The 919,416-nt window shown below is 58.9% G+C and carries 831 protein-coding genes, 12 tRNA genes and 40 pseudogenes (2 of these 883 only partly in view); 461 read left to right on the top strand and 422 right to left on the bottom strand.

Translation table 11 applies throughout. The features are described 5' to 3' along the window. From ACA066_RS09720 to ACA066_RS09730, 3 genes and pseudogenes are all read left to right on the top strand, one after another. Window positions 1-585, top strand: the 3' portion of a protein-coding gene (locus ACA066_RS09720; RefSeq protein ID WP_497699028.1) for a ribonuclease T2 family protein. 75 nt of this gene lie to the left of the window's left edge; 585 of the gene's 660 nt are visible here — the last part of the coding sequence; its start codon lies beyond the left edge, outside the window; its stop codon occupies window positions 583-585. Between the two features lie 27 nt (window positions 586-612). Then, window positions 613-1,152: pseudogene (locus tag ACA066_RS09725) on the top strand (aldolase); the annotation flags it as partial. A 65-nt stretch (window positions 1,153-1,217) separates the two neighbouring features. Continuing rightward, window positions 1,218-2,789 (top strand): sensor domain-containing diguanylate cyclase, encoded by a 1,572-nt coding sequence (locus tag ACA066_RS09730; RefSeq protein ID WP_497699029.1) that lies wholly within the window; start codon window positions 1,218-1,220, stop codon window positions 2,787-2,789. A gap of 55 nt (window positions 2,790-2,844) precedes the next feature. Here the strand turns inward: ACA066_RS09730 and ACA066_RS09735 are convergent, their stop codons facing one another. Further along, a complete protein-coding gene (locus ACA066_RS09735; RefSeq protein WP_497699841.1) occupies window positions 2,845-3,183 on the bottom strand; it encodes a hypothetical protein in 339 nt (112 codons plus the stop codon). Between the two features lie 250 nt (window positions 3,184-3,433). Here ACA066_RS09735 and ACA066_RS09740 point away from each other — a divergent pair, with 250 nt between their 5' ends. Then, complete coding sequence (locus ACA066_RS09740) at window positions 3,434-4,228, top strand: exodeoxyribonuclease III (RefSeq protein ID WP_214382051.1); 795 nt, start codon at window positions 3,434-3,436, stop codon at window positions 4,226-4,228. Window positions 4,229-4,339: 111 nt separating this feature from the next. Continuing rightward, window positions 4,340-5,167, top strand: a complete 828-nt coding sequence (locus ACA066_RS09745; RefSeq protein ID WP_497699030.1) for an arylamine N-acetyltransferase family protein — start codon at window positions 4,340-4,342, stop codon at window positions 5,165-5,167. On the opposite strand, the gene ACA066_RS09750 is transcribed toward ACA066_RS09745, so the two are convergent. Beyond that, window positions 5,164-5,481, bottom strand: coding sequence for a BrnA antitoxin family protein (locus tag ACA066_RS09750; protein ID WP_497699031.1), 318 nt, complete (start codon window positions 5,479-5,481; stop codon window positions 5,164-5,166). The genes ACA066_RS09745 and ACA066_RS09750 overlap by 4 nt on opposite strands. 3 nt (window positions 5,482-5,484) lie before the next feature. After that, the gene (locus tag ACA066_RS09755) at window positions 5,485-5,766 is read right to left on the bottom strand and encodes a BrnT family toxin (RefSeq protein ID WP_497699032.1); all 282 of its coding nucleotides are present in this window, start codon (window positions 5,764-5,766) and stop codon (window positions 5,485-5,487) included. A 258-nt stretch (window positions 5,767-6,024) separates the two neighbouring features. On the opposite strand from ACA066_RS09755, the gene ACA066_RS09760 reads away from it, so the two are divergent. Continuing rightward, window positions 6,025-7,542: a nucleobase:cation symporter-2 family protein gene (locus ACA066_RS09760; RefSeq protein ID WP_497699033.1), complete on the top strand. Its 1,518-nt coding sequence runs from the start codon at window positions 6,025-6,027 to the stop codon at window positions 7,540-7,542. Window positions 7,543-7,751: 209 nt separating this feature from the next. On the opposite strand, the gene ACA066_RS09765 is transcribed toward ACA066_RS09760, so the two are convergent. Further along, a tRNA-Asn gene (locus tag ACA066_RS09765) sits at window positions 7,752-7,827 on the bottom strand. A gap of 227 nt (window positions 7,828-8,054) precedes the next feature. Between ACA066_RS09765 and ACA066_RS09770 the strand changes: the two genes are divergently transcribed. Beyond that, on the top strand, window positions 8,055-8,285 hold the full coding sequence (locus ACA066_RS09770; protein ID WP_084318023.1) for a hypothetical protein: 231 nt from the start codon (window positions 8,055-8,057) through the stop codon (window positions 8,283-8,285). On the opposite strand, the gene ACA066_RS09775 is transcribed toward ACA066_RS09770, so the two are convergent. Next, window positions 8,282-8,491, bottom strand: coding sequence for a hypothetical protein (locus ACA066_RS09775; RefSeq protein WP_084318022.1), 210 nt, complete (start codon window positions 8,489-8,491; stop codon window positions 8,282-8,284). The genes ACA066_RS09770 and ACA066_RS09775 overlap by 4 nt on opposite strands. Window positions 8,492-8,741: 250 nt before the next feature. Then, complete coding sequence (locus ACA066_RS09780; protein ID WP_497699034.1) at window positions 8,742-9,938, bottom strand: amino acid aminotransferase; 1,197 nt, start codon at window positions 9,936-9,938, stop codon at window positions 8,742-8,744. 338 nt (window positions 9,939-10,276) lie between these two features. On the opposite strand from ACA066_RS09780, the gene uvrB reads away from it, so the two are divergent. Further along, a complete protein-coding gene (uvrB, locus tag ACA066_RS09785) occupies window positions 10,277-12,292 on the top strand; it encodes an excinuclease ABC subunit UvrB (protein ID WP_497699035.1) in 2,016 nt (671 codons plus the stop codon). A 170-nt stretch (window positions 12,293-12,462) separates the two neighbouring features. Here the strand turns inward: uvrB and ACA066_RS09790 are convergent, their stop codons facing one another. Both ACA066_RS09790 and ACA066_RS09795 read right to left on the bottom strand, forming a co-directional pair. Beyond that, complete coding sequence (locus ACA066_RS09790; RefSeq protein WP_497699036.1) at window positions 12,463-14,013, bottom strand: MDR family MFS transporter; 1,551 nt, start codon at window positions 14,011-14,013, stop codon at window positions 12,463-12,465. Continuing rightward, entirely contained in the window at window positions 14,003-15,052 is a 1,050-nt protein-coding gene (locus ACA066_RS09795; RefSeq protein WP_497699037.1) for an HlyD family secretion protein, read from the bottom strand. Before ACA066_RS09795 ends, ACA066_RS09790 begins: the two co-directional genes overlap by 11 nt. Before the next feature lie 220 nt (window positions 15,053-15,272). Here ACA066_RS09795 and gltX point away from each other — a divergent pair, with 220 nt between their 5' ends. The 10 genes from gltX (at window position 15,273) to ACA066_RS09845 (ending at window position 21,246) form a co-directional block, all read left to right on the top strand. After that, window positions 15,273-16,754, top strand: a complete 1,482-nt coding sequence (gene gltX, locus ACA066_RS09800; protein WP_008037650.1) for a glutamate--tRNA ligase — start codon at window positions 15,273-15,275, stop codon at window positions 16,752-16,754. Between the two features lie 189 nt (window positions 16,755-16,943). Continuing rightward, a tRNA-Ala gene (locus ACA066_RS09805) sits at window positions 16,944-17,019 on the top strand. Between the two features lie 79 nt (window positions 17,020-17,098). After that, window positions 17,099-17,174: transfer RNA gene (locus tag ACA066_RS09810), tRNA-Glu, on the top strand. 53 nt (window positions 17,175-17,227) lie between these two features. Further along, window positions 17,228-17,303: transfer RNA gene (locus tag ACA066_RS09815), tRNA-Ala, on the top strand. Between the two features lie 80 nt (window positions 17,304-17,383). After that, window positions 17,384-17,459, top strand: a tRNA-Glu gene (locus tag ACA066_RS09820). 184 nt (window positions 17,460-17,643) lie between these two features. Further along, the gene (locus ACA066_RS09825) at window positions 17,644-18,183 is read left to right on the top strand and encodes a TetR/AcrR family transcriptional regulator (RefSeq protein ID WP_214382064.1); all 540 of its coding nucleotides are present in this window, start codon (window positions 17,644-17,646) and stop codon (window positions 18,181-18,183) included. A 31-nt stretch (window positions 18,184-18,214) separates the two neighbouring features. Next, the gene (locus ACA066_RS09830) at window positions 18,215-19,048 is read left to right on the top strand and encodes an alpha/beta fold hydrolase (RefSeq protein ID WP_253439286.1); all 834 of its coding nucleotides are present in this window, start codon (window positions 18,215-18,217) and stop codon (window positions 19,046-19,048) included. A gap of 48 nt (window positions 19,049-19,096) precedes the next feature. Continuing rightward, window positions 19,097-19,552, top strand: a complete 456-nt coding sequence (locus ACA066_RS09835) for an acyl-CoA thioesterase (RefSeq protein ID WP_497699038.1) — start codon at window positions 19,097-19,099, stop codon at window positions 19,550-19,552. A 166-nt stretch (window positions 19,553-19,718) separates the two neighbouring features. Further along, on the top strand, window positions 19,719-20,678 hold the full coding sequence (locus ACA066_RS09840) for a tRNA dihydrouridine synthase (protein WP_497699039.1): 960 nt from the start codon (window positions 19,719-19,721) through the stop codon (window positions 20,676-20,678). A gap of 121 nt (window positions 20,679-20,799) precedes the next feature. Beyond that, the gene (locus tag ACA066_RS09845) at window positions 20,800-21,246 is read left to right on the top strand and encodes an Hsp20 family protein (RefSeq protein WP_497699040.1); all 447 of its coding nucleotides are present in this window, start codon (window positions 20,800-20,802) and stop codon (window positions 21,244-21,246) included. Between the two features lie 157 nt (window positions 21,247-21,403). On the opposite strand, the gene ACA066_RS09850 is transcribed toward ACA066_RS09845, so the two are convergent. Together ACA066_RS09850 and ACA066_RS09855 are read right to left on the bottom strand one after the other, a co-directional pair. After that, window positions 21,404-24,682, bottom strand: coding sequence for a PAS domain S-box protein (locus ACA066_RS09850; RefSeq protein ID WP_497699041.1), 3,279 nt, complete (start codon window positions 24,680-24,682; stop codon window positions 21,404-21,406). A 66-nt stretch (window positions 24,683-24,748) separates the two neighbouring features. After that, window positions 24,749-25,639 (bottom strand): LysR family transcriptional regulator, encoded by an 891-nt coding sequence (locus ACA066_RS09855; protein ID WP_214382076.1) that lies wholly within the window; start codon window positions 25,637-25,639, stop codon window positions 24,749-24,751. Between the two features lie 147 nt (window positions 25,640-25,786). On the opposite strand from ACA066_RS09855, the gene leuC reads away from it, so the two are divergent. The 7 genes from leuC (at window position 25,787) to ACA066_RS09890 (ending at window position 35,207) form a co-directional block, all read left to right on the top strand. Next, a complete protein-coding gene (gene leuC / locus ACA066_RS09860; protein ID WP_497699042.1) occupies window positions 25,787-27,205 on the top strand; it encodes a 3-isopropylmalate dehydratase large subunit in 1,419 nt (472 codons plus the stop codon). A gap of 11 nt (window positions 27,206-27,216) precedes the next feature. Beyond that, window positions 27,217-27,861 (top strand): 3-isopropylmalate dehydratase small subunit, encoded by a 645-nt coding sequence (leuD, locus tag ACA066_RS09865; protein ID WP_157711688.1) that lies wholly within the window; start codon window positions 27,217-27,219, stop codon window positions 27,859-27,861. A gap of 137 nt (window positions 27,862-27,998) precedes the next feature. Continuing rightward, complete coding sequence (locus ACA066_RS09870; protein WP_497699043.1) at window positions 27,999-28,766, top strand: class I SAM-dependent methyltransferase; 768 nt, start codon at window positions 27,999-28,001, stop codon at window positions 28,764-28,766. An 80-nt stretch (window positions 28,767-28,846) separates the two neighbouring features. Further along, on the top strand, window positions 28,847-29,929 hold the full coding sequence (gene leuB / locus ACA066_RS09875) for a 3-isopropylmalate dehydrogenase (RefSeq protein ID WP_497699044.1): 1,083 nt from the start codon (window positions 28,847-28,849) through the stop codon (window positions 29,927-29,929). A 68-nt stretch (window positions 29,930-29,997) separates the two neighbouring features. Continuing rightward, window positions 29,998-31,110 carry an aspartate-semialdehyde dehydrogenase gene (asd, locus tag ACA066_RS09880; protein ID WP_046026895.1) on the top strand — a complete coding sequence of 371 codons (1,113 nt, stop codon included), beginning with the start codon at window positions 29,998-30,000 and terminating at the stop codon, window positions 31,108-31,110. Window positions 31,111-31,351: 241 nt separating this feature from the next. Then, entirely contained in the window at window positions 31,352-32,362 is a 1,011-nt protein-coding gene (locus tag ACA066_RS09885) for an aspartate-semialdehyde dehydrogenase (protein WP_497699045.1), read from the top strand. Window positions 32,363-32,570: 208 nt separating this feature from the next. Continuing rightward, entirely contained in the window at window positions 32,571-35,207 is a 2,637-nt protein-coding gene (locus ACA066_RS09890) for a motility hub landmark protein FimV (RefSeq protein WP_497699046.1), read from the top strand. A 323-nt stretch (window positions 35,208-35,530) separates the two neighbouring features. Here ACA066_RS09890 and ACA066_RS09895 read toward each other — a convergent pair whose 3' ends face one another. After that, complete coding sequence (locus ACA066_RS09895) at window positions 35,531-36,190, bottom strand: M24 family metallopeptidase (protein WP_497699842.1); 660 nt, start codon at window positions 36,188-36,190, stop codon at window positions 35,531-35,533. 188 nt (window positions 36,191-36,378) lie between these two features. On the opposite strand from ACA066_RS09895, the gene truA reads away from it, so the two are divergent. The 15 genes from truA to ACA066_RS09970 all read left to right on the top strand — a co-directional run bounded on the left by truA (window position 36,379) and on the right by ACA066_RS09970 (window position 50,163). Then, window positions 36,379-37,203: a tRNA pseudouridine(38-40) synthase TruA gene (truA, locus tag ACA066_RS09900; protein WP_214384750.1), complete on the top strand. Its 825-nt coding sequence runs from the start codon at window positions 36,379-36,381 to the stop codon at window positions 37,201-37,203. A gap of 63 nt (window positions 37,204-37,266) precedes the next feature. Further along, window positions 37,267-37,899: a phosphoribosylanthranilate isomerase gene (locus tag ACA066_RS09905; protein WP_497699047.1), complete on the top strand. Its 633-nt coding sequence runs from the start codon at window positions 37,267-37,269 to the stop codon at window positions 37,897-37,899. 200 nt (window positions 37,900-38,099) lie between these two features. Further along, complete coding sequence (accD, locus tag ACA066_RS09910) at window positions 38,100-39,020, top strand: acetyl-CoA carboxylase, carboxyltransferase subunit beta (protein WP_008028281.1); 921 nt, start codon at window positions 38,100-38,102, stop codon at window positions 39,018-39,020. Beyond that, a complete protein-coding gene (gene folC, locus ACA066_RS09915; protein WP_497699048.1) occupies window positions 39,017-40,324 on the top strand; it encodes a bifunctional tetrahydrofolate synthase/dihydrofolate synthase in 1,308 nt (435 codons plus the stop codon). The genes accD and folC overlap by 4 nt, the downstream gene beginning before the upstream one ends. Continuing rightward, the gene (locus ACA066_RS09920; protein WP_497699049.1) at window positions 40,308-40,973 is read left to right on the top strand and encodes an SPOR domain-containing protein; all 666 of its coding nucleotides are present in this window, start codon (window positions 40,308-40,310) and stop codon (window positions 40,971-40,973) included. The genes folC and ACA066_RS09920 overlap by 17 nt, the downstream gene beginning before the upstream one ends. A gap of 99 nt (window positions 40,974-41,072) precedes the next feature. After that, entirely contained in the window at window positions 41,073-41,633 is a 561-nt protein-coding gene (locus tag ACA066_RS09925; RefSeq protein WP_017337640.1) for a CvpA family protein, read from the top strand. Window positions 41,634-41,674: 41 nt separating this feature from the next. Further along, window positions 41,675-43,180 carry an amidophosphoribosyltransferase gene (gene purF / locus ACA066_RS09930; RefSeq protein ID WP_007935163.1) on the top strand — a complete coding sequence of 502 codons (1,506 nt, stop codon included), beginning with the start codon at window positions 41,675-41,677 and terminating at the stop codon, window positions 43,178-43,180. Window positions 43,181-43,312: 132 nt separating this feature from the next. Further along, the gene (locus tag ACA066_RS09935) at window positions 43,313-44,524 is read left to right on the top strand and encodes an O-succinylhomoserine sulfhydrylase (protein WP_497699050.1); all 1,212 of its coding nucleotides are present in this window, start codon (window positions 43,313-43,315) and stop codon (window positions 44,522-44,524) included. Beyond that, window positions 44,521-45,294 (top strand): SDR family oxidoreductase, encoded by a 774-nt coding sequence (locus tag ACA066_RS09940; RefSeq protein WP_497699051.1) that lies wholly within the window; start codon window positions 44,521-44,523, stop codon window positions 45,292-45,294. The genes ACA066_RS09935 and ACA066_RS09940 overlap by 4 nt, the downstream gene beginning before the upstream one ends. 186 nt (window positions 45,295-45,480) lie before the next feature. Then, window positions 45,481-45,556 (top strand) — tRNA-Val (locus ACA066_RS09945). A 54-nt stretch (window positions 45,557-45,610) separates the two neighbouring features. Further along, a tRNA-Asp gene (locus ACA066_RS09950) sits at window positions 45,611-45,687 on the top strand. Between the two features lie 89 nt (window positions 45,688-45,776). After that, a tRNA-Asp gene (locus ACA066_RS09955) sits at window positions 45,777-45,853 on the top strand. 374 nt (window positions 45,854-46,227) lie between these two features. Continuing rightward, the gene (locus ACA066_RS09960; RefSeq protein ID WP_497699052.1) at window positions 46,228-46,737 is read left to right on the top strand and encodes a sigma-70 family RNA polymerase sigma factor; all 510 of its coding nucleotides are present in this window, start codon (window positions 46,228-46,230) and stop codon (window positions 46,735-46,737) included. After that, entirely contained in the window at window positions 46,734-47,678 is a 945-nt protein-coding gene (locus tag ACA066_RS09965; protein ID WP_497699053.1) for a FecR domain-containing protein, read from the top strand. The genes ACA066_RS09960 and ACA066_RS09965 overlap by 4 nt, the downstream gene beginning before the upstream one ends. 67 nt (window positions 47,679-47,745) lie before the next feature. Further along, on the top strand, window positions 47,746-50,163 hold the full coding sequence (locus tag ACA066_RS09970; RefSeq protein WP_497699054.1) for a TonB-dependent siderophore receptor: 2,418 nt from the start codon (window positions 47,746-47,748) through the stop codon (window positions 50,161-50,163). A gap of 214 nt (window positions 50,164-50,377) precedes the next feature. Here the strand turns inward: ACA066_RS09970 and aldA are convergent, their stop codons facing one another. From aldA to ACA066_RS09990, 4 genes are read right to left on the bottom strand one after another with little or no spacing between them, the layout of a single operon-like run. Next, entirely contained in the window at window positions 50,378-51,802 is a 1,425-nt protein-coding gene (gene aldA / locus ACA066_RS09975) for an aldehyde dehydrogenase (RefSeq protein ID WP_497699055.1), read from the bottom strand. A gap of 14 nt (window positions 51,803-51,816) precedes the next feature. Further along, on the bottom strand, window positions 51,817-52,617 hold the full coding sequence (locus ACA066_RS09980; RefSeq protein ID WP_017337647.1) for an aldolase/citrate lyase family protein: 801 nt from the start codon (window positions 52,615-52,617) through the stop codon (window positions 51,817-51,819). Between the two features lie 14 nt (window positions 52,618-52,631). After that, on the bottom strand, window positions 52,632-53,816 hold the full coding sequence (gene rhmD, locus ACA066_RS09985; protein WP_497699056.1) for an L-rhamnonate dehydratase: 1,185 nt from the start codon (window positions 53,814-53,816) through the stop codon (window positions 52,632-52,634). Window positions 53,817-53,833: 17 nt separating this feature from the next. After that, window positions 53,834-55,129 carry an MFS transporter gene (locus tag ACA066_RS09990; RefSeq protein ID WP_497699057.1) on the bottom strand — a complete coding sequence of 432 codons (1,296 nt, stop codon included), beginning with the start codon at window positions 55,127-55,129 and terminating at the stop codon, window positions 53,834-53,836. A gap of 125 nt (window positions 55,130-55,254) precedes the next feature. Here ACA066_RS09990 and ACA066_RS09995 point away from each other — a divergent pair, with 125 nt between their 5' ends. Continuing rightward, on the top strand, window positions 55,255-56,196 hold the full coding sequence (locus tag ACA066_RS09995) for a LysR family transcriptional regulator (RefSeq protein WP_497699058.1): 942 nt from the start codon (window positions 55,255-55,257) through the stop codon (window positions 56,194-56,196). A 154-nt stretch (window positions 56,197-56,350) separates the two neighbouring features. On the opposite strand, the gene ACA066_RS10000 is transcribed toward ACA066_RS09995, so the two are convergent. Beyond that, on the bottom strand, window positions 56,351-57,634 hold the full coding sequence (locus ACA066_RS10000) for an NAD(P)/FAD-dependent oxidoreductase (protein ID WP_497699059.1): 1,284 nt from the start codon (window positions 57,632-57,634) through the stop codon (window positions 56,351-56,353). 183 nt (window positions 57,635-57,817) lie between these two features. Between ACA066_RS10000 and ACA066_RS10005 the strand changes: the two genes are divergently transcribed. Next, window positions 57,818-57,894: transfer RNA gene (locus ACA066_RS10005), tRNA-Val, on the top strand. Between the two features lie 181 nt (window positions 57,895-58,075). Further along, window positions 58,076-58,447, top strand: coding sequence for a hypothetical protein (locus tag ACA066_RS10010; protein ID WP_497699060.1), 372 nt, complete (start codon window positions 58,076-58,078; stop codon window positions 58,445-58,447). Between the two features lie 53 nt (window positions 58,448-58,500). Here ACA066_RS10010 and ACA066_RS10015 read toward each other — a convergent pair whose 3' ends face one another. Further along, window positions 58,501-58,722: a hypothetical protein gene (locus ACA066_RS10015; protein WP_497699061.1), complete on the bottom strand. Its 222-nt coding sequence runs from the start codon at window positions 58,720-58,722 to the stop codon at window positions 58,501-58,503. A 210-nt stretch (window positions 58,723-58,932) separates the two neighbouring features. Here ACA066_RS10015 and ACA066_RS10020 point away from each other — a divergent pair, with 210 nt between their 5' ends. Next, window positions 58,933-59,388, top strand: a complete 456-nt coding sequence (locus ACA066_RS10020) for a DUF2214 family protein (protein ID WP_497699062.1) — start codon at window positions 58,933-58,935, stop codon at window positions 59,386-59,388. Window positions 59,389-59,569: 181 nt separating this feature from the next. On the opposite strand, the gene csrA is transcribed toward ACA066_RS10020, so the two are convergent. Then, window positions 59,570-59,761 carry a carbon storage regulator CsrA gene (gene csrA / locus ACA066_RS10025; RefSeq protein ID WP_017337657.1) on the bottom strand — a complete coding sequence of 64 codons (192 nt, stop codon included), beginning with the start codon at window positions 59,759-59,761 and terminating at the stop codon, window positions 59,570-59,572. Between the two features lie 250 nt (window positions 59,762-60,011). Here csrA and ACA066_RS10030 point away from each other — a divergent pair, with 250 nt between their 5' ends. Beyond that, complete coding sequence (locus ACA066_RS10030) at window positions 60,012-60,377, top strand: SPOR domain-containing protein (protein WP_497699063.1); 366 nt, start codon at window positions 60,012-60,014, stop codon at window positions 60,375-60,377. Between the two features lie 94 nt (window positions 60,378-60,471). Here the strand turns inward: ACA066_RS10030 and ACA066_RS10035 are convergent, their stop codons facing one another. The 3 genes from ACA066_RS10035 to ACA066_RS10045 all read right to left on the bottom strand — a co-directional run bounded on the left by ACA066_RS10035 (window position 60,472) and on the right by ACA066_RS10045 (window position 62,701). Beyond that, window positions 60,472-61,161, bottom strand: coding sequence for an endonuclease (locus ACA066_RS10035; protein ID WP_497699064.1), 690 nt, complete (start codon window positions 61,159-61,161; stop codon window positions 60,472-60,474). Between the two features lie 4 nt (window positions 61,162-61,165). Then, window positions 61,166-61,456: a DUF1654 domain-containing protein gene (locus tag ACA066_RS10040; protein WP_497699065.1), complete on the bottom strand. Its 291-nt coding sequence runs from the start codon at window positions 61,454-61,456 to the stop codon at window positions 61,166-61,168. Window positions 61,457-61,612: 156 nt separating this feature from the next. Further along, window positions 61,613-62,701: an asparaginase gene (locus ACA066_RS10045; RefSeq protein ID WP_414884597.1), complete on the bottom strand. Its 1,089-nt coding sequence runs from the start codon at window positions 62,699-62,701 to the stop codon at window positions 61,613-61,615. A gap of 351 nt (window positions 62,702-63,052) precedes the next feature. On the opposite strand from ACA066_RS10045, the gene ACA066_RS10050 reads away from it, so the two are divergent. The 8 genes from ACA066_RS10050 (at window position 63,053) to ACA066_RS10085 (ending at window position 70,697) form a co-directional block, all read left to right on the top strand. Beyond that, window positions 63,053-63,502 (top strand): hypothetical protein, encoded by a 450-nt coding sequence (locus ACA066_RS10050; RefSeq protein WP_497699066.1) that lies wholly within the window; start codon window positions 63,053-63,055, stop codon window positions 63,500-63,502. Window positions 63,503-63,685: 183 nt separating this feature from the next. Beyond that, window positions 63,686-64,642 (top strand): sugar ABC transporter substrate-binding protein, encoded by a 957-nt coding sequence (locus ACA066_RS10055; protein WP_084317971.1) that lies wholly within the window; start codon window positions 63,686-63,688, stop codon window positions 64,640-64,642. A gap of 55 nt (window positions 64,643-64,697) precedes the next feature. Continuing rightward, on the top strand, window positions 64,698-66,251 hold the full coding sequence (locus tag ACA066_RS10060) for a sugar ABC transporter ATP-binding protein (RefSeq protein ID WP_497699067.1): 1,554 nt from the start codon (window positions 64,698-64,700) through the stop codon (window positions 66,249-66,251). Then, entirely contained in the window at window positions 66,248-67,225 is a 978-nt protein-coding gene (locus ACA066_RS10065; protein ID WP_497699068.1) for an ABC transporter permease, read from the top strand. The genes ACA066_RS10060 and ACA066_RS10065 overlap by 4 nt, the downstream gene beginning before the upstream one ends. A gap of 3 nt (window positions 67,226-67,228) precedes the next feature. Further along, window positions 67,229-68,248 carry a LacI family DNA-binding transcriptional regulator gene (locus ACA066_RS10070; RefSeq protein ID WP_497699069.1) on the top strand — a complete coding sequence of 340 codons (1,020 nt, stop codon included), beginning with the start codon at window positions 67,229-67,231 and terminating at the stop codon, window positions 68,246-68,248. 58 nt (window positions 68,249-68,306) lie between these two features. Beyond that, window positions 68,307-69,224, top strand: coding sequence for a ribokinase (gene rbsK / locus ACA066_RS10075; protein ID WP_497699070.1), 918 nt, complete (start codon window positions 68,307-68,309; stop codon window positions 69,222-69,224). Continuing rightward, window positions 69,221-69,625, top strand: coding sequence for a D-ribose pyranase (rbsD, locus tag ACA066_RS10080; protein ID WP_497699071.1), 405 nt, complete (start codon window positions 69,221-69,223; stop codon window positions 69,623-69,625). The genes rbsK and rbsD overlap by 4 nt, the downstream gene beginning before the upstream one ends. Before the next feature lie 43 nt (window positions 69,626-69,668). Then, on the top strand, window positions 69,669-70,697 hold the full coding sequence (locus tag ACA066_RS10085; protein ID WP_497699072.1) for a nucleoside hydrolase: 1,029 nt from the start codon (window positions 69,669-69,671) through the stop codon (window positions 70,695-70,697). 32 nt (window positions 70,698-70,729) lie between these two features. On the opposite strand, the gene ACA066_RS10090 is transcribed toward ACA066_RS10085, so the two are convergent. Next, window positions 70,730-70,942 carry a hypothetical protein gene (locus tag ACA066_RS10090; protein ID WP_033061806.1) on the bottom strand — a complete coding sequence of 71 codons (213 nt, stop codon included), beginning with the start codon at window positions 70,940-70,942 and terminating at the stop codon, window positions 70,730-70,732. Between the two features lie 132 nt (window positions 70,943-71,074). Between ACA066_RS10090 and ACA066_RS10095 the strand changes: the two genes are divergently transcribed. Beyond that, window positions 71,075-71,380, top strand: a complete 306-nt coding sequence (locus ACA066_RS10095; RefSeq protein ID WP_084318055.1) for a hypothetical protein — start codon at window positions 71,075-71,077, stop codon at window positions 71,378-71,380. 165 nt (window positions 71,381-71,545) lie between these two features. Next, window positions 71,546-71,866: an I78 family peptidase inhibitor gene (locus ACA066_RS10100; protein ID WP_497699073.1), complete on the top strand. Its 321-nt coding sequence runs from the start codon at window positions 71,546-71,548 to the stop codon at window positions 71,864-71,866. A 72-nt stretch (window positions 71,867-71,938) separates the two neighbouring features. Here the strand turns inward: ACA066_RS10100 and ACA066_RS10105 are convergent, their stop codons facing one another. Together ACA066_RS10105 and ACA066_RS10110 are read right to left on the bottom strand one after the other, a co-directional pair. After that, window positions 71,939-72,151: a cold-shock protein gene (locus ACA066_RS10105; RefSeq protein WP_003179963.1), complete on the bottom strand. Its 213-nt coding sequence runs from the start codon at window positions 72,149-72,151 to the stop codon at window positions 71,939-71,941. Window positions 72,152-72,443: 292 nt separating this feature from the next. Next, complete coding sequence (locus ACA066_RS10110) at window positions 72,444-72,746, bottom strand: hypothetical protein (protein ID WP_497699074.1); 303 nt, start codon at window positions 72,744-72,746, stop codon at window positions 72,444-72,446. A gap of 373 nt (window positions 72,747-73,119) precedes the next feature. On the opposite strand from ACA066_RS10110, the gene thrS reads away from it, so the two are divergent. From thrS to ACA066_RS10160, 10 genes and pseudogenes are all read left to right on the top strand, one after another. Next, entirely contained in the window at window positions 73,120-75,042 is a 1,923-nt protein-coding gene (gene thrS, locus ACA066_RS10115) for a threonine--tRNA ligase (RefSeq protein ID WP_214382145.1), read from the top strand. Further along, on the top strand, window positions 75,042-75,593 hold the full coding sequence (infC, locus tag ACA066_RS10120; RefSeq protein WP_172435341.1) for a translation initiation factor IF-3: 552 nt from the start codon (window positions 75,042-75,044) through the stop codon (window positions 75,591-75,593). The genes thrS and infC overlap by 1 nt, the downstream gene beginning before the upstream one ends. Before the next feature lie 60 nt (window positions 75,594-75,653). Continuing rightward, a complete protein-coding gene (rpmI, locus tag ACA066_RS10125) occupies window positions 75,654-75,848 on the top strand; it encodes a 50S ribosomal protein L35 (RefSeq protein WP_002553160.1) in 195 nt (64 codons plus the stop codon). A 28-nt stretch (window positions 75,849-75,876) separates the two neighbouring features. Continuing rightward, a complete protein-coding gene (gene rplT, locus ACA066_RS10130; protein ID WP_007905879.1) occupies window positions 75,877-76,233 on the top strand; it encodes a 50S ribosomal protein L20 in 357 nt (118 codons plus the stop codon). Window positions 76,234-76,342: 109 nt separating this feature from the next. Continuing rightward, window positions 76,343-77,359, top strand: a complete 1,017-nt coding sequence (pheS, locus tag ACA066_RS10135) for a phenylalanine--tRNA ligase subunit alpha (RefSeq protein WP_007905876.1) — start codon at window positions 76,343-76,345, stop codon at window positions 77,357-77,359. Window positions 77,360-77,385: 26 nt separating this feature from the next. Further along, window positions 77,386-79,767, top strand: coding sequence for a phenylalanine--tRNA ligase subunit beta (gene pheT / locus ACA066_RS10140; protein ID WP_497699075.1), 2,382 nt, complete (start codon window positions 77,386-77,388; stop codon window positions 79,765-79,767). 3 nt (window positions 79,768-79,770) lie between these two features. Continuing rightward, window positions 79,771-80,073, top strand: coding sequence for an integration host factor subunit alpha (ihfA, locus tag ACA066_RS10145; protein WP_002553164.1), 303 nt, complete (start codon window positions 79,771-79,773; stop codon window positions 80,071-80,073). Next, window positions 80,054-80,410, top strand: coding sequence for a MerR family transcriptional regulator (locus ACA066_RS10150; protein ID WP_003179985.1), 357 nt, complete (start codon window positions 80,054-80,056; stop codon window positions 80,408-80,410). The genes ihfA and ACA066_RS10150 overlap by 20 nt, the downstream gene beginning before the upstream one ends. Before the next feature lie 89 nt (window positions 80,411-80,499). Continuing rightward, a tRNA-Pro gene (locus ACA066_RS10155) sits at window positions 80,500-80,576 on the top strand. A gap of 340 nt (window positions 80,577-80,916) precedes the next feature. After that, a pseudogene (locus ACA066_RS10160) lies at window positions 80,917-81,438 on the top strand (IS66 family transposase zinc-finger binding domain-containing protein); the annotation flags it as partial. A gap of 51 nt (window positions 81,439-81,489) precedes the next feature. On the opposite strand, the gene ACA066_RS10165 reads toward ACA066_RS10160, so the two are convergent. Next, entirely contained in the window at window positions 81,490-82,092 is a 603-nt protein-coding gene (locus ACA066_RS10165) for an XRE family transcriptional regulator (RefSeq protein WP_095129276.1), read from the bottom strand. Between the two features lie 161 nt (window positions 82,093-82,253). On the opposite strand from ACA066_RS10165, the gene ACA066_RS10170 reads away from it, so the two are divergent. The 11 genes from ACA066_RS10170 to arsJ all read left to right on the top strand — a co-directional run bounded on the left by ACA066_RS10170 (window position 82,254) and on the right by arsJ (window position 91,063). After that, the gene (locus ACA066_RS10170) at window positions 82,254-82,976 is read left to right on the top strand and encodes a B3/B4 domain-containing protein (protein ID WP_497699843.1); all 723 of its coding nucleotides are present in this window, start codon (window positions 82,254-82,256) and stop codon (window positions 82,974-82,976) included. Next, window positions 82,977-83,873, top strand: coding sequence for a dihydrodipicolinate synthase family protein (locus ACA066_RS10175; RefSeq protein ID WP_497699076.1), 897 nt, complete (start codon window positions 82,977-82,979; stop codon window positions 83,871-83,873). A 444-nt stretch (window positions 83,874-84,317) separates the two neighbouring features. Continuing rightward, window positions 84,318-84,737 (top strand): response regulator, encoded by a 420-nt coding sequence (locus ACA066_RS10180; RefSeq protein ID WP_497699844.1) that lies wholly within the window; start codon window positions 84,318-84,320, stop codon window positions 84,735-84,737. A gap of 454 nt (window positions 84,738-85,191) precedes the next feature. After that, on the top strand, window positions 85,192-85,605 hold the full coding sequence (locus ACA066_RS10185; RefSeq protein ID WP_497699077.1) for an arsenate reductase ArsC: 414 nt from the start codon (window positions 85,192-85,194) through the stop codon (window positions 85,603-85,605). An 8-nt stretch (window positions 85,606-85,613) separates the two neighbouring features. Next, window positions 85,614-85,976: a metalloregulator ArsR/SmtB family transcription factor gene (locus ACA066_RS10190; protein ID WP_030131004.1), complete on the top strand. Its 363-nt coding sequence runs from the start codon at window positions 85,614-85,616 to the stop codon at window positions 85,974-85,976. Window positions 85,977-86,012: 36 nt separating this feature from the next. Then, complete coding sequence (locus ACA066_RS10195) at window positions 86,013-86,483, top strand: arsenate reductase ArsC (RefSeq protein WP_497699078.1); 471 nt, start codon at window positions 86,013-86,015, stop codon at window positions 86,481-86,483. A 17-nt stretch (window positions 86,484-86,500) separates the two neighbouring features. Beyond that, complete coding sequence (arsB, locus tag ACA066_RS10200; RefSeq protein ID WP_497699079.1) at window positions 86,501-87,574, top strand: ACR3 family arsenite efflux transporter; 1,074 nt, start codon at window positions 86,501-86,503, stop codon at window positions 87,572-87,574. After that, on the top strand, window positions 87,567-88,283 hold the full coding sequence (gene arsH / locus ACA066_RS10205) for an arsenical resistance protein ArsH (RefSeq protein WP_497699080.1): 717 nt from the start codon (window positions 87,567-87,569) through the stop codon (window positions 88,281-88,283). The genes arsB and arsH overlap by 8 nt, the downstream gene beginning before the upstream one ends. Before the next feature lie 12 nt (window positions 88,284-88,295). Next, entirely contained in the window at window positions 88,296-88,808 is a 513-nt protein-coding gene (locus ACA066_RS10210; RefSeq protein ID WP_497699081.1) for a phosphatase domain-containing putative toxin, read from the top strand. A 23-nt stretch (window positions 88,809-88,831) separates the two neighbouring features. Beyond that, window positions 88,832-89,836, top strand: a complete 1,005-nt coding sequence (locus tag ACA066_RS10215; protein WP_497699082.1) for an ArsJ-associated glyceraldehyde-3-phosphate dehydrogenase — start codon at window positions 88,832-88,834, stop codon at window positions 89,834-89,836. A 9-nt stretch (window positions 89,837-89,845) separates the two neighbouring features. Further along, window positions 89,846-91,063, top strand: a complete 1,218-nt coding sequence (gene arsJ, locus ACA066_RS10220; protein ID WP_497699083.1) for an organoarsenical effux MFS transporter ArsJ — start codon at window positions 89,846-89,848, stop codon at window positions 91,061-91,063. A gap of 89 nt (window positions 91,064-91,152) precedes the next feature. Here arsJ and copD (ACA066_RS10225) read toward each other — a convergent pair whose 3' ends face one another. From copD (ACA066_RS10225) to ACA066_RS10240, 4 genes are read right to left on the bottom strand one after another with little or no spacing between them, the layout of a single operon-like run. Beyond that, window positions 91,153-92,088 carry a copper homeostasis membrane protein CopD gene (copD, locus tag ACA066_RS10225; protein WP_497699084.1) on the bottom strand — a complete coding sequence of 312 codons (936 nt, stop codon included), beginning with the start codon at window positions 92,086-92,088 and terminating at the stop codon, window positions 91,153-91,155. A gap of 3 nt (window positions 92,089-92,091) precedes the next feature. After that, window positions 92,092-92,475, bottom strand: coding sequence for a copper homeostasis periplasmic binding protein CopC (gene copC, locus ACA066_RS10230; protein ID WP_497699085.1), 384 nt, complete (start codon window positions 92,473-92,475; stop codon window positions 92,092-92,094). 55 nt (window positions 92,476-92,530) lie between these two features. Continuing rightward, complete coding sequence (locus tag ACA066_RS10235; RefSeq protein ID WP_497699086.1) at window positions 92,531-93,418, bottom strand: copper resistance protein B; 888 nt, start codon at window positions 93,416-93,418, stop codon at window positions 92,531-92,533. Between the two features lie 10 nt (window positions 93,419-93,428). Continuing rightward, a complete protein-coding gene (locus ACA066_RS10240) occupies window positions 93,429-95,207 on the bottom strand; it encodes a copper resistance system multicopper oxidase (RefSeq protein WP_497699087.1) in 1,779 nt (592 codons plus the stop codon). A 219-nt stretch (window positions 95,208-95,426) separates the two neighbouring features. Between ACA066_RS10240 and ACA066_RS10245 the strand changes: the two genes are divergently transcribed. The 7 genes from ACA066_RS10245 to ACA066_RS10275 all read left to right on the top strand — a co-directional run bounded on the left by ACA066_RS10245 (window position 95,427) and on the right by ACA066_RS10275 (window position 103,684). Next, window positions 95,427-95,702, top strand: coding sequence for a metal/formaldehyde-sensitive transcriptional repressor (locus ACA066_RS10245; protein WP_461981654.1), 276 nt, complete (start codon window positions 95,427-95,429; stop codon window positions 95,700-95,702). An 8-nt stretch (window positions 95,703-95,710) separates the two neighbouring features. Beyond that, on the top strand, window positions 95,711-96,850 hold the full coding sequence (locus tag ACA066_RS10250; protein ID WP_497699088.1) for a nickel/cobalt efflux protein RcnA: 1,140 nt from the start codon (window positions 95,711-95,713) through the stop codon (window positions 96,848-96,850). 153 nt (window positions 96,851-97,003) lie between these two features. After that, window positions 97,004-97,345, top strand: a complete 342-nt coding sequence (locus ACA066_RS10255) for a hypothetical protein (protein WP_497699089.1) — start codon at window positions 97,004-97,006, stop codon at window positions 97,343-97,345. Between the two features lie 99 nt (window positions 97,346-97,444). After that, complete coding sequence (locus tag ACA066_RS10260) at window positions 97,445-98,701, top strand: TolC family protein (RefSeq protein ID WP_497699090.1); 1,257 nt, start codon at window positions 97,445-97,447, stop codon at window positions 98,699-98,701. Next, window positions 98,698-100,182, top strand: a complete 1,485-nt coding sequence (locus tag ACA066_RS10265) for an efflux RND transporter periplasmic adaptor subunit (RefSeq protein ID WP_497699091.1) — start codon at window positions 98,698-98,700, stop codon at window positions 100,180-100,182. Before ACA066_RS10260 ends, ACA066_RS10265 begins: the two co-directional genes overlap by 4 nt. Next, window positions 100,179-103,337: an efflux RND transporter permease subunit gene (locus tag ACA066_RS10270; RefSeq protein WP_497699092.1), complete on the top strand. Its 3,159-nt coding sequence runs from the start codon at window positions 100,179-100,181 to the stop codon at window positions 103,335-103,337. The genes ACA066_RS10265 and ACA066_RS10270 overlap by 4 nt, the downstream gene beginning before the upstream one ends. Next, window positions 103,334-103,684, top strand: coding sequence for a copper-binding protein (locus ACA066_RS10275; protein WP_497699093.1), 351 nt, complete (start codon window positions 103,334-103,336; stop codon window positions 103,682-103,684). The genes ACA066_RS10270 and ACA066_RS10275 overlap by 4 nt, the downstream gene beginning before the upstream one ends. 331 nt (window positions 103,685-104,015) lie before the next feature. On the opposite strand, the gene ACA066_RS10280 is transcribed toward ACA066_RS10275, so the two are convergent. Next, on the bottom strand, window positions 104,016-104,222 hold the full coding sequence (locus ACA066_RS10280) for a hypothetical protein (RefSeq protein WP_214382263.1): 207 nt from the start codon (window positions 104,220-104,222) through the stop codon (window positions 104,016-104,018). A 235-nt stretch (window positions 104,223-104,457) separates the two neighbouring features. Here ACA066_RS10280 and ACA066_RS10285 point away from each other — a divergent pair, with 235 nt between their 5' ends. Then, a complete protein-coding gene (locus tag ACA066_RS10285; RefSeq protein ID WP_497699094.1) occupies window positions 104,458-104,652 on the top strand; it encodes a hypothetical protein in 195 nt (64 codons plus the stop codon). A gap of 54 nt (window positions 104,653-104,706) precedes the next feature. Here the strand turns inward: ACA066_RS10285 and ACA066_RS10290 are convergent, their stop codons facing one another. The 6 genes from ACA066_RS10290 to ACA066_RS10315 all read right to left on the bottom strand — a co-directional run bounded on the left by ACA066_RS10290 (window position 104,707) and on the right by ACA066_RS10315 (window position 113,355). Continuing rightward, entirely contained in the window at window positions 104,707-105,054 is a 348-nt protein-coding gene (locus ACA066_RS10290) for a DUF6124 family protein (RefSeq protein WP_497699095.1), read from the bottom strand. Window positions 105,055-105,403: 349 nt separating this feature from the next. Next, window positions 105,404-107,590 (bottom strand): lipase family protein, encoded by a 2,187-nt coding sequence (locus tag ACA066_RS10295; protein WP_497699096.1) that lies wholly within the window; start codon window positions 107,588-107,590, stop codon window positions 105,404-105,406. Window positions 107,591-107,601: 11 nt separating this feature from the next. Next, window positions 107,602-108,393 (bottom strand): hypothetical protein, encoded by a 792-nt coding sequence (locus ACA066_RS10300; RefSeq protein ID WP_497699097.1) that lies wholly within the window; start codon window positions 108,391-108,393, stop codon window positions 107,602-107,604. Between the two features lie 119 nt (window positions 108,394-108,512). Beyond that, complete coding sequence (locus tag ACA066_RS10305; protein WP_497699098.1) at window positions 108,513-110,402, bottom strand: hypothetical protein; 1,890 nt, start codon at window positions 110,400-110,402, stop codon at window positions 108,513-108,515. Between the two features lie 32 nt (window positions 110,403-110,434). Further along, window positions 110,435-111,289, bottom strand: coding sequence for a DUF4123 domain-containing protein (locus ACA066_RS10310; protein ID WP_497699099.1), 855 nt, complete (start codon window positions 111,287-111,289; stop codon window positions 110,435-110,437). Continuing rightward, window positions 111,286-113,355 carry a type VI secretion system Vgr family protein gene (locus ACA066_RS10315; protein WP_497699100.1) on the bottom strand — a complete coding sequence of 690 codons (2,070 nt, stop codon included), beginning with the start codon at window positions 113,353-113,355 and terminating at the stop codon, window positions 111,286-111,288. Before ACA066_RS10315 ends, ACA066_RS10310 begins: the two co-directional genes overlap by 4 nt. A 435-nt stretch (window positions 113,356-113,790) precedes the next feature. Here ACA066_RS10315 and ACA066_RS10320 point away from each other — a divergent pair, with 435 nt between their 5' ends. Next, on the top strand, window positions 113,791-114,006 hold the full coding sequence (locus ACA066_RS10320; protein ID WP_038983759.1) for a TOBE domain-containing protein: 216 nt from the start codon (window positions 113,791-113,793) through the stop codon (window positions 114,004-114,006). A 65-nt stretch (window positions 114,007-114,071) separates the two neighbouring features. Here the strand turns inward: ACA066_RS10320 and ACA066_RS10325 are convergent, their stop codons facing one another. The 3 genes from ACA066_RS10325 to ACA066_RS10335 form a co-directional block, all read right to left on the bottom strand. Next, window positions 114,072-114,485, bottom strand: a complete 414-nt coding sequence (locus tag ACA066_RS10325; RefSeq protein ID WP_497699101.1) for a VOC family protein — start codon at window positions 114,483-114,485, stop codon at window positions 114,072-114,074. Window positions 114,486-114,650: 165 nt separating this feature from the next. After that, complete coding sequence (locus ACA066_RS10330; RefSeq protein WP_497699102.1) at window positions 114,651-115,253, bottom strand: TetR/AcrR family transcriptional regulator; 603 nt, start codon at window positions 115,251-115,253, stop codon at window positions 114,651-114,653. Further along, complete coding sequence (locus ACA066_RS10335; protein WP_497699103.1) at window positions 115,240-116,091, bottom strand: 3-hydroxybutyryl-CoA dehydrogenase; 852 nt, start codon at window positions 116,089-116,091, stop codon at window positions 115,240-115,242. Before ACA066_RS10335 ends, ACA066_RS10330 begins: the two co-directional genes overlap by 14 nt. Before the next feature lie 168 nt (window positions 116,092-116,259). On the opposite strand from ACA066_RS10335, the gene ACA066_RS10340 reads away from it, so the two are divergent. The 3 genes from ACA066_RS10340 to ACA066_RS10350 all read left to right on the top strand — a co-directional run bounded on the left by ACA066_RS10340 (window position 116,260) and on the right by ACA066_RS10350 (window position 120,032). Beyond that, on the top strand, window positions 116,260-117,288 hold the full coding sequence (locus tag ACA066_RS10340) for an AraC family transcriptional regulator (RefSeq protein ID WP_497699104.1): 1,029 nt from the start codon (window positions 116,260-116,262) through the stop codon (window positions 117,286-117,288). A 170-nt stretch (window positions 117,289-117,458) separates the two neighbouring features. Next, window positions 117,459-118,055, top strand: a complete 597-nt coding sequence (locus ACA066_RS10345; protein ID WP_497699845.1) for a DUF6338 family protein — start codon at window positions 117,459-117,461, stop codon at window positions 118,053-118,055. Window positions 118,056-118,217: 162 nt separating this feature from the next. Next, entirely contained in the window at window positions 118,218-120,032 is a 1,815-nt protein-coding gene (locus tag ACA066_RS10350; protein ID WP_497699105.1) for an ABC transporter ATP-binding protein, read from the top strand. A 3-nt stretch (window positions 120,033-120,035) separates the two neighbouring features. Here ACA066_RS10350 and ACA066_RS10355 read toward each other — a convergent pair whose 3' ends face one another. The 3 genes from ACA066_RS10355 to ACA066_RS10365 form a co-directional block, all read right to left on the bottom strand. Further along, entirely contained in the window at window positions 120,036-120,992 is a 957-nt protein-coding gene (locus tag ACA066_RS10355) for an alpha/beta hydrolase (RefSeq protein ID WP_497699106.1), read from the bottom strand. Between the two features lie 197 nt (window positions 120,993-121,189). Further along, entirely contained in the window at window positions 121,190-122,188 is a 999-nt protein-coding gene (locus ACA066_RS10360) for an NAD(P)H-quinone oxidoreductase (protein WP_497699107.1), read from the bottom strand. 58 nt (window positions 122,189-122,246) lie between these two features. After that, on the bottom strand, window positions 122,247-123,458 hold the full coding sequence (locus tag ACA066_RS10365) for a YbfB/YjiJ family MFS transporter (protein WP_497699108.1): 1,212 nt from the start codon (window positions 123,456-123,458) through the stop codon (window positions 122,247-122,249). A gap of 112 nt (window positions 123,459-123,570) precedes the next feature. Between ACA066_RS10365 and ACA066_RS10370 the strand changes: the two genes are divergently transcribed. Further along, entirely contained in the window at window positions 123,571-124,446 is an 876-nt protein-coding gene (locus ACA066_RS10370; protein ID WP_497699109.1) for a LysR family transcriptional regulator, read from the top strand. Between the two features lie 49 nt (window positions 124,447-124,495). Here ACA066_RS10370 and ACA066_RS10375 read toward each other — a convergent pair whose 3' ends face one another. Then, entirely contained in the window at window positions 124,496-125,218 is a 723-nt protein-coding gene (locus ACA066_RS10375; protein ID WP_497699110.1) for a pirin family protein, read from the bottom strand. Between the two features lie 323 nt (window positions 125,219-125,541). Here ACA066_RS10375 and ACA066_RS10380 point away from each other — a divergent pair, with 323 nt between their 5' ends. After that, window positions 125,542-126,492 carry a GlxA family transcriptional regulator gene (locus ACA066_RS10380; RefSeq protein ID WP_497699111.1) on the top strand — a complete coding sequence of 317 codons (951 nt, stop codon included), beginning with the start codon at window positions 125,542-125,544 and terminating at the stop codon, window positions 126,490-126,492. A gap of 177 nt (window positions 126,493-126,669) precedes the next feature. Then, the gene (locus tag ACA066_RS10385) at window positions 126,670-128,154 is read left to right on the top strand and encodes an ATP-binding protein (protein ID WP_497699112.1); all 1,485 of its coding nucleotides are present in this window, start codon (window positions 126,670-126,672) and stop codon (window positions 128,152-128,154) included. On the opposite strand, the gene ACA066_RS10390 is transcribed toward ACA066_RS10385, so the two are convergent. Then, window positions 128,119-130,923 carry an ATP-binding protein gene (locus tag ACA066_RS10390; protein WP_497699113.1) on the bottom strand — a complete coding sequence of 935 codons (2,805 nt, stop codon included), beginning with the start codon at window positions 130,921-130,923 and terminating at the stop codon, window positions 128,119-128,121. The genes ACA066_RS10385 and ACA066_RS10390 overlap by 36 nt on opposite strands. Window positions 130,924-131,310: 387 nt before the next feature. Between ACA066_RS10390 and ACA066_RS10395 the strand changes: the two genes are divergently transcribed. The 3 genes from ACA066_RS10395 (at window position 131,311) to ACA066_RS10405 (ending at window position 134,256) form a co-directional block, all read left to right on the top strand. Then, complete coding sequence (locus tag ACA066_RS10395) at window positions 131,311-131,886, top strand: flavodoxin family protein (protein ID WP_497699114.1); 576 nt, start codon at window positions 131,311-131,313, stop codon at window positions 131,884-131,886. Window positions 131,887-131,917: 31 nt separating this feature from the next. Continuing rightward, window positions 131,918-132,742, top strand: a complete 825-nt coding sequence (locus ACA066_RS10400; protein WP_084323781.1) for an alpha/beta fold hydrolase — start codon at window positions 131,918-131,920, stop codon at window positions 132,740-132,742. Between the two features lie 71 nt (window positions 132,743-132,813). Beyond that, window positions 132,814-134,256 (top strand): catalase, encoded by a 1,443-nt coding sequence (locus ACA066_RS10405; RefSeq protein WP_497699115.1) that lies wholly within the window; start codon window positions 132,814-132,816, stop codon window positions 134,254-134,256. A gap of 60 nt (window positions 134,257-134,316) precedes the next feature. On the opposite strand, the gene ACA066_RS10410 is transcribed toward ACA066_RS10405, so the two are convergent. Then, on the bottom strand, window positions 134,317-134,733 hold the full coding sequence (locus ACA066_RS10410) for a helix-turn-helix domain-containing protein (RefSeq protein WP_497699116.1): 417 nt from the start codon (window positions 134,731-134,733) through the stop codon (window positions 134,317-134,319). A gap of 211 nt (window positions 134,734-134,944) precedes the next feature. Here ACA066_RS10410 and ACA066_RS10415 point away from each other — a divergent pair, with 211 nt between their 5' ends. The 6 genes from ACA066_RS10415 (at window position 134,945) to ycaC (ending at window position 141,867) form a co-directional block, all read left to right on the top strand. Continuing rightward, window positions 134,945-135,928 carry an MBL fold metallo-hydrolase gene (locus ACA066_RS10415; RefSeq protein WP_497699117.1) on the top strand — a complete coding sequence of 328 codons (984 nt, stop codon included), beginning with the start codon at window positions 134,945-134,947 and terminating at the stop codon, window positions 135,926-135,928. 31 nt (window positions 135,929-135,959) lie between these two features. Beyond that, complete coding sequence (locus ACA066_RS10420) at window positions 135,960-136,880, top strand: LysR family transcriptional regulator (protein WP_497699118.1); 921 nt, start codon at window positions 135,960-135,962, stop codon at window positions 136,878-136,880. Between the two features lie 1,455 nt (window positions 136,881-138,335). Then, a complete protein-coding gene (locus ACA066_RS10425; RefSeq protein WP_497699119.1) occupies window positions 138,336-138,752 on the top strand; it encodes a DoxX family protein in 417 nt (138 codons plus the stop codon). Next, a complete protein-coding gene (locus ACA066_RS10430) occupies window positions 138,745-139,335 on the top strand; it encodes an antibiotic biosynthesis monooxygenase (protein ID WP_497699120.1) in 591 nt (196 codons plus the stop codon). Before ACA066_RS10425 ends, ACA066_RS10430 begins: the two co-directional genes overlap by 8 nt. Further along, window positions 139,332-141,170, top strand: a complete 1,839-nt coding sequence (locus ACA066_RS10435; RefSeq protein ID WP_497699121.1) for an amidohydrolase — start codon at window positions 139,332-139,334, stop codon at window positions 141,168-141,170. The genes ACA066_RS10430 and ACA066_RS10435 overlap by 4 nt, the downstream gene beginning before the upstream one ends. A gap of 70 nt (window positions 141,171-141,240) precedes the next feature. After that, the gene (gene ycaC, locus ACA066_RS10440; protein ID WP_008032694.1) at window positions 141,241-141,867 is read left to right on the top strand and encodes an isochorismate family cysteine hydrolase YcaC; all 627 of its coding nucleotides are present in this window, start codon (window positions 141,241-141,243) and stop codon (window positions 141,865-141,867) included. Between the two features lie 119 nt (window positions 141,868-141,986). On the opposite strand, the gene ACA066_RS10445 is transcribed toward ycaC, so the two are convergent. Then, entirely contained in the window at window positions 141,987-143,420 is a 1,434-nt protein-coding gene (locus ACA066_RS10445; protein ID WP_497699122.1) for a mechanosensitive ion channel domain-containing protein, read from the bottom strand. 169 nt (window positions 143,421-143,589) lie between these two features. Next, complete coding sequence (locus tag ACA066_RS10450) at window positions 143,590-144,609, bottom strand: alpha/beta hydrolase (protein WP_497699123.1); 1,020 nt, start codon at window positions 144,607-144,609, stop codon at window positions 143,590-143,592. Window positions 144,610-144,770: 161 nt separating this feature from the next. Here ACA066_RS10450 and ACA066_RS10455 point away from each other — a divergent pair, with 161 nt between their 5' ends. Next, window positions 144,771-145,667 (top strand): LysR family transcriptional regulator, encoded by an 897-nt coding sequence (locus tag ACA066_RS10455; protein ID WP_497699124.1) that lies wholly within the window; start codon window positions 144,771-144,773, stop codon window positions 145,665-145,667. A 140-nt stretch (window positions 145,668-145,807) separates the two neighbouring features. Here the strand turns inward: ACA066_RS10455 and ACA066_RS10460 are convergent, their stop codons facing one another. The 3 genes from ACA066_RS10460 to gspG all read right to left on the bottom strand — a co-directional run bounded on the left by ACA066_RS10460 (window position 145,808) and on the right by gspG (window position 148,149). Continuing rightward, on the bottom strand, window positions 145,808-146,350 hold the full coding sequence (locus ACA066_RS10460) for a hypothetical protein (protein ID WP_497699125.1): 543 nt from the start codon (window positions 146,348-146,350) through the stop codon (window positions 145,808-145,810). A gap of 149 nt (window positions 146,351-146,499) precedes the next feature. Further along, on the bottom strand, window positions 146,500-147,687 hold the full coding sequence (locus ACA066_RS10465; RefSeq protein WP_497699126.1) for a type II secretion system F family protein: 1,188 nt from the start codon (window positions 147,685-147,687) through the stop codon (window positions 146,500-146,502). A 12-nt stretch (window positions 147,688-147,699) separates the two neighbouring features. Next, window positions 147,700-148,149 carry a type II secretion system major pseudopilin GspG gene (gene gspG, locus ACA066_RS10470; RefSeq protein WP_497699127.1) on the bottom strand — a complete coding sequence of 150 codons (450 nt, stop codon included), beginning with the start codon at window positions 148,147-148,149 and terminating at the stop codon, window positions 147,700-147,702. A gap of 194 nt (window positions 148,150-148,343) precedes the next feature. Between gspG and ACA066_RS10475 the strand changes: the two genes are divergently transcribed. The 20 genes from ACA066_RS10475 (at window position 148,344) to ACA066_RS10570 (ending at window position 170,973) form a co-directional block, all read left to right on the top strand. Further along, a complete protein-coding gene (locus tag ACA066_RS10475) occupies window positions 148,344-148,952 on the top strand; it encodes a lytic transglycosylase domain-containing protein (RefSeq protein ID WP_497699128.1) in 609 nt (202 codons plus the stop codon). A 333-nt stretch (window positions 148,953-149,285) separates the two neighbouring features. Further along, the gene (gene mnxG, locus ACA066_RS10480; protein WP_497699129.1) at window positions 149,286-155,099 is read left to right on the top strand and encodes a manganese-oxidizing multicopper oxidase MnxG; all 5,814 of its coding nucleotides are present in this window, start codon (window positions 149,286-149,288) and stop codon (window positions 155,097-155,099) included. 141 nt (window positions 155,100-155,240) lie between these two features. Beyond that, the gene (locus tag ACA066_RS10485) at window positions 155,241-157,193 is read left to right on the top strand and encodes a cytochrome D1 domain-containing protein (RefSeq protein ID WP_497699130.1); all 1,953 of its coding nucleotides are present in this window, start codon (window positions 155,241-155,243) and stop codon (window positions 157,191-157,193) included. Between the two features lie 13 nt (window positions 157,194-157,206). After that, window positions 157,207-157,863 (top strand): SCO family protein, encoded by a 657-nt coding sequence (locus tag ACA066_RS10490; protein ID WP_497699131.1) that lies wholly within the window; start codon window positions 157,207-157,209, stop codon window positions 157,861-157,863. Then, entirely contained in the window at window positions 157,860-158,480 is a 621-nt protein-coding gene (locus ACA066_RS10495) for an SCO family protein (RefSeq protein WP_497699132.1), read from the top strand. The genes ACA066_RS10490 and ACA066_RS10495 overlap by 4 nt, the downstream gene beginning before the upstream one ends. A 9-nt stretch (window positions 158,481-158,489) precedes the next feature. Further along, window positions 158,490-160,040, top strand: coding sequence for a cytochrome c/ABC transporter substrate-binding protein (locus ACA066_RS10500; RefSeq protein WP_497699133.1), 1,551 nt, complete (start codon window positions 158,490-158,492; stop codon window positions 160,038-160,040). Between the two features lie 15 nt (window positions 160,041-160,055). Next, window positions 160,056-161,009 carry a peptidylprolyl isomerase gene (locus ACA066_RS10505; protein WP_497699134.1) on the top strand — a complete coding sequence of 318 codons (954 nt, stop codon included), beginning with the start codon at window positions 160,056-160,058 and terminating at the stop codon, window positions 161,007-161,009. Between the two features lie 222 nt (window positions 161,010-161,231). Then, window positions 161,232-161,765: a response regulator gene (locus tag ACA066_RS10510; protein WP_497699135.1), complete on the top strand. Its 534-nt coding sequence runs from the start codon at window positions 161,232-161,234 to the stop codon at window positions 161,763-161,765. A gap of 84 nt (window positions 161,766-161,849) precedes the next feature. Further along, window positions 161,850-163,556: a GspE/PulE family protein gene (locus ACA066_RS10515; protein WP_497699136.1), complete on the top strand. Its 1,707-nt coding sequence runs from the start codon at window positions 161,850-161,852 to the stop codon at window positions 163,554-163,556. Continuing rightward, window positions 163,537-164,340: a hypothetical protein gene (locus ACA066_RS10520; protein WP_497699137.1), complete on the top strand. Its 804-nt coding sequence runs from the start codon at window positions 163,537-163,539 to the stop codon at window positions 164,338-164,340. Before ACA066_RS10515 ends, ACA066_RS10520 begins: the two co-directional genes overlap by 20 nt. A gap of 1 nt (window position 164,341) precedes the next feature. After that, complete coding sequence (locus ACA066_RS10525) at window positions 164,342-164,887, top strand: PilN domain-containing protein (protein ID WP_497699138.1); 546 nt, start codon at window positions 164,342-164,344, stop codon at window positions 164,885-164,887. Continuing rightward, window positions 164,874-165,422 (top strand): GspMb/PilO family protein, encoded by a 549-nt coding sequence (locus ACA066_RS10530; RefSeq protein WP_497699139.1) that lies wholly within the window; start codon window positions 164,874-164,876, stop codon window positions 165,420-165,422. Before ACA066_RS10525 ends, ACA066_RS10530 begins: the two co-directional genes overlap by 14 nt. Beyond that, window positions 165,422-165,940, top strand: coding sequence for a hypothetical protein (locus tag ACA066_RS10535; RefSeq protein ID WP_497699140.1), 519 nt, complete (start codon window positions 165,422-165,424; stop codon window positions 165,938-165,940). Before ACA066_RS10530 ends, ACA066_RS10535 begins: the two co-directional genes overlap by 1 nt. Beyond that, window positions 165,937-167,775: a secretin GspD/PilQ domain-containing protein gene (locus ACA066_RS10540; RefSeq protein WP_497699141.1), complete on the top strand. Its 1,839-nt coding sequence runs from the start codon at window positions 165,937-165,939 to the stop codon at window positions 167,773-167,775. The genes ACA066_RS10535 and ACA066_RS10540 overlap by 4 nt, the downstream gene beginning before the upstream one ends. A 2-nt stretch (window positions 167,776-167,777) precedes the next feature. Then, window positions 167,778-168,251: a type II secretion system protein gene (locus ACA066_RS10545; RefSeq protein WP_497699142.1), complete on the top strand. Its 474-nt coding sequence runs from the start codon at window positions 167,778-167,780 to the stop codon at window positions 168,249-168,251. Window positions 168,252-168,255: 4 nt separating this feature from the next. Then, on the top strand, window positions 168,256-168,630 hold the full coding sequence (locus ACA066_RS10550; protein ID WP_497699143.1) for a type II secretion system protein: 375 nt from the start codon (window positions 168,256-168,258) through the stop codon (window positions 168,628-168,630). A 175-nt stretch (window positions 168,631-168,805) separates the two neighbouring features. After that, window positions 168,806-169,270 carry a type II secretion system protein gene (locus tag ACA066_RS10555; RefSeq protein ID WP_497699846.1) on the top strand — a complete coding sequence of 155 codons (465 nt, stop codon included), beginning with the start codon at window positions 168,806-168,808 and terminating at the stop codon, window positions 169,268-169,270. Further along, a complete protein-coding gene (gene csgE / locus ACA066_RS10560) occupies window positions 169,267-169,656 on the top strand; it encodes a curli production assembly/transport protein CsgE (protein WP_214382344.1) in 390 nt (129 codons plus the stop codon). Before ACA066_RS10555 ends, csgE begins: the two co-directional genes overlap by 4 nt. After that, entirely contained in the window at window positions 169,653-170,087 is a 435-nt protein-coding gene (locus ACA066_RS10565; RefSeq protein WP_497699144.1) for a curli assembly protein CsgF, read from the top strand. The genes csgE and ACA066_RS10565 overlap by 4 nt, the downstream gene beginning before the upstream one ends. Before the next feature lie 31 nt (window positions 170,088-170,118). Continuing rightward, window positions 170,119-170,973: a CsgG/HfaB family protein gene (locus ACA066_RS10570; protein WP_497699145.1), complete on the top strand. Its 855-nt coding sequence runs from the start codon at window positions 170,119-170,121 to the stop codon at window positions 170,971-170,973. A gap of 968 nt (window positions 170,974-171,941) precedes the next feature. Here the strand turns inward: ACA066_RS10570 and ACA066_RS10575 are convergent. From ACA066_RS10575 to ACA066_RS10590, 4 genes are read right to left on the bottom strand one after another with little or no spacing between them, the layout of a single operon-like run. Continuing rightward, the gene (locus ACA066_RS10575; protein WP_497699146.1) at window positions 171,942-173,387 is read right to left on the bottom strand and encodes a curlin; all 1,446 of its coding nucleotides are present in this window, start codon (window positions 173,385-173,387) and stop codon (window positions 171,942-171,944) included. Window positions 173,388-173,414: 27 nt separating this feature from the next. Beyond that, the gene (locus ACA066_RS10580; RefSeq protein ID WP_497699147.1) at window positions 173,415-173,876 is read right to left on the bottom strand and encodes a curlin; all 462 of its coding nucleotides are present in this window, start codon (window positions 173,874-173,876) and stop codon (window positions 173,415-173,417) included. Window positions 173,877-173,935: 59 nt separating this feature from the next. Beyond that, window positions 173,936-176,185, bottom strand: a complete 2,250-nt coding sequence (locus ACA066_RS10585; RefSeq protein ID WP_497699148.1) for an Ig-like domain-containing protein — start codon at window positions 176,183-176,185, stop codon at window positions 173,936-173,938. A gap of 35 nt (window positions 176,186-176,220) precedes the next feature. Further along, the gene (locus tag ACA066_RS10590; protein ID WP_497699149.1) at window positions 176,221-177,567 is read right to left on the bottom strand and encodes a hypothetical protein; all 1,347 of its coding nucleotides are present in this window, start codon (window positions 177,565-177,567) and stop codon (window positions 176,221-176,223) included. A gap of 272 nt (window positions 177,568-177,839) precedes the next feature. Between ACA066_RS10590 and ACA066_RS10595 the strand changes: the two genes are divergently transcribed. The 5 genes from ACA066_RS10595 (at window position 177,840) to ACA066_RS10615 (ending at window position 186,298) form a co-directional block, all read left to right on the top strand. Next, window positions 177,840-179,285, top strand: coding sequence for a sensor histidine kinase (locus ACA066_RS10595; RefSeq protein ID WP_497699150.1), 1,446 nt, complete (start codon window positions 177,840-177,842; stop codon window positions 179,283-179,285). A gap of 183 nt (window positions 179,286-179,468) precedes the next feature. Beyond that, window positions 179,469-182,276 (top strand): multicopper oxidase domain-containing protein, encoded by a 2,808-nt coding sequence (locus ACA066_RS10600; protein ID WP_497699151.1) that lies wholly within the window; start codon window positions 179,469-179,471, stop codon window positions 182,274-182,276. A gap of 17 nt (window positions 182,277-182,293) precedes the next feature. Beyond that, window positions 182,294-183,304, top strand: a complete 1,011-nt coding sequence (locus tag ACA066_RS10605) for an SCO family protein (protein WP_497699152.1) — start codon at window positions 182,294-182,296, stop codon at window positions 183,302-183,304. Between the two features lie 101 nt (window positions 183,305-183,405). Continuing rightward, entirely contained in the window at window positions 183,406-184,899 is a 1,494-nt protein-coding gene (locus tag ACA066_RS10610; RefSeq protein ID WP_497699153.1) for a sensor histidine kinase, read from the top strand. Further along, on the top strand, window positions 184,868-186,298 hold the full coding sequence (locus ACA066_RS10615; protein ID WP_497699154.1) for a sigma-54-dependent transcriptional regulator: 1,431 nt from the start codon (window positions 184,868-184,870) through the stop codon (window positions 186,296-186,298). The genes ACA066_RS10610 and ACA066_RS10615 overlap by 32 nt, the downstream gene beginning before the upstream one ends. Here the strand turns inward: ACA066_RS10615 and ACA066_RS10620 are convergent. Next, window positions 186,289-186,684, bottom strand: coding sequence for a hypothetical protein (locus ACA066_RS10620; protein ID WP_497699155.1), 396 nt, complete (start codon window positions 186,682-186,684; stop codon window positions 186,289-186,291). The genes ACA066_RS10615 and ACA066_RS10620 overlap by 10 nt on opposite strands. A gap of 171 nt (window positions 186,685-186,855) precedes the next feature. Between ACA066_RS10620 and ACA066_RS10625 the strand changes: the two genes are divergently transcribed. The 7 genes from ACA066_RS10625 (at window position 186,856) to ACA066_RS10655 (ending at window position 193,222) form a co-directional block, all read left to right on the top strand. Then, window positions 186,856-187,662, top strand: a complete 807-nt coding sequence (locus ACA066_RS10625) for a class I SAM-dependent methyltransferase (RefSeq protein WP_497699156.1) — start codon at window positions 186,856-186,858, stop codon at window positions 187,660-187,662. 198 nt (window positions 187,663-187,860) lie between these two features. Further along, a complete protein-coding gene (locus tag ACA066_RS10630; RefSeq protein ID WP_497699157.1) occupies window positions 187,861-188,529 on the top strand; it encodes an ABC transporter ATP-binding protein in 669 nt (222 codons plus the stop codon). Window position 188,530: 1 nt separating this feature from the next. After that, window positions 188,531-191,002: an FtsX-like permease family protein gene (locus ACA066_RS10635; RefSeq protein WP_497699847.1), complete on the top strand. Its 2,472-nt coding sequence runs from the start codon at window positions 188,531-188,533 to the stop codon at window positions 191,000-191,002. Continuing rightward, window positions 190,992-192,059: a lipocalin-like domain-containing protein gene (locus tag ACA066_RS10640; RefSeq protein ID WP_497699158.1), complete on the top strand. Its 1,068-nt coding sequence runs from the start codon at window positions 190,992-190,994 to the stop codon at window positions 192,057-192,059. The genes ACA066_RS10635 and ACA066_RS10640 overlap by 11 nt, the downstream gene beginning before the upstream one ends. Window positions 192,060-192,123: 64 nt before the next feature. Further along, window positions 192,124-192,366, top strand: coding sequence for a hypothetical protein (locus tag ACA066_RS10645; protein WP_497699159.1), 243 nt, complete (start codon window positions 192,124-192,126; stop codon window positions 192,364-192,366). Between the two features lie 11 nt (window positions 192,367-192,377). Then, window positions 192,378-192,551, top strand: a complete 174-nt coding sequence (locus ACA066_RS10650) for a hypothetical protein (protein ID WP_497699160.1) — start codon at window positions 192,378-192,380, stop codon at window positions 192,549-192,551. An 86-nt stretch (window positions 192,552-192,637) separates the two neighbouring features. Further along, window positions 192,638-193,222: a hypothetical protein gene (locus ACA066_RS10655; protein ID WP_497699161.1), complete on the top strand. Its 585-nt coding sequence runs from the start codon at window positions 192,638-192,640 to the stop codon at window positions 193,220-193,222. A 498-nt stretch (window positions 193,223-193,720) separates the two neighbouring features. On the opposite strand, the gene ACA066_RS10660 is transcribed toward ACA066_RS10655, so the two are convergent. The 9 genes from ACA066_RS10660 to ACA066_RS10700 form a co-directional block, all read right to left on the bottom strand. Continuing rightward, the gene (locus tag ACA066_RS10660; protein ID WP_497699162.1) at window positions 193,721-194,794 is read right to left on the bottom strand and encodes a DUF6708 domain-containing protein; all 1,074 of its coding nucleotides are present in this window, start codon (window positions 194,792-194,794) and stop codon (window positions 193,721-193,723) included. Then, complete coding sequence (locus tag ACA066_RS10665) at window positions 194,791-195,894, bottom strand: DUF6708 domain-containing protein (RefSeq protein WP_497699163.1); 1,104 nt, start codon at window positions 195,892-195,894, stop codon at window positions 194,791-194,793. The genes ACA066_RS10660 and ACA066_RS10665 overlap by 4 nt, the downstream gene beginning before the upstream one ends. A 27-nt stretch (window positions 195,895-195,921) precedes the next feature. Then, window positions 195,922-196,689 carry a DUF6708 domain-containing protein gene (locus ACA066_RS10670; protein WP_497699164.1) on the bottom strand — a complete coding sequence of 256 codons (768 nt, stop codon included), beginning with the start codon at window positions 196,687-196,689 and terminating at the stop codon, window positions 195,922-195,924. Continuing rightward, window positions 196,644-196,970: a hypothetical protein gene (locus ACA066_RS10675; RefSeq protein WP_497699165.1), complete on the bottom strand. Its 327-nt coding sequence runs from the start codon at window positions 196,968-196,970 to the stop codon at window positions 196,644-196,646. The genes ACA066_RS10670 and ACA066_RS10675 overlap by 46 nt, the downstream gene beginning before the upstream one ends. Window positions 196,971-196,995: 25 nt before the next feature. Beyond that, the gene (locus ACA066_RS10680; RefSeq protein WP_497699166.1) at window positions 196,996-198,093 is read right to left on the bottom strand and encodes a DUF6708 domain-containing protein; all 1,098 of its coding nucleotides are present in this window, start codon (window positions 198,091-198,093) and stop codon (window positions 196,996-196,998) included. Further along, entirely contained in the window at window positions 198,093-201,455 is a 3,363-nt protein-coding gene (locus tag ACA066_RS10685; protein ID WP_497699167.1) for a toxin VasX, read from the bottom strand. Before ACA066_RS10685 ends, ACA066_RS10680 begins: the two co-directional genes overlap by 1 nt. Then, window positions 201,452-202,351 (bottom strand): DUF4123 domain-containing protein, encoded by a 900-nt coding sequence (locus ACA066_RS10690; RefSeq protein WP_497699168.1) that lies wholly within the window; start codon window positions 202,349-202,351, stop codon window positions 201,452-201,454. Before ACA066_RS10690 ends, ACA066_RS10685 begins: the two co-directional genes overlap by 4 nt. After that, entirely contained in the window at window positions 202,344-204,386 is a 2,043-nt protein-coding gene (locus ACA066_RS10695; RefSeq protein ID WP_497699169.1) for a type VI secretion system Vgr family protein, read from the bottom strand. Before ACA066_RS10695 ends, ACA066_RS10690 begins: the two co-directional genes overlap by 8 nt. Window positions 204,387-204,513: 127 nt before the next feature. Then, window positions 204,514-205,029: an Hcp family type VI secretion system effector gene (locus ACA066_RS10700; protein WP_007919523.1), complete on the bottom strand. Its 516-nt coding sequence runs from the start codon at window positions 205,027-205,029 to the stop codon at window positions 204,514-204,516. 410 nt (window positions 205,030-205,439) lie between these two features. Between ACA066_RS10700 and ACA066_RS10705 the strand changes: the two genes are divergently transcribed. After that, a complete protein-coding gene (locus ACA066_RS10705; RefSeq protein ID WP_497699170.1) occupies window positions 205,440-206,117 on the top strand; it encodes a type 1 glutamine amidotransferase domain-containing protein in 678 nt (225 codons plus the stop codon). An 80-nt stretch (window positions 206,118-206,197) separates the two neighbouring features. On the opposite strand, the gene hglS is transcribed toward ACA066_RS10705, so the two are convergent. From hglS to ACA066_RS10720, 3 genes are all read right to left on the bottom strand, one after another. Next, window positions 206,198-207,583: a 2-oxoadipate dioxygenase/decarboxylase HglS gene (gene hglS, locus ACA066_RS10710; RefSeq protein ID WP_497699171.1), complete on the bottom strand. Its 1,386-nt coding sequence runs from the start codon at window positions 207,581-207,583 to the stop codon at window positions 206,198-206,200. Window positions 207,584-207,720: 137 nt separating this feature from the next. Then, the gene (locus ACA066_RS10715) at window positions 207,721-208,662 is read right to left on the bottom strand and encodes an alpha/beta fold hydrolase (protein WP_497699172.1); all 942 of its coding nucleotides are present in this window, start codon (window positions 208,660-208,662) and stop codon (window positions 207,721-207,723) included. Between the two features lie 22 nt (window positions 208,663-208,684). Further along, complete coding sequence (locus tag ACA066_RS10720) at window positions 208,685-210,139, bottom strand: flavin-containing monooxygenase (protein WP_497699173.1); 1,455 nt, start codon at window positions 210,137-210,139, stop codon at window positions 208,685-208,687. 193 nt (window positions 210,140-210,332) lie between these two features. Between ACA066_RS10720 and ACA066_RS10725 the strand changes: the two genes are divergently transcribed. After that, entirely contained in the window at window positions 210,333-211,406 is a 1,074-nt protein-coding gene (locus ACA066_RS10725; protein ID WP_497699174.1) for a diguanylate cyclase, read from the top strand. Window positions 211,407-211,503: 97 nt separating this feature from the next. Further along, window positions 211,504-212,565, top strand: a pseudogene (locus tag ACA066_RS10730) (glutamate carboxypeptidase); the annotation flags it as partial. Between the two features lie 68 nt (window positions 212,566-212,633). Here the strand turns inward: ACA066_RS10730 and ACA066_RS10735 are convergent. The 5 genes from ACA066_RS10735 to ACA066_RS10755 all read right to left on the bottom strand — a co-directional run bounded on the left by ACA066_RS10735 (window position 212,634) and on the right by ACA066_RS10755 (window position 217,824). Continuing rightward, window positions 212,634-213,275, bottom strand: a complete 642-nt coding sequence (locus tag ACA066_RS10735; RefSeq protein WP_497699175.1) for a transposase — start codon at window positions 213,273-213,275, stop codon at window positions 212,634-212,636. Next, window positions 213,272-214,051, bottom strand: coding sequence for a hypothetical protein (locus tag ACA066_RS10740; RefSeq protein ID WP_497699176.1), 780 nt, complete (start codon window positions 214,049-214,051; stop codon window positions 213,272-213,274). The genes ACA066_RS10735 and ACA066_RS10740 overlap by 4 nt, the downstream gene beginning before the upstream one ends. A 642-nt stretch (window positions 214,052-214,693) precedes the next feature. Then, on the bottom strand, window positions 214,694-215,563 hold the full coding sequence (locus tag ACA066_RS10745) for an isocitrate lyase/PEP mutase family protein (RefSeq protein WP_497699177.1): 870 nt from the start codon (window positions 215,561-215,563) through the stop codon (window positions 214,694-214,696). Between the two features lie 154 nt (window positions 215,564-215,717). Next, the gene (astA, locus tag ACA066_RS10750) at window positions 215,718-216,752 is read right to left on the bottom strand and encodes an arginine N-succinyltransferase (protein ID WP_497699178.1); all 1,035 of its coding nucleotides are present in this window, start codon (window positions 216,750-216,752) and stop codon (window positions 215,718-215,720) included. 55 nt (window positions 216,753-216,807) lie between these two features. Continuing rightward, window positions 216,808-217,824 (bottom strand): arginine N-succinyltransferase, encoded by a 1,017-nt coding sequence (locus tag ACA066_RS10755; RefSeq protein ID WP_497699179.1) that lies wholly within the window; start codon window positions 217,822-217,824, stop codon window positions 216,808-216,810. A 538-nt stretch (window positions 217,825-218,362) separates the two neighbouring features. Between ACA066_RS10755 and ACA066_RS10760 the strand changes: the two genes are divergently transcribed. Continuing rightward, window positions 218,363-218,935: a histidine phosphatase family protein gene (locus tag ACA066_RS10760; protein ID WP_497699180.1), complete on the top strand. Its 573-nt coding sequence runs from the start codon at window positions 218,363-218,365 to the stop codon at window positions 218,933-218,935. Next, window positions 218,935-219,690, top strand: coding sequence for a precorrin-6A synthase (deacetylating) (gene cobF, locus ACA066_RS10765; protein ID WP_497699181.1), 756 nt, complete (start codon window positions 218,935-218,937; stop codon window positions 219,688-219,690). Before ACA066_RS10760 ends, cobF begins: the two co-directional genes overlap by 1 nt. A 109-nt stretch (window positions 219,691-219,799) precedes the next feature. Here cobF and ftrA read toward each other — a convergent pair whose 3' ends face one another. After that, a complete protein-coding gene (gene ftrA / locus ACA066_RS10770; protein WP_497699182.1) occupies window positions 219,800-220,774 on the bottom strand; it encodes a transcriptional regulator FtrA in 975 nt (324 codons plus the stop codon). A 101-nt stretch (window positions 220,775-220,875) separates the two neighbouring features. On the opposite strand from ftrA, the gene ACA066_RS10775 reads away from it, so the two are divergent. Continuing rightward, window positions 220,876-221,304, top strand: coding sequence for a rhodanese-like domain-containing protein (locus tag ACA066_RS10775; RefSeq protein ID WP_497699183.1), 429 nt, complete (start codon window positions 220,876-220,878; stop codon window positions 221,302-221,304). 100 nt (window positions 221,305-221,404) lie between these two features. Here ACA066_RS10775 and ACA066_RS10780 read toward each other — a convergent pair whose 3' ends face one another. After that, complete coding sequence (locus ACA066_RS10780) at window positions 221,405-222,043, bottom strand: type 1 glutamine amidotransferase (RefSeq protein ID WP_497699848.1); 639 nt, start codon at window positions 222,041-222,043, stop codon at window positions 221,405-221,407. 174 nt (window positions 222,044-222,217) lie between these two features. On the opposite strand from ACA066_RS10780, the gene ACA066_RS10785 reads away from it, so the two are divergent. From ACA066_RS10785 to ACA066_RS10795, 3 genes are all read left to right on the top strand, one after another. After that, on the top strand, window positions 222,218-222,997 hold the full coding sequence (locus ACA066_RS10785) for an ABC transporter substrate-binding protein (RefSeq protein WP_497699184.1): 780 nt from the start codon (window positions 222,218-222,220) through the stop codon (window positions 222,995-222,997). Window positions 222,998-223,197: 200 nt separating this feature from the next. Further along, window positions 223,198-224,310, top strand: a complete 1,113-nt coding sequence (locus tag ACA066_RS10790; RefSeq protein WP_497699185.1) for a succinylglutamate desuccinylase/aspartoacylase family protein — start codon at window positions 223,198-223,200, stop codon at window positions 224,308-224,310. A 182-nt stretch (window positions 224,311-224,492) separates the two neighbouring features. Further along, on the top strand, window positions 224,493-225,209 hold the full coding sequence (locus ACA066_RS10795) for an alpha/beta hydrolase (protein WP_497699186.1): 717 nt from the start codon (window positions 224,493-224,495) through the stop codon (window positions 225,207-225,209). A gap of 3 nt (window positions 225,210-225,212) precedes the next feature. Here the strand turns inward: ACA066_RS10795 and ACA066_RS10800 are convergent, their stop codons facing one another. Further along, window positions 225,213-225,782 carry a DcrB/PsbP domain-containing protein gene (locus ACA066_RS10800; protein WP_414878899.1) on the bottom strand — a complete coding sequence of 190 codons (570 nt, stop codon included), beginning with the start codon at window positions 225,780-225,782 and terminating at the stop codon, window positions 225,213-225,215. A gap of 113 nt (window positions 225,783-225,895) precedes the next feature. Continuing rightward, on the bottom strand, window positions 225,896-226,387 hold the full coding sequence (locus ACA066_RS10805; RefSeq protein ID WP_497699187.1) for an Xre family toxin-antitoxin system antitoxin: 492 nt from the start codon (window positions 226,385-226,387) through the stop codon (window positions 225,896-225,898). A gap of 331 nt (window positions 226,388-226,718) precedes the next feature. Between ACA066_RS10805 and ACA066_RS10810 the strand changes: the two genes are divergently transcribed. Then, window positions 226,719-227,090, top strand: a complete 372-nt coding sequence (locus ACA066_RS10810) for a DUF6124 family protein (protein WP_497699188.1) — start codon at window positions 226,719-226,721, stop codon at window positions 227,088-227,090. 49 nt (window positions 227,091-227,139) lie between these two features. Here ACA066_RS10810 and ACA066_RS10815 read toward each other — a convergent pair whose 3' ends face one another. The 3 genes from ACA066_RS10815 to ACA066_RS10825 form a co-directional block, all read right to left on the bottom strand. Beyond that, the gene (locus ACA066_RS10815) at window positions 227,140-227,466 is read right to left on the bottom strand and encodes a putative quinol monooxygenase (RefSeq protein ID WP_497699189.1); all 327 of its coding nucleotides are present in this window, start codon (window positions 227,464-227,466) and stop codon (window positions 227,140-227,142) included. A gap of 28 nt (window positions 227,467-227,494) precedes the next feature. Further along, entirely contained in the window at window positions 227,495-228,169 is a 675-nt protein-coding gene (locus ACA066_RS10820; protein ID WP_497699190.1) for a glutathione S-transferase family protein, read from the bottom strand. Window positions 228,170-228,250: 81 nt separating this feature from the next. After that, entirely contained in the window at window positions 228,251-229,042 is a 792-nt protein-coding gene (locus tag ACA066_RS10825) for a hypothetical protein (protein WP_497699191.1), read from the bottom strand. 177 nt (window positions 229,043-229,219) lie between these two features. Between ACA066_RS10825 and ACA066_RS10830 the strand changes: the two genes are divergently transcribed. After that, window positions 229,220-230,539, top strand: coding sequence for an Nramp family divalent metal transporter (locus ACA066_RS10830; protein WP_497699192.1), 1,320 nt, complete (start codon window positions 229,220-229,222; stop codon window positions 230,537-230,539). A gap of 93 nt (window positions 230,540-230,632) precedes the next feature. Here the strand turns inward: ACA066_RS10830 and ACA066_RS10835 are convergent, their stop codons facing one another. Next, entirely contained in the window at window positions 230,633-231,526 is an 894-nt protein-coding gene (locus tag ACA066_RS10835) for a LysR family transcriptional regulator (RefSeq protein ID WP_497699193.1), read from the bottom strand. A 111-nt stretch (window positions 231,527-231,637) separates the two neighbouring features. On the opposite strand from ACA066_RS10835, the gene ACA066_RS10840 reads away from it, so the two are divergent. Further along, on the top strand, window positions 231,638-232,390 hold the full coding sequence (locus tag ACA066_RS10840; RefSeq protein WP_497699194.1) for an SDR family NAD(P)-dependent oxidoreductase: 753 nt from the start codon (window positions 231,638-231,640) through the stop codon (window positions 232,388-232,390). A gap of 18 nt (window positions 232,391-232,408) precedes the next feature. Then, on the top strand, window positions 232,409-233,011 hold the full coding sequence (locus ACA066_RS10845; protein WP_497699195.1) for an NADPH-dependent F420 reductase: 603 nt from the start codon (window positions 232,409-232,411) through the stop codon (window positions 233,009-233,011). A gap of 260 nt (window positions 233,012-233,271) precedes the next feature. Here the strand turns inward: ACA066_RS10845 and ACA066_RS10850 are convergent, their stop codons facing one another. Genes ACA066_RS10850 through ACA066_RS10860 form a run of 3 tightly spaced genes read right to left on the bottom strand, consistent with a single transcriptional unit; the run spans window position 233,272 to window position 235,865 of the window. Then, window positions 233,272-234,453 carry an acetyl-CoA C-acetyltransferase gene (locus ACA066_RS10850; protein ID WP_497699196.1) on the bottom strand — a complete coding sequence of 394 codons (1,182 nt, stop codon included), beginning with the start codon at window positions 234,451-234,453 and terminating at the stop codon, window positions 233,272-233,274. Between the two features lie 11 nt (window positions 234,454-234,464). Further along, window positions 234,465-235,130, bottom strand: a complete 666-nt coding sequence (locus ACA066_RS10855; RefSeq protein ID WP_057399619.1) for a CoA transferase subunit B — start codon at window positions 235,128-235,130, stop codon at window positions 234,465-234,467. Window positions 235,131-235,166: 36 nt separating this feature from the next. Continuing rightward, window positions 235,167-235,865: a CoA transferase subunit A gene (locus ACA066_RS10860; RefSeq protein WP_214382428.1), complete on the bottom strand. Its 699-nt coding sequence runs from the start codon at window positions 235,863-235,865 to the stop codon at window positions 235,167-235,169. A gap of 227 nt (window positions 235,866-236,092) precedes the next feature. Between ACA066_RS10860 and ACA066_RS10865 the strand changes: the two genes are divergently transcribed. Further along, window positions 236,093-236,995 (top strand): LysR family transcriptional regulator, encoded by a 903-nt coding sequence (locus ACA066_RS10865; RefSeq protein WP_497699197.1) that lies wholly within the window; start codon window positions 236,093-236,095, stop codon window positions 236,993-236,995. Between the two features lie 120 nt (window positions 236,996-237,115). Here the strand turns inward: ACA066_RS10865 and ACA066_RS10870 are convergent, their stop codons facing one another. Beyond that, the gene (locus ACA066_RS10870; protein ID WP_497699198.1) at window positions 237,116-237,958 is read right to left on the bottom strand and encodes an NAD-dependent protein deacetylase; all 843 of its coding nucleotides are present in this window, start codon (window positions 237,956-237,958) and stop codon (window positions 237,116-237,118) included. Between the two features lie 179 nt (window positions 237,959-238,137). Further along, a complete protein-coding gene (locus ACA066_RS10875) occupies window positions 238,138-239,184 on the bottom strand; it encodes a class I SAM-dependent methyltransferase (RefSeq protein ID WP_497699849.1) in 1,047 nt (348 codons plus the stop codon). A 435-nt stretch (window positions 239,185-239,619) separates the two neighbouring features. Here ACA066_RS10875 and ACA066_RS10880 point away from each other — a divergent pair, with 435 nt between their 5' ends. From ACA066_RS10880 to ACA066_RS10890, 3 genes are all read left to right on the top strand, one after another. Continuing rightward, complete coding sequence (locus tag ACA066_RS10880) at window positions 239,620-240,954, top strand: acetamidase/formamidase family protein (protein WP_497699199.1); 1,335 nt, start codon at window positions 239,620-239,622, stop codon at window positions 240,952-240,954. 143 nt (window positions 240,955-241,097) lie between these two features. Next, window positions 241,098-241,937, top strand: coding sequence for an HvfB family MNIO-type RiPP peptide maturase (locus tag ACA066_RS10885; RefSeq protein WP_497699200.1), 840 nt, complete (start codon window positions 241,098-241,100; stop codon window positions 241,935-241,937). Then, a complete protein-coding gene (locus ACA066_RS10890; RefSeq protein WP_497699201.1) occupies window positions 241,930-242,751 on the top strand; it encodes an HvfC family RiPP maturation protein in 822 nt (273 codons plus the stop codon). Before ACA066_RS10885 ends, ACA066_RS10890 begins: the two co-directional genes overlap by 8 nt. 54 nt (window positions 242,752-242,805) lie before the next feature. Here ACA066_RS10890 and ACA066_RS10895 read toward each other — a convergent pair whose 3' ends face one another. The 5 genes from ACA066_RS10895 to ACA066_RS10915 all read right to left on the bottom strand — a co-directional run bounded on the left by ACA066_RS10895 (window position 242,806) and on the right by ACA066_RS10915 (window position 247,144). After that, window positions 242,806-243,753: a phosphatidate cytidylyltransferase gene (locus tag ACA066_RS10895; protein WP_497699202.1), complete on the bottom strand. Its 948-nt coding sequence runs from the start codon at window positions 243,751-243,753 to the stop codon at window positions 242,806-242,808. Beyond that, a complete protein-coding gene (locus ACA066_RS10900) occupies window positions 243,750-244,349 on the bottom strand; it encodes a lysophospholipid acyltransferase family protein (protein WP_497699203.1) in 600 nt (199 codons plus the stop codon). The genes ACA066_RS10895 and ACA066_RS10900 overlap by 4 nt, the downstream gene beginning before the upstream one ends. After that, window positions 244,336-244,968 carry a CDP-alcohol phosphatidyltransferase family protein gene (locus ACA066_RS10905; RefSeq protein WP_497699204.1) on the bottom strand — a complete coding sequence of 211 codons (633 nt, stop codon included), beginning with the start codon at window positions 244,966-244,968 and terminating at the stop codon, window positions 244,336-244,338. Before ACA066_RS10905 ends, ACA066_RS10900 begins: the two co-directional genes overlap by 14 nt. A gap of 131 nt (window positions 244,969-245,099) precedes the next feature. Beyond that, on the bottom strand, window positions 245,100-246,407 hold the full coding sequence (locus ACA066_RS10910) for an ATP-binding protein (RefSeq protein WP_497699205.1): 1,308 nt from the start codon (window positions 246,405-246,407) through the stop codon (window positions 245,100-245,102). Further along, window positions 246,404-247,144, bottom strand: coding sequence for a response regulator (locus ACA066_RS10915; protein ID WP_017338028.1), 741 nt, complete (start codon window positions 247,142-247,144; stop codon window positions 246,404-246,406). The genes ACA066_RS10910 and ACA066_RS10915 overlap by 4 nt, the downstream gene beginning before the upstream one ends. A 306-nt stretch (window positions 247,145-247,450) precedes the next feature. On the opposite strand from ACA066_RS10915, the gene ACA066_RS10920 reads away from it, so the two are divergent. From ACA066_RS10920 to ACA066_RS10930, 3 genes are all read left to right on the top strand, one after another. Beyond that, the gene (locus tag ACA066_RS10920; RefSeq protein ID WP_497699206.1) at window positions 247,451-247,711 is read left to right on the top strand and encodes a DUF2790 domain-containing protein; all 261 of its coding nucleotides are present in this window, start codon (window positions 247,451-247,453) and stop codon (window positions 247,709-247,711) included. A gap of 48 nt (window positions 247,712-247,759) precedes the next feature. Further along, window positions 247,760-247,972: a hypothetical protein gene (locus ACA066_RS10925; protein WP_497699207.1), complete on the top strand. Its 213-nt coding sequence runs from the start codon at window positions 247,760-247,762 to the stop codon at window positions 247,970-247,972. A gap of 175 nt (window positions 247,973-248,147) precedes the next feature. Continuing rightward, on the top strand, window positions 248,148-249,377 hold the full coding sequence (locus ACA066_RS10930; RefSeq protein ID WP_497699208.1) for a cytochrome c biogenesis protein DipZ: 1,230 nt from the start codon (window positions 248,148-248,150) through the stop codon (window positions 249,375-249,377). Window positions 249,378-249,386: 9 nt separating this feature from the next. On the opposite strand, the gene ACA066_RS10935 is transcribed toward ACA066_RS10930, so the two are convergent. Further along, window positions 249,387-250,379 (bottom strand): AraC family transcriptional regulator, encoded by a 993-nt coding sequence (locus ACA066_RS10935; RefSeq protein WP_497699209.1) that lies wholly within the window; start codon window positions 250,377-250,379, stop codon window positions 249,387-249,389. Between the two features lie 182 nt (window positions 250,380-250,561). On the opposite strand from ACA066_RS10935, the gene ACA066_RS10940 reads away from it, so the two are divergent. Together ACA066_RS10940 and ACA066_RS10945 are read left to right on the top strand one after the other, a co-directional pair. Continuing rightward, window positions 250,562-250,831: a DUF4242 domain-containing protein gene (locus ACA066_RS10940; protein ID WP_017338034.1), complete on the top strand. Its 270-nt coding sequence runs from the start codon at window positions 250,562-250,564 to the stop codon at window positions 250,829-250,831. 36 nt (window positions 250,832-250,867) lie between these two features. Further along, complete coding sequence (locus ACA066_RS10945) at window positions 250,868-251,680, top strand: class I SAM-dependent methyltransferase (protein WP_497699210.1); 813 nt, start codon at window positions 250,868-250,870, stop codon at window positions 251,678-251,680. Window positions 251,681-251,817: 137 nt separating this feature from the next. Here ACA066_RS10945 and ACA066_RS10950 read toward each other — a convergent pair whose 3' ends face one another. From ACA066_RS10950 to pcsA, 3 genes are all read right to left on the bottom strand, one after another. Continuing rightward, complete coding sequence (locus ACA066_RS10950) at window positions 251,818-252,744, bottom strand: universal stress protein (RefSeq protein WP_497699211.1); 927 nt, start codon at window positions 252,742-252,744, stop codon at window positions 251,818-251,820. A 305-nt stretch (window positions 252,745-253,049) separates the two neighbouring features. Further along, complete coding sequence (locus ACA066_RS10955; RefSeq protein WP_497699212.1) at window positions 253,050-253,436, bottom strand: DUF488 domain-containing protein; 387 nt, start codon at window positions 253,434-253,436, stop codon at window positions 253,050-253,052. A 6-nt stretch (window positions 253,437-253,442) separates the two neighbouring features. Continuing rightward, window positions 253,443-254,165 (bottom strand): phosphatidylcholine synthase, encoded by a 723-nt coding sequence (gene pcsA / locus ACA066_RS10960; protein ID WP_497699213.1) that lies wholly within the window; start codon window positions 254,163-254,165, stop codon window positions 253,443-253,445. 1,253 nt (window positions 254,166-255,418) lie between these two features. Between pcsA and ACA066_RS10965 the strand changes: the two genes are divergently transcribed. Beyond that, complete coding sequence (locus ACA066_RS10965) at window positions 255,419-256,123, top strand: tellurite resistance TerB family protein (protein WP_497699214.1); 705 nt, start codon at window positions 255,419-255,421, stop codon at window positions 256,121-256,123. A 93-nt stretch (window positions 256,124-256,216) separates the two neighbouring features. Here ACA066_RS10965 and ACA066_RS10970 read toward each other — a convergent pair whose 3' ends face one another. Beyond that, window positions 256,217-256,660: a cupin domain-containing protein gene (locus tag ACA066_RS10970; RefSeq protein ID WP_497699215.1), complete on the bottom strand. Its 444-nt coding sequence runs from the start codon at window positions 256,658-256,660 to the stop codon at window positions 256,217-256,219. A 194-nt stretch (window positions 256,661-256,854) separates the two neighbouring features. Between ACA066_RS10970 and ACA066_RS10975 the strand changes: the two genes are divergently transcribed. The 4 genes from ACA066_RS10975 to ACA066_RS10990 all read left to right on the top strand — a co-directional run bounded on the left by ACA066_RS10975 (window position 256,855) and on the right by ACA066_RS10990 (window position 262,994). After that, on the top strand, window positions 256,855-258,234 hold the full coding sequence (locus ACA066_RS10975; protein WP_497699216.1) for an iron-containing redox enzyme family protein: 1,380 nt from the start codon (window positions 256,855-256,857) through the stop codon (window positions 258,232-258,234). 10 nt (window positions 258,235-258,244) lie between these two features. After that, entirely contained in the window at window positions 258,245-259,237 is a 993-nt protein-coding gene (locus ACA066_RS10980) for a methyltransferase (protein ID WP_497699217.1), read from the top strand. A 3-nt stretch (window positions 259,238-259,240) separates the two neighbouring features. Next, window positions 259,241-261,826, top strand: coding sequence for a DNA ligase D (gene ligD / locus ACA066_RS10985; protein ID WP_497699218.1), 2,586 nt, complete (start codon window positions 259,241-259,243; stop codon window positions 261,824-261,826). A gap of 106 nt (window positions 261,827-261,932) precedes the next feature. Beyond that, a complete protein-coding gene (locus ACA066_RS10990; RefSeq protein ID WP_497699219.1) occupies window positions 261,933-262,994 on the top strand; it encodes a hypothetical protein in 1,062 nt (353 codons plus the stop codon). 40 nt (window positions 262,995-263,034) lie between these two features. On the opposite strand, the gene ACA066_RS10995 is transcribed toward ACA066_RS10990, so the two are convergent. The 4 genes from ACA066_RS10995 to ACA066_RS11010 form a co-directional block, all read right to left on the bottom strand. Then, on the bottom strand, window positions 263,035-263,316 hold the full coding sequence (locus ACA066_RS10995) for a DUF3303 domain-containing protein (protein WP_497699220.1): 282 nt from the start codon (window positions 263,314-263,316) through the stop codon (window positions 263,035-263,037). Window positions 263,317-263,519: 203 nt separating this feature from the next. Continuing rightward, the gene (locus tag ACA066_RS11000) at window positions 263,520-263,921 is read right to left on the bottom strand and encodes a hypothetical protein (RefSeq protein WP_497699221.1); all 402 of its coding nucleotides are present in this window, start codon (window positions 263,919-263,921) and stop codon (window positions 263,520-263,522) included. 817 nt (window positions 263,922-264,738) lie between these two features. Beyond that, window positions 264,739-264,990, bottom strand: coding sequence for a glutaredoxin 3 (grxC, locus tag ACA066_RS11005; RefSeq protein ID WP_497699222.1), 252 nt, complete (start codon window positions 264,988-264,990; stop codon window positions 264,739-264,741). Between the two features lie 29 nt (window positions 264,991-265,019). After that, on the bottom strand, window positions 265,020-265,538 hold the full coding sequence (locus tag ACA066_RS11010) for a carboxymuconolactone decarboxylase family protein (RefSeq protein ID WP_497699223.1): 519 nt from the start codon (window positions 265,536-265,538) through the stop codon (window positions 265,020-265,022). Window positions 265,539-265,672: 134 nt separating this feature from the next. On the opposite strand from ACA066_RS11010, the gene ACA066_RS11015 reads away from it, so the two are divergent. The 6 genes from ACA066_RS11015 (at window position 265,673) to ACA066_RS11040 (ending at window position 271,730) form a co-directional block, all read left to right on the top strand. Further along, window positions 265,673-266,500, top strand: coding sequence for an AraC family transcriptional regulator (locus tag ACA066_RS11015; protein ID WP_497699224.1), 828 nt, complete (start codon window positions 265,673-265,675; stop codon window positions 266,498-266,500). 281 nt (window positions 266,501-266,781) lie between these two features. Continuing rightward, window positions 266,782-267,279 (top strand): hypothetical protein, encoded by a 498-nt coding sequence (locus tag ACA066_RS11020; RefSeq protein WP_497699225.1) that lies wholly within the window; start codon window positions 266,782-266,784, stop codon window positions 267,277-267,279. Between the two features lie 364 nt (window positions 267,280-267,643). After that, window positions 267,644-268,201, top strand: coding sequence for a polysaccharide biosynthesis/export family protein (locus ACA066_RS11025; protein WP_497699226.1), 558 nt, complete (start codon window positions 267,644-267,646; stop codon window positions 268,199-268,201). A 26-nt stretch (window positions 268,202-268,227) separates the two neighbouring features. Beyond that, window positions 268,228-269,343 (top strand): hypothetical protein, encoded by a 1,116-nt coding sequence (locus ACA066_RS11030; protein ID WP_497699850.1) that lies wholly within the window; start codon window positions 268,228-268,230, stop codon window positions 269,341-269,343. A 21-nt stretch (window positions 269,344-269,364) separates the two neighbouring features. Next, window positions 269,365-270,930: a GumC family protein gene (locus ACA066_RS11035; RefSeq protein WP_497699227.1), complete on the top strand. Its 1,566-nt coding sequence runs from the start codon at window positions 269,365-269,367 to the stop codon at window positions 270,928-270,930. 68 nt (window positions 270,931-270,998) lie between these two features. Continuing rightward, window positions 270,999-271,730, top strand: a complete 732-nt coding sequence (locus ACA066_RS11040) for a CpsD/CapB family tyrosine-protein kinase (protein ID WP_497699851.1) — start codon at window positions 270,999-271,001, stop codon at window positions 271,728-271,730. Window positions 271,731-271,773: 43 nt separating this feature from the next. Here ACA066_RS11040 and galE read toward each other — a convergent pair whose 3' ends face one another. From galE to ACA066_RS11055, 3 genes are read right to left on the bottom strand one after another with little or no spacing between them, the layout of a single operon-like run. Further along, window positions 271,774-272,751, bottom strand: a complete 978-nt coding sequence (gene galE, locus ACA066_RS11045; protein ID WP_497699228.1) for a UDP-glucose 4-epimerase GalE — start codon at window positions 272,749-272,751, stop codon at window positions 271,774-271,776. Between the two features lie 45 nt (window positions 272,752-272,796). Continuing rightward, on the bottom strand, window positions 272,797-275,412 hold the full coding sequence (locus ACA066_RS11050) for a glycosyl hydrolase family 5 (RefSeq protein WP_497699229.1): 2,616 nt from the start codon (window positions 275,410-275,412) through the stop codon (window positions 272,797-272,799). A gap of 5 nt (window positions 275,413-275,417) precedes the next feature. Beyond that, a complete protein-coding gene (locus ACA066_RS11055) occupies window positions 275,418-276,944 on the bottom strand; it encodes an O-antigen ligase family protein (protein WP_497699230.1) in 1,527 nt (508 codons plus the stop codon). Window positions 276,945-277,039: 95 nt separating this feature from the next. On the opposite strand from ACA066_RS11055, the gene ACA066_RS11060 reads away from it, so the two are divergent. From ACA066_RS11060 to ACA066_RS11110, 11 genes are all read left to right on the top strand, one after another. Beyond that, on the top strand, window positions 277,040-278,416 hold the full coding sequence (locus ACA066_RS11060; RefSeq protein WP_497699231.1) for an oligosaccharide flippase family protein: 1,377 nt from the start codon (window positions 277,040-277,042) through the stop codon (window positions 278,414-278,416). Window positions 278,417-278,537: 121 nt separating this feature from the next. Continuing rightward, window positions 278,538-278,732, top strand: a complete 195-nt coding sequence (locus ACA066_RS11065) for a hypothetical protein (protein ID WP_214382488.1) — start codon at window positions 278,538-278,540, stop codon at window positions 278,730-278,732. Beyond that, entirely contained in the window at window positions 278,729-280,192 is a 1,464-nt protein-coding gene (locus ACA066_RS11070) for a GMC oxidoreductase (RefSeq protein ID WP_497699232.1), read from the top strand. Before ACA066_RS11065 ends, ACA066_RS11070 begins: the two co-directional genes overlap by 4 nt. Before the next feature lie 75 nt (window positions 280,193-280,267). After that, window positions 280,268-280,879 (top strand): acyltransferase, encoded by a 612-nt coding sequence (locus ACA066_RS11075; protein ID WP_497699233.1) that lies wholly within the window; start codon window positions 280,268-280,270, stop codon window positions 280,877-280,879. Beyond that, window positions 280,876-281,832, top strand: a complete 957-nt coding sequence (locus tag ACA066_RS11080; protein WP_497699234.1) for a glycosyltransferase family 2 protein — start codon at window positions 280,876-280,878, stop codon at window positions 281,830-281,832. Before ACA066_RS11075 ends, ACA066_RS11080 begins: the two co-directional genes overlap by 4 nt. A gap of 8 nt (window positions 281,833-281,840) precedes the next feature. Further along, on the top strand, window positions 281,841-282,392 hold the full coding sequence (locus ACA066_RS11085) for a serine O-acetyltransferase (RefSeq protein ID WP_497699235.1): 552 nt from the start codon (window positions 281,841-281,843) through the stop codon (window positions 282,390-282,392). A 5-nt stretch (window positions 282,393-282,397) separates the two neighbouring features. Then, on the top strand, window positions 282,398-283,375 hold the full coding sequence (locus tag ACA066_RS11090) for a glycosyltransferase family 2 protein (protein WP_497699236.1): 978 nt from the start codon (window positions 282,398-282,400) through the stop codon (window positions 283,373-283,375). Between the two features lie 7 nt (window positions 283,376-283,382). After that, window positions 283,383-284,372 (top strand): DUF535 family protein, encoded by a 990-nt coding sequence (locus tag ACA066_RS11095; protein WP_497699237.1) that lies wholly within the window; start codon window positions 283,383-283,385, stop codon window positions 284,370-284,372. Window positions 284,373-284,384: 12 nt separating this feature from the next. Beyond that, window positions 284,385-285,587, top strand: a complete 1,203-nt coding sequence (locus tag ACA066_RS11100; protein WP_497699238.1) for a glycosyltransferase — start codon at window positions 284,385-284,387, stop codon at window positions 285,585-285,587. Beyond that, window positions 285,584-286,771, top strand: a complete 1,188-nt coding sequence (locus ACA066_RS11105) for a glycosyltransferase family 2 protein (protein ID WP_497699239.1) — start codon at window positions 285,584-285,586, stop codon at window positions 286,769-286,771. The genes ACA066_RS11100 and ACA066_RS11105 overlap by 4 nt, the downstream gene beginning before the upstream one ends. Next, on the top strand, window positions 286,771-287,541 hold the full coding sequence (locus tag ACA066_RS11110) for a WecB/TagA/CpsF family glycosyltransferase (RefSeq protein WP_497699240.1): 771 nt from the start codon (window positions 286,771-286,773) through the stop codon (window positions 287,539-287,541). The genes ACA066_RS11105 and ACA066_RS11110 overlap by 1 nt, the downstream gene beginning before the upstream one ends. Here ACA066_RS11110 and ACA066_RS11115 read toward each other — a convergent pair. Further along, a pseudogene (locus ACA066_RS11115) lies at window positions 287,459-288,780 on the bottom strand (IS3 family transposase); the annotation flags it as partial. The gene ACA066_RS11110 and the pseudogene ACA066_RS11115 overlap by 83 nt on opposite strands. A 379-nt stretch (window positions 288,781-289,159) precedes the next feature. Between ACA066_RS11115 and ACA066_RS11120 the strand changes: the two are divergent. Continuing rightward, entirely contained in the window at window positions 289,160-289,939 is a 780-nt protein-coding gene (locus tag ACA066_RS11120; protein WP_497699241.1) for a WecB/TagA/CpsF family glycosyltransferase, read from the top strand. A 135-nt stretch (window positions 289,940-290,074) separates the two neighbouring features. Here ACA066_RS11120 and ACA066_RS11125 read toward each other — a convergent pair. Beyond that, window positions 290,075-290,392, bottom strand: a pseudogene (locus ACA066_RS11125) (integrase core domain-containing protein); the annotation flags it as partial. 32 nt (window positions 290,393-290,424) lie between these two features. Between ACA066_RS11125 and ACA066_RS11130 the strand changes: the two are divergent. Next, on the top strand, window positions 290,425-291,801 hold the full coding sequence (locus ACA066_RS11130; RefSeq protein ID WP_497699242.1) for an IS30 family transposase: 1,377 nt from the start codon (window positions 290,425-290,427) through the stop codon (window positions 291,799-291,801). A 1-nt stretch (window position 291,802) separates the two neighbouring features. Here ACA066_RS11130 and ACA066_RS11135 read toward each other — a convergent pair. Further along, a pseudogene (locus tag ACA066_RS11135) lies at window positions 291,803-292,075 on the bottom strand (DDE-type integrase/transposase/recombinase); the annotation flags it as partial. Between the two features lie 422 nt (window positions 292,076-292,497). Here ACA066_RS11135 and ACA066_RS11140 point away from each other — a divergent pair. Continuing rightward, window positions 292,498-293,640: a hypothetical protein gene (locus ACA066_RS11140; protein WP_497699243.1), complete on the top strand. Its 1,143-nt coding sequence runs from the start codon at window positions 292,498-292,500 to the stop codon at window positions 293,638-293,640. A gap of 76 nt (window positions 293,641-293,716) precedes the next feature. Next, a complete protein-coding gene (locus ACA066_RS11145) occupies window positions 293,717-294,853 on the top strand; it encodes a glycosyltransferase 61 family protein (protein WP_497699244.1) in 1,137 nt (378 codons plus the stop codon). A 136-nt stretch (window positions 294,854-294,989) separates the two neighbouring features. Here the strand turns inward: ACA066_RS11145 and ACA066_RS11150 are convergent, their stop codons facing one another. The 10 genes and pseudogenes from ACA066_RS11150 to ACA066_RS11195 form a co-directional block, all read right to left on the bottom strand. Further along, window positions 294,990-296,414 carry an undecaprenyl-phosphate glucose phosphotransferase gene (locus tag ACA066_RS11150; RefSeq protein WP_497699245.1) on the bottom strand — a complete coding sequence of 475 codons (1,425 nt, stop codon included), beginning with the start codon at window positions 296,412-296,414 and terminating at the stop codon, window positions 294,990-294,992. 229 nt (window positions 296,415-296,643) lie between these two features. Then, a pseudogene (locus ACA066_RS11155) lies at window positions 296,644-296,739 on the bottom strand (cytochrome C); the annotation flags it as partial. Between the two features lie 12 nt (window positions 296,740-296,751). Continuing rightward, window positions 296,752-299,139 carry a DUF3772 domain-containing protein gene (locus ACA066_RS11160; protein ID WP_497699246.1) on the bottom strand — a complete coding sequence of 796 codons (2,388 nt, stop codon included), beginning with the start codon at window positions 299,137-299,139 and terminating at the stop codon, window positions 296,752-296,754. Between the two features lie 114 nt (window positions 299,140-299,253). Continuing rightward, the gene (locus tag ACA066_RS11165; protein ID WP_497699247.1) at window positions 299,254-300,438 is read right to left on the bottom strand and encodes an acetyl-CoA C-acyltransferase family protein; all 1,185 of its coding nucleotides are present in this window, start codon (window positions 300,436-300,438) and stop codon (window positions 299,254-299,256) included. Between the two features lie 220 nt (window positions 300,439-300,658). Then, entirely contained in the window at window positions 300,659-301,099 is a 441-nt protein-coding gene (locus ACA066_RS11170) for a helix-turn-helix domain-containing protein (protein WP_497699248.1), read from the bottom strand. 3 nt (window positions 301,100-301,102) lie between these two features. Continuing rightward, window positions 301,103-301,426 (bottom strand): DUF4258 domain-containing protein, encoded by a 324-nt coding sequence (locus ACA066_RS11175; RefSeq protein WP_497699249.1) that lies wholly within the window; start codon window positions 301,424-301,426, stop codon window positions 301,103-301,105. Between the two features lie 138 nt (window positions 301,427-301,564). Then, entirely contained in the window at window positions 301,565-302,968 is a 1,404-nt protein-coding gene (locus ACA066_RS11180) for a heavy metal sensor histidine kinase (protein WP_497699250.1), read from the bottom strand. Continuing rightward, the gene (locus tag ACA066_RS11185) at window positions 302,965-303,636 is read right to left on the bottom strand and encodes a heavy metal response regulator transcription factor (RefSeq protein WP_084322151.1); all 672 of its coding nucleotides are present in this window, start codon (window positions 303,634-303,636) and stop codon (window positions 302,965-302,967) included. The genes ACA066_RS11180 and ACA066_RS11185 overlap by 4 nt, the downstream gene beginning before the upstream one ends. A gap of 39 nt (window positions 303,637-303,675) precedes the next feature. Then, on the bottom strand, window positions 303,676-303,927 hold the full coding sequence (locus tag ACA066_RS11190) for a DUF2790 domain-containing protein (RefSeq protein WP_497699251.1): 252 nt from the start codon (window positions 303,925-303,927) through the stop codon (window positions 303,676-303,678). 130 nt (window positions 303,928-304,057) lie between these two features. Then, window positions 304,058-304,828 (bottom strand): alpha/beta hydrolase, encoded by a 771-nt coding sequence (locus ACA066_RS11195; RefSeq protein ID WP_150632045.1) that lies wholly within the window; start codon window positions 304,826-304,828, stop codon window positions 304,058-304,060. Between the two features lie 199 nt (window positions 304,829-305,027). Here ACA066_RS11195 and ACA066_RS11200 point away from each other — a divergent pair, with 199 nt between their 5' ends. Then, window positions 305,028-305,249: a hypothetical protein gene (locus ACA066_RS11200; protein ID WP_497699252.1), complete on the top strand. Its 222-nt coding sequence runs from the start codon at window positions 305,028-305,030 to the stop codon at window positions 305,247-305,249. Window positions 305,250-305,256: 7 nt separating this feature from the next. Here ACA066_RS11200 and ACA066_RS11205 read toward each other — a convergent pair whose 3' ends face one another. Next, window positions 305,257-306,159, bottom strand: a complete 903-nt coding sequence (locus ACA066_RS11205; RefSeq protein WP_497699253.1) for a LysR substrate-binding domain-containing protein — start codon at window positions 306,157-306,159, stop codon at window positions 305,257-305,259. 144 nt (window positions 306,160-306,303) lie between these two features. On the opposite strand from ACA066_RS11205, the gene ACA066_RS11210 reads away from it, so the two are divergent. Further along, on the top strand, window positions 306,304-307,605 hold the full coding sequence (locus ACA066_RS11210; RefSeq protein WP_497699254.1) for an NAD(P)/FAD-dependent oxidoreductase: 1,302 nt from the start codon (window positions 306,304-306,306) through the stop codon (window positions 307,603-307,605). Between the two features lie 51 nt (window positions 307,606-307,656). Beyond that, entirely contained in the window at window positions 307,657-308,745 is a 1,089-nt protein-coding gene (locus ACA066_RS11215; RefSeq protein WP_497699255.1) for a polyamine ABC transporter substrate-binding protein, read from the top strand. A 3-nt stretch (window positions 308,746-308,748) separates the two neighbouring features. Here the strand turns inward: ACA066_RS11215 and ACA066_RS11220 are convergent, their stop codons facing one another. The 3 genes from ACA066_RS11220 to chrA all read right to left on the bottom strand — a co-directional run bounded on the left by ACA066_RS11220 (window position 308,749) and on the right by chrA (window position 310,978). Continuing rightward, on the bottom strand, window positions 308,749-309,261 hold the full coding sequence (locus ACA066_RS11220; protein ID WP_497699256.1) for a DUF6644 family protein: 513 nt from the start codon (window positions 309,259-309,261) through the stop codon (window positions 308,749-308,751). Continuing rightward, window positions 309,261-309,611: a DUF6152 family protein gene (locus ACA066_RS11225; RefSeq protein ID WP_497699257.1), complete on the bottom strand. Its 351-nt coding sequence runs from the start codon at window positions 309,609-309,611 to the stop codon at window positions 309,261-309,263. The genes ACA066_RS11220 and ACA066_RS11225 overlap by 1 nt, the downstream gene beginning before the upstream one ends. Before the next feature lie 161 nt (window positions 309,612-309,772). Further along, on the bottom strand, window positions 309,773-310,978 hold the full coding sequence (gene chrA, locus ACA066_RS11230) for a chromate efflux transporter (RefSeq protein ID WP_497699258.1): 1,206 nt from the start codon (window positions 310,976-310,978) through the stop codon (window positions 309,773-309,775). A gap of 158 nt (window positions 310,979-311,136) precedes the next feature. Between chrA and ACA066_RS11235 the strand changes: the two genes are divergently transcribed. The 4 genes from ACA066_RS11235 to ACA066_RS11250 all read left to right on the top strand — a co-directional run bounded on the left by ACA066_RS11235 (window position 311,137) and on the right by ACA066_RS11250 (window position 315,493). Further along, entirely contained in the window at window positions 311,137-312,108 is a 972-nt protein-coding gene (locus tag ACA066_RS11235; protein ID WP_497699259.1) for a tripartite tricarboxylate transporter substrate binding protein, read from the top strand. Continuing rightward, window positions 312,105-312,599 (top strand): tripartite tricarboxylate transporter TctB family protein, encoded by a 495-nt coding sequence (locus tag ACA066_RS11240; protein ID WP_497699260.1) that lies wholly within the window; start codon window positions 312,105-312,107, stop codon window positions 312,597-312,599. The genes ACA066_RS11235 and ACA066_RS11240 overlap by 4 nt, the downstream gene beginning before the upstream one ends. A 24-nt stretch (window positions 312,600-312,623) precedes the next feature. Beyond that, on the top strand, window positions 312,624-314,132 hold the full coding sequence (locus ACA066_RS11245) for a tripartite tricarboxylate transporter permease (RefSeq protein ID WP_497699261.1): 1,509 nt from the start codon (window positions 312,624-312,626) through the stop codon (window positions 314,130-314,132). 362 nt (window positions 314,133-314,494) lie between these two features. Continuing rightward, window positions 314,495-315,493: a bile acid:sodium symporter family protein gene (locus tag ACA066_RS11250; protein WP_497699262.1), complete on the top strand. Its 999-nt coding sequence runs from the start codon at window positions 314,495-314,497 to the stop codon at window positions 315,491-315,493. A 19-nt stretch (window positions 315,494-315,512) separates the two neighbouring features. Here ACA066_RS11250 and ACA066_RS11255 read toward each other — a convergent pair whose 3' ends face one another. Together ACA066_RS11255 and ACA066_RS11260 are read right to left on the bottom strand one after the other, a co-directional pair. Continuing rightward, window positions 315,513-317,078: an aldehyde dehydrogenase (NADP(+)) gene (locus ACA066_RS11255; protein ID WP_497699263.1), complete on the bottom strand. Its 1,566-nt coding sequence runs from the start codon at window positions 317,076-317,078 to the stop codon at window positions 315,513-315,515. Window positions 317,079-317,084: 6 nt separating this feature from the next. Continuing rightward, the gene (locus ACA066_RS11260) at window positions 317,085-317,714 is read right to left on the bottom strand and encodes a cysteine hydrolase family protein (protein ID WP_497699264.1); all 630 of its coding nucleotides are present in this window, start codon (window positions 317,712-317,714) and stop codon (window positions 317,085-317,087) included. Between the two features lie 100 nt (window positions 317,715-317,814). Here ACA066_RS11260 and ACA066_RS11265 point away from each other — a divergent pair, with 100 nt between their 5' ends. Continuing rightward, on the top strand, window positions 317,815-318,324 hold the full coding sequence (locus ACA066_RS11265) for a winged helix-turn-helix transcriptional regulator (RefSeq protein WP_497699265.1): 510 nt from the start codon (window positions 317,815-317,817) through the stop codon (window positions 318,322-318,324). A 65-nt stretch (window positions 318,325-318,389) separates the two neighbouring features. Here ACA066_RS11265 and ACA066_RS11270 read toward each other — a convergent pair whose 3' ends face one another. Beyond that, a complete protein-coding gene (locus ACA066_RS11270; protein WP_497699266.1) occupies window positions 318,390-318,515 on the bottom strand; it encodes a hypothetical protein in 126 nt (41 codons plus the stop codon). A 121-nt stretch (window positions 318,516-318,636) separates the two neighbouring features. Here ACA066_RS11270 and ACA066_RS11275 point away from each other — a divergent pair, with 121 nt between their 5' ends. The 4 genes and pseudogenes from ACA066_RS11275 (at window position 318,637) to ACA066_RS11290 (ending at window position 321,616) form a co-directional block, all read left to right on the top strand. Continuing rightward, window positions 318,637-319,392, top strand: coding sequence for a DUF72 domain-containing protein (locus ACA066_RS11275; RefSeq protein ID WP_497699267.1), 756 nt, complete (start codon window positions 318,637-318,639; stop codon window positions 319,390-319,392). A gap of 58 nt (window positions 319,393-319,450) precedes the next feature. After that, window positions 319,451-319,918 (top strand): annotated as a pseudogene (locus ACA066_RS11280) (DUF2238 domain-containing protein); the annotation flags it as partial. An 84-nt stretch (window positions 319,919-320,002) separates the two neighbouring features. Further along, window positions 320,003-320,518, top strand: a pseudogene (locus ACA066_RS11285) (MCP four helix bundle domain-containing protein); the annotation flags it as partial. A 444-nt stretch (window positions 320,519-320,962) separates the two neighbouring features. Next, window positions 320,963-321,616: a methyl-accepting chemotaxis protein gene (locus ACA066_RS11290; RefSeq protein ID WP_497699852.1), complete on the top strand. Its 654-nt coding sequence runs from the start codon at window positions 320,963-320,965 to the stop codon at window positions 321,614-321,616. A 172-nt stretch (window positions 321,617-321,788) separates the two neighbouring features. Here ACA066_RS11290 and ilvD read toward each other — a convergent pair whose 3' ends face one another. Further along, entirely contained in the window at window positions 321,789-323,471 is a 1,683-nt protein-coding gene (gene ilvD, locus ACA066_RS11295) for a dihydroxy-acid dehydratase (protein ID WP_497699268.1), read from the bottom strand. Window positions 323,472-323,857: 386 nt separating this feature from the next. On the opposite strand from ilvD, the gene mqo reads away from it, so the two are divergent. The 5 genes from mqo (at window position 323,858) to dapF (ending at window position 329,947) form a co-directional block, all read left to right on the top strand. Next, the gene (mqo, locus tag ACA066_RS11300; protein WP_497699269.1) at window positions 323,858-325,504 is read left to right on the top strand and encodes a malate dehydrogenase (quinone); all 1,647 of its coding nucleotides are present in this window, start codon (window positions 323,858-323,860) and stop codon (window positions 325,502-325,504) included. Between the two features lie 250 nt (window positions 325,505-325,754). Beyond that, window positions 325,755-326,909 carry a GNAT family N-acetyltransferase gene (locus tag ACA066_RS11305; RefSeq protein ID WP_497699270.1) on the top strand — a complete coding sequence of 385 codons (1,155 nt, stop codon included), beginning with the start codon at window positions 325,755-325,757 and terminating at the stop codon, window positions 326,907-326,909. 39 nt (window positions 326,910-326,948) lie between these two features. Then, complete coding sequence (locus ACA066_RS11310) at window positions 326,949-328,067, top strand: glycosyltransferase 61 family protein (protein WP_497699271.1); 1,119 nt, start codon at window positions 326,949-326,951, stop codon at window positions 328,065-328,067. 106 nt (window positions 328,068-328,173) lie between these two features. Further along, window positions 328,174-329,073 carry a hypothetical protein gene (locus ACA066_RS11315; RefSeq protein ID WP_497699272.1) on the top strand — a complete coding sequence of 300 codons (900 nt, stop codon included), beginning with the start codon at window positions 328,174-328,176 and terminating at the stop codon, window positions 329,071-329,073. Window positions 329,074-329,131: 58 nt separating this feature from the next. Then, window positions 329,132-329,947: a diaminopimelate epimerase gene (gene dapF, locus ACA066_RS11320; RefSeq protein WP_497699273.1), complete on the top strand. Its 816-nt coding sequence runs from the start codon at window positions 329,132-329,134 to the stop codon at window positions 329,945-329,947. 63 nt (window positions 329,948-330,010) lie between these two features. Here dapF and ACA066_RS11325 read toward each other — a convergent pair whose 3' ends face one another. Genes ACA066_RS11325 through ACA066_RS11340 form a run of 4 tightly spaced genes read right to left on the bottom strand, consistent with a single transcriptional unit; the run spans window position 330,011 to window position 332,061 of the window. Further along, window positions 330,011-330,634, bottom strand: a complete 624-nt coding sequence (locus tag ACA066_RS11325) for a hypothetical protein (protein WP_497699274.1) — start codon at window positions 330,632-330,634, stop codon at window positions 330,011-330,013. A gap of 8 nt (window positions 330,635-330,642) precedes the next feature. Next, window positions 330,643-331,014 (bottom strand): hypothetical protein, encoded by a 372-nt coding sequence (locus ACA066_RS11330; protein WP_497699275.1) that lies wholly within the window; start codon window positions 331,012-331,014, stop codon window positions 330,643-330,645. 20 nt (window positions 331,015-331,034) lie between these two features. Continuing rightward, complete coding sequence (locus ACA066_RS11335; RefSeq protein ID WP_497699276.1) at window positions 331,035-331,535, bottom strand: hypothetical protein; 501 nt, start codon at window positions 331,533-331,535, stop codon at window positions 331,035-331,037. Continuing rightward, window positions 331,528-332,061 (bottom strand): PAAR domain-containing protein, encoded by a 534-nt coding sequence (locus ACA066_RS11340; protein ID WP_497699277.1) that lies wholly within the window; start codon window positions 332,059-332,061, stop codon window positions 331,528-331,530. The genes ACA066_RS11335 and ACA066_RS11340 overlap by 8 nt, the downstream gene beginning before the upstream one ends. 133 nt (window positions 332,062-332,194) lie before the next feature. Between ACA066_RS11340 and ACA066_RS11345 the strand changes: the two genes are divergently transcribed. Next, a complete protein-coding gene (locus ACA066_RS11345) occupies window positions 332,195-332,371 on the top strand; it encodes a primase 1D-like protein (protein WP_497699278.1) in 177 nt (58 codons plus the stop codon). 339 nt (window positions 332,372-332,710) lie between these two features. Then, window positions 332,711-333,022: a DUF6124 family protein gene (locus tag ACA066_RS11350; RefSeq protein WP_497699279.1), complete on the top strand. Its 312-nt coding sequence runs from the start codon at window positions 332,711-332,713 to the stop codon at window positions 333,020-333,022. A gap of 95 nt (window positions 333,023-333,117) precedes the next feature. On the opposite strand, the pseudogene ACA066_RS11355 reads toward ACA066_RS11350, so the two are convergent. Next, window positions 333,118-334,459: pseudogene (locus tag ACA066_RS11355) on the bottom strand (DHA2 family efflux MFS transporter permease subunit). On the opposite strand from ACA066_RS11355, the gene ACA066_RS11360 reads away from it, so the two are divergent. After that, window positions 334,368-334,568, top strand: a complete 201-nt coding sequence (locus tag ACA066_RS11360; RefSeq protein ID WP_497699982.1) for a hypothetical protein — start codon at window positions 334,368-334,370, stop codon at window positions 334,566-334,568. The pseudogene ACA066_RS11355 and the gene ACA066_RS11360 sit on opposite strands and share 92 nt — an antisense overlap. A 68-nt stretch (window positions 334,569-334,636) precedes the next feature. On the opposite strand, the gene ACA066_RS11365 is transcribed toward ACA066_RS11360, so the two are convergent. Then, on the bottom strand, window positions 334,637-335,485 hold the full coding sequence (locus ACA066_RS11365; protein ID WP_497699280.1) for a type 1 glutamine amidotransferase domain-containing protein: 849 nt from the start codon (window positions 335,483-335,485) through the stop codon (window positions 334,637-334,639). 114 nt (window positions 335,486-335,599) lie between these two features. Between ACA066_RS11365 and ACA066_RS11370 the strand changes: the two genes are divergently transcribed. Then, window positions 335,600-336,511 (top strand): LysR family transcriptional regulator, encoded by a 912-nt coding sequence (locus ACA066_RS11370; RefSeq protein WP_497699281.1) that lies wholly within the window; start codon window positions 335,600-335,602, stop codon window positions 336,509-336,511. Between the two features lie 94 nt (window positions 336,512-336,605). After that, on the top strand, window positions 336,606-337,733 hold the full coding sequence (locus ACA066_RS11375; RefSeq protein WP_497699282.1) for a GGDEF domain-containing protein: 1,128 nt from the start codon (window positions 336,606-336,608) through the stop codon (window positions 337,731-337,733). A 12-nt stretch (window positions 337,734-337,745) separates the two neighbouring features. Here the strand turns inward: ACA066_RS11375 and ACA066_RS11380 are convergent. Then, window positions 337,746-338,099 (bottom strand): annotated as a pseudogene (locus tag ACA066_RS11380) (helix-turn-helix transcriptional regulator); the annotation flags it as partial. On the opposite strand from ACA066_RS11380, the pseudogene ACA066_RS11385 reads away from it, so the two are divergent. The 3 genes and pseudogenes from ACA066_RS11385 to ACA066_RS11395 form a co-directional block, all read left to right on the top strand. After that, window positions 338,092-338,532, top strand: a pseudogene (locus ACA066_RS11385) (EAL domain-containing protein); the annotation flags it as partial. The pseudogenes ACA066_RS11380 and ACA066_RS11385 overlap by 8 nt on opposite strands. Before the next feature lie 109 nt (window positions 338,533-338,641). Beyond that, window positions 338,642-340,708, top strand: coding sequence for a maltose alpha-D-glucosyltransferase (treS, locus tag ACA066_RS11390; RefSeq protein ID WP_497699283.1), 2,067 nt, complete (start codon window positions 338,642-338,644; stop codon window positions 340,706-340,708). A 29-nt stretch (window positions 340,709-340,737) separates the two neighbouring features. Beyond that, complete coding sequence (locus tag ACA066_RS11395) at window positions 340,738-341,913, top strand: carboxylate-amine ligase (protein WP_497699284.1); 1,176 nt, start codon at window positions 340,738-340,740, stop codon at window positions 341,911-341,913. Window positions 341,914-342,206: 293 nt separating this feature from the next. Here the strand turns inward: ACA066_RS11395 and katG are convergent, their stop codons facing one another. Next, window positions 342,207-344,462 carry a catalase/peroxidase HPI gene (gene katG, locus ACA066_RS11400; RefSeq protein WP_497699285.1) on the bottom strand — a complete coding sequence of 752 codons (2,256 nt, stop codon included), beginning with the start codon at window positions 344,460-344,462 and terminating at the stop codon, window positions 342,207-342,209. Between the two features lie 471 nt (window positions 344,463-344,933). Here katG and ACA066_RS11405 point away from each other — a divergent pair, with 471 nt between their 5' ends. The 5 genes from ACA066_RS11405 to ACA066_RS11425 all read left to right on the top strand — a co-directional run bounded on the left by ACA066_RS11405 (window position 344,934) and on the right by ACA066_RS11425 (window position 349,104). Beyond that, window positions 344,934-345,143, top strand: coding sequence for a hypothetical protein (locus ACA066_RS11405; protein ID WP_497699286.1), 210 nt, complete (start codon window positions 344,934-344,936; stop codon window positions 345,141-345,143). Window positions 345,144-345,200: 57 nt separating this feature from the next. Beyond that, window positions 345,201-346,922: a methyl-accepting chemotaxis protein gene (locus tag ACA066_RS11410; RefSeq protein ID WP_497699853.1), complete on the top strand. Its 1,722-nt coding sequence runs from the start codon at window positions 345,201-345,203 to the stop codon at window positions 346,920-346,922. A gap of 115 nt (window positions 346,923-347,037) precedes the next feature. Next, entirely contained in the window at window positions 347,038-347,337 is a 300-nt protein-coding gene (locus ACA066_RS11415; RefSeq protein WP_497699854.1) for a hypothetical protein, read from the top strand. Then, a complete protein-coding gene (locus tag ACA066_RS11420) occupies window positions 347,273-347,425 on the top strand; it encodes a hypothetical protein (RefSeq protein WP_497699983.1) in 153 nt (50 codons plus the stop codon). The genes ACA066_RS11415 and ACA066_RS11420 overlap by 65 nt, the downstream gene beginning before the upstream one ends. 332 nt (window positions 347,426-347,757) lie before the next feature. Next, window positions 347,758-349,104 carry a PQQ-dependent sugar dehydrogenase gene (locus tag ACA066_RS11425; RefSeq protein WP_497699287.1) on the top strand — a complete coding sequence of 449 codons (1,347 nt, stop codon included), beginning with the start codon at window positions 347,758-347,760 and terminating at the stop codon, window positions 349,102-349,104. A gap of 97 nt (window positions 349,105-349,201) precedes the next feature. Here the strand turns inward: ACA066_RS11425 and ACA066_RS11430 are convergent, their stop codons facing one another. Further along, the gene (locus ACA066_RS11430) at window positions 349,202-349,987 is read right to left on the bottom strand and encodes an alpha/beta hydrolase (RefSeq protein ID WP_497699288.1); all 786 of its coding nucleotides are present in this window, start codon (window positions 349,985-349,987) and stop codon (window positions 349,202-349,204) included. Window positions 349,988-350,096: 109 nt separating this feature from the next. On the opposite strand from ACA066_RS11430, the gene ACA066_RS11435 reads away from it, so the two are divergent. Beyond that, a complete protein-coding gene (locus tag ACA066_RS11435) occupies window positions 350,097-351,533 on the top strand; it encodes an HD domain-containing phosphohydrolase (protein ID WP_497699289.1) in 1,437 nt (478 codons plus the stop codon). A gap of 3 nt (window positions 351,534-351,536) precedes the next feature. Here ACA066_RS11435 and ACA066_RS11440 read toward each other — a convergent pair whose 3' ends face one another. Next, window positions 351,537-352,046 carry an Lrp/AsnC family transcriptional regulator gene (locus ACA066_RS11440; RefSeq protein ID WP_497699290.1) on the bottom strand — a complete coding sequence of 170 codons (510 nt, stop codon included), beginning with the start codon at window positions 352,044-352,046 and terminating at the stop codon, window positions 351,537-351,539. Between the two features lie 200 nt (window positions 352,047-352,246). Here ACA066_RS11440 and ACA066_RS11445 point away from each other — a divergent pair, with 200 nt between their 5' ends. The 11 genes and pseudogenes from ACA066_RS11445 to ACA066_RS11495 all read left to right on the top strand — a co-directional run bounded on the left by ACA066_RS11445 (window position 352,247) and on the right by ACA066_RS11495 (window position 361,763). Continuing rightward, entirely contained in the window at window positions 352,247-353,263 is a 1,017-nt protein-coding gene (locus ACA066_RS11445) for a 1-aminocyclopropane-1-carboxylate deaminase (protein WP_497699291.1), read from the top strand. Between the two features lie 67 nt (window positions 353,264-353,330). After that, on the top strand, window positions 353,331-353,795 hold the full coding sequence (locus ACA066_RS11450) for a transketolase (protein ID WP_497699292.1): 465 nt from the start codon (window positions 353,331-353,333) through the stop codon (window positions 353,793-353,795). 34 nt (window positions 353,796-353,829) lie between these two features. Then, the gene (locus tag ACA066_RS11455; protein ID WP_497699293.1) at window positions 353,830-354,120 is read left to right on the top strand and encodes a hypothetical protein; all 291 of its coding nucleotides are present in this window, start codon (window positions 353,830-353,832) and stop codon (window positions 354,118-354,120) included. Beyond that, window positions 354,117-356,816 (top strand): alpha-ketoglutarate dehydrogenase, encoded by a 2,700-nt coding sequence (mdeB, locus tag ACA066_RS11460; RefSeq protein WP_497699294.1) that lies wholly within the window; start codon window positions 354,117-354,119, stop codon window positions 356,814-356,816. The genes ACA066_RS11455 and mdeB overlap by 4 nt, the downstream gene beginning before the upstream one ends. Before the next feature lie 40 nt (window positions 356,817-356,856). After that, window positions 356,857-358,101, top strand: coding sequence for a dihydrolipoyllysine-residue acetyltransferase (locus tag ACA066_RS11465; protein ID WP_497699295.1), 1,245 nt, complete (start codon window positions 356,857-356,859; stop codon window positions 358,099-358,101). A gap of 102 nt (window positions 358,102-358,203) precedes the next feature. Continuing rightward, a complete protein-coding gene (locus tag ACA066_RS11470) occupies window positions 358,204-358,404 on the top strand; it encodes a YbdD/YjiX family protein (RefSeq protein ID WP_497699296.1) in 201 nt (66 codons plus the stop codon). 147 nt (window positions 358,405-358,551) lie between these two features. Further along, a pseudogene (locus ACA066_RS11475) lies at window positions 358,552-359,059 on the top strand (GNAT family N-acetyltransferase). Further along, window positions 359,050-359,454 carry an NUDIX hydrolase gene (locus ACA066_RS11480; RefSeq protein ID WP_497699297.1) on the top strand — a complete coding sequence of 135 codons (405 nt, stop codon included), beginning with the start codon at window positions 359,050-359,052 and terminating at the stop codon, window positions 359,452-359,454. The pseudogene ACA066_RS11475 and the gene ACA066_RS11480 overlap by 10 nt, the downstream one beginning before the upstream one ends. Window positions 359,455-359,524: 70 nt before the next feature. Then, window positions 359,525-359,635, top strand: a pseudogene (locus ACA066_RS11485) (succinylglutamate desuccinylase); the annotation flags it as partial. Window positions 359,636-359,874: 239 nt separating this feature from the next. Then, complete coding sequence (locus ACA066_RS11490) at window positions 359,875-361,095, top strand: helix-turn-helix domain-containing protein (RefSeq protein ID WP_497699298.1); 1,221 nt, start codon at window positions 359,875-359,877, stop codon at window positions 361,093-361,095. Between the two features lie 35 nt (window positions 361,096-361,130). Further along, a complete protein-coding gene (locus ACA066_RS11495; protein ID WP_497699299.1) occupies window positions 361,131-361,763 on the top strand; it encodes a Vgb family protein in 633 nt (210 codons plus the stop codon). A 201-nt stretch (window positions 361,764-361,964) separates the two neighbouring features. Here the strand turns inward: ACA066_RS11495 and ACA066_RS11500 are convergent. Beyond that, window positions 361,965-362,348, bottom strand: a pseudogene (locus tag ACA066_RS11500) (LysR family transcriptional regulator); the annotation flags it as partial. Between ACA066_RS11500 and ACA066_RS11505 the strand changes: the two are divergent. After that, window positions 362,345-362,553, top strand: a pseudogene (locus tag ACA066_RS11505) (glucarate dehydratase); the annotation flags it as partial. The pseudogenes ACA066_RS11500 and ACA066_RS11505 sit on opposite strands and share 4 nt — an antisense overlap. Before the next feature lie 40 nt (window positions 362,554-362,593). Here the strand turns inward: ACA066_RS11505 and ACA066_RS11510 are convergent. After that, complete coding sequence (locus tag ACA066_RS11510) at window positions 362,594-363,226, bottom strand: response regulator (protein ID WP_017339266.1); 633 nt, start codon at window positions 363,224-363,226, stop codon at window positions 362,594-362,596. 26 nt (window positions 363,227-363,252) lie between these two features. After that, entirely contained in the window at window positions 363,253-364,614 is a 1,362-nt protein-coding gene (locus ACA066_RS11515; RefSeq protein WP_497699300.1) for a cache domain-containing protein, read from the bottom strand. A 396-nt stretch (window positions 364,615-365,010) separates the two neighbouring features. Here ACA066_RS11515 and ACA066_RS11520 point away from each other — a divergent pair, with 396 nt between their 5' ends. After that, the gene (locus ACA066_RS11520) at window positions 365,011-367,068 is read left to right on the top strand and encodes a carbon starvation CstA family protein (RefSeq protein WP_497699301.1); all 2,058 of its coding nucleotides are present in this window, start codon (window positions 365,011-365,013) and stop codon (window positions 367,066-367,068) included. A 14-nt stretch (window positions 367,069-367,082) separates the two neighbouring features. Then, window positions 367,083-367,280 (top strand): YbdD/YjiX family protein, encoded by a 198-nt coding sequence (locus ACA066_RS11525; protein WP_007900300.1) that lies wholly within the window; start codon window positions 367,083-367,085, stop codon window positions 367,278-367,280. Between the two features lie 85 nt (window positions 367,281-367,365). Here ACA066_RS11525 and ACA066_RS11530 read toward each other — a convergent pair whose 3' ends face one another. The 5 genes from ACA066_RS11530 to ACA066_RS11550 all read right to left on the bottom strand — a co-directional run bounded on the left by ACA066_RS11530 (window position 367,366) and on the right by ACA066_RS11550 (window position 370,427). After that, a complete protein-coding gene (locus ACA066_RS11530; RefSeq protein WP_497699302.1) occupies window positions 367,366-367,848 on the bottom strand; it encodes a hypothetical protein in 483 nt (160 codons plus the stop codon). A 6-nt stretch (window positions 367,849-367,854) separates the two neighbouring features. Further along, window positions 367,855-368,478 carry a hypothetical protein gene (locus tag ACA066_RS11535; RefSeq protein WP_497699303.1) on the bottom strand — a complete coding sequence of 208 codons (624 nt, stop codon included), beginning with the start codon at window positions 368,476-368,478 and terminating at the stop codon, window positions 367,855-367,857. A 101-nt stretch (window positions 368,479-368,579) separates the two neighbouring features. Next, window positions 368,580-368,807 carry a DUF6555 family protein gene (locus ACA066_RS11540; RefSeq protein WP_497699304.1) on the bottom strand — a complete coding sequence of 76 codons (228 nt, stop codon included), beginning with the start codon at window positions 368,805-368,807 and terminating at the stop codon, window positions 368,580-368,582. 162 nt (window positions 368,808-368,969) lie between these two features. Further along, window positions 368,970-369,392 (bottom strand): MAPEG family protein, encoded by a 423-nt coding sequence (locus tag ACA066_RS11545; protein WP_497699305.1) that lies wholly within the window; start codon window positions 369,390-369,392, stop codon window positions 368,970-368,972. 81 nt (window positions 369,393-369,473) lie between these two features. Then, window positions 369,474-370,427: a diiron oxygenase gene (locus tag ACA066_RS11550; RefSeq protein WP_497699306.1), complete on the bottom strand. Its 954-nt coding sequence runs from the start codon at window positions 370,425-370,427 to the stop codon at window positions 369,474-369,476. A gap of 198 nt (window positions 370,428-370,625) precedes the next feature. Between ACA066_RS11550 and ACA066_RS11555 the strand changes: the two genes are divergently transcribed. Continuing rightward, the gene (locus ACA066_RS11555; protein WP_497699307.1) at window positions 370,626-371,582 is read left to right on the top strand and encodes an AraC family transcriptional regulator; all 957 of its coding nucleotides are present in this window, start codon (window positions 370,626-370,628) and stop codon (window positions 371,580-371,582) included. 43 nt (window positions 371,583-371,625) lie between these two features. On the opposite strand, the gene ACA066_RS11560 is transcribed toward ACA066_RS11555, so the two are convergent. The 4 genes from ACA066_RS11560 to ACA066_RS11575 form a co-directional block, all read right to left on the bottom strand. Then, complete coding sequence (locus ACA066_RS11560) at window positions 371,626-371,916, bottom strand: hypothetical protein (RefSeq protein WP_497699308.1); 291 nt, start codon at window positions 371,914-371,916, stop codon at window positions 371,626-371,628. Window positions 371,917-372,086: 170 nt separating this feature from the next. Next, entirely contained in the window at window positions 372,087-372,665 is a 579-nt protein-coding gene (gene gfa, locus ACA066_RS11565) for an S-(hydroxymethyl)glutathione synthase (protein ID WP_497699309.1), read from the bottom strand. 142 nt (window positions 372,666-372,807) lie between these two features. Further along, window positions 372,808-373,695 (bottom strand): DUF2950 domain-containing protein, encoded by an 888-nt coding sequence (locus tag ACA066_RS11570; protein WP_497699310.1) that lies wholly within the window; start codon window positions 373,693-373,695, stop codon window positions 372,808-372,810. A gap of 26 nt (window positions 373,696-373,721) precedes the next feature. Continuing rightward, the gene (locus ACA066_RS11575; protein ID WP_497699311.1) at window positions 373,722-375,182 is read right to left on the bottom strand and encodes a DUF3300 domain-containing protein; all 1,461 of its coding nucleotides are present in this window, start codon (window positions 375,180-375,182) and stop codon (window positions 373,722-373,724) included. Window positions 375,183-375,464: 282 nt separating this feature from the next. On the opposite strand from ACA066_RS11575, the gene ACA066_RS11580 reads away from it, so the two are divergent. Next, window positions 375,465-377,465 (top strand): peptidase U32 family protein, encoded by a 2,001-nt coding sequence (locus tag ACA066_RS11580; RefSeq protein WP_497699312.1) that lies wholly within the window; start codon window positions 375,465-375,467, stop codon window positions 377,463-377,465. Window positions 377,466-377,596: 131 nt separating this feature from the next. On the opposite strand, the gene ACA066_RS11585 is transcribed toward ACA066_RS11580, so the two are convergent. The 3 genes from ACA066_RS11585 to ACA066_RS11595 form a co-directional block, all read right to left on the bottom strand. Beyond that, a complete protein-coding gene (locus ACA066_RS11585; protein WP_497699313.1) occupies window positions 377,597-379,171 on the bottom strand; it encodes a sensor domain-containing diguanylate cyclase in 1,575 nt (524 codons plus the stop codon). An 898-nt stretch (window positions 379,172-380,069) separates the two neighbouring features. Beyond that, the gene (locus tag ACA066_RS11590) at window positions 380,070-381,119 is read right to left on the bottom strand and encodes a tyrosine-type recombinase/integrase (RefSeq protein ID WP_497699314.1); all 1,050 of its coding nucleotides are present in this window, start codon (window positions 381,117-381,119) and stop codon (window positions 380,070-380,072) included. Between the two features lies 1 nt (window position 381,120). After that, on the bottom strand, window positions 381,121-381,363 hold the full coding sequence (locus ACA066_RS11595) for a DUF4224 domain-containing protein (RefSeq protein ID WP_497699315.1): 243 nt from the start codon (window positions 381,361-381,363) through the stop codon (window positions 381,121-381,123). Window positions 381,364-381,802: 439 nt separating this feature from the next. Here ACA066_RS11595 and ACA066_RS11600 point away from each other — a divergent pair, with 439 nt between their 5' ends. Beyond that, window positions 381,803-381,991, top strand: a complete 189-nt coding sequence (locus tag ACA066_RS11600; RefSeq protein WP_497699316.1) for a hypothetical protein — start codon at window positions 381,803-381,805, stop codon at window positions 381,989-381,991. A 141-nt stretch (window positions 381,992-382,132) separates the two neighbouring features. Here ACA066_RS11600 and ACA066_RS11605 read toward each other — a convergent pair whose 3' ends face one another. Both ACA066_RS11605 and ACA066_RS11610 read right to left on the bottom strand, forming a co-directional pair. Then, entirely contained in the window at window positions 382,133-382,399 is a 267-nt protein-coding gene (locus tag ACA066_RS11605) for a hypothetical protein (RefSeq protein ID WP_497699317.1), read from the bottom strand. Continuing rightward, window positions 382,396-382,722: a hypothetical protein gene (locus tag ACA066_RS11610; RefSeq protein ID WP_497699318.1), complete on the bottom strand. Its 327-nt coding sequence runs from the start codon at window positions 382,720-382,722 to the stop codon at window positions 382,396-382,398. The genes ACA066_RS11605 and ACA066_RS11610 overlap by 4 nt, the downstream gene beginning before the upstream one ends. Before the next feature lie 88 nt (window positions 382,723-382,810). Here ACA066_RS11610 and ACA066_RS11615 point away from each other — a divergent pair, with 88 nt between their 5' ends. Then, window positions 382,811-383,407 (top strand): hypothetical protein, encoded by a 597-nt coding sequence (locus ACA066_RS11615; RefSeq protein ID WP_497699319.1) that lies wholly within the window; start codon window positions 382,811-382,813, stop codon window positions 383,405-383,407. A gap of 45 nt (window positions 383,408-383,452) precedes the next feature. Here the strand turns inward: ACA066_RS11615 and ACA066_RS11620 are convergent, their stop codons facing one another. From ACA066_RS11620 to ACA066_RS11635, 4 genes and pseudogenes are all read right to left on the bottom strand, one after another. Next, window positions 383,453-384,094, bottom strand: a complete 642-nt coding sequence (locus ACA066_RS11620) for a phiTE_072 family protein (protein ID WP_497699320.1) — start codon at window positions 384,092-384,094, stop codon at window positions 383,453-383,455. 683 nt (window positions 384,095-384,777) lie between these two features. Continuing rightward, the gene (locus tag ACA066_RS11625) at window positions 384,778-384,960 is read right to left on the bottom strand and encodes a hypothetical protein (protein ID WP_497699984.1); all 183 of its coding nucleotides are present in this window, start codon (window positions 384,958-384,960) and stop codon (window positions 384,778-384,780) included. 52 nt (window positions 384,961-385,012) lie between these two features. Then, the gene (locus ACA066_RS11630) at window positions 385,013-386,113 is read right to left on the bottom strand and encodes an SRA domain-containing endonuclease (protein WP_497699321.1); all 1,101 of its coding nucleotides are present in this window, start codon (window positions 386,111-386,113) and stop codon (window positions 385,013-385,015) included. Window positions 386,114-386,270: 157 nt separating this feature from the next. Then, window positions 386,271-386,509: pseudogene (locus ACA066_RS11635) on the bottom strand (DNA cytosine methyltransferase); the annotation flags it as partial. A 47-nt stretch (window positions 386,510-386,556) separates the two neighbouring features. Here ACA066_RS11635 and ACA066_RS11640 point away from each other — a divergent pair. After that, window positions 386,557-387,066 (top strand): hypothetical protein, encoded by a 510-nt coding sequence (locus tag ACA066_RS11640; protein ID WP_497699322.1) that lies wholly within the window; start codon window positions 386,557-386,559, stop codon window positions 387,064-387,066. 147 nt (window positions 387,067-387,213) lie between these two features. Here the strand turns inward: ACA066_RS11640 and ACA066_RS11645 are convergent, their stop codons facing one another. Further along, a complete protein-coding gene (locus tag ACA066_RS11645) occupies window positions 387,214-387,576 on the bottom strand; it encodes a hypothetical protein (protein ID WP_497699323.1) in 363 nt (120 codons plus the stop codon). 4 nt (window positions 387,577-387,580) lie between these two features. Next, window positions 387,581-387,889 carry a hypothetical protein gene (locus ACA066_RS11650; protein WP_497699324.1) on the bottom strand — a complete coding sequence of 103 codons (309 nt, stop codon included), beginning with the start codon at window positions 387,887-387,889 and terminating at the stop codon, window positions 387,581-387,583. A gap of 101 nt (window positions 387,890-387,990) precedes the next feature. Between ACA066_RS11650 and ACA066_RS11655 the strand changes: the two genes are divergently transcribed. Together ACA066_RS11655 and ACA066_RS11660 are read left to right on the top strand one after the other, a co-directional pair. Continuing rightward, window positions 387,991-388,272 (top strand): hypothetical protein, encoded by a 282-nt coding sequence (locus tag ACA066_RS11655; RefSeq protein WP_497699325.1) that lies wholly within the window; start codon window positions 387,991-387,993, stop codon window positions 388,270-388,272. A 102-nt stretch (window positions 388,273-388,374) separates the two neighbouring features. Continuing rightward, a complete protein-coding gene (locus tag ACA066_RS11660) occupies window positions 388,375-388,623 on the top strand; it encodes a hypothetical protein (protein ID WP_497699326.1) in 249 nt (82 codons plus the stop codon). Between the two features lie 320 nt (window positions 388,624-388,943). Here the strand turns inward: ACA066_RS11660 and ACA066_RS11665 are convergent, their stop codons facing one another. From ACA066_RS11665 to ACA066_RS11745, 17 genes are all read right to left on the bottom strand, one after another. After that, window positions 388,944-389,285, bottom strand: a complete 342-nt coding sequence (locus ACA066_RS11665; protein ID WP_497699327.1) for a hypothetical protein — start codon at window positions 389,283-389,285, stop codon at window positions 388,944-388,946. An 81-nt stretch (window positions 389,286-389,366) separates the two neighbouring features. Continuing rightward, entirely contained in the window at window positions 389,367-389,828 is a 462-nt protein-coding gene (locus tag ACA066_RS11670; protein ID WP_497699328.1) for a hypothetical protein, read from the bottom strand. Next, on the bottom strand, window positions 389,825-390,067 hold the full coding sequence (locus tag ACA066_RS11675) for a hypothetical protein (protein WP_497699329.1): 243 nt from the start codon (window positions 390,065-390,067) through the stop codon (window positions 389,825-389,827). The genes ACA066_RS11670 and ACA066_RS11675 overlap by 4 nt, the downstream gene beginning before the upstream one ends. A 20-nt stretch (window positions 390,068-390,087) precedes the next feature. Continuing rightward, window positions 390,088-390,750: a lambda exonuclease family protein gene (locus ACA066_RS11680; RefSeq protein WP_497699330.1), complete on the bottom strand. Its 663-nt coding sequence runs from the start codon at window positions 390,748-390,750 to the stop codon at window positions 390,088-390,090. Then, window positions 390,750-391,739: a RecT family recombinase gene (locus ACA066_RS11685; protein WP_497699331.1), complete on the bottom strand. Its 990-nt coding sequence runs from the start codon at window positions 391,737-391,739 to the stop codon at window positions 390,750-390,752. Before ACA066_RS11685 ends, ACA066_RS11680 begins: the two co-directional genes overlap by 1 nt. Window positions 391,740-391,792: 53 nt before the next feature. Further along, on the bottom strand, window positions 391,793-392,923 hold the full coding sequence (locus tag ACA066_RS11690; protein ID WP_497699332.1) for a coiled-coil domain-containing protein: 1,131 nt from the start codon (window positions 392,921-392,923) through the stop codon (window positions 391,793-391,795). A gap of 157 nt (window positions 392,924-393,080) precedes the next feature. Beyond that, entirely contained in the window at window positions 393,081-393,275 is a 195-nt protein-coding gene (locus ACA066_RS11695; RefSeq protein ID WP_214382175.1) for a hypothetical protein, read from the bottom strand. Beyond that, a complete protein-coding gene (locus ACA066_RS11700) occupies window positions 393,272-393,487 on the bottom strand; it encodes a hypothetical protein (RefSeq protein WP_497699333.1) in 216 nt (71 codons plus the stop codon). Before ACA066_RS11700 ends, ACA066_RS11695 begins: the two co-directional genes overlap by 4 nt. After that, the gene (locus tag ACA066_RS11705) at window positions 393,484-393,732 is read right to left on the bottom strand and encodes a hypothetical protein (protein ID WP_497699334.1); all 249 of its coding nucleotides are present in this window, start codon (window positions 393,730-393,732) and stop codon (window positions 393,484-393,486) included. Before ACA066_RS11705 ends, ACA066_RS11700 begins: the two co-directional genes overlap by 4 nt. A gap of 197 nt (window positions 393,733-393,929) precedes the next feature. Further along, window positions 393,930-394,604: a polysaccharide lyase family 7 protein gene (locus ACA066_RS11710; RefSeq protein WP_497699335.1), complete on the bottom strand. Its 675-nt coding sequence runs from the start codon at window positions 394,602-394,604 to the stop codon at window positions 393,930-393,932. A 453-nt stretch (window positions 394,605-395,057) separates the two neighbouring features. Next, entirely contained in the window at window positions 395,058-395,309 is a 252-nt protein-coding gene (locus ACA066_RS11715; protein ID WP_497699336.1) for a DUF1654 domain-containing protein, read from the bottom strand. Between the two features lie 137 nt (window positions 395,310-395,446). Then, window positions 395,447-395,881 (bottom strand): hypothetical protein, encoded by a 435-nt coding sequence (locus ACA066_RS11720; RefSeq protein ID WP_497699337.1) that lies wholly within the window; start codon window positions 395,879-395,881, stop codon window positions 395,447-395,449. Window positions 395,882-396,291: 410 nt separating this feature from the next. Then, entirely contained in the window at window positions 396,292-396,720 is a 429-nt protein-coding gene (locus tag ACA066_RS11725; protein WP_497699338.1) for a hypothetical protein, read from the bottom strand. Further along, window positions 396,717-398,576, bottom strand: coding sequence for a DEAD/DEAH box helicase (locus ACA066_RS11730; protein ID WP_497699339.1), 1,860 nt, complete (start codon window positions 398,574-398,576; stop codon window positions 396,717-396,719). Before ACA066_RS11730 ends, ACA066_RS11725 begins: the two co-directional genes overlap by 4 nt. 45 nt (window positions 398,577-398,621) lie before the next feature. Beyond that, window positions 398,622-398,885 carry a hypothetical protein gene (locus tag ACA066_RS11735; protein WP_497699340.1) on the bottom strand — a complete coding sequence of 88 codons (264 nt, stop codon included), beginning with the start codon at window positions 398,883-398,885 and terminating at the stop codon, window positions 398,622-398,624. A gap of 26 nt (window positions 398,886-398,911) precedes the next feature. Further along, window positions 398,912-399,115 (bottom strand): hypothetical protein, encoded by a 204-nt coding sequence (locus tag ACA066_RS11740; protein ID WP_497699341.1) that lies wholly within the window; start codon window positions 399,113-399,115, stop codon window positions 398,912-398,914. Window positions 399,116-399,117: 2 nt separating this feature from the next. Then, window positions 399,118-399,774, bottom strand: a complete 657-nt coding sequence (locus ACA066_RS11745; protein WP_497699855.1) for a LexA family protein — start codon at window positions 399,772-399,774, stop codon at window positions 399,118-399,120. Window positions 399,775-399,862: 88 nt separating this feature from the next. Between ACA066_RS11745 and ACA066_RS11750 the strand changes: the two genes are divergently transcribed. The 13 genes from ACA066_RS11750 to ACA066_RS11810 all read left to right on the top strand — a co-directional run bounded on the left by ACA066_RS11750 (window position 399,863) and on the right by ACA066_RS11810 (window position 407,018). After that, window positions 399,863-400,078, top strand: a complete 216-nt coding sequence (locus ACA066_RS11750) for a transcriptional regulator (RefSeq protein ID WP_497699342.1) — start codon at window positions 399,863-399,865, stop codon at window positions 400,076-400,078. A gap of 37 nt (window positions 400,079-400,115) precedes the next feature. After that, window positions 400,116-400,319 (top strand): hypothetical protein, encoded by a 204-nt coding sequence (locus ACA066_RS11755; RefSeq protein WP_214382183.1) that lies wholly within the window; start codon window positions 400,116-400,118, stop codon window positions 400,317-400,319. A 27-nt stretch (window positions 400,320-400,346) separates the two neighbouring features. After that, complete coding sequence (locus ACA066_RS11760; RefSeq protein WP_497699343.1) at window positions 400,347-400,544, top strand: hypothetical protein; 198 nt, start codon at window positions 400,347-400,349, stop codon at window positions 400,542-400,544. A 169-nt stretch (window positions 400,545-400,713) separates the two neighbouring features. Then, on the top strand, window positions 400,714-401,145 hold the full coding sequence (locus tag ACA066_RS11765; RefSeq protein WP_223538761.1) for a phage regulatory CII family protein: 432 nt from the start codon (window positions 400,714-400,716) through the stop codon (window positions 401,143-401,145). A 151-nt stretch (window positions 401,146-401,296) separates the two neighbouring features. After that, window positions 401,297-402,019, top strand: coding sequence for a Rha family transcriptional regulator (locus ACA066_RS11770; RefSeq protein ID WP_497699856.1), 723 nt, complete (start codon window positions 401,297-401,299; stop codon window positions 402,017-402,019). A 1-nt stretch (window position 402,020) separates the two neighbouring features. After that, window positions 402,021-402,992 (top strand): phage replication protein, encoded by a 972-nt coding sequence (locus ACA066_RS11775; RefSeq protein ID WP_497699344.1) that lies wholly within the window; start codon window positions 402,021-402,023, stop codon window positions 402,990-402,992. Further along, on the top strand, window positions 402,979-403,764 hold the full coding sequence (locus tag ACA066_RS11780; RefSeq protein WP_497699345.1) for a hypothetical protein: 786 nt from the start codon (window positions 402,979-402,981) through the stop codon (window positions 403,762-403,764). The genes ACA066_RS11775 and ACA066_RS11780 overlap by 14 nt, the downstream gene beginning before the upstream one ends. 88 nt (window positions 403,765-403,852) lie before the next feature. Further along, a complete protein-coding gene (locus ACA066_RS11785; RefSeq protein ID WP_497699346.1) occupies window positions 403,853-404,086 on the top strand; it encodes a hypothetical protein in 234 nt (77 codons plus the stop codon). Next, the gene (locus ACA066_RS11790; protein WP_414878758.1) at window positions 404,083-404,553 is read left to right on the top strand and encodes a NinB/YbcN family protein; all 471 of its coding nucleotides are present in this window, start codon (window positions 404,083-404,085) and stop codon (window positions 404,551-404,553) included. Before ACA066_RS11785 ends, ACA066_RS11790 begins: the two co-directional genes overlap by 4 nt. After that, window positions 404,550-405,101, top strand: coding sequence for a recombination protein NinG (locus tag ACA066_RS11795; RefSeq protein WP_497699347.1), 552 nt, complete (start codon window positions 404,550-404,552; stop codon window positions 405,099-405,101). Before ACA066_RS11790 ends, ACA066_RS11795 begins: the two co-directional genes overlap by 4 nt. A gap of 20 nt (window positions 405,102-405,121) precedes the next feature. Then, window positions 405,122-405,667, top strand: coding sequence for a hypothetical protein (locus ACA066_RS11800; RefSeq protein ID WP_497699348.1), 546 nt, complete (start codon window positions 405,122-405,124; stop codon window positions 405,665-405,667). 126 nt (window positions 405,668-405,793) lie between these two features. Then, window positions 405,794-406,438, top strand: a complete 645-nt coding sequence (locus ACA066_RS11805; protein ID WP_497699349.1) for a hypothetical protein — start codon at window positions 405,794-405,796, stop codon at window positions 406,436-406,438. A 247-nt stretch (window positions 406,439-406,685) separates the two neighbouring features. Beyond that, complete coding sequence (locus ACA066_RS11810; RefSeq protein ID WP_214382207.1) at window positions 406,686-407,018, top strand: phage holin, lambda family; 333 nt, start codon at window positions 406,686-406,688, stop codon at window positions 407,016-407,018. Window positions 407,019-407,038: 20 nt separating this feature from the next. On the opposite strand, the gene ACA066_RS11815 is transcribed toward ACA066_RS11810, so the two are convergent. From ACA066_RS11815 to ACA066_RS11825, 3 genes are all read right to left on the bottom strand, one after another. After that, on the bottom strand, window positions 407,039-407,224 hold the full coding sequence (locus tag ACA066_RS11815; protein WP_497699350.1) for a hypothetical protein: 186 nt from the start codon (window positions 407,222-407,224) through the stop codon (window positions 407,039-407,041). Between the two features lie 164 nt (window positions 407,225-407,388). Then, window positions 407,389-407,568: a hypothetical protein gene (locus tag ACA066_RS11820; protein ID WP_497699351.1), complete on the bottom strand. Its 180-nt coding sequence runs from the start codon at window positions 407,566-407,568 to the stop codon at window positions 407,389-407,391. Between the two features lie 23 nt (window positions 407,569-407,591). Next, the gene (locus tag ACA066_RS11825) at window positions 407,592-408,023 is read right to left on the bottom strand and encodes a hypothetical protein (protein WP_497699352.1); all 432 of its coding nucleotides are present in this window, start codon (window positions 408,021-408,023) and stop codon (window positions 407,592-407,594) included. 124 nt (window positions 408,024-408,147) lie between these two features. On the opposite strand from ACA066_RS11825, the gene ACA066_RS11830 reads away from it, so the two are divergent. From ACA066_RS11830 to ACA066_RS11930, 21 genes are all read left to right on the top strand, one after another. Beyond that, a complete protein-coding gene (locus ACA066_RS11830; protein ID WP_497699353.1) occupies window positions 408,148-408,762 on the top strand; it encodes a putative metallopeptidase in 615 nt (204 codons plus the stop codon). A 32-nt stretch (window positions 408,763-408,794) separates the two neighbouring features. Further along, window positions 408,795-409,268, top strand: coding sequence for a DUF2280 domain-containing protein (locus tag ACA066_RS11835; protein WP_497699354.1), 474 nt, complete (start codon window positions 408,795-408,797; stop codon window positions 409,266-409,268). Next, on the top strand, window positions 409,243-410,562 hold the full coding sequence (locus ACA066_RS11840; protein ID WP_497699355.1) for a phage terminase large subunit family protein: 1,320 nt from the start codon (window positions 409,243-409,245) through the stop codon (window positions 410,560-410,562). The genes ACA066_RS11835 and ACA066_RS11840 overlap by 26 nt, the downstream gene beginning before the upstream one ends. Beyond that, the gene (locus tag ACA066_RS11845) at window positions 410,562-412,022 is read left to right on the top strand and encodes a DUF4055 domain-containing protein (protein ID WP_497699356.1); all 1,461 of its coding nucleotides are present in this window, start codon (window positions 410,562-410,564) and stop codon (window positions 412,020-412,022) included. Before ACA066_RS11840 ends, ACA066_RS11845 begins: the two co-directional genes overlap by 1 nt. After that, a complete protein-coding gene (locus ACA066_RS11850; RefSeq protein ID WP_497699357.1) occupies window positions 411,940-413,052 on the top strand; it encodes a minor capsid protein in 1,113 nt (370 codons plus the stop codon). Before ACA066_RS11845 ends, ACA066_RS11850 begins: the two co-directional genes overlap by 83 nt. Before the next feature lie 8 nt (window positions 413,053-413,060). Beyond that, on the top strand, window positions 413,061-413,546 hold the full coding sequence (locus ACA066_RS11855) for a DnaT-like ssDNA-binding protein (protein WP_497699358.1): 486 nt from the start codon (window positions 413,061-413,063) through the stop codon (window positions 413,544-413,546). Between the two features lie 62 nt (window positions 413,547-413,608). Then, on the top strand, window positions 413,609-414,382 hold the full coding sequence (locus tag ACA066_RS11860; RefSeq protein ID WP_497699359.1) for a hypothetical protein: 774 nt from the start codon (window positions 413,609-413,611) through the stop codon (window positions 414,380-414,382). A 101-nt stretch (window positions 414,383-414,483) separates the two neighbouring features. Then, window positions 414,484-415,221, top strand: a complete 738-nt coding sequence (locus ACA066_RS11865) for a hypothetical protein (protein ID WP_497699360.1) — start codon at window positions 414,484-414,486, stop codon at window positions 415,219-415,221. 3 nt (window positions 415,222-415,224) lie between these two features. Then, window positions 415,225-416,202, top strand: coding sequence for a major capsid protein (locus tag ACA066_RS11870; RefSeq protein WP_497699361.1), 978 nt, complete (start codon window positions 415,225-415,227; stop codon window positions 416,200-416,202). Between the two features lie 56 nt (window positions 416,203-416,258). After that, complete coding sequence (locus ACA066_RS11875) at window positions 416,259-416,555, top strand: HeH/LEM domain-containing protein (RefSeq protein ID WP_497699362.1); 297 nt, start codon at window positions 416,259-416,261, stop codon at window positions 416,553-416,555. 10 nt (window positions 416,556-416,565) lie between these two features. Further along, window positions 416,566-416,943 (top strand): hypothetical protein, encoded by a 378-nt coding sequence (locus tag ACA066_RS11880; protein WP_497699363.1) that lies wholly within the window; start codon window positions 416,566-416,568, stop codon window positions 416,941-416,943. Between the two features lie 2 nt (window positions 416,944-416,945). After that, the gene (locus tag ACA066_RS11885) at window positions 416,946-417,335 is read left to right on the top strand and encodes a hypothetical protein (RefSeq protein ID WP_497699364.1); all 390 of its coding nucleotides are present in this window, start codon (window positions 416,946-416,948) and stop codon (window positions 417,333-417,335) included. A gap of 2 nt (window positions 417,336-417,337) precedes the next feature. After that, window positions 417,338-417,934, top strand: coding sequence for a hypothetical protein (locus tag ACA066_RS11890; RefSeq protein WP_497699365.1), 597 nt, complete (start codon window positions 417,338-417,340; stop codon window positions 417,932-417,934). Further along, window positions 417,931-418,347, top strand: coding sequence for a phage tail terminator-like protein (locus ACA066_RS11895; protein WP_497699366.1), 417 nt, complete (start codon window positions 417,931-417,933; stop codon window positions 418,345-418,347). The genes ACA066_RS11890 and ACA066_RS11895 overlap by 4 nt, the downstream gene beginning before the upstream one ends. Before the next feature lie 69 nt (window positions 418,348-418,416). Next, complete coding sequence (locus ACA066_RS11900; RefSeq protein WP_497699367.1) at window positions 418,417-419,064, top strand: phage tail protein; 648 nt, start codon at window positions 418,417-418,419, stop codon at window positions 419,062-419,064. A gap of 9 nt (window positions 419,065-419,073) precedes the next feature. Next, window positions 419,074-419,457, top strand: a complete 384-nt coding sequence (locus ACA066_RS11905; RefSeq protein ID WP_497699368.1) for a phage tail assembly chaperone — start codon at window positions 419,074-419,076, stop codon at window positions 419,455-419,457. A 47-nt stretch (window positions 419,458-419,504) separates the two neighbouring features. Then, window positions 419,505-419,777 carry a DUF1799 domain-containing protein gene (locus tag ACA066_RS11910; RefSeq protein ID WP_497699369.1) on the top strand — a complete coding sequence of 91 codons (273 nt, stop codon included), beginning with the start codon at window positions 419,505-419,507 and terminating at the stop codon, window positions 419,775-419,777. Window positions 419,778-419,804: 27 nt separating this feature from the next. After that, a complete protein-coding gene (locus ACA066_RS11915; protein WP_497699370.1) occupies window positions 419,805-422,843 on the top strand; it encodes a phage tail tape measure protein in 3,039 nt (1,012 codons plus the stop codon). A 44-nt stretch (window positions 422,844-422,887) separates the two neighbouring features. Then, complete coding sequence (locus ACA066_RS11920; RefSeq protein ID WP_497699371.1) at window positions 422,888-423,226, top strand: phage tail protein; 339 nt, start codon at window positions 422,888-422,890, stop codon at window positions 423,224-423,226. Beyond that, window positions 423,223-425,190, top strand: coding sequence for a hypothetical protein (locus ACA066_RS11925; protein ID WP_497699372.1), 1,968 nt, complete (start codon window positions 423,223-423,225; stop codon window positions 425,188-425,190). Before ACA066_RS11920 ends, ACA066_RS11925 begins: the two co-directional genes overlap by 4 nt. Further along, on the top strand, window positions 425,190-425,549 hold the full coding sequence (locus tag ACA066_RS11930) for a hypothetical protein (RefSeq protein WP_497699373.1): 360 nt from the start codon (window positions 425,190-425,192) through the stop codon (window positions 425,547-425,549). Before ACA066_RS11925 ends, ACA066_RS11930 begins: the two co-directional genes overlap by 1 nt. 7 nt (window positions 425,550-425,556) lie before the next feature. Here the strand turns inward: ACA066_RS11930 and ACA066_RS11935 are convergent, their stop codons facing one another. Further along, on the bottom strand, window positions 425,557-425,820 hold the full coding sequence (locus ACA066_RS11935) for a hypothetical protein (protein ID WP_497699374.1): 264 nt from the start codon (window positions 425,818-425,820) through the stop codon (window positions 425,557-425,559). Between the two features lie 104 nt (window positions 425,821-425,924). On the opposite strand from ACA066_RS11935, the gene ACA066_RS11940 reads away from it, so the two are divergent. Both ACA066_RS11940 and ACA066_RS11945 read left to right on the top strand, forming a co-directional pair. Beyond that, window positions 425,925-426,608, top strand: coding sequence for a phage minor tail protein L (locus ACA066_RS11940; RefSeq protein WP_497699375.1), 684 nt, complete (start codon window positions 425,925-425,927; stop codon window positions 426,606-426,608). Window positions 426,609-426,610: 2 nt separating this feature from the next. Continuing rightward, the gene (locus ACA066_RS11945) at window positions 426,611-427,396 is read left to right on the top strand and encodes a C40 family peptidase (RefSeq protein ID WP_497699376.1); all 786 of its coding nucleotides are present in this window, start codon (window positions 426,611-426,613) and stop codon (window positions 427,394-427,396) included. Here the strand turns inward: ACA066_RS11945 and ACA066_RS11950 are convergent. The 3 genes from ACA066_RS11950 to ACA066_RS11960 form a co-directional block, all read right to left on the bottom strand. Further along, window positions 427,372-427,971, bottom strand: a complete 600-nt coding sequence (locus ACA066_RS11950) for a hypothetical protein (RefSeq protein WP_497699377.1) — start codon at window positions 427,969-427,971, stop codon at window positions 427,372-427,374. The two genes, ACA066_RS11945 and ACA066_RS11950, sit on opposite strands and share 25 nt — an antisense overlap. An 820-nt stretch (window positions 427,972-428,791) precedes the next feature. After that, on the bottom strand, window positions 428,792-429,664 hold the full coding sequence (locus ACA066_RS11955) for a hypothetical protein (RefSeq protein ID WP_497699378.1): 873 nt from the start codon (window positions 429,662-429,664) through the stop codon (window positions 428,792-428,794). 215 nt (window positions 429,665-429,879) lie between these two features. Continuing rightward, a complete protein-coding gene (locus ACA066_RS11960) occupies window positions 429,880-430,119 on the bottom strand; it encodes a hypothetical protein (RefSeq protein ID WP_497699379.1) in 240 nt (79 codons plus the stop codon). 136 nt (window positions 430,120-430,255) lie between these two features. Between ACA066_RS11960 and ACA066_RS11965 the strand changes: the two genes are divergently transcribed. The 5 genes from ACA066_RS11965 to ACA066_RS11985 all read left to right on the top strand — a co-directional run bounded on the left by ACA066_RS11965 (window position 430,256) and on the right by ACA066_RS11985 (window position 437,241). Continuing rightward, window positions 430,256-430,873, top strand: a complete 618-nt coding sequence (locus ACA066_RS11965; protein ID WP_497699380.1) for an AbiU2 domain-containing protein — start codon at window positions 430,256-430,258, stop codon at window positions 430,871-430,873. Between the two features lie 509 nt (window positions 430,874-431,382). After that, window positions 431,383-431,970, top strand: coding sequence for a tail assembly protein (locus ACA066_RS11970; RefSeq protein WP_497699381.1), 588 nt, complete (start codon window positions 431,383-431,385; stop codon window positions 431,968-431,970). Window positions 431,971-432,028: 58 nt separating this feature from the next. Then, window positions 432,029-435,118, top strand: coding sequence for a TipJ family phage tail tip protein (locus ACA066_RS11975; RefSeq protein ID WP_497699382.1), 3,090 nt, complete (start codon window positions 432,029-432,031; stop codon window positions 435,116-435,118). Window positions 435,119-436,177: 1,059 nt separating this feature from the next. Further along, a complete protein-coding gene (locus tag ACA066_RS11980; RefSeq protein WP_497699383.1) occupies window positions 436,178-436,711 on the top strand; it encodes a glycoside hydrolase family 19 protein in 534 nt (177 codons plus the stop codon). A gap of 50 nt (window positions 436,712-436,761) precedes the next feature. Further along, window positions 436,762-437,241 (top strand): lysis system i-spanin subunit Rz, encoded by a 480-nt coding sequence (locus ACA066_RS11985; RefSeq protein WP_497699857.1) that lies wholly within the window; start codon window positions 436,762-436,764, stop codon window positions 437,239-437,241. Here ACA066_RS11985 and ACA066_RS11990 read toward each other — a convergent pair. The 5 genes from ACA066_RS11990 to ACA066_RS12010 form a co-directional block, all read right to left on the bottom strand. Beyond that, window positions 437,216-437,392: a hypothetical protein gene (locus ACA066_RS11990; protein ID WP_497699384.1), complete on the bottom strand. Its 177-nt coding sequence runs from the start codon at window positions 437,390-437,392 to the stop codon at window positions 437,216-437,218. The two genes, ACA066_RS11985 and ACA066_RS11990, sit on opposite strands and share 26 nt — an antisense overlap. Before the next feature lie 256 nt (window positions 437,393-437,648). After that, window positions 437,649-438,161: a hypothetical protein gene (locus ACA066_RS11995; RefSeq protein WP_497699385.1), complete on the bottom strand. Its 513-nt coding sequence runs from the start codon at window positions 438,159-438,161 to the stop codon at window positions 437,649-437,651. Further along, the gene (locus ACA066_RS12000) at window positions 438,154-439,221 is read right to left on the bottom strand and encodes a hypothetical protein (RefSeq protein WP_497699386.1); all 1,068 of its coding nucleotides are present in this window, start codon (window positions 439,219-439,221) and stop codon (window positions 438,154-438,156) included. The genes ACA066_RS11995 and ACA066_RS12000 overlap by 8 nt, the downstream gene beginning before the upstream one ends. A gap of 299 nt (window positions 439,222-439,520) precedes the next feature. Beyond that, on the bottom strand, window positions 439,521-439,730 hold the full coding sequence (locus tag ACA066_RS12005; RefSeq protein WP_497699387.1) for a hypothetical protein: 210 nt from the start codon (window positions 439,728-439,730) through the stop codon (window positions 439,521-439,523). Between the two features lie 207 nt (window positions 439,731-439,937). Further along, a tRNA-Ser gene (locus ACA066_RS12010) sits at window positions 439,938-440,025 on the bottom strand. A 123-nt stretch (window positions 440,026-440,148) separates the two neighbouring features. Between ACA066_RS12010 and ACA066_RS12015 the strand changes: the two genes are divergently transcribed. Next, window positions 440,149-440,820: a Bax inhibitor-1/YccA family protein gene (locus tag ACA066_RS12015; RefSeq protein ID WP_017339210.1), complete on the top strand. Its 672-nt coding sequence runs from the start codon at window positions 440,149-440,151 to the stop codon at window positions 440,818-440,820. A gap of 66 nt (window positions 440,821-440,886) precedes the next feature. On the opposite strand, the gene ACA066_RS12020 is transcribed toward ACA066_RS12015, so the two are convergent. Next, window positions 440,887-441,324: an Lrp/AsnC family transcriptional regulator gene (locus ACA066_RS12020; RefSeq protein WP_008028095.1), complete on the bottom strand. Its 438-nt coding sequence runs from the start codon at window positions 441,322-441,324 to the stop codon at window positions 440,887-440,889. A 136-nt stretch (window positions 441,325-441,460) separates the two neighbouring features. Here ACA066_RS12020 and ACA066_RS12025 point away from each other — a divergent pair, with 136 nt between their 5' ends. After that, window positions 441,461-442,354, top strand: coding sequence for a DMT family transporter (locus ACA066_RS12025; protein WP_497699858.1), 894 nt, complete (start codon window positions 441,461-441,463; stop codon window positions 442,352-442,354). On the opposite strand, the gene ACA066_RS12030 is transcribed toward ACA066_RS12025, so the two are convergent. After that, on the bottom strand, window positions 442,355-443,398 hold the full coding sequence (locus tag ACA066_RS12030; RefSeq protein WP_497699859.1) for an FUSC family protein: 1,044 nt from the start codon (window positions 443,396-443,398) through the stop codon (window positions 442,355-442,357). Between the two features lie 44 nt (window positions 443,399-443,442). Then, entirely contained in the window at window positions 443,443-445,068 is a 1,626-nt protein-coding gene (locus tag ACA066_RS12035; protein ID WP_497699388.1) for an NADP-dependent glyceraldehyde-3-phosphate dehydrogenase, read from the bottom strand. Window positions 445,069-445,253: 185 nt separating this feature from the next. Here ACA066_RS12035 and ACA066_RS12040 point away from each other — a divergent pair, with 185 nt between their 5' ends. The 9 genes from ACA066_RS12040 (at window position 445,254) to ACA066_RS12080 (ending at window position 453,743) form a co-directional block, all read left to right on the top strand. Then, complete coding sequence (locus ACA066_RS12040) at window positions 445,254-446,141, top strand: Dyp-type peroxidase (RefSeq protein ID WP_497699389.1); 888 nt, start codon at window positions 445,254-445,256, stop codon at window positions 446,139-446,141. 200 nt (window positions 446,142-446,341) lie between these two features. Then, entirely contained in the window at window positions 446,342-447,094 is a 753-nt protein-coding gene (locus ACA066_RS12045; protein ID WP_497699390.1) for a GntR family transcriptional regulator, read from the top strand. Between the two features lie 11 nt (window positions 447,095-447,105). After that, on the top strand, window positions 447,106-448,836 hold the full coding sequence (locus tag ACA066_RS12050) for a fumarate reductase/succinate dehydrogenase flavoprotein subunit (RefSeq protein WP_497699860.1): 1,731 nt from the start codon (window positions 447,106-447,108) through the stop codon (window positions 448,834-448,836). A gap of 25 nt (window positions 448,837-448,861) precedes the next feature. Then, complete coding sequence (locus ACA066_RS12055; protein WP_007946457.1) at window positions 448,862-449,107, top strand: 4Fe-4S dicluster domain-containing protein; 246 nt, start codon at window positions 448,862-448,864, stop codon at window positions 449,105-449,107. Between the two features lie 236 nt (window positions 449,108-449,343). After that, the gene (locus ACA066_RS12060) at window positions 449,344-450,762 is read left to right on the top strand and encodes an ABC transporter substrate-binding protein (RefSeq protein ID WP_497699391.1); all 1,419 of its coding nucleotides are present in this window, start codon (window positions 449,344-449,346) and stop codon (window positions 450,760-450,762) included. Window positions 450,763-450,881: 119 nt separating this feature from the next. Continuing rightward, window positions 450,882-451,664 (top strand): ABC transporter permease, encoded by a 783-nt coding sequence (locus ACA066_RS12065; RefSeq protein ID WP_497699392.1) that lies wholly within the window; start codon window positions 450,882-450,884, stop codon window positions 451,662-451,664. After that, window positions 451,664-452,512, top strand: a complete 849-nt coding sequence (locus ACA066_RS12070; protein ID WP_497699393.1) for an ABC transporter ATP-binding protein — start codon at window positions 451,664-451,666, stop codon at window positions 452,510-452,512. The genes ACA066_RS12065 and ACA066_RS12070 overlap by 1 nt, the downstream gene beginning before the upstream one ends. Further along, on the top strand, window positions 452,509-453,471 hold the full coding sequence (locus ACA066_RS12075) for a HEAT repeat domain-containing protein (protein WP_497699394.1): 963 nt from the start codon (window positions 452,509-452,511) through the stop codon (window positions 453,469-453,471). Before ACA066_RS12070 ends, ACA066_RS12075 begins: the two co-directional genes overlap by 4 nt. Then, complete coding sequence (locus tag ACA066_RS12080; RefSeq protein WP_214382855.1) at window positions 453,468-453,743, top strand: DUF971 domain-containing protein; 276 nt, start codon at window positions 453,468-453,470, stop codon at window positions 453,741-453,743. The genes ACA066_RS12075 and ACA066_RS12080 overlap by 4 nt, the downstream gene beginning before the upstream one ends. A 93-nt stretch (window positions 453,744-453,836) precedes the next feature. Here the strand turns inward: ACA066_RS12080 and ACA066_RS12085 are convergent, their stop codons facing one another. Continuing rightward, window positions 453,837-454,574, bottom strand: coding sequence for a TorF family putative porin (locus ACA066_RS12085; protein ID WP_497699395.1), 738 nt, complete (start codon window positions 454,572-454,574; stop codon window positions 453,837-453,839). A 112-nt stretch (window positions 454,575-454,686) separates the two neighbouring features. Continuing rightward, entirely contained in the window at window positions 454,687-456,429 is a 1,743-nt protein-coding gene (locus ACA066_RS12090; protein WP_497699396.1) for an amidohydrolase, read from the bottom strand. Between the two features lie 103 nt (window positions 456,430-456,532). On the opposite strand from ACA066_RS12090, the gene ACA066_RS12095 reads away from it, so the two are divergent. The 5 genes from ACA066_RS12095 to ACA066_RS12115 all read left to right on the top strand — a co-directional run bounded on the left by ACA066_RS12095 (window position 456,533) and on the right by ACA066_RS12115 (window position 463,304). Further along, window positions 456,533-457,477, top strand: coding sequence for a LysR family transcriptional regulator (locus tag ACA066_RS12095; protein WP_497699397.1), 945 nt, complete (start codon window positions 456,533-456,535; stop codon window positions 457,475-457,477). A gap of 95 nt (window positions 457,478-457,572) precedes the next feature. Further along, complete coding sequence (gene lexA / locus ACA066_RS12100; protein WP_497699398.1) at window positions 457,573-458,190, top strand: transcriptional repressor LexA; 618 nt, start codon at window positions 457,573-457,575, stop codon at window positions 458,188-458,190. Beyond that, window positions 458,190-458,807, top strand: a complete 618-nt coding sequence (gene imuA / locus ACA066_RS12105; protein WP_084323463.1) for a translesion DNA synthesis-associated protein ImuA — start codon at window positions 458,190-458,192, stop codon at window positions 458,805-458,807. Before lexA ends, imuA begins: the two co-directional genes overlap by 1 nt. 7 nt (window positions 458,808-458,814) lie before the next feature. Continuing rightward, the gene (locus tag ACA066_RS12110) at window positions 458,815-460,230 is read left to right on the top strand and encodes a Y-family DNA polymerase (protein ID WP_497699399.1); all 1,416 of its coding nucleotides are present in this window, start codon (window positions 458,815-458,817) and stop codon (window positions 460,228-460,230) included. Continuing rightward, on the top strand, window positions 460,206-463,304 hold the full coding sequence (locus tag ACA066_RS12115) for an error-prone DNA polymerase (RefSeq protein WP_497699400.1): 3,099 nt from the start codon (window positions 460,206-460,208) through the stop codon (window positions 463,302-463,304). The genes ACA066_RS12110 and ACA066_RS12115 overlap by 25 nt, the downstream gene beginning before the upstream one ends. A 222-nt stretch (window positions 463,305-463,526) precedes the next feature. On the opposite strand, the gene ACA066_RS12120 is transcribed toward ACA066_RS12115, so the two are convergent. The 7 genes from ACA066_RS12120 to ACA066_RS12150 form a co-directional block, all read right to left on the bottom strand. After that, window positions 463,527-464,189: a flavin reductase family protein gene (locus ACA066_RS12120; protein WP_214382871.1), complete on the bottom strand. Its 663-nt coding sequence runs from the start codon at window positions 464,187-464,189 to the stop codon at window positions 463,527-463,529. A gap of 12 nt (window positions 464,190-464,201) precedes the next feature. Continuing rightward, window positions 464,202-465,689: an amidohydrolase family protein gene (locus ACA066_RS12125; protein WP_497699401.1), complete on the bottom strand. Its 1,488-nt coding sequence runs from the start codon at window positions 465,687-465,689 to the stop codon at window positions 464,202-464,204. Then, the gene (locus ACA066_RS12130) at window positions 465,686-466,882 is read right to left on the bottom strand and encodes an amidohydrolase family protein (protein ID WP_497699402.1); all 1,197 of its coding nucleotides are present in this window, start codon (window positions 466,880-466,882) and stop codon (window positions 465,686-465,688) included. Before ACA066_RS12130 ends, ACA066_RS12125 begins: the two co-directional genes overlap by 4 nt. 132 nt (window positions 466,883-467,014) lie before the next feature. Continuing rightward, on the bottom strand, window positions 467,015-468,067 hold the full coding sequence (locus ACA066_RS12135; RefSeq protein ID WP_497699403.1) for an extracellular solute-binding protein: 1,053 nt from the start codon (window positions 468,065-468,067) through the stop codon (window positions 467,015-467,017). Between the two features lie 17 nt (window positions 468,068-468,084). Then, window positions 468,085-468,873, bottom strand: coding sequence for an ABC transporter permease (locus ACA066_RS12140; protein WP_092269384.1), 789 nt, complete (start codon window positions 468,871-468,873; stop codon window positions 468,085-468,087). Beyond that, window positions 468,870-469,787, bottom strand: a complete 918-nt coding sequence (locus ACA066_RS12145) for an ABC transporter permease (protein ID WP_497699404.1) — start codon at window positions 469,785-469,787, stop codon at window positions 468,870-468,872. The genes ACA066_RS12140 and ACA066_RS12145 overlap by 4 nt, the downstream gene beginning before the upstream one ends. Before the next feature lies 1 nt (window position 469,788). Further along, entirely contained in the window at window positions 469,789-470,874 is a 1,086-nt protein-coding gene (locus ACA066_RS12150) for an ABC transporter ATP-binding protein (protein WP_497699405.1), read from the bottom strand. A 140-nt stretch (window positions 470,875-471,014) separates the two neighbouring features. On the opposite strand from ACA066_RS12150, the gene ACA066_RS12155 reads away from it, so the two are divergent. The 3 genes and pseudogenes from ACA066_RS12155 to ACA066_RS12165 form a co-directional block, all read left to right on the top strand. Further along, the gene (locus tag ACA066_RS12155; protein WP_462034656.1) at window positions 471,015-471,704 is read left to right on the top strand and encodes a GntR family transcriptional regulator; all 690 of its coding nucleotides are present in this window, start codon (window positions 471,015-471,017) and stop codon (window positions 471,702-471,704) included. 225 nt (window positions 471,705-471,929) lie between these two features. Next, window positions 471,930-474,041 carry a hybrid sensor histidine kinase/response regulator gene (locus tag ACA066_RS12160; protein ID WP_497699406.1) on the top strand — a complete coding sequence of 704 codons (2,112 nt, stop codon included), beginning with the start codon at window positions 471,930-471,932 and terminating at the stop codon, window positions 474,039-474,041. A 143-nt stretch (window positions 474,042-474,184) separates the two neighbouring features. Next, window positions 474,185-475,228: pseudogene (locus ACA066_RS12165) on the top strand (excinuclease ABC subunit A); the annotation flags it as partial. Here the strand turns inward: ACA066_RS12165 and ACA066_RS12170 are convergent. From ACA066_RS12170 to ACA066_RS12195, 6 genes and pseudogenes are all read right to left on the bottom strand, one after another. After that, a pseudogene (locus tag ACA066_RS12170) lies at window positions 475,228-475,317 on the bottom strand (DNA-binding response regulator); the annotation flags it as partial. The pseudogenes ACA066_RS12165 and ACA066_RS12170 sit on opposite strands and share 1 nt — an antisense overlap. Window positions 475,318-475,373: 56 nt before the next feature. Beyond that, entirely contained in the window at window positions 475,374-475,931 is a 558-nt protein-coding gene (locus ACA066_RS12175; protein WP_497699407.1) for a PQQ-dependent catabolism-associated CXXCW motif protein, read from the bottom strand. A gap of 227 nt (window positions 475,932-476,158) precedes the next feature. Next, window positions 476,159-476,950 carry an ABC transporter permease gene (locus tag ACA066_RS12180; RefSeq protein WP_497699408.1) on the bottom strand — a complete coding sequence of 264 codons (792 nt, stop codon included), beginning with the start codon at window positions 476,948-476,950 and terminating at the stop codon, window positions 476,159-476,161. Further along, complete coding sequence (locus ACA066_RS12185; RefSeq protein ID WP_497699409.1) at window positions 476,947-477,678, bottom strand: ABC transporter ATP-binding protein; 732 nt, start codon at window positions 477,676-477,678, stop codon at window positions 476,947-476,949. Before ACA066_RS12185 ends, ACA066_RS12180 begins: the two co-directional genes overlap by 4 nt. Beyond that, window positions 477,675-478,634 (bottom strand): YVTN family beta-propeller repeat protein, encoded by a 960-nt coding sequence (locus ACA066_RS12190; protein WP_497699410.1) that lies wholly within the window; start codon window positions 478,632-478,634, stop codon window positions 477,675-477,677. The genes ACA066_RS12185 and ACA066_RS12190 overlap by 4 nt, the downstream gene beginning before the upstream one ends. Before the next feature lie 30 nt (window positions 478,635-478,664). Beyond that, on the bottom strand, window positions 478,665-479,849 hold the full coding sequence (locus tag ACA066_RS12195) for an ABC transporter substrate-binding protein (protein ID WP_497699411.1): 1,185 nt from the start codon (window positions 479,847-479,849) through the stop codon (window positions 478,665-478,667). 239 nt (window positions 479,850-480,088) lie between these two features. Between ACA066_RS12195 and pedF the strand changes: the two genes are divergently transcribed. From pedF to ACA066_RS12260, 13 genes are all read left to right on the top strand, one after another. After that, entirely contained in the window at window positions 480,089-480,550 is a 462-nt protein-coding gene (gene pedF, locus ACA066_RS12200) for a cytochrome c-550 PedF (protein ID WP_497699412.1), read from the top strand. A 3-nt stretch (window positions 480,551-480,553) separates the two neighbouring features. Further along, a complete protein-coding gene (locus tag ACA066_RS12205) occupies window positions 480,554-481,432 on the top strand; it encodes a substrate-binding periplasmic protein (RefSeq protein WP_497699413.1) in 879 nt (292 codons plus the stop codon). Next, window positions 481,429-482,190, top strand: coding sequence for a quinoprotein dehydrogenase-associated SoxYZ-like carrier (locus ACA066_RS12210; protein ID WP_497699414.1), 762 nt, complete (start codon window positions 481,429-481,431; stop codon window positions 482,188-482,190). The genes ACA066_RS12205 and ACA066_RS12210 overlap by 4 nt, the downstream gene beginning before the upstream one ends. Window positions 482,191-482,206: 16 nt before the next feature. Continuing rightward, window positions 482,207-483,145: a quinoprotein relay system zinc metallohydrolase 1 gene (locus ACA066_RS12215; RefSeq protein WP_497699415.1), complete on the top strand. Its 939-nt coding sequence runs from the start codon at window positions 482,207-482,209 to the stop codon at window positions 483,143-483,145. Window positions 483,146-483,428: 283 nt separating this feature from the next. After that, window positions 483,429-485,207 (top strand): PQQ-dependent methanol/ethanol family dehydrogenase, encoded by a 1,779-nt coding sequence (locus ACA066_RS12220; protein WP_497699416.1) that lies wholly within the window; start codon window positions 483,429-483,431, stop codon window positions 485,205-485,207. Between the two features lie 247 nt (window positions 485,208-485,454). Beyond that, window positions 485,455-486,975, top strand: coding sequence for an acetaldehyde dehydrogenase ExaC (exaC, locus tag ACA066_RS12225; RefSeq protein WP_497699417.1), 1,521 nt, complete (start codon window positions 485,455-485,457; stop codon window positions 486,973-486,975). A gap of 265 nt (window positions 486,976-487,240) precedes the next feature. Continuing rightward, a complete protein-coding gene (pqqA, locus tag ACA066_RS12230) occupies window positions 487,241-487,312 on the top strand; it encodes a pyrroloquinoline quinone precursor peptide PqqA (protein WP_003253598.1) in 72 nt (23 codons plus the stop codon). A 55-nt stretch (window positions 487,313-487,367) separates the two neighbouring features. After that, on the top strand, window positions 487,368-488,282 hold the full coding sequence (gene pqqB / locus ACA066_RS12235; protein WP_497699418.1) for a pyrroloquinoline quinone biosynthesis protein PqqB: 915 nt from the start codon (window positions 487,368-487,370) through the stop codon (window positions 488,280-488,282). 147 nt (window positions 488,283-488,429) lie between these two features. Next, the gene (pqqC, locus tag ACA066_RS12240) at window positions 488,430-489,182 is read left to right on the top strand and encodes a pyrroloquinoline-quinone synthase PqqC (protein WP_497699419.1); all 753 of its coding nucleotides are present in this window, start codon (window positions 488,430-488,432) and stop codon (window positions 489,180-489,182) included. Beyond that, window positions 489,179-489,451, top strand: coding sequence for a pyrroloquinoline quinone biosynthesis peptide chaperone PqqD (pqqD, locus tag ACA066_RS12245; RefSeq protein WP_497699420.1), 273 nt, complete (start codon window positions 489,179-489,181; stop codon window positions 489,449-489,451). The genes pqqC and pqqD overlap by 4 nt, the downstream gene beginning before the upstream one ends. Continuing rightward, the gene (gene pqqE, locus ACA066_RS12250; RefSeq protein ID WP_497699421.1) at window positions 489,429-490,571 is read left to right on the top strand and encodes a pyrroloquinoline quinone biosynthesis protein PqqE; all 1,143 of its coding nucleotides are present in this window, start codon (window positions 489,429-489,431) and stop codon (window positions 490,569-490,571) included. Before pqqD ends, pqqE begins: the two co-directional genes overlap by 23 nt. A 211-nt stretch (window positions 490,572-490,782) precedes the next feature. Beyond that, the gene (gene ercA, locus ACA066_RS12255; protein WP_497699422.1) at window positions 490,783-491,946 is read left to right on the top strand and encodes an alcohol dehydrogenase-like regulatory protein ErcA; all 1,164 of its coding nucleotides are present in this window, start codon (window positions 490,783-490,785) and stop codon (window positions 491,944-491,946) included. Beyond that, window positions 491,930-493,657, top strand: coding sequence for a PAS domain-containing hybrid sensor histidine kinase/response regulator (locus tag ACA066_RS12260; protein ID WP_497699423.1), 1,728 nt, complete (start codon window positions 491,930-491,932; stop codon window positions 493,655-493,657). Before ercA ends, ACA066_RS12260 begins: the two co-directional genes overlap by 17 nt. Here the strand turns inward: ACA066_RS12260 and ACA066_RS12265 are convergent. From ACA066_RS12265 to copC (ACA066_RS12285), 5 genes are all read right to left on the bottom strand, one after another. Then, the gene (locus tag ACA066_RS12265; protein ID WP_497699424.1) at window positions 493,642-494,520 is read right to left on the bottom strand and encodes an aldose 1-epimerase; all 879 of its coding nucleotides are present in this window, start codon (window positions 494,518-494,520) and stop codon (window positions 493,642-493,644) included. The genes ACA066_RS12260 and ACA066_RS12265 overlap by 16 nt on opposite strands. Window positions 494,521-494,651: 131 nt before the next feature. After that, the gene (locus ACA066_RS12270; protein ID WP_497699425.1) at window positions 494,652-495,539 is read right to left on the bottom strand and encodes an SMP-30/gluconolactonase/LRE family protein; all 888 of its coding nucleotides are present in this window, start codon (window positions 495,537-495,539) and stop codon (window positions 494,652-494,654) included. Between the two features lie 53 nt (window positions 495,540-495,592). Further along, window positions 495,593-496,411: an NAD-dependent epimerase/dehydratase family protein gene (locus ACA066_RS12275; RefSeq protein WP_497699426.1), complete on the bottom strand. Its 819-nt coding sequence runs from the start codon at window positions 496,409-496,411 to the stop codon at window positions 495,593-495,595. A 339-nt stretch (window positions 496,412-496,750) separates the two neighbouring features. Continuing rightward, on the bottom strand, window positions 496,751-497,608 hold the full coding sequence (gene copD, locus ACA066_RS12280) for a copper homeostasis membrane protein CopD (RefSeq protein ID WP_497699427.1): 858 nt from the start codon (window positions 497,606-497,608) through the stop codon (window positions 496,751-496,753). Window positions 497,609-497,611: 3 nt separating this feature from the next. Then, entirely contained in the window at window positions 497,612-497,977 is a 366-nt protein-coding gene (gene copC / locus ACA066_RS12285) for a copper homeostasis periplasmic binding protein CopC (protein WP_497699428.1), read from the bottom strand. Window positions 497,978-498,123: 146 nt separating this feature from the next. On the opposite strand from copC (ACA066_RS12285), the gene ACA066_RS12290 reads away from it, so the two are divergent. Further along, the gene (locus tag ACA066_RS12290; RefSeq protein ID WP_084320882.1) at window positions 498,124-498,744 is read left to right on the top strand and encodes a TetR/AcrR family transcriptional regulator; all 621 of its coding nucleotides are present in this window, start codon (window positions 498,124-498,126) and stop codon (window positions 498,742-498,744) included. A 116-nt stretch (window positions 498,745-498,860) separates the two neighbouring features. Here the strand turns inward: ACA066_RS12290 and preA are convergent, their stop codons facing one another. From preA to hydA, 3 genes are all read right to left on the bottom strand, one after another. Beyond that, complete coding sequence (gene preA, locus ACA066_RS12295) at window positions 498,861-500,135, bottom strand: NAD-dependent dihydropyrimidine dehydrogenase subunit PreA (protein ID WP_497699429.1); 1,275 nt, start codon at window positions 500,133-500,135, stop codon at window positions 498,861-498,863. After that, window positions 500,136-501,503 carry an NAD(P)-dependent oxidoreductase gene (locus ACA066_RS12300; protein ID WP_497699861.1) on the bottom strand — a complete coding sequence of 456 codons (1,368 nt, stop codon included), beginning with the start codon at window positions 501,501-501,503 and terminating at the stop codon, window positions 500,136-500,138. A gap of 154 nt (window positions 501,504-501,657) precedes the next feature. Beyond that, on the bottom strand, window positions 501,658-503,097 hold the full coding sequence (gene hydA / locus ACA066_RS12305) for a dihydropyrimidinase (protein ID WP_497699430.1): 1,440 nt from the start codon (window positions 503,095-503,097) through the stop codon (window positions 501,658-501,660). A 552-nt stretch (window positions 503,098-503,649) separates the two neighbouring features. On the opposite strand from hydA, the gene ACA066_RS12310 reads away from it, so the two are divergent. From ACA066_RS12310 to ACA066_RS12330, 5 genes are all read left to right on the top strand, one after another. Beyond that, window positions 503,650-505,134 carry an NCS1 family nucleobase:cation symporter-1 gene (locus ACA066_RS12310; protein WP_497699431.1) on the top strand — a complete coding sequence of 495 codons (1,485 nt, stop codon included), beginning with the start codon at window positions 503,650-503,652 and terminating at the stop codon, window positions 505,132-505,134. Between the two features lie 143 nt (window positions 505,135-505,277). Next, a complete protein-coding gene (locus tag ACA066_RS12315) occupies window positions 505,278-506,561 on the top strand; it encodes a Zn-dependent hydrolase (protein WP_497699432.1) in 1,284 nt (427 codons plus the stop codon). Window positions 506,562-506,778: 217 nt separating this feature from the next. After that, window positions 506,779-508,275 (top strand): helix-turn-helix transcriptional regulator, encoded by a 1,497-nt coding sequence (locus ACA066_RS12320; protein WP_497699433.1) that lies wholly within the window; start codon window positions 506,779-506,781, stop codon window positions 508,273-508,275. 176 nt (window positions 508,276-508,451) lie between these two features. After that, entirely contained in the window at window positions 508,452-508,688 is a 237-nt protein-coding gene (locus tag ACA066_RS12325) for a DUF1652 domain-containing protein (protein ID WP_497699434.1), read from the top strand. 506 nt (window positions 508,689-509,194) lie between these two features. Next, entirely contained in the window at window positions 509,195-510,868 is a 1,674-nt protein-coding gene (locus ACA066_RS12330) for a hypothetical protein (RefSeq protein ID WP_497699435.1), read from the top strand. A gap of 447 nt (window positions 510,869-511,315) precedes the next feature. Here the strand turns inward: ACA066_RS12330 and ACA066_RS12335 are convergent. Next, window positions 511,316-511,878, bottom strand: a pseudogene (locus ACA066_RS12335) (SDR family oxidoreductase); the annotation flags it as partial. Window positions 511,879-512,011: 133 nt separating this feature from the next. Between ACA066_RS12335 and ACA066_RS12340 the strand changes: the two are divergent. Further along, on the top strand, window positions 512,012-513,355 hold the full coding sequence (locus tag ACA066_RS12340) for a hypothetical protein (RefSeq protein WP_497699436.1): 1,344 nt from the start codon (window positions 512,012-512,014) through the stop codon (window positions 513,353-513,355). 147 nt (window positions 513,356-513,502) lie between these two features. Here ACA066_RS12340 and ACA066_RS12345 read toward each other — a convergent pair whose 3' ends face one another. From ACA066_RS12345 to ACA066_RS12365, 5 genes are all read right to left on the bottom strand, one after another. Continuing rightward, window positions 513,503-514,270: an SDR family oxidoreductase gene (locus ACA066_RS12345; protein ID WP_497699437.1), complete on the bottom strand. Its 768-nt coding sequence runs from the start codon at window positions 514,268-514,270 to the stop codon at window positions 513,503-513,505. 38 nt (window positions 514,271-514,308) lie between these two features. Next, window positions 514,309-515,376 (bottom strand): phosphotransferase family protein, encoded by a 1,068-nt coding sequence (locus ACA066_RS12350; protein WP_497699438.1) that lies wholly within the window; start codon window positions 515,374-515,376, stop codon window positions 514,309-514,311. A gap of 143 nt (window positions 515,377-515,519) precedes the next feature. After that, entirely contained in the window at window positions 515,520-516,503 is a 984-nt protein-coding gene (locus ACA066_RS12355) for a 2-hydroxyacid dehydrogenase (RefSeq protein WP_497699439.1), read from the bottom strand. Between the two features lie 112 nt (window positions 516,504-516,615). Continuing rightward, window positions 516,616-517,200 (bottom strand): TetR/AcrR family transcriptional regulator, encoded by a 585-nt coding sequence (locus ACA066_RS12360; RefSeq protein WP_497699440.1) that lies wholly within the window; start codon window positions 517,198-517,200, stop codon window positions 516,616-516,618. Between the two features lie 29 nt (window positions 517,201-517,229). Next, entirely contained in the window at window positions 517,230-517,613 is a 384-nt protein-coding gene (locus ACA066_RS12365; RefSeq protein WP_497699862.1) for a tautomerase family protein, read from the bottom strand. Between the two features lie 397 nt (window positions 517,614-518,010). On the opposite strand from ACA066_RS12365, the gene ACA066_RS12370 reads away from it, so the two are divergent. Further along, window positions 518,011-519,291, top strand: coding sequence for an HAAAP family serine/threonine permease (locus tag ACA066_RS12370; protein ID WP_497699441.1), 1,281 nt, complete (start codon window positions 518,011-518,013; stop codon window positions 519,289-519,291). A gap of 1,003 nt (window positions 519,292-520,294) precedes the next feature. Here the strand turns inward: ACA066_RS12370 and acnB are convergent. Then, the gene (acnB, locus tag ACA066_RS12375) at window positions 520,295-522,904 is read right to left on the bottom strand and encodes a bifunctional aconitate hydratase 2/2-methylisocitrate dehydratase (protein ID WP_017339421.1); all 2,610 of its coding nucleotides are present in this window, start codon (window positions 522,902-522,904) and stop codon (window positions 520,295-520,297) included. Window positions 522,905-523,471: 567 nt separating this feature from the next. On the opposite strand from acnB, the gene ACA066_RS12380 reads away from it, so the two are divergent. Continuing rightward, on the top strand, window positions 523,472-523,942 hold the full coding sequence (locus tag ACA066_RS12380) for a DUF1289 domain-containing protein (protein WP_084320865.1): 471 nt from the start codon (window positions 523,472-523,474) through the stop codon (window positions 523,940-523,942). Window positions 523,943-524,088: 146 nt separating this feature from the next. Here the strand turns inward: ACA066_RS12380 and uspL are convergent, their stop codons facing one another. Further along, a complete protein-coding gene (gene uspL, locus ACA066_RS12385) occupies window positions 524,089-524,952 on the bottom strand; it encodes a universal stress protein UspL (protein WP_497699442.1) in 864 nt (287 codons plus the stop codon). Window positions 524,953-525,112: 160 nt separating this feature from the next. Here uspL and ACA066_RS12390 point away from each other — a divergent pair, with 160 nt between their 5' ends. From ACA066_RS12390 to ACA066_RS12400, 3 genes are all read left to right on the top strand, one after another. Then, window positions 525,113-525,721: a MiaE family protein gene (locus tag ACA066_RS12390; protein WP_497699443.1), complete on the top strand. Its 609-nt coding sequence runs from the start codon at window positions 525,113-525,115 to the stop codon at window positions 525,719-525,721. A gap of 246 nt (window positions 525,722-525,967) precedes the next feature. Next, entirely contained in the window at window positions 525,968-526,675 is a 708-nt protein-coding gene (locus ACA066_RS12395; protein ID WP_084320863.1) for a winged helix-turn-helix domain-containing protein, read from the top strand. Then, window positions 526,676-527,962, top strand: coding sequence for an ATP-binding protein (locus ACA066_RS12400; protein ID WP_497699444.1), 1,287 nt, complete (start codon window positions 526,676-526,678; stop codon window positions 527,960-527,962). 128 nt (window positions 527,963-528,090) lie between these two features. Here ACA066_RS12400 and ACA066_RS12405 read toward each other — a convergent pair whose 3' ends face one another. The 3 genes from ACA066_RS12405 to ACA066_RS12415 all read right to left on the bottom strand — a co-directional run bounded on the left by ACA066_RS12405 (window position 528,091) and on the right by ACA066_RS12415 (window position 532,003). Further along, window positions 528,091-528,879 (bottom strand): MipA/OmpV family protein, encoded by a 789-nt coding sequence (locus tag ACA066_RS12405; RefSeq protein ID WP_497699445.1) that lies wholly within the window; start codon window positions 528,877-528,879, stop codon window positions 528,091-528,093. Window positions 528,880-529,135: 256 nt separating this feature from the next. Continuing rightward, window positions 529,136-531,385 (bottom strand): TonB-dependent siderophore receptor, encoded by a 2,250-nt coding sequence (locus ACA066_RS12410; protein WP_497699446.1) that lies wholly within the window; start codon window positions 531,383-531,385, stop codon window positions 529,136-529,138. Between the two features lie 129 nt (window positions 531,386-531,514). Beyond that, entirely contained in the window at window positions 531,515-532,003 is a 489-nt protein-coding gene (locus tag ACA066_RS12415; protein ID WP_497699447.1) for a GFA family protein, read from the bottom strand. Window positions 532,004-532,222: 219 nt separating this feature from the next. On the opposite strand from ACA066_RS12415, the gene ACA066_RS12420 reads away from it, so the two are divergent. From ACA066_RS12420 to ACA066_RS12430, 3 genes are all read left to right on the top strand, one after another. Beyond that, on the top strand, window positions 532,223-533,107 hold the full coding sequence (locus ACA066_RS12420) for a LysR substrate-binding domain-containing protein (RefSeq protein ID WP_497699448.1): 885 nt from the start codon (window positions 532,223-532,225) through the stop codon (window positions 533,105-533,107). A 100-nt stretch (window positions 533,108-533,207) separates the two neighbouring features. After that, complete coding sequence (gene aguA / locus ACA066_RS12425; protein ID WP_497699449.1) at window positions 533,208-534,317, top strand: agmatine deiminase; 1,110 nt, start codon at window positions 533,208-533,210, stop codon at window positions 534,315-534,317. Window positions 534,318-534,319: 2 nt separating this feature from the next. Continuing rightward, complete coding sequence (locus ACA066_RS12430; protein ID WP_497699450.1) at window positions 534,320-535,417, top strand: extracellular solute-binding protein; 1,098 nt, start codon at window positions 534,320-534,322, stop codon at window positions 535,415-535,417. A 156-nt stretch (window positions 535,418-535,573) separates the two neighbouring features. Here the strand turns inward: ACA066_RS12430 and ACA066_RS12435 are convergent, their stop codons facing one another. From ACA066_RS12435 to ACA066_RS12455, 5 genes and pseudogenes are all read right to left on the bottom strand, one after another. Then, window positions 535,574-537,160: a lactate dehydrogenase gene (locus ACA066_RS12435; protein ID WP_497699451.1), complete on the bottom strand. Its 1,587-nt coding sequence runs from the start codon at window positions 537,158-537,160 to the stop codon at window positions 535,574-535,576. Between the two features lie 209 nt (window positions 537,161-537,369). Continuing rightward, a complete protein-coding gene (locus tag ACA066_RS12440; protein ID WP_497699452.1) occupies window positions 537,370-537,987 on the bottom strand; it encodes a DNA-3-methyladenine glycosylase family protein in 618 nt (205 codons plus the stop codon). After that, window positions 537,984-538,796: an isocitrate lyase/PEP mutase family protein gene (locus ACA066_RS12445; protein WP_497699453.1), complete on the bottom strand. Its 813-nt coding sequence runs from the start codon at window positions 538,794-538,796 to the stop codon at window positions 537,984-537,986. Before ACA066_RS12445 ends, ACA066_RS12440 begins: the two co-directional genes overlap by 4 nt. Before the next feature lie 33 nt (window positions 538,797-538,829). Beyond that, a complete protein-coding gene (locus ACA066_RS12450) occupies window positions 538,830-539,912 on the bottom strand; it encodes a bifunctional transcriptional activator/DNA repair enzyme AdaA (protein ID WP_497699454.1) in 1,083 nt (360 codons plus the stop codon). Window positions 539,913-540,111: 199 nt separating this feature from the next. Next, window positions 540,112-540,372, bottom strand: a pseudogene (locus ACA066_RS12455) (LysE family translocator); the annotation flags it as partial. A 109-nt stretch (window positions 540,373-540,481) separates the two neighbouring features. On the opposite strand from ACA066_RS12455, the gene ACA066_RS12460 reads away from it, so the two are divergent. Continuing rightward, window positions 540,482-541,918 (top strand): IS1182 family transposase, encoded by a 1,437-nt coding sequence (locus tag ACA066_RS12460; RefSeq protein ID WP_497699455.1) that lies wholly within the window; start codon window positions 540,482-540,484, stop codon window positions 541,916-541,918. A gap of 215 nt (window positions 541,919-542,133) precedes the next feature. Here the strand turns inward: ACA066_RS12460 and ACA066_RS12465 are convergent, their stop codons facing one another. Continuing rightward, a complete protein-coding gene (locus ACA066_RS12465; protein ID WP_497699456.1) occupies window positions 542,134-543,027 on the bottom strand; it encodes a LysR family transcriptional regulator in 894 nt (297 codons plus the stop codon). A gap of 96 nt (window positions 543,028-543,123) precedes the next feature. On the opposite strand from ACA066_RS12465, the gene ACA066_RS12470 reads away from it, so the two are divergent. Together ACA066_RS12470 and ACA066_RS12475 are read left to right on the top strand one after the other, a co-directional pair. Further along, window positions 543,124-544,269 carry an alpha/beta hydrolase gene (locus ACA066_RS12470; RefSeq protein WP_497633933.1) on the top strand — a complete coding sequence of 382 codons (1,146 nt, stop codon included), beginning with the start codon at window positions 543,124-543,126 and terminating at the stop codon, window positions 544,267-544,269. Window positions 544,270-544,314: 45 nt separating this feature from the next. Further along, on the top strand, window positions 544,315-545,526 hold the full coding sequence (locus tag ACA066_RS12475; RefSeq protein ID WP_497699457.1) for an MFS transporter: 1,212 nt from the start codon (window positions 544,315-544,317) through the stop codon (window positions 545,524-545,526). A 234-nt stretch (window positions 545,527-545,760) separates the two neighbouring features. Here the strand turns inward: ACA066_RS12475 and ACA066_RS12480 are convergent, their stop codons facing one another. The 4 genes and pseudogenes from ACA066_RS12480 to ACA066_RS12495 all read right to left on the bottom strand — a co-directional run bounded on the left by ACA066_RS12480 (window position 545,761) and on the right by ACA066_RS12495 (window position 549,522). Continuing rightward, the gene (locus ACA066_RS12480; RefSeq protein ID WP_497699458.1) at window positions 545,761-547,191 is read right to left on the bottom strand and encodes an IS1182 family transposase; all 1,431 of its coding nucleotides are present in this window, start codon (window positions 547,189-547,191) and stop codon (window positions 545,761-545,763) included. 111 nt (window positions 547,192-547,302) lie between these two features. Next, window positions 547,303-547,671: pseudogene (locus tag ACA066_RS12485) on the bottom strand (LysE family translocator); the annotation flags it as partial. A gap of 102 nt (window positions 547,672-547,773) precedes the next feature. Beyond that, window positions 547,774-548,133, bottom strand: coding sequence for a DUF6124 family protein (locus ACA066_RS12490; protein WP_497699459.1), 360 nt, complete (start codon window positions 548,131-548,133; stop codon window positions 547,774-547,776). 492 nt (window positions 548,134-548,625) lie between these two features. Continuing rightward, a complete protein-coding gene (locus ACA066_RS12495) occupies window positions 548,626-549,522 on the bottom strand; it encodes a DMT family transporter (RefSeq protein ID WP_497699460.1) in 897 nt (298 codons plus the stop codon). 102 nt (window positions 549,523-549,624) lie between these two features. Between ACA066_RS12495 and ACA066_RS12500 the strand changes: the two genes are divergently transcribed. Both ACA066_RS12500 and ACA066_RS12505 read left to right on the top strand, forming a co-directional pair. After that, window positions 549,625-550,956 (top strand): aminotransferase-like domain-containing protein, encoded by a 1,332-nt coding sequence (locus ACA066_RS12500; protein ID WP_497699461.1) that lies wholly within the window; start codon window positions 549,625-549,627, stop codon window positions 550,954-550,956. Between the two features lie 85 nt (window positions 550,957-551,041). Beyond that, complete coding sequence (locus ACA066_RS12505; RefSeq protein ID WP_497699462.1) at window positions 551,042-551,629, top strand: LysE family translocator; 588 nt, start codon at window positions 551,042-551,044, stop codon at window positions 551,627-551,629. 196 nt (window positions 551,630-551,825) lie between these two features. On the opposite strand, the gene ACA066_RS12510 is transcribed toward ACA066_RS12505, so the two are convergent. The 5 genes from ACA066_RS12510 to ACA066_RS12530 all read right to left on the bottom strand — a co-directional run bounded on the left by ACA066_RS12510 (window position 551,826) and on the right by ACA066_RS12530 (window position 557,391). Continuing rightward, window positions 551,826-552,659, bottom strand: coding sequence for an AraC family ligand binding domain-containing protein (locus ACA066_RS12510; RefSeq protein WP_497699463.1), 834 nt, complete (start codon window positions 552,657-552,659; stop codon window positions 551,826-551,828). 35 nt (window positions 552,660-552,694) lie between these two features. After that, complete coding sequence (locus ACA066_RS12515) at window positions 552,695-553,198, bottom strand: VOC family protein (protein WP_497699464.1); 504 nt, start codon at window positions 553,196-553,198, stop codon at window positions 552,695-552,697. A 91-nt stretch (window positions 553,199-553,289) separates the two neighbouring features. Next, window positions 553,290-555,776: a TonB-dependent siderophore receptor gene (locus tag ACA066_RS12520; protein WP_497699465.1), complete on the bottom strand. Its 2,487-nt coding sequence runs from the start codon at window positions 555,774-555,776 to the stop codon at window positions 553,290-553,292. Between the two features lie 102 nt (window positions 555,777-555,878). Beyond that, window positions 555,879-556,862, bottom strand: coding sequence for a FecR domain-containing protein (locus ACA066_RS12525; protein WP_497699466.1), 984 nt, complete (start codon window positions 556,860-556,862; stop codon window positions 555,879-555,881). Window positions 556,863-556,866: 4 nt separating this feature from the next. Beyond that, complete coding sequence (locus ACA066_RS12530) at window positions 556,867-557,391, bottom strand: sigma-70 family RNA polymerase sigma factor (protein ID WP_497699467.1); 525 nt, start codon at window positions 557,389-557,391, stop codon at window positions 556,867-556,869. Between the two features lie 280 nt (window positions 557,392-557,671). Between ACA066_RS12530 and ACA066_RS12535 the strand changes: the two genes are divergently transcribed. Both ACA066_RS12535 and ACA066_RS12540 read left to right on the top strand, forming a co-directional pair. Beyond that, window positions 557,672-557,920, top strand: a complete 249-nt coding sequence (locus ACA066_RS12535) for a transmembrane sensor/regulator PpyR (RefSeq protein WP_407013593.1) — start codon at window positions 557,672-557,674, stop codon at window positions 557,918-557,920. After that, window positions 557,920-559,074, top strand: coding sequence for an NnrS family protein (locus ACA066_RS12540; protein ID WP_497699468.1), 1,155 nt, complete (start codon window positions 557,920-557,922; stop codon window positions 559,072-559,074). Before ACA066_RS12535 ends, ACA066_RS12540 begins: the two co-directional genes overlap by 1 nt. Here the strand turns inward: ACA066_RS12540 and ACA066_RS12545 are convergent. Next, window positions 559,058-559,981 carry a LysR family transcriptional regulator gene (locus tag ACA066_RS12545; protein WP_497699469.1) on the bottom strand — a complete coding sequence of 308 codons (924 nt, stop codon included), beginning with the start codon at window positions 559,979-559,981 and terminating at the stop codon, window positions 559,058-559,060. The genes ACA066_RS12540 and ACA066_RS12545 overlap by 17 nt on opposite strands. Window positions 559,982-560,096: 115 nt before the next feature. Between ACA066_RS12545 and ACA066_RS12550 the strand changes: the two genes are divergently transcribed. The 3 genes from ACA066_RS12550 (at window position 560,097) to ACA066_RS12560 (ending at window position 562,196) form a co-directional block, all read left to right on the top strand. Then, window positions 560,097-560,942 carry an oxidoreductase gene (locus tag ACA066_RS12550; protein ID WP_497699470.1) on the top strand — a complete coding sequence of 282 codons (846 nt, stop codon included), beginning with the start codon at window positions 560,097-560,099 and terminating at the stop codon, window positions 560,940-560,942. A 391-nt stretch (window positions 560,943-561,333) separates the two neighbouring features. Further along, window positions 561,334-561,540 carry a hypothetical protein gene (locus tag ACA066_RS12555; RefSeq protein WP_497699985.1) on the top strand — a complete coding sequence of 69 codons (207 nt, stop codon included), beginning with the start codon at window positions 561,334-561,336 and terminating at the stop codon, window positions 561,538-561,540. Between the two features lie 74 nt (window positions 561,541-561,614). Then, on the top strand, window positions 561,615-562,196 hold the full coding sequence (locus ACA066_RS12560; RefSeq protein ID WP_497699471.1) for a GGDEF domain-containing protein: 582 nt from the start codon (window positions 561,615-561,617) through the stop codon (window positions 562,194-562,196). A 150-nt stretch (window positions 562,197-562,346) separates the two neighbouring features. Here ACA066_RS12560 and ACA066_RS12565 read toward each other — a convergent pair whose 3' ends face one another. After that, a complete protein-coding gene (locus ACA066_RS12565) occupies window positions 562,347-562,772 on the bottom strand; it encodes a VOC family protein (protein WP_497699472.1) in 426 nt (141 codons plus the stop codon). 114 nt (window positions 562,773-562,886) lie between these two features. On the opposite strand from ACA066_RS12565, the gene ACA066_RS12570 reads away from it, so the two are divergent. Further along, window positions 562,887-563,753 carry a LysR family transcriptional regulator gene (locus ACA066_RS12570; protein WP_497699473.1) on the top strand — a complete coding sequence of 289 codons (867 nt, stop codon included), beginning with the start codon at window positions 562,887-562,889 and terminating at the stop codon, window positions 563,751-563,753. A gap of 95 nt (window positions 563,754-563,848) precedes the next feature. Here the strand turns inward: ACA066_RS12570 and fabI are convergent, their stop codons facing one another. From fabI to gloB, 8 genes are all read right to left on the bottom strand, one after another. Further along, the gene (gene fabI / locus ACA066_RS12575; protein WP_008152082.1) at window positions 563,849-564,643 is read right to left on the bottom strand and encodes an enoyl-ACP reductase FabI; all 795 of its coding nucleotides are present in this window, start codon (window positions 564,641-564,643) and stop codon (window positions 563,849-563,851) included. A gap of 21 nt (window positions 564,644-564,664) precedes the next feature. Next, window positions 564,665-566,275 (bottom strand): ABC transporter ATP-binding protein, encoded by a 1,611-nt coding sequence (locus tag ACA066_RS12580; RefSeq protein ID WP_497699474.1) that lies wholly within the window; start codon window positions 566,273-566,275, stop codon window positions 564,665-564,667. 1 nt (window position 566,276) lies between these two features. Then, a complete protein-coding gene (locus ACA066_RS12585; RefSeq protein ID WP_084320828.1) occupies window positions 566,277-567,296 on the bottom strand; it encodes an ABC transporter permease in 1,020 nt (339 codons plus the stop codon). Window position 567,297: 1 nt separating this feature from the next. Beyond that, window positions 567,298-568,371 carry a microcin C ABC transporter permease YejB gene (locus tag ACA066_RS12590; protein ID WP_084320827.1) on the bottom strand — a complete coding sequence of 358 codons (1,074 nt, stop codon included), beginning with the start codon at window positions 568,369-568,371 and terminating at the stop codon, window positions 567,298-567,300. A gap of 3 nt (window positions 568,372-568,374) precedes the next feature. Then, a complete protein-coding gene (locus ACA066_RS12595; protein ID WP_497699475.1) occupies window positions 568,375-570,216 on the bottom strand; it encodes an extracellular solute-binding protein in 1,842 nt (613 codons plus the stop codon). Next, the gene (locus ACA066_RS12600) at window positions 570,213-572,027 is read right to left on the bottom strand and encodes an extracellular solute-binding protein (protein ID WP_497699863.1); all 1,815 of its coding nucleotides are present in this window, start codon (window positions 572,025-572,027) and stop codon (window positions 570,213-570,215) included. Before ACA066_RS12600 ends, ACA066_RS12595 begins: the two co-directional genes overlap by 4 nt. 277 nt (window positions 572,028-572,304) lie before the next feature. After that, window positions 572,305-573,747 (bottom strand): transglycosylase SLT domain-containing protein, encoded by a 1,443-nt coding sequence (locus tag ACA066_RS12605; RefSeq protein WP_497699476.1) that lies wholly within the window; start codon window positions 573,745-573,747, stop codon window positions 572,305-572,307. A 99-nt stretch (window positions 573,748-573,846) separates the two neighbouring features. Further along, on the bottom strand, window positions 573,847-574,614 hold the full coding sequence (gene gloB / locus ACA066_RS12610) for a hydroxyacylglutathione hydrolase (protein ID WP_497699477.1): 768 nt from the start codon (window positions 574,612-574,614) through the stop codon (window positions 573,847-573,849). 65 nt (window positions 574,615-574,679) lie between these two features. Here gloB and ACA066_RS12615 point away from each other — a divergent pair, with 65 nt between their 5' ends. Continuing rightward, on the top strand, window positions 574,680-575,438 hold the full coding sequence (locus ACA066_RS12615) for a methyltransferase domain-containing protein (RefSeq protein WP_497699478.1): 759 nt from the start codon (window positions 574,680-574,682) through the stop codon (window positions 575,436-575,438). Between the two features lie 91 nt (window positions 575,439-575,529). Beyond that, window positions 575,530-575,982 (top strand): ribonuclease HI, encoded by a 453-nt coding sequence (rnhA, locus tag ACA066_RS12620; protein WP_003180633.1) that lies wholly within the window; start codon window positions 575,530-575,532, stop codon window positions 575,980-575,982. Between the two features lie 439 nt (window positions 575,983-576,421). On the opposite strand, the gene ACA066_RS12625 is transcribed toward rnhA, so the two are convergent. Continuing rightward, window positions 576,422-577,324 (bottom strand): universal stress protein, encoded by a 903-nt coding sequence (locus ACA066_RS12625; protein WP_497699479.1) that lies wholly within the window; start codon window positions 577,322-577,324, stop codon window positions 576,422-576,424. 387 nt (window positions 577,325-577,711) lie between these two features. Here ACA066_RS12625 and ACA066_RS12630 point away from each other — a divergent pair, with 387 nt between their 5' ends. Next, window positions 577,712-578,686 (top strand): TerC family protein, encoded by a 975-nt coding sequence (locus ACA066_RS12630; RefSeq protein ID WP_497699480.1) that lies wholly within the window; start codon window positions 577,712-577,714, stop codon window positions 578,684-578,686. Between the two features lie 168 nt (window positions 578,687-578,854). On the opposite strand, the gene ACA066_RS12635 is transcribed toward ACA066_RS12630, so the two are convergent. Beyond that, entirely contained in the window at window positions 578,855-579,661 is an 807-nt protein-coding gene (locus tag ACA066_RS12635) for a site-specific integrase (RefSeq protein ID WP_497699481.1), read from the bottom strand. Between the two features lie 324 nt (window positions 579,662-579,985). Here ACA066_RS12635 and dnaQ point away from each other — a divergent pair, with 324 nt between their 5' ends. The 3 genes from dnaQ to ACA066_RS12650 all read left to right on the top strand — a co-directional run bounded on the left by dnaQ (window position 579,986) and on the right by ACA066_RS12650 (window position 583,768). Then, the gene (dnaQ, locus tag ACA066_RS12640) at window positions 579,986-580,744 is read left to right on the top strand and encodes a DNA polymerase III subunit epsilon (RefSeq protein WP_497699482.1); all 759 of its coding nucleotides are present in this window, start codon (window positions 579,986-579,988) and stop codon (window positions 580,742-580,744) included. Window positions 580,745-580,883: 139 nt separating this feature from the next. Then, window positions 580,884-583,139, top strand: coding sequence for an Orn/Lys/Arg family decarboxylase (locus ACA066_RS12645; protein WP_497699483.1), 2,256 nt, complete (start codon window positions 580,884-580,886; stop codon window positions 583,137-583,139). 14 nt (window positions 583,140-583,153) lie between these two features. After that, complete coding sequence (locus tag ACA066_RS12650; RefSeq protein WP_497699484.1) at window positions 583,154-583,768, top strand: GNAT family N-acetyltransferase; 615 nt, start codon at window positions 583,154-583,156, stop codon at window positions 583,766-583,768. Here the strand turns inward: ACA066_RS12650 and ACA066_RS12655 are convergent. Continuing rightward, window positions 583,734-584,627 (bottom strand): LysR family transcriptional regulator, encoded by an 894-nt coding sequence (locus ACA066_RS12655; RefSeq protein WP_497699485.1) that lies wholly within the window; start codon window positions 584,625-584,627, stop codon window positions 583,734-583,736. The two genes, ACA066_RS12650 and ACA066_RS12655, sit on opposite strands and share 35 nt — an antisense overlap. Window positions 584,628-584,715: 88 nt before the next feature. After that, a complete protein-coding gene (locus ACA066_RS12660; RefSeq protein ID WP_497403824.1) occupies window positions 584,716-584,967 on the bottom strand; it encodes a hypothetical protein in 252 nt (83 codons plus the stop codon). Window positions 584,968-585,141: 174 nt separating this feature from the next. On the opposite strand from ACA066_RS12660, the gene ACA066_RS12665 reads away from it, so the two are divergent. Next, the gene (locus ACA066_RS12665; protein WP_497699486.1) at window positions 585,142-585,702 is read left to right on the top strand and encodes an NADPH-dependent FMN reductase; all 561 of its coding nucleotides are present in this window, start codon (window positions 585,142-585,144) and stop codon (window positions 585,700-585,702) included. Window positions 585,703-585,805: 103 nt separating this feature from the next. Here the strand turns inward: ACA066_RS12665 and ACA066_RS12670 are convergent, their stop codons facing one another. Next, complete coding sequence (locus tag ACA066_RS12670; RefSeq protein ID WP_497699487.1) at window positions 585,806-586,195, bottom strand: hypothetical protein; 390 nt, start codon at window positions 586,193-586,195, stop codon at window positions 585,806-585,808. An 86-nt stretch (window positions 586,196-586,281) separates the two neighbouring features. Here ACA066_RS12670 and ACA066_RS12675 point away from each other — a divergent pair, with 86 nt between their 5' ends. The 3 genes from ACA066_RS12675 to ACA066_RS12685 all read left to right on the top strand — a co-directional run bounded on the left by ACA066_RS12675 (window position 586,282) and on the right by ACA066_RS12685 (window position 588,916). After that, complete coding sequence (locus ACA066_RS12675) at window positions 586,282-587,139, top strand: DUF2855 family protein (RefSeq protein WP_497699488.1); 858 nt, start codon at window positions 586,282-586,284, stop codon at window positions 587,137-587,139. A gap of 114 nt (window positions 587,140-587,253) precedes the next feature. Beyond that, window positions 587,254-587,601: a metalloregulator ArsR/SmtB family transcription factor gene (locus ACA066_RS12680; protein WP_497699489.1), complete on the top strand. Its 348-nt coding sequence runs from the start codon at window positions 587,254-587,256 to the stop codon at window positions 587,599-587,601. Window positions 587,602-587,632: 31 nt separating this feature from the next. After that, entirely contained in the window at window positions 587,633-588,916 is a 1,284-nt protein-coding gene (locus tag ACA066_RS12685) for an arsenic transporter (protein ID WP_497699490.1), read from the top strand. A 113-nt stretch (window positions 588,917-589,029) separates the two neighbouring features. On the opposite strand, the gene ACA066_RS12690 is transcribed toward ACA066_RS12685, so the two are convergent. Next, window positions 589,030-589,980 carry a DUF1853 family protein gene (locus ACA066_RS12690; protein ID WP_497699491.1) on the bottom strand — a complete coding sequence of 317 codons (951 nt, stop codon included), beginning with the start codon at window positions 589,978-589,980 and terminating at the stop codon, window positions 589,030-589,032. A 123-nt stretch (window positions 589,981-590,103) separates the two neighbouring features. On the opposite strand from ACA066_RS12690, the gene ACA066_RS12695 reads away from it, so the two are divergent. From ACA066_RS12695 to ACA066_RS12730, 8 genes are all read left to right on the top strand, one after another. Continuing rightward, window positions 590,104-590,994: an NAD(+) kinase gene (locus ACA066_RS12695; protein ID WP_007906781.1), complete on the top strand. Its 891-nt coding sequence runs from the start codon at window positions 590,104-590,106 to the stop codon at window positions 590,992-590,994. Further along, window positions 590,991-591,965 carry a metallophosphoesterase gene (locus tag ACA066_RS12700; protein WP_497699864.1) on the top strand — a complete coding sequence of 325 codons (975 nt, stop codon included), beginning with the start codon at window positions 590,991-590,993 and terminating at the stop codon, window positions 591,963-591,965. Before ACA066_RS12695 ends, ACA066_RS12700 begins: the two co-directional genes overlap by 4 nt. After that, window positions 591,962-592,843: a rhomboid family intramembrane serine protease gene (locus tag ACA066_RS12705; RefSeq protein WP_497699492.1), complete on the top strand. Its 882-nt coding sequence runs from the start codon at window positions 591,962-591,964 to the stop codon at window positions 592,841-592,843. Before ACA066_RS12700 ends, ACA066_RS12705 begins: the two co-directional genes overlap by 4 nt. A gap of 22 nt (window positions 592,844-592,865) precedes the next feature. Beyond that, window positions 592,866-593,126: a YeaC family protein gene (locus tag ACA066_RS12710; RefSeq protein WP_017338278.1), complete on the top strand. Its 261-nt coding sequence runs from the start codon at window positions 592,866-592,868 to the stop codon at window positions 593,124-593,126. Continuing rightward, a complete protein-coding gene (locus ACA066_RS12715; RefSeq protein ID WP_497699493.1) occupies window positions 593,123-593,953 on the top strand; it encodes a DUF2797 domain-containing protein in 831 nt (276 codons plus the stop codon). The genes ACA066_RS12710 and ACA066_RS12715 overlap by 4 nt, the downstream gene beginning before the upstream one ends. 10 nt (window positions 593,954-593,963) lie before the next feature. Further along, entirely contained in the window at window positions 593,964-596,621 is a 2,658-nt protein-coding gene (pepN, locus tag ACA066_RS12720; protein ID WP_497699494.1) for an aminopeptidase N, read from the top strand. Between the two features lie 731 nt (window positions 596,622-597,352). Continuing rightward, window positions 597,353-598,426, top strand: coding sequence for a WD40/YVTN/BNR-like repeat-containing protein (locus tag ACA066_RS12725; protein ID WP_497699495.1), 1,074 nt, complete (start codon window positions 597,353-597,355; stop codon window positions 598,424-598,426). A 28-nt stretch (window positions 598,427-598,454) separates the two neighbouring features. Further along, the gene (locus ACA066_RS12730; RefSeq protein ID WP_497699496.1) at window positions 598,455-600,839 is read left to right on the top strand and encodes an efflux RND transporter permease subunit; all 2,385 of its coding nucleotides are present in this window, start codon (window positions 598,455-598,457) and stop codon (window positions 600,837-600,839) included. 58 nt (window positions 600,840-600,897) lie between these two features. Here ACA066_RS12730 and ACA066_RS12735 read toward each other — a convergent pair whose 3' ends face one another. The 3 genes from ACA066_RS12735 to ACA066_RS12745 all read right to left on the bottom strand — a co-directional run bounded on the left by ACA066_RS12735 (window position 600,898) and on the right by ACA066_RS12745 (window position 608,463). Continuing rightward, complete coding sequence (locus ACA066_RS12735) at window positions 600,898-605,598, bottom strand: dermonecrotic toxin domain-containing protein (protein WP_497699497.1); 4,701 nt, start codon at window positions 605,596-605,598, stop codon at window positions 600,898-600,900. A gap of 284 nt (window positions 605,599-605,882) precedes the next feature. Further along, window positions 605,883-606,602, bottom strand: a complete 720-nt coding sequence (locus ACA066_RS12740) for a FadR/GntR family transcriptional regulator (protein WP_497699498.1) — start codon at window positions 606,600-606,602, stop codon at window positions 605,883-605,885. Window positions 606,603-606,726: 124 nt separating this feature from the next. Beyond that, window positions 606,727-608,463, bottom strand: a complete 1,737-nt coding sequence (locus tag ACA066_RS12745; protein ID WP_017338445.1) for an IlvD/Edd family dehydratase — start codon at window positions 608,461-608,463, stop codon at window positions 606,727-606,729. A 194-nt stretch (window positions 608,464-608,657) separates the two neighbouring features. Between ACA066_RS12745 and ACA066_RS12750 the strand changes: the two genes are divergently transcribed. The 9 genes from ACA066_RS12750 to ACA066_RS12790 all read left to right on the top strand — a co-directional run bounded on the left by ACA066_RS12750 (window position 608,658) and on the right by ACA066_RS12790 (window position 615,621). Next, window positions 608,658-609,980 carry an MFS transporter gene (locus ACA066_RS12750; protein WP_497699499.1) on the top strand — a complete coding sequence of 441 codons (1,323 nt, stop codon included), beginning with the start codon at window positions 608,658-608,660 and terminating at the stop codon, window positions 609,978-609,980. Between the two features lie 143 nt (window positions 609,981-610,123). Next, window positions 610,124-611,116, top strand: coding sequence for an AraD1 family protein (araD1, locus tag ACA066_RS12755; RefSeq protein ID WP_497699500.1), 993 nt, complete (start codon window positions 610,124-610,126; stop codon window positions 611,114-611,116). A 10-nt stretch (window positions 611,117-611,126) separates the two neighbouring features. Beyond that, window positions 611,127-612,707: an aldehyde dehydrogenase (NADP(+)) gene (locus ACA066_RS12760; protein WP_497699501.1), complete on the top strand. Its 1,581-nt coding sequence runs from the start codon at window positions 611,127-611,129 to the stop codon at window positions 612,705-612,707. Window positions 612,708-612,908: 201 nt separating this feature from the next. Continuing rightward, the gene (locus ACA066_RS12765) at window positions 612,909-613,205 is read left to right on the top strand and encodes a DUF5629 family protein (protein ID WP_497699502.1); all 297 of its coding nucleotides are present in this window, start codon (window positions 612,909-612,911) and stop codon (window positions 613,203-613,205) included. Then, entirely contained in the window at window positions 613,198-614,367 is a 1,170-nt protein-coding gene (locus ACA066_RS12770; RefSeq protein WP_497699865.1) for a lactonase family protein, read from the top strand. Before ACA066_RS12765 ends, ACA066_RS12770 begins: the two co-directional genes overlap by 8 nt. 155 nt (window positions 614,368-614,522) lie before the next feature. Continuing rightward, on the top strand, window positions 614,523-614,702 hold the full coding sequence (locus tag ACA066_RS12775) for a hypothetical protein (protein ID WP_497699503.1): 180 nt from the start codon (window positions 614,523-614,525) through the stop codon (window positions 614,700-614,702). Between the two features lie 211 nt (window positions 614,703-614,913). Then, the gene (locus ACA066_RS12780) at window positions 614,914-615,039 is read left to right on the top strand and encodes a hypothetical protein (RefSeq protein ID WP_263597208.1); all 126 of its coding nucleotides are present in this window, start codon (window positions 614,914-614,916) and stop codon (window positions 615,037-615,039) included. Window positions 615,040-615,154: 115 nt separating this feature from the next. Then, window positions 615,155-615,367, top strand: coding sequence for a hypothetical protein (locus ACA066_RS12785; RefSeq protein WP_497699504.1), 213 nt, complete (start codon window positions 615,155-615,157; stop codon window positions 615,365-615,367). After that, window positions 615,364-615,621 (top strand): hypothetical protein, encoded by a 258-nt coding sequence (locus ACA066_RS12790; protein ID WP_497699505.1) that lies wholly within the window; start codon window positions 615,364-615,366, stop codon window positions 615,619-615,621. Before ACA066_RS12785 ends, ACA066_RS12790 begins: the two co-directional genes overlap by 4 nt. Window positions 615,622-615,725: 104 nt before the next feature. Here the strand turns inward: ACA066_RS12790 and ACA066_RS12795 are convergent, their stop codons facing one another. The 3 genes from ACA066_RS12795 to ACA066_RS12805 are packed head-to-tail and all read right to left on the bottom strand — an operon-like array spanning window position 615,726 to window position 621,201. Then, a complete protein-coding gene (locus ACA066_RS12795; RefSeq protein ID WP_497699506.1) occupies window positions 615,726-616,322 on the bottom strand; it encodes a glutathione S-transferase in 597 nt (198 codons plus the stop codon). After that, window positions 616,319-619,960, bottom strand: a complete 3,642-nt coding sequence (locus ACA066_RS12800) for an AAA family ATPase (RefSeq protein WP_497699507.1) — start codon at window positions 619,958-619,960, stop codon at window positions 616,319-616,321. The genes ACA066_RS12795 and ACA066_RS12800 overlap by 4 nt, the downstream gene beginning before the upstream one ends. Further along, window positions 619,957-621,201 carry an exonuclease SbcCD subunit D C-terminal domain-containing protein gene (locus ACA066_RS12805; RefSeq protein ID WP_497699508.1) on the bottom strand — a complete coding sequence of 415 codons (1,245 nt, stop codon included), beginning with the start codon at window positions 621,199-621,201 and terminating at the stop codon, window positions 619,957-619,959. Before ACA066_RS12805 ends, ACA066_RS12800 begins: the two co-directional genes overlap by 4 nt. Before the next feature lie 241 nt (window positions 621,202-621,442). On the opposite strand from ACA066_RS12805, the gene ACA066_RS12810 reads away from it, so the two are divergent. Next, window positions 621,443-622,792, top strand: a complete 1,350-nt coding sequence (locus ACA066_RS12810) for a lytic polysaccharide monooxygenase (protein ID WP_497699509.1) — start codon at window positions 621,443-621,445, stop codon at window positions 622,790-622,792. A gap of 171 nt (window positions 622,793-622,963) precedes the next feature. On the opposite strand, the gene ACA066_RS12815 is transcribed toward ACA066_RS12810, so the two are convergent. The 7 genes from ACA066_RS12815 to ACA066_RS12845 all read right to left on the bottom strand — a co-directional run bounded on the left by ACA066_RS12815 (window position 622,964) and on the right by ACA066_RS12845 (window position 630,444). After that, complete coding sequence (locus tag ACA066_RS12815; RefSeq protein ID WP_497699510.1) at window positions 622,964-624,604, bottom strand: BatD family protein; 1,641 nt, start codon at window positions 624,602-624,604, stop codon at window positions 622,964-622,966. Then, on the bottom strand, window positions 624,601-626,337 hold the full coding sequence (locus ACA066_RS12820; RefSeq protein ID WP_497699511.1) for a VWA domain-containing protein: 1,737 nt from the start codon (window positions 626,335-626,337) through the stop codon (window positions 624,601-624,603). The genes ACA066_RS12815 and ACA066_RS12820 overlap by 4 nt, the downstream gene beginning before the upstream one ends. Next, the gene (locus ACA066_RS12825; protein WP_497699512.1) at window positions 626,334-627,413 is read right to left on the bottom strand and encodes a vWA domain-containing protein; all 1,080 of its coding nucleotides are present in this window, start codon (window positions 627,411-627,413) and stop codon (window positions 626,334-626,336) included. The genes ACA066_RS12820 and ACA066_RS12825 overlap by 4 nt, the downstream gene beginning before the upstream one ends. Continuing rightward, window positions 627,406-627,900: a DUF4381 domain-containing protein gene (locus tag ACA066_RS12830; RefSeq protein WP_497699513.1), complete on the bottom strand. Its 495-nt coding sequence runs from the start codon at window positions 627,898-627,900 to the stop codon at window positions 627,406-627,408. Before ACA066_RS12830 ends, ACA066_RS12825 begins: the two co-directional genes overlap by 8 nt. Then, window positions 627,897-628,841, bottom strand: a complete 945-nt coding sequence (locus ACA066_RS12835; RefSeq protein WP_497699514.1) for a DUF58 domain-containing protein — start codon at window positions 628,839-628,841, stop codon at window positions 627,897-627,899. The genes ACA066_RS12830 and ACA066_RS12835 overlap by 4 nt, the downstream gene beginning before the upstream one ends. 5 nt (window positions 628,842-628,846) lie before the next feature. Next, the gene (locus ACA066_RS12840; protein ID WP_008030123.1) at window positions 628,847-629,806 is read right to left on the bottom strand and encodes an AAA family ATPase; all 960 of its coding nucleotides are present in this window, start codon (window positions 629,804-629,806) and stop codon (window positions 628,847-628,849) included. Between the two features lie 284 nt (window positions 629,807-630,090). After that, complete coding sequence (locus ACA066_RS12845) at window positions 630,091-630,444, bottom strand: hypothetical protein (protein ID WP_497699515.1); 354 nt, start codon at window positions 630,442-630,444, stop codon at window positions 630,091-630,093. A 503-nt stretch (window positions 630,445-630,947) separates the two neighbouring features. Between ACA066_RS12845 and ACA066_RS12850 the strand changes: the two genes are divergently transcribed. Beyond that, window positions 630,948-635,849, top strand: coding sequence for an NAD-glutamate dehydrogenase (locus ACA066_RS12850; protein WP_497699516.1), 4,902 nt, complete (start codon window positions 630,948-630,950; stop codon window positions 635,847-635,849). 188 nt (window positions 635,850-636,037) lie between these two features. On the opposite strand, the gene ACA066_RS12855 is transcribed toward ACA066_RS12850, so the two are convergent. From ACA066_RS12855 to pdxR, 4 genes are all read right to left on the bottom strand, one after another. Then, a complete protein-coding gene (locus ACA066_RS12855; RefSeq protein WP_497699517.1) occupies window positions 636,038-636,748 on the bottom strand; it encodes an ATPase in 711 nt (236 codons plus the stop codon). 230 nt (window positions 636,749-636,978) lie between these two features. Continuing rightward, window positions 636,979-637,389, bottom strand: a complete 411-nt coding sequence (locus ACA066_RS12860; protein ID WP_497699518.1) for a cupin domain-containing protein — start codon at window positions 637,387-637,389, stop codon at window positions 636,979-636,981. A 191-nt stretch (window positions 637,390-637,580) separates the two neighbouring features. After that, window positions 637,581-637,874 carry a putative quinol monooxygenase gene (locus ACA066_RS12865; RefSeq protein ID WP_497699519.1) on the bottom strand — a complete coding sequence of 98 codons (294 nt, stop codon included), beginning with the start codon at window positions 637,872-637,874 and terminating at the stop codon, window positions 637,581-637,583. 123 nt (window positions 637,875-637,997) lie between these two features. Next, entirely contained in the window at window positions 637,998-639,431 is a 1,434-nt protein-coding gene (pdxR, locus tag ACA066_RS12870) for a MocR-like pyridoxine biosynthesis transcription factor PdxR (RefSeq protein ID WP_497699520.1), read from the bottom strand. Between the two features lie 205 nt (window positions 639,432-639,636). On the opposite strand from pdxR, the pseudogene ACA066_RS12875 reads away from it, so the two are divergent. The 3 genes and pseudogenes from ACA066_RS12875 to ACA066_RS12885 all read left to right on the top strand — a co-directional run bounded on the left by ACA066_RS12875 (window position 639,637) and on the right by ACA066_RS12885 (window position 641,820). Next, window positions 639,637-640,076, top strand: a pseudogene (locus tag ACA066_RS12875) (carboxymuconolactone decarboxylase family protein). 75 nt (window positions 640,077-640,151) lie between these two features. Continuing rightward, window positions 640,152-641,132 (top strand): LysR substrate-binding domain-containing protein, encoded by a 981-nt coding sequence (locus ACA066_RS12880; protein WP_497699521.1) that lies wholly within the window; start codon window positions 640,152-640,154, stop codon window positions 641,130-641,132. 166 nt (window positions 641,133-641,298) lie between these two features. Further along, window positions 641,299-641,820, top strand: coding sequence for a GNAT family N-acetyltransferase (locus ACA066_RS12885; protein WP_497699522.1), 522 nt, complete (start codon window positions 641,299-641,301; stop codon window positions 641,818-641,820). Here the strand turns inward: ACA066_RS12885 and ACA066_RS12890 are convergent, their stop codons facing one another. Continuing rightward, the gene (locus tag ACA066_RS12890) at window positions 641,821-642,513 is read right to left on the bottom strand and encodes an aspartate/glutamate racemase family protein (RefSeq protein ID WP_497699523.1); all 693 of its coding nucleotides are present in this window, start codon (window positions 642,511-642,513) and stop codon (window positions 641,821-641,823) included. A 139-nt stretch (window positions 642,514-642,652) separates the two neighbouring features. Between ACA066_RS12890 and ACA066_RS12895 the strand changes: the two genes are divergently transcribed. Further along, the gene (locus ACA066_RS12895) at window positions 642,653-643,147 is read left to right on the top strand and encodes a hypothetical protein (protein ID WP_497699524.1); all 495 of its coding nucleotides are present in this window, start codon (window positions 642,653-642,655) and stop codon (window positions 643,145-643,147) included. A 144-nt stretch (window positions 643,148-643,291) separates the two neighbouring features. Here ACA066_RS12895 and ACA066_RS12900 read toward each other — a convergent pair whose 3' ends face one another. Together ACA066_RS12900 and ccoN are read right to left on the bottom strand one after the other, a co-directional pair. Beyond that, a complete protein-coding gene (locus tag ACA066_RS12900) occupies window positions 643,292-643,513 on the bottom strand; it encodes a cbb3-type cytochrome c oxidase subunit 3 (protein ID WP_497699525.1) in 222 nt (73 codons plus the stop codon). A gap of 15 nt (window positions 643,514-643,528) precedes the next feature. Next, entirely contained in the window at window positions 643,529-644,956 is a 1,428-nt protein-coding gene (gene ccoN, locus ACA066_RS12905) for a cytochrome-c oxidase, cbb3-type subunit I (RefSeq protein WP_497699526.1), read from the bottom strand. A gap of 303 nt (window positions 644,957-645,259) precedes the next feature. Between ccoN and ACA066_RS12910 the strand changes: the two genes are divergently transcribed. From ACA066_RS12910 to ACA066_RS12930, 5 genes are all read left to right on the top strand, one after another. Further along, the gene (locus ACA066_RS12910; RefSeq protein WP_497699527.1) at window positions 645,260-646,249 is read left to right on the top strand and encodes a glycosyl hydrolase family 18 protein; all 990 of its coding nucleotides are present in this window, start codon (window positions 645,260-645,262) and stop codon (window positions 646,247-646,249) included. A gap of 191 nt (window positions 646,250-646,440) precedes the next feature. After that, window positions 646,441-648,114, top strand: a complete 1,674-nt coding sequence (gene nirA / locus ACA066_RS12915; RefSeq protein WP_497699528.1) for a nitrite reductase NirA — start codon at window positions 646,441-646,443, stop codon at window positions 648,112-648,114. Then, window positions 648,111-648,590, top strand: coding sequence for a DUF934 domain-containing protein (locus ACA066_RS12920; protein WP_497699529.1), 480 nt, complete (start codon window positions 648,111-648,113; stop codon window positions 648,588-648,590). Before nirA ends, ACA066_RS12920 begins: the two co-directional genes overlap by 4 nt. Before the next feature lie 241 nt (window positions 648,591-648,831). Then, on the top strand, window positions 648,832-649,800 hold the full coding sequence (locus ACA066_RS12925) for a hypothetical protein (RefSeq protein WP_497699530.1): 969 nt from the start codon (window positions 648,832-648,834) through the stop codon (window positions 649,798-649,800). A 159-nt stretch (window positions 649,801-649,959) separates the two neighbouring features. After that, window positions 649,960-650,631: a DUF3313 domain-containing protein gene (locus ACA066_RS12930; protein WP_497699531.1), complete on the top strand. Its 672-nt coding sequence runs from the start codon at window positions 649,960-649,962 to the stop codon at window positions 650,629-650,631. A 398-nt stretch (window positions 650,632-651,029) separates the two neighbouring features. Here the strand turns inward: ACA066_RS12930 and ACA066_RS12935 are convergent, their stop codons facing one another. Beyond that, complete coding sequence (locus tag ACA066_RS12935) at window positions 651,030-651,821, bottom strand: hypothetical protein (protein ID WP_497699532.1); 792 nt, start codon at window positions 651,819-651,821, stop codon at window positions 651,030-651,032. 324 nt (window positions 651,822-652,145) lie between these two features. On the opposite strand from ACA066_RS12935, the gene ACA066_RS12940 reads away from it, so the two are divergent. Then, entirely contained in the window at window positions 652,146-653,111 is a 966-nt protein-coding gene (locus tag ACA066_RS12940; protein WP_497699533.1) for a hypothetical protein, read from the top strand. Between the two features lie 89 nt (window positions 653,112-653,200). Here ACA066_RS12940 and ACA066_RS12945 read toward each other — a convergent pair whose 3' ends face one another. Then, entirely contained in the window at window positions 653,201-653,626 is a 426-nt protein-coding gene (locus ACA066_RS12945; protein ID WP_497699534.1) for a YciI family protein, read from the bottom strand. Between the two features lie 157 nt (window positions 653,627-653,783). Between ACA066_RS12945 and ACA066_RS12950 the strand changes: the two genes are divergently transcribed. The 8 genes from ACA066_RS12950 to ACA066_RS12985 all read left to right on the top strand — a co-directional run bounded on the left by ACA066_RS12950 (window position 653,784) and on the right by ACA066_RS12985 (window position 667,445). After that, window positions 653,784-654,227: an SRPBCC family protein gene (locus tag ACA066_RS12950; protein WP_497699535.1), complete on the top strand. Its 444-nt coding sequence runs from the start codon at window positions 653,784-653,786 to the stop codon at window positions 654,225-654,227. 232 nt (window positions 654,228-654,459) lie between these two features. Next, entirely contained in the window at window positions 654,460-654,960 is a 501-nt protein-coding gene (tpx, locus tag ACA066_RS12955; protein ID WP_403019055.1) for a thiol peroxidase, read from the top strand. A 178-nt stretch (window positions 654,961-655,138) separates the two neighbouring features. Further along, complete coding sequence (locus ACA066_RS12960; RefSeq protein ID WP_497699536.1) at window positions 655,139-656,455, top strand: MdtA/MuxA family multidrug efflux RND transporter periplasmic adaptor subunit; 1,317 nt, start codon at window positions 655,139-655,141, stop codon at window positions 656,453-656,455. Beyond that, window positions 656,452-659,556, top strand: a complete 3,105-nt coding sequence (locus ACA066_RS12965; RefSeq protein ID WP_497699537.1) for an MdtB/MuxB family multidrug efflux RND transporter permease subunit — start codon at window positions 656,452-656,454, stop codon at window positions 659,554-659,556. The genes ACA066_RS12960 and ACA066_RS12965 overlap by 4 nt, the downstream gene beginning before the upstream one ends. Further along, window positions 659,553-662,660 (top strand): efflux RND transporter permease subunit, encoded by a 3,108-nt coding sequence (locus tag ACA066_RS12970; protein WP_497699538.1) that lies wholly within the window; start codon window positions 659,553-659,555, stop codon window positions 662,658-662,660. Before ACA066_RS12965 ends, ACA066_RS12970 begins: the two co-directional genes overlap by 4 nt. After that, window positions 662,657-664,126, top strand: a complete 1,470-nt coding sequence (locus tag ACA066_RS12975; RefSeq protein WP_497699539.1) for an efflux transporter outer membrane subunit — start codon at window positions 662,657-662,659, stop codon at window positions 664,124-664,126. The genes ACA066_RS12970 and ACA066_RS12975 overlap by 4 nt, the downstream gene beginning before the upstream one ends. 266 nt (window positions 664,127-664,392) lie before the next feature. Further along, window positions 664,393-666,474 (top strand): putative bifunctional diguanylate cyclase/phosphodiesterase, encoded by a 2,082-nt coding sequence (locus ACA066_RS12980; protein WP_497699540.1) that lies wholly within the window; start codon window positions 664,393-664,395, stop codon window positions 666,472-666,474. Window positions 666,475-666,698: 224 nt separating this feature from the next. Further along, entirely contained in the window at window positions 666,699-667,445 is a 747-nt protein-coding gene (locus tag ACA066_RS12985) for an SDR family oxidoreductase (protein ID WP_497699541.1), read from the top strand. A gap of 123 nt (window positions 667,446-667,568) precedes the next feature. On the opposite strand, the gene mapR is transcribed toward ACA066_RS12985, so the two are convergent. The 3 genes from mapR to ACA066_RS13000 all read right to left on the bottom strand — a co-directional run bounded on the left by mapR (window position 667,569) and on the right by ACA066_RS13000 (window position 670,989). Next, the gene (gene mapR, locus ACA066_RS12990) at window positions 667,569-668,978 is read right to left on the bottom strand and encodes a GntR family transcriptional regulator MpaR (protein WP_497699542.1); all 1,410 of its coding nucleotides are present in this window, start codon (window positions 668,976-668,978) and stop codon (window positions 667,569-667,571) included. A gap of 151 nt (window positions 668,979-669,129) precedes the next feature. Beyond that, a complete protein-coding gene (gene ccoG, locus ACA066_RS12995; RefSeq protein ID WP_497699543.1) occupies window positions 669,130-670,560 on the bottom strand; it encodes a cytochrome c oxidase accessory protein CcoG in 1,431 nt (476 codons plus the stop codon). 195 nt (window positions 670,561-670,755) lie between these two features. Next, window positions 670,756-670,989, bottom strand: coding sequence for a DUF3203 family protein (locus tag ACA066_RS13000; RefSeq protein ID WP_214383636.1), 234 nt, complete (start codon window positions 670,987-670,989; stop codon window positions 670,756-670,758). A gap of 122 nt (window positions 670,990-671,111) precedes the next feature. On the opposite strand from ACA066_RS13000, the gene ACA066_RS13005 reads away from it, so the two are divergent. Further along, entirely contained in the window at window positions 671,112-671,615 is a 504-nt protein-coding gene (locus tag ACA066_RS13005) for an MgtC/SapB family protein (RefSeq protein ID WP_497699544.1), read from the top strand. A 109-nt stretch (window positions 671,616-671,724) separates the two neighbouring features. Here ACA066_RS13005 and ACA066_RS13010 read toward each other — a convergent pair whose 3' ends face one another. Next, a complete protein-coding gene (locus ACA066_RS13010) occupies window positions 671,725-671,889 on the bottom strand; it encodes a hypothetical protein (RefSeq protein WP_497699545.1) in 165 nt (54 codons plus the stop codon). Window positions 671,890-672,105: 216 nt separating this feature from the next. On the opposite strand from ACA066_RS13010, the gene ACA066_RS13015 reads away from it, so the two are divergent. From ACA066_RS13015 to glgB, 3 genes are all read left to right on the top strand, one after another. After that, entirely contained in the window at window positions 672,106-674,100 is a 1,995-nt protein-coding gene (locus ACA066_RS13015) for an alpha-1,4-glucan--maltose-1-phosphate maltosyltransferase (protein WP_497699546.1), read from the top strand. 200 nt (window positions 674,101-674,300) lie between these two features. Beyond that, window positions 674,301-677,642: a maltose alpha-D-glucosyltransferase gene (gene treS / locus ACA066_RS13020; RefSeq protein ID WP_497699547.1), complete on the top strand. Its 3,342-nt coding sequence runs from the start codon at window positions 674,301-674,303 to the stop codon at window positions 677,640-677,642. 2 nt (window positions 677,643-677,644) lie between these two features. Next, window positions 677,645-679,876 (top strand): 1,4-alpha-glucan branching protein GlgB, encoded by a 2,232-nt coding sequence (glgB, locus tag ACA066_RS13025; RefSeq protein WP_497699548.1) that lies wholly within the window; start codon window positions 677,645-677,647, stop codon window positions 679,874-679,876. Between the two features lie 122 nt (window positions 679,877-679,998). Here glgB and ACA066_RS13030 read toward each other — a convergent pair whose 3' ends face one another. The 10 genes from ACA066_RS13030 to glgA form a co-directional block, all read right to left on the bottom strand. After that, window positions 679,999-681,066 (bottom strand): autotransporter outer membrane beta-barrel domain-containing protein, encoded by a 1,068-nt coding sequence (locus ACA066_RS13030; protein ID WP_497699549.1) that lies wholly within the window; start codon window positions 681,064-681,066, stop codon window positions 679,999-680,001. A 323-nt stretch (window positions 681,067-681,389) separates the two neighbouring features. Continuing rightward, window positions 681,390-683,882, bottom strand: a complete 2,493-nt coding sequence (locus ACA066_RS13035; protein WP_497699550.1) for an autotransporter family protein — start codon at window positions 683,880-683,882, stop codon at window positions 681,390-681,392. 284 nt (window positions 683,883-684,166) lie between these two features. Further along, complete coding sequence (locus ACA066_RS13040; protein ID WP_497699551.1) at window positions 684,167-684,967, bottom strand: endonuclease/exonuclease/phosphatase family protein; 801 nt, start codon at window positions 684,965-684,967, stop codon at window positions 684,167-684,169. Between the two features lie 200 nt (window positions 684,968-685,167). Continuing rightward, window positions 685,168-685,926 (bottom strand): PIG-L deacetylase family protein, encoded by a 759-nt coding sequence (locus ACA066_RS13045; protein ID WP_497699552.1) that lies wholly within the window; start codon window positions 685,924-685,926, stop codon window positions 685,168-685,170. Between the two features lie 217 nt (window positions 685,927-686,143). Further along, window positions 686,144-688,303 (bottom strand): glycogen debranching protein GlgX, encoded by a 2,160-nt coding sequence (glgX, locus tag ACA066_RS13050; RefSeq protein WP_497699553.1) that lies wholly within the window; start codon window positions 688,301-688,303, stop codon window positions 686,144-686,146. 207 nt (window positions 688,304-688,510) lie between these two features. Then, window positions 688,511-688,852, bottom strand: a complete 342-nt coding sequence (locus ACA066_RS13055; protein ID WP_497699554.1) for a DUF2934 domain-containing protein — start codon at window positions 688,850-688,852, stop codon at window positions 688,511-688,513. Between the two features lie 2 nt (window positions 688,853-688,854). Beyond that, window positions 688,855-691,641, bottom strand: a complete 2,787-nt coding sequence (locus ACA066_RS13060; protein WP_497699555.1) for a malto-oligosyltrehalose synthase — start codon at window positions 691,639-691,641, stop codon at window positions 688,855-688,857. Next, complete coding sequence (gene malQ, locus ACA066_RS13065; RefSeq protein WP_497699556.1) at window positions 691,638-693,716, bottom strand: 4-alpha-glucanotransferase; 2,079 nt, start codon at window positions 693,714-693,716, stop codon at window positions 691,638-691,640. Before malQ ends, ACA066_RS13060 begins: the two co-directional genes overlap by 4 nt. Further along, window positions 693,713-695,509: a malto-oligosyltrehalose trehalohydrolase gene (gene treZ / locus ACA066_RS13070; protein WP_497699557.1), complete on the bottom strand. Its 1,797-nt coding sequence runs from the start codon at window positions 695,507-695,509 to the stop codon at window positions 693,713-693,715. The genes malQ and treZ overlap by 4 nt, the downstream gene beginning before the upstream one ends. A gap of 14 nt (window positions 695,510-695,523) precedes the next feature. Further along, window positions 695,524-697,110, bottom strand: coding sequence for a glycogen synthase GlgA (glgA, locus tag ACA066_RS13075; RefSeq protein ID WP_497699558.1), 1,587 nt, complete (start codon window positions 697,108-697,110; stop codon window positions 695,524-695,526). 556 nt (window positions 697,111-697,666) lie between these two features. Here glgA and ACA066_RS13080 point away from each other — a divergent pair. Further along, on the top strand, window positions 697,667-698,479 hold the full coding sequence (locus ACA066_RS13080; protein ID WP_497699559.1) for a crotonase/enoyl-CoA hydratase family protein: 813 nt from the start codon (window positions 697,667-697,669) through the stop codon (window positions 698,477-698,479). A 7-nt stretch (window positions 698,480-698,486) separates the two neighbouring features. Further along, complete coding sequence (gene nudC / locus ACA066_RS13085; protein WP_497699560.1) at window positions 698,487-699,317, top strand: NAD(+) diphosphatase; 831 nt, start codon at window positions 698,487-698,489, stop codon at window positions 699,315-699,317. Here the strand turns inward: nudC and ACA066_RS13090 are convergent. Then, the gene (locus tag ACA066_RS13090; RefSeq protein ID WP_497699561.1) at window positions 699,285-700,064 is read right to left on the bottom strand and encodes a TSUP family transporter; all 780 of its coding nucleotides are present in this window, start codon (window positions 700,062-700,064) and stop codon (window positions 699,285-699,287) included. The genes nudC and ACA066_RS13090 overlap by 33 nt on opposite strands. A 179-nt stretch (window positions 700,065-700,243) precedes the next feature. Further along, the gene (locus tag ACA066_RS13095; RefSeq protein ID WP_497699562.1) at window positions 700,244-701,482 is read right to left on the bottom strand and encodes an acyl-CoA dehydrogenase family protein; all 1,239 of its coding nucleotides are present in this window, start codon (window positions 701,480-701,482) and stop codon (window positions 700,244-700,246) included. 345 nt (window positions 701,483-701,827) lie between these two features. On the opposite strand from ACA066_RS13095, the gene sfnG reads away from it, so the two are divergent. Further along, entirely contained in the window at window positions 701,828-702,919 is a 1,092-nt protein-coding gene (gene sfnG, locus ACA066_RS13100; protein WP_497699563.1) for a dimethylsulfone monooxygenase SfnG, read from the top strand. A gap of 123 nt (window positions 702,920-703,042) precedes the next feature. Here sfnG and ACA066_RS13105 read toward each other — a convergent pair whose 3' ends face one another. Both ACA066_RS13105 and ACA066_RS13110 read right to left on the bottom strand, forming a co-directional pair. Then, window positions 703,043-703,519: a nuclear transport factor 2 family protein gene (locus ACA066_RS13105; RefSeq protein ID WP_010460010.1), complete on the bottom strand. Its 477-nt coding sequence runs from the start codon at window positions 703,517-703,519 to the stop codon at window positions 703,043-703,045. Window positions 703,520-703,575: 56 nt separating this feature from the next. After that, on the bottom strand, window positions 703,576-704,139 hold the full coding sequence (locus tag ACA066_RS13110; RefSeq protein WP_497699564.1) for a TetR/AcrR family transcriptional regulator: 564 nt from the start codon (window positions 704,137-704,139) through the stop codon (window positions 703,576-703,578). Window positions 704,140-704,356: 217 nt separating this feature from the next. Between ACA066_RS13110 and pssA the strand changes: the two genes are divergently transcribed. Next, window positions 704,357-705,700, top strand: coding sequence for a CDP-diacylglycerol--serine O-phosphatidyltransferase (gene pssA, locus ACA066_RS13115; protein WP_497699565.1), 1,344 nt, complete (start codon window positions 704,357-704,359; stop codon window positions 705,698-705,700). 123 nt (window positions 705,701-705,823) lie between these two features. On the opposite strand, the gene efeO (ACA066_RS13120) is transcribed toward pssA, so the two are convergent. The 4 genes from efeO (ACA066_RS13120) to efeU form a co-directional block, all read right to left on the bottom strand. Further along, window positions 705,824-706,648 carry an iron uptake system protein EfeO gene (gene efeO, locus ACA066_RS13120; RefSeq protein WP_497699566.1) on the bottom strand — a complete coding sequence of 275 codons (825 nt, stop codon included), beginning with the start codon at window positions 706,646-706,648 and terminating at the stop codon, window positions 705,824-705,826. Window positions 706,649-706,671: 23 nt separating this feature from the next. Next, window positions 706,672-707,973, bottom strand: coding sequence for an iron uptake transporter deferrochelatase/peroxidase subunit (gene efeB, locus ACA066_RS13125; protein WP_497699567.1), 1,302 nt, complete (start codon window positions 707,971-707,973; stop codon window positions 706,672-706,674). Window positions 707,974-707,990: 17 nt separating this feature from the next. Continuing rightward, complete coding sequence (gene efeO / locus ACA066_RS13130) at window positions 707,991-709,190, bottom strand: iron uptake system protein EfeO (protein ID WP_497699568.1); 1,200 nt, start codon at window positions 709,188-709,190, stop codon at window positions 707,991-707,993. 110 nt (window positions 709,191-709,300) lie between these two features. Further along, window positions 709,301-710,140, bottom strand: a complete 840-nt coding sequence (gene efeU / locus ACA066_RS13135; RefSeq protein WP_497699569.1) for an iron uptake transporter permease EfeU — start codon at window positions 710,138-710,140, stop codon at window positions 709,301-709,303. Between the two features lie 300 nt (window positions 710,141-710,440). On the opposite strand from efeU, the gene ACA066_RS13140 reads away from it, so the two are divergent. The 6 genes from ACA066_RS13140 (at window position 710,441) to ACA066_RS13165 (ending at window position 717,411) form a co-directional block, all read left to right on the top strand. Continuing rightward, a complete protein-coding gene (locus ACA066_RS13140; RefSeq protein ID WP_497699570.1) occupies window positions 710,441-711,457 on the top strand; it encodes an AraC family transcriptional regulator in 1,017 nt (338 codons plus the stop codon). 250 nt (window positions 711,458-711,707) lie between these two features. Next, window positions 711,708-713,372 (top strand): AMP-binding protein, encoded by a 1,665-nt coding sequence (locus ACA066_RS13145; RefSeq protein WP_497699571.1) that lies wholly within the window; start codon window positions 711,708-711,710, stop codon window positions 713,370-713,372. 16 nt (window positions 713,373-713,388) lie between these two features. Then, window positions 713,389-714,150: an SDR family NAD(P)-dependent oxidoreductase gene (locus tag ACA066_RS13150; RefSeq protein ID WP_497699866.1), complete on the top strand. Its 762-nt coding sequence runs from the start codon at window positions 713,389-713,391 to the stop codon at window positions 714,148-714,150. A 12-nt stretch (window positions 714,151-714,162) separates the two neighbouring features. Continuing rightward, on the top strand, window positions 714,163-715,356 hold the full coding sequence (locus ACA066_RS13155) for an acetyl-CoA C-acyltransferase (protein ID WP_497699572.1): 1,194 nt from the start codon (window positions 714,163-714,165) through the stop codon (window positions 715,354-715,356). Between the two features lie 140 nt (window positions 715,357-715,496). Continuing rightward, the gene (locus ACA066_RS13160; protein ID WP_084320699.1) at window positions 715,497-716,624 is read left to right on the top strand and encodes an acyl-CoA dehydrogenase; all 1,128 of its coding nucleotides are present in this window, start codon (window positions 715,497-715,499) and stop codon (window positions 716,622-716,624) included. A 13-nt stretch (window positions 716,625-716,637) separates the two neighbouring features. After that, the gene (locus tag ACA066_RS13165; RefSeq protein ID WP_008038367.1) at window positions 716,638-717,411 is read left to right on the top strand and encodes an enoyl-CoA hydratase; all 774 of its coding nucleotides are present in this window, start codon (window positions 716,638-716,640) and stop codon (window positions 717,409-717,411) included. A gap of 166 nt (window positions 717,412-717,577) precedes the next feature. On the opposite strand, the gene ACA066_RS13170 is transcribed toward ACA066_RS13165, so the two are convergent. From ACA066_RS13170 to argH, 11 genes are all read right to left on the bottom strand, one after another. After that, the gene (locus ACA066_RS13170; RefSeq protein ID WP_497699573.1) at window positions 717,578-718,729 is read right to left on the bottom strand and encodes an acyl-CoA dehydrogenase family protein; all 1,152 of its coding nucleotides are present in this window, start codon (window positions 718,727-718,729) and stop codon (window positions 717,578-717,580) included. A gap of 3 nt (window positions 718,730-718,732) precedes the next feature. Continuing rightward, window positions 718,733-719,839: an enoyl-CoA hydratase/isomerase family protein gene (locus tag ACA066_RS13175; protein WP_497699574.1), complete on the bottom strand. Its 1,107-nt coding sequence runs from the start codon at window positions 719,837-719,839 to the stop codon at window positions 718,733-718,735. A gap of 155 nt (window positions 719,840-719,994) precedes the next feature. Continuing rightward, the gene (locus ACA066_RS13180; protein ID WP_497699575.1) at window positions 719,995-720,702 is read right to left on the bottom strand and encodes an HPP family protein; all 708 of its coding nucleotides are present in this window, start codon (window positions 720,700-720,702) and stop codon (window positions 719,995-719,997) included. 158 nt (window positions 720,703-720,860) lie between these two features. Continuing rightward, entirely contained in the window at window positions 720,861-722,039 is a 1,179-nt protein-coding gene (locus ACA066_RS13185; RefSeq protein ID WP_497699576.1) for an MFS transporter, read from the bottom strand. Window positions 722,040-722,204: 165 nt separating this feature from the next. Next, complete coding sequence (locus ACA066_RS13190) at window positions 722,205-723,554, bottom strand: MmgE/PrpD family protein (RefSeq protein WP_497699577.1); 1,350 nt, start codon at window positions 723,552-723,554, stop codon at window positions 722,205-722,207. Next, entirely contained in the window at window positions 723,551-724,438 is an 888-nt protein-coding gene (locus tag ACA066_RS13195) for a polysaccharide deacetylase family protein (protein WP_497699578.1), read from the bottom strand. Before ACA066_RS13195 ends, ACA066_RS13190 begins: the two co-directional genes overlap by 4 nt. Further along, window positions 724,431-725,279 (bottom strand): polysaccharide deacetylase family protein, encoded by an 849-nt coding sequence (locus ACA066_RS13200; RefSeq protein WP_497699579.1) that lies wholly within the window; start codon window positions 725,277-725,279, stop codon window positions 724,431-724,433. Before ACA066_RS13200 ends, ACA066_RS13195 begins: the two co-directional genes overlap by 8 nt. A 114-nt stretch (window positions 725,280-725,393) precedes the next feature. Continuing rightward, window positions 725,394-726,218, bottom strand: coding sequence for an ABC transporter substrate-binding protein (locus ACA066_RS13205; protein ID WP_497699580.1), 825 nt, complete (start codon window positions 726,216-726,218; stop codon window positions 725,394-725,396). 38 nt (window positions 726,219-726,256) lie between these two features. After that, window positions 726,257-727,021 carry an amino acid ABC transporter ATP-binding protein gene (locus ACA066_RS13210; protein WP_497699581.1) on the bottom strand — a complete coding sequence of 255 codons (765 nt, stop codon included), beginning with the start codon at window positions 727,019-727,021 and terminating at the stop codon, window positions 726,257-726,259. Window positions 727,022-727,031: 10 nt separating this feature from the next. Beyond that, window positions 727,032-727,910, bottom strand: a complete 879-nt coding sequence (locus ACA066_RS13215; protein WP_497699582.1) for an amino acid ABC transporter permease — start codon at window positions 727,908-727,910, stop codon at window positions 727,032-727,034. Window positions 727,911-728,062: 152 nt separating this feature from the next. After that, window positions 728,063-729,490, bottom strand: a complete 1,428-nt coding sequence (gene argH / locus ACA066_RS13220; RefSeq protein ID WP_497699583.1) for an argininosuccinate lyase — start codon at window positions 729,488-729,490, stop codon at window positions 728,063-728,065. Window positions 729,491-729,797: 307 nt separating this feature from the next. On the opposite strand from argH, the gene ACA066_RS13225 reads away from it, so the two are divergent. After that, window positions 729,798-730,769 (top strand): LysR family transcriptional regulator, encoded by a 972-nt coding sequence (locus ACA066_RS13225; protein ID WP_497699584.1) that lies wholly within the window; start codon window positions 729,798-729,800, stop codon window positions 730,767-730,769. Here ACA066_RS13225 and ACA066_RS13230 read toward each other — a convergent pair. The 9 genes from ACA066_RS13230 to arnB are packed head-to-tail and all read right to left on the bottom strand — an operon-like array spanning window position 730,714 to window position 740,130. Further along, window positions 730,714-731,274 carry a GNAT family N-acetyltransferase gene (locus ACA066_RS13230; RefSeq protein WP_497699585.1) on the bottom strand — a complete coding sequence of 187 codons (561 nt, stop codon included), beginning with the start codon at window positions 731,272-731,274 and terminating at the stop codon, window positions 730,714-730,716. The genes ACA066_RS13225 and ACA066_RS13230 overlap by 56 nt on opposite strands. Window positions 731,275-731,332: 58 nt before the next feature. Then, window positions 731,333-732,712 (bottom strand): UDP-glucose dehydrogenase family protein, encoded by a 1,380-nt coding sequence (locus ACA066_RS13235; RefSeq protein WP_497699586.1) that lies wholly within the window; start codon window positions 732,710-732,712, stop codon window positions 731,333-731,335. Then, complete coding sequence (arnF, locus tag ACA066_RS13240) at window positions 732,709-733,110, bottom strand: 4-amino-4-deoxy-L-arabinose-phosphoundecaprenol flippase subunit ArnF (protein ID WP_497699587.1); 402 nt, start codon at window positions 733,108-733,110, stop codon at window positions 732,709-732,711. The genes ACA066_RS13235 and arnF overlap by 4 nt, the downstream gene beginning before the upstream one ends. Next, window positions 733,107-733,451 carry a 4-amino-4-deoxy-L-arabinose-phosphoundecaprenol flippase subunit ArnE gene (gene arnE / locus ACA066_RS13245; RefSeq protein WP_497699588.1) on the bottom strand — a complete coding sequence of 115 codons (345 nt, stop codon included), beginning with the start codon at window positions 733,449-733,451 and terminating at the stop codon, window positions 733,107-733,109. Before arnE ends, arnF begins: the two co-directional genes overlap by 4 nt. Next, window positions 733,448-735,097 carry a lipid IV(A) 4-amino-4-deoxy-L-arabinosyltransferase gene (gene arnT, locus ACA066_RS13250; protein WP_497699589.1) on the bottom strand — a complete coding sequence of 550 codons (1,650 nt, stop codon included), beginning with the start codon at window positions 735,095-735,097 and terminating at the stop codon, window positions 733,448-733,450. Before arnT ends, arnE begins: the two co-directional genes overlap by 4 nt. Continuing rightward, on the bottom strand, window positions 735,094-735,978 hold the full coding sequence (arnD, locus tag ACA066_RS13255; RefSeq protein WP_497699590.1) for a 4-deoxy-4-formamido-L-arabinose-phosphoundecaprenol deformylase: 885 nt from the start codon (window positions 735,976-735,978) through the stop codon (window positions 735,094-735,096). The genes arnT and arnD overlap by 4 nt, the downstream gene beginning before the upstream one ends. Further along, window positions 735,978-737,969, bottom strand: coding sequence for a bifunctional UDP-4-amino-4-deoxy-L-arabinose formyltransferase/UDP-glucuronic acid oxidase ArnA (arnA, locus tag ACA066_RS13260; protein ID WP_497699591.1), 1,992 nt, complete (start codon window positions 737,967-737,969; stop codon window positions 735,978-735,980). Before arnA ends, arnD begins: the two co-directional genes overlap by 1 nt. Beyond that, on the bottom strand, window positions 737,966-738,985 hold the full coding sequence (gene arnC / locus ACA066_RS13265) for an undecaprenyl-phosphate 4-deoxy-4-formamido-L-arabinose transferase (RefSeq protein WP_497699592.1): 1,020 nt from the start codon (window positions 738,983-738,985) through the stop codon (window positions 737,966-737,968). Before arnC ends, arnA begins: the two co-directional genes overlap by 4 nt. After that, the gene (arnB, locus tag ACA066_RS13270) at window positions 738,982-740,130 is read right to left on the bottom strand and encodes a UDP-4-amino-4-deoxy-L-arabinose aminotransferase (RefSeq protein ID WP_497699593.1); all 1,149 of its coding nucleotides are present in this window, start codon (window positions 740,128-740,130) and stop codon (window positions 738,982-738,984) included. The genes arnC and arnB overlap by 4 nt, the downstream gene beginning before the upstream one ends. Window positions 740,131-740,534: 404 nt before the next feature. Between arnB and ACA066_RS13275 the strand changes: the two genes are divergently transcribed. Next, complete coding sequence (locus tag ACA066_RS13275; protein ID WP_497699594.1) at window positions 740,535-741,425, top strand: site-specific integrase; 891 nt, start codon at window positions 740,535-740,537, stop codon at window positions 741,423-741,425. Here ACA066_RS13275 and ACA066_RS13280 read toward each other — a convergent pair. The 10 genes from ACA066_RS13280 to ACA066_RS13325 all read right to left on the bottom strand — a co-directional run bounded on the left by ACA066_RS13280 (window position 741,422) and on the right by ACA066_RS13325 (window position 752,839). After that, window positions 741,422-742,492, bottom strand: a complete 1,071-nt coding sequence (locus tag ACA066_RS13280) for an ABC transporter ATP-binding protein (RefSeq protein ID WP_497699595.1) — start codon at window positions 742,490-742,492, stop codon at window positions 741,422-741,424. The genes ACA066_RS13275 and ACA066_RS13280 overlap by 4 nt on opposite strands. Beyond that, window positions 742,489-744,087, bottom strand: coding sequence for an ABC transporter permease (locus tag ACA066_RS13285; protein ID WP_497699596.1), 1,599 nt, complete (start codon window positions 744,085-744,087; stop codon window positions 742,489-742,491). The genes ACA066_RS13280 and ACA066_RS13285 overlap by 4 nt, the downstream gene beginning before the upstream one ends. A gap of 4 nt (window positions 744,088-744,091) precedes the next feature. Further along, entirely contained in the window at window positions 744,092-745,105 is a 1,014-nt protein-coding gene (locus ACA066_RS13290) for an iron ABC transporter substrate-binding protein (RefSeq protein WP_497699597.1), read from the bottom strand. Window positions 745,106-745,246: 141 nt separating this feature from the next. Beyond that, window positions 745,247-745,807, bottom strand: coding sequence for a PqiC family protein (locus ACA066_RS13295; RefSeq protein WP_497699598.1), 561 nt, complete (start codon window positions 745,805-745,807; stop codon window positions 745,247-745,249). Between the two features lie 17 nt (window positions 745,808-745,824). Further along, the gene (locus ACA066_RS13300; RefSeq protein ID WP_497699599.1) at window positions 745,825-747,480 is read right to left on the bottom strand and encodes a PqiB family protein; all 1,656 of its coding nucleotides are present in this window, start codon (window positions 747,478-747,480) and stop codon (window positions 745,825-745,827) included. Then, the gene (locus ACA066_RS13305) at window positions 747,461-748,111 is read right to left on the bottom strand and encodes a paraquat-inducible protein A (RefSeq protein ID WP_497699600.1); all 651 of its coding nucleotides are present in this window, start codon (window positions 748,109-748,111) and stop codon (window positions 747,461-747,463) included. The genes ACA066_RS13300 and ACA066_RS13305 overlap by 20 nt, the downstream gene beginning before the upstream one ends. Continuing rightward, window positions 748,108-748,704: a paraquat-inducible protein A gene (locus ACA066_RS13310; protein WP_497699601.1), complete on the bottom strand. Its 597-nt coding sequence runs from the start codon at window positions 748,702-748,704 to the stop codon at window positions 748,108-748,110. The genes ACA066_RS13305 and ACA066_RS13310 overlap by 4 nt, the downstream gene beginning before the upstream one ends. 229 nt (window positions 748,705-748,933) lie before the next feature. Further along, entirely contained in the window at window positions 748,934-750,235 is a 1,302-nt protein-coding gene (locus tag ACA066_RS13315; RefSeq protein WP_497699602.1) for an NAD(P)/FAD-dependent oxidoreductase, read from the bottom strand. After that, window positions 750,232-751,320, bottom strand: a complete 1,089-nt coding sequence (locus ACA066_RS13320) for a polyamine ABC transporter substrate-binding protein (RefSeq protein ID WP_497699603.1) — start codon at window positions 751,318-751,320, stop codon at window positions 750,232-750,234. Before ACA066_RS13320 ends, ACA066_RS13315 begins: the two co-directional genes overlap by 4 nt. Window positions 751,321-751,480: 160 nt before the next feature. Next, entirely contained in the window at window positions 751,481-752,839 is a 1,359-nt protein-coding gene (locus tag ACA066_RS13325) for a glutamine synthetase family protein (RefSeq protein ID WP_497699604.1), read from the bottom strand. Window positions 752,840-753,000: 161 nt separating this feature from the next. Between ACA066_RS13325 and ACA066_RS13330 the strand changes: the two genes are divergently transcribed. Further along, window positions 753,001-753,909: a helix-turn-helix domain-containing protein gene (locus ACA066_RS13330; RefSeq protein ID WP_497699605.1), complete on the top strand. Its 909-nt coding sequence runs from the start codon at window positions 753,001-753,003 to the stop codon at window positions 753,907-753,909. Window positions 753,910-753,973: 64 nt separating this feature from the next. Next, window positions 753,974-754,429, top strand: coding sequence for a hypothetical protein (locus ACA066_RS13335; RefSeq protein WP_497396696.1), 456 nt, complete (start codon window positions 753,974-753,976; stop codon window positions 754,427-754,429). Here the strand turns inward: ACA066_RS13335 and ACA066_RS13340 are convergent. Genes ACA066_RS13340 through ACA066_RS13350 form a run of 3 tightly spaced genes read right to left on the bottom strand, consistent with a single transcriptional unit; the run spans window position 754,414 to window position 758,073 of the window. Then, complete coding sequence (locus ACA066_RS13340) at window positions 754,414-755,439, bottom strand: DUF2955 domain-containing protein (RefSeq protein ID WP_497699606.1); 1,026 nt, start codon at window positions 755,437-755,439, stop codon at window positions 754,414-754,416. The two genes, ACA066_RS13335 and ACA066_RS13340, sit on opposite strands and share 16 nt — an antisense overlap. After that, window positions 755,429-756,553 carry an HlyD family secretion protein gene (locus tag ACA066_RS13345; protein ID WP_497699607.1) on the bottom strand — a complete coding sequence of 375 codons (1,125 nt, stop codon included), beginning with the start codon at window positions 756,551-756,553 and terminating at the stop codon, window positions 755,429-755,431. The genes ACA066_RS13340 and ACA066_RS13345 overlap by 11 nt, the downstream gene beginning before the upstream one ends. Beyond that, window positions 756,550-758,073, bottom strand: coding sequence for an efflux transporter outer membrane subunit (locus ACA066_RS13350; protein ID WP_497699608.1), 1,524 nt, complete (start codon window positions 758,071-758,073; stop codon window positions 756,550-756,552). Before ACA066_RS13350 ends, ACA066_RS13345 begins: the two co-directional genes overlap by 4 nt. A gap of 118 nt (window positions 758,074-758,191) precedes the next feature. Here ACA066_RS13350 and ACA066_RS13355 point away from each other — a divergent pair, with 118 nt between their 5' ends. Together ACA066_RS13355 and ACA066_RS13360 are read left to right on the top strand one after the other, a co-directional pair. Continuing rightward, window positions 758,192-758,698 carry a transporter suffix domain-containing protein gene (locus ACA066_RS13355; protein ID WP_497699609.1) on the top strand — a complete coding sequence of 169 codons (507 nt, stop codon included), beginning with the start codon at window positions 758,192-758,194 and terminating at the stop codon, window positions 758,696-758,698. A gap of 74 nt (window positions 758,699-758,772) precedes the next feature. Beyond that, window positions 758,773-759,243, top strand: a pseudogene (locus ACA066_RS13360) (DNA-binding protein); the annotation flags it as partial. Here the strand turns inward: ACA066_RS13360 and ACA066_RS13365 are convergent. Beyond that, window positions 759,233-760,165 carry a GGDEF domain-containing protein gene (locus tag ACA066_RS13365; RefSeq protein WP_497699610.1) on the bottom strand — a complete coding sequence of 311 codons (933 nt, stop codon included), beginning with the start codon at window positions 760,163-760,165 and terminating at the stop codon, window positions 759,233-759,235. The pseudogene ACA066_RS13360 and the gene ACA066_RS13365 sit on opposite strands and share 11 nt — an antisense overlap. Window positions 760,166-760,474: 309 nt before the next feature. On the opposite strand from ACA066_RS13365, the pseudogene ACA066_RS13370 reads away from it, so the two are divergent. Beyond that, a pseudogene (locus tag ACA066_RS13370) lies at window positions 760,475-760,615 on the top strand (aldo/keto reductase); the annotation flags it as partial. A 369-nt stretch (window positions 760,616-760,984) separates the two neighbouring features. On the opposite strand, the pseudogene ACA066_RS13375 reads toward ACA066_RS13370, so the two are convergent. The 6 genes and pseudogenes from ACA066_RS13375 to ACA066_RS13400 form a co-directional block, all read right to left on the bottom strand. Beyond that, window positions 760,985-761,671, bottom strand: a pseudogene (locus ACA066_RS13375) (HlyD family secretion protein); the annotation flags it as partial. A gap of 317 nt (window positions 761,672-761,988) precedes the next feature. Continuing rightward, a pseudogene (locus ACA066_RS13380) lies at window positions 761,989-762,255 on the bottom strand (cyclic nucleotide-binding domain-containing protein); the annotation flags it as partial. A 74-nt stretch (window positions 762,256-762,329) separates the two neighbouring features. Beyond that, on the bottom strand, window positions 762,330-770,969 hold the full coding sequence (locus ACA066_RS13385) for a glycoside hydrolase family 94 protein (protein ID WP_497699611.1): 8,640 nt from the start codon (window positions 770,967-770,969) through the stop codon (window positions 762,330-762,332). Next, window positions 770,966-771,994: an RAD55 family ATPase gene (locus tag ACA066_RS13390; RefSeq protein ID WP_497699612.1), complete on the bottom strand. Its 1,029-nt coding sequence runs from the start codon at window positions 771,992-771,994 to the stop codon at window positions 770,966-770,968. The genes ACA066_RS13385 and ACA066_RS13390 overlap by 4 nt, the downstream gene beginning before the upstream one ends. Beyond that, the gene (locus ACA066_RS13395) at window positions 771,991-772,386 is read right to left on the bottom strand and encodes a hypothetical protein (protein WP_497699613.1); all 396 of its coding nucleotides are present in this window, start codon (window positions 772,384-772,386) and stop codon (window positions 771,991-771,993) included. The genes ACA066_RS13390 and ACA066_RS13395 overlap by 4 nt, the downstream gene beginning before the upstream one ends. Window positions 772,387-772,602: 216 nt before the next feature. Next, window positions 772,603-775,002, bottom strand: coding sequence for a response regulator (locus ACA066_RS13400; RefSeq protein ID WP_497699614.1), 2,400 nt, complete (start codon window positions 775,000-775,002; stop codon window positions 772,603-772,605). A gap of 373 nt (window positions 775,003-775,375) precedes the next feature. Here ACA066_RS13400 and ACA066_RS13405 point away from each other — a divergent pair. Together ACA066_RS13405 and ACA066_RS13410 are read left to right on the top strand one after the other, a co-directional pair. Beyond that, window positions 775,376-776,156, top strand: a pseudogene (locus tag ACA066_RS13405) (oleate hydratase). Further along, window positions 776,041-777,639 (top strand): annotated as a pseudogene (locus tag ACA066_RS13410) (cation-translocating P-type ATPase). The pseudogenes ACA066_RS13405 and ACA066_RS13410 overlap by 116 nt, the downstream one beginning before the upstream one ends. A 1,808-nt stretch (window positions 777,640-779,447) precedes the next feature. Here the strand turns inward: ACA066_RS13410 and ACA066_RS13415 are convergent. Further along, window positions 779,448-780,317, bottom strand: a complete 870-nt coding sequence (locus ACA066_RS13415; RefSeq protein ID WP_497699615.1) for an NmrA family NAD(P)-binding protein — start codon at window positions 780,315-780,317, stop codon at window positions 779,448-779,450. A gap of 115 nt (window positions 780,318-780,432) precedes the next feature. Here ACA066_RS13415 and ACA066_RS13420 point away from each other — a divergent pair. Next, a pseudogene (locus tag ACA066_RS13420) lies at window positions 780,433-781,358 on the top strand (LysR family transcriptional regulator). Between the two features lie 3 nt (window positions 781,359-781,361). Here the strand turns inward: ACA066_RS13420 and ACA066_RS13425 are convergent. Beyond that, window positions 781,362-781,940, bottom strand: a complete 579-nt coding sequence (locus ACA066_RS13425) for a TetR/AcrR family transcriptional regulator (RefSeq protein ID WP_497699616.1) — start codon at window positions 781,938-781,940, stop codon at window positions 781,362-781,364. Window positions 781,941-782,091: 151 nt separating this feature from the next. On the opposite strand from ACA066_RS13425, the gene ACA066_RS13430 reads away from it, so the two are divergent. Together ACA066_RS13430 and ACA066_RS13435 are read left to right on the top strand one after the other, a co-directional pair. Then, window positions 782,092-783,303: an MFS transporter gene (locus ACA066_RS13430; RefSeq protein WP_497699617.1), complete on the top strand. Its 1,212-nt coding sequence runs from the start codon at window positions 782,092-782,094 to the stop codon at window positions 783,301-783,303. A 12-nt stretch (window positions 783,304-783,315) separates the two neighbouring features. After that, window positions 783,316-784,071 carry an SDR family NAD(P)-dependent oxidoreductase gene (locus ACA066_RS13435; RefSeq protein WP_497699618.1) on the top strand — a complete coding sequence of 252 codons (756 nt, stop codon included), beginning with the start codon at window positions 783,316-783,318 and terminating at the stop codon, window positions 784,069-784,071. 602 nt (window positions 784,072-784,673) lie between these two features. On the opposite strand, the gene ACA066_RS13440 is transcribed toward ACA066_RS13435, so the two are convergent. After that, a complete protein-coding gene (locus tag ACA066_RS13440; RefSeq protein ID WP_497699619.1) occupies window positions 784,674-784,934 on the bottom strand; it encodes a cupin domain-containing protein in 261 nt (86 codons plus the stop codon). After that, complete coding sequence (locus ACA066_RS13445; protein ID WP_497699620.1) at window positions 784,927-785,289, bottom strand: helix-turn-helix domain-containing protein; 363 nt, start codon at window positions 785,287-785,289, stop codon at window positions 784,927-784,929. The genes ACA066_RS13440 and ACA066_RS13445 overlap by 8 nt, the downstream gene beginning before the upstream one ends. A gap of 45 nt (window positions 785,290-785,334) precedes the next feature. Here ACA066_RS13445 and ACA066_RS13450 point away from each other — a divergent pair, with 45 nt between their 5' ends. Together ACA066_RS13450 and ACA066_RS13455 are read left to right on the top strand one after the other, a co-directional pair. Continuing rightward, on the top strand, window positions 785,335-786,030 hold the full coding sequence (locus ACA066_RS13450; RefSeq protein WP_497699621.1) for a B3/B4 domain-containing protein: 696 nt from the start codon (window positions 785,335-785,337) through the stop codon (window positions 786,028-786,030). 62 nt (window positions 786,031-786,092) lie between these two features. Continuing rightward, window positions 786,093-786,728 carry a LysE family translocator gene (locus ACA066_RS13455; RefSeq protein WP_497699622.1) on the top strand — a complete coding sequence of 212 codons (636 nt, stop codon included), beginning with the start codon at window positions 786,093-786,095 and terminating at the stop codon, window positions 786,726-786,728. 545 nt (window positions 786,729-787,273) lie between these two features. Here ACA066_RS13455 and ACA066_RS13460 read toward each other — a convergent pair. The 8 genes and pseudogenes from ACA066_RS13460 to ACA066_RS13495 form a co-directional block, all read right to left on the bottom strand. Then, window positions 787,274-787,813 carry a cytochrome P460 family protein gene (locus ACA066_RS13460; protein WP_497699623.1) on the bottom strand — a complete coding sequence of 180 codons (540 nt, stop codon included), beginning with the start codon at window positions 787,811-787,813 and terminating at the stop codon, window positions 787,274-787,276. A 134-nt stretch (window positions 787,814-787,947) separates the two neighbouring features. Continuing rightward, the gene (locus ACA066_RS13465) at window positions 787,948-788,724 is read right to left on the bottom strand and encodes an alpha/beta fold hydrolase (RefSeq protein ID WP_497699624.1); all 777 of its coding nucleotides are present in this window, start codon (window positions 788,722-788,724) and stop codon (window positions 787,948-787,950) included. A 353-nt stretch (window positions 788,725-789,077) separates the two neighbouring features. Continuing rightward, window positions 789,078-789,326 (bottom strand): annotated as a pseudogene (locus ACA066_RS13470) (carbonic anhydrase); the annotation flags it as partial. A gap of 79 nt (window positions 789,327-789,405) precedes the next feature. Beyond that, complete coding sequence (locus ACA066_RS13475) at window positions 789,406-789,654, bottom strand: DUF2790 domain-containing protein (RefSeq protein WP_497699625.1); 249 nt, start codon at window positions 789,652-789,654, stop codon at window positions 789,406-789,408. Between the two features lie 95 nt (window positions 789,655-789,749). Beyond that, window positions 789,750-790,217 carry a cyanase gene (cynS, locus tag ACA066_RS13480; RefSeq protein ID WP_497699626.1) on the bottom strand — a complete coding sequence of 156 codons (468 nt, stop codon included), beginning with the start codon at window positions 790,215-790,217 and terminating at the stop codon, window positions 789,750-789,752. Between the two features lie 462 nt (window positions 790,218-790,679). After that, complete coding sequence (locus ACA066_RS13485) at window positions 790,680-791,330, bottom strand: response regulator transcription factor (protein WP_497699627.1); 651 nt, start codon at window positions 791,328-791,330, stop codon at window positions 790,680-790,682. A gap of 299 nt (window positions 791,331-791,629) precedes the next feature. After that, window positions 791,630-792,938, bottom strand: a pseudogene (locus ACA066_RS13490) (OprD family outer membrane porin). A 179-nt stretch (window positions 792,939-793,117) separates the two neighbouring features. After that, the gene (locus ACA066_RS13495; RefSeq protein WP_497699628.1) at window positions 793,118-793,900 is read right to left on the bottom strand and encodes a sulfite exporter TauE/SafE family protein; all 783 of its coding nucleotides are present in this window, start codon (window positions 793,898-793,900) and stop codon (window positions 793,118-793,120) included. Window positions 793,901-794,126: 226 nt separating this feature from the next. Between ACA066_RS13495 and ACA066_RS13500 the strand changes: the two genes are divergently transcribed. Beyond that, a complete protein-coding gene (locus ACA066_RS13500; protein ID WP_497699629.1) occupies window positions 794,127-794,519 on the top strand; it encodes a winged helix-turn-helix transcriptional regulator in 393 nt (130 codons plus the stop codon). Window positions 794,520-794,645: 126 nt separating this feature from the next. After that, window positions 794,646-795,050 carry a nuclear transport factor 2 family protein gene (locus tag ACA066_RS13505; RefSeq protein ID WP_497699630.1) on the top strand — a complete coding sequence of 135 codons (405 nt, stop codon included), beginning with the start codon at window positions 794,646-794,648 and terminating at the stop codon, window positions 795,048-795,050. 49 nt (window positions 795,051-795,099) lie between these two features. Here the strand turns inward: ACA066_RS13505 and ACA066_RS13510 are convergent, their stop codons facing one another. Further along, a complete protein-coding gene (locus ACA066_RS13510; protein WP_497699631.1) occupies window positions 795,100-795,996 on the bottom strand; it encodes an AraC family transcriptional regulator in 897 nt (298 codons plus the stop codon). Between the two features lie 111 nt (window positions 795,997-796,107). On the opposite strand from ACA066_RS13510, the gene ACA066_RS13515 reads away from it, so the two are divergent. The 3 genes from ACA066_RS13515 to ACA066_RS13525 all read left to right on the top strand — a co-directional run bounded on the left by ACA066_RS13515 (window position 796,108) and on the right by ACA066_RS13525 (window position 797,453). Continuing rightward, window positions 796,108-796,449: a carboxymuconolactone decarboxylase family protein gene (locus tag ACA066_RS13515; RefSeq protein ID WP_166620834.1), complete on the top strand. Its 342-nt coding sequence runs from the start codon at window positions 796,108-796,110 to the stop codon at window positions 796,447-796,449. A gap of 174 nt (window positions 796,450-796,623) precedes the next feature. Then, window positions 796,624-797,199, top strand: coding sequence for a reactive chlorine resistance membrane protein RclC (gene rclC / locus ACA066_RS13520; RefSeq protein ID WP_497699632.1), 576 nt, complete (start codon window positions 796,624-796,626; stop codon window positions 797,197-797,199). Further along, entirely contained in the window at window positions 797,196-797,453 is a 258-nt protein-coding gene (locus tag ACA066_RS13525; RefSeq protein ID WP_497699633.1) for a DUF2790 domain-containing protein, read from the top strand. The genes rclC and ACA066_RS13525 overlap by 4 nt, the downstream gene beginning before the upstream one ends. A 77-nt stretch (window positions 797,454-797,530) precedes the next feature. Here ACA066_RS13525 and ACA066_RS13530 read toward each other — a convergent pair whose 3' ends face one another. Then, a complete protein-coding gene (locus ACA066_RS13530; protein ID WP_497699634.1) occupies window positions 797,531-799,033 on the bottom strand; it encodes an aldehyde dehydrogenase family protein in 1,503 nt (500 codons plus the stop codon). 436 nt (window positions 799,034-799,469) lie between these two features. On the opposite strand from ACA066_RS13530, the gene ACA066_RS13535 reads away from it, so the two are divergent. The 6 genes from ACA066_RS13535 to ACA066_RS13560 all read left to right on the top strand — a co-directional run bounded on the left by ACA066_RS13535 (window position 799,470) and on the right by ACA066_RS13560 (window position 804,901). Then, a complete protein-coding gene (locus ACA066_RS13535) occupies window positions 799,470-799,703 on the top strand; it encodes a hypothetical protein (RefSeq protein WP_497699635.1) in 234 nt (77 codons plus the stop codon). Window positions 799,704-799,748: 45 nt separating this feature from the next. Then, window positions 799,749-801,110 carry a glutathione-disulfide reductase gene (gene gorA, locus ACA066_RS13540; RefSeq protein WP_497699636.1) on the top strand — a complete coding sequence of 454 codons (1,362 nt, stop codon included), beginning with the start codon at window positions 799,749-799,751 and terminating at the stop codon, window positions 801,108-801,110. A 43-nt stretch (window positions 801,111-801,153) separates the two neighbouring features. Beyond that, the gene (locus ACA066_RS13545) at window positions 801,154-801,777 is read left to right on the top strand and encodes a ferric reductase-like transmembrane domain-containing protein (protein WP_497699637.1); all 624 of its coding nucleotides are present in this window, start codon (window positions 801,154-801,156) and stop codon (window positions 801,775-801,777) included. A 302-nt stretch (window positions 801,778-802,079) separates the two neighbouring features. Then, entirely contained in the window at window positions 802,080-802,703 is a 624-nt protein-coding gene (locus tag ACA066_RS13550; RefSeq protein ID WP_497699638.1) for a glutathione S-transferase family protein, read from the top strand. A gap of 381 nt (window positions 802,704-803,084) precedes the next feature. Next, on the top strand, window positions 803,085-804,059 hold the full coding sequence (locus ACA066_RS13555) for an alpha/beta fold hydrolase (protein WP_497699639.1): 975 nt from the start codon (window positions 803,085-803,087) through the stop codon (window positions 804,057-804,059). Between the two features lie 101 nt (window positions 804,060-804,160). After that, entirely contained in the window at window positions 804,161-804,901 is a 741-nt protein-coding gene (locus ACA066_RS13560; protein WP_497699867.1) for a cysteine hydrolase family protein, read from the top strand. A gap of 12 nt (window positions 804,902-804,913) precedes the next feature. Here ACA066_RS13560 and ACA066_RS13565 read toward each other — a convergent pair whose 3' ends face one another. From ACA066_RS13565 to cynS (ACA066_RS13575), 3 genes are all read right to left on the bottom strand, one after another. Next, complete coding sequence (locus tag ACA066_RS13565) at window positions 804,914-807,829, bottom strand: winged helix-turn-helix domain-containing protein (protein WP_497699640.1); 2,916 nt, start codon at window positions 807,827-807,829, stop codon at window positions 804,914-804,916. A gap of 329 nt (window positions 807,830-808,158) precedes the next feature. After that, window positions 808,159-808,401, bottom strand: coding sequence for a DUF2790 domain-containing protein (locus ACA066_RS13570; protein WP_497699641.1), 243 nt, complete (start codon window positions 808,399-808,401; stop codon window positions 808,159-808,161). A gap of 53 nt (window positions 808,402-808,454) precedes the next feature. After that, complete coding sequence (cynS, locus tag ACA066_RS13575; protein ID WP_140678612.1) at window positions 808,455-808,922, bottom strand: cyanase; 468 nt, start codon at window positions 808,920-808,922, stop codon at window positions 808,455-808,457. A 145-nt stretch (window positions 808,923-809,067) separates the two neighbouring features. Between cynS (ACA066_RS13575) and cynR the strand changes: the two genes are divergently transcribed. The 4 genes from cynR to ACA066_RS13595 all read left to right on the top strand — a co-directional run bounded on the left by cynR (window position 809,068) and on the right by ACA066_RS13595 (window position 812,757). Further along, the gene (gene cynR / locus ACA066_RS13580; RefSeq protein ID WP_497699642.1) at window positions 809,068-809,952 is read left to right on the top strand and encodes a transcriptional regulator CynR; all 885 of its coding nucleotides are present in this window, start codon (window positions 809,068-809,070) and stop codon (window positions 809,950-809,952) included. Window positions 809,953-810,092: 140 nt separating this feature from the next. After that, window positions 810,093-810,722 (top strand): glutathione S-transferase family protein, encoded by a 630-nt coding sequence (locus tag ACA066_RS13585; RefSeq protein WP_497699643.1) that lies wholly within the window; start codon window positions 810,093-810,095, stop codon window positions 810,720-810,722. Window positions 810,723-810,925: 203 nt separating this feature from the next. Continuing rightward, window positions 810,926-811,846, top strand: coding sequence for a LysR family transcriptional regulator (locus ACA066_RS13590; RefSeq protein ID WP_497699644.1), 921 nt, complete (start codon window positions 810,926-810,928; stop codon window positions 811,844-811,846). Then, the gene (locus ACA066_RS13595) at window positions 811,846-812,757 is read left to right on the top strand and encodes a LysR family transcriptional regulator (RefSeq protein WP_497699645.1); all 912 of its coding nucleotides are present in this window, start codon (window positions 811,846-811,848) and stop codon (window positions 812,755-812,757) included. The genes ACA066_RS13590 and ACA066_RS13595 overlap by 1 nt, the downstream gene beginning before the upstream one ends. A 41-nt stretch (window positions 812,758-812,798) precedes the next feature. Here ACA066_RS13595 and ACA066_RS13600 read toward each other — a convergent pair. Further along, window positions 812,799-813,562: pseudogene (locus ACA066_RS13600) on the bottom strand (alpha/beta fold hydrolase). Between the two features lie 263 nt (window positions 813,563-813,825). Between ACA066_RS13600 and ACA066_RS13605 the strand changes: the two are divergent. From ACA066_RS13605 to ACA066_RS13620, 4 genes are all read left to right on the top strand, one after another. Beyond that, window positions 813,826-814,449, top strand: a complete 624-nt coding sequence (locus ACA066_RS13605) for a DJ-1/PfpI family protein (protein WP_497699646.1) — start codon at window positions 813,826-813,828, stop codon at window positions 814,447-814,449. Window positions 814,450-814,493: 44 nt separating this feature from the next. Next, window positions 814,494-815,039 carry a cysteine hydrolase family protein gene (locus ACA066_RS13610; protein WP_140678626.1) on the top strand — a complete coding sequence of 182 codons (546 nt, stop codon included), beginning with the start codon at window positions 814,494-814,496 and terminating at the stop codon, window positions 815,037-815,039. Window positions 815,040-815,071: 32 nt separating this feature from the next. Continuing rightward, on the top strand, window positions 815,072-815,752 hold the full coding sequence (locus tag ACA066_RS13615; protein ID WP_497699647.1) for a glutathione S-transferase family protein: 681 nt from the start codon (window positions 815,072-815,074) through the stop codon (window positions 815,750-815,752). A 193-nt stretch (window positions 815,753-815,945) separates the two neighbouring features. Next, entirely contained in the window at window positions 815,946-818,018 is a 2,073-nt protein-coding gene (locus ACA066_RS13620; RefSeq protein WP_497699648.1) for a 2Fe-2S iron-sulfur cluster-binding protein, read from the top strand. A 17-nt stretch (window positions 818,019-818,035) separates the two neighbouring features. On the opposite strand, the gene grxC (ACA066_RS13625) is transcribed toward ACA066_RS13620, so the two are convergent. From grxC (ACA066_RS13625) to cynS (ACA066_RS13640), 4 genes are all read right to left on the bottom strand, one after another. Beyond that, window positions 818,036-818,299, bottom strand: coding sequence for a glutaredoxin 3 (gene grxC / locus ACA066_RS13625; protein ID WP_497699649.1), 264 nt, complete (start codon window positions 818,297-818,299; stop codon window positions 818,036-818,038). Window positions 818,300-818,329: 30 nt separating this feature from the next. Beyond that, complete coding sequence (locus tag ACA066_RS13630; protein WP_219095973.1) at window positions 818,330-818,992, bottom strand: carbonic anhydrase; 663 nt, start codon at window positions 818,990-818,992, stop codon at window positions 818,330-818,332. Between the two features lie 37 nt (window positions 818,993-819,029). After that, window positions 819,030-819,278 carry a DUF2790 domain-containing protein gene (locus ACA066_RS13635; protein ID WP_219095975.1) on the bottom strand — a complete coding sequence of 83 codons (249 nt, stop codon included), beginning with the start codon at window positions 819,276-819,278 and terminating at the stop codon, window positions 819,030-819,032. Window positions 819,279-819,382: 104 nt separating this feature from the next. Next, a complete protein-coding gene (cynS, locus tag ACA066_RS13640) occupies window positions 819,383-819,850 on the bottom strand; it encodes a cyanase (RefSeq protein ID WP_497699650.1) in 468 nt (155 codons plus the stop codon). Window positions 819,851-820,001: 151 nt separating this feature from the next. Here cynS (ACA066_RS13640) and ACA066_RS13645 point away from each other — a divergent pair, with 151 nt between their 5' ends. Continuing rightward, on the top strand, window positions 820,002-820,544 hold the full coding sequence (locus ACA066_RS13645) for a hypothetical protein (protein WP_497699651.1): 543 nt from the start codon (window positions 820,002-820,004) through the stop codon (window positions 820,542-820,544). Between the two features lie 98 nt (window positions 820,545-820,642). Here the strand turns inward: ACA066_RS13645 and ACA066_RS13650 are convergent, their stop codons facing one another. From ACA066_RS13650 to ACA066_RS13690, 9 genes and pseudogenes are all read right to left on the bottom strand, one after another. Beyond that, complete coding sequence (locus tag ACA066_RS13650; protein WP_497699868.1) at window positions 820,643-821,050, bottom strand: YMGG-like glycine zipper-containing protein; 408 nt, start codon at window positions 821,048-821,050, stop codon at window positions 820,643-820,645. Between the two features lie 134 nt (window positions 821,051-821,184). Further along, complete coding sequence (gene wrbA / locus ACA066_RS13655; protein ID WP_497699652.1) at window positions 821,185-821,784, bottom strand: NAD(P)H:quinone oxidoreductase; 600 nt, start codon at window positions 821,782-821,784, stop codon at window positions 821,185-821,187. Between the two features lie 44 nt (window positions 821,785-821,828). Then, window positions 821,829-822,305 carry a nuclear transport factor 2 family protein gene (locus ACA066_RS13660; protein ID WP_497699653.1) on the bottom strand — a complete coding sequence of 159 codons (477 nt, stop codon included), beginning with the start codon at window positions 822,303-822,305 and terminating at the stop codon, window positions 821,829-821,831. 68 nt (window positions 822,306-822,373) lie between these two features. Then, window positions 822,374-823,007 (bottom strand): annotated as a pseudogene (locus ACA066_RS13665) (carbonic anhydrase). Between the two features lie 231 nt (window positions 823,008-823,238). Beyond that, the gene (locus ACA066_RS13670) at window positions 823,239-824,186 is read right to left on the bottom strand and encodes a LysR substrate-binding domain-containing protein (protein WP_497699654.1); all 948 of its coding nucleotides are present in this window, start codon (window positions 824,184-824,186) and stop codon (window positions 823,239-823,241) included. A 361-nt stretch (window positions 824,187-824,547) separates the two neighbouring features. Then, window positions 824,548-824,940 carry a response regulator transcription factor gene (locus tag ACA066_RS13675; RefSeq protein WP_497699655.1) on the bottom strand — a complete coding sequence of 131 codons (393 nt, stop codon included), beginning with the start codon at window positions 824,938-824,940 and terminating at the stop codon, window positions 824,548-824,550. A 113-nt stretch (window positions 824,941-825,053) separates the two neighbouring features. Then, a complete protein-coding gene (locus tag ACA066_RS13680; RefSeq protein ID WP_497699869.1) occupies window positions 825,054-825,689 on the bottom strand; it encodes a response regulator transcription factor in 636 nt (211 codons plus the stop codon). Between the two features lie 17 nt (window positions 825,690-825,706). Beyond that, window positions 825,707-827,545: a PAS domain-containing sensor histidine kinase gene (locus tag ACA066_RS13685; protein WP_497699656.1), complete on the bottom strand. Its 1,839-nt coding sequence runs from the start codon at window positions 827,543-827,545 to the stop codon at window positions 825,707-825,709. 195 nt (window positions 827,546-827,740) lie between these two features. Next, on the bottom strand, window positions 827,741-828,340 hold the full coding sequence (locus ACA066_RS13690) for a lecithin retinol acyltransferase family protein (RefSeq protein WP_497699657.1): 600 nt from the start codon (window positions 828,338-828,340) through the stop codon (window positions 827,741-827,743). 376 nt (window positions 828,341-828,716) lie between these two features. Between ACA066_RS13690 and ACA066_RS13695 the strand changes: the two genes are divergently transcribed. Together ACA066_RS13695 and ACA066_RS13700 are read left to right on the top strand one after the other, a co-directional pair. After that, complete coding sequence (locus ACA066_RS13695; protein ID WP_497699658.1) at window positions 828,717-829,193, top strand: cupin domain-containing protein; 477 nt, start codon at window positions 828,717-828,719, stop codon at window positions 829,191-829,193. A 217-nt stretch (window positions 829,194-829,410) separates the two neighbouring features. Further along, entirely contained in the window at window positions 829,411-829,611 is a 201-nt protein-coding gene (locus ACA066_RS13700; RefSeq protein ID WP_497699659.1) for a YbdD/YjiX family protein, read from the top strand. Between the two features lie 198 nt (window positions 829,612-829,809). Here ACA066_RS13700 and ACA066_RS13705 read toward each other — a convergent pair whose 3' ends face one another. Continuing rightward, entirely contained in the window at window positions 829,810-830,718 is a 909-nt protein-coding gene (locus ACA066_RS13705) for a cupin domain-containing protein (protein WP_497699660.1), read from the bottom strand. 104 nt (window positions 830,719-830,822) lie between these two features. Between ACA066_RS13705 and ACA066_RS13710 the strand changes: the two genes are divergently transcribed. Beyond that, complete coding sequence (locus tag ACA066_RS13710; RefSeq protein WP_497699661.1) at window positions 830,823-831,380, top strand: carboxymuconolactone decarboxylase family protein; 558 nt, start codon at window positions 830,823-830,825, stop codon at window positions 831,378-831,380. 149 nt (window positions 831,381-831,529) lie between these two features. On the opposite strand, the gene ACA066_RS13715 is transcribed toward ACA066_RS13710, so the two are convergent. Beyond that, window positions 831,530-832,159 carry a LysE family translocator gene (locus tag ACA066_RS13715; RefSeq protein ID WP_497699662.1) on the bottom strand — a complete coding sequence of 210 codons (630 nt, stop codon included), beginning with the start codon at window positions 832,157-832,159 and terminating at the stop codon, window positions 831,530-831,532. 157 nt (window positions 832,160-832,316) lie between these two features. On the opposite strand from ACA066_RS13715, the gene ACA066_RS13720 reads away from it, so the two are divergent. Beyond that, window positions 832,317-832,802: an Lrp/AsnC family transcriptional regulator gene (locus ACA066_RS13720; RefSeq protein ID WP_497699870.1), complete on the top strand. Its 486-nt coding sequence runs from the start codon at window positions 832,317-832,319 to the stop codon at window positions 832,800-832,802. Window positions 832,803-832,845: 43 nt separating this feature from the next. On the opposite strand, the gene ACA066_RS13725 is transcribed toward ACA066_RS13720, so the two are convergent. Together ACA066_RS13725 and ACA066_RS13730 are read right to left on the bottom strand one after the other, a co-directional pair. Next, window positions 832,846-833,067 (bottom strand): hypothetical protein, encoded by a 222-nt coding sequence (locus ACA066_RS13725; protein ID WP_497699663.1) that lies wholly within the window; start codon window positions 833,065-833,067, stop codon window positions 832,846-832,848. 4 nt (window positions 833,068-833,071) lie between these two features. After that, window positions 833,072-833,983 carry an SDR family NAD(P)-dependent oxidoreductase gene (locus ACA066_RS13730; protein ID WP_497699664.1) on the bottom strand — a complete coding sequence of 304 codons (912 nt, stop codon included), beginning with the start codon at window positions 833,981-833,983 and terminating at the stop codon, window positions 833,072-833,074. 286 nt (window positions 833,984-834,269) lie between these two features. Between ACA066_RS13730 and ACA066_RS13735 the strand changes: the two genes are divergently transcribed. Further along, window positions 834,270-835,166: a LysR family transcriptional regulator gene (locus ACA066_RS13735; RefSeq protein ID WP_497699665.1), complete on the top strand. Its 897-nt coding sequence runs from the start codon at window positions 834,270-834,272 to the stop codon at window positions 835,164-835,166. Window positions 835,167-835,449: 283 nt separating this feature from the next. Here the strand turns inward: ACA066_RS13735 and ACA066_RS13740 are convergent, their stop codons facing one another. Beyond that, entirely contained in the window at window positions 835,450-836,013 is a 564-nt protein-coding gene (locus tag ACA066_RS13740) for a hypothetical protein (protein ID WP_497699666.1), read from the bottom strand. Between the two features lie 1,480 nt (window positions 836,014-837,493). Between ACA066_RS13740 and ACA066_RS13745 the strand changes: the two are divergent. The 3 genes and pseudogenes from ACA066_RS13745 to ACA066_RS13755 all read left to right on the top strand — a co-directional run. Beyond that, window positions 837,494-837,976: pseudogene (locus tag ACA066_RS13745) on the top strand (IS21 family transposase); the annotation flags it as partial. Beyond that, window positions 837,973-838,130, top strand: a pseudogene (locus ACA066_RS13750) (NAD(P)H-quinone oxidoreductase); the annotation flags it as partial. The pseudogenes ACA066_RS13745 and ACA066_RS13750, both read left to right, overlap by 4 nt. 155 nt (window positions 838,131-838,285) lie before the next feature. Next, a complete protein-coding gene (locus ACA066_RS13755) occupies window positions 838,286-840,019 on the top strand; it encodes an AMP-binding protein (RefSeq protein WP_497699667.1) in 1,734 nt (577 codons plus the stop codon). A 14-nt stretch (window positions 840,020-840,033) separates the two neighbouring features. On the opposite strand, the gene ACA066_RS13760 is transcribed toward ACA066_RS13755, so the two are convergent. From ACA066_RS13760 to ACA066_RS13845, 18 genes and pseudogenes are all read right to left on the bottom strand, one after another. Beyond that, on the bottom strand, window positions 840,034-840,678 hold the full coding sequence (locus tag ACA066_RS13760; RefSeq protein ID WP_497699668.1) for a Crp/Fnr family transcriptional regulator: 645 nt from the start codon (window positions 840,676-840,678) through the stop codon (window positions 840,034-840,036). A gap of 79 nt (window positions 840,679-840,757) precedes the next feature. After that, on the bottom strand, window positions 840,758-841,099 hold the full coding sequence (locus ACA066_RS13765) for a Rieske (2Fe-2S) protein (protein WP_497699669.1): 342 nt from the start codon (window positions 841,097-841,099) through the stop codon (window positions 840,758-840,760). A gap of 2 nt (window positions 841,100-841,101) precedes the next feature. Further along, complete coding sequence (locus tag ACA066_RS13770) at window positions 841,102-841,413, bottom strand: YciI family protein (RefSeq protein ID WP_497699670.1); 312 nt, start codon at window positions 841,411-841,413, stop codon at window positions 841,102-841,104. A 3-nt stretch (window positions 841,414-841,416) separates the two neighbouring features. Then, complete coding sequence (locus ACA066_RS13775) at window positions 841,417-842,289, bottom strand: dioxygenase family protein (RefSeq protein WP_497699671.1); 873 nt, start codon at window positions 842,287-842,289, stop codon at window positions 841,417-841,419. A 90-nt stretch (window positions 842,290-842,379) separates the two neighbouring features. Beyond that, window positions 842,380-843,447 carry a maleylacetate reductase gene (locus ACA066_RS13780; RefSeq protein ID WP_497699672.1) on the bottom strand — a complete coding sequence of 356 codons (1,068 nt, stop codon included), beginning with the start codon at window positions 843,445-843,447 and terminating at the stop codon, window positions 842,380-842,382. An 8-nt stretch (window positions 843,448-843,455) separates the two neighbouring features. Next, window positions 843,456-844,919 carry an aldehyde dehydrogenase family protein gene (locus tag ACA066_RS13785; protein WP_497699673.1) on the bottom strand — a complete coding sequence of 488 codons (1,464 nt, stop codon included), beginning with the start codon at window positions 844,917-844,919 and terminating at the stop codon, window positions 843,456-843,458. Between the two features lie 92 nt (window positions 844,920-845,011). Beyond that, a complete protein-coding gene (locus tag ACA066_RS13790; RefSeq protein ID WP_497699674.1) occupies window positions 845,012-846,031 on the bottom strand; it encodes a hydroxyquinol 1,2-dioxygenase in 1,020 nt (339 codons plus the stop codon). 65 nt (window positions 846,032-846,096) lie between these two features. Continuing rightward, window positions 846,097-846,591 carry a cupin domain-containing protein gene (locus ACA066_RS13795; RefSeq protein WP_497699675.1) on the bottom strand — a complete coding sequence of 165 codons (495 nt, stop codon included), beginning with the start codon at window positions 846,589-846,591 and terminating at the stop codon, window positions 846,097-846,099. 129 nt (window positions 846,592-846,720) lie between these two features. Beyond that, window positions 846,721-847,650 (bottom strand): LysR family transcriptional regulator, encoded by a 930-nt coding sequence (locus ACA066_RS13800; protein ID WP_497699676.1) that lies wholly within the window; start codon window positions 847,648-847,650, stop codon window positions 846,721-846,723. 85 nt (window positions 847,651-847,735) lie between these two features. Continuing rightward, window positions 847,736-848,770 carry a branched-chain amino acid ABC transporter permease gene (locus ACA066_RS13805; protein WP_497699677.1) on the bottom strand — a complete coding sequence of 345 codons (1,035 nt, stop codon included), beginning with the start codon at window positions 848,768-848,770 and terminating at the stop codon, window positions 847,736-847,738. After that, window positions 848,770-849,633 carry a branched-chain amino acid ABC transporter permease gene (locus tag ACA066_RS13810; RefSeq protein ID WP_497699678.1) on the bottom strand — a complete coding sequence of 288 codons (864 nt, stop codon included), beginning with the start codon at window positions 849,631-849,633 and terminating at the stop codon, window positions 848,770-848,772. Before ACA066_RS13810 ends, ACA066_RS13805 begins: the two co-directional genes overlap by 1 nt. Before the next feature lie 2 nt (window positions 849,634-849,635). Next, entirely contained in the window at window positions 849,636-850,328 is a 693-nt protein-coding gene (locus ACA066_RS13815; RefSeq protein WP_497699871.1) for an ABC transporter ATP-binding protein, read from the bottom strand. Between the two features lie 21 nt (window positions 850,329-850,349). Next, window positions 850,350-851,075, bottom strand: coding sequence for an ABC transporter ATP-binding protein (locus ACA066_RS13820; RefSeq protein WP_497699679.1), 726 nt, complete (start codon window positions 851,073-851,075; stop codon window positions 850,350-850,352). Between the two features lie 25 nt (window positions 851,076-851,100). Beyond that, window positions 851,101-852,309, bottom strand: coding sequence for an ABC transporter substrate-binding protein (locus ACA066_RS13825; RefSeq protein ID WP_497699872.1), 1,209 nt, complete (start codon window positions 852,307-852,309; stop codon window positions 851,101-851,103). Between the two features lie 27 nt (window positions 852,310-852,336). After that, window positions 852,337-852,411 (bottom strand): annotated as a pseudogene (locus ACA066_RS13830) (hypothetical protein); the annotation flags it as partial. Window positions 852,412-852,517: 106 nt separating this feature from the next. Further along, a complete protein-coding gene (locus ACA066_RS13835) occupies window positions 852,518-853,864 on the bottom strand; it encodes an outer membrane beta-barrel protein (RefSeq protein WP_497699680.1) in 1,347 nt (448 codons plus the stop codon). 682 nt (window positions 853,865-854,546) lie between these two features. Then, window positions 854,547-854,777, bottom strand: a complete 231-nt coding sequence (locus ACA066_RS13840; protein ID WP_497699986.1) for a hypothetical protein — start codon at window positions 854,775-854,777, stop codon at window positions 854,547-854,549. Between the two features lie 74 nt (window positions 854,778-854,851). Further along, on the bottom strand, window positions 854,852-855,751 hold the full coding sequence (locus tag ACA066_RS13845) for a PDDEXK-like endonuclease domain-containing protein (protein ID WP_497699681.1): 900 nt from the start codon (window positions 855,749-855,751) through the stop codon (window positions 854,852-854,854). Between the two features lie 175 nt (window positions 855,752-855,926). On the opposite strand from ACA066_RS13845, the pseudogene tnpC reads away from it, so the two are divergent. The 4 genes and pseudogenes from tnpC to ACA066_RS13865 form a co-directional block, all read left to right on the top strand. Continuing rightward, a pseudogene (gene tnpC / locus ACA066_RS13850) lies at window positions 855,927-856,889 on the top strand (IS66 family transposase); the annotation flags it as partial. Window positions 856,890-857,153: 264 nt separating this feature from the next. Next, on the top strand, window positions 857,154-857,534 hold the full coding sequence (locus ACA066_RS13855; RefSeq protein ID WP_009043509.1) for a hypothetical protein: 381 nt from the start codon (window positions 857,154-857,156) through the stop codon (window positions 857,532-857,534). 126 nt (window positions 857,535-857,660) lie between these two features. Beyond that, entirely contained in the window at window positions 857,661-858,008 is a 348-nt protein-coding gene (locus ACA066_RS13860) for an exonuclease domain-containing protein (RefSeq protein ID WP_497699682.1), read from the top strand. 59 nt (window positions 858,009-858,067) lie between these two features. Then, on the top strand, window positions 858,068-859,063 hold the full coding sequence (locus ACA066_RS13865) for an IS5 family transposase (protein ID WP_497699683.1): 996 nt from the start codon (window positions 858,068-858,070) through the stop codon (window positions 859,061-859,063). Window positions 859,064-859,112: 49 nt separating this feature from the next. Here the strand turns inward: ACA066_RS13865 and ACA066_RS13870 are convergent, their stop codons facing one another. The 4 genes and pseudogenes from ACA066_RS13870 to ACA066_RS13885 all read right to left on the bottom strand — a co-directional run. Then, window positions 859,113-859,808, bottom strand: coding sequence for a VIT1/CCC1 transporter family protein (locus ACA066_RS13870; RefSeq protein ID WP_497699684.1), 696 nt, complete (start codon window positions 859,806-859,808; stop codon window positions 859,113-859,115). Between the two features lie 250 nt (window positions 859,809-860,058). Then, the gene (locus ACA066_RS13875) at window positions 860,059-860,424 is read right to left on the bottom strand and encodes a histone-like nucleoid-structuring protein, MvaT/MvaU family (RefSeq protein ID WP_497699685.1); all 366 of its coding nucleotides are present in this window, start codon (window positions 860,422-860,424) and stop codon (window positions 860,059-860,061) included. A 596-nt stretch (window positions 860,425-861,020) separates the two neighbouring features. Next, entirely contained in the window at window positions 861,021-861,263 is a 243-nt protein-coding gene (locus ACA066_RS13880) for a con-10 family general stress protein (protein WP_497404087.1), read from the bottom strand. A gap of 24 nt (window positions 861,264-861,287) precedes the next feature. After that, window positions 861,288-861,449, bottom strand: a pseudogene (locus ACA066_RS13885) (con-10 family general stress protein); the annotation flags it as partial. Window positions 861,450-861,716: 267 nt separating this feature from the next. On the opposite strand from ACA066_RS13885, the gene ACA066_RS13890 reads away from it, so the two are divergent. Further along, complete coding sequence (locus ACA066_RS13890; RefSeq protein ID WP_497396761.1) at window positions 861,717-862,274, top strand: ATP-dependent Clp protease proteolytic subunit; 558 nt, start codon at window positions 861,717-861,719, stop codon at window positions 862,272-862,274. A 240-nt stretch (window positions 862,275-862,514) separates the two neighbouring features. Here ACA066_RS13890 and ACA066_RS13895 read toward each other — a convergent pair whose 3' ends face one another. Beyond that, the gene (locus tag ACA066_RS13895; RefSeq protein ID WP_497699686.1) at window positions 862,515-862,670 is read right to left on the bottom strand and encodes a DUF4113 domain-containing protein; all 156 of its coding nucleotides are present in this window, start codon (window positions 862,668-862,670) and stop codon (window positions 862,515-862,517) included. Window positions 862,671-863,021: 351 nt separating this feature from the next. On the opposite strand from ACA066_RS13895, the gene ACA066_RS13900 reads away from it, so the two are divergent. The 3 genes from ACA066_RS13900 to ACA066_RS13910 are packed head-to-tail and all read left to right on the top strand — an operon-like array spanning window position 863,022 to window position 867,000. Further along, window positions 863,022-864,320 carry a sialidase family protein gene (locus tag ACA066_RS13900; RefSeq protein ID WP_497699687.1) on the top strand — a complete coding sequence of 433 codons (1,299 nt, stop codon included), beginning with the start codon at window positions 863,022-863,024 and terminating at the stop codon, window positions 864,318-864,320. Beyond that, complete coding sequence (locus tag ACA066_RS13905) at window positions 864,317-864,931, top strand: hypothetical protein (RefSeq protein WP_497699688.1); 615 nt, start codon at window positions 864,317-864,319, stop codon at window positions 864,929-864,931. The genes ACA066_RS13900 and ACA066_RS13905 overlap by 4 nt, the downstream gene beginning before the upstream one ends. A 32-nt stretch (window positions 864,932-864,963) precedes the next feature. Further along, the gene (locus tag ACA066_RS13910; RefSeq protein ID WP_497699689.1) at window positions 864,964-867,000 is read left to right on the top strand and encodes an LTA synthase family protein; all 2,037 of its coding nucleotides are present in this window, start codon (window positions 864,964-864,966) and stop codon (window positions 866,998-867,000) included. Window positions 867,001-867,072: 72 nt separating this feature from the next. On the opposite strand, the gene ACA066_RS13915 is transcribed toward ACA066_RS13910, so the two are convergent. Beyond that, entirely contained in the window at window positions 867,073-868,860 is a 1,788-nt protein-coding gene (locus ACA066_RS13915) for a SulP family inorganic anion transporter (protein ID WP_497699690.1), read from the bottom strand. Between the two features lie 337 nt (window positions 868,861-869,197). Here ACA066_RS13915 and ACA066_RS13920 point away from each other — a divergent pair, with 337 nt between their 5' ends. Together ACA066_RS13920 and ACA066_RS13925 are read left to right on the top strand one after the other, a co-directional pair. Continuing rightward, a complete protein-coding gene (locus ACA066_RS13920) occupies window positions 869,198-870,823 on the top strand; it encodes a methyl-accepting chemotaxis protein (RefSeq protein WP_497699691.1) in 1,626 nt (541 codons plus the stop codon). 142 nt (window positions 870,824-870,965) lie between these two features. Beyond that, window positions 870,966-871,787 carry a DeoR/GlpR family DNA-binding transcription regulator gene (locus ACA066_RS13925; protein ID WP_497699692.1) on the top strand — a complete coding sequence of 274 codons (822 nt, stop codon included), beginning with the start codon at window positions 870,966-870,968 and terminating at the stop codon, window positions 871,785-871,787. A 51-nt stretch (window positions 871,788-871,838) separates the two neighbouring features. Here the strand turns inward: ACA066_RS13925 and otnI are convergent, their stop codons facing one another. The 5 genes from otnI to ltnD form a co-directional block, all read right to left on the bottom strand. Further along, a complete protein-coding gene (otnI, locus tag ACA066_RS13930) occupies window positions 871,839-872,621 on the bottom strand; it encodes a 2-oxo-tetronate isomerase (RefSeq protein ID WP_497699693.1) in 783 nt (260 codons plus the stop codon). An 89-nt stretch (window positions 872,622-872,710) separates the two neighbouring features. Next, window positions 872,711-874,171: a GntT/GntP/DsdX family permease gene (locus tag ACA066_RS13935; protein ID WP_497699694.1), complete on the bottom strand. Its 1,461-nt coding sequence runs from the start codon at window positions 874,169-874,171 to the stop codon at window positions 872,711-872,713. A 191-nt stretch (window positions 874,172-874,362) separates the two neighbouring features. Then, complete coding sequence (gene otnC / locus ACA066_RS13940; RefSeq protein ID WP_497699873.1) at window positions 874,363-875,001, bottom strand: 3-oxo-tetronate 4-phosphate decarboxylase; 639 nt, start codon at window positions 874,999-875,001, stop codon at window positions 874,363-874,365. An 8-nt stretch (window positions 875,002-875,009) separates the two neighbouring features. Then, the gene (gene otnK, locus ACA066_RS13945) at window positions 875,010-876,308 is read right to left on the bottom strand and encodes a 3-oxo-tetronate kinase (RefSeq protein WP_497699695.1); all 1,299 of its coding nucleotides are present in this window, start codon (window positions 876,306-876,308) and stop codon (window positions 875,010-875,012) included. Window positions 876,309-876,318: 10 nt separating this feature from the next. Beyond that, window positions 876,319-877,224 carry an L-threonate dehydrogenase gene (gene ltnD, locus ACA066_RS13950; protein WP_497699696.1) on the bottom strand — a complete coding sequence of 302 codons (906 nt, stop codon included), beginning with the start codon at window positions 877,222-877,224 and terminating at the stop codon, window positions 876,319-876,321. Window positions 877,225-877,568: 344 nt separating this feature from the next. On the opposite strand from ltnD, the gene ACA066_RS13955 reads away from it, so the two are divergent. Beyond that, on the top strand, window positions 877,569-878,093 hold the full coding sequence (locus ACA066_RS13955) for a putative pterin-binding protein (RefSeq protein WP_497699697.1): 525 nt from the start codon (window positions 877,569-877,571) through the stop codon (window positions 878,091-878,093). Then, entirely contained in the window at window positions 878,074-878,466 is a 393-nt protein-coding gene (locus tag ACA066_RS13960; RefSeq protein WP_497699698.1) for a hypothetical protein, read from the top strand. Before ACA066_RS13955 ends, ACA066_RS13960 begins: the two co-directional genes overlap by 20 nt. Here the strand turns inward: ACA066_RS13960 and ACA066_RS13965 are convergent. Genes ACA066_RS13965 through ACA066_RS13975 form a run of 3 tightly spaced genes read right to left on the bottom strand, consistent with a single transcriptional unit; the run spans window position 878,397 to window position 880,705 of the window. Beyond that, entirely contained in the window at window positions 878,397-878,861 is a 465-nt protein-coding gene (locus ACA066_RS13965) for a MaoC family dehydratase (RefSeq protein WP_497699699.1), read from the bottom strand. The genes ACA066_RS13960 and ACA066_RS13965 overlap by 70 nt on opposite strands. Window positions 878,862-878,882: 21 nt before the next feature. Continuing rightward, complete coding sequence (locus ACA066_RS13970) at window positions 878,883-879,614, bottom strand: hypothetical protein (protein WP_497699700.1); 732 nt, start codon at window positions 879,612-879,614, stop codon at window positions 878,883-878,885. Beyond that, window positions 879,611-880,705 carry an AI-2E family transporter gene (locus ACA066_RS13975; protein ID WP_497699701.1) on the bottom strand — a complete coding sequence of 365 codons (1,095 nt, stop codon included), beginning with the start codon at window positions 880,703-880,705 and terminating at the stop codon, window positions 879,611-879,613. The genes ACA066_RS13970 and ACA066_RS13975 overlap by 4 nt, the downstream gene beginning before the upstream one ends. Before the next feature lie 82 nt (window positions 880,706-880,787). Here ACA066_RS13975 and ACA066_RS13980 point away from each other — a divergent pair. Continuing rightward, window positions 880,788-881,253: pseudogene (locus ACA066_RS13980) on the top strand (OprD family outer membrane porin); the annotation flags it as partial. A gap of 229 nt (window positions 881,254-881,482) precedes the next feature. Next, window positions 881,483-882,004, top strand: coding sequence for a polyhydroxyalkanoate synthesis repressor PhaR (gene phaR / locus ACA066_RS13985; RefSeq protein ID WP_497699702.1), 522 nt, complete (start codon window positions 881,483-881,485; stop codon window positions 882,002-882,004). A gap of 35 nt (window positions 882,005-882,039) precedes the next feature. On the opposite strand, the gene phaP is transcribed toward phaR, so the two are convergent. After that, a complete protein-coding gene (gene phaP, locus ACA066_RS13990; RefSeq protein ID WP_497699703.1) occupies window positions 882,040-882,609 on the bottom strand; it encodes a TIGR01841 family phasin in 570 nt (189 codons plus the stop codon). Between the two features lie 243 nt (window positions 882,610-882,852). Here phaP and ACA066_RS13995 point away from each other — a divergent pair, with 243 nt between their 5' ends. Then, the gene (locus tag ACA066_RS13995) at window positions 882,853-885,246 is read left to right on the top strand and encodes a DUF3141 domain-containing protein (protein WP_497699704.1); all 2,394 of its coding nucleotides are present in this window, start codon (window positions 882,853-882,855) and stop codon (window positions 885,244-885,246) included. 168 nt (window positions 885,247-885,414) lie between these two features. Here ACA066_RS13995 and ACA066_RS14000 read toward each other — a convergent pair whose 3' ends face one another. Next, window positions 885,415-886,458 carry an AraC family transcriptional regulator gene (locus tag ACA066_RS14000; protein ID WP_497699874.1) on the bottom strand — a complete coding sequence of 348 codons (1,044 nt, stop codon included), beginning with the start codon at window positions 886,456-886,458 and terminating at the stop codon, window positions 885,415-885,417. A 284-nt stretch (window positions 886,459-886,742) separates the two neighbouring features. Here ACA066_RS14000 and phbB point away from each other — a divergent pair, with 284 nt between their 5' ends. The 5 genes from phbB to ACA066_RS14025 all read left to right on the top strand — a co-directional run bounded on the left by phbB (window position 886,743) and on the right by ACA066_RS14025 (window position 892,717). Further along, entirely contained in the window at window positions 886,743-887,489 is a 747-nt protein-coding gene (gene phbB / locus ACA066_RS14005; RefSeq protein ID WP_497699705.1) for an acetoacetyl-CoA reductase, read from the top strand. A gap of 57 nt (window positions 887,490-887,546) precedes the next feature. Next, on the top strand, window positions 887,547-888,725 hold the full coding sequence (locus ACA066_RS14010) for an acetyl-CoA C-acetyltransferase (RefSeq protein WP_497699706.1): 1,179 nt from the start codon (window positions 887,547-887,549) through the stop codon (window positions 888,723-888,725). Between the two features lie 99 nt (window positions 888,726-888,824). Next, the gene (phaC, locus tag ACA066_RS14015; protein WP_497699707.1) at window positions 888,825-890,528 is read left to right on the top strand and encodes a class I poly(R)-hydroxyalkanoic acid synthase; all 1,704 of its coding nucleotides are present in this window, start codon (window positions 888,825-888,827) and stop codon (window positions 890,526-890,528) included. Between the two features lie 147 nt (window positions 890,529-890,675). Beyond that, on the top strand, window positions 890,676-891,329 hold the full coding sequence (locus tag ACA066_RS14020) for a hydrolase (protein ID WP_084323411.1): 654 nt from the start codon (window positions 890,676-890,678) through the stop codon (window positions 891,327-891,329). 65 nt (window positions 891,330-891,394) lie between these two features. Next, window positions 891,395-892,717, top strand: a complete 1,323-nt coding sequence (locus ACA066_RS14025; protein ID WP_497699708.1) for an OprD family porin — start codon at window positions 891,395-891,397, stop codon at window positions 892,715-892,717. Window positions 892,718-892,725: 8 nt separating this feature from the next. Here ACA066_RS14025 and ACA066_RS14030 read toward each other — a convergent pair. From ACA066_RS14030 to fdnG, 7 genes are all read right to left on the bottom strand, one after another. Beyond that, a tRNA-Sec gene (locus ACA066_RS14030) sits at window positions 892,726-892,821 on the bottom strand. A gap of 6 nt (window positions 892,822-892,827) precedes the next feature. Continuing rightward, window positions 892,828-894,735, bottom strand: a complete 1,908-nt coding sequence (gene selB, locus ACA066_RS14035; protein WP_497699875.1) for a selenocysteine-specific translation elongation factor — start codon at window positions 894,733-894,735, stop codon at window positions 892,828-892,830. Then, a complete protein-coding gene (gene selA, locus ACA066_RS14040; protein ID WP_497699709.1) occupies window positions 894,732-896,153 on the bottom strand; it encodes an L-seryl-tRNA(Sec) selenium transferase in 1,422 nt (473 codons plus the stop codon). Before selA ends, selB begins: the two co-directional genes overlap by 4 nt. Before the next feature lie 562 nt (window positions 896,154-896,715). Next, complete coding sequence (fdhE, locus tag ACA066_RS14045; protein WP_497699710.1) at window positions 896,716-897,642, bottom strand: formate dehydrogenase accessory protein FdhE; 927 nt, start codon at window positions 897,640-897,642, stop codon at window positions 896,716-896,718. A gap of 5 nt (window positions 897,643-897,647) precedes the next feature. Then, entirely contained in the window at window positions 897,648-898,301 is a 654-nt protein-coding gene (locus ACA066_RS14050) for a formate dehydrogenase subunit gamma (protein ID WP_497699711.1), read from the bottom strand. Beyond that, window positions 898,298-899,233 carry a formate dehydrogenase subunit beta gene (gene fdxH / locus ACA066_RS14055; RefSeq protein WP_497699712.1) on the bottom strand — a complete coding sequence of 312 codons (936 nt, stop codon included), beginning with the start codon at window positions 899,231-899,233 and terminating at the stop codon, window positions 898,298-898,300. Before fdxH ends, ACA066_RS14050 begins: the two co-directional genes overlap by 4 nt. Next, a complete protein-coding gene (gene fdnG, locus ACA066_RS14060) occupies window positions 899,234-902,299 on the bottom strand; it encodes a formate dehydrogenase-N subunit alpha (RefSeq protein WP_497699713.1) in 3,066 nt (1,021 codons plus the stop codon). 282 nt (window positions 902,300-902,581) lie between these two features. On the opposite strand from fdnG, the gene ACA066_RS14065 reads away from it, so the two are divergent. The 4 genes from ACA066_RS14065 (at window position 902,582) to ACA066_RS14080 (ending at window position 906,937) form a co-directional block, all read left to right on the top strand. After that, window positions 902,582-903,736 (top strand): MalY/PatB family protein, encoded by a 1,155-nt coding sequence (locus ACA066_RS14065; RefSeq protein ID WP_497699714.1) that lies wholly within the window; start codon window positions 902,582-902,584, stop codon window positions 903,734-903,736. Between the two features lie 115 nt (window positions 903,737-903,851). Continuing rightward, entirely contained in the window at window positions 903,852-904,709 is an 858-nt protein-coding gene (locus ACA066_RS14070) for an SDR family oxidoreductase (RefSeq protein ID WP_497699715.1), read from the top strand. 28 nt (window positions 904,710-904,737) lie between these two features. Next, entirely contained in the window at window positions 904,738-906,081 is a 1,344-nt protein-coding gene (locus ACA066_RS14075) for a cation:proton antiporter (protein ID WP_497699716.1), read from the top strand. A 379-nt stretch (window positions 906,082-906,460) separates the two neighbouring features. Continuing rightward, entirely contained in the window at window positions 906,461-906,937 is a 477-nt protein-coding gene (locus tag ACA066_RS14080) for a PA2171 family ribosome-binding persister protein (RefSeq protein WP_497699717.1), read from the top strand. A gap of 57 nt (window positions 906,938-906,994) precedes the next feature. Here ACA066_RS14080 and ACA066_RS14085 read toward each other — a convergent pair whose 3' ends face one another. Further along, complete coding sequence (locus ACA066_RS14085) at window positions 906,995-907,531, bottom strand: hypothetical protein (RefSeq protein ID WP_497699718.1); 537 nt, start codon at window positions 907,529-907,531, stop codon at window positions 906,995-906,997. 83 nt (window positions 907,532-907,614) lie between these two features. On the opposite strand from ACA066_RS14085, the gene ACA066_RS14090 reads away from it, so the two are divergent. Continuing rightward, the gene (locus ACA066_RS14090) at window positions 907,615-907,860 is read left to right on the top strand and encodes a hypothetical protein (RefSeq protein ID WP_497699719.1); all 246 of its coding nucleotides are present in this window, start codon (window positions 907,615-907,617) and stop codon (window positions 907,858-907,860) included. A 1-nt stretch (window position 907,861) separates the two neighbouring features. Here ACA066_RS14090 and ACA066_RS14095 read toward each other — a convergent pair whose 3' ends face one another. The 4 genes from ACA066_RS14095 to ACA066_RS14110 form a co-directional block, all read right to left on the bottom strand. Beyond that, entirely contained in the window at window positions 907,862-909,781 is a 1,920-nt protein-coding gene (locus ACA066_RS14095) for a hybrid sensor histidine kinase/response regulator (protein WP_497699720.1), read from the bottom strand. Window positions 909,782-909,867: 86 nt separating this feature from the next. After that, a complete protein-coding gene (locus tag ACA066_RS14100) occupies window positions 909,868-910,776 on the bottom strand; it encodes a zeta toxin family protein (protein ID WP_497699721.1) in 909 nt (302 codons plus the stop codon). Between the two features lie 129 nt (window positions 910,777-910,905). Then, window positions 910,906-913,185 (bottom strand): ATP-dependent DNA helicase, encoded by a 2,280-nt coding sequence (locus tag ACA066_RS14105; RefSeq protein ID WP_497699722.1) that lies wholly within the window; start codon window positions 913,183-913,185, stop codon window positions 910,906-910,908. Beyond that, window positions 913,182-914,834 carry a VRR-NUC domain-containing protein gene (locus ACA066_RS14110; protein ID WP_497699723.1) on the bottom strand — a complete coding sequence of 551 codons (1,653 nt, stop codon included), beginning with the start codon at window positions 914,832-914,834 and terminating at the stop codon, window positions 913,182-913,184. The genes ACA066_RS14105 and ACA066_RS14110 overlap by 4 nt, the downstream gene beginning before the upstream one ends. Window positions 914,835-915,056: 222 nt before the next feature. On the opposite strand from ACA066_RS14110, the gene ACA066_RS14115 reads away from it, so the two are divergent. After that, window positions 915,057-915,281 carry a YgdI/YgdR family lipoprotein gene (locus tag ACA066_RS14115; RefSeq protein ID WP_497699724.1) on the top strand — a complete coding sequence of 75 codons (225 nt, stop codon included), beginning with the start codon at window positions 915,057-915,059 and terminating at the stop codon, window positions 915,279-915,281. A 136-nt stretch (window positions 915,282-915,417) separates the two neighbouring features. Here ACA066_RS14115 and ACA066_RS14120 read toward each other — a convergent pair whose 3' ends face one another. From ACA066_RS14120 to ACA066_RS14130, 3 genes are all read right to left on the bottom strand, one after another. Further along, window positions 915,418-917,265, bottom strand: a complete 1,848-nt coding sequence (locus ACA066_RS14120) for a polyurethane esterase (protein ID WP_497699725.1) — start codon at window positions 917,263-917,265, stop codon at window positions 915,418-915,420. 224 nt (window positions 917,266-917,489) lie between these two features. Then, entirely contained in the window at window positions 917,490-918,866 is a 1,377-nt protein-coding gene (locus tag ACA066_RS14125) for a TolC family outer membrane protein (RefSeq protein WP_497699726.1), read from the bottom strand. Between the two features lie 2 nt (window positions 918,867-918,868). Next, window positions 918,869-919,416 carry the end of an HlyD family type I secretion periplasmic adaptor subunit gene (locus ACA066_RS14130; protein ID WP_497699727.1) on the bottom strand. 787 nt of this gene lie beyond the right edge of the window, so only the last 548 of its 1,335 coding nucleotides appear in the window; the start codon falls outside the window, past its right edge; the stop codon is at window positions 918,869-918,871.

The raw sequence follows: 919,416 nt of genomic DNA on the forward strand, positions 1-919,416 counted from the left end.
CTAAAAAAACCAACGCCCGTATCAGTAGCCGGGGTATTCGACTACTACCTGTTGACGCTGTCTTGGTCGCCTACTTACTGCCTGACTCATCGAGATGACGTGCAATGTTCCGGAAAAGGTTATGGATTCGTGCTACATGGTCTTTGGCCACAATACACTAATGGTGGTTGGCCGCAGTCCTGTGCGCCGAGGACACGTTTGTCGCCGGAGCAGCGAGCAAAGGGGTTGACGTTGTTTTCGACCGAAAAGCTGCTTGAGCATGAATGGGCCAAACATGGCACTTGCAGCGGTCTAGGTGCGATGGGTTACTTGCAAGCTTCGGACACTGCCCTCGGCGCGGTGAAGATTCCCGAACAATTACAACCGTTCAGCACTTCGTATTACTTCAAGGCCCAGGAAATTGCGCAAATGTTTCGCCAGAGCAATCCCGGCCTGCCGGAAGATGGCATTGCAGTGATTTGTAAAGGGCCCGAGTTATCAGAAGTTCGGGTGTGCTTGAGTAAGGATCTTGAATTCGGCGCGTGTGGCAAAGGTGTTAAGAGTCAGTGTCGAGCGGGTGAAATTCGCGTTCCACCTTCACGGTGAGCGCATCGGCAATTAGGAGAAGCGCTCCACGGCAATGTCGTGGCCGGCGAAGGCCAGCCCGAAGCGACCGCGTTCTACATCCACGCGCGCCTGCACAAACAACTGCCGAGGGTGAAAGTGGCGTTCCACACGCACATGCCTTACGCCACGGCGTTGTGCTTGCTGCAAGGCCCGCCGTTATTGTGGCTGGGGCAAACAGCGTTGAAATTCTACGGGCGTACGGCGGTGGACGAGGACTACAACGGCCTGGCGCTCGATGAGTCCGAAGGTGACCGGATTGCCAGCGTCATGGGCAATGCCGACGTCCTGTTTCTGAAAAACCACGGCGTGATCGTCGCAGGGCCGACCATCGCCGAAGCCTGGGACGATCTGTATTACCTGGAACGCGCCGCCCAGGTGCAACTGATGGCGATGGCGACCCCGCGCGATCTCAAGCCCGTGCCCCCCGCCATTGCGCAACGTGCCTACGAGCAAATGCGCCTGGGAGATGCCGAGAGTGCTCAAGCACATTTACACAGTGCGATGCGACGCCTGTCCAAAGGACAATTGCCCCGCACCATCCCGTAGACTAAGCTCGCAAACATTAAGGGTTTTGGGCCTTCGCCCATGCCTTACCCTTGCAGGACGAGCTTTTGCCTATCTCCAGTGACGACCCGCGCCACGCCAGTGGCGTCAATTTGAAACGGCTACCCCTGCGCAAGGCGGCGGTGCTGTTTATTGTGGTGGTGTGTTTGTGCCTGTGTGGTTTGCTTTATCTGCAACTGGAGCAATCGCGCCGGCACGATCTGGCGGTGGCCGAAGTGGCGTCATCGAACCTCACGCGCGCCATGGCGCAGCAGGCCGAAGACACGTTCATGAAAGCCGACCTGGTACTGACCAGCCTGGCGGACTGGATTCAGGTTGATGGGTTCGCCCCGGCGCAGATCCCGCGTCTACAAAAAACGTTTGCCCGACGGGTGCAGACACTCAGTCAGTTGCACGGGATCTTCCTGTTCGATCAAAAGGGGCAATGGGTTGTCACCTCATTCGAGGATTTACCCCGTGGCCCCGGCGTGGCGGACCGCGATTATTTCCTGTTTCACCAGCAGAACGTATCGTCCCTGGCGCACATCGGCCCCGCGATTCGCAGTCGCGTGAATGGCGAGTGGATCATTCCGGTTTCCAAGCGGGTGAATGACAAGGACGGCCATTTCCAGGGCATTTTGCTGGCCGGCATCAAAATGTCCTACTTCGATCAGTTTTTCAAAAGCTTCAGCATCGATGACGACGGCTCCATTTTCCTGGCGCTGACCGACGGAACGCTGCTGGCGCGACGGCCGTTTGTGGAATCACAGATTGGCCAGTCACTGGCCAAAGGAGAGATTTTCAGCAAGTACCTGGCGGGCGCCATGTCCGGCAACGCCATGATCGGTTCTGTGCTCGATGGCACCGTTCGCTTGCATGGCTACCGGCAACTCGACGCCTATCCGCTGGTGGTGTCCGCGGCCTCGTCCAGGGATTCGATTCTCAAGGGTTGGTATGACACGGCGTTTAAATCCAGCGTTATTGTGGCGCTGGTTGTGCTGGGCGTGGGGCTGTTCGGTTGGGTGTTCGTGCGCCAGGTGCGCCTCGGTGAACGGGTCGAGAAGGATTTGCGTAAGGCCAAGGAAGCGCTGAAGTTGATCGCGACCCATGACAGTCTCACCGGCCTGGCCAATCGCCGACTGTTCGAGCAGGCGCTGGACCTCGAGTTTGGCCGTGGCATCCGGCAGTCGAGTTCGCTGAGCCTGATCATGCTCGATATCGATTACTTCAAGCGCTACAACGACGCTTACGGCCACGTCGCGGGTGACCATTGCCTGGCCGAAGTGGCGAGGGTGGTGAAAAGTTGCTGCCATCGAACCACCGATCTGGCGGTGCGTTACGGCGGCGAGGAGTTCGCCGTGTTGCTGCCGAATACGGATATTCATGGCGCGATGGTCATTGCCGAACAGATCCGCCGCAGTGTCATGACCTGCAGCATCAACCATAGCGGCGCGCCCAGCGGTTACGTGACGGTCAGTCTCGGTTGTTATGCCTTCGTACCGACGCGTCTGGACAGCATCGAAGTGTTCATTGAGCGCGCAGACGCGGCGTTGTATCAGGCCAAGCATTCCGGGCGAAACCGTTCGGCGGTGCTGTCGATGGACGGTGGCGTCGGGGAATTGATGCGCTCGGATCGTTGAGATGAGGTCTGCTCAAGCGCCCCGTAATTTGACCTCATGGGTCGCTTACGCGTGTTCAGCTACCGCCTGTTCCGCCTCCAGCGCCGCCGTTTCCACCGCCCGCCGCACCGGTGCCGCCACCTGCACCTGAACCGCTGGTGCCGCCCGTTCCGCCCGTTCCGCTGGAGCTGCCGCTTGATGAACCCGAACCGCCGTCGCCCTTATTGCCGCCGTCGCCGCTGTGGCCGCCGGAAGGTTCACCGGGATTATTGTTGGGCGCCATCGTCGATCCGCCCGTCGATCCGGATTTGGTGCCGGTGGCGTCTGCGCCGTCACCCGTCGCTGCGAAAGTGCTCGCGGATGCCGCCGCCAATAAGCTCGCCAGCAACAGTGAAGTGATTTTGATGTTCATCAGGGTGCGTCTCCAAAGATGAGTCGTTACCTGATGTTGGTGTGAAGGGCTGTGGGGTTGGTGCCGATTGGATGACGAGCGGTCGCCGAGGATTAGCTGCGACCGATTCCGTGGCCTTTCGTGTGGTTTCCATGACCGCGGTTTTCTCGACAGATAGGGCAGGCATTGGGCGCCCGTTACGCCGAGATTCCGACGCAACCACCGGAATGCCTGGATGTCACACACTGAACACACATGTCCGGAGCGCTGGCCCATGAAGAATCTGCGAATCGCAACGTTCAACGTCAATGGCATGCGCGCCCGGCTGCCGAACCTGCTGGCCTGGCTGGAGCGGGAGAAACCGGACATTGCCTGCCTGCAGGAGCTCAAGTCGGTGGACAGTGCATTTCCTGCCGCAGAACTTGAGGCTGCCGGCTACGGCGCGATATGGCAGGGTCAGTCATCGTGGAACGGGGTGGCGATTCTGGCGCGGGATGCGCAACCACTGGAGAGTCGACGTGGTTTGCCGGGCGACGACGGTGATACCCACAGTCGGTATCTGGAGGCCGCCGTGCATGGTGTCCTGGTGGGCTGCCTGTATCTGCCAAACGGCAATCCGCAGCCGGGGCCGAAGTTCGATTACAAGCTGGCCTGGTTCGAGCGGCTGATCGCCTACGCCAAGGATCTCCAGAGCAGCGAACACCCGGTGGTTCTGGCCGGCGACTACAACGTGGTGCCGACTGACCTGGACATCTACAACCCGCGGTCCTGGCTCAAGGATGCGCTGCTGCAACCGGAAAGCCGCGAGTGTTATCAACGATTGCTGGATCAGGGCTGGACCGATTCCCTGCGCCATCTGTATCCGGAGGATCGGCTCTACACCTTCTGGGACTATTTCCGACAACACTGGCAGAAAAATTCCGGGTTGCGCATCGATCATCTGTTGCTCAACCCGGCACTGAGTCCTTACCTGCAAGAGGCCGGCGTCGATGCCTGGGTGCGCAACGAGCCGCATGCCAGCGACCATGCGCCCACGTGGATTCAACTGGGTTCGCGCAAGCGCCGTTGATTTTCCGTGAGTGGCGATTGGCGAAATCAATTGTCGGTCGAAGCGCTTTATCCCTTATACATGGCGCCCATCGGCGGAAAGATCCGCGGCCCCGTGCATAAGGACCGAGCAATGAGCGAGCCACGCCTGAACAATCTTGCGTTGTACCTGCAACGTCTGGGTTTCGACGCGCCACCGGCACCAACCCTGGAAACCCTGCGTCAGTTGCAGTTTCGTCACACCGGAGTGTTCCCGTTCGAGAACCTCACCACGTTGTCTGGCGATCCGGTACTCATCGACCTGACGTCCATCGAGCAAAAAGTCCTGCACGATGGCCGTGGTGGTTACTGCTACGAACTCAACAACCTGTTCCTGGCCCTGCTTCAGGCGTTGGGCTTCGACGCTTGCGGCATCTCCGGTCGCGTGGTCATGGGCCAGCCCGAGGGTGCTTGGACCGCGCGTACGCACCGCTTGAGCCTGGTCACCCTGGAGGGCGTGCGCTACATCACCGATGTGGGTTTCGGTGGTATGGTCCCCACCGCGCCGCTGCTGCTCGACACTCCGGACGAGCAACTCACACCTCACGAACCCTATCGGATCGAACGCCACGAAGACGGCTACACCCTGCGCGCCAACGTCGCCGGTGAATGGCGACCGATGTACATCTTCGACCTGCAACGCCAGGAAGACATCGATTACACCGTCGGCAACTGGTATGTCTCAACCCATCCCGAATCATCTTTTGCCAAACAGCTGATGGTGGCGCGGACGGGGGAAGGTTGGCGGCGCACGCTGAACAACGGTAGTTTTGCCATCCACCGGATCGGCAGCGAGAGCGAGCGGCGGCAGATCGTGGAGGTGGCTGATCTGGTCCAGTTGCTGGAGAGTGAGTTCGGTATTCGGGTGCCTGAGCACGCACATTTGAAGCAGGTGCTTGGGCGGTTGATCGAGCCGGCCTAGGGGCGAACGTCAGGCTCCATCATTCGATGGATTTCGCTGACGGCGTCCAGCAGCTTTTTCTCCAGGCTTTTCAGGTCGGAGGGCGTTATCCCTTTTTTGAGATGCCCGGTCTCTGCAGACTCTTTTTTGCCACTGAGCAACGCGTGTCGCAGTGTGTTGTTGATCACCGTCTGGTACCCATACCCCTCGCTTTCCGCGAGCGCGCGAGCGGCCTCTATGACCGCTTCATCCAGCATGATGGTAATGCGGGTTTTGCCTTTGACGGGAGCAACCGCCCCACGCTTGGCATTGCTGAAGTCGTATTCATCTTTCATCACTCAAGCCTCCAAATATTGACGACGCTCGTTTTTCGTGGCGAGACGCGCGGAAATGATTCGAACGAAATTCGGATCGCGGTAGGTGTACGCGACGACCAGCAAGCGAGCTTTGGCGTCCAGTCCCATGATGATCCATCGTTGCTCGTCATGAAGATCATCCTGGAGCGTCAGCGCCCGTTCGTCATGGAACACGGCCTCAGTCTCTGCGAGGCTGATGCCTTGGTGCTTCAGTTTGTTCGCCGCGTTTTTTGCCTTGTGATACTGAATTTCGAATAGCTTCATTATGCATACTTTATATGTATAAAAAAGAGGGCGATCCTACCGGTGGTCGCCAGGAACTCAAAAGACTAGCGGGGGATGTGAGGGGGGGCTGGGACGGATATATTTCAAGGTTTATTGAAGGATGCTGTGAGTGAAGCGCTGGGTGAGAATGGACACATGTCCATAATCTGACTGATGAGTTGTATACAACTCTATAGACATTTGTCCTGTGTCTTGAATACAGTGTGCGCATAACAAAAACCAGGGAACCCCCCAACCATGAAAACGCCCCATGTTTCACACCAACGGCCTGAGGACGAAAACCTCGGGGTCGGCGCGAATATGGCTTACGGCCTGCAACATGTTCTGACCATGTATGGCGGTATCGTCGCTGTGCCTTTGATCATCGGCCAGGCGGCCGGGCTCTCGCCGGCGGACATTGGTTTGTTGATTGCTGCTTCATTGTTTGCGGGGGGCTTGGCGACATTGCTGCAGACCCTCGGTTTACCGTTTTTCGGCTGCCAGTTGCCGCTGGTGCAGGGCGTGTCGTTCTCCGGCGTCGCGACCATGGTGGCGATCGTCAGCAGTGGCGGGGAGGGCGGGTTTCAGTCGATTCTCGGGGCGGTGATTGCCGCATCGTTGATCGGATTGCTGATCACCCCCGTGTTCTCGCGCATCACCAAATTCTTCCCGCCGCTGGTGACGGGCATTGTGATCACGACCATTGGCCTGACGCTGATGCCGGTGGCTGCGCGCTGGGCCATGGGCGGCAACAGCCATGCGGCGGATTTCGGCAGCATGGCGAACATCGGTCTGGCGGCGGTGACGCTGGTGCTGGTGCTGTTGCTGAGCAAGATCGGCAGCGCGACGATCTCCCGCTTGTCGATCCTGCTGGCGATGGTCATCGGCACGATCATCGCGGTGTTTCTCGGCATGGCAGACTTCTCGTCCGTCACCCAGGGCCCGATGTTCGGCTTCCCGACGCCGTTCCACTTCGGCATGCCGACCTTCCACTTTGCTGCGATCCTGTCGATGTGCATCGTGGTCATGGTGACGCTGGTGGAAACCTCGGCGGACATCCTCGCGGTCGGTGAAATCATCGGCACCAAGGTTGACTCCAAACGGCTGGGCAACGGTTTGCGCGCCGACATGCTGTCGAGCATGATCGCGCCGATCTTCGGCTCCTTCACTCAAAGCGCGTTCGCCCAGAACGTCGGGCTGGTGGCTGTGACCGGGATCAAGAGCCGTTTCGTGGTGGCCACCGGCGGGTTGTTCCTGGTGATCCTGGGGCTGTTGCCCTTCATGGGCCGGGTCATCGCCGCCGTGCCGACTTCCGTGCTGGGTGGTGCCGGTATCGTGCTGTTCGGCACTGTGGCGGCCAGCGGTATTCGTACACTGTCCAAGGTCGACTACCGCAACAACGTCAACCTGATCATCGTCGCCACTTCCATCGGTTTCGGCATGATCCCCATCGCCGCGCCGAATTTCTACGACCACTTCCCAAGCTGGTTCGCCACGATCTTCCATTCGGGTATCAGCTCCTCGGCGATCATGGCCATCGTGCTGAACCTGACCTTCAACCACCTCACCGCCGGCAATTCGGATCAACAGTCGGTGTTTGCGGCGGGTACTGAACGGGTCCTGCGTTATCAGGATCTGGCCGCGTTGCGCGAAGGGGATTACTTCAGCGAAGGCAAATTGCATGACTGCGACGGGAAAGAGATCCCGGTGGTGGAGGCGGACCATGGGCATGGAGAGCCACGGGCGGTGCCTGCGAAAAGCAGTGAGCATGTGTGAATAAGAAGGTGCCCTTCGGGGTGATGCCTGTCCGTTAAGCGGAAGCTGTACCTCTGTAGGAGCGAGCTTGCTCGCGAAGGACTCAAGAGCGGCGCGTTTATTCAGGAAGCACGCGTCATCGTTAACGTCCATCGCGAGCAAGCTCGATCCTACAGACCACAAAAAAGCCCCTGAACCTTTCGATTCAGGGGCTTTTCGTTATCTCTGTCTGGCTCCACGACCTGGACTCGAACCAGGGACCCAGTGATTAACAGTCACTTGCTCTACCAACTGAGCTATCGCGGAATGGCGTGTATGTTACTGATTCAAAAAGAGAAGTCAAGCACCTGTTTACAACTTGAGGGATTCATCGGGACGGACGGTGGTTTATCGGCGATTGGCGGTTACCAGAACAGCACCAGAGGTCTACCATGGCCGCCCGGAAGTGGTTACACGCGCTGCCGGCCATTCGCCGAAAAGGTACGCGCCATGAATTACCCAGCCCTCGCATTCCGAAGCAACGAGGTGTTCGCATGAGCATCGCACAGATCAGCCTGCCCAAAGGGGTCGGCCCCCACGCCGAAAAACTGTTCGACGCCATCACTCAGGCCAGCACCGCTGACGAATTGAACCGCGCAGGCGGCAAGGCCGAAGGTTTTGTCCTGGGCCTGGAAAGCACCAAGGCCATCAAAAGCCAGATCGCCGAATCGCTGTACGTCGCCTATGACGATGCGGCCAGCCAGCGCGCGACCGAACTGGCTTAACCGCCGAACGTCACGGTGGCGAGCATCAGTTTGGCGTAAAGCAGCGTCGCGCCCAGTTGCACCAGCCACAAGGCCAGGCCGCCGAGAAACACACCCGCAGCCACTTGCAGCACCAGGTTATTGCTGCGTTTGGCCGGGACGCGGGGGATGAAGTCATTCAGGTCATCCAGGTCATCGCGCTCAGCGCGCAGGTCATCGTTTTTCATGGGCTTCTCGTCAGAATTCTGGGGTGTACACAAGACCCGTAGGAGCCGGCTTGCTGGCGAAGGGGCCAGCACATTCAACATTATTGGTGGCTGGTCTGCCGCCATCGTCGGAACGCCGCCCGCAGCAAGCCGGCTCCTACAAGGGAGATGTGTGCAGTCTAGAGGGCTTGGTTGGCGGGTTGAAAATTATCTGACACAAATAAAAAACGGGAAGCCATTTGGCTTCCCGTTTTTCGTATTACCTGACGACTCAGATCACCGCTACGATGGCCTTGGTCACGACATCGATGTTGCTCTGGTTCAACGCGGCAACGCAGATGCGGCCGGTGTCCAGGGCGTAGATGCCGAACTCACTGCGCAGACGGGTCACTTGCTCAACCGTCAGGCCGGAGTAGGAGAACATGCCGCGCTGACGACCCACAAAGCTGAAATCGCGCTGTGGTGCGTTTTTGGCCAGCAGGTCAACCATCTGGGTGCGCATCCCGCGAATCCGCAGGCGCATTTCGGCGAGTTCTTCTTCCCACTTGGCGCGCAGCTCCGGGCTGTTCAACACAGCGGCGACGATGCTTGCACCGTGGGTCGGCGGGTTGGAGTAGTTGGTGCGGATCACGCGTTTGACTTGCGACAGCACGCGCGCGCTTTCTTCTTTCGATTCGCTGACGATCGACAGGGCGCCAACGCGTTCGCCGTACAGCGAAAAGGATTTGGAGAACGAGCTGGAGACGAAGAAGGTCAGGCCCGATTCGGCGAACAGACGCACGGCTGCAGCGTCTTCGTCGATGCCATCGCCAAAACCCTGGTAGGCCATGTCGAGGAAAGGCACGTGACCTTTGGCTTTCACCACGTCCAGGACGTTTTTCCAGTCTTGCGGGCTGAGGTCCACGCCAGTCGGGTTGTGGCAGCACGCGTGCAGCACAACGATCGAGCCGGACGGCAGGGCGTTCAGGTCTTCCAGCAGGCCGACACGGTTAACGTCGTGGGTCGCGGCGTCGTAGTAACGATAGTTCTGCACCGGGAAACCGGCGGTTTCGAACAGCGCGCGGTGGTTTTCCCAGCTCGGGTCGCTGATTGCCACGACGGCGTTCGGCAGCAGTTGCTTGAGGAAGTCGGCACCGATTTTCAGTGCGCCAGTACCGCCAACGGCCTGAGTGGTGATGACACGGCCAGCAGCGATCAGCGGCGAGTCATTGCCAAACAGCAGTTTCTGAACGGCCTGGTCGTAAGCAGCAATGCCATCAATCGGCAAGTAGCCACGGGAAGCGTGTTGAGCGACGCGAATCGTCTCGGCTTCGACAACGGCGCGCAGGAGTGGAATTCGCCCCTCCTCGTTGCAGTAAACACCGACCCCCAGATTGACCTTGTTGGTACGGGTATCGGCGTTGAATGCTTCGTTGAGGCCCAGGATTGGATCGCGTGGTGCCATTTCGACAGCGGAGAACAGGCTCATTTTTGCGGCGGCTCTGAATGGAGTGTGGAGGGACGTGTCGCGCTCCAGCCGAATGCACTAGAGCGGTGCACAAACGGGGAGCTAGTATAGAGGCCATCTGCGATTGATGGCGACAGACGATTCGGCTTTTAGCGTAAGTTTTTCCGATTATTTTTCGACCGTTAGTCGATAGATCCCGTCAAAGACTTCAAGGGATGTAGGACGTTTGCCTTGAAAGCGAGGGCAATCGACTCCACATTGAGCACAATCCAGTTTTTTCCTCGGGCGACGTCGGTCGTTTGTGGTCTTTTTCGTTGCTGTCCGGTTTGCCCGGACGGGCGCGACCCAGAGGGTATTTCATGTCTGAATTCCAGCTAGTCACCCGCTTCGAGCCCGCCGGCGATCAGCCGGAAGCCATTCGCCTGATGGTTGAGGGCATCGAAGCCGGGCTGGCGCACCAGACGTTGCTCGGTGTGACCGGCTCGGGCAAGACGTTCAGCATCGCCAACGTCATCGCCCAGGTTCAGCGCCCGACGCTGGTGCTGGCGCCGAACAAGACCCTGGCCGCGCAGTTGTACGGTGAATTCAAGGCGTTTTTTCCGAACAACGCCGTCGAGTACTTCGTTTCCTACTACGACTACTACCAGCCCGAAGCCTACGTGCCGTCCTCGGACACCTTCATCGAGAAAGACGCCTCGATCAACGATCACATCGAGCAGATGCGACTCTCGGCGACCAAAGCGTTGCTGGAGCGCAAAGACGCGATCATCGTCACCACGGTGTCGTGCATCTACGGTCTGGGCAGTCCGGAAACCTATTTGAAAATGGTGCTGCACGTGGATCGGGGCGACAAGCTCGATCAGCGCGCCTTGCTGCGTCGCCTGGCGGACCTGCAATACACCCGCAACGACATGGATTTCGCCCGCGCGACCTTCCGCGTGCGCGGTGATGTGATCGACATCCACCCGGCAGAATCCGATTTCGAAGCGATCCGCATCGAGCTGTTCGATGACGAAGTCGAGAGCCTGTCGGCCTTCGATCCGCTGACCGGCGAGGTGATCCGCAAGCTGCCGCGCTTCACGTTCTACCCGAAAAGCCACTACGTGACGCCGCGAGAAACCCTGCTCGGCGCCATCGAAGGGATCAAGGTCGAGTTGCAGGAGCGTCTGGAATACCTGCGCTCCAACAACAAACTGGTGGAAGCGCAACGCCTCGAACAACGCACGCGTTTCGACCTGGAGATGATTCTCGAGTTGGGCTACTGCAACGGCATCGAAAACTACTCGCGCTACCTCTCGGGCCGTGCATCCGGTGAGGCGCCGCCGACCTTGTTCGATTACTTGCCGGCCGACGCCTTGCTGGTGATCGACGAATCCCATGTCAGCGTGCCGCAGGTCGGCGCCATGTATAAGGGCGACCGCTCACGTAAAGAAACGCTGGTGGAATACGGCTTTCGGCTGCCCTCGGCGCTGGACAACCGGCCGATGCGCTTCGACGAGTTCGAAGGCATCAGCCCGCAGACGATTTTTGTCTCGGCCACGCCGGGCAACTACGAGGCGGAACATGCGGGCCGGGTGGTCGAGCAACTGGTGCGCCCGACCGGTCTGGTGGACCCGCAAATCGAAATCCGTCCGGCGCTGACCCAGGTCGACGATTTGCTTTCGGAAATCACCAAGCGCGTCGCCCTCGAAGAGCGGGTGTTGGTCACCACACTGACCAAGCGCATGTCCGAAGACTTGACCGATTATCTGGCCGACCACGGCGTGCGCGTGCGTTATCTGCACTCGGACATCGACACCGTGGAACGCGTGGAAATCATCCGCGACTTGCGTCTCGGCACGTTTGATGTGCTGGTGGGGATCAACCTGCTGCGTGAAGGCCTGGACATGCCGGAGGTTTCGCTGGTGGCGATCCTTGATGCGGACAAGGAAGGCTTCCTGCGTTCCGAGCGCTCGCTGATCCAGACCATCGGTCGCGCGGCGCGTAACCTCAACGGTCGGGCGATTCTCTACGCAGACCGGATCACCGGCTCCATGGAACGGGCGATCGGCGAAACCGAGCGTCGTCGCGACAAGCAGATCGCCTTCAACCTGGCCAACGGCATTACGCCAAAGGGTGTGTTCAAGGACGTTGCCGACATCATGGAAGGCGCCACCGTGCCGGGCTCGCGCAGCAAGAAGCGCAAAGGCATGGCCAAGGCCGCCGAGGAAAGCGCCAAGTACGAAGCCGAATTGCGTTCGCCGGGAGAAGTCGCCAAGCGTATCAAGGCGCTGGAAGAGAAGATGTACCAATTGGCGCGTGATCTGGAATTCGAAGCGGCGGCGCAGATGCGTGATGAGATCAGCAAGTTGCGGGAGCGGTTGATTGCTGTTTGATGGCGAAACGCAGTCCCTGTGGCGAGGGGGCTTGCCCCCGTTGGGCTGCGCAGCGGCCCCAAAACCTTACGCCGCGATGTGTCAGGATTATATCGCTAGCGGGTTTTACGACTGCTGCGCAGCCGAACGGGGGCAAGCCCCCTCGCCACAGGTTCGTGCATGACTCGAAATTAATGTGCTTCCCCAGCCTTCAATCCCGCCGGCAACGCCTTGGTCAGCAACACCGCCAGCATGCTGATCCCCAGCGCAATCCCGACAAAATGAAACGCATCGTTGTAAGCCATGATCGACGCCTGTTGATGGGCGATCTCACTAAGCTTGCCCAGCGCCGCCGTTTCGCTGCCAAACCGGTCCGTCAGCGACGCCATTCGCTCGGCGACCTGCGGGTTGCTCGGCACGATCGCTTCACGCAAATAATCAAAGTAGGTCTTGGTCCGCGCATCCAGCAACGTGGCGAGGAGGGCGATGCCGATCGCGCCGCCGAGGTTGCGCAGGATGTTGAACAGGCTCGACGCCGAGCCCGCATCCTGCGGAAGGATGTACGCGGTGGCGATCAGCGAGATCGTCACCATGATCAACGGCTGGCCGAGTGCGCGGATGATCTGGATCTGATTGAACTGCGGCCCGGCAAAGTCCGGGTTCAGCACCCCCGAGGAAAAACTCGCCAAACCGAATAACCCGAACCCCAGCGTGCAGAGCCATTTCGGTGAAATGACCTTCATCAGTTTCGGCACCAGCGGAATCAAAAACAGCTGCGGCACGCCCATCCACATGATCACTTCGCCGATCTGCAGGGCGCTGTAATTCTGGATCTGCGCCAGGTACAGCGGTAACAGATAGATCGAACCGTACAACCCGACCCCCATCCCGATGCTGGAAATACTCGATAAGCCGAAGTTTCGATTGCCGAGGATGCCGAGGTTGATCAGCGGGTTGGGCTTGGAAAACTGCACGATCACAAAGGTAATCAGGCTGACCAGGGCGATGCTGCCGAGCGCTACGATCAGGTCCGATTCCAGCCAGTCCTTGCGATGGCCTTCCTCCAGAAACACCTGCAAACAACCGAGGCCGATACCGAGGGTGACAATCCCCGTGTAGTCGGTGCTTTTCAGCAGTTCCCAGTGCGCTTCTTTCTTTTCCAGGCCATACATCAGACCGGCGATCATGATCAGGCCCGGCGGGATGTTGATGTAGAAGATATATTCCCAGCCCCAGTTTTCCGTCAGCCAGCCGCCGAGCGTCGGGCCGATGGAGGGCGCGAACGTTGCGGTCATGGCGAACATCGCCATGCCTTTGGCGCGGTGGTGTTCGGGAAGCTTGATTAGCGTCAGGGTGAACGCCAGAGGGATCAGCGCGCCGCCGGTGAAGCCTTGCAGGGCGCGGAAAATGATCATGCTATCCAGGCTCCACGCCATGGAGCAGAGCAGGGACGCGGCAAGAAACCCGAGCGAGACCCACACGGCCAGACGGCGCGCCGAGAGCAGTTGCACCAGCCACGCCGTCAGCGGAATCATGATGATCTCCGCGACCAGGTACGACGTGGAAATCCATGAGCCTTCTTCCAGGGTCGCCGACAGCGCGCCCTGAATATCCTTGAGCGACGAGTTGGTGATCTGAATGTCGAGCACCGCCATGAACGCGCCGAGCATCACGCTCATTACCGCAATCCAGTCCCGCCGGGTCGGTTCGCCGGCGGGGCGGATCAGTTGATCACCGGCCATTGTCAGGGGCGTCTTTGATGTTCACTTTGGCGGTGACCGACATGCCCGGACGAATCTTGCCGTGCAGCGGGCTGTCCGCGGCGAAGGTCAGTTTTACCGGAATCCGTTGTACGACTTTGGTGAAGTTGCCGGTGGCATTGTCCGGCGGCAGCAGGCTGAACTGCGCGCCAGAGGCCGCGAACAGGCTGTCGACCCGCGCTTCAATCGGCGTGTCACTGTAGGCGTCGAAAGTCAGTTCGGCTTTCTGGCCGGGCTGCATGCGGCCGATCTGGGTTTCCTTGAAGTTGGCCTGAATCCAGATGTCCTGGTCCGGGACGATCGACATCAGATAAGCGCCGGCCTGCACGTATTGGCCTTCGCGGGCGGCACGCTGGCCAATCAGGCCGCTGATGGGCGCGTGGATTTCGCTGCGGGTCAGGTTCAGTTCAGCCTGGGCCAGATCGGTTTTGGCGTTGGCGATCATGGCGTCGAGGCGCTTGATTTCGGCGCTCAGGGAATTGACTTGCTGGCGCTGACTTTGAGCATCCGCCTGGGCCTTGGTCACCTGTGAGCGGGCGATGTGGTTGTCGGCGGAGAGGGTGGTTACCCGCTCTTCGGAAACGTAGCCCGGTTTGCGCAAGGTTTGCGCGCGGGACAAATCGATTTGCGAACGACCGAGGCTGGCCTGGCTGGATGCCACTTGCGCTTCGCTGGAGGCAATCAGGCTGGCTTGCTGGGTCAGTTTGCTCTGGGCTTGCAGGCGTTCGGCCTGGCGGGTGGCGAGAGCGGCGTTGGCGCGGTCGACGGCGAGGTGGAAATCATCGCCTTCGAGCTTGATCAGCAACTGGCCTTTCTCGACGTGCTGGTTGTCCTGTACCAGCACCTGATCGATACGCGCGCCCAACTGGCTCGACACACGGGTGATCTCGCCCTGGACATAGGCGTTGTCGGTGCTTTCATAAAACCGTCCCTTGAAGAACCACTGGGCAAATAAGCCCCCGGCAATCAGCAGGACGATCATCAGGAAAATAAACAGGCGACGCTTGAGTTGGGCAGGCATGGGGCAAACTGTAGTCGAGAAATTGTAAGGAAAGTTATCAGCAGGCGAATTTGGCATACAGTCGATAGTGGGTAAATGCCATCGGCTGATAATCCATCATTCATCCCGGCTCAGGCCCTTTGTAGACGCAAACTTGGCTTAAATGCCCTGCTCACTGGAGCCGGGCGGGCAACGCCTGTTACCATTCGCCCTTTGTTTTATCTTCATTTCGAGACTTGCCATGACCACCGTCCGCACGCGCATCGCGCCATCGCCTACCGGGGACCCCCACGTAGGTACCGCTTACATCGCTTTGTTCAACTACTGCTTTGCCAAGCAGCACGGCGGTGAGTTCATTCTGCGGATCGAAGACACCGATCAATTGCGTTCGACCCGCGAGTCCGAACAGCAGATTTTCGACGCCCTGCGCTGGCTGGGTATCGACTGGAGCGAAGGCCCGGACGTCGGCGGCCCGCACGGTCCGTACCGTCAAAGCGAGCGCGGTGACATCTATCAGAAGTACTGCCAGCAACTGGTCGAGATGGGCCATGCGTTCCCGTGCTTCTGCACCGCCGAAGAACTGGACCAGATGCGCGCCGAGCAAATGGCCCGTGGCGAAACCCCGCGTTACGACGGTCGTGCACTGTTGCTCTCCAAGGAAGAAGTCGCGCGTCGTCTGGCCGCCGGCGAGCCGCACGTGATCCGCATGAAAGTGCCGAGCGAAGGCGTGTGCGTGGTGCCTGACATGCTGCGTGGCGACGTCGAGATCCCGTGGGATCGCATGGACATGCAAGTGCTGATGAAGACCGATGGCCTGCCGACGTACTTCCTGGCCAACGTGGTCGATGACCACCTGATGGGCATCACCCACGTTCTGCGCGGTGAAGAATGGCTGCCTTCGGCGCCGAAACTGATTCTTCTGTACGAATACTTCGGCTGGGAACAACCGGAGCTGTGCTACATGCCGCTGCTGCGTAACCCGGACAAGAGCAAGCTGTCCAAGCGCAAGAATCCGACCTCGGTGACGTTCTACGAGCGTATGGGTTTCATGCCGGAAGCGATGCTCAACTACCTTGGGCGCATGGGCTGGTCGATGCCGGACGAGCGCGAAAAGTTCTCGCTGCAGGAAATGGTCGACAACTTCGACCTGAGCCGCGTCTCCCTCGGCGGGCCGATTTTCGACATCGAGAAACTGTCGTGGCTCAACGGCCAGTGGCTGCGTGATTTGCCGGTGGAAGAGTTTGCCTCGCGCCTGCAAACATGGGCACTCAACCCTGAATACATGATGAAGATCGCGCCGCACGTGCAGGGCCGCGTTGAAACCTTCAGCCAGGTCGCACCGCTGGCCGGTTTCTTCTTCGCCGGTGGCGTGAACCCGGATGCCAAGCTGTTTGAATCGAAGAAGCTGTCGGGCGATCAGGTTCGTCAGTTGATGCAGTTGATTTTGTGGAAACTGGAAAGCCTGCGTCAGTGGGAAAAGGACAGCATCACCGCGACGATTCAAGCGGTGGTCGAATCCCTAGAGCTGAAGCTGCGTGACGCCATGCCGCTGATGTTCGCAGCGATCACTGGCCAGGCGAGCTCGGTGTCGGTGCTCGATGCGATGGAAATCCTCGGTCCGGACCTGACGCGTTTCCGTCTGCGTCAGGCTATCGACTTGCTCGGTGGCGTGTCGAAGAAGGAAAACAAGGAGTGGGAAAAACTCCTGGGCAACATCGCCTGAGGTCGTTTAACCCTGCAGTAGCTGCCGGAGGTTGCGATCTTTTGATCCTGATCTTCGGCTCTTCCCCCGAATTTACGGGGGGAGGGCGGTAAGTGATTGTTATGTCGGCAAAAAACTTTGGAAATTGTTAAAAATAAATTTGACACGTTTCCGAAGCGCCATTAAGATTCGCCCCGTCCTCAGCGATGAGGGGCTATAGCTCAGCTGGGAGAGCGCTTGCATGGCATGCAAGAGGTCGACGGTTCGATCCCGTCTAGCTCCACCAATTTACACTTCAAGGTCTGGCCACACCGGCCTTGAAGCGATCAACACTCAACGTTGATCTGTTGTATAGAAGGGTTTGCGTCCCCTTCGTCTAGTGGCCTAGGACACCGCCCTTTCACGGCGGTAACAGGGGTTCGAGTCCCCTAGGGGACGCCAGTTTTACAGAAGCGATGTTGCAAGATGTCGCTCCGCCGCGAGGCGAAAAATCCGGGGCTATAGCTCAGCTGGGAGAGCGCTTGCATGGCATGCAAGAGGTCGACGGTTCGATCCCGTCTAGCTCCACCAATTTTACAGTTCAGGGTCTGGCCACACCGGCCTTGAATCGATCAGCTCTCAGCACTGATCAGTTGTATAGAAGGTTTTGCGTCCCCTTCGTCTAGTGGCCTAGGACACCGCCCTTTCACGGCGGTAACAGGGGTTCGAGTCCCCTAGGGGACGCCACGATTACCCGCTCTGCGGGATTTTATAAGGGTCATTCAATTTTTGAATGGCCCTTTTGTTTGTCTGGCGTTTGGCCAAATCCCCTCATTTCTTTCAAACTGTGCTTTAGACCAGCGGTCACACTCACGACTTGCGTAAAATTATTATGAGAATAATATTCTAGTCGTAATATTCGGAGGCAACGATGAACGATAAAAAAGCTCAAACCCGCGAACGCATCCTCAAGGCCGCCAGCGCAGCGCTGATTCAGCGTGGCCCGGCCGAACCAAGTGTGGGCGAAGTGATGGGTGCAGCCGGCCTGACGGTTGGCGGTTTCTATGCGCACTTCGAAAGCAAGGACGCGATGATGCTGGAGGCGTTCAAGCAACTGCTCGGTCATCGCCGAGGCCTGATCGCCGACATGGACACCGAATTGACCGGCGAAGAGCGTCGCGCCTTGGTCGCTGCGTTTTACCTGTCACGCAAACACCGTGATTCCTCTGAGTCGGCGTGCCCGATTCCGGCGTCTGTCGGCGAGCTGGGGCGACTGCCGGACGCATTTCGTGTGGCGTTGAATGAGCATGTGGAAATGATGGTCGCGCAGTTGGCGGCCAGCCCGGAAGACACCGACAAGGCCCTGGCCGACATGGCTTTGATGGTGGGTGGTCTGGCTCTGGCGCGTGCGCTGGGGCCGGGAGAGTTGTCCGATCGATTGCTGCGCGCCGCCAAGTCGGCGGTGTTATGACCTGAAGGCAATGGCCTGAGGAGTGAGAGCGATGAGCACGTTAAAGTGGGTTCGTGGCGTTAATGGCACCTTGGGCTGGTTTGCACCGAAACTGGTTGCGAGCAAAATGCGACTGGCATTCATGACGCCGCGGGATCTGCCGCCGCGTGACTGGGAATTACCGCTGCTGGCGAAATCTGAACGCATCACTTTACGCTTCGGCCTTTCGGCGTTGCGCTGGGGGCAAGGCCCGGCGGTGTTGCTGATGCACGGTTGGGAAGGGCGGCCGACGCAGTTTGCCAGCCTGATCACCGCGCTGGTGGATGCCGGTTACACCGTCGTTGCGTTGGATGGCCCTGCGCATGGTCGCTCACCGGGCAACGAAGCAAACGTCGTGCTGTTCGCCCGGGCCATGCTTGAGGCCGCCGCCGAGTTGCCGCCGCTGCAGGCTGTCATCGGTCACTCGATGGGCGGTGCCAGCGCCATGCTCGCCGTCCAGTTGGGTTTGCGCACTGAAACCCTGGTGACGATTGCTGCGCCGGCGCGGATTCTCGGGGTGCTGCGTGGTTTTGCCCGTTACGTGCGACTGCCGCCAAAAGCCCGTTCGGCATTCATTCGCCAGGTTGAGAAAGACGTTGGCATGCGTGCCGCTGCACTGGATGTCTCGCACTATCAACTCGACATGCCTGGCCTGATCGTTCACGCCGAAGACGACTGCTTCGTCCCGGTCAAGGAATCCCAACTGATCCACGAAGCCTGGTTCGATAGCCGTCTGTTGCGACTGGAAGAAGGCGGTCATCAACGGGTATTGGCTGACCCAAGGGTGATTGATGGCGTGTTATCTCTGCTGGCCGGCCGCAGCCTGCAATCGCGCCAATCGGCCTGAGCATCCGTTACACTGCCCCGGTCGACATAATCTGACCGGGAGTGGGGCATGGGCTGGGATCGGGCAACGCCATTTATCATTGATCTGGAAGTGGGCGCCGAGGACATCGACGGGTTGGGTCACGCGAATAACGCGGTGTACGTGACCTGGCTCGAGCGCTGCGCCTGGCGCCACTCTCAGCGGCTTGGCCTGGACCTGGTCGAGTACCGGCGGCTGGATCGGGCGATGGCGGTGGTGCGGCACGAAATCGATTACCTGGCTGCGGCCTACGAGGGCGATGAGTTGCAATTGGCGACCTGGATCGTCGATTGGGACCAGCGCCTGAAAATGACCCGACACTTCCAGTTGAAGCGCCCGAGCGACAACACCACATTGCTGCGGGCGCAGACCACGTTTGTCTGCATCGAGTTGTCCACGGGCAGGCCCAAGCGCATGCCTGCAGAGTTCATCGAAGGCTATGGCCCGGCGTTGCTGTCGCAAAATCGCGAGGCAACCAAAATCTAATGTGGGAGCGAGCCTGCTCGCGATAGCGGTGTGCCAGCCAACAGTGATGCGGCTGATGCACCGCTATCGCGAGCAGGCTCGCTCCCCACAGGGAATCTGCGATGTTCTGCAGATTTCTCGCGCAATCCAGTAAACTGCCGCACGTTTTTCGTCGAGTGTGTTTTTCATGCAAATTGCTTTGGCACCCATGGAGGGGTTGGTCGACAACATCCTGCGGGACGTGCTGACCCGTGTGGGCGGTATCGATTGGTGCGTGACCGAGTTCATCCGGATCAACGATCAGTTGCTCACGCCTGCCTATTTCCACAAGTTCGGTCCTGAACTGCTGACGGGTGCGCGCACCGCGTCTGGCGTGCCTTTGCGCGTGCAGCTGTTGGGTTCCGATCCGGTGTGCCTGGCGGAAAACGCCGCGCTGGCCTGCGAGCTGGGCTCCGAAGTCATCGACCTGAACTTCGGTTGCCCGGCCAAAACCGTCAACAAATCGCGCGGTGGCGCGGTGTTGCTCAAAGAGCCCGAGCTGCTGAACCAGATCGTCGAGCATGTCCGTCGCGCCGTTCCAGCGCACATTCCGGTCACCGCGAAAATGCGTCTTGGCTTCGACAGCCCTGACGGTTCGCTGGTCTGCGCCACGGCCCTGGCCGAAGGCGGCGCGGAACACATTGTGGTGCATGCGCGGACCAAGATGGACGGTTACAAACCGCCGGCACATTGGGAGTGGATTCCCCGAGTGCAGGAAGTGGTCAAGGTGCCAGTGTTCGCCAATGGTGATATCTGGAGCGTTGAAGACTGGCGCCGCTGCCGCGAAATCAGCGGCGTGGAGGACATCATGCTCGGTCGCGGGCTGGTGTCGCGTCCGGACCTGGCCCGGCAAATCGCCGCCGCCCGCGCCGGTGAAGAGGTCGTCGAGATGACGTGGGCCGAGCTGCTGCCGCTGATTCAGGGCTTCTGGCTGCAAGCCAAGGCGCAGATGACAGCGCGCCAATCGCCCGGTCGCCTGAAGCAGTGGCTGGCGATGCTGACGCGCAATTATCCCGAAGCCGTTGAGTTGTTTACCGAGCTGCGTCGTGAAACCGAACTGGATCAGGTTTCGCGTTTGCTGGGTTTGCAGGTAGCTGAAGCGGCCTGAAAAAAAATCTGAAATCAATCTCTTGAAAAGCAATCAGCGGTCCCTATTTAGGGATTACGCGATGCCGAATTCGGGTCGCGGAGACAAAAAACTTGCTGATTGTTTTCAGGAGATTTGAATCATGACTACTGCATTTTCCCTGGCTCCACTGTTCCGTTCCTCGGTAGGCTTCGACCGTTTCAACGACCTGTTCGAAACCGCCCTGCGCAACGAGCCAGGCAGCACCTACCCACCTTACAACGTGGAAAAACACGGTGATGATCAATACCGCATCGTCGTGGCGGCGGCCGGTTTCCAGGAAGAAGACCTGGACCTGCAAGTCGAGAAGGGTGTGCTGACCATCAGTGGCGGCAAACGTGACGCGACTGAAGGCGTGACCTTCCTGCATCAAGGCATCGCCCAGCGCGCGTTCAAACTGTCGTTCCGCCTGGCCGATCACATCGAGATCAAGGCCGCCGACCTGCGCAACGGTCTGCTGAGCATCGACCTGCTGCGCATCGTTCCGGAAGAGGCGAAAGCCAAACGTATCCCGATCAACGGGACACAAAAACCAGCGCTGCAGCACTAAGGCAGGGCAATGAAAAGGGCGCCAATGGCGCCCTTTTTTGTGCCCCTTTGTAGGAGCGAGCTTGCTCGCGATGGACGTAAACGAAAACGCGTGCATCCTGAATAAAACGCGCCGCTCTTGAGCCCATCGCGAGCAAGCTCGCTCCTACAGGGGTGTGTTATTTCAGTAGCTTCTGGAACTCCTCCACCGGCAGCGGCGAGCTGTGCAAATACCCCTGATAAAAATGGCAGCCCAGCCCCTGCAAGAATTCAAGCTGTTCCGGGGTCTCCACCCCTTCGGCAATCACTTTCAATTCCAGGCTGCGGGCCATGGCGACGATGGCGCGGATGATCTCGGCGTCGTTGGGGTCGGTGGTGGCGTCGCGGATGAATGACTGGTCGATTTTCAGCGTGTCGACCGGCAGTCGTTTGAGGTAAGTCAGCGAGGAATAACCGGTGCCGAAGTCGTCCATGGCGAAGCTCACGCCGAGTTTTTTCAGGCGACGCATTTTGCTGATGGTGTCTTCCAGATTCTGGATGACGATGCCTTCGGTGATTTCCAGTTTCAGCAGCGAGCAGGGGAGGCCGTGGCTGACGAGGCTGTGCTCGATGCGCTCGACGAAGTCGTTCTGGCGGAATTGCCGCGGGCTGATGTTCACGCACAGGCTGAAATTCAACGGGTCGATCAGGCCCTTGGCGATCAACCGTTTGAAGGCCGCGCACACTTCGTCGACGATCCAGGTGCCGACCTCCAGAATCAACCCGCTGTCTTCCAGCACCTTGATGAATTCGGTCGGCGATTGTGCGCCGAGCTCCGGATGGCTCCAGCGCACCAGCGCTTCGGCGCCGACGATGCGGTTGTCGCGAGCGTCCACCTGAGGTTGGTAATGCACCTCGAACTCGCCCCGGGAAAGGGCCAGGCGCAAGTCGGTTTCCATGCGCAGGCGTTCGCTGGCGGCCTTCTGCATGGTGTTGTGGTACATCTGCGTGGTGTTGCGTCCGGAATCCTTGGCCCGATAAAGCGCGATGTCGGCGCGTTTGAGCAGGTCGGTCGGGGTCGAGCCGTGATCCGGAATCAGCGCGATGCCGATACTCGGCGTCACTTGCAGGCGTTGACCATCAAGGAACATCGGTTCGGACAACAGTTCGCGCAAGGTGTCCGCGAGGTCGCGGACCTGGGCGCTGACTTCATTGCGCGAACCTTCCAGGCCGCTGAGCAACACCACGAATTCGTCGCCGCCCAGCCGCGCGACGGTGTCTTCCATGCGCACGCTGGCTTCAAGGCGGGCGGTGATGATCTTCAGCACCGTGTCGCCCACCGGGTGGCCGAGCGAGTCGTTGATGTGCTTGAAGTGGTCGAGATCGAGAAACATCAGTGCGCCACGCAGGTTGTGGCGTTTGAGCAGGGCGATCTGCTGGCTCAGGCGGTCCATCAACAACGCGCGGTTGGGCAGGTTGGTCAGCGGGTCGTGGTAGGCCAGGTGACGGATCTGCGCTTCGGCGTTTTTCAGCAGGCTGACGTCCCGCGCGGTCAGCAGCAGGCAAGCGGTTTCGTTGAGCGTGATCGGTTCCACCGAGACTTCGACGGTCAGCAGTTCGCCGCGCTTGTTGCGGCCGAGCATCTCCTGGTGATGCACCCGGCCCTTGATCTGTAGCTCGGCCAGCAGCGCCGAGCGTTGTTTTTCTTCGGCCCAGATGCCGACCTGGTACACCGTGCGGCCGACCACTTCATCGGCGCGATAGCCGGTCAGTCGGCAGAAACCATCGTTGACCTCCAGATAGCGCCCGGTGTCGCGTTCGGTGATGGTGATGGCGTCGGGGCTGGAGTGGAAGGCCTTGGCGAACTTCTCTTCGCTGGCCTTGAGCGCCGCTTCCGAGCGTTGTTGCTGGGTGATGTCGCGCAAGGTGGTGACGATACACGGCTGGTCGCCGACGCTGATCTGGCGGCTGGAAATCACGCAGGTCAGCGATTGACCGTCCTTGTGCTGAACGAGGATGGCGACGTTGTTCAGACCTTGTTCGCGGATGACTTGTTCGATCCGGCGCAGGCTTTTTGCCGACGCGTCCCACAGGCCGATTTCGTCGGCGCTGCGACCAATCACCTCGGCGGTGCTCCAGCCAAAGGTCTGGGTGAAACTGGAGTTGATTTCGATGAACTGGCCGGTGTCCTGACGGGTGACGCAGATCGGGTCCGGACTGACCTGGAACAGGGTGGCAAATTTCTCTTCGGAGGCGACCAGCATCTGCTCGCGCTCGACCTGATCGGTAATGTCGAGCAAGGTGCCGGCCATGCGAAACGGCACGCCGTTATCATCGCGATAGAGGCGGGCGCGGCTTTCCAGGTAACGCGAAGTGCCGTCCTCCAGTTGTACGCGGTAAGTCAACTGATAGTTGCCCGCCGGACCTTCGCGCAGGCTGCGATAGGCATCGCGCATGCTGTCGCGCTCTTCGCCGGGCACGCCTTCGAAAAACTCTTCGAAGGATTCATGGAACGGTTTGGGGTCCAGTCCGTGCAACTGGGCGGCCCGGGCCGAACCATAGAGCATGCCGCTGGGAATGTGCCAGTCCCAGGTGCCGAGTTGCGCCGAATCCAGCGCCAGGTCAAGACGCTCCTGGCTGTCTTTCAGGGCGAGTTCGGCGGCCTTGCGTTCGGTGGTGTCGAGGAAGGTGCTGAGCAGATAGGGCTGGCCCTCGAGTTCGACTTTTTGCGCGCTGAGGATGCCGTCGTGGATCTGGCCATTACTGGCGCGGAACTGCACTTCCATGCTGATCAGCTCGCCTTTGGCCTTGGTCGCCTTGATCAGTTTCTCGCGTTGCTCCGGGTGCACCCACAGGCCCAGTTCTATCGTGGTGCGGCCAATCGCGTTCTGCACCGGCCAGCCGAACAGGCTTTCGAAATACTGGTTGGCCTCGGTGATCAGCCCGTCTTCCTGTCGGGTCAGAAGTACCATGTTCGGGCACAGGTGAAACAGCGTCGCGAAACGTTTTTCCGAGCTGCTCAGTGCCTGTTCACGCTGGCGCTGGTGGGTGATTTCGCGGATCACCCCGATCATGCGCGGCCGACCGTGTTTATCCGGCAGCAAACTGCCATTGATCTCCAGCCAGTGCAGGCTGCCATCGGGCCAGCGAATGCGGTGGTGCATTGCCTGCTCCAGCGGGGCGCCGGCAATCACGGCGTGGAACGCGCGAATGGTTTTGGCCCGGTCTTCGGGCGGCAGCAGGTCGAGGTATTCCAGGTCGGCCGGCAATGGCTGCCGGGGATCGAAACCGAACAAAGCCTGCGTGCCCCGCGACCAACTGATCTGCCCGCGCTCGATGTCCCAATACCAGGCGCCCAGACGTGCTCCGTTGAGGGCGGCCAGCAACTGCGGCGCGCTTTCCCAGCTTTGCTCGGACCGTTTCGGGTCAAGCGCCTGTATACGTGGCATCGGCGGAATACGGTCAACAGATTTCGGCATTGGCAGGCCTTGGGCTGAATTGGGCGTTAGGCACAGGATTTCGCGGCTCTATAGGAGTAGCACAAGTTAGCCTTGAGTCCCTGGCAGATCGATTTGTGCATCCAGCAAGGCCATAAATGCCCGTGCTGCGTTCGACAGCGTCCGCTCGGTGTGCAAGATATAGCCTAGCTGGCGAGACAGTTGTATGCCCGGCAAAGGTATTCGTGCAACTTGATCGTCGAGCATGGTGCGCGGCAACACGCTCCAGGCCAGGCCGATCGAGACCATCATCTTGATGGTTTCCAGGTAATTCGTGCTCATGGCGATGTTCGGCGTCAAGCCTTGCGCTTCGAACAGGCGCTGGACGATGTGGTGAGTAAAGGTGTTGCCGCCGGGAAACACGGCCGGGTGCAGGGCGATGTCCGCCAGGTTGACCGCGCCATTGCTGATCAGTGAATGCTCCGGCGCGACCACGAAATCCAGCGGGTCGTCCCACACCGGCGTGGCCTTGACCAATGCGTGGGGCTCCGGCGCGAGGGTGATGACGGCCAGTTCGGCGCGGCCATGGAGGATTTCTTCGTAGGCCACTTCCGAATCGAGGAACTGAATATCCAGCGCGACTTGTGGGTAGCGGCGGGTGAACTCCCTTAATAAGGGCGGCAAACGGTGCAGGCCGATGTGGTGACTGGTGGCCAGGGTCAGGCGGCCGCTCACTTCGCCGGTCAGGTTGGTCAGGGCACGGCGGGTGTCGTCCAGCACGTTCAGAATCTGATAAGCCCGCGGCAGCAGGGCGCGACCGGCTTCGGTCAGACCGACTTCGCGGCCCAGGCGGTCAAACAGGCGCACCTTCAATTGCTGCTCCAGCCCGGCAATGCGTTTGCTGATCGCCGGTTGCGTCAGGTGCAGCCGTTCGCCGGCGCCGGAGAAACTTCCGGTCTCGGCGATGGCAATAAAGGCATTGAGGTTGGCGAGGTCCATTGCAGTATTCCAGTTGGTTATCCAAAGCATAAAAAATATGAATTTGAGTTATTTAATGTAACCCCCTAGGATCGACCTCACAAGCCAAAGGGTTGTTGAAACGTCAAAGCCCGGGGCATAGAAACAAGCTGATGAGGAAACCGTCTGATGGCCGGCAAAACGCTCTACGACAAGCTCTGGAATTCGCATTTGGTCAAACAGCGCGACGATGGCTCTGCGCTGATCTACATCGATCGTCACATCATCCACGAAGTGACCTCGCCGCAAGCCTTTGAAGGCCTGCGTCTGGCCGGGCGCAAGCCTTGGCGCATCGATGCCAACATCGCGACCCCGGACCACAACGTACCGACCACGCCGGAGCGCAAGGGCGGCATTGACGCCATTGTCGATCAGGTCTCGCGTCTGCAGGTTCAGACCCTCGACGACAACTGCGATGAATATGGCATTGTCGAATTCAAGATGAATGATGTGCGTCAAGGCATCGTTCACGTGATCGGCCCGGAGCAGGGCGCGACCCTGCCGGGCATGACTGTGGTCTGCGGCGACTCCCACACCTCGACCCACGGCGCATTCGGTGCCTTGGCTCACGGTATTGGCACGTCCGAGGTTGAGCATGTGCTCGCCACCCAGTGCCTGGTCGCCAAGAAAATGAAGAATATGCTGGTGTCCGTCGAAGGCAAATTGCCGTTCGGCGTGACCGCCAAGGACATCGTTCTCGCGGTCATTGGCAAGATCGGCACCGCCGGCGGTAACGGCCATGCGATCGAGTTCGCCGGTAGTGCGATTCGCGATCTGTCCGTTGAAGGCCGCATGACCATCTGCAACATGTCCATCGAGGCCGGCGCTCGCGTAGGCCTGGTGGCGGCGGATGAAAAAACCGTGGCGTACGTGAAGGGTCGTCCATTTGCTCCGAAAGGCGCGGAATGGGACTTGGCGGTCGAAGCCTGGAAAGATCTGGTGACGGATAAAGACGCCAAATTCGACACCATCGTCGAACTCGACGCGACCCAGATCAAACCGCAAGTCAGCTGGGGCACCTCGCCCGAGATGGTGTTGGCCGTTGACCAGAACGTTCCCGATCCTGCGAAGGAAATGGACCTGGTCAAGCGCGGTTCCATCGAGCGCGCGTTGAAATACATGGGTCTGACCGCCAATCAGGCGATCACCGATATTCAACTGGACCGCGTATTCATCGGCTCCTGCACCAACTCGCGGATCGAAGACCTGCGCGCTGCGGCCGTCATCGCCAAGGGCCGCAAAGTGGCTTCGACCATCAAGCAGGCCATCGTGGTGCCGGGCTCGGGTCTGGTGAAGGCGCAGGCCGAGTCAGAAGGCCTGGACAAGATTTTCCTCGACGCCGGTTTTGAATGGCGCGAGCCGGGTTGCTCGATGTGCCTGGCGATGAACCCGGACCGTTTGGAGTCGGGCGAGCATTGCGCATCGACCTCCAACCGAAACTTCGAAGGCCGTCAGGGCGCCGGTGGTCGTACCCACCTCGTGAGCCCGGCCATGGCCGCCGCCGCCGCGGTGAACGGTCGTTTCGTCGACGTCCGTGAATTGATCTAAAGGAGCGCAGCATGAAAGCTTTTACCCAGCACACTGGTCTTGTCGCGCCTCTGGATCGTGCCAACGTCGACACCGACCAGATCATCCCGAAGCAGTTCTTGAAGTCGATCAAGCGCACGGGTTTCGGCCCGAACCTGTTCGATGAATGGCGTTATCTGGATGTGGGCCAGCCGTATCAGGACAACTCCAAACGCCCGTTGAACAAGGACTTCGTCCTCAATGCCGAGCGTTATCAAGGCGCCAGCGTGTTGTTGGCCCGCGAAAACTTCGGTTGCGGCTCCAGCCGTGAACACGCGCCGTGGGCGCTCGAAGAGTACGGTTTCCGCAGCATCATTGCGCCGAGCTACGCCGACATTTTCTTCAACAACAGCTTCAAGAACGGCTTGCTGCCGATCATCTTGAGCGACGCTGAGGTTGATGAGCTGTTCCAGCAGGTTGAAGCGAATCCTGGCTACCAGTTGCAGGTAGATCTGCAAGCCCAGACCGTGACCCGTCCGGACGGCAAAGTGTTGAGCTTTGAAATCGACGCATTCCGTAAGCATTGCCTGCTCAATGGCCTGGACGACATCGGCTTGACCTTGCAGGACCATGAGGCGATTGCGACGTTTGAAGCCAAGCATCGGGCGAGCCAGCCGTGGTTGTTTCGCGACGCGTAAGTTTGCGTAAGGCGGGATGACGCCATCGCCAGCAGGCTGGCTCCCACATTGGATTTGCGGCGTTCACAAAACCCTGTGGGAGCGAGCCTGCTCGCGATGACGGCAGCGCAGACAACACACATATCAAGGATATGACTATGACCAGCACCGCCCAGCACACTCAGGTTGTACAAAAGCAATTCGGTGAACAGGCCTCGGCCTATCTGAGCAGCGCCGTTCACGCTCAAGGCACCGAATTTGCGCTGCTACAAGCCGAAGTGGCCGGGCAGGGCGATGCCCGGGTGCTGGACCTGGGTTGCGGCGCCGGTCATGTGAGTTTCCACGTGGCCTCGCTGGTGAAAGAAGTGGTGGCCTACGACCTCTCGCAGCCAATGCTCGACGTAGTCGCGGCCGCAGCCGTTGATCGGGGTTTGAGTAATGTGACCACGGTCCTCGGCGCCGCCGAACGCCTGCCGTTCGCCGATGGCGAGTTCGATTTCGTCTTCAGCCGTTATTCGGCGCACCATTGGAGCGATCTCGGCCTGGCTCTGCGCGAGGTCCGTCGGGTGCTGAAGCCGGGCGGCGTGGCGGCGTTCATCGACGTGTTGTCACCGGGCAGCCCGTTGTTCGACACTTACCTGCAAAGCGTCGAAGTGCTGCGCGACACCAGCCATGTGCGCGATTATTCCGCCGGTGAGTGGTTGCGTCAGGTCAGCGAGGCGGGGTTGCACACTCGCAGCACCACGCGCCAACGCCTGCGTCTGGAGTACAACAGCTGGGTCGAGCGCATGCGCACGCCACAAGTGATGCGCGCCGCGATCCGCGAGTTGCAGCAGTCGATGGGCAACGAAGTGCGCGAATATTTTGAGATTGAGGCCGATGGTTCGTTCAGTACAGATGTGCTGGTACTGATGGTTGAACGATAAGCTCTGAACGATAGCCGCCGAAAGATAGAATTTTTCCGGGTGTGCTCAAAGGGCGCACCGACTGAAGACATGAGGAAAGCATGAGCAAGCAGATTCTGATTCTCCCGGGTGACGGTATTGGCCCGGAAATCATGGCCGAAGCGGTCAAGGTGCTGGAACTGGCCAACGACAAGTACAGCCTGGGTTTCGAACTGAGTCACGACGTGATCGGCGGCGCCGCCATCGACAAGCACGGCGTGCCGCTGGCCGACGAAACCCTGGAGCGTGCCCGCGCAGCCGACGCTGTCCTGCTGGGCGCCGTGGGCGGCCCGAAATGGGACACCATCGAGCGTGACATCCGCCCTGAGCGCGGCCTGCTGAAGATTCGTGCGCAACTGGGCCTGTTCGGCAACCTGCGCCCAGCGATCCTGTACCCGCAACTGGCCGAGGCTTCCAGCCTGAAAGCCGAAATCGTTTCCGGCCTGGACATCCTGATCGTTCGCGAACTGACCGGCGGTATCTACTTCGGCGCGCCACGCGGCACCCGCACCCTGGAAAACGGCGAGCGTCAGTCCTACGACACCCTGCCGTACAGCGAAAGCGAAATCCGCCGCATCGCCCGGGTCGGTTTCGACATGGCCAAGGTGCGTGGCAAGAAGCTGTGCTCGGTGGACAAGGCCAACGTCCTGGCTTCCAGCCAGTTGTGGCGTGAAATCGTCGAGGAAGTGGCCAAGGATTACCCTGAGGTCGAACTGAGCCACATGTACGTCGACAACGCCGCCATGCAACTGGTGCGTGCACCGAAGCAATTCGACGTGATCGTCACCGACAACATGTTCGGCGACATCCTGTCCGACCAGGCGTCGATGCTCACCGGTTCCATCGGCATGCTGCCGTCGGCGTCCCTGGACACCAACAACAAGGGCATGTACGAGCCTTGCCACGGTTCTGCTCCGGACATCGCGGGCAAGGGCATTGCCAACCCGCTGGCAACCATTTTGTCGGTGTCGATGATGTTGCGTTATAGCTTCAACCAGCAGGGCGCGGCGGATGCGATCGAGAAAGCCGTCAGTCTGGTTCTGGACCAAGGCCTGCGTACGGGCGACATCTGGTCGACCGGTTGCACTAAAGTCGGTACGCAGGAAATGGGTGACGCAGTAGTCGCCGCGCTGCGGAATCTGTAATCTCTCGGGCCCGCTGCCACTTTCCACTTCGAAAGCAGCGGCCCACTTTTCAAGAAGGTGTAGTTGCGATGAAACGTGTAGGTCTGATCGGTTGGCGCGGTATGGTCGGTTCCGTGCTCATGCAGCGGATGCTGGAAGAGCAGGATTTCGATCTTATCGAGCCGGTGTTTTTCACCACTTCCAATGTCGGTGGCCAAGGCCCGTCCGTGGGCAAGGACATTGCTCCGCTCAAGGACGCTTACAGCATTGAAGAGCTGAAAACCCTCGACGTGATTCTGACCTGCCAGGGTGGCGACTACACCAGCGAAGTGTTCCCGAAGCTGCGCGAAGCCGGCTGGCAGGGTTACTGGATCGACGCCGCTTCCAGCCTGCGCATGCAGGATGACGCGGTGATCGTGCTGGACCCGGTGAACCGCAAGGTCATCGACCAGCAGCTCGACGCGGGCACCAAGAACTACATCGGCGGCAACTGCACCGTCAGCCTGATGCTGATGGGCTTGGGCGGTCTGTTCGAAGCCGGTCTGGTCGAGTGGATGAGCGCCATGACTTATCAGGCGGCCTCCGGTGCCGGCGCGCAGAACATGCGTGAACTGATCAAGCAAATGGGCGCGACCCACGCCGCTGTCGCCGATCAACTGGCCGACCCGGCCAGCGCCATCCTCGACATCGACCGCCGTGTGGCCGAAGCCATGCGCAGCGACGCGTACCCGACCGAAAACTTCGGCGTACCGTTGGCCGGCAGCCTGATCCCGTGGATCGACAAGGAATTGCCGAACGGTCAGAGCCGCGAAGAATGGAAGGCCCAGGCCGAGACCAACAAGATCCTCGGTCGCTTCAAGAGCCCGATCCCGGTGGACGGTATCTGCGTGCGCATCGGCGCCATGCGCTGCCACAGCCAGGCGCTGACCATCAAGTTGAACAAAGATGTGCCGATCGCCGACATCGAAGGGCTGATCAGCCAGCACAACCCTTGGGTCAAACTGGTGCCGAACAACCGCGACATCAGCATGCAGGAGCTGAGCCCGACGAAGGTCACCGGCACCCTGAATGTTCCGGTTGGCCGTCTGCGCAAGCTGAACATGGGGTCGCAGTTCGTCGGCGCGTTCACTGTCGGCGACCAGCTGCTGTGGGGCGCGGCCGAGCCGCTGCGTCGCATGCTGCGGATTCTGCTTGAGCGTTGATTGATTGAAGTAATGAAAGAACCCGCGCCTTGTAAAGAGGTGCGGGTTTTTTTGGTTTTTGGGTATCTGTTAAGCCGCCATCGCGAGCAAGCTCGGCTCCTACAGGTTCGGTGTCGCTCTTGTAGGAGCCGAGCTTGCTCGCGAAGAGGCCGGTACAGCCACTACAAATTCCCCACCGAATTGCCTGCACGCCAACCACCCGGTAAAGTGCCGCTCCCCCCGTTTCGCCAGAGGTAGAACCATGAGCCAGTCCCTTGATATTGCCGTGATCGGCGCCACCGGTACTGTCGGCGAAACGCTGGTACAGATTCTCGAAGAACGCGATTTTCCGGTCGGCAACCTGCACCTGCTGGCCAGCAGCGAATCCGCCGGGCATTCGGTGCCGTTTCGCGGCAAGAACGTGCGGGTGCGGGAAGTGGATGAGTTTGACTTCAGCAAAGTGCAGTTGGTTTTTTTCGCCGCAGGCCCGGCGGTGACCTTGAGTTTCGCCTCGCGCGCCACGGCCGCTGGTTGCTCATTGATCGATCTGTCCGGCGCCTTGCCGGCCGATCAGGCGCCGCAAGTGGTGCCGGAAGCCAATGCCCAGGTGTTGGCCGGTCTGAAAAAACCGTTCCGGGTCAGCAGTCCAAGCCCGTCGGCCACCACTTTGGCCGTAGTGCTCGCACCGTTGCTCGGTCTGCTCGACCTGCAGCGCGTCAATGTGACCGCCAGTCTGGCCGTCTCTGCCCAGGGCCGCGAAGCTGTCACTGAACTGGCGCGGCAAACCGCCGAGCTGCTCAATGTGCGCCCGCTGGAACCGACTTTTTTCGATCGGCAGATGGCTTTCAACCTGCTGGCGCAAGTCGGCAAGCCGGATGATCAAGGCCATACACTGCTGGAAAAACGTCTGGTGCGTGAATTGCGTCAGGTCATGGCTTTGCCTTTATTAAAGATTTCGGTCACTTGCATTCAAGCCCCGGTGTTTTTTGGCGATAGCTTTAGCGTGACCTTGCAGTCAGCAAGCGCTGTGGACCTGGCGAAAATCAACGAAGCGCTGGAAGACGCGCCGGGTATCGAACTGGTAGAAGCCGGCGATTATCCGACCGCGGTCGGCGATGCGGTGGGGCAGGACGTGGTCTACGTCGGTCGGGTTCGCGCTGGAATCGACGACCCGTCGGAACTTAATTTGTGGCTGACGTCAGATAACGTACGCAAAGGCGCGGCGCTCAATGCTGTGCAGGTGGCTGAATTGTTGATAAAAGACCTGCTGTAAAAGATACTTGGCAACAATTTGCAGAATGATTCTGGCCGGGCGCCATGCCTGGCTGGATTGCTGAAGGCGAGTCACCCTGCGGGGCTTTCCGGGGCATGAAAGAAATGATCGCGCGCGACGACCCTTCGCCGCCGCGCGCAATGCCTTACGGCAGCGACTATCAACACCTTCTCGCTGGCCGAGGAATGTTCAGACAAAGGATGAGGCTATGGTTCAAGTTCGCAAACTGGTGTTAGCAATAGCGGCCGCCTCGGCGCTGTCCTCCGGTATGGCGCATGCGCTCGGGCTCGGGGAATTGACCCTGAAGTCGTCGGTGAACCAGCCGCTGGTGGCGGAAATCGAGTTGCTCGACGTCCAGGACCTCACCGCTGCCGAAGTGGTCCCGAGCCTGGCGTATCCTGAAGACTTCATCAGGGCCGGTGTCGACCGTCAGGCATTTCTCAATGATTTGAGTTTCACTCCGGTGCTGAACGCCAGTGGCAAAAGCATTCTGCGTGTGACATCCAGCAAGCCGCTGTCCGAACCGATGTTTAAATTTCTGGTTCAAGTGACGTGGCCCAATGGTCGCCTGCTGCGCGATTACAGCGTGCTGCTCGATCCATCCAAATTCTCGCCGCAAACCGCTGAAGCGGCTGCGCAACCGGCACCGACCCAGACGGTCACTGCACCCGTGACCGGCGCCTCCAAGCCGACCCAATACACCACCACGCCACGCGATACCCTGTGGGAAATCGCCGAGAAGGCGCGTAATGGCGGCTCGGTTCAGCAAACCATGCTGGCCATCCAGGCGCTGAACCCGGATGCCTTCATCAACGGCAACATCAATCTGCTGAAGACCGGTCAGGTCCTGCGCCTGCCGGATCAGACGCAGGCCACCAGCGTGCCGCAACCCAAAGCCGTTGCTGAAGTCGCCGCGCAGAACACCGCGTGGCGTCAGGGCCGTCGCTATGTAGCCAAGCCTGGAACAGGGCAGCAGCAACTCGATGCGACCAAACGCGCTCGCGGTGAAGGCGCTCCTGCGCAGGCTGCCAGGGACAATTTGAGCCTGGTGTCCGCCGAGTCCGGCAAAGCGGGTGGCAAAGGTGCGGCAGGCGATGCCAAAGCCTTGAGCAACAAGCTGGCCGTGACCCAGGAAAGCCTCGATACGACCCGTCGTGACAACGCTGAACTGAAAAGCCGCATGACCGATCTGCAAAGCCAGCTGGACAAGCTGCAACGCCTGATCGAGCTGAAGAACAATCAACTGGCCAAGTTGCAGGCTGAAGGTGGTGCGGGTGCGCCGGCTACTACTGCGACAACGCCGGCCATCTCGGCCGAATTGAGCCCGAGCCCTGCGCCTGTCGAAGGCGCGCCGGCAACGCCAGTCCCTTCGGCGACGGCCCCTGAAGTAACGCCGGCCCCGGCCGAGACGCCAACCGAGCCAACGCCTGCAACATCCGACGACCAGAAGTTCAACGAACTGCTGACCAATCCGTGGTTGCTGGGCATGGTCGGTGGCGGGGCGGTGATTGTGCTGCTGTTGCTGCTGTTGCTGGCCCGTCGCCGCAAAGCCCAGCAGGAAGCCGAGAAACACCTGCGTATGGCCCGTGCGTTGTCCGAGGAGCAGGAGTTCTCTGCTGATCTGGACTTGCCTGAAAGCAGCTTTGAAGGTCTGGAAGTGCCGCCGCCAAGCGTGAAGCTCGCGACCGCACCGGCTCCTGCACCAGCGCCGACCCCGGCACCGGCTCCAGCTCCTGTGATTGCGCCAGTGGTGGTAACGCCGCCGATCGCTGCGCCACTGGTCGCGCCTGCCGCTGATCGCGATGACGACGTGCTGACCAAGGCGCAGTCGCACATGGCCGCCGGTCGCCTGAATCAGGCTGCTGCGTTGCTGGAAGACGGTATCAAACAAGAACCTCAGCGCAGTGACTTGCGTCTGAAGCTGATGGAAGTCTACGGTCAGCAGGGCGATCGCGATGCGTTCGTGGCCCAGGAGCGTCAGCTCGTGGCCAACGGCGAAAACTTCGCCCGTGTCGAAGAGCTGAAAAGCCGCTTCCCGGCCATGGCGGTCGTCGTGGCGGGTGGTCTGGCTGCTGCGGCTGTCGCCGCCGAACTGGACGCCCAGTACGTCAAGGACCTGTTGATGGACGAGCCCGAAGTACCGGCACCGGCTCTGGCCGATGACGACTTCGACAGCGCGTTTGATCTGAGTCTGGATGATCTGGAAACAGCCTCTCCTGCGGTGGTTGCACCTGAGCCGGCGGCTTCGCCAGAGGCTTTGGCCGGACTGGATGAATTCCCGCTGGACGACGACCTGAGCTTTGAGTCGGTGCTGCAGCAGCAGACCGAAATCAAGGAAAACCTCGACGACCTGTCAGACTTCGATCTGGACATGGACCTCGGTGGAGATGCGTCGCCGGGGATCCTCGCTGAAGACGATTTCCTGTTGAGTCTGGATGACGACGTCAAGGACTTGCCTGCCGCTGAAGTGCCGGCCGCTCCTGAGGTGGCGCTGGATGATCTGGAGCTGCCGGCTGATTTCGATCTGTCGCTGGCCGATGAAATGGATGTTCCGGACGCCTTCGCGGCTGAGCTGGATGATGTCAACGCCGAGCTGGATCGTCTGTCCCAGAGCATTGGCGAACCGACCTTTACGGCAGAAGACGCATTGGCTTCCGCCGCTGACGAGCCGGAATTCGATTTCCTCTCCGGCACCGACGAAGTCGCCACCAAACTCGACCTGGCCCAGGCCTACATCGACATGGGCGACGCCGACGGCGCACGGGACATCCTCAACGAGGTCGTGACCGAGGGTGATGCGGGTCAGAAGACCGAAGCCAAGGAAATGCTTGCACGTCTGGCTTGAGTGATCGGTAAAGCGTAAAAAAAACGGCAGCCCCTTGAGGCTAATGCCGATCAGTTAGGTGAAAGCTGCCCCCTGTAGGAGCGAGTTTGCTCGCGATGGACGTTAACGATAACGCGTATTTTCTGGATAAACGCGTCGCCTTGAAGTCCATCGCGAGCAAGCTCGCTCCTACAAATCTGCTTAACTGACCGGCATTAGCCCCTTGAGGCTGCCGTTTTTGTATTTAACGATATTGCGATGGTGTTTGTTGAGGTGTCTTCGCGGGCAAGCCTCGCTCCTACAAAACCCGTAGGAGCGAGGCTTGCCCGCGAAGCTTTTTGGGATCAGGCCAACAAATCCTCATAAAACGCACCAAATGGCCGGGTAGGGTGGGCGATCTGGATTTCCAGAATCCACAGCCCGACATTCGGACACTCCTCAAAATTGCCCAGATCCCCGGCACGGTAAATCGCATGGGGAAAATCACTGACCCGGTGCCCCTTGATCTCCAGGTTCAACTTCCAGCCCATCGCCGTCGCCTGTTCGTCGGCGTAACTGTACAGCTCCGGGCCGGCCACTTGCCGGGTGCGCCAGTAATCGTGAACCTGATCGAACAGCATCTTGGCTGCAGTCGCGCATGCCTTCATCTCGGGATCGTCGCCGACGACAAACGTTGCGCCAGAGTCGCCTTCATGGCGATCCCAGACCCCGCCGAGGTCGATAAAGAAAATGTCGTTCTCAGCCAGTACCGGATCACCTTCGGAACGTTGCTTGAAGATTTTCAGGGTATTTTCGCCAAAGCGGATCTTTGAGGGGTGCCAGATGCGATCCATCCCCAGCTCGTTCAATACGTCCAGGCTCATGGCCAGCGCCTCGGATTCGCGCATGCCGGGTTTGATGCGTCGGGCCATCTCGTCGATGGCTTCCCACGTCTTGCGTTTGGCGTGCAGCATGCCTTCCAGGCTGTAAGCCAGGCCGACGGCTTCTTTGAGGAGTGCGGTCATCATCAGGTCTCGGTGAGTTCTATTTTTTCGTTGTGTAGTTATATATATAGCGAAGTCGGCATGGGCACTGCAACGGCACAAACAACACACGCCTCTGGCGTCCCGGTCCGGCGGCCTTATAATGCCCGCCTTTGCGTACATCAGCAGGCTGTCACTCCTTGGCAAATATAGATAACCCGGCTGCCGAAATGGCGGCCGACGGCTTTTTCCGCATCGCCTTGGGCGTTGAATACAAAGGCTCGCGTTTTCGTGGCTGGCAGCGTCAGGCATCCGGTGTGCTCACGGTGCAGGAAACCCTGGAAAAGGCCTTGTCCAAAGTCGCCGACTCACCGGTGTCGCTGCTCTGCGCCGGGCGTACGGACGCGGGCGTGCATGCGTGCGGTCAGGTGGTGCATTTCGACACGCAGGTCGAGCGTTCGATGAAAGCCTGGGTCATGGGCGCCAACATCAACTTGCCCCACGACGTCAGCGTCAGTTGGGCCAAGGTCATGCCGGCGCATTTCCATGCGCGGTTCAAGGCCATCGCCCGGCGCTATCGCTACGTGATCTACAACGATCAGATCCGCCCGGCGCACCTGAACGAAGAAATCACCTGGAATCACCGCCCCCTCGACGTCGAGCGCATGGCCGAGGCCGCGCAATACCTGGTCGGCACCCACGACTTCAGTGCTTTCCGCGCGGGTCAGTGCCAGGCCAAGTCGCCGATCAAGGAGCTGCATCACCTGCGCGTCACGCGTCACGGCAAGATGATCGTGCTGGACATCCGCGCCAGCGCCTTCCTGCACCACATGGTGCGCAACATTGCCGGAGTGCTGATGACCATCGGCGCCGGTGAGCGTCCGGTGGAGTGGATGAAAGAAGTGCTGGAGAGCCGGATTCGCCGTTCCGGCGGGGTGACCGCGCATCCATTCGGCCTGTATCTGGTACAGGTCGAGTACCGTGACGAGTTCGAATTGCCCGAGCGTTACATTGGCCCACACTTCCTGACCGGTTTCGCCGAACTTGACGGCTGACGCCCTCGAACGCATTTGTTACCATCCGGGACTTTCCCGGATTTGCCCTGAGGTTTTATCGACATGTCAGCCGTTCGCAGCAAGATTTGCGGGATTACCCGCATAGAAGATGCGTTGGCGGCGGTCGAGGCTGGCGCGGATGCGATCGGGTTTGTGTTTTACGCCAAGAGCCCGCGGGCCGTGACGTTCCAGCAGGCGCGCGACATCATCAAGGCGCTGCCGCCGTTCGTGACCACCGTGGGTTTGTTCGTCAACGTCAGCCGCTGCGAGTTGGGAGAATTGCTCGACGCCGTACCGCTGGACTTGCTGCAGTTCCACGGCGACGAAACCGCTGACGACTGTGAAGGCTGGCATCGACCGTACATCAAGGCGCTGCGGGTCAAGGCCGGCGACGATATCGCGGCGGCATGCGATGCGTTTCCGAGCGCCAGCGGTATCCTGCTCGACGCCTACGTTGAAGGCGTACCCGGCGGAACCGGCGAAGCATTCGACTGGTCTCTGATACCGCAAGGCTTGAGCAAACCGATCATCCTGGCGGGCGGCTTGACGCCGGACAATGTCGCCGAGGCGATTGCCCGGGTCCGGCCTTACGCCGTGGACGTCAGCGGTGGGGTAGAGGCGAGCAGGGGCATCAAGGATCACGCAAAGATTCAGGCATTCATCAAGGCTGTACGTAGTAGCACGCAGTTGATGTGACGGCTGGCAGACTGCCGCCGTCCCAAAATGCACTGCGCTGCACAAAGCAGGCACGGCTGAGGATTGATGGGTTGTACGCAGGTCACGCTTCACTGACCCGGCCATCCACCGATCATCGCCACACACATGAATTTAGCTCAAGGGCATACGCGGGGCTGCGAACCAGAGCGTTCGGGCCGCCGGTACTGGAGAAAGAAAGCATGAGCAACTGGTTAGTAGACAAACTGATCCCTTCGATCATGCGTTCCGAGGTCAAGAAGAGCTCGGTGCCTGAAGGTCTGTGGCACAAATGCCCGTCTTGCGAGGCTGTGCTGTATCGTCCGGAGCTGGAAAAGACCCTGGACGTTTGCCCCAAGTGCAACCACCACATGCGTATCGGCGCACGCGCCCGTATCGACATTTTCCTCGACGCAGAAGGCCGCAGCGAGCTGGGTGCGGACCTGGAGCCGGTCGACCGCCTGAAATTCCGTGATGGCAAGAAGTACAAGGACCGTCTGACCGCTGCGCAAAAGCAGACGGGCGAGAAAGACGCACTGATCTCCATGAGCGGCACGCTGCTGGGTATGCCGGTGGTGGTTTCGGCCTTCGAATTCTCCTTCATGGGCGGTTCCATGGGCGCCATCGTCGGTGAGCGCTTCGTGCGCGCCGCCAACTACGCCCTGGAAAACAAATGCCCGATGATCTGCTTCGCCGCTTCCGGTGGTGCACGGATGCAGGAAGCCCTGATTTCCCTGATGCAAATGGCCAAGACCTCCGCGGTGCTGGCGCGTCTGCGTGAAGAAGGCATTCCGTTCATCTCCGTGCTGACCGACCCGGTCTACGGCGGCGTTTCCGCCAGCCTGGCGATGCTCGGCGACGTAATCGTCGGCGAGCCAAAAGCCCTGATCGGCTTCGCCGGCCCGCGCGTGATCGAGCAAACCGTTCGCGAAAAACTGCCGGAAGGCTTCCAGCGCAGCGAGTTCCTGCTGGAGCACGGTGCGATCGACATGATCATTCACCGTCAGGAACTGCGTCCGCGCCTGGGCAATTTGCTGGCGCAACTGACCGGCAAACCGACGCCGAAATTCGTTGCCGCACCCATCGAGCCGATCGTGGTTCCGCCGGTGCCAGCCAACATATGACTGAACGTACCCTTGGCGAGTGGCTCGCCTACCTTGAGCAGTTGCACCCTTCGGCCATCGACATGGGGCTGGAGCGCTCGCAACAGGTAGCGTCCCGCATGGGGCTGGGCAAGCCGGCGCCTCGGGTGATCACGGTCACCGGCACCAACGGCAAGGGTTCTACCTGCGCATTCGTGGCTTCGCTGCTGCGGGCGCAGGGTCTGAAAGTCGGTGTCTACAATTCTCCGCACCTGCTGCGTTACAACGAGCGGGTGCAGGTCAACGGCGTCGAAGCGACTGATGCCGAGCTGTGCGAGGCCTTTGCTGCGGTAGAGGCTGGCCGTGGCGAGACGTCCCTGACGTATTTCGAGATGGGCACCCTGGCGGCGTTCTGGCTGTTCCAGCGGTCCGGACTTGACGCTGTGGTGCTGGAAGTCGGCTTGGGCGGGCGTCTGGACACGGTCAACGTGGTGGATGCCGACATGGCGCTGGTGACCAGCATTGGCGTTGATCACGCGGACTATCTGGGCGACACCCGTGAATCCGTGGCCTACGAAAAAGCCGGCATCTTCCGCCAGGGCGCGCCTGCGCTCTGTGGCGATCTGAATCCTCCTCAACCTCTGCTGGACAAGGCGCGCGAGCTGGCTTGCCCGTTTTTCCTGCGGGGTCGCGATTTTGACCTCGGTGTGACCGATCACAACTGGCAGTGGCGCGGTCTTGACGCTCAAGGGCGAGTAGTCGAGTTACGTGATCTGCCGTTGCTTGATTTGCCGATGGAAAACGCCGCACTGGCGTTGCAGGCTTATCTGTTGCTCGGTTTGCCTTGGGTGGACGCGCAGATTATTGCTGTGCTGAAGGCCACGCGGGTGGTCGGTCGTCTCGATCGTCGCCAGTTTGACTGGCAAGGCAAGCGCCTGAACCTGTTGCTGGATGTGGGGCATAACCCCCACGCAGCCGAATACCTGGCCCGCCGTCTGGCCAGCCGTCCACCGGTCGGCAAGCGTCTGGCGGTGTTCGGGTTGCTGGCGGACAAGGATCTGGATGGTGTTGTCGGCGAATTGAATGCTAGTGTCCAGCACTGGGCTGTCGCGCCGCTGGATTCGCCGCGCGCGCGGCCGGTTGCCGATTTGTACGGGGCGTTGCAGAACCTTGGTGCTTCGGTGACGTCCTATGACAGCGTGGCGGCTGCCCTGGAAGGGCAGTGCGCGCTGGCGAAGAGCGACGACGAGATTCTGTTGTTCGGATCATTTTATTGTGTTGCCGAGGCCCTTGAATGGCTGGCCCGGCGCTCCACGGAGGAAGCGGCAAATGGCATTGCTGGATAAGGCCTATAAACAGCGCATGGTCGGCGCCCTGGTGCTGGTGGCACTGGCAGTGATTTTCCTGCCGATGCTGTTTTCCCGCCAGGATGAACAGCGTCAGGTCACGGTCGAAGCGCCGGCTGCGCCGCAAGCACCTTCGGTGCCGCAGGTTCAGGTTGAGCCGGTGGTCGTGCCCGAGCCTCAAGCCTTGCCGCAAGAGCCTGTGCCGAGTGATGACGACATCGCCCAGCAGGAAGAACCATCGCTGCCGATCGCACCGACGGCTCCAGTTGCACCTGCGCCTGTCGTCAAGCCGGTTACACCGCCTTCGGCACCAGCTCCTGTCAACAAACCAACGACGGCACCAAGCCAGCCGATCACTGCCGCACCGGGCAAACCGGACACGACTCAAAGCCGCGTCGACGCCAATGGTCTGTCGGTCAGCTGGTCGGTGCAACTGGCCAGCCTGTCGAACCGTGCCAGCGCAGAAAACCTGCAAAAAACCCTGCGCAGCCAGGGTTACAACGCCTACATTCGCACGGCTGACGGCAAGAATCGGGTATTCGTCGGACCGCTGATCGAACGGGCAGAAGCCGATCGTCTGCGTGACTTGTTGAACCGTCAGCAGAACCTCAAGGGTTTTGTGGTGCGCTTCCAGCCTGAGCGCGGTTGAAAACTATCGCCCCGATTTGAAATGCACTGACAATCGCAGCTTACCGATAAGCATGGGCTCTGCTAAAATGCGCCGCCTTATCCGTCTGTAGGCTGCACTGTGCCATTTACCTGGGTTGACTGGGCGATCGTTGCAATCATCGCCATCTCCGCATTGATCAGTCTGAGTCGCGGCTTCGTCAAGGAAGCATTATCGCTGGTGACCTGGATCATCGCAGGAGTCGTCGCCTGGATGTTCGGTGGTGCATTGTCCGAGTACCTCGCCGGATACATCGAAACGCCATCGGCTCGCGTGATCGCGGGTTGCGCAATAATGTTTGTCGCCACGCTGATCGTAGGCGCAATGATCAATTATCTTATCGGCGAATTGGTTCGCGTCACCGGGTTGTCCGGGACCGATCGATTCCTCGGCATGGCCTTCGGCGCCGCGCGTGGCGTGTTGCTGGTGGTCGTGGCGGTCGGGCTGTTGAGCCTGGGGCCGGTACAGCAGGACGGGTGGTGGCAACAGTCGCAGCTCGTGCCAAAATTTCTATTGGTCGCAGACTGGTCCAAAAACCTGATCCTCGGGTGGAGCAGTCAGTGGCTTGCCAGCGGTATCAGCGTACCCGCTGAAATACCGTTCAAGGAGCACCTCTTGCCGACGGCCAAAACGCCTCAGTGAGTTGTGTTCAGTTCAGATCCATTAAGTAGGGGTTGCGTCGCATGTGTGGCATCGTCGGTATCGTCGGTAAGTCGAACGTCAATCAGGCGCTGTATGACGCGCTAACCGTCCTCCAGCACCGCGGCCAGGACGCTGCCGGTATCGTGACCAGCCATGACGGCCGGTTATTCCTGCGCAAGGACAACGGCCTGGTGCGTGACGTGTTCCATCAGCGTCACATGCAGCGTCTGGTCGGCCACATGGGCATTGGCCATGTGCGTTATCCGACCGCAGGCAGTTCGACCTCGGCCGAAGCTCAACCGTTTTACGTCAACTCGCCTTATGGCATCACCCTGGCGCACAACGGTAACCTGACCAACGTTGAACAGCTGGCCAAGGAGATTTACGAATCTGACCTGCGCCACGTCAACACCAACTCCGATTCGGAAGTACTGCTGAACGTGTTCGCGCACGAGCTGGCCCAGCGCGGCAAGCTGCAGCCGACCGAAGAAGACGTGTTCGCCGCCGTGACTGACGTGCACAACCGTTGCGTCGGTGGTTACGCCGTTGTTGCGATGGTGACCGGCTACGGCATCGTCGGTTTCCGCGATCCGCACGGCATCCGCCCGATCGTCTTCGGCCAGCGTCACACCGACGAAGGCGTCGAGTACATGATCGCTTCCGAAAGCGTCTCCCTGGACGTGCTCGGTTTCACCCTGATTCGCGACCTGGCACCAGGCGAAGCGGTCTACATCACTGAAGACGGCAAGCTGCACACCCGTCAGTGCGCGACCAACCCGTCCCTGACCCCGTGCATCTTCGAACACGTCTACCTGGCGCGTCCGGATTCGATCATCGACGGCGTGTCGGTCTACAAGGCCCGTCTGCGCATGGGTGAGAAGCTCGCTGAGAAGATCCTGCGCGAGCGTCCGGATCACGACATCGACGTGGTCATCCCGATCCCTGACACCAGCCGCACCGCTGCGCTGGAGCTGGCGAACCACCTGGGCGTCAAGTTCCGCGAAGGCTTCGTGAAGAACCGCTACATCGGTCGGACCTTCATCATGCCGGGCCAGGCCGCACGGAAAAAATCCGTACGCCAGAAGCTCAACGCCATCGAACTGGAATTCCGCGGCAAGAACGTGATGCTGGTGGACGACTCGATCGTTCGCGGCACCACTTGCAAGCAGATTATCCAGATGGCTCGCGAAGCCGGCGCGAAAAACGTTTACTTCTGCTCTGCGGCACCGGCCGTTCGCTACCCGAACGTCTACGGCATCGACATGCCGAGCGCCCACGAACTGATCGCTCACAACCGTTCGACCCAGGACGTGGCGGATCTGATCGGCGCAGACTGGCTGATCTATCAGGACTTGCCTGACTTGATCGAAGCGGTGGGTGGCGGCAAGATCAAGATCGACAAGTTCGACTGCGCGGTGTTCGACGGCCAGTACGTCACCGGCGACGTCGACGAGGCTTACCTGAACAAGATCGAGCAGGCACGCAACGATGCCTCCAAGGTCAAGACGCAGGCAGTCAGCGCGATCATCGATCTGTATAACAACTGAGTAAACGAGCGGCCTGTAGGAGCATGGCTTGCCCGCGAAGCTTTTGGCGTTCCCAAAGGCCCCTTCGCGGGCAAGCCATGCTCCTACAGGCCGGTTTCGTATCTATTACCGAGTAGGGCAAGGAGTGACAGCATGAGTCAGGATTGGGATGCCGGTCGGCTGGACAGCGACCTCGAAGGCGTAGCGTTCGATACCCTGGCCGTACGCGCCGGTCAGCACCGTACGCCGGAAGGCGAACACGGTGATCCGATGTTCTTCACTTCCAGCTACGTATTCCGTACCGCCGCCGACGCGGCCGCCCGCTTCGCCGGGGAAGTGCCGGGCAACGTTTACTCGCGCTACACCAACCCGACCGTTCGCGCGTTCGAAGAGCGTATTGCCGCGCTGGAAAGCGCTGAGCAAGCGGTGGCCACCGCCACTGGCATGGCCGCGATCATGGCGGTGGTGATGAGCCTGTGCAGTGCTGGCGATCATGTGCTGGTGTCGCGCAGCGTGTTCGGTTCGACCATCAGCCTGTTCGAGAAGTACTTCAAGCGCTTCGGCATCGAAGTCGATTACGTGCCTCTGGCAGACCTGTCCGGCTGGGATGCGGCGATCAAGGCCAACACCAAATTGCTGTTCGTCGAGTCGCCGTCCAACCCGCTGGCCGAGCTGGTGGATATCGCCGAATTGTCGAAAATCGCTCACGCCAAAGGCGCGATGCTGGTAGTCGACAACTGCTTCTGCACGCCGGCGTTGCAGCAGCCGCTGAAGATGGGCGCGGACATCGTCGTGCACTCGGCGACCAAGTTCATCGACGGCCAGGGCCGTTGCATGGGCGGCGTTGTGGCCGGTCGGAGCGAGCAGATGAAAGAAGTGGTCGGTTTCCTGCGCACTGCCGGGCCAACCTTGAGCCCGTTCAATGCCTGGATTTTCCTCAAGGGCCTGGAAACGCTGAGCCTGCGCATGAAGGCGCACTGCGCCAATGCCCAGCAACTGGCCGAGTGGCTGGAGCAGCAGGAGGGTATCGAGAAAGTCCATTACGCCGGCCTGAAAAGCCACCCGCAGCACGTGTTGGCCCAGCGTCAGCAGAAAGGTTTCGGCGCCGTGGTGAGTTTCGAGGTCAAGGGTGGCAAAGAGGGCGCCTGGCGCTTTATTGATGCGACCCGGTTGATTTCGATCACCGCCAACCTCGGCGACAGCAAAACCACCATCACCCACCCGAGCACCACTTCCCACGGCCGTCTGGCGCCGCAGGAACGTGAAGCGGCAGGCATTCGTGACAGCCTGATCCGCATTGCGGTCGGTCTGGAAGACGTGGCCGACCTGCAGACCGATCTGGCGCGCGGGTTGGCTGCCTTGTGATCGAGTTGTCCATCCCGACGACCGGTTCCAATGGCCGCGTTGCACTGGTAACCGGTGCCGCGCGGGGCATCGGTCTGGGGATCGCGGCCTGGCTGATCAGCGAAGGCTGGCAGGTGGTGTTGACGGATCTGGATCGGGTGCGCGGTTCGAAAGTGGCGAAGGTGCTGGGTGAGAACGCCTGGTTCATCGCCATGGACGTCTCGAACGAGGGGCAGATCGCGCTGGGTGTTGCCGAAGTGCTGGGGCAGTTCGGGCGTCTGGATGCGCTGGTGTGCAACGCGGCAGTGGCCGATCCGCACAACATCACCCTGGAAAGTCTCGATCTGGCTTACTGGAATCGGGTGCTGGCGGTAAACCTCAGCGGGCCGATGCTGTTGGCCAAGCACTGTGCGCCGTACCTGCGTGCTCACAGCGGGGCAATCGTCAACCTGGCCTCCACCCGCGCCGGGCAGTCGGAACCCGACACAGAGGCTTACGCGGCGAGCAAGGGCGGGCTGTTGGCCCTGACTCATGCGTTGGCGATCAGCCTGGGTCCGGAAATTCGCGTCAATGCCGTCAGTCCTGGCTGGATCGATGCGCGAGATCCTGCGGTGCGGCGTGCCGAACCACTCACCGAAGCAGACCATGCGCAGCATCCGGCGGGCAGGGTAGGAACGGTCGAGGATGTGGCGGCGATGGTTGCCTGGCTGCTGTCGAAGAACGCGGGTTTCGTCACGGGCCAGGAGTTTGTGGTCGATGGCGGGATGACCAAGAAGATGGTCTACGCGTAGAAAGCTGCAGGTTTCAAGCTACAAGTGGCAAGTAAGGGCGGACCTGTGTGGGGGGGGCTGGATACGCAATCCCGCTTTTACTTGCCGCTTGTAGCTTGCGACTTGAAGCTGTTTTGAAAAAACTTCAATCCTGCTATTGACTTAGCTTCGTTAGGTGCGTAAATTTCGCGGCCTCAGAGAAGCAAAGGGTGATTAGCTCAGCTGGGAGAGCGTCTGCCTTACAAGCAGAATGTCGGCGGTTCGATCCCGTCATCACCCACCACTTCTTGAGAGTCTTGCGAGAGCAAGATGGAAGCTGAAAAGCCTCCACCGACGCGCAGCGGTAGTTCAGTCGGTTAGAATACCGGCCTGTCACGCCGGGGGTCGCGGGTTCGAGTCCCGTCCGCTGCGCCATATTTTCCGAGTCAGGTTTATCCTGGTTCGAGATTGAAAGCTTCGAAGCATTCAATCAGACGAGTTAGGACGCAAGTCCAAAGCGATACGCAGCGGTAGTTCAGTCGGTTAGAATACCGGCCTGTCACGCCGGGGGTCGCGGGTTCGAGTCCCGTCCGCTGCGCCATATCTGCCTCAAGGCCCACTGAACGCCTTGAAGCTACGAAGAAAGCCACTGGTTTATCTTCGCGTCGATAGCAAAGACCCTGGTCGAAAGACCGGGGTTTTTTGTGTCTGAAATTTGGCTTCTCTGAATCTGAAACACAGCCCCTGTAGGAGCGAGCTTGCTCGCGAAGAACGATCAGACGACGCGGGCTTACAGAAGCGCTACGTCATCGTTGAGGTTCTTCGCGAGCAAGCTCGCTCCTACAGGGGGAAGTGTGCTGTCTCACAATTCACACCTTTCTGCTCGGTCCGTACACAAAGGACTTCCTTCGCGACACCGATATTAATTAGAATCACTCTCATTTACGATAACTCCTTGGCACAGGGCTTCTTGAGATGAGTGATGCAGCGATGCCGAAGGAGCAAACCCTTCACGACCTGTACCGCGATCACCGTGGCTGGCTTGAAAGCTGGTTGAGAAGACGCATGGGCAACGGCTGTGATGCGGCGGACCTGAGCCAGGATACGTTTCTGCGTTTGCTTGCCAGCTCCCAGCGGATCGCCGACCTGAAAGAACCCCGTGCCTATCTGCTGACCGTGGGCAAACGCCTGCTGAGCAATTTCTACCAGCGTCGCAGTCTGGAGCAGGCCTATCTGGCCGCGTTGGCGTCAATGCCCGAAGAGTGCGCGCCATCACCCGAGCAGCGCTGGTTGCTGCTGGAGACCCTGCAGGTGCTGGATGAACTGCTCGACGGACTGCCGAGGGCAGTGCGACGGGCGTTTCTCTGGAGTCAGCTCGAAGGTTTGAACTACCAGCAAATCGCCGAGCGCCTGGAGGTGTCCGAGCGCACGATCAAACGCTACATGGCGCAAGCCTACGAGCATTGCCTGTTGGTGGACCTGTGAACAGTCAAGCGTCCGATGCCCGTCAGGCTGTCCGTGCAGCGGCGCAGTGGCTTGCGTTGCTGGAATCTGGCGGCGCCAATGAGCAGGACCGAGCGAATTTACAGCGTTGGCGTGATACCTGTGCCACTCACGAGCAGGCCTGGCAGAAGGCGCAAGTCTTGCGTCAGCGTTTCGCCGATCTGCCTTCAGGGCTGGCGCTGAGCAGTCTGGATCGTCCCGATCCGGGGCGACGCGTGGTGCTCAAGCGCGCATTGGGCGCCGTGGCGTTGGTGCCGACGGCCTGGCTGATCAGCCGACAATTGCCGCTGGATGTCTGGCGTGCCGACCTGCACACCGCCACCGGCGAGCGCGAAAAAGTGCAGCTCGCCGATGGCAGTTCCTTGCAACTCAACACCGCCAGCGCCGTCGATGTGGATTTGCAGAGCCGCCGCGTGAAATTGATCGAGGGCGAACTGTCGCTGAAAGTGCCGGGTACTACGCCGCTGACGATCCAGACGAAGTTCGGAAATGTGATCGTCAGTCAAAGCGAAGTCTGCGTTCGCCAACACGCGCAAGGTTGTCGAGTGTCGGTGTTCAACGGTTCCGTACAGTTGCAGCCCTTGCAAGGGCCAGCCCTGTCGGTGCGCGGCGGTCAGCAGGTCAGCCTGCAAGCGGTGGGTGCCGGAGCGATCACGCCATTCGATGCGCTGGCTCCAGGTTGGCGCGAAGGTGTGCTGATGGCGAAGAACCAGCCGCTGGGCGATTTCCTGCGCGAACTCGGCACTTACCGGCCGGGCGTTCTGCGCTGGGAGCCGGAGCTGGAAACACTGCGCGTCACCGGCAGTTTCCTGCTGGACGACACTGATCGCGTCCTCGCGCTGCTCGCGGCCAGCCTGCCGCTGGAGGTGCATTCCCGAACCCGTTACTGGGTTACGTTGCTGCCGCGCAAAAATAGTGTGTGAAGCCTGTCCCCTTTTTTTGGCTCGCTTGTCATTCAAGGCATATGAACGAATCAAGAGAGCCATTTCAATGTCCGCAACCTGCCATCCACGCCCGGCTTCTTTGCGCCTGCGTCCGTTGTTGCACCTGAGCCTGTTGTTGGGCCTGAGTGCCAGTCCAATGTTCATGACCGCAAGCTGGGCCGAAGACAGTGCCCGGCGCAGTTATCAGGTGCCTGCCGGCAGCCTTAGCGATGCGCTGACCCGTTTCGCCGGGTTGGCTGGCGTCAATCTCTCGGTAAACCCGGCGTTGGTGAGCGGTCGCAACAGTGCCGGTCTGTCCGGTGAATTCGCCGTGGAGGAGGGCTTTGCCCGGCTGTTGCAGGGTTCCGGTCTGCAACTGCAACCGGTGGGCGAACAGGCTTACATCCTGACCCCGGCCCCAGAAGGCAGCAGCCTGCAACTGGCCCCCACCTCGATTCTCGGTGCCACAGACGGGGCGGACGGCGAGGTGTATGCCGGCGGCCAGGTCGCGCGTCGCGGATCGCAAGGCTTGCTGGGCTCGAAAGACTTCATGGAAACACCGTTCAGCATGACCACCTACACCAGCGAGGCAGTCAAGAACTTGCAGGCGCGTACCTTGGGCGAACTGATCGCCAGCGATCCTTCGGTTCGCGCCACCAACCCGGCGGGTGGGCGTTATGAGCAGTTCACCATTCGCGGGTTCAGCCTGTTCAACAGTGATGTCGCCTACAACGGTCTCTACGGCGTCCTGCCAACCTACACGATCGACATGGAGATGGCCGACCGCGTCGATATCATCAAGGGCCCGAGCCAGCTCATCAACGGCATCTCGCCGCGAGGCGCCGTGGGGGGCGGGATCAACGTGGTGCCCAAGCGCGCGACCGACCAGCCGATCACTTCGTTTACCGGCAACTACGCGTCCGACAGCCAGACCGGCGGTGCCGTGGATATCGGCAGGCGCTTCGGTGAAGACAACAAGTTCGGGATTCGCTTCAATGGCGTGAAGCAGTCCGGCGACACCGAATGGGATCACCAGAATGTCGACCGCGAGATGGCCGTACTGGGCCTGGATTTTCGCGGTGAACGCCTGCGACTCTCGACCGACCTCGGGCGCACCGAGCGTGATACCGACGCCCCGCAAGAGCGCGTGCAGGTCGGCGCCAATGCGCAGGTTCCGCATGCCAGCGATGTGCGTCACAACTATGCGCAGCCCTGGAGCAAGGCGAGTACCAACGACACGTTCGGCACGGTGAACGGCGAATTCGATGTCAGCGATAACGTCATGTTGTACGGCGGTGTGGGCGCGCGCGAAAGCAATCATGACTTCCTCCGTCATGCCGTTGCGGTCACCAACAACCGGGGCGACTTCAGCGTTCAACCCCGTGACTTCACCCGTGACGAAAGTGTCCGGACGGTTACCGCCGGGGTGCGCAACTGGTTCCACACCGGCCCGGTGAGCCATGAGGTCAACCTGGCCGCCAGCTATTTCTACATGGACTTCGAAAATGGCGGCGCCCGTTATGCCAATGCCAACAGCAACCTCTACAACCCCGTGGAAACACGCACGCCAGTCAGGCCCACTCGACTCGATTCGAAGGTCTACACCGAGAACCGCTCCACCGGTGTGGCGTTGTCCGACACCCTGGGTTTCTTCGATGACCGGCTGCTGCTGACCCTCGGCGCCCGCTGGCAGCGCGTGAAGGTTGACGACTGGACCGATAACGTCAGAGGCGACACCGCCTACGACGAGGAAAAGGTTTCGCCGTCAGGCGGCATCCTGTTCAAGGCAACCGATAAGCTGTCGCTGTATGCCAACTACATGGAAGGTCTGAGCCAGGGCAAGATCGCACCGTCTACCTCGATCAACGAGGACGAAATTTTCCCACCGTTCGTCAGTCGCCAGGTCGAGGTTGGCGCCAAGTACGACGCGGGTCAGTTTGCCGTGACCGCCGCAGTGTTCCGGATCAAGCAGCCGGCCTACGAGACCAACGCCACGACTCGGGTTTTCGGCCCGAATGGCAAACGTCAGAACGACGGTGTGGAGCTGAGTGTTTTCGGTGAGCCGCTCAAAGGTTTCCGCTTGCTCGGCGGTGTCATGTACATCGACAGCGAGTTGACCAACACCACCAATGGCACCTTCGACGGCAACCGCGCGCCGGCCACGCCGAAATACAACGTCAACCTGGGCGCCGAGTGGGACGTGCCGACCGTGCAGGGCTTGACCCTGACCAGCCGCGGCATCTATTCCAGCTCGCAGTTTCTGGACCAGTCCAACAACAAGGAAATCGATTCGTGGGAGCGTTTCGACGTGGGCGCACGCTATGCGTTCAAGGTCGAGGACAAGAACATCACCCTGCGCGCCAATGTCGAGAACGCGGCGGACAAGCGTTATTGGAGTTCGGCCGGGGCCTCGGATGACAGCGAGCCTGGGTTGACGCTGTCGACGCCACGAACTTACCTGCTTTCGGCGACGGTCGACTTCTGACGACATTCTGTGGGAGCGAGCCGGCTCCGGGCGGCATTCCGACGAAGAGGGCGTGTCAGTCGGCATCTACATTGTCTGACACACCGCCATCGCGAGCAGGCTCGCTCCCACATTGGATTTGCGTTGATGCACAGATTGCATGAACAACTCAAATCACCTGTGGGAGCGAGACCGGCTTGCCGGCGAAGGCGGCATCAGTCACACCGCCAAAGGTTCAGCCTTGTAGATACACCGCATGCGTATGGGTGTACTCATACAACCCATGCTTGCCATCCGCACCGCCAATCCCGGATTTGCGTACCCCGGCATGGAAGCCCTGCATGGCTTCGAAATTCTCCCGATTCACGTAGGTTTCACCAAAATCCAGTTCGCGCATCGCGTGCATTGTTTTGCTCAGGTCGCGGGTGTAGATCGATGAAGTCAGGCCATAGTCGCAGTCGTTGGCCAGGGCGATGGCTTCGTCGAGGTCATCGATGATCTGAATCGGCAGCACCGGGCCGAAAATCTCTTCGCGCATGATCTCCATGTCCGCCCGGCAGCCGGCCAGCACGGTAGGTTGGAAGTGGAAACCATTCGGCAGATCGGCGATTTGTCCGCCGCTGATCAAACTCGCACCCTGGCTCAACGCCGTACGGACTTTACGGTTGACGCTGTCCAGGCCCTGGCGGTTGATCAGCGGTCCCATTTCGATATCGGGTTGGGCAATCGGGTCGCCGAAGCGGGTAGCGCTCATGGCTGCCGCGATACGTTCGATAAACTGGTCGGCAACCTTGCGCTCGACATACACCCGCTCGGCGCAGTTGCACACCTGACCGCTGTTGATGATGCGCGAATCGCGGATGGCCTTCACCGCCAAATCCAGATCGGCATCCGCCAGCACAATCGCCGGTGCCTTGCCGCCCAGTTCCAGATTGAGCTTGGTGATGTTCGGCGCCGCTGCGGCCATGATCCGCGAGCCGGTATCCACGCTGCCGGTGAAGCTGATCATGTCCACGCCCTTGTGCGCGCTGAGCGCCGCGCCGACTCGGCCATCGCCGCAGACCACATTGAACACGCCGGGCGGCAGGTCGGTTTCGGCTACCAGTCGGGCAAATTCGAAGCAGTTGTTCGGGGTTTCTTCGCTGGGCTTGATCACGATGGTGTTGCCGGTCAGCAGCGCCGGCGCCATTTTGCGGGCGATGAGGAAGAACGGAAAATTCCACGGCAGAATCCCGGCGACGACGCCCAGCGGTTTGCGAAACAGGAAGATGTTTTCGTTCTGCCGGTCACTGGTGATGATTTCGCCTTCGATGCGTCTTGCCCACTCGGCCATGTAGTCGAGGTAATCGGCGGTGAAGTTGACTTCGACTTCCGCCAGTCCGCTGATCTTGCCCTGTTCCAGGGTGATGGTGCGCGCCAGGTGCGCGACGTTTTCCCGCAGCTTGGCGGCGATGCGACGCAGATGCCCAGCGCGTTCAATCGCCGGTTTGCGCGACCAGTCTTTTTGCGCGGCGCGGGCGGCGGCCAGGGCGCGATCAACATCTTCGGCAGTCGAGGCCGGGACTTTCGACAGCACGGCGCCGGTGGCCGGGTTGATCACATCGATATGGGCAGCGCTGGCCACAAACTGGCCATTGATGAAGTTTTCGTAAACAGGCATGGACGACTCCTTGATCAGTAAGTGCGCGATGGCGCTTGAGCGGTGGCCGGTGTGCGATAACGCGCAAGGGTGGCCATCGCGCTCTGACGCAACAGGCTGATATCGATGGCCACCGCAATGAACTGACAACCCCAGCTCTGATAGCGGCGCGCGTCTTCTTCGTTTGGCGCGAGAATGCCGCAGGCCTTGCCGGCCGCCAGCGTGGCGTTCACCGCGTGTTGAATCCGTTCCTGAACTTCGGGATGGCCAGGGTTGCCGGCATGGCCGAGTCCGATGGACAGATCCGCGGGCCCGATAAACACCGCATCGACGCCTTCGACGGCGGCGATCGCTTCGACGTTTTCAACACCCGTCCGCGATTCCACCTGAACGATCAGGCACAGCTGCTCATGGGCGGTGTTCAGGTAATCCGGCACGCCATCCCAGCGCGTGGCGCGAGTCAGGCCGCCGCCGACGCCACGAATACCGTGCGGCGGATAACGCATGGCGCGGACCAGGGCCGCCGCCTGCTCGGCGGTTTCGACCATCGGGATCATCAGCGTCTGCGCGCCGATATCCAGCAGTTGCTTGATCAGGTTGGCGTCGCCCGTCACCGCACGCACCACCGGCGCGGTGGCGTAGGGCGCCACCGCCTGCAGTTGCGCCAGCACGCCGGGCACGGTATTCGGCGCGTGTTCGCCGTCGATCAGCATCCAGTCGTAACCGGTGGTGGCGACGATCTCGGCGGCGTAGCCCGTGGCGAAACCGGCCCAGATGCCGTACTGGGTCGCCGGGTTTTTCAGGGCAGCCTTGAAAGCGTTGTGAGGCATGTTCATGGCGGGGTCCTTTCTCAGCGGTTGTACGGCCGATGCAGTTGGCACTCAGGGTTGAGCGTCACGCCGAAGCCCGGTTGGTCGAGTGCCGACAGGCGCATGCGGCCGTTCACCGGCACGGGTTCGCCGAGCAATTGCGGGTGGAACATCGGCACCACTTCGTCAGCCTTCGGCGCCATCATCAGGAATTCGGCAAACGGGCTGTTATGCCGCGTAGCGACGAAGTGATAGCTGTAAACCGAAGAACCGTGGGGAATGACCAGCGCGTTGTGGGCGTCGGCCAGGGCGGAAATTTTCACCAGTTCAGTGATCCCGCCGCACCAGCCGACATCCGGCTGGATGATGTCGCAGCAGCCCATCTCCAGCAGCATGCGAAAGCCCCAGCGAGTGGCTTCGTGTTCGCCAGTGGTCACCAGCATGCCTTTGGGCACGTTGTTGCGCAGCGCGGCGTAGCCCCAGTAATCGTCCGGCGGCAGGGCTTCTTCGATCCACTTCAAGCCATACTCGTGGGCACCGACTGCGAGTCTGGTGGCGTAGTTGAGGTCCAGGCTCATCCAGCAATCGAGCATCAGCCAGAAGTCCGGGCCGACCCGTTCGCGCATGGTCGCCAGTTCTTCGAGGTTCTTGCGCAGGCCTTCCTCACCTTCGGCCGGGCCGTGGTGCAACGGCATTTTGCCGCCGATGAAACCCATTTTCTGCGCCAGGTCCGGGCGAGCGCCGGTGGCGTAGAACTGCAATTCGTCGCGCACCGCACCGCCGAGCAACTGATGCACCGGTTCCTGGCGGATCTTGCCGAGCAGGTCCCACAGCGCCAGGTCAACGCCGGAGATGGTGTTGATGACGATGCCTTTACGCCCGTAATACAGGGTCGACTGGTACATCTGGTCCCAGATTTTCTCGATGTCGGTGACCCGTGCGCCTTCGAGGAAACGCGCCAGATGGTTCTCGACGATATACGCAGCCGGCTCGCCACCGGTGGTCACGGCGAAACCGACGGTGCCGTCGCTGGCTTCGATTTCCACCACCAGCGTGCCGAGCACGTTGATGCCAAAGGTGCGGCGGCTCTGGCGGTATTCGGGGTATTTGCTCATCGGCGTGGCAATGTGATCGTCGATCCAGTGGCCGTCCGCCTGATCGTGATAATCCGCGCCGCCGCCTCTCAATGTAAAAGCGCGGACGTGTTTGATGGTTGGAATGCCCATGGTGTGACTCCTCAGGTTTAAACGGTGGCCGGTTTGTTCGAAGCTTTATGGCCGGGCGAACGTACGCCCAGCACCAGCAGCGCGGCGATGACGGTGGTGCCGGCCAGCACGTACAAACCGGCGGCCGGTGAATGGAAGGCGCCTTCGGCCCAGTTTTTCAGCACCGGGGCGATGAAACCGCCGAGGGCGCCGAACGAGTTGATCAGAGCGATACCGGCCGCCGCGGCACTGCCGGCGAGGTAACTGGAAGGGAAGGTCCAGAACACCGGTTGCACGGCGATGAAGCCGGAAGCGGCGAAGCACAGGGCGACGATGCCGAGGAACGGACTGCTGAAGGTCACCGAGCAGGCGATCCCGGCGGCGGCCATCAACAAGGTCAGGCATGCGGTGCGACGACGTTCGCCCGTGCGGTCGCTGTAACCGGGAATCAAGTAAGCGGCCACCAACGCACAGATCCATGGGATCGCCGTGACCAGTCCGACCATCAGCCCGACTTTGGTGCCGAGCAGTCCGCCAACCTGGGTTGGCAGGTAAAACACCACCCCGTAGACGCTGGCCTGGATCAGCAGATAAATCAGGCACAGGTACAGCACCGAGGGTTGGCACAGCACATTGAGCAGGCTGCGGCCGTGATTCTGTTTATGGCTGTCTTCCTGATCGAGCAAGGCCTGCACTTGCTGGCGTTCCTCAACGGTCAGCCACTTGGCGTCGGCCGGGCGATTGTCCAGATACCAGTAGGCCCAGACGCCCACCGCCGTGGCCATCAAGCCTTCAACGGCAAACAGCCACTGCCAGCCGTGGACGCCGGCAAACCCGTCCAGCTCCAGCAACAGGCCGGACAGCGGGCTGCCAAAGATGAACGCCAGCGGCGCGCCGAAGTAGAAGAAACCCATGGCCTTGCCGCGTACCGCGTTGGGGAACCAGTAGGTGAGGTAGAGGATGACGCCGGGGAAGAAACCGGCTTCGGCCACGCCCAGCAAGAAGCGCAGGACGTAGAAGCTGGTTTCGGTGTGGGCGAAGACCATGGCGGCAGAGACCAGGCCCCAGGTCACCATGATCCGGCACATCCACAGACGGGCGCCGACACGGTGCAGGATCAGGTTGCTCGGCACTTCGAGCAGCGCGTAACCGACGAAGAACACCCCGGCGCCGAAGGCGAACGCGGCGTCACTGATGTTGGTGTCGGCTTGAAAGGCTTGCTTGGCGAACCCGACGTTGGCGCGGTCGAGGAAGGCCATGATGTACATCAGAAGGAGAAACGGGAGCAGCCGCCAGGAAATTTTGGCGAGCAGAGGCGCGGGTAGAGTCTTCATCGCAGTTTTCCTTTGGTAGGGCATTTGTTCTTATGGGAAAGACTGTACGGCTGCGGATCGATGCGTTACAAATCGAATCTAGCTCACAAATGATACCTTCAGGGTATCGATAAAAGGGGCCAGTCATGACCACGCCAATTCTCTCGCGCAGCCTGTTAAATCGCCTGCGCTACAAGCACCTGCACATGCTGGTGGCGCTCAGCACCAGCCAGAACCTGCACCGCGCCTCGCAAACCCTGAACATGTCGCAACCGGCTGCCACCCGCATGCTCCATGAAATTGAAGACATGTTTGGCTGCGACCTGTTCGAACGTTTACCACGGGGCATGCGACCGACGGCGCTGGGCCAGGAATTGATTCGTTTCGCCGAGTCGGCTCTCAGCGGCCTCGATCGTTGCGCCGAAGACTTGATGGCGCGACAGCAGGGCGGCTACGGTTATCTCTCGATCGGCACCATCATGGGCGCCGCGCCGGACCTGGTCATGGATTCGATTGCCGAGATCAAGTCGCTCAATCCGCAACTGCGAATCCGCATCATGGGCGACACCAGCGACCAGGTGATTCAACTGCTGGAGCAGGGCCGCATCGACCTCGCCATCGCTCGACGCAATGCCGCCACTGACAGCGAGCATTACGAGTTCGAGCAATTGGGCAACGAACGATTGCTGGTGGTGGTGCACGCCGGTCATCCACTGGCCAAACGCAAAAAACTCGAACTGTCGGAACTGGTCAGCGGCTGGCCGTGGATCCTGCAACCGGAAACCAGTCCGGCGCGCATCGGTCTGGATCAGGCCTTGCAACGACTGGCCTTGCCACTGCCGGCGGACATCATCGAATGCAGCTCTGTGTATTCCATGCAGCAGCTGATCCAGCTGACCGACGCAATCATGGTGCTGTCGGAAACCGCATTGCGCGACTACCTGAAAATGGGTCTGGTGGTGGCGCTGCCGGTAGAGCTGGACGTGCAACTGGCGCCGTTCGGATTGCTGCTGCGCAAGGGCGAACACATCAGTCGGGAGTTGGGTCTGTTCATCGATTTGCTCCGCCGGAAAGCAGCGGTTTTTTGATTGTTCGGTCAGATGTATCTGTGAGCAGAAGTTTGCCGGGTTCGATCACATTCAACATCTACGTTGGCTGACACACCGCATCGCGAGCAGCCTCGCTCCCACAAGGGGTATCGAAAAAAAGGGCCGCATCAAGCGGCCCTTTGCACATCTGTCGTTAAAATCCCAGCTTATCCCGCAACCCGTAATACCAGGCCCCCAACGCCGCAAACGGTGTCCGCAGAAGTTGTCCACCGGGGAACGGATAGTGCGGCAAGCCAGCAAACGCATCAAAACGCTCAGCCTGACCGCGCAACGCTTCGGCCAATACCTTGCCCGCCAGATGCGTGTACGTCACACCGTGACCGCTGCAACCCTGGGAGTAGTAAATGTTGTCTCCCAGGCGCCCGACCTGCGGAAGACGAGACAGGGTCAGCAGGAAATTGCCGGTCCACGCGTAGTCAATTTTCACGTCCTTGAGCTGCGGGAACGCCTTGAGCATCTTCGGCCGGATGATCGCCTCGATGTTCGCCGGATCCCGCGCGCCGTACACCACGCCGCCCCCGAATATCAGACGCTTGTCACCGCTCAGGCGATAGTAGTCGAGCAGGTAATTGCAGTCCTCGACGCAATAATCCTGTGGCAGCAGGCTTTTCGCCAATTCATCATTCAAGGGTTCGGTAGTGATTACCTGAGTTCCGCAAGGCATCGACTTGGCGGCAAGCTCCGGCACCAGATTGCCGAGATAAGCGTTGCCCGCGACGATGATGAATTTGGCCCTGACCTTGCCCTGAGGCGTATACACCACCGGGTTCGCACCGCGCTCGATGCGCACCGCCGGCGACTGCTCATAAATAGTGCCGCCCAATGACTCGACCGCCGCTGCTTCGCCGAGTGCCAGGTTCAGCGGATGAATGTGCCCGCCGCTCATATCGAGCATGCCGCCGATGTATTGATCGCAATTCACCACTTCACGAATGCGTTTCTGATCCATCAGCTCAAGCTGCGTGTGACCGAAACGCTCCCACAGGCGCTTCTGCGATTCCAGATGGCCCATCTGCTTGGCGGTGATCGCGGCGAACACACCACCGTCCTTCAGGTCGCACTGAATATTATATTTGGCGACCCGCTCTCGAATGATCCGCCCGCCCTCGAACGCCATCTGCCCAAGCAACTGTGCCTGCTTGGGGCCAACGGTGCGTTCGATCACATCGATGTCGCGGCTGTAGCTGTTAACGATCTGGCCACCGTTGCGGCCCGACGCGCCGAAGCCGACCTTGGCGGCTTCCAGCACCGTTACCTTGAAACCGTTCTCCAGCAGAAACAGGGCAGAGGACAGACCGGTGTAACCGGCACCGATCACACAGACATCAGTCTCTACGTCACCCTGCAAGGCCGGGCGCGGCGGAACCGCATTGGCCGATGCAGAGTAATAGGACTCTGGGTAGGGAGTGTTCGCCATCCTGCAGCCTCTGTTTAATATATTTTACGAGTGCATCGATCCTACCCGAGTTAAAAATCGACCGCCAGCCACGGCAAAATCTTCTTTGCAGTGGCGAAATTAAATATTTTGCATATTCATAGGGTTAGCTCGAAAAAAGGTGTTGACACCCCTTCGGAATTCCGTAGAATGCCGCCTCACAGCAGGCACGTAGCTCAGTTGGTTAGAGCACCACCTTGACATGGTGGGGGTCGTTGGTTCGAGTCCAATCGCGCCTACCAAACAAAATCCGCTCTGCTGGGCGGTCTAGAAGGGCTCACCGAAAGGTGGGCCCTTTTTTGTTGCTTGCGATCTGGCCGTTCTCCGAAACCGGATGCGACTTTAAAGGTGATGGCAATTTGGCATTGCTAAGATTTACGGGTATCGTAGCGTCCAATCTTTTACAAGCAATGGACGGCAGTAATGACAACAGGGACTTCAATCGTTACGAAGCAAGAGACTTACTTTGGTTACGAGATCCTTGTCGCTACAGTCGGCCCCATCAAAACAAAACCAGACGAACCGGAAAATCTGCAAACGCATCACAAGGCAAAGATTTCGATTTGGTTCGACGGCAAAGAAGAGGCAAGTGAAGCGCCTTCGATGCTTTTTGTGTCGCGCGAAGATGCCGCTGAGTTTGGTTTGGAAATCGGTCGAATGATTGTCACGCAGCATCGCAAATCAATTGTTTTCCAGCTGATTGATCGTGCGTTCGAACTCTTCAAGTTGCCGCGACTGCTGTTCCGTAATCAAGATTTCAAGTTGCGACAGGGGCGCGAAGCGGGTGGGCTCTGATTCTTTTGGCTGGGTTTTCCGTCCGCGGTGTGTGTCGTAATGCTGTGAAGTAATCATTCAACTGCCGGGATGATACTTTCATGAAGTGCTGGATAGCGCGGGCGGGTCTCTGTCGGAGATGCTTGAAGCAGGCAATGCGGTGCGTCCAGAACGACTTCCAATACCTTGGGGGTTGCTTTCAAGACTCCTATCGACGCGGATTGCGGTACGACTAAATCCTGACTGGCGCGAAGGTACAAGGTCGCGATATCGAGATCCGCAAGTTGTGCCGACATACCCACTTCCACTACTGATCGAAGCCGTGAGCGCATCACCGAGGGCGTGACTTGGGTGATCGCCTTATTCAGTACTGCGCGCAAGCTTGCTGTGGAAAAGTTGGCAGTTCTGAGCGATTCACGTCTTCCATCCTTGGGCGCAGGAAAGTTCCTGTTTTTTGGGCTACTACTTCAGGCCAATCCGAACGTTGGCCTGACGGGAGTATATCGATGCTTGTGCACTGGTTTCTTGCTGCGATCCATCTCTTGGCGTTTGCCCTGGGTTTCTGGGCAGTCCTGTCCCGCGGTACGGCTTTTCGGCGCCTGGCCAAGGGTGTGGGGGAAGCTCGCAGCGTATTGGTCGCGGATAACCTGTGGGGGATTTCTGCAGTCATCCTGCTGGTCACCGGTGGGATGCGAGCCTTTGGCGGGTACGAAAAGGGCACTGACTACTATCTTCATCAGCCGCTGTTCCACCTCAAGATGACGCTTTTCGTCCTCATCCTGCTGCTTGAAGTTGCGCCGATGGTGACGCTGATCAAATGGCGGATTGCGCAGGCGCGGGGTGCAGCCATCAATTCCGGCCGTGCAACGCTGTTTGCACGGATCAGTCATATCGAAGCGCTGCTGGTGCTGCTGATGGTCGTAGCGGCTACGGGTATGGTGCGGGGTGTGACGTTTGGTTAGTCGAGTGCGATTGCGCACTTCCCCAGGATTTATCCGAAACGTCCGACAGCCATGACGTGAGATATGCCGCTAGTATCGGCTTCACGTTCTGGGTGGGTGACTGTGGTGGTGATAGCGACGCTTGAATCTTAGCCAGCCGTGGTTCCGGGGCAAACGGGCTGGCTACTGACTGCAGCAGGATTCAGGGTTGTGGCTTGTCCGGGGCGGTCAGGCCGGCCTGAATGCGCTGATAAATTTCTTCGCGGTGCACCGCAACGTCTTTCGGGGCGTTGATGCCGATTCTGACTTGCTGGCCGCTTACGCCCAGAATGGTGATCGTAATGTCATCGCCAATGTTTATGCTTTCACCGACTTTGCGGGTGAGTATCAGCATGGTCTTCTCCTTGATTGCTTTATGGGGCACCTGATTCGGACAGTGCAGAGGTCGGTGGTATGTATAGATTAGTGCGAAGTCTCACGGTTTGGGTGCCTCTTTCTGACGCGCAGATGCTGCATTAATTCCCAAGGCGTAACTATACAGAGGCCGCATCCATCATTCTCGTTGTTTTGAGCCCATTTTGCGGCACTCGGGAAGTATTCATGAATGTTAAAATCCCCGCTTTCAGCATTCAGAGGGAAGCGTTGTGCGCAAAATGGCCTTGGTAATCGCAGTACTGGCATTGGCGGGATGTGGTGAAGGCAAGAGCGTAGAGGCGCAAAAACCGCAGTCGGCCGCGACTGCCGCGCCGGTGGTGGCCTCCGCACCCCAATGGGATCTGGAAGTGCGAGGTGAAATAGCCCAGGCTGTCAGCGATCTTAGCGGCTGGCTGATTGAGCACAGTTTTGTTTCCAGCGTGGTCAAGGAAAATGGCAAGACCCGCATCCTGATGGGGCCCTACAATTCGAAAGCCGAGGCTGAAGCCAAACAGGCAGAGGTGCGCGCGGCGTTGACCCGCGCGAAAAAACAGAACATCGAATTGCTGGTCATCGAGCATCCGGTGACTCAGTAACGGCGAATGACCGCCCTGGTAAAACGAGCGCGGTTAAAAACAAAAAAGGCCTCGGGCATTCAACCCGAGGCCTTTTTTTGCGTTCAGTCAGCGTTTAACCGCACGCTTTCATGTCAACCGGCCCGACAAACTCGTTACCGCGTCCCATCACGCACGCCACACTTTGGTTGCGTTGCCGTTCCCAGGCTTGCACCGGGTAGGTTTTGTTCCAGGCTTCGTACAGTTGCCGATCCTGCTTCGACAGGCGCAAACCGTACTGCTTGCTCATGTAGAAGTAAGTCCGGGCGATCATTCCGCGAATGGAAGGGCGGGGCATGACCTTCTTTGCCTTGAAATCAACTTGGGTCAGGCACGAGCCGTATTGTCCGGATTGCTCCGGCAGCCAGCCAAAACTGAAGTTGCTGCGATCGCCGTTTACCTCGCCGATGCTCGGCACCAGGTTGTGCAAGTCGGCCTCGGCTTTCTGATAGGTCGGGTCGTAACGCGTGCAGTTCTTGCGTCCGCCTTCCTGCCAGCACTGACGCTGGTGGCCGATCTGCCAGGCGGGGACGATGTGCTCCCATTCGATGCGGGACGCGCGCTTGGCATTTTTGCGCGGTACATAACCGCAGGCGGAGAGGTTCACCTTGTTGCCGGTGTACTTGCACCCGCAGTAGAACTCGGTGGATTGCGGCGCATACAACTTCCAGGCGACTTTCTTGGCTTCGCTGAAGGTGCGCGGGGCGTCAGCCTGGGCGCCCATCGCGAAGAGCAGAAACAGCAAAGCAAAACAACGGACACTCATTGAGTCAATCTTCCTTCGGCACAACCCAGAAAATCTGCACACCGCCATCGTCGCGATAGGCGAGGGTGACGTTGTCGTTCTCGTCGATTTCTTCAAGCAACTGTTCCCACTCATCCATGGGCTCGTCCGGAAGACGAAAGATCAGCGCAGCTTTGGCTTTCTGGGCGGTGGGGGAATTGATGATTTTCTGAACGCGCATGCCCATGCGTTCATAGGCGTCATGAGAGGCAGAGGTGGTGGCCACGGAATTATCCTTATTAAGCTGTACGTGCATACAGTATTTAACTGTAGGCATTTTCGCAACTGCTTAAAATTCAAGAAAATCCTCTGACAGCGGTTTTTCCGTTTGGTGTAGGAAGAGGGGAAATTTTTTATCGGATAAGAGAGCACTCGCCAGGGATGGCGAGTGGTTACAGCGGTGCCCGACCGGAACCGGTCGGGCGAGGGTGAATCAGTATTCCCAGAACATCCGCTGCAGCTCTTTGCTGTCATTGGTCTTGGTCAGTGCGACCATGGCCAGGATGCGAGCTTTCTGTGGATTCAAGTCATGCGCAACGACCCAGTCGTACTTGTCGTCAGGTTGTTCAGCGTTACGCAGTACGAAACCACCGGCGTTTACGTGGGAGGAGCGGATGATTTGCACGCCATCCTTGCGCAGGGCCTGCAAGGTTGGAACGACCCGCGAAGACACCGAGCCATTGCCGGTACCGGCGTGGATGATGGCTTTGGCGCCGGACTGAGCCAGCGCTTTGTAGGCGGTATCACTCACGTTGCCGTAGGAATAGGCGATTTCGACGTCGGGGAGACTCTTGATATTCTTGATGTCGAATTCCGAATCCATGGTGTGGCGCTTGGCTGGCAGGCGGAACCAGTAGGATTTGCCTTCGACCACCATGCCGAGTGGACCCCAGGCACTTTTAAACGCCTCGGTCTTGATGTTGATCATCTTGCTGACGTCACGACCGGACTGGATTTCATCGTTCATGGTCACCAGCACGCCTTTGCCGCGAGCGTCTTTGCTGCTGGCTACGGCGACGGCGTTGTACAGGTTCAGCATGCCGTCGGCGGACATCGCGGTGCCCGGGCGCATGGAGCCCACGACGATGATCGGCTTGTCGGTTTTTTCCACCAGGTTCAGGAAGTAGGCAGTCTCTTCCAGGGTGTCGGTGCCGTGGGTGATGACGATGCCATCGACGTCTTTGCTGTCGGCCAGTTCGGCCACGCGACGGCCCAGTTGCAGCAGGTTGTCGTTGGTGATGCTTTCTGACGCAATCTGCATGACCTGTTCGCCGCGAACGTTAGCCAGTTGGCTCAGTTCCGGAACCCCGGCGATCAATTGTTCGATACCGACTTTCGCCGCTTGATACGTCGCGCTGTTGGCGGCGCTGGCGCCTGCGCCGGCAATGGTGCCGCCCGTGGCGAGTATCACCACGTTCGCCAGTTTTTGTTGGGTTTCGGCTTCTTTTGCCTGCAGGGCTGTCGGAAGGAGCAGCAGGAGGGCCAAAGCGCCCGGAACGAAAGTCTTGAAAGCAGATGTCATTATTTTTCTCTCTAGTAGTGAGACGGTGCTGATGCAGGTTCATCTAGATGCGCCCCAGGCCGATCTGAACGCCTGGGGTGGAGTAGAGGGAGCAGGATCTGTACCAGTCATATCCAGAATTGAAAAAATGCCTTTAACCTAATGATTTGTATCAATTATGTGGCTTGTGTCAGAGAGTCATTAAACAGCGTGTTGTCCGGGTTTCCGAATATGTTTGGCATTTGCGTTCGGCTCTCCGAAAAGGGCTACGGTCTCCGTTAAACAACTCGTCATGCCAGTTGCCAATCAGTGCTAAAGAAACCCGCGCTCGGGTCGATGCCCTTCAAAGGATCTTTTTCTCCAGGAGTTCACATGTCATTTTCGGTTGGCTTTCCCAATGCAGGCGCAGTCACCATTGGTGGCAAGTCCGCGGCGAAGATCAACGCTTTGAGCGAATCGACTTCAGAAGCGTCGACGCTGGCGTTGGGTAACGAGGAAGCGGCTGAAAAAACCAAGGTTCGCACCGGTGGCGGCACCCCGGCCGAAGCCAAAGAAGATAGCGGCAGCGACCAAAGCATCGCAGTAAAGATGTTGCTCAAGCGCATGCAGGAACTGCAGCAGCAACTGCGCGAGCAACAGCAGCAATTGGCGGCAGCCCAGGCTGCGTCTTACCCGACACCGGAAGCCAAGGCTGCAGTGGTCATGTCGATTCAGAGGCAGGTCGCCGCCACCAACGGCGCGCTGTTGGAAGTAACCGGCAATCTGGTCAAGGAACTCGCCAAGGGTTCCAGCGCGGGTGGTATTGTCAGCACCACGGCGTAAAGAGACGCTCGCCGAAGCACAAAACGACTTTTTCGGGCGTTGACAAATGACGACAGGGTTCGCATAGTTCGGTCTACGCAAACGTTTGCGCGGCTCCGCCGATGGCTTGTCCCTCGGCGAATGCGGTGAAGCTTATGCCAGCGCAAGCGTTGCTCAGAATAATCATAAGATCGGAGTGAACCCATGAAGCTGCCATTCGCTGGACGTCTTCTCGCTGTCGCTATGCTGGCTGCCGCATCCGCCGCGTTGCCTGTCTCCTCGGCTTTCGCCGAATCCCCTGAAAAACCTAAAGTCGCGCTGGTCATGAAATCCCTGGCCAACGAATTCTTCCTGACCATGGAAGACGGCGCCAAGGCCTACCAGAAAGACCACTCCGGCGATTTCGAACTGATCTCCAACGGCATCAAGGACGAAACGGACACGGCCAACCAGATCCGCATTGTCGAGCAGATGATCGTCTCCAAGGTCAATGCACTGGTCATCGCGCCGGCTGACTCCAAGGCCATGGTGCCAGTGATCAAGAAAGCGGTGGATGCCGGCATCACCGTGATCAACATCGATAACCAGCTGGATCCAGCCGTCGTCAAAAGCAAGAACATCACCGTCCCGTTTGTAGGTCCGGACAACCGCAAAGGCGCGCGACTGGTGGGCGAATACCTGGCCAAGCAACTGAAGGCCGGTGACGAAGTCGGCATCATCGAAGGCGTGTCCACCACCACCAACGCCCAGGCCCGCACTGCAGGCTTCAAGGACGCGATGGAAGCGGCGCAGATCAAGGTCGTATCCCTGCAGTCCGGCGATTGGGAAATCAACAAGGGCAACCAGGTTGCCTCTTCCATGCTTAGCGAATACCCGAACATCAAAGCCCTGCTGGCCGGCAACGACAGCATGGCCGTCGGTGCAGTGTCCGCCGTGCGTGCCGCGGGCAAGGCCGGCAAGGTGCAAGTGGTCGGCTACGACAACATCAATGCCATCAAGCCGATGCTCAAGGATGGCCGTGTCCTGGCTACCGCTGACCAGTTTGCCGCCCGCCAAGCCGTGTTCGGTATCGAGACGGCGCTGAAAATCATCAAGGGCGAGAAGGTCGACAGCGGCACTAACGGCGTGATCGAAACGCCGGTAGAGCTGGTTACCAAGTAGTCCTTCTGGCGACACAACGGTGCTCGCCCGTCCGGGCGAGCACATGGAGATTCTTATGTCAGTTTCCGCTCCGAACGCTGTCCTCTCGGTCAGCGGTATCGGTAAGACCTATGCGCAGCCTGTCCTTGCCGGCATCGACCTGACGTTGATGCGCGGTGAAGTGCTGGCGCTGACCGGCGAGAACGGCGCCGGCAAAAGCACGCTGTCGAAGATCATCGGCGGGCTTGTCACGCCGACCACCGGGCAGATGCAATTCCAGGGTCAGGATTATCGCCCCGGCAGCCGCACCCAGGCTGAAGACCTGGGCATTCGCATGGTCATGCAAGAACTCAATCTGCTGCCGACCCTGTCGGTGGCGGAAAACCTGTTTCTCGACAACCTGCCCAGCAATGCGGGTTGGATTAGTCGCAAGCAACTGCGCAAGGCCGCGATCGAGGCCATGGCCCAGGTCGGGCTCGACGCGATCGACCCGGACACCCTGGTCGGCGAACTGGGCATCGGTCACCAGCAAATGGTCGAAATCGCCCGCAACCTGATCGGTGACTGCCATGTGCTGATCCTCGACGAACCGACCGCGATGCTGACTGCCCGTGAAGTCGAGATGCTGTTCGAGCAGATCACGCGTCTGCAGGCTCGAGGCGTGTCGATCATCTATATCTCGCACCGCCTTGAAGAGTTGGCCCGTGTCGCTCAGCGCATTGCGGTGTTGCGCGATGGCAACCTGGTCTGCGTCGAGCCGATGGCCAATTACAACAGTGAGCAACTGGTCACGCTGATGGTCGGCCGCGAACTCGGCGAACACATCGACATGGGCCCACGCAAGATCGGCGCCCCAGCGTTGACGGTCAAAGGTCTGACTCGTTCGGACAAGGTGCGTGACGTGTCCTTCGAAGTACGCGCCGGTGAGATTTTCGGGATTTCCGGTTTGATCGGGGCAGGGCGCACCGAGTTGCTGCGCCTGATCTTCGGCGCCGACACGGCGGACAGCGGCACGGTTGCGCTGGGTTCGCCAGCACAGGTCGTGAGTATTCGTTCACCGGTTGACGCCGTCGGACACGGCATTGCCCTGATTACTGAAGACCGCAAGGGTGAAGGTTTGCTGCTGACCCAATCGATCAGCGCGAACATTGCCCTGGGCAACATGGCGGAGATTTCCAGTGGTGGTTTCGTCAACACCGGTGACGAGATGTCCCTGGCCCAGCGTCAGATCGACGCCATGCGCATTCGCAGTTCCAGCCCGACGCAATTGGTGTCGGAGCTGTCCGGCGGCAACCAGCAGAAAGTCGTGATCGGCCGTTGGCTGGAACGCGATTGTTCGGTGTTGCTGTTCGACGAGCCGACTCGCGGCATCGACGTCGGCGCCAAATTCGACATCTATGCACTGCTCGGCGAACTGACCCGTCAGGGCAAGGCGCTGGTGGTGGTGTCCAGCGACCTGCGCGAACTGATGCTGATCTGCGACCGCATCGGCGTGCTGTCGGCGGGGCGCCTGATCGAGACATTCGAACGCGATAGCTGGACCCAGGATGACTTGCTTGCCGCCGCTTTTGCCGGCTACCAAAAACGTGATGCGTTGCTCAATGAAGCAGCGCCTAGGGATCCTCAATGAAAACTGCAACGTCTGCCGGTAAACGTAGTGGCAATTTTTACGGCCTCGGCACCTATCTGGGCCTGGCCGGTGCCTTGCTGGCGATGGTCGCGCTGTTCTCGGTCCTGAGCAGCCATTTCCTGTCTTACGACACCTTCAGCACCCTGGCCAACCAGATTCCGGACTTGATGGTGCTCGCGGTCGGCATGACATTCGTGTTGATCATCGGCGGCATCGACCTGTCGGTGGGTTCGGTGCTGGCACTCGCAGCGTCGACGGTCAGCGTGGCGATTCTCGGCTGGGGCTGGAGCGTACTGCCGGCAGCGCTGCTCGGAATGGCGGCGGCAGCGCTGGCCGGGACCATCACCGGTTCTATCACCGTGGCCTGGCGGATTCCGTCGTTCATCGTGTCCCTCGGCGTGCTGGAAATGGCGCGCGGCGTGGCGTATCAGATGACCGGTTCGCGCACGGCCTACATCGGTGATGCCTTTGCCTGGCTGTCCAACCCGATCGCCTTCGGCATCTCGCCATCGTTCATCATTGCCTTGCTGATCATCTTCATTGCTCAGGCGGTATTGACCCGCACGGTGTTCGGTCGTTACCTGATCGGCATCGGCACCAACGAAGAGGCGGTACGTCTGGCAGGGATCAATCCAAAGCCCTACAAGATCCTGGTGTTCAGTCTGATGGGGCTGCTGGCCGGTATCGCCGCGCTGTTCCAGATTTCTCGCCTGGAAGCGGCGGACCCGAACGCCGGGTCGGGCCTGGAACTGCAAGTGATCGCCGCCGTGGTGATCGGCGGAACCAGCCTGATGGGCGGCCGCGGTTCGGTCATCAGCACCTTTTTCGGGGTCCTGATCATTTCCGTACTGGCAGCCGGTCTGGCGCAGATCGGCGCAACCGAGCCGACCAAACGCATCATCACCGGCGCGGTCATCGTGGTGGCGGTGGTGCTTGATACCTATCGCAGTCATCGCGCAAGCCGGCGGACCTGAGTCATGGCAACAATCAAGGATGTGGCAGCGCTCGCGGGGATTTCCTACACCACGGTGTCCCACGTGGTGAACAAGACCCGGCCGGTCAGTGAGGAAGTGCGGATCAAGGTCGAGGCGGCGATCAAAAGTCTCGACTACGTGCCCAGTGCCGTGGCCCGCTCATTGAAGGCCAAGACCACGGCGACCATTGGTCTGCTGGTGCCCAATAGTCTCAACCCGTACTTCGCCGAACTGGCTCGCGGCATCGAGGATTACTGCGAGCGTAATGGCTATTGCGTGATCCTCTGCAACTCCGACGACAACCCGGAAAAGCAGCGCAGCTACCTGCGCGTGCTACTGGAAAAGCGCATCGACGGGCTGATCGTGGCATCGGCCGGTGGCGACGCGGGGCTGGCAGAAGGTCTGGCAGGCGTGCGCACGCCGATGGTCATCGTCGACCGCGGGCTGGAAGGGGTGAATGCCGATCTGGTGCGCATCGATCATGAGTACGGCGCTTATCTGGCGACCCGGCACCTTCTGGAGCTGGGGCATCGTGATATCGCCACCATTGGCGGGCCGGCAAGTACCAGCGTGGCGCAGATGCGTCTGGCAGGTTATTGCCGTGCGCTGAAAGAGGCGGGCGTCGAAGTGCCTCGCGAGCGCATGCTGGAAAGTGATTTCACCAGCACCGGCGGTTACAGCGCTGCCGCGATCCTGCTGGAAAAGAACCCGCCAAGCGCCATTTTTGCCGGCAACGACATGATCGGCATCGGCGTGCTGCGAGCCGCCGCCGAGCGCAATATTCGTGTGCCTAGCGAGCTGTCGGTGATCGGCTTCGACGATATCCAGATGAGCCGTTATGTCTATCCGGCGCTGACCACCGTGGGCCAGTCGATCGTGCAACTCGGCGAGATGGCGGCCAGCGTGCTTTTGCGCAGGATCGCCACACCGAATATGGCCACTGATCAACGGATCGTGACGCCCAGTATTGTCTTGCGGGAATCGACTGCGCCGCTGGCCGGTGTTTTTGACCACTTCCGTTGAATATGGAAACCCGTTAAATCAAAAGCACCACCGAACCAGAATTGATGAGTAGCAATGTATGCCAGCAAAAGTAGTGGTGATAGGCAGCCTGAACATGGACCTGGTGACCCGCGCGTCGCGGTTGCCCCGTGGCGGTGAAACGCTGATCGGTGAGTCGTTTGCCACGGTCTCCGGCGGCAAGGGCGCCAATCAGGCGGTTGCTGCGGCGCGGCTGGGTGCGCAGGTGTCGATGGTCGGTTGCGTGGGCAGCGACGCCTATGGTGAGGAACTGCGCGGGGCGTTGTTGGCTGACCGGATCGATTGTCAGGCGGTCAGCACCGTCGACGGAGCCAGCGGCGTGGCGTTGATCGTGGTGGATGACAACAGCCAGAACGCGATCGTTATCGTCGCCGGTGCCAATGGGGCGCTGACGCCAGAAGTGATCGATCGTTTCGACGCGGTATTGCAGGCGGCAGATCTGATCATCTGTCAGTTGGAAGTGCCTGATGCCACGGTTGGACATGCGCTCAAACGCGGTCGTGAACTGGGCAAAACCGTGATTCTCAACCCGGCGCCAGCCAGTCGTCCGTTGCCGGCAGACTGGTATGCCGCCATCGATTACCTGATCCCGAACGAGAGCGAAGCCTCGGCACTGAGCGGTTTGCCGGTGGACTCCCTGGCAACCGCCGAAACCGCAGCGACCCGGCTGATTGCCATGGGGGCGGGCAAGGTCATCATCACCCTTGGTGCCCAGGGCTCGCTGTTTGCCAATGGCAAAAGCTTCGAACACTTTCCGGCACCGAAGGTAAAAGCTGTCGATACCACGGCGGCTGGCGACACCTTTGTCGGTGGTTTCGCCGCCGCGCTGGCGGCCGGCAAAAACGAGGGCGACGCGATCCGTTTCGGCCAGGTGGCCGCCGCGCTGTCGGTGACCCGTGCTGGCGCGCAACCCTCGATTCCCGATTTGTCCGATGTACAGGCCTTTAAAACACCATGAAGAAAACACCACTGCTCAACGTCGCGTTGTCGCGACTGATCGCTTCCCTGGGTCACGGCGACATGGTCGTGATTGGCGATGCGGGCCTGCCGGTGCCGCCGGGCGTCGAACTGATCGATCTGGCCCTGACCCACGGCATTCCGGATTTCATCAGCACGTTGAAAGTCGTGCTCAGCGAAATGCAGGTCGAAAGCCACGTATTGGCCCGGGAGATCCTGGACAAGCAACCGTCGGCGCTGGTCACGCTGGACGAACTGAATGCCGAAGGTGCACTGGGTCAGCGTGAGTTGCTCAGTCATGATCAATTCAAGGTCTTGAGCCGACAGGCACGGGCGATTGTTCGTACAGGCGAATGTCAGCCGTACTGCAACATCGTGCTGGTGGCCGGGGTAACGTTCTGATTCGCCATTGTCTCTCTGCTTTCCCACGCACAAGGAGTGCGCTATGTATCGCTATGCTCAGAAACTGCACCAACTGCTCCGGAGTCTGCTGCTTTTGTCCCTGATTACCGCAACAAGCGCCCAGGCGGCGGAAAAGATCGACTTGATCATCGACACCGACCCGGGTGCCGATGACGTGGTGGCCTTGCTGTTCGCCCTGGCATCACCGGAAGAATTGAACATCCGCGCGCTGACCACTGTCGCCGGCAACGTGCGTCTGGACAAGACCTCGCGTAATGCGCGGCTGGCCCGCGAGTGGGCAGGGCGCGAAGAGGTGCCGGTGTATGCCGGTGCGCCGAAGCCGCTGATGCGCACGCCGATCTATGCGGAGAACATTCATGGCAAGGAGGGCCTGTCGGGCGTTACCGTACATGAACCGAAGAAAGGCCTGGCCAAGGGCAATGCGGTCAATTACCTGATCGATACCTTGAAAGCCGCCAAGCCTCACAGCATCACCATCGCCATGCTCGGTCCACAGACCAACCTGGCCCTGGCACTGATCCAGGAACCTGAAATCGTTCAGGGCATCAAGGAAGTGGTGATCATGGGCGGCGCGCACTTCAACGGTGGCAACATCACCCCGGTGGCTGAATTCAACCTGTTCGCTGACCCGCAGGCTGCGGAAGTGGTGTTGAAAAGTGGCGTCAAACTGACCTATCTACCGTTGGACGTGACCCACAAGATCCTCACCAGCGAGGCGCGCCTGAAGCAGATCGCCGCGCTGAACAACAACGCCAGCAAGTTAGTGGGCGATATTCTCAACGAATACGTCAAAGGTGACATGGAGCACTACGGTCTTCCGGGAGGTCCGGTGCATGACGCTACGGTCATTGCCTACCTGCTCAAGCCGGAGCTGTTCACGGGCCGTTCGGTCAATGTGGTGGTTGATAGCCGCGAGGGGCCGACGTTCGGTCAAACCATCGTCGACTGGTATGACGGCCTAAAAGCGCCGAAGAACGCTTTCTGGGTTGAAAGCGGCGACGCTCAGGGTTTCTTCGACCTGTTGACCCAGCGTCTGGCGCGTCTGAAGTAAGTTTCACGCCCGCAGGTGCCAGCCTGCGGGTTTCACTCCCTTTCGTTGTATTCGGCGCCCTTGTAGTCGGCCGGGTACTTCTCGAACACCTGCGCGATGAAGGATTGCGCTGCTTCAGTCCCCAACTCCTTGACCAATAGATCGATACCAATGATTGCCAACTCTTCCGGGCTGCCCGGGCTGTAGGAGCTATGACCTTGCGGCCATTTGGCTTTGATGTCGGCGTCGATGCTTACGGTGGTCATGATGGGGCTCGTGAATTCGGGAAAGTCTGAGTGTGAGTTAACCATTTTGCCGGACGTTTGGCACTCCGACTTAGGCATGAGAGGAGGGCTATGCGACACTTGGTCCTTGATGAATTTTACAAGGACAGCGCTGTGCAGATCGATTTGAACACTCCTGACGGCTTGACCCTTGAAGCGGTGCGCCAATTGCTGGCCAGTGCGAGCGATGATGAACACACTCAGTTGCGGGTCACCAAGGGCGGCATCGCATACATTTCATCGGGCGTCGTGGGCGGTACCGACATTGACGGTCTGCTGTTTCGTCTGGAGACGTGGGCCAAGGGTTCTGGGTATGTGGGATTGGTCGCGGCCAGTGACGAGGTTTGGGTCATGCAGATCTTTAATGCGCTGAAGGAGAATTGGCCTACACCACCGTTCGACTACATCGACATTTATTGAGTGCTGTTCATATTCAGTCACGATTGAGGGATGAACGGCTGGGAATGCTCAGGCAAACTCGCCGATTGTCCGGATCGAGGGTAGGGTGAAAGCGCTGCCTGTGAAACCAAACGCCAGATTGGCGGTCGCACGATCTCAGCTTAACTATTGAAAAAAGGAGGCTTCATGCCTTGGAAGCTCGCGTCATTGGGTACTTTGTTGGCCGCCAGTCTGCTGGCGGGTTGCAGCAGTACGTCCGCCGAGTCGGCAACAGACCCTGTCACGACGACTGATACCGGTCACAGCCGTTGCGAAGCAAAGGCTGCCGAATTCACCATTGGCAAAAAGGCTTCGCCTGAACTGCTGGAACAGGCGCGCATTCGCGCTGGCGCGCAAAATGCCCGTATCCTCAAGCCTAACGATATGGTGACCCTGGAGTACCGCTCCGATCGCCTGAACCTGAACACCGATAACAACCTGGTGATCACGCGCATCAACTGCGGCTGACACCGTCAGGCTTTTGCTTCACCCATAAAAAACCCCGTCACATGGACGGGGTTTTTTTAGTGCGCCTGGAAATTACTCTGGGCGAACTTGAGCAGCTTGCATACCCTTTTGGCCTTTCTCAGCCACGAAGGAAACGGTCTGGCCTTCTTTCAGGCTTTTGAAACCGTCGCTTTCGATAGCTTTGAAGTGTACGAACAGGTCGTCACCGCCACCTTGAGGAGTGATGAAGCCGAAGCCTTTTTCATCGTTGAACCATTTAACGGTGCCGGTTTGGCGATTAGACATGGTGTATCTCCAAGAAACATATATTTTCAGTAGTACTGTGCTGCTCAGGCCAACTGGGCACACCGGGGTATCATAGTCGAAATGTTCGCTTTGGGAGCCCCCCGGACGTGTTGTTTGCCCTACAGTCACGCTTTCTTTGTTGCTTGATTTGGCTGAAAGCCCCGTTTTAAAAGGCTTTCAGCCAAAAGTAAAGGCGATAAAAAAAGCTGTAAAACCTGCATAAATTGTACGAAAAAGTGCTTTTCAGGGGCTTTTCATCGGCTGTTGGGGCCTTCAAAGCGTCCTTTCGGGCTTATTTTTTCGCCTTGTTATCGGCCTTGCACGACGAAATCTGGGTCAGTGCTTTTTGTTTCAGCGCGTCGCTGGCCTTGTTGTCCATCAATGCCTGAATGTCGCTGGCCGGGTACGACTTGATCGCATCGGCGCCGCAAGCGCAGTGGGCTTTTGCCGCCGCTGCGCCAATCTGCGGAGTAGCGGCTTGGGTGCATTGAGCCATGTATTTATCGCGCTCGCCCTTCGGCCAATCGGCATGGGCGGCCAGCGGCAGCAACAGGACGATGGGGGCGACTACTGCGAACAAACGATTCAGACGCATGCTGGGATGCTCCTTGTGGGTCAATGTCTTGTTATCTGAGGGGTAAAGTAGGGTTCAAGTTCAGCACTCTGGCATAAAAACACTTGATTTGCCCCCGCAGAAAACCCGGCACCGCGACGACCGTTCATCTGTGCTAGCATGCCCCGCTCGGGTATTTGCAAGCTTCGGATGACCTTCAGTCCCGGCGGCGGCAGATGTTCGAATAACCCTGATTTGAATCCCAGTCACTCTGGTTCGGTTTTCCGGTTGGCCGCAAGGCTCCTGCCGCTGTAAGGCAGGCGTTCGTCATTGAATGGCCTGGACCGGATCTTGTACTGGCTCATCCCAACCCACGTGACCTTTGGTAGGGGTCACCACTAGGAGAGGAGGCGCCATGCCAACTATTACTCTTCCCGACGGCAGTCAACGTTCATTCGATCACCCGGTTTCCGTAGCCGAGGTCGCCGCATCCATCGGTGCAGGTCTGGCCAAGGCCACCGTGGCCGGCAAGGTCGATGGCAAGCTGGTCGACGCCAGTGACATCATCAGCGCCGACGCTACGCTGCAAATCATTACGCCAAAGGATGAAGAGGGGCTGGAGATCATTCGCCACTCTTGCGCCCACCTGGTTGGCCACGCGGTCAAGCAGCTGTACCCGACGGCCAAAATGGTCATCGGCCCGGTCATCGACGAAGGCTTCTATTACGACATCGCCTTCGAACGTCCTTTCACTCCGGACGACCTGGCCGCCATCGAACAGCGCATGCAGCAGCTGATCGAAAAAGATTACGACGTGATCAAGAAAGTCACTCCGCGCGCCGAAGTGATCGAAGTGTTCAAGGCCCGCGGCGAAGACTACAAGCTGCGCCTGGTCGAGGACATGCCGAACGAGCAGGCCATGGGCCTGTACTATCACGAAGAATACGTCGACATGTGCCGCGGTCCGCACGTGCCGAACACGCGTTTCCTGAAATCCTTCAAGCTGACCAAGTTGTCCGGCGCCTACTGGCGTGGCGATGCGAAGAACGAGCAATTGCAGCGCGTTTACGGCACCGCATGGGCTGACAAAAAGCAGCTGGCGGCTTACATCCAGCGCATCGAAGAAGCTGAAAAGCGCGATCACCGCAAGATTGGCAAGCGCCTGGGCCTGTTCCACACCCAGGAAGAGTCGCCGGGCATGGTGTTCTGGCACCCGAACGGCTGGACTCTGTACCAGGTGCTCGAGCAGTACATGCGCAAGGTTCAGCGCGACAACGGCTACCTGGAGATCAAGACTCCGCAAGTTGTTGACCGCAGCCTGTGGGAGAAATCCGGGCACTGGGCCAACTACGCCGACAACATGTTCACCACTCAGTCGGAAAACCGCGACTACGCCATCAAGCCGATGAACTGCCCTTGCCACGTGCAAGTGTTCAATCAGGGCCTGAAAAGCTACCGCGAGTTGCCGATGCGTCTGGCCGAATTCGGTGCCTGCCACCGTAACGAGCCATCGGGTGCGCTGCACGGCATCATGCGTGTGCGTGCGTTCACTCAGGATGACGCCCACATCTTCTGCACTGAAGAGCAGATGCAGGCCGAATCCGCCGCGTTCATCAAGCTGACCATGGACGTTTATGCCGACTTCGGTTTCAAAGAAGTCGAGATGAAGCTGTCCACTCGTCCGGAAAAACGCGTCGGCTCCGATGAATTGTGGGATCGCGCCGAAGCTGCATTGGCTGCAGCCCTTGACAGCGCTGGCCTGCCGTACGATCTGCAACCGGGCGAGGGTGCGTTCTACGGTCCGAAGATCGAGTTCTCGCTGAAAGATTGCCTCGGTCGCGTCTGGCAGTGTGGTACCCTGCAGCTCGATTTTAACCTGCCTGTCCGTCTGGGAGCCGAATACGTCTCCGAAGACAACAGTCGCAAGCACCCGGTGATGTTGCACCGGGCGATCCTCGGATCCTTCGAACGTTTCGTCGGCATCCTGATCGAGCACTACGAGGGTGCATTCCCTGCGTGGCTGGCTCCGACCCAGGCAGTGATCATGAACATCACTGACAAACAGGCCGATTTTGCCGCCGAGGTTGAAAAAACTCTCAACGAAAGCGGATTTCGTGCCAAGTCTGACTTGAGAAATGAAAAGATCGGCTTTAAAATCCGCGAGCATACTTTGCTCAAGGTTCCCTATCTCTTGGTTATCGGAGATCGGGAAGTCGAGATGCAGACTGTCGCTGTGCGTACTCGTGAAGGTGCTGACCTGGGCTCGATGCCCGTCGCCCAGTTCGCTGAGTTTCTCGCGCAAGCGGTTTCCCGGCGTGGTCGCCCAGATTCGGAGTAATTATTATTAAGCGTGAAATGAGACAAGATAAACGAGCTGCACCGAAAGCCCCGATCAACGAGAATATCTCGGCACGCGAGGTTCGGTTAATTGGGGCTGAAGGTGAACAGCTTGGGATTGTGTCAATTGAAGACGCGCTTCTTAAGGCTGAAGAGGCCAAGCTGGATTTGGTGGAAATTTCCGCCGATGCAGTACCCCCTGTTTGCAAACTGATGGACTACGGCAAATCGATCTTCGAGAAGAAGAAGCAGATTGCCGCGGCCAAGAAAAACCAGAAGCAGATTCAGGTTAAAGAAATCAAGTTTCGTCCAGGGACGGAGGAAGGGGATTACCAGGTAAAACTGCGCAACCTGGTACGTTTCCTGAGTGATGGGGACAGGGCCAAGGTATCCTTGCGATTCCGCGGCCGTGAGATGGCCCACCAGGAGCTGGGGATGGAACTCCTCAAGCGAGTTGAAGGTGACTTGCTCGAGTACGGTTCGGTCGAACAGCATCCTAAGATGGAAGGACGCCAGCTGATCATGGTCATCGCCCCGAAAAAGAAGAAGTAATCATCAGGGCACGGCAGGCCTTCTGATTATGTTTATCAACTGAATGCGGAGTATCCGAACATGCCAAAAATGAAAACGAAAAGTGGTGCTGCTAAGCGGTTTCTGAAAACTGCTAACGGTATCAAGCACAAGCACGCTTTCAAGAGCCACATCCTGACTAAAATGTCGACCAAGCGTAAGCGTCAACTGCGCGGTAGCAGCTTGCTGCATCCGTCTGACGTGGCAAAAGTCGAGCGCATGCTGCGCCTTCGTTAATTTTAGTCAAGAATAGAGGAAGTAACTCATGGCTCGTGTAAAGCGTGGCGTCATTGCCCGTAAACGTCACAAAAAAATTCTGAAACTTGCTAAAGGCTACTACGGCGCTCGCTCGCGCGTATTCCGTGTTGCCAAGCAAGCGGTAATCAAGGCAGGCCAATACGCCTACCGTGACCGTCGTCAGAAAAAACGTCAGTTCCGCGCTCTGTGGATCGCTCGTATCAACGCTGGTGCACGTATCAACGGTCTGTCCTACAGCCGTTTCATCGCCGGCCTGAAAAAAGCGTCCATCGAGATCGACCGTAAGGTTCTGGCTGATCTGGCAGTGAACGAAAAAGCGGCGTTTGCTGCGATTGTCGAGAAAGCTAAAGCCACCTTGGCTTAAGTACCCCCGACAGTCACCCGGCCTCACCTCTGTGGGGCCAGGTGTTAAACGTCATAAATAGGGGAAGAGCCTTCAAGCTCTTCCCCTATTTTGTATCTGGAGTCTGTACATGGAAAACCTGGATGCGCTCGTCTCTCAAGCACTAGAGGCTGTGCAAAGCGCTGAAGATATCAATGCCCTGGAGCAAATCCGGGTTCACTACCTTGGCAAAAAGGGTGAATTGACTCAGGTGATGAAGACCCTGGGGAATTTGCCGGCAGAAGAGCGTCCGCAAGTCGGCGCGCTGATCAACGTTGCCAAGGAGCGTGTCACAGAGGTTCTCAATGCCCGCAAGGCACTGTTTGAAGAGGCCGACCTGGCCGCCAAACTGTCTGCCGAGTCCATTGACGTGACCCTGCCTGGCCGTGGCCAGACCTCGGGTGGTCTGCATCCGGTTACTCGCACTCTGGAACGTATCGAACAGTTCTTCACCCACATCGGCTACGGCATCGCCGAAGGCCCTGAGGTCGAAGACGATTACCACAACTTCGAAGCGCTCAACATCCCAGGCCATCACCCGGCCCGGTCGATGCATGACACCTTCTATTTCAATGCCAACATGTTGCTGCGCACCCATACCTCGCCGGTACAGGTCCGCACCATGGAATCGAAGCAACCGCCGATCCGCATCGTCTGCCCAGGCCGTGTTTACCGCAGCGACTCCGATATCACCCACTCGCCGATGTTTCACCAGGTCGAAGGCCTGTTGGTCGACCGCGATATCAACTTCGCTGACCTGAAAGGCACCATCGAAGAGTTCCTGCGCGTGTTCTTTGAAAAAGAGCTGGCCGTGCGTTTCCGTCCTTCGTACTTCCCGTTCACCGAGCCATCCGCTGAAGTCGACATGGAATGCGTGATGTGCAGCGGCAAAGGCTGCCGTGTCTGCAAGCAGACTGGCTGGCTGGAAGTCATGGGCTGCGGCATGGTTCACCCGAACGTGCTGCGCATGTCCGGGATCGACCCGGAAGAGTTTTCGGGCTTTGCCTTCGGCATGGGCGTTGAGCGTCTGGCCATGCTGCGTTACGGCGTGAACGACTTGCGTCTGTTCTTCGACAACGACTTGCGGTTCCTCGCGCAATTTCGCTAGTCGTAACGAATTCTTAGGAGAGCAGGATGAAATTCAGTGAACAATGGCTGCGTGGCTGGGTAAGCCCGCAGGTAAGTCGCGACGAGCTGGTTGCTCGTCTGTCGATGGCCGGTCTTGAGGTCGATAGCGTTACGCCGGCCGCCGGTGAATTCAGTGGCGTGGTGGTGGGCGAGGTGCTGAGCACCGAGCAGCATCCGGACGCTGACAAGTTGCGTGTTTGCCAGGTCAGCAATGGCTCGGAGACTTTCCAGGTTGTGTGCGGTGCGCCAAACGTGCGCCCGGGTCTGAAGATCCCGTTCGCCATGATCGGTGCCGAACTGCCGGGCGACTTCAAAATCAAGAAAGCCAAGCTGCGTGGCGTTGAGTCCAACGGCATGCTGTGCTCGCAAGCCGAGCTGCAAATCGGCGAAGGCAATGATGGCCTGATGGAGTTGCCGGCCGATGCGCCGGTTGGCCAGGACATTCGTGAATACCTGAGCCTGGACGACGCCAGCATCGAGGTCGACCTGACCCCGAACCGCGGCGACTGCCTGTCCCTGGCCGGTCTGGCCCGTGAAGTCGGCGCGCTGTACGCCGCCGAAGTCACCCGCCCGGTCATCGCCACCGTTCCAGCCGCGCATGATGAAGTGCGTTCGGTTGAAGTGCTCGCGCCGGCCGCTTGCCCGCGTTACCTGGGTCGTGTGATCCGTAACGTTGATCTGGCCAAGCCTACGCCGCTGTGGATGGTCGAGCGTCTGCGTCGTGCCGAGGTGCGCAGCATCGACGCTGCCGTCGACATCACCAACTACGTGATGCTGGAACTGGGTCAACCGCTGCACGCGTTCGATCTCGCTGAAATCAATGGCGGCATCCGTGTGCGCATGGCCGAAGAAGGCGAGAAGCTGGTACTGCTCGACGGTCAGGAAGTCAGCCTGCGCAGCGATACGCTGGTGATCGCCGACCACACCCGCGCCTTGGCAATCGCCGGCGTCATGGGTGGCGAGCACAGCGGCGTCAATACCGCGACTACTCGCGACATTTTCCTTGAAAGTGCGTTCTTCGATCAGATTGCCGTTGCTGGCAAGGCTCGTTCCTACGGCCTGCACACCGACGCCTCGCACCGCTACGAGCGTGGCGTTGACTGGCAACTGGCCCGTGAAGCCATGGAGCGCGCCACTGGCCTGCTGCTGGAAATCACTGGCGGCGAAGCTGGCCCGATCATCGAAACCGTCAGCGAACAGCACCTGCCGAAGATCGCGCCGGTCACCCTACGTGCGCAGCGCATCACCCAGATGCTGGGCATGGAAATGGATTCGGCCGAAGTCGAGCGATTGATCAGTGGTTTGGGTCTGAAGATTTCTGCCGATGGGGCAGGGCAGTGGCGCGTTGAAGTGCCAAGCCATCGCTTCGACATCAGCCTCGAAGTTGACCTGATCGAAGAGCTGGCGCGTCTGTACGGTTACAACCGTCTGCCGGTTCGTTACCCGCAAGCTCGTCTGGCGCCGCAAGCCAAGGCTGAAGCGCGTAGCGACCTGCCTGAGTTGCGTCGCCTGCTGGTGGCCCGTGGTTATCAGGAAGCGATCACCTACAGCTTCATTGATCCGAAACAATTCGAGTTGTTTAATCCGGGTGTCGAGCCGCTCCTGCTGGCCAACCCGATTTCCAACGACATGGCGGCCATGCGCTCGTCCCTGTGGCCAGGTCTGGTCAAAGCGCTTCAGCACAACCTGAATCGTCAACAGGATCGCGTCCGTCTGTTCGAAAGCGGCCTGCGTTTCGTCGGTCAGCTGGAAGGCTTGAAGCAAGAGCCGATGCTGGCTGGCGTGGTGTGCGGTAGCCGTCTGCCGGAAGGCTGGGCGCAAGGTCGCGATGTCGTGGATTTCTTCGACGTCAAAGCCGATGTGGAAGCAGTACTGGGCTTCGCCGGTGCGCTGGATTCGTTCGCGTTCGTGCCGGGTAAACACCCAGCATTGCACCCGGGTCAGACCGCGCGCATAGAACGTGAAGGGCGTCTGGTCGGTTTCGTTGGTGCGATTCACCCTGAATTGTCGAAAACCCTCGGTCTCGACCGTCCAGTCTTCGTTTTCGAGCTGGTTCTGGCCGAAGTAGCATTGGGCAAAATGCCTAAATTCCAGGAGTTATCGCGCTTTCCTGAAGTGCGTCGTGATCTCGCGCTGATTGCCGAAAAAGACGTCGCGGCTAGCGCTGTACTGGACGTAATCCGTGAAAATGCAGGGGAATGGCTGACGGACCTCAGGCTATTTGACGTATATCAGGGTAAAGGCATTGATCCTGATAGAAAAAGCCTTGCAGTCGGCTTGACCTGGCAGCATCCATCGCGCACTCTTAATGACGATGAGGTGAATACCACGACGCAAAACATCCTCACCTCGCTCGAACAAAGGTTGAACGCCACGTTAAGGAAGTGACGTATGGGGGCTCTGACGAAAGCTGAAATGGCGGAACGTCTGTATGAAGAGCTGGGCCTGAATAAACGGGAGGCCAAGGAATTGGTCGAACTGTTTTTTGAAGAAATCAGGCACGCTCTTGAAGACAACGAACAAGTCAAATTGTCCGGTTTCGGCAATTTCGACCTTCGGGACAAACGCCAGCGGCCCGGCCGCAATCCGAAAACGGGTGAAGAAATCCCGATCACGGCTCGCCGTGTGGTTACCTTTCGTCCAGGGCAGAAGTTGAAGGCCCGAGTTGAGGCTTATGCTGGAACCAAGTCATAACGACGAGCTACCCGTCATCCCAGGCAAACGCTACTTCACCATCGGTGAAGTCAGCGAGCTGTGTGCGGTAAAACCGCACGTGCTGCGCTATTGGGAGCAGGAGTTTCCTCAACTCAACCCCGTCAAACGACGCGGAAACCGCCGGTATTATCAGCGACAAGACGTGCTGATGATCCGGCAGATCCGCGCACTCCTTTACGATCAAGGGTTCACCATCGGCGGCGCGCGCTTGCGTTTGTCCGGCGATGAAGCCAAAGACGACACCACTCAATACAAGCAGATGATTCGGCAGATGATTGCTGAGTTGGAAGATGTGCTGGTGGTGCTCAAGAAATAAAATCATGCGTTTGAATACTTCCAGTTTTCAAAAGCTTGCGATATATTCTTGAGCGTTCTTCGAGATGAAGAACGAGTTTCACGCCTAGTCGGGGCGTAGCGCAGTCCGGTAGCGCACTAGCATGGGGTGCTAGGGGTCGAGTGTTCGAATCACTCCGTCCCGACCATATAAATCAAGGGGTTGCGAGATTTTTTCTCGCGACCCCTTTTTATTTTTAGGTGTTTTTACCCCCACAAAACGACTGGCTCTCGGTGGAATCCTCACCTCATTTGGAGGAGATGGGCGCAAGATTCTGTAAGGCACGGCGCTGAAGTCGAATTGGATGCCGAGGAGCTTCAGGCTGTGGTACTTGGTTTGCCTTGGCAACGCGTCGGCGCCGGTGGCGTCATCTCGGTGCTCTAAGCCAGTGATAACCTCTAGCCCGCGCAATTGGCCCATCAGTCTGTTGTCGCCCTAGCTCTCTCTGGCAAAATCGGCGGCAAGACTTCGCTGCAAATCTCGACAATCTGAACCCTGAAGAACTGCGCGCCCTGACGGCGCAGTTGATGCAGCGCGTCGAGACGATGGACAAGCAGATCAACCATCACAAATCGGTCAAAGAGAAACTGGCCCACTAGATCACGCTGCTCAATCGCTTCAAATTTGCCAAGCGCAGCAAGTAATTAAGCCCGGATCAGGCCAACTTGCTCGACGACTTGATCGACACCGATATCGCCGCTATTGAAGCTGAACTTGAGGCGCTGCAACCGGCAGCAGTCGAAGCCAAAGTTCGCCAGCAGCCCAAGCGCGCGGCGCTGCCACCGCAGTTTCCTCGTACGCTGATCGATAACAGCCACTGCCAGTGCGGCTGCGCCGTTAAGCGCATCGGTGAAGATGCCAGCGAAAAGCTCAACTACACGCCCGGCGTCTTCACCGTCAAACGCCATATCCGCGGGAAAAGGGCATGTGAACAGTGTGAAACACTGATCCAGGCGCCAGTACCGGTGCATGTCATCGGCAAGGGCATACTGACGGCGGGCCTGCTGGCCCGTCATTGCTCAATAGGATTCTCACCAGACCCGACGAGCTTGAGAGCTCACTTACTGGTGTATTTCAGTGACAGACATGGTGAAGACCAGCCGGGATCTACCTGCATTGGCGTAGGAGTGTGGAACGTCCGTTTTTGCCACTGCGGAGCTTCCAGCAGGGATGACTAATTCGGTTTCCCCGACAACACATTTCAGTGTCCCTTTCTCCACATGGAACAATTCAAGTGTGCCCTGAGGGTGTCCTTGTGACGAAAAGGATTCACCTGGGAACATTTCCCAACGCCACAACTCAATCATGTTGGGCCCTGTCGTTCCTGCAAGAAGCCGGGCTGTCCCACCCAGATCACCGGTCCAGAGAGTAGGGATCTCCTGACTGTCGATAATGTGGGCAGCAGGGGCGTCCGTCACATTGACGATGTCTGCAACAGAAAGCCCCAACGCTGCGGCGATTTTGCAAAGGATGCCAATGCTCGGGTTAGCCGTACATTTCTCAATTTCGACGACCATTCCTTTACTCACGCCTGAGCGACGGGATAGCTCATCCAGCGTGATTTTCTGATTCTTTCGTGCCTGTTTGAGCGTGCGCGCAACTGCCAGGCTCACAGTCTGAGCATCAGCGCCAGGCGCGGTCGATATACCGGTATTTATGGTCATTGTTGATGATCATGAGAAAAAGATGAAAGGGATTCTCGACGCTTGCCGCTAGTGTCGTCAATCTGCTCGGTAGTTATGTCTGATCAGCTAGGTCGATATATTGACTTTTTTGGTCGCCAGTGGCTAGCATGAAACGACATGTGGATCACTGGAGATTTTTGATGCTGTCCGTACTACCGTTAATTGACCAAACAGTTGCAGAGCTGGCACCGGGCTTCAGGGCGCTGAGCATCGTAGTGCGGGCTGCGCCCCTCACCAACCCTGGCGTTGCTCAAGAGGCCTTGGATCGCGCTTGCCTGTCAGTGTTGTCAGATGGACCCGGCTGGGGAGAAGCCCATCTGGCAGCATGGGCAGAGACCTTTCGAAAATTCGGGGCTAAGCCGCAACGTACGCCTTGCTCAGCTGAAGCATTGCGCAAGCGTGTTCTGCGAGACGGCAGCTTACCGAGCCTGGATCCCATCGTTGACCTCTACAATGCCATCAGTATCGAGTACGCGATCCCTGTAGGCGGGGAAAATATAGAAGCCTATGTGGGCGCGCCGCGGCTCGTCGTCGCAGGCGGTACCGAGCCTTTTGACACCATGAAAGAAGGTGCTCCAGCTTACGAGTATCCAGACGCCGGCGAAGTGGTATGGCGTGACGACATTGGCGTGACATGCCGTCGTTGGAATTGGCGGCAAGGTGTCAGAACACGACTGAGTGCAGATGCAAAGCACATGTGGTTCATTCTGGAAAGTTTGCCGGCGATGCCTCTCGAAGCGCTGACGGAAGCAGGTGACAAGCTTATCGAAGGCCTGCAACTGATGATGCCAGGCGTTCAGATTGAGAGCTCACTGATTGGTCCTGGAGCTAATCAGTCCATAGACGAAACCATGGAGTCATGAATGATATTTACCGGCCTTAGCGCATTTCCCTTGACGCCTATGAATGAGCAAGGTGTGGATGAAAACGCATTTACTCGTCTCGTTGAGCAACTGGCAGCCGCCAATGTCGACTCCATCGGTGCACTCGGTTCTACCGGTAGCTATGCGTATCTTTCTCGGGCTGAGCGGACTCGAGTTGCGCAGTTGGTAGTAGAGGCAGCGGGCAATGTGCCTGTTATGGTCAGCATTGGATCGCTACGCACGCGCGACGTGCTATTGCTGGCCGAGGAGGCACAAAAAGTGGGGGTCAAAGCCTTGCTGCTACCGCCGGTTTCGTATCAGAAGCTATGTGCGGAAGATGTTTTTTCGTTGTATGAAACGGTCTCGGCTAACGTCTCAGTTCCGCTATGTGTCTATGACAATCCCGGCACCACTCATTTTGAATTTACTGACGAGCTACACGGGCGCATTGCCGAGCTGCCGCATGTGAGCTCAATCAAAATCCCGGGCGTTCCCGAGGCTCCCCATCTTGCCAAGGCACGTGTGGAGCGTCTTCGAGGGCTGATTCCAAGTCACGTTACGATAGGCGTGAGTGGTGATGTCTTTGCAGCTGTGGGCATGAATGCTGGCTGTGAGGCTTGGTACTCCGTCATAGGAGGGCTTTTCCCCAGGACAGCGCTAGCGATTACACGAGCAGCATTGTCAGGTGATGCCCAAGAGGCTACACGTCTTTCTGAGCGCTTAAAGCCACTCTGGGCTTTGTTCAGGCAATTTGGCGGCAGCTTTCGTGTCGTGGCGACTGCCGCAGAGCTTCGTGGATTTACCCAGCATCCAAGCGTGCCCCTGCCGCTCCGAACGATAAGTGGTGAAGGGCGTAAGCAAATTGCCGCGGTGATCGACGAGCTCGAACTGAACTGAGCCTGGCTTCTTACGTAGAAGGAGGACGCCTGCCCACCATGTTCCATGAGGCAGGCGAACAGGTTTCTAGCGTTTCAAAAACGTTGTGAAGTGGTCCGATCGCTTGGGGGCTTCAGTAAGTCAGACGTCTTGTTGCGGTACCGGAGGGGCGACCTCCAATGATGCAACTGAAGTCGCCGGATTGCTTCCTGTAGACAAGCAGTAATCGGCAACAGGCTGACATTGGCGGGTGCTTGGGAGGCTACTGCACCTGTGCGTGATCGATAATCCGTGAGTTTGAGTGTCAGAACGAACTCATAGGGGCGCGCGAGACCACCCTCACAAAGTTAAAGCGGCAGTCCACTGGTATCGCCCTCTTACCAAAGCCCCCCCTGAACCGAATTCGGCCTAGGCTGTCCGTTCCATACGGTGAAATTCTGACGAGTAAGGGGAAGACGATTGAACGTGAATTGGGACGGAATGTTGCCAATCGACGGAACGGTGGTCGTCATTGAGGATGACCCCCCCCTTCGTTCATTGATGACGGACATCTTGAGTGAGGTTGGCGCAAAGACTCTTACATTCGTAACAGCGGACGACGCGCTGACTCACCTTCTAGAAAGCCGTGTTCCATGCCCGCTCGTGATCGTGGATCAGGGCCTGCCGGGGCAGATTCAAGGCATCGAATTTATCGAGTTGGTCCAAAGCAAATGGCCTACGACCGGTTCCATTCTCACCTCCGGATATCTGATCGATGCTACCCAGGTGCCGACTTCTACGATTTATCTGCATAAGCCGTGGTCACTGGATGACCTAGTTATCGCGGTCGCTACCGTGCTTCAACCTGACCATCCGATATCTAAAACCACTGATTCAGTAGATTGATTCGCAGGCATTCCCATGAGTGAGAAGTGCTTTATCGGTCTCCTTTTGATGTTGAGTTCTATATGGATCGCCATCGTTTGGGGGGGGACGTATTGGCTGTCCTGAACTCCGCCATTAAAGGACGAGCTGTGCAAGGCATCAAATCTCATCGGTCCCGCAGCAAAGCGGTGTAATCGTCAGTTTTTTCGTTCGCCTGTCTCCTGGTTTCGCGTACAGGGGTGAGGCTATTTCTGCGTGAATGCCGTACGCATTACATAACTCGCATATGTAATTTTCCGAATATCTCTAAAGCGTTCTGCCAAGTGAATCGCCTGCTAACCCAGAAAATATGGGCATTTAGCCGGTTCTGCTCGGCATAAGTTGGGCTATCGCGGAATCATTCTGTCGCAGAAGCTTTATCTTCTATACGGAAAAACATATATTCGGTAGGCCGCATGTGAGCTGAGGCTTCACAATGACCAGCAAAGCCCGTGTCCTATTCGTCTGTACCGCCAACGCTGCACGCTCTCAGTTGGCCCAAGCGTTGCTGAGGCATACCGCCTCGGAGCATTTCGAGGCGGTCAGCGCCGGCACAGCTCCGACTCAGGTAGACCTGCGCACCTTTGAGGCGCTTTCCCACATCGGTGTGAGCGCTGAAGGATTACGTAGCAAGTCGATAGACGAGTTTCGTGGTGAACGTTTCGATTACGTCATCACCTTGTGTGATAAAGCCGCAGCGGAATGCCAGTCGTTACCGGGAGCTGGCGAGGCATTGGCCTGGAGTTTTGAAGATCCGGCGACCAGCACCAAACCCGATGCATTCCGTCACACCCTTCACGAAATTCATGAGCGCATCAAGATGTTCGTCTTGGTCAAAAACAAACACTGAGAAACGATATGGCTGACCATCTGACACCGACCACAGTTTTCAAATGCCTGGCTGACGACACTCGGGTCCGCACGATGATGCTTATCACCCGTGAAGGAGAGCTATGTGTTTGCGAGCTGACCTGCGCGTTGAATGAGAGTCAGCCAAAAGTCTCCAGACACCTGGCGCAGCTGCGCAGTTGCGGTTTGCTGTCGGACCGTCGGCAAGGCCAATGGGTGTATTACCGACTGCACCCAAATCTCCCAGACTGGGTCCATCAAGTACTGACCACTGTGCTGGAAAGCAACAAGCATTGGTTGAGCCCTGACGCCAAACGCCTTGATGAAATGGGCGACCGTCCTGAGCGGGCACTCGCCTGCTGTGAAAGCTAGATCGCCTGATTCCGCCTTCGACTACGAGATCGCTCGATGAAAATCCTGTTCCTCTGCACTGCCCATAGCTGCCGCAGCATCCTCTGTGAAGCAGTCTTCAATCACTTGGCACCGGAAGGCATGAAAGCCTACAGCGCGGGCAGTCAACCCAAAGGCGAAGTGCATCCGCTGAGTCTCAAGACGCTGGAAAACGCTGGTATGTCGACGCTCGGCCTGTTCAGTAAGTCCAGCGATGTCCATGTGAACTTGGCACCTGATTTGGTCATCACGGTGTGCGACAAGGCTGCCGGTGAGGCCTGCCCGGTATTTTTTGGACCCGCCACCAAAGCCCACTGGGGTCTGGTTGACCCTTCGGAATACCACGGGACTCAAGAAGAGATCGAGGCGGCTTTTGAAGCCACCTTGGAGCAGATCAAAACCCGTATTGAAGCTTTCTTGGCTTTACCGCTTTCCCAACTGAGCACCGAACAGCTCAAGGCACAGCTGGCCCTGATTGGCACGCTGTAACCACAGGAGCAATGACCATGAGTAAAAGCCGCCTTTCATTCCTGGACCGTTACCTGACCCTCTGGATTTTTCTCGCCATGGCCTTGGGTATCGGTTTGGGGAGCCTGTTCGAAGGCTGGCCGCAGTGGCTCAACAGTCTTTCTGTGGGCACAACTAACATCCCCATCGCTATCGGCTTGATCGTGATGATGTATCCGCCTTTGGCCAAGGTTCGTTATGAGGAACTGCCGGAAGTCTTCAAGGACAAACGCATCCTCGTTTTGTCTTTGGTACAGAACTGGGTCATCGGCCCGGTGTTGATGTTCGCTCTGGCGATCATCTTCTTGCGGGACCAGCCGGAATACATGACGGGCCTGATCCTGATCGGCTTGGCGCGTTGCATCGCGATGGTGCTGGTCTGGAATCAGATCGCGGGCGGTAACAATCAGTACGTCGCCGGATTGGTGGCGTTCAACAGCATCTTCCAGATCCTGTTTTTCAGCGTGTATGCCTGGGTCTTCCTTGGGCTATTGCCTCCGTTGTTCGGGCTGGAAGGCAGTGTGATTGAGACCAGCTTTGTCAGCATTGCCGAGTCGGTGTTGATCTACCTGGGTGTGCCATTCCTGGCGGGCTTTCTGACCCGCAAGATCCTCATCGCCCGTAAAGGTGAAGCCTGGTTTCAGGAATCCTTCATTCTAAAGATCAACCCGCTGACACTGGTGGCACTGCTGTTGACTATCGTGGCCATGTTCAGCCTCAAGGGTGACGTGGTGCTGCAATTGCCATTGGATGTATTGCGCATCGCGATCCCCCTGACGATCTACTTCGTGGTGATGTTCCTCATCAGCTTCTGGATGGGAAAATTGCTCAAGGCTGACTATCCGCGCACCACCGCACTGGCTTTCACGGCCGCGAGCAACAACTTCGAACTGGCGATTGCCGTGGCCATTGCCACCTTCGGTCTGGCTTCCCCGGTCGCTTTCGCCACGGTGATTGGTCCGCTGGTGGAAGTGCCGGTGCTTATTTCTCTGGTCGGTGTTGCCCTCTGGTTGAAACGCCGCTGGTTCGATGAACCCAAGAGCGCCGTTGCGCAGGACAAAGACTATGTTTGATGACCCTATCCCCCAACTCGATACCGAACTGGTTGATCTCCCATCGACAGACAAACTCGGTATCGAAAAGACCTCCATCCATAAGCCGCGCATTTTGCTGCTGTACGGATCGACCCGTGAGCGCTCCTTCAGTCGCCTGTTGGTCGAGGAAGCCGCTCGACTGCTGGAGCACTTCGGCGCCGAGGCGCGGGTTTTCAATCCGTCAGGTTTGCCGCTGCCAGATGACGCTCCCGACGATCATCCGCGTGTGAAGGAACTGCGCGAGCTGATGCTGTGGTCCGAGGGGCAGGTCTGGTGTTCTCCAGAACGTCACGGTTCCATGAGCGCAGTGTTCAAGGCGCAGATCGACTGGGTGCCACTCGCGATGGGTGCGGTACGCCCGACCCAGGGCAAAACCCTCGCCGTCATGCAGGTGTGCGGTGGCTCGCAGTCGTTCAACGTGGTCAATCAGCTGCGAGTGCTGGGACGTTGGATGCGCATGTTCACCATCCCCAACCAATCCTCCGTGCCGAAGGCCTATATGGAGTTCGACGATAACGGCCGGATGAAACCTTCTCCATTCTACGACCGTGTCGTTGATGTGATGGAGGAGTTGGTGAAATTCACACTGCTGCTTCGCGACCGTCAGGACTATCTGGTAGATCGTTATTCCGAGCGCAAGGAATCGGCGCAAGAACTCATGAAACGTGTCAATCAGCGCTCTATCTGAGGATTTTTCACTGTGCAACAACACCCATATTCCGTAATGCCCTTGGCACAGTTCAATGGCCAATTGATCTTCACCCCGTGCCCAGGCACGAAGGGCACCCGACCTTTCGAGGCATTGCAAACCCTTAAGGATGCAGGCACATCGGCGTTGCTGACGCTGATGCCGACAGAAGAGTTGCTTCAGAACGAGATCGACCTGCTGCCCGAAGAGTGCCAGATGCTCGGCATCGAGTGGTTTCACCTGCCAGTGGATGATGACCAAGCTCCTGGCGAAGCATTCAAGGCCGCATGGGAACAGCACCATCCACGACTCAAGCAGCTGCTGATCGAAGGGAAAACCATCGCCATCCATTGCAAGGGCGGCTCGGGCCGTACCGGTTTGGTCGCTGCTCAACTGTTGATCGAGAGCGGTGTGCCATTCAGCGATGCCATCCGCGATGTTCAGTCGTTGCGTCCGCGCGCCATTCAGCACCCTGCCCATATCGAATACATCGGCCAGTTCGACTCCCAGTCGAACTCCCACTGACAACAGATACAGAGCACAACAACATGGCTATCAAAGTTGGTATCAATGGTTTTGGTCGGATCGGTCGCCTCGCTCTGCGAGCAGCCTGGAGCTGGCCGGAGTTTGAGTTCGTGCAGATCAACGATCCGGCAGGCGATGCAGTAACCCATGCGCACCTGATCAACTTCGACTCTGTGCATGGTCGTTGGCACAACGAAGCCAGCGCAGAAGGCGATCAGGTGGTGATTGGCGGCAAGCGTATCAAGGTGACCGCGAACAAAGCGATTGCCGACACCGACTGGTCGGGTTGCGATCTAGTGATCGAGGCCAGCGGTAAGATGAAAACCGTGGCGGTGTTGCAGGCCTACCTGGATCAGGGCGTTAAGCGTGTGGTGGTCTGCGCTCCAGTGAAGGAAAAAGGGGCGTTGAACGTCGTCATGGGCGTCAACCATCAGCTGTTCAAACCGGCTGAACATCGAATCGTCACCGCTGCTTCTTGCACCACCAACTGTCTGGCGCCCGTGGTGAAAGTGATCCACGAAAAGCTGGGCATTCGCCACGGTTCGATCACCACCATCCACGACCTGACCAACACCCAAAGCATTCTCGATCAGCCGCACAAGGATCTGCGCCGTGCGCGTGCTTCGGGGATGAGTTTGATTCCGACCAGCACCGGCTCGGCCACCGCCATCGCCGAAATTTTCCCAGAGCTGCGTGGGCGACTGAATGGTCACGCCGTACGCGTGCCGCTGGCCAATGCGTCGCTGACTGACTGTGTCTTTGAAGTCGAGCGCGCCACGACCGTCGAAGAAGTGAACCAGTTCCTCAAGGACGCTTCCGAGAACGAGCTGAAAGACATCCTCGGTTTCGAGACGCGTCCATTGGTGTCCATCGACTACCGTACCGACCCGCGCTCATCGATCATCGATGCGCTGTCGACCATGGTCATCAACGGCACCCAGGTCAAACTCTATGCCTGGTACGACAACGAATGGGGCTATGCCAACCGCACTGTCGAACTGGCCAAAATGGTCGGTCTGGCAGTCTAAGGAGCGGTTATGAAAGCGTTGTCAGCCCTCGCTCCGGAAGTGCGGCAGTACCTGCTCGTCACGGGCAACTACTGGGCCTTCACCCTCACCGACGGCGCGTTGCGCATGTTGGTGGTGCTGCACTTTCACGCGTTGGGCTACAGCCCACTGCAAATCGCCGCATTGTTCCTGTTCTACGAGCTTTTTGGCGTGATCACCAACCTGGTGGGTGGCTACCTCGGCGCCCGGCTGGGGCTGAACCGAACCATGAACATCGGGCTGGGCATCCAGGTCGCGGCGCTGCTGATGCTGACGGTTCCGGTGGCTTGGCTGACCATCCCTTGGGTGATGGGCGCTCAGGCGCTGTCGGGGATTGCCAAAGACCTGAACAAGATGAGTGCCAAAAGCTCCATCAAGCTTCTGGTTCCGGATGGGCAGCAGGGCAAGCTCTACAAGTGGGTGGCGATCCTCACCGGCTCGAAGAACGCACTCAAGGGTGTGGGCTTCTTTCTTGGCGGGGCCTTGCTGGCACTCATCGGCTTCAAAGGCGCCTTGCTGGCCATGGCGGGTGTCCTGGCGCTGATCTGGATCAGCAGCTTGATCCTGTTGAAGAAGGACCTGGGCAAAGCGAAAGCCAAGCCCAAATTTCGCGACATCCTCTCCAAGAGCCGGGCGATCAATATTCTCTCAGCAGCGCGGATGTTTCTGTTCGGTGCCCGCGATGTCTGGTTTGTGGTGGCCTTGCCGGTGTACCTGAGTAGTGTCTTCGGCTGGGACTTCTGGAAGGTTGGGGGCTTCCTTGCGGCCTGGGTGATTGGCTACGGCATCGTGCAGTCCTTCGCGCCCAACATCACCGGCAAAAAACGTGGGCATGTACCGGATGGTCGTGCGGCGTTTCTGTGGGCACTTGCACTGGCGGGCCTGCCTGCGGCAATCGCTCTCGGGCTGAACACCGGGTTGTCGCAGCAGGTGGTGCTGCTCGGCGGATTGATGGTTTTTGGTGCGTTGTTCGCGGTGAACTCCTCGCTGCACAGCTACCTGATCGTGTCCTACGCCAAGGAGGATGGAGTGTCGCTGGATGTGGGTTTTTATTACATGTCGAACGCCATGGGACGGTTGATAGGCACGGTGCTCTCCGGCTGGGTTTATCAGGTGTATGGGTTGGGCGCGTGCTTATGGATATCGAGTGCATTCGTTCTGTTTGCAGCTTTCATTTCTACAGCCCTGCCTCGGCACGCAAGTCACTGAATTATCTCTTGGTCTATTACGGGCGGCACTAGATACCGCCCACCTACTGTGTTCATTTTGACGAAGAGCTTTTACAAGTTTTGGCAACACTATTTGGATGCTATCTCCATTTCGGGACTCAACGTTCCCAACCAAGCCACTAGCCCCACAATCAAAACCGCCTTCGATAATTCAACCAACAAGCTGCGCCTTAACGAGTTAGCTGCCGCCCTATACTGGCCCTTCCGTAATGATCTCTCCACAAGCGGACCAAGGTGAAACCGGTTTAACGCAGCCAGCACCAGCATTCCGACAAAAAGCACTACTTTGATGAACAGCAAAGTTCCATAGGTGCTGAGGACTACACCATCGAGTTTAGGGCCCACGATAAACAGGTAGTTCACGACTCCGGTGACCGTGATGACAACTACGATCAATGCGCCCACCGATTCGAATCGGGTGACGGCCCGAGCCAGCAATCTAATGCGCTCTTCGGTTTGCAGCGTGTCGAACTTTGCCATCAAGGCAAATGCGACCAATGCGCCGAGCCAGGCTCCCGCCGCAAGTAAGTGCAGTATGTCCGTTGCAAAATGCCAAAAACGACGACTGCCTTCATCCATAGCCCCATGTCCGCTCCAGGCCAGACTTGCGAGGGCGATACCGCCGGCAATAGCTGCGACCAACAAGCTAACGCTAGGCGCACGGTGGTTAAGCATCACCGCTAAACCGCCAACGACCAACGCGATGATTCGCACGACCCAGGCCAGCCCTATGTCTGTCTCAAACACCATCATCTCAATATGCGGACGCAGCTGAGCGAAGTCTGACTCCCCACTCATAGCGCTCGCCATCATTACCATGCTGGCGACAGATACCAGCACACCGAGCGCCGTCGTCCCCACCACGATAGACCGAAACGGCAACACGGCACCCGACACTCGCTCATAGCCTTTAAGGCTGTACAAACCAAAAAGCGCTACGCCAAACAGCAGCATCAAATCCATGTACAAGCCGAAGCGCAGGGCAATGCTGGCCCAATCGCTCATCAATTACTTCACTTTGAACGTAATGTTGCCGGTGATCGGATGAGTGTCCGATGACACCGCCCGCCATTCGACTTTATAGCTACCAGCGGGCAAAGGAGAGAGCGGCGTGATAACCATAGTTTTCGGGTCGCTGCCGCCGGAGACTTTGGCCTTCATGGGCATCGGGGAGTGGGCCATACCGGGCATTTCGGTCATGACCAGTTTCGCGCCTGAGAACTGGGTCATGAGGTTTTCGGAAAAGTGCAGTTCGATCTTGCCGGGGGCCGCGCCGTCCGCGCCTTCCTCCGGGGTGGAGGAGAGCAATTTCGGGTGCGCCTGAGCGAATGTGCTCAGGAGCAGCCCGGTGGAAAGTGCGATGGCAACAGCGGTGGTTTTGATCAAGCGCATACAAGGCCTCTCACCGCTTTCAGCGGTATTTTTTTGATTGTTAAGTTGACGCGTTCTAGAACCACAGCCGAACACCGAGTACGAGACGTGCTTCGCTGCGATCCTCGCCGTCGTCCTTGGCATAATCGGCGGTGTTGCCGTAGGTGCGGTTCCAGGTCACGCCGATGTAAGGCGCAAACTCCCGGCGGATTTCATAACGCAGGCGCAGGCCCGCTTCGGTGTTGGACAAGCCGGAACCGATGCCTCGTTGAGGGTCGTTTTTGCTGTAGAAATTAAGTTCGGCGGTTGGCTGCAAAATGAGTCTGTTGGTCAGCAGGATGTCGTAGTCGCCCTCCAGGCGCGCGGCGGTTTGGCCACCTTCACCGATGAACGCCGTAGCTTCGGTTTCGAAGTTGTACAGCGCCATGCCTTGCACGCCGAACGCCGCCCAGGTTTGCGGGTCGCCGGGTTTGAAATCCTGGCGAACGCCGGCCACTACGTCCCACCACGGGGAGATGGCGTGGCCCCAGAGAGCCTGGATTTCCGCATCTTCGGTCTTGCCGTTGGTGCGTTCGCCTTCGGAGCGCAGCCACAGGCGGTCGATGTCTCCCCCGATCCAGCCGGAGATATCCCAGGCCAGGGTGCTGCCGTCATCGGCGTCCTGCCATTCAAGTTTGTCAGCGAGGAAGTACGTGTTGAACGCGGAGTCGTGTACGTTATGCCCACCCGGGCTTACAAACACCGCGGCGCGATCGGCATCGGTCAAAGCCGGAATCGGTGTGCGACTTTCGGTCGACGCAGCAGGCTGCATTTGGCCGTCGTCCATGCTTTGCATCTGGCTGTGGTCCATGCCTTGCATCTGGCCTTGATCCATGTTCTGCATGTCGTCCGTGGCCGCCATTGCCGAAGAAATTGTCAGGCTCGCGGTCACGAGCGCCAAAGAAATCGGAGTGATCCTGATCATGGGTAGCGCCTCATTCTTCCACGCGAACTTCACGGAACATGCCCATTTCCATGTGGTACAGGAGGTGGCAGTGATAGGCCCAGCGGCCGAGCGCGTCGGCGGTCACCCGATAACTGCGCCGTGAGCCTGGCGGCATGTCGATGGTGTGTTTGCGCACCATGAACTGGCCGTTCTCGTCTTCAAGGTCGCTCCACATGCCGTGCAGGTGGATGGGGTGGGTCATCATCGTGTCGTTGACCAGCACGATGCGGATTCGCTCGCCGTACTTGAGGCGCAGCGGTTCGGCGTCGGAGAACTTCACGCCGTTGAACGACCAGGCGAACTTCTCCATGTGGCCAGTGAGGTGCAGTTCTATGGTGCGGCTGGGGTCGCGGCCGTCCGGGTCTTCGAAGGTGCTGCGCAGGTCGGAATAGGTTAGGACGCGACGACCGTTGTCACGCAGGCCGAGGCCAGGGTCATCAAGCTTGGGTGAGGTGGTCATGGCTTGCATGTCCACCAACGGATTGTTGCTTTCCGTCGCGGGGTGGGACTGCATTTCGCCCATTCCAGCCATACCGCTGTGATCCATGCCGGACATGCTATCCATGCCTTGCATTGAGCTGTGGTCCATACCCGTCATCTGGCTGTGATCCATGCCCGCCATGTCGCCACCCATACCGCCGTGATCCATACCGCCCATACCCATGTCATCCATGGTCACCAGCGGCCTCGGGTCTAGTGGTGGTATCGGCGCGGATACACCCATCTTCACCGCCAGCGTGCCACAGGCATAGCCAGTGCGATCCATCGACTGGGCGAACAAGGTGTAGGCATCCTGGGTCGGCTCGACAATCACATCGAACGTCTCCGCCACCGCGATGCGAAACTCGTCGACGCTCACCGGTTTGACGTGCAGACCGTCTGCGGCGACCACCGTCATTTTCAGACCGGGAATGCGTACGTCGAAGTAGGTCATGGCGGAGCCGTTGATAAAGCGTAGGCGCAGTTTCTCGCCAGGCCGGAATACCCCCGTCCAGTTCATGTCAGGCGACTGACCGTTCATCAAGTAGGTGTAAGTCGCGCCGCTGACGTCGGCCAGGTCCGTGGGATTCATCTTCATTTCAGCCCACATTTTTCGATCTGCGACCGTGGAGCCCCAACCTTTTTCACTGACGTCGTGGATGAAGTCGCCCACGGTGCGCTTGTTGTAGTTGTAGTAATCCGACTGTTTTTTCAACGTCTTCATCAGGCCGACCGCGTCTTCGTCGGTCCAGTCGGTCAGCATAACCACGTAATCTCGGTCGTACTGGAACGGCTCCGGCTCCTTCGCATCGATCACCAACGGGCCGTAAACGCCGGACTGTTCCTGAAACCCCGAATGACTGTGATACCAGTAAGTGCCGTTCTGCCGGACCTTGAATTGATAGACATACATCCCACCCGGTTCAATGCCATGAAAGCTCAGGCCCGGCACACCGTCCATGTTGGCCGGCAGCAGGATGCCGTGCCAGTGAATTGAGGTGTCGGAGTTGAGTTTGTTCCTCACCCGCAACGTGACCGTGTCACCTTCGCGCCAGCGCAGCAGGGGGCCGGGTATGCCGCCATTGATGGTCATCGCGGTGCGCGGGTTGCCGGTGATGTTGACCGGGGTTTCGCCGATGAACAGGTCGAAATCGGTACCGGCCAGGACATTCGCCTCGCCGGGGCTGGTGATCGCCCAGACAGGTGTGCGCCATAGCCCGAGGCCGCCGAGAATCCCGGCGGCGGCGAGCCCCTTCACAAAGTTTCGTCTTGATGTTTCAGGTCGCATGACGCTTTGTTCCCAGTCAGTCAGATGACAGAGCAAACAGGAGATGCTGCCAAGTTCGATGAAGATGGTAATGGGTGCAACCTTTCAGAAGGCTGAGCCAAAGATTACGGTTTTGTCAGCTTCACCCGCAGCTTTGGCCGCGACCCACTCGAATGCTGGCTTGCGAATGCCTGGTTTCTGAGTGAATATGCGCATCAATATAGGATAGGTGGGTATGGTATGTCGCATGTTCATGGGCAAAAAGACGACCTGTTGAAGCGTGTTCGGCGTATCGCCGGTCAGGTTCAGGCTATAGAGCGAGCGCTGGAGTCGGACGCGGACTGTGCCAAAACGCTGCATCTTGTCGCGGCCACACGCGGGGCAATGAACGGCCTGATGGATGAAATTATCGAAGCTCACGCGCACGCTCACGTCGCGAACCCTGAATTGAGCGATGAAGAGCGCGCTAAAGGTGTCGAAGAGTTGCTTGAAGCCATCCGTCGTTATTCGAAGTAGATCCTGTCATGCCAAATTTTGCAGAACTGCTTCAACAGGGCGGCACCCACGCGTGGCTCTACTTCCCGAGCGCGATACTGCTAGGTGCGTTGCACGGGCTTGAGCCCGGCCATTCAAAGACCATGATGGCGGCGTTCATCGTCGCCATCCGTGGATCGGTGAAACAGGCCGTTTTGCTGGGCTTGGCCGCAACGCTCTCGCACACGGCAGTGGTGTGGTTAGTTGCCATCGGTGGCATGTATTTGGGCAAAAGTCTGGACGCCCGAACGACTGAGCCGTACTTCCAGCTCGCGTCCTCCGCGCTGATCATTCTGATTGCGCTCTGGATGCTGTGGCGTACCTGGCGCGGCGAACAGATGTTCAAGTTCGAGCAAGGTGATGATCACCACCACGGCGACCATGACCATGGTCATCACGATGAGACTCAGCACATTGATACGGGTCACGGGCGGATCGAAATGGCGATTTTCGAACAGGGAATGCCCCCACACTGGCGCATGAAGGCGTTGAGTGGACATGCCTGGTCAGCGGCAGAGGTTCGACTGACGACTACCCGCTCAGATGGCAGCATTCAAGAGTTCTCGTTCGTCGAGCGCGAAGGTTTCCTGGAATCGACCGTCGACATTCCTGAGCCTCATGAGTTTAGTGCTCGCTTGAGTCTTGGGCATGTGGGCCATTCCCATGATTACGATCTGGATTACCAAGAGCACGGACACAGTCACGAACACTCCGAGCTGGAAGGCCTGGAACTGTCGATAGATGGGTATCAGGATGCACATGAACGCGCCCATGCCAACGATATCCGTAAGCGCTTTACCAATCGTGAGGTCACCACTGGCCAGATCATTATGTTCGGGTTGACCGGGGGGCTGATTCCTTGCCCAGCGGCTATTACCGTTCTGCTGCTCTGCCTTCAGGTCAAGGAAGTCGCCTTGGGAGGCGTGCTGGTCCTGTGTTTCAGCCTTGGTTTGGCGCTTACATTGGTATCCGTCGGTGCGGCGGCGGCCATTGGTGCTAAACAAGCTTCCAATCGCTGGCCTTGGCTTGGCGCAGTTGCGCGTCGCGCACCTTATCTGTCCAGCGTATTGATCATCGGTGTCGGACTTTACGTGGGGGTTCACGGCTGGATTGGTTTGAGTGCTGCCTAGTCTGGAATCAGACTCGTTGGTTGTTTCAACTTTGTGCCGGTAATGCTGGCTTAATTCAGGTTCGGTGATATCGCCTGAGTTAGGCCTTTCGGCAGATTGTTTATGCTCTGCGTCCAATTGTAAGAGCCATTTTCAGCGACTACACTCCAGCCCATGAAACGTTATCTGCGGTTTTGCCTCATCTTCATGATCAGCTTGGCGCTTCCCCTCAGCGGGATGGCGGGCGTTCAGGCACCGACAGAACCTTGCCCAATGAAGACGATGGGCATGGCGATGATGGGCGACATGGGGATGGACTGCTGCCACGATATGAAAAGCCCTACCGAGCATGGCAAACCTTGTAAACCGGGTCAGGAATGCAAGACGGGCGGCATGCTGCAAGTCTCGATCTTCAAGCCTCCTGTAACTGTATTCAGCCCTGTAGTGCTTTCCTTCTTCATCGATTCCCTACCCGTACAGACCCCGTCCGGGGTATGGCGACCGCCTCGCGTTTGATCCCTGTCCCACATTGAGCCGCATTCCGCATTAGCGGGATGGACTAGCTGTGCGCATGTCTTTTGACGCGTGCAGTGGATGATCACAGGAATCGTAAACATGAACTCCAAGTGCTATTGCACAGGCTGGTCCCTCGTGGCCGGTCTGGCGGCAAGCGTACTGGCATTGCCGAGCTTCGCTGCCGCATTGACACTCGATGAAGCGTTGCGGCTGGCCGAAAACAATGCACCGTCGCTGACTGCACAAGACGCCAAAATTCAGGCAGCCAGCAGCGCGGCTATTCCAGCCGGTGAGCTACCTGACCCCAAACTGCTGCTGGGTGTGCAGAACTACCCCATTGGTGGTCCGGATCGCTGGAGCATCGACCAGGACTTCATGACCATGCAAATGGTCGGGGTCAGGCAAGAGATGCCCAACAGCGATAAGCGCAAAGCGCGCGTCGAGGTCGCCGATGCGGCCATTGATCGAGCCGCTGCGGAGCGTCGAGTCGAACGTCTGAAGGTACGCCAGTCCACGGCGTTAGCCTGGATCAGCAGCTACTCGGTTGAGCGCAAAGATGCGCTGTTCCAGGACTTCTACAAAGAAAACCGCCTGTTGACCGATACCGTCCGGGCCCAGATTGCCGGTGGTCGTGCTCAACCCTCCGATGCGGTGACACCTAAGCAGGAAGCGGCTCAACTGGCGGAGCAACAGGACGATCTGATTCTCCAGAGAGCACAGGCCCGAGCAGCCCTCAAACGCTGGATTGGTTCCGCCGCCAACGACAAGCCTGTGGGCAGCTTGCCGGAGTGGCCCGTCGATACCTCGAGCTACTCTCATAAACTGCAACACCATCCCGAGTTGGCAGCGTTTGCGCCGATGACCCGTGAAGCGCAAGCCAAGGTTCGTGAAGCCGTGTCGGAGAAACAGTCGGACTGGAGCTGGGAGCTGGATTATCAGCGCCGTGGCCGTGAGTTTGGCGATATGGTCAGCGTGCAATTTTCCTGGGATCTACCGCTGTTTCCTGACTCTCGCCAAAACCCCAAAATCGCAGCCAAACAGGCTGAACTCAGTCAGCTTGAGGCCGAGCGCGAAGCCCTGTCACGCGAGCACACTCAGCAACTGGAAAACGAACTGGCTGACTATGAACGCCTGAATCGTGCCGTGCGCCGAAACCAGGAAAGCCTGTTGCCGCTGGCCAAGGAAAAGGTCGAACTCAGCATCGCCAGTTATCGTTCCGGCAAAGGCGATTTGAACGCCGTTGTTGCCGCCCGTCGTGAACTCATCGAGGCCCGTCTCAAACAGATCGACGTGGAAGAGCAGCGAGCGCTGACCAGTGCGCGACTGTATTTTGCTTATGGGGAGTCCAGCCAATGATCCTTAAAAAATGGAACGGGGCATTGTTGCTAGGCATCTCGCTGGCATTGGGTGTTGCCGGTGGTTACTGGTTCGCTTATCAGCGCATGAGCGGAGTACGCAGTAACGCCCCGGAGCAGAACCTCAATTCACCGGGCGAACGCAAAGCGCTCTATTGGTACGACCCCATGTACCCGCAGCAAAAGTTCGATAAGCCAGGTAAGTCCCCCTTCATGGACATGCAACTGGTCCCCCAATACGCCAGCGGCGCAGGGGATCGGGCGATCGTCAGTATCGATCCAGGTCTGACCCAGAATCTCGGTCTGCGTTTTGCGACTGTCACTCGTGGGATCTTTGATTCGAGCCTCGACGTGACAGGTGCCTTGACGTTCAACGAACGTGATGTCGCTGTGATTCAGGCACGCACCACTGGCTTTGTGGAGCGGGTCTATGCCCATGCTCCCGGCGATGTACTCAAAGCCAACGCGGCGTTGGCGGATATCCTGGTGCCTGAGTGGGCCGCTGCCCAGACAGAGTTTCTTGCGCTTAGGCGCAATGGAGATGCTGACTTGTTGGCTGCGGCCCGACAACGACTGCGGCTCACAGGGATGCCGGCAGCACTGATTACTGAGGTAGAGCGTGGCGGTAAGGTTCAGCCCTACCTGACGCTCACCAGCCCCATTGCCGGTGTGCTGCAAGAATTGAATGTACGTGCGGGAATGACCGTGGCGACTGGCGATACTCTGGCACGCGTCAATGGCTTGAGCAGTGTCTGGCTAGCCGTGGCCGTTCCAGAATCGGATTCCGGATCTATCACCGTGGGGCAGGGTGTCGAAGCGCGTCTGCCAGCCTTCCCGGGGACAACGCTCAGTGGCAAGGTCAGCGCGATTTTGCCCGAGACCAATCCGGACAGCCGCACCCTTCGTGTGCGGGTGGAACTACCCAATCCGGACGGGCGCCTCAGGCCGGGTTTGACGGCGCAGGTACGCCTGAATCGTTCGACCGGGCAAAGTGTGTTGTGGGTGCCGAGCGAAGCCGTCATTCGCACGGGCCGACGTGCTCTGGTGATGCTTGCCGAAGACGCCGGCCGCTACCGTCCCGTGGAGGTGCAACTCGGGCAGGAAAGCGATGGCAAGACGGCGATATTGAAAGGTCTGGAAGAAGGCCAGAAGGTGGTTACCTCTGGCCAGTTCCTGCTCGACTCGGAGGCTAGCCTCAAGGGCATCGTTGCAAGCACAGAGGAAGAGTCACCACCCAGCGCAGCAGCCTCCAGCTTTCATGAAGCGGATGGGCAGATCGTTGAGATCAACGATAAAGAAGTCACGCTTGCCCATGGTCCTTTCAAGACTCTGGGCATGCCTGGTATGACGATGACGTTCCCGCTCGCTAGTCCGGCGTTGATGCAGGGCCTCAAAGCGGGCGATAAGGTTCGGATTGCGGTGAGCCAGACCGATGATGGTTTGCGTGTCGAGCGTCTGGATAAATCGGGGAGCCAGCCATGATTGCTGCCCTGATTCGTTGGTCAGTGGCCAACCGATTCCTGGTGCTACTGGCGACGCTGTTTGTCACGGCTTGGGGCATTTGGTCAGTGCAGAGCACGCCCATCGATGCGCTGCCAGATCTCTCCGATGTTCAGGTAATCATCCGCACCCCTTTTCCGGGACAAGCACCGCAGATTGTCGAGAACCAGGTGACCTATCCGTTGGCCACCACCATGCTCTCAGTACCGGGAGCCAAGACCGTGCGTGGTTATTCCTTCTTCGGCGACAGCTTCGTTTATGTGCTGTTCGAAGACGGCACTGACTTGTACTGGGCTCGCTCGCGGGTGTTGGAGTATCTGAGCCAAATACAAAGTCGGTTGCCGGCCAGCGCCAAGCCGGCGTTGGGACCGGATGCGACGGGCGTGGGCTGGATCTATCAGTACGCACTGGTGGATCGCAGTGGAGGACACGATCTGGCGCAGCTACGCGCACTTCAGGATTGGTTCCTCAAGTTCGAACTCAAGACCCTGCCCAACGTTGCGGAAGTGGCCACCGTGGGAGGCATGGTCAAGCAGTACCAGGTGCAGCTTGATCCGCTCAAACTGGCCAGTCTCGGTATTACTCAGGCTGAGGTGACCGAAGCTATCGGCAAGGCCAACCAGGAAACCGGTGGCGCGGTGCTGGAGATGGCAGAGACCGAGTTCATCGTGCGGGCTTCCGGATACTTGAAGACGCTTAATGACTTTCGTGCGATCCCGCTCAAGCTGGGCTCGGGCGGTGTTCCGGTGACCCTTGGCGATGTCGCCACGATTCAGTTGGGGCCGGAAATGCGGCGTGGCATTACTGAACTCGACGGCGAAGGCGAGACCGTCGGCGGCGTGGTGATTTTGCGCAGCGGCAAGAACGCTCGCGAGACCATTGCGGCGGTCAAGACCAAACTCGACGAACTGAAAAGCAGCCTGCCGGCCGGGGTGGAAATCGTCACCACCTACGACCGCAGCAAGCTGATCGACCGCGCTGTGGAAAATCTCAGCCACAAGCTAATCGAAGAGTTCATCGTCGTCGCGTTGGTGTGTGGGATCTTCCTCTGGCACCTGCGCTCATCCCTGGTGGCGATCATCTCCTTGCCTGTTGGTGTGTTGATTGCCTTCATTGTCATGCGCTACCAGGGCATCAACGCCAACATCATGTCCTTGGGCGGGATAGCCATCGCCATCGGCGCCATGGTCGATGCCGCCGTGGTGATGATCGAGAACGCCCACAAGAAGATTGAGGCATGGCACGCGGCCAATCCGGGGGAAGAACTGAATGGTGAACGTCATTGGCATGTAATGACCGAAGCGGCGGCAGAGGTAGGCCCGGCGCTGTTCTTCTGTTTGTTGATCATCACCCTGTCGTTCATTCCGGTGTTCACCCTGGAAGCTCAGGAAGGACGGCTGTTCGGCCCTTTGGCTTTCACCAAGACCTACGCCATGGCCGCAGCGGCGGGATTGTCAGTGACCTTGGTGCCAGTGCTGATGGGCTACTGGATTCGAGGACGAATTCCCAGTGAACATCAGAACCCGTTGAACCGGTGGTTGATTCGGATCTATCAGCCCGCCCTGGACGTAGTCTTGCGTCGACCAAAGATCACGCTGCTGGTGGCGCTATTGGTTTTTGTCAGTGCGCTATGGCCAATGTCTCGCTTGGGTGGCGAGTTTCTCCCCCCGTTGGACGAGGGCGACCTGCTCTATATGCCTTCAGCTCTGCCGGGATTGTCGGCGCAGAAGGCCGCGCAACTACTGCAACAGACCGACCGCCTGATCAAGACCGTGCCAGAGGTTGAACACGTCTTTGGTAAAGCCGGCCGCGCTGAAACCGCCACCGACCCGGCACCGCTGGAGATGTTCGAAACCACCATCCAATTCAAGCCGCACGAGCAATGGCGTCCAGGCATGACCCAGGAAAAGTTGGTGGAAGAACTGGATCGAGTGGTACGAGTCCCCGGGCTGACGAATATCTGGATACCACCGATTCGCAACCGTATCGACATGCTGGCCACTGGGATCAAGAGTCCCATCGGAGTGAAAGTTGCCGGCACCAACCTAGCGGAGATCGATGCCGCGACTCAGGCGGTTGAGCGAGTGGCCAAGGGCGTGCCCGGCGTCAGTTCGGCTCTGGCCGAGCGTCTGACCGGTGGCCGCTATATCGACGTGGATATCGACCGCAAAGCCGCCGGTCGCTACGGACTGAATATCGCCGATGTGCAGTCCATCGTGGCCGGCGCTATCGGCGGTGAAAACGTCGGCGAGACCATTGAAGGACTCGCACGCTTCCCGATCAACGTACGCTACCCCCGTGAGTGGCGTGACTCGCTCGGTGCCTTGGAGCAATTGCCGATCTACACCCCGTCAGGGAGTCAGATCACCCTCGGCACAGTGGCGAAGGTCAAAGTCACGGACGGCCCACCAATGCTCAAGAGCGAGAACGCACGGCCTTCGGGCTGGGTGTACATCGATGTGCGGGGTCGGGACATTGCCTCGGTGGTCGCCGATCTACGCCGGGTCGTCAGTGAGCAGGTCAAGTTGCAGCCCGGTATGAGCCTGAATTACTCAGGGCAATTCGAATTTCTGGAGCGGGCCAACGCCCGACTCAAACTGGTGGTGCCTGCCACGCTGTTGATCATCTTCGTGCTGCTCTACCTGACTTTTGCCCGCTTCGATGAGGCCTTGCTGATCATGGCCACTCTGCCATTCGCACTGACTGGCGGAGCATGGTTCCTATATCTGTTGGGGTTCAACCTGTCAGTCGCCACCGGGGTCGGCTTTATCGCCTTGGCCGGTGTTTCCGCCGAATTTGGCGTGATCATGCTGCTCTACCTGAAGAAAGCCTGGGCCGAACGTGAAGACCTCGGCGACAACACTGAGCGCGGGCTGGTTGCGGCCATTCGTGAAGGCGCCGTGCAGCGCGTGCGACCCAAAGCCATGACTGTGGCGGTCATCATTGCCGGTCTGTTACCCATCCTGTTGGGCAGCGGTACTGGCAGCGAAGTGATGAGCCGCATCGCCGCGCCGATGGTCGGGGGTATGGTCACCGCGCCCTTGCTTTCCCTGTTTGTCATTCCGGCAGCCTACCGCTTGATGCGCCGCCGGCGCCTCCCAGTTGAAACCACCACCCCTCAAGGAAAAGTCATATGAAACTGACCCTGATCGCCGTTGCAAGCACCGTAGTTACGCTGTCTTTTTCGGCCCTGGCAGAGGACATGCCGGGCATGAAAATGGACGGTATGGAGGGCATGCAGATGAAGCAGGAAACAAAGCAGGCCCCGGTAGCCAATGCCGAAGGAACGATCAAGGCTATCGATACAACTAAGCACACTGTGACCATCTCCCACGGCGCTGTTCCCGCCGTGCAATGGCCGCCGATGACCATGGCCTTTTCCGTGACAGAAGATCAGCTGACAGGGCTGACGTCTGGAGACCGAGTGTCGTTTTCCTTTCGGTTAGAGGGTGGCAGAGCCACGATTGTGTCCATCAAAAAGTGAAACAGCGGTAATTGAAGTGGCCGGCACGCATTGTCGCGCCGGTTACTCCAATCTACCTGTACACGAAAACCAGTGGTTCAGTGACGTAACGTGAATGGCACTATTGGTAGAGCGCAGCGGCGTTCGCGTTCTACCTGTTGCTGTTCACCTACGATGGTTTTAAACGCGAGGACTCGATCCATGAAAGAAGAGCCTCGGATTGGACGATGCCCACTCGGGAAGAGATTGGACGAGCCAATGAGAGGAATTAGGATCGGAGTCCTCCGCTGACACCAGGATCCGGGGGGTGAGTCAAAGGTGGCAGGACGTCACCTCCCCGGAACAGGCACGCTCAGGGCAAGTAGCCAGCAGCCTGGACGAGGTGGTTGTCCTGCCCGGCAACGATGAGATGCATGGGCACATGGGGTTGCTCATCAACGGAAGTGACCTCAAACCCACCCACCACCAGCGGCTGTCGCTCACACATTTCGGTCGACTCTCCCGCCAGTTTTTTCGCCATTTTCGCGTGGTTCGCTGCGATTTCATTGAGAGTTGACACGTTACATCTCCGGGTGACGGACCCAGCGTATCGCTGGCGTCCATAAGTATTGATTGATTGGCCGCCACGTCAGAATTCCGTCGTTCCGGGGCGGCTACGGCCAGCGTTTGCAAAGCCTGAGCCAGAGGTGGTTACAATTTCTTGACGGGCGTTTTCAGGCGACGAATGGTGGTCGGTTGCTGGTTATAAATCGGGCGTAAACTGGCAGGGCTACTTCATCAAAAGGAGCCGCAATATGATTGCCGACCGAACGACCGCACAGACGTCCGCGGACAAAGCTGTCTGGGATCAATATTTCTGCGCTGCGCTGATTGCGGAAAGCAATCTGACGGCGCCGGTTGTAGGAGGGGCCACTCATGAGGACAGGCAGAATCTGTTGATTGAAAGAGCCAAGGCGCTCGCTGACAAGATGATGGATACCCGCGAATAAATGAAAAAGCCCGACCTTTTCAGGTTGGGCTTTTTCATGGGCGTTCAGGCTCGGCTATTTCGGGCTGTCGAGTTGATCCAGCGCCCGGTTTACGTCGAGTTCAGCCAGCATGATGATCTGAGCAATGCCCAACAGGGTATTGAGACTCGGCCCGTGCGTAAGGTCCGCCAGGTCCATGGTCATGACATGGGCTGATGCCAGTGATACGCAAGCGTGTCCCAAAAGGTCTTCGGTGTTGATGTGCGGATCGAGGATGTACATCGTGCTCGGTGTTCGTGGGGTGGCCCGGATGTCGGCGTGGGAGGGGATGCGGTCGGGGTCTTCGTGGCGTTTTTCCGGGTCGAAATTTTTGGAGGGGGATGTTGAATCGGTTTCTGGCGGATTGGGTGTTGGCTTAGGCATAGATGGAACTCCAGTACTGAATAAATGGAGCCATCACTTTCGCTACCAAACGAAGGGTGGTGGCCAGGCGCAGGTTGGTAGACCGGAGTACTGGAACCGGCGCCTCCGAAAAGGCCCTGCGCACGACCACCATAAAAGCCACGACCTGAACGGGCGTCAGCATAATGGAGCGTTGTACGCAGTACTCCGGGCTACCAAACCCGATCGCTGATTTTTTCAGCGACCGGCAAACGATAGAGCCCAGGCCCAAGGCGCACAAGCCGGCGGATTCTGGCGTACCCGTAGGCAATGACGCAAGGCGCTGTAGCTTTCGCGAAGTAACCGGCGAGGCTTTTAAACACGGGGGTGTTTAACAGATTGAATCGATATCCAGCGTGTACGGTGCCCCGATCGTGTGCCCATAGATCGAAGCCGTCAGCGCGTCCCCCTCAGGGTCTTCCGGCGCCATGGCCAACGGTTCCTTGACCTGGTTCTCAGGATGCGCCAGCCAGCGATCGATGTTTTTCATGAGCTCCTCTGGCTGTTCTGACAGCGATCCGTAAAGCGCTTGTGCGCTAATCCTCTGAGGATGAATGCTATCCAGGCGTGCGACGGTGGTCTCAATCCTGCTCTTTTCAAGGCCGAGTGCGCGGATGTTGTTCTCCTGGGTGCGAGCGTAAGCCTCCGAACGTCCTCTTAAGTCGCGTTCTATCGCCCGCAGGTCAGTGATGGCCTGTGCCAGTGAATCCTTGACCCACTTAAACTCGCTATCAGTGATCCGCGTACGTTTCTCGTCGTGCGCCTGCTTCCATCGCAGTAAAACCGCCCAGCATGCGGGAACGTAGCCACCGGTCATTGAATGATTCCCTGCCTGGAATATCTGCGCCAGCAATGGCGGCCGATCCGGTAGCCCGTTTTTCTGCTGAATCGCCAAGGAGCACGCTGCATGTTGGGTGATTGTGTCGCAACCGGGTTCCCACATGAACGCGGACTTTTTCCCACGCTCAATCTCTACCGGCATGAAGTGCTGCAACTTGCCATGGTGATTGTAGGGCTCACCCGTCCAGTTCGTGATGCCCGTAAAAAACACCGACATCCCGACCGGCACGTTAGCAAGCGTCAAAGCCAACCCCGTCGCGAAGACACCGGGCTTGGTGTCCATCCAGGTTCCCGGCACGCTCGGCACCGGGTCGTTGTGATTGACGACGCGGTGATGCACCAAGTCCTTCGCGCCCGTAACGAAGTTGGCATCGCCCGCGCGGGGGGCGCCGTAGGTGTAGAGCTGGAGGGTGTAGCCCTCAGTTCTGCGACGCAGCATTTCCGAAAGTATCAATGCCACCGCACCACCGAGACTATGGCCGCAAATGATGAGCTTCTGCCCGACATAGAATTTTTCAAGATAATTAACAACGAATTCGTAGGCTTTCTGCGCGGCTTCGTAAAAACCTCGGTGCACTTTGCGGTCTGTGGCTTCAAACGGCACTTGGAGTGCATCGGCATCGCGCAGTCCATCCGCGATAAGCTCGTAGGTGCCACGTACTGCGATCAAGATCAGTTCGTCGTTGTGGGTAATGAAGGCCTGGGTGTCGGTGGCCTTAGCACCAAGCGCTCTGTCATCAAGAAAGTGAATTTTCTCAGGATCTTCCTGATCGGCACTTTGATGAGGCTTGTTGACGTTATAAAGGTCTGGATCGAACGGCACGATTTCCAGTCGCTTGGAGTACGGAACATCCTCATACAGCGGGTAGAAAGCTTTGGTTTGCGATGCATCGACACGCCACAGCTCATCGGACTTCGCTAATGCATCTCCAAACCAGTTTCCAACGCTGGGTTGGAGAGGGAATGATACTGGACCTTTTTCGATGGGACGTTTTTCAGGTTTCATGCCAAACGGGCAGTAGCTAAGGGTAGCCATTAGCGCGAGCTGATAGAGATTCAACGCACAGAACTCGGGGGAGGTCGACAGCATTGGTTGCAGTGCTCGCAAAGGGCGAACTTCCAGTACCGTGTGTTTGAGTGGCATCAGGGCTACGCCGAGCTTCCCGAATTCACCCATGGTTTTCGCTCGGTTTGGGCTATGCGGATAATGACGATAGACCTCGGGTGGCAGGTGAGAAGCATGCTTGACCAAGTGACGTACTTCGACTTGGAAAAACTCATCCGCGCACGCTTGCGCGGGGTTTTCGCGGGGGCGGCTGGCGTCTGGGTTCAGGTATCGGGTTTGCTCGGCACGTACTTGGAGTTCGGTAATTTCGAGCGGGTAGTGTGGTCGTGCACTTAGATCTTTATATAGCTGATTAGCCCCCTGATACTTCTCATCAAACCTCAGTGAAATGGGCCCTGCGTATTGACTCTCAACTCTTGCGGTGCCTGTGGAGTCGAGATTTCCCGTGTATTTCTTCCCTTCTGAATCGGTAACAACGTAGCTCAATCCAGCGTAAGGCTCCCCACAGCCAATCTCGTTGACCAGTTGAAAGCTACTCCACTTACCTTGTACGGGGCAGGCAAGTACGCGATTACTCAACCGTGACTCCATTTCTTTTCCCAATGATGTCATGTTGAAATCTCCTATTCCGTGCAGCCGGGGTAGATAGTGCAGACGCGTCCGTCCACCATTTTGAAGGTGCTGAAATCGGTGTAATTGCCATCGCAATAAGCACGCTCGTCTTCAAAGCCTTTCCCCATACAGCGTTTCCATCCACCAGGCACCTTGACCCATGTATCTCCCCAGCCAGGTTTTTCCTCATCCGCCAACTTGATCATCATCTTCACGGTCTTACCTGGAAGCTGATCGAGGGTGTAAGCCGAAAAGGGATGGCCTCGGTCCAGCTCGCCCTTTGCATCAGCTGATTTGCAGTCAAGGATTTTGCGGAGGATGCGAGGCTTGCCTGAGGTGCGAAATAACCACTGACATTGACCATAAAAAGTACTTTCGCCGGCTTCGTTGAAGCTGCTTTTGTACTTTTCCTCCAACTCATTGGGGATTACGACTGTGGCGAAATCTCCACCGAAATCGCCTCGTTCTTTGCCGTAAGAGGAATTGATGTCTAGCTTGATGCGCGATATGACCAGCGGACAGCCGCTTACCGTCCGATACATGGCAATTTCAGAATTGGGTGTGTAACTTTCACGCCACTTCATGTTGTACCCGACGGCCGTATTCCTTCCCCCCGGCACCGTGCAGGTTTCATCTTTGGCCGGCACATACTCGGCGATTGCCTTATAGGCAAAGTTGGGCGGTAAATCGGCGGTGAAAGTGAATGTGTCCGTCTGTTGGGCGCAACTAGCAGACGCCGCGAGGGCGAATCCTAGGGCCGAAATTCTAAGCAGCGACTTCGTCTGTAAATTTGTTGGTGTCATAGGGTAACGTCCTTATTAGCGCCGCTCGGGCAGATGATTTGAGCCGAGCAGCTTTTCTTCCGACTTCTACAACGCGACGGCCCCCGCTGCCATAACAGCTGGAGGCGCGTCGTCCTGCTCTACCACGTCAGCGCTTTCGCAATCTCATTTGCCGCCGTTTCGGATTGGTCTCCTTCCATGATGGGCGCTCGCAATATCGACCGGTGCTTGTCGCGGGGCACGATCCAGAACACCATTTTTGTTGGGGTTTTCCCTTGGAAGGCCGCAATAGGCATCTCAGCGGATACGCCTTCGTCGTCCGGGAGTTTCGTTACTTCGAACTCCCATTTGCGGCCGGTTACCTGCGGCTTTTCATCACTGACCTTTTTGGAAAAATGATGCCCTGATTTTCCGACGTTTTTAGGCGAGAAATTTGTTTTGCGTACTTCTCCTGCAAGAAGTCGAAACTTCTTCGTCATGAAGGCGCGCAATAACGATTCAAGCTCATCTTCATTCGCCTGAGGCGAGCCCGCGGCAAAGCCGATTTGTGCATGCGTTTGCAGATCTTCGTAGAAGAAACGGTTTGCAGTGCCGAACCTCAATCGGTAGTCCCCTACACGCAAAGGGAGTTTGATGCCGTTCCTATTATGAACCAATGCATTCTCATCACCCGGGACACCCCAGTCGAGTGACTCGTCCTGCCAGTCAATTAGAGCGCGGTTCCAGACGATGGCGTCAGGATCTCTGCCCTGGCGATAGGCTAGATCTGCAGCGAAATCCAGCACCACTTCATAGAGTGTTCCAAAGTAAGAAACATACTCCCAGCCAGACAGGGCCAACCCAAGCGAGCTGCTGGCAGCGTCGAGGTCGCCGCGCCGGTACTGAGCCACGCCGAGGTAAGCGTTAACGCGAGCGATCTCCTCGGGAAAGAAGACATTCGGAAGTGCCTGTTCTGCCAGCTCGGCGGCCTTGGACCATCCTCCAGGGATCTTCCAGTGTGAATCCATGTCACGAATTTGCTCAGCCATTGTGCGTTCGCGGAACAGAGCTGGTGCGCTCGGCCACTTCAGCGCTGCGAATAGCTGGCGCAATTGCTCTGCTACCTGAGCCCTGTCCGGCGAATGGAAAGTCACATCGACATCCAGTTTCCAGTCGCCGTGTAGGGTTATCCAATGGGCACCGACGCATTTCTCCCTCTCGCATCCCCATTTCCTTTCTACTTTGACGGAAGGTAAACCGTCGAAGGGTAGATCGGGCATTGGCAAAGCAAACGCCGGTGCCGTGGGGAACTTCTTGTAGGATTCGACCCATTCCTGCCGTTGCGCTGGGCTCTGCTTGCGCTGTAGTTCCTCATAAGACAGGGATATCTCGGCGGTCAGTTCGCTGCCCTCCAAAATCTGTGTGTAGCGCGCATACGCTGCGTATTCCCGAAAATCCACTGGATCGAACTTCACCAGCTTCCACTGCCCCAGCATCAGTGGCATCGAGAAGTCAGCCAGCTTGTAGCGCAGACGCGGTTCGTCCGGCGCCAAGTGCCATGAATCTGGGTACGGGCTGGCGATCTCGAACAGCTTTTCTTGCAAGCGTGCCACCTCTGTTCTTTCGCCCGCAATCATGCTTGCCTCGATGGCCATGGCAAGCATTCGCAAGATGCTGGAATCGCGTCTGCCCGTTCTACCGAAGGACGCTGCTTTGAGTTCCCAGTAAGCAATCCGCTCTTCGGCTGCTTTACGTGTTTCGACGTATCTCCCCTGCTTGTGCAGGAGGTTGACGAGCAGGTCTCCAGCGTCGAGGTCCACGTAATTAAAGGTGTCACTCTCGCGGCCTGCCTCCATGGCTACGCGGGCCGTGATAGTGGCCTCGGCCCACGATCCCTCGTCGTTCAGGCGTTGTGCTTCGCGCAGTAGCTCTGTCGCGTTTGGTGGGATGGCTTGCACTTGCCCCGTCGGCGCCGCCCAGGTGGAGGTGCAGGTTGACAGCAAGACTGCGGCAATCAAGGAACAGCATCGGTTTCGTATTGAACTCTTCATGTTTTTCTCTCTGGTGTATGCCGGGAACCCACTCATATCGGCCCATCCCACTTCCAAAAATCGATCAACAATCGCACCCGCTCAAAATGCTCCACCGGACTCTCATCCCCCCGCACCTCCCACTGCGACGACAACGTAAAACCCGGCGCCTGCAAACTCTGAATCAACAGAAATTCCAACTGCTCCGGCTCCAACCAGCCCCACGCATCCGCCATGGCCAAGCGCTCACGCAACCACACGTCAGGGTCATGCTGTTCGGCGAGGTTGGCGTAGGCCTCAACATGCTCGGCCAGCAAGTACCGATGGGCGTTGAGCCGGCGAATTTCCGAGGCCTGCGGTTGGGGCAGGGGCGTGCGCAACCAGAGTGGGCTGTCCGGGACGGGGTACGTGCCGGGGGCAGGGTTTTGAGCTGTTTTCCAGGCTGTGCCGTCCCAGTAGCAGACGCTGATCGCCGGCCCAAGAAAGGCTGGATATTCTTCAAGCGGCAGGTGTTTCAGCGCTCGACTCAACACTCGGTTGTCGTGAAAGCGATACAGCGCCTGATAGGGACGCGTCCCGACAATCAATCGTTCTTGCCAGTGATTGACAAATCCGCGCAAGGCGCCTTTTTCCACGCTCGCGAGCCAGCCCCAATTGCGTTCTGGATGATCCAGCAGGCCGTCGAGGCGTCTGTCGCCGGACTGATCCAGCGTGAAAATAAATGGGCCGGCATCGGCCAGATTCGCGAGGGTTGTTCCGTTGTAGACGCTCAAATACTGCTCATGCCCGCTGGATTTCAACAACAGCTGACGGGTTTCGCGTTCGTTCTGCGAGTCCAGCACCAGGCACAGTTCATGGCCCGAGCGGCGCTGTTCGTTCATCCATTGGCGGGGGAGTGTGTTGATCATACGGCGGCTCCTTCCGTTGGGCAGACGCCATCTCGGCAGGCTTCGCAGATTGGGCAGAAGTCCGCCGCCAACGCGTTGCTTGCCGCCATCAGTGCGGGCTGGGAAGACGCGAGCATAGGCGGCAGTTCAGGTGGCACAGACAAGCCATCAACTGACCGAGGCGCAGCGACTGAGGCGGCAGACACGCGCATCGGAGCGCCACCGATCTGGAGTTCGCTGCTGCCGAATATTCCGCCGCCGCCTACCTGTAAATGTTCACCACCGGCTTCGATCGAGAACTTGGTCCTGGCCTTCAGAATGATTAGATCAGCCTCAATAACAACGGCCCGGCCAGCGCTAAAGGCCATCGTTTGATCAACGTGGGTATGACTGTTGCCGGCAACTTGCAGATAATCGTTGGCCTTGAGCTGCGTGTGCCGATCACCGGTGGTGGTGCGGTGTTCCGTGGCTTCCAGCACGGTAAAACTGTCGCCCCTGACGGTGGTGCGCAGCTCGTTGCCGACCTCCAGACGGCTGTCGTTTTCTATCCGCTGTTCCATGTCCCGCTGGGCGCGCAGGTAAATCAATTCCTGACCGGCACGGTCTTCAACGTGCAGTTCACTGAACCCCGTGCTGTCTGGCGAGCTGCGGGAGCGGAATACGCTGCGGGTTTTGTTGGCGGGTAATTCGTAGGGCACCGGGTTGGCGCTGTTGGGGAGGCACCCGATGATTTCGGGATGATCAGGGTCGCCTTCCTGAAAACTGACCTGGACCTCCATGCCTACTCTCGGCAAGGAGACGCCGCCAAAAGCATTGCCAGCCAGGAGGGAGGAGACCCGCAGCCAGCAACTGCTTTTATCGTCGTTGCGACCTTCGCGATCCCAAAAGAACTGCACCTTGACCCGACCGTAGTCGTCGCAGTGAATTTCCTCGCCTTTCGGGCCGGTGACAACGGCGCTTTGAACGCCGGCGATGCGCGGTTTGTTGTGGGTCAACGGCGAGCGGTAGATCACATCCCAAGGCGTGGCGAGGAATTCGTTCCGGTAACCCTGAAAGCTGTTTTCATCGCCGGTGCCGGTGTAGGCCGCGTACTGTTGCAGGACCTGAGGTTGCTCCCCTTCATGCTCGATTTCAGTCAACAACCACAGGTCGTTCCATTCTTCGTCTGGATGTTCGGACAGTGGCAGGAAGTGCCCGGAGAGTAGCGCCGGTTGATCGCTTTTACCCCGCGCCACACGGCACTCGGCGCCGTGACGCTCCTGTTCGCGTCGACTCAACAGCTTGCCGCGATCGCGCTGGGTAAAACGACCGGGGTACTGGTAATCCTCCAGATCCGGCTGAGTCCTGGAATTATCAGACCTGCTCTCGGCCTCCAGCAAAATCCGCGCTTTGTTGAAGTCATAATCGCGGCGAGTGGTGCGGCTGGTGCTGGCTTTCACTTGCACGTCAAAGTGGTTGACCACCGGCGTTTCGGCGACCATGCCATTGTTGTGTTTATAGCGTGTCGGACGGTCGAGCCTGGGAAACACAGTCTGGTCGTCGCCAAACACCATCACATGTTTTTCGCGGCTGTGCTGGAAGTGGTAGTGCAGGCCTTCTTCTTGACAGAGGCGTTCTATGAACTGGCGATCTGACTCCGCGTACTGAACGCAGTACTCGCGATCCGGGTAAACGCTGCCCAGTTGAAACTGGTGGAAGTCACGATGGATCCCGTGGTCTTCCAACACCTGCGCAATGATTTTCGGGACGGTCATTTGCTGAAAAATGCGGCAATTAATGCGGTGCTCCAGGTACGCCAACTGAGGCACCAGTGTCACGCTGTAGTGGGTCAGGCCATTTCCGAGACAGCCTTTGCTCACGCAATGAATTTGTCCGTGAATGCCATCGCCGGCGTCGTTAAAAGCGAGAAAGGCCAGTTTGTGCAACAGGTCGTTCTGATTCAGGTCCCGCCTGTCGCTGACCAGCTTGATCTCAAAGGCGTAAGGCTGGCTGATGACTTCCTTGCCGGTGAACCTGAGCACCTGAAGGTCATGTTGAAAGTCGTCGATCGTAAGGCTGAAACGGGCGTGGGGATTTGCGTTGAGCATCCAGGGTTCCTTTTCCTGTGGCGTGGCACAGGCTTCGGGACGTTGATGCAACGCTTGCGTATGACCCTCCATGGCCAACACAACAAAACGCCCCGGAGCCGGGTCAGTGCAACTTATCAGGGGTTAACAGGAATTGGCGTGAGGCGCCTTCGAAATTGAGCATTTCAGAGTTTTCCGACCCCGATTCCGAATTAATCCGTAGGAGCGGGCCTTGTCGGATGGCCGCTCAGCAGCGATGGCGTCGGCAAGATCGTCATCGCCGGCAAGCCGGGCTCCTACGGGTTTTACGTGGGCTGCACACAGGGCAAATGTCTTATATTCATAAAAGGTATAAATAGATAATTATATATTCCTTTTAATGTTAATCCGTGAGGTGCACTTTGAACGCCTGACCATCCGTTCGGATGCGTTCGACCTCACATAGGAAGCTTCAACATGACCATCAAAGCGATCAACGTCCGCAACCAGTTCAAGGGCGTCATCAAGGAAATCGTCGAAGGCGAAGTGGTCTCGGAAATCGATGTGCAAACCGCCTCCGGGATCGTCACCTCGGTGATCACGACGCGATCGGTGAGAGACCTTGAGTTGAAGGTGGGGAGCGAGGTGATCGCTTTCGTCAAATCCACCGAGGTCTCGATTGCGAAGCTGTGAAAAGGATTTTCGACGATTCGAGAAAGCCCAGCTTTTTCAGGTTGGGCTTTTTCACGCCTGGCACGTCACTGATCCTTTTCGCAATTGACCATCCACGACACGCCAAACCGGTCGATCAGCATCCCGAAACGTGCGGCCCAGAAGGTCGCTTCCAGCGGCATTTGCACGCTGCCGTCTTCGGCCAACGCGTTGAAGACTCGCTCCGCCTCGGCAATGCTGTCGACATTCAGTGAGACCGAACAACCGGCCATGTCATCCGTGGGGCGATCAGGTGTGGTATCCGACCCCATGATCGCCTGGTCGCCCACCGACAGGCGGGTATGAATGATCAGGTTGTGCAGGTCCGCCGGAAAGTGCTCGCGCGCCGGGCTTTCACCGAAGGTCATCATCATTTCGAGCTGGCCTTGCAGGGCTTGGGCATAGAAGGTGAACGCGGCTTTACAGTCGCCGTTGAAGATGAGGTAGGGATTGATTTTCATGTTTTACTCCCGGTGATAAAGGAGGCAGAGGGAGGCGCTATTCACCTCCGGCTCTGCGATGGTTGGGCTCCACCAGCAAAGCGTTAGAGGTGGTAATTCGCAACATTCGTTTAGATGTTTTTCCTATTGGACCGACGTGGCTTATGGCTTTGCGCAACTGCGCTTTCAGGCCGCTGCACGAGGTGCCAAGGGACGCAGCAAACGTTCGATAGCCCCACCCACAAGATTTTCCAGCATCTCAACCCGCTCATGTTCCTCCAGCGCCTGATGCGCCAGCCAGCTCGGCGCGCTGTTGAGCAGATTGGCGATAGCATGTGCGGCGGCACGTTGCGCCTGCTCGCTGAAGCGAGGCTTGGTACCGAGCATCAGCAGCAATTTGCGTTCGTACTGTTCGCGTAACTGCCGAACGCGTGCCTGCTGCTCATCATTCAGGCAACCGCTGTCGCGTTCCGCCAGACGGAAATGCCAGGGCATTTCCTGATGCAGATTCAGGTGTGCGCGGATCAGGTTTTGCAGTTTGTCGCGTTTCGCTGAAGTTTTTTGATCGATACGCCCAAGCGTCGACAGCAATTCTTCATAGAACTCCTCGATCAGGTCGAGCAGCAAGTGCTGCTTGCTGGGGTAATGGTGATACAACGAGCCCGGGGCGAGCCCCAGGCACGTCGCGAGCTCTCGCATGCCGACTTGACCGAAACCCTTGCTGGCAAACAGCTCCAGCACCTTGTCCCGGTACTCGGCGAAACGTGAACAACGCTCAGGCATAGGCATGGAAGCCGCGCCCCGTTTTGCGTCCCAGGTAGCCGGCGGCAACCATTTCCTTGAGCAGTGGCGCGGGGCGATATTTGCTGTCGTTGAAACCGTCGTAGAAGGCTTCGAGAATCGCCAGTACGGTGTCCAGGCCGATCAGGTCCGCCAGCGCCAGCGGGCCGATCGGCTGGTTGCAACCCAGGCGCATGCCGGCATCGATGTCATCGGCACTGGCCAGGCCTTCCTGAAACACCAGAATCGCTTCGTTGATCATCGGCACCAGAATCCGGTTGACCACAAAACCCGGACGGTTGCCGGCGGTGATCGCGGTTTTGCCCAGGGTAGTGGCCATGTCCAGCGCCAGCGCGTGGGTTGCGTCGCTGGTTTGCAGGCCGCGAATCACTTCGATCAGGCCCATCACCGGCACCGGGTTGAAGAAGTGCAGGCCGATGAAACGCTCAGGCTCGCTGACGCTGGCGGCAAGCTGGGTGATGGACAGCGACGACGTGTTGGAGGCGATCACACACTCGGTGCTGACCTGCGCGGCGATCTGTTGCAGCACGCGCAGTTTCAGGTCGAGGTTTTCGGTGGCGGCTTCGATGACCAGTTGCGCGTTCTGCAGGCTGCTGTAATCGGTGCTGGTGCGGATCTTGTCGAGGGCGGCGAGCTTTTGCTCCTGGGTCAGCGTGTCCTTGCTGACCTGTCTGTCGAGGTTTTTACCGACGGTCGCGAGTGCCTTTTGCAAAGCGCTCTCGGAGATGTCGATCAAGGTCACATTGAAGCCAGCCAGGGCACAGACTTGCGCGATGCCATTGCCCATGGTGCCAGCGCCGATTACGCCAATGTTTTGCAGATTCATGTAACAAGTCCTTCCGATCAAACCCTTCGATACCTTGGCCGAGGCAACGGCCGAAGGCGTACCATTGGCCGCGAGTCTAGAACCGGCGGGACGGTTGTCCTATGCCGAAACTGTTCAACGGTGCTGGTGTTTTTTGCCATTCGGGTGATTGGGGAGCAAAGCGTTCAGATGCGGGAAAAGGACTCGGTAGCCGCCTACTTCGTGCAGGCGATGATCCATGGGCTGGGGGACAATCCGCAGCGACAGCGGGCTGCGCTGGAACAGGCAGGTATCGATCCGGCGTTGATCGAACAGCCCGTGGCGCGGGTGCCGGCCAGTGCATTTGCCGCACTTTGGTTGATCCAGATCCGCGAGCTCGACGACGAGTTCTTCCGGCTCGATTCCCACGGCATGCCGCCGGGCAGCTTCGCCCTGATTTGCCGCGCCTTGATTCAGGAGCCCGATCTGCACAAAGCCCTGCGCCAGTGCCTGAGCAACTTTTCGCTGTTCCTTCGCGACTTTCGCGGCACGCTGACGGTACGCGGCAAACGTGCGGTCATCAGCCTGGATACCTGCGCGCAGAACGATGAAGTTGCGCGTTTGGGCGAAGAGACGTTTCTGGTGCTGATGATCAGCCTGCTGTGCTGGCTGGGCGGTCGGAGAATCCCCATCGATCGCGCGGATTTTCGTCATGAGCGCGTGGCCCTCAGCGATGACCGTTTACTCTGGGGTCCCAACCTGACCTTCGGCGCCGAGCGCACCGAAATCGAATTCGCCAGCCACTACCTGCGCTTGCCGGTGGTTCAGGACCTCGCTTCGCTGAAAGTGTTTCTGCGCACCGCGCCGCAATGGCTGGTGATCCGCTTCCGCAACCAGCATGGCCTGGCGTCGCAGGTCCATCAGCGTTTGCGCAACAGTCATTACAGCCAGTGGCCGACCTTGCAGGCATTTGCCCTGGAGCAACACCTCAGTCCCAGCACCTTTCGCCGCAAGCTGGAGCGGGAGGGGTGTTCGTATCAGGAGATCAAGGACGAAGTGCGACGCGGCGTGGCGTTTGAACAGTTGCGTCAAAGCAAGGCCAGCATTGGTGACATTGCCGAGCAGCTGGGTTTTCAGGAACCGAGTGCGTTTCATCGGGCGTTCAAGAAGTGGACGGGGGAGAGTCCGGGGCGGTATCGGGCGCGGTTTCAGGAACACATGACGTCGGATCTGGATTGAGTTTTTGTCCAGTTTTTCTTTGTTATATGTAGGAGGATTTTCCGCTTGTAGTACCGCTTGTAGTCCTGAAATCTCTTGTGACGACCGTCCTTCTCCAATGGATGACACAGGCCGTTGAGGTGCTGTATTTATTTGCTCCAGCTCGAACTTTTCAATGGATTGGAAACGGCATGGATGGCTTGGTCAAGGAAGTGATTCCGTTACTTCAGTATTTGCTCCCGGGGTTTTTGGCTGCCTGGATTTTTTACTCACTTACGGCATTCAAACGGCCGGACACATTTGGGCAGATAGTCCAGGCGCTGATTTTTACCTTTGTGATCCAGTCGCTGGTTGTCGGTTTGGGAGCGTTGCTGCTTTTAACGGGGGAGCACCTTTTTTCAATTGGCGCCTGGGACAAAAAATCGGAGGCTTTATGGTCAGCGGTGATTGCCGTGGTGATGGGATTTCTTTCGTGCCACGTCGCGAACAGCGACAAGCTTCATGCGTTACTCAGGAAGCTGGAAATTACCACTCAAAAATCTTTCCCTTGCGAATGGTACAGTGCTTTTTCATCGAGACAGGGCTTCGTAATACTGCATTTGATTGGAGGAAAACGCTTGTTTGGCTGGCCAAGCGAATGGCCATCGGAGCCTGCAAACGGACAGTTTGTTCTCGAGTTCCCTCGCTGGATTGATAACGACGGCAATCCGATACCTGGCAGGGCCAGGGCCCTTGTTATTGATGCATCAAAAGTGCAGTGGGTCGAATTCGCACAAACAATAGGGTGATCAAATGACATGCAAAATGCCTACCGAAATGCCGCCTGAGTTGAGGCGATTAATGGAGGAATGGGATAAAGGTGGTCCTCCTCCCCCCGGGCTAGTGATTCCAATCGGGCCTCCACCTTCAAGAAGAGAGTTTCAGAGACCGCGCAAGCGCAACAGATAAACATGCCTGCGAGCCTTTCCCGCGTCACCTCATTGCTCGACCAGGCCAGACGCGCCTTGCTCCTTGTCTGGGGAACATCTCGCGGGTTGTTTCTGGGCCTGGTGCTGGCAACCCTGATCGCTGGCATGCTCCCGGCGCTGGCCGCCTGGCTGGGGCAGCGCATCGTCGATGCCGTGGTGTTCGCCATGCAGTTGCACGCGCAGCAGGGCAGTGCGCCGTTATGGCCCGTCGTGCGTTACGTGCTGTTCGAGGCGGGTGTGCTCGCGTTGCTTTCCGGGACTCAGCGGGCGCTGTCGGTGCAGCAGTCGCTGTTGCGGGTGCAGTTGGGACAGAAGGTCAACACGATGATTCTGGAGAAGGCCCAGACGTTGTCGTTGGTACAGTTCGAAAATTCGGAGTTTTACGACAAACTGGTTCGGGTGCGTCGCGAGGCATCGACCCGACCATTGGCGCTGGTGATGAAGTCGCTGGGGCTGATCCAGAACCTGATCGTGCTGATCAGCTTCGGTGTGTTGCTGGTGCATTTTTCGCCATGGGCGCTGGTGCTGTTGGTGGTCGGCGCACTGCCGGTATTTTTTGCCGAAGCGCATTTCTCCGGTGACGCTTTCAGGCTGTTCACCCGCCGTGCGCCGGAGAGTCGGCAGCAGAACTACATCGAGACGCTGCTCTCCCACGAGGCCTACATCAAAGAGGTCAAGCTGTTCGGTTTCGCGCCGCTGCTGTTGAAGCGGTATCGCGAGACGTTCGCGCGACTCTACGCCGAGGACCGCCGGTTGACCTTGCGCCGGGATGGCTGGGGTTTTGTGCTGGGGTTGCTGGGCACGTGGGCGTTTTACCTGGCCTACGCATGGGTGGTGGTTGACACCGTTCACGGCAGTATCAGCCTCGGCCAGATGACCATGTACCTGGTGCTGTTCAAGCAGGGTCAGACCGCGGTGAGCAGCAGCTTGAGTGCCATCAGTGGTCTTTACGAGGATGGCCTGTACCTGTCGAGCCTTTATGAATACCTGGCTGAACCCGTCGTCGCGGATGCCGGGCATCTCATCGAGGGGGCGCTGCCCGGCGATGGTTTGCGGTTCGAGAACGTTGGGTTCCGCTATCCGGGCGCGAGCCGCGCGGCGCTGGAGGGCATCGATCTGCACCTCGTGCCGGGGCACAGTGTGGCGCTGGTGGGGGAGAACGGTTCAGGCAAGACCACGCTCATCAAATTGCTGACCCGTCTCTACCGTCCCGATCAGGGCCGCATTCTATTGGACGGCAGCGATTTGCAGGCGTGGGAAGAAGGCGCACTGCGTCGGCGTATTGGTGTGATTTTTCAGGATTACATCCGTTACCAGTTCTCCGTGGGTGAGAACATTGGTGTCGGTGATACGTTGGCGTTCAACGATGAACAACGTTGGCAGGCGGCCGCCGCCGAGGGCATGGCCGCGCCTTTCATCGAGCGTCTGGATCGCGGCTATGCCACGCAATTGGGCCGCTGGTTTGCCGGCGGGCAGGAGCTGTCCGGCGGGCAATGGCAGAAGATCGCCTTGTCCCGCGCTTACATGCGCCGTGATGCCGACATACTGATTCTGGATGAGCCGACTTCAGCCCTTGACCCAGCGGCGGAAGCGGCGGTGTTCGAGCATTTCAGCGAGCACACCGAAGGTCGCATGACGCTGCTGATTTCCCACCGGTTTTCCAGTGTGCGCAATGCCGACCACATCATTGTGCTGGATCAGGGTGCGATCCTTGAGCGCGGCGACCACGACGGTCTGGTGGCGGCGGGCGGGCGTTACGCGCAGTTGTTCAACCTGCAGGCGCAAGGTTATCGATAGCCGTCAGGAGTCCTGAGTACCGCGATTTAGCGCCGGCCCGGCCATCTGCGGCGGTTTTGCCTTCATCAAGCCTTCAAGTGCCTGGCGATACTGGGTGCCGCCCAGGCTCATGCTGTTGTTGTGCGTACCACCCGGCACCAGCAGCAGGCGTTTGGGTTCGCTGGCGGCATTGAACAACTGCTGGCTGAATCGCGAGGGCATGAACGCGTCGGCCAGGCCATGGACCACCAGCAGCGGCATATCGATGTCGACGATCTTGTCGATGGAATCGAATTTCTGCGACAGCAACCAGCGCACGGGCAGCCATTTCACCGGCAGGTTGCTTTCGGCCACCTGCGCCACGGCATCGCCCAGCGAAGTGAAGGTGGACTCGATGACCAGACCGCGCACCGGAACGGCAATGTGGTCTTTTTTCGCCTGTGCGGCCAGGTCAGCCGCCAGGTCGATGGCCACGGCGCCGCCGAGGGAATGGCCGTAGATCAGGCGCTTGCTGGCGTCGGGTTGCATCGTCTTGAAACGTTCCCAGGCGGCTCGGGCGTCTTCATACACGCTGGCCTCCGAGGGCAGGTCACCTTTGCTCTGACCAAAACCGCGGTAGTCGATGGCCAGCACTGAATAGCCCATGGCGCGCAATTGCTCGATGCGAAATGCCTGACCTGTCAGATTCCAGCGCACCCCATGCAGATAGAGAATCGATGGTGCATCCCGACGCGCGGCGGGCCACCACCAGGCATGCAGGTTTTGTCCGCCTTTGAAGCTTGCGGACTTGATGTCGAATTCCTGAACGTCCTTTGGCAAGCCGCGATACCAGCCGGCGGTGCCCGGCTCGATACGAAACAGCAGCTCGCGTTCCGTGTGCTCAAGCACCCCGCAACTCACGGGCAGACCGACAATCAGCGCGGCCATGCACAGCAAGGGCAGCCAGCGTCGGCGAAGACGTGTGAGCAGGAAGGAAGGCATGAGTCGGTCTACCGGTAAAATAAAACTGAAGTCGGTTTTTAACAGAAGTGCACCGGCGACGGGAACATTTTCGACAATCGTTCACCCATCCCTGTAGGAGCAGAGCTTGCTCGCGAATGCGGAGTGTCAGGCAACGGAAATGTTGAATGACACACTGCATTCGCGAGCAAGCTTGCTCCTACAAAGGGTTGGTGTTGTTAATCCACCCGCAACACAATCTTGCCAATGTGTTCGCCACCCTCCATCCGCGCATGAGCCTGTGCCGCATCAGCCAGTGGATAGACCTTGTCGATCATCGGCAGGCAACGCCCGGCAGCCAATACCGGCCAGACATACTCGCGCAGTTGCTCGGCGATCGAGGCTTTTTCTTCGCGGGTACGCGAGCGCATCAGTGAGCCGGTGATCGTCGCACGTTTGCTCATGATCGCCATCAGGTCGACGTCTTTGGCGTGGGCGCCGCCGAGAAAGCCCAGCATCACCAGTCGACCCTCCATGCCCAGGGCCGAGATGTTCGAGTTCAGGTACGAGCCGCCCATGATGTCGAGGATCACATTGACGCCCTTGCCGGCGGTTTTTTCCTGAATCACCTGGACGAAATCCTGGTCGCGGTAGTTGATCGCCTCCGCGCCCAGCTTGCGGATCGCCGCGCACTTTTCCTCACTGCCTGCCGTGGCGAATGCCTTGACGCCGAACTCGCGACACAACATCAAGGCCGTCGTGCCGATGCCGCTGGTGCCGCCGTGAATCAATGCTCGCTGGCCTTTGCTGGCGCCACCCATGTCGAACAGATTCGCCCACACCGTGAAGAACGTTTCCGGGACCGCCGCCGCTTGCACCCAATCCATGCCTTGAGGAATCGGCAGTGTCTGGCTGGCCGGTGCGACGCAGTATTGTGCGTAGCCGCCGCCGTTGGTCAGTGCGCAGACGTTGTCGCCGACGATGAATTCGCTGACGTCTTTACCGACCGCCACCACTTCGCCGGCCACTTCCAGGCCTGGGATCGGGCTCATGCCGGGTTTCATCGGGTACTTGCCGGCCCGTTGAATCACGTCGGGGCGATTGACCCCGGCGGCGTGCACGCGAATCAACACCTCGCCCACACCGGCGGTGGGGGCCGCTTCCTGGCGCGGCTTCAACACCTCGGGGCCGCCGGGTTCGGTGATTTCAATCAGGGTCATGGTTTGGGGCAGATTCATGGGCGCGTCCTGTCTGGAAGGTGTTCAGTAAATGGGACCACATCAAGGTGGCAGTGACTCAGTTCAATACCGGTTGCAGCCGATCATGACGGTTCAGCAGGCGCATGCCGGGTTCCAGCAGCAGCGCCACGACAATGGCTCCCGCCGCGATGATGAACAACAACGCGTGATGCCCGCCGCTGGCATTGAACAACGCCGAATAGGCAAACCCGGCAATCGCCTGGAACGTAGCGAACGACACGGTGGCGCGACTCCAGGCGATTTGTTGCTGGTGATGCTGCGGGATCAGTTCGTGAACCCGTGCCAGCGCCAGCGGCACGATGCCCGGCGGGAACGAGCCAAGGATCACTGCCAGCGAGGCCAGCGCGGTAAATGAGCTGGAAATCGACAGCAGACCAACGGCAATTGCCTGCACCACCAGCACCAGGCGAATGCTCAGCCGTGCGCCCAGTTTGTCGGCCAGAAAGCCGTAGCTTACCGGCCCGATAATCGCGCCGACACCGTACATCACCCAAATCAGCGCACCAACATGCGACCCGGCACCGAGCCCGCGGGCGACGTAATCCACCAGAAACACCATGGCGGGCACGAGCCCGGCCGCCATGAACGCGTACTGGGCAAACAACAGATAAACCCGCGGATCGGTCGGCGCACCGGATTCGTCGCCAGACGGCGTGACAGTTGCAGGGTGTGCAGCTGACGGCCAACCGAACCAGCTTGCGGCGGTCAGCAACAGCGCCAGCAAACCGAGACCGAACCAGGTGTTCTGCAAACCCAGGCTCAGCAGCGGCGGAACAATCGTTCCCGATCCGGCAATGCCCAAACCGATGCCCAGAAAAATCGCACCGCTGGCCAATCCTCGGCGGGCGACCGGCACATGCGGCAGCACGGTCGCGGCGACCAGCACCATGATCGCGCCACCGGCGATGCCCGACAGCAGGCGCCAGCCGAAGAACCAGCTCACCGACAGCGGAAAGCCGCAGGCGAAAAACGACAGCGTCACCGCCAGCATCATCAGGCGCAGCGCGCTTTTGTTGGAGGTGCGGCGGGCCAGTGGATGGCCGATCAGTGCGCCGATCAGGTAGCCAACGAGGTTGGCGGCACCGAGGTACACCACGTCGCTGGCGGAAAACCAGTGCGCCTGGATCAACGAAGGAATCAACGGCGTGTAGGCAAACCGCGCCAGGCCGATGCTGACCAGGCTGGCGCAAAGACCGGCGAATATCGGCAGCCATATCGCGCTGCGCGGGGTGGTTGATGTGCTGAGCATGGGGGCTGTCCTGTAGGTTTATCTCTGGTGCCCAGCTTATCCAGATTTGTTGATTCAATAACGCAGCGAGTTTGCGCTATCGTGATGCATATATGCATCAGTGGAGGTCCGTATGAATTGGGATGACGCACGGGTATTTCTGGCGGTTTGCCGGGAATCGACGCTACGCGGCGCAGCGCGGGTGCTGGGTGTCGATCAGGCCACCGTCGGCCGGCGAATCACGGCGCTGGAAAAGTCCTTGAGTGCGACGCTGTTTCTGCGCACCTCCGAGGGGTACGCGCTGACCGCCGTTGGCGAAGCCGCATTGAAGGCCGTGGAAAAAATGGAGCATTCGGCGCTGGAACTGGAACGACAGATTCAAGGGCTTGATGATCGACTTACGGGCACCGTTCGGGTCAGCACCACGGACTCCATGGCCGTCGACTTCCTGATCCCGGCCATTGCCCGCTTGCATGAGCAACATCCTGACGTGCGGGTGCAACTGGACGCTTCGACGCAAATTATCAGCCTGTCGAAACGCGAAGCCGACATCGCTGTGCGTAACACCCGGCCGGACAACCCGGACCTGATCGCCCGGCGCATTGCGCGTTGGCCGGTGGGGCTGTTTGCTTCCAGAGACTATGTGGACGCCCACGGCGTGCCGGCGCCGGGTTCAGCGTTCGAGGGGCATGATCTGGTGGTGTATCAGCCGTATTTGCAGGGCCACAAGGACATGACGCTGGTCTCGGAACCGCTGGGGCGCGGGCGCATCGTCTCGAGCTTGAGTTCCGGCCTGCTGGTGCGCCGAGCCATTGCCGCCGGGATCGGACTGGGGGAAATTCCGGTGTACATGGGGGAGAGGGACGGGCTGGTCAGGCTGTGGCCGGAGCGCACGCGACCGGTGCCGTATGACGTGTGGCTGGTGACCCACGAGGACTTGCGGCATACCGCCAGGGTACGTGCGGTCATCGATGAGATTGTTGCGGTGTTTTCGGGGACGGGCGAGTAAGGCAAAAAGATCGCAGCCTCGCTGCGATCTTTTGATTTTCCAATCAGCGTTATGGCATTTCCGGCAATTCCTGAGGACGCAGGTCAAACACCAACACTTCGGCATCGACGCCATTGCTCAAGCTCAGCAGCTGTTCATCCCGAACCCGCACGCCATCGCCTTCCTGCAATGACATGCCGTTGAGTTCCACACTGCCGCGAGCCACATGCACATAGGCATACCGATTGGCGGCCAGTTCCAGGGTGGCGGACTCCTTGCCGTCGATCAGCCCGGCATACACCCGTGCATCCTGGCGCACCTTCAGTGAGCCGTTTTTCCCCTCGGGGGAGATGATCAGTTGCAGGCGGCCGCGTTTCTTCTGCGTGCTGAAGTGCTCTTGCTGATAGCGCGGTTTGGCGCCGCTGACGTCCGGCACAATCCAGATTTGCAGGAAGTGCACGCCACGGGTGGCCGAGTGGTTGTACTCGCTGTGCGCCACGCCGCTGCCGGCGCTCATCAATTGCACGTCACCGGGGCGGATCACCGAGCCTGTGCCCAGGGTGTCCTTGTGTTCCAGGGCACCTTCGAGCACATAGGAGAAAATCTCCATGTCGCGGTGCGGGTGCTGGCCAAAGCCTTTGCCGGCGGCGACGCGGTCATCGTTGATCACCAGCAGGTCGGAAAAACCCTGCTCTTTGGGGTTGCGGTAGTTGGCGAAGGAAAAGGTATGGAACGACTTCAACCAACCGTGATTGGCCGCGCCGCGATCGGAAGCTTTGCGAAGGGTCAGCATGATGAAATCTCCTGTTGGGACGTTGATTCGTCCGAGTGAGGAGAAGGTTAATGTTTATCGGTTGGTGCAATAAGTAGATGAAAATTGAAATACTGTCTCTGTAAGGTTGACAATATAAATCGGCTGTTAATGCCACACTTGGCGATAATGCACAGCACCACTTGATGCCGTGCGCGTCCCCTGTAGGAGCCGAGCTTGCTCGCGATAGCGGTGTATCAGCCGATATTGTGGGCGCTGATACACCGCTATTGCGAGCAAGCTCGGCTCCTACAGGGTTTGGTGTTTAGCCAGTAATCCTTTTTTGATCTCAGTGATTTTGAACCATGAAAACTGTAGCAATGGTGCTGTTTCCCGACTTTCTCCTGCTCGACATGGCCGGGCCAATGGAGGTGTTTTCCATCGCCAATCGCTACCTGGCTCCGACGGAGCGCTATGAGTTGTCGACCATCGGCACCGAACTCGGGGCATTGCGTGCGTCCAACGGCGTCAGCGTTCACCCCGACGTGCACATCGATCAGGCGGATCAAGCGTATGACCTGTTGCTGGTGCCCGGCGGTCCCGGTGCCTACAACGAAAAGCACCCGCCGTTACTCGACTGGCTTCAAAACGCCGTCAGCCGCGCAGGCCGCTATGGCTCGATTTGCACCGGCGCATTTGTGCTCGGGCACGCCGGTCTGCTCGACGGTTATCGCGTCACCACCCACTGGCATTACACCGAACGGCTGATCAAGGCCTTCCCGAAGGCGACGGTGGAGACCGACCGGATTTACGTGCAGGACCGCAACCTCATCACCTCCGGCGGCGTCACGGCCGGCATCGACCTCGCGTTGTCAGTCGTCGCCGAAGACCACGGCAAGAAAGTCGCCCAAGACGTGGCCAAGGTGTTGCTGGTGGTGATGAAGCGCCAGGGCGGTCAGGCGCAATTCAGTCCGTTGATGGCCGCTGTCGCGCCCCATGAAACGCCTGTGACCCGAGTTCAGAACTATATGCTTGAGCATCTGGATGAGGCGTTCAGCATCGAACGTATGGCGGGCTTGGCCACTATGAGTCCACGTCATTTCGCCAGGGTGTTCGCCCGGGAAGTGAACATGACCCCGATGGAATTTCTGCAAAGCGCCCGCATCGACTGCGCCAGGAATCTCCTGGAAACCACTGACTTGCCGCTCAAGACCGTGGCGTTCAAAAGTGGCTTCGGCAGTGTGCGGCACATGCGGTTTTTGTTCAGTGAAAAGCTTGGGTTGACGCCGACCCTGTATCGGGAACAGTCGAGCTAGAGCCTGCTTGTCCGTCTTGCGCACCGTGATGGCCGTGACGCTCCCATCGTCGCAGTTGTACCGTTACCGAGGCCTGCCAAGATACCGTTGAACTCTTTGCAATGGAGGTGCGGGAGCCTGGCGCGCGATGGATGTGCAGTCCTTCGAGCCGTCCCGGGTTTGCGCACGTGAACGTGCATGAACAGCATTACTAATTTGAACAGCGATGCGGTGCTGCAATTCGGCCCCTTCGCACTCCACCTGCGGCAACGGTTGATCCTGGACGGTGACCGGCCGCTGCGCATGGGCGGGCGGGCCCTGGATATCCTGCAGGTGCTGGTCCAGCGCGCAGGCACTGTCGTCAGCAAGGACGAACTGATCGCGCTCGTCTGGCCGACTTCGGTGGTCGAGGAAATCAACCTGCGCGTGCACATCGCTGCGCTGCGTCGCGCCTTGGGCGACGGACAGGACGGGCAGCGCTATATCGTCAACATTCCCCAACGTGGCTACAGCTTTATCGCGGCGGTGCAACGAGTGCCAGCGTGTTCTCTGGCGTCGATCGAGACCGCTCAAAAACTTCAACACAATCTGCACGTGCGACTCACGCCGGTCACCGGTCGCGACTCGATCGTCGGCAGCCTGGTCCGGCAATTGCCGGTTCGACGCTTCATGACCCTGGTGGGTCCCGGTGGCATCGGCAAGACCACCGTGGCGCTGCGTGTGGCCGAACTGCTTTTACAGCACTATCAGGATGGCGTCTGGCTGGTCGATCTCGCGGCAATCGATGATCCGGCGCTGGTGGTCGATCAACTGACCCGGGCGCTTGAACTGGAGGTCGGGACGACACTCGATACGTTAAAGCAGCGCCATGCTTTGTTGGTGCTGGACAATTGCGAGCACCTGCACGAACGCTGCCGCACGTTGGTCGAGGACCTGCTGAAATCCGCATCGCGACTGTCGATCCTGGTTACCAGTCGAGAGCCGCTCAACGCGCAGGGGGAATCGGTCCAGCGTTTGCCACCACTGGCGGTGCCGCCGGCGTCGGCATTGCACAGTGTGGCCGAGGCCATGGGCTATCCGGCGGTGCAACTGTTCGTCAGTCGCGCCCGTGCCCGTCAGCAAGGGTTTGCCCTGCGCGAACAGGACCTCAAGGCTGTGGGCGAAATCTGTCGCCGCCTCGATGGAATACCGTTGGCCATCGAGCTGGCGGCCGCGCAAATCGACGCGTTGGCGCTGGTGGGCGTGCAAGCCCAACTCGACAACTGTTTTCAGCTTCTGAGCCACGGCCGGCGCACCGCCGTGCCCCGCCATCAAACCCTTAAAGCGGCGCTGGACTGGAGCTATGAGCACCTGAGTCCGCTGGAGCAAACCGTGTTGCAGCGTCTGGCGGTATTCAAAATGGCCTTTACACTGGATGCGGCGATCGGCGTGCTCGGATGCGCGGCGCTGTTGCCCGGCCGTGTGGTTGAGGTGGTGGAAAGCCTGGCGCTCAAATCGCTGCTGTCGCTGGAGAAGGGCGGTGGACTGAACCGATACCGCTTCCTCAACACCACGCGCGCCTACGCCCTCGAAAAACTTGAACACAGCGGTGAGCTGCGTACCTTTGAAATGCGTTACGTCCGCTACATCAGCCGGGCGCGCTGGACATCAAGCGGGCAGGTGGCTCTGCAACTCGTCGAGTAACCGGCGCACCTTGGTCAGGTCCGGTGTGGCAAAACCTTCAGTGAACCGGTGGTAGATCGGCGCCAGCAGCGTATGGGCTTGCCGGTGCCGGCCCTGTCGCTGCCAAAGCTGTGCCAGTGAAGTGGCGCTACGCAATTCCCAGGCAAGGGCGCCCTGGTGTTTTGCCACGTTCAAGGCCCGAATCAGCACGGCTTCGGCTGCTTCGGTTTTCAACGGGCAACCTTGCGCCAACAGTGCATCAGCCCTGGCTCGGAGGATTTCCGCCGTGCTCCAGCCGGCCGTGCCGGTGTCTGCCCGTTGCAATAAGGTGTCATCGACGAAGCCGGTGTCCAGCGTGACCATGATGTCCTTGATCAGCCCCACGCCCGGCAGAAGGGACGAGCGAACCTCGGCGTGGTCGATCACCTGGGCGTAGTGCAGGGCCCAGGTGTAGAACAGCAGTACCGAGTGTTTTTGCGCTTGTTCCAGCAGCAAGCGCAAGAGTTCGCGAGCGGTGCGGGTGTCGCCGTTGTAGTGAGCGATCAGGCAACTGGCCAGCGCCAGGGTGTAGCAGATGGAGGTGCCGTGGTTGATCTGCAGCGCAATGTCCAGTGCCTGTCGGGCAGTGCGCCAGGCTTGTTCCGGTTGACCCTGCAACCAAAGGATGCGCGCCAGAATGGTCAGGGCAGCGACGCTCTGGTCGTATTGCACGCCAAAACCGTGGGTGAAGCGGTTGAGATGTCCGCTCTGGGCCATGCGCTGAAGAACCTGTTCGGCATTCAACCGCGCCTGTGGCTGGTCCCCGGCAAAGTGCAGCGCCAGCACCCGCAAACGGTGGGTGCTGAGGGACAACACCGGATCGCCGTGCAGGCCCAACCGATCGAACTGCTGGCTCTGCTCGAGGGCCGTTTGATAGTGGGCGCAACAGAGGTTGACCGCCATGTGCCCGGACACGGCTCGCAGTTGACCGGCCAGGTCGTTGCACTGTCTGGCCAGGGTTCTGGCACTGACAAAGGCTTCAACGGTCTCCGCCGTGCCACCCTGGGTGTGATAGCACGAGCTGCCGAGGGCCAGCTTGAGGGCCATTTTCAGCCGAGGGCAAGGCTCGGGCGCGGCGTCCAGCAGGACCAGCGCCTTGCGCACGTACACGCCGTGCTCCCTGAGCAGCGACAATTCCTGCCACAGCGGAGCAGACGCCGCAGCGAGGCGGATCGCCAATGTTTGCGGCCCTTGCGCGTTCAATCCCCAGTCGAGTGCAGAACGAATGTCTTCCAGACTGCGGGCATATCGCTCGATCCACGTGCACGTCTGGACCGCCTCCCATTCGTGCTGGGCCTGATGCATCAAGGCCAGGCAGCGTTCGACGTGACGTTTGCGGGTGTCGGGCAGGTCGTCATCCTGGTCGAGTTTTTCCAGCGCATAACTACGGGTCGTGTCGAGCAGACGGTAAAACACCTCTTCATCACCGACCTCAACGTTCAACAGCGATTTGGCCACCAGTTGTGTGATCGATCCAAACACCTCACGGGGTTCGATGTGTTCGCCGACGATCACCGCCGCTGCGGACTCCAGTGTGAAACCGCCCCTGAACACACCCAGTCGGCGCAGGCAGATTTGCTCACAGGGGCTGAGCAGTTCGAAGCTCCAGTCCAGCGTGGCGCGCAGGGTTTGATGCCGGCCCAAGGTGGTCTGACAGCCTTGAGTGAGCAGGCGAAAACTGCCCTGCAGTTGCGTCAGCAATCCGCTCAATCCGAGGCTGTTGACTTGCGCGGCCGCCAGTTCGATCGCCAGTGGAATGCCGTCCAGGCGCCGGCAGATTTCAATCGCCAGCGGCAGTTCGTCATCGGTCAGTTCGAAACTGTCGTGGCTGGCCATCGCCCGCTCGACAAACAGCTGCAGGGCCGAAAACGTCAGGGCCTGAGCGCGGTCGAGCACGGCGATGGGCGGGGGGCAGTCCAGTGACTCAAGGCGCTGGACGAATTCCCCTTCGGCCCGCAGGCACTCGCGGCTCGTGGCCAGAATGTGCACCTCGGGCGCGGCGCGCAGGAGGCTTTCACTCAGCAAGGCGATGGCGTCGATCAGGTGTTCGCAGTTATCGATCACCAACAACATTTGCCGATCGCGCAAAAACGTCGCGAGACCGCTCATGGGTTCGGCGCCGTGCAAGGACAATTCGAGCAAGGTCGCCAGATGCGCGGTGATCATCGCCGGGTCGTTGATCGGTGCCAGATCCAGCAGGCGAATGCCGTCCCGGTAACGCCCGATCAGTTGCTCGGCGACGCGCAGGGCCACGGTGGTCTTGCCGATCCCGCCGGGACCGACCAGGGTGATGAATCGCTGGCGTGACAGCTGGCCCACCAGGCTGTCGACGAGGGTCTGACGCCCGATCATGCGGGTTCGACGCACCGGCAGGTTGTGGCCGCTCGGCGTCGGTGTCTGACTCGCCGCGGGTTGCTCGATGTACTCCAGCGAATACGGTGCGACAAAGCTGTAGCCGCGCTGGGCCACGGTGACAATGTAACGCTGGCCGGCCTGACCATCGCCCAGAGCCTTGCGTAATGCCGCCATGTGCACCCGCAGGTTGATGTCTTCGACGACGCTTTTGGGCCAGACCCTGGCGATCAGTTCCTGTTTGCTGACCACATTCCCGGCGTGCTCCAGAAGGATCAACAGAATGTCCATGGCACGCCGGCCCAGACGCAGGGGATGACCGGCCTCCATCACCAGGCGTTGGCCGGGATAGATCCGGTAGGGGCCGAAATGGATGGCCTGTGCGGGGGAAAGGGTCAACGGGTCACTCCTGTTTGCAACCGTCTGGTATGCGGTTTTCGAGCATAGTCGTCAGGTTTGTTGATCAGTGCAATGCGCTGTGCAGCGACTTCCGTGTGTTCGTCTGGCCTGGCAGTTTCCCGTCTCTGTTCGTGGGTTCCGTATTTATTGGTCGCGGCACTCGAAAAGGTGTCGCCGGGGCTTTTGGCGCGCCAGGGAAAATTAACAACGTTTAACTCGTGCTGCGTCTGGTCTACGCCCAAAACTCTGGGTCTTCAACTCCCACCGGTCAGCCGTAGTGTGCAACCTGTGGGTGCGAGCAGGCTCGCTCCCACAGGATTTGTGCTTGACTGGCTGGCACTGTGGGATTGATGCAAAGGGATTTGATACATAGGGAGCGGCGCCGGAATGAGCAACGTGGTGGTGGTCTATCACAGTGGCTACGGGCACACCCGGGTCATGGCCGAAGCCGTGGCCCAAGGTGTGGAACAGCACCTGGGCAGCACCTGCCAGCTGATTCCGGTCGAGGACGTGCACCAGCACTGGGATCGTTTGCACAACGCCGACGCGATCATCTTTGGCGCGCCGACCTACATGGGCAGCGCCTCCGCACGATTCAAGGGGTTCATGGACGCCACGGCGGCGTTCTACCTGGCTCAACCCTGGCGCGACAAACTGGCTGCCGGTTTCACCAATTCCGGCTGCCTGTGCGGCGACAAACTCAATACCTTGCTGCAGATGGCGGTTTTCGCCGCCCAGCATTCAATGATCTGGGTCGGTCTCGACCTGCTGCCCGCGCGCTCCGGCATAGGCGTGTTCGATGGGCAACTCAACCGCCTCGGTAGCTCGCTGGGCGCCATGGCGCAATCGAATGTCGAACAGTCCCCCGAATTCGCACCGCCCGCCGAAGACCGTTGCACCGCCGCGCACCTGGGCGAGCGCGTGGCGCGGCTGGCTGATCGCATGAACCACCCACCGGTTTGATTCACCCCAACACTCACTAAGGAGACATCGCATGAGTACGTTCACGACCCGAGACGGTACCGAGATTTACTACAAGGACTGGGGCACCGGTCAACCCATCGTCTTCAGCCACGGCTGGCCGCTGAACGCCGACAGCTGGGAATCGCAGATGATCTTCCTCGCCTCCAAAGGCTATCGGGTCATCGCTCACGACCGCCGTGGTCACGGTCGTTCCAGTCAGCCTTGGACCGGTAACGACATGGACACCTACGCCGATGACCTGGCGCAACTGATCGAGTTGCTGGACCTGAAAGACGCCGTGCTGTTCGGCTTCTCCACCGGCGGCGGCGAAGTGGCGCGTTACATTGGCCGCCACGGTACTGGCCGGGTGGCCAAGGCCGGGCTGATTTCCTCGGTGCCGCCGCTGATGCTCAAGACCGAAGCCAACCCTGGCGGCTTGCCGATTGAAGTGTTTGACGGCATTCGTCAGGCCTCCCTTGTCGATCGTTCGCAACTCTACATAGACCTCGCCAGCGGTCCGTTCTTCGGCTTCAACAAGCCGGACGCCAAACCGTCACAAGGCATGATCGACTGGTTCTGGATGCAAGGCATGACCTCCGGCCACAAGAACGCTTATGACTGCATCAAGGCGTTCTCCGAAACCGACTTCACCGAAGACCTGAAGAAGTTCGACGTGCCGACCCTGGTGGTGCATGGCGATGCGGACCAGGTAGTGCCAATTGAAGCCGCCGGCATAGCCTCAGCAAAACTGGTGAAAGGTTCTACCCTGAAGGTCTACCCCGGCGCCCCCCATGGCTTGACTGACACCCACAAGGATCAGCTCAACGCCGATCTGCTGGCGTTCCTCAAGGGTTGATGCACACCGGCGCGGGCGTAGATCCGCGCCGCTTTTGCTCCTGATGAGCCGATTTCTTCGAGTACATGACCATGAAAAAGCTGACCAACGCCACCGGCGCGCCGGTGGTCGACAACCTCAATATCCAGACCGCCGGCCCTCGTGGACCGGCGCTCTTGCAAGACATCTGGTTGCTGGAAAAACTCGCCCACTTCGACCGCGAACTGATCCCGGAGCGACGCATGCACGCCAAGGGTGCGGGCGCCTATGGCACGTTCACCGTCACCCATGACATCAGCCGCTACACCAAGGCCAGTATTTTCAGCGCCGTGGGCAAGGAAACGCCGCTGTTCGTGCGCTTTTCCTCGGTAGCCGGCGAGCGTGGCGCGGCGGATGCCGAGCGCGACATCCGTGGCTTTGCGGTGAAGTTCTATACCGACGAAGGCAACTGGGACATTGTCGGCAACAACACGCCAGTGTTCTTCTTCCGCGACCCGCTGCGTTTTTCCGACCTCAACCACGTGGTCAAACGCGACCCGCGCACCGGCCTTCGCAACGCCACCAGCAACTGGGATTTCTGGACCCTGCTGCCCGAGGCGCTGCACCAGGTGACCATCGTGATGAGCGACCGGGGGATTCCCACCAGTTTCCGCCACATGCACGGCTTCGGCAGTCACACCTTCAGCCTGATCGACCGCGACAACAAACGCGTTTGGGTGAAGTTTCATTTTGTCTGCCAGCAGGGCATCGAAAACCTCTCGGACGCCGAGGCAGAAGCAGTGGTCGGCAAGGATCGCGAAAGCAATCTGCGGGACTTGTACGAAGTCATCGAGCAGGGCAACTTTCCGCGCTGGAAACTGTGCATTCAGGTGATGGAAGAACAGCAGGCGATCAACTACCGGCACAACCCCTTCGACCTGACCAAGGTCTGGCCGCACGGCGAGTTTCCACTGATTGAAGTGGGCGTCATGGAGCTCAATCGCAACGCCGGGAACCACTTCGCCGAGATCGAGCAAGCGGCGTTCTCGCCCGCCAACGTGGTGCCGGGCGTGAGCTTCTCGCCGGACCGCATGCTCCAGGCGCGTCTGTTTTCCTACGGCGATGCCCAGCGTTATCGTTTGGGGGTGAACTTCAATCACATTCCGGTCAACGCACCGCGTTGCCCGGCCCACAGTTACCATCGCGACGGAGCCATGCGCACCGACGGCAACCTGGGTGGCACCGCCAGTTATTTCCCGAACAGCGTCGGCGAGTGGCAGGATTCGCCGGAACTGGCCGAGCCGCCGCTGCCGCTGGAAGGTTTTGCACAACACTATGATCATCGGCTGGAAGAGGATCATTACGAGCAGCCGGGCAATCTGTTTCGCTTGCTGGACCCGGTGCGTAAACAGTTGCTGTTCGATAACACCGCGCGAGCCATGAATGGCGTGCCGCGGGCGATTCGTCAGCGCCATATCGACAATTGCACCAAGGCTGATCCGGCGTACGGGTTTGGCGTGGCCGAGGCGTTGGAACGGTTGGTGCCGTTGGTTTAAACGATCCTGGCTTGCTCGCGATGGCCGTTTCACGGGCGCCATCGTCCGCAAGCTGGGCACCTACAGGTTTATGCGGGGGAGGGAACGCACGGCCCGGCAACGCCATGCAAACGGATTGATGCCTTCGCTGCGGGTGAAGATGTGGCAGAAATGCGCCTGATCGCAAAAGCCGCATTCGAGGCTGATTTGGGTCAGGCTCAGGTCGGTGCTCTGTATCAGTTGCTTGGCGCGGGCGATGCGCTGGTGGCGAATCCAGTCCTGGGGCGAGAGGCCGGTGCTGCACTTGAACGCGCGGGAGAAATGGCTGCGCGAGAGCGCGCAGGCGCGGGCCAGTTCGGTCACTTCCAGGGTTTCACCCAGACGTTCGAGGATCAGTTGCTTGGCCAGGTTTTCGCGCCACGGGGTCAGGCCACCCGTGTTTTTCTTTGGCGTTTCAGTGGCGGTCGCGCAGGCGACGTTTTGCTGAGAATGAGCCATGACAAATGTCCGTGTCGGTGAGCGTCATTCTTGGGCGCGAGCGCTCTGGCAGGCGAGTTAAACGTTGTTAATTTCGTCTGCGCGCAGTTAAGGACAACCGTGCCAACTCAGCACATTGCTGCAATTTTCGAGACGCGGGGCCCGTGCATGATTGATGTCATGTGGCGGACCTGTGCAGGGCCGCTTTTGCGATTCGATCAAGGGTGAAGGCATGAAACATTCTCTGATTTGCGCGTTGGGCCTCGCGATGGCGCTGGCGTCCGGCGTTTCCTCGGCTCAGGCACCGGCGCAGGTCGACACACAAGTGCCCGGCTACTTCCGATTGGCCGTGGGCGATTTTGAGGTGACCGCACTGTTCGATGGTTACAACGACCTGTCGCCCAAACTGCTCAAGGGCCTGACCCAAAGCCAGATTCGCGCGCTGCTGGCCCGTCGCTCGATTGAAACGCCGGGCGTGCAGACCGCGTTCAACGCCTTTCTGATCAACACCGGCAAGCAATTGATCCTGGTGGATACCGGCGCCGGTCAATGCATCGGTGCGACGGCGGGCATGCTCTCGGACAACATGAAAGCGGCCGGCTACGAGCCTTCGCAGGTCGACACGATCCTGTTGACTCACCTGCACCTGGACCATGTGTGCGGACTGGTCGACGGCCAGCAGAAACCGGTGTTTGCCAACGCCACGGTCTACGCCGCGAAAGCAGAAGCCGATTACTGGCTTGATCCTCAGGCCCTCGCCAAGGCCCCCGAGGGTGCCAAACCGTATTTCAAAATCGCCCAGGACTCCACGGCACCGTATGTCGCGGCAGGTCGCTTTAAAACGTTCGACGCCGGTCAGTCGCCTGTGCCGGGCGTCGAAGCCACGCTGGAAGCCGGACACACACCGGGCAGCACCACGTACCGTTTTACCTCGCAGGGGCAGAGCATCCTGTTCATGGGCGACCTGGTGCATAACCTCGCGGTGCAGTTCTTGCACCCGGAAGTCTCGATTGGATTTGACGTCAACAGTCAGCAAGCGATCAAAAGCCGCGCCAAAGTCTTCAGCGATGCCGCTGCGAGCAAAACCTGGATGACGGCGGCGCACTTGCCGTTTCCGGGTATCGGTCACATCGCCGAAGAGGGCAAGCACTTCCAATGGGTGCCGGTCGAATACGGCCCTTACAAACGAGCGGCCAAAGTCCCGCTGATCGAGTAAAGTCCGATGCCCTCCCAAGGAAACCGTGCCTATGAACCGTAATGATCTGCGCCGCGTCGACATGAACCTGTTGGTGATTTTCGAGGCGTTGATGTTCGAAAAGAACCTGACCCGCGTCGCCGAAAAACTGTTCATGGGGCAACCGGCGGTGAGTGCTGCGCTGGGACGGCTACGGGATTTGTTCGACGATCCGTTGTTGCTGCGCAACGGTCGCGGCATGGAGCCGACCGGGCGGGCGTTGGCCATTCTCAAGGAGTTGCAGCCGGCGATGGATGTCATTTCCGGAGCGGTCAGCCGAGCGAAAGAATTCGATCCGACGACAAGCTGCGATGTGTTTCGCATCGGCCTGTCGGACGATGCCGAATTCGGGTTGTTTCCGCCGTTGTTGCGGCAACTGCAGGAAGAGGCGCCGGGGATCGTCGTTGTGGTGCGGCGCGCCAACTATCTGCTGATGCCGGCGTTGCTGGCCTCGGGGGAAATTTCTGTGGGGGTGAGTTACACCACGGATTTGCCGGCGAATGCCAAGTGCAAGAAGTTGCGGGACATTCCGTGCAAGGTGCTGCGTGGTGATAAACGGCCGGGAACGCTGACGCTTGACGAGTACTGCGAACGGCCTCATGCCATGGTGTCGTTCTCCGGTGATTTGAGCGGCAATATCGATCTGGATCTGGCCAAGATCGGGCGGAGTCGGCGGGTGGTGTTGGGCGTTCCGCAGTTCAGCGGGTTGCGGGCGTTGTTGGCCGGGACTGAGATGGTTGCCACGGTGCCGGATTATGCGGCGTGTGCGTTGGTTGAGGGCTGTGGCTTGCGTGCCGAGGATCCGCCGTTTCCGATTGAGGCGGCGCAGTTGTCGATGGCCTGGAGCGGGGTGCATGACAATGATCCGGCGGAGCGGTGGTTGCGGTCGCGGATCAGTGAGTTCATGTCTAGGCCTTTGCCGATTGTGGGTTGAACGTGGCGGCCTTCGGGCCGACCAGGTTCTGGCTGATTGAGTACATATCCATTTCTGCGGTAACGGCCACTTAGGGTTTCGCCCTTACGGCGAGTCCCTTTTGGCAAACGCCCCAAAAGGAACCAAAAGGTCTCGCCCCGAGCGTCCGGCCCCTCGCTAAGGCTCGGCGTTCCTTCGCTCCGGTATTCATCCGGGGACACTGCCCTCCGGTCTGCTTCGCGACGACCTACATGCAGCGTGTTCGACTGCGTCGAACGGCGCTGCGCGCCACTCCCCGGATGAACACCTCCACTCAGCCTCCCGAAGGGGCGGGTGGATCAAGATCAAGAGCTGCAGGCGAGCTAACGCTCGGCCTGATGAGTGGTGAAAAGCGGGTGTACGCCGGCCAGCTTTTGTAGGAGCCGGCTTGCTGGCGATGGCGGCCTGCCAGCCGACCTGATCTTGCGGCTACCCCCGATCCAACTGTAGGAGCCGAGCTTGCTCGCGAAGGCGGCCTGACAGCCGCCCTGATCTGCGACTGCCCCCGATCCAATTGTAGGAGCCGAGCTTGCTCGCGAAGGCGGCCTGCCAGCCGACCTGATCTTGCGGCTGCCCCCCGATCCAACTGTAGAAGCCGAGCTTGCTCGCGAAGGCGGCCTGCCAGCCGACCTGATCTTGCGGTTGCCCCCGATCCAACTGTAGGAGCCGAGCTTGCTCGCGAAGGCGGACTGCCAGCCGCCCTGATCTTGCGGCTACCCCCGATCCAATTGTAGGAGCCGAGCTTGCTCGCGAAGGCGGACTGCCAGCCGCCCTGATCTGCGACTGCCCCCGATCCAATTGTAGGAGCCGAGCTTGCTCGCGAAGGCGGCCTGACAGCCGACCTGATCTTGCGGCTGCCCCCGATCCAACTGTAGAAGCCGAGCTTGCTCGCGATGGCGGCCTGCCAGCCGACCTGATCTTGCGGTTGCCCCCGATCCAACTGTAGGAGCCGAGCTTGCTCGCGAAGGCGGACTGCCAGCCGCCCTGATCTTGCGGCTACCCCCGATCCAATTGTAGGAGCCGAGCTTGCTCGCGAAGGCGGCCTGACAGCCGACCTGATCTTGCGACTGCCCCCGATCCAATTGTAGGAGCCGAGCTTGCTCGCGATGGCGGCCTGCCAGCCGACCTGATCTTGCGACTGCACCCAATCCAATTGTAGGAGCCGAGCTTGCTCGCGATGGCGGCCTGCCAGCCGACCTGATCTTGCGACTGCACCCAATCCAATTGTGGGAGCAAGCCTGCTCGCGATGGCGGCCTGCCAGTCGACCTGATCTTGCGGCTGCCCCCGCTCCCACAGGGGATCTTCAGTGGGTGGTGGATTAGCGACGGCAATCAAAAAGAGCACGTACATTCAATTTTTCCCATCCCCACACCGGCACTATCAAACGAGGTCCCGGCGCATTGACGCCGGTGGTTTTTCATTCGTGCAGGTATCCCATGAACGCTTCGCGATTGAATGAACGGGTTCAGGACGTCGGGCTGTTTTTTTTGCGGGTCAGCGGTGGTTTGTTTCTGCTGTGGGTGCATGGTCTGCCGAAGCTGCTTAACTACAGCGCTCAGCTGCAAGTCATCGAAGACCCTTTTCACCTGGGCGCAAACCTCACGCTGATGCTGGCGATTTTTGCCGAGGTGTTGTGTCCGCTGTTGATCATTTTCGGGGTGTTGGTGCGTCTGGCGTGCCTGCCGATTCTGTTTTTGCTGTGGGTCGCGTTGCTGGTTGTGCACCCGCAATGGAGCCTCGATGAAGGGCAGTTCGGCTGGCTGCTGTTGATTCTGTTCACCAGCATTCTTATCGCCGGGCCGGGACGGCTGGCGCTCAATGTCCGATTCGCCGGAGCTTTGCGTTATGCCTGAATCCAATCGTTTCGAGGAAGTCGTGACCCTGGTCATCAAGCATCGGGTCAAGGCTGGTTTTGAAGTGCCCTATGAGGCCTGGTTGCGCAACATTGTCAGCATTGCCGGGCAGCAGGAAGGGCACTTGGGCGTCGACGTGATTCGCGGCAAAAGCGCCGGGCTCGACCTGTACACCTGCGTGCTGCGCTTTTGTTCCACCGAATCGATGCAGCACTGGCTTGATTCGCCGCAACGGCTGCAACTGGTCAACGAAGCCACGCCGATGCTGGCGGACGGCGACCAGACCGAGGTCAATCCAGTCAACGAATTCTGGTTCGCCCCACAGGCTGAAACCAGTTCACCGCCGCCGCGCTGGAAGCAGGCTGTGGTGACGTTGTTGGTGATTCTGCCGCACACCTTGCTGGTGCCACTGATCTGGGGCCCGCTGTTGCAGCTCAATGCTTTTCTCTCGAATTACGTGGTCGCCACGTTTCTGATCACGCTGACCATCGTCGTCTCGGTGGTGTACCTGTTCATGCCGATGGCGACGCGGTTGTTCGCGCCTTGGCTGTCCTCTTCCACTCAGCCCAAGGAAACGCGATGAACGCCGATCTGATTCTATTCAATGGCCAATTTCATACCGTTGACCGTGAAAACCCGCGCGCCAGCGCCGTAGCGATCAGCGCCGGTCGCTTCGTCGCGGTCGGCACCGATGCCGAAGCCATGGCCCTGCGCGGCTCGGGCACGCAGGTCATCGACCTCAAGGGGCGTTGCGTCATTCCCGGTCTCAACGATTCGCACCTGCACCTGATCCGAGGTGGTTTGAACTACAACCTCGAACTGCGGTGGGAAGGCGTGCCGTCGCTGGCCGATGCCTTGCGCATGCTCAAGGATCAGGCCGACCGCACGCCTACGCCGCAATGGGTGCGGGTGGTCGGTGGCTGGAACGAATTCCAGTTCGCCGAAAAGCGCATGCCGACCCTTGAAGAACTCAACCAGGCCGCGCCGGATACGCCGGTGTTTGTCCTGCATTTGTATGACCGCGCCTTGCTCAACCGCGCCGCGTTGCGCGTGGCCGGCTATACCCGCAACACGCCGAACCCGCCGGGTGGCGAGATTGTGCGCGATGCCAACGGTGAGCCGACCGGCATGCTGGTCGCGCGACCGAACGCGATGATTTTGTACTCGACTCTGGCCAAAGGGCCGAAGTTGCCGCTGGAGTATCAGGTCAACTCGACCCGGCAATTCATGCGCGAACTCAACCGTCTCGGTCTGACCAGCGCCATCGACGCCGGCGGCGGTTTTCAGAATTATCCGGACGATTACCAGGTGATCGAGCAGTTGGCCAAAGACCAGCAACTGACCATCCGCATCGCCTACAACCTGTTCACCCAGAAGCCCAAGGAAGAGCTGGCCGACTTCAAGAACTGGACCAGCAGCGTCACCCTGCATCAGGGCGACGATTATCTGCGGCACAACGGCGCGGGGGAAATGCTGGTGTTCTCGGCGGCGGATTTCGAAGACTTCCTCGAGCCGCGCCCGGACCTGCCGCAAACCATGGAAGACGAGCTGGAACCAGTGGTCCGCCACTTGGTCGAGCAGCGCTGGCCGTTCCGTTTGCACGCCACGTACAACGAATCCATCAGCCGCATGCTCGACGTGTTCGAGAAGGTCAACCGTGACATTCCGTTCAACGGGTTGCCGTGGTTTTTTGACCACGCCGAAACCATCACCCCGCAGAACATCGAACGGGTGAGGGCGTTGGGCGGCGGCATTGCGATTCAGGATCGCATGGCGTTTCAGGGCGAATATTTTGTCGAGCGTTATGGCGCCAAGGCTGCCGAAGCGACGCCACCGATCAAGCGCATGTTGGCCGAAGGCGTGCCGGTCGGCGCCGGCACCGACGCGACGCGAGTGTCCAGTTACAACCCCTGGACCTCGTTGTACTGGATGGTCAGCGGTCGAACCGTCGGTGGCCTGGAGCTGCACGCCGAGGGGCTGTCCCGTCAAACCGCGTTGGAACTGTTCACCCACGGCAGCGCCTGGTTCTCTTCCGAGCAGGGCAAGAAAGGCATGATCAAGGTCGGCCAGCTGGCTGACGTCGCGGCCCTGAGCGCGGACTTTTTCAGCGTCGACGAAGAAGCGATCAAGTGGATCGAATCGGTGTTGACCGTGGTCGGCGGCAAGGTGGTGTATGCCGCCGGTGATTTCGAAAAACTCGGGCCGGCCAGCGTGCCGGTGCTGCCGGACTGGTCGCCGGTGGTGAAGGTGCCGGGTCACTGGCGCCCGACGTCGCCGATGCAGGCGCAGGTTCACCATTGCAGCGGACCGTGCGGCGTGCATGCCCACAGCCATGAAAAGGCGCGTTTGTCGAATGCGCCGGTCAGCGATTTCGCGGGATTCTGGGGCGCCTTTGGCTGCTCGTGCTTCGCGTTCTGACGATCACAAGAAAGCGTCGATGCAGCGGTGTCGGCGCCGTATGTAACACCCATCCATCGAGGAGCTTCACATGAGCAACGTTCCGTACAAACGCCTGAATAAAGACGATGCGGTTGTCCTGTTGGTCGACCACCAGACCGGTCTGATCTCGCTGGTTCAGGACTTCTCGCCGAACGAATTCAAGAACAACGTGCTGGCCTTGGGTGACGTGGCCAAGTTCTTCAAACTGCCGACCATCCTCACCACCAGTTTCGAAAACGGTCCGAACGGCCCGATGGTGCCGGAATTGAAGGAGCAGTTCCCGGACGCTCCGTACATCCCGCGTCCAGGCCAGATCAACGCCTGGGACAACGAAGATTTCGTCAAGGCCGTCAAAGCCACTGGCCGCAAGCAACTGATCATCGCCGGTGTGGTGACTGACGTTTGCGTGACGTTTCCGACGCTGTCGGCACTGGCTGAAGGGTTTGAAGTGTTCGTGGTGACCGACGCTTCGGGCACCTTCAACGAAACCGTGCAACAGGCAGCCTGGGCGCGCATGGCGGCGGCCGGTGCTCAACTGGTCAACTGGTTCTCGGTGGCCTGCGAGCTGCAGGGTGACTGGCGCAACGACATGGAAGGCCTGGCGAACCTGCTGTCGCCGCGCATTCCTAACTACCGCAATCTGATGAACAGCTATTCGGTGCTGACGTCGAAGTAATGCTTCGACCTGTAGGAGCGAGCTTGCTCGCGATGGTCTCCAGGACACCGCGTTTATCCAGGTAACACGCGTTATCGTTAACGACCATCGCGAGCCAGCTCGCTCCTACAGGGTTCGCGTTATGCCTGACGTTTTTGTAGCCAGCTCAAAAAACCTCCCTTCTTGATCGGCACCGGCTTGGCCAGCAACGCCAATCGGCTGTTCTGCTGCCTTACCGCCTGCAACTTGTTCAACGCCCGACCCACTTCAACCCGTTGTTCCATGCAGCTACGGGTCAGGGATTTGTCGATCCGGTAAATGATGCACGAGGTCAGCGTGGTGAACGTCGCCTGCGACGGCGTATCGGTCAGGATGCTCTGTTCGCCCATCACCTCACTTGGCCCCATTCGACCGGCTTCGGTTTGCCCCGTGCCGTCGGGAACGGTGGCGCTGACCACGCCCGTGGCAATGACCATCAGACTGTCCGGCACTTCGCCCAGCTCCAGCACCACCTGACCGGCCGCGTACTGCTGCGCAACCATCGACTGCGCCATCTGATCGCGTTCCTCTTCACTCAAGGAACGGAAAATTTTCACCTCATCCAGCAACGCCCGTGCGCGGGTTGTCGGTTCGATCACGCCGTCGAGCTGACGGGAAATGCCCGCCGCTTCGAGGTGCCGATGGGCCAGGTCGAACAATTGATTACGCACTTCGCTTTTCTTGCCAAGCTCGGCGATGAACCCGCTGGCCACGTATTCGGACATGGTTTCGCCGGCCTCTTTCAGCACCGCTTTCGGTGCCGGGTTGAGCAACAACTGGCTGCTGCCCTGAAGCGTACGATCCAGTGCATCCAGCACCCGACGCGGGCGAATGTGGTTGGGCACCTGAATGCTGATCGACACGCCGTGCATGTTGTTCGGCCGGCTCAGGTTAACGATTTTCGCCTTGGCCGCCACCGAGTTTGGCACCACCGCGGTACTGCCGGCGCTGGTCAGCATGTGGGTGGCGCGCCAGTCGATGTCGAGCACTTTGCCCTCGACGCCGTCGATCATGATCCAGTCATCCACTTGATAGGGCTTGGTGGTGTTGAGCACGATCCCGGAAAACACATCGCTCAAGGTGCTTTGCAACGCCAGGCCGACAACGATTGCCACCACCCCGGACGTTGCCAACAAACCTTTCACCGGTAGCTCCAGAACATAGCCGGCCGCCGCAACGATGGCGACCAGAAACACCAGCGCGCCGATGACGTCCTGCAACAAGCGTCCGCTATGACCGATGCGGCGCATCAGCACCAGGCCGATGACTTCGGTGAGTACTCGTGCGGCGTACAACCACCAGAGAATCCCCAGTGCCGTAGCGCCCAGTTGCGCCACGCGGTCATTTGCAAACAGCGGAGCCTGCAACGGGCTGACACCGGCGTTGATGATGAGCGCGCTGAACATCAGAAACAGCGCCAGGCGCACACCGACCCGCGTGACGCGATGCTTGAACGGAGCTACGTGCCAGAGCACGGTGTCGATTACCAGCAACAGGGCACTCCAGGAAAGCAGATGACCGTAGATGAGGGACATGGGAGAACTCCGGGAGACTGGTTTTTGTTGTCATGGTGGGAATTGCTTTGCTTTTCGTAGGAGCACGGCTTGCCGGCGAAGGCGTCCTCAAGTACGCCTTCGCCGGCAAGCCGTGCTCCTACAGAAAAGCAGCTTCGCCACGCATTTCTGTGTGGCGAAGGGTTCGTGCTCAGTTCAAGTGAGTCTTGAGTTCCAGCGCTGCCTGACGCACCGCTGCCTTCACTTCCGGAATCTGGCTCAGCGGGTTCAGCAAACCGAAGTCGTGAATCATGCCGTTGTAACGCATAGCCGTCACCGGTACACCGGCCGCATCGAGGTGGCGGGCATAGGCTTCGCCTTCGTCGCGCAACACGTCGAATTCGGCGGTCTGCACCAACGCTGCCGGCAAGCCTTTGAGCTGTTCGGCACTGGCCTGCAACGGCGAGGCATGGACCTGCGCACGCTCGGCCTGGTCGGTGGTGTAGTTGTCCCAGAACCAGTTCATCATCCCTTTGGTCAGGAAGTGGCCCTCGGCAAATTGCTGGTACGACCCGGTGTCGAACTGCGCATTGGTCACTGGCCACATCAACAGCTGGAAGCGCAGCGCCGGGGTTTTCTGTTCCTTGGCGATCAATGCCACGACCGCCGCCATGTTGCCGCCGACACTGTTGCCGGCCACGGCGAGGCGCTTGCCATCGACGCCGATGTCCTTGCCATGTTCAGCCACCCAGCGTGTCGCGGCGTAGGCCTGGTTGATCGCGGTCGGGTAGTGCGCTTCCGGCGACGGCGTGTAATCGACATACACCGCGACGGCGCCGGAGCCGACCACCAGGTCGTGGATCAGACGCTGGTGAGTCGGGTAATCGCCCAACACCCAGCCGCCACCGTGGAAGAACATGAACACCGGCAATTCACCTTTGACCTTGGCCGGACGCACGATTTTCAGGTTGATGGTTTGCCCATCGACCTTGATTGCACGGTCGCTGACGTCCACACCCGACAGGTCAACCTTTACCGAGTTTTGCGCACCGGTGAGTACCGCACGGGCGTCTTTCGGACTCAGTTGCTCGAGCGGCTTGCCACCACCGGCGGCGAGGGCTTCGAGGAAGGCTTGGGTGTTGTGTTCGAGGCCTGGGCTGCCGGCGGCAAAGGCATTGCCGACAGCAAGAGCGAGAAGGGACGCGGTCAGGGTTTTTTTGACGATGTTCATGGGTAAATCCTTTTTAATGAGTTCGACGTTGATTACCTAAGGTTCAGGTTGCTGTTGGCGCTGTGGTTCAGGCCTCAGCAACACCGTGGACACAGATTAATAGGATGCCGAAAACGGAAAAAGCAGCTATAAAGCGTTTAACTGTCAACCAGAGTGTGACAATGAATCCGTTCGAAGATATGCGTATTTTTTGCCAGGTCATGGACTCCGGCAGCTTCACCGCTGCGGCCGATCAATTGGGACTGTCCAAGCAGTTCGTCAGCCGGCGCTTGATGCAACTCGAAGAGCGTTTGGGCGTGCGGCTGCTCAACCGTTCGACGCGGCGGCTGGACGTCACGCCGCTGGGCCAGAGTTACTACGAGTCCGCGTTGCGCCTGCTCGGCGAAGTCGAACAAGTGGAGCAGGGCATCGCGGGCCAGACCACCGAACCGCGCGGCACCATTCGCGTGAGTGCGCCGTTGTCGTTTGCGCTGGCGCACCTGGGCTGCCTGCTGCCGTTGTTCTTGCAGCGCTATCGCGATGTCACGGTGGAAGTGGACTTGAGCGATCGCCCGGTGGATTTGCTCGGCGAGGGCTACGACCTGGCGTTGCGCATCGGCACCCTCGAAGACTCGACGCTGATCGCCCGACGCATCGCCTCCATCCAGCGGGTGTATTGCGCCAGCCCGGCTTACCTGGCCGAGCGTGGCACGCCGCTCAAACCTGAAGACTTGCACACGCATGACTGCCTGCCGTACGGCCACGGGCGTCAGGTGCAATGGCGTTTCGAAGGGCAGGGCAAGCCGCTGACGGTCAACGTCACCGGGCGGATGCGGGTCAACAACGGGGAGTTGCTAAAGGATGCGGCCATTGCCGGGATGGGGGTTACTTACCTGCCGACGTTCATTGTCGGGGCGGCGTTGAAGGATGGACGGCTGGTGCCGGTGCTGGACGAGTTTCGCCCGGAGCCGCTGACGTTGTCGGCGGTGTACCCGCAGCATCGCCAGAGTTCGCGACCGGTGCAGGCATTGATCGAGTTTTTGCGTGAGCGGCTGGATCGGGCTGAGGGTGGTCTGTAGGTTTCACGCGGTCACCTGTGGGAGCGAGCCTGCTCGCGATAGCGGTGTGTCAGTCAACACTTTCATCGACTGATACTCCGCTATCGCGAGCAGGCTCGCTCCCACAGGGGGAAAAACGGCGTTCCTGAGATCAGTGGTGATCAGGTCCTTTTGTCATCCCCCGGCTCGCCACCGACATGCACGCCATGGTCATCGCCGATTTCGCCAGAACGATGAACCCCATGATCATCACCGATTTCACCGGAGCGATGAACGCCGTGGTCGTCGCCAACTTCGCCGGCATGATGAACGCCGCGGTTATGGCCAATTTCACCAGCGTGATGAACCCCGTGATCGTCTCCCGGTTCGGCATGGGTGCCGTTGCGACCGGATGAGGCCGTATTGCCGGAATGCCCCGAGCCATGGTCGTTGCCACTGTGACCGCTGCCATTGCCGCCATGACCATTGCCATCGCCGCCATGACCGCTGCCGCTGCCACCGTGACCACCGCCATTACCGCCATTACCGCCACTGCCTCCGCCACCTCCGCCACCGTTACCACCGCCTCCGCCGCCTCCACCACCACTCCCTCCATCCTTGGCCTGAGCACTCGATACCCCGGACAGGCTGTCCGGAATCAATACGGTAGACGCCGACAAAACTGCGCCAATGGCTACTGCCAGTAAAAGTTTTTTGATGTGCATGCCGTTCTCCGTCTTCTTGTTCGGGTTGGAACGTTGATGAGCAATGCAACGTGCTACTTGATTCAGTGGGTGAACACCGCAACGCACCGGTTTATTCAGTTGCTACGTCGATGAACGATGAACGGTACAACCCGACCCTGTTCCAGGGGTTAGTGAATGCTCGAGGCCAGCTCGAAAATCGGGATGTACATCAGGATCACGATGACCCCGATCAGCAGCCCGATGAAGGTCATGAGCAAGGGTTCAAACAACCGCACGAACCATTCGATCCAGCGGCTGATTTCTTCGTCGTAGAAGTCGGCGCTGCGTTCCATCATCTGCCCGAGGTTGCCGGACTGCTCGCCGGCGCGCAGCAAGCGCAGGGACACAGGGGTGACGAGGTGGTTGAGCTCCAGCGCGGCCGACAGCGATTGCCCTTCGCGCACCCGTTCGCAGGCCTGGTCGAGGCGCACGCGGGAGGCGACGGTGAGCAGGCCGCGGACCATGCCCATGGCGGTGACGAGGGGGATGCCGCCCTGCAGCAAAATCCCCAGCGAGCGGTAGAAGCGCGCCAGTTCGTACATGAAGATGCGTTGATGGACGGCCGGGAGTTTTTCGATCACTCGGTCCACGCCCCGGCGAAAGGCCGGTTGGCGCTGGAGGAAGGCGAGGGCGACGACGATTGCCGCCAACGTGCCGAAGAATTCGCCCTGATGAGCATGCAGGAACATCCCGCTGCTCATCAGGATTTGCGACAACCACGGCAGGTTGTTGCCCAGGCCTTCGAACACCAGGCTGAAGCGCGGAACCACATAGCCCATCAGAAACAACACCACGCCACCTCCCACCACCAGCAACAGCAGGGGGTAGATCGACGCGCTGACGATCTTCTGTCGAACCTCGTCCATGCGCTGGCGATAGCTGACATAACGGCCCAGGGCATCGCCCACGGCGCCGGTCTTCTCGCTGGACTGCACCAGCGCAACGTAGAGAGGAGGGAACACCGCCGACAACTGGGCCAACGCCTGGGAGAACGATTTGCCCTCGTAGAGCAGGCGCACCAGTTCACTCAAAGTCTTGCGGGCCTGTGGCGCGGTTTCTTTTTCCGCGAGGCTTTCCAGCGCATCGATCAACGGCAGGCCCGCATTGAGCAGGGTGGTCAGTTCCTGGCTGAACAACACCAGATTGAACGTCTCGCGTTTATGCAATCGCAACGCGCGCCAATGGCGCTCGGCGTGCAGGCTGACCACTCGCAGCCCCTGGTCTTCGACGATGCGCCGGGCTTCGCTGTCCCCTTGGGCCTCGACCGTCATCGCGACCACGCCGGCCTTGCCGACCGCCTTGAGATGAAAGCGCATGCTTGCCTCCTGTCACTGCCAACTGGTGACTTCGGCGTTTTCGCCTTCGCCGCCGGGTTGACCGTCCTTGCCCATGGACAGCAGGTCGTATTCGCCGTTTTCGCCGGGGTAGCGGTAGGTGTAATTGCGGCCCCATGGGTCCTGCGGCAGTTTTTTCTGCAGATAGGGGCCGGTCCAGCGGGTTTCGTCGCTGGGCGCGGTGATCAGCGCCTGCAAACCCTGTTCGGTCGACGGATAGTGGCCGACCTCCAGACGGTACAAATCCAGTGCCTTGCTCAGGCCTTCGATTTGCGCCTTGGCCACCTTCACTTCGGAGCGGCCCAACTGGGCGAAATACTTCGGCGCGACGATGCCGGCCAACAGCCCCAGCACCACCAGCACCACCAACAGTTCGAGCAGGGTGAACCCGCGCTGAGCTCGCGGTGAACAGTTACGCGGGAAAGTACACAGACGCTGATTCATGATGACCTCACACAGTCGGCAGAAGGGTCGCCATAGCGGCTCATGCAATTGCCATGCTCACCCTCGGGCATCCTTCTGCAACCCCTGAATTACGGGCCTTTGCGCATCCGGCACAGTGCTTGCGTATGGCTGTTTCACTACCGGCGATTGGGGCATTAGCCCCATTTTTCGGGGCCGGTCAGGGGAGACAAAAAATGAAAACACTCACCACAGGACTGCTCGGCTGTGTGTTGCTGGCCGGCGTCGCTCAGGCCGATGTGTTCGTTTCCGTGGACACCAAGGGCAGCTACGTTCTGTCCAATGTCCACCGTCCCGGTCGCACCTATGAACGGGTGATTCGCGAGCCGGAATCGTCGCTGGTCAGCCTCGATCAACAGCCCCAGATGATTGCCCGGCAACCCTACGCCGAGCTGGTCTCGGCGGCCGCCAGGGCCAATGAATTACCCGCGGCGCTGTTGCATGCGGTGATCCAGGCCGAGTCCCATTACGACTCTGGCGCAACGTCAGCCAAAGGCGCGGGAGGGCTGATGCAATTGATGCCCGACACCGCCCGCGAGATGGGCGTGGCCAACGTCTATGACCCCAAGGCCAACATCCAGGGCGGGGCCAAATACCTCAAGCACCTGATGACCCTGTTCGACAACGACATCGCCCTCGCCGTGGCGGCCTACAACGCCGGGCCGCAAGCGGTGCTGAGCCGTGGCGGGGTGATTCCGCCGTTCGCCGAAACCCGGCGTTATGTGCCGAGCGTGCTGCGCCAATACCGCCGCTTGCAGGGCCTGGCCGTGGATGCGCCGCTGTGATTGGGGGTTGCCCCATAAGTGGGGCAAAGCCCCCCGTATCCCTCAACACCCCAGTTCCCTGGAGCGAGCTTGCTCGCGATGGAGTGTCAGTCGACACCTATGTAGCTGACCCACCATCGCGAGCAAGCTCGCTCCTACAGGGATTTGCGTTTTGGGCGAGATGGATTCCAGCCCGAAATGTGGGGGGAATGGGTGGGGGTATTTCCCCCGATTTGTTAAGTGGTATCTGCAACTAACTGAAAAATAACAAAAATATTTATGGCATGCGGATTGCTCAAGGGGATTTGTCGAGAATTATTCCTGTGAGCAGCACCCACAGCGAGGCCCACGATCATGACCGGCAGACCCCACGCCAATCACCTGGTTAACCTGCTGCTGTTTCTCGCGCCGATGCTGGGCGTCGAGATGGCCGACGCCGCCGTACGCTGCGAGCGCAATCTGGTGGCGAACGTCGTGGCGCTGGATCAGCCGCTGATGTTCAACCGCCTCGGTGCGCAGAACGTCAACGGCATGATGTTCGCCCTGCGTCGCGACGTGGTCGATGACCATGACATGTCCCTGGCCCGCGGCGGTGCGGCCGTGCCGGGCAAAGTCTCGCTGCGGCCCGACAAGCGCCCGCGTCCGTTGGTGCTGCGGGTGGCCGCCGGCGATTGCCTGACCATCAACCTGCAGAATTTGCTCGCCTATCAGGCCAATCCCGGCTCGCATGAAGACGGTGACGAGGAAGAGGAAGAGGAGGGTGTCGAGAACGGCAACGCAGACGACTTCAAAGTCGATGAGCAGGTCACCGACCGCCACGTCGGCTTCCAGGTCAACGGTATGCAGGCGGTCAACAGCATCGACGACATCGCGTCCTTTACCGGGCGCAACGCCAACACCTTGATCCCGCCGGGCGCGACCCGTTCCTACACCTTGTACGCCGAACGCGAAGGCGCATTCGCCGCCAGCAGCCGCGGCGCGACCTTCGGCGGCGAAGGCGATGCAGGCAACGTGGCCAACGGCCTGTTCGGGGAAGTGGTGGTGGTGCCCAAGGGTGGTCGTACCTACCGCAACACCTTGACCGAAGAAGAAATGCGCCTGGCCAGCACTGGACGTACACCGGCCGGTCAACCGATTGTCGATTACCAGGCGCGCTACCCGCAGCGCGAACCGTGGATCCGTGAAGGCAAGGCCGGCACGCCGATCATCAACATGGTCGACGGCACCGAAATCATTTCCAGCGAGAGCGATGCGATCGTGATGGGCAGCAACGCCGACGGCAGCTTCCCGCCGTCGACCTATCCGCTGGAAGCCATCGGCAAACGCAACCCCTCGTTGCCCAACCGGCTGGAACCGTTCCGCGATTTCGCTTCGCAGTTCCAGGATGAAACCGCCGCGACCCAGGCATTTCCCGCGTACTGGGAAGACCCGGTCATGGCCCATGTGCTGGAGCCGACTCGCGACTCGTTCATGATCAATTACGGTTCCGGTGGCATGGGCGCGGAGGTGGTGGCCAACCGGCTGGGTGTAGGGCCGATGCACGATTGCCTGTCCTGCGCCTATGAAGAATTCTTCCTCAGCTCGCACACCGTCGGCGACGTGGCGATGCTGGTGGACGTGCCGGCCAACGCAGGCCTTGAAAACATCCGCCCTGGTGAAACGCCGCGCGCCGATCAGGTCGGGGTGAAGGCGACCATGGCGCTGTATCCGTCCGAGCCGGCCAACGTCAACCACAGCTACATCGGCGACTTCGTCAAATTCCGCAACACCCACAACGGCCACGAGCAGCACATTTTCCACCTGCACGGGCACCAGTGGCTGTTCAACCCCAATGACGACAACTCCGACTATGTGGATGCCCAAGGCATCGGGCCAGGTGCCGGCTACACCTATGAAATCGCCAACGGCGGTTCGGGTAACCGGAATCGTGTGGCGGGCGATGCGATTTATCACTGCCACTTCTATCCGCACTTCGCCCAGGGCATGTGGAGCATGTGGCGAGTGCACGATGTGTTTGAAGAAGGCACCAAACTGGAGGTTTCCCAGCAGGGCACCGACGGTTATCACAACGAACCTTACGCGCTGCGCAGCGGCAAACCGGCCGCTGGCGCCCGGGCCTTGCCCGATGGCGAGATCGTTGCCGGTACGCCGATTCCGGCGGTCGTGCCGCTGCCGGGCAAAGCCATGGCGCCGATGCCGGGCAAAGTAGCGATCGTGCCGAAAATCGGTCAGACCCTGGTCGCCGCCAACGACGACGATGATGAAGAGGGCGATGACGATGAGCATCAGGGCGGTGGCGCCCAGGCCATTGGCTCCCTGGCGCTGGTCGACCGCAGTGAAGCCAACCGCAATGCCGACGGCAGCCTGAAAAACCCGGGCTATCCATTCTGGATCGGCGGCATGGAAAGTTCGGTCGGCCAACGCCCGCCAACCCCGCCGCTGGACATGCTCGACGCCGCCAAGGCCCAGGCCTTGAAGACCAGCGGCAAGGCCTTGTGGGCGAATCTCGACCCGGCGCAGTCCGGTGGTTGGGATGGCGGTCTCGGGCGTCACTCCCTCGACGGATTCTCTGCCGGTGGCGAAGCGCACACCGTGACCACATCGCTGGATTTCTCCAAGGAAGTGACCCGCGCCAAACCGCTTTATCTGCCGGAAGAGGGCACCGAAGTCGAACAGGCGGCCATGGCCTTCCACGCGAAAAAAGACCACCCGAGCTTCGCCGTGCTGCCCGGCAATCAAATCGTCGCGCGCGCCTTCCGCACGAACGGTGCGCTGCCAATCGCCGGTGCGCCTTTCTACGAACCGTGCATGGACGACCGGCAAAAACGCCTGACCAGCAGCGCTGGCATGGGCGAGTTCGCCAGCGGTGAACGGTTCGACGGCATGTCTTTCAGTGGGTCTTCGACGTTCACGGCTGACCGTCCACGGGTCTACAAAGCGGCGAACATTCAGTTTGACGCGGTGTACAACAAGGTCGGCTATCACTTCCCGCAAGCACGCATTCTGGCGCTCTGGGAAGACGCCTGGCCGGTGATCACCAAGCAGCGTCCGCCAGAACCCCTGGTGATGCGCATGAACACTTTCGACTGCGTGCAATACCAGCAAACCAACCTGGTGCCAGCCACCTATGAGATGGATGACTATCAGGTGCGCACGCCGACCGACGTGATCGGCCAGCACATCCACCTGCCGAAGTGGGACCTGACGGCCGCCGACGGCTCGGCCAACGGCTGGAACTACGAAGACGGCGTACTTTCCCCCGGTGCGGTGCAAGAACGCATCCATGCCATTCGCGAGTTCAACCAGTGCACGGGCAGCGACCCGCGTGACGGCACGGCGGCCTGCCCGAAAGCCAAAAATCACCCGTACTTCGGTCAATATGGCCGGGCCGACTGGGTCGGTGCGCGCACCGCGATGCAGCGCTGGTTTGTCGATCCGGTGGTGAACACCAAAGGCGTCGACCGTGGCTTGGGGACCATCTTCACCCATGACCACCTCGGCCCATCGACGCACCAACAGATTGGTCTGTACGCCACTGTGCTGGCTGAACCGGCCGGTTCCACCTGGTTCCACGCCGAAACCGGCGAGCCGTTGTACAGCGGCGCGCGGCAGGACGGCGGGCCAACGTCGTGGCAAGCGGTGGTGTCCACCGGTGACCTGGACGGCGACGGCAAGAACGACAGCTTCCGTGAGTTCTTCCTCGAATACAGCGACTTCCAGCACGCCTATGAAGCCGGTGTGTACGTCGGCGCTGGCCCGAATGGCGTGCCGAACCCGCAAGCGTTCCCCGCCACTGCGGACAGCTTCCGCTACGCGATCAACCCGCCGGTGCGCAATAACGCCAGCACCCTGCTGGACGGCATCCTCGAAGTGCAGGGCGGCATGGTTCCTGGCTGCCCGAGCCGGCCATGCCCGCAAGCGATCTCGGTCGATGACCCCGGCATGTTCGTGGTCAATTACCGCAACGAACCGCTGGCCCTGCGGGTGTACGACCCGAACAAGGTCGGCCCGGACGGCAAGCGCGGCATGCAGGCTGACGGCCTCGGCGGCGACCTCGCGTACGCCATGCAAAGCCGCACCGACCGCGCCATCCCGGCGATGAACCTGGCGCCGAACCTGATCACCGCGGCGACCGGCCCCACCGGCGGCAGCACGCTGTTCCCGCCGCACATCAACAGTGGCGGCGCCGAACCGGGCGATCCATTCACGCCGATGCTGCGCACCTACACCGGTGACAACGTGCGGCTGCGGGTGCATGCCGGCGGCCATGAAGAAGAGCACAACGTGACCCTGCACGGCGTGAAATGGCTGCAAAGCGGTTCCGGTTACGGCAACAGCTCCAACTCCGGCTGGCGCTCGTCGCAGATGATCGGGATTTCCGAGCAGATGGGCTTCAATGCGCCGGTCGCGATGATGTCCAGTTCAGCGGCGACGACGGGCGACTATCTGTACTCGATGGACGCCTCTCTGGAAGGCTATTGGAGCGGGATCTGGGGCGTGATGCGCAACTACACCGCACAACGCAACGATCTGTTCGCGTTGCCGAACAACCCGAAACCGGCCGGTATGCGCAACACGGTGGCCTTCGACGGCATCTGCCCTCGGATCAGCGCCAACCCCAACGGCATCGGCACCCGGCCGACGGTGCAGCGCAACTATGAAGTGGTCGCGGCGCTGGCCAATGACATTCTCGGCAATCCGCTGAACCTGACCCTCGGCGATCCGGCGGGGATCGGGCAACACGTGGGCGGGCCATTGAATCCGGCGGGGGGCACCCTGGTGTTCAACTCGCGGATGGTCAATATTCCCCAAGTCACCGTGGAGGACCCTGAAGACGGCGAAACCATCACCATCGGCGGGCAAAGCGGGCCGCTGCATGACCCGACCGCGATCCTCTATGTGCGCAAGGCTGACCTCAATCCGGTCACCGGCAAGCTCAAGCCCGGTGTGCCGGTCGAACCCCTGGTGCTGCGCGCGACGGCGGGGGACTGCATCAATATCACCCTGGAAAACCGTCTGCCGATGGTCATGCCGGACCTCGTCCAGACGGCGGTGATGCAAGGCATGGTCAAGCGTGATCGCAACAGCGGCCAGGGCTCGACCACCTTCAGCAACAACCTGATGCGGCCGTCCAGCCACGTTGGGCTGCACGCGCAGTTGCTGACGTACGACATCACCAAGTCGGACGGCACCAACGTCGGCGCCAACCCGATCCAGACCGTGCCACCACGGGTCGGCAACAGCGGCGCGTACCCGAACCGTACTTATCAGTACTACGCCGGGCACCTGGAGCGTGAAGGTAAACCGATCACCCAACTGGGTCGCAGCGTCGACAATATCAACGCCACGGCGGTGGAGTTCGGCGGGCTGAATTTCACCCCGGCGGACGTGATCAAGCAACCGCAGAAAGGCCTGGGCGGTGCGATGAGCATCCTGCCGATCGGCGCCACCTGGGTTGAAGATGCGCGCAAGGCGAACGCGACCGTCACCGCACCGGGGCAGACCACTTACCGCGACTTTGCGATGGTCTGGCAGAAAGCGTTGAACATCCGCTGGGCCAACGGCCGGCCGGTGGAAGGCATCGCCGCGGAAGGCTTCGGCGTGCCGACCGATCCACAGGACAACTCGAGCATGGCCATCAACTACAAGGCCGAGCCGCTGTGGTATCGCTTCGGCCTGGCGCCGGATGCACCATTCGGCCACGCCGACGGCGCGGGTTATGGCGACATGCCCAACGCACACATGGCGTACAGCAATGCGCTGGTGGGGGGCGATCCGCAGACGCCGGTGCTGTATGTGAAACCGGGGCAACCGTTCCGCACGCACATCCTGATGCCCACCGGTGGCAGCCGCGGCACGACCTTCCAGCTGGACGGGCATGTCTGGTCGGTCAACCCGTTCCAGTCGGAGAAGAGCGACACCGGGGGTTACCCGATGAGTACGCCGGGCGTGGGTTCGGTGCGGTTCGGCTACAACCCGATGTCGATGTACATCGGCGCCCGCGAAAGCATCCTGCCGGCAGCGCATTTCAGCTTCATGCACCCGAGCGCCGGGGGCAGCAACGCGATACCGGGCGATTACCTGTTCCGCGATTACGCCGCCTATGGCAACACCGCCGGGTTGTGGGGATTGCTGCGGGTGACCAATGAACCAGAACCGGCGCCGTAGACGCGAGACATAGTGTGGCGAGGGAGCTTGCTCCCGCTGGGGCGCGAAGCGGCCCTATAAAAGGGACTGCTGCGCAGTCCAGCGGGAGCAAGCTCCCTCGCCACAGGACCGGTGTGACGCGTAACTGAGGGGAGATGCGTTATGGACAGAACAATAAAAATTGCCAGTTGTGCGTTGATTGTCGGGATTGCGCTGATCTGGCTGGGCGTCTGGCGCACGACACCGGCGACTCTGCTCAGCGAAGTGGCGCTGCCCGACACCTGGAGCAGCCAGAAGCTTGAACGCGACGGTGTGTCGGTAGAGCTGGAGCTGCGGCCATTGGCCGAGGACGGCGTGTTGCGCGAAGGCGAGTTTGCCGACGTGCTCTTCCGGGTCAGTGACAGCAGTTCGGGCCAACCCCTTTCAGGCGTCAATCCCGGTGCCTGGCTGGACCCGGAAACCGTCGCCGCCGATCAGGCTCAGGGCCGTGAACGGAGCTGCAAATCCCGGGTTGGGGTGTTCCTTAAATCGAGCGTCGGCGCGCGTCCGTTGCTCGACCTGAACAGCTATTTCCTGCTGGTGATGAACCGCGATGCCAGTGTCTCGGTAGTCGATCCGTCGGTCTCGGTGGGTGGCATCACCAGCACCCTGTCGCGCATCGACATCAAGCAGCCGCCGATGGATTGGGTCACCCGCAAGGACAACAAACGCGTGTTCATCTCCATGCCCACCGCCGGCGAAGTGGCGGTGATCGACAGCGAGCAATTCAAGCTGATCGACTCGGTCAGCGCCGGCAGCCAGCCAGTGCGCCTGGCCTTGCAACCGGACGAGCGCTTGCTGTGGGTCGGCAACAATGCGGTGAAAGCTGAAGCGTCCGGCGTCACGGTGATCGACAGCCAAAGCCTGAAGCCCCTGAAACACCTGGCGACCGGCCGCGGGCATCACGAAATCGCCTTCAGCAAGGACAGCCGTTACGCCTTCGTCAGCAACCGCGACGACGGCACGCTGAGCATCATCGACATCGCCAGCCTGACCATCAGCAAGCAACTCAAGACCGGTTCGAACCCGTTGTCGGTGGCGTACTCGCCGCTGTCCCAGGCGGTGTATGTCGCTGACGGCAAGGACGGCACCGTCACCGTGGTCGACGGCGCCAGCCTCGACGTGCGCCGTGTGATCAAAATCAAACAGGGCCTGGGCCCGATGGGTTTCAGCGCAGACGGTCGTTTCGGCATCGTACTCAACACTCTGGAGAACCAGGCTGCCGTGATCGACGCCGCCACCGATTCGCTGATCCACGAGCTGGACGTGTCCACCGAACCCTACCAAGTGGTGTTCACCAAGGCCTACGCCTACGTGCGTGGACTGGCGTCGCCCAAGGTGACGATGATCAACCTGTCGTCGCTGGGCGAGGGCCGCACGCCGATCAGCCAGGGTTTCGAAGCCGGGCCGCAGGCGCCACGGCTGGCCGGCGATTTACCGCTGGCGTCGAGCCTCGCGGTGTCGCGGGACGACAACGCAGTGTTCGTGGTCAATCCGGTGGACAACACCACCTATTTCTACGCCGAAGGCATGAACGCGCCGATGTCCGGCTACCCCAATCGCGGGCAGGTGGCGCGAGCGGCCATGGTCATCGATCGCAGCCTGCGAGAAGTCGAGCCGGGGTTGTACGGTGCGCGGATCAAACTGCCGAACGCCGGGCGTTTCGACGTGGCGTTCCTGCTCAATCAACCCAACATCATCCATTGCTTCACCGCGCTGGTTGAACCGGACAAAAGCCTCACCCGGCACCCTGGCGTACCGAAAGTCGAGTTCATGCTCGACAAGTCCACAGCGGTCCTCGACCGTCCTTACACCGTGCGCTTTCGCATTGTTCAAGGCCAGCAGAAGGCGCAGCGCAGCGGCGTGAAGGATGTTCAGGTGCGCTACTTCCGCGCCCCGACGTCGCGGGCTCGGGAAGTCGCTGCGCTCGAAGTCGGCAACGGTATCTATGAAGCGCCGGTGACCCTCGACCTGCACGGCGCCTGGTACTTGCACGTGCGGGCCGCGTCCCTCGGCGCGAATTTCGACGACAAAACTTTTGCCAGCGTTCGGGTCCTGCCCGGCGATGCCCACTGAAGAGGAAATCGACATGAACCGATTCGCACACCGTGGACTGCTGACCTTCTGCCTGTTGGCCGCCGGTATCGGGCAAGCCCTGGCGCACTCGGCGGATGAACACGCCGGGCACGACATGCCGGCCAAAAGCGCCAGCTCGGAAAGTGCCCAGGTCAAATTCGCCGACGTGACGCTGGTGGACCAGAACGGTCAACCGGTGCGTCTGGAAAAAGACCTGGTGACCAACAAAATCGTGGTCATTAGTTTCATCTACACCAGCTGCACCACGGTGTGCCCGGTGGTGTCGTCGATCATGGGCAAAGTGCAGAAAAAACTGGGTGCACGGGTGGGCGCCGAGGTGCAGCTGGTGTCGATCAGTATCGACCCGCAGCGCGATGACGCCAGGCGCCTGAACGATTATGCCCGCACCTTTCAGAACGGTCCGGGCTGGAGCTGGCTGACCGGCAGCTCGCAATCGATCAACGCTACCCTCAAAGGCCTCGGCACCTTCAGCGGTGACTTCAAAAACCATCAACCGCTGATCCTCGTCGGCGACGGCAACAGCCGCCACTGGACGCGCTATTACGGTTTCACCGACCCCGCCGTGCTGACCCGTGAAGTGGAAAAGCTCAGCGGCCAGCGCAACGCCCACGCCAAGCACACCGCCATTGCCATGGAGCAGCAGCCATGAGAGTCCTCGACTGGATCACCCTGACGGTGTGCTTCTGGATTTTCAGTGCGATGGCATTTGCTCACGAAGGGCACGAGGAACCCGCTCCAGCGGTAGCTACCGCACAACCGGCGAGCGGCACGCGCGATGCGAAAACCTGGTTCACCGACACACCGTTGCTGGACCAGAACGGTGAAACCCTGCGCTTCTACAGCGATGTGTTGCAAAACCGCGTCGTGCTGCTGAACGTGATTTTCACCCGTTGCAACGATGCCTGCCCGCTGATCACCCGCAAGCTCAAGGAAGTGCGTGAGTTGCTGGGCGACCAGGCGGACGGCATCACCTTTATCTCCCTTACCAGTGATCCGTTGCGGGACACCCCGGCGGTACTCAAGGCTTACACCTTGAAGCAGGGCGTCGATGGCCCCCACTGGCTTTTTCTCACCGGCGACAAGGCGCAAATGGACCTTGTACTCGGCCGCATCGGCCAGATCGTGCCCACACCGGAGCAACATTCAACACAGCTGATCGTAGGTGACGTGGCCAACAAACGCTGGAGCAAAATCCGGCCCGATGCCCCGGCCGCCGCCATTGCCCAGCGCTTGCAGTTGCTGACAATGCCCGTGGCCGGTCGCTGAGATCGCACCATGAAAGCCTCCCTGATCCTCGGCCTGCTCCTGATCGGCAGCCTTCATTGCGCCGCCGATACGTTGCCCTTGAGCCCTGACGAAAGCGCCGGCAAACGGCTGTACCGCGAGGGTGTGTCCGGCAGTGGTGAGCCGATCATGGCCAGGGTCGGGGCGGCGGGCATGCTGCTGCCGGCCACCAGCCTGCCGTGCGCCAACTGCCACGGCACCGATGGTCTGGGCCGGCCCGAGGGCGGGGTGCGACCGCCGGAACTGAGCTGGTCGCGGCTGACCAGCACCTACGGCCAACGGCAAATCAATGGCCGCAACTACCCGGCGTACACTGAAGGCACCCTGGCGCGGGCGATCCAGGAGGGGCGCGATCCCGGCAACAATCACCTCGACCCGGCGATGCCGCGGTTCGTGCTGTCAATGAACGATCAGCGCAACCTCACGGCCTACCTCAAACGCCTGGCCGATGAGCGCGATCCCGGCTTGACGCCTGACAGCCTGCACCTGGGCACGCTGTTGCCCAGTCAGGGCGCGTTGGCGGAAGAGGGCGCGACGGTGGCCGCGGTGCTCAACGGTAGCGTGGCGCGAATCAACAAGGCGGGGGGGATTCATGGTCGGCAGTTGCGCCTGACGATCCTCGATCCGGGGCCGGACCGTATCAGTGCCGAGCGGGCTCTGGATCAGTTGATCGATCAGGAGCAGGTGTTTGCCCTGATCGCGCCACTGGCGCCGGCACGCGACACGCAACTGGTTTCGCGTCTGGAGCAGGCGGGCATTCCACTGATCGGCCCGCTTTCGTTGCAGGGCACGGTGCAGAGCAGTCGGCAGATTTTTGAACCGATGCCGGGGGTCCGCGAACAACTGATCGCCCTGGCCGATTACGCCTCCGCCAGTTTGCGCGTACTCCAGGGCCCGACGCTGATTACCTATACCGAAGATCCCGGTCAACGACTGGCGGCGCAGACCCTCAGCCAGTACCTGCAAGATCACGCCTGGCAAAATGTCAGCCTGAAGGTCTACGACTCGGCACAGGGCGAACTGCCGCTGGGTTCGCGCTCAGTGTTTTACCTGGGCTGCGGTAGTGATTTCAGCCACCTCGCCGAGCGGTTGCAGACGGCGGGGCAGGTTCCTTACCTGTTCGCCATGTCGAATCAGGTGGCGGGTGACCTTTTACAAGTGCCCAGCGGTTTTTCCCGGCGGGTGTTCTTGTCCTATCCATTCGTGCCCAGCGACTGGACCCTGGCCGGACGCCTGGCCCTGACCCAACTGCGCGAACAGCAGGGGCTTGGCGGCCAGCACGCGGTGCTGCAAGTCGGCGCGTTCAGTTCGATGCTGCTGCTCAGCGAAGGCATGAAACAGGCCGGGCGCGACGCCAGCCGCGAGAAGCTGATCAATGCGCTGGAAGGCCTGCATGACTTCGATACCGGACTGACTCCGCGCATCAGCTTCGGACCGGGCCGACGCCTGGGCTTGAACGGCGCGCATATCGTCACCGTGGACTTGCCCGGCCAGCGCTTCTACCTGGTCGCGCCTTACAAGCCCATTACCGCGACACCCTGACCGGAGGCCTCGATCATGAAGCTCAAGACTCTGTTGATCCTGCTGACCCTGTGGCTGCCCGTGGCATTCGGCAGCAACGGCCCGGTGGCCGCGCGGGTCAATGGCGAGGAGATTTCCGAGTTTCGCCTCGAGCGTTACTTCGCCGAGTACCTGGAGGATCAGGGCCGGGCGCTGGGCAGCATTCGCAATCCCAAGGCGTACAAGCAATTGCGCCAGAAGGCGCTGGACGCGTTGATCGACCGCGAGTTGCTGTGGCAGGAAGCGGTCAGGCGCGGGGTGGTGATCAGCGATGCCGCGGTGCAAAGCCAGGTTGAACAGACCCGGCAGGCCATTGGCGGTGCCGAGAAATTCGCTCGTCGTCTGGAGGACGCCGGTTTCGACGAGGCCGGTTTTGTCGAATACACCCGCCGTGAGCTCGCGGCTCGGCAGGTGTTTGCCGAGCTGACCACCGTCGATGGGCCGGACGAAAAACAGGTCCGGGCATTCTATGAAGAACACCGCGCAGAGATGCGCCGGCCCGAAGCAGTGCAGGCGCGGCACATCCTGATCAAGGTGCCTCAGGATGCCGATGCCGCCACAGTCGAAGCGGCACGGCTACGCTTGGTCGACATGCAAGTGAAAATCAGCCGGGGCGCGGACTTTGCCAGCGTGGCCCGGACCGGTTCGGAAGATGCGTCCGCCGGCGAAGGTGGAGATCTGGGCTATTTTCCTCGTGGACGAATGCTGCCCGCGTTTGAAACGGCAGCCTTTGCCCTGGCGCCAGGTACGGTGAGTGAACCTGTTCGCACACCACTGGGCTGGCACTTGATCTACGTACAGAACCACTTGGAGACGGCCGCTGTCTCAGAGCAACAGGGACTTGAAAGGGTTCGGGCGTACCTTGCCCGACAGCAACAGGCCGAGGTTCGTCTTCAGGTTCTGGCGCAGTTGCGATCGCGCAATCGAATCGAACGGATTGACGATGACTGAAGGTTCCCCCCCAATAGTGGGGAAAGCTTCCGCGCAAATCCGTGTGCTTCCCCGCCTTTGGGGGCGAGGGGTGCTTGGACTAAAAGGTTTTTCCATGGATATCAATTACATGCAGCGGTAAATCAGTCGGTGCTCAGCCTGGCATGAAGTGTGCGTTAGCCTCAGTAAGGCGCGCACTCCACCAGGCTCGGAACTCGGACCTGCGGTTTCAAGGAGTCCACCTTGTTAAACAAAGTACTGGTTGTCGAAGACGAAGAGCTTCTTGCCGAAAACCTCAAGGATTACCTTCAGGCGCAAGAACTGGACGTCCGGATTGCACATGACGGTGCGACGGGTATCGGTGAAGCCGAACAGTTTGCACCCGATGTGATGGTGTTCGATTACCGCTTGCCCGATATGGAAGGCTTTGAGGTGCTCGATGCCGTCCGCCAGAACAGGAACTGTCATTTTGTGCTGATTACCGGGCACCCCACCGCTGAAGTCTGTGAGCGGGCCCGGCAACTGGGAGTCAGCCATATCCTGTTCAAACCGTTTCCATTGGCGGAACTGGCCCGTGCAGTCTGTGACCTTCTGGGAATGGAGCGCGAACTCAAGGCAGGCGTGAGCCGATCCGAAGGTTTTGTCGAACGACGCCAGAGCAAGACCGAGAGTTTCCCGCTGCAGTTGTACGATGGCAGTTGGGTGCTGGCGGATCGTCGACGTACTTCATCGACCTCCAGGGCACCGGACGACGAACAATTGCTCACCGGGGAGTAGTGGCGCGACAAGCCGTTCCGGTGACCGCCGTAATTGCTCGCCGCGTCGACAGGGCTCAAAGCCCCCGGCGTTGGAGAGCAAGCCATGGATCGTCTATCCCTTGCCGTCGAACCGGCGCAGTCGGAATGTGAACCGTCTCGCTTTTCCAGTGAGCAACTGTCCCAGGCACGATCGCTGGCCGCCAGTTCCGGCGAACGTATGCTTGAAGCCCTTGGGGTTCTGTGCGAACTGGCCCCCATGCCCTTCATCCAGCGCCTCGGCGCCACCCTGCATTACCCGGTGCTCGACACCGACAGCCTGTTCAAGGCCACCCCGGTGTTCGACCGGGTCACCCTGGCCCAATGCCTCAAGCGCGAATTCATCCTGCTGCGCCACGACGATGCTGTCATCGGTGTGTTTGCCGACCCCTTCGATACTTCGCGCCTGGCCTGGATCGATGACTGTCTGCACGGTGCGCCGCTGTACCTGGTGCATGCCGACGACCTGAAGGCGTACCTGGCGCGCCACGAAGAGAGCTTCCACGCCGTGGAATCGCTCAACGCCCAGGCTGACGCCAACATCGAAATCGATACCCTGCAAAGCCTGTCCCTGACCAGCATCAGCGAAGACGCCAGCGTCGTCGTCAAACTGGTCAACTCGACCCTGTACGACGCCTTGAAAATGCACGCCAGCGATATTCATTTGGGCACCACCGGCAGCGGTCTGGTGATCAAGTACCGCATCGACGGCGTGCTCAACAACATCAGCAAGATCCAGGGCAGCGAGTTTGCCGAACAGGTGATTTCCCGGGTCAAGGTCATGGCTGAACTGGACATCGGCGAGAAACGTGTGCCTCAGGACGGTCGCTTCAAGATCGGCATCAGTGGTCGGCAGATCGACTTCCGGGTCTCGATCATGCCGAGCATTTTCGGCGAAGACGCGGTGCTGCGGGTGCTCGACAAGCAGGACTTGGCGGACAAGGTCTGCGGCGTGCAGTTGCAAGCGCTGGGCTTTGAAGACGAAACCCTGCGGCAGCTGCGCAGGCTGGCTGCCGAACCCTATGGCATGGTGCTGGTGACCGGCCCCACCGGCAGCGGCAAGACCACCACGCTGTACGCGATGATCACCGAGATCAACCACGGCGTGGACAAGATCATCACCATTGAAGACCCGGTGGAATACCAGTTGCCGGGCGTCCTGCAAATTCCGGTCAACGAGAAGAAAGGCCTGACCTTCGCCCGGGGTCTGCGCTCGATCCTGCGCCATGACCCGGACAAGATCATGGTCGGTGAAATCCGCGACCCCGACACCGCGCAGATCGCCGTGCAATCGGCGCTCACCGGGCACCTGGTGTTCACCACCATCCACGCCAACAACGTGTTCGACGTGATCGGCCGTTTCACCCAGATGGAAATCGACCCCTACAGCCTCGTTTCCGCGCTCAATGCCGTGCTGGCCCAGCGCTTGATCCGCCTGGTCTGCACCACGTGCAGCGCGCCGAGTCACCCGACTGACGATGAATTGCGCGCCTCGGGCCTTGATCCGCATAACGTCGATCACTATCGCTTCGTCCACGGCAAGGGTTGCGGCCATTGCCGGGGCACCGGTTATCGCGGGCGCACGGCGATTGCCGAGCTGCTGCACCTGGACGACGAGCTGCGGCAGATGATCGTCGAGCGCCAACCGATTTCGAAAATCAAGGTCCATGCGTGCAAACGGGGCTTGCGCCTGCTGCGCGAGTCCGCGCTGGAACTGGTTGCAGATGGGCGGACCACGCTCGAGGAGATCAATCGTGTCACTTTTGTCTCGTGATCGTTTTGTCGCCGTCATCGGCGCCAGTGGTATCGGCCTCGGCCAGCGCCGTGGCAGCGAAACCCTCTGGCTGGGCAGCGTCGGATTTATCGACGAAGGCTTTCACGCCTGGGCAGTGGCGCTGGACACCCTCGACCATCTGCTGGCCGACCACGCCTGTGCCGGTGCCGAGTTGAGCGTGGTGATTTCCGGGCACTTCAGCCGCTTCTGCCTGGTGCCCTGGAGCGAACAGATCAGTAGCCCCGACGAATTACGCGGCTTCGCCCAGCTGTGCTTTGAAGACCTTTACGGTGCGCCGACTCAACCCTGGAGCCTGGTGCTCTCGGCAGAACCGGCGGGCTACGACCGGATCGCCTGTGCGCTGCCGCAGGAATTGCTGAGGCGTCTGCGCACACTGGTCAGCGCCCGAGGCCTGCGCTTGCGTTCGGTGCAGCCGTACTTGATGGCGGCGTTCAACCATTTCGATAAAAGCCTCGATACCGGCAACTTCCTGTTCGTGGTCGCTGAACCGGTGCGCAGCGTGTTGCTGCTGGCACGGGAAGGCCGCTGGACCTCGGTGCGTTCGGTTGGCAGCAGCGACAGCGACGCTGCACTGACCGCACTGATCGGCCGCGAAAGCCAATTGCAGGCCTCCACCAACGAACGGCCATTGAACGTCTACCTGCATGCCCCTGCGCGCATCGACGTGCAGCCCGACGTACCCGATGTGCACTTGCGCACCCTTGAAGAAGGCCGGACACCCGTACGCGATTGCCTGTACGTCATGTCCCGGGCGGTGGCCTGAGATGCGCGCCCTTAACCTCGACTTTCAGCCGCGTCGCCGCTCCGGCCCGTTGGGCTGGAGCCTGCTGGCCGGGGGCGTGGTGCTGACCCTGAGTTGCGTCCTGGTTCAGCAGCACCTCAGTGATGAAACCGCAAAGCAGCAGGGTCATCTGCAAACCACCCAGCGCGTCCTCACTGGTGATACCGGTGGCAAAGTCAGCCTGACCCCGGCGCAAATCCGCGAGCAGGCGCAGAACCTCGCCGAGATGCGCAAGGTCTCCCAGCAGCTGCGCCGGCCCTGGGAGAACCTGTTCGCGATGCTTGAAGCCATGCCTCGCGAAAACATCGCCTTGCTGACCCTGACACCCGACGCCCGCAAGGGCCAGGTGCGGATCAGCGCCGAGGCCAAAGACCTGGATGCCATGCTCGACTTCCACCGCAACCTCGAGGCCAGCGACGAGCTGTCCGATGTGTCGCTGCTCAGCCACGAAATCGTGGCCAACGTGCCGGAGCACCCGGTGCAATTCAACCTGTCGGCTACCTGGGAGATTGGCGATGCGAATCCCTAGATTGATCGTCCACGAATACCTGCAAGGCCTGGGCATTCCCGGTCTGGTGGGGCTGGCGATGCTGGCGCTGGCGTTGGTCTATGGCCTGGCGGGTCTGATGCCGGACTGGCAGTCGCTGCAACAGCTCAGCCAGCAGACCCGCGAAGCCGGCGACTACCTGGCCAGGGTTGAAGACGGCAGCGTTGCCCCCCCGGTGGTGCCGCAACGTCAGCTCGACGACTTCCGCAGCAAACTGCCTTCGCAACCTCAGGCCACCGTGGCCATCGACAGGATCTACGCACTGGCAGCCCAGGAACACATCACCCTGGCACGGGGTGAATATGCCCTGGGCATCGACCCCAAGACGCATTTGGCCCGCTATCAGATTCTGCTGCCGGTTCGCGGCAGCTACCCGCAACTGCGGCGCTTCCTGCATGCCTTGCTCGGCCAGTTGCCGGCGGTGGTGGTGGAGGATGTGGAGTTCCAGCGCAAGAAAATCGCCGACACCGACCTGACCGGGCGGATCCGCATGACCCTTTACCTGTCGAGGTCATGATGAATACCAAGCGCGTAGCGGGGTGGGTGGGGTTCTTCGGTGTCGCGGCGGCGCTGACCTGGTTGCCCGATTACTTCATGCCGGCCGACGAGGGCGATGCAAGCGTGGCCGTCGTCGCCACCCCGACCAACAGCAAAACCCGTGGCGCCCTGCCTGCCGCACCAGCGTCTGGCAAACCAGCGGTGGTGAAAGACTTGAGCCCGGCGGGTGACCTGTTCGCTGCCCGCAGCTGGAAAGCGGCGCCGACCCTTGCCAGCGTCATCGAACAACCCGTCAATGAAACCCCGGTGGTGCAAGTCCCCAGCGCACCGCCGATGCCTTTCCAGTTTATCGGGAGGCTGGATGACCGTTCCGACCTGCAAGTGTTTTTGCAGAACGGCGAAAAAATATACGTCGTACGCAAAGGGGATGTGATCGACGAAACCTGGCGGATCGAAGCCATTTCCGATGTGGAACTGAGCTTCGTCTACCTGCCTTTGCATGTGTCCCAGACCTTGTCTGTGGGGAGCGCGCCATGAATAGAAGCCGTTTGCTGATGAGCCTTGTCTGCCTCTGCGCAGGGCTGGCCGCGTGCAGTTCCGCGCGGGTCGCCAACAAGGAAGCGTCCGAGCTGATCGAGCAGGGACAATACGAAGCTGGCCTGGCGCGCATCGAAGAAGGATTGCGGGAGAACCCTCGCGACACCGAACTGCATCTGGCCCTGAATACCGCACACGCCAAAGCCATTACTGCATTGCTGACCGCGGGCGATACCGATCGCGCACACCGGGACTTCGCCTCGGCACGGGTGAACTACAGCCGGGTGCTGACCATCGAGCCGAACAACCGACGCGCCCAGGATGCGATGCGCCAACTCGAGTACATGCGCAGCATGGACGAAAAACTCGAATTGGCCCGCGGTGACCTGCGTCGTGGCGACATCTACGCGGCTGATCGCCAGGTCAAACAGATCCTCGAACTGGACCCGAAAAATGAGGGTGCCCTCGAACTGCAAGGCAGCATCCGCCTGGTCCAGAGCCGCAACGTGATCCCGTATCCACAGCTGCGCACGCGCCTGGACCGGCCGGTGACCCTGGAGTTTCGCGACGCCAATCTGAAAACCATTTTTGAAGTGCTGTCCCAGGTCGCCGGGTTGAATTTCATCTTCGACAAGGACCTGCGCCCTGACATGAAAGCCACGATCTTCGTGCGTGACGTGCGCATCGAAGACGCCGTGGAACTGCTGCTGCAACAGAACCAGCTGCACCAGAAAGTGGTGAACGAAAACACCTTGCTGATCTACCCGGACTCCCCGCAAAAGCTCAAGGATTACCAGGAGCTGGTGATGCGCACCTTCTACCTGACCAGCATCGATGCCAACACCGCGCTGAACATGATCAAGACCATGCTCAAGACCCGCGACGTGTTTGTCGATGAGCGCCTCAACACCTTGACCATGCGAGACACCGAAGACGCCGTCCGCATGGCGGAAAAACTCCTGCAATCGCAAGACCAGTCAAACCCGGAAGTGGTGCTGGAAGTGGAGGTGATGGAAGTCGCGACCCAGCGGATTCTCGACCTTGGCCTGCAATGGCCGAACACCTTCGGCGTGATCAACAGCGACGGGTCGGCGGTGACAATTCTCGATCAATTGAAAGGCATCGACTCCAGCCGGATCACCATCTCGCCATCGCCCCAGCTCAAGATCAACGCCCAGGACAACGACATCAACACCCTGGCCAGCCCGGTGATTCGCGTCAGTAACCGCGAGCAGGCGCGCATCCACATTGGTCAGCGTGTGCCGATCATCAGTGCCACCTCGGTGCCGTCGACTCAAGGGCCGGTGATCACTGAAAGCGTCACGTACCTGGACGTCGGTCTGAAGCTGGAAGTGCAGCCGACTGTGCACCTGAACAACGAAGTAGCGATCAAGATCGCCCTGGAAGTCAGTAACGCTACGCCGCTGGAACCGACCCGTCAGGGCACGATTCCGGTTCAGGTCGATACCCGCAACGCTCAGACCACCCTGCGCCTGCATGACGGCGAAACCCAGATCCTCGCCGGCCTGATGCGCAACGACCATGGCGCCACCGGCAACAAGATTCCGGGTCTTGGCGACATCCCTGGCCTGGGCCGGTTGTTCGGCAGCAACAAGGACAGCGTCAGCAAATCGGAACTGGTGCTGTCGATCACGCCGCGGATTGTGCGCAACCTGCCGTACCAAAGCCCCTCGGACATGGAGTTCCCGACCGGCACTGAAACCAGCATGCACATTCAGGCACCGGACCGGCGGATGGAATCGTCGATGTCGAACGAACGCATCGACCGCCCGGTGGCGGCCACCACGACCCAGGTCGTGATCGGGAAGCCTTGATCATGAACGCCTCGGAACGCGGTTTTACCCTGATTGAAGTCGTGGTGACGCTGGCCCTGATCGGCCTGTTGGCCGGCATGGCCGCGCCACTGACCGAGACCGTGGTGCGCCGGGGCAAGGAGCAGGATTTGCGCACGGCGCTGTACCAGATCCGCGATGCCATCGACGCCTACAAACGCGCCTTCGACGCGGGTTATATCGAGAAGTCGCTGAACAGCAGCGGCTATCCACCGAACCTCAAAGTGCTGGTGGACGGTGTGCGCGATGTGCGCAGCGCCAAGGGCGCCAAGTTCTATTTTTTGCGCCGTGTGCCCCATGACCCGCTGGCCCCGGTCAAGCGCGACGACGAAGGCGGCTGGGGGCTGCGCACCTATGACAGCACGGCTCAGAACCCGCGCGAAGGCGAAGACGTCTTTGACGTTTATTCGAAGGCGCGCGGCAAGGGTCTCAACGGTATCGCGTACCGGGAGTGGTGAGCTTATGCGTCGGGAAAAGGGTTTTACCCTGCTGGAACTGATGGTGGTCATGGCAATCATCGCGACCCTGATGACCATCGCCATGCCACGCTATTTCACCAGCCTCGAGGCCTCGAAAGAGACCACGCTGCGCCAGAGCCTGTCGGCGATGCGTGAAGCGCTGGATCACTATTACGGCGACACCGGGCGTTATCCCGACTCCATCGAGCAACTGGTGGAGCAGCGCTACCTGCGCAACCCGCCGATGGACCCGATTGCCGAGCGCAAGGATCTCTGGGTCATGGTAGCGCCGCCGGACGGCGTAGCCGGCGGGGTCGCCGATATCAAGAGCGGAGCCACAGGGAGGGCGCGTGATGGCAGCCTTTATTCCGAGTGGTAAAAACCTGTGGCGAGGGAGCTTGCTCCCGCTGGGCTGCGTAGCAGTCCCTCTTTTGGGGCCGCTGCGCGACCCAGCGGGAGCAAGCTCCCTCGCCACAAGTCCGCTATCAAGCTTAAGTGAGAAACGCTGGACCAGCGAGGGCGGTTTCACCTACCTGGGCGTGCTGTTCCTGATCATGCTGATGGGCATGGGCCTGGCCAGTGCAGGCGAGTTGTGGTCGACCGCTTCGCGCCGGGATCGTGAACGCCAGTTGCTCTGGGTCGGTACGCAGTACGCCCAGGCATTGCGCAGCTATTACCGCAGTTCGCCAGGGCTGGCGCAGTATCCGAAAAACCTCGAAGACCTGTTGCAGGACGAGCGTTTTCCCAACCCGAAACACCATATTAGGCAACTGTATCCGGACCCGATTGGCGGCGGTGAATGGATCTTGATGCGCGGTTTCGACGGGCGCATCACCGGCCTCAACAGCGCGTCCACGGACAAGCCGCTGAAGCAGGCGGATTTCCCCTCGCAATGGTCGGACTTCACCGGCATGGCCAGTTACAAGGACTGGCAGTTCGTGGCTGAGAAAGCCTTCCTCGATGGCACATCCGGGCCTGCCAAAGGCCAGTCGAAATTGCCCCAGGCGTTGCAGCCATGAACAGATTCTGTTGGGTCGTGATCCTGATGCTGACGTCCGCTGCCGCTCCGGCCGGCGAAGAGGACGAAATGATGGGGTTCATCGTCGATGACACGATCTCGCACATCGGCCACGACTTTTACTACTCGTTCAGTGAACGCCTGCGCGCCACCAGCCCGATGGATTTCAACCTGGTGGTGCGCGAACGACCTTCGGCGCGCTGGGGCGCTCTGGTCACCGTGGAGTATCAGCAGCGTCTGGTTTACCGGCGTTTTCTGCCGCCGAACACCGTGGAACTCAAGGACGAGGCCTATGACGCCGCCGACTGGGTTCGCGGGCAGATCGTCCAGCGCAAGCTGGAAGCCATGTTGCAGGACACAACGGATTTGGAGAGGGACGAATTATGAAAACAACAACGTTCTCGCAACGCCCCGGGCTTTCTTGGGCGGGCCTCTGCCTGCTCGGGCTCGGCAGTTGTGGCCTGGTCCAGGCCACCGAGCTGGTCTATACGCCCATCAACCCGTCGTTTGGCGGAAACCCGTTAAACGGGACCTGGCTGCTCAACAACGCCCAGGCCCAGAACGACTACGACGATCCCGACTTGAAAAAACGCACCGCCGCGGCTGGTACTTCGGCACTTGAGCGGTTCACCAGTCAGTTGCAGTCGCGGTTGCTCGGTCAGTTGCTGGACAACATTTCCGCGGGAAACACGGGGAGCCTGACGACCGACGCTTTTATCGTCAACGTCGTCGACGATTCCGGGCAATTGACCATCGTCGTGACTGACCGAGCGACCGGTGAAATCTCGGAAATCCAGGTGAGTGGCCTGGCCCCATGACGGGGATCGGGGTTGATGGGGAGGGAAGGACATGAAAAGAATAATGGTGCTGGGGCTGACGTTGGCGATGTTACAAGGGTGCAGTCTGCGCGAGCCGATCGGGGCTGAGCAGGACACCGAAACTCCGACGCTGACCCCGAGGGCTTCGACCTACTACGACTTGATCAACATGCCGCGACCCAAGGGCCGGTTGATGGCGGTGGTGTACGGTTTCAGGGACCAGACCGGTCAGTACAAACCGACGCCCGCCAGCTCGTTTTCCACCAGCGTGACCCAGGGGGCGGCGAGCATGCTGATGGATGCGTTACAGGCCAGTGGCTGGTTTGTGGTGCTGGAGCGGGAAGGGCTGCAGAACCTGCTGACCGAACGCAAGATCATTCGCGCCTCGCAGAAAAAACCGAACACGCCGGTGAATATCCAGGGTGAACTGCCGCCACTGCAGGCGGCGAACATGATGCTCGAGGGCGGGATCATCGCCTATGACACCAATGTGAAAAGCGGCGGGGAAGGCGCGCGTTACCTGGGCATCGACATTTCCCGGGAATATCGGGTGGATCAGGTCACGGTGAATCTGCGGGCGGTGGATGTGCGCAGCGGGCAGGTGTTGGCCAATGTGATGACCAGCAAGACCATCTACTCGGTGGGCCGTAGTGCCGGGGTGTTCAAGTTTATCGAGTTCAAGAAGTTGCTTGAGGCTGAGGTCGGGTATACCACCAACGAGCCGGCGCAGTTGTGTGTGTTGTCGGCGATCGAGGCGGCGGTGGGGCATCTCTTGGCGCAGGGGATCGAGCGGCATTTGTGGCAGGTGGCGGGGGATAATTCGCCTCAGAGCGGTGAGACGCTCGATCGTTACCTGACTCAGAACAAGGTACCTGAAGAAGAGTGAACCGAGGCGGCCTTCGGGCCGACCTGGTTCCTCTGAATGCACCGGATGTCCTCCTGTAGGAGCGAGGCTTGCCCGCGAAGGCGGCCTAATAGCCGACCTATATTTTGTTGACCGAGTACATATCCATTCCTGCGGTAACGGCGGCTATTGGTTCCGCCCTTACGGCGGGTTACTTGGAAAAGCGCCAAGTAACCAAGCGCTTTTGCCCCTGACGTACGGTGGCTCGCCTAGGCTCGCCATGCCCTCGCTCCGGTCCTGCTCCGTGGGCCCGCCGCCATCGGCCATCCATGGCCGGGGGCGGCTAGCCCGGCATCCATGCCGGGCTGCCCACTGCGCAGAACCTCCACTCGGCCTTCCGACGGGGCAGATCAAGATCAAAAGCCAGATCAAAAGCCAAAGCAAAAGCCAAAGCAAAAGCCAGATCAACAACTGGAGCGAACTCATACCTGTGGGAGCTAGCCTGCTAGCGATGGACGTCCAGACACCGCGTTCATTCAGACCGCACGCGTAATCGTTAACGTCCATCGCTAGCAGGCTAGCTCCCACAGGGGGGATGCATACATCCGAAGAGCCAGGTCGGCCCGCAGGCCGCCTCGCGCTGCTGTGGCGGTAGTCGCCCCCTCGAGAGGCTTCGTTCCGGTTCTGCGTAGTGGGCAACCCGGCATGGATGGCGGCGGGCCCACGGAGCAGGACCGGAAGGAGGGCATGGCGAGCCTAAGCGAGCCACCGAACGAAAGGGGCAAAAGCCCTTGGTTACTTGGGGCTTTTCCAAGTGACCCGCCGTAAGGGCGGAACCCTAAGCGGCCGTTACCGCAGAAACGGATATGTCCACCTGATAGAAAATGGTCGGCTGTCAGGCCGCCTTCGCTGGCAAGCCAAGCTCCTACAGGGACCGGTGTGCACTGCAAACATCAGACAAAAAAAACCGCGACCCTCACCCAGGAACGCGGTTTTTTATCCCCCAGCAATTACTGCTGCAACACCGTCGCCCGGTTATCCGTCCCCAGCTGCTGAACAGTCGCCATCTGCGTCACGCCACTCTGATCAACATTGGCAATGTTCCCGGAGCCGCCCTGGGTCACATACGCCACGTTCATCGTGTCAGCCTGTTTCACAGAGATCTGGTTGTCGCTGCCCCACTGGGTGGTATAGGCCTGGTTGTCGCTGCCGGACTGGTCGAGCGCGGTGCTGTTGCCCATACCGTTGCTGCTGCCCTGAGCCAGGTTGGTGGTGCCGCGCTGGTCGGCGATGAGGACGTTGTCGCTGCCGTTCTGGTCGAAGTACAGCTCGTTGTAGTTTTCGGCCTGGCTGACGGTGGTTTTGTTGCCGGTGCCGGTCTGGTGGGTGGTCATGATGTGGCCGACGCCGTCCTGGGTGAAGCTGGCGATGTTGTCTTTGCCGGTCTGGGTGATGGTTGCGCTCTGGTTGCTGCCGAACTGGCCACCTTTTTGCGGACCTTTCCAGTTGCTGGCGTAAACCTTGTTGTCGCTACCCACCGAAGTGGCGGTGAGCGTATGGCCTTCGCCGGTCTGGTAGGTGAAGTGCGTGTTGCCCGTTCCTGTTTGGTACAGCGCGATGGTCGAGCCAGTGGACTCGAACTGGTCGGCGTAGATCGCGTTGAGGTCGCCAACCTGGAACACGTGGGCGGTGTTGTTTTGGCCGAAGCTCTGGTCGACCACGGTTTCGTTGCTTATGCCGGTCTGGTCGACGGTGGCTTCGCTGCCGACTTGTCCGTCTTGCCAGACTTCAGTGCCGTTTCCTTCGCCGAGCTGGTTGATGGTCAGGTTGCCGCCGTCGCCATTGCGCTGGTCGCCGTAGGCGTAGTTGCTGGTGCCGGTCTGGTTGATGTCGATCTGGCCGCCCATGTGGTTGATCTGTTCGGCGGTGGCGTAGTTGGTGGTGCCGTACTGGATGATCACCGCAGTGTTGGCGATGCCGGGCTGGATCTGTTCAATGTAGGCTTCGTTGCTGTCACCGAACTGGAAGGTTTGACCGGTCGTACCTTCCTGGCTGTCCTGATAGACGAACGAGAAGTTGCCGGTGCCTTGCTGTTGTTGCAGCACTTCACCGCCACCTGCGCCGATCGACTGGCTGGCGTGGCTGGTGTTGAAGCTGCCGGTCTGTTGCTGGGTGATGGTGCTGTTGTTTTCGAACAATTGCTCGGCGTAACCGGCGTTGTAATCGCCAACCTGATTCTGGTCGATGGTGCTGGTGGCCGAGTCCTGCACGGCGGCCGCGTCGTTGCCCTGGCCGAGTTGCTGCTGGGTGGCGGTGCTAAATGGGGCCAGGGTTTGCTTCACGTCGGCGACGTTGGCAGTGCCGGTCTGGTCCTGGGTGGAAATGCTGTCGTTGGCCAACGCCTGGGCACTGACAATGACCAGGATGGCGGCGGTGAGGGGCGTCAGTTTGAACATGGTGAAACCTCCATGTGTTGCAGTGCTTTAGCGGTATTGTTTGACCGAAACGCTCATGCCGTTTCCCGACTGGCTCACGGCGCTGGTAAGCCCTGTGCCGGCCTGGTCGATGCTGGCGTCGTTGTTGTTGCCGTTCTGGGAAATCTGCGCGCGGTTCTGGCTGCCGGTCTGCGTGATCGAGGCGGAGTTGCCGGAACCTTGCTGAGTGATCATCGCCATCAGGTCGCTGCCTTGTTGCAGGATGTAGGCTTCCTGATTGCTTCCCGACTGGACGATGGTGCCGAGCAACGACTGGCCGTTCTGTTGCAACAGCGCCACGTTAGCCTGGCCGTTCTGGTCGATCAGCGCGTGCTGGCCAATCGGCGGTGGCAACTCGCCGAGGTCGGTGCCGGGGCCCAGGTCGTCGTTCTCCATCAGATCGTCGGCGCGCACGCCCGCGCTGCTGCAGAGCAGAAGCAGGCAGAGCAGGGTGGCGATCGACGTTTTCATGAGGTTGTCCTTTAGAAAGAGACCAGCCCCATCGACCCTGTGGCCGATGGGGCGAGGGCTCAGTTCGAGATCACCGACACCGTGCGCACGGTGCCTTGGGACGAGGTGATGGTGGCGGTCGGGTTAGTCGAGGGAATCACCGTGGTGGTGTTGTTCACCGTCAACCGCCAGCGACCGGTCACCGGTACCGTGGTGGTGCCCAGGGTCGCCAGCCCGGTCGGGGTGCTGACCCGGACGGTGATGGTGTTGCCGGTGGTCACCGATGAAGTGCCCGCAAAGTCCCAGGTGAAGCGGTTATTGGAACGCGCCGACACCGTAGCCGTGGTCACCGTGAAGGTTTCTGCCGGTGGCCGGGGCGAGACTTGCACGGTGACCGTCGCCGGTGCCGTCGACAGGGCGCCCAGGCTGTCTCGGGCGATGTAGGTGAAGGTCGTGGTGAACGCCGTCGTTACGGTGGCCGGTGGGGTGTAGGTGATCACCGTGCCGTTGCTGCTGACGGAGCCACGACCGGCTGCTGGTTGGGTGAAACTGGCGATGGCCAGCGGCACGTTGCCTTCCGGATCGGTGTCGTTGAGCAGCACATTGATCGGCACCGCCACGCCCAGCGTTGCGATGCTGTCCGCGACAGCCACCGGTGGCCGGTTAGGCTCCACGGTAATGGTCACGGTCGCCGGGGTTGTCGAGGCCAGGCCTTTGACGTCTTGAGCCTTGTAGGTGAAGGTCGTGGTCAGCGGCACAGTGACCACGGCTGGCGGCGTGTAGACCACGGTGGCCGAACCGCTCAACGCCACGGTGCCTTGCCCGGTGGCCGGTTGGGTCAGCGCAGTGATGCTCAGCGGCGTGTTGCCATCCGGGTCGCTGTCGTTGGCCAGCAGGTTGAGGGTCAGCGGCACCCCGAAGCTGGTGCTGCCGGTGTCGGCAACGGCCAGCGGCGGCTGGTTCTCACCGCTGTTCGGTGCCGTTCCGACCACCACCACAGGTTCGGTGTCGGCGCCGCCAGCGGCGGATTTGATGGTGACACTGGCCGGTGGCTGCGTCAGGCCAGCAACGGTCAGACGCTGCAAGGTGCCGGTCTTGCTCAGACGTCCGTAGCTCTGGGCGACCATGTCCGGCACCACCACTTCGTCAGACGAGGTGGCTTCGATCAGCAGGCTGTGGTTGCTCCAGTTGTAGCGTGCGGTCTGGATTTTCACCACGTCGGTGACTTTGCTCGACACCGCCGTTGGCCGGCTGGTGCCACTCGGGTTGGTTGCGGTGACCACCACCACCGGAGGAATGGTGGTACCCGTCAGACGATGGCCGAAGAACTGGCCGGTGTTGTCGCCAAGCATGTTGATCAGGCATGGCGTCTGCGGTGGCCCGGTAACCAGGGCCACGGTTTCGCGGAAGCACAGGCTCGAACTGTTGGCCGATTTGCCAAAGACTTCTACCCGAGTGCTGCTCGTTCCCGGACCCGTCGAGATGCGGCGGTAAGTGGCGCGGCCGATTTCCACAGGGGTTTGCGCACGGTTGTCGAGGACTTTGCCGGACACGGTAAAGAGGGTGGTCTGGATGGTCCCGGCCGGACCCTGGACACGCAGAAAGTTGTTATTGAACGGGCTGCCGGTGACCGCTTCGGTAAGGTTCGGATCGCCCACGAACGTCTCGATGGAGCCGGTGTCCGGATTCACTTCGGTGTACGGACCGTTGACGCTGCGCAGGAAAGGCCCGACCTCCCCGTTGAGCGCACCCGAGAAGTTGCCGGGTGCGCCGATTCCGATGTCGCGGGTGATGTTGATCGCCCGACGTCCCGGAGCGGTGACGTTGACCGTTTCCACGCCGTACGGGTGGGTGATGGTGTAGGTCCCCGCGACAGGTATGTTCACCCGCAGACGAATTCGCGCGAAGCTTGCCTGATCGCCGTCGACCGGGTTTTCCGCAGCGAATGCCGCTTCGATCCCGGCCACGTAGGCATCCACGCCATAGCCTCCGACATCGTTGATGCTGGTCTCGGCGAGGAACCAGAACGCTTCCGGTGGCCAGTTATCCGGGAACACCATGGGCTGCGTGTCGTCGAATACGCCAGGTTCCGGATTCAGGATGCACATGTAGGAGGGCGCGCCAGGAGCGCCGGGTGATCGCGAGCTGGTAGCCCGCGACTGGCACAGTTCCAGCGACAGCAAATTGCTGTCCTGATACCACATGGGGAATTTCCCCGTGGCAAAGGTGTAGGGGCCGGTATCGACGGCATTGAGTTGTGCGAACGCACTGCCGGACAGCGAAAGCGTCAGCCCGAGCGCGTTGAGCGCGAAGCGTGGCCACTTGTTCATGATGCCTCCTGATGCGGATCTGGGCATGAGAGCGTTCATTGCACGATGACCACTTCTTCGGTGTCGCTGCCGCCATTGGATGACGTCACCCGAACCTTGGCCGGTGGAATCGGCGAGATGCCGGTCGACAGGGCTTTCTCTGCGCCGTTGCCACTGAGGGCGCCGATGGCGACGCCCGTGCCGGAGGTGACGGTGAGTACCGGCGGCGACGTTTCATCGCTGGTCGAAGCCACTACCGTGATTTGCCCGCTGCTGAGGCTGTACTCGGCCCGTGAAATCACCACCAGGTCGGACAGCGGCATGGACAAGGAGGTCGGTGTGCTGGTGGGGATGGCCAGATGGTTGTCCGCCTTCACCAGCAAGTTGCTCGGCAACGTCGGGTTGGTGGCTGACTGGGCGTACCAGTGGCCGGTGGTGTCAGCCTCGGTCAGGTTCAGCACCGGGCTGTTGCTGTCCAGGGTCACGGTGGCCGGTGGCGGCGGGGCCATGACGAAAACATCCTGCTGGGCCACCGGGGCGCTGCTGCCGGCCTTGCGCGAGTAAGTGCTGCGTTCGGCAATAATCGGGGTGGGTCGATCCACCGTCGATAACTTGCCGGAAATGGCCATCACCGTTGTACGCAAGTCCAGTCCGTTAGGTCCTTCAATGCGGATGTAGTTGGTATTGAAAGGGCTGCCGGTGAAGGCCTCTTCCAGGTTCGGATCACCCACGAATCGCTCGGCGGAACCGGTGACCGGGTTGGTCTCGGTGTAGGGGCCATTGACACTGCGCAGGAACGGGCCGATGTCACTTTTGAGTGCGCCGTCGTAGGTTTTCGGCGAGCCGATACCAATGTCCCGGGTCATGTTGATCGCACGACGCCCGGGGGTGTCGACGTTGAATACATCGACGCCGTAGGGGTGAGTGATGACATAGGTGCCGGCGGTGGGCACGTCGACCCGAATACGGATACGGCCAAAACTGACCTGGTCGCCTTCAACCGGATCTTCAGCGGCGAAAGCCGCTTCGACGGCGCTGACATAGGTCAGGTCGATGCCCCGTGCCGCGTCGACGATGGATCCGTCGCCGGTGAACCAGAACGATTCATCGGGAAAGTTGGTCGGGAAAACGATGGGCTGGGTGTCGTCGAAAACGCCGGGGGTCGGATTCAAAAGGCACATGTAGGAGGGCGCACCGGGTGCGCTTGGAACCCTGGAACTGACGGCCTTGGACAGGCAAAGATCGAGGGTCCGACCGTGGGAGTCCTGATACCAGGCAGCGAACGAACCGTTGGCGGGTACATAAGGCCCCGGGTCGACAGCGAACAGCGCCGCCTGGGCGACGCCTTGGGCCAGAGTGGACACGACCAGGGCGATCGCGGTTTTGGACAGTAAAGGGTGCATGAGTATTCCCTCTATCAGAGACCTGCCCCGTGGGGAGGGGTCAGTTGAGGGGGAGGGTCGGCAACTTCCATACCAATCTCGGAAAACGGCCGTCAGAGGCCCGGAATCAGGGCTTGCCAGGCTCTAGCGGCGTTGGAATGCCGGCCGGGCATTAGGGCCACTGTCCCCAGCTTCGGGGGTAGATGGAAAGTTGGGGAAGTGCGGACCCAAGGACGGGCAAGTAGCCATGAGTGGGCTATAACCAATGGGGGGAACCGCCGAGAAGTACGACCATGAACTTGCCTACGCAAATGCTCCCGTCCGAGGAGGGCACTCGCCTGAACTCGCGCAAGCAGCCGTTCAACCTGCTGCGCTGGTTTTCGCTCATCAGCATGGGGGTGATCGGCACGGTGGCGGTGGCGCTGGGCGCAGTATCCTCGCGGTTTGTGATTACCGAGAGCGTACAGCGCGATGCGATGTTGACCTCGCAGTTCATTCAGACGATCGCTTACGCCGAGATGCGTCACGTGTCGATTCCGAATGTGCGGACCCTGGGCGAGCTGCTGGACCCGCGCAAGGACAGGGATTTCCCGGACGTCGACCCGATGGACCGCGCCAATGTCCGGGGAGAATTTCTCGACCATATCGAGCACCTGCCAGACGTGATCCTGGCCAACATCTATGCGCCCGATCGCATGGTGGTCTGGTCGACAAACCCCGCATTGATGGGAACCACGATCCACGCCGATGAAGACCTGGAGCAGGCGTTTGCCTCCAGGAAGCCGGTGTCGACCAGCTACCACAATGTCGACAAGACACGCATGGAGCAGAAGTTCGTATCGCCACCGGATTTCATCTTCATCGAAAACTACATTCCGCTGTTCGATGCCGATGGCAAGAACGTCACGGCGATGGTGGAGATCTACAAGGAACCGAAGGACTTGATCAACCGCATGGAGCGCGGCCTGGTGTTGATCTGGCTGGCCACCGCGCTAGGCGGCGGGCTGATTTATCTGGGGCTGTACTGGATCGTGCGCCGGGCGGCGATTCTGCTGGAGGTGCAACAAAAACAATTGATTACCAACGAGACTTTCGTTGCCTTGGGTGAGATGTCGTCGGCGGTGGCCCACAGTTTGCGTAACCCGTTGGCGACCATTCGCTCAAGCGCCGAGCTGGCGCTGGAGTTCGACAGCGGCCCGGCGCACAAAAACATCACCGACATCATCGGCCAGGCGGATCGCATGTCGAAATGGGTAAGGGAATTGCTGCAATCCTTGCGCCCGCTGCATGACGAGCCCGAACCGGTGAACCTGGTGGCGGCGTTGCACGACAGCCTCATGGCCTTCGAACAGCAGATCGCCAACGCCGGGGTTCACGTGGTGTTCGAGCCGAAGGACACGCCGATGGTCCTGAGCCAGCCAATACAGTTGTCGCAAATCCTCAACAGTTTGCTGGCCAATGCGCTGGAAGCCATGGACAAGGGGGGCACGCTGACCATCACCCTGGAACCCACTGATGCCCGAGGCGCCAGTATGGTGGTGAGAGACACCGGCAAAGGCATGAACGAGGAACAACGCAGCCTGGCCTTCCGGCCGTTTTTTACCACCAAGCAAGGCGGGCTGGGTGTCGGGCTGGTGCTGGTCAAACGAATCATGGAACGCTACGGCGGTGCCGTGAGCCTGGAAAGTTGCGAAGGCGAGGGCACGTGTGCACGCCTGTCGTTCAAGCGGATTCCCTGAAACGGGGATGAACTTTCCCCGGTAACGGGTGTCATTCCCCAGTCATTTTTTCGGGCATTGCAAATTGATGGTGATAAGCCATTGTTTCGATAGGTATTAATTTTTCGAATAAAGCTGTTACAAGTCTGGCGAGCTCCTTGCAAAACCCCCATTACCCCCTTCACAACTTCGAGGCGGCAGGTGATGGACAGAAAAGCGCGGCACCCCTGCAAATGGCTTGACCTTCTGACGCCCCTGAGCGTCCTTCTCGCAATGATGCTCGGCACAACGAGCCTGCGCGCCAGCCCGATCGACGACGAAGGACAGCCCGGACCGTCCGACCCCTCGGCGTACTACGACGAACCGGCTGACCGACAGGGGGCCTTGAACGCCATTTTGACCATGCCGCCGGCTAACCTGGATTCCTTCGACTTGCCGGGTGGCGTCAAAGGCAACCGAAACACCCCGCGCCAGGAAAACATCCTGCCGCCAGCGCTGCAGACCAGTTTCAATTACCCCACCAACGGAAAACCCAGTCCGCTGTATGGTGCGTTGCCGTTCACTCAGCCACTGGCGCTGTTCGAAGAATTCGGTCTGGAAAAACTCGACCCCACCACCCCGGCGGCGCAGTTGCCATTTCCACCCGCGACCATCGGCCCGCTGCCGCAACAAGATCCCACCAGCGTCGCACGCAGCGCTCCGCCGAGTGCTGCTCTCGACGCGTTCTTGCGTCAACCAGGCCTGACTCCGTTCCCCAGCCATTATTCCAACGTGGTCGACCGCAACCCTTGGCAGAAGCAGATTGAATTTTTCCTCAACCGCCGTATCGGCTCGTCGGCGGAAGGCCGTCCGCCAGGAAAAGGCTGGTCGCACCAGCGCTGGAACGAGTTTTACCCGCAGGTGGCCTACAAGACCGTGCAAACCGGCGCACGGGTGAATACCGGTTTGCGTGACAGTCGTCAGATGCACCGCTATGCCTTGGGCGAGTTTGGCCCCGGTGGCCTCTATTACAATGTGGCTGGCGTGCCGGCGACCGCAGGCACCTCCAAAGGATTTGAACCGCGTTTTCACCCGAAAATGCCGGTACAGAAACACAACTCGGTATGGACCTTCGACGGCACCTTGCCGCCCAAATTGCTCATGGTCCGTTACGGGCAACCCTTGTTGATGCGCCACTACAACGGCTTGCCGATCGACCCGTCGGCCAACATGGGTTTTGGCCTGCACACCATCACCACCCATGAACACAACGGTCACGTACCGGCGGAAAGCGACGGCTATACCAACGCGTTTTTCTTCCCTGGGCAATTCTATGACTATCGCTGGCCGATCCAACTGGCCGGCTACGACAGCATCAACACCAAGGCTGAAGACCCGCGCGCGGCGTTCCCGTGCTCACCGGGCGAAACCCTGTGGACCAACGACCTCAACCCCGGCCGCAAGACCTGCGACAACGGCATGATCAAGGTCCGCGGCGACTGGCGCGAAACCATGAGCACTCACTGGTTCCACGACCACATGCTCGATTTCACCGCGCAGAACGTCTACAAGGGCAACGCGGCGATGATGAACTACTACAGCGCCCTGGATCGCGGCAATGAATCGGTGAATGACGGCGTCAACCTGCGCCTCCCCAGCGGCAACGCGTTGCCTTGGGGTAACCGCGACTACGACGTCAACCTGATGTTTTCCGACAAGGCGTGGGACAAGAACGGTCAACTGTGGTTCAACCCCTTCAACACTGACGGCTTCCTCGGTGACCAGGTGCTGGTCAACTGGAGGTGGAAACCGACCCTGGACGTGCGGGCCCGCAGCTATCGCTTCCGCATGCTCAATGGTTCAGTGTCGCGCTACTTCAAAATGGCGCTGGTGCGCGAGATCAAGGGCCCCAGCGGCGAGTTCCCAGGGCCTGCCGGGTCGGGCGTGTCGTATGCCCGGGTGCCGTTCCACATGATTGCCAACGACGGCAATATCATGGAACACAGCGTGCCGTTCGACGGCAGCATGGACCTGGATGCCGACGGTGATAAACAGAACCACAACGCGATTTTGCCAACCCTGGGTATCGCCGAGCGTTTCGACATCATCGTTAACTTCTCGAAAAACGGTATCAAGCCGGGCGACAAGCTGTTCTTCATCAACCTGCTGGTGCACGATGACGGCAAGGGTCCGGAAGAACCCGTCGCCCTGGCGGACGTGCTGTCCGAGAAATACAAGGCGATCATCAAGCAAACCAGCAAGGGGCCGAAGTGGGAAGACGGTGATCCGGCGGTAGGCAAGGTGTTGCAACTCAATGTCAAGGCTTACACCGGTCAGGACCTGGCCATGGACCCGGCCGCTTATGAACCGGCCAAACCGGGCAAGGCTGAAGGCCTGTTTATGATCCCGCTGAAGATTCACTACGACAATGCTGCCGACAAGGCGCTGCTCGCCAAAGCCCGCCACCGCACCTTTACCTTCGGCCGTTCCGATGGCACCGATGAAGCGCCCTGGACGGTCAAGATCGACGGCGGTTTCGGGTATCGCATGGACCCGCGCCGACTGGCCGTCTCGACCAAACTGGCCAGCGGTCCGACCGACGCCGGCGTCACGGGTTTCGGCACGCTGGAAGTGTGGCACATCAAGGGCAATGACACGGGCTGGGGCCACCCGGTGCACGTGCACTTCGAGGAAGGGATCATCCTCAGTCGTGGCGGCAAGCCACCACCGGAATGGGAAAAATGGGCACGCAAGGACGTGTATCGCGTCGGTTCGGAAAAGGATGGTACGGACAATGTCGAGATTGCGATCCAGTTTCGCGAATTCGCCGGCACCTACATGGAGCACTGCCACAACACGCAACATGAGGACAACTCCATGTTGCTGCGGTGGGACCTTGAGAAACCGGGGCAAATGCAGTTGATGCCGACTCCGTTGCCGAGCTGGGATGGCGTGCGCTACGTGAACTCCGCAGCGCTGCCAACCTTCCGCACCGGCGACGGCTACGGCACCAAAGCTGAGGTCAAACCATGATCCGCAGGGGAGCCGACATGACATCGCTTACGCCGCGCTCCCGCGCCTTGGGCATGCACCTGATTTTGCTGCTGGTCACCTGTGGGCTGGCCGCTTGGGTGCTGCTCGCTCATGAAGATGCACTGTCGCCGACGGAATCGACGACACCCTGGGGCGGCGACTACTTCCCCAACACCCCGCTGACCAATCAGGACGGTCGGCAGGTGCGTTTTTTCGATGACCTGATTAAGGGCAAAGTGGTGGTGATCAACTTCATCTTCACCACGTGCAGCGACTCCTGTCCGCTGGAAACCGCGCGCCTGCGCCAGGTGCAACAGTTGCTGGGGGACCGGGTCGGCCAAGACATCTTTTTCTACTCGATCAGCATCGACCCGTTGAGCGATACACCCGAGGTGCTCAAGGCCTACGCACAGCGCTTCAAGGTCGGGCCAGGCTGGCAGTTTCTCACCGGCGAATTCGATGCCGTTACCGATCTGCGCAAAAAGCTCGGGCTGTTCATCGAAGGCGTCGACAACGGCCGCAACAAGGACCACAACCTGAGCCTGATCGTGGGTAACCAAGGCACCGGTCGCTGGATGAAAGCCTCACCGTTCGAGAATCCGTGGATCCTCGCCGATCAGTTGGCCAATACCTTGCAGAACTGGAAGCAACCCAGCGTTGAAGAAAATTATGCCGATGCGCCCGAGATCCGCCCGCCGAGCAACGGCGAAGAGTTGTTTCGCACCCGTTGTGCGTCGTGTCACAGCCTTGGGCCGCAAGACGGGCAGGGCATCGGCATGCGCAGCATCGGTCCGGACCTGATCGGCGTGACCCGTCTACGGGATCCCGCCTGGCTCAATCGCTGGATCCGCGAACCGGATCGCATGCTCGCCGAAAAGGACCCGATTGCGCTGGAGCTGTTTGAACGCTTTGACAGGATTCCAATGCCAAACCTGCGCCTGGATGAGCGCGCGGCGCAGTCCATCATCGAATTTTTGCAGGAGGAAACCGATCGTCAGCAACCGTTGCAGGCCGCGCAGGTGCCATAGCGACTAATTACTATTATCGAGCCGTCAGGCGCGAACAATGCCACCTACACTGATCCGAAACGCCACTGAAAAGGCTTCATGCCAGCCACCAGGACCCGTCCATGCAGATACTCGAACAACACAAAGTACCTGCACCGCCGAACACGCTGGCGGGAGACGCGGGCTGGCGGGGCCGCTTCAATCTGCTGCGCTGGTTCTCCATCGGCAGCTTTTTGATCATCGCCGCCGTGGCGCTGGGGCTGGGCTACATTTCCACGCGTTTCGTGGTCGAGGAGAGCATCGAACGCGATTCCATGCTGACCGCGCAATTCGTTCAGGCCATCGGTGACGCCGAAATCCGCCACGCATCGATCACCCCGAACAGAACCATGGGCGAAATGCTCGACCCGCGTCAGGACAACGCCTACCCCGATGTCACTCCGGGGGCCCGTGCCGCCTCGCGCAACGAGTTCCTCGATCATGTGGAGCATCTGCCGGACATTCTGCTGGCCACGGTGTACGCGCTGGATCGCACCGTGGTCTGGTCGACCAACCCGGAGTTGATCGGCGTGCGAATTGAAGATGATGAGGAGCTGGACGAATCTTTCGCGATGAAGGAAGCCGTGTCCACCAGCTACCACGAGATCGATGAAGAACGTCCCGAGCAAAGATTGCTGCGCGAGCCGGAGTATCTGTTCATCGAAAACTACATTCCGATGTTCAATGCCGACAAGAGCAAGGTCATCGCCATGGTCGAGGTCTACAAGGAGCCGGTTGATCTGGTTGCGCGCATCCAGCGCGGCTTCAAGTCGATATGGGTGGCGACCGTGCTCGGCGGTGCCGTCATCTACCTCGGGCTGTTCTGGATTGTGCAGCGTGCGGCCAAGCTGCTCGAGAGCCAGCAGAAACAGCTGATCGCCAACGAAACCTTCGTGGCCCTGGGGGAAATGTCCTCGGCGGTGGCCCACAGTTTGCGCAATCCGCTGGCGAACATTCGCTCCAGCGCCGAACTGGCCCAGGAGATCGCCAGCCAGAGCTCGCAGAAAAACATCGGCGACATCATCAATCAGGTCGATCGCATGTCGCGCTGGGTTCGCGAGCTGCTGGTGTCGTTGCGGCCGATGACTGACGAGTATGAAACAGTGGATCTGGTGCTTGCCATCGACGACACCCTGAGTGCCTTCGACGCGCTGATCAACCGCTCCAATGTCGACGTTCGTTTCACACCCAACGCCTGCCCGCCGGTCGTCAGCCAGCAGGTGCTGCTGACGCAAATTCTCAACAGCCTGTTTGCCAACGCTCTGGAAGCCATGCCCAAGGGCGGTCTGCTGAGCATCGAGATTGAATCGCCGCAGGCCGGGCACGTGCGCCTGACCCTGAGCGATACCGGCAAGGGCATGACCAAACAGCAGCAGCAAATGGTCTTCAAACCGTTTTTCACCACCAAACAAGGCGGGTTGGGCGTCGGCCTGGCCCTGGTCAAACGAATAATGGAACGCTTCGAGGGCTCGGTCGAACTGACCAGTCAGGAGCAGCAAGGGACCCGCGTCAGTCTCAATTTTAAAGTGGCAACGGGAGGGGAATATGGGGCAGAGCATTCTGCTGGTCGAGGATGACGAACTCCTCGCCGAGAACATTCAGACCTATCTTGAGCTCAAGGAATTCGAGGTGACGGTCTGCCACTCGGCTGAAGAGGCGCTGGAGCAAATGCGCACGTTCGCCCCGGACGTGGTGCTGACCGACAACTCGCTGCCGGGCATGAACGGTCACGATCTGATCCAGAAGCTGCGCATCAGCGCGCCGGACCTGAAAGTGATCATGATGACCGGCTACGGCAATGTCGAAGACGCCGTGGTGGCGATGAAAGAGGGCGCATTCCATTACGTCACCAAGCCGGTGGCGCTGCCGGAACTCAAGCTGTTGCTGGACAAGGCCCTGGCTACCGATCGGATGGAGCGTACGCTGTCGTTCTATCAGGAGCGCGAAGCGCAGAAATCGGGGGTGCAGGCGTTGATCGGCGAATCGGGGCCCATGCTCTATCTCAAAGGCACCATTGCGCAGTTGCTCGACGCCGAGCGCCGGATGGCCAACACCGATCTGCCGCCCGTGCTGGTGGAAGGCGAGACCGGCACCGGCAAGGAACTGGTGGCCCGTGCGCTGCATTTTGACGGTCCGCGTGCCAAGGGGCCGTTCATTGAATTCAACTGCGCATCGATCCCATCCAACCTGGTGGAGTCGGAGCTGTTCGGCCACGAGAAGGGCGCGTTCACCGACGCCAAGGATCGTCGCGTTGGCCTGGTAGAAGCGGCCGATGGAGGAACGTTGTTTCTTGATGAAGTGGGTGAAATGGACCTGCTGCTGCAGGCCAAACTGCTGAAGCTGATCGAAGACCGGACCATTCGCCGGGTCGGTTCGGTGAAAGAGCGCAAGGTCAATTTGCGGGTGATCAGCGCCACCAACTGCAACCTCGAGCAAATGGTCCAGCAGGGCAAGTTTCGCCGCGACCTGTTCTTCCGCCTGCGGATCATTTCAATCAAGGTGCCGCGCCTGTACACCCGTGGCGAAGACATCCTGCTACTGGCCAGGCATTTCCTGGCGATCCACGGCAAACGCTATGGCAAACCGAACCTGTATTTCAGCGATCAGGCCGAAGAATTGCTGCTCAGTTACAGCTGGCCAGGCAACGTGCGCGAATTGCGCAACATGCTCGAACAAACCGTGCTGCTGGCCCAGAGCGACACCATCGCCGCCCACCAATTGAACGTCTGCCTGAGCCTGGTGGATGAACCGCCAGCGATGTCGGAGGCGCAACAACACAGCGAGCCACGTCCGGTCTACAACGGCAACGAGTCGATGAACCTGCCGGAAGTGGAGCGCGACATGGTGCGCAAGATGCTCGACAGGACCGACTGGAACGTCACCAAATCCGCACGGCTGCTGGGCCTGAGCCGCGACATGCTGCGTTACCGGATCGAAAAACTCGGCCTCGCGCGCCCGGACAAACGTCAATGGTAAACGGGCGTCGCCTGGCCCTGGCGACTGAGGCAGGCCAGCAGGCACGTGGGGTCGACGACTTCTTCGTTCACGTAGACGCCACGTTCCGGATCGTAGGAGCGGATGAACACTCGGACGGTGGCATCCGCGACCGTCGGCAACCGTGAGTCGGAGAACTCATGCTGACTGGCGATCGGGATGAAATCCAGAGGGGGTGTCGGGATGTACGAGCGCGGCGGTACCGTGCTCAGGGTCGGCGGAACGGGGTGGGCGAACGGTTGGTTTTCCCCGTAATAGTTGAACTCGCTGCTGTACTCGGACGTGGGCGTCAGGCTGTCTTGCGCGTGAACGCCGGTGGCGGCGGTCAGGCAGAGGGCGAACAACAGCGGCAGATTGGTGTGTTTCATGGCAGCACCTGCGAAATCGGTTTTCCCGCATTTCCCCAAGGTCATTAACTATAGCTGCCGGATGTGGGCGATGCCTGGCTTACAACATTCCAACAAACGCCACATGGGTTTTTCAAAAACGCTGATCTAGACTCGGGCCGGTCTGATAAAACCCGAGTTCTGGAGTGTGCAATGGAAATGCCGTCAAAAGAAAAGGCCATCGCCAGCAACCGCGATGCCTGGAATGACTCCGCCCGACACCACAAAGACAATCCTGAATGGCCCTCACTTCTGAAGGCAGTCACTCAAGGCGATTTTTGCTGCATCGATGACACCTTGCGTGGTTTGCTGGAGCAGGTCGGCGTCGACGGCAAGGACGTTGTGCAACTGGGCTGTAACAACGGTCGCGAAAGTCTTTCACTGTTTGCATTGGGTGCCCGCAGCGTCGTGGGTGTTGACCAGTCCGAGGCGTTTCTCGATCAGGCGCGGGAGCTGGCGTCGCGCTCGCCGCACGCACCTGAATTCATCGAGGCCGATATCCACCACCTGCCGAGGGAACTGCATGAGCGGTTCGGTGTGGCGCTGATCACCATCGGCGTCCTGAACTGGATGCCGGACATCGGCGAATTCTTCCGCCACGTTGCACAAACCCTCAAGCCCGGTGGCGCACTGGTGGTGTACGAAACCCACCCGTTTCTGGAGATGTTCGACCCCGAAGCCGCCGACCCGTATGGCTTGGCCAGTTCATACTTTCGCAGCGAGCCGTTCGTGCAAGACCAGCCGATCGTCTATGAGGGTAAGGTCGAGCAGCCAGCCGCGACGTCCTACTGGTTCGTCCACACGCTGGGCGCGATCTTCACCGGCGCCATCGAGGCGGGATTGCAGATCAGCCACTTCAAGGAGTATCCGCACTCCAATCGTGAGGAGATTTATGACCGCTATCAGAAGCAAGCGGCGCAGTTGCCGTTGTGTTTTACGTGGTTGGCGGTGAAGCGCTAGGTTTCTGAGCCGAAGAATCAGTTGCTCCCTTCGCGAGCAGGCTCGCTCCCACACTTGATCTGTGTCATACGGAGATACAATGTGGGAGCGAGCCTGCTCGCGAAGGGGCCCTGTCAGTCAGCGCAAATCTGAAATCTGCCCCAACTCCAGTTTCGCTGCAGCTATCCTTTGCCCCACGCCCCTCAATCAGGTTCACCCATGCTTCAGGTCCAAGGCGTCTACAAAAGCTACGCCACCCCGCAAGGTCCGCTGCCGGTGTTGCAAGGTGTCGACCTGACGCTCAAACCCGGCAGCAGCCTGGCGCTGATGGGCGAGTCGGGCAGCGGCAAAAGCACCTTGCTGCACTTGATCGCGGGGTTGGACAAGGTCGATCGCGGCAGCATCCGCAGTGGCGAGCATCAGCTTGAACGGATGAGTGAAGGGCAACTGGCGAACTGGCGGCGGACTGAAATCGGTCTGGTGTTCCAGCAGTTCAACCTGATCGGCAGTTTGCGCGTGGAGGACAATCTGGCGTTTCAGGCGCGACTGGCCGGGCGCCACGATCCGCGCTGGCAGGCGCATCTGGTGCAGCGTCTGGGGTTGGGTGATTTGCTGCGGCGTTATCCGGAGCAGTTGTCCGGTGGTCAACAGCAGCGGGTCGCACTGGGGCGGGCGCTGGCGTCGCAACCCAAACTGCTGCTGGCCGACGAACCCACCGGCAGCCTCGATGAAGCCACCAGCGATGAAGTGCTGAAGTTGTTGCTGGAGCTGCTCGACGACAGTCCCACGACGTTGTTGATGGTCACTCACAGCCCAAGAGTGGCGGCGCGACTGGCGGAGAAAGTGGTGTTGCACCGTGGGCGTCTGGCTGGCGCGGACGAGCGCTGAGGTGCGGGTTTTTCGCGAAACGATGCGGGCGCTGCTCAGCCATTGGCGGCAGCACCCGGTGCAGTTTTTCAGTGTGCTGACCGGGCTCTGGCTCGCCACCAGCCTGCTGACTGGCGTGCAGGCGCTGAACAGCCAGGCGCGGGAAAGTTACGCGCGGGCCAGTCAGTTGATCGGCGGCGAACCCCAGGCCAGTCTCGGTGCGCCCGGTGGCGGGACGTTTTCCCAGGCCTTGTTTGTCGAGCTGCGCCGTGCAGGATGGCCGGTATCGCCGGTGCTGCAAGGGCGGGTGACGCTCAAGGGCCATGAAGATCAGCGATTGCAGTTGATGGGCATCGAGCCGGTGTCACTGCCGGCCGGTTCGGCGGTGGCCGGACGGGCGATGGAGATCGAGCAAATTGTCAGGTTCTTCAGTCCGCCGGGCAGCACCTGGATTTCGCCGCAGACGTTGCAGGCGTTGGGGCTGCGCGAAGGCGAGCGTCCTTCCAGTTTGAACGGTGTGATGTTGCCGCCATTGCAGGTGCAAACCGACATGGCCCCCGGTATGTTGCTGGTGGACATTGGTTTCGCTCAGCAGATTCTGGGTCTGCCGGATCAACTGTCGCGGCTGCTGCTGCCCAGGGATTTCACCGCGACCTTGCCGGATCGATTCAAGGGACAACTGCAATTCAAGAGCAGCGGTGAAGAAAATAACCTTTCGCGTCTGACCGAAAGCTTTCACCTGAATCTCGATGCCTTGGGTTTTCTCTCCTTTGTCGTTGGCCTGTTCATTGTTCACGCCGCGATCGGGTTGGCGCTGGAACAGCGTCGTGGCTTGCTCAGAACCTTGCGCGCCTGTGGGGTCAGCGCTCGAATGTTGATTGCTTGCCTCGCCGTTGAGCTGGGTGGTCTTGCGATGATCGGCGGCCTCGCAGGCGTCGCCAGCGGCTACCTGCTGGCCAGTGTTCTGCTGCCAGACGTCGCCGCCAGTCTGCGCGGCTTGTACGGCGCCGAAGTGGCGGGGCAATTGAGCCTCAGCCCAGGGTGGTGGCTCAGCGGTGTTGGACTGAGTCTGCTGGGGGCATTGCTTGCCGGTGCCAACAGCCTGTTGCGGGCGGCGCGTTTGCCATTGCTGGCCCTGGCCGATCCGCAAGCCTGGCATCAGGCCCACGCGCGCTGGTTGCGGCGTCAGGGTTGGGTGGCGGCGATTGCGGGCGTGATCGCACTGCTGGCGTTGATCTTTGGCGACAGCCTGGCCAGTGGATTCCTGCTGATGGCCGCGCTGTTGATCGGCGCAGCGCTGGCGTTGCCGGTGGTGCTCGATACGGTGCTGAACCTGGTACTGCATCGCAGCCGTTCGGTGCTCGGTCAATGGTTCCTCGCCGATTGCCGTCAGCAATTGCCGGCCCTGAGCCTGGCGTTGATGGCGCTGTTGTTGGCACTGGCGGCGAACATCGGCGCCGGCAGCATGACCGCCGGTTTTCGCCAGACCTTCAGCGACTGGCTCGAACAACGGCTGACCGCCGAGCTGTACGTGAACCCGCAAAACCCGGCCCAGGCCAGAGAACTGCAGAGCTGGCTCAAACAGCAACCATCACTCAGCGCGGTGCTGCCCAACTGGCAGGTGTCGATCCAGTTGCAGGGTTGGCCGGCGGAGGTTTTTGGCGTGATCGACCACCCGACCTATCGCCAGCACTGGCCGTTGCTGGAAGCCTTGGGCGACAACCCTTGGGACCGATTGGCCAAGGACGACGCACTGATGCTCAGCGAGCAACTGGCCCGGCGACTGAAGGTGCGTCTCGGCGACCACCTCACGCTGCCCACGCCGACCGGCCCGTGGTCGCCGCGAATCGTCGGAATCTACGCCGACTATGGCAATCCCAAGGGCCACATCCTGGTCAACGTCGACCACCTGCTGCGCGGCTGGCCGCAACTGACGCCGAACCGCTTCAACCTGCGCATCGAGCCGCCATTGATCCCGACGTTTCTGAAATCGTTGCAAACACGCTTTGCCCTGGACGACAGCCGCATCGTCGATCAGGCCCGGCTCAAAGGCTGGTCCACCCAAGTGTTCGAACGCACCTTCGCCGCCACCGCCGCGCTGAACAGCCTGACCCTTGGCGTCGCGGGCGTGGCGCTGTTCATCAGTCTGCTGACCCAAAGCCAGAGCCGCCTCGGGCAACTCGCGCCGTTGTGGGCGTTGGGCGTGACGCGTCGACAATTGATGCTGCTCAACCTCGGACAAACCTGGTTGCTGGCGGTGCTGACGCTGGTGCTGGCGTTGCCGTTGGGCATCGCACTGGCGTGGTGCCTGGACACGGTGATCAACGTTCAGGCGTTCGGCTGGCGCCTGCCGTTGCGGTTGTTTCCGATGCAGCTGGCGCAGTTGATGGGGCTGGCGTTGCTGGCGACCTTGCTGGCGTCGGCGTGGCCGCTGTATTCGCTGTATCGCTCGCAACCGGCAGACCTGCTGAGGACGTTTGCTCATGAGGATTAAGCTCGGCGCTTTGTTGCTGATGCTGCTTTTGAGTGGCTGCGATGACTCGACGTCGGTTGAAAAAGGCTTTGCCGGTCTCGGCGGTGAGGCCGCCGCTTTCACAACAGTGGTGCCTGGTCGGGTGTTCAGCTTTCCGGTGGATCACGGACCTCACGATGGATTTCGCATCGAGTGGTGGTACGTCACCGCCAACCTCAAGGACGATCAGGGCCGCGAGTTCGGTGTGCAATGGACGTTGTTTCGCAGTGCATTGAAAGCCACGCCCGAGGTGGCGGGGTGGGGTAACCAGACGATCTGGCTCGGCCACGCAGCGGTGACATCGGCAACGGTGCATCACGCGGCTGAACGCTATGCCCGTGGCGGCGTCGGGCAGGCCGGGGTAAGCGTGCAGCCCTTCAATGCATGGATCGACGATTGGCGGTTCAGCAGTCAGGGTGCCGATGCGTTGGCTGATCTTCAACTCAGCGCCCGTGACAAGCTTTTCAGCTACCAACTGCGGCTCACGTCCACGCGTCCGCCGGTGCTGCAAGGCGACAAGGGCTTCAGCCAGAAATCCGAACAGGGCCAGGCGTCGTACTACTACAGTCAGCCGTTTTTTCAGGCGAGCGGTACGTTGGAAATCGACGGCAAGACTTATCAAATCAGCGGCCCGGCGTGGCTCGACCGCGAGTGGAGCAGCCAGCCGCTGACCGCGAACCAGAGCGGTTGGGACTGGTTTTCCCTGCACCTGGACAGTGGCGAACAGGTCATGCTGTACCGCATGCGGCAGAAGAACGGCGAGCCGTATCTCACCGGCACCTGGATCGACGCCCAAGGCCAGACACAGCTATTGCACGCCACCGACATCCGCCTCACGCCGCAAGACACCGCGACCGTCGCGGGGCGCTCAATGCCCGTGCGCTGGTCGATCAACATCCCCGCCAAACACCTCGACATCACCATTAACGCGCTCAATCCCAATGCCTGGATGGATTTGCGCATTCCGTACTGGGAAGGCCCCGTACGTCTGAGCGGCAGTCACGCGGGGCAGGGCTATCTGGAAATGACCGGGTATTAAGTCGGAACTCTCGGCAGCGCGGTGTCCTCCTAATTCAAGAATGCCCCGTTCATAGGAGCCCGCCATGAGCGACGACCTAAAACCACCCGACCTTGCCTCGTGGCAGCGCCTGTTTGAAGACAAGGCCTACTGGCAGCAATCCCCCGACGCCCATTACGCCGAGCTGCTGCGCGTGGCTGACGATCTGTTGGGGCAGGGCGCCATCGACCTCGACCAGTGGCAGGCCCTGAAGGCCAAGGCCGATCAATCCCACAAAGACTCGCCTGCCGTGAACGTCGCCCACGAGGTCGACGACCCCGACGCCTGAGGAGAACCACCGTGAACCGCAAATCGCCTGACACCTCGGAACACCCCGACGAACCGCGTCCACCCGGAGAAGTCGAGCGCGACAACGACGCCCTGCGCCCCACTGATCCGACTCGCCGCAAGGACAGCGGCAAAGGCACCGAAAGCGGCGAATCCACCGCGCAAGAAACGGCGGAAAATCGCTGAACAGCGTCTATGCTCAGTGGCACGGACGGCGTTGAGCCTCGGTTCAGAGCCGTTCGCTGCCATTCATCACAGGGAACGTACCGCTTATGAAACTTCATGCACTGACCAAAGCCATCACCCTCGCCACCGTGTTGTCCGCCGCCAGTTTCAGCACCATGGCAGCGGATATTCCGCTGTCCGTCGCCGTAGAAGCCGACCAGGTCACGACCAAAGTCCTGGCCGTCGACGCCGCCAAGCATCAAGTTGTCCTTGAAGGTGCCGAAGGCCGTCAGGTTCATGTACAGCTCAGCGACAAGGCCAAGGACCTCGGCAACCTGAAGGTTGGGGATCAGGTCAAGGTCGAAGTCATCCACTCGGTCGCGGCGTTCCTCGACACTGACGTCGACAAAGGCCTGCCAGGTTCCACCGAACGTACCGGCGAAATCCGCGCGACAAAAGACAATCCCAACCCGGGCGGTGAAGCGTTCCGTCAGGTCCAGGTCCAGCTGAAAATCACTGACATCGACCTGAAGAAAAACCAGGTGACTTTCGAGAACCCGGCGGGTCAGTCTAAAACCGTCAACGTCGAGAAACCTGAAGTTCAGAAAAAACTGAAGGACTTGAAAGTAGGACAAAGCGTTGTCGTCACTTACACCGATGTATTGAAAGTGACCACCCAACACGAAAGTTGAGTATTGACTCTATAGTGCCGATTGTTCTTGTATAACTTTTTGTACAAGAATAATCGGCTTTTATGGTCGAACTGGTGAGTTTGGCGGGTGTATGTAAGTCATATTTGGGATGACATTCAATCACTGTTCGATAAATTTCATGTTATATGCGCGGACATATTCAAACAGTTCTACTAAAATACTCCTCGTTCGCCCAGTGGCAGGGCTCTTTACCGGTGCATGGATTGCCAAGGCCATTACACTGGGCGAACACCTTTTTCAGGTGTGCTGATCCGTTGGCAGAAAAGACTGTTCCGTCAACTGGTCTGGCGCTTCTCCCGCAAGCACTGCGCCGGCCCGAAAGACTCGTTTGAGCGTTTGCCGTTCCGCTACCTCAAACACACCTCCAAGCTGATCCGCAAACTTGGTAACTCCGACCTTGCGCCGCGTCGTCATTGGTTGTTGGAGGCGAGGGTATAAAAAACGGGCGATCAATGAGATCGTCCGTTTTTTTGGGTTTTACTCGGGGTTTATCCTGGTTTCGAAATACGCACTAAAGCTCTTGCCTTGGGCGAAGGCTTTTTCAATCCTGGCGCTTTGTATATTCAACTCAGCACTTGGCTTCACCCATTGCTCGGGTGGCAAGGGCCTGGACCAGTCTGAAACCGAGTCAGGCAGGCTTTTCATGCTGAAGCCATGATCCCACTCGGCAACCCAGTACGGGAATCGCCACCAAGTTATTGCATGCGAAAAATACCACCAGCCAACACCTAGCGCCGAGCGCTCGTTGTGCCGGTACTCCTCGTGCATATCGGCCCGTTCTTGATCGAAAGTATGGCGACCCTCGTAAGGCGCCTTGCCGGGGCAGTATTGCGGTCCCTTTTCCATATAGATGCGGATCGCTTCCCACGTACCGAGCCCATGGATAGGTGTCGCCACACCTTGATTCACAAAATGGACTTTGTCGGCCTTTGGGTCGTCGAACGCCATGCCGAAGGTGTAAGTGCTCATTGTGCCTACGCCGGTTGAGCCGGTGCTGACGGAGAGCCAGGAGACCAGTTCTTCCCATGGCTGGATGACGGGGTCGTCGGAGTTGTTGGGGAAGAAACAGACTTCGCGGCGTTGGCGGTTGAAGCGGATGGGGCGGGTGCGGGATTTGGTGAGTGTGGAGCTGATCACAACATACAGTCCTAAAACTGCTGCTCCTGCTGCTCCCCAAGCACCGATGACAGCGCCAGTGGCAAAAAACTCTATGAAAATGTAGATAAATGTTCGGCCGTAGGGATCTCCAATACTCATCAAACCAGCGATGGAAGGTCCTACTATCAAACTAACAATCAGCAAGAGCATTCCACTCGCGATCATAACCCTGGCTTGAAAAGCCTTATTGAAGTTGCTACTACCCACATCGAGATAAGTATCGTTGACCTCAAGAAAGCTTCCATCCAAGTCCATTGGCGTCTGCCCGGTAGGAATGGGTAAGGGTGAAAAGAACACTGCCTCGCCAGTGGCAAACCGTCGGGACTCACCAGCGACAGGACGCTGATTGCTCTGGTCCCGCCAATCACCGGGCTGTTTGATCTCTGCGCTCATAATGCCGAACTACCTGCGGACTCTTTTGCATCGGTTTTACTTAAGTTTGCGTTGAAGTACGTCATGAAATCTTGTCCCTGAGTAAAGGCTTTTTCGATCTTCACACTTTGCTCTTTTAAAGCTTGGCTTGGCTTCGCCCACTGCTCAGGCGGAAGAGGTTTAGACCACTCAGCAATGGATTCAGGTAGAGATTTCATGCTGAAACGATGGTCCCATTCCGCTACCCAGTACGGAAAACGCCACCAGGTGATCAGGTGTGTCAGGTACCACCAACCAACTCCTAAAGCGGAACGTTCGTTGTGATGGTATTCCTCGTGCATGTCTTGTCGTTCTTTATCGAAGGTGTGGCGACCCTCGTAGGGGGCTTTGCCAGGGCAGTACTCAGGTCCTTTTTCCATGTAGACACGTATGGCTTCCCATTTGCCTAGTCCATGAACAGGCGTCATGACCTCCTGTGTAAGAAAGTGCACCGTATCGGCCCTGGGATTATCTATGGCCATACCAAAGGTGTAGCTACTGATTACGCCTATTCCGGTGAATCCGGTGCTGACTGAGATCCACGCAACCGTGTCTTCCCAAGGCTGGATCACGGGTTCGTCGGAGCCGTTCGGGAAGTAACAGACCTCTCGGCGTTGACGGTTAAATCGGATGGGGCGGGTGCGGGCTTTGCTTCTTGTGGTGCTGATAATCGCGTACAGGCCAATCAGCGCCGCTCCCCCTCCACACCAGAGCGCTAGTGATAGTCCGAACTCAAAAAAATCGTTGAAGTAAAACCAAAAGCTTCTGCCAAATGGATTTATGAATGCTGCGAAGCCCATCAAGGTTGGGAGAATAAATAGACAAACGATAACTACGACTGTCGGGAGTGACACCGCTAATCGTGCTTGGAAAGACTTGGTGAGATTGCTGCTGCCCAAGTCCAGATAGGTGTCGTTGACTTCAACAAAACTACCGCCGAGATCCATTGGGATTTGCCCGGTAGGAACTGGTAGAGGAGAGAGGAACAATGCTTCGCCAGTGGGAAAACGACGAGTTTCCCCTGTGACAGGGCGCTGCTGTCGAATATCGAACTCGTTGTACTGCGGAGAGGTAGGTGTCATTCAGGATAACCATAAGGTGGGTTCGGCCTAGGACGCGCCCACGGCAGTCTCTTTATCCGTTTCGGCAAATTTTACCTTGAAGTAATCCAACAGGTTCTGCCCTTTGGCGAAGGCCTTCCGGATTTCAGCGCTCTCCTTGAGCAACGCTTCGCTCGGCTTAGCGTGTTGCTCGGCGGGGAGAGGTTTTGACCATTTCAGGACTTCTTTAGGGAAACCTGCTTTTGGCCGATTATTCACCCAGCCAGATAAGTAGCACGGTAGTGTCCAACCGCTAAAAAATTGTATTGTCAAAAAAACCCATACATAACGTAAAAATGAGTGATCTGCCCGATAGCTACGACGACACAGATGGAAGAATTCGACTGTGCCTTCTTCTAGTTCGTCCGATTGATCTGGGGGGAGGGCAGACATACCTTCCTCCATGTAGGCACGAATTGCCTCCCATTCAGAAACGGCAAGGCTCAAATTACTGCTCGGGATAACGGACCATAATACATTGCCCGTACTAGCATCTCGTAGGCCAATCATCAGTTTGTATTCTGGCATTACTGCATATTGGGTAGTGATTTTTCCCACTGATACACAAGCTATAACATCTTCCCAAGGTCCATATCGTGGTTTATGGCCCTTTTGAGGCACAAATACGACTTCGCGGCGCTGTCTGTTAAATCGGATAGGTGGGTGCGCGGAAACTTGTCGAGCGGCTTGATGGAAAAAATACAGATAGGTCAGCGCGATGGCGCCAATAATCAACCACAGTATAGGGTTGAAAAAAAAGCTGAACCAGCCACCCAAGAATGGCTCTGCATTTCTTCTAAGATAGGAGGCGAAAGCAGAGAAAAAAATAGCAAAGTCACAATAAGCATTATTGCGCCGATACCAATTCTAGCCATAAATTCAAAGTTGCCTTGCCCGACGGTAAAGTCTAAGAAGGTTTCATTGGTGTTGCGGTGTAGTTGGCGCGCGCTGAAAGGCAGCACTCCGGTAGGAACGGGCTTGGGTGACAGGTAGACAACCTCCAAGCCGGATTCGCTTTCGAAGTCTCCGGCATGAGGTAGTCGATCATATTTATGCATCAACGATGCGGCTCACCATTTCCATTCAGTTATTGACCGATTCTTCTGTATCGCTTTTGTTTAGATTCGCCTTGAAGTACGTCATGAAATCTTGTCCCTGAGCAAAGGCTTTTTCGATCTTCGCGCTTTGCTCTTTCAGAGCGGCGCTTGGTTTGACCCATTGTTCAATGGGTAACGGTTTGGACCACTCAGCAATGGATTCAGGTAGAGATTTCATGCTGAAACGGTGGTCCCATTCCGCTACCCAGTACGGAAAACGCCACCAGGTGATCAGGTGTGTCAGGTACCACCAACCAACTCCTGAAGCGGAACGTTCGTTGTGCTGGTATTCCTCGTGCATGTCTTGTCGTTCTCTATCGAAGGTGTCGCGACTCTCGTAGGGTGCTTTGCCAGGGCAGAACCCTGGACCTTTTTCCATATAGACCCGTATGGCTTCCCACTTACCCAAGCCATGAGCAGGAGTCATTACTCCTTGTCTAACAAAGTGCACTACGTCCGTTTTGGAGTCGTCGAACGCCATACCAAAGGTATAGGCGCTTGTCACTCCCACTCCAGTAACACCTGTACTGATTGAGAGCCAAGATACTGTCTCTTCCCATGGTTGAATGACGGGGACGTCGGAACCTTCGGGGAAGAAACAGATTTCACGCCGTTGGCGGTTGAATCGAATAGGGCGGGTGCGGGACTTCGCTCTAGTAGTGCTCAAGATAACGTAAGTACCCAGGAGCGCAGCTGTTCCTCCCCCCCAGATACTAAAGGTCACACCGAAATGGAACATGCCTGCTGCTCTGTCCCAAAAAGACTCGGAAAATGGATTTCCCCAGGTAGTAGATCCTGCAAGCAATGGTAGGACAATCAGGCATGAGAAAATGAACATCATACCGAGCCCAATCATTGCCCTAGCTTGGAAAGCCTTGCCGAAATTACTACTGCCTACGTCAAGGAATGTGTCATTCACCTCAACAAAGCTTCCGCCCAAATCCATGGGCGCGTTGCCCGTTGGTACCGGGAGCGGGGAGAGGAATAGTGCTTCACCTGTCGCGAATCTACGCTTCTCACCAGCCACAGGCCGTATTTTTTTGAGATTGAGATCGTCGCTGGATTGCTCATTAATTGAAGACATTAGGTTTGCCCGGCCTGTTTTGATGATTCGAGCACAGTCAGCGTGTCGGTGGTCACAATGATTGCTTGAGCGGTTGTATTTCGTGCGCTGAGAAACCCAGTTGTTGAGAATTCCTTCCCGCTTCCAACGTTAAGTGTCTTGGTTTCAAACATTATTTCCCGGTATTTTTGGGCTCCGGGGAGTGGATGGTATCGCAACTTAATGGCAAGACCGTGCTGGGCGTTGGCCTCATGTGCGAAAATTTCTAACCCCAGTTGCAGTGGCGCGTCTGGTGGGCTCAGTAAATTGAGTTGATATAACAAAGGTTCAGTCCAAGGCTCCCAGTCATTGCGCTGGAGATTGCTTGACCAATACGCGGTAAGGCCAAATCCAACATCATCCAGCTCTCGAATCGTGATATTTGGAATGCTAATTACGGCGATAGGTCTGTTGTTTATTTGTCTCAGACCGACCTGAGGGGTTGAAGTGATCTCCGCCAATTGCATGCGATCCTCTTGGAATCCGCGATTTTGGTTTTTCTTTCCCCACGCGCCCTGCTGAAGCCAGTTATCAAGCTTCGTTTTATTATTTCGGTTGTAAATCCACTCGCCACCTAGCTGCAACACCGTCAAGCCTAACCCTATTAAGTTGGCTCTCGCAGCAACGCTCAGAAGTTTGCCACCTGCTGTGACCCAAGCGACAGCTCTAGCTTGGCTAACATTTGAAGCCGCCTCAAACATATATTGCCCTGTACGTGCAACTGCCCAACCGTTAACGACGAACTGTCCAGAGTCGCCCGCAATTGTCATGCTGGCACCAGCCAGCTTTGCGCTATCTCCCGACCTCAAGGCTTCAGTCCAGCGAGCAACGGAGCCTTTTTCCCCATACAGACTTGTGGCTGCCGCCGCCATACCGAACCCGTAAGCGGCTAACCCCAGCCCCCCCGTGAGCTTTCCCATGCGCGCGGCTAGCTGAACTTTGCCGGCTGCACTTGAATAGTTGTTTTTGACTACGTTTAGAGTAGTGGCTGATATCCCCTGTGCAGCCGCAAAGCCTCCTCCGCTTGCAGAGAAGAACGCGTTGCCAAATGCGATGTAATCAGCTTTATCCCAGCTGGGTTTTCTTCTTAACTCTGAATAAACAGTGACGAAGCTAATTAATTGCACGACAAATACAGCTGACGCGAAGATGTCGCCTCCAGCGGATTGAAATATATCTTTTCCTAATCCTCTTACCTTATTGCCTGTGTTTAAGCGGTGATCTTCTGCCATTCGGTGGAATTCTGCTTCTTGGGCGCTGGTTAGGCCTTTAATTTTTATACTTGCTTTACTTGGGCCTTCGCCAACAGCAATCATTGCAGGCGCGATTTTTTGCTCTAGCGGGGCGACGGATTGCTGAACAGATTTACGCTGTGCGACCAAAGATCGATAGCTTCCCTTGGGGGCTCGACCTTTTCGTTCGTTAGCCAATGTCTCCCTGATCTTGTTTTTGAGCGAGGACATCTGCTGGCGGAGTTCGGTGAGTTTCGCCATGTCAGCTTCGAACGCATGAAGCTGGCTTGCAGAAGCAAACTCAAGAGTAATACCTTTTTTGCCAAATGTTCTTAGTACGTCGATCCATGCCGAGCCCGGGATATTTCGCAGAACTTTAGCTGGGTCTATTGCCCGGCCGTTGCGTAGTCCTTCTACAGCTTCTTCTAGAGCATTCGCCAAGCGGAGTTGTTTGGCAGGGTCATAAGCTGTATTTCGTGCTTGATCGAAAGTTATACCATCGTTGCTTAGATTGATTGATGTCGCGAGATCTTGGGTCAGGAGCGTTACGAACTCTCGGCTAATTTTTTGTAGTCCTTGGAAGTCTTTTGCTGAAAGAGGTATATCTCGAGCCGATTTTATTAAGGAGCCAATTTTCGCAAACAGATCCTTCTGATCGGTCAAACTTGCAGTAAAGAAGGTCGGAACTGTAAAGCCTGGCTCTTTTTCTATTAGGTCTGCAATCGCTTCGGTAGCCTTGTCGGTGCGACATATATCTCTCATGCATGCGTATTCAGTAGCAAGAGCCGATTCAAGTTGGGTTCCAAATTTTGGATCAAAATACCAAGCAGATTTATAGAAGCGCTTTTCGCATACTATTTTTATTCTGTCTTCAGTTATCAGATCCAGCCGCTTATTCCAACGGCTTAATTGTGCTCGCTGTTGTTTAAGAAAGGCTTCCATAGCCGGTCGGTCAATCAGGTCGTTGATACCTTCTTGTCCCATTTTTGCGCCATTGAGCGCTTCATGGGCATTGTCTTCGATAGTCTCGATCAGGTCTTCATACTTGGAATGCAAAGGCCCAAGACTCGTACGCATCCGCGACTTTGAAGCTGCAATAGCCCCACGATGCGTACCAGCGCCTGAATACTGGGTTTGATTTTTAACGTTGACGTAGTCGACGATGGATTGCCGTTGCTCTTCGCTTGTTTCGTCCTTGAGTTTGGCAAAACGCGGGTCGCCTTGGGCGGCATTCAGAATGGTTTCGCCGGTTACGGTGTACAACGATTCGATATAACAGCCAAACACATATTTTTTTTGATTGGCTTCAGCGTCACTCCAGTCACTGATCCAGCCAGTGACCAAATCCTGATGCTCGGCAAGATCGCGCAGCACGCCCAAGTCATCCTGCACGACCAGGTACAGATGGTCACGCTCGTTTTCCGCCTTAACTTGCTTTTTGAGCGCACCCAACTGGGTTTTCTTGAAGTGAGGTGTTTGTTCCCAGAGATAGTCTTTGCTTTCCTCAGGCTTGGCACCCGTAACCGCCGGCTCTTTACTCGGCTGCTCCGCAACCTCCGCAATCCACTTTTCCGCCTGACTCGGGGTCAGCAGATTAGCCGCGACTTTCTCCGGATCGGCCCTGGTCAGGTCCACTGCCTGCATGAAGTATTCACGCTCGGACTTGTGCTTGATGACCTGCGCGCATTTGGCGGCGGTCCATTGCACTTCGGAGTAGTTGACGTAGAGCTTGCTCGAACGCGGGAAGACCAGCACTGCTTCGCCCACGTTGCTTTCGCGTTTGTTGGCGGTGATTTCGCCTTTTTCCCACAGCAGTTGGGTCACGATGCCGTTCTGGATTCGGTATTCGTGCATGACGGCTTGAGGTTTCTTGTCGACGATGACGTAGAGCCAGCCGTCGCGGATCAAGCGAATGCCCAGTGGGCGTGAAGTGGTTTTGTAAGGCATCGCCAGGGCGCTGGATGGGTCGAGTCGTTCGACCAGACCGTAACGCAGAGGGATGAGCTGGATCTTGGCCTTCATCAGGGAGCAGCCGCCCATGGCGCACTTGCCGTCGTCCTGGCTTTTTGCAACGTTGTTCGGGCTTTTGCCGGCCGATGTTGGCGTGGTCATCCTTGGCTCCTGTGCAGGGTTTCAGCCCGTTCCTGGGCAATATCAGCGACCCGTTCGAGTCGCTGAGCGGGCGTTTGTTCCGACGGGGTCTTGAGTATTGCATCCAGGTCCGGATGCTCCTCCAGCACTCGCTCGCCGAGGAACCCATGAATGTTGGCGTATAGAGTGATGTCGAGTTCGGTGTTGAAGCCGCGATCGTACGAGGTCGATGCCAATGCGTGCAGGTGTTCCCAGCGCTGCAACGGCATCGATTGTGCCTGATAGGACGGAAAGTATTCGTGCATGTGTTGGTCGAGGCGCAGGACGATGCTGCGGAAATTCACTTCGTCCAGTTGGCTGAGTTGCTCGTCGCTCAAGCGGTAGCGTTTGCTGTGGTTGGGCTCGGGGGCTTTGCCCGGTTGCTGGTTGATGTGCCAGCAGCCCAGCGCCGCGTCGGCGGCGACGATCTGCGAGCAAGGTCCGAACAGGGTAGGGTCCTTGATACTCTCGGCGTGGCTGAGCAATGCGTGGGCGACGGCAGGGTCGGCGACGCGCAGCAGGACTTCTTCACCCTGAGGGTGCATGACGCTGGTCAGCCAGCGGAAGTGCTCGACCATTTGCGCCCAGGGTTGATCGCTGAACACCAGGTAGCCCCACTCTTGGCGGGGCTCAGCCAGAAACTTCGCGAGGATGGGATTGTTCTGGGTTTTTATCTGGACAAGGCACGGCGAAACGTCACCCAACTCGGCCCACTGCGTGCCGAGGTAGAGTGGCTCGAACACCGGATCGTCCGACCATTGATAAAGGTGCTGGGGCAGTTTTTCGACGCTGACGCCGTCCAGCAGCAATCCGACGGAGCCATTCCACGGCAATCCTTGAGGCAATCCGTTTTCCAGTGGCCAATCGGACTTAAGCATTTTGCGCCTCCAGTTTGGCCTTCTCGCAGATCGCGCAGATCGGCTTCTTCTGCATCAACGCTTGCCGCTGTGCCGGCACCAACAATTGCCCGGCCTTATCCGCATCCGCCTGCTTCAACGGCCCCGGCAACAACGGCGCCGCCCCCGTCCCGCTGCCCGGTCCGCCACCGGAGTTCATGTTGATCACAGGCCCGCTCAGGGTCACGCCGCCTGCATCGATCTTGATGAAGCTGCCGCCACCGATCAGTGTCAGCTCGCTCCCGGCTTCAAGCACCACTTTCATGCCGCTGCTCAGGTGGATTTCCTGGCCCGCCTCGATGAATTGCCCGGTGCCGATCTTGATGTGCTGGTTCACGCCCACGGTCAGGTGGTCGTTGGCGCGGGCTTCGACTTTGCGGTCCTCATAAACGGTGTGGTGTTCTTCCGCCTTGAATTCGCTGTAGCTGTTCTTCTCGACGGTGTCGTGGCGTTCGTTGCCGACGCGGATTTTCTGGTCGTGTTCGACGTTTTCGTCCCAGTCGCGCTGGGCGTGCAGGAAGATCTGTTCCTGGCCTTTCTTGTCTTCGATGCGCAGTTCGTTGAAGCCTGCGCCGCCCGGTGAGCTGAGGGTTTTGAAAGTGGTGCGGGTCTTGTTTGCCGGCAGGGCGTACGGGACGACGTTTTCCTTGTGGTACAGGCAGCCGCTGATCAGCGGTTGATCGGGGTCGCCTTCGAGGAAGGTGACGAGCACTTCCATGCCGATTCGCGGGATGGCGATGCCGCCGTAGTGCGCGCCGGCCCAGGCGGAGGAGACGCGCAGCCAGCAACTGGTCTTGTCGTCGGCCTGACCTTCGCGGTCCCAGTGGAATTGCACTTTGACGCGGCCGTACTGGTCGCAGTGGATTTCTTCACCTTTGGGGCCGGTGACCACGGCGCTCTGGCTGCCGAGGATGCGCGGTTTTTTCTGCGTCAGCGGCGGGCGGTTCGGTACGTCCCACGGTGTGGCCTGGAAGCGGTTGCGATAACCCTGGTGGAAATCGTCTTTCAGGTTAGTGGTGCTGCTGGTGACCGACTCTTCCAGCACTTGCGGCTGTTTGCCTTCGTGCAGGACCTCGGTCAGCAACCACAGGTCGTTCCATTTGGCTTTCGGATGTTGGGTCAGGGCCAGGAAGTGGCCGCTGACCAGCAACGGCTGATCGCTTTTGCCCTCGGCCAGCTGGAAGTCGCTGCGGTGACGTTCGAGAGCGCGTCTGGCCAGGTGCTTGCCGCGCTCGCGGTCGATGAAACGGCCGGGATAGTCATAGTCTTCGAGGTCGGGCAGGGCGTCGCCGCGGTTTTCACTTTCGAGGGTGATGCGCGGCTTTTCGAAGTCGTAGTCGCGGCGGGTGATGCGGCTGGTGCGGGTTTCCAGACGCAGGTCGAAGCGCTTGATCACCGGGTCGTTGGCGACCATGCCGGAGTCTTGCTGATAGGCCACCGGCGCGAGTTTCGGGAACACTGTCTGGTCATCGCCGAACACCAGTTTGTGGGCCGTGGCGCTGTGCTGGAAGTGGTAGTGAATACCTTCTTCCTCGCATAGGCGCTGGACGAATTGCAGGTCCGATTCATCGTACTGAACGCAGTAGATGCGCTCGGGATAAATCGCTCCGACCTTGAATTCGTAGGCATTGCTCTGGATGCCGTGTTCTTCGAGGACCAGGCCGATGATTTTCGGCACCGTGAGGTTCTGGAAGATGCGTTGGTTGATGCGATGCGCGAGGTAGGACAGTTGCGGGCGCAGGGTCACCGCGTAGCGGGTCAGGCGTTTGCCGGAATCACCCTGGGCGGCGCGATAGATCTGGCCATGAATGCCGCTGCCGTCGGGCGAGAGCTGCAAAAAGGCTGGTTTGTGCAGCAGCCTTTCGAGGTCCAGGGACGGCTTTTCACTGACCAGTTCCACCTCAAACACAAACGGCTGGCTGATGGCTTCCCGACCTTGCAGGGACAGGACCTGGAAGTCGTTGGAAAGACCTTCGATGGTCAGGGCAAAGTGAGTCTGATTGGCCGGCGCGAACATCCCTTGTTCCTCGTGTGTACTGCGGCGTTCGTCGACCGCAAGGCGGATCAACGCACGCGAAATTCTGGAGGGGCGTAAACAACATCGACCAGCAGAGCTGGCCGATGCTTGTAACGATCAGCCGTAATTAAACGACTGGAGCACGCCAGTCATCGGAACCCGAAGTACCGGATACTTCGTGGGTCCAGGTGATTTTGCGGTAGGTGAACTGCACTTCTTCCAGGTGGGTGAAGTGCGAGTTGCCTGGATCCTGGCAGTTGTGCATTTTGTTGTTGATGGCGACGATGATCGCGTCTTCCAGTTTGGTGGTGTAGTAGTGCTCTTGAGTGCCTTGAGCCGAAGTACGGAACCACTGGATGACGATTTCGCTCATGCGCTCGCCGGAGGTCAGAGCCGCCTGCAGCAGTGGCGAGGCCTTGTCGTATACCTTGGTGATCACGACTGGCTTGTGTACGCGCTGACCGGTCGGCTGGCCGGATTGCGGGTCACGCGGGATGATCACGTCGTGGCTGAAAGCCTGAACCATGACCTGGTCTTCGTGACCTTCCTGGTAGGTGTTGCCAACCGAGTCGGCGGTGAATGCGCCGGCAGTGATCAGACCTTGTTTTTCGCCAGTGACGGACATGTACGCTGGTGTTGCCATGGATGCTCTCCTTGCTGAATAAGTGAGGGTGCCCGGGAGGCGATATCGCCCGGTGGGTGCATGACTGTTATCAAGGTCCGTGCCATAAACGCTTAAAACCATATAAAACAGGGGTTTGTAGTGATTTTTTGGGCGCTGGAAAGAGGGTCGGCAACGTTCACCCCGGAATGTGCGCAAGAACTTGCGCAGCACTGCGCAACTTCTTGCGCACTGGGCTGGAAGGCCTGACAGTCGGGGTGCTCAGCGCTGAAGCAGCGTGTTTCGCCGTATCGATTGCGCAACTTCTTGCGCATCAAGGCGGTTAGCCATCACTGAGAGAGCCGGTGTGAAAAGTGCAACGAACAGCGCAGCCTGGTGGTCAAACTCAGCGCCGAGGTGACTGAACATTCCCCGAATTCAAGGAGCGCGACATGAAAATCCTGATGGTTCTGACGTCCCACGATCAATTGGGTGATACGGGTAAGAAAACCGGCTTCTGGCTGGAAGAATTCGCCGCACCGTATTTCGCTTTCAAAGACGCCGGCGCTCAACTGACGCTGGTTTCGCCCAAGGGTGGTCAACCCCCGTTGGACCCGAAGAGCGATGAGCCGGACGCGCAAACCGCGGCCACTGATCGCTTCCGCAAAGACTCCGCGGCCCAGTCGGCATTGGCGTCGACCGCGCTGCTGAGTAGTGTGAGGGCTGACGATTACGATGCAGTTTTCTATCCGGGCGGCCATGGCCCGCTGTGGGATTTGGCCGAAGACAAGAATTCGATCGCGTTGATCGAGGCGCTGTACAAGGCGGGCAAACCGGTTGCGGCGGTCTGTCACGCGCCGGGTGTGTTGCGCCACGTCAAGGGTGCGGACGGTCAGCCGCTGGTCAAGGGCAAGCGGGTGACGGGTTTCACCAACTCCGAGGAGGAAGCGGTGCAACTGACGAACGTTGTGCCGTTTCTGGTGGAGGACATGCTCAAGGAGAAGGGCGGGATTTATTCCAAGGGCGATGACTGGGCGAGTTACACGGTGACTGATGGATTGCTGCTGACAGGGCAGAACCCGGCATCGTCCGAGGCCACGGCAGAAGCGCTGCTGGCGAAGCTGAAATAACCACGGACCGTGTAGGAGCACGGCTTGCCGGCGATGGCGATTTAACGAACGCCATCACCGGCAAGCCGTGCTCTTACCGTTCAACGTACGGTCAAGGTTGCAAAACATTCCTCGATCGAACGCCGCTGCGTCTCGGCATACAACCCCAACTCATCGATGGTCGATCTCCCCAGCGCCTTCTCGAACGCCTGCTGATTCGAATGCTCGCCATAGTGGGTTTGCGCCGCATCCCCCAGGTTCGACTGAAAAATCCCTGCCGCGCTGACCGGCAGAAAATCTTCGTACACCAGCGGTTCCGCTCGCATGTAGCCGTTGCTGAGCAAATCCTCCAGCGACAAAGATTTAAGCGCTTGCGCCGATCCCAGCCCCTTTTCCGTCAGGAAATAGCGAAAGTACGCCAGTTCCTGCTGACGCATTCCCTCGAGGGTGTCAGGGAATTCGCTGAAGTGTTGCGTCATCAGCGCGTTGTAGCGTGCGGCATTGGCTTCATTGGGGAAGTCTTTGAGTTCGTCGCGAGCGGCATTCAGCAAGCGGTCGTATAGCGCCCGGCCCTTGGGCGTGAGCGCGGCGCCGCGCTGCTCGATTTCACCAAAACGAGCGCTGTGGCTGCCGTGACTTTCAGCTTGATCGGTGAAGGCAACGGGTTCGTCCAGCGCCTTGAAACTGGTCTGGCGCAGCAGGATCGGACACTGACGGCGGGGCGGGCCTTCGATCACCGCTTTGGGGGTGATGCCGTGGGCCGGCATTTGCGCCTGCACAATGTCGATGTCCAGGGTGCGCGGCGTCAGGTGGTTGATGTGCGGACCCTTGAATGCCACCACATCGGCGATCAGGCGATGCTGGGCGCTGAGTTTCTGGTATTGCTCGGCGGTGACGGTGGCGCTGTGGTGCCAGCGGAAGGTTTCCAGCGCCTGCAGAACGAAGTCCTGCGCCTCTTGTTCGGTGAGGCCTCCCTCGGATTCAGCGCGTTCGATGAGGGTCAGCGCAGTGGGCGTGAAGATGGAGCGTTTATCCAGCACCGATTGCGCAAAGGCACGCAGTTCCTGGTCTTCGATCAGTTCCAGACGCAGCAGCGAGGTGAACACCCGAAACGGGCTGACCTGCAACGCGGCCTCATGTACCGCGCGGAACGCCGTGGAATGCACCGGCACGCCGGCCGGGGTCAAGTCGTAATAGCCAACGGGCTGCATGCCCATCACCGCGAACAGCCGGGCGAGAGTCACCAGTTCAGCGGCGGTGCCGACGCGAATGGCGCCATGGCGCTCCAGGTCCAGACGCTGGATTTCGCCAGTACTGGTCAACTGCCGGGCGATCTGCGGTTCGCTGTCCAGCACATGGCGGTTGGTCTGTTCCACCAGTTCCATCAGTGCACCGTACAGCGGCACTTCTTCGCGGTACATGTCGGACATCGCTTTGGAGAAGCGTTGGCGGATCAGGTCAGGGCTGACAAAGCTTGGGTGGCTCATGAAAAAATTCCAGGCGCGGTGACGTGAAGGATGGGGGAAAAGATCGCAGCCTTCAGCGGTGCCGACAAACGAAGAATCTTACGGACTTCATTCTGCAAAGGACTGCTGTAGCCGCAGCCTCGCAAGCTCGGCAGGTGTTACACGTGGAGTTGAGTGCGCTGGGATGCCAAAAACTCACGATACAGCCGCGCCGTGCCCGCCGGTGCTTCGACCATCGGCATATGGCCGACGCCTTCCCAGATCTCCACCCGCAGGTCTTCGATGCCTTTGCTCCAGATCGCCACGCTGCTGACGTCGATCAAGCGGTCCTTGCGTCCCCACAGCAACAGCGCCGGGCACTTGATGTCGGGCAGTTTCGGCTCCATTGGCGGGCTGGCACGGAAGTCCCTGAAGATTTCTTCCAGCTCATCCCGGGACTGTTCATAACGCTGGGCGATGGCGTCCAGCACTACGCCGGGCACCCATGGCGGCTCGGCCATGGTCATGGCGTAGAAGCGCCGGAATTCTTCCCGGGAGTTGATCAGGAACGGGTTGTGGCCCTTGGCCAGGTGGCGTTCCAGGTCACTGACTTCGGGCGCGGTGACACCGGCCGGGTCGATCAGGGCAACCGACGCGATGCGGTCCGGGTAAGTCGCCGCGAGCCACGCCGCCATGTAGCCGCCCATCGAGTTGCCGATCACATGCACCTTCTCGACGCCGCAGACATCGAGCAACTGGATCATCCGCTTCGCCTGCAAGGGAATGTCGTAACCGCCGCCGGCCTTGAAGCCGGTTTCGCCATGCCCGGCGATGTCGGGGATGATCACCCGGTAAGTGCCGACAAAATGCCGGGCGAAGCGCAGCCAGATGTTCTTGTCAGCGCTGTAGCCGTGAAGCATCAGTACGCTGCTCGACGCTTCGTACGGCCCGCCTTGCAAGGTCGAAACGGTCATTTCGGCAATCGGCACGTCGATCTTGTGCAGCCGATACAGCTTGGCTTCGGCCGCCATGTTCAAGTCATAGAGCCAGTGACCGATGGCCGGGTAGCTCAACCAGCTCCAGGCTACGAAAACCGCGATTGCGACAACCAACAAAAGCATCAGGTGTCTCCCTTCTCTCTGATCAGGACAAGATGTGATCGGCGGGTTTCAGCGTCCGGGTCAATCGGTGGTAGCTGAAACTGAACCCCGGAAACATGGCAATCACATGACCACTCTTGCTTTGATACCAACTGTGACAGCCTCCGGATTTCCACACCGTGCGTTCCATTTCCCGGTGGATCATTTCAGTGTAGGTACGTTCTGCCTCGGGGCGAACTTCGATGCTGCGCAAACCCTGTTCTTTCAGCGTGCGAATGCAATCGAGAATGTAGTTCATCTGGGATTCGATGATGAACAGCGCCGAAGTGTGGCCGATGCCGGTGTTGGGCCCGGTGACGATAAACAGGTTGGGGAAGTCCGGCAGGCTGGTGCCGAGGTAGGCGCGAGGGTAGGTGGCCCAGAAATCCCTCAGTTGCTTGCCGTTTTTTCCTGTCACCGGGTAGGAAATCACCCCGTCGGTGGCGTCGTAACCGGTGGACCAGACGATCAGGTCCAGGTCGATGTGTTGCCCGTCCCGGGTGACGATGCCGGTTTCGTCTATGGACGCGATGCCCTGTTCGCGGCTGTGCAACGTTACGTTGGGCCGACCGAGTGCCGGGTACAGGGTGCTCGAGATGATGACTCGTTTGCAGCCGATGGCGTAGTCCGGTGTCAGTTTGCGTCTGAGTTCGGGGTCGGGGACCTGGCGTTTGATGAAGCGCAGGGCGTGTTGCTGGACCAAGCGGATCGCCGGTTTCGAGTATTTGAAGGCAATCACCCGGGTTTCGAATTGCCAGTAAATCATCCAGCGCAGCAGTTTGTAGGCCGGTTTGAGGCCCAGCAGCCAGCGCTGGAAGGGGCCGAAGGCGCGATCGGCCCGTGGCAGCACCCAGTGCGGCGTGCGCTGGAACACATGCAAGTGCTCGACGTCCGGCGCAATGGCCGGAATCACCTGGGCCGCGCTGGCGCCACTGCCGACGATGGCGACGCGTTTTTGCCGATAGTCGTAGGCATGATCCCAGTTGTTGGTGTGAAAAGTCTTGCCCTGAAAGCGCTCCTGGCCCTCGAAATGCGGGATGACGGGTTGGCTCAGCGGCCCCGTGGCATTGATCAGGAACCGGGCGTAGAACGTGCCTTTGCTCGCGGTGTGCACTGCCCAGCGTCTGGCGTCGTCGTCCCATTCGATGCATTCGACGTTCGCTTCCAGTTCCACACGGTCGCGCAGGCCGAATTGATCCACCACGTACTGCGTGTAGCGGTGCAGTTCGGCCTGTTCGGCGAACATTTGTGTCCAGCGGTAAGGGGCGAAGGACAGTGAATAAAGCGGCGAGGGCACATCGACGGCCGCGCCGGGGTACGTGTTCTGGCACCAGGTGCCGCCGAAGAAGTCCCGCCGTTCCAGCAGTCGAAAATCATCGATGCCAGCCTTGAGCAAATTGATCGCCGCGCACTGTCCGCCAAAACCGCTGCCGATGATCAACACTTGAAAAGTCTGCATGGGTCTCCTTTTTTATCGTTGTCTGTTGAACCCTCTCTTCATGTATAGCCAAACATTCGACGCCCGCCTTGCGGCAATACCGGGGTATTCAGGCTGCCAACCGGTGATGGCTATTTGACGTTGCCCTGTTAGACTTCCAGCACACCTGAAACCTCGGTGTCAGCAGGTTCCGTGCAGTGGCGCAGAGGCTCCAATGGAAAAAACGGGCGGAAAAGGACTTTCACTGGCCAGGAGGCTCTATGCAACGCGAACCCTGGGTCTAGCCTCGGGATTGGTGTGTGTTGCCGCCGCGATGTACCCACTCGACCCGGCGCCGTGGGTCTGGGCGCTGATGCTCTTCAATGGCGTGTTCTGGCCGCATGTGGCTTACCAATGGGCGCGTCGGGCGAAGGTTCCCTACCACGCCGAACATCGTAATCTGCTGGTCGATGCCTTTCTGGGTGGCTTCTGGGTCGCCGCCATGCAATTCAATCCGCTGCCCAGCGCAACCACCATCGCCATGATGGCAATGAACAACGTGGCCATCGGCGGCCTGCGCTTCCTGCTGGTGGGGGCCGTTGCGCAAGTATTGGGGATCGGTGTCGGATTTCTGGTGTTTGCGCCGGCCTTCGTTCCGCAAACCAGCCCGTTGCAGTTGTATGCCTGCCTGCCACTGTTGACCCTTTATCCGCTGGCTCTGGGCTGGATCTGTTTCCGACAGGCCACCACGCTGGGGCGGCACAAGCGCGAATTGCTGGCCCTGAGCCGCACCGACAGCCTCACCGGCCTGCTCAATCACGGCGCCTGGAAAGATCAACTGGAAATCGAATTCCAGCGCTGCAAACGCCAGCCTCAGGGCGGGGCGATTGCACTGATCGACATCGACCATTTCAAAACCATCAACGACACCTACGGCCATGTCGCCGGGGACATCGTGTTGCGTCAGCTGAGCAAGATGCTCAAGCAGAACCTGCGGGCGGCCGATGTGGCGGGTCGCTACGGTGGAGACGAGTTCTGCGTCATCCTCCCGGACCTTGCGCTCGATCACGCCGCGGCTGCCATGGATGCGCTTCGTGATCGCTTCGCCACTCTCGGTTACGAACAGAACCCGGCGCTGAAAGTCAGCCTGAGCATTGGTCTCGCCGCCTTCAACCCGGCCTACACTGACGCGATGCTGTGGCTCAACGACGCTGACCGGGCGCTCTATGAAGCCAAGACCACTGGCCGTAATCGCGTGATCTGTTGTGGTGATGGCAGGTCCCGTCATGAACTGCTCGACTCGGTCTGAAAGCCTTGCGTTGACCCCCTGTGGGAGATTCTATGTTGCAGGGCAACCCTGCAACTTCAGGCCGATTGGTATTCACTCTGATTTTTCATCAGGGCAAATGCCACCCGGCCTCACTCAAGTCAGCGACATCGCCATCGATGAGCTAAAAAACTCGGCGCCACCATCGAGCCTCGTGCCGAACACGCCGGACAAAAGCAACCACGTAATCGCGACGTTGAAGGGCACCGGCAAGGCGAAAATCCTGTTGATGGCGCACATGGACACCGTGTTCAAAGAAGGTTCTGCTGCCGCGCGCCCGTTTCATATCAAGGAGGGGCGCGCCTATGGGCCGGGCGTGATGGATGATAAGGGCGGCATCGTCGCCGGTATCTATGCGCTGAAAGTCTTGAAGAACCTCGACTTCAAGGACTATGCGCAAATCACCGTTCTGCTCGACGCCAGCGAGGAAACCGGCTCGGACATCGCCACCGACCTGATCAAGAAAACCGCCAAGGCCCATGACGTCACCCTTAACCTCGAACCGGGTCGCCCGGCGGATGGCCTGGTGATATGGCGTAAGGGCGGCGCGACCGCCGTGGTCGAAGTCAAAGGCAAGGCGGCCCATGCGGGTGTCGCCCCTGAACTGGGTCGAAATGCCGCCATGGAAGCCGCGCACCAGATTTTACAACTCGGCAAACTGGGCGATGAAGCAAAGAAAACCACCATCAACTTCACCGTGCTCAAGGCCGGCGACCGCACCAACGTGATTCCCGATCAAGCCACAGCCAAGGCCGATGTGCGGGCGGCAGTGCCGGAAGAATTCGACCGGATCGAGAAGGATCTGGCGCGGGTTTCCAAAGACAAACTGATACCCGAAACCGAAGTCACCACCACACTGCAGCGCGGTTTGCCGCCGATGTCACAAACGGCGGAATCGGATCGACTGATGGCGATGGGGCAGGGAATCTACGGCGAAATCGGACGCAAGTTGACGGAAGAGGGCAGTGGCGGCGCGGCGGATGCGAGCCTGTCGGCAAACGTGGGTACGCCGACGCTGGACGGGTTCGGGATTGTGGGCGGCAATATTCATACACCGGAGGAGTACGCGGAGGTTGAGAGTGTGGCACCGCAAATTTATCTGTTATCGCGAATGATTATGGCGTTGGCCAAAGCCCGTTGATTCGGAAGCAGGCAGGGTGACGAATGTTCTTTCTATCGGGACGTCACCCTGCCTTCCTTCTGTTCAGGTTACTCCGCCCCCAGCAATGACAACGTGTGTTCGTAAAACGCTGTCTCCTGCGTTGCGATGCCGGGATACGTGGGCAAGTAATCGTCGTCGAAACACCAGGCTTGGGCGGTGGTCGGCGACGGTTGTGCATGAACAATCAGGCTTAACGATGAAGACATGTACCGGGGCGGCAGTTGTCGGTGCACTTCGTAATAAGGTTGCATGTGCAGCACTTCGCCTTGGGCGAGTTTGAGTGTTGTTTCGTCACCCAAGGGCGGGCGAATGCCTGCCCGTAATGGCGTCTGATCAAGGATTTTGCGTTTGACGGTGGTGTAGCCGTCGCCGCTGTAACCCACCGCATACATTTCGAAGTCGTGGGTGTGGTTCAAGTGGTAGATGAACGTTTCGCTTTCATCCTGGCTCGACACCGGTGCCCAGAAACCCAGTCGGACGGTGTAGGCATCCGAGTAATGCAGCACAAACGCGTAGGCGTTATACAAACTGTTTTTTGTGCTGTAACCGTCGCGTTGGAGGGTGTTGTAGAGATGCTCGCTCAGTAATGTTTTGTGGGTAGCGAGTTCGCGCAGGTCGGCAATGATTTGTGGTTTGTCGCGATCCAGCTCGTACCCTTCCATGCGCTCGATAAATGTTTTCAGGTTCATGCGACTTCACCCAGGTGGTGATCAAGCAAACGGTTCAGGTGATTATTTTGCAGCTTTCGCAACTGCGGCACGTATCCCCGAGCGTTACAAGGATCAGCGCCATGTATGAGCTGGAACGCCTTCCACGCAACGGCAGGGTGATAGTGATAAATCAGCTCCTCTGCCACTTTGCTGGAATCCGGATCTTGTGCGGCCTCAAGCAGCTCCAGACTGACCAGGTAATGTGCGGCGCTTTTATCGTGGGGGAACCAGGCGCATTTGCGTAATGACCCGCGTTCGAAAACACGGATGTCGGCACTCTTGTCCGGGAAATTGAGGCTGCCGATAAAGGCAAGGTGCCCGTTCCCTGTTGGATTGCTGTCATACAGAACTTTTGTGCCGTCGATGAACAAGGGATTATCTGCGTCGACCGTGACGTGTGGCCCGGGTATCAGGTTGTCATCCGCCAAGGCGTAAAGCTGAACGCAATACGACTGCGCGTTGATTGCGAACAGGAAACTGTTACCCGGCACCGAATAGAATTGCGGTGAAGCGGGTGCATTGTCAGGCGCCTTCAAGCTGATATTGCCACTTGCGTTGTAGTACAAACTCAATGTTCCGGTATGGATATTGGTTGAACTCAAGATTGCTGCTCCCTTGGAAAGCTCAGGGCCGTCAGCAGTTTGTTGATGTAATAAAGCGGCTAAATGTTTTACTTCGGTGGTCAAGTCCAGTGTCTTGAGAGTGGAAACAATTTGTTCTGGATGAAGTTCGGAACTGATGAGGGTCTTGATCATAAACGTATCCATTGACTCAAAGTGTGTGAGTGAATGTTGGCGTAGAGCTGCCATCAGAGGTCGGGCGTGCAGTACAGTTTTTTACTTGGCAGGATGTTGGGGTTGAGTCTTGGGTGATTCAAAGTTCAAATTTTATGTGATAAGGGGCCTGGCATCGCGAACTACGAAGCCAGGCACCTGGCCGGCCGTGTGGCAGTGTTACTGAATGGATTGCGGCATTTCAGTCAACTGCCAGTAGCGTTTGATCTCGTGGATATTGCCCACGTTGAGGCGAGGTGTGTATCCGGACATGCAAGACAGTGCGGACACCTTATGAGTCGATGTGTTGATAATATTGGTTTGGGCGTGAAAGAGCGGGGTGCTGCACCAGTTGTTGGTTGTTGTTTGCATGGTGGTCTCACAAAAATAATAGTGGGTTGGTTTTGTATTTATTGTCTTGGCGACACAAAGATAGTTGCACTGCTGAAGTTGTAGGGCAAACCTGTCACTGTAAATGAATGTGAGTTTGTTTATGGGTGTTTGTAAGTGTTGCGAGGGGTTTGGCTGAAGAGGGTTTTATAGCTGGGTGAAGTGGGGGCTATTTATTATAAGTCGATGCCTGGTGTCATCATTGATAATGACGACGCCAGACTCGACGGAGTGTCACTCTTTAACGCTCATGAACTCTTCCGCCCAACGAATGTATTCTTCAGGCTGCGTGTACGTATGCGTCAGTTCGGTCGCGCTCAGATCCGACGCCTGAGTGAAGATCTGCCGCTGCTCGCGCAGACAGTCGTAAGTTGCCTTGATCGCCGCGAAATACGCGCCATGCCCATCGATGGTGACGCGCACGCCCAGCTCCGCCAGGCGATTGTCGTCGCGCAGCAGCGGGTTGCCGTAGGTGACCAGCATCAGCGGCACGCTCAGGTGTTCGGCAATCTGTTCGAGGTGATCGAAGTCACGCACGCCCACCATGCAAATTCCGTCCGCACCGGCTTTCTGGTATTGCTGGGTACGGCTGATGACTTCTTGCACCGGCAGGATCCCGGCATTGGTGCGGGCAACGATTGCCATTTCCGTATCAACTCGTGCTTCCAGCGCGGCGCGGATCTTGCCGACACCTTCGGCGACGCCGATCAGGTCGGTGGACTTGCGGCCGAATTGCGCGGGCAACAGCGTGTCTTCGATGGTCAGGGCCGCCACGCCGGCGCGTTCGAGTTCGACGATGGTGCGCATGACGTTCAAAGCATTGCCGTAGCCGTGATCGGCGTCGGCGATGACCGGCAATTGGGCAACGCGACCGATACGGGTGGCCTGCTCGGCGAACTCGCTGAGCGAGATCAGGGCGAAATCGGGGGCGCCCAGTACCTGCAACGAGGCAACCGAACCACCCAGAATCCCCACTTCAAAACCCAGGTCCGCCGCGATGCGTGCCGACATCGGGTCGAAGACCGATGCCGTGTGATAGCACTTGTTGGAAGCGAACAGTTCACGGAAGTTGCGGCGCAAATCCTGATGGGAAAGCCTGGACATATGAGTTCCACCAATACAAAGGAATGGAAAGGCTTGAGCAAGAGTGTCAACGCCGAAGATACAAAAGGCTATCACGCAACAGGGGGGAGAATGATGACGAATTTGCAGGACGGTCCTGATCGAAGCCCATCCTGTAGGGCGGGAGGCAGGTTTTTCAGGCCGCCACAGCCTGCTGCTGTTGATTGAGCAACGGCACTGCGCGTACGGAGTTGCCGGGTTGCAATTGCAGGCGTTTGGCGGTGAGCCGGTCGATGATCAGGCTGTTGCCCACCCGCCTGGCCGGGGCGGCGGTGATGCGGCAGTTTTCCAGTCGGCGGTTGTGGATCAGCCAGACCGGAGCCTGCTCGTCCGGGGTGCCGATGGCCAGCACCAGCGCCTGGCTGTCGCGCACGGTGCGGATTTTCGACAGCGGTGCCTCGATGACCGGGCCGGCGTCGAAGATGTCGATGTAGCCTTTGTGGGTGAAACCTTCGGCCGTGAGGATTTTCATCGCCGGCTCGGTGTTGGGGTGTGCCTTGCCGATCACGGCCTGGGCCTGTTCGGTGAGCAGGCAGGTGTACAGCGGTTGGCGTGGCATCAGTTCGGCGATGAACGCTTTGCTGCCCAGCCCCGACAAGTGATCCGCATGGCTGAAGTCCATCTTGAAAAAGTGCCGGCCCAGGCTGTCCCAGAACGGTGAACAGCCTTGCTCATCGGCGCTGCCACGCAGTTCGGCGATGAGCTTCTCGCCGAACAGGTGGGCAAATTCGGCCACAAACAACAAGCGGCCCAACGACAGCAATCGGCCATTGCTGCCCTGGCGTTGATCGGGTCGCAGGAACAATGAGCCGATTTCCGATTGCCCGGTCATTTCATTGTTCAGAAACAGCGTTGGAATCTGCCGCTGGATGCCCAGGTCCGGAGACGAACTGACCGTCAGCCCGACCCTATAGTTGTACCAGGGCTCGCGCAGCCCGACGGCCCCCGTCAGGGCACTGACCCCCACCACTTGCTGGTCATCGTCTTCGAGCACGAACAGGTAGTCGGCGTCGGCCCGCTCAACCTGTTCGGCGAAGGTCCGTTGTGCCCAGCGCAGCCGGTGGGCCAGGCGATCCTCGTTGGCGGGCAGGGTGGTAAACCCCGGGCCGGCCTGCCGTACCAGTGCCAGCAGGGCGGGCAGGTCGGTGACGTGAACCGGACGGACAATCATGATGCAGCTCCTTCTACGGGCCGACGCAAACGCAGGGCATGGGACCGGATGATGCTCACAGGGCGATCAACCGGATAGGGCTGCCTTCGCTCACGTTCAGGGCCGTGCACATCTCGGTGCTCAGGGGCACGGGATGTCCGGCGCTGTAGTCCAGATCGGCGACGATGGCGCGATAGTTCTTCAGCGAATCGTTGCTCACCAGGTAGCGACCGCGAGCATCGATGACGTCGCCCGGTGTTGCCGTGCCGGTCTGGCTTTGCGCAATGGAACGGATACTGGCGAGGCGCGCGTACAAGGTCGGGCCGCCGTCGAACAGGTCGATGTAGCTGTTGGTCTCGAACCCCTCGCGTTCAAGGATATCGAAGGCTTCCTGGCCATCGGGGTGGATTCGGCCGATGCAGTCCTGCGCTGCCTGGGGAAGCATCGGTACGTAGATCGGGTATTGCGGCATCAGTTCGGCCAGGAACGTCCGGCTCTCCAGCCCGCAAAGGCGCTCGGCCTCGGCGTAGGGCAAGTCGAAGAAGTGTTTGCCCAGCGCATCCCAGAATGGCGACCCTCCTTCATCGTCGCTGTAGCCGACGATCTCGGTGATGACCGCTTCGGCGAAGCGCTGCGCATGAGCGGCAATGAACATCAGTCGCGCCCGTGACAGCAGTTCGGAGGACGGCGTACGGACCAGCGCCGCATCGATGTGAAAACCGCGCAGCAAGGTATGGCCACTGAGGTCGTGACACAACGACAGCGCCGGCACGCCGTGCTCGATGTTCAGTTCTCGCGAGGCGCTGGTGAAATGGCGGTTGCGCAGGCTGTAGAACGGCTCGTCGAAACCGGCCGTGGCGAGGATCTCCGAGCAGCCTGCCAGGCGCCGGTTCGTCAGGTCCTCCAGCACGAAGAAGTAATTTTCCGGGCCATGCCCCTGGACGTCTTTGGCGAATGAGGCGCAGGAGTCGAGAATCCGCTCACGCAAGCGTTCGGTATCGTCCGGCAAGGACGTGACGCCGACCAGGCTTTCGCGCGCCAGTCGCTGCAACTGGGGCAAGTCGGTTAACTCCACTGGGCGTAAGACCAGCATGGATGCACTCCTGTATCAAAGGGTTCGGCGATTGGCACGAACCTGACTATCACTGTCGGTTTCCACGCGTTTAATCGGCGGTCGCTTGATGGCTTGCCAGCGCCGCTCTTTTTCTAATCAGCCGTTATTCGGGACAGCACTGTTTCGGCGTCCCATTCATTGAGAGACCGGTCGGGGTTTTGGCAACGGAGGCGGTGGTTCATGTCGCTGGGAGAGGGCATCCGGGCTCCTGCTGGATGAGGTGTATTGTTTACATTTAATAATCCGTTACAGCAGTATTTATTTAACCCGCGCCCCATGTCTAGTGAATTTTTGCGCTGTCCTGTCCAGCCCCAAAATGGGGCGAAATGCCCGTAGGTCGGGGGCTACACAGATGTCGATCAGCCCTGTAGGCCCTCGCTGACAGTGATGTCAGAGATAGCTGCTTTTTAAGAAGGATCGGCGTAATGAAACGCCCTGGATCGCATTTCTTACGGCACAATTGCGCCTGAATGGTGGCTTGATGCCGTTTTCTTTTCCTTCAACCGAGTGATCTTTCGTGCAGGCAACCCGTTTGACCCTGATGTGCCACGCTCGAACCGTCGCACAGAAATTGGCGCGATTTCCTACGGATGAGCCTGTTGAGATGGATTGGCAATCGGCACAGGGCTCCCTTCGTTCCCGGTTCAAGGGGGCACCGCGCCTGTTCAGCGGACCGGAACTTCGAGCACGGCAAACCGCCGGGTTGTTCGGCAGTGATGTGGAGATTGTCGAGGCGCTGAGGGATTGCGATTTTGGGCGCTGGAACGGCGCGCAGATCGATGATCTGCAGAAATCCGAACCGCAGACGCTGCAGGCCTGGCTCGATGATCCGCATTCGGCGCCTCACGGTGGCGAGTCGGTGGCACAACTCGGTGAGCGGGTGGCTGCATTGCTCAAGACACTGGAAGCAACGCAGGGGCACATCGTTGCCATCACCCATCCATTTGTCATTCGTGCGGCGTTGACCCAGGTGTTGCAAAGCCCGTCGTTCAATAGGGTCGACGTCGAACCGCTGTCAGCCATCGAGTTGCGGTTCAACGGTTGCTGGCGCTTGCGCTTGTCGGGCGCTGACGTTGAAGGAGGGCATTAATGAAAAAACTGATGGTCATCGGCATCGGTGCCGGCAACCCCGACTACATCACGATGCAGGCCGTGAAGGCGCTGAACCTGGTTGATGTTTTTTTCCTGATGGACAAGGGCCAGAGCAAGGACAAGCTGATCGACCTGCGTCGCGAGATTTGTGAACGCTACATCAGCGAGCACGATTACCGCTTCGTTGAAGCGCACAGCCCGGAGCGTGAGCGCGGTGATGTGGACTACAAGGCCAGTGTGGAAGATCTGAACCTTGCCAAGCAGCTGACCTTCGAGCGGCTGATCAATGAGGAAATGTCCGACGGCCAGTGCGGCGGTTTCCTGGTGTGGGGCGATCCTGCGTTGTACGACAGCACTATTCGGATCCTGCAGACGATTCTCGCGTCGGGCCAATGTGACTTCGAGTTTGAGGTGATCCCCGGCATCACCAGCGTTCAGGCGTTGGCGGCGCAGCACAAGGTGCCGCTGAACCGGATCGGTCGATCCATCGAAATCACTACCGGCAGGCGGTTGGCGGCCGGGCAGGTGAGTGATGCCGACAGCCTGGTGGTGATGCTCGACGCGGAAGATTCCTACCATCAGGTGGCGGATCAGGAGACAGAGATTTACTGGGGCGCTTACTTGGGGACGCCGGATGAAATCCTCATCAGCGGCAAGCTCAAGGACGTTGCGGATGAGATCGAGCGGGTGCGCAAGGCGGCACGGTTGGCTAATGGGTGGATTATGGATACCTACCTTCTGCGTAAGCTTTGAGTGCATCGTTGCCTGAGCTGACGCCTTCGCGAGCAAGCTCGGCTCCTACAGGATTTTCGCCGTATCTGTAGGAGCCGAGCTTGCTCGCGAAGAGGCCCTCAGATACACCTCAAAAATTCGCTTTGACCCCCCGTCCAAATCGTTCCCGATACACCGACGGCGGCACGCCGACCACGTTGCGAAACGCCACCCGGAAACTTTCCACCGAGCGATAACCGCAATGTTCGGCAATCCGGTCGGTGTTCTGGCCCGTGCTTTCCAGCAACTCCCGAGCCCGCGCCAGGCGTTCATGTTGCAACCACGCTTTGGGCGGCATGCCGGTCGCTTCTGTGAACCGACGCAGAAAAGTGCGCTCACTCATGGCCGCTTCGCTGGCCAGGTCGCGAACCTCCAGGGGTTCATGCAAGCGCTCACGAGCCCACTGCATCACGCGTGAAAGATCGCTGCGCGGCGTAGGACTGACCGGTGTCGGAATGAACTGCGCCTGGCCGCCGGTGCGTTGCGGTGACATCACCAGTCGCCGCGCCACGGAATTGGCCACTTGCGTGCCGAAATCCCGCGCCACCAGGTGCAGGCAGGCATCGATACCGGCAGCGCTGCCCGCCGAGGTAATCAGTTGGCCCGAGTCGACGTAAAGCACGTCCGGGTCCACCAGAATGTTCGGGAATCGCTCGGCCAGTTCCGCGGTGTAACGCCAATGCGTGGTAGCACCGTGACCGTCGAGCAAACCGGTCGCCGCCAGCACAAAAACGCCCGAGCAGATCGACAGCAACCGCGCGCCTCGCGCGTGGGCCTGGCGCAGGGCCGCGATCAAAGCTTCGGGCACCGGGGCGCTGCGATCACGCCAGCCGGGAATGATGATGGTTCGGGCGTCACGGAGCAGTTCCATGCCGCCATCGGCCAGCACCTGAATCCCGCCCATGGCGCGCATCGGACCCTGATCGACAGCGGCGATCCGGTGTTCGTACCAGGGGAAATCGAACTCCGGTCGTGCCAGGCCGAAGATCTCCACGGCGATGCCGAACTCGAACGTGCAAAGGCCGTCGTAGGCCAGAATCGCGACCAATCCAGGGGTGGGCTGCATTTGGCGGAAAGTTCCCGGTGAGTGTCTTGTGCGCCACTTTAGCCGCTGGCGACTGGCGAATAAAGTCTTCTCACACCCACCGAGACTCTGGAGTACGACCCATGACCAGCCTGGTCCGCAATGTTCCCGCCGCACCATCCGCCATTGCCCTGATGCATTTCAGCAACCGTCTGACTTTTGAAACCGACTGTTCCGACGTCTACAACAGCCAACAGGCGGGGGACGTGGATTTTGTCCTGGTGGACGTGCGCGGTCCGCAGGCGTTCGAGCGCGGGCATGTGCCGGGTGCAATCAATTTGCAGGGGCGACTGCTGACCGCCGAAGGGTTGGCGGGTTATGGAAAATCCACGCTGTTCGTGGTGTATTGCGCCGGGCCACACTGCAACGGTGCCAACAAGGCCGCGGTGAAACTGGCGGCGCTGGGTTACCCGGTCAAGGAAATGATCGGCGGAGTGACCGGGTGGCTGGATGAAGGGTTTGAGTTGAGCACGCAGGTGCAAAGACCAGCCGCCATCGGCTGCGAATGCTGACAGTAGGAGCCGGCTTGCTGGCGATAGCGATCTTTCAGGCGATGAATATGTCGACTGACCCACCGCCATCGCCAGCAAGCCGGCTCCTACAGATCTTTGGTCAATTGCCGGATACCGCCCACCAGTCATCCAGCGTCGCCTGCAACCATTCAAAAACGGCTGCATGGGCGGCGCTGTCCGGTTCACCCCTCGGCAGCGGCGACTCATCGGCAAAGTGCGCATTGAGCGTCGCCACCGATTCTGCATTCCACTCCGGATGAAACTGCAATCCCACCCGCGCAGGGCCTACGCAATACATCTGCTGCTCGCACTGATCGCTGCTGGCCAGCAACTGCGCGCCGGGTGGCAGGTCGATCGCGTCTTCGTGCCACTCCAGCACTTTCAACTTCTGGCCATCGGCAAACGTCACTGAGGTCCAGCCCGTTTCGGTCCGATCCATCCGCCGCACATTTGCGCCCAGCCCCAGCGCCAATAACTGCGCTCCCAGACAAATCGCAAACACCGCCGCGCCTTGATCCAGGCAGCCCGCCAGCCACTGCCGTTCGGCCTCCAGCCACGTCGGTCCGGCGTTGGACTCATAAGGCCCGCCCAACAAAATCAGCGGTTGCGCGCTCACGGGTGGTAACTGGCCAAGGTCGGCGCGAAAGACATTCAACGGCAATCCCCGCGACTCGGCCCACTCGGCAATCGCGCCCGGACCTTCGGCAGGGTGGTGCTGGATCAGGTTCAACCCGCGCATTTCATTGTTCATTCAGCTCGCCTTTTTTATAAGTATTTGTCGCATATGCACAATTTGCACGCCCGCAGCCGCTCTAGACTGCCCGCCACTTCGGTCTTCTCCAATAAAAAAGCTCTGACCGAAAGCTACCAATCGAACGCTGCCAATAAAAGCCTCCGCACACAGGAGTTATAAATGAAGAAGCTAGTGATGTTCGGTGCCCTGGCACTGTCGATGTTGTCCCTGACCGCTGTGGCCGATGACGCCAAGCCGATCCGCATCGGTATCGAAGCCGGTTACCCGCCATTCTCGATGAAGACCCCTGACGGCAAACTCACCGGTTTCGACGTCGATATCGGCGACGCGCTGTGCGAGCAGATGAAAGCGAAGTGTGTCTGGGTCGAGCAAGAATTCGACGGCCTGATCCCGGCCCTGAAGGTCAAGAAAATCGACGCGATCCTGTCGTCCATGACCATCACCGACGACCGCAAGAAGAACGTCGATTTCACCATCAAGTACTACCACACCCCGGCGCGCTTCGTGATGAAGGAAGGCACCGACGTCAAAGACCCGCTGACCGAGCTCAAGGGCAAGAAAGTCGGTGTACTGCGCGCCAGTACCCACGACCGCTTCGCCACTGAAGTGCTGCAACCGGCCGGCATTGTCCTGGTGCGTTACGGCTCGCAGCAGGAAGCCAACCTGGACATGGTCTCTGGTCGCCTCGACGCGATGCTGGCGGACTCGGTCAACCTCGACGACGGTTTCCTGAAAACCGACGCCGGTAAAGGCTTCGCGTTTGTCGGCCCGACCTACGAAGACGCCAAGTACTTCGGCGGTGGCGCCGGTATTGCGGTGCGTAAGGGTGATAAAGAGCTGGCAGACAAATTCAACACCGCTATCACTGAAATCCGCGCCAACGGCAAGTACAAGCAAGTGCAGGACAAGTATTTCAAGTTTGACGTTTACGGCGAGTAATCGAGCCGTACTAAAAAGTGGCAACCGTTGACGCGGTAGCCGCTTTTTTATGCTCTCTCTCTATGAAATGAGAACCCTGTGGGAGCGAGCCTGCTCGCGAAGGCGTTGTGTCAGGCAACAACAATGTTGAATGTGCCGGCCCTTTCGCGAGCAGGCTCGCTCCCACAGGTGATCTCAGTGCCCCATCCACGGGAGTTCCCATGCAACGCATCGACCACCCATTGCCCTGGAGCCACCTGGGCACCGAACGCACCCTCAGCGTGTTTCGTTACGGCACGGGCTCGCGCAAGGTCTATATCCAGGCCAGCCTGCACGCGGATGAACTGCCTGGGATGCGCACAGCCTGGGAACTGAAGAAGCGCCTGACGGAGCTCGAAACCCAAGGCGAGTTGCAAGGCGTGATCGAACTGGTGCCGGTGGCCAATCCCATCGGTCTGGATCAGCACCTGCAAGGCAGCCACATGGGCCGTTTCGAACTCGGCAGCGGCAAGAATTTCAACCGCTCGTTCGTTGAACTGAGCGCGCCGGTCGGTGAGCTGATCGGCGATCAGTTGGGCGCCGATGCCCAGGCCAACATTGCGTTGATTCGTCAGACCATGGGCCAGGTGCTCGACGATTTGCCTGCACCAAAGTCACAACTGGAAGCCATGCACCGCTTGCTGCTGCGTCACGCCTGTGACGCCGACATCACCCTCGATCTGCATTGCGATTTCGAGGCGGCCATTCATATTTATGCCTTGCCGCAACACTGGCCGCAGTGGCAGCCACTCGCGGCTCGCTTGAAGGCGGGTGTCGCGCTGTTGTGTGAAGATTCTGGCGGCAGTTCATTCGATGAGTCGTGCTCTTCACCGTGGTTGCGACTGGCCAGGGCGTTCCCCGAGGCGGCGATTCCACCGGCCAACCTGGCGACAACGCTAGAATTGGGCAGCATGGGCGATACCCGCGTCGATCAGGCCCAAGCCAATTGCGAGGCCATTCTCGGGTTCCTTGCCGAGCAGGGTTTCATCAAAGGCACCTGGCCAGCGGCACCGAGTGAGTGCTGTGAAGGCATGCCGTTCGAAGGCACGGAGTATCTGTTTGCGCCACATCATGGCGTGGTCAGTTTTCTGCGCGAGGCGGGTGAATGGGTGGAGCAGGGGGATGCGTTGTTTGAAGTGGTTGATCCGTTGAATGACCGGGTCACCACCGTGCGCGCCGGGACCAGCGGTGTTCTGTTTGCGATTGATCGTGGGCGCAATACGCAACCGGGGACGTGGCAGGCGAAGGTCGCCGGGCGTGAGCCGATTCGGGTTGGAAAGTTGATTAACGACTGACCGGGACGTCTTCGGTGCCTTGTCGGGTCTCTTCGCCAGCAAGCTGTGCTCCTACGGATTGGCGTTGCCCTGTAGGAGCACAGCTTGCTGGCGATGGCGGCAGTCGGCCCCCCTAAAATCCCCCGGCCGGCTTCACAGTGTTAGGCTCTGCCCCGAATCCTGCGCTTTGTGAAGGAAGGTTTATGTTGAAGGTACTCGCTCTGCTGACACTCCTGGCGTCCGCCGCCGTCCACGCTCAAACCCCGCTGCACACCGATCTGCCGCTCAAGTACCTGGAGCAGGTCAACCCCGATTCGGTCAACCAACCTCTGGTCATTTTCCTCCACGGCTACGGCAGTAACGAACAGGACCTGTTCGGCATCAAGGATGAATTGCCTGCCCAGTACAACTTTCTGTCGGTGCGAGCTCCGATGGTGATGGAGGAGGGCAGTTATCAATGGTTTCGCAAGAAAGGTGAAGGTGCCTACAACGGCGAGACGGATGATCTGAAGACCAGCGGCCAGGTGTTGCTGGATTTCGTCGCACAGGCTGCGAAGAAATATCACACAGAACCGAACAAGGTTTTCCTGGTGGGCTTCAGCCAGGGCGCGATCATGTCCTACGAGGTCGCGCTGCGTCATCCCGAGGCCGTGGGCGGGATTGCCGCGTTGAGCGGGCGGATTCTGCCGGTGCTCAAGTCCGAACTCAAACCGGATGAAAAACGCCAGAAACTGGCGATTTTCATCGGGCATGGCACGGCGGACAAACGCCTTCCCTTCAACGACGGCACCGAGGCGGACAGCCTGTTGCAGAGCATGTCCCTCAAGCCTGAATTTCATGCCTACCCAGGCGTCGGTCACAGCATCAGTGCCACCGAGATGCAGGACTTGAGCGCCTGGTTGCAGCGGCTCAACCCCTGAGCCTTACTTGCCGCTGACGATCTGTTTAACCAGCGCTTCATGGCCGGCATTGTCGCTGAGACGGGAAATCACCTGAACCAGCGCCATGCGCGTGCCCGAGGCGGCCATCAGCGTGGTATCGAGGGTTTTGCCGCCGCCCTGGGTAGCGATGCTGTCGATCTGTCGCAGTCCCAGACCTGTGCCTTTCTGAGTGATGCTTTTTTCACTGAGCTTGGTGAAATCCGGCAGAGCCTTGGCTTGCTCGGTGGCGAAGTCGGACGCCGTGGCGTCGAGGAACTCACCGTCGTTGTCCTTGGCATTGACGCCACCGGGGATGGTGTTTTCAGCAGCGATCACCACGGTTTTCGTGGTTTCGTTGGTGTACATGGTGCCACTCGCGCCGGTCGAGCTCGGTGGTAGAGGGTTGGCGATGAAGCCCTTGGGCAGGGTGAATGTGAACTTGTTGCCCAGCATCGAGACTTTCTGCGTCGACGCCGCCTCTTTGGCCACGACCTTGGCAGCCTGCGCGTTCAAAGCCCCCAGGCTGGCAACCGCTAGCAGCAGGACAACGGCTTTTTTACTCAACAGTGACATTCAAAATCTCCAGGGTGGTCTCGCGGTGGGGGGCGATCATCCCATGGAGGTCGTGACGCATTCCAGCGTGGGCTAACGGACGGTCGGGTTCCTCAGCATCCCCGGCGAAGTATTCATGGATAGACCCCGTGTTCAATGCGGGTCAAATAATCCTCTACGACCTGAAAGCCAAGCGGGTTGTCGATCAGCTCCAATGGGATATTGCCGCACAGGTATCTACACGGTTTCTTTAGCCAGTTTTCAGCCACCTGCTGACTACCAAAAACGATGATGGCGTGCTCCAGAACCTGCCCATACTGGGACGCAACTGTACTTTGCTGGTAGTTTAGCCGCACCGTTTTGATCTCCTTCGCCAAGCGCTGGACCGTTCTAGCGGATTTCCCCGTGATGCACTGAACAAGGCCGTGCTTCATGTACTGAATTGTGTGGAAGCCAGTTGGACCAATCTCACTTGCCTGATTTGGAGCAACCACGCTAACCCTCAAACTTCCGACGGCCAACCCTAAAAACTTGTGGGACAAATCCTCGAATTTTTGATTTTCGTCATCACTTGTGGGACCCGTGTTTACGGTAAATCCACGCTCTTTCGAAGGCTTGTTTAACATCGCTCAGTGTTTGCTTCATGAAAGCCACAACACCTTGCGTCGTTGCCTACAGGTGCGTAAGAATCCGCCGGCTTGTGCGCCTTGAGGCTCGGGGCCTATCGTTTGCCGGTCGCTGCAAAACAGTGATCGGGTTTGGTAGACCCTCAGCATCGACGCATAGCGTCACCTTGTTCGGCCCTTTCTCAGGGCTGCGTTTTATGGTGGCCATGCGCAGGGCTCCTTCGGGGGCGCCGGTTCCGATGCCCGGTCTACCAACCTTCGTATGGCCGCCACCCTCCGTTTGGTAGCGAGAGGGTGATGGCTCCTTTTAAGTAGCATCGGAGTTTCATCTATGCCCAAACCAACACCCAATCCCCCAAACCCGGATCCGTCCTCTCAAGTCCAAAGCACCGATCAGGACAAACTCGACGAGACCGTCAAACTCGCCCTCGATTTTTACTCCAACCCTGCCGCGCACATCGCCCTGATCAAATCCACTCCAAGGCAACTCGACACCATGTTCACCGTTAACCCGGAAATCGACGTCGAGACCCTGCTCGGCCATGCGTGCGAGTCGCTGGCATCGGCCAATGTCATGGTCATGGATCTGGCGGATCATATGGACGGGACCAGTCGCAATTCGCTGTTGGGCATTGCGCAAGTCATCATGCTTGGCGAGCTGGCGGTGAACCGGGCACTGGATCAACTCGACCCCGCCGAGTAACCGGAGTACCCGTGGTGAGAGGCTGGCCCTCACCACGGTATTTGTGCAGTTACACCTCCCGGCGCACCGGATAGCTTCCGATCACATCCAAAAACTCGATCCGGCGTTCGCTGGCCAACAACTCCGGCAGGCGCTTTTCATATTCCTGGCGATACGGCTTGCTCAGGTGACGCGTGATGAAGTCGTCTTTGCTGCAGTTCCAGGTTTCATAGAGCACTAGGGTGTTCGGGTCGTCCTGCAACCGATGGACCCAGGTGTTGACGAAGTCCGGCTCGGCTGACATCCGGTGCACCACGTCCAGCAGCCGTTCCCTGGTTTCGGCGAAACGTTCAGGTTTGGCCGGCAGATAAACGATAAACGCGACTTGATCACTCATTTCATCACCTTCGAATGTAGGAAAAGGCTTACTGCGCCTGGTTCTGAGGAAACAGATTGCGGCGGGTTTCTTCGTCGAACTCGGCCTTCAACACCAGTTTCTCTTTAAGACCCTGGGCGCGCTGCGCTGCCGGGCGGGCGCTGATTTCATCGAACAGGCGCTTGACGTTCGGGTACGCCGCCAGGCCGTTCTCGCCGAGGATGTACGGCGCGTAACTGGCCCAGCCCCAGAGCGCCATGTCGGCGATGCTGTAGGTGTCGCCCGCCAGATAGGGATGATCGGCCAGGCGCTGGTCGAGCACGCGGTAATGACGTTCGACTTCCTTGAGATAGCGGTTTTTCGCGTAAGCCAGGTCTTCCGGTGCGTGGTGCAGGAAATGCACAGCCTGGCCGGAGAACGGCGACAGGCCGGTGGCGATGAACATCAGCCACGACAGCAGTTCGGCTTGCCCGGTGACCGAAGTCGGCAGGAAGCGCTGATGTTTTTGCGCCAGGTGCAGCAGGATTGCCTGGGAATCGAACACGATGGCGTCGCCGTCCATCAGCGCCGGCACCTTGGCGTTCGGGTTGATCGCCAGAAAGGCTGGCTGGTGTTGCTCGCCCTTGAAGGTATCGACGCCGATCAATTCGTACGGCGTTTGCAGCTCTTCGAGCAGCAGGGCAACTTTCATCGGGTTGGGCGAAGGGTGGAAAAAGAACTTCATGGTGTAGGCCTCAGTCAGTGGGTAAGTAACTGAGGCTGATGGTGGGCGAAACCCGTTCGATTGACGTACGAGGTTGTTGTTCTACTCGTTCGAAATAGTTGAATGAGTTGTCGGTGTATTCACCGGTTTGGCCAGCAGGCGTTTGGTGACGCCGAGCATGGCCACGGACACTGCGACGCCGACGCCGAACCCGCTCAGGCCCATGACGGGTAACGTCAGTGCGAGAACGAGGCAGAACGCTGCAAACGAATACATGCCCGTCGCCGTGGCTCGCAACAAGGCCGCAGTAAACGCCGGCCCGCGGGTTTGCTGGGAGAACACCGCCATCACGCTGCCCAATACCGGGAACACCGCGAGCAGGCCGCTCCAGCGTTCGCCGACGGTGCTCGCCAGCAAAGTCACGGCGAGGGTGAGCAGGGCGCCCGCGATCATGCGCAGCAGCAATTTGTCGGACTTGGGTGCCGGGCCTGAAACGATGGGCTGCACGGCCGGGAACAGATACGGCGCCGCCAGCAGCGCAGTCGCGGCGGCGATGACGGAGAACGCCAGGGAAGGCGGGATCACCGACAGCACAACCGCTGCCGACGCCCAGACCAGCAGTGAAACCGTCAGTGCCCATGGCCATCCGGCCCGTTGTGCGACCTGGGCGTAGGTGACGCAGAAGGCGATCATCGCAAACATCGCAGATAACGCGGCGGTCGCCGATTGCGCGGCAAACACTTCGCCTTGCTCGATGGCGAGGAAAAACAGAATCGGCCCGACCACCACCGGCAACCCCGACAACCAACCGGCAACGCTCGGGCCCCAGCGTTTGCCCGCGAGGGAGATCAGCAAGAGAAACCCGGGAATGACCAGCAGTTTGAGCAGCAGCACGCATGCACCTCCGACCTGTTTGAGCGGGCAACGTTAGCATTGCGGGTGGCGGATTGCTCTGGAGAAAGTCAATTTTTGTATACAAGTCGGCAGCGGATGGATCTTGGCATTTGCCCCTTGGGCCCCCGGGACGAAACGTCTAAGCTGCCCCTCCCGCCTGTTTTTTGGAATGATTGCGTGAAATTCAGTTTGCCCAAAGTCTCCACTGCGCCGTTTTGCCCTCCGGAAGTGGCGGGCAGCGTTGCCGTTGACCCTCGCGCGTCATTCTTCAAGCGTGTCCTGCGTTTCGCCGGTCCGGGTTTGCTGGTGTCCATCGGCTACATGGACCCGGGTAACTGGGCCACCGCCATCGAGGCCGGTTCGCGGTTTGGCTACAGCCTGTTGTTCGTGGTGCTGCTGGCCAGTCTGGCGGGCATGGTGGTGCAGTGTTTGTGCTCGCGCCTGGGCATTGCCACCGGGCGGGACTTGGCGCAACTGTCCCGCGAACGCTACAGCACGCGGACCGCGCGCACCCAATGGGTACTGGCGGAAATCTCGATCATCGCCACCGACCTCGCCGAAGTGCTCGGCTGCGCGCTGGCGTTCCATCTGTTGCTGGGTTGCTCGCTGACCTTCGGTATCGCCCTCACGGCGTTCGACACGCTGTTGGTACTGGCCCTGCAGAACCGTGGCTTCCGCCGACTGGAAGCGATCATGCTGGTGCTGGTGAGCACAATCGGTGTGTGTTTCTTTGTTGAATTGTTGTTGATCAAGCCTTACTGGCCGGACGTCGCTCGGGGATTCACGCCGTCATTGTCCGCTATTGGAGATGCCGCGCCGCTGTACCTGGCCATCGGGATTCTCGGTGCCACGGTGATGCCGCATAACCTGTACCTGCACACCTCGATCGTACAGACCCGGATGATCGGCAAGGACCTGGCCAGCAAGCAGGACGCCGTGAAGCTGGCGCGCATCGACACCATCGGTTCCCTGGCGCTGGCGTTGCTGGTCAACGCGGCGATCCTGATTCTCGCGGCGGCGGCGTTTCACAAGACCGGGCACACCGACGTGGTGGACATCCAGGACGCCTATCACTTGCTTGATCCACTGGTGGGCGGGGCGTTGGCCAGCGTGTTGTTTGGCGTTGCGTTGCTGGCGTCCGGTCAGAGTTCTACGTTTACCGGCACCATCGCGGGGCAGGTGATCATGGAGGGTTACCTGAACCTGCGGATTCCCTGCTGGCAACGGCGGTTGATTACGCGAGGGCTGGCGCTGATCCCGGCGTTTATCGGCGTCTGGCTGATGGGGGACGATGCGATCGGCAAGCTGCTGGTATTGAGTCAGGTGGTGTTGAGTCTGCAGTTGCCGTTTGCGTTGTATCCGCTGATCCGGATGACCAACGACCACCAATTGATGGGGCCGTTTGTGAACCGGCTACCGACGCGGGTGTTGGCGTGGGGGGTGTTTACGGTGATCAGTGGGGCGAATAGCTGGTTGATTCTGCAGTTTTTGGGGTGACTGTTCGGGCCTCTTCGCGAGCAGGCTCGCTCCCACAGTTGGACTGCATTCCCCTGTGGGAGCGAGCCTGCTCGCGAAGAACGATGACGCTGTCTAACGCTGAAATGCATCAACCAAAAAATCGATAAACACCCGGGTCTTGGCCGGCATCAGCGTCCGGCTCGGGTAATACAGCGAGATCGGCCCGGCATCGGCGTGCCAGTCTGGCAGCAATCGCACCAGTTCCCCACGCTGGATGTTCGCCGCCACATCCTGCAGCACCAACAGCGTCACCCCCAGGCCGAGTATCGCCGCCTCACGCATGGCGGCGGGGTCGTTGAGGACGATGTTATCGCTCAGGCTGGCCGATACTTCATGACCCGCGCCATCCTGCATCACCCACTGTCGAATCCGCCCGGTGCGTACGCCGCGCATCGCGATGCCGTTGAGCCGGTGCAAATCCGCCGGGCTGTCGGGCAGTGTGCGTCCCGCCAGATAAGCCGGGGAGGCCACGGCCACCACGTGCGCCGCCGCCAACGTCCGTGACACCACCCCCGGCGTGAGCTCGAATCCGCCACCAATGGCCGCGTCAAACCCTTCGGCGATCAAATCCACGGGACGGTTTTCGAAGTGCCATTCCGGGCGTATCAACGGGTAGCGCGCCAGAAATGCCGGCAGCAGCGGCAGGATATGGCCGATGCCAAAGGTCGGTGCGAGGCTCACCTTGAGCACGCCTGCCGGTTCGCCCCGGTCGGTGGACACCGCGCTGATCGCCGCCTGCAACGCTTCCAGATTGCCGCCGATGCTGGCTAGAAAACTTTCACCGGCCTCGGTCAGGGACAGCTTGCGGGTCGAGCGCTGGAACAGCCGCACGCCGATGTTGCGTTCGAGCATCGCCACGTTGCGACTGACCGCTGCCGGCGTCAAAGCGAGCAGGCGCGCCGCCGCCGAGAAGCTTCCGGTTTCAGCGCTGCGCACAAAGGATTCGAGGTTGGCGAGGGTTTCCACGGCTGGCACCTGCTATCAATGCTTGAAGATAATTCAAGTCATTACCCGCTAATCAGGCGCTAATGGCAAGCGCAGTATTCACTTCATCCCCATCCACGGAGTGAGTAATCAATGACAACTTCCCACCTTCCTCTCACGGGCAAGACAGCCCTGGTCACTGGCGGCTCCCGCTCGATCGGCGCAGCGATTGCCAAGCGCCTGGCAGCCGATGGCGCCAATGTCGTGCTGACGTTCAGCGCGTCCCCGGCCAAAGCCTTTGAGGTGGTGCAAGCCATCGAAACCGCAGGCGGTCGCGCCCTGGCCATTGCTGCTGACGCCGGTGATCCGGTGGCTGTACGCGCGGCGGTGACCCGTACCATCGAAGCTTTTGGCAGCCTCGACATTCTGGTGAACAACGCCGGCATCGCCCTCGGCGGGCCGATCCAGGACATCAGCTTCGACGACTACCAGCGGATGATCGCGGTCAACGTCACCGGCGTGTTCGTCGCAACCCAGGAAGCGGCGCGGCACATGAAGGCGGGCGGCCGGATCATTCACATCGGCTCGTCGATGACCCATTACGCGGCGTTCCCGACCGCTTCGCTCTACACCCTGACCAAAGGCGCCATCGCCGGTTTCAACCGCAGCCTGGCCCGAGATCTCGGCCCGTTGGGCATTACCGTCAATACCGTTCATCCCGGCCCGACCGACACCGACATGAACCCCGATGGCGGCCCGGTGAGCGAAATCGTCGGCCCCGGCATTGCAGTCGGACGGTATGGCAAACCCGAGGAGATCGCCAGTGTCGTGGCGTTCCTCGCCAGCCCGGACGCGGCGTTCGTGACCGCCGCCGACATCATCGCTGACGGCGGCTTCACTGCCTGATCACTTGAGGAATTCACCATGAGCACTATTGGAATCATCGGCGCCGGCGCCATCGGCGCAGCGTTTGCCCGAGCACTGTCGCGCCAAGGCATTGAAGTGGTCATCGCCAACAGCCGTGGACCAGAAACACTGGCCTCGCTGGTGGCAGAACTCGGCCCGACGGCGCGCGCCGGAACCCGTGAAGAATCGGCGGCCCAGCCGATCGTTCTGGTTGCGGTCAACTGGTCTAAGTTACCGACAGCATTGGCCGGCCTGCCGGATTTTGGCGGGCGCATCGTGATCGACGCCAACAACTCGATCGAGGCACCGTCGTTCAAGGCTGTGGATTTGCAGGGCCGTCCGTCCAGCGAAGTGTTTGCCGAATGGGTGCCGGGGGCGCGGGTGGTGAAGGCGTTCAATCACCTTCAGGCGCATCTGGTAGATGGCGATCCGGCAGCGGAGGGAGGACGTCGGGTGTTGTTCTTTTCGGGCGATGATGCCGAGGCGAAAGCTCAAGTGGCGTCACTGATCGAGCGCCTGGGTTTCTTCGGTGTCGATCTTGGAGAGCTGAGTGTCGGGGCGCGGCTGGTGCAGTTCCCGGGTGGGCCGCTGCCGGCGTTGAATCTGGTGAAATTTGCCTGACGGTCAGACAAAAAGAACCCGGTGCATCTGCGTCAACCAGTTCATGTAAACACTGACTCATTGTGGCGAGGGAGCTTGCTCCCGCTCGAGTGCGAAGCGCTCGCAAAATCTTCGACAGTTGCCGAGATTTCGGGGCTGCTTCGCAACCCAGCGGGAGCAAGCTCCCTCGCCACAAAAGCTCGCAAGCCTCTACAGAAACACCGGGGTGTTGCCAGACGGCAGCGGATCTTCGTGGGCCCCCGCGCCGTCTGTTGAACGCTTTACGCTCGTTCGAGCGCCAGTGCCACGCCCTGACCGCCACCGATGCACAGGGTGGCGAGGCCTTTCTTGGCGTCACGCTTGATCATTTCGTGCAGCAGGGTCACCAGCACCCGGCAACCCGACGCACCGATCGGGTGGCCCAGCGCAATGGCACCGCCGTTGACGTTGACCTTGTTCAAGTCCCATTCCAGGTCCTTGGCCACCGCCAGGGATTGCGCGGCGAAGGCTTCGTTGGCTTCGATCAGGTCCAGTTGGTCGATGGACCAGCCGGCCTTGTCCAGGCAACGGCGAGTGGCCGACACCGGACCGATGCCCATGATCGCCGGGTCCACGCCCGCGTTGGCGTAAGCGGCGATTTTTGCCAACACTGGCAAACCCAGCGCCTTGGCTTTTTCCGCGCTCATCAGGATCACGGCGGCGGCGCCATCGTTCAGGGACGAAGCGTTACCGGCGGTCACCGAACCGTCCTTCTTGAAGGCGGCTTTCAGTTTGCCCAGGGATTCGGCGGTGGTGCCGGCGCGTGGCTGCTCGTCGGTGGCGAAGGACAGCGGATCGCCCTTGCGCTGCGGAATCAGGATCGGCGTGATCTCGTCGGCAAAGCGCCCGGCTTCGATGGCGGCCGTGGCTTTCTGCTGCGAAGCCGCAGCGAAGGCGTCCTGTTGTTCGCGAGTCAGGTTGTACTTTTCAGCCAAGTTCTCGGCGGTGATGCCCATGTGGTAATCGTTGAACGCATCCCACAGGCCGTCGCTGATCATGGTGTCGACGATTTGCGCGTGACCCATGCGCAGACCGGTGCGCGCGCCCGGCATCACGTAATTGGACAGGCTCATGTTTTCCTGGCCGCCGGCAATGATCACCTCGGCGTCGCCGCAGCGAATCGCCTGGGTGGCGAGATGCAAGGCTTTCAGGCCCGAACCGCACACCTTGTTGAGGGTCATGGCGGGTACAGCGAACGGCAGGCCGGCCTTGATCGACGCCTGGCGCGCAGGGTTTTGCCCGGCACCGGCGGTCAACACCTGGCCCATGATGACTTCATCAACCTGCGCGGGGTCCAGACCGGTTTGCGCCAGCAACTGACGGATCACCGCGGCGCCGAGGTCAACGGCGGACACATTGGCCAGCGAGCCCTGGAAACTGCCGATGGCGGTACGGGTGGCGGCGACAATGACGACTTCTTGCATGGAATGATTCCTCACTGGGCAGCGAACTGCATTTCCGGAACGTGGTCCGGCACGATCAGTTTACCGGCGGTCTTGGCGACGATCTCTTCGACGCTGACGCCCGGTGCACGTTCCTTGAGAATAAACGCGCCGTTTTCGATTTCAAGATACGCCAGGTCGGTCAGCACGCGCTTGATGCAACCGGCGCCGGTCAGCGGCAGGCTGCATTGGGACAAAAGCTTGGACTCACCGTCCTTGGACGCGTGGGTCATGATGACGATGATGTTGTCTGCGCCGGCCACCAGGTCCATGGCGCCGCCCATGCCCTTGACCAGCTTGCCGGGGATCATCCACGAGGCGATGTTGCCTTGCACGTCGACTTCAAAGGCGCCGAGTACGGTCAGGTCGACATGACCGCCGCGAATCATCGCGAAGGACTCGGCCGAGGAAAAGATCGAAGCACCGATGCGCGCGGTTACGGTTTGTTTGCCGGCGTTGATCATGTCGGCATCGATGGTTTCTTCAGTAGGGAAGGGACCCATGCCGAGCAGGCCGTTCTCCGACTGCAGCATGACTTCCATGCCTTCAGGAATGTAGTTGGCGACCAGGGTCGGAATGCCGATACCCAGGTTCACGTAGAAGCCGTCCTGCATTTCGCGGGCGACGCGTTGAGCCATTTGTTCGCGGGAAAGTGCCATTGTTGTTATTCCTTCATTCGGTCCGGGGGCAGGGGATCACTTACGCACGGTGCGCTGTTCGATGCGCTTCTCGAACGTGCCGCAAATGACCCGGTCGACGTAGATGCCAGGGGTGTGGATCTGCGCCGGGTCCAGCTCGCCGGGTTCGACGATTTCTTCGACTTCGACCACGGTGATCTTGCCGGCGGTGGCGGCCAGCGGGTTGAAGTTCTGGGCGGTGTGGCGATAGATGACGTTGCCGAAATGGTCGGCTTTCCAGCCTTTGACGATGGCGAAGTCACCGGTGATGGATTCTTCCATCAGGTACTTGCGACCGTGGAATTCGCGCACTTCCTTGCCTTCGGCAACCGGGGTGCCGACACCGGTGGCGGTGAAGAAGGCCGGGATGCCGGCGCCGCCCGCGCGCATTTTTTCGGCGAGGGTGCCTTGAGGGGTCAGGACTACTTCGATTTCGCCTTTGAGCAGTTGGTCTTCGAACAGTTTGTTCTCACCGACGTAGGAGGCCACTACTTTGCTGATCTGCCGGTCTACCAGCAGGACACCGAGACCGAAACCGTCGACGCCGCAGTTGTTGGAAACCACGGTGAGGTCACGGGTGCCTTTGCGCTTGATCTCGGCGATCAGGTTTTCCGGGATGCCGCAGAGGCCAAAGCCACCCGCGATCACGGTCATGCCGTCTTCAAGACCTGCCAGAGCTTCCTCGTAGGAACTCACGCGCTTGTCGAAACCTGCCATATGCACCTCTTTTATTCTTTGTGGGCGGCTGGCTAGCCGTATGGGAAGGAGTGTCTCGCCAGAGGATTCATTTGTTAAGTTGATTTTTAAGGTTGATTGATAGATAAAACTCACCAATAAATTCTGTAGGAGCGTGGCTTGCCCGCGATGGCGTCCTGGAGATCGCTATCGCGGGCAAGCCATGCTCTACAGACAGCACCTGCGCTCATTACTGGAGCACTTAACCTATGACAGTCAAGCAGATCCGAGCGTTTCTGGCCGTGGCCCAGAGTCTAAGCTTTGCCGTGGCGTGCGAGCGGTTGCACTTGTCGCAATCGGCGCTGAGCCTGACCATCAAGGCGCTGGAGGAAGGCCTGGGCGGGCGGCTGTTTACGCGCAACACGCGCAATGTGGCGCTGACCGCTGAAGGCGAGTCGCTGGTGCCGTTGGCCCGTCGCTTGATCGCCGACTGGGATAATGCCGAGGACGAACTGCGCCAGCGTTTTACCTTGCAGCGCGGGCGGGTGACGCTGGCGGCGATGCCGTCGTTTGCCGGCAACCTTTTGCCGCCAATCCTCAAGACGTTTCGCGCGCGCTACCCGAAGGTCAACGTCACGGTAAATGACGTGATCAACGAACAGGTACTGGAAATGGTGCGTGACCGGCAGGTCGAGCTGGGGGTGGCGTTCGAGCCGACGCAGAGTTCGTCGCTGGCGTTCACGCCGCTGTACATCGACCGTTTCGTGGCGGTGGTGCCGTTTGATTCCGCGTTCGCAGAACTGGACGATATCGACTGGCAGACGTTGCTTGAAGAACCGTTCATTACCTTGCAGCGACCGTCCACGGTGCGGGTGATGCTGGAAGAGCACTTGCAGGCGCGAGGGATGAAGTTGCCGGTGGAGTTTGAAAGCCATCAGTTGGCGACAGTCGGGAGGATGGTTGCCAGCGGTTTGGGGGTGAGCGCAGTGCCGGCGTTGTGTGCCGGGCAGATGCGCGAGCTGGGCGCGCGGTGCATCACGTTACGTGACCCGGTAGTGGAAAGGGCGATTGGCGTGTTGACCAAACCGGGGGTTGAATTGTCGGCGGCGGCGCAGGCGTTGTTCGATATTCTGAAGGAGGAAAACCTGGGCCAACAGGTTTCCATGGACTGATCACCGTCTACCTAATGTGGGAGCCAGCCTGCTGGCGATAGCGGTGTGTCAGTCACCATGAATGCTGGGTGTGCCGACCAAATCGCCAGCAGGCTGGCTCCCACAGGGATTTGCGGTGGGTCAGGTAGAGAGGCGCTGAGCCAGCAACGGCAACAGCTGTTCGCAGGAGGCTTCAATCTTCAGGTCGAGGAGATGATCCGCTCGCGTCTTCCCCAGATTGATCGCGATCAACGGTTTCCCCTGATCCGCCACCGCCCGGCACAGCCGGAACGCTGAATACGCCATCAACGACGACCCGACCACCAGCAACCCCGCGGCTTTCTCGACCGCCGCCATTGCTTCGGCTGCCGTCTGTTGCGCCACGTTCTCGCCAAAAAACACCACATCCGGTTTCATCCGTTCACCCGCGCAATGCGGGCATTGCGGCACCTGGAACCGCGCCTCGAACGCCGAATCGAGCAAGGTATCGCCATCCGGTGCCTGTACCGCGTCGACACCGGCCAGGTAAGGGTTCTGCGCTTCCATCAACTGCTGGATCGAATCGCGTTCGCTGCGTTGCCCGCAATCCAGACACAACACCCGGTGCAGGCTGCCATGCAGTTCGATCACGTCGTGACTGCCGGCCTGATCGTGCAAGGTGTCGACGTTCTGGGTAATCAATCCCCCGATCCGCCGAGTGCTTTGCAGACTGGCCAGCGCCTCGTGCGCCACATTCGGTTGTGCCAGGCGCACCCGCGGCCAGCCGAGCATCGCCCGCGCCCAATAGCGGCGCCGGGATTCCGGGGCGGAGAGAAATTCCTGGTACATCATCGGCTGCCGGCCACGCCGTATGCCTTGATTGTCGCGGTAGTCCGGAATGCCCGACGGGGTGCTGATGCCGGCACCGGTCAGGACCACAAACGGTTGGTCGGCCATGAGCTGCTGGAGCCGGTCGAGTTGTTCGCGGGTGCGGCTGTCGAGCATGTTCAACACTCCGGTGGCATTGAGTGCATGCAGCCTAACATTTGCTGCTTGCCCCTGTACGAGCACAGCTTGCTGGCGATGGCGATTTCAAGGACGCCATCGCCAGCAAGCTGTGCTCCTACATTAAGCGATCTTCAGGACGCCATCGCCAGCAAGCTGTGCTCCTACAGGGGCGGCAGTTACTTGCGTGCTTCCAGTATCAGGTTGAACGGCGTTTCCGTGGCTCGACGGAACGTCTTGAATCCCGCCTCGGTAAACACTTTACGCAACCGCGCCTCACCCGCCTGGGCACCGAGCCCGAGCCCGACTTCCTGGGACAGGGAGTTCGGCGTACAGATAAAGGTCGAGGCCGCGTAGAACAGCCGGCCGACCGGGGTGACGTTGTCGTCGAGCTTGTCTTTGGCGAACGGTTCCACCAGCAGCACCGTACCGTCCGGTTTCAGCGAATCATAAGCGTGCTTGGCCGCACCCACCGGATCGCCCATGTCGTGCAAGCAGTCGAAATAGCAGACCAGATCGTAGTCATCACCCGGATAGCTTTTTGCCGTGCCCTGGAAGAACCGCGCCCGGCCGGCCACGCCACCTTCTTCAGCGCGCTGGGTGGCGACGGTGACGGACGGGGCGTGGTAATCGAAGCCGACGAACCGCGAATCCGGAAACGCCTGGGCCATGATCACCGTGGACGCGCCATGGCCGCAGCCGATGTCGGCGACTTTGGCGCCCGCTTCCAGTTTGGCGACGACGCCGTCGAGTGCCGGTAGCCACTCGGCGATCAGGTGCGCTTTGTAGCCGGGACGGAAGAATCGCTCTGTGCCGCTGAACATGCACGGATGGTGATCGCCCCAGGCCAGGGCGCCGTTGCCGCGCATGGCGCTGACCAGTTTGTCCTTGTCATGGAAAAACGACGCGACCACCCCGACACCCCCGGCGATGTAGACCGGTGAGTCTTCGATGGCCAGGGCCAGGGCTTGTTCTTCGGGCAGACGGAACTGGCCGTCGGTATGTTCCATGTAGCCGGAAGCGGCGTGGGCGCTGAGCCATTCGCGCAGCAGACGGGGGTTGCAGCCGGTCTTGTCGGCGAGTGCTTCAGGGGTGATTGGCTGACTGTCGGCCATGGCTCGGTACAGCCCGAGCTCTTCGCCGAGGATGACGTTGGCGAGCATGGCCGCGCCGCCCATGTCGTTCACCAGTTTGCCCATGAAATCGTTGAGTCTGGCCTCGTCCATCATGTGTGCTCCTTCAGCAGGATCACGGTCCAGAGGCATTGTTTTCCGGGGCATTCAGCTCTGGGCGGTGGTCATGGGAGTGAACAGGACAATAACCGCGTCCTGGGTGCACTAAGTTTAGTTCGGGGGTTGTGGGCTGCTGGCCGGAGCGACGAAAGCCCATCTTCCAGACACCACCAATCCCCTGTGGGAGCTAGCCTGCTAGCGATGGACGTCCAGACACCGCGTTCATTCAGACAGCAGGCGTCATCGTTAACGCCCATCGCTAGCAGGCTAGCTCCCACAGGGGATTGGTGGTGTGTATCTCACTGTATCTAAACACCACCCCGACACATTCCACTTCATTCCCCGCCACCACCGAACACAGCCCAGATACAAACCTGCGATGAACTGCATAGGCCGCTTGGCACCCTATACACCGTGAAGGGGACAACAATGACCACGCTCCTGCCTGAAACCGACCTGAAATCCATACCCGTCAATCGTCTGCGCGTCGACCAATACACCAACGGCCTTATCGGCCCGAGCCAGCCGATGCTCGGCCCATTGGCCGACGGTGGCACGCTGATTACCGGCACGCCGCCGGGCTGTTGGGGGCCGATGATTACGCCGGCCTTCGAGGGTGGGCATGAAGTCACTCAACCGGTGGCCATCGCCGGTGCCGAAATCGGCGATGCCGTGGCGATCAAGATCAAAAGCATGCGCGTCACCTCGCTGGCCACCTCGTCCGGCGTGATGAGTTTTGTCGAAGGCCGATACAACGGCGACCCGTTCGTCTCCAAGTTCTGCAGCAAATGCGGCACCGAACACCCGGCCAGCCACATTGAAGGCATCGGCGAGGATTCGATTCGCTGCAACAACTGTGGCGCCGAGGTCAGCGCGTTCCGTTTCAGCCACGGTTATGTGATCGTGTTCGATGCGCAGAATCAGGTCAGCCTGACCGTCAATCAGGACATCGCCAATCAACTGGCCGGCAACGCCTCCGAGATGTCGGCGCTGCCGGAATTCGCCGCCCAGCATTCGATCCTGTCCCTGGCCCGCGCCGACATTCCCGGCGTCGCCGCGCACATGCGGCCGTTCCTCGGCAACATCGGCACCACGCCGTCCCGTGACTTGCCGGATTCGCACAACTGCGCCGATTTCGGCCAATACCTGATCGGCGCGCCGCATCGTTTCGGCATGACCCGCGAAGAACTGCACGCGGCCAAGACCGACGGTCACATGGACACCAACTCGATCCGTGAAGGCTGCGTGCTGATCTGCCCGGTGAAAGTGCCGGGGGCCGGGGTGTACATGGGCGACATGCATGCCCAGCAGGGCAACGGCGAAATCGCCGGGCACGCCACCGATTGCTCGGGGGAAACCGAAGTGCAGGTGCAAGTCATCAAGCACTTGACCCTGGAAGGGCCGATCCTCCTGCAAAACCTCGATGATCTGCCGCCCATGGCGCGGCCGATGAATGCCGAGCAGCGGCAAAAAGTCCGCGAGCTGGGCGAGCGCTGGGGTCAGCATGACATCGAAGCGAGCGGCCCGATCACCTTCATCGGCAGTGGCGAAAACCTCAACGTGGCGGTGGAGAACGGCTTGAAACGCGCCGCTTCGGTCACGGGCCTGCCGTATGACGAAGTGCTCAACCGCGCGACCATCACCGGTTCCATCGACATCAGCCGCTTGCCGGGCACCGTACGTGTGACGTTCCTGTGCCCGATGAAGGTGCTGGATCGCATCGGCATCGGCCATCTGGTGCGCGAGAAATACGACCTGGCGTAACGCCCACCGGCGGGTCTGTACCGAAGTGTGTACAGACCGGCCGGCGATACAACCGCTGCGATTTTCTGCCGGAACGGAACACAGGCCCGATACACCGCTTCGGTTAACTGTGAATACGTTCTGACAACCTTGAGATCGACATCATGCAGACTCCCATCACCACAGCGAAAGCGACCGTCGGACTTGGCCTGCGTCGCGGCTTAATGAAGGACCTTCAGGCCGCCCGTGTGGGCGATTTCGACTTCCTGGAAGTTGCGCCGGAGAACTGGATCGGCATCGGTGGTGCCCATGGCGCAGCGTTGCGCGCCCTGGCCGAACGGTATCCGTTGTCCTGTCACGGTCTGTCGCTGTCACTGGGCGGGCCGGCGCCGCTGGACGTCGGGTTTTTGCAGGAAGTCCGGGTTTTTCTCGATCAATACAACGTGCCGCTGTACAGCGAGCACCTGAGCTACTGCAGCGATGATGGCCACCTTTACGACCTGTTGCCGCTGCCCTTTACCGAAGAAGCGGTGCATCACGTCGCCGCACGCATTCGTCAGTCCCAGGACATCCTGGGTCGGCGCCTGGCGGTGGAAAACGTCTCTTACTACGCCGCGCCACAGCAGGACATGGACGAGCTGACATTCACCAATGCGGTGCTGCGGGAAGCCGATTGCGACCTGTTGCTGGACGTCAACAATGTGTACGTCAACTCGATCAACCACGGTTTCGATCCGCAGGCATTTCTCTCCGGCATCGATTCGGGCCGGGTGGTGGCGATGCACGTGGCCGGGCATTTCGATGAGTCCGACACCTTGAAAATCGACACCCACGGCGCGTCGGTGAAACCGGTGGTCTGGTCGTTGCTGGCCGAGGCTTACGCTCGATTCGGCGCGCAACCGACGCTGCTGGAGCGGGATTTCAATTTCCCTGCGTTCTCTGAATTGGTCGCCGAATTGCAGACCATCCGCCGCTTGCAGGCCGAAGGGGTGAACCGTGGATAAATCAACTCTGTTTCAACAGCAAAATACCCTCGGACTTTACCTGCGCGATCCCGATCACTGCGCACCGCCGGCCGGGATGGATGTGGCGCGGGCACAGGTTTATCGCGACCTGATTTTCAACAACCTGTCGATGTTGCTCAGCGGCACTTTTCCGGTGCTGATCAAGATCCTTGGCGATGAAAACTGGCGTTCGCTGGTGCGAATCTTCCTGCGCGACTACCGCGCGCACACGCCGAAATTCGGTGAGATCGCCCAAGAGTTTGTCGAGTTTCTCGCCGCACAGCCGCCGGCGTTGAACGACGGACCATGGCCGCCATTCATGGTGGAGCTGGCGCATTACGAGTGGGTCGAGATGGCGTTGCAGCAGTCCGAGGCCGAGCCGTTGCCGGCGAGCGATGCCGGGGCGCTGCTGGATCGACCGTTGCAGGTTTCGCCGCTGGCCTGGCCGTTGGCGTATGCCTGGCCGGTGCATCTGGTCGGACCGGATTATCGACCGGACACTGTACCGGCCCAGCCGACGTTGCTGCTGGTGCGGCGGGTTGAGGACTGGAGTGTGAAGTTTTCCGCATTGAGCCCGTTGGCGTGGCGATTGTTGCAGCGCATTGGAGAGTTTCCCGAGCTGAACGGGCGCGAGCAGCTGGAGGGATTGGCTGTCGAGGCAGGGACAGCCGGGTCGCAGGATTTCATGGACAGTGGGGCGGCGTTGTTGCGGCAGATGCACGGGGAAGGGCTGTTGGGCCTGAACATGATCCCCCCTGTGGGAGCGAGCCTGCTCGCGAAGGCGGAGTGTCAGTCGACATCAATGTTGAATTGACTGGCCTCTTCGCGAGCAGGCTCGCTCCCACAGGTGATTGGTGGTGTCCTTTCTTTATTGGGCGGAGAAAAAGTACCGCGTCAGGTGAAAGAAGATCGGCGCCGCAAAACAGATCGAGTCCATCCGGTCGAGCATGCCGCCGTGGCCCTTGATCATGGTGCCCCAGTCCTTGGCGCTGAGGCTGCGCTTGATCGCCGACATCACCAGCCCGCCCAGGAAGCCCATCACCACGATGACGAACGACATCATCAGCGACTGCCAGAAACTGAACGGCGTCATCCAGAACATGCAACCGCCAATCAGCGTGGCAGACAAACCGCCACCCACCAGGCCTTCCACGGTTTTCGACGGACTCACCAGCGGCGCAACCTTGTGCTTGCCAAAGAGTTTCCCGAACACGTACTGCAACACGTCACTCAACTGAACGACGAACACCAGATAAAACAGCAGCAGCGCGTTCTGACCTCGAAAGCCTTCCAGATCCAGCAGCAACAACGCAGGCGCGTGGCTGATGCAATAGATGCAAATCATCACGCCCCACTGGATCTTCGCGGTCCTTTCCAGAAAGCCTTCGGTGTCCTGGCTCAGCACCGCAATCGCCGGCAGCAGCAGGAATGCATACACCGGAATCAGCAGCGTGAACATCGAATACCAGTGGGTTCCGATCAGCACATATTGCAGCGGAATCAGGATGAAAAATGCCGAGAACAGAGCATTGTGATCGCCCCGGGTGGTCGGTGTCAGGGTGATGAATTCCCTGAGTGCGAACAGCGAAATGAAGCCAAACAGGATGACCGTTGCATTGCCGCCCAACTGGTAGGAGACGAAGAAGATGATCACCATCCCCCACCAGGCATTCACGCGCTGGTTAAGGTTTTCGATGGTCGAGACCGAGCTTTCGGTTTTGGCTCGCCGGGCCAGCAGTCGGCCGGTGAGCGAAGCTACCGCCAGCAGGCAGGCGATAGCAAAAAAGAACCACAAGAACTTTGCTTCAAGACTCATTTCGACAGCCTCACAATGGCGTCACGCGCCCGCTCCAGGAACACCTGTTTTTCCTCGCTGGCAATCCGCTCCAGCGGGTTGCCGATGCGGATCGTGCAGATAATCGGCAGCGGCACGTGTTTGCCTTTGGGCATGGAGCGATGCAGGTTTTCCAGGTAGATGGGCACCAGGTCGACATCGGGGAAGGTCTCGCTCAATCGGTAAAGCCCGGATTTGAACTCACCGGGCAATGCCTGGCTGGACCGCGTGCCTTCCGGAAAGATGATGATCGAATGGCCGGCGCGCACCACGTCAAAAATAGGCTCCAGAACGTTAACGCCGGGCGCCGGATTGCGTTCGATCAGGACCGCATTCAAGCCTTTCTGCGAGATGTACGACAGAAACCGGTTCTTTCCCCAGTAATCGGCGGCGGCCACCGGTTTCACATTCACCCGTGCTTCGGGGGGCAGGGCGGCGATGATTGCGAGGGTGTCCATATGGCTGGTGTGATTGGCGAAATAGATGCGCTGGCGCGAAAGATCCGGTGGGCTTTCCCACCTCGCCGTGACGCCAATGAGGAAGCGAAGAACCGAAATCAACGCATTACTGATCCACATGGACGGCTCCTTTCAGCTGCCTGGAAATCTCCAGCGTCCGCGTGACGCAGGTGGCGACGGAGCCGATGGCGATGATGGCCAGCGCAATCAACAGTACGTAATGACTGCCATAAACGCTCGCTTCGACAGCGTTCAGCAGAAGGCCTGCGGTCATCACCGCCATCCGGTGTTGCTTGGCCATCGGGCCGATGAAGCTCTGCTTGAGACCGATCGAACCGCCAAACACCCTGACATAAGCCGTCAGTGCTGCGGCAAGCGCCGCACACCAGCCAAGGTCCGAATGGCCGATGGCATACCCCAGCCCGACAATCAGCAGGCTGTCGGCAATCCGGTCGGGGAATTCGTTGTAGAGGCTGCCGATGTCGGATTTCTTGCCGCCTTCGATCGCGACCATCCCGTCGAAGAGGTTGCACAGCAGGCGCAACTGAATGCCGATCGCGCAGAGGATTGAGCCGGCAATGCCGTTATCGATGTTGAGCGCCACGATGCCTACGAGTGCGAAGGCGATGCTGGCCACGGAGATCTGATTGGGGGAGAGGTCCCTTTTCACCAACATATCGGTGATGCGTCTGGCCCACCCCGCAGAGCGCGTCTTGATGGGTCTTCTGTTTTCATCCATTAGCCAATGTCCATATCAATGATGAGGTGTGCTTCTGTAGGAGCGAGCTTGCTCGCGATGGAGGATAACGATAACGCGCTCATTCAGACAGCACGCGTTATCGTTAACGTCCATCGCGAGCAAGCTCGCTCCTACAGGGATTTGATCGGCAACCTCAACTCCGCACACAACCCACCGCCTTCACGGTTACTCAATGTCAACGAGCCGCCAAGGGCCAGTGCCAGTTGCTGGGCAATCGCCAGGCCCAGGCCGGTTCCGCCGGTGCTGCGGTTACGTGAATTCTCCACGCGGTAGAACGGCTCCATCACGTGGGCCAGTTCTTCTTCGGCAATCCCGGGGCCGCGGTCCATCACCTTCAACGACAAACTGCCACCAGGCTTCGATTCCACTCGCAACTCCGCCGCGCCGGCGAATTTGAGCGCGTTGTCCGTCAGGTTCACCAGCACGCGTCGTAATGCGTGCGGCCGGATATCGATGACGGCTTCACTTTTGCCACTGAGCTGTACGTCTTTGCCCACGTCCTGATAGTCGAACACCAGGCTGTCGAGGAACGAATCCAGATCGGTGCGGCGGCTCTCTTCGGTGGCGCCATGGACGCTGCGGGCATAGGCCACGCCTTCACGGACCAGGTGCTCCATTTCGCCGAGGTCGTTCCACAGTTTGTCTTTTTCGCTGCAGTCGTCCATGAGCTCGGCGCGCAGTTTCATGCGGGTGATCGGGGTTTGCAGGTCGTGGGAAATCGCCGCCAACAGTTGCATGCGTTCTTTCAGATAGGCCGCGATGCGCGCCTGCATGGCGTTGAAGGCCATGGCGGCATGGGCGACTTCGGTCGGACCTTTTTCATCCAAGTGCACGGCGTGGGTGTTGGGGTCCAGGGTCTCCACTGCCTGCGCGAGGCGGGTGAGTGGACGAATGGCGATTCGCACGGCCAGCCAGGTGCAGAGAATCATCAGCAACAGTTGGCCCAGCAGAACGATGGGCAACCACGGCGACAGCGGCACCATCGACGGGCGCACGTCGATGGTCACCGGGCTGCCATCGGCCAGTTTCAGATGGACCTGGAAGTGTTTTACCGGACCGGGAATGTCGGTCACGGTCATCGGGTAGTCCTTGCCGATGGCGTCCTTGATCGACGTCATTGCAATCGGCGTGTCGCTCATGGCCGTACCCGGCGAGCCTTCATCCAGCAAGTAGCGGTAGTTGCGCCGATCCAGCTGTTGTAACCAACTCATGCGCTCTTCGGCCGGCAAGCGGTCGAGGATGGCAATGGAGGTCGAAACGTCGGTTTCCAGATTGCCGAGCATGGTGTTTTTCGCGCTTTCGTAACGCTCGTAATACTGCGCGCCAAAAGACAGCGCCTGCGCCAGAATCAGGCCGATCAGGAAGATCAGCGACAGCCGTGAGGCGAGGGTGCGAGGCCAGCGCAACGAGCGTTTCATGATGGCGCACCGAGGACTTCCACCGGCAGGGAAAACACATAGCCCTCACTGCGAACGGTCTTGATGTAGGCCGGTTCCCGCGCATCGTCCAGCAAGCGCTGGCGCAAGCGGCTGACCAGCAAGTCGATGGAGCGGTCGAACAGATCGGCGTCACGGCCCTGGGTCAGGTTCAGCAACTGGTCGCGGTTGAGCACCCGTTGAGGATGATCGAGGAACACCCGCAGCAACCGATATTCCGCACCACTGAGGGCGACCATGGTGCCGTCGTCATCGAGCAAGTGGCGGGCCGACGTGTCGAGGCGCCAGCGACCGAAGGCCAGCAGGCGTCCGCTTTCGGTGACCACCAGGTTCGGCGGCAGCATCCGCGTGCGGCGCAGTACCGCGTTGATCCGCGCCAGCAGTTCACGGGCGGCGAACGGCTTGACCAGGTAGTCGTCGGCGCCCATTTCCAGGCCGATGATGCGGTCGGTTTCATCGTTGCGGGCGGTGAGCATCAATACCGGCGTGGCCTTGTGTTTGCCGGCGCGGATCTCGCGGCACAGCATCAGGCCATCGTCGCCCGGCATCATGATGTCGAGCACGATCAGGTCCACCGGCGTGGACTCCAGGAACGCGCGCATCTGCCGGCCGTCAGCGACGACGGTGGTGCGCAGGCCATTCTTCTTCAGGTAGTTGCCTACCAGCTCTCGAATCTCGCGGTCATCGTCCACGATGAGAATGTGATCGACGTGTTCCATGGGGCCAAGCCTCTAGAAATGGGGGATGACGCACAGTCTATCGAGCCTTTGCCCGTTCGCCCGCCACCCTTTGTATTGCAGTGTATCTGGTGTATCGGCGGATACACACGGACGCAAAAACGCCGGATTTCGGGGGTTTTGTATCGCTGTGTATCCGCAGGCCCCTTTGATACGTACCGATTTACAGGCGCCGGTTTTCGACACAGACGAGATACCTCGCAGGCTTCTAATAGGTTCCATCGAGGCAAACCCAACCGCCTCGGCTCAATTGAACGACCTACCCATTGAAGCCTTGAGGAAACCGCCATGAACACCAAAGCCATCTACGCCGCTTGTCTGTTTGCTGCCCTGAACATCTGCACCTTGTCGGCCCGTGCCGAAGCAGACGTCACCGCTAAAATCTACTCGTACGGCACGCACCTGGACATCAAGAAAGTGGTGTCGCTGAAACAGGACACCTCGAATTCCTGCGGGATTGTGGACGCCCAGCTGACTTACCTGGATTCCCAGAACAAAACCCAGGTCCTGGACTACCGCAAATTTGCTGACTGCGACTCAGACAACTGAGTCCTTCGCTGACCGATTGCCAATCCCCTTTGAAACAGGAAGAACATCATGAAAAACGTAACCCGCTTCTTGACCGCCGCTGCCTTCGCCCTTGCCGGCGCCGCCGCCCATGCCAACGCCGCCGTTGAACAAAGCACTTGCGGCAGCAGCACCTGCTTCCAGCTGACCCCGGTGAACGAGCAGGGCGCCAACGCCTTCCTTGCACAGGACGGCTCCAGCCGTACGCCGCAGGGGCAATTGCTGGATGAGCAGACGGCCTGAAGCCGGACACAGTTCTGTACACACACACACTGTAGGAGCGAGCTTGCTCGCGATGAACCTGAGAACACCGCGTGGAACCAGCCTTCCCGCGTAATCGTTGGCGACCATCGCGAGCAAGCTCGCTCCTACACGGGATGTGTGGTGCAGCAACCTACTAATTCCAAAGGTGATCCCCATGTTTCTCATCGCTTTCCTGGGCGGCATATTGACCGTCCTCAGCCCTTGCATCCTCCCGGTCGTGCCGTTTCTGTTTGCCGGCGTTGACCGCACTCGCTCGTCGATCCTGCTCACCCTCGGCGGCATGGTCCTGACCTTCGCCCTGATCTCCAGCCTGGCCGTGGTCAGCAGCGAATGGGTGGTTCAAGCCAACAACACCGGTCGTCACGTGGCCCTGGTCGTGATGGGGCTGTTCGCCCTTTCGCTGATTTCCGCTCGGGTCGGTGGCTGGCTGGCTCGCCCGTTCGTACTGCTGGGCAACCGCCTCGACCCGCAAACCCGGAAAATGTCCGGCCCATTGGGCTCGGTCATGATCGGTGTCGCCACCGGTCTGCTCTGGGCACCGTGCGCCGGGCCAATCCTCGGCGTGATCCTCACCGGTGCCATGCTGCAAGGCGCCAATGCGCAAACCAGTCTGTTGCTGGTGGCGTACGGCCTGGGCAGCGCGTTGTCGCTGGGCACCTTGATTTTCGCCGGCCGCGGCCTGGTCAATCGCTTGAAAACATCGATTCCGGTCACCGGTTGGTTGCGTAAGGGGGCCGGGTTTGCAGTGCTGGCCGCGGCGGTGGTGATTTCCACCGGCGCCGACAAGACCCTGCTGGCCGGCACCTCGTCCGAAGGCGTCAGCACCCTCGAGAAAGGTGTGTTGGAAAGCGTACCGAAAGTGGTGGATTACCTGGTCAGCAAGGTTAAGGCCGACACGACCCTGGACAATGCCCAAGGCGCCATGCCGTCGCTGTCCGGCGCTGTCGAATGGATCAACTCGCCAGCCCTGACCAATGACTCGCTCAAAGGCAAAGTGGTGCTGGTGGACTTCTGGACCTACGACTGCATCAACTGCCAGCACACCCTGCCTTACGTGAAGGACTGGGCGAAGAAATATGAGAAGGATGGCCTGGTGGTGATCGGCGTCCACACCCCGGAATATGGCTTCGAACGCATCATTGGCAACGTCAAGGATCAGGTGAAGAAGCTCGGTATCACCTACCCGGTGGCCATCGACAACAACTACGCGATCTGGCGCAACTTCGACAATCAGTACTGGCCCGCTCACTACCTGATCGATGCCAAGGGCCAAGTGCGTTTCACCCACTTCGGTGAAGGTCGCTACGAGACTCAGGAGAAGATGATCCAGCAGCTGCTGGAAGAGGCCAAGGCAGACGCCAAAGCCTCCGCGCCAGCGGCATAAACCGACCGATCAATGGCTCACAGGCTCCGCGCCGTGGGCCATTGTCTTTTTCTCCTGACCGCGTCGCCACGCCGCGGGCGGTGCTCCGAACTCACGACGAAACGCCCGGCTGAAGGCCGTATCGGTCTGGTAGCCGACCTCTTCGGCGATCCGCAACAATGAACTGTTACTGCTGCGTAACAGGTTGGCCGCCAGCAGCATCCGCCATTGCGTCAGGTACTGCATCGGCGAAATCCCCACCAGTTGTTGAAAGCGTTCGGCCAACACCGATCTTGAGGTGCCGGCGGTGCGCGCCAGTTCATCCAGCGTCCAGGTGTGGCAAGGTTTTTTGTGCAGCGCATTGAGAGCGGCGCCGACGATCCGGTCACCCACACCCGCCAGCCAACCGGTGCGTCCTTCGCCCTGTTCGTGCATGTACAGGCGCAGCACCTCGATGAACAGCACCTCGGCCAGTTTGGCCAGAACCCCTTCGCCGCCGGGCCTCGGCGAGCGCGCTTCGGCCAACGCATAACGAACCGAAGATTCCAGCCAGATACCGGCATTCGAACCGCGCACGTTGACCCGCACCACGGCCGGCAACCCGGTCAGCAACATGCCGGCCAACCGCGTGTCGCACGCCAGATAGCCGCACACCAGTCGCGTGACCGCGCCGCCACCGCCGTAGCTCAACTGCCGCGGCCGGCGCGACAGCACCACGTCCAGCCGCGCACCTGTTGCCGGTTTGAGGCCGGGTGCCGAGCCCATGCGGTGCGCGTCGCCCTGAGGGAACACCACCACATCACCGGCCGTTAGGAGAAGGGGCGGATCATCGCCGAGTTCGACGTAACACTCGCCTTCGGTGATCAAGTGAAAGATCACCACGCGTTCGGCGCCGGGCTCCAGGAACGGCGCTGCCGTATCGGCGCTCGGCGACTGGTAGCACCAGGGCGCGGTGAACCTGGCGTTGATGAAAATCGCGCCGACCAGGCGGACGACGCGCAGGGTCTGGGACAGGGCGTCCATGGTGGTTTTCCCCTGTGGGCGGACAGCTTTTGATTGTGAGCCTGTCGCAGCGCAACGCGAAACCTCCGGACGATCGGACAGGGTTGGCCGACGATCGGGCAGGACGGCCCCGGCCAGCAGCGCGATAGTGGACACACAGGGTTCACCGACCCTGTCATCAATAACAAGAATGAGAGGTTGCCATGCCGAAGTTCGTCATTGAACGCGAGATTCCGGGTGCTGGAACACTGTCAGAAAGGGATTTGAAAGCGGCTTCGCAAAAGTCCTGCAGGGCGTTGCGCGATTTGCCGGAGGTGCAGTGGCAGCAGAGTTATGTCACCGGCGACAAACTCTACTGCGTGTACATCTCGCCCAGCGAAGAGTTGATCAGGGAACACGCCAGGCAAAGCGGTTTCCCGGCCAACAGCATTTCCCGGGTCACATCCATCATCGATCCCACCACGGCAGAATAAGCCGGGACTGTTCCAACCTGTAACGGAGCGGATTTAATGAGTACACCCATTGATCTCACTGCCCTGAAAAACCGCCAGATGGCCTCCTGGGCCAGCGGCGACTATGCCGTGATCGGCACCACCTTGCAGATTGTCGGCGAGCAGCTCGCCGAAGCCTGCGACCTGCTCAGCGATGAGCGCGTGCTGGACGTTGCCGCCGGTAACGGCAATGCGACGCTGGCGGCCGCGCGCCGCGGCACTCACGTCACCTCAACCGACTATGTGGCTGCATTGCTTGAGCGTGGCGAAGACCGGGCCCGGGCGGAACGCCTGGAGGTCACTTTTCAAGTGGCCGACGCCGAGGCACTGCCTTTCGAGGATGGCAGTTTCGATGCCGTGCTTTCGACTTTCGGTGTGATGTTTACACCGGATCAGGCAAAAGCGGCTGCGGAACTGGCACGGGTCTGTCGCCCCGGTGGCCGGATCGGCCTGGCCAACTGGACGCCCGAAGGCTTTGTCGGCCAGATGTTCAAAACCCTCGGCCGTCACCTGCCGCCACCACCGGGGGCTCAACCGCCGTCGAACTGGGGCAACGAGGCCTGGTTGCACTCGCACTTCGATGAGCGGGATTTTCTGCTCCAGGTGACCCGGCGGTTCTTCAATTTTCGTTACCGCTCGGCGGCGCATTTCATCGACACGTTCCGCACCTGGTACGGCCCGGTCCACAAGGCGTTCGCGGCGTTGCCACCGGAAGGTGCCAAGGGGCTTGAGGATGACCTGACCGAGCTGATAAACCGCATGAACCGGGCGGGTGACAAGTCGCTGGTGGTGCCGAGTGAATACCTTGAAGTGGTGATCACAAGGCGTTGACCCCGGCAACGCAATACTAATGTGGGAGCGGGCTTGCTCGCGAACGCGGTCTTTCAGTCGACAATGATGTCGCCTGACACTCCGTCTTCGCGAGCACGCCCGCTCCCACATTGGATATGCGGTGTTTGCTCGATTAGTTATTCATCCAGCCGCTCGGTGTACACCACCCAGACACTGCACGGCATTTTGTACAGCAGGTGCTCTACCGTGCTGCCGATCAGCCGCCCCAGGCCACGATGGCCGATCCGGCCCATGACGAGCACGTCGACGTCGAAGGCATCGGCATAGCGGGTCAGCACCTTGGCCGGGTTGCCCATGATCATGTGCCGCTGCTCCGGTGCGATGCCGTTGCGTTCGACCAGCTCGTGGAAGGCTTCCTCCTGATAGTCGAACACGGTTCTGGCCTTGGCCGAAGAGAAAAACGCAGAACCATTGTCGAAGCCGAATTCGTCGGCGCTGATGGATGACAGGTCGTAGGCGTAGACCACGTCCAGTTCGGCATTGCAGGCGCTCGCCAGTTTCAATGCTTCGTGAAGGATCCGGTCGTTGAAGCTTTTGTACTGATCATCCCGATGAAAAGGGTCGACCGCCGCGACAATCCTGCGGGGCAGGGCATGCACGGCATGGCTGACGAAATGCAGCGGCACTGGGCATTCACGCAGCAGATGCACATCAAGAGGCGTGAACATCAGCCTTGAGAGCATCGAATGCGGCTCCAGCGCCTTGATCAGCACGTCCATCGGCTGTTCTTTGAGGTGAATCAGGATTTCTTCCAGCGGACGTTCGACCCAGGTCACTTCGGTGGTGACTTTCACTCCGATCTTGCGCAACGGTCGGGCCTGTTCCTCAAGCCATTGCCGGTGTCGATCGACATAGCCCAGGCGCATTTGCTCCATCGCTTTTTCGTTGACCAGGCTGGCGGTCGCCAGGCCTTCCAGATAATCGAACGCCACAATGTGCAGCGCCGCGTCTTCGGCCTTGGCCAGCGCCGCGGCCCGGTCGAAGGCGGGGCTGTGTTCCATCAGGGGCGAGGCGACCAGCATGAAACGTGATTGCTCAGACATGACAAACCTCCCGTGGGTTAACGAGCAGGTGACGGTCCCGTTGCAACAGCCTGGACATTGCCGCCCGATGCGCGGTCATTCGACAGGCATTCAATTATTCAAGTATTGACCATGATCGACGTCCCGTCTGTCAGGTGGGCGGAAGCTGACGTTCGTGCCGAGCGCAAATCTGCTGGGTGACATCGATTAAATGTGGGAGCGAGCCTGCTCGCGATAGCGGAGTGTCAGTTGATGTAAATGTTGACTGATACGCCGCTATCGCGAGCAGGCTCGCTCCCACTGGGGATGTTTGGCGTTCGCGCCGCCTATATCACTTTGGCGCCGCGTGCTTCGAGCAGTTCGCGTAATACGGAGCGATGGCAGTGCGCTTCAACCTCGCAATAGCACCCGACGGCGATCGAGGTTTGATGGGAGAGGGCCGCCAACAAATCGAGCAACTGGCTGGCGGCAGGATGATTCATCTCAGCCTTGAACTTGCGCCGAAAAGCCTCCCAGGCTTTCTCATCCTCCGCGGCTTTTGCCTCTGCAACCAGCTCCGCACTGGGCGACAGCAGCGGCTGCCACACATCATAAAAATCACGGCTGGCAAACTCGGCTTTCGGCACACCCCGAGGCGGGCGGCGCACCGTGCCTAACCGCAGGCCTTCATCGGGCAGGCGGGGTGAACCGAGTCGTACGATATGAATGGGCATGGCGACTTACCGGTGCCGCGACCCGTCAAACCACTCCAGCGCCGTACGCCAGATGCAGATCCCCAGGAAGTAAGCCGACATCAGCAGCCAAAGCCCCATGACCATCGGGTTGATCACCGGGTGGTTGATCACCAGCGACAAGCTGCACAGCAACCAGATGGCGGTCACGGCAATGTTGATCGGCATGAACTTGCGCACGCGGAACGGGTGCAAGAACTTCATCCGGGTCACGGTCAGCAGTGCCAGGCCGATAACGGTGAGCAGGGTGATCCACGGCGACGGGGCGATGATGTACAGGCACAGCGCAACCACGTTCCATGCGGCGGGGAAGCCCTGGAAGTAGTTGTCTTTGCTTTTCATGTTGACGTTGCAGAAGCAAAATAGCGACGAGACCAGGATCAGCGAAACGGTCAGCAGCAGCGTGTAGTCCGGCAATGGGATGTAGCGATAGATGAACAGCGCCGGGATGAACACATACGTCAGGTAGTCGATCACCAGATCGAGGATCGAACCGTCGAAACTCGGCAGTACCGACTGGACATTGACCTTGCGTGCCAACGCACCATCCAGCCCGTCGACGATCAGGGCTACGCCCAGCCACAGCAGGCAGTTGGTGGGCTGGTTTTCCAGCAGGGCGAGGGTCGCGAGGAAGGCAGTGACCACGCCTGTGGCGGTAAAACCATGGGCGCCCCATGCTTTGAGCCTGGCGATGTGTAGAGTCGAAATCACGGGGGCGTTCTCCAGAAAGTGAAGCAAGCCAGTCATCACCCTCGTTGATCGAGGGCGGCGGCAAACCGGGTCGGGTTGCAGGTATCGACCGGAAATCCGGGGATAAGGTTCACCGTCTGTAAATCTTAGCTGGGCCGCCAAAAAATACTTCGGATTAATCTTGAGGCTGTTCACTGAAGGATATTCTTGAGTGGGGGGTGAAATCCTGGACGAAGGGAGTTTCCCCGTTGGACTGCGCTGCCGGCCATTTTGGGGATGGTTGACCTGGTCTTGCGGATGTACCCGGCCCCCCTGTGGGAGCGAGCCTGCCCGCGATGGCTATGTGTTGGGCGACATAGGTTTTGATGGTGTACATATCCGTTGCTGCGGTAACGGCCACTTAAGGTTCCGCCCTTACGGCGGGTCACTTTGGAAAAGCCCCAAGTAACCAAAACGCTTGGCCCCTGACGTACGGCCCTTCGCCTAGGCTCAGGGTTCCCTCGCTCCGGTCCTGCTCCGTGGGCCCGCCGCCATCGGCCATCCATGGCCGGGGGCGGCTAACCCGGCATCCATGCCGGGTTGCCCACTGCGCAGAACTTGCGCTCGGCCTTCCGACGGGGCAGATCAAGATCAAAAGCCAAAGCGAGGCGGCCTGATAGCCGACCTGAGGTCCGTCAAGGTCATCGGCGGTGAACACCCATGTCTTGCCCGCCAAACATCCCCTGTGGGAGCTAGCCTGCTAGCGAAAAACGTCCAGACACCGCGTTCATTCAGACAGCACGCGTTATCGTTGACGTCCATCGCTAGCAGGCTAGCTCCCACAGGGGAATGCATACATCCGAAGAGCCAGGCCGGCCGGTAGGCCGCCTCGCGGTGCTGTGGCGGTGCACGCCCCCTCGAGAGGCTTCGTTCCGGTTCTGCGCAGTGGGCAACCCGGCATGGATGCCGGGTTAGCCGCGCACGGCCATGGATGGCCGATGGCGGCGGGCCCACGGAGCAGGACCGGAGCGAGGGCACCCTGAGCCTAAGCGAAGGGCCGAACGAAAGGGGCAAGAGCCCTTGGTTACTTGGGGCTTTTCCAAGTGACTCGCCGTAAGAGCGAAACCATAAGTGGCCGTTACCGAAGAAATGGATATACACCCAAACGCTCGAACACCAAACCCAAGCTAACAGCACGGAAGGTAACCGCGACGTCAGCCAAACGGTGCTGGCGCAATAGCCTGCGAGGACTATCGTTGCCTGACTGGACAACTCCAACCCATGAGGACGTCGTCATGAACACCAGCGATTTGCTCGAACAACTGCTACGAGCCGGCCAGGGCTCAATGACACAGCAAGGTGGCGGCGCACCTGCTCAGGGCGGTCTTGGCGGATTGCTCGGCGGCCTGCTGGGCGGCGGTGCCGGTGCAAACAGCGGATTGGGCGGTTTGCTGGGAGGTTTGCTCGGCGGCGGCTCTGCCATGGGCGGTTCGACCCAGCGGCGCTCCGGTGGCGGCACCCACTACGCGGCGCTGGCATCCCTCGGCATGATGGCTTTTCAAGCGTATCAGGCCTGGCAACGCAGCCAGGCGGCCGCGCCGCAACAGGCACCCCGCACCGTGGACCTGTTATCCGGCCCGGAAGTCGAGGATCACAGCCACGCCGTCCTTCGAGCATTAATAGCAGCGGCGAAGGCCGATGGCCGGATCGATGACGCCGAGAAACAAATGATCAGCACTGAACTCGGCCGCCACACCGATGACCCGGAACTGCAGCAATGGCTGGACGATGAAGTCGCCCGTCCGCTCGATGCCGCCGATGTGGCGCAGTCGGCGACGGACCCGGCGATAGCCGCGGAAATGTACCTGGCCAGCGTGATGCTGGTGGACGACCAGCAGGACGCCGAACGCACCTACCTCGATGAACTGGCGGCGGCGTTGCAGATCGATCCGGAATTGCAGGTACAACTGGAACTGCAGGCCAAGGGCGGCGCGGCCTGACCTCATCATTCGGATGCTTTTCGCAGGAGCCAGGCTTGCCGGCGAAAGCGCATGTCAGTACGCCTTCGCCGGCAAGCCTGGCTCCTACAGGAGTTACGGTAATTTCGGTAGTAAAAACGTCACCCCGTGCGCTTCGGCAATCGCCAGTATTTGCGGCAAATCCTCCGGCACCCTGAGCCGGTCCACTGCCGCAAAGAACTGGCCGCCCCGTGGATCAGACACCACGCCGATCATCTTCGCCGTGGCGCTGATGTTCTTGTAGGCATGGATGGACCCACCGGGAATATGCACGTAACCGCCGGCCGAGACGGTGGTGGAGGCGCCCTCGACCGTCACTTGCACCTGCCCGTCAATCACGTAGAACGCCTCATCCCAGGGATGAAAGTGCGGTGGCGGGCCGCCTCCCTGCACGCCTTCCTGGATATGCACCTCAAAGGGTTTGCTCAGATCACCGCCCGCGAGAATCGTGATCGCCTCACCCACGACATTGACCGGTCTGGGGGTTTTTCCAGATCCGATGACGTGAACCGTTCGCATGATTGCTCTCCCGAGGATGAGTCCACACCCGGTTGAGTATATTCACTCGAGCCCGCGTCGGGTGCGCGGCGCAAGGCCGTCTGTCAGGGCAATTTCAACCCCGATTGAATTTTTCTCCGGGCAAATCGCTCTGCTGAAGTAGAGACGTGCTGATTCAGCGTCCTGCCACTGGCCACAGACCGAGAGATGCGCCCATGACTGCCCTGACACGACTCGAATCCCGGCCTGCCCACGAGCACGCCATCCCGACTGCCGGCAGCCTGAAGCAGTGCTATGAGCAACTGCTGCTGGGCGACGACACCGAGCAACGCCGCGCACTCGGCAAAACATTCCTGGAAGCACAACTGCAACGGGCCGCAGACCTGCCCGAAGAGATGCCGGAAGATCTATCGGCCCTGCAAACTTTCGTCGAACAGCACAGCACCGAAGTGGCGCGCCAATACGCTGATTATCTGAGCGCTCGCAAGGAAGGCGGACCGCGGCAGTTCTTCAGCAACAAAGCGCACGCGCTGTTCTTCCTGCAAGCCGTCAGCCCTACCAAGCTGGTGGACGGTGCCTGGTTGTACGGCCTGTTGCAGCACTGGCGCGACCCGCGTTTCGAAGGGCTGATCTGCACCTATCTGGAAGAGTTGGGCGATGGCAACCCGGCGCAGAATCATGTGGTGATCTACCGCAAACTTCTGGCCGAACTGGGCCTGGACTGCGGCGTCATCTCCGACGAGCATTACCTGCAAGGCGCGATACAACTGGCGCTGGGTGAATGCGCCGACGATTTTTTGCCAGAGGTGATCGGCTATAACCTCGGCTACGAACAGTTGCCACTGCACTTGCTGATCAGTGCTTACGAGCTCAGCGAACTGGGCATTGATCCGTATTACTTCACCCTGCACGTGACCATCGACAACGCCAGCACCGGGCACGCGCAAAAAGCCGTGCAATCGGTGCTGCAACTGTTGCCGATCGAAGGCGATCGCGTTGATTTTTTGCGCAGGGTCGCGCTGGGTTATCGGCTCAATGACCTGGGGCAGGGCAGTCGCGCGATCATCGAGTCGTTTGACCTTTCCGCTGAAGTGTTGAGCATGCTGGAACGCAAACGCCCGTTCGGCCAGCACATGCATTCCGACTACTGCCGGTTCGAGGGCAAGACCGTCAATCAATGGCTGTCATCGCCGGAGCAGTTGCCAGGTTTTCTCGCTGCCCTGGAAAACAAGGGCTGGATCAAACGTCATCAGGATCCGCAGGAAAGCCGCTTCTGGCAGTTGATCGAGGGCGACGGCGCGGCCATGTTCGGTGTGTTCAGCCCTTATGAAAAGCAACTGCTGCACGACTGGATCTCGGGTGACTGGACGGAGCGTTTAACACCCGCGGCTCGCCGCGAAAGCAGTGGCGCGGCCGAACCGGCGTTGCCCGCCAGCGACCCGGATATCCAGAGTCTGCAAACCGCATTGGATGGATTGTCCGTCGCCGAGCAGATGCCGGTGTTGATTCCGTGGCTGTCCGCCCATCGACACGCCCATCCTGCCGGCCTGATGGCCACGCGGCGATTCATCGAACTCAAATCGAGCCTTCGATAAGGAGCACGGCATGAATCCGGAAGAACAACTGGGTGCTGCGGATCTGGCCTTGCTGCAATTGGGGCGCCGCTTGCAGGCGGACGGTTACCGCTTTGTCACGCCGACACCGCTGACCCATCAGCGGGTTAATGACCGCGCGTTCGGCCAAAGTGCCCGGACCCTGCGCGAGGTGTTCGGTTGGTCGCGGCCGTTCGAACCGGGTCTGTTATCAGCGGACGAACAGCGGCAATTGCAACGGGCGGGCGTTCTCGAAGAGAGCAATGGCCGGCTGAAAAGCCACGTACGCTGGTCGAGCCTCGACGACCTGCTGTTCGTGCATTCCGGATTCCCCACGGACGCGGCCGACGCGGTGTTCTTTGGCCCGGATACCTACCGTTTTGCCCAGTTGATTCACACCCATCTGCAACAAAGCTTCGCGCCGATAAGACGCGCCGTGGACATCGGCTGCGGCGCTGGCGTCGGCGCCATCGTGATCGCCCGCGCACGCCGTGAGGCCGAGGTGCTGGCGGTCGACATCAACCCGGCGGCGCTACGCCTGACGGCTGTGAACGCCGCGCTCGCCGAAGTGACCAACGTCAGCATCGAAGCCAGTGATGTGCTGCAGGATGTCGACGGTACATTCGACCTGATCGTCGCCAATCCGCCCTACATGGCCGACCCGGCCGAGCGTGCCTATCGCCACGGCGGTGGGGCGCTTGGCGCGCAATTGTCGGTGCGCATTGTCGAGCAGGCGCTGAACCGACTGACCGCTGGCGGTTCGCTGGTGTTGTACACCGGAGTGGCGATGGTCGACGGCTGCGATCCGTTTCTCGCCGCGTTGGCGCCGTACCTGGATTCGGCACGGTTCGGCTGGACCTATCGCGAGATCGATCCCGACGTGTTCGGCGAAGAACTGTTGATGCCGGGCTACCAAAGGGTGGAGCGGATTGCAGTGGTCGCGCTGATCGTTACGCGGCTCGCTCCGGGCATCGGGGGAAGCGTTGAATCAGCCACAGGTGAGTGAGCCATGAACAAGAATCTGGATGACTACAACCGCATGCGCGACTTCTCGGCGACCTCTGAACCGGCCGCCAAACATTCGGGCAAGAAAGCCGCGAAAGATCACGCCTTGCAGTTCTGCATCCAGAAACATGACGCCTCGCGCCTGCATTATGACTTTCGCCTGGAGCTCGATGGCGCGCTGAAGAGTTGGGCGGTGCCGAAAGGCCCGTCGCTGGACCCCAAGGTCAAGCGCCTGGCGGTGCATGTCGAAGACCACCCGATTGATTACGCCACGTTCGAGGGCAGCATTCCTGAAGGGCATTACGGTGCCGGTGACGTGATTGTCTGGGATCGTGGTGTGTGGATTCCGCAGGAAGACCCGGCCAAGGCCTACGCAAAAGGCAAGCTCAAATTCGAACTGCAGGGCGAGAAGCTTGGCGGTCTGTGGAACCTGGTGCGCACGCACATGCCGGGCAAGCAGGAGCAGTGGTTCCTGATCAAGCATCAGGACAGCGCGGCCAAACCCGAAAGCGATTACGACGTGGTCGCGGCCGAGCCGGACAGTGTGCTCAGTGACCGGACCATCGTTGCGAAAAAACCGAAAGCAGCGGACAAGCCCAAACCCATCAAAAAACCGGCACGCAAAGCCACGGCTAAACAACCGTCGGCGCAACTCACCGGCGCGCATAAAGCGAAATTGCCGGACCTGATCAAACCCGAACTGGCGACGCTGGTCGAAAAAGCCCCGGACGGCGAGTGGAGCTATGAGATCAAGTTCGACGGCTATCGGATCATGGCTCGCATCGACCATGGCGAGGTCAAACTCTTCACCCGCAACGGTCACGACTGGACCCACAAACTGCCTAAACAAGCCGAAGCTCTGGCGTCGCTGCAACTTGAATCCGCCTGGCTCGACGGTGAGATGGTGGTTGCCAACGAGCAGGGCGTGCCGGACTTTCAAGCGCTGCAAAACGCCTTCGACTCTGGGCGCAGCGGTAACATTCTTTACTACCTGTTCGACATGCCTTACCTCAATGGCGTGGACCTGCGCGAGGTGCCGGTCGAAGAGCGACGGGTCGCGTTGGCAACGGTGCTCAAACCGAATGAAGACCCGTTGCTGCGGTTCTCCGACGCGTTCGCCGAAGAACCGGAAGCCTTGCTCAACAGCGCCTGCCAGATGCAAATGGAAGGGCTGATCGGCAAACGCTTGGGCTCGCCTTACGTGTCGCGTCGCAGCAGCGACTGGATCAAGCTCAAGTGCAAACATCGACAAGAGTTTGTGGTGGTCGGCTATACCGATCCGAAAGGTTCGCGCAATGCGTTTGGCGCGTTGCTGCTGGGGCTGCATGACCGGGACAGCGGTGAGCTGCGTTACGCCGGCAAAGTCGGCACCGGTTTCAACGAGACAACGCTTAAAAGCATTTACGAACAACTGAAACCGTTGCAGACCAAGAAGCCGTCAGTGGTCAATCCACCGACCGGTTTTGACGCCAAAGGTGTGCACTGGCTCAAACCCGTTCTGCTGGCTGAAATTGCCTTTGCGGAAATGACCAAGGAAGGCTCGGTTCGCCATGCCGTATTCCACGGGCTGCGCGACGACAAACCGGCCGAAGACATCACCGAGGAGCGCCCGAAAGTGGTGAAGAAAAGCACGGCAGAAAAACCTGCCACCCGCCAAAGGAAAGCCTCGGAAATAGCCGCGCCGGCGCCGTCACAACTCGGTCTGGGCGAGGGCAAGGTGCGGATCACTCACCCGGACCGGGTCATCGACGCCAGCAGCGGCACCACCAAAGTGCAACTGGCGGAGTATTACGCCCGCGTCGCCGAAAGGATTCTGCCCGAATTGAAGGACCGACCCGTGGCGCTGGTTCGTGCGCCGGACGGTATTGCCGGTGAATTGTTTTTCCAGAAGAACGCCGAACGCCTGGCCATTCCGGGGATCACCACACTCGACAAGGAACTCACCGGCCAGCCGATCATGATCATCAACAGCGCCGAAGCACTGATCGGCGCCGTGCAGATGAGCACCGTGGAGTTGCACACCTGGAACGCCACGTCGGACAACCTCGACAAGCCCGACCGCTTCGTTCTCGACCTCGACCCGGACCCGGCATTGCCGTGGAAAAGCATGGTCGAGGCGACTCAACTGACGCTGTCGGTGCTGGATGAACTGGGACTCAAGGCCTTCCTCAAGACCAGCGGCGGCAAAGGCATTCACCTCGTGGTGCCGCTGACCCGCAAGCTCGGCTGGGATGAAGTGAAGGATTTCAGCCACGCCATCGTCAGCCACATGGCCAAGCTGTTGCCGGAGCGGTTTTCCGCGGTGTCGGGGCCGAAAAACCGGGTCGGGCGGATCTTCATCGATTACCTGCGCAACGGCCTCGGCGCCACCACCATATGTGCTTACGCCGCGCGCACCCGCGAAGGGCTTCCGGTGTCGGTGCCGATCTTTCGTGAGGAGGTCGCCGGGCTCAAGGGCGGCAATCAGTGGAACGTGCACAATGTGCATGAGCGCCTGGCCGAGGTGGGCGACGAGCCTTGGGCCGACCTGAAGAAAACAAAACAGGCGATCACCGCCGAGATGCGACGGCGGGTGGGGATGAAGAAGTAGCCTTTTCTGCCGGATCGATACGCTCTGATTTGTGCGATGGACAGGGTGGTGGCCCTTTAGTAGCATCGCGCGCTTTCCATAGCCTTCGCGCGTCAGGGACGATCCAATGCCGGTTTCCTCCAATCGCTCCACACGCGCCATTGCTGTCGCGACGCTTTTGTCCGCTCTGCTCAGCGGCTGCGCCGTCAAAGACACTTACACCGATGCCACCGAGCCCGACGCCGCCAAGGTGCGCTTCATCGCCAACACCAGCAATGCGAAGCTCTACTACTACGATCCGGAGCATTGTGAGGGGCGAGTCACCGGTGAACTCAACAACCTGTACTCGCGTGATACCGAGCGTCGGGTGGGCATGAGTGTCGCGCCACCGGCCGATGCCAGGGGCTATCTGGAGATCAAGGTCAAACCCGATCAGGATAATTACCTGCACCTCGGCACGAGTGGCAGCAACTGGGTGTGTGTCACCAGTTTGAGCCTGACACCCGAGCACAATGCCGAATACGAGGTGACGCTGAATCTGCGCGACGGCCGTTGCGGCGTGCTGTTGAATCAGCTGAAGCGAATCGATGGCCGCGACGTGCGGTTGCCGATGCCGGTCATGGACAAGGGCCTGCCTGCCTGTGTCGGTCGCGGCACGGCATTCCCGACGCTTCCGCCCGTGTTGCCCGACACGCCCCGTCGGGTGATGTTGATCGACCAGATCTTCGACAGTGCGACCATCGCGGACATGAAGCCGGACCCGGCCAAGGACAGCAGCGCGCGCTTCACGCCGGAAAAGCTCGATAAGCTGATTGCCGAACGCAAGGCGAAGCTGGGCATTACCCTGCCGGACGATTACTGGGCCCTGTACCGCCAGAACCTCATTGCCTTTGATGAAGAAGCGGCGGGAAACAAAGCGGAAACGTACAAGCGTTACAGCGACAAATACCGTCTGCGCCTGCAACGCCTGACGGATCATCAACTGGAACAATGGGCACACCCTGAGGACAAGGCGTCCAGGCCCACGCACTTTGTAGCGTCCGAGGAGCGCAAGACGATGACGAAGTTTTACGTCCAGACCAGCCAGAACCTGCTGCTCGAAACCATCAACCACCACCTCGACCGGATGGCGCAAATGGATCGGCAGTACGGGGTGTGCGCGCGTTATTCAGAGTGCTGGAAGCGCTGACAGGTGCCGGGCGGCGAGCAGCACTCGCCGCCCCGAACGACTATTGCTTGCCGAGAGCCGCCGCCAGCAGCGGCCCCGCCTGCTCATCGGTGAGTGCCGCATGAACCTCCATGTTCATCAGGTCATTCCATTGCAGCACCCACTTTTGAATCTGTACGACATCATCGGTTTCTGCGATGCCAAAACCGCTCGAGCCACCGACGGCGTGCCAGCGCCCCAGCATCTTGACGCCTGAGGGCGGTGCCCCTTTGGTCTCGAGGAAACGCTTGATCACGGTGTTACGGTTTTGCGGACTGATCGACCAACTGACCATGAATAACATTTGCCACCTCCTGCTACGGACTGGCACCTGTTGCTCTTCGCGCGCCTGGCTGGCGCCGGAACCACGGCCACGCCTGTTTCCCGTGTCTTCCTGACAGGGCTGAAGCGATTGCTCCCATGAGAAGGCATAGCATCGCGCGGCGGTTCGCGTATGACCGCTGATCCTCTTTTATTGAATCTGGAATTGATCGAGGAGCCTGACCGTCAGGCATCTCGCAACAGGTCGTTGGCATTGAGCAGTTCGTAGGCGATTTCCGGACGTTTCTCCAAGCCGCGGCGAATGGCGGTGGGAATCGCCTGGCGGGTTTTGCGGCACAGTCCCGGCAGTTCGGCGATGGTGATGGCGATACCGCGCATGGTGCGGACTTCGTTGAAACCGGGGACGATTTCTACCCGGATGCCCAGTTGCTCGTACATCCGTTGCTGCAGCCGTTCGAGGTCGCTCAGGCTCTGGAGATTTTCCAGGCGTTCGATCAGGCGCTTTTCCTCGGTGCGGGTCAGAAACAGGATGCGCAGGTCCGCGCCGGGTGTTTCCAGCAGCGGTTCACGCTCGCAGATGCAGGCACCGGGCGGGCAGGGTTGGCGGATCGGCAGCGAGGTTGTCATGGGCTCAATCATAGAGCGCGCTGTGCGGGTTTGCCCATAGGGATGACCGGTGTCTCGAGGGCGGCGTCAAAGGTGGGGCGTTTTGGCGTTTGGGTACATATCCGTTTCTGCGGTAACGGCCTTTGGCGGGTGGGATTGGGGGGCATATCCGTTTCTTCGGTAATGGCGGCTGGCGGTTTCGCCCTTACGGCGAGTCACTTGGAAAAGCCCCAAGTAACCAAGGGCTCTTGCCCCTTTCGTTCGGTGGCTCGCTAAGGCTCGCCATGCCCTCGTTCCGGTCCTGCTCCGTGGGCCCGCCGCCATCGGCCATCCATGGCCGGGGGCGGCTAACCCGGCATCCATGCCGGGTTGCCCACTGCGCAGAACCTCCACTCGGCCTCTCGAGGGGGCGAGTACCGCCACAGCAGCGCGAGGCGGCCTGCGGGCCGACCTGGCTCTTCGTGTGTATGCATTTCCCCTGTGGGAGCTAGCCTGCTAGCGATGGACGTTAACGATAACGCGTGCGGTCTGAATGAATGCTGTGTCTGGACGTCCATCGCTAGCAGGCTAGCTCCCACAGGGGATTTTTGGCGGGCATGACATGGGTGTTCACCGCCGATGATCTTGATGCACATCAGGTCGGCTATCAGGCCGCCTCGCTTTGGCTGTTGATCTGGCTTTTGATCTTGATCTGCCCCGTCGGAAGGCCGTACGTCAGGGGCGAAAGCACTTGGTTACTTGGCGCTTTTCCAAGTAACCCGCCGTAAGGGCGGAACCAATAGCCGCCGTTACCGCAACAACGGATATGCACACCATCAAAAAACCCGTCGCCTCACCCTCAGGCCAGCATCGACAACAAGCCTCCCTGACGATCAAGTTTGACCAGGTCGTCAAAACCGCCGACATGCGTGTCACCGATAAAAATCTGCGGCACGCTGCGTCGACCGCTTCGGCTGAGCATCTCCTGGAATCTCCCCGGTTCCGATTGCACGTTGAATTCCTGGGCTGCAATGCACCGGCTGGCCAGCAGTGTTTTGGCGTTGCGGCAATAAGGGCAGGTGTCGGTGGTATAGAGCGTCACGGTGTTCATAAGCGGTACTCCCGAATTGAAGGCCCTGTTCAAGCATCGATCGCCGGAAAATCGATCTCGGTCAGGGCAACGTTGTTGAGGTAATTGGTCAGGGTCTGCGACGCCACATGGCCGATCACTTCGACAATCTTGCTGTCGTCGATGCCGGCTGCCCGCGCCGCTTCGATCTGCTCGCTGCTCAAGTGGCCCCGGCTTTCGGTGATTTGTCGGGCGAGGGTGGCGAACGCATTGAGCTGGCCGTCGCGGGCGCTGAGGATGTCTTGCGCAGACAACCCGGCCTTGCCGGCAAACAGGGTGTGGGCCGCCAGGCAGTAGTCGCAACCATTCACCTGAGAGGTGGCGAGGAAGATCGCTTCTTTCTCGGTGGCACTCAGGGACGTTTTACCGAGGGTCGCCGACTGTTGCAGATAAGACGCAAGCACCGCAGGTGCATGGGCCAGCGTCTTGAAGACATTGGGCAGAAAGCCGATTTTTTTCTGCACACCTTCCAGCAGCGGGCGGGTGGTGTCGGTGGCGTGTTCAAGACTCAGGGTATTGATGCGGCTCATGAGGGATCTCCGTAGATGACTGCGCGGTGTGCGCTGGGTACGGAGTCCATGTTATTGATGGGTGCTGGTCTATTGGATGCAAATCGTCGAGGATATGCGACAGATCGTCCAGATTTGCCCTCGGGAGCCTGCCAATGGATCGCTTGTCTACGTTGCTCAGCCATTTCGGCGTCAGTGCCGGAACCTTCCACAGCGGCACGTTCTGTGGCACCACGGGTTTTGACGGTGAGCAGGCGTGTGGGCATCTTCATTTGCTTAAGAACGGTGACCTGACCCTTAAACTGGCCGATGAGCGCGACATCCAGATCAACAAGCCCACCTTGATTTTTTTCCCCCGGCCATTCCGTCATCGCTTGTTTGCCGCAGAAACGTCCGACACACAACTGGTGTGCGCCTCACTGACCTTCGATGGCGGTGCGGGCAATGCGCTGGCGGCCGCCTTGCCCGATTACCTGGTGCTGGGGCTCGACGAAATACCGAGCATGACCGGCACGCTGGACTGGCTGTTCCACGAAGCCTTCGGCGGCATTTGCGGTCGCGAAGCGATGATGGACCGCTTGTTCGAAGTGCTGGTGATCCAGTTGCTACGGCACCTGTTGACTCACCATCAGCAGAGTCCCGGCATGATGGCAGGCCTGGCCGACCCGCGCCTGGCGCGCTCATTGAGCCTGATGCATGACACCCCCGGTAAAGCCTGGACCGTGGCTGAGTTGTCAGCGGCGGCCAACATGTCCCGGGCCAGCTTCGCCGGGCACTTCCGTCAGGTAGTGGGGCAGACTCCGGTTGATTATCTGGTGAGCTGGCGCATCAGTCTGGCGCAGAAGCGTTTGCGTGAGGGTAAGTCCATCGCCCTGATTGCCGATGAGGTGGGCTATGAAAGTCCTTCGGCGCTGGCTCGGGCGTTTCGGCGCAAGACAGGCGTCAGTCCGCGAGAATGGATGCGCAACGGGACGCTGCGATAGTTTTTTGTCGCCGGCCTTTCGGCGGGGTACGGAACAGGTTTTTCAAACCTTCAAAAAGGGCCCAATGCCCACGCTTGAGCCGTTTCATATGAATAGAGAGGGTCGGATTGAATGGCATTTATTGGCGTTATTTTGACGCCATTCTCCGTAGAATTTTATTTTTATTTATTGTGGTGACGGACCATTGACGTAATGGCGATGTGCTTATAGGCTCCAAGCAACTGGGTAACGAATCCTTCATTCGATATCAGGAAAACCCTGTAGGCAGGGAGGCGGTCATCATGCGTTCATCACTGGTTCTCAAATCCGTTTTGTTCTGTGTGCTCTTTAATGGTGCGGCCATTGCCACCGCTCACGCGACCAATTTGGCCCATGAAATTAACCGCATAGCCGATTTTTGTGCAGCGTCTGGGCCAAAAGTGGGCACGACCGCCGAAGGGCAGGCTGGCGCCCCTTCTACTGTTGCAAGCGAACTTGGCGCGCCAGTTTCGCTCAGCGATACTTCTTCCGTTGATACTGCTAAAGATCAACTCAACAGCCTTATCAATTCTGTCGTCAAGGTGGGTGCTACCGTCAATAGTTCTTCCTGCGACGGATTAATGGCGCAACTAAACACTGACAAGTTCACAGCAGATTTAGATGCGCAGGCTAAAGTATTGAGTGGGGGAGTTGACGCGTTCACCAATCAACCCAATGCAGTTCCGCTGTCTGCTGCAGCCTGGTTGTTTTCGTCCGCATTGTTCGGTTTTGTCATGGTCGCCAACCGGCGGAAGGTGTAACTAGCGGTTTGATTTTGCTGTCGATTAAATGGCGCATTGATACTAGTGGTTGATATCTGTTTGATGTGTCAGTGGTTGGCGATGTATTGGCTGAATGACGGTCTCTATTGAACAGAGTGCTATTAATTTGGCGAGTAAGCATCGGGGGCAATATGTTTAACGACAAGTTACTGTTAAATAAAAAACTTCCTTCACTAGAGGTCGCCCTGCAGGTAATTGATACGTCGGGCCGACGAAAAATGGCCGCCGCCAGCCGCGAAAAAATGCTCGTTGAGAGGTTACCGAGCGACAAAAATTGCGAGCGTGATTTGCCTCGGTTTTTGTGTGAAACTCCTGGCAAGGCTATTTAGACGGAGGGATCCCGATGTTGCGTTTCTGGTTACCTGTGGTCTGCGCGCTGGCTGTCCTGCCCAGCATTTCCAGTGCCGTTGAAAGCGATGCTGCTTACCTGTTGAGTCCGGGTGACAAGCTCAATGTTTCTGTTTGGGGCGAAGACAAGCTCAAACAGGATGTGATCGTTCTTCCCAATGGAAGCATCACCTTCCCGCTGGCGGGGCGGGTCGACGTCGCGGGGCTCGATACCACCGCAGTCGAAGAGAAAATAGCCGCCAAGCTTGTAAAGTTCATACCCGATCCGCAGGTGAGCGTCGTTGTCACGGGCACCGAAGGCAATCTCGTGTACGTGCAGGGCAAAGTGTTGAAGCCCGGCATTGTCCATTTATCAGGTCAAACGTCAGTGCTGCAGGTTTTGAGCATGGCGGGTGGACTCGACAAATTCGCCGCCAAGAATGACATCAAGGTCGTGCGAATCAATGGGTCCAAACAACAAATCCTGCGTGTCGACTACGACGAGTTGATGTCCGGGGATGACATGTCCACCAATTTTCTACTTAAGGCCGGCGATACGCTGGTCGTGCCTTAGCCTTGCGCGATGCACTAGGGATTACTTTGCTTGCGTTGCGAACCACCGGGATTGCCACGGCAATCCTCATCCTGCCGTGCTCGGGTATGGCCTATGCGGCTACCTGGCAATCAGCAATCGCGGTGCCCTCGACTGTCGAGTACGACAGCAACCCACTGTTGCTGACGAGTGATGAGAAGGGGGTGACCCGTACCATCATCACCCCCGATTACACGCTGATCGGCACTTCCGGACGGGATGAGTTCCAGTTCGGTCTCGGGGTGAATGTCGTGCGTTCGTCCGATACGGACATCGTGTCGGACCGTGAAGACCCCAGATTAAGGTTCGGGTGGCAGCGCGAGACCGAAACCGGTGGTTATGGACTCACGGCCCGCTATCAAGAGAGCTCAACGCTTTCCACCGAGGTTCAGGAAACCGGCGTGGTGGCTTCCGACGGCACGCAAAAACTTTATACCGTGGGTGGCAACTGGCGTACTGCGCTCAGCGAGCGAACCACCCTGCTCAACGAAACTGACTACACTCATGTCACTTACGACATTCCTACCCTGATCGACTATGACGAGTTGGCAAGCCGCTTCAGCTTGACCTATGCATGGAGCGAGCGGGTCGAGCTGTTCACCCGTATTGGCGCGAGGCGTTATGAGCCGGCGGAGGGAACCGCGGCGACTTCCTCGAATAACTACACCCCCACGGTTGGCCTGAATTTCCAGGTCTCCGAGGCATTGAAGGGATCGTTGTACGCGGGCGTCAATCAAGTCTCCGGCACGGGTGACGGTCCCACCGGCGAAGGCGGGTTGACCTTGCAGTATACCGGCGAGCGCTTTGAAACCAGCTTCGACGCCAGCCGCAGCACCGTCGCCAGCGGGGACGGTGGGTTCGTCGAGACCGATAACCTGAAGGGCTCCGTGAGTTACCTCATCGATGAAACCCGACGCACCGGTCTTGATGCTTCCTGGCAAGACACCAAGGGGCAGACGCCGAATACCCTGGTCAATTACAGCGCCTGGGTCAGTCAGGAACTCTCGCCTTTTTGGAATGCCCGCCTATTCTTCACTTACAAAGAACGCAAGCAGGACAGCTTGCCGGATGCCAGCGCAAATGTCGTCGGGTTGACCTTGACTTATAGTTACCCCGGTCTCTGAAATTCAGCTTTGTGATGATCTATGACTACTGAATACGAAATGTCGGTCAACGACTACATTGCAATCATCAAGCACCACGCGGTGCTGTTGATCGTCAGTTGCGCGGCGATACTTGGCATCAGCATTGCGGTCGCGATGTCACTCCCGCCCACTTTTGAGTCCTCTGGCACGATTCTGATCGAGTCGCAGCAGATCTCGCCTGAGCTGGTCGCGGCAAACAACGGCACCTTTGCCGATGAGCGCATCGAAGTCATTCGCCAGCGTGTGATGACCCGAGAGAATCTGGCCGCGATCATCGACAAATACAATTTGTTCTCTACTCAAGGCCGGCACTTGAGCGTTTCCGAGAAAATCGATGAAATGCGCAATGCGATTGGCGTCACCCTGGTCAGCGCCGCGATCAAGGGGCGCGGGGAGGTGACGATTGCGTTTCGCCTTTCCTTTGAGCACCGCCAGCCAGAGATTGCCACCCAAGTGGCCAACGAGCTGGTGACGCTGTTCCTCAATGAAAACATCAGGCAGCGCACCGAGCGCGCCAATGAAAACACAGAGTTCGCAAAGCAGGAGGCAGACAAGCTCGAGGTTGCACTGAATGCCCAGGACAGTCGCGTGGCGAAATTCAAGGAGGAGCACAGCGATGCGCTGCCCGAGAATCGGGAATTGCTCACGAACATGTTGACGCGCGCCGAAAACGATCTCAAAGAGGTCGACCGTGACTACAAGGCTGCCCGTGAGGAATTGCGTTTCAACGAGTTGGAGCTTACCGCTGCCAAAACCGGCGTAGCGACCAAGCCTGGAGCGGTGGGTGCAGCCGCTGACAAACCGCAGAATCTGGGCAGCCTCAAGGCGGAGTACGTCCGTTTGCTGACGCTGTATACCGAAGCCCACCCCGATGTGCGTGCCGTGAAACGCAAGATAGCGGCACTTGAGGCGAACAAGGCGGTGGCGGGGAGCGCGGCAGTGCCCGTCAATATGGATGAAGCGAAGGCTCAGGCGCGGATCGCCGCCACCGAGGCACGTATCAAGTCACTGGCCGATCAGAAGCAGCAGACGGCCCAGAAAATATCCGACTACCAAGCGCGGATTATTGAAATACCTCAAGTCGAGCGCGGCCTGATCACGCTGATGCGCGACCATGACAACGCGAAAAAGAAATATGAGGAGATGCGCGCCAAAGAGATGAACGCGAGAATTTCCGAAAGCCTGGAACAGGAAAACAAGGCGGAGCGTTTTGTGCTCCTCGAGTCGCCGCTGATGCCTGAAAAACCGGTACGGCCGAACCGTAAGAAAGTGGTCGCCATGGGCTTCGTGCTGGCCCCGGTGGGCGCTGGCGCACTGGTGATGCTGCTCGAGATGATGAGTTCGCGCGTGCGCGGGGCTGAAGCCCTGGCCAGTGTGCTCGGCAGACGCGTACTGGTTTCCATTCCCTACATTCACACCATGGCCGAACTGGAGCGCCGCAAGAAGTGGCGAACGCGCCTGATCGTGTGTGGAATCGTGCTGTTCGCGATCCTTTTGGTGCTCGTGCACTTCCTCTACATGCCTCTGGATCAGCTGGCGTATAAAACGCTGGGCCGGTTTGCATAAGGAACATAGACATGGAAATTATCAAGCCCGATACCGAAAACACCGAGCCCAAGAACTCGTCAAAAGCCATGACACCCACCGCGCAATCTTCAGGTCTGAATGCGCTCAGTTATGTGCAAACCAAAGTTGTCCCTTTGCGACCGGATCACCTCGAGCGCAATCGCATTGTGGCGTACAACAAGAATTCGAATATGGGCGGGGCGTTCGATCTGCTGCGCACGCAAGTTCTGAAAGTCATGGAGGAAAATGGCTGGCGCACGCTCGCCATCACCTCGCCGACACCGGAGGCCGGCAAGACGGTACTGGCGATCAACCTGGCAATGAGCATCGCTCATCACACCACCAAGACGGCATTACTGGTGGATTTCGACTTGCGCCGTCCGACCGTGGGTGCCTGCCTGGGGCTGTCGATGGAGAAATCGCTCAATGAATACCTGGCCGATGAAGCGGATCTGCAAGAGGTTCTGGTTAACCCGACCTTGCCACGCTTTGTAGTCCTGCCGACCCGCAAGGCGATTCCTCTCTCCACCGAGGTGCTGTCATCGCCCAAGGTGAGCCACTTGATCAGTGATTTACGCGAACGCTACAACTCGCGAATCGTGATTTTCGATTTGCCGCCCATCTTGAGTTCGGACGATGTCATTACCGTCCTGCCTAAATTCGACTGCGTCCTGCTCGTGGTTGCCAACGGCATGAACAGCAGGAAAGAGATCGAGGAAAGCCTTCACCATCTGGGGACCTCCAATCTGATTGGCACCGTGCTGAACAAAGCCGAGCCGCAAAACCGCTCGTACTACTAGCGCGTTATGCTCAAGCGGTCGGCGCTATTGGCGAGCGCCGACTTCAGTGCCAGGGATGCTTCTTTTCCCAGCTCCAGGCGTGCGTCACGATCTGTTCCAGCGAGGCAAATTGCGGTTGCCAGCCAAGTAGCGTGTACGCCCGTTGAGGATCGGCCACCAGACGTGGTGGATCACCGGCACGGCGCGGCGCATCGCTGACAGTGATCGCCTGGCCAGTGACCCTGCGCGCAGTGTCTATCACTTCTTGTACCGAGAATCCCTGGCCATTGCCGAGGTTGAACGCCGTGCTTGCACCCCCGGCCAACAGGTAATCCACGGCCAGTGCGTGAGCGGCCGCCAGATCGGCCACGTGGACGTAGTCGCGAATGCACGTGCCGTCAGGCGTGTCGTAATCGCGGCCATAGACGGTGATGCTCGCGCGCCGGCCGGAGGCGGCTTGCAGGATCAATGGCAGCAGGTGGGTTTCCGGTTCATGGCGTTCACCCAGCTGTCCTTCAGGGTCTGCTCCGGCGGCGTTGAAGTAGCGCAGGCAAACCGACTTCAGCCCGTACGCGCGATCGAAATCTTCAAGCATCTGTTCCACCATCCACTTGCTGCGACCATAAGGATTGATCGCCGCCTTGGGATGTTCTTCGTCGATGGGCACATACACCGGGTTGCCATAAACGGCGGCAGTCGAGGAAAAGATGAAGCGCTTGACGTTCGCGCGAACCATGGCTTGTAGCAGGGTCAGTGTGGCGGCCAGGTTGTTCTGGTAATACTTGGCCGGCTCGGTGACGGATTCGCCAACCTGTATGAACGAGGCGAAGTGGAACACGGCATCGAAGTGGTGCGTGGCAAACAAGGTGTCCAGGGCTTGCGCGTCGGCGATGTCCAGTTCAACCAGTGTTCCGCCCGTCAAGGCGTCGCGATACCCCGTGGAAAAATTGTCGGCCACCACCAGCTCGTGACCTGCGCGCAGCAGATGCTTGACCATGTGCGAGCCGATATAACCTGCGCCGCCGACCACCAAAAAATTCATCCTGTCCTCCTGGAAACTGTTGCTGCGCAAACCCGGATTGTACCGTCAGTGTGCAGCGCTTTTTCTCAAAAACAACCAATTGAAGGCCTGCACGCCGTCGAACTTGATCGTGTAGCGCCCGTCAAGGTAGGTCGCGGGCAACTTCTTCATTTGCGCCAGAGTGCCTTGGGTGTACAGCGTCAAGCCTGGCGATCCCTGAATGCTGAGCGTGCCTTCGAGCGGCTCGACATAAAAAGGTGTTTTGTCATCGTCTTTGGGGATAGCGCGAGTGCCCAGAGAAATCAGCAGATCCTGCGATCGACCGACAGGCGCGGCATCCAGGCTTTGCACTACCACGCTGGCATTGGCGGTCTTCACTTGAACCTGGATGTTGCCCAGGCTGATCGACTCGCCACCGATCCAGCCTGTGACGGCCTGGGTGCGCGGCGTATTGATGGTGTAGATGCCTTGTTTCCAGTTGCGCTTCAGTTCACCCGTATCGGTCGTGGACTCACTGGCATTGGCGTCCAGCAACGACTGGTCAGGGTCATGAAACACCTGCGCATTGCTCGGAATAATACCCGGCTGCAACCAGGGCAGTTCCGGTGTCTGTGGCATGGCAATTTGCAGCTTGCCTTTCTCCATCGCCGTACGCAGCAAAGCCGAGTTGGCCGGTGAGACGGGTTTGTTGAACAGGGTGTCGGGCGTCGGTGCGAAGACGTAAGTGGTGTTGGCTTCGCTGACGTCGGCGCGGCGATAGAGCAGGGCGGCGGCGGGCAGGGTGGCCAACATTGCAGGGTCTTTGTAGGCGTGCCAATTGTCCGCCGTTACCCAGCCGCCGTCGAGCGGCTGCTGGCTGTAGGCATATTGCATCAGTGCGTCCCAGCCCTGGTGGCTGGCGGTGCCGGCAACATAGAGTGGCAACGAGTGGCGGTCGGGTGTCGGGAACGGTTCGTTGTTCCACTCGGTGACGGTCAGCGGTTTGCCGGTGACCTGGCCGGCGGCAATCCAGTCCACGATGCCTTCGCTGGTGAGCGGATTCTTCTCCAACTGCCCACCACCGCCGTAGCTGTGAACGTCGATGACGTCGCCGGCAGTCAGGGCCGGCAAGGAACTCAGGCCGTCGCCTCCCCAACTGCTGGTCGTGGCAATGGGCACCTTCACGCCTAATCCGCGCAGATGCTGAATCATATCTGTGTTGAAACTCTGTTCCAGATCGTTAAGGAACAGCTTGGCGGGGCCATGCTCCCACGAGCGCCAGGTGAGTCCTGCCGATAGCTTGTGCTGGCTGGCAAAGGCATCGGCCCGGTTCTTGTAGAGCTCCCAGTGCCTGGGGACTCCCTTGTCTCGCAACAGGGCGTTGCCAAAGTGTTGAGTGACGTCGTTTTCGTTGGTGATCAGGACGGCGGCGATTGCCGGATCGTCTTTATAGGCGAGGCCGGTAAAGGGATTTACATGGGTCATGTAGGCTTCGGTGAAGCGTTTCATTGCCTGCTGAATGGTGATGTTTACATACGCGTAGCCCTTGAGACTGGCGTTGTTCTGCTCGTTTTTTGGCAACTCTTCGAAGCCGAAAATGTTGTCTTTCGCCGTAAGGGCTCGCTCGACGTGCATGTCGAGCCATACATAAATGCCTTCGTCTTTCAGGCACTTGATCCACCAGTCGATTTTTTTCAGCGATTCTGCGCTGAGTTGCTGAGTGTCATGCGTCTGGTCGCGGTCGCCAAAAATGTTCGGGCTGACCCAAGGCGAGTCATGGTGGTGCAGTCGCACGAGATTGAAGCCCAGTGCCGACAGGCGTTTGGCTTGCTGCTTGATTGCATCGTCGGACGTTCGGAACAGTGCATAGGACGTGATGTTGGTGCCCCAGAAACGCGCCGGGGTGTTGTCCGCGAACAGCAGTTGCTCGCCGGATGCCTTGACGAAGCCGCGCTTGCCGGCAGGTTTTTCGTTTGCGTTGAGAAAGGACAGATCGACGGGAGAGGTTTTGATGTCGACCTTGTCATCTGGCCAGCTCTTCGGGTCCGTGAGGCCAAAGCGTTCTGTCGTGGTTGGGCCGAGCGTCACGTCACCGGATATGCTCAAGGTGGCTTTGACACTCTGGCGACCGGGCTTGATTGAATTCTTGTAGAAAAAGGCCCGCACCTCGGATTGACTACCAGGCTCAAAGTACACACTCGCCAATGCCGGTTCAAAACGCATCTCGATGCGTCGACCTTGCGCAGTGCCCCAAGACCAGCCGCGGTTACCGGGCAGCAAATCCGGCTTGCCCATCTCTCCGTCGAAAAGGGCAGGGTCGAAATTGAAGGTTATACCCCCACCCATCACCCCCGACTTCACGCTGTGTGCATCCAGGTCAAAATCCCAGGTCAGCTTCTGCTCGCCTTCCTTCTGAATCTGCGCCGTCAGGTCGAAGTCCAGCGCTTTGTTCTGGCCAGTCAGGGTGTATTTATAGGGGGAATTGACCTCGAACCGGCTGGCAGAAGATGTCCAGCCCCAGTTGCTCTCCCAGAACTCAAACTTTGAGGCAACGGCAGGATTGCCGCCGTGCACCAGCATGGGCAACCCGGTGCGGTCATCCACGCTGGCGACCCAGTCCGCCGCCCGGGTCGTGAATGGCCAGATCGCAATGCACAGGAAAATCGGGAGCAGCATCGAAGTGCGGCGAAGCAAAATGGTCATTGGCATTACCGGAGTTGGAGGTGGGCACTCGCAGTGACTGCGGTGGAACTGTGCTTGAGCTTGCGAGCCATCTGGGCATAGGCAACACCCAGCCCGGCCACCGACCAATACACCACGGGGATAAACGTGATGCTGCTGACCGTCACGATGGTCACCATAATCCCGACCAGTGTCGCCAGGAGTGCGCGTCCGAGCCGGCGCGTCTCATCGTCTTTATCGGGAAACGAACGCATCGCCTTGCGGATGCCCAGCAGAACAGTGACGAAAAAAGCCACGAACAGGGTCAACCCGATCAACCCGACCTGCAGCGCCACGTTGATGTAGGTGTTCACGATATCGATGATGCCCTGGCCCTGAATCATAGACTGCATTTCCGGCGTGCTGCGGAAGTCGAAAGCGCCGAACAAGGGATTGCGCTGGATAACGATCATTGCGTTATCGAACAAACGTTGCCGGTACGTGATGTTCTCTACTTCGAGCGTGCCGATGAACGGTAGCAGGTCCAGGATTTTTTGCCCGCCAGGCACGATGGCCAGCAATGGAAGGGCGAGCACGCCGGCGAGCGCCAGCAGCATCAAGCGTTTGGCCGCGCCGCGACCCGTGGCGATGAACGCTGTGATCATGACGACGGCCCCGATCCAGGGGCCACGCGACAGCGGCGCGAACAGTCCGCCAGCCAGCAGGAGAGCGCCAAGGCGTCGCTGGAACTTGCTGCGCACACCTTCCCGCAAAAACAGGTACAGGCCGAGGGCCACGCTGACGACAAACCCCAGCGCAATGGCCTGGCCAGTGGTGGCGCTGGCGCGCAACGAACCGCCACGGCTCAAGTAGCTGGACATTTCCCATTGCATGCCCAGGGCGTCCGTCAGCGCACTGTAGAGCAGCCAGCTCCGGGCAAATTCGAAAAGCCCGATAATGGACAACACCATGGCGGCGAGGACAAAGGCCAACAGGGCGTCCTTGAAGTCGCTGAGGTTTTTCAAAGCCCGGCTGGCAACGTAGTAAGGCAGAAAAACTTCGATGAACATGTAGACCGTTTGGCGCAACGTGTCGGTGAGCGTGGTTTCGCGCAGCAGCAGCAGGCTCGTCAGCGCAAGGCCGCCGGCCAACAGTTTGTCAGGCCAGGTGCGTCCGAAAGGCAGCGTGTCCGCTTGCCTGCGCAGCACGAAAAACGCCGGAAGCAAGACGCACAGGGACAGCAGGCGGATATGGTTGAGATCAAAGAAATAGTTGATCACGCCCAGGCCGGGAATCTGCGCCGACGTCGGCGGGACGAGAAACAGCAACATGAAGAACAGCGCCACGGGATTGCGCTCGCGTTTTCGTGCGACTGTCAGCACCACAGCGGCAACGCCTGCATACACCCAGAAGCTGTGCGCGAAAAAAACCAGCAGGGTCAACACGAACCACAGATTGCGGCGACGGGTGAAGTCGTTGTACGGGATCAGGTCCTTTGCTGGTTGGCGGGCAAGGGTAAAAACCGTGCCGGCAAGAACCAGAATGACGATTAGCGCGCGAATGTGCTCAGGCATGAATTCATGAACTTATTGAAAGGTGAGCGAAGCATAGTGGATTGCCTGATTGCGGCTATAGTAACGTTCGTGCCACAGAGTCCGGGATTGATGTTATGCCTTCAATTGATTTATCGCCATCGTTGAGCCTGCGCAAGCGAGCGATATTCGCCGGGGCATGGAATCTCGGGGCACTTGTCACCTCTCAAGCCATGCGCCTGGGCGGCAACCTGATCATGGCTCGCCTGCTGATGCCGGAGATGTTCGGCATCATGATCATCGCCACCACCGTTTCGGTGATCCTCCATTTGCTTTCCGATGTCGGTTTGCGCCAAAACATTATCCAGAGCCCGCGGGGTGACGACCCGGTATTTCTCAATACCGTGTGGACCGTGCAGATCGTGCGCGGTTTTGTCCTTTTTGCCTCAACACTTCTGATCGCGGGCTTCGCCTGGTTTGCGCAAGGCATCCATCTGTGGTCGCCCGAATCCACCTATGCGGCACCGGAGTTGCCGCTGGTGTTGGCCCTTACCGGTTTGTCCGCGGTCATCTATGGTTTTCAGTCGACAAAAGTCGACGTGGCCGTTCGTGCATTCCAGCAAAAGAAAGTCGTGCTCGCCGAGTTTGCGTCCCAGATTGCCGGCCTGCTGGTGATGCTGGTTATCGGTTACTTCACCCGGTCTATCTGGTCGCTGGTGGGGGCGGGTCTGATCTCCGCTCTGGTCAGTACGCTTCTGGGGCATTTCTGGTTTCAGGGCCCGCCTAATCGTCTGCTGTGGGATCGTACTGCGCTTCAGGAGCTGGTCGTCTTCGGCCGATGGATATTGTTGTCTTCGGCAGTGGGCGTACTGGCGATGAATGGCGATCGCATCTGGTTCGGCGGCAGCATGTCGGCCGCCGAACTGGGTGTCTACTCCATTGCCGTGCTGATTCTGGGGGCTATTACACTCGGTGTGCAGAGGCTGGTCGGCGCCGTCGCGTTGCCAGCCTTCGGCGAGGCGGCAAGAAGCAATGACATCGTGCGGCTCCGCGCTTTGTATTTCCGCTTCAGGCTGATTATCGACATCGCCTTGCTGTTTATCACCGGACTGTTGTGGGTCATCAGCCCACTGATCATCCACTGGTTATACGATGAGCGTTATGCCGAAGCCGGCAGCATGATGGCCATTCTTTCACTGTCTTTCTTCACATTGCGCTACGGCGTGGCGCATCAAGCCTGGCTTGCCTTGGGGCTCACGAAGTACCAGGCCATGGATAACATCATTCGCGCCGTCTCGTTATGGGTATTGCTGCCTCTGCTGCTGGCCTTGGGCGGCGTGAAGTATGCGATTTGGGGTGTTGCGCTGCATACGTTTCCTACACTTGTGCTAATTGTTTATGTGAACTGTCGTGTGGGGCTGTTCGATCTCAAACGCGAGCTTGTTGTGCTGCCAATGTTGCTGGTCGGGGTGTTGTGCGGGGAATTGGTGCTGGGCATTGCCGAATGGCTTTGATTTGAACGGGGTCACTTGCTGCTTTCACGCCTTGACGCAACGTCACCCTTCGGGGGAGTGATGGGGTTTGATGTGTAGCTGAAAATACAAACGCAATCTTAATGTCGTGGGGCTTTGAATCATGAGTGAACTTGATTTGAATACCTCTGTGATGGGGCGCAGAGACTTCCTCCAGGCGTTTGCCTTATTGAGCCTGGGGGGGATGACATTTGGATTGTCCTCGCTCCTTGCTCCGCCTTCTTCTGAAAAAAACGGGTTTGTCGTCGTCAACGGCTGGGTGTTGCCTGCCCAGTATTTTCGGCAAACGCGAACATGATCAAAGATTACCAATCGCAGAAAGAACTCCGCGACCGCTATGACTTCTGCATCATCGGGGCCGGGCCGGCGGGCATCACGCTGGCGTTGCGCCTGGCCGGGAGTGGTCGGCGCGTGCTGCTCATTGAGGGCGGGGGGCTCGAATATTCGCAGCCCTCGCAAACCCTCTACAACTGCACCTCGACAGGCATGAATGTCTACGCTGAAGAAACACGCCTGCGCTTTCTCGGCGGCACGTCCAATCACTGGGCGGGGCGTTGCCGCCCCTTCGAGAAGTCAGATTTTGACGTGGCCCCTCCCATCGAACTGCCCGGCTGGCCCATAGCGTTTTCCGAGATCGATCGTTATCTGCCAGCGGCCATGGCCATTGTGGATCTCCCGTCCGATTCGGGATTCAAGGCCATTAATGCCTCCATGGATGGCAACGACTTTGTAGCGGATCGTTTTCTGCTGAGCCCGCCGACGCGATTTGCACAGAAGTACGCCAGGGATCTCCAAGAGACCGAGAGGCTTGATGTCTTCATCAATTGCAACTGCGTCGATCTTGAGTTTGATGGCAAGACCGGCCGCATCGCCTCCGTCGTTGTGTCGGATTACGACAAGCACCGAGAGCGAGTGACGGCAAAACAGTTCATTCTGGCAACGGGCGCCATCGAGAATGCCAGGCAGTTGATGAACAGTGAATCGCTGGCATCCGCCGGTGTCGTCAGCAAGGACGGCTTCGTCGGCAGATGTTTCATGGAGCACCTGAACCTCGACCTGGGGACTTTCATCCTGGGAGAGGGGCAGAGTACCGAGCCTCGACAGTACTTCACGAGCGATGCGTTTGTAGCGCAGTTTCAGTCAGGCAAAGGAAATGTGTCTGCTTCGCTTCTGGCGGAAGTGCAGGCCTATGGGCGAACGGCGGCCATCAAGGTCTTTTTGGAGAACCTCGCCTGCGATGTCGGCTTGGCGCACAAGATCGATTTTATTACCCACTTCAATTGCCCTGGGGATGGGGTGATTACCACCCTTATCGAACAGTTTCCCAACCGCAACAGCCGCCTCACTTTGCTCGAGGAACGGGATGCATTGGGGATGCGCAAGGTCAACATCAATTGGGAGCTGGCCCCCGAAGACAGGCATACCATCAAGTCAATAGGGCTGGAGGTGGCGAAGTGTTTTGCCGAGACGGGGCTGGGCTTCGTCAAGCTGGATGAGTACGTCTATGACGTGGCTGTGCCACTGAAAGTGGCGCCCCACGCGCATCATATGGGGACTACACGAATGGCCTCGACGCCTGAATCCGGCGTGGTCGACGAGAACTGCAAAGTGTTCGGCACCGACAATCTTTACGTGGCGGGCAGCAGTGTTTTCGCTACAGCCGGTGCGAGCAATCCGACCATGCCTCTTATACAGCTTGCCCTGAGGCTGGCAGATCATCTTAATCATCAAGCGGGCCCGGCGGGCAGATATTCCTGATACTACAATCAAAAAAACCGGGGTGTATCTGGCTCTGGCACGGATGAGAATCGCAGGATTTGTGAGGCTGACAGGATGATAAAGCTGGCAAGGCGTGCTGTAAGTTATTACGTCAACAAAACGGGGCGGGGACGCTGGATCTTTAAACGGTTTTGTAATCCTGACGGGTTCGAGTGGGCTCGATATCTGGCGCGCTGGGGATCGCTGCATTCCGTCGGCAGCAATGTGTGGATCAATGTCGGGTGCAATATCGCTGACCCTTCGCTGGTGCGCCTCGGCAGCAACATCGCTTTATCGGATTGCACGCTGTTCTGTCACGATGGAGCCGTTTTCTTCTCCACTCTCTACAACGTAAAACTTGATTCTGTCGGACCAGTCGACATCCGTGACAACTGTTTTATCGGGCATGGTGCGATCATCATGCCGTGCGTGACCATAGGTCCGGGTTCAATTGTCGCCGCAGGTGCTGTTGTCAGGAAAGATGTGCCGCCTGGTGTCGTGGTCGGGGGCAATCCAGCGAGGTTTTTTTGTACCGTTGAAGACCTGATGAAAACATTCGAGACGCGTTGCAACGACTATCCGTGGATGGACATGATCAGAGAACGCACCGGTTCCTATGATCCAAGTGTGGAATCGGAGCTTTCGGCCATGCGAGTGCAGTACTTTTTTGGCGAACCACCAAAATGACCCGTACTCCCCTTGATGTGCTGGTCGTCAACTACAACACGGCGAAGCTGTTACAGCCGATGTTTGATGCATTGCGCCAGTCAGACAGTGCGGATCTGACGCGCTATCTGGTCGTGGACAATGCCTCTGCCGATAATTCCCTGGAGCGCCTGGAAAATGTTTGCCCTGAGGCATTGTTGCTGGCCAATGAAAACAATGTGGGCTTTGGCCGTGCCAACAATCAGTTGGTTGAACACCTGCAGGGCAAGTACGCGTTGCTCATCAATACCGATGCCTTCGTTGCCGCCGATACCCTGAAAAAAACCCTCGACTACATGGAGGCTCATCCGGATTGCGGTGTCCTCGGCGTTCGGCTGGTTGGCCGGGAAGGCGATCTGCAACCCTCGTGTCGCTACTTTCCGACGCCGCTGAATGTGTTCCTCTCGCGTGCCGGGCTTGAACGGTTTTTCCCCGTGGTGAAGAGGGTGGATGACATGGAATGGGATCACGCCTCGGTCCGTGAGTGCGACTGGGTTCCTGGCTGCTATTACCTGATCCGCCGTGAAGTCATCGACCAGGTGGGTTTGTTCGATCCGCGCTACTTCCTTTATTACGAGGAGGTCGATCACTGCAAGCGCGTCAAGCAGGCCGGCTGGAAGGTGGTTTACTACCCGGACACCACGGTGGTGCATATCGGCGGAGAAAGTGCCAAGACGGTTGTCGAGCTCAATGCGGTCAGTCGACAGATACCCAAAATGCAGATCGAAAGCGAGCTGTTGTATTTCCGCAAGCACCACGGTCTGTCCGGTCTGGCCTTGCATATGTTTCTGGTGTGCCTGGGTGATCTGATTCTTGCGCTCAAGGCGTTATTGAAAGGTCGCGGCCGAGTCGCCATCGGCGCGTGCTGGCAGCATGCGCGTGCCACCTGGGCGCTGCTGCGTGAGACCAAATTCGCTAGCCAACCAACACGGTAGAGCCATTGATGTTCGAAAACATACGTGCGGACTTGCGTGCATACGCGGGTGATTGGGGGGCTCAGGGTTTCTGGGTGATGCTGGTTTATCGCTTCGGACGCTGGCGCTACGGCGTGCGTCCTGCGCTGTTGCGCAAGCTGCTCTCCTTAATCTACAAAGTGCTCTACAAACTGGTGCAGATCCTCACGGGCATCGAGCTGCCCTGTGAAGTCGTGGTCGGACGCAACTTTGTCATCGATCATTTCGGCGGGATCATTATCAGTGGGTATGCGCAGTTCGGCGATGATTGCCGGATCCGCAATGGCGTGGTCGTGGGCCTGAAGAATGTGAATGAGCCGATCGCCCCGGTGATCGGCAACAACGTTGATATCGGCACCGGGGCCAAGGTGCTGGGCAATATCCGCATTGGTAACAATGTTGTGATTGGTGCCAATGCCGTGGTGCTGACCGATGTCCCGGATGACTCGGTGGCAGTGGGTGTACCCGCAATTATCAAGAGAAGGCAGTCGGCAGAAGCAACAGCAAGCTCCCTGGACACTTCCGACTGCGACGTCAAGTGAACCCCATGGCGATCGGCATGGGTGTCGTTGTTATCGGTCGCAACGAGGGCCTGCGGCTTGAGCGTTGCCTGGCTTCGCTGGTGGGGGCGGCAGAGCAGGTGGTCTATGTCGACTCTGGATCAACGGACGATTCGGTGCAGATGGCCAAGGCGCTCGGGGTCGAGGTGGTCGAGCTGGATATGTCGATCCCGTTTACGGCGGCCCGGGCGCGCAATGAAGGATTTGCCCGCCTGCAACGTCTGCTGCCGGCGATGCGTTACGTACAGTTTGTCGACGGTGATTGCGAGGTTGTCGAAGGCTGGTTGTCCCGGGCACTGGCCTTTCTCGATACCCGGCCTGAAGTGGCGGTGGTCTGTGGACGGCGCCGCGAACGATTTCCGCAGCGCTCGATTTACAACTTGTTGTGTGACCTCGAATGGGACACGCCGATAGGCGAGGCCAAGGCCTGTGGTGGCGATGCGTTGATGCGGGCGGATGCCTTCGCCGCAGCGTCGGGGTTTCGAGCGGACCTGATCGCCGGGGAAGAGCCCGAATTGTGTGTACGCCTGCGGGCGAATGGATGGAAGGTCTGGCGTCTGGCTGAGGAAATGACCTTGCACGATGCGGCCATGACCCGCTTCGGCCAGTGGTGGCGGCGTACATTACGCGGTGGCCATGCCTTTGCCGAAGGTGCTTTTTTGCATGGGGCTGCACCGGAGAAACATTGGCTACGGGAGTCGCGTCGTGCCTGGTTCTGGGGCTTGGGTGTGCCGCTGGCGACGGTGATCGCAATATTGATGCTGGGCTGGTCAGGGCTGCTTCTGCTGCTGGTCTACCCATTGCAAGTCGTGCGCCTGGCTCGCCGGGGCGGTAGATCAAAGCGCGAAAACTGGCTGCTGGCTTTATTCCTCGTGTTGGGAAAATTTCCCGAAATGCTCGGACAAGCCAAGTTTCTTCTGAACAGATTCGGCACCGGCAAAACCGCGTTGATCGAATACAAGTGAGACGTCCATGAATAATTGGCTGCTATTGAAAAGCGTGTTTTCCTTGCACGCGGGCTATTCGTTAAGAGCCTTGAAAAACAAGCTTAAATTATTGGTTTTGATTGGACAGAACTGGTCGGGGCTCAATGTGTTTTTGGGGCGCATGTCGAACGCCCTGGGCAAGTCCGGTGTCGAGAAGTTGGGGAGCGATTGTGTCGGTGTCGTTCATTGGCCCTACATCAGTAAAAACTGGAACGCTCAGGACAGATTAGGCGTGCTGGCTTCGCATTACGAAGTCATCACAAAAAGCTGCCCGCAATTATTGCTGTTCGGGCGAAGCGAAAGTCTGGTGTTGAGTGACTTGTCGGAATTCTCCGCGGGTTGTTTCCTGGTGCTGGATCGTCCGACGTGGTTCATGCGGGAAGGGGAACTGGTACTGAATTTGTTTCAGGGTGATCTGCGCATCGCCTCCATCGCGTTCACCTTGTGCCGCACGGACACTGAGTTATGTATTTTTATCGGCGCCGTTCAAGGGATACACAAAGGCGTGGAGAGTGATCTGTCGTTGAGCATCTACAGGGACCTGACAAAAGATTTTGAAGGTCTGCGGCCAAGAAGCTTTCTGATCGAAGTGATCAAATACCTTGCCATCAACCTCGGCGTTGAAAAAATCTATGCGGTAGGGGATGGGTATCGCCACCATCGGCATCCGTATTTTGGTGCTGAAAAAGGTCAGGATCTGGCGGCAAATTACGACGTGATCTGGTTGGAGCACGGCGCGACGCCCTCGGAGCGCGAGGACTTTTTTGAGATTCCCATGGAACCGTCCAGAAAACCGCTCGACAGTATTGTTGCAAAAAAACGTGCCATGTACCGCCGACGCTATGAGCTTCTGGATGACACCTTCAGAAGGATAGACAGCGTGTTGTCAGCCAGTTACAGCAAGCGCTGTGACGTTCCTGATCGCTGTACGACTGTGGAATCACCTGCAGCAATAACCCTCCGCAACGACAACTAAGCCTGGGTTCCTATGCGCATTGCTTATTTCATCAATCAGTACCCCAAGGTCAGCCATAGCTTCATTCGTCGCGAGATTTTGGCGGTGGAACGCCAGGGTTTTGAGGTGCAACGTATCGCGCTGCGTGGCTGGGATGCCGAGTTGGTGGATGCCGAGGACGTGTCCGAACGCGATAAAACCCGGTATATCTTGCAGGACGGAATAAAAGGGTTGTTGGGCCCCACGCTGCAGGTATTGCGCGCCCAGCCACGACGCTTCTTTTCGGCACTGTGGCTGGCGTTACGCATGGGCCGGCGTGCTGATTGCGCCTGGCCGTATCACGTGGTTTATTTGCTCGAAGCCTGCCGCCTGCTGACCTGGTTGCAGGCGTTCGGCGCCGAGCATGTGCATGCGCATTTCGGCACTAACTCCACTGAGGTGGTGATGTTGGCCAACGCACTCGGCGGGCCAGCGTACAGTTTTACCGTGCACGGCCCGGAAGAGTTCGACAAACCGCAGTTCATTCATCTGGGCGAGAAAGTACGGCGCGCGGCGTTTGTCGCTGCCATCAGCTCTTATGGCCGCAGCCAGTTGTTTCGCTGGGTGGATCATTCGCACTGGGCAAAAGTAAAAGTGGTGCATTGCGGCCTGGAGCGGACGTTTCACGATGTGACGCCCGTGGCCGTGCCTTCCGTGCCGCGTCTGGTTTGCGTCGGTCGCTTGTGTGAGCAAAAGGGCCAGCTGCTGCTGCTGGAGGCCGCGCGCATCCTGGCCGTGCAAGCCGTGGAGTTCGAGATCGTACTGGCTGGCGATGGGGAAATGCGTGGGCAAATCGAAGCCCTGATTGCACAGCATGGCTTGCAGTCGCAGGTACGAATTACCGGCTGGATCAGCAGCGACCAGGTGCGCACGGAAATTCTTGCCGCGCGGGCCTTGGTGTTGCCCAGCTTTGCCGAGGGTTTGCCGGTGGTCATCATGGAAGCCATGGCGTTGCGCCGACCGGTGTTGACGACCTATGTGGCGGGCATTCCCGAGCTCGTGCGCCAGGGCGAGAACGGCTGGCTGTTTCCCGCTGGCGAAGTGGAGGAGCTGGCAGCGGCGATGGCGGACTGCCTCGCGCAACCTGTCGAGGTGTTGCAGCAGATGGGTGAAGCGGCCTGGCAGCGGGTGGTGGAACGACACGATATCGATACCGAAGCAGCCAGGTTGGTTCATTTATTCAAGGCGCAAGCATGATCACATTACTGGGTTGGCTGTTCAGCGCACTGCTGGTGCTCATCGTCGTGCCGGTGTTGGTGTTGTTTGCCCAGGTGCTGCTGGCCTGTCTGCCTGCGCGGTCACGTTCGTCGACACCAGGACCGCGGCCGCGGGTGGCGGTGCTGGTGCCGGCGCACAATGAATCCTCGCTCATCGTAGCGACGCTCAACAGCATTCGGCCGCAGTTGGTAGAAGGTGATCGCCTGTTGGTGGTGGCGGACAACTGTTCTGACGACACGGGGGCGCTGGCCCGCGCGGCGGGTGCGGAGGTGGTGGAGCGTCGCAATGAGCAGCAGCGTGGCAAGGGGTATGCGCTAGACTTTGGGGTGCGTCATCTGGCGAGCGATGCGCCGGACGTCATGATCATTGTCGATGCCGACTCCCTGGTGAGTGAAGGCTCGATCGAGCGTCTCGCCATGTGTTGCATCAACTCGGGGCGGCCAGCGCAGGCACTGTATCTGATGCATGCTCCAGCGGGTTCCGGGTTGAAAGTGCAGCTTGCCGAGTTCGCCTGGTGTGTGAAAAACCGGGTGCGGCCGCAAGGTTGGGCACGGCTTGGCTTGCCTTGTTCATTAATGGGCTCGGGGATGGCTTTCGTCTGGAAGGACCTGGCTTTGGTCGATCTCGCCAGCGGCCATATCGTCGAAGATCTGAAGATGGGCCTCGATTTCTGCCGAAGCGGCAAGCCACCCTTGTTTTGCCCCGATGCGCGGGTGACCAGTTATTTTCCGCGCAGTGACGAAGGCTTGAGTATCCAGCGTACGCGTTGGGAACACGGTCACCTGGGGGGCATCCTGGGTGATGCGCCAAAGTTGATGGTGGAGGCGATCACGCGAAGCAATGGGAGTCTGTTGGCCATGACGGTGGACTTGTTGGTGCCACCGCTGGCCTTGCTGACGTTGGTTCTCGGCGCAGCCTTTGCCCTGTCATGGCTGGTATTTTTGCTGAGCGGCGCATTGGCACCTGCATTGATCGCTTCGGTCGGGATGGCCCTGTTGGGAGGGACTGTCCTGCTGGCGTGGAGCCGCTTCGGTCGCGGGATCATCGCTTTTTCGACCTTGTTGTATGCACCGTTCTACGCGTTGAAAAAAATCCCCCTGTACATCGGCTTTGTGTTCAAGCGCCAGGTCGAGTGGGTGCGTTCGAAGAGAGATGACAATTAATGCACGCATCGTCCTGGCGACATCGTTGGCAATCGATTACCCGCAAACTCAGGGTGGTCAGCGACATTGATGATGAGCAACGATTGATTGAGGCGTTGTCCCGACCTGACGCGACGACAGTGCTCGGATTCGCCAATGCCCATGCCATGAACCTGGTGGCAGCCAATACCGATTACCATACCGCGCTGCTCTCGGCGGACGTGCTGCTGCGGGATGGCTCCGGCCTGGCCATCCTGTTTCGTCGCCTCGGTCTGGAACCGGGACTGAATATGAATGGCACCGATTTCATCCCCAAACTGCTGGCCGCGTACAAGGGCCGGCGCGTGGCTTTCTGGGGCACTGAAGAGCCTTTTCTAACCCCGGCGGTGCGGCATAGCGAAGCGCAATTTGCGGTCAATGTCGTCTCGGCTCACCATGGCTTCGCGCTTGTGGATACCTACATAAACCTCGCCCGGCAGTTTCAGCCGGAACTGGTTGTGCTGGGGATGGGCATGCCCAAGCAAGAAGCCGTTGCTGCCAGGCTGGCCGACAGCGGCGTGCCTTGTCTTGTCGTGTGCGGCGGGGCGATTCTGGACTTTCTTGGCGGCAAGGTGACTCGCGCTCCGCAATGGGTGCGACGTATCGGTTGCGAGTGGGTGTTCAGACTCATCACTGAGCCAAAGCGACTTTTTCGTCGCTATGTGATGGGTAATCCCTCACCCAAGCGCGTGCGGCGTCCAGACTGGCAAAGCCATCCTGCGGCCATTGCGGGCAGTATTTCAGCGTTCTAAACAGCGACTCCGGGTAGGGATTGTCGTTGCTGACCCGCGGTCGCCCCGCGAGGGCGTGATGCCCAGTTCGTACATCTTGCTCAGCAGCGTCACCGACTTCATCGGCGCTCCATTGTCCGAGTGCAGCACCAGCGGTTCGCGTAAACACTGCTCGCCGATCACGCTGCGTTGCAACAGCGCAGCGGCTTTCTCGCCGCTTTCCGCGTCGTAGACCTCCCAGCCCACGGCTTTTCGGCTGTAAATATCTTCGATCAGGTAGAGGTAGTAATACTTCCCACGTATCGGCGACGGCAGATACGTGATGTCCCACGACCACACCTGATTGGGCGCTTTGGCCGCATGAGTCGTCGGTGCTGCATGCCGCCTGGGGCGCTGACTACGGCCTCGATGTTGCTGTTGACCCGCCGCCCGCAAGACGCGATAAAACGTCGCCTCCGACGCCAGATAACGTTCTTGATCGGCCAGGCGCGGTACGATCTGGCTCGGTGGCAGATGGGCATACGCAGGGCTGTTGCACAGCGCCACAATCGCCTGTCGTTCGACCTCACTCAGCGCATTACGCGGCGTTGGCCGCACGATAGTCGTTCGGGCATCGGCCTGGATAACGTCGGCTTCAGTCCATCACTGCAAGGTCCGCAGCGATAGACCGACTTCCCGGCAGGCCCTGAGTTTTCTGCTTCCTGCTGCGACGGCTTCGGTCAACCACGCCACGAGCAACTGCCGTTCCGGCAAAGACGTCAGTTGTCCTCGTTGTCGGTCCCCCAGTAGTCGTTGAGTTTTTTTTCGCAGCACCAACAACGCGGCTGTTTCGGCGAGCGCCTTGTCTTTGCGGCGCAGTTCGCGCTCAAGTTCCTGGATGCGTTTCTTATCTTTGCGAGACTGCTCCCGCTCTTCTTTTTGCTGGGCCTTTTCCGATTTCTGGCCGGTGATGAAGGCTTGTCGCCAGGCCGTGATTTGCTCGGGGTAAAGGCCTTTACGACGGCAATACTCGCCCAAGTCGATCTCGGACAAACCGGCGGCTTCAAGGACGACAGCAAACTTGGTTTCGGCTGACCAGTTCTCGGTTAACGGATTGTTTTCGGACACTGCACTTCCTTCAGAACTGAGCTGCTTGCGCCAGTTGGACAAAGACATTTCGCTGACCCCTTCGCGCCGGGAAACCTCGGCCATTGATAGGTTCAGCGGGGGAAGCAGCATTTTGAGTAATGCGGCTCTGCGTTCAGGTGAATAGTACGGCACGACCAGTCTCTTTCCGCCCCCGATATGACTTTTTAGGAAAAACCGGAGAGGCGACAACTATCCTGACACCGGGGGATGGCAGGGCGACCAGTTTTGCTATCAAGTACGATGCATTCTCTTGTAAATAAAAAAAACAAGTCGATCCAAAGTGGTTCTTGTTGACGTTTTGGGCATCTGTACTACTGTTGTAGCTAATCGCCATGACGTCGGACTTGGTCCTTATGCGCATCTCCTACTTCATCAATCAGTATTCCAAAGTAAGTCATAGCTTCATTCGTCGCGAAATTTTGGCGCTGGAGCGTCAGGGGGGTGCGGTTCGCTCTGGTGCGGCAAGACCGGGCAGATTCGATTTTCGGAAAATTTTGGGGAGATTGGATTTATGCCTGCACCGCATGAGTGTAGAAGAGTTTATTTTCTGGAAACTCCATTTGACCTACTATCTGAATCAGAGGTTCTTAATCTTCTCTCTGTCGGCAAACACACTGAAAACAAATTTAAGTATATAGTTACTCCCAACGTGGATCATATTGTTAGAAATAACGAACGTGGCGATTTGTTTCCTTGTTATCACAAGGCATGGCTATCTGTATGCGATAGCCGAATTGCCGCCCGATTGGCGCGCAGCAAGGGTTACCCCATCCGCGACATTATTACAGGCAGTGATTTAACGCTGAAAATATTCAATGCGATTATCAAGCCTGAACACCACGTCACCATCATTGGGTGTGATGAAGATAGCGTTAATAAGATTCGTGCGCGTTACCGACTTAAACATATACATCATCACAACCCAAAAATGGGCTTTATATATGACGCAGGCGCTATAAAATCTTGCTGTGAATTTGTTGCTGAACACCCGTCTGATTTTGTGATGCTAGCGGTAGGCTCCCCACAGCAAGAAATATTGGCTCATCATCTAGAGGCATCGCCTGAGTCTCGCGGCATTGGACTGTGTATTGGTGCTTCACTATTGTTTCTCGCCGGAAAAGAAACGCGCGCACCTCGTCTCGTCGCAGCGCTTGGGCTTGAATGGCTATTTCGCTTGATTCAGAACCCCAAACGGTTATGGCGCCGGTACTTTCATGACTTTAAAATATTTTACATGACATTCAAAAGTTCATCTCATGATGGATCTTTTGACGTTCGGGAGCTTGAATAATATGATTGTGCTACCAATTCTGAAGGCGTGTTGCTTCGATGCGCAGCCTGGAGGAGGTATGAAGGTGATGTCATCCAGGGGGAAACCCTGAAGAAGACTTCCCGTTACCGGAACGGTCAGGATGCAGTGTAGTGGTCAACTAATCCCGGACACGACGTTAAGTTTTTCTTCGGCCCGAGCTGGCGCCAGCCCGCCGTTGAATTGATGGGGTCGAATCCAGTTGTACCGATGCATCAAGAATTGGCTGATATCGTGCTGAGCTTCTTGAGCCGTTCTGTAACCCGTGGTCGGTATCCATTCCGTTTTCAAGCTACGGAACACTCGCTCCATTGGCGCGTTAAAGCAATTTCCCCGGCGACTCATGCTCTGGCGCATGCGATAACGCCACAGCCGCTGGCGAAATAAACGACTCGCATATTGGGCGGATTCAACCGGTCGTCGCAACACCTTTGATCAAGGTGTATATGGGACGGCCTGCCGGGTGGATGCAAAAGTTGACGGGCCGAGGAGCGATGCGCTCGCCAGGCGCGCCGTCACTTCGTAGAGAGATCGAGCGGCTGTTTTGGGCGCAGGTTGCAACCGGGATCACCAGCGAAAAAGCAGCGGAAGCTGTTGGCGTTTCATCAGCGGTAGGCACACGCTGGTTCCGTCATCGGGGCGGGATGCCATTATTCATGTCAAACCACGTATCAGGAAGGTACTTGTCGTTCGCGGAGCGAGAAGAAATTGGGCTGCTCCAAGCGCAAAGTGTTGGCGTCCGTGAGATTGCCCGTCGCCTTGGGCGAAGCCCGTCGACAGTTTCACGGGAACTGACACGTAATGCTGCAACTCGTTGTGGTCGGCTTGAGTATCGAGCTTCAGTCGCTCAATGGAAGGCAGAACTGGTTTCCCAAAGGCCCAAGCCAGCGAAACTGGTGACCAACCCGCGACTGCGCAAATACGTGCAAGACCGCTTGGAGGGCAATGTTCACGACGCTGATGGCCGAGAGATTACGGGGCCTCGACAAGCACCGTTCAAAGGACGAAATAAACCACATCGCAGTGACCGTCGATGGGTCAATGGCTGGTCGCCCGAACAGATTACCAACCGGCTACAGATCGATTTCCCGGACGATCAATCCATGCGTATCTCTCACGAAGCCATATATCAAGCCCTCTACATTCAGGGGCGAGGGGCTCTCAAGCGCGAGCTGGTGAGTTGCCTGCGCACAGGGCGCGCATTGCGCGTGCCGAGAGCCAGGGCACAGGCCAAAACGTGGGCACACGTCAGCGAGGATGTCATGATCTCCAGTCGTCCTACCGAGGTGGAAGACCGGGCCGTACCAGGGCATTGGGAGGGCGACCTGATCATCGGCCTAAATCGATCCGCGATTGGAACGCTGGTCGAGCGCTCAACTCGATTTACCATGCTCGTCCATCTGCCTCGCGAGGAAGGTTATGGACTAATTCCTCGGACGAAGAACGGGCCGGCGCTGGCCGGCTACGGGGCAGTCACTATGGCCAACGCACTAAAGAAGACCGTGACTGACCTGCCTATCGAATTATGGCGATCTTTGACATGGGATCGTGGAAAGGAACTGTCGGATCACGCTCGATTTACCATCGAATCTGGAGTTAAGGTCTTCTTTGCTGACCCTCATAGTCCTTGGCAGCGCGGCACGAACGAGAATACGAACGGTCTTTTGCGGCAATATTTCCCGAAAGGCACCGACCTGTCTCGCTGGAGTGCCCAGGAGATCAAAGCCGTAGCTCACGCGCTGAACACAAGACCTCGGAAAACACTCGGCTGGAAAACACCTGCCGAAGCGTTAAACAAGTATCTAAAATCTATTCAACAATCCAGTGTTGCGACGACCGGTTGAATCCGCCTTGCGACCCTTGGTCCGAGTGAAACAACAGGCCCTGAGGCCTTCCTCGTTGCTCCTAAGCCATATCCAGCGCCTTGATAACCAGATCGGCGTCCGGCTTTTCCGACAACGCCCAGCCCACCACCCGGCGCGCGCAAAGATCCAGCACGACAGCCAGGTAATGCCATTTTCCCTGGGCCCAAATGTAGGTGATGTCGCCGCACCACACCTGGTTGGGTACCGGGACATCGAACTCGCGGTTCAAGGTGTTCGGGATATCGAGTCGTTCGGTAATCCGCTGTTTCTGTTACGTACTTTGATCTTCAGGCAAGCCTGACGCAGCCGCTCTTTTGATACCCCGCTCAAGCTTTTCCGGCGCCATAAAAACAGCGTCTGAAATATCTTGCAAAACTTCGGCGTTGCACCTTTACTCATGCTGAAGTTTCGACTTGACGGGTGTGCTTTGGGCTGTTTGCTTCATTAAGATTGGCGTCAACAAAATGTTGTCAGGCAATCTTGAGTTCCAGGGAGGGAGTTGCGGCTTTTCGCAAGAAGGAAGGTGGCAGGCTCAAAGTGGGTTGCGGATTGTATCGAGACTGTAATATTTGCGCAGTTTGAACAATGTGCTCAGTTGTCGCGCTTTCATTTCGAGTCTTTGTTTTATTGATTTGAAACTAAAATGGCCCTTCCTTGAATTGTGCTGATAACCAAATGAAAGAATACATAGCAGCATTAATGCGTCAGTTGTTAACTCCTTCGATGCGATTTGAGCTAAGGAAAGCTGTCGCCTGGCTGCGGGATATCCTTGGGCGAGCCTGTTTTTGGCGCTGGGAAATTGTCAGGTTCAAACTGCGGGAAGACAGCCTCTACGACATTCTCTATGTGGGCAGGAAAACACAGCGGGAGTTTGTGAAGGTTTTAATGGGCGTTCAATCTCAAGCGGTTGATGGTCAGTTGAAGCTGGGCAAGTCAGACCAGACAGTGGTGGTCAGTGAAATGCCGACCCCGGGGGCATTATATGTGCCTCAGTGCCTGAGTGCTGTCGTGCCACTGAGCAGATCAATCGACGAGATCACCGCGAGATACAACACCGAGCTGCGCCGGAATCTGCGCAAGAACCGTCTGCGCTACCGCATGAAGCAAGCGTTGAACGATGACGAGATTGAAACGGCAGACCGGGAAATGCTTCAACCCTATGCCGCGGCCCGGCATGGTTCGGCCGCCTCGCAAATTGAAGCGCGCGAAGTTCAACGGGTGGCAAAAGTCGCTGGTCGACTCGATCTGGTGCTGCTGGAAGACGAGATTGTTGCATGCCATCTTGGCTGCGTAGTCACCCGGGCAGGTAAACGTTATTGGAGTACCGTGCGCTTCGGTTACCCGGATGTAGTGTTTTCGGATACAAAGAAGTTGCGCGAAGTTAACTCCATCACCACGTTCATGGCGCTGGAGTGGGCGATTGAAAACGGTTTTGACTATTACGACATTGGTACTTGCCTGGCACGCCCGGACGACGGACTTCTCGAATGGAAAAGAAGACGCGGTGGCGATGTCGATACGCTGGGTAACCACGGCTATTTGTTTGTTCAACTGCCCAGGGCTGGCGCAGCGCAGTTTCTCTGGGAGGCGCCACTATTTGCTGTAGAGGGAAAAAACCTGACACTTCATCTCGGGTTGCCGGACGGGCCGAGTGATGAAGTAGTTGCCAGCCGATATCGCGAAATGGGATTTGGTGGTCTTTCAAAAATATATATCCATTGTTCCAGGGTGCCGGGAGAAGTGCTTCTCGATACTTTGCGCAGCCGTTACGCTCATTTGAAGTCGCCCCCTGTTCTGGAAAGTATTATTTCCACCTGAACACGTCGTTGCGTTTAAAAATCAGTTTCAACCAATAACGCTTGTTGCCGTTTATCCATATCTGGATGGGGTGCCTATGTCTCAATTTAATGCACTGACAAGTGGCGGCCAATCGAAGTGGAGCCTTGCTGCGTATAAGCACCTTTTAAAAACACGCGTCACACGGACGCCGTCGCTGCCCCTGCAGAGCCAGGCCGTGAAAACCTGGGAAATTGCCCCGGGCGAAATTGCGATGGCTCCGCCCGCTTTCTACCTGCCCAACCAGCTCGAGCGTGTGACGGGGTGGGCCGAGGCGCTGTTTTATCCTCACGAGCATCCTCGACGCACAATGGAAGGTATCGGTAGTGTGGAACACAGTCCGACCCGAGGTTACTTGCTGAAGGATGTCTGGTTGATCGATGGCACGCTCTACAAAGGCAATGCCAAGTCGTGGTTGACCCCTGGTTCTGGCCGGTTACCGGGGATTCGCGTAGAAAACGAAATCGATCGCGGCGCGTTGTATTGCACGGCGGGGGGAAACAAATGGTTTGGCACCTGGCTGATGGATGATTGTTTAACCTATCGATTGGCCAGCAACGAAGGCGTCCCGGTGACCACGGCACCCTTTGCCGCGAATGCTTCCATCGCCAGGAACGGCATACTTCACGCCCCCGGTTACGAGAACTGGCTGGACATGAGGCCAGTTCGTTTGCGCAATGCATTTTTCCGTGAACTCGTGATCTTTGACGATCTGAGCCAAAATCGACACAAGCACCTGCGTTTCCGGGCGATGGGTGAAAAACTGCTGTCACACGTCAACGTCAGCGCTCATCCGGGCGTATTCATCCTGCGCGGTGGCAAGGGTGAGCTGCGATTGCTGCGCAATGAGAGGGAGCTTGCAGAGCGTCTACGCGACCGTAGAGGTTTTCGCATTCTTGATCCGGCGACATCCGATGTTCCAACCATTGTCGCGGCCTGTGCGGGTGCAAGAACCGTGATCGGGATCGAGGGGAGTCATCTTATCCATGGGGTTAATGTGCTTCCCCCGGGTGGTTCGCTGCTCGTTTTGCAGCCGCCTGATCGTTTCGTCTGCTTCTTCAAGTACCTGACCGATCGTGACCGGCAGAACTTCGGTTTTGTGGTCGGTACGCCAGCGGGAAGTGGTTTCACCATCGACCCCGATGAAGTCGAGCGCACGCTGGATCTCTTTCCGTCATCGTACGGTGAGGTGTAGGAGCGAGCTTGCTCGCGATGGACGACCGACCACCGCGTTTAACCAGGTAACACGCGCTATCGTTAACGACCATCGCGAGCAATCGAGCGTCGACCGGCTGCTCCTACAGTTTCACCTGGCAGGCATTCACGAAGCACTAGTAGGCTTGTTTGCCGGAGAAGGCAGATACCGTTCGTAAAAGAATGATGAAGTCGAGCCAGAGCGACCAGTTGTTGATGTACTCGATGTCTGAGTCAACCCGCCGAATCATTTGTTCTATATCTTTCGTTTCACCGCGAAGGCCACGTACCTGAGCCAGGCCGGTGATGCCCGGTTTAATGTTGTGCCGCGCAAAGTAGCCCGAGACATCGGGTGAGTACTGCACGTCGTGTTGAATCGCGTGCGGACGAGGGCCTACCAGCGACATCTCTCCCATCAAAACGTTGAACAACTGCGGTAGCTCATCCAGGCTGGTTTTCCGAATAAAGGCGCCCACCCTGGTCACGCGTGGATCATTCTTTTGTGCCTGCTTGACGGTGCCGTCCGACGGTTGATGGACCACCATGCTTCTGAACTTCCAGATCCGGAAAACTTCGCCACTCCACCCCATGCGTTGTTGACGAAAGAACACGGGGCCGGGGTTATCGATCTTGATCGCAAGGGCGACGATCGCCAGCACTGGCGCCGCAAACAGCAGGATGAGAAAAGCTCCGACCTTGTCTTCGAGATTCTTCAGGAACAGTCGCATCCCCATCAGCGGCGTTTCGGACAAGGTCAGCACGGGAATGCCGGCAATCTCGCGAACACTGTGGTTGATCAACTTCAAGGCGAAAATGTCAGGCACCCAGTTAACCCTGACGTGTTTGTCGAACAGGCTCAAATAGACCTTCTGGATAACTTCGGAGCCACCGACAGGGGTCACAAAATAGACGGTACGAATGGCGTGTTTGACGACCAATTCATCAAGATCAGAGATATTGCCCAATATCGCCAGGCGTGGTGCGCCTTCCAGGCCTTCCTTTCCCCGGTCATCGTCCGCGCCAATCAATACACAGCCGACGATGCGTTCACCGAGCCAGGGGTTATTGCTGATTTTCTTGTGGAGGTAGCTGGCCAGTTCGCCCGAGCCAATGATCAGCGAATTTTCCAGTTGCGTCGGGTGAGCCAGAAACCTCTTCTGCATTTCCCGTGTGGCGAGGTGCAAAAACAACTGGGCAAAGTAGCCAAGAACAAATAACTCCCCAACCAACAGCCGCGAATACCGTTCGCTTGTTTTGGTCAGAAAAGCCATGGCCACGAGAAAACCAAAGGTCGCGGTCCACGCCTTCAGAAGTTTGAAGGCTTTGACGGTAAAACCGACATTGCTGCGGTAAATAGCGTAGTGGTCGTACACGACAGCCAATGCCCCAAGCAGGAGCAGGAGCAGGATGACGTAGTCCTGGGAAATGAAGCCGATATGATAATTGATCAAAAACCACGCGACGCCGGTTACCGCAACGCAATCGAGACCGGCCTGAATGACGATACTGGTGCTGCTTCTTCGCTGGAGAACGGAACGCGTACTGTTGGGCTCAAAAATCATTTTCAGACCTCATTTGCTTTCCCTTGCGCTCGATATGACAGGATTCAGGTCAAACAGCCCTCGCTTGAGAGCCTCAGCGTCACCGACGAGTTACTCATACTTGTGACAGGTCTCCACCCTCAAATGTGTAAATCTGGTGAGACGATGACGGGTGCTATCACTTTAGCAGCACTGTGCAAACATTCACTGAATCGCTGCGGTTTCATACAACAATCAAATCAAAAAATGCTGTGTCATTGGCGGGGCAGCCCATGCCATTGCCCAGGTGGCAACCGGCGCATTGGAATGGGGAGTTCACGCTAACGCGGGCCTGGGCATTCGGCTTCCACCCATAGATTCACACCGCGGGTGCCGGCTTCGCCAGTTCGATACCCGCGGCGCCCAGGCGCTTGAGAATCTCGAACAGCAGGTCGCTCTTGGTCACGCCGACAATTCGCGGGCTGCCGACATAGCCGGTTACGGTCAGGGTGATGCCTTCGGGGGTGAGTTTGCTGAAGCGCACCATCGGTGCCGGTTTGTCGAGAATGGTTTCGTGCTCGCAGTAGGTGTTGTAGAGCAGGTCTTTCACCTGTTCGGGGTCGATGTCCAGAGGGAAGGTGAGTTCGAGCGTCGCCACCCCTTGGGCGCTGCCGCCCAGGGTCACGTTGCGCAGGTTCTGCGAGATCAGCTGCGAGTTCGGGACGATGACGATCGAGCGGTCACTGAGCTGGATTTCGGTGGCCCGCACGTTGATCCGGCGGATGTCGCCTTCGACCCCGCTGATGCTGATCAGGTCGCCGACTTTCACCGGGCGCTCGGTCAGCAGGATCAGGCCGGACACGAAATTCTTGACGATCTCCTGCAAGCCAAAACCAATCCCCACCGACAACGCGCTGACGATCCAGGCCAGGTTGGTCCACTGCACGCCCAACGATGACAGCGTCATCAGGATGACCAACGCATAGCCGATATTGGCAAACAGCGTGGTCAGCGAAGCGCGCATGCCCGGGTCCATCTCGGTTTTTGGCAGGAGCTCCTTGTCCAGCCAGCGGCCCAGCGTTCGTATCAGGTAAATGCCGATCAACAGAGCCAGTGTGGCATTGAGCAAGTGACCGGGGATGATGTTCAGTTTGCGCAGCCCGGCGCCACCGAGAATGGTAAAGACGTTGGTGAGCAGTTGCCCGAGGGTCGTTCCGACACCCCCGACGAACAGGGTGATGATCGCCATCAGTAACAGACCGGCCCGGCCGACCCCCGAGAGAATGGTGGAGATTTGCTCCAGGCGCCGGTCTTCAATGCCCAGCAACTGTTTCAGCGACTTGCCGCTGGGGCTTTTGACCGAAAACAGGTATTCGCTAGCATCCTTGAAGCATTGCATCAGCAGGTAGAAACCGCAGAGCACGAGGAATCCCCAGACCAGTTCATACGTGATGAACCGGGCCAGGGACACGTAACCCGTCAACAGCGATAACAGTGAAATCACGATCGCGAGACTGGCGATTGTGTAGAGCACGCCAGCGAAAGTCCGGCCTGCTTCAGGGGCTTCCCCAGCGACGACGACGGCTCTTCGGACTTTGCCGGTGCGTACCAACATGTCCAGCAGGACAAACGAAACCACCAGCGCGACGATGCCTCGACCGGCGATCACCACACCACTGCTTATCCCGGTTGCGTTGATGATCTGGTTCATCGTTACCAGAACCAACAGCACGGCCGCCAGAATTCGGGGATAAGGTTTGAGTGACAGCGCCACCGGGTCGGCGAGCGGCGGCAGCCGCCAGGACGGGTGCTGCGTGGATAACAGGGCGCGACTCAGCGAGGTGATCAGGACGCAGGTGTAGGCGACTTTTTCGAACTCCTGGGAAAAGGTGGTGAGCATCGGCGTCAGCGGAGTCTGGCGTGTGAAGGTATAAAACAGCAGTTGCAGGGCGACGCCGACGGTCAATACGGTGGCCAGCACAGAGGCCAGCGCGAGGGAGCTTCGGCGCAGGCGTCCTTCCGGCATCCGGTGAATGCACAGCCAGGTCAGCCCGCGTTCGGCGAGCCGGCGGCCGAGCGTCCAGATGACCAGGGCCAACGCCAACAGTGCGCTGGTGTAGAGGCGTTGGCCCGGTTGCCAGGCCACTTTGACGACCTCTGTCACCTGATCGAAGAACATTTTGACGCGCAGCCGATCGTCCATCGACGGGGCCATGACCGGTGACCAGAAGTCGGGGTTCAGGATGCTTCGGGTGCTTAGGGTCAGTTCGCTTTCCAGCAGGTTGCGACGGATACCGGCGATCTGGGTGACGAGGTCGGTGGCACTCGTTTTCAGAGCGGCCAGGGTTTTCAGGGTGGCGTCGACTTTGTTTTTTTGTTCGGTGAGCGCCGTTCGCTGCGCGGCGATATCGGATTGTTCGGCCGCGGCGTCATCGAGCGGGACAGGCCCCAACACGCCCAGTTGTGCGCGGAGTTGAGTTTGTAACGGAAGCAGTGAGGCAGTGAGGTGATCGACATCCAGCATGAACATCTGGACCAGGTCCTGCGGGCCCTCCAGCTGGGTGAAGTTGTCGACCAGCGAGATCTGCTGTTTGAGGCTGTCCAGCCGAAGCTGCAGCGCCTGGAGATCGCTCTGGGAAACGGCAAGGGTCGCGGTTCCCGCCTTGGGCGCGGAAATGTCTGGAGCGTCGGCCGCCGACAGCATTCCGGGCCCCGTCCCGAAAAGCGTGAAAGCGACGAAAATCATGGCTTTCAGTGCATGACGCATAGGTGTGTCCGACTCTGTTGTTAGTCATTCAGCCTATGAGGTTAGGTCATCAGGTAAACCTTCGAGGAATAGTTTGGTCGCCTGCCCCCTCTGAGCGGGGGCAGGGTGGACGTGTCAGACGCGTTCGAACAACACGGCGATGCCCTGGCCGCCGCCGATGCACATGGTCGCCAGGGCATAACGGCCCTGGACCCGGTGCAGTTCGTGAATGGCTTTGGTGGCGATAATCGCGCCGGTGGCGCCCACCGGGTGGCCCAGCGAGATGCCCGAACCGTTGGGGTTGACCTTCTCCGGGTCGAAGCCCAGTTCCTGCGCCACGGCACAGGCTTGCGCGGCGAAGGCTTCGTTTGACTCGATGACGTCCAGGTCGGCCACAGTCAGGCCGGCTTTTTTGAGAACCAGACGGGTGGCGGGAATCGGACCGAGTCCCATCAATTCCGGCTCGACCCCGGCGTGGGCGTAACCGACCAGTCTTGCCATCGGCTTGAGGCCTTGGGCGCGCACCATCTCACCGGTGGCCATGATCAACGCGCCCGCGCCGTCATTCAGTCCGGAGGCGTTGCCGGCGGTGACGCTGCCGTCTTTTTTGAAGGCGGGCTTCATCTTGGCCAATTGCTCGGCATTGACCTCGGCGCGCACGTGTTCGTCGGTCGCAAAGGTCACGGTGCCTTTGCGCGAGGCCACTTCGATCGGCACGATCTGACCGTTGAAGCGGCCTTCGGCGATTGCCCGCGCGGCGCGCTGCTGGCTGATCATGGCCAGTTCATCCTGGGCCTGGCGCGTGATGCCGTAGCGCTCGGCGATGTTTTCCGCGGTGATGCCCATGTGGAAACCGGCAAACGGGTCTTGCAGCACGCCGAGCATGTAGTCGATGGCCTGCATGTCGCCCATGCGGGCGCCCCAACGCGCTTGCGGCAACAGATACGCGCCACGGCTCATGGACTCGACGCCACCGGCCAGCGCCGCGCCCGCATCACCCAGCATCAGGCTTTGGGCGGCACTGACAATCGCCTGCAAACCGGAACCGCAGAGGCGGTTGACGTTGAAGGCCGGCGTCTCTTTCGGCAGCCCGGCATTCATCGCCACCGCCCGGGAGATGTAGGCGTCACGCGCTTCGGTCGGAATCACATGACCCATCACCGCATGGCCAATGTGCTCAGGCGCCAGCCCCGAGCGCTCGATAGCGGCGCGGCAGACGTCGGTGGCCAGTTGAATCGGCGGCACATCCTTGAGCGAGCCGCCGAAGCTGCCGATGGCGGAACGGACGGCGCTGATAACGAAAATGTCGGATGGGTTCATGAGGGTTTCCCTGGTTCAGTCGGGTGCGCGTTTGGCGCTGTTATTGGGGGAAAGAGTCTAGGGGCGGTGGTGTGGTTGGCCTATGTCGAAAGTGCTCAAGGGGGGTGGTGTTTTTTGCCATTTCAGGTGGGGTTATTTTAGATCGGCCTGAGCGGGGTAAACGGTCCGAGGAGGCATAAAAAAACCCGGAACAAGTCCGGGCTTTTCATTTTTAAGCTTGTTAGACGCAGGTTTGTTCTTGCTTGTGCCAGCCATTTTCAAACTGGAGGTTGAGTTTGTGAAGCTCGTGGTCCAGGTCGTTGATCGAGTTAATGGCAGCCATCAGATCCGCTTCTCCGGTCTTGGCTTCCAGGTAGAGTCCGCGCAAGTAGCGATCATTTACGGTCGGAATCTTGTCAGTCTTCTCCCAAATCGCAACAGCTTGCGCGCTGAGCCCGACAATATTCCCCAGTCTTTCCTGGGATAAGCCCAGCTCTTTGCGCAGGAACCTGAACTCGGCACCGGTCATTGCTGCCGGCTTTTCTGCAATGGTTTTGCCGATGAAGTCGTGGAGACCTTCGACATCTGTGATAGCAACAGACTCGCCGTAGGCGGTCTCTTTCACCCCGTAGCCGTTGCTAAGCCAAACATTCGGCAGGCCGCTTTCAACGTAGTGGTACATAAATTATCTCTCCCTTTGCATCGTGGTCACTATGACGAGATATCTCCCGTCTTCGTCGACATCAATTGCGCCGACTATTTGAAGGGGTGACCCAGCCCTGAACCATGAAATAGTGAATCTCCAATCGCCCCCAGGTGCTTGATAAGGGCCATGAGTGACCTGTCCTCTGCGCAAGCATTCCATGACGTCCGGCATGGATATCTCACGTTCAATCATGCGGAGTCTCGCGTGTTTAGAATAAAAGACGCGCTCAGATCCGGTCGAAATTTCCCTGAGGATTGCCAGGGCTTTCGTTTTTGACAGCGGAAACGGAAGTAGATCGCTCATGATTTTCTATAGTATTTATAGGTTGCGACAGACTAAAGCTCAAGCGCTGATTGTCAAAGCAGGGAAATAAAATGAGACAAGAAGGGAATGCAGCGGCATTGCCCAACGGCTGTGAGAGACAAACTAAGTGTGTCGGCCTCACTCACCCACTCGCCGCCCCGGAAAAAACAACTCAAAACACGTCACCCCCTCACTGCTACTAACGCTGTAACCCCCGTGATGCAACTGCATGATCGTCGCCACAATCGACAGCCCCAAGCCATTGGAATGAGCCGAGCGCTCGCGGGATTCGTCGACCCGGTAAAAGCGTTCAAACAGCCGGGGCAAGTGGTCGGCAGGAATGGTCGGTCCATGGTTGCGCACGATCAATCGGATGCCGTCAGCCGTAGGCGTGGCGCGGATGAACAGCTCGGAATGCGGCGCGCCGTACTTGATGGCGTTGGCGCAAAGGTTGGCCAGCGCACGGCGCAGCAGCATCGGTTCAGCCCAGATCACGCCGCTGCCCTGAGCGTCGATGCTGATCCCGACGTCTGCCGCCGGCCCTTCGAAATAGTCGGCCATGCGTTCCATTTCATCGGCGGCGTCCAGTTCCTGGCGTTGGCTCAGGGCACTGGCCGGATCGGTGCGCGCCAGAAACAGCATGTTGTCGAGCATCCGCGCCAGACGCTCAAGCTCTTCGACGTTGGAGGCGAGTAGCTGCTGATAGGCTTCGACGCTGCGGTTCTGCTGCAACGCGACCTGGGTTTCGCCCAGCAGGTTGTTGATCGGCGTGCGCAGTTCATGGGCCATGTCGGTCGACACCTGACCCAGTTGCACGAAGCCCTTGCCCAGCCGGTCGAGCATCGCATTAAACGCTTCGATCATCGGCAGCAGTTCCCGTGGAGCGCCCTGGCCATCGAGGCGTTCGGTGAGGTTGCCGACGCCGATACCGTGGGCGTGCCGGGCCAGGCGCCGCACGGGCAGCAGGCCGCGATGCACCAGCAGATACCCGGACAGCGCCAGCAGAATCGCTGCCACGCTGGCGAAGAGGTACACATTGAGGCGGTAGCGGGCGAGCACGGCGGTGCGTTCGGTCATCAGGCGTCCGGTGACCACTTGCAGGCTGCCCATGTCGCCGGAATCGATGGTCGCCGCCAACGCCGCGAAAGGCACGCCATCCACGCCGGGGTAATGTTGCACGTCGGCCAGACTCAGCGGATGGTCCATCGACACTGGCGCCAGCGACGGCATGGCAAGGTTGCCGGGGTTGACCACCAACAAGGGTTTTTGTCCCGGCGCGCCGATGGTCAACAGCGCTTCGCGATTGCCCAGCATGTTCTGGAACAGCGCCGGTTTGGTCCTGATCAGCTCCAGCGTATTGCTGTCGTTGAGGAAGGTGCGCAGTTGATCGATGCGGTTCACCAGGGCGGCGTCGTCGCGACGAATCAGCTCGCGCTCCAGGTCGCGGTTCAGCGCCACGCCCAACAGGGTTAGCGAGACAAACGCCAGCAAGGCAAACACCAGCGCCAGGCGCAGTGTCAGGGAATGGCGAAGGCGGCTCATGGCTGGGTATCGAAGCGGTAGCCGATGCCGCGCACGCTGTGAATCAGCTTGAGCTGGAACGGGTCATCGATTTTCAGGCGCAAGCGGCGCACGGCGACATCGACGACGTTGGTGTCACTGTCGAAATTCATGTCCCAGACCCTTGAAGCGATCATCGAGCGCGACAGGACCTGGCCCTGATGCGTGGCGAACAGGTGCAGCAGGGCGAATTCCTTGTTGGTCAGGGTGATCTTGACGCCCGCGCGGGTGATGCGGCGCTTGAGCACGTCAATTTGCAGGTCGTCCACGTGCAACTGTTCCTCTTCGCGGGTGGGACCACGGCGGGTCAGGGTACGCAGGCGCGCCACCAGTTCCGCGAAAGAAAAAGGCTTGATCAGGTAATCGTCGGCGCCCAGTTCCAGGCCCTTGATGCGGTCGGCGATGTCATCCCGGGCGGTGAGAAACAGCACCGGCGTGTCGGCTTCCTTGCGCAAGCGGCGCAGGACTTCCCAGCCATCCATTTTCGGCATCATGACGTCGAGCACAATGACGTCGAAGTCGTGCTCCAGGGCCAGGTGCAAACCGTCGGCGCCGTCCCGCGCCAGGCTGACGGAGTAACCGAGCTCCTGCAGGCCGTTGAGCAGGTAATTACCCGCTTTGGGTTCGTCTTCGACTACGAGGATGTTCATGGGGGTGTGCCTCAGACAATTGGCGCCAGTGTAGACGGATCAATGATCATTGGTGCAGCCGGTGCCGTCGACCTGGTAATCCAGCACATGCTCGCGACCCTGGTGGTCCAGGTAGTCGAGCCGCGCCGGAATCAAGCCACACTTCTGCGAAATGTCGGTGCTGGACAGGACTTTATCGACGTCCATGTGCACGAAGAAACCGGTCTTGTCGTGGATCACCGGCGTCTGCGTATCGGCAAACACCGGGCCGGTGGCGAGGAGGGCGGCGAAGCCGAGGATAATCATTTTCATGATGAGGCTCTCTATTCGGGGTTTTGGGTGGCTGCCGACGGGTGGCCTGACAGTGAATTCAGGTTAACCAGGCGATCCGGACAGCCGACCAACAGTTCAATGACAAAGTTGTAATGAAACGGCCTCGACGTTATGGCTGGCGGCCGGAGGCTTCGAGGATCAGGTCGGCGATCTCTTTGGAGTGGGAGACCAGAGACAAGTGGCTCGACGGCAGCTCGATGGTGGTCGCGCCCATGCGTTTGGCGAGGAAGCGTTCGAGGTCCGGATTGATGGTCTGGTCGAGGCTGGAGACCGCGTACCACGACGGTTTGCTGTGCCAGGCGGCTGCGGTGGTGCGATCAGTGAACAGGGTTTTGGCGATCGGTTGCTGCACGGCGAACAGTTGCATCGCCTTGTCGTGGGGCACGTCGCTGGCGAAGTACTTGAGGAAGGCGTCCTGCTTCAGGCTGACGAACCCGTCGTGTTCTTCGGTGCCGGCGCGCACGGGCATGGTCGGGTATTTGCCCGACAGCGCCACAAAGTCTTCCCCGGCGTCCGGCGCGCGGGCCGCGACGTATACCAGCGAGCTGACCTTTGGATTGACCCCGGCTTCGCTGACCACAGTGCCGGCGTAGGAGTGGCCGACCAGAACCGTCGGGCCGTCTTGCTGATTGAGTACGCGCTGGGTCGCGGCGACGTCGTCGGCAACCGAGGTCAACGGGTTTTGAACCGCGGTGACGTGCAATCCGGCGGCCTGCAACCGCGAGATTACGTCCGCCCAACTCGAGCCATCGGCCCAGGAACCGTGCACCAGCACGACGTTGTCAGCCTTGACCGGCGCGATGTCGCTGGCCATCGCGGATCCGGTGCCGAGCATCAACAGGCTGGCGGCGATCAGGCAGAGTTTGCTCAATGGTTTCATGGTATCGACCCTTGTCATCTTCAGTGGGAGGCGTCACCCGGTGTAGGTGACTGACGACGCCACTGTAGGAAGCGAGGGTGCTGGCCACGCTGACAACTCGATGACAAGTTTGTAATGCAAGGTCTGCCGTATGTCGGGTGTCCGGAACGGTTACCCACTCAAAAACTTCCAAACGAAGACAATCCTTGGGAGTTCGACCATGACCGATGATCTGAGACGGGATGCCCTGGCGGCCTGGTACAAGCTCGTCGCACAACCCGAGATCCGGATGGATGTGGAGGAGCAGTACGACGAGTTGCTCAAGGCAGCCGATGAGATGGAGCGCCAAGGACTGATCAGCGGCGCGGAATGGCGAACCCTGGTGCGCGAGGCCGGGGTGGCGTTTTCCAATGCGACAGAAGGGGTGGGCAAAGGCACCTAGGGTTCAATCAGCGCTCACCGGCTTCCTTTTCGGCCTGCTGCGCGAACCATTGCAGGATCAGCGCGCAGGCCGGATGTGCAGCGGCGGAAGTTTGCAGATTCAACGCGTAGACACCTCGTGTTTCCAACGGACGGCCGAACGGGATGACGAGCACGCCCCGTTCGATCGATTCCCCGGCCAGCGTCCTGTCAGTCATCGCCACGCCCAATCCTCGCGCCGCGGCGTCGAGCGCCAGTTCGTCGAGGTTGAAGGGGATGTGCCGATAATCTTCCAGCGATCTGCCGCCATTGGCTGACAGCCATTGGACCCAGTCATGCCGGTCCGCCGAGCGATGCAACAACGGGAAACTCACCAGGTCTTGCACCGCCGCCAGTGGTCGCGTCGCGGTGCCCAGGCCGGGGGCGCACACCGGCACCAACGCTTCCTTGAACAGGGTCAGGCATTCCGGATCGGGGGATGGTTCGGGCAGATAGAGGATGTAGGCATCACTGTCGATGGCTGGCTCCACCACCTCTGTCGCCACGGTTTCGATCGACAGCGAAACCTCCGGATGACTTCGATAGAACTCGCTCAATTTAGGCAGCAACCAGCGAACCGCCAGTGACACGTGCATACGGATGCGGAAGGGGCGTTCCTGCGGTGCGAGCCGGTCCTCCAGTGTTTTGAGTTGCGCCAGGATATTCCGGGCGGTGCCCAGCACCTGTTCGCCTTCCGGTGTCAGCCGGATATTGCGGCTGTTTCTCGCGAACATCGGCACGCCGAAGTGACTCTCCAACAGCTGGATCTTTCGACTGACCGCACTTTGGGTCAGACAGAGCCTGGCCGCCGCCTGGGTGAAACTGCCCGAGTCGGAGACTTCCACCAGCGCCTGCAAGGCCTGGAGCGAGGGAACGTGACGAATTTTATCCATGCGTTTTTTGAATGGCTCGATGATTTTATAACGTTGGTTGTATCACTACAGGCCTTATAGATTCTAGCTCTGGCGAGCGTCTTCCGAAAACGCTCATGCGATAACAACATGCGCTCGCAGAACGACAGTCCAATGAGGTGAGGCATGATCAATGAATGTGGCTGGATTGCGCAGGCGGGAAGTTCACCCGCTCGCCGTCCTCTCAAAGGCACGGAAAAGACCGACTGGCTGATTATCGGTGCTGGCATCACCGGGTTGAGTGCCGCGCACTCGCTCGCGCAAATGCACCCTCAGTCGCGGATCGTGATCGTTGACCGCCAACGCGCGGCGCAAGGCGCCTCGGCGCGCAACTCGGGTTTTGTGGTGGGCCACGAACACCCGACCAAGGATGAACTGATCGGCAACCGCGGGTTTGCCGGTTATGAAGTGGATACCGCGATTTCACGCGCCGCCAGTGACGAAGTCCGCCAGCGCATTGCGCGTCACGGCATCGAATGCGATTTCCGGGATTGCGGCTATTTCTTCGCCGTCAACGATCCAGGCAAGTTGACCGATGTCGAGGCCAAACTGGCGACCTTGCGTGTCGTCGGCGCCTCTGCGCAATTTCTGCAAGGTGAACAGCTGAACGAAAAACTCGGCACCCGGCATTACCAGGCGGGGATCTGGTGCGGTCACGGCAACGCGCTGCTGCAACCAGCGAAATACGTGAAGGGTTTGCTGGATGCGCTCCCGGATAACGTGACCGTCTTCGAGAACACCGACATCACCGGCCTGGAGCGTTCGGGCATCGGGCGTATTCGCGCCAGAGGCACCGCCGGCAGCATCGAGGTGAAGCAAGTCATGGTGTGCCTGAACGCGTTCATTACCCGTTCGGGGATTGAGGACAGCGGAACCTTCCCGATGGAACTCAGCGCCAGCCTGACCCGGCCGCTCAGCGATGAAGAGTTTCAGTCCATCGGCGCTGTCGAGCCGTGGGGTGTGCTTTCCACCCGGCCGCTTGGCGCTACGGTGCGACTGACCCCGGATCGTCGCGTGATGATCCGCAACACCGCGGAGTACCGCTCCCGTGACCTGACCGACAGCGAGCTTCTGCACCGGCGCAAACACCATGTGCTGGGCTTGCAACGGCGTTTTCCGTTTCTGGGCGAGCAGGACATTCAGTACACCTGGACCGGACATTTGAGCGCCTCGCGCACCGGGCAACCTTATTTCGGCAAAGTCGAAGAGGGCGTGTTTGCAGTGGCCGGCTGCAACGGTTCGGGCGTTGCGCGCGGCACGCTGTGGGGCCGGCTGCTTGCCGAAATGGCCTCGGGCACTTGCTCGCCAATCCTCGAATCGGTGATGCGCAGGGCGCAACCGGGCTGGCTGCCGCCGCGTCCTTTGCTCGATATTGGTGCCATGCTTCGCATGCGCGTGGAGGCGGTCAGGGCCAGAACAGAAATCTAGAAAACCCGCCGATCAAAAAACAACAAAAGCTCATCAACAAGGTGATTGAACATGCGCGTGAACACAATTCCCCTGATGGTTGTACTGACCACATTGTCTGCTGCCACTTACGCGGACGAAGTCGTCAATATTTCCAACTGGAACGGCTACATCGCCGACGACACTTTGCCCGGTTTCACCAAGGAAACCGGGATCAAGGCGACTTACGACATCCATGACAGCAACGAAGTGCTGGAATCGAAGCTGATGACCGGCAACACCGGTTACGACGTGGTCAGCCCTTCGAACCACTTCCTGTCGCGTCTGATCAAGGCCGGGGCCATTCAGAAACTCGACAGGAGCCAGCTCCCGAACTGGAAAAACCTTGACCCGGCGTTGATGAAAAAACTCGAAGTCAATGATCCGGGCAATCAATACGGCTATCCGTACATGTGGGGCACGGCAGGGATTGGCTACAACGTCGAGAAGATCAAGGCGATCTTCGGCAACACCGATGTCACCCATTCGTGGAAGCTGTTTTTTGCTGAAGAAAACATCAAGAAGCTCAGCCAGTGCGGCGTGGCGATTATCGACAACCCGACGCAGATCCTGCCGATCACCCTCAATTACCTGGGCTTGCCGCCCCACAGCCACGAGCCGGCGGATTACAAGAAAGCCGAGCAGGCGCTGCTGAAAATCAGGCCGTACGTGCAATATTTCCACGCGTCCAAGTACATCAGCGACCTGGCAAACGGCAATGTCTGCGCGGTGATCGGGTTCAACGGCGACATCGTTCAGGCGGCCGCCAGCGCCAAGGAAGCCAACAACGGCATCGATATCGCCTATTCGATTCCTGACGAAGGCTCGACCCTGTGGTTCGACATGGTGGTCATGCCGAAGAGTGCGCCGCACGAAAAGGATGGCTACGCCTACATGAACTACCTGCTGACGCCGCAAGTCATTGCCAACATCAGCAACAGCATCCATTACGCCAACCCCAACCTCGCGGCGGATCAGTATGTGACCCCGGCCGTGAAGCAGGACCTGGCGATCTACCCGCCGAAAAGTGTGCTGGACAAGCTGTTTACCGTCGAGGAATTGCCAGCGGCGATTGCGCGGTTGAGCACGCGTCTGTGGACCAAGTTGAAAACCAATACTTGATCATCAGGTGTAGGCCAGCAGCCGACCGCACAACACTACGGTGAGCCATAACGCGATCGACAGCAGCGCCTGGCATTTTGCGATGCCGGGCGCACCGACTACAGTGTTCCACTGATTGACTGAACGAAAGACGCCGACGTGGAACAGCGCTGCATTGAGGCCTGCCGTCGCAATCAGGCAAAGCTTGAGGATGAAAACGCTGTTGGAGGCGAAATCATGGGGGTGGGCTGAAAACATCATCAGTCCGGCAGGCACGATCAACAGCAGTGCAGCGACTGACCAGGTCAGGAGGTGACGAGCGAGGTCGGTCACGGCAATGTTTTTCGACAGCCCGAGCACCCGCAGATCGAACATCACCACCGAGCCAACCAGCACTATAAACCCGATGATGTGAACCACCTCCACCATCGGATACATCCACAGGTCGCCCCGCATGGCGGCGCCCAGTTGCGAGTCACCCACCCAGTCCAGCCAGCTATCCGCACCCGGACCCGCGCCGGTAGTGAAGGTTTGCATCAGCGTAACTCTGTGGTTTTGCCGCCAACCGTGATGCGCTCGGCGCGCAGTTCATCCGGTTTGTTGCGATTCTGATAGCCGACCACGCTGGCCGTGCTGCCGACACTTAGCATCTCCTTGGAAAGACCACGGTTTTCCATGCGCGAGGGCGGCGCCAATACCACGTTCCAGGTCTTGTCCGGTGTTTTGAGGCGCACGAATCCATGAGGATGGGAGTAACCCGATTCTTCGATCGTGCCGTTCAATTGCAATGGATTGTCGGAGTCGTATTCACTCCAGCCGTGATGAGCGAACGCTGCGGTTGCCACCAGTATCAGTGACAAACCAATGCCGCCGAGCATGCCTTTCATGACCTGTCTCCTGATGCACGCCATCCATAAACTCAAGTCGCGAAGTCCAGTTGGTTTTTAGAGTAGCTCGCCCTTTTTCAGTGTTACGTCGAGGACGCCAGGATTAGTGTTTCCGAAAAAGTAACTGTGTGAAAATCAAACGGTTATTCACCTGGTTTTGATTACCCGGCGCTCAACAGCCAACCCGCAACCCCGCAGCCGAGTACCACTAGCCACGGCGGCAGCTTCCAGAACATCAATGCAATGAGGGCGACCAGCGCCAGACCGAAGTCTTGTGCGGTGAAAATCGCACTCGTCCAGACCGGTTGATACAGCGCGGCCAGCAGCAGGCCGACCACTGCGGCATTCACCCCGGCCAGTGCCGCCTGTGTGCGCAGACTGCTGCGCAACCCTTCCCAAAAAGGCAAGGTGCCCAGGATCAACAGGAACGATGGCGCGAAGATCGCCAGCAGGCAGATCAACCCGCCGAGCCAGCCCGACGGCGCAAGGTTCATGGATGCACCGAGGAATGCGGCGAATGTGAACAGCGGCCCCGGCATGGCCTGCGTGGCGCCATACCCGGCGAGAAACGCTTCATTGCTGACCCAACCCGAAGGCACCACCTCGGCTTGCAGCAGCGGCAGTACGACGTGGCCGCCACCGAAAACCAGTGACCCGGCCCGGTAGAAGGCATCCACCAGCGCCAGGGTTTGACTCGGCAAGAGTTGATTCAAGATCGGCAGGCCGATCAACAGTGCCAGAAACAGCGACAACCAGATCGCCCCGGCCCGTCGGCTGAGGGGGATGGGCAGAGGATCGTGCCCGTCACGCTGCGCGGGTTTGAGCAACAGCAGGCCGGCGACACCGGCGGCGATAATCACCCCGACCTGTGCCCAGGCGGACGGTTCAAGCAGGACAACACCTGCTGAAATCATCATGAGGGTGACGCGCAGCCCATCCGTGCACAGGTTTCGCGCCATGCCCCATACCGCTTGGGCAACCACCGCGACGGCCACCACTTTGAGCCCGTGCAGCGCGCCGGGCGAGAGGAGTGCACCGTATCGGGACAGCCCCAGTGCAAACAGGATCAGGGCAACGGCTGACGGCAGCGTAAAACCGGCCCACGCGGCGAACGCCCCGCGGTATCCCGCCCGAGACATGCCCAGTGCAATGCCGACCTGGCTGCTGGCCGGCCCCGGCAGGAATTGGCACAGCGCCACCAGATCCGCATAACTGCGCTCCGTCAGCCAGCGCCGTCGTGTGACGAACTCGTCACGGAAGTAGCCCAGGTGGGCGATGGGGCCGCCGAAAGAGGTCAGCCCGAGGCGCAGGAAAATGATGAACACCGACCATGGGCTGCTGCGGCTATCGGCACGGGGTTCGTCCATGTACGCGTCTTCCTGAAATGAAGTGATTCACTGTTGTATGCCGCCATTCTAACCATGGCCTACGCTTATCCCGAGATGGATGTTCATTGATCGGGGTATTCGCCCTGATCGACGTTCAACCGGCGCCCCATAAAAACAAAAGTCTTGGGAGAAAACGCATGTTTGCATTGTTACGTCGATCCACCCGTTGCCTCGCGGTTGTCGTCACTACCGCTGTGCTCACAACGCCTGCCTTTGCGCTGGATACCGTCAAATTCATGGCCCCCGGTTCGGTCGGCGGCGGTTATGACCAGACCGCCCGCGTTCTGGGCAAAGCCTTGATTGAAGCCAAGGCCGCCAAATCCGCCACCTTCGAAAACAAGGGTGGAGCAGGGGGCACGCTGGGGCTGGCGCAGTTTGCCAACAGCACCAAGGGCGATCCGGATGCGCTGCTCGTGGTCGGCGCGATCATGGTCGCGGGCATCGAGCAGAACAAACCGCAGATTACCTTGAAGGATGTGACGCCGATTGCCCGGCTCTTTACCGAGTACAACGTGATTGCGGTGCGCAAGGAGTCCGAATTCAAAACCCTGGAGGACCTGCTGAAAGCCTTCAAGGACAAACCGACCAGTATTTCCTGGGGCGGTGGCTCCAAGGGGTCGATCGATCACATCGGCATTGCCGAATTGGCCGCAAAAATGGGTATTCCGGTCAACAAGGTCAATTACGTTGCTTTCGCGGGCGGGGGTGAAGTGGTTGCCCAGGCATTGGGGGGGCAGATCAAAGTGATCACCGGCGGTTACGCCGAGCTTGGCCAGTACATCAGGAATGATCAGTTTCGAGTGCTCGCCATCGGTGCACCGGAGCGCGTTGCCGGCATCGATGCCCCGACGCTTAAAGAAAGCGGGTATGACGTGATCATCGGCAATTGGCGTGGTGTTTACGGTGCCGCGAATCTCACACCCGAGCAGCGCAAGGAAGTGACCGACGCCGTGGTCGCCGCCGCCAACAGCAAAGTCTGGAAAGACAATATTGAAACCAACAAATGGTCTGCCAACATTCTGACCGGTGATGAGTTCGGAAAATTCGTCGACGAGGAGCACGTGCGGCTACGAGCGATGCTGGTCGAGGTCGGGCTGGTTGCGAAATGACTCAGGCCCACAAAATCGTACCGGTGCAACTGGCGATTGGCGCCGGAGTGCTCGTCATCAGCGCCGTACTCGCATACGGCGCCTTCCTGTTTCCCCCCGAGATGGGGTTCGTCATCCTCCCCGCGTATGTTTATCCCTATGCCGTAGCGGTATTCCTGGGGGGCGTGGGTGCAGTCCTGATCTATCAAGCCCTCACCGGCGGTTTTCGCGAACTGGCTGACCACGAAGACGAGTCCGCCAAGGCGTTGCCCGGCGGCAAGGCCGGTGTGGCGTGGGTGACGGGGGGGCTGGCGGGGGTGGCCGTGCTGATCAATCTGATCGGATTCGTCCTGGCGGCCGCGCTGTTGTTCGCCTGTTCGGCGCGGGGCTTTGGCAGTCGCCACCCTCTGCGCGATCTCGCCATCGGCATTGCCCTGACGCTGCCGATTTACTGGTTGTTCAATGCCGGGCTGGGGGTTTCCCTTCCGCCGCTTGTCAACGCCTGGATCTGATTCGGGCCGAAGGAGATCAACAGGGTGGACATTCTTGCAAGCCTGGCAATGGGTTTTTCCTCGGCCCTGACGCCGATCAATCTGATGTGGGGGTTCATTGGCTGCCTGCTCGGCACCGCTATCGGAGTCTTGCCGGGCATCGGGCCGGCGCTGACGGTGGCGTTGCTGCTGCCAATCACCGCGAAGGTCGACCCCACTGGCGCGCTGATCATGTTTGCCGGTATCTATTACGGCGCTCAGTTTGGCGGCTCTACGACGTCCATTTTGCTCAATACGCCCGGGGAATCGTCGTCCATGGTGACCGCCCTGGAAGGCAACCTCATGGCCCGCAATGGCCGGGCAGGACCGGCCTTGGCCACGGCGGCCATTGGTTCCTTTGTGGCCGGCACCATTGCGACCATTCTGCTGACCCTGTTTGCGCCGATCGTGGCCAAACTGGCGCTCAATTTTGGACCTGCAGAGTATTTCGCCATCCTGGTGCTGTCGTTCACGACGGTGTCTGCCGTGCTCGGGGCGTCCATGTTGCGCGGTTTTGCCTCGTTGGGTGTTGGCCTGACCATCGGCTTGATTGGCCTGGACTCGACCTCAGGCATTGCTCGCTACACCTTGGGTGTCCCGGAGTTGGTCGATGGCATCGAAGTCGTGCTCGTGGCCGTCGGGTTATTTGCGGTGGGCGAGGCGTTGTACAGCCTGCTGTATCAGAAAGAAGAAGCGACGGGCCGGCATCGCCTGACCTCCTTGTGGATGACGCGCGCCGACTGGAAACGCTCGGTTCCGGCGTGGCTGCGGGGAACGCTGATCGGTTTCCCCTTCGGGTCGATTCCGGCCGGAGGCGCGGAGATCCCGACGTTTCTGTCCTATTCCACCGAGCGCAAGCTCAGCAAATACCCGAAAGAATTCGCCGCCAGCAAAGGCGAGGGCGCCATCGAGGGCGTCGCCGGCCCTGAAGCGGCGAACAACGCGAGTGCGACCGGTTCTCTGGTGCCGTTACTGACCCTCGGTATCCCGACGTCGGCCACGGCAGCCATCCTGTTGGCCGCATTCCAGAACTACAACCTGCAACCGGGCCCGCTGCTGTTTGAAACCTCGGGGGAACTGGTCTGGACCCTGGTGGCGTCGCTCTACATCGGCAACGTCATATTGCTGGTTTTGAATCTGCCGTTGGTGGGGCTCTGGGTGAAGTTGTTGCAAATCCCGCGGCCGTACCTGAACGCCGGGATTCTGGTGTTCGCCACCATCGGCGTGTACGGCATGCGCCACTCTTCCTTCGACTTGTTGCTGATGCTGGCGATCGGGTGGGGCGGGGTGTTGATGCGGCGGTTCGACTTCCCCGTCGCCCCGGTGATCGTGGGCATGCTGCTGGGGCCGATGGCGGAAAAACAACTGCGTAACGCGTTGTCGATCAGCGAGGGCGACTGGACGGTGTTTCTGACACAACCGATTTCCGCTGCGTTTCTCGCATTGACCCTGCTGGTGCTGTTGGTGCCGCATCTGCTGCACGCCAGGGGCATCAAGTTGCATGAGGATGATTGAGCGGGTGCGGTGGCTACCTGACAGCCGAGCTGACTCTTCGGATGTACTCGTTCCCCTGTAGGAGCCGGCTTGCTGGCGATTGGGCCTTGAGCCTTGCATTGCCCTTTCGGCCACTATCGCCAGCAAGCCGGCTCCTACAATTGATTTGTGTAATGGCGAGTACCGCGTTCGCATGAAGTTGCCGCTGCCGCTGCCGCTGCCGCTGCCGCTGCCGCTGCCGCTGCCGCTGTTTTTATTAACGAATGCATTCGCGTCAGGGTTATGTCCGTTAGACGATATCTACTGGCTTATTAGCGTTAGTCGGCAATCGGCAGGCGCGTTAGAGTCGAGGCAACGTTCCTCGCCACCGCCGGATGACAACGATGACCCGCCCCCGTTTTTTGCCCGACAACTTCACCCTGACCCTGATCGGCGTGGTCGTTCTCGCCAGCCTGCTGCCTGCCAGCGGCCAGGTCGCGGTCGGTTTTGGCTGGCTGACCAACCTCGCCATTGCCCTGCTGTTTTTCCTGCATGGCGCCAAACTGTCGCGTGAATCGATCATCGCCGGTGCCGGCCACTGGCGCCTGCATTTGCTGGTGTTCAGCCTGACGTTCATCCTGTTCCCACTGATTGGCCTGGCGCTCAAACCCTTACTGTCGCCGCTGATCGGCGACGATCTGTACATGGGCATGCTCTACCTCTGCGCGCTGCCTGCAACGGTGCAGTCGGCGATTGCTTTCACGTCCCTGGCTCGCGGGAATGTTCCGGCAGCGATTTGCAGCGCGGCGGCCTCCAGCCTGTTCGGGATCTTCCTCACGCCGTTGCTGGTGACGTTGCTGCTGAATGTGCACGGCGAGGGCAGTTCGACGCTCGATGCGATTCTGAAGATCAGCGTGCAACTGTTGCTGCCGTTCATTGCCGGGCAGATCGCCCGGCGCTGGATCGGTGCGTGGGTGGCGCGTAACAAGAGCTGGCTGAAGTTCGTCGACCAGGGCTCGATCCTGTTGGTGGTCTACGGTGCGTTCAGCGAGGCGGTGATCGAAGGCATCTGGCACCAGATTCCGCTCTGGGAGCTGGCCGGGTTGGTGGTGGTCTGCTGCATCGTGCTGGGTCTGGTACTGCTGGCGTCCACCGTGCTGGGCAAGGCCTTTGGCTTCAATCAGGAAGACCGCATCACCATCCTGTTCTGTGGTTCGAAGAAAAGCCTGGCCACCGGCGTACCGATGGCCCAGGTGTTGTTCGCCGGCAGCACCATTGGCGTGTTGATCCTGCCATTGATGCTGTTCCACCAGATTCAGCTGATGGTTTGCGCGGTGCTGGCGCGGCGCTATGCCAATCGCCCGGAAAGTGTCGTCGAACTGATGACTCAGGTCGATCCTTGATTGCCGGGCCGGATTGCAACTATTGCCCGTCCACGAGGCGAGGCAGCTTCAACGGGTTGAAATCACGCAGTACCTCAGGCAACAGCGCATCCGGAAAACCCTGATAAGCCACCGGACGCAAGAAGCGTTCGATCGACGTCATGCCCACCGAGGTGAAGCGACTGTCCGAGGTGGCCGGGAATGGTCCGCCGTGAACGGTGGCGTAGGTCACCTCCTGGGGATGGGCAAATGCGTTGACGACGATGCGCCCGGTGCGGCGTTCCAACACCGGCAGCAAGCGCCGGGCCAATGGCAAGTCATTTTCTTCAAGGTGCAGCGCGGCGCTGAGCTGGCCTTTGAGCGAACGAGCAATGGCGAGCATTTCAGCTTCATCCTCGACGGTCACCAGCAGGGCGGATGGACCGAAGACTTCCTGCGAAAGTACCGCTTCGCTCAGGAAACGTTGGCCCTCGACTTCCAGCAGCGCCGACTGGCCGTCAAAGTCTGCGCTGGCCGTCGAACCTTCGGCGATGCGGCGCGCACCGGCGTTCTCCATCGCGGCCAGACCGTTCAGGTAGGACGCATGAATCCCCGGCGTCAGCATCGTGCGCGCCGAGGCCTCGGTCACGCGTTTCGCCATGGCGTCGCGCAGTGCTTCAAGACCAGCGCCTTTGATCGCGATCAGCAGGGCGGGCCTGAGGCAGGCTTGCCCGACATTGACCAGCATGCGCTCGATAAAGCCGTCACCGATCTGCGCGCCACGTTCGGCCAGTGCGTCCGGCAGGATGAACGTGGGGTTGATGCTGGTCATCTCGGTGAACACCGGAATGGGATCGGGCCGTAGCTGCGCACGGCGATATAGCGCCATGCCGCCCTGTTCCGAACCGGTAAACGTCACTGCCTTGACCAACGGGTGATCGACCAGGGCTTCACCGATCGTGTTGCCGGTGCCGCGCACCATCGAGAAAACACCCTCGTGCAACCCGTGGTCCTGCACCGCCTTTTGGATAGCCCGCGCCTGGATTTCCGAAGCGCCCGGATGGGCGTTGTGCGCCTTCAGAATGACGGTCGCGCCAGCGGCCAGTGCCGACGCGGTGTCGCCACCGGCCACTGAGTAGGCGATCGGAAAATTGCTCGCCCCGAAAATCGCCACCGGGCCGATGGCCATTTTTTGCAACCGATGGTCCATGCGCGGGCGAGGCTGACGATCAGGCTGAGCCGGATCGATGGCCAGTTGCAGGAAGCGGCCTTTGCGCACGACCTCCGCGAATTGGCGAAACTGTGTGGCGGCCCTTGTTGCCTCGGCTTCCAGTTGCGCTTGCGGCAAGCCCGTTTCAAGCGCGGCCCGTGCCGCTAACTCTTTACGGACTGCTTCGAGATTGTCGGCAATGCTTTCGAGAAACGCCGCGCGCCCAGCGAGCGAGGTATGGCTGTAACTGTCGAATGCCTCGTCAGCGAGGGTGGCCGCCCGATGGACTTGCGCCACGCCACCCAGCGCGAAATCCGGTTCGATCAACGTGTTGGTGGCGGGGTTGAGCGCTTTCATCGTCCCTTCGGTTGCCGGGACATCGTGGGCGCCGATTATCAGGTTTCCTGTCAGTTTCATCGGCGGTTACTCATGCTGTGCCAGGGTGGCGACGAGTTCGTCCGTCGTCACAATGGCGTGAGCGAAGGTGGGGCCGTTCAGCTCGTGGGCGGCGTGCATCATCTCCGGGCGGAAGGCGGCAGTCGCATCACGCACCAGGGTGACGTGATAACCCAGTTCCGATGCATAGCGGGCAGTCGCTTCGATGCAGGTGTTGGCCAACAGGCCGACGATGATCACGTGGGTGATGCCTTTCTGCTTGAGGCGAAAATCGAGGTCGGTATTGGCAAAACCGCTGGAGCCCCAATGTTCCTGAACGACGATGTCACCGTCCTTTGGCGCGAAATCCGGATGCCATTCGCCGCCCCATTCCCCGCGAGCAAAGTGACGCATGTGCATGATCTTGCACTGGGTCGGCGTCGGATGGTCCCAGCCTTCGTAGTCGCCGTGTTCCCAGCGATGGTGCGGTACGATGACCACCGGAATGTCGCGGGCGCGCACCGCGCGGTCGAGAGCGCGCAGGTTGTCGAGCAGGCCGACTTGCTCGGCGATCGGTTTGATCAAGGGGAAGACCTTGCCGTTTTCCGACAGGAAATCGTTGTACGGATCGACCAGCAGATAGGCGGTCCGGTTGAGCGGATAAGGGGCGTTCGACATGACGATGTTCTCCACAGAAGTTGAGTGACCGGTGCCGGGGGCTTGCCTGGGCATCTTGTTGATATGATAATCATAGTAACTGTGAAAGAGGCAAGTCCGTATGTCGATAAGTACCAGTGTTCCCGACACCCTGTGCCCGATTTCCCGGGCCGAGGCAATCGTGGGCGACCGCTGGACCGTGCTGGTCCTGCGTGAGCTGATCATGGGGAGTCATCGGTACGACGAGATCCAGGCGCAGACCGGCGGCACCCCGCAAATGGTCGCTGCACGCTTGAAGAATCTCGAGGCTGACGGCCTGGTCGAACGCCGTCTCTACAACGAACGCCCACCACGCTACGAATACTATCTGACCGAAAAAGGGCAGGCCTTTTACTCCGTGGTGCTTGCGCTGCGCGCCTGGGGGGAAACCTGGTGCAAGTCGCCGGAGGAAGGCCTGGCGGTGGTGTACACCCACAAAACCTGTGGCGAACCAGCAGGGTTAGGACCGCTTTGCGAACATTGCGGTGAGCTGTTGCGTCGGGATGAGCTGATCAGTGAGCAGAGCGAAGCCTACGCCGCAGAACGACAAGCGCGGCGTGAGGCTTTTAAAGGGAGTCGGAGCCAAGCGTAAGGATGCTGAAACCGCCCACCCTGCGCTTGCGAACGGGGAGGGCGTTGATGAAACGATCGGTGATGCTAGAACTCCGGCGTGTATTTCACACTGAACATCACGTTGCGCGGATCACCGTAGTTGTTGTTGCCATTGATCTGGTTATAGGCCGCAGTGAAGTAGGTCTTGTCAAACAGGTTGTTGGCGTTCATCGCCAGCTCGATTTCCGGCGTGAGCTGGTAACTGCATACGCTGAGGAAAAAACGAACTTGCGGGCTGGGCTTTTCTCGAAGTTAGGGAGATGTTCATGCGCAATTCCGCTGGGGTGCTCTATTGAACGAGGAGAATCAGATCTACGTCGGTTGCGCTGGTTGGAACCTGCCTCGTGACTACTGGCCGTTGTTTGCTGCCGACGGGACATACTTGCAGCGGTATGCGTCGCAACTGACGGCCGTTGAAATCAACAGCTCGTTTTATCGCCCGCATCGGCCGCAAACCTATTCACGCTGGGCGCAGTCGGTGCCGTCTGCCTTTCGTTTTTCGGTAAAGATGCCCAAGCTCATCACCCATGTGCAGCGTTTGCAGGGCTGTGAGTTATTGCTGGACGAGTTTCTCGCCGAGTGCGCAGCGCTGGGTGAGTCTTTGGGTTGCATTCTGGTGCAGTTGCCGCCGTCGCTGGTATACGAGGAGGGCATCGCTTCGGCGTTTTTCGTGGCGTTGCGGCAGCGTTACGCGGGGCCGGTGGTGCTTGAGCCTCGACATGAGAGTTGGCTGGACGCGGAGGCCTTGTTGATCGAGCAGACAGTCGGCCGGGTGGCTGCCGACCCATCGCCCATTACCGATGGCGACAGGCCGGGTAGTTGGCCGGGGATCCATTACTGGCGCTGGCACGGTTCGCCGCGCATCTATCACAGTGATTACGACCCAAGCCGGCTGGAGGCGCTGGCGCAGCAGGTGCGAAACGCGGAGCAGGCGGGCGCCGTCAGCTGGTGCATCTTTGATAACACCGCCAGTGGTTTTGCGCTGGGTAATGCCCTGAAACTGCAAGCGCTTCTGGGCTGCAAGGCTCAAGCTGTATCCAACCTGTGAGGCACTCAAATCATGCAGCCAAATGCACATCAGCGATACGAACTGACGCTGCTGATCCTGCATTCACGAACTGGGTTCCCACTACACCTATTCCCTGGTGCCGTACGATCGTTGGTGCTCAGCCTTGACCGGTGTCAGCCTGGTTAAAAGCTTCGGGCTGCATCGCAACCATTTTGATCGGCTGGTGCATTTGAGCTACGGGTTACTGCTGGTTTGTCCGGTGCGCGAAGTGTTGCTGCGACTGACGCCGTTGCGCGGTTTCTGGCTGTTTTTCATCACGATGAACCTCATGCTGTCGACCTCGGCAGTGTACGAACTGGTGGAATGGGTCGGTGGCGCGTTCCTGGGCGACGACACGTCGCAGGCCTTTGTCGGCGCACAAAACGATCCCTGGGATTCACAAAAGGACATGGCACTTGCGGTGGCCGGCGCGTTCGTCAGCTTGCTGCTGGTTTACCTTCGCGGCAAAACGCAAAAAGCACCGATGACGACCGCATGTCGCAAAAGCACGAACACATCGACATAGCCTTCAATTTCCCTTTGTCGCGGTCGATAACCTGTTCAGAAGCCATCCACGAATGGCTGTAGCCAACTGACAGGGGACCACAGAGTGTCGATAAAATTTCGCTTGATCCTGCTGATCGGCACCGGTCTGCTCACGGCTTTGATCATGAGCCTGGTCAGTTACCTGGGAAATTCGCAAATGGCGACCGCGGTGAACGACAACGAGGTCAGCATGGCCGCGCTGCGCAATCACCTCGAAGCCGACATGATGCACGACGCGTTACGCGCCGACGTACTGTCGGCGATGTTGGTCGGGCTCGGCAAAAGCACCAGTACGAATGCCGAAGTGCGCAGTTCCATCGAGGAACACGCATCGCACTTTCGTGAAGTGTTGGGTGAAAACCTCAAGCTGCCGGTCAACGACACCATCAAGGCCGGCTTGAACAAGATCAAACCCAGCCTCGATACCTACATCAGCGCCGCCGAGCGCATTGTCGGGCTGGCCCTGGAAAGTCCGGATGCGGCACAAAAAGAGCTGGGTAACTTCAACACCGTGTTCAGCCAGCTGGAAGACCAGATGGCCGCCCTCAGTGAGCTGATCGAGACAAATACCCAGCAGACCAGCGCAGGCACTCAACAGGTCATCAGCAACGCCAATCTCACGCTGGGCATCGTGCTTGCCGCCAGCCTGTTGCTGCTGCTCGCCCAGGGACGCTGGGTGATTCTGAGCATCATGGGACCGTTGCAAACCGCCAGCCGCATTGCCGAGGGCATCGCCCACGGCAACTTGAGCGAAGCGATTGCCGAGCCCACCCGCAAGGACGAAGCCAGCGCGCTGATCCGCAGCCTGGCGACCATGCAGCGTGATTTGCGCGGCATGATCGAAGTGGTGCGCAGCAACGCCCATGGCGTCAGAGGCATGAGCGCGCAGTTGAGCAATGGTTGCCACGAAGTCGCCGACAGCAGCCAGCAGCAAAGCGCCGCCGCCAGCACCATGGCCGCCGCTGCGAGTGAAATGACCGCGAGCATCGAGGACATCACTCGCCACGCCGAGCGTGCGCTGAACATGGCCAACCAGGCCGAGGCACTGGCCAAGGATGGCGGTCGGGTGATCCATCAGGTGGTCAACGACATGGACGGGATTGCGCGTTCGGCGCAGCAGTCGGCCCAGGTCATCCGCACGCTGGATAAGGAATCCGAGGGCATTTTCAGCATCATTCAGGTGATCAAGGGCATTGCCGATCAAACCAACCTGCTGGCGCTGAACGCCGCCATCGAGGCCGCGCGTGCCGGGGAGCAGGGCCGCGGCTTTGCCGTGGTGGCCGACGAAGTCCGCAGCCTGGCGGGGCGCACCAGCGCCTCCACCCAGGAAATCGCCACCATGGTTGCGCGTATCCAGCAAAGCACCCGCGAGGCGGTCACCAGCATGGAGGCGGGCGTGGCTCAGGTCGACAAAGGCATGGCCGTGACCGCCGACGTCGAACGCGCCATCCGCGAAATCCTCGAGGCCACGCTGAACACCACGCAACTGGTGAACGACATCTCCCGCACGATCGGCGAGCAGAGCCTGGCCAGTAATGAAATCGCGCATCAGGTGGAGATGATTGCGGGCATGTCTGAGGGGAACAGCAAAGTCATTGGCCAGACGGCTTCGACCACGGATGATTTGTCGGCGCTGGCGGGGAAGCTTTCGCAGTCGGTGGATCGGTTTCGGCTGTGAGCCCATTCAACATTATTGATGTCGCCTGACCGGACGCCATCGCCGGCAAGCCGGTCTCGCTCCCACATTTGATCTTTGTCGTACACGGCATTTGTGTGCACAGGACATCCAATGTGGGAGCGAGACCGGCTTGCCGGCGATGGCGTCAGATCAGGCAACGCAGAACTACGGCTTAAAGATACTTATCCGTCACAGCCCCCTCCGAAGCACTGGACACTGTCTTCGCATACTTCGCCAGCACCCCGCGTTTGTACTTCGATTCCGGCCGCACCCAGCGGCTCTTGCGCTCGGCCAGTTCAGCATCGGAAACATCGACCGTGATCCGCCGGCTTTCCGCATCGATGGTGATTTTGTCGCCGTCTTCGATCAACGCAATCGGCCCGCAATCAAAGGCTTCCGGCGTGATGTGCCCCACCACGAAACCGTGCGAACCACCGGAGAAACGGCCATCAGTGATCAGCGCAACGTCCTTGCCCAAGCCTTTGCCCATGACCGCTGACGTCGGCGAGAGCATTTCGCGCATGCCGGGGCCGCCCTTGGGGCCTTCGTAACGGATCACGATAACGTCACCCGCTTTCACTTCGCCGTTGAGAATGCCGGCCAACGCACCTTCCTCACCGTGATAGACCCGCGCCGTGCCTTCAAAACGCAAGCCTTCCTTACCGGTGATCTTGGCCACCGCACCAGTCGGCGAAAGGTTGCCGCGCAGCACAACAAGGTGGGAATCCTTTTTGACCGGCCGATCGAAGGGCAGGATCACGTCCTGGTCTTCGGGGTAATCCGCCACGTTTTCGAGGTTTTCCGCGAGGGTCTTGCCGGTCACCGTCATCGCATCGCCATGCAACATGCCGGCCGCGAGCATGCGCTTCATCAGCGGTTGAATGCCGCCGATGGCAACCAGTTCGCTCATCATGTATTTACCGCTGGGGCGCAAATCGGCCACCACAGGCGACACCTTGCCCAGCTCGACAAAATCATCCAGCGTCAATTCGACGTCCGCGGCATGCGCCATGGCCAGCAGATGCAGCACCGCATTGGTCGAGCCGGCGAGGGCGATCACCACGCGGATCGCATTTTCGAAGGCTTTGCGGGTCATGATGTCCCGCGGTTTGAGGTCCAGCTTCAGCAGCTCCATGACCTGCTGGCCGGCGCGAAAACTGTCCGAGGCCTTGTCGCTGCCGACGGCGTCCTGCGAGCTGGAACCGGGCAGGCTCATGCCCAGCGCTTCAATGGCCGAGGCCATGGTGTTGGCGGTGTACATCCCGCCGCAGGAACCGGGGCCGGGAATGGCCACTTCCTCGATCTGCTTGACCTGGATTTCGTTGATGTCGCCGCGCGCATTCTGGCCCACGGCTTCGAACACGGAAATGATGTCGGTGTGGCCGGCACCGGGCCGAATCGTCCCGCCATAGACGAAGATGGAAGGGCGGTTCAGCCGCGCCATGCCGATCAGGCAGCCCGGCATGTTCTTGTCGCAGCCGCCCACCGTTACCAGGCCATCAAAGCCTTCGCACCCGGCGACGACCTCGATTGAATCGGCAATCACCTCCCGCGACACCAGCGAATACTTCATGCCTTCGGTGCCGTTGGCGATGCCGTCGGAAATGGTGATGGTGTTGAAAATCACGCCCTTGGCCCCGGCGGCATTCGCGCCTTTTTCGGCCTCTTTCGCCAGTTTGTCGATGTGCATGTTGCACGGCGTGACCATCGCCCAGGTCGAGGCGATGCCGATCTGCGGCTTCTTGAAGTCCTCGTCGGTGAAACCCACGGCCCGCAGCATCGAGCGGCCGGGCGCGCGCTCCACGCCGTCGACCACTTGAGAGGAATATTTGCGCAGATCGTTTTTGTCGCTCATGACTACTCCTCACCGGCTTGTCGAAAAAACAGATTGAGTATAGTGGCCCCGGCGCGCGTGTTCGGACTATCAGGTCGGGAACAGACGCGCGGGTTTGCGATGTCGTGATATTCTTCGCCTCAACTTGGTTTGACCTATTCAGTTTGCGTGTCCTCGAGACGCGCCAGCAGAATCACTGTCGCTCAAGTAGCTGAAGCCAATAAAGATAAAAAGTCAGTTCAGTAGGGACATATAAACTGAGGTCGATGGATCACGTCGGCCTTGTGTGCCCACCCCTCCGGATCTTATGTGCGAGTCCCCCACGACATCTGCCTGAATGCCGTGTGAAACAAGGGTTTCGTCGTGAGGATGGAAGGGCGGATGGCGTTTTATCAAAGGTGCTACAGATGTTTAAGAAAATGAACACGGCCCTGTTGGGGCTGGCTTTGTCGATGGGGATCACGTCCGTTCACGCGGAAGAGGCAAAGAAAGTCGATGTGTTGCTCATCGGCGGCGGCATCATGAGCGCGACCCTGGGTGTCTGGCTCAATGAGCTGGAACCTGGCACTTCGATGGAAATGATCGAGCGCCTCGACGGCGTCGCCCTGGAAAGCTCCAACGGCTGGAACAACGCCGGTACCGGTCACTCCGCCCTGGCCGAGTTGAACTACACCCCGGAAGACGAGAACGGCAAAGTCTCGATCCCGAAAGCCGTTGAAATCAACGAAGCGTTCCAGATTTCCCGTCAGTTCTGGGCCTGGCAGGTTCAGCAAGGCGTGCTGAAAAACCCGCGTTCGTTCATCAACTCCACGCCGCACATGAGCTTTGTGTGGGGCGATGACAACATCAAGTTCCTGAAGAAGCGCTACGAAGCCCTGCAGGCGAGCCCGCTGTTTGCCGGCATGCAGTATTCCGAAGACCCGGCTGTGATCAAGAAGTGGGTTCCGCTGATGATGGAAGGGCGCGACCCGAACCAGAAAATCGCGGCCACCTGGTCCCCGATCGGCACCGACGTCAACTTCGGCGAAATCACCCGCCAGTTCGTTGCGCACCTGCAAACCACCCCGAAGTTCGACTTGAAACTGTCTAGCGAAGTGCAAGACATCACCAAGAACGAAGACGGCACCTGGCGCGTCAGCTACAAAAACCTGAAAGACGGTAAAAAAACCGAAACCGACGCCAAGTTCGTGTTCATCGGCGCGGGCGGTGGTGCATTGCACCTGCTGCAGAAGTCCGGCATTCCTGAAGCCAAGGAATACGCAGGCTTCCCGGTAGGCGGCTCGTTCCTCGTGACCGAGAACCCGACCATCGCCGAGCAACATCTGGCCAAGGCGTACGGCAAAGCCTCCGTTGGCGCTCCGCCAATGTCGGTTCCCCACCTGGACACCCGTGTTCTGGACGGCAAGCGCGTGATCCTGTTTGGCCCATTCGCGACCTTCAGCACCAAGTTCCTCAAAGAAGGTTCGTACCTGGACCTGCTGACCACGACCACCACGCACAACGTGTGGCCAATGACCAAGGTCGGCATCAAGGAATACCCGCTGGTCGAGTACCTCGCCGGCCAACTGATGCTGTCGGATGAAGACCGCCTCAACGCCCTGAAAGAATACTTCCCGAACGCCAAGGCTGAAGACTGGCGCCTGTGGCAAGCCGGCCAGCGCGTGCAAATCATCAAGCGTGATGAAGCGGCTGGTGGCGTGCTGAAACTGGGTACCGAAATCGTTGCTTCCGCTGACGGCACCATCGCCGGTCTGCTGGGCGCTTCGCCGGGTGCCTCGACCGCTGCGCCGATCATGCTGACCGTGCTGCAGAAGGTGTTCAAGGACAAGGTTGCTTCGCCTGCCTGGCAGGAAAAGCTGCACCAGATCGTGCCGAGCTATGGCACTCAGCTGAACGGCAGCCCTGAAAAAGTGGCTGAAGAGTGGGCCTACACCGCCAAGGTGTTGCAACTGACTCCGCCGCCGGCGATCGGTCAAGTGGCGGCCCCGGCTGCTGCTCCGACCGAAGCGCCTAAAGCGCCGAAGGCTAACGCTGCCAGCGATATGGCTCTGTAATCAGGGTGTAATCTAAAAGCCCACTGAGCCGGTGACGGTCAGTGGGCTTTTTTGTGGGCGGGGTTTCAATCGGAAAGACCGGTAGGCCGCCTTGCAAAGTCCCGGACTTGTATCTTTACTGTTACTCGATGTAAGCGCGCTGCTTCATAAAATATGTCTTATTTTTCAATGTTTAAGCGCGCTTATTGAAGTTCCGCCCGGATCTTTTGTATCTGATCTGCTTAAGATAAAGCTCAAAGGATGACGAAAAGTGAAAGATAACTTGGCGGCAGTTATCCGAAAACTCATTTCCCCTTCAATGCGGTATGAGATGAGACAGGCTTCAAACTGGCTGCAAGACATCCTTGGGCGTGCGTGTGTCTGGCGTTGGGAAATTGCCAGGTTCAGGCTGCAGAAAGACAGTCCTTACGAGATCCTCTATATCGGCAGGAAACAGCAGCGAGAGATGGCCAAGCTGCTCATCGGCGGGAAGTCCCTGGGGAATGCCCCTATGACCGAGGGCGAGCCGGAACCTGCCGCGTCGAATCATGTGGTGGTGGTCAGTGAGGTGCGGACCCCGGGGACTTTGTCTATCCCCTTGTACCTGAGTGCCGTCGTTCCGCTGGGGCGCTCCATCGAGGACATCACCGCAAAATACGATGGTGAGTTGCGTCGAAACATCCGCAAGAACCGACCGCTCTATCACATGAGACCGGCGCTGCTGGATGAAGAAATAGACAAGGCCGACAGGGAAATGCTTCGACCTTATGCCCAAGCAAGGCAAGGCATCCACGCTGCGCAATTTCCCTCCGAGGAAGTGTTCAGGATAGCCAGGACTGTAGGGCGGCTCGACCTGATCATGCGGGATGACGAGGTGATTGGCTGTCACCTTGGCTGCGCCGTAACGCGTGGCGGAAAACGCTACTGGAGCACGCTGCGTTTCGGATACACCGAGGCGGTTTTTTCAGATGCCAAGCGACTGGGCGAAGTCAACGCGATTACCACCTTCATGGCGCTTGAATCGGCGATCAATGAAGGCTTCGATTATTACGACATCGGTCTTTGCGTGGCACGGCCGGATGACGGACTGCTGAAATGGAAACGAAGGCGTGGCGGTGACGTTGATTCCCTGGGTAACCACGCTTATATGTTTCTGCGGCTGCCCAAGACAGGTGTAGCCAGATTCCTTTGGGACACGCCGCTTTTTGCTGCCGAAGGAAAGGAATTGACCCTGCACCTTGGCTTGCCTGACGGGCCAAGCAATGAAGAGGCCGCCAGCCGCTATCATGAAATGGTATTTGGCGGGCTGCACAAGATTTATCTCTATTGCGCGCAGAATTCGGGCGAACAGTTTCTCGAAACCTTGCGCAGTCGCTACGCTAACTTGCAGACCCCACCCGTTATGGAAAGGATTCCATCCAGCTGAGTATTTTCAGGACGCTCTGTCCCGAAGGGAGGACTTTTGATGGAAAGCGATGTCTCGCAAATCAGTACTTCGACCGCTGGCAATCGAAGGAAATGGACCCTTGCCGCCTACAGGTACATGGCAAGAAAAAGACTCGCGCGCAAGGCAGAGATCAACCTGAAAAGCCTCGCGGTCAAACGCTGGGACGTTGCGCCGGGTGGCGTATCGTATTCTCCGAAGGCTTTCTTCCTGCCCGGTCAAATGGAACGCGTGACGGGATGGGAGGCGAAGCGCTTTTATCCGTTCGAGCATCCTGCGCGCACAATGGAAGGGCTGGGTGACGTGGTGCAAGGCCCGACACGCGGTTACTTGCTCGAGAATGTCTGGCTGATCGATGGAGCGCTCTACAAGGACAACGCAAGTTTCTGGTTGTCTCTCAAGCCCGGCAGGTTTCCGCGCATTGTCGTGGAACACGAGATCGACCGCGCGGCCGTCTTCTGCACGCAAAATGGAAATACCTGGTTTGGCACACGGTTGATGGAAGACTTCCCGACCTATCCATTGGCCTGCGACGAAGGCGTCCCGGTGACTACCGCGCCCTCCGCCCGGTTTCCTCTCTCTGCCCAGACCCTCGCGTACGAAGACTGGCTTGGCATGAAGCCGGTTCGCTTGAACGGCGCTTTTTTTCATGAGCTCGTGCTATTCGATGATTTCAGCAACAACCAAAGCAGGCACCTGCGTTACCGGGCCATGGGTGAAAAGCTGCTGTCGCACGTGAGCCATGAGGATCACCCTGGCGTGTTCATTCTTCGCGGTAGCGCCGGTGAATTGCGCCTTTTGCGCAACGAACTCGAGATCGCCGAACATCTGCGCAAGACTCGGGGGTTTCGCGTACTCGATCCTTTGAAAACCGACGTCCCGACCATCGTGGCGACCTGCGCCGGAGCACGGACCGTGATCGGGGTTGAAGGCAGTCAGCTCGTACATGGCGTCAATGTACTGCAGCAGGGTGGTTCGTTGCTGACGCTGCAGCCACCGAACCGTTTCGTCAGTTATTTCAAATACCTGACGGATCGCGACCAGCAGAATTTCGGTTTTGTGGTCGGAACGCCCGAGGGCGATGGCTTCAAAATCGATATTGAAGAGGTGGAGCGCACACTGGACCTGTTTCCTTCATGATGGCTGCCAGGGCCCGCTGATCCGCAATTTTTTACCCAATCTGCCACTTTCACCACAAGGGGGGCGGATCTAAAGTCGAGGACGCCTCTTCAGGGAACCTCTGGTCATGTACAGCCCGCTTACCCTCCCGGGCACCGCTCGCCACTTCCACGACCGCGTCTACGCCGGCGACATCCTGCTTGTCGCGGACTTACAGCCCATGACAGCGCTGGTCGAATTCACCCGTGCATTCCTCGAAGACGCGCTGCATCCCTGGCCGCCACAACACATCCATCGCCACCTGAACCACGAACAGCAGACGGTCCTGTTCGCAAAATGCCAGAACGAATTCGCTCGCTCGGCCGAGATCCAGCGCCTATGGCAGGCGGTCATCGAACAGATCGGGTTGACCCCGGAGTCTCTGGCGTGCGATCGATTGCACCTGCGTTTCCAGCCTCATCGGGAACCCGAGCAGTTCAGCCCACGCGCCCGCACCACGGCCACCATCGCCTTCCACCGCGATACATGGGGCTCGAACATGTACGCGCAGACCAACTGGTGGGCGCCGATTTATCCGGTCACGGCCGGGCGGACGTTTGCGTTGTACCCCGGCCTATGGCAGCGGCCGCTGCTTAATTCGAGTGTCACCTTCGATATGCGCGCCATTCTGCAGCGATCCCATCAGGACGGACGCAATGCGGTGGACGCCGACGAGGCCATCCCGCACCTGCTGGAAGCGATTGCCTCGGAGGAGGGGATCGCCGTTGAAATCGCCCCGGGCAGTCTCATTGCCTTTTCCGGCGCCCATGCCCATGCCGGCGTCGGCAACAGCACCGGCCTCACACGGATCTCGTTCGAGACGCGCTCGGTGCTGATCGCCGACGTGATGGCCGGGTTGGGTGCTGCCAATATCGACGGTTACGCGCCGTGGCAGACGCCGGGGTTGTTTCGACGGATGAGCGATGGGAAGCGCCTGAGCGAGGTGCTTGGTTGCGGGTTCATTGAGCGCTATTCGCGGCCAGCTTGAAAAAGCGCTGCGAATGGGGCTAGATCCTTCCCACTTGTCTCCTCGCCAGGATCTGTTTATGCCGCTGAGTTTTCACAAGATGCACGCCAATGGCGATGACTTCGTGGTGGTGGACGCACGAAACTCCGCCAACCCAGTGACCAGTGCTATCGCTCGGCGAATGGGCGATCGCAACCGCGGCGTCGGATTCAATCAACTCGCGGTGCTGCTCGATTGCGATGACGCAGCAGCGCGCCTGGTGTTCTGGAACGCCGATGGCACCTCGCTGGACGCTTGCGGCAGCGCAACGCGCGGTGCCGCGGACAGGCTGATGCGCGAAGCAAATTCCACCTCGGTAGCGCTGCGCACCAACCGTGGTCTGCTGACGTGCGAACGAACCTCCACCGGCGCCATTTCGGTCAACATGGGAGCGCCGCTTTTCGGCTGGTCGGATATTCCTTTGGCTCAGGAACTGGATACGGCTGTGTTGCCCCTGGATGGTGGCCCGACAGCGTGCAGCATGGGAAATCCGCACTGCACCTATTTTGTGGATGATCTCTCGGCGATTGATATCGCGACAATCGGGCCGACCATTGAAACCAATCCGCTGTTTCCCCTCAAAACGAATGTGCATTTTGTTCAGATCATTGATCGGAAGCATATTCGGTTGCGCATCTGGGAGCGCGGGGGCGGTATTCCGCTTGGTTCAGGTTCGTGCTGTTGTGGGGCGGTTGTTAATGGGATTCGTCGGGGTTTGTTGGATGAATCCGTTGAGGTTGAATGTGATGGTGGGAGCGTGACGGTTCAATGGGATGGGGTGGGGGCGGTGTTGCTTATTGGGCCGGTGGAGGCGACTTTTTCGGGGACAATCGCGGATAGCTTATTGAAAGCTTGATTGCCGCTTTTTCGTAGTAAGCGGAGCAACCCCCGTTGGGCTTCGAAGAAGACTTAAATGGATTCATTCATCGTCATGCATTAGCTCCAAGGCCTTGATCCACTCCCTCGTAGCTTCAAATTTTGCGTAATACGACTGTTTTTCTGAATCACTTAATTGAGTGAAAAAAGGCAGGAAGTAGTTGTCGTTGTAGTAACCCTGCGCGCCTTGCATATGGCCACCCCACCAGGAAGGGTTGTAACTCTCGAAAGCTACCCATGGAGGAGGTGCGGAGAATTTCTCGTCAGCGATGGCAGCCAAGAAATCAGCGCTATTGGTGACCAGTCGTACGGTCACGGAGTTGAATTCTCTGGTCGATGTAAAAAAAATCAAATGTTCATTTTTTTGGGTGTTTGAGTATTTTTTGACGAATAGTTCGTTGAAGGTTTTTTCAGTTACGTAATTGAATTTTGATTCGATGAGCGCAACAAAATTAAGGGTCTCTTTTTGATCGATTATGAATGAAGTGTAATAGGCTGGAATGCCCACGCCTTTCAGGGAAGTAACTCTCGGGTAGCTGGGCAGAAAACCATCTCTTGTTAATAACGACTTAACGAAAACTGATTTCAGCTCTGGTATTGAATATCCGGCAATCTGCTCTTCCGGTTCTTGCTTAATGAAGGCTTTGATGCGACTAAAAATGTTCATTATCTACCTCAGTCCTGAAGATATTCGGTGAGCCAACTAGCACCAAAATAACCAGCGGTGCCGAATATTATCCCTCCCACCGCACCACTGACGATTGCTCCAGGACCTGTTTCAATGCCAACCGCGGCACCTGCAACAACACCGATCCTCGCTCCAGTAATCGCTCCACCCCACCCACCGGCCTGTTTGACCACCTCCACGGAAATCGGCTTGATGCTCTTCTGCTTGATGGACTCGTCGGCAGCCAGTTTCAAGTCGTATGCGGTAAAGCCAATGGCGAATACTCTGACTACTCTCGCCCCTTTGATCAGTACAGAGGTGGCCTTGTAGGAGCCAGGTGTAAAAATTGCTTTAGGAGGTATTTTCTCCGCTTGGACCAATACCTCCTTATCAATATTTTTTACCCATTCTGCAATTTGGTCGATCTTTGCAAATTCTTAGGTGCGACTTTTTTGTACTCCTCCAAGGATTTCAGGATTTCCTCAGTGGTAACCAGTTTGGCTCCCGCAGCTTTAGCTTTCGCAACATCTATGTAAACGGCCTTTCCTTCAAAGCGTGGTGAGCCATCGGGGAAAATAGAGCTGGTTGATACATAGCCGGATGGATATTTTCTGCTGCTAAATACGTGTTCAGCTACCGTTGCGTTTGATTTTGAATCAACAGGCATCATGCCGAATTTTTCTGGCCAGATTTCATGCTTGATTTGAAAGTCTGGAAGATTTTTGGCAATTAGGTGAGGGTTATCTGGAGAGGCATAAATTCTTCTCACCAGAAAGCCATCTTTACCGATCTCATCGACGACAACAAACATGTGAATGTTGGCAGGCATTGGGTAGCCAGAGACATTGCTCACCGAACCGGCTTGTTGATTTGTCGGAACTTTGCAGGAGAACTCAGTCATGCGTCGCCCACGTTTCCAGTGCAGCCACGCCGGTCGTAACTTCCAGTGTTTCCTGTTTTTTGGTCGCAATACGCGGCGTATGCCCTGATTCGTCGGAAAATCCGGTGTAAACCTGACCGGACTCATCCTTGATGAAATAGGGCACAAAAGCGAGAGGCTGACCGTCGCTTCCGAGAATGCGGAATTGTTCATTGAACGGTTGCAACCATAGCGGCATTGCCAGAGGTGGGATGAAATCTGCTGGAGTATGGGCGTTACCGATGATCACTGTTCCAGAGCCACTCACCACTTTATTGCCATGGGCTCCGAGGCTGCCCACGGTGGCAGCAGGTTTGCCGTTGATTAGAACGGTTGAGGCAACTTCCCCAACGATGGGACTGCCGCACGCGCTTTGGTCGTCAAGGCGAGCAGCGGCCAAACCATCAAAGAAAACATCGGGTGAGCCAGCAGCGATGGGATTTACGCCATGGCCCGGGAGAGGACAGTCAGTGGGGTCCGTGACTCGGGCGGCGGGTTTTCCGGTCATTTTTAACATCCTTGTAAAATGAATAGTCGGCAATTGTTGCACAAAGGTTCTGCCAATAACTATCTGTCCTGTTTGGTCAATTCTCGACCCTCAGCACCAAAACCCTCAAGGAAGGCTCGTATTTGGAACACTTATGGGGAAGTTGTTTCTCGCAACCCAAGTAGGGGTACCACCTACTGTTGACCCTCGCTGGGTTGGCCACCGTTTAATTGCAGGATACGCTGCGTTACGTTGGACTAAAAACACTCCTCACTATGTGGATACGCCGAAAAAGCTAATTTTACCTGGCGGCTATTGGCTATTCCGATAGTCCCGGATAGCGACTGAGGCAGTTTTGAGGTTAAGTCGGTAGCCCATTGATAAATTGGTATAAAAACTTTCCACAATCCGCCGGACTTGCACTTCAGAAGCCCCCTCGCTAACCTTCCACCCGTCGCTGCCAATTCAGCGAACGGGTGTGGTAGCCCGGATACTTCATAGACCCAGAACGCCTCAGGGCGTTTTTTTGTGCTGGCTGCTTTGTGGCGGCTGTGCATGGGAGGCTTCGGCCTGCCGGGTTTCTATGACCGGTCTACCACCCTATGTACAGCCGTCTCCTTAATTTGCGTGGTAGCGGATGGGGAGATGCTCACTTCATAGGAGTTTCACAATGATCAAAGAAACCCCGAATCCCCCCGATCCGGACAGCCATACCGAAACCGATTTCGAGTTCATATCCCGCAAGCCAGCCATGGCCGAGCGGCGTCCCATTTCCATGTTCACCATCGCCCCTGACGTAGACACCGAAACCCTGCTGGCTCACGCCTGCGAAACCCTTGCCTCAGCCAGCGTCATGGCCACTGAATTGGCCTTCATCCTCAACGGTCCAAAATGCAATTTGGCGTTGGGGATTCAGCAGATGATTACGCTGGCGGAGCTGTCGGTGAATCGGGTGTTGGATCAGGTTGATCCACAAACGTAGGTGAGGGCGGTTGTTTTACGCGATCTGCAAAAAGAAGCTCTGTCCCATTTAGATGGGGCAGGGCTTTTGTGTTTTTAGATCGAACGAAGCCCGCATCAAGACCGCTTCAACACACTTTCCCCTGCGTCCTTGGGCAATCGAAGCACGTCGACCAGCGCCAACAACCCCAACACTGCCACCCCAACAAAGGCAATCCGAAAGTCCCCCACCTGCGCCTGCAAATCGTGGTTTTGCACCGACATCGAAGCGCGCAACAACAACGCGGCAACCGTCACCCCCATCCCCATGGCCAGTTGAAAAAACATACTGAACAACGCCGATGCCTCGCTCATCCGTTCCTTGGGAACGTCGGCAAACCCGATGGAGTTGTAGCAAGTGAACTGCATCGATCGCGACAAGCCACCCACAAACAGCACGGCGGCAATCAAGGCAAATGGCGTCTGCGGGGTAAACAGCGCGCAGGCCAGAATGGAAACAACACCGATGACGCCATTGACCAGCAGAACTTTGCGAAAGCCATAGCGTTGCATGATTGCCGTGGTAAACGGCTTCATCGCAAGGTTGCCGGCGAACACCGCGAGCACCAGCAGGCCCGCGTCGACGGGCGATAAGCCGAAGCCGACCTGGAACAACAGCGGCAGCAAAAACGGCAAGGCGCTGATGGCCAGGCGAAAGAGTGATCCGCCAAAGATGCTGACGCGAAAGGTGTTGATGGAAACGGTGCCAAGCGGCAACAGCGGGTGGGCGTGATGTCGGCAGTGATGCACTGCCCACACCGCAAGCATCACGCCGGCAATCACTAGCCCGAATCCCGACAACATGGCGTTGCCGTGCTGGCTGCCCAGCCATTCCAGGCCGCCCAGAAGGGAGGCGCAGGCGCCGGCGAGCAGGGCGAATCCTTTGCCGTCAAACGGGCGTACGTTTGCTTCACGTCCTTCGGGCACGAGCCAAAGTGCGGCCACCAATGCCAAGGCACCGAGCGGCAAGTTGACGTAGAAGATCCATGGCCATGATGCGTGTGTGACGATCAGGCCGCCCACCAATGGCCCGAGGATGGGCGCCACCAGGCCGGGCCAGGTAATCACCGCGATCATTTTCACCAGGTCTTTTTTGTCGGTGTTGCGCAGCACGGCCAGGCGTCCCACCGGCACCATCAACGCGCCGCCGATGCCCTGTAGCACGCGAGCGCAAACAAACATTTCGATGTTCTGGCTGAGCCCGCACAAGAGCGAGGCGAGGGTGAACACGACGATTGCACCGGCGAATACTCGTCGCGCACCAAACCGGTCGGCGATCCAGCTGGAAAGCGGGATGAAGATCGCCATCGCCCAGAATGTAGGCGGTGATGCCCACGTTCATGTCGACCGGTGTGATCCCGAATGCGCTGGCCATGGTGGGCAGCGCGGTCGCGATGACGGTCGCGTCGAGGTTTTCCATGAAAAAGGTCACCGCCACCACCAACGCGATCAGCCGTGTTTGCAAGGTGAGTCCTGCCTCGGCTGTGACACTTGAATCGGGTGTGGCGGGTGACTTCTCACAGAGGTGATCCTTTTTCGAGGCGCTGCAATCAGAAAAATTCGCGATGAGTTTTACCATCCCGAGTCCGCTCAGTCTCTAGCTCCGGGACTTGAGACGCTCGACGATCGCCTTGCCCACGTCCAGCGCTGAGCCCGGGTTTTGTCCGGTCACCAGTTCGCGGTCGATGACGACGTTGGAAGTCCACGGCGAGGTGTTGCTGCGATAGACGCCGCCCGCCTGTTCCAGCGCCGTTTGCGGATAGAACTTCATTGCGCCGCCATTCAGCAAACCCTTGGCCAGTTCTTCTTCCTGATTGCTGATAACCGTGAATTTATAGCCGGCGTAGGTCCAGCCTTTTGTCGAGGCGTTGCCGCCGGTTTCGAGTTGTCGGGTGAAAGCGAAAGGATCGGCCAGGGTCGACAGCAGGGCAATCGGACCATGGCAGACGAGGGCGGTGGTCTTGCCGTTGTCATGGAAGTTGTTCAGCAGTTTGCCCAGCGCGGCGCTGTGCAGCAGGTCCTGCATCGGCGCGTGGCCGCCGGGGACGTAGACGGCATCGAACTGTTCGTAGCCGATCTGTTCGACCCGCGCCAGGCTGATGACCGGCGACTCACCCGTCGAGGTGATTTTCAGTTGATCCAGCAGCGCCTTGTGCGCCTGCAAGGCCGCCACGTCATTGTTGAAATACATCTTGTCGTTGGACGACTGGTCCAGGGTCGGTGCCTTGCCGTTCGGGGTGGCGAAGGTCACTGAGTGCCCGGCATCGAGCAGCAGTTTCACCGGTTGCATCAGTTCGTTCAGGTAGAAACCGGTGGCGAAGACCTTCTGGTCCTTGAGGTCGAGGTGGTCGGAGTCTGACAGCACGATCAGCACATTGCCGGCCTGTGCGTTGAAGGCTGCGGCGGAAATGGTCATGGCGAGGGCGAGTCGAGCGATAGGGCGCATGGGGGCTTCCGTGAGTGATCGATCAGCGGGCGCTGATCGTTGATTCACTATATTCATGCCTCCATGGGCGATAAACTCGCTGCAAAGGAAAGTACTTGTTCTTTGGAGGTAAGGGTGAGCCGTCGATTCGATTATCTCGCGGACGTTGAAGTGTTCGTCACCGTGGTGGAAAAGGGCTCGTTGAGCGCCGGGGCGGTGTTTCTGGCGACCACGCCGTCGGTGGTCAGCCGGGCGATCTCTCGCCTGGAAGCGCGCCTCGGCGTCCAGCTGCTGCGACGCACGACCCGGCGCCTGAGCCTGACCGAGGCGGGCCTGCTTTACCTTGAACAATCCCGCGCCGCGTTCGGGTTGATCGATGACGCCGAGCGGACGATCCAGGGGCAGGAAGGCGAGTTGACCGGGCGGGTGCGGCTGAGTGTGCCGACGACCTACGGGCATTATCGGTTGCCACCCTTGCTGTCTCGCTTTACCCGGCAGTACCCGCAGGTGCGCATCGAGTTGAGCATCAGCAATCGGAATGTGGACCTGGTGGCGGAAGGGTATGACTTGGCGATCCGTCTCGGGCAATTGCCGGACAGTGGCCTGATCGGCCGCAAGCTTGAAGACGCGCGCTTGTGCCTGGTTGCCGCACCGGAGTACCTGAATCGTGCCGGCACACCGCGCAGTGTCGACGAACTGTCGGCGCATGCTTGTCTGCCGTTTGTGATGCCCAGCAGCGGCCGCGTCGGGCCTTGGCTGTTCCGCGAACAGGGGGTGGATCGGGAGTGGATACCCGAGGCGAATGTGCAGGTGTCCGACGACGTGCTGGGCATTGTCTCTCTGGCCGAGCACGGCATGGGGATCTGTCAGAGTTACGACTTTATCGTCCGTGAGCGGATTGAAAGTGGCCGCCTGGTGCGGTTGCTCGAACAGTCGGGCGGACGCTCCCGACCGTTCTCGGTGATCTACCCGCCCCATCGTCAGTTGTCCGCGACCGCGCGGGCCTTGATCGATTTTCTGACCCGGGAGGTGGCTAGTGATATTTAAGCACTGATCTGTTTCTGCAAGGATGAATCTGCAAACGGCCGTAAGCAATGTGCCACAATCGCTATCGTCGCAGCATCATGATCAGGCGGATGAAATGGATGGCCTTGGATTGCGGTACGAAACGGAAGATTTGATCGTAAGGCAGGTGCACGCGGACCGATTGCACCAGCTGTTCCGCCAGTCGATTTCAGCGGTATTCGGCAGTTTTCTCGCGGTGCTGATGCTGTGCTGGCTGTGCTGGGAGCGTTTTGATCACTCGGTCATTGCGTGGTGGATAGCGGTGCTGGCAGCGTCGTCGTTGTTGCGGATTTCGATGTTCATCGCCTATTTCCGCAGTCCCGCCAGTGAGCGCACCCCTCAGCGCTGGGAGCGCACGTATTGGGCCACGCTCGTGTTGTCCGCCGGTATCTGGGGCGGCGGCGCGCTGGCGGTCATGCCGGCCGATGACCTGTTGGCCCAGGCGCTGGTCATGCTGTTTTGCGTCGGGATGTCGGTCAGTGCGGTGTCCTGTTACTCGGCCTATCGCTACATGACGATCGTGTCCATTTCCCTGGTGTTGTTTCCTTGTACGATCTGGCTGTTGTTTCAAGCCTCATCCCTGCAGGTCGGCATGGGGGTGGCGGTTCTGGTGTTCGCCTCCTTTGTGTTCAGCGCGACGCGCAACCTGTCCGACGCGCTGGAAACCGCCTTTCGTCTAACCCGTGAAATGGAGCAGGCGCACAGTATTTCCACGCGTGCCGCCCAGACCGATGAACTCACGGGCCTGATGAATCGCCGGGCTTTTTTCGAGCACGCGCAACAGCTGTATGGCCACTGCAAGAACAACCAATTGCCGCTGTGTGCCGTCATGCTGGACATGGATCACTTCAAGCACATCAATGACACCTATGGGCATCAGGTCGGGGATCAGGTGCTGCGGCAAATGGGAGTGGTCATCAGCCGCTCGTTTCGCGAAACCGATGTTTACGGTCGGTTGGGCGGGGAGGAGTTCGCTGTTCTGCTGCCGGACACTTCGATTGAAGTCGCACAGCATATTGCCGAGGAACTCATCCAGTCGATCGCCGGACTGATGACCGGGCCGGTTCACCGCATCTCGGCCAGCGTCGGTGTCGCGTCAATGAATGCCGAGGATAACGATCTGCACAGTTTGATGAACAACGCTGACAAGGCGCTGTATCGAGCCAAGGCGCGCGGGCGCAATCAGGTCGCAGTGTCTGAATAGGCCGGAAGGTGGTCAGGACTCTTCCCGGTAGCGCCCGGGCGTCATGCCGAACCAGCGGATGCAGGCTTTGTGAAAGCTGCTCTGATCGCGAAAACCCAGCAGCGCGCCGATGTACTTCACACTGCGCGCCGAGTTACGCAGGAAGTTATGCGCGAGCATCAATCGCGCTTCATCCTGCAGTGCCGAGAAGTGCATGTCTTCATTGCTCAAGCGCCGTTGCAGGCTGCGCGCACTCACGCCGACCGCTTGGGCAATTCTGTTCAGGTCGCTGGGCACGCCTTGGGCCAGGCGCTCGGAAAGCACCCGTCGAACACGCTCGGTCATTGAGCCGTTGAGCAGCAGGTTCAAGCGTGTGCGAGCGTATTTGCGCGACGCCCCTTCAGTGGCCGCGCGACTGGTGATTGAAGTGACCGAAAGCGCCACACCGCCAAGTACCTCGGCGGCGATCGAATTCGTTTTGTGCCTGCGGGAGCTGGGTTGCCGGGTGGCCATCGATGATTTTGGCGCGGGCCTGGGCACGCTGGAATTCATTCGCCAGACCCGGCCGGATATCGTCAAGATCGATCAGGGCTACCTCCAGCGCGCACTCCTGGAGACCAACAACGCGCAGACCCTGGGCCATCTGGTGCAGCTGTGCAAAACGCTGGCCCCATGCGTGATCATCGAGGGGATTGAATCCGAAACCGATCACGCCCTCGCCACTGCCTGCGGTAGCGAGTGGGGGCAGGGTTACCTGTTTGGCCGTCCGCAGATCAATGCGCTGGGGGCACAGTGCCAACTGCAACCGGGGTCGTCATAGCACAGCACGATGCAACGAATGCCACGTCATGGCCTCATATGAAAACGAGCGGTGCCTTTGGTGCAGAAGGGCGGATGCCATTTTTTCATGACGAGAGGTGATTGTTTCCATGACGGCGGCTGAGAAAAACCATGTGGACTGGCTGGTCGAACAATCGATGCTGCATGCTGCAAGACAGCGGGCCAGGCTCTACTCGGGGCAAGGCCGATTGTGGCAACAGCCCTATGCGCATACCCGGCCCCGCGACGCCTCGGCCCTCGCTTCGGTGTGGTTCACCGCGTACCCGGCGTCGATTGTCACCCGTGAAAATGGCACGGTGCTGGAGGCCCTGGGCGACGAAACCTTATGGCACGCCTTGTCGAGAATCGGTATCCAGGGCATTCACAACGGCCCACTGAAAAGGTCTGGTGGCCTCTCGGGCACCAAACACACGCCCACCATTGACGGCAACTTCGACCGCATCAGTTTCGACATCGATCCGCAATTGGGCACCGAGGCCCAGCTTCAGGCGCTGACGCGCATGGCCGCCGCGCACAACGCGGTGATCATCGACGATGTCATCCCGTCGCACACCGGCAAAGGCGCGGACTTTCGCCTGGCCGAGATGGCCTATGAAGACTATCCGGGGCTCTACCACATGGTGGAAATCCGTGAGGAGGACTGGCCGCTGCTGCCCGATGTCATCAAGGGGCGCGACGCGCAGAACCTCAGTCCGCAGCAGGTCGATGTTCTGCGCGACAAGCATTACATCGTCGGCCAACTGCAGCGGGTGATCTTCTTCGAGCCTGGGGTCAAGGAAACCGACTGGAGCGCGACTTCGATTGTGATCGGGGTCGACGGCAAGCCGCGACGCTGGGTTTACCTGCATTACTTCAAGGAAGGGCAGCCGTCGCTGAACTGGCTGGACCCGACCTTTGCCGCACAGCAGATGATCATCGGCGACGCACTGCACGCCATCGACGTGATGGGGGCGAAAATCCTGCGTCTGGACGCCAACGGCTTTCTCGGCGTTGAACGCAAGCTCGATGGCACCGCCTGGTCGGAAAGCCATCCCTTGTCGATCACCGGCAACCAGTTGCTGGCCGGCGCGATTCGCAAGGCGGGCGGTTTCAGTTTTCAGGAACTGAACCTCACCGTTGACGATATCGCCGCCATGTCCCACGGCGGGGCCGATCTTTCGTATGACTTCATCACCCGACCCGCTTACCAACATGCGTTGCTCATGGGCGATACCGAATTCCTGCGGTTGATGCTGCGTCAGATGCATACCCTGGGCATCGATCCGGGCTCGCTGATCCACGCCTTGCAGAATCATGACGAACTGACCCTCGAACTGGTGCATTTCTGGACGCTGCACGCCCATGACACCTTCCTCTATCAGGGCCAGACCTTCCCCGGCAACATCTTGCGCGAGCACATTCGCGAGCAGATGTACGAACGCCTGGCCGGCGAGCACGCGCCGTATAACCTGAAATTTGTCACCAACGGCGTGTCCTGCACCACCGCCAGCATCATCACGGCAGCGCTGGGGATTCGCGACCTCGATGCCATTACCCCGATGGATATTCAGCAGATCCGCCAGATTCATGTGCTGCTGGTGATGTACAACGCGATGCAGCCGGGTGTGTTCGCGTTATCGGGTTGGGACCTCGTCGGCGCACTGCCGCTGCCGGCAGAGCAGGTCGCGCATCTGATGCTCGACGGCGACACGCGCTGGATTCATCGCGGCGCCTACGATCTGGTTGACCTCAATCCGGAAGCGGAGCTGTCGGAAGGTCAGATGCCGCGCCCGAAAACGCTGTACGGCAGCCTGACCAGTCAACTGAAAGACCATGACTCGTTTGCCTCGCAACTGAAGCGAATCCTGGCGGCGCGCCGTTCCTACGATATCGCCGCCAGTCGCCAGATCCTGGTCCCGGATGTCGAGCATCCGGGGTTGCTGATCATGGTCCACGAACTGCCGGCCGGCAAAGGCACCCAGATCACCGCACTGAACTTCGGCTCGACAGCGATCACCGAGACCCTGCATCTGCCCAATATCGCCCCGGGACCGGTGGTCGACATCATCAATGAGCGGGTCGAAGGCGATCTCACGCCTGAGGGGGAGTTCACGATTACGCTGGATGCTTATGAAGGGTTGGCACTGCGTGTGGTTAGCAGTTCGCCGATGATCTAGCCCGTTTTGCGGACGCCGGGAGGACTTCGATGAATTCAGATCTGACGTTCGGCATTGAAGAGGAATACTTCATCACTGACCTGCGCACCCGGTGCATGTCGCAGGAGCCGCCCGGCGCAGCGATTGAGGCGTGCAAGGCTGAGTTGGGCCCGTGTTTTGCCTATGAGATGTTTAAAGGGCAGGTCGAAGTCGCTTCGCCGATATTTACTGACGTTGCGCAAGCTGCGGAGTATCTGGGAAACGTTCGCCAAACCTTGCGGAAAACGCTTGATCCTTATGGCCTGGGATTGCTCAGTGTCGGCAGCCATCCGCTGGCGGACTGGCGTCTGCAACTGGCCACGGAGCAGGATCATTTTCTTCAACTGTTCGAAGACTACCAGCGCGTAGCCCGCCGTAGCCTGCTGTCCGGTCTGCATGTGCATGTTGAAGTGCCGAGGCATCTGGACCGAATTCGAGTGATGAACGAAGTCTTGCCATGGCTGCCGTTTTTGCTGGCCTTGAGCAGCTCTTCACCGTTTTGGGACGGCGCCGACAGCGGCTTTGCGAGCTACCGGCAAACGGCCTGTGATGAATGGCCGCGGATGGGTGTTCCGGAGTTCCTTGAAGATCAATCCGCCTATGACGCTTACGTTGCGCTGTTGATCCGTACCGGGACTGTTCGGCAGGCTGGCGATATCTGGTGGGGTTTGCGGCCTGCGGCGAAGTATCCGACCCTGGAATTGCGGATGACGGATGCGTGTCCACGTCTGGATGAAGCGTTGTGCATTGCCTCGTTTTTTCGGCTGGTGGTGGCATATGCCATTGACCAACCACGTCCCGGATCTGCCTATTCGCAAACATCCCAATGGGTTCTCAAGGAAAACCGCTGGCGGGCGAAACGCTACGGCACTCGGGCGTCGTTCATTATTGAAGGCTACGACCGGCCGTTCTCCATGAAGCAGTGGCTTTTCATGGCTGAACAGATTTTGGGCGATGCGGCGCGAGCACTGGGTGCAGAGTCGGTTTTTTCTCACATCAGGCAAATGCTCCGTGAAGGTACGAGTGCGCAGCGACAAATTGGCGTCTACCGGCGAGCCTTGCGCAGCGGGGAAGATGTTCATGCCGCACTTTCGCAAGTGGTGGACCAGTTGCTGATGGAAACGTCACAAGCGCCGTGTTTCGACCAAGATGGGACCACTTCATCCCCGACAGCGGCAATTCCGTGAGGACATCGACAGGGCAGGTGATCTGATCCGTATTTTTCTGCGCGATCTGCATCTGTTACGCATCAGACCTGCGCCTCACAATGACAGCACGGTCCGCATTCGCAGTAGCCCTTGCACCGCACTCTCATTCCGTAGGAGGCTCCATGGCCAAGATGTCCCTTTTCCTGGGTGGTTTTCTGCTGTTAACCCTTTTGATCGGTGCCCTGGCGACGATCTCTCCCGTTTAATCCGTTTCTCCAGTTCGCAAAAAGCACAACGCCTCCACTTGGGAGGCGTTGCAGTTTTCAGCAGTGTCACTTCAGATCAAATCGATCCAGATTCATCACCTTCGTCCACGCCGCAACAAAGTCCTTCACAAACTTTTCCTTCGAATCGCTACTGGCATAGAGCTCAGCCAGCGCGCGCAACTGCGCATGTGAGCCAAAGACCAGGTCGACCCGCGTGCCGGTCCATTTCACTTCGCCGGTTTTGCGATCGCGTCCTTCAAACTCCTCGTTAGCCTCAGAGGTCGGTTTCCATTCCACGCCCATGTCCAGCAGGTTCTTGAAGAAGTCGTTGGTCAACGCCTCTTTCTGCTGGGTGAAGACGCCATGCTTCGTTTGTCCGGCGTTGGTGTTCAACACCCGCAGGCCGCCGATCAGCGCGGTCATTTCCGGCGCACTGAGGGTCAGTTGTTGCGCCTTGTCGATCAGCAGATGCTCGGCCGATACGCGGTAACGGGTTTTGAGGTAGTTGCGGAAGCCGTCGGCAATGGGTTCGAGGAAACCGAAGGATTCCACGTCGGTCTGTTCTTGCGAGGCATCCGCACGCCCCGGTGTGAACGGCACCGTTACGCTGTGACCGGCATTTTTTGCGGCTTGTTCGACACCGGCGCTGCCGGCCAGCACGATCAGGTCCGCCAGCGAGATTTTCTTGCCGCCGTTGTTGAACTCGTTCCGAATGCTTTCGAGTTTCGCCAGCACGTTGGCCAGTTGCTCAGGCTGGTTGGCCTGCCAGGATTTCTGCGGCTCCAGGCGCAGGCGACCGCCGTTGGCGCCGCCGCGTTTGTCGGAGCCACGGAAGGTCGAAGCCGCCGCCCACGCTGTTGATACCAGCTGCGAGACGCTGAGGCCCGAAGCGAGGATTTTGCTCTTGAGCGCGGCGACGTCGCTGTCGTTGACCAGTTCGTGGTCGGCGTCCGGGATCGGGTCTTGCCACAGCAGTTCTTCGCTGGGCATTTCCGGGCCGAGGTAGCGGGAGAGGGGGCCCATGTCGCGGTGGATCAGCTTGAACCAGGCGCGGGCGAAGGCGTCGCTCAATTGATCCGGGTTCTCCAGGAAGCGCCGCGCAATCGGTTCATAGATCGGATCGAGGCGCAGGGCCAGGTCCGAAGTCAGCATCGTTGGATTGCGCCGCTTGGACGGGTCGTGTGCATCCGGGATAGTCCCGGCGCCAGCGCCGTTTTTCGCGACCCACTGGTTCGCGCCGGCCGGGCTTTTGCTCAGCTCCCACTCGAAGCCGAAGAGGTTTTCCAGGTAGTTATTGCTCCACCGGGTGGGCGTGGTGGTCCAGGTCACTTCCAGTCCGCTGGTGATGGTGTCCGGGCCCTTACCGGTGCCAAAGCTGTTTTTCCAGCCGAAGCCCTGCTGTTCAAGGCCGGCCGCTTCAGGCTCGGCGCCAACATTGTCGGCAGGCCCGGCGCCGTGGGTTTTGCCGAAGGCATGGCCGCCGGCGATCAGCGCCACGGTTTCTTCGTCGTTCATCGCCATGCGGCCGAAGGTTTCGCGAATATCCAGGGCCGAAGCGACGGGATCAGGATTGCCCTCCGGACCTTCCGGGTTCACATAGATCAGGCCCATCTGCACGGCGGCCAGTGGATTTTCCAGATTGCGCCCCTGATCGGTACGGCTGTCTTCATTTCTCCCGGGTTCGGCCACGAGTGGAACATCGCCGGGTGCTTGCACGGGTTTTTGCGCTTTGTCGTAGCGGGTGTCGCCACCCAGCCATTTGTTTTCCGAACCCCAGTAAACGTCCTCATCCGGTTCCCAGACGTCGGCACGGCCACCGGAAAAACCAAAGGTCTTGAAGCCCATGGATTCCAGCGCGACGTTGCCGGTCAGGACGATCAGGTCCGCCCAGGAAATGTTGTTGCCATACTTTTGCTTGATCGGCCACAGCAGCCGGCGCGCCTTGTCGAGGCTGACGTTGTCCGGCCAGCTGTTGAGCGGGGCGAAGCGCTGTTGACCGGAACCGGCGCCGCCACGCCCGTCACCGGTGCGGTACGTGCCGGCGGCGTGCCAGGCCATGCGAATGAACAGCGGGCCATAGTGACCGAAGTCTGCCGGCCACCAGTCTTGCGAATCGGTCATCAATGCGGTCAGGTCTCGCTTGACCGCCGCAAAGTCGAGTTTTTTGAATGCTTCGGCGTAGTTGAAGCCCTCGTCCATGGGGTCAGACAGGGACGAATGCTGGTGCAGGATCTTCAGATTCAGTTGGTTCGGCCACCAGTCGCGGTTGGTCGTGCCACCGCCGGCGGCGTGATTGAACGGGCATTTCGATTCATTTGCCATGTGCGAGCTACCTTTTGGTCGTGTTCATCCGGCTATCGGGCCCGGAGCGGGCGTTAAATAGCGACGAGCGAGATCAAGACACAGGCTGCAGGGCCAGCAGTTGGATCAACTGATTGTGGTGACCACACGGGAATTCTGAACAGCGGCAATCAGGTTGCCTGCGCGGTGACCCACGGGTGGCCTAGTCAAGCTTCGGGCTCATTCCTGTCTCCTTTCCAGCGCTAATCCGGCCGGCTTATGACGCCAGCGCAGACTAAGGTTAGACCCGAGTCGGGAAGTCAGCTAATAGGTGGAGTGTTGCGCCTTGATAGGCAGAATCTTTCACCGAAACCCTTGAGATGAAGCGCTTTTCGCGTCGAGCTTCGAGATAGTGGCTCAATAATATCAACTATAAAAAACTGCCAGCAGGACTGCATTCTCAACGTTGGGCGGTCTAGTGCTGGTTGACGCATAGCCCACTTGAGATTGTCCATGTCTAATCGCTCATTGCACTTCAAGTTGTTCTGGACGGCCCTGATCGGAACCGTCGTCGTCATGGCGCTGCTGTTGGGCTCCATCGCCTACATCGCTTACGGCACGTCAGTGAAGGAAACCTCCGCGCTGGTGGATACGGTCGTCAAGGCCAATGCCAAGGAAGTCGAGGTTGAACTGGGCGTCGGTTTTACCGTCGCCGAGTCGTAAGCCAGCGTCGCGTCGGCGATGCAGCAACAGCAGGTCGATCGCAAGACCGCCGATGCCATGACCCGCCAACTGTTCGAGGCCAATCCACAGCTGTTGGGCCTTGGGCAGTATTGGGAAACCAACGCGTTCGATGGCAAGGACAGTGAATGCGCCAACCAGCCGAATCATGACGCGACCGGCCGCTACCTGACCTACTGGAACCGAGCCAGTGGTTCGGTGAAGTCCGAACCGTTGACCGGTTATGCCCCGGAAAACGCCGACAACCAGTATTACTATCAGCCGTTGCGCAGCCGTCAACCCTGGGCCTCCGAACCGTTTGCCTACAGCAGCGGCAATGGCCAGAAAACCATGATGGTGTCGATCATGGTGCCGCTGTTGCAGGGCGGCAAAGCTCTGGGCGTGGCGGGTGTCGACATTCCACTCGAAAGCATCAACCGCCAACTGGCGAAAATCGATGCCTATAAAGGCTATGGCGCGCTGGTTTCCAGCAATGGCCTGTACGCCAGTCACCCGGATACGAAACGCTTGAGCCAACCGGCCGATGATCTGCCGACGGCGGCCCGCGACGCGATCAAGGCCGGCCAGCCTTACAGCTTCCAGCGCGATGGCTGGGGTTACGTGCTGCAACCGGTGCGCATCGGCAAGGCACCGAATATCTGGGCGTTGATGGTGGCGTACCCGCTGGCCGAAGCCATGGCGGGCATCAATCAGTTTCTCTGGACCGCCGTTGTCATCGGTCTTGTAGCGCTGCTGGCGCTGGCCATTGTGCTGTGGCATTTGTTGGCGTGGCAGATCCGTCCGCTGTCGGGTTTGACCGTCGGCATCCAGGCCTGGGGTGGCGAGTTGGGGCTGCGGTTTGAACAGCGCAGCGGTGACGAAACCGGCAAACTGGCCGGCGCATTCAACCAGTTCATCCAGCGCCTGGGCGACCTGGTGAGTTCGATTCGTCACAGCAGCGGCGCCCTGATGCAGATCTCCAATCACTTGGGCGATACCACTCAAGCTGTCGCCGATCGGGCGACGTCGCAACACACCGCGACCGAAGAAATGGCCAGCGGTGTCACGGCGCTGGCGCACTCGGTGACCGAGATGTCGCAACAAGCCGAGGACGTGGAGCAACTGGCGCGCAACACCGAAGAGCTGACCAAGCACATTTCCGGCGACATGAGCCAGACCCTGGCCGGCATCACCCACATCGACCAGACCATGGACGTTGTCGCCGGCGCCGTGGGCGATCTGGAAAAACGCGCGCAGCAAATTGCCGGGATCATTGCGGTGATCCGCAGCATCGCCGACCAGACCAACCTCCTGGCCCTGAACGCGGCGATTGAAGCCGCGCGGGCAGGGGAGCGGGGGCGCGGGTTCGCCGTGGTGGCCGATGAAGTGCGGCAACTGGCGGAACGCACCAGTCGCTCGACCGGTGAAATCGGCGAGATGATCGGTGCCATCGGCTCGGACGTGCGCAACACCGTGACCAACGTCCAGCAGGTCGGCGAAGCCGTGCGCCTGGGCGTGACGCAACTGACCACGTCGGCGCAAGGGGTCGATCAGATTCGCCAGCATGCCCAGGACATTCTGACGCGCATCAGCGAAGTCGCGCGCCAGACCCAGACCCAGAGCCAGGCCGCGACGGGTGCGCAGTTGTCGGTGGCCATCCAGGGCGTCAGCCGCATCTCCGAGCAGAACGATCACGCGATCCGGACCCTGCTCGATCAATCGATGCAATTGCGCGATCAGGCCGGTTCGTTGAACCAGCAGCTGACGCAATTCAGGGATTGAGATCAACCCTCGGAGGCTACGTCGGGATCTTCCGGCGAAGCCTCCGAACACTCATGGTCAAAGCACCACTCCCTCCTTGTATGAGAGCTCGACGTTCGTCGAAGAAACCCTGGCGGTGATCGCCAGCACCCAGCACCCGTTCGCCTATGCCCGGCAGTTGTCGCTGAAAGACCTGGTGGATTACCACTGGGTCGTCTATCGCGCCAACATGCCCATGCGGTTGTTGCTGGAGCGGAATTTCACGAGGCCGACCTGCGTTTTCCGGTGCACCTGCTGGAAACCACCTCGGCCTTCGCCACCTTGTCACTGCTTCAGGAAAACCGACCCTCGTCGCGCTGGTGTCGACCGACGTGGCGAAGTTCTGCTCCGGCTACGGCTTCACCACCACGCTGCCGCTGCCCATCACCTCCCTTAGCGAACCCTATGGACTGGTGTCACGCAAAGGCGTGCCGGACTCGCCGGCGGCCAGGCTGCTGCGTGAGGCGTTGTTGAATCCCGCCTAGAAACGTAGCTGTTCACCTAAGAGAGTCTTGAATCAGAGAAATCTGTGGCGAGGGAGCTTGTCGGATCGCCGCACCGTCCCGCTTGAGTGCGCAGCACTCACAAAAATCGGCATTGGTTGTCAGATTTTTGGGGCCGCTGCGCAGCCCAGCGCGAGCAAGCTCGCTCGCCACATTGGGATAGTGCCCGGCATTGAACGCGTGCATTCGTGCGATTCAGGCAAAAATGATTTGTGGCAGGCGCGGTGTTTGTGGCGGATCAACGCCGCGATACTCGACGGGATTTTGCCTGTCCCCTAAATTGGCCCACGGATGGCCATTACGAGGTTCGAACCATGACTGTTTCCCGCCGACTGGCGCTCTTGATGACCGCTGCCGCGTTGCTCACCGCTTGTGGTGAATCGTCCAAACTGCCACCTCAGGCCAGCGTCGGCCCATCGCCGCAGTTGCCTGAACCCACCACTTCGCTGATTCCCACGTTGAAGGTGTCCAAGGCAGTCGGCTGGTCGGGCAGTGACACGCCCAAGGCGCCCGCCGGATTCAAGGTGACCGCGCTGGCGGACGATCTCGACCATCCGCGCTGGATTTACCTACTGCCCAACGGCGATGTGCTGGTCGCCGAAAGCAATCACCCGCCGATGCCCGAAGGCGCCACTGACGGCGGCAGCGGGCCGCTGGCCTGGGCGAAGCGCACGGTCACGGGATTCGTGATGGGCCGGGTCGGTGCCGATGCGCCCAGCGCCAATCGAATCACCTTGTTGCGCGATGCCGACGGCGACGGTCACGCTGAAACCCGCACGGTCTTCATGAGCGGGCTGACCTCGCCATTCGGCATGGCGTTGGTGGGTAACGAGCTGTTCATTGCCAACGCCGATGCCGTGGTCAAGGTGCCTTACACCACGGGGCAAACCGAAATCAGCGCGACGCCGGTAAGAGTCACCGACTTGCCCGCCGGCATCAACCACCACTGGACCAAAAACGTCCTCGCCAATCCCGAGGGCACCAAGCTTTACGTGACCGTGGGTTCCAACAGCAATGTCGGTGAAAACGGTCTGGAGGCCGAAGAAGGTCGCGCGGCGATTTGGGAATTCGATGTTAAAAGCGCAGAAAAGCGCCTGTTCGCCAGCGGCCTGCGCAACCCCAACGGCCTGGCCTGGAAGCCGGGTTCGAACGAGTTGTGGACCGTGGTCAACGAGCGTGACGAAATCGGCAGCGACCTGGTGCCGGATTACCTGACCTCGGTGAAAGACGGTGCGTTCTACGGCTGGCCATGGAGTTACTACGGCGCCCACGTCGACACCCGCGTGGAGCCGCCACGTCCGGACAAGGTTGCCCAGGCCATCGCACCGGATTACGCGCTGGGCACTCACGTTGCACCGCTGGGCCTGGCGTTCTCTGATTCGCGCGCCATGCCGGCCGGTTTCGCCAATGGCGTGTTCGTCGGTGAACACGGCTCATGGAACCGGAATCCGCAGGCGGGCTACAAGGTGGTGTTCATTCCGTTCAGCGACGGTAAGCCTTCAGGTGTGCCGGTGGATTTCCTGACCGGTTTCCTCAATGCCGACGGCGAAGCACAAGGGCGTCCGGTGGGTGTAACGCTTGATCAGGGCGGAGCGCTGCTGGTGGCCGATGATGTCGGCAACAAGGTGTGGCGCGTGGCTGTGGCCAAACCGGGTCAGTGAAAACCTGAGATTGACCGAATGCTGCGCCACCCCGCGCAGATGATAAAAAGGCGCGCGCCACAGGGCACGCGCCTTTTTTTTTCGGGTCAGAAGTAGCTTATTTAGCTGCCTCCGCGGTCTGGTCCTGAGTCTTGTGCACCGCCTGGATGATGACCTTGGCCACGTCGGCCGGACGCGACTGCTGCGGGACATGACTGGCTTGCACTTCGGTGACCTGCGCTTTGATTTTCTTCGCAAACGCACGCTGCAGATCGGGTTGGATCATGCGGTCTTCGCGGGCGACGACGTACCAGGTCGGTTTGCCCTTCCAGGCAGCGACGCTGGTTTTGTCGTCGAATGCCGAGGCGCGAATCGGTCCCTGCGTGGCGGCCATGACGGCGGTCTGCGCGGCGGGAAGATCCTGAGCGAAACCGGTGGCCATGCCCTGGGAGGTCATGTAGAGAAAACCGTTTTTATCAGCGGCGATGTCTTTCACGCCGGGCGGTGCCGGGTAGTCTTTGCCCAGATCCTTACTGGCCTGACCTGCATCCGGGGCAAACGCGGCGACGTACACCAGGGCGCGGACTTTCTGGTCAGTACCGGCCTGACTGATTACTGTACCGCCCCAGGAGTGTCCGACAAGCACGACGCCGTTGTCCTGATTGTTCAACACGCGCTGCGTAGCCGCTACGTCATCGGCCAGTGAAGTCAGCGGGTTTTGCACCACGGTAACCTTGATACCTTCGGCCTGCAGCAGTGGAACAACCTTGCCCCAGTCGGAGCCGTCAGCGAAAGCACCGTGTACGATCACCACCGAAGGTTGCGGGGCGGCGGCCTGGCTGCCGACGGCGAACAGTGAAGTGGTCATGGCGAGTGCGAGGGCGATAGCCTTGGGTTTGAACATGGTTGGAACTCCTGTGGTTGGTGTGACGCAGTTTCAGGAATACGGGGGCGGTCCGGTATCGGTCGTTTATCCGAGGCAGGCCAAAAATCAGCGAAGAAAGGGGAGAGTCATGCGCGAGAGTGACGGCATAGAGCTGGAGAGTGCGATCCTGGCGTTGTCCATGGTCGGGGACCTGAGCATGGGCCAGCCCTTCGACCAGTCACGCCGTACTGCTCGCTTGGTGCAGTTGCTCGCGCAGTCCTGCCACGGTGCCGGGGAACACACCGAAGTCGCACGGCAAGTGGCCTTGCTGCGCTGGTCGGGGTGTACGGCCAATGCCGAGGGTTTTACCCGTTTGCTGGGCGATGACGTCGAGGGCCGCAACGCCATGCTCAGCCAGACACTGGGCGCGGCAGGCTTGCGCGCGATGCGCAAATCGGCGCCGTTGGCCGCGGTGCATTGCGAGGTGTCGGGCGATATCGCGCACACGCTTGGCCTGAGCGCGCCGGTCGAACACGGGCTGCGACATGTGTTCGAGCAGTACGACGGTGAAGGTAAACCCTTTGGCTTGCGCCATCCCGAGGTGCCTGAGGTGGTCTATCAAGTACTGCTGGCCGGTGATCTGGAAATCCTCTCCCGAGTTCACGGATTGGATGCAGCACTGGAATGGATCGCGACCAAGGGCGACCGTCGCTATCCGGCATCGCTGGCCGCAGAACTTACATTCAATGCCAAAGACTGGCTGGAATCGTTGCGCGTACCGCAAGACGTTCCTTCGCAACCGCATCGAAGCGAGGGGCAGGTTGCGCTTACGCTGGTCGGGGATGTGATCGACCTCAAGCTGCCTTGGCTGGCGGGCTACTCACGCCGGTCGGCTGAACTTGCCCGGGAGGCCGCGAGGTTGTGGGGCTTGTCGGAACAGTCGGCCGACCAGGTCGCGAAAGCGGCGCTGATTCATGGCATCGGCCGGGCGGCGGTGCCCAATCGAATCTGGAACACGACGGGCGTATTGCTGGACGGTGATCTCGAACAGGTACGGCTGGTGCCTTACTGGACGTCGCGTACCTGCGGCCAGATCCCTGAACTGTCGGCGCCGGGTCGGCTGGCGGCGAATGCCTATGAACGACTGGATGGCAGTGGCTACTTCCGTGGCCTTGAGGGCGATGCCTTGCCCGCCGAGCAGCGTTTGCTGGCGGCCACGCTTGTCTGGCAGGCATTGCGTTGCGACCGGCCGTGGCGTGCGGCCTTCAGCGACAGTGACGCCGAGCGTCTCTTGCTTGACGAAGCCGCGCTGGGGCGTTTCGACCCTCAGGCCTGTCAGGCGGTCATCGCGGCGGCTCGCGGCGAGAGCGCCGTCGCGCCCAGGGGAAACGCCAGCCCGCTGAGCGACCGCGAGACGCAAATCCTGCAGCGCATCAGCATGGGCGGCAGCAACAAAGAGGTGGCGCGCCAGCTCGGCATCAGTCCGAGCACGGTGCGCACCCATGTCGAGAGTGTGTTCCGCAAATTGCAGTGCACGACCCGTGCGGCGGCGACATTGAAGGCGCTGACTCTCGGATTGATATGACCCTCAAATGGGGATGTGTGTGGTCGACAACACCTGGCGCAACCCCATGAACGAACGGATCTGCCGAACCCCCGGCAGGTAAAGCAACTGTTCCGCGTGCAGCCGGTTGAAGCTGTTGCTGTCCTTGGTGCGTATCAACATGAAGTAGTCGAATTCCCCCGTCACCACATGGCATTCCATGCAGCCGGACACTTTCTGTGCCGCGGCTTCGAAAGCTGCGAAGGATTCCGGCGTCGAGCGGTCCAGCACCACGCCGATCAACACCACCATCCCCGCCTCCAGCGCGTCATTGTCCAGCAACGCGACAATGCCCTTGATCAGGCCCGCCTGCTTGAGGCGTTCGACGCGCCGCAGGCAGGCCGGCGCGCTCAGTTTCACCTTCTCGGCGAGCGCCACATTGGAGATGGAGGCGTCTCGCTGCAGGGTCTTGAGAATGGCGCGGTCGGTCCGGTCCAGCGGGTGCGGCTCCGCAGCTGAAGCTCCGGGTTTCTTGTGATTATTTGTTGCGCTCATAGTGGTTTCTACACAATAAAAATATGTTTTAAGTAGTAAGCGTTGATTTATGTTTCTTTAATGGATTGAAACTTGCAACACATATTTTCAGCTTTGTTCTTAATATTGAACTCATCGAAGCCCCTCCGGAAGAACCCGAAATTCAACCTTTTTTGTCTTTCGGTCTGGCGCTTGGATATCCAATAACAAGGAGCAGAGTCATGAACCTGAATCGTTTTAAACGTTATCCGCTGACCTTCGGTCCTTCTCCCATCACGCCCTTGAAACGCCTCAGCGCACACCTGGGCGGCAAGGTCGAGTTGTATGCCAAGCGTGAAGACTGCAACAGCGGCTTGGCCTTCGGCGGCAACAAGACACGCAAGCTCGAATACCTGATTCCCGAGGCACTCGAACAGGGCTGCGACACCCTGGTGTCCATCGGCGGTATCCAGTCGAACCAGACCCGTCAGGTCGCTGCCGTTGCCGCTCACCTTGGCATGAAGTGTGTGCTGGTCCAGGAAAACTGGGTGAACTACTCCGACGCTGTGTATGACCGGGTCGGCAATATCGAGATGTCTCGCATCATGGGCGCGGACGTACGGCTGGACGCCGCCGGGTTCGACATCGGCATTCGGCCCAGCTGGGAGAAGGCCATGAGCGACGTGGTGGAGCGGGGCGGCAAGCCGTTCCCGATTCCGGCGGGTTGTTCCGAACACCCTTATGGCGGCCTCGGGTTCGTCGGTTTTGCCGAGGAAGTCCGGCAGCAGGAACAGGAACTGGGCTTCAAATTTGACTACATCGTCGTGTGCTCCGTGACCGGCAGTACCCAGGCGGGCATGGTCGTCGGGTTTGCCGCCGACGGTCGTTCGAAGAACGTCATCGGTATCGATGCCTCGGCCAAACCGGAAAAGACCAGGGCGCAGATCCTGCGTATCGCCCGCCATACCGCCGAACTGGTGGAATTGGGGCGCGAAATCACCGACGAGGATGTGGTGCTCGACACGCGCTTCGCCTATCCGGAATACGGTTTGCCGAACGAAGGCACGCTGGAAGCCATTCGTCTTTGCGGAAGCCTTGAAGGCGTGCTGACTGACCCGGTGTATGAGGGGAAATCCATGCACGGGATGATCGAGATGGTTCGCCGTGGCGAATTCCCCGAAGGCTCGAAAGTGCTTTACGCGCACCTGGGTGGGGCGCCGGCGCTGAATGCCTACAGTTTCCTGTTCCGTAACGGCTGACGGTGATCTTGTGTGGCGAGGGGGTCTATGTTGGCCGAATGACATTCAAACCGTCGGGAGCACCGCCATGCATGCGACATCGCAATCCGCAGTCTGGATCAAGGAACCCTCGGCGGATGCCGGGGTGGTCATCGTCACCAGCGCCGCGTTGCCCAAATACATGATCGACAAGCTGCACGTGGCGATCGACGACTGGGACCAGGTGGCTTATCTGGCCGTCAAGCAATCCCGGGAGTTGATGCTCGACTGGTTGCGGGTCGGATTCAACCCCGAGCAGTCGACGCGGGTCGACGCGTGTGATGCCAGCCAATTGCTGCGCTGCGTTTCCAAAGGAAGCTTTTTACTGGACGTCGAAGTCGGCGCGGCCCCTGGCCTGACCTGGCTGGGATCTGTCTGTGGTCACCCGTTGCGCGTCGTCGAACTGGGAGAAGTAGCGTCCTCCAACGCGGCGATGGATCGACAGGTGGAAAACGTTTTATCGGCAACCCGAAGTCTGGCGAAAAGCGTGTTGCAGGAGCGCTGCGTCATTTAGCGAATCAACCACCCCAACAAGAAAGGCAAAGCCTATGAGCCAAACTGCCGACTGTCGTAATAAAGCCATGAAGTGGATGCGCGAACCTGCAAGTTGTACGCGCATCGTTGTCATCGCATCCGGACTTGATAGCGATCATATTGACTTGATCCATCAGGGTTTCAGCTGTTTTGACAATGTAGCGCTGATCCATGTCGAGACGGCGAATGTCGTCTCGGCCGAGCGTTCCATCCTCGAGGCGGTAGATCAGGTTAAAAGCCTCGCCCGAGCAAGCCCTTCGCGCCACCTTGAAGTGTTTCCCGACACCTGCAGGAGTTGCCCATGAACCCGTCCGACATTCATGCCCAATTGCCGGGCCAGACCGCTGAAGATGCACAGGAAATCGCTGAATGGCGGGATGCCTTGCTATCGGTCATCGCCCATGGCGGTGCCGGGCAGGCCGCGCAGATCATGGACATGCTGGTGACGCTGGCCAGCACCTGCGAGATGAACTGGCGGCCCCGCCACGGCACGCCCTACATCAATACCATCAGCGTCGAGCAGCAGCCGGTGTTTCCGGGGGATCTGGCGTTGGAAGAACGCCTGGCCTCGATCATGCGCTGGAATGCGCTGGTCATGGTGGCCCGGGCCAACCAGGCATATGGGGAGCTCGGTGGCCACATCGCCAGTTATGCCAGCGCTGCCGATCTGTTCGAGGTGGGCTTCAACCACTTCTTCAAGGCGCGCACCGACACCAGCGGCGGAGATCTGGTGTTCTACCAGCCGCACTCGGCGCCGGGCGTCTATGCACGGGCTTTTCTGGAAGGTCGCCTCGAGGAAAAGGACTTGCAGCATTATCGGCAGGAGATCGGTGCGCGCACCCAGGGTGCCCGGGGCCTGTCGAGTTATCCGCACCCGTGGTTGATGCCGGACTTCTGGCAGTTCCCGACCGGTTCAATGGGCATCGGTCCGATCAGCTCGATCTATCAGGCGCGCTTCATGCGATACCTGGAGCACCGCGGCTTGCAGGACACCGCCGGGCGCACCGTCTGGGGCGTGTTTGGCGACGGTGAAATGGATGAGCCGGAAAGCATGTCCGCCCTGACGCTGGCGGCGCGTGAAGGGCTGGATAACCTGGTGTGGGTGGTCAACTGCAACCTTCAGCGGCTGGACGGTCCGGTGCGGGGCAACGGTCGCATCATCGACGAGCTGGAGGCGCTGTTCGGTGGGGCTGGCTGGAACGTCATCAAACTGGTCTGGGGCTCCGATTGGGACGGCCTGTTTGCCCGGGATCACGACGGCGCGCTGGTCAAGGCCTTGTCCGCCACGGTCGACGGCCAGTTCCAGACTTTTGCCGCCAAAGACGGGCGCTTCAACCGCGATCAGTTCTTTGGCCAGAACGAAGCCCTGACTCATCTCGCCCAGGGCCTGACCGATGAACAGATCGACCGCCTCAAACGCGGTGGCCACGACGTGGTGAAGATTTTTGCCGCCTACCACAGCGCGATGCGCGAGGGCAGAAAACCCACGGTGATTCTGGCGCAGACCAAGAAAGGCTTCGGCATGGGCGACGCCGGCCAGGGCAAGATGACCGTGCACCAGCAGAAGAAACTCGACAAGGACGCCTTGATCGCCTTCCGCAACCGTTTCAATTTGCCGTTGACCGATGAGCAGGCGACCTCGCTGAGTTTCTTCAAACCCGCCGACGACAGCGCCGAAATGCGCTACCTGCATGAACGTCGCCGTGCCTTGGGCGGGTATATGCCGTCGCGGCCTACCACGTCGGCGTCATTGGCTGTGCCTGATATCAACAGCTACGCCGGGTTTGCCATTGCCGCTGAAGGCAAGGAAATGTCCACCACCATGGCGTTCGTGCGGATGCTCAGCGGTTTGCTCCGGGACAAGCAACTGGGGCCGCGTATTGTGCCGATTGTGGCGGATGAGGCGCGCACGTTCGGCATGGCCAGTCTGTTCAAGCAGATCGGTATCTATTCCAGCGTGGGCCAGCGTTATGAACCGGAGGACATCGGTTCGATTCTGAGCTATCGGGAAGCCCTGGATGGCCAGATTCTCGAAGAAGGCATCAGTGAGGCTGGCGCGATCAGTTCCTGGGTAGCCGCGGCGACCAGCTATTCGGTGCATGGCCTGCCCATGCTGCCGTTCTACATCTACTACTCGATGTTCGGCTTCCAGCGCATCGGCGACCTGATCTGGGCGGCGGCTGACCAGCGGGCGCGCGGGTTCCTGCTCGGTGCCACGGCGGGTCGCACCACGCTGGGCGGCGAAGGTCTGCAGCATCAGGACGGCAACAGCCACTTGATGGCGGCGATGGTGCCCAACTGCCGTGCCTACGATCCGGCGTTCGCCGGTGAGTTTGCGGTGATTCTGGATCACGGCATGCGCCAGATGCTGGAGCGTCAGGTCGACGAGTTCTATTACGTCACGTTGATGAACGAAAACTACCCGCAGCCCAACCTTCCCGACGGTGTCGAACAGGCGATTATCAAAGGCATGTACCTGTTCGCCCGGCATGAAGTCGAGGATGCACGCGGCAGCGTCCAGTTGCTGGGTTCCGGCGCGATCCTGCTTGAAGTGATCGCGGCGGCCGAGTTACTCGCCAGCGACTGGAACATCGACAGCGAGGTCTGGAGCGTGACCAGCTTCACCGAACTGGCCCGCGAGGCCCGTGAAGTGGAGCGCTGGAATCGCCTGCATCCCGGACAACCGGCGCGGCACAGCCACGTACAGGAGTCGCTCAACGACGCGGCGCCGATCATTGCCTGTACCGATTACGTCCGCGCCTTGCCCCAGTTGATCGCCAGTTATCTGCAGGCTCGCTACACCGTGCTTGGTACCGACGGTTTCGGCCGCAGTGATACCCGCGGCAGGCTGCGCGCGTTTTTCGAAGTGGATCGCCATCAGATCGTCTTGAGTGCCCTGACGTCACTGGTTCAGGAAGGGCGTCTCGACGCCAGTGTGTGTGCCGAGGCGATTGCGCGGTACGCCATTGAGGTTGACACCGTCGCGCCTTGGGAAGCCTGAAGCCGGGCTTCAGTTCGAGTCGAATGTTCAGGAAACGCTTATGAAGAATGTGCATGAAGTGCGAATGCCCGACATCGGCGATGCCAGGGATGTCGGTGTCATCGAAATACTGGTCAAGGCGGGCGATGCGGTGCTCGAAGGGCAGACCCTGATCATTGTCGAAACCGACAAGGCATCCATGGAAATTCCATCGCCAAAGACGGGCGTACTGCAATCGTTGACGGTCGGGCTGGACGACAAGGTCAGTGAAGGATCGCCGATTGCCTTGATCGAGAGTGAAGGACGTTTACCGGCGCCAGCTACCATCATCGAGTCCGTTACAACGCTCGCGGAACCTCAACAGGTTGCGTCGACACCGTCGCCCATCGAAGCGGTTGACCCACCGACGGACTTGCCGCTGGCATCACCCTCGGTTCGCAAGTTTTCTCGAGAGCTCGGTGTTTCGCTCAAGGCCATTCAGGGGACGGGGCTGCGCCGTCGAATCACCAAAGAGGACGTGTTGGCTCATGTGAAAGGCGCACTGAAAGTATCTGAAGCGGGTGCCCAACCGTTGGGCGGCTTACTGCCCTGGCCGGTGGTTGATTTTGCCAAATACGGCCCGGTGGAAACCCAGGCACTTTCGCGGATCCGGAAAATCAGCGGGGCCAACCTGCATCGCAACTGGGTCATGATTCCCCACGTGACCAATCATGACGATGCGGATATCACGCAGCTTGAACAGTTCCGCGTGCAGGTGAACAAGGAAAAAGCGCAGAGCGGGGTCAAGCTGACGTTGCTGGCCTTGTTGATGAAAGCCTGTGCGGCCGCCTTGAAAAAATTCCCGGAGTTCAACGCCAGTCTCAACGGCGACGAGCTGGTATTGAAGCGTTACTGCCATATCGGTTTTGCCGCCGATACGCCGCAAGGGCTGGTCGTCCCTGTCATCAAGGACGTCGATCAAAAAGGCGTGCTGGCGATTGCCCGGGAAATGTCGGCGCTGGCTGAAAAGGCACGCGAGGGCAAGTTGAGCGTTGCCGAGATGAGTGGCGGCTGTTTTTCGATCTCGTCATTGGGCGGTATTGGCGGGACGTATTTCACGCCGATCATCAATGCGCCCGAAGTCGCCATTCTGGGGGTGGGCAAAAGCAGCGAACGGCTCGCGCTGGAAGGCGGGCAAGTTGTCACGCGCAACATTCTGCCATTGAGCCTGAGTTGGGATCATCGCGTGATCGATGGTGCCACTGCTGGGCGTTTCAACGCCTATCTGAGCAGTGTCCTGGCGGATTACCGTCGGCTGGTGTTGTGACAGGCGTCTACTTGATCTTACAAATTCCCGTCGCTCGGACACATTCCAGATACATGAGCGCGGTTTCATGGGACCGTCCAAAACCATAAAGAGGCTTTTGCCATGTTCCGCAAACTGCAGCATGCCGCCAGGCTCCTCAGCCAGAGCACGCGCCTGATGGTGGGCGTTCCGGATTACGACAACTACGTCGCGCAGATGGCGCTGAATCACCCCGGCGAGCCGGTCATGACCTACTCAGCGTTCTTTCGCGAACGTCAGGAAGCGCGCTACGGCAAACGCAGCTGCACGACGCGGTGCTGCTGAACGCCGGTTGATCGGCGGGCCACAAAAAGCCCCGTCCTCTTCGAGAGGGCGGGGCTTTTTGCGTTTTGAAGATCAGCAGGCCGACCGCTTTTATCCGGAGCCTGCAATCAGTAATCTGTCACACCGACACTTGGATGGAGCCAAATCATGTCACTCACCCACCGCCCCGTACGTGCTGAAGATGTTCAGGCGATCTGCAACTTCCCGCAAACCCCTAAGGAGCTGTTTTTCATGTTTCCGAAGGCGCAGTACCCGCTGACGGACACCCAGTTGCTTGCATCGATTGCCCAGCGTTCTGACTCAACGGTGGTTGAAGAGAACGGCTCCGTGATTGGCTTTGCGAACTTTTACAAGTTCGAGAAAGAGGGCGTGTGCACAATCGGCAACGTGATCGTGTCCCCCAAGGCCCGGGGGAAAAGGCGTGGCGAAATTTCTGGTGGAGACGATGGTGGGGTTGGCGATTGACCGTCACCGGGCAAGTGAGGTGCAGCTTTCGTGCTTCAACGAAAACACGGCGGGGCTGTTGCTGTATCCGCAACTCGGGTTTGTACCGTTTGAGATCGAGGAGCGGTTATCGCCGGACGGTCGTCGGGTCGCGCTTTTAAATATGAGGTTGCTCACCCCGGCTCAAACCATGGACATCCCATGCGCGTAGTCAAAGCTTGCCCCGTGGTGCTGCGCAACATCGAGCGGCTGGAGATTTTAGCCTTTCGGCATCCCCTGGCTGGTCTGCAACTGGTCAAGGGTAGCGTGGAGCCGGGAGAGTTGACTGGCGCAGCAGCTGCCCGGGAGTTGTTCGAAGAGGCGGGTATCAGAGGCGAAGTAATACGGGATCTGGGCACCTGGAATTCGACGATAACAGGGCACACGTGGGCGTTTCACGAGTGTCTCGTGACACAGAACCTTCCAGATACCTGGAGCCATTTTGCAGCGGACGATGGAGGGCATGAATTCACGTTCTTTTGGCATCCATTGGCGAGCGAGCCCAGTGAAGAATGGCATCAGATTTTCAAGGACGCCCTGGCGTTCTTGAGCCGGCGTCTCTGTTGAAAGCAGGGCGTTTTTTATGCCGAAAAAGACGGTCATGAAGCCGACCCGGCGGCACGGGTGCTGGTGCTGACTGGCCACGCGTTATCGCGATCGCCTGGTTTCTCAGGGCATGGTGGTAGCGAAATTCACCGGCAGCCGAACGTCGCGCAACTGGCGCGGTGGCTTGCTCGACCCGAACTGAGCGCCAAGCGAACCGAAGGGCCTCATCGCGAGCAGGCTCGCTCCCACAGGTTTCGCGTAGCTCGCGCGATAGTGATCCGAAATACAAATCTCCTGTGGGAGCGACGGTGCGACGATTCGACCTGCTCGCGATGAGGCCCTATCAAACGCAGAAAACCCCGGACCAGTGCTCATCACGCCGCGTGACTAGACTAACTAAGGTTATCGAACGGCAGGAGCAACAACCGTGGCACCACTCCTATGGACTCGTTGATCACCGCAGCAGCGCGGGCACTGGCGGCGGGTGATCCACTCGCTGCACTGGACCGGATTGCGTTGCGTGACGATGCGCCAGCGCTCGCGTTGCGCGGCATTGCGATGGCGCAGCTCGGCGATCTGGTTCGGGCGAAGGCGCTGGTGAGAAGTGCGGCGCGTGCATTCGGGCCAAAGGAGGCGTTGGCGCGGGCGCGGTGCGCAGTGGCCGAGGCCGAAATCGCCCTGGCTTCGCGAGACCTGGGCTGGCCGGTGAAAGCCCTTGAGGCGGCGCGGATCACGCTCGAGGCGCACAGTGACCGGATCAACGCTGCCCATGCGCGGTATTTGCAGATTCGTCGATTGCTGCTGATCGGGCGGCTCGACGAGGCGGATATTCTGCTGGCCGCGCTGGACCCTGCACCGTTGCCGCCGGCTCTGCGCGCCGCCCATGAATTGGTGGTCGCGGGGATTGCCATCCGGCGGCTGCAATCGCAAACGGCTCGGCATGCTCTGACAAGAGCCGAGCATGCTGCGCGTGAGGCCGGTATTCCGGCGCTGACAGCAGAAGTCGAAAACGCAATCCTCGTCCTCAACAGCCCGGTAGCGCGCCTGATTGTCCATGGTGAAGAGCGACCTTTACTGCTGGAGGAAGTTGAAGCCTTGCTCGGTTCAACCTCGCTGGTGGTCGACGCGTGCCGGTATGTTGTGCGCGGTGCTGGCATGTCAGTGTCCCTCGCCACACGTCCCGTGTTGTTTACCCTTGCTCGCGCGTTGGCCGAAGCCTGGCCGGGCGACGTGTCGAGGGAAACACTGATCCGCCGGGCGTTCCGCCTGAAGCTCTCGGACGAGTCCCACCGGGCACGGCTGCGCGTCGAAGTCGGGCGCCTGCGCGCGGCGCTGAAACCGTTGGCCGGTATCATCGCCACCCAACACGGGTTTGCGCTGGTGGCGCTGGTTTCATCCGACGTCGTGGTGCTGGCGCAACCGGTTGAGGAGAAGTATGCGGCGCTGTTTGCCTTCCTCGCCGATGGCGAATCCTGGTCGAGTTCAGCGCTGGCCTTGGCCCTCGGCACCAGTCAGCGCACGGTGCAACGCTCGCTCGACACACTGGCGGCGGCCGACAAGGTGCAGTCATTCGGGCATGGACGGGCGCGACGCTGGATGACTCCGCCGGTGCCGGGTTTCGCGACGACCTTGTTACTCCCGGCGCCCCTGCCGAGTGACTAGGATGAACGCCACGAACCCCTGAAGAGGAAACCGAAATGAAACACTCAACCGCAGAAATCCTCCGAGAATACGGCCCGTTCACTGGTGTCGACAGCGTGCATGGCGTGACCTGGGACGGTGAGCGCGTCTGGTTTGCCAGTGGCGAAAAACTCATCGCCCTCGACCCGCAAAGCGGCAAGATCTTGCGTTCAATCGATGTCACCGCGGATGCGGGTACGGCGTTCGATGGCCAGCATCTGTTCCAGATTGCCGCCGACCGCATCCAGAAAATCGACCCGCAGACCGGCAAGGTGCTCAACACCATTCCGGCACCGGGCGGCGGCAATGATTCCGGGCTGACGTGGGCTGAAGGTACGCTGTGGGTGGGTCGGTATCGCGATCGGAAAATTCACCAGATCGATCCCGAGACCGGCGCGATTTTGCGCACGATCGAGTCCAACCGCTTCGTCACCGGCGTGACTTGGGTTGAAGGGCAGCTGTGGCATGGCACGTGGGAAGGGGATGAAAGCGAGCTACGCCACGTTGATCCGGAAACCGGGGAAGTGCTGCATAGCGTCAAGATGCCGACCGGAGTCGGCGTGTCGGGACTTGAATCCGATGGCGGCGATCAGTTCTTCTGCGGCGGTGGTGGCAGTGGAAAGGTGAGGGCGGTGCGGCGGCCCGAATGAAGCAACGTTAGCGAAGAGTCACCGCGACACGTGTAGGAACCTGGCTTGCCGGCGATAGCGATTTCACGGACGCCTTCGCGGGCAAGCCTTGCTCCTACGGGTTTGAGTTGAAACACAATTTTGTGAACGACAACAACCCTGTAGGAGCAAGGCTTGCCCGCGAAGGCGGTAGCACAAACACCCACAAAATCAGCTCAGCCCTCACAACCCCCAACCCTCCCGCACCGCCGTACGAATCCCCTCCAGCAACATCGCAAACGCCGGGTTGTCATTATTCTCCCGCCAGATCAGATGCAACTCACTCTGCACACCTTCCCCCAGGTCGATATCGCGAAACACCACATTATTGAACACCACACTGCTGGCGCAACGCGGCACCAGCGCCAACCCCATGCCGGCGTTGACCAGCGCCAGGATCGTCAGCGACGAGCCGAGCCATTGCACGTATTCCGGGGCGACGCTGCGGGTGGTGCGGGTGAACAGCTCGACGCCCAGGTGGTGCTCCAGCAGTTGGATCTGCCGGTTGAGCGGCGGTTGCGTCATGTTCAGTCGTTCGGCGGCGCGACGGAAGTTGAGCTCGGTTGCCGCCGGAGCACGAAGTGTCGTGCATCAAAGCGCTGAAAAAAGCCTTCCCCGTTACCCGTTGCGCATCGACCCGAACGGCAAATGGTCACTGGAAACCTCGATTCGCATGGTCGAGCTGCTGGGCGATCTTGGCGTGTCGATGCATTCCAACTCGCACTTGGGCATCAGCCTGATGGCGATGGCGATCTTGAGGACGCCATCGCCAGCAAGCCGGCTCCTACAGGGGGCGTTGGTGTTCAGACGGCTTATGGGGAAATGATCCCGTGATCGATCGCGTATTTGACCAGCGCCGCCGGTTTGTCGATGTTGAGTTTGCGGCGGATGCTCAGGCGATGGGTTTCTACGGTGCGCACGCTGATGTCCAGGTCGCGGGCCATTTCCTTGTTGTTCATCCCTTGGGCCATTTTGTACAACACCTGGCTTTCACGGGGTGTCAGCTCGTTGTCGGTACTTTTATCGGCGATGAGTCGCTGGGCGATTTCAGCGCTGTAGAACGTCCCGCCGCTGGCAATGGCTTCGATGGCCGCAATGATTTCCCGTGACGGCGCGTTCTTCAGCACATACCCGCTGGCACCTGAGCGAACGGACTCACTCACGTATTCGTAATTGTCGTACATGCTGAGCACCAGCACTTTGAGCGACGGGTACTGGCTGCGCAGCAACCGGGTCAGCTCCAGACCGTTCATGTCCTTGAGGCTGATATCGACCAGCAACAGGTCTGGCTGGCAGCGACCGACCATCTCGATGGCGTCCGCACCATTTTCCGCTTCGCCGACCACTTCCAGCGGGGCCATGACGGACAACAGCGCCTTGATCCCGTCGCGGACCAAAGAGTGATCGTCGACCAGGGCGACGCGGATCGGGGAGGGCAGGTTCATCACGGGCATTCACTCTTATTGTCAGGTCAGCGTTTTGCGCCGGGCATTTTCATCGGCAGCAGCACGTCCAGCTCACTTCTTCCCGGCATCGAAATCAGGTCGAATCGACCCCCGAAATGCTCGACACGCTCACGGATATTACGCAGGCCAATGCCGGCGTGGAGACGTTCGACCTGGGCGACGTTGAAGCCGATGCCGTCATCGACCACCGTCAGCCGTATGGATTCTTCAGACCCGTGCAGGTTGATGGAAACGTTTTTCGCCTGTGCATGGCGTTCAATATTGGTCAGGCCTTCCTGCACGATGCGGAACAGCGAGACCGCCGCGCCATCGACCAGATGGCAGTCGAATTCGTTATCGTTGTAGGTCACGGTAAGCCCGCTGCGTTGCTCGAATTCCTCGGCAAGTTGGCCAATGGCCGCCGACAGCCCCAGGGTGTCGAGCAGGGAGGAGCGCAGGTCGTGGGAGAGGCTGCGAACCTCGCCAATCGCTTCCCCCAGCCGCTCCGTGGCCTCTCTCAAAATACTCAAGCCTTTGTCCTGTCCGTTCTCCAGGACATGGCTGGCCAGTTCGAACTGGAACTTGATCGAGACCAGGACCTGACTGATGCCGTCGTGCAATTCACGGGAAACCCGCGATCGCTCTTCCTCCTGCAAACTGACGATACGCTGGGTCAGGCGTTGCAGTTTTTTGTCGGCCAGACGGTGTTCGCTGACATTCAGCGTCATGCCGCTGGCAAACACAAACAGCACGGCCACGAGGGCGACGGCGGCAATCGCCAACATGGTTTTGCGGATGCCCATCGCCACTTCGTCACGGGCCTGCTGAGTGGCGCGTTCAACGTCTTCAAGGTAAATACCGGTGCCGAGCATCCAGCCCCAGCGATCCAGCATCACCACGTAGGCGAGTTTGTCGGTTACCTGGCCGGAGGAGGGTTTGTTCCAGGCGTAGCGCTGAAAACCTTCGCCGGATTGCGCACTCTTGAGCAAGGCCTGGATCACCGGGAGGCCGTGCGGGTCCTTCATGTCCCACAGGTATTGCCCCACCAGGTCCGATTGCCGCGCGTGCATCAGGCTGCGACCCTCGCGGTCGTACACGAAGAAGTAGCCATTGATGCCAAAGCTGAGTTTGCGCAGTTCTTCCAGCACTTGCTGCTGGGCGCGCGCGTCACCGTGGCCATCGTCGTACAGCGGCGCGATCAGGCTCTGGGCCATTTCCACGTAGTTTTTCAGTTCGGCGCGCTTGCTGGCCAGAATGCTGTCTTCGATCAGCTGTGCCTGTTGATCACCCAGTTGGCGGTTCAGGGAAATCACCAGCGCACAGATGACGGCAATCGCCAGTACCAGCGGCAGAATCCCGAGCGCGACGATTTTGTGTTTGAGCTGCATCTTTGCTCCTGTCCGGACCGGGGGAAGGCGAAGGCCGGCATCATATGCCAAAGATACGCGCGTCCAGTAGCGCTGCTGGACGGAATGACCTGCGGTTGGGATGTCAGTCAGTTGAAATACAAACCCTTGTGGGAGCCAGCCTGCTGGCGATGGCGGTGGCACAGTCAACATCAATGGTGAATGTCAGTCCGCCATCGCCAGCAGGCTGGCTCCCACAGGGTTTTGCATTTCAGGCTGACAGATGGCGGTCTCTACGTAGAACTACGTAGAGACCGCGTACGTAGTAACGCGGATTTATTTGTGGACGGCATGCGCGGATATTGGGCCAGCTCCGCACAGCGGACACAATTATAAAAATTATCGCCGCAGTCACTGGCTGTCGGCAGGAGACACGCTATGCCCCGTCTGGCTAAACACCTCGCCTGGTTTGCCGTGGCTGTTCTGGGAGCGTTTGCGCTGAGTGTCGTGGCCCTGCGCCGCGGCGAAGCGATCAACGCCCTCTGGATCGTAGTCGCAGCCGTCGCTATCTATCTCGTCGCTTATCGCTACTACAGCCTGTTCATCGCCAACAAGGTGATGCAACTTGACCCCAATCGAGCCACTCCCGCTGTACTCAATAACGATGGTCTGGACTACGTCCCGACCAACAAACACGTGCTCTTTGGTCACCACTTCGCGGCCATCGCTGGTGCGGGGCCGCTGGTTGGTCCGGTTCTGGCGGCGCAGATGGGTTATCTGCCCGGCACGCTGTGGCTGATTGCCGGCGTGGTGCTGGCCGGTGCGGTTCAGGATTTCATGGTCCTGTTCATGTCGACCCGCCGCAATGGCCGCTCCCTGGGCGACATGGTCCGTGAAGAAATGGGCCGCATCCCCGGCACCATCGCGCTGTTTGGCTGCTTCCTGATCATGATCATCATCCTCGCGGTGCTGGCACTGATCGTGGTCAAAGCCCTGGCCGAAAGCCCATGGGGCATTTTCACGGTGATGGCGACCATCCCGATCGCGATGTTCATGGGCATTTACATGCGCTACATCCGTCCGGGCCGCATCGGTGAAATCTCCGTGATCGGCGTATTGCTGTTGCTCGGTTCGATCTGGCTGGGTGGGCAGATTGCCGCCGATCCGGTCTGGGCCAAGGCCTTCACCTTTACGGGCATCCAGATCACCTGGATGTTGATCGGCTACGGTTTCGTTGCTGCGGTACTGCCGGTGTGGCTGATCCTGGCACCGCGTGACTACCTGTCGACGTTCCTGAAAATCGGCACCATCATCGCTTTGGCGATCGGCATCCTGATCACCATGCCTGATCTGAAAATGCCGGCGCTGACCCAATTCATCGACGGCACCGGGCCGGTATGGAAGGGCGGTCTGTTCCCGTTCCTGTTCATCACCATCGCCTGTGGCGCGGTCTCGGGTTTCCATGCGCTGATTGCTTCCGGCACCACGCCGAAGTTGCTGGCGAGTGAAGGTCATGCCCGCTACATCGGTTACGGCGGCATGCTGATGGAGTCCTTCGTGGCCATCATGGCGATGGTTGCCGCGTCGGTGATCGATCCAGGCGTGTACTTCGCCATGAACAGCCCGGCGGCGCTTGTCGGCTCTGATGCTGTTTCGGTTGCTCAGACCGTCAGCAGCTGGGGCTTTGCAATTACCCCGGAAGCGCTGCAAGCGGTGGCCAAGGACATCGGGGAAACCACCATCCTGGCCCGTGCCGGCGGTGCGCCGACCCTGGCGGTCGGTATCGCGCAGATCCTGCACAGTGTCCTGCCGGGTGAAAACACCATGGCGTTCTGGTACCACTTTGCGATCCTGTTCGAAGCGCTGTTCATCCTGACTGCGGTGGACGCCGGCACCCGTGCCGGACGCTTCATGCTCCAGGATTTGCTTGGCTCCTTCGTACCGGCGCTGAAACGCACCGAATCCTGGACGGCCAACCTGATCGCGACCGCCGGTTGTGTGGCGATGTGGGGTTACTTGCTCTACCAAGGCGTGATCGACCCGTTGGGTGGCATCAACACCTTGTGGCCGCTGTTCGGCATCTCCAACCAGATGCTGGCCGGTATCGCGCTGATGTTGGCGACGGTTGTTCTGATCAAAATGAAGCGTCAACGCTACGTCTGGGTCACCATGTTGCCAGCGGTCTGGCTGCTGATCTGCACCACCACCGCCGGCTTCATCAAGCTGTTCGACGCCAACCCGGCCATCGGTTTCCTCGCGCTGGCCAAGAAGTACAGCGATGCCTTGGCCAACGGTCAGGTACTCGCACCGGCCAAGAGCATCGAGCAGATGCAGCACGTGATCTACAACGCTTACACCAACGCGACGCTGACGGCGCTGTTCCTGCTGGTGGTCTTCAGCATCCTGTTCTTTGCCCTCAAGGTCGGTATCGCCGCCTGGGGAACCAAGGAGCGCACGGATAAAGAAGCGCCCTATCAAGCGTTGCCGGACGCGTAATCGAGGAGTGCAGCATGTTCAATGACCTGAGTCGCCTCGGTAAATACCTCGGTCAGGCCGCGCGCCTGATGGTCGGCATGCCCGACTACGACACTTACGTCGAGCACATGCAGACCAAACACCCGGACAAACCGGTGATGAGTTATGAGGTGTTCTTCCGGGAACGCCAGGAAGCTCGTTATGGCAGCAAGGCGGGGCCGAAGTGCTGTTGACCCGGTTGTCGGGTTAACAGCAATCCCTGTGGGAGCTAGCCTGCTAGCGATGGCTGGCTCCCACATTTGTTTTGCGCAGCAACTTTCAGGGTTTACGTTCGATAATGGTTCGCCCCGGTTCACTATGGCAATCAAGTTTGTCCCTATAGTAGAGACACACCGATTGCAGCACATCACTGGCACAAGCCCCGCTAATCCTTCTATCAATGGCAAAACTCGCCACGTCGCCTTTCAGTTGAATATCCACCCCTGACACTGTTTCCAGTCGCTGCTTGATCTCTCCCAGTGTCCAGGGCTTTGAACTGAACACAATGCTGTCGGCCGGGTATTGTTTATTCAGCCACCAATAGATGCCTCCCAATACGGCGAAACAGGTCAGCAGGCAAAGCAGGGGAGGCGGCAACTTCACGTGGACTTTGTCATAGATGATTTCCGTGAGCGCTTGCCAGAGTTTCAGGCGAAAGGACAAGCCAAGGCCCACAAGCAGCAAGATCGCGGCACCGATCATCGCCATTATCAAACCGGTTCGGTCAAGGTCCGATAACTCTTCAAGGCATGTGAAGTTCATGAGCCTTCACCTCTGTGCTGGCGAGAAGTAAAGAACGCGCAGTTGAATATCCTTTCTGTAATTGATCTGGACATAACCGCGACCCAGTTCAACGTCGCTCTCGGCATCCCACTTGAGGGTGTGCGGCTCTTTTTTGCCGAGGAAGATCGCTTCCAGTTCGCCGCTGTATTTGTGTGCCACATCCTGAATCACCGCATCCAGCTGCTTGATTGGCGCTTCTGCTATTTGCGGGGCTGCGCGAAACAGGCTGGCGCGGGCCATGACGGGCAAGCTGCGTTCTATGAATTCTTGCTCGCTGAGTGGCGTGATGTTGCCCGTTTTTACGAACTCGAGATAACGACTGAAAATATCCGGTGCGACATCTAACTGGGCCTGCAGCGTGTTGGTACCCAGCCTCGGGTTAGTCAGCACATCAGGATTGGCGCCGATACCGGCGAAGGAGATCTCGCAGATACTGGCCTTTGCGTACATGAATACGCCACAGGCACCACTCGTGCCGTAGGCTTGATAATCCCGACTGCTGAACTCGCACTCACAGGTTTTGACATCGGCTAGAGCGTTGCTTGCAGCCGATGCAGCAAGAAGGAGTCCGCCAAGAACGCCGGCGGGTAATCTCGGATATAAAAGCATAGGAAGGTCTACCTCTTTTCATGTAGAGGAAGATGCGTTGTGTTGAGCGTAGCGGGAGGTTGAAATCTTTGCCTGTGCAGGGAAGGGCATTCAATCGCGGTTTACGGCAACTCTTCCCATTTGACATCGGTCAAACCGGACTTTTCAGCGTGGTCGAGCAACTTCGCGTGATTGTCCTGAGCGTTGTCTTCCCCATACAAAAGGCCCACGCCCGCGTGCAGGCACGCGTAGTACCACGCATCTTCATCGGTCATGTAAACGTCCGGCTGGACAAACATTCGACGCGAGCCATTCAAACAGTAAGTGATTTCAAAATGCCGAGAGCGCATCAGCCAAATTCTCCAGGTGATGCGGCTCCGACATTAGTGGCTTAGTGCCAGTTCCTTTTCTTGTTCTTTTTCTTTTTCTTTTTCTTTTTCGGGCTTCTTCCTGCCTCTGCAAAACGCGGAGGTTTTTTTGTCCTGAAAAAGCGCTCCCTCAGTTGAAGTTGTTCATGCGCCGTAACAAGCGACTAGAACAATGAGCGCAAGAAAACAGACCAACTGAACGCAATAGAAGGCAAAACGAACCGCCACGAACGCATCGGTTTGCACGTGGGATACGTGAACCAGCGACTGGCACACGCGAGCGATCAGGACGAATGTGGACAAGTAGTTCACTGCAGGGCTGTTGACCCCAAGGGCTGAAATCACGAGCACGATGGCGCCAAAGACAGGCAGGTTTTCCACACAATTGGCATGCGCTCTTGTCCCGCGCCGATACCAATCCTCGCCATCGACCTGATCGCTTCGGAAAGAGGCAATCGGAACATTCGAGAACAGGATTCTGACCCAGCGATACACCCCGACGGTTGCCATCAGCAGCAGCAAAGTCCAGGTCGCAAATCCAAGCAACATCCACATCGGTATCGTCATGGCGGCCATCCTCGATCAATCATTTTCAGCACGTCATTCCAGAGCCGCGCGGCCGATGTGTGGTCGGTCGCGCCCTGTCGATCAATGGCTCATGATGGGGGCCAGTGCGGTCTGAATCCTGGACATCTGTGCGGGTGTTGTCATGCGCGAAAGCAGACGGCCAAAGTGTGGATGCTGCACGCCCGAGATAATGTATTGCCAGCGGTAGGCGCTCAGCACGCAGGCTTTGATTTGCGCTGTCTCATCGACACCGAACGCTGGTGAAACAGTTCGAATGAAGTAGTCGGCGTCGGAGGCCGATTGTGCCTGCAGGATTGCGTCGACGGCTGCCACCAGCGCAATCAGATCGTTCACTGCCTGGTCGCGCTCGGCTGGCGAGAGTTTCGCGTGCTCCGCCTCCCACTCCAGTTCGTCGAGTACGACGTGCCGGCTTTCATCCTTCCAGTGAAATTTGAAGACATCCTTGAAGAGTGGGCACAACTCCTCGCGCGGGGCGATGCTTTTTACGTAGTGCGTCTGAACAAACAGTTCGATATGACAGGTCAGCGCCAGCACCGACCAGGTGCTGGATGCAAGTACCGCGCGCGCCACATCGTTTGGATCGGCAACTTGACGATATCCCGCTGGCAATTGCAAACCAATCATCGTCTCTACGCGCCGGAACAGCTCCTGGTGCTTGATCTCGTCGTTGGAAAATCGCACCAGCGCTTCGAGTGCAAGCTGATCGTCAAAGACATGACCCCGACCTTGATCGAGCATTTTGGCACTGATAAAACGCTCGACCAGACCAAAGATAAACGCATAGGTTCTGCCCTGAATCTGACTGAGCAGACGCGCCTCGTCGGCGGCGAGAAAGGTCAGGCGGTCGATCCGCGAAAGTCCGTCAGGCAAGAATTTGCGCGAGAAGTCGAAACTCCGGTCCTGGAGCAAATCGCGATCGATCTGCCATTCCGCTTTCTTTGATGATCTGACAATTTGAGCATATCGGGCGGCGTTGCCCGAAACTGAGCCGGGTATGGTAGCAACGGTGTTCATAGTGATCTCCTGCTTCCCTGGTCGAGTTGGAACGGGTCAATTACGGTAACGTCGGAGCCAATGACCATGGGTGAAGCCTCTGGGGATCGTCTCGATCACTGAGTCAACGTTGGTGCTAATCTAGGCCTCGCAGTTCAGGCCAAGAATGACCAGTGCGCCTGATTACATGCTCCGGACTCCGGAAAGGAGGGCTGGCAATTGTTGGATGCGCTTTCTGATGTCTTGCGAGTGATTCGGCTGTCTGGAGGGGTTTTTCTCGAGGCGGAATTCACTGCGCCCTGGTGCATCAACGGAAGACTCTCTGCGGACGACTGCAAACCGTTCCTGGCGACTCCTCGACATGTCATTGCGTCGCATTTTGTCGCCGCGGGGCACATGCAATTGAGAATCGACGGTGGCGCTACTGTCGACGTGCGGGCAGGTGAACTCATTCTGCCTCCGCGCAATGATGTTCATACTTTTGGCAGCGACCTGAGCATTGCGCCCATGCATGCGCGCGAAGTTGTTCAGCCGCCGGAAGTCGGCGGCATCTCACGAATCAAGTACGGCGGAGGCGGCGAGGTCACGCAGTTATTGTGTGGATTCCTCGGCTCGGAAACGCCCTTCAGTCCGTTGCTTTCATCGCTGCCATCCTTATTGAAACTGGACGTACGCGCGACGGCTTCCGGAGCCTGGATTGAAAGCTCGTTCCGTTTCGCTGTCAGTGAGATTGCGGCGGGGCGAGTCGGCTCGACAACGATCATCGCCAAGCTATCCGAACTGCTATTCGTCGAAGCCGTCAGCCAGTATGTCGCGAGCCTCCCCGCTGAGCGGCGCGGGTGGCTGGCAGGTTTGCGGGATCCGCATATCGGGCGTGCATTGGCGCTGCTTCATGCTCGTCCGACCGAGGGCTGGACTGCAGAAGCCCTGGCGCTTGAAGTGGGCATGTCGCGCTCGGTATTCGCTGAGCGATTCACGGCATTGGTCGGACAGCCACCGATGCAATACCTGACGCTTTGGCGTATGCACGTGGCGGCTCAACACCTGCGCGAAGGTCGCGGAAATGTGGCGCAGATTGGCTTTGCAGTGGGCTACGAATCCGAAGCGGCGTTCAGTCGTGCATTCAAGCGCCAGTTCGGTACATCACCCGGCACTTGGCGCAGACAATCTGCATGATCCACCGGACAGCAATAATGTCGTGAGGGATCGTCAGGGCGCGCTAATTGATCTGCACAATGACCGGACCTTCCGTGATGACCGGTGGGAACGCATGGATGTGCGAGGCGTTTTTCTGAATCCAGTCGCGTGCGACTTTCATGCTCTCGTCGGTGCCGGCCTTGTCCGTGCAAACAGTTATCGATATACCGCCATCACCGAGAGGCAGCAGTGTGTAGCTTGCGAGGCCGGCAACTTTCCGGAGGGCAGCTTCGACGTCGGTTTTTTGCTCTTCTAAAAAATCGAAAAGCTGTTTTGCGCCAGGACCCGAGTAGGTTCTTATGACCGCGTACATGGTCGTCTCCTTTGCGAGTTACCGTCTTGATACCCATCCAGATTCGCGGGTGGCCGCTATCACTTGGATTTCAGTTCGTCCTGATCTATTCAGCTTAGTCAAACGCCGGTGACACGCGAAATGCAACGACCACCGGCAGCTCCTGGCCCAGAGCCGCGGCGGTCGATCAATCAGGCGGCGGGGAGCAGGCCTTTCTGTTTGGCGACATGAGTTGCCAGTGCGTCCATCAAGTCCGGGGACAGGCAGTCATAGGGCTCCAGGCCGATCGAGCGCAGGCGCTCACGGATGGCCTTCATTTGCGCGGGCGGTGTGCCGGTTTCGATGATGGAGGACACGAACGCCGCGAAGCCCGGCGCCGCCCATCCGCTCTGGGGAGAGAGCTCGGTGTGGACGAAGTCCAGGCCATAAAAGGCATGGTCCTTGTTCTCGATGCGCCCGAAGAGATGGGCGTGGCACTGCTTGCAGGCGTGGCGCTGGATGGTGGCGGTTTCGTCGACAATGACCAGTTTTTCGCCGTGGGCAGTGACGCTGACCTTATCCCGAGGTACTACGGCAATGACGGCGAATATCGCGTTTTGCGGCTTCCAGCATTTGCTGCAGCCGCACGCGTGGTTATGCAGGGTTTGCGCGTCGATCCTGACCTCGACCTTGTCGGTCGCACACAGGCATTGCAGGGTGCCACCGGTGAAGTTCGCGGCGGCGGGTTGGAAACCATTGTCCAGTACAGGGTGAAGTTTCAAGGTGCTCATGCTGGCGTCTCCGTTTCAGGGTGTCAGACAAAAGTGCCTGGTGCCGAGCCCCAGGCCGGTAGTTCATCAGAACTTGATGGCCTCCTTCGGTGCGACCGTCATTTCTATGTCCAGATCAAGAATTGCGCGCCGTTCGAAGTGTTTACTCTTGAACCGCAGGTACCACCTTCCAGCTGTCATCCGGGTCAAAACGCTTCATTGACCGTGCCAGTTTCTCACCCTCGGCTCCCAGGTCTTTCTCGAACACCTGACCTTCATGGCTGATCATGAAACTCATGACCCCGGTGTCAGCGTATTTCGCCGGCCAGGCGATCAGTGCAAAGCCGCGGCTCATCTTGTCACCTATGAGGTAGCTGTAGGCGCCGCCAGGTGCCGAGGGACCTTGGCCTTCAAGAATGCGGAAGTGGTAACCGTGCCAGTCTTCGCCGGCAATGGCTTTGCCGAACGAGGACCCCAACGGGCTGATCTGATCGCTGTCGTCGTCGGCCCAATAGAGACCGTCGTGCTTGCCGACGGTGCTGAAGATTTTCTGCGCATACTCGAGTGCGCCGTCACCGTCACGGTCCACTGACGAATAGTCCATCTGGGCGTCGTGATAAGTCCGTACGGATTGCAACGCAGCGAGTTCGTTGCGGCCAATTCGACGGGCACGGATTTCGGCTTGACCGGCCTTGATGTCGAACCGCCAACCGTTCTCGACTTTGACCATGGGTATCGGCAGTGTCCAGTGGTCGCTGCCGACCGACAGAAGGGCCTTGCGGTCGCTGGTTTTTTCGATGGAATGTTGCTCGCGGTATTGCTTCAAAAACGCATCCACATCACTGCGCTGAACACCTTCGCGGGGTATGTAGCTGTGCCATTCATTACCCAGCAACTCTGTCAGGCGCGTCTGATCGGCGTGCTCCGTACCCAGTGCTTCGACGAACGCTTGAGCGGCCTTTTCCGGCGTTGGAAATGTCTGCTGTGCCGTAACGACACACGACCATGCCACGCCGGCAGCCATCGCCAATACCTGGGGGAACAAACCCATGAGTGACTTTATTCGAGGATTGTTTTTCAACGACGGCCCCCTCGTTGACGCGCGGGTGGATTCGACGGCCGACTGATCTGGTGGCCGGCTGATCGCGAGGCACTGGCGCGCTGGGCGGATACCTCGCTAGCCCGACCACGACTGGCTTGTGCGTTGGACTGGGCCGGTGACCGCGCGCCGGCGAATGCATTGTTGCGGGCACTGCCCGCACTGGCGGATGGCCTGTTTTGCGCCGAGCCCTGTGCGCGCGGGTTCACCTGAGCGGTCTGGTTTCTGGGTTGCTGGCCCTCCCGAGTGCTTCTGGCATTACCCTGGCTCCTGTCAGACAACTCCGCTCTGTCCGTGCCTTGCATCCGATTGTTGGCCGAGGTTGCGGACTGGGCTTCGCGCGCTCGATCCCGGGCTTCGCGGTTGCTGGTGGCAGGTTGTTCGAAGCCGCGCTTGTCCATGGCCCCACGGGCCCGTTCACGAGCCCGGGCTCGCTCGGCATTATCCCCTCGATACGCCTCACGCTGATTGGCACCGTCCAGTTGTCGGCCGTATTGTTCGCGGCTCTTTCTGTCTCGGTAGGGAACACCATCGCGATGAAGGGAGTTGTGCTGCCACGTGTTCTGATTATTGGTGATCCGGTTGTTGGCATTGATGTTGTTGTAGCGGTTGACGTCGATGTCGATGTCGTTGTTACCCCAGTCACAGTCACCCCACAGCGCGCCGACGATAGCCACACCGGTACCAAACGCCAGTCCGGCCATCAATGCCGAACCGGGGTAATAGGCTGGCGGTGGCGGGTAGTAAACAGGAGGTGACGCGGGATAGGACCAGGTCCCGTATGTGGTGGTTGGGTTGTAACTGGGGACGTACACCACCTGTGGATCGGAGGGCTGAATGATGATGGTGGAAGTGCTGCTGGCAGGCGCCGGAGCCGGAGCCGGAGCCGGAGTGTCGGGGACCGGTGCCGGTGCCGCAAAGGTCTGAACCGTCACGTTCTGATATTGATTGCTCTGCAGATTGCCTGCCGCTTGCGCCTGATGACGCAGGCGTTGCACGGCCTCCATGAGATCGTCGGGCTGCGCCAGGAAGGCATCCCCCAGACGTTGTACCCAAACGGGATCCTGACCCAGCGTTGCCAGTACCTGTGGGAAGGCGACCAGCGCCTGCACACTTGGGTCCCAAGTCTGGCTCGCCACTTGTTTGACCGCATCGTCACCCTTGGCGTCCGGATGTGATTTAGACCAGGTCACCGCCTCGGAGACTTCGCCGGGGTACGTGGTGGCCATCAGTACCTGTGCCAGCAGTGGATCGGGGTAGAGCGCAATGGGCGCCAGCATTTGATCCAGCTGCTCCTGATCAAACACGGCATCTTTGACGGCCGCCGTGACGGGCGCGGTTTCGGCACCGTTCGCGGTTGCATCCAATGGCTGCGCCAGGCAGGAATATCCGTGTAAAAACAGTGCGGCGGACACCGCGAAAAACAATGGAATGCGCATTGGCCCCCCATGTGCTCAGGCAGGCTTGAACGGAATGGATCAATGTCAGGAAGGTTAAAGCCGATTTCGCAAGCCGGGCCTCAGCCTCAACGCTGCTCCCTAATGGTAGCAAACATATTTTTGTTGCCATTGATTCACGGCGGCGAATGGCCGAGTGGTCAGCGCGGGGGCGAATCGGGTTGGCGGTATGGGGGCGGCTACCACTCGGTAGGCCACGGGTGCCGGTCAAGCGTTTCGCCGCTACAATGCGTGCCTCAACCGTGACAAACCAGATAAAAAAATATGTCTCTACCTAAACATCACCTGGAGCTGCTCAGTCCCGCCCGTGACGTGAGCATCGCCCGCGAGGCCATCCTGCATGGTGCCGACGCCGTGTATATCGGTGGCCCAAGCTTCGGCGCCCGCCACAACGCCTGCAATGAGGTGAGTGACATCGCCGCACTGGTGGAATTCGCCCGTCGCTACCACGCCCGGGTGTTCACCACCCTCAACACGATCCTGCATGACAACGAGCTGGAGCCGGCCCGCAAGCTGATCCACGAACTGTACGATGCCGGTGTCGATGCGTTGATCGTCCAGGATCTTGGCGTGATGGAGCTGGATATCCCGCCGATCGAGCTGCACGCCAGCACCCAGACCGACATCCGCACCCTGGCGCGGGCGAAGTTCCTTGACCAGGCTGGCTTCTCCCAACTGGTACTCGCCCGCGAGCTGAACCTGCAAGAGATTCGCGCCATCGCCGACGAGACCGATGCGGCGATCGAGTTCTTCATTCATGGCGCGCTGTGTGTGGCGTTCTCCGGCCAGTGCAATATTTCCCACGCACAGAACGGCCGTAGCGCCAACCGTGGCGACTGCTCCCAGGCCTGCCGTTTGCCGTACACCCTCAAGGACGACCAGGGTCGCGTTGTCGCCTACGAAAAACACCTGCTGTCGGTGAAGGACAACAACCAGAGCGCCAACATCCGCGCGCTGGTGGAAGCCGGCGTTCGCTCGTTCAAGATCGAAGGGCGCTACAAGGACATGGGCTATGTGAAGAACATCACGGCCTACTACCGCCAGCGCCTGGACGATGTCCTCGAAGATCGTCCGGACCTGGCCCGCGCGTCCAGTGGCCGCACGGCGCACTTCTTCGTGCCCGACCCGGACAAGACCTTCCACCGTGGCAGCACCGACTACTTCGTCAGCGAGCGCAAGATCGACATCGGCGCCTTCGACTCACCGACCTTCACCGGCTTGCCGGTGGGCGTGGTGGAGAAGGTCGGCAAGCGCGAATTGCAGGTGGTGACCTTTGAACCGTTATCCAACGGCGATGGCCTCAATGTGCAGATCAAGCGCGAGGTGGTGGGATTTCGCGCCAATATCGCGGAGCCCAAGGGAGAGTTCGACGAAGATGGCCAGAAGCGCTATCGCTACCGCGTCGAGCCCAACGAGATGCCGGAAGGCATGTACAAGCTGCGGCCCAACCATCCACTGAGCCGCAACCTGGACCATAACTGGCAGCAAGCCTTGCAGAAGACGTCCGCCGAACGTCGCATCGGCCTGACCTGGGTCGCACGGCTGGACGAGCAGCGCCTGCAACTCACCGCCACCAGCGAGGAGGGCGTCAGCGCCAGCGTGTTCCTGGACGGCCCGTTCGGTCTGGCCAACAAACCGGAGCAGGCCCTGGAGCAACTGCGTGACCTGCTCGGTCAACTGGGCACCACCGACTACCACGCCACCGCCATTGAACTGGATGCACCCCAGGCGTTCTTTATCCCCAATTCGCAGCTCAAGGCCTTGCGCCGCGAAGCAATCGAATCGTTGACCATGGCCCGCCTGCTGGCCCATCCACGGGGAGGTCGCAAGGCCGAAACCAACCCGCCGCCGGTGTACCCGGAATCGCACCTGTCGTTCCTGGCCAACGTCTACAACCAAAAGGCCCGCGACTTCTATCACCGTCATGGCGTGAAGCTGATCGACGCGGCCTTCGAGGCCCATGAGGAAACCGGCGAGGTGCCGGTTATGATCACCAAGCATTGCCTGCGCTTTTCCTTCAACCTTTGCCCCAAGCAAGCCAAAGGCGTCACCGGTGTGCGCACCAAGGTCGCGCCGATGCAACTGGTGCACGGTGACGAGGTGCTGACGCTGAAGTTCGACTGCAAGCCTTGTGAGATGCACGTCATCGGCAAGATCAAGGGACACATCCTCGATCTGCCGCAACCGGGCAGCGTCATGGAACCGATCGTCGGTCACATCAGCCCCGAAGACCTGCTCAAGACGATCCCTCGCGCGCCCCACTGAGCGTGACAGGCGAGCGTGCAGTTGTCCTGTTGCGTTCGCCTGGTCAGCCCGATCGCGTTGCGTGAACTTGTCGACCTTCAAGGTCGGGGCGGATACCGTTAGTTACAGCCTGGTTCACAACGTGGGGAAATTCAGAGCCTTTCCATTTGTTCTTCAGCGCAGCACCAACGATTTCGTCCGCTTTGCTTCGCTGAATACAGACAGGCGTCAGCTGTCTTTATCAAGGTGACGGGCGTTACGTCCTCAATGCTCGGTTGACTGACAGTTATGCCTGCGCTGGCAGTCACTTTCCCCAGCGGATGTTCGGAGTGTTCGATGTCCAGAGCTCGAATGGCTTCCAGAATATCTTGGGCGACCTGTATTGCACCCGCGCTGTCGGTGTTGGGAAGTAGCACTGCAAATTCTTCTCCACCGTACCTGGCGGCCAGATCCCCGGGCCTTTTAATCGCTTGCTGGATTGCGCGCCCGACTGCGCTCAGGCAGTCATCGCCGGCGGCGTGCCCATACCTGTCGTTGTAGCGTTTGAAGTAATCGACATCGAGCAAGACCAACGCAAGACTAGATCCGTTGCGCTGGGCCAAACGAATCTCATCCAGCAGCGCCGTATCCAGACGTCGACGATTACCCAGCCCAGTCAGGCTGTCAGTCAGCGCCATGTCTCGCATGGCTTTGTGTGCGTGACGTAACTCTCTTTCCACCACCATTCTTTGACGGAGCTGACTCAAGACGATGAGTCCGAAAACGGTGAGAACGGCTATCAAAAAAACCAGCACGAATCCTGTTTTTAGTAGATCACGACGCCAGGGTGCCGTGATGGATTCCCGGGAGAGCCCTGCTTCTACGACCAGGGGGTAAGTGGTCAATGCTCTGTAACCGTAAAGACGCTCAGTGTCATCTACCACAGCTTTTACTTCTGCGACGCCTTCGTTGGAGTTCGGCAGGTAGCTCTTGAAAATTTCGCTGCTCGCCAGGCTCTTGCCAACGACGGATGCGATGAAGGGGCGCCGCACAAGGATCGTTCCGTTGCGCATGGCCAGCACCAGGGCGCCCTTGTCATCGATTTTAAAGTCGCCGTAGTAATCCACGAAGTAGCTGACTTTGATCGTTCCAAGCAGCACGCCTGCGAAAGACCCATCAGGATTGTTCAAGCGGCGTGAAATAGGAATGATCAGATCGTTGGTGGATCTGCTTCTGACTACCTCGCCAATATGTACGTCCCCATCATCATGAGTGCGGTGGTACTGAAAGTAATCGCGGTCAGCATTGTTCGCCGGCTCTGGCGTCACTTCCTTGTCCGTCACGATCCACTGCCCGTCAGGGCCATAAATGAACAGCCCGTGCAGCTGCGGCATTATTCTGGATTGCTCAACCAAGAGGTTGTGAATGCGAGGGATGTTGAGGTTCTGTAAGCCATCACCTTCGACGCGTTCACTGAGCGCAGCGGTCAGTACATCCACTTGTCGAATGGCATCTTCCGCATGCTGAGCTGTTGCACGCGCCAGATTTGTCACGGAGTCGCGGGCCGATGAAAAGGCAGAACGATAGTCACGCCACGTCCGCCAGCCCTCAACCGCCACGAATGCGACGATTGCCACCAGCATGAAACTCACTGTGAGTCGAAATGTCGCTCCAGCTTGCACAGCTTTAGTAGAGAAGGGTTCAGTTGAGCGACCGTCCTTCGGCTCTGGCTGTTTGCGTCCGAGCATCTACGTTTCCTTCTACGACTGAACTGCACACGGCACTTGCCGAACCCAGCCATAATCATATCAGTGGGTTTAGTGACGGGCTAAAGGCCTGGTTCGGTATTGCTGGCCACCAGGATCGCATCGACGCGGAATCTCCCGTGGTTTCAGCGCTCAAGGACTCGCCAAGGCACCTTTAAAAGTCAAATAGCGGTTGAGGCTATACAAGGCCGACAAACGACAGAATAACGAGGACGATCACCACGGCCCCGACGATGTAGATAACATTGTTCATGAAAACCACCTCTCTTTCTGAACGGGATTTTGACACCGAGGTGTCTAGTACAGATGACCTTTTCGTTCGCAGTTCCGTTCCACGACCCTCTGGAGCGGAATGGAAAAATATCGGAGATACCCCGGGAGTCTTGAGTTAACCATTCCTTATTAACCAGAATTCGAAATCGGCTGCAGGCATTGGGCGTCCATAGAGATACCCTTGGCCCTGATAGCATCCTGTTTCCTTAAGAAACCTGTTTTTTTCGAAATGTTAGGACGAAAAGGGCTTCATCAACCGTGACGAGCGGAAGGGTTTGGTGAACAAGGCGACCAAGCGCTATGCCCATTCAGTCGAAGGTATTGGTGAAGTTACATGAGGCCTTGTCAAAATCCGCGATCAGGTTATTCCCAAACCCCAGAAACGAAAAAGCCCTGAATAATCAGGGCTCTAACTTACAAATATGGCGGAGGCGATGGGATTCGAACTCATGGACCTGTTACAGTCGACGGTTTTCAAGACCGATACAAAGACGTAAGCGGGCCGTTGTTCGTAGCGATTTTCCGTTCCATTACTTTCATTTTTCAGCACCCCTACAGACCGCGTAATACAAGGGGCCGGCTTTGAGTTATGGAACTGTTTTTCCGGCTATTTTGATGGTTTGGCGATAGCGCCAACGCGACGGTAAACCCGCTCGGTGATGTCGCCTTTGGTGTGTCCCAGCAGTAGGCTCGCCTCGCCGACATCAATGATTTCCGACGCAGCCTTCGGCCTGATGTCTCGGAACTGAAATTCACCGATCTTCGCCGCTAGCAGTTCGTCGCCGATCTCGATTGCCGCCAGCTTCGCTTTTTCTCGAGCTATGTCCCAGCGCTTTCTCAGCATCGGTGCGGTCATCCGCTTACCGTGCCGACTGACAATCAAGTAGTTCGAAACATACCGAGCATTGCGCTCTGTTATCTCTGCGATTAGCCGGCCCAGGCTATTCGCCTCGCCGGCAGTGGTCATCTGAATACGCAGTTTTTTGTGCGTCTTGTTCTGCTGCACCCCCAAATATCCCCCCTCTGCATCGTCCTTTCGCATCACCAGGACATCTGCCGGTCGCTGCCCGGTCAGATATGCCAGGTCCATCGCGTCTTTCAGCTCTTGAGCTGCCTTCTTGTAAACCGCATCCCACACCACATCGTTCGCGTAATAGTCCCTCGGTGTTTCCTTGTTTTTGCGTACGCCCTGGCAGGGGTTCTCCTTGGTCGTAAGCCCCCACTCTCGGGCGATGTTGAACACGTGGGACAGGGTGGCAATTTCCCGGTTCGCCCTGACCTTGGCTGTCCGTGCGTCCCGATACCCGGCAATCGTCGCCGGCGTTATCGAGTCGATCGGGGCACTGTCGAACATCGGTCGTAGCTGCTTGATCTCCGACAGGTTGTCCTTTTGAGTTCGTGGTGCCTTCTTCGACACTATGTCGCGAATATATCGGTCGAAGATGCCCTTCATGGTGCGTAGGTCGAGCGGCTTTTCCTTGGCTTCGAGTTCGGCCCATTTGATCCTGGCCTTGTCCAGGTCTTTGCCCAGCGGAATGTCTTTGCCGAGCAGGTCCCGGTAGTAGTAGGCCGTCCAGGTGCTGCCGTTTTTGCGTTTTCGAGATCTTTTGTACATCCGAGGGGGCAGATGGTGGTGCTCGGTCTTGCGGGGGCGCATATCAGTTCACTCGCGAGAAGTCAGGCGTCCAGGCCGGAACCGCCGGGGGTGGGTTCGGATCGACGATGGTCGGCGAAAGCATGCCCAGCTTCATGCGGGCGTACATTCGGCCAACGAGCGGGCGCTTGCCGCGGCTTTCCACGAACACCCACTGGCGATCCGTCAGCCAGCGTCGCTGGTAGGCCCGGGCCTTGTAGCCAGTGAGATCCGCCAGCTCTTCGTCTGAAAGGATTTCGGTTTCCATGATGATGCTCCATGCCGCGCGTGACGGCAGAAGGGGTTATAGGTTGCGGAGTTCTTTTCGCTGTTCGGGCGACTGCGCGGGGTAACCGAAGTAGATGCGTCGTTTGCCGGTGTAGCCGCACTCACTGCATCCGGACGATGGGCCGCAACTGCAGCCACCCTCACATCCGCAGCTGCACCCGCTTCGCAACACCTTCTTCCTCGATTTCACCGTCTTGGGTAATCCAGTAATTACGCCGTCGATCAAGCCGGAACCCGGCCGCCTCTCGGCCTGCTCATATGTCGCAGGCTCGATTCGAAAGCCGTGTTTCGCGCGTGGATCTGCGACCGATCTCATAACCTTTCGCATGCAGAATTCCTCGCCCGCCGCTCACCGGCGGGCATGTAGGGGGGATTGGGTTATTGGGTTATTCTTGCGTCTCAACTAAAGGAGGCATTTCATGGAAAGAGGCTTTTTTAGCGCGAAAAGAACAATAGTGATGTTCGCGTTTATTTTGTTTGCGGGAATGCTAAGGGACGCCGTCTTAATAGGTTTTTGGGGGATGTTAACGTTGGCGCTGTTGCCGCATGCAATGTTTTTCCTATGGGATAAATTTCGCGTGAGCAAGAACAATCTTGCGCAGCCATGATCGGTTTGACTCACGCCTCTCATAGCCTTAGCCCTCGGTAGATGAATACGTAGGTGCCGTCTGACTTGATGCCGTATACGCCTGGGTGCTCGTGTTCTCCCAAACAATTTCCCTAACCATCGCCTCGGCCAGGCCGAACTTTTAGGCCACAACATCAGAGTCGCCAGGATCGATTACCGACATATCCAGGTTACGTGCATTGCCCACCACGCCGAGCGTGCAGAACTCTCCTTCAGCCTGAAGCTCTTCAGTAACCAAGCGCTTCACCGGCATCGCGTCCATGGCCTCGGCCAGTTCTTTCAGGAAGGCTTGGCCGCGCTTGCCCTGCAGCGCTGAACTCACAGCGCCACGCCAGCAAATCATTCCCCAGTTGTCTTCGCCGTCATCGCAATATCCGCTCCGGCTCATGGCGTAACCTCCCTGCGTGCCCACCAGCAGACAGGGCCGTCGTCCGTGTCGTGGATGGCCAGGCAGAACCAGCCCTCACCATCGGGGCGCTCAGGCTCCCAATAGCTGTAGTCCGGGTCGCCGGATTCGAAGTAGCGATTGGCAACGGCCTCGTCGGCGTACTCAAGGCGCGCCTGCGCTACGGCCAGGCCCTGTTCGGCGACCCAGTCTTTGCACTTGTCACCGTCGCCCTCGTCGAAGTCAGGCATATCGGGATGCTGAAACGAACCCATCTCATCGCGCACGACTGGGGCTGGGTGGATCAATTTGATTTCTTCAGGCATGACTGTTCCTTTGCCGCTATAGCGGCTGACTTTGAAGGGGAGGGGGGCGCGGGTGGTACTATGTTGGATATCTGACGAGGAGCACGGTATGGATTTGCAGTTAAAAGATCTTGTAACAATTGGCGTTTCGGTACTTGCGTTGCTGGTTGCGGCGACTAGTTTCTATTTTGCCAATGTTCACAAGCCTGCTGCTTTGAAGCTAACTATTTTAGAGCGCTCGCAAGATGCTGAAGTAATATCAGTTAAAACGGATGAGCAAAATCTTTACATACAACACCGCAGGGTTATTAGTAAGGCTAGAACAAATCTAAGCTACAGTGTTAGTAATACTGGCAAGCAGGCTCTTTGCATTAAAAGCGTAGAGGTTCTACGTGGGCCGAGCAGGCAGGGTAATTTGAGAGATCCTAGGCCTTTTTCGGTTGTGTCGGGGAGGCAAGTATCTAGCTTCGTAATCGAACCAAGTGATATTAAAATTCTGGAAGTTAGCTATGATCATGAAAGTGATCAATCGCAACGTGCTGAGGATAAATATCGTATGCTTAGCTTGGAGGTGGTATCAGCAGACGGCGCTCGATATCAAGTTTGTCACGACATTACGAATGTTATGTCGGTGGTTTCGCTTCATGATCCATTATGGGATGGTGTTTCGCTTGGCAAGCCAGTCCGCTCTGAGGGGTATGTTTAACATATCTGATTAAATTTACGCTCATCAAAATATAGTTAAGGCTATTCAGGTAGTCGGTTGCCGCTGTTCCTGGCGCAGAGCCTGCTGCACCGCCTCGACAACTCGGCGCAGGTACGTGAATTTGTGGTTTTCTTCGACCGCCTTGCCGTCGATTGGGTAATGCCATTCCTCGCCGAACAATTCAGTCAGCAGAGCGCTTTGATGCCAGCATTCGTTTGAACTCTCGATGCTGCGCAGAGCATCGATGTCATACCAAAGCTCGCGGGCTTCTTCTTTGCTCAGTTTCCCCATTTCCCAATCGTGGCGCCCGGTCTGTTGCCGCCGGCGCTGGACGATGCATTTCTTTGCCAGGGCGTACAGCGCGTCACCGCTGAAGACCGTGGAGCTGATGCCGCGATCCAGGCAATTCAGGACGTAGTCCCAACCGCAGTCGGCGACGAACTCAGCAACTGTGCGTGGCCCCAATCCGCCCCAGTAAGCGTTCCAGCTGTTGTCCCAGCAGTTGATGGTGATCTTGCCCTGGGCGGTCTGGTAATTCGGATCGGATTCGATCGGGCAGTCGCGCCGCCCGAAGTCCTCGAGGAACACGGTTATCGCGTCAAGCCGCGGCGCGCCGGTAATGACCAGCTTTGTCACTGTCGAGCGCTCAACCTTCGGTGGCTCAGCGATTTTGTTTTCTGTGGGCATGGGGGGAGCCTTGGCCGATGTTCGGCTACAGTGAGTTGGTCATCGAAATGGAGATCGGACATGCAATGCTTAATTTGCCAAGCTGTTTCTAAAATTGTTCACACGACAGGATGCTGGTCCGAAGTCAAATGCTCGGCCGGATGTGGACACTTTAGGGTCTCAGCAAACCTTGTTGCGAAGATGAAGTTCAAAAACGAATTCTTTGACGTTGAACGAACAAGGCAATGGCTCGGGATGGCTCGGAACGAGGGGCCAGTGCCGTTGATATCGACCTACGATTACAACGTTTCTTTATTGCACCGCGCCACTAAAGAGCGATCTGGCAGCTCGGCGAGTCGTTCTGGTAAACCAGTAACGCCGGAATAGATGGGTTTCCTATTTCGTCCCGCTGAAGTGCCAACTACATTGCAGCGATGGTTCGGCACTTCAGCGGGGCGTCCTATGCCGGGTCATGCCCGGGCGGTGGATGGTGGAATTGGGTACGAGGAGGGTTTGGCCCAGCAAATAGGGCAAACAACAGGTGATCTAGTGTGCGCATGAAAGACTTGGTTTTTTTCACAGCCAAGAGCGCTTACACATGAAGCAACTCGTCGCAGACCTGATGTATCAAATCCTCGTTGAGCTGCTGAGTCAGATGCTGATGCGTCTGGCCGAGTGGTTGTCAGTCGCTCCGTGGGTGTGAGCTACGCAGCGACCGCTTGGCGTTCAACTGCACGCCACGGATCATTGGCTCGTGCCAGCGCAGCCATCGGCGGCGGACTGACGCTGTTGCCGCAAATGTGCACCTGCTGGGTGTTGGTGAGCGGCTTGCCGCCGGCGCCGCGGCTAATGCCCACGCAATTAATCGACTTATAAAGTCTGCTCATCTAATCGTCGTGCTCAGCGAGCGTGCCAGGTATTTTTTCCTGGAACAAAAAGTTAGGACTTGGGCTCGATACTGGCGATGTAAGCTTTCAGCGTTTCGTTTTTCGCCTTTCCGTTCAAACCGTGATGGATTTCTCGGTGGCAGGTAGGACAAATAGCGCCTATGAAACGTGGGTGATCTAGGCCGCCATCTGATAGTCGATTCACATGGTGCGGCTCTAGATATGGTGATCCATTCGTCTTCACGAAGGGGGCCGAATTTTTACAGCTTTCGCAGGTACCACCTGATCTTCTCAAAACGTAGTCGGCAATAAGTCTGTTTCGACGATAAACAGTTCTTCGGGCCGATCCGTTCTCTCTTTGCGAACTAGATTCCGCCGCAGCGAGAGCAAGCTTTCGTGCCTCGGCAAGTGATAAGGCTGGTTCCAGCGTGTCGTCTTCTTCTGCGTAGGTATGCGAGTCGAGCTCTACCTCCACGGGAACGAGGTTGAATTTTACTATTTTCCTGTCCTTCTTAAACTTGTCCGGGCCTCGACTCCACTCGTGACTCGCACAGGTGTATTCACCAATGTATTTTTGGCCCTGCCTGTTGCCAAGTATCTCGAAGACATGCAGCGCTTTGCCCTGTTTAACATGCTCGAGAATTGCAAGATTGCCCTTGGTGAGAGTCATGTCATCGACTTGGCCCTCACCCGTGTAGGTGAAAACACCATCATTGCTATGATTATCTTCATAACCGTATTGCCCCCCTGTAGCCCCTGAAAAGATAAAAATCGCAGGTGATTGTGAAGAGGGCGAAATTCCGCTATATAAGCCGCCGCCGAACAGTTTATGGATCTCTGTTTGCCGGTCATACACCTGGCCTATCACGAACCGAAGTTCAGAAGGCAACGACCGCGGCATTGCTACGATCGTGAAGCCACGTCGCTTGAGGTAGCCATTCGTAGGCTGCCCGCCTGAGAAAAGGCCTACTGGAATGCCGGTAGCCAAGGACACAATCTTCTTCGCTGGATAGAGTTGATCATTTGCACTAATCGCATACAGGTGCGCTTGATTGTTCACCCAGTCTTTCCATTCAGGCTTGTGCCGAAAATTCTCATCGAATTGCTTAAGGGCGCTTTCCAGTGTTTCTCTTTTAACGGATGGCAGTTTCAAAGCGACTTCCTTGTGAGCTGCAAAATCAACAGGGAGTGAATGCTGGCTCGATCAAGAGATTGACGCAATAGTGAAATGCTGCAAAGCGTGCCGGCTGAAATGGCCGACAAGCGTCCTCGATGGTCTCCAGAGCCTAATCATCGACTTTAGTCGGTATTTCTGTTTTCGGATCGGCAATTCGAGCGGCGCCCCGTTGGTTGACGGTGTGCATACTGATCGCGTGAGGGCTGTGATTCTTCGCAACGTTCACCGCGCGGCCTTGGCCAATCTCCAGGCCGGTACCGGCGCCGCCACCGCCACAGATGAAGTCGACAACGATTTCATCGTCCTGAGTGCTGAAGCAGAGTCTGTATTGAGTTTGAAACCGAATGGGTGTTTCTTCCGTTGTGCGGACATAGGGGATCCTCGCCGGTATAGTGCCGGGATCTACAAGGGAGTGGGTTATGAGTTGGGAGTTTGTTTTAGGTTGGATCGAGGGGCATCCAGGGCTAGCATCATGGGTTCAGGCGTTTGGTTCGATTGCTGCTATTTTGATTGCAGTCTGGGTTTCGCGTGCTGATTCGAGGCTTCGTAAAATAGCCGAAAAACACGCGAGGAGAAGTGCGATTGTTAGATGTCAATGGGTACTCGCAAATTCTGGAGATGTCGTAGAAAAAATCGCCAAGTCCCTTGCTGGCGGTAGTATTACGGCCCCTTTGGCAATAGCTAATATCGGTCGCTTGGACACACTTCACGACGAAATTAGGCAGTTGGCGTATGGACCAGGTATGGATGCAGATATTTTCGGAGTGGTTCTAGGGGCCAGGCTCGGGGTAGATCAGTTGAGGCACAAATTGCAAGACTGGTTGGATTCCAGTGATAAGGTTAGTTACGATACTGAATCATTAAAGTATCATTTTTCTTCAATAGATTATGCGCTAACCAAGTTAGAGAAGATGGCGGACGCTTCTTGAATGCAGTGCTAATTAAATCTCCACGAAAGAGGTGGGCATATCGATTGGCTTCCATGCAAGCGTTGCCGCCTCGATGCCGGAGCAGACTGAGCCGTAAATGATTTCCATAGGGGATTCTCGTCAGCTGGGACTTTAAAATAAGGATGATCAGGCCGCCGCTGTCGACTCGGGCGAATAGTCCATCCACGAAAGCTTGGTCGCCGATTTTCGTCTCACGTCGTTCTGCGGCAACTTGATCTTCGCTCTGATGATGACGTCGCGGCACCGCCCCAGCTTCCGGATGCGCTCGGCGTAATCGGCGGCATACTGTGGGGCGTCGAACATGCTACTGAGCTGAGCAACACGCTTGCCGTCCATGATCTTGACGACGCGATCTTCAACGGCCTGTAGCCACTGGCTCATCGACAATTCGATCCGCTGTCCTTTCTCGATCTTGAAGTCGCGAACCTTGCGTTTCGCCTCTTCGCGGGCAAAGTGCTCATTCATTCCGAATACGGCAAAGGTGCTCATGGCATTACTCCAGGCAGTCGAGCGCTTTTTGCAGCAGCGCATTCAATGAAAGCTCCCGGTCGTCCGGGTCCATTGCTCGCTTGATCCACTGGCAGGCCTCGCCGGCACCATCGCGAAGATCTTCGAGTTCGTCTTCGTCATCGCTCGCCTGGCTTTCGAGGCGGCGAATGTCCTCGCGCAACTCTTCACGCTCTGCGCTCGGGTCGATGCTCTGTGCAGTGAGACGACGGGTCAGTTCGGCGGCGGCCGCCGGATCAAGCGCGGCGTAGTGCAGGCACTCTTCGTCGCTTAACGCATTTGCGGGAATACTCATTTGCAATCTCCAAGCAAACGCCTGCCTCGCTGGCTGGCGTGATTCGTTGAAGTGGGGTATTTGTGTTCGGCCCGGCATGGAGCCGGATCAAGGAGCGAGAAATGCATATTCAGTGGTGGCTAACCATCGCGGTGAGCCTGTTTTCGTTGGCGTCGGGCATCCTGTGGATTCGCTCCGCCACCGCCCGTGTTGTTCACGATGATGAAAAGGTCGATGAATCAGGTATGAAGCCATTTACCATCGTCGATAACGTAGGTGGTGCAGCGCTTGATGTGCTGGAGACTGCAAAACTCCAGTCGAAGTGGAACAGGTTGGCGGCTTGGTTCGCCGGGGCCGCAGCTATCGCCCAAGCGATTTCCAGCTTTTTCTTTAGCCTGCCTTGACCCTCTGTGCGCCGCCCTCCGTGAACGGATGCGACAGTAGAAATTTGGGTTGTGTTGGGGTATTACGGTTGGCTCGGAAAAAACTTAAAAGGGAGAATCGCAGTGCTGCATTCAAGCTACAGGGATATTCATAACGGACGGGTTTTCATCATCTATTTCGATGGCTATGAAAATGGGTTCACAGCTAGACTCGAAGTCGATGGGCAGCCACCTAAAAAATACAGCGATAAGATCTGGGCAGTTCGAGAGGATGCAAAAGTTGAGGTCTGTAACGATGCACGCCGCATGATTGATGGCCTGGCACTCTTGATTAATCACCCACACATAAATTCAAAACTTGACGCTGATTGAACTGTTCAAGCTTGCGCGACGCGTTTTTGCTGATCGTGATTTTGTATCGCGACATGTTGACGAACCGGACGGAGTCTTAGGGCGTTGCGGTCCGAGCTGTCGATAGCTTGATGTGGTGGCAAATTGCAATTACGATCGCACTCTTCTTCAGGGAGTGACTCGATGTTTCCAAGATATTTCCGCTGGATTTCGGTGCTAGGCATTCTTGCTGCGGTAGCAGTATTCGTAATCTTTGGCCTGCAGGTGTTTACCGGACAAGCTCCAGCAACGGACCTAATTCGGCCGATTATTGCTGCTGTCGCCTTTGGCTGGGCTTTCACTCAGTCCACTAAGGTCTGAGCTGGTTCGACGAACTCGTCCCCCGGATCCCGCTTCAGCTCGACCAAGCTTTCGATCCGAAACATCCGCGCCACGTTTTCACTTATTTGCACTTTGTGGCGCGGACTTTCCATTGCTTGGAATGACAGGGTTGGCCCGAGCGCATGAGCGTTTAGAATCAGGTTCTGCACCGCCTCGTTGATTTCCGTAATGCCGTTCCAGGCCATCAAATCATCAAGCTTCTGTCGAGTGCCGAGCCTCACTCGGTGTCGCAATTCCTTCTCGTCGTACTGGATTCGCTTCTCGGCAGCCTTCGCCGATCTCTCTTGTCCACTCTTGGCCATGGCCTGCCTCTTCAATTCCGTGGGCCGGTATATCCAGCCATGTCTGTCGTCGGCGCTGGCGCACCTGGTTGCTGATTCGTCTCATGCCGCGACCTTCACCTGATGCCAGGCACCAGCCGCATAGAACAGCTTCGCGGCCTGCGACTCATCAATCGATACCTCCGCGGGAACGGCGATCCAGCCCGACGCTACCAAGTGGCTCGGGTTGCAGCTGTTACGCAGCTCTAGGTAGTAATGCTCGATGGCATTCGTGAGGCGCTCAACCTTGTAGATGCCCTCAGGCGATATCTCCACCGACTTGACGTACTCGACGTCTCGCTCGTCGCGACACATGGCGCTGAGGTAGATCGTCCAGTGGTAGGAGAAGTCGAACAGGGCGTTGGCGATCGCGAGGCTCCGGATCTGCCGGCAGCTCTTCCAGTTAGCCATGATCTGCGTGCCGCTCGGGTCGATGTTCACGACAGCGACATGATTGGTCCGGAGCAATGCCCGACAGCTTCTTTCGGCGCGGGCGAAGCCGTTGTTTGCCTTGCGCTTGCTCATAACTCCTCCGCGAGTTTCCGCAGCGCCTTGCGATCGGCTGCAGTGATCGCCTGGCGGCGGCGCTTGAGCACCGTTTCAGGATCGATCTTCGCCGAGCGTTCTGCCGGTGATGGGTTTATTTGAGAGGGTTCCGCTCTGGTGAAGCGTCCGCCGGCGGCCAAGTGCTGTTCGACCTGGCTGGAAAGCTCCAGCGCTTTATCACGCCGGTACTCAATGTCATATTTCAAGTTGCTGATCATGGTGGCCTCCTCATTCGTTATCAGGCACTTAACCGATGGGCCTGAGCGCGAGCTCTGTCCGCGACCTCATCAACCATGCGATTCAGTTCCAGGTTGAACTGGACGAGCTCTTTGTGCAGGTTGGCGATGTAGTCTTCATCGCGGTAAATCGTCTCGATGTAGAGCTGACACTCTTCGTCCTGGCGAGAATCGAACGATAGGAAGTCCCACCATTTCCGGCCCGTAACGAACATGCAGCCCTGGACCTGAGGCATGTGCTCCTCGGGCATACCTTCGAGCCATGTCCTGACGTGTATCGCCTCATTGAAGGGGCACTTCGACTCGGTACCGCCGTCTTCGTTGATCAGGCCGTCTGGCGAGCAGCCGAGCCAGTCGTATTTCGGGTGAACGATGAACCCTGACGGCATGACGATGTTCCCGGTCAGCATCTCGTAGGCGTCCTGAGCCTTCTGCTCCTCGGTGTGACCCCATTTCAGGGATGCGCTGCTGACGTTGTGCTTGGACTTCTTCGCCAGTCGCTCGAAGCAAAGCTCGCGCATGTATGAGGTGCGAGCCCCCATCGGCTCGCGCTTCCCATTTTTGTCAGGCTTCCCCCAGGCAATCACATCTTTAAACCGGCTGGCTGTCACTCGGCCAGATCGGTCGGCATGCCATTTTTCAGTGCCCTGAAGTTCTGTTCTCACTACGCCGCTTCCTCGGCCTGATTCAGGTCGTCGTGGGTGCCAGTTATGTCGGTGAAGTCGCCATCAACAGTTGCCGCCATGGCCTTGAGCGCTTCGTGACATTCAAGGCCGATTGCTGCGCGCTGCTTCGGCTTGAGACCTGCCCAAGCTGCCGCATAGGCTTCGATGTCTTGCTGTTTCGCGACGGCCAAAAGATCGGCGAATACACCGTCGATTTCCGGTGACGGGGATTTCGGGCCGAACGAAACGCTAGATGCGGCAGCAGTGTTCGAAGCTTGCTTCACAGGGGTGATATCGATTTCTCCACCGTATGAGTCTTCGAACTCATCGGGCGTGTAGACGCCAAGGATGACGTCAGGGCAGAAGAGTCGCGCCCATTTCTTGGTCACCAAATAGGCGATTTGCTGCTTGGGATCTTCCGCCCAAAGCGTAGAGTTTCGCGTCCGGACCTGGGTGAGCAGAAGCTCCAGAACCCGTGGCTCGTCCTCACCTTTGAAGGTCGCCCAGACTTTAATCCCGAGGCCTTTCTCGTCGTCAAAGCTCCAGTCCGGAACGCGGTACTTCTTGAACTCGCCAGTGTCCTCGTCCTTCTTGGTCCTGCTGGTAACTTCGCGCATCTTGCCGATGACGTTTTCCCAGGCACCGAACCACTCGAAGTTCAAGCGACCCTTGACTGGCGCCTTGGCGGTGATCACTGCGTTGACGAGTTGCGCCTCATAGCTCAACGCACCGCCGTTGACGATGAACGTCTTCTGCGCAACAGCGAATGGGTTCATCTGCCACTGCATCGCTTGCAGCACTACCGCCATGCAGTCAGCCTGATTGCCCTTCAAATGCTTGGGAACCGTCGTCACGCCTTTCGACATCATCGATGCGAGGTCGCTCATCGACTTCATGGTGCCTGGGTCGAGAATGAGCGCTGCCGCGTTGTGCGATGGGTCTTGGTAGGTGGCGATCCCAGTTGGTGCTTGAGTGTCTGAGTCGTTCATTACGCTCTCCGTGGCCGGCAAGGAGTCGGCCAGCCTTCAGATGGAAAGGATGGTTAGAAGCGGATGGCTCGAAGCCAGGCGCGGGCAGTGTCGAGATCCACGTCGAAGCCCAGGGCTACAACCTCAACAATGTCGTCAACCGATGGCGCGTCGACGGTCACGTCGTCGGCTCCAACATCGATCGCTTGCGAGACATGTGCTGCCTCTACCTTCTCCGCGACTAGGGGCTCAGCCGTGATGGTGATTGGGGCTGGGGCTGGTGCGGAAGCTTGGGCGCGCAGACGAGCCAGTTCTTCCTGATCGCGTTGGTGTTGTTCGTCCTTGAGGCGCTGAGCGTCTTGGTCGCGCTGCAGCTGCTCGCGCTGCCGGTTCAGTTCTGCTTGTTGATCTGCAATGCGCTGGCGATCTTCTGCTGCGATCCGTTGGCGTTCCTTCTCCGCGTTTTCATCGGCGATGCGCTGTTTCTCGCGCAACTCATCGAGTTCTTTCTGCTGGGCCAGCAGCTTGGCCGCAGCCTCTTCACGTTCAACAGCCGACTTGTGCAGCGTTTCCAGCTGCTCAATAGCGTTGTCGCGAGCGATGGTGCCTTCAGCTTCGAACTCGGCATATTCTTCGGGCAGGATCAGCGATTCCTTGACGCTTTGCAGAACGCTTGCGACATCAGCAGCGCTGCGGCTGGCGTATGCAGCAGCGACAGAGCTGAAGCGCGTAATCTTCGTCCGGATGGCTTCGACACGTTCAGCTTCGACGCGCTCGCGCTCGGCCTTGGCATCAGCTACGCGCTTTTCTTCAGCCTTGATTGCTTCGTCAACAGGCGCTTCGATCGCCAAGACTCGATCTTTCAACGTCTCGCCGAACTCTTTCACCTGATTGACGCGCGCCTGGGCGTCTTTTACCGCCTGCTGATAAGGCACGAGCGCCGTCTTCGTGGTGTTCGCCAAGGCGTAACGCACGTCGCGGATATCGACGCGTACTTCCTTCGCATTGGCCAACCCTTCGCTGGTCGAGCAGTCAACGACTAACTTTGCGTAGGTGGTTTCCAGACGAACGATTTGTTCCTCGTGCGGCCGGTACTCGGCGATGTCGGTGACGGCAACTGCAGGGGCTACAGTTTTTTTCGCGTCGTCGGTGTCGCTCATTTCCAGCGAGTCTTGCGCGAGTGCTTGTTTGGTATTTGCGGACATGACAGTTCCTTGCCGCGCGGTGCGCAGCCTTGAAGGTGAGAGGTTTATTGAGTGATCTGGCCGGAGTAAGCGCTTGCCAGAATCCAGGCAGTGAAGAAGAGCAGGGTGACGGCAGAGCCGCGCCAGAACCAATAGCGCTTCGCGCGCTGGTAGGAGGTCATGGCCGAACCCTCACCGCGATTCGCCCACCCTTCATGGTGGCCGCCAAGCGCTGCGGCAGGCTGGCTACTGCGCGCTCGCGCGGCTGGCCGATGACTTCATTAAACGGAAGTCCGAAGCCGAGCATGATCAACTTCGATTCGATCTCGTCGAGCTGATCGTCGATCAGTGATTTAACTGGTGGAGTGGTCATGCCGCTCTTCCTTGCCGGCGCTCATAAACACTGCGCAGGCGGTCGGTGTAGTGGGCTTCTTCTGTGGCGCTGATTACGCTCAGCGCGCGGAAGATCAAAAGAGCGGTATTGGCCGAAGCCTTGACCGCAACAGCGTTGCATTGCGGGTCGACCATGCTTTCGATGTAGCCGTTGAGCATGCCGACAGCCAGATCGTGATTGCTGGTGTTCACTCTGTACCTCCTCTGGGCGGACAGACCGTTTCCATTTGCGCCATCGCCAGGCCGATTCGGCGCTTCAAGCTTTTGCGCTCTTCAATTGCACGGGCAGTACGATCAGCCAGCGCCTGAGTGCGCATCTGCTCGGAAGCTTCATAGTCGTGGAACTCTTCGGGCTTCGATCTCTTATCGCGCCCCCAAGCGTCATAGCGCCTGTCCCACTCTCGGGCCTGCGCACTGTCTGCATAACTGGTAGCCATGGTCGCCTCCAGAGTGGCGGTGCTGATCCAACAAAACTCGGCTGCACTCATCCATTCCGCTGGTTGCCGTTGGGCGCGGAGGGGAGTGCATGCGGGTGGTGTCGGTGAGGAAAGGGATGCCGGTTACGCTGTCCGGCTCCAGCGCTGACGTCGCGATAAACGACCTAGCCAGCTGGACGATGGTGATTTAGGTGGTATCAGGCGTGAGTGATAGACAGGTCACTGATGATGCAGATCGAAGCATCCTCAGGGTCAGTGGTCTCGGAGTAATCAATCTGGTTGTACACGCCGCCGTGGAAGGCGAGAGTCTTCGTGTCCCACGTATTGTCGAGGCGCATGATTGCGGAGGTGGATTTGGCGCCGTTGCAGCTGGCGGATACGGAAACAGCGCCGCTCGAGTTGGCGTGTATGTTGATCTTGAAAAGCGCGCCGAGCGGCACGTTGTCCAAGACAGTCGTGTTGACCGGGTCGTCTTGAAGGTAGCTCGACCTGAAGCCCATGGTTATCTTGCCCTTGTTCCAGAACACCTTCACTGGAGGTCGTTCCGAGCCCTGCACATGAATCTGGCCGATCACCACCTTCTGTAGAGAGTTGACATTTGTCAGCCGCATTTCTTGACGGCTCCAATGGTCTGCGGCACTCGAAAATAGCCAGTAGCCAGGCTCTTTCCATTCGCAGCGAGTTCGATGGGTGCTCTTGCTCGAGGCGCCAAGGGTTGGCGCCGTCATCTGCAGCAATCCGTCAGGAAGTATCGAGATGACGTCAGGGCATTCGATCAGTGCACGCCAGCCGATCAAGTCAAGGGAAATAGGGTTCGTGTCGGAGATTGGAAGCGGTGTTGCGATGGTGTAGTTGCTGATATCTACAGTCATTGTCCATTCCTTATTTCATCTGATGTCACCTTTGCTCTGTTGAGCATTTCGTCCGATGTAGTCCTACATCCCGCTGCCCACTCAGTGAATGGGCAGAAGTGATGCTTTCCACCGTGATCAGCTACTGGCTGCACTCATCGGCTTGTACCTGATGTCGCGTTTCACCGTTGGCGCCGATTCCTCGATTCACCCCAGCTCAACTATCCGTCTCGCTTAAAGATCTTGGTTCCAGTCGATCCCCGTGAGGGGGCTGGGAGATCATTTCGCTGATCCCGTGCTACCTGGCGGCTTCACCAGTCGTGTGACGGGCTGTTGAAGCCCTTCGCTGCCGGTCCCGATGTGGGGACTGGGCTGCGATGGAGTGAATATAAGCGTGCTTATCTATAGCGTCAATAAGCTTGCTTATATATTTTTATGGAGGCAATAAAAAGCCCGCTCAATGGCGGGCTGGTTTTATGCTTCGCAGTACTGTCTCCATCCAATCCGGACGGCGCCACCTTCCAGCGATTCAACCAATACGCCGGCAGTTTCGCTTATCTCATCAATGAGCCGCTGCCAATCCTCAACGGTTTCGTGCTCAAGCCTGGACACGGTTACCGCCTGCACCTTTTGAACGCCAGGTGCAGCAATGAGCGCTTGCAAGCGGCGGCCTGCCAACTCGTAAGAAGTCCGGTTTTTTGCTGTAGGAGTCGGGGAGGGGGGCATGCGGTTTTCCTTACCGTTACTGTATGTATATACAGTATTGGCAGGAATCGAATTTAGCAATGCCGGGAGAGTACATTTGTACTCTTTGAAGCAGTAAGCGTAAAAAAGCCCGCGCTTGGCGGGCTTAGAAGAGGAAACTACATTGCTTCTATTTCAGCTCTCAGCCTATTAACAGCGGCTTCATACTGCTTTTTTTCGATACTTTCATCGCCCCAGTCGTGAGGCGAGCTCAGCCAATCCATGTACCCCAGCCAAGCGGCATACGCATCGGTGATCGCTGGCTTAAGCTGCGGGTATTTCGCGATCTCATTCTTTAGATATGGCTTCATCTTGGGCTTCGCAGCGTCAACGCAGGCTTGTGACTCCGCGTAGCCCCTCTCCACCAAAGCCTTATATTTTGTGCTGCGAGCACCAAAGTCACGGCGGGCAATGAACGCTTCGGTGCTGAGGCCTGACCCTATGATGCTGCATTCCGCCGACGCCCCATTGATTCTCTCAACAAAAGTTGGCTCGGCAATGGCAGAGGTTGAAAATAATGAAAACGCCAAGCATGCCAAGAATTTGTGGCGCATATGGTTCCCTCCAGGATTGACTCATGACTCTAGCATGGCGCACGGCCACCATTGGTCGCTCAGAGTGCCATTATACTGAACGGTCCCTGTAACCTGACCTCTACTCCCATAGATCACCATTAGGGGCTCCAATGAGAGAGGCACAGCGAAGACTGGCCATGACAGCCTGGCGCGAATTATTCGCCTTGACTCAATTCCAGATAGACGCAGAAGAAAAGTACTTTGGATTGTTAAGGCGGGCTGACGCGATGGAGCGTGCCGATCTCATCACCAGCGATGAGTGGAGGAAGCTTGTCCAGCAGGCAGGTTCGTCTCTTGCCAGTACCGCAGAGTGCATGGGCGGAGCAGGGTAGTGCAGGGCAGAAACGAAAAAGCCCGGCGCTGGGCCGGGCTAAGCATACTGAGTCGCCTTAAGCTACAAGAGACAATTTAGCGCGAACAAGAGATCTTGTGCTACTTGGGAGTGTCGACATTATAGCTCTGATTTTTTCATCGCTAACTCTCATTTTATTCAGTGCGTGTTGAACTTTAACGATAGCATCATTAGTCGCTAGTTCTCGACACCACTGTGTTGCGAATTTTTTTGAGCCTACCTTTTGGTCGACGCGCTGCAGCTTTCGATCAAGGCTGTAGAGGTATTTCATTCTAATAGTGTTTGTAGTCTCTTCGCACTTGTCTATGAAGCTAAGTTCGACGGTTAGGTGTTCACAGGTTTTAGTAGTCTTGAATTCTAGATATGGACTTTCATACATGGCATCAGCCAAGTCTGAAGGCTGCACTCCATGAAAAAGATGCAGTGCTGTAAGCTCATCCAAGGCATCTTTCAGTAGTTTGTTCATTTCAACATGCCTCGAAGCTCATTAACAATCTGCGGTACCATATCTACGGCATTTAAAAGTTGCCTGTTATCCATCTGATCGCGCGCACCATAGCGTGAGTGTATCTTGGCATTGATGTACATTACAAGCACGCCATTGTTTGGCGTGTCCTTTTTCATGTGCTTCAGGTGTCTTGCGAACCTAGGAAACAGCTCTATACCCTTGTCCTGAAGCCCCTTATCGCTAATCAAGCTTGCGGCTGCGTCTTGAGATTTTTTAACCAAGAGGGCTCTAAGGTCTTTGCGCGCAAGTTCAGGACGTTTTGCAATGAGGTTTGGATTGATTTCTGAAGATGCCTTTTTCAGTTCGGCATCTATTAAAACACTTCGCAATTTTTCAATGGTAGTTAAGTCTAAGGTAGGGCCAGAAGTTTGCAGTGTTTCAAGTTGCTTGTCTGCCGATAGAGAGATCTCTAATCGCTTTTTTTCGAATAGCTCGTTGAAGTCTATATCATCTAGATAGGAATCTGTTTGTCCCGAAAATACATCCTCTGTGCTTATGCTCGCAAGAGCGTTATCTCGTATAGTGTATTCGTACTCGCTGAACTCATACTCTTTAGTGCGTTGATGCTTGGCTCGGTCGACTTCTGTTTGGAATGCTTGCCACATTACATCCAGTCCCGTCTCCTCATGGAATACGATTAATGCATTGTTATCTATCTCAAATGCCTTTATTTCATCTTCCGGTATTGCTCGAAGCACTCGGCCCACGATTTGAGCGAACGCGTTAAGGCTTCTGTACGGGCGGAAGAGTGCAAGGACTGTTAGGTACCGATGGTCATACCCCTCCATGAGCATGTTTACCGACACAACCACTTCGCATTCATGATTCTCGATTTTTCGGAACGCCTGCTCCTGGTCCTCTTCGCTCATTTCACTGTGAATCGTAACTACCGTTGTTCCAAGCTCTTCATACCATGTATGTAGATCGTTTGCATGACGAATACTGCATCCAACAGCAAGTATTTTGTGAGGTACAGAGGGCGATTCACTCTTGAGTTCCCTAAGCTTGGAGTAGCTGTGTTGAATGACATCTTTAGAACATGCTTCTGACAACGCGACACTTTTCTCCAGCCACTCCCGGTCCTTTAATTCAAGAACCTCTTCTTTGGAGAAACTGCGTCCAGGGTGACCGGCTAAAGTGAAAGATAAGTTGTGAGCATTTACAGTCTCTTTGCGTAGCCACTTAACGTATCTGTCACGCATTACTTCGGATAGCTGTGTTTCGTGAATCAGTTCACCAGGTAGCTCTTGGTTGTCACCTCTAAAAGGAGTACCCGTTAAGAAGAGTTTCTTTGCTGAACTGAAATAGCTTAGCGTTTTAGTCCAGCTTTCTGCGGGGGCGTGATGCGCCTCATCTACTATTATTAAATCGAAGTAGTCTTTGCGCACCCGATCCACAAGGCTGTTGCCTCTTGCGTTGTAGACTTGGTGGATGTTTGTGTACACCATATTGCATGTGTCGAGATTGGCGATGAGAGTGCTTGAGTCATACTCTGTAATCGTCGGGAGATCGTCGGGATCTAAAAGGACATTGCAATTAACCCAGAAATTATCTTCCAAAGCCTCTTGGGTTTTCCTGATGCTGTTTTTTGTTACGAGTCCAGGCGTGATTATCAATACTCTACCATTTGCAACCCCGTATGGTGCTATTGAGATAAGACCGCTTTTGCCTGTGCCTGTAGGTAGAACTACGAGGGCCTCACCGTTAGGGTTGTCTGAGAAGTATTTTTTTATTTGTAAATAAGCTTCTATTTGGGGGGAGCGGAGCTTGCTATTGCCTTCGATATTTGCAACGGTATCTTGGTAGTAATTCATGTAAGTCCCTTTAACAAATAAATAGCGCTCAAATGTTTCACTGAATCAGTAACTTTCACGCCGTTCGATACGCACAATCGTTCCCGCTTTTACCTCATCCGCATGCCGGTGAATCTTTTCTTGCTGTGCCTTCAGTAGAGCGGAAATCTTCATAAGCGCAACGGCTTCATCGGGGGATTTGCCGCGGCCGGCCATGCTGGTCAATTCGGCCACTGACCAGCCGATGACCGCGGTCGCGTCTTCAAGGTCGTAAAACAGCTCCTGCTGGGCTGTTCTGGGGCCGTCGAGTCCCTGGATGAGATCTGCCATCAATACCTCGTCTGCCATGGCAGTCTTCAATGAAGAGTTTTGCGACTTTCGCCGATCCTGATCCGGTCGAGCGCTCGATTGAGCGCATCCAGGGCATCAAGGAGGGCTTTCGCCTCCGCTTCTCGACCGTCACCCCAAAGCCGTTCAGCCATTTTGTTCAGGGTGAGGATTGATCGCTCTATGTCTGCTGCAGTTGCTGCAGCGCTTTCTGCCGGCCGCTTCTTCGGCATTGTCAGAACTTCTGCAGTGCCCGCACAACGACGCCCACGATCCGGCAGCGTTCGTCAAACGGTTCAATCGGGTATCCAGGGTTCAACGGCTTTAAGAACAGTCTCCCGCCATCGCTGACTAGCTTCTTGAACGTCGCCTCATTACTTTCTGGAAGCTTGGCGATCACCAGCTTGCCTGGTGCGGCCTCGGCCTCAGTGTCTACCAGGATCAATGTACCTTCGGTGATGCTCTGGCCCGCGGGAGAAGTCATCGAGTCGCCTTTCACCTCGAGCCAAAACGCAGATCCCTTCGAGTCGTACTCCGAGAACTCGTAGCGATCCGAGAATCCGGCCGGGTAGGGCTCTACCGCTTCTGCCCAGGCGCCAGCAGCTACCCAGCTAATAACTGGGTACCGGTAGGACTCGTTTTGTTGCCTGGCTTCTCCAACATTGGAATCGCTTCCAGTCGTTCCGGTCATCGGGCCGATATCGTCAGACAGCCATATGGCATTCACGCCGCACGCGTGTGCGATTTTAGACAAATGAGCGCTTTGGAGATTTTTTCCCGTCTCCAATTGCGAAATCACTGGCTGCTCAATTCCCGCCCTGAAGGCAAGCATCTTCTGCGTCAGCTTCGCGTGGCTTCGTGCGGACCTGATTCTTTCTGCGAGTGTACTCATCAGCAGAAACTTATAAGTTTCCTTATCGGCTTGCAAATAAGTGTCCTTCTACTTAGGATATAAGCAGGCTTATTAGGAGGGATCAAAAATGACTCCCATCGAACGGCTCGTCGACTTCTTCGGCGGGCAGACCAAAACAGCTGCGGCTCTCGGCGTATCTCAGGCTGCGGTTTCGTACTGGGTGTCAGGTATCCACCTGATGAACGCTGAGAAGGCGTTCAAGGCAGAAGAGTTGACCGGCGGGCAAATTACGGCTCGCGAGCTTTGCTCCCGTCCTCAGTCGGCACGTAAATCCGCCGCATAACCCAAGCCCTGTCACACCGAAAGCGGAAGTGAACCCCATGGCCTACGGAAAAAAAGAACACCGCCACGCACGCCAAGTGAAGGTTTTGCTGAATGACGAAGAGTTCATTCGGCTACGGGAATACGCACACAGCGTCGGCACACAACACAGCGCTCTCAGCCGAGTGATTCTCAAAGCGGTGATCGAAGTCATCGAGCAGACGGGTGAGCTGCCCGAATGGATCGAAATAAAACGGGCCTAGTCAATCCCGCTCACCAGAGGACGGGCAATGAATTTTCCAGAACCGGCAGTACTGCTGGACCAGCAACAGATGGACGTACTTGAGCGAGTGGCGAGCAACGCAGGCATCACAGGCGAAGAGCTCGTCAGGGAAACACTCAAGCGAGTTCTTGATTCCCTTGGGCAAGCCCAGAAGGTGGGCCGTTCGCCGCCGGGCAACGTGTTTCGGCTCCCTTTGAAGCGGTAATACGGGTCCTTTATTGAGGACTGCAAAGCGGTTTGGGTGGTGACACCACCGGTCCCTAATTCGGGACTGGAAGCAGAAAAGGTCATGGGTTCATCCCTGATCAGTTGATGAACAGATCATCGCGGAAGTGCTGGGACTGCGCCACGCGAGACGAAGAGGGGATTTCGCAATGGAAGAATTCGAGAGAACGCTGCATCGGGAAGTGAAAGCTGACGGCGGCACAGCACTGGCCAAGCGAATGGGCGTGAATGAAACCACGTTGCTGGACTGCGCAAACCCAAATCGGGCGCATCACAAGATGAACATCCAGATGCTGGGGATGGTTCTGACTCACTTGCCGCTGGAGGGGCGTCTGAGCGTGCTGAGCGCGCTCACCAACCAGTTCGAATGTGACGTTGTCCTGCGTAAACGTCCCGAGCCGAAACCACTCATGGCTGCGCTGTGCCATTTGACCGCCGAGTGCGGCGACGTGGGCCGGCTGATCTTCGACGCCGCTTCTGACAATCACATCAGCCAGCACGAAAAAGCCCAGGGCGATAAAGCCATTCAGGAAGCAATCGACGCGCTGCATGTTCTGCGCGAATCACTGAAGGCCGCCTGAATTTCGGACACAAAAAAGCCGACGTACGAGGTCGGCTTTTTCTACAGCGGTAAAGCAAGTGGAGAAGATTATGCACGTACAGACACAGCAGGACAATACCGGACAGGTCGCGACACGTTTTGTTAATTCGGAAAACGTGTCGCGTACCACGATGTCTTCCCGTGAGATCGCCAACGTCACCGGTAAGCGGCACGCCAACGTGAAGCGCGACATCACGGCGATGCTAAAAGAACTGAATTTAGATGTACTCAGTTTTGAGCACATCTATCTGGATGGCCAGAACCGCGAGCAGGTCGAGTACAGGCTCGATCGCGAGCACACCGACTGCCTGCTCACCGGCTACAGCGCGCCGCTGCGCATGAAGGTGATTCGCCGGTGGCGCGAGCTGGAACAGCAGCAGGGCGCCCGCGAGCAGGTTCTGCTCAATGGCACCAAGGTGGTCGGCGAGATCGCCATCATGGAGTGCTTCACGCGCCTGTTGAAGCCCGCGCCATCTTGCCAGATGGCCATGCTGACGAAGATCGCCCAGAACAATGGCCTCGACCCGAAGTTTCTCCCAGGCTACGCCGTCGACGCGTCGCCTGATGCCGCCGGCGGCTCATCGATGCCCACCAAGTCGGCCACGGCCTTACTAAAAGACAACAGCATCCGTATTGCTCCTGCGGCGTTCAATCGCGCACTAGCTGCCAAGGGCTTCCTCAAGCAGCTCCAGCGCAAAAACTCCAAGCAGGAAATGGTCGACTTCTGGTCTGTGACTGAGCAGGGCCTTCGTTTCGGCAAGAATTTGACCAATCCTCAATCTCCTCGCGAGACGCAGCCTCACTGGTACGTGGATCGCTTCCTCGAACTGGCCAAACTGGTCGGGAAGGCCTGACATGCAATACACCGTCACGATCAACCAGGTGAAGGCGCTGGAGTGGGGGCTGAATTCTCAGCAGGCCCTGCTATTCGCCTTCGTCTACGAGAGCCCGAGCTGGGCCAATCCAATCAAGACGGACACCGGGATCTACTTCGCCCTCAGCAAGGGCAAGATCGTCGAGGAGCTGCCACTGCTCACTGACAAGCCGGACACCGCTTACCGCCTGTTGAAAGCCCTGCGCGATGCTGGCCTGATCGAGCTTTCCAGCACTTCCAGCATCACCTTGATCCGCCTCACTGAGAAGGCGAAAGAGTGGAATCGCAAGTTGGATGGGTCGGAAAAATATCCGACCTCTGATGCGCTCGATGGTCGGAAAAAAATCCGATCTACCTCGGATAAATCTCCGAGCAAGGTCGGAAAAAAATCCGATGCAGGGTCGGAAAAATCTCCGACAAATCAGGGTACCAATAATCAGGGTACCAATCAGGTAACCAGTAATCAGGATTTGCAGGACGGCTCGGACAAGCCGAACCGATCCGGCGGGCTGGTGCTGGTTGTTGATCGCACTGAGGCGCCGCGGGTTGAAATTCCCGCGGACATGCCGGGCCCCAAGGACCAGACCTGCAAGACGTTCAAGACCTGGGCCAACTACGCCATGTCTTACCGCAAGCGGTACAAGGCCTGGCCGGTGTGGAACGCAAAGGTGGGAGGGCAGATCGGTTCGTTGATTGGCCGTTTGGGCATCGACGTTTCTCACAGCGTGGCAGCGTATTACCTCGGCATCAACGACGCTCAACTGATCCGCAAGTGCCACAGCGTCAGCGAGCTGCTGGCCAACGCCGAGAGCTACCACACCCAGTGGGTGACCCAAACCCAGATCAACGGCCGCACCGCCCGCCAACTGGAAGACACCCAGGCCAACATCAACGCCGCACAGGAAGCTGCGCGCAACATTCGTGAGGGAGGGCCGCGCAATGCTTTCCTCTGACGACCGCGCACAACTGGCCGGCGCCATCTGCGCCACTGCCGAAACACTGGGCCAGACCATCAGCGCTGCGGCTGCCGAATTGATGGCTGAAGATCTTGCCGTGTTTGCCCAGGCCGATATCCGCAAAGCACTTCAGGCTTGCCGCCGGGAGCTGACCGGCAAGCTGACATTGGCGGCAGTCCTGCAGCGCATCCAGGCAGAAGATGGCCGCCCAGGTCGGGACGAGGCCTGGGCGATCGCCATGACCACGAACGACGAATTCGAAACCGTGGTGCTGACCGATGAGATCCAGCTGGCGCTGGCCGCCGCGAAGCCTGTTCTCGACGCCGGCGACAAGATCGGCGCGCGCATGGCGTTCATCAGCGCATACGAGCGGTTCGTGAGCCAGGCGCGTGACGACGTCAAACCAGTGAATTGGCACGTCTCCGTTGGTTTCGATGCCAACCGCCGTGTGGGAGCCATCACGAAGGCTGTGCAGTTGCAGCGTATTCCTCAAGAGCGCGGGCGGCTGTATCTGGCAGATCTGAGTGTGGTTCCGGTTACAGAGGACGGCCGCGCGTTGGCTGGCTTGATCACCGGCGAGGTTACGAGGCCATCACCAAATGTCCGGGACAAACTTGAAGCCGTGAAGAATTCGATGCTGGAAATGCGCAACGCCACGGCCGAGAGGCAGACAGAAATGCGCATCGAAGCGGCCAATGAATTGGCTAATCGCCGAGCCTTGCTCATCAAGCAGGCCGAAGAACTTCAACTGAAGAGGGCTGCGCAATGATCCCTAAATCAGCAATGACACTGGTTTGCACCTTTGCCGGTTTCGGTATCGGGGTGTTTTGCGTCCTGATCACAATTGCGGTGACGTCATGAGCGATTACACGCAACTGAAAAAGCTTCTCTGGGCTGAAGTCGCCGCCTGGAGCCTGAATTGTGAGTCTTGGCAAAGAAGCTCGGAAGCACTCGGCGAATTCCTGGGCAAGAAGACCGTCGAGGAAGTGACGTTGGAGCTGATCGCCGAGAACGAGGCGCTGCGCAAGGAGCGCGACAAACTGGCCGAGGACAAACAAGGGCTGCTTGAAGACTGCGCGGGGCTCCTATGACGGACAAGATCAGCGTTAACTGCCAGGCCAAACTCACTGAGGCCATCACCAGCCTGACCACCATGTACCGCGACAAGAAGTTCGTCGTGGTATCCCTGCGCCCGGGCAAGGACCGCACGCTCGACCAGAACGCTCTGTGGTTCGCCATGTACAAGCGCATCGCTGAGATGACCCAGATCGGCGACGCGGCGGACGCTCGGCGCTACTGCAAGCTGCACTTCGGCGTGCAGATCCTGCTGAACGAAGACTCAGGTTTTCAGGCGGCCTGGTATCGGGTCATGCGCCATCTGCCCTACGAGGAGAAGCTGGCCCTGATGGGCGAGCACAAGTTGTTCGGCCCCGACGGGTTCCCGGTGACCAGTCTGTTCAACCGCGCCCAGGGCATCGCTTACACCGACCGCATGGTTGCGTTCTTCACTGCGCAGGGTGTGGTGTTTACCGATCTGCTCAGTAAGGAGGCTGCATGATCGCCAAACCGCCGCGACCGAAGAAGTGCAAGAACCCAGCGTGCGGCATCAGCTTCCCGCCGCAGCGCCTGGGTCAGGCTGTGTGCAGTCCCAAGTGCGGCCTGGCCATCAAGGATGTGAACCGGGAGAGGGCGCGCAAGTCGCTGGCCGAGATCGGTCGCAAGGAATTGCGCGCAGCCAAGGAGAAGATCAAGCCCCGCGCCAAGCATATGAGCGAAGCTCAGACCGCTTTCAACACATGGGTCCGCCATCGTGACGCCGGCCTGCCGTGTGTGAGTTGCGGCCGGCACCACAACGGACAATGGCACGCGGGGCACTACCGCACCGTCGGCGGCAACCCAGAGCTTCGCTTCGAACCGCTGAATGTCTGGCGCCAATGCGCACCGTGCAACAACCACCAGTCCGGCAACGTTGTGAATTACCGCATCGAGCTGGTGAGGCGCATTGGCGCCGACAAGGTGGAATGGCTTGAGGGGCCACACGACCCGAAGCGTTACACCATTGAAGAGATCAAGGCCATCAAGGCCGAATACCGGGCAAAGACATGAGAGCTGAAGGGGAGAGCAGCATGACCTATCGCAACGTTGTATCCGCAGTTGTTCGGGCGCTCGCCGCCGAGACCATCAACTCTGCAGGCGGCTGCGACTTTGAGCCCAAGGTGCAATGCGCGAAGCAGAAGGGGGAAATCGTCGGCAAGGAGGCTGCATTCCTCACGGACTGCTGGGTGTTCGGCCGGCTGCACAAGTCGTTGTCGGCGGCGCACTGGCGGGCACTGGTCGCGAAGTACTCCACCCACACCGAGCGAAAACACGCCGCCATTGCCGAACTGACAAAGGTAATGCGATCGCCGGCACCGGAGCGCTTCCTTCATTGCGCCGTGGTCACCTGGGCACTACCGAAGCTGCCGGGCTTAGATGGAAAGCGCTCGACCAATGTGCTGCCGGCCGGGTGGTACGAGATGGATAATTGGTCGAACGAGCCGCATCCGATCAAGACGCAAGAACGGTGGCGCAGAGACATCCGCAAGTCGCTGGAGAGCTGTGTTGACTTGGCTTTGATCGAGACTCAGCACATTCTTGAGCATGAAGGCCTTGTGATGTCAGAAGTTGCTTGACTGGCATTGATCCACTGAGCCATTATTCACCCATCCTGTCATTCCTGCGTGTGTAGGAGTGGCAAAAAAAGCCCGACCATAGTGTCGGGTTTTTTTTCGAGTTTTCGAGTACATAAGGACATGGTCATGCGGGTTGTCACTTTCGTAACTTTTGTTGCTGTTGCACTTGCCGGTTGCTCTGGAATCCCTTCAGTTCCATATGAAGAGCCTGCTCAATCAGAGGGGTTGGCGCGTCTTCGCGTGATCACTAACTCCAGTGTGTATGGAGATAGCATCACTGGCAGTTGTGCCCCTGCTACCCGTCATAAGATGGCTGATGCTGGGCGCTTCGGACGGGACGGGACGGCGAACATCAACTATCCGCAGTACCCCCTGAAGTCGGCGAGCGTTGGCATGCCGAAAAGAGTTGCGCCCACTCTTACTGAATACGTCCCAGCAGTTCGGATGGGCGAAGGCGTATATAAAGAGGTCGTAACCGAGTATCGCGTTAGGACTGATCTGCCGTTCCAAATTGCAACCCTGGGCGCGACCATTGGTGGCTATGGCAGCACATACTCGTCCTGCGGTGGCCAAGCGCTCGCTTACAAGCTGGAGTCAGGGAAAGACTACGAAGTTTTGGTTGGGGTAGGTAGCAGACCAAGCAGCGATGGCGGACAAGCGCTTACTTGCATGCTCGGAGTTATCGAACTTATGCCCTTAGCTGGAACTTCAATCGTAATTCCCCAAATGCTGACACCTTCTGCGCCTCCGCAGGTGGCCTGCAAAAACTAACAAGCACAGCCCGACATAGAGCGGGTTTTGCGTATAGCAGAAACGAGAAAGCCCCGACATTGATCGGGGCTTTTTTGTACCTCCGAGGAAAGCCGCTACCCAGTGGATGTTTTCCCGGACGTATCAAGTCCAATCATTTCGGCTCCACCACACCAATTGCTCCGAGCTGGGAGTGCTGCTGGAGCCGATTAAAATCCGCAGGTTACGGCCTGCCGTATTCCTAACTCCCTGACGGGGAGGAACCGAGATGCCAAACATGCCAGACAAACCAGATACCTGGGCGATTGCGCTTGCGTGGTTGAGCCAGCATTCGCCGATCCTCTTCGCCGCTGGACTGTCCTGTGCCATGGCTGTGCTTCGAATCACATACGGTGGTGGCACTCGACGTCAGATGCTGGTGGAGGGTGCGATCTGCGGAGGCCTGACCCTGACGATCATCAGTGGTCTGGATTTCTTCGGTCTACCCCAGAGCATGGCCACCTTTGCCGGTGGCTGGGTTGGCTTCCTGGGCGTGGAGAAGATCCGCAACATCGCGGACCGGGTGACTGACTTCAAGTTGCCGAGTCGAAAGCCTGAATAGGCAGGGCCCTGATAGGTCCTCTACGCTTCGATTTGCTCGGGGCAGGTGAGTTGTTCATTCAGCTCTTGGCAATGAGTTTCTGCCAGCGCAGCTTGGAGGAAATTCTGATTGATCGCCTGTCCTGTGCGGACGTCGACGACGCGATAGTAGAAGCCATTCAACACGCCGTTGGCTGGTCTCTTTTGGACGATGAACACTTCTTCCATAGCTCCACCCCCTTTGAGTCAACTCCTACACCCTAGTAGCTGAAAATCCATTTTCCAGTGAAGCGGACGAGTGGGGTTTCGGCTTACCGATCGATCACTTTGTCTCGACACGTTTCGTGAGTCAGAAAATCGTGTCGTCACATTTGAGGAGCTTTCTTTCATCGCTAACTGTGAGTGTTATTTAAGCGTTCACAATGTAGGCGGGCGGCCTCTTGAGTCTCATGGGAAAACACCATTTTTGGATCGCAGCGATCATTCATATCCAGAACGGTGTGTACGACCTTGCCCGTCCATTTTCCGCTCTTGATGTCTTTATCCACTTGCACTTCATAACGCGGTTTCATTTTCGATACTCCTGTCTAGACCTCTATTTCCGGGAAGAAAGGCAAATTTGATGGGTTTTTTTATGTTCTGCAATCTGGTTCTGTATCTCCTGCTTTCTCTCCAGGCTGTAGTTCCACTCATCGGCTCTGCTCGCGGTATTTTCCAAGCTTAGGACTTCGAGCCAGATAGTTTCGCATTCGTCGTTTTGTAAAGCCGCCAGCCTCGATCTGGCGGTTGAAAACTCGGTATCAATTTTACGGTACGCCAAATCCCAGGCTTTCACATCGACGATGAGCTTTTCCTTTTCTTGTTTGAGCTGAGCGATTTGATCTCTCAAATAACTGTTTTCAGCCTCAATACGACCTATCTCTCGCGATTGCTGCGACGAATATTGAAGGAAAGCAAATGCGCCGCCTCCACATCCAACCACAATCCCAACAACAGTACTTATTATCCATTTTGTAGTGCTGTTCACTCTTTTCCCCTGTGCCATAAACGAGCAACACTACCTTCTGATGATCTAACCCTACAAGCTGGGAGTGGCAAGATTGTTCTCCGTGAACTGATGCTGGCTGCTCAGATTCTATGAGAAAAAAACAATGGGCAGACCGCAGCCACCAACATCACTGCTTGAGCTATCCGGCTTCGGTATCCGCCTGATCCCCGCTCCCGAAGTGTGGGAATGGCTCCAAGTCGAGATCCTCGCCGACACCGGCAGCATCCACAACGAAGAGCACGCCCATCTGATCGATGCGGATATTCGTGTGATGTGGGCATCTGCTGCCTTCACGAAGAAGGGGCGCACAGTGGTGGGCCAAGCCGAACAGGTGGCATTCCGCGCCGGGGGTTGGCAGAAGGCACGAATGGAGCAGCAGATGATGGATTGGTTCGGCGACGTGCCGGCTTACATCATCACCCTGGCTGCCGATTACTGCGCCCAGTGTTCCGACGCAGACTTCTGCGCCCTGGTCGAGCACGAGCTGTACCACATCGCGCAGGCGAAGGATCAGTACGGCTCACCCAAGTTCACCCAGGAAGGATTGCCCAAGCTTCAGATGCGCGGACACGACGTCGAGGAGTTCGTCGGTGTAGTTCGCCGCTATGGTGCGAGCCCTGACGTTCAAGCGCTGGTGGATGCTGCAAACAGTCCTGCTGAGGTGGGGAAATTGAATATATCGAGGGCCTGCGGAACCTGTCTGCTCAAGTCGGCCTGAATTTCTGACAGGTTTTGACGGATGACAACCATATGGCAGCACTACGAAGCGAGGTCAAAGCCTTCATAGTTCAGGCTCTGGCCTGCTTTGATACGCCGTCCCAAGTGGTCGAGTCGGTCAGGAAAGAATTTGGCATAGATGTCAGTAGGCAACAGTGCGAATCCCACGACCCGACAAAGTACGCCGGTCGCGCTCTCGGGGTGAAGTGGGCCGAGCTATTCCACGCTGCTCGCAAGCGGTTTCGCGAAGAGACTGAAGACATCCCAATCGCCAACCGCGCGTACCGATTGCGTGCCCTGGGTCGCATGGCCGAACGGGCCGAAAACTCAAAGAACATTGTACTGACTGCCCAACTGTTGGAGCAGGCAGCAAAAGAGTGTGGCGACGTCTACGTGAATCGTCGCCTCGAACCAATCAAGCCGCCGGGTTCAGAGGCGGGTGCCGAACCTGCCGCCGAATACGTGTTGAGGCCTGACGAAGATGTCCCTACCAGCCCGTATCTCTGATGGGCTGGTCGCGCTGACGCCGAAACAGGCGAACATTTATGTCTGGGGCTTCCAACCTGAAGCGCGTTTCCGCGATGCGGTGTGCGGGCGCCGGTTCGGCAAGACCTTTTTGGGCAAGGCCGAAATGCGCCGGGCGGCTAAGCTCGCCGCCGCTTGGAACGTCAGCGTCGAGGATGAGATCTGGTACGCAGCTCCAACTCAGAAGCAAGCGCGTCGGGTGTTCTGGCGCCGGCTGAAGCAGGCTATCCCCAAGACGTGGATGGCCACCAAGCCAAACGAAACGGACATGCTGATCACGTTGAAAAGCGGTCATTTGCTCCGGTGCGTTGGTCTGGAAAACTACGATGACCTACGCGGATCCGGCCTGTTCTTCATCCTTGTTGACGAATGGGCGGACTGCAAATACGCCGCCTGGGAAGAAGTCATCAGGCCGATGCTGTCGACCTGCACCTACACGCTTCCCTCTGGTGAAGTCAGGAAGGGCGGTCATGCACTGCGCATCGGAACCCCGAAAGGCTTCAACCATTGTTACGACACGTTCCAAGACGGCAAGCCAGGCCATGAACCTGATCACCGCAGCTGGCTGTACACCTCGCTCGATGGCGGCAATGTTCCTCCGGACGAGATCGAAGCCGCTCGCCGAAAGATGGACCCTCGGACATTCCGGCAAGAGTACGAGGCCAGCTTCGAGAACTATCAGGGCGTTGTTTACTACACGTTCAACCGTGAGGCGAACCGCACCAGCGAGATGATTAAACGCGGCGAGGCTCTACACATCGGGATGGACTTCAACGTCATGAAAATGGCGGCGGTGGTGCACGTCATTCGTGACAATCTGCCTCTGGCGTTGAGCGAGTTTGCCGAGGTGCGGGACACGCCTGAGATGATCGAGAAGATCAAATTGCGGTTCCCCGACCACAGCATTGCGATCTACCCGGACGCCAGTGGGCAGAACACCAGCAGTAAGAGCGCAAGCGAGTCAGACCTGTCGCTACTCAAGAAGGCCGGCTTTACGGTCGTCGTGGACTCGACCAACCCCGCGGTTAAGGATCGAGTTAACGCCATGTGCGCGATGTTCGCCAACACCTACAACGAACACCGCTACCTGGTGAACGTCGACCAATGCCCGAAATACACGCAGAGCCTTGAGCGGCAGATTTACAACGACAAAGGCGAGCCGGACAAGAAGTCCGGTTATGACCACATGGTTGATGCACCTGGCTACTTCATCGCCAAGCGCTACCCGATCAAGACACGCACAGGCGGAACGCGCCGTATTGGAGGATTGGCCTGATGCCAGTGCAATCGACAAACCCCGACTTCGACGCGCACATCGCCGAATGGGAAATGATGGACGACGCTCTCGAAGGTGAGGGCGCCATCAAGCGCAACGATCGGAACCTGCCCAGGCCAAGCGGCATGGTGGAGGCTGAAAAGCTCGACGCCGCCGGCAACAAGTATCTGTACCAGAACTACACCGACCGGGCGCAGTACGAGCACTGGGTGCGCGACTCCCTTCGGTCGATGATGGGCCTGGTCTCTCGGCTGATTCCGGAAATCAAACTGCCCGCTGGGCTGAAAGGGCTGGAAGACAACGCAACTTCTGATGGTTTCGGCCTAAAGCAGTTGTTCTTTCGCATGGTGCGCCAGGCTATTTCACACGGCCGGGTCCCGCTGGTGGTGAACATCGATGACGCCGGCGAGCCGTATTTCTCGACGTACGCCACGCGGAATGCGATCAATTGGGATGTTGCCGATCAAGATGGCAGGCAGGACCTGGCCCTTTCGGTGTTCCGCGAGTTCCGCAAGAAGCGCGGCGATCGATACAGCCACGACTGCGACACGGTGTTCCGTGAGTTCTTCATGCAAGGTGATACCTGTTACACCGCGGTGCGTAATGAAGGCGGTGAATTGGTCGAGGATGAAAGGCCCCTTGGCACGACCGGTACTGACAACCGACTGATCAAGGGCTTGCCTTACCTGCCCGTGATTTACTGCGGCTCGACGGACAACTCGCCAGAAGTCGACGAGTTGCCGCTGCTGACGATGGCACGCGCCGCGTTGAAGTCCTACCAGTTGAGTGCTGACTATTTCACCGCGCTACACCAGACCAGTCACCCACAGCCGTGGGTTTCGGGGCTGGACGACGCGGTAGAGCTGAGCGTTACCGGTCCATCCGCTGCGTGGGATCTCGGGCCGAACGGCAAGTGCGGCTACCTGGAGTTTCAAGGTGCCGGCATTGAAGCCGTCCGCACTGCCATGGATGACCAGCGCAACGCCGCGGTTGAGGCTGGCGCCAAGGTGATGGACGTGGGCGGCACCGAGTCGGGCGAGGCTCGCAAAACGCGCCAGAACGACCAGCACGCCACTCTGCACAGCATCGTAATCACCGTGGCCGAGGCGGTAGAGCAGGCGCTGCGGTACGCCGCCGAGTGGAAGGGCTACGACCCGAAGCAGGTGACGTTCAAGGTCAATCCCGAATTCATAATCCCTCGGGTCGACCCTCAGGTGCTAGCTGAACTTCAGAAGGGCGTCATGGCCGGCACGATCAGCGCCGACACCTATTGGCAGTACCTCACGACCGGGAAGCTTCCGGAACGCCTCTACGACGAAGAAGCCGAACTGATCAGCGAAGAGCGCGAATCGGCCGGACTCAACTTGGACAAAGACGATGCCGACGGCAAACCTGGAACAGGCGGACAGCCAGCTGCTGGAGCAGACGACCCGCCACTCAGTGATGATCGAGCGGCTTAAGGCTGGCGAGGTCAAAAAGTTCGAGAAATACCTGCGCCAGATTGACGCCCTGTTGCGGGAGCAACTGACCCGCAAAGAGTTGACTACCTACAGCCGAGATCGCCTCGAGCAGTTTCTGGCGCGCGTGGGCGGCAAGCTGCTGGACATCTACAAGGCCTTCGGCAGCGTGGTACAGGCTGATCTGGTGGATATCGCGCTCTACGAGTCCACCTTCGAGGCCAACAGCCTCAGCCATGCGATGTCGATTGACGCAGTGGTCCCGACCAATGCCGTGATCCGCGCGGCGGTGTTTTCCTACCCGCTGCAGGTGAAAGGTTTGGATGGCGGCAAGCTGCTGAACAGCTTCCTCAGCGGCTGGACCAGAACCGAGACGATGCGGGTGACGAACACTATCCGGCTAGGCTTCGGCCAGGGCCAGACGAACGCACAGATCATCCAGGCTGTTCGCGGTACCGCGGCGCAGAACTTCACCGACGGCACTCTCGCGGTGAGTAACCGCAACGCGGCATCAGTGGTGCAGACGGCGATTCAGCATGTGGCCACGACGGCGCGAATGGAAACGCTGAAGGCCAACAGTGACGTGGTGCTCGGCTATCGCTGGGTGTCGACGCTTGACCGCAAGACTTCACAGCAATGCAAAGGCTTGGACGGGATGCGCTTCGACCTGGGCAAGGGGCTGCTGCCGCCGGCGCACATCAACTGCCGATCAACCACGGTGCCTACCACCAGGCTTTCCGAACTGTTTTCGAAAGGCGCCACGCGCGCGGCGATTGGTGACCACGGTGGTGGCCAGGTCGATGCAAGCCTGAACTATTACGAATGGCTGGCGACGCAGCCCGCGAGCTTTCAGGATCATGCTCTCGGGCCTGTACGGGGCAAACTGTTCCGCGACGGTGGCCTGACCCCGGAAAAATTCGCCGTGTTGCAACTCGACAAGAAGTTTAAGCCGCTGACTCTGGCCGAACTGAAAGCCATTGAGCCTGACATGTTCTCCCGGGCAGGCGTTACACTCGGCGCTCCACCAGGTTGAGATGACCGATGCAGATCATTGTCGAGGACGGGCAGGGAAGTCCGGACGCCAACAGCTTCGTGCCACTGGGGAAGCTGACCTTCTACCGCGACTACTACGGCTTTCGCATTCCTGAGGGCGAGGTCGAGCAGGTCGCTCTGCTTCTGCGCGCCGCAGCGGATATCAACGCTCGCGAATGGAAAGGGCGCAAAGCCAATCCTAACCAGGCAATGGCCTGGCCCCGGCGTGACTGCAAGATCGAATATCAAACGCTTTCCGAGATATTCATACCCTTTGAACTTGAGTGGGGGCAGGTGCGACTGGCGGTCGAGATCTATGCCGCGGAGCAGGGCTTTCAGATCGAAGAGCCGACGTATTGCACTGAGCCGAATGGTCGGCGCACTCGGCTCAACCGCGATACGCCGGGCGTCCGCATGCGCCCGCCGCCGTACGTTCCGAGCAGGACGCAGTTCGCTGATTACCTCATGATGCGCGGGCTGACGGTCGTCAGGTAACTGCTTGTTGAGCTCGACGACTTCAGACTGATATAACGCTCCTCTTTTTTTAGGAGCGGCAAATGAATTGGATGCTTGCGTTGATTTTGGTGATCGCGTGCGTCATCTGCTTGATGCTCGGCATCACAGCGGGGGTCAATCTCAATCCAGCATCCACCGTAGTATACGTTTGGGATTGGAATGCGGCGGGTAGTTGGGTGTCGGGTATTGGAACGCTGCTGGCTGTTATTGTCACTCTGTGGCAAGTCAGGCGCCAGCAGGAGCGAGAGAAGCCAAGGCTGGCCATACAGCAGGATTACGAAGCGAAGTCTTATACGTTGATTGTCGTATCAACCGGGCTTGTGCCAGCCACAGTTCTGGGTGCGCGCCTCTCCTTCAATGGGGGAAAGACATTCTTAGACTTGGCGCAGAATCTTCCTGAAGATACAGCGTATCCAAGGCGTCTCGACCGCGGCGAAGTGATGAGTCTCCTAGCGCTGAGGAATGTCGGCTTTTCCATGTTAGGTAAAAGCATAATCAGGCCAGTTATAAGCGCTCTAGAATCCGAAGGTGTAAGAAGTGCAATTCACGGTGAGGGCCTCAACCGGAAATTTTTCGATCAGTTAAATTCATTATCATTACGCGGCGCCGTGCTGCTGGTGAAAATGGCCCACGGCGTGGAGCAATTCAATTTCTCCCAGGAAGCTTTTCACGCACTTTTGAAATGTGCAATTGATGATGAGCACAATCAAGCGCTGGAGAGATTGGAATATTGGAAGGCTAGAGATCAGGAAACTTTCAATCTCCTTGAGGCAGCACGTCAGCGTATTCATAAGGCAGAAAGTAAAACGGAATAGTCCCCGTTAAAAATTCCAGCGAATCAACAATAGAACCTCGGCCATGCCGGGGTTTTTTTATGCCTGCAAAGCGGGCCGACCAAACCCAAGGGGTGCACCAAGTGGCAGACGAAAACCAGATTGATCTTGAAGACCCTGCAGTTCAGACCGCCATTGCTGCTGCTGTTGAGGCGGCAACCCTGGGTCTCAAGAACAAAAACACCGAGCTGCTTGGCTCCCTCCGGACCACCAAGACTGAACTGGACGGGTTCAAGACTCAGTTCGAAGGTCTGGACATTGCCGCCGTCAAGGGGCTGCTGACCAAGGTGGGCCAGGACGAAGAGACCAAGTTGATCGCCGAGGGCAAGCTGGACGAGGTGATCACACGCCGAACTGAGCGCCTGCGCACCGACTACGACACCAAGTTGGCCGCTGAGAAGGCGCGCGCCGACAAGGCCGAGGCCTTCGCTGCGAAGTACAGCGACAAGGTGCTGGCCGATTCCATCCGCGCTGCTGCCATTAAAGCAGGCGCGCTCCCTGAGGCTGCCGAGGACATCATCCTGCGCGCCCGGGGCACTTTCAAACTCAGTGAGGACGGCGAGGCGATCGCCACTGACCGTGACGGCGAGGTCGTTTACGGGAAGGACGGGAAAACCCCGCTGTCGCCGCTCGAATGGGCGGAATCGCTGCGTGAAACAGCAACTCACCTGTGGCCAAGGGCCCAGGGAGCCGGTCCGACCGGCGATCAAGGTGGCAAGGCCACGAAGAAGTGGGGTGAGTACACGGAAACCGAGCGCGCTGCGATCGCCCGTGACAACCCCGATCTGTTCAAGAAAATCCAGGCCACCAAAGGAACCTAATCCATGGCAACTACCCAATTGACCGACATCTTCGTCGGCGACTACTACGCCTCCCTGGCGCCGGTGAACAGCCCGGAAAAAACTGCTGTTTACGAGTCGGGCATTGTGACTCGATCGCCGGTGTTGGACGCGATCGCCTCCGGTAGCCAGGGCACCGCTGAGATCAGCTACTGGCAAGATCTGAACGCTGACGAAGCGCCGAACATCAGCAACGACGACCCGAACGACCAGGGCGAAGTCGGTAAAGTCACTCAGGACAGCATGCGTGCCCGAGTTCTGTACCTCAATAAAGGCTACGGCGTTACCGACCTGACCGCCGAGCTGGCAAACACCGAGCCTCAGCAGCAGATCCGCAACCGCTTCGGCACCTACTGGACCCGCCAGTGGCAGCGTTACACCCTGGGCGCGGCTCGCGGCATCATCGCCTCGAACATCGCGAACAATGGCGGTGACATGGTCATCGACGCAGGCGCGACCATCAGCGCGAACGCCTTTCAGGATGCTGCGTTCACTGCCGGCGATGCCGCAGACCAGTTCGGTGCGATCGGCGTGCACTCGGTGGTAATGAACCAGATGGTCAAGCAGGACCTCATCGAGTACCTGCGTGACTCCGACGGCAAGATCATCCTGGCCACCTACCTCGGCAAGCCGGTATTCATGGACGACGCGCTGGTGTACGGCGCAGGCAAGTACCTGTCCGTGTTCTTCGGCCAAGGTGCTTTCGGCTATGGCGAAGGCACGCCGAAGGTGCCGGTTGAGCTCGAGCGTAAGCCGGGCGGCGGTAACGGTGGTGGTGCCGAAGTGCTGTGGGAGCGGAAGACCTACATCCTCCAGCCTGCCGGTTTCAGCTGGAAAGGTTCCGAGGCTCAGAACCTCAGCCCGACGGCAACTCAATATGCTGCTGCGGGGAACTGGACTCGTGTGTTCAGCCGCAAGCAGGTCCCGTTCGCTGCTGTGATCAGCGGCACCACCACGCCGTAATTCGGCCCACACAGCCTAGCGCCTGTATGGGCGCCGGGGTGCTTCTGAGGTGACTCATGAAAGTGATCTACACGGACAAACCGGGCAAAGAGCGCGGTGCATGCTATCGCCTGTTGAGCGAGTTCTTCGGCGTGATTGGGACCGCCACTCAGGTGGTTGTCGATGGCGATGCACAAGAAATCATCGATGCCTACCAGGCGGCCGGTATCAAGGTCTCGGACGGCAGAGAGCCGGAAACTGACCCTCTGAAAATGAAGGTCCCCGAGCTGAAAGACTGGCTGACTGCCAAAGGCATCGACTTCGACGCCACTGCCAAGAAAGAAGACCTGCAGGCCCTGGTGCCGGCGGAATAAGGACAAGCACATGACCGATTTCATCACCGTTGCCGATGTTGATGCCTCGCTGGGTCCTGACTGGGCGGGCACCGGTGATCCGGTCCTTGCTGTGACCATGGCTAACGCCTGGCTCACGGCCAAGATTAAGCGGGCTGTACCCGATCCGGTGCCGGCCGAGATTAAAACAGCCGGTGCCCAGGTTGCCAAAGAAGCGGCAGCGGGCAAGTTGTACACGGCCACGCAAAAGGAAGTGCAGAGCAAAACGGTCTCGGCTCAGTCCGGTACGTCGGTGAGCAAAACCTACGTGGCCGGATCCACTGACACTTCCGCGGGCGTGAACTTCGCTCTGGCGCTGCTGGAGCCGTGGATCAAGCGCTCTGGCGTGATGATGCTCAAGAGGATCTGATTATGGGCATGCGCGACGAGATTCAGGTTGAGATGGCCGAGGCATTCGACGATCCCGATGGGCTTGCAGATGCTGTTAAGCCAGTGGCCGGCGTTCGAAAGGTGGTGGGCGAATACGACCCCGATACTGGCGCGGCGCCGGAGGTGACCACCACCTACGGCGGCCGTGGAGTGTTCAGCAGCTATCTGGCCAAGGAAATCGACGGGTCGTTGATCCAGACAACCGACGAAAAGCTGCTGATCTTGCAGAACGAGCTGTTCGATATGGTTGAGGGAGTGCCAACAACGATCATTGCCGAACCGAAAATCGGCGACATCATCGGAGGGAAACGCGCTCTGAACGTGAGCCAAGACCCCGCCAGAGCAACCTGGACTGTCCAACTGAGGGTTTGAAAATGGTAAATAGTGGCTCTGGTCAGTCCGGCAGCTTCGCGCTGAGCCTCGCAGAATTCGCTGCCCAAGCCACGGAAGCCATCGACGCTAGTCTGCGCGAGATCATCATCGAGGTTGGCAGCAGCGTTATCCGCATGTCACCAGTGGGGAACCCCGAGATCTGGGCGCAGAACGCAGTGGCCAGCCAGTACAACAAAGCCGTGGACGATCACAACAGCGAATTGCGTAGCGATCCGGCCAACCTGACAAAGGCGGGGAGGCTCAAGCCCGGGCGCAAGCTGAACGACGGTATGGACATCGTCGCGCCCGAAGGCTACGTCGGTGGTCGGTTCCGGGCGAACTGGCACCTCTCCATCGATGTGGTCGAGAACGTAACGTTCGACGAGGTTGATCCCGGCGGCCAAGAGACGATCGCCGCCCTTGTTTCGGCGGTGAGCGACTTCACCGCCGGCCAGACGGCCTACCTCATAAACAACCTGCCGTACGCGATCCCGCTTGAGTTCGGGCACTCGACCCAGGCCCCCGGCGGCATGGTCCGTATCACCGGGGCCCGCTTCCAGCAGATCGTTGATGACGCCATCAGGAACAACCAGGCATGAGCCATAACATCATCGCCTCAATCTACGAGGCCAAGCTGATCGCCTGGGCGAAAGCCTTGCCGACCCCACTGAAGGTTGTGGTCGAGAACGAGGCATATACGCCGGTCAACGGCACCACGTACCTGAAGGCCTTCACGCTGCCGGGTGATACCGCAAGCAACACTCTCGGCGGTGACCACAAGCTGTACACCGGCGTGTTTCAGGTCAGCATCGTGACGCCTTCCGGCAAGTACCGCGGCGCGGCCGGCGCGCTGGCTGACCGGATCGCCGCTCTGTTCCCGCTGTACGAGCGCAACACGAAGGGCGCGCTGACCGTGGTGACGATGAGTCCGGTCGACCCTGGGCCCGGTATCCCAGATGACACCACGTTCACCGTGCCCGTGTCGTTCCTGTACCGCGCCGACACCAACTGAATTAGCCCGTTGGGCAAACCCAGAACCCGCCATAGAGCGGGTTTTGTCATTCTACAAAGAGGAAAAACCATGAGCGTCAGGATTCCCAACGGCACCACGTTCGAGATCGCGGCAACGCTGAGTATCGCGAAGCCATTCACCGCCATCAGCAACGCCAAGCCTGCAGTGCTCACTGCGGCTGCCCACGGTCTGGTTGACGGCGACGTGATCGTCATCGACTCTGCCTGGGCCAAGCTGAACGGCCGCCCGGCCCGCGTCATCTCTTCGGAAGTCGGCGAGTTCGCGGCTGAAGGCGTGGATACCACCAGCGTCAAGAGTTACCCGACCGGCTCTGGCGCGGGCACTGTCCGTGAGGCATCTGGTTGGACGCAGATCGCACAGATCACTGAGCCCACAGCCAACGGCGGCGAGCAGCAGTTCCTCACTTACGGCTTCCTTGAAGACGACGACGACCGTCAACTGCCTACCAACAAGTCGGCCAGTAGCATGACGCTGCCAGTCGCTGATGATCCGGCTCAGGCGTATGTCGCGATCGTTGAGGCGGCCGACGAAGACAAAGAGCCGCGTCTGGTGCGCGCAAACCTGCCGGGTGGCGCGAGCATTTACTACTACGCGTACGTGTCGATCACTGCGACTCCGACACTGAGCCGCAACAACATCATGACGCGGACCATCACCTTGTCGTTCGCCTCCCGCCCAACTCGCTACAACACCTAAGGGGTTCCCATGGCAAAGTTTTCCATCGCGCCAAAGCCGACGTTCACCGTCGATGTGGCTATTCCGCAGGTCGGCGGTAAACCGGCAATGGTGCCATTCACGTTCAAGTACCGCGACCGTACCGCACTGGCCGAACTGTTCGACTCCTGGAAGGAAAAAGCAGCGGCCATCGTCGAACGTTTCAAGGGGACTGAGCCGACCCTCTCGGAAATTACCGCGGTAGAGGTAGAGCAGGGTGTCGACCAAATCAAGGATCTAGTGGTGTCGTGGGGCTTTGGCGACAAGCTCAACGATGACTCGATAACAGCTCTGGTGAAGAGCTGCATCGGCGTGTCGGACGCTGTCGTGAAGGCGTACAGCGAAGCATTCGGCAAGGCCCGCTTGGGAAACTGACTGCCGCTGCCCGTGCCCTTTATGAGGCCGATAGTTCTGCCGAGCAAATGGCGATGTTCGGATTCTCGCCCGAGGACTACGACGAAACCTTCGAAGTCTGGCCGGACAACTGGAAGTCGTTCCTCGTCATGGATTCGATGTGGACTCAGTGGCGCACGGGCGCATGCGGCGCGACCGGCCTCGATTACGGCGTACTGCCAGATGTGATGAAACTCGTCGGCGTCCCCACCAAGGATCGCCCGCGTGTATTCCAGGACATCCGCGTCATGGAATCGGAGGCCATCGCGGTCATGGCCGAAGCACGTGACAACAGCCCGTGAAGGCGGGCACTTATTCAAGGTGAGTCGATGAACATTGCAGAACTCGGCATCAAGGTCGATTCGGCTGATGCCGCCAACGCTGCGACCGATCTCGACAAGCTGACCAAGGCTGGTGATCGCGCCGAGCAATCCGCCGTCGGCCTGATGAAAGAGATGGAAGCGCTCGAAAAGTCGCTTTCGAAAGGCGCGACCACTACACAGGAACTGGCCAAGCAGCGCGAGAGTCTGGCAAAGCTCACAAAGACCGGCGCCTATGGCGAAGCCGAATTTACCAAAATCACCGCGCAGCTCGACAAGCAACAGGTGGCGCTGGCCAAGTCCACTTTGGACGAACAGAAGGCTCTGAACAGACTGCTCGGTGCGATTGATCCGGCCCGCGCCGCTATGGCGAAGTTAGACGGCCAGGTCGAGCAGCTGGGCAAGCACCTCGATGCCGGCCGCATTAGTCAAGATCAGTACAACTCGGCGCTGGGTAAGCTGAACGGCAATTACGCAGCCCTCGAAAAAACAGCCACAGGCTTTGACAGGCTGAAGCTCGGCAGCCGCCAGGCGCAGGAAAATGTCGTTCAGTTGGGCAACGCTCTGTCGTCAGGGGATTGGGGTAGCGGTGTTCGTGCGGTCGCGCAGTTGGGGGCTGGAGCCGGCGCTTCCGCCGCAAGCTTGCTTGCCGTCCTCGGTCCAATCGCCCTAGCAACCGCTGCTGTGGGCGCATTGGCATACGCCTATTACAAGGGCAGCGAGGAGCAAGACGCGTACAGCAAGGGCCTGATTCTGACTGGCAATTCTGCGGGAGTGAGCGCGGAGCAGCTGGGCGCAATGGCCCGGCAAGTCGGCGCAATTGTGGGCTCAACCGGGCAAGCAGCCGAAGTGCTCGCACTGCTCGCCGGCAATGGCAAGATCGCAGGAGAAAGCTTTTCTGGCATCGCCCAAGCGGCTGTCTCCATGCAGGAGGCTACGGGCAGGGCCATCAAGGAAACGGTTGCTGAGTTCGAGAAAATTGCTGATGAGCCGGTCAAAGCATCGGCTGCGCTAAACGAGCAGTACCACTACCTGACAGCCTCGGTGTACTCGCAAATCGCGGCGCTAGAAGAGCAGGGCGATCATGCCGGCGCGGTGAAGCTCGCGACCGAGGAATATGCGGATGCAATCAATGAGCGCACGCCGAAGATTCTCGAAAACCTGAGTTTCTGGGAAAAGGGTTACAACGCTGTAGCACGTGCTGCGGACAACCTGAAGAATGTCGGTCGTCCCGATATTGACGGGGATATCGAGAAGGCCCGGCGCAATTTGGCGTCAGCTCAGGCTGGAGATATTGGCGCCTTCCAAAACCAGAAAGAGATGGTTGAGCTGTACAGCAACCAGCTCAACATGCTGGAGGACCAGAAGGCCGCGGCGGCCGACATCGCCAAATACGATGGTGAGCAGGCCAAGGCACAGCGCGATGCAGTTACAGCGATGTCGAAGATCGACGCGCTCACCAAGTCGTCGCTGACCAATGAGCAGAAACGCGCCGAGGCCATCAAGGATTACAAGAAACAGCTCGACGATATTCGCAAGGTCGACCCGAACGACTCCCGGCTTAATCAGTCCGCGATCGACAAGAACCTGGCGAACATCAACGACAAGTTCAAGGGGCCGAAGGGTACTGCGGGCAGCGTCGACCTGACCGGCTTCAATGATGCAAAGAACGCATTGGCTGAAACCCTGGCCTACTACAAAAACGCAGACAAGGAGCTCGAAGCTTCACAGCGTGCAGGCGTCATTTCGCAGGCGAGTTATACCGAACAGCGAGTTAGCTTGTTGCAACAGCAGGCCGAGGAAGTTGCCCACGGCTACCAGTCAGAAATCGATGCGCTGGAAGCCGCCAAGACAAAAAAGGGCACGACTGCAGCGCAACTGATTCAGATCGACCAGAAGATTAACGACGCCCGCAGCGCCATGGTTAAGGCGCAGCAGGACAGCGACAGCGAACTGGCAATCATCGCCACCAATGAGGAAGGCCGACTGCGCAAGCAGACCTTGGCCGTCAACACCTACACCAGTGCCCTGAAGCAACAAGTCGACACTCTTCGGCAGCAAGGCCTGCGTGCAGCTTCTGGCCTTGGCCAGGGTGATCGACAGCGCGGGCTGACGGATCAGCAAAACGGCATCGACGATCGCTTCAACCAGCAAAGCCTTGAACTGGCCAACCAGTATGGCGATGGCTCGCGCGGCATGAGCCTCGAGGAGTACACCGCAAAGCTGAAAGCGCTGAAAGCCACACAGCAGGATCTGCGCGACACGGTACAAGCCAATTACGACGACATGACGGCGGCCCAGGGTGACTGGAGCGCCGGCGCATCGTCGGCATGGCAGAACTACCTGGAGTCAGCAAGGGACGTTGCCGGGCAGACGAAAAGCCTGTTTGCCAACGCCTTCAGCTCGATGGAAGACGCGGTCGTCAACTTCGCCATGACCGGGAAGCTGTCGTTCGCGGATTTTGCGAAGTCGATCTTGGCGGATATGGCGAGGATTGCCACACGGCAAGCCAGTTCGGCGCTCCTGAGCAGCTTGTTCGGCGCCGCTACCAGTTACTTCGGTGGCGGAGCATCGTCGGCGGGGTCTACGCAGGGTGGGTACTCGGGAGACCTTTCAGGTTTCACTCCAGGCAGCATTCAAGCCAAAGGTGGTGCCTGGTCATCTGGCGTGCAGATGTTTGCGGAGGGCGGAGCCTTCACCAATTCCATCGTCAGCAAGCCGACGGCGTTCGGCATGGCCAACGGCAAGACTGGGGTGATGGGTGAGGCGGGGGACGAGGCCATCATGCCACTGACCCGCACTGCGAATGGCAAGCTGGGCGTCATGTCAATCGGCGGCAGTGGAGAGCAGGGCTCAAGCAGCAACCAGGTGGTAATCCAGCAGACGTTCGCCGTACCTGAAGGTCAGGGGGGAGCCACTGACGATGGCGGCGGCCAAGCAGTTGCGCAGGCATATGCGCGTGCCGCCAAACAGGGCGCACAAGAGCAGATCGCCAGAGACTTGCGGCCTGGCGGCCAAATATGGGCGGCCATTAACGGCCGCGGATAATCCAGACCCTGCTTCGGCGGGGTTATTTTTTGCCGGGGAAAAGCATGGCAACGGAAACTTTTACCTGGGTGCCCAACAAGGAGCCCGCCGGCACGGTCACCTTTCGCACCAAGTCTGCCAAATTTGGCGATGGCTACGAGCAGACCGCGGAGGACGGTATCAACAACAAAACACAGTCGTGGCCACTGACCTTCTCGGGTCCAAAGGCCAGGATCAAGGAGATCGCGGCCTTCCTCGACAGGCAAAGAGGCGCGACCCCTTTTTACTGGACTGAGCCGCTGGGGGACACAGCGCTTTTCAAGTGCGCCGAATACCAGCCCCGGCACGCAGGCGGTGACGTCTACATGCTGACCGCAACCTTCGAACAGGCATTCCACCCATGAGCATTGATCCAATCAACATTGGCGGGGTGGCGAACGACGGTAACGGGCAGACATTGCGGTCGGGCGGGCAGATCATCAACGCCAATTTTGCGGAGCTTGATACCCGCACCACAGCAGCCCAGACGAAAGCGGAACAGGGTGTTGCTGATGCGGGCACTGCTCAGGCCGCTGCGGAAGCTGCTCAGGCGAAGGCCGACGCAGCGATTCCAGGCAGTGCGGCAGGAAGCTCTATTGCGCAGTTGGTCAACGGTGTCGTTCCTGCATTGCAGTTGCCGAGTTATGTCGACGACGTGCTGGAGTTTCCGACCCTGGCAAACTTTCCGGCCACTGGCGAGACCGGCAAGATCTACATCGCGATCAATGACGGCGACAGTCCGAGCAATCCAACTCGGCAGTATCGCTGGAGCGGTACTGCCTTCGTGATGATCCCGTCATCGCCGGGTTCGACCGACCAAGTGGCAGAGGGTACGACCAATCTCTACCACACCGCCGCCCGGGTCCGATCGGCGGCGCTGACTGGTCTGGACGCCTCGATTAATGCGGCGGTGGTCGCTACAGACAGCGTGTTGACCGGTATCGGCAAGCTGCAAAAACAAGTCAGCGATGCGGTTGTGGAGCTGGCGGGAAAGTTCGACAAGACTGGGGGCAAGCTGACCGGGGCGTTGAACAGCGCCGACATCGTCACCATCGCCAGTTCGGCGACACCCGCCATCGGCGCTTCGGCGGCTAACACGATCACGATCACCGGAACCACCGGCATCACCGGATTTGACTCCATCGCCAGCGGGGCTGTGCGTACGCTGGTGTTCGCGGGTGTCGTCACGCTGACCCATCACGCGACGTCATTGATTCTGCCAAAGGCTGCAAGCATCACCACCGCCGCAGGCGACGTCCTGCAATTCACATCACTCGGAGGCGGGAGCTGGCGCTGCACCGGCAAGATGCTGGCGGCCGACGGTGGCGCTGCAACTGGTGGGATGTGGGTCGGGATGAAGATCGCTTGGCCGCTTTCCGAGGCCTCGATACCTGGCGGCGGGCTGCCTGATAATGGGCAGCTTGTTGATCGCGCAACCTGGCCTGATCTGTGGGCGCTGTATTCTTCGCAGGCTATTTCAGATGCTACTTGGATCGCTGATCCGTTGCAGCGTGGCAAGGCGTCCACAGGTAACGGCACGAGCACGTTCCGCATGCCTGATACCAACGGTAAATATTCCGATGGCCTGACGCCTGCCGCTGCCGTACTACGTGGTTACGGCAAGAACTCGGCCGGAGTTCCAGGCTTGTTCCAGCTTGACCAATTTCAGGGCTTTCAGTTAGGCGCTCCCGCCTCCCCGCAACCTACCAGAAGGCTCCAGTCTGATTCTAGGGGCTACGGCTCCATCGGCGCAGACCCGTCAATTGTAACAAGTCCTTTTATGCAGAATGTTGGCGGGGGGTTTGTAACACCAATCATCCCGGTAACGGACGGCGTAAATGGAACTCCTCGCGTCGGCACCGAAACTCGAGGCACCGGTGTCACTGTTATCTGGGTAACCGTCGCAGCCAACACCGCAACGAACATCGGCAGCGTTGATGTAATGGCGCTGGCGGGAACTGTTACGGCGCAAGCCAGCCGGATAACCGATTTGGAATACGCGTACACGTCAGGAGATCAAAGCTGGACCAACGGCGGGACTGTCACCCTATCTCACGGTTTTGGTAGCGCACCCAGCCGTGTCTCTGTTGACCTAATTTGTGTGATTACGGAAGGTAATTACGCTGTAGGTTCTGTACTACCTATGGGGCCGACCCAATTTGCCGTGTCGGGAGCCACCGGTTACGGCTTCCAGACGTACGTAACAGCGACAAACATCAACATTAGAGTGATCAGTAACGGTATCCAACTGTGGAACGCCACGACTAACGCGGGCGGTGTAATCACTCCTGCCAACTGGCGCTTCCGAGTCAAAGCGAGCAAATCATAATGACTGCCCACTACATTACAACTGAAGGTATTTACGTTGGCGGGTTTGGCGATGGCGCAAACCCTGATGATGTGGGCTTGATTAATCTTGGCGATAACCCGCCTGAATACGCCGACCAAGTTTGGCTGTTTCCCGGATGGACAGCGAGCCCTTCCCAGCTTCGCCGTGCGGAAGACGTGTGGCGTGACTCTGAGTTGCCAATCGCCAAGGATAATGTGACTGCAATCCAATTTGAGGACCCCGACGCATTGCCTGGTAAGGAAGCCGAATGGAAGACTTACTGGATTGCGCTGCGTAACTGGAAGGAAGGCAATCCCGACTACCCGGACCTCAAGAAGCGACCGCCACGCCCGAGCTAATCTCTTGCTAAATCTTCGGCTTCAATTCTTTTGTGCTGATCGAGTCGATATAGATTGCTCGTATCAACCAGATTTCCGATGACGATTGCGAATTTTCAATTTTGACGAAAGGTCCGACAGCTGTGAGCTTCAAATTCATGACGCTCACAATGTCACTCGATCCGTCGGTATGACGCCATCTGATCCACCGCGGAATATTTGACGGTTTTATATGGGCGTCGAAAGCATCCACTAACTGTTTGCAAAGCTGCACTTCATCGGTGTTGTTCATAGGATCTCCTGAGGTTCGATGAACGTAGCTCACATCCCATAACTGTCAAACCTCCCGAGCTGCCAACCGCCTTTGGCGGATTAATTTCTTTTTGAGGAAACACGATGCCGATCACGGCTGATATCCAGACCCTGGAGCCTGGCGCGTGGGTGGAGCTTTTCGAGCTGGATGCCACGGTGCTAGGTGCCGAGTTGTACCGATTCCACGGTTACCCGCAGCAGTCGTCGATCTTCTGGCAGGGCGAGGAGTATTCACCGTGGCCAATCAAGGCTGAGGGCTTCGAGATGACCGGGCAGGGCGCGCAGCCGACACCGACGCTGTCCGTGGGCAACATCGGCGGCTTCATCACTGCGCTGGTCTTGTATTTCGAGGATTTGGTGGGCGCGAAACTGATTCGCCACCGCACGCTGGGTAAGTACCTGGACGGGCAGCCTGAAGCGGATCCAGACGAAGAGCTGCCGCCGGATATCTGGTATGTCGAACGCAAGGCTGCAGAGGACAACGAAACGGTCCAGTTCGAACTGGCCACGGCATTGGACTTCGCCGGCGTGCAGCTGCCGCGGCGGCAGATTGTGGCCAACGTTTGTTGGTGGTTGAGCTGCGGCGGTTACCGCGGTCCGTACTGCGGCTACAACGGGCTGCCGGTGGCTGATGAAAACGACATCATTGTCACGGACGCAGCCAAGGACAAATGTGGCGGGCGCCTGACCAGCTGCAAGCTGCGCTTCGGCGAAAACAACCCTCTGTCGTACGGCTCATTCCCGGCCGCCGGCCTGATTCGGAACTGACCATGAACAAAGCAAATCGCGCCGCAATCGAGCATCATGCGCTGGCCGAGTATCCGAAGGAATGTTGCGGGCTGCTTGTGCGAGAAGGTCAGAAGGAAGTCTATGTCCCTTGCCGAAACACGGCTTCGACGCCAAGCGAGCATTTCAGGCTGGCGCCGGAGGACTATGCAGCGGCAGAGGATCGTGGCCCCGTGCTGGCGGTCGTGCACAGCCACCCGGACTATCCGGCGGCGCCGAGCGAAGCCGACCGGGTCTCCTGCGAAGCATCCGGTCTGCCCTGGCACATTCTCGAAGTCAGGAAAGGTGACGACGACCAGGTGCGCGCCGGCGAGTTGGTGAGCTTTGCACCCGCCGGCTACGAAGCCCCGTTGATCGGTAGGAAGTTCGCCCACGGCGTGCACGACTGCCTGAGCATCATCCTGGACTTTTACCGGCGCGAGATGGGCATCGACCTAGGCGACTACGAGCGCGAGGATGGCTGGTGGGACAAGGGCGGCAATTTGTATCTGGAAAACCTGCCGGCGGCCGGCTTTGAAAAGGTGTCCGCGCCCCAGCACGGCGATATCGTGCTGATGCAGATCCGCTCGCCGGTGCCGAACCATGCCGGGGTCTACCTGGCTGACGGCGTTCTGAAGACCGAGCCTGAGCATTACACCGCACCTGGCTCGATTCTGCATCACCTATACGGCCGGGACAGCAAGCGCGATGTGTATGGCGGCTACTGGTCCGAGGTAACAGTCGGGTATTGGCGGCACAAGGATGCTCAGCGCAATTCTCCCAGTGAGTAAAGCGAATGCCCGCTTCTGGTCATGTGATTTATCTGTACAGACCCACCAATGTAAACGCGATCTTTTGATTTTTGACTCTCCTGCAGCACCTGAGCTCGCATGATTTCTACAGCGCAGTTTGGAAACGAGCTCAAGTCTATGCCAGTCATATCCACGAGATTCGGTTTTACTCCAAGGCCATAAGCCAACCATTCGGACGCGAAGTTCGACCCTGACCGGTAGACATAACCATGAATTTTTCCAGTCTTGTCGGAAAAACCGAAGTGATAGATCGTTGCTGTCTGCTGAAGGAGGGCGGGGAGTTGAGCATTCAATTCTCGCCAGAGGGATTGAAGGGTCTCGGGAGTATGAGCATCGACCGCATCTACATCGAGGGCAACACCTTGTTCATTCACCAGGCCGATCCAGCGATTGAAAAGAGCAGCCGAGCCGGTTCCAGCGACAATCATTTTGATATGAGGAAAGGCAAAGGCTTTGCTCGAGTACCCGGGCGAGGACCCGTCGGGGTAATGTAACAACGTATCGGTCGCGACGATGACTTCGTTGGCGTCCGAATAAAAGATCAGCGACGACATATTGCCTCCTGGCGTGAAAAGTTAACGCAGGAGGCTACTCTCGGCGGCCGGCAGGGCGTTACTGAGGATTCGTACAGCCACTGGAAGCTATTGCTACTGGTCTGAGGTGGGGTGGCACGAGGATTCGAATTCAACCACATGATGCGGCACCGCCCCGGGAGAGCGTTATGTATACAGCTCAAAAGTACAACAAAAGTGCAAACTGAGTATCTATGATCTGTTCTCAATGAATGGTGGTTTCCTTTGCGGTGCAACGGCAGTCGTCGCCATCAGTGACAATGAAATTGATCGCCTAGAACTCTCAGGCACGGTCGGCCCCGGCTATCGTCGAAATTACGCCGAAAGGCAAGGCTGACCACAGAGCTTGTATCTGGTTCGGGGTCAGCTCAACTAAAAGCAGTCGGAGTCGCAGATTTCAGCTTTCGGAAGTGAATCCACCCACGAAGTCGTCGGTAGTTGAGCCCAGATTGTAATTCTCTGATTGAACAGTCTGCGGGTCCAACATCTCAAGAAGCATCTGGTTATGCTTCGCGCGGGTTGCCGAGTAGAGCATGCACCGGTCCAGAAGGATCCTTTTCATGCTCCGTGCCGAGGCTAGGTGCCTTGGTTCGACTGAGATCGTCTCGGTCCTGCCGCTTCGGATATCGGTTACCTCCAGGTGGCATCGCCCAATCAAACCGTCGTCTCGCTTGATGTAGCCGAGGCATTCGAAGTTGAAGGCTGTCTCTGTCATAACGCCGTCCGGGTTGATTAGGTGTCGATTGATCTGGGGGGAATTTGAAGCGAAGTTTGCAGTGGCTTTAGCGCCCCTCCCAGATAATCAGTCAACTGGTGCTTGAAATACCTCTTTTTTAACGCGCCTCTCATCAAGATGCTTAATAACTATCGGGTAGTCGATTTCGTAGGTCTCTTTATGAACTTCGTTGATGGCTGATCTCATGAAATCGATCATTCTATTCTTGGGGGTTATGTTGCGCTGTAAACATTCAAGGTAGGTGCTTTTGGCTGATTCATAAAATTTCTTTTCCATGCCGATGATGCCGATATCATCATGAGAAATCTTTTTGCTTATAATGTCTAATGTTCCGTTAGAGGCGACTCCGAGATCGTACTGATATATTGAGAACAGTTTGGTTTTAGGGCACTGTAAGCTCAGAATAAAGTTTGTGTTTATCTGGCTTATATCGCCTGCTCGATCAAAGGCAGTTGCATCTATGATGTGCTTAATCGAATGGGTAATAGTCTCGTGGATGTATTCGGCAGTAAGTAGGCCTTCCGAATTCCTAGGGTTCCATTCTTCGTACAATCCTCGATTTAGAGGGTTTTTTTGGCAGTGTCTAATTATATTATGTTCATTTTTAGTAAAGTCGTATGTGTATCGTAGATTGCCAAGGTGGGTGGTGATGATGTTCAGAATGTGTTGGGAAACTAATGTGCTGCCCGCGATTGATATTAAGCAATTATGTTTTGTTTGGATGTAGAGGTAGTTTCGAAGAGAGTCGTCGTTGTTAAAATTTGGCTGGTAGATATTTATATCGATTTCGTAAGTTTTGCGGAAGGAAGTTACTAGTTTGGTGGTTGGTTTCCCGAACGCTGTTATTACGCTGTCAGCAATAGTTAAAATTCCACTTGGCGTTTCGCAAAGCCCTTCAGGTTCGTCGCCAAAGGTAAGTTTTTCTTCATAGTCGTACATTGCTAGTACTAGTGTCATAAAGTATTCTGCATTAAGTTTTTGGATACGGCCGAGTGCCGTCGAATATAAAATATGCTTTGAGGGTGTCCCGTCATTTTTGTGGGCGTGTCCGGCATTGGTAGTTTAAGTCGTTCATTTCTGACTGGGCCTATTTATAGGTTCCAATGGTCCTTTTGCTTCCGCATGCAGGCAAAAAATTGGGACAGTTCTTGTGTTCAGTCCAGCCAGTCTCGCTCGATATACAAGCGTGGCTCACCTTGCTGGTCCCTCATGGTGAAACGGAAAACAGCGGTATCAGATGAACCATTGCTGTGATAAAAGCTGATGATTCCCTGCCATGGATTTTTTGCCGACAAGCTAATGCTGCGTTGAGTGCTCTTGAGATCTGGGTAGCGCTTATCGATCGCGATATCAAGCGCTTGGCTTTCTTCCATTGGCATGACTAAGCGAGTCATTGCGGAGTCCTTCTGGTCATTGGAGGCGCAACGCTACTACTGCTGGATCCAATTTTTCTACTGGCATTTTGTCCATACTGGATGGGTAGACAGGTTCGAGATATCGTGTACGCCATACAATGAGCCCGGAGGCTGCATGACTACCCGAAGCAGTGAAGAAATATTGGCGCACTATATCGAAACGATGGGCGAGCCACTCGGCAGGGCGTTCTGGCATCTCAACCAACGTGTGCTTGAGCTGCATACTGTTTGGGAGCAGTACACCCAGCTTTTTGGTGAGAATGAGGAGACCGTGCATTTATTGAATAAAACTGCCGGACTTTTCTTCATGGTCGTGCAAGAAGGTCTTTGGGATAACGTACTGATTGGTGTCTCAAGATTGACAGACCCTGCACAAACGGCGGGAAACAAAAATCTGTCCATACGCTCGCTTCCCAGCTTGATCGGAGATAAGCCTCTACAGAGTCGCGTTTCGGGCCTCTGTGAGAATGCGCTCATCAAGGCAAAGCATGCGCGGGATCATCGCAATAAGCGAATAGCTCATCAGGATCAGCAATACATATTTGATCGTGAGGCGAAGCCATTGGGCGGTGTCAGTAGAGCTCTGGTCAACGAGATGCTCCAAGCGATCACTGCGGTCATGAACGAAATAAACGTTTTCTACTGCGACAATACTATGTTCTACGATGACATCAGCTCTGGTGGAAATGCCGCTTGGCTAGTGCACAAGCTAAAGTCGATTGCGCAAGAATAATTTGAACCGAAATAACGGAGCTCGACGAGTCCAGTCCTCCCGCTGGGCTTTTCCGTTTACGTCGGTTGAATGCTATCGTCTGCCGATCTCACAAGGAGCGGTACTTATGCGGATTTTGATAGGGGCGTTGGTATTGGCGTTGTTGGCGGGTTGCACAACAACCTCCGATTTGATGGCTGGCAAACCAGTGAGCAATCACACAACAACCAAGTCACCGAAGGATGTAGCTCTTTGCGTGTATCCGGCTTGGCAAGATTATCGTTCAACCTCTGTCATGAGTGAGACGACAACCGGCTACCGCATAGTTGCAGGTACGGACACAGGTCAGACCGACGACGTACTCAGCATCGAGGCGTCCGATCAGGGTAGCGGGAGCTTGGTAAGACACTATCAGCGAGCGTCATGGTCGCAGGTTGGTCGAGGCGGACTTTCCGCTGCGCTGAATAGATGCTTGTAACACCCGTTTTCTACTGCCGCCCACGGGCGGTTTTTTTACGCCTGGAGAAAATATGTCGTACGGCAACACACAAGAAAAAATGCAAACAGTTTTCCTGTCGGGCTCTCTTGGTCGCCTGTTTGGTCGTGAGCATCGCCTGACTACCTCGGGTGGTTTTCGCGACATCATGGGTTACTTCAAATCGCAGTTCCCTGGGTTTGAAAAGTACATGATGGAAAGCTCCAGCAAGGGGCTTCGGTTCGCCATTTTTAATGGAAAGGAAAACATTTCTGAGGATGACCTGGATAAACCCACGGGGCGTAAAATCATCCGTATTGTTCCAGTTATTGCGGGCTCGAAACGCGCTGGCCTCCTTCAGACAATCGTGGGTGTTGTGTTGATTGCCGCTTCTTTCATTCCTGGCTTTCAGGCATTGCTGCCGGTCGGTATCGGCTTGGCAGCTGGAGGTGCAATTCAAATGCTCAGTCCGCAAGCCAAAGGACTCGGCACTCAAGACTCCCCAAATAATCGTCCCAGCTACAGCTTCAATGGTGCAGTAAACACCAGCGTCCAGGGCGGCTGCGTGCCGCTGCTTTACGGCCGGATGATTGTCGGCAGCGCAGTGGTCAGCGCTGGAATCTACTCCGAAGACCAGATGTAACCCGCACCCCGCCAGACGGCCCGCCATGAGCGGGTTTTTTTTCGCCTGAAGGAAAGCTATGACCACTCAAGAAATCACCGGCCGCAAGGGCGGCGAATCGAAACCGCGCCCTTCAGTTGAAGCGCCCGACAGCCTTCAAAGCACCGCCTACGCTCGCATCCTGGACTTGGTGAGTGAGGGCGAGATCCGCGGCCTGGTCAGCGGGATGCAGTCGGTGTTCCTCGACGAGACGCCGCTGGCGAATGCAAACGGCAGCTTGAACTTCAGCGGCGTTACCCTCGATGTCCGCACGGGCAGTCAGGATCAAAACCACATCGCCGGCTTTCCAGCGGTGGAGAACGAAACCGCCATCGGTGTTGAACTGACCTCGGTACAGCCCTGGGTGCGGTCCGTCAGTAACGTGCAGTTGTCGGCGGTTCGCATCAGGTTATCCACACCGCGCCTGGCTCAGACCAATACCACCAACGGCGACACCAATGGCTACACGGTCGCTTACCGGATTGATCTTTCGACTGACGGTGGTCCGTTCGTGCCCGTCCTGTCGTCGGCCTTCAGTGGCAAGACCTCAACGAAATACGAAAGGTCTCACCGCATTGAACTTCCCGAAGCCAGCAGCGGCTGGGCAGTGCGTGTTGTTCGCCTAACCCCAAACTCTACCAGTGGCGCGATCGCAGACACCACCAACATCGATGCGAACACCGAGGTCATCGACGCGAAGCTGCGCTATCCAGGCTCGGCCATCGTCGGCCTGCAGTTCGACGCCTCACAATTCCAGTCGATCCCCACCCGGGCATTCGATCTGTACGGCCGCATCATCCGTGTCCCGAGCAACTACGACGCTGAAACGCGTACCTACTCCGGCGTCTGGGATGGCAGTTTCCAAAGCGCCTGGACCGACAACCCGGCGTGGATCTTCTACGACCTGTTGCTGCATTTCCGCTATGGGCTCGGGCATTTACTGAACGCCAGCCAGATCGACAAGTGGGAGCTGTACCGAATCGGTCAGTACTGCGACCAGCTGGTGCCGGACGGGAAGGGCGGCACTCATCCGCGATTCACCTGCAACCTGTACCTTTCCGTGCGGGCTGATGCACTGACGGTGCTGCAGGACCTGGCCACCACCTTCCGAGGCATGGCTTATTGGGCGGCCGGCTCTGTCATGGCCGTGGCCGACATTCCTGAAGACCCGGTCTACACCTACTCGAACGCCAACGTTGTCGATGGCAAGTTCAAATACACCGGCTCGGCCAAGAAGACGCGCTACACCGTCGCCCTGGTGAGCTGGAATGATCCGACCGACTTCTACCGGCAGAAGGTGGAGTACGTCGACGACCAGGCAGGGATCACCCGCTACGGTATCCAGCAGACCGAAATCACCGCCACCGGCTGCACGTCCCAAGCCCAAGCGCACCGCATCGGCAAGTGGGCATTGCTCACCAACCGCTTGGAGACGGAAAGTGTTGGCTTCTCGGTGGGGCTGGACGGCACTCTGGCGCGCCCAGGCCAGATCATTCGCATTGCCGACAACGACCGGGCAGGCCGTCGCATTGGTGGCCGCCTGCGTTCGTCGACACTCGACACCCTGGTTCTTGATGCTGACGTGACGGCCTATCCGGGCGACACCATCACGCTGATCATGCCCAACGGCAAAGCGGTATCTCGCATCATCAAGTCTTCTGGCTATCCGCTGACATGGGACAGCACCGGCATTACCTGGGATAACGGCAACGTGACCTTCGACACCACGGGGTTTCCGGCAGAGGTGCAGCAGGTAGTGTTGACCGAGGATCTGGACGACCTGCCGCCGCAGCACTCCATGTGGGCGATAGACTCGCCGACGCTGGCTGTTCAGCAGTTCCGTGTGATGTCTGTTGCGGAAGACTTCTCCGACTCAGAAATCAAGTTCACGATCAGTGCGGTCCGTCACAACTCCAGCAAATACGGCGCCATCGACAACGGCACCCGCATCGAGCGACTGCCAATCACGGTCATTCCACCGAGCGTGCAGCGCCCGCCGTCGACAGTTACTGTCAGCAATGACCACTTTGTCGACCAGGGCAGCGCAATCAGTGTGATGACCATCGAATGGGATCGGCCGCCAAGCGCGATCGCCTTCGAGGTCTACTGGCGCAAGAACGACGGGGACTGGATCTTCGCGGGGCGCACTGGCACAACATCGATCGATGTGAGCGGGATTTATGCCGGCCGCTACGTGGCCAAGGTCCGGGCGATCAACTCGCTCGACATCGGGTCGGTGTTCGCGTCTTCCGCGGAGACGGTGCTGAACGGTAAGACTACGCCGCCGCCAGTGGTTTCATCGTTCACCGCCGAGTCGATTGTGTTCGGCATCAAGCTCAAGTGGGGCATCCCACAGGAATTGAGCACGGCCGACCTGCAGCGCACCGAGATCTGGTACAGCGAAACCAACCAGATTGCCGAGGCCTTCAAGTTTGGGGATTACGCGTATCCGCAGACCGACCTGACGATTATGGGTCTGGCTTCAGGCAAAACGTTCTTTTTCTGGGCTCGCCTGGTGGATCGGATCGGCAACGTCGGCGCGTTCTTCGGCCCAGTCTTCGGTCAATCGTCTGCGGACGCCGGCCCGATTTTGGACTACCTGAACGACCAGATTACCGAAACGCAATTGAGCCAGCACCTTCTGGAGAAGATCGATTCCGGGGGAGGGGCGTCGATTGAGATTGAGGCCATGAAAAGCGAGCTGGCCGCGATGTACAGCATCAAGACTCAGCTCACCGTTGATGGAAAACCTTACCTGGCTGGAATCGGTGTAGGTGTGGAGAACGACGAGGGGATCATCACCAGCCAGGTGCTGATCGCAGCCAGCCGATTTGCAATCGTCGATCCAAACGCCGCCGAAATCTTCTATCCGTTCGTGGTCCAGAACAACACTGCCTACATCAAAGCGGCGTTTATCGAAGACGGATCCATCACGAACGCGAAGATTGGCAACGTCATTCAATCGACCGATTACGTGGAAAATACCAAAGGCTGGCAACTCGATAAGAGTGGCACCTTGAAGTTCAACGGCACCGGTGTCGGGTACAGGTTGAAGCTCAACAACCAGGGCTTTTATCTCACCGATACGACAACTGGCGTTGTAGTGGTGGAGTTGGGGGTGCTGAGTTGACTGTCGGGCTGAGGATCAGGGACAGGGTTACTGGGGTCGTAACCCTTGAGATCACCGATAGGATTACTCGAATCATCGGCCGGGTTTACACGGGGACAGGTCCGGGAGCCATCAGCGTTCCTGAGTTTGCAGACGGCACCGGATGGGCTATTCCGCTGGTGATTGAGCAAGCCGCCATCAGGCCTACGCCCGCGCCGTTGATCGTCACATCATTGTCAGGCATGTCGTGGTCATTCCCAGGAACTGGCACAGGAAATCTACCGGTTGGCTGCTGGATAACTTACGGGGTTTAGTAATGGCAAATGCAGGGTTTAGAGTAAAAGGGGCTTTAGGGACGGCGCAAATTGACTCTAATTACCGCAATTTTGAGCTTGTGGCGTCGGGGTCCATCTACCTTACGTCAGGCGGGGCCGAGGGGCGCTACGCGGATTTCACTTTGCCATCCGGAGAGCTATTTCCAGTCGTAGCTCTCGCTGGTGCGTATTCCTGCTGGTCAGTGATGATCAGCAATACGGTGTGCAGGGTTTACGCCATTGTGTCCGGAGGTATATCCCCGCCCATAAACTATTACGTTTTCGGAACCCCCAAATCAACCAGTAGCGGCGCAGGCGGAATCATAGGGTTACGGGTACGTAATCCGGCCACGGGAAACATCGCCTACAGCTCCGAACGCAGGTACATGAAGATTCTGGACAGGAGGTCTGGCACCCTCGGCCGAAGAGATATTATCAGCGGCAGCGTGAGCGGAAAGACTGTCGCTGTGGCCGTCCAGATGCGGCCTTACTTTTGGCTAAGGAGAACCGTAAGCCAAGGGCAGCCAGTTGTCACAGTGGTGGTAGAGGGTGGCAGGGCGATATGCTCAGGCGGCTCATGGCAGTACACGTTGGACACTATCAACCTATCATCCACGCCCGGCACTCAGCCAACTCTTTCATATGAGTTTTACAACTACAGCTTTCTAATCCTAGACGTCACCGGTTATTGATCGAAGCCTTAACCCAACCATCCGGATCACTGCCACCCGCCATCGAGCGGGTATTTTTTTGCCTGGAGTTCACCATGCCCATCACTCAGCAGCAGTTGCTGCAGATACTCCCGAACGCCCGCAGCCAAGCGGGCGTTTTTGCATCTGTGCTCAACGTGGCCATGCTTCGTTATCAGATCATCGGGCCAAAATGTATGGCTGCGTTTATTGCACAAATTGGTCATGAGTCGGGGCAGTTGCAATACGTCCGCGAGATTTGGGGGCCGACTGCTGCGCAACTGCGATATGAGGGCAGGGCGGACCTGGGCAACACCGTAACGGGTGACGGCTCCAGGTACCGCGGCCGCGGCCTGATCCAGATCACCGGCCGGGCGAATTACGCGGCGTGCGGCGAAGCGCTGGGAATTGACCTGGTCAATCACCCCGAGCTGCTGGAGCATCCGCAGTTCGCGTGTCTGTCGGCCGCCTGGTTCTGGGCGACGAAGGGGTTGAACACCCTGGCCGACGCCGGTGAATTCAACACTATCACTCGTCGGATCAACGGCGGACTCAATGGTCTCGCAGATCGTCTGAGTCTCTGGGCGAAGGCGCGGGAGGTGCTGGCTTGATTCCACTGTCGTGGCGCATCGGCGGCGCACTCGTCTTGATCGTACTGCTGATGGTCGGAAGCGGCACGGCGGCCTGGCAGTGGCAGGCGAACAGCTACGGCAAGCAACTCGCCGAGCAGGCCCGGTTGCACGTCGATGACCTTTCCGCGATCAGCAATGCGGCTGCCGCCCAGGTCCGCGCCGATCAGGAAAAGCGCCTGGCTCTGGAGCAGCGCCTGTCAGTCAGCGACCAAACACACCACAAGGAACTGAGCGATGCTCAAAAAGACCAGGCTCGCCTGCGCGATCGGCTTGCTACTTCTGATCTGCGGCTGTCAGTCCTTCTCGACGCTACGGATTCAGCCGGTGGCTGTTCAGTGCCAGCCGGTACCGAAACCGTCGGCGTGGTTCATGGAGGAACGCGCGCCCGACTTGACCCAGCGCATGCTCAACGAATTGTCGCCATCACAGACTCCGGTGATCAGGGACTGATTGCGTTGAAGGCGTGCCAAGCATACGTCCGAGCTATTGCCGATCCCTCTTTTCCTTGAGCAGCCTCTGATTTTCTCTGAACAGGTGGTCCCGCTGGTTGGAAACCAGCAGGAGGCTGCGAACCTTGCCGGATAACTCTGAGTTTTCTTCGTTGAGGCAGTTTAGCTCAGCTTGCGTATGGTTTTTGCTGGCAGACAGCTCGTCATTCATCTGCACCAAACCTTGGATATTCTCACGAGCTCTTCACAACTGCAGCACCAGCTCTTCAAACACGTGTTCGTACTTTCGGAGCTGGTGCCTGCAGGTTTCGAGTCGCATCTTCAACACATTCCATAGTCCTGATGCAGCGAAACCCGCACTGGGCGGGCTTCGTTGGTATCAATTGGTGAGCCGGGGGGGATTGCAACCTGCGCCCAGGCCTTGTATCACGCGGCTTCCAATTCTCCTGCTGTCCTTATGCTGTAAATCAGAAATCGTTATGACGTTCCTGTATTTCTCTCCTAGAGTGCAAATCCGCAATAAACAGGTAGTTGGACCATATGACGCCAAAAATAGCGGAGCTCTGCATCAGTGAAAGAAATACAATAAATGCAATTCCTGATGACTCAAAAATTAAATGGCTTCCTTTGTACATAGCTGTTCCGCTGAGCATGAGCTTGGCGAAAAAGACTAATGTAATGCCCGTTGCCACAGTTGCCGATTCTAAAACGCTACCGACAATACTTTCGAGTCTGCGAGTGTCTTGTAAGGTTTTAGTAAAGTCTGCTACTTTTATCTTGTCTGGGTCTTGAAGCCTTTTTATAGCGTTAGGGTATACAAAGGCAATCCAGATCCCCATAATTGTAAATACCATGCCTGACACCGCAAGCAGGATTGTACAGTAATCTTTATAGTCGGTATAAGATACGTCTAGATTGAAGCTATAGCTTAGTATGCCGATGGCTGTGGAGAACACAGCCATGACAATTATTTTAAGCATTCGCTGCCTCCTGTTGTTGTCTCACATCCTTGCGGATTGGTTCTAGATAAACATCTCGGTTGGCTAGAATATAATTATACAGCTCTTTAGCTCCAAAAATATCGCTGCCACCATCGTCCAGCGAGATATTTTGAGTAAGGCGATACTTACTAGCCCAAACTATACTATTGGAGCCTTCTACCGCAAACCCGGTCCTCTCCCACGATCCAGGCTCATGGTCTTCTGCATAAGCTTCAATAATGCTCTGAATCTCAGCCGGCGTTGGTTTTGACTCGATACGGAGCTCTACCTGTCTACTGGAATTGTTCTCGGCGGAAGTGTAAGGAACTTCGAAGCGTTGAAAGACTTTTGCGAACCCGCGCCGTTTGTCGACGGCCTTGATAGAAACGGTTTCTCTTTTTATTATATGTGTAACCTTCTTAGCCAAATCTTTCATTTCGACAGACGAGGTCGCCAAAGACTTCATTGATATATCAAACTGGAAGGAGTAGCGGAAATTGTCATCCTTGTCTTCAGGGAACTCAATCTTGACGAATTCTTTTTCCGTAGTGATTTTTTTGGCTTCGGGGAGCTCAACGCGGAGATTGATGCATCCTGTGACCCACTCCTGAAACATTTTGGAGTCGGTTCTAGAGTTGTCAAACTTAATCGAGGCGATCATGTTTAGCTCTGGGATTACCCAATAATAACAAGGGCGTCCCCACACCATAGGTTTCTTGCTGTTGCTTTCGGTTTGCTTGATCGCTTTTTCGGTAGTTCCATCCGGATTGATCGTGATGCCATAGAGCGGGCCATGACGGTCATTATCGCCCTTCCACAATACCAGTAAATGGTCGCCGTTTGCGGTATTAGAATGCACTTCATGCCAATAACATGGCGTTTTGTTACGGTATTTTCTGGCATCCCACGGATTGGTCGCTTCGAAATTTCTCCCTTGCTTCCAAGCGGACAGCTTGGAAAAGGTTTCTGCTAGGCGAAGCGATTTTGGCTCATCGCTAAACATCCGATAGAGACCGCATTTATCTACGTTAAAAAAATTAATGAAGCCACTTTTCAGCATCGTCTTGTCCTTTGCGATTGTTTTCGACTCCTGTCACGGCCTTTTGGTTGTGCTTCGTGAGGAGCTCACCAAATTATCATCGATTAGTGGCTTTCTGCTATTTCTTAGCGGGTACCTCGATCAGGTGCTGCTCAAAAAATTAGCTTCAGCTTTGGTTCCTGAACAGGTTTCCGTGTAAGGCATCCACCTGCCATAGACTCTTGCGATCATCGTCCAGTGCGCCAAATCTGCTTGGTCGCCCACCTCGAGCCCTCGCCGGGGCGGACAGCATCATATAGGCGTAGGCAATCTACGTGTTTTTAGTCCGGCGTCATCAAGACCGCCAGTGTCATCTTGATGAACTCTTCGTTCTTGTCGATGGTGTCCAGGGCGCCGCGCACATTCTCTGCGACGTCAGCGGCGCCTCGTTGCTCGACCCAGTTAGACAGTTCGAGGATGGCGGCCTCGAGGGCCAGTTGGTTTTCGTTGATCTTGTAGAGCAGGGAAGGGAGCAGGTCAGAATTTGGCATCGAAATTTCCTCCGTGAAGAGGACATCGTAGCACCGTGTTACATGAAGGATTCTTTAACAGTCGGCAGGACGCCGGAGAAGGGTTTTGGAGGCTTAGTTATGGAACACTTCCAGAATAGTTATGGAACACATTGCGTTGCGGCCCATACGACCCAAACCCCAGAAACGACAAAGCCCTGAATAATCAGGGCTTTGTCGATACAAATATGGCGGAGGCGATGGGATTCGAACTCATGGACCTGTTACAGTCGACGGTTTTCAAGACCGTTGCCTTAAACCACTCGGCCACACCTCCGTTTGCGTTGCGGGCGCCATAATACCTGAATGAAACACACTGTCAAACTCTCTGCATGGCTTGTTACAGAGTGTCTGTTATGATCTTTGCGACTGAACGTTTCAAACCAACAGGAGTGTCGCCATGCGCGAACAGGATTACGCAGTTAATAACAGCGTGCAGGCTGAGCAGCTAGAGGTTAGCCGCGTCCTGCGCAACACTTACGGCTTACTCGCACTCACCCTCGCATTCAGCGGCGTGATGGCGTTTGTCGCCCAGCAGATGCGTGTCGGCTACCCGAATATCTTCGTGGTGCTGATCGGTTTCTACGGCCTTTTCTTCCTCACCAACAAACTCCGTGATTCGGCGTGGGGCCTGGTGTCGGCGTTTGCCCTGACCGGTTTCATGGGTTTCCTGCTCGGCCCGATCCTGAACCGTTACCTGGGTATGCAGGGCGGGGCGGAAGTGGTGAGCTCGGCGTTCGCGATGACTGCGCTGGTGTTCGGCGGTCTGTCGGCTTACGTGCTGATCACTCGCAAGGACATGAGTTTCCTCGGCGGCTTCATCACCGCAGGTTTCTTCGTGTTGCTGGGTGCGACGCTGGCGAGCCTGTTCTTCCAGATCAGCGGTCTGCAACTGGCGATCAGCGCAGGTTTCGTGCTGTTCTCGTCGGTCTGCATTCTGTTCCAGACCAGCGCCATCATTCATGGCGGCGAGCGTAACTACATCATGGCGACCATCAGCCTGTATGTATCGATCTACAACCTGTTCATCAGCTTGTTGCAGATCTTCGGCATCATGAGCCGCGATGATTAATCGTCGACCATGAGTAAAAAACCCGCTTCGGCGGGTTTTTTCTTGCCCGCGATTTGGGCAAGGGCTTTATGCCATCGGCGGCAACCGCCGTTTGACCGGGGTTTTCTTGACGATTGCGGTGTTGGTTTCGGCGTGGGTGTTGAGGCGGTCAAGGAGGGTGTCCAGCTGTTCCATCGAGCGTACATGCAGGCGGGCGATGAAGCAGTCGTCGCCGGTCACCTTGTCGCACTCGGTGAATTCGGGGATGGCCTGGATCTGCCGCTCCACCTCCTGCAACTGACCCGGCAGCGGGCGGATACGCACGATGGCCTGGAGCTGATAGCCAAAGCATTTGGGATCAATCTCGACGGTGTAACCCTTGAGCACGCCGCGTTCTTCGAGGCGGCGCAAACGCTCGGCGACGCTGGGCGAGGACAGGCCGCTGAGGTTCGCCAGGGCCTTGAGCGAACGCCGCGAGTCTTCCATCAGGGCCGTGATCAGCACCTGGTCGATATCATCAGTCATGTCGCAATCCCCTGTAAGGCGATTAATCGAAACCGCCTTGATAAAAAAGGCAGATACCGAGTTTAGCCTGCTTTTTGCGCTGGAGAAGCCCCCCGACGGATTGGCATACTTTGGGCTCAAACACAGGAGTCTGATGATGGACAAAACAATTCGTCACGGGTCATTCGAAATGACCGCCGCCATGCTGATCTCCGGGACCATCGGCTGGTTCGTGCTGGTGTCCGGGCAACCGGTGCTGGACGTGGTGTTCTGGCGTTGCGTGTTCGGCGCCGGCACGTTATTGCTGATCTGCGCGGCATTCGGCTTCCTGCGCCCCGGCATTCTGACTCGCACCACCTTCCTGCTGGCCGTGCTCAGCGGCGTGGCGATTGTCGGTAACTGGGTGCTGTTGTTCGCCTCTTACTCCCGCGCCTCGATTGCCATCGGCACGGCGGTTTACAACGTTCAGCCATTCATGCTGGTCGGGTTGGCCGCGTTGTTCCTCAACGAAAAAATCACCCTGCAGAAACTGTTCTGGCTGGGCATTTCGTTTCTGGGGATGCTGGCGATTGTCAGTGCGCACGGTGAACAGGGCGCCGGCGGCAATGATTACCTGATGGGCATCGCGCTGGCGCTGGGCGCTGCTTTCCTTTACGCGATTGCGGCGTTGATCATCAAACGCCTGACCGGCACACCACCGCATTTGATTGCGCTGATTCAGGTCAGCACCGGCGTGTTGTTGCTCGCGCCATTCGCGCACTTCTCGGCGTTGCCGCAAGCACCGAGCGCATGGGCCAGCCTCGTGACCCTTGGCATTGTTCACACCGGCGTGATGTATGTGTTGCTGTACGGCGCGATCCAGAAATTGCCGACGGCACTGACCGGCGCGCTGTCGTTCATCTACCCGATTGCGGCGATTTTCGTCGACTGGTTTGCCTTCGGCCATCGCCTGGAAGCGCTGCAATGGATCGGTGTCGCCGCCATTCTGCTGGCGGCTGCCGGCATGCAGCAGGGCTGGAGCCTGAAGTTTCGGCGGACTGTTACGCAATAATCAGATGTTCCAGCGCGGCGCGGTCTTGGCCAGGCGCTGGCGCATCTTGCCAATGTTGCTGGCCAGCTGCCGGATCAATAACCGATAGCCGTCCAGCGGGTTATAGACTGGTGCGTCCAGGCTTGAATCCGCCGGCAGTTCTACGGGGCGACTGAGCCGTTGCGACGCGCCGGACTTCAATGCCCGCGCCATCCCCACCAGTTGCACCCGAATCAGCCGATGTTCCGCTTTCAGCGCCGATTGCAGATGCGCCATCGCGTCCGGGTCATTGGTATCCGGTCGGGTGTTACTGAGGATTTCCAGGGTACTGACGCACATCCGCAAATGACGCTGAATGGCATCGAGCTCGGTCATGGAAATCTTCACTTCCTTGGACACCGACGGCATCAGCGAGCGCAATTGCACCATCACCGCGTTCAGGCGATTCATCAACTTCACGTGCTCGTCATCGGTGACGGGCTGGCCATTGATGATGCGCCCGTAAATCGTCGCGCAATCGCGCAGCGCATCGGCCAGGTTGTAGCGCCAGGAATAAACCGCGTACAGCGGCAGGGCGAAGGAAAACGCCAGGGCCAGGGCAATTCCGATCAGGATATCCACCCCGCGCCACAGTCCGTCGGTCACCGGGTTATCGCCATGCCCGGCGACGATAAACACGGTGATCGCCGACAGCAGCGCCGTGTAACCGCCCTTGCCGATGGCGTGGTACGAGAAAAATCCACAGACCACCGACATTGCGAAATAGGTCAGCCACGGCATTCCGAGCCAGGCCTGTTGCGCCACCAACACAAGGCCGACACCAGCCCCGATCAACGTGCCGATGGCGCGCTCGGCGGCTTTTTTGCCGATGTTGCCGTGGTGCTGCAAACCGCCGATCACCACCAGCATCGTCACCGACGCCCACTCACCGTGGGGCAGGTGGATGCCGGTGGTCAGCAGGATCGTCGCCAGCAACCCCAGTGATACGCGCACTGCGTGAATCAGTTTGGCGTGGCGATAGCGCCGGTACGGGTCCAGTAACGGACGCAGTACCCGGCGCAACAGGGGTGGCAGTCTTTGGGCTCTGAAGGTGCTCAGGCTCGTTGTCCTCAGAAGATGTAATCGGTGGTCAGGAAACTCGAACTGCGGCCGCTGATGATTTCACTGATCAGGTCTTTGTTGGTCTCCTGGAACTTGGTCGCGACCAGCGTGCGAATCGAAAACACCCGCAGCGCATCATGCACCGACAACGTCCCTTCGGCGGAATTCTTGCGACCGTTGAACGGGTAGGTGTCCGGGCCGCGCTGGCACTGGGCGTTGAGGTTGATCCGCCCGACCTGGTTGGCGAACGTGTCCACCAGCCGGCCGACCGCCACCGGGTTGGTGCCGAAGATGCTCAGTTGCTGGCCGAAGTCCGACTCCAGGACGTAATCGATCACCGTGTCCAGATGCCGGTAGGGCACGATCGGCACCACCGGGCCGAACTGTTCTTCCTGATAGACGCGCATTTGCGGTGTCACCGGGTACAACACCGCCGGATAGAAGAACGATGCACGGGCTTCGCCGCCATTGGGGTTGACCACGCGGGCGCCTTTGCCGACGGCATCCGCGACCAGCGCGTGCAGATAGTCGACCTTGCCCGACTCCGGTAGCGGCGTCAGGGCCACGCCGCCTTCCCACGGCATGCCGGGTTTGAGGCTCGCGAGTTTGGCGTTGAATTTGTCGATGAACGCCTCGACCACGTCTTCGTGGACGAAGAGGATTTTCAGCGCGGTGCAGCGCTGGCCATTGAAGGACAAGGAACCGGTGACGGCTTCGTTGACGGCGTTGTCCAGATCCACCTCAGGCAAAACGATGCCGGGGTTCTTTGCATCCAGGCCCAGCGCGGCACGCAAGCGATGCGGTTTCGGGTGGAGTTTTTTCAGATCGCTGGCCGCCTTGTTGGTGCCGATAAACGCAAAGATGTCGATCTTGCCGCTGGCCATCAGCGCGCTGACGGTCTCGCGGCCGCTGCCGTAGATCACGTTGATCACCCCGGCCGGGAAGCTGTCGCGGAACGCTTCCAGCAGCGGGCGAATCAGCAGCACGCCGAGTTTGGCCGGCTTGAACACCACGGTGTTGCCCATGATCAGCGCCGGAATCAGCGTGGTGAAGGTTTCATTCAACGGATAATTGTAAGGCCCCATGCACAGCGCCACGCCCAGTGGAACGCGGCGGATCTGGCCCAGGGTGTCCTGTTCCAGCTCGAAACGGCTGGAGCGGCGGTCGAGTTCCTTGAGGGCGTTGATGGTGTCGACGATATAGTCGCAGGTGCGGTCGAACTCTTTTTCCGAGTCCTTGAGGTTCTTGCCGATCTCCCACATCAGCAACTTGACCACCGCGTCGCGCTGTTCGCGCATACGACCGAGGAAGGTTTCGACGTGCTGGATGCGCTCGGCTACGCGCATGGTCGGCCACAGGCCCTGGCCCCGGTCGTAGGCGCGAACGGCGGCGTCGAGGGCGGTCAGTGCGGTGTCGGCATCGAGCAGCGGTGTGCTGCCGAGGATGACTTGTTCATCGCCGTTTTCACCGGTCAGGTACACCGGGCTGCGGACCTGGGCGAGGGGACCTGACCAGGTTTTCAGCTCGCCGTCGACCAGGTATTCACGCTGCTCGGTCTGGCCGTCGAGGCGGTATTTTTCCGGGATGTCGCTGGAGTCCGGAAACAGGTTGCCAAGGATATGTGCTGTGGTCATGTCGCTACTCCATGTGATGTAAGCCAAGCGCTGGCGGCTTGCCGTTCAGATTCACTTCAAAGGTTATACGCCTTATTGGCCCGACTTTTTAAGTGCCGATTTGATGAACCTGCGATCTTTTGACCTGAGAACACACAACGGCCAACGCTGCGGGTAAACTTCGCGCTCATTCTTAAGGAGTTCATATGAGTTACTACCAGCCGGGCATTCTCGCCACCCCAGTACCGCCTCAAGCCCGTCATATGTTCTTCGCACTGGAATCCGTCGATGCACTGCCGGCCGCGCTCGACAAATTGATGCAGCTGGTGGACGGGAAATCGGCTGTGGTCGGTTTCGGTGAATCCCTGGTCAAGGCGCTGCATGTGCAGGTCGACGGGCTGCGGCCATTTCCGGCGCTGATCGGCGTCGGCGTGGACAACCCGTCGACCCAGCACGCGCTGTGGTGCTGGTTGCATGGTGTCGACCGTGGCGAGTTGCTCAATCGCAGCAACGCCATCGAAGACGCGCTGGCGCCGGCCCTGCGTCTGGTGCAGATGAACGAAACCTTCCGCCACCTGACCGGCCACGACCTGACCGGTTACGAAGACGGCACTGAAAACCCGCACGACGAAGCCGCCATAGCCGCTGCGCTGGTGGGCGAAGGCGCTGAAGGTCTGGTCGGTGGCAGCTTCGCCGCGATCCAGCAGTGGCAGCATGACCTGAAAGGCTTCCATGCCATGCCGTCCCATGAAAAGGACAACATCATGGGCCGTCGCCTGAGCGACAACGAAGAAATCGATGACGCGCCGATTTCCGCCCACGTCAAACGCACCGCCCAGGAAAGCTTCGCCCCGGAAGCGTTTGTGGTCCGCCGTTCGATGCCGTGGATCGAAGGTGATCGTGCCGGCCTGATGTTCCTGGCGTTCGGTTTTTCCCTCGATGCCTTCGAAGCGCAACTGCGCCGCATGAGCGGTCTGGAAGACGGCATCACCGACGGTTTGTACCGCATCAGCCGGCCGATCACTGGCGGATACTACTGGTGCCCGCCGCTCAAGGACGATCATCTGGATTTGCGCGCGTTGCGTGTTGGCTGATCTGCTGGCGCCGGTAATATAGGTCGACGCACCACCTGTAGGAGCACGGCTTGCCGGCGAAGGCGATCTCACTGACGCCTTCGCTGGCAAGCCATGCTCCTACAGAGAGCCAATCTAACCTTATGCCCAAACAATATTTCTCAAGCCTGCCATTAGAACTCTAAGATCACGTCATAACTCGTTATAACAAGTGATCTGCCATGACCGATAACGTTCTATCCCTAAGCAGCGTTCCCTTGCACACGCAACTGCGCGATGTCCTGCGCGCTCGTATCCTCGACGGTGAATACCCGCAAGACAGCCAGATGCCGTCCGAAAGCGAACTCGGTGCGCTGTTCAAAGTCAGCCGCATCACCGTGCGCCAGGCCCTCGGCGATCTGCAAAAAGAAGGGCTGATCTTCAAGATTCACGGCAAGGGCACCTTCGTCGCCAAACCGAAAACCTTCCAGAACGTCAGCACCCTGCAAGGCCTCGCCGAGTCCATGACCGGTCGCGGCTACGAGGTGATCAACCGCCTGCGCAGCTTCAAATTCATTGCCGCCGACAAACTGGTCGCCGAGCGGCTGCAGGTGGCCGAAGGCGAAACCGTGGCGCAGATCAAACGGGTTCGCCTGATCAACCGTGAGCCGATCTCGCTGGAAATCACCTACCTGCCCAAAGCCATCGGCGAGCGATTGGAAAAAGCCGATCTGGTCACCCGCGACATCTTCCTGATCCTCGAAAACGACTGCGGCCTGGCCCTCGGTCATGCCGATCTGGCCATCGACGCCGTACTGGCCGACAGCGATTTGACCCAGGCGCTGAACGTCGAACCCGGCTCACCGATCATGCGCATCGAGCGTTTGACCCACGATGCAAGCGGCCAGCCCGTGGACTTCGAACACCTTTACTACCGCGGCGATGCGTTCCAGTACCGCCTGCGGATCGACCGGCAAAAAGGGGCGCAGGCATGACTAGTGGCTCTATGATTAGAAAGACGCTCGAACAGGAATACGACATCGTCGTGATCGGCGGTGGCACTGCCGGGCCGATGGCCGCGATCAAAGCCAAGGAGCGCAACCGCGATCTGCGGGTGTTGCTGATCGACAAGGCCAACGTCAAGCGCAGCGGCGCGATCAGCATGGGCATGGACGGCCTGAACAACGCGATCATTCCCGGGCATTCGACGCCGGAGCAGTACACCAAGGAAATCACCATCGCCAACGACGGCATCGTCAATCAGGCGGCGGTGTATGCCTACGCGACCCACAGCTTCGAAACCATCGAGCAACTGGACCGTTGGGGCGTGAAGTTCGAGAAGGACGAGACCGGCGACTATGCGGTGAAAAAGGTTCACCACATGGGCGCCTACGTGCTGCCGATGCCGGAAGGGCACGACATCAAGAAAGTCCTGTACCGCCAGTTGAAGCGGGCGCGGGTCAGCATCACCAATCGCGTCGTTTGCACGCGTCTGCTGACGGACGAAGAGGGCGCGGTCAACGGCGTGATGGGCTTCGATTGCCGCACCGCCGACTTCCACGTGATCAAGGCCAAAGCCGTGATTCTCGCCTGCGGTGCCGCCGGGCGCTTGGGGTTGCCGTCCTCGGGTTACCTGATGGGCACCTACGAAAACCCGACCAACGCCGGCGACGGTTACGCCATGGCCTATCACGCCGGGGCTGAGCTTTCGAACCTCGAATGCTTCCAGATCAACCCGCTGATCAAGGATTACAACGGCCCGGCCTGCGCCTACGTCACCGGCCCGTTGGGTGGCTACACCGCCAATAACAAGGGCGAACGCTTCATCGAGTGTGACTACTGGAGCGGCCAGATGATGTGGGAGTTCCATCAGGAGCTCGAGAGCGGTAACGGTCCGGTGTTCCTCAAGCTCGATCACCTGGCCGAGGAAACCATCCAGAACATCGAAGAGATCCTGCACAGCAACGAGCGTCCGAGTCGCGGCCAGTTCCACGCCAATCGCGGCACCGATTACCGCACGCAGATGGTCGAGATGCACATCTCCGAAATCGGATTTTGCAGCGGTCACTCGGCTTCCGGCGTATGGGTCAACGAGAAAGCGGAAACCTCGGTCAAGGGTTTGTACTCGGCGGGTGACATGGCCGCGGTGCCGCACAACTACATGCTCGGTGCGTTCACTTACGGCTGGTTTGCCGGCACCAACGCGGCGGACTTCGTGGCCGAACGCGAGTTTTCAGCGGTTGATGCGAGGCAGATCGAAACGGAAAAACAAAGGGTCTACGCGCCACTGGACCGCGATCACGGACTGCCGCCGGCCCAGGTCGAGTACAAGCTGCGGCGCTTTGTGAACGATTACCTGCAGCCGCCGAAGGTCACCAAGAAGATGCAAATCGGTCTGCAACGCTTCAGTGATATCCAGCGCGACCTCGATCAGATCAAGGCCCACAACGCCCACGAACTGATGCGCGCGATGGAAGTCAGCATGATCCGCGACTGCGCCGAAATGGCCGCCCGGGCTTCGTTGTTCCGCGCCGAAAGTCGCTGGGGGCTTTATCACTATCGAGTCGATCACCCGCAGCGCAACGACAGCGACTGGTTCTGCCATTGCCACTTGAAGAAGGGCGACGATGGCCAGATGACCAGTTTCAAGAAAGCCGTCGAGCCATACATCATCCCGCTGGATGCCGAAGAAATGCAGGCCTACGACCGGCTGCGCGTCGGTGCCTTTGCGGCCTGAGCCTCACAAACGGAGAGACCGCGAAATGGCCTATCAACCTCAGGAAATCTTCTTTCGCTCCAACGCGCCGGTCACGGTCGATGAGGACCTGTGCATCGCCCACAAAGGCTGCACCGTGTGCGTCGACGTCTGTCCGATGGACTTGCTGGCGATCAACCCGGCCACGCAAAAGGCCTACATGGCTTTCGACGAATGCTGGTACTGCATGCCGTGCGAAAAGGACTGCCCGACCGGGGCTGTCAAAGTCGAAATCCCTTATTTACTGCGGTGACTGAAAGGACGCCATTGCTGGCAGGCCAGCTCCCACAGGGATTTGCAGTGGGACACAGATTTCGCTGGCAACAGAGAACCTTGTGGGAGCTGGCCTGCCAGCGATGAGGCCCGCCCAGACAACCCAAAGCCATCCGGAAACACCGGACGCTGGATTCACCCAACACCCCTCGTTTCCCACCGCGCCCTGATCGTGGCGGAGACGAACATCCTATAAATGATTCGAGGGGATTCATCATGTCTTTGCCAACATCGCTGCGTGCAGCATTGGCCGGTCTGGTACTGGCCTCATTCACCTTGTCGGCTTCCGCCGAAACCATCCGCATCGCCATCGGCACCCAGGACACCACGATCAACTGCGCCGCCGGCGGCCTGTTGATTCGCGAGTTGGGGCTGCTGGACAAATACCTGCCCCACGACGGCCAATACAAAGACGCCAAATATGAAGTGGAGTGGAAGAACTTCACCAGCGGCGCGCCCCTGACCAACGAAATGGTCGCCGGCAAACTCGACTTCGGCGCCATGGCCGATTTCCCCGGTTCGTTCAACGGCGTCGCGTTCGAAACCGCGGGCAAGCACAGCCTGTTTATCAGCGTGCTGTCGGGCAGCATCAAGGGCAGCGGCAACGGCATCGTGGTGCCGAGCGCTTCGGGCGTGCAGTCGCTGGCCGAGCTCAAGGGCAAGACCATTTCCGTGCCGTTCGCCTCGACCGCCCATGGCATGTTGCTGCGCGCCGTGGCCGCGCAAGGCTGGGACCCTCTGAAAGACGTGAACATCATCGCCCAGCCGCCGGAAGTCGCCGGTTCCGCGTTGCAGGCCGGGAAGATCGACGCTCACGCCGACTTCGTGCCCTTTGCCGAACTGTTCCCGAGCCGTGGTTTCGCCCGCAAGATTTATGACGGTTCCCAGGCCAACACGCCAACGTTCCATGGCGCACTGGTCGATCAGGCCTACGCAAAAAAGTACCCGGAAATTGTCGTCGCCTACCTGCGCGCCAGCATCGAAGCCAACCAGTTGTTGGCGGCAGAACCCGAGAAATACAGCGAGCTGATCGCCAAGGTCACCGGCGTCGATGCCGAGGTCAATTACCTTTTTCACGGCCCACTCGGCGTGCAGACCCGCGACCTGAGCTGGAAGCCGGAATACCGTCAGGCGGTCGGCACCGCCATCGACACCCTCAAGCTGCTGAAGAAGGCTGATCGCGGCCTTGACCTCAACACCTTCATCGACGACCAGTACATCCGCGCCGCGTTCAAGGCGTCGAATCTGGACTACACCGCGCAACTGGCCAACTACGGCCAGACGCCTCTGAAAGCGGTGGATGCCTTGAGCGGTAAAGTCATCACCGACTTCAGCCATGTGGCCGAGATCTGGGTGCGCGGCGAACCGAAAGTCCGTCAGTACGCCTCGGCGGAGTCTGCGTTTACAGCCTTGGCGAGCCTGAAGCAGGAAGGCAAAAACATCCGCGCGGTGTATGCCCAGGCGAGTGACAGCGGGATCAAGTTGCTGGCGGATCAGGCGTGGTTTGCCAGTGATGCGAAAGGGCGCCTCAGCGCGTTCCTGCTCAAAGGCCAGGCCCAGCAATTCGCCACGGCTCAGGGCGGCAAAGTCCTCGACTTCACCGACGCCACGACCCAGGCCGTTGCCGTCCGCTAACCGCCAGAACACCGCAGACCCCTTGTAGGAGCGAAGGTGTATCAGCCAAATCGATGTCGACTGATACACCTTCGCGAGCAAGCTTCGCTCCTACAGGGGCTCGGTTGAGAGGAAGAATTGTGTACGGATCATATGCACGCTGGATTCCAAGAGCAGCTTCGATACTGCTCTGCCTTTTATTCTGGCAACTCGCCGCCAGCCAACACTGGAACCTCGGCCTGGTCACGTTCGCCAACGTGCCAACACCGTTCGCGGTCATTGAAGCGGCGTTGGGCCTTGGCGACTCCGGCAAGCTTGCCCGGCACCTGAGCAGCAGCCTCAGCCGGGTGTTCGCCGGTTACCTCGCGGCGCTGATCATCGGCATCGTGTTGGGCCTGGCGATCGGCCGTTCGAAATGGGCCGAAGATCTGTTGTTGCCGCCGCTGGAAGTCCTGCGCCCGATCCCGGCGGTGGCCTGGATTCCCCTGGCCATCCTGATGTTTCCGTCGTCGGAGCTGTCGATGGTCTTCATCACGTTCACGGGTGCGCTGTTCCCGATCCTGCTCAACACCGTGCACGGCGTCGAAGGCGTCGATCCACGCCTGATCGCCTCGGCGAAAAGCCTCGGCGCAGGGCGTCGGGCGATCCTGCTGGAGGTGATTTTGCCCGGCGCTGCGCCGAGCATCATCACTGGCCTCGCCATCGGCATGGGCACCTCGTGGTTCTGCCTGGTGACCGCGGAAATGATCTCCGGCCAGTACGGCATCGGCTATTACACCTGGGAGTCCTACACCATCCAGAACTACGCCGACATCGTGGTCGGCATGTTGCTGATCGGCGTACTAGGCATGGGCAGCAGCTTGCTGATCAAACGACTGGGCGGATTGTTCACCCCCTGGCATCGACCACGAGGAAAAGCCTGATGAGCGTTTTTCAACACCCTGAAGGGCGAATCGATATTCGCGGACTGTCGATCAGCCTGGGGGAGGGCAGCGCCGCGTTCGAGGCGGTGCAAGGCCTCGATTGCCAGATCGAACCGGGACAGTTCGTGTGCATTCTCGGGCCGTCCGGTTGCGGCAAATCCACCTTGCTCGGCGCACTGGCCGGCCATCTGCAACCCCGCGCCGGCAGTCTCAAGGTCGACGGCGCAAACGTGTCGGCGCCCTCACCGCAGCGCGGCATGGTGTTCCAGCAGCACACGCTGTTCCCTTGGCGCACGGTGCGCGACAACGTGGCGTTCGGCCTGAAAATGCGCGGCATCGGCAAAGCGGAACGCCACAAGGCGGCCGACGAAATTCTCGCGCTGGTAGGCCTTGAAGGGTTTGCCGAGCGCTGGCCGGATCAGCTCTCCGGTGGCATGCAGCAGCGGGTGGAAATCGCCCGGGTGCTGATCAATCGTCCGCGCCTGTTGCTGATGGACGAGCCTTTCGGCGCCCTCGATGCGTTGACTCGCTTGAACATGCAGGAGCTGCTGCTGGATATCTGGACGCGCATCCGCACCACCGTGGTGTTCGTCACCCATGACATCGACGAAGCGCTGTTCCTCGCCGACCGGCTGCTGGTGATGAGTTCGCGCCCCGGCCGGATCATCGAAGACCTGCACCTCGACTTCCCACGGCCACGCACCACCGAACTGGTGACCAGCCACGAGTTCTCCCGCTTGAAGCGCCATTGCCTCGAATTACTGCGTCACGAAGACGGTCAGCAGTTACCGCGCCTGAACCCTCTCGGACTTCCTCCTGAAAACAAACTGCCGCGATTTGCCCTATGACCTCTCTATTCGATGTAACCGATAACGACGACATCCTTGCCCTGCAACCGCGCCTGACGGATGAGGACCCCGGCGTGCGCCGGATTGCCCTGATCGAACTGGCCGACCTCGAAGAGCCGGACGGCTTGCTGTGGCTGGTCAATCGACTGGCCGAAGACCCGACCGAAGAAGTTCGCGCCGAAGCCGCGCGTTTGCTGGAAGCCTGGGAGGATGAGCCGGTGGTCGAGGCGCTGTGCCAGGCCCTGACCGATCCCGCGCTGGCCGTGCAATCCGCCGCCGCGCAGAGCTTGAGCCTGCTCAAGAGTGAGGCGGCCGGGCGGGTGATTCTGCCGTGGACCGGGCATTCCGACATCAGTGTGCGCATCGCCGCGTTCAGGGCCTTGCGCGAGTTGCGTTTTCCCGATGCTGCCGCTGCTGCTGTGGGGGCGTTGAACGATGCAGACGCCGCTGTTCGCCGCGAGGCGGTTGGCGTGCTCGGCTGGCTCAAACAGCTCGATGCGTTGCCGGCGTTGGCGCGACTGGCCAGCGACGACCCGGACACCGAAGTCCGTCGCGCCGCCACCGGAGCGTTGGGCCTGGCGTCTGACGCGCACGTCCTGCCGGCCCTGCGCCAGGCCTTGCAGGACAATGCCTGGCAAGTGCGCGAAGAAGCCGCCACCACGCTGGGCAAAGTCGGGCACACCGACGCCGGCCCTGCATTGGTCGAAGCACTGAGCGACGATTACTGGCAAGTGCGCCTGCGCGCCACCCGCAGCCTCGGTCGCTTGCGTTACGTCCCGGCGCTGGAAGCGCTGATCGAAACCCTCGGCCACCGCATCAGTAATCTGCGCAAGGAAGCCGCGCTGGCCCTTGGAGAACTGAACGACAAAGGCGCCATTGCCCCGTTGCAGGCCGCGCAAGACGACGGCGACCCGGAAGTGCGCAAAGCCGTGCGCATCGCGTTGAGCCAGTTGCAATGAACCCGCTGGCGATCGGCAATTCCCGGAGCAAACAGCAACTGCGGCTGAACTGGCCGGATGGCCGTGAGCAGTTGCTGGATCATGCTGAATTGCGTCGTCAGTGCCCGTGCTCGCAATGCCGGGCGTTTCGTTTGCAAGGGCTGACGGTGAAAGTTGATTCACGTATTCGCGTGGTCGAACTCAACTCACAAGGCTACGGCCTGCAACTGATCTTCAGTGACGGCCACGAACGCGGGATCTACCCATGGCCCTACCTCTCCAGTTTGACCTGAACCTGTAGGAGCGAGGCTTGCCCGCGAAGGCGGTGTGTCAGGCTATACGCTTTCGCGGGCAAGCCTCGCTCCTACAGGGGGAATCTGTGTGGGTCAGAACGACTTGCTGATGCTCGCCACGACAGTGGCACTGCACACATCATCAAACCCCCAATTGCTGGCGCACTGGCTTTTCGACAGGTCGGTGTCGATGTAACTCAAGCCCAGCATCACACCGGCCAGTTCGTGGGTCAGTTTGACTTCCCATTCGCGGTACGAGTCTTGCGCATCGCCCGAGGTCGAGTACAGGTACGGATCCTTGAAATCCATGTTGCCGTATCGCAGTTTCAGGCCTGTGTCGTAAGGCAACTCCGTTTCGTAACCAACATAGCTGTACAGCGAGCTCTGCTTGCTATCGATGCCCGGCGCATCGTCGGAGTAATAGGCCGCGAGCTTCACCCCGTAGACGCTGAGGATGGCGTAGGTTTCGCCCTGATTGAACTGGCTTTCTTTGGGGTAGGCATATTTCAGGTAGCCGAGGTCCAGGCTGACCGCATCGGTCGCTTGCCAGAGCCAGCCGGCGTAGTAGTCGACTTCCTGACGGGTTTTCAGGCCGCCGCCGAAATCGACGTTGGAACTCCAGGCGCCAATGTAAAGACCGCTGCTGTGGGCCAGGGTGACGCTGGCCTGCAAGGCAGGATCATTCTGGGTTTGGGAAATGCCGCGGGTGCGGTAATCGCTGGCCAGGGTCACGTCGGCCAGCACGGCGAAGTCGTCATTCAAGGGCATCGCCTGACTGCTCAAGGGCAGCACGCTCAAGGATCCGAGGGCGAACAGGGTGAAAGCTTTCATGGATAGCGTCCCGTTATTTATTGTGGTTGTCAGGGGCAGTTTTTTTGGCGCAAGGCTGCGCCGAACCCCGGCGACGAGCGCGGGGTCGGGCAGTGGTTTCAGGTGATTGTTCTTAGAGGGCGGGGGCGTAGACTTCGCGGCCGGCGAACCAGGTTTGCAGCACTTGGGTGTCGTGCAGGGCTTTGTTGTCGACGCTGAACACGTCGCGGTCCAGCACGATGAAATCAGCTTGCTTGCCGGGGCTCAGCGACCCGATTTGCTTCTCCAGGCCAATGGTGCGCGCGGCGTTCAGGGTGTAGGCGTAGAACATGGTTTCGCGGTCGAGGCGTTCAGAGGCGTTGAGCACGCCCAACGGGCCGTCGCGAGTGATGGCCTGAGCCATGGCGTTCCACGGGTTCGGCGAAGACACCGGCCAGTCACTGGCGCCAGCGATGGTCGCGTCCTGTTTGAGCAGCGAGTGCGCCGGGTATTGATAGCGGAAGGCGAGGGCGCTGACGTACGGCTTGATCATGTCCAGCGTGTAGTCGTCGGCGGTGGCCCACAGCAATTGCATCGAGGCGATGACGTTGAGCGGCTTGAACCGCGCAAATTCTTTCGGGTTGACCATCTGCAGGTGCGTGATCGAATGCGTCACGCCGCTCTGGCGATCCTTGCGCGCCTGAGCGATGCCGTTCAACGCCTCGCGCACCGCACGGTCGCCGATGGCGTGGATATGCACCCTCCAGCCACGCTGATCGATGGCGCTGACCAGCTCACCGAAATGCTTCGGATCGATCAGCAACTCACCCTGTTTCTGCGAGTTGCTGTACGGATCGATCATCGCCGCGCTCTGCGCCGGGTACTCGATCACGCCATCGGCGAAGATCTTGACGCCCGGCAGGGTCAGGTTGGGGATGCCCTGGAATTGCTGGCGGACCTTGTCCAGCGTATCGAGATCGGCCGGCACGCTTTTCGGGTTGGCCACCAACAGCGCGGCGACGTGGGCGCTCATGCCGCCGGTTTCGGACAGCGCTTTGTACACCGGCAGCACGCCGACGGTTTTCTCCGTGGGTTTGAGCGCGAATACCGGCTCGCCGGGGGCGGCGTTGGCAGCGGGGTCCATCCACGCGGTGATGCCGAGGCTGTTGTTGTAGCGCACGGCGGATTGCGCGGCTTTGAGCATGTCGGCGGCGCTCGGCACCGGCATTTTCGACGCGACACGGTCCCAACCGGCATCCACCACGAAACCGTTGGGGCTGCCATCGGCGAGTTTGCCGATGGTGTCTTTCTCGGCGTCGGGCAGATTTTTCAGCAGCGCGGCATCAATGCCGGCGCGTTCGAGCATCGCGTTATTGGCCCACGCGGTGTGATGGTCGCTGCCGGTGAACACCACGGGCACCTTGGCCCATTCGCCCGTGTTGAATGTTTTGCCAAAGGCTTCGGCCTGCGCCCAATAAGCCGAACTCATACCGGCCACGCTCAGCACATCGCCATGCTTCGCTTTGCCGTCATCCCGCCAGCCGCGCAGGCGTTTTTCCAGCTCGTCGAGTTCGACCACCTCGTCTTCCATGTTGGCCGACACCATTTCCAGACCGCCGAAAATCCCGTGGGAATGGCTGTCAATCAGTCCCGGCATCAACGCTTTGCCGCCGAGGTCGACCACTTTGGTTTCAGCTGTGATCAAGTTTTTGATCAGCGCATCGCTGCCGGCCTGCAGCACTTTGCCGTCCTGCACTGCCAGCGCCTGCACCTTCGGGTTGGCGCGGTCGGCGGTGAAAATCTTGCCATTGAGCAGCACCAGGTCGGCTGCTGCCATGGCTTCCATCGAGGCAAAACTCACGGCGGCCATCAACAGATTCGGGATGAATCTTTTCATTGAATGTTTCCTTGTTATTGCGTTTGATGGCCAGATTAGTGGCTGACCGAGCGCAGCAGAACGCCTCACTCACGAAAAACGTTTTTGCCGGAATGGAAAAAGCATGGACAAGTTGGGTGCACTGAAAATGTTCGTGGTCACGGCGCAACTGGGCAGTTTCAGTCGCGCCGCCGAGCAATTGGGCAAGACACCGTCGGCCCTGACCAAGGCGGTCAATCACCTGGAAGCCGAGCTGGGTGCCCGACTGTTCGAGCGCAGCACCCGCCGAATTCTGCTGACTGAATCCGGGCGGCTCTATCTGGAAACCGCGCGCCAGGTATTGCAGCGACTGGACGAGGCCGGCGAGGAAATCGAGCAGTTGCAGCATGGCTTGCGCGGCAACCTGAAAATCACCGCGCCGCTGGCGTATGGGCAGGCTTTTCTGGATCAGGTCTGCGGCGGTTTTCTGGAGCAATATCCGCAGATCAATCTGCAAGTGGACCTGTGCGATGAATTCGTCAACCTGCTGGAAAGCGGTTACGACCTCGCGTTGCGCGAAGGTCATGACGATTTGCCGGGGCTGATCGCCCGCGTCGTCGGCAGCAATCGCCTGGCGTTGTGTGCCAGCCCGGCGTATCTGGCGCGCAAGGCATTACCGGTTACGCCGCAAACCCTCGATGACCACGAATGGTTGCTGTATCGCCATCCGTTGCTCAGCCGCGAATTCTGGTGGGCCGAGCGCGACGGGCAGCGTCTGAGCCTGCCGCAACCGCCGGCACCGCGTTTGCGCAGCGACAATTACGACCTGCTGTTGGCCAACGCGCTGGCCGGACACGGCTTGCTGCACACGCCGCTGTGGAGTGCCGCGCCGTACATTGCCGACGGGCGGCTGGTGCGGGTGATGGCTGACTACGACATCGATCCGGACAGCTTTGGCGCGCACATTCTGGCGGTGTACCCGAGCCATCGGCGGGCGACGGCCAAGGTCGTGGCGTTTATCGATTACATCGCAGGGTTTCTGGCACCCCCTTGTAGGAGCGAGCTTGCTCGCGATGGTCGTCAACGATAACGCGTTGCAATTGGGGGAACCGAGGCGCCAGATCGTTTTTCGCGAGCAAGCTCGCTCCTACAAGTCCTTGCCAGGAAAAAGCCAAAAGAGTACAAATGTACTCCATGAAGAATCTTACTCCCCGCCGTACCGCCATCCTGACCTTTATCCGTGATCGAATCGCGGAGCACGGCCAGTCTCCGAGCCTCGCTGAAATCAGCGAGGCCTTCGGTTTCGCCTCCCGCAGCGTGGCGCGCAAGCACGTGCTGGCGCTGACCGAAGCCGGTTTCATCGAGGTCAATCCCAATCAGGCCCGGGGCATTCGCTTGCTCGGGCAACCGGCGCGGCCCGAGTTGCTGGACATTCCGGTTCTCGGTCGAGTGGCGGCGGGTGCGCCGATCGGTGCCGATGCCGAGGTGCACAGTAGGTTGTTGCTTGATCCTTCGATTTTTTCGCGGGCGCCGGACTACATGCTGCGGGTCAAGGGCGACTCGATGATCGAGGACGGCATTCTCGACGGCGATCTGGTGGGTGTGCACCGCAACCCCGAAGCGCTCAACGGCCAGATCGTCGTGGCGCGGCTTGATGGCGAAGTGACCATCAAGCGTTTCGAGCGGGTCGGCGACGCGGTGCGCCTGTTGCCGCGTAACCCGGCCTACCAGCCGATCATCGTTCAAGCCGATCAGGACCTCGCGATCGAAGGGGTGTTTTGCGGTCTGGTGAGGCAAGGGTGATGGGCGCCGTCGTTGCGCTGGATACGCTGTTCAATGGCGGCCAGGTCTGGAAGGGCCGGCCTGCGCCACCGACCGTCAGCCCGCAACCCACCGGGCATGCCGCGCTGGATGCGGCGTTGCCCACCGGTGGCTGGCCGGAAGCGGCGCTGACCGAAATCCTTCTGGCCGGGCAGGGCGTTGGCGAGCTGCAACTGGTGTGGCCGGCGCTGGCGCGGCTGTCGGCAGCGGGCGAGCGCATTGTGCTGGTGGCGCCGCCATACGTGCCATATCCGCAAGCGTGGCAAAACGCCGGGGTTGATCTGCGTCAGTTGTCGATCATCCAGGCCAGCGAGCGCGATGCGCTGTGGGCGGCGGAACAATGCTTGCGTTCGGGCAGTTGCGGCGCGGTGCTGTGCTGGCCGCACAAGGCTGATGACCGGGCGTTGCGGCGCTTGCAGGTGGCGGCGGAAACCGGCTCGACCCTGGCATTCGCCTACCGCTCGATCAATGAAGCCATCAATCCTTCGCCCGCGGCCCTGCGCATCGCCATCGATGCCAGGCCTGCGCAATTGCGCGTGCTCAAGTGCCGTGGCGGGCTGGCCCGTTCGGCGCCGATTGCCTTCCCCGTGGGGCATTGAGGTTGCCATGCGCTGGGTCTGCATTCTTTTCCCGCAATTGGCGCTGGACGCGGTACTGCGTCAGCGCGCCGATCCCGATGAACCGCTGGCGCTGCTGACTGGCCCCGCGCAGCGTCGGGTGTTGCAGGCGGTCAACGCTCCGGCCCGGGCGCTGGGCTTGCGACCCGGCCAGTCGATGACCGCCGCCCAGGCCTTGAGCAAAGGCTTTGTCACGGCGGAATACGACGCCGCCGAGATCGAACACTGGCAACAGTTTCTCGCCGCGTGGGCCTACCGCTTCAGTTCCCAGGTCAGCGTGCATTACCCGCGGGCGGTGGTGTTTGAAATCGAGTCCAGCCTGGGACTGTTCGGGGACTGGCCGCAACTCGAAGCGCGATTGCGCGCCGAACTCGGCGAGCTGGGGTTTCGGCATCGGATCGTTGCGGCCCCCAACCCGGTGGCGGCGCGAATTCTGGCCAACGCCTATGACGGTCTGGTGGTGCCCGACGATCAGGCCTTGCAGCATCATCTGGGGCAATTGCCCGTCGACCGGATCGGGCTGGAGGCCAGCGTCGCCACGGCGTTGTCGCGCATGGGGCTGCGTACCTTGAGCCAGGTGCAGGCGTTGCCCCGGCAGAGTCTGGCCCGGCGTTTCGAGTCTCAGGTGCTCAAGCACCTGGATGCTCTGCTTGGCACGCGGCGACTGGCCCTGGCGTTCTATCTGCCGCCGGACCGGTTCGATGTGCGCATCGAGCTCAATTTCGACGTGCAGTCCCATCAGGCGCTGCTGTTTCCGTTACGCCGGTTGACCGGCGATCTGTCGGCGTTCCTGTGCGGTCGCGACAGCGGCGTGCAGCGTTTCGACCTGCACCTGGAGCATGTCGGATTACCGGACAGCGTGATCAAGGTCGGCCTGCTCAGTGCCGAGCGCGATCCGGCGATGCTTTTTGAACTGGCCCGAGGGCGCCTGGAACAAGTCCAGGTCGAGGCGCCGGTACGCGGTTTTCGCCTGCGCGCCGAAGACCTGCCGGCCTTCGTTCCCCAGTATCAGGAACTGTTCGACGATCGCCCGCAGCAGTCCTTGCCCTGGGAGCAACTGCGCGAACGCTTGCGCGCGCGGCTGGGGGATGACGCGGTGCATGGCTTGCGGTTCCAGGCCGATCACCGGCCGGAGTGCGCGTGGCAGGCCAGTGCAGACAGCCAGCGTTGCGGGGACATGCCGGGCGTGCAGCGTCCGGGCTGGCTGCTGACTGAACCGCAGGCGGTCCACGAAGGTTCGACGCGCATCCTCATGGGCCCGGAGCGCATCGAGTCCGGTTGGTGGGACGGCGACGACGTGCGCCGCGATTACTACCTGATCGAAACCCGTTCCGGCCAGCAGGGCTGGGCCTATCGTGCAGTCGGTGAGGACGGCCCGTTGTGGTTGCAGGGCTGGTTCGCATGAGTATCGACTATGCCGAGTTGCACTGCCTGTCGAACTTCAGTTTCCAGCGCGGTGCTTCCAGCGCCCTTGAACTCTTTCAGCGGGCGAAAAAACAGGGCTATCAGGCGCTGGCGATCACCGATGAATGCACCCTGGCGGGCATCGTCCGCGCCTGGCAAGCGGCCAAATCCGTGGAACTGTCATTGATTATCGGCAGCGAAGTGCGCATCGAAAACGGTCCGAAACTGGTGCTGCTGGTGGAGAACCTTGAGGGCTACCAGAACCTGTGCCGGCTGATTACCCGAGCACGGCGGCGCACGCAGAAAGGTCAGTATCAGGTGCTGCGGGAGGATTTCAGTGAGCCGTTGCCGGGGCTGTTGGTGTTGTGGGTGCCGGATGCGGTCGATGATTTTCAAAGCGGCCACTGGCTGAAGCAGACCTTCGCCGAGCGCCTGTGGCTGGCGGTCCAGCTGCATCGCGGCCAGGACGACACAGGGCGATTGAGCGCATTGCTGACACTGGCGCGGGAACTGCGAATCCCGGCAGTGGCCAGCGGCGATGTGCACATGCACACCCGTGGCCGACGCGCCTTGCAGGACACCATGACCGCGATCCGTCATCACGTGCCGGTGGCCGAGGCCGGGTTGCGCCTGCACCCCAATGGCGAGCGGCATCTGCGCAGCCTCGATGTCTTGCAATCGATCTACCCGCAAGCGTTGCTCGATGAAACGTTGACCATTGCCCGGCGTTGCACCTTTGATCTTGGCCAGTTGCGTTATCAGTATCCCCGCGAACTGGTGCCGGAAGGTCACAGCGCAGCGTCCTGGCTGAGCGAGTTGACCGAACGCGGCATTCGCGAGCGCTGGCCCGAAGGCGCGAGCGAGAAGGTGCGCGGGCTGATCGACAAGGAGCTGGGGCTGATCGCCGAGCTGGGTTACGAAAGCTATTTCCTGACCGTGCAGGACATTGTCGCCTTCGCCCGGCGCGAGAAAATTCTCTGTCAGGGGCGAGGTTCCGCGGCCAACTCGGCGGTGTGTTTCGCCCTGGGCATCACCGAGATCGATCCGGAGCGCATGAACATGCTGTTTGAGCGTTTTCTCTCCAAGGAACGCAATGAGCCGCCGGATATTGATGTGGACTTCGAGCACGAACGCCGCGAAGAAGTCTTGCAGTATGTGTTCCAGCGTTATGGCCGGACCCGCGCAGCGTTGACCGCGGTGGTCAGCACCTACCACGCTGCCGGCGCGGTACGCGATGTGGCCAAGGCGTTGGGTTTGCCGCCGGATCAGATCAATGCCCTGGCCGATTGCTGCGGTCACTGGAGTGATGAAACGCCGCCCGTGGAACGCCTGCGTGAAGGGGGCTTCGATCCCGACAGCCCGGTATTGCGCCGAGTGCTGAGCCTGACCGGGCAACTGATTGGTTTTCCCCGGCACCTGTCCCAGCACCCCGGCGGCTTCGTCATTTCCGAGCAGCCGCTGGACAGCCTCGTGCCAGTGGAAAACGCGGCGATGGCCGAGCGCACCATCATTCAGTGGGACAAGGATGATCTCGATGCGGTCGGGCTGCTCAAAGTGGATATTCTGGCCTTGGGCATGCTCAGCGCGATTCGTCGTTGTTTCGATCTGCTGCGCCGTCATCGCGACCTGGACTTGAGCCTGGCGACGGTGCCCTCCGAAGATCCGCAAACCTACGACATGATCAGCCGTGCCGACACCATCGGCGTGTTCCAGATCGAATCCCGGGCACAAATGTCGATGCTGCCCAGGCTCAAGCCCCGCAAGTTCTATGACCTGGTGATTGAGGTGGCCATCGTTCGCCCCGGACCGATTCAGGGCGGGATGGTGCATCCGTACCTGCGGCGGCGAAACAAGGAAGAGCTCGAAAGCTACCCCTCTGAAGAGTTGAGGGAAGTGTTGAAACGTACCCTCGGTGTGCCGCTGTTTCAGGAACAGGTCATGCAGATTGCGATTGTCGCCGCCAGCTACAGTCCCGGCGAAGCGGATCAGTTGCGCCGCTCCATGGCCGCCTGGAAACGTCACGGTGGTCTAGAACCGCACAAGGACCGCCTCGCTGCGGGCATGAAGAAAAAAGGCTACACGCCAGAATTCGCCGCGCAGATTTTCGAGCAGATCAAAGGCTTTGGCAGCTACGGATTCCCCGAGTCCCACGCTGCCAGTTTTGCCTTGCTGACCTATGCCAGTTGCTGGTTGAAATGCCACGAACCGGCGGCCTTCGCCTGTGCGCTGATCAACAGCTGGCCCATGGGTTTCTACAGCCCGGACCAGATTCTGCAGGACGCTCGCCGGCATCATTTGCAGATTCGCCCGGTGGACGTGCGCGCCAGCGACTGGGATTGCAGCCTTGAACCGATCATCGGTGCGCAGCCAGCGATTCGCATGGGGCTGCGGATGATCAAGGGTTTTCGCGAAGACGATGCGAGGCGAATCGAAGTCGCGAGGGCGAAGGGGGCGTTTATCGACATCGCCGACCTCGGCGAACGGGCGCGGCTCGATGCCCGTGCGCAGGAGCAACTGGCCGATGCTGGCGCGTTGCGTGGGTTGGCCGGTGACCGGCATCGGGCGCGCTGGGAGGTGGCGGGGGTGCAGAAACAATTGGGTTTGTTCGCCGGTTTGCCGAGCCAGGAAGAGGACGCGGTGGCGTTGCCAAAACCCACGGTCGGCGAAGACCTGCTGGCGGATTACAACAGCCTCGGCACCACCCTCGGCCCGCATCCGCTGGCCCTGTTGCGGGGCGAATTGAAAGCCCGGCGCTGCCGCAGTTCGAAGGAGCTGCTGGAGGTCGAGCATGGCCGACCGGTCAGCGTCGCCGGGCTGGTGACCGGTCGACAGCGTCCGGGCACCGCCAGCGGCGTGACCTTCGTCACCCTTGAAGACGAGTTCGGCAACGTCAATGTGGTGGTCTGGCGTGACCTGGCTGATCGGCAACGGAAGGTGTTGGTGGGGTCGCAGTTGCTCAAGGTCGATGGGCGCTGGGAGAAGGAAGGCGAGGTGCGGCATTTGATTGCAGGTCGTTTGAGCGACCTGAGCCCGCTACTCGACGGCATCAATGTGCGCAGCCGGGATTTTCATTGACCTGTGGCGAGGGAGCTCATGTGGTGAGGGGATTTTTGTGGCAAGTGAGTTTTTGTGGCGAGGGGGCTTGCCCCCGTTGGGCTGCGAAGCGGCCCCAAACCCTGCAATCGCGGTTAATCAGGCACACCGCATTCACTGTTTTCGCGACAGCTTCGCCGCCGAACGGGGGCAAGCCCCCTCGCCACAAAAGCTCACTTGCCACAGGTTGTGTGTGATGGCTGCTTATTTGGCAACCGGCCAAAACCGCTCGCCACCCCCCGGCGCATCCGTCCACGCCTGCAACGAGCGGGTCGGCAAATCGAAATAATCCCGGGTACGCGCATACCCATGCCCACCCATCCGCCCGATCGCATCGAGCCCCAGTTGATCGATGTACAGGGTTTTCGGGTCGATCAGTTCGTCCCGCACATGGGCCATCAGCACTTCACCGAAGATGATCTCCCGAGACTGCCCGATGGACAGCGCCATCATCCGTCGGCACTCCAGCGCCACGGGCGCCTCGCCGATGCGAGGGCATTTCACGGTGGTGCCGGGAATGGCCGTGAGACCGGCGGCGGTCAGTTCGTCGAAACCGGGGGCGAAGGGCACGGCGCAGACGTTCATGGCTTCCACCAATGCATCGCTGACGATGTTGACGGTAAATTCCTGATTGAGCTGGATATTGCGGGTGGTGTCCTTGGGGCTTTGGTCGCCGTAGTTCTCCACGCCCAGTGCGAGGATCGGCGGGTCGGCCGAAAGCGCATTGAAGAAGCTGAACGGCGCGGCGTTGATCCGTCCTTCGCCATCAATCGTGGTGACCAAGGCGATGGGCCGAGGCACCACGCTGCCGATCAGAATCTTGTATTTGTCCCGCGCACTCAGGGTGCTGAAGTCGAAGCTTTGCATGGGCAGAAATCTCTAGAGAAGGGGATTCATTGCGCTCAGCGGCGCGTGTGCGCTGTAGTCGTCGGCGAACGGGATGGCCGGTTTGAACAGGGTTTTCCAGTCCGGTTGGCCAAAGGCCCGATCGCTGTGGCTGCGCATCAGTGTTTCGAATTGTCGCTGGGCCTGGCGTTGCAAGGCGGGGTAGTCGACGCCTTGAACCTGACCGTCCTGCATCACGCAGCGGCCATCGATGTAGCTGGCGATGCAGTCGTCACCGCGCCCGGCCAGCACCAGGTTTTTCAGTGGATCGAACAGCGGCCCCAAATGCAGGCCGCGAAGGCTGAACACCGTGATGTCGGCCTTGCACTCCGGCGCCAGTCGGCCGAGATCATCACGCCCCAGCGCCTTGGCGCCGCCGAGGGTGGCGGCGTTGTACATGTCCAGCGTGCTGGTCAGCGAACCACCGCCCTCCATCAAGCGAGCGATGTTCAACCCCTGACGCATGTTCTCCAGCAAGTCCGCCGGCCAGGTGTCAGTGCCCAGCGCAAAGTTGACGCCCTTGGCCCGATAGCGCCCGAACGAGTTCAGCGCCTCGCCGTCCCGGGCAAACACCACCGGGCAATGCACCAGGCTCGCGCCGCCATTCACCACCCGTTGCAGGTCTTCATCACCGTGGGTGTAAATGCCGTGGGGCAGCAGGCTGCGCGGCGTCAGCAGACCTGATTGCTCCAGCCAGGCCAGCGGCGAAACACCACGCAACTGCTCGACCATCGCCACCTCGCCGAGCCCCTGACAGCAATGCAACCGCATCGGCGCGTTCAGCTCACGGCTCAGCGCGGCGGTGCGTTGCAACAGCGCCGGGGTACAGGTCTGGATGCGATCCGGCAGCAGCGCGCCACGAATCAGACCGTCATGTGAACCGTCGAAATCCTCGAAAAACCGTACAGCCGCGTCGAGCCCGGCCATGCCCCGGGCTTCATCCCAGTGATGCCCGAGGCTTCCATCGGTGCGCCAGTAACTCATGCCACTCATGTAGCAGGGGCCAAGGTAAGTCCGCAGTCCGAGTTCGGCCGCCACACCGGCCACCGCAGCAAATTCGTCGTAGGTCTCGGCCCACTCGCGGTAATACATCGAGGTGATCGGCATGGCGGTGGTGATGCCATTGCGGATCAACTGCGTGAAGGCGTAGCGGTACTTGAAGACTTCTTCATCCGCGGAGTAACTCTCCCGTGGACCGGCGGCCAGATAGTCTTCGGACCACATCCGGCCCATGTCGCGTTCATCGCCGTTGTCCAGCGTCAGCACCGTGGAGTCGAGGTCGCCGAGCGCATCCAGGTCGATGAAGCCGGGACCGATCAGCGCGTTGCCGTAATCGATCCACTGATCCACCGGGCCCGGATAGCCACGCCCGACAAACACGATGCGCGAGCCTTCGAACACCACTTCGCCGTCACGCCACAGCACATGCTGCGTTCCGTCGAAACCGACCACACAGCTGCTTTTCAGGGCGATGCGTTTCACAAGCGGCTGTCCAGCAGTCGGCCGCCTGCGGCTATCAACTCGCCGCGCCGATACACCTGCCGCAGAGGCCGCGAAACCACCGCTTCACCCAATGTCTGCACCGGCATCAACAGGAAGTCCGCCGGTTGACCGATCTCCACGCCATAATCTTCACAGCCCAGCGCCAGCGCGCCATTCACGGTCGCCGCTGCAAACGCCGCCGCGAGTTCCTCGTCCTTGTTCAGGTCGAAACGAAACGCCAGCAACATCGCCCGTTCCAGCATGTCGCCGTTACCCATGGGCGACCAGGCATCGCGAATACCGTCCGACCCCAGGCACACATTCACCCCGGCCTCGCGCAATGCAAGGAACGGCGGCACCGCGCAATCGGCCGGTGCCGAACTCATCAGCGAAATCCCCAGCGCCGCCAGCCGTTCGGCCACCGGTTTGACCTGACTCCACGGCAGCATTCCGAGGCAATACGCATGGCTGATCATTACCCGACCATGACGCCCGTAATGTTCGGTGTAGTCGGCAATCAGCGCGATTTGCCACAGGCCCAGTTCGCCTTTGTCGTGCAGATGAATGTCGACACCGCGGTCGAATTCACTGGCCAGTTTGAACACGAAATCGAGCTGGGCGACGGGGTCGTTGTCGATGCCGCACGGGTCGAGACCACCGACGTTTTCCACGCCCAGCGCCATGGCTTCGCGCATCAGTTCGGCGGTGCCGGGGCGGCTGATCAGACCGGTTTGCGGGAACACCACCAGTTGCAGGTCGATCAGGTCGCGGTAGCGTTCGCGCAGTTGTTGCATGGCTTCGACATGGCGCAGACCGAAGTCCGGGTCGATGTCGACGTGGCAACGCATGGTCAGGGAGCCACGGGCAATGCAGTTTTCCAGCAGGGCGCCGGCGCGTTCGGCGATAGGGCTTTTCACGTCACGCAGCACTCGGCGCTCGTTGGCGATGTAATCCTTGAGCGTCGGCCCGGCACTGTTCGGGCGCCAGGGTTGGCCCCAAAGGGTTTTGTCGAGGTGGACGTGGCTTTCGACCAGGGCCGGGGTGAGGAGCTGGTTCTGGCCGTCGATGTCGGTGGCGGTCAGTGCCGCGGACGATGCCGGGCGGCGCTGTTTGAACAGGCCGTTTTCGATCAGCAGGTCTTCGGCGGTGGAGCCGTAGGGGCGCACGTTGCGCAGCCAGCGGGGGTGGGTCATACAAACCTCAAGTTCTGTGTTGTGTGGGAGGGCCTCATCGCTGGCAGGCCAGCTCCCACATTGGATCTGCGGCGTTCACAAAATCCCTGTGGGAGCGAGCCTGCTCGCGATGGCCGCGACTCGGTCTTACTGTCAGCCCTTGAGCTTCGACCAGATCCGGTCCTGCAGCTCCCGCGCCTTGTTGCTGCACTCTTTCTCGGGGCGCAGGCGCGAGGCGAACTCGTCGGGCATGTTGATCGCATCCATGACCCGCCATTTGGCGTCGATCAATTTGTCGCTCTGAATGCCGTTGTCATAGGCGATGGCGTTGGACACGGCGGCGGCGTTTTCCGGTTTCATCATCCAGTCGATGAAGATCTTCGCGTTACCCGGGTGCGGGGCGCTTTTCGGTACGGCGAAGTTGTCCTGGAACATCGCCAGGCCTTCCTTCGGATACACGTATTTGATCGTGCTCTTCTGCAAGGTGGCGCGGGCGGTGGAGCCGTTCCAGTTCTGCATCATGATCACTTCGCCGGAGGCCATGCGGTCGACGGTGTTGTCCGAGCTGTACATTTTCAGGAACGGTTTCTGCTTTTGCAGCAGCTCGAGGATGCGCTTGGCGTCCTGCGGGTTTTCGCTGCACTCGTCGACGTTCAGGTAATGGCTGGCGGCATTGATCACGCTGCTGGACGTATCGAGGGCGGCGAGTTGCCCCTGCAGTTCCTTGCGCGGTTCGAAGAACTCTTTCCACGAGTCGTCGAGCTTGCCGCCGGGCACGCGTGCGCTGTCATAGGAAAACCCGGTGGTGCCCCACAGGTACGGTGCCGAGAACTTGCGGCCAGGGTCGAAACTCGGGTCGCGAAACGCCGGTTTTACGTGCTGGAAGTTGGGCAGGGTCGACGCGTCGATCTCCAGCAGCAGGTCCTGATTGATCAGGGTGCGCATGATCGACTGCGACGGCACGATCACGTCATACGCCGCGCCGCCGGCCTGCAATTTGGCCAACAGGGTTTCGTTGCTGTCGTAGCCGTCCATGGTGACTTTGATGCCGGTCTCTTTTTCGAACTTGGCCAGCAGGTCCACGGGGTAATAATCGGTCCAGTTGTAGAAGAACAATTCCTTGGGTTCGGCGGCCTGGGCGGTAAAAACAGTGAAGCAACTGAGGGCCAGACCGGCGATGCCGTAACGCATGCTTTTGTTTTTCATTAGAGAGCGCTCCAGGTTCATTGGTTTTTGCCGCGCTGTCCCAGCCAGAAGGCCAGCACCACCAGCACGATGGAAATCACCAGCATCAGGGTCGAGATTGCGTTGATCTCCGGCGTCACGCCGGCCTTGATCGCCGAGAAGATGTAGACCGGCAACGTCGTCGAGCCGGGGCCGGCCACAAAGAAGGTCATGATGAAATCGTCGAGGCTGACCACGAACGCCAGCACCGAACCGGACAACACCGCCGGCCACAACAACGGCAACGTCACACGGCGGAACACCTGCCACGGGTTGGCGTACAAATCGTTCGCCGCTTCCAGCAGGCTTTTGTCCAGGTCATTCAAACGCGCGCGGATTGGCAGGTAAGCGAAAGGAATGCAGAAGCCGATGTGCGCGACGATCACCGTCAGCAAACCGAGCTTGATCCCCAGCGCCATGAACAGCAGCAACGTGGCCACGGCGGTGACGATCTCCGGCAGGATCAGCGGCAGGTTGATCCCGCCCTCGACCATCTTCTGTCCATAGAACGGCCGGTAAGTCGCCAGCGCCGCGAGCAGCGCAATGGCCGTGGCGCAAACCGTGGCGATGCTGGCGACGATGATCGAGTTCAGCGCCGCCGTCTGGATCGACGGGTTGGCCAGAATCCGCCCATACCAGGCGAACGAAAACTCGGTCCACACCGTCGCCGAGCGATTGGCGTTGAAGCTGTAGGCGATCAGCACAAAGATCGGTACGTACAGATACGCCAGGATCAGCAGGCTGACTTCGCGGGTCAGCGGCAGTTTTTTCAGGTGCAGGGCGATCATGCGGTGGCTCCCCGACGAAGAGTTTTGGCGGCGCTGCGGCTATAGAGCGCGTAAAGCACCAGGGACAGCAGCAGAATCCCCAGCAACAGGAACGACAGCGAACTGCCCAGCGGCCAGTTGCGCGCGGTGCCGAACTGTTGCTGGATCAGGTTGCCGATCATCAATGTCTTGCCGCCACCGAGAATCGCCGGGGTGATGAAGGCGCCCAGGCTCGGCACAAACACCAGCAGCGCACCGGCAATCACGCCGGGCATCGACAGCGGCAGGATGATCCGCTTCAGCGCGTGCCAGCGATTGGCGCCGAGGTCGTAGGCGGCTTCCACCAGACGCCAGTCGAGTTTTTCCAGGGTCGAGTAGATCGGCAGAATCATGAACGGCAGGAAGCTGTAGACCAGCCCGACGCTGACGGCGAAGTCGTTGTAGAGCAGGGTGATGCCGCCCGCCTGCGGGAACAGCGCGTTGAGGCTCTGGGCAACCCAGCCGTGTTCGCGCAGGATGATCAGCCACGCGTAGTTGCGGATCAGCAGATTGGTCCAGAACGGAATCGTGATCAGCAGGACCATGAGGTTGCGCCGGCGCGGGGTCAGGCTCGACATCCACAACGCCACCGGGAAGCCGAACAGGAAGCACAGCAACGTCGTGCCGCCGGCCTGGAACACCGAGCGCAACAGCGCCTGGGCGTAGACCCAGTTCAGTTCCAGTTCACCGTCGAAACCTTCCTGGAAAAACAGCTGCACGTAGCTTTGCAATTGCCAGTCGGCCTGCCAGTCGACACCGCCATACACGTTGCGCGGCAACAGGCTGATGTAGCCCATGATGCCCAGCGGAATGGCGATCAGCGCGAGCAAGGTCAACACCACCGGGCTGAGCAACAGCGCGCGGTTGAGAGCGGGAGAACTGCTGCTGACGCTCATCTCAGGCCTCCATCAACAGGCAGGCGTGGGGCGGCAGGTTGACCGCGACGCGATCACCGACCACGCGGCCGCGGTTCAGGCCTTCGTTGTTTTCGCGCAGCATGACTTTGATGTCGTTGTTCAAGCGGCACTGATAGAGGGTCGCGGTGCCGACGTACAACACCGCTTCAATGACGCCGCGCAAGTGATGCGGTTGCTCCGGTTCGACCAGTTGCGAACGCTCCGGGCGAAACGCCAATTGCACGTTGCTGCCGTCGAAGCCCTGGGCCGGGCAGGGGATTTCCACCGGCATGCCGTTGGGCACGAAGAGTTTTTCGTTCTGCTGCCCGCGTTTGAGGTGGCCGGGCAGGAAATTGATGTCGCCGATGAACTGGGCGACGAACTGATGCTGCGGCCGTTCGTAAATGTCGTTCGGCGTGCCGATCTGCAGGATCTTGCCGGCGGACATCACCGCGATACGATCAGACAGGGTCAGGGCTTCTTCCTGATCGTGGGTGACGAAAATGAAAGTGATCCCGGCTTCCTTCTGCACGCGCTTGAGTTCGACCTGCATCTCTTTACGCAGCTTGAGGTCCAGCGCTGACAGCGGTTCGTCCAGCAACAGCACTTTCGGTTTCGGCGCCAGGGCCCGGGCCAGGGCCACGCGTTGTTGCTGACCACCGGACAATTCGGCGGGTTTACGCCTGGCCAGGTGTTGCATCTGCACCAGCGCCAGCATCTCATCGACGCGCTGAGGAATAACCTTGCGATCAAGACCCTGCATCTCAAGCCCGAAGGCGATATTCTGCGCGACGCTCATGTGCGGAAACAGCGCGTAGCTCTGGAAGACGGTGTTGACCCGGCGCTTGAACGGCGGCAAATCATTGACCGGTTCGCCCGCCAGACGGATCTCGCCATCGCTGACGTGTTCGAAACCGGCGATGGTGCGCAGCAAGGTGGTTTTGCCGCAGCCGGACGGGCCGAGCAGGGTGAAAAATTCATTGTCGGCAATGTCGACTGAAACGTTGTCGAGGGCGGGAGCCAGCCCCGGATCGTCGGAATACCGCTTGGAGACGTTACGCACTTCGATTGCTATTGGTTGACCCATAATGGTGCAATCCTCTAATTATTGTATGCAATATCTGGATGCAATCTACAAATAACCGGATTAATCTGCTTGTGCAACCCCCTTTTTCAAAGGCTGCTCATCGCCTGGGGCCGGTTGTTTAGCGCTAAAGGAGGGTTCAAATGACCGAGAAGAAACTCGAGACCACGGTCGACCGCGTCTACCAAGGGGTTTACGAGGCGATCAGCAAACGTTCGTTGCGTCCCGGCATGAAGCTCGGCGAAGCCTCGCTGGCCGAGCTTTTCAATGTCAGCCGCACGTCGGTTCGTGCCGCGCTCAAGCAATTGGAGGCTGATGGATTGGTGACGACCGAGCCCAACAAAGGTGCGTCGGTGTCGCTGCCCAGCGATGAAGAGATTCGCTCGTTGTTCGAAACGCGGCGCTTGATCGAGATCGGCATCGTCAGCGAACTCTGTCGCCGGCGTGATACCGCGGTGACCCAGGACCTGCGCGATCATCTGTTGCTGGAGGATGAAGCACACCGCAGCGGCGACCACGAACGGCTGATTCATCTACTCGGCGAGTTCCACATCAAACTCGCGCAAAGCCTGAACAACCCTGTGCTGCTGGACTGGTTCCGCAAACTGATTTCCCGCGCCTCGCTGTACGCCGCCGCGCTGGATGACGACAGCCACGAAGCCTGCCGTGACGATGAGCACCTGCGCCTGATCGAGTTCATCGAGGCCGGTAACCAGAGCGCCGCGATCGAACTGACCTGCATGCATTTGAATGGCATCGAGAAGGCGATCCTGGACGTCGCCGCGACCTTGAAAACTGGCTACCATCCGCTCAAGCACCTGATCGAGGTTTGATCACAAAACTCCAACCTGACTTGGTGCGAGCTTGTGTGGCGAGGGGATAAATCCCCTCGCCACATTGGATGTGGGATAGGCTCGACGGCCGCTACAAAGTCCTCAGGGCAAGCTCTCAAGCCGCAAAAAATCTGCAGGGCAAGAATCAGCTAACCTCTATGAAACCATTGGCAGCCGCGATGCTCGAAACAAACGGGCGCCAATCACAGGACTCAGAACCAGTCGATGCAGTTTCTAGACGATAGCCACGGGTGTGCCGGTTGGAACGGCGAAATGGCCGGACGCATCCGTGCGTTCGACTGGAGCCAGACCGAGCTGGGGGGCATCGACACCTGGCCTGCCAGCCTGTGCGGCGCTGTGCAGCTGTTACTCGCCTCGCCACTGCCGATGGTGATGTTGTGGGGCCGTCCCGGCTACATGATCTATAACGATGCATACTCGTCGTTCGCCGGTGGCCGACATCCTTATCTGTTGGGTTCTCCGGTGGAGCTGGGCTGGCCGGAAGTCGCCGAGTTCAACCGGCATGTAGTCGATACCTGCCTGGCCGGCGGCACCTTGTCCTATCGCAACAAAGAGCTGGTGCTGTTGAGGGACGGCGTCCCCGAAGATGTCTGGCTGGACCTCTATTACAGCCCGGTGGCCGATGACGAGGGAAAACCGGCCGGGGTCATGGCGATGGTGGTCGAAACCACTGACCATGTGATTTCCGAGCGCCGTCGCCAGGAAGCCGAAGATGCCTACCGCGCCGACAATGAGCGAGTGCGCCTGGCGTTGAATGCCGGTGCCTTGCTTGGCTCGTTCGTCTGGGACATCAAGGGCAATCTGCTCTCCGGCGATGAACGCTTCGCCCGGACCTTTTCCTATCCGGACGGACATAACCTCGGCGACTTGCCAACGGACTTTGCTGAAGCGCGGATTCACCCCGACGACCGCAGCTGGGTCAACGAGCAGGTCAATCAATCCGTTACCACCGGCGAGCCCTTCAACGCCGAATATCGTGTAGTGCGCCCCGACGGCAGTTATCTGTGGGTGCAGGCCAGCGGTTGCTGCGAGTTCGACGAGCAAGGCGAACCGTTCCGCTTTCCCGGGGTGTTGATCGACATCCACGAACGCAAGACCGCCGAAGAGTCCCTGCTCAAGTTCACCCGAAACCTGGAGCAGCGCGTCGCCGATGAAGTCGAAGCGCGGCTGGCGGCGGAAGAACAACTGCGCCAGTCACAGAAACTCGAAGCCATCGGTGGACTCACGGGTGGCGTGGCCCATGACTTCAATAACCTGCTGCAGGTGATCGCCGGCAACCTGCACTTGCTGGCACGGCATGAGCCGGACAATGCCAACGTGCAGCGCCGGGTCAGCGCATCGATTGCGGCGGTGGAACGTGGCGCGAAGCTGTCCTCGCAATTGCTCGCATTCGCCCGCCGTCAGCCGTTGTCGCCAGCAGTCTGCGACCCACGGCAAATCTTCGAAGGCCTCGGCGAATTGTTGCAACGGGCATTGGGAGAAACCATCCAGATTGATGTGCGCCTGCCTCAAGCGTCTTGGTACATCAACGTCGATCGCAATCAACTGGAAAACGCCATTCTCAATCTGGCAATCAATGCCCGCGACGCCATGCAGGGTGAAGGGGTCATTGAACTGAGCGCCGAGAACGTCGCACTCGACCGCCAGTTCTGCGCGGGCAAGGGGATTTCGGCTGGCGATTATGTCCGCGTCGCCGTGGCAGATACGGGCGCCGGCATGTCGCCGCAAGTGCTCGCGCAAGCGTTCGAACCGTTTTTCACCACCAAGGCCGATGGCCAGGGCACGGGGTTGGGGCTGAGCATGGTGTTCGGTTTCGTCAAACAGAGTGGCGGGCACATCGAGATGTCCAGCGTCGAGGGGCAGGGCACTCGGGCGCAGCTGTATTTCCCGCGGAGCCTGCGACCCCTGCTCAGTGAAACAGTGACCTATGACACCCCGCAACGCGGCGGCCACGAGACCATTCTGGTGGTCGAGGACAATGAAGCGGTGCGCAGCTCCGCAGTGGAGTTGTTGCGTGAAGAAGGCTACCAAGTCCTGACCGCTGCCAACGGCGATGCTGCCATGCAGATGTTGCTGGACGGCCTGGCGGTGGAGCTGATCTTCACCGACGTGGTCATGCCCGGGCTGATCAAAAGTTCGGACCTGGCAGCCTGGGCCAAAGTGCAGACGCCACCGGTGGCGGTGCTGTTCACGTCCGGCCACACCCGTGACATTATTTCGCGCAATCACCAACTCAGCCCCGACACTTTTTTGCTGAGCAAACCCTATAGCCCCGAGGCACTGACCCGGATGGTTCGCACAGTCCTCAACAGTTGAACACACACTAATAATGTAGGAGCCGGCTTGCTGGCGATGGCGTCCGTGAAATCGCTATCGCCAGCAAGCCGGCTCCTACAGTTGGATCGCGTGAATTCCCGGCAATACGTCAATTCTTCGAACCTTCTAATCAAGGCCACCTGATGACTTCCAAGCGCACCTCCAATCCTCCTTCCGGCATGGTCAGAGTGCGCGGCGCCCGTGAACACAACCTCAAGAACGTCGACGTCGATATCCCGCGTGATGCGCTGGTGGTCTTCACCGGCGTATCCGGTTCGGGGAAGTCGTCCCTGGCATTCTCGACCCTGTACGCCGAAGCGCAGCGGCGCTATTTCGAATCCGTGGCGCCGTATGCGCGACGCCTGATCGATCAGGTCGGCGTGCCGGACGTCGACTCCATTGAAGGCCTGCCACCCGCAGTCGCCTTGCAACAACAGCGGGGCACGCCGAGCACACGGTCTTCGGTGGGCAGCGTGACCACATTGTCGAGCCTGATCCGCATGCTGTACTCCCGCGCCGGCAGCTATCCGCCGGGGCAGCCAATGCTGTACGCCGAAGATTTTTCGCCCAACACACCCCAAGGCGCTTGCCCGGAATGTCATGGTTTGGGGCGGGTGTATGAAGTCACCGAAGCCTTGATGGTCCCGGACCCGAGCCTGACCATTCGCCAGCGCGCGGTCGCTTCCTGGCCTACGGCGTGGCAGGGACAGAACCTGCGGGACATCCTCGTGACCATGGGCTATGACGTCGACAAACCATGGCGCGATCTGCCAAAAAAGCAGCGCGACTGGATTCTCTTCACCGAGGAAACCCCGACCGTTCCGGTGTATGCCGGTCTCACGCCCGAAGAAACCAGCGTCGCGCTCAAGCGCAAAATGGAACCGAGTTACCAGGGCACCTTCACCGGTGCCCGACGCTACATCCTGCATACCTTTACTCATTCGCAAAGTGCGCTGATGAAGAAGCGCGTTTCGCAATTCATGCTCGGCAGCCCGTGCCCGGTGTGCGACGGCAAACGGCTCAAACGCGAGGCGCTGTCGGTGACGTTCGCCGGTTACGACATCGGCGAGTTGGCGCAAATGCCGTTGCTGCAAGTGGCCGAAGTCTTGAGGCCGGTGGCGGCGCACAGTTACCTCGAACAGGCCGATGAGGCGGGCGAGGTCTTGACCCACGACCAGACCCGCGAGACCTCGGCGCCCGGGAAACCGTCGCTGATGACGTTATGAATGGCTTCGCGAAACAGCGGGTGATCGTCGGCAATCAGAATTTTGTACATAGCCTTTCACCTCATTATTTTGATTATGGTGTGGCAACAACACGCACGCGTAAAGGTCAGGGAAAGGGTTCGGGCCGGGCGGGCGCCACGGGCAGGTTCGCCGCTTGCCAGGCATCCAGGCCATCGCGATACCAATACAGAGTCTTATAACCCATGGCGGCGGCGCGCTTGACCGCGTTCCAGCTCAACCAGCAATCGGAGCGGCAGTAGAAGACCAGCGGTTGCGCAAGATCGCCCGCGGTCAATGTGTTCAGGTTACGCGCAAAATAGCCCTGCCAGTCGGGCGTCAGGTCGCCATCGCCGGTATTGGCCAGCCAATGACTGCCGGGCAGGTTCTCATGGGGCTGGTCTTCGATGAAGTGCCCTTGCAGCCATTGACGGCGATAGACGTCGATCAGCACCGGACGTGGTGTCTGAGTGAGCAGGGTTTGCAGGGCCGGCGTATCGATGATGGACGCGCCTTGCAGTTGATTCGGGGTCGGGCTGCGGTAGAGGCCGATGCGATAGCCTTCGGCGGAGAACAGCGGTGTGTCAGCGTGTGCGACGCCCAGCAGCAGGCTCAGCGACAGCGCAGCGAGAGAAGGGCGTAGCAGACGACGTCGGGCACGCGGCATGGGGTTCAATCCTTAGAGTTATGAACCCATTACATGCCAGTCTCGGTGCGTTGGGAATGCGACGATAGACAGGTGAAGCAGTACTAAAGTAGTAATTTTGCCATTTTTGATGGAGATCCAATTGTGGGAGCGAGCCTGCTCGCGATGAGGCCCTCACATCCGGCATTGATGTCGGCTGACACTCCGCCATCGCGAGCAGGCTCGCTCCCACAGGGGGCGTTGTGTGGTCAGTTGGCTTTGCGCAAGGCGGCGTGTTGCGGGTTGAAGGTGAGTACCGCCAGCAGCGCGAACAGCAGCGTCAGCCCGACGCAGACCGCCAGCGCCAGCGGATTGAAGCGTTCATACAGCGCAAACCGCACCAGCTCCACCGCATGGGTAAACGGGTTCAACGCGCACAACCCGTACAACCACTCGCTGGACTCAAGCATCTTCCACAGCGGATACAGCGCCGACGACAGGAAGAACAACGGGAAGATCACGAAATTCATCACCCCGGCGAAGTTCTCCAACTGACGGATGGCATTCGACAGCAACAGGCCCAGCGCGCTGAGCATCAACGCCACCAGCAACAACGCCGGCAAGGCGATCAACAGCCCCATGGCCGGTGGTTGCACGCCGTACACCCAGGCAATCGCCAGAAAGGCATACACCTGCAACAGCGAAATCAGCGACGTTGCCAACAATTTGCTGCACAGCAGAAAGGTCCGGGGCAGGGGGCTGGTCAGCAGCACGCGCATGCTGCCCATTTCCCGGTCGTAGACCATCGACAATGAACCTTGCATGCCATTGAACAGCAGGATCATGCAGGCCAGGCCGGGGATGATGTAGACCTCATACGGGATGTACGTGTCGTAGGGCTCGATAATGGCAATGCCCAGGGCCGCGCGAAAACCGGCGGCGAACACCAGCAGCCACAGCAACGGCCGGACAAGCGCACTGAGAAACCGCGTGCGCTGTAACACAAAACGCAGCCATTCGCGCAGCACGATGCCGCTGAAACATTGCCAGTAAGCATTCATCGGGCGGCTCCAGAGGTCGTCAGGCGAGCGAAGGCGCAACCGAGGTCGCCGCCGTGTTCCAGGCTCAGGGCGTCGGCTTGTCCGCTGGCCACCAAATGCCCTTGATGAAGAATCAGCAAATCATCGCTGGGCTGCACTTCATCCAGCAAATGGGTGGTCCAGAGCACACTGATGTGTTGCTCGCGGCACAAATGGCGGATGTGTTGATTGAGCGCCAGGCGACTGGCTGGGTCGAGGCCGACGCTCGCCTCGTCGAGCAGCAACAGGCGTGGCTCATGCAGCAGCGCACGGGCGATTTCCACCCGGCGACGATGTCCGCCATTCAGTTCGCGCACCCGCTCGCGCCGGCGTTCGGTCAGCGTTTGCCGCTCCAGTTCGGCGTCGACCCGCAGGCCGGTCTGGCGCCGCGACATCCCATGCAGCGCGGCGTGATACCGCAGGTTCTGCTCGACGCTGAGGTCCAGGTCCAGGGTGCTTTGCTGGAACACCACACCCAATTGCCTCAGCGCCGGGCGCGGTGCATTGCGCAGCGAACAGCCGCCGACGCGGATGTCACCACGCTGCAAATCGTAGAGCCGGGTGAGCAGCGCGATCAGGGTCGATTTTCCTGCACCGTTGGGCCCCAGCAGCGCCGCGAAACGCCCCGGCTCCAGGCAAAAACTCACCTGGCGCAACGCCTCCCGCGCACCATAGGCAAAGCTCAGGTCGCTGACTTCCAGTGCGTTCATGGCGTCACCACCACGCCCCACGGATAGCGCCCGACCTTCACCGATTTGGTGACCTTGAGGCTGTCGACATCGATCACCGACACGTCGCCGCTGACACCATTGGTCGCCAGCAATTGCTTCTGATCCGGGGTAAACGCCATCTGCCAGACGCGTCGGCCGACCAGCAGATACTCGAGGATCTCGAAGGTCTTGGCATCGATCACCGCCACATGATTGGCCGGACCGAGCGCGACGAAACCGTACTTGCCGTCGGCGCTGAGTTTGATGCCCACCGGCTGAACCTTGTCCGGGTGTACGCCTTTGATCTGGAAGGACAGGGTCTTGAGGACCTGGCGGGTCGCGACGTCGAGAATAGTCACCGTGCCGCCGATTTCCGCCGAGGCCCAGAGCTTGGAACCATCGGGCGCGAACTCGACGAAACGCGGTCGCTGATCCACCAGCGTGCTGTCGGCCAGGGTCTGGGTGCTGGTGTCGATCCAGTGCAGCATGTTGGTGGTTTCACTGGTGTTCACCGCCCATTTGCCGTCGGGGCTGACCGCCATGCCTTCGGGTTCGACGCCGACGTTGATCTGGCTCAGCACCTTGGAGGTTTCGGTGTCGATCACCGTCACCAGCGCATCGTCCTCGTTGGAAACGTAGAGCCAGCGATTGTTCGGGTGCAGGGCGAATTGCTCGGGGTCCTTGCCCGAAGGCAGTTCCTTGATGATCTTGCGCGTGGCGACGTCCATCACCTGGACCCGGTCCGAATCGCTGGCGCAGATGTACAGCAGCTTGCTGTCGTGGGACAGCAGCAGACCGCGCGGGCGCTGGCCGACGGGCAGGGTGTCGGTGACTTGCAAGGTCTGCATGTCGATCAGGCTGAGGCTGTTGTCTTTCTCGTTCGAGACCCAGGCGGTGCTGGCCGCGGCATGCCCGGCAGCGAGCAGCAGGGCGCATGAAAGCAGGGTGCGGCGCATGGCAGATTCCTTATTGTTGTGGTGGCAATATCAGGGAAAGCGGCAGCCGGCCTCGGGCTTGTCGTAACCGAGGCTGTCCATTTCATTGAAAGGGTGCAGAAAGCCGTCCTGCGGCGAGGTACTGACCAGCGCCCGCGGCTGGACGATGGGGATCGGTTGGCGCAACTGGCCGTTCCACGGGCGATAACTGAGCTTGCGACCCTTGAAGCCATCGAGTGGCAATTGATCGCTGATTTCCAGCGTACGGATCGCCGTCGGATCGGTCTGACGCAGTTTGCTCACTGCGCTGGCGATGCTGCGCACGGCCATCCACGCGGCAAAGTCGCGGTCGTTCATCCAGCGCCCGGCCATGGCTTCGAAACGCTTTTGCAATTGTGCGGCGCCGTAGGTTTCCACGGTCTTGTGCCAACCCACCGGGGTCAAGCCTTGAGTGCCGGCCACCGGGCGCGGATACCAGGTCTGGTAGGGCACGTATTCGCCGAAGTCACCGCGTTCATCGGCCACCAGCACCACGTCGTACTCGGCGGTCTGGGTGAACAGCGGCATGTCGGCCTGGGCGCTGCGGCGCTGGTCGTTATCGAAACTCCAGGCCTTTTCCGCGACCAGTTGCACGCCGAAGCGCTTCGCCGCGCGGCGCAGGGCGGCGGCATAGGCTTGATCGTCAGCGGTCGGGCCGACGATCAGCAGCGCCCGTTGCCATTTGCGCACCACCAGAAATTGCGCCAGCGCATCGGCCAGCATCGCCCGGCTCGGCAGCGTGTGCAGCACGTTCGGCAAGCAGTCGGTGGTGCGCAGGCTGTCATCCGCGCTGCCAGCGTTGAACAGCAAACTGTCAGGCAGGGCGGCGCTGAGTTGGCGCAGGCTGGCCACTGGCGCGTTCACCACAAACAGGCGCAGACCTTGCGCGTGTTGAGCCTTGGCCGCTTCAAGCAAGGCCTCCGGGTTGTCGGCGTTGGTGCTGGTCAGGCTGTAACTGTGATTGAGAAAACGTCCGGTGCTGTTGCTGTCGGTGATCGCCAGTTCGGCGCCACGCCATCCGGCATCGGCCGGCTCGGGAATGACGTTGGACAGTAGCGGTCCCGGATCAGGGCGATAACCCAGGTAGCCGATCTGCACCTGCAAGGGCGCGTCGGCGGCCTGACTCTGGGTCGCCAGCCCGGCGGCGCAGGCAATCGCCAGCAGGTAGATCAAGGCGTAAGGGGCAAGCTGGCGCATAAGGCACTCCATTACAGGTAGCGCCAGCATAGGAAGCGTGAGCGGGTGGGGAAATATGCAGAAAGTACTGATGGGCCAGTACCAAGGTCGTAACGCATCCGAGTGTGCGCCACAAGCCCTACTACCAAGGTACTGGAAGGCGGCCACCAAAGCAGCATGGGGCTGGTGCGAAACGCTTCCTAAGATGGTTGCCATAGCCTCTGCCAAGAGGTTTTGCGTGCAATCCTGAGGGCATAACAATGACAACAAAACGCAACGCCTTGCTCGTTGCCGGACTGCTGGCCGGTTTTATCAGCGCAGGTCCCGTCTGGGCCCACGGCAACGTGGTCCCACAAGCCGTCGAAACCAAGGGCCTGACCCCGATCAAGGACGCCGGCGTACAGGTTGATGGCGATGGCTGGGCGGCGGTAAACCCTTACCGTACGACACCCGAGCACGACAAAGCCGTGGAAATCGGCTCATCGGCCTACAACCAGAACTGCGCGGCCTGTCATGGCCTGGAAGCCAAGTCCGGCGGCATCGCCCCCGATTTGCGCATGCTCGATGTCGGCGAGGCCGGTGATGAATGGTTCGTCGAACGGGTCCGCAACGGCGCCGTAAGGGACGGCCGGGTGTACATGCCGAAGATGGCCGATTACCTGAGTCAGGAAGCCCTGTGGGCTGTGCGCACTTACCTGGACAGCGTTCACGTCGAGGAGTAATGCATGCGCCTGCTCGCTGTGTTGATCAGCGCTGTGTTGCTGTGCTGCCAGGCGGTGCAGGCGCAGGTCCGTACCTATGACGAAATGATCGCCGCCGGGGAGCTGAAGGTGGCGGTCTACAAAGACTTCGCCCCCTACAGTTTCGAAGACGCCGGCCAGCCCCGTGGCGTGGATGTCGAACTGGCCGAGGCCTTGGCCAAAGCCCTTGGCGTTCACTTGAAACTGATCTGGGCGCCCGCCGGCGAGAAGCTCGACGACGACCTGCGCGACTACATCTGGCGCGCTAGCCAGTTGCACGATCTGCAACTGGCCGACCTGATGATGCGCGTGCCCTATGACCAGGATTACGCGCGCAAGCGCAACGAAGTGGGTGAACTGGAAAACGGCCATGTGGTGATGTTCGGTCCGTACCAGAACGAGCAATGGCAAGTCGCTTATGACCGCCGTCGGCTGGAGTCGGTGAGCAGTGTCGCGGTGTTCGAGCACCACCCGATTGGCGTCGAGGTCGACAGCGTGCCGTCGTTCTACCTGACCTCGGTATTCAACGGCATGCTGGCCGGCAAAACCCGCCACTACCCCGGCGTGCCCCAGGCGTTCGCGGCCATGAAGGCCGGTGAAGTCGACGCGGTCATGGCGATGCGCGGCGAGATCGACTGGCAGGTTCACGAGGCGGCGGACCCGCAAGTCGCGCTGGCGGAAAACGCCTATCCGAACATGGGCAAGCAACTCTGGGAGATCGGCATGGCGGTGCACGAAAGCAATCGTCAATTGGCCTATGCCGTGGAAGAGGCGCTGGAAACCTTGATCCGCGAGGGCTCGGTGAACGCCATTTATGCCCGTTACGGCCTGCGGTATGACGTGCCGCAGATGTATCAACAGTGAACTGGAGCGTGTGTTGTCTGCTGGCCTGTTGGCTACCCTTGGCCGCGCACGCGGCAGCCATCGAACCGGGCAAAGACCCGGTGCCGTCGGTCATGTGGGCCTTCTATCACAAACAGATGCTTGGCGATGCGCCGTTCGTGTTCGACGAGCGGGTCAGGCTGCTGGCACCGCCGTTCGCCGAAGACGCCCGGCAAGTGCCGCTGGAAATCGACGCCCGGGCGTTCAAGGGCGAGGTGGTAAAAATCCTTGCGTGGGCCGAACTCAATCCGTTGCCGAAAATTGTCGATTTTCAACCGCTGGATCGCGTGCTGCCGTGGCTGTCGATCCGCATCCGTATCGAACAAGCCACGCCGTTGCGTGCAGCGGTCCTGACCCGCGATGGGCTGTGGCATGTCGGCTCGACCCTGATCGATGCGGCGGGCGGCGGTTGCACGGCGCCGAGCGTGGTGCGCACCCAGCCGGGTTGGGAAGAGCACATTGGCGAAGTCATCGGTGGGCGCTATCCGCGTGGCGAATCCAGCCGCTTGCGTTTGCAGGTCGCGCATCCGATGGACAACGGCATGGTCAGCGGCATCCCGGAGTTTTTCATCAACCATGCCGAGCTGCGGGATCACAACGATCAGTTGCTGGCCCGCCTCGAACTGTTTCCCGCCGTCAGCGAAAACCCCAGCCTGGCCTTCGACATCGAAGGGGCAGGGCAGACGCGCTTGTCGTTGCGCAACAACAGCGGCAACCAGTTCGATGCGGCCATACCCTGACTCAGAGGAGCGCGTGATGCGCTGGATGCTGCTGTTGTTCATGAGCCTGAGCCTTCCTGCGTTGGCCGATCTCGACTATTCACTCAAGCCCCGGCAGATCGCCGCAGACACCTGGCTGCTGGAAGGCAGCACCGACAATTTCGCCAAGGGCAACGGTGGCAACATCGTCAACACCGCGTTCATCGTGACCGACCGCGGCGTGGTGGTGATCGATACCGGGCCGTCGAAACGTTACGGCGAAGCGATGCGCAAAGCCATCGCCGGGACCACCGACAAACCGGTGATCCAGGTGTTGCTGACACACCATCACCCGGACCATGGGCTGGGTAATCAAGCCTTCAGTGACGTGCCGATCGGCGCGTTGGCCGGCACGACTGAGTTGCTTGGGCAGCAGGGTGATGCCATGGCCGAGAACATGTACCGGCTGGTGGGTGACTGGATGCGTGGCACCGAAGTGGTGTTGCCGACCGAGACGCTGACGCCGGGCGTGCGAAATTTTGGGAATCACGATCTGCGCCTGCTGAGCCTGGGTGGGCACACTGGCGCTGATCTGGCTATTCTCGACCAGAAAACCGGCGTGCTGTTTGCCGGGGATCTGGTGTTTTACCAACGGGCGCTGACGACACCCAACAGTCCGGGGTTGTCGGTGTGGCTGGCGGACATTGCGACGCTGCAGGGCTTGCCGTGGACAATGATTGTGCCCGGCCATGGGCCGCTGGCCACTGACGCAAAACCGTTCGAGCAAATGCGCGACTACCTTGGCTGGCTCGATCGGCTGATGCGTGACGGCGCGGCCAATGGCAGCGATATGGGCGAGATGATCCGCAGTCCCATACCTGAACGTTTCGCGGCGATCAGCCTTAGCCGCTACGAACTGATCCGCAGCGTCAGTCATCTCTACCCGCGCTACGAGCGCGCACAGATGACCCGAATCGACACCACCCCCGACAAATGAACATTGCATCCCCCTGTAGGAGCGAGCTTGCTCGCGATGGTCGTCAACGATAACGCTGGAAACCTGACACCCAGCGGCGTTCTCCAGTCCATCGCGAGCAAGCTCGCTCCTACAGTGGTCGTGTCGATCGCGCATCTTGGTGTCCATCTCCTCCGACCCGCTACTAAGGAACTAGCAAACTCAGCACTGCGGGCAATTGTCGGAAGGGCGGCGGCGCCCAAGAATCTGCACCAGACCGGGAAAATTTCCCGGGTATAACAAAAAAACCGCAGAGGCAGCCGTCATGACCCAACCCGCACGTCGCCAACCCTTCGTCTTGAGCCTGTTGCTCAGCGCCATGCTGTTGTCCGGCACGGCATTGGCCGCCGTCACCGACCAGGACATTCTCCAGGATCCCAAGAACCCGGAGCAGATCGTCACCAACGGTCTGGGCGTCCAGGGTCAGCGCTACAGCCCGCTCGACACCCTCAACGTCAACAACGTGAAGGACTTGCGGCCGGTCTGGGCGTTCTCCTTCGGCGGCGAAAAACAACGCGGTCAGCAAGCACAGCCGATGATCAAGGACGGCGTGATGTACATGACCGGCTCCTACTCGCGGGTGTTTGCGGTGGACGCCCGCACCGGCAAGAAACTCTGGCAATACGATGCGCGCCTGCCCGATGACATCCGCCCGTGCTGCGACGTGATCAACCGGGGCGTGGCGCTGTACGGCGACCTGGTGTTCTTCGGCACCCTCGACGCCAAACTTGTGGCCCTGAACAAAGACACCGGCAAAGTCGTCTGGAGCAAGAAAGTCGCCGACCACAAGGAAGGCTATTCCATCAGCGCTGCCCCCCTGGTGATCAACGGCAAACTGATTACCGGCGTGGCCGGTGGCGAGTTCGGGGTGGTCGGCAAGATCGAAGCCTACGACCCGAAAAACGGCAATCTGCTGTGGAGCCGTCCAACCGTCGAGGGCCACATGGGCTACGTCTACAAGGACGGAAAAGCGGTGGAGAACGGCATCTCCGGTGGCGAAGCCGGCAAGACCTGGCCGGGCGATCTCTGGAAAACCGGGGGCGCGGCGCCTTGGCTTGGCGGTTACTACGACCCGGAAACCAATCTGCTGCTGTTCGGCACCGGCAACCCGGCGCCATGGAACTCGCACCTGCGTCCTGGCGACAACCTTTACTCATCGTCGCGTCTGGCGCTGAACCCGGACGACGGCACGATCAAATGGCACTTCCAGAGCACGCCTCACGACGGGTGGGACTATGACGGCGTGAACGAGCTGGTCTCGTTCAACTACACCGAAGGCGGTAAAGAAATCAAAGCGGCGGCAACCGCCGACCGTAACGGTTTCTTCTACGTGCTGGACCGCACCAACGGCAAGTTCATCCGCGGCTTCCCGTTCGTGGACAAGATCACCTGGGCCACAGGGCTCGATAAAGAGGGCCGGCCGATCTACAACGAAGCCAGCCGTCCCGGCGCACCGGGCACTGAAGCCAAAGGCGGCTCGGTGTTCGTCGCCCCGGCGTTCCTCGGTGCGAAAAACTGGATGCCGATGGCCTACAACAAGGACACCGGGCTGTTCTACGTGCCGTCCAACGAATGGGGCATGGACATCTGGAACGAAGGTATTGCCTACAAGAAAGGCGCGGCGTTCCTCGGTGCCGGTTTCACCATCAAGCCGTTGAACGAAGACTACATCGGCGTATTGCGCGCCATCGACCCGAAAACCGGCAAGGAAGTCTGGCGTCACAAGAACTTCGCGCCGCTGTGGGGCGGGGTGCTGACCACCAAGGGCAACCTGGTGTTCACCGGTACGCCGGAAGGTTTCCTCCAGGCGTTCAACGCCAAGACCGGCGAGAAGGTCTGGGAATTCCAGACCGGCTCCGGCGTGCTGGGCTCGCCCGTGACCTGGGAAATGGACGGCGAGCAGTACGTCTCGGTGCTGTCCGGTTGGGGTGGCGCCGTGCCGCTGTGGGGCGGCGAAGTGGCCAAGCGCATCAAGGACTTCAACCAGGGCGGCATGCTCTGGACCTTCAAGTTGCCGAAAGACCTCGTGGTTGCCAAGCACTGACCTGAAGCCCAGCACATAACCCTGTAGGAGCGAGCTTGCTCCGGGCGGCGTTCCGACGATGGTCGTCAACGATAACGCTGGAAACCTGACACCCAGCGGCGTTCTCGGGCTCATCGCGAGCAAGCTCGCTCCTACTAAATAACGAGAACCCCCCTGCCAACGGCGCATTCGTTCGGCACGCGGGGCTCTCTACTATCGGTTCATCGCCTGTTTGCCCGACAGGCATCGACCCAGACAGAGGCTCACCATGATCTACGCACAACCCGGAACACCAGGCGCCGTCGTCACGTTCAAGGCGCGCTACGGCAACTTCATCGGCGGCGAGTTCGTCGCGCCGGTGAATGGCGAATACTTCACCAACACCTCGCCGGTCACCGGTGAAGTGATCGCCGAGTTCCCGCGCTCCAGCGCCGCCGACATCGACAAGGCCCTCGACGCCGCCCACGCCGCTGCCGATGCCTGGGGCAAGACCTCGGCGCAGGACCGCTCGCGGGTGCTGCTGAAAATCGCCGACCGCATCGAGCAGAATCTGGAAATCCTCGCCGTCACCGAAACCTGGGACAACGGCAAGGCCGTGCGCGAAACCCTGAACGCCGACGTGCCGCTGGCCGCTGACCATTTCCGCTATTTCGCCGGGTGCATCCGCGCGCAGGAAGGCGGCGCCGCCGAGATCAACGAGCTGACCACCGCCTATCATTTCCACGAACCGCTGGGCGTGGTCGGGCAGATCATTCCGTGGAACTTCCCGCTGCTGATGGCCGCGTGGAAACTCGCCCCGGCCCTGGCGGCCGGTAACTGCGTGGTGCTCAAACCGGCCGAGCAGACGCCGTTGTCGATCATGATCTTCGCCGAACTGATCGCCGATCTGCTGCCGGCCGGTGTGTTGAACATCGTGCAAGGTTTCGGTCGCGAAGCCGGTGAGGCGCTGGCCACCAGCAAGCGCATCGCCAAGATCGCCTTCACCGGTTCCACCCCGATTGGTGCGCACATCATGAAATGCGCGGCCGAGAACATCATTCCGAGCACCGTCGAGCTGGGCGGCAAGTCGCCGAACATCTTCTTCGAAGACATCATGCAAGCCGAGCCGCAGTTCATCGAGAAAGCCGCCGAAGGCCTGGTGCTGGCGTTCTTCAACCAGGGCGAAGTCTGCACCTGTCCGTCCCGGGCCCTGGTGCAGGAATCGATCTACGACGACTTCATGAAAGTGGTGATGCAGAAGATCGTCAAGATCAAGCGCGGCGACCCGCTGGATACCGAAACCATGGTCGGCGCCCAAGCGTCGGAGCAGCAATACGACAAGATTCTCTCGTACCTGAAAATTGCTCAGGAGGAGGGCGCCGAGCTGCTCACCGGCGGCGCGGCCGAGCGCCTTGAGGGCGACTTGTCGACGGGTTACTACATCCAGCCGACCCTGCTCAAGGGCCACAACAAGATGCGCGTATTCCAGGAAGAAATCTTCGGCCCGGTGGTGGGCATCACCACGTTCAAGGACGAAGCCGAAGCCCTGGCGATTGCCAACGACAGCGAGTTCGGCCTCGGCGCCGGCCTGTGGACCCGCGACATCAACCGCGCCTACCGCATGGGTCGGGCGATCAAGGCCGGGCGTGTCTGGACCAACTGCTATCACTTGTATCCGGCGCACGCCGCGTTTGGTGGCTACAAAAAGTCCGGGGTCGGCCGTGAAAACCACAAGATGATGCTCGACCACTATCAGCAGACCAAAAACCTGCTGGTGAGCTACGACATCAATCCGCTGGGCTTCTTCTAACCCCACAAAAACACTAGATCCCTGTAGGAGCGAGCTTGCTCGCGATGGACGTCAACGATGACGCTGGAAACCTGACACCCAGCGGCGTCCTTGAGAACATCGCGAGCAAGCTCGCTCCTACAGTTTTTGTTGTGTGTTTAAACACCCCGCAACACCCCCTACCAACGCACCCCACAACCTCCTTCGAAAGTAGCATTCGGGCGCCTGCCGACCCGTGCATTAATGGCTTTACCGGAATCGTCCGGCACAAGAAGAGGATTGACCCATGTGGACTAAACCCGCGTTTACCGATCTGCGCATTGGCTTCGAAGTAACGATGTATTTCGCCAACCGCTGATCGTGCACCCGGCCAGCCGCTGCGTTGGCCGGGCCTGCCTTCTGGAGCATTGCCCATGCACATTCGCATTCTCGGTTCCGCCGCTGGCGGTGGTTTTCCGCAATGGAACTGCAACTGTCGCCAGTGCGCCGGGATGCGCAACGGCACTCTGCGGGCGCAGCGGCGTACGCAGTCTTCCATTGCCCTGAGCGACATCGGTGTGGACTGGGTGCTGTGCAATGCTTCACCGGACATCCGCGCGCAACTCGAGAGTTTCGCGCCGCTACAACCGGCCCGCCGCTTGCGCGACACGGCGATTGCCGGCGTGGTCCTCATGGACAGCCAGATCGACCATTGCACCGGTCTGTTGAGCCTGCGCGAAGGTTGCCCGCATTCGGTGTGGTGCACCGAGCGGGTTCATGAAGACCTGAGCAGCGGATTCCCGTTGTTCACCATGCTCAAGCACTGGAACGGCGGCTTGCAGTGGCAACCCGTGGGGCTGGACCGCGAGCCGTTCAGTATCGCGGCGTGCAAGCATTTGCAGTTTCGGGCGATTCCGTTGGTCAGCAACGCGCCGCCTTACTCGCCCAATCGCGGCAATCCGCAACCGGGCGACACCATTGGCCTGTTCATCGAAGACCTGCGCACTGGCGCGTCGTTGTTCTATGCGCCGGGCCTGGGCCGGATCGACGATGAGGTGTTGAGCTGGATGCAACGCGCCGATTGTTTGTTACTGGACGGCACGTTGTGGCGCGATGACGAGATGCGCGTGTGTGAAGTCGGCCAGAGCCTGGGTAGTGAAATGGGCCACCTGCCGCAAAGCGGACCGGGCGGCATGCTTGAAGTGCTGGAGGGTTTCAGCCGCCAGCGCAAGGTGCTGATCCACATCAACAACACCAATCCGATCCTCGATGAAGACTCGGCTGAGCGGGCGTTGCTGGAGCGGCGGGGCATCGAAGTGGCTTATGACGGCATGAGTATTGAGTTGTAGCTGATGACCCCATCGCCGGCAAGCCGGTCTCGCTCCCACAAGGGACTTGCGGTGTACACAAAACCCTGTGGGAGCGAGACCGGCTTGCCGGCGATGAGGCCAGACCCGACACCGCAGAACCCAACGGTTGTTCCCCGGAGAACCGCAATGACCGACACCCCGATGACCCCCACCGAATTCGAAACCGCCCTGCGCGCCAAAGGCGCGTACTACCACATCCATCACCCCTTCCACCAAGCCATGTACGCCGGCCGCGCCACTCGCGAGCAGATTCAAGGCTGGGTCGCCAACCGCTTCTACTACCAGATCAACATTCCGCTCAAGGATGCCGCGATTCTGGCCAACTGCCCGGACCGTGACGTGCGCCGCGAATGGCTGCAACGGATTCTCGACCACGACGGTGTGCCCGGCAGCGAAGGGGGAATCGAAGCCTGGCTGCGCCTCGGTGAAGCGGTGGGCCTGGACCGTGAACAAATTCTGTCCCAGGAACTGGTATTGCCAGGCGTACGTTTCGCCGTGGACGCCTACGTCAATTTCGCCCGTCGCGCCTGCTGGCAGGAAGCGGCCAGCAGTTCGTTGACCGAGCTGTTCGCACCGCAGATCCACCAATCGCGGCTCGACGCCTGGCCAACGCATTACCCGTGGATTGACGTCGCCGGTTACGACTATTTCCGCACGCGCCTGAGTCAGGCGCGGCGTGATGTCGAGCACGGCTTGCGCATCACCCTGGCGCATTACGTCACCGTCGAAGGCCAGCAGCGGATGCTGGAAATCCTCCAGTTCAAACTCGACGTGCTGTGGAGCATGCTCGACGCCATGAGCATGGCCTACGAGCTGGAACGCCCGCCGTATCACACGGTGACAACCGAGCGCGTCTGGCATCGGGGGATCGCGCTGTGAGCGTGATCAAACGTGCGCAGTCACCGACCTTGCGCCAGGGTTATCGCTTGCAGTGGGAGCCGCGCCAGGACTGCCATGTGCTGCTGTACCCCGAAGGCATGATCAAACTCAACGCCAGTGCCGGGCAGATTCTCGATCTGCTGGACGGTCGGCGCAGTGTGGCGGCGATCATTGATTTAATCTCGGCGAGTTTCCCCGGTGTGCCGGGGGTCGACGAGGATGTGCTGGCGTTTCTGGAGGTGGCCCATGCTCAATTCTGGATCGAATGAGTCGCGTCCGGGACCACCGCTGTGGCTGTTGGCGGAGCTGACTTATCGTTGTCCGCTGCAATGCCCGTATTGCTCCAATCCACTGGATTTCGCTCAACAAGGCGCGGAGTTGAGTACCGAAGAATGGATTCGCGTGTTCCGTGAGGCGCGGGAAATGGGCGCCGCGCAACTGGGCTTTTCCGGCGGCGAGCCGTTGGTGCGCCAGGACCTGGCGGAGTTGATCAAAGCCGCACGGGACATGGGTTACTACACCAACCTGATCACCTCGGGTATCGGTCTGACCGAACAGAAAGTCCGTGATTTCAAGGTCGCCGGGCTCGACCACATCCAGATCAGCTTCCAGGCCGCCGACGAAGCGGTCAACAACATGCTTGCCGGCTCGCGCAAGGCTTTCGCGCAGAAGCTTGCCATGGCCCGCGCGGTGAAAGCCCAGGGTTATCCGATGGTGCTGAATTTCGTCACCCATCGGCACAATATCGACCGCATCGACCGGATCATCGACTTGTGCCTGGAGCTGGAGGCGGATTTCGTCGAACTGGCCACGTGTCAGTTCTATGGTTGGGCCGAGCTCAACCGCGTGGGCCTGTTGCCGACCCGCGAGCAATTGCAGCGCGCCGAACGCATCACCAATGAATACCGCCAACGGCTTGAGGCGCAGGGCCATCCGTGCAAGCTGATCTTCGTCACCCCGGATTATTACGAAGAGCGTCCCAAGACCTGCATGAACGGCTGGGCCAATCTGTTCCTCGACATCACCCCGGACGGCACGGCGTTGCCCTGTCATAGCGCCCGGCAATTGCCGGTGACGTTTCCCAATGTGCGCGAGCACAGCATCGAGCACATCTGGACCGATTCCTTCGGTTTCAACCGCTTTCGCGGCGACGACTGGATGAAGGAACCGTGCCGCTCCTGCGATGAAAAGCACAAGGACCTGGGAGGGTGCCGCTGCCAGGCGTTCATGCTGACCGGTGACGCCGCCAATGCCGACCCGGTGTGCAGCAAGTCGCCGCACCACGGCATCATTCTCAAAGCCCGCGAGGAGGCCGATGCGCCGGGGCAGGGGATGGAACACTTGACCTTGCGTAATGAGAAAGCATCGCGGCTGATCTATCGCGGATGAATTGCCCGCAGATCCCCTGTAGGAGCGAGCTTGCTCGCGATGGTCGCCAACGATAACGCTGGAAACCTGACACCCGGTGGCGTGCTCCGGTTCATCGCGAGCAAGCTCGCTCCTACAAGGGATTCAAGGTTGATCTTTGGTCTGATTGCATTCACAGCCGGATGGGTTAGTGTGGCTTTACCTTTCAAAACAATAAAAAACAGGCTTTCCAATGAGCCAGAGTCTCAGCCAGCTGCGTAAATTCGTTTCCCCTGAAATCATCTTTGGTGCTGGCTGTCGGCATAACGTCGGCAACTGCGCCAAGACGTTTGGCGCCCGCAAGGTCCTGGTGGTCAGCGATCCCGGCGTGATCGCCGCCGGTTGGGTCGCCGATGTCGAGGCCAGCCTGCAAGCCCAGGGCATCGATTACTTTCTGTATAGCGACGTTTCGCCCAACCCACGGGTCGAAGAAGTCATGCTCGGGGCCGAGCTGTACAAGGAAAACCACTGCGATGTGATTGTGGCGGTCGGCGGCGGCAGCCCGATGGATTGCGGCAAGGGCATCGGTATTGTCGTCGCTCACGGGCGCAGCATCCTCGAGTTCGAAGGGGTGGACACCATCCGCGTGCCCAGCCCGCCGCTGATCCTGATTCCGACCACCGCGGGCACCTCGGCGGATGTCTCGCAGTTCGTGATCATTTCCAACCAGCAAGAACGCATGAAGTTCTCCATCGTCAGCAAAGCGGTGGTGCCGGACGTGTCGCTGATCGACCCGGAAACCACCCTGAGCATGGACCCGTTCCTGTCGGCCTGTACCGGCATCGACGCGTTGGTACATGCCATCGAAGCGTTCGTGTCCACCGGTCACGGTCCCTTGACCGACCCCCACGCGCTGGAAGCGATGCGCCTGATCAACGGCAACCTGGTGCAGATGATCGCCAACCCGAGCGACATCGCCCTGCGCGAGAAGATCATGCTCGGCAGCATGCAGGCCGGGCTGGCGTTCTCCAACGCGATCCTCGGCGCGGTGCACGCCATGTCCCACAGCCTCGGCGGTTTTCTCGACTTGCCCCACGGCTTGTGTAACGCGGTGCTGGTGGAGCACGTGGTGGCCTTCAATTACAGCTCCGCGCCGGAACGGTTCAAGGTGATTGCCGAGACGTTCGGTATCGATTGCCGAGGCCTCAATCACCGGCAGATCTGCGGGCGTCTGGTTGAGCACCTGATCGCGTTGAAACACGCCATCGGCTTCCACGAAACCCTCGGTTTGCACGGCGTCAGCACGGCGGATATTCCGTTCCTGTCGCAACACGCCATGCACGACCCGTGCATCCTGACCAACCCGCGCGAATCCAGCCAGCGCGATGTCGAGGTCGTCTATGGCGAAGCCCTCTGACGAACAACAACGCGCGCTGGCCGGGTTACTCGGATTAGGCAGCCACTCGGCGCGCAAGAGCCATTACCCGGAACTCGCCGCGCGCCTCGACGAGCTCGAAGCCGAGCGTAATCGCTACAAGTGGCTGTTCGAAAATGCGGTGCACGGGATCTTCCAGGCCAGCCTGCTCGAAGGCATGCGCGCCGCCAACCCGGCGCTGGCGCGGATGCTGGGCTATGAAAACCCTCAGGACGTGTTGTTTTCCCTGGCTGACCTGGCAAGCAACCTGTTTGTCGGCGGTGCCCGGGAACTGGAAAATATCGGTGAGATGCTCAGGCATCAGGGCAGTCTGCACGGCTATGAAACCCAGTTGCGACGCAAGGACGGCAGCAGCCTCGACGTACTGATGAACTTGCTGCTCAAGCCCGATCAAGAGGCGCTGGTGGAGGGGTTTGTCGCCGACATCACTGAACGCAAACAGGCCCAGCAACGGCTGCAACAGCTCAATGACGAACTGGAACAACGCGTGACCGCGCGCACCGACGAATTACTCGAAGCCAACCGCAACCTGCAGCAACAGATCACCCAGCGTAAACAGATCACCGAGGCCTTGCGCGATGCCCGTGACGCGGCCGAGGCCGCCAATCGCAGCAAGGACAAATACCTCGCCGCCGCCAGTCATGACCTGCTGCAACCCCTCAACGCCGCGCGTTTACTGATCTCGACCTTGCGTGAGCGCAAACTGCCGGACGTCGAACAGGTGCTGGTCGAACGCACCCATCAGGCCCTGGAAGGGGCGGAAGATTTGCTCACCGATTTGCTGGACATCTCCCGGCTCGATCAGGCCGCGGTCAAACCGGATGTCGCGTTGTACCGCCTCGATGAATTGCTCGGGCCGCTGGTGTCCGAGTTCCGGTCAGTGGCCGATGCGGCCGGGTTGCGTTTGCGCGTGCACATGGGCGATTTCGCCATTCGCACCGACCTGCGCCTGATGACGCGCATCCTGCGCAACTTCCTCAGTAACGCCTGCCGCTACACCGATGAAGGCAGCATTCTGCTCGGGGCCCGGCGTCGCGGCGATCGACTGCGTCTGGAAGTGTGGGACACCGGGCGCGGGATCCCGGCGGATCGCATCGATTCGATCTTCCTTGAGTTCAATCAACTGGACGTTGGCCGCGCCGCCGACCGCAAAGGTGTGGGGCTGGGGCTGGCAATCGTCGAGCGCATCGCCAAGATCCTCGACTACCGGATCCAGGTGCATTCGCTGCCGGGACGCGGTTCGATGTTCAGCATTGAGGTGCCGATTTCCCATGAGGTTCCGCTACCCATCAGCCTCGCGGCGCCCCAGCCGGGTACCGGCAATCCATTGCCGGGCCGGCGCTTGCTGGTGCTGGACAATGAAGTGAGCATTCTGGAAAGCATGAGCGCATTGCTCGGGCAGTGGGGTTGCGAAGTGGTCGTCGCCACCGACGAAACCTCGGCACTGGCGGCGTTGCAGGGCCAGGCGCCGGAACTGATTCTGGCGGACTATCACCTCGATCACGGGGTGGTGGGGTGTGAGGTGGTGCGACACTTACGCGAGCATTTCAGCCAGACCATTCCGGCGGTGATCATCACCGCCGACCGCACCGATCAGTGCCGGCGCTCCTTGCAGCGACTGGATGCGCCGTTGCTGAACAAACCGGTGAAACCCGGCAAGTTGCGCGCAGTGCTGAGTCAGTTATTGGGGTAGGCGCGGTATTGCAGGCTGAAACCCAGTTCGGCGGATTGACCTTGCTCCAGCAACACCAATCCCGGACGGCCGGGCAAGTGGTGCGCATTGACCGGATGGCTCACCGGTTCGATGCAGAAAAACGCCAGGTCCACCGGGCAGTAGAGCAGGTAGTAAGCGCTGCCGTGGGCCTGGCATTCCAGTTCATAACCGAGGTCGGGTTGCTGGATCAGGCAATGGCCATCCCATTGGCAGAAACCGTTGTCGACCAGCGTGTCAGGCAAAGCCTTGAGTTGCTGAAAGTCCCAATCGGCGGGCAATGCGCTCAGTTGTGTGGGCAGTTTGGCAGCGTCGCATAACCAGACTTGCCCGGCTTTTGCCTGCAACTGCGTGCCGGCAGTGCGCGGCAGATACGGGTGCAACCCCAGACCATGCCACGCGGCGAGTTCGGCCAGATGCGTGACATGCAGCTCGATGCTCAGTTTGCCGTCGCTCAGGTGGAAACGCTGCCGGGCGCGGTAAGCGAACGGCGTGGTGCTGTCGAGTTGCAGGACGACTTCATCCTGCGTCTGCGAAACCACCTGCCACGGCTGCTGCCAGGCGTTGCCGTGAATCGGCAGCGGATCGGTGAGGCTGTTGGGCTCGAGCGCGAGCCAGCCATCCGGGCGATCGAAACCACCGTCGGAAATGCGGTTCGACCACGGCACCAGGGGAAAGCACCCGAGCTTGCCGGGCAGGCCGGTGTTGAGCGCGTGAGCGTCACTGTGGCGCAACAGCGGCTGCCCCGAGCTGCGCACGGTCCAGTTGACGGTGCTCGCACCGAGTTCGGGGGCGAGAGTGAGGAGGGTGAGTCCGTCGTTGAGTTCGAGCAGGGTTGGCGTCATGTTGACCCGCGATAGGAATGAGTACGGGGATAATTTGTAGGAGCCGGCTTGCTGGCGATGGCGGTCTCAAGTACGCCATCGTCGGAACGCCGCCCGCAGCAAGCCGGCTCCTACAGGTAACGCGTTTTCAATCAGTGGTTGAAGCGAGGTTCCGGCAAACCTTTTACGCCGGGATCAAGGGCGAACACGCCCCCGGCCAGAGACTGTGGGTCGTGGTCGTCACCGGGGCGGATCGAGGTCACGAACAGCGTGTCCAGTCGGCTGCCACCGAAGGCGCACATGGTCGGTTTTTTCACGGGTACTGCGAGTGAGCGATCGAGGCGGCCATCGGGGGTAAAACGGTGGATCAGCCCGGCGTCGTTGGCGCAGATCCAGTAGCAGCCGTCGTCGTCTACCGCGGCGCCGTCGGGGCGACCGGGGAACTGATGCATGTCGACAAACAGCCGTCGGTTGGACGGCGTGCCGCTGTCGGTGTCGTAATCGAAAGCCCAGATTTGCTGGACCGAGGGATGAGAGTCCGACAGGTACATTGTGCGGCCATCCGGGCTGAAGCCCAGGCCATTGGGCACGATGAATCCACCCAGTTGCGCATCGAGCGGCCCGCGTTGTCCGGCACTGTAGCGATACAACGCGCCGTCCGCCGCATTGGCGCCCATGTTCAGCACCATGCTACTGGCCCAGAAGCGCCCCTGACGGTCACAACGTCCATCGTTCAGGCGCATGTCCGTACGGGAATGGTCGACGTGCGCCAGCAATTCACTGTCGAGGCTGCCGTCGTTGTGCGTATTAAGGCGGAAGAACCCGCTTTCCATCCCGGCGACCCAACTGCCGTCAGGGCTGCGCACGATGCAGGCGAGCATTTCCGGCGCGGTCCAGGCCTCGACATGGCCGGTTTCGGCACTCCAGCGTTGCAGGCCCCCGGCGGGAATGTCGACCCAGTACAGGGCGTTTTCCTCGGAAACCCAGACCGGGCTTTCACCGACCCCGTTTCGGGCATCGACAATCAATTCGGCTTGCATGGCGACTCATTCCCTTGGTTTTTTGTTGTGGGGATCAAGTGAAACAAGGGGGTTCAGTCACCGAACGGGCCGGACGCGACAAAGGCACCACCCTGATAAACCATGGCCGGGTCATCCGCGGCCGGCATCGGTTGGGCTTCGACTTTTTCGCGGAACACTTCAGACGTGTCCTGTGGTGCGTAACCCAGGGCGGTAGCATAGCGGTTATCCCACCAGACCTTCTTGTTGTCGGAGGCACCGTAAACCACGGTGTGGCCGACGTTCGGGGCGTACAGAGCGCGTTCGATCAAATGGGTCAGGTCGCCGAAACTCAGCCAGGTGCTCATCATCCGACGGTTTTGCGGTTCCGGGAACGAAGAGCCGATGCGGATGCTGACGGTCTCGATGCCGTAGCGATCGAAGTAGAAACTGGCCATGTCTTCGCCGTAGGACTTGGACAAACCGTAGTAACTGTCCGGGCGGCGAGGGGAGCGGGCGTCGATCACTTCATCCTGTTTGTAGAAACCGATGACGTGGTTGGAACTGGCGAAAATCACCCGCTTCACGCCATGGCGGCGCGCAGCTTCGTAGATGTGGAATACGCCGCAGATGTTGGCGCCGAGGATGTCTTCGAACGAATGCTCCGTCGAGACGCCGCCGAAGTGCAGGATCGCGTCCACGCCTTCGACCAGTTGATGGACGGCTTGCTTGTCCGCCAGGTCGCAGGTCACGACTTCTTCGCGGTCATCGATGGCGGGTGCGATGTCGGCGATGTCCGACAGGCGGATCACATTGGCGTAAGGCCGCAGGCTTTCGCGCAGGACTTTACCGAGGCCACCGGCGGCACCGGTCAGCAGCAGGCGATTGAAAGGGGCGTTGGGCGTAGTGGTCATGGCAGTTCCGGGACGCAAATTATTGTTGTCAGAATCGTTGTAGGTTGTCGTATGACCTGGTCGGAGTATCGTTAGGCTTTCCGGGTCTTGTCAACGCGACTTTTGTGGAAATTGACGGAGGGTTCTGTGGGCAAAGTGGCTTACCTATGGCAAAGGAGATCCTGTGGCGAGGGGATTTATCCCCGTTGGGCCGCGAAGCGGCCCCAAAACCTGAATCTCCATTTCTTCAGGTAAACCGCACGCCGGATCGACGACTGCTTCGCAGCCGAACGGGGTGGTGCGGCATTCCGATAAATCCCCTCGCCACAAAAGGTCGCTCCCATAGGGGATGTGTATGTTTCAGCCGGTGATCATCGGGGGCATGGTGCCCAGGAGGGAGACCGCGGCCACTGCGCCAATCCCCAGCAGCCATTCCAGGATCGCGCTGGTTTTGAGCGTGGCCAACCGCTGCTCGCAATCCTTGATCCTCAACCGATTGAACAGCGCCAGCCCCAACATGACGGCGACCAGTACAACCTTGATCAGTAGAATCAATGCGAAACCGGACAGTAGCGGTGTAGGCCAGAACTGCCCGGTCAATACCCGCACATTGATCAGCCCCGTGATAACCAAGCCGGCCACCAATGCGTAACCCACGCCGCTGAAGCGTTGCAGTATTTCGCGAACGGCATGGCCAGCCGGTTGCCGCAAAATCATCACCAGCAACATCAACCCGCCCAACCAGGCTCCGACACACATCAGGTGAACGATTTGATTGAGGATCAGCAACTGGCCGCTGAGACCATCAAGCATCGCCCCGTGGCCGACCGGCGCCAGAGTGGCCAGCAACAGGCCGCTGAGGATCAGGCGCAAGGACGGGTGGGTGCGCAGCGGCGTCAGGAGCAAAACCACCAACAATCCGTTGAGCAGCAGATGCCAGGTCCAGACCTGACCAAAAAACGTATTGCCCAGCACCAACCGCAAGGTTGACGGATCGAATGCCGCCGCCCGGTCCCCGGCCATGCTGGCGGTGATCAGCAGCAACCAACAGACACCGCTGACCAATGCCACTGCCGCGAGCCAACGGCTGACTCGCGCCAGAGATGGCCCCGGCAACGTCTCACGGCCCAACAGTAATGGCCTGAATACCCAGGCCCCGAACAGCATCAGCACCACGGTGAAATGCAGGAAACGGCACAGCACCATCGCGCTCGTCATGAATTACTGGCCAACCTTGAAGCTGTACGCGCCTTCGCTTTTGTGGGTATCGACCGACACCGCGTGCCATTCGACTTTGTAAGTACCCGCCGTCAACGGCGCTGCTGGCGTCACGATCAAGGTCTTCTTGTCGCTGCCTTCGGTGGCCAGGCTTTTCACCGGCACGTCGGTGCCGTCCTTGCTGATCGTGACTTTGGTGAACGTCGCTTCCACACCTTCGGAAAACTCCAGACGCAGTTCCGAGGGTGCACTCACGGTGCTGTCGGCGGCCGGGGTCTGGCCTTTCAGATGGGCGTGGGCAAACACCGACGAGGCGGCGAGCAACGAGCCGAGCAGGGCGGCGACGGTGAGTGTTTTCTTGAAAAGCATCGTGGATACCTCAGAGGCAGGTTCGAAGAAGGGCGACAGTTTAACTGTGGGCGCGAGCGGGCGGGTGTACGAAGTTTCGTTTTCCTCTGTCGCCGCGATGTAGAGCGGATGTTAGTCTTGAGCAACGCTGTTGTCAGGGAGCCCTCATGGGCAATCACAAGATCGAGATTCGCCGCAGTAACGTCGAAAAAATCCTGCTCGGGGCCGAAAAGGTCTTTGCCGAAAAAGGCTTCGGCGGTACCGCCATGGCCGACATCGCCGCCGAAGTGCAACTGCCGCGTTCCAACCTGCATTACTACTTCAGCACCAAGACCGAGTTGTACAGCGCCGTGCTGTTCGATTTGCTGGAGGTGTGGAAGCAGGACGCCCTGTGTTTCGAGATGTTCGATGACCCGCGCGTCGTGCTCAGCAGCTACATCCGCGCCAAGATGAACCACTCCCGCAGCCGGCCTTACGGCTCGAAAGTCTGGGCCAACGAAATCATCCACGGCGCGCCGACGCTGGGTGTCGCGCTGGACGCCAGCCTGTACGACTGGGCCAAGATGAAAGAGGCGAAAATTCGCCAGTGGGTGGACGACAAACGCATCCTGCCGGTGGAGCCTTCAAGCCTGCTGTACATGATCTGGGCCTCGACCCAGCATTACGCTGACTTTGATCATCAGGTGAATATCCTGAACGATCATCAGCCGCTGTCGGACATGCAGTTCGAGCGGGCGGTGCAGACGGTGACGAGTGTGATTTTGCGGGGGATCGGGTTGGAGCCGTGAGTTTTGCGGTGTGGCTGACGGCCTCTTCGCGGGCAAGCCTTGCTCCTACAGGATTTGCGCATACCCTGTAGGAGCAAGGCTTGCCCGCGAAGGCGTCAGTTCAGGCGCCGAAGATTTCAGACCGCAACGTGATACGGATTCCTCGGATCATGATTCCAGTCCAGAAACGGCTTCCCGTTCTCCATCGGCACCATCTCGATGCAGTCCTGTACCGGGCAGGTGATCTGGCACAAATTGCACCCCACACACTCCTCATCGACCACTTCATATTTATGCGTGCCGTCCGCCTGCTTGACGCTCGCCACCGCCTGATGCGAAGTGTCTTCGCAGGCGATATGGCAACGCCCGCACCCGATACACGCCTCCTGATCAATCTTCGCAATCACCTGATAGTTGATGTCCAGGTACTTCCAGTCGGTGGTATTGCCCACGGCGCGCCCGGAAAATTCCGATACGCTGGCGTAACCCTGACTGTCCATCCAGCGTGACAAGCCATCCTTCATCTCTTCGACAATCCGGAAACCATGCAACATCGCCGCCGTGCACACCTGTACCGAGCCGCTGCCCAGCGCGATGAATTCCGCCGCGTCGCGCCAGTTGCCGATGCCGCCGATGCCGGAGATCGGCAAGCCTTGAGTCTGCGGATCGCGCGCAATCTCAGCGACCATGTTCAGCGCAATTGGCTTCACCGCTGAACCGCAATAACCGCCGTGGGTGCTTTGGCTGCCGACGGTGGGGTTGGCGACCATGCGCTCCAGGTTGACGCTGGTGATCGAGTTGATCGTGTTGATCAGCGACACCGCATCGGCACCACCGCGATGGGCCGCACGGGCGGCGACGCGGATGTCGGTGATGTTCGGCGTGAGCTTGACGATCACCGGCAGCGAGCAATACGTCTTGCACCAGCGCGTAACCTGTTCGACATACTCCGGCACCTGACCGACCGCCGCGCCCATGCCCCGTTCCGGCATGCCGTGCGGGCAGCCGAAATTCAGTTCGATGCCATCGGCACCCGTAGCCTCCACCAGTGGCAGGATTTGCTTCCACGACTCTTCGACGCAGGGCACCATCAACGACACGATCAACGCCCGGTCCGGCCAGTCCTTTTTGACCTGGGTGATTTCCCGCAGGTTGATCTCCAGCGAGCGGTCGGTAATCAGTTCGATGTTGTTGAAACCCAGCACCTCACGGTTGGCCCCGAAGTGCGCCGAGTAGCGCGACGACACGTTGACCGCCGCCGGGTCTTCACCCAGGGTTTTCCAGACCACACCCCCCCAACCGGCCTCGAAGGCGCGGACCACGTTGTAGGCCTTGTCGGTCGGTGGCGCGGAGGCCAGCCAGAACGGATTGGGGCTTTTGATGCCGGCGAAGACAATCGAAAGATCGGCCATTTACGCAGCCTCCACGTTGAGCATCAGTTGAGCGTTGATGGCCTCGGCCGCCAGTTTGCCGTGCTGCACTGCCTGCACGGTGAGGTCCTGATCGAGGCTGGTGCAGTCACCGCCGGCATACACGCCCGGAATGCTGGTGCGCAGGTGTTCATCGACCTGAATCCGATCCCCCTGACGCTTGAGTTCGCGAGCCAGCGGATCGCTGAGGGCGCTTGAATCGAAGGCCTGGCCGATGGCTTTGAAGATCGCATCGGCGGCCAGTTCGAAGGTTTCGCCGGTGGTTTGCAGTCGACCTTCCACCAAATGTGTGCGAGCGAAGCGCATGCCGCGCACGTTACCTTGCTCGTCGAGCAGTACTTCTTCGGGTTGCGCCCAGGTCAGCAAGCGCACCTGATTGGCCTTGGCAATGTCCTGTTCGTGGTGGGTGGCGCCCATTTCCTCGACGCCGCGGCGGTACACCAGATTCACGTCATGTGCGCCGAGGCGGGCCATTTGCACGGCCATGTCGATGGCGGTGTTGCCGGCACCGAGGACGATGCAGCGGTCGGCCAAAGGCAGTTGTGTCAGATCATCGGCCTGGCGCAATTCACGGATGTACTCGGTGGCGGCGAGCAAGCCGGGTGCCTCTTCGTGGGCCAGCCCAAGCTGTTTGCTGGCGTTGAGGCCGAGCCCGAGAAACACCGCGTCGAATTGCTGATGCAGTTCGCTGAGGGTTAGGTTTTCACCGAGTTTCTGCCCGTGACGGATTTCGATGCCACCGATCTGCAGCAGGAAATCCAGTTCCTTCTGCGCGTAATCGTCCACCAGTTTGTACTTGGCGATCCCGTATTCGTTGAGGCCGCCAGCCTTTTCCCGTGCTTCGAAAATCACCACGTCATGACCATGCATGGCGCTGCGATGGGCGCAGGACAAACCGGCCGGACCGGCACCGACCACGGCGATGCGCTTGCCGGTGGCTGCGGCGCGAGGGAAGGGGTGTTCGCTGAAGTGCGCGTTGTCCACGGCGTAGCGCTGCAACAGGCCGATCAACACCGGCGCGCATTCATGGGCGTTGTTGCGCACGCAGGCTTGCTGGCAAAGGATTTCCGTCGGGCAGACCCGGGCGCAACTGCCGCCGAGGATGTTCGCCGAGAGGATTTTCTGCGCCGCGCCTTGCACGTTGTCCTGATGGATATTGCGGATGAACGAGGGAATGTCGATGTCGCTCGGACAGGCATTCACGCACGGCGCGTCGTAGCAATACAGGCAGCGCGAGGCTTCGAGGTGCGCCTGACGGTCGTTGAGCGGCGGCGCCAGGTCGGTGAAATGGCCGGCGAGGGCGGCCGCATTCTCGTAGGGATGCGGGAGGTGGTTCAGGGTCTTGATCACGGGGTTGGCCTCACGGTTGTTGAGGTAACTGCCTCTGGTGGGCATTGTGTTTTGTGTCGCCTATGCCGGCCCCATCGCGAGCAGGCTCGCTCCCACAGGGGAATGCATTTCAAATGTGGGAGCGAGCCTGCTCGCGATAGGCCGAAGGCCGCTCTCAGCGTTTCACAGCTGTCGGCCTGTTCAACTCCGCCCGCTTGCTCAGCAAATCAAACACCGCCGGATACGCCGGCCGCTCGATATACCGCCCGGCCCCACGCTCGGCGCGCAAATCACCATCGGCCCAGACCACACGGCCCTGGCTGATCGTATGGCTCGGCACCCCGCGTACGGTCTTGCCTTCGAAGATGTTGAAGTCGACTTGCTGGTGATGCGTCTTCGCCGAAATCGTCCGCGAACCTTCGGGGTCCCACAGCACCAGATCCGCATCGGCACCGACGCGAATCGCACCCTTGCGCGGGTAGAGGTTGAAGATCTTCGCGGTGTTGGTGGAGGTGAGCGCCACAAAGTGCTGCATCGACAAGCGCCCGGTGTTCACCCCTTCATCCCACAACACCGCCATGCGGTCTTCGATACCGGCGGTGCCGTTCGGGATCTTGCTGAAATCGTCACGACCAGCCGCTTTTTGCTCCGCGCAAAAACAGCAGTGGTCGGTGGCGGTGGTGTGCAGGTTGCCGGATTGCAGCCCATGCCAAAGTGCTTCCTGATGGCCGCGAGGACGGAACGGCGGGCTCATCACATAACCGGCGGCGGTCTGCCAGTCCGGGTGTTGATAGACGCTGTCGTCCAGTAGCAGATGTCCGGCCAACACTTCGCCGTAGACTTGCTGGCCCTTGCTGCGGGCGTAAGTGATTTCGTCGAGCGCTTCCTTGGTCGACACGTGAACCAGATACAGCGGCGTGCCGAGGGTTTCGGCGATGCGGATGGCCCGGCTCGCCGCTTCGCCCTCAACCTGAGAAGGGCGCGACAGCGGATGCGCTTCAGGGCCGGTGATGCCCTGCGCCATCAGCTTGCGTTGCAGGTGATAAACCAGCTCGCCGTTTTCCGCATGCACTGTCGGCACCGCGCCCAGCTCCAGGCAGCGTTCGAAACTCGCTACCAACGTGTCATCGGCCGCCATGATCGCGTTCTTGTAAGCCATGAAGTGCTTGAAGCTGTTGATGCCGTGTTGGCTGACCAGCTCGGCCATCTCCTCGCGGACCTGATCGCTCCACCAGGTGATCGCGACGTGGAAACCGTAATCCGAGGCCGACTTCTGCGCCCAGCCGCGCCACTGATGAAAGGCCTCCATCAGCGACTGCTGCGGGTTGGGAATCACGAAGTCGATGATCGACGTGGTGCCCCCGGCAAGGCCTGCCGCCGTGCCGCTAAAAAAGTCTTCACTGGCCACGGTGCCCATGAAGGGCAGTTGCATGTGCGTGTGCGGGTCGATGCCGCCGGGCATCAGGTATTGGCCGCTGCCGTCGAGCACTTCGGCGCCCGCCGGAACATCAAGATTGTCACCGATGGCTTTGATCACGCCGTCGGCGCAATAGACGTCGGCGCGATAACTTTCATCATGGGTAATAACGGTGGCGCCACGGATCAACAGAGACATTCCGAGTTCCTCGCAGGCAATGACCGACTGGTGCCGGTTCTAAATGTTTTATATGAAGCAGGCGTCAACAGGAGTATTCCTGCCAACACTGTCAGGAATAGAAGCTAGTATGAGTTCATGGAATCAGCAAGAATATTTTTTATAAGCATATAACTGGTTTAAGTTATTGAAATATAAGTACTAAAACGATTAATCACCAAAATGGTGAGCCCTCTCACCATTTTGACGCACTTGACAGGTTGTAAAAATGGTCAAGATTTCTTATGTGAAATCAGGCGCTTGAGGATGGTCTATGGTTGATGCGCAACTTTGAAAAAAATATCGACGCACCAGATTGAGTCCTGACTGTTCGGACAACTCGCCTGGCGTTTAGCCTGAGCGTGCAGACAAGTCGCCGAAGACTCACTCGTGATATGAATAAAACCGATCAACATCAGTTGTTTACAAACGTTTTATGGAACTGCCCGATGCGTAATCGGGGTGCCCGGCACGTTTATTGATGCCGCCAGCCCCTGATGAGCAAAAAACAATTCAAAGAACAGTGGAGCGGCCATGCAACAGATCAGATCGCAAGTGACCGAGCGCGACGGCTTGTTCGAGCTCGAAGCCGGCAGCGATGTCCTCGACAGTCCCCGTTACAACCACGACATGGCACCCACCAAGGTGCAGGAACGAACCTGGAACAAATGGCACATCACCGCGCTGTGGATCGGCATGTCGATTTGCGTGCCGACCTACACCCTCGGCGGGGTGCTGACCGCCTATTTCGGCCTGACGGTCGGCGAAGCGCTGTTGGCTATTCTGTTCGCCAACATCATTGTGTTGATCCCCCTGACATTGAACGCCTTCCCTGGCACCAAGTACGGCATTCCATTTCCGGTATTGCTTCGCTCGTCGTTCGGTATTCTCGGTTCCAACATTCCTTGCCTGATTCGCGCGCTGGTGGCGTGTGGCTGGTTCGGCATCCAGACGATGTTCGGCGGGCTGGCGATTCACCTGTTTCTGGGCTCGGTGTTCGAGGGCTGGAAGTCCCTCGGCGGTACCGGTGAAGTCATCGGTTTCATGGTGTTCTGGGCGCTGAACCTGTGGGTGGTCCTGCGCGGTGCCGAGTCGATCAAATGGCTGGAAACCCTGTCCGCGCCGCTGTTGGTGCTGGTCGGGTTGGGGCTGTTGGTCTGGGCGATGCCGAATGTATCGATGACTGAGTTGCTGGCGATCCCGGCCAAGCGTCCGGAAGGGGCGAGCGTGGTCAGTTACTTCGCCGCCGGTTTGACCGCGATGGTCGGCTTCTGGGCCACGTTGTCGCTGAACATTCCGGACTTCAGCCGCTACGCCAAAAGCCAGAAGGACCAGATCCTCGGGCAGATTTTCGGCTTGCCGCTGACCATGTTCCTGTTCGCATCATTGGGCGTGGTGATGACCGCCGCGTCGGTGAAACTGGTGGGCGTGACCGTCTCCGATCCGGTGACTTTGATCGGCCATATCCAGAGCCCGGTCTGGGTCGCGCTGGCCATGGCGCTGATCATCGTCGCCACGCTCTCCACCAACACCGCCGCCAACATTGTTTCGCCGACCAACGACTTCCAGAACATCGCACCGAAGGTGATCAACCGCACCAAAGCGGTGTTGCTCACCGGTCTGGTGGGGTTGTTGCTGATGGGCCATGAGCTGTTGAAAAAGCTTGGCTTGATTGTCTCGGACGTGAGCCTGGAAACGGTCTATTCGAACTGGCTGCTGGGCTATTCCAGCCTGCTCGGCCCGATCGCCGGGATCATGGTGGTGGATTATTTCCTGATCAAGAAACAGCAACTGGATCTGGCAGGGTTGTATCGCGATGACGTGTATCCGGCGTGGAACTGGTTCGGGTTTATCGCGTTTGGTGTGCCGGTGGTGTTGACGCTGCTGTCGCTGGGTAGCGATGCGTTCAGCTGGTTTTACAGCTATGGCTGGTTCACTGGTTCGGCGCTGGGCGGGGTGATTTATTACGGGTTGTGCTCGATGCGGCCTAGCCCGTCTGTAGCGAAATCTCCGGTGTGACGGATGGCCCCATCGCGAGCAGGCTCGCTCCCACAGGGGAAACGCATTCCAAATGTGGGAGCGAGCCTGCTCGCGAAGGCGGCGGCACAAACACCAAAAAATTCGCCTGAAAAAACCTATAACAACTGCCTGAGGAGATCACCATGAACGCTGCCGTAGACGTTCTGCAATCCACCCATCAGCACATCAACCGCGACCGCCTGTGGCAGTCGCTCATGGACCTGGCCAAATTCGGCGCCACCGTCAAGGGCGGCGTCTGTCGCCTGGCCCTGACCGACCTCGATCGTCAGGCCCGCGATATCTTCGTCAAGTGGTGCGAGGAGGCTGGCTGCACCGTCAGCATCGACGCCGTCGGCAACATCTTCGCCCGCCGCGCCGGCCGCAACCCGAACCTGCCGCCGGTGATGACCGGCAGCCACATCGACACCCAACCCACCGGCGGCAAGTTCGACGGCTGCTTCGGTGTGCTCGCCGGCGTCGAAGTCCTGCGCACCCTCAACGACCTCGGCGTGGAAACCGAAGCGCCGCTGGAAGTGGTGGTCTGGACTAACGAGGAAGGCTCGCGCTTCGCCCCATGCATGATGGGCTCCGGCGTGTTCGCGGAAAAATTCACCCTTGAAGAAACCCTGGCCAAGGTCGACGCCGAAGGCATCACCGTTGGCGAAGCACTGAACGCGATTGGCTACGCCGGTCCGCGCAAGGTCAGCGGTCACGCCGTCGGCGCCTATTTCGAAGCCCACATCGAACAAGGCCCGATCCTTGAGGACGAACGCAAAACCATAGGCGTGGTGATGGGCGCTCTCGGGCAAAAATGGTTCGACCTGAAATTGCGCGGTGTCGAAGCCCACGCCGGCCCGACCCCGATGCACCTGCGCAAGGACGCACTGGTCGGCGCCGCCGTGATTGTCGGTGCCGTCAATCGCGCCGCCCTCGGCCATCAACCTCACGCCTGCGGCACCGTCGGTTGCCTGCAAGCCTATCCCGGCTCGCGCAACGTCATTCCCGGCGAAGTACGCATGACCCTCGACTTCCGTCATCTGGAACCGGCACGCCTGGATTCGATGATCGCCGAAGTCCGCGAAGTGATCGAAACCACCTGCGAAGAACACGGCCTGACCTTTGAACTGACACCGACCGCCGACTTCCCACCGCTGTACTTCGACAAGGGCTGCGTCGAAGCGGTACGCGGCGCCGCTCAAGGGCTTGGCTTGTCGCACATGGACATCGTCAGCGGAGCAGGGCACGACGCAATCTTCCTCGCCGAACTCGGCCCGGCCGGGATGATCTTCGTCCCGTGCGAGGGCGGCATCAGCCACAACGAAATCGAAAACGCCGCACCGGATGATCTGGCGGCAGGGTGTGCGGTGCTGTTGCGGGCGATGCTGGCGGCGTCGGCGGCGATTGCGGGTGGTCAACTGGCGGTATGAAGATCCGGCCGGTGGCAACGTGACCTTGTAGGAGCGAGCTTGCTCGCGATGGACGTCAACGATAATGCGTGCAGCCTGGATGAACGCGGCCTCCTGACGTTTTTCGCGAGCAAGCTCGCTCCTACAGAGGAACAACGCGCGCCGCACGATCCCGACCCCTCGCGGTCGTAATCTTCACAGCGCGCCACGTTGGCGCTCCCGCCATTGTGGAGATCCAATGAGCCAGGACGTCCTGACCACCGAGACCAATCGCCGTCAGTTGCAGCAGATCATCGCCGGCCTGTCCGACGGCGTGATCCTGCTGGAGCTGGACCAGACCATCCTTTGGGCCAACAAAGCCGCGCTGACCATGCACGGTGTCAGCCGGATCAGCGACCTGGGTGCCAATGCCGGGGAGTACGCCAAGCGCTTCGCCTTGCGCTATCGCAACAACCATCCGGTCCCCGCCGACAACTACCCGATCAACCGCGTGGCGCGTGGCGAGACGTTCAGCGATGTGCTGGTGGAAGTGACTCAGCTCGAAGACGAAGAGCATACCTGGGTCCACAACGTGCGCAGCATGGTCCTGGCCGACAGTGGTGGCGAACCGGAGTCGCTGGTGCTGATCATGGACGATGTCACCGAGTGGGCCAGCGCTGAACAGCGCTTCGAAAAGACCTTCAACGCCAATCCGGCCCCGGCTGTGATCTGCCGCCTCAGCGATCTGCGTTACATCAAGGTCAATGCGGGTTTTCTGGAAATGACCGGCTATACCCGCGATCAGGTCATCGGCGTTTCGACCTATGAGCTGGACATCCTCGAGGGCGCGGAAAAGAAAGACCTGGCGATCGAGCGCTTGCGCGAGCACGCCACCATTCCCCAGATGCAGGCCGAGCTGAAAGTGGCCGAGGGCGGCAGCAAACAAGTGATCGTTGCGGGTCAGCCCCTTGAACTCAACGACGAAGATTGCATGCTGTTTTCCTTCGTCGACATGGAGCCCCGGCACAAGGCTGAAGTAGCGCTGCGTCAGAGTGAAGAACGGTTTGCCAAAGCGTTTCGCCTGACGCCCGTACCGATCCTGGTGTGCAACGCCAGTGATCAGGTGGTGCTGGACGTCAATGAGGCGTTTCTCGAAACGCTCAGCTACCCGAGTGAAGAAGTGCTCGGCAAGACCATCGCAGAGATCGATTTCATCCACGACAAGGGCGCACGCGCACGGCTGTTCGCGGCGATGGAGAAAACCGGAACGCTGGATCGCATCGATGTCAGCGTGCGCAAGAAAGACAGCGACCTGATCGAGTGCGCGATTTCCGCCGACACCGTGAACATTCACGACAACCCGTGCTACCTGCTGGTGTTGATGAACATCACCGAGCGCAAACGCACCGAGCTGGAGTTGGTGGCGGCTATTGAAGAAGTGATGAAAGACGCGTCCTGGTTCAGCCGCACGCTGATCGAAAAACTTGCCAACGTGAAGAGCGTCAACTCACCAAAATTGCCCAGTGTGTCGTTCACCGATCTGACGGCCCGGGAGCGTGATGTCCTTAGCCTGATTTGCGAAGGCCTGGCCGACAAGGAAATCGCAGCGCGCCTGAAACTGGCCCCCAATACCGTGCGCAATCACGTGTCGACGGTTTATTCCAAGCTCAATGTGCACAGTCGCAGCGAGGCCATCGTCTGGGCGCGCGAGCGCGGATTATTTTCAAGCGAGAGACGACCCAAGGGGCAGCGTTAAGGTGCAAATGCACTACCTGAGGCAGTGCAAATGGATGTTCTGATCGGGCTCGGCGGTTCTTAGGCTGGAAGGGTGCGATACGAGTCTTCGTGTCCCCTCCGATACATGAAAAGGAACCGTTACATGGTCACGTTAACAGCGCGATTTTTTATGCGCCGCCGCCAAGGTGAATTGCAATGATTTCCCTGGCGCAATTACGCCTGCAACTGGAACGCAGCTTTTCGCCGCTAGCCTGTGAATGCACGCTCACGGGGGACCATTCGTTGACGGTGAAGCTATATCACCCGGTGTCGGGGCAGGTGGATCTGGTGGTCAGCGGGTTGAGCGTAACAGCGCTCCGCACCCCGGATGCCGTGCAGGCACTGGTTGAAGAGCTGCGCTACGAACTCGAAAGCAACACCCTGCATCAATGAGCCCCCATACTTTAGGAAATGACTGACAGTTCAACGGGAAGAACACATTGTTTTTTTCTGTGGCCGGATCGTGGACTTTCCAGCGTAGTTTTGTTGTCACAAAAAATGAGCACATCATTTCTCGCAGGTCAGCCTAATGAACAGTCTTGGGAAACGCGTTTCTACACCGTTATCGCTCGCCTTCTGCGCCGCCCTACTTGGCGGTTGCGCAAGCCCGCCACCTCCACCGCCCGCCGCGCCGCCCCCGATTCCCCAACGCACTTGTGAAACGTCTGAAAAAACCGACGTGCTGGGCGATGTGCGGGCGGAGGAGGGGCAGGTGACGCGGGAGACTACTGCGACTCGTTGCGTCACTCAGTAGCCTCGTGCTGTTCCGGTAGTTCGGTTTTTTATCGCGATTTGATCTAGAGGAACTGTCATTTCTGACAGTTCTTTCGTGCGTGCATTTTCTTGATAGTCGAGTGGTCAGTTTTCTAGTTACCACCACCGAATATCGGGATGATGCCATGACCATTAAAGTCAACGCCGACAAAGCCATATACAAGAGCTCCCCTTGGGAAGAAACCACGTTGCGGATTAATGGCGTGGTGGTGAAGTGGGGTGATCCCGTCTTTATTGATCGAGCGCGAGAAAACACTCTGGAAGTGGAGGCTCCGCAGGGATTTGCGAAGGAGTTGCGACTTGGTTTGGGTAATGCTGGAAACCTGACCTTCAAGGCATTTCCGGACTTCGGAACCCCAGTCGAGCAACCGTTCGAATGGACAATTACCCCGGACTACACCAGCAAAAGTGCTCGTATCGAAGTGGTTATTTATAGTGCCGAAGTGGACGAGCCTTGGCCGCTTGAATGCTATGTGATGTCAGAAAATCTCGCAGATGAAGTGGAAGAGTTCCTGGTGAACGGTGAACCTTACGAGCCTGATTATAATTGGGGATTCAGGAATGAATCCACGACCATCACGTTGGCCTACAAACCAGATAGCCCACTAGCAAAATACCCACTGCTGCAGCTGTTAGGTGTCCCTCTCACTGGAATGAACGATGGAAACCTGACGGTGACACCGACTGGCAGCCATACGTGGAGTGTTGTGGCTGATACCAGCGGCACCTATAAGCTGGAATTGATGGGAACGGGCTTCTCCAACGGCATAGAGTCACCAGTCAGCAGGGTTGTTTCGCGCGAGCTAAAGGATGAGGTAACGGTTCAGATCAACGGAAAAGATGCGGAACCGGGCGCCATTTACTACAGAGGTGAAGAATGCACGCTGACGCTGGCTTACAAGCCGGGAAGCCCGTTGGAGGGTTATCGGATCGGGTTGTGGACGGGGCGATCGCCGCTCGTGACCTGCGTACCCGCGCCAGAGAGTTTCACCCGGGTCCATAGCTGGAAAATCACATTCGCGTCAGACAGGAGCGGCGTATTTCATTTTGAACTCGCGGCCGAGCATTTCGGGAGGGGGAACATAAAAATAGAGGGCAATAAACTGCTGTCAACAAAACTGGAGGATGAGGCAACGGTTTTGCTGGGTGGCGTTGCAATTCCGTCGAACGGGGCGGATTTCGCCGGAGGGGAACCCCATACACTCACGCTGTCTTACAAGAACGGAGATGTATTGAAAGGCGTTTCCTTGGCGCTTGACTGGATTCCTGGTTCAGGATTGTCATACGGCGACATGACCAGCCAACCGTCACTTCGTCAATTCACCAGTGACCACCAATGGAAAGTCACCTTGACAGCGTTTACGACGGGGACGTTTGGACTGAAGTTGTACACTGAAGGAGAGAGGGGAGTATGGACTTCGCCGAATAACCGGTTGTCAAAACCGAATTACTCAAGTGTAACTATGTACTTCGTCCAGATTCTTGACTCGCCTGCACCTTTGCCTCCTGAAACATTCAGAATCCCACGCTTCGCTACTTTTTCACCGAGCGTACAAGTGTCCTTCCTCCCCTTCCCTAAAGTCATTCCCGTACCGGGAGTCTCTGTAGAAATGGTAATTCCGGAAAAGAATAATTTTACCGCTCCAACGAATGCGAATGGCAAATGCGTTGCGCCTTTGATGTTCTACAATACTGTGGGTACGCGAGAGATAACTGCAACAGTGACGCTGCCCGACAACACAAAACGGACAGCGAAGGTGCTGATTGAAGTTTATAAACAAGAGGGGGAGACGGAATAGGCAACGGCGCGACAGCGGTACTGGCAATCGCGGCGATTGTTATCTCAGTTAACGAAATCGAGCTCGCGGCAACCCGGCATGTCGGTGATCGCATCCAAAAGAACGCTATCACCGACACACCGGGTTGCTACAAAGGCGTTTCCATACACTCGCAGTCAAGATTTAGGTACTGTTTGGAAGATTTTCGTCGAGGATAATGTTGCAAATTGGCGTGGTTTTTTTTGAGTTGAAGGCAACATTTGATGCATATCCCCCTTGGACCTGACCTTTCTTTTGGACGACATGAAAGTGTAAACGGTTGGTTGTTTATTTATGAAAATCTGTAGGTTTAGATGAATTGCCTATGGGGCTGTGCGTAGTGTTACGAGTCTTCTAACTATTTAAAGCATTGACAGCTTGCCCGTGGTGAAACTACCACGGGCAACAGTCACGGTTTCCGTATCTGAATCAGGACAGATACCCCCCATCTACATTCAACGAAACCCCAGTCGTATAACTGGAAGCATCACTCGCCAGATACAACACCGCCCCCGCCATTTCGCTTGGATCCGCCACCCGTTTGAGTGGGATCTGCTGCAGCGCGGTATTCAAGATCGCTTCATTCTTCACCAGCGCCGAAGCAAACTTGGTATCCGTCAGCCCAGGCAGCAACGCGTTACAACGAATCCCGAACTGCGCACATTCCTTGGCAAACACCTTCATGTTGATCACCGCGCCTTGGTCACCGAGTAGATGCCCAGGAAGATCCCCGGCGAGATGCCGTTGATCGACGCCACGTTGATGATGCTGCCGCCGCCGTTGTCGCGCATCAGCTTGCCGGCTTCGACCGGCATGTAGAAGTAACCACGAATGTTCACGTCGACGGTTTTCTGGAAGGCGCCAAGGTCCGTGTCCAGCACGTTGCAGAACTGCGGGTTGGTCGCGGCGTTGTTGACCAGGATGTCCAAACGGCCGAACTGTTCGCGAATGCCGGCGAATACCTGGCTGATCTGCTCCATTTCACCGATGTAGTTCAATTCTTGAGTGCTATAGCGATTCGTTCTAGCGTAACTGTCAAATTTGACAGTTACGAAGATCGCGTGTTTTCCCGATAGTCGAGTGGTTAGTTCTCTTAATTCCACCACCAATTATCGAGGCAACACCATGAGTAGCAAGACAAACGCGGAAACAGCCGAACGCTCGGTTTTGACGGAGAACCCTTGGAAACAGGCAAAATTGTTTGTGAATGGGAAAAATGTCTATTGGGATGAAGAGATTGTTTTGCGCCGTGGGCAGGCAAATACTGTGGAGTTGGAAGCTCTGCCGCCGATCGTCAGCACGCTGAAAATGGAGTTGGTCAATGATGATGGTTTGGCGGTCGGTACGTCCCCGGCGTTCGGCAGTTGGGTGCCGCTAACCGATGGCAAGGTAAAATGGACGGTCACACCGGAACAGGGCAAGAGTGGTCGCGTTACATTGGTTATTTTTAGCAGGGAAGTGGTGCAGGTCTGCGAGCGCCCAAGCTTGGTATTGTCAACTCATCTTGCTGATGAAGTGGATAAAGTGCTGGTAGAAGGTGCGGCTTATCCAGTCGACGGGATTGTGTTGTTTAGAGACGAGCCACAGACCATCACCTTGACTTTCAAGCCCGGCAGTCCGCTGCAAAACTTTCCGCTTCGTCTAATACCCACAGTGCTCACCGGGCTGCCGCCACACAGTCTGGTGGTGACCTCGGACGGCCCTCAAGAGTGGACGGTCAAGGCCACCAACTACAGCGGCACCTTCCAGCTGGATTTGGAGGCGATGAGCGCAATCACTGGCTTGAAGTTGCCTGTCAGCATGGTGTTATCGAGCAACCTGGCCGAAGAGGCTAAAGTTGAGATTGACGGTGTGACGGTTTCCCATATGACCATTTGGTTTCAACGCGAGAAACCGAGGACCATCAAGCTTGTCCCCAATGCAAACAGCCCACTGGCAGGCCTTCCAGTAACGCTCAAGTGCGCGATTGAAAGTGGGCTTGATGATGACAATGTGGTGAGCGCGCCGAGGTTTGACCTACCGCAACGGACCTACACTTGGACGGTCACCGGGAGGACAAAAAGCGGCATTTTCGAGCTTGGCCTGCACGGTCGCGGTATGCGTACGCCGATTACGTTACCGAGTTGCATAGTGATTTCGAGTGACCTCTCCGTTGAGGCTGACGTAACGATTGACGGTGCGCCGGATCCCGCCGATGGCGCTGAGTTTGTCCGCGACATTCCCCGAACTGTCAGGTTGATCCCCAAGCCAGATAGTCCAATGGCTGGCCGACCGGTGGCACTCAAGTGCACGATTAAAAGTGGGCTGACCCCTTTCAATGTGCAGAGTACGCCGTCGTTTAATAGTTTGAATTCGGACTACAGTTGGGAGGTGATCGGGAGGACCAATACCGGCACTTTCCAGTTGGGTTTACACCTTGGTGGTCTAGGGAATACACCGATTACCTTGGCGATCAGCAAGCTGGTGTAGGGTGGGATCTGGCGGAGCTTTGTGCATCTGTCCTCGTGCCATCCGACTCAAATCAACGAAATAGCCAATTAGAAATAAAAATGCCAGTCAGATTACCTGACTGGCATTAAGCCCTGAGGCTTCGTTTTGTTCATCCGGTGAAGCGCATCAGGACAAAAAACCACCATCCACATTCAACGAAACCCCGGTCGTATAACTGGAAGCATCACTCGCCAGATACAACACCGCCCCCGCCATTTCGCTTGGATCCGCCACCCGTTTGAGTGGGATCTGCTGCAGCGCGGTATTCAAGATCGCTTCATTCTTCACCAGCGCCGAAGCAAACTTGGTATCCGTCAGCCCAGGCAGCAATGCGTTGCAACGAATCCCGAACTGCGCACATTCCTTGGCGAACACCTTGGTCATGTTGATCACCGCAGCCTTGGTCACCGAATAGATGCCCTGGAAGATCCCCGGTGAGATGCCATTGATGGACGCAACGTTGATGATGCTGCCGCCGCCGTTGTCGCGCATCAGCTTGCCGGCTTCGACCGACATGAAGAAATAGCCGCGAATGTTGACGTCGACGGTTTTCTGGAAGGCGCCGAGGTCGGTGTCCAGTACGTTGCAGAACTGCGGGTTGGTCGCAGCGTTGTTGACCAGGATGTCCAGGCGGCCGAACTGTTCGCGGATGCCGGCGAAGACCTGGCTGATCTGTTCCATTTCACCGATATGGCAGGCGACAGCAGTGGCTTTGCCGCCGGCGGCAATGATCGCGTCGGCGACGTGTTGGCAGCCCTCGAGTTTGCGGCTCGAGACGATCACGTGGGCGCCTTGCTGGGCCAGGAGTTTGGCGATGGCTTCACCGATGCCACGGCTGGCGCCAGAGACGAAAGCGATCTTGCCGTCGAGGTCGAACAACTGAGTCTTGGACATGGGATTCCCTTGTGAAAAGTCTTATTGGATGGCCTGGATCAGAGGCTGGATTTCGAAATGACCTGCAAGCTCATCTGCTCCAGCAGTTTGTTCATGTGAATGAACTGCGCGAAGCGTTTGTCCTGGGTCTGACCATGGAAGAAGCGGTAGTAGATCTGTTGCACGATGCCGGCGAGGCGGAACAGGCCGTAGGTGTAGTAGAAGTCGAAGTTGTCGATCTGGATGCCCGAACGCTGGGCGTAATAATCGACGAACTCGCGGCGGGTCAGCATGCCCGGTGCGTGGCTCGGCTGGCGGCGCATCAGTTGCACCGGCGCCGGGTCGTCGGCTTCGATCCAGTAGGCGAGGGTGTTGCCCAGGTCCATCAGCGGGTCGCCGAGGGTGGTGAGTTCCCAGTCGAGCACGCCGATGATCTGCATCGGGTTGTTCGGGTCGAGGATCACGTTGTCGAAGCGGTAATCATTATGGACGATGCTCGATGTCGGGTGATCGGCGGGCATCTTGTCGTTGAGCCAGGCCTTGACTGCTTCCCACTGCGGCGCGTCCGGGGTCAGGGCTTTTTCGTAGCGGTCGCTCCAGCCTTTGATCTGCCGCGCCACATAACCTTCGGGCTTGCCGAGGTCGCCCAGGCCATAGGCCTTGTAGTCGACCTGGTGCAATTCGACGAACTTGTCGATGAAGCTTTTGCACAGGGCTTCGGTTTTCGCTGAATCCAGGCCCAGTTCCGGTGGCAGTTCGGCGCGCAGGATGATCCCCTTGACCCGTTCCATCACATAGAACTCGGCGCCGATCACCGATTCGTCAGTGCAATGCACGTAGGCTTTCGGGCAGTACGGAAAACCGTCGCGCAGTTGATTGAGGATACGAAATTCGCGACCCATGTCATGGGCGGACTTGGCCTTGTGGCCAAACGGCGGCCGGCGCAGGACGAATTCCTGTTCGGGGTATTCCAGCAAGTAGGTGAGGTTCGACGCACCGCCGGGGAACTGGCTGATCTGCGGCAAACCGCTGAGGCCCGGAATGTGGGCCTTGAGGTACGGATCGATCAGGCTGGCATCGAGTTCTTCGCCGGTGCGGATACGGGTGGACTGGTCAGTAAGCGCCATGCTTATCCCTTCTGCTTATTCTGGAGGCCTGAAACTATTGGCTAATCTAATGCGCACACCCCGCACTCACAACCACGATCGGCCCTTATAGGTGAGGGTGTTGCCGGGCAATCATTGTTTTTGATACACCTGTTTGAATTGTCCTACAGAGCGGCGTTGCTTTCGGGCGGCGTCGCCAATGCCGACGCCGGCAGGTCGATGGGGGTGAGCACCGGTTGGCCGGAAAAAAATGCCATCAGGTTGCGCCCGACCAGTTCAACGGTGCCCCGTGTCGCTTCGGGCGACAGGCCCGCGACGTGCGACGTGAGAATCACATTGCTCAGCGATTTCAGGGCATCCGGCACCTGTGGTTCATGATCGAAGACATCAAGGGCCGCGCCACCAATGCGTCGTTGCTCCAGGGCGCTGATCAGGTCGGTGGTCACCACCACGCTGGCCCGGGCGATGTTGACGAGGAACCCGTTGGGCCCCAATGCATCCAGCACCGATCGGTTGATCAGGCTACGGGTGCCGAGCCCGCCGGGCGTGGCCACCACCAGGAAATCCGAGGCGCGGGCCAGTTCGGTCGGTGTCGAGCAGAAACTGTACGGCACGTCACTGCGGTGCTGGCGGTTGTGGTAGCTGACAGTCATGTCAAAACCGTTGGCCGCGCGTTTGGCGATGGCCATGCCGACGGCGCCGAGGCCGAGAATGCCCAGGCGTTTGCCGGCCAGGGAAGGGCGCATGATTTTCGGCCACTCGCCTCGGCGCACGGCAGCATCGCAGCGGGGGATGTCACGCACCATCGAAAGCAGCATCGCCATCGCATGGTCGGCCACCGAAGAGGCGTTGACCCCCGCGCCGTTGGTGACCGTGATGCCCCGGTCGGCAGCGGCCTGCAGGTCGACCTGTTCGTAACCGGCACCAATCACGCAAATGATCTTCAGCGCCGGCAGTGCAGCGATTTCATCGGCATACAGGCCTAGCGGGCCGCGGGTCAGCACCGCATCGATACGCGCGCCGTGGGAAGAAATGGCTTCGGCCCGCTCGGCGGGGGTTGGCGCCAATATCAGGTGAAAGCCCTGATGTTCGAGAATCGGCAGGTAATCATTGATCGTTTCGACCAGTACCAGGACGGTTGCGGGCATGCTGGGCTCCTGTGGCTTGAATATCCCTAGAGATTGCTGGCTTCAAAACGCATGGGCAACGACCAAAGATCGCAGCACTGCCAGATGATCATAGCGGAACAGGAGCGCTAGGTTAGTGCGCTGTCAGAAAGGTGCGCGCAGCCTCCAGAATTTCATCGGACAAAGCATCGCCCCGGGTAGCCCGGGCGAGCGTCAGTGCGCCGACCATCAGGGCGTATTGCACCAACGCCTGTTGACGATCGCGGGCGTCGTCGCCGGTATCCATCAGCGGCGTGAACGTGTCGAGCAATGAGCCGAGGCCTTCCATGAAGGTTTGGCGCAGGCCGCTTTCGGCGGCTTCGTGGCACATGTCACCGGCAAACGCCACCACCGGGCAGCTATCGCCCGGATTGTCACGGCTGGCGGCCGACAGGTAGGGGCTGATCAAGGCCCGACGGGCGGCGTTCTTGTCTCCGTTGGCGGCAATCCAGTCTTTCCAACGGTCTGCCGATTGCTGGAATGCGCGGCCGCTGGCCTCCTGAGCCAGGGCTTCCCTGGACTCGAAATGCCCATAGAAGCCGCCATGGGTCAGGCCCGCCGCACCCATGACATCAATCACACTAATGCCGTGCAGACCCCGTTCGCGAAACAGCCGCGTGGCCGCCTCGACGATGATCTCGCGGTTGAGTTCGGCTTGCTTGCGGGAAACACGGGGCATTGGCGGCTCACAAAGATAAAGGATGGCGATCAGAGGGCGTACTGGGCAATTCCGTTGCCGAACGACCAGTTCTCTTTTTTCACTTCGACCAGATTAATGAATACATCCTCCAGTCGCACGGCCAATTCAGCGTTCAGGCTCTCGGCGATGGTTTTGTAGAGCAGCTTCTTCTGCTCGACGGTTCGGCCTTCGCTCAGGGTGATCTGGATCACCACCAGTTGGTCGGTGCGATGGATCCCCAGGTATTGCGGGTCAAAGATGAAGTGCTGCTCGTCGTGTTCGGCGAGGATCTGGAAATTATCGTTTTCCGGAACGCCGATGGCACTGTGCATGGCGGCGTAGATCAGCTGACCGATACGTTTGGCGCGGGTGGGGTCCTGATGCTTTTTGATGTCGATGCGAACCAGTGGCATGGCACTACCCTCAAGCAGAATGAAGATTGCTTCAAAATACATGACGACAAACCTTTATCAAGTCGAGTCTGCATTTGGCGATGAAACGCACCGGACGCGAATCTCCAACGCCGTGAAGAACCCTGTGGGAGCGAGACCGGCTTGCCGGCGATGGCGGTGGATCAGACAGAATCCATGTTGAATGTGCCATCGTCTTCGCGAGCAGGCTCGCTCCCACAGGGGCGTGAGAAATTCGTATATTCAACTGATCCGCACCACCATTCCTCACCTAAGTCTTTGCTTCTGCTCATTAATCCCGGACAATCGCGCCCCTGTTTCGGCCAGGGCGCTGCCTGTCGGATTTTTCCGACTCGTCCTGACCGGGTAGCAACTGACCGGAATGCGGAGATCCCACCGGATGAATGATCAGGCCAATAGCGTCAACGAACGCTATGTAGCGGCGAAACCTGTCAGCCTTGAAGGCTGGAATCGCCATGACACCACCTGGATGCTGGGCCTGTTTGGCACGGCCATTGGGGCCGGTACGCTGTTTTTGCCGATCAACGCAGGCTTGGGCGGTTTCTGGCCGTTGCTGATCCTGGCGCTGCTGGCGTTCCCCATGACTTTTTACGCACACCGTGGCCTGACCCGTTTCGTATTGTCCGGACGCGAAGGCGCGGACATCACCGAAGTGGTGGAAGAACACTTCGGCATCAAGGCCGGTGCGCTGATTACCTTGCTGTACTTCTTCGCGATCTTTCCGATCCTGCTGATCTACAGCGTGGCCCTGACCAACACCGTCGGCAGTTTCCTCGAGCACCAACTGCACATCATGCCGCCACCGCGCGCCGTGTTGTCGTTTGTGCTGATCCTCGGCCTGCTGGCGGTGGTGCGTTGCGGTGAGCAGGTGATCGTCAAGGCCATGAGCCTGATGGTGTATCCGTTTATCGTGGCGTTGCTGTTCCTGGCGGTGTTCCTGGTTCCGCACTGGAATGGTGGCATCCTGACCACCGCATCGACGCTGCCTGAGCCGTCGGCGCTGTTGCACACTTTGTGGCTGGCGATTCCGGTGATGGTGTTCTCGTTCAACCATTCGCCGATCATCTCGGCGTTCGCGGTGGACCAGAAGCGTCGCTACGGTGACCACGCCGAGGAACGCAGCTCGCAGATCCTGTCCCGCGCGCATGTGTTGATGGTGGTGATGGTGCTGTTCTTCGTGTTCAGCTGCGTGCTGACCCTGTCGCCGGCGCAACTGGCGGAAGCGAAGGCGCAGAACCTGTCAATCCTGTCGTACCTGGCTAATCACTTCAGCAACCCGACGATCGCGTTTGCGGCGCCGTTGATTGCGTTCGTGGCGATTTCCAAGTCGTTCCTGGGTCACTACATCGGTGCCAGTGAGGGTCTTAAAGGCCTGATCGTGAAGAGTGGCAAGCGCCCGGCGCCCAAGACGCTGGATCGCATGACCGCGGCGTTCATGCTGGTGGTTTGCTGGATTGTTGCGACGCTGAACCCGAGCATTCTGGGGATGATTGAAACCCTGGGTGGGCCGATCATCGCAGCGATTCTGTTCCTGATGCCGATGTATGCGATTCGTAAGGTGCCGGCGATGGCGCGCTTCCGTGGTCAGGCGTCGAATGTGTTTGTGACGGCGGTGGGTTTGGTGGCTATTTCGGCGTTGATTTATTCGTTGAGTGCCTGATTGCTGCAGCTCGTTTGATTTGATTTGTTGGAATGAATGACGGCTGATCCGCTTTGCGGGTTGGCCGTTTTTTTTGGTGAGTGTCGGATATTGCAGACGTACCCGGAACCCCTGTAGAAGCTGGCTTGCTAGCGATGGCGGCCTAATAGGCGACCTATATTGTGTTGACCGAGTACATATCCATTCCTGCGGTAACGGCGGCTATTGGTTCCGCCCTTACGGCGGGTTACTTGGAAAAGCGCCAAGTAACCAAGCGCCTGCGCCCCTGACGTACGGTGGCTCGCCTAGGCTCGCCATACCCTCGCTCCGGTCCTGCTCCGTGGGCCCGCCGCCATCGGCCATCCATGGCCGGGGGCGGCTACCGCGGCATCCCTGCCGCGGTGCCCACTGCGCAGAACCTGCGCTCGGCCTTCCGACGGGGCAGATTAAGATCAAAAGCCAGATCAAAAGCCAAAGCGAGGCGCCTGATAGCCGACCTGATGTGCGTCAAGGTCATCGGCGGTGAACACCCATGTCATGCCCGCCAAAATCCACTGTGGGAGCTAGCCTGCTAGCGATGGACGTCTAGACACCGCGTTCATTCAGACCGCACGCGTTATCGTTAACGTACATCGCTAGCAGGCTAGCTCCCACAGGGGGAATGCATACATCCGAAGAGCGAGGTCGGCCAGCAGGCCGCATCGCGCTGCTGTGGCGGTAGTCGCCCCCTCGAGAGGCTTCGTTCCGGTTCTGCGCAGTGGGCAACCCGGCATGGATGGCGGCGGGCCCGCGGAGCAGGACCGGAAGGAGGGCATGGCGAGCCTTAGCGAGCCACCGAACGAAAGGGGCAAAAGCCCTTGGTTACTTGGGGCTCTTCCAAGTGACCCGCCGTAAGGGCGGAACCAATAGCCGCCGTTACCGCAGCAACGGATATGTACACCATAAAAAACCAGTCACCTTCCAATAGGTATAAAAAAACGCCGCGCATCTCACGACACGCGGCGTCTTCTACAACGAGAAAGCGTTAGGCTTGAACAACCGGAATATTGGCGTTCGCAGCAGCTTCACGGAACTCGGCGATCTGGTCGAAGGACAGGTAGCGGTAAACATCAGCCGCCATGCTGTCGATCTTGCCAGCGTATTCCATGTACTCCTCGACGGTCGGCAGGCGACCCAGGATGGAAGCAACAGACGCCAACTCAGCCGAAGCCAGGTAAACGTTCGCGCCGTCACCCAGACGGTTCGGGAAGTTACGGGTCGACGTCGACACCACAGTCGAGTTCGGCTCTACACGTGCCTGGTTACCCATGCACAGCGAGCAGCCCGGCATTTCCATGCGTGCGCCGGCCTTGCCGTAGATGCCGTAGTAGCCTTCTTCGGTCAGCTGGTGAGCGTCCATTTTGGTCGGCGGCGACAGCCACAGACGGGTTGGAAGCTGACCTTTGACCTGATCCAGCAGCTTACCGGCAGCGCGGAAGTGACCGATGTTGGTCATGCACGAACCGATAAACACTTCGTCGATCTTCTCGCCAGCAACGCTGGACAGCAGACGGGCGTCGTCCGGATCGTTCGGCGCGCAGAGCACAGGCTCTTTGATGTCGGCCAGGTCGATTTCGATGACTTCAGCGTATTCGGCGTCAGCATCGGCAACCATCAACTCAGGGTTGGCGACCCAGGCTTCCATCGCTTGAGCACGACGCTCCAGAGTACGTGCATCGCCGTAGCCTTCGCCGATCATCCAGCGCAGCAGGGTGATGTTGGAGTTCAGGTACTCGGTGATCGACTCTTTCGACAGCTTGATGGTGCAACCGGCAGCCGAACGTTCAGCCGAGGCGTCGGACAGCTCGAAAGCCTGCTCGATGCTCAGGTTGTCCAGGCCTTCGATTTCCAGGATGCGGCCGGAGAAGGCGTTCTTCTTGCCTTTCTTCTCAACGGTCAACAGGCCAGCCTGAATCGCGAAGTAAGGAATGGCGTGAACCAGGTCACGCAGGGTGACGCCCGGTTGCATCTTGCCTTTGAAGCGCACCAGGATCGATTCCGGCATGTCCAGCGGCATGACGCCAGTGGCTGCGGCAAACGCAACCAGACCGGAACCGGCCGGGAACGAAATGCCCATCGGGAAACGGGTGTGCGAGTCACCACCGGTGCCGACGGTGTCCGGCAGCAGCATGCGGTTCAGCCAGCTGTGGATGATGCCGTCGCCCGGACGCAGGGAAACGCCGCCGCGGGTCATGATGAAGTCTGGCAGGGTGTGGTGGGTGGTCACGTCGATCGGCTTGGGATAAGCCGCAGTGTGGCAGAAGGACTGCATCACCAGATCGGTCGAGAAGCCCAGGCACGCCAGGTCTTTCAGTTCGTCACGGGTCATAGGACCAGTGGTGTCCTGAGAACCGACGGTGGTCATTTTCGGTTCGCAGTAGGTGCCAGGACGAACGCCTTTGCCTTCTGGCAGACCGCAAGCCTTGCCGACCATTTTCTGTGCCAGGGTGTAGCCCTTGCCGGTGTCGACAGGTGCTTCAGGCAGTTTGAACAGATCGGTAGGGCCCAGGCCCAATTCGGCACGCGCCTTGTCGGTCAGGCCGCGACCGATGATCAGCGGGATACGGCCGCCGGCACGAACTTCGTCCAACAGAACCGGAGTCTTCATTTCGAAGGTGGTCAGGACTTCGTCAGTGCCGTGTTTGCAGACTTTGCCAGCATGCGGATACAGGTCGATCACGTCGCCCATGTTCATGTTGGTGACGTCGAATTCGATCGGCAGGGCGCCGGCATCTTCCATGGTGTTGTAGAAGATCGGAGCGATCTTGCTGCCGAAGCAGAAGCCGCCAGCACGTTTGTTCGGCACGTAAGGAACGTCGTCGCCGAAGAACCACAGCACCGAGTTGGTGGCGGATTTACGCGAAGAACCGGTACCGACCACGTCACCGACGTAGGCGATAGGGAAGCCTTGACCGCGCATTTCTTCGATCTGCTTCATCGGGCCAGTAACGCCCTGGACGTCCGGCACGATGCCGTCACGGGCCATTTTCAGCATGGCGAGGGCGTGCAGCGGGATGTCCGGGCGGGACCAGGCGTCCGGAGCAGGGGACAGGTCGTCGGTGTTGGTTTCGCCGGTGACCTTGAACACGCGCAGGCTGATCTTGTCGGCCAGGACAGGGCGGTTGCGGAACCACTCGCCGTCAGCCCAGGACTGGATCACGCCTTTGGCGTGTTCGTTGCCGTTGCGGGCTTTTTCCGCGACGTCGTGGAACGCGTCGAACATCAGCAGGGTGTGCTTGAGTTGAGCGGCGGCAACAGGAGCCAGTTCGGCGCTGTCGAGCAGGTCAACCAAGGTCACGATGTTGTAGCCGCCCTGCATGGTGCCGAGCAGTTCAACAGCGCGTTTCTTGTCGATCAGAGGGGAGGTGGCTTCGCCTTTGGCCAGCGCAGACAGGAAGCCAGCCTTTACATAGGCCGCTTCGTCCACGCCAGGCGGAATGCGATTGGTGATCAGGTCAACGAGGAAAGCTTCTTCGCCAGCCGGGGGATTCTTCAGCAGCTCGACCAGGCCTGCAGTTTGTTCGGCGTTAAGCGGCTGGGGAACGATACCCAGTGCTGCACGCTCTTCGATATGTTTGCGGTAGGCTTCAAGCACAGTTATTACCCTCATCAGTGGTCCCAAATGGGTGTCCGGGACGCTCATCCCGAAATTGCCGTACTCATGCGCTGCGTGGCGTTGTGGGCCACTTAGCCAGAATTACCGACAATTCCTTACAGAAGCTGCTTTCAAAGTTTTACGCCTGCAGAACGGGGAGCTGATGAGGGTTGGCGTAGTGCTTTTCCCCGCTGGAAAAACCCTTCGCCAACACCGTTCTGAAGGAACGACTGTGCTCGTGACGCTTTGAAAACAGCTTCTAACGGACATTGGCGCCTTAAAAGGCTGGCTGATTCTACGGCAAAAAAAATTTAAAGGTAAGTCAGGGTCTATTGGACTTTGGTGGCGAGTCGCGTTGTGGGCCAACGTGTGCGAGGCAAGGCGCGGGATGCCGCCAATGGTTGTTCCCTTGGCAAATCCCGCAACGCCGCATCGCGCACGTTGGCGCGCAACGCGGCCGTCACTAAAGTTCAATAGACCCTCAGCCCCTCAATTTTGAGGGGTGATGAATGTTAGACAAAGGGCTAACATGCCGGCCTGTTCTGCTTTCCCGTGTTTTTCTTACCTATGCCCAATCAGACCATCAAGACCCCCTGCGTCGGCCTTTGCTCCACTGTTTACGGTGACTTGGTCTGCCGTGGCTGCAAGCGTTTCCACCATGAAGTGATCCATTGGAACGGTTACAACGAGGAGGAGAAGCGCGCTGTGTGGCTGCGTCTTGAGCAGCTGTTGTCCCAGGTGATGGCCGGCAAGGTAGAAATTTTTGATCCGGCGCTGCTGAGAATGCAGCTGGAACAGCGAAAGATTCGCTTCGTGCCGCATCAATCGGAATATTGCTGGGCCTATCAGCTGATCGCCCGGGGCGCGCGGGTGATCAATAATCTGGACGCCTACGGGATGGTGCTGCTGCCGGAGTTTCGCGACTGGAACCTGCCGGAGCTGCGGGATGCGATTGATCGGGAGTTCTTTTTGCTCTCGGAGGCGCATTACCAGCGTTATATCGCGCCGGGTTTCCTCAAGGACGCCTTCGGCGGCTGAACTTCAATCCTGTGGCGAGGGAGCTTGCTCCCGCTCGACTGCGCAGCAGTCGCAAATCGGCCAATTGAAAACCGCGCCGGCCTGACTTGGGGTCGCTTCGCAACCCAGCGGGAGCAAGCTCCCTCGCCACAAATGCTCGGCAAATCTCAATGATGGGACACGATCTCCTCCAGATGATCCATGATCTCCATCGGCTTCAACACCAGCACATCACTCTCCACTGCATCCAGCACCACTTCCGCCGTATTCCCGATCAACGCCCCGGATAACCCGGACCGCGCCACCGTGCCAATCACCGTCACCGCCGCACCCAGCTTGTGCACCATGTACGGAATCAATACATCCGCCGGACCTTCCGCGATATGCAGATGGTCATCATCAATGTCGAACTCGGCCTGAAATGCCTTGCACTGCTCGCGATAGCGCGCCTCGATCGTTTCACTGAGCTGCAACGTCGGGTCGGCCGCCGACAGCATCGGTGACGGATGGGCGCTGACCACATGCAGATGAGCCTTGGCCAGACTGGCGATGTCATAGCCGTGATCGATGATGGTGTTGTGCAGGTGGCGGTGTTCATCATCGGTATTACCCACGTCGATCGCCGCCATAATCACGCCGCCCGTCCAGGGCTTCGAAGTTTTGACCAGCAGCACCGGCGTCGGGCAAGAGCGCAGCAGTTTCCAGTCTGCCGGGGTCAGCAGGGCTTTTTTCAACGAGCTGTCGGGGTAATGCTGCTTGACTACCAGCCCGCAACCTTCCGCCTGCTGCACATCGACGATGGTTTCGTGCAGGCTTTCGTTCCACGCCTGCTCGGTAGTGACGCTGTAGCCGTCCTCAAGCAGCGCCGCCTTGAGCACGCCGAGCATGCCGCTGTGGTCATGCTTGCGGTCACAGACCAGCAGATGCAAATGCGCCTGGGTCACGCCGGCAATCAATTTGGCCCGTTTGAGCGCCAGGCTTTCCGAGTGTTCGGGTTCGATGACCACCAGAATGCTGCGAATGGCTTGCATGATCGGGATCTCCATAGGGTAAAAAAGCACGGCGTTGCACAACTATAGTTGCTGCTCGGCAACCGGGGAGTTGATGCATATCAACGGTCGTGACTGGTGGTCTGGCGGCGGGCCGGTATAATCGGCGCCCTTCGTTTTGATCCCTTTATCCGTGAGCCCCATGATCCTTCCCGAAATTCACGAGTTCCTTGGCTGCCGCACCCCCGACGGCTGGGTCCGGGCCGCGCTGGCCGATCAGGAAACCTTGCTGATCGACCACAAGAACTGCGAATTCAAGGCCGCCAGCACGGCGTTGAGCCTGATCGCCAAATACCACTCTCACGTCGACCTGATCAACCTGATGTCGCGTCTGGCTCGGGAAGAGCTGGTGCACCACGAACAGGTCATGCGCCTGATGAAAAAGCGCAAGATCGAGCTGCGTCAGCTGTCCGCCGGGCGATACGCCTCGGGCCTGCGCAAAGTGGTGCGCAGCCACGAACCGGTGAAACTGGTGGATACCCTGGTGGTGGGTGCGTTCATCGAAGCCCGTAGCTGCGAGCGTTTCGAGGCGTTGGTGCCGCACCTGGACGAAGAGCTGGGCAAGTTCTACTTCGGTTTGCTGAAAAGCGAGGCCCGGCACTTTCAGGGCTACCTGAAACTGGCTTACCAGTATGGGGACGCCAAGGACATCGACCAGGTGATCGACAAGGTCCGTGCCGCCGAGCAGGAGCTGATCGAGTCGCCAGACGTGGAGTTCCGCTTTCACAGCGGTGTCCCAGCTGCCGCATAACCCGTAGGAGCACGGCTTGCCGGCGAAAGCGATCTCAGGTACGCCTTCGCCGGCAAGCCGTGCTCCTACAAATGCCACTCGCACGTTGCGATTTTTTGCGCGTGAATTGTTAAAAACTCTTAAGAGTATGAAAGATCACTGAAAACCGGCCCAAGAGGCCGGTTTTTGCTGCCCGTCATCTCCGCCCCATCACTGATTGGCGCCATAATACCGCCCACTTCACTCAAGGGTTGGCAAGCGTTCGTTATGGATAACCTGGGTTTTGGCAAAGTATTGCTGGTGGAAGACGACGAGCGGCTCTCCGGGCTGATCGCGCATTTCCTGTCGCAACATGGCTTTGAGGTTTTGCAGGTGCACCGCGGTGACCTCGCGTTGGCGGCTTTCCTCGACTTCAAACCGAAAATCGTTGTACTCGACCTGATGCTGCCGGGCCAGAGCGGTCTGCACGTGTGCCGCGAAATTCGCAGCGTGTCCGACACGCCGATCGTCATCCTCACCGCCAAGGAAGACGACCTCGATCACATCCTCGGCCTGGAGTCCGGCGCCGACGACTACGTGATCAAGCCGATCAAGCCACCGGTGTTGCTGGCCCGCCTGCGCGCGTTGCAACGCCGGCAAACGCCGGACAGCAGCGTGTGCAGCGCGCTGGAGTTCGGCCATCTGAGCATCGACCGCAGTTGTCGCGAAGTGCGGCTGGCGGGCGAGGGCATCGAGTTGACCACCATGGAGTTCGAGTTGCTGTGGCTGCTGGCCAGCGCCGCCGGCAAGATTCTGTCCCGAGATGACATTCTCAATCGCATGCGCGGCATCGCTTTCGATGGGCTCAACCGCAGCGTCGACGTCTACATCAGCAAGTTGCGCGGCAAGCTCAAGGACAACCCCCGCGAACCGGTGTGCATCAAGACCATCTGGGGCAAGGGTTACCTGTTCAATCCGTTTGCGTGGGAGCTGTAGATGCTGCGGTTATTTCTCGGGCTGTTTCTGGTGATGACGGTTGGCCTGATCCTTGGGCTGCAAACCGTCGAGCGTACGTTCGATGCGCTGCTCGACGGTCAGATGCAGCGCTACAACCGCGAGGCGGTGCGTGGCCAGGCCTGGTCGCTGGTGGAGCAATTGCGTGGCCTGGACAGTGCGGCCCGTGAACGACAACTGGAAGCCGTGCGCCCTCACTACGGGTTGGGCCTGAGCCTGGTCGAGACCGATCAACTGGCCCTGACCGATCAGGAGAAAGCCGAGTTGGCCCAAGGCCAGCTGGTGCTTCGCGACAAGTACACGCAGTTCATCTCGCGCATTGACGAAGGTTCGCAGCTGCTCAGCATCAAGTTGCCGGCCGAGCCGAGTCTGATGCCGTTCTACATTGCTGCGGCCTATCTGATGATTGCGGTGATGATCGGTCTGGTGTTGATTTTCTGGGTGCGTCCACACTGGCGCGATCTGGAAAAACTGCGCCTGGCCGCCGAGCGTTTCGGCGATAACGACTTGTCGTCGCGTATCCAGTTGTCGAAACGCTCGAACATCCGCGACCTGTCCGAACACTTCAACCTGATGGCGGCGCGTATCGAAGGCCTGATCGCCAATCAGCGCGAGCTGACCAACGCGGTGTCCCATGAATTGCGCACGCCCATTGCGCGACTGTCGTTCGAGCTTGACCAGCTCAAGCAACAACCCGATCCGACCCAGAACCGCGAGCTGATTGCCGACATGTACGCCGACCTCGGCGAGCTGGAAGAGATGGTGTCGGAGCTGCTGACCTATGCCAGCCTCGAGCGCGGCGCCACGGTGATCACCCGGGAGAATATCCAGGCCAACAGCTGGCTCGACAGCGTGGTCGGCAGTGTGGCGCTGGAGGCCGAGGCGGCCGGGGTGCAGCTGCTGATTGTCGAGTGCCGGGTGGATGAGGTGCGCATCGAGCCGCGCTTCATGGCGCGGGCGGTGATCAACCTGCTGCGCAATGCCATTCGCTATGCCGAGGAGCGGGTGGAAGTGTCGTTGGTGCGTGCCGGTGATCACTACGAAGTGCAGGTCAACGACGATGGGCCAGGCGTGCCGATGGCCGGGCGGGAGAAGATTTTTGAGCCGTTTTCGCGTCTGGACGCCAGCCGTGATCGCCGCACGGGTGGGTTTGGTTTGGGTTTGGCGTTGGTCAGGCGGGTGTCGCAGTCCCATGGCGGACAAGTGGAAGTGGCGGATTCGCCGTGGGGCGGGGCGTCGTTTCGTATGACGTGGGCGCATCTGGATTAGTTGTGTGTTGCTCTTGCGGGCCCCTTCGCGGGCAAGTCGGATCGCCGCACCGCTCGCTCCTACCGGTGACCGCGTAACCCTGTAGGAGCGAGGCTTGCCCGCGAAGAGGTCGTCCGTAACACCTCATATCAAAAGCTGTAAACCACCTGCCCAGCCAACGAAGTCTGCATCCGCCGCTCGACAATCGGGCTGTCCGCCGCCTCTTTAGCCAGATACTGCACCGCCAACACCGTCGATACATTCCATTGATCATTGATCGGCAACGACCAGGTCAGATCCGCACCACGACTCACCAACCCACCATGGGCGTCATAGGCCCGAAACTGACTGCGCGACGCCTGACCCGCGCTGACGCCGTACCAGGTGCGCATGTAATCACCGTCGCCAAACTGACTGTTGAGGCTGCCCACGACCTTGCCATGGTCACCTTCGTAAAACGGCGCACTGATGCTCAGTTTCAAGCGATTCCAGGCTGAACCCGTGTCGGGGTCGTCATCGTCTTTTTCCAGCGCATGTTCAAAACTCGCGCCGAAAATGATCGGTCCCATGTGATACGTCCCGTCGAGCCCCAGCACCGGGCGGGACTTGATCGAGCCCATGCCGTCCAGCTCATCGGAACCTTTGAACCCGGTCTTGCGATCCTTGCGCACATCACTGGCGCCGACGTAAACGCTTAGGCCAAAGTCATCCTCGTCAAACGCCCAGCCCAGACCCTTTCCAGTGTCCAGAAAGAAACCATAAGGGCTGACGATCTCCCCACCCAGCAGCGGCGCCACCACGCGCTCATCGCTGCCGCTGTAACGCGGCACACTGGCGGCGCCGGCCCGCAGGCTGTAGCGCCAGTCTTCGGCATGCAAGGAGGTGGAGGGGAGGAACAGGCAGAATGAAGTCAGCGACAGAGACAGCGAACGAAACATGGGAGCACCCGAGGGGAGATTGGATACGCCCATGCTAGGCGGGTGCCGGCCGGCAATCTTTGACAGCTTTGTCGGGAAACTGTCAAAGACTGTGAATGGGCTGAGCTGTTAATCCCCAGCGCCCTGTAGGAGCCGAGCTTGCTCGCGATGACGGCGCTACATTCAACATGCATGTAGCTGACAGACCGCTATCGCGAGCAAGCTCGGCTCCTACAGGGTGAAGTTTCGCCAGCTGATTCAGCTGATGCTGTTCAGCTTAGAAATCCCACTTGGTGGTCAGCATCAGGTTGCGCGGCTCGCCGTAGAACGTGGTGCCGTAGTTGCCCAGGCCCGTCAGGTACTTCTTGTCGAAGACGTTGTTGGCGTTGGCGGTGAAGCTCAGGTGCTCGTTGTACTGATAACGGGTCATCAGGTCCACGAGGGTGTAGCCGCCTTGTTTGAGCGACGTGCTGCCCTCGATAGGGCTGGTGCTCTGACCATAGAAAGCGCTCTGCCAGCTGACGCCGCCACCGACGGTGACCTTGTTCAGTGCGCCGGGCAGGCGGTAGGTGGTGAATGTACGCACGACGTGTTCCGGTTTAGTGGTGGCCAGCGGGAAACCGTAGATCCGTTGCTCGTCCTTGTCGCGGGTACGGGCATAGGTATAGCCGGCCGACAGGTTCCAGCCATCGGACAGTTCGCCCGCCAGTTCCAGCTCCACGCCTTTGGTGGTGGCGCCGGGGATGGCTTCAAAGACTTCCTGCCCGGTGCTGTCGGTGGTGACGTATTGGGCGATGTTCTCCTGCTCGATGCGGAAGAAGGCCAGGCTGGCGTTCAGTTTGCCTTCGAGGTAGGCCGCTTTCAGACCGGTCTCGTAGCTGTTGCCTTCAATCGGCTTCAGGGTCGAACCGGCGGCGTCCTTGTAGATCTGTGGCTGGTAGATGTTGGTGTAGCTGGCGTAGACCGAGTACGTGTTATCCAGGTCATAGATCACACCGGCGTAAGGGGTGACGACGCCATGTTCCTTGTAGCTGGCGTGGGTGTCGATCTGGCCGGCGCCCGGGTAGTAGCTGTAATCCTCGTTGTACTTGAAGGTGCTCACGCGGCTGCCAAGGATGATCGACAAGTCATCGGTCGGACGCAGGCGCGTGGCCAGGTAGGCACCGTTCTGGCTGGTGGTGCGCTCGTACTTGCCGTTTTTCGGGAAATCCTGTTCCGGCAGGTCGCCGTTCCAGTCATAAATACTGCCTGGTACATTTCCGGCGCCGGGGATAACGCTGTCGAATGTCGCGCCGGTCTGGCGGGCATGGGAGGTCATGAAACCGGCCACCAGTTCGTGCTCGCGACCGCCCAGGGTGAACGGCCCGGAGACGTTCACGTCCGCCGTGTTCTGCACGCGATGACCTTCCCAGCGACCCCAGTAAAAGGACATGCCTTCACCGGTGGCACGGTCCGGGAAGCCGCCGCTGGCCGAGGCCAGGCGCGTATCGTGATCGGTGGTTTTCTGGTTGAGATTGACCTTGAGTTTCCAGTCATTGGCCAGCGCCTGTTCCAGCGACGTGAAGTAGGTGGCCGTGTCGAAATCACGACGGCTCCAGTCGGCGCCCGGGTTGAAGCTGCGCGAGAAGTCGGTGCGGCCGCCGTCGGCGAAGTACACCGTGTTGCCGGTCCAGGAGGTGCCGCGTGGGGTGGCACTGGACTTGTCGATGCCGAAGGTCAGCAAGGTGTCGTCCGTCAGGTCGGCTTCGAGGATCCCGTAAAACAGGTCTTTCTTCTGGCTGTAGTGATCGATGTAGGAATTCTTGTCCTGGTACGAACCGACGAAGCGGCCGCGCACGCTGCCGGTATCGTTCAACGGTCCGGAAATATCGCCGGTGGTGCGGTAGCTGTCCCACGAACCGACCGTGCCGCTGAGAGAGGCCTTGAATTCCTTGGTCGGCTTCTTGCGAATCAGGTTGACGGTGGCGGACGGGTCGCCCGAACCCGTCATCAGACCGGTCGAACCCTTGACGATTTCGATGCGGTCGAGGCTGGCCACGTCATCGCTGTTGTTCGGGTTTTCACCGTAGACACCGTCATACGGCTGGTTGACCCCGTCGTACTGGAAGTTGGTGATGGCAAAACCACGGGCGGAAAACTCGGTACGGTCACTGTCGTACTTTTGCGTCGAGACGCCGGGAGCATTGCGCAACGCGTCGCTGACACTTTGCACACCGCGATCGTCCATTTGCTGACGGGTCACCACGGTGACCGATTGCGGCGTTTCACGGGGTGACAAGGCCAGGCCGGTGGCCGAAGACGTTGAGCCCGTGGTGTAGGAATGGGTGCCCTCGGTGGTCTCGCCCAAGCCTACGGCAGAAATACTCGTCGCACCCAGTTGTAGCGAGCCGTCGTCTTTGGGAGCCGGTTTGCTTTCAACCGTTTCGGCGGCATGGGCGGTGTAGGAAAGGCTCAGCAGCGCGGCAGGCAGGGCCAGTGCCAGGGGGCGCAGGGCAAAACGAAAACGTGCGGCAAGTGGGTGCGACATGGAGATCCCTTTGTATCGAATCGTTCGGTAAGTGAAAGGCTTCTGAGGGTTAACCGAACGAAAAACGCAAAGGGGAACTGCTCACGAAAAAAAGAGTGAAAAAAATCGAGGTCCGTGTTTTTGCTTTATTCAGCGCGCCAGACCCAGGCGCTCATGCCACTGCGCGATGGACTCCTCGGGCCAGATCTCGCAATGCCGATCACCGGCATGCGCCGGAACCTCCACCCACGGCGCTTTCGAGCCGAGCATCACGTGCGTGTACTCGGGTGGTACGGGTAGCGCCGTGTCGATGGATGAGGCGAAGGGGTGAATCAGCTCGGGCCATTCAGGGCTGAACAGCCACAACCCCGAGCCACACACCGAGCAGAAATGCCGCTCCGCCGTGCTGCGGTGGGCGCGTTTGTCGCCGTCATCCTTGAGCCGCGCGTGGTAGATCGCGATGGATTTGCGACCGCGCACCTTGAGGCTGGCGGCATCGCTGGCGATGTTGATCGAGTAACCGCCACCGCCCTGGGTCTTACGGCAGATCGAGCAGTAGCAACGTTGATAAGGGTAGGGGTGGGCGCTGGTCAGACTGAACGACACGGCGCCGCAGTGGCAGGAGCCTTCGAGTTGCATGGGGAGCCTCCGGTGGGCTGAAGTGCTTGGTTTCAGCCTAGAAGATTTGCGGTGTAGGTGCCGACGCCATCGCGAGCAGGCTCGCTCCCACAGGGGATCTCCAGTGTTCACGAAATCCCTGTGGGAGCTAGCCTGCTAGCAATGAACGATAACGCGGTCTGACTGGACGCCCACCGATGGCCGGGTCAGCATGAACACCTCGCAAACAGGATCAAACACATGCGCCGATTACCATCACTGGCCGCCCTCAAAACCTTCGAATGCGCCGCCCGCCACGCCCACTTCGGCCGTGCAGCCGCAGAGTTGTGTGTCACCGACAGCGCCGTCAGCCATCAGATCCGCCAACTCGAAGAGCAACTGGGTGTGTCGCTGTTCATCCGCGAAGGCCGACAAATCCGCCCGACCATGGCCGCCGGACGCCTGATGCAAAGCCTGCAGCAGGCCTTCGAACTGATCGGCGAAGCCTGTGATGAACTGCGCGATCCGTCGTCGCTGGCGGTGTTGCGCCTGGCGGTGACGGCGGAGCTGGCGCAAAAGTGGTTGATGCGTCGCCTCACGGATTTCTACGCGCGCTACCCGCACATCACCTTGCACCTCTACGAACAACCGATCGACGCCACCGCGCCGGGCGAAGACATCGACCTGGCGATCACTTACGGCACCGGCCCGGTGGACAGCAGCGCGTACTTCGTCCGGCCGTTGCCGGCATTGCAGTTCTTCCCGGTGTGCAGCCCCGGCCTGTTCAACCAGGGCACTTTGAAAACCCCGAAGGACCTGGCGCGCCACTGCCTGCTGCACGACGATCAGGACGGCAAGACCTGGACTGCGTGGCTCACCAGTCACGCCGGCGATCAACGCCCCGAGCGCCAGTTGTATTTCGCCCACGCCGGGCTGGCGCTGGAGGCTGCGGCCCAGGGGCAGGGCGTGGCGATGGGCGATAACCTGACGGCGCAGGAAGATCTGCTAAGCGGTCGTCTGGTCCGGCCGTTTACCTCAAGCATGACCGCATTGGGCCAATACGCGCTGGTGTGCGAACGGGTACGCCTGGAGCGTCCGGCCGTGGCGCAGATGCTCGAATGGTTCAATGATCAGCTGATCGATTGATGAGTTGAATTCAAGTATTCCGAAATAATCATCGTTGGCGAGGAGGGCGCCGGCGACCTTAGCCTGTGGTCATTCCAATCCCCGCTGATGAGGTTTGACCATGGCACGTTTGCTCGACTCCACCCCAAAACAAGACGGCTTCCGCCTGCCCGGCGAATTCGAAACCAAGGCCGGTTGCTGGCTCGGCTGGCCGGAGCGTACCGATGTCTGGCGCAATGGTGCCAAGCCTGCGCAGAAAGTCTGGGTGCAGATCGTCACGGCCATTTCCCACAGCGAACCGGTCACCGTGTGTGCCTCCGCCGCGCAATTCGCCACGGCGCGCCGTCAGCTGCCGCCGCAAGTGCGCGTGGTGGAAATGACCTGCAACGACACCTGGTTCCGCGACAGCGGCCCGTGCTTTGTGGTCAACGATGCCAGCGGCGAAGTGCGTGGCGTCGACTTCGAATTCAACGCTTACGGCGGCCTTGACGGTGGCTTGTACTACCCGTGGGACAAGGACGATCAGATCGCCAGCAAAGTCCTCGAAATCGAGCGCTTCGACCGCTACCGCGCGCCGCTGATTGCCGAACTCGGTGGCATCCAGAGCGACGGCCAGGGCAGCATCCTCACCACCGAACAATGCCTGCTCAACCGCAATCGCAACCAGCACCTGGGCAAGGTAGAAGTCACCCGGCGACTGACGGACTACCTCGGCGCCGAGCAAGTCATCTGGCTGCCGCGGGGTTGCAAGTTCGACGAAACCGACGGCCACGTCGACGACCTTGCGTGCTTCGTGCGTCCCGGTGAAGTGGTGCTGCAATGGACCGACAATCGCGATGACCCGCAATGGGAAATCTATCAGGAAGCCTACGACATCCTGCGCAGTACCCGTGACAGCCGTGGCCGCGAGTTGATCGTGCACAAACTGCCGCAGCCCGATGTGCTGGAATGGACCGCTGAGGAAGCCGAAGGCCTGGACCAGCAAGACAGCACCCACACCCGTCAGGCCGGGACCAAAATCTGCGCGTCTTACATCAACTACTACGCCGGCAATACCTCGATCGTGGTGCCGCTGTTTGGCGATCGCAATGATCAGGTGGCGCTGGCGACACTGGCCGAGCTGTTCCCGCAGCACAAAATAGTCGGCATCGAAAACTCCCGGGAAATCCTGCTCGGCGGCGGTAACGTCGCGTGCATCACCATGCCGCAGTACACAGGCAAAGGAGTGTAATCATGGGCCTGCACAAACTGACTCAAGCGTTATTGCTGGTGCTTGCCCCCTTGTGTGTGCAGGCCGCCGACAGCGCCAGACCGGTGGTGAACCTGTACATCTGGGGCGAGTACCTGGCCCCGGATACCTTGACCAATTTCGAGAAGAAGACTGGAATCCATGTGGTGGCCGATCACTTCGATTCCCTGGAAACCGTCGAGACCAAACTGCTCACCGGCCGCAGTGGCTACGACCTGGTGCTGACCGCAGGGCAACACCTGTCCCGGGCGATCCAGAGCGGGGCGATTCAAACGTTGAACCCGCAACAGTTGCCGCACTTTGCCGGCGTCGGTGATGAGTTCCGCCAACACATGGCGGTGTTCGATCCGGGGAATCGTTACGCCGGGATTTACGCCTGGGGCACGACCGGCGTGGGCTATCAGCAAGAGGCGATCAGAAAGCGTTTGCCAGACGCCCCAACGGACAGTTGGGCGATGCTGTTCGATCCGGCAGTGGTATCGAAATTCGCCGATTGTGGCGTGAGTTTGCTCAACGACCCCAACGAAGTGTTCGCCGCGGTGATGAAGTACATGGGGCTGGACATCAACCGCCAGAACCTTGATGACCTGAAGCTGGCCGAGCAGCAATTGGCGAAGATCCGGCCGTACATCCGTTACTTCGACAATGACCTGAACATCAGCGACCTGGCAAACGGTAACACCTGTGTGGCGATGTCGTGGAACGGCAACGTGGCCATCGCGGCGGGCCAGGCAGAGGCCGCGAAAAAACCGTTCACGTTGACTTACCGGATACCGAAGGAGGGCACGCTGATCTGGTTCGATGCCATGGTCATCCCCAAGGATGCGCCGCATCCCGAAGCCGGGCTGGCATTGATGGATTACCTGATGACGCCGGAAGTGATTGCGCCGATTACCGACACCATTCACTACGCCAATGCGATCACGGCGGCAGATGATTTGATCGCCCCGGCGATTCGTAATGATCCGGGGACGTATCCGTCGGCGCAGGTGAGGGCTTCGTTGTATAGCAAGAATGACAATGGCAAGGCGTTCAACCGCGCGTTGATTCGGGCGTTCAGTCGGTTGAAGTCCGGGTTGTGACTGGCTTGGATGATGTGTTGAGTGTGCCGACGCCATCGCTAGCAGGCTAGCTCCCACAGTGGATCTCCAGCGTTCATGAGACCCCTGTGGGAGCTAGCCTGCTAGCGATGAACGATAACGCGGTCCCACTGAACGCCGCCGATACCCGGGGTAGCGTTAATGAATCTCCATCGGCCTGCTAACCAACATCACCTTGCCCTGGATAGCGGCTAAGGCGTTTGACGTACCCCGTCCCTGTTTCGCCAGTTTGTCTTCTTGCAGTGCCTGTTGCAGAAGACCGAGGAGATTTTGCGTCTTCGAGGACGAGACAGGTGTCACGTTATCTTCATCCAGATGCCCCATTACATATTTGGAAATACGCGTGGACTGGCTTGCCGAATGGCTGACGGACGCTTCGACCAACTTACCTTTGACATAGCCGATGCTGCTCGTGCTGCTGGCCTGATCATCGATCTGGTAGTACTGATAGTTCTGAGATTGTGGGTCAGTCGTCAGTTCCAGCTTTTGTCCGGCATACAGTGGCTTATGGTATTGAGCTGTCAGATGCGATTGCTGATTCTGGACTACCTTGCGATTGAACTGATCCTGACCTTTGGATTGCGTGACCTGCGATAAGCCATATTTGAACGAGGCGAGTTCACCAGGCCGCGCAGGATTGCCGTTTACGGTTTTCTCGGTGACCGTCGCGCTGAAATCGGCGAGGCCGGTTAGAACGCTGCGGTCGGTGTCTGTCAGCTTGATCGCCGTTAGCGCCTGCGGTCCGATAACAGCGCGGCTTTCCGGGTAGCTGCTGTGCACGGTCTTGAATGCACTCTCGAACATCGACAGCAGATTTTGGTCGCCGTCGCCTCGATCGCGCGCCGCTTCTATTTGACGCAGGTAGTTCGCGAGCGCCGTGGCTTTCCGATTGCTGTCGCCGAGGATGGCGGCGTTTTTCAGATCCACGGACATGTCGAAATCGCCTGCCGCACCGCTCATGCGCACCTGGCGGTGGCTTGCGTCGGCATGCAGCTCAAGGCTCTGCGTACTGTCATCGTCGAGCTTAAACCGTGTGGTCAGGTCGACCGAGGAAAACACGTCAGTGTCGAACTGAGCCAGCGCATCCAGCTTGAGTTGCGGTGGAACGGCGGTGAGTCCCTGGATGGCCGATTCAAATCCTTCGGCCATGGCGCCAAGCGCGGCAAGTTCTTCTTTACTGAGGTCGCCACCCTGGACCTGAGCCTGCACCGCCAGCGCGTTATCCTGACTGGACAGGGTGATCTGGACGGTTTTGCCGCTTGCTGTTTTCAGGGTCAGGTTGATGCTGTTGTCTGCAACGCCACTGTGAATCCTGGCTTGGGCTGCCGCCAACTCTGCAGGCTCGAGCGCCCGCCCGGTCGATGAGCGAATGACCGACTGGGAGATGTTCTGGTTGGATTGCGCCAGCTGCAGAAGCAGTGTCTCACCCAGTCCCCGGAACCGGCTGCTGGCTGAAGCGCTTCCGAAGTTGCCACCCATGCGAAACGACACTTTGTCAGGCTGCGTGTATTCCCAGGCAAGCGGAGCATCAGGCTCCGCAATGACACCCCGGGAGGTGTAAGTCTGCGCATTGATGGTGTTGTTATCTTGATGCAAGGTGACAATCGATGCGGGGGAGGACAGGGCGTCTGTTGATTCGGTGGTAGTGCCAACGGCGGGCTGGGTGGCAGCAATCCTGGCGACCGCCAGTGGCGGCAAGGAAGAGATTGAAGAGATGACGGTCATAGCTGCTCCATGCTGAGTACCAGTAGTTTCCTACAGGGCTTGTCGGCAGGGGGCTTCATAACTTGAGGTACGAGTGCGAGTGCCGGTGGCTCTGGATGTGTGTTGACTGGGCTGACGCCATCGCTAGCAGGCTAGCTCCCACAATGGATCTCCAGCGTTCATGAGACCCCTGTGGGAGCTAGCCTGCTAGCGATGAACGATGACTCGGTCTAACGGCTGGGCACCCGCCACAAATACCAGGCAGCCACCGTCCGATAAGGACTCCACCCCAACCCGATCTCCACCATCTGGTTGCGCGTCGGCTGCACCTCCAACCCCTTCAACCGCCGATACCCCTCACGCACCCCAAAGTCATCGGCCGGCAAAATGTCCGGCCGTTCCAGGCTGTAGATCAGCAGCATCTCCACGGTCCAGCGACCGACGCCGCGCAGGGTAATCAATCGCTCGATCAACGCCTCATCGTCCATCGCCAACGCCGTCGCATAATCCGGCACCACACCGTCCAGCGCTGCCTGAGCGATGCCCTGAATCGTCGCGATCTTGCTTGCGGAAAAACCGCACCCGCGCAGCTGATCAAACCCGGTCGCGAGAATCTGTTCAGGACGCGGAAACGCCGTCGAAGGAAACAACGCCAGCAGCCGACCGACGATCGCATCCCCGGCTTTGGCGTGCAGTTGCTGATAGGCAATCGCCCGCACCAGCGATTCATACGGATCGCGAGCCGCATGAGGCTGGTGCAGGCAAGGGCCGATGGCCGCGATGTGGCGCGCCCAGTCTTCATCGATGGACGCGAGAAACGCTGTCGCTAGCAAGTAAGGATCGGTCAAGCGTTCACCGCAGGTTTCAGCAGCGCGTTCACTTCCCCGTAGGTGAACGCCTTGAGGTGGCTGCTATCGAGTTTGCCGGTTTCCAGAAAACTTTTGGCCAGGCCAGCCATCGCACCATAAAGAAACTCGGCGATACCGGAACCGGCGCTCAGGCGGCGAACACCCAGCGCTTTCAACGCTTCAGGCGACGGCAACCCCGGCAGCCCCAGTACGTTCACCGGCAGCGGGGTGCCATGGCATAGCGCAGCAATTTCGTACTCGGCCGATACGCCGGCCGCGAACAGTCCGTCAGCACCGGCCGCCTGATACAGCGCCGCACGTTCGAGCGTTTCCGCAACGCGGTCTTCGGCCGGCACCAGGCCCTTGAGGTACACATCGGTGCGGGCGTTGATGAACAGCTTCACCTCGCGGCGCTCGGCAACCTGACGGGCGATTTCGATCTTGCGGGCCAGCAGCTCGGGCGGCGACGCACCGTCTTCGATGTTGATACCGACGGCACCCGCGGCGATCACCGCATCAATCACTTCGGCAACCCGAGTCAGGTCATCGGAATAGCCGGCCTCGATGTCCACGGTCAACGGCAGCGAAATCACGCGGGCGATGGACTCGACGGTCGAGACCAGGCGTTCGAGGGGCAGGGCATTACCGTCCGCGTAACCGTGAGCCCAGGCGACTGCCGCACTGCTGGTGGCCACGGCTTTGCAGCCCAGTTGCTCGACGATGCGCGCCCCGGCGGCATCGGCGACGTTGGTGAGAATCAGCAGACCGTCCTGATGCAGCCTGTGGAATTGCTGGTCGAGCGTGTCCATCGAATTTCCTTCCTTATGAAAAACAGCGAAGAGTCAGAACGCGAGTTGTTGCGTGACCTGCACCGCAGCGTTTTCCAGCCTGAGCAGAAACGCCTTGCGCGGTTGTCCTCCACCATAGCCCGTCAACGAGCCGTCCGCACCGATCACCCGGTGGCAGGGCAAGACAATCGAAATCCGGTTGTGCCCGTTGGCCAGGCCCACTGCACGACTGGCACCGGGTTTGCCCAACAGCGCGGCGATGGTGCCGTAGGTGCTGGTCTGGCCGTAGGGGATTTTCGCCAGCTCGGCCCAGACCTGTCGGGAGAACTCGGTGCCGGGTAAGTACAGCGGCACCTTGAATTCGGTCAGTTTGCCGGCGAAGTACTGGGCCAACTCTATTTCGATCTGCTGCAAGTGATCGTTGTGTCCGGGCGCGACCGCATAGCCATGACGGTTCTGCAACGCTTCGACTTCCCGGGTCAGCGCCGGCCGGTCAAGAAACTCCAGCAGCACCAGCCCGCGCCGTTCGGCCATGGCGATCATCGGTCCCAGCGGCGTGGTCAGGCGCGTGAACAGCAAGGGCTCACTGTTGGCCGCGCGACCGGGGGTGATGTGAAAGGACTTTTGAAAGGCATCGCGAAACCCGCTCAGGGATTCGTAACCGGAATCGAACGCCGCGCTGTCGATGGAATCGCCCTGTCTGATCCCGCCCAGCGCCATGCCCAGGCGTCGGGTGCGCAGCCACGCGTGGAAGGTCATGCCGAAATGTTGCTTGAACCAGCGCCGCAGTTTCAGTGGCTCGATGCCTTCGGCCAGCAACTGGGCATCGGTCCAGCGCAGGTCGGGATCGGCGTCCACCGACTGGAGCAGCTTCTGCACCCAGTCAGGTGCCATGGCGGCCGCGTCCAGTGGTTTGCAACGCAGGCAGGCGCGGTAGCCGGCGGACAGGCAGTCATCGGCATGGGCGAAGAACTCGACGTTCTCCGGCTTCGGTTTGCGCGCCGTGCAGCTGGGGCGGCAGAAGATGCCGGTGGTTTTGACCGCAGTAAAAAACACCCCCTCGTAGGTGGTGTCTCGTTCGAGCATGGCGCGAACCATCTCGGCATGGGGCGGAAGCATCGCGTTTTGTAGGTTCATGGGTTGAGCATAGGGCGCACCGCCTTAGGCCTCCACCGGAAAATCGACAGGAAATTTTTGATGTTTGTCATCACTGGTTAGCCCCCTGTAGGAGCGAGCTTGCTCGCGATGGTCTTAAGGATAACGCGTGTTTTCTGGCTACACGCGGCGCTCTTGAATTCATCGCGAGCAAGCTCGCTCCTACAGTAAGTGGGGGTGTTCAGGCGCGGCGCGCCATCAACAGCACCGAAGCCGCCGCCGACAACAACCCCGCGCAGCACCGATTGAAAATCCGTTTGCCCCGCGGCTTGGCGAACCAGCGGCGCATGTGCAGGCCCATGTAGGCGTAGGCGCCGATGGCGATCCATTCCAGCATCAGGAACAACGCGCCCAGCACCGCAAATTGCGGCGTCACGGCTTGGCTCGGGTCGACGAACTGGGGCAGGAATGCGGTGAAGATCAGGATTGCTTTCGGGTTGCTTGGACCTAGCTTGATTTCGCCAAGGTGGGCGGCCGCTTCCGACCCAGGCTGTGTGAAAACTCCGCAATTGTCTAATTTTCCGATCGTCGAGATCGTAGCGGGGGCGATCATGAAGCGATTTATTGAAGGTGAGACTCGGACGCAAGTCACCTTGCTGCCGGAGTGCCTGGACGACTACGTAACCGAAGAAAATCCAGTCCGAGTGGTTGATGTTTTCGTCGATGAACTCGACCTTGGCGCACTTGGTTTTGAGGGCGTCGATCCTGCTGCAACGGGTCGTCCGGCCTACCACCCAGCGGTGTTGCTGAAGATCTATATCTACGGCTACCTCAATCGAATTCAGTCCAGCCGCCGGCTTGAGCGTGAGGCCGAGCGCAACGTCGAGTTGATGTGGCTAACGGGGCGTTTGGCTCCGGACTTCAAAACCATTGCCGACTTTCGCAAAGACAACGGCAAAGCCATTCGTAACGTATGTCGCCAGTTCGTAGTTCTTTGCCGCAACCTCAATCTCTTCTCTCAGTCGATCATCGCCATCGACGGCAGCAAATTCAAAGCCGTCAATAATCGCGACCGCAACTTCACTCAGGGTAAGGTGAAGGCACGCATGCAGCAGATTGAACAGAGCATTGATCGCTATCTGGCGGCGATGGATTCGGCAGATCGGGCAACGCCCGAAGTGGCCGAGGCCAAAGCAGAGCGGCTTAAAGAAAAGATAGAAACACTGAAAAAGCAGATGCAGAAACTCAAGGAAATCGAGGTGCAGCTCCACGAAAGTCCAGACCAGCAGATCTCCCTCACAGACCCAGATGCACGCTCAATGGCCACGGGCGGCCGAGGCACCGGAACGGTTGGCTACAACGTACAAACAGCTGTCGACGACAAACACCATCTGATCATTGCCCATGAGGTGACCAACGTTGGTAATGATCGTGGGCAACTGAGCAATATGGCGAACCAAGCGCGTGAAGAAATCGAGGCTGAATCGCTAACGGTGGTGGCCGACCGAGGCTATTACAAAGGTCTGGAAATCCTTGCTTGCGAGCAAGCCGGCATCACTACCTACGTACCGAAACCCCTCACATCTGGCAGCAAAGCCGAAGGCAGATTCGGCAAGCAGGATTTCATTTATCTGATTGCGTCGGACGAGTATCGATGCCCTGCGGGACAGTTACTAACCAGGCGGCATTCGTCGATGGAAGACGGCATGTTATTGCATTGTTACTACTTCTCGGGCTGCCAGCCCTGCTCAATGCAAAAGCAATGTACGACGGGTAAGGAGCGCCGTGTGAAGCGCTGGGAACATGAGGCTGTAGTCGACGCGATGCAGGTTCGGCTAGAACATGATCCAGCGATGATGAGGGTTCGTCGACAGACCGTTGAACATCCTTTTGGAACGCTCAAGTACTGGATGGGAAGTACCCACTTCCTGACCAAAACCCTGCCGAGGGTGAGCACCGAAATGAGCCTTCATGTGCTCGCCTACAACCTCAAACGAATGATGAGCATCTTCGGCATCGCAGGACTGCTTGAGGTGATCAGGGCGTGAATCCAGCCGCTTGGCTCGCCCGTTAGTAGCCGTTTGGGCTGCTGGCGCGGCCCAAACGGCATTACGAACATCTATGTAGCTGACTAAGGTAATTCGCGCTTCCGCCCGCTTATTCCACAGGCAAACCTCGCGACTCTCAGTTTTCGACGTATTTAGCGCGTTTTCACACAGCCTGGACCCATAGCAGACGTTGCCGCGCGTCGAATGTAGAAGGCTCAGCTTCTATATTTCAGCGCCTCCACCAATGCAGAAAAGGCGGGAGACGCCTGGCGTCTGTTGGGGTAATACAAATGGTAACCCTGAAACTCAGGGCACCAGTCGGCCAAGACTTCTTTGAGTCGGCCGTCATCCAGATATGGTGCTACCAATTCCTCTGGTACGTAGGCCAAGCCAACGCCATCAACGGCGGCATTGAGTACATGCATGATGCTGTTGAAAACAAGTTGTCCATCTGCCTTGACGGTAAAAGCCTGGCCATTCCTTTCAAATTCCCATGCGTAGATCGCCCCTGATGGTCTGTGTCGGATATTCACGCAGTCATGCCCGGTCAACTCATGGGGGGTTGTTGGTGCCGGGTTGCGTTCGAAATATTCTGGAGAACCCACCACAGCCAACCGCCAATCCGGCCCTATGCGAACGGCGATCATGTCTTTGCTGATCGATTCGCCCATGCGAATGCCAGCATCAAATCGCTCCTCGACCACGTTGGTGAACCCATAGTCGACGTAGAACTCCAGTGTGATATCCGGGTAGCTCTTCAGGAAGCTTGCAAGCATCGGCCGAATGCACAACTCAATCTGATCATCAGTACAGGAAATACGAATCGTGCCACTGGGCTTGTCCCGCAGCTCGCCCAGCGCTTCAAGCTCGGCAGTGATCTGATCAAAAAGCGGAGCGATCGAGCGCATCAATCTTTCTCCCGCCTCTGTGGGCGACACATTGCGTGTCGTGCGGGCCAGCAGTCGTATCCCCAGTCTTTGTTCAAGTGCCCGGATCGTATGACTCAGCGCAGAAGGAGTAATGCCCAGTTTGGCGGCGGCTTTCGTAAAGCTTTGATCTCGCGCCACCGCCAGAAAAGCTTGGAGATCGTTGACTTTGGTATTGGCCATTGCTGAGTTTTTCTCAAAACTACATGAAGATTACGCCTACTAATCAAGATATCTCTAATCCGTCAAGCTCTGTCACCTATCTGGAACGGAGTACTGATGATGAGCGAGACACCTGTAACCCTTCTTGAAGCTACAGAAGCCTTGGACTCTCAAGGGCTTGATCGGCGCGCATTCGTAAAGGCCACCGGCGTCAGCATTGCGGCTCTGGGCGTCCTTTCAGTCGCAGGCGGTTCTGCCTTGGCAGCTGACTCGAAAAGCGCTGTCAGCCCGCCGGAAGGCGCCGACAATTTTTACAAAAGCGACAAGGTCACCGTGCAAAAGGTGACCTTCAAGAACTCATACAATCTTCAAATTGTGGGCAATCTTGTAACGCCCAAAAATCTGGCTAGAAACGCTAAAGCGCCTGCAATTATCGTCGGTCATCCCATGGGAGCAGTCAAAGAGCAAAGCTCCATGCTCTATGCACAAAAGTTGGCGGAACAAGGCTTCATCACGCTGGCGATTGACTTGCCTTTCTGGGGAGAGAGTGAGGGCCTGCCTCGAAACCAGGTTGCCCCCGAAATGTATGCCGACGCATTCAGTGCCGCCGTTGACTACCTTGGCACGCGGGACTTTATCGATCGCAACCGTATCGGCGTACTGGGTATCTGTGGCAGCGGTGGCTTTGCCATCAGTGCGGCCAAGATGGATCTGCGTTTGAAAGCCGTGGCCACCGTCAGCATGTACGACATGGGCGCCGTCACCCGTCATGGTCTGAGGCACTCAGTGACTGTCGAGCAACGCCAGGCCATGCTCGCCAAAGCCGCCGAGCAACGCTATGACGAGTTCTCTACCGGAACATTGCAATTTCTGAACTATCTGCCTGCGCAGCCTGGCAAGGAAACCGATCCGGTAACTCGCGAGTTTTGGGACTTCTATCGCACGCCACGCGGCATCCATATCCCTCATGGCAGTACGTTGGAACTAACGCAAAATCGCGCCTTGACCAGTGAAGTCAGGTTCGTGAATTTCTATCCATTCAACGATATCGAAACGATTTCCCCGCGTCCGCTGCTGTTCATATCTGGCGATCAGGCGCACTCCAGAGAGTTCAGCGAGGACGCCTACCAACGCGCCGCCGAACCTAAGGAACTGGCCTGGGTTCCCGGCGCGGGTCACGTGGATCTGTACGACCGCGTGAACTTGATTCCCTGGACCAAGCTCACCGCCTTTTTTACCCGGCACCTGACGGTGGTTGGCTAAAAGGCCAGTGCTTCAGCCAACAACTATTTGATGAGAGGTTTTTGAATGACGGCTCAAGTATTCGACACCCCGGCAGGTGAGGCCCTCGGCACGCCGGGGACTGGGAAACTGCCGGCTTACTGGAGTGGCATCTTTGCGATGACACTGTGCGTATTCGCGCTGATTGCCTCGGAGTTCATGCCTGTCAGTTTGCTCACGCCGATTGCATCGGATCTGCAAGTCAGTGAAGGACTGGCCGGGTATGGGATCGCCATCTCCGGCGCCTTCGCGGTGCTGACAAGCCTTTCGATTTCCAGGCTAGCGGGTTCAATGGACCGCAAGACGCTGTTGCTTCTACTGACCGGGATTATGTGTGTGTCAGGGCTGGTGGTCGGTCTGGCGCCGAACTATACGGTGTACATGATTGGTCGTGCGCTGATCGGCGTGGTGATCGGCGGATTCTGGTCGATGTCGGCGGCAATGGCCATGCGCCTGGTACCTGCCCATAGCGTGCCCAAGGCTCTGGCAATCTTCAACGGCGGCAATGCTTTGGCAACCGTAGTGGCCGCACCACTGGGAAGCTATCTGGGGAGTGTCATCGGTTGGCGGGGTGCTTTTTTCTGCCTTATTCCGGTAGCGATCATCGCGTTAATCTGGCAGTGGATCAGCCTGCCAGCCATGACGCCGGCGCCGCGCAAACCGGGCGCTGGCAATGTCTTCCGATTGTTTAAGAGCCCATTGGTCAGTTTCGGCATGTTGAGTGTGGGCATTTTCTTCATGGGGCAGTTTGTATTGTTCACCTATCTGCGCCCGTTCCTGGAAACCGTCACTGGTGTAGATGTATCCATGTTGTCGATGATCCTGCTGGTCATCGGCGTGGCGGGTTTTGTCGGGACCATTCTGATCGGCACTTTCCTGAAAACCGGAATGTACCGCGTCCTGGTCTGCATTCCACTCTTGATGGCCGCCATTGCACTTTCCTTGATTGTCCTTGGCGGCGGAGTCGTGACAGCTTTTGTACTGCTTGGGCTCTGGGGCCTGATCGCGACGGCGGCGCCTGTGGGGTGGTGGTCGTGGTTGGCCAAGGCGTTGCCCAAGGATGCTGAAGCCGGTGGCGGCCTGATGGTGGCAGTCATTCAGCTATCCATTGCGTTGGGCTCTACCCTCGGCGGGCTGCTGTTCGACGGGAGCGGCTATCGCATGACATTTATCGCAAGCTCTATCTTGCTGGTACTCGCGGCAGTGACGGCCTTTTTCACATCGCGAAACCAGGTTTAATAGAAGGCAGATTGAGTAAGGCAGGCAACTGTCCACAATTTGTCCGATCGGATTTGATCCAACGTCTGCTATTGGCCCAGAGTGTGTAAAAACGTCAGATTGGGTTTTTATATCGACGCGAGGAGACCGTGCTCAGGTTTTGCAACTGATCAAGGCCACGACGCTTCCAGGAACAGTTAAAACGACTCAGTAGCCTCTTAAAGCCCTTTGGATGGGGTAAAAGCGGCCGGTTTTTTACGCCGTTAACGCTTTCATCAAGCCAGTGGTGCCGATGACTTTCATGACCCGTTTCAGGTTGTAGGCGAGCACGTTCAGACTCATCTCTGCACTGACCCCGTTGAGCTTTCGCGTCAGGAAGTGTGTTGCGCCCATCCATTGTTTGAGCGTCCCGAAGGGATGCTCAACCGTCCGTTTTCGGATCCGCATCATTTCCGGCGCGTTGCTCAGCCTGTTCTGCATTTCCTCCAGGACGGCTTCATGCTCCCAGCGTCGAACCCGCCGTTCCGTGCTCGGTGTGCACTGCGGTTTCATTGCGCAGCCCCGGCATTTCGAACTCCAGTAACGGTGCAACGTCAGACCTTTTTCAACGTTGGTATAGTGCCAGATCAGCGCCTCTCCAGCCGGGCAAATGTATTCGTTTTTTGCAGCGTCATAGATGAAGGCATCGTTATTGAAACGCCCGTCCGCTTTGGCTCCAGAGGTCATCGGCTTGGGCACATAGGCAGTGATGCCTGCATCGTGACAAGCCAGGATCTCTTCGCTTTTGAAGTAACCTCGGTCAGCCACCACCGACAACGTATCTGACGCCATCGCCTCTCGTGCCTGCTGGGCCATCGAGCTGAGTTGGTCGCGGTCAGAGCCGACGTTGGTCACCTCGTGCGCAACGATCAAGTGGTGCTGAGTATCGACCGCTGTCTGCACGTTGTAGCCGACGATTCCAGTGCCGCGCGTCATCATGGAACGGGCGTCTGGATCGGTCAGTGAGACCTGTTTATCCGGTGATTCGTTGAGCTGAGTTTCAATGACCTGTAACTCTTTCATCTGAGCTTTGAGCTTGTCGATTTTCTCTTGCAGACGAGCAGCCTTGGGCTGAGTTATCGAGGGTTCTTGCCGATCGGCTTCGTCGAGCGCAGTCAGGTACCGATTGATACTCGATTCAATTTCTTCCATCCGCCGCTTTAGCTTGGCGCTGTTGAAATTGCGGTCGCGGTTGTTGACGGCCTTGAATTTACTGCCGTCGATGGCGACCAGATTTTCTCCGAACAGTCCCGACTGCTGGCACAGCACCACGAATTGGCGGCAGACGCCTCGGATGGCCTTGCTGTTGCCTTTTCGGAAGTTGGCGATGGTCTTGAAATCGGGCATCAAACGTCCGGTCAGCCACATCAGTTCGACGTTGCGTTGGGCTTCTCGTTCAAGACGCCGGCTCGATGGAAGGCGGTTCAGATAGCCGTAGATGTAGATCTTCAGCAGGATCGCGGGATGGTAAGCCGGCCGGCCAGTATCAGCCGGTATGGCGCCTTCGAAACCCAGTTTGACCAGGTCGAGTTCGTCGACAAAGACGTCGACTACGCGCACCGGATTGGTATCCGTGACGTAATCGTCGAGGCTCTCCGAAAGGAAGGTTCCTTGGCCTCGATGTTCACCTTGGATAAAGCGCTTCATGGGCGATCCCTGCGATGAAATCCTCAGAAATCATAGCAAGGGTTTGCGAAAGCGTTTTTACACACTCTGGGCCGATTGCAGTCTTTAGAAGATTTTATATTGCCCATCGCTAGGCTTGCCGGCGGCCACCAAAAACTCCTGTCGCGCCAAGGTCAGCATCCCCGCCGGCGCGCCGGTCACCACATTTTCTGCCCCCGGATCCGCGCGCCACAATTGCCACGCGAGGTAGAACAGGTACGCCGCGCCGACAATCTTGATCCCGTAGAACAACAGCGCCGAGGTTTGCAGCACCACCGCCAACCCGGCCGAGGCGAGGGCGATCATCCCGGCGAACGCCAGCAGCCGACCGATACCCGCCACACACGCGGTACGATAGCCGTAGCGCGTCGAGTTGCTGGCCGACAGCAGGTTGTTCGGGCCGGGGGCCATGTTCAGGGCGAAGCAGGCCGGGAGAAAGAGGGAGAGGGTGGCGAGGTCCATGATCGGCTCCAGTAACGAGAGCATATTTTTACCACAGGTGCCGTGCGCCTCGACCCGTACAACCGTGAACCGCAGGCACCCTACAATCATGGGAGGCAGTGACTATTCGATCGGGTCGAGTTGATCCAGCGCCCGGTTGACCGCCAGCTCGCCGAGCATGATGACTTGTGCAATGCCCAACAGGGTATTGCGACTCGGCCCGTCCACGTGGTCCGCCAGATCCATGGTCATGACGTTGGCCGAGGCCAGCGACTCGCACGCATGGGCCAGCAGGGTTTCGGTGTCGAGCTCAGGATTGACGCTGAACATCTTTCCGATTGTGCGCGGGGTGCCTTTGAGGTCGGCAGCCGACGGGAAGTGATAGTCGAGGGCTCGTTCGGCGGCCTCGTTGAGTTTTTTTGAATCGGGTTCGTACGGGGAGGCCGGATTGGTGTCTGGCGGGTTGGGCGTTACTTTGAACATAGATACACTCCTTACGTCATTAAAAGGAGCCATCACTCTCGCTACCAAACGAAGGGTGGCGGCCATGCGCAGGTTGGTAGACCGGGACGTAAGGAAACCGGCGCGCCCGAAGACGCCCTGTGCATGACCACCATAATGCAGTTCGAAAAGACGCTGCGAATCATGATGCTTTGCACCTTACGATCACCCGGGGCTACCAAACCCCATCGCTGTTATTCAGCGACCGGAAAACGATAGAGCCCAGGCCCAAGGCGCGCAAGCCGGCGGATTCTGGCGCACCCGTAGGCAACGACGCAAGGTTGTGTAGCTTTCAGGAAGTAAATCTGGCCGCACTTAAACAAGCGGGTTAAACAAGAGGATTCCGCCGTCCAATTGATCGTTCCCACGCTCTGCGTGGGAATGCAGCCGGGGGTGCTCCGCGTCCCAAAAGCCGAACGCGGAGCGTCCGTTGAGGCATTCCCACGCGGAGCGTGGGAACGATCAGTGAGGGGGTTATTTCGCGAATTTCTTCGCGCCGGCCACGCACAGAATCACCGCCACAGTCACCGCCAGCATGCCAATGCTGACCTGCTCGTGCAGCAACGTCGCCGCCAGCGCCAAGCCAAAAAACGGCTGCAGCAATTGCAGCTGCCCCACCGCAGCAATCCCACCTTGCGCCAGCCCGCGATACCAGAACACAAACCCGATCAGCATGCTGAACAGCGACACATAACCGAGGCTAAACCACGCTGGCATGCTGATCCCGGCAAACGAAACGGGTGTGAGCCACCAGGTCAACAACGCCATCACCGGCAGCGACAGCACCAGCGCCCAGCAAATCACCTGCCAGCCGCCGAGTGTCCGGGACAGCTTCGCCCCTTCGGCATAACCGAGGCCGCAGGCCAGGATCGCTGCCAGCATCAGCAGGTCGCCTTCCGGGGAGGCGGTCAGGCCTTGGGACACGGCAAATCCCACTACCAGCAAACTGCCCAGTATCGAGAAAAACCAGAACACCGGCCGCGGGCGCTCGCCACCGCGCACCACGCCAAACACGGCAGTCGCGAGCGGCAACAGACCCACGAAGACGATCGAGTGCGCCGAGGTCACGTATTGCAGGGCCAGTGCCGTCAACAGCGGAAAACCGACCACCACGCCCATGGCCACGATGATCAGCGGCAACAACTGGCTCCGCGCCGGGCGTTTTTCCTTGAACAACCACAGCATGCACAGCGCCAGCACGCCGGCGATGGTGGCTCGGGCGACGGTCAGGAACACCGGATCGAATTCCAGCACCGCGACCCGCGTGGCGGGCAGCGAGCCGCTGAAGATCACCACGCCGATCAGCCCGCTGAGCCAGCCGCTCGTGGTGTTTTCCCGAGGCTGGGTGTTCAGATTCGATACTCGTTCCATTGAGGTCACACTCGACAGAGGGTTAATGCGGCGGGTTGCCTTGAACGCATCGTATGGCCGACTATTAAGACAATCAAAAAATTGTCATGGATACATCGCCCTATGCCTCGCTTGCGCTACAAGTCGCTGGTCGACACCTTTGCCGCAGACATCCGTTCAGGACATTTGCCGCCCGGTACGCGCTTGCCCACCCATCGTCAGCTCGCCGCTGCGCATGGGCTGGCGTTGGTCACCGCCAGCCGCGTGTACGCAGAGCTTGAGGCAATGGGCCTGGTCAGCGGCGAAACGGGGCGGGGCACGTTCGTCAGGGAGACGTCGCTTCCGCCCGGTCAGGGCGTCAGCCAGCACGTGGTTGCCGTGGGCATGGCCGATCTCAACTTCAATTACCCGTCATTACCCGGTCAGGCTGACCTGTTGCGCACGGCCCTGCGTCAGCTCGCGTTATCCGGCGACCTCGAATCCCATCTGCGCTATCAGCCCCATGCCGGGCGCCTGCATGAGCGGGCCTCGATCGCGAACCATCTGGCGTCGCGCGGGTTGAGCGTCCAGGCCGAACAGGTGTTGATCGTCAGCGGTGCCCAGCATGGATTGGCGGTGACGATGATGGCGTTGCTCAAACCGGGCGATGTGATCGCGGCGGATGCGTTGACCTACACCGGTTTCAAGGTGCTGGCCGAATCGCTGCACCTGGAAATCGTGCCCATTCCCGCCACGGACACCGGGCCTGATCTTGATGCGTTGGAAGCGCTTTGCCGGCGCCGGTCGGTGCGGGCCGTCTACACCATGCCGACGCTGCATAATCCGCTGGGTTGGGTCATGGATGCGCAGTGGCGAGATCAGTTCGTGTCGATTGCGCGCCAGCATGACCTGTTGATCATTGAAGACGCCGCGTACGCCTTCCTGGTTGAAGACGCCCCGGCACCCTTGGCCGAATTGGCGCCGGAACGGACCGTCTACGTGTCGGGGTTCTCCAAGAATGTCGCCACGGGGCTGCGCGTCGGTTTCGTTGCCGCGCCGGTCGAAAAGGTGCCGGCACTGGAGCGTGCGATCAGGGCAACCACCTGGAACACTCCCGGCGTGATGACGGCAATCACCTGCGCATGGCTCGACGATGGAACCGTGAGCCAACTGGAAGCGCAAAAGCGTGCGGACGCCCAGGCCCGGCAAGCCATGGCCGCCGAGCTGCTGAAAGGGCTGCGCTGCATGACTCATCCAAATTCGTACTTTCTGTGGTTGCCTCTGGCGGAAGACGCCAGAGCGGATCAGATCGCCATGGAGTTGATGCACGAGCAAGTCGCCGTCTCCACCGCCGAACCTTTCGTAACCGCTGTCCACGTTCCGCATGCAATCCGCTTGGCGCTAGGGTCGGTGGACATGGATTCGCTTCGACAAGCATTGATCAAAGTGAAGCGGGTGGTCGGCGCTTATTCGTGACGCGGGTGGGCAGTTTTCTTCAATACGGGCGCCGGACCGCTCTTTACCTTGAGGCCTGGTTCAACTGAATTGAAGAAGGTACGCAATGAGTCTGATTATTTCGATGGCAGCGTTTGCGCTGGTGGCGTCGATCACGCCGGGGCCGGTGAACATTGTGGCGTTGAGTTCCGGCGCTCAGTTCGGTTTTCGCGCCAGTCAGCGGCACGTGGCCGGAGCGACACTGGGTTTTGTGTTGCTGCTGGTGCTGATGGGATTGGGGTTGCATGAGGTGTTGGAGCTGTGGCCGGCGTTGACGCGGGTGGTGCAACTGGCCGGCGTGGCGTTTCTGTTGTTCATGGCGTGGAAACTGGCGGCGGACAGCGGTGAACTTGATGCCAAGGATTCGGCACGGGCGCCGTCGATGCTGTACGGCGCGGTGATGCAATGGCTCAACCCGAAAGCCTGGCTGGCCTGCGTGGCGGGCATGGGGGCGTTTGTCGCGGATGGCGAGGCGCGACTGGTCTGGCAGTTTGCTGCGGTGTATCTGGTGATCTGCTACCTGTCCGTCGGCTGCTGGGCGTATGCCGGGACCTTTTTGCGCGGTTACTTGAACAACCCGGCGGGGATGCGATTGTTCAATCGGATCATGGCGGCGTTGCTGGCGATGAGTGCGGCTTATCTGCTACTACCTTAGTGGGATGCTGACAGGCTTTTGTGGCGAGGGAGCTTGCTCCCGCTGGGCTGCGAAGCAGCCCCATTCCCCATTACTGCTGAGCGACCTTGTATGCCGGTATTGCGACGGCTTCGCCGTCGAACGGGAGCAAGCTCCCTCGCCACAGGGCTTTGTGTTAGCCACAGTGGCTTGTTAGCTGCAGGAAATGCGCACTGCCTCAACCGCGATACTGCCCCGGCGTGGCCGCCAGATGCTGTTTGAAGGCCCGCTGAAAATGCGCCTGATCGGCAAACCCCGCTTCCAGTGCCACGTCAGCGATCAGCTGGCCGCTGCGCAGTCGATCCTGGGCGAACTGGATGCGCCGGTTGACCAGAAAGGCGTGGGGCGTCATGCCGTAATGCTGTTTGAAGGCGCGGATCAGATACGACGGCGACAGTTGTGCGGATTCGCAAATATCTTCGAGCTTGAGCAGTTGCGTGCAGTGGTCGCGGATGTAATCCGCCGCGCGTTCCAGTTTGAAATTGGGTTCGCGCAGCGGTTGATCGCCGGGGTTGAGTCGTTGCTGCACTTCGGTGAAAAACTCGACCGCGGCGCTGTGTTTGCTCAGTACATCTTGCTCAGTGTCGACCAACACCTCATACAACGCCTTCAGGCCGGCAAACAGGCTGGCGTCACCCGTATGGGTGATGGAAAACCGCCGAAACGCCAGGTCGCTGCTGAACCCGAGCTGATGCTGCAAATCAGTGAGCCAAGGTGTATCGACGTACAACATCAAATACGACCACGGCTGATCGTCGATCGGATTGCAGGCATGGACATCACCGGGATTCATCAGCACCACCGTGCCGGCGCTGACCTCAAACTCCGATTGTTCATGGAGATAGGTACTGCGCCCGGCGGTAATCGCACCGATGGAAAAATGCTCGTGAGCATGCCGGGTGTAGCAGACCTCACGGCCGTCGGCGATGGAGCGGGCTTCGATGAAGGGCAGGGCGTCATCGCGCCAGAAGCGCGGGGCCTTGTCAGCGTCTTTGGCAGTGGTGGACTTCATCGTCGGTGTCCTCGGCAGGTCAGCGTCAGAGTGTATTAGCTCTCGCCGTCAAAGGCTCGTTGCAGCGCCGCGATGTCGAGTTTTTTCATCTGCATCATCGCGGCCATGGCGCGCTGGGATTTCACCGTGTCGGGGCTTTTCAGCATGTCCATCAACGCGATGGGCACGATCTGCCACGACACGCCGAATTTGTCCTTGACCCAGCCGCATTGCTGGGCCTCGACAGGTCCGCCCACCGACAGGCGCCCCCAGAAGTGGTCGACTTCTTCCTGAGTCTGGCAGTTGACCTGAAACGAGATCGCTTCGTTGAACGTGAAGACCGGGCCACCGTTGAGGCCGGTGAAGCTTTGCCCGTCGAGTTCGAAACTGACCGTCAGGACCGAGCCTTCGGGTTGACCGTGGACTTCCTGACCGGCTTTGCCGTAGTGGGTGATGGCGGTGATTTTTGAATGATCGAAGATGCCGCAGTAATACTTCGCGGCCTCTTCGGCCTGGTTGTCGAACCACAGGCAGGGTGTGAGTTTTTGCACGCGTTGCATGGCGCTGCTCCTCTACTCGAGATTCATGCTGAGCTATCAGCGTAGCCAGCCTGTCGTCGTCCGGGAGTACCGTAGATCGACAAAACACCGGTCAGAAATCCCAGCGGGTTGTCAGTTGCAGGCTGCGCGGTTCGCCATAGAACCCGGTGCCGAAGTTGCCGAGCCCGGTGTAGTAGGTCTTGTCGAAGAGGTTCTTCACGTTCAGCGTCGTGCTCAAGTGATCGTTGAAGCGGTAGCGCGCCATGACGTCCACCAGGGCGTAGCTTTGCTGGGTGACCGTCGAGGACTGGCCGAAGTTGACCGTGTCATTGGGGTTGGGCTGGAACACATTGCCGAAGAATTCGCTCTGCCAGTTCACGCCGCCACCGACGGTGAGTTTTTCCAGCGCGCCCGACAGGCGATAAGTGCTGAACACCCGAACCACCTGTTCCGGCGCCGTTGTTTGCAGGATCGAACCGTAGACGTGATCGCCCTTGGCATCGCGGGTGTGGTTGTAGCTGTAACCGGCCGACAGGTTCCAGCCGTCCATCACTTCGCCGGCCAGTTCGACCTCAAATCCCTTGGTGGTCGCGCCTTGCACTGCACGGTACACCGACTCGCTATCGACGCCGCTGACGTACTCGGCCAGGTTGTCCTGCTCGATACGGAACACGGCGAAACTGGCGTTCAAGCGGCCGCCAAAGTATTCGGCCTTGATCCCCGCTTCGTAGCTGTCGCCTTGCACCGGGTCGAGCAATTTGCGCTGGGCATCCTTGCTCATCTGCGGCTGATAGATGCTGGTGTAGCTGGTGTACACCGAGTACGTGTCATCGAGGTCATAAACCAGTCCGGCGTACGGTGTGACCACGCCGGTCTGGCGGTAACTGTCGTGCAGGTCCGGGGTGTTCGGGTCGCTGTAGTCCAGGTCATCGTTGGCCTTGAACTGACTGACGCGGGTGCCGAGGATGACCGCCAGGTTGTCGGTGGGCTTGAGTCGCGTGGCGAGGTAGGCACCGGTCTGCCGCTGGACGATGTCGTTGTCGCCAACCTTGGCGATGTCCGGTTTCGGGAACTCGCCGCGCCAGTCGTAGATGCTGCCGTCGACGGGCGGGTAGATCGAGCCGTGCACCGGGATGTCCTGGCGGGTGTTCATCGACATGAAGCCGGCGATCAACTCGTGCTCGCGACCGAACAGGCGGAACGGGCCGGTGAAGTTGACGTCGAGGTTATCCTGCACCTGGTCGCCCTTGAACTGGCCCATGTACATGAACATGCCGTTTCCGCTGACCGGATCCGGGTTGCCGCCGCTGGCCGAGGCGAGGAAGGTGTCGTGCTGACGGTGCTTGCGGTCGTAGCTGACCTTGAGCTTCCAGTCGTTGGTCAGTTGCTGCTCCACCGAGGCGAAGATCGTCTGGTTGGTGAAGTCGCGACGACTCCAGTCGGTGGCCGGGTTGAACGAGCGGGAAAAACGCGTGCGCGAACCGTCGCTGTTGTACATCGGGAAGCCGGTCCAGCTGGCGCCACGGGAACGGGTGTTCTGCTGGTCGATACCGAAGGTCAGCAGGGTATCCGGCGTCAGGTCGGTTTCGAGGATGCCGTAGGCAATGTCCCGGGTGTTGCGGTAGTTATCCATGTAGGCGCTGCGGTCCTGATAAGCCCCGACGAAACGTCCGCGCAGGTTGCCGCTTTCGGTCAGCGGGCCGGCGATATCGGCCGTGCTGCGATAGTTGTCCCAGGAACCGACGGCGCCGGTGATCGAGGCCTTGAACGCTTTGGTGGGACGTTTGCGGATCAGGTTGACGGTGGCCGATGGATCGCCCGATCCGGTCATCAGGCCGGTCGCACCCTTGATGATTTCGACGCGGTCGAAGGTCACCATGTCGGTGCTGGTGGTGCCGTAATCGTAGACGCCGTCGTAGTCGGTGTTGACGCCGTCGTACTGGAAATTGGTGATCGGCAGGCCACGGCTGGAAAACTCCCAGCGTTCGCTGTCGTAATTCTGCACGCTGATGCCGGGCACGCGACGCAGGGCGTCGGCGATGCTGGTGGAGCCCTGATCGTCCAGTTGCTGACGGGTGATGACTGTCACCGACTGCGGCGTTTCGCGCAGGGACAGTGGCAGACCGGTGGCCGAAGAGGTCGATCCGGTGGTGTAGGAATGGGTGTCTTCGGTAATGGCGCCCAGCGCCTGGCCGGAAATGTTGGTGGCGCCCAGTTCCAGCGGACCCTCTGCTGCAGGGGCGGCTTTGAGGACATAACCACGGTCGCCTTGGGATTGCGCTTGCAAGCCGCTGCCTTGCAACAGGCGCTGCAAACCCTGCTGTTCGGTGAACTCGCCATTAAGGCCTGGACTGCGCTTGTCACTCGCCAGATCGTTATGACCGGCGAGGAAAATCCCCGCTTGTTCGGCGAAACTGTTCAGTACGCTCACCAGCGAACCGGCAGCGATTGCGTAGTAACGCTTGTGGCTGCCTGACTGTTCACTGGCGGCGGATGTTTCGGCGTGAGTGTGCGTCGAAACAAGACTGAACAACGCGACCGGAAGGGCCAGGGCCAACGGTCGCAAGGCAAAACGAGTGCGAATGAAGGCGTCGCGCAAAGGGGTGTTCCCTGGAATCAAATCGAACGGCAATTGAAGGACTTCACAGGGTTAACCGAACGAGAAACGCAAAAGGGAACTGCGGCGCTAAAAGTTTCTGGCTCACACTTTCGGACCGACACTGACCCACCACGCCAGGGTTTTCCCCACGCGTATCGGTAGCGCCGCTTCCAGCAGGCGCAAGGCCTGATCGGTGTCCTTGAGCGGAAACGAACCCATGACCGGCAACCCTGCGATGGCAGGGTCGCAGGCCAGATGCCCGTGACGGTAGCGGCTCAGCTCTTCGATCAACTGGCCCAGCGGCAGGTTATCCGCCAGCAACACACCGCGGCGCCAGGCTTCGCGGCCAGCCGCAGCCTCGGAGGAGGGCGGAATGTGGCTTTGCGTGAACGCCAATTGGCGTCCGGCCTCGACCACCTGCACCTGGCCCTGAGTGGTTCGGACTTCGACCGCGCCTTCGTAGACGTTGAGCAACGTCTGGTGTTCTTCCTGACACACACTGAAACGCGTGCCGAGCGCGCGCATCCGGCCCTGGGCGGTTTGTACCAGAAACGGTCGGCTAATGTCCTTGGCGGTGTCGATCAACACTTCCCCGGCACTCAACAGCAACAGGCGTTGCGTGGTGTCAAAACGCACATTCAATGCGCTCAGAGCGTTGAGCCAGATCCGGCTGCCGTCGCTGAGCAGGCTTTCGCGGGTTTCGCCGGTGCCGGTAGAGAGGTCGGCAGTCCAGCGGCCCAAGGCATCCGGCAGCGAAGTTTCGCGCCAGGCGTTCCAGCCCAGCAGGCCGCCCGAGGCCAGGATGAGCAGGCTCTTGACCGTTTGCCGGCGCGTGATTGGCGAGCGCGCGGTGTTGCGCAACACCAGGCCGGCGGCCTGCGGCTGATCGTCCTGCAACGCGGCGAAGCGCTGGCCGACGCGCTCGACATAACGCCAGGCCGCCTGATGATCGCCACTTTGCGCCAGCCAGGCTTGCCAGCGCTGACGCTCGTGTTCGCCGACCTGCTGATCGTTGAGTTGCACATACCATTGCGCTGCCTGTTCGAGGCTGGCATGGCTGATGGTGTTGGAGGCGGCAGATGGCATGCGCTTACTCGATCAACAGGCCGTCAAGCTCGGCCTCGAGCATCGCGCAATGCATCAGCGCTTGCGCCAGGTACTTTTTCACCATGCGCTCGCACACGCCGATTTCTTCGGCGATGGCGCGGTAGGGCAGGCCGTGCAACTGGGCGAGGATGAACGCGTCGCGCACATTCTTGGGCAGGCGCAGCAGCATGGCGTCCACTTCGTACAGGGTTTCGACGATGATCGCGCGTTGCTCCGGCGACGGTTGAACCGCCTGCGGGCGCGAGGCCAGCGTCTCCAGCCATGCCTGTTCCAGTTGCCGACGGCGCCAGTGATCGATGCACAAGCCCCGGGCGATGGTGGCCAGGTAAGAACGTTCGCGAGTTTCGCAATCGAACACCTGCGGGCGCTTGAGCACCCGGATGAAGATGTCATGGGCAAGGTCAGCGGCATCGAACGCATTGCTCAAGCGACGGCGCAGCAACTCATGCAACCAGCGGTGATGAGTGACGTAGAGGTTCTGAATGCTGGAAGAATCGGCGATCATCATCGTGAGCACGTGTCCTGGGCGACAGGCGCCTTCGGTGCGAATAAGAATTGATCGCGATTAAAGCAAAAGCTTTGGTTGTGTGCAAATGATATTGGTTTGCTTTTATGGTGCGTGAATTTGCGTGCAGTCAATATGACTCATGGTGGTGTCATAGTGACTATTTAAGGCTGGGTCAAATTGACTGCTTGTGCTCTAACCCATTGATTTACAGGCATGACCAACCTGGCATGAAACCTGAAATAACAAACGTACAACTGGTCTGATTCAGGAGTACGAAAAAATGTTCGCTTACTTCAGCAATCCTCAGAACGTCCTGCACCTGTCGAGCAAAGTCCTGGGCGCGGGCCTGGCGCTGCTGCTGGCGGGGATCTACGGCGCTTATCTTTACGCCGGACATTTGCCGATCGTGGTGCTGGTCTCGATGCATGCCATGACCATCATCGGCCCGACCCTGATCAAGATCGGCTACGTCATGCGCCTGCTGGCCCAGCATCGGTTGGGCAGTCGTCTGGTCAGGGCGGTGGCCTGATGCGCCAGCTCGCTGCCGCACCGGTTTTCAGCCTCGGCTTTCGCCCGTTCTTTTTGGCCGGCGCCGGGTTTGCAGCCATCGCCGTGGCGGTCTGGGCCGTGTGGTTGTACGGGCGCTTGCCCGGTGCGCAACCGGTCGGCGGCATGCTGAGCTGGCATCGGCATGAAATGCCGTTCGGGTTCGCATCGGCGATCATCGCCGGGTTCCTGCTGACGGCGGTGCCAAACTGGACCGGGCGCGCGGGGCTCAACGGTTGGCCTTTGATCGGTCTGCTGCTGGTATGGCTGTTGGCGCGACTGGCGTGGCTGATGCCAATCCCTGCAGTTGCGTTGATTGCGCTGCAAATACCTTTTCTGCCGTTGCTGGCATGGGTGCTGGGTCGGGACCTGGTGGCCGCCGGCAAACGCGACAATTACCCGATTCTGCTGGTCGTCGCGCTGCTGGCCGCGACTCAGGCCATGACGCTGTGGGGGATTTCCACCGATGACGTCGGCCTGCAACGGCGCGGTGTGCTCGCGGCCGTGTGGTTGATCGGCGCGTTGATGAGTGTGATTGGCGGGCGCGTGATTCCGTTCTTTATTCAGCGCGGTTTGAATCGTCCTACGGCCAACCCGGTCCATCCGCTGCAAACCCGGGTGTTGCTGGCGAGCAGTTTGCTGGCTGCCGTTTCCTTTGCCGGCGGTTTGAACGACATTCCCCGAGGGTGGCTCGCGGCGCTGTTTTTACTGATCGGCGGCTTGCACCTGCTGCGCCTGTGGCGTTGGCATGATTGGGGGATCTGGCGGGTGCCGCTGCTGTGGTCGTTGTATCTGGCGTATGCGTGGCTGGCGATTGCCGCACTGGCGATGGCGCTATGGCACGCGGGTGCAATGCCGCAACAGAGCCTGGCCACCCATTCGTTGGCTGTCGGCGGGATCGGCGGCTTGATCCTGGCGATGATTGCCCGGGTCAGCCTCGGTCATACCGGGCGGTTGTTGCAGCCGTCGAAAACGATTGTGGTCGGGTTTTTCCTGCTGTTGATCGCCGGCCTGTGTCGGGTGTTTCTGGTGCCGTTTTCCGGGGGCGGACTGGCGCTGTCCGCGCTGTTCTGGTGTATCGCGTTCGGGCTGTTCCTGGTGCGCTACACCGACGTATTGCTCAAGCCGAGGGTTTAAGGCCTCCCTGTTCGGCGATCCAGCGCGTTGCAAGATCGATGAAGGCGCGCAGCTTCGGCTGAGTCTGGGTGCGGCTGGGAAAGTACAGGTACAACGCCGAACTGAGCGGCACGAACGGCTGCAGTACACGTTCCAGTCGACCGTCTGCCAACTCGTCGGCAATCTCCAGATCACAGGCGTACGCTAGACCCGATCCGCTGCGAGCGGTCGCCACCAGCAGCCTCCGGTCGTTGACGATCACGCCGCCTTCGACACCCACGGTAAAGTCGCGTCCCTCGCGGCGAAACTCCCAGCGGTGGGCGCTGCCGGAAGTCGAGAAGCGAAAGCCGATGCACTGATGACGGGTCAGGTCCTCGGGGCTGGCGGGTTTGCCGGCCTTGGCGAAATAGTCCGGGGCGCCCACCACCGACCATTGCAGATCGGGCGTGAGGCGCACCGCGATCATGTCTTTTTCGATGGATTCGCCCAGCCTGATCCCGGCATCGAAGCCGCCCGCCATCAGGTCCACCGTGGCGTCGTCGAGGGAAATTTCCAGGGTGACTTGCGGGTAGGCTTCGCGAAACAGCGGGATCAGCGGCTCCATCAGCAAGGCACCCGACAGCCGCGGTGCGGTGATGCGCAGCGTGCCCATCGGCTGATCGCGAAAGCCGCTGAGCCCCTTCAGCGCCTCGTCGATTTCACTGGCCGCGGGACGCAAACGGGCAAACAGGCTGGCGCCGGCCTCGGTCAACGCCACCCGGCGCGTGGTGCGCTGGAACAGCAACACGCCGGTGCGGCGCTCCAGCAATTTGATGGCATGGCTGATCGCCGTCGGAGTCACCGCCAGGCGGGTGGCAGCCAGGGTGAAACTCTTGTGCTCGGCCACCGCCAGAAACACGGTCAAGCCATCGAACGGATCGTGATTCATCGCAGGCGCCATTATGAAAGAGAGCTTCATAGTGCTTGTAACACGAGGCCATTTTTCCGGGCAATTTTCCTGCGTACCTTGTGCCTATCCCCACTGAAAACAAGGAAACACGCTCATGACCACTTCCCATACTTTCAACCGTATCTGGCTCATCACTGGCGCTTCCCGTGGTATCGGCGCAAAAATCGCTGCTGCCGCACTGGCCAACGGCGACGCGGTGGTTGCCACCGCACGTGACGCCAGCAGCATCACTCAGCGCTTTGGCGAACAACCCGGTTTGCTGGCCGCCAGCCTGGACGTGACCGACGAAGCACAAGGCATTGCGGTCGCCCAGGCAGCCATTGACCACTTCGGGCGCATCGACGTGCTGGTCAACAACGCCGGTTTCGGTTTGCTGGGCGCGGTGGAAGAAGCCAGTGCCGATGAAGTACGGCGCGTGTACGAAACCAACGTCCTCGGTCTGCTGAACGTTACCCGCGCCGTCCTGCCACACATGCGCGCCGCTCGCAGCGGGCATGTGATCAACCTGTCGTCGGTGGGCGGTTACAGGTCGGGGCCGGGTTTTGGCGTCTACTGCTCGACCAAATTCGCCGTTGAAGGCTTGAGCGAGGCCTTGCACGCCGAGCTGGCGCCGCTGGGCATCAAGGTGACCATTGTCGAGCCCGGTTACTTCCGCACCGAATTCCTCGAAGGCAACTCGCTGGTCGAGTCGCCGTCGTCGATTGCCGACTACGACAGCACCGCGGGCGAAGTGCGCAAGATCGCCAAGGCCGTGACCCTGAACCAGCCGGGTGACCCGGACAAACTCGCTCAGGTCATGATCACCCTGGTGGAAGCGGAAAATGCGCCACTTCGCTTGCCGCTGGGCAGTGATTGCGTCGCAGCGATTGAAGCGAAAAACAGCTTTGTTGCCGATGAGTTGCAGGTTTGGCGTGAAGTGTCGGTGTCCACCGACTTCTAAGAGTCAAACGCAAAAAAAGGCTGCCCATTGAGGCTAATGCCGGTCAGTTAAGCAGATTTGTAGGAGCGAGCTTGCTCGCGATGGACTTCAAGGCGACGCGTTTATCCAGAAAATACGCGTTATCGTTAACGTCCATCGCGAGCAAGCTCGCTCCTACAGGGGGCAGCTTTCGCCTAACTGATAGGCATTAGCCCATTGAGGCTGAAGATTTTCCTAGTGACATTGTGTGACCGGTGGTCGATGAACCGGTCTCGCCCGGCATTTTGCGCTTAGCTGAAAGGATAACGCCGACCCACCACAATAACGGCGTCACCGTGAGTCTGAGGAAATTCGCCATGATGACCTTGAACATCAATGGCAAGGATCAGGAGCTGGACGTCGGGGGTGTGAGATGAAACGACATCTTGTGCTTGGCGCGGTGGTGCTGGTCGGTCTGGCGGTCTACGCCTCGGACCTGTTTGCTGAAGACAAGGAAGCAGTGCAGGCTTTCGATACGGTGCAGAAAGTCTTCCAGAGCCAGAGCCCGCGTTGCATTTTCGTGACTCAATTCAATCGCTGTGCAGAGGCTCGAGGGCCTTGTCCGGTGGCCGGTAGTTGACCGGCGGTCTGTTAGCAGGGAGTCAAAGCGGGTAGGGAAGACTCTAAAGTACATACCCGCCACTGGAGTAAGTAATGCTGATCCCAGGCAAACCGGTCAAACACGGCGCTAGCGCAGACCCTTCGCTTTCGCCGCAACAGGCACGCGAAGTGCTGCGTGACAGGGCGCGCCAGGCCGAGCAGGAAGTGATCGGCGTGACCATGGCGAGCATGGATGAGCTGACGCTGCTCTCCAATCGCCACGGCTTCACTTCATTGGCCCAATTGGGGCTGGAAACCTGTCAGCGCCTGGAAATACCGACCACTTTGCTGTTTTTCGACCTCGATGGCTTCAAACACATCAACTATCTGTACGGTCGTGCCGAGGGTGACAATGCGCTGAAAACCTTTGCTGACGTGCTGCGTATCGCCTTTCGCGAAAGCGATGTGATCGGTCGGCTGGGCGATGACGAATTTGTCGCTTTGTTGACGGGTTCAAGCGCTGTAGAGCTCACCGCGATCAAGGCGCGGCTCGAAGAAATCCTCGACGAACGCAACGCCACGATGCGTCGCGGCTATGACATTCGTTTCAGCATTGGGCAGGTTGAATACGACTCCCGTCTTCACCATTCGATCGATGAATTGCTGATTGAGGCTGAGAGGGCGTTACACAGGTAGGCCGGAAATTCAGCGTTGAATGAACGGGCCTCATCGCTAGCAGGCTAGCTCCCACATTTGGTCTGCGGTGAACACTAAATTCGTGTACGGCGCAGAACCAATGTGGGAGCTAGCCTGCTAGCGATGAGGCCCTCAAAACCACCCTTATATTCACTTGGCAAACAACTGCCCAATATCCTTGAACGCCTTGAACTCCAGCGCATTGCCACAGGGATCAAACAAAAACATCGTCGCCTGCTCACCCACCATCCCCTGAAACCGAATGCCCGGTTCAATCACGAATCGGGTATCAAGCGCCTTCAGCCGTTCAGCCAGACCTTCCCATTCGTCCATCCCCAATACCACACCAAAATGCGGCACCGGCACGTCATGCCCGTCCACGGCGTTGGTGTGCGCCGCTTCCTGAGAGGCGTTTTTCGGCGCCAGATGAATCACCAGCTGGTGGCCGAAGAAGTTGAAGTCGACCCAATGGTCGCTGGAGCGGCCTTCTTCCAGGCCAAAGACGTCACGGTAAAAAGTCCGGGCTGCCGCGAGGTCATAGACCGGGATGGCCAAGTGAAAAGGAGAGAGTTGCATCGCGGTGCCTCGCAAATTGACGGTGGTTGAAGTGGAGTTTAGCGCTGTGCTTTTCGATTGAAAGACGATAGTTTTTGCATCGAGCTCAAATAATTTCGATCAATCGAGACTGTCATGCTGCGTGAACTGAAGACCTTTATCGCCGTGACGCGTTATGGAACGTTTGCTGCGGCTGGCATGCACATCGGCCTGACGCAGTCGGCAGTCAGCGCACAGATGCGCAACCTGGAACAGGCGCTGGGCATTCGGCTGTTTGACCGCACCGGGCGTCAGGCGATTCTCAATGCGGCGGGGCAACGGGCCTTGCCGATGGCCAGGGAAATGCTGGAAACCTTCAGCCGCATGGCGGTCAGCGACGATGTCAGCGAATATCGCGGCGAGTTGAAGATCGGCGCCGTGGCCACGGCCCAGACCGGACTGCTGCCTCAGGCGTTGTTGCGCCTGCGTCAGCAAGCACCGTTGCTTGAACCGAAACTGGTGCCCGGCGTGTCGCTGAACCTGTTGAGCCAGGTGGACACCGGCGAAGTGGATCTGGCGATCCTGATCAAACCGCCGTTTGACTTACCCAAGGAGCTGTCGGCGCAGGTCATCCGCAGGGAACCGTTTGTGCTGATCGTGCCGCCGGAGCAGGAGGGTGATGACCCGTTGCAGATCCTCGCGAGCCATCCCCATGTGCGTTACGACCGCAATTCATTTGGTGGCCGGCTGGTGACGCGGTTTCTGCGTGAGCAGCAGATAGATGTGCAAGTGGCCCTGGAGCTGGATGAGCTGGAGGCCATCGTCAAAATGGTTGAATGCGGATTGGGTGTTTCGCTGCTTCCCGAAGCCGGGTTGTGGCTGGAGTATGGCGCGAAGGTCAGGATCATCCGGTTGGGCGAGTTGACCTTTTACCGCGAGATCGTCCTGTTGCAGCGTTACAGCCAGCGCGCCCAGCCGATCCAGCAGCTTTTTGCCAGCTGCCTGACACCATTCACCGACTGAACACAATCCCCCCTGTGGGAGCGCGTCAGGTCTGAAATCGCGGGCACAAAAAAACCCGCCTCAAGAGGCGGGTTTTTTAGTTGCCGAGCCGAAGATTACTCTTCGAGGCTGCCCATGGCCGTGGTGTTGAAGCCACCGTCCACGTACATGATTTCACCGCTGATGCCGGACGCCAGGTCCGAGCACAGGAAGGCGCCGGCGTTGCCGACTTCGTCGATGGTGACGTTGCGACGCAGCGGGGTTTGCGCTTCGTTGGCAGCCAGCATCTTGCGGAAGTTCTTGATGCCGGAAGCGGCGAGGGTGCGGATCGGGCCGGCCGATACGCAGTTGACGCGGGTGCCGTCCGGGCCCAGGGAGCCGGCCAGGTAACGCACGCCAGCTTCCAGCGAAGCCTTGGCCATGCCCATCACGTTGTAGTTCGGCATGGTGCGCTCGGCGCCCAGGTACGACAGGGTCAGCAGGCTGCCGTTGCGGCCTTTCATCATTTCGCGACCGGCTTTGGCCAGGGCCACGAAGCTGTAGGCGCTGATGTCGTGAGCGATGCGGAAACCTTCACGGGTGGTGGCTTCGGTGAAGTCGCCGTCCAGTTGGTCGCCCGGGGCGAAGCCAACGGAGTGCACGATGCAGTCCAGGCCATCCCACTTTTTGCCCAGCTCAACGAAGACCTTGGCGATTTCTTCATCGCTGGCCACGTCGCACGGGAAGCACAGGTCCGGGTTGGAACCCCAGCTTTGTGCGAACTCTTCGACACGACCCTTGAGTTTGTCGTTCTGATAAGTGAAGGCAAGCTCAGCGCCCTCGCGATGCATGGCGGCAGCGATGCCGGATGCGATGGACAGCTTGCTGGCGACACCGACGATCAGTACGCGCTTACCGGCGAGAAAACCCATGTGTTGCTCCTCTCTTTCAGGTTATTGCGCAGTGGCCGGAGCCAGGAAAGCGGCTTCCAGCAACTGCTGTGTATACGGATGTTGGGGGGCGGCAAAGATACTTTGCGCGTCCCCCTGTTCGACCACTTGGCCATGCTTGACCACCATCAGCTGGTGGCTCAGCGCTTTGACGACAGCCAGGTCATGGCTGATAAACAGATACGTCAGGTTGTACTTGGTTTGCAGTGAACGCAGCAGCTCCACCACTTGGCGCTGCACTGTCCGGTCGAGGGCCGATGTCGGCTCGTCCAGCAATATCAGCGCCGGTTTTAGCACTAATGCCCGGGCAATGGCGATTCTCTGCCGCTGCCCGCCGGAAAATTCGTGGGGGTAGCGGTGCCGGGTTTCCGGATCCAGACCTACCTCCTTGAGTGCCGCAATAATCGCTTGTTCCTGTTCCGCCTCGGTGCCCATCTTGTGGATCCGCAGGCCTTCGCCGACGATCTGGCTCACGCACATCCGCGGGCTCAGGCTGCCGAACGGGTCCTGAAACACCACCTGCATCTCCCGACGCAGTGGCCGAACCTGTTGCTGCGTCAGGCAGTCTAGCTGTTTGCCTTCAAAACGGATCGCGCCTTTGCTGCCGATCAGCCGCAAAATCGCCAGACCGAGTGTCGACTTGCCCGAACCGCTTTCTCCCACAATCCCCAGCGTCTGCCCCTGAGGGAGGCTGAAGTTTATCCCGTCCACCGCCTTGATGTGGTCGACGGTCTTTTTCAGCAAGCCTTTCTTGATCGGGAACCAGACTTTCAGGTCCTCGACTTGCAGCAATGGCGGGCCAATTACGTTGGTCGCCGGCTTGCCGCTGGGCTCCGCTGCCAGCAGTTCCCGAGTGTACGGATGCTGCGGCGCGCGGAACAACTCTTCGCACGATGCCTGTTCGACGATGCAACCGCGCTGCATGACACATACGCGATGCGCAATTCTTCGCACAAGGTTCAAATCGTGACTGATCAGTAGCAACGCCATGCCCAGACGGGCCTGCAATTCCTTGAGCAATTCGAGGATTTTCAGCTGAACGGTCACGTCCAGCGCGGTGGTCGGTTCATCCGCGATCAGCAGTTCCGGCTCGTTGGCCAGGGCCATGGCGATCATCACCCGCTGACGCTGGCCACCGGACAATTCGTGGGGCAGGGCTTTCAGGCGCTTCTCGGGTTCCGGAATTCCGACCATCTCCAGCAGTTCCAGCGTGCGTTTGGTCGCGACTTTGCCGACCAAACCTTTGTGGATGCCGAGGACTTCGTTGATCTGCTTCTCGATTGAGTGCAGCGGATTGAGCGACGTCATCGGCTCCTGAAAGATCATGGCGATCCGGTTGCCGCGAATGTGGCGGATGGTTTTCTCTTTCAGGCTCAACAGGTTCTGCCCGGAATATTCAATGGTCCCGGACGGATGCCGGGCGAGCGGGTAGGGCAGCAGTCGCAGGATCGAGTGTGCGGTCACCGATTTGCCGGAGCCGCTTTCGCCGACCAGCGCCAGGGTTTCCCCGCGCTTGATGTCGAAGCTGACACCTTCGACCACACGCTGACAGCGCTCGCCGACGACGAATTCGACGGACAGGTCGCGCACTTCGATCAGATTGTTCTGATTCATTTCACTTCCTCGGGTCGAAGGCATCGCGAGCGGACTCGCCGATGAACACCAACAGACTCAACATCAACGCCAGCACCGCAAACGCGCTCATGCCGAGCCACGGCGCTTGCAGGTTGGATTTGCCCTGGGCCACCAGTTCACCCAGCGACGGCGCGCCCGGCGGCAAACCGAAACCCAGGAAGTCCAGCGCGGTCAGCGTGCCAATGGCGCCGGTCAGGATGAACGGCATGAAGGTCATGGTCGAGACCATGGCGTTGGGCAGTATGTGGCGGAACATGATCGCACCATTCTGCATCCCCAGCGCCCGGGCTGCGCGCACGTATTCAAGGTTGCGCCCGCGCAGGAACTCGGCACGCACCACGTCCACCAGGCTCATCCACGAGAACAGCAGCATGATCCCCAGCAGCCACCAGAAGTTCGGCTGGACGAAACTGGCCAGAATGATCAGCAGATACAGCACCGGCAAACCGGACCAGATCTCCAGGAAACGCTGCCCGGCCAGATCCACCCAGCCGCCATAGAAACCCTGCAAGGCACCCGCAATCACACCAATGATCGAGCTGAGAATGGTCAGCGTCAGCGCGAACAACACCGAAATCCGGAAGCCGTAAATCACCCGCGCCAACACGTCGCGGCCCTGATCGTCAGTGCCCAGCAGGTTGTCGGTCGACGGTGGCGCCGGGGCCGGGACTTTCAGGTCGTAGTTGATGCTTTGGTAACTGTAGGGAATCGGCGCCCACAGCACCCAGGCGTCCTTGGCTTTGAGCAATTCGCGGATGTACGGGCTCTTGTAGTTGGCTTCCAGCGGGAACTCGCCGCCGAACGCGGTTTCTGGGTAACGCTTGAGCGCCGGGAAATACCAGCTGTTGTCGTAATGCACCACCAGCGGTTTGTCGTTGGCGATCAGCTCGGCACCGAGGCTCAGGCCGAACAGCACCAGAAACAGCCACAGCGACCACCAGCCACGCTTGTTGGCCTTGAAGAGTTCGAAACGCCGACGATTGAGAGGGGACAGGTTCATCTCAATGCTCCCGGCTTTCGAAATCGATGCGCGGATCGACAAAGGTGTAGGTGAGATCACCGATCAGTTTCACCACCAATCCCAGCAGGGTGAAGATGAACAGCGTGCCGAAGACCACCGGGTAATCGCGGTTGATCGCGGCTTCGAAACTCATCAGCCCCAGTCCGTCGAGGGAGAAAATCACCTCGACCAACAACGAGCCGGTGAAGAAAATCCCGATGAACGCCGACGGGAAACCGGCGATCACCAGCAGCATGGCGTTACGGAACACGTGGCCGTAGAGCACGCGGTGATTGGTCAGACCTTTGGCTTTCGCCGTCACCACGTACTGCTTGTTGATTTCATCGAGGAAGCTGTTTTTGGTGAGCAGGGTCATGGTCGCGAAGTTGCCGATCACCAGAGCGGTTACCGGCAACGCCAGGTGCCAGAAGTAATCGAGCACTTTGCCGCCCATGCTCAGCTCATCGAAGTTGTTCGAAGTCAGGCCTCGTAGCGGGAACCAGTCGAAATAGCTGCCGCCGGCGAACACCACGATCAACAGGATGGCAAACAGGAACGCCGGGATCGCGTAGCCGACGATGATCGCCGAACTGGTCCACACATCGAAGTGGCTGCCGTGCCGCGTAGCCTTGGCGATCCCCAGCGGGATCGACACCAGGTACATGATCAGCGTGCTCCACAACCCGAGGGAAATCGATACGGGCATTTTCTCCTTGATCAGGTCGATGACCTTGGCGTCGCGGAAGAAGCTGTCGCCGAAGTCCAGGGTGGCGTAGTTCTTGACCATGATCCACAAACGTTCCGGCGCCGATTTGTCGAAGCCGTACATGTGCTCGATTTCCTTGACCAGCATCGGGTCCAGGCCCTGCGCGCCGCGATAGGCGGAACCGGCCACCGACACTTCGGCACCGCCGCCGGCAATGCGGCTGGTGGCGCCTTCGAAGCCTTCGAGCTTGGCGATCATCTGCTCCACCGGCCCACCGGGGGCGGCCTGGATGATCACGAAGTTGATCAGCAGGATGCCGAACAAGGTCGGGATGATCAGCAGCAGTCGCCGAAAAATATACGCCAGCATCTATTACTCCGTGCCCGCAGGGTCGGCTTGCAGTTTGGTTTCGACTTCTATCGCCGGTGTCACGTTTGGCTTGATCCACCAGGTGGCCGTGCCGATGTCGTACCTGGGTGAGATTTTCGGGTGGCCGATGTGGTTCCAGTAAGCCACGCGCCAGGTCTTGATGTGCCAGTTGGGGATCACGTAATAGCCCCATTGCAGCACGCGGTCCAGCGCGCGAGCGTGGGCCACCAGACTGTTGCGCGAGTCGGCGTTGATCAATTGCTCGACCAGTTGGTCCACCACCGGGTCTTTCAAACCCATGGAGTTGCGGCTGCCGGGTTTGTCGGCGGCGGCAGACATCCAGAATTCACGCTGTTCGTTACCTGGCGAGTTGGACTGCGGGAAGCTGCCGACGATCATGTCAAAGTCACGCGAACGCACGCGGTTGATGTACTGCGAGACGTCGACCCGGCGGATCACCAGGTCGATGCCCAGATCGCTGAGGTTGCGCTTGAACGGCAGCAGCACCCGCTCGAATTCGGTCTGCGCCAGCAGGAATTCGATGGTCACCGGTTTGCCGTTGGCGTCGACCATTTTGTCGTCGACGATCCGCCAGCCTGCTTCTTGCAGCAATTGGTAAGCCTTGCGCTGCTGCGTGCGGATCATGCCACTGGCATCGGTGACCGGGTTCTGGAAAGCCTCGGTGAACACTTGCTCGGGGATCTTGCCGCGGAACGGGTCGAGAATGGCCAGTTGATCGGCATCCGGCAAACCGGTGGCGGCCATTTCCGAGTTTTCGAAGAAACTGCGGGTGCGCACATAGGCACCGTTGAACAGTTGCTTGTTGGTCCATTCGAAGTCCAGCAACAGCGTCAGTGCCTGGCGCACCCGCACGTCCTGGAATACCGGACGGCGCAGGTTGAACACAAAACCCTGCATGCCGGTCGGGTTGCCGTTGGGGATCTGTTCCTTGTTCAGCCGACCTTCGGTGACCGCCGGGATGTTGTAGGCGTTGGCCCAGTTCTTCGCGCTCATCTCCAGCCAGAAATCGAACTGACCGGCCTTGAGTGCTTCCAGGGCCACGGTGTTGTCGCGGTAGTAATCGGTGGTCATCACGTCGAAGTTGTAGAAACCACGGTTGGCCGGCAGGTCCTTGCCCCAGTAATCCTTGACTCGCTCATAGCGAACCGAACGCCCGGCCTTCACTTCGCTGACCTTGTACGGACCGCTGCCCAATGGCATTTCCAGGTTGCCCTTGTTGAAATCCCGGGTCGCCCACCAGTGTTTCGGCAATACCGGTAACTGACCGAGGATCAACGGCAGTTCGCGGTTATTGGTGTGTTTGAACTTGAACAGGACGGTGAGCGGGTCTTCGGCGACGGCTTCTTCGACATCGCTGTAGTAACCGCGGAACAGCGGGGCGCCGTCCTTGATCAAGGTCTGGAAGCTGAACACCACGTCTTCGGCACGGATCGGATGACCGTCGTGGAAACGTGCTTCAGGGCGCAGGTAGAAGCGCACCCAGCTGTTGTCCGGAGCCTTTTCGATCTTGCCGGCGACCAATCCGTATTCGGTGAACGGCTCATCCAGGCCCTGTTTGGCCAGAGTGTCGTAGATCAGGCTGATATCGTCGGCCGGTACGCCTTTGCTGATGAACGGGTTGAGGCTGTCGAAGCCACCGAAACCGGCCTGACGGAAAATCCCGCCCTTGGGCGCATCCGGGTTCACGTAGTCGAAATGCTTGAAGTCGGCCGGGTATTTCGGCGGCTCGTTGTACAAGGTCAGGGCGTGTTGCGGGGCGGCACAGGCCAGCCCGGCGAACAACAGGCCGCTGGTCTGCAAGAGCAGGGCGCGTACGGGTTTCATCGATCTTTCTCCGAAGACTTCAGCCACCATGCGCTTAGGCCCAGGGTGTAGGGCGGCGTGGTGACAAAGGCGAACCGGTTGCGGTAGGCCAGGCGGTGATAATTGAGGTACCAGTTGGGAATGATGTAGTGCTGCCACAACAGCACGCGGTCCAGGGCTTTGCCGGCGGCAACCTGTTCATCGCGGGTCTGGGCGGCGAGCAATTGTTCAAGTAAATGATCGACCACCGGGTTGGCGATGCCCGCGTAGTTTTTGCTGCCCTTGACCCCGACCTGGCTGGAATGGAAATACTGCCATTGCTCAAGGCCAGGGCTGAGGGTCTGGTTGAGGGTCATCAGGATCATGTCGAAATCGAACTGATCGAGTCGCTGCTTGTACTGGGCGCGGTCCACCGTGCGCAACCGGGCGTCGATGCCGATGCTCGCGAGGTTCTCGACATAAGGCTGGAGGATGCGTTCCAGGTTCGGGTTGACCAGCAGGATTTCCAGGCGCAGCGGTTGTTTGGCCGCGTTCTGTACGTGTTGGCCGTCAAGCTTCCAGCCGGCTTCGGCGAGCAGGCTCAGGGCCTTGCGCATGGTTTCCCGTGGAATGCCGCGCCCTTGGGTCTGCGGCAGGCTGAACGGCTCGGTGAGCAGCTTGGCGGGCAATTGCTCGCGGTACGGCTTGAGCATCAACCATTCATGACCGACCGGAAGACCGGTGGCCGAGAATTCGCTGTTGGGGTAATAACTCATGGCGCGTTTGTAGGCGCCGCTGAACAGCGTGCGATTGGTCCACTCGAAGTCGAACATCAGCCCCAGCGCTTCACGGACCCTGGCGTCGGAAAACGCCGGTCGCCGGGTGTTCATGAACAGACCCTGGCTCTGGGTCGGGATCTGATGCGGGATCTGCGCCTTGATGACATCGCCCCGTCGTACGGCCGGGAAGTTGTAACCGTTTTCCCAGTTCTTCGCCTGATGCTCGATGTAGATATCGAACTCGCCGGCCTTGAAGGCTTCGAACGCGACGTCGCTGTCGCGGTAGAACTCGACTTCCATGCGGTCGACGTTGTACTTGCCGCGATTGACCGGCAGGTCTTTGCCCCAGTAATCCTTGACCCGTTCAAACACGATCTGGCGCCCGGGCGTGACCGAGGTGATGCGATAAGGACCGCTGCCCAGCGGCGGCTCGAAGGTGGTGGCCTTGAAGTCACGACCTTTCCAGTAATGCTGGGGCAACACCGGCAACTCGCCCAAGCGCAGGATCAACAGCGGATTACCGGCACGCTTGAACACAAAACGAATGCGCTGCGGGTTGAGCACGTCGACCCGCAACACTTCCTGAAGATTGGTGCGGTATTGCGGATGGCCTTCCTTGAGCAGCAACCGGTAAGAGAACGCGACGTCGTACGCGGTGATCGGCGTGCCATCGTGAAAGCGTGCTTCGGGGCGCAGGTTGAACACCACCCAGCTGCGGTCTTCGCTGTATTCAACCGATTGGGCGATCAGGCCATAACTGGACGTCGGCTCGTCGCCGGACGGTGCGTACTGGCCAGTGCCGACCATCAGCGGTTCGTTCAGCTCGTTGATGCCGTATTGCAGGAAATTCGCGGTGGAGACCGGGCTCGAGCCCTTGAATGTGTACGGGTTGAGCGTATCGAAGGTGCCAAACGCCATCACCCGCAACGTACCGCCCTTGGGCGCTTGCGGGTTGACCCAGTCGAAGTGGGTAAATCTGGCCGGGTACTTGAGCGTGCCGAACTGCGCATAACCATGGCTTTCGCTGATCGTCGCGCTTGCGCAGGTGCTCAAGGCCAGGCTGATCAGGAGCAGGAGGAGGGGACGCTTCAAGTCAGAGATCCGATCCAGGCGGCTTGGGCTTTGTGGGCCGTACAGTAACAGCTTGTATGGACAGGAAAAAGATGGGGATTTAATGGGTAGCTAAGGTGGCTACTGTAGGAGCGAGATTGCTCGCGATGGTCGTTAACGATAACGCTGATAGCCTGACGCCCCGCAGCGCTCTCAGGTCCATCGCGAGCAAGCTCGCTCCTACAAGGGGTTATGTCGACCGTGTAGGCAAAAAAAAGCCCCTGAAGTCAGGGGCTCTTTTTTAGTGTGGCGAAGCAACTGTCAGCATCTGACCCGGCTTCAGCGCTTGGCCGACACGCGGATTCCAGCGCTTGAGGTGTTGCATTTCAACGTTGAAACGCTTGGCCACGATGTACAGCGAATCACCTTGCTGGACCTTGTATTGGGTCTGCGGCGTCTTGGACTTCGTCTTGGTATTGGCCGCCACGACGGTGTTGACCCGTGCGGTGTTGCCTTTGGACTTGTCCTGCATCACCAGCGTCTGGCCGACCTTGAGGTTCTTGCCGGTCATTTTGTTCCAGCGTTGCAGGTCCTTGACCTCGACCTTGTTGGCCTTGGCGATGGTGCCAAGGTTGTCGCCACGTTTAACCCGGTAGGCGCGTTTGAGGGTGGCCAGTTGGGCGTCGTCTGCACCTTCGAAAACCGGCTTGAGCGACTTTTTGCTGATCAATTCTTCGGGACGCATGGTCGACAGGCTGGCGGTCAGCAGCTGCGCCTTGGACGTCGGCACCAGCAAATGCTGGGGCCCGTCGATAGTGGTGCGCTGCTTGAAGGCCGGGTTGAGCTGGAACAATTCGTCTTCGTCGATATTGGCCACCGCGGCCACCTTGGACAGGTCCATGCGCTGGCTGATTTCGACGACCTGGAAGTACGGTTCGTTGGCGATCGGGTTCAGGTTCACACCGTAGGCTTCCGGCGCCAGCACTACTTGCGACAAGGCCAGCAGCTTCGGCACGTAGGCCTGGGTTTCGGCCGGCAGCGGCAGGTTCCAGTAATCGGTTGGCAGGCCGAGCTTTTCGTTGCGCTCGATGGCTCGGCTGACCGTGCCTTCACCGGCGTTGTAGGCCGCCAGGGCCAGCAGCCAGTCGCCGTTGAACATGTCGTGCAGACGCGTCAGGTAATCCATTGCGGCGGTGGTCGAAGCGGTGATATCGCGACGGCCATCATAGAAACGGGTTTGACGCAGATTGAAATAACGCCCGGTGGAAGGAATGAATTGCCACAAGCCAACCGCATCGGCCCGGGAATAGGCCATCGGGTTGTAGGCGCTTTCAATCACTGGCAGCAGCGCCAGTTCCAGCGGCATGTTGCGTTCTTCAAGGCGTTCGACGATGTAATGAATGTACAGGCTTCCGCGTTCGCCAGCGTTTTCGAGGAAAGACGGGTTGCTGGCGAACCACAGGCGCTGTTGCTCGATGCGCGGGTTGACGCCCAGGCCTTCCTGCAACTGGAAGCCCTGGCGCATGCGCTCCCAGACGTCCTGTGGAATTTGCGGGGTCGGCTTTTCGCTGAGCCAGATGGGCTTCTGTTTGGCTCGAGCGGCGATATTCGGGGTGTGGGCCGCGTCGGTCTGCGGCACATGGCTGGAACAGCCCGCCAGTGTGGCGGACACAGCCACCGCTATGGCTTGAGCCAAGCGGGTCAATGCGTCTGAATTGATGGCTTTACGAATAGGTGACGACATTGGCTGGAAGTAAGTTCCGGGCAAAAATGTCGGGCGATTCTAGAAAGCGCACCCCCTGCGGTCAACCATTCAGATTTTTGGTACCAACGACAAAGCTGTTTAGAACGTATCTTTCCAAGCGCGCAGAGCCGCAAAAACCGCACTGGGAGCCCGGTTATGGGCGCCATTCCGTTCGTCCACTTTTTCTTTAACGGATGTTTCGCTAGTGCGCAAAAACGGGTTTGTCAGCTTTTCAAGGCCCAGCGTAGAGGGCAGCGTGATGATTCCGGCTTCCCGTTGTTCGGTGACTTTGGCAAGGCGTTCGGCGGTGTGCGGGTTGCCGGGCTCGACCGCTGCCGCAAAGCGCAGATTGCTCAAGGTGTATTCATGGGTGCAATAGACCCGCGTATCTTCTGGAAACGAAGCGAGGCGCGTCAGCGACGTATGCATTTGCTCGGGCGTGCCTTCGAAGAGGCGCCCGCAACCGGCGGCGAACAGGGTGTCACCGCAAAACAGCGCTCCCTCATGGTAGAAGGCGATGTGCCCCAGGGTATGACCGGGAACGGCGATCACATCGAAGTCCCAACCCAGCACGTTGATGCGATCGTTGTCCTTGAGCGCGACGTCCCGCACCGGGATGGTTTCGCTGGCCGGGCCGTAGACCTTCGCGTCTGTCGCTTTTTTCAGCAGCTCGACGCCTCCGACATGGTCGTGATGATGGTGAGTGATCAGAATGTCACTCAGCACCCAACCCGGATTGGCCACAAGCCAGGCCTGCACCGGCGCGGCATCGCCCGGATCGACCACGGCGCAGCGCCGGGTGTCGGGATCTTGTAACAACCAGATGTAGTTGTCGGTGAAGGCGGGCAGGGCTGTGATCTGTATCATCGTCGGATTCGCCAAGCGGAAAACAATGGCGCATCTTAGAACTTCCTGGCGCGTTGGAGAATGCAATGACCGATAAAGCGTTCGCTCAGGCTGATCCTGACTGGCTGGCCTTGATCAGCGCGGCCCGTGAATGGCTGTCCGGCCCCCTCGGGCAATTTCTGCTGGACGAAGAACGCCGCATGCTCGAAGACGAGTTGGGGCGTTTCTTCGGTGGCTATCTGGTGCATTACGGTCCTTCGGCCGAGACGCCGCCGTCGGCACCGCAGGTCCAGCGCAATGTGCGGCTCGGCGCGCCGTTGCCGGGCGTCGAAATCGTCTGTGAAGAACAAGCCTGGCCGTTGAGCGAGCATGCCGCCGATGTGGTGGTGCTGCAGCATGGTCTGGATTTCTGCCTCTCGCCCCACGGTTTGCTGCGTGAAGCGGCGAGCAGCGTTCGCCCCGGCGGGCACTTGCTGATTGTCGGGATCAACCCCTGGAGCACGTGGGGTCTGCGTCACGTGTTCGCCCATGACGCCTTGCGCAAGGCCCGTTGCATTTCACCGTCACGGGTCGGCGACTGGCTGAATCTGCTGGGCTTCGCGCTGGAGAAACGCCGCTTCGGGTGCTATCGTCCGCCGCTTGCGTCCCCCTCCTGGCAAGCCCGTCTGGCCGGCTGGGAGCGCAAGGCCGGTGATTGGCAATTGTCTGGCGGCGGCTTCTATTTATTGGTGGCGCGCAAGATTGTGGTGGGCCTGCGTCCGCTTCGTCAGGAACGTCGCGAACCGATGGGCAAGCTGATTCCCCTGCCGATGGCCAAGGTCAACCGACGCAATATCGAACCGTAATACCTGTTTTTATTCCCGGCCGGGTTTGCCCCGGCCTCGGGCATCGTCGATCGCTGATCGGCGAGCCACCGCATTTTCTGGATAGATTGGCATGAGCGATAGCGTAGAACTCTTCACCGACGGCGCCTGCAAAGGCAACCCTGGCCCAGGCGGCTGGGGCGCATTGCTGGTGTGCAAGGGCGTTGAAAAAGAACTCTGGGGCGGCGAAGCCAATACCACCAACAACCGCATGGAACTGATGGGCGCGATCCGCGGGCTGGAAGAGCTCAAGCGTTCCTGCGACGTGCTGCTGGTGACCGACTCCCAGTACGTGATGAAAGGCATCAACGAGTGGATGGCCAACTGGAAGAAACGCGGCTGGAAAACGGCGGCGAAAGAACCGGTGAAGAACGCTGACCTGTGGAAGCTGCTGGATGAGCAGGTCAACCGTCACAACGTCACCTGGAAATGGGTGCGCGGGCACATCGGACATCACGGCAACGAACGCGCCGACCAGCTCGCCAATCGTGGCGTGGATGAAGTGCGGGGCTACAAGCAGGCTTGATCCTGGTTCGACCGCTACACCGAGTCGCGGTGACGAATGGCAGGGTGAAGACAGTTGCTCCCACATTAAATTGAGGGCGTCCCCACATTTTGATTCCACTGGAGATCGAATGTGGTGCGGGCTTGCTCGCGAAGAACGATAACGCGGTATCCCTGAACGCCACATTCTCGGTCATCCGGCGAGCGTGTTAACATCGCCGCTTTTGCACGATTGACCCGTTGAGAGCTGAGCACTGATGGCCACCAGATCCGTTGAGTTGTTGGCGCTGATGCGGTTTTGATCCAGGCTACCGGAAATCGTTGACCTACCTGAATACTCGGTAATCGAGGGTCTTATGCGTGTCTTCATAGAGACCGCCTAAGGGTCAGCTGAAGTCAGCAGCTTGGGTCAAAACCACATCTGCACCAACAGCCGGCTGCGATAGTGGCGGTTTTTTTCTTCAGTGATCCGCTTCTCCCTTGATGGCCAAAACGCTGCAAGGCACCTGATACAGAACATGCTCCGTGGTACTGCCAACCAGCTTGTCCACCCCTTTGTGATGGGTATTTCCCATTACGAAGACATCCGCTCGAGTATGAGTGGCAAAGTCGGCCATCGCTTTGGTTGGCGGTCCTGCAATGAAGTGTTGTCGCTCAGGTGGCACGCCGTGGCGTCCAGCCAAGGCAATGAAGCACTTTTCAAGTGACCGGCGCACGTCGTTGCTGAAGCCTGGCATCGTCACGGCGCCAGCACCTGCATCAGAGAAATGGGTGTGTGTCAGTTCATAGGCATACAGCATGTGCAATTCAGCATCACATTGCGTCGCCAATTCGTTCGCCGCCTGAATGACGCTGTCGTTGATTCCGCTGATCTGACCCTCTGGATGCGATGGGTCAACCGCCGCCACAATCACCCGAGGAAGCGGACACCTGACTTCGCTGACCAGATGTATGGGGGTCGGACATTCGCGCAACAACTGCCAATCCAAAGGCGTGACGAATACGCGTTTGAGCGCTGATTCATGATGTACGTCCTTGATAATCAGGTCCGGCTGCATTTCAGCCACATGCCCAAGGATCTCTTGCAGCGGGTCACGGGTCAATGCAACTTCGGTGGTCACATTGATGCCCTTCCTGCGCATGAGTTCGGCCTCATCCTTCAACCACTGCAGGTTCTCCTGCCGGCAACTCTCACGAAGTTGTTCACTGTTGCTCATTAACCGCATAAGGTCGAAGTCTTCGATGAACACCGCGATATGCAGCGCTGCGCCTGTAGCGTCGGCCAGTGCGATTGCCCGCTCCATCGCCGGCGAGTGACGCATGGTTGGACCTGCGATCAGAAAGAGTCGTTGATACTGCCTCATGTGACACCTCCAAACTTTCTGGGTTATTCGCTAGCGCCCCCAGCACTTTCGCTTGTCCCACCATTGGCGATCTTCTATCGCCTCAACTACCTGGATCGACACTATCAATATACGCCTGCATCACCGGCTTACCAGTTGCCAAGCCTGTCGAAGGGTGTAGCAGACCTTTTCATCACGATCGAGCAGGAGACGGGACTGCTGGAACCGCGCGCCATGCCACCCGCCTTGACCACGGAGCAGAACCAATGCGATTGCCGGTAGTTGAGCACCTGACTCAATACTTCGTAAAAAACGAACTATTCGCAACGAATAAACGATTTTTGTTGATGTAACAGGCTCGTTAGCATGACTCCTCCAGCCTATTGCTGCTTCATGCGGAGACAGTAAATGACTGCCATCAGCGTCGGCCAATCCTGGATGTGGGCCGCCTTCATCGTGTTCGTCCTTGCCATGCTGGCGCTCGATCTGTTCGTCTTCGGCGGACGCAAGGCGCATCGTGTTTCGGTGCGCGAAGCGCTGGCCTGGGTCATCGCCTGGACCAGTTTGGCGTTGGTCTTCGCCGTCCTGCTCTGGTGGTATCTGCGCAGCATGTTCGGCGCCGAAGTGGCCCAGCGTACAACGCTCGAATTCCTGACGGGCTACCTGATCGAGCAGTCGCTGTCGATCGACAACATGTTCGTTTTCGTGATGATCTTCGGCTACTTCGCCGTGCCGCCAGAGTTGCAGCGCCGCGTCCTGCTCTATGGCGTGCTCGGCGCCATCATCATGCGCGCCGGTATGATTTTCGCCGGTGTCTGGCTGGTGCAGGAGTTTGCCTGGCTACTCTATGTCTTTGGTGCTTTCCTCGTAATCACCGGCATTAAGATGCTGATCTTCGCCAACCAGCAGCCAGACCTCGAAAAGAACCCTTTGCTGCGCTGGCTGCGTAGCCATCTTCGCATCACCGACGGCTTTCATGGCGAGCGCTTCTTCGTGCGCCAGAACGGCCTGCGCTGGGCGACGCCGATGTTCCTGGTGCTGGTAGTGATCGAGGCCAGCGACCTGGTGTTCGCGGTCGATAGCATCCCGGCTATCTTCGCCGTCACCACCGACCCCTTCATCGTGTTCACCTCCAATATCTTCGCCATCATGGGCCTGCGCGCACTGTATTTTCTGCTTGCCGACATGGCCTACCGCTTCCACTTGCTCAAATATGGCCTGGCCATCGTACTGGTGTTCATCGGCGGCAAGATGCTGGTCGCGCCGTGGTGGCACATGCCGATCCAATGGTCGCTGACCACAGTCGGCGGCATCATATTGATTTCGGTACTGTTGAGCCTGACTTTGACGAAGAGCAAAACACGGGTTACGGGAGAACAATGATGAATCAGAGATGTTGGCGCTGATGCGGTTTTGACCCAGGCTACCGGAAATCAATGACCTACCCGAATACTTGGTAATCGATGGTCTTATGCGTGTCTTCACAGACCGCCTAAGGGTTAGCTGAAGTCAGCAGCTTGGGTCAAAACCGCACCAGCACCAACAGGTGAATCAACAACAGAGCAGGATAGGATCGTTTGAGGTTAATAAGCCCTGTTCCAAACGCTGTCTTCGGAAGTGCTTTACCTTGGCTACGTCCACCGCGATGGACGACAAAAAAAAGTCCTCCTCCGAGAATCCAACTCTCGGAATCTCGGATCGCCAGTTGTCTCTGTATTCCTTTAGTTGATCTTCGAGGCTTTTTGATATTGGAACAACGCGTCCCAGCGTTTTGGCGACAGGTTGATTTAAGCGGGTGTCGACCGCGTCATGGTGGTTGCGTCGTATGTCTAGGTAGGCGCTTTCGCCGCCACTGGCTTCAATGAAATTCTTCAGTTTTAGGCTTAAGAGCTCGCCGAGCCGAATACCTGTTTCGTAAACAATACGTAGCATCACCAAATTGCGCAGTCTGGGTCCAAGGTTTTGTGATTTCCGGATGCCAGCAAAGGGTTGTTCGAAACAGTCCACTAACTGATTGCGGGCTTCAGGAGATAATCTCGCCGCCAAAATAGTTTGTTCGCGTGCGCATTTTGATCCCGTCTTGCGTCGCTTCTTTTTAAGCAGCATGGTGTCTTGCGTCTCAATTGCATCCCTGACGTCACGAGTGTTGGAGTCGTTTATGACCTCTAGTGCGAGCCATCGGAGATACGCTGCAGCATAGGCGACATAGGTGTTGTACTTGGGGCTGCTGATAACACTTCCCTTGTCACTCAATTTCCTCGTACGCAGATAGCTCGTCAGGTCATCAATCTCGGCGGCGCTAAAAACCTGCGGCTGTGGAAGCGCATTGCTAGGTCGATGTTCCTGCTGGATTCCCATTCACAGACTCTCTTAATCGCCGCTAGGTATACCTTCTGGGTTTCGTGCGTAGCAGATGGCCTGATCGAGCGGGCAATGAAAGCGGTTGGATAAAACAAAGGGAAGCCAGGGGCATCAGCTTCATAGAGTTGAGAGAACCGTTCGCCACCATTCGCAATAAAGGTCTTAACCGTATATTTCTTATTTACACCTCTGCGTAGTGGAAGCGAATGTCAATCGCTGTTTACACCTAGTCGTCAGTTCTTTCGATGATTCTTTGACGATATGTTAAGATTTGACGCGTATTTAGAGGCGGCGAATCAGTGATGAAGGGGTTTACATAAATTGGCTCAACGGAGTGTAGTACTCGATACCGAAACCACCGGCATGCCGGTGACCGACGGCCACCGGATTATCGAAATCGGTTGTGTCGAGTTGATCGGTCGGCGCCTGACGGGCCGGCATTTCCACGTTTACCTGCAACCGGACCGCGAAAGTGACGAAGGCGCCATTGGCGTCCACGGCATCACCAACGAGTTCCTGGTGGGCAAGCCACGCTTCACTGAAGTGGCCGATGAGTTTTTCGAATTCATCAAGGGCGCGCAGCTGATCATCCACAACGCGGCGTTCGACGTTGGGTTCATCAACAACGAATTTGCCCTGATGGGTCAGCACGATCGTGCGGACATCACACAACACTGCTCGATCCTCGACACCCTGATGATGGCCCGGGAACGTCACCCGGGGCAGCGCAACAGCCTCGACGCCTTGTGCAAACGTTATGGCGTCGACAACTCCGGCCGTGAACTTCACGGCGCCTTGCTCGACTCCGAGATTCTCGCCGACGTTTACCTGACCATGACCGGCGGCCAGACCAGCCTGTCGCTGGCCGGCAACGCGTCCGATGGCAATGGCTCCGGCGAAGGCGCGGACAACTCCGCCACCGAAATCCGCCGCTTGCCGGCCGACCGTCAACCGACGCGGATCATTCGCGCCAGCGAAGACGATCTGGCCCGGCACGTGGCGCGGATGGAAGCCATCGCCAAATCTGCCGGCGCCCCGGCGCTGTGGGTGCAACTCGCCGAGGCTGAAGCTCAGGCGTAGGTCCTTCAAAAAGATCGCAGTAAAGCCTGCCGCGCCCCAATGACCCATTTCGGGGCATTACACTCGCCACATGCGCTTCAACCCTCTACCCTGAGGATATTGGCAGACCAAGGTCTGCCGCCTCAGGACACTGAGCCCCATGTACAAAGATTTGAAATTCCCGGTCCTGATCGTCCATCGCGACATCAAGGCCGACACCGTCGCCGGTGATCGCGTGCGTGGCATCGCCCGGGAGCTGGAGCAGGAAGGCTTCAGCATTGTCTCGGCGGTGGATTACGCCGAGGGGCGGCTGGTCGCGTCGACCCATCACGGTCTCTCGTGCATGTTGATCGCCGCCGAAGACCCCAGCGCCAACTCTCATCTGCTGCAAAACATGGCCGAACTGATCAGCCTGGCGCGGGTGCGTGCGCCGGACTTGCCGATTTTCGCGCTTGGCGAGCAAGTGACGCTGGAAAACGCCCCGGCCGATGCGATGGACGAGCTCAATCAACTGCGCGGCATTCTCTATTTGTTCGAAGACACCGTGCCGTTTCTGGCGCGGCAGGTTGCGCGAGCCGCGCGCAAATACCTGGATGGCCTGCTGCCACCGTTCTTCAAGGCTTTGGTGCAACACACCGCCGACTCCAATTATTCCTGGCACACGCCCGGCCATGGCGGCGGCGTGGCGTATCACAAGAGCCCGGTGGGTCAGGCGTTCCACCAGTTTTTTGGGGAAAACACCCTGCGTTCGGATTTGTCGGTGTCGGTGCCTGAACTGGGTTCGCTGCTCGATCACACCGGCCCGCTGGCCGAGGCGGAAGCGCGAGCGGCGCGCAACTTCGGCGCCGATCACACTTTTTTCGTGATCAATGGCACCTCGACTGCGAACAAGATCGTCTGGCATTCCATGGTTGCCCGCGATGACCTGGTGCTGGTGGACCGCAATTGCCACAAGTCGGTGTTGCACTCGATCATCATGACCGGCGCCATCCCGCTGTACCTGTGCCCGGAGCGAAACGAACTGGGGATCATCGGCCCGATTCCGCTAAGTGAATTCAGCCGCGAGTCGATCCAGGCCAAGATCGACGCCAGCCCGTTGACCAAGGGGCGCGCACCCAAGGTCAAACTGGCGGTGGTGACCAATTCCACCTACGACGGCCTCTGTTACAACGCCGAGTTGATCAAGCAAAGCCTGGGCAACAGCGTCGAAGTGCTGCATTTCGATGAGGCCTGGTATGCCTACGCGGCGTTTCACGAGTTCTTCGCCGGGCGTTATGGCATGGGCACTTCCCGCAGCGATGATAGCCCGCTGGTGTTCACCACCCATTCCACGCACAAACTGTTGGCGGCGTTCAGTCAGGCCTCGATGATTCACGTTCAGGATGGCGGCGCCCGGCAACTGGACCGCGACCGTTTCAACGAAGCGTTCATGATGCACATCTCCACGTCGCCGCAGTACAGCATCATTGCGTCGCTGGACGTGGCATCGGCCATGATGGAAGGCCCAGCCGGTCGTTCCTTGTTACAGGAAATGTTCGACGAAGCCTTGAGTTTCCGCCGGGCGCTGGCGAACCTGCGGCAACACATTGCTGCCGACGACTGGTGGTTTTCCATCTGGCAGCCGCCGTCGGTGGAAGGCATCGAGCGTGTGGTCACTGAAGACTGGCTGCTGCAACCGGATGCCGACTGGCATGGTTTTGGCGGCGTGACCGACGACTATGTGCTGCTCGATCCGATCAAAGTCACGCTGGTGATGCCGGGTCTCACCGCAGGCGGCGCGTTGAGCGAACGCGGGATTCCGGCGGCGGTGGTCAGCAAGTTCCTTTGGGAGCGCGGGCTGGTGGTCGAGAAGACTGGTTTGTATTCATTCCTGGTGCTGTTTTCCATGGGCATCACCAAGGGCAAATGGAGCACGCTGTTGACCGAGTTGCTGGAGTTCAAGCGCAGTTATGACGGAAACGTCAGCCTTTCGACCTGCCTGCCGTGCGTGGCGCAGCAGGATGGCGCGCGCTACAAGGGCATGGGGTTGCGCGATCTATGCGATCAACTGCACGCCTGTTACCGCAGCAATGCCACCGCCAAACATCTCAAGCGCATGTACACGGTGCTACCGGAAATCGCCATGAAGCCGGCCGACGCCTATGATCAACTGGTGCGAGGCGAGGTGCAGGCAGTGTCGATCGATGCGCTGGGCGGCCGCATCGCCGCAGTCATGCTGGTGCCGTACCCGCCGGGGATCCCATTGATCATGCCTGGCGAACGCTTCACCGAGTCGACCCGCTCGATCATCGATTACCTGGCGTTTGCCCGCACGTTCGACAGTAGTTTCCCGGGGTTTGTCGCCGATGTGCATGGCTTGCAACACGAAGACGAGGGCAATGGGCGGCATTACACCGTCGATTGCATCAAGGAGTGAGGACCTTTCCCAGTATGCAACCGGTCATGAATCCGAAATACCCAGGGCTGTCGGTGCGCGTTGCCGACGATGGCTTCGCTGCTTACATCTGGGGCAGTGATTTCAGTTTTGAAGTTACGGCCTATGGCGCAGCCGAAATCGGCAAGCCGGTGGAGCAGTGGCCGCTGACGCCGATCACCCCTTACCGTAAGTGCTACGGCATTGATCCCGAGGAATTCAGCAGTTTTCGCGATGCCGCCGACAGTGCGATTTTCATGGCTTATCTCGACGATGAGCCGGTGGGTCACCTGGTGGTCAGCACCAACTGGAACGGCTTTGCCCACATCGATGAGCTGGCGGTGCATGCGCCGGCACGGCGACATGGCGTGGCCAAGGCGCTGCTGGATGTGGCGCAGTTCTGGAGTCGCAAGAAGAAACTGCCGGGCATCATGCTCGAAACCCAGAACAACAACCTGGGGGCTTGCCGGCTCTATGAACGCTGCGGGTATGTGGTTGGCGGCATCGATCATCTGCGCTATCGCGGCATAGACCCCAACACTGCCGAGATTGCTTTGTTCTGGTATCGATTGTTCGATAACCCGCTGGAAAACCCGATCAGCTCGCCAACATCGCCACGGCTTGTTCCGTGACGATATCCAGCAATGCCTGAGCAGCCGGTGAAGGCTCGCCGTTCTTCAAGGTCAGGGCGTAGACGCTGATCGGTACGGCGGGCGCCAACGGGCAGGCGTCCAGGCCAGCGGACTTGGCACCGAGTGCGGTGAACGGGTCGACAATCGCCAGACCTTCCCCGGCCTCGACCATGCTGCGCATCATCTGGTGCGTCTGAACCCGGGTGTGGACGACGGGGGCAGGGCGCAGCCCGTGCAGTTTGTTGTCGAGCGCCGGGCTCAGCGGATCATGACCTTCCAGGCCGACCATCGACTGGCCCGCCAGGTCTTGCAGCGAAATGTACTTCTGTTTTGGTTGCAGCCAGCCGTGAGGGGCCAACAGTTGCAGTTTGCCCTGGGCAATGACCTGACAATGAATATCCGCGTGGTCGGGATCGTGCAGGCTCAGGCCCAGATCGCTTTCGCGCAGCAGCAGGCTTCGGACGATGTCGCGGGTGGGCTGGCTCAACAGGTTGCAAGGCACGTCGGGCAGACGCCGGCGCAGGGCCGCGATGCTCTGGGGCAACAACTGTTGAGCCAGAGGCGGTGTGCAAATGATGCGAAGGGGTGGAGCCTGATACTGCTTGAGACTGCTGGCCAGACGCTGGACCGGTTCGAGCGCCTCGTAGACGTGGGCGATTTCGACCTGCAATTCCCGCGCCTCGCGCGTGGCCTGCAAGCGTCCACGCACGCTGGAAAACAACATGAAACCAAACTGGCTCTCGGCGTCACGCAAAATGCTTTCGACCTCGGCCACTGGCAACTGCAACCATTCGGCGGCGGTGCCCAGGTGACCGGTCTGCAGGAGCGCCTGTATCACTTCGATATGACGTAAACGCATGCGTGAAGTCCATGTTCAGCAGGAGAGGGAGTCAGTGACTGAATCCTAACCCAAGTCCGCGCATAAGACTTCTGCTCATAACGCGAGGTTATGAGGCGACGTTGGTTTCCGGCACGCCGGCAATGAAGGTGTCGGGTTCGCGAACGATGGTGACGCCCGATTGCACCAGCAGAAACTCGTTTTCATCAAGCTTGTTGACGCGGTCGCCAATGGCCAGTTTGTAAGTGGTGACAGCGGTGAGACCGTCTGCCGACGGGGTGGATTCCTGGAACTCATGCACGGAATAGACACGGCCTTCCGCGTCTCTTGCATGGAACTGACCGACGAGTACTGCTGCCATCTGCTTAGAACCTCTGGAGATAAATCACTCAATTTGCGGCTCTGTAGACCGTGGTTGGGCGAGGTAAGTTTTCCTACAGGAAAAAAATAGTCAGGGACGGTATTTTCAGTCGTCCGCTGTGTGGATCGTCATCTATAACTAGAAGCTCTTCCATCGGACAGTCGAGAATCTTCCATGAGCAACGTCTATACGATCGCCGTTCTGGTCGGCAGCTTGAGAAAAGAATCGATCAATCGCAAGGTCGCGTTGGCCCTGGCCGATCTGGCTCCTGCGAATCTCAAACTGAACATCGTCGAAATCGGCGACTTGCCGCTCTATAACGAAGACATCGATGGTGCTTCACCGCCGGCAGCCTACAGCACTTTCCGACAACAAGTGAGTTCATCCGACGCGTTGCTGTTCGTCACCCCGGAATACAACCGTTCGGTGCCGGCGCCCCTGAAGAATGCGATCGATGTCGGTTCGCGGCCCTACGGCAAGAGTGCCTGGAGCGGCAAGCCGGGTGCGGTGATCAGCGCTTCGCCGGGTGCGGTCGGCGGATTTGGTGCCAACCATCACCTGCGCCAGTCCATGGTGTTTCTCGATGTGCCGTGCATGCAGCAGCCGGAAGCCTACCTGAGCGGGGCAGGATCGGCGTTCGACGAGGCCGGCAACCTGTCGGAGTCGGTCAGGCCGTTCCTGCAGAAATTCATTGATGCTTATGGGAAGTGGGTGGAGCAGCACAAGAAGGTCTGACAAATACGCAATCCCCTGTAGGAGCGAGGCTTGCCCGCGAAGGGGGCGTCACATTCAGTATCTATGTTGGATGTGGCGGCCCCTTCGCGGGCAAGCCTCGCTCCTACAGGGATGTTGGCAATCGGCTACATATCATCATTTCCATTTCCGATAGCCACGCGGCGGTTTGCTCCGCCGCCGCTTGTGCGGTGATGCAATAACGACGTCCGCCCCAAGCCATGATCACCCAGGCGTCGATGGTTGTTTCTGACGGTTGTGTGGGTAAGTCGCTGCAGGCTGCAAAGGCCTCACGCCATTTTTGCGAAAACTCCTGGAACACCCGTCGATGATGTTTGGATTCGGCGATCTGGTGTTCTAAAGCCAGCATTTCATGGTTAAACAGTGGGTGCCCGGCATCGCTCGGGTCGCAGGTCAGGTGTACCAGGCGTTTGATTCGGGTTGGCCAGGCCAGGTCGTTCGCTCGTATGACGTGTTCATCCAGGCGCTGTAACAAGGTATCCAGACAATGTCGGATGTACCCCGACAGCAACTACGGGACTGGCTGAATGGGGCCATATACCGGTCTGGGGTTTTGCCGATGTGATTGCTTCAACGGTTGAGGGCGTAAGGGTAGGAGAGCGCTTCTACGGCTATTTTCCGATTGTCAGCCATCTTTGGATGCGTCCGGAGCGTGTTACCGAGCGTGGTTTCTATGATGCAGCGGAACATCGGCAGGCGCTGACGTCGGCCTACAACCAATACACCCGTTGCAGTTGGGATTCGTACTACAGCCCCGAAACGGAAAACCTGCAGATTTTGCTCAAGCCGTTGTTTCTGACTTCATCGATGCTGGCGGACTTCCTTCAGGACAAGCAGTTCTTCGGCGCGACCCGGTTGGTGTTTTCCAGCGCATCGAGCAAAACCGCCTACGGCACGGCGGTCTGTCTGGACAATCATCCTGAACTGGAACGAATAGCGCTGGCCTCCGCTGGCAACAAGGCGTTTGTCGAGAAGCTCGGTTGTTATGAGCGAACGGTGTCCTACGCAGAGCTGGCGAGCCTGACCAATGACCGTCCAACGCTCTATGTGGATTTTTCCGGCGACCTGGATTTACGTGACCGGGTGCACCAGCATTTTGCCGGGCAGTTGGTTTACAACTGTTTCGCCGGGTCTGCGCAGAGCACCGAAGAGGCACGGTTGACGGCCATCGAGGGGCCGCAGCCGGTGTTCTCTTTTGCACCGATCCAGATTCGCAAGCGCAATGCCGACTGGGGGGCGGAAGGGGTCAGTCAACATATTGGTGAGGGCTTGCAGCGTTTTTATCGGCAAGTGACCGCCGTGGAAAATCCGTTGCTGGAAGTGGTTGAGAGTGAGGGCTATGAAGCGGCGCAAAATGTCGTTTCCCGGTTGTTTCATGGGCAGGTCGCACCGGTGGAGGGGCATGTGATTCGGTTGTGAGTGGGTGTTGGCCCAGGATCCCTCGCCACAAGTAGAAGCCCGGAAACTTTTCTTTACTGCATATTCGAAATTCCATATATTTCACGCCTCGTTTGTCTGGAGGCGTGTTCCCTCATGTCCGATTCCCGTGGTCCCGTCGATATTTTCAAGGCCCTGGCCGATGACACGCGAAGTCGCATCGCTATGCTGATCGCCCGCGAAGGCGAGTTGTGTGTGTGTGAGTTGACTGCCGGGCTGGACCTCAGCCAACCCAAGATCTCTCGTCATCTGGCGCAATTGCGCAGCAACGGGCTGCTGGCGGATCGACGTCAGGGGCAATGGGTGTTTTATCGTCTGCATCCGCAACTATCGCCGTGGGTCATCACGCTGTTGCAGGGGGCGCTGGCCGCCAACGTTGAATGGCTCGCCGCCGATGTCGCACGTTTGCAGGCGATGGCTGACCGGCCGGTTCGCTGCTGCTGATTTTTTCTCCACTTTTTGAAGGCTGCTCCGGATGCTTGTAGCGTCGCTGATTTTCCTGCTGACCATTACCCTGGTGATCTGGCAACCCAAAGGTCTGGGCGTCGGCTGGAGTGCGGTACTCGGCGCAGTGCTGGCGTTGATCTTCGGCGTGGTGCACCTGACTGACATTCCGTTGGTGTGGCAGATCATCTGGAACGCCACCGGCACCTTTGTCGCGCTGATCATTATCAGCCTGTTGCTGGACGAGGCAGGGTTCTTTGCCTGGGCGGCGTTGCATGTCGCGCGCTGGGGCCATGGCAGTGGGCGCAAGCTGTTTGCCTACATGGTGCTGCTCGGCGCGCTGGTTTCGGCGCTGTTCGCCAATGACGGCGCGGCGCTGATCCTCACGCCCATTGTGATTTCCATGCTGCTGGCGTTGCGTTTTTCGCCGGCGGCGACCCTGGCGTTCGTGATGGGCGCCGGGTTCATCGCCGACACCGCAAGCCTGCCACTGGTGGTGTCGAACCTGGTAAACATCGTTTCCGCCGACTTCTTCCACATCAGCTTCAATCGCTACGCGGCGGTGATGATCCCGGTCAATCTGGTCAGCGTCGCGGCGACGCTGGCGGTGCTGATGTGGTTCTTCCGGCGCGACATTCCCAAGGATTACGATCCGGAGCAACTGGCGCAGCCGGCCAGCGCCATCCACGACAAAGCGACATTTTTCGCGGGTTGGGCGGTCTTGGTGATCCTGTTGCTCGGCTGTTTTGCGCTGGAGCCGCTGGGCATTCCCATCAGTGCCATTTCGGCGGTGTGCGCGGCGTTGCTGCTGGCCATTGCAGCCCGCGGCCACAAGATTTCCACGCGCAAGGTGATGAAAGAGGCGCCATGGCAGATCGTGATTTTCTCGCTGGGCATGTATCTGGTGGTCTACGGACTGCGCAACGCCGGGCTCACCGGGTATCTGGCGGGTTGGCTGGACGGTTTTGCCGGTTATGGCGTCTGGGGCGCAGCGATGGGCACCGGTGTGCTGACTGCGTTGCTGTCGTCGATGATGAACAATCTGCCGACGGTGCTGGTTGGTTTGCTGTCGATTGATGCCAGCCAGGCAACAGGTGTGGTGAAGGAGGCGATGATCTACGCCAACGTCATCGGCAGTGACCTTGGGCCGAAAATTACGCCGATCGGCAGCCTGGCGACGTTGTTGTGGCTGCATGTGCTGGAGCGCAAGAGTATCCGGATCGGATGGGGGTATTACTTCAAGGTCGGGATTGTTTTGACGGTGCCGGTGTTGCTGGTGACGTTGGCGGCGTTGGCTGTGCGGTTGTCCGTTTAGACCGGGTTGGCCCCATCGCGAGCAGGCTCGCTCCCACACTGGATCTCCTTATGACCAAGATCCCTGTGGGAGCGAGCCTGCTCGCGATGGGGCCGGTACAGACGCTACAAGCCTCAACCATTGCCCGGCACATTCGGCCAAAGATCCGCCACCAGAAACAACCGCTCTGCCTCTTCCCAATCCCCATCGACATTCTCGATCAACCGCACCAGCAACTGCGCCGGCGCCAGCGGTTCGAGATCGCTGAGCCACGCCTCCAGCTGTTCCGCGTTCCAGGTCTGCTCCACCGGATAATGCGCCGGCGCCAGCCAGGCATGGCGGGGCAGGGGTTGCCAGCGCCCGAACGGACGCTGTGCGACAAAATCCTTCCAGTCCTTTTGATGCAGCCAGCTTCCGCGTAAATGTTGCGGATGTGCGCCGTCCGGTGATTGGGACTGCCCCGGCCACGGATACAACAAATACCCGCCCAGCCACAAATGCGCACTGAACTGTTGAATATCCAGCGCCGCCAGCACTTCACGGCTCTCCGGCCGGGCGGAAATCGGCAATTGATGCTGACTCAAGTGCGCCAGTTTACGGTCCAGCCGATCGTGGCAGCCCGGGCCTAACCAGTGCGCCGTGTCATGTCCGTCGCCCTCTTGCGGGCCGAGGTAAAGCTTGATTGCCAGTTCGAGGTGATGCACGCCGTCGCGATCACGCAGCAGCATGTCCAGCTCGCCCAGCGTGTGGCCCTCGCGGCGGATCGGCATATTGGCGGCAATCAGATCGATGCCTGGCGCATGCCGCACGGCGTATTGCCACAGCCGTTCATAGTACAGACCCAGACGCCGGGTCCGGGCCTGGGCCAGCCAGTGCAGCAGGTCATAACTGTCGCGATCCAGTTGCCGCAGCCAGAGTTCCAGCCGTTCCGGTGCCTGCACCCAGTCGCTGCCGGCCAGCGGATGGCGTTGCGGCCACGGCGTGACCTCCAGCATCGGCGGCGCGAGGATGACCCACGCCAGGTCACGCACCTCCGGGTGGCGCAACTGGTGGGGTAACTGCAGCAAATCGGGAAATAGGATCATCTTGCGAGCATAGCCCTAAACATGAGTACACCCTTGTGGCTGAAAGGATTTTGTCTATCCCGCGCTTTCGCCCATAATCGTGTTTTTCGCCGTCGCAGGCCCCCGCGTCCCAATAGGAGCCCCATGGAGCAATTTCGTAATATCGGCATCATCGGTCGCCTGGGCAGTTCGCAGGTGCTGGATACCGTCCGCCGACTGAAACGGTTTCTGCTCGATCGTCACCTGCACGTGATCCTTGAAGACACCATCGCCGAAGTGCTGCCGGGTCATGGCCTGCAAACCTCGTCGCGCAAGATGCTCGGTGAAGTGTGTGACATGGTGATTGTGGTCGGTGGTGACGGTAGCCTGCTCGGCGCTGCGCGCGCACTGGCCCGGCACAATATTCCGGTACTCGGCATCAACCGGGGCAGCCTGGGTTTCCTCACCGATATCCGCCCGGACGAGCTCGAAGTCAAAGTCGCCGAAGTGCTCGACGGCCACTACCTGGTGGAAAACCGCTTCCTGCTGCAGGCCGAAGTCCGGCGCCACGCCGAGGCCATTGGCCAGGGCGATGCACTGAACGACGTGGTGCTGCACCCCGGCAAATCGACGCGGATGATCGAGTTCGAGCTGTACATCGACGGCCAGTTCGTCTGCAGCCAGAAGGCCGACGGCCTGATCGTCGCCACTCCGACCGGTTCGACCGCTTACGCGCTGTCGGCGGGTGGCCCGATCATGCACCCCAAGCTTGACGCTATTGTGATTGTGCCGATGTACCCCCATACCTTGTCAGGTAGACCGATTGTGGTCGATGGCAACAGTGAGCTGAAAATCGTCGTGTCCAAGGATATGCAGATCTACCCGCAAGTCTCCTGTGACGGGCAGAACCACTTCACCTGCGCGCCGGGTGACACCATTACCATCAGCAAGAAAGCGCAGAAGCTGCGGCTGATTCACCCGCTCGATCACAACTACTACGAAGTCTGCCGGACCAAGCTCGGCTGGGGCAGCAAGTTGGGGGGTGGAGGCGACTGATGCTCGATCCCGCGCGAAGTTACGACCTGATCGGTGACGTGCACGGATGCGCTCTGACCCTTGAGCACTTGCTCGACCGGCTCGGTTATCACAAACAAGGTGGCGTTTGGCGGCACCCGTCGCGCATGGCGGTGTTCGTCGGTGACATCATCGACCGTGGCCCGCGGATTCGCGAGGCGCTGCACATCGTCCACGACATGGTCGAGGCTGGCCAGGCGCTGTGCATCATGGGCAACCACGAATTCAACGCACTCGGCTGGAGCACACCGGCGCCTCCGGGCAGCGGCAAGCAGTTCGTCCGTGAACACACCCCGCGTCATGCGCGCCTGCTGGGTGAAACCCTGACCCAGTTTGAAGATCACCCCGGCGACTGGCATGACTTCCAGCAATGGTTCTACGAATTGCCCCTGTTTCTGGATGCCGGGCGTTTCCGCGTGGTGCATGCCTGCTGGGATTCGGGCCTGATCGAGCCGTTGCGTGCGCTGTTTTCCGATGGCTGCGTCGATGAACATTTCCTCCAGGCTTCGGCCGTTCCGGGCAGTTTTGCCTGCACCGTGTTCGACCGCTTGCTGCGCGGCACCGACATGCGTTTGCCCCACGGATTGACCATGACCAGCGGCGATGGCCTGACGCGCTCGTTCTTCCGCACCAAGTTCTGGGAAGACGACCCGCAAACCTACGGAGACATCGTGTTCCAACCGGACGCCTTGCCGGAGCCCGTGGCCCGGACGCCGTTGTCCTCCACCGAAAAAGACACCTTGCTGCGCTATGGCATTGACGAGCCCCTGTTGTTCGTCGGCCACTACTGGCGCAGCGGTAAACCGGCGCCAATCCGCCCGAACCTGGCCTGCCTGGATTACAGCGCGGTGCTCTACGGCAAACTGGTTGCCTATCGCCTGGATCAGGAAACCCGGCTCGATCCGCACAAGTTTGTCTGGGTCGATGTCGAACGGCCCGAGGCCCTGCGATGAGCGCCGTTGCCGTATTGCGCCTGCCGCTGGCGGTGGATCTGAGCGGGTTCGTCAAGTTGCTGGAACGCATGCAGGTGCCGCATCGGGTCAGCGAAGAACAGGGCGAGCAGGTGCTGTGGGTGCCCGCCAGTATCAGTGAAGACGTGCGTGTACTTTACGAGCGTTTCCCGGCGGGTGATCCCGATCAGCAACTGGACATTCCGGTGGCGAAAACCAGTAAGCGCCCCGGTTTCGTCGAGCAATTGCGCCACGCCAAAGCAACTGCACTGGTGCTGTTGCTGAGCCTGATCGTCGGCGCGGTGACGCTGCTGGGCGAAAACCTCGACACGATGCGCTGGTTCACCTTCCTCGATTTCCGGGTGATCGGCGAGTACATCCATTTCACGCCACTGGCCGACAGCCTGGCGGCGGGGCAGTGGTGGCGTCTGGTGACGCCGATGCTGATCCACTTCGGTTTCCTGCACCTGGCCATGAACGGCATGTGGTACTGGGAGCTGGGGCGGCGCATCGAGTCGCGCCAGGGCGGCATCAACCTGATCGGCCTGACCTTGCTGTTCGCTCTGGTGTCGAATTACGCCCAGTTCGTTTTCAGCGGCCCGACCTTGTTTGGCGGGTTGTCTGGCGTGCTGTACGGCCTGCTCGGGCATTGCTGGATTTTCCAGATTCTGTCGCCGAACCGGGCTTATCGCCTGCCGCGCGGCGTACTGGTGATGATGCTGATATGGCTGCTGCTGTGCCTGTCCGGGCTGGTCTCTTTGATCGGCTTCGGTGAAATTGCCAACGCCGCCCACGTCGGCGGGTTGCTCGTCGGATGCCTGACCGGTTTGTTGGGCGGTTTGTACAACCGCCGTAAACTGGCCGTCCAAAATCGTATGTGAATTCAAGAGCGCGGAGACCTTGATGTCCTCTTTTAACGAAATGATCAAAAACATCACCCCGGATATCTACCAGAGCCTGAAACTGGCGGTGGAAATCGGCAAATGGTCGGACGGTGGCAAACTCACCGCCGAGCAACGCGAACTGTCGCTGCAAGCGATGATCGCCTGGGAAATCCAGAACCTGCCGGAAGAAGAGCGCACTGGTTACATGGGCCCGCAGGAGTGCAGCTCCAAGTCGATCACCGTACCGAATATCCTGTTCAAGTCGGATGCCATCCATTGATCGAGATTGGCCGCGGTGCAATCAGTAAAATGTCGGCTCGCCTGGACGGGTCAGACGTGCAGTACGCGTTTCGTCTGGGCGAGGTCGAGGTGCCGGTCAATCCGTTGATCGGCAGCACGGTTCGCCTGGAATACCTGGGGGCGATCTTCTGCTCCCATTGCGGGCGCAAGACCAAAACCAGTTTCAGCCAGGGTTACTGCTACCCGTGCATGACCAAACTGGCGCAGTGCGACATCTGCATCATGAGCCCGGAGCGTTGCCACTACGACGCTGGCACCTGCCGTGAACCGGAGTGGGGCGAGAAGTTCTGCATGACCGATCACATTGTGTATCTGTCGAACTCGTCCGGGGTCAAAGTCGGGATTACCCGCGCCACCCAGCTGCCGACCCGCTGGATCGATCAGGGCGCCCGTCAGGCGTTGCCGATCATGCGTGTTTCGACCCGTCAGCAATCGGGCTTCGTCGAAGACCTGTTCCGCAGTCAGGTGGCGGACAAGACCAACTGGCGTGCTTTACTCAAGGGCGAGGCGGTTTCGGTGGACCTGGCCGAGGTTCGCGATCAGCTGTTTGATAGCTGCGCCGAAGGTTTGCAAGGTTTACAGGAACGATTCGGCCTACAGGCAATCCAGACTATTGCCGATGTGGAACCGCTCGAAATCCGCTATCCGGTCGAGCAATACCCGGCCAAGATCGTCAGCTTCAACCTGGACAAAAACCCGATTGCCGAAGGCACGCTGCTTGGGATCAAGGGCCAGTACCTGATTTTCGACACCGGCGTGATCAATATTCGTAAATACACGGCTTATCAGCTCGCCGTGCATCAGTAAGGACTCCAGCATGCGCACCGAACAACCGAAGATGATCTATTTGAAAGACTATCAGGCGCCCGAGTACCTGATCGACGAAACGCACCTGACCTTCGAGTTGTTCGAGGACCACAGCCTGGTCCATGCGCAACTGGTGATGCGCCGTAACCCTGAACGGGGCCCGGGGCTGCCGCCGCTGGTGCTCGATGGTCAGCAGCTCGAGTTGTTGTCGGTAACCTTGGCCGACCGCGAATTGAGCGAGGCTGATTATCAACTGACCGAAAATCACCTGACCCTGCAGCCGACCAGCACCACGTTCACCGTCGACACCAGCGTCAAGATCCACCCGGAAACCAACACCGCGCTGGAAGGCCTGTACAAGTCCGGCACGATGTTCTGCACCCAGTGCGAAGCCGAAGGCTTCCGCAAGATCACCTATTACCTCGACCGCCCGGACGTGATGAGCAAGTTCACCACCACGGTGGTTGCCGAGCAGCACAGCTATCCGGTGCTGCTGTCCAACGGCAACCCGATTGCCAGCGGTCCGGGCGAAGACGGCCGTCATTGGGCGACGTGGGAAGACCCGTTCATGAAACCGGCGTACCTGTTTGCGCTGGTGGCCGGTGACTTGTGGTGCGTCGAAGACACCTTCACCACCATGACCGAGCGCTCCGTGGCGCTGCGCATTTATGTCGAACCGGAAAACATCGACAAGTGCCAGCACGCCATGAACAGCCTGAAGAAGTCCATGCGCTGGGACGAAGAAGTCTACGGTCGCGAGTATGACCTGGACATCTTCATGATTGTTGCGGTCAACGACTTCAACATGGGCGCCATGGAGAACAAGGGCCTCAACATCTTCAACTCCAGCGCCGTGCTGGCCCGCGCCGAAACCGCGACCGACGCCGCGCATCAGCGCGTGGAAGCGATCGTGGCCCACGAGTACTTCCACAACTGGTCGGGCAACCGCGTGACCTGCCGCGACTGGTTCCAGTTGTCGCTCAAGGAAGGCTTCACCGTGTTCCGTGATTCGGGTTTCTCCGCCGACATGAACTCGGCAACCGTGAAACGCATTCAGGACGTGGCTTACCTGCGCACCCACCAGTTCGCCGAAGACGCCGGTCCCATGGCTCACGCCGTTCGCCCGGACAGCTTCATCGAGATCTCCAACTTCTACACACTGACCGTGTACGAAAAGGGCTCGGAAGTGGTCGGCATGATCCACACCTTGCTCGGCGCCGAAGGGTTCCGCAAAGGCAGCGACCTGTACTTCGAGCGCCATGACGGCCAGGCCGTGACCTGCGACGACTTCATCAAGGCTATGGAAGATGCCAACGGTGTTGACCTGACCCAGTTCAAACGCTGGTACAGCCAGGCCGGTACGCCGCGCTTGGCAGTGAGCGAGTCCTACGACGCCGCCGCGAAAACCTACAGCCTGACCTTCCGCCAGAGCTGCCCGGCCACCCCGGACAAGGTTGAAAAACTGCCGTTCGTGATTCCTGTCGAGTTGGGCCTGCTGGACTCCCAAGGCGCGGCTATTGCGTTGCGTCTTTCCGGCGAAGCCAGCGCTCAGGGTACTTCGCGGGTTATATCGGTGACCGAAGCCGAGCAGACCTTCACGTTTGTCGACATTGCTGAACAGCCTTTGCCTTCGTTGCTGCGCGGCTTCTCGGCGCCGGTGAAACTGAGCTTCCCGTACAACCGTGATCAGCTGATGTTCCTGATGCAGCACGACAGTGACGGCTTCAATCGCTGGGATGCCGGTCAGCAACTGTCGGTTCAAGTGCTGCAGGAACTGATCGCTCAGCAGCAGAACGGCGAGACACTGGTAATGGATCAGCGTCTGGTTTCTGCGTTGCGCACCGTGCTGTCGGACGAAACGCTGGATCAGGCGATGGTTGCCGAAATGCTGTCGTTGCCGGGTGAGGCGTATCTGACCGAGATCAGCGAAGTGGCTGACGTCGATGCCATCCACATCGCGCGCGAGTTTGCCCGCAAGCAATTGGCGGACGGCTTGTTCGAGGCGTTGTGGCTGCGTTACCAGGCTAACCGCGATCTGTCGAAACAAACCCCGTACGTGGCCGAGGCCGAGCACTTTGCTCGTCGCGCATTGCAGAACATTGCGCTGTCTTATCTGATGTTGAGCGGTAAGCCTGAAGTCCTGGCGGCGACACTCGAGCAGTTCGAGACCAGCGACAATATGACCGAGCGCCTCACAGCGTTGGCCGTACTGGTCAACTCGTCGTTCGAAGAAGACAAGGCGCGGGCGCTGGCGAGTTTTGCCGACCACTTCAAGGACAACCCGTTGGTCATGGACCAGTGGTTCAGTGTTCAGGCCGGTAGCACGTTGCCGGGTGGGCTGGAGCGGGTCAAGGCGTTGATGCAGCATCCGGCGTTCAACCTCAAGAACCCCAACAAGGTGCGGGCACTGGTCGGTGCGTTTGCGGGGCAGAACCTGATCAACTTCCATGCGGCGGATGGGTCGGGGTATCGCTTCCTCGCGGATCTGGTGATCGAACTGAACGGCTTCAACCCGCAGATCGCTTCGCGTCAATTGGCGCCGCTGACGCGCTGGCGCAAGTATGACGACGCTCGTCAGGCGTTGATGAAAGGGGAGCTGGAGCGGATTCGTGCTTCGGGTCAGCTGTCCAGCGATGTGTTTGAAGTGGTCAGCAAAAGCCTGGCTTGAGTCTGGTTCGTTCCCACAGGGTTCACCCTGGACCCTGTAGGAGCGAGGCTTGCCCGCGAAGGCGGCCTGATAGCCGACCTGTTCTGCTCCGGCTGAATCACCGGCGGAGTAGCCCGATGCAATGCCGGACAACCATCCCCTGTGGGAGCTAGCCTGCTAGCGATGGACGTTAACGATAACGCGTGCGGTCTGAATGAACGCGGTGTCTGGACGTCCATCGCTAGCAGGCTAGCTCCCACAGGGGAACGCGAACGCTTCAAATGACAGGCCGGCCGGTAGGCCGCCTCGCGGTGCTGTGTCGGTAGTCGCCCCCTCGAGAGGCTTCGTTCCGGGCCCACGGAGCAGGACGGAGCGAGCCACCGAACGAAAGGGGCAAAAGCGCTTGGTTACTTGGCGCTTCTCCAAGTGACCCGCTGTAAGAGCGGAACCGCCAGCCGCGTTACCGCAGAAACGGATATGTACACCAACCAACCAACCAACCAACCAACCAACCCAAATCACCCCACCTGATACCCCACCATTCATAAAACCCCCATCCCCTCCAGGTTAACAAAACATAACGTGGCGTCGATTGTCAGACCTTTCCAAACACCGATAGGATAAGCCAGCTTCCGAAGGGGCTCTGGATTGCGGGTTTCAGGACTATGCTCCTAACCATTCAATCCCGATGAGCACCCCTAACGGCGCCCTGAAAGGTTGAACGACCTGACAATAATAATGGGGGAAGGTCTATGAGTGAGCCTGTCATGGGTGTGGGTACCTGCCGCCCGCCGGCACTGCGCAAATTCGCGTTGCTGGCTACAGCGCTCTCGCTGTTGGGCTGTGCCGTGTTGTCGGCACCTGTGCTGGCCGCCGCGGCGCCGGCAACCGACGTTGTTTATTCCGTTGAATCCGCGAAGGCCAGCAAAAGCCTGATGCTTGACGTCGTGCACGCCGGCAAGCGCCTGGTGGCGGTCGGCGATCGCGGGCACATCCTGTATTCCGATGACCAAGGCGCAACCTGGACCCAGGCCAAGGTGCCGACCCGGCAACTGCTGACCTCGGTCTATTTTGTCGACGACAAGCACGGCTGGGCCGTCGGCCATGACGCACAGATCCTCGCCAGCGAGGACGGCGGCGTCACATGGACCAAGCAATTTGAAGATCTGAAGCGCGAATCGCCGCTGCTCGACGTCTGGTTCCAGGACGCCAACAGCGGCTTTGCCGTGGGCGCTTACGGCGCGCTGCTGGCCACCACCGACGGCGGCAAACACTGGGAAGACGCCAGCGATCGCCTGGACAACGAAGACCAGTACCACCTCAACGGCATCGCCGCGGTCAAGGATGCCGGGCTGTTCATCGTCGGCGAGCAGGGCAGCATGTTCCGCTCCGCCGACTGGGGCCAGACCTGGGAAAAGCTTGAAGGCCCATACGAAGGTTCGCTGTTCGGCGTGATCGGCACCGCTCAAGCCAACACACTGCTGGCCTACGGTCTGCGCGGCAACCTGTTTCGCTCCACCGATTTCGGCAGCACCTGGGAACCGGTCGAGCTGAAAGCGGCCCGCGGTGCACTGGAGTTTGGTCTGTCCGGCGCAACGTTGCTCGATGACGGCTCCATCGTGATCGTCGGCAACGGTGGCAGCGTTATCCGCAGCGACGACAACGGCGAAACCTTCAGCGTGTTCAACCGCCCGGACCGCATTTCCGTCGCGGCGGTGACTGCAGCAGGCAACGGCAATCTGGTCCTGGCAGGACAGGGCGGCGTTCGCGTTACTTCGCCAACCGGCGCCGGCGCAGAGAATGGAAAAAACGGGTCGTCCAAATGAGCCGGGCAAATAATAAGAAGGCGGGTCTATGACATCCTTGAGCAGCCATCACCAAGACAAGGCGACGTTTCTTGAGCGCCTGATTTTCAACAACCGCCCGGCAGTGATCGTGATCTGCCTGCTGGTGAGCATTTTCCTGTTCTGGCAGGCGACGCTGATCCGGCCGTCCACCAGTTTCGAAAAAATGATCCCGCTCGATCATCCGTTCATTCAAAAGATGATGGAGCACCGCAACGATCTGGCGAACCTGGGCAACACTGTGCGCATCTCGGTGGAAGCGACCGATGGCGACATCTTCTCCAAGGAGTACATGGAGACCCTGCGCCAGATCAACGACGAGGTGTTCTACATCTCCGGCGTTGACCGTTCCGGCCTCAAGTCGCTGTGGAGTCCGAGCGTACGCTGGACCGAGGTGACGGAGGAGGGCTTCGCCGGCGGTGAAGTGATCCCGCAGAGCTACAACGGCTCCCAGCAAAGCCTCGATCTGCTGCGCAACAACGTGCTCAAGTCCGGGCAGGTCGGGCGTCTGGTGGCCAACGACTTCAAGTCGAGCATCGTCGATATCCCGCTGCTGGAGTCCTACCCGGACCCGCAGGACCAGGGCAAGTTGCTGGCCCTGGACTACCGCAAGTTCTCCCACGAGCTGGAAGACAAGATCCGCGACAAGTTTGAAAAACAGAACCCCAACGTGCAGATCCACATCGTCGGTTTTGCCAAGAAAGTCGGCGACCTGATCGATGGCCTGGTGATGGTGGTGATGTTCTTCGGCGTCGCCTTCGTCATCACGCTGATCCTGTTGTACTGGTTCACCAATTGCATGCGCAGCACCGTGGCGGTGTTGAGCACGACGCTGGTGGCGGTGGTCTGGCAGCTCGGCCTGATGCACTTCTTCGGCTTCGGGCTGGATCCGTATTCGATGCTGGTGCCGTTCCTGATCTTCGCCATCGGTATTTCCCACGGCGTACAGAAGATCAACGGCATCGCGTTGCAGTCCGGTGAGGCTGATAACGCGCTGACCGCCGCACGGCGCACCTTCCGCCAATTGTTCCTGCCCGGGATGATCGCGATCCTCGCCGACGCGGTGGGTTTCATCACGTTGCTGATCATCGATATCGGTGTGATCCGCGAACTGGCCATCGGCGCGTCCATCGGCGTGGCGGTGATCGTGTTCACCAACCTGATCCTGCTGCCAGTCGCCATTTCCTACGTCGGCATCAGCAAGCGCGCCGTCGAGCGCAGCAAAAAAGACGCACACCGTGAACACCCGTTCTGGCGCCTGCTGTCGAACTTTGCCAGCCCGAAAGTCGCACCGGTGTCGATCATCCTGGCCTTGCTGGCCTTCGGTGGCGGCCTCTGGTACAGCCAGAACCTGAAAATCGGCGACCTCGATCAAGGTGCTCCAGAGCTGCGTCCGGATTCGCGCTACAACAAGGACAACAACTTCATCATCAGCAACTACTCCACCAGTTCCGACGTGTTGGTGGTGATGGTCAAGACCAAGTCCGAAGGTTGCTCGCGCTACGAAGCCATGGCGCCGATCGACGAGCTGATGTGGAAGATGCAGAACACCGAGGGCGTGCAGTCGGCGATCTCGCTGGTGACTGTGTCCAAGCAGATGATCAAGGGCATGAACGAGGGCAACCTGAAATGGGAAACCCTGTCGCGCAACCCGGACGTGCTGAACAACTCCATTGCCCGGGCTGATGGTTTGTACAACAACAGTTGCTCCCTGGCACCGGTGCTGGTGTTCCTCAACGATCACAAGGCGGCTACCCTGGATCGCGCGGTCCATGCCGTGCAGGACTTCGCCAAGGAGAACAACAAGGAAGGCCTGGAATTCATCCTCGCCGCCGGTAACGCCGGGATCGAGGCGGCCACCAACGAGGTGATCAAGGAATCCGAGCTGACCATCCTGATCCTCGTCTACATCTGCGTTGCGACCATGTGCATGATCACCTTCCGCTCCTGGGCGGCGACCTTGTGCATTGTGCTGCCACTGGTGTTGACCTCGGTACTCGGCAACGCACTGATGGCGTTCATGGGGATCGGCGTAAAAGTCGCAACCCTGCCGGTGGTGGCGCTCGGGGTGGGGATCGGCGTGGACTACGGCATCTACATCTACAGCCGACTGGAAAGCTTCCTGCGTGCCGGTCTGCCGTTGCAGGAAGCCTATTACCAGACGCTGAAGTCCACTGGCAAAGCCGTTCTGTTTACCGGTCTGTGCCTGGCGATCGGCGTGTGCACCTGGATCTTCTCGGCCATCAAGTTCCAGGCCGACATGGGGCTGATGCTCACCTTCATGTTGCTCTGGAACATGTTTGGCGCACTGTGGCTGCTGCCCGCTCTGGCGCGATTCCTGATCAAGCCGGAGAAACTGGCGGGGCAGAAGGGCAACTCGTTGTTTGCTCACTGATCGACAGCTGAAACAAAAAAGCCGCAACCTGGGTTGCGGCTTTTTTATGGGTGATGACTTAACGCGGCTTAAACGGTTTCAACGGCAGAAGAACATTGTTCGCCAGCTCATCACTGATGGACCCGTGATGAATGTCGATTTTCTGTCTCGCATTTTTAGCCTTGGCCAGCAACGATGCATACGTTTCGAAGCGCTGCTCTACGGTTTTCAGATGTGCCTCGGTGTGGTTGGCTTTGGCATCATCGAACTTTTCATAATGAAAGTGCGCATACCACAAGGGTTTATCGTCACGGTTGAACAAGACATATTCCTGCATGAAGTCCCGACGTCCGGTTGTCAGTTGAACCCGATCGCTGATCATGCGCGGGTAAATTTCGTCAAGCGGTAACAGATATTCGATGCCCTCGCTCGTTGGAGGTTGAGTGAGCGTCATGCGGGTACGCAGTTCCGTTGCTTTGTCGTTGAGGACTCGGGCCTTGTCTCGTAGCCCGCTGACAAGCGAAGCATCCGTCTGCGAGTTCGACGGAGCATCTTCATGTCTTTCCAGTTTATCGGCATACCCTGAGAGCTTTTGCGCTTCGCGTTGCAATTGCTCCTCGATTTCCTTCGCAGAGCTCGCCCGTTGTGCATAGCCTTCGATCTTCTGCACCTGCCTGTCGACATCGGCCATCGCTTTTCGGGCATCGCCTTTGAGATGCGGGTAAGCGCGTGCGGACGGCTTGGGAGCCGGTAGCTTAGCCTCAACGATTTCGACCCAGACATTCGGCTCATGCTCGTGAAAAGAGGTCAGCGGCTTGTCTTCGAGCGGGCCGTTGATGTCGACAATGTCTCCGCCCTGATTGGCAATCCGCTGGCGAATATCGCCAATCAGTGTGCCCTTGGTGGTTTTGATGACCTTCTTGCGGTTGTTGGATGGAGCGGGGCGGCTGACCGGAGGCTGGTTGGTCCCCGATGTTTCCTCAGGTTGCGGCAGCCTTTCCAGTTCTTCGGCCAAACGTCGCTCGGCATCGGCGCGCAACTGGTCGATGATTTCGCGCAGTCGGTTGTAGTCGGGCATTTGTAACTTGTCGCTATTGAAGATGCCGATACTTTCGAGGCCGTCCAGCGCCTTGTTGTAGTGATCAACCAGGTTGTCCAGCACGGCGATTCGATCACTGCTTTCATAGATGTGTGAAGTCTGCAGCTCTGCGTGGGAGCGAGACAACAGCAGCAGTGGGGCGAGTGTGTGTTCCAGTGCGTCCGTGGTATCAGTCCCCAACTCCCTGATAGTGAGAACACGCAAAACTGCCAGTTGATAGGACTTGACCCGCAGCGCGCCCAGTTCATTTTCCGGTCTGTTTCCCGTCAGTCGCTTCCAGGCGTCTGCACCCAGCCGAGCGATCTGTTTAAGCTCCAGAAGTCGACTGTCCTTCTCGTCAAGGTTCGTGATCATGGTTTCGTTGATCTCGGAGGTTTTGCGCATGAAATCGAAATACCGATCCACTACGGCGCGTCCTTCCACGGTCAGCGTCTGAAATATGTGCCGGGCTCCACTGCTGAACTCGGCGTATTCCTGGTTGATGGCGTCACGGTCCAGATCCGCCAGGACAACCCGTTTGCGGCCATTGTTGATGAGATTTTCCAGTAAATTGCACAGTAACTGTTGGTTGGGAGGTGTGCCAGTCAGGTCACTTAACTCCTTGGTCTCGGCAAGCAGGGTCCTGTAGCCTTCCGATTGCTTGTCCAGTTCCTGCACAAAGCGATGCCTGAATGGCGCACGTTCCTGCTCGGTGCTTGCCGGTTGATTTTTCAACTGCATGAGGTTTTCGGCAATATCGACACGCTTTTGCACGCGTTCCTGTTGCTCGAAGAACGTCTGGAGTTCCAGCCCCAGCAGGGCGATACGCTGTTGCCTTCTTTCCCGCTCGGCGGCGATGCGCTTCTTGGGACCACCCCCGACCAGTTTCAGCCCCTGATCCAGCATCCACTGGCCATTTCCATTGGCCTTGAGCTTGACTCCCGGATGATCCGGGTGCTCAGGATGCACCACATAGACCTCGCCGAACCCAGGCTCGATGCTGACGCGAAACAACAGGCCGGCGAGGGTGGCGTGCCATTGGTCGTTGATTCGATACAGGCCTTTGAAGGCGCCCGTTGCGATGGGCTCGGGAAGGGACTTCGGCCACGGAACACGCGCGTAGAGCAACTTGTTGAGTAGCCGGGCCGAGGCCGAATCGCGAGCGGCCGACAGATCGAAGTCGAGCAGGGTTTCGCCGCTGCCCGGCGGCTCGGTCGGCAACCCTGGCGTTTCCTGGGTGATGGCTGTCTCGGCGGTTACCGGTGATTGAACTCGTGTGCGGCGCAATGGATCGAGGGCGACCGGAACTGCTTTGCCCTCCCTGTTAGCCAGCGGAGCATCAATGGCTGCGGAGTCACGGGCAACATGTAAAAGGATCAGGCCAATGTTTAACAGTATGTCGACCCAGGCCCCGTTGCGGGCGGTTGCATCATCACTGTCCAGCGCGGGCAAGTCGTTGATCAGGCTGTGGGTGATTTGCACCATCCAGCCCACCAGCATCGCCGGCCCGCGTAACACGGGCAGGACCAGGTTGTTAAACACCAGCCAACTGCCTTCCAGAATGATCGCCCAACGGCTCTCAGCGTCAGACACCGATTGTTTGTCGGCCAGGCCAACCAGTGCACGAGCATTACTGGCGAACAAGTCAGGCAGCAAGCGACCTTCTTCCACCGCGGCGAGCCAGTCACTGGCAGCTTTGTCGCCCACCAGAATCGCCGGTTTCGGTTTTTCAGGCCGACTGAATTCGTCGCCAGCATGAAAGTGAGTAATGTGCGGCTCGTTGAATCCATTGTTGGCGTAGATGGGCCGTGCACGATCGGAAATCCAGGTCAGCACACTGGTCTGCAGCGGACTGGACTGCGCAATGGCTTTCAGCAATTCGGTACGGCTGGGGTATTCGTGCAGGGCCGGCGTGTACAGCGGCCGATAAAGAATATGCGGGCCATCGGCATTCAAATCCTTGGGCTCGATGATGAACATGTTGCTGACGACATCCGCATCGGCGTCAACCTTCCTCTGAAACGCCAAAGGCCTGATGACAATCGCCTGCTCGTCGACAACGCGCTCGGCTGCGGTGAGGTTCATCAATGCATCGACATACCGGTAGCCCCGGTGGGTGAAGCCGTGTTCACCCTTGATTGCGTGTTCAAGGGCTTGAATCGGTAGACGAACCGCCAGTTCCTGCCCGAACAGTCGCTCACGTTCCCGTGCTTGCGGGCTGTCCCCGAGCAGCAGGGTGGCGACCTGTTCGGGGTAGTGTTTACCGACATTGACCCGACTCACCAGACCCAGCAGATACAGTTCGTCGGTCCAGTCCTGAATCAGTTGCTCCTTCGTGTGGCGAATGGTCATCCGGCCTTTGGGTTTGCCTGACAGGTTTTTGATGGCCAGCTCGGTCAGGGACATTTTCACGGGTTCGATGTAGCCACTGCCAAGGTCACCCACGGCGACATGAAAGGTCAACTCCAGCTCATCGGGGTTGTAGCCTGGCGCGAGGGGCTGATCTTCGAGCATCTGCTTGTGCAGCGCGTTTTTGGCGAATGTGTGCAGGTCGTCGATACCGTCCCGGAACGAACGCCCGTTGGTCTGTTGCGAAATGCTGGCCATTGTCAGAACGTGCTTGCGATAGGCCATGCGCTGCGCAGCCGAAGCTTCCTGCAGCCAGTCCGGCATCGCTGACTGTATAGGTTGAAGAGCCATGACCTTGAATGGGCTGCCGATGAACAGCGCGGCGACATCGGTAATCGAATCAAACTGTCGTTCCAGTCCTTCCACGGGTTGGCTGGCAGGCAACTTGAATGAGGCGAGGTCCTCCAGTTGCTGGCTCAACAACAGGGCGGCCTGGATGTCGAAGATATTGCCGTCAGGCTCAAAGCGCTTCCAGGTAACAGTGTCGATCTTGAAGTCCTGTTGAAACCGCGCACCCCAGGCTGAACCGAAAGCTTGCAGAGAAGGGAACGCTTCGATGCCCCCGGTTACGCTGCACAACAGATGGGTTTCACCGCAAATCACCAGAATGTCAGGCGTCTGGAGGCTGACCGAGACTTCGCCTTGGGTGAGCGTGGTCTGAAGGGTGCAGGCGTGAATAACGCCCTTTGACCAGGGCTTTTGACGACGCGCCTGCGGGTCGGGGTGGTTAGCCAGCTCGAGGAGGATTTCCGTCTCCGAGGCGTTGCTTGACCATTGGGTGGCGGACGTTTTCAGAACGCCGGCAAGCACATCCCCCAACCATTGCCATCGACTGGCGCCATCGTCCGATGCGTCGTTCCAGTAAGCCGTCAGAGACTCCTGAAAGGCGATGTAAAGGATGCCGGGTAGCTCTCGAATGACCCCGGCAATCACCTGCATGTCGGGCAAACGCGAAGTGGTTTTGTCGACGGTGAGTTGCGCGGGCGCCCTGTTCGTAAGGAAACAGCTGCGACCGAACTGTTCGCTTAAATCCGGGGGAGTGCCGCTGGCCAGATAGTCCAGCACCACGTCCAGCAGCGCCGTGAGACGCCATGCGCCATCAGGAATCGGTTGCGCGATCAGGGTTCGGTAAGGGTCGACATCCAGCTGCGGGTATTTTTCCTCCAGACCGCTCTTGAACAACTGCCAGGTTTGCGAGCGAAACGTCGGGCGGGAACGGAATTGGGCATTGATCGCGCGGGCGATGATGTCGGTATGGTCCGCCGTGGCGGGCGGCGATGCAGGTGTCGGCATGATGCAATCCTTTGCATGAAGTTGAATGCCGGACCATAAAACGAGGCCATATTGAATGTGCGGTAGCGGGCTACCGCACAGTCATCGATTCAAAAGGTTAAGGGACCCCTTCATGCCAGAAACAAAAAAGCCGCAACCGTGTTGCGGCTTTTCTATATCGCGAAATCGACACAACTCTTGTAGGCGCGAGACTTGCCTGCGAAAGCGGTGTATCGGTCGACATTCATCGTGAATGTGACGGCCTCTTCGCGGGCAAGCCTCGCTCCTACAGGGGATTGGTGGTGTCAGGTGGGATCTGCGCCGAGCACCACATTCAGTGCACTGCGCGCATCGTCCAACTGCACCAGCGTCGCATGTCGGGCACCCAGGGCATCGCGGTTTTCGATCGCCGTCAGAATCGCCTTGTGCCGTGGCAGTGCCAGTTCGTGCAGATTCGGTCGCTGGTTGGAATGCTTCAACGCTTCGGCAATCGCCACCGACAGCATGTTGCACAGGTTCGCCAGCAAATCGTTATGCGTTGCGTCGGCGATGCGGCTATGAAAGTCCAGGTCCGGTTGCAACAGGGCTTCCGGTGTCGGTGCGGCTTCCATGCGTTGGTACGCTTCACCGATGGAGGCGATGTCGGCGTCCGTGGCGAACTGCGCGGCCAACGCCGCGGCGGCCGGTTCGATGATGCTGCGCACGCTGGTCAGCAGATCGAAGAATTGATTCTGCGGGCTGCTCTGCATCAGCCAGTGCAAAACATCCGGATCAAGCATGTGCCATTCCTTGCGCTGCTTGACCACCGTGCCGACCCGAGGGCGTGAATACACCAGACCCTTGGCGACCAACACGCGAGTGGCTTCGCGCAGCACCGGCCGGCTGACCGCGTATTCCTCGCACAACAGGGCTTCGGCGGGCAGTTTGTCGTCTGGTTTGAAGCGTCCCGAAACGATCTGCATGCCCAGTTCCTGGACGATGCGCGAGTGCATGCTTTTGCGGTCGGAGGGTTTGCGGTAATCCATGGGGAACGGCGCGATCCTGTGCGATGGAGGTGCCGCGCATGATAGCAGGCGCAGCGCAATCTTGAGGCTGGCGTAAATCAAATGTGGGAGCGAGCAAGCTCGCTCCCACAGGGGATTTCTCGGGTTAGTGGGAGTGGCGCGGGACCTCGGAGCCGCGGCAACCGACCAGGAAGTCAAAGTCACACCCCTGATCCGCCTGCAGCACATGGTCGATGTACAGCTGGCGATATCCGCCCACGATCAGGTTTTGCGGCGGTTGCAGATCGGCCATGCGCGCCGCCAGTTCAGCGTCCGGAATGTCCAGGTGCAGACGCCCGTTGGCGCAATCGAGCTCGATCCAGTCGCCTTCCTTCACCGTCGCCAAAGGCCCGCCGGCCGCCGCTTCCGGTGCCACATGCAGAACGACCGTGCCATACGCCGTGCCGCTCATGCGCGCGTCGGAAATGCGCACCATGTCCGTCACGCCCTGCGCCAGCAGCTTGGCCGGCAAGCCCATATTGCCGACTTCGGCCATGCCCGGATAACCCTTCGGACCGCAGTTTTTCATCACCAGAATCGAGTTGGCATCCACGTCGAGTTCCGGATCGTTGATCCGCGCCTTGTACATGTCGAAATTCTCGAACACCACGGCGCGGCCGCGGTGCTGCATTAGTTCGGCGCTGGCGGCGGACGGTTTCAGCACGGCACCGAGTGGTGCCAGGTTACCGCGCAATACGCAGATACCGCCGTCGGCGCGGATCGGGTTGTCGAGGGTGCGGATCACTTCGTCCTGGCCGTAGATCGGCGCGTCCTTGGTGTTTTCGCCGAGGGTCTTGCCGTTGACAGTCAAGGCATTCGGATTGGGAATCAGGTTGGCCTCGCCGAGGCGACGCAGCACCGCAGGCAAGCCGCCGGCGTAGTAGAACTCTTCCATCAGGAAACGCCCGGACGGTTGCAGGTCGACAATGGTCGGCATGCCGCGACCGATGCGGGTCCAGTCGTCCAGGTCCAGTTCGACGCCGATACGGCCGGCGATGGCTTTCAAGTGGATCACCGCGTTGGTCGAACCGCCGATGGCGGCGTTTACACGAATGGCATTTTCGAAGGCTTCCTTGGTGAGGATTTTCGACAGTCGCAAGTCTTCGCGAACCATCTCCACCGCGCGCATGCCGGACATGTGCGCCAGTACATAACGGCGCGCATCCACCGCCGGAATCGCCGCGTTGTGGGGCAGGGACGTGCCGAGTGCTTCGGCCATGCAGGCCATGGTCGACGCGGTGCCCATGGTGTTGCAGGTACCGGCGGAACGGGACATGCCGCCCTCGGCCGCGAGGAAATCGTCGATGGTGATGGTGCCGGCTTTCACTTGCTCGCTGAGCTGCCAGACCACGGTGCCCGAGCCGATGTCCTGGCCCTTGTGCTTGCCGTTGAGCATCGGCCCGCCGGTGACAACGATGGCCGGCACGTCGCAACTGGCGGCGCCCATCAACAAGGCCGGGGTGGTTTTGTCGCAACCGGTCAGCAGCACTACGCCATCGATCGGGTTGCCGCGAATGGCTTCTTCCACATCCATGCTCGCCAGATTACGGGTGAGCATGGCGGTCGGGCGCAGGTTCGATTCGCCGTTGGAGAACACCGGGAATTCCACGGGGAAACCACCGGCCTCGATCACGCCGCGTTTGACGTGCTCGGCAATCTGACGGAAATGCGCGTTGCACGGGGTCAGTTCCGACCAGGTGTTGCAGATGCCGATGATCGGCTTGCCGTGGAACTGGTGGTCGGCGATGCCCTGATTCTTCATCCAGCTGCGGTACATGAAGCCGTTCTTGTCGGCCGTGCCAAACCATTGGGCGGAGCGCAGTGTGGGTTTCTTATCAGACATGATCGATTCTCTTATTGTATGACTATATTGTTCGAGCTTGAGCGTAACATAAGCGCAAATTCACCGGTTTGGAAGTGTTGTTGCTTAAATAGTATTACTATATAGTCCGCTTTAACGGAGGGATTGGCCCTGGCGGTTTTCCGCGAGAGGCGTCCCCCGAGGTTCTATAACAACAACAATCGGAGACCGATCTCATGAGCCAGGAACTGCGGCTAATTCGTCGCATCACGCTGAAACTGATTCCCTTCCTCATCCTGCTGTACCTGATCGCCTACGTGGATCGCTCCGCCGTAGGTTTTGCCAAGCTGCACATGGGCGCCGATATCGGGATCGGTGATGCGGCCTACGGCCTCGGTGCCGGGCTGTTTTTCATTGGTTACTTCCTGCTGGAAATCCCCAGCAACCTGATGCTCGAACGCTTCGGTGCGCGGCGCTGGTTTGCGCGGATCATGGTCACCTGGGGCGCCATCACCATCGGCATGGCTTTTGTGCAGGGGCCGCACAGCTTCTATGTGATGCGCTTCCTGCTCGGTGCCGCCGAAGCCGGGTTCTTCCCGGGCGTTCTGTACTACATCACTCAGTGGTTCCCGGTGCGCCATCGCGGCAAGATCCTCGGCTTGTTCATCCTTTCCCAACCGATCGCCATGCTGATCACCGGCCCGGTGTCCGGCGGCTTGCTGGGTATGGACGGCATTCTTGGTCTGCATGGCTGGCAGTGGCTGTTCATCGTCATCGGCACCCCGGCGATTCTGCTGACCTGGCCGGTGCTGCGTTGGCTGCCGGATGGTCCGCAACAGGTGAAATGGATGGATCAGCCCGAGAAGGACTGGCTGGCCGGCGAGCTGAAAAAGGACCTGGAGGCGTACGGCCAGACCCGCCACGGCAATCCGTTGCATGCGCTGAAGGACAAACGCGTGTTGCTGCTGGCGCTGTTCTATCTGCCGGTGACCCTGAGCATTTATGGCCTGGGCCTGTGGTTGCCGACCCTGATCAAACAGTTCGGTGGCACCGACCTGGTGACCGGGTTTGTGTCATCGGTGCCGTACATCTTCGGGATCATCGGGTTGCTGATCATTCCGCGCAGTTCCGACCGCTTGAATGATCGCTACGGCCACCTCGCGGTGCTGTATGTGCTGGGTGCCATCGGCCTGTTCCTCAGCGCCTGGCTGACGGTGCCGGTGCTGCAACTGGCGGCGCTGTGCCTGGTGGCGTTCGCGCTGTTTTCCTGCACGGCGGTGTTTTGGACCTTGCCGGGCCGGTTCTTTGCCGGCGCCAGTGCGGCGGCGGGGATTGCGTTGATCAACTCGGTGGGCAACCTCGGCGGCTACATCGGTCCGTTCGTGATTGGTGCGCTGAAGGAATACACCGGGAACCTGGCTTCGGGGTTGTATTTCCTTTCGGGGGTGATGGTGTTCGGGTTGGTGTTGACCGGCGTGGTTTATCGGTTGCTGGAGCGCAAGCATGTGCTGCCGGCCGATCAGTTTGCCGCGAGCGCGCGTGGCGCCACTAGAACCTGACACAAAACCCGTAGGAGCAAAGCGTGCTCGCGATAGCGGATGTTCAGGCGACATCGAAGCTGACTGTTCGGCCGCCATCGCGAGCAAGCTTTGCTCCTACAGGGCATGCGGTGTTTTCAAGTTTTGCTTAATGGAGAAAATTCATGCGTCTGGTTCAGTTTGAATTGATTAACGGCGAGCGCCGGGTTGGCGTGGTCGAGGACGGTCTGGTGCGCGAAGTCCAGGACACGCGCACCGTGCGTGACCTGGCACTGGTAGCGATCGAGGCGGGCGTCAACCTTGAGCAGCAGGTGAACACCCTGGGCCTGGGCATCAGCCATGACTACGCAGAACTGCTGGCCAAGTTGCGCATCCTGCCGCCGCTGGACCACCCGGACCCGGCGCACATGCTGGTCAGCGGCACCGGTCTGACCCACTTGGGCAGCGCCTCGGCGCGGGACAAGATGCATCAGCAGGCTGGCGATGAAACCGTGATGACCGACACCCTGCGCATTTTCAAATGGGGCGTGGAGGGCGGTAAACCTCCGACAGGGCAGGCCGGGGTGCAACCGGAATGGTTCTATAAAGGTGACGGCAGCATCGTCGTGCGTCCGGGTCAACCGTTCCCGCTGCCGCCGTTTGCCGAAGACGCCGGGGAAGAACCCGAACTCAGCGGCCTCTACGTCATCGGTCAGGACGGTAAACCGTATCGCCTCGGTTTCGCGGTGGGCAACGAGTTCTCCGATCACGTCATGGAACGCAAGAATTACCTGTACCTCGCCCACTCGAAATTGCGCAGTTGCAGTTATGGCCCGGAACTTCGGGTCGGTGAACTGCCGGAGCATCTGGCCGGCAGCAGCCGCATTCTGCGCGGCGGCGAAGTGCTGTGGCAGAACGAGTTTCTCAGCGGCGAGGCCAACATGTGCCACAGCCTGGAAAACCTCGAATACCACCATTTCAAATACAGCCAGTTCCTGCGTCCGGGGGACGTGCACATTCACTTCTTCGGCACCGCGACCCTGTCCTTCGCTGACGGCATCCGCACCCGACCGGGTGACGTGTTCGAGATCAGTCAGGCCGAGTTCGGCGCACCGTTGATCAACGGCATTGCAACCGTCGAAGCGGCCTTCGAGCCCGGCACCGTCGGCGCCCTTTAAGGAGACTCTTATGACCCAGATTCTTGGGCACAACTATATCGGCGGCCAGCGCAGTGCGGCCGGCACCGTCAAACTCCAGAGCATCGACGCCAGCACCGGCGAAGCGTTGCCTCACGATTTCCTCCAGGCAACGCCGGAAGAAGTGGATGCCGCCGCCAAGGCTGCCGCTGCCGCATACCGGGCCTATCGCAGCCTCAGTGCCGAACGTCGTGCGCAATTTCTCGATGCCATTGCCGATGAACTGGACGCGTTGGGCGATGACTTTGTTGCGCTGGTCTGCCGCGAAACCGCATTGCCGGCCGCACGCATTCAAGGCGAACGCGGTCGCACCAGCGGTCAGATGCGCCTGTTCGCCAAGGTCCTGCGTCGCGGCGATTTCTACGGTGCGCGGATCGATCAGGCGTTGCCGGATCGCAAGCCGTTGCCGCGTCCCGATTTGCGTCAGTACCGCATCGGCCTCGGACCGGTCGCGGTGTTTGGTGCAAGCAACTTTCCATTGGCGTTTTCCACAGCGGGCGGCGACACCGCTTCAGCCTTGGCCGCCGCTTGCCCGGTGGTGTTCAAGGCCCACAGTGGTCACATGGCGACAGCCGAACAGGTTGCCGATGCGATCATTCGCGCCGCCGAAAAAACCGGCATGCCGGCCGGTGTGTTCAACATGATTTACGGCGGCGGGGTCGGTGAAGCGCTGGTCAAGCATCCGGCGATTCAGGCAGTCGGTTTTACCGGTTCGCTCAAGGGCGGTCGAGCGTTGTGCGACATGGCCGCGGCCCGTGCGCAGCCGATCCCGGTGTTCGCCGAGATGTCGAGCATCAACCCGGTGATCGTCTTGCCGCAGGCGCTGGAAGCTCGGGCTGAAACCGTCGCCCGTGACCTGACGGCTTCGGTGGTCCAAGGCTGTGGCCAGTTTTGCACCAACCCCGGCCTGGTGATCGGCATTCGCTCGCCGCAGTTCAGTGCATTCGTGCAGCAGGTGGCGGGGTTGATCAACGATCAGCCGGCGCAAACCATGCTCAATGCCGGCACCTTGAGCAGCTATGGAAAAGGTTTGCAAAAACTCCTCGCGCATCCAGGCGTGACGCACCTGGCGGGTCATCCGCAGCAAGGGAATCAGGCCCGGCCGCAGTTGTTCAAGGCGGATGTCAGCCTGTTGATCGAGGGCGATGAAGTCCTGCAGGAAGAAGTGTTCGGCCCGACCACGGTGTTTGTCGAAGTGGCGGATCAGGCGCAACTCAGCGCCGCGTTGCATGGGCTGCACGGGCAACTGACGGCGACCATCATTGGCGAGCCGGACGACTTCACACAGTTCGGCGAGCTGACAGCGTTGCTGGAACAGAAGGTCGGGCGGATCCTGCTCAACGGCTATCCGACTGGCGTGGAAGTCTGCGACTCGATGGTCCATGGCGGCCCGTACCCGGCGACGTCCGATGCGCGTGGCACGTCGGTGGGCACGCTGGCGATTGACCGGTTCCTGCGGCCGGTGTGCTTCCAGAACTACCCCGATGGGTTGCTGCCGGATGCGTTGAAGAATGGCAACCCGCTGCGCATTCAGCGGTTGGTGAATGGGTATCCTTCGCGCGAGGCCATCTAACGGCTAAACGACAATCCCTGTGGGAGCGAGCCTGCTCGCGATGGCGGTATAACAGTCAAAGATGATGTCGACTGACACTCCGCTATCGCGAGCAGGCTCGCTCCCACAGTTGTTAGGGGTGTACACGCATTTTGTGACCGGCACTAGATCGCTCTCTCATTGAGCTATCATTGCGTCTTTCCCCTTCAAAGATTGACTGCCATGACTGCCGAAACCGACACCCTGCTCAGCACCCTCGAACACTGCGACATGGTGGAAATCGACGGGTTGCATGCCTTTGAGTTCTCTCTCGATGAAGACGACAACCTGCACATCGAATGCATCGACGGTCGTGTGTCCAAACACTGGGAGTTCACCCCGGCCGAGGTCGAGGCCGCGACCTTCGATCCAACCCTGCAAAGTTGGCTGATCACCGGTGATTCCGGCGAACACCGGTTGGTGTGCATGACCGCGTTTCGCGGTGATGACGACGAGGATGCTGTGAATGAGGATGCGTAATTTCTGGCCACTGTTGATAGCTGGCAGCGTCGGCGCCATGGGCGTTCAGGCGGCGCCGGTCGATCATTATCAGTTGCTGGTGGGGTCGTACACCGCCGGCCAGAGCCAGGGCATTTACCGCCTGAATTTCGACAGCGCCACCGGGCAGATCGACGCCAAACCCCTGCAAGTGGTGAAGAGTGAAAACCCGTCCTGGCTGACCCTGTCCCAGGATCAGCGTCACCTGTTCGTGGTCAACGAAAACGGCCCGGGACAGAAAGACCCGGTCGGGCGCGTCAGCAGTTATGTGATCGATCCGAAGACCCATGAATTGAGCCTGATCAGTCAGGTGCAGAGCCTGGGCAACGAGCCGACCCATTCGAGCCTCAGCGACGATGCCAGCCATTTGTTCGTTAGCAATTACTCAGTGGCTGAAGATCCGGGCGGCACGTTGGCGGTGTTGCCGGTGGGCGCCGATGGCAAGCTCAAAACCGTCGTGCAGATGAGCAGTCATCCGTCCAGCCGGGTCAATCCCGAGCGGCAGATGTCGGCGCATGTGCATTCGACGGTGTCCTCGCCGGATGGCAAGTTTGTGTTCTCCAATGACCTTGGCGCGGACAAGATCTTTGTCTACCGCTTCGATCCCAAGGCCAATCCGGATCTGCCATTGATTGCTGCGACACCGGCTTCGGTCCAGTTGCCGCCCGGCAGCGGACCCCGGCATTTGCTGTTCAGCGCCGATGGCAAGCACGCCTGGCTGACCATGGAAATGAGTGCGCAGGTCGCCGTGTTCGATTACCAGAACGGCACGCTTGAGCAAACGCAAATGGTCGATCTCGCGTCCGGGCAACCGACGTCGGACAAGGCTGCCGCGGCGTTGCATGCATCGAAGGATGGCAAGTTTCTTTATGTCAGCAATCGCGGAACGGCCAATCAGCTGTTGGTATTTGCCATCGATCCAGCCACCGGCCACCTCAAGGAGCTGCAACGTCGTTCGGTGGAAGGTGATCACCCGCGGGAGTTCAGCCTCGACCCGAGTGGCCAGTTCGTGCTGATCGCCAATCAGAAGAGCAACCAGATTGTCGTCGTCGAACGCGATGCCAAGAGCGGTCTGCTGGGTAAAACCGTGCAGAAACTGCCGATGGATGCCCCGAGCGACCTCAAGTTCCTGGTGCGTCAATAGGCCGCAGGCCCCGGTTGATGGGGCCTGCCTCCTTCTATTAATGACGCTGATATCTGCTAATGCTACAAAAGATTTCAAGGCGCCAGCCTCGACGGTTAAGTTTGCTTCACGGCCCCACCGGGCAAGCAAGCCAACTGACTTCGAGGAATACCGCCATGAACTTCAATCTCTTCTCTGTAATCGCCGCTTCCGCTATTTCCGCCACCGTTGCTCTGCCAGCCAGTGCCAACGTTGAAATCAGCGACAAAAAATTCCACACCCAGAGCTACACCCAGAAATACCTGCAACAAAGCGCCAACTTCTACGCCGCGCTGGATCACAAAACCCAAGCCTGAAAGCCGAGCCCTGCACCCTTTATGCAGGAGCGAAGTCACTTGCGCCGATCACGCTGAAAAGCTTCGAGAACGCCTGAGTGATGTCGCTCCTGCATAACGCGTTTACGACAGCATCATATTGCTATTGATGCATTGCTTGATATCACATGGCCATGAGTTTAAATTTGACGCTGACTTATTGACTCCTTCTCTCATAAAAAGGATCGACAGCATGGCGATGCGTCTGGCCGTGATACTTCTGTTTCTCTATTCGACCCCCATTTTATCGGCAGCTACGCCCGTCCCAGGCGAGCCCGACGCTGCGCGCGAGCGCATGATGAGTTTTATTGAAGGCTGAAATAGACTGGCTTAATGATCAACGAAGCTGATGCTTACTATGGATAACCTTGAGTGGTTGTCACGGCTTTTTTGATCGATTCTGTGGGCACTGAAACATGCCCACGGAGAACACCATGGCCAGCTCAATCCTCACTTTTGCCAAATACGGCGCCTACCTGGCCATCGGTCTTTACGTGGCGCTGGTGTCGGTTGTCAGCATTACCGCGCAATCGCAACACGAATTCGAAGCACCGATTCCGGTCGCTTATCCCGCCATCCAGTTCGAGCACCGCGCACAAAACGCCGTGGTCGATCACGCAGACGTGGCGGGAGTGGCAGGGGCATGAAAGGGGTCAGACTCTGGGTCATCGCCTTCCTGGCGTTCGTGACCAATGGATCTTCACTGTTGGGAATCGGGCAAGCCTCGGCAGGTTCAGTAGCGCGGTCGATTGAAGCCAATCACAACCTTGCTCGCAGCATCGAAACCGACAAGGCCATGGGCTTGCTGGCCGGTAATCCGCCGATGAAACGCCAAGGCGATTTCTTCGGGCCGTTCCAGGTTGATTGCTCGGTGCTGCAGATGTGTGAGGTGTTTGCGTAAATATTGAAAATGCCCGTTGCCCTTGTAGGAGCAAGGCTTGCCCGCGAAGCTTTTAGCGGTCTCAAGGGCCCCTTCGCGAGCAAGCTATGCTCCTACAGGGCCGGTTATTTCTTCATTATTGATGTGAACAGGTCTGACTCCAGAAACCGCTGCAACCAAGCCTGCAACCGCACGTAAGGCATCTGCCCGAACCACTCGCGATCAACATGGGCGAATTGCCGAATAAACGGCATCAGCGCCACATCCGCCAGGCTAGGATGGTCCGCCAACAAATAATCGCGCCCCTCCAGCAATCCATCCAGCTTGCGCAAGAACACCTCGCCCTCAGCGCGATAAAACTCCATCGGCTGTTCGGGATAACGCTCGGCGTACTTGTAGCGATTCAAATGCACCTTGAACGCCTGATCATTCTCTTCAATCAGCGCAGCAATTTGCACTTGCCCGTCGGGATCATCCTTGAGCAACCAATCCTGCGGATCGTTCTGCGCCAGCGTCCAGCGCATGATCGACAGGCTTTCATCGATCACCTCACCGTCGACACTCAGCACCGGCACCGTGCCTTTGCTCGACAGCGCAAGCATCTCGGCAGGCTTGGCCTTCAGGCTGACTTCGACGATATTCACCGCAACCCCCGAGTAACGCAGGGCCATGCGCGCCCGCATGGCGTACGGGCAGCGGCGGAAGGAGTACAGCGTATTCATTTCACCTCCAGCGTACTCAGGCCGTTGCCCTGGCGGTGGACCTGAATCTGCACCGGTATCCGTTCGTGCATTTCCTGTACGTGGGAAATCACCGCGACCTTGCGGCCCTGGGCCTGCAAGCCGTCGAGGGCATCCATGGCCAGTTGCAGGGATTCCGGATCGAGGCTGCCGAAGCCTTCGTCGATGAACAGCGATTCGATCTTCAACGTGCTCGACGCCATCGACGCCAGGCCTAACGCCAGTGCCAGGGAGACGAGGAAGGTTTCGCCGCCGGACAACGAATGCACCGAACGCAGTTCGTCGCCCATTTCGGTGTCCATCACCAGCAACCCGAGCATGCTGCCGCCGCGCTTCAAGCGATAACGCCGCACCAGTTGGCGCAACTGCACGTTGGCGTGATGCACCAGCAGGTCGAGGTTGTAGGCCTGGGCGATCTTGCGGAAGGTGTCGCCGCTGGCGGAACCAATCAACGCATTCAAACGCGCCCAACGCTGGTACTCGGTGTAGGCGTCGGCGATCTGTTGGGCCAACGCCTGATTGGCGTTCTGCCGGCGCTGATCCTCAGCCTGTTCGGCGCGCAGTTCGGCGCAGCGGTGCTCGCTGGCGGCAAACTGGCTTTGCAGTTCGGTCAGGGCGGTAGCCAGTTGCTCGGCATCGAGGTTGCCATTGTGCTGCGCCTGATGACTGGCCAGGCGTTTATCGCGCTCCTGCAGCAACACCTTGGCTTGTTCGATGGCTTTTTCGTTGTGCTGCAACCGTTGGCGCAATTCGCTGACCTGCTGGTCGTCGACGCTCAGCAACTGCTCCAGGCCGCCGTCATCCAGTTCCGGATGCAAGGCGCGCCAGTCGGCGATCTTCGTGTTCAGTTCGCGGTCTTCGGTTTCCAGGGCGATCAGGCGGTCTTGCTGCGCTTTCAGTTCGGCGGCCAGTTGCACCAGCCGCGTGCGTACCGATTGCAGCTCCTGATTCGCAGCCGTTTCGGCATTGCGCGCCTGTTCGACAGCCTGATCCAGTTGCTGCTGCCACTGTTCGGCGCTGCTGTGTGAGCCGAGCAATTGCGTCAGTTGTTGCTGGCAAGCCTGTTGCTGTTCGGCGAGGGCGGTGAATTGTTGCTGAGCCGCTTCCAGCTGCTGGACACGGGTCAGTTGACGATCCTGTTCCTTCTCCAGCGTCTGCTGGCGTTGTTGCTGTTCGCTGAGTTCATCCCGTTGCTGGTCGAGTTGTTCCAGGCGCTGGGCGATCTGCCGGTCGAGTTGCATGAAGGTCGCGGCAGGCTCGTTGCGCAAGGCGTCCAGTGTTTCGGCCGGGAGCAGGGTGCTGAACGCGGTCAGCTCTTCGTCCAGACGCTGGCGATCATTGCTCAACTCGCGTTGCTGGCTGGCCAGATGCTGGGTCGCCTGCAGGCTCGCGGTCTCGGCGTTACGCAGTTGCTGTTGCAAGCGCGCCGCGTCCTGTTGCAGGGTGAGCAGGGCGGTTTGCCGCTGTTCGTCCTGCGTGATGCTTTGGTTCAGCTGGCTGTTTTGCTGGTTCAACCAGGCATCGCGTTTTGCGGTGTCCTGAGTGAAAAGCTGCGCCGATAACGGGTGCGCATCGAGGCTCGGTGTCAGGCTTTGCTGCTGAGCGACCAGTTGTTCCTGCTGTTGCAGCAATTCCTTCTGTTGCGCGATCACACCGCCGACTTCGGTCCGCAGGTCGGTGAGTTTTTCCTTGAGCAAATCCACCGCTTTCTGTGCGTTGGCCTGTTCGCTTTCATCATGGCGGCCGAGGCTTTGCAGCAGCGCTTCGGGCTGATGATAAGGGTGGTCAGGGCTGCCGCAGACCGGGCACGGCTGATCATCCTGCAACTGCTCACGCAGTTCTTCGACGCTGGCGCTGCGGGCCAGGCGCTGACGTTCCAGCAGTTCGCGGGTCACCGTCAGGGTCTGTTCGGCGACGGTCAATTCATTTTTGGTTTTCACCCCGTCCTGGGTCAGACGGTCGCGTTCCTGCTGGACAACGGTTTGACGTTGCTGCAGATCGGTAATGCGTTTGTCCAGTTCTTGCTGGCTGGCCCACAGACGCGTCAATTCCTCAAAGCTGCGCAGTTGCTTGCGATTGTCTTGCAACAGATTGCCCAGCAACTGGATCTGTTCGGCCACCGCTTCCGGCTCGGCGCCGGCCTCTTTGTAGAGCACTTCCAGGTTCTGTTTTTGCGCGGCCCATTCTTCGGCGGCACGGCTGGCGTTCTGCTCCAGAGACGCCAGTTCCGCCTGACCCTTGTTCAGGCGATTGCCGATCAGCATCAACTGCTGCAGACGGTCGCGGTAGGCGTTCCAGGCATCGCTGAGCGGCGCAAGATGGGTGCTTTGCTCAAGCTCGGCGGCAATCCGTTGCAGACGCTCGGCCACCCGATTCTGCTGATCGAGCAAACCTTGAATCGTCTGTTGACCTTCGGTACAAGCCAGTTCCGCCTGCTGCTTGAGGTCGGCACTGAGGCCAGTGTCCTTGATCAGGCGGGCGAGGGTGCTTTGCGCCTCAAAGGCACGACGCAGCAGGGGCGTGCTTGAAGTGTGTTGCCTTTGCGCCTCGACCAGCGCGGTTTGCGCCGCGCTTAGGCTGTGTTCGAGTTGCGTCTGACGCGTTTGCAGTTCCTGTTCTTGCCGGGCGTGCTGCTGAATCTGCGCGGCCAGCGGCGTGAGCCGGGCGCTGAGTTCGGTCTGACGGGCGAACTGGTGCCGTTGTGGCGCCAGTTGCTCCAGGCGAGTCAGCTTCAAGCGTTCGCCGGCCAGGCTTTGCCAATCCTGCTGGGCGCTGGTCAGTTGTTCGGTGGCGCTGAGCTGTTCGTCCTGCAACTGGCGCAGCTCTTTCAGCCACGTGTGTTGCAGCTCTAATTGCTTGAGTTGCGCTTGCTGGGACTTAAGTAGCTGCTGCGCCTCATTGAAGCGTTCATCCAGTTCTGCACGGACTTCGGGCGACAACGGTGTGACGCCGGTAGCCTGGTCCTGCAACAGCTTGTGGGTTTCGCGGGCTTCTTTGGTCTTATCGAACGCGCGACGACCCAGGCGCGTGTAGAGCGCGGTGTCGGTGAGTTTTTCCAGCAGTTCGCTGCGTTCGTTGTCGTTGGCCTTGAGGAACGCGCTGAACTCACTCTGGGCCAGCAACACGGCGCGGGTGAACTGCTCGAAGTTGAGGCCCAGGACGGCTTCGAGCTGGATCTTGAATTCGACTTTCTGACTGGCCAGCAGTTGATCCAGATCGATGTCGCGCAAGCTCTGACGGCTGTGTTGCAGCTTGCCGCCAGCCTTCTCCCGGGCGCGATTGGCCTCCCAGCGAGCGCGGTAGCGGCGGCCATCGATGCCGACGAAATCCACTTCGGCATAGCCTTCACCGGTGCCGCGACGCAGCAGCGTGCGAGGGTCGCCGGTGCTGATCTCGCCATCGGCGTCCGGCGCTTTGGCCGACACTTGAGCGTTGCTCAGTCGTGGTACGGCGCCGAACAGCGCCAGGCACAAGGCATCGAGCAAGGTGCTTTTGCCGGCGCCGGTCGGCCCGGTGATTGCGAACAAACCGGCGCTGGCCAACGGTTCGGCGGTGAAGTCGATTTCAAATGGCCCGGCCAGGGAGGCGAGGTTTTTCAGGCGGATCGCGAGAATTTTCATGGCTGCTCGCTCTCCATCTGCGCGTCCTGCAACAGCTCGGCAAAGTCCTTCAGGGTTTGCTCGTCGACCTCGCTGCCGTAGTTGTCCTGCCAGGCGCGGCTGAACAGTTCCTGAGGGGTGAGTTGGTCCAGTTCGATCAAGGGAGTTCCGTCATCGACGCCATCGCGGCTGCCGTTGCCGGCGTATTCAGCGGCGATGCGCACCAGGCGCACGGCTTTGCCTTGCAGGGCGGTTTCGACCTGGTGGCGCAAGTCGGGTTGCGGTTCGTCGAGGCGAACCCGGACTTCCAGCCACGGCTGCCGCTGAATATCCGCCAGTAGATCGATGTTCGGCAGGTCGGCGAGTTGCAGGAGGATTTCGGCCAAGGGCGCGGGGCCGATGCGTTGCAGGTTCACGGCGCGGGGAATCAGTTTCGGCTCCACGCTGACCAGGGTTTCGCCGTCGAGCTGGATGTCGAGAATCTGATGCTGATAGCCGATTTCCGAGAACGACAATGGAATCGGCGAGCCGCTGTAGCGAATGCGCTCTTCACCGTTGACCTTCTGTGGCTTGTGCAAATGACCGAGGGCGACGTAGCTGATGCTCGGGCCGAACAGGCTGGCAGGCAGCGCTTCAGCGTTGCCGATGATCAGGCTGCGCTCGGAGTCTTCCGACACCGAGCCGCCCGCCATGTGCGCATGACTGATGGCAATCAGCGCCTGGCCCTTCTTGCGCTTGGCGTTGGCGGCTTCGATCAGCCACTCGTGAACCTGGCCGATCCCGCGCAAGTAGTTGTCGCCCAAGTGCGCGCCGGTCACTTCGGCAGGGCGCAGGAAGGGCAGCGCCAGGCACCAGGCCACGGTTTTGCCCTTGGCGTCCGGCAGTGGCAGCAGCAGACGCTCGGCATCGAGCTGCCCGTCATCCAGCCAAAGCACACGACCTAATGCGTGGGTGCGCAAACGGCGCATCAGCGGTGCGGGCAGTTCGATGCGCGAACCGGAATCGTGGTTGCCGGCGATCATCACGATGGTCAATTTCGGTTGTTGTTCGTGAGCGCTGACGATGAAGTCGTAGAGACGTTCCTGGGCTTTGACCGGCGGATTGACCGTGTCGAAGATGTCGCCGGCGATCAGCAGCACATCGGGCTGGTCCAGCTTCAGCTGGCGCAACAGCCACTCGAGGAAACAACCGTGCTCGAAATCACGGTCCTGGCCGTGCAGGTTCTGCCCAAGGTGCCAGTCGGAGGTGTGAAACAGACGCAAGGCGAGCTCCGTAGGAAATAGGTAATGGCCGCGAGGAAATGGAGGCGGCGAAAGGGGAGAGAGTTTACTGGCAAATGCTTTGGGTTGCTGAAGGGGTTCTTGCAGATCGCGGAGTTGAATAACCGACCAACGACGTGCTGACCTGTTACTTCTGACAGTATTCGTGGCGCATGGCTGGGCGTTTAATGGTTGCGGAGGGTATGGAGCCCTGGTAGCGATCAAACAAACGTGGAGAAGCACCATGTCACAGCGTAATTCGAACACGATTAGTCAAAGCAGCGCACCGCGTCACGGTCATGTTTTCTTTCCCGCTTCACGGGCCTATTTTGCCTGGCAGGAAGGGAAACTGGATGAAGGCGCGCTGAACCAGCGGGAGTCCGGCAAGCATTTCCCGCAGACCGTTGGCGGCTTGAAGGATCCTTTGGCTCCGGACGATGTGCTCAGCGCCACGCCACCTCTGGATGGAAAAATTGCCAGCGCGGGCCAGCTGACTGGTGCGTTTCTTGATGAACCCGGTGACCACTGGCAAAAGCACGAAGTGCGTAGTGGTGAATCATTGCGTGTGTCATGGAACTTTACGGCAAACCACCCCGCCAGGCGCTGGGACTATTTCATAACCGAAGAAGGTTGGGACTCCAGCAAGCCCCTGGCGCGCAGCCAGTTCGGCGCAAAGCCGTTTTATACGGTGGAAAACAATTGGCAGCCGTTCTGGAAATATCCAGATGAATTGATGCCACCTTCCCCCACCGAACATGAAGTCCAGCTGCCCACGCGTGAGGGCTACCACGTGTTACTGGCTATTTATGTCGTGGCCGATACGGGAATGGCTTTCTATCAAGTAATTGATCTGGATTTCAAGAAGCCCGACGGAGTTGAACGTCCCGATACACCTACCGGCCTGAAAGCCAGCGACATAACGAACAAACAGGTGAAGTTGACCTGGAATCTTGCGACGGGTGTTTACCCCATCGACTTTTACCGTATTACGCGTAACGGGACGAGCACGGTTGATATCAAGGAGCCGTTTTCAGAGTGGACTGATCGTAGCGTTGCTGCCGAAACCCTATATGAGTACTTCATCTGTGCAGTCGATGTTCGCGGCAATTTTTCTATGCCGAGTCGGGCCATTCAAGTACGTACGTTGGCAGAAGATGGGGCTCCCACCGCTCCGTTGAACCTGCACAGCATGGGCCAGACATCGACCAGCATCAGCTTGATGTGGGGCGCTTCAACCGGTAGCGCACCGATTGTGAACTACCTGATTTACCGTGACGGTCAAGAAGTCAAATCCGTGAGCGGAAGTCAGACCTCGATTGACGATACTGGTCTGACGCCGGATACCACCTACCAGTATTCTGTGAAAGCGCTCGATCTGAACGGAAAGCTGTCACCCCCCAGTAATGTCCTGTCCGTCAAGACACTAAGTGGTAGTGGCCAGGATCCGGCTTGGGAGCTGAATGCCAAGTATGAAAAAGGTGAGCGGGTCAGTTATTCCGGGAGCATCTGGAGTTGCATTCAGGCGCATATTTCCTACGTGGCGGAGTGGGCGCCGGGGGAGGGTGACAATGTGCTTTGGAAAAAAATAACCTGACCTCTGCACTGGAACAATCATCCCGAGGAGGGTTGTTCCAGGTCACCTTTAGTTGCAGCTGGCGAAGCCTGTGGCGAGGGAGGTTGCTCCCGCTGGACAGCGTAGCGGTCCTTTTTTGGGGGCGCTGCGCAACCCACCGGGAGCAAGCTCCCTCGCCACAGCAGCCAGTGTTTATTTGGGATAAAGCGGCGGCAACCCACTGTCGCCGACCGGATCGTGAACCCGCTCCGCAATCGGGATAGCCTTGATCGCGCGCCACAACTCTTCACCCTGCCAATGCTGGCCGGTTTCGCTGTACAGCGCCCCATTCAAACCATCCAGCGCATCGGACAACGGCACAAATCGAGCCGCCATGTCGGCCAGGGTTTCCGGTTGTTGCCGGGCCCAGGCGTCGAGCGCCTGACGGGTGGCGTGGGGGTCGTTGGCCTGGCAAGCGCGCTTGAGGTCGTCGAGCACGGTGCGCGGGCTCGGGCCGGTCTGGGCTGCTCGCAGGATCGCCGGTTGCCAGCGGGCGCGCCACCAGAGGCCAAAGCCCAGCAGGGTGGTGCAGGCCAGCATCACGGTGCTGAGTTTCCACCACCAGAGCGCTTCGTTGTCGGCAGCGGAAATGACCGGCGGCATGCCCGCCGGGCTATCGACCATCATGCCTGGATTATTCGCCACTTGCAGGGTCCGGGCCGGCAGGCTGGTGTGCTCCAGATGATCCTCGAACGTGTTCCACCAGACCACCTCCACCGCCGGCAACTCGACGTCACCGTTGCGAACAGGCACCAGCGCCTCACGGTCTTCACGGCTGCCGATCAGACCGCGTTCGCTGTTCTGGTTGACCAGCACCGGCTGATCCGGATAGCGGCGCAAGCCATTGACATCGGTCGCCGGCAACGGTGGCAGTTGTGAACTGGCCAGGCCTTCGGCCTTCAAGGTCAGGCTGCGAGTCAGCGAATCGCCCACCTGCGCATGATCCGGTTCAGGGTTCCAACTCTCGCTCAAGCTCAGGCTGCGGGCCGGCAACCAAGGCGCGTCAGCCGGATAAGTGGCCGGTTTTGCCTTGACGGTCAGCGGCAGTTCGGCCGAGCTGACGCGCATCAGTTTGCCGGACTTCGGCACCTGCGATTCGGCGTCCTTGGTCGGTTGGGCGTCGACCAGCGTGGCGCTGAAAATCTGCGCCGGAATGATCAACTGGCCGCTGTGTTGCGGGTAGATCGCGTAGCGCAGTTCGATCACGCCGTGACGCAGGCCGTTGATGTCTTTTTCGTAAGTGCGAGACTCACCCAGTTGCTCGATGCGCGCATCGGGGATCTGCAGCGGGGTCAGGCTGCTGTCGTCGTACAGCGAAACGGAATGGTAGATGCGCAAGGTCAGGATCGCCTGGGCCTGCACGTACACGCTGCTCTGATCGAGGCTGGCGTCGATGAACACCGGGGACAGTTTGTGGGTGCTATCCTGGGTTTCGCTTTCCACCACTTGCAAGGTGATCGGCTGGCTCTGCACGTCGCCCAGTTGCAGCGGGGGAATCACCACGCTGCCGTTCTGGCGAGGCAGCAAGGTGATGATCCAGCGGGTGGTGGCGCGGCTGTCGCCGTTAATGGTGGTCAACTGGTTGACCTGGCGGGTGCCGCGCACGTCGAACAGCGGCTCCAGCGCCGTCAGGTCAGGCTTGCCGAACTGCGTCACGTCGTTGGATTCCAGGGTCAGCTCGACCGTCTCGCCGGAGTTCAGGCGAGTGCGATCGACACTGGCGACCAGCCCCGCAGCCTGGGCCTGTAGAGTCCAGAGAAACATGGCAAGCAAGAAAGCGGTGAAGCGGGTCATCGAGTTTTTTCCTGATCCTGATGTTGTTGCTGTTCGTACCAGAATTTGCGCCTGAGCAATTCACCCGGGTCATCCGGGATCTTGCGCAGCCATTGCTCCAGCGCCTGGCGCTGTTCGCCATCGATGGCGTCGCTGGCCGGGCGCAACGGCGGGGTGGTGCTTTGTTCGTCGCCCAACTCGCTGCCGGGCACCTCATTGGTGCCGGGGCGCGGTGGTGTCGTATCCGACTGTTCCGCATCGGGCGCAGTCGCCTGGGTGTCGGATTTCGGTTCGCCATTGCTCGACGGCTGGGTGGCTGCGCCGGGTGGTGGTTCCTGCGGGGTTCCGGTCTCGTCGCCTTCGGTTTTGTCCGGCTCAACGGGCGCCGGTGTGTTTTTCTGTTTGAGCAGGCTTTCCACCAAGGCCTTGTTGGTCTGCGCCGGGCGCAGGTCCGGCTGACGTTCCAGCGCCTGGTCGTAAGCATCCAGCGCGGCTTCCAGCTCTCCGCTTTTGGCCAGGGCGTTGCCACGATTGTAGTGGGCGTGAGCGTCATTGCCCTCGGCGAACCGCTGGGCGGCGCCACTGTAGTCGCCGGACTCATAGAGCGCGACGCCTTGCCATTGTCGATCTTCGAAGTGTTGCGCGGCTTCGGCGGGGCGCTTCTTCTTGAGCAGGTGCAGACCCTGTTGATCCGGACGCAGCCACAAGTCTTCGAAGTCGAAGGCGTAGCTCGGTTGCGGAAACAGGAACAGCAATGGCAGGCAGAACAACCAGCCGCGACGACCGGCGCAGGCCGCCAGCAGCAACAGCGGTAACAACAGCCAGTAACCCTGATCGGCCCAGGTATCGAGGCGCAAGGTCTGGCCGTCGTTGCGCAGATGGCGTGGACCGTCGAGCAGGCCGAGGGCGCGCAGGTCGGCGTCGTCCAGCCGCGCATGACGATAACGCCCGTCGAGGCCGTTGACGAACGATTTCAGGCTCGGCTCGTCCAGGTGCGGCACCAGAATTGCGCCCTGATCGTCCTTGAGGAAACTGCCGTCTTCCTGCGTGATCGGCGCACCTTCGGCGGTGCCGATGCCGAGCATCAGGAATTCTGTCGACTTGCCGTCCAGAACCTGTTGAATCCCTTCGCGTTCCAGTTCGGTCAGGGACGAGCCGATCAGCAGGATCCGGCCGTCACCCAACGCGGCTTGATTCAGCAGCGCAAGGGCCTTGGTCACCGCGAGATCGGCGCGATGGCCGGCCTGGGGCATCAGCGACGGTTTGAGCGCATCCAGCAGATTACGACTGGTGGAGAGGTCGTCCGACAGCGGCACCAGCGTGTGCGCGCTGCCGGCGTAGACAACGATGGCGGTCTGCGCGTCGCTGCGACTCTGCAGCAGGTCGAACAGCTTGCGCCGGGCCTGTTCCAGCCGGTTAGGCGTTACGTCGGTGGCGAGCATTTCCGGGGTCAGCTCCAGTATCACCACCAGCGGGTCGGCCGGTTTCTGACTGGTTTGTTCGACACGCTCCCAGCTCGGCCCGAGCAACGCCAGTATCGTCAGCAGCCACGCCACGCCGAGCGCGACCCACGGCAGTTTGCTGTCGCGACCGTTGCCGCCGCTAAGCAGCACGGAATGAAAGGCCGGCGGCAGAATCATCTGCCAGCGCCCGGCGCGCTTCTGTCGATGCCAGAGCTGCCAGAGCAACCAGCCGAGCAGCGGCAACAGCAGCAGCCACCACGGGCGGAACCAGTAAGGCCACAGCGCACTCATCGGCGCCTCCGCAGGCGCAGGCGCTTGAGCCGTTGGCGCCAGTCAGGCAGTGGCGTCTGCAAGAACAGATCCTTGGTAAACAGGCGCTGAAACGGGTTGTCCGGCCAGTGTTCGCGGATGACCAGCAGCATGCTCAACAGCAGCGCCATCGCCAACGGCCAGTGATACAACGTCTGCGCCGGGCGGGCCTGGGTCGGTTGCTGAGTCACAGGCTCCAGTTGATCGAGGGTTTGCTTGATCGCTTGCAATTCCTTGCTGTCGCGAGCGCGAAAGTACTGGCCACCCGTGGCGGCGGCGATGGCCTTCAGCGCAGGCTCGTCGAGGTCCAGGCTCGGGTTGATACCGAGGAATCCCGCCGTGCCGCTTTCCTCGGGATCGGCGCCGATACCGATCGGGTAGATTTTCACGCCTTCCTTGGCTGCCAACCGCGCCGCCGTCAGCGGATCGATTTCGCCGCCGTTGTTGGCGCCGTCCGTGACCAGAATCAGCACGCGACTTTGCGCCGGACGCATGCGCAGTCGCTTGAGTGCGAGGCCGATGGCATCGCCGATGGCGGTGTTCTTGCCGGCGATACCGATGCGCGCTTCGTCGAGCCAGACCCGCACGGTGCGCCGGTCAAAAGTCAGCGGTGCTTGCAGGTACGCCCTGCTGCCGAACAGGATCAGGCCGACACGGTCGCCTTCGCGACTCTCCAGAAAATCACCGAGCAAATGTTGAACCAGCGTCAGGCGGCTGACCTCATCGTCCTGCCACTGCATGTCGGGAAAATCCATGGAGCCGGAAACGTCCACCGCCACCAGCAGGTCACGGCCGCTGGCGGCAATCGGCAACGGTTCGCCGAGCCACTGCGGGCGCGCCGCGGCGATCAGCAAAAACAGCCACAGCAGCATGAACGGCGCTTGCTGGCGCCAGGCCGGCAGATTGGCCCGAGCGCGGCGCCGGGCCAGGCCTTCGAGGTCGCTGAGGAAGCTGACTTTGAGCGCCGGTTCGCCGCTGTCGGCCACCGGCAGCACGATGCGCATTAACCAGGGCAGCGGCAGCAGGGCGAAGATCCACGGCCAGGCGAACTCAAACATGTTTGCGAATCCACGTGTCGACGGCTTGCGTCAGGCCGGCGATGGCCTTGTCGTCGAGTTTGCATTCGGGTTTGTAGGCGCCTTCGACCAGCACCATCCAGCGCGTCAGGCCGGCGGCCGGGCAGCGGTTGTCGAGGAATGCCAGCCATTTGCGCCCGTTGAGGGTGTGGCTCTGGCTGTAGGGGTAATGGTTGCGGCACAGGCGTTTGAGCAGGCCGTTGAGTTGCTGCAGCCAGGCACCGGCCGGTGCGCCGTCGTACGGTTTGGACATCAGCGCCAGTTCGGCCAGCGCGGCGAGGCGTACCGGATCCAGCGGTTGTTCGGCACGCACGATGGGGCGCTTGTTCGGCAGGAAACGCCGCGCCTTCCACAGGCCGAAGCCGATCAGCGGCAGCAACAACAGCAATAACCACCAGCCCGGTGCGGGTGGCCAGAAACCTGGCGGAGGAGGGGAAATCAGCGGTTGCAGTTGATCGAGGCTGCTCATCGATGCTTCCCCGGTTTCTGCGGGTTCAGGTACTCGCGCAGTTGTTCGACCATCTCGCTCTGGGTGCTCAGGGGCATCAACAACACCCGCAGTTTTTGCGCGAGCAATTCCCAATGGGCGATGCGCGCTTCAGCCTGGGCGCGGTAGGTCTGGCGCAGGTCGAAATTCAGCGTGTCGAGTTCCAGTTGCGCACCGCGTTCGACAAAGCGCAAAAGGCCGGCAGCGGGCAGGGCGTGGTCCAGTGGATCGGACAGCGGCAGCAGCAACAGGTCGCAATGGCGGGACAGCAGGCTCAGTTGCTGCTCGGAGCCCTCAGTCAACGCGCGCTCGTCGCAGATCACGACCACCAGGCTGCCGGGGCGCAGCACCTCCCGGGCACGACGCAGGGCCAGGTTGAGGGCATCGCGATTCTGCTCGCCTTCGGTGTGCAACGACTGATTGACACGCACCAGTCGGTTGAGAAATTGCAACAGGCTTTGCTTGCTGCGCCGGGGCTTGATTTCGTAGTGTTCGTTATCGCCGAACACCAGCCCGCCGACTCGATCGTTATGGCCGAGCGCGGCCCAGCCAATCAGGCTCGCGGCCTGGGCGGCGAGTACCGATTTGAACATCAGCCCTGAACCGAAAAACAGCCGTCGGCTTTGCTCGACCATGATGAAAATCGGTCGCTCGCGCTCTTCGTGGAACAGCTTGGTGTGCGGCTCCTGTGTGCGGGCGGTGACGCGCCAGTCGATGCTGCGCACGTCGTCGCCGGCCTGATAGACCCGCACCTGATCGAAGTCCACGCCACGGCCACGCAGCTTGGAGTGGTGCAGGCCAATCAGCGGGCTGCGCTGGCTCGGCGTGGAAAACAGCTGCACTTCACGCACACGATGGCGCATCTCGATCAGCTCGGCGAGGCTGACGCGGATGCCCGGCTCGGGCGGCAGGAGGGCGTTCATCGGGGTCAAGCGACGGCTACAACGTCGAGAATCCGCTGGACCACCCGGTCCTGGTCGATGCCAGCGGCTTCGGCTTCAAAGGAAAGAATGATGCGGTGGCGCAACACGTCGAACAGCACGGCCTGAATGTCTTCCGGGCTGACGAAGTCGCGACCGGCCAGCCAGGCGTGAGCCCGGGCGCAGCGATCGAGGGCAATCGAGCCGCGCGGGCTGGCGCCGTAGGCGATCCACTCGGCCATCTCCGGGTCGAACTTGGCCGGGGTGCGCGTGGCCATGACCAGTTGCACCAGGTATTCCTCCACGGCGTCGGCCATGTACAGACCGAGGATTTCCTTGCGTGCGGCGAAAATGGCCTGCTGGCTGACCCGGCGTTCCGGTTTGGTTTCGCCGTTCAGGGCTTCACCGCGGGCCTGTTGCAGGATGCGGCGTTCAACGGTCGCGTCCGGGAAACCGATTTTCACGTGCATCAGGAAGCGATCGAGCTGGGCTTCAGGCAGCGGATAGGTGCCTTCCTGCTCGATCGGGTTTTGCGTGGCCATCACCAGGAACAGCGGTGACAGCTCGTAGGTGCTGCGCCCGACACTGACCTGACGCTCGCCCATGGCTTCGAGCAGCGCCGACTGAACCTTGGCCGGGGCACGGTTGATTTCGTCCGCCAACACCAGGTTGTGGAAGATCGGGCCTTGCTGGAATACGAAACTGCCGGTTTCCGGGCGATAGATTTCCGTGCCGGTGATGTCGGCAGGCAACAGGTCGGGGGTGAACTGAATGCGATGGAACTGGGCTTCGATGCCTTCGGCGAGTTCTTTGATGGCTTTGGTCTTGGCCAGCCCTGGCGCGCCCTCGACCAGCATGTGGCCATCGGCAAGCAAGGCGATGAGCAAGCGCTCGATGAGTTTTTCCTGGCCGAGAATCTGCGTTGAAAGAAAGGTTCGCAGCGCGAGCAGCGCTTCACGATGTTCCATCGATGACTGTTCCTGGAAAGGGTGACCGAAGACGTTCGAATAACGCCAGGGCTGGGGGCGTTACTTTAATCCATCGTGGGGGGCGGCGACTAACGGCATTTTGTGCAAAGTGCGGGAATTGATTGGCGAAAGTGTTTTAAATTTGAAGGGCAGAGACAGGGCGGTGATCTTTCGGGCCTTATCGCGAGCAGGCTCGCTCCCACATTGATCGCATTTCAATCAAACGACTCGGTCACCTGTGGGAGCGAGCCTGCTCGCGATGAGGCCGGTACAGGCACCGAAAATCAGAGCTGACTAATGTAGGTACCAGTCCCCTTGAGAATGTTCTGCAACGTCTCTTCAACCTCCGCCAAATCACTCGCATCCGTGCTGTGAATGATCTCCAGCGAATCATCCCCATTCAGCGCATCCGCATCCGCCGCCGCAATTTCGATCAGCAAACGGGTAGGGCTCAGCGTCACTTTTACGCCGTCCAGCGTCGAAGGCTCGCCATCAAGGGTTATCTCCAGCTCGTCCTCGTCGGGATAGCGGCTCATCAGGAACATGTCGCCCTGTTCGCTGTGGCAGCAGAGCATGGCCATGTTGTCTTCTTCCTCGTCACACGGGTTGACGATCAACAGGGAGGTGGTCATTTGCATGGGAAAATCCTGGCTCGGCGAGCGTTGTGAACACAACAAAAGGCGATTCTGCCAGCCCTCGGGAATTTCTGCTCGGCTGAGTGTCAGAGAATGTGTCGTGAACATTCGGGGCGCTGCTGGTCATTTCTGGCACGGATGTGCCGTAAATCCGGGCATAAAACACCCAATTTCCTACACGGCTGCTAGTGTTGTTCGATGCACAGGCCTTGAGCTGCGTGCCGATGACCGAATATGTCGCAGCGCTGCAAGCACGGGCCTTGCCGCTCTCGTTAAGCTGCGCAACGGATGAGCACCTGTAAAGACATTGCGCTTTAGGTTCGCCAGTCGTTTTTGCAGATGCCCATTCATGGAAGGTGAATGTGACCTGAGTGTCTCGTCCAGCTTCACCCACCTGTCGCCCTGTTTCCTCTGCCCGAGAATCAGGAGCCGGGTGACGGATCGCCCCGAAAGGGGTTTTGCACGCGACGCTTCCATCAATAACAAGCCCAAGCGGAGTACCACAGATGGCGTTCTTCACCGCAGCCAGCAAAGCCGACTTCCAGCACCAACTGCAAGCGGCACTGGCGCAGCACATCAGTGAACAGGCACTGCCACAAGTGGCGCTGTTCGCTGAACAATTCTTCGGCATCATTTCCCTTGACGAGCTGACCCAGCGTCGGCTGTCCGACCTCGCTGGCTGTACCCTTTCTGCGTGGCGCCTGCTTGAGCGCTTCGATCACGCGCAACCACAGGTTCGCGTCTACAACCCTGATTACGAACGCCACGGCTGGCAGTCGACCCACACCGCGGTCGAAGTGCTGCACCACGACCTGCCATTCCTGGTGGATTCGGTGCGTACCGAGCTGAACCGTCGCGGCTACAGCATTCATACCTTGCAAACCACGGTGCTGAGCGTGCGTCGCGGCAGCAAGGGCGAATTGCTGGAAATCCTGCCCAAAGGCACCCAGGGCGAAGGGATCCTGCAAGAATCCCTGATGTACCTGGAAATCGACCGTTGCGCGAACACGGCCGAACTCAATGTCCTGAGCAGAGAGCTGGAGCAGGTTCTCGGTGAAGTCCGCGTCGCGGTCGCCGATTTCGAACCGATGAAAGCCAAGGTCCAGGAAATCCTGACCGGCCTGGACAACAGCCAGTTCGCTGTCGATCCCCAAGAAAAAGCTGAAATCAAAAGCTTCCTGGAATGGCTGGTGGGTAACCACTTCACGTTCCTGGGCTATGAAGAATTCGTGGTGCGCGATGAAGCCGACGGCGGCCACATCGTTTACGACCAGGATTCCTTCCTCGGCCTGACCAAACTGCTGCGCACCGGCCTGACCTACGATGACCTGCGCATCGAAGACTACGCCGTGAACTACCTGCGCGAACCGACCCTGCTGTCGTTTGCCAAGGCTGCGCACCCAAGCCGCGTGCACCGTCCGGCTTACCCGGATTACGTGTCGATCCGCGAGATCGACGCCGACGGCAAGGTCATCAAGGAATGCCGTTTCATGGGCCTGTACACCTCGTCGGTGTATGGCGAGAGCGTGCGGGTCATCCCGTACATCCGTCGCAAAGTCGAAGAGATCGAACGCCGTTCCGGCTTCCAGGCCAAGGCTCACTTGGGCAAGGAACTGGCGCAGGTGGTCGAAGTGCTGCCGCGCGACGATCTGTTCCAGACTCCGGTAGACGAGCTGTTCAGCACCGTGATGTCGATCGTGCAGATCCAGGAACGCAACAAGATTCGCGTGTTCCTGCGCAAAGACCCGTACGGTCGTTTCTGCTACTGCCTGGCCTACGTACCGCGCGACATCTACTCCACCGAAGTGCGCCAGAAGATCCAGCAAGTTCTGATGGATCGCCTGAAAGCCTCGGACTGCGAGTTCTGGACGTTCTTCTCCGAATCCGTACTGGCCCGCGTGCAACTGATTCTACGTGTCGATCCGAAAAACCGTCTGGACATCGACCCGCAGCAGCTGGAAAACGAAGTGATCCAGGCTTGCCGCAGCTGGCAGGACGACTACTCGGCCCTGACCGTCGAAACGTTCGGCGAAGCCCACGGCACCAACGTGCTGGCCGACTTCCCGAAAGGCTTCCCGGCCGGTTACCGCGAGCGTTTCGCCGCGCACTCGGCTGTGGTCGACATGCAGCACCTGCTCAGCCTGAAAGAAACCAATCCGCTGGTGATGAGCTTCTATCAGCCACTGGGTCAGGTTTCCGGTAAGCGCGAGCTGCACTGCAAGCTCTATCACGCCGATACCCCGCTGGCGCTGTCCGACGTGTTGCCGATCCTGGAAAACCTCGGCCTGCGCGTGCTGGGCGAGTTCCCGTATCGCCTGCGTCACAACAATGGCCGCGAGTTCTGGATTCACGATTTCGCGTTCACCGCCGCCGAAGGCCTGGAGCTCGACATCCAGCAACTCAACGACACCTTGCAGGACGCCTTCGTCCACATCGTGCGTGGCGATGCCGAGAACGATGCGTTCAACCGTCTGGTGCTGACCGCCGGCCTGCCGTGGCGCGACGTGGCGTTGCTGCGTGCCTACGCCCGTTACATGAAACAGATCCGTCTGGGCTTCGACCTGGGCTACATCGCCAGCACCCTGAACAACCACACCGACATCGCTCGCGAGTTGACCCGGTTGTTCAAGACCCGTTTCTACCTGGCTCGCAAGCTTGGCACTGACGATCTGGAAGACAAGCAGCAACGCCTGGAACACGCGATTCTGAGCGCACTGGACGACGTTCAGGTGTTGAACGAAGACCGTATCCTGCGTCGCTACCTGGACCTGATCAAGGCGACCCTGCGGACCAACTTCTACCAGACCGATGCACACGGTCAGAACAAGTCCTACTTCAGCTTCAAGTTCAACCCGCACCAGATTCCAGAGCTGCCGAAGCCGGTACCGAAGTTCGAAATCTTCGTTTACTCGCCTCGCGTCGAAGGCGTGCACCTGCGCTTCGGCAACGTCGCTCGTGGCGGTCTGCGCTGGTCTGACCGTGAAGAAGACTTCCGTACCGAAGTCCTGGGCCTGGTAAAAGCCCAGCAAGTGAAGAACTCGGTCATCGTGCCGGTGGGCGCGAAGGGCGGCTTCCTGCCGCGTCGCCTGCCACTGGGCGGCAACCGTGACGAGATCGCGGCCGAGGGCATCGCCTGCTACCGCATCTTCATCTCGGGCCTGTTGGACATCACCGACAACCTGAAGGACGGCGCGCTGGTTCCGCCAGCCAACGTCGTGCGTCATGACGACGATGACCCGTACCTGGTGGTGGCTGCGGACAAGGGCACTGCGACCTTCTCCGACATCGCCAACGGCATCGCCATCGACTACGGCTTCTGGCTGGGTGACGCGTTCGCTTCCGGCGGTTCTGCCGGTTACGACCACAAGAAAATGGGCATTACCGCCAAAGGCGCGTGGGTTGGCGTACAACGTCACTTCCGCGAGCGCGGCATCAATGTTCAGGAAGACAGCATCACCGTAGTGGGCGTCGGCGACATGGCCGGTGACGTGTTCGGTAACGGCTTGTTGATGTCCGACAAACTGCAACTGGTCGCTGCGTTCAACCACCTGCACATCTTTATCGACCCGAACCCGGAGCCGGCCAACAGCTTCGCCGAGCGTCAGCGCCTGTTCGACCTGCCGCGTTCGGCCTGGTCGGATTACGACACCAGCATCATGTCCGAAGGCGGCGGGATCTTCTCCCGTAGCGCGAAAAGCATCGCGATTTCCCCGCAGATGAAAGAGCGCTTCGACATTCAAGCGGACAAGCTGACCCCGACCGAACTGCTGAATGCCTTGCTCAAGGCACCGGTAGACCTGTTGTGGAACGGCGGTATCGGCACCTACGTCAAGGCCAGCAGCGAAAGCCACGCCGATGTCGGCGACAAGGCCAACGATGCATTGCGTGTGAACGGCAACGAACTGCGCTGCAAAGTCGTGGGCGAGGGCGGTAACCTCGGTATGACCCAACTGGGTCGTGTCGAATTCGGCCTCAATGGCGGCGGTTCCAACACCGACTTCATCGACAACGCCGGTGGCGTGGACTGCTCCGACCACGAAGTGAACATCAAGATCCTGCTGAACGAAGTGGTTCAGGCCGGTGACATGACCGACAAGCAACGTAACCAGTTGCTGGCGAGCATGACCGACGAAGTCGGCAACCTGGTGCTGGGCAACAACTACAAGCAGACTCAGGCCCTGTCCCTGGCGGCACGCCGTGCTTTCGTGCGGATTGCCGAATACAAGCGTCTGATGAACGATCTGGAAGGCCGCGGCAAGCTGGATCGCGCCATCGAGTTCCTGCCGTCGGAAGAAGCGATCAACGAGCGTCTCGCGGAAGGCCATGGCCTGACCCGTGCCGAGCTGTCGGTGCTGATCTCCTACAGCAAGATCGACCTCAAGGAAGCGCTGCTCAACTCCCTGGTGCCGGACGACGACTACCTGACACGCGACATGGAAACCGCTTTCCCGCCGAGCCTGGTGAGCAAGTTCTCCGATGCCATGCGCCGTCACCGTCTGAAGCGCGAGATCGTCAGCACCCAGATCGCCAACGATCTGGTCAACCACATGGGCATCACCTTCGTTCAACGACTCAAAGAGTCGACCGGCATGAGCCCGGCGAACGTGGCCGGTGCTTACGTGATCGTGCGTGACATCTTCCATCTCCCGCACTGGTTCCGTCAGATCGAAGCCCTGGATTACCAGGTTTCGGCCGACGTACAACTGGAGCTGATGGACGAGCTGATGCGTCTGGGCCGTCGCGCTACGCGCTGGTTCCTGCGTGCCCGTCGCAACGAGCAGAACGCTGCCCGTGACGTCGCGCACTTCGGTCCGCATCTGAAGGAGTTGGGTCTCAAGCTCGACGAACTGCTGAGTGGCGAGATCCACGAGAACTGGCAGGCCCGCTATGAGGCGTACGTCGAAGCCGGTGTGCCGGAGTTGCTCGCACGCATGGTGGCTGGCACCTCGCACCTGTACACCCTGCTGCCGATCATCGAGGCCTCCGACGTGACCGGCCAGAACCCTGCGGATGTGGCCAAGGCCTACTTCGCCGTGGGCAGTGCGCTGGACATCACCTGGTACCTGCAACAGATCAGCGCACTGCCGGTTGAAAACAACTGGCAAGCCCTGGCCCGTGAAGCGTTCCGCGATGACGTCGACTGGCAGCAACGTGCGATCACCATCTCCGTCCTGCAACAGGGTGACGGCACTCAGGACGTGGAAACACGCTTGGCGCTGTGGATGGAAGAGCACGAAGGCATGATCGAACGCTGGCGCGCCATGCTGGTGGAAATCCGTGCCGCGAGCGGTACGGATTACGCCATGTACGCGGTGGCCAACCGTGAACTGTTGGATCTGGCGTTGAGCGGGCAGGCGGTAGTGCCTGCGCCTGCCACCACCAGTGTCGAGCTGGAGCCGGCGGCCTGATAAGCCGCTGAATGAAAAAGCCCCGCATTGAGAGATGCGGGGCTTTTTTTTTGCCTGAGGTTTTTTTTGGTGCCTGGTCGGGCCTCATCGCGGGCAAGCCTTGCTCCTACAGGTTTGTGTCGTACACATACCCCAAAACGACATAAAACTTGTAGGAGCAAGGCTTGCTCGCGAAGGGGCCAGCGATATCAATACAACTTCTGAGTGAATTTGTTATCGAGCATCGATACTTTATCTGTCGGCCCAGTCAATAAATTACTGAGCGACTGGTCAAACTTCTGCAGCGCCCGAACTTGCACATTCTGCTGTTCATTAATATCCGCCACGATCTCTTCACTGCGTTTGTAGTCCGCCCATAACGGACTCAGTGCTTTGGCGTCATGCCCCAGTGCAGTGCCGATATAGTTGAAGTTGGCATCATAAAAATCCACACCCACATCAGCCTCGACGTCCGAACTGCGCGAGGTGATCAATTGGCTGCGGGTGTCGACAATGGCGATCATGTCCGGTTTCGCGGCCCGGAGGCTTTGCATGTCCGGGTACACCGTTACCGAACCGAACTGACGTTGCAAGGATGCCTTGACCCAATCCACCCCCATGTCGGGCCTGGAGGTGGCAACGTAGGCATCATGAATCGGTTGCACCAGCAGACTCTGGCCGAAACCGGTGCCGGCATTGGCCTGGTAATCCTGAAGATAGGCGCGGTTGGTCTGGGTGTTGCGACTGTAAACGATGCCCAGCGATACATGACTGCCGCTGGCGACACGGTTGGCGCTGCTACGGCCGACGGGTGCGGTGAAGATACCGTCGAGTGAAGAAACAGCGGTAGGCGCAGTGGGAATTGAACATCCGGTTAAAACAGCGGCGATCGTCAAGGTACTGACAAGTGCAAGTTTCATGGGTGTTTCTCCAGTGAAACAACTTGAGTCGTCAAATGTTAGTTGCCGAGCGAGTCGGCGGTGTTTTCAGACTAAACCTGTCGGCACTGAATGAAATAGCCAATAACCGCACTTATCAGGCGGCCAATAGTTTTTGTTTGGTTTAAATCGTTGTGTTTAATTGCGCAGGGAAATAAACAGGCCCGAACTTGAGAGTCGGGCCTGTTTATTTATGGCTGTACGTTCAGCCATCAGTTTTCCAATGGGATCAACACTTTTTCGTCGGGGGACAACACCATGAATACCAGGAGTTTGGCCGGCTTGGTCGCACTGGCATTTTTCGAGACCAAATGTTCCGACCCGGCCGGTTCATACCAATACTCGCGGGCGTTGTAGGTTTTCGGTTGCTCGCCTTTCACTTGAGAAACGATCGATCCCGAAAGCACGTACGCCATGGCCGTGCCTTCGTGTTTGTGGGCGATGGAGGACTGGCCGGGTTTGTAATCGACTTCGATCATCAGCGCTTTTTTGCCCGGGACGTTCTTGAGTACTTCGTCCTGCAGGATCGTGACTTTTTCCGAGGGGTCGTGGGCGAATACCGAGGCAGAAACGGTCAGGGCGAAGACGGCAAGCGGGGCAGCAAGTAAACGCAAAGCTCTCATGATTCATCACCTGCGGTGGCTAGTTGTCAGGGACAACGTTAGTCCGCCAGTGACGGCAATCAAACAGCCAATTTACGAGAAGGCCAGGGGACCAATCGGGGGCTTTGGTACGTGAAGATCCCGACTTGCGACCGCTCTTGCAGGGGTACCCATTGCCCTGAAGGAGTGACCGTAAGCCGGGACCAAACTTTCTAGACGATAGGAAAGCTGTTGAAGTCGACGGCGTTGGCCAGTCGGCTGTCGATCAGGCCGATGAAGCCTTGGACTTCAGGGCAGTTGAAATGCATCTGCATGGCCGTTTCCGATTGCCAGCGGGCGCTGACGTTCCAGCGGTTGCTGTCCTCGGGGCAGCGGTCGACCATATAGGATTCGCAGCCCGGTTGTTCACGCAGGGTTTCGACAATCTTTTGCAGTTGCCTACCCAGCTCGTCCGAGCGGCCGGCGGCGGCCTGCACCTTTACGGTATTGATCACTTCGTTGGACATTGCTCACACTCCTGAATCAGGCCGGACGAATCCTGCTCATTGAGGGATAACGCTTATGCAGGATAGGCCCGCACGTTGGGACCGCCAATAGCCAATCGCCGGATAAAAACCCAGACCAATCCGTCAGGCGACCTGCTGCAAAATGTCCCGCAGTCGGTCCAGGGCGGTGTCGATGTCGAGGGTTTCAATGGCGCCAAAGCCCATGAGAAGCCCGGCCTGTGGCGCTTGTTGATAGTAGAAGTCCTCGATGGAATACAGTCCCACTTCGACCTTTTTCGCCAGTTCGATCACCAACGGCATATCGATAGGCACTTTGCACATAAGCACCATGTGAAACCCGGCGGTGCTTTGGATGGCTTCGAACCAAGGGGACAGGTCGCCCGCAACACGCGTCAGGATTCGCTCATGACGCCCGGCGTAGATCGTATGGCAACGCCGAATGTGCTTGAGCAGGCAGCCTTCGGCGATGAACTTGGCCAGCGCCCACTGGGGCAGGGTGGAGGTATGCCGGTCGGTGAGTTGCTTGGCCTGGATCACCGCTTCGAGAATCGCTGGCGGCAAAATCGCGTAACCGAGGCGCAACTCCGGCAGCAAGGTTTTCGAAAAGGTCCCGACGTAGGCGACGATCCCGCGCTCATCCATGCTTTGCAGGGAGTCGGTGGGCCGGCCTTCATAGCGGAATTCGCTGTCGTAATCGTCCTCGATGATGATCGCGCCCAACTCGTAGGCCCGCTCCAGCAACGCCACTCGCCGCGCCTGGCTCATCGGCATGCCCAACGGAAACTGATGCGACGGCGTGACATAAATCAGCTGCGTACCGAGGGGGATTTTGTCGACCTGAATGCCTTCGGCGTCGACCGGCACGCCGATCAACGTGGCGCCGTGGCTGCCGAACAGCAGGCGCGCGGGCGGGTAGCCGGGGTCTTCCATGGCGACGATGCTGCCGGGGCGGGTCATCACGCGCGAGATCAGGTCCAGCGCCTGTTGTGCGCCGTTGCATACCACCACGTCTTCGTCCTGACAGTTCACGCCACGGGAAAATGCGATATGCCGGGCGATCGCGTTACGCAGCGCCGGAAGACCTTCGGGCAGGCTGTAGAAACCCTTTGAACCGGCCATCTGGCGCAAGGCGTGAGAGTTGCAGCGCCGCCAATCGTCCTGCGGGAACTGAGCCTTGCTGGTGGCGCCACCGATGAAGTCATAGCGCAGCGAGCTTTCCAGCGTTGGATGACGCAAAAACACCGGCATGTTGCGCCACGACTCGATGACCTCGGCGCTCGCCAACTGCGAATGGCTTTGCTTGGGCAGCGCTTTTGCGGTCCGGGCATTGACGTAGGTGCCTTTGCCGATCACGCCGGTGAGGAAGTTTTCATACGTCAATTGCGCGTAGGTGTCGGAAATGGTCTTGCGCGAGATGCCCAGCTGTTCGGCCAGCAATCGACTGGGCGGCAGCTGCGTCCCGGCTGCCAGACGGCCGGATTCGATGGCGCTGCGCAGTTGGTTGTACAACTGGCCTGCCAGGTCCTTGCGGCCGTTGATGACAACATGAAGTTCCATACCGACGGCGCTCCTTGGGGCGGTTGAGACGCGTGTGCGTCGCGTCAGATTACCCGCAAGCACCGCTGCGCAGAAGTTACGTGGATGAAATACCGCGGATTGGCCTGATGCCGGGTGGTCCACCGGAATTTCGCTGAATTGGATCTGTAACGCTTGCGCATCAGCGCCTAACGTTAAAAGCATCTATCGATCCACGAGGCACGCCATGACTTCCCGTCTGGATTACTGCAGCGCGTCGCCCAAAGCGATGAAAGCGATGATTGCCATGGAGGCGCTGACCAGCAACCTGAGCATCGAGCCGGCGCTGCTGCACCTGATCAAGATCCGCGCCTCGCAGCTCAATGGCTGCGCCTTCTGCACCGACATGCATTCGGTGGATGCGCGGCGCCTCGGCGAGACCGACCGGCGCATGTATCCAATCGTCGTCTGGCGCGACAGTGGCTTCTTCAACTCACGGGAACGCGCGGCGCTGGCCTGGACCGAGGCGGTCACCTTGTCTCGCAAAGCCATGTGCCCGACGACGTCTACGCTCAGGCCCGGGAGCAGTTCAGTGAAAGCGAGATGGTCGACCTGACCATCGCCGTCACCACCATCAACAGCTGGAATCGCCTGGCCGTGAGTTTTCGACAAACACCCAGCGCATGAAGCGGTTGTCACACCAGGTTCATCATCGGTGCGCAGGATTAGGTTTTCAAAGGACATATCGACAGGGAGTCATCGATGTCATTCATGGAAACCACAGGGCGCCAAATCCCCGCCGAATACCGTTCGCCGGTAGCAACCACGCCGTCCTGGCGTGCGCAAGCCACGGCGATTGATCCGCAACTGGCTCAGGCGTTCATGGTCAGTGCTCGCTGCGGCTGTTTCATGCAGGCGGCCCGCAGTCTCAACATCAAGGCAACCTTGCTGCGCAAGCAACTGGCGCAGCTCGAAACGCAACTGCAATGTGCGCTGTTCAGCCATTGCGACAATGGCATCACCCTCAGCCGTGAAGGCTTGCAGCTTCAGGCGCAGTTGATTGCGTTGGCTCATGAGCGCGATATGCCGGTGATCGAGCAACCGTTGGTGCGCCTGGCAGTGGCTGAATCGATCCTGCACGACATTCTCGGTCGCGACCTGGTGGCCTTGTTGCGCCGCAACGCCAGCGTACGCCTGGACATCATCACCCTCGACAGCGAACTGGCACTGCAAGCAGTCAGCGCCGATGTGGTGGTGTGGCTGGGCGGCACCGAATCGCCCCTGCCGGGCCCGAGCTTTGCGGTCAGTGAGCCCCGGCGCCTGGCGCGGCTTGACTACCAGCCGCACATCGCCAAGCGATACTCACGGACGGCGTCGCGCCCGGACAGCCTCGATGACCTCGCCGATTTCCTGTTGGTGCAATGGCAGTCTCACCGTCAGGTCGAGAGCTTCGTGCCGTGGAACGCGCTGGTGGACCAGCGCCTGGCCGGTGTGGTGCAGATGCACTCCTATGAGCTGCTGCTGGAGATGATTCGCTGCAGCGCCTGCATCGGTTTGCTGCCCGGCTACATCAGCCGCTTTGACCGCGGTCTCATTGCGTTGCCGGGGCTGTTCGGCCAGCCGATGCAGCGTGAGGTGTGGGTGGCGGTTAATGCGCAGTCGCAGGAGGAGGCGCAGGTGCAGATGATCGTCGAGCTGATCCAGAACACCTTCGAAGAGCGACGAGAGTGGTTTGAAGGCTGAACAATATCAACTGTAGGAGCGAGCTTGCTCGCGATGGTGCATCAGGCGACATTGATGTGATTGACCCACCATTGCGAGCAAGCTCGCTCCTACAGTAGTTTCTCGCCATGTTTGAAGTATGCGTTGTAGAGTGAACGGCCATGTCTGTCTCAAGGATGAATCACCCATGCCCGTCACTGACGCTGTCATCACCCTCGAACGCTTCAACGAATCCCACCTCGAAGGCATCACCGCGCTCTACAACGAGCCGGCCGTTACCCGGCAGGTCCTGCAAATGCCGTTTCAGTCCATCGAGCTCTGGCGCAAACGCCTTGCGTCGGACAACGAACGCGAAATCAAGCTGGTGGCGCTGCATCAGGGCCTGGTGATCGGCAGCATTGGCCTGGAGCAGTTTTCGCGGATCCGTCGCAGTCACGCGGGCAGCTTCGGCATGGGCGTCTTGCAGGCGTGGCAGGGCAAGGGCGTTGGCTCGAAGCTGCTGGCCACTGCGCTGGACATCGCCGACAACTGGATGAACCTGCAACGGGTCGAGCTTTCGGTGTACGCCGACAACGAAGCGGCCATCGGCCTGTACCGCAAGTTCGGCTTTGAAACCGAAGGCCTGTTTCGTGACTACGCCGTGCGTGACGGAAGGCTGGTGGACACCTTGAGCATGGCGCGTCTGCGTCGCACGCCCAAGGCCGGTTGATCACTGCGCCAATGCGAACGCCACCGCCGCCTGCGCATGCAGTTCGGTGGTGTCGAGCAGGGGCAGGGCGCTGTGTTCGGGTTTGATCAGCAGGCCGATTTCCGTGCAGCCAAGGATGATGGCCTGGGCGCCGCGTTGGCTCAGGGATTCAATGACCTGCTGATAAATCCGGCGCGACGCTTCGCTGATCACCCCGACGCACAGCTCGTCGTAAATGATCCGGTGCACGGCCTGACGCTCCTCGGCCTCCGGCACCAGCACGCTCAGCCCCATCGACGTCAGGCGTTCCTTGAGGAAGTCCTGTTCCATGGTGAACGCTGTACCCAGCAATCCGACCTTCAACGCACCCGCCTCGACAGCCGCCTGACCGGCCGGGTCGGCGATGTGCAGGAACGGAATACTGATCGCCGCCTGAATCTGCCCGGCGACCTTGTGCATGGTGTTGGTGCACAACACCACGCAATCGGCGCCACCCGCTTCAAGGCGCCGCGCCGCGTCCACCAGGATCAATGCCGCATTGTCCCAGCGCCCGGCATGCTGAGCCTGTTCGACAGGCCCGAAGTCGACGCTGTACATCAGCAATTTCGCGGAACGCAACGGCCCGAGCCGGTCGCGTACCTTTTGGTTGATGAGGCGGTAATACTCGGCGCTGGACTCCCAGCTCATGCCGCCGATCAGGCCGATGGTGCGCATGGTGTGCTCCTGTTGATGGCTACCCCTGAGCCGCGAGTGTCCCGTGATGTGACCGCCTGTGCAATTGACTTGTACGGCCGACGCGCGCATCTGCCATGCTCAAAGTCCGCAGCACTGCTTCAACCAAAGGAACACCGCAATGGACGACGTACAGCAACTGGGTGAGATGCTTCGCCACTACGCAGACAGCGAAGCGCACAAAAAACAACTGTTCGAGTCGCAGTCCGCCGTGTGGGCGACGCGCATTGGCGAGCTGTTCGATCAGATCCAGCAATGGCTGGAACCGGTCCAGGCGCCGAACCTGCTGGAAGTGAGCCGTGAGGCCTACGTGGCCTCAGGCCCGAGCGTTCCGGTCGAGACGTCGACGTTCAAGACCGAGAAGCTCGGCATCGTGATCGCCGGCAAACCGGTGGAGTTCGTACCGGATGTGATGGGCGCGGGCGGGCAGATTTCCCTGGCCGTGATGGGCCTGACCGCCGCGCGGTATGGCAGCATTTCGCTGGTATGCCTGCCACCGTCGAGTAGCTGGCAATGGCGCAAGACCAATGGTTTGAAGGACCCGGACACCTTTGCCTTCGATGCGAATTTTCTGGCGCAGCAACTGCAGAGCCTGATTCCCCGCGATCGCGGCTAAAGCCCTGGCCAGACTCGATCCCCTGTGGCGAGGGAGCTTGCTCCCGCTGGGTCGCGAAGCAGCCCCAAAAGCTTTGCGACTGCTTCGCAGCCGAACGGGAGCAAGCTCCCTCGCCACAAAGGCTCGCTCCCACACAGGACTGCATTAAACCTCCAGGTTTACCCAGCCTGGTTTCTCGACTTCCGGCGCCACCGCTTTCACCACTTTCCGCGTCGCCAACTCCACCCGGCGCGCCACCTCAGGGTCATCGGCAAACGGCATCAGACTCGCCTCCTCCAGACTCTGCACCGTCTGCTGCTTCAGGCAGTACTCGACCGCCAGCCAAAACCCTGCCACGCCCAAGCCATTCAGTAGCATCTCAATCATCTCAAGTTCCTCGCCTCAGGCAATCTGCGCTTCACGTTCAGCCATCGCCACGTCGGAAACCCGTACGGTGCACCAGGCGTTGTACGCCATCAGCAGCATGCCGCTGAGGAAGAACACGCCGCCGGCAAAACGCACCACAAATCCCGGATGGCTGGCCTGCAACGCTTCGACGAAGGAGTAGGTCAGCGTGCCGTCGTCGTTGATCGCGCGCCACATCAAACCCTGAGTGATGCCGTTGACCCACATCGAAGCGATGTACAACACGGTGCCGATGGTCGCCAACCAGAAATGCAGGTTGATCAGCGGCGTGCTGTACATCTGCTCACGGCCAAAGACTTTCGGAATCATGTGGTAGACCGCACCGAAGGTGATCATCGCCACCCAGCCGAGGGCGCCGGCGTGCACGTGGCCGATGGTCCAGTCGGTGTAGTGGGAGAGGGCGTTGACGGTCTTGATCGCCATCATCGGGCCTTCGAAGGTCGACATGCCATAGAAGGCCAGCGACAGCACCAGAAAACGCAGGATCGGGTCGGTGCGCAGCTTATGCCAGGCGCCCGACAGGGTCATCATGCCGTTGATCATCCCGCCCCAGCTCGGCGCCAGCAGGATCAGTGACATCGCCATGCCGAGCGACTGCGCCCAGTCCGGCAGCGCGGTGTAGTGCAAGTGGTGCGGACCGGCCCAGATGTACAGGGTGATCAGCGCCCAGAAGTGCACGATGGACAAGCGATAGGAATACACCGGTCGCCCGACCTGTTTCGGCACGAAGTAATACATCATTCCCAGAAACCCGGTGGTCAGGAAGAAGCCGACCGCGTTGTGCCCATACCACCACTGCACCATGGCGTCGGTGGCCCCGGAATACACCGGATAGGACTTGAACCAGTCCACCGGGATCGACAGGTGATTGACCACGTGCAGCATCGCGATGACCACGATGAACGCGCCAAAGAACCAGTTGCCGACGTAGATGTGTTTAGTCTTGCGTTGCACCACGGTGGTGAAAAACACGATGGCGTAGGCCACCCAGACCACGGTCATCCACACCGCGCCGGAGAACTCGATCTCGGCGTATTCCTTGGTGGTGGTATAGCCCAGCGGCAGGGTGATCAGCATCACCACGATCACCGATTGCCAGCCCCAGAAAGTGAAGGCGGCGAGGGTGTCCGAGTACAGCCGCACCTGGCAGGTACGCTGCACCGCGTAGTAACTCGCAGCGAATTGCGCGCTGCCGGCAAAGCCGAAAATCACCAGGCTGGTGTGCAGCGGACGCAACCGGCCGAACGTAGTCCACGGCAGATCGAGGTTCATCTCGGGCCACACCAGTTGCGAGGCGATCCAGACCCCCATCGCCATCCCCACGACGCCCCAGACAATGGTCGCCACGATGAATTGGCGGACGACCTTGTAGTTATAGGCCTGTCCGTTTGTAGCTGTGCTCATGGTCAAGGCTTCCACGGTTGCAAAGTCTTGCCAGGCCACCCGGACTGGCATGCCGTGAACTGTAAAAACCTCATCGAAAACAAAACAGATTCAGGAAGGCGCAATTAATACGGATCAGATGAAGGCGCTGCACCTGTCAGAGTTGACAGTATCGGCGGATTGAATCCGGAGGTTTAATAAACCCGCTGACGTATTGGGCAGAAGTGCGTTCCAGTGGTTGCGTTCAAAGCAAGTCAGCCCTTCCGGTCATGGCGACCATACGGGGCACTTTCATAAGGATGTTCTGAGCTCAAGGGTGAACCAATGACCACTTTTACATATACAGGCCCCAAGGCGCCTGCCGATGATGCGTCCGAAATGCCCGATATTCGCGGCAAAAAAATCCTGATGGGTTTTTTGCATAACTGGGGACCGCACAGGGGAGAGTATCAAGGAGGGCTGTCCGGCGAAGTGGAGCTCAAGGACATCCCCGTCGAATACAACGTGGTGGCAGTCGCGTTCATGAAAGGGGCCGGTATCCCGACATTCAAGCCTTACAACAAAACCGATGCGGAGTTTCGGCAACAGGTCGGAGTACTGAATAAACAAGGTCGCGCCGTGTTGATTTCACTGGGTGGCGCCGATGCACATATTGAGCTGCGCAATGGTCAGGAACAGGCTCTTGCCACTGAAATTATCCGATTGGTGGAAGTCTATGGTTTTGATGGGCTGGACATCGATCTGGAGCAGAGCGCTATCGACTTTGCCGATAACAACAAGGTAATTCCCTCCGCGCTGAAGCTCGTCAGGGAGCACTACGCGAAGGAAGGCAAACACTTCATCATCAGCATGGCGCCGGAGTTTCCGTATCTGAGAACCGGGGGCAAGTACGTACCCTATCTCACCGCCTTGGCGGGCTATTTTGATTGGATTTCCCCGCAGTATTACAACCAGGCGGGTGACGGGCTTTCTGTTCCGGCGCTCAACCCTTCATGGCTGGCGCAGAACGATGGCGTGCGCAAACAAGCGTTCCTTTATTACCTGACCACCGCGCTGGTAACAGGGACGTATGGCTTCGTTAAAATCCCGGCCGATAAATTCGTTATCGGCTTGCCTAGTAATATCGATGCAGCAGACAACGGTTTTGTAGTCGATCCAGGTTTCGTGCGAGGTGCTCTCGATCAACTGGCAGCCGAAGGCAATGCCATCAAGGGCTTGATGACGTGGTCGATCAGTTGGGATTGCGGGGAAAACAAAAATGGGACCCCGTATGACTGGCTTTTCAAACGACATTACGCCCCCCTGATTCAATAGGTGCCGTACGGCCTTGATCGAATCCGGCGCTCCTGCTGTGATGCCCGGTTGTTTATGCAACCGGGTCGTCCAGCTCGTCTGATATGGTTTTTTCTCCACCGCCTGAATCTGTAATGTTTTCCCGGCGCCCCTCATAGTCGCCTCATCGAGAACGAGCCGCAGAGCCCGATCAATCCTGATGAGGTAGCCACATGTATCAGTACGACGACTATGACCGGGCGCTGGTTTTCGAGCGGGTTGCGCAGTTTCGCGATCAGGTCGAACGCTTCACGGCAGGCGAGTTGAGCGAAGAGGAGTTCCTGCCGTTGCGCTTGCAGAACGGCCTGTACATGCAAAAGCACGCGTACATGCTGCGCGTGGCGATACCCTACGGCACGCTCAGCGCCCGGCAGATGCGCACGCTGGCGAGCATTGCCCGGGATTACGATCGCGGTTACGGACACTTCACCACCCGGCAGAACATGCAGTTCAACTGGATTGAACTGGCCCAGGTGCCGGAGATTCTCGAGCGCCTGGCCGAGGTGGAAATGCATGCCATCCAGACCTCCGGCAACTGTGTGCGCAATATCACCACCGAAGCCTTCGCCGGGGTGGCCGCGGACGAACTGATCGACCCGCGCCCCCTGGCGGAAATCCTGCGCCAGTGGTCGACCATCAACCCGGAATTCCTGTTCCTGCCGCGCAAGTTCAAGATCGCCATCTGCTCGGCCGAGCAGGACCGCGCGGCAATCATGATGCATGACATCGGCCTCTATCTTTACCCCGGCACCGACGGACAAATGGTCCTGCGAGTCATCGTTGGCGGTGGTTTGGGACGCACGCCCATCCTTGGTTTGCAGATTCGCGAAGGCTTGCCGTGGCAGCACTTGCTGTCCTACGTCGAGGCAGTGCTGCGGGTCTATAACCGCCACGGCCGGCGCGACAACAAGTACAAGGCGCGGATCAAGATTCTGGTCAAGGCGCTCGGTATCGAAGCCTTTGCCAGGGAAGTGGAGGAGGAGTGGCAGCACTTGAAGGATGGCCCGGCACAGTTGACCGGCGTTGAATACGAGCGTGTCGCCAGTGCCTTCGTGCCACCGGATTACTGTTCGTTGTCCAACACCGATCTGGAGTTCGGCACACGCCTGGCCGAGAACCCGACCTTCGCCCGCTGGGTGTCGCGCAACGTCCAACCGCACAAGGTGCCGGGCTACGCCAGTGTGGTGCTGTCGACCAAGCCGGGCATCGCTGCACCGCCGGGCGATGTCACCGGCGAGCAAATGGACGCCGTGGCCGGGTGGTCCGAACAGTTCGGTTTTGGCGAAATCCGCATCGCCCATGAGCAGAACATCGTCCTGCCGGACGTGCAAAAGGCAGATCTGTTCGCACTTTGGCGCCTGGCTTGCGAGCATGGCCTCGGCAGCGCCAATGTCGGATTGCTGACTGACATCATCGCCTGCCCCGGCGGCGACTTCTGCGCCCTGGCCAACGCCAAGTCGATCCCGATTGCGCAGGGCATCCAGGCGCGTTTCGAAGACCTGGACTACCTGCATGACCTGGGTGACATCAGCCTCAACATTTCCGGTTGCATGAACGCCTGCGGCCATCACCACATTGGCAACATCGGCATTCTCGGCGTCGACAAGAACGGCAGCGAGTGGTACCAGATCACCCTCGGCGGCGCCCAGGGCAAGAACAGCGCGTTGGGCAAAGTCATTGGTCCGTCCTTCAGCGCCGCCGAAGTGCCCGACGTCATCGAGCGGATCATCGCCACGTTCGTGCGTTACCGCGAGAGCGAAGAACTGTTCGTCGACACCTTGCAGCGCATCGGTCTGGAGCCGTTCAAGGAAGCGGTTTATCCGAAGGTGCTGGAGGTATCGGCATGAACAATCTGCTGCGGCTGGAGGCGGGTGAGGCGCGGATTGTTGCTGACGATCCGTGGACGTTGATCAGGGATATCGAGGTCGGATCGCCCACAGGTCCGCTGATTGTGCCACTGGCCTGTTGGCTGGAAGACCCGCAACAGCACGGGGTTTGGTTGGGCCCGGACGATGAGGTGGAGTGCCTCAAGCCGTGGTTTGCGCAACTGCCGCTGATTGCCCTGGATTTCCCGAGTTTCCGGGACGGACGCGCCTATAGCCAGGCGTACCTGTTGCGCACCCGACTGGGCTGGACCGGCGAATTGCGCGCGGTCGGCGATGTGCTGCGCGATCAACTCAGCCACATGCGCCAATGCGGTTTCGACAGCTTTGCCGTCCGCGAAGACAAGTCCGCCGAAGATGCGCTCAAGGGGTTGGCGGGCATGAGCGTGTTGTATGGACGTTCGGTGATCGAGCCGCGACCGTTGTTTCGACGCCGCTGAACATCGCCGCACGACATGAAGCAAGTGAGTTTCTGTGGCGAGGGAGCTTGCTCCCGCTGGGGCGCGCAGCGGCCCTATGCATTCATCCAGACATACTGCCGGCGACTGCTACGCAGCCGAGCGGGAGCAAGCTCCCTCGCCACAGGTGATCTCATCGCTCTGGTGTTTTTGCTTGGGGCAGTGTTCCCGTTTTGATAGAGTCCGCGCCTCACAAGGAAGTCAGTAAAGAAAGGAGTCTGGTTTGAGCGCGGGCAAGAAAATTCTGGGGCTGATCGCACTGGTGCTGATGGCGGCCCTGTGGGGCAGTTACTTTTATTTGTTTCAGGAAAACCGCAACGGGCAACTTGGGGAGTCATCCGACAGTTCTGCCTGGTGCGGAACGCCACCGGCCAGCGACGCGGCGGCCCTGGGCAAGGATTGGCTGACACTGCGCATCACCAACAATGTGCGCGGCGAATTCATGCTCTCGGGGGCGGTCATCGTGTCCGAGCGTACCTTCGATCGTTATGACCTGGGCCGCAACGAAATGCGCCTGCGCTTGGAACCGTTGCAGTGGTCATACGGCGTCACGCCGATTTTCCTGGAGCAGGTCAGGGTCAAGCCGCTGAGCCGCAATCTCTCCTCACTCGACAAGAGCGCCTACGCCGAGCTTGAAGCCCGGCCCATCGGCGTCCAGGGCAGGTCGCAAGCGTTTCCGTTCGATAGCTATCGCTATGGCTACAAACCCGTGCTGTACATCCTCAAGGGCAATGAACGGATTGACCTGAAGTTCAAGCGCATCACCACACGCATGGAGATGTCCAACACCTTCACGCCGATTCAGAAGTACAACCGCGTCGAGTACATCAACGAGAAGAATTCACTGGTCCGCGAAGAGGATTACAAACCTTACGCGGCCAATGAATGCGCCTTCAGCGTCGAGCGCAAAGACTCGTTCAAAGTGATCGTGCTGCTGTTGTTGCTGGTGATCTGCCTGCCGCTGATGCACGTGTTCTATCGCGACGAGCCGGGCATCGACTTTCTGGCGACGCTGGTGAGTATCGGCGCGATACGGGTGCTGTTGGTGGGGCCGTTGAATGACTTTCAGCTGCACAACATCGACTTCCTGTTCGGCGCCGCGATTTTGCTGGTGGGCACGGTGTCGTTGATCAAGGCGATGCGGGCCAATAGTCGGCGGGAGTTGGCGGCGAAGAGTGGTTCGTCCTGGTGATTGATATTGGAAGCCGTGTCGAAGCCACTGCCGACACGGCCTCGTATTGTGCACTAACGAATGAATATTGAGATTTATCAGAACAAAAAGTGCGGCATTGGCTATACCTGTAACACCTGTTTCCCAAACTGATGTCGACCGCCTTACAGGAGTTACAGCATGAAGCTTGCGTTAATGATGAGCACACTGTGCATTGCCTCGATCGGCTCGGTGGGTTGCACCAGTTCCAAGGTCGAGCCGGACCAGTATTCGGGGTTTCTCAAGGATTACAGCCAGCTCAAGGAAGCCAAATCCCCCTCAGGGGCGGTGGTGATGCGCTGGATCGATCCGAAGCTCGACATCAACAAATACAAAAGCGTGTATGTCGAACCGACCCAGCTGTATCCCAAGCCTCAGCCGACCGTGAAAATCCCTCAGGCCACGTTGAACGGGATCACCAGTTACTACGATCAGGCGCTCAAACGCGAGATAGGTAAATCCCTGCCTCTGGCTGCAGGCCCTGGCCCGGGTGTGATGGTGGTGCGCGCGGCGATCACTGCTGTCAGCAGCAAGACCCAAGGCCTGAAACCTTATGAAGTGATTCCGATTGCCCTGGTGGCGGCGGCGGTGAGTACCGCCAGCGGTATTCGTGATCAGGATACCGACCTGGCCACCGAAGCAGTGTTCCTGGATGGCGGCAACAATAAAGTGCTTGCCCAGGTGGTGCGCAAGGGCACTGGCAAACCGCTGGAAAACGAGGCTCAGGTGATGAAGGCCGATGACGTGAAAGGCGTGATCGATGGCTGGGCTTCGGATTTGCATCAGTCGTATCTGAAGCTCAAATCTCAATGATGCATTGGGGCTGATGGCCCCATCGCCGGCAAGCCGGTCTCGCTCCCACAAAGAAACTGAGTCGAACATGCATTTTAGTGTTCACTGGAGATCAAATGTGAGAGCGAGCCTGCTCGCGAAGACGGTCGTTCAGTCGCCAAATCACTCCCGATAAACCGCCGGCAATACCGACGCCCATCATCCCCACGTATCACCTCACGACTGTCCTGAACTTCGCACTTTGCTGGTTCACCGCCCGGGTGCAACAGGCCTCACTGGTAATACCTCGAGCTTCTTCCCGCATAGTGATAAAGCTGGATTGGTTGACGCTGACGTCCTGGGCGCCAACCCCACAACTGACGAACATGGACATCAGGCTGAAACCGGCTGCGCGAAGTGCAATGTGCATGGCGAAATCCTTATTTACCGAAGGTGACGTTGAGGCCGGCGAACAGCGTGAATTGCGGCAAGCCCTCACCCTTGTGTTCGACGGTCCACTGCGGCTCGATGAATACATTGAGGATATTGTCCCCTGATTTCCAGACCTTGCCGGCACCCAGACCAAGCGGGATGTAATGGTTATCATTCTTCAGGTCGAAGGTCCAGGTTGCGGTTGAGCGCAGGTACCAACCTCTATCCAGGTTGTGAATGACAAACGGTTGCAGGGTGGCTGATTCGACATGCGGGCGGTCGCTGTCGCCAGCGAAGGAACTCTGGTATTGCACCAGCGCGCCGAGCAAGCCACGGGGCGATGAATCGATCGCAATGGCCGCCAGCCCCGCTTGCCATTTGCCGGTGCCGAGCTCGTCCTTATCGGCATACGGCGCGGTGATCTGCGGGCCGATGCCCAACTGCACGCCCTCGGTCTTGAGCAGGAAGATATCGAACAGGTTCAGATCACCTTCACCGGTGCTGTAACCCCCGTGTGGGTCGGGGCGTGTGCTGATCGGCGCGGTGGCGCGCAGCAATTGCGGGACGCCGATGAAGTCATTGGGCGCAATCGGCAACGTGCCGCGCACCAGCAGATCGTTGGTGTGGATGTTCGAGTCGTAGTATTTCGGGGTGTAGTAGTCCTGCAGGTTCATCCCCGGCGCGAGATTTAACGGGTTGTTACTTTTGTTCGCCGTGTCGGCGTTGTCTGCGTGGGCACAAACGGCAGACGTTATTGAAGCCGCCAACAAAAGGGCGCTCGCTCCTGGATTCGTCGACATGATTCCCCGGTTCCTTGGTGGCTCATTGGTCTACTCGGCACTTGGCGGCCGTTACTGAGTAATCTCTTTCCTATCAAGCCTGTAGGACACGTCTGATGACGTTAGCAGTTGCCGTCGGCTTATCCAGTCGAAGGGATGAATTCGTTGGTGTCGAGTACCGCTGAAACGATAACCCGCCAATCGTGTGAATTTGAATAAAAAGCACCCCTTCTAGTGCGGATTCGCCTTAACGATCTGTCATTTGTGACAGTTCCAGGCGGGGCACTTTTTGCTGATAGTTGCAGAGGCGAATTTCAACCCCCCGTCGATTATCGAGACCAGGCCATGACTGCTGAATTCAAAGCCCTATCCACTGTTGAAAGCCCTTGGGAACAGGCCCGACTGATCATCAATGGCAAGGAGGTGCGATGGAACGGCGCCATCGTCCTGCGCCGCGGCCAGGAAAACGAAGTGAGCGTGGAAGCTCCACCGTCCATCGCGAAGCAGCTCTGCCTGGGCCTGGCTGAAGATGGAGGCCTGAACATCGGGGCCTCTCCTGCTTTTCAACACTGGGTGGACCCCGTCGGTGGCCGGTTCAATTGGAAGCTCACCCCGAGCGATGGCAAGAGTGGTGATATCAATCTGGTGTTTTTCAGCAGGGAAGTACTCCCGCCATGGCCACTCCCGTGCCGGGTCATGTCACTTGACCTGCGGGATGAGGTGAAGGTCCACTTCAACGGTACCGTATATAACCCTGGTAGTGCCGCTTATCCAGTGCGAGGGACCCCTTACACAGTCCGAATACAACCGGCGCCCGGTAGTCCATCCATCAACCTCAATGCGGTCGTGGACTGGGAAATACCGCCCACAGAACTGGACGTGACTCTCGAACCAATACCCGGCACCCCTCAAGCGCTGAAAGTGGAAGGCACTGATTGGAAGTTGATTTGCGGGAACACCAGAGACGGCAAATTTTCGATGAGCGTGTATCTGGAGGACGATCCCGACATCAGCCTTGAACTGCTGTTGGAGTTGGGAAATCACAATCCCAAGTTTTTTCTGGGGACGATTGGCAAGGGGACCGTTGGCAATCAAATAACGCTGTCGACTTTGTCCCTGGATCCTATGCTCCGTCGTGTACCTGGCATGGCTATCCAGTGGAGTTGGCGAGATGGCGTGCTTTTGACTGGCGTCACCAATAACCTGGGTGCCAGCTCAGTGACGTTTGATGCGAGGCAGGTGAACGGGCTGGTTTCAGTTGAGACCTATGTGCGTGGCGAGCCTCATTCAGTAAAAACCATCGAAATTTGAGCCCTGGGTTTTGTTCTGGTCGCTCTCGTTTCGCAGAAGTGTATTGACGGTTTTCGGGGCGCCAGGCCCCCGAAAACCGAAGTACGCACTCAGCGCTTGTTCATCTGCTCACGCTGTCGCTCCTCCTGCTCCCGCAGCTCGGGCGTGAACTCGGCACCGAAATCCTCGGCCTCGAACACCTGGCGAATCTCGATTTCCGCCTCTGTGCCCGGCATCGGGTTGGGGCAGCGTTTGACCCACTCAATCGCTTCCTCTTTCGACTTCACCTGCCACAGCCAGTAGCCGGCGATCAGTTCTTTGGTTTCGGCAAACGGGCCGTCAATCACTGTGCGTCTGTCGCCCGAAAAACGTACGCGGGCGCCCTTGCTACTCGGGTGCAAACCTTCGCCCGCCAGCATGATACCGGCCTTGACCAATTCCTCGTTGTAATTGCCCATGGCTGTCAGCAGCTCTTCGCTGGGCATCACGCCGGCTTCAGAGTCCGGGCTGGCTTTGACAATGATCATGAATCGCATGGCGGTGTGTCCTCTGGATTTGAATGATTCACTGTATGGTCGATTGGTGATTAGCCAAATTGACAACGTTTCAAATAACGTCAGTGAAATTTTCGACCCGCATTTCGTTATCAGTATTGCTGGCCTGCCCATCCATCGACCAACGGAATGCGCCCTCATGCCGACCCTGGAACTCACCACGCTTATCCCCGACTGCACGCCCGAACAAGTCCTCGACTTCTGCCTGGAGGGTGTGAATTTCCCGAAGATCTTCCCCGAACGCATCACGCCGCTGGGTGATATCGACCTGACTAACCTGCGTATCGAAGCCGGTCGCCAGTTCCGTTTTCGGCACTGGATGTTCAACGTCATTCCGGCAAACTGGACGGTGGTGATCCGTGAAGTCGGCGACCGGCATTTCATCGATGAAATGCTCAAGGGGCCAATGGCTGCCTTTCGTCATGAACATCGGGTGGAGGCGGGAGAGGGCGGTACGCTGTACACAGACCGTGTGACGTATTCGGCGATTGGCGGTGCGCCTCTGGAATGGTTGATGGTCAACGGGTACATGCGACGGATTTTCGAGGCGCGGCATCGCAATATGTTGAGGTTGCTGAGCTAACGCAGATTCTGTAGGAGCAAAGCTTGCTCGCGAACGGAACGCTGCGGTGTGCCTGTCTGACCGCGTTATCGTTCTTCGCGGGCAAGCCATGCTCCTACAACGGATCGGTGTTGTACCGAGTTTGGGGATGACACTTCACAATTTGTATCCGCCCATAGGTCGTCGGACCATTTCGTGGTTAACTTCGGCCTCTTCAAAATTCTCCACACCAACGTTCAGAAGGACTCCGTTCATGGCTCAAGTCACTCTTAAAGGCAACCCGGTTCAAGTCAACGGCCAACTGCCACAAGCCGGTTCCAAGGCGCCAGCCTTTTCCCTGGTTGCCGGCAATCTGTCAGACGTGACCCTGGCGAACTTCGCCGGCAAGCGCAAAGTGCTGAACATCTTCCCAAGTGTCGACACCCCGACCTGCGCAACTTCCGTGCGCAAGTTCAACGCCCAGGCCAATGACGTCGCCAACACCGTGGTGCTGTGCATCTCCGCTGACCTGCCGTTCGCCCAAGCCCGTTTCTGCGGTGCCGAAGGCCTGGAAAACGTGCAAAACCTGTCGACCCTGCGCGGTACCGAGTTCATCGAGAACTACGGTGTGGCCATTGCCGACGGCCCACTCAAAGGCCTGACTGCCCGTGCCGTCGTGGTCCTGGACGAAAATGACAACGTGCTGCACAGCGAACTGGTCAGCGAAATCGGTCAAGAGCCAAACTACGAAGCGGCCCTTGCCGTTCTGAAATAAGCATACCTTTACAATTGTTAACGGCCTGGCCCTGTCCAGGCCGTTTTCATTTGTGCTTCAGTGTCTTAGATAAATCTCCTGTTACGTAAGCCGAAGGTAAATTGCCGGTAAAGGCGCTTTGCTAAATACCCGCCAGTGCTTATCGTTCAGCCTCCCGTAGAAGAAGCCCACGCGCCCAATGGTTGATCATTCAATGCAATCCTCCGCTTCCCGTAGTCCCCGTCGCTGGCTGTTCGGCCTGCTTGTCCTGTTGGTCATCGCTGGCCTGTGCTGGAAATTCTGGCCCGGCAGCGCTGCGCCAAAAGAAGGCGCAGGACAAAAAGCCGTGGCGGGGCACACCGGCCGCTCGGGTGGCATGCGTCCGGGTTTCGGTGGGGCGACCGGGCCGGTTCCAGTGCGCGTGGCGCCGGCGGTCAAGGGTGACTTCCCGTTGTATTACAAGGCGCTGGGCACCGTGACGGCGTTGAACACCATCAATGTGCGCAGCCGGGTGGGCGGCGAGCTGATCAAGGTGTCGTTCGAAGAAGGGCAGATGGTCAAGGCGGGCGATCTGCTGGCAGAAATCGACCCGCGTCCTTACCAGAACGCCTTGCTGCAGGCCGAAGGCACCTTGCTGCAAAATCAGGCGCAACTGAAAAACGCTCAAGTCGATGTCGAACGTTATCGCGGCCTGTACCGTGAAGACAGCATCGCCAAGCAAACTCTGGACACCGCCGAAGCGCTGGTCGGCCAGTACCAAGGCACGGTCAAGACCAATCAGGCGGCGGTCAACGACGCCAAATTAAATCTCGAATTCACCAAAATCCGCGCGCCGATTACCGGTCGTGTGGGCCTGCGTCAGCTCGACGTCGGCAACCTGGTTGCCGCCAATGACACCACGGCGCTGGCGATCATCACCCAGACCCAACCGATCAGCGTTGCCTTCACCTTGCCGGAAAACAGCCTCGACGTGGTGCTGGCCCGCTATCGCAGCGGCGCCAAACTGCCCGCCGAAGCCTGGGACCGTGGCGACACCAAAATGCAAGCCACCGGCGTATTGCAGAGCCTCGACAACCAGATCGACGTCACCACTGGCACCCTGAAATTCAAGGCACGCTACGAAAACCGCGATCAGGCGCTGTTCCCCAATCAGTTCGTCAACGTCCATCTGCTGGCCGACACTCTCAAGGACGTGGTGCTTGCACCGTCGGCAGCTATCCAGTTCGGCACCAATGGCACCTTCGTCTATGCGATGGATGGCGACAAGAAAGTCACGATCCGTCAGTTGAAGGTCGGTGCCAGCGACGGTGAAAACACCGTGATCACCGAAGGCCTGACGGCGGGCGATCGCGTGGTCCTCGAGGGCACCGACCGCCTGAAGGAAGGCAGCGAAGTAGAAGTGGTCAATGACACCAAGGACGTGCCGACCACCCCGACCGGGCACCTGCAGGGCAAATCGGCGACCAACGCGACTGAGCCGGCCACCACCGACAAGGCGAAAAAGGGCGGCGCATGAACATCTCGCGGCTGTTCATCCTTCGCCCGGTCGCCACGACCCTGAGCATGCTGGCCATTATTCTGGCCGGTGTGATCGCCTATCGGCTGCTGCCGGTGTCGGCCTTGCCCCAGGTCGATTACCCGACCATTCGCGTGATGACCCTCTATCCCGGTGCCAGCCCGGACGTCATGACCAGCGCCGTGACCGCGCCGCTCGAACGTCAGTTCGGGCAGATGCCCGGCCTGACCCAGATGGCCTCGACCAGTTCCGGTGGCGCTTCGGTGCTGACCCTGCGGTTCAGCCTCGACATCAACATGGACGTTGCCGAGCAGCAAGTGCAGGCCGCGATCAACGCCGCGACCAATTTGCTGCCCAAGGACCTGCCCGCGCCGCCGGTGTACAACAAGGTCAACCCGGCGGACACCCCGGTGCTGACCCTGGCGATCACGTCCAAGACCATGTTGCTGCCCAAGCTCAATGACCTGGTCGATACACGAATGGCGCAGAAAATCGCCCAGATCAGCGGCGTCGGCATGGTCAGTATTGCCGGCGGTCAACGTCAGGCAGTACGGATCAAGGTCAACCCCGAAGCCCTCGCAGCCAACGGTTTGAACCTGTCCGACGTGCGCACCCTGATCGGTGCGTCCAACGTCAACCAGCCCAAGGGCAACTTCGACGGCCCGACCCGGGTCTCGATGCTCGATGCAAACGATCAACTGACCTCGCCCAAGGATTACGCCAACCTGATCCTGGCCTACGCCAACGGTGCGCCATTGCGGCTCAAGGACGTGGCGGAAATCGTCGATGGGGCGGAGAACGAACGCCTGGCGGCATGGGCCAATGAAAACCAGGCCGTGTTGCTGAACATCCAGCGCCAGCCCGGCGCCAACGTCATCGAAGTGGTCGATCGGATCAAGGCCTTGCTGCCGAGTATCACGGATAACCTGCCGGCCGGCCTCGACGTCACCGTGCTGACCGACCGAACCCAGACCATCCGCGCGTCCGTCACCGACGTGCAACACGAATTGCTGATTGCCATTGCGCTGGTCGTGATGGTGACGTTCCTGTTCCTGCGGCGCGCCAGTGCCACGATCATTCCTTCTGTGGCCGTGCCGCTGTCGTTGATCGGCACCTTCGGCGTGATGTACCTCGCCGGTTTTTCGGTCAATAACCTGACCCTGATGGCCCTGACCATCGCTACCGGTTTCGTGGTGGACGATGCGATCGTCATGCTGGAGAACATTTCCCGATTCATCGAAGAGGGTGACAGCCCGTTGAACGCTGCGCTCAAGGGCGCCAAACAGATTGGCTTCACCCTGATTTCCCTGACCTTGTCGCTGATCGCCGTACTGATCCCGTTGCTGTTCATGGCCGACGTGGTGGGGCGCCTGTTCCGCGAGTTTGCGATCACGTTGGCGGTGGCGATCCTGATTTCCCTGGTCGTGTCGTTGACCCTGACACCGATGATGTGCGCGCGGCTGCTCAAGCGTGAACCCAAGGAAGAAGAGCAGGGCCGTTTCTACCGGGCCAGCGGCGCAACAATTGATTGGATGATCGCGGCTTACGGGCGCAAGTTAAAGTGGGTTCTCAAGCATCAACCGCTCACATTGCTGGTAGCGATCGGCACCCTGGCGCTGACCGTGTTCCTTTACATGGTCGTGCCGAAGGGCTTCTTCCCGGTGCAAGACACTGGCGTTATTCAGGGCATTTCCGAGGCGCCGCAGTCGATTTCCTTTGCGGCGATGAGTGAGCGGCAACAGGAACTGGCCAAGGTGATTCTGGCGGACCCGGCCGTCGAGAGCCTGTCGTCCTATATTGGTGTCGATGGCGACAACTCGACGCTCAACAGCGGTCGCCTGCTGATCAACCTCAAATCCCACAGCAATCGTGACTTGAGCGCTACCGAGGTCATCACCCGCCTGCAACCGGAACTGGACAAGCTGGTCGGCATTCGCCTGTTCATGCAACCGGTGCAGGACCTGACCATCGAAGACCGGGTCAGTCGCACTCAGTACCAATTCAGCATGTCATCGCCGGACTCCGAGCTGCTCAGCCTGTGGAGCGGTCGGCTGGTCGAAGCACTGGCCCAACGGCCGGAACTGACCGACGTCGCCAGTGATTTGCAGGACAAAGGCTTGCAGGTTTATCTGGTGATCGACCGCGATGCGGCGTCGCGGGTCGGGGTGTCGGTGTCGAACATTACCGACGCGCTGTATGACGCCTTCGGTCAGCGGCAGATTTCCACCATCTACACCCAGGCCAGCCAGTACCGCGTGGTACTGCAATCGCAGGCCGGCGAGAAAATCGGCCCGGATGCGCTGAACCAGATTCACGTCAAGACCACCGATGGCGGGCAAGTGCGCCTGTCCAGCCTGGCGCATATCGAGGAGCGTCAGGCGCAACTGGCGATCACTCATATCGGCCAGTTCCCGGCGGTGATGATGTCCTTCAACCTCGCGCCCGGCGTGGCGCTGGGGCATGCGGTGGAAATCATCGAGCAGGTGCAGAAAGACATCGGCATGCCGATTGGCGTGCAGACCCAGTTCCAGGGCGCGGCCGAAGCGTTCCAGGCGTCGTTGTCGAGCACGTTGCTGCTGATTCTGGCGGCGGTGGTGACCATGTACATCGTGCTCGGCGTGCTCTACGAGAGCTACATCCACCCGATTACCATTCTCTCGACCTTGCCGTCCGCGGCGGTCGGTGCCTTGCTGGCGTTGCTGTTGAGTGGCAATGACCTGGGGATGATCGCGATCATCGGCATCATCCTGCTGATCGGTATCGTGAAGAAGAACGCGATCATGATGATCGACTTCGCCCTCGACGCCGAGCGCAATCAGGGCATGGACCCGGAGACGGCGATCTATCAGGCGGCGCTGCTGCGTTTCCGGCCGATCCTGATGACCACGCTGGCGGCGTTGTTCGGTGCAGTGCCGTTGATGCTGGCCACCGGTTCCGGCGCTGAGCTGCGTCAGCCGTTGGGTCTGGTGATGGTCGGTGGTTTGTTGGTCAGCCAGGTGCTGACCTTGTTCACCACGCCGGTGATTTACCTGTACTTCGACCGCCTCGGTCGGCGCTGGGGCCGTCAGTCCGAGCCCGTGGAAGTGGTCGAACAGCCATGAACCTCTCCGGACCTTTCATCAAGCGCCCGGTCGCAACGATGTTGCTGAGCCTGGCGATCATGCTGCTGGGCGGGGTGAGCTTCGGTTTGCTGCCGGTGTCACCGCTGCCGCAAATGGACTTCCCGGTGATCGTGGTCCAGGCCAGTCTGCCGGGCGCGAGCCCCGAGGTGATGGCCTCGACCGTGGCTACACCGCTCGAACGCTCCTTCGGCGCCATCGCCGGGGTCAACACCATGAGCAGCCGTTCCAGCCAGGGCTCGACCCGGGTGATTCTGCAATTCGACCTCGACCGCGACATCAACGGCGCGGCGCGGGAAGTGCAGGCGGCGATCAATGCCTCGCGTAACCTGCTGCCAAGCGGGATGCGCAGCATGCCGACCTACAAGAAGGTCAACCCGTCCCAGGCACCGATCATGGTGCTGTCGCTAACCTCGGACGTGCTGGAAAAGGGCCAGCTTTACGATTTGGCCTCGACGATCCTGTCCCAGAGCCTGTCCCAGGTGCAGGGCGTGGGTGAAGTGCAGATCGGCGGCAGCTCTCTGCCGGCAGTGCGCATCGAACTCGAACCCCAGGCGCTCAACCAGTACGGCGTGGCGCTGGACGATGTGCGCAACACCATCGCCAATGCCAACGTGCGCCGGCCGAAAGGCTCGGTCGAAGACGGCCAACGGTTGTGGCAGGTTCAGGCCAACGATCAGCTGGAAAAAGCCAAGGATTACGAGTCGCTGATCATTCACTACGCGGACGGCGCGGCCCTGCGCCTGAAAGATGTGGCGAAAGTCAGCGACGGCGTCGAGGACCGTTACAACAGCGGTTTCTTCAACGATGACGCGGCGGTGCTGTTGGTGATCAACCGTCAGGCCGGCGCCAACATCATCGAGACGGTCAACGAGATCAAGGCCCAGCTCCCGGCCTTGCAAGCCGTGCTGCCGGCCAGCGTCAAGCTGAACCTGGCCATGGACCGCTCGCCGGTGATCAAGGCAACCCTGCACGAAGCGGAAATGACCCTGCTGATCGCCGTGGCGCTGGTGATTCTGGTGGTGTTCCTGTTTCTCGGTAACTTCCGTGCCTCGCTGATTCCGACCCTCGCGGTGCCGGTGTCGCTGGTGGGCACCTTCGCGGTGATGTACCTGTACGGGTTTTCGCTGAACAACCTGTCGCTGATGGCGCTGATCCTGGCCACCGGGCTGGTGGTGGACGATGCCATCGTGGTGCTGGAGAACATCACCCGGCACATCGACGAAGGCGTTCCGCCAATGAAGGCCGCTTACCTCGGGGCGCAGGAAGTCGGTTTTACGCTGCTGTCGATGAACGTCTCGCTGGTGGCGGTTTTCCTGTCGATCCTGTTCATGGGCGGGATTATCGAAAGCCTGTTCCGTGAGTTTTCCATTACGCTGGCGGCGTCCATCGTGGTGTCGCTGGTGGTCTCGCTGACCCTGACACCGATGCTGTGCGCCCGTTGGCTCAAGCCGCATACGCCGGGTGAGGAAAACCGCCTGCAACGCTGGAGCCAGCGCGCCAACGAGTGGATGGTCGGCAAATACGCCACCAGCCTGGACTGGGTGTTGCGTCACCGTCGGTTGACCTTGCTCAGCCTGATCGTGACAGTTGGCGTTAACATTGCGCTGTATGTGGTTGTTCCTAAGACCTTTATGCCGCAACAGGACACCGGTCAACTGATCGGCTTTGTGCGCGGCGACGACGGTCTGTCGTTCACAGTGATGCAACCGAAAATGGAAATCTTCCGCCGCGCCGTACTCAAGGATGAAGCGGTGGAAAGCGTCGCCGGCTTCATCGGCGGTACCAACGGTACCAACAACGCCTTCATGCTGGTGCGCCTGAAACCGATCAAGGAGCGGGGCGTTTCCGCGCAAAAAGTCATCGAGCGCCTGCGCAAGGAAATGCCCAAGGTCGCCGGCGCACAGTTGATGCTGATGGCGGATCAGGACCTGCAATTTGGCGGCGGCCGCGAGCAGACCACCTCGCAGTATTCCTACATCCTGCAAAGCGCCGACCTGGGCGAGTTGCGCCAGTGGTATCCGAAAGTGGTGACCGCGCTCAAGGCGTTGCCCGAGCTGACCGCCATTGACGCCCGTGAAGGACGCGGCGCGCAGCAGGTGACCCTGATCGTCGATCGCGATCAGGCCAAACGCCTGGGGGTCGACATGGACATGGTCACCGCCGTCCTGAACAACGCCTACAGCCAGCGACAGATTTCGACCATCTACGACAGCCTCAACCAGTATCAGGTCGTCATGGAGGTCAATCCGAAGTACGCCCAGGACCCGATCACCCTCAAGCAGGTTCAGGTGATCACCGCCGATGGCGCGCGAATTCCACTGTCGACCATCGCCCATTACGAAAACAGCCTGGAAGATGATCGCGTCAGCCACGAAGGCCAGTTCGCCTCCGAGAGCATTTCCTTCGACATGGCCGAAGGCGTGACGGTGGAGCAGGGCACGGCGGCCATCGAGCGGGCGATTGCCCGGCTCGGCATGCCGGAAGACGTGATCGCGAAAATGGCCGGCACCGCCGACGCCTTCGCCGCGACGCAGAAGAGCCAGCCGTGGATGATTCTTGGCGCGTTGGTGGCGGTGTATCTGGTGCTGGGCGTGTTGTATGAAAGCTACATCCATCCGCTGACCATACTCTCGACCTTGCCGTCGGCCGGGGTCGGCGCGTTGCTGTCGATCTATGCGTTGGGCGGTGAATTCAGCCTGATCTCGTTGCTCGGGCTGTTTTTGCTGATCGGTGTGGTGAAGAAAAACGCCATTCTGATGATCGACCTCGCATTGCAACTCGAACGACATCAGGGCCTTGAACCGCTGGAGTCGATACGCAGCGCCTGCCTGCAACGTCTGAGACCGATTCTGATGACGACCCTGGCGGCCATCCTCGGTGCGTTGCCGTTGCTGCTGAGCCGCGCCGAAGGTGCGGAAATGCGTCAGCCACTGGGCCTGACCATCATCGGCGGGCTGATTTTCAGTCAGGTGCTGACCCTTTACACCACCCCGGTGGTTTACCTCTATCTCGACAAACTGCGCCATCGCTTCAACCACTGGCGTGGGGTGCGTACCGATGCTGCTCTGGAAACTCCGCTATGACTGACCGTTCGCTTATCAACCTGTCTGCACCGCTGATTACAGCCCGAGGCTTGCGTTTGTTGAGCCTGTCGCTGTGCGTGGCGTTGCTCAGCGCCTGCGCCGTCGGCCCGGATTACCAGCGCCCGCAAACCGCCGCGCCGGTGCAGTACAAGGAAGCGGCCGGTTGGCGTCAGGCCAATCCAAGTGATTCCCTGGCTCGCGGTGCCTGGTGGGAGTTGTATGGCGATGAACAACTGAACGGTCTGATCGAGAAACTCAACAGCGCCAACCAGACGGTTGCCCAGTCCGAAGCCCAATACCGTCAAGCCCAGGCCCTGGTGCGCAGTGCCCGCGGTGCGTTTTTTCCGACCGTGGACCTGACCGTCGGGAAAAACCGCTCCAGCCAGGGCACCGGCAGCAGCAGTTCGAGCCTGACCAGTTCCTCCAGTGGTATCCGCGACACCTATACCGCACAGGCTGGGGTCAGTTGGGAGGCCGACGTCTGGGGCAAGCTGCGCCGCGGGCTGGAAGCCGACACCGCCAATGCCGAGGCGAGTTTTGCCGATCTCGCGGCGATGCGCCTGAGCCAACAGTCGGAACTGGTGCAGAACTACCTGCAATTGCGCGTGATCGATGAGCAGAAACGTCTGCTGCAAGCAACGGTCGAGGCCTATCAGCGCTCGCTGAAAATGACCGAAAACCAGTACCGCGCCGGTGTTTCCGGCAAGGACGCGGTGGCTCAGGCCACCACTCAGCTCAAGAGCACCGAGGCCGACCTGGTCGATCTGATCTGGCAGCGTGCCCAGTTCGAGAACGCCATCGCCGTACTGATCGGGCTGCCGCCGGCCGAGTTCAGCCTCGCGGAAACCCAGAACATCCCGGTCTTGCCTGAGGTGCCACTGAACCTGCCTTCGCAATTACTGGAGCGCCGCCCGGACATCGCCTCCGCCGAACGTTCGGTGATGGCGGCCAACGCCAACATCGGCGTGGCCAAGGCGGCTTACTACCCTGATCTGACACTGAGCCTGAACGGCGGTTACAGCAGCAGCACGTCGTCCAACTGGATCAGCGTGCCGAACCGCTTCTGGTCGGTCGGTCCGCAACTGGCGATGACCTTGTTTGACGGCGGACAACGGTCCGCCGAAGTCGACCGTAGCGAAGCGGCCTATGACGAGACCGTCGCCAAGTACCGCCAGACCGTGCTCGACGGCTTCCGCGAGGTGGAAAATTATCTGGTCCAGCTCAAGGTCCTGGAGAACGAATCGGCCGTGCGTCAGCAGGCCCTGGACGCGGCGCGCGAGTCCTTGCGCCTGACCCGGAATCAGTACAAGGCCGGGTTGATCGCTTATCTGGATGTGGTGGTGGTGCAAGCCACGGCGCTGAACAACGAACGCAACATGCTGGACTTGTTGCAGAGCCGGCTGATTGCCAGCGTGCAGTTGATTGCGGCGTTGGGTGGCGGTTGGGATGGCCAGCTCGACCTGTAGGAGCCGAGCTTGCTCGCGATAGCGGTGTACCAGCCGACATCTATGTTGAATGTGAATCCGTCTTCGCGAGCAAGCTCCGCTCCTACAGGACCGCGGGGTGTCCACGGACATTGATCCAGAGGAGTCGCCAGCAATCAAACAAGTGTTTCATCGGGTTGATGGCCATTTGCTAATTTTGTCAGTGCGTTCTTTCATGCAATCAGTACAATCGCCCGATTTGCCCCCCGAGAATGGAAGCAGTACGGCGGGTAGTCTCGAGAAGTCCCATGCTCATCGGTAGTTATTCTCCTACGCTGGTTATCATTTCGCTCTTTGTGGCGATTCTGGCTTCCTACACCGCGCTCGACATGACCGGGCGCATCACCACTGCCAAAGGCCGTGCGGTGCATTTTTGGACGGCCGGCGGCGCTTTGGCGATGGGCATCGGCGTGTGGTCGATGCATTTCATCGGCATGCTCGCGTTTGAACTGCCGATTGACCTCGGCTACGACGCCACCCTGACGGCCCTGTCGCTGCTGACCGCGATCCTGTCCTGCGGCTTTGCCCTGTGGCTGGTCAGCCAGCCACAACTGCCGAGCTGGCAACTGGCGTTCGGAGCGCTGGTGATGGGCGCGGGCATCAGCGCCATGCACTACACCGGCATGGCCGCCATGCGCATGCAGCCGGGCATCGATTACGACCCCACACTGTTCGGTGTCTCTCTGCTCATCGCCGTCGGCGCGTCGGGCGCTGCGTTATGGATCGCCTTCCGCCTGCGCCGGCACACGCCCTATGTCAGCCTGTTTCGAGGCGGCGCGGCGGTGATCATGGGCATTGCCATTGTCGGCATGCACTACACCGGCATGGCCGCCGCGGGTTTTCCCGACGGCAGTTTTTGTGGCGCGGCGGTCAGCGGTTTGAGCGGCAAGGGCCTGGCCAGCCTGGTGCTGATCACTACAATGGCGGTGTTGAGCATTGCCTTGCTCACGTCGATTCTCGATGCGCGCCTGGAGGCTCGCACCGCCGGTCTGGCCCGCTCGCTGACAGAAGCCAACCGCGAACTCACCCAATTGGCGCTGCACGACCCCCTGACCGGTCTGCCAAATCGGGTGTTGCTGGCTGACCGTATAGGCCAGGGCATGTCGAAGGTGCAGGAGCAGGGTGGCTGTTTTGCCTTGATGTTCATCGATCTGGATGGTTTCAAGCCGGTCAATGATGCATTCGGCCATCATATGGGTGATCAGTTGCTACGCGAAGTCGCTCTGCGCCTGCGTGAGGATTTGCGTAGCCAGGACACGCTGGCGCGCATTGGCGGCGATGAGTTCGTGCTGCTGGTGCAACTGGCCGATGAGCATGATGTACTGAGTCTCGCGTCCCGGCAGGTCGGGCTGATCGCGCGCTCTTTCCGCGTCGCCGAACATGATTTGCAGATCTCCGCCAGCGTCGGCATTGCCCTTTATCCGGGAAACGGCCAGACCGCCGAAGAACTGCTGATGAACGCCGACGCCGCGATGTATCACGCCAAGGGCACGGGCAAAAACGGCTACAGCTTCTTCGACGCCTCGATGAACAGCAACGCGCGCAAACAGCTGCAATTGCTGCAAGACCTGCGCAATGCCGTGGACCAGCAACAATTCAGCCTCTACTACCAGCCAAAATTCGACGCCGGCAACGGCCGGCCAGTCGGCGCCGAGGCGTTGTTGCGCTGGGTGCATCCGACGCAGGGCATGCTGATGCCGGACAAATTCATCGAACTGGCGGAGAAGACCGGGCTGATCATTCCGATAGGCGATTGGGTGCTCAACGAAGCCTGCCGGCAGATGCGCGAATGGTACGTGCTCGGCTACACCGACTGGCGCATCGCGGTGAACCTCTCCGCTTTGCAGTTTTGCAATGCAGGCCTGGTCCAGAGCGTCGCCAAGGCGTTGGTCACGCACCATTTGCCGGCTAACAGCCTGACCCTGGAAATAACCGAAACCACCGCCATGAGCGACGCTGATGCGAGCATGACGGTGCTTAAAGAACTCTCGGAGATGGGTGTCGACCTGTCGATCGATGATTTTGGTACTGGTTATTCGAGTTTGATGTACCTCAAGCGCTTGCCGGCCAACGAACTGAAAATCGACAGGGGTTTTGTCCGCGACCTGGAACGCGACAGCGACGATGCGGCCATCGTTTCCGCCATCGTCGCCCTTGGCCAGGCGCTGGGTTTGCGCATCGTCGCCGAAGGCGTGGAAACCGATGTGCAGCAGGATTTCCTGACTCAACTCGGTTGCGACTCGTTGCAGGGCTATCTGCTGGGGCATCCGCTGCCGGCGGAGCGATTCATGGTCGATATTCTTCGCGGGGAGCGGTTGGCGGTAGGTTGACACACTCCTGTGGCGAGGGAGCTTGCTCCCGCTCGGCTGCGCAGCAGTCGTAAACCGACCAGCTCGGTTTGCCTGAAGAACTGCGGTGGCCGATGTTGGGAGCGCTGCGCACTCCAGCGGGAGCAAGCTCCCTCGCCACAGGACACCACAGACCCCATGCAAAACCCGCCAATGGCGGTTATTCTTGGCCCCGACTGCAAACGCTTGAACGGGGAAACGCTCGCATGGACAAAGTCATCGTCATCACCGGCGGCAGCCGCGGCATCGGCGCCGCCACAGCCTTGTTGGCCGCCGAACAGGGCTATCGGATCTGCATCAACTATCAATCCGACGAAGAAGCGGCGCACCGTGTGCTCGAGCAAGTCCGCGCCCTCGGTGCCCAGGCCATCGCGGTACGTTCCGACGTCAGCATCGAAGACGAAGTGATCGCGCTGTTCAACCGCGTTGACGCCGAACTGGGCCGGGTGACCGCACTGGTCAACAACGCCGGCACCGTCGGGCACAAATCCCGCGTCGACGAAATGTCCGAGTTCCGCATTCTCAAAACCCTGAAAACCAACGTCCTGGCGCCGATCCTCTGCGCCAAGCACGCCGTGCTGCGCATGTCCCCGAAACACGGCGGACAGGGTGGCAGCATCGTCAACGTATCCTCGGTTGCCTCGCGCCTGGGAGCGCCAAATGAGTACGTGGATTACGCGGCATCCAAAGGCGCGCTCGACACGTTCACCATCGGTCTGTCCAAGGAAGTGGCGGGCGAAGGCATTCGGGTCAATGCCGTGCGCCCCGGTTACATCTACACCGATTTCCATGCGCTAAGCGGCGATCCGGACCGGGTCAGCAAACTGGAATCGGCGATCCCGATGGCGCGTGGGGGGCGGCCGGATGAAGTGGCGGAAGCGATTGTGTGGTTGTTGTCGGATAAGGCTTCTTATGCGACAGGGACGTTTGTTGATCTCGGGGGCGGGCGTTAGTTCTTGAAAGTTGCTTTGCCTGTTCCGGCACCTTCGCGAGCAGGCTCGCTCCCACAGGGGTACGCGGTCAACTGTGGGAGCGAGCCTGCTCGCGAAGAGGCCAGATCAACCAACATCAAACCTTCAGAATGAACGCACAATCCGGCCCAACGTCTCCATCGCCTTTTCCGCAGCCTCATCCCAAGGGCTGCCGTAATTCAAACGTATGCAATTCCTGAAGCGCTGCGCCGGTGAAAATATCGGCCCGGGCGCAATGCTGATCCCCTGCGCCAACGCCATCTGAAACAATTTCAACGAATCCATCTGCGCCGGCAGTTCCAGCCACAAAAAGTAGCCGCCAGCCGGCTGACTGACCCGAGTCTGCGCCGGAAAATAGCGTGCAATCGCCGCCAGCATCGCCCTCTGCTGTTCTTCCAGCGCGTAACGCAATTTGCGCAGATGCCGGTCATAGCCACCATGTTGCAGATAATCGGCAATGGCCGCCTGAGCCGGCATTGACGCGCAAAGCGAGGTCATCAGCTTCAACCGCTCAATCTTCTGCGCATAGCGCCCGGCAGCCACCCAGCCAATGCGATAGCCAGGCGCGAGGCTTTTGGCGAACGAGCCGCAATGCATCACCAACCCCTCGGTATCGAACGCCTTGGCCGGTTTCGGTGCTTGCTGGCCGTAATAGAGCTCGGCGTAGACATCGTCCTCGATCAGCGGCACCTGGTGGGAGCGCAACAGCTCCACCAGTTCCTGTTTCTTCGCCTCGGGCATGGTCGCGCCCATGGGGTTCTGGAAGCTGGTCATGCACCAGCAGGCCTTGATCGGGTGGCGTTCCAGGGTTTGTGCGAGTACGCCAAGGTCGATACCGTCGCGCGGGTGCACGGGGATTTCCACGGCCTTGAGTTTCAACCGTTCGAGGATTTGCAGGCAGGCGTAGAACGCCGGGGCTTCGATGGCCACCAGGTCGCCGGGTTCAGTGACGGCTTGCAGGCACAGGTTCAGCGCTTCCAGCGCGCCGTTGGTGATCAGCAGTTCTTCCATGGGCAGCATCAGGCCGCCGACCATGTAACGCAGGGCGATTTGTCGGCGCAGTTGCGGGTTGCCCGGCGACATGTCGGTGACGACCATGCGCGGGTCCATGTCCCGGGCGGCGCTGGCCAGGGAACGGGACAACCGTTGCAGCGGAAACAGGGCAGGGCTGGGGAATGCCGAGCCGAACGGTACGGTGTTCGGGTCTTTGATCGAGTCGAGCACCGAGAACACCAGTTCGCTGACGTCGACTTCGGTGGATTCGTTGACCTGGCTGCTGATCACCGGCTCTGAAAACGGGCTCGGTGCGTGGGTGTTGACGAAATAACCGGAGCGCGGGCGGGCGCGGATCAGGCCTCGGCGTTCGAGCAGGTAATAGGCTTGGAACACCGTGGACGGGCTGACGCCGTAGGTCTGGCTGGCGTAGCGCACCGACGGCACGCGCTGGCCGGGGCCGAGGACGCCGGAGCGGATCAGTTCAGCGATGTCATCGGCGAATTTTTCGTAGCGTTTCATCTAAGTCCCGCAATCGAATGGGTTCAATTAGCTGTTGTGGCGAGGGGGCTTGCCCCCGTTCGGCTGCGCAGCAGTCGTAAGCTTTTGGGGCTGCTTCGCATCCCAACGGGGGGCAAGCCCCCCTCGCCACAGGGCACCGCAGTCTAAGGGATCAACGGTTCATCGGCGCAACAAACCGGCTGTTCGCGACGCTATAAATCTCAGGCTCATCGCTGTCGACGATCTTGAAGCCGATGCCCTGCGAACTGCTGCTCGGCCGTTCCGTGGTCATCGCCACGGACACCGGCACGTCAACAATCTCGCCGGGCGCCAGGCTCAGTTCGGTCTTGCCTTGCAGCTGGAAGCCGTCGCCATCGACCAGGGTCAAACGATAGTCCTGCCGTTGCTGAGTCTTGTTGATGACCTTCAGGCTGTAGATGTTTTCGATCTGCCCCAGGCTGTTTTCGCGGAACAGGCCACGGTCCTTGCTGACGTCCAGCGAGACCATCGGCCGCTCGACAAGGGCCAGGGCGAGGGCGCCGATCATCACCAGCAACACCGCGGTGTAGCCGATCAGTCGTGGTCGCAGCAGGTGGGTTTTGCCACCTTGCAACTCGTGTTCCGAGGTGTAGCTGATCAGGCCACGGGCGTAGCCCATTTTGTCCATGATCGAATCACAGGCGTCGATACACGCGGCGCACCCGATGCATTCCATTTGCAGGCCATCGCGAATGTCGATGCCGGTCGGGCACACCTGCACGCAGAGCTGGCAATCGATGCAATCCCCGAGGCCGACTTCGGCAGGTTTCACGTCACGTTTGCGCGGGCCACGGTTTTCGCCACGGGCGACGTCGTAGGAGATGGTCAGGGTGTCTTTGTCGAACATCACGCTCTGGAACCGCGCATACGGGCACATGTGCATGCACACCGCTTCACGCAGCCAACCGGCGTTGATGTACGTGGCACCGGTGAAGAACAGCACCCAGAACAGGCTGACACCGCCGATCTGCAAGGTCAGCAGTTCTTCGGCCAACGGGCGGATCGGTGTGAAGTAGCCGACGAAGGTCAGGCCGGTCAGCAAACTGATCGCCAGCCACAAGGTGTGCTTGGCCGCGCGGCGCATCAGTTTGTTCGGGCCCCAGGGCGCGGCTTGCAGCTTGATCCGCTGGTTGCGTTCACCTTCGGTGATCTTCTCGCACCACATGAAGATCCACGTCCAGGAGCTCTGTGGACAGGTGTAGCCGCACCAGACGCGTCCGGCAAACACGGTGATCGCAAACAGGCCGAACGCCGCAATGATCAGCAACGCCGACAGCAGGATGAAATCCTGGGGCCAGAAGGTCGCGCCGAAGATGTGGAATTTACTTTCGGAAAGGTCCCAGAGCACCGCCTGGCGGCCGCCCCAATTCAACCAGACCGTGCCGAAGAACAGCAGAAACAGAAAACCCGCGCCGCTCATGCGCAGGGTGCGGAACAGGCCGGTGAAGCTGCGGGTGTGAATCAGGTTGTCGCTGGATTTGGCCTTCATCTTTGGGCGCGAAGGCTCATAGCTGTTTACTAACGGGGCACTTTCTACGGTTCGGACGGGGATTCTTTCGCTCATGGTCTTTCGCTCATCAGCCTCCATCAGGCCGGGTCACTATGAGCGTCGATCTGTTTGCATAACAGACTCAGGTATCGCAATAAAAAGCGGATCAGATGAGCGCTGACCCGCAGCCTGCGACAACTTGATGCACCCGCCACAACGGGACGCGGGCGCCTATAACACGAGCCCGCAGGGGTTGTTGATCCGGGTCAGTCAAATCACCGAATCACTGTCCGTGGCCTTCAAATGCCGGCGACCGTCCACCGCACCTGCTACGGTCATTGCATCGGCTTCTGCTTCGGTGATGTAGATGCGCTGACCTTCGAGATCCACCGCCGACATGGCTTTTTCGCCGTCAGTGACGATGGTGACGTCGGGACACAGGCGGATTTCTTCGCCGTTCTCGGTGGTGAAGAAGCAGGTCTGGTTTTCGATGCGCACAGTCATGGAGAGGTCCTTTTTTTTGCGGGTTCTACAGGGTTAGGGCACAACCGGCGGCCATCGTTCTGTGCAACCGATTAATGGTCGGCGCGGTCCATCCTCTATCGATCATTTACAGGGATTGCACCATGGACGCCTGGTGGCATGAAGTTTGGGTGACGCTGCAAGCGGAGTTCGCCGACATCGGCGACGCCTCACAACTGACACGTATCACCGTAAGACTGTTGATTGCCGCCGTGTTGGGCGGGATTCTCGGTTTTGAACGCGAGCAAAAGGGCAAGGCCGCCGGTGTGCGTACGCACATGCTGGTGGCGCTCGGTGCCGCGCTGTTTGTGCTGGTGCCACAGATGTCCGGCTCCCAGGCCGATGCCATGAGTCGGGTAGTGCAAGGGGTGATCGCCGGGATCGGCTTCCTCGGCGCCGGGACCATCCTGAAAAACCAGGAAGGCGATGAAGGCCATGTGAAAGGCCTGACCACCGCCGCCGGGTTGTGGATGACCGCGGCCATTGGTGTTTCGGCCGGGTTGGGGCGTGAAGCGACGGCGGTGTTCAGTACGTTGCTGGCGTTGGCGATCTTTAGTGTGATGCCGAGGATTGTGAAGATGCTCGATAAAGACAAAGACCCCGTGTAGGAGCGAGCTTGCACGCGAAGGTCTGCAACGATAACGCTGCGAGCCTGATACGCCGAGGCGTTCTCTGGTTTATCGCGAGCAAGCTCGCTCCTACAGAGGACGGAACAGTTCAGGGGCTGACGATCACCGGCGGCATGGTTTCCGGCGGATCTTCCCGCGGTGGTGGGGTAGTGCCCGGCGGCTCCTGCTCGGGCACTGGCGCAGGCTCGGTTGGCGGAATCGTCGGGCTGTCGATGTTCGGATCGGGTGTTTCGGCCGGGATTGGAATACTCATCGTTGAAGCCTCCAGTGGCAGATGGCGCAAGTCGTGCTTAAGTGGATTGACCCCTTTGCACAGGAAATGATTCCACCGCAGATGCGGGCAAATCCACGTGAACTTTACCGAGGCCTGTCGCTCGGAACCTAAGTGAGTTCATTCCGGGGCCGATGGCTTTGCGCGAATGACGACCCTGCACAAGAGCGTCCATGGGGCGTAAAGGAGAGATGCTCGATGACTGCCGAAAAACCGACAGAGCTGAACTACAACCCTCATATGCCGCTGTCGCAGGCTCTACTGCTACCGCGTATCGCCATTGAAAACACCATGCCGACCCTCGATAACGGGCAATTTGCCGTTAAAGCGGTGGTGGGACAGGACGTGGTGGTCACGAGCAAAGTCTTCGCCGACGGGCACGACAAACTGGCCGTCCGGGCTCGCTGGCGTGCTGCCGACGACGACACCTGGCAAAGCGAAGTCATGGGTGAGCTGGGCAATAACGGTTATCAAGGCCAGTTCCGCGTCGAGCGTCAGGGCCGTTATGTGTTCTGCATCGAGGCCTGGATCGATCAGTTCGCCAGCTTCTGCTATGAGCTGGAGAAGAAGCACTCCGCCCGTGTGCCCGTCAGTCTTGAGTTGCAGGAGGGTCGCACCCTTGTTCAACAGGCGGCCGAACGCACCGAAGGCCAACTGAGTGAAAACCTGGCAGCGTTGCACCATGAACTGGCCGGGTTGCTCGAAATCGAGCAGGTGGCGCTGTTTCTGCACCAGCGTAGCGCCGATCTGATGGCTCAGGCCGATCACCGCGCCTATTTGAGCCTCAGCCCCGAGTATCCGCTGGACGTCGAACGTGAGATCGCGCAGTTCGCCAGTTGGTATGAGTTGTTTCCGCGCTCGATCACCGATGACCCGGCCCGTCACGGCACCTTTAACGACGTGCATTCGCGGCTGCCGATGATTCAGGACATGGGTTTCGACGTGCTGTATTTTCCGCCGATCCACCCGATCGGTCGCAGCTATCGCAAAGGCCCGAACAATTCCCTCACCGCCGGCCCTGACGATCCGGGCAGCCCGTATGCCATCGGCAGCGAAGAGGGCGGACATGAAGCGATCCACTCGGAACTGGGCTCCCGCGAAGACTTCCGTCGACTGGTGGCCGCAGCAGCTGACCATGGCCTGGAAATCGCTCTTGACTTTGCCATCCAGTGTTCCCAGGATCACCCGTGGCTCAAGCAGCATCCAGGCTGGTTCAACTGGCGACCAGACGGCACGATCAAATATGCCGAGAACCCGCCGAAGAAATACCAGGACATCGTCAACGTCGATTTCTATGCCGTCGAGGCGATTCCCAGCCTCTGGGTCGAACTGCGCGACATTGTGGTGGGTTGGGTCGAAGAGGGCGTGAAGATCTTTCGCGTCGACAACCCGCACACCAAGCCGCTGCCGTTCTGGCAGTGGCTGATCGCTGATGTGCGCGCGTTGTACCCGGAAGTGATCTTCCTTGCCGAAGCGTTCACCACGCCGGCGATGATGGCGCGCCTGGGCAAGGTCGGTTATTCGCAGAGCTACACCTACTTCACGTGGCGCAACACCAAGTACGAACTCTCGACCTATTTCACCGAGCTCAACGAGTCGCCGTGGCGCGAATGCTATCGGCCGAACTTCTTCGTCAATACACCGGACATCAATCCGGCGTTTCTGCATGAGTCCGGGCGCGCCGGTTTTCTGATCCGTGCGGCTCTGGCGACCATGGGCTCCGGGCTGTGGGGCATGTATTCAGGTTTCGAACTCTGTGAAGCCGCGCCGGTGCCGGGGAAGGAGGAATACCTCAACTCCGAGAAGTACGAAATCCGCCCCAGGGACTTCAATGCGCCGGGCAACATCATTGCCGAGATCGCCCAGCTCAACCGCATTCGCCGGCAAAACCCTGCCTTGCAAACGCATCTGGGCCTGAAGGTCTACAACGTCTGGAACGACAACATCCTGTATTTCGGCAAGCGCAGCGAGGATGGCAGCAACTTCATTCTGGTCGCCGTCAGCCTCGATCCGCATAACGTTCAGGAAGCGAATTTCGAGTTGCCGCTGTGGGAAATGGGTTTGCCCGACGACGCCAGTACTCAGGGCGAGGACTTGATGAGCGGTCATCGCTGGACGTGGCACGGCAAGTACCAGTTCATGCGGATCGACCCGGCGCATCAGCCATTCGGGATTTGGCGGATCACGGTTTAGACGGGCTGCCCGCTCTTGTGGCGAGGGAGCTTGCTCCCGCTCGGCTGCGAAGCAGGCGTAGATCCTGTGGATGCGGTTTATCAGAACGAAATGCAGGGGCCGCTTCGCAGCCCAGCGGGAGCAAGCTCCCTCGCCACAAAAGAGCCAGGCAGCATGAGTGTTTCGCCTGGTGGCTTTATTGAATTCAACAGGAGTTTCAAATGGCGAAGAAGCCCAAGGCAGCCACCTTTATCAAGGATCCACTCTGGTACAAGGATGCAGTGATCTACCAGGTTCACGTTAAATCTTTTTTCGACTCCAACAACGACGGAATCGGTGACTTTCCCGGTCTTATCGCCAAACTCGATTACATCGCCGACCTCGGTGTCAACACCATCTGGCTTCTGCCGTTCTACCCGTCGCCACGGCGCGATGATGGCTACGACATCGCCGAATACCGCGGCGTGCATTCCGATTACGGCACCATGGCCGATGCCAAGCGTTTTATTTCCGAAGCCCACAAGCGTGGCTTGCGAGTCATCACCGAACTGGTCATCAACCACACCTCGGACCAGCACGCCTGGTTCCAGCGTGCGCGCAAAGCCAAACCCGGCTCGGCAGCGCGGGACTTCTACGTGTGGTCCGATGACGATCAGAAATACGACGGCACCCGCATCATCTTTCTCGACACCGAGAAATCCAACTGGACCTGGGACCCGGTCGCCGGCCAGTACTTCTGGCACCGTTTCTATTCGCACCAGCCGGACCTGAATTTCGATAACCCGCAGGTCATGAAAGCCGTGCTCTCGGTGATGCGCTACTGGCTCGACATGGGCATCGACGGTCTGCGCCTGGATGCGATTCCGTACCTGATCGAACGGGACGGCACCAACAACGAAAATCTGCCGGAGACACACGACGTCCTCAAGCAGATCCGCGCCGAAATCGACGCCAATTACCCCGACCGCATGCTGCTCGCCGAGGCCAACCAATGGCCGGAAGATACGCAGCTGTACTTCGGTGACACCGACGCCAAAGGCCTCAACGGCGACGAATGCCACATGGCCTTCCACTTCCCGTTGATGCCGCGCATGTACATGGCGCTGGCCCAGGAAGACCGCTTCCCCATCACCGACATTCTGCGCCAGACCCCGGAGATTCCTGCCAATTGTCAGTGGGCGATTTTCCTGCGCAACCACGATGAGCTGACCCTGGAGATGGTCACCGACAAGGAACGCGACTACCTGTGGAACTACTACGCGGCCGACCGTCGGGCGCGGATCAACCTGGGGATACGCCGTCGCCTCGCACCCTTGATGGAACGTGACCGTCGCCGAGTGGAGCTGCTGAACAGCCTGCTGCTGTCGATGCCCGGTACGCCGACGCTGTATTACGGCGATGAAATCGGCATGGGCGACAACATCTACCTCGGTGACCGCGATGGCGTGCGCACGCCGATGCAATGGTCGATCGACCGTAACGGCGGCTTCTCCCGCGCCGATCCGGCGAGCCTGGTGCTGCCGCCGATCATGGACCCGCAATACGGTTACCTGTCGGTCAACGTCGAAACCCAGGCCGGCGATCCGCATTCGCTGCTGAACTGGACCCGGCGCATGCTCGCTGTGCGCAAGCAATCCAAAGCGTTCGGACGCGGCACGCTGAAAATGCTGTCGCCGAGCAACCGACGGATTCTGGCCTACACCCGTGAATTCAGCGGGCCGGATGGCAAATACGAAATCATCCTGTGTGTCGCCAACGTATCGCGCAGTGCGCAAGCGGCGGAGCTGGACTTGTCCGCTTATGTCGGCATGGTGCCGGTGGAAATGCTCGGTGGTAACGCCTTCCCGCCGATAGGCCAGTTGAATTTCCTCCTGACCCTGGCGCCTTACGGTTTTTACTGGTTCGGACTCGCAACGGAGAATCAAATGCCTAGCTGGCACGTAGAACCGGCGCAAAGCCTGCCGGACTTCACCACCCTGGTGCTGAAAAAACGCATGGAAGAACTGCTCGAATCGCCGTCCCGCGGCACGCTGGAACAGGGCATCCTGCCAAACTGGCTGCAAAACCGACGCTGGTTCGCCGGCAAGGACGCGGCCATCGACAAGGTCAACCTGGCCTACGGCGTGCGTTTCGGTGATGCGCTGCATCCAGTGCTGCTGAGTGAAATCGAAGTCACCAGCGGCGGCCAGACCAGCCGTTATCAGCTGCCGTTCGGCTTCATTGCAGATGATCAGGTGGGCCCCGCGTTGCCGCAGCAATTGGCGCTGTCTCGAGTGCGACGCGGTCCGCAGGTGGGTTTGATCACCGATGCATTCAGCCTTGAACATTTCATCCGCGCAGTCTTGCAAGGCATGCAGGACAACACCGTGTTGCCTTCCGATGGCGGCGAGATTCGTTTCGAGCCGACTGCCGAGCTGGCCAGACTGGGCCTGACGGCTGAATCGGAAGTGCGTTACCTGTCGGCCGAACAGTCCAACAGCTCGGTGGTGATCGGCAGTAGCCTGGTGCTCAAGCTGATCCGCAAGGTCGCCTCGGGCGTGCACCCGGAACTGGAAATGAGCGCGTACCTGACCGGTGCAGGCTTCGCCAATATCTCGCCGTTGCTGGGGTCGGTAGTCCGCCGCGATGCCAAGGGCGAAGACAACCTGCTGATGATCGCCCAAGGCTATCTGAGCAATCAGGGCGATGCGTGGGAGTGGACGCAGAACAACCTCGAACGGGCATTGCGCGACGAGCTCGCCGATGCCATGTCCGAGCAGGAACAGCATTACAACGCCCTCGGCGAACTGCGTGACTTCGCCGGCATGCTCGGTCAGCGTCTGGGGGAAATGCATCAGGTACTGGCAGCGCCGACGGACAATCCGGACTTCGCCCCGCAAGTCACCACGCAAAAAGATGCCCTGGCCTCGGCCAAGGATGTCGCCGCGCAACTGGAGCATGCGCTGAAGTTGCTAAAGCAGCATCAAAACGAACTGAACCCGGCGGACAAAACCCTGGTCACTCGTTTACTGGACAACAAAAAAGCCATCCTCGGTCACGTCCAGGAATTGGGCAAAAAGGCGACCGGTGGTTTGCGCATTCGCGTCCATGGCGACTTGCACCTGGGGCAAGTGCTGGTGATCAAGGGCGACGCTTACCTGATCGACTTCGAAGGCGAGCCGGCGCGTCCACTGGCTGAACGGCGCGGCAAGCACAGCCCGTACAAGGACGTCAGCGGCGTCTTGCGCTCGTTCGACTACGCGGCGGCCATGGCGATCAACGTGCACAACGTCGATAACACCGCCGATGCCCGGACAGCACGGCTGCGGGTCTCGGACCGCTATTTAAATGAAGCGAAACAGGCATTTGTCGACGCTTATCGGCTGGCGGCAGCTAGTCTTGCTCATGCGTGGCAAGATCCGGAAGGCGAGGACGCCGCGCTGGCGTTGTTCGGTCTGGAAAAAGCGGCGTATGAGGTGGCCTATGAAGCAGAAAATCGGCCCACCTGGTTGCCCGTGCCTTTGCACGGTTTATATGGATTATTGAGTGGGCTTAAACCCTTTTCCGATCTTGGTGGAGAGTAGTCATGAGTTTCTCGAACAAGGAACAGGGGCACGCTAAAGAGGCGTTACTGCCCAGATCGCGGGACATCGACGCGCTGGTACGCGCCCAGCATCAAGACCCCTTTGCCATTCTCGGCCCCCATGGTGACGATGCCGGTGGCCAATTCATTCGGGCCTATCTGCCTGACGCGTTGAGCGTGCAGGTGTTGGCCAAGGATTCCGGGGAGGAACTCGGCGCCCTTGAGGCCACCGAAACGCCTGGGCTGTTTGTCGGGCATTTCGATCGGGCGCAACCGTATGTGCTGCGCACGCGTTGGGCGGGCGGCGAACAGGTTTCCGAAGACCCTTACAGCTTCGGTCCGTTGCTCGGTGAAATGGACTTGTACCTGTTCGCCGAAGGCAATCACCGTGACCTGAGCAGTTGCCTCGGTGCTCAGTTGAAAAACGTCGAGGGCGTCGATGGCGTGCGTTTCGCTGTGTGGGCACCGAACGCCAAACGAGTGTCGGTGGTCGGCGACTTCAATAACTGGGACGGCCGTCGGCACCCGATGCGCCTGCGTCACCCGACAGGCGTCTGGGAGTTGTTCATCCCGCGCATGCAGGCAGGTGAGGCCTACAAGTACGAGATCCTCGGCGCCCACGGCATTCTGCCCCTCAAAGCCGATCCGATGGCGCTGGCCACCTCGATGCCGCCGGACACCGCGTCGAGAGTGGCTTCGCCGCTGAACATCGACTGGCAGGACCACGAGTGGATGCAGTCACGGGTCGAGCGTTCACACCCCGGTGCAGCGCTGTCGATCTACGAATTGCACGCCGGTTCCTGGCAATGCGAGCTGGACGATCTGGGCGAAGTGGCCCGTCAGTACAACTGGCATGAGCTGGGCGAACGGTTGATTCCGTACGTGAAGGAACTGGGTTTCACCCACATTGAACTGATGCCGATCATGGAACACCCGTTCGGCGGCTCGTGGGGCTATCAACTGCTCTCGCAATTCGCCCCGAGCGCCCGTTACGGTTCGCCAGATGATTTCGCGGCGTTCGTCAACGCCTGCCACCTGGCCGACATCGGCGTCATTCTCGATTGGGTCCCGGCGCATTTTCCGACCGATACCCACGGTCTGGCGCAATTCGACGGCACCGCGCTGTACGAATACGGCAACCCGCAGGAAGGCTTCCACCAGGATTGGGACACGCTGATCTACAACCTCGGGCGCACCGAAGTGCACGGCTACATGCTGGCCTCGGGGCTGCACTGGCTCAAGCATTTCCACGTCGACGGCCTGCGCGTCGATGCGGTGGCGTCGATGCTGTATCGCGATTACTCGCGCAAGGCCGGCGAGTGGGTGCCGAACCGTCATGGCGGTCGGGAGAACCTTGAAGCGATCGACTTCCTGCGCCACCTCAACGATGTGGTCGACCTGGAAGCGCCCGGCGCGCTGGTGATCGCCGAAGAATCCACGGCGTGGCCCGGCGTCAGCCAGAACACGCAACAGGGTGGCCTGGGTTTCGACTACAAATGGAACATGGGCTGGATGCACGACTCGCTGCACTACATCCAGCAAGACCCGGTGTACCGCGCACATCACCACAACGAACTGAGTTTCGGTCTGGTGTATGCCTGGTCCGAGCGCTTTATCCTGCCGATCTCCCACGACGAAGTGGTCCACGGCAAACACTCGCTGATCGACAAGATGCCCGGTGATCGCTGGCAGAAATTCGCCAACCTGCGGGCGTACCTGAGCTTCATGTGGGCACATCCGGGCAAGAAACTGTTGTTCATGGGTTGCGAATTTGGTCAGTGGCGCGAGTGGAACCACGATCAGCAGCTGGATTGGTACTTGCTGCAGTATTCGGAACACAAAGGCGTGCAGAAACTCGTCGGCGACCTGAACCGGTTGTACCGCGAAGAACCCGCCTTGCATGACCAGGACGACGCGCCGCAAGGGTTCCAGTGGTTGATCGGCGATGACGCGATCAACAGCGTTTATGCGTTTATGCGCTGGAGCAAGGACGGGCGGCCGGTGTTGGTGGTGGCTAACTTTACGCCGGTGCCGCGTGAGGGCTATCGGATTGGCGTGCCGTTTGCCGGGCGGTGGACTGAGGTGATCAACAGCGATGCGGCGATGTATGCCGGGTCGAATTACGGAAATAGCGGCGGGGCGTTTACCGAAGAGGAGGCGAGTCATGGCCAGGCGTTGTCGCTGGTGCTGAATCTGCCGCCGCTGGCGGTGTTGATGTTGCGGCCGGAGGGTTGATCTAAATTCGCGTCGCTTTCATTCGCGGTCAGCCCACTCCCACAAGTACCGCGTGGTCCTGTGGGAGCGGGCTTGCCCGCGATGGCGTCAGCCCGGACAACACATTTCTTGAAAACTGACGCTCACCACCGCATCCGCACACCCAAACTGCCAATCAACCCATTCAAATCATTGTCATCCACATCACTGCTGTAATCGGCGCTGAAGTACAGGCTCACGGCGGGCGTCACCCTGGCCACCAGCCCCAACCCCACTTCGACGGTGGATGAGTAGCGGCTGCTGCTGATCTTGTCGACCTGATCGAGGGTCACGGTATTGCCGGTGTACACCGTGTGCCACAAGTTGGTCCGCACATACGGTTCAACCGCGAGGCCGTTGATGTCGTAACTACCTTTCAATCGCGCACCGACCCGGCCGCTCCAGGAGGACAGGTCGCTGGACGACGCATTTCCCGATCCTGCGTAGGGCGTGTCCAGTGTGACTCGCTGATTGATCAACTGCGCCTGGGGTTCGACGACCCAGTTGTCGCTCAGACCAATCGGAAAGCCGCCTTCCACCGAGAAGGTGACTGCGCTGCCTTCGGTGACTTGGCGGGCGCCTTGTTCGCTGCGGCTGATGCCGTTGACCCGACCTCCGCTGGCCGACAAATCCACGTGCCAGCCTTGGGGGCCGGTCAGGCTGTAGTAGGCACCGAGGCTCTGACCTTGCAGGTTAAGCGTGTCGGTGTTGGGGGCGGCGAGGGCGCGACTGGTCAGCAGGCCGTTGCCGTTACTCTGGAACTGACTGGTGCCGCCGATCAGACCGAACTGCTGGGTATGGCCGCTACCACTTTGCAAGGTGAGGATCGCCGGACCTTTGAATTGATTGGCGCCAGGAAGCGTGAAGCCCTGGGACTGGTAATCGGTTAGAGCCTGCCGCGACGCCTGTCCGTAAAGCTGATCCCAGGCCGAAGGTGCAGCCTCTTCGATGGTCAGGTGTGAACTTCGCAAATCAGGGTTGGCGCTGAAGCGGCCGGGGTAGGTTGATGCGAGTGCGGGCAAGGTAAGCACCGGGACCTCCTGGTCATACCAGGGGGATGTTTCTTCCTCGGCAGGCGAGGCCTGCACTTCCATGGATGAGCACAGCAGGAGTGAACTCGAGACAGTGCAAATCGTGATTTTGATCTCTTGTGAGGTGAAAGAAGTTTTCATGGAGGTCTACCTTGTAGTCGCATGCGGTATCTCGCTCTGGCGTCTCTCCTACCCCGATTGAGGGGCGACCGAATGGCGTGGGGCAAGCCTTGGCCCGCCCGTTTTCACGGGTGTCTGGGGGATTGCCTCAGGTGTTACTTCCGGGGGTAGTACGTGTAGCTAAGAAGACCGGTGACGCTGCGTCAAGAAAATGGCCGATAAGTGGTAGTGCTATTTTAGCGTTTGCAAGTGACTGATTTTCGACGATCATCTAAGTGATTGTTTGTTCGAAAAAACGTCATTAAACCTTCGTTCCAGAGGCCTTTTGCTAGCTGGCTATCATCCTACCAGGCAATTCGCACACCCAGATTGGCGGACCTCCCGCGCAACGGGTTGCTGTCGATATTGCTACTGTAGTCGGCACTGGCGTACACGTTTACGGAAGACGCGAGGCTCAGCACCACCCCGACACCCAGATCGGCCGAAGCGGATTTTTGTTGGGTTTCGATCGGATAGGTCCCGAATGTCACCGTGTCAGTTCCCGAAAAGGTCTGCCAAAGATTGGCCCGCAGATAGGGCTCGATTGGCCGGCCACTGATTGCATAACGGCCCTTGAGTCGAGCCCCCAGGCGACCGGTCCAGATGCCGTCGGAATCAAACGAGACGCGTGAAACACCATCGTTCTGGCTGTCGAGATCGATTTTTTGGTGGATCACTTGCACCTGGGGCTCCAAGACCCAGCCATCCACCAGCGCAATCGGATAACCGGCCTCGGCCGAAAGGGTGAGGGCGTGGCCGCGGTTGTCGAGTTTCAGTCCGCGTTCGGAACGGTTGTCGCCTCTCAGTCGAGTGCCCATCGCTACGGTGTCGACGTACCAGCCTTCGGGATCAGTCAACGTCCAGTACAGGCCGTAGCTGTCGCCTGCCAGCTCGACTTTGCCCGCGCGCTTGCCTTCAAAGCCCTGGTTGAAGCCGTCCACATTGCCCCGCAAGCGGGTGTGGCCGATGAATAAACCGGTACGCCAGGTTTGCCCGCTGGACGTTTGTGAGCTGTACACGTCGTTGCCGACTTGAAAACCGTCGAGCGATCCGTCGAGTCGCGGCGTCACGGTGCCGGCCCAGGTCTGTTCAAGGTTCTTGCCATAGACCCGGCCCCAGCCAGCGCCGACGGCCCCGGTTTCTTTAAGCAGGCGCTGATCGCCCTGGCGATCATGGAAAGTCCCGAGCGCCGTCATGGTCAGCTGTGCCGCTGCCGGCGGTATGACCGACCAGGTCGGGACCTCCGGGCGGAACAAGGGAATCGGCGCCGCACCGGCGACGGCAGTCGGCAAGGTCGGCGTTCCGGCAGCCGCCACCGGAGTGCCCTGCGCAGAGGCCACCACGGTGGAGCGCAGGAACCAACTGTTTTCACTGCCGGCAGTGGTTCCTCCCTTGAACAGAAAGTACTCGTAGGGCCCGGCCGAAACCGGGCTCTTCAGCGCGAAGGCGCCGTTGTCACTGGTAGTCGTTCCCTGTGCCTGAATCACCTGGATGCCGTTTTGCAGGGTTAAACCGCCGGATCCTCCGACGTTGCTGACGGTAAGCAGGGTGTTCCCGGTCATTGTCCCGTTGTTGACCACCAGTTTATCGCTGGGGGAATTGTCTGTGCCGACCGCACTTTGCAACACCAACTGACCGCCGCTGCCCGAATAATTGCCCTGTACCGTCAGGGTGTCATTGGTGCGGGTATTGCCACTGCTCAGGTCGATCATGCCGGCGTTGTTCAAGGTGGCGCGCTGAGCAGCAGAGAGCGGCGTGATGCTGCCCTGGGTGGACGTCAGGATGCTACTGCCATCGATATTGAACACACCCGTGCCGCTGGCGTTATCACCCAGCAAAAAATTGCCGGCGAGGTCGAAGCGCGAGCCGTTGCTCAAGTTTACCGTTTCCCAATTGATATAACGGCTGGCGCCTGCCGAGGTGGTCCGGTCGAAAGTCAGCAGGTCGTTGCCGTTGCCGCCATCGATGGTCGGCGAGGCGGCGAGGATGCTTTCACCGAGATTGCGCAGCATGGCGCTGTCATTGTCTTCACCCATGAGGATGGCTGAGCGGATGACACCACCGCCGTCCCAGAGCAGGGTGTCATCACCAGCGCTGAGTCGGACTTCGCCGACGATCTCGCCTCCCGTCACCGTGACGCTATCTTTGCCGCCGCTGACACTGACGTTGCCGCCGATCCGCCCCCCGGAAACGATGATGGTGTCGGTGCCAAATCCGGTAACCAGATTGCCAAGAATCTGCCCGCCGGAGAGATCGAACAGGTTGTCATCGAGCTTCATGTCGACCCGGCCGATGGTGCCGGCGGCCATTCTGGCCGTATCGCCATCCTCGAATGCACCGACGATGGTGCCACCGGTCATGAGAAAGGTGTCTCGACTGTCGCCTTGGGCGAGGGACGCAATGGTTCCACCCGACATGATGAAGTCATCGGTGCCGTTGCCTTGGCTGACGGCACCGGTCACCTGGCCGGCGCTGATGGTCAGTCTGTCGGTGCCGTCACCCTGATCGAGAGTGCCCGCGAGGGTGCCCGAGCTCATGTCCACGGCGTCGTTGCCGGCGCCAAAGGTCACATTGCCGTTGAGGGTGCCGGTGCCATTGGCGGGAAAGCTCAGGGTGTTATTGCCTGACAGATCGGTCAACGGCCCACCGCTGCCACTGTCACAAGTGAATCTGTCGTTGCCGGCGGTTGGTGTGAACGTGCAACTCGCTAGAGTAGAGGGGGATGCGCCTATGCACAGCGAGAGGGAAAGGGCGCAGGCTGAATAACGGTACTTGGGCAAGTCTGTCGAAAAAGTCATGCTCGTCTCCACGCATCGTTGGCGTCCGAGACCTTCACTCGTCAGGAGTGACAGGGTTTCAGACGCCCGTTGGCAGCGCGAATTGCGAGACGTCATCGGTAATGCAAATGACCCGAACTGAAAAAAACTGGCAATGTTGGCCGCTACGGTTCCATCCGTACGTGCAACTGATACGGACAGGCGCACCGTAACAACAGATTTTGAGCGTGGCTACTGTCAGAAATAACAGGTAGGGCCGTTATTTTCTTTTTTGTAGCGAGGGGTTCAACGAGACTGACGGCGAATCACAAATGCACTTCAACCGCCAACGGCAAATGATCCGACAAATGCGTCCACGGCCTGCTACCCAATATTCGCGGGTCGTGACTACTGGCATTGCGCAGGTAAATTCGGTCCAGGCGCAGCAACGGAAACCGCGCCGGATAGGTTTTGGCAGGGCGACCATGGTGGCGTTCGAAGGCTTCGTGCAGGTAGTCGCGACGGGCGAGGGCGGTGTTACCTTGTAGCTGCCAGTCGTTGAAGTCGCCGGCGATGATCACCGGGGCATCGACGGGCAATGATTCCAGCAGTTGGCAAAGTAATTCGAGCTGCAACTGGCGATGGCTTTCCAGCAGGCTCAGGTGCACGCAGATCGCATGGACTTCGGCGTGCCCCGGCACGTCCAGCACGCAATGCAACAGTCCGCGGCGTTCGGGCCCGGTGATCGAGACGTCGAGGTTGCGGTATTCGCGGATCGGGTATTTCGACAGCAGTGCGTTGCCATGATGGCCATCGGGGTAGACCGCGTTGCGCCCGTAGGCGAAATCGCTCCACATGCTGTCCGCCAGAAACTCGTATTGCGAGGTCTGCGGCCAATTGTTGAAACGGGAAGAGTGCCGCTCGTGTTCACCGACGACTTCCTGCAGGAACACCAGGTCCGCCGACGTACTGCGTACCGCCTCACGCAGCTCCGGGAGAATGAAGCGTCGGTTGAGCGCGGTGAAACCCTTGTGGGTGTTGACGGTCAGCACCCGAAGTCGATGAATCGCCGGGGGCGTGATCAATGGCACCGAGTCGACGGATTGCCGTTTGGAATCATCGCTCACTTTCACTCCTCTGAATCCGGGTTGCTTATGTATGCGACTGATGCGGCGGCGGGCAGTTCAGTTTGAGCAACGATACCCGAGGTACAAAACCATTGTAGGAGCCGAGCTTGCTCGCGATAGCGGTGTATCAGTCGACATCAATGTTGAATATCATTCCGTCATCGCGAGCAAGCTCGGCTCCTACAAGGAAATTTGTGCGTTCAGACGAACACGATTTCATACGGCAACCGCATCCGCTCAAGCAGCACCGGTGGGAGCAGCGGGGCGATACCGATGGCCGGTTCACCGTTGAGCTGACTGGCGTAAGCGTGAGTGGCGTGGCTTTTGCGCGCGACGGACCACGTATCGAGACGGACTTTGCGGGCGCGATGCCAGGGGATCAATCCACTGTCACGCGACGGCCAGTGCCACGCCCAGACCGGCATTTCGTTGAACGCGGCGCCGACCGAGGCCGCGGCTTTGGCGCTGGCGCGACCGACGGCTTCATGGTCGACATTGCCGTCCTTGCACCAGGTGGTGAACACCACATCGCCAGGCCGCAGGTAGCGGGCAATGAACTGGGTCAATTGAAGCTCACGCTCGGCCAGGGCATTGTCGGTAAAACCGCCGCGAATCCACTTCAGGCTGTGCATCGGCAATCCGAGCCGGCGCAAGGCTTCGACACTTTCCTGGGGGCGAAACACGCTGAGGCGTTTCTCTGACCACTGCTGCGACCCCGGATGACTGGCGCTGCCGTCGGTGATCGAGATCAATTGCAGGGGATGGCCAAGGGCACTGAGTAATTGCAGCAGACCGCCGCAGGTCACCACTTCGTCACCGGGATGCGGCGCGATCACCACGGCGCGCGCGCCAGCGGGGACCAGGGTCTGAGTGTTGATGACCGGAACATTGTCCAGCTGAAGAGCGCTATTCCAGATCTGCGCTGACGGGCTGCTGTCGGTGATGGAAACAGATTTCATCGGGCTACGTCCTTGTTCTAGTTGATAGCAAAGTGCCGCGCTCCGAACCCTGGATTGCAGCGAGCAGAGTATTGCTCATGAACGGCTATTCGTCGCGCCGATGTGCGCCCGACAGGTTATTTATCCGGCCTCGACCAGTTCCCGCAAGCACCGGCCTAGCGCTCGTGTATCGGCGTAGTCCGCTGACTGTCGTTGAAGAAAAGCCTGTAGGTCCATTTCACTCTTCTTCCTCATGCTGCAATTCGAACAGCAGCAGCGAACGGCCGGTGACGGAGTATTCGTGACCGAACTCGAAGCGTTCCTGGCCACGAATCGAAGGTTGGTTGGTGTCGACCATGCAGGTCCAGAAACCGCCGTCCGGGACTTCGGGCAAGGTGAAGTTGACGATGTCGTGGTGCGCGTTGACCACCAGCAACAAGGTCGCGTCACCGCCCTTGCGGCGAATCCCGGTTTCCTGCGCGCGGCCATCCAGCAACATGCCCAGGCATTTGCCGTGCGCTTCTTCCCACTGTTCGATAGTCATTTCGCTGCCATCCGGCGCCAGCCAGGTGACGTCCTTGACGCCGATGTCCTCGTTGTAATTGCCCACCAGGAACCGTCCGCGACGCAGGATCGGGTAGGTCAGGCGCAACTTGATCAGGCGTTTGACGAACTTCAGCAAGGCCTTGCCGTCTTCGCTCAGGTCCCAATTGACCCAACCGATCTCGCTGTCCTGGCAATAGGCGTTGTTGTTGCCCTCCTGAGTGCGGGCAAACTCGTCACCGGCCACCAGCATCGGCGTGCCCTGGGATAGCAGCAGCGTGGCGAAAAAATTGCGCATCTGCCGCTGGCGTAGCGCGTTGATCTCAGGATCGTCGGTCGGGCCTTCGACGCCGTGGTTCCAGGACAGGTTGTTGTTGCTGCCGTCCTGGTTGTTCTCGTCGTTGGCCTCGTTGTGTTTGTCGTTGTACGACACCAGGTCATTGAGGGTGAAACCGTCGTGGGCGGTGATGAAGTTCATCGACGCATACGGCCGCCGACCGCGCTGGTTGAACATCTCGCCCGAAGCCGTCATGCGGCTGGCGAAGTCGGCCAGTTGCCCTTCGTCACCTTTCCAGAACGCACGCACGGTGTCGCGGAATTTGTCGTTCCATTCGACCCAACCCGGCGGAAAGCCACCGACCTGGTAACCACCGGGACCGCAGTCCCACGGCTCAGCAATCATTTTCACCTGACGCAGCACCGGGTCCTGGCGGCAGGCGACGAGGAAGCTGTGACGCTCGTCGAAGCCATCGTGATAGCGACCGAGAATGGTCGCCAGGTCGAAACGGAAACCGTCCACGTGCATTTCCGTGGCCCAGTAGCGCAGGGAGTCGGTGACCATTTGCAGCACGCACGGGTGACTCAGGTCCAGGGTGTTACCGGTGCCGGAATCATTGATGTAGAAGCGCTTGTCGTCGGGCATCAAACGATAGTACGAGGCGTTGTCGATGCCGCGCATGGACAGGGTTGGGCCTTGTTCGTTGCCCTCGGCGGTGTGGTTGTAGACCACGTCGAGGATCACTTCGAGATTGGCTTCGTGCAGGTGCGCGACCATCTCCTTGAACTCGGCGATCTTGCCGCTGGCCAGGTAGCGCGGGTCCGGGGCGAAGAACGCGATGCTGTTGTAGCCCCAGTAATTGGTCATGCCCTTGTGCAACAAATGCTGGTCATTCACAAACGCGTGAATCGGCAGCAATTCCACGGTCGACACACCGAGTTTGCGGATGTGTTCCAGCACGTCATCGACCATCAACCCGGCGAAAGTGCCACGCACATTCTCGGGGACGGAAGGGTGACGCATGCTGATGCCGCGCACGTGAGTCTCATAAATGATCGTCTTGTCCCACGGCACACTGACGCGATGGTCGTGGCCCCAGGTGTGTGCCGGGTCGATGACTTTGCATTTGGGCACGAACGGCGCGCTGTCGCGCTCGTCGAAACTGAGGTCGGCGTCGGGGTGGCCGATGGTGTAGCCGAACAGCGCTTCGGACCATTTCAACTGGCCGACCAGTTGTTTGGCGTAGGGGTCGATCAGCAGTTTGTTGTGGTTGAAGCGATGACCGTTGGCCGGGTCATAGGCACCGTAGACTCGGTAGCCGTAGATCAGCCCCGGATGGGCGTCGGGCAGGTAACCGTGGTAGATCTCGTCGGTGTACTCCGGCAACTCGATGCGTTCCAGTTCGACTTCGCCGGCGTCATCGAAAATGCACAGTTCGACCTTGGTTGCGTTAGCGGAAAACAACGCAAAGTTGACCCCCAGACCATCCCAGGTAGCGCCCAGCGGGAAGGGCAAGCCTTCACGGATTCGCGAGGCCTCGGCTTGAGGTTCTGGCGCGGATTTTTTCGGACTGGTCATCGGTGCTCCTGCAAAAGGGGGTAATTCATCATGTAGGAGCGAGCTTGCTCGCGATGGACGTTAACGATTACGCGTACTTTCTGGATAAATGCGTCGCTCGTGATTCCATCGCGAGCAAGCTCGCTCCTACAGGGTTTTCGGGGCGAGCGCGCCCAAGGTGGCGAGCGGGCTCGCCACGAGTTCAATCAAGTGCAATGAAGTGAAGCGTCAAACCGCGGGTGGTTTTTTCGTGGTGCGCGGTTTTTTCTCGGCGGCTTTTTCACCCGACGGGGTTACTTTCGCAGCTGCCGCGGCCGGTTTGGCCTTGGCTTTCGATGCCGCAGCCTTGCCATCGGCCTGACCGTTGAGCTTGCCATCCGCTTTGACCGCCGGTTTGGCGGTGGCGGCTTTGCTACCGGCAGCCTTCGGTGATTTCTTCGGCGCCAAGGCTTCGGCTTCAGCCAGCTTGCGAGCCATCTCCCAATGACGGGCTTCCTCTCCCTCGGGTTTCCCTTCCGATTCCCAGATCTGATAGGCAAATTCGCGGATGCGTTTTTCGTCGGTACTCATCGCTATGCTCCTGAACTGAACTCAAAGTTTTGGATAAAGAGATTGACCGGGAAATCCCCCAGCGCGGCGCTAATCATCAGCTCCTTGTGTTCTGTGACTGCGACGCTGGAAAAAAGTCCCTTTAGATTGTCGTCAGGGGTGGTGAACGGTAATTTGACCCGCGTTTCGCCCCACTGCTGCGCACCGACCTGAGGTTCGGCACTGTTTTCCAGCAGGCCTGCACAGCGTATCGGTACGATCACGATGGCCTGCTTCTGGTTGTACGAGCGCGCAAATGCCAGCACCCGGTGTGCCTCGCTGCCGACCACTTCCAGCGCTTGATACGACCCTCGCTGAAACAGCTCGGCATGCTCGGCGCGCAGGTTCAACGTGCGCGCGATCAAGGTTTGTTTGATACGCCCGTCTCGCCAGTTCGTCAGCAAGTCAGGCACGTCCAGCGGACTCTGCATGGCCTGTTGACGACTGGCGTAATCCACCGGGCGACGGTTGTCCGGGTCGACCAGCGAGAAGTCCCAGTACTCGTTGCCTTGGTAAAGGTCCGGAATGCCCGGTACAGTCATGCGCAGCAAGGTTTGCGCCAAGCCGTTGAGTGCACCGGGTGCAGCAATCGACATCGCCGCTTTACCGAGGGCTGCGCGCAGCCGTTCACCTTCGGGGCTAAGTAGCAGGCGTTCGAGGAATTGGTGAGCCGCGTGTTCGTAAACGTCGTTGGGGGCGCTCCAGCTGCTTTGCAACTTGGCTTCGCGCAAGGCTTTCTGTTGCCACTGCCACACACGTTGAGTGTAGTTCTCGTACGCTGCTTTATCGTCATTGCGCAGATCCAGTGGCCAGCTGCCAAGGAGCGCCTGATACAGGATCAGCTCATCGCCAGGGGACGGTATCTGGTCGTCGTCGCGCAGCGGCCGGGCCAGCGTCTGCCACAGCGGCACCTGCCAGGCGAACCACGCGCTGCGCTCGCTCAACACCGCCAGCCTGGCGCGGGTGTCTTCGCCGCGTTTGTGGTCGTGGGTCGCAGTGGCCAGCAGGTTGTCGGGGAATTCTTCGAAGCGATTGAGGCACGCGGCATGGAAGTCGGCCACCGGTGCGCTGAATTGCTCGGTGCTGAAACCCACGTCGTTGCGCGACAGCAGAACCGCCGAGCGATAGAACGCGGTGTCTTCCACGGCCTTCGCCGCCGCCGGCGAGGTCAACTGCTGAAAGCGTACGCAGGCATGTTTGAGCATCTTGCGCGGCCGGCCTACCGGACGTTTGCGCCACGGTTCACCACCCAGCCATCGGGCCAGGCAATCAAGCACGGGCCAATCGGCCTCGCCGAGGGTTTGCCGCGCACCGTCCATGGCTTGCTGGAAAAACACATCGTCCTGCGCGGAGCGCCCACGGGGACTGATGTAAGTGCGATACACGGGAAAGTGCACGATCAGTTCCTGCAACGCCCGGCGAATCGCGCCGAGGGTCAGGTCGCGGGTCATCAGGTCATCCCGGGCCACTTGCAACAGGGCCTGGGCGACACTTTCGAAATCACCGGCGAGGGAACCGTTGAGGATCTGCTGGCGCGCCAGTTGTGCTTCCTGACGGAAATCGGCGGGCCGTTCGCTGTAGCGACTCCACAGTTCACCCAGGGTTTGTGCGCCGTCGGGGTCATGTTGCAGCAACGACAACTGGTTCATGAATTCGTAACCGGTGGTGCCATCCACCGACCAGTCACGGTGCAGGGTTTCCCCCTCGCCAAGGATCTTCTCGACGTAGATCGGCAAGTGCCGATCCGGCGCCAGGCTGTCGACCCGCCGCCGCAGTTTGCGGCAATAACCGCGTGGGTCGGCGAGACCGTCGATGTGGTCGATACGCAGACCGTCGATCAGGCCTTCAGCCACCAGTTCGAAGATTTTTGCGTGGGTCGCTTCGAACACCGCCGGACGCTCCACGCGCAGGCCGCCCAGTTCGTTGACATCGAAAAAGCGCCGCCAGTTGATGTCGTCCGCTGCCGTGCGCCAACTGGCGAGGCGATAGCTCTGGCGCTCCAGCAACTGATGCAGACGCTGGAAGCCGTCCGGTGTGAGCGAATCGTAGGCTTTCAGGTTCTGTTCGATGGTTTGAAGCACGGTCGGGTCGCTGGTGAGTTCGCGCAGCTCGTCTTTCAACGGCATCGCCAGACGGTGGGCGTCGGTCTGATAACTCAAGGTGCTGAAGCGGTCGGCCAGTGATTTGAGTTGCTCGTCATCTGCTTTCAGCAGTTCGCCAAAATTCATCGGGCAAATCGGGAAGTGATGATCGTAGTGTTCAACGTAAAACGCGCCACGCTGCGCATCGAAGCGCAAGGGCAGGGTGCCGTCCTGCAACGCAACGCCGTAATCGCTGCCGAGGAAGGGCAACAGCAGCTGGCCTTCCATCAATGGATCGGGCGAATGCCACTGGATGTCGAAGAACTCGCCATAAGGGCTCAGGCGTCCCCATTCCAGCAAGTCCAGCCACCAGGGGTTATCACCGCCGCCGACGGCCATGTGGTTGGAGACGATGTCGAGGATCAATCCCATGTTCTGCGCACGCAACGCGCTGACCAGCCGGCGCAACGCCGCTTCGCCGCCCAGTTCAGGATTGACCGTGGTCGGGTCCACCACGTCATAGCCATGCATGGAGCCGGCGCGGGCGCTCAGTAGCGGCGAGGCGTAGACATGGCTGATGCCGAGGCCGGCGAAATACGGTACCAGCGGCACCGCATCGTCGAGCGTAAAGCCTTTATGAAACTGCAGCCGCAAGGTCGCGCGCAGCGGTTGAGTACGTGGCGGATTCATCTGTCACGCTCGGCGGCCTGAAGTCGCGCGCAAGCGAGCAGTTCCAGGCGCCGGGCGGCGTCCGGGTCATCGAGCAGCGCTTCGCTGTCGCCGGGCAAACGTCGCGACCAATTGGGATGCGTATCGATGGTGCCGGGCAGGTTAGCCTGCTGTTCAATGCCCAAGGCATCCTCCAGCGGCAGCAACACCAGCGGCGCGCGGGTATGACCGAGGAAACGAATGGCGGCGTCGAGCACCTGATCGGTTTCGTGGGACTCCTCGCGGAAGTTCTGCGGGTCTTCGCTCAACACGCGGCGCAGGCCTTCGCGCTCGCGTTCGCGATGATGGCGCCACTCGATTTCACCCTGGGCATCGATTAGCCCCAGTCGTGCGTTCCAGTCGATATCGCGGCCATGCCACCAGCCATTGAGTGTCGGCAGGTCGTGGGTGCTGGTGGTTGCGAGTGCGTTGTCCGGCCAGTCGAGGATCGGTTTGAAGCGTGCGTTGTCCTGTTCGAACAGCATCACGCGCATGCCGAGGATCGAGCGGGCGATGAGTTTTTCCCGCAGGCCTTCCTCCACCGTCCCGAGATCTTCGCCGAGGACGATGGCCTGATGCCGATGGGATTCCAGGGTCAAAAGTCGCAGTAGATCGTCAACCGGGTAGTAGAGATAAGCGCCGTCGGCGGGTGATGCGCCGTTGGGGATCACCCACAGCCGTTGCAGGCCCATGACGTGATCGATGCGCAGACCGCCAGCGTGGGCGAAGTTGGCCCGGAGCATTTCGATGAAGGCGCGAAAGCCGTTGCGTACCAGACCTTCGGGCGAGAACGCGGAAATTCCCCAGCCCTGGCCGGTGCGGTTGAGAATGTCCGGCGGCGCGCCCACGGTCAAAGAGGCGAGCAGTTCATCCTGGCGACTCCAGGCCTGGCTGCCACCACCGTCGGCGCCGACTGCCAGGTCGGCGATCAAGCCAATGCTCATGCCGCTGCTGCGGGCCGCGGTTTGTGCGCGCTCCAGGCATCGGGTGATCAGCCATTGGCAGAAGGCAAAGAAGCCAATGCGCCCGGCATTCTCTTCGGCGAATTCAGCCAGCGCCGTGCTGCGCGGATCGCGCCATTGCTCGGGCCACTCGCGCCAGTCGAGGTTTTCACCCTTGGCGGCGCGGGCTTCCTGAATGGCTTCGAAGCGGCAATGGTTTTCCAGGGCTTCGCCGGCAGCGTGGCGGAAACTGCTGAAGTCGGCATGCAGAGGGTGTTCGCCCTGGACGAAGCCTTCGTACAACGCTTGCAACAGACGGTGCTTGGCTTCGGCCGCGACAGGCCAGTCGATCAGTGGCAGTGCTTCAAGGTGTTTGAGTTCAGCGGCGAGACCGGTGGCATCAATCGCCGTGCGCATCGCTCGCTCACCAAGGATCGCACCGGGCGCGGCGTACAGGCTGTTGAGGAACAATCGGCTGGACGGTGAATAGGGGCTGTAGCGCTGGGTGTCGTTGCTGAACATCGCGTGTAGCGGGCTGATCGCCAAGGCTTCGGCGCCACGTTCACCGGCCACCCGGGCGAGATCTTCCAGTGCCTGGGTATCGCCGAAACCTCCATCGCCGGGACGGCGCAGCGAATACAACTGCACGCTGAGGCCCCAGGCGCGGGGGATCGGATTGTCGACGGCATCGCCGACGCTGTAGCAGCGCGTCGGTGCCACGGCCAGCGTAAAGGACTGCCCGTCAATGCTGACGTGCTGGTAACCGACCGGGATCAGACCGGGCAACATCGCCTCGGCATCCAGTTTCAAGCTGAGTCGCGAGCCATCTTCAAGATGGATCTCGCAGGGTGTTTGCGGCTCGAAGTAATGCGCCAGGTTGAGGCCCACGCCAAAGTCTGCGGTCAGTAGCGGCGGCAGGTGCCGGGTCTGTTGCACCTGCTGCAATTCGAGCAGGCTGGCGTCGATTTCCTGGGCGCTGCCGGCCGGGTGGCCGAGTCCGGTCAGGACGTTGCGTAACACTGATGGGGCGACTTTCTGTGGGCGGCCATTGGCGTCGATCCAGTCGACTGCCAGGCCAGCTCGGCCGGCCAGTATTTCCAGTTGCGCATCGCTCATTGGCGCTCTCCATCCGGGGGTAGCAAAGGGGCCGCGGCCGTGAGGCTGACTAGCGCGCAATACGGGGCAAGGGTGCCCTGATCCAACAGGTCGGCGGACTTCGGCGGGTGTTCGAACAGCAACGAAGTGCCGGCCTGTGGGGAGTGGACCACCGGCGTGTCGCTGAGGTTCAGGTCAATGCGCAGCAGGCTGCCATCGCCCAGTTGCCAGCGCGCCGTCACGGCGCCTTGGGCCAGCATGTCGGCACCCAACGGGTGGGCGCCCGGCAAGTGCGGGATGATCTGCTCATGACGGATCTGCAACAGTTGGCGATACAGCCCGTAAATGGCAGATTGTCGGCTCGCCGTCAGGTTCGGACGAGAGTCTTCAAACGTCTGCTGCGCGTTCGGGTCGGGGATCTGCTCGCGTTTATCCGGATCGGCAAAGGCGCTGAACGCGGAAAACTCGTTACGTCGTCCTTCGCGAACCAGTTCCGCGAGTTCGCCGTGATGGCTGGTGAAGAACAGGAACGGCTCTTGCGCGGCAAACTCGTCGCCCATGAACATCAATGGGATCATCGGCGACAGCAGCAACAACGCTGTCGCGGCTTTCAATGCGTCGGGGTGGGCCAGTTGGTGCAGCCGTTCGCCGAACGCGCGATTGCCGATCTGGTCATGATTCTGCAAGAACAGCACGAACGCCGTGGGCGGCAGGTGACCGCTGGGCTCACCCCGGGCTTCGCCATGGCGGTTGGTGTGACCCTGAAACACGAAGCCCTGGCTCAGGCAGCGGGCCAATTGTTCGGTGGGGTTGTCGGCGTAGTCGGCGTAATAGGCATCGGTTTCACCGGTCAGCAGCACGTGCAACGCGTTGTGGCCGTCGTCGTTCCACTGCGCGTCGAACCCTTCTTGCAGCAGGCTGGCCTGGTTGTGCTCGTTCTCGACCGTCAACCAGACATGCCGCGACGGATCGGTCTGCTGGCGAATTCGTTGCGCCAGTTCCTGCAGAAAGTCCGGGCTTTCGATGGCGTGCACCGCATCAAAGCGCAAACCGTCAAAGCGGTATTCCAGCAACCACATCAACGCATTGTCGATGAAGAAATCACGCACCTCGCGCCGCCGGAAGTCGATGGCCGCGCCCCAGGGTGTGTGCTTGTCTTCATTGAAGAAGCCCTTGGCGTAGCGATGCAAGTAATTGCCGTCCGGGCCAAAGTGGTTGTAGACCACGTCGAGGATCACCGCGAGGCCATGGCCGTGGGCGGTGTCGATCAGGTGCTTGAGTTGTTCGGGGGTGCCATAGGACGCCTGGGGCGCGTAGGGCAGCACCCCGTCGTAGCCCCAGTTCCGTTCACCGGGAAATTGCGCGATGGGCATCAGCTCGATGGCCGTAATGCCCAACGCCGCGAGGCGCTCGAAGTGCTGTTCGACTTCGCTGAAGCCGCCCAGCGCACCGACGTGCAATTCGTAGATCACCGCCTCGTTCCATGGCCGCCCCAGCCAGGTGCTGTGTTGCCAGGTGTAGGCGAGGGGATCGACCACCACGCTGTGCCGATGAATGTCACCGGCCTGCGCGCGGGAGGCCGGGTCGGGTACTTCAATCTCACCGTCGATGTTGTAGCGATAACGCGTGCCTGCGGGGCAACGCGTTTTGATCACGAACCAGCCATCGGCCTGAGGCAGTAACGGCAAGGATTGTCCATCTTCCAGTTCGACACTGACAAAAAACGCATCTGGCGCCCACAAGGCAAAACGCGTGTGTTCTGCGTCCAGCATGATTGCGCCGTGGGGCCAGGTCTCCAGGGTCCGTAACGGCATTGTTCAAAAACCTCTTACTGTCTGTTCGATTTCCCCAGCGCCTTGGTAACAAGCTGTTCATAGAGTTCGGCGTAGGGTTCCACCGCTTTGCACCAGTTGAACGGCGCGGCCATGGCACGGCAGCGCATGGCGTTGAGCAGGTCGGGGAAGGCAAACACCTTGAAGGCCCGGCTCAGGGCTTCCTGATAACTCTCCATGGTGGATTCGTCGAACAGGAAACCGGTCACGCCGTTTTCGATGGTGTCGGCCAGACCGCCGGTGTTGCGGGCAACCGGCAATGAACCGAAGCGCTGGGCGTACATCTGGCTCAGGCCGCACGGTTCGTAACGGGATGGCATCAGCAGGAAATCGCTGCCGGCGAACATGCGGCGGGCGTCTGTTTCGTTGAAGCCGATGCGTACACCGATTTGCCCGGGGAAACGCAGGGCCAGTTCGCGCATGGCTTGTTCTTCTTCCGGCTCGCCGCGACCGATGATCGCGATCTGGCCACCCGATTGGACGATGTACTCGGACACGGCTTCGGTCAGGTCCAGGCCTTTCTGGTAGACCAGACGCGAGACCACGGCAAACAGCGGACCTTCTGAATCGTCCAGGCCAAACAGGTCGCGCACGTGCGCCCCGTTGACCGCTTTGCCTTCCCAGTCACCGATGCTGAACGGGCGGAACAGGTGCGAGTCGGTGGCGGCGTCCCAGCTCTCATCAATGCCATTGGGAATGCCGCTGAGCAGGCCTTGCTGGGTCTTTGCGGCGAGAAAACCGTCGAGACCGCAGCCGAAGGCCGGGGTGGTGATTTCCTGGGCATAGGTGGCGCTGACGGTGGTGATGTGGCTCGAATAGGCCATGCCGGCCTTGAGGAACGACATCTTGCCGTAGAACTCCATGCCTTCCTGTTGCAAGGCATGCAGGGGAATACCCAGTTCCGGGCACGACCCAAGACTGGTCACGCCCTGGTAGGCGAGGTTATGAATGGTGAACAGCGTCGGGGTGCGCTGCCCACGCCAGTGCATATAAGCGGGTGCCAGGCCGGCAGGCCAGTCATGGGCGTGCACAAGGTCCGGGCACCAGTGAATTTGTGCAAGGTTGGCAGCGATATCGGCAGCGGCCAGCCCCAGGCGGGCGAAGCGGATATGATTGTCCGGCCAGTCGCGACCGTTGTTGGCGCCGTAGGGCGACCCTTCGCGCTCGTAGAGCTCAGGGCAGATCAACACGTAAATGACCAGACCGTCGGGCATGTCCATGCGCCCGATCTTGCAGGGTGGCAACGCGGCGTGACCACCGAGCTCACCAATAATATGAATCGGGTTTTCGCTGTTCAGCACTTGCGGGTAACCGGGGATCAGCACACGCACATCGTGCAATAGCGCCATGGCCCGGGGCAGTGCTGCCGAGACGTCGCCCAGACCGCCAGTCTTCACCAGGTCGGCGATTTCCGAGGTCACGAACAACACTTTTTTTCGATTGGGATTCTGGCTGGCCACCGGCGTCAGCGTCTTGGTGCTCGGGACGTTGATCGATTGGGCACTTGGGGCGCTCACGGCGCCCGTATCGCCGACCTGCTGATGAGCACGTTCTCCCTGGATGTCTAAAGCCGCACTGATCATATGAATCTCCCGTGTTGTTGATCTAATTCTCAGGTCTGGCAAACGGTGGTTCGTGGCCAATTCCTGTGGCCGGGCGCAAACGCGCGACGCATCGTTCAGCAAGCGCTGCCCATGCGTTGAAGCAGATTGGCTGGAGTGGACGTTGCAAGGATTGCACCAGTCGCAACGCACCTACCTGTCAGAGGACCGATCACGAACAGCAAAAGTTTCGATTTTTTCTGCACTTTGTGACCGACCGGTTTTGCCCCGCGAAAATGAGTCTAGGCCAGAACTTAGAGCGGTGAAGGATAGATGGCAAAATTGTTCGACAATCGGTTCAATGAGGTACGAACGTACCGGATAGACACCGCAACGCTCCGACGAAGGGCATATTTTTTTGCGATAGAGCCCCAAAAAGTAACCTGGCGTTCACACTAATGTGCGAGCGCTGTAATGCCAGCGCACTATTGTGATGCGCTCTGCGGTCCCGCTTTTGGCCGATCCGCTGCCTTACTGCCGAACGGGATGCCTTGTTATAGTTCGGGCCCATTTTTTTGCCCGGTAAAGGATCACTGCCATGTCTCAGTACACTGCGTTCACAGTCGAACTGGTCGACAAAATCGCCCATGTACAAATCAATCGACCGGAAAAGATCAACTCGATGAATGCCGCGTTCTGGAGCGAGATCATCGAGATCTTCCAGTGGATCGACGACACCGACGAAGTGCGGGTGGTCGTGCTCAGTGGCGCCGGCAAACATTTCTCGTCCGGCATCGACCTGATGATGCTGGCCGGTGTGGCCAATGAGCTGGGCAAGGACGTGGGGCGCAACGCGCGCCTGCTGCGCCGCACGGTCTTCAGGCTGCAAGCGTCTTTCAACGCCGTGGATAACTGCCGCAAACCTGTACTGGCGGCGATTCAGGGTTATTGCCTGGGTGGCGCCATCGACCTGATTTCGGCCTGCGACATGCGTTACGCCGCCGAAGACGCGCAATTCTCGATCAAGGAAATCGACCTCGGCATGGCCGCCGACGTGGGCACATTGCAACGCTTGCCGCGGATCATCGGTGACGGCATGCTGCGTGAACTGGCTTACACTGGTCGCTCGTTCGGCGCCGAGGAAGCGCGCAATATCGGTCTGGTCAATCGCGTCTACAGCGACACCGCCAGCCTGCTCGACGGCGTCATGGGCATTGCCCGCGAAATCGCCAGCAAGTCGCCGATTGCGGTCACCGGCACCAAGGAGATGATCAGCTACATGCGTGACCATCGCATCGACGACGGCCTCGAATACGTCGCCACCTGGAACGCCGCCATGCTGCAATCCAATGACATGCGCGTGGCCATGGCCGCCCATTTGAGCAAACAGAAACCCGAATTTCTGGATTGATTGAAAAATGACTTCACGCTGGACCACCGCAGTACTGGACACCGATCAATCGGGCGGCTGGGCCGTTGCGCGCAGCCCCGAAGGCTTTCTGTTCGATGACAATGGCGCGCTGTTCCCGCGCGAATGGCTCAAGCGTCAGGACCTGTCGATTCTTGCCGAACATGGCATAGGCCACCTGGATGGCGAGCCGGTGTATCTGCTGGAGCTGCGCAGTCACAGCGAAGTGCCGGGCTGCGGCTGGAAAGGCCTGCGGGCGTTCATGCTTGACGGTGATCACGCCGTTTACAAGGTGCTGGGTTATGCCGCGCAAATCGGCACCTGGGCTCGCGAACACCGCTTTTGCGGCAATTGCGGACAGACCACGAAGCAAGTCATCCGGGAGCGGGCGATGTACTGCGAACCGTGCGACCTGCGTTATTACCCGCGCATTTCGCCGAGCATGATCGTGCTGATCACCCGTGGCGATGAAGTCCTGCTGGCGCGATCACCGCGTTTTGTCACCGGGGTCTACAGCACGCTGGCGGGGTTCGCCGAGCCGGGCGAGTCGGCCGAAGACTGCCTGATTCGCGAGGTTCGCGAGGAAGTGCAGATCGAGGTCAAGAACATCCAGTACATGGGCAGCCAGTGCTGGCCGTTCCCACACTCGATGATGCTCGGCTTTCACGCCGAGTACGCCGGCGGCGAGATTGTCTGTCAGGAAGACGAGATCGAGGACGCCCAGTGGTTCAACGTGCACGAGCTGCCGCCGTTGCCGGCGTCACGCTCGATTGCCCGTTACCTGATCGACGTTTATGTGTCGCGGCGTTTAGGCCACGCTGAACCAGTGTTGCCAGGCTAGCCGCACGGTCAGGCCCAGTACCACGGTGATGAACACCGGACGAATGAACTTGGCTCCGCCGCTGATGGCGGAGCGGGCGCCGAAAAATGCGCCGACCATCACCGACAGGCCCATGCTCAGGCCGATGATCCAGTCCACTTGCCCGGAAAAGATGAATACCGACAGCGCCGCGATGTTGCTGACGAAGTTCATGCTGCGGGCTACGCCGCTGGCCTTCACCAGGTCGACGGGGTACATCAGCAGACTGCTCACGGTCCAGAACGCGCCAGTACCGGGGCCGGCCACGCCGTCGTAGAAACCGAGGCTGAAGCCTTGGGTCGATTGCCACTTTTTCTTGATCGGTGCGTTGCTGTCCAGCGGCGCTTTCGGCGTGCCGCCAAACAACAGATAAAGACCGCAGGCGAACACGATCACCGGCAGCATCTTGTTCAGCCATTCGGCGGGCAGGTAATGCGCAACCACCGCACCGGTCAACGCGCCGACCAGCGTGCCGACAATGGCGTGCACCCACTGCCGGGGATGGAACAGCTTGCGCCGGTAGAAGGTGAAGCTGGCGGTGGCCGAGCCGAAGGTCGAACTGAGTTTGTTGGTGCCCAGCACCAGATGCGGCGGCAGGCCGGCGGTCAGCAGCGCCGGCGTGGTCAACAGACCACCGCCGCCGGCAATGGCGTCGATGAAACCGGCAATGAAGGCGACAACGGCCAGAATGGCCAGGGTGGTGAGGTCAACGCTGAGTTCGAAAGGCATGGAATCGGCTTATTCGGCGGGGGGCAGCAAGGGGCTGCGGGGAAGGGCCGATATCTTACCTATATCCAACTTCTGCGGCGACTGGTCTGGCCTCATCGCGAGCAGGCTCGCTCCCACATTCGACCGCATTCCCCTGTGGAAGCGAGCCTGCTCGCGATGGCTTGTTTTCAGGCGCTACATCACTTGGAGGCAGGCCCATTCCCGATCTGCCAAACAAACGGCGGCTCAGCCCCATTAATTTCCCAATCCCCGACAATCCGCGCCTTATAGATCACCGGATTGTGCGACGACACCGTCCGCGCATTACGCCAATGCCTGTCCAGCGATTTACCCTCACGAATATCCGAAGCCCCCAACGCATTGAACAGCTCGGTGGTCGCCCGCTGAATCAATTCCGACACCACCACCTGCGCTTTCGCCGATTGGATTTCGGCGGCGACATTCGCTGCCCGCTCCAGCGCCTCATCCCCCGAAAACCGCGCCAGATAGGCCCGTTGCGCCGGTTGCGCTGCCTTCAAGGCGCTGGCTTCAGCGGCATACACCAACGCCGCCACTTCCCCGACCACCTGCTGAACCTGCGCATCCTCACTGGTGCGCGGTGCGTTGCCATGACTGTAAATACGTTTGCGCTCCCGCACCTGATGCGCCACATCACGCAACGCGGCGCGGCCGATCCCGGCGAGGGTGGCGAGCAAGACGAGTTGATAAAACGCCGTCTGGTACTTGAAGCGGGTGGCGAAGTCGATGACGTTTTCGGCCTCCACCTCGGCATCGATAAAACGCGACGTGCCGCTGCCCGTGGTGCGCTGGCCGAAACCGTCCCAGTCATCGCTTTGCACGATCCCCGGTTGCCGTGTGCGCACCGCCGCAATCACGTCGCCACCGGTGTCACTGCGCTGGGCGTAGACATCGATCCAGTCGGAAAACAGGCTGCCGGTGCTGTAGAACTTCTCACCGTTGAGCCGCCAGCGGTCACCATGTGGCGTGACTTTTGTGATCACGTCGCCGATGGCCACGCTGCCGATTTCCGTCCAGGCGCAACCGACAATGTCACCCTCGACGAAGCGTTTGAACCAAAGATCCCGGGGCGGTCCCGGCGCGGCGTTCAAGCGGTCCTCGGCAAACGCGAAATGCCCGCGCAGGGCTTGAGGCACGTTGGAATCGGCTTCGGCCAGTTCAATCAGCAACTCAAACAACTGTGGCAGGGATGCGCCGCCGCCCCCGTACTCGACCGGCACGCGCACCGCGCCGAATCCGGCTTCCTTGAGCCATTGAATCGGTTCGTAAGGCAGGCTGCGCGACTGTTCGCGTTCAACGGCCCCGGCGGCGATGCGCTGGAAAACAGGCCGGAATTTTGCGGCCAGCGCTTCATAGTCAGTGCCAATGGACAGCGGGTTGATTACCTGGTGTTCGGTCATGGGGGCAGCTCCTTGGATCGGCAGTTAGTGCCGAGGGCGATTGCACGGTCCATGCCGGGAAGAGGCAGCCAGGATTTGCTGAGGTGTAGGGATTCAGATGCAGCTTGAACTGTTGCTGGAACAACAGCTGCGCAGCAAATTGCCCTGACACACCCCAATCACTGTGGGAGCGAGCCTGCTCGCGAAAGCGGTATTTCAATCAACATATGTGTCGAATCTGACGGCCCCTTCGCGAGCAGGCTCGCTCCCACAGGATTTTCGCCGGGCACAAGATAGTCGTCTTACAGCACTGGCACGGTTGCTGCTCTCACCCAAGGACACTCCTAAAGTCCCGAGGACACGCCAATGAGTCAGCAAGCCGTCAAATTTGCCTACTGGGTGCCGAACGTCAGCGGCGGGCTGGTGGTCAGCAAGATCGAGCAACGCACCCACTGGGGCATCGACTACAACCGCAAACTGGCGCAACTGGCCGAGGTGGCGGGGTTCGAATATGCCCTGACGCAAATCCGCTTCACCGCCGGTTACGGTGCCGAGTACCAGCATGAATCGGTTGCCTTCAGCCACGCGCTACTGGCCGCCACGACGAAGTTGAAAGTGATCGCAGCGATCCTGCCCGGCCCGTGGCAGCCGGCGCTGGCCGCCAAGCAACTGGCGACGATCGATCAACTGACTAATGGCCGGGTGGCGGTGAACATCGTCAGCGGCTGGTTCAAGGGTGAGTTCCAGGCGATCGGCGAACACTGGCTGGAACACGATGAGCGTTATCGCCGTTCCGAAGAATTCATCCGCTCGCTCAAGGGCATCTGGAGCCAGGACAATTTCACCTTTCGTGGTGACTTCTACCGCTTCGACAACTACAGCCTCAAACCGAAGCCGCTGGGGCAACCGGAAATTTTCCAGGGCGGCAGCTCCCGCGCGGCGCGAGACATGGCGGCGCGGGTGTCGGACTGGTACTTCACCAACGGCAATACCCCCGAAGGCATCAAGGCGCAAGTCGACGATATCCGGGCCAAGGCCGCCGCGAACAATCATTCGGTGAAAGTGGGGGTGAACGCATTTGTGATCGCCCGTGACACTGAAGAAGAGGCGCGAGCCGTGCTGGCGCAGATCATCGATCAGGCGGATCCAGACGCGGTGAATGCCTTTGGCGATGCGGCGAAGCAGGCGGGCAGGGCGTCACCGGAAGGCGAGGGCAACTGGGCCAAATCGACCTTCGAAGATCTGGTGCAGTACAACGACGGCTTCAAGACCAACCTGATCGGCACACCGCTGCAGATTGCCGAACGGATTGTGGCGTTGAAAGCGGTGGGTGTGGATTTGGTGCTGGCGGGGTTTCTGCACTTTCAGGAAGAGGTGGAGTATTTCGGCAAGCGGGTGTTGCCGTTGGTGCGGGAGCTTGAAGCCGAGGCGGGCGTGAAACAAGCCGCAGTCGCCTGACCGCCACAAAACCCATTGTGGGAGCGAGCCTGCTCGCGATGGCGGCGCGTCAGTCAACATCGATGTTGAATCTGATGGCCCCTTCGCTAGCAGGCTAGCTCCCACATTTTGATCTATGTGAGCTTATAGACCGAGATCGGACAGACTTGGGTGATCATCCGGCCGACGACCCAGCGGCCAGTGGAACTTGCGGTCGCTTTCCTTGATCGGCATGTCGTTGATGCAGGCGAACCGGTTGGCCATCAAGCCGTTCTCGTCGAACTCCCAGTTTTCGTTGCCGTAGGAACGGAACCAGTTGCCCGAGTCGTCGTGCCATTCATAGGCGTAACGCACAGCGATGCGGTTGCCGGTGAACGCCCAGAGTTCCTTGATCAGCCGATAGTCCAGTTCCTTGGCCCATTTGCGGGTCAGGAAACCTTTGGCTTCTTCACGGTTGTAGGCGAATTCGGCGCGGTTACGCCATTTGGTGTCCAGGGTGTAGGCGAGGGACACACGTTCCGGGTCACGGGAGTTCCAGCCGTCTTCGGCCAGGCGAACTTTTTCGATGGCGGACTCACGGGTAAAGGGCGGCAATGGCGGACGAACTTCGGCGTTAGACATTTAAAGTCTCCCTATCAAATTAAAGTTCAAGCAAGTTGTCGGGCTTGGTTAAAGTGTTACAGGTCCAATAACTTTCGCGCCATGCATTGCGCATTATCGGCTGCACTGTGATCACCCATGACAAGGGCCACGGTAATGGCACCGTCGATCAGGATCAGCAGCTGTTTGGCCAGCGTCTCCGGGTCTTTGGCGCCATGTTCGGTGCAGAGCTCGCGCACGTAGTCGAGCAGCTTCTGTTTGTGTTCCCTGGCGACCAGGCGAACCGGGTCTTGCGGGTCGCCGGTTTCACCGCTGGTGTTGATGAAGGCGCAGCCGCGGAAGCCTTCCGAGGCAAACCAGGCCTTGAGCACGGTAAACAGGTTGAGCAGGCGATCGGCCGGGGTTTCGGCTTGGTCGACGGCGCTTCTGTACCAGTGCATCCAGCGCACGTCGCGCCGTTGCAGGGCGGCGACGGTCAGCTCCTCCTTGTTGGCGAAGTAGCGGTAAATGCTTTTTCTGGAGACGCCGGCGGTTTTCACCAGAAGATCCATGCCGGTGGCCGCGATGCCACTTTTGTAGATCAACTTTTCGGTGACATCCAGAATGATGTCGCGTGTGTCGTTGCTAGTGATTTCGTTCATGCGACGAACAGTAGAACGATCGTTCTCCTTGGTCAAGAGAATATTTTCTTGTTGATTAGATAGCCATCGCTAGCAGGCTAGCTCCCACATTTGAAATGCATTCCCCTGTGGGAGCTAGCCTGCTAGCGATTGGGGGCAGCACAGACACCCACAAGACCCAAGCCCATCCATGGTGTAAGCTCTCAAACTCTCCGGATTCGACCCATTTGCGAGCCCTATGCCGTCGCTTTTCAAACGCTCTCTACTGCCCAAACTGCGCAGTTTTCCGCTGACCGCCGATGCCGTCACCATCCTCTCTGGCGCTGCCGAGTTCCGTCGTTGCCTGCTGGAAAAAATCGCCGCAGCGACCCAGCGCATCTACATCGTCGCGCTGTACCTGCAACAGGATGAAGCCGGCCAGGAAATTCTCGATGCCTTGCACGCCGCCAAACTGGCGCGTCCGGAACTGGACGTGGTGGTGGTCGTCGACTGGCTGCGCGCCCAGCGTGGCTTGATTGGTGCCGGCAAGCAGCCGGGCAACTCGGCGTGGTATCAGGAAACCACGCGCACCCACGAAAGCGTTGTGCCGGTGTACGGCGTGCCGGTGCAGACCCGCGAGCTGTTCGGCGTGCTGCATTTGAAAGGTTTCGTGATTGATGACTGCGTCATCTACAGCGGCGCCAGTCTCAACAACGTCTACCTGCACAAGTTCGACAAATACCGCTACGACCGTTATCACCTGCTGCAGAACAGCGCGCTGGCCGATTCGATGCAGCACCTGGTCCAGCACGGCCTGGTCGCCTCGAAAGCGGTGCACCGGCTCGATCTGCCGAACCTGCCGACCACCCGCAGCCTGCGCAACGACATTGGCGACCTGCGCAGCCGCCTCAAGCACGCCGCGTACGACACCACCACGGGCAGCACGGCCAAGGATGGTTTGTCGGTAAGTCCGTTGCTCGGGGTAGGCAAGAACAACCCGTTGAGCCGGGTGATCTGCGAGTTGATCGCCAGCGCCCAGCATCAGCTGACGATCTGCACGCCGTACTTCAACCTGCCGCTGGCAGTGACCCGGGAAATCAACCGGGCGCTGGCACGTGGCGTGAAGATCGACATCGTGGTCGGCGACAAGACCGCTAACGACTTCTACATCCCGCCGAGCGAGCCGTTCAAGGTGATCGCAGCATTGCCGTATCTCTACGAGATCAGCCTGCGCCGCTTCGCCAAGCGGCATCACCGCAGCATCGACAGCGGTCAGTTGAACCTGCACCTGTGGAAGGACGGCGACAACACCTATCACCTCAAAGGCATGTGGATCGATCAGCGTTACACCTTGCTGACCGGCAACAATCTCAACCCGCGAGCGTTCCGCCTCGATCTGGAAAACGCGTTGCTGATTGATGACCCGAAGGGGGAGTTGCTGCAGCCGCGTCGCAGTGAGTTGGCGGAGATTTTCCAGCACGCCACGCGCATCGAGCGGTATCAGGATCTGGAAACCCTGCCGGATTACCCGGCAGCGGTGGCCAAGTTTCTCAAGCGGGTGAGCCGGGTGCGGATCGAGCGGTTGCTGTACCGGATTTTGTAAGCCCGGGGCTGTTGGCGTGTTTGAAAATGCCTTCGCGGGCAAGCCTCGCTCCTACAGGGGAATGCGATCTTCTGTAGGAGCAAGGCTTGCCCGCGAAGGGGCCCGCTCAGACGCTACAAAAACTCAGTTCAACCCAAGCTTCCCACGCAACGTCGACAAGTCCTCAGCCAATGTATTCACCGGCCCAACCAGCGCTTTGCGGTCGCTGTCTTTCACCTTGTCGTAAGTCTCAAAACCACCCTCCTTGGTCTTGTACTTGGCCAGTGTCTTGTTGACCGTGGCAAAGTTCTTGTCGACCTTGGCAATGAACGCCGCGTCCTGCTTCTCGATCTGCGGACGGAACAGGTCGACGATTTTCTTCGCGCCGTCGATGTTGCCCTGGAAGTCGTAAAGATCGGTGTGGCTGTAGCGATCTTCTTCACCGGAGATCTTGGTCGCCGCGACCTCTTCCAGCAACGCCGCAGCGCCGCCCACCACTTTCTCAGGCGGGAAGGTCAGGCCGGCCACGCGGGTTTGCAGGTCTTTGACATCTTTGTTCAAGCCATCGGCCAACTCGCCCAGACCCTTGGTGCTCTTCTCGGAGAACAGCGAATATTCGATGCGGTGGAAACCGGTGAAGTCTTCGGCCTTCACACCTTTTTCGTGGTCGTCGACACGGGAGTCGATGGACGCGTCGAGGTCACTGAACAGTTCGGCAATCGGCTCGATGGACTCGTAGTAAACCCGGGTCGGTGCGTAGAGTTTTTGCGCGGTGGCGAGGTCGCCTTTCTTCACGGCGTCGGTGAATTTCTGGGTGTGGCTGGCCAGTTCGTCCAGTTGTTCAGTGACGTAAATCTTGTAGTCCGAGATCGGACCTACCAGTTCCAGCGGCGCCGTCGCCGCGAAAGCCGAAAGCGGGGTGTTGAGCAAACCAAGGGTCAGCAGTAACGCGAGTGGCGACTTTTTCATGGGACGGTTCCGTGTGGGGGTGTTTAGGCGTTTGTTGTTGTTGGTTGTGTTGCGTCAAGCAGTGAGCGACCGATGAAATCCCGGTCGCCCGTTACGCCCGGCAGGGTGAAGAAGTACCCGCCGCCGACCGGCTTGAGGTATTCCTCCAGCGGTTCGCCGTTGAGGCGGGTTTGCACGGTGATAAAGCCTTTTTCCAGGTCGGCCTGGTAACAGATGAACAACAAACCCATGTCCAGCTGACCGTTCTTGTTCACGCCGTTGGAGTAGTTGAACGGCCGGCGCAGGATCAGGTTGGCCTGGCTCGCGGCAGTGCGCGGGTTGGCCAGGCGGATGTGGGCGTCGAGTTTGGTCAGCTTGCCTTCCGGGTCTTTGGCGTAGTCCGGGACCTCGGTTTCATGGGCACCGTCCATGGGGGCGCCGGTGCTTTTGATCCGGCCGAGAATGCTTTCCTGTTCCTGCAGTGGCGTGCGGTCCCAGCGTTCGACGAAATTGCGGATGATCCGCACCGCTTGATAGCTGCCATTGGCTGCCCACGCCGGTTCGTCGCTGCCGGGCTGAACCCAGACGATGCTGTCCATGGCCTTGGCGTTGTTGGAGTCGGGGTTGGCCGAACCGTCGCGAAAGCCCAGAAAGTTACGCGCACTCTGTGCCGGCACGCCCGGTTTCGACGGTGCTTGCGGCGGCACGCTGCCTTCCTGTTTCCAGCGCACCAGCAGCAGGTCCGGCAGGTTTTTCACGATGTCGCGCAGGGCATGGATGTTGGTGTCGGCGGTGTTGGCGCAGAACTGCAAGCTCAGGTCGCCGTGGCAGCAATCGGCCTCCAACGCATCGTTGGGAAAACCGACCATGCGGCTCAGCCGTTTCGGTTTGGCGTTCGCCAGGCCAAAGCGCTCGTCGAACAACGATTCGCCGACCGACACGGTGATGGTCAGGTTATCCGGCGTGACCACCGGGCCAAGAATTCCTGAATCCACCGGCGGCAGTTTCGGATCGACCTGCGCCACCGGGCCACCCTTCATCAGGAACGCGATGCGCTCATTGAGTGTGCGAAACAGCCGCTCCAGGTCTTCGCGGTCGCTGGCCAACACATCAAACGACACCAGCATGCCGGACGCCGGTCGCGGAGTGACGATGCCGCTCTGGTGCGGGCCAGGGAAATCGTGGCGGTCCTCGGTCTTGTCGCTGCTCGGCGCTTCGGTGACTTGCGCGGGGCTGGCGGCCATGGCCGGGCAGCTCAATGCCGAACCGGCCAGGGCCACGCCGGCGGCGCCCAGGCCCATCAATATCCGGCGCCGCTGAAGGTTGAATTGCTCTGAATCGTTCATCTGAAGTTCGTCTTCTGCTATAGGCCGGAAAGGCCGAGGGCGGGATCGATGCCGTCGACTGCGTCGGCCAGCGCCTTGGCCTTGTCGGCGATCTGTTTGCGCTGTTCGGCGCTGACGCTGTCGTAGTTCGCGTAGCCGTTCTCGACCTTGAAGCCGTTGAGTTCGGCATCGAGGCTGGCGACGGCGCTGTCGAGGGTCGGCAGCAGTTCGGCGGCGGACTTGGTCAGCAGCGGGCGCAACAGGTCGATGACTTTGCGGGCAGCGTCAAGGTTGCCGGCGAAACCGTTCAAGTCGGTGTGGCTGTAGCGTTCTTCTTCACCGCTGCTGGCGCGCACGTCGCCCAGGTTGTTGAGGTTGCGCACCACAATGCTGACCAGTTGTTCCGGCGGCAGCGATTGGGCGAGCAGTTGTTGCTTGAGCGTGGTGACGTCGGTCAGCAGCCGCTGGGCCACCGGTGTCAGGCCGTCGAGGGTGCGTTGCTGGAACAGCGCATATTCAAGGCGATGGAAGCCGCTGAAGCCCGGATCCTGCTCACGTTTTTCAAAGTAATCGGCGCGGGCGTTGATGGTGTTGTCGAGTTCGGCGAGACGCTGTGCAGCCGGGGCGATGCGCTGATACGCGATGCGGGCCGGGACGTACAACGCTTGCGCCTGGCTCAGGTCGCCGGCCTCGATGGCTTGCTCAAGCGCGGTGACGGCTTTGATCAATGCGGTGCTTTGGCTGCTGAGGTAAACGCGGAACTCCGACAGCGGCCCGACGAAAGCGACCATCGACGGTTTGGCTTTGGCCGCGGCATCGGAAGCGGCGGTAGGTGTCACGTGCAGCGTGCCGCGTGGATTGCTCAGCAGGCCGCAGGTAATCGCGTAATCGCCGGGCAACAGGTTGGCGTTGATCACCTGGCTAAGGCCGGGCGCGATGTTTTCCCGTTCTTCGATCACCAGCACGCCATCGAGGATTTCCCACTCAACGGCGCGGTCCGAGCGGTTGACGATGCGGAAACTGGCTCGACCGGCCGGCACCGTCAACGCATTCGGCTCGCAGCTGTGCGGGTGAATGGTCACCAGCACTTCGTCATGGTTGCTCTGACGTTTGGCCGCGGCCATTTTCGAGGCGTAGTAGAACAGGCCGGCGGCGGCGATCATCACGATCACCGAACCGGCCACCGCCCAGCGCAAGGCACGGGGAGGGGAGGCCTGAGGAGGGGCTTCATTTGGCATGGGTGCCCTTACTGACTGGAATCATTGCTGGAAATCGCAACCCTGTAGGAGCGAGCTCGCTCGCGAAAACACCACAGGCGCCGCTGTACATCTGGTTTTGCGCGTTATCGTTAACGACCATCGCGAGCAAGCTCGCTCCTACAGGGGGGCGGGGCGGGCATGAAGAACATCACCAGCGCCACCACCAGGTAAATCAGATAAGCGCCGAGGGTGCTGACAGTCGGCGCATCCTGATACCCGAACATGCCGGCCAGCACCGAACCCAGCGGGCCGTCCATCGGCAGCGTGGCGCTGAAATCGAACAGCACGGTTTGCAGGTGATTCCAGACCCCGGCTTCATGCAGCGCTTGTACGGAGTTGGCGAGGATCCCGGCAGCCACCACGAGGATGAACAGGCCGGTCCAGCGGAAGAACGCGCCGAGGTTCAGGCGCATGCTGCCGGTGTAGATCAGGAAACCGACGATGATCGCCAGGATCAGACCGAGCAGGGCACCGATCGGCGCGGCCGGGCCTTCGCTTTGCTGGAACACCGCGAGCAGGAAGAACACCGTTTCCAGGCCTTCCCGGGCGACGGCGAAAAACACCATGGCGATCAGCGCTGTCACCTGATGTCTGGAACCGGTCAACGCGTGATCGAGGGAGGCGTGCAGCGAATGCTTGATCGAACGCGCCACCTTGCGCATCCAGAACACCATGGAACTGAGAATGCCGACGGCGACCAGGCCGACCACGCCTTCGAACAGTTCCTGTTGTTTCTGCGGAAATTCGGCGCTGACCAGCTCCAGGCCACCACCCACCAGCAGGGCCAGTGCAGCAGCGAGGAATACGCCAATCCACACGGCGGGCATCCATTGGCCGCGGCCGGTTTGTTTGAGGTAGCTGGCGATGATGCCAACGATCAATGCGGCCTCAATGCCTTCGCGCAGCATGATCAGAAAAGGAACAAGCATTCAGCACCGTCTCGGAATTAGATAGGGTGCTAATTTGTAACATAATGACACTCATTCCCAAATAGCAATCATTGACATTAACCTGAACCTAAGCTGAACAACCTTAAGATCACCTCGTCTCTGTAGGAGCAAGGCTTGCCCGCGAAGAACGATGATGCGGTTTCACGGCAAGACCGAGTCGACTGCTTCGCGGGCAAGCCTTGCTCCTACAGGGATTTTCGGTGCCCACAAGTGATCTGCGCCGGGCTGTTGGCTGCGCTAATATGCCCACCACTCAAACAACAGGGCACACCCCGCTCAATGTCGGAAAAAGACACCATCTCCATTCAACTGGTGCGTGAAGCGCTGTTGCAAAGTTGCGCCCCCGGCGCCGCCACCGACGAGGTGTTGAACAAGGTCGGCATCGATCCGGCGCTGCTCGAATCGTCCACAGCCCGCGTGCCGGCCACCGCGTACGCACGGCTTTGGCGCTTACTGGCCCGGCGTCGGGACGATGAGTTTTTTGGCATGGACCCGCGCAAGCTCAAATCCGGCAGTCTGGCGTTTCTGTGCCGCTGCTCCATGGTCCAGCCGAGCCTCGCCGCCGGGCTGACCTCGGGGCTGGGGTTTCTGTCGTTGATGCTCGAACACCTGCCCGCGCAGCTGGTTCGCCAGCAAAGCCTCGCGGAGATCGTGCTTTTGGAAGACGACCAGGACCCGCGTCGCGCCTTTACCTATTTCACCTACTGGATGATCGTTCACGGCGTGGCCTGTTGGCTGGCGGGGCGACGGATTCCGATTCTGGCCATCGAGTTGCGCTGCCCGCAGCCGGATTTCTGTGACGACTATCAGGTGATGTTCTCCGAAAACCTGCGTTTCGACCGGCCGCGCACCCGGATGATCTTCTCGGCCGATTGCCTGGATTTGCCGATCAAACGTAGCGCGGAAGAACTCAAGCGATTCCTGGCCCATGCGCCGGCCAATATTCTGGTCAAGTACCGCGACCCGGAGAGCCTCGCCAGTCGCATCAAGCACGATTTGCGGCAATTGCCCGCCGAACAATGGCCGGAGACCGAACCTCTGGCGCAACGACTGTGCATGTCGGCCTCGACCTTGCGTCGGCGGCTGGCGGAAGAGGGGCAGACGTATCAGGGGCTCAAGGACAGCGTGCGCAAGGAATTGGCCATCGTCTGGCTGGCTGAACCGAGTATCAGCTTTGCCGAGATCGCCACGCGGCTGGGGTTTGCCGATGCGAGTTCGTTCTACAAGGCGTTTCGCAAGTGGTCGGGGTCGAATCCGGGGCATTATCGGAGTTTGATTCTGAACGAGGCTGACTGATCCAGACCTTGTATGGATACAGCCGGCCTCTTCGCGAGCAGGCTCGCTCCCACAGGGGAAATGCATTCCAAATGTGGGAGCGAGCCTGCTCGCGAAGAGGCCCTTACAGGCACCACACCTCTCAAACCTTGGCCAAACCAGTCAGACAACTTGATAGCTTTGACCATTGCCCCACCCCCCGCGCAGAGCGAGTATTTCCCTGTTGGTTACGGTTCCCCCAACCTAATAAAAATACAGAGGGATTCTGGCAATGCGCGATTACTTGTCTGCCACGTCACAGTTCAATTATCAGCACACCGTCGACGCCGCACTCGCGGGCGATCTGACGGTCCTCAATGCCTGCGTCGAGTGTTGCGACCGGCATGCATTGCCAGGTCGTATCGCGCTGTTCTGGGAAGGCCGCGACGGCGCCAGTGCGACGTACACCTTCAGCGACCTGCAGGACAAGGCTGCGCGTTTCGCCAATTTCCTCCTGGCGCAGGGCGTGAAGAAAGGCGACAAGGTCGCCGGCCTCCTGCCGCGCAATATCGAATTATTGATTACCGTGTTCGCCACCTGGCGCATCGGCGCGGTGTATCAACCGCTGTTCACCGCGTTCGGCCCCAAAGCCATTGAGCACCGCCTGAGCAGTTCCGGCGCCAAAGTGGTGGTGACCGACGCGGTCAACCGCTCCAAACTCGCTGAAGTTGCCGACTGTCCGACCATCGTCACTGTCGGTGGCGCGAAAGGCCAGGGCATTGTCCGTGGTGATTTCAGTTTCTGGGCCGAACTGGCCAACTATTCCCCTGATTGCGAACCGGTGCTGCTGACCGGCGAAGACCCGTTCCTGCTGATGTTCACCTCGGGCACCACCGGTCCCTCGAAAGCATTGTCCGTGCCGCTCAAGGCCATCGTCGCCTTCCAGAGCTACACCCGTGACGCCGTCGACTTGCGCCCGGAAGACGCATTCTGGAACGTCGCCGATCCGGGCTGGGCGTACGGCATCTATTTCGGCGTTACCGGACCGATGTCGATGGGGCATCCGATCACCTTTTACGATGGCCCGTTCACCCTCGAAAGCACCTGCCGGGTGATCAACAAATACGGGATCACCAACCTCACCGGGTCGCCGACTGCGTATCGCCTGCTGATCGCCGGCGGTGACGAGTTCGCCAAATCGATCAAGGGTAAATTGCGCATCGTCAGCAGTGCCGGCGAGCCGTTGAACCCGGAAGTGATCCGCTGGTTCGCCGATAACCTCGGCGTGGTGATTCATGACCATTATGGCCAGACCGAATTGGGCATGGTCCTGTGCAACCACCACGGCCTCGAACACCCGATACACATGGGTGCCGCCGGTTTTGCCTCGCCGGGCCACCGCATCGTGGTGCTCGACGACGAGAACAAGGAACTGGGCGTCGGCCAGCCGGGCATCCTGGCCATCGACCGCACCCAGTCGCCGATGTGCTGGTTCGCCGGTTACGAAGGCGCGCCCACCAAGGCCTTCGTCGGCAACTATTACCTGAGCGGCGACACCGTCGAGTGGAACCCGGACGGCAGCATCAGCTTCGTCGGCCGCAGTGATGACGTGATCACCACCTCCGGCTACCGCGTCGGCCCGTTCGACGTCGAAAGCGCGTTGATCGAACACCCGGCCGTGGTCGAAGCGGCGGTGGTGGGCAAGCCCGACCCGGAGCGCACTGAGCTGGTCAAAGCGTTCGTCGTGCTCAGCGCGCAATACCGCGCCGCACCCGAACTGGCCGAAGAGCTGCGCCAACACGTGCGCAAGCGCCTGGCCGCGCACTCGTACCCCCGTGAAATCGAATTTGTCAGTGAGTTGCCGAAAACCCCAAGCGGCAAATTGCAGCGCTTTATCTTGCGCAACCAGGAAATCGCCAAGGCTCAAGAGGCTGCGGCGAAGAACGTTTCAGCTTGAATCCAAGGAAACAATGATGCAGATCGAAAACAAGGTTTTTCTCGTCACCGGTGGTGCCTCCGGGCTCGGCGCGGCCACGGCTGAAATGCTGGTCGCGGCCGGCGCCAAAGTGATGCTGGTGGACATGAACGCCGACGCCGTTGCAGCTCAGGCCGAACGTCTGGGTGCGCAAAGCGTGGTCGCGGACATCAGCAACGAAGCGGCAGCTGAGGCGGCGGTGCAGGCGACAGTCAAAGCCTTCGGCGGCCTGAACGGTCTGGTCAACTGCGCCGGCATCGTCCGTGGCGAGAAGATCCTCGGCAAGAACGGCCCGCACGCGCTGGCCAGTTTCAGCCAGGTGATCAACGTCAACCTGATCGGCAGCTTTAACATGCTGCGTCTGGCGTCGGCGGCCATCGCCGAAACCGAGCCGGATGTCGATGGCGAGCGCGGGGTGATCATTAACACCGCGTCGGCTGCGGCCTACGACGGTCAGATCGGCCAGGCGGCTTATGCCGCGTCCAAAGGCGCGATCGTCAGCCTGACCTTGCCCGCTGCCCGTGAGCTGGCGCGCTTCGGCATTCGCGTGATGACCATCGCTCCGGGTATTTTCGAAACGCCGATGATGGCCGGCATGACCCAGGACGTCCGCGATTCCCTTGCCGCTGGCGTGCCGTTTCCGCCACGTTTGGGCAAACCGGGCGAGTATGCCGCGCTGGTCAGGCATATCATTGAAAACAGCATGCTCAATGGCGAGGTGATCCGTCTCGACGGTGCCTTGCGCATGGCCGCCAAGTAAGGAGGATTTGTCATGACCCTTTCCAACGATCCCATTGTTATCGTCAGCGCCGTCCGCACCCCGATGGGTGGTTTCCAGGGCGAACTGAAAAGCCTGACCGCGCCACAACTGGGCGCCGCCGCCATTCGTGCCGCTGTTGAACGCGCCGGTGTGGCGCCGGATGCGGTTGAAGAAGTGTTGTTCGGCTGCGTGCTGCCCGCCGGTCTCGGCCAGGCCCCGGCGCGTCAGGCTGCACTGGGCGCCGGGCTGGATAAATCGACCCGCTGCACCACCCTGAATAAAATGTGCGGTTCCGGCATGGAAGCGGCCATCCTGGCCCACGACATGCTGGTCGCCGGCAGCGCCGATGTTGTCGTCGCCGGCGGCATGGAAAGCATGTCCAACGCGCCGTACCTGCTGGACCGCGCCCGCAGCGGTTACCGCATGGGCCACGGCCGTGTGCTCGATTCCATGTTCCTCGATGGCCTGGAAGACGCCTACGACAAGGGCCGCCTGATGGGCACCTTCGCCGAGGACTGCGCCGAAACCAACGGCTTCAGCCGCGAAGCTCAGGATGCGTTTGCCATCGCGTCGACCACCCGCGCACAGCAGGCGATCAAGGACGGCAGCTTCAAGGACGAAATCGTTCCGCTGACCGTAACCGTCGGCAAAGAGCAGGTGGTGATCAGCAATGACGAGCAACCACCGAAAGCCAAACTGGACAAGATCGCCTCGCTGAAACCGGCGTTCCGTGAAGGCGGCACCGTGACAGCGGCCAACTCCAGTTCTATTTCCGATGGCGCCGCGGCACTGGTGTTGATGCGCCGTTCCGAAGCTGAAAAACGCGGTTTGAAACCACTCGCGGTGATCCATGGCCACGCGGCATTCGCCGACACGCCGGGCCTGTTCCCGGTGGCACCGATCGGCGCAATCAAGCGGCTGATGAAGAAAACCGGCTGGTCGCTGAACGACGTCGATCTGGTCGAAGTCAACGAAGCGTTTGCCGTGGTTGGCATGGCAGCGATGACCCATCTGGAAATCCCTCACGAGAAACTCAACGTTCACGGTGGTGCCTGCGCCCTGGGCCACCCGATCGGTGCGTCCGGCGCGCGGATTCTGGTGACCTTGCTCTCGGCCCTGCGCCAGAAAGGCCTGAAACGTGGCGTCGCAGCTATTTGCATCGGTGGCGGTGAGGCCACGGCAATGGCCGTGGAATGCCTGTACTAGGCCAACCTCACCCCTGTGGGAGCCAGCCTGCTGGCGATGACGGTGTGTCATAAAAGTAGAAACTGACTGACACGACGCCATCGCCAGCAGGCTGGCTCCCACAGAGTTCTGTGTCGTACCCCGGATTTTAAGGATTCACCATGATTCCCAATGACGACCAACAACAGATCCGCGACATGGCCCGGCAGTTTGCCCAGGAGCGGCTGAAACCGTTCGCCGCCGAGTGGGACCGCGAGCACCGTTTCCCCAAGGAAGCCATCGGCGAGATGGCCGAACTGGGTTTCTTCGGCATGCTGGTGCCGGAGCAGTGGGGCGGTTGCGACACCGGTTACCTGGCCTACGCCATGGCGCTGGAAGAAATCGCCGCCGGCGACGGCGCCTGCTCGACCATCATGAGCGTGCACAACTCGGTCGGTTGCGTGCCGATCCTCAACTACGGCAACGACGATCAGAAAGAGCGCTTCCTCAAGCCGCTGGCCAGCGGTGCAATGCTTGGCGCCTTCGCGTTGACCGAGCCACAAGCCGGCTCCGATGCCAGCGGTTTGAAAACCCGCGCACGTCTCGAAGGCGATCACTACGTTCTCAATGGCTGCAAGCAGTTCATCACCTCCGGGCAGAACGCCGGGGTGGTGATCGTGTTTGCGGTGACGGACCCAAGTGCCGGCAAACGCGGGATCACCGCGCTGATCGTGCCGACCGATTCGCCGGGCTATAAAGTCGCCCGCGTCGAAGACAAACTCGGCCAGCACGCCTCCGACACCTGCCAGATTCTGTTCGAAGACGTCAAAGTGCCGGTGGCCAACCGACTGGGCGAGGAGGGCGAAGGCTACCGGATCGCCCTCGCCAACCTCGAAGGCGGCCGCGTGGGCATCGCCTCACAATCGGTGGGCATGGCCCGCGCCGCGTTTGAAGCGGCCCGGGATTACGCCCGTGAGCGCGAGAGTTTCGGCAAACCGATCATCGAACACCAGGCCGTCGCGTTTCGCCTGGCGGACATGGCGACCCAGATCGCCGTTGCCCGGCAGATGGTGCATTACGCCGCAGCGTTGCGTGACAGCGGTAAACCGGCGCTGGTCGAAGCCTCCATGGCCAAGCTGTTCGCCTCGGAAATGGCTGAAAAGGTCTGCTCCGCCGCATTGCAAACCCTCGGCGGTTACGGTTACCTGAACGACTTCCCGCTGGAGCGGATCTACCGCGACGTGCGGGTGTGCCAGATCTACGAAGGCACCAGTGATATTCAGCGCATGGTCATTTCGCGCAGTCTTTAAGAAGGAGTCCATTGTGAGTTACGAAACGATTTTGCTGGAAACCCACGGCCGTGTCGGCCTGATCACCCTGAACCGTCCGCAGGCGCTGAACGCGCTGAACGCGCAGATCGTCAGCGAACTGAACCACGCCCTCGATGGCCTGGAAGCGGATTCGAACATCGGTTGCATCGTGCTGACCGGCTCGAAGAAAGCCTTCGCCGCCGGTGCCGACATCAAGGAAATGGCCGAGCTGACCTACCCGCAGATCTACCTCGATGATTTGTTCAGCGACAGTGATCGCGTGGCTAACCGCCGTAAGCCGATCATCGCCGCAGTTAACGGTTTTGCCTTGGGCGGTGGCTGCGAGCTGGCGTTGATGTGCGATTTCATCCTGGCAGGTGACAACGCGAAGTTCGGTCAACCGGAAATCAACCTCGGCGTGCTGCCGGGCATGGGCGGCACCCAGCGCCTGACTCGCGCAGTCGGTAAAGCCAAGGCGATGGAAATGTGCCTGAGCGGGCGTTTGATTGATGCGGTTGAAGCGGAGCGTTGCGGGATTGTCGCGCGGATCGTGCCGGCGGATGAATTGCTGGAGGAAGCGCTGAAAGTCGCGGCGTTGATCGCCAAGAAGTCGTTGCCGATTGCGATGATGGTCAAGGAAAGCGTCAACCGCGCGTTTGAGGTGAGCCTGTCGGAAGGCGTGCGCTTTGAACGTCGGGTGTTCCATGCGGCGTTTGCGACGCAGGATCAGAAGGAAGGGATGGCGGCGTTTATTGCCAAGCGTGAGGCGGAGTTCGTCGGTAAGTGATGCGGCGTCTTCAATGACCCCCTCGCGAGCAGGCTCGCTCCCACAAGGGAACGCAAATCCCCGTAGGAGCGAGCTTGCTCGCGAAAAAGGCAAGGGCACCGCGTTTGTTCAGACACCCCACGTCATCGTTGATCACCATCGCGAGCGAGCTCGCTCCTACAGGGCTTCACACCTGATAGTTTTTCAGCTCCCGGGCAATCACCATCCGCTGTATCTCGCTCGACCCTTCATAGATCTGCGTAATCCGCGCATCCCGGTAATAACGCTCCACCGGGTAATCCTCCAGATACCCATAGCCGCCATGAATTTGCATCGCTGACGAGCAGACCTTTTCAGCCATTTCCGACGCAAACAGCTTGGCCTGCGAAGCCTCTGACAAACACGGCTTGCCCGCACTGCGCAACCGCGCGGCATGCAGGATCAGCAACCGCGCCGCGTTCAGGCGGGTGTGCATGTCGGCCAGCATATTGGCAATGCTCTGGTGCTCGATGATCGGCTTGTCGAACTGCACGCGATCACGGGAGTAGGCCAGCGCCGCCTCGAACGCAGCACGCGCGATGCCCAGCGCCTGCGCGGCGATGCCAATGCGTCCGCCTTCGAGGTTGGACAGCGCAATGGCCAGGCCTTTACCGCGTTCACCCAACAGATTGGCTTCGGGAATGGCGCAGTTGCTCAGGGTCACCGCACAGGTATCGGAAGCACGGATGCCCATCTTGTGTTCGGTGCGATCAACGATGAAACCGGCGGTATCGGTTGGCACCAGAAACGCTGAAATACCACGCTTGCCCAGATCCGGATCGGTCACGGCAAACACGATCGCCAGTTTCGCCCGTTTGCCGTTGCTGACAAATTGCTTGGCGCCGTTGATCACCCACTGGCCGTCGCGCAGTTCGGCGCGGGTGCGCAGGTTGTGCGCTTCGGAGCCGGCTTGCGGCTCGGTCAGGCAGAAGCAGCCGATGGTCTGACCGCTGGCGAGATCCGGCAACCAGGTCTGTTTCTGCTCTTCGGTGCCGTAATTCAGAACCGGGCCGCAACCCACGGAATTGTGGATGCTCATCAGTGCGCCCGTGGCGCCGTCGCCGGCGGAAATCTCTTCCACCGCCAGGGCATAGGCGACGTAATCGACGTAAGTGCCGCCCCATTCCTCAGGCACCACCATGCCCAGCAGGCCCAATTCGCCCATCTTCGCTACCAGGCCATCATCGATCCAGCCGGCCTTTTCCCAGGCTTGCGCATGGGGCGCGATTTCGCCGCGGGCAAAATCCCGGGCCATGTCGCGGATCATGACTTGTTCTTCGCTCAATTCGATATCGTGCATGGCTCAGCTCCCGCTCCGGTCAAACCCTGTGAAGAAACTCGCGACGTGCTCGGCGTCCAGCGCCTGCAAGGTCGGCGGGTTCCAGCGCGGTTTCTTGTCTTTGTCGATCAGCAAGGCGCGTACGCCTTCGATCAGGTCGCCGCGCTCGAACCACTGACGGTCCAGGTGCAGCTCAAGGGCGAAGCAGTCTTCCAGACTCAGGTGCCGGCCGCGACGGAGCATTTCCAGGGTCACGCCCATGGCCAGCGGTGAACGGCTTTCCAGCAGGTCAGCCGTGGTAGTCGCCCATTCATGGCTGTCGGCAACCGTGACTTCGCGCAGTAGCTCAACAATACTCGGCACGTCGGGCAGGGCGAAGAAGTGATCGATGGCCGGGCGCAGTTTGCTCAGTGGCGCATCGGGCAATTGCTGCACCGCGAGTTGCGCCAGCAGACCTTGCAGGTCTTTTAACGGCGTGTCGCGCCACGTCAGTTGATCGAGGTGCTCGTCCAGGATCGCCAGTTTTTCGCTGTCCAGATACCAGTCGGCCAACCCGCAATAGAGGGCGTCGGCTGCGCGAATCTGCACGCCGCTGACGCCGAGGTAAATACCCAGTTCGCCGGGCACGCGGGGCAGGAAATGACTGCCGCCCACATCCGGGAAGTAACCGATCGCCACTTCCGGCATCGCCAGACGGCTTTTCTCGGTCACCACCCGCAAGTCGGCGCCTTGCACCAGCCCCATGCCGCCACCCAGGACAAAACCGTCCATCAAGGCGAGTACGGGTTTGCGGTAATGGTGGATAGCGAGGTCGAGGGCGTATTCCTCGACAAAGAAATCTTCGTGCAGCGTGCCGCCATTCTTGAAGCTGCCATACAGCGAGCGGATGTCGCCGCCGGCACAGAAGGCTTTCTCGCCAGCGCCGCGCAAAACCACGGCGTGAATCTGCGGATCGTTTGCCCAGGCGTCAAGCTGGCGGTGCAGGTGGCGGACCATGTCCAGAGTGATCGCGTTGAGACCGGCGGGGCGATTGAGGGTCAGGTGACCGATGTGGTTGCGAACCTCGGCCAGCACTTCATTTTGCGTGGCATCCATGGACGAAGTCCCCTTCGATGAAACCTGAGCAGTCATCACTAACTCCCTGCTTTTATTGTTCTTTATAGAGAAGCTCGCGCGCGAGCGATGCTGGATCGTAACAGTGCAAATTTGTGATGTACAACCGGGATATGTGCAGGTTCTTTCTGCATATTTGCCTCACCGCCAATATGGGAGCGGGCTGTGCTGTGTCAGGTTCTACTGCTGAGCACTTCACCAATGCTGCGGCGCTTGGCGTGCAGTTCGCTGGCATGGACCAGTTGCTCGAGGTCTTCCGGGGTGACGTCAATGAAGGCTTCCATGTCCGCCAACGCGAGTTTCAGATCTTGGGCAGTGATGGCCTGGCGATCGATCGGCGGATGATCGGCGGGTACCACGGCCACCGGTTCGCTGGCGCGTTTTGGGTAACGAATGCGCGTCAGGTTGTTATAAACCAGGGCGCTGAACAACATCGTCGAGGCGCCGAGCATCACCGGGGCGAGGGCTTTCCAGTCCAGGGCGATGGTCGCCGGGTCGGCCAACACCAACGTCAGGGCCAATGCGCCGGCCGGCGGATGCAGGCAGCGCAGCCAGCACATCAGAATCAGCGCCATGCCCGCTGCCAGGCAAGCGCTGCCAAGGGTTCGTCCGAGCACATGAGCGGCCAGCAGCGCGACCATGCCGGCGCTCAAGTAGCCACCGAGAATCGACCAGGGTTGCGCCAGTGCGCCGGAGGACACCGCGAACAACAACACCGCCGAGGCACCCAGCGGTCCGATCAGGTGCTGCGCGACTTCGATGCCGAATACCTGGGAGCAGAGCCAGACGCTGAACATCGTGCCCAAGGCCATGCCGATGGCAGCGCGGCTCCATTCCGAGGGGCGGGTGTTGACGGCGGCAGGTAACCAGCGAGCAAGCACTTGGCAAACGACCCATTGAAAAATCGAGGAAAAAAAAAGGCTTAGCTGGGATACCCAGAAAGCCCTTGAAGTTGTTCCAACAATTGGGGGAGGAACGGGGCACAGTGTGCCGTTCATTCCCGATGCTGACAAATTCATATTAATGCAGTTTTAGTGCATTATTTTTGCTGTAAGGCAACTCGGCGCCCACTCATGAAACACAGGAAGCCGCCCATGGCGGTCAGTGCGCTCAAGGCATAAAACATCGTCGGCGCCGGCGTGTGCATCAGCAGGAACCCGCAAATCACCGGGCTCAGCGCACCACCGAGGGCCGCGAGGTTCTGCGCGCCGTAGTAGCTGCCGCGCAATTCCTCAGGCGCCAGGGTGTCGACGAAGAGGAATTCGGCGGGGTAAATGATCATTTCGCCGAGGGTGAAAATGAACATCGCCACGCACCACGACACCAGGCTATCGGCCAGGCTGAAGCCGATCAGGCCGAGGATGAACAGGCTGGTGCCACCGGCAATCCAGTAACGCAGTTGTTCACGCTTGAGGAAACGCCCGATCTGGTATTGCAGCAGGATCACGCTGATGGCATTGCAGGCGAGCAGGGCGGCCATGGTTTCCAGGGCGCGCTTGGAGTCGTGGGTCACCAGCAGGTATTGCGACAGGTACAGGGTGAAACGCCCGTGGACCACGGTGCTGAGCAAACAGCCGCAGGTAAACATGATCAGCGTGCGGTCGTTTTTCAGGGTGATCAGGGTTTTCAGGAAACTCTGTGGCTGACCGATCGCGGGTGTCTGCGCCGAGTCCTTGGGGATTCCGCTCATCAAAAAGATGCTGAAAAACGCGATGGCGCCGGCGATCAGGAACGGCGCAATCGGGTACACCCCGGCAATCACCACGCCGAGCATCGGGCCCGTGGCGTAACCGATGTTGGTCAGGGTGTAGCGCAATGAAAAGGCCTTGGCGCGCTGGCCCATGGGCAGGTTTTCACTGAGGATCGCCTTCGACCCGATCAGGAACAGCGCCGACGCCGTCTCGGTGATCACCAGGGTGAGGGTGGTCAAATACAGGTTCTCGGCGAAGGTCAGCAGCACGAAACCGATGGCGCTGGAGAGCATGGCGAGGATCAGCAGCCGGCGCTTTTCGAGGCGGTCGATGATGTAACCACCGTAAAGCGCGAGCAGGGTGGCGATGAACACCGCGATGCCCAGCAGCAAGCCAACGTCCTGTTGGTTGAGGCCGAGCTTGTTGCTCAGGAATAGCGTAAGCAACGGGCTGGTGATGGCGCGGCTGACGACGATGGTCAGCGAGACGATCATCAATCGGCGGATAACGAGCGAGTAAGTGGCCACGGTGGGGCAAATGTCCTTATTCAGATTTCATGGTGTACGTCGATGTACGTGTCGCGGCCATTCGCGGGCAAGTCGAATCGTCGCACCGCTCGCTCCTACAGGGGCCGCGCAAACCTGTAGGAGCAAGGCTTGCCCGCGAAGAGGCCAGAACAGGCATTGCAAGATTCAAGTCAGCCACCGATCCAGCGACCGAACCGATTCCAACGCTTCCAGCCGCCACAACTGCCCGATCAATTCCTCAGCCTGCGACCTCGGCATCACCCGCCCGGCCAAACTGAAAAACTTCTCCTCCAGCGCCTCGTCACTCAACGGATTCCCCGGCGCCCCCAACGGTGGATCGACACAAAGGCTCGCCCGCCGACCGTCCACGGTCCGCACGCTGACAACAGGCTCGTCATCCTCTGACAGTTGCAGGTCCACTTCAAGGCGAATGCGCGACATCCACTGGGCAATCCGCGGATCGCCTCGCTGTTCATCGTCATAGGCTTCCAGTCGGCAGTGGCCATGCACCAGTCGGGCGGCGAGGGCGTACGGCAGGCTCATCTGCGCCGCCGCCAGCGTGCTCACGTCCTGACCGCTGCACATGTCCTGCAGGAAGCCGCACAGCGACACCTGAATGTCTTCGACCTGATCGACGTTGACCCGCAGTTGGTCCAGCAACAGCCCCAGCGCGTCGATTGCCGAATGCGTCCCTCGGCATGAGGCGTACGGCTTGATCGAACAGCGGGAGAGTTTCCACACGATCCCGAGATCCGCATCCAGCGCCTCGGGTTGAGCCGTCTCAACGGCCAGGGTCTTGAGAAACCCGCCCCAGACGTCATCGAATAACTTCGTCGGCCCCGTGACGCCTTGCAGCGCAAACCGCGCTGCCAGCAGTCCACCCTCGGCCGCGCGACCGCTGTGCAGTTTTTTGCTTTGCGAGCCGTCATGAATGAAGGCCCACAATCCGCCGCTGAAACTGCCGGCGATGCCCAGTGCCGACACCATTTGTTCGACGTTCAAACCCAGGATGAGCCCACTCGCGGCCGCCGCGCCGAATACGCCGCAGGTCGCCGTGGAGTGCCAACCGGCGCCGTTGTGCGCCGAATAACCACCACAGGCTTCAAGCACGCGGCGGCCGACGTCGTAGCCGATGACCACGGCGGTGATCAACTCGCGACCGCTGACAGGCCTTGCAGACATCGAAACAGCGGCCATCACCGCCGGCAACACCACCGCGCCGGAATGATCGCAGCCACCGGTGTCATCCAGTTCCAGCGCATGGGCGGCGACGCCGTTGAGCATGGCGGCCTGAGCGGCGCCGACCCGCACCTCCGTGCCCCAGACCAGCGTGGTGCCGCTTTCACCCTCGAACACCTGACGTGCCTGCTTTGCCACGTCGCTGCCAGCTCCGGCCAGCGTCGCGCCAAAGGTGTCGAGGATGTGCCGCGTGGCTTGCGCCACCAGTACCGGTGGCAAGTTTTCAAATCGTGTGTCGACGCAAAATTGCGCCAGTCGTTGCAGGCGTTCGGTCATAGGAGGTAATCCCGATAGTGCCGCTCGTACACCGACGCCGGGTGATCCTCGGCCACAGGCGGCGCCGATTCAGCCCACCATTGAGCGACGTCGGCACCGGTGGCGATCCACACGTCGTCCGGCTGCTGAATGCCCTGCAGCAATTCGCGCAACACGCCAATCCGTCCCGGTGTGGCAATGATCTCGGGGTGCAGGCGCAGCACATAACACAGCCCGAAGCGGTGAAACCCGGCGAAGTCCATTTGCAGGTTGCCCAGGGTGTGGCTGTAGGACGCGATCCGCGATTGCGCCGGCGGCACCGCCGGGCTCAGGTTGAAGGCGAAGTAGGGTTCATCTTCCAGTTCGTAATGCAATGGCAGCTCGATCACGCCGGGCGCCGTGGGGTGAGCGAACGGCAAATCATCGCCACGCCACGAGGAAGACCAGCGAATGCCTTGATCCCGTAGTGCCTCGATGAACCCCGGTGCACCGTTGCCGGCCGGAATGCGAAACCCGGTCGGGCGTTGACCGGTCAGCGCTTCCAACGCTTCGCAGCCACGGGCGATCTCGGCGCTCTGCTGCTTCAGATCGAGTGTGTCGTAGTTCTGGTGACGATACCCGGCGCAGGCAATCTCATGCCCGCCCGCCTGAATCGCCCGGATGTGTTCCGGGTTCTCCTCGGCAACGATGCCGGGGACAAACCAGCTGCTGCACACACCCAGTTTTTCGAACAGGCCAAGCAAGCGGTCGACGCCGCGTTGAGTGCCGTAACGCCAGACTGACAGCGTCTTGTCGCGCCCGGCGACTTCGGGCGCCTGGGTGAGAATGCCGTGGATGTCGTTGTAATCGACGGTCAGCACCACGGCGCAGCGATAGCCTTTGGGCCAGAGAGTGGAATCAGCCATGGTGATGCTCCTTCAGCCACCACTGGGCGACATCGCGGCAGGTGGCGAACCACACGTCGTTGCGCTGGCGCATGTGTTCGAATAGTTTTTCCAGCAACAGGATGCGTCCTGGTTTGCCAGTGATCTTGGGGTGGAACAGGGTGGTCAGGCACAACCCTTCATTCATGGCGCCGTCGTATTCGCGGCACCAGTTGTCCAGGGTCAGCTCATAACTGGCGGTGCGGTCCAGCCCGGAAGGGAAGTCCGGCGCACGGGTGTAGGCGAGGGAGGCGTAGTCGTCCATTTCCCAGCGGCCGGGGATTTCCACCAGCGGCGTATCGAACCCGGGGACGTTGACCAGATAGGGCCGGTCATCGCCGCGCATGCTGCTGGAATAGGTCACGCCGGCTTCCACCAGCATCGCCGGTGTCTCGGCGCGCCAGTCGCCGGACGGCGTGCGGAAACCTTCGGCGCGGATGTTCAGGTGTTTCCAGAACACCTCGCGGGATTTGTTCATCACGTCCTTTTGCTGTTCCAGCGTCAGGGCGTAAAAGGATTCGTGTTTGTAGCCGTGGTACGCCACCTCATGCCCGCGTTCGACGATCGCCTGGCACTGTTTCGGCCAGTTCTCCACGACCCAGGCCGGGACGAAAAAAGTGGTCGGTATCCGGAACTCATCGAGCAGATCAAGAATCCGCGGCAGCGCTCGGTAAGGGCCATAACCACCGAAACCGAAGTATTCGGGCTTGTGCCAGATCGAGCCGTTGAGCATCGCATCGCCGGTCGGGCCATCGAGGTCGAAGGCCAGGGCGAGGCAGGCTTTATGCTGGTCGGGCCAGGTGGGTTGGGGTGAGCCGAGCATTGTGGCGCTCCGTACTTGAATAGTGTTGTTGCAACCGATCCTGAGCATGGCTTGCCCGCGATGGCGTCCTCAGGTGCGCCATCGCCGGCAAGCCGTGCTCCTACAGGGCAAGCATTACTTGCCGGCGTTGATGGTTGCAGTCTTGATCGCGCCCAGTTCCAGATCCCATTTCTTCAGGATCGCCTGATAGCTGCCGTCATCGATCATGCTCTGCAACGCGACCTTCACCGCTTCGCTCAGCTCAGGCTTTTTCTTGCTCAGACCCATGCCGGAGAACTGCACGGAAATCGGCTGGCCGACCGTTTTGTACATGTCCTTTTCCTGAGTCTTCAGGTACGACAGGGTTTCGCTGCCTTGCATCGCCGCATCGATACGGCTCTGACGCAGTTGCGCGCGGGCATCCGCCGAACCTTCGGTGCCAATCACCACGATGGCCGGTTTGCCGGCGGCTTCACAGTTGGCCTTGCTGTATTCAGCGATTTCCGCCGGGAAAGTGGTGCGGCGGCTGGTGCCGACTTTCTTGCCGCACAGGTCGGTGATTTCGTTGAAGTCCTTGTTCTTCTGCAGGGTGTAGAACTGCGGACCGCTGGTGAAATAGTCGACGAAGGTCACGCTGGCCTGACGCTCTTTGGTGTCGGTCATGCCCGACAGCACCATGTCGACGCGGTCGGTGGTCAGGGCGTTGATCATTTGTTCGAAGCCGGTTTCCTGCCACTTGATCTTCACACCCAGGCGTTCGGCCAGGGCATTGCCCAGATCAACGTCCACGCCGGTGAGGGTATTGGTGGCCGGGTCCTTGAAATCCATCGGCGGGTAGTTCGGCATGATCGCGACGACGATCTCGCCTTTTTCCTTGATGCTGGCCGGCAATTCGGCGGCGAAGCTGACGCTGGAAGCCATCAGGCCTGCGAGTACTGCTGGGATAACGATGTTCTTCATGGTCGTTCTCTTATGAGTGTTGTTACGCCAACCGGCGCTTAGGTTCGAACGGCAGAAATGAAGCTTTGGGTGCGTGGGTTTTGCGGACTTATTAGTATTTCTTCGGGGCTTCCTGCCTCCACGATCTGTCCGCCGTCCATGAACACCATGCGGTTGGAAACCTCACGGGCGAAGCCCAGTTCATGGGTGACGACGATCATGGTCATGCCGGTTTGCGCCAGATCGCGCATCACCGACAGCACCTCACCGACCAGCTCCGGGTCGAGTGCCGAAGTGGGTTCATCGAACAGCATCAGCTTGGGCCGCATGGCCAGGGCACGGGCAATGGCGACGCGTTGTTGCTGACCGCCCGAAAGCTCGATCGGGTAGCTGTTGCGCTTGTCGGCCAGGCCGACGCGGGCGAGCAGTTCCACGGCTTCTTCGTGCGCCTCTTTGGGCGAACGCTTGAGCACCTGGCACGGCCCTTCGATGATGTTTTGAAGCACAGTCATGTGCGGGAACAGGTTGAAACGCTGGAACACCATGCCGGTGGACAGGCGTTGACGGGCGATCTGCGCTTCGTTGAGTTCGTGCAGTTTGTTGCCGGCGATGCGGTAACCCACCAGTTCGCCGTCGACCCACAGGCCGCCCTTGTCGATTTTCTCCAGCTGGTTGATGCAACGCAGCAAGGTGCTTTTACCGGAGCCGGACGGGCCGATGATGCACAGCACTTCGCCTTGCTCGACTTCGATGTTGACGTCCTTGAGCGCGTGGAAATGGTCGTAGTACTTGTTCAGGCTCACGGCCTTGACGATGCTTCTCATGTGGGGCTCCTCAAGAGCGCTTGCCGGCGCCGCGAGCGAAACGACGCTCCAGACGGCTTTGACCGAAGGACAGGACGGTGACGGTGGCCAGGTACCAGATACCGGCGACGATCAGAAGCTCCATGACCCGGGCGTTGGCGTAGTAAATATTCTGGGCGTTGTAGAGCAATTCCGAGTACTGGATGACGCTCGCCAGGGAGGTCATTTTCACCATGCCGATGAATTCGTTGCCGACCGGCGGAATGATCACCCGCATGGCCTGGGGCAAGATGATCCGGCGCAGTGCCTGCAGGCGCGGCATGCCGATCGACTTGGCGGCCTCGTACTGTCCGGTGTCCACCGACAGCAGACCCGCGCGTACCACTTCGGCGGTGTAGGCGCCCTGGTTGATGCTCAAACCGAGGAGGGCGGCCACGAAGGGCGTCATCAGGCTCACGGTGTCCATTTCGAACAGGCCGGGGATGCCGATGGTGGGGAAAATCAGCGCCAGGTTGAACCACAACAGCAGTTGCAGGATCAGTGGCGTGCCGCGGAACAGCCAGGTGTAGGTCACCGCCACGTAGCGCAGGATCGGGTTGGCCGACATGCGCATGATCGCCGTGATCACCCCGAACACAATGCCCAGCCCCATGGCCAGCACAGCCATGACGATCGTATTGAGCAAGCCCCACATGATCGCCTGGGACGTGAGGAACTGGCCGATGTACGACCATTCGATCTTGCCTTCGGCGAAGGCCCGCACCAGGCCGATGATCGCGATGACGATCACCGTGGCGAAAAAAATCCGCCCGTAATAGCGCCGTGGCACGTGTTCGTACTGGGTGATATCGAACTGGTTTTCCGCCAGTTTGCGCTCCGCCTGGAGTCGTTCTGCCTGAGTCTGGCTCATGTTGTTTCTCCGAACACTGGTATTTCAGGTCAAACAGCAATCCCTGTAGGAGCTGAGCTTGCTCGCGATGACGGTGTGTCAGTCAACACAGATGCAAGCTGACCCGACGCTATCGCGAGCAAGCTCGGCTCCTACAGGTTTTGCGTTGTCTATCAGAGGCGGAAGCCCTGATAGTTTTGGGTCCATTCGTGCTGCGCGGCGAGCGCGGTCTTCAACCGACCGATCTGTTCGCGCACTTGCTGCGGCGCGGTACCGCCCCAGCCACTGCGAGCGGCGATGGCGGCTTCGAGGGTCAGGCTGTCGCGCACTTCCCGGGTGAGACGCGGATCGATTTCGGCCAGCAGCGCCGGGGACGCTTCCCACAGCTCAATGTCGTGCTTCTCACAGGCCTGAACCAGCGCGCCGGTGATTTCATGGGCCTCCTTGAACGGCACGCCGCGCATCGCCAACCAGTCAGCGACTTCAGTGGCCAGGGTGAAACCGAGCGGTGCCTGACGACGCAGTTCTTCGACGTTGACTTTCATGGTCAATACCATTCCGGCCATGGCCGGCAGCACCAGCAGCAAGGTGTCGACGCTGTCGAGCACGCCGTTCTTGTCTTCGCTCAAGTCGCGGTTGTACGACAGCGGCAGGGATTTCAACGTGGAGAGCAGGCCGGTGAGGTTGCCGATCAGGCGACCCGCCTTGCCCCGGGCCAGTTCGGCGATGTCCGGGTTTTTCTTCTGCGGCATGATCGAACTGCCGGTGGCGTAGGCATCATCCAGGGCGACCCAGCGAAATTGCCGCGACGACCACAGGCAGAATTCTTCGGCGAGGCGGGAAATGTTGATGCCCAGCATGCTGGCGATAAACAGGAACTCGGCGACGTGATCGCGGCTGGCCACGGCGTCGATGGAGTTTTCGCAGACGCCGCTGTAACCCATTTCTTTGGCCGACTGTTGCGGCAGGCGAGCGATGGCGGAACCGGCCATGGCGGCGGCACCCAGTGGCGACAACGAGGTGCGTACGTCCCAGTCCACCAGCCGTTGTACGTCACGCAGCATCGATTGGGCGTGGGCCAGCAAGTGGTGAGCGAAGACGATCGGCTGCGCTTGCTGCAAGTGGGTGAAACCCGGGCAAATGCTTTCGATGTGTTGTTCGGCCTGATCCACCAGCGCTTGTTGCAGGGCCAGCACTTCAACGGCCAGGGTACGCACGTGGTCACGCAGGAACAGACGCAGGTCATTGGCGGTCTGGTCGTTGCGCGAACGACCGGCGCGCAGTTTGCCGCCCAAGGCGCCGAGGCGTTCGGTCAGCAGGCGTTCGATAAAGGTGTGGACGTCTTCGTCGTCGAGGGTCGGCACGATGCTGCCGGCGTTGAAGTCAGTACCGATACCTTCCAGCGCGTCGAGCATGGTCCGGGTTTCCTGCTCGCTCAGCAGCCCGGCGCGTTGCAATTCACGGGCATGGGCCTTGGAACCGGCGAGGTCGTACGGGGTGAGGCGAAAGTAACGCTCGGGGCAACGGGACAGGGCCGCCAAGGCTTCGGACGGGCCGCTTTTGAAGCGTGCACCCCAGAGACGGTCGGTGGTTTGAGACATTGTTGTTTTCCTCGTCGGTAAAGCGAACACAAATCGGTGTGCCGGGCCGCAAACGCCCGCCGCAAATCAATTGGGCGTGGTCAGGCCTATTCAATATTCAAGGGCAGGGGAAAAGCGCAGTTACGCCGTTGCGAGAGCTGATCGAAGTGTCAGCTTTTAATGGTTCGAAATCAGTGAGTTGGCACTGAAGTACGGGGATTATTAGCGGTTGCCAAGCCTGGTTTTCTGTGTTCATTATTATTGGCCAGCTATATTTTTGTTGTTGGGCACAGGTTGTTGAATAGCGCGCCAGAGGTAAATAAGTATTATGGAAACCCCACTTTCCAATTCCGGAAACCCCGCGCCAAAAACGGTGCAGCGGGCACCGCTGGCCCTCAGCGGGCTGGATTTCAAACTGCTCAAAGTGTTCAAGGCCGTGGTCGAGGCCGGTGGTTTCAGTGCGGCGCAGAACGAGCTGAATGTGGGGCTGGCCGCCATCAGCAAACAGATCTCGGACCTCGAGATCCGCATCGGCATGCGCCTGTGTACCCGAGGCCGCGAGGGCTTTCATCTGACCGAAGAAGGCCGACTGGTGTATCAGGCGTCGATTGATTTATTTGCGTCGGTCGACAACTTTCGCGATCGGCTTAGTTCAGCGCAGAACGAACTTATCGGCGACCTTGGCGTGGGTGTTATTGACAATACGATTTCCGATGTTAATTCACCGTTAGTTGCAGCACTTAAACGAATCAATGAAGCGTCACCGAAAGTAAGGTTTCAACTTCAGGCGTCGCAACTGGATGAAGTGGAAAGAGGCGTCGTAGAGGGACGGTTAGTGGCCGGTATCGTTCCTGTTTATCAGAAACGTGAAGAGTTCGATTATTACGCGCTGTATGAAGAACGCTCGGAGGTTTACTGCGCGCTCGGTCACCCGTTGTTCGCGGTGCCAGAGGCAGAAATCGACAGCCAGGTACTCAAGGATTACGAATGCATCAACCACCGCTACGCGATCCACCGCGACAAATTGAATTTTGCCCGGTACGACAGTTTTTCTGCTTCGGCCACCCAGGTGGAAGCCGTGGCGCTGCTGATCAAGACCGGGCGCTTCGTTGGTTTTCTACCGCAGCATTACGCCGCTTCAATGGTCGCCCAAGGGCAATTTCGCGCGGTGCGACCTGACCTGATCCACATCAGCACGCCGTTCAATCTGATCTTGCGGCACAACACCGTGCGCAGCCCGCTGGTCAAGGCATTCGCCGAGGCATTGGGGGTCGATTTGAAGGCGCCGGTTCAAGGCTGAAGCGCATCGCACAACGCCGCTCACCGGGTAAGCCGTGGGCGATTTCGTCGTTTAACACCTGGGTTAATCGCGGGCCTGTTTCAGCAGGGCTCAATGTTGCGAAGCCCATGCGCCGATAAAACAGTTCATTCCATGGCAAGTCGCGAAACGTGGTCAAAGTCAGACCGGCGAGTTCTTGCTCCCCGGCGTATGAAACTGCGGCTAACAGCAACTTTCGCCCAATGCCCCGGCCCTGAAATGGCTGACTGACGGACAGTTCCTGAATATGCAGTTGGTTGTCGATTTCCCGCGCAGCGAGAAACCCTGCAAGTGCACCTTCCGCCGATTGCGCAACCCAAACCTGCTCCGTCTCGATTGCCCGTTGATGGTGTTCGGCATCGGGTACAGGGCTGTCGGCCAGCCAGGCCAATGAAGGGTCGCCGCGAAACAATTGAGCAGCGCAACGTTCGATGACGGGGAGGGCGGGGGCGTCGACAGATCGGGCCCTGCGAACATGAATAGTCATGCCGGCTAATGTAGCAGCTGCCGAACCGGCGAGGCAGCTGCTACCCCGGATTACGCAATCAAGCGACGTCGGAAGCCACCGGCCATTGCTGATACGGAATCGGTAACTTGCGTGAGTCGCCGCGCCCCATCGGGAAGTACATGAACCCGTTGCGCGCCAGGCGATCAGCGTCGTACAGATTGCGTCCGTCAAAGATCACCGGGGCTTTGAGCCGTTGCTGGATCAGGTTGAAATCCGGCGCCTTGAACTGCTGCCACTCGGTGCAGATGATCAATGCATCGGCGCCGGCCAGCACCGATTCCGGGGTGCCCATGAGCATCAGCTTTGCTTCGTCGGGGTACAAATGCTGGGTTTCCTGCATCGCTTCCGGATCAAACGCGCGCACGCTGGCACCGGCGGCCCACAGCGATTCGAGCAGCACGCGACTTGGTGCGTCGCGCATGTCATCGGTGTTGGGTTTGAACGCCAGGCCCCACACGGCGAACGTCTTGCCGCGCAGATCGCCCTTGTAGAACGCGTTGATGCGTTCAAACAGCTTGTGTTTCTGCCGCTGGTTGATCGCTTCCACCGCTTGCAGCAGGTCGCTGGAGCAATGCGCTTCCTCGGCGCTGTGGATCAGGGCGCGCATGTCTTTGGGGAAACACGAACCGCCGTAACCGCAGCCGGGGTAGATGAAGTGATAGCCGATGCGCGAATCCGCGCCGATGCCCAGGCGCACCGATTCGATGTCGGCACCAAGGTGTTCGGCCAGTTCGGCGATCTGGTTGATGAAGCTGATCTTGGTCGCCAGCATGCAGTTGGCGGCGTACTTGGTCAGTTCGGCACTGCGCAGGTCCATGAACATGATCCGGTCATGGTTGCGATTGAACGGCGCGTAGAGATCGCGCATGACGTCGCGCACGTCATCGCTTTCGCAGCCGATGACGATACGGTCCGGGCGCCGGCAATCGGCCACGGCCGAGCCTTCTTTCAGAAACTCCGGGTTGGAGACGATCTCGAACTGCAGCAACCGCCCGACCTTGATCAGGCATTTGTCGATGTGCGCGCGCAAGGTATCGCCGGTGCCCACGGGAACCGTGGATTTCTCCACCAGAATCACCGGGTGTTCGCGATGACGGGCCACCGCTTCGCCCACCGACAGCACGTAACGCAGGTCCGCCGAGCCATCGTCCCGGGAAGGTGTGCCCACCGCGATGAACAACACCTGGCCGTGTTGCACCGCGAGTTTTTCATCGGTGGTGAACTGCAGTCGCTTGGCTTCGAGGCTTTCACGCACCAGGCTGGCGAGCCCCGGTTCGAAAATGCTCACGTGGCCCTGTTGCAGCAACTCGACTTTTTTCTCGTCGATGTCCATGCAGACCACGTCGTGGCCGACTTCAGCCAGCACAGCGGCCTGCACCAGGCCCACGTAACCGCTACCAAATACACTGATTTTCATAGGTCACTCCTGAGGTTGGACGCATGAGCAGGTCGAGAGTTGATGGTGATGACGCCAAGGATGACCAGCGCCACCCCGAGGCTTTTGGAAAGGCTGAAATCTTCGTTGAACACCGGCAGCGCGGCGGCGAGCAGGTACACCAGCGCGTAGCTGATGCTCAACAGCGAATAAGCCCGGCCCAGCGGGACATCGCGCAGGGCGGCGAGCCAACTGAACATAGACAGGGCATAGGCGAGGACGGCGGCCAGCACCACGACCACAGCGATCGGATCAATCGGAGCGGTCAGCCAGTTTTCGGGTGACGGCAGGCGCGTCATGCTCCAGCGCATGCCCAGCTGCGCGGCGCTGCCCAGCAGCACGCTGCCGAGGGCGAAGGTCAGGCCACGGCGCAGGCTCATGTGTGCAGCCCCAGCAAAATCACGCCGCCAATCACCAGCGCCACGCCCAACCAGTGACGACGGTCGATGGTTTCGTGGAAGACGAAGCGGGCGATCAGGGTGATCAGCACGAAATTCAGGCTCAGCATCGGATACGCAACGCCGACTTCAAGGCGCTGCAACACCAGCAGCCACACCAGCAAGCCCGCGCCCAACGCGGCGATTGCCAGCCACAACCAAGGCGAGCACAGTTTTTCGCCCCAGCCCGACGGCTGGCCGCGCCAGTTCTCCACGGCGTATTTCTGGGCGATCTGGCCCAGGCAGGTGAGCAGGCAGGCTGCCAACACCAGCAACAGGCTCATGACGCACCCTGAGGAAAAATCAGAATCACAAGGTTGCCTTGTTCATAGCGTTTGCCATCTTTGGGCAAGCGTTCGATTTCACGCAGCTCGTCCTCCCCTTTGACCCGCATCAGCACACCCACCGAACCGTTCCGACGGGCGTCGCGCATCCACTGCTGCACGCGATCGGGGTCGACACGCTGCTGCGCGCCGTCAGGATAAGCGAGGCCATATTTCAATTCGCCTATCGTGTTGTACAACGCCACATCCGGGCGTTTCAGGCGCCAGGACAGGGCCGAAGCGGCGCCCAGATCATTGCTTAGCAGCGTGCCGGCCTGGCCGAGTTCCTGTGCATGCTCAAGGACGAACTGGTCGGGCATCTTGTTCGCCACCACCGCTTCAGGCATCGCCGCCGGTAGAACGCCGATCAGCAGCAGGCTGCCAAAGGCCGGCGCCGCCCAGCATTGCAACGGCCGGAACGCTTGCAGCAGGTTGGCCATGATCCAGCCGATCAGGCCGATGAACACCAGCACCAGGCTGTGCAGTTCGTGGTCGTACAGTGGTTTTTTCAGTTGCAGGTAGACCAGGGCGAGCAGGGTGGTCAGGCCCAGGAGGAGGTTGAGCAAGCCATTGATGCCCAGCGCCCGGCCTTGCTCCAGCCGCAAGCGATCCGCCAGTGCGTTGCCCAGCAACAAGGCCAGAGGCAACAGGCACGGCAGGATGTAGGTCGGCAACTTGCCGTTGCTCAGGCTGAAAAACAGCAGCGGCATCAGCAACCACAGCAGCAGAAAACCAATGCTGGCCTGACGACGTGTTTGCCACGCCTGCTTCAGTGCCGACGGCAATAACGCGGCCCACGGCAGACTGAACGCCACCAGCAATGGCAGATAGAACCACCACGGCGCGTCATGTTGCGCATCGTCACCGGCGAAACGGCGAATGTGTTCGTGCCAGAAGAAGAACCGCCAGTAATCGGGCTCCCGCGCGTGCGCCGCCAAGGCCCATGGCAGGCTCACGGCGATGGCCACGGCCATCGCCACCGGGCCGTAAATCAACAACTCGCGCCAGCGTTTTTGCCAGATCATCCAGGGCAGGGCGATCAGCACCGGCAACAGCCAGGCCAGAAACCCCTTGGTCATGAACCCCATGCCACATGCGAGGCCCAGCAACGCCCAACCGATCAGGCGCCGGCCACGGCTGACGCGGTCCAGCGCAAACCACAAAGCCACCAGACTCAGGTTGACCCAAAAGGTGAATTGCGGATCGAGGTTGGCGTAACCGGCCTGTCCGGCGACCACCGCGAAACTCATGTACAGCAGCGCGCAGGCAAAACTCTTGCGCGGCTCGTTCCAGAGCCGGCAGGCGATCAGGTAACACAGCATCACGCTGAGCCCGGTGCTGAGGGCCGAAGCGAACCGCACGCCGAACAGGTTGTCGCCAAACACGGCCTGACCGAGGGCGATCATCCAGTAACCGGCCACCGGTTTTTCGAAATAGCGCAGGCCCATGAAATGCGGCGACACCCAGTCGCCGCTCAGGAGCATGCCCTGACTGATTTGCGCGTAGCGGGTTTCGTCCGGAATCCATAAACCGTGACTGCCCATCGGCAGCAGATAAGCCAACAGACAAAGGCCCAGCAACAACGGCAATGCCCAGCGTTGGCTCATACGCCTTGCACTCCCAGCCAGCCTTCACGACCGTCGAGCGCACCGCGTACCACCCGGCCACCGGGCAAGGCGTCTGGTGTTTCGGGCAGTAAATCGCCCAAAGGCTGGAAACGGATATCGCGCTGACGTGCGTCGGCCAGCAGCTGGCGGAAATCGTTGGCCATCAGAATCCCTTCCACTTCGGCGTGGACCGTGTAGACGTTGAGGTTTTGCAGGGTGAACCGGTCGAGGATGAACGCGTTGAAATCCTTGGCCGCGACAGTCGGGCCGACCACCTCATCGAAGGTGGGCAGGTCCACCGGGATCTGAGGCGCGCCCAGACCACCATCGGCCAATGTCGGCCGGAACAGGCTGCGGCCACGACAATCACTGTTGAAGCGAAACCCGAACCCCTGCTTGGCTTCGATCACACGCTCGTCCGCCCGCCAACCGGCGGCCGCCGAGCAGTCGATTTTTTGTCCGAGGATGTCGCTGAGCGTGTCCAAACCCTGGCGAATCTGCTCGATCAGCTGCGCGTCGCTCCAGCGCCCGGCATTGGCCTGCCAGCCGTGGTGATCCCAGGCGTGCAGGCCGACTTCATGCCCGGCCGCCCGGGTTTGACGCATCAAGTGCCCGAGGTTGCGGCCAATCGGCTTGCCCGGCCACGCGGTGCCGGCCAGCAGAATGTCCCAGCCGTACAGGCCGGCGGCGTTGGAGCGCAGCATCTTCCAGAGAAACTGCGGGCGGATCAGGCGCCACAAGTGCCGCCCCATGTTGTCCGGGCCGACGCTGAAAAAAAAAGTGGCTTTGACCTGGGCTTCATCGAGCATTTCCAGCAACCGCGGCACGCCTTCACGGGTGCCACGGTAGGTGTCGACATCAATCCTGAGACCCGCTTGCATCAAGCTTTATCCGCGATTTCGAGCATGGCTTCACGCAAGAAGAAATCCAGCGTGTTGCCGATGGTTTTGCTCATTTCCACGGCCGGCGTCCAATCCAGTAATCGCCTGGCGTTGTCAATGCTCGGTTTGCGGTGGGACACGTCCTGATAACCCGCACCGTAGAACGCCTTGCTTTCGACGTCGCGGAACCCGGCGAACGGCGGGAAGTTGTGCCGCAGCGGGTGCGCTTCGAACTGACGCAGCAACTCTTCGCCCAACTCGCGAATGCTGGCTTCGTTGTCCGGGTTGCCGATGTTGATGATCTGACCGTTGCAGGCGTCGTTGCGGTTATCGATGATTCGCGCCAGCGCTTCCACGCCGTCGGCAATGTCGGTGAAGCAGCGTTTTTGCTCACCGCCGTCGAACAGGCGAATCGGCGTGCCTTCCACCAGATTGAGGATCAGTTGCGTAATCGCCCGGGAGCTGCCGATGCGTGCCGAATCCAGACGGTCCAGACGCGGGCCCATCCAGTTGAAAGGACGGAACAGGGTGAAGTTCAAGCCTTTTTGGCCATAAGCCCAGATCACCCGGTCGAGCAGTTGCTTGGAGGTCGAGTAGATCCAGCGTTGCTTGTTGATCGGGCCGACCACGAGGTTGGACGTGTCCTCATCGAACTTGCCGTCCTGGCACATGCCATAGACTTCCGACGTCGACGGGAAGATCACCCGCTTGTTGTATTTGACGCAGTAGCGAACCAGCTTGAGGTTCTCTTCGAAATCCAGCTCGAACACGCGCAGCGGGTTGCGGGTGTACTCGATGGGCGTGGCGATCGCTACCAGCGGCAGGATCACGTCGCACTTCTTGATGTGGTACTCGATCCACTCGGAGTGGATGCTGATATCGCCTTCGACGAAATGGAAATTCGGATGGCTGCGCAAACGCTCGATGGCATCGGAGCCGATGTCGAGCCCGTATACCTCGTAGCGGTCATCGCGCAGCAAACGCTCGGACAAGTGATTGCCGATGAAGCCGTTGACGCCGAGGATCAGCACGCGCGTGCGGAGTGACGTGCGCCCGGATTCGGCACCGCGCAACACGGAACCATCGACCAGACCGAGTTCGCCGGCCAGTTGCGGGCCGCTCAGGTACAAGCCGTTGTCGTTACGCTGACCGGCGCTGATCACCAGCGAATCTTCGCCGCAGGCGATGCGCAGCGGATCGACGCTGATGACCCGGCCCGGTGCCTGGCCTTCGTTGCCCTTGACGACTTGAGCGCCCCAGACAATCAGCTTGTGTTCGCCCACCGCGCAGAACGCGCCGGGGTAAGGCTGGGTGACGGCGCGCACCAGGTTGAACAGTTCTTCTGCCGGTTTTTGCCAGATCAGTTTGCCGTCGGCGGGCGTGCGGCGACCAAACATCGTGGCTTTGGATTCGTCCTGAGGGGACTCGCTGACCTTGCCGGCGAGCAACGCTGGCAAGGTGGCACGCAACAGGTCGGTAGCGGCCACGCGCAGTTTGCCGTGCAGGCTCAGCGCGGTGTCGGTGCGCTCGATTCCAACCTTCTTCTGGGCGAGGATGGCACCAGCGTCGGCGCGGGTGACCATTCGGTGCAGGGTCACGCCGGTTTCGCTTTCGCCGTTGACCAGCACCCAATTGGCCGGCGCGCGTCCGCGATAGCGCGGCAGCAATGAGCCGTGCAGGTTGAACGCGCCTTTGCGTGCTGTGGCCAGCAGCGGTTCGCTCAGCAGATGGCGGTAGTAGAACGAGAACAGGTAATCGGGGTTGAGCTGGCTGATGCGCTCGATCCACAACGGGTGGTTGACGTCTTCCGGGGCGTGCACCGCAATGCCACGGCGCGCGCACAGTTGCGCAACGGAGGCGTAGAAAGCGTTCTCCTTGGGATCATCGGCATGGGTGAACACGGCGGCAATTTCATAACCGCTGTCGAGCAGGGTTTCGATGCCGGCACAGCCAATATCGTGATAGGCGAAAACAACAGCTTTTGCGCTCATGAGAGAACCTGATCTGAAGACGTGGAAGTGAGGCCGTCAACGGTGAAAACGGGAGCGGGTGTGGCGGGCTGGCTGCGCAGGACTTTTTCGATGAAGAACCGCGGACGCGCACGGACATCGCTGTACATCCGCCCCAGGTATTCGCCCAACAGGCCCATGCCGATGAACTGGCCGCCGGTGAACACGAACAACACGGCGAACAGCACGAACGTACCGTCACCGGCCCAACTGGCGCCGAAGGCCAGGCGAAGCACGATCAGCGCAATGGCAAACAGCACGCCGAGGGCCGCCATGCCGAAGCCGACGATGCTCAGCAAACGCAGGGGAGTGGTGGTCATGCAGGTGATCAGGTCGAACATCAGGTTGACCAGGCGCATGGGGCTGTACTTCGATTCGCCGTGTTCGCGCTCGGCGTGGGTCACCAGGATTTCGGTGGTGTGCCGGGCGAAGCTGTTGGCGAGTATCGGAATGAAGGTGCTGCGTTCGCGGCAGGCGAGCATCGCGTCGACAATGGATCGACGGTAAGCGCGGAGCATGCAGCCGTAATCGCTCATGGCGACACCGGTGGAGCGCTGCACGGCGAAGTTGATCAGTTTTGACGGCCAGCGGCGCAGGGCTGAGTCCTGACGGTTGTTGCGCACCGTGGCAACCACGTCATAGCCGAGTTCAGCCTGGGCCACCAAGCGTGGGATCTCTTCGGGCGGGTTCTGCAGATCGGCGTCGAGGGTGATGACGACATCGCCTTTGCACTGCTCGAAACCGGCCATGATTGCCGCGTGCTGGCCGTAATTGCGGTTGAGAATGACCGCCACCACCGGGCTGCACTCGCGGCTGGCGGCCTCTTCGAGGATCTGCGCGGAGTGGTCGCGACTGCCGTCATCGACCATCACGATTTCGTAGTCATGGCGCAGTTGCAGGCACGCCGCTTCGGTTCGCCTGAGCAATTCGGGCAGGCTGTCTTGCTCGTTGTAGACCGGGATGACGATCGACACGCATCGGATCGGATAAGGTTTCACAGGCGTCTGTCCAAAGTGTTTTCAATGGCACCGACGACACGATCGACGTCGTCGCTGGTCATGTCGGGGAACAACGGGATCGAGCACAGGCGCGCCGAGTTCCATTCGGTGTTGGGCAGGTAAATGTTGGGGAAGCGCTGGCGGTAGTACGTGTGCAGGTGGGTGGCGATGAAGTGGATGCCGGTGCCGATGTTCTGCGCCTGCAGGGCTTTCATGAACGCTTCACGGTCGAGTCCGCAGCGCTCGGCGTCGATACGCAGGATGAACAGGTGCCAGGCGTGCTGCTGCGGGTAAACCGGAATGGCCAGCGGTTGCACCGGTGAGCCTTCCAGACGCTGCAAATAGCGTCTGGCCAGCGCGGCACGCTTGGCGTTGATCTCGTCCAGGCGTTCCAGTTGCGCCAGGGCGATGGCGGCATTGATGTCGGTCAGGTTGTATTTGAAACCCGGCTCGATCACCTGGGCCTGGGGTTTGCGGCCGTGGGTCATGCGGTCATAGGCATCGACGCCGAGCCCGTGAAATTTGAGCATGCGCACGCGATTGGCCAGCGCTTCATCGTCACTGACGAACATCGCGCCCTCGGCACAGGTCATGTTCTTGATCGCATGAAACGAGAAGATCGCCGTGCCTTTCTCGCCGACGTGACGGTTTTTGTAAAAGGTGCCCGCCGCGTGGGCGGCGTCTTCGATCACCGGGATGCGGTGTTTGTGGGCCAACGCGTAAAGCGGATCGAGATCGAACGCCGCGCCGGCGTAATGCACCGGAATGATCGCCCGGGTGCGCGGGGTGATGGCCGCTTCAATGTGCTCAACGCTGCTCATCAGCGTGTCGCGGTCAACGTCGACGAACACCGGCGTGGCGCCCAGCAAGCAGATCATGTTGGCGGTAGACACCCAGGTCTGGGATGGCGTGATGACTTCATCGCCGGGACCGACGCCCAATGCGAGTAACGTGACATGCATCGCGCCAGTGGCCGAGGACAGTGCCACGGCATGACGGCATCCAACATAGTTGGCGAAGTGTTCTTCGAGTTGCTGGTTTTTCGGCCCGGTAGTGATCCATCCAGAGCGTAATACTTGCTCTACGGCAGCTATTTCTTCGTCGCCGATACTGGGGCGGGAGAACGGTAGAAAAGCCTCACTCATGAAAAACCTCAGGGCGTAGGCCGTCCTTCGGCAAGAGTGCCGAAATAAACGGGATTTCAACGGTTTAGTGACCTGTCGGGCACGAGCCTTATTTGACTTTTGCAGCCATGGCCGGCAGGTTTGGAGCCCATCGAGGCTCACCGGGTAGAGATGAGGTTAGGCCGGTTTTTGTGAAAGGAACATCAAAACCCGGTCGTGGAATCGTTTATCTGAACGTTATTAAGCCAATGTTCAGACTTCTGCCGTTCATCGCACTGTTTAGTAGAAACGTCCTGCGGAAGTGTCCAGCGTTATATGAATAATGTTTCAATCCTTAGTTGTTTTATTGATCTGCTACCACTCAAGGCCGTTTTGTTTTGATTGACTTATCTGTTACTGATTCAAGTGCTGCAAAGACCAATCCGATGCCCTTGTATCTGGCGCGACTGGCGCCGTCCAGCCAACTGACCATGCGTTATGTGTTGCAGGATGCCGCCGACCGCCTGGGCTTCGAAGACATGAACGTCGAGGAGATTCCATGGCACCAGCTGCAGCCCGAAGATGTGATTGCGCTGGTCGCGGCGTTGCGCGCGGACGGCTACGCGCCCAATACGTCTTCGCTGTACGTCAACGCCGTGCGCGGGGTGATGAATGAAGCGTGGCGCATGAGCCTGATCAGTCAGGAACACTTGCTGAAAATGCGCTCGGTCAAGGGCATTGCCGGCACACGACTGTCCCAGGGGCGCAATCTTCGGCGCTCGCTGATTCAGGAAATGATGGCGGTCTGTGCCGCCGACCCACGGCCACAAGGCTTGCGGGACGCGGCGATCATCGGGATTCTGTATGGCTCGGGCATGCGTAAATCAGAGTCGGTGAACCTCGACCTCGATCAGGTGGATTTCACCGAACGCAGCCTGCGGGTGACCGCCAAAGGCAACAAGCAACTGATCAAATACGCACCGGCCTGGGCATTCGCCAAACTGGATGCCTGGCTGGAGCTGCGCCGCTCGCAACTCAAGGAAGGCGAGGTGGACGATGCGTTCCTGTTCAATCGCATCCGCCGCGGCAGCCACATCACCCGTGAGCGCATCACCAAGCACGCGATTTATTACATCGCCCGGCAACGCGGCGCGCAGGTCGGGGTGAAAATCATGCCCCATGACTTTCGGCGCTCGTTCATTACCCGGGTGATCGAGGAACATGACTTGTCGATCGCGCAGAAACTCGCCCATCACAGCAATATCCAGACGACGGCCAACTACGACGTGCGGGATGACAATGAGCGGCGGCGGGCGGTGGACCGCTTTGATCTTTAAGATTCGCTCAACACATGGGCGTGGCCGATGGTCGAGACGTGAACCGCACTGCCGGTCGGTGGCGCGTACAGGCCCGAACTGCGCACCGTCAATGATCGACCGGGCTGATTGGCGGATGGCAAAGTCTCCAGTTCCACGGTCAATGTGCAGGTATTGCCGCTGAAATCCCGCTCGGTCACCACGGCGCGGCACCCGGCGGCCTCGACTGCGTTGGGCACGATGCCGACCAGTTGCAACTGCTCGGGCCGCAGCATGATCTGCGCACAGCGGTTGTTGCGATGGTTGTTGACCGGGATCCGCCCGAGATCGCAATGGGCCCAGCCTGCTTCGATCCGGGCTGGCATGACCACGGCATCGCCGAGGAACATCGCGGTTTGTTCGTCGCCGGGATAGCGGTAAAGGTCCAGCGGATGACCGGACTGCACCAGACGCCCCTCGCGCATGACCGCAAGCTGATCGGCAAACGACAGCGCTTCACTCTGGTCATGGGTGACCAGAATGGTGGTGACACCGGCGTCCGCCAGCAACCGCGCAACCAGTTTGCGCATGGCTGCGCGCAGGCCGGTATCGAGCGCGGAAAACGGTTCATCCAGCAACATCAACCGCGGCTGTTGCGCCAGGGCCCGTGCCAGTGCCACCCGTTGTTGCTGACCGCCAGACAGCTCATGGGGCCAGCGGTCGGCCATGTTCGCCTCCAGGGCAACGCTGTCCATCAACTGGGCGATACGCTCGCGTTTTTCCAGACCCTTGATCGACAATCCGAAGCCGATGTTGGCGGCCACGGTCATGTGCGGGAACAAGGCACCGTCCTGAGGCACATAGCCAATCTGTCGTTGGTGGGCAGGGACTTCATGAGTGGGGTCGACCAGCGTCTGACCGTTCAGCGTCAGGCTTCCTGAGTCCGGGAATTCGAAACCGGCGATCAATCGCAGCAAGGTGGATTTACCGGAACCGGAAGGGCCGACGATGACCGTTCGGCTGCCCGTCGGCACCGACAGGCTGATGTCTTCCAGGGCCCTTTGCGGGCCGTAGGATTTGCAGATCGAATGCAGTTCAAGGGTGTTCATCGGCCAGCCGTTCGTTTGGATTGGTGATAGAGAAGTCCGGTCAACGGTAGTGACAGCAAAATCATCAGCAAGGCATAGGGCGCAGCGGCGGCGTAGTCGATTTCGCTGGTCAACGCCCAGAACCCGGTCGCCAGCGTGCGTGTGCCGTTCGGGGCCAGCAGCAACGTGGCGGTTAATTCATTGCTGATCGCGAGAAACACCAGCGCGGCACCCGCGGCAGCGCCGGGCGCGGCCAGCCGCAAGGTGATCAGCCACAGTGCCCGACCGGGCGAGCGACCGAGGCTGCGGGCGATATTTTCCAGCTCCACCGGCGCCTGCGCGATGCCGGCACGCAAACTCACGAGGGCGCGGGGCAAGAACATCAGCAGGTACGCCAGCAGCACGGTGATCGTGGTCTGATAAATCGGCCGGGCGAAATGCACCGTGACCGTCACCAAGGCCAGGGCGACGACAATGCCCGGCAATGAACTGGTGATGTAGTTACAGCTTTCCAGCACCCGTTGCAGCCGGCCCGGCGAGCGAATCGACAACCACGCAATCGGGATGGCGGCGCAGGTGGTGAGCACCGCCCCCGCAACGCCGAGCAACAGTGTCTGTTGCAACGCCGGCATCAGCTCGGCCATCTGCCAGACATTCGCGCCACCCGCGATCAGCCATTTGCCCAAGGTGATCAACGGCACCCCCAGCGCCAGGGCGCAGGTCACCGTCAACAAGGTCAGCGCGAGTACGGTCGAACCGGTTTTCAAGCGCACGACGCGCTGTTCCCGGGCACTGCCCGAACCGACCCTGGCATACCGCGCATGGCCACGCGCCGCCGATTCGACAGTCAGCATCGCCAGGCAGCACAGGGCAAGAACACCGGCCAGCATGTTGGCGGCGGGGCCGTTAAAGGTGGACTTGAACTGATCGAAGATTGCCGTGGTGAAGGTGTCGAAGCGGATCATCGCGTACAGGCCATATTCGGCCAGCAAGTGCAGCCCGACCAGCAAGGCACCGCCACAGATGGCCAGGCGCAGCTGCGGCAGCACCACCCGGAAAAACATCGCCCAGGGCTTGAGTCCCATCGATTCCGCGACATCTTCAATGGCCGGATCGAGCCGGCGCAACGTGGCCGCAATCGGCAAGTAAAGGAAGGGGAAGTAGGCGATAACCGACACCAGAACCCCGGCAAACAGACCGTGAATCGGTGGCACCAGGCTGACCCAGGCATAGCTGTGAACGAAGGCAGGGACCGCCAGCGGCGCGATCGACAACAATGACCACCAGCGTCGCCCCGGCAGATTGCTGCGTTCGGTCAGCCAGGCCAGCGTCACGCCCAACAGGATGCACAAGGGAATCGTAATCGCTACCAGCAACACCGTGTTGATCAACAACTCGCCGACCCGGGGCCGGAACATCAGCGTTGCCAGGGTGGCCCAACCGGTCTGCACCGAAACGCCGATGACAAATGCAATCGGCAGCAGCGCCAGCAATGACATCAGCACCGACAAACCGATCACCCACGCACCGCCGCGCCCCGCGAACAATCCGCGGGAGCGGCGGGGTAAAGGTGCGGGTATCGCCGCGGGGACACCCGCCGGTAGCGTTTCAGGCATCAATTCAGAGCAGTCCGGCCTGAGTCATCAGCTCCACGGCTTTTTTACTATCGAGTTTTGACACATCGACTTTCGGCGCGTCGAGCTGCTGCAGAGGCACCAGTTCAGGGTTGGATTGAGCGTTTTTGCCCACGGCATACTCGAACGATTTGCCGGTCTTGAGGATGGCCTGGCCATCCTTGCCGGTGATCCATTTCAGGAACGCCTGGGCCTGTTCCTTGTGTTGGCTGGACGCCAGGACGCCGCCCCCGGAAATGCTCACAAACGCACCCGGGTCCTTGTGTTTGAAGTAATGCAGGGCGGTGTTCTGGCTGTTTTCGCCGGTCCGGGCCTGATCACCGAAGCGGTAATAGTGGTAAATCACACCGCTGTCGATCTGCCCGGCATTCACCGCTTTCAACACGGAGCTGTTGCCCCGATACGCGGTGAAGTTGGTTTTCATCCCCTTGAGCCACTCGAGGGTGGCGGCTTCGCCCTTGAGTTCCAGCACGGCGGCGACAATGGCCTGGAAGTCTGCGCCGGCCGGTGACGCCGCCCAGCGACCTTTCCATCTCGGATCGGCGAGGTCCATCAGCGACTTCGGCAACTCGGCTTCGGGCAGTTTGCTCGGGTTGTAGACAAACACCGTGGAGCGCGCGGCGATGCCGACCCACTTGCCATGCGCCGGACGGTAGGCCGCGTCGACTTGTTCCAGCGTGGTTGGCACTACGGGGGCAAACAACCCTGCGTTATCTACCAGCACCATGGCCGGGGAGTTTTCGGTCAGGAACACGTCAGCGGGGGAGGCGGCGCCTTCCTGCACGATCTGGTTGCCCATTTCGGTGTCGTCGCCGTTGCGCACCGTGACCTTGATTCCGGTCTGCGTGGTAAAACCCTCGATCCAGGCTTTGGTCAGGCTTTCATGCTGGGCGTTGTAGACCACGATGCCGTCGGCATCGGCTGAGTAAACGTGACCGGCACTCAGCAGGGCAGTGGCCAGCAGTGCGTTTTTCAGGAAAGAGGGAATAGGGCGATTCATGCGGTGGCGGCTCCCGTTGTTTTTAGAATCGTGCACGCTGACAGACCGGAAGGGTCGTCAATGATTGTAGGTCAATACGAATCATTTGCAGGCTTAAGGCGGCGCCAAATGTAAGGGGCTGAATGAGAAAAAAACGTCAATTCATTGCGGTGCCGGGCAACCTTTTTGCGTTCCGGCTGCGGCCTGGCTGATCAACGCGGCCAGGCGTTTGACGTTGTTCTGCTGGGCAATGACCAAGTCGTCGATGGAAGGTCCTGAAGGTGTTTGCAACGTACTTCGGCAGCTGACCAGCGTGTTGTCGCCTTCACCGGGACTGCGCAGGCGCCATTTGACGTCCATCAGCGCGTATTGACCGGGAACCGAATCAAACCGCTGAACCTCCACGCGCACCGACACTTTGCGCTGGGGATTGCTGTTGGCCAGTTGATCGACCAGGGCGCTGCGCAACTCATCCACCAGGCTCGCGGCCCACCATTCGGTCTCCAGAATCGCCAGGCCGCTGTTGCCCTGACGAATGACGATCTGCGGACGATCGACCTGAGGCGGCACGCTGAGGCCTTCGATCAGGATTTCCCCGCCGTTGCCGCGCGCCGTCCCGCTCAATTGCGCCGGGGTCAGGGTGTGGAACTGAATCGGCTCACTGCTGCACGCGGCGAGCAGCATGAGCGCAGTGACCAACGTCATCTTCAGCGAAGAAACCATGGGTGTTGCTCCTGTGGTCAGTTGCGCGGTGGCGCCTTCAAGTCCAGCGGCGCGGCGTTTTCGGAGCGACCGCGAATCAGCGACTCCGGATGCCGGCCCAGGTAATCCGAGAGTTCACGCAAGGACCGCGACATGCGCCCGAGTTCGTCCAGGGTCTGGGTCAACTGCTCGCGTTGCGGCGAGTCTTCGGCGAGGGTCGAACTGGCCGATTGCAGGGTCTTGCTGACATCCGCCAGGGTGGTTTGCACGCCGGGCAGGGTCTTGGCGTTGAATTGCGCGAGGCCCTTGCGCAGCTCGACGAGGTTGCTGTCGAGGTTGCCGGCGATGCGTCCGATCGGTAGATCGTTGATTTTGTTGACCATGCTTTCGAGTTTTTCCTGCAACTGCTCAAGGCTCCCGGGTACGGTCGGGATAGAAACGGGGCGGGCGGTCGGATCGAACACGACCTTCTCGGCTTTCGGGTAGAAGTCGAGCGAGATGTACAGCTGGCCGGTCAACAGGTTGCCGCTGCGGGCCTGAGCGCGCAGTCCATTCTCGATGAACGTCCCCATCAGACGAACGCCCGCCGCCTCGTCATTAGGGTCATGCTTCAAGGCCTCGAGCATTTTGATGTGCGCCTGACCAAGCCGCTGCGGGTAGATCACGATGCCGACATTGACCGGAAAACTGCGTTTTTTTGCATCGAAATCCAGATTCACCGACACCACTCTGCCGAACTCGATGCCGAGGAATTCCACCGGTGCACCGACCTTGAGCCCACGCAAGGCCTGGTCAAAACGCAAACTCAGGTATTGCGCCTTGCCGTTGGGCGGGGCGAGGGCGGTTTGCTGGTCTTCGAACAGTTCGAAGGCTTTTTCCTCAGTGGCCGGCACATCGTTGGGGCTGTATTCCGGGGCGCGGAAGGCGATACCACCCACCAAAATGGAGGACAGTGACTCGGTCTTAACCGCGAAACCGTTGGCGCCGACATTCACATCAATCCCGCTGGCATTCCAGAAACGGGTGTTTTCGGTGACGTAGGCATCGTTGGGTGAATGAATGAAGACTTCGATGTTCACCCCTTTGCCGTCGGCATCCAGGGCATAAGCGACGACTTGGCCGACGGGAATCTTGCGGTAGTAAACGGGAGAACCGATGTCCAGCGAACCCAGGTCCGGGGTGTGCAACGTGAAGCGCTTGCCGGGCTCGCCATAGGTGATGGGCGGCGGATTCTCCAGCCCGGTGAAATTCTTCGACCGGGCATTGGACTGGCCGATATCGGCACCGATGTAGTCCCCGGAGAGCAGGGTATCGATGCCCGACACGCCGCCGGCACCGATACGCGGTCGCACGACCCAGAATTGCGAATCTTCACGGGTGAAGCTTTCCGCCTGCTTGGCCAGTTTGATGGTGGCGTTGACGCTCTTCTGGTCGTTGCTCAGTTCGACGTCGGAAACATGCCCGATCACCACGTTGCGGTATTTGACCTCGGTCTTGTTGGCCGTCAGGCCGCTGCCGGTCTTGAAGGTCACGGTGATGGTCGGTCCTTCCTGCAGGATGCTGTGCACCACCAGCGAAATACCCACCAGCACCGCAACAATCGGCACGATCCACACCAGTGAAACGCTGAAACGGCGGGTCTTGATCGGGGCTTGCCCGGGGGCTTGCGGCCCGTCAGTGGCTTGCGACTTCATCCATGACCTCCTCGTTTTTCGAATGGTGTTGGTCCCAGATCAGACGCGGGTCGAAACTCATCGCCGAGAGCATGGTGAACACCACGACCAGACCAAAGAACAGAATGCCCGCGCGCGGTTCGATATCGGCCAGGGCTTGAAATTTGACCAGCGAAGCCACCAGGGCCACCACGATCACGTCGAGCATCGACCAATAACCGATGAGCTCGACGAAGCGGTACATTTTCGACCGCTCCTTGCGCGCCCATTGGCTGTCGCGCTGAACGGTCACCAGCAGGAGCGTCAGGGCGACGAACTTGATGCCCGGCACGGCGATGCTGGCGATGAAAATGATCAGGGCAATGTCCCAGGCGCCGTGCTGCCAGAAATCCAGCACACCACCCATGATTGTGCTGTCGGCGCCGTTGCCGACCATTTGGGTATTCATCACCGGCAACACATTGGCCGGGATGTAAAACACCAAGGACGTGAGCAGGTAGGCCCAGGTGCGGGTCAGCGCGTTGGTTTTGCGTCGATGCAGCGGTGCACCGCAACGCTCGCATTCGTGGGGTTCGCCGGTCATGTCACAGGCCAGGCCGCAGCTGTGGCAAAGGCACAGGTTGAGTTCGCTCGCGACCGGAGGCGTGGTCATAAAACATCCCACAGTTCACGGACATCGCGCCCGGCAATGCGGATCATCATCAGGCTGAGAATGGCCAGGGCGAACAGACCGATGCCGGGCAGCACGTCGAGCAACCCGGCGAGTTTGATCACCGCAACCATCGCCCCCAGCAGGCAGACTTCCAGCATGCTCCAGGGCCGCAGGGTTTCCAGCCAGCGCATGCAGAGTCTGAAACCCGGTGAGCGCCGGGAGGCGAGGGCGAAGCTCAGGACCCAGATCAGCAGCAGCAACTGGAAAATCGGCGCGATGATCATCGCAATGGCCGCCACCATGGCGATGAAGGTGATGGGGCCAAGACTCAGGGCCAACACGGAATCCCACAGCGTGGCGCTGTTTTTCAAGCCTTGGAGGCTGATGCTCATCACTGGATAGAAATTGGCGAAAGTCCACAGCATCAATGCCGTCACAGTCAGCGCCAGCCGCTGCTCCACCGACAGGCCGTTATAGCGCTGCAGCACGCCGCCGCAGCGCGTACACAGGGTTTTCTGATGCTTGGCGAGCGTGACTTTTTGATACACGCAGTCGCAGTGCTCGCAGATGATCAGTTGGTCAGTCTTAGCCATAGGCCGCACTCGCCAGGAGACAGGAAAGTCAGAGCACCTCCTCAATATAGAAGTGCCTTGCGAATGAGCAAATCGAAAGGCTAAAACGACTGATCTATCGCGTTATCGTTCTTCGCGAGCAGGCTCGCTCCCACACTGGAACTTCAGCAAACACAAAGTCTGTGTACGACGAGTATCAACTGTGGGAGCGAGCCTGCTCGCGAATGCGGTGGATCAGAAAAGTAGTTTTTCAGCCGAGCACTTCACGCAGCCGATACCAGAACATACCGAGGGCCAGCAACGGTGAACGCAACATCGGCCCACCGGGAAAGGTCATGTGCGGCACGGCGCTGAACACGTCGAAGCCTTGGCTGTGTCCGGCATGAATCGCTTCGCCCAGCAGTTTCGCGCACCAGTGGGTTACGTTCAGCCCATGACCGGAGTAACCCTGGGCATAAAACACGTTCGGGTGCTGGCGCAAGCGGCCGACCTGCGGAAAACGATTGGCCGTGATGCCAATCTTGCCGCCCCACTGATAATCAATGCGCACATCGGCCAGCTGCGGGAAGACCTTGAGCATCTGCGGACGCATGTAGGCGGCGATGTCCGCCGGATCGCGCCCGGAATAATGACAGGCGCCGCCGAACAGCAATCGCCGGTCCGCCGAGAGCCGGTAATAATCCAGGCCAACTTTCTGGTCGCACAGCGCCAGGTTCTGCGGGATCAATTGCGCGGCGACCTCCGGCGCCAATGGCTCAGTGGCAATGATGTAGCTGCCCGCCGGAAGCACCTTGCCGCTGAGTTTCGGTTCCAGTTCGTCCAGATGCGCATTGCACGCCAGTACGAGGCTGCCGGCACGCACCGTGCCCCCGGCACAACGAACCTGCACCGTGCTGCCATGGATCAGTTCCAGCACGGGGCTCTGCTCGAAGATTTGCACCCCAAGCGATTGCGCCAGCCGAGCTTCGCCCAGCACCAGGTTCAGCGGGTGCAAGTGCCCCGAGCCCATGTCGACCAGGCCACCGGCATACACGCCCGAGTTGACCACTTGCTCACGGATCTGCTCCGGCCCGACCAGCCGGGTTTCATGGGCGTAACCCGACTCGGCAAGGCTTTCCTGCTCAGCCTTGAACGCCGTGAATTGCGCCTTGGTGTTCGCCAGTTCGCAAAAACCCCAGCGCAGGTCGCAATCAATGTTTTGCTCACGGATGCGCTTGCCCACGAGTTCCACCGACTCGATCCCGGCGCGCTCGAGGTAGCGCACACCTTCTTCGCCGACATGTCGGGTGAAACCACTGACGTCATGACCGATGCCGCGAATCAATTGACCACCGTTGCGTCCGCTGGCGCCCCAGCCGATCCGCCGCGCCTCCAGCAGAATCACCGAGAGGCCGCGCTGCGCCAGTTCGACGGCCGTGTTGACCCCGGTAAATCCGCCGCCGATCACGCAGACATCCGCCACGAGGTCTTCGGCCAACGCGGGGAAGGGCGCCAGCGCATTGGCCGACGCGGCGTAATAGGAGCGCGCATGTTCGTTGCTGTACTGGTTCATTTGTTGGACTTCACTTTGCTCCAGGAACGGGTCATCAGACGCATGATCGCCTGGGGCGGGGTGGTCGAGATGTAGAGTTTGTCGAGAACCGTCTGAGGCGGGTAAACCTCGGGATTGTTGACCAGTTCAGCGTCCATGTATGGCTTGGCGGCGGGGTTCGGGTTGGCGTAACCGACCGAGGCGCTGACCTTGGCGATGACTTGGGGGTCCAGCAGGTAATTGATGAAGGCGTGAGCGTCCTTCGGGTTGCTGGCATCGGCGGGAATCGCCAGCAAATCGAACCACAAATTACTGCCTTCCTTGGGGATTGCGTAAGCGATGTTCACGCCGTTCTTGGCTTCCCTGGCGCGGTTGGCGGCCTGGAACACATCACCCGAGTAACCGAAGGCCACGCAGATGTCGCCATTGGCCAGGTCCGACACGTACTTGGACGAGTGGAAGTAGGTGATGTAGGGGCGGATGCTCAACAGCTTTGCTTCGGCTTTTTTGAAGTCTTCCGGGTTCTCGCTGCGAGGGTCCATGCCCATGTAATTGAGGATGGCGGGGAACACTTCGTCCGCCGAGTCCATCATCGACACGCCGCACTGACTGAGTTTCTTGATGTTTTCCGGTTCGAACAGCACGGCCCAGGAATCGATGTGATCAATGCCCAGCACTTGTTTGACCTTGTCGACGTTGTAACCGATGCCGTTGGTGCCCCACAGATACGGCACGGAGTGTTCGTTGCCCGGGTCGTTCTTCTCCAGCAGTGCCAGCAGTTTCGGGTCTAGGTTCTTGAAGTTCGGCAACTGCGCGCGATCAAGCTTGAGGAACGCACCAGCCTTCACCTGGCGGGCGAGAAAGTGATTGGACGGGACCACCACGTCATACCCGGTACGACCGGCGAGCAATTTTCCCTCAAGGGTTTCGTTGGAATCGAAGACGTCGTAGATCACCTTGATCCCGGTTTTCGCCTGGAAGTCGGCGAGGGTGGTTTCGCCGATGTAATCGGTCCAGTTGTAGACGCTGACGGTCGGCTGGGCCTGTGCAACGGCGCTGAACAGCATGGCCAGCGCGACCGGGACCACGGATTTCAATAGACGCATATGGACACCTCTTGGAATTATTGGATTCTTGTAGGAGCGAGGCTTGCCCGCGAAGGCGGACTGCCAGTCAACGGAGATGTTGAATGTGCTGGACTCTTCGCGGGCAAGTCGAATCGTCGCACCGCTCGCTCCTACAGGAATGTGTGATCTCGTGTAGTTTTCAGACACTCAGCAACAAAAACTCCCGCTCCCAGGAGCTGATCACCCGCTTGAAGTTCTCGTGTTCCGCTCGCTTGACCGCGACATAACCGCGGACAAACTTGTCACCCAGATAACGGCCGATGGTTTCGCATTCTTCCATCTGCGTCAGCGCGTCTTCGATGGTGATCGGCAAACGCAGGTTGCGTCGCTCATAGGCCCGGCCCTGCACCGCAGCGCTCGGCTCGATGCGCTCGACCATGCCGAGGTAGCCGCACAACAGGCTGGCAGCGATGGCCAGATACGGGTTGGCATCCGCGCCCGGCAAGCGGTTTTCCACGCGCATCGACTCGGGGCTGGAGGTCGGCACACGCAGGCCCACGGTGCGGTTTTCCTCGCCCCATTCGACGTTCACCGGTGCGGAGGTGTCGGGCAGGAAGCGGCGGAAGGAGTTCACGTTGGGCGCGAACATCGGCAGCACTTTGGGGATGTATTTCTGCAGGCCGCCAATGTAGTGCAGGAACAGCTGGCTCATTTGCCCGTCGGCATTGGCGAAGATCGGCTTGCCGGTGGCGATGTCCACCACACTCTGGTGGATGTGCATGGCGCTGCCCGGCTCGTCGCCAATCGGCTTGGCCATGAACGTCGCCGCGACGTTGTGCTTGAGCGCTGCTTCTCGCAGGGTGCGTTTGAACACGGTGATCTGGTCGGCCAGGTCCAGCGCGTCGCCGTGACGGAAGTTGATTTCCATCTGCGCCGGGCCGTCTTCGTGGATCAGCGTGTCGAGGTCCAGGCCCTGCAACTCGCACCAGTCGTAGACGTCTTCAAACAGCGGGTCGAATTCGTTGGCAGCGTCGATGGAAAACGACTGGCGACCACTTTCCGCCCGGCCCGACCGACCCATCGGCGCCTTGAGCGGCAAGTCCGGGTCTTCGCAACGCTGGGTCAGATAAAACTCCATTTCCGGCGCGACAATCGGCTTCCAGCCTTTGTCGGTGTACAGCTGCAGGACTTTCTTCAGCACGTTGCGCGGCGACAGTTCGATCGGGTTGCCGAATTTGTCGAAGGTGTCGTGGATCACGATCGCGGTAGGCTCGATGGCCCATGGGATCACGTAGACAGCGTCGGAAACCGGCTTGCACACCATGTCGATGTCGGCCGGGTCGAGCAGGTCGTAGTAGATGTCGTCGTCGACAAAGTCCCCGGTTACCGTTTGCAAAAGCACACTTTCCGGCAGGCGCATGCCTCGCTCATGCAGGAACTTATTGGTAGGTGCAATCTTGCCGCGTGCAATGCCGGTCAGGTCGCTGACGACACACTCGACTTCGGTAATCTTGTGATCTTTCAGCCACGTGAGCAGCTGATCGAAAGGGACATTCATAAAGACCTCGTTATTGGTTTTATTAACGCCGGGGAGGGTGGTTTCATCCGCCACACACTTCCCCTGGGACGCGTTGACGACTATCTTGGGCGAGCCTTGACGTTCCATCTATCCACTTTCAGCAGCACCAAAACGCACCAAACGAGTGCGTAAGGTCACCCATGACAGCGTGCAATCCATTACAGGTCCAAGCGTTCAACACCGCCGATGTTGCCGAGCAAATCCGCGCCACACCCGGTTGGGTCCAGCATTACCAGCAGATGTCACCGGGGCATTTCGCCGGGCGGGTGCGTTACCTCGACCTGCAGGGCGTAGAGATTTACGAGGAACACATGAACACCCGGGTCGAGCAGAATTTCAGCGCGCCCGAGGGTTCGCTGGCGTTCTGTTTCGATCGCAGCGACAACGCGCTGTACGTGTTGAATGAAGAAAGCCGCAACATCTGGATCACGCCGGAGAACTATCAGGAAATCGCCGTGGTGTTCGGGCCGGCATTCGTTCAGCGCCACGGTCTGAATGTCGCCAGGCTCGAAGGGCTGTTCATGGCGCCGCTGAATTCGGAGCAGAACGCGCTGTTCAGTCGCTGGCTGAGCGGAACCCTGACCCGGTTGGCGCAGACCCTCGATCCGCCGAGCAAAGAGGCCTTGACCCAGCAGTTGCTGGAAGACTGTCTGTATATCCTCGACAACGCCTGTGTCTGTCTGGACCGCGGCGGTTTGCAGCGTCGCGCTGAAGAGCGGGCGGTGATGAAACGCATCGGCGAATGGGCGGCCGATTCCCCGGAAGAAACCCTGAATTTGCTGGAGCTGTCCCAGGTTGCCGGGGTTTCACTGCGTCAGTTGCAGCATGCGTTCAAGGCGTATACCGGCATGACGCCGACCCATTGGCTGCGCCTGCGCCGCCTCAACAGCGCCCACCGCGAACTGCTTGGTCGCTCGCCCATGGAAACCACGGTGGCCGAAGTGGCGATGCAGTGGTCGTTCTGGCATTTGGGGCGGTTTTCCAGCAGTTATCGCGCGCTGTTCAAAGAGCTGCCGAGTGAAACGCTGAAGCGTAGCCGTCAGTCATAAGTCGCAAGTGGGCGAGTGGGGGTGATCTACACTCTTGATGGCTGGGAAATACTCGGAGGTCATCATGAACAGGTTGTCTTCCCTTGGTTTGTGTGTCGCGTTGTCGATAGCCGCCACGCAGGCATGGGCCGAAACGGTGGTCCCGATGAAGGGCCAGACTTCGCAACAAACCCAACTGGACATCGACGCCTGCCACAACGTCGCCGCCAGTCAAAGTTCAACGACGCCGCCGCCGGCATCCGGTGGCCGCCTGAAAGGTGCGGCAGTCGGTGCCGCTGCCGGAGCGGCTGGTGCTCAGGTTCGCGGACGCCAGCACGATGAGTATTATGATCGTGTGGATGACGACGTGAAGCAGGATTATCGGCAGAACCGGGCCAAAGAGACGGCCGCCGCCGGTGCGATGGTGGGTGCATCGCGTCAACGCCAAGAGCGTCGGGCGCAGGAGAAAACCGCCGCTTCCACCAGTTCGACGGCCTACACCAGTTGCCTGCAAGGCAAGGGGTATCAGGTTAATCCCTGAACGCGTTTTGGCGGTCGCTGATCCAGCACATAAACCATCAGGCAGGCATACAACGTCACCAGGATGAACAGTCCCATGCGCACGGCAAACGCCGTGTAGACGTCTTTGCCCGCGAGACTGTCCTGCACCGACTGACCGAGCAGGATAATCATCGTGATCAGGCTGTTGAGCCAGAACCCCGGGCTTAACCGGGTCGGGCTCAGGGCGTACAACTTGCGCGCCAGGATCAGACCGAACAGCAACATCCACAGAAAAAACATCCATAGGTGCACAAACAGACTGAGGGCACACCAGAACAGCACGGCCAGCGCGCCGCCGAGCAGGGTCGAGCCGACCAGTTCGCGACCGGCGTTCCGGGCAGTGATGGAACTCTGCTGACCCAGGCCGACCGCCTTCAAAATAATCGGCAGATAACTTGCCGGATCGATCAGTGCCAGCAAAAACGCCGGCAGCACGATCAGGGTTGCACGCAGCGCAACCCGACTGACTTCTTCCGCCGGCAACAGCGGAGCGGCGGGTGGCGAGGGGGCGTTTGCCGGGTCGGGAAACAGCCAGTGGCTCACCGTCACCACCATCACCGCGAGGAGCAATCCTTTGACCAGCGCGCCGATAACCATCGCCGCGAGGTCGAACTCGGCGACACCGGCCGAGGGGATCATGGTCAGGCCGATCACCAGAAAGGTGACGATCAGGTTGTTGCCGCCGCGCAATCCAAAGCGAAAAACCAGAAACAGACTTACGCCGATCAGCAGCACGCCGCTGACCGGGTAATAACGCAGGAGCGGAATCCACAACAGGCCGATGCCGGTGGTCAACATCGCAACCACGGCTAGCCCCAGTCCAGCCTTGAACGGCAGCGGGCGATTGACGGTGGCGAGCAGCAACAGCGCAAGCACCGGCGCCATAAACGGAATCGGCAATCCCAAACCGAAACTCGCAGCGAGACACAACGCAGTGCCCGTGGCCAGACGCAGTGCGCGCTGAGTCCGGGGCGTGCGATTAGTAGGCATACGCCAGCCAACTCATCAGGCCAAGAAACAGACGGCCAAGCAGGTTCAACGGATTGCCTTGAGTAGGGAAGGCCATGACTTCAGCCTGGCCCCCGACGCGGATGGCGCGACTGTCACGCAGCTTCGCCATCGAGTCCTCGGAAAACTCGATGATCACCGGAAAACGCTGGGCCGGACGCAACCAGTCGCGGCTGTTCTGCACACTGGGCAACGTACCGGGTGCAGGCGTCTGACCGACACTGACGCCATAGCCGACACTGCGCACGCGCCCGTCGAACACTTCGCCCGGCAGTGCATCCAGGACAATCGCCACCGGCGTATCGAGCCTGACCAGGCCAAGATTGTTCTCGGTCATGTCGGCGCTGATCCATACGTCGTGAATGGCAATCAGGGTCATGACCGGACTGCCGACGGCGGCGAACTGCCCGGCGTCGGTGCGCAAGTCGGTGATCAAGCCTGCCGAGCGCGCGCGAATCTGCGTATTGGCCAGGTCCAGTTCGGCTTTCGACAACGCCGTGGCGGCACTGCGCAGCAGAGCGTTATCTTCCGCGCTGCCGCCTTCTTGCTCACGCGCACGCTGGACTTCGGCACGGGCGGCGGCGACCTGGCTGACGGCTTGTTCGCGGCTGGCGCGAGACACTTCGAGCAGGCGCACGGAAATGGTGCCGGGGTCATCGCGATACAGCCCCTCAAGGCGTTGATTATCCTGCCGTGCCTTGAGTTCGTTGGCCTGGGCAGCGCGCAAATTGGCTTGTGCCGAGGCAATGCCGGCGGTGCTGGCGCCGATTTGTCGGCGAGTCGATTCGAGGTCTGCGCGAGCACGGTCGACTGCGATTTGATACGGCTGGGGATCCACCTCGAACAGAACATCTCCGGCCTTGACGTCCTGGTTGTTGCGCACGTTGACGCGGATGACCCGGCCGGCGACTTCCGCGGCCACCGGAATCACAAAAGCACCCACCCGCGCCTGTTGCGTGTAAGGCGTGAACCGATCAGCCGTCAGATACCAGGCCAGGCTCAGGACGATCACCAGCAACACCCATTTGATGCCTTTTTTCGCGGGGTCAGCGGCTGGCTCGGGCGCTTTGGGGGAGGGCGGTGCGGCTTCACTCATAATCTTTTACCTTTTTTGGCTTGCGCAGCTGAAGGCTCATCCAGCAGATCGCCCCAGTCCGTGCGTTGCTCCATTTGCCGGCGGGTCGCCGCATCGATTCTCGGCAGCGGGCTGTACCAGCCACCGCCCAAGGCTTTGTACAGGGCGATCACATTGCTCACGGCATTGCTGCGGCTGACCAGGTAATTGTCCTGTTGCTCCAGCAAGGCGCGTTGCGCATCCAGCACCCGCTGGAAATCCGAATAACCTTCACGATATTGCGCGCTGGCCAGCACCAGCGAGCGCTTGGCGGCGACTTCGGCCTCGCGCAGGATTCGTTCGCGCTCCAGGGATTTGATCAATCCGCTGGCAGCGTCATCCGCTTCGCGCGCCGCCTGGCGAACCTTGTCGCGGTAGGCTTCGATCAACTGCTGCAACCGCGCATCCTGGACACGCACGTTGTTGCTGATCTGGCCATGGTCGAACAGGTTCCAGCGCAGACTGGGGCCGCCGATCAAGTCCAGGCTTCTGGACGTGCCGTTCAGCGTATCGGCCGACCAGACAATGCTGCCGAGCAAGGTCAACGACGGGTAGAAATCGGTTTCGGCCACGCCGATCAGCGCCGACTGCGAAGCGACATTCAGTTCGGCCGCGCGCACGTCGGGCCGACGCAGCAGCAGATTGGCCGGCACATCCTGCAGTACGGCGCGGTCTACCAGCGGGATCAACCCTTCATTCTCAAGCAACTGCGACAGCGCGCCGGGTGGCTGACCGATCAACACAGCCAGCGCATTGCGGGTACGCAGCACCTGATCTTCAAAGTTGGGGATGGTGCTCAAGGTGCCCAGGTATTGGGTTCTGGCCTGCTGCAAGTCGAGTTCGGCTTGCTGGCCGCTGTTGAACAGCTTTTCGGTGATCTCGAAATTACGCTGTTGCTGTTTGGCGTTTTCCCTGGCAACGCGCAAACGTGCTTCTGTGGTGCGCAACGAAAAGTAGGTGTCCGCCACTTGGGCGCGCAGCAGGACGAGCACGTCTTCATAGTTGGCCTGCGCAGCAAAGTAACCGGCATCGGCCGACTCGATGGCACGACTGAAGCGACCCCAGAAATCCAGCTCCCAGCCAATGTCGAAGCCAGCACTGTGTTGCCAGAAATGGCTGTCCTGCGGATTGACCCCGCCGGATTGCCTGCGGTTGAAATACAGACTGTCGACGCTGGCTTGCTGCAATTGCGGGTAACGTCCGCTTTGGGCGATTCCCAGTTGGGCTCGGGCCTCCATCACTCGCAGACCGGCGATCTTCAGATCCGAGTTGTAGGCATCCGCCTCGTCGATCAGACGATCGAGCACCGGATCGCCGAAGATTTGCCACCACTGGCGCAAATCAGGATTCAGGCTGCGCTGGCTGGATTGCTCAAGGGCAGGGGAGCTCCAGTGGTCAATCCACGCTTGCTTCGGTGACTGAAAATCCGGCCCCAGGTGCACGCAGCCACTCAGGCCGAGCACACACAGCAGGAGCAGTTGGCCAGATCGCGTCAGATGCATGCGTGTTTTCCAGTCCAGGAAGTTCACAGGAGCATAGACGCCCGGATGATTAACTGACTGCTAAGCTTTTCAAGCGTCATCACATTCAATACGACCCATCAAAGAAGGAACGACAGCCATGAATGCACCCCATACCGCTGGATGGCGCTTCAAACTGGGCATTGCGATCATTTGCCTGATGCTCGGCTCATGGCTGATGGTGCCCATATTGGCGGCAGCGGGTGTGCCGGGTTCCAGGATCGCGGCGCTGACAGGCGTCCTGTTCATCAGCAACAAGGTGCTGTTGATTATCGTCATCGCGGTTATGGGCAAGGCGGGGTTTCAACAGCTCAAAAGCAGTGTCTTTGGCTACGTGACTTCACTGGCACCGACAGTCGACACTGAAGTAGGGCCGTGGCGTCATCGGATCGGCGTCGTGATGTTTTGTCTGCCGTTGATTTCGGCATTTCTGGAGCCCTACGTTGACAGTATCTGGCCAGGACTCAGGCCGAATATCTGGCAACTGCAGCTGTTGGGCGACATGATGTTGATCGGCAGCTTTTTTGTACTGGGCGGAAATTTCTGGGAGAAAGTGCGTGCGTTGTTTATTCGTACAGCACGGGTGGTGAATACGAGTGCGGTGTGATGATTGATTAACTTAACTAAAGGGCTATTTAGTATAGCTATTTGCCATCATGGCATATGAAGCAACAAGTGCGGCGCAAACAGGCGGCGGAGGCCGTTGCTGGGCGTCAGGCGGTCGAGGCGCGCTTGGCCGACCTGGAATTGTTACTGCCCCAGCGCCAGCTGCAGCGTGAAAGTGGGCTGCACGAGCGCCGTGAAGTTCAGCAGCACAATCAGACGTTACAACAGGATCTGCAAGCGCTGCGGCTCAAGGCCGAGCAGGAACGCGTTGCGCAGGAGGCCTGCATACGTGGGGTCGAGGATCGTGCGCACCGCGAGGTCGACCACGCCCGCGAAGAGGGCAAAGCCATGACCGTCCCATTCAAGGCCGCCGGCCGGCAAGTCGAGCATTTGCATCGGCGACTGGAGTCAATCCAAACCGAGCTCAGCCAAACCCAGCAACGTGCCGCTGCGGAGCAGGCCCGTGCTGAAACGCTGGAGCAGCAACTGACTCAAAGCGGCCTTGAGGGAAGCACTATGATGCTGAACTCATTACCTAAAAACTAAAAGACTGATCTTTTCCTAGTTTTTTAGCTGTATAAAGTGCTTTATCAGCTTGTGCCAGTAGTACGTTAAGCGAGTCCAGTGGGCTAAACGAATGAACTGAAAAACCGATGCTTATGGTTAAATATCCAGTGCTAGAAGCTGAGTGCGGTATTCTCAAATCTCGCACTCGTTGGCAGAGTGTCTTGACATACAGCGCTGCTTGGTCTTTCGCCATGCCGTTGGATAGAATTACAAATTCTTCCCCGCCATACCTAGCTGCAAAATCAGAGCCTCGTTGGAAGGACTTGTTCAAACTCTCGGCGACACGTATTAATGCTTCATCGCCTTGTTGGTGTCCGTAAATGTCATTAAATGATTTGAAATGATCAATATCGATCATGGCAAGAGTCAAGGAGTCGCCATTGCGGCACGCAATTTTACATTGAATTTCGAGCTGCGCATCAAAAAAACGACGATTGTAAATGCCAGTGAGACCATCTTTTATTGAAAGTTGCTCGAAGTGTATTTTCATTTCTTCGAGAGACTGGTGTTCATCGCGCAGTTGCTGTTGTATTATAATTCTGGATGTTACATCCTTTTGAATTCCGATAAAGTTGGTTACAGCCCCTTTCTCATCGTGGATAGGCGATATGCTTAACTCGTTCCAAAACATAGTTCCGTCTTTACGGTAGTTTCGCAAGGTCACGAGGCAATACTCACCATTTTTTATAGCGCTGTGAACCATTTCCCGTTCGGGCTGTTCTCTGTCGTTATTCTGTAAGTATCGACAGTTAATGTTAGTGATTTCTTCGAATGAGTAGCCCGTCATGCGCTCAAAAGCGGGGTTTACAAAAATCAATGGATTATCTTCAATGCAGTTATCGGAGATGGTGATGCCGTCTCGTGAGTCCATAACCGCCTGTTTGAGTATTTCAATCTTCATTCAAAGCCCAGTTGTAGGATCGAAGAGTAATCACGGTCTGCAAGGGTTGCAGCATTGAAATGCCATAATGACAAATATCTATAACTCTATAAGTGTAGTCGCTCAAGAAATACAGTGTTGAAATTTTTTCTATGCTTTCGATAGGTGGCGAATGGTTACAAAAAAAGCCTGCAATGACGCCATACGCTGACTCAAGCCCGCCTTTACGGCACGCTTATTCCTCTTCAGGGAAAAGCCAAATGAAATGCCGCAAACTGGGTGCTTTGAAGGTTTCGGCACTCAGTGCCTGATATATGAGTATCAGCGCTAATTGCGGGCCTCCGCAGATATCAAGCAAGGCATCACAGCTCCGATAGTCGGCCAGAACACATTGAAAAGGTGATCGACGCATCACTCAAGCGGCTGAAAAACGACCAGATCGACCTCTACTATCAGCATCGCGTAGAACCGTGTATCCATCCGGTATATCGTCAAGGGCTCTCGCTCAAGTCATGGGAGCCATGACCATGCGGTTGGCCGACTCGGTGCCGGCCAGCATCTTCGGTATCCCAGAATTGCTTGAAGCGATCAGGGCGTGAATCAAGCCGCTTGATCGTCAGCAAATGGCTGTTTGAGTCGCTGACGCGGCCAAATAGGATCACGAGGGTCTTTGTTGCCGCCTAGAGCAATTCGCGCTTTCTACTGTTGGCTTCGCAGTCAACCCACGCAAATCCCGATTTAAATATGTGCAACATGTTTTTACACAGCCTGGGCCAAAAGCGGTCATAAGCCTACTTTTCACGATAATCACCGACGAGTAATGCAATCAACCCAAGGCCGCAGGTAGAGATTCATGTATTGGTCGTGGAGATCGATCAGCACGAACACTTGCCCACCAGCGCCGAGTACTTCGCCGGGTTCGGCCATGCGTAGCTGGATTGAACCATTGATGGGGGCGCGTAAACTGCCGTCGTCAATCTCACTTTGCAGGCTCGCGGCTTGCGCCACGGCCTCACCAATCCCGGCAATCAGGGCGAGTACTTGAGCTTGGGCTGACCGTACGGCCGCACTGCTGGTGTTGTATCGCGCTTTTTGCTGGTCGAAAAGTTGAGCGCTGTAGTAGCCACGTTCGAACACTAATCGTGCGCGTTTGAGCTCCTGTTCTGCCAGCCGTTGTTCACTCTGGCGAAGCTGAACATTGGCTTGAGCCACTGCAACGTTCTGACGAGCACCTGAAACGCCTGCCAGTGCTTGTTGCAGTTTCGCTTCAAGGGTCCGGGTGTCCATCACCGCCAGCAGTTGTCCGGTGATGACCTTGTCCCCCTCGTGCACCAGCACTTGTGCGAGGCGTCCAGCGTTCTTGCTGGCGATCTGAACTTCGGTGGCTTCCAGCCGACCATTGGCGGCGTAGAATTGCTCAGACAGTGACGGGTGACTCCAACGCCAAAAGCCGAACGCACTGCCGGCCAGCATCAGGACGAGGATCACCAATCCCGATGCGATGAGCTTACGGTGCTTCGTCGGCATTGCACTTCTCCCTATGAATACAGAAGCATGGGGGAGTGCGTAGCGGGCAATCTGATCTAGATCAAGGTGGAGCTGACGTGGCGGGGATTACGATACGCCGAGACGTTCAAGACCGTGCAAAGGACGTGAACTCACTCCAACCGCTCAATGACGGCCTCGATGTGCCAATAACCGATGCGCTCGTAATGGTCATACAATGTCGCCTCTCGCTCACGGTTTAACTGCTCAGACGACTCATAATGAGGCGACGTCCTGATCGTGGCGCGCTTAAGGTCTAAAGAAACGGTGTGATCCCGCCACGACACCTCGTCGATCCATTCAGGTGCAATCAACACGGCAATACCAACAAGACCTTCGTTGCCAACCACGGCAATTTCCGCCGAAGCACCGCTTTCCGTCACGTGCAGCAGAGAAACGATGGAGTCGGTTGGGAAGTACACGTGACGCAGGGTGTCTCCGGGTTCGTAAAGCACCTCACCCAGTTCCAGGACGACCCATTCCAGGTGCGGAGCGAGACGCTTGAGTTCCTGGCTGGCGAGCGCTGCAAGCAGGTGGTTTTGGGTGGGCTGCGGCGAGGCAGACATAATCAAGCTCCCGGACAGAGGACGGGTACGCCGACTCAGGGTACACCTGTGTCTCCAGGGCAGGGAATGAATGTCTAATCGTCAACTGCTTGCACATGTTTGAGCTCCAGCGGCCTTGGCAGGGGCTTACGGCAATCGACGAGAATCCGGTGCTCGACACGATCATCGATGAGCACCACCGCACCTCCTTCCAGGGGATGACCATCGAGTGTCATTGAAGTTGAGTCCGTGGTCCCCTGGCGCACTTCGAAATGGTACTCCGTCAGTCCGAATCGATAAGTCAGCGTAAAACCCGGCCAGTCCTCAGGGATCAATGGCTCTAGCCTGAGCGTGTTGCCGTTACGTTGCAGGCCGAGCAGAGATTCAACTCCCAGGCGATACATCCATCCTGCGGAGCCCGTGTACCACGTCCAGCCCCCGCGTCCGGCGTGGGGCGCAGTGCCATAAACATCGGCGGCCATCACATAGGGTTCGACTTTGTAGGTGTCAATCCTCGCACTATTGAGGGGGACGGCGGGATTGATCAGGTTCAGCAACTCCCAAGCCTTCACAGAGTCACCCAATTGAGCAAACGCCATCGCCGCCCACACCGCAGCGTGGGTGTATTGTCCACCGTTCTCGCGTACCCCTGGCACGTAGCCTTTGATATAGCCCGGGTCCTGTTCGCCTTTGTCGAACGGCGGATCGAGCAGCAGAATCGCGCGGATCTCGGGCTTGACCAGATACCGGTCCAGCGCCTGCATTGCCAGGCGCTGTCGTGTTGCCGAACCGACCCCGGACAGCACGGACCAGCTCTGGGCGATGGAATCAATGCGGCATTCATCGTTGATAGACGAACCCAGTGGCTGTCCGTCATCAAACCAGGCGCGGCGGTACCAAGCCCCGTCCCAGGCCGCTTTTTCCAGACTTTCGTGCAGCAGGACGGCATTTTCATCACAGCGTCGCGCAAAATCATCATCGCCGTACCGTCCAGCGATAAGGGCGAAGCGCTTGAGCACATGACATCCGAAGAACCCTAACCAGACACTTTCACCGCGGCCGAGATAGCCCACGCGATTCATGCCGTCGTTCCAGTCGCCGCTGCCGATCAACGGCAGTCCGTGCATACCCCGGCGCAGACTGTGTTCGATAGCTCGCATGCAATGCTGATAAAGCGGCTCGCGCAAATCCGACACGCCCGGCAGGTCGTAGTAGGACTCTTCACCGGTATTCAGTGCGCGCCCCTCCAGATACCCCGCGGGTTCGTCCAGCACAGACAGATCATCGGTAATTTCCACGTAACGGCTGGTGGCTGCCACCAGCCAAAGAAAATCGTCGGAGCAGGCTGTGCGCACGCCGCGATTCAGTGGCGGGTGCCACCAGTGCTGCACATCGCCCTCCTGATATTGATGACTTGCGCACAAAAGCAAATGCGTACGCACCGTTGCCGGATCTGCATGGATCATGGCCATGCTGTCTTGTAGCTGATCCCGGAACCCTATTGCTCCACCGGACTGGTAATAACCACTGCGGGCCAGGAAACGGCAGGCGATGACCTGATACATCAGCCAGCCGTTGACCATCACATCGAAACTCGCTGCCGGTGTCTGGACCTGGATCACCGACAGCAGCGAGCGCCAGTGCTCTCGAACTTTTTGCAACTCCGCGGCTGCGACCTGTGCCCCCCTGTAACGTTGCACGAGTTGGGTGGCCGCGGGAACGCTTTTTTCGGCGCCCATGCGCAGAACCACTTCCGTACTTTCACCGACCGCGAGCGCCACCGTTACCTGAATCGCGGCGCAAGGATCCAGACCTGCTCCGATGCGCCCCGACAGCCCGGCATGTTGCATTGCTGATGGCGATTCCAGGCTGCCGTTGCGGCCGATGAACTCGGTACGATCGCCGCTGATGCCGTGGTCACTTCCATCCGTATCAAAGAACGCCACGCGCTCGTTGAACTCGATCGAATAGGCATTACGGGCGAAAAAAGCACCACTCACAGGATCCGACTGGGTGACCACGTGCATCGCTGACTTGCTGCGCAGATCGCCCAGCACCCATTCCACGTAACCGGTCACCGTCAACTTTCGATTTCGACCGGACACGTTGCGTACAATCAACCGCGAGAATTTGATCGGGGCATCGGCCGCCACGAAAACCCATAGTTCGGTCTGGATACCATCTCCCTCATGTTCGAACACGCTGTAACCAAAGCCGTGGCGTGTTTGATAGCTGCCAGTACCCGGGCAGGGCTTTGGTGTAGCCGACCAGAAGTGCCCTGTTTCCTCATCGCGCAAGTAAATGACCTCGCCGCTGGGGTCGACTATCGGATCGTTGTGCCAAGGTGTAAGCCGGAACTCATGTGCGTTTTCCGCCCAGGTATAGGCACTACCGGTTTCAGACACGACGGTACCCAATTGTGCGTTGGCGATGACATTGACCCAAGGGGCTGGCGTGGGGCGGGTGGCCTTCGAGTTGATCACATATTCGCTGCCATCTTCGCTGAACCCGCCGTAGGCATTGCTGAGCGACAACGGCTGGGAGATTGGTTTGAGCGGCGTGGGCGTTGGCACGTATTGACGAGTCGCAACGAAGGGCGCGTACACCGGTGCCACGCGCCGACGGTGTACTTGCTCGACCAGGGAGCCGAGTCCTTCGCTGAGTACCAACCGCGCGACCGACAGGATCAACGTGCGATCCTCATTCGACATCTGTTGGGCTGTACGAACGAAAATCCCGCCGGAACGATCCACCAGCGTGGCTTCGCTGCCGGAAGTTACCAGGCCCATGATCGCGTCTTGCAGTTGTTGGCGGTAACCGGTCGGGTCTTCGTTCCAAACCAAAAGGTCCACCACCAGGCCTTTCTGGCGCCAATACGCGTGTGCCTGAATCATCTTCCGGACCAGTTCGATGTTATCCAGACTTTTTATCTTCAAAAGTACGATTGGTCGGTCGCCGGAAATGGACTGTCCCCATAACCCCTGTTGGTTGCGCCGATTATCAATCAGCACGGCACTGTCTGCGCGTAGTGCTGCGTTCGCGTAAAGCAGCGAAGAGGCCATTTGTTCAAATAGACGGGCGTCTGCGTGCGAAGCGTTAAGCTGGCGCAGGAGTACCTGGCTGTGGGTCCAGGACAAATCGAAAACCCGATCAGCCAGATGCCGGTCGCGGTATTTATTGATGAGAGATAGACAATGGTCGCGGCTGGTCGCCGCGCCGGTCACCAGATCGATAGTCGCTTGCTGTCCTGGTTGCAAGGTGACACGACAGCGGATTGCGACAATGGGATCAAGTACCGGCCCGGCGTTGCCCGAGAGTTGTTTGCACTCGGCATCCAGGGCGGCCGGCGACTCGAGTTTTCGCCCGCGGCCGATGAAACGGGCGCGGTCGGTTTCGTACGAAATGTCTTCAATATCGACATCATGGGCCGCCAGCAAATGGCACATCCACGGTGTAGGCTCATCGCTGGCCCGTGGGCGGCGACTGCAGACAATCGCCTGCAAAGGCAACAGCAACTCTGATTGCACGAACAGCTTGCTGAAGGCAGGGTGCATTGCGTCGGTGTCTGGTCCGGCCAGCACCACTTCTGCATAGGTAGTGATCTCCAGGCTTTTTGCCGATGACCCGCAATTAGTGATGTGCAATCGGCGGAGCTCGATGTTGTCTTCCGGCGAGACAACGATTTCCATGTGCGTATCGAAATCCAGTTCCCGAGTGCGGAACTCTGCACGCGCATCACTGAAAATAGCTTCGTGGCTTTCTGTCCGGCGCAGCGTGGGTTGGAATGCTGCCGACCAGAACACGCCGGTATCGATGTCTCTCAAGTAACAGAACGTGCCCCAGTTATCCTGGGTAATGTCCTCGTGCCAACGGGTCACCGCCATATCGTTGCGTCGGCTATAACCACCCCCTCCACTGCTCAGCATCACATGATAGTTACCGTTGGAGAGCAACTGAACGGCGGGGCGTTTAAGCCCGGGATGGGCGAATATCCGAAGGTCATTATCCTGGCTCTGACCGGCGTCAACCAAGGCGGACGACTGCGCTGCCTGCAGGTAAGGTGCTGCTGCTTTGGGCACCCGTTCCTGAAGCAGCAGCAGGGCAGACTGCAACGCGGGGTCAGACTCGAAACGCCTTTGCATCGGTTGGTCGAGCAACACGCTGGTCAGGGCCAGCAGGCTCATCCCCTGATGGTGTGCCATGAATGACTGCACCAGTGCGAAACGCTGACCCCGAGGCAAACGTGCTTCGGTGTAATCGATGGCTTCGTAAAGCCCATAGCGGCCTGCCGCTCCCTCCCGAGCCAGACGCTGCAGGTTCTTGCAGGCGGCCTCGGCGTCCACCATCAACGCCAGCGCACTGGCGTAAGGCGCTATGACGATGTCATCGCCGAGGCCGCGCTTGAGGCCGAGCGCCTGCACGCCAAAGGCGCGATATTGGTAGTTGAAATGGGCATCAAGGGTGTAGTAACCGGACTCCGACACTCCCCAAGGGAGACCAAGACGATGTCCTTGTTCGATTTGTACGGTCACGGCGGCACGGCAGCCTTGATCGAGCAGACTGCCGTCATAGTTGGGCATTACGAGCATGGGCATGAGGTACTCGAACATTGAGCCTGACCAAGACATCAAGGTGGGAACACCCTCGTGCTCCCCAATCAATCGACCCAACGTAAACCACGCCCGTTGCGGGATCTGGCCTTGTGCAATGACCACGAAGTTCGTCAGGCGCACTTCGGACGCCAGCAGATCGTAATAGCCGTTGTCCAGCCGGCGCTCTTCGGCGTTGTAGCCGATGACGAACAAATCGCGTTTGCCGTCATAGAGCAACGAGAAGTCCATTTGCGCGAGAGCGGCGGTCAGGTTGATCAGCCGGTCAAGGCTGCGGCTGGACTCGATTGCAGCAGCGCGTACCGTTTCAACGCGAACGTGATGCTCGACTGTCCAGTCCGCGCAGTTCAGATGTGCCAGGTGCCGTAGAGATTGCCTCGGCGGTTCGCGCCCGATGGCGGGCGCGGGTAACCGAAAGCGTTCCAGCGCTTCAATCCAGTCGCTGCATTGTTCGGTAAATGCGCTTTGCCAATAACTGCTGTCTCCCTCGGTCTCCGCCTGCGGCGTCGCCACAATGGTGCGGGCTGTCTGCAGCATGTCCAGCAGTGAGTCGGCGTCGAGATGTTCAGATGCTCTCTCGAGGAGTGAGTACAACTGACCCGGCTCGCCATACGCACGTTGATTTTCAACCAGGGTGTCGAAGGTATCGCGCAGGCCATCGACGATTGAAAGGCCAAAAAGTGGTGTGTCGGGGATTTGCGCAAGGCCCGCGCGCAAAGTGAGCAGCAGCCCGGCCAGGTTGCCGCTGTCAACGGTCGAAATGTAATGCGGCCTCAGCGGTTCCAGCGTCTGTGTGTCATACCAGTTGTAGAAATGCTGCTGGTGGCGCTCCAGCTTGTTCATGCTGTCCAGTGATGCCGATAACCGGCGCAACAGTCGCTCGGTACTCAGATAACCAAAGTCGTGAGCTGCCAGGTTTGCGAGCAATGCCATGCCCATATTTGTGGGCGAGGTGCGGTGGGCAATGGCCGGTTTCGGTTCTTCCTGAATATTGTCCGGTGGCAACCAGTTGTCCTGCGGGCCAACGAATTCATCGAAAAACGCCCATGTTCTGCGGGTCAGCACGCGCAGGAAACGCAGCGCCTCTATCGACGGTTTAAAAAGCGAGCGCTTGGGCGCTGCGCTAAAACGCCAGGCCATCCAGGGGCCGGCCAGCCATGACAGCAGGAGGGGGGTGGCAATGACCAGTCTGATGGGATCCGTTACTAGCACGGTTAGCGAGATCAGGGCGAACAGGGGACCGATCCACATCTCGCGATAGTGCCCGGTAAGCCGATTTGCCGAGCTGCGCTCTACCTCGCGGGAAGGTTTCCATTGCAAGAGCAAGCGTCTGCTGAAAATAATCCTCCAAAGCGAACGCGCAATCGCGCCAGCGCTGTAGTACATCTCAAACGGCAGCCAGGCAATGGTCGCGCCGACTTGGGCCAGGTCTTGCGCCAGCCCGCCAAAAAGCGCCGCAAGATACTGCCGGTAGGGCACGTTCAGCGGGGGTTGCAGAACGTCGGCGAACGTTCTGAGCAGCGGTTGCAAAACCAGCAATCCGATCACCGCCAGTGTCCAGGCCAAAGGTTCGCTACTGGCAAACCAGCCCCATGCCAACATCACCAGCAGCGCCAGTGGCTCCAGGCTGCGACGTAGATTGTCGAGAATCTTCCATCGCGCCATGACACCCAGACGGTTACGCGCCCATTCACCTCGCGCGTTGCGCGTCCACGGCAGAATCCACGGTATCAGCTGCCAGTCACCCCGGATCCAGCGATGTCGACGTTTGACGTCGGCGCTGTACCCTGAGGGATATTCTTCGTACAACTGCACATCGCTCAGCAGACCTGAACGGGCATAACAGCCCTCGATCAAATCGTGGCTGAGAATCTGGTTATCCGGCAGGCAGCCTTCCAGGGCGCAAGTAAAGGCATCAACGTCATAAATACCTTTTCCAATGAACGATCCCTGATGGAACAGATCCTGATAGATGTCCGATACAGCCCGGGTATAGGGGTCGACCCCACCCCCGGTGCCAAGCAGGCGTGAATAGATAGAACGCGGGGTGCTAGTCAGGCTTATGCCTACCCTTGGTTGCAAAACGGCATAGCCTGATATGATTTTTTCTTTTCGGGTATCGAATACCGGCCGATTCAACGGGTGCATCATGGCCGCCACACACTGGCGGGCGACATCTTGAGGCAACTGGGTGTCAGTATCGAGGGTCAGCACGTAACGCACCGTTTGCAGTGATCGCGTGTCGCCAACCACCGTCGTGAAACGACTAGCGCCTCGTCCGCGGAGCAACGCATTGAGGTCGTTCAGCTTGCCTCGTTTGCGCTCATATCCCATCCATACCTGTTCCCCTGGATTCCAGCACCGTGGTCGATGCAGGAGGAAAAAACGGTCGATCGAACCTTCGGCGTATTTGCGATTGAGCAGGCTGATCGCCTGTGAAGCGTGTGCGAGCAAGTCGGCGTCTTGCACCTGTACCTCTTCCGGTGCATCGAAGAAGTCAGTCAGCAATGCGAAAAACAGATTGCTGTCACGATTGGCCAGGAACCTCACCTCCAGCCCCTCGACTATATCTTCGACATCGGCACGGGAGGCAATGAGCGTTGGAATAGCTACAAGGGTGCGAGCTTCATCAGGAATTCCATTGGCGTAGTCCATCTTTGGCAACATCGTGGGCAACAGGCTGAACGTCACCAACCAATTGATCAGACTGAAAGCCAACTGACTGGTCATGATCAGGCAAGGCACAGCCAACACCAGCAATTCTGCGTAAGACAGACCCTCGCGACCAGCGGACGCAAGCATTGGCAGGGCGAAAATCACAGTGAGGGACCCTGCCGGAGCGAGGTAAAATATCAATGGCGAACGTTGAACAAGGCGCTTCCAGCGTTCGTGAAGCGGCACATGGGCATTGAGCCTATGCTCAAGAACGTCAATGCCCGCGCCAATCAGGAAATAGCCTACATGGCTGGCTAACAAGCTGTCGGACGCTAAGGCGTTCTGCTCTCCAGACAGTTTGACGACAATGTCTGCAACCTGGATTTCCGAGTGCTGGCTACGCCTGGCGAGCCGCTCGATCACGTGCCGATAGCTGTCGCGAGTGTCGAAGTCCATGAATGGATAAACAGCCGCCGGATCATTTTTCAACGTCTGTTCAACCAGACTCATCGACTCGACGAATTCGCGCCAGTTGGTGGCAGACAACAGCCGCAGGCTTGCAATGCTGTTGCTGATTGAAACCTGATCGGCAGACTGTTGCCGAGTATCGAGCTGCACTTGGCGCTCAATGCTCGAGCCGGTTTCAACGAGTGTTTGCTCGATCCAGTTTAGCGGCAGCGCTAACGCAGCGCTTTGGCCCTGCAGGCGGCGGGCGAACTCGGCTACGAAGGCGGCCGTCAGAGGCGGCGCCGAATGAGCCATATCAGCGACGGTCAGTACCACACTTTTCACGTCGCGTTCGGATATCTCAATCAGTCGCTCGGCCCAGTCATCGGCCAGATTTCCGTCGTCCCAGTTAGCCATGACGCGTGACGCGACCCTACGCAGGTTTTCGATCAAGGCCAGACGCAGCATGATAGGTACTGCCCAGAGCTCGCCAAGAGAAAGTGGCATCACCGTTTGATAGGCAACTATAAAACGTCTGAGGCTGTGTTCGTCGAACCGACCGTCACCATGAGAGATAGTCTCCAGTGCAATGTCATAAACCCTGGGCAAGCCGGTCGACGGGCCATTGATCAGGCGCGGCAACTCTCGGCTATAGCCTTTGGGCAGGTGCGTCCTGGCAGTACGAATGTGATCTTCAATGAGGAAATAATTATCCAGAAGCCACTCGGCGGCCGGAGTGATGCGTCGACCGGACGGCGATGCCTGTATCAGCGCAGTGCAGCCACTGTTGAGAAGGACTTCGTTGTCATCCAGCCTGCCTAGCAGAGAGTCTCGCATGTACAACGCGCTGAGCTGATGCTGTCCGGCCAGAGCAATACCGTGACTGGCCATCTGATCTGCGTTGAACAGCTCGGAGCGAAGAATCTGCTCATGAGCGAACTTGATTGGGGGGAATTTGCCGCTTCGGCAGAAAGCAGTCAGCCGAGAAAATAGCCGGTTGGCGCGTGTCCATATGCTTGTCATAGGTGCCCTGATCTGACACGCACGCTTGTAATCTCGCCATCATTAGCGGTGTGCCGGCACCGGTCCGTGCCTTGGTGAAGGAAGCTTGGATCACTGACACCGACGTGGTTCAAGGCACTCACCAGGCACGACAGTGATTCACGAAAGTCTTCCCGAAAAGTCGGCGCCAACGCCAGTTCAAAACCCGAGAGCGAGTCGATGACCACGCGTGTGGCGCCGAGCCGTTTTACTTCATGAAGCAACAGATGAACAATCTCGTCGATGGACAAGTCCGATGCGCGGCGTGAGCGTGTCGCTGATTGGGCTGCAAGTGGTTTAACACTGTGTTGCACGGGGGCGAACTCGGTAACGCCTGTTTGATTGATGCGAAACGTATGCAGCCCAGGCAAGGTCGATTGCCCACGCATTTTCATGATCTGCATTTGCCGCACCATCGAATTACGCTGCACGCTCTGGCCCATCCAGATCAAGCCATCGACCACGGTGAAGATCGGATTACTCTCGGTCTGGAAAAAGTACTCGCCGATCAAAAATGTTGTCGCCTGCCAACTGGTCATCATCACCCCCAATTGCTGTACAAACTGTGGCAGGTTGTTGTTGGGATTGGATTGGGGCTGGCTGGCGAGCACCACTGAACGGAACGAATCAACAAACACTAACCCGGAGCTATGGATTTCCACTTCACTGACGATGCGCCGTAACACCGCGTCAAGGTCACCTGCCAGCGTGTCCATGGAGAGGTTGATGTAGCGCACTGAGTGGTTGATCGCCTGGTTTTGGAAAAATTCAAATTGCTGCTGGTAGCGCAACATCTTCAAAGGCGGCTCACCCAGTACCGTGAAATACAGCGCAGGGCGCTCGGGGGTGGCCAAGGCAAACATCATCTGGTGGGAAAGGGTTGTCTTGCCGCTGCCTGACAGTCCGGCGATCAGGTTGAATGAGAACTCCGGCAGGCCGCCCCCCAGAACTTCATTGAACCCCGGCACACCGGTGGACAGACGATTGATATGTACGCTGGTGCTCATTTCTCGCTGCTCAGATGATTGTTTCGGTCCATAGAACTAGCCGTGCAACCGCCCACAAGTTGCTCAGTGAGTGAGGGGCCGATCAGGGAAGCCAACAATGTGTAGAAAGTGCAGATCAGCGCATCACCTAATTGACGAGCATCGGCGCGGCTTTGCTTAGCCAACAAGGCTCTGAGGGACGAAGTGTTCATGACCAAAAAAGGATGAATCGCTGCACACAAGTGCAGACTGCGCCGGTAAAGCGCAGTCACTGCCAGCGGTCCGAGGATCGGTGTAAGCACTGCACGTATTTCTTGCAATGTCAGTACAACCGCCTCGGCCACTTGGCCGGCGCTGTCATTCTCCAGTGCGTACAGCATCGGCGTGCAGCGTCTTTGTTCATCACTTGGCATGAGCATCATTACTCATCAGCACGATAGGAGCTGGAAACGGTTACCGCCTTCGCGGGCGAAAAACCGGGGAGGACCCAGCCAGGGACAATGTCTTTTACTGGTTCATCATTTGCCTGTCGGCGCACATGAAACAGGTGGTCATAGGATGTCTTCAACAGTTCATAACTACCCCTTCGGCGTCTCCCAAACGTGCCTGGCGCGTACCGGAGGCGATGTTTAGTAGGCTGGAGTTTTAGACGACGTATTCACCCTTGAGGCCGACTTCACGGAAGTCTGAGAGTTGGCTGCAAGTGCAATACGAGCCAGTGCAGGAATGGACTTGGAATGAGTGCGAGTCATGATCGAGGCGCGGTGATTTTCCACGGTGCGCTGGCTGATTCCGAGCTCGACAGCGATGTTCTTGCTCGGGTGACCTGCCAGCACCATGTCCATAATCTGGCGCTGACGGTTAGTCAGGTTGTTGATGCATTGGGTGGCTTCGTGAGTCCAGGCCAGTTTTTTACTTGCATCAATCGAGTGTTCCAAAGCTCTGGCAACGCTTTGAAGGACCTCACTACGACCAAATGGCTTCTCAATAAAATCCGAAGCGCCAGCCTTCATGGCATCTACAGCTATCGACACTTCGCTGCTACCACTGATCATTACGGCTGGCAGATCGTCGCCGTTACTTCTCAGTCGATGCAGGAGTTCAAGGCCTTCCATTCCCGGCAGATGAGCATCAACCAGCAAGCATGCCCGTAAACCTGGAGAGTAGTCCTCCAGAAACGCCTCACATGACGCATAGTCCTGGACTAGATAATCGCTGGATTCAAGGACGCCTCGGATCGTATCGCGAAAAAGATCGTCGCGATCCACCACGAATATGATCGATGTCCTTGTATCGCAGGACTCGGTTTTATCGAGTTGCTCATCGTCGACAATCACCAGACGTTGCTGTGCAAGCAAGGAGGTAATGACAAAGATGACCTCTTTGAGCTTCGCCGGTTTGTTGAGCTGAGAACAGTGCTCGAACGCAACGTCACGGGAGGTCTGTAGTGAAATATCACCGGTCAGATTGATAGCTGGAATGCTGCGGTGCAGTTTTTTGCGCAGCTGGCTGATCAGTTGTAAGCCATTGATCGACCCTGGCAGATTGAAGTCTGCCAGTATCAGATCGGGTTGCACTCCGCCATGTGTGACGCTTTCGAGTGCAGTAACCCCGTCGATCGCCATGGCCACTTGATATCCTTCGGATTTGAGCAGGGCGCCCAGTAATTCGAGCAATTCAACGTCATCCTCGACAATCAGGATCATTTCACTGTTCGTTACTGGGCCTTGCTCTTGTAAATCATTTTCTTGCGCCGCGCCTGGCAGCGCTGCGCTTTCACGGGATAAGGCGACATCAATAGAAAATGCAGACCCTTTTGTGAAACTCGATTGCACACGTAAACGATGGCCCAACACGGTGCACAAGCGTTTAACGATTAGCAAACCTGTGCCATTTCCCAGACTAAAGTTTTCTATAGGTGCATAGTCATCGAGGATTAATTCCTGCTCCGATGACTCCATGCCTATACCGGTATCCCAGACTTCAATACTGAGCCACCCGCCGTGGCGGCGGCAGCCCAGAAGTATCCGACCTTCATGGGTGTACTGCAGCGCATTCGATAGCAAATTGCGCAACATTTGCTCCAGTAGGCGCGGATCACTTTCCACCGCGTGATGACAAGGTACAACCTTCAGTTTCAAACCTTTAGCACCTGCCTTGTAGCTGAACTCGTCAGCGAGTCGCTCCAGCAGGTCACTCATTCGAAAGCTGACGGGGTTTGCCAGGATCGCGCCGGTTTCAATGTGGTTGATATCCAGAAGAGCATTTAGCATTCCGGACATTGCACCCACGGTTTCGCCAATCCTGACCGTCAGCTTGCGCGGTTGCTCATCTTTGAGAATGCCCAGGAGTAGGCCTTGCAACAACTTGAGTGTTTGTAAAGGCTGGCGCAGATCATGGCTGGCGGAGGCGAGAAAGTGTGTCCGAGTGGCGTTAGCGAGTGCCGCTTTCTGCGTTGCGTTTTCAAGCGCTTGGGTGACCTGTTTTTTATCGCAGATATCGGTAAAGGTGATGACCACACCTTCAACAAAATTATCTTGTTTGTTATAGGGCGAAATCCGGCGGGTAAAACTCACTCCACTACGCGATTCGACTTCTCGCTCCAGCGGAGTCATATCACGCATGACAGTTCTGGCATCGTCCAGGAGATTGACATCAGTGGCCATCGGACACAGGTCAGCCAGTGGTCGTCCAATGTCCTGGGTAAGAATGTTGAACAGTGACTGACTAGCAGGGGTAAACAAGCGGATATTCAGATTTGCGTCTAACAGAATGGCCGCGATGTTCATGCTGTACAGCACGTTCAGAGAAGCCAGTGAGGCGCTCCGTTGCTGTTCGAGCGAGGCACGAAGTTGATCATTCATCTCAGTCAGCTCGTTGTTCAAGGAGCGCAACTGGTCAAGGGATTCGGTTGTGTTCTGAGGCGTCAATCGCTCTTTTGAGCCCAGCGTTGCAGCATCGGCTAAAGGAGATGGGGTAATCACCTTGGGCGTGGCCGTTCCAGCGTCAAGTGGAAGGCGAACAGGCATTGTGATCTTCCGCAGCAATGCATTCCGAAGGAACACTTCTCCTTGGATCCTACACCCCTTTAGTCGCTACACAATGTCCACGTTTGCAATGCTGTGCGGGTCAGCAACGTTGGAAAATGCATTCACAGCTAACCTGCTAAAAGTTATCCCGCCGTTGCTGAGCCACGAGTCTGTCCGTACCAATGGATTTGGCCATAGGTCTCCGACCAGCGGTCGCCAGTAGGATGCCTCGCTTACAGATTACCCCTAGGTAGTTTCCGAGTCTGTCGCCCCCACTGTAATTCCTCATACCCTGAAATCCAGACCGGCGCATCTCTACGGGGGTGCTTTTCTGACGACTCAGCATCCAGAGTACGACCCGTGAGCGATAAACATGATTCGGAAACAACTGCACCGAGTGAACCCGGTCTACAACCAATACGATTCTTTGGTCAGACCGCTACACAAATGGCTGGTAGAGCGCGGCGTGTTCTTTGAACAGGGGGCCTGCGTGACGGATATGCATTTGCGCGAGCAAAGCGATGGTAAAAGCGTCAAGCGCATCCTCTACGAGCGCAACGGCAGGCAGTTAGTCGTCGATGTTCGAAGCTGTGATTACGTTTTAGTAACGCTTGACTCCATGACCGAAGCGTCGAGCATTGGGGGCATGGAAAAGGCCCCGCAATTGAAAAGCAAAGCGATCAAAGGCGCTTGGGCCCTTTGGGAAACATTGGCGAAAGGCAGGCCAGAGTTCGGTCATCCGCAGGTTTTTTCTAACCATATCGATGCGACCAAGTGGGTGTCATTTACGACGACCCTCAGCGATCCGGTTTTTTCGGCGGACCGTGGAATTTACCGGCAATGTACCGGGGGAGGGCGGTTTGACTACTTTTACTGAATCCAACTGGTTGATGTCGATTGTGGTGCCATTCCAGAGTCACCATGACGGCATCCGGCAAAGCCGCGGTCAGCGGCGTCGGTTACGCCCCGCAGGGTCAGATTCATCACCAGGACCAGCCCATGAGCTGTGGCCCGGTGCACAGCGAAAATGTCCTGTTGTTGCGTGGCGGAAGCCTGGCCGGCAATGCCGCACTTGGGCAACAAGAAGACGGCACCTGGGTGATTCAGGGAGATCCGACCGAGGGGGCCTTTCTGGTAGCAGAGCGCAAACTTGATGCGCCTGCACGCAATGTTGAACGCTTCGAACGCTTGGCGGAAATACCGTTTACCTCTGATCGAAAAATGATGTCGGTGTTGGTCATCGATCATGAGCACAACGATGAGCGACTGCTGATCAGCAAGGGTGCACCGGATGTGCTGCTTCAACATTGCACACATGCTCAGGTCGGCATGGATGTCGTGTCTCTAAACGACGACCTTCGCGCAAAAGCCGTGGCCGATGTGAATGAGTTGTCGGGTGCCGCGTTGCGCACGCTTTCCGTGGCGTACCGTCCTTTAGCGGCCGACGAGGATGTCACCACCGGTGAGGCCCTCGAGATAGCGCTTATTTTCATCGGCACGGTCGGCATCATCGATCCACCGCGCAAAGAAGTCGCACCGGCCACCGAGGCCCATCGTGCAGGCATCCGCATCATCATGATCACAGGTGACCACCCGCGGACGGCGACCCGCATCGCCGAGGATCTGGGCATCATCCAGGCCGGTGCAGGGGCGTTGACAGGGGCCGATCTGGATAAGCTGGACGACGCTGCTTTGGCCGAGGCAGTCAAATCGACCTCTGTTTACGCACGTGTGGCACCTTCGCACAAACTGAGGATTGTCGATGCGCTTCAGGCACAGGGGCATGTAGTGGCGATGACGGGCGATGGGGTTAATGACGCGCCCGCACTGAAGTCAGCCGATATCGGCATTGCCATGGGCATCACCGGAACGGAGGTGACCAAGCAAGCGGGGAAAATGATTCTAGCTGACGATAACTTCGCAACCATTGTGTTGGCCGTTCGCGAAGGGCGCGGAATTCTGGACAATATTCGCAAGTTTCTTCGTTACTTGCTGTCGTCCAACATGGGTGAAGTACTGACGGTCTTCCTTGCCGTCGTCGGGGCCGGAGTCGTCGGCCTGGTGGATGAGGAGGGCGGGATCATCCTGCCACTGCTGGCCACCCAGATTCTATGGATCAACCTGATCACTGATGCAGCGCCTGCCATCGCCATGGGCCTTGATCCGCACAGCGAGGATGTCATGACACGCAGCCCACGCAAGCCGACGGATCGAATCATCGATACACGTATGTGAGTGGGCGTGCTCCAGGTGGGGCTGGTCATGGCGTTGGCGAGTTTATTGACGGTCGATTGGATGCTGCCGGGAGGCTTGATACCGGGTAATGATTCGCTGGTTCAGGCACGTACTGGCGGGTTTACTGTACTTGTTTTGGCGCAGCTGTTTAATGCCCTATGTTCTCGCTCGGAGTCAGTCAGTGCATTCATCGGTTATTTCGCCAACCGATGGTTGTGGGGTGCAATTGCGGTGGCTATGGTCTTGCAGATTGCTGTAGTGCACTGGTCGCCACTCAATAAGGCTTTTGGCACGAGTGCATTGTTACTGAGCCAGTGGGGACTTTGTATTGCAATGGCCAGTACCGTTTTCTGGTTCAGCGAACTGCGCAAACTTGTTTTGCGGTTGAAGGAACCTAAGTGAGAAAAGGATACGTGCTAAAGATGCTGACGGTTCAGCACGGCCCATGCGGAAAAACTCACAGCATGTCGCTCAATATGAAGCATTAAGGATTTGAGTGACTTTCAACTGAGTCGCTTGGTGCTAGCAAGCCTTCGCAAATACACGGTGCCGATCAGAGCTTTCATCAGCGATGCTTTGATCGCAGATGACACATGTCTGGGCGTTTCGTTCGACCATTCTGAGCAGGATGATGCCTATCATAGAGCAGATGGTTCTATACTTCGCACAGGTAAAATTCAGTCAGCGAGGAAAGAAGGGCGGTTTTGGCTGCTCGAAACCCAAGACGGCAATTACGTCATTGCTAGCTTCAAACGAGACCTTGGCAGAGCTAGCTTTCTCAAGCTTCTCCAGTCCGCCGATAGTTTCTAATCGATGGTATGAAAGCCATGTTTTGATCACGTGATAGGGCCTGGCACATGACAGATGAACGATGGTCTCTCGCTCGGGCGATGAACTCGTTTGACGAATTGCTCGAGCAGGTGATCATGCACCGCAAATCGGTTTTCATGGATGGCGAACGCAGGACTGCGGTGCTCATTTCAATGGAAGAGTGGGAGTCGATTCAGGAGAAGCTTATTTCTCGAACTCCGTCAAATCTCTAATATTCGCTCGCGATCAGTAGCGCTCCGAGTTAGCCAGACGGAGCGATTCAATCTGCGCTCACCCTGGCATTTCAAAGGCTGTTAGCTCCAAACATATGGCTTTGTGAGGTGCTTAGCAGCTAATGCTATACAAGACCGACAAACGAAAGAATAACGAGGACGATCACAACTGCCCCGACGATGTAGATAATATTGTTCATGAAGACCACCTCTGTATCTGAACAGGATTTCGACACCAAAGTGTCTAATTCAGTCGACACCTTAAATTGCAATTCCGTTCCGCAAACCGGTCTCAGCGGTGGCGCAATCGCAACAGAGTTCCGAGTTGGCGATTTTTCAAGCCTTATCTCGTCCCCACTTTATGCACATTGATGCTTTTGGTGTAACGTTAGGGTGCTAATCACATAGAGACCTCCCATGTCCAAACTCGCAGAATTCCGCCAGCTCGAAAAACACCTCGCCGAGCAGCTTCAGGCTCGCCAGAGACCGCCACGCCGGTCTTGTTGCGCCGGCTGGAGTGACTCTACGAAGAAATACTGATCGACGAGGTTCAAGATCTCAGGGTTACAACTGGGAGATTGTCCATAGCTGCTGCAGTCACGAATCGACGCGACCTCGACCTATCGCTGACTGAGATGCCCACGTTGTTCTCTAACACCATTTTTGATAAGTCCTGGGCTTTCCCAGAAACAACGTCTGAAAACCATGTAGTGTCAGAGCATGACGGCGTGTACCTAGTGCATGCCAAGCATGTCGACCAGTACTTCGAGCGGTACACGTCACAGTGCTTGCGGAGCACCATTGCACCCACTGCGCCGATTGAAGCATTCATCATGAAGGAGACTTGTCTGGAATCGACTTCAGCGGCAGCATTTTACGTAGCGGCTACCGGGGCCAGGCAAATCCTGGCGATCATCATAGACAATCCTGGAAGCTCCAAACTGCAAGTGTGGGTACCGTAACTGAGAAGAGCAGGGCGCTCGTGAGGGACACCCTATAGATCAAGGCAACGGACTAACAGAGTTGATAGGCGAACCTGGGCAAGACGTATGACGCGATGAGCAAGATGAGAACATCCTTCGCAGAGGCCCCGATGGCCACCGTAAAGCGCCTTATACGTGAGGCGTGAGCAATTGATCTGATTGGGAAAGGAGGATCTGAAAATTTTCAGAGATTGAAAGCCACCCGTAGAATGCTCTCAAGATCTTTCGGCTTGCGTCCCAACAGTTTTTCAAGCGTATGACTGCTCTGATCGAAAGCGCCTTTATCGATGGCATTACCCCAGCCACTGAGGAATTTCGCGACCGAGGTTGGCAAGCCGTCAGCCTCTCGAGCGGCGATGAATGCTTGAACGGAAATTGGTTGGTAATCAACCGGCTCGCCCGTCAGTCTAGCCAACCCGTCAGCGATGTCCTGGAATGACCACGTCTGTCCCGCATTCAGCAGGCAAGTGCGATTTTCATACCCTGTTTGGGTTAACAGTGCGGCACCGGCCTCTGCCAGCTCAGCAAAAGTGGCGAAGCTAGCTCGACCTCGACCTGCTGGGGCGCTGAGGCCTTCTTTTGCCGCATTGGCGCCGATGAGGAAGGGTAAATCGTCGGCGTATAGCGGATGTTGAATAATTGTGTACGTGAGGCCCGACTTCTTAAGCAATCGCTCGGTAGCTATATCGCTCTCCGTCACTCCTTCAATAGGTGCCAGCTCATCGTTGACCCGTTGAATACTGGTGTAAACCACATGGCGAACACCCGCCCGGCCGGCAGCAACGATCACGTTTTTATGCTGGGTAAGACGATCACTGAACGCGACGGCTGACACCAAGTAGATTTTTTCTACTCCTTCGAATGCCGCCACCAACGAATCGTAATCGGTGTAATCCCCGTAGCGCACTTCTATACCGAATGCAGCCAGAGGCTCAGCCTTTTCAATATCACGTGCCATTGCCACAACATGTGACGCTGGGATTTTTTGTACCAGCGAACGCAAGACAGCATTGCCCAATCTACCTGTCGCGCCAGTAACGAGAATTTTTGCCATGATGCTCTGCTTTCCAATCTTGATAACCAGGAGGAAGCCCACAATGACCAAAGCATCAAAGATAAATTAGTCTTCAATAGGTAGAATTAGCTTCAACCAAAAGTTAGAGATGATCGTGGAAACCCTAGGTAATCTTGAATCCTTCGTCCGTGCCGCGGAAGCCAGCAGCTTTTCCGAAGCCGCACGGCGCATGGGGATTTCCGCAGCCGCCGTCAGTAAAAATGTGGCGCGACTTGAAGCCAATCTGGGTACGCGGTTGTTCCACCGCAGCACGCGAAGTCTCACCCTCACCGAGGCGGGAGAGTTGTTTTACCAACAGGTCGCAGAAGGCCTGGAAACCATCCAGGGGGCCATCAACCAGATAGGCGAAGCCAGAGAAGTCCCCGCAGGACGATTGCGGGTCAATTTGTCACCGTCTTTGGCTTACGATTATGTATTGCCATTGCTCAAGACCTTCAAGCAGCGTTACCCCGCTGTGGTGCCAGATTGGCATTTAGAAATCCGACGTGTGGATTTGATAGGTGAAGGGTTTGATGTCGCTATCGGTGGCGGCATGGAATTGTCACCTGGCGTTGTGGCACGAGAACTGGCCAAACTTCATCTCGTGGCTGTCGCTGCTCCGTCATGGCTGGAAGGCAAGCCGCTACCCACTACGCCCAGCGAGTTGCAGGGGGTTGATGGCATCGTCACGTAATGCGTTCGACCAACTCAGGGCGTTTGCTGAACTGGACGCTTCGTGATTCTGGGGAAGGGCGGTTCGACCTCAATCTAAAACCAGCAGCCATCATGAACGACCCAGAAGCGCTGTGTAGCTGTGCTGTGATGGGGCTAGGTGTCGCGCTGCTACCCTTGGATCGCGCCTGGCCTCGCTTGCAACGCGGTGAGCTGATTCGATTATTGCCTAATTGGTATGTAGATCTAGGCGTGGTCTCGGTTTACTACTCTTCCAAAAAATCTTTGCCGGCCAAAACACGGGTGTTCGTCGATTTTCTGTTGGAGCATTTTCAAGAATCGCTCTGCCAAAACTTCCGTGCCGATTGACGCCTACGGCAATTGAGCCAGCAAAATGTCCGCTACACGCCGCAATTCAGCTTTGCTTACCCCAGCTTTAGCTTGTACAGCCATACCCTGAATCACCGTCATTACGTAACGTGCCAGGTCTTTTGGCACGACGCTTGGCGGTAGATCTCCCTCATCCTTGGCTTGTTGCAGACGTACGGCCAAAGCCTTTTCGGACTGCTTGCGGCGCCGTACGAGCTCCAGGCGGACGGGCTCCGAGGGCTCAGTGCAGGCGATCGCGCCATTGATGCCGAGGCAGCCCTTTGCAGTTTCCTGCGCAGTTTGCAGATTGATCGAGCCACTCAGGATCGCCCCAATTACGGCTTTTGCTTTCGGCAATGCAAGCGCTTGCCCCATGAATCCCATGTAGAGCGCTTCGTAGCGGTCAAGTGCTTTGAAGAACAGCTCCTCCTTGTTACCAAAAACTGCATACAAGCCGGGGCGAGCGACGCCGGTCGCTGCGCTGAGGTCTGCATAGGATGTGCCTTCATAGCCCTTGCTCCAAAATTCGGTCAGAGCTGCGTCAAGTGCATCGTCGGGGCTAAATTCTCTCTGCCGTCCCATATCGATTCCTTAAAAAAAGACGTTTCATTATCCGCCATAAGCTTCGTGGATATCTAGAAAAAATACAGGTCGTTACTGAATCTGTTGACTCTGGCTCTGGTTTTCAATACCGTTCGTTAGGATAACGACCGGTATTTATTAGAGGCTTTCCATGCCTTCATCCTGCGAGAACGTAGAAAGTCCATCGACAACCTGGCAGGCTTGGCTGGCCGTTCTCTCGGTCGCCGCGGGTACATTCCTGCTGGTCACCAGTGAATTTTTACCGGTCGGCTTGTTGACGCCAATGGCCGCCAGCCTAGGTATTAAAAACGGCATTGCTGGCTTGAGCGTCACGGTTCCAGGTCTCGTAGCGGCATTCGCGGCACCTGCTTTGACTTTGCTTGTAGGAAGGTTAGATCGCCGCCTGATGCTGTTGTGTATGACCGTATTGATTTGCGCGTCGAACCTGATTGTGGCGTTCGCGAGTGATCTGTCGATGCTGTTGGTGGGGCGGGTGTTTCTTGGAGTGGCCGTTGGCGGCTTCTGGACGTTTGCGGTCTCGGCCGGTCGAAGACTGGTCGCAGAAGCTTCTGGTGCACGTGCCACGGCGTTGATTTCAGCAGGCATCTCGATCGGCATGATCCTCGGCGTTCCGGCGGGATCCCAACTGGGCGAATGGCTAGGGTGGCGCCAGGCATTTTTGGTGAACGCTGGGCTGGGCATGCTGGTGTTGATTAGTCAACTTATGTTGGTGCCATCGTTAGCGATTCATCAGTCCATTGGTCTTCACCATATGCGTGCTTTGTTTTCTGTCACCAAAGCACGGCTTGGATTGATGACCACATTTGTTCTCTTCGCCGGGCAATTCGCCGGGTATACCTACTTCGAGCCTTTTCTGAGAACTATTCCGGGTGTCGATCAGTTGACCCTGACCCGCCTGCTGTTCACCTATGGCCTCTTCGGCATCGCCGGTAATTTCTTCGCTGAAGTCGCGGCTGCTAAGGGTATTCGCCGTGCATTCATCGGTATGTCAGCGTTGTTGGGGATAACCATTTTGCTCGGCGGATTGCTTGTGCAAGGTCCAATGTCCGCTTATGGGCTCACGGCGGTCTGGGGCTTCGTTTTTGGCTCGATCTCCGTGTGCATCAAGATCTGGATGTACCAGGCCGCTCCCAACCATTACGAAAGCGGCGCCGCGCTGTTTGTCAGCGTGGCGCAAATTGCGCTAGCCCTGGGTGCCTTCAGCGGTGGGCTGATGATTGATTCAATAGGACCGGGCGACACACTGATTGTCGCCGGGGTGCCCTGTTTGATCGCTGCGTTGCTGCTGGATGGCCTGAGCAAAGATTCGAAAACCAATCCCATCGCTGTACCCACGAAGTAGAGAAGGTGTTCCATGAGCAAGATTTTCACCGGCAAGGTTGTACTGATTACCGGCGGTTCCCGCGGTCTTGGCGCTGCAACTGCACGGGCGTTCGCTGACGAAGGCGCCGATGTCGCAATCACCTATGTCGAGTCCGAAGGCAAGGCATTGGCAGTAGTGGCGGATCTGGAATCGAGAGGCGTAAAGGCCCGTGCGATCAAGGCGGATCAAGGTGCCCCTGAAACAGCTGACGCATTGATGGCAGAGGTGGTTAAACACTTCGGCCGACTCGATGTATTGGTGAACAACGCAGCCGTGGCCTGGCAAGGCAAGACGCTGGACGACCCGAGCATCGACAACGATGCAATGGATCGCCAATGGACAATCAACGTCGCAGGCGTGGTCGCCAACATCAGGGCCGCAGTGAAGCATCTGCCAGAAGGCGGTCGCATCGTTTCAGTGGGTTCCGGTCTCGGTACCCGTGCCGGATTCCCTGGAACTGCTGACTACGCCGCCACCAAGGCCGCTGTAATTGGCTATTCGAAGGGGGCCGCCCGCGATTTGGGTACACGCAACATTACGGTCAACGTCGTCCAGGCAGGCCTGATGGCTACAGACATGGCTGCTGCCTCGAAAGATGGTTTGCCACCAAGCCTGATGGATGTACATGCCATTCGCCGCATGGCAACCGTCGAAGAAGTTGCAGCAGGCATCTTGTTCCTGGCGGGACCAACGGCCAGTTACATCACTGGCTCCGTGTTGGATGTGAACGGCGGTTACCTTGCTTAATTCGTAGGTCGAGCTGTCGTAGACGAACGCCGAGGCGATGCGTGGCTCAAACGATCAATTGAGCGGCGCATACGCTTTGCTGGACGTGACATTTGGAGTGCCGGCTGTAACTGAGCCAGTTCTCAGATACGTTCAATGGAGCAGAGAGGGCGTGACCAAATAATCACAAGGGTTGGCCATCCTTGATGCTTTGAAGCTTTTAGAAGAAGTGTCCGCTTTTGGCGGCAGTCACTCCGGCGTCATCATCACAGCCAAAGTCATTTTGATGAATTCTTCGTTTCAGTCTATCGCAGCCAGGGCTCCACGAATGTTGTCTGTCACTTCAGTCGAACCGCGACTCTCTACCCAATATGAAAGCTCCAATATGGCAGACTCCAAGGCAAGCTGATTTTCGTTGATCTTAAAAAGCAGGGACGGCAGCAGGTCTGAGTTTGGCATTGCATTTCCTCTGTGGAGAAGAAAGCGTAGCAGTCTGTGGTGTCGATCGGTTGGGGCGTGCAGCCAGACATGCCAATAGGCGCGCCTATCAACGCTAGGAGTCCTCTTTGACCGTGGCGAAGGGCAGCAAACATCCCAAAGCAGATACGCGCCATCCGATGTCCTTATATTTCGGGGGCGGAGAGATGTAATTCCGTTACAGACATGGTGAATATCAGCTTGGATTTCCCGCCGTTGGAATAGGAGTGTGGAACATCGGTTTTTGCTACGGCAGAACAACCTTCTGAAACTGATAACTCGGTCTCACCCACTATGAACTTGAGAATTCCTTTCTCCACGTGAAATAGCTCAACAGTGTCCTGAGGGTGTCCTGATGAAGCGAATGTCTCGCCTGGATACATCTCCCATCGCCATAGTTCAATCATGTTCGGGCCAGTGGTCCCTGCAAGCAGGCGTGCTGTTCCCCCCAAACTCGGTCCATAACGTGGGGATGTCCTGGCGTTCAATGAGGTGAGCAGATGGGGCGTCGGACACGTTGACGACATCTGCAACAGAAAGGCCCAAGGCACCTGCGATTTTGCAAAGAATCGCAATGCTAGGGTTGGCAGTGCACTTCTCGATCTCGACAACCATGCCTTTGCTTACACCGGAGAGACGGGAAAGCTCGTCCAGAGTGATTTTCCGCTTCTTTCGCTCCTGTTTGAGCTTGCGGGAAACCGCCTCGCTAACCGTATGCACGTCAGCACCTGTATTGGTCGATATATTGACTATTTTGGTCATTGGTCCCTAGTATGCAGTGGAATTTAGGGTTGAGAGGATTCTCTGATGCTGTCCGTACTACCGTCAATTGACCAGCATGTAGTCAAACTGGCGCCTGAGTTCAGAGCGTTGAGTATTGTGGTCGAAGCTGCCCCGATCGCCAATCCGGATATTGGCAAAGATGCTTTGGCTCGTGCCTGCCAATCGGTTTCGGCGGGTGGCGCAATATGGGCTGAGGCTCACCTGACAGCTTGGGCGGATCTTTTCCGAGCGTTCGGTGCCAAGCCGCAGCGCACACCTTGCTCGGCTGAAGCTCTGCGCAAACGGGTTCTGCGCGATGGCAGTCTGCCGAGTATCGATCCAGTGGTGGATCTCTATAACGCGATTAGCATTGAGTATGCAGTCCCTGTCGGCGGTGAAAACGTTGAAGCCTATGTGGGCTTACCGCGACTTGCTATTGCTGATGGATCGGAACCCTTTGACACTATGAGAGAGGGCTCCGGTGCCCATGAGTTTCCTGAGCCCGGCGAAGTTATTTGGCGGGATGATAAAGGCGTGACTTGCCGTCGTTGGAATTGGCGACAAGGCGTGAGAACACGGCTGAGCGCAGATGCAAAGTATATGTGGTTTATTCTGGAGAGTTTGCCAGCCATGCCCCTTGAAGCATTGACGGAAGCGGGTGACAAGCTGATCGAAGGCTTGCAACTAATGATGCCCGGTGTGCAGATTGAGAGTGTGCTCATCGGCCCTGGAGCCAACTAATGAATAAGCGAGACGGCACAGGCTTCTTCTGACGGGCATCTAACTTTGCTAAGAGGCTTTAAATGTCGTTTGATTTGCACCATCTGCTGCTCGTATTCACCGCCTATATCGTTGGTGCGGCGAGTCCAGGACCTAGCAATATGCGGATCATGGGGGTCGCGATGCATCAAGGCAGGCAGCCTGCGCTGCTACTTGCGGCAGGCGTTATCAGTGGTTCGTTTTTTTGGGGATCCATGGCCGCTACGGGTGTCTCAGCCATCCTGGCACAGTACGCCCAAGCGCTCGGTGTCTTGAAAGTGGTCGGGAGTGTCTACCTGCTATTCCTCGCCTTCAAGGCTGGTCGATCCGCGCTTACTTCCGATGAACACCTAGAGAAGGGGATAGCGGCTGCACCGAGCGTTTCTGGCTTCAGCCTCTACCAGCGCGGATTGCTCATGCATCTTACAAACCCCAAAGCGTTGCTGGGTTGGATTGCGACTATGACGCTCGGGTTGGGGCCGGAAGCTACGCCAACAACGGTTGTGATTATTCTGGCTGGATGCGCGATGCTGAGTGTAACTATCTTCTGTGGCTATGCGATCGTCTTTTCCACCGAGCCCATGATCAGGGGGTATCGCAGGGCGCGCCGATACATCGAAGGTACCCTGGCCATAGTGTTCGGAGCCGCTGGGATAAAGTTGCTGGCCTCCCGCACCTGACACGCTCTTGATCCAAAGAAACATAAGGTCGTAATGATTGTGCAAGCCGCTGTTCAGCCGAACCGCTGAGCATCCGCTTTTGACCGATTGCCGCCTGTCGTGACGGGCAGGAATCGACCCAATTGCCATTTGGAGAAATGGGTAGCCGAGCTGATTTTCGAAGGCCATGGAGGAAAGATCGAGGTCCGGTGAACGCTGGAGCAGGGCACGCTTTTCCGCGTGAATTGCTCATTCGCCATAACCATGGTTAGATTTTTAACTACCAGCGAGCAGAGCCTACGACGGCGGGCTTTTATGGGGCGAATAGTGCCGCCACCTGACCGACCCATCCTTGTCCTCCCTCAACGTGAAGGACAAGACGTGAACACAATCATTAGAAGTACTCATTTGCCCTGGAACAATGCAAAACTTGGCGGGCAGAAAGCCCCCGCTCCGATTAGGAGATATCTGGACCACCCGGGTAAGTCTTCAGCATGCTGAAGATATGAGATTTGGCGATCTTCTACTTGGTCATCGATACCAAGCTGAGTGCCTGCGACGGTCAGTTATTCGGAATACTTTGTGAAGATCAGGTCCGTTGCAGGGGGCAATTTCGTATGGCAGGCGAAGCAGCCATTGATGATTTTTTCGCTGGGATTGGGCTTGCCGTTTTCAAACTGCCCGTAACCCCATCCGCCTGTACTGGCATATCGCTTGGAGTCTTTGACTTCGATCTGGACGTTGGTGGGCTCCCCAGCGATGAAGGACTGGTCACGACCAAACACAGCATTGTTTTGCGCGGAAGACTCATACTTATAGGCGAGTCGAGCGATGATAGTGCCATCTGGAAATGGAAGTGTCCCATCCCGGAACGCCTTCATGGCGACATCATTTCCCAGAATTACACGGATGTCAGGCTTGTCACCTTCTTCATGAGCAATGCTGACAAATTGCCAGTTTCGGTAGCCAGGCGGGAGTGTTACGCCAAACACTGGTGATCCTTCTGCGACTGGGCCGGGGGTTGAATCAGCGTATGCAGCAACCGAAAAAACTAGCCCACAGAAAAAACTGACGGTCGCGGTTAGAACGAGCAATTTTGAAGTCATCAAAAATTCTCCAACGATGAATGTTCGCAGTTTTGTCGACTACATTGTCGAGGTCTGCAAGAGCATCCGGCCTTGCGGCCAGATGCTGGTAGAACGAATGCCGCGACCGCTCCAATGACGGTTGCAAGCAATCGTCATTTGGCAGTGGCAGCCGCTTCAATCAGGCTGGCAACGACCTTCGGATTGGACACCATCACGACATGGGACGCGCCTTTGACCGCCACGGTCTGTTTGGCATGCGCTCGCTCAGCCATGAACGCCTGGGCTTGCGCAGGGATGTTCTTGTCCTCGTCACCGTAAACGAACCATGAAGGAATGGTTTTCCACGCTGGCTCGCTCGACTTTTCGTTGAGCGCCTCTGCGGTCACAGGGCGTTGGGTCGCAGCCATCACCTTGGCGTCGGCGTTCGACACATCCGCGGCGAACTGATCGTGAAACTTGTCCTGTTGGATGTAGAGGTCCTTACCACCGTCGGCCAATTCAACCGGTGGCGCCAGGGTTGGGCCAAGTGTGTTACCTGGGAAGCGAGCCGCTAGGTCTGCGGTGGACTCACCTGCCTCGGGTGCAATAGCAGCGACGTAAACCAAGGCTTTGACGTTGGCATTTCCGTAGGCAGCTTCGCTGATGACCGGACCGCCATAAGAGTGCCCGACCAAGACGATTGGAGTCTTGATGCTCGCCAACACATCAGCTACCGACTGTGCGTCACCCTTGAGCGAGCGAAGAGGGTTGGAGGCCGCGATTACCGGATACCCATCTTTTTCCAGAATTTTTACCACACCGTTCCAACTGCTGGAGTCGGCGAAGGCGCCATGCACCAACACAACTGTTGGTTTGACCGGAGCGGCCATTGCAGCGGTCGAACTGATCATTGTTGCTGCGAGAGCAAGCCCTGCAAATAACTGTTTCATCGAATGTTCCTATGTATAGAAGATTGACGCAGTCAGGTAATTTTGAAACGGGTGCAGAACCGTCTGCGCCTTCATTGGTAGGGAGTTGGCGCAACGTCTATAGTGCGTTTCAGAACCTTTTTTGCGCCATCCAGAAGCCCACGGGTCATCGAGCACAGATCTGCAACCTGTTACGAATCGATCGACTGCGTGGATCATGGTCTGCTTGTATCAATTGCGTGAGAACGACCAAAAAGAACAATCTAATATTTCACTGTGTGAAATGGCCGGGGTTTCCGCGTTGATACTTCGATTGCCTTCTTACCTGGGCAATCACCTCCGACATGGTGTTTCATCTCTCGATCGGGGCTGTATCACGCAGCAGCACTGGCAGGGCGAGCGGGTATTGCGCATGTGGTTGGGTGTGCTATCAGCGATTTGAAGTTGCGGTTGTCGACATCCAAGGCATCGATAGATCCAGACTCGATGTCGTATACCCAGCCATGCAGATTCACCAGGCCCTTTTCTTGTGCCAGGCGAACGCTTGGGTGGGGCGGAATATTAGCCAGTTGAGTGATGACGTTTTCCCGCACCATCGAGCTGACTTTGGCCGCGTCATTCGCTTCTTTTTGAAACTTCAAAAAGCCTTCGGTGAGCGTTTTTATTGTTATTGTCCTCGAATTTTTATTGCTGGATTACAACTCAATTTGTGCATCCGGTGCCAATGACGCAGTACTCCAAAATGTGTACTCCGCCGTGAGAGTCGTTGTATGTCATCCGCACTGGTGTGGGTCCGCAGACATCAGCTGCCGGTAAAGTTTTGACCACGTTAGCAACGTCTAGATGCATGCCGTATTTATAAGTGTCAACTGCCGGAGCTGCGTTGGCTTCTTGCGTGTACGTTAATAAAGAGGCAGTAACGGACAAGACGAGAAATAGGAATTTTTTCATGAGAGTGATCTCCAGTTTGACTGGTGTGAACTCGTAACCTTGAAAAGGTTTTAGTTGGCCCGCATGGACCACGGGCCGTAATGTCTGCTGTACTGTCAGAAAGGACGCAGCGGCAGGAACTTACCGTCGAGGGTAATCACCGCACGGTGGCCACCTTCTGGATCTTCAACTTTCTGCATATTTAGCTTGAAGTTAATTGCGCTGATAATGCCGTCGCCGAACTTCTCGTGAACCAGAGCTTTCAGCGTGGTTCCGTAGATCTGGATCATCTCGTAGAAACGGTAGATGGTTGGATCACTTGGGACCCCTGACAAACTTCCACGCAGTGGAATGATTTGCAGTAAAGCCACGCTCTCGGAGTTCAGGCCCAGTTTTTGGCCGATGATTCTGGCTGCGTCAGCTGGCAGCGGTTGCTGACCTAGGAGGGCTGCGGTAACGTAAGCCAGGCCCAACCCGGTACCGTTTGACAGGTCCTGCCATGACAGGTTTCTACTTGCTTTGGCTTGCAGAATTTCGGTCGTCAATGCAATGCTAACTTCGTTATAAACGTGTGACTGTGTCATGGCGTTTCTCCAATCGAGATAATTTAACTGATGATATTGATTAGTGCCATTTTAGTATTCGGTAATCATTGTCGAAACTGTTGGTAATGTCTGAGCCTCCATTTAAATTCGCCGAATTTGTTCTGTATTCATTGGGGCTGGTTGCTTCTGTCACTGGTGTCTACTGGTGCAGTGTTTCCGCTTGCTTGAGCACAGAATAGGACTGTCGCAGCTGATAAGCACTTCGACATAAGGTCGAATTTTTTAGCGCGTGAGTGGTAGGGACTAATACTGGAGTATTAGTGGTGGGCATCAAGGTTTTGATTTTTCAATTGTGCTGGACGATTTGCCGGCGTTCAGTTGAGCGAGATTTGGTGGAATATGAGAGGGGACGGGACGGCGGGACTGATGCAGATTGGCATTTGCCTGACACTCCAAGAGCGTATTGCTTCTAAGTACACAGTACGTACGCATGAAATTGATTCAGTGCTTACCTCCTATCCCCAGCGATTCAGCCATTCGTACCAGATCAGCAAACGACTTCGCCTTCATTTTTTTCATCGCGTTACCACGGTGAATTTTGACAGTGACTTCACTGATACAGATCTCGCTGGCGATCTGTTTGTTCATCAGGCCCTTCACGGCATAGGCCATGACTTCGCGTTCCCGCGCAGTCAGTGACTGGTAACATGCATGCAATCCGGCATCCTCCTTGGCCAGTTCACGGCGCTTTGCATCTGTCCTGAGTGCAGCCGATACCGCGTCGAGGAGGTCCTGGTCGCGAAATGGTTTGACCAGGAAGTCTAGGGCGCCAGCCTTCATCGCTTTAACAGACATCGCGATGTCGCCATGCCCGGATATGAAGATGATGGGCAACTTATTCGCTGACTCAAGCAACTCGCGCTGGAAATCCAGGCCACTGGATCCTTGGAGGCGGACATCCAGCACCAGGCAGCACGGTGCTTGAGGGTCGGGGCGCCGAATGAATTCGGCCGCGGAGGCGAACGTCTCGACCCGCACATCCATCGAGCGGAAAAGACTGCTTAATGCGATGCGCACGGACTCATCATCATCAACAACGAAGACTATTGGTCCATTATCAAGAGGCGAATCAGAGAGAGATTCTTGACTCACATGTGCTCCTCCCAGGTAGGTAACGACAAGTGGAAAGCGGCGGTGTCTCCTAGCTCAGAAACCACCCATGGTCTAAGGCTCGAGCACAAGGCGGGAAGCCTTACTGTGGCATCTGTCATTGATTGCAAGTCATTGATGAGCAAATGGCTGATCGCCTGGCGCAATTGGATGTGGGCTCCCTACGACTTCGACGCCATCGCAATCATATCTAAGGTCTAGCACAATACTGTTGCGAGGGCGGCGCGAAGAGGCATACGGCTGGGGGAGGTTTCCTTGAAGATCGTGACCGCCGTGGGTATCTACAAAGAATGGCTGTAGTTGAAAATCAGGCGGGTTTGATCTTGGTTTGCAACCGCAGCGTTGTCACTACGATAGGTGCCATGGCGCAAGGTTGTCCCCAAGCCTTTCAACGGCCCAGCTTGGATGACGTAGTCGACCCTCATGTCACGCTCCCATTCCGAAAGATCGCCTCCACCGTTGATATCTTTGATGTTATCACCTTTGAGGTAGGCGACCGATGCTTTCAGCCCAGGCACATTCAGTTTTGAGAAGTCATAGGAGTACTGACCAAAATTGGTTTGCTCACCTGCCCGGGAAAAGTTGCCGACAATGGCATCGGTAAACAGATAGAACGCCGTACCGCCATTCCCCTCCGGTCGATTCCGGCCGTCTACGACGTTGCCCTGGTTGAGCCATACAAACCCTCCGTCGTCGCTGACACTTTCGTGGCCCAGCATGAACGCATGACCTCCAAGGCTGTAGGTGAACATGGCACTCCAGGTCTTGTTATCCACTTCTCCAGGTGTTTTGGCATAACCTCCGTTGTTATTGAAACGGTATCCGATCTCGCCGTTTTTTTCCGTCGGAGCTACTGTCGAAGTAGCGCAGATCGGTCTTGAATGACTGCTCATTGCCTAACGGAAGTAGGTGGACCAGGCCAAGGAAGTCCTGCTTGTAATAGTTCTCAAGTCTGGCGAAGTAGTACTGAAGCATCAGATCCTTGGTTACTTTCCAGTCACCGCCTGCGAAACGGAAGTCGTTTGAATCCTTCGTGCCGCCTGCAACTGCCAGTCCGGTAGAGTTACTTGTAGCTCTACCGGAGGACTGATCAATTTTGCCAGCGGTGAGCGTAAGGTCGTCGATTTCCTTGGACGTGATGATGCCGCCGCCGAAGTTTTGAATGACTAACCGCGAATCCGTGGCAACGAGTATCGGCAGGCTGGGCGTGAATACATTGCCTACGGCGACCTCGGTTTTTGAGAAGCGTGCTTTGACATTGGCACCTGCTCTGCTCCACGAATGGGAGGCGGAGCCGTCGGTATCGCTGGGGAAGAATGTGTTGGCATCAGGGTGATGGCCTTTACCCCCATCCAAATGAATGGCAACCAGCGATGACACGTCGAGGCCAAAGCCGATTGTGCCTTCAGTAAAGCCCGATACGAACCCGAACTTGAGCGCGGTTGCCGCTTCGCGCTGGTCGGCTCCGCCGTCGTGGTTGTCATTGGCGTAGTACATGGTGCGTGAACTGACAGTTGTCTGACTGTCCTCGAAGAACCCATGCGCCTTGGTGTCTGCGGCAGGGGCCCCGAATGAGACGCTCGCGAGCATGATCGCGGCGGGCAAAGTTTTTCTTTTCATAAAAGCACCTGAGTCGTCGGCGCTGATTGAAAACTGATCCGCTCTGCCGTTATGAACATGACACGGGACGGATGACTTTTTTTGCAATTGTGGAAAGCGTAGCAGTTCAAACGATAAGGCAGTGCCGAGCATGCTCACAAGCAGACGAATCACGTCAAAAAGTCTATTCCCACCAACACCAGCATCAGGGCGAATAGCAGTTTCAGGATCCTGGGTGACAGTCTATGTGCTAGCTTCGCTCCGAACGGGGCGAAGACCATACTGGTCAGTGCAATGCCGATCACTGCCGGCAAGTAGACAAAACCGAGGCTGTGTTCTGGCAGCAATGGATCACGCCATCCAAGAATCATGAAACTGATCGTGCCCACCACTGCTGTTGGGAAGCCGCAAGCGGAGGAGGTCGCCACCGCCTGCTGCATGGTCAGGCTGCGCCAGGTCAGGAACGGCACAGTCATGGAACCACCGCCAATGCCAAAAATCGCAGACGCCCAGCCGATCACCATGCCGGCCAGAGTCAGGGCAGGTTTGCCAGGCAAGCCACGGGTGACTTTGGGTTTGAAGTCCAGAGCCATCTTGATCGACACCACAATGGCAAAAACGCCAATGATTTTTTGCAAATGCGGACCGGCGATGAAGCTGGCGGTGACTGATCCCAACCCGGCACCGATCAGAATGCCGACCGTCATCCATCCGAATACCTTCCAATACACCGCCCCCGCACGATGATGGGCTCTGACAGACAGGATGGTTGTAAAGATGATGGTTGCCAGCGAAGTGCCAACCGCCAGATGAGTCAGCACCGAACCGTCGAAGCCCTGTAGGGTGAAGCTGAACACGAGGACCGGGACGATTATGAGGCCGCCGCCGACCCCAAACAGACCAGCCAGCACTCCAGCGCATGCACCAAGAGCCAGATAGAGCAGAAATTCCACGGCAGTCTCCAAAAATCACGGCGTGTTGTTGAGGCGGCTATTCGCTTTGACAACGTGCGATATCAAGTGAATATGGGCAGTCGACACGGTAATCGCGTCGACGGGCCATCTTCCCCGTTGGCATGAAAGTCAGGAATTACCAGCTTTTACAATCCAGCATTTCAGCTGCTGCAATGGTCGGGACGTTGGCGAAGTTGATCGAAGGTTTTGATGTGGAGATGACGGTATGACACAAGCGCCATTCGGGTGCGGCCTCGAAGCCGTGCTCAATCTCGTCGGCGGAAAATGGAAGCTGCTCATCCTGTTCCACCTGAGTGGGAAACCGCGTCGCTTCAGCGAATTGCGGCGACTTGTGGGTGAGGTCAGCGAGAAGGTGTTGAGCCAGCAATTGAAGGAGATGATGCGCGATGGGCTGGTGCGTCGCATCGATTTCCAGTCGGTGCCACCGCACGTCGAATACGAGCTGGAGGCGTTCGGGATTGATATGGGACGCACACTGCAACCCGTCTGCGAATGGGGCACCCAGAACATGGACGTCATCGCTTCGATCACCCGAATGCGTAATAAAAACTCCGCAAAGCAAAACGCAATCCTCAACGAGCGCACGCAGGTCAGGTGAAGCGTTCCTGATTGAGTGACTGCGCGTTGGACCTTTGTCGGGTACTTACCAAGTGGTGCGTACTAGGAAACCCATTTTCGTTACTCGACAATGCAACCCTTCATAACGACCAGAGATTTACTGACGATGAACGGGCAAGCCAATTTCGAGTTCGCACAGGACTTTTTGCAGAAACTGGGTAGCGGCGACACTCAGGCGCTCGCACTCCTGTTTGCTGAAAATGCCAATTGGGAAATTGCGGGTGACGTCGGGGCGCTGCCTTGGCTCGGCAAGCAGCAAGGCAAGGAAGCAATCGTCAATTTCGTGAGAGACACCGCGACGCTGCTGACGAGCGAGAGCCTGGTGGTCCAGGATATTTTGGCGAACGAACATCGCGCGATGATCCTAGGAGCGCTCGTATCACGGGTCAACGCCACCGGCAAGCTCATTGAAACGTCGTTTGTTCTGGTGTTGGAAATCAGCAACGGGCTGATCAACAGTTTCAAGATGCTCGAGGATACGTTCGCCGTGTCGCAGGCCGCTCGAGGCTGATACACCCTCTCGACCGTTTTGTTTTCCGGCAGATGGAGCTGCCGTAGAACTAAATCCCGCGACGCAGTTTCCCCGGCGCCTCCCCGTAAAACTCCTTGAATTTCTTGCTGAAGGCCGACTGCGACTGGTACCCGACCTGTACGGCAATATCGCTCAACCCCAGATGGGAGTGGCTCAGCAGGTTGAACGCCATTTCCATGCGGACCTGAGTCAACAGCACCCAGGGTGATGCGTCAGCCACACGTGCAAATGCGCGCAGAAAAGTTGCGCGGGACATGCTCGCCATTTCCGCCAGCCCTTCAACGGTCCACTCGAATGCAGGGTCGGCCAGCATCGCCTGCCAGGCGCGTCCGAGGCGTTTATCGCTGAGCAAGGCCAATGAGCCGGTGGTCTGGCCATCGCTTGCCAGGTGCGCTCGCAGAATTAAGGTGAACAGCGCCTGGGATAGCGCGTCGAGCATGAATCTGGAGCAGACCTGGTCGCCATCCGCTTCGCCACGCAGCATCTCCACCAGCGCAGGCAGCTGCCCACTGGTGGTGGGCGGGATGACCAGATACTCGGGCAGCGCGGCGAATAGTAGTGACGTGCGATTGAAGTGAAACCCGCCACAGAGCATGTCGAAATCGCGACTGACCCCGCCAATACGATGCATCGGCACGACACCACCTTCGCTAACGTTCGGCACGGTCGGCGCTACGGTTTTGCCTGGGCTGTGCATGACATGCGGCGCGCCTCGTGGAAGCAGCAAAATGTCCCCGGCCTTCATGGGAACACGCTGGCCATCGGGAAAATCTACCCGGCACTCTCCGGCCAGCACGATGTGATAGGGCGCCTTGCCCAAGGCTTCCTGCTCATGCTCGCGTGCCCAATCCCCCTCGAACTGGCAGCGCAAATCCAGGCTGCCGCGTACGTTGGCCAAGCTGATGAGTTTATCGATTGAATTCATTTTGAGTCTTTCGCAAAAAAAGCTGAGCCGATTGAACAAACCTGAATCGCGCCACTGGAGAAAACTGAGTGTGTCGAAACAGTACACTCAACCTGTTCAGGAATTAACGCTATGTTCAATAACTGGTCCGAATTATTGCCCACTATCCAGAAAGCCTTCGGCGCACTGGGCAAGAGCAACCCTAAGATGGTCAAAGCCTACATGGCACTCGGTGAAGCCGCTGCCGAAAACGATGTGCTGGATGTCAAGACACGCGAGTTGATCTCGATCGCCGTCGCTGTCACCACTCGTTGCGATGGTTGTATCGCCGCACATACGAACGCAGCGATCAAGGCAGGCGCGAGCCGCGAAGAGGTGGCGGCGACCCTGGCCACGGCTATCTCGATGAACGCGGGCGCTGCGTACATCTATTCGCTACGCACGCTCGAAGCGTTTGATACGCTGAAAAACTAGTCTGACATCGCCTCCACCGCAGCCTCGGCACTACAAAGTGCCGAGGCTTTTTTACGTCATTGAAACGTGAAGGTCACGTTGAGACGATCAAGCAACAACTTGAGCATGACGAACAAAAGCACCGGTCTCAAAACCAGCAGACTAGCTCCACATTCAATGTTCTGGAGAAGTCCCATGCTCACCTCATTTACAACCTGGTTACGGTTCCTCAGCAAAGTGGATACCTCTGGCGCTTCGCTCATGCGACTGGCAATCGGCATCGTTTTCCTGTGGATCGGCGCACTCAAATTCGTCCCCTACGAGGCCGATAGCATCACACCGTTTGTCGCCAACAGCCCCTTCATGTCGTTCTTCTACGAACACCCGCAAGAGTACAAGGCTCACCTGACACATGAAGGTGAACTGAACGTCGAGAAGCGCGCCTGGCAGACAGGCAACAACACCTACGGGTTCTCGACCGGGCTGGGCATTGTCGAACTCCTGATTGGCTTGTTGGTGCTGTCCAACCCGATCTCACGACGCACCGGCTTACTCGGTGGTGCGTTGGCCTTCGGTACGCCGCTGGTGACTTTGAGCTTTCTGATCACTACGCCCGAAGCCTGGGTGGGTGCTCTGGGCGACGCTCAACACGGTTTTCCCTACCTGTCCGGTGGCGGTCGCCTGGTGCTCAAAGACGTATTGATGCTGGCCGGCTCTCTTACCGTGATGGCCGACTCCGCTCGTAAGCTGCTGCGGGAAAGTCGCGTATGAATCGCTTATCGGAAAACTTTTTGAAACCGGTGATTGCTCTGACGTTTGCCATTGTTTCCAGCAGCATCTTGGCAGCACCGGCTGAGGAAGTTGCACGGACTGGGGTGCCCCTTGATATCGCCAAAACCATCAGCATTACCGATGTAAGTAATGCCTGCGGAATCGTCCCCGTGGTACTGACGTATGACGATTCGCAGGGCCAGCGTCACACCGTAACGTATCAAGTCTGGGGAACGGCGTGCAGCGGCGGCTAAGCGTCCCTGGCAGCACGCGATAGGCCCCCGTGTCCTTCCAGCGACCTCATAGTCGGATGGTCGCTGGAAGGAGGGACTTAGCGTTTGACGCCCAGATCGATCTGGGTCATGCGGCTGCGAATAGTGAACACACCATCGCCCGAGAGAATCGCGCTACGCGCAAACAGGCGCCCGCTCTCCCAGTTCGACAGGCCCAGTTCCGGCTTGTTGAGGGCGTACTGGCCATCGACCCAACGGGTAATGCCGTTGCCGACAAAAGGCGCGTTGACCGCGTTGTAGAAGCGCTCATGCGCCGCGCCATCTTCACTGATCAGCGACACGGTGAACTGCGGGCTGTAGCGGTTGAACAAGGCGATGGCGCTGTCCAGGTCGTCGACGATCTTCAGGCTGACTTCCGGGGTTTCTTCCCACTCCCACTCGCTACCCAACTGATCTTCAGGCAGCGGTTCGGCCAATGCCTCGGTCTGGTAGCCCTCAGCGCGGTACACCTCGACGGTCGCGTTCTGCCAGTCAGCGGGCAGGAATGCCTCACTGCCTTCGATGATGTGCAGTTTGCAGCCTTGGCCCCGGGGCTTACCGGCCTGTTGAAGGGCATCGAGAAACAGCGACACCAGTTCGGTGGCGCGGTCGCGGTGGATCAGGCACACGTTCAAGGTGTTGCAGACCTTGCGGTCCAGGGAGTTGCGCACCACAGCGGCAAAGCGCGTGGCATCGGCGTCGGCATTGGCGATCAGCCAGGCGCCACCGGTGCCGTGCAGGCTGACGGCGGTGCCGGCCTGCTGCGCGATGCTGCCCAACTGACTGACGGCACGTCCCGAACCACGGGCCACGGCTAGGGACAGACGTCGGTCGGCGAACATCGCCCAACCGGCGGCGTGATTGACGCTTTCCACCAGCGACACTGCGCCGGCCGGCAACCCGGCGTCGACCAATGCCGGATTCAACGCGTGGGTGACGATGGCTTGCGCCGTGCCCAAGGCATCGCTGCCAATGCGCAACACGGCGGTGTTGCCGGTGCGCAACACACCGGCGGCATCGGCGAAGACATTCGGCCGGCCTTCGAAGACGAAAGCGACGATGCCCAACGGCGAGACCACCTGCTCGACTTTCCAGCCGTCATGCTCGACGCAACTGACCACTTTGCCGCGGGTGGCCGGTGCATCACGCCAGGCGCGCAGACCGGCAATCATGTCGCGACGCATGCGCTCATCGGCCAACAGTCGCGTGGTAGAGCGCCCACGCGCCTTGGCTCGCTCGATGTCGGCCAGATTCGCCGCCTCGATCAAGGCCCAGCAATCGGGGGTTTCCAGACGTTGGGCAAACAGATCGAAGAACCCGCTGATCGCCTGATCCGAGACCGCCGACAGGGCGCTGAACGCCGCTTCGGCGCGCTCGATCGCCACGGCAGCCGCTTGCTGATCCGCCACCGGGATCAACAACAACTCGCCGCTGACCTGTTCCACCAGCAGGTGGTCTCCGGGCTGGAAGCGTGCCGCCAGTTCGGGGCTGACCACAGAGACACGATTACCCGCGAAAGGGATTGGCGTGCCAGCGACTAGGCGTTCGAGCGCAAGAGACATGAAGCGGTTTCACCATGGTGTGGACGGCCGGGAAGGGGACCGATCGGGTTTATCCGTAGCTCGGCAGAGAGCTGATTTTTTCCAAGGACACTGTTGGCTATGTGCCCAGAAGATTTTCCATTTTAACTTCATGCATCTCAAAGGACACCAGGTGCATTTCAGTACATTGCGATGCCTCCGCTTAACCAACGGTGCACTCGAACCAGGAGGCGTTTCGGAGACTTGGAATTTTGAGACTATCAATGACCTCGCATAAGACGCTGACGCCAAGCCTGATCAGTATGTTCAGAACAACGCCTCGATGGATTATTTCACTCAGCACAATTAAGTCATGACATCCCTGCTGGTTCTCTAATTGCCCATACATGGTGAGACTGAACGCAGAAGCAATTGACCCATTTCGGGTTAATGCAGTGTCCATCCAGGGAGTCCCCACATGATTGATGTCGCTCATTCCTACGACGGTAACCCTTGGATGGATACTCCAGCCATGGCCCTTACCGAATACGAAGGCGGCTTTTTGCTGCCCCAATTGATGGGAGCGCTGGCTAGCGAATCTAGAGCGGCTCATGTCACGCACAGATCCAGCACGCATCAGAACCATGCATCGGTCCTGAAACTATGCGCCCCGATTTTGCGTGCATTGAAGCTTCGTTTTTCTCCCCTATAACGACATTCGGCGCCCATGTGTTGTGCGACCTTGCAGAGAATTGAGATGACCTACGACTTTGATTTATTTGTGATTGGTGCAGGTTCCGGCGGTGTCCGTGCAGCGCGTTTTGCCGCAGGGTTCGACGCGAAAGTGGCAGTTGCCGAGAGTCGCTACCTCGGTGGTACATGCGTTAATGTCGGCTGTGTGCCGAAGAAACTCCTGGTCTACGGATCGCATTTTGCCGACGACTTCGAACAGGCCGAGGGCTTTGGCTGGACGGCCGGCAAGGCTCAATTCGACTGGGAAAAATTGATCTCCAACAAGAACCGTGAGATCGAACGACTCAATGGTATTTATCGCAAACTGCTGATCAACAGCGGCGTAACGTTACTCGAGGGTCATGCACGACTGACCGACGCGCATCATGTGGAAATCAATGGACAGCGTTTCAGCGCCGAACGCATTTTGATTGCAACAGGCGGCTGGCCACAAATTCCGGATATTCCAGGTCGCGAGCATGCCATCACATCGAATGAAGCATTCTTTCTGGAGCAACTGCCCAAGCGAGTCCTGGTGGTGGGCGGCGGTTACATCGCCGTCGAATTCGCCGGGATCTTCAATGGCCTGGGTGCCGACACCAGCCTGCTGTATCGCGGTGATCTGTTCCTGCGCGGGTTCGATAAATCGGTTCGTACGCACCTTGTGCAAGAGCTGACTAAACGCGGTCTGCAATTACAGTTCAACACCGATATTGTGCAGATCGACAAACAGGCGGACGGTAGCCTACTGGCGACACTCAACGACGGCCGTCAACTGGAAACTGACAGCATCTTCTACGCCACTGGCCGCCGGCCAATGCTCGACAATCTGGGCCTGGAAAATACCCGAGTCGAACTCAATGACAAGGGTTACATCGACGTCAACGACAACTTCGAAACCCGCGAGCCATCGATTCTGGCGTTGGGTGATGTGATCGGCCGAGTGCAACTGACCCCAGTCGCCACGGCGGAAGGCATGGCGGTCGCTCGTCGATTGTTCAAACCTGAAGAATACCGTCCAGTAGATTACCGCCACATTCCCACTGCTGTGTTCAGCCAGCCCAACATCGGAACCGTTGGACTGACGGAGGAGCAGGCGCTGGAGAATGGCCACAACGTGACCGTTTTCGAAAGCCGATTCAAGCCGATGAAACTGACCCTCACGGATTCGTCTGAGCAGACGTTGATGAAGCTGGTGGTGGATGCTGTTACTGATCGGGTCTTGGGCGCGCACATGGTGGGGCCCGACGCCGGAGACATCATCCAGGGGCTGGCCATCGCGTTGAAAGCGGGTGCGACTAAGCGCCTGTTCGATGAAACCATCGGTGTGCACCCGACCTCGGCAGAAGAGTTTGTGACCCTGCGTACACCTGTATCTGGCCGATGACAGCAGACGGGCAATCCAAATACTTTTTTTCAAGAGTGTTGTTATGAAAGTCCAATTACCTCGTTACGAAGGCTGGTCGCTGCTCGGTCTGCTGTGTTTGCTGATATTGGTGATAACGGCGTTGATACTGGCGCTGAATCCAGATTTAGTTGAAGGTCTGCGTAGTGCAATCCGCGCCACCGCGCGCACCTCGTTTGCTCTGTTTCTTGTGGCTTTTACCGCCTCTGCGTTCGCTGTTTTGGTACCGTCCCCGTTTTCCAAAGCGCTTGTGCGCGAGCGTCGTTTCATGGGTCTGGCATTCGCGTTCTCTCATCTGCTGCACGCGGTATTGATCTACAAGTACGGTCAGCTGAACACCGAGTTCTGGCCCGGTCGAAGCACTATCACCAACATCCCTGGCACGCTTGCCTATTTGTTTATCCTGTTGATGACAATTACGTCCTTCAAGACCACCACACGTCTGATGGGTCGCAAGACCTGGAAGGCCTTGCACCTCACCGGCATGTGGGTGCTAGCAACAGTTTTTGCTTATTCCAACTTCAAACGCATCCCCCTGAGCGCTTGGTATGTATTGCCGTTTAGCATCATGTTTTCGGCAATTGCCATTCGGGTTGTGGGTAAGCTCGCACAGAAGAACAAACGGAATCAGCCACGCGCTTTTGCTTGAAATTCGATTTGGGATGAGCGGAGCAGGGGAGAGCGTATGTCGATAAATAGGGTCGGGAACACTCCGTTCACTCGTCATTGGATTGGTCTACATTGAATGGGCTTGCCTAGGTGTACGTCACCACCAACATCGGTTACAGCACCGTCAAATTGACGTTGACCTCCCTCGCGGCCGCCTGCCGCCGTTGCTCCCGTATACCGACAAGCTCGTTTTGATGTGTTGCAGACTCGATTCCTCTGGCATCGCAACACTGCTTACAAGCCAGGGGCTCGATAACGTCCATCTATGTTGGAGCACGCGTCATGAGCCTTACTCTCTACGGTTTTGACGGCAGTCCATACGTTCGTACGGTGAAAATGCTGCTGAAGGAAAAAGGAGCGGAATTCAATCAGTTACAGGTAAACGTGATGAAAGGTGAACCGCATCAGCCGGAACACCTCGCACGGAATGCGTTCGGGAAAGTGCCGGTCATCGATCACGACGATTTCAGGGTGATTGAAACCAGTGCGATCATGAGCTACCTGGATGAAGTCCTGCCTGGCATTTCACTGACGCCCCAAACTGCTCGGGACCGCGCCAGGAGCCACATGGCCCAGGCGATCTATGATTCCTATGGTTATGGTTCGATGGCCTCCGTCTTCGGTTATTACCTGTTCCCCGACTTCATTGGCGGGCAGAACGACGCCTCTCGCCTTCAAGGCATCGAGAAATCGAAACTGGTGCTCAGCGAGTTGATGAAGATCAAAGGTAACGATCCGTTTCTGGGTGGGCCCGCATTGAGCATCGGCGACCTGTACCTGGCACCGGCATGTGCTTATTTATCGATGACGCCGGACGCAGAGGAAATATTTGCCACCAAAGGCTTCGCTGACTGGTGGACACGAATTCAGGAACTGCCCAGCTTCAAGGCCACACCACCGCAATAGTTTGTAGGGTGATCCAAGAAATTTTGCCCTGCGCAACGACGGAACGTCACCCTTCGGTAAGCTTGGATCTGACATTCAAAATCCCTCTTTGACGTTTTTACACATCCTCGATTGAGGTTGTGTAAAAACGTTTTTATGCGACTGGAGTCCCGTTTATTTTTCGTGTCGCACATCCATCTGCCGGAATAACCTTCGGCAGTGTCCTCAGTCCAACCATACCCATTTTGGTGCGTGGACCCAGTTTGGTGCTTTGCATTTCATAACACCGTTTAACATCTCTTTACTCGTTGCCACGTCTGCGGACGCTCATAGTTTTCCCTTCTCCCGCTCATAACATGATCAGGTGTCACTGATCTCGTTGCCAGCCCACGGAGTTGAAAAATGGCAGACCAATCTCCGCTTTCCCCTGATGAGGCGACGCGCCGTAGCCTAGTGCTAATCGGCCTAGGCGCAGCCATTACCACCGTTTTGCCAAAGTCCGCTCAAGCACAAACGGCTGAGCCGGCAAAATCGCACAACGTCACATCCAACACGATCACTACCAGCGACGGTGTGATTCTTTACTACAAGGATTGGGGCCCAAAAACCGGGCCGGTAGTAACCCTCAGTCACGGCTGGCCTCTCGACTCCGACAGTTGGGATGGGCAGGCGTTTTTTCTGGCAAATCAGGGATTCCGGGTGATTGCTCATGATCGCCGGGGACATGGTCGCTCCAGCCAGCCGTGGGACGGAAATGACATGGATCACTATGCCGACGACTTGGCCACGGTGATCAATACCCTGGATCTGAAAAACGCCACAATCATGGGTTTCTCCACTGGCGGCGGCGAAGTGGCTCGTTATGTGGGAAGGCACGGCACATCGCGGGTGGCGAAAATTTGTCTGATATCTGCCGTACCCCCGCTGATGTTGAAAACTGCTGCGAATCCAGGCGGTTTACCTATTGATGTATTTGATGGCATTCGTGCCGGGATGATCGCCGACCGCTCGCAGTTGTTCAGGGACATTCCAGCGGGCCCATTCTATGGTTTCAACCGGCCAGGGGCCAAAACCTCCCAGGGGATGATCGATTCCTGGTGGCGTCAGGGAATGGTGGGCGGGTTTAAAAACACCTTCGATTCCATAAAGGCTTTTTCAGAAACTGACTTCACCCAAGATCTAAAAAAATTCGATAAACCGACCCTGATCGTCCATGGCGACGATGACCAGATCGTGCCGATCGATGCCGCCGGCCGAGCCTCGAAAAAGCTTGTTCCTAATGCAACCCTGATGGTCTATCCAGGTGCGCCCCACGGATTGACGGAAACCCATAGAGAACAACTCAACAAGGATCTATTGGCATTTCTACGCAGTTGAGGGTCATAACTGACTGGAGAGAAATCATGTCTGAGAAATTCTACCCCATCGGTAGGCGCTCATTTGTAATGGGTGCTGTTGCAACCTTGGCAGCAAGCGCAATGCCTGCATTCGGCGCCGAAAAAGCTGCACCCGCAGGACTTGAGAAATACGCCGCTCCGAAAAATCCAGCGCTACCGAAATCGACTATGAAGCTGGATCTATCCCGGGCAGCTCTGGTGGTGATCGATCCGCAAATCGATTTCATGAGTTCCAAGGGCCTTGCGTGGCCAATGACGGGGGAATCAGTGACGGAGCAGAATCTCGTCCCGAACCTATTGAGCTTGTTCAAGGCCGCCAAAGCGGCAGGTATCACCGTCGCCATTTCACCGCATTACTACTGGGCCACTGATCACAACTGGAAGATCCAGGCTCCCGTGGAAGTCATGCAGCACTCAATGAAACTGTTTGATCGCAAGAGTGCCATCGATCTGGAGGGGTTTGCCAACTCGGGAAGCGACTTCATGCCGGAGTTCAAACCCTATATTGAGGACGGGAAAACCTTCGTTTGCTCACCTCACAAGCTGTACGGCCCACAGGTCAACGACTTGACTCTCCAGTTGCGCAAGCAGCTCGTCGACCAAGTCATTTTGACGGGGATGCTGGCCAATCTATGTGTTGAATCACACATGCGCGAGCTGCTCGAACAGGGGTTCGAAGTGGCGGTGGTGCGTGATGCAGTGGCCGGACCAAAACTCCCCGAAGGTGATGGTTATCTGGCAGCGATAATCAACTACCGGTTCATGGCGAACGCCGTATGGACTACCGAAGAAGTACTCGGAATGATGGGTGGCAAGGTTTGATTGGGCCGTCTGTCACGGGGCTGAGTACGGCCTCGTGGCAGGATGACCTCTTGAGGTGAGTGTCAATGCGCTTTGCTTGTTCAATGAGTTCAGCAATTGTTTTGCAGCACGCAGATCAGCAGAATCAAAGCCCTCGGAAAATCGGCTGTAGACGCTCTGAAGTCGCTGGCCTGCCTTGGCGTCCCGGCCTTGCAAAAGATGCAGGCGGGTAAGAGAGATAGCGGTGCGCAGTTCCCACGCCAAGGCCGATAGGCGCTCGGCGCAGGCCAGTGAGCGATTCAAGTATTGCTCCGCCAAGGCCATGTCTGGGCTCGGTCGATACGCATACAAGTCTGCGGTCACCCGCAAAATTTCTGGGGTGTCAAATGTTTCTCCGACGTTCTCGACCATTTCCAGTGCGCCACTGGCGATCTCGATCGCATTGTCATATTGGCCTTTGGCCGCAACACCCTTTGCAAGGCATCTCACAAACATGGTAGTGAGAACCTGATGGTTCTCAATGCTCAGCACGTTTAAGCAGTCATGTAAGAGGTGTATGCCGGCATCCACTCTATCTTGGCCGATCAGCAGAATGCCTTTTAAACCTATACCCGCGGCATGATCGTGCCCGAAGGCATTCTCTTCGGCCGTCGAGATCAGTTTATCAATAGTCTGTGCGGCATTGTTCCAATCACCCATCCATAAAAAAACTGTTGCCACATAAATGAGCGAAAGGCAGGTGATCGCGGGATGGCGCAAGTTGTAGGCATCACCCAAAGCTTGCCGTCCAATTCGGGCAGCTTGATCCGGGTATCCGCGTAACCATAAAACTCTAGCCAAAGACGCCAGTGCTCGAATGCGATAGTCATAACCGAAGGAGAACTCGTACTCGTTCACAAGCGGCGGCTTTAGGTCCGAATTCGCTTTGCATGTTCGGAATGAGAACCCCGGCACACAGGCAGGATTGCCACTGTCTTCCAGCGTCCACTGCATCATGGCGATAATTTTAGGTTCAGTAATTCGCGTACTGAAATTTAGATTCTGCCACTGGATATCATGAGGTCTACGTATCCCCTCAGATCTAGGCAGAACAAAATGCTTCGATTGACGAAGTAGGATGTCGTCTATATTTGCGACGGATTCAATTCCCTTGTGATGGTTGACCGGCAAGGTATGTGGGGTGCCTGACGTCATAATCGGAGGGATTGAACATGGCCAATGCTGCACTATGAGCGGTGGCGCTCCACTGGCTACTTCGACTCTTGCTGCAAGGGCCCGCTCACTCCACCGCCGACACTCATCGAGCATCGATAAACCGAGGAATAGTGGTGCGGCTGCCGCGGCGAGACGGATGCCGAGGAGCAGGTTACGATGATTGGAAAACGCCCATTCCAATGCTGAGCAAATGTTCCCCAACTGTTCAATGTACAGTTGAATTCGCTCGTATTCAGGAAGCGTCTCAACTGGCACGTTCAGTCGTTCCAGCATTGCTAACAGGTAAATGGCATGATGTTCGATCGTCAAATCTACTTCACCACTGGTTCGTAGCTTTTCCAGTGCATACGCCCGCATTGTATGAGGCAGCTTGTAACGCATCGTCCGACCAACACGCTCAACCAGAATCAAAGATTTTGTGACCAAGCGTCCAATCGCGTCGATGATCAATGACTCATCGATTTCCGACTTGACGATTGCCGTGACCATTTCCAGGGAAAAAGCACCGCTCAGAACCGACAATCGTCGTAACACCACAGCTTCGGTTTCAGATAGCAGGTCACAACTCCAATCGAACATAGCCATTAGCGATTGATGGCGTGGCAGCGCTGTCCGCTTGCCGTCCCAAAACAGGCTGACACGATTATTCAGTAACTCGGCAACGCCCTGGATCCCATAGGCCTCGACTTGGCCAGCTGCCAGTTCTATCGCTAAAGGCATGCCATCGAGTTTGCGACAAATATGAGCAACCATCGGCGCGTCGTTATCGCTCAGGATGAATTCGTTGTCATTGTTATGAACTCTCTCGACAAGTAATCGCACCGCCGAAAACGTTAACGCGTCAGTTGCCGTCAACCCACACATCTCCGGCGGACAGCTCAAGGGACACAATCGATGGACATGCTCACCTTCAGCCCGCAATGGCTCGCGACTGGTCACCAGAATATGTACGTGTGCGGTTTCTCCATACAGCTTTTCTGCAAGGTAAGTGGCGGCAACGATGATGTGGTCACAGCTATCCAGTACCAGCAACAATCGCTGTTCTTGTGAGAAAGCCATTAGCTCCTGAAGGGGGTCCATCCCCCGATATTGGATGCCTAAAGCAGACGCCAGAATGCCTGGCAACAAAGCAGGATCGGCAATGGAACTCATATCCTGGAAAAGAACCAGGCCTCCAAAATGCGTTGCCAAATGATGAGTTACTGCCAACGCAAGCGTCGTTTTTCCCATACCGCCATGGCCGCAGATCGTCACGAAACGGTGGAGTTTGATCAGCTGCGCTATGGCGGGCACTGCTTCATCGCGGCCTACCATTCGTAGCAGGCGCGGCGGCAGCGCGCCGATCGAGGTCGTAGGCGACACCTGGGCAATGTCAGAATCACAATCACGGGTAACGGAGGCCACGAAGCTATAGCCGCGACCAGGAACGTTGGCGATATAGCTCACGTCTGTTTCGGTACAGGCCAAAGCTTTGCGTAATGCGGAAATATGCACACGCAAGCAGCTCTCATCCACAATCACGTCCTGCCAGACCATTCTGATCAGATCTCGGTTGCAGACCACTTCACCCGCATGTTCGACCAGTGCAATCAGGACGTCTAGGGCGCGGCTACCGAGTTCAATCGGTTTTCCGTTTTTCAATAACTGTCGTTGGGCAGGGAGCAGATGAAATTGGCCGAAGGTGATCGACTGGGGACATTGAGTGTACGAAGAGTCGCTCGCTGACCCGTTCATGATTCGCAAGCTCGTGCGACCTGGCACATTGGTTTTCGATAAAGCGACCGCATAAGCGAGTCGATAGCTGATGCCATATTCATGGACGTCACTGACTATAGATGAACTGACCTTGGCAGCTCACTCTGTAGCGTCCGTGACTCCAGTTCTAAGCCTGCCGGTTTGTTATCTCCCTATACAAAATTTTGCTCATCTTGCAGTGTAGGCGCCATGTGGATGTTGGGTAATGAAATTTGTAACCCGCAGCCCTATCCGGGCGGTGTGCGCCAATTACAGGGTCAAACTACCGGGAAGGTTAAAACCATGCTGGGTGTTGTAGCGTTGTGGTTTCAGCCCGTGCTGCAACCACCTCCTTCGACCATGTACGTGGCGATATGCCGCTCACCTTTGGAGTCTTCATACACCATCTCGGCTTGCACAATCCCGCAGGCCTGGCTGGTGTCGGAGATGCTGATGGTTTTTGCCACATCGAACGGAACGCCGGTGCGCTCAGTCTGTACGTCATTAGCGGCGAACGCGCTGCCAGCAGCTACAGTCAGGATCAAAGCAAAATAAGTGTTCATGGTTTTCATGGTCTTTTCTCTAGAGTTTGTGGTGATGGCCCGCACTGCGGGCCGGTATCCGCTTAGAAAGGGCGCAGCGGTAAGAATTTGCCATCGAGGGTGATCACTGCACGGTGACCGCCTTCTGGATCTTCGACTTTCTTCATGTTCAGCTTGAAGTTGATCGCGCTGATGATGCCGTCGCCGAACTGCTCGTGAACCAGGGCTTTCAAGGTGGTGCCGTAGATCTGGATCATTTCGTAGAAGCGGTAGATGGTCGGATCCGTTGGAACACCCGACAGGCTGCCGCGCAGTGGGATGATTTGCAGACCGGCGACCGAGTCGGCGTCCAGGTCCAGTTTTTCGCCGATCACTTTGGCAGCGGCTTCAGGCAGTGGGTGCTGGCCGAGCAGGGCGGCAGTGACATAAGCCAGACCGAGGCCGGTGCCTTGAGCCACGTCTTCGAAGGACAGGTTTTTGCGCGCCTTGGCGTCGAGGATTTTCGCGGTCAGCTCGAGGCTGGTGTCGTTGTAAGCGTGGGACTGTTGCATGGTGTTTCTCCTATCGGGTTTGCTTGGTGGCGGTTGCCAGGTTTGTGTTGCTTGGGTGTGAAGCAATCTTCTGCGGGTTGCTCGATAGCGTCCAAGACCGATATACAATGCAACGCATAAGCGGGGCCTATAGAGGGAACATCCCATGCTGCTACGACACTTGCGCTATTTGTTGGCTGTCGCCGATAACTCCGGCTTCACCCGCGCCGCCGAGGCGCTGCATGTTTCCCAGCCGACCTTGTCGCAACAGATCCGACAGTTGGAAGAGACCCTCGGCGTTGTGCTGTTCGACCGGACTTCGCGCACGGTAAAACCTACCGATGCGGGGCAGGCTTACATCGAATGTGCGCGTCGCGTATTGGTTGAGTTGGAAGCTGGCAAGCGCGCATTGCACGATGTGAAGGATCTGTCCCGCGGCACCCTGCGCCTGGCCATGACACCGACGTTCATGGCGTACCTGGTAGGACCGTTGATGCGCGACTACATGGCGCTCTATCCAAATATCCATCTGGAGATCTTTGAACTCTCCATGGCCGATATCGAAACCGGCCTGGCGGATGACTCACTGGATATCGCCATTGCGTTTGATGAGGTGAGAAACCCGGACATCGAAACGATCCCGGCTTTTATTGAAACCCTGGGGCTGGTGGTGGGGCGGGATCATCCGTTATACGACTGTAGGAAACCGTTGACCGCCGAGCAGGTCGCTCAACTGGACTTTGCGTTGCTGACTCCCGACTTCGCCACCCGCATCTGTATTAACGAGTACTTCGCCAAGACGCAGATCACACCCAAGGTGGTGATCGAGGTCAATTCGGTCAACACTTTGCTGGAAGTCATGCGGCACACGGCGGTCGCCACTATTCTTCCGGAACCCATTGCTACCCAGGACCGAGCCCTGCGCAGGATCGCGCTGCTGGACAAGGGGCCACGGCGCGGAGCCGCCCTGTTACGGCGTAAGAACAATTATCACAGCGCGGCGTCAGTCGCCTTTATGGACCTGATGTTGGGCGTGTCGGTGGGTCAGTAGGTTCGGCAAAAAAATGATCATTACACGCAATGAAATGCTGGATTGTAATTGCTGGTCATTCCGCTGTTTACGAGAAGAGGGGAAGATAACTCCATCGACGCGATCACCGGGTCGAACTCAAACAACAATCGGAGTACGTCATGTCCCAGCAAGCGATCAAACTTTATCGTCACCCTTTGTCTGGCCACTCTCATCGGGTCGAACTGATGCTGTCCCTGCTGGGACTGCCAACCGAACTGGTATTCGTGGACCTGATGAAGGGCGCGCACAAAGCGCCTGACTTCCTGACTCTCAACCGCTTTGGCCAAGTGCCGGTGATCGATGACAACGGCACCGTCCTGGCAGACTCCAACGCCATCGTGGTTTATCTCGCCGCCAAATATGGCAAGGGCCAATGGCTGCCGACCGATCCGGTAGAGCAAGCCAAGGTTCAACGCTGGTTGTCGGTGGCCGCCGGTCAAATCAGTTCGGGCCCTGCCACCGCGCGATTGATCACCGTGTTTGGTGCCGGTTATGACGCAGAAGAAACGATCAAACGTTCTCATGCCCTGCTCAAGGTCATGGAGGAGGAGCTGGGTCAGAGCAAATTCCTGGCCGGCGACAAGCCGACCGTCGCCGATGTTGCTGCCTACACTTACGTCTCCCACGCACCGGAAGGTAACGTGGCGCTGACTGACTACCCGAATGTCCGTGCCTGGTTGAGCAGCATCGAAGGGTTGCCGAACTTCGTTGGTATGCAACGTACTGCTGTTGGCTTGCAAGAGGCTTGACTCGATTCTGAAGGAGCTTACCGGGAGAATAATTCCGGCCAGCTCCTTTTCCTTGTTTCGCACTTCTCCCAGGACGCTTTACGTACATGCAGCCAGCCCGACGGCGCGTGCGAAAGTCGCTGTAGCCGACGATACTGGCAAACAGGTCTTCCCGCGCAAGCGGCCAGATACCTCGCTGTCCTCTCATCAAGACAGGGGCGCCTATGGATCGTTTTCAAGAAATGCAGATATTCATGGCAGTAGCCGAGGAAGAAGGCTTTGCCGCCGCCGCCCGGCTGTTGAATATCTCTCCCCCCAGCGTGACCCGTGCCATCGCCGCGATGGAAGAGCGAATCGGCACACAGCTCCTTTCTCGAACCACTCGCAGCCTGCATCTCACCGAAGCGGGTCAACGCTATCTCGAGGATTGTCGGCGTATCCTCAGTGATATCGACGAGGCGGAGGAAGCGGCTGCTGGTAGTTACTCGATACCGTGCGGGCATTTGACCGTGACCGCGTCGGTGCTGTTTGGCGAGTTGTACATCGCGCCGCTGCTGGCCGACTACGTAGATCAATATCCCTCGGTGCATCTCAATGCCTTGCTGGTTGACCGTGTGGTGAACATGGCCGACGAGGGTATCGATGTGGCCATCCGCATTGGTCATTTGCACGAGACCAATCAGCACGCCATAAAAGTCGGCGAAGTACGCCAGGTGATCTGCGGTACCCCCGATTATTTCGAACGCTACGGCAGGCCGCGTCATCCCGGTGAACTCAGTACCGCCAACATCGTCATGTCCTCGGCCAGCCATTTGCTGAGCGACTGGCAATTCGTCAACGACGGCAACGCACTGAGCTTTCGATTCGAACCGCGATTGGTGGTCACCGCCAATCAGGCCGCGATCAATATCGCCAGCCTGGGCTGGGGCGTCACGCGGGTGTTGTCCTATCAGGTGGCCAACCAGGTGGCGGCTGGCGAACTGGAATTGGTGCTGGAGGACTTCGAACCGCCTGCGCTGCCCATTCAAGTGGTCTACCTCAAGAGCACCCGAATACCGGCAAAGGTACGTACCTTCGTGGATTTTCTCGCGGATCGACTTGGCAAGGATTCGGCGCTCAAGGCTGTGGTGAAGGGTTCCAACTGATGGATCGCTACCATGAAATGCTGATGTTCGAAGCGTTATCGGAGCGTCCCAGTCTGGCTGCTGCGGCCCGTCGTCTGGATGTGTCCGGACCTACGGTCGTTCGCGCCATTGCACGGCTGGAGGAACGTCTTGGCGTGCCTCTGTTACTTCGAAGCACCCGCGGGGTGTCGCTGACTGAGGCCGGCACCGGCTTCATGGCCGATTGTTCACGCATTCTCAGGGCCATCGAAGACGCAGAGGCTTCGGCCAAGGGCTTGCACGTTCAGGCCCAAGGCAATCTCACGGTGTTGATGCCTTTGCTGTTCAGCCGTTATGTCATGACCTCGATTCTGACGGACTACATGAGTCTGTATCCTGAGGTAAAAGTCTTTGCGCAATACCATGATCGTTTTCCGAACATGAATGAAGAGGGCATCGATGTGGCGGTGCTGGTCGGCAATCTACCCAGTTCGTCATTGATCGCACGACAGGTGGGCTATGTACGCTCGATGGTATGCAGCAGCCCTGCTTATCTGGCTACTCACGGTGAGCCCGGCGTACCTGAGGATCTGCAAAATCATCGACTGGTCGCCACCCATGCTTATCGAGACAGGGTCCAGTGGGACTTTCACCACGACGGTGAGGTGAATCATTTAAAAGCCCGGACACGGATCAGTTGCGCGACGGTACAGGCGGCCATCGATGCAGCTGCTCACGGCGCCGGCATTACCCGTTGTCTGAGCTATCCGTTGTACGAGTATTTGAACACTGGGCGATTGCGGCGTGTGTTGCAGCCCTATGAGTTACCGGCGCTACCGGTGCACGTGGTGTACCGCGAAGGGCGCAAGGCCTCGATGCGGGTGCGCAGTTTTGTTGACCACATCGTCGACCGCCTGCGCGAGCATCCGGCCATGCAGCCGGATGCTCTTTGAATGCTTGCAGCGCACGCAACAGCGGAGGTCGCTGCTAGTCATTACTTAGCAGTGGCAGCTGTTTCAATCAGGCTGGCAACGACTTTCGGATTGGACACCATCACCACATGGGACGCGCCTTTGACTACGACAGTCTTCTTGGCGTGTGCCCGCTCAGCAATTAATACCTGGGCTTGCGCAGGGATGTTCTTGTCTTTGTCGCCGTAAACGAAATACGACGGAACGGTTTTCCAGGCTGGCTCGCTCGAGGCTTCATTGAGCGCCGCTACCGTCACGGGACGTTGGGTCGCTGCCATCAATTTTGCGTCAGCATTCGACACATCTGCGGCGAACTGATCGTGGAACTAGTCCTGCTGGATGAACAGATCCTTTCCACCATCGGCCAACTCAACCGGTGGAGCCAGGGTTGGCCCCAAGGTATTACCCGGGAAACGACCCGCCAGGTCGGCGGTGGATTCACTGGCTTCAGGCGCGATAGCCGCGACGTAAACCAACGCCTTGACGTTGGCATTGCCGTAGGCGGCTTCGCTGATCACCGGGCCACCGTAGGAGTGACCAACCAGTACCACTGGGGTTTTGATGCTTTTCAGTACATCAGCCACCGATTGCGCATCGCCTTTGAGGCTGCGCAGCGGGTTGGAAGCCGCGATCACCTTTCCAGAATCTTGACCACGCCGTTCCAGCTGCTGGAGTCGGCGAAGGCGCCGTGCACCAGCACAACCGTTGGTTTAACGGGTGCCGTCAGCGCAGCAGTGGTGCTGACCATGGCTGCGGCAAGGCCCAAACCTGCGAATAACTTGTTCATCGGGTGTTCCTGTACGGGGTGGGAGGAGTGAAGCGACAGGGCCATTTGAACCGGATGCTGTGTCTCGTATGTGTCTTACTTGCCCGCCCGGCGCATGGAAATGTGTCTGAAATCGCCTGAGCTACCAACAGATACAAACGCCGTTCGGGCATTTCAGTGAGCGAAATAGTGGATTGTATTTTGTGGTCGTTCTCTACATCGCGGTTAAGGCGGAGCATAAGCACACACACTCTCCCATGCTGTACAGCAGAGGCTCATGACCGATGAAACGCGTGCTTATGTTACTGGCCAACGGCGTAGAGCCCCTGGAAATGGCCGCTTTTACCGATGTGCTTGGCTGGGCCAACCTGCTGGGTGATCACCCTGTGGAGCTGGTCAACGCCGGACTTCGCAGAAAGATCGTGACCACCTTCGGTCTCACGCTCAATCCGAGTTTTTTATTGAGCGATCTGGACGTGAGCAGCTTCGATGCCTTGGCACTGCCGGGTGGTTTTGAACCGTCGGGTTTTTACGAGGAAGCCTTGAGCGAACCCTTCCTGGCGACCATCCGGCATTTCGTCGAAGCCAGTAAACCCGTTGCCAGCGTTTGCGTGTCTTCCCTGTGCCTGGGCGTGGCCGGCGTGCTGCGTGACAGGAACGCCACGACCTACCACCAGGAGGGCGGCAAGCGGAAAAACCAACTGTTGGAAACCGGTGCACGCTTTGTCGATCGCCCCGTGGTTGTCGATGACCAGATCATCACTTCAAGCGGGCCTGGCACTGCCACCGAAGTTGCATTCGTACTGCTCGAAAAAATAACCAGCGTCGAAAATGCCGCTTTTATCCGCAAGAAGATGCGCTTCGCCACCCCCGACCGTGATTGGTACGAAACGCCGCAAGTGCCCTGAAATAATCCACCAACTTCGAATCGACTCTTTACCAAGGTAACCGTATGACTAACACAGCACTCATCGTCGTTGATATTCAGAACGACTATTTTTCCGGCGGCAAATGGGAACTCAACGCTACTGACTCGGCCGCTGACAATGCGGCTCGTGTGATTGGAGCAGCACGTGAGCGGGGTGACTTAGTCATCCATATCCGTCACGAGACTTTAGCCCCTAATGCACCGTTTTTTGTTCCAGGCTCTGACGGCGCGCAATTGCACGAGAAGGTGCGCAATCTTGGGGACGAGTTGGTCATCGTCAAACACTTCATGAACCCATACCGCGAAACTGAACTGCTCGAAGTGCTTGAACACAACGAGATTGAACGGGTCACCGTCGTCGGCAACATGAGCCACATGTGCATCGATGCTGTCACCCGCGCGTCTGACGACTTCGGGTTTGAGGCGACAGTTATTCACGATGCCTGTACGACCCACGACCTGGAATTCAACGACGTCAAGGTTCCTGCACATCTGGTGCATGCGGCGTTCATGGCCGCCTTGAAGTTCGGGTACGCCGAAGTGCTGAGCACTGACGAGTATGTGGCCTAGGTTTTCATTCTGCTGCCGAAAAAGGTAACCCAATGTTCAATCTTTCCAATGCTGTCGATTACTACTACTGGCCAACCCCCAACGGGCAGAAGGTCGCCATTTTTCTTGAGGAATCGGAACATCCCTACGTCGCGCATCCCGTCAATATCAGCAATGGTGAGCAATTTTCCACTGATTTCACCCGAATTTCGCCTAATCAGCGCATTCCAGCGATAGTCGACAGAGAGACTGGTGTATCGGTCTTTGAGTCAGGGGCGATTTTGTTGTACCTGGCTCAGCGCCGCGGGCAATTCATCCCCGCCGATGCGAAAGGGGCGGCTGAAGTCATGCAGTGGCTGTTCTGGCAAGCGGCGAACCTGGGGCCGATATTGGGACAGGCAGTGTTCTTCCTTAATTACGCCTCTGAACATGTGCCGCTCGCCGTGGCACGGTTTAGTAAAGAGACCGAACGTTTGTATGGCGTTCTGGAGCAGCAATTGAGCGAACGACCTTACGTCGCCGGCGAGTACTCCATTGCCGATATGGCGATCTATCCTTGGGTGCTGCAACATGACAAGCAAGGAATGATGCTCGATGGTTATCCTAACGTCGCCGCTTGGCTAGAGAAAATCAGTAAGCGCCCAGCAGTGGTTCGGGCCTACGCTAAAGGGGAGCAAATTCGTCCATCTGGTCAAACTGACCAAGACAGAAAAAAGCTTTATGGGCTTCCATAGCGGGGTTGCTGCCCACTTAGGCGATTCCAGGTTGCTCGAGTGCGTGCAGGGTCTGTCTCGAGCTTCATGAGTTTGCAAAGCGCAGAGTTGATGATCACCGGTAACTGCGTATTAGACCCCGCTGCCGGGGATTCAACCATTCCTCGCCGGGCGGCGGGTGAAGGCACCTGTTTACGAATGCGTAGAGGTGATCATGAATCAGTCGGACGCGCCAGGAGCATCCCCTTGGCATGCGGGTGAGCGTGAATTGCAGGAAAGCGTCGGCGTCGCCGATCAAATGGAGATATTCGGACGCAAGGTCGTACGTGACTACATGCCTGATCAGCATCGATTGTTTTACAACCAGTTGCCTTACCTGGTGGTGGGCGCGGTCGATGAACAAGGGATGCCTTGGGCCACGTTGATCGAAGGCCCCCCTGGCTTCATCCATTCACCCGATCCGCGAATGCTGCAACTCGACCGCCTGCCCGCCGAGGGTGATCCGGTTAGGGCGGCCCTTAAGCAGGGCGCTGCGGTGGGACTGCTGGGTATTGACCTGAAGACCCGAAGGCGCAATCGCATGAACGGCAACATCAGCACCGCCTCGTCAGGCGGTTTTGCCGTTTCTGTGGTGCACGCTTTCGGCAACTGCCCGCAATACATTCAGTTGCGAGGCGTTGAGCCGGTCAGCCTTGGCCGAGCCTCAGCAAATGTTGCGGCTGAATGTCTCACCGAACTGGATGAAGCCGCGAAGGCGGCCATCAGCAAGGCGGATACCTTTTTCATCGCCAGCTATGTCGACCTGGATGGCGATGCATCCCGGCGCTCGGTGGACGTTTCTCACCGGGGTGGCAATTCAGGTTTCGTCAGGATCGAAGGCAACGTGCTGACGATTCCCGATTTCGCCGGCAACCTGCACTTCAACACCTTGGGTAATTTCCTGCTCAACCCGCGCGCGGGGTTGGTGTTCATCGATTTTGAAACAGGCGACATGCTGCAAGTCAGCGGGCGTACCGAGATCATTCTCGAGGGGTCGGAGATTGCCGCCTTTCAGGGGGCTGAGCGGCTCTGGACGCTGACTGTGGAACAGGTGGTTCGACGTCAGGCTGTGTTGGCCCTACGTTGGCGGTTTGAAGGTTTTTCGCCCAATAGCCTGCTGACCGGCAGTTGGGAGCAAGCCGAAGGCCGATTGCAAGCCGATGCCTTGCGCGATCAATGGCGACCGTTGCGGGTGACGCGAATCGTTGACGAGAGCAGCTCCATTCGCTCCTTCTACTTTGAACCCGCCGATGGCGCAGGCATCCCTCGGTTCGAGGCTGGCCAACATCTGCCGGTGCGCTTTTGCCTTGCTGAAGGACAGGCGCCTCTGGTCAGAACCTACAGCTTGTCGAGCGCGCCGTCGGACAGTTTTTTCCGCATCAGCGTCAAGCGTGACGGACTTATCTCGTCCCATCTGCATGACCGCGTTCAGGTCGGGGATCTGGTTGAAGCCCGTGTCCCTCAAGGGCGCTTCACGGTGCAAGCTGATGAGCATCGTCCGTTGGTTTTGCTGGCCGCAGGCGTGGGCGTGACCCCGCTGCTGTCGATGTTGCGCGAAGTCATTTATGAAGGCGAACGTATCCGTCGCACTCGACCCACCTGGTTCATCCAAAGTGCGCGCAGCCTAGGGGAACTCGGGTTTCGCGATGAACTGTACGAACTGGCGACTCGAGCCAAGGATAAAATTCGTGCGCTGCGTCTGCTCAGTCAGCCGGAAACTCACGCTCGCGTTGGTGAGGATTTTGAGGTGGCGGGGCGTGTGGATGTCGAACTGCTCAAGGCATTGCTGCCCTTGGACGATTACGACTTCTACCTGTGTGGCCCTGGTGCCTTTACACAGGCGCTGTACGACGGCCTGCGTGAGTTGCGTATTGGCGATGACCGTATTCACGCGGAGACTTTCGGTCCTTCGACCCTGGTTCGTCAGCGGGACCAATTGACTCCGGCGGTGGAGCAGATACCGGCGGCAAGCAGCCCGGTCAAAGTGCTGTTTTCGGCCTCGGCAAAAGAAGCACGGTGGGAGCCGGGTGGCGGGACTCTATTGGAGTTGGCGGAGAGCCGTGGTCTGAACCCGGACTTCAGTTGCAGGGGTGGATCGTGCGGAACATGCCGTACCAAATTGGTCAGTGGCCAAGTGCACTATCTGAATCTGCCGGCTGAAATGCCGGTCGATGGGGAAGTACTGATTTGTTGTGCGGTGCCAGCGCAAGCCAAGGAGGGCGAGGCCCCCCTGGTGCTGGATTTGTGAGTTGGCGTCATCGGCGCTCATCCCGCCATGCGCGGGTTGAGTACCTCGTCGATGCCGCCTTCGCTTTCAAGTTGAGCCAGGTCGTCGAAGCCGCCAACGTGCCAGTTGCCGAAGAAGATCTGCGGGACTGTACGGCGACCGCTTCGGCTGACCATTTCGTTCTTCACGTCGACTGAGCGCACATCGATCTCCTTGTACGAAATGCCTTTGGCATCGAGCAAACGCTTGGCATTACGGCAGTAGGGGCAGGTCGTGGTGGTGTACATAGTGACTTCAAGCATGTTGAGTACTCCTGAAAATCAGAGGCTGATTTAGGCAACCGCTTGCGCGGGACGGGCATGAACGGCAACGGTGTTCGGATGTTTGACCAGGGACTTGAACGTCTTGTTGTCGGCGTCCAGGGCGTCGATCGAACCGGTGCCTATGTCGTAGACCCAGCCATGCAGATTCACCAGGCCTTTTTCCTGCGCCAGGCGTACGCTCGGATGGGTCTGAATGTTCGCCAGTTGGGCGATGACGTTCTCGCGCACCATGGAACTGACCTTGGCCGCTTCATTGGCGTGAGGGCGCGATTCGTTGATGACTTTCGCCGACTCGGCATGTTGCAACCAGCCAGCGACCGCAGGCAGGTGATCCATGCATTTGCACTTGGCGACAGCGGTCATGGCACCGCAATCAGAATGGCCGCAGATCACGATATCGGTCACGCCCAGTACGGCGACGGCGTATTCGACAGTGGCCGACACGCCACCGGAGTGCGGACTGTAGGACGGCACGATGTTGCCGGCGTTACGGATCACGAACAGTTCGCCAGGCTCTTGCTGGGTCAGCAGTTCCGGCACCACACGGCTGTCGGAGCAAGTGATGAACAGAGTGCCTGGATGTTGCGTGGTGGCCAGGTGTTTGAACAGGTCAGTGCGTTGAGGAAATGCTTCTTTTTGGAACTTCAAAAAACCTTCGATGAGCGCTTTCATGATGCTTACCTTTCATTGAGTGTTGAGTGAGTGACTATCAGTTGGTACAGCCGCTACCGATCACGCTGTATTCCAGGATGTGGGTTTCACCGTGCGAATCGCGGTAAGTCATTTGCACGGGCGTCGGGCCGCAGACATCCGCCGTCGGGGTGATATGAATCACCTTGGCGATATCCAGGTGCATGCCATACGCATAGGGAACGGCCTCCGGTGGGACCACGGCTGGCTGGGCGTAGGCCGACAGCGAGGCGGTCAGTGACAGGGCGAGAAACAGAATTTTTTTCATGACGAATCCTCCATTCAAATGTGGTGATTGATCGAAAAGGGTTAAGAAATTTTTTGAAGCAGGCCCGCAAGGCTGCGGGCCGATTTACAGGTCCGGTTGCATCCTTAGAAAGGACGCAGTGGCAGGAACTTGCCGTCGAGGGTGATCACTGCACGGTGGCCGCCTTCCGGGTCTTCGACTTTCTTCATGTCGAGCTTGAAGTTGATCGCGCTGATGATGCCGTCGCCGAACTGCTCGTGAACCAGGGCTTTCAAGGTGGTGCCGTAGATCTGGATCATTTCGTAGAAGCGGTAAATGGTTGGGTCGGTTGGGACACCCGACAGGCTGCCGCGCAGTGGAATGATTTGCAGGCGGGCTACCGAGTCGGCATCCAGGTCCAGTTTTTCGCCGATTACTTTGGCAGCGCTTTCTGGCAATGGGTGCTGGCCGAGCAGGGCGGCGGTTACGTAGGCCAGGCCAAGGCCGGTGCCTTCAGTCACTTCTTCGAAGGACAGATTTTTGCGCGTCTTGGAGTCGAGGATTTTCGCGGTCAGCTCGAGGCTGGTGTCGTTGTAAGCGTGGGACTGTTGCATGGTGTTTCTCCTATCGGGTTTGCTTGGTGGCTGTTGCCAGGTTTGTGTTGCTTGGGTGTGAAGCAATCTTCTGCCGTTTGCTCGATAGCGTCCAAGACCGATATACAATCCTGCGCATAAGTCGTTCCTATAGATGCAGGTCGGAGCGTTCATGAACGTTGAAAACTCAGAGGCGCTGCTGTTGATCCCCAACGGCTTTCCGGTGTGGATTGACGTGGCTCAGGCAAGCATTGGAGGGGCGGGCACGGCGATGCGGTTTGTATTGCCCTTACATGCTCACAACCTGCCGTTGATGCATCGTCAGGAAACCAAACTGGTGGTGGCGCTCAAGGGCGAACTGGATATTCGTACCGGAAGACAGCGAATCGCGTTACTTCAGGAAGGCGAGGCTATAAAACTCGACCCCGGGATCGCTCACCGCATCCATCAGTACGGAACGGTGGCGAGCACTGTCGGTGCGGTGTTATGGCCAGGTGCGGTCGAACAAGCCTTTCGAGAACTTGCGGTGGCCGCCCTTAAAAAGGCTTATCAGCGCAGCGACATGATTGAGATTCTCGCTCGTTACGATGTGGTCTGGACCACGCAATCTCATGAACATGATCTTGAATCGATAACGGTCCGGCCTTTCAGGGATTGGCTAAGCAATCTGCCAGAGGCATTGGCGAGGCTATTAGCGCTGCGGTGGGGATGGTGAAGCTTTCGCCTCGATCTGGCCGACGAGGCGAAGCTTTGTGTAAGTCGCAGAGGTATAAGTCAGGGACTGGCGTAATCTACTTCCACAGCCGTAAATTTTTAGGGAGTAACGGCATGCAGTCGTCTGCCTTTGACACTTACCTGTTGGCCGATGGCAAACTCTTCGCGCGGAGAGCGCACTACTTGCTCTTCGCCTGTATTACTCCGAACTGTGTAAGCGCGCTCCTCCAAGCCGCTTGCTGTCTGGACCTCACGTCCTCCTAACAATCCTAATCCGGCTCCGATCAACGCTCCTAAAGGTCCGCCGACTGCACCTCCAATTAATACTCCAGTTCCTGCACCAAATGCGGCGCCCGCTGTAGTGTCTCCGGTTTGTGAGAGGACCTCGTCGGCTCGCGTTGTACCTGCGCTGAAAAGAGAAAGTCCGACAATAACGGTTAAAGCACTTAGGTTTTTCATGCTGCCTCCGAATGGCAAGCACCCGGTACCTACCATATTGATCATCATGAGCGACTGACATAAATCGCTCGCTAACCTTTCTTGAACGTCAAACAACACGGATATTTCTGTGGCACTGACTAGCAATTACCTCAGCCAACAGGCACCACTATGTGGGAGCCTGGAGCTATAGGGGGGAAGACCTACTCCTTGAGTTTCGCTGCAATTTTTGCGACGTATTGCCCTTGGTGGTGAGCAATACCTAATTCACGCGGGTCCGGTTGGCGGGAGCCATCAGCACCCGCAATGGTGGATGCCCCATAGGGGGTACCTCCGCCTGGTTGCGATACATCGAACAAGGCTGGATCGGAATAACCGATAGGCACAATGACCATGCCGTGATGAGCAAGTGTCGTCCACGTCGAGGTGATGGTCATCTCTTGGCCACCGCCAGTACCCGTTGATGTAAATACACTTGCGACCTTGCCAACCAGTGCTCCGCTAGCCCACAGGCCGCCAGTCTGATCGAGGAAGTTGCGCATCTGCCCTGACATGTTGCCAAAGCGGGTAGGCGTGCCAAATATGATGGCGTCATAGCCAGACAATTCAGCAGGGTTTGCCACTGGAGCCGCCTGGTCAGTTTTGCCATGTGCCGCTTTGAATGCCTCAGGATCCATGGTTTCAGGAACACGCTTTACCGTGACTTCAACCCCCGGGACGCTGCGAGCACCCTGAGCTACATGCTGCGCCATAGTTTCGATATGGCCGTACATTGAATGATAGAGAACCAGAATCTTGACCATCTTCACTTCCTCGTTTCGCTACATCATCTGTCGAACGCCGGTTGTTACAGGTCTAAATCAGAAAGACCTGGATGATCGTCAGGGCGACGGCCTAACGGCCAACGAAATTTTCGCTCCGACTCTTTAATTGGCATGTCATTGACGCAGGCAAACCGATGAGCCATCAGTCCGTTTTCAGCAAACTCCCAATTCTCGTTTCCGTATGAGCGATACCAATTACCGGAGTCATCGTGCCATTCGTAGGCGTAACGTACCGCGATGCGGTTATCGGTGAATGCCCACAGCTCTTTGATCAGCCGATAGTCCAGTTCTTTGTTCCATTTGCGTGTCAAGAATGCTGCGGCCTCGGCCCGGTTTACCGCGAAGTCGACGCGATTGCGCCATTTGGTATCAGTTGTGTAAGCCAGCGAAACTTTTTCTGCATCGCGGGAGTTCCAGCCATCCTCTGCAAGCCGGACTTTGAGAATTGCCGATTCGCGATCGAAAGGGGGTAGTGGGGGACGGGTTTCAGATTCAGCCATGATTTTCACTCCGAACGTGTGGGGACATCGTGGTCGAGCAGGCAATGTGCTTAGGGAGCAGGTGAGCCCTATGCCGTTGTTTCCGGAAACTCCGCCAATGGAACGAATTTGTTGGTTCTGCCATCGAGCGCGACGATGGACCCTGTTTCGATGTCATAGACCCAACCATGCAGATTCAGCTTTATTCTGTTCCAGAGCCAATCTGACGCTGGGGTGGGTTTTCAGGTTGGAGAGCTGAGCGATAACATTTTCCCGAACCATTGAGCTGACACGTTCTTTGTCGGATGCGTGGGTACGGGTCGCGTTCATTACCTTCGCCGACTCCGCATAGCTCATCCAGGCCGCCACTGCCGGTAAATGATTCAATGATTTGCCACTGGAAACCGCCGTCATTGCTCCGCAATCTGAGTGACCGCAAATGACGATGTCATGGACCTCGAGTACCGCAACGGCATACTCGACAGAGGCGGTGACACCACCCGGCTGTGGTCCATAGGATGGAACTATGTTTCCAGCGTTGCGTATAACGAATAGCTCTCCGGGCTCTTGTTGTGTGAGCAACTCCGGAATGACTCTACTGTCGGAGCACGTGATAAATAACGTTTCTGGATTTTGGGTAGTGGCGAGATATTTGAAAAGATCCGTTCGCTGCGGAAAAAATTCTTTTTGAAACTTGATGAAACCTTCGATGAATGCTTTCATGTGCAAGTTCCGGCGTTAAGCGTCTGGGTGAAATTGCGAAGACCGATGTTAGAGGCCTTACTAAATATCGTCCAAGAATAAGAGGGAGTAATGATTTATTTGTTATATAGGATAAATCTAATGCTGTTGAACTTTCATGCTATCTACGTATGATTGAAGGGTAGGTCATGACTTTGCTCATCATTTACTGCAATAATTAGGCTTGGTTAACCTGAATTATTGACGGAAATTTTAAGCCGCTTCTTTTTTTGCACTTATTTCGAGCAATGTTCCACTTTTTTCGCTCAAATAATCAGCAATGCGGGAGCGTAACCAACGCTCGCCTGGATCGTTGTCCAGCGTGGCGCTCCATGACATGGATAGATCGAGGGTCGGGAGAGTCATCGGAACGGGGTCCGCGCGTAGACCACCTTGTCGAATCATGGCCTTGGCCACGTAATCGGGTACGACGGCCAACATCTGCGTGTCCTCAAGCAGTGTTTTAAGTGCACTGTATTGCGGAACCGCCAGGATGATCTGGCGTTGCCGCCCCAGAGATCCCAACGCTCGGTCAATATAATCGGACGCTTCACCGTTGACCGAAACAGAGACATGTGGGCGATTACAGTACTCGTTGAGGTCCAGAAGACCCGCTATGGTGTTGGCACTTAAAACAGTCGGGCGGATGCTGCGCAGAAATTTTCGTTTGGCATTGGCAGGGAGTTCCCGGCAGTGGCACACGCCCAGTGACACCTCGCCTGTAGCCAGCTGGTTGGCCAGCAATGAATGGTCAGTACGGCGCACGACGAAACTGACTTGAGGCGCTTCCATACGCAGTTGGCGAAGCAGGCCTGGCAGCAATGAATACTCCACATCATCGGAAAGTCCAATTCTGAAGACGTTGGTACTGGTCATGGGATCAAATTCGCTAATGTTGCTCAGCGCAGCCGCCATGGTGTCCAGCGCAGGAGTCAACGTGAGTTGTATTTCAAATGCTCTGCTCGTGGGCTCCATGGTTCTACCCATCCGAATGAACAGCGGATCATCGAAAAACTGACGCAACCGATTTAAGGAAGCACTGATTGCCGATTGACAGAGAAATAATTTCTCACCGGCACGGGTAAGATTTCGTTCGTGCATCAGCGTTTCGAAAACGATCAAAAGACCGAAGTCGATTTTGCGAAGATCGTTTCTATTCATAGTCATCACCAAAAGGGTTGCGGCCCGTCATTGTGCTTCAGCGCGCAAAGAGCGAATGTTCAAAGGACATCTGACTCATTGCCTATGAGCCTCTAAGCGGACGGTAATAACCAAATCAATTAAACAGCTTTGAAGGCCAGTATTTAATTGAAATGCCGCTGTCGTTGGCTTGGTTGTATAGTGATTGATGATGACTTAATTAGCACTTCTACGTAGGTTTAACTTATCTAAGGTGTAAGTGGTAGATGCTAATACTTGAGTATACTGGTGTTAATTAAGTAGATTGGAGGAGGGCGCCGAAAAAGAGACAATTAATATTTTGCGGTTAAACAATTGGGCTTTGCTGGACGCATCGCGGTTGTCAATTTACGATAAGGCCTGTCTCTCTATTTCTCAGGATTTGCTCAATACAGTCAATCATCACTTGTCCATCAAATGGTTTGCTGAGAAAGCAGATCGCTCCCGCGGATTTTGCACGTTTGCGAACCAACTCCTCCGGGTATGCGGTGATGAAAATAATGGGGATGTCGTGCCCTTTACTGAGGAGTTCAGATTGCAGATCCAGGCCAGACATGCCCGGCATTTGAACGTCCGAGATCAGGCAGTCCGTGCCGTAACTTTTGGCGCAGGCGAGAAAATCTTCGGCGCAGGAAAAAAGACTGGGTTCACAGCCCATGGAACGCACTAGGCTACTGAGTGCGATTCGGCCAGATTCGTCATCGTCGACAATGGAGATCACAGGGACTTTATTCATTGCGCAGATCCTGGCGCGACATCAATGGATTCGTAACAGCTGAAAAGCTATCGCGCCAATTCCACTCTATTTGCCGATAGCCTTAAAAGAAATCATACACACGTATGTGTTGCTCAGCGTTTTGGTCCGATCCCCAGGATTTGTGCCGTTCGAACCAGGTCTGCAAACGACTTTGCGTGCATTTTTTTCATCACATGCCCGCGATGGATTTTGACGGTGATTTCACTTAGATTCATTTCTCCCGCAATCTGTTTATTCATCAGACCCTTGGCTGCGTGGGCCATGACCTCTCGCTCACGGGCTGTCAGCGTTTGGTAGCAGGCATGCATTTCGGCGTCCTGCTGGTCGATTTCCCGACGCTTGGCATCCCTGTGGTGAGCAGCGGCGACGGCATCCAGCAAATCCTGATCGCGGAACGGTTTGACCAGAAAATCCACGGCCCCGGCTTTCATCGCCTTGACTGACATGGCGATGTCCCCATGTCCCGAGATGAAGATGATGGGCAATGCGATCTTCGATTCCACCAACTGATGTTGGAACTCCAGGCCACTGGCGCCTTGAAGCCGTACATCGAGGACCAGACAGCTGGGCGCATCGGGATCGGGTAGTTGTAGAAATTCTGTCGGCGAGGCAAAAGTCTGCACTTGGAGCCCCACCGAACGAAAGAGACTACTGAGCGCTTCGCGCATGGGGGCCTCGTCGTCAATCACAAAGACAACAGGGCTCTTGTCCATGGGCCCCTTATCCATGGAAGAAACATCTTCGTTCACGCAGGCTCCTCATTGCTGGAGGGGAAGGACAAGTGCAATGCCGCGCCTTCACCTGCTTCACTTGTTGCCCAGATGCGGCCACCATGGGCATCAATGATCGATCGACAAATGGATAACCCCATACCCATTCCGTCGGGCTTGGTAGTGTAGAAAGCGTTGAAGAGTTTGGGCATGCTTTGCGGCGAAATACCGGGGCCGTTGTCTTTGACATCAACGCACAGTTCGCCCGCATCAGAACGCCTAAGGCGCAAATGGAGTGTGCGATGTTTACCTTTGGTATTGGACATTGCCTGCACACCATTCATGATCAGATTGATGATGACCTGCTGAAGTTGGACGCGGTCACCAATAATCCGGGCTGCCTCGGTATCGTATTGATGGTCTAGCACAATTTTGTTCCGTCTGACCTCCCTGTCGACCAGCGCCAATGACTCTTCTATAACTTCCATGAGATCAACTGGGACGCTTTGAGGATCGGTCTTGCGTGACATTGCCCGGATACGTCGAATCACCTCGCTCGCTCGATGGGTCTCGCTCATCATCCGCTCCATTGCACTGCGCACCTCGTCGATGTCTGGCACCTCGCGATTCAACCAACGCAAACCGGCAGTGCCATTGGTGGTTACGGCGGCCAATGGCTGGTTGACTTCATGTGCTATCGATGCCGCCAGTTCACCCAACGTTGTGATTCGGGTCACGTGAGCCAATTCTGTCTGCGAGCGATGGAGCGCTTCCTCAGACATTTTTGCATCAGTGACATCCATCAGCGCCCCGATGTATTCAAAATTCCCGGCGGCATCCTGGACGGGATGAGCCAGCATTTGCACATGCTTGATCCGCCCGTCGGTCATCAAAAGCCGGTATTCCACCTTGATGTGAGGCTCTTTCTGATAGGCGTGCTTGATCGATACTTTGACCAGGTCCAGATCATCTGGATGGGTTTTTTTCAGGACGCTGGACAGCAGCGGTTCCTCGTCGTCGCCGAACTCGAATATCCGCCGAGCCTCGTCGGACCAATACATCTCGCCGCTTGGGATTTTCAGACCAATGCTCCCGGTCTGACTCAGCCATTGAGCACCGGCCAGAAACGCTTCGCTGCGTCGCAGGGCATTGATGGCCCTTTTTTGCTCGGTGATGTCGTTGTGAGTGGCCAAAACCGCTTTTGGTTGATTGTTCTCGTCCCGTGACAGGGAGCAACGACTTACAACCGTCACGGGTGTTCCGTCACGTCGGTGTTCCACAACTTCGCCTTCCCATCGGCCGGTTTCAATGAGCGAGTTCATCATTTGCTCCCAGGTGAGCGTCAGTTGAGGCCGCAGAAGCTTTCGAAAATCCTGACCGATAGCTTGTGCTTTGGACCAGCCATACAAGGCTTCGGCGCCCGGGCTCCACGTAGTGATGATGCCATTCATGTCGCGAACGATGATGGCGTCGTGGGTTTGCGCGAGCATCCGCACCTGCTCCTGCAACTCGTCATTGGCTGCTTTATTTTTCAGTGCCAGTAAAGTGGTGATACCGATCGCGGACAGGCTGACCAGGCAACGGGCGAACGCGGAGCTGTTGAAGTCGCTGCCATGGGAAATAAAAAACGCGGCCAACGTCAATCCAAAGCAGGAGAGCGAAACGCCAATAACTCCTTTTTTGGAAAACAGGTTGACCGACATCAGAATCACGGCGACGTAGAGCACCGCTATAGCGATATGGATGGAGGTCAGTGTGTCGATGATGAAGATGACGCTTGCAAGCGCAGCTGCGCCAAATCTTTGAAGCACAATATGGGGGGCAAGGTGGTTGGGATTTTCTACAGCTACCGTCGGTTCAATTGAGATTTTCATATCAATCAATGGGCCTGCTGGGTATGCAATTCATCACGGTTGATTGCAGTGAACACCCCTAACGAAATTGCAGCAAGCAAAACCCTTCTCGGACATCGGAGAGTGCTGGGGTGTGCCAAAAACGACGTCGTAACCGTGTTTCATGAATGAGGATTGTGGAACACAAAGGAGGGAGGCGTAGGCTATTAACAGCAACTACGCAATTAAATCGGGTGTCGATGAGAATATCATACGAACCAATCGGAGCGGACGATGGAGATACTCATTAACTTGTGCGCTGTAGCTATTCCCGTTAATGCACCAATTACAAAAGTGTTCGCAATTATTTGACAAGATTTTGTACTGCGATTCTCCTACTCTGGAGAGGGCGCGAACAATTATCTCGTCATTGGAAAATGCGCATTGTTCTTGATGTACCCAGACGGAACTACCGTTCCCAAAGCGATCAAGATCAGTGACTTCGATCGGGCCGGCTTGCAGCGATGCACTCAATCCAGAGTAATGAGCGACCTTACCATCTCCAAGATATATGCCGTGATGGACATAGAATTTGCGCGGACTCACCAGATGCGATCCTGCGGTTAGTCTGTCAGCGTTCCGGACTATGAATGTTGCGGGCTTTGAGCTTGCTTCGGCTGGTGTGGTGGCACTTTCACCGGTGCAGACACGCGAGCCGCTTTCAAAAAATTGGTCGTTCAGGCTTGATTCACAATCTGTGTTGACGACTGCTGAGTTCATATATATCGAACCCAAGGACGATACAATACCAATTGTTTTCACCAGTAGCTTGTTCATGATGAATTCCTCTGGAGCCTATGAAGGTAGAATATCTTTCCGGAGGAAAATAGTCAGTCGTGCATAGGTTTATGCGAGTAGCCACTTTATATGCGTGTCTCATACTTCAGTATTATTCGTGTCGCTGAATGAAGCTTTTATCAGTCCCACTGATACATCTGAGGACCATGTCGTACTGGTTGAGCAGTTCGGCTGGCAGGAGAGCGCACCTGTCCAGAGGGTTTGTATCAAAACGTATCCCTTATATCGTCAGCTAACTCCGCATACAAAACCCCGGTCAGTCTGACACGTGCGGGATACACCATTGCCTGGAAATGGATTCACCGCACGAGCGGACCCATACACGGCCTTACCGTGCACTGACCGGAGAAATTCAATGTCTCGTTTTTACACCCGCAAAACTATCGGCAGGTTTGGTGTTGCCCTTGCCGCAGCCGTATCCCTCTCTGCACTCGCGGGGATGGCACACGCTCAAGAGGTGAAGGCTTCCGCCGAACCCGCACACGAGACGACCGCGGCAAAAAGCTGGCAGACAGGGCTCCATCGCACGGATCTCGTGAAACGCGATCTCGGTGTTTCCGACCGTGAAGTTATTCAGGTTCGCGTCGACTTCGAACCAGGTGTTGCAGCACCTAAGCACTCTCACCCAGGCGTGGAAGTGGCTTACGTAATCAGTGGTATCTTCCAGTATGAACTCGAAGGGCAGCCGACGGTTACGCTCAAAGCTGGTGACTCCTTGTACATTCCGGAAGGTACCGCGCACATCGCGACGAACATCGGCACGACCACCGGCTCGGAATTGGCAACCTACATCGTCAAGAAGGGCGAACCGCTGGTTAATTTGCAGAAATAGGCGGCACCTGCCAACTGCTTGGTGAGTACGACCTCCAGGCAGGCGGCACGGATCAAGTAGGGTCGCTTACCTCACTGGACCGATGTTCGCTGTAGCGCTATCTGAGAAGGTGACGCCAGCGATACGGCACGTGTCTGAAAATAAAAAAGCTCAGACACATTACAGATACATAACTGCGGTTTGATGTATCGGTGCCCCTCCAATAGAGAGAGTTTTTATGTTCAGCAAATTGCAGCACGCCCTGAAGTCAGTCAGCCAGAGTGCGCGTTTGATGGTAGGTGTTCCCGATTACGACAATTATGTGGCCCAAATGGCGATCAACCATCCAGACCAGCCGGTAATGACTTATTCGGAGTTTTTTCGTGAGCGTCAGCAAGCTCGCTACGGCAATGGAAAATGTACAACGCGCTGCTGCTGATGCCTCGGCTCTCTCGGAGCGTTGGAGCAAGAAGCCGTTTAGCCCCAGATTTTGATGGGCGATCGCCGAGCGATCGCTTTGATCGAGACGTTCTGTCTCACCAATAACACTCGTAACAGTCGCCGACGGTGTGACCGTTACTGCTGTGCTGCCGATATGGTGCTTATTCCGTACGGGCGAATATCACCTGAATGTTGCTCAGCGACCTTCATGATTTTTTCGATAGGCTCCTGGCTGCATGCCCACCGATTTGGCGAATGCGCGAGAAAACGCAGAAATCGACTGGTAGCCCACAGCTGCACACACCGTCTCCACTGTGTGGTTGCTCTTAAGCAATTGACAGGCATGGCGGATCCGCAGCGCTAGCAGCACTTGCCCCGGCGACTGGCCTACCAGTTCGTTAAATTTTATGAAAAACGCCGAGCGAGAAAGTCTGGTGCACGCCGCCATGCTCTCCAAAGACCAAGAGCGCTCTGGATACTCGATTAATTGGTCCAGCAATGTGGCAAAGACGGGGTGCCTGGCCAGTGCCACCAAGCCCCCCAGGCTCTGATTTTCCATTACCTGCTGACGTAGCACATACAGAAAGAGCAGATGGCTCAGCCGCTCCAATAACGCAGGAGACGGCGGGGCTTGCCGGCATTCATCCAGGATCAGCTCGAACAGGGCTCGGGCCGCGCTCAGCGATGGATCCCCAGCCCGTAGAATAATCCAGTCTGGCAATCCTTCGATGATCAGCGACGACAATCCGGACTTGAAGTAAAAGAAGCCACATACGAGCCCAACCCCGTCTTTGGCCTCGCTATCCAGTTCGGTCATTTCTCTGCGGGGTAGACGTTGGGCGGTGTGAGCCTGCGAGGCACTGGACAGCCGGTAATCTTGATCACGCAGCAAAAACACGGCATCTCCCGCATTCAGTTGTTGCGCCTGATTCTGACCATTGATATGCAGCCAGCAATTGCCTTGTACGATCAAATGAAAACTCGATCGCGCTGAGCCGTAGGTACTGGCATGCCATCCACCGCAGTAGCGGCCGACATGAAAGAGGTTGGCCTCTAGCTCAAGACTTTCTAATAACCAATCAATCAGTGGGCTGGACGAAATCATCTAATGAAAATACTCAGAGGCAGGTAAACGCTACTCAGGAGAGTGGTTGTAAATTCGTGTTGCCAACAGACTTGCCGGACATTCAATTCGCAGGAAAATATCTCATGGCACGTGTCACTCTCCACACATTGCAAACTGCACCTGAAGCAGCCAAACCTTTCCTGGAAAACGCCCAGAAAAACTCTGGTTTCATTCCAAATTTACTGGCTGTGTTGGCCAATGCCCCAGCGGCATTGGAAACGTACGTCACGGTATCTGCCCTCAATTGCAAAGCTGAGCTGAGCTTAGCTGAACGTGAAGTCGTGCAGCTGATTGCTGCGACCAATCACGGTTGTGATTTCTGCGTAGCGGGTCACACCGCGGTAGCGTTGAACAAGGCGAAGTTATCTGATGAAGTGGTCGGTGCACTGCGCGGACAAACAGCCATACCGGAGGTAAAGCTTGAAGCCTTGGCAGCCTTTGCCCGCGAAGTAATCGCGACGCGCGGTAACGTCAGTGAACAAACCTACGGCGCTTTCAAAACTGCGGGCTACACAGAGGGAAATGCCTTGGAAGTAATCCTTGGAGTGAGCCTGGCAACTCTGTGCAACTTTGCCAATGTTTTCGCTAAAACCCCTCTCAATCCGGAGATTAGCCATTACAGCTGGCAGTCGGATAAATAATCCAAAAGTTGGCAACTGGATCGTCTGTCTGGGCAGGTTAGCCCAATTGAAAGTCGCCCCAGTGGTCAATGCAGCAATTTCGCGCCGGTATCGGCGCGAATGTGCTGGTACCGCAGTAGCCAATGAAAAAGTTCTTCAATAATTGGGTTTCAGGCTTGCTGTACCAGTGCCAGCCTTACGGAGAATCCTATAAGAAGAGTACCGAATAGCCATTGCTGAATGCGTTGCGCCAACGCGCTTCGTTCCATCCAGCGGCCTACCCATGCGCTGGCGGTTGCAAAAATACTGTCGAACAGAAGCCCTGTAATTACGAGGACGATACCTAACACGGCAAATTGCTCCCATACGGAGGAGCGATTGGGCTCAATGAATTGTGGTAGCAATATTGAGCTGAACAGTAACGCTTTCGGATTGAGCAGATTAGTCAGAAGACCACGCCGGAAAGCTGCCTTCAAGGATGGCGATGCAACGGGATTCTCAACAGCTGTTGGTGAGCTTGCGCCACTGCTTTTAAACATTTGTAACCCTATCCAAAGTAGATAAGCAGCGCCTGCGTATTTAACGACATCAAATGTCCAAGGAAGAACTTTGAACATCGTTGCCAGCCCCAAGGCGGTCAATGTGACGTGGCAGGCACGAGCAAATGCCAAACCCAGTGCGGTTGCCAATGCGGCCGTTCTGCCTTGTTTTGCGCCGGTTTGCAGCAGCAGGATCATGTCCGGGCCGGGCATTAAAAAGATCATTGAAAGGGCTAAGAGATACAGCGCTTTATCTTCCATTCTGAAGCAGCTCAGTGAGTGGTGAGGGAGATAAATTCTAGGTCCAAGGGGGAGGGCAGGTGGTTGCGTTTTGAACTCAATACTCGGGTTGTTTTGGCAGTTTATGCCAATGAAGTTTTATAAAAGGTTTGTGTATGCCAAATTTCGAAATCCTCAAATAAAGCTCGATAGCTACGACAGAGGCATCCTAGCCGCCCTTCAACGAGACGGTCGACTGACTAACGTACAACTGGCAGAAGAGATCGGTCTCTCTCCATCTCCTTGTTTGCGGCGCGTGCGCAATCTGGAGGAGGCAGGAGTCATCCGCGGTTATCAGGCAACGCTCGATGCAGAGTCGGTGGGGTTGGGACTGACGGTGTTCGTTGGCGTAAAAGTCGAACGCCACCATGAGGTGGAGGCGGAAAAATTTCGAGTGACGGTTCTGGCGCTTCCAGAGGTGGTGTCAGCTTTCCTGGTGTCCGGCGAATCAGATTTCCTCCTGCACGTAGTTGTGCAGGACCTGCGTGGGTACGAGCGTTTCCTGACAGAGGTCTTGCTGAGGCTTCCTGGTGTCAGGGACATTCGCAGCAATTTCGCGATCAGATCGATAAAACCTCCCGGCCCTTTACCATTGGACCATCTGCCGGCTTACGTAGTGGTATAAGCGTTGGTCTCCTTTTGTAGTTTCTGCCGTCCCAGTTTTACCTTCAGCGCTTGATCAAGGCAAAGACAGACAACGTCGCAATTGCTGCACGCGCCTGTAGCGTTTTTTCCAACAATGTGAGGCAAACCTTGCGTTGGCCTTCCATGTTTGGGGGACGTAGAGCCCAAATATGAAGCTCGAAACCAGCGCTGGCGATTGCCTGGTCCATTGGACGATCTGGGTCACCAAGCCCTATAAAGCCCACCTTCATGGTTGTTATAGGCATGGCTTCACCCGATCATTCGCGTGGCAACTTCCCATAACCGCCGCGCGGCACCGGGGTCAACGGCGTAAGGCGCAACCCCGATGTAATCGGCTGGGCGTTTGTAGACTACCTGTGCCTCATTACAGTCTTCGAAGTAACGACCACCTATTCCCTCTAATAGCGGCGATGCGGCGAGAAGCACAGAAGTGGAAGCACCTTGTTCTGCTGTCTTCTGACGGTCAACTGGAGTTTTCAAGCCGCCGGTATGCTTCTGGAGATTGGTTGCGATAGCCCCGGGGTTCAACGAGTTGGCGAAAATGCCACGATCAGCCCATCTTCGCGTGATCTCCACTGCTAAGAGCGCGCATGCCGACTTTGCTTGTGAATAGGATGCGAAAGGTTCGTAGGGGCGGAAGTCAAAATTGATATCGTCGAAGACCACCGGTCCCAACAAATTTGCGTTTGAACTCAGTGAAACGATTCGAGCCCCCTCAGCTTTGACCAAGACGTCCTGCAAGCCGAGTACGAGCGCAAAATGTCCAAGGAAGTTAGTTGCAAACTGCATTTCCCAGCCCTGTGGTGACAGTTCCCGCTCAGGAAGAGCCATGATCCCAGCGTTATTGACCAAGATATGAAGGGGCGCCGACCAAGACTCAGCAAACGATTTCACAGAGGAGACATCCGCGAGGTCGATTGGTCGAACATCAACGGTGCCCCTGCCGTCCGCGCGCAGTTCGGCAGCTATCAATTCAGCCGCATCCGGGCGTCGAACGGCAAGCGTTACGTGTGCCCCGGCATTGACTAAAGCACGCGCAGTTTCAATGCCGATCCCGGCAGCGCCACCGGTGACAATTGCCCGTTTACCGGTGAGGTCCACTCCATCGATAACCTCTCTTGCGGTTGAATGAAACCCGAATGGGGTCGTAATACGTGTCATGAAACATTCCTCGCAAGTGCATCGCTGACAGGGTTAGCAGGTGGGCCGGATACCTTTTAGGTAAGGACGACGCGGGTTAGCACACCATTTTTTGCTCGGATCAGCAGAGAGTTAATACTGAGATTGAAACCTGGATCTTCTGTACGCGCTTTCATGCCGGAGCGTCTGACTGGACACGCGTAAACCCTACGGTCCTGATCGCTGAGCCGTTCGAACTACAGTAAGCCTATCCATTGGTGCGAACAATCAGGCTAATATCGGATGAACAGGTGCAGGAATTAGCACAATGCAGAAATCAGGGCTTCTCGAACTCCACGCCTTTGTCGCCGTGTCAATACATCGCAGCTTCCGTCGCGCAGCTATAGAGTTGGGCTTGTCGCCCTCTGCGCTTAGCCACGCGATCGCCACCCTTGAACAGCGTCTGGGGATTAAGTTATTCCATAGAACTACTCGTAGCGTCTCGCTTTCCGAAGCCGGCGAACAGTTTCTAATTCGAATAGAACCAGCCCTTCGTGAGATATCGGCGGCCATGGAAGCGGTTAGCGAGTTTCGCGATACACCAGCGGGAACACTGCGTCTAAACACCTCTGAAGGTGCCGCGCAGATGATCATGACCCCGGTGGTTCTGGAATATTTGAATCGCTATCCGGATATGAAGGTAGACATCGTCACCGATAGGAGCTTGGTTGATATTGTTGCTGGCGGGTTCGATGCGGGCATAAGACTGTCAGAAAGTGTTCCGCAGGACATGATTGCAATTCCCATCAGCCCTCCGATACGTTTTGCGGTGGTAGGAGCCCCCTATTACTTCGCGAATCGTAAAAAGCCCAAGGTTCCGGCAGACCTTCTTGCACATAACTGCATTCGCGTCCGCTTTCCCAGCGGCTCTCTCTACAAATGGGAATTTGAAAAACGTGGTGAGCAGCAGTCTGTAGATGTCAGTGGATCGCTTACGCTCGATAGTAACCATTTAATGATAGAGGCGGCGCTCCAAGGAGCGGGTCTGGCGTGGACTAATGAGTTCGCGGCAAATACGCACATAGGCTCGGGAAAACTTGTGCGCGTTCTCGAAGACTGGACACCTCCGTACCCTGGCTTAAGTCTCTACTACCCTCCCAATCGTCACATGCCGGCAGGACTAAGGGCCTTTATCAACCTCGTCCGGGAACTCGTTTCAACGTAATGGGGTTCACCGGCTGCGTGGAGTCGGGGATGCGGAACGCTGGAGCGGTCCACGTACGAAATGCGCACCTTCCCAGGATCGAGCATGGTCATTCCACGGTAAGAACCTGTCTAACTACCGATGTCGGTTAATTACCCTCTATCCAAGTTGTCGCTTTAATTTTTGGTTCAAAATAATAAAAGCGGGTAGGGCGCTGAGGTCGGCTAAGGCAAAACGGACATTCGGCCGACCCTACTTGGCTGATATCGGTAAGCGTCCGCTATCAATCAATGCTCGTAATGACCTATCGGAATCTAAGTTCTTGGAAGCTTCCATCATCGGAAAAGATCCTTATCACACCACCTTGTGCTGCGACTCGCTTCTCTGGGACTTGCAGGATCTCCTTTTTGGGTAATTGCACAGACTTGCCCACCCATTTGCATTCGACCCGACCAATCCAAGCCCCGTTGAGCTGGTAGGTGTCGGTGCTGCCGGTAGGCGCGGCACCGACCCGGACAAAGCGCGACTTGACCACTGGGCCGATCCAGGACGCCGCCGGCCGTAGACAGAATTCCATAAAGGCCTCGGCGTCGCTGCGCCGCAAGGCCAGCAATGGCTTCTGGGCCACCAGCAGTGACCATAGCAGCAGGCGCTCGACATGCGTCCGGTAGGAGTTGAAAGTCGCTTCATTGCCGGCATACGACTTGAGGAAACCCCGCGCGGCGAGGTAACCCTGGCAAGCGTCCAGTTCTTCGGGAAATCTCGCTAGGTAGGCCCGCACGACTGGCAGTTCTTCGCTCATCTGCTGAAAGTTCAGCTCCAGGAAACGGCGGTAGCTTTCAAACAGTGGCTGCGGTAACGAAGGCATGGGACGACCTACACAAAATAGAAACTTACGCTAATGAATATCCGGGTCTGGGAGTTATCGGATATTGGGCGTGAGTTGGAGGCCTCGAGCTGAAACATGAACTCAATTGAGAGGAAAGTTAACTACACTAAATAGCCGTTTAGTGTAGTTAACCGTGGCGCCGATTTCGCTCTCATCAGACGGATGGTAACGGCGAGTAGTTGGGGAATCAAGTCTCGCCATTTTCTGAGAAAATTAAAATTGAAATTTATGCCAGCCTTTAAGGCTACCGCATATATATAATATTAACTTAACTATCGAGATATATTCGGAAGTACTCCGTTTTTTTTTGCGCTGATTCATCCATTACGAGTTCAATAAGAGCTGCACCAAAACCTGGGGATTTTCCGGTGAATCGTGACTTTTTTGAGTTTTTTCCGGCGAATCAAGAACTCATCGAAACCCCTCTAGCATGGGAGTATCGGAGGCTTATAGGGTCAAGACGGGTAGCTTTTTTCCAATTACGTCGAGGATTTTCGTGTTTTTTCCGGCGGTTCAAGAATTCGTTGGTAGCGCCATAAATGTGCTTCATGAGCCACATAACCCTCCGAAGTGACGGATTTTTTCCTCTAACAGCCCTCAGGAATACCTTGGTCATACTTCAAAAGCCAATTTTCCGGTGAATCGTGACTTTTCCACATAGAAGCTGGTCTAGACCGCTCTAGAACGCCATTCCTAGCCATGAGCCAGTGATGAGCCAGTCCTTATTTTATGCCTAGGGGGGTCACTTGCAATTTCTAGAGAAAGGCTGCGGATTGCAGCGCAACGTCATGATTTTTATAAGATTCCGGCGAATCAAGAATTATTGTCCGGTGAATCGTGAGTCGCCACAAGTGCGTCACAAGATCTGCGTGCCCAACGGCGCTAACCCCGAAACATCTTGTTACGTGTAATGTATATTATGTTAAATCATGTGTCAGAGCGGAACTTCTTGCCAAGTGTTCAGTGACGATTCTCTTGTATGACCGTTGCAAAACGAGGACAAAACTAGTGATCATCGCTCTGGAGGCCTTGCGAATAAAGGCCCTCTAGCCCTTGTATGGCGGGCTTTACGAGGAGTTTCATAGATGAAATGTTTGCGAAAAAAATGACGATGGTTTGCGTTTTTTTTCCGGTTAATTACAGCGTCCCCCGCTAACCGCTTTATCGAATCCCGCTATTGGATCAATCATGCCTACTATCAGTCTGCTGAAATGAGCATGCCTTGAAAACTAGGATTTACGATCCGATGTCAAATGTGCGGATTCCGCGCGCATTTGGACACCCATTCCACGAACACTTGGACAGCGATTCCACGCTGACTTGGACACTGATTCCACGAGCACTTGGACAGTGATTTCTCACTGATCCGACCCACGTTCAGGCAGGCAGCAACGCAGGATTATTCACTACCATCGGCCCCTTTTCTCGAAGCAAAGAGGTCGTCGTGGAGCGTATATCCATGCGTAAAATCCGAGAGGTACTACGCCTAAAGTTCGACGCCGGCCTGTCCGTGCGCAAGATTGCCGCCAGCCTTCGCATCAGCAGCGGCAGTGCGGGCAATTACCTGCACCGGTTCAACGCTTGCGGGCTGACCTGGCCGACAGCGTTGTCGGACGCCGAGCTGGAGCGATGCCTGTTCCCTCCAGCACCAACAGTTCCCAGCGATCAAAGGCCGATGCCTGACTGGGCATGGGCGCATGCCGAGTTACGTCGTCCCGGCGTGACCCTGGCCCTGCTCTGGCAGGAATATCGGCTCAGTCACCCGCAGGGCTTCCAATACAGCTGGTTCTGCGAGCACTACCGCCTCTGGGCGGCAAAGGTCGATGTGGTCATGCGCCAGGAACATCGTGCCGGCGAGAAGCTGTTTGTCGATTACGCCGGCCAGACGGTGCCGGTCATTGATCGGCGAACCGGCGAGATCCGCCAGACGCAAATTTTCGTCCCGACGAGATTCAACACTCCGGCAAGTACCCGATGAAACCCGGCATGAGCCCGATACCCGGCCTCTAAGTGCCCGGTGAAGTGTGTCCATCGGTGCCGGTGTCAGTGAATTTATCGTCGGCGACAAGGTGTGTGCGCTGACCAATGGCGGCGGCTAACCATCGCTTCCAACTCGTTAATGAAACCAGAGGATATTCACGAGGTTTGGTACTTCCTTCCAACTCGCTGAAGGTCTCTTAACAATTGTTAATGCCCTCTCCCACACGACCTGCCCAAAATCCGCAAAAAATACAATGAGCAGGAGTCCACCATGTCCACGCCCCCCGTCAGCGCAAAAACCGTATACGAACTCCTCCAGATTTCGGCCAAGACTCATCCTGACCAGATCGCATTGAGCTACATCAACAGCCTGACACCGCTTGATACGCAGCACTTCAGTTACACCGATCTGTTGTGCAACGTGAACCGTGCGGCACGACTGATCCTGGATCTCGCGGGCCGCCGCAAGCCCGTAATCTCGCTGCTACTGCCAAACATTCCACAGAGCCAGTACCTGCTCTGGGCCGCCGCCAGCGTTGGCATCGCCAACCCGCTCAACCCGCTGCTCAACGAGGATGCCCTGTACAATCTGATGTTCGAGGCGAAAACCGACCTGATCTTCGTGCTTGGCCCACTACCGGGCACTGATCTTTGGCAAAAGGCCCTCAGCGTAGCCCAGCGTTTGCCACACAAGCCCAAGTGCGTATCCGTGATGGCGAAGGCTGGAGAGTACTGGTTTGATGAGTTACTCACGCTTTACAGCGCCTCGGAGCTGGAGACCCCGTTGTTGTCGCGTGCCGACGACATCGCCGCCTACTTTCATACTGGCGGCACCACCGGGGTGCCTAAACTGGCCTGCCACACCCATGCCAATCACGTGGCGGCAGCGCTCGCCTACGTGCGTTGCATGGCAACCGGCCCCAACGATGTTGCGTTAAACGGTCTGCCGATCTTCCACGTCGCCGGGGCCTTGGTGAACAGTTTGGGAGGACTCGCCAGTGGTTTGCAGATGTTGCTGCCCACGCTCGCAGGTTTCCGCAATCCCGAGGTGATCCGTCTGCACTGGCAACTGGTTGAGGAGTTTGGCATTACCATTAGCGGCGGCATCCCGACCTCGGTTGCTGCGATGCTTGAAGTGCCGCTGGATGGCCACGACATCAGCTCGCTGCGCTTTATGCTCTCTGGCGGCGCACCGGTGCCTGCAGCGCTCTGCGAGCAAGTTCGCGCGGTTACCGGGCTCAATCTGTACCAAGCCTATGGCATGACCGAATGCGCTGGCGTCATCGCCCTGCCGAATCTTGAGCGACCTTCGATCCCCGGTAGTGCGGGACATGTCAGTGGAGAGGTGGAAGTGCGGATAGCCAACGGCGGTGAGATCTGTGTTCGAGGGCCGACGGTATTCCCCGGTTACCTGGGACAGAGTACCGTCCCTCTTGAAGACGGCTGGCTACGCACTGGCGACTTGGGGCATTTGGACGAGCTGGGCAACTTGTTCATCACCGGTCGGGCCAAGGATCTGATTATCCGCAGCGGCCATAACATCGACCCCGCTTTGATCGAGAACTGCCTGGAATCCCACCCAGCGGTGTCGCTAGCGGCAGCAGTAGGTATGCCCGATGAATACGCCGGTGAGCTGCCGGTGGCCTTCGTGCAGTTGCATCATGACAGCCATGTCAGCATTGACGATCTGCAACACCATGCCCTCGCGCACATCGCCGAGCGCCCTGCTTGCCCGAAGCGGATTTTCTTAATCGAAGCCCTTCCAGTCACAGCAGTCGGAAAAATCTTCAAGCAACGCCTGCGGGAGCTCGCGGCGTCCTACGCCTTTGGCGAACGCATTGCGCCGCGTTGCGGAAAGCTCGTCGTCGAGGTAAGCCATCAGACCGATGGCAGTCTGCTGGCCAATCTCGATGCAGTGCCACTCGAACATCTGAAGTGGTGCGCGGAACAAGCCGAGCGGCTGAACTTGCGCGTTCTGATGCCGAAGAACGAAACCTGTGATTGATTATGACCACTTAATCAGGCGCCCAGCTTGGACTTGATCCGCGAAAATGACACCGGATCCATGCTCAGATAACTCGCCAGCTGGTACTGCGGTACCCGCTGCAGTAACCACGCTTCGTGCTCTAGCAACCAGCGATAGCGCTCCTCACTGTTGCAGGTGAGGAGCAGCGCCTCGCGGGATTCGTTGCGTAGCATGATTTCTCTGGTGGCCTTGTCGACAAACCCCTGCAACTGAGGGAAATGCTCACGCAGGCGGATTAAAGTATGCAGCGGCACAGCCACCAGCCAGCTGTGCTCCAGCGCCTCAATAGTGTAGGTGCAGGGTTGTTGCTTCAAGTAGGCGCTAAGCGAACCAATCACCTCTCCTTCGTGGAAGAAAGCCTTATTCCGTTGCTTACCTTCTGGTGACGAATAGTAATAGCGGATCAGGCCGGAAAGGATTACAAAAAAGTGCGTTGGGGATTCGCCTGCGCGGATGATCGGCTGATCGCGAGTAAAGTACCGGAGTTCAAACACCTCCAAGAGATGCCCCCAGAGCTGCGGATCATTCACACCATACCGGTCGAAGACTGCCCTGAGCAGATCCAGCGGGTTTACATCTAGCGAGCTTTTCACAGTTAGCTTCACGCTCCCGGAGAGGTCATAGATTAAACCGCACATGTGAGATTCATTCTACGAGCCGAGTTACGGTTTCGACCAGCTTATGACCTTCGTGTATCCACAGATCAGAGATCTGCAACTAAACGTTAACATCCATGACCAATCGATCATCGACCCACCGCACTGCTACTGGCTCCAGATGCGCGCCCTTGCAGGGGCCGTCGATGCAGTGCCCATCTTCAAAACGAAACATCGCACTGTGATGAGCGCACATCAGGATCTTGCCGCGATAGGTGCAAAATTCTTGCGGGCGATAATCCAGCGGCACCGAGAAATGGGGGCACCGGTTGATGTAGACCCATATCTGCTCGCCTTGGCGCACCGCAACGAGCCCGGCGGGATGCAACTGCTGGTGTTCAGGCAGGCCAAGTGCACCGCCGTCAGTAATATCTTCCAAACGGCATAAGGTAATGTTGGTCATGGTCAGCCACGCAGTTCAGGGTTACCAAGGCTCCAGTGCCAGGGACGGATCTGGATGGTGGCAAACAGACCTGCCTGAACATACGGGTCATCCTGTATGAACGCTTCCACCTCTGGCAGGCTGCCCGCCTCAATCACCAGTAACGTGCCATTCATGGCCGCACTGGCGTCATCCAGGGTCGGGCCGCCTAACCGGACAATCACCCGATGCATCTCGGTCGCTCGCAAATGGGCTTGATGACTGGGCCGCAAACGCTGACGTAGGGCTAATGAGTTTGGGTGGTCTGTAGCGAATACCGCAAAAAATTGGCCCATGGATCACTCGGCTTCCATGACGAATTCATAACACGCACGCTTGAACGGTACGTCAATACCCAGGCTGGCGGACAAATCATCGTGCGTGAACCGATCTTCATAGATCACCTGCAACGACTGTTTGACGCCAAACACTGCATCTGACTCCAGGTACGGATCATCATGGTTGAACAGGTGGGTGACCAGTTTGCGATACCCAGGCACTTCAACCATGAAATGCAAATGCGCAGGCCGCCACGGGTGACGGTTGGCGGCATTGAGCATGCGCCCAACCGGGCCATCGGTAGGTATCGGATAGCACACAGGGACAATCGTGCGAATCGCAAAATAGCCGTCGGCATCGGTGCGATAGCGACCACGCAGATTGCCGAATGGCTGATCGGTGTCCTGACCTGAATACATGCCATTTTCGGCGGTCTGCCAAACGTCCAGTATCGCGCCCGCCAGCGGGTTGCCATGGATATCGACCACTCGACCGCGCACCAGCGCTGGTTCGCCTTCGGTGAAGGCCATATTTTCGCCGTACTCCCGATCCGGCATGCCTTCGATGTAGAACGGCCCGAAGACAGTGGTCTCGGTGGCGTTTGCACTGTGGCGATGATTGATCGCATCGACCAGCATCGACACGCCCAGGGTGTCCGACAGCAAGATGAATTCCTGGCGTACTAGACCGTCGCACTTGTGGCCGGTCTCGGTCAGAAAACGGATGCCTTCAAACCATTCCCGCTCCGTCAGCTCGACGTCGCTGACAAACGCGTGCAGGTGACGAACCAGGCTTTGCATGATCTGTTTGTAACGCGCATTAGGCGCATCACTGAAGCTATTTACAGCCTGCTCAGAGATCAGTGTTTCTATGACTTTGTCTTGATCGGTCATTATTGTTGTTCCGACGAAAAGGGGCATTGCTGATGACACGAAGCATCGGGGCGATTGATCGTCCCAATGCTGTTTGGCCACACTGAGGATTCAGGCGGGGGCTAAGCCTTTCATGGCTCGGGTCAACAGCGCTTCGATCGGGCCTTGTTCGAACGGCCGTGGATTGTAGTAGGGACTGGCACAAGCGATTTGCGCCGCCTCGGCCGGGCCGTTTTCAGGCAGGCCGATGTCCGCCAGCGCCAGTGGAATACCCAGCTTCTGGTTGAGTGCGTACAACAAGGCACCCACCTCGCTCGCCTCACTGCCACCCAGGGCGCGGGCGGCACGTTGCAACGGCCCCGCCGCTGCTTCACGGTTGTAATGCGCCGCGTGGGGCAGAACGATCGCGTGCGCTTGGGCGTGAGGCAGATTGAACGTCCCGCCCAAGGTGTGGCAAAGCTTGTGGTGCAAAGCCATGCCGACCGAACCGAGGCAAATCCCCGCCAGCCACGCGCCATACAACGCCTGGCTGCGAGCTTGCGGGTCATTGGGGTCATTGACCACGCCCGGCAATGCCAAAGCCAGTGAGCGAATCGACTCTTCGGCCATGAAACCGATTATAGGATTGGCGTCTTGGGCGTATAGCGCTTCAACCGCGTGCGCCATGGCATTCATTCCTGAGCAGGCGGAAATCTGCGCGGGCAAGGTCAGCGTAAGCTGGGGGTCATAGATCACCGTCTTTGGCAAAACCCGGGGATCACGTCCGGTTTTCTTCAGGCGGTTTTCCGTTATCCCGTAGATCGGCGTCATTTCCGAACCTGCGTAAGTCGTCGGAATTGCCACAATCGGTAGTCCCGAATCCATAGCAATCGCCTTGCCCAGGCCGATAGTCGAGCCGCCGCCAATGGCCACGCAGCAATCGGCATGTAGCCGCGCTGCTTCACCGCGCGCCGCTTGCGCCATTTCCAGCGGAACATGCATCACGGCTCTGGAGTAGACGTCCGCCGCGCGGTTGCCGAGCAACTGAGCGACCTGCTCCCCGAGGCAGCGCTGTTCCGGCGTGGTCAAGATCAATGCACGCTTGGCACCCAGGCGATCGATCTCTTCAGACAATGCCGAGAGCTTGCCCCAACCGAATACCACACGAGTCGGCAGACTTTGGTACACAAAAGGATTCATGACAGGCCTCAGCGTTTGAAGTGCGGAGCGATTTTGGCATCGACATTGACCCAGACCGAACGAGCTTCCGTGTAGTCGTGGATCGCCTCGAAGCCCATTTCGCGGCCGTAGCCCGACTGACCAACGCCACCAAACGGACTGCCAGGGCTGACGCGCTTGTAGCAGTTGATCCAGCACATGCCGGCATGGATGGCATCGGCCAGTTTGTGCGCGCGGGACAGGTTTTGCGTCCACAGGCCGCTGCCCAGTCCGTATTCGGAACTGTTGGCAATGGCCAAGGCTTCTTCGTCGGTACTGAAACGCACCACGGTGACGAAGGGGCCAAACACCTCTTCCTGACAGACCCGGTCATCAGGCTTGGCCTCGACCACGGTCGGTTCTACATAAAAACCATTGGCCAGCGCCTTGTCGTCTGGCGTCTTGCCGCCAGCCAGGACTTTACCGCCCTGCTCGATGGCGATATCGATATAGGCCAGTACGCGGTCACGGTGCAGCGCCGACGTCAACGGCCCCATCTCGGTCTCGGGATCCATCGGATCGCCAAGGCGAATGGATTTGGCCAGTGCGATGAAGCGCTCCAGGAACTGGTCGGCAATGTCTTTGTGCAAAATCAATCGCGAACCGGCGATGCAGGCCTGGCCCTGATTGTGGAAGATTGCCCAGGCGGCGCCGTTGACGGCCGCTTCCAGATTGGCGTCTTCGAACACAATGTTGGCGCCCTTCCCGCCCAGCTCCAGCTGAATGCGCTTGAGGTTTCCTTTTGACGCTTCAACGATCCTGCGACCGGTCGCCGTCGAACCGGTGAAGGCAATTTTGCCCACGTCCGGGTGTTCGGCCAGTGCTTGACCGGCGGTATGACCGTAGCCCGGCACCACGTTAACCACCCCCTTCGGAATACCGACCTCTGTCATCAGTTCGACGATACGCAAGGTCGACAGCGGCGTGATCTCAGAAGGTTTGATGACGATGGTGTTACCCGCTGCCAGTGCCGGGCCCATTTTCCAGCTAGTGAACATCAACGGAAAATTCCACGGCACGATTTGCCCGACCACACCGATCGGCTTGCGCTGCACATAATTGAGGAACCCGGCTTCGACCGGAATCACCGAACCTTCAATCTTGTCGGCCATGCCGCCGAAATATCGGAAGCAGGCGGCGGTGCGCGGTACGTCAAGGCCACGGGAATCACGAATCGGATGCCCAGTGTTCAGGGATTCGAGCTGCGCCAGTTCTTCGCCACACTCTTCGATCTTGTCCGCCAATTTAAGCAACAAGCGCCCGCGTTCGGCGGCGCCTAAGGCAGACCAAGCTGGAAATGCACGTTTGGCAGCGGCAACGGCGAGGTCGATGTCAGCGGCTTCGGCTGCTGCGACCCGTGTAATCAATAAGCCGTCGTGCGGCGACACGACGTCAATGGTGCCGCCGGCAACCGAATCAACGAATCGGCCATCGATATAGAGCTGATTTTGCATAATATTTTCCTCGCACCGTGCCGATGGCGCAGTGTCTGACGACTTGATTCTTGAGAGCACGGCCCGACGGACGCCGGGCCAGACACGAGGTCTTAGAACTCGATTGGATACGGCTTAAGCTCGCCACTTTCATAGCGTTGCGGCAGGTTCGGCGTGGCGTTTTCCCAGACCAGCAGCATCGAACGTTTGGTCGAGTAGCCCTGGTGACGAATGTCCGCCGGCATGGCGCAAATGTCGCCGGCACGCATAGTGATACGGGCTCGCGGGTTACCGTCATCTTTGTCACCGACGTCCCAGAGGATTTCATCGGACAATTGCAAAAACCACTCGACCCGGTCATTGCCATGGAACACCGGCAGGATGAATTCTTCGGTAGTCGGGCAGAACAGACTCGCTTTGCACACCGAGGTCACCGACGGGTTCCAGGTCACGTCGGAGCGCGATAGGTACTTGAACAGGCTGAAGGCATGCAACTCGCCTTCGAAACCTTCTGCAGCGTGGATTTCCGGCTCCTCCTGAGAAACATCGAGGAACTGGCGATTGACCGGCAGATCGTTGCGCAACGGCGAATCATCAGGCAGGCCCGGCATACGCTTGGTGGCGATACGAAAGCGTTCGATGGCTTCGATGTTGTTGCCGTTCTTGCGGCCGAACGCCGTACCGGTTTCTTCCGGCGCTGCGAACGGGTCAAAGGTGGCGTTAGTCCAGTCGCGCAGGATGGCTTTGAAGGTTGCCATGATCAGTGGTGTTTCAAAGTTTTCGGTGTAATTGACGCCTGCTGCCTTGAGCGTGCCATTAAAAGTGCCCGCGTACAGGTCGACTTTGCCGTAGTAATTGCGGGTGCCAATGACGTGATCGAAGTTGACCCAGCCATAGAAAAAGCCCCAGGCCACGTCGCGCATCATGGCTCGCAAAAAGGCATCGACCGGAATCAGGTGCGAACGGGTCTGACCTTTGGCGGGCCAGGTAATACGGGCAAAATACTCGTCGCGCGACAGTTCGAAGGCGCCGAGTTGGAAGGAGCAATAACCGGTGACGGCGTGAGGCGGGCTGATCTTGACTTCATCGTCGGCTAAGAGCGTGGTAACGGCAGCGGTTTCAAGCATGGCCATGACGGATTCCTCTTGTTGCTTTTATTGGTTTGGGCAACGGAACTGAACAGGTCAGATCCGGCTGATCACTTGAAGCAGATATCTGCCCACTTCTCGACCGACAACGGGCCTTTGATGGTCTGCTGCAGGATCACGCCCGGGCGGCTGGCCTCATAGCGATAAGCGGTGCCGACCGGCAACAGGCACTGATGGCCGCGCTTGAGCAGCACGTAGCCCATGGGTTTGCCCGCCGGCACTTCACCAGCCAACTGAGTGCCCTCGCCTGCTTTCAACGGCATATCGAGCTTGAGGAAGTCCACACGCACTTCACCGTCCATGACGATAGCGAACTCGTCGTGCGCGGCCGTGTACCAGGGCGATTGACCTTCGGCGCGCAAGGTCTCGATGACGTAGCCGAGATTGAGCCCGACGACGACTTTTTCATAAGGAAGGGATTTTTCCGCCACTTCGAAAATGTTCGAAAAGGCGTAATGACTGGCCTGGCCGCTGATGATTTCAACCGACCCTTTGCTGTAGTTATCCAACGAGCCGAAGACCGTTTCGATTGCAGCGCTACTCATGGTTTTTCACCGTTTTGTTGTTGTAGTAACAGTGAGTCAACAGTACGTCGCACGTCCGCCCGGAACAATTAGTGGACGGGCGACAACAGTGTTCGCGAAACGCAAACACTGGAGTGCATACATACAAACTCAGCGTATCCAGCCACGATCCAGCAAAGGCTTGTCCCAGCACGGTTCATCACCGAAGTTTTCCACCAGGAAGTCGATCAGGGTGCGCACTTTCAAGGCCCGGCGCTGTGTAGCGGGATACACCGCCGAAAAATTGAAGGATGACAGTGCATATTCGGGCAATACTGGAATGAGCCTACCGCTGAGCAGATCGTCACTGGCCACCAGTGTCGGCAGACAGACAATGCAGACCCCGGTCGACGCGTAATCACGCAGCAAATGCACAGAGTTCGACCGTACCTGGCCCGGAAGGCTCAGCTCTACCTGCTCGTCTTCTCCGGTGAAGATCCAGCGATTGCGCGACGGATAGCCCTCGTACAGGGCAATCTTGTGTTGCAGCAGCTGCTGCGGGTGAGTGGGCATGCCGAATTCTTCGGCATAGTCGGGTGACATGCAGAACAACCGGCGAACGCTGAACAGCTTGCGCTCGATAAGGGTTTCCGCCATGGGAGGGAACATCTGAAACGCCACATCGAAGCCTTCTTCGATCGGATCGACTACCCGGTCGTTGACGATGACGTCAACTTCAATGTCTGGGTACAGCCGCGTGAACTCGGCCAGCATTCTGCCAAAGTGGCCGATAGCAAAGCCCGGCAGCATCTGCACGCGTAGCTTTCCGGTAGGTTTGGCGCGCAGCTCGCGCATGTGCTCGGTCAGCGAGTTGAAACTCGCGACCATATCCGCGCACTCTTTGTAGTAGGTCTCACCCACTTCAGAGAGCCGCACGTGCCGCGTGCTGCGATGGAAGAGCGGCGCATTGATAAACTGTTCCAGTTGTTGGATGCGGTGAGTGATCACCGAGCGGGTCACGCCCAATTGCTGAGCCGCCTTTGCGAAGTTGCCGGTTTCGGCAACCCGCACAAAGGCTTCGACACTGAGTAAACGATCCATGGCAGGTTCTCTGGATGTTTTTGTTCTTATAGGAATAACGAGGTTAGCCTGTCGGCACCTCGCACTCCACATCCCTGACAACGTGCTACTTGCGGCTCTGAAGAGACAGCTGCCGTTGCATGGGGAAAACCTGCCAGCCCAGGCGCTCACTAATCAGGCCCCACACCCCTTGCGGAGCCTTGAGCATCATCACTACTGCGACCAAGCCCAGAATGATCATGTACACGGCGCCGAATTGGGCCAGGCATCCGCGCAACGCAAAATAGATCAGCGTGCCGATCAAAGGCCCCTCCAGGGTGCCGATGCCGCCGATGATGACAATGAAAATCACCACCGCCGTCCAGTCCTGCAGGTTGAATGCTGCATCCGGGGAAATTCTCAGCTTTTGTAGGAAGATCAGAGCCCCGACAACCCCGGTGCAACCGGCCGCCAGCACGTACACCATCAGCTTGGTTCGGAAGGTATTGACCCCCAGGCTGCCGGATGCAGGCTCCGAATCGCGGATCGAGGCCAAGGCCAGGCCCTGTCGCGACCGCAGCAAAAAGAACACCACTGCCATGGCACCGATAGCGATGGCCAGAGCGGTGAAGTAGATCAGCATCTCGCGCCCGTCCCGATCGTTGCCGATCTGTCGAACAATCGCTGCCGGCAGACTTTGCCCTGAACCGCCACCGAGACTGCTCATCTGCGCCAGTCCCAGGCGAAAGACTTCGGCCACGACCCAGGTGCCGATTGCAAAGTAGGCACCGCGCAGTCGAAACACGATCAACGCGGTGGGAATCGCCAGCAGTGCGACCAGCACGCCCGAGAGCAACACCGCGAACAAGGGCGGCACCCCCAGTTGCGTGGACAGCATGAACAATAGATAGCCGCCCAGGCCGACAAACGCTTGCTGCCCGACAGAGACCATGCCGGCGTAACCCGCCAACAGGTTCCACATTTGCGCCAGGGCTAGGTAATAGGCGAATTCCACCACCAGCCGCAGGCTTGCACGATCGGCCCAAAACGGCGCGCTAATCAGTACCAGCACGCAGAGCCCCAGCAATGACAGCCCGACCTTGCTGCTGGTGGTCGTGCGTTGTACGCGCCAAGTAAGCGCAGGATTATTCAGGGCATTCATCAGTCGACACTCCGGGGAAACAGGCCACGCGGTCGCACGACCAGAATCAGCAGAAATACAAGGTGACCGGCAAGAATTTGCCAGCCGGGATCGATTTTTGCGCCCACCGCCTGAGCGATGCCGAGAATCACCCCGCCAGCGAGGGTGCCCCACAGGCTGCCGAGGCCACCGATGATCACCGCTTCAAACCCGTACAACAGACGCGCCGGCCCCACGGTAGGGTCGAAGCTGGTACGAATCGCCAGAAACACCCCGGCAATCGACACCACAGCCATCGCCAGCGCCATGGCCAGACCGAAGATATGCGCGTTGTTGACGCCCATTAGCCGCGCGGTGTACTGGTCATCGGAGGTGGCACGAAACGCCCGGCCCAGTGCGGTTTTGTAGAACAGCAATTGCAGGCCGCCAATGATCAGCAATGCACTGCAAAAGACGATCAGCGGCATCACGCCCACGCTCAGACTGCCGAAGCCGACACTGGCAACTTCAAGATCGCCCTGGGACAGCTTCTGGCTGTCGGCGCTGAAAAACTCCAGCAGCACGTTCTGCACGATGATCGACAGGCCAAAGGTCACCAGCAGTGGCGGCAGAATGTCCTGGCCGAGCGTTCTGTTGAGCAACAGCCGTTGCAGCAGATAGCCGAAACAGAACATCAGCGGCACCACGATCAGCAAGCTCGAAAGCGGGCTGAAGCCCAGATGATTGACCACCATCAGTGCCAGGTACGACGCCAGCACGATGAAGTCACCATGGGCGATATTGACCAGGCGCATGATGCCGAACATCAGCGACAGCCCCACCGCAAACATCGCGTAGAGGCCACCGAGCAACACGCCTTGAAGCAAAGTATTGAGCCATTCCATCACTAGATCCCGAAATACGCGGCTTTGATTTGTGCTTTGTCCGCGTCCCCAGGGCGGCCGGTCAGGGACACGCGCCCTTCCTGGAAGCAATAGAAACGGTCGCAGACACTCAGCGCCTGATTGATGTCCTGCTCGACGAGAATCACCGTGGTGCCGTCGGCCTTGATCGAGGGCAGCGCGGCGTAGATGTCCTTGATCGTGGTCGGCGCCAGGCCCAGGCTGATCTCGTCGCACAACAGCAGTTGCGGGTTGGCCATCAAGCCCCGGCCAATCGCAACCATTTGCTGCTGGCCGCCGGACAGTGCGGTGCCGGGACGCTTGCGCAGTTTTTCCAGCACTGGAAACAGCTGATAGATCCGCGCCAGCGTCCACGGGCCGGGGCGTTTGCTGTAGGCACCGATCAACAGGTTTTCCTCGACGCTCAGCGAGGGAAACAGCTTCCTACCTTCCGGCACCAAAGCGATGCCACGCTCGAGCACCTGATTCGCCGCCAGGTCACCAATCGCCTGGCCCTTGAAGGTGATGGCGCCGGGCTGGTTTTTGATCAGCCCGGCCAGCGAGCGCAGGAACGTCGATTTGCCCGCGCCGTTGGAGCCGATGATCGCCACGGTTTCGCCCGCCTCAAGGGTCAGGCTGATGTCGAACAGCGCTTGAAAGTCGCCGTAGCCGGCACAGAGTTTGTCGATGGACAGCAGATTTGAAGGGGTTGTCATGTCTCAGCTCCCGATGCCCATGTAGATGTCCTGGACTCGTGGATCGGCCATCACGCTGCGCGGTTCGCCCTCGGCCAATTTGGCGCCGAAATTGATCACCGTCAGGCGGCTGACCACCGCCAGCAAGGCATGCACGATGTGTTCGATCCAGATGATGGCGACGCCGGCTTTGTGAATGCCCTGAATGGTTTCCACCAGCGCCAGACACTCCGGTTCGGTCAGGCCACCGGCGATTTCATCCAGCAACAACAGCCGCGGCTGGGTCGACAAGGCGCGGGCCATTTCCAGGCGCTTGCGGTCAAGCAGGGTTAGCGAACCGGCCAGCACGTTGGCCTTGCGCATCAGCCCCGTCAGTTCCAGGGTCTGTGCGCACCAATGGCTGGCCTCCTTGTCACGCAATCGCGCGCCGAAGGTCGCGCCCACCAGCAGGTTTTCGAACACGGTCATTTTCACGAACGGATGCGGGATCTGATGGGAGCGGCCAATGCCTTGCTGGCAACGCTTGAACACCGGTTCGCGGGTGACGTTACGGCCTTCGAAATGGATCGTGCCGCGGTCGGCCGCCACGCCGCCGGCGATCAGGTTGAACAGCGTGCTTTTCCCCGCGCCGTTGGGACCGATGATGCCCAAGGCTTCACCCGGTTGCAGGGTCAGGCTCATCGCGTCCGTGACCTTCACCGAGCCGTAGCTTTTGTGCACATCGTTCATTTGCAGAAGTGGCTGTTGCATGGTGCACCCGTTTCTTTTCGAGTCATCAGTACGTAATGGCCTGCATGTCGCCGCCCAGTGGAATCGCCGGTGCGGTGGCATTGCTGGTCACAATCAGGTCGTATTTGTTGTCTGTGCCCAATCGCCATTGCCCGCTGACCAGAGGCGTCTTGGCGACGTTCTTCACCGGTCCGTTTTTCCAGCTGATCGGCCCGACCACGGTGTTGAGGTCGGTCTTGAGCAGGGCATCGCGTACCGCGTGTGGGTTACCGACTTCTTCAGTGCGCTTGAGAATGTCCACCGCCAGTTCGAACAGGGCATGCACGAAACCCAGCGGTTGCGTCCACTGCTTGCCGGTCGCCTGAGTGAAGCCCTGAGCCAACTGCCCGGCGCTGGCGCCGGTCAATGAAGAGCTGAACGGGTGCGTCGGGCTCCACCAGATTTCGGTCGACAGGTTGTTGCCGGCCTTGCCCAACGCTTCGACTGCTGTAGGAAACAGCAGCGCCTTGCCGACCGACACCGCTTTGGGCTTGAAACCCTGCTGGCGAGCCTGGGTCCAGAAGGTGCTCAGGTCCGGTGGAATGACCACACCGGTGACGATCTCGACCTCAGCTTTTTTGAACGCGGCGATCTGTGCCGAGAAATCGTCGGTCAAGCTTTGGAAGCGACCGGGGTCGACCAGTTGGAAACCCTTTTGCGCCAACACCGGTGGAAAGCCGAGTTTCGGATCGCCCCAGGCATTGCCGTCGCCATCGTTGGGGAACAAACCGCCGACCACTTTGTTGGACGGCATGGCGCCCCACATCGAGCTGTAAGTGCCGATCACATCCTCCAGGCCCCAGAAGAAATGATAGGTCCACTCGAATCCCTGGTCAGGCTTGCCACCACGGGTAAAGAACCACGGCTGCCACGGTGCGACCGTGGAAATACACGGTATTTCGTTGATTTCGCATTGGTCGGAGACCGGGTTGGTGGTTTCCGGCGTCGACGACACCAGCATCAGGTCGACCTGATCAGACAGGATCAGCTCGCTCGCCACTTCCGCCGCGCGGTTGGGGTTGGACTGGCTGTCCTTGACGATGACTTCCAGGCGGTACGCCTTGCCGGCCACGTTGATCGAGTTCTTCAGCACTTGCTTGAGCGATTCGATGATGTAGTTGTCGGCGGCCGCAAAGGGCGCCAATGGCCCGGTCTGCGGACTGACATAGCCGAGCTTGATCACCCGCTCACTGCCCAGGGCGAAGTTGAACGGCATACTGGCCAGCGCCACACCGCCGACGGCAACGCCCGTGCTGCGCAGGAAATCACGGCGTGAGAAGTCGCGGCCAAACAGGTTTTTATCGTTGTTGTCTGTCATGTAGTACTCCAAAGCGGCTGCGTATCGGCAAAGTCCGGACGATCAAGGTCGCAGCGTGTGGGCTGAGCCATCACGCAGGGTCAGGTGCTTTGCGAAAGTGGGCGGTTTAGAAAAAGAAGCTGACGTCGAAGGACGCGACCAGTTGCGAGTCCTTTTGCCCATCGGCGTAGGCATCGCGGCCGGGGCCCGAATGAATGTCGTAGCGCAATTCCGGTCGCAGGCGCACGTTGGGTGTCGGCGTCCAGGCCAGGTTCGTGGTGACGCCGTAGAAACTGCCCCAGGTCGGATCGGGAATCCCGGTGTGCGGGTCGATGTTGGCCATCATCACGTGCACCGGCGCATCGGTGTAGAACCACTCGGCGCGGCTGTTCCACATCAGGTTTTCGCTAAGCTTGTGATACCAGTTAATGTCCGTGCCGTACCAGGTGGCATCGTTTTTGTTGGCAAACCCGGCGAAAGCGCCCTGCTCCTGCTTGCCGTAGTTCAGCTCCAGCGCCACGCGGTTGTTCGGGTCGAGCACCTGGGACAGGGTCAGGTAAGAGGCCACGCGCTTGTAATCGTCATCCTTGGTGCCGGCGGGCAACGGCGAGCCACAAGCGCATTCGGCGAAGCTGTCGCCAGCACCATTGCCGTAGATGTTTTCCCAGTCGATCCAGGTGGTGAAATCCGCCGAGCGCCAGCGTACGTTGGCGATGACATCCGGGTCATGGTTGGGGTCCTGCAGGTTGTTCCAGCCCTGCACCACGCCCAGTTCGAAGCCCAACATGCTTTCCCCCGGCGCCGAGGGCAGCTTGAACGAGTACAGCGCACCGGCATGTTTGGCCGGGCCGTGCATGAAGGAATAGGTGTGCGAGTAGAAGTCGCTCGGTGCCGGGGATGGCAAGGCGAAGCCGATTTCATTTTCCAGCGGCGTGTGGAAAATCCCGATCATCAGGTCGGAACCGCCGAGCACCGGAAAGTAAAAATCGACATACGCTTGAGCGACGGTGAACGCTTCGTCTTCGGCCTTGTTGTCGCGATTGACGCTCAGGTCCTCGTCCCAGCCATAGGTCTTGAAGAAGCGCGCATCCTTGCCGTACAGCGCCGTGACGTTGAAACCCCAGTCAGCCTCTTGCGGCATGGGGCCGGGAAACGGTCCGACACGGCCGATCACGTTGCTCTTGGGTTTCTTTTCCACGGCCAGGGCGAACTGGTTGAGGTTCACGCCTTCGTCGGTGTTGAAAAAGCTCTGCTTGCTGACGTCATCCGTGCCGTTGTTGTTGTAACTCACACCCACCTGGCCCCAGCCGTAGACCTTGATGCCATGCTCGCGCTCAAGGCTATCGCCGAAAACCCCGCGCACCAGCGAGCCCATCGGGTCGTCCGCCGCCGCAGCCATCGAGGGAAACACAATGCCGGCACCCAGAGCGGGAGCGAACAGGGTTGCTGCACAGACCCATGCACGAATACTCATACCTGCCTTCCTTATTTTTATTAGGCGCCAAACCCCCGAGAGGGCAAAAGTCCGAAAGCAAGGTATGACGTTGAAGTGTCTGTCTTGATGAGCCCTGGCTTGGGCTCCACCCGATCGTTGGCAGATCGTGGTGCTCGGCGTAATGGAGGCTACAAGTCCCTCACGACAGCAACAATTCCATTCTCGGCGACTTCAGTGTTTGCGTATTCAGAACAATCTCGAGCGTCAAAGCACAAAGGATGCAGTCGAGACGCTGCAATAGCGGCTCTTACACGACTGATGATCTGCCCATTCGATAAAAGTTTGGAAGGCGCAAAGGTAAAGCCCACTCTTCAGCCTTTGAGCAGGTGTCGAATACGGACTGGCTTTCCCGCAACCTGAAAGCGACGAGCGATTGACTCGAATTTCAGCTCTGCGCGAGCGACTCGACTGTGATGGCGAAGATGATCGTGCCAGTCAACGCGGACATCTTGGCGTTTATGCGTGTGTGTCGTACCAGCTAGGAAAGGCGGTGCAAGGAGCCTCGAAGACGACCCCGGGCGATGGGTAACTCAAGATACTGGCGAAAGCCAACGCTTGAGAGTTCTCATCGCTCGGAATGCTAGAGCGCATCTCGTGAATGCAGGTGCTTTTCCTCAGATAGCTAATCTGCCCATCCTTTCCCTGAACGCTAAAACCCAGGTCACTGCTGTTCCCGCGCCATGGCGTGCAGCAATGCCTCCCCTTCTTTGCCTTTGGCGCGAAGTTCCCGAGCCAGTGCTACCAGCTCTTCACCACAGACCTCATCAACCGAACGGATGTTCGCCTCATCTCCTGGACGCCGGCAGACAACGGTAGAGTCATCAGTAAGGTGGTTCGGCCAATAGAAATCCCCAACATCATCGATCGTCATACGGTGAGTGTTCTGCGCCATCGCCGACACTCTTTCTCGGATCTTGGAGCCGGTACGCACCCAGCCATGTGCCCTCGCGATTCGCCGAGCAAGAATCACATCGAGGATGGCCCTTCTTCGCTGATCACATGCGCGATGAGTGCGCTCAGAACGCCCGAATAACTCCTCTCAAAGAACGCCTCCGGATCCACCCCTTGCACGCTGGAGGCCGGATCGGACTCTCGGTAGCAAACGATCTCTGTGGGAAAGTAATGCGATTGGGGGCTGCTCACAGGTTGAGACGCCGAGGCCGCTGTGGCGAACTGCTCGTTCTGAAGAGCACCACCTTCGTCATTGGCGCTATCGATTGTCAACGGTTCAGCGACCGCACCTGTGACCTCCTCGATCACTTCAATAGCCTCCACTACGGCAGCTTCTGCCAACAGGCGAGCAGCCTCCTCACGCGCTTCCTGCTCGGCACGTTGAGCTCGGCTTAACGCGAGTAAAGCGGTCAGACACTCATGGATAAGATCAGCAGTGCCAAAGGCGTTGATCCACCAGTCAGTTGACCAGATACGCATAATCTCCCAGCCAAGCCCACGCAGTACATGCTCACGCAGCTTGTCTCTATCTCGTGCCGTGGCACTGCTATGGTAGGTCGCCCCATCACATTCCACACCGGCCAGGTAACGGCCTGGCGCATCAGGATCGACCACCCCCAAATCGATTCTGAATACCGAAACTCCGACTTGAGTATGCACCTGCCATCCACGGCTGGTCAGTGCTGCGGTAACCGCCTCTTCGAAGGGACTGTCAAAGCCGCCGATACTGCCGGTGACGGCTTCTGCCAACACTCGAGGCCCTCGATGGGCAAACTCAAGGAAGTGCTTGAGGTCACGCACGCCTACCCGCGCCAGCGCGGTCTCAGTGCCCTCACGCGTGTCCATCGGCTCGGTGGTGAGCCAGATCGAATCGATGCAGATCGTCGCAGTAGGTCGCGGAGAAAAGCGGTACACGCCGCTGCATTATCCGCCGGCCAACTCACAACGACCGCACCCCTCGAGTGGGGGACTTCGATGCGGATAGTGGCAGCAAGAGCTTGAGGCGATGTCGACGGCGATGTCTTGACCGGAATAAAGGCAGTTTGCAGTGCCAGGTTTTTCTGCTCATGCACCCGAATCCACTTATGGAAAATATGCCGACGGCCTGCCGCTGTATCGCTTCGAGACGGTACTGAGCCGCCATGGCATCCAGACCCTGGCGCGCTGGGTGATTCAGTGTGGCGAGCAATTGCAGCCCTTGCTCAACTTGATGCGCGACAAGCTGCTGGACAGCCCGGTGATCCACTGCGACGCAACCCGTGTGCAGGTGCTGAAAGAGCCGGGGCGCGATCCGAGCAGCCAATCCTGGATGTGGGTGCAAACCGGCGGCCCGCCCGGCAGGCCAGTGATCCTGTTCGACTACTCCACCAGCCGTGCACAGGAGGTGCCGTTGCGCCTGCTAGTGGGCTATCGCGGTTATTTGATGACCGACGACTACGCCGGCTACAACGCCGTGGCCGCACAGTCGGGTGTTGAGCGCTTGGCCTGCTGGGCGCATGCGCGGCGCAAGTTCGTCGAAGCACAGAAGGTGCAGCCCAAGGGCAAAACCGGGCGGGCCGACGTGGCGCTGAATCTGATCAACAAGCTCTACGGCATCGAACGCGACTTCAAAGAAGCCAGCGCCGAGCAACGCCATCGGGGCCGACAGCAGCACAGCCAACCTATCCTGGCCCAACTGAAAAGCTGGTTGGAGAAAACTCAGCCCCAGGTCGCTGCGCAGAACGCCCTCGGCAAGGCGGTGAACTACCTGGCCAGCAACTGGAGCCGGCTTGAACGCTACGTCGAAGCCGGCCACCTGCCCATCGACAATAACGCCGCCGAACGCGCGATCCGGCCCTTCGTCATCGGCCGCAAGAACTGGCTATTCAGCGACACGCCCAAGGGCGCGACCACCAGCGCCCAGCTCTACAGCCTGGTGGAAACCGCCAAGGCCAACGACCAGGAGCCCTACGCCTACCTGCGCCACATCCTCGAGTGCCTCCCCCAGGCCAAGGCCGTCGAGGACTACGAAGCGCTGCTGCCGTGGCGCTGTGCACCAGCCATCGCATACTGACAGCCAACCCTCTCATAAAAGGATGGGGGTTTATGGCGCGCTTACGGATAAACGTCCGTCACCATAGGTGCAACACCTTTGCCAAGGCTGCCTGAATCCGACTCCAAAGTGCCTATGGGCGCATCGTTCGAGGGTTCTGACGACGATCAGACGCTTGATGCCAAAAAGAGGCGGAGAGTAGATTCTGGCAAGCGATGAGCAGACATTTTTTTTTCGATTTACTCTGATACGCTGCTGAAACACTCGTTTACAGGAGTTGTTCGCATGATTGGCAAGTTAATTTCGACGGGTTTCAGTTTGGCCACCTTGCCCGCCCGCCTGACTTTTCGCAGCGTCCGCGCCTTGGCCATGACGCCTGCCGAAGCCAGCCGCCTGCTGGCGGACATGCGTCAGGCATCGGATCAGGCGGTGCAGGAACTCCAGGGGCTGTTGGCCAACGTCGATGCGGACATGACCCACAAAACGGCGCACCTCAGTGCTGCCGACAAGCGCCTGGCAGCCGAACTGGCCCTGCACGCCGCCGAACAACACCTGAACATGGCCGCGATCAACATTCTGCGGGCCGTCTGGCTGACGCTTCACTCGACGCCGAACTTGCCGCCAAGCGAGCTTGATAAGCGGCTCGAACAGACACGTAACGACTAACAGACCGTCCGGCGGATCGGTCGATCCGAGCGAGAAATGGGAGCTCAGCATCCTTGAATCGGCGCTTCATGTGCAGGTGGGATTTATGGAGCGCTTACGGAGCTTTCACGTGAGGACGATCTTGCCATGAGCATTGAAGCAAAACTCCTTCATCTTCAATCCATCCAAAATCTCCTCGCACCATACCGCTACCTCTATTGCGTAGACCTTGAGGCGACCTGTGATGAGGTTGGTGAGTCGGAATCACCAAGGCCGCTTGCAGTCGTCCCTGACCAGATGGAAACGATTGAAATTGGCCTGGTGGTGATTGATCTGGAATCGCTTGAGATCGTCGATCAATTCCAGCGCTTCGTTCGACCTCAGATCAATCCCATCCTTACCGACTTCTGCAAAAAGCTGACATCCATTGAGCAAGCAGACGTGGACAGTGCAGGAACCTATAAAGAGGTTGGCCAGGAGCTAGGGAAACTCTGAAAAAGACTTCGAGATTTGGTGAAATACGTACCCCACACGAACAGAACGGTTGAGCCCCGATGAAACAGATGTCCTTCGCCGATGCCGAGTATGCCGGCAAGCGTAAGCAGACCCGCCGCGAGCGCTTCCTGATCGAGATGGATCAGGTGGTGCCCTGGAAGGGTTTGATTGCCTTGATCGAGCCGTATTATCCAAAGGGTGAAGGCGGTCGTCCGGCGTATCCGTTGCTGGCCATGTTGCGGGTTCATCTGATGCAGAACTGGTTCGGTTACAGCGATCCGGCGATGGAAGAAGCACTGTACGAGACCACGATCCTGCGCCAGTTTTCGGGGCTGCATCTGGATCGGATTCCCGATGAAACCACGATCCTCAACTTCCGGCGCCTGCTGGAGAAATATGAGTTGGCGGGCGGGATTTTGCAGGTTATCAATGGCTATCTGGGTGATCGTGGTTTGATGCTGCGTCACGGCACGGTGGTCGATGCGACGATCATTCATGCGCCGAGTTCGACCAAGAACAAGGACGGTAAACGCGACCCTGAAATGCATCAGACGAAGAAAGGAAACCAATATTTCTTCGGGATGAAAGCGCACATCGGCGTCGACGCCGAATCCGGCCTGGTGCATAGCCTGGTGGGCACCGCAGCGAATGTAGCGGACGTGACACAGGTCGATCAGTTACTGCATGGCGAGGAAACTTACGTGTGCGGGGATGCGGGTTACACCGGAGTGGACAAACGCCCAGAGCATCAGGGCCGCAAGATGATCTGGTCGATTGCCGCCCGGCCCAGCAGCTATAAAAAGCACGCGAAAAAGAGTTTGATCGGGCGCATGCGACGCAAGATCGAATACGCGAAAGCGCAGATACGGGCCAAGGTTGAACATCCGTTTCGAGTGATCAAGCGCCAGTTTGGCTATACGAAAGTGCGCTTTCGTGGCTTGTCGAAAAACATCGTTCAACAGACAACCTTGTTCGCTTTGTCGAATCTGTGGATGGTGCGAAAGCTGCTTTTCTCTTGCCTTCAAATATATAAACCCTGTTCCATCCTTGTATAAAGGCCCACTCTCACCATCAAGAATTTAATTCTGGAACCCGCTCCGGGTTTTATACTGTGGTTCCCAACAGGGTACCGACTCCTGCTGCCACCGCCATCGAAAGCGCACTCCAAAAAGTCACACGTAAAACCCCATTTTTAATATTCGCCCCGCCGACCTTGGCCGCCAAGCCGCCAAGGATAGCAAGGAAGACCAACGACGCGACGACGATGACTGGGATGAGATGTTCTTGTGGAACTACTACGACCACGAGTAATGGTAGTGCCGCACCTACGGCAAAGCTTAGCGCAGATGCAAGAGCAGCCTGTAATGGCTTTGCACTCATCGCATCGGTGATTCCCAACTCATCTCGGGCATGCGCCCCCAAGGCGTCGTGATCCATTAGTTTAGTCGCGACTTCTTTTGCAAGCGGCGCCTCAAGTCCTCGCTCAACATAAATTCCTGTCAGTTCACGATTCTCGCCCTTCGGATTTTCCTGAATCTCAATTCGCTCCGTCTCTAGGGCAGCCGCTTCCGTGTCGGCTTGGGACTGCACGGAAACGTACTCTCCGGTAGCCATCGACATAGCACCGGCGACGAGAGCAGAGACACCCGCTACAAGGATGCTGTTGTGAGTTGCGTGAGAGGCGGCTACGCCCAGAATCAGACTTGAAGTTGAAACGATTCCGTCATTGGCCCCCAATACGGCAGCGCGCAGCCAACCAATGTTTTCTATTGAGTGTTTCTCTTTATGATGCGCTGCCATTCTGGAATTCTCCGTGTGAAAAATTGCATTAGGTCGGGTCACTCTGGCGTCATGAGCACCGTGAGATTCATGTTGATGAACGGAGATCCAATCACCGGTAATGACTGAATCAACCGATTAAATTTCAGAAAGATGCTTTACGCTGCCAGCATGCCCCAGAACATACCGATCACGGCAAAAAGCCATTACAATAGTACATCGTGTTTAACAAAAAAGGCCCTCGAAGGGCCCTTTTGTACTCAAACCAAAATCACTTGATCAGCCAGGACTCTACGGTGTCGGAGCCGTATTTCGCTTTCCATTCCTTCAGAGTCTTGTGGTTGCCACCCTTGGTTTCAACGACTTCGCTGGATTCTGGATTTTTGTAGACCTTCACTTGGCGTGGCTTTCTCGTACCGGATTTTGCCTCGGTAGCTGGTGCGCGACGACCAGCCTTAGGGTCAAGCAAGTTGATCACGTTCAGCAGGCTATAGCCGTACTCGGCGAGCAAAGCGCGCAGCTTTGTTTCAAATTCAATTTCTTTCTTCAGGCCAGCATCGCCCTTCAAGGCTTCAAGAGCCTGAAGTTGCTCGGCGAGGTGTTTTTCCAGCTGACGAAATTCTGCAAGCTTAGACATGGGCAGTCTCTATGTAATTAGTCTCCTAACAGTACACCAAAACAGCGATGTGCATGAAGTGGCGACAAGAGAATGTTTGACTAATCGCGAATAGGGAAAATTAGTGCGATGGCGCCACCTCTGAGACTGGCTCGCGGAACGGAACTGGAAGCGAAGGTGTCATTTGTATTAGACACCATAGTGTCGTAATCCTGTTGAGATAGAGAGGTGGTTTTCATGAACAATCTTATCTACATCGTCGGGGCAGTTGTGATCGTCCTAGTTATTCTTTCGTTTGTCGGTCTTGTATAGCCTCAGCTGCTGGGCACATTTCGACGATGTACATGGACGTCGCTCGGTCTTAGATTTTGTACGCTGAAGAGAGTTAAGGCTCTCGAGTTATCACCGAGATCTTGCATTTCGCTCGATGATCGCGAATTTGATTTGGTCAATGGCATTGGGGGGGATAGAACTATGACTGTTCCGCTGAGATGTTTGTCAGTTGACTCTTTTTGACGCCGATCATTCCCATTAACCTGGCAACTCGTCTCCGGCGTACACCCAGCGATAAAGATCAAGCCCCGAGAAAAATACGGGGCTTGATGTATCACACGGCATTAGGATTTACGTCCGCCACCGGGGCTGTGTTCACCTCCTTTTCGGCCCGCCTCAGAGGCTTTTTCCCTGTCTGCAAGGTTATCGCCGCGACCACTTCCCTGGCCACCGCTGGTCGACCGATCTACATCGCTAGACTGCCGTCCGCCCGAAGCCTGGCCGCCTTTCTGGCCCGCCTTAGAGGCTTTGTCGGTGTCTTCGGCAAAGCTGCCTCCGCGACCCGCTCCCAGCCCACCGCCAGACATGCGGTCAGCATCTTTTGACTGCTGTCCGCCTGAAGCCTGACCACCTTTTTGGCCCGCCTCAGAAGCTCGTTGTGGATCATTAACAAAATTGCCGCCTGATGCCTCTCCGCCTTTCTTGCCGGCTTCAGAGGCCTTATCCCGGTCATTGCCAAAGTTTCCGGGGGGTTTGTTTCCGATATTAGCCATTTTTGTTCACCTCTTCCTTTCTCAGGGAGGAACTCATGTGCTGATCTCTAATTATAGGTCAGGAAAAATCGAAAGTTAAACTGAAATGCCCATCTCCGGATGGGCGGAATGAGGAAGATAGTTCCCCGCAAATTTGGCCTGATCGACTGGCGGCGGAAGTAGTCGCCGATCACCCTGCACTTGGATTACTCTCAAAAGGAGTCCAATTTTTTACTAGGATATAAATCCTGTTAAGTCCTCCGAGTGTCGTGCAAGGGAGGTAAGCCGATGACCGAACACATCGTCCATTTTCACTGCCAGATCGATCAGGGAACCACCGAGCGCTTCAGGGATTGTTGTCTCGAGGCCATCGACCAAGGTGCTACGTCGCTGTTACTAAATCTGTCCACCTGCGGTGGCAGCACCAATTTCGGCTTCACGCTCTACACCTTCCTGAAGTCATTGCCGGTGCCACTTTGCGCGATTAATGCCGGCAACATCGAGTCGATGGGCATCATCATGTTTTTGGCGGCAGGTCGTCGCATCACGTCGCCTCACGCGCGCTTCCTGATTCACCCGATGAACTGGTACTTCAGTCAAAAATCGGTCGACCATCAACGCTTGCGCGAGTACCTGTTGAGCCTCGACAACGACCTCGCGCGCTACGTGCAAATTTTCACACTCGAAACCGCTGACGCAACGACCAAACTCGATATTTTCCATTGCCTTTCAGCGGAAGAGAAGGTCATCGCTGCACACGAATCCCTGGCCTACGGCATTGCTCATGAGATGCAGCAAATGATGTTCGCAGATGATGTCAAACACTGGAAAGTAAGTGGTGGATGAGGTCGAAGCGGTCGTCATGAGCAGACAGCGTGAAAACTCCATAACGCATCCACACTCCTGTACTCCGCTAACCCGTGGATTTCCGAGGGTCTGCGGTACGAGGGAATGTCCTTTCTTCCTGAATAGTCCCGTCCGCTACCTTCGTTCGTAGTAGGCGTCGATATCGGTTTCAAGTTGCCCATCGATCACCCTTACGTCCTCAGCAGTGAACTCCATGGTCTATCCATGTAGAAACCCGCCTCACCTGCAGTAAACAGTCCAGAGCTGATCAACCCGAGTCGTGAAGCTCTGACTCATCATCTCTCGTCGCATCCCCCAATCCGGATCGGTCGGCACACTCGCCAAGCGCATAGTCCCCCTACCCCACCTGCCATTGATCGCATCCAAAACGCCCATCACCTTATCTGTCGCTTCCGGCTGAGAGATCGAAAAAAGATCTTCGGTGTGAACGCTCGTCAGGGGGCAAATCGATCCGATTGCTAGTGAACGACCGTCTTAGAAAACCCATATGAGTAACGCAGGTTTGCAGTCCAGTCACCCGCCGTCGAGATCGGGTTTTCGATAAACGGTCTGACGCCTGATGAAGGTTGCAAGCCATTGATAAACAGGGTTGTCGACTAAACTTACCGCCGGATGATGCGCTACAAACATTTGCTTACAAAACAGCAGCTCGCTAAAGAACGAGTCTGTAACTACAAGTGATAGTTTGGGCTCCCTGATCTGGCCATGAGATGCCCAGCCTTAATTATGCGCATCCAACTACCCTGCCTTCCTTCCCTCGGGGCTTACCTCGCCCTTTCTTGCCTGTTTGCGGCCGCATGGTTTACCCATCCTGCTCCTGTGCATTCTTCCTTTGCCCTGATGAGTCCGGTGGGGGCTGTGGCCGAGCAAGTCGCCAAACCCATTTATACCAGTCGTTTTGCCTCATCCGGGCTGGTGGACTTCGTGCATTCCTCGGCGGTAACCGCCTTGCCTGACGGTAGCCTGATGGCGGTCTGGTTCGCCGGCACTCGCGAAGGTGCAGCCGATGTGCAAGTGCGCTCTGCCCGCTTCGACGCGGAAACCGGCGAATGGGGTGCGGAACAGGTATTGGCGACGCGGGATTCGACCCAACAGGGCACTCGAAAATACATCCGGAAACTGGGCAATCCGGTCGTGGCGCTCGCACCGGACAACCGCCTCTGGTTGTTCTACGTGTCGGTGTCCATGGGGGGCTGGGCCGGCAGTGCGGTCAACGTGATGGTCTCTGACGACTATGGTCGCCAGTGGTCCGCGCCCCGCCAATTGATCACCTCGCCCTTTCTGAATATCAGCACACTGGTACGTTCGGCCCCGGTGTTTCATGCCGACGGTTCCATCGGCTTACCGGTCTATCACGAGTTTCTGGGCAAGTTTGCCGAGTACCTGTACCTGAGCGCAGACGGTGATGTGATAGATAAATTCCGCATCAGCCACGGCAACAATTCATTGCAACCTACGGTCGTTCCGCTGGGTGGACAGCGCGGTATCGCCTTGTTGCGCTATGCCGGAAACACCTATCACCGTGTGCTGGCGACCCGCACTGAAGACGCCGGGCAAACCTGGAGCGAACCTTATCCGCTCGCCCCCTCCAATCCGAACTCCTCGTTGGCAGCCATCGCAACGCCCGAACACGGGTTGCTGGTGGCGCTCAATGATTTGCAGGAGGGCCGCTTCAAACTGAGTCTTTATGGTACCGACGCAAAAATGGACGATTGGCGCTCTCTACGGGATCTCGACAAATCACCTGATCCCGAGGGCGACAGTTTTTCACCCGAGGCTTACAAGGAAATCATCGGTAAAGAGTTTCGCGGTTCAAGTGGCGTACTTCGCCAACCGCTGGAAGCGCAGTTCCTGAACAACCTCGACAGCCGGGTCTGTAAGGCGCAAGCCTGCAGTTTCGAATATGAATACCCGTACTTCATCCGAAGTCCCGACGGTATGTATCACCTGGTTTATTCCTGGAACAACACCTTCATCAAGCACGTCACCTTCAACGATGCATGGTTGTCGGAGCGTGCCAAATGATCAACCTGTGGCAAGCCCATATCAGCTTCACAATGATCATTTTCCTGTTGCTGCCTTCTTTTGGCTTGAAGAGAACCGCGCGGATCGCGCTGTTGGTCGCATTGCTGGCAGCCAGCTTCATACCGCTGGATGGCTTGTCGATGGCTGCGTACTTGCGCAGCCACATTGATGACCTTGCGGTCACGACACTGGTTTTCATGGCGTGGGGCTGTTTGCGTCGACTGGGTTTCCTGCCGCCTGCGCAGCAAAGCACGACCAGCGTATTGATCATCTTCGCTGCGATGGCGCTGGTGCTCTACCCGGCAACGCTGGGGTTGACTTATCTGGACCCTTACCGGTTTGGCTTCAGCCCGCGTCCGATGCTGATCTTCGTCGCACTGCTCACGGCAGGCCTGTTTTACCTGCGCAGCTACCTGGCAGTCGTGATGCTGGCCATTGCGACCCTGGCTTTCATCGTCGGGGTAAAACCTTCGCATAACTATTGGGATTACCTGGTTGATCCGCTGCTGGGCCTGTATTGCTGCGTGGCACTGCTGATGCTTGCGGTGCGCTGGACGTATGGCTGGCTAAACACGTTGCGTGGCTCAGTGAAAGACTCCGGATCCGTTTGAGATTCAACGACATTTTTATTAGGGGAACAGGGATGGGTTGGCTGCAATCGAGACGTTTGCATTATTGGCTAGGCGCAACAGCGATTGCGTTTGTGCTGTTTGCATTGCTACGAGTGGTGTTCTTTTTCGGATTCTCCGGTTTCGACGCCAGAGCATTGAGCGACGACCATACAGTCCTGGAAACCCTGGGCATCGGCTTTCGTTTCGATCTGCGCCTGGCCATCCTGGTCATGTTGCCACTGGCGTTGCTGGCCTGGATTCCGCGTTGGAATCTCGTCAGCCGCCGCCTGCTTCGCCCATTGGCACGCGTGTATGTGTCAGTCGCCATGGGCGCCCTGCTGCTGATCTATATCGTCGATTTTGGCCATTACGCCTACCTGGGCGTGAGGATCAACGCCACCGTGCTGCGCTTCATCGAAGACGCGCAAATATCCCGTGACATGGTCTGGCAAACCTACCCGGTCATCTGGATTTCGCTGGGGTGGCTGGCAACGGTTGCACTGGTGACGCTGGCCCTGGTGCGCCTGGAACGCGTGACACTGGACCGCCCCCGCAAAGCCATTCACCCGCTCTCCGCCACCTGGGGTGGCGCGTTGATGGTCGTGCTGGTGCTGCTGGGTATTTTGGGCCGTGTCGAGAACATGAACCTTGAAAACCCTGTCCCGTTGCGCTGGAGCGATGCGTTCTTCTCTGGCAATAACCAGGTCGCCGCGCTGGGCCTGAACCCGGTGATTTTCCTTTACGACACAGTCAAGGTCGGCCAGTCGCGCTATGACGAAGCGCAGGTGCGTGAACACTACGCCGTGATTGCCAAGTACCTGGGGGTCGACCAGCCCGACCCGCAAGCCCTGAATTTCGTCCGTCATCAAGCGCCACAACCCTACAAAGTATCGAGCACACGGCCGCCGAACGTGATGTTTGTCATGCTTGAATCCCTGGGTACCAGTGCCGTCGGCGCCTATGGCAACCCGATCAATCCGACGCCCAATATCGATCGTCTGGCCACGCAGAGCTGGTTCTTCGAGCACTTCTATGTTCCGGTCACCGGGACCGCAAAAACCGTTTGGGCCAGCATCAGCGGGATTCCAGACGTCACTCGACAGGAAACCGCGACGCGTAATCCGCTGATCACCAAACAGCACACATTGATCAATGCCTTCACCGGTTACGAGAAGATCTACACCATTGGCGGCAACTCCGGTTGGGCCAACATGAACGCCTTGATCCGGCAAAGTATCGACGGGGTTCGTTTGCTCGAAGAGCGGAACTGGGAATCCCCGGTCGTGGATGTCTGGGGGATTTCAGATCTGGATCTGTTCAAGGAAACCGACAAGATCCTGCAAGCCCTGCCCAAGGACAAACCGTTCTTTGCCTATGTGCAGACGGCCGGCAACCATCGTCCCTTCACGATTCCCAAGAGTAATGACGGATTCGAGGTCAAGCACCCTACCCTGGCGGAAGTTCAGGCCGCAGGGTCGCGCAGTGTCGAGCAGTACAACGCCGTGCGCTTGCTGGACTTCAACATCGGACGTTTGATGGAAATTGCCAAGGAAGGTGGTTACTACGACAACACAATTTTCGTGCTGTTTGGCGACCATAACACCCGTATCGCCCAGATCCCTTTCCTGGCACCGGCTTATGAGCAACTGGGTCTGGAAAGCAACGCGGTGCCCATGATCATCCACGCACCGGGCCTGCTCGGTACGCGGACCGTCAAGGAAGCCGTCGGCCTGGTGGACTTGCTGCCAACCGTGGCAGGCATGGCCGGCCTCGAGTTTCGCAACAGCGGCCTGGGACGTGATATCCAGCAGCCTGCGCCCGAGGGTGAACGCGTGGTGCCGCTGGTGCTGCGTGAAGGCACGTTCCCGTTGATTGCGGGCGTCACTCAACACTATATGGTGCAGATGCAGCACGACGGCAGCTCGCCGACGCTGCACGACCTGGCGTCACCGACGCCGCTGGACAACGTGGCCCCGCAAAATCCCGAAGAGTTCAATCGCCTGGTGCAGCTGACCCGCGGCTTGCATGAAACTTCAAGGTTGATGCTGTACCAGAACGTGCGCAAGTAACCGGGTTCGCCAGCCCGATTGCGTCGGGGCCGGACTACCGCGCCGGCTCCGATCGCGTGCACGCACTATTATCTACTCGCGATTCTCGTCCTGCCCTTCCTTCCAGTCCTCTGGGTGGACCTTGAGATAGCTGCTGACAGCGACGCCTAATGTCGGAAAGAACGCAGCTTCGCCAAACCGCTCGAAAAGTCCGAATCGCTTCAACTTGTCTTTGACGGGATCCTTCATCTCGGCCACGCATAACGTGATGCCCGCCGCGCTCAAGGTTTCGTCCAGTTCGGCCAGCATGTCGGCGGAAGTCACATCCACGCTGGTGACCGGTTCCGCTGCTACCACCAGCCAACGAACCGGCGTGGGCGATGTCGCCACGGCGTCCAGCACTCGGTCATGGAACAGTTCTGCGTTGGCAAAAAACAACGGGGCATCCCAGCGAAACAGCACCAGACCGGGAATAAGACGCGCATCCGGATAACGCGTGATGTCGTGATAGCCCTGGATGCCTTTGGCGCGACCCAAAACCGCAGAATACGGACGCCAGGCATCCCATAGAAACTCGATCACAGCGACGACGATGGCCAGGCCAATGCCCTCGATGGCGCCGAATACGGCCACACCTGCCGTACAAACGATCGACAACCAGAATTCCCAGCGCTGCATACGATAAATCCGTCGCAGGTCGGCAACTTCCATCAGGCCGATCGCCGATGCGATGACCACCGCCGCCAATGCGCTGGTGGGCAGGTTCTTCAGCAAATCCGGGGCAAACATCAGCAATAAAGCAACCGCCAGCGCGCCCACCACGCCGGTGAGTTGGGTTCGGGCGCCTGCGGCCTCGGCCACGGGAGTCCGTGACGAACTGCTGCTGATGGGAAAGCCCTGGAACAAACCGCCGGCGAGGTTGGCGACGCCGAGTCCTACCATCTCCTGGTTTGGGTCGACATAGGTCTGGGTCCGTGCCGCATAGACACGCGAGAGCACACTGGTGTCGGCGAACGAGACAAGCGCAACGGCGCAACCCCCGATCAGCACAGGAACGATATCGGCGCTGCGGATCCAGGGGATGGCAAACGCCGGCAAGCCTTGGGGCAGAGAACCGAGGACCGCCACATCGTAGGCTGCAAGGTCCAGCACGCCAACCGCGACGGTGGCTCCTGCCACGGCGATCAGAATCCCCGGCACGCGTTTCTTGTCCTTGAGCAACAAGATGACCGCCACGGTGGCCGCGCCGATCATGAAGGTGGTCCAGTTGGTTTTTCCATCCATCACCGAGGTGGCAATGGCCCATAGGTTGCGCAACGGTGCGTCGGTTTCGATCGAAAAGCCGAAAAACCTGGGTAGTTGACTGATCAATACCGTCAATGCGATTCCGTTCATGTAGCCATAGCGGATCGGTTTGGAAAGCAGCTCGGTGACAAAACCCAGCCGCGCGACACCGGCCAGGATGCACACCGTCCCCGAGACGATCGCCATCATGCCGGCAAGGGCGATCGCGCGATGCGGGTCGCCACCGGACAACGGCAGTACTACAGCGAGAATGACGGCTGCCAATGAGGAATCCGGCCCCAGCACCAGGATTCGGCTGGGGCCGAACAACGCATAAGCGAGCAATGGAACAATGGTCGCGTAAAGGCCATAAATGCCGGGCACCCCCGATGCCACCGCGTAGGCGATGCCGACGGGCACCAGCATGGTGGTGAGCACGAGTCCGGCCACAATGTCGTGCTGCAACCATTCCATCTTATAGCTGCCCAACGTGCGCAGCCCCGGCAGCCAACGGCGCCAGCCGGTTTGATCGCCAGTATGCCTGCGCGTAATCCTGCCCGGTTCAGGAACGGGGGGCGGAGCATCCGAATCGCTCATGGGACTTTAGCCCTCAGGGGTAACAAGTAGCGTGCGGTACGTATGGAACAAGCTCGAGATTTATTCCCACTGCGATCATGCTCGGTAGTGAGTGAAAGATTCAACGATGGATTTAGCTCCCTGCAAACTCACCGTCGACCGCGTCGGGGCCGGACTACCGCGCCGGCTCCGATCGCGTGCCTGTCAGGCAGTGATCAAACGTCGCAAATTCATAAATATTCGCCGGTCAAACGATGTTTTTCTCCTAAGTCTCAGCAGATGATGTCAGTGTGCCTTCATTGCAACTGACGCTGACCTCTCGATCGCTATCGCTTAGCTGACTCAGGAATTACGGACTATGGAAAGCTGGAAAATCAGGACTCATCTGCTTGTGCTCACCAGCACTTTGTTGCTGGGTTTGTTGTGTGTCGGCGGGCTTGGACTCTTGGGAATGCAATCCGCTGTACGCAGTCTGGAGACCGTGTATCTCGATCGAGTCGTGCCGCTGCGGGACTTGAAAAAAATCGCTGACCTGTACGCCGTGGACATCGTCGATGCCACCCACAAGGCACGCAATGGCAACTTCACCAACGCTGAATCATTGGCCCGGATAGAGCAAGCGCAGAGGGAAATCGATCAGACGTGGCAAGCGTACAAATCGACTCAACTGATCCCCGCAGAAACCCGTTTAATCGCGCAAATCAACCCGCTGATGGAAGCCACCCACGGGCCATTGAAAAACTTGCAGGGCATGCTGCGCCAGAACGACAACGCCGGTCTCGCACGTTTCGCGACAGATCAGTTGTATCAACTGATCGATCCCTTGTCAGGCAAGTTTTCCGAGTTGATCGAGGTTCAACTGGTGGAGGCCAAAAACCAGTTCGAGCAGAACCAAATCGCCTATAACTCCAGTCTTCAGTTCAGCCTGTTAATTCTGGCATTGGCGCTGATCGCGGGCGTGGCCTACACGTTTTTGTTCTCCCGACTGTTGAGCCGCCAGCTCGGTGCCGAACCGGCAGAACTTGCCGCCATCAGTTCGAACATCGCCCAGGGGAAACTGGCCGCTACACAGTTTGATCGACAACAGCAGTCGACGGGTGTGCTGCACTCCGTCCAGGCGATGCGCCACAGCCTGAGCGACATGATCGGCAAGATCAGCCAGGCCTCCGAGCAGATCGAGGGTGCCACGCTGCAACTGTCTGCATCCTCCGAACAAGGATTGAGCAGCGCCGCCCTGCAAAGCGAGACAGCCTCCTCCATGGCGGCCACAGTAGAAGAGCTTTCCGTCAGCATCACTCACATCGCCGACAATGCTCGACAGGCTCAGAGCACCGCGCAGAAAGCGGGCGAAATCACCAGCGAAGGCATGGAGGTCATGCAGGCATCCATCCAGGAAATGGACCAGATTGCCGATCTGGTTGCACAAAGCTCATCGGACATCGATCAACTGGCGATTCAGTCTAACGACATCAGTCTGATTGTCGGGGTGATTCGGGGCATCGCCGAACAGACCAATCTCCTGGCCCTCAATGCCGCCATCGAAGCGGCTCGCGCGGGCGAGCAAGGTCGCGGCTTCGCCGTGGTCGCCGATGAAGTGCGCAGCCTGGCCGCCCGCACAGCCCAATCCACCACGGAAATCGTGGCCTTGGTCAATGCCATACAAAGCGGCATGGTCAAAGCTAAAGACAGCATGGCCACCGGCTGTGAGCGCGTGACCCATGGCCAGAAACTGGTCGAAAGCGCGGGCCTTTCCATGGGCAGGATCAAGGGTGCACTGGACGAATCCCTTGCGGCGGTCAGTTTCATTTCGTTGTCGCTCCAGGAACAACGCGCCGCCAGTGAACAGGTCGCCTGCAACGTCGAAAGAGTGGCGCAAAGTGTGGAAGAGAACGCCACAGCCCAAGGCGGGATCGTTCGCACAACCCAGGAACTTAAGGCAATGTCCGACGGACTGGGCGTTATTCTGCAGCGGTTCAGTTTCTAAAAGACCGGGGCTCCGTCAAACCATCGACGGCAGTTTACTGAGCAAGGGCTCGTCACATCGTCGCGCTACTGATCCAGCCGTAGATTCGCTACTATGTTTGACCGTTTCCTTTACCGTCAGCTTTCCTCACTTTGGAGCCCGAATGCCTAGTCAAAAGGACATCGCCGCCGAAAGCGGCGCACCGATGATCCCTGAACAGCGCCGTGAATTGATGCTGCGACAGTTGCGCAAGCATCAGGTGCTGAGCGTTCATCAATTGATGGAAATGTTCGACTGTTCGCACATGACCATTCGCCGCGACATCGCGTTGCTGGAGCAGGAAGGTCGTGCTTACTCGGTAACAGGTGGGGTGCGGATCGCCAGCCAGCTCCATAGTGAGCCCAGCCATCAGTTCAAGGCGGTGGTCGAGTTGCCACAGAAGCAGGCCATGGCCAAGCTCGCCGCCCGGTTACTGCATGCCGATATGACGATTTACCTGGATGCGGGCACCAGCACACTGGAAATCGTCTCCTACATCAAGGCGCTTTCCGGCATGACCGTGGTGACTAACGACTTCGGTATTGTCCAGGCCCTGATTGACGCCCCCCATGTCACGGTGATTCATACCGGCGGGCAGCTGGATCACTCAAATCAATCGTGCGTGGGCGGCCTGGCGGTTGCCACCTTGCGTCAGGTCGTCACCGATATCGCCTTCATATCGACCAGTTCCTGGGATTTGCGTCGGGGCCTCACCACGCCTTCGGCGCTGAAGGTGGAGGTCAAGCAAGCCGCGATGCAATCGGCTTCGCAAGTGGTGCTGGTGGCCAGCAGTTCGAAATATGGCACCTTCAGTATGTACAGGATCGCCGGGCTCGAGCAGTTCGACATCATCCTCAGCGATGACGCGTTGACCCCTGCCGCGGCCGATGGCATCCGCAAGCAGGGTGTCGAGCTGTTGCTGCCGTCGGACAATGTTTCGGCGTGAAACAACGGGCTCTTGCATCCAGCAGAGCCCGGCTCCCCTCCTGTGCTGCGCCTAGCGCGCCTTCCAGTCCCGCAACCACTGCAAACCGGCAGACGTTTCGCCTCGCGGCCGGTACTCGCACCCTACCCACCCGTCATAACCCAACTGGTCGATCAGCTCGAACAGATAGGGATAGTTGACTTCGCCCAAGTCCGGTTCATGCCGGTCAGGTACGCCGGCGATCTGGATATGGCCGATTCCGTCGAAGTCCCGACGTAGTTTCGTGGCCAGGTCGCCCTCGACGACTTGGCAGTGATAGCAGTCGAACTGGACTTTCAGGTTACTGGCGCCCACTTCCTTGCAGATGGCCTGGGCCTGATCCTGCCGATTGAGGAAAAAGCCCGGCATGTCCCGTGTATTGATCGGCTCGAGCAAAACTGTGACGCCTACCTTGGCCGCCTGTGCTGTGGCGTAGGCAAGGTTCTCCAGGTAGATGCCGTAATGCCGTACCCGGTCACCCTCGGAGGGCAGCAGGCCGGCCATGACATGGATGCGTGAATTGCCCAGCACGCCGGCGTATTCCAGTGCGCGATCAAAACCGCTACGAAATTCACTTTCCCGACCGGGCAACGACACCGTGCCCCGCTCGCCCGCCGCCCAATCACCGGGCGGCGCATTGAACAGTGCCTGTACCAGGCCGTTGTCACTCAAGCGTTGTTTGAGCTCTTGAGCGCTGAAGTCGTAGGGAAACAGATACTCCACCGCTTCGAAACCATCGGCAGCCGCAGCGGCGAAACGATCCAGAAACTGATGCTCCGGGTAGAGCATGCTTAGATTGGCAGCAAAACGAGGCATGGTAGCTCCTATATTTTGTAGGAGCCGAGCTTGCTCGCGATGGCGATCTCAAGGACGCCATCACCGGCAAGCCGTGCTCCTCCAGTTCGTTAGACAAAAGGCCAGATCAACAGGGTAATACAGAAACCCAAGGTGCCGAGCAAGGTGGTCAATACCGTCCAGGTGCGCAATCCGTCGGCCACATTCAGCCCGGCCAGTTTGGTGAAAATCCAGTAACCGGCATCATTGATATGGGACATGGCCAACCCGCCGCCGCCCATGGCCAGGCACAGCAACGCCATGTGGTTCGGGGTGAGATTGAGGGTCGCAATCAGCGGACTGATGATGCCGGCAGTGGTCACCAGCGCCACAGTGGTCGAGCCCTGCACTGCGCGCAACAACATGGTCAGCAGAAAGCCCAGCGCCAGCACCGGCAGACCGGTGGTGCGCAACATATCGGAGACCACGGCACCAATTCCGGTATCCACCAGCACCTTGCCGAACACACCGCCGGCACCGGCAATCAGAATCACCATGGCCACACCGGGCAAGGCCGAACCGATCACATCGGACACCTGAGTGCGGCTCCAGCCCCGACGCGAGCCCAGCAGCCAGGCACACAGCAAGGTGTCGATCAGCAACGCCACCAGCGGAGCGCCGAGCACGGTCATGATGCCGCGCAGGGTCGATTCGGCGGGCAGCAATGAGGTGGACAGAGTCCCCAGCAGAATCAGAATGATGGGTAGCAGGATCAGGCTGACGATCAGACCAAAACCCGGCGCCGGTGCTGGCGGCAGCTTGGAAACGATGCTGCTGGTGGCCTCTTCCAGGCCCATGTGCGACACGGCGACGGCAGCTTGCGCAGTGCTCTTGTCGTTGCCATTGGACCAGGCGGCCAGATCTTCATTGGTGACATGCGGACCGTAGACCTCGGCACGAATATCGTCAGTCATCGGGTACACCCGACGGGTCATGCGCCCGGCCACGCGGTAACCGATATAGCAAAGGAACGCGGTGATTGGCAGCCCGAACATCAGCACCCGGCCCAGATCAGCGCCTAATTGGCTGGCAGCGGCCACTGCGCCCGGGTGTGGCGGCAGAAAGGCGTGTACGGTCAACAAAGCCGCGCACATCGGCAGCGCGAACACCAATAGCGGCTTACGCGCACTGCGGGCAACGCCATAAGCCAGCGGCATGAGGATGATCACGCCGACCTCGAAGAACACTGGCACCCCGACCATGAAGCCGGCAATCGTCAACGCCAGGGGAGTACGCCGATTGCCGAAACGAGAAATCAGCGTCTTTGCCAGCGCCTCGGCGCCACCGGAGAGTTCGATGATCCGCCCGATCATCGCGCCCAAGGCAATGATGATCGCGATATGGCCTAAGGTCTTGCCCATGCCTCCTTCGATGGTAGCGACCAGATCGGCCGGTTTTACCCCGGCCACCAGCGCCACCAGAATGCTCACCAGCATCAAGGCCACGAAGGGCTGGAACTTGTACTTGAGCACCAGAAACAACAACAGAGCGATCCCTAGCCCCGCGGTAACCAAAAGGATTAACGGGCTCATTTCAGAAGCCCTCCATGCCGGGAGAGCGAAAGGGTTGTTCTAAAAATGCAGCAGTGAAAGTGAGTCATGCCTGGATGTCCTCTTGTTATTGTATTTTTCAGGCAAGCCGGGGTCATTGGGAGTCGCTGCGCGTCTCCCGAACAAGGCCTGCGCTCTTGATCTGTCGTGTTATGTCGTGCTGAACCAGCGCTCTACCAGTGCGCGCCAAAGGTCTCTCGCAGCTCGTCCAGCGCTGCCTGGTCGAGCGGTTCGGGTTTGGGGTTGCTCATCAGCCACAGCCGCGCGGTTTCCTCGAGTTCTTCCAGGGCGTAGCTGGCCCTGGATACCGAACTCTCCCAGACCACCGGACCCAGCCGTTCAAGCATTACGCCGCGAACGCTGTTGGCCAGTTGAGCAACCTGTTCGGCAACCTTCGGCGAACCGGGTCGCTGGTAGCCAATCAACGGGATATGCCCGACTTTCATGACCTGATACGGCGTCAGCGGCGGCAGAATGTCGTCCGCCTGCCAGACACCGACCAGCGTCAACGCCACCAGATGGGTGGAATGGGTATGCACCACGCCACCGACACTCGGGTTGCGGTCGTAGACCTGGCGATGCAGCGCCAGGGTCTTTGAAGGTTTGTCACCGGACACCCATTCACCGGCCAGATTGACCTTGGCGATGGTCGCCGGATCGAGGCGGCCGAGGCAGACGTCAGTCGGGGTGATCAACCAGCCGTCGTCCAGGCGCGCGCTGATATTGCCGGCGCTGCCAACGGTGTAACCGCGCTGGTAAAGGCTGCGGCCCACCTCACAGATTTCTTCGCGCAGGGCGTTTTCGTTACTCACTGCGCGGCTCATTGCGGGCCTCCGGCCTGGGCGAGTTGATTCAAGGCTTTGCTGAAGAAGTCCCGGCCACCGAAGTTGCCCGATTTGAGTGCCAGCGCCAAAGGCTCGTCAGTACTGCTGACGGTCGCTGGCACACCCGGATCGATCTGCGCGCCGATCTGCAGCAGTTGTACGCCCAGCGCCTGAACCACAGCGCCCGAGGTTTCTCCGCCGGCGATCACGAAGCGGCGCACACCGCTCTGGCGCAGACCGTGTGCAATTTCGCCAAAGGCGTTTTCCACCAGGCTGCCAGCTTGCTCCACACCCAATTGCTGTTGCACCGACTTGACCTCTTCCGGTGAACTGGTGGCGTAGATCAATACGGTTTGTTCGTTATCACGGGCGAAGGTCAAGGCTTGCGCCACCACCGGTTCACCCGCCGCCAAGGCCAGCGGATCAATGCGCAAGGCTGGCCGACCGGCTTCGAGCCACGCCGCCACTTGCCCATTGGTGGCGATCGAAGCACTACCGGCCAACACCACTTCTCCACCGAACACTGCCGGGAGTTTCGAGGCATCGAGGTCGCGCAACTTGCCGGCGCGACGGAAATTTTCCGGCAAGCCCAAGGCCAGCCCCGAACCACCCGTCAACAAGGGAAGATCGGCGCAGGCGGTACCGAGGGTGTACAAATCGCTGTCAGACAAGGCATCGGCGATTGCCATGCCGACACCTTGAGCCTTCAACTCTGCGATTCGCGTACGTACCGGCTCGATACCGCGGGCAATGGTGTCGTAGCGCAACAGGCCGACATTCAGGCGGGTCTGCGATTGAAGCACCCGAACCAGATTGGCATCGTCCATCGGCGTCAGCGGGTGATGTTGCATACCCGACTCGCTGAGCAACTGATCCTGCACAAACAAGTGGCCGCGAAAGATCGTCCGGCCATTCTCAGGGAATGCCGGGCAGGCCAGGGTGAAGTCGCTACCCAGTGCGGCCAGCAGTGCTTCGCTGACCTGGCCGATATTGCCGGCTGCGGTGGAGTCGAACGTCGAGCAATACTTGAAGAAGATCTGCTCGCAGCCTTGTTCGCGCAACCAGGCCAGCGCGGCGAGGGACTGTTCGACCGCTTCGGCGACCGGCGTGGTACGGGATTTCAGGGCAATGACGATCGCATCGGCGTCAAGCCCGGCGGCTACGTCTGCGCTCGGGATACCGATGCTTTGCACGGTGCGCATTCCGCCGCGCACCAGCATGTTGGCAAGGTCCGTGGCACCGGTGAAATCGTCGGCGATGCAGCCCAGCAGCGGGCGTGCGGTGGAGGTAGTCATGGGGTGTTCCTCAAACGGACTCAGGCTTGGCAGTTGGCAATTCGATGCCCGGGAAAATCTTGATCACCGCCGAGTCGTCCTCACGGCCGAAGCCGGCACTGGATGCCTGCATGAACATCTGGTGAGCAGTGGCCGACAGCGGCAGCGGGAATTTGCTGGCCCGGGCGGTATCCAGCACCAGGCCCAGGTCCTTGACGAAAATATCCACCGCGGACAACGGTGTGTAGTCAGCCTTGAGAATGTGCGGTACGCGGTTTTCGAACATCCAGGAATTACCGGCGCTATGGGTGATCACCTCATACAGCGCATCGGCATCGACCCCTTCACGCAGGCCCAGCGCCATGGCTTCGGCAGAAGCGGCGATATGCACACCGGCGAGCAACTGATTGATGATTTTTACCTTCGAACCCAGGCCATGGACGTCACCCAGGCGATAGACCTTACCGGCCATGCCAGCCAGGATCGACTCAGCCTTGGTATAGGCGTCTGCTGGGCCCGAGGTCATCATGGTCATCTCGCCAGCGGCAGCTTTGGCGGCGCCCCCGGAAATCGGTGCATCCAGATACAGCAGGCCCAACGCGGCCAGGCGCCGGCCCAGATCCACGGCATAGGTCGGGGCCACGGTGGCGCAGCCGATCACCAGACTGCCCGGCCGCAGTGAGGCCACGGCCCCCCCCTCACCAAACAATACGGTCTCGGTCTGCTCGGCGTTGACCACCACGGTAATGATCACGTCACACTCAGCGGCCATGTGCGATGGCGAAGGGCAAGCCACTCCGCCCTCCCCGGCGAACTGTTCTGTTACGGCAGCGCGTACATCGCAGGCATGCACATTGAAACCGCTGCGCAACAACGAGCGGGCAATGCCCAGCCCCATCGCGCCCAGACCGACAACACCGACATTCTTGTTATTCATGGCGTACTCCAGAGGAAAGCAGCGACTGCTTCCACGCCTGTAAGGCGCAGACGGCGGGCGCGTTGTAGATAGGACGCGGCAGGCAGGATCAGCACCGAGCGGATAAACCAACTCAGGAGTTATCGGGTTGTCATACCGGTTGGGCAGATCATCCACCAATGAGCGGATTATGTGAAGTATTTTTTCGGAATAACATTTTTTAACATGCTTGCCGATCACAGCATTACCCAGCTATTCCCTGCCTCCACCCACGTACTTCTCCCAATACAAAACCAACACCATCCGTTCTACCATCGCCCAATGCAGCACCCTCCGGCGCGCAGTTCCCTTTGGGAGACCGCAGAATGAAAAGCCGCCTGTACCGCAATTGTTCAGCCTTGTTGATGTTCCTCTACCTGTTTTCCCCGATGCTCCTGACGCGTGCAAACGAGAGCGAGCCCGTCGAGAAAATCGTCCTGAAACTCAGCTGGCTGGATGATCAAGGCAACGCCGTGGGCAAGGGATTCTCCCTGTCCGATATCGAAAACCTGCCTCAAACCTCAATCACCCTGGAGTTGCCGGAGTCTGTCGGCATTGCCGGCGAACACGTCTGGCAAGGGACGCCCCTCAGCAGCCTCGTTGCGCTGAGAGGCCGTAAAACCGACACATTGAAGATTGCCGCGCTCAATGGCTATTCAGTGAGTGTTCCGGTCAAAAACATTGATCGTTACAACCCGACTCTGGTGTATCGCCGCGACGGGATGTTGATCAGCGTGCGCGAAAAAGGGCCATTCCTGCTGATTTACCCCTTCGATAAATTCTCCGAGCTCAATCAGCAGATTTACCTGAATCGCCTGGTGTGGCAGATCAATGAAATTACCCTCCAGTAAACAGGGCGCCCTCGCCCGTCAGGCGAGTAAATCCCACAAGAGCTGGATCACCGAGATTCTGCTGGTGGTGACGCTGTTGATGACCTGCGCGGCGCTGCTGGCGCTGCGTGTTGCGCAGGAGGAAATGACCTCGCTGTCCACACCCAACCAGCACAATGATTTGTGGTACATCGCCAACATATACCGCGAACTGCAACGGCTGGAATTCGTCGCGCGGCATTGTCTGGATATACGTCCCGACTACGATGCACTGTCCATTCGTTTGGAGGTGCTGCAGAGTCTGCTGAGCCAGGGGCAGCCACTTCAATCCTCCGCCGGCCTTCTGAACACCAGCAACTTCCCGGTGGCGCGCTGCACCACCTTGTCGTTCTGATTCAGCGTCTCCATGAACAGCGTCACCACGCCCCGATCCGGTTGGGAGGCGGACGGATCGATGGCCTGCACGGTGCTGAACAGGCGCAACACGTCATCCGGATAGGTCGGCGTCGGCCAACTCAACTCGATGCCCAGGCCAATGATGCCGTCCGCCAGGGGCACGCTGGCCACCAGCATCTTCATGGTCAGGGCTGCGGTGTTCCAGCCGCTGGCTGCCAGGCCGCCGAACAGGCTCAACCCGGCCTCTTCGGCGCTCAGGTGAAAGGGTTGCGGGTCGTACTCGCGAGCAAACGCCAGCATCGCTTCCCGGTGGACGCGAACAGGGTCGCTTTCAAATTCCTGACCCAGGCTCAGGTCATCGAGGTAGAGTTTTTCCCAGGAATGCATGTTCATGATTCATTCCTCCGCAGTGCATTACGAATAGCCGATGTCGCTGAGATCGATGGCCACCAGCAAGGCGTCCTTGTCCGCCTGACCATCAGCCTTGCGTCGATAGGCGCGCCGCTTGCCGGGCATGCGCAAGCCATCGGCTTCGACATAGCCATAAACGTACTGGGCGGCAGGCAGGCCACCGCTGACGTCCACGTTGTAGTCGTGTCGACGTAGCAAGAAGTCTTCACCGAAGTAGAAATCCTGCACGGCGCAGTGAGTGGCGACGCTCTCGGGAAAGGTCACCCGCAATCGCCGCCAGCGCTGCGTGCCCTCTTGCCAGGGCTCGACTTCCTCGGTCACGACACCCGGCCAGGTGAACTGGAAAGGCACGGTCAGGTAGGACCAGAGTGCGTAACCGTTGAAGTACGCGCGGTGCAGGGGATCCCAGGGACTGTTTTCCCCATGGTCGCGGAAGGATTCCCTCGGCGCTGCGCGCTCGGCAATCACCTTGCCGGCGGTATTTTCGATGGCGATTCGATCCGGTGTGTAGGCGGTGAATTGATCGGCGCCACCAAAGGGCGTCACCGAGGCTCGCTGCTCATGCAGCCAGACGGTCATCTCGCGGGGCGCGCTGTCCTGGGTCAGCCCTTTCATCGCCCAAAGCGAGCCACCGGTCACGATGGTGGCGCGTACCTGATTGAAACTGTTCCAGCGTTCCAGACCACCGTGGGCGGTCAGTACCTTAACCAGCAGTTCATCACGCTGCGCGTTCATGATTGCGGCCCTCCTCCCTCCGGCGGCCGATCCTGGACCCATTGCCAGAATAATTGATACCCGACCGCCAGCACCACCGGGCCGATGAACAGCCCGAGAATACCGCCAGTGACCATGCCGCCCAGGGCGCCGATCAGTATCACCGGCATCGGCACATCGACACCACGCCCCAGCAGTAAGGGCTTGAGTACGTTATCCACCAGGCCGGCAACGAAGACATAGATAGCAAAGACGATCGTCGCCGTACTGGCACCTTCCGTGGCGAACACAAAGGCAATCACGGGGAGCGTAATCAACGTCGCCGGCAACTGCATGATTCCGAGCAGCAGCACCGCCAGGGCCAGCAACCCGGCACCGGGAACACCCTTGAACACGAAACCCAGGCCTACCAGCAGCATCTGGATGAAGGCGATGCCGACCACCCCCAGTGCAACCGCACGAATCGTTGCGGTGCACAGCCCGGCGATTTTCGCCCCCTTATCCGGGCCACTGATGCGGGATGCTATCTGAACCGAGCTGCGGTAACCGCTTTCACCATAGGCCATGAAGATCCCGGCGATGATCAAGGCGAAAATGAACATCAGGAAACCCATGCCAACACCGGCGAGTTTGCTCAACAGTGTCAGGCTGACGTCTTTGATCTGCGGAATGTGCTTCTCTGTCAGGCCCGGAAGATCGGTGGAAGCCTGTAGCCAAAGGGCCGACAGAGGCTTGCCCACCAATGGCCATTCGGCTACTGAATCGGCGGGCGGCGGAATGTGGAAACCACCGTTCTTGATCACGCTCATGGCGTGCTCGACCGAGTCGGCAATCGAGGTGCCCAACAGATAAATCGGCACCATCAGGATAAGGATGGCGACCAGTATGATCAGCGTCGCAATGCGCCCTTCCTTTTGCCCCAGCGGTCCTTTGAGCCGCTCTTGCAGCGGGTAAAGGGTGATCGCCAGGATCAGCGACCACAGCATCAGGTCGCGGAACGGGCTGAATATCTCGAAACAGAACAGCACCAGAACGGCAATCAACCCGGCCCGGATAAAAACATCGAGCAGCGTGCGCGTCAGCGTTTTTTCGGAGAACGACGTGGGCTCCATGGATGCCTCCCTGATCACAGCAACGGTACGGGATTGGTTAGCCCAGCATAGACGTTCGATGGAAAACGCGAGGGTTCAACGCAATGATGGCGGCAGCAATGTCGACAACAACGCGATTGGCGCGATGTTCACCTACAACCTCGGCGGGCATGCGTTTGGCCTGGGTTATCAAGGCATGAGCGGCGACACCGGATATGCCTACGTCAGGCACCGATGCGTTCCTGGTGAACTTCGTGCAGATCGGCGACTTCGCCAGCAAGGATGAAAAATCCTGGCAGGCCCGTTACGACTACAATTTTGCCGCGATGGGCGTGCCGGGCCTGACGTTCATGACCCGCTATATCACCGGTGACAATATCGACCTGGGCGGCAACCGTCCGGAAGGCAAGGAGTGGGAGCGCGATACCGACATCGGGTATGTCGTGCAGAGCGGGCCGTTGAAGAACGTTGGGGTTAAATGGCGTAATGCGACGGTGCGTTCGACCAACTTCGGCAGTGATCTGGATGAAAACCGCTTAATCGTCAGTTATACCTTGCCGATCTGGTAAGACTGCATAACGGCCACCACCGCTTCGCCAGCAAGCCGGCTCCTACAAGGTTTGTGTCGTCCACACAACATCGGCACACCCCGATTCTGTAGGAGCCGGCTTGCTGGCGAAGGGGCCTTCAACGACAGCCGGTATTTCGGCCCCTGCCTCTCTCCCCGACACCATCCCGCGGCCGTAGCGATAGTAGGTTAAGATGCCTGCAAACCAGGCTCGCCACGAGACGCCCCGCATGCCAGATAACAGTCGGAACACGCCCCGTCTGATCAAGAAGTATCCCAATCGCCGACTGTATGACACCCACACCAGCAGTCACCTGACGCTCGCGGACATACGCCAGTTGGTCGTCGACAAGGTTTCGTTTCAGGTGGTCGATGCCAAGTCTGGCGAGGATCTGACTCGCAGCATCCTGCTGCAGGTGATTCTGGAAGCGGAAAGCGGCGGTGAGCCGATCTTCACCAGCGACATGCTGATGGGGATTATCCAGTTCTACGGTCCCTATCAGGGTGTGCTGGGCAGCTACCTCGACAAAAGCATTCAGACCGTGATCGACATCCAGTCCCAGACTGGCGCGCAATCCTCCGAAGCCTGGAGCACCTTCATGCACCAGCAGGCACCGGTCATGAAGGACCTGATGCGCCAGTATGTCGACCAGTCCAAGGCGCTCTACCTGAACACGCAAAACATGTTCGGCCTGTTCACCGGCAAACCTGAAAGCGAAAACGGCACGAAAAAAAATGGCGACGGGGAGTAAACCCGTCGCCATCGGTGCTGCCGGCCTGATTTGACTTACTTGTTACCGTTGGTGGCCTTGGCGCTGGCTTCCGGCGCTGCTTTGGCGGCAGCGGCAGTGGCGGCGTCAAAATTGCTCTGAGCCACATCGGAAGCCTGTTTCACGGCTTTCTGTGCGCTTTCAAACACGGTACCGGCATTCGCCAGGCCGGACTTGAATGCAGCCACTACAGGCTTGGAGCCGGCCGGTGCATTCTTGCTGATCGATTCAACAAACTCATTCACCTGCCGGGTGCCCGCCTCGACCTGACTCGACGTCAGTTTGGCGATGTCCGACTGCGTGCCCACGATCAGCGCTTGAACCTGACGATTGAACTCAGCCAGACGTTCGCTTTGCGCGCTTGGCTGGGTGAACGACGCCTGCAAATCAGCAAACCCTTGTGCATCACGGACGGCCAGCAGTTTGCGCACGCCTTCGAAATGCTCTTCGGTGGAGTCACGCAGTGCCTGGAACTGCAACTGGCTCAGCTGTTCAACGCTGGCGAACACTTTGCCGCTGATTTGCTGCAGCAGGTCGAGGTTGGCTTTCTGAGCGGTTTGCAGATTTTCCGGGTTGAAAAAAGACATGCTTGAATCTCCTGGTACTGGAAGGCCCGGATGGGCCTGAGGACGCGATAGCGATCCTGCCAGTCATCGCGCCGGGTTTGATATTGCAGTGCACAAAACTATTTGGCAATGACTATTTTGTGCAGCGCACAATAAAGTTCGCTTCCTCGGCTGATATTCCCTATACACTCGTGAAAATCGAATGACCGGCTTGGCTTCTATTAGTCAGGGCGACGTTCCCACGCATGGCGTCAGGAGTTCACGATGGGTCAGGAAGAAAATATTGCGCTGCAAGATGAAGGGCTTTCAGGTCCGTCCGGTTTGTTTGAGCATCTGAACCATCTCCAGCGCCTCAACACCCTCAACGTTCTCGACGCCGCGCAACAGCGCCAGGCCAAAACCTACGCGCCTTCAAGCCTTGGGCTACTCACACAGCCGAACGCCGCTGACTGGCAGGAATATGTCACCGACCTGGGCCAACGCAGCGTGCTGTTCTGGGACACCTTGCGTCAGCGCGGTGACAACACCCTGGCCCACGAACGCGCCGGGTATCCGCTGCTGCTCAAGTTCAATCATGAAACCCTGGTCGCCGGCGAAGACCTGCTTCGCCCGGTCAACTACTCGTTGCTGCAGATCCTCGCGAGCCCCGCGCAACTGCTCGACAGCAAAAAACAGCCGGTGATCATCATTGACCCACGCGGCGGTCACGGCTCCGGGATTGGCGGTTTCAAACAGGATTCGGTCATCGGCGAAAGCCTGCGCGCCGGCCATCCGACCTACTTCATCTCGTTCAGCCATTCGCCACGCCCGGGGCAAACCCTGGCGGACATCGTTGAAGCCCAGGCGCGGTTCCTCGAAGAGGTCAGCGCGCGACATCCCGCCAGCGCCAAACCCGTGGTGATCGGCAACTGCCAGGCCGGCTGGGCATTGATGGGCCTGGCGGCGACCCGCCCGGAACTACCAGGACTGATCATCGTCAATGGTGCGCCGTTGTCGTACTGGGCCGGCGTCAATGGGCGCAATCCGATGCGCTACACCGGCGGTTTGCTGGGTGGCGGCTGGATGGCGCGCCTGGGCAGCGACCTGGGCAATGACCGTTTCGACGGCACCTGGCTGGTGAGCAATTTCGAAAGCCTCGACCCGGCCAACACCTGGTGGGGCAAGTACTACCACCTGTTCAGCGAAGTCGACAGCGAAGCCCCGCGCTTTCTGGATTTCGAACGCTGGTGGGGCAGCCCGACCCTGCTCAATGGTGAAGAGATCGAGATGATTGTCGACGATCTGTTCATCGGCAATCAGCTGTCCGGCGGCCTCGGGCGCAAGAGCAGCGGGCTCGACCTCAAACGCATCGAAGTGCCGGTGGTGGTGTTCTGCTCCTATGGCGACAACATCACCTCGCCGCAGCAGGCGCTGGACTGGATCACCGACGTCTATCCCAGCGATCTTGCCCTGCAAAATGCCGGTCGCACTATCGTTTACCTGCGGCACGCGAGCATCGGTCATCTGGGCATCTTCGTGTCGGGTGAAGTGGCGCGGCGTGAACACCGTGAATTGCTGGGCGCGGTCGACGCTATCAACGAACTGCCGGGCGGACTCTATGAAATGCTCATCGAGGACCTGCCGGAAAACCCGGATACGCCGTACGCCGTGCGTTTCGAGCCACGGCGTATCGCCGACATCCACGGTGAAGTGCCGCCGCCCCGTGACGACGATCGCGAATTCGCGCTGGTCGAACGTGCCTCTGATTTCAACAACACGCTTTACGACGGATTTGTACGGCCGTGGTTGCGTCAGTTGATCAACGAGCCAACCGCCGAAATGATGCGCAAGGCACATCCGTTCCACCAGCAACAGGTGATGTGGAACAGCCTGAACCCGGCGCTCTGGTGGCTGGCAGGCAGTGCCGCTCAAGTGAGCAAGGATCGACATCCCGCCAACCCGTCCAATCCGTTGCTGGCCTGGCAGGAACTGTTTTCCAACCAGATACAGGACGCCTTGAACGGCTATCGGGACCTGCGTGATGCCGCTCAGGAGATGAGTTTTTACGGCGTGTATGGCGTCCTCAATAGCCTCGCCGACAATACCCCGGGACGAGATCTCCAGGCGCATGCCAGGCAGCACGATCAAGTCCTGACCGAACGCCTTCAGGACGCCCTGCCCCTTGGCGGTTTGATGGAAGCCTTGATCCGGATCCTGTTCCTGCTGGGCCGCGGGAGCGATGAACCGGGCAAGCAAAGCGTCGAGAAACTGATCCTGCAATTGCAAGTACTGCTGCAGGACTACAGCGCCGAACCGCCGGACCTGCGCGAAACCCTTCGCCTGCAAAAACTGCTGGTCGCCACCCACCCGCAGGAAAGCCTGCACAGCTTGCCCCTGATGCTGGTTGTGGCCGAAGAACGCCAACAAGTGCTGGCGGCCGTCGCCAATTTGTTGCCGGAACTGCTGACCAGCGGCGCAGATAACCCGTTCTGGTGTGAATTGCACACGCTGCTCGATGTGCCGCTGCCGGGTTTCAGCCTGACTCAACCTCCAGGTGAAGCCGATGCTGTCGAGCCGTCAATCCCGGAGGCCCTTGAGCCAGTCACCTCGGTAACGCCGAAAAAAACGCGCAAACCCGCCAAGGGCAAAAAAGGCGCGAAGAAACCTGCTGCACCCTGATGAGCAACCAGTGGGAGCGGGCCTGTGTGTGTGTGTGTGGCGAGGGAGCTTGCTCCCGCTGGGTCGCGAAGCGGCCCCAAAAGCTTTGCGACTGCTTCGCAGCCGAGCGGGAGCAAGCTCCCTCGCCACGCAGGCCCGCTCCCACAGGGGATTCGTTGTTCACGAAAGTCACACCGGCGCGGCTTCCTCGATCTCAATCGATTCATCGGAGCGGTACTGCCCCGGTGTCATGCCAAACCAGCGGCTACAGGCTTTGTTGAAGCTGCTGTGATCATGAAAACCAAGGAGATACGCGACATGCTTCATGTTGAAGTGAGAATGACGCAGGTAGAAATCCGCCAGTTGTCGACGCACCGCGTTCATCACGTCCTTGAATTGTGTCCCTTCCTTTTCCAGCGCACGTTGCAGCGTTCGCTTGCTGATGTTCAAGGCCGCCGCGATCGACTCCATGTCGCACTGCCCCTGCCCCTGCCCCTGACTCAAGCGCTCGGTAATCAGCGCGCGAATCCGGCCGACAATGCAAAAACCAAACAGCACGTCCATTTGCGCCTCGGCAAAGCTGTCATGCAGCACCGCCAACGCTTCGTTGGCCATGCTCAACGGCCGCATCAGCTCCTGCCCGTCAAACAAAATGCTGTCGTAAGGCGCGTCGAAATGCAGATTGCAGCCAAACAGCCGTCGATGCTCGGAGATGTCTTCAGGTTTGGGATAGGTGAACTCGACACTCAAGGGTTGCGGTGCGTTGCCGCCCGACAGCTTGCGACAGAAACCCAGCAATGACGCCAGCCCGGCATCGGTGTATTGGCGCGGTTTGACCGAACCATCCTGCTGATGGTCGAGCCCGGACAGACGGTAATGTTGCTGTTCCGAAGTGAAGAAAAGGCTGAACCCGGTGCCAATCAACGGACTGAAACGGACCAGGCGTTCGAGGGCTTTTTTCAGATTCAGGCTGGACATCATGGTGTAGCCGACGATCTGAAAGCTGCCGGGGTGGAAACTGCCATAGGCCCGTAAACCAATGTCCGGATCGCCCGAGGCCTCAGTGGCCAGTTCCCAGAGTCGATAGATGGCCTTTCGCTCGCAGAACGCTCCTGGTTTGTTTGCGAGATTAATGTCTAGTCCAGCCTCCCGGCACAGACTGGCAACATCCAGTCCTTGAGCCGAGAGCGTATTTACCAGCACGCTGGCATAGCCTGAACTCATTCTATACATGGCGTCCTCAATGACCTGTGGAACCGAACATCCTGTCCGGAGCCATGACTGATCTGCGATAAATTCAAAGACTAACGGGTGGTTCAGTTGCCAATATTGATCCCAGTATAGGTAATCCTCATTTTTAGCCACTGTTTCAGGCCATTCGTCGCCCGGATGCAACTAATCCGGACATGGCACCTTTGGACACCAGCCCGTCACCTCCCAACACTTCCGCATCCTGCGCCAATACCGAACAATCCTCCCTCATCTTGCAGCGCAAAATATAAAAAGGAACGGAGCTTATGAAGTCGCTTGGTCGTATTGCGTTGGTCACGGGTGGTATGGGTGGGATTGGCACGGCGATCAGCCAGCGCCTGTACAAGGAAGGATTCAAAGTCATCGTCGGTTGCAGCGCTGATTCCGCCCGCAAGAACGACTGGATTGCCACTCAGCTGGCGGCGGGTTATCAGTTCGAATGCATCTACGGCGACATCACCGATTGGGAGTCGACGCGCAAGGCCTTCGAGATGGCGCGCGAACAATTCGGCCCGATCGATGTGCTGGTCAACAACGCCGGCATCACGCGTGATGCCTCTTTTCGCAAGCTGACGCCCGAGGATTGGAACGCGGTCATCGGCACTAACCTGAGCGGCGTGTTCAACACCACCAAGCAGGTGATTGAAGGGATGTTGGCCAAGGGCTGGGGACGGGTGATCAATATCTCCTCGATCAACGGTCAGCGCGGCCAGTTCGGCCAGACCAACTACAGCGCGGCCAAAGCCGGCATCCACGGTTTCACCATGGCACTGGCACGGGAAGTGTCCGGCAAGGGCGTGACCGTCAACACCGTCTCGCCGGGTTACATCCAGACCAGCATGACCGCGGCCATCCGCCCGGACATCCTCGACACCATGATTGCGGCCACCCCGGTCGGGCGCCTCGGCCAACCCGAAGAAATCGCTTCGATCGTTGCCTGGCTGGCTTCCGATGAATCGGGCTACAGCACCGGCGCCGACTTCTCGGTGAACGGCGGCATGAACATGCAATAGACCGATCAGGGCAAGGACGCCCTGCTCCCGCTGGACAAAACTTTAATGAGGTCACGCATGAACGAAGTCGTAATCGTTGCCGCTACTCGTACCGCCATTGGCAGTTTTCAAGGTGCCTTGTCCGCGATTCCAGCCACCGAGCTGGGTGCCACAGTGATTCGCCGTCTGCTGGAAGAGACCGGTCTGGACGGCTCGCAGATCGATGAAGTGATCCTCGGTCAGGTCCTCACCGCAGGCTCGGGGCAAAACCCGGCACGCCAGACGGCAATCAAGGCTGGCCTGCCCTTTACCACCCCGGCGCTGACCCTGAACAAGGTCTGCGGCTCGGGCCTCAAGGCCGTGCAACTGGCTGTTCAGGCGATCCGTTGCGGCGACGCCGAACTGGTGATTGCCGGCGGTCAGGAAAACATGAGCCTGGCGCCTTATGTGCTGCCCAAGGCACGCACCGGCCTGCGTCTGGGTCATGCGCAATTGCAAGACAGCGTGATTCAGGACGGTTTGTGGGACGCCTTCAACGACTACCACATGGGCATCACCGCTGAGAATCTGGCCACTCGGTACAGCCTCAGCCGCGAAGATCAGGACGCCTTCGCCGCCGCCTCGCAACAAAAAGCTGCCGCCGCCATCGAAGCGGGCTACTTCAAGCGTGAAATCACGCCGATCCTGATCCCTCAGCGCAAGGGCGATCCGCTGGTTTTCGACACAGATGAACAACCGCGCCCGGGCAGCACGCTGCAAGCGTTTAGCAACCTGAAACCGGCGTTCCAGAAAGACGGCAGTGTGACCGCCGGCAACTCGTCGACCCTCAACGATGGCGCCGCCGTGTTGCTGCTGGCCAGCGCCGCCAAGGCCCAGGCCCTCGGCTTGCCGGTGCTGGCACGCATCAAGGCTTACGCCAGCGCGGGCGTGGACCCGTCGATCATGGGCATCGGCCCGGTCCCGGCCACCCGTTTGGTGCTGGAGAAAGCCGGCTGGAGCCTGGACGACCTCGACCTGATCGAAGCCAACGAAGCGTTCGCCGCGCAATCACTGGCGGTCGGCAGAGAACTGGGCTGGGACACCCGCAAGGTCAACGTCAACGGTGGCGCGATTGCGCTGGGTCATCCGATCGGCGCGTCGGGCGCGCGGATTCTGGTGTCGCTGGTGCACGAACTGATTCGCCGTGACGGCAAAAAAGGCTTGGCCACGTTGTGCATCGGTGGCGGCCAAGGCGTCAGCCTGGTCATCGAACGATAATAAGAAACACAGGACTGCTTGCTTGACTGCTGACGCGGTGCCGAATTCCGGCACCGCGGTTTTTTTCTGCCCGGTTTACTGATGTGGGCAAGGAGTTCCATGAACACTAACGCGCACACCTTCAACACCTTCTGGTCCGGTCAGGTTCCGTTCATTGCCTCCTTTGCAGTGCAACAATTACGTTTATGGGTCAGCACCAATCCATGGTTTACCGGGCAGGAATACAACGAGTGGTTCGACCTGCCGCGCGGCACCCTGGACAGCCTTCAATCGGACTATCAACTGCAATGGACGGACCTCGGCCAACGGTTGATGACCGGCCAACCCTTCACCTTTGAAGATCGACGTTTCGCCAGTGGCAACTGGCGCGAGCCGCTGTTCGGCTCCCTCGCCGCGTTTTACCTGCTTAACGCCGGTTTCCTGCTCAAACTGCTCGATAAACTGCCGATCAAAGACAAGAAACCCCGCCAGCGCCTGCTGTACCTCGTGGAGCAAGCCATCGCCGCGGGTGCACCGAGCAATTTCCTGGTGAGCAATCCCGATGCTCTGCAGCGGGCCGCGGACACTCAAGGCGGCAGCCTGCTCACGGGCCTGTTGCACCTGGCCAGCGACCTGCAGGAAGGCAAGATGCGCCAGTGCGACAGCGGCGCCTTCAAGGTCGGTGTCGATCTGGCCAACACCCCTGGCGAAGTGGTGTTCGAGAATGAACTGTTCCAGCTGATTCAGTACTACCCGCAAAGCGAAACCCAGTATCGGCGCCCGGTGTTCATCGTCCCGCCGTCGATCAACAAGTACTACATCCTCGACCTGCGCCCGGACAACTCGATGGTTCGCCATCTGTTGCAACAAGGTCATCCGGTGTTTCTGATGTCGTGGCGCAACTTCGATCAGGCACACGCCGGCACCACCTGGGATGACCTGATCGAAACCGGCATCATCAAAGGCCTGCACGTCACCCGTGAAATCAGCGGCGAGCAACGGCCCAATTGCGTCGGCTTCTGCATTGGCGGCACGCTGCTGAGCACCGCGCTGGCGGTGCTGGCGGCACGCGGTGATCGCGAGATCGGCAGCGTGAGCCTGTTGACCACGTTCCTCGACTACCTCGACACCGGCCCCATCGACATCTTCGTCGACGAGCAACTGGTGGCTTACCGCGAGCGCACCATCGGTGGCGTTGACGGCCCCATCGGCCTGTTCAAGGGCGAGGACATGGGCAACACTTTCTCGCTGTTGCGCCCCAATGATTTGTGGTGGAACTACAACGTCGACAAATACCTCAAGGGTCAGAAGCCTATTCCGCTGGACTTGTTGTTCTGGAACAACGACAGCACCAACCTTCCAGGGCCGATGTACTGCTGGTATCTGCGCCACACCTATCTGCAGAACGACCTGAAATCCGGCAAGCTGGACTGCTGCGGTGGCAAGCTCGACCTGCACTCCATCGACGCGCCGGCGTATATCCTCGCCACCCATGACGATCACATCGTGCCGTGGCGAAGCGCTTACGCCAGCACCGAGCTGCTGTCCGGCACCAAGCGCTTCGTGCTGGGCGCTTCGGGGCATATCGCCGGGGTCATCAACCCGCCCGCCAAGGAAAAACGCCATTACTGGACCAATAACCGGGTCACGAAAAACCCCGATACCTGGTTCAAGAATGCCGAGCAACATCCCGGCAGCTGGTGGAATGACTGGTTCGCCTGGCTGGCCGAACACGCCGGTGAACGTCAGCCTTCGGCGCTGCACACCGGCAACGCCCAGTACCCTGCACTTGAATCGGCACCCGGTCGTTACGTGATGCAATGATGGACTGTCCCGCGCGATAGCTTTTATTGCGCGGGGCGGCGCGATGATCTCGCCCCGCAAGAAAGTCAAAACACAGCACACCGGTTCAATATCCCGGCGCGAATCTGAGCAACCATAGCCTCCTCACTCACCCGTAAGGACATCGCCATGGCTATCGCAAAAGCAGTTCCCGGCAAAACCCTGCTCACCCCGACCGACCACACGCTGATCATGATCGACCACCAATCGCAGATGTCCTTTGCGACCAAGTCGATCGATGCCGTGACCCTGCGCAACAACGCTGCGCTGGTGGCCAAGGCTGCCCGCGGCTTCAAGGTCTCGACCATCCTCACCACGGTTGCCGAGAAGAGCTTCTCCGGTCCGATCTTCGACGAAATCAAATCGGTGTTCCCGGAACACAACGTCATCGACCGCACCAGCATGAACACCTGGGAAGACGAGCGCATTGCCGTTGAAGTGAACAAGTTCGGCAAACAGAAAATCGTTCTCGCCGGCCTGTGGACCTCCGTGTGCATCGTCGGCCCGGCGCTGTCGGCCATCGACCAGGGTTTTGAGGTCTACGTGATTGCCGACGCCTGTGGTGACGTCAGCACCGAAGCTCATGAAATGGCCATGCAACGCATGATCCAGATCGGCGCGCGGCCGATGACTTCGTTGCAATACCTGCTTGAACTGCAGCGCGACTGGGCACGTACCGAGACCTATGACGAAACCGTGAAAACCTCGATTGCCAACGGTGGTTCCTACGGTCTGGGCCTGATTTACGCCAAAACCATGTTCGGCGCCTCGGAAGGCCACTAAGCGGTTTCCTATAAATAGCAAGCGACTGTGGACATTCCGCAGTCGCTGCTGCGTGGTAATTGACGATGAAGCTTCGCAAGCAAGATCTTCGCGCCGGATTGCCCTTCTGGTTATCGATGCTGTTCGCCGGAACAGCCTTGGCTGATGAACCCGCACAAGGGTTTCTGGACGGCGCGACGCTTGACGTGCTCAGCCGCAACTTTTACCTCAATAGCGATTACCGATCCCCTTCGCCGACAGGCAAAAGCTATAAAGCGGAATGGGCTCAAGGCTTTATCAGCGCTTTTGAATCCGGTTTCACACCCGGTACGCTTGGGTTTGGCCTGGATGCTCATTCTTTTCTGGGATTGAAACTGGATGGCGGCAAGGGACATTCCGGAACCGGATTGCTGCCAGTGAATGATGATGGTCGTAGCGAAGGCAACTACTCCAGTGGCGGTGGCGCGCTAAAAATCAGAGCCTCGCGAACCACCTTGGCCTTCGGTGAAATGATGGTCGAAACCCCGGTATTCGACACCGCGGACAAACGCCTGCAACCGGAGTACGCCACAGGCTTGCTGCTGAACAGCCGCGAAATCGATGACGTGAATCTGGTGGCCGGTCATTTCACAGCGTTCAAGAACCAGGACAGTTCTTCGAGCAAAGGCGACTTCTACGGCTACGGCGCCAACACCGAGGCCGGAGGCATTACGTTTCTCGGCACCGACCTGTTCACCCAACGCCCCGTCGGCGGTGCGCTCTACGCCTCAGAACTCAGCGACACCTGGCATCAGTATTACGCCAACCTGCACCTGAAGCAGCCCGGGGTATTCATCGACGCCAATCTCTACCATACGCATGACACCGGCAAAGCGCTGGCCGGCGCCATCGACAACACCGCGTTCAGCCTCTCGGGCAAGTACACCGTCGCTGCGCATGCCTTCACGCTGGCGTATCAAAAAATCAATGGCGACACGCCGTTCGATTTTGTCGGCGGAGACTCGATTTACCTGGCCAACTCGATCAAGTACGCCGACTTCAACGGCGCCCATGAAAGTTCATGGCAGGCACGTTACGACCTCGATTTGAGCACCTTCGGGATTCCCGGCCTGAATTTCATGACGCGTTACGTCATGGGCAGCCAGATCGACGGTACCCATGCGCCCAAGGGCGGCGCCTACAACCCTTTTGATGAGTCCGTCGGTGACTACGTGCCGCAACAAGGCGATGGCGGCCGGCATTGGGAGCGCGACATAGACCTGCGCTACATCGTGCAGTCCGGCACGGCCAAAGGGTTGTCCCTGCAACTGTCCCATGTGTCACATCGAGCCAACACCGCCCAGGCAGGCGATGACATCGACCGGGTGTACGTGGTCATCCAGTACCCGCTGAACTTCGGGCATCTTTGAAGGGAAATTGGCGGAAGGCAGCCGGAGTCGAACCTGCCCGGGAACGGATGCCGTCCCCAACCGGGTTTGAAGCCCGGCCGCGCCACCGGGCGCGATTGCCTTCCATGAACTCAGTGCTCTGTTGGCTGAGCCAGCGCGCTGTCCAGACGCACATGGCGCTTGTCGCCAAAGCGTCGGGTCAGGCCGATGCGGTCGAAGTATTCGAGAATCTGGATGCTGCGTTTGCGCCCCAGGCCCACTGCATCGCGAAACGCCGTGACTTGGATCACTTCGTTTTGCGCCGCCAGTTGCAAGAGCATAGCCGCCAGACGACGTAGCATCGCATCGGTGTAAAACAGGTCGCGGACCACTTGATGCACCAGGCCAAGGCGCGCCATCTTGCGCAGCAGCAGGCGCACCGCCACCTCATCGAAACCCAGATCTCGCACCCACGGCGGATCGAATCCGGCCTGTTCGAACAACGGTTGCAAGTGTTGCCACAGGGCTTCGTCCTCCTCGCTCAAACGTACCTGATGACCGGGCAAATGCAGCCACGGTCCGCTGGCGGTAATCACGTTGCTGGCCAGTAGTTCGTCGAGCAGGCTGATGAACGTGGCGCGATCCAGCGCCGTGCCGGTGAACCGGCGCAGGCGATCCCGGTCCGGGCCCATTTGGTCCGGTTCCAGTTGATGAAAACGCGCCAAATGCTCCAGCAACCGGGCTTTTTGCGTTTCCCAACGCAGCGTACTGAACAGCAGTTGTCCCTGGCGCGTGTCGATCAGGCGTACATCATCGGGCAGATCCCAGGTGCCGCGCGGACGGTTGAACTGGCGTTCCAGTCGCTGCGGATTGAGTCCGGTGTCGCTGTTGGCCAGCAATGCCGGCAAGACGGCTTCCAGATTTGTCGTCGTGGCCAATGCCTGCAACTGCGCCAGTCGCTCTGGGCTTCGGCGCTGTCGGGATGGCGCGAACGGGTCCAGCACCCGGCCACCGCCGAGGGTGCGTTGAGCGCTTTGATCGCGCAGGATCAAAGGGTCGCCGTTCACCGCTTGCACGGGTGCATTGAGCAGGAGCTGCGCGAACATTCGCTGACCCGGCGCCAGGCTGGATCCCTCCAGTAACGCCACTCGCCCCGTTACGTCCTGAGTCCCGAGGTGCACGTGCACCGGCTGGAAATGTCCGAACGCCCTGGCTTCACTGGCTAACAGGTGCATGTCGATGTCCAGCCGTTGCGTTGGCGCATACAGCCACTCGGCCAACAGCCAGTGCCCCCGATGAATCTGCTCCAGCGCCAGGCGTTCGGCGCTCAGATTCAACGCTACTCGCTGGCCTGCCGTTGCGCTGTCGGCGGCCTGATTCTGCGCATGCAGGCCGCGTACCCGCACCGGCTTGCCCTGCGGACCGAGCAATAGCGTGTCGCCGACCGCCACCTGCCCGGACAACGCCGTGCCGGTCACCACAATTCCCGCGCCGGCGACGCTGAACGCCCGATCAATCGCCAGACGAAACCCGCCGTGGGTACTGCGCTGGAGCACGTTTTTTTGCGCATCCAGCAAAGCCTGACGCAGCGTTTCGATGCCCTCGCCGGTCGTGTTCGACAGAGCAATCTGCGGCGCATCGGCAAAAGGACCGGGCGCCAGCAAGGTTACGATCTGTTCGCGCACGGCCTGCACCCTGGAAGGATCGACCCGGTCGCATTTGGTGATCGCAATCAATGCCCAAGGAATGCCCAGCAGTTCGACGATGGCCAGGTGTTCGCGGGTCTGGGGCATGACGCCGTCATCGGCGGCGACCACCAGCAGCACCAGATCAATGCCCTGCGCCCCGGCCAGCATGTTGTGGGTGAAGCGTTCATGACCGGGCACGTCGATAAAACCGGTCAGGGCCGCGCCGGGTTCGAGCGCGCAATACAGATAGCCGAGGTCGATGGTCATGCCCCGCTCACGCTCTTCCCGGCGACGGTCGCCCGCCTGGCCGGTCAAGGCCTGCAGCAAGGCGGTCTTGCCGTGGTCGATGTGCCCGGCGGTGCCGACGATCACCCGGGCACCTGCAGTTGATCGAGTTGCGCCAGCCACGCCGGCTCGTCGTCCAGTTGCCGCAGATCCAGCCAAAACGCGTCGTCATCAAGGCGACCGAGCACGGGAATATCCAGCTGTCTGAAGGCAGCCTCCAGATCAAGCAACCGCCGACCGCGCAGGCGCTTGCTGACATCCGGTCGCAGGCACAACGCCGCACTCGGCAGGCGCGCCTCCGGTTGGCTGCCGCTGCCGATCATGCCCAGCGCCGGCACTGCGCTGACGCTCCAGGCCTCGCCCAACATCTTGGCCAGCGATGGTTGCAGGCGCTCGGCCTGGGCGAAGATGTCTGCCTGTGGCCGGGTGAGCAGGCGCAGACTCGGTAGGCGTTCCGCCAGGCGATCCGGATCGCGGTACAGACCCAGCACGGCTTCGAGGGCGGCGAGGGTCAGTTTGTCGACGCGCAACGCCCTTTTCAGTGGGTTCTTCTTGATCTTCGCGATCAGGTCTTTACGGCCGACAATCAGCCCGGCCTGTGGCCCGCCGAGCAGTTTGTCGCCGCTGAAGGTGACGATGTCCGCACCGTCGAGCAATGCCTGGCGCACCGTCGGTTCGGCGGGCAAGCCCCAGCGAGTCAGGTCCAGCAGGCTGCCACTGCCGAGGTCTTCGAGCAGCGGCAAGCCATGCTTGTGCGCCAGCTCTGCCAGTTCAGCGGTCGGCACGCTCGTGGTGAAGCCCTGAATGCTGTAGTTGCTGGCGTGCACGCGCATGACCAGACCACTGCGCGGGCCGATGGCGGCTTCGTAATCCCTGGCGTAGGTGCGATTGGTGGTGCCGACTTCGTGCAGCTTCACCCCGGCCCGCGCCATGATGTCGGGAATGCGGAACGCACCGCCGATTTCGATCAGTTCGCCACGGGAAATGATCCCTTCCTTGCGCGCGCCCAGGCTGTTGAGCGTCAGCAGCACGGCGGCCGCGTTGTTGTTGACCACGGTCACGGCTTCGGCGCCAGTCAGTTCGCGGATCAGGCCTTCGATCAGGTCGTCGCGGTCGCCGCGCTTGCCGCTGTGCAGGTCGAATTCCAGGTTGAGCGGATAACGGGCGGCCATCTGCACCGCGTCAATCGCTTCCTGCGGCAATAATGCGCGACCGAGGTTGGTGTGCAGCACGGTGCCGGTGAGGTTGAACACGCGACGGACATGGCTGCGTTGCTGTTGGGCAAGGCGCTCGACAGCCCTGCCCGCGAGGGTTTCGGGGGTGATTTCTATCGCGTCGAGTTGTCCTGAAATGACCGGCTCGCGCAGGTCATCCAGCAGTTGTCGCAAACAGGCCAGCAGCGCTTCGCGCCCATAGCGTTCGGCCAGTGGCTGACATGCCGGATGGCGCAGCAAACGGTCGATGGAAGGTAGCCGCAAGGCCGGGCAGGCGGATCTGGAGGGCATCAGGGGCTCCCGTAAACGGCTGACCGCCTGAGTGTAGTCGCTGAGCCTCTTCGCGAGCGGGCTCGCTCCCACAATGAATCTGCGTACGGCTGGCGCTCGTGCGATGGCGGCCTGACAGCCGACCTTTTCTTGCGAATGTCCCCGGAATCCCTGTGGGAGCGAGCCTGCTCGCGATGGACGTCCAGACACCGCGTTCATCCAGACCGCACGCGTTATCGTTAACGTACATCGCTAGCAGGCTAGCTCCCACAGGGGGAATGCATACATCCGAAGAGCCAGGCCGGCCGGTAAGGCCGCCTCGCGGTGCTGTGGCGGTACTCGCCCCCTCGAGAGGCCGTGTGGAGGTTCTGCGCAGTGGGCAACCCGGCGTGGATGGCCGATGGCGGCGGGCCCACGGAGCAGGACCGGAGCGCGGGCATGCCGAGCCTAAGCGAGGCACCGAACGAAAGGGGCAAAAGCGCTTGGTTAGTTGGCGCTTTTCCAAGTAACCCGCTAATGAAATGGCTACCCCCGCTACCCCCGCTGCCCCCAGCGTCCCCCAGCGTCCCCCAGCAAAACAAATTCAGTCCCCCCCAGGCGCAAACAAAAGATTCGGCGCCAGCCGTTGATACCCTTCCTGCTCCAGGCGCATGTCCAGCATCAGGCTAGTCAGGTCACCCGACAGCGCTTCGGCGTCAGCATCGTTCTCCAGGTACAACAATTTCAGGTAACTGCGACAACCGGGACAGACTTCAGCGAGCAACGGCGCATGATTGGCCGCATGGCGGTCATCATCGAGGCTGACATATTCAAGCCCCTTGCTCTGCTCGCAATACACGCATTTGACCCGCACCACATGCCATTCGCAGGCACACAGCGAACACACCAGATAACGCAAGCCGTTGTGTTTGCCGCGATGCCGGATCACCCCGGCCATCGCCGGCGAACCGCACGCCGGACACTGGCTGAGACTGTCGCCGGGCTTCAAGACCAGATCAGGCGTGTTCAGCAACCAATGGCTCCAGACGGCCTGCAATGCAGCGCCCAGAAAAGGCACCAACGCCGCGGGCAGCAACGCAAACTGGCCACTGACCAAGGCAATTGCCCAGGCTTTAAGTTGGCCGACGCTGGCATTGCGCAAACGGGTTATCGCGTTTTCGACTTCCAGTTGCGACGGTGGCCGATAACGCTGCAACAGCGCATCGAGCCAAGGCAGCCAATCGTCCTCGCGCACCAGACTGTCGGCAGCGAACGGCGGCAAGCCATGTTGCTGGCAAACCCGCAGACGTTCGGGGTCCGGCAACGCAACGACGGGAGGAGCATCCATCAACTGCTGCTGAACCCGGCACAGCCCAGCCACCAAAAGCAGGTAATCGGCCAAAGGATGCCCCTCAGCCAACCGTTCCAGTCGCTGCGCGCGCAACGCGAACAGGTTGTTCGGCGGCAGGTGCAGAAACGGCGGAGAACTCGCCGCCGCTTCAATTTCGCCAGGCTCAAGAATCGTCGCCAAGGTGCTTATCCTTTTTTACTGACCGGCCGTTCGGGGTGTTCGTCGCGCGTCACTTCCCGGTACCAGAGCTCATGGTGTTTCCTTGCCCAGGCGCGGCTGACCCAGCCATGCACCATGGCGCTGACCGAGCCCTTGATCCAGATGCCGGCGTAGATGTGCACGATGATGCTCAACACCAGGACGAAACCGGCCAGCGCATGCAGCAGCATCGCCCAGCGAATCGCTGTAATGCCAAAGTAAACGCTGAAATACGCGCGCCAGATCACCAGCCCGCTGAACAACAACACCAGCATGCACAGCAGCAACGTCCAGAACAGCAGCTTCTGCCCCGGGTTGTACTTGCCGATCGGCGGCACGCCCTCCTCCTCGTTCTGGATCACCCGCCCGACACGGCGCAGCCACAAGCGGTCATTGCTGATAAAGAAATTCGCCCGGAAGAATTGAATCACCAGCCCCAGGAACAGCACGAACATCACCACGCCCATGAACGGATGCAGGATGCGCGTCCACGGCCCGCCGCCGAACAGGTTGCTGAGCCAGAACAGCGCCGGATGAAACAGCGCCAGCCCCGACAGCGCCGCCATGAAAAAGAAGATCGCCACCAGCCAGTGGTTGGTGCGCTGGTTCGAGGTGTAGCGCAGGATCTGTCTGCGGATCATGGTCTGTCCTCCCCGCGCGGATCGAAGGTGTGCACCGCCGGATCGACTTCGTGCACCGCAAGGTCTTTGAGGATCGGAAGTTCATCTTCCTCAACCACCTGCGGGCCAATGCGCACGTAGTGGAAGAACCCGGCCAGCACCGCCAGTCCCATGGCCAGCAAACCCAAGGGTTTGCTCACGCCTTTCCACAACTCCACCAGCGGACTGATCGTCGGGCTGTTCGGTAAACCGGCGTACAGCACCGGTGTATCCGCGTGATGCAACACGTACATGACGTGCGTACCGCCCACGCCTTCGGGGTCGTACAGACCGGCGTTGGCGAAACCGCGGCTCTTGAGGTCGACGATGCGTTCGGCGGCGTGTTCCTTCATGTCGTCCTTGGTGCCGAACACAATCGCCCCGGTCGGACAGGTTTTCACGCAGGCTGGCTCCAGGCCCACCGCGACCCGGTCCGAGCACAACGTGCACTTGTAGGCTTTGTGATCCTTTTGCGAGATCCGCGGGATGTTGAACGGGCAGCCGGTGATGCAATAACCGCAGCCGATGCAATGGTCCTGATCGAAATCGACGATACCGTTGGCATGCTTGATGATCGCCCCCGGACTCGGGCACGCCGCCAGGCAGCCCGGCTCGGCGCAATGCATGCAGCCGTCCTTGCGGATCAGCCATTCGAGGTTGCCGGCGTCGGTTTCGTGCTCGGTGAAGCGCATCAGGGTCCAGGTTTCCGCGCTCAGGTCCTGGGGATTGTCGTAGGTGCCGAGGTTGTGACCGACGTCGTCGCGCAGTTCGTTCCATTCCGAACAGGCGACCTGGCAGGCTTTGCAGCCGATGCACTTGGTGGTGTCGATCAGCTTGGCCACTTCCTCCTGATTGCGCACTGACGGCGAAACCGTCGTGGTGGCCGAGCGGGCAATGATGTCTTGGCTGGCCATTTAGACTTTCTCCACGTTGACCAGGAATGACTTGGATTCCGGGGTCTGGGTGTTGCCATCGCCGAGGAACGGCACCAGGGTGTTGGTCAGGTAACCGTGACGCGTGAGCCCGGTAAATCCCCAGTGCAACGGGATGCCGATCTGGTGCACCACCTGATTGTTGACCTGCAACGGACGTATCCGCTTGGTCACCACCGCCACCGCTTCGATATGCCCGCGCTTGCTGCTGACCCGCACGCGGTCGCCAGCGACGATGCCTTTTTCCTTGGCCAGCACCTCGCCGATCTCGACGAATTGCTCGGGCTGGGAAATCGCATTGAGCTTGCAGTGCTTGCTCCAGAAGTGGAAATGTTCGGTCAGGCGGTAGCTGGTAGCGGCGTACGGATAATCCTTGGCCACGCCGAGGGAATCCCACACCGAATCGAAGATCCGCGCCGCCGGGTTGCTGGTAGCTTTCTTGTTTTCCGGGTGCAGCGGGTTGATGCCAATGGGTGTTTCGAACGGCTCGTAGTGTTCCGGGAACGGGCCTTCGTTCATCTTGTCCACGGCAAAGAATCGCGCCACGCCTTCGGGGTTCATGATGAACGGATTCATCCCGGCTTCCGGTGGCGAGTCGGCCTTGAAGTCCGGCACGTCGGTGCCGCCCCAGACTTTGCCGTTCCACCACACGAGGCGTTTTTTCTCGTCCCACGGTTTGCCTTGTGGGTCGCACGAGGCGCGGTTGTAGAGAATCCGCCGGTTCGCCGGCCAGGCCCAGGCCCAGCCCTGATGCTGTTTCATGCCGTACGGATCGCTGTTGTCGCGACGGGCCATCTGGTTACCGGTCTCTGTCCAGCTTCCGCAGAAAATCCAGCAGCCTGACGCGGTGCTGCCGTCGTCCTTGAGTTGGCCGAAGCCGGCCAGTTGCGCATTGCCCTTGATCGCCGCCCCTGTGGCATCGGTGAAGTCGGTCGTGGCGTAACCGTTGATTTCCCTGGCAAGCTCTTCCGGCGTCGGTTCGTCGGCAATCTTGTAGGGCCACGACAGTTTGAGGATCGGGTCGGGATAAGCGCCGCCATTGGCTTGATAGCGTTGACGCAGGCGCAGGAACAGCTCGCTCATGATCTGCACGTCGGTGCGCGCTTCGCCGGGACCGTCGGCGCCTTTCCAGTGCCATTGCAGCCAGCGGCTGCTGTTAACCAGTGAGCCGTCTTCCTCGGCGAAACAGGTGGTGGGCAGGCGAATCACTTCGGTCTGGATGCCGGCGGTTTCCACGTCGTTGTACGGCCCGACGTTGCGCCAGAACTCCGAGGTTTCGGTGGACAGCGGGTCCATCACCACCAGCCATTTCAACCTGGCCAGCGCCGCCATCACCCGGTTTTTGTCGGGCAACGCGGCAATCGGGTTGAAGCCCTGGCACATGTAGCCGTTGACCTTGCCCTGCCCCATCAGGTCGAACACTTTGAGGATGTCGTAGTTGGGGATGTCGAGTTTCGGCAAATAGTCATACGCCCAATTGTTCTCGGTCGTGGCGTTGCCGGCGTACCAGGCTTTCATCAGGCTGACGTGGAATTTGCTGTAGTTCTGCCAGTAGGACAGCTGCCCCGGCCGCAATGGTTTTTGCGTGCGTTTGATGATGTAGGCGTTGTAGTCCTGCTCCGCGTCCTGCGGCAACGTCAGATAGCCCGGCAGCGCATTGGACAGCAGCCCCAGGTCCGTCAGCCCCTGGATATTGGAGTGCCCGCGCAAGGCATTGACGCCCCCGCCCGGCATGCCGACGTTGCCCAGCAGCAACTGCACCATGGCGGCGCTGCGGATAATCTGCGAACCGATCGAGTGCTGCGTCCAGCCCAGGGCATAGAGAATCGTCATGGTCTTGCCCGGTTGCGAGCAGGTAGCGATCTCTTCCCAGATCTTTTGCATGGCCTCCACGGGCATGCCGCAAATCTGACTGGCCAGCTCGATGTTGTAGCGGCTGTAATGCTGCTTCATCAATTGATAGACGCAGTGTGGGTCTTGCAGGCTCGGGTCGACCTTGACGAAGCCGTCTTCGCCGAGTTCATAACCCCAGCCGGACTTGTCGGTATACGCACGCTTGGCCACGTCGTAGCCGCTGAAGATTCCGTCCTCGAAGCCATACCCGGCTTTGACGATGAACGACACGTCGGTGTAGTTGCGCACGTATTCGTGCTGGATCTTGTCCTCGGTCAGCAGGTAATTGATCAGCCCGCCCATGAAGGCAATGTCGGTGCCGGTGCGGATTGGCGCGTAATAGTCGGCCACGGAAGCGGTGCGGGTGAATCGCGGGTCAACCACGATCAGCCTCGCGGCGTTGTGCGCCTTGGCTTCGGTCACCCATTTGAAACCGCACGGGTGCGCTTCTGCAGCGTTGCCGCCCATCACCAGGATCAGATTCGCGTTGGCGATATCGGTCCAGGTATTGGTCATGGCACCACGGCCGTACGTCGGGGCAAGACTTGCCACCGTCGGGCCGTGTCAGACACGCGCCTGGTTATCGAACCCCAGCATGCCGAGACTGCGAATGACCTTGTGGGTGATGTAACCCGCCTCGTTGGACGCCGCCGAGGCCGCAAGGAAACCGGTGGTCAGCCAGCGGTTCACCGTTTGGCCCTGGTCATTCTTCTCGATGAAGTTGGCGTCGCGGTCGGCCTTCATCAGGTCGGCGATGCGATCCAGCGCGTCATCCCAGGACACCCGCGTCCATTCGCTGCTACCCGGCTTGCGCACCTGCGGGTATTGCAGGCGGCCGGGGCTGTGAATGAAGTCCAGCAGGCCCGCGCCTTTCGGGCACAACGTGCCGCGATTGACCGGGTGGTCGGCATCGCCTTCGATGTGGATGATGTTTTGCGCGACATTCTTGGCCGCATCGCCCTGGCTGTACATGATCAAGCCGCAACCGACCGAGCAATACGGGCAGGTGTTGCGGGTTTCATGGGTGTGGGCAAGCTTGAAGTGGCGCACCTGCTCGGCGAAGGCCGGCGCCGGGGCCATCCCCAGCGCGCCCAGGCTCGAGCCTGCAAGGCCGATACCGGCGACCTTGAAGAACTGACGACGGTTGAGGTCCATCGTGCACTCCTGATCAGGTGTAGACCCGGTACTTTTGCCGGGTTTTTCTGGACGATCACGGTGGCGGCAGCGTGGCTACCGACACTTCAAACTCTAGACAAAGCTGTTGCGGACTGTGTGAAAACCGACCGCCGGACAAGCCCTCTGCCCATAACCTGCACGCGAATGCGGTGGGGCACTTCAATGCTGAATGTGACGGCCCCTTCGCGAGCAGGCTCGCTCCCACAAGGGCTTGGCGCTTATCATGTCTGCCGAATTAATCCCGGCCTTTATGAGATGAGCATGACTTTCGATTTTGATCAGGTGTTCGACCGCCACAACACCGGCAGTACCAAGTGGAGCCGCTACCCGGCCGAGGTTCTGCCGATGTGGGTCGCCGACATGGACTTCGCCGCGCCGCCGGTGATCATCCAGGCCCTGCAAAAACGTCTGGAACACCCGTTGCTCGGCTACAGCGTGGCTCAGGATGACTTGCGCCACGCCATCGTCACCGATCTGTGGAACAAGTACGCCTGGCGCGTCGAGCCGCAGGAACTGATTTTCCTGCCGGGCGTGGAATCGGGTTTCAACATGGCCCTGAACGCACTGGTGCAACCGCAACAGAACGTCGTGGTCCAGGTTCCCAACTACCCGCCGCTGCGGCATGCTCCCGGCCATTGGGGCCTGAACAAGGTTGAATTGAGTTTCGACACACTGGCTGACGGCACCTACGCCACGCCACTCGACGCCTTGCGCCAGTCGCTGGCCGGTGGCGGCGCGTTGCTGCTGAGCAATCCGCACAACCCGCTGGGCAAGGCGTTCCCGAGGGAAGAACTGCAAGCAGTGGCCGATATCTGCCGGGAACAGGACGCCTGGATCATCTCCGACGAGATCCACGCCGAACTGTGCTTCGACGGGCGCAAACACATTCCCACCGCGTCGTTGAGCCCGGAAATAGCCCGGCGCACCATAACGCTGATGTCGGCGAGCAAGGCCTACAACATCGCCGGCCTGAAGACCTCGTTCATGATCATTCAGGACCGGGCTTTGCGTGAGCGGGTCAACCACGCCCGTTGCGGCATGGTCGACAGTGTCAACCCGCTGGGCATGGAAGCGACACGCGTGGCTTATACCGAAGCCGGGCCGTGGCTGACCGAGCTGGTGGGTTACCTGCAAGGCAACCGCGATTACCTGGTCGATGCGGTTCGCACCCGGCTGCCGGGCGTCACCATGAACGTACCGCAAAGCACCTACCTGGCGTGGCTCGATTGCTCGGCGCTGGGTCTGGAGAATCCGCAGCAGTTCTTCCTTGAACAGGCGAAGGTCGGGCTCAGCCCAGGCCTGGATTTTGGCGATGACTGCAAACAGTTCGTCCGCCTGAATTTCGGCTGTCCGCGTGCGTTGCTGGAGGAAGGCATCGCGCGGATGGAACGCAGCCTGATCAACCGCAACCGCTGACATGCTCCCACAAGGGATCTGCGTTGGTCACACGACCGAGAAATCCAACCGAACTCAAGACAAAAGAGCGGGGTCCACCCCTTGACTCTTCTGCCTTGAGAACGGAGATTTCCCGATGACTGACTATCCAAAACCACCCTTCAAGAAACAGGGCCAGCCCGTCCCCGGCTCCCAGAAGAAAATGGACCCGTACCCGGATTGTGGCGAGCAGAGCTACAAAGGCTCCGGCCGTCTGGACGGCAAGATCGCCCTGATCACCGGCGCCGACAGCGGTATCGGCCGCGCAGTCGCGATCGCCTTCGCCCGTGAAGGCGCGGACGTCGCCGTTGCCTACCTCAATGAACATGAGGACGCGCAGGAAACCGCGCGCTGGGTCGAACAGGCCGGGCGTCAATGCGTGTTGCTGCCCGGCGACATCGCGCAGAAAGCGCAATGCCAGGCGCTGGTCGACAAGACCGTCGAGCGCTTTGGCCGCATCGACATTCTGGTCAACAACGCCGCGTTCCAGATGACCCACGAAAATTTCGAGGACATCCCGGACGAAGAATGGGTGATGACTTTCGACGTCAACATTACCGCCATTTTCCGGATCTGCCAGGCGGCGCTGAAACACATGAAGCCCGGCAGTTCGATCATCAACACCAGCTCGGTCAATTCGGACATGCCCAAGCCGACCCTCCTCCCCTACGCCACGACCAAAGGCGCGATTGCCAACTTCACCGCAGGCCTGGCACAGATGCTGGGGCCGAAAAACATCCGGGTGAACTGCGTGGCGCCGGGGCCCATCTGGACGCCGCTGATCGTCTCGACCATGCCGGATGAGGAAGTGCAGAATTTTGGCGGGCAAACACCGCTGGGACGACCTGGACAACCGGTCGAAGTGGCGCCGATTTATGTGCTGCTGGCGTCGGATGAGGCCAGCTACATCACCGGTCAACGCTACGGAATTACCGGCGGCAAGCCTATGCTTTGAATGAGCATCCTTTTGGCGAGTACAGCGCATGAGCTTCATTCTCTGGGTGGCGGTATTGGGTGCGGTGCTGCTGACTCTGGCGTTGACGTCGTCGTACCTGCGCTGGATGCCGGTGACGACATCAGCGGTGTGCCTGATGCTGGGGGTCGTCATCGGGCCGTCAGCGCTCGGTCTGTTGAAGCTGGACATGAACGACGCCTCGACCTGGATGGAGCACCTGACGGAAGTCGCGGTGCTCTTTTCGCTGTTTGTGTGTGGTCTGAAGTTGCGCTCGCCCTTCAAGGACAAAAACTGGCGCATCGCCGCCGGCCTGGCCGGACCGGTGATGGTGTTGACCATTGCCGGTGTCAGCCTGCTGTTGCACTACGGTTTCGAACTGTCCTGGGGCGCCGCCGTGTTGATTGGATCGATACTGGCACCCACCGACCCGGTACTCGCCGCGCTGGTGCAAGTCAACGACGCCCGGGATGACGATAGCGTGCGGTTCGGCCTCTCCGGTGAAGCGGGGCTCAACGACGGGATTGCCTTTCCGTTCGTGATCCTCGGGTTGCTGCTGTTGCAACACGACGGCAACCCCGGCTGGCTGGGCGACTGGGCGTTGCGCAGTCTGCTCTGGGCCGTCCCCGCCGGTCTGCTCACGGGTTATGCGATGGGGCGCGGCATTGGTCGCCTTACGTTGGCGCTGCGGATCCAAAATGACGACAGCACCCTTTCACCCAACGACTACCTGGCCCTCGCGTTGATCGCCCTGGCGTACGTCGGTGCCGAAGCAATTCATGGCTACGGCTTTTTGTCCGTGTTCGCAGCGGGCCTGGGCCTGCGCCATGAAGAGGTCAAATCCACCGGCGACGACGAACTGCCGGCCGAGCTTCAGGTACAGCCGGTGGTCGGCCATCAGAACGTCGAACCGCACCAGGCCGTGCATGGCGATACCGAAGGTCTTGAAGACACGCAAGTCGCCGCCGGCATCATGATGGGCGACATGCTCGCGTTCGGCAGCCTGGTCGAACGTGCCATGGAAGTGTTTCTGGTGACGTTGCTCGGTGTCGTGCTGATTGCGCACTGGGACTGGCGAGCGCTGTTGGTCGGCGGCGTGTTGTTTTGCCTGATTCGACCGCTGAGCGTAGTCGCCCTGCCCTGGCGTGGCTTGCTGGACGGTCGTCAGCGTCTGTTGATCGGCTGGTTCGGCATTCGCGGCATCGGCAGTCTGTATTACCTTTTCTATGCCCTGAACCATGGGCTTGCACCTTCAATCGCAGCGCTTTGCACCGACCTGACGTTGTCGGTGGTGGCGCTGAGCATCCTCATTCATGGCATCAGTACGCAACCGATGCTGGCTTGGTATGAACAGCAAAAAAAGCAAAAGACTTGATTTGATGCCGAAATAACTTTGGGAGCGAGCCTGCTCGGGAATGCGGTGTGTCAGTCGACATTTCTGTTTCTGAAACACCGCATTCGCAAGCAAGCTCGCTCCCACAATGGGTCGAGTCTAGAGCGCCGGTATCCTCGCTGGTCAATAAAGGCATCGGTATTTGGGCGCTGCGAAAATGAAACCGCGAACTGCATGAGTCAAAATCCGGACTCATGCAGGCTGCATGACCGCAGTTCGCCATTGCCGAGTTCAACCTGTTGATTTTCAAGGCAGTTGCTTCAGTAGCCAATCCGGCACGACAAATGCTCCAGGACTATCAGCGACCTTCGGCCTTGAGACCGTTCGCGCTCATCCCCGTGACTATTCGAGAGACTCGACCATGAACGCCATTGATCTGTTGCAAGCCGACCATGAACGCGTAAAGGGCATCCTGACCCAACTGAGCGAATCCACCGAACGTGGCGTTAAAAAACGCACCGAGCTGCTGGCCAAGCTTGAAATGGAGATCACCATCCATACCCGACTCGAAGAGGAAGTCCTGTACCCGGCGTATAAGAAAGCGGGCGGCAAAGAACAGGACGTCATGTATTACGAAGCCAAGGAAGAACACCGCACCGTCGATTCTCTGGTGCTGCCAGACTTGAAAGTCACCGACCCGTCCTCTGTCGAATTCGCCGGACGCGTGAAAGTGGTCAAGGAATTGCTGGAGCACCACATCGAAGAGGAAGAAACGGAAATGTTTCCTCAGGCCAAAAAGCTGCTGGGCAAAGCCACCCTCGAAGATTTGGGTGCGCAAATGGAAAGCCTTAAGGCCCAGTACAAGAAAGAAATGAGTGCGGCCAATCTGGCGGCCTGATCAAGTGGCAGGCAATAAAACGGCCCGGCGTTTGCCGGGCCTTTTTATTTTTGCGTCTCACGCGCCCGGATTGGTCACCTGGATATAAAACGCGTAACTGCCCAGCAACACCCAGAACGTGGCGAAAATCCAGGGTGTACGCAACGAGAACAACAGCGACTTGCGATAGCCCTTGTGGGACGATTCCATCTTACTGAACAGCGGCGACTCGTCGTAAGCGAGTCCCATCAAGGGTTCGCTGCGCAGCAATTCACTCTGTTTGAAGTGCCAGTGATCGATGATGTCGTACGCCGCGCGTATGCCCGGCCAGGCGTTGAGGGAACTGAGCAGCCCCAACAGCGCCAGAAACGGCGGCACCACCAGGGTGAAGAGTTTGCCCCACTCGGGATTCAAGTTGGACATGCACGACGCGAAAGCAATCACCAGAAACGATTGCGCCGCCAAGTAGGCGTCAGTGCGATTGGCCAGAATGCTGGTTTCGTACTGGATTTCCCGGCGGTAGAAATCCAGGCGCTCCTTGGGCGAGCCGAACATCTTGGCGTTGTGTTCGGTCAGGGCTTCTTCGGAATAGGCTTCAGTCAGTATTCTTGGCAAGGGAGTCACGCACAGGATGGAAAACGTTTAGAAGAAACGTCTACTGACAAGTTCAGCTGAATTAATACTGCAAGGGGCCTGCAATGGACGATTTTGATTGGGTGCAATGGCCAGCGATGCTGGTGACGGTGCTGGCGGCGTGGCTGATCGGTTCACGAACCCCCAGGCACCGGGTCTGGGGGTTCATCTGTTTTATCCTCAGTAACATTTTATGGGTGATCTGGGGTTACCAGTCCCAGGCCTACGCGTTGATCGTGTTGCAGTTTTGCCTGTGTGCCATGAACCTGCGCGGGTTCAAAAAGAACGCAGGCTCCGCGACCGAACAATGAGTTATTTCATCGTCGAGGCAATGATCTCCACCAGATTGAGTTGAGTAAAAGGTTTGGACAGGCGCGGGAGTTTTGTCGCAAAGCCTTCCAGTCGATCGGCATAACCCGTGGCGAGGATGATCGGCAGGTCCGGTTTGATGTTTCGGATCGCCTGCGCCAGTTGCGCGCCATCCATTTGCGGCATGGCCATGTCGGTAATGACCAGATCGATGGCCTGCTCGCTGTCGAACACTTTCAGCGCTTGAACCCCGGACATCGCACTGATCACCCGATGGCCCAAATCTTCGAGCAACAGGCAGGTACTGGTCAGCACCAGGCTGTCATCGTCCACCACTAGCACGCACAGGCGCGGCACCGGTGGCGCGGCCTCCTCCTGGGCAGGCTTGTCAGCTAATCCGTTTGTAGCGACGGGTATCCACAGTTCAGCCGTGGTTCCCTTGTCCTTTTGGCTTTTCAGAATGAATCGCCCGCCCAACTGTTCGATGAAACCATGAACCATCGACAATCCCAGCCCCGTGCCTTTGCCCACCCCCTTGGTGGTGAAGAACGGGTCCATCGCCGAGGCTAGAGTGGCGTCATCCATGCCCTCCCCCGAATCACTGACGCTCAGGCAGACATAACGGCCTGACTTTGGCGAGAGCGAGGAATGATCCCCGGCTTCTTCAGACTTGGCGCTGATCAGGATTTTCCCGCCGTGGGGCATTGCATCGCGGGCGTTGGTCACCAGGTTCAGGACCGCCAGTTCGAGTTGGTTGACGTCGGCCAGCACAGGTTCGAGCGCTTGCAAAAAACGGGTTTCGAGCACCACGGCAGGCCCGAGGGAACTGCGCAACAGACCGGTAATGCCCTCTACCAACTTCGGTATTTCGACAGGCTCGGTCTTCAATTCCTGGCGCCTGGCAAAGGCCAGCATGCGTTGGGTCAGCGAAACACCGCGCAAGGCGCCCTGAGCGGCGTTGTCCAGCAACCGGGTGATTTTCGGATCCTCCCCCACGCGCTTGCGGACGATTTCCAGATTGCCAAGGATCACAGTCAGCAGGTTATTGAAGTCATGGGCGATGCCTCCGCTGAGTTGCCCGATGGCCTGCATCTTTTGCGCCTGAAAGAGCGCCTCGCGGGTTTGTTCGAGGGCCTGCTGGGCGTGGGTCGCTTCGGTGATATCCCGGGTGATCTTGGCGAAACCGAGCAATGTGCCGGTGTCGCCCCAAATCGGGTCGACCACGACATGCGCCAGGAACCGTGTGCCGTCCTTGCGCAGTCGCCAGCCCTTGTTTTCGAACCGCCCCTCACGAACCGCAGTGTCCAGCGTGCGTTTCGGTTCGCCGGCTTCGCGATCTTCCGGGGTGTAGAACATCGAAAAATGCTGGCCGATCACTTCTTCGGGCAGGTAACCCTTGATGCGCTGGGCTCCAGGGTTCCAGTTGGTCAGCCGTCCATCAGCGTCGAGCATGTAGATGGCGTAGTCCGTGACGCTTTGCACCAATAGCCGGAACTGCTGCTCGCTTTGCTTGAGAACTTCTTCGGCCATCTTGCGGTCGGTCAGGTCCCGGGTGATCTTGGCAAAACCCAACAATGTGCCCGTGGCATCGAAAATCGGATCGATTACCACGTGGCACCAGAAATGCGTGCCGTCCTTGCGAACCCGCCAGCCTTCCCCTTCGAAACGCCCCTCGCGGATCGCCGTATCCAGCGCCCGCTGGGGCAATCCTTTGAGACGATCCTCTTCGGTGTAGAAACGCGAGAAGTGCTGACCGAGAATTTCGGCTTCCTCATACCCTTTAAAGCGCTTGGCGCCGGCATTCCAGCTGGTGATGATGCCGTCGGGATCAATCATGTAGATCGCATAGTCAATCACCGCATCGATCAACAGGCGAAAACGCCCGTCCTCGATGGTGCTGGCTTTGATTCGATCTTCGCTCATTGAGCCCTCATGTCATGATTGTTTTGCTGGAGTATGGGACAAACCGAAAATTTGGAAAACTGAAAAGCGGCACTGGACGCAAAGTGTTATCGGTACACGTATTTGACGATGTAGCCATACAGGTCGTTGTAGACAAAGTCAGGGACATCCTTGGCATGCCCCTGTGTCTTGTGCAGTGCAACGTGACATTCCTTTACGACCTGGTCGCGTTCGCGAATCGCGAAGACTTGATTGTCAATGATGTTGGAGTAGTCGCTCAGTGCAAACTCCTTTTTGGTTGTCGTGGTGGTGACTGCACCCCCGGCAGCCTTTGAGTAGGTGCTTTGAGCCACTAGGACTCGTTCATGCAGCGCGCCGAATCCGCGCTCGTACAAGCAGGTTTGCCCACCGCTTATCGCCTTCGCAGCCGTATCAAAAGCAAGAATAATCGCTTGCGCGTAGCCCATGCTGGTCTCCAGCTTCGATGCCGGGAGGAACCTTTCCATTTCTTTGTTTTCCAGACTCTTCAGTGCTCTTTTGATGCTCGACACATGAGCGAACTCTTGAGCGCAACCCACAATGTGGTTCTCGAATTGATAACCTTTGGCCGTTGCCCCCAGTGGAAAAGTCGCGAAACCGATGCTGTCGAACGCGCATTCCATGATGATGTTGTATTTGGCGGTGTATGCGTTCTCAAAGATCTTCTCGCTGACTTCCCGAACAAATGCTTCCGTATGCTCGTAGGCATGCAGAACACCAAGCTTGATCATCTCCTCATATTGAGGGTGTTTTTCCCGGTATTCGGGAAGGTACAAACGAACATAGTTGTCGTAGCGTTTTGACGGTATGAGGGTCTTTTCGAGCAAATACGTCTTGCCCGAACCCTGTAGCCCGGCAACCATCAGTATTTTTGGCGTGTCCTCGGCAGTGATGCCCTTGAACAGCGTCGCTATTATTTCATCGAATGCCTCCGTGACTTGGTCAGAGGTGTACATGTATTTCGGTGCTTCTGACATACCTTGATTTCCTTATCAAAGACGGGCTTGAAAGTGATGACTTGCCCTATCAATAAAGCGTGCACTCACCGTTTGTTCAAACGGCCGTAGCTTTCAAGATATGTCGATGTTTTTTTAAGGTAAAAATTCCTACTCGACAGAGAGCGAAATCGACGGAGCAACCGACCACCAACGCGGCAGGAGTTGCTTGACCTTGCTGTCGCCAAACCGGTCATCGATCAACATCACCACCCCTTGATCCTGTTGGGTGCGGATCACCCGCCCCGCCGCCTGAACCACTTTCTGCACGCCGGGAAACAGGTAGGTGTAGTCATAACCGGCTCCGAAAATCGCTGCCATCCGATGTTTCAACTGTTCATTGACCGGGTTGAGTTGCGCCAGTCCGAGGGTGGCGATAAATGCGCCGATCAACCGGGCACCGGGTAAGTCGATGCCTTCGCCAAACGCGCCACCCAACACCGCGAAACCGATGCCCTGACTGTGCGCGGTGAACTGATCGAGAAAGTCCTGACGCTGCCCTTCCCCCATGCCTCGGGATTGCGACCAGAGATTGATGTGTGGATGTGTCTCGGCCAGCAACTGTGCGACTTGCTGCAAGTAATCGAAGCTGCTGAAAAACGCCAGGTAGTTGCCGGGGCGTTGGCTGAACTGCCTGGCGATCAGCTCGACGATCGGCGCCAGGGAAGACTGTCGATGGACAAACCGCGTGGAAATCTGGCTGACGATATGGACCTTCAACTGGTCAGCGTGAAATGGTGACTCGACGTCGATCCAGACCGTGTTCGCCGGCGTTCCGAGTAAATCGGCGTAGTAATGACGAGGGCTCAACGTCGCGGAAAACAGCACGGTACTGCGTGCCGCCGTCAGTCGCGGGCGGATGAAACCGGCGGGCACCACGTTGCGCAGGCACAGTTGCGACAGGTTGCGCTTGCGGTCGAGATCGCGCTTGCTGATGTCGAACAGGAACTGTTCATCGAAGAGCTCAGCGACGCGACAGAACTGAAGCATGTCGAAGTAGAAATTCTGTAAGGCGCTGTCGAGGGCCTGAGGATGATCGTTGAGGTAGTCGCCGATGCTCGCGCTGCAAGACGACAATGCCTGGAGCAGTTTCTCCGGTGGTTTATCGTAGGCCTGGTACGGCGCGAGTTGCAGGTTATGCAAGGCGTTCCACTCGCGATTGACCCGCTGCAGGGCTTTCTTCAGCGGCTCGGGAGCGGTTTTGCGCACACCGTTGAGCGTCGACTGGTCAAGGCTGGCGCTGTACATCTGCCGCCCGCGCTCCACCAGATTGTGGGCTTCATCCACCAGTACCGCGACTTTCCAGTTGTTGGCCTGGGCCAGCCCGAACAGCAACGCGCTGAAATCGAAATAGTAGTTGTAGTCAGCGACCACCACGTCGGCCCAACGGGCCATTTCCTGGCTCAGGTAGTAAGGACAGACATCGTGCTTCAGGGCCACCTCGCGCAAGGCGCTCTGATTCAACAGTGATAGCTCGCTGGCGGCCTGGCGCGCGGCCGGCAACCGATCATAGAAACCCTGGGCCAGCGGGCAGGATTCGCCATGGCAGGCCTTGTCCGGATGCTCGCAGGCCTTGTCCCTGGCGATCATTTCCAGGACCCGCAACGGTGGCGCAGCGGCGCTGTCGAGAATGACCTGAACCGCATCGAGCGCCAGTTTGCGCCCGGGGGTTTTCGCCGTGAGGAAAAACACCTTGTCCAGTTGCTGCGGCGCCAGGGCCTTGAGCATCGGAAACAGCGTCCCGACGGTCTTGCCGATACCGGTCGGCGCCTGGGCCATCAGGCAACGGCCAGTGCTGACGGCCTTGAACACGGACTCGGCCAGATGCCGTTGCCCCGGACGAAAATCGGCATGGGGAAACGCCAGTTGCTGCGCCGCAGCGTTGCGTGCTTCGCGATGGGCCATTTCCTGTTCGGCCCAGCGCAGGAACAGTTGGCAATGATGCTCGAAGAACACCTTCAGTTCCTGAGCGCTGAACGCTTCGACCAGACAGGTTTCCTTTTCGCTGACGATGTCGAAGTACACCAGCGCCAGGTTGATCTGCGCCAGGTCCAGTTTCTGGCACATCAACCAGCCGTAGACCTTGGCCTGCGCCCAGTGCAGCTGGCGATGGTTGGCTGGTTGCTTGCTCAGGTCGCCGCGGTAGGTTTTGACTTCTTCCAGGCAGTTTTGCACCGGGTCGTAGCCGTCCGCCCTGCCCTTGACCCTTAACGTTTGATACAGGCCTTCAAGCGCGACTTCACTCTGATAACCGTCGCTGCGCCGGGACGCCACCGTCCGGTGGCCGACGATGCCTTCCAGCGCAGTCGGCGATGGCGTGAAGCGCAGGTCGAGGTCGCCGACCTTGGCGGTGAACTCACACAACGCCCGCACTGGGATGCTGTAGCTCAAGCGCTCTGCTCCGCCCATTGCACGTAGCAGACGGCAATGGGCATCTGGTGTTCATGGCAGAACTCGAGCCAGCGCAACTGGTTGTCTTGCAGGCGATCGCCAGGGCCTTTGACTTCGATCATGCGATAGGCCTTGTGCTGCGGCCAGAACTGGATCAGGTCCGGCATCCCGGCGCGGTTGGCCTTGATGTCCAGCAGCAAACGGTTGAACCAGTGTTTGAGGTGCTCGGCAGGCAGGCAATCAAGCGCCTGATCGAGCAATTCTTCGTTTAACGCGCCCCAGAACACGAACGGCGATTGCACGCCCCACTTGGCGGCATAGCGTTCCCGGATCGTCTGCCGGTAACGCCCGTCATCGAGCTCGGCGAGGCAGGACTGGAACAGATCCGCCCGCCGTGCATGGAAATCTTCATTGAGCAGATCCACCGGCCCACGCTGGAACGGATGAAAAAACGCCCCCGGCAAGGGCGCGAAGATCGCTGGCCAGCACAGCAACCCGAACAGCGAGTTGATCAGGCTGTTTTCGACGTAATGCACCGGTGCCGAATCCTCCGCCAGATGCGCCTGTACGTAAAACTCCACCGATAGCGTGGGATCGATTCTGGGCAGTTGCAGGTCCAGCCGCAGCATTTCCCTTGGGGACGAACGTTTTGTTGGCGGCCCGCCGAGCTTGCGCCGCAATCTGGGCAATACACGCAGCAGCTGCTGTTGTTCGGCAGCGCTTTCCGGCGATTGGCCGGCAACAGTGGCCAGGTCCATGGCCAGTTGATACTCGCCGCAGCGCTCCAGCACACGAATCAACCGCGCCCTCGCACCGGGCCAGGCACAGTTGCGGTAAATGCTCAGCGCATTGGCGAACTCCGCCATGCGCTCGCAGTGCTGACCGATCTGGAACAACAGCTTGCCGCGCCGTTTCTGCAACCAGGGATTACTCAGGGTCAGCCCGTTGATCTGCCCGACAATGTGCGCCACCGCCTCCCCGGCCTCAAGCTGCTGCAGGCATTCGTGAAGAAACAGACAGGCATCCACATCCTCGCGACTGCGCAAGCCTCGGGATTCGGCGCATAACTCGACTTTTTCGTAGGTAAAGATGCCGAGGTCGGCCAGCACGAACTCCGACCAGTCCTGATAAAGATTGCCGAAGAACATCAGGCGCAGACGATCACACAGGCCCATGATGGTCAGGCTGAACAACCGGTCCGCCAATGGCGCGCACCATTGGCTAAAGCTGAGCGCTTCGGGAAACTGCTCGCTCAGGGCCGGGAGCCACTCGGTCTTTTTGCCTTTGGGCTGATCAATGGCGGTGCCGAAGCACTGCACGATTTCCGCCTTTAGCAACACGTCGAATAGCGTTTCGAGCGGCAGCGGCGTCTGCTCATCGATCCAGCCCAGTTCCAGTAATGGCTTGGCAGCGCTGGCGATGTCGCCAATCTCGAGGTAATGCAGTTTGCTCGCCCGGAAGTGAATCCCCTTGCGCATCACCATCCGCACCAGCAACGCCCTCGACTCGCGGGGCAACCGGTTGAATTCACGGATGAAGGTTTGCTCCTCGATCGTCAGCACGTCCGCGTAGCGGTGCTCAAGCCAATCAAGCACTTGCGTGAAGTTATTCAAGTAATAGAACGGGTCGTCGAGCGGATTCTGGGTCACGGAAAAACAGGGCCATGGGGAACGAGTACTGGTTATGCGTACAGATACCAGCAACGCCCTGTCCGGTGCAAACGGAAAAGGATAAGCGGCGGCGCGATCGGGAATATTTCGGCTGCCAGTCGAACTTTCCCGCGATCCATCGTACCAACCGCGTTAGAGGTACAGTGACGATTGAAGGATTCGAAGCAGTCGCGCTGTTTTTTTGAAGGATGAGAGGTGGTTATGAATATCAAGACTCTGGGTTTGCCCCTGGCAATGGCGGCCCTGCTGGCCCTCGCTGGTTGCTCGACGCCAACGGTAGTGACACTGCAGAACGGCACCCAGTATTTGACCAAGGACATGCCGAAAGCCAATAACAAGGAAGGTTTTTACGAATTTGAAGATATTTCCGGAGCGAAGGTGAAGGTCAAGGTTGATGAGGTGGCCACGGTTCGCAAGGAAGACTGAAGACCGCGTTATCGTTCATCGCTGGCAAGCCTTGCTCCTACAGGGATCATCGTCGAGCACAAATTATGCGTTCACCGTGAAACCTGTAGGAGCAAGGCTTGCCCGCGAAGAGGCCCTTACAGGCGCCACATCACTTTCAGGCAATAACAATGCCGCCCAAGCTATCCAGCCCAACCCCGACCAGCGTCACTGAATCATTGCCAAACGTCAGCACCGTGTCCTGCCCCACAACCGTAGCATGGGACCGAAAGTCATCGTTCGGCCCCACCCCCTGAACCCCGAGAAACACCAGCTTGTCATTTGCCTGATAGCCCACCACCCGGTCATGGCCAAACGCGCCACTGAACAGGAACATGTCGATCCCGCCGCCCGACTCCATCAGGTCATTCCCCGCTCCGCCGACAAACACGTCATTGCCTTGGCCACCGATGAGATGGTCGTTGCCCTCCAGGCCAAACAACCAATCACCGCTCGCGTGAGCTTTCAGCGTATCGGCGCCCGCTCCGCCCTTCAGCGTCGAGGCGTATTGAGTCAGGTTGTTTCCTACCGCCAAACCGTTGGCCGTAACGCTGTGGCTCACGTCATCCTTTAACAGCCCCCAGAGAAACCCCGGCTCCTTGGTGACAATGCTGCCAATGTCGCGGGTGATGCTGATGCCGCCCTGCGCATCGCGGACGTACAGGTTGCCGGCGCCGTCGTTGGCGAAATCGAAGTTTTTCACCGACTGCTGCAAGTCCAGCACGTTGCTGCCCTTGCCGCCCAGCACGATGTTGTAGCCACCGCCGTCGCGGAAGGTGTCATTGCCATCGCGGCCTTCCAGGTAGTCGTTACCCTTGCCGCCCTGGATCAGGTCGTTGCCGTCACTGCCGATGATGAAGGTGCTGCCCTTGTGGGGGTCGGCGTTGCGATTGAGGTCCTGGACCCAGGTCTTGCTGCGCGTCGGGTCGGACAGGTTCGCAACAATGACGGTCGAGTCCTTGCTGGTCAGGTCATAGAACTTCGACTCGAGCACCCGGGACATGCCATCGCCATAACCCGTCGGCAGGTGGGAAATCCAGGTCGGGATATTAAGGATGGAAAACGGCAACACATTCCACGCCGTCGAGGCGTAATGGTCGTTGAAGCTGACGATGTTGTTGGTCGCCGAGTCCTGATGGGCATCGTGCACGCCCACCGACGACAGATTGAAGGATGAGCCATCGAGCGCACGGAACACCGGATCGTTCTCATAACCGACGTTGAGCACTTTATCGGTGCTGCTTTGGGTGGGCGACGCATAGGCAATGTAGTTGGAGTCCTTGTAAAACCCCGCCCACTTATCGTTGCTCAGGTCCGCCAGGCTGTTGACCGCCAGGCCGCCGAGGCTGTGACCGCTGACCAGCACGTCCTTGCCCGACAAGCCATTGGCCCGGGCAAATGCCGCGACATCGCCCAACAAGTCGCCAAACGCTTCACCCACGTAGTTCTTCGCGTAATCCTTCGGCCCCAATGCGGCGAGCAGATCGTTGATCCCGTCAGCGATCGAATCGCTGATCAGGCTTTCCCGTGGCCCACTGGTGCCGCGAAAAGCGACGCCGATTTCGCTGAGATGGCCCTGGGCGTCATATTTACCGAGGATTTCCACCTGGGCGCTGGTGTACCCGGCGTTCTCACCGAAGTAGGTTCCGCGGGCATCGACCTTGCCGTCATAGCCCAGTTGAGTCGCAGTAATGGGCGTCCAGCCAGCCTTCTGAACTGCCTCCAGCGCGGCTTTTTCCGAATCCGGGTTCCACGGCACGCCGGGGATGACGCCCTGGGAGTCGGTGCCGCCAATCAGCGCAGTCACCAGCGTCGCCGGCAAGCCAAGGCCAAAGCCGTTGTGCTGGTAACCGGTGGCAAAGCCGTTATCGAGGTTGTGATAGGAATACAGCGTGATCGCCATGGCGTCGGTGAACAACGCCTTTGAATCTGCCGTGCCGAAGTTCTTGTAGTCGTACACACCCATGGTAAAGCCTCTCTTTTGTTGGAATGCTGTTCACCAAAGCGCGCTCTTGGGTCGTGCATACCTTTGTGGCGAGCGAGCTTGCTCGCGCTGGGCTGCGTAGCAGCCCCAAAAATCTGCCAACCATCGCCGATTTAAGTGAGTGCTACGCACTCAAGCGGGAGCAAGCTCCCTCGCCACAGGTTTCTCTGATTCAAGACTCTGCATGGCTCTCTTTGTTGGAATTGTCAGAGATCTTTGCGGCGTGACTGCGGGCCTTGCCCAAACGCCTCGTCAACCTTGGCCAGGTCCTGCTCGTTCAGGGTTCCGGCGTAGTAATGCAACTTGATCCAGGCCATCAAATAGTCGTACCGGGTCTGGGCCAGGTCGCGGCGTGTGGTGTAGAGCTGTTGTTCGGCGTTGAGCGCATCGAGGTTGACTCGTTCACCGCCAAGAATGCTCTGCTTCGTCGAGACCACCAGCGCTTCGGCGGACGTCAGCGCTTTCTGATAGGCCCGCAGTTTGCTCACCCCCGACTGACACGCGCTGAACTGCCGACGCAGCTCGATCAGCGTCTCCCGGGTCTGGCCATCAAGCTGGTACTCCGCCTGCTCCATGGCGCGGCTGGCTTGGCGCGTCGAGGCGGAAACCCCGCCGCCGGCATACAGCGGCACGTTGACTTCGATGCCGATGGTGTTGGTGTCGTAGCGCTGGTTATAGGTGTTGCCGCTTTCCGATTCGTTCTGCCGCACCGACGCGTACGCGCTGACTTTCGGCAGATGCCCGGCGCGATTGCGTTCGACTTCGTAGCGCGCCACTTCCACGGCCTGGCGCTGTGAAGCCAGGTTCGGGTTGTTCGCCACGGCGATCTCGTGCCACGTGTCGTAACGGGCGGGTTGCAGGGTGAAGGTCTGGAAATTCTGGTCCAGCGGCGCCAGGTCCGCGATGTCGATTGCCGGCACGCCAATCAGCGCGCCGAGCTCTCGCAAGGACGCATCCTGCTCGTTGCGCGCCTCGATTTCCTCGGCGGTCGCCAGTTCGTAGCGGGATTCGGCCTCGAGAATATCGGTGCGCGTGCCCTCACCCTGGCGGAACATATGTTCGTTCTGCTGGAACTGTTGTTCGAAGGCTTTCTTTTTCGCCAGTGCAATGTCGATCTGGTCCTGGGCGAACAGCGCCTGGGTGTAGTTTTCCAGCACGCGTACCAGCAACTCCTGGCTCTTGCCACGGAAGGCCTCATCGGCAAACAACGATTGCGCCACGCCTTTGCGGTACGCCGCATAGGCTTCGTAATCGATCAAGGGCTGCTGCAGCGTCAGGGTCGAGCCGTAACTGCTGTAGTTGCGATCATCGCGCTGGTTTTGCCCGCGCTCGTTGAGGTAGGTGACCTTGGAGGTGTTGCGGCCCTTGTTGTAGGTGTAACCCAGGTGTGGCAGCAGCCCGGCGCGGCCGATGGCGCGGTTTTCCTGGCCGGCATCGCGTTCCTTGATGGCGCCGAGAAACACCGGATCATTGCGCAACGCTTGTTCGTAAATGTCGAACGGGCCCATGGCCATTGAAGCGTTGCAGGTCAGCAACGCGAAACTCGCTGCGAAAAGGGAAAGCTTATTCATACAGCGGAACATCCTTATTCCTCGGTCAACGCGGAACCTGCGCGGTCGAGCAGCGGTTTGAACAGATAGTTGAGGAGTGAACGCTCGCCGGTGCGCACGAACATTTCCGCGGGCATGCCGGGCTTGATCACCAGGCCGTTGAGTTTTTCCATCGCCTGATCGCTGACGCTGCTGCGCAGCACGTAATACGGCACGCCGGTTTTCTCATCGACCATCTGGTCGGCGGAAATCAGGCTGAATTCGCCGGGCACACGCGGGGTGCGGCTCTGGTTGAATGCGGTGAACAGGATATCCACCGGCAGGTGCGTGCCGACCTTGTCGATCAGGTTGATCGGCAGGTGCCCTTCGACTTCCAGGTGTGTGCCTTGCGGGACGATCTCCAGCAGGGTTTCGCCCTGACGCACCACGGCGCCCTCGGTGTGCACACCCAGGTTGACCGCAATGCCGTCGGCGGTGGCGATGATCTCGCTGTGTTGCAGGTCGAATCCGGCGGAGGTCAGTTGCTCTTCGAGGGTCACGCTTTTGAGCTGTGCATCGGCCAGTTGGGTGCGGACTTCTTTCT

The organism is Pseudomonas sp. LBUM1651 (assembly GCF_059716135.1).

Coding starts and splice junctions, on each gene's coding strand:
- ACA066_RS09740 (WP_214382051.1), top strand. CDS start 3,434: ATGAAGAATCTGCGAATCGCAACGTTCAACGTCAATGGCATGCGCGCC.
- ACA066_RS09745 (WP_497699030.1), top strand. CDS start 4,340: ATGAGCGAGCCACGCCTGAACAATCTTGCGTTGTACCTGCAACGTCTG.
- ACA066_RS09750 (WP_497699031.1), bottom strand. CDS start 5,481: ATGAAAGATGAATACGACTTCAGCAATGCCAAGCGTGGGGCGGTTGCT.
- ACA066_RS09755 (WP_497699032.1), bottom strand. CDS start 5,766: ATGAAGCTATTCGAAATTCAGTATCACAAGGCAAAAAACGCGGCGAAC.
- ACA066_RS09760 (WP_497699033.1), top strand. CDS start 6,025: ATGAAAACGCCCCATGTTTCACACCAACGGCCTGAGGACGAAAACCTC.
- ACA066_RS09770 (WP_084318023.1), top strand. CDS start 8,055: ATGAGCATCGCACAGATCAGCCTGCCCAAAGGGGTCGGCCCCCACGCC.
- ACA066_RS09775 (WP_084318022.1), bottom strand. CDS start 8,491: ATGAAAAACGATGACCTGCGCGCTGAGCGCGATGACCTGGATGACCTG.
- ACA066_RS09780 (WP_497699034.1), bottom strand. CDS start 9,938: ATGAGCCTGTTCTCCGCTGTCGAAATGGCACCACGCGATCCAATCCTG.
- uvrB (WP_497699035.1), top strand. CDS start 10,277: ATGTCTGAATTCCAGCTAGTCACCCGCTTCGAGCCCGCCGGCGATCAG.
- ACA066_RS09790 (WP_497699036.1), bottom strand. CDS start 14,013: ATGGCCGGTGATCAACTGATCCGCCCCGCCGGCGAACCGACCCGGCGG.
- ACA066_RS09795 (WP_497699037.1), bottom strand. CDS start 15,052: ATGCCTGCCCAACTCAAGCGTCGCCTGTTTATTTTCCTGATGATCGTC.
- gltX (WP_008037650.1), top strand. CDS start 15,273: ATGACCACCGTCCGCACGCGCATCGCGCCATCGCCTACCGGGGACCCC.
- ACA066_RS09825 (WP_214382064.1), top strand. CDS start 17,644: ATGAACGATAAAAAAGCTCAAACCCGCGAACGCATCCTCAAGGCCGCC.
- ACA066_RS09830 (WP_253439286.1), top strand. CDS start 18,215: ATGAGCACGTTAAAGTGGGTTCGTGGCGTTAATGGCACCTTGGGCTGG.
- ACA066_RS09835 (WP_497699038.1), top strand. CDS start 19,097: ATGGGCTGGGATCGGGCAACGCCATTTATCATTGATCTGGAAGTGGGC.
- ACA066_RS09840 (WP_497699039.1), top strand. CDS start 19,719: ATGCAAATTGCTTTGGCACCCATGGAGGGGTTGGTCGACAACATCCTG.
- ACA066_RS09845 (WP_497699040.1), top strand. CDS start 20,800: ATGACTACTGCATTTTCCCTGGCTCCACTGTTCCGTTCCTCGGTAGGC.
- ACA066_RS09850 (WP_497699041.1), bottom strand. CDS start 24,682: ATGCCGAAATCTGTTGACCGTATTCCGCCGATGCCACGTATACAGGCG.
- ACA066_RS09855 (WP_214382076.1), bottom strand. CDS start 25,639: ATGGACCTCGCCAACCTCAATGCCTTTATTGCCATCGCCGAGACCGGA.
- leuC (WP_497699042.1), top strand. CDS start 25,787: ATGGCCGGCAAAACGCTCTACGACAAGCTCTGGAATTCGCATTTGGTC.
- leuD (WP_157711688.1), top strand. CDS start 27,217: ATGAAAGCTTTTACCCAGCACACTGGTCTTGTCGCGCCTCTGGATCGT.
- ACA066_RS09870 (WP_497699043.1), top strand. CDS start 27,999: ATGACCAGCACCGCCCAGCACACTCAGGTTGTACAAAAGCAATTCGGT.
- leuB (WP_497699044.1), top strand. CDS start 28,847: ATGAGCAAGCAGATTCTGATTCTCCCGGGTGACGGTATTGGCCCGGAA.
- asd (WP_046026895.1), top strand. CDS start 29,998: ATGAAACGTGTAGGTCTGATCGGTTGGCGCGGTATGGTCGGTTCCGTG.
- ACA066_RS09885 (WP_497699045.1), top strand. CDS start 31,352: ATGAGCCAGTCCCTTGATATTGCCGTGATCGGCGCCACCGGTACTGTC.
- ACA066_RS09890 (WP_497699046.1), top strand. CDS start 32,571: ATGGTTCAAGTTCGCAAACTGGTGTTAGCAATAGCGGCCGCCTCGGCG.
- ACA066_RS09895 (WP_497699842.1), bottom strand. CDS start 36,190: ATGACCGCACTCCTCAAAGAAGCCGTCGGCCTGGCTTACAGCCTGGAA.
- truA (WP_214384750.1), top strand. CDS start 36,379: ATGGCGGCCGACGGCTTTTTCCGCATCGCCTTGGGCGTTGAATACAAA.
- ACA066_RS09905 (WP_497699047.1), top strand. CDS start 37,267: ATGTCAGCCGTTCGCAGCAAGATTTGCGGGATTACCCGCATAGAAGAT.
- accD (WP_008028281.1), top strand. CDS start 38,100: ATGAGCAACTGGTTAGTAGACAAACTGATCCCTTCGATCATGCGTTCC.
- folC (WP_497699048.1), top strand. CDS start 39,017: ATGACTGAACGTACCCTTGGCGAGTGGCTCGCCTACCTTGAGCAGTTG.
- ACA066_RS09920 (WP_497699049.1), top strand. CDS start 40,308: ATGGCATTGCTGGATAAGGCCTATAAACAGCGCATGGTCGGCGCCCTG.
- purF (WP_007935163.1), top strand. CDS start 41,675: ATGTGTGGCATCGTCGGTATCGTCGGTAAGTCGAACGTCAATCAGGCG.
- ACA066_RS09935 (WP_497699050.1), top strand. CDS start 43,313: ATGAGTCAGGATTGGGATGCCGGTCGGCTGGACAGCGACCTCGAAGGC.
- ACA066_RS09960 (WP_497699052.1), top strand. CDS start 46,228: ATGAGTGATGCAGCGATGCCGAAGGAGCAAACCCTTCACGACCTGTAC.
- ACA066_RS09970 (WP_497699054.1), top strand. CDS start 47,746: ATGTCCGCAACCTGCCATCCACGCCCGGCTTCTTTGCGCCTGCGTCCG.
- aldA (WP_497699055.1), bottom strand. CDS start 51,802: ATGCCTGTTTACGAAAACTTCATCAATGGCCAGTTTGTGGCCAGCGCT.
- ACA066_RS09980 (WP_017337647.1), bottom strand. CDS start 52,617: ATGAACATGCCTCACAACGCTTTCAAGGCTGCCCTGAAAAACCCGGCG.
- rhmD (WP_497699056.1), bottom strand. CDS start 53,816: ATGGGCATTCCAACCATCAAACACGTCCGCGCTTTTACATTGAGAGGC.
- ACA066_RS09990 (WP_497699057.1), bottom strand. CDS start 55,129: ATGAAGACTCTACCCGCGCCTCTGCTCGCCAAAATTTCCTGGCGGCTG.
- ACA066_RS09995 (WP_497699058.1), top strand. CDS start 55,255: ATGACCACGCCAATTCTCTCGCGCAGCCTGTTAAATCGCCTGCGCTAC.
- ACA066_RS10000 (WP_497699059.1), bottom strand. CDS start 57,634: ATGGCGAACACTCCCTACCCAGAGTCCTATTACTCTGCATCGGCCAAT.
- ACA066_RS10010 (WP_497699060.1), top strand. CDS start 58,076: ATGACAACAGGGACTTCAATCGTTACGAAGCAAGAGACTTACTTTGGT.
- ACA066_RS10015 (WP_497699061.1), bottom strand. CDS start 58,722: ATGTCGGCACAACTTGCGGATCTCGATATCGCGACCTTGTACCTTCGC.
- ACA066_RS10020 (WP_497699062.1), top strand. CDS start 58,933: ATGCTTGTGCACTGGTTTCTTGCTGCGATCCATCTCTTGGCGTTTGCC.
- csrA (WP_017337657.1), bottom strand. CDS start 59,761: ATGCTGATACTCACCCGCAAAGTCGGTGAAAGCATAAACATTGGCGAT.
- ACA066_RS10035 (WP_497699064.1), bottom strand. CDS start 61,161: ATGAGTGTCCGTTGTTTTGCTTTGCTGTTTCTGCTCTTCGCGATGGGC.
- ACA066_RS10040 (WP_497699065.1), bottom strand. CDS start 61,456: ATGCCTACAGTTAAATACTGTATGCACGTACAGCTTAATAAGGATAAT.
- ACA066_RS10045 (WP_414884597.1), bottom strand. CDS start 62,701: ATGACATCTGCTTTCAAGACTTTCGTTCCGGGCGCTTTGGCCCTCCTG.
- ACA066_RS10050 (WP_497699066.1), top strand. CDS start 63,053: ATGTCATTTTCGGTTGGCTTTCCCAATGCAGGCGCAGTCACCATTGGT.
- ACA066_RS10055 (WP_084317971.1), top strand. CDS start 63,686: ATGAAGCTGCCATTCGCTGGACGTCTTCTCGCTGTCGCTATGCTGGCT.
- ACA066_RS10060 (WP_497699067.1), top strand. CDS start 64,698: ATGTCAGTTTCCGCTCCGAACGCTGTCCTCTCGGTCAGCGGTATCGGT.
- ACA066_RS10065 (WP_497699068.1), top strand. CDS start 66,248: ATGAAAACTGCAACGTCTGCCGGTAAACGTAGTGGCAATTTTTACGGC.
- ACA066_RS10070 (WP_497699069.1), top strand. CDS start 67,229: ATGGCAACAATCAAGGATGTGGCAGCGCTCGCGGGGATTTCCTACACC.
- rbsK (WP_497699070.1), top strand. CDS start 68,307: ATGCCAGCAAAAGTAGTGGTGATAGGCAGCCTGAACATGGACCTGGTG.
- rbsD (WP_497699071.1), top strand. CDS start 69,221: ATGAAGAAAACACCACTGCTCAACGTCGCGTTGTCGCGACTGATCGCT.
- ACA066_RS10085 (WP_497699072.1), top strand. CDS start 69,669: ATGTATCGCTATGCTCAGAAACTGCACCAACTGCTCCGGAGTCTGCTG.
- ACA066_RS10090 (WP_033061806.1), bottom strand. CDS start 70,942: ATGACCACCGTAAGCATCGACGCCGACATCAAAGCCAAATGGCCGCAA.
- ACA066_RS10100 (WP_497699073.1), top strand. CDS start 71,546: ATGCCTTGGAAGCTCGCGTCATTGGGTACTTTGTTGGCCGCCAGTCTG.
- ACA066_RS10105 (WP_003179963.1), bottom strand. CDS start 72,151: ATGTCTAATCGCCAAACCGGCACCGTTAAATGGTTCAACGATGAAAAA.
- ACA066_RS10110 (WP_497699074.1), bottom strand. CDS start 72,746: ATGCGTCTGAATCGTTTGTTCGCAGTAGTCGCCCCCATCGTCCTGTTG.
- thrS (WP_214382145.1), top strand. CDS start 73,120: ATGCCAACTATTACTCTTCCCGACGGCAGTCAACGTTCATTCGATCAC.
- rpmI (WP_002553160.1), top strand. CDS start 75,654: ATGCCAAAAATGAAAACGAAAAGTGGTGCTGCTAAGCGGTTTCTGAAA.
- rplT (WP_007905879.1), top strand. CDS start 75,877: ATGGCTCGTGTAAAGCGTGGCGTCATTGCCCGTAAACGTCACAAAAAA.
- pheS (WP_007905876.1), top strand. CDS start 76,343: ATGGAAAACCTGGATGCGCTCGTCTCTCAAGCACTAGAGGCTGTGCAA.
- pheT (WP_497699075.1), top strand. CDS start 77,386: ATGAAATTCAGTGAACAATGGCTGCGTGGCTGGGTAAGCCCGCAGGTA.
- ihfA (WP_002553164.1), top strand. CDS start 79,771: ATGGGGGCTCTGACGAAAGCTGAAATGGCGGAACGTCTGTATGAAGAG.
- ACA066_RS10150 (WP_003179985.1), top strand. CDS start 80,054: ATGCTGGAACCAAGTCATAACGACGAGCTACCCGTCATCCCAGGCAAA.
- ACA066_RS10165 (WP_095129276.1), bottom strand. CDS start 82,092: ATGACCATAAATACCGGTATATCGACCGCGCCTGGCGCTGATGCTCAG.
- ACA066_RS10170 (WP_497699843.1), top strand. CDS start 82,254: ATGCTGTCCGTACTACCGTTAATTGACCAAACAGTTGCAGAGCTGGCA.
- ACA066_RS10175 (WP_497699076.1), top strand. CDS start 82,977: ATGATATTTACCGGCCTTAGCGCATTTCCCTTGACGCCTATGAATGAG.
- ACA066_RS10185 (WP_497699077.1), top strand. CDS start 85,192: ATGACCAGCAAAGCCCGTGTCCTATTCGTCTGTACCGCCAACGCTGCA.
- ACA066_RS10190 (WP_030131004.1), top strand. CDS start 85,614: ATGGCTGACCATCTGACACCGACCACAGTTTTCAAATGCCTGGCTGAC.
- ACA066_RS10195 (WP_497699078.1), top strand. CDS start 86,013: ATGAAAATCCTGTTCCTCTGCACTGCCCATAGCTGCCGCAGCATCCTC.
- arsB (WP_497699079.1), top strand. CDS start 86,501: ATGAGTAAAAGCCGCCTTTCATTCCTGGACCGTTACCTGACCCTCTGG.
- arsH (WP_497699080.1), top strand. CDS start 87,567: ATGTTTGATGACCCTATCCCCCAACTCGATACCGAACTGGTTGATCTC.
- ACA066_RS10215 (WP_497699082.1), top strand. CDS start 88,832: ATGGCTATCAAAGTTGGTATCAATGGTTTTGGTCGGATCGGTCGCCTC.
- arsJ (WP_497699083.1), top strand. CDS start 89,846: ATGAAAGCGTTGTCAGCCCTCGCTCCGGAAGTGCGGCAGTACCTGCTC.
- copD (WP_497699084.1), bottom strand. CDS start 92,088: ATGAGCGATTGGGCCAGCATTGCCCTGCGCTTCGGCTTGTACATGGAT.
- copC (WP_497699085.1), bottom strand. CDS start 92,475: ATGCGCTTGATCAAAACCACCGCTGTTGCCATCGCACTTTCCACCGGG.
- ACA066_RS10235 (WP_497699086.1), bottom strand. CDS start 93,418: ATGATCAGGATCACTCCGATTTCTTTGGCGCTCGTGACCGCGAGCCTG.
- ACA066_RS10240 (WP_497699087.1), bottom strand. CDS start 95,207: ATGCGACCTGAAACATCAAGACGAAACTTTGTGAAGGGGCTCGCCGCC.
- ACA066_RS10245 (WP_461981654.1), top strand. CDS start 95,427: ATGTCGCATGTTCATGGGCAAAAAGACGACCTGTTGAAGCGTGTTCGG.
- ACA066_RS10250 (WP_497699088.1), top strand. CDS start 95,711: ATGCCAAATTTTGCAGAACTGCTTCAACAGGGCGGCACCCACGCGTGG.
- ACA066_RS10255 (WP_497699089.1), top strand. CDS start 97,004: ATGAAACGTTATCTGCGGTTTTGCCTCATCTTCATGATCAGCTTGGCG.
- ACA066_RS10260 (WP_497699090.1), top strand. CDS start 97,445: ATGAACTCCAAGTGCTATTGCACAGGCTGGTCCCTCGTGGCCGGTCTG.
- ACA066_RS10265 (WP_497699091.1), top strand. CDS start 98,698: ATGATCCTTAAAAAATGGAACGGGGCATTGTTGCTAGGCATCTCGCTG.
- ACA066_RS10270 (WP_497699092.1), top strand. CDS start 100,179: ATGATTGCTGCCCTGATTCGTTGGTCAGTGGCCAACCGATTCCTGGTG.
- ACA066_RS10275 (WP_497699093.1), top strand. CDS start 103,334: ATGAAACTGACCCTGATCGCCGTTGCAAGCACCGTAGTTACGCTGTCT.
- ACA066_RS10285 (WP_497699094.1), top strand. CDS start 104,458: ATGATTGCCGACCGAACGACCGCACAGACGTCCGCGGACAAAGCTGTC.
- ACA066_RS10290 (WP_497699095.1), bottom strand. CDS start 105,054: ATGCCTAAGCCAACACCCAATCCGCCAGAAACCGATTCAACATCCCCC.
- ACA066_RS10295 (WP_497699096.1), bottom strand. CDS start 107,590: ATGACATCATTGGGAAAAGAAATGGAGTCACGGTTGAGTAATCGCGTA.
- ACA066_RS10300 (WP_497699097.1), bottom strand. CDS start 108,393: ATGACACCAACAAATTTACAGACGAAGTCGCTGCTTAGAATTTCGGCC.
- ACA066_RS10305 (WP_497699098.1), bottom strand. CDS start 110,402: ATGAAGAGTTCAATACGAAACCGATGCTGTTCCTTGATTGCCGCAGTC.
- ACA066_RS10310 (WP_497699099.1), bottom strand. CDS start 111,289: ATGATCAACACACTCCCCCGCCAATGGATGAACGAACAGCGCCGCTCG.
- ACA066_RS10315 (WP_497699100.1), bottom strand. CDS start 113,355: ATGCTCAACGCAAATCCCCACGCCCGTTTCAGCCTTACGATCGACGAC.
- ACA066_RS10320 (WP_038983759.1), top strand. CDS start 113,791: ATGACCATCAAAGCGATCAACGTCCGCAACCAGTTCAAGGGCGTCATC.
- ACA066_RS10325 (WP_497699101.1), bottom strand. CDS start 114,485: ATGAAAATCAATCCCTACCTCATCTTCAACGGCGACTGTAAAGCCGCG.
- ACA066_RS10330 (WP_497699102.1), bottom strand. CDS start 115,253: ATGCCTATGCCTGAGCGTTGTTCACGTTTCGCCGAGTACCGGGACAAG.
- ACA066_RS10335 (WP_497699103.1), bottom strand. CDS start 116,091: ATGAATCTGCAAAACATTGGCGTAATCGGCGCTGGCACCATGGGCAAT.
- ACA066_RS10340 (WP_497699104.1), top strand. CDS start 116,260: ATGCGGGAAAAGGACTCGGTAGCCGCCTACTTCGTGCAGGCGATGATC.
- ACA066_RS10345 (WP_497699845.1), top strand. CDS start 117,459: ATGGATGGCTTGGTCAAGGAAGTGATTCCGTTACTTCAGTATTTGCTC.
- ACA066_RS10350 (WP_497699105.1), top strand. CDS start 118,218: ATGCCTGCGAGCCTTTCCCGCGTCACCTCATTGCTCGACCAGGCCAGA.
- ACA066_RS10355 (WP_497699106.1), bottom strand. CDS start 120,992: ATGCCTTCCTTCCTGCTCACACGTCTTCGCCGACGCTGGCTGCCCTTG.
- ACA066_RS10360 (WP_497699107.1), bottom strand. CDS start 122,188: ATGAATCTGCCCCAAACCATGACCCTGATTGAAATCACCGAACCCGGC.
- ACA066_RS10365 (WP_497699108.1), bottom strand. CDS start 123,458: ATGCTCAGCACATCAACCACCCCGCGCAGCGCGATATGGCTGCCGATA.
- ACA066_RS10370 (WP_497699109.1), top strand. CDS start 123,571: ATGAATTGGGATGACGCACGGGTATTTCTGGCGGTTTGCCGGGAATCG.
- ACA066_RS10375 (WP_497699110.1), bottom strand. CDS start 125,218: ATGCTGACCCTTCGCAAAGCTTCCGATCGCGGCGCGGCCAATCACGGT.
- ACA066_RS10380 (WP_497699111.1), top strand. CDS start 125,542: ATGAAAACTGTAGCAATGGTGCTGTTTCCCGACTTTCTCCTGCTCGAC.
- ACA066_RS10385 (WP_497699112.1), top strand. CDS start 126,670: ATGAACAGCATTACTAATTTGAACAGCGATGCGGTGCTGCAATTCGGC.
- ACA066_RS10395 (WP_497699114.1), top strand. CDS start 131,311: ATGAGCAACGTGGTGGTGGTCTATCACAGTGGCTACGGGCACACCCGG.
- ACA066_RS10400 (WP_084323781.1), top strand. CDS start 131,918: ATGAGTACGTTCACGACCCGAGACGGTACCGAGATTTACTACAAGGAC.
- ACA066_RS10405 (WP_497699115.1), top strand. CDS start 132,814: ATGAAAAAGCTGACCAACGCCACCGGCGCGCCGGTGGTCGACAACCTC.
- ACA066_RS10410 (WP_497699116.1), bottom strand. CDS start 134,733: ATGGCTCATTCTCAGCAAAACGTCGCCTGCGCGACCGCCACTGAAACG.
- ACA066_RS10415 (WP_497699117.1), top strand. CDS start 134,945: ATGAAACATTCTCTGATTTGCGCGTTGGGCCTCGCGATGGCGCTGGCG.
- ACA066_RS10420 (WP_497699118.1), top strand. CDS start 135,960: ATGAACCGTAATGATCTGCGCCGCGTCGACATGAACCTGTTGGTGATT.
- ACA066_RS10425 (WP_497699119.1), top strand. CDS start 138,336: ATGAACGCTTCGCGATTGAATGAACGGGTTCAGGACGTCGGGCTGTTT.
- ACA066_RS10430 (WP_497699120.1), top strand. CDS start 138,745: ATGCCTGAATCCAATCGTTTCGAGGAAGTCGTGACCCTGGTCATCAAG.
- ACA066_RS10435 (WP_497699121.1), top strand. CDS start 139,332: ATGAACGCCGATCTGATTCTATTCAATGGCCAATTTCATACCGTTGAC.
- ycaC (WP_008032694.1), top strand. CDS start 141,241: ATGAGCAACGTTCCGTACAAACGCCTGAATAAAGACGATGCGGTTGTC.
- ACA066_RS10445 (WP_497699122.1), bottom strand. CDS start 143,420: ATGTCCCTCATCTACGGTCATCTGCTTTCCTGGAGTGCCCTGTTGCTG.
- ACA066_RS10450 (WP_497699123.1), bottom strand. CDS start 144,609: ATGAACATCGTCAAAAAAACCCTGACCGCGTCCCTTCTCGCTCTTGCT.
- ACA066_RS10455 (WP_497699124.1), top strand. CDS start 144,771: ATGAATCCGTTCGAAGATATGCGTATTTTTTGCCAGGTCATGGACTCC.
- ACA066_RS10460 (WP_497699125.1), bottom strand. CDS start 146,350: ATGCACATCAAAAAACTTTTACTGGCAGTAGCCATTGGCGCAGTTTTG.
- ACA066_RS10465 (WP_497699126.1), bottom strand. CDS start 147,687: ATGCGCTTTCATCTCAAGGCGGTCGGCAAGGCCGGCGTGGTCGCGATG.
- gspG (WP_497699127.1), bottom strand. CDS start 148,149: ATGAATCAGCGTCTGTGTACTTTCCCGCGTAACTGTTCACCGCGAGCT.
- ACA066_RS10475 (WP_497699128.1), top strand. CDS start 148,344: ATGAAAACACTCACCACAGGACTGCTCGGCTGTGTGTTGCTGGCCGGC.
- mnxG (WP_497699129.1), top strand. CDS start 149,286: ATGACCGGCAGACCCCACGCCAATCACCTGGTTAACCTGCTGCTGTTT.
- ACA066_RS10485 (WP_497699130.1), top strand. CDS start 155,241: ATGGACAGAACAATAAAAATTGCCAGTTGTGCGTTGATTGTCGGGATT.
- ACA066_RS10490 (WP_497699131.1), top strand. CDS start 157,207: ATGAACCGATTCGCACACCGTGGACTGCTGACCTTCTGCCTGTTGGCC.
- ACA066_RS10495 (WP_497699132.1), top strand. CDS start 157,860: ATGAGAGTCCTCGACTGGATCACCCTGACGGTGTGCTTCTGGATTTTC.
- ACA066_RS10500 (WP_497699133.1), top strand. CDS start 158,490: ATGAAAGCCTCCCTGATCCTCGGCCTGCTCCTGATCGGCAGCCTTCAT.
- ACA066_RS10505 (WP_497699134.1), top strand. CDS start 160,056: ATGAAGCTCAAGACTCTGTTGATCCTGCTGACCCTGTGGCTGCCCGTG.
- ACA066_RS10515 (WP_497699136.1), top strand. CDS start 161,850: ATGGATCGTCTATCCCTTGCCGTCGAACCGGCGCAGTCGGAATGTGAA.
- ACA066_RS10525 (WP_497699138.1), top strand. CDS start 164,342: ATGCGCGCCCTTAACCTCGACTTTCAGCCGCGTCGCCGCTCCGGCCCG.
- ACA066_RS10530 (WP_497699139.1), top strand. CDS start 164,874: ATGCGAATCCCTAGATTGATCGTCCACGAATACCTGCAAGGCCTGGGC.
- ACA066_RS10535 (WP_497699140.1), top strand. CDS start 165,422: ATGAATACCAAGCGCGTAGCGGGGTGGGTGGGGTTCTTCGGTGTCGCG.
- ACA066_RS10540 (WP_497699141.1), top strand. CDS start 165,937: ATGAATAGAAGCCGTTTGCTGATGAGCCTTGTCTGCCTCTGCGCAGGG.
- ACA066_RS10545 (WP_497699142.1), top strand. CDS start 167,778: ATGAACGCCTCGGAACGCGGTTTTACCCTGATTGAAGTCGTGGTGACG.
- ACA066_RS10550 (WP_497699143.1), top strand. CDS start 168,256: ATGCGTCGGGAAAAGGGTTTTACCCTGCTGGAACTGATGGTGGTCATG.
- ACA066_RS10555 (WP_497699846.1), top strand. CDS start 168,806: ATGCTGATGGGCATGGGCCTGGCCAGTGCAGGCGAGTTGTGGTCGACC.
- csgE (WP_214382344.1), top strand. CDS start 169,267: ATGAACAGATTCTGTTGGGTCGTGATCCTGATGCTGACGTCCGCTGCC.
- ACA066_RS10565 (WP_497699144.1), top strand. CDS start 169,653: ATGAAAACAACAACGTTCTCGCAACGCCCCGGGCTTTCTTGGGCGGGC.
- ACA066_RS10570 (WP_497699145.1), top strand. CDS start 170,119: ATGAAAAGAATAATGGTGCTGGGGCTGACGTTGGCGATGTTACAAGGG.
- ACA066_RS10575 (WP_497699146.1), bottom strand. CDS start 173,387: ATGTTCAAACTGACGCCCCTCACCGCCGCCATCCTGGTCATTGTCAGT.
- ACA066_RS10580 (WP_497699147.1), bottom strand. CDS start 173,876: ATGAAAACGTCGATCGCCACCCTGCTCTGCCTGCTTCTGCTCTGCAGC.
- ACA066_RS10585 (WP_497699148.1), bottom strand. CDS start 176,185: ATGAACAAGTGGCCACGCTTCGCGCTCAACGCGCTCGGGCTGACGCTT.
- ACA066_RS10590 (WP_497699149.1), bottom strand. CDS start 177,567: ATGCACCCTTTACTGTCCAAAACCGCGATCGCCCTGGTCGTGTCCACT.
- ACA066_RS10595 (WP_497699150.1), top strand. CDS start 177,840: ATGAACTTGCCTACGCAAATGCTCCCGTCCGAGGAGGGCACTCGCCTG.
- ACA066_RS10600 (WP_497699151.1), top strand. CDS start 179,469: ATGGACAGAAAAGCGCGGCACCCCTGCAAATGGCTTGACCTTCTGACG.
- ACA066_RS10605 (WP_497699152.1), top strand. CDS start 182,294: ATGACATCGCTTACGCCGCGCTCCCGCGCCTTGGGCATGCACCTGATT.
- ACA066_RS10610 (WP_497699153.1), top strand. CDS start 183,406: ATGCAGATACTCGAACAACACAAAGTACCTGCACCGCCGAACACGCTG.
- ACA066_RS10615 (WP_497699154.1), top strand. CDS start 184,868: ATGGGGCAGAGCATTCTGCTGGTCGAGGATGACGAACTCCTCGCCGAG.
- ACA066_RS10620 (WP_497699155.1), bottom strand. CDS start 186,684: ATGAAACACACCAATCTGCCGCTGTTGTTCGCCCTCTGCCTGACCGCC.
- ACA066_RS10625 (WP_497699156.1), top strand. CDS start 186,856: ATGGAAATGCCGTCAAAAGAAAAGGCCATCGCCAGCAACCGCGATGCC.
- ACA066_RS10630 (WP_497699157.1), top strand. CDS start 187,861: ATGCTTCAGGTCCAAGGCGTCTACAAAAGCTACGCCACCCCGCAAGGT.
- ACA066_RS10640 (WP_497699158.1), top strand. CDS start 190,992: ATGAGGATTAAGCTCGGCGCTTTGTTGCTGATGCTGCTTTTGAGTGGC.
- ACA066_RS10645 (WP_497699159.1), top strand. CDS start 192,124: ATGAGCGACGACCTAAAACCACCCGACCTTGCCTCGTGGCAGCGCCTG.
- ACA066_RS10655 (WP_497699161.1), top strand. CDS start 192,638: ATGAAACTTCATGCACTGACCAAAGCCATCACCCTCGCCACCGTGTTG.
- ACA066_RS10660 (WP_497699162.1), bottom strand. CDS start 194,794: ATGAGCGCAGAGATCAAACAGCCCGGTGATTGGCGGGACCAGAGCAAT.
- ACA066_RS10665 (WP_497699163.1), bottom strand. CDS start 195,894: ATGACACCTACCTCTCCGCAGTACAACGAGTTCGATATTCGACAGCAG.
- ACA066_RS10675 (WP_497699165.1), bottom strand. CDS start 196,970: ATGCATAAATATGATCGACTACCTCATGCCGGAGACTTCGAAAGCGAA.
- ACA066_RS10680 (WP_497699166.1), bottom strand. CDS start 198,093: ATGTCTTCAATTAATGAGCAATCCAGCGACGATCTCAATCTCAAAAAA.
- ACA066_RS10685 (WP_497699167.1), bottom strand. CDS start 201,455: ATGACCACGCCAACATCGGCCGGCAAAAGCCCGAACAACGTTGCAAAA.
- ACA066_RS10690 (WP_497699168.1), bottom strand. CDS start 202,351: ATGCTTAAGTCCGATTGGCCACTGGAAAACGGATTGCCTCAAGGATTG.
- ACA066_RS10695 (WP_497699169.1), bottom strand. CDS start 204,386: ATGTTCGCGCCGGCCAATCAGACTCACTTTGCCCTGACCATCGAAGGT.
- ACA066_RS10700 (WP_007919523.1), bottom strand. CDS start 205,029: ATGGCAACACCAGCGTACATGTCCGTCACTGGCGAAAAACAAGGTCTG.
- ACA066_RS10705 (WP_497699170.1), top strand. CDS start 205,440: ATGAAAATCCTGATGGTTCTGACGTCCCACGATCAATTGGGTGATACG.
- hglS (WP_497699171.1), bottom strand. CDS start 207,583: ATGAGCCACCCAAGCTTTGTCAGCCCTGACCTGATCCGCCAACGCTTC.
- ACA066_RS10715 (WP_497699172.1), bottom strand. CDS start 208,662: ATGCTTTTGTTGGTTGTCGCAATCGCGGTTTTCGTAGCCTGGAGCTGG.
- ACA066_RS10720 (WP_497699173.1), bottom strand. CDS start 210,139: ATGCAGACTTTTCAAGTGTTGATCATCGGCAGCGGTTTTGGCGGACAG.
- ACA066_RS10725 (WP_497699174.1), top strand. CDS start 210,333: ATGGAAAAAACGGGCGGAAAAGGACTTTCACTGGCCAGGAGGCTCTAT.
- ACA066_RS10735 (WP_497699175.1), bottom strand. CDS start 213,275: ATGAACCTGAAAACATTTATCGAGCGCATGGAAGGGTACGAGCTGGAT.
- ACA066_RS10740 (WP_497699176.1), bottom strand. CDS start 214,051: ATGATCAAGACCCTCATCAGTTCCGAACTTCATCCAGAACAAATTGTT.
- ACA066_RS10745 (WP_497699177.1), bottom strand. CDS start 215,563: ATGTCCAGGCTTTCCCATCAGGATTTGCGCCGCAACTTCCGTGAACTG.
- astA (WP_497699178.1), bottom strand. CDS start 216,752: ATGATTGTCCGTCCGGTTCACGTCACCGACCTGCCCGCCCTGCTGGCA.
- ACA066_RS10755 (WP_497699179.1), bottom strand. CDS start 217,824: ATGCTGGTCTTACGCCCAGTGGAGTTAACCGACTTGCCCCAGTTGCAG.
- cobF (WP_497699181.1), top strand. CDS start 218,935: ATGAAAAAACTGATGGTCATCGGCATCGGTGCCGGCAACCCCGACTAC.
- ftrA (WP_497699182.1), bottom strand. CDS start 220,774: ATGCAGCCCACCCCTGGATTGGTCGCGATTCTGGCCTACGACGGCCTT.
- ACA066_RS10775 (WP_497699183.1), top strand. CDS start 220,876: ATGACCAGCCTGGTCCGCAATGTTCCCGCCGCACCATCCGCCATTGCC.
- ACA066_RS10780 (WP_497699848.1), bottom strand. CDS start 222,043: ATGCGCGGGTTGAACCTGATCCAGCACCACCCTGCCGAAGGTCCGGGC.
- ACA066_RS10785 (WP_497699184.1), top strand. CDS start 222,218: ATGAAGAAGCTAGTGATGTTCGGTGCCCTGGCACTGTCGATGTTGTCC.
- ACA066_RS10790 (WP_497699185.1), top strand. CDS start 223,198: ATGCAACGCATCGACCACCCATTGCCCTGGAGCCACCTGGGCACCGAA.
- ACA066_RS10795 (WP_497699186.1), top strand. CDS start 224,493: ATGTTGAAGGTACTCGCTCTGCTGACACTCCTGGCGTCCGCCGCCGTC.
- ACA066_RS10800 (WP_414878899.1), bottom strand. CDS start 225,782: ATGTCACTGTTGAGTAAAAAAGCCGTTGTCCTGCTGCTAGCGGTTGCC.
- ACA066_RS10805 (WP_497699187.1), bottom strand. CDS start 226,387: ATGTTAAACAAGCCTTCGAAAGAGCGTGGATTTACCGTAAACACGGGT.
- ACA066_RS10810 (WP_497699188.1), top strand. CDS start 226,719: ATGCCCAAACCAACACCCAATCCCCCAAACCCGGATCCGTCCTCTCAA.
- ACA066_RS10815 (WP_497699189.1), bottom strand. CDS start 227,466: ATGAGTGATCAAGTCGCGTTTATCGTTTATCTGCCGGCCAAACCTGAA.
- ACA066_RS10820 (WP_497699190.1), bottom strand. CDS start 228,169: ATGAAGTTCTTTTTCCACCCTTCGCCCAACCCGATGAAAGTTGCCCTG.
- ACA066_RS10840 (WP_497699194.1), top strand. CDS start 231,638: ATGACAACTTCCCACCTTCCTCTCACGGGCAAGACAGCCCTGGTCACT.
- ACA066_RS10845 (WP_497699195.1), top strand. CDS start 232,409: ATGAGCACTATTGGAATCATCGGCGCCGGCGCCATCGGCGCAGCGTTT.
- ACA066_RS10850 (WP_497699196.1), bottom strand. CDS start 234,453: ATGCAAGAAGTCGTCATTGTCGCCGCCACCCGTACCGCCATCGGCAGT.
- ACA066_RS10855 (WP_057399619.1), bottom strand. CDS start 235,130: ATGGCACTTTCCCGCGAACAAATGGCTCAACGCGTCGCCCGCGAAATG.
- ACA066_RS10860 (WP_214382428.1), bottom strand. CDS start 235,865: ATGGCAGGTTTCGACAAGCGCGTGAGTTCCTACGAGGAAGCTCTGGCA.
- ACA066_RS10865 (WP_497699197.1), top strand. CDS start 236,093: ATGACAGTCAAGCAGATCCGAGCGTTTCTGGCCGTGGCCCAGAGTCTA.
- ACA066_RS10870 (WP_497699198.1), bottom strand. CDS start 237,958: ATGCTCGACAGCCGCACCCGCGAACAACTCGACCGGCTCCAGCAGCTC.
- ACA066_RS10875 (WP_497699849.1), bottom strand. CDS start 239,184: ATGGACGAGGCCAGACTCAACGATTTCATGGGCAAACTGGTGAACGAC.
- ACA066_RS10880 (WP_497699199.1), top strand. CDS start 239,620: ATGACCACGCTCCTGCCTGAAACCGACCTGAAATCCATACCCGTCAAT.
- ACA066_RS10885 (WP_497699200.1), top strand. CDS start 241,098: ATGCAGACTCCCATCACCACAGCGAAAGCGACCGTCGGACTTGGCCTG.
- ACA066_RS10895 (WP_497699202.1), bottom strand. CDS start 243,753: ATGAGTCTTGAAGCAAAGTTCTTGTGGTTCTTTTTTGCTATCGCCTGC.
- ACA066_RS10900 (WP_497699203.1), bottom strand. CDS start 244,349: ATGTGGATCAGTAATGCGTTGATTTCGGTTCTTCGCTTCCTCATTGGC.
- ACA066_RS10905 (WP_497699204.1), bottom strand. CDS start 244,968: ATGGATGAAAACAGAAGACCCATCAAGACGCGCTCTGCGGGGTGGGCC.
- ACA066_RS10910 (WP_497699205.1), bottom strand. CDS start 246,407: ATGAAACGCTCGTTGCGCTGGCCTCGCACCCTCGCCTCACGGCTGTCG.
- ACA066_RS10915 (WP_017338028.1), bottom strand. CDS start 247,144: ATGGAACACGTCGATCACATTCTCATCGTGGACGATGACCGCGAGATT.
- ACA066_RS10920 (WP_497699206.1), top strand. CDS start 247,451: ATGAACACCAAAGCCATCTACGCCGCTTGTCTGTTTGCTGCCCTGAAC.
- ACA066_RS10925 (WP_497699207.1), top strand. CDS start 247,760: ATGAAAAACGTAACCCGCTTCTTGACCGCCGCTGCCTTCGCCCTTGCC.
- ACA066_RS10930 (WP_497699208.1), top strand. CDS start 248,148: ATGTTTCTCATCGCTTTCCTGGGCGGCATATTGACCGTCCTCAGCCCT.
- ACA066_RS10935 (WP_497699209.1), bottom strand. CDS start 250,379: ATGGACGCCCTGTCCCAGACCCTGCGCGTCGTCCGCCTGGTCGGCGCG.
- ACA066_RS10940 (WP_017338034.1), top strand. CDS start 250,562: ATGCCGAAGTTCGTCATTGAACGCGAGATTCCGGGTGCTGGAACACTG.
- ACA066_RS10945 (WP_497699210.1), top strand. CDS start 250,868: ATGAGTACACCCATTGATCTCACTGCCCTGAAAAACCGCCAGATGGCC.
- ACA066_RS10950 (WP_497699211.1), bottom strand. CDS start 252,744: ATGTCTGAGCAATCACGTTTCATGCTGGTCGCCTCGCCCCTGATGGAA.
- ACA066_RS10955 (WP_497699212.1), bottom strand. CDS start 253,436: ATGCCCATTCATATCGTACGACTCGGTTCACCCCGCCTGCCCGATGAA.
- ACA066_RS10965 (WP_497699214.1), top strand. CDS start 255,419: ATGAACACCAGCGATTTGCTCGAACAACTGCTACGAGCCGGCCAGGGC.
- ACA066_RS10970 (WP_497699215.1), bottom strand. CDS start 256,660: ATGCGAACGGTTCACGTCATCGGATCTGGAAAAACCCCCAGACCGGTC.
- ACA066_RS10975 (WP_497699216.1), top strand. CDS start 256,855: ATGACTGCCCTGACACGACTCGAATCCCGGCCTGCCCACGAGCACGCC.
- ACA066_RS10980 (WP_497699217.1), top strand. CDS start 258,245: ATGAATCCGGAAGAACAACTGGGTGCTGCGGATCTGGCCTTGCTGCAA.
- ligD (WP_497699218.1), top strand. CDS start 259,241: ATGAACAAGAATCTGGATGACTACAACCGCATGCGCGACTTCTCGGCG.
- ACA066_RS10990 (WP_497699219.1), top strand. CDS start 261,933: ATGCCGGTTTCCTCCAATCGCTCCACACGCGCCATTGCTGTCGCGACG.
- ACA066_RS10995 (WP_497699220.1), bottom strand. CDS start 263,316: ATGTTATTCATGGTCAGTTGGTCGATCAGTCCGCAAAACCGTAACACC.
- ACA066_RS11000 (WP_497699221.1), bottom strand. CDS start 263,921: ATGACAACCTCGCTGCCGATCCGCCAACCCTGCCCGCCCGGTGCCTGC.
- grxC (WP_497699222.1), bottom strand. CDS start 264,990: ATGAACACCGTGACGCTCTATACCACCGACACCTGCCCTTATTGCCGC.
- ACA066_RS11010 (WP_497699223.1), bottom strand. CDS start 265,538: ATGAGCCGCATCAATACCCTGAGTCTTGAACACGCCACCGACACCACC.
- ACA066_RS11015 (WP_497699224.1), top strand. CDS start 265,673: ATGGATCGCTTGTCTACGTTGCTCAGCCATTTCGGCGTCAGTGCCGGA.
- ACA066_RS11020 (WP_497699225.1), top strand. CDS start 266,782: ATGCGTTCATCACTGGTTCTCAAATCCGTTTTGTTCTGTGTGCTCTTT.
- ACA066_RS11025 (WP_497699226.1), top strand. CDS start 267,644: ATGTTGCGTTTCTGGTTACCTGTGGTCTGCGCGCTGGCTGTCCTGCCC.
- ACA066_RS11035 (WP_497699227.1), top strand. CDS start 269,365: ATGACTACTGAATACGAAATGTCGGTCAACGACTACATTGCAATCATC.
- ACA066_RS11040 (WP_497699851.1), top strand. CDS start 270,999: ATGACACCCACCGCGCAATCTTCAGGTCTGAATGCGCTCAGTTATGTG.
- galE (WP_497699228.1), bottom strand. CDS start 272,751: ATGAATTTTTTGGTGGTCGGCGGCGCAGGTTATATCGGCTCGCACATG.
- ACA066_RS11050 (WP_497699229.1), bottom strand. CDS start 275,412: ATGACCATTTTGCTTCGCCGCACTTCGATGCTGCTCCCGATTTTCCTG.
- ACA066_RS11055 (WP_497699230.1), bottom strand. CDS start 276,944: ATGCCTGAGCACATTCGCGCGCTAATCGTCATTCTGGTTCTTGCCGGC.
- ACA066_RS11060 (WP_497699231.1), top strand. CDS start 277,040: ATGCCTTCAATTGATTTATCGCCATCGTTGAGCCTGCGCAAGCGAGCG.
- ACA066_RS11065 (WP_214382488.1), top strand. CDS start 278,538: ATGAGTGAACTTGATTTGAATACCTCTGTGATGGGGCGCAGAGACTTC.
- ACA066_RS11070 (WP_497699232.1), top strand. CDS start 278,729: ATGATCAAAGATTACCAATCGCAGAAAGAACTCCGCGACCGCTATGAC.
- ACA066_RS11075 (WP_497699233.1), top strand. CDS start 280,268: ATGATAAAGCTGGCAAGGCGTGCTGTAAGTTATTACGTCAACAAAACG.
- ACA066_RS11080 (WP_497699234.1), top strand. CDS start 280,876: ATGACCCGTACTCCCCTTGATGTGCTGGTCGTCAACTACAACACGGCG.
- ACA066_RS11085 (WP_497699235.1), top strand. CDS start 281,841: ATGTTCGAAAACATACGTGCGGACTTGCGTGCATACGCGGGTGATTGG.
- ACA066_RS11090 (WP_497699236.1), top strand. CDS start 282,398: ATGGCGATCGGCATGGGTGTCGTTGTTATCGGTCGCAACGAGGGCCTG.
- ACA066_RS11095 (WP_497699237.1), top strand. CDS start 283,383: ATGAATAATTGGCTGCTATTGAAAAGCGTGTTTTCCTTGCACGCGGGC.
- ACA066_RS11100 (WP_497699238.1), top strand. CDS start 284,385: ATGCGCATTGCTTATTTCATCAATCAGTACCCCAAGGTCAGCCATAGC.
- ACA066_RS11105 (WP_497699239.1), top strand. CDS start 285,584: ATGATCACATTACTGGGTTGGCTGTTCAGCGCACTGCTGGTGCTCATC.
- ACA066_RS11110 (WP_497699240.1), top strand. CDS start 286,771: ATGCACGCATCGTCCTGGCGACATCGTTGGCAATCGATTACCCGCAAA.
- ACA066_RS11120 (WP_497699241.1), top strand. CDS start 289,160: ATGCCTGCACCGCATGAGTGTAGAAGAGTTTATTTTCTGGAAACTCCA.
- ACA066_RS11130 (WP_497699242.1), top strand. CDS start 290,425: ATGCAAAAGTTGACGGGCCGAGGAGCGATGCGCTCGCCAGGCGCGCCG.
- ACA066_RS11140 (WP_497699243.1), top strand. CDS start 292,498: ATGAAAGAATACATAGCAGCATTAATGCGTCAGTTGTTAACTCCTTCG.
- ACA066_RS11145 (WP_497699244.1), top strand. CDS start 293,717: ATGTCTCAATTTAATGCACTGACAAGTGGCGGCCAATCGAAGTGGAGC.
- ACA066_RS11150 (WP_497699245.1), bottom strand. CDS start 296,414: ATGATTTTTGAGCCCAACAGTACGCGTTCCGTTCTCCAGCGAAGAAGC.
- ACA066_RS11160 (WP_497699246.1), bottom strand. CDS start 299,139: ATGCGTCATGCACTGAAAGCCATGATTTTCGTCGCTTTCACGCTTTTC.
- ACA066_RS11165 (WP_497699247.1), bottom strand. CDS start 300,438: ATGAACCCATCCGACATTTTCGTTATCAGCGCCGTCCGTTCCGCCATC.
- ACA066_RS11170 (WP_497699248.1), bottom strand. CDS start 301,099: ATGTACCACTACGTTGAAAGCGGCCTGCCGAATGTTTGGCTTAGCAAC.
- ACA066_RS11175 (WP_497699249.1), bottom strand. CDS start 301,426: ATGAGCGATCTACTTCCGTTTCCGCTGTCAAAAACGAAAGCCCTGGCA.
- ACA066_RS11180 (WP_497699250.1), bottom strand. CDS start 302,968: ATGAGCCGCCTTCGCCATTCCCTGACACTGCGCCTGGCGCTGGTGTTT.
- ACA066_RS11185 (WP_084322151.1), bottom strand. CDS start 303,636: ATGAACATCCTCGTAGTCGAAGACGAACCCAAAGCGGGTAATTACCTG.
- ACA066_RS11190 (WP_497699251.1), bottom strand. CDS start 303,927: ATGAAAATGATTATCCTCGGCTTCGCCGCCCTCCTCGCCACCGGCCCG.
- ACA066_RS11195 (WP_150632045.1), bottom strand. CDS start 304,828: ATGAAACCATTGAGCAAACTCTGCCTGATCGCCGCCAGCCTGTTGATG.
- ACA066_RS11200 (WP_497699252.1), top strand. CDS start 305,028: ATGACCGATGATCTGAGACGGGATGCCCTGGCGGCCTGGTACAAGCTC.
- ACA066_RS11205 (WP_497699253.1), bottom strand. CDS start 306,159: ATGGATAAAATTCGTCACGTTCCCTCGCTCCAGGCCTTGCAGGCGCTG.
- ACA066_RS11210 (WP_497699254.1), top strand. CDS start 306,304: ATGATCAATGAATGTGGCTGGATTGCGCAGGCGGGAAGTTCACCCGCT.
- ACA066_RS11215 (WP_497699255.1), top strand. CDS start 307,657: ATGCGCGTGAACACAATTCCCCTGATGGTTGTACTGACCACATTGTCT.
- ACA066_RS11220 (WP_497699256.1), bottom strand. CDS start 309,261: ATGCAAACCTTCACTACCGGCGCGGGTCCGGGTGCGGATAGCTGGCTG.
- ACA066_RS11225 (WP_497699257.1), bottom strand. CDS start 309,611: ATGAAAGGCATGCTCGGCGGCATTGGTTTGTCACTGATACTGGTGGCA.
- chrA (WP_497699258.1), bottom strand. CDS start 310,978: ATGGACGAACCCCGTGCCGATAGCCGCAGCAGCCCATGGTCGGTGTTC.
- ACA066_RS11235 (WP_497699259.1), top strand. CDS start 311,137: ATGTTTGCATTGTTACGTCGATCCACCCGTTGCCTCGCGGTTGTCGTC.
- ACA066_RS11240 (WP_497699260.1), top strand. CDS start 312,105: ATGACTCAGGCCCACAAAATCGTACCGGTGCAACTGGCGATTGGCGCC.
- ACA066_RS11250 (WP_497699262.1), top strand. CDS start 314,495: ATGACCCGCCCCCGTTTTTTGCCCGACAACTTCACCCTGACCCTGATC.
- ACA066_RS11255 (WP_497699263.1), bottom strand. CDS start 317,078: ATGAAACTGACAGGAAACCTGATAATCGGCGCCCACGATGTCCCGGCA.
- ACA066_RS11260 (WP_497699264.1), bottom strand. CDS start 317,714: ATGTCGAACGCCCCTTATCCGCTCAACCGGACCGCCTATCTGCTGGTC.
- ACA066_RS11265 (WP_497699265.1), top strand. CDS start 317,815: ATGTCGATAAGTACCAGTGTTCCCGACACCCTGTGCCCGATTTCCCGG.
- ACA066_RS11270 (WP_497699266.1), bottom strand. CDS start 318,515: ATGAACGCCAACAACCTGTTTGACAAGACCTACTTCACTGCGGCCTAT.
- ACA066_RS11290 (WP_497699852.1), top strand. CDS start 320,963: ATGGCCAACCAGGCCGAGGCACTGGCCAAGGATGGCGGTCGGGTGATC.
- ilvD (WP_497699268.1), bottom strand. CDS start 323,471: ATGAGCGACAAAAACGATCTGCGCAAATATTCCTCTCAAGTGGTCGAC.
- mqo (WP_497699269.1), top strand. CDS start 323,858: ATGTTTAAGAAAATGAACACGGCCCTGTTGGGGCTGGCTTTGTCGATG.
- ACA066_RS11310 (WP_497699271.1), top strand. CDS start 326,949: ATGGAAAGCGATGTCTCGCAAATCAGTACTTCGACCGCTGGCAATCGA.
- ACA066_RS11315 (WP_497699272.1), top strand. CDS start 328,174: ATGTACAGCCCGCTTACCCTCCCGGGCACCGCTCGCCACTTCCACGAC.
- dapF (WP_497699273.1), top strand. CDS start 329,132: ATGCCGCTGAGTTTTCACAAGATGCACGCCAATGGCGATGACTTCGTG.
- ACA066_RS11325 (WP_497699274.1), bottom strand. CDS start 330,634: ATGAACATTTTTAGTCGCATCAAAGCCTTCATTAAGCAAGAACCGGAA.
- ACA066_RS11335 (WP_497699276.1), bottom strand. CDS start 331,535: ATGACTGAGTTCTCCTGCAAAGTTCCGACAAATCAACAAGCCGGTTCG.
- ACA066_RS11340 (WP_497699277.1), bottom strand. CDS start 332,061: ATGACCGGAAAACCCGCCGCCCGAGTCACGGACCCCACTGACTGTCCT.
- ACA066_RS11345 (WP_497699278.1), top strand. CDS start 332,195: ATGGGGAAGTTGTTTCTCGCAACCCAAGTAGGGGTACCACCTACTGTT.
- ACA066_RS11350 (WP_497699279.1), top strand. CDS start 332,711: ATGATCAAAGAAACCCCGAATCCCCCCGATCCGGACAGCCATACCGAA.
- ACA066_RS11360 (WP_497699982.1), top strand. CDS start 334,368: ATGCCCACGTTCATGTCGACCGGTGTGATCCCGAATGCGCTGGCCATG.
- ACA066_RS11365 (WP_497699280.1), bottom strand. CDS start 335,485: ATGCGCCCTATCGCTCGACTCGCCCTCGCCATGACCATTTCCGCCGCA.
- ACA066_RS11375 (WP_497699282.1), top strand. CDS start 336,606: ATGGATGGCCTTGGATTGCGGTACGAAACGGAAGATTTGATCGTAAGG.
- treS (WP_497699283.1), top strand. CDS start 338,642: ATGACGGCGGCTGAGAAAAACCATGTGGACTGGCTGGTCGAACAATCG.
- ACA066_RS11395 (WP_497699284.1), top strand. CDS start 340,738: ATGAATTCAGATCTGACGTTCGGCATTGAAGAGGAATACTTCATCACT.
- katG (WP_497699285.1), bottom strand. CDS start 344,462: ATGGCAAATGAATCGAAATGCCCGTTCAATCACGCCGCCGGCGGTGGC.
- ACA066_RS11405 (WP_497699286.1), top strand. CDS start 344,934: ATGTCTAATCGCTCATTGCACTTCAAGTTGTTCTGGACGGCCCTGATC.
- ACA066_RS11410 (WP_497699853.1), top strand. CDS start 345,201: ATGACCCGCCAACTGTTCGAGGCCAATCCACAGCTGTTGGGCCTTGGG.
- ACA066_RS11425 (WP_497699287.1), top strand. CDS start 347,758: ATGACTGTTTCCCGCCGACTGGCGCTCTTGATGACCGCTGCCGCGTTG.
- ACA066_RS11430 (WP_497699288.1), bottom strand. CDS start 349,987: ATGTTCAAACCCAAGGCTATCGCCCTCGCACTCGCCATGACCACTTCA.
- ACA066_RS11435 (WP_497699289.1), top strand. CDS start 350,097: ATGCGCGAGAGTGACGGCATAGAGCTGGAGAGTGCGATCCTGGCGTTG.
- ACA066_RS11440 (WP_497699290.1), bottom strand. CDS start 352,046: ATGAGCGCAACAAATAATCACAAGAAACCCGGAGCTTCAGCTGCGGAG.
- ACA066_RS11445 (WP_497699291.1), top strand. CDS start 352,247: ATGAACCTGAATCGTTTTAAACGTTATCCGCTGACCTTCGGTCCTTCT.
- ACA066_RS11450 (WP_497699292.1), top strand. CDS start 353,331: ATGCATGCGACATCGCAATCCGCAGTCTGGATCAAGGAACCCTCGGCG.
- ACA066_RS11455 (WP_497699293.1), top strand. CDS start 353,830: ATGAGCCAAACTGCCGACTGTCGTAATAAAGCCATGAAGTGGATGCGC.
- mdeB (WP_497699294.1), top strand. CDS start 354,117: ATGAACCCGTCCGACATTCATGCCCAATTGCCGGGCCAGACCGCTGAA.
- ACA066_RS11465 (WP_497699295.1), top strand. CDS start 356,857: ATGAAGAATGTGCATGAAGTGCGAATGCCCGACATCGGCGATGCCAGG.
- ACA066_RS11470 (WP_497699296.1), top strand. CDS start 358,204: ATGTTCCGCAAACTGCAGCATGCCGCCAGGCTCCTCAGCCAGAGCACG.
- ACA066_RS11480 (WP_497699297.1), top strand. CDS start 359,050: ATGCGCGTAGTCAAAGCTTGCCCCGTGGTGCTGCGCAACATCGAGCGG.
- ACA066_RS11490 (WP_497699298.1), top strand. CDS start 359,875: ATGGACTCGTTGATCACCGCAGCAGCGCGGGCACTGGCGGCGGGTGAT.
- ACA066_RS11495 (WP_497699299.1), top strand. CDS start 361,131: ATGAAACACTCAACCGCAGAAATCCTCCGAGAATACGGCCCGTTCACT.
- ACA066_RS11510 (WP_017339266.1), bottom strand. CDS start 363,226: ATGAACCTGCCCTCCCCGATCCGCGTCGCCCTGGTCGACGATCACTCT.
- ACA066_RS11515 (WP_497699300.1), bottom strand. CDS start 364,614: ATGCAGCTCAAACACAAAATCGTCGCGCTCGGGATTCTGCCGCTGGTA.
- ACA066_RS11520 (WP_497699301.1), top strand. CDS start 365,011: ATGCCCCGTCTGGCTAAACACCTCGCCTGGTTTGCCGTGGCTGTTCTG.
- ACA066_RS11525 (WP_007900300.1), top strand. CDS start 367,083: ATGTTCAATGACCTGAGTCGCCTCGGTAAATACCTCGGTCAGGCCGCG.
- ACA066_RS11530 (WP_497699302.1), bottom strand. CDS start 367,848: ATGAACTTCACATGCCTTGAAGAGTTATCGGACCTTGACCGAACCGGT.
- ACA066_RS11535 (WP_497699303.1), bottom strand. CDS start 368,478: ATGCTTTTATATCCGAGATTACCCGCCGGCGTTCTTGGCGGACTCCTT.
- ACA066_RS11540 (WP_497699304.1), bottom strand. CDS start 368,807: ATGCGCTCTCGGCATTTTGAAATCACTTACTGTTTGAATGGCTCGCGT.
- ACA066_RS11545 (WP_497699305.1), bottom strand. CDS start 369,392: ATGACGATACCGATGTGGATGTTGCTTGGATTTGCGACCTGGACTTTG.
- ACA066_RS11550 (WP_497699306.1), bottom strand. CDS start 370,427: ATGAACACCGTTGCTACCATACCCGGCTCAGTTTCGGGCAACGCCGCC.
- ACA066_RS11560 (WP_497699308.1), bottom strand. CDS start 371,916: ATGTACGCGGTCATAAGAACCTACTCGGGTCCTGGCGCAAAACAGCTT.
- gfa (WP_497699309.1), bottom strand. CDS start 372,665: ATGAGCACCTTGAAACTTCACCCTGTACTGGACAATGGTTTCCAACCC.
- ACA066_RS11570 (WP_497699310.1), bottom strand. CDS start 373,695: ATGGGTTTGTTCCCCCAGGTATTGGCGATGGCTGCCGGCGTGGCATGG.
- ACA066_RS11575 (WP_497699311.1), bottom strand. CDS start 375,182: ATGCGCATTCCATTGTTTTTCGCGGTGTCCGCCGCACTGTTTTTACAC.
- ACA066_RS11580 (WP_497699312.1), top strand. CDS start 375,465: ATGTCTCTACCTAAACATCACCTGGAGCTGCTCAGTCCCGCCCGTGAC.
- ACA066_RS11585 (WP_497699313.1), bottom strand. CDS start 379,171: ATGCTCGGACGCAAACAGCCAGAGCCGAAGGACGGTCGCTCAACTGAA.
- ACA066_RS11590 (WP_497699314.1), bottom strand. CDS start 381,119: ATGCGCCCCCGCAAGACCGAGCACCACCATCTGCCCCCTCGGATGTAC.
- ACA066_RS11595 (WP_497699315.1), bottom strand. CDS start 381,363: ATGGAAACCGAAATCCTTTCAGACGAAGAGCTGGCGGATCTCACTGGC.
- ACA066_RS11600 (WP_497699316.1), top strand. CDS start 381,803: ATGGAAAGAGGCTTTTTTAGCGCGAAAAGAACAATAGTGATGTTCGCG.
- ACA066_RS11605 (WP_497699317.1), bottom strand. CDS start 382,399: ATGAGCCGGAGCGGATATTGCGATGACGGCGAAGACAACTGGGGAATG.
- ACA066_RS11610 (WP_497699318.1), bottom strand. CDS start 382,722: ATGCCTGAAGAAATCAAATTGATCCACCCAGCCCCAGTCGTGCGCGAT.
- ACA066_RS11615 (WP_497699319.1), top strand. CDS start 382,811: ATGGATTTGCAGTTAAAAGATCTTGTAACAATTGGCGTTTCGGTACTT.
- ACA066_RS11620 (WP_497699320.1), bottom strand. CDS start 384,094: ATGCCCACAGAAAACAAAATCGCTGAGCCACCGAAGGTTGAGCGCTCG.
- ACA066_RS11625 (WP_497699984.1), bottom strand. CDS start 384,960: ATGAGCAGACTTTATAAGTCGATTAATTGCGTGGGCATTAGCCGCGGC.
- ACA066_RS11640 (WP_497699322.1), top strand. CDS start 386,557: ATGAGTTGGGAGTTTGTTTTAGGTTGGATCGAGGGGCATCCAGGGCTA.
- ACA066_RS11645 (WP_497699323.1), bottom strand. CDS start 387,576: ATGAGCACCTTTGCCGTATTCGGAATGAATGAGCACTTTGCCCGCGAA.
- ACA066_RS11650 (WP_497699324.1), bottom strand. CDS start 387,889: ATGAGTATTCCCGCAAATGCGTTAAGCGACGAAGAGTGCCTGCACTAC.
- ACA066_RS11655 (WP_497699325.1), top strand. CDS start 387,991: ATGCATATTCAGTGGTGGCTAACCATCGCGGTGAGCCTGTTTTCGTTG.
- ACA066_RS11665 (WP_497699327.1), bottom strand. CDS start 389,285: ATGGCCAAGAGTGGACAAGAGAGATCGGCGAAGGCTGCCGAGAAGCGA.
- ACA066_RS11670 (WP_497699328.1), bottom strand. CDS start 389,828: ATGAGCAAGCGCAAGGCAAACAACGGCTTCGCCCGCGCCGAAAGAAGC.
- ACA066_RS11675 (WP_497699329.1), bottom strand. CDS start 390,067: ATGATCAGCAACTTGAAATATGACATTGAGTACCGGCGTGATAAAGCG.
- ACA066_RS11685 (WP_497699331.1), bottom strand. CDS start 391,739: ATGAACGACTCAGACACTCAAGCACCAACTGGGATCGCCACCTACCAA.
- ACA066_RS11690 (WP_497699332.1), bottom strand. CDS start 392,923: ATGTCCGCAAATACCAAACAAGCACTCGCGCAAGACTCGCTGGAAATG.
- ACA066_RS11695 (WP_214382175.1), bottom strand. CDS start 393,275: ATGACCACTCCACCAGTTAAATCACTGATCGACGATCAGCTCGACGAG.
- ACA066_RS11705 (WP_497699334.1), bottom strand. CDS start 393,732: ATGGCTACCAGTTATGCAGACAGTGCGCAGGCCCGAGAGTGGGACAGG.
- ACA066_RS11710 (WP_497699335.1), bottom strand. CDS start 394,604: ATGACTGTAGATATCAGCAACTACACCATCGCAACACCGCTTCCAATC.
- ACA066_RS11715 (WP_497699336.1), bottom strand. CDS start 395,309: ATGCCCCCCTCCCCGACTCCTACAGCAAAAAACCGGACTTCTTACGAG.
- ACA066_RS11720 (WP_497699337.1), bottom strand. CDS start 395,881: ATGCGCCACAAATTCTTGGCATGCTTGGCGTTTTCATTATTTTCAACC.
- ACA066_RS11725 (WP_497699338.1), bottom strand. CDS start 396,720: ATGAACAAACTACTGAAAGATGCCTTGGATGAGCTTACAGCACTGCAT.
- ACA066_RS11730 (WP_497699339.1), bottom strand. CDS start 398,576: ATGAATTACTACCAAGATACCGTTGCAAATATCGAAGGCAATAGCAAG.
- ACA066_RS11735 (WP_497699340.1), bottom strand. CDS start 398,885: ATGGCAGATCTCATCCAGGGACTCGACGGCCCCAGAACAGCCCAGCAG.
- ACA066_RS11740 (WP_497699341.1), bottom strand. CDS start 399,115: ATGCCGAAGAAGCGGCCGGCAGAAAGCGCTGCAGCAACTGCAGCAGAC.
- ACA066_RS11745 (WP_497699855.1), bottom strand. CDS start 399,774: ATGAGTACACTCGCAGAAAGAATCAGGTCCGCACGAAGCCACGCGAAG.
- ACA066_RS11750 (WP_497699342.1), top strand. CDS start 399,863: ATGACTCCCATCGAACGGCTCGTCGACTTCTTCGGCGGGCAGACCAAA.
- ACA066_RS11755 (WP_214382183.1), top strand. CDS start 400,116: ATGGCCTACGGAAAAAAAGAACACCGCCACGCACGCCAAGTGAAGGTT.
- ACA066_RS11760 (WP_497699343.1), top strand. CDS start 400,347: ATGAATTTTCCAGAACCGGCAGTACTGCTGGACCAGCAACAGATGGAC.
- ACA066_RS11765 (WP_223538761.1), top strand. CDS start 400,714: ATGGAAGAATTCGAGAGAACGCTGCATCGGGAAGTGAAAGCTGACGGC.
- ACA066_RS11770 (WP_497699856.1), top strand. CDS start 401,297: ATGTCTTCCCGTGAGATCGCCAACGTCACCGGTAAGCGGCACGCCAAC.
- ACA066_RS11775 (WP_497699344.1), top strand. CDS start 402,021: ATGCAATACACCGTCACGATCAACCAGGTGAAGGCGCTGGAGTGGGGG.
- ACA066_RS11780 (WP_497699345.1), top strand. CDS start 402,979: ATGCTTTCCTCTGACGACCGCGCACAACTGGCCGGCGCCATCTGCGCC.
- ACA066_RS11785 (WP_497699346.1), top strand. CDS start 403,853: ATGAGCGATTACACGCAACTGAAAAAGCTTCTCTGGGCTGAAGTCGCC.
- ACA066_RS11790 (WP_414878758.1), top strand. CDS start 404,083: ATGACGGACAAGATCAGCGTTAACTGCCAGGCCAAACTCACTGAGGCC.
- ACA066_RS11795 (WP_497699347.1), top strand. CDS start 404,550: ATGATCGCCAAACCGCCGCGACCGAAGAAGTGCAAGAACCCAGCGTGC.
- ACA066_RS11800 (WP_497699348.1), top strand. CDS start 405,122: ATGACCTATCGCAACGTTGTATCCGCAGTTGTTCGGGCGCTCGCCGCC.
- ACA066_RS11805 (WP_497699349.1), top strand. CDS start 405,794: ATGCGGGTTGTCACTTTCGTAACTTTTGTTGCTGTTGCACTTGCCGGT.
- ACA066_RS11810 (WP_214382207.1), top strand. CDS start 406,686: ATGCCAAACATGCCAGACAAACCAGATACCTGGGCGATTGCGCTTGCG.
- ACA066_RS11815 (WP_497699350.1), bottom strand. CDS start 407,224: ATGGAAGAAGTGTTCATCGTCCAAAAGAGACCAGCCAACGGCGTGTTG.
- ACA066_RS11820 (WP_497699351.1), bottom strand. CDS start 407,568: ATGAAACCGCGTTATGAAGTGCAAGTGGATAAAGACATCAAGAGCGGA.
- ACA066_RS11830 (WP_497699353.1), top strand. CDS start 408,148: ATGGGCAGACCGCAGCCACCAACATCACTGCTTGAGCTATCCGGCTTC.
- ACA066_RS11835 (WP_497699354.1), top strand. CDS start 408,795: ATGGCAGCACTACGAAGCGAGGTCAAAGCCTTCATAGTTCAGGCTCTG.
- ACA066_RS11840 (WP_497699355.1), top strand. CDS start 409,243: ATGTCCCTACCAGCCCGTATCTCTGATGGGCTGGTCGCGCTGACGCCG.
- ACA066_RS11845 (WP_497699356.1), top strand. CDS start 410,562: ATGCCAGTGCAATCGACAAACCCCGACTTCGACGCGCACATCGCCGAA.
- ACA066_RS11850 (WP_497699357.1), top strand. CDS start 411,940: ATGCCGACGGCAAACCTGGAACAGGCGGACAGCCAGCTGCTGGAGCAG.
- ACA066_RS11855 (WP_497699358.1), top strand. CDS start 413,061: ATGCAGATCATTGTCGAGGACGGGCAGGGAAGTCCGGACGCCAACAGC.
- ACA066_RS11860 (WP_497699359.1), top strand. CDS start 413,609: ATGAATTGGATGCTTGCGTTGATTTTGGTGATCGCGTGCGTCATCTGC.
- ACA066_RS11870 (WP_497699361.1), top strand. CDS start 415,225: ATGGCAACTACCCAATTGACCGACATCTTCGTCGGCGACTACTACGCC.
- ACA066_RS11875 (WP_497699362.1), top strand. CDS start 416,259: ATGAAAGTGATCTACACGGACAAACCGGGCAAAGAGCGCGGTGCATGC.
- ACA066_RS11880 (WP_497699363.1), top strand. CDS start 416,566: ATGACCGATTTCATCACCGTTGCCGATGTTGATGCCTCGCTGGGTCCT.
- ACA066_RS11885 (WP_497699364.1), top strand. CDS start 416,946: ATGGGCATGCGCGACGAGATTCAGGTTGAGATGGCCGAGGCATTCGAC.
- ACA066_RS11890 (WP_497699365.1), top strand. CDS start 417,338: ATGGTAAATAGTGGCTCTGGTCAGTCCGGCAGCTTCGCGCTGAGCCTC.
- ACA066_RS11895 (WP_497699366.1), top strand. CDS start 417,931: ATGAGCCATAACATCATCGCCTCAATCTACGAGGCCAAGCTGATCGCC.
- ACA066_RS11900 (WP_497699367.1), top strand. CDS start 418,417: ATGAGCGTCAGGATTCCCAACGGCACCACGTTCGAGATCGCGGCAACG.
- ACA066_RS11905 (WP_497699368.1), top strand. CDS start 419,074: ATGGCAAAGTTTTCCATCGCGCCAAAGCCGACGTTCACCGTCGATGTG.
- ACA066_RS11910 (WP_497699369.1), top strand. CDS start 419,505: ATGGCGATGTTCGGATTCTCGCCCGAGGACTACGACGAAACCTTCGAA.
- ACA066_RS11915 (WP_497699370.1), top strand. CDS start 419,805: ATGAACATTGCAGAACTCGGCATCAAGGTCGATTCGGCTGATGCCGCC.
- ACA066_RS11920 (WP_497699371.1), top strand. CDS start 422,888: ATGGCAACGGAAACTTTTACCTGGGTGCCCAACAAGGAGCCCGCCGGC.
- ACA066_RS11925 (WP_497699372.1), top strand. CDS start 423,223: ATGAGCATTGATCCAATCAACATTGGCGGGGTGGCGAACGACGGTAAC.
- ACA066_RS11930 (WP_497699373.1), top strand. CDS start 425,190: ATGACTGCCCACTACATTACAACTGAAGGTATTTACGTTGGCGGGTTT.
- ACA066_RS11935 (WP_497699374.1), bottom strand. CDS start 425,820: ATGAACAACACCGATGAAGTGCAGCTTTGCAAACAGTTAGTGGATGCT.
- ACA066_RS11940 (WP_497699375.1), top strand. CDS start 425,925: ATGCCGATCACGGCTGATATCCAGACCCTGGAGCCTGGCGCGTGGGTG.
- ACA066_RS11945 (WP_497699376.1), top strand. CDS start 426,611: ATGAACAAAGCAAATCGCGCCGCAATCGAGCATCATGCGCTGGCCGAG.
- ACA066_RS11950 (WP_497699377.1), bottom strand. CDS start 427,971: ATGTCGTCGCTGATCTTTTATTCGGACGCCAACGAAGTCATCGTCGCG.
- ACA066_RS11955 (WP_497699378.1), bottom strand. CDS start 429,664: ATGTACGACTATGAAGAAAAACTTACCTTTGGCGACGAACCTGAAGGG.
- ACA066_RS11960 (WP_497699379.1), bottom strand. CDS start 430,119: ATGACTCGCTTAGTCATGCCAATGGAAGAAAGCCAAGCGCTTGATATC.
- ACA066_RS11965 (WP_497699380.1), top strand. CDS start 430,256: ATGACTACCCGAAGCAGTGAAGAAATATTGGCGCACTATATCGAAACG.
- ACA066_RS11970 (WP_497699381.1), top strand. CDS start 431,383: ATGTCGTACGGCAACACACAAGAAAAAATGCAAACAGTTTTCCTGTCG.
- ACA066_RS11975 (WP_497699382.1), top strand. CDS start 432,029: ATGACCACTCAAGAAATCACCGGCCGCAAGGGCGGCGAATCGAAACCG.
- ACA066_RS11980 (WP_497699383.1), top strand. CDS start 436,178: ATGCCCATCACTCAGCAGCAGTTGCTGCAGATACTCCCGAACGCCCGC.
- ACA066_RS11985 (WP_497699857.1), top strand. CDS start 436,762: ATGGTCGGAAGCGGCACGGCGGCCTGGCAGTGGCAGGCGAACAGCTAC.
- ACA066_RS11990 (WP_497699384.1), bottom strand. CDS start 437,392: ATGAATGACGAGCTGTCTGCCAGCAAAAACCATACGCAAGCTGAGCTA.
- ACA066_RS11995 (WP_497699385.1), bottom strand. CDS start 438,161: ATGCTTAAAATAATTGTCATGGCTGTGTTCTCCACAGCCATCGGCATA.
- ACA066_RS12000 (WP_497699386.1), bottom strand. CDS start 439,221: ATGCTGAAAAGTGGCTTCATTAATTTTTTTAACGTAGATAAATGCGGT.
- ACA066_RS12005 (WP_497699387.1), bottom strand. CDS start 439,730: ATGCCAAATTCTGACCTGCTCCCTTCCCTGCTCTACAAGATCAACGAA.
- ACA066_RS12015 (WP_017339210.1), top strand. CDS start 440,149: ATGCGCGAACAGGATTACGCAGTTAATAACAGCGTGCAGGCTGAGCAG.
- ACA066_RS12020 (WP_008028095.1), bottom strand. CDS start 441,324: ATGACTGATGATATCGACCAGGTGCTGATCACGGCCCTGATGGAAGAC.
- ACA066_RS12025 (WP_497699858.1), top strand. CDS start 441,461: ATGGACAAAACAATTCGTCACGGGTCATTCGAAATGACCGCCGCCATG.
- ACA066_RS12035 (WP_497699388.1), bottom strand. CDS start 445,068: ATGACCACAGCACATATCCTTGGCAACCTGTTTCCGGACTCCAGCGAC.
- ACA066_RS12040 (WP_497699389.1), top strand. CDS start 445,254: ATGAGTTACTACCAGCCGGGCATTCTCGCCACCCCAGTACCGCCTCAA.
- ACA066_RS12045 (WP_497699390.1), top strand. CDS start 446,342: ATGACCGATAACGTTCTATCCCTAAGCAGCGTTCCCTTGCACACGCAA.
- ACA066_RS12050 (WP_497699860.1), top strand. CDS start 447,106: ATGATTAGAAAGACGCTCGAACAGGAATACGACATCGTCGTGATCGGC.
- ACA066_RS12055 (WP_007946457.1), top strand. CDS start 448,862: ATGGCCTATCAACCTCAGGAAATCTTCTTTCGCTCCAACGCGCCGGTC.
- ACA066_RS12060 (WP_497699391.1), top strand. CDS start 449,344: ATGTCTTTGCCAACATCGCTGCGTGCAGCATTGGCCGGTCTGGTACTG.
- ACA066_RS12070 (WP_497699393.1), top strand. CDS start 451,664: ATGAGCGTTTTTCAACACCCTGAAGGGCGAATCGATATTCGCGGACTG.
- ACA066_RS12075 (WP_497699394.1), top strand. CDS start 452,509: ATGACCTCTCTATTCGATGTAACCGATAACGACGACATCCTTGCCCTG.
- ACA066_RS12080 (WP_214382855.1), top strand. CDS start 453,468: ATGAACCCGCTGGCGATCGGCAATTCCCGGAGCAAACAGCAACTGCGG.
- ACA066_RS12085 (WP_497699395.1), bottom strand. CDS start 454,574: ATGAAAGCTTTCACCCTGTTCGCCCTCGGATCCTTGAGCGTGCTGCCC.
- ACA066_RS12090 (WP_497699396.1), bottom strand. CDS start 456,429: ATGAAAAGATTCATCCCGAATCTGTTGATGGCCGCCGTGAGTTTTGCC.
- ACA066_RS12095 (WP_497699397.1), top strand. CDS start 456,533: ATGGACAAGTTGGGTGCACTGAAAATGTTCGTGGTCACGGCGCAACTG.
- lexA (WP_497699398.1), top strand. CDS start 457,573: ATGTACTCCATGAAGAATCTTACTCCCCGCCGTACCGCCATCCTGACC.
- imuA (WP_084323463.1), top strand. CDS start 458,190: ATGGGCGCCGTCGTTGCGCTGGATACGCTGTTCAATGGCGGCCAGGTC.
- ACA066_RS12110 (WP_497699399.1), top strand. CDS start 458,815: ATGCGCTGGGTCTGCATTCTTTTCCCGCAATTGGCGCTGGACGCGGTA.
- ACA066_RS12120 (WP_214382871.1), bottom strand. CDS start 464,189: ATGCAAAGCTTCGACTTCAGCACCCTGAGTGCGCGGGACAAATACAAG.
- ACA066_RS12130 (WP_497699402.1), bottom strand. CDS start 466,882: ATGACCCACCCCCGCTGGCTGCGCAACGTGCGCCCCTACGGCTCCACC.
- ACA066_RS12135 (WP_497699403.1), bottom strand. CDS start 468,067: ATGAAAAACAAAAGCATGCGTTACGGCATCGCCGGTCTGGCCCTCAGT.
- ACA066_RS12140 (WP_092269384.1), bottom strand. CDS start 468,873: ATGATCGCCCTGCACCTGAAAAAACTGCCGCTGACCCGCGAAGTCAGC.
- ACA066_RS12145 (WP_497699404.1), bottom strand. CDS start 469,787: ATGAGCGTCAGCAGCAGTTCTCCCGCTCTCAACCGCGCGCTGTTGCTC.
- ACA066_RS12150 (WP_497699405.1), bottom strand. CDS start 470,874: ATGGGTCAACCAATAGCAATCGAAGTGCGTAACGTCTCCAAGCGGTAT.
- ACA066_RS12155 (WP_462034656.1), top strand. CDS start 471,015: ATGACCGAGAAGAAACTCGAGACCACGGTCGACCGCGTCTACCAAGGG.
- ACA066_RS12160 (WP_497699406.1), top strand. CDS start 471,930: ATGCAGTTTCTAGACGATAGCCACGGGTGTGCCGGTTGGAACGGCGAA.
- ACA066_RS12175 (WP_497699407.1), bottom strand. CDS start 475,931: ATGCCGCGTGCCCGACGTCGTCTGCTACGCCCTTCTCTCGCTGCGCTG.
- ACA066_RS12180 (WP_497699408.1), bottom strand. CDS start 476,950: ATGAATGCTTACTGGCAATGTTTCAGCGGCATCGTGCTGCGCGAATGG.
- ACA066_RS12185 (WP_497699409.1), bottom strand. CDS start 477,678: ATGAACGCACTGGAAGTCAGCGACCTGAGCTTTGCCTATGGTGCGCGG.
- ACA066_RS12190 (WP_497699410.1), bottom strand. CDS start 478,634: ATGCGCCGCACCCTGCTTTCATGCGCCCTGCTGCTCGCTGCCGGGCAT.
- ACA066_RS12195 (WP_497699411.1), bottom strand. CDS start 479,849: ATGCGCCAGCTTGCCCCTTACGCCTTGATCTACCTGCTGGCGATTGCC.
- pedF (WP_497699412.1), top strand. CDS start 480,089: ATGACAACAAAACGCAACGCCTTGCTCGTTGCCGGACTGCTGGCCGGT.
- ACA066_RS12205 (WP_497699413.1), top strand. CDS start 480,554: ATGCGCCTGCTCGCTGTGTTGATCAGCGCTGTGTTGCTGTGCTGCCAG.
- ACA066_RS12215 (WP_497699415.1), top strand. CDS start 482,207: ATGCGCTGGATGCTGCTGTTGTTCATGAGCCTGAGCCTTCCTGCGTTG.
- ACA066_RS12220 (WP_497699416.1), top strand. CDS start 483,429: ATGACCCAACCCGCACGTCGCCAACCCTTCGTCTTGAGCCTGTTGCTC.
- exaC (WP_497699417.1), top strand. CDS start 485,455: ATGATCTACGCACAACCCGGAACACCAGGCGCCGTCGTCACGTTCAAG.
- pqqB (WP_497699418.1), top strand. CDS start 487,368: ATGCACATTCGCATTCTCGGTTCCGCCGCTGGCGGTGGTTTTCCGCAA.
- pqqC (WP_497699419.1), top strand. CDS start 488,430: ATGACCGACACCCCGATGACCCCCACCGAATTCGAAACCGCCCTGCGC.
- pqqE (WP_497699421.1), top strand. CDS start 489,429: ATGCTCAATTCTGGATCGAATGAGTCGCGTCCGGGACCACCGCTGTGG.
- ercA (WP_497699422.1), top strand. CDS start 490,783: ATGAGCCAGAGTCTCAGCCAGCTGCGTAAATTCGTTTCCCCTGAAATC.
- ACA066_RS12260 (WP_497699423.1), top strand. CDS start 491,930: ATGGCGAAGCCCTCTGACGAACAACAACGCGCGCTGGCCGGGTTACTC.
- ACA066_RS12265 (WP_497699424.1), bottom strand. CDS start 494,520: ATGACGCCAACCCTGCTCGAACTCAACGACGGACTCACCCTCCTCACT.
- ACA066_RS12270 (WP_497699425.1), bottom strand. CDS start 495,539: ATGCAAGCCGAATTGATTGTCGATGCCCGAAACGGGGTCGGTGAAAGC.
- ACA066_RS12275 (WP_497699426.1), bottom strand. CDS start 496,411: ATGACCACTACGCCCAACGCCCCTTTCAATCGCCTGCTGCTGACCGGT.
- copD (WP_497699427.1), bottom strand. CDS start 497,608: ATGACGAGCGCGATGGTGCTGTGCCGTTTCCTGCATTTCACCGTGGTG.
- copC (WP_497699428.1), bottom strand. CDS start 497,977: ATGCTTTTCAAGAAAACACTCACCGTCGCCGCCCTGCTCGGCTCGTTG.
- ACA066_RS12290 (WP_084320882.1), top strand. CDS start 498,124: ATGGGCAATCACAAGATCGAGATTCGCCGCAGTAACGTCGAAAAAATC.
- preA (WP_497699429.1), bottom strand. CDS start 500,135: ATGGCCGATCTTTCGATTGTCTTCGCCGGCATCAAAAGCCCCAATCCG.
- hydA (WP_497699430.1), bottom strand. CDS start 503,097: ATGTCTCTGTTGATCCGTGGCGCCACCGTTATTACCCATGATGAAAGT.
- ACA066_RS12310 (WP_497699431.1), top strand. CDS start 503,650: ATGCAACAGATCAGATCGCAAGTGACCGAGCGCGACGGCTTGTTCGAG.
- ACA066_RS12315 (WP_497699432.1), top strand. CDS start 505,278: ATGAACGCTGCCGTAGACGTTCTGCAATCCACCCATCAGCACATCAAC.
- ACA066_RS12320 (WP_497699433.1), top strand. CDS start 506,779: ATGAGCCAGGACGTCCTGACCACCGAGACCAATCGCCGTCAGTTGCAG.
- ACA066_RS12325 (WP_497699434.1), top strand. CDS start 508,452: ATGATTTCCCTGGCGCAATTACGCCTGCAACTGGAACGCAGCTTTTCG.
- ACA066_RS12330 (WP_497699435.1), top strand. CDS start 509,195: ATGACCATTAAAGTCAACGCCGACAAAGCCATATACAAGAGCTCCCCT.
- ACA066_RS12340 (WP_497699436.1), top strand. CDS start 512,012: ATGAGTAGCAAGACAAACGCGGAAACAGCCGAACGCTCGGTTTTGACG.
- ACA066_RS12345 (WP_497699437.1), bottom strand. CDS start 514,270: ATGTCCAAGACTCAGTTGTTCGACCTCGACGGCAAGATCGCTTTCGTC.
- ACA066_RS12350 (WP_497699438.1), bottom strand. CDS start 515,376: ATGGCGCTTACTGACCAGTCCACCCGTATCCGCACCGGCGAAGAACTC.
- ACA066_RS12355 (WP_497699439.1), bottom strand. CDS start 516,503: ATGCCCGCAACCGTCCTGGTACTGGTCGAAACGATCAATGATTACCTG.
- ACA066_RS12360 (WP_497699440.1), bottom strand. CDS start 517,200: ATGCCCCGTGTTTCCCGCAAGCAAGCCGAACTCAACCGCGAGATCATC.
- ACA066_RS12365 (WP_497699862.1), bottom strand. CDS start 517,613: ATGCCACTGGTTCGCATCGACATCAAAAAGCATCAGGACCCCACCCGC.
- ACA066_RS12370 (WP_497699441.1), top strand. CDS start 518,011: ATGAATGATCAGGCCAATAGCGTCAACGAACGCTATGTAGCGGCGAAA.
- ACA066_RS12380 (WP_084320865.1), top strand. CDS start 523,472: ATGCCCAATCAGACCATCAAGACCCCCTGCGTCGGCCTTTGCTCCACT.
- uspL (WP_497699442.1), bottom strand. CDS start 524,952: ATGCAAGCCATTCGCAGCATTCTGGTGGTCATCGAACCCGAACACTCG.
- ACA066_RS12390 (WP_497699443.1), top strand. CDS start 525,113: ATGATCCTTCCCGAAATTCACGAGTTCCTTGGCTGCCGCACCCCCGAC.
- ACA066_RS12395 (WP_084320863.1), top strand. CDS start 525,968: ATGGATAACCTGGGTTTTGGCAAAGTATTGCTGGTGGAAGACGACGAG.
- ACA066_RS12400 (WP_497699444.1), top strand. CDS start 526,676: ATGCTGCGGTTATTTCTCGGGCTGTTTCTGGTGATGACGGTTGGCCTG.
- ACA066_RS12405 (WP_497699445.1), bottom strand. CDS start 528,879: ATGTTTCGTTCGCTGTCTCTGTCGCTGACTTCATTCTGCCTGTTCCTC.
- ACA066_RS12410 (WP_497699446.1), bottom strand. CDS start 531,385: ATGTCGCACCCACTTGCCGCACGTTTTCGTTTTGCCCTGCGCCCCCTG.
- ACA066_RS12415 (WP_497699447.1), bottom strand. CDS start 532,003: ATGCAACTCGAAGGCTCCTGCCACTGCGGCGCCGTGTCGTTCAGTCTG.
- ACA066_RS12420 (WP_497699448.1), top strand. CDS start 532,223: ATGCGCCGATTACCATCACTGGCCGCCCTCAAAACCTTCGAATGCGCC.
- aguA (WP_497699449.1), top strand. CDS start 533,208: ATGGCACGTTTGCTCGACTCCACCCCAAAACAAGACGGCTTCCGCCTG.
- ACA066_RS12430 (WP_497699450.1), top strand. CDS start 534,320: ATGGGCCTGCACAAACTGACTCAAGCGTTATTGCTGGTGCTTGCCCCC.
- ACA066_RS12435 (WP_497699451.1), bottom strand. CDS start 537,160: ATGACCGTCATCTCTTCAATCTCTTCCTTGCCGCCACTGGCGGTCGCC.
- ACA066_RS12445 (WP_497699453.1), bottom strand. CDS start 538,796: ATGGACACGCTCGACCAGCAATTCCACAGGCTGCATCAGGACGGTCTG.
- ACA066_RS12450 (WP_497699454.1), bottom strand. CDS start 539,912: ATGAACCTACAAAACGCGATGCTTCCGCCCCATGCCGAGATGGTTCGC.
- ACA066_RS12460 (WP_497699455.1), top strand. CDS start 540,482: ATGAAGCGATTTATTGAAGGTGAGACTCGGACGCAAGTCACCTTGCTG.
- ACA066_RS12465 (WP_497699456.1), bottom strand. CDS start 543,027: ATGGCCAATACCAAAGTCAACGATCTCCAAGCTTTTCTGGCGGTGGCG.
- ACA066_RS12470 (WP_497633933.1), top strand. CDS start 543,124: ATGATGAGCGAGACACCTGTAACCCTTCTTGAAGCTACAGAAGCCTTG.
- ACA066_RS12475 (WP_497699457.1), top strand. CDS start 544,315: ATGACGGCTCAAGTATTCGACACCCCGGCAGGTGAGGCCCTCGGCACG.
- ACA066_RS12480 (WP_497699458.1), bottom strand. CDS start 547,191: ATGAAGCGCTTTATCCAAGGTGAACATCGAGGCCAAGGAACCTTCCTT.
- ACA066_RS12490 (WP_497699459.1), bottom strand. CDS start 548,133: ATGTTCAAAGTAACGCCCAACCCGCCAGACACCAATCCGGCCTCCCCG.
- ACA066_RS12495 (WP_497699460.1), bottom strand. CDS start 549,522: ATGGAACGAGTATCGAATCTGAACACCCAGCCTCGGGAAAACACCACG.
- ACA066_RS12500 (WP_497699461.1), top strand. CDS start 549,625: ATGCCTCGCTTGCGCTACAAGTCGCTGGTCGACACCTTTGCCGCAGAC.
- ACA066_RS12505 (WP_497699462.1), top strand. CDS start 551,042: ATGAGTCTGATTATTTCGATGGCAGCGTTTGCGCTGGTGGCGTCGATC.
- ACA066_RS12510 (WP_497699463.1), bottom strand. CDS start 552,659: ATGAAGTCCACCACTGCCAAAGACGCTGACAAGGCCCCGCGCTTCTGG.
- ACA066_RS12515 (WP_497699464.1), bottom strand. CDS start 553,198: ATGCAACGCGTGCAAAAACTCACACCCTGCCTGTGGTTCGACAACCAG.
- ACA066_RS12525 (WP_497699466.1), bottom strand. CDS start 556,862: ATGCCATCTGCCGCCTCCAACACCATCAGCCATGCCAGCCTCGAACAG.
- ACA066_RS12530 (WP_497699467.1), bottom strand. CDS start 557,391: ATGATGATCGCCGATTCTTCCAGCATTCAGAACCTCTACGTCACTCAT.
- ACA066_RS12535 (WP_407013593.1), top strand. CDS start 557,672: ATGTTCGCTTACTTCAGCAATCCTCAGAACGTCCTGCACCTGTCGAGC.
- ACA066_RS12540 (WP_497699468.1), top strand. CDS start 557,920: ATGCGCCAGCTCGCTGCCGCACCGGTTTTCAGCCTCGGCTTTCGCCCG.
- ACA066_RS12545 (WP_497699469.1), bottom strand. CDS start 559,981: ATGAATCACGATCCGTTCGATGGCTTGACCGTGTTTCTGGCGGTGGCC.
- ACA066_RS12550 (WP_497699470.1), top strand. CDS start 560,097: ATGACCACTTCCCATACTTTCAACCGTATCTGGCTCATCACTGGCGCT.
- ACA066_RS12555 (WP_497699985.1), top strand. CDS start 561,334: ATGAAACGACATCTTGTGCTTGGCGCGGTGGTGCTGGTCGGTCTGGCG.
- ACA066_RS12560 (WP_497699471.1), top strand. CDS start 561,615: ATGCTGATCCCAGGCAAACCGGTCAAACACGGCGCTAGCGCAGACCCT.
- ACA066_RS12565 (WP_497699472.1), bottom strand. CDS start 562,772: ATGCAACTCTCTCCTTTTCACTTGGCCATCCCGGTCTATGACCTCGCG.
- ACA066_RS12570 (WP_497699473.1), top strand. CDS start 562,887: ATGCTGCGTGAACTGAAGACCTTTATCGCCGTGACGCGTTATGGAACG.
- fabI (WP_008152082.1), bottom strand. CDS start 564,643: ATGGGTTTTCTCGCCGGTAAGCGCGTACTGATCGTCGGTGTCGCCAGC.
- ACA066_RS12580 (WP_497699474.1), bottom strand. CDS start 566,275: ATGAATCAGAACAATCTGATCGAAGTGCGCGACCTGTCCGTCGAATTC.
- ACA066_RS12585 (WP_084320828.1), bottom strand. CDS start 567,296: ATGAACCTGTCCCCTCTCAATCGTCGGCGTTTCGAACTCTTCAAGGCC.
- ACA066_RS12590 (WP_084320827.1), bottom strand. CDS start 568,371: ATGCTGGCGTATATTTTTCGGCGACTGCTGCTGATCATCCCGACCTTG.
- ACA066_RS12595 (WP_497699475.1), bottom strand. CDS start 570,216: ATGAAACCCGTACGCGCCCTGCTCTTGCAGACCAGCGGCCTGTTGTTC.
- ACA066_RS12605 (WP_497699476.1), bottom strand. CDS start 573,747: ATGTCGTCACCTATTCGTAAAGCCATCAATTCAGACGCATTGACCCGC.
- gloB (WP_497699477.1), bottom strand. CDS start 574,614: ATGATACAGATCACAGCCCTGCCCGCCTTCACCGACAACTACATCTGG.
- ACA066_RS12615 (WP_497699478.1), top strand. CDS start 574,680: ATGACCGATAAAGCGTTCGCTCAGGCTGATCCTGACTGGCTGGCCTTG.
- rnhA (WP_003180633.1), top strand. CDS start 575,530: ATGAGCGATAGCGTAGAACTCTTCACCGACGGCGCCTGCAAAGGCAAC.
- ACA066_RS12625 (WP_497699479.1), bottom strand. CDS start 577,324: ATGAGGCAGTATCAACGACTCTTTCTGATCGCAGGTCCAACCATGCGT.
- ACA066_RS12630 (WP_497699480.1), top strand. CDS start 577,712: ATGACTGCCATCAGCGTCGGCCAATCCTGGATGTGGGCCGCCTTCATC.
- ACA066_RS12635 (WP_497699481.1), bottom strand. CDS start 579,661: ATGGGAATCCAGCAGGAACATCGACCTAGCAATGCGCTTCCACAGCCG.
- ACA066_RS12645 (WP_497699483.1), top strand. CDS start 580,884: ATGTACAAAGATTTGAAATTCCCGGTCCTGATCGTCCATCGCGACATC.
- ACA066_RS12650 (WP_497699484.1), top strand. CDS start 583,154: ATGCAACCGGTCATGAATCCGAAATACCCAGGGCTGTCGGTGCGCGTT.
- ACA066_RS12655 (WP_497699485.1), bottom strand. CDS start 584,627: ATGCGTTTACGTCATATCGAAGTGATACAGGCGCTCCTGCAGACCGGT.
- ACA066_RS12660 (WP_497403824.1), bottom strand. CDS start 584,967: ATGGCAGCAGTACTCGTCGGTCAGTTCCATGCAAGAGACGCGGAAGGC.
- ACA066_RS12665 (WP_497699486.1), top strand. CDS start 585,142: ATGAGCAACGTCTATACGATCGCCGTTCTGGTCGGCAGCTTGAGAAAA.
- ACA066_RS12680 (WP_497699489.1), top strand. CDS start 587,254: ATGTCCGATTCCCGTGGTCCCGTCGATATTTTCAAGGCCCTGGCCGAT.
- ACA066_RS12685 (WP_497699490.1), top strand. CDS start 587,633: ATGCTTGTAGCGTCGCTGATTTTCCTGCTGACCATTACCCTGGTGATC.
- ACA066_RS12690 (WP_497699491.1), bottom strand. CDS start 589,980: ATGATCCTATTTCCCGATTTGCTGCAGTTACCCCACCAGTTGCGCCAC.
- ACA066_RS12695 (WP_007906781.1), top strand. CDS start 590,104: ATGGAGCAATTTCGTAATATCGGCATCATCGGTCGCCTGGGCAGTTCG.
- ACA066_RS12705 (WP_497699492.1), top strand. CDS start 591,962: ATGAGCGCCGTTGCCGTATTGCGCCTGCCGCTGGCGGTGGATCTGAGC.
- ACA066_RS12710 (WP_017338278.1), top strand. CDS start 592,866: ATGTCCTCTTTTAACGAAATGATCAAAAACATCACCCCGGATATCTAC.
- pepN (WP_497699494.1), top strand. CDS start 593,964: ATGCGCACCGAACAACCGAAGATGATCTATTTGAAAGACTATCAGGCG.
- ACA066_RS12725 (WP_497699495.1), top strand. CDS start 597,353: ATGAGTGAGCCTGTCATGGGTGTGGGTACCTGCCGCCCGCCGGCACTG.
- ACA066_RS12730 (WP_497699496.1), top strand. CDS start 598,455: ATGACATCCTTGAGCAGCCATCACCAAGACAAGGCGACGTTTCTTGAG.
- ACA066_RS12735 (WP_497699497.1), bottom strand. CDS start 605,598: ATGCCGACACCTGCATCGCCGCCCGCCACGGCGGACCATACCGACATC.
- ACA066_RS12740 (WP_497699498.1), bottom strand. CDS start 606,602: ATGGATTACCGCAAACCCTCCGACCGCAAAAGCATGCACTCGCGCATC.
- ACA066_RS12745 (WP_017338445.1), bottom strand. CDS start 608,463: ATGTCTGATAAGAAACCCACACTGCGCTCCGCCCAATGGTTTGGCACG.
- ACA066_RS12750 (WP_497699499.1), top strand. CDS start 608,658: ATGAGCCAGGAACTGCGGCTAATTCGTCGCATCACGCTGAAACTGATT.
- araD1 (WP_497699500.1), top strand. CDS start 610,124: ATGCGTCTGGTTCAGTTTGAATTGATTAACGGCGAGCGCCGGGTTGGC.
- ACA066_RS12760 (WP_497699501.1), top strand. CDS start 611,127: ATGACCCAGATTCTTGGGCACAACTATATCGGCGGCCAGCGCAGTGCG.
- ACA066_RS12765 (WP_497699502.1), top strand. CDS start 612,909: ATGACTGCCGAAACCGACACCCTGCTCAGCACCCTCGAACACTGCGAC.
- ACA066_RS12770 (WP_497699865.1), top strand. CDS start 613,198: ATGCGTAATTTCTGGCCACTGTTGATAGCTGGCAGCGTCGGCGCCATG.
- ACA066_RS12775 (WP_497699503.1), top strand. CDS start 614,523: ATGAACTTCAATCTCTTCTCTGTAATCGCCGCTTCCGCTATTTCCGCC.
- ACA066_RS12780 (WP_263597208.1), top strand. CDS start 614,914: ATGGCGATGCGTCTGGCCGTGATACTTCTGTTTCTCTATTCGACCCCC.
- ACA066_RS12785 (WP_497699504.1), top strand. CDS start 615,155: ATGGCCAGCTCAATCCTCACTTTTGCCAAATACGGCGCCTACCTGGCC.
- ACA066_RS12790 (WP_497699505.1), top strand. CDS start 615,364: ATGAAAGGGGTCAGACTCTGGGTCATCGCCTTCCTGGCGTTCGTGACC.
- ACA066_RS12795 (WP_497699506.1), bottom strand. CDS start 616,322: ATGAATACGCTGTACTCCTTCCGCCGCTGCCCGTACGCCATGCGGGCG.
- ACA066_RS12800 (WP_497699507.1), bottom strand. CDS start 619,960: ATGAAAATTCTCGCGATCCGCCTGAAAAACCTCGCCTCCCTGGCCGGG.
- ACA066_RS12810 (WP_497699509.1), top strand. CDS start 621,443: ATGTCACAGCGTAATTCGAACACGATTAGTCAAAGCAGCGCACCGCGT.
- ACA066_RS12815 (WP_497699510.1), bottom strand. CDS start 624,604: ATGACCCGCTTCACCGCTTTCTTGCTTGCCATGTTTCTCTGGACTCTA.
- ACA066_RS12820 (WP_497699511.1), bottom strand. CDS start 626,337: ATGAGTGCGCTGTGGCCTTACTGGTTCCGCCCGTGGTGGCTGCTGCTG.
- ACA066_RS12825 (WP_497699512.1), bottom strand. CDS start 627,413: ATGTTTGAGTTCGCCTGGCCGTGGATCTTCGCCCTGCTGCCGCTGCCC.
- ACA066_RS12830 (WP_497699513.1), bottom strand. CDS start 627,900: ATGAGCAGCCTCGATCAACTGCAACCGCTGATTTCCCCTCCTCCGCCA.
- ACA066_RS12835 (WP_497699514.1), bottom strand. CDS start 628,841: ATGAACGCCCTCCTGCCGCCCGAGCCGGGCATCCGCGTCAGCCTCGCC.
- ACA066_RS12840 (WP_008030123.1), bottom strand. CDS start 629,806: ATGGAACATCGTGAAGCGCTGCTCGCGCTGCGAACCTTTCTTTCAACG.
- ACA066_RS12845 (WP_497699515.1), bottom strand. CDS start 630,444: ATGCAAATGACCACCTCCCTGTTGATCGTCAACCCGTGTGACGAGGAA.
- ACA066_RS12850 (WP_497699516.1), top strand. CDS start 630,948: ATGGCGTTCTTCACCGCAGCCAGCAAAGCCGACTTCCAGCACCAACTG.
- ACA066_RS12855 (WP_497699517.1), bottom strand. CDS start 636,748: ATGAAACTTGCACTTGTCAGTACCTTGACGATCGCCGCTGTTTTAACC.
- ACA066_RS12860 (WP_497699518.1), bottom strand. CDS start 637,389: ATGAGAGCTTTGCGTTTACTTGCTGCCCCGCTTGCCGTCTTCGCCCTG.
- ACA066_RS12865 (WP_497699519.1), bottom strand. CDS start 637,874: ATGTCCAACGAAGTGATCAATACCGTAAAGGTGCAGGCCGCCGCCGGC.
- pdxR (WP_497699520.1), bottom strand. CDS start 639,431: ATGGAACTTCATGTTGTCATCAACGGCCGCAAGGACCTGGCAGGCCAG.
- ACA066_RS12880 (WP_497699521.1), top strand. CDS start 640,152: ATGTCATTCATGGAAACCACAGGGCGCCAAATCCCCGCCGAATACCGT.
- ACA066_RS12885 (WP_497699522.1), top strand. CDS start 641,299: ATGCCCGTCACTGACGCTGTCATCACCCTCGAACGCTTCAACGAATCC.
- ACA066_RS12890 (WP_497699523.1), bottom strand. CDS start 642,513: ATGCGCACCATCGGCCTGATCGGCGGCATGAGCTGGGAGTCCAGCGCC.
- ACA066_RS12895 (WP_497699524.1), top strand. CDS start 642,653: ATGGACGACGTACAGCAACTGGGTGAGATGCTTCGCCACTACGCAGAC.
- ACA066_RS12900 (WP_497699525.1), bottom strand. CDS start 643,513: ATGATTGAGATGCTACTGAATGGCTTGGGCGTGGCAGGGTTTTGGCTG.
- ccoN (WP_497699526.1), bottom strand. CDS start 644,956: ATGAGCACAGCTACAAACGGACAGGCCTATAACTACAAGGTCGTCCGC.
- ACA066_RS12910 (WP_497699527.1), top strand. CDS start 645,260: ATGACCACTTTTACATATACAGGCCCCAAGGCGCCTGCCGATGATGCG.
- nirA (WP_497699528.1), top strand. CDS start 646,441: ATGTATCAGTACGACGACTATGACCGGGCGCTGGTTTTCGAGCGGGTT.
- ACA066_RS12920 (WP_497699529.1), top strand. CDS start 648,111: ATGAACAATCTGCTGCGGCTGGAGGCGGGTGAGGCGCGGATTGTTGCT.
- ACA066_RS12930 (WP_497699531.1), top strand. CDS start 649,960: ATGAAGCTTGCGTTAATGATGAGCACACTGTGCATTGCCTCGATCGGC.
- ACA066_RS12935 (WP_497699532.1), bottom strand. CDS start 651,821: ATGTCGACGAATCCAGGAGCGAGCGCCCTTTTGTTGGCGGCTTCAATA.
- ACA066_RS12940 (WP_497699533.1), top strand. CDS start 652,146: ATGACTGCTGAATTCAAAGCCCTATCCACTGTTGAAAGCCCTTGGGAA.
- ACA066_RS12945 (WP_497699534.1), bottom strand. CDS start 653,626: ATGCGATTCATGATCATTGTCAAAGCCAGCCCGGACTCTGAAGCCGGC.
- ACA066_RS12950 (WP_497699535.1), top strand. CDS start 653,784: ATGCCGACCCTGGAACTCACCACGCTTATCCCCGACTGCACGCCCGAA.
- tpx (WP_403019055.1), top strand. CDS start 654,460: ATGGCTCAAGTCACTCTTAAAGGCAACCCGGTTCAAGTCAACGGCCAA.
- ACA066_RS12960 (WP_497699536.1), top strand. CDS start 655,139: ATGGTTGATCATTCAATGCAATCCTCCGCTTCCCGTAGTCCCCGTCGC.
- ACA066_RS12965 (WP_497699537.1), top strand. CDS start 656,452: ATGAACATCTCGCGGCTGTTCATCCTTCGCCCGGTCGCCACGACCCTG.
- ACA066_RS12970 (WP_497699538.1), top strand. CDS start 659,553: ATGAACCTCTCCGGACCTTTCATCAAGCGCCCGGTCGCAACGATGTTG.
- ACA066_RS12975 (WP_497699539.1), top strand. CDS start 662,657: ATGACTGACCGTTCGCTTATCAACCTGTCTGCACCGCTGATTACAGCC.
- ACA066_RS12980 (WP_497699540.1), top strand. CDS start 664,393: ATGCTCATCGGTAGTTATTCTCCTACGCTGGTTATCATTTCGCTCTTT.
- ACA066_RS12985 (WP_497699541.1), top strand. CDS start 666,699: ATGGACAAAGTCATCGTCATCACCGGCGGCAGCCGCGGCATCGGCGCC.
- mapR (WP_497699542.1), bottom strand. CDS start 668,978: ATGAAACGCTACGAAAAATTCGCCGATGACATCGCTGAACTGATCCGC.
- ccoG (WP_497699543.1), bottom strand. CDS start 670,560: ATGAGCGAAAGAATCCCCGTCCGAACCGTAGAAAGTGCCCCGTTAGTA.
- ACA066_RS13000 (WP_214383636.1), bottom strand. CDS start 670,989: ATGACTGTGCGCATCGAAAACCAGACCTGCTTCTTCACCACCGAGAAC.
- ACA066_RS13005 (WP_497699544.1), top strand. CDS start 671,112: ATGGACGCCTGGTGGCATGAAGTTTGGGTGACGCTGCAAGCGGAGTTC.
- ACA066_RS13010 (WP_497699545.1), bottom strand. CDS start 671,889: ATGAGTATTCCAATCCCGGCCGAAACACCCGATCCGAACATCGACAGC.
- ACA066_RS13015 (WP_497699546.1), top strand. CDS start 672,106: ATGACTGCCGAAAAACCGACAGAGCTGAACTACAACCCTCATATGCCG.
- treS (WP_497699547.1), top strand. CDS start 674,301: ATGGCGAAGAAGCCCAAGGCAGCCACCTTTATCAAGGATCCACTCTGG.
- glgB (WP_497699548.1), top strand. CDS start 677,645: ATGAGTTTCTCGAACAAGGAACAGGGGCACGCTAAAGAGGCGTTACTG.
- ACA066_RS13030 (WP_497699549.1), bottom strand. CDS start 681,066: ATGAAAACTTCTTTCACCTCACAAGAGATCAAAATCACGATTTGCACT.
- ACA066_RS13035 (WP_497699550.1), bottom strand. CDS start 683,882: ATGACTTTTTCGACAGACTTGCCCAAGTACCGTTATTCAGCCTGCGCC.
- ACA066_RS13045 (WP_497699552.1), bottom strand. CDS start 685,926: ATGAAATCTGTTTCCATCACCGACAGCAGCCCGTCAGCGCAGATCTGG.
- glgX (WP_497699553.1), bottom strand. CDS start 688,303: ATGACCAGTCCGAAAAAATCCGCGCCAGAACCTCAAGCCGAGGCCTCG.
- ACA066_RS13055 (WP_497699554.1), bottom strand. CDS start 688,852: ATGAGTACCGACGAAAAACGCATCCGCGAATTTGCCTATCAGATCTGG.
- ACA066_RS13060 (WP_497699555.1), bottom strand. CDS start 691,641: ATGAATCCGCCACGTACTCAACCGCTGCGCGCGACCTTGCGGCTGCAG.
- malQ (WP_497699556.1), bottom strand. CDS start 693,716: ATGAGCGATGCGCAACTGGAAATACTGGCCGGCCGAGCTGGCCTGGCA.
- treZ (WP_497699557.1), bottom strand. CDS start 695,509: ATGCCGTTACGGACCCTGGAGACCTGGCCCCACGGCGCAATCATGCTG.
- glgA (WP_497699558.1), bottom strand. CDS start 697,110: ATGATCAGTGCGGCTTTAGACATCCAGGGAGAACGTGCTCATCAGCAG.
- ACA066_RS13080 (WP_497699559.1), top strand. CDS start 697,667: ATGTCTCAGTACACTGCGTTCACAGTCGAACTGGTCGACAAAATCGCC.
- nudC (WP_497699560.1), top strand. CDS start 698,487: ATGACTTCACGCTGGACCACCGCAGTACTGGACACCGATCAATCGGGC.
- ACA066_RS13090 (WP_497699561.1), bottom strand. CDS start 700,064: ATGCCTTTCGAACTCAGCGTTGACCTCACCACCCTGGCCATTCTGGCC.
- ACA066_RS13095 (WP_497699562.1), bottom strand. CDS start 701,482: ATGACCGAACACCAGGTAATCAACCCGCTGTCCATTGGCACTGACTAT.
- sfnG (WP_497699563.1), top strand. CDS start 701,828: ATGAGTCAGCAAGCCGTCAAATTTGCCTACTGGGTGCCGAACGTCAGC.
- ACA066_RS13105 (WP_010460010.1), bottom strand. CDS start 703,519: ATGTCTAACGCCGAAGTTCGTCCGCCATTGCCGCCCTTTACCCGTGAG.
- ACA066_RS13110 (WP_497699564.1), bottom strand. CDS start 704,139: ATGAACGAAATCACTAGCAACGACACACGCGACATCATTCTGGATGTC.
- pssA (WP_497699565.1), top strand. CDS start 704,357: ATGCCGTCGCTTTTCAAACGCTCTCTACTGCCCAAACTGCGCAGTTTT.
- efeO (WP_497699566.1), bottom strand. CDS start 706,648: ATGAAAAAGTCGCCACTCGCGTTACTGCTGACCCTTGGTTTGCTCAAC.
- efeB (WP_497699567.1), bottom strand. CDS start 707,973: ATGAACGATTCAGAGCAATTCAACCTTCAGCGGCGCCGGATATTGATG.
- efeO (WP_497699568.1), bottom strand. CDS start 709,190: ATGCCAAATGAAGCCCCTCCTCAGGCCTCCCCTCCCCGTGCCTTGCGC.
- efeU (WP_497699569.1), bottom strand. CDS start 710,140: ATGCTTGTTCCTTTTCTGATCATGCTGCGCGAAGGCATTGAGGCCGCA.
- ACA066_RS13140 (WP_497699570.1), top strand. CDS start 710,441: ATGTCGGAAAAAGACACCATCTCCATTCAACTGGTGCGTGAAGCGCTG.
- ACA066_RS13145 (WP_497699571.1), top strand. CDS start 711,708: ATGCGCGATTACTTGTCTGCCACGTCACAGTTCAATTATCAGCACACC.
- ACA066_RS13150 (WP_497699866.1), top strand. CDS start 713,389: ATGCAGATCGAAAACAAGGTTTTTCTCGTCACCGGTGGTGCCTCCGGG.
- ACA066_RS13155 (WP_497699572.1), top strand. CDS start 714,163: ATGACCCTTTCCAACGATCCCATTGTTATCGTCAGCGCCGTCCGCACC.
- ACA066_RS13160 (WP_084320699.1), top strand. CDS start 715,497: ATGATTCCCAATGACGACCAACAACAGATCCGCGACATGGCCCGGCAG.
- ACA066_RS13170 (WP_497699573.1), bottom strand. CDS start 718,729: ATGCACGATATCGAATTGAGCGAAGAACAAGTCATGATCCGCGACATG.
- ACA066_RS13175 (WP_497699574.1), bottom strand. CDS start 719,839: ATGACTGCTCAGGTTTCATCGAAGGGGACTTCGTCCATGGATGCCACG.
- ACA066_RS13190 (WP_497699577.1), bottom strand. CDS start 723,554: ATGACCGAACGCCTGCAACGACTGGCGCAATTTTGCGTCGACACACGA.
- ACA066_RS13195 (WP_497699578.1), bottom strand. CDS start 724,438: ATGGCTGATTCCACTCTCTGGCCCAAAGGCTATCGCTGCGCCGTGGTG.
- ACA066_RS13200 (WP_497699579.1), bottom strand. CDS start 725,279: ATGCTCGGCTCACCCCAACCCACCTGGCCCGACCAGCATAAAGCCTGC.
- ACA066_RS13205 (WP_497699580.1), bottom strand. CDS start 726,218: ATGAAGAACATCGTTATCCCAGCAGTACTCGCAGGCCTGATGGCTTCC.
- ACA066_RS13210 (WP_497699581.1), bottom strand. CDS start 727,021: ATGAGAAGCATCGTCAAGGCCGTGAGCCTGAACAAGTACTACGACCAT.
- ACA066_RS13215 (WP_497699582.1), bottom strand. CDS start 727,910: ATGAGCCAGACTCAGGCAGAACGACTCCAGGCGGAGCGCAAACTGGCG.
- argH (WP_497699583.1), bottom strand. CDS start 729,490: ATGTCTCAAACCACCGACCGTCTCTGGGGTGCACGCTTCAAAAGCGGC.
- ACA066_RS13225 (WP_497699584.1), top strand. CDS start 729,798: ATGGAAACCCCACTTTCCAATTCCGGAAACCCCGCGCCAAAAACGGTG.
- ACA066_RS13230 (WP_497699585.1), bottom strand. CDS start 731,274: ATGACTATTCATGTTCGCAGGGCCCGATCTGTCGACGCCCCCGCCCTC.
- ACA066_RS13235 (WP_497699586.1), bottom strand. CDS start 732,712: ATGAAAATCAGTGTATTTGGTAGCGGTTACGTGGGCCTGGTGCAGGCC.
- arnF (WP_497699587.1), bottom strand. CDS start 733,110: ATGAGCCTGCGCCGTGGCCTGACCTTCGCCCTCGGCAGCGTGCTGCTG.
- arnE (WP_497699588.1), bottom strand. CDS start 733,451: ATGAGCCTGTTGCTGGTGTTGGCAGCCTGCCTGCTCACCTGCCTGGGC.
- arnT (WP_497699589.1), bottom strand. CDS start 735,097: ATGAGCCAACGCTGGGCATTGCCGTTGTTGCTGGGCCTTTGTCTGTTG.
- arnD (WP_497699590.1), bottom strand. CDS start 735,978: ATGCAAGCGGGTCTCAGGATTGATGTCGACACCTACCGTGGCACCCGT.
- arnA (WP_497699591.1), bottom strand. CDS start 737,969: ATGAGCGCAAAAGCTGTTGTTTTCGCCTATCACGATATTGGCTGTGCC.
- arnB (WP_497699593.1), bottom strand. CDS start 740,130: ATGAGTGAGGCTTTTCTACCGTTCTCCCGCCCCAGTATCGGCGACGAA.
- ACA066_RS13275 (WP_497699594.1), top strand. CDS start 740,535: ATGCCCTTGTATCTGGCGCGACTGGCGCCGTCCAGCCAACTGACCATG.
- ACA066_RS13280 (WP_497699595.1), bottom strand. CDS start 742,492: ATGAACACCCTTGAACTGCATTCGATCTGCAAATCCTACGGCCCGCAA.
- ACA066_RS13285 (WP_497699596.1), bottom strand. CDS start 744,087: ATGCCTGAAACGCTACCGGCGGGTGTCCCCGCGGCGATACCCGCACCT.
- ACA066_RS13290 (WP_497699597.1), bottom strand. CDS start 745,105: ATGAATCGCCCTATTCCCTCTTTCCTGAAAAACGCACTGCTGGCCACT.
- ACA066_RS13295 (WP_497699598.1), bottom strand. CDS start 745,807: ATGGTTTCTTCGCTGAAGATGACGTTGGTCACTGCGCTCATGCTGCTC.
- ACA066_RS13300 (WP_497699599.1), bottom strand. CDS start 747,480: ATGAAGTCGCAAGCCACTGACGGGCCGCAAGCCCCCGGGCAAGCCCCG.
- ACA066_RS13305 (WP_497699600.1), bottom strand. CDS start 748,111: ATGACCACGCCTCCGGTCGCGAGCGAACTCAACCTGTGCCTTTGCCAC.
- ACA066_RS13310 (WP_497699601.1), bottom strand. CDS start 748,704: ATGGCTAAGACTGACCAACTGATCATCTGCGAGCACTGCGACTGCGTG.
- ACA066_RS13315 (WP_497699602.1), bottom strand. CDS start 750,235: ATGAACCAGTACAGCAACGAACATGCGCGCTCCTATTACGCCGCGTCG.
- ACA066_RS13320 (WP_497699603.1), bottom strand. CDS start 751,320: ATGCGTCTATTGAAATCCGTGGTCCCGGTCGCGCTGGCCATGCTGTTC.
- ACA066_RS13325 (WP_497699604.1), bottom strand. CDS start 752,839: ATGAATGTCCCTTTCGATCAGCTGCTCACGTGGCTGAAAGATCACAAG.
- ACA066_RS13330 (WP_497699605.1), top strand. CDS start 753,001: ATGACAGCGTGCAATCCATTACAGGTCCAAGCGTTCAACACCGCCGAT.
- ACA066_RS13335 (WP_497396696.1), top strand. CDS start 753,974: ATGAACAGGTTGTCTTCCCTTGGTTTGTGTGTCGCGTTGTCGATAGCC.
- ACA066_RS13340 (WP_497699606.1), bottom strand. CDS start 755,439: ATGCCTACTAATCGCACGCCCCGGACTCAGCGCGCACTGCGTCTGGCC.
- ACA066_RS13345 (WP_497699607.1), bottom strand. CDS start 756,553: ATGAGTGAAGCCGCACCGCCCTCCCCCAAAGCGCCCGAGCCAGCCGCT.
- ACA066_RS13350 (WP_497699608.1), bottom strand. CDS start 758,073: ATGCATCTGACGCGATCTGGCCAACTGCTCCTGCTGTGTGTGCTCGGC.
- ACA066_RS13355 (WP_497699609.1), top strand. CDS start 758,192: ATGAATGCACCCCATACCGCTGGATGGCGCTTCAAACTGGGCATTGCG.
- ACA066_RS13365 (WP_497699610.1), bottom strand. CDS start 760,165: ATGAAGATTGAAATACTCAAACAGGCGGTTATGGACTCACGAGACGGC.
- ACA066_RS13385 (WP_497699611.1), bottom strand. CDS start 770,969: ATGACAAGCATATGGACACGCGCCAACCGGCTATTTTCTCGGCTGACT.
- ACA066_RS13390 (WP_497699612.1), bottom strand. CDS start 771,994: ATGAGCACCAGCGTACATATCAATCGTCTGTCCACCGGTGTGCCGGGG.
- ACA066_RS13395 (WP_497699613.1), bottom strand. CDS start 772,386: ATGCCAAGTGATGAACAAAGACGCTGCACGCCGATGCTGTACGCACTG.
- ACA066_RS13400 (WP_497699614.1), bottom strand. CDS start 775,002: ATGCCTGTTCGCCTTCCACTTGACGCTGGAACGGCCACGCCCAAGGTG.
- ACA066_RS13415 (WP_497699615.1), bottom strand. CDS start 780,317: ATGGCAAAAATTCTCGTTACTGGCGCGACAGGTAGATTGGGCAATGCT.
- ACA066_RS13425 (WP_497699616.1), bottom strand. CDS start 781,940: ATGGGACGGCAGAGAGAATTTAGCCCCGACGATGCACTTGACGCAGCT.
- ACA066_RS13430 (WP_497699617.1), top strand. CDS start 782,092: ATGCCTTCATCCTGCGAGAACGTAGAAAGTCCATCGACAACCTGGCAG.
- ACA066_RS13435 (WP_497699618.1), top strand. CDS start 783,316: ATGAGCAAGATTTTCACCGGCAAGGTTGTACTGATTACCGGCGGTTCC.
- ACA066_RS13440 (WP_497699619.1), bottom strand. CDS start 784,934: ATGATTGAACTATGGCGATGGGAGATGTATCCAGGCGAGACATTCGCT.
- ACA066_RS13445 (WP_497699620.1), bottom strand. CDS start 785,289: ATGACCAAAATAGTCAATATATCGACCAATACAGGTGCTGACGTGCAT.
- ACA066_RS13450 (WP_497699621.1), top strand. CDS start 785,335: ATGCTGTCCGTACTACCGTCAATTGACCAGCATGTAGTCAAACTGGCG.
- ACA066_RS13455 (WP_497699622.1), top strand. CDS start 786,093: ATGTCGTTTGATTTGCACCATCTGCTGCTCGTATTCACCGCCTATATC.
- ACA066_RS13460 (WP_497699623.1), bottom strand. CDS start 787,813: ATGACTTCAAAATTGCTCGTTCTAACCGCGACCGTCAGTTTTTTCTGT.
- ACA066_RS13465 (WP_497699624.1), bottom strand. CDS start 788,724: ATGAAACAGTTATTTGCAGGGCTTGCTCTCGCAGCAACAATGATCAGT.
- ACA066_RS13475 (WP_497699625.1), bottom strand. CDS start 789,654: ATGAAAAAATTCCTATTTCTCGTCTTGTCCGTTACTGCCTCTTTATTA.
- cynS (WP_497699626.1), bottom strand. CDS start 790,217: ATGACACAGTCACACGTTTATAACGAAGTTAGCATTGCATTGACGACC.
- ACA066_RS13500 (WP_497699629.1), top strand. CDS start 794,127: ATGACACAAGCGCCATTCGGGTGCGGCCTCGAAGCCGTGCTCAATCTC.
- ACA066_RS13505 (WP_497699630.1), top strand. CDS start 794,646: ATGAACGGGCAAGCCAATTTCGAGTTCGCACAGGACTTTTTGCAGAAA.
- ACA066_RS13510 (WP_497699631.1), bottom strand. CDS start 795,996: ATGAATTCAATCGATAAACTCATCAGCTTGGCCAACGTACGCGGCAGC.
- ACA066_RS13515 (WP_166620834.1), top strand. CDS start 796,108: ATGTTCAATAACTGGTCCGAATTATTGCCCACTATCCAGAAAGCCTTC.
- rclC (WP_497699632.1), top strand. CDS start 796,624: ATGCTCACCTCATTTACAACCTGGTTACGGTTCCTCAGCAAAGTGGAT.
- ACA066_RS13525 (WP_497699633.1), top strand. CDS start 797,196: ATGAATCGCTTATCGGAAAACTTTTTGAAACCGGTGATTGCTCTGACG.
- ACA066_RS13530 (WP_497699634.1), bottom strand. CDS start 799,033: ATGTCTCTTGCGCTCGAACGCCTAGTCGCTGGCACGCCAATCCCTTTC.
- ACA066_RS13535 (WP_497699635.1), top strand. CDS start 799,470: ATGATTGATGTCGCTCATTCCTACGACGGTAACCCTTGGATGGATACT.
- gorA (WP_497699636.1), top strand. CDS start 799,749: ATGACCTACGACTTTGATTTATTTGTGATTGGTGCAGGTTCCGGCGGT.
- ACA066_RS13545 (WP_497699637.1), top strand. CDS start 801,154: ATGAAAGTCCAATTACCTCGTTACGAAGGCTGGTCGCTGCTCGGTCTG.
- ACA066_RS13550 (WP_497699638.1), top strand. CDS start 802,080: ATGAGCCTTACTCTCTACGGTTTTGACGGCAGTCCATACGTTCGTACG.
- ACA066_RS13555 (WP_497699639.1), top strand. CDS start 803,085: ATGGCAGACCAATCTCCGCTTTCCCCTGATGAGGCGACGCGCCGTAGC.
- ACA066_RS13560 (WP_497699867.1), top strand. CDS start 804,161: ATGCCTGCATTCGGCGCCGAAAAAGCTGCACCCGCAGGACTTGAGAAA.
- ACA066_RS13565 (WP_497699640.1), bottom strand. CDS start 807,829: ATGAACGGGTCAGCGAGCGACTCTTCGTACACTCAATGTCCCCAGTCG.
- ACA066_RS13570 (WP_497699641.1), bottom strand. CDS start 808,401: ATGAAAACCATGAACACTTATTTTGCTTTGATCCTGACTGTAGCTGCT.
- cynS (WP_140678612.1), bottom strand. CDS start 808,922: ATGCAACAGTCCCACGCTTACAACGACACCAGCCTCGAGCTGACCGCG.
- cynR (WP_497699642.1), top strand. CDS start 809,068: ATGCTGCTACGACACTTGCGCTATTTGTTGGCTGTCGCCGATAACTCC.
- ACA066_RS13585 (WP_497699643.1), top strand. CDS start 810,093: ATGTCCCAGCAAGCGATCAAACTTTATCGTCACCCTTTGTCTGGCCAC.
- ACA066_RS13590 (WP_497699644.1), top strand. CDS start 810,926: ATGGATCGTTTTCAAGAAATGCAGATATTCATGGCAGTAGCCGAGGAA.
- ACA066_RS13595 (WP_497699645.1), top strand. CDS start 811,846: ATGGATCGCTACCATGAAATGCTGATGTTCGAAGCGTTATCGGAGCGT.
- ACA066_RS13605 (WP_497699646.1), top strand. CDS start 813,826: ATGAAACGCGTGCTTATGTTACTGGCCAACGGCGTAGAGCCCCTGGAA.
- ACA066_RS13610 (WP_140678626.1), top strand. CDS start 814,494: ATGACTAACACAGCACTCATCGTCGTTGATATTCAGAACGACTATTTT.
- ACA066_RS13615 (WP_497699647.1), top strand. CDS start 815,072: ATGTTCAATCTTTCCAATGCTGTCGATTACTACTACTGGCCAACCCCC.
- ACA066_RS13620 (WP_497699648.1), top strand. CDS start 815,946: ATGAATCAGTCGGACGCGCCAGGAGCATCCCCTTGGCATGCGGGTGAG.
- grxC (WP_497699649.1), bottom strand. CDS start 818,299: ATGCTTGAAGTCACTATGTACACCACCACGACCTGCCCCTACTGCCGT.
- ACA066_RS13630 (WP_219095973.1), bottom strand. CDS start 818,992: ATGAAAGCGCTCATCGAAGGTTTTTTGAAGTTCCAAAAAGAAGCATTT.
- ACA066_RS13635 (WP_219095975.1), bottom strand. CDS start 819,278: ATGAAAAAAATTCTGTTTCTCGCCCTGTCACTGACCGCCTCGCTGTCG.
- cynS (WP_497699650.1), bottom strand. CDS start 819,850: ATGCAACAGTCCCACGCTTACAACGACACCAGCCTCGAGCTGACCGCG.
- ACA066_RS13645 (WP_497699651.1), top strand. CDS start 820,002: ATGAACGTTGAAAACTCAGAGGCGCTGCTGTTGATCCCCAACGGCTTT.
- ACA066_RS13650 (WP_497699868.1), bottom strand. CDS start 821,050: ATGATGATCAATATGGTAGGTACCGGGTGCTTGCCATTCGGAGGCAGC.
- wrbA (WP_497699652.1), bottom strand. CDS start 821,784: ATGGTCAAGATTCTGGTTCTCTATCATTCAATGTACGGCCATATCGAA.
- ACA066_RS13660 (WP_497699653.1), bottom strand. CDS start 822,305: ATGGCTGAATCTGAAACCCGTCCCCCACTACCCCCTTTCGATCGCGAA.
- ACA066_RS13670 (WP_497699654.1), bottom strand. CDS start 824,186: ATGAATAGAAACGATCTTCGCAAAATCGACTTCGGTCTTTTGATCGTT.
- ACA066_RS13675 (WP_497699655.1), bottom strand. CDS start 824,940: ATGAATAAAGTCCCTGTGATCTCCATTGTCGACGATGACGAATCTGGC.
- ACA066_RS13680 (WP_497699869.1), bottom strand. CDS start 825,689: ATGGATAAGGGGCCCATGGACAAGAGCCCTGTTGTCTTTGTGATTGAC.
- ACA066_RS13685 (WP_497699656.1), bottom strand. CDS start 827,545: ATGAAAATCTCAATTGAACCGACGGTAGCTGTAGAAAATCCCAACCAC.
- ACA066_RS13690 (WP_497699657.1), bottom strand. CDS start 828,340: ATGAACAAGCTACTGGTGAAAACAATTGGTATTGTATCGTCCTTGGGT.
- ACA066_RS13695 (WP_497699658.1), top strand. CDS start 828,717: ATGTCTCGTTTTTACACCCGCAAAACTATCGGCAGGTTTGGTGTTGCC.
- ACA066_RS13700 (WP_497699659.1), top strand. CDS start 829,411: ATGTTCAGCAAATTGCAGCACGCCCTGAAGTCAGTCAGCCAGAGTGCG.
- ACA066_RS13705 (WP_497699660.1), bottom strand. CDS start 830,718: ATGATTTCGTCCAGCCCACTGATTGATTGGTTATTAGAAAGTCTTGAG.
- ACA066_RS13710 (WP_497699661.1), top strand. CDS start 830,823: ATGGCACGTGTCACTCTCCACACATTGCAAACTGCACCTGAAGCAGCC.
- ACA066_RS13715 (WP_497699662.1), bottom strand. CDS start 832,159: ATGGAAGATAAAGCGCTGTATCTCTTAGCCCTTTCAATGATCTTTTTA.
- ACA066_RS13725 (WP_497699663.1), bottom strand. CDS start 833,067: ATGCCTATAACAACCATGAAGGTGGGCTTTATAGGGCTTGGTGACCCA.
- ACA066_RS13730 (WP_497699664.1), bottom strand. CDS start 833,983: ATGACACGTATTACGACCCCATTCGGGTTTCATTCAACCGCAAGAGAG.
- ACA066_RS13735 (WP_497699665.1), top strand. CDS start 834,270: ATGCAGAAATCAGGGCTTCTCGAACTCCACGCCTTTGTCGCCGTGTCA.
- ACA066_RS13740 (WP_497699666.1), bottom strand. CDS start 836,013: ATGCCTTCGTTACCGCAGCCACTGTTTGAAAGCTACCGCCGTTTCCTG.
- ACA066_RS13755 (WP_497699667.1), top strand. CDS start 838,286: ATGTCCACGCCCCCCGTCAGCGCAAAAACCGTATACGAACTCCTCCAG.
- ACA066_RS13760 (WP_497699668.1), bottom strand. CDS start 840,678: ATGTGCGGTTTAATCTATGACCTCTCCGGGAGCGTGAAGCTAACTGTG.
- ACA066_RS13765 (WP_497699669.1), bottom strand. CDS start 841,099: ATGACCAACATTACCTTATGCCGTTTGGAAGATATTACTGACGGCGGT.
- ACA066_RS13770 (WP_497699670.1), bottom strand. CDS start 841,413: ATGGGCCAATTTTTTGCGGTATTCGCTACAGACCACCCAAACTCATTA.
- ACA066_RS13775 (WP_497699671.1), bottom strand. CDS start 842,289: ATGACCGATCAAGACAAAGTCATAGAAACACTGATCTCTGAGCAGGCT.
- ACA066_RS13780 (WP_497699672.1), bottom strand. CDS start 843,447: ATGAATCCTTTTGTGTACCAAAGTCTGCCGACTCGTGTGGTATTCGGT.
- ACA066_RS13785 (WP_497699673.1), bottom strand. CDS start 844,919: ATGCAAAATCAGCTCTATATCGATGGCCGATTCGTTGATTCGGTTGCC.
- ACA066_RS13790 (WP_497699674.1), bottom strand. CDS start 846,031: ATGGCCATGCTTGAAACCGCTGCCGTTACCACGCTCTTAGCCGACGAT.
- ACA066_RS13795 (WP_497699675.1), bottom strand. CDS start 846,591: ATGAGTAGCGCTGCAATCGAAACGGTCTTCGGCTCGTTGGATAACTAC.
- ACA066_RS13800 (WP_497699676.1), bottom strand. CDS start 847,650: ATGGATCGTTTACTCAGTGTCGAAGCCTTTGTGCGGGTTGCCGAAACC.
- ACA066_RS13805 (WP_497699677.1), bottom strand. CDS start 848,770: ATGAATGCCCTGAATAATCCTGCGCTTACTTGGCGCGTACAACGCACG.
- ACA066_RS13810 (WP_497699678.1), bottom strand. CDS start 849,633: ATGGAATGGCTCAATACTTTGCTTCAAGGCGTGTTGCTCGGTGGCCTC.
- ACA066_RS13820 (WP_497699679.1), bottom strand. CDS start 851,075: ATGCAACAGCCACTTCTGCAAATGAACGATGTGCACAAAAGCTACGGC.
- ACA066_RS13825 (WP_497699872.1), bottom strand. CDS start 852,309: ATGCCGTTCAACTTCGCCCTGGGCAGTGAGCGGGTGATCAAGCTCGGC.
- ACA066_RS13835 (WP_497699680.1), bottom strand. CDS start 853,864: ATGAGTATTCGTGCATGGGTCTGTGCAGCAACCCTGTTCGCTCCCGCT.
- ACA066_RS13840 (WP_497699986.1), bottom strand. CDS start 854,777: ATGGCGCAGAACACTCACCGTATGACGATCGATGATGTTGGGGATTTC.
- ACA066_RS13855 (WP_009043509.1), top strand. CDS start 857,154: ATGATTGGCAAGTTAATTTCGACGGGTTTCAGTTTGGCCACCTTGCCC.
- ACA066_RS13860 (WP_497699682.1), top strand. CDS start 857,661: ATGAGCATTGAAGCAAAACTCCTTCATCTTCAATCCATCCAAAATCTC.
- ACA066_RS13865 (WP_497699683.1), top strand. CDS start 858,068: ATGAAACAGATGTCCTTCGCCGATGCCGAGTATGCCGGCAAGCGTAAG.
- ACA066_RS13870 (WP_497699684.1), bottom strand. CDS start 859,808: ATGGCAGCGCATCATAAAGAGAAACACTCAATAGAAAACATTGGTTGG.
- ACA066_RS13875 (WP_497699685.1), bottom strand. CDS start 860,424: ATGTCTAAGCTTGCAGAATTTCGTCAGCTGGAAAAACACCTCGCCGAG.
- ACA066_RS13880 (WP_497404087.1), bottom strand. CDS start 861,263: ATGTCTGGCGGTGGGCTGGGAGCGGGTCGCGGAGGCAGCTTTGCCGAA.
- ACA066_RS13890 (WP_497396761.1), top strand. CDS start 861,717: ATGACCGAACACATCGTCCATTTTCACTGCCAGATCGATCAGGGAACC.
- ACA066_RS13895 (WP_497699686.1), bottom strand. CDS start 862,670: ATGGGCGTTTTGGATGCGATCAATGGCAGGTGGGGTAGGGGGACTATG.
- ACA066_RS13900 (WP_497699687.1), top strand. CDS start 863,022: ATGCGCATCCAACTACCCTGCCTTCCTTCCCTCGGGGCTTACCTCGCC.
- ACA066_RS13905 (WP_497699688.1), top strand. CDS start 864,317: ATGATCAACCTGTGGCAAGCCCATATCAGCTTCACAATGATCATTTTC.
- ACA066_RS13910 (WP_497699689.1), top strand. CDS start 864,964: ATGGGTTGGCTGCAATCGAGACGTTTGCATTATTGGCTAGGCGCAACA.
- ACA066_RS13915 (WP_497699690.1), bottom strand. CDS start 868,860: ATGAGCGATTCGGATGCTCCGCCCCCCGTTCCTGAACCGGGCAGGATT.
- ACA066_RS13920 (WP_497699691.1), top strand. CDS start 869,198: ATGGAAAGCTGGAAAATCAGGACTCATCTGCTTGTGCTCACCAGCACT.
- ACA066_RS13925 (WP_497699692.1), top strand. CDS start 870,966: ATGCCTAGTCAAAAGGACATCGCCGCCGAAAGCGGCGCACCGATGATC.
- otnI (WP_497699693.1), bottom strand. CDS start 872,621: ATGCCTCGTTTTGCTGCCAATCTAAGCATGCTCTACCCGGAGCATCAG.
- ACA066_RS13935 (WP_497699694.1), bottom strand. CDS start 874,171: ATGAGCCCGTTAATCCTTTTGGTTACCGCGGGGCTAGGGATCGCTCTG.
- otnK (WP_497699695.1), bottom strand. CDS start 876,308: ATGACTACCTCCACCGCACGCCCGCTGCTGGGCTGCATCGCCGACGAT.
- ltnD (WP_497699696.1), bottom strand. CDS start 877,224: ATGAATAACAAGAATGTCGGTGTTGTCGGTCTGGGCGCGATGGGGCTG.
- ACA066_RS13955 (WP_497699697.1), top strand. CDS start 877,569: ATGAAAAGCCGCCTGTACCGCAATTGTTCAGCCTTGTTGATGTTCCTC.
- ACA066_RS13960 (WP_497699698.1), top strand. CDS start 878,074: ATGAAATTACCCTCCAGTAAACAGGGCGCCCTCGCCCGTCAGGCGAGT.
- ACA066_RS13965 (WP_497699699.1), bottom strand. CDS start 878,861: ATGAACATGCATTCCTGGGAAAAACTCTACCTCGATGACCTGAGCCTG.
- ACA066_RS13970 (WP_497699700.1), bottom strand. CDS start 879,614: ATGAACGCGCAGCGTGATGAACTGCTGGTTAAGGTACTGACCGCCCAC.
- ACA066_RS13975 (WP_497699701.1), bottom strand. CDS start 880,705: ATGGAGCCCACGTCGTTCTCCGAAAAAACGCTGACGCGCACGCTGCTC.
- phaR (WP_497699702.1), top strand. CDS start 881,483: ATGCCAGATAACAGTCGGAACACGCCCCGTCTGATCAAGAAGTATCCC.
- phaP (WP_497699703.1), bottom strand. CDS start 882,609: ATGTCTTTTTTCAACCCGGAAAATCTGCAAACCGCTCAGAAAGCCAAC.
- ACA066_RS13995 (WP_497699704.1), top strand. CDS start 882,853: ATGGGTCAGGAAGAAAATATTGCGCTGCAAGATGAAGGGCTTTCAGGT.
- ACA066_RS14000 (WP_497699874.1), bottom strand. CDS start 886,458: ATGTATAGAATGAGTTCAGGCTATGCCAGCGTGCTGGTAAATACGCTC.
- phbB (WP_497699705.1), top strand. CDS start 886,743: ATGAAGTCGCTTGGTCGTATTGCGTTGGTCACGGGTGGTATGGGTGGG.
- ACA066_RS14010 (WP_497699706.1), top strand. CDS start 887,547: ATGAACGAAGTCGTAATCGTTGCCGCTACTCGTACCGCCATTGGCAGT.
- phaC (WP_497699707.1), top strand. CDS start 888,825: ATGAACACTAACGCGCACACCTTCAACACCTTCTGGTCCGGTCAGGTT.
- ACA066_RS14020 (WP_084323411.1), top strand. CDS start 890,676: ATGGCTATCGCAAAAGCAGTTCCCGGCAAAACCCTGCTCACCCCGACC.
- ACA066_RS14025 (WP_497699708.1), top strand. CDS start 891,395: ATGAAGCTTCGCAAGCAAGATCTTCGCGCCGGATTGCCCTTCTGGTTA.
- selA (WP_497699709.1), bottom strand. CDS start 896,153: ATGCCCTCCAGATCCGCCTGCCCGGCCTTGCGGCTACCTTCCATCGAC.
- ACA066_RS14050 (WP_497699711.1), bottom strand. CDS start 898,301: ATGATCCGCAGACAGATCCTGCGCTACACCTCGAACCAGCGCACCAAC.
- fdxH (WP_497699712.1), bottom strand. CDS start 899,233: ATGGCCAGCCAAGACATCATTGCCCGCTCGGCCACCACGACGGTTTCG.
- ACA066_RS14065 (WP_497699714.1), top strand. CDS start 902,582: ATGACTTTCGATTTTGATCAGGTGTTCGACCGCCACAACACCGGCAGT.
- ACA066_RS14070 (WP_497699715.1), top strand. CDS start 903,852: ATGACTGACTATCCAAAACCACCCTTCAAGAAACAGGGCCAGCCCGTC.
- ACA066_RS14075 (WP_497699716.1), top strand. CDS start 904,738: ATGAGCTTCATTCTCTGGGTGGCGGTATTGGGTGCGGTGCTGCTGACT.
- ACA066_RS14080 (WP_497699717.1), top strand. CDS start 906,461: ATGAACGCCATTGATCTGTTGCAAGCCGACCATGAACGCGTAAAGGGC.
- ACA066_RS14090 (WP_497699719.1), top strand. CDS start 907,615: ATGGACGATTTTGATTGGGTGCAATGGCCAGCGATGCTGGTGACGGTG.
- ACA066_RS14095 (WP_497699720.1), bottom strand. CDS start 909,781: ATGAGCGAAGATCGAATCAAAGCCAGCACCATCGAGGACGGGCGTTTT.
- ACA066_RS14100 (WP_497699721.1), bottom strand. CDS start 910,776: ATGTCAGAAGCACCGAAATACATGTACACCTCTGACCAAGTCACGGAG.
- ACA066_RS14115 (WP_497699724.1), top strand. CDS start 915,057: ATGAATATCAAGACTCTGGGTTTGCCCCTGGCAATGGCGGCCCTGCTG.
- ACA066_RS14120 (WP_497699725.1), bottom strand. CDS start 917,265: ATGGGTGTGTACGACTACAAGAACTTCGGCACGGCAGATTCAAAGGCG.
- ACA066_RS14125 (WP_497699726.1), bottom strand. CDS start 918,866: ATGTTCCGCTGTATGAATAAGCTTTCCCTTTTCGCAGCGAGTTTCGCG.